Consider the following 882,329-nt stretch of genomic DNA (forward strand, 5'->3'; position numbering starts at 1 on the left):
CTCCACCTTAAATTCCTCAGGATTCCAAGGTCCAAAGGCATTTGCCGCATTTTTACGATCCCCCAACTTGTGGAAGGTTGAGCCCATTACACTTTTAGGCTTGTAATTATCCATCAGCCAGAGTGTCAGATCGAGTGCATGCGTACCAATATCAATGAGCGGGCCACCGCCTTGCTTCTCTTCATCCAAGAATACTCCCCATGTCGGAACCGCGCGTCGACGCAGAGCGATAGCTTTGCCCAGATAAATTTCACCAAGCTCTCCCTGTTCAACCAATTGCTTCAGATACAAACTGTCATCGCGATAACGGTTTTGATACGCAATGGACAGCTTTTTACCTGTACGGTTGGCCACAGCAAGCATTTCCCGTGCCTGCTCGGCAGTTTTGGCCATCGGCTTTTCACACAGCACATGCTTACCTGCCTCAAGTGCGGCGACCGTAATTTCCGAGTGCGAATCGTTGGGCGTACATACATGAACGACTTCAATGTCCTTATTTTCAAGCAGCTTACGGTAATCACTATAAACCTGAGAACCTTCAGCACCAAACTTCTCTGCGGCCTCCTCAGCACGTTCCGGAATGATATCACAGAAAGCGATGATCTCTGCACGCTTTTGCTTGGCAAGACTCGGCAAATGCTTGCCGTTCGCAATGCCCCCACAACCAATAATCCCGATTTTGAGTGTTTTAGACATGAATATTTCCTCCCTGAGCTGCGTATTGTTGGAGCCAGTTAAAGCTAGTTTCAATGCTTTCGATTGGAGGATTTGAACTGAAATCCTGTTCCACGACAACCCAATCCACACCTGCCTCAATAGCGGCGTCTGTAATGGCCTGAAGCTGTACTTCTCCTCTGCCAAGCTCTACGGTAACTGCTTTTTGCTGTTCGTCACGCGCCATATCCTTTAAGTGAATGATAGGCAAGCGCCCACGATAACGTCCGATGTATTCCACAGGATCATAGCCTCCATAGTATACCCAACAAGTATCCATTTCGACCTGTAACATATCAGCGGGTACTGCATCATATAAAGCATCAAATACCGGACGACCACTGATTTTCTCCGTCAATTCAAAATCATGATTATGATAAGCCAGAATCAGCCCCTGTTCCTTTACTTTTTCACCAATACGATTCAGATTAGCAAAAAGTTCATCCCACTGGCGCTGCTCGTCAGTTAAATAAGGAACGATCAGGTACTTATTGCCCAATTCCTTGTGATAAGCAATCTCCTCATCCAAATGATCCAGCAAGCGGTTATATTGGATATGAGTTCCGACAACTTCCAGATTCAGTTCATCCAAAAGCGCTCTGACATCCTTGGCACTGCGTCCGAAAAAGGTATGAAATTCTACCCCTTTATAGCCAAGCTCAGCTACCTTGCGCAACGTACCTTCAAAATCCTGTTCAAGATCTTCCCTTACTGTGTACAATTGCAATCCTACTTTAGCCATTGCCCTTCACCTCTTTTATTAAGATGGATTTACCGTTATATCTGCTCCAAAATACAAATCCTCGGTCTGGCTCGAACATGCTCTCCAGCGTAAAAAGCTTTCCTTCCAAATGAGGAACGTTGAAAAGCATGCATGGCTTCCCAACACAACAGTAGGCCAGCTGGGCATGGGCACAAATTTGTATACGTTTTCAACGTTGAATTCTTCGGCCCTTTCTTCCAGCAAGTCAGCGACAGCTACCACTTCAATAAGCGGGCTGTTTTGGAGATTTTCAAGATATACGGAGCTAATATTATCACAACCGTTAATCCCGGCCTTCATTCGTTCGAATTCTTCACACTCCTTGGCCTCCAGCATATGCTTTTTGATCCAGCATGTAAGCTTTACAGTTCACATAGTATTCTATTTGGGTTTCGTTTAAAATGAATAATATGATTAAAACATGAACAATCTGGTCAATATTTGAAGCAGCCAAATGCCTAAAGGAGTCGTCTTCATGTCTATCGTTGAGTCTTGTCAGGTTCTTACCGCAGGCTATTCCTTCCATCGTAAACCCTTTTATTCAAACCAGCCTGATGGGATTAAAAATTATTTGTTTCGTCTGCAGACAGACGGGCGCTGCAAGGCCCGCATTAATGGGAAAATGACACGAATTGAGGCAGGGGACCTGTTGTTGTTCAGTCCTACCGAGCCTTATGAACTGGATATTCACAGTGAGTTGAATTCCATGGGTGAACAGATCGTCGAAAGCGGAGATTATCACATTTTTTTCGGTGGCTCCTGGGTAGATGAGTGGTGGAATCATCACAAACGGCCGAACCGAATTAAGGTCCAGCTCTCAGAAGCCTTACTTGGCCTATTTCGCCAACTTGTAATAGAGCAGCGACGTATGTCCAATCCTTACCCGGAAATATCAAGCTATTACATACGCATTTTATGTTTGGAGTTCGACCGCATGCTGTCTGAGCATCCTATTGCTACACATCATAACTATCTCGCCTATCAGATTAAAAATTATATTGAGGAAAATGCATCATCCAACTTCAAACTGGATGACGTGTCCTCACACGTCGGCATCAGTGTATCCCGAGCCGTACATCTGTTCAAGGAAACATTCGATACAAGCATTATGCAATACACGCTGGACATTAGACTCAACATGGCGAGAGAGCGAATCATTTTCAGCCCTATGTCACTGGAACAAGCCGCAGAATCGTCCGGATTTGCAAACTATACGTATTTTCACCGTGTATTCCGTTCCCGCTTTGGCATGTCTCCCAAGGAGTTCAGAGTGATTCACCGCGAGCAATTATAGGCAAAAGAGAGCGTTCGCTTGAACGCTCTCTTTTGTCAAAAACTCAACTATAAAGCAGGACCTGCTTATATACCAAAGCTATTGTTACGGAGCAATCGTCAGCATCACTACTGACATCGGTGGTAGTGTAACATCCAAATGCTGACCTTGCTGCTGAAAGGACGTAAAAGTTTCCTTTTTTACACGCTCTGGCTGGTCAAACGTATTATGTGCCTGCATTTCATCACTGGCAAGGACAACACCACTGATTCCCTTGACCTCTTCCAGTCCTCTCAGCTCCAGATTTAAATTTGCCGACTCGCCCGGATGGACATTACATAAGCTTACATGAATATAGCTATTCTGTGCCTTGGAAGCGGACACGCTTACTTGTGGGATGGAATCCCCGTCGTATTCATAATTGCCTAGCATAGTATAAGTAGCAAGTGCTTGTGCATCCTGATGCACCTTGAACATTTCAAATACATGATACGTCGGCGTCAACAGCATAGCAGGACCTTCGGTGAGAACCATCGCTTGCAAAACATTGACCATTTGAGCAACATTCGTCATCTGTACACGGTCATGGTGATTTTGGAAAATATGAAGATGCAATCCAGCTACAAGCGCGTCCCGCATCGTATTTTGCTGATAAAGGAAGCCCGGATTGGTACCCGGCTCGGTCAGGAACCAGGTTCCCCATTCATCGACGATCAGCCCGACCCGTTTGTCAGGATCATATTGGTCCATAATAGCAGAATGGCGGGTAATCAATTCCTCCATACGCAATGATTTTTTCATCGTCTCAAACCATTCCGCTTCATCAAAACCGAGTGCTTGCCGTTTCGCTTCCCAAGTACCCGGGACCGTGTAGTTATGCAAACTCAAGCCATCCATAAGATGACCAGCTTCTCTCATCAGTACCTCGGTCCAGCGATAATCATCCACATTTGCCCCGCCTGCAATCCGATAAATGCGGTTCTCGCCATAGTTACGAACATATGTCTGATAGCGCCGATACAGATCGGCATAATATTCTGGACGCATGTTACCGCCACAGCCCCAGTTTTCGTTGCCCACTCCAAAATATTTGAGCCTCCATGGTTTTTCACGACCATTTTCCTGACGCCATGCAGCCATAGGCGATTCCCCATCAAAGGTCATGTACTCTACCCACTCCGACATTTCCTGCACGGTACCACTGCCTACATTTCCGCATATATATGGCTCTGCATTTAACAGCTCGCACAACTGAAAAAACTCATGTGTACCAAAATGATTATTTTCAACCACACCGCCCCAGTGTGTATTTACCATTCTCTTGCGGTTTTCTTTCGGTCCGATACCGTCTTTCCAATGATATTCATCAGCAAAGCAGCCCCCTGGCCAACGCAACACAGGGATATTTAGCTTTTTAAGCGCTTCTACCACATCATTACGAATTCCGTTCGTGTTCGGGATCGGAGATTCCTGCCCAACCCATAAGCCTTCATAAATACACCTTCCAAGATGCTCGGCAAATTGCCCGTAGATATTCTTGTTAATAACGCCTTGTTCCCCATCGGTATTGACAATAATAGAACCCTTCACAACAAGCCCTCCCCCAAAATATTAAAATTTCCCGCATCATTGGCATGAATGATTACGCTTTCTAAAAAAAAAATAAAAGTAACTCCTTCTGCTGATCTCTTTACCAACTTAACCTTTGCATTTTCATCAAGTCCAACAAACATTTGATTAATATAAACATTAATAATTAAACAAAGTTATTTTACACGTTTAATATATTTTATTGTCTACTATTTGTCAATCTTAAGCAAAAGGTTCAATCAAACCAAAAAGCCTGCCATTAAGGCAGACTGGGATGTGATTGCTTTTATTCGATTAGGCTGTTCCTTGCCAGCGTGAACCACTGTAACTGGGACAGCTTTGCGTGGCTGCCAGGGCACGTACACGGACAATGCTTCCGCTAATGCCGCATGTATGCCCAGCCATTAAATCTTTACATTGTGAGCAGGCCAACAGTCTGGCCTCATACACCTTATCGTTCACACACTCCACTTTGGGTCTCATGTTATTTAGAATCCTGGTAATTTGTTCCTCCGATATCGTGATGTCTCTTTCACAGCCCTTACAGGTGCTTGGCACCGTTACATCTTCCATCGTCAGCTTACCCTCCTATCAACAAGGTCCTAAATCAAGCAGTTGATTCCGTATTACTGTTATTATAGTACTTCCCTTATTCCAGCTACCCTTATTTTCGTTCCTGAGGAAGCTTGGCAGCCGCCTCAGATACAACCATGGCCAAGTCCTCGTTTCCGAACATAGATAGTACCCCCAATACCGTATCGAGCGGAATATCGCCCGCTTCTTCACGCGATACAGTCAGCTTGCGTACTCGTAGCAGACGCTCGTTGCTATCCTGCTGCGGATACGCTACACGATATAATTCCTCCGGCTCCAGCCCATGATTGATGCACCATTGCGCAAACACCAGAATCATCATGTCCTCTTCCTGCTTATAATTTTCGATGATGGCTTCCTCTAGCTGCTTACCACGGTTATCCTCTACCATTTCCATTCATTTCTCCTTCAGCCTGTTTCTTGATGTCTGGATCGTTATGATCGTTGCTTTTCGCTCAGTCAGTTTGGCATTAGTCATTCAGATGACTAATCAGTTCGTCTGCCAACATATGGCTTTCCAGCACCTTTCCAGCACTGATAGCGCACTCCTCCGGACGATGAATATGCTCCAGAAAATGGTTCACGACTCCGCTGAAGCCCCGTCTTTCCAAAATCGTGTCCCAGCTTCCGAAAATTTGCGTTAGTGGCAGCTTGCTTTTTTCCATAAAAACAGCCTGTTCCATATTGGTTACTTCAACAGATCGACCTGCCCCATGCAGCTCCAGTCTCTCTATGTCAGCCCCTGCCTGTCTGTTCATACTATAGCTGCCGAAGGCATTTCCCAAACGTACGGAACCGAACGAAGTGTCCATGTATCCTTCGTTCGTCGTATCCAGTTTACTGTGCAGCAGCTCATAATCATCGCCGCCCAGCCATAATAGCAAATCAAGCATATGAATCAAATCATCATAAACCGTCTGTTCCGCAGGTCTTCGATCATATCCCGTTCGGTGTTTAATAGCCGCACATTGACTGAAACCACCCACTTCCTCCAGCCACGCTTTAGCAGCTGCATATTGCGGAGCAAAGCGTCGGTTAAAGCCTACTGCCAACAGCACGGCTTGTGCCTCTGCAAACGCGGTCATCTCCACACTTTGACGAACATCATAGGACAACGGTTTATCTACATACACCGCAATTCCTTTTTCAATACACGCCATAACCAGATCAAAATGAGCTTCCGTCGCAGCATGTATAAATACAGCTTCCGGCTCCCACGCCAGCAGCTCCTTTACATCTGTTGTCCCTCTCGGTAGCCTGTATTGCTCCATAATAGAATTAACCGGCTCTTGCGAACGGTTCATGACACCTATAATGTCTACACCTTCGTGCGCAGCCAGCAAGGGCAAATATACCTTGCGTGCAATACCTCCCAGCCCTGCAATGGCCACTCTTGTTTTCGTCTGCTTGTTCATACCGTTGTCACCTCTTATTACTCATTTCATCTGTTGTCTAGTTTACATGGAAGTCTGCTGACAAGCAAAGAAAAAGAGACTGCTCCAGTCCAGTTGGACTTAACGGAACAGCCTCGATGCAAGAATGCTTAAGCATGAAGCGCTTGTTGTTTTGTTTTCTCCGATTTTATCTTTTTAACACGCATCCCAATGGCAACAACCAGCACAACAATCAGAGCTTCAAAGCCGTATTTAACGACCCCATTTGCGAACCAATGTGCAATTAACGGCTCGGCCACCACCATTTTGGCAGCGGTGTAAGCCAAAACAGCAGCACCAATTGTAATGACGACCGGGTAACGTTCTGTCAGTTTCAAGATAATCGTACTTCCCCATACCATGATTGGGACGGAGATCGCCAGACCGAGAATAACGAGCAGCATATCTCCATGAGCCGCTCCCGCTACAGCAAGTACATTGTCCAGTCCCATCATCGTATCCGCAATAATAATAGTGCGGATCGCTGCCCACATTTGATTGGTTGCTGAAATTTCGTGCTTCTTTTCTTCAACCAGCAGTTTGTAGGCGATATAGATGAGCGCAAGTCCCCCGATTAATCGCAAGCCATAAATTTGCAGTAAATACGTGACCAATACTGTAGCAATCACACGAATGATGACTGCGCCGATCGTTCCCCAAATAATGACCTTCTTTTGGTTGGCCTTGTCAACATTGCGAGCTGCCAAGCCAATTACGATCGCATTATCACCAGCAAGCACTAGATCAATAATAATAATGGACAATAATGCGGTTAAAAACTCGATTGACAAAAAATCCATACGTTTCTCCCACCTTCTTTATTTATTTGTTATACTTTAAATAGTTCAGCGCTTTATACTAAAAAAGCGCCTCTTCACGGAAAACCGGAAATGGCGCTTGACCCAAATTTAGCATCAAAAAAAGACCATTTACCCGGATTCCGAAAATCCTGGCAAAGGTCTCGCTTACAACATAACGTTGCCAATAAAGCCGGGGATTTACAATCCCGTAATGACGACTTTACTCGTTGAGCTACTCCCCTCTGGGAACTATTCTGTTAGTGGCAGTATAGCACACATTGTTGGGAATGTGAACCCTATTTTTTGGTATGAGCGATAAGCCAAACAGAGATAATGAAAGAGGTATGTAAATGAAAAAATGGCTATTCGCTGCGGCCTATGTTTCGCTGCTCTGCATCGCGTTTATCTACAGATATGATTGGCTTGCTTGGGCAGACAAGCAAACCTCCTTCCCGGCTTTGCTGCTAATTTCATTTTTATTCGCGTTAATTCCTTTCGTGCCTTACAAGCTAATTATCGCTTCCATTGCTTACGCAGTTGGTGCCTGGCAAGGCGCTCTGATCTGCTGGCTTGGCACTACCTTGGCTGCACTGGTCGTTTACGGTGCGGTACGTACCCTGTTGCGTGACAAAGGGCGGGAGTATCTGGAGCGGGTTCCCGCGTTGGAACGCTTGAACCAGGTCATGGAACGGAAGCCTTTTACCGCTGTTCTGCTGGCTCGCCTGATTCCGGTCATCCCGCAGGCGGCTGTAAATGTATACGCCGGAGTAGCGGGATTTCCGTTTTGGAGCTTTCTGCTAGGGACAGCTATTGGCAAGCTGCCCGCAATTGCCGTATACGCTTATGCAGGCAGCGCCATTGCGGAACATCCGATCACCGGCTTGGTCATTTTGCTGTTGTATACTGTGCTGCTGGGCGGCTTTTTTGTACTGTACCGAAAAAGACTTCAACGTGCCAGCAAAACATAACCTTGCGGGTTGGCCTCCAAATCCGTCAGATTGTAAAGTATGGCATTCGAAGACAAGGATCGTTGCCAAACCGATCCGTTCTTTGATAGTTCGTTGGATTTTGCGAAAATGTCATATATAATTTAATTGTAAGCTATTTAAATAACAACTATTTAAACATACTCAGATTGGAGTGACAAATATGAGCACCAACAATCCAAATACAATGGAAAAGGCAACTTTTGCAGGCGGCTGCTTCTGGTGTATGGTTTCCCCTTTCGAGGAGCTGCCCGGCATTTTAAAGGTTAGATCTGGCTATACAGGAGGACATACAGAAAATCCTACCTATGAAGAGGTATGCTCTGAAACCACGGGACATGTTGAAGTAGTACAGATTACATTTGATCCACACGTTTTCGCGTATGAAAAACTGTTGGAGCTCTTCTGGCAGCAAATTGACCCGACAGATGAAGGAGGACAATTCCACGATAGAGGCTCGTCCTACCAAACGGCTATTTTCTATCATAATGAAGAGCAACGAATCAAAGCAGAAGCCTCCAAAGAAGCCCTGGCTCAAAGTGGCCGCTTTAACAAGCCTATTGCTACACCCATCCTGCCTGCGGCAGCTTTTTATGAAGCAGAAGAATATCATCAGGACTACCATAAGAAAAATCCCGCTCATTACAAGCGCTACCGCAAGGGCTCAGGCCGCGAAGATTTTATCGAGCAGAATTGGTCCAACAAGATTGATAAATCTGCTCTTAAAGATCGGCTGACCCCTATTCAATACGAAGTAACACAAAAAAATGCGACCGAACGTCCTTTTCAAAATGAGTTTTGGGATCATGAGGGTGAAGGTATTTACGTGGATATCGTATCAGGAGAACCCTTATTCAGTTCGCTGGACAAATATGATGCAGGCTGCGGTTGGCCCAGCTTTACCCGCCCCTTGCGCAGCTACAGCATTAAAGAAAAAAGCGATCTTAGCCATTTTATGATCCGTACGGAGGTTCGTAGTCGTGAAGCAGATTCCCATTTAGGACATGTATTCGATGATGGGCCTGGTCCTGAGGGTCTCCGCTATTGCATCAATTCTGCCGCACTCCGCTTTGTTTCTCTAGAGGACTTGGAGAGTGAAGGGTATGGAGCCTATAAGTCATTGTTTGAAAAGTAAGTGATCCACATAAGCTACTTTAGCATCTTAGGCTGGCCCAAGGCATCTTTAACAGATGACCTCGGGTCAGCTTTTTTTGATATACAGACATCATGACACCTTAGCCCATAACCCATCCAAGCCAAATGGCTAATGGTACCAGTAACAATTGTGCAAGCAAGGTACCTGCCAAACGCGAGATGATCATCCAGCCGTACATACTGTTCATCCGATTTAAAGACAGTTCGCCACGCAACGTTTTTTCAGACAAAACGGCCAATCGAGGATCAATTAACAGGGTCAATAGTACTGTTGCCACGCCGTTGATTAGACCTGACGACATGGACATTGCCGTACCTTGAGCCGGCCAGAGGAATGATGCGTATAAGGCTGATACCACCCCGGTCGTATAAATTGCGGTAACCGTCATATTCAGAACAATAAGACGCTTGGGTATTACTCCGCTCAACAGTGAGGTAAGCATAGACCAGGTAGGACGTTTTATATAGTAGCCCGCATGCTTCCAGCGATTTCGCAGCATGAAATGACGCAACAAAGCCGGAATAGATCCAGTATGCTCCAAATGTACAATCCATCTGGCTGACATACGTACAACCGTTGGATACACCAATATAGCGAGCACTGTTCCAACCGTTGCTGCCAATAACACCCCGTGCATATGCAGCTCCAGTCTGATATCTGCTCCGCCCATTCGTGCCGCGGCTTTAGCCTGATCGACCATTCCTCCCAGCAAAGGTCCCTGCGCCATATTGGAGGTACGTGAAATCAAGAGCAGCATCCCCGCTACGGTTAACGCCAGTCCGATTCGGCGTGCTCGCAAGCCTCCAAGCCGTAAGGCATAAGACAAGCTATCCGTAGTATGTATGATGATGGTAAGTAGAAAAACAAAACCCCAGGCAAGCAACAGCTCCACTCCTTTTCTGGTATTCTACACACCATTATACGCTTTTTCTCAAAATACATTTTACAATGTCTTCATTTCTTTGATTTTGTTTATTGAAGCCAGCCGCTTCTTACGATTCTAAGGGACTATTTCAGCAATTATTCACGCCCGGAACAGACGTATCCATCTGCTCAGAAGCCTTCCTGACAGTGCTTAGATACAGCGAAAGGGTGGTACGTAAGAAGATTCCTCTCCTGACGTAACACCCTTTCCTTATTGACGAAGGCTGTGGACGACCGGCACTGTTTTTGCAACTACCTTTTTGGCTGGATCAGCCGCAGGCAGTACCCTTTTTACAGGTCGGTGCAGTTGGAACGTTGTCGTCCATGTAATTATTTTTCCAGCGAGCCACACAGCCAGTATTGTAAACATTGTTTCCTTCACAGGTAGATACAATAGTGATAATCCCAATACGATGATGTCACTGACGATAAACACATTGCCAATTTTCCATCCGCGCCACTCACTGATCAGCAGGGACAAAATGTCATCGCCCCCAGTTGCTCCACCGAAGCGCAGTACGATTCCGGCTCCCAAGCCAGTAAGGACTCCACAAAGCAAAGCTGCTATTAGCAAGTTGCCGTGCAGATCTATAACCAGCGTCGAATATTTCTCGAATCCTGCATAAAACAGGGAAAAGCCGACCGCTCCAATCAGTGCCAGCAGCATGAATCTTCTGCCCTTCAACACCCATGCCAGCATAATGACGGGGATATCCAGCAATAGCATACTCCACGCCGGGGATATGCCAAAGGCGTAATGTCCCAGCAGGGCCAAGCCTGCAAACCCGCCTTCTGACAAATGATTTTGAGCATTAATGTGATAGTACGTAAAAGCTAAAATGCATGTTCCGAGCAGCATGACAACAATCTGCCTTAGTGCTCCATTGTTCACGATAGATTCGTAAGTTTTCCTCATACAGGCTCCCTCGGTTTCTCGTAAGTTTAATGTGGATGAGCCCACTCTTACGGAAGCAACCGGGTAAAATGTGCCTTGAGGACTTGGTCCTTCGCATGTACAATCCCCTCTTCCGCAGAGTTGGCTTTCGCAACTTGACGCTACTCCGCGGAAAAGCTAAGTATAAGACAGATCAAATCGTTTCCAAATCGTCCTTTGGGGAAGTATCCTTCGGGGACACATGGTATCCTGATCCTTTCTTTTGTGGAATAAACTCCGACATTTCTGTGGTACATGTAATTCTATTAATCATTATACCACACCTTACCACCTGCTAAACAGCTTGCTTTTTATGGCTGCACCATATTTTTCATTGTATGTGCGAGCATGATTTATTGTATGTGCGAATTACCGCATTATTACCGAAAGTTTGGCGAATGCATATATAATATATACTTCCGGGTGTTTTTAGCCGTTTACAGCGGTATTATCCAGCTAATTTGACTGTTCTACGCTGGTTGGCCATAAATACACCTCCCAGGATAAGGACTAGCCCGGTCAGAACATTCCACCCGATATGCTCATTCAGCAGCAAAAATCCCCATACAATAGCGCTCACTGGTACAAAATAAGTGACCGAAGAAGCAAATTCCGCACTTCCTCGCAAAATCATATAGTTGAACAAAATATATGCTACTCCTGATCCCAGAACTCCTAGTCCTACGAGGGAACCAAACACACTGGGAACAAAAACAATCGACAGATCAGGTCTCTCTACAATTGTCATCATGATGCCACCCCCAACTGCCGCACCAAACAGTGTCGCAAAGGTAGCCTGGTACATAGACAGATTGGAGAGAAAGCGCTTGGAAAGCTGCGTTCCAAATCCATAGCAGAGAGTCGCAAGCAGCATACAGCCAAAACCTACAGGATCAACAGAAATAATGGATGCAGGATTAATACCCAGCAAAATAATAATCCCCACAAAGGCGAGACACATTCCTAACCACTGCAGCCGACGAAATATAGCTCCGAAAAAGACAAGCCCCACCAGCATCGTCCAAATAGGCGTTGTAGCATTCAATACCGAAGCCATGCTGCTTGCTATTCTGGTCTCACTAAAGCCGATCAAAGTCCATGGTAAAACCATATTGACCAAGGCTACCAGAATAACGGATTTCCACGGAATGCGTTTAATTTTAAATGGCAAGCGCATAAACAGCATCAACAAGACAATAAAAATAAGTCCAAAGCTGGAACGGAGAAATACAATGGTCCATGGTCCTACTTGATGCAGCAGCAACACCTTAATAAACAGAAACGAACCACCCCAAATAAGACTCAGTAGTAATAACGCCGCATACAACGAACGTGACAATATGTATACCTTCTTTCTCTACCTTCTTATGTTAAATAAGAGTGACTCACCACAATCAGTAGCGCTCTCTCTTTCTGTGTAAGGTATTTTTAACCATTAGCTTAACATAAACCCTGTTTCACTGTCATCGTCGATCTGCTTTCCTGCTGCTTTTCCAATAATTGATGATTGCTTAGGCAACGGGAAAATTCCTATGATGAGGAGGTATAAAGAGAACATTTGTTCTCTATACTTATTATTGTATTCTTACTCCGAGTAAAGGAGATTTTTATGACAAACAAAAAGCTGCTGAACAACAAGAGTAAAGCCCCTCAGCCTTCCGAAAAAGATGCGGCGTTGATCAAGATTTGTGTACTTTTGACCTTGGTGTTGGATGTATTGGAGCGAGACATTCGTATTCTGAGTACCTCTCCTTTAAAAATGCCCGATCTGTACGTTCGTAGCCTGACTGAAGTACAGCAGCGCGTTGCTGTTCAATTAGCAGAAACAAAGGCCCAAATGAAAAGACAGGGGATCAAAATATATAGTGAAATCCGAAATTATGAAGGTGTAGAGGTTCTGTATATGTGCCGCGGTTATCAAAAGCGGTTTTTCATGCTCTCGTCCTTTGCCCGCAGTGAGGTCAGACGGGAACTGGGACATTATCTGGGAGTTGATCTGACACAAGATGATGTCCTCTTGTAATCTCGTCTCAGTTCCTCGTGCAATAGATACGAGACGTGGATAAGTCATCGGATATGGTGCTCCCACCCGGTTTTATTCAAGAGTTTACGGAGGACAATCCTTTTTCCCTGTTTCCTCAGCAGCTCAGCACGGAACGGCCGGATCGGGTAACTGCTAATTTAATGGAAGGTCGGATAGCGATTTTGGCTGAAGGTAGCCCTACCGCTTTAATTGTTCCTGTTTCCTTTTTTGCATTTTACCAAAGCATGGCCGTTGGATTATTAGTTCATTTCTAAGAATGATTCGAATGGTGAGTTTTCTGATCGCTTTTACGTTGCCTGCCGTTTACATAGCAACGATAACTTTTCATTCAGCTATTTTGCCGTTAGAACTGGCGCACACCATCAAAAAATCATTGGAAAACGTTCCTTTTCCGGCTATTATCGAGGCCATGTTGCTTGAATTGATCTTTGCGGTGCTGCGAGAAGCGGGGATTCGTCTACCCAGTCGAGTCGGTCAAACTATTGGTATCGTTGGTGGCTTGGTCATCAGGGATGCTATCGTTCGCGCAGGTCTCGTGTCATATACGATGATTATCGTCGTCTCGTTAACAGCCATTTCTTCTTTTTTGGTACCCTCTCATGAAATGAGCTCAGCTGTCCGTATTCTCCGTTTTCCGATGATGATTGGTGCGGCCTTGTTCGGATATATCGGCATTGCTTTTGGCCTGCTTATTCTTACTATTCACCTTTGCAAGCTGGAGACGTTTGGTACACCCTACTTCGCTCCTTTGGCACCTTTCCGGCTTGGCGATATGAAGGATGTCATTATCCGCTTTCCCATATGGACACTCCATCAGCGGTCATATGGCTCCCAAGCCCAAAAATTGAAGCAACAGAACGACTCTAGGAGCTGGAAACGACGTGAATAAAGAAAGTACGATTACACGGGATCAACTGTTTTTTTTGATCATCAAGTTTGAGATTGGCGTAGACATTTTATCGCTTCCCTATCAAATGCACCTTTCATCCAAAGGAGGGGCTTGATATCTGTCCTTATTGGCGGTTTTCTGATCCAACTCATCATCTTGATATGCTGGCTCCTGCTAAGGCGTTTTCCCTCCTCCTCTATATATCAAATATTAACTCAGCTTACTGGCTCTTGGATTGGAAAAATACTAGCGGCGGCTTACATTGCCTACTATCTGCTTATGGGCACCTCTGTGCTTGTGAACGCTTATGACGTTATTAACCGCTGAATGCTACAGTTAACTCCCCGTTGGGCTATACTGGCACTATTTTCAGCAGCATCTACCTGGTTCGGGAAAATTTGAGGACAATTACACGGGTGCTTGTTTTAATCTCATTTCTGATCTTGCCAATGATGCTATTGATCAGCTGTGGCATAAAGCAGTCCAACCCACTTTATCTGTTGCCACTAACTGAGGCGGGATGGCCCCGTATTATTGTCGGTTCAAAAGAAACACTGATGGCGATGTTTGGTTTTGAGTTTATTCTCGTCGTCTTCCCTATGGCAGAGGGTAAAAGTATAGGCAAGCTCAAGTTAATTTTGGCAGCCAATGCAGTCGTCGTCTTGTTATATTGTTTTACCGTGTTCACCTGTGCAACCGCATTTAGCCCGCAGCAGCTTGATTTAATGCCGGAGCCGGTCATTTATTTACTCAGGTCAATTCCGCTGGGAACGATGGATCGGGTCGATTTTATTTTCCTCCCGATTTGGCTCATTTCGATCTTTAGCGCTATAAGCGGCTATTATTATGCGGCGTCTTACGGAATAAGCTACCTGCTCAAGCAAAAAAGTCACAAAAAAGAGGTTCCCTTTGTTGTGCTCGCCTCATGTATTATTGCCTATTGGCCTCAGCGAAGAGAAGATTTCGAGCTCATTGGTTTCATAGCGAATAATTCCGCTTATTTTTTCCTGATTGTGTTCCCTTTTCTACTGTTGATCCTATCTTATATTTTCAAAAAAAGGAGGAACCCAAAACATGAAAAAAAAGAGCAGAGCGCTTGGAATGCTGGCTCTACTCATTATTACAACGGGCTTCTGGGATCAGGACAGCTTGCATGATGCCAGATTGGCAAATGCATCGGCCTATGATCTCACTCCTGAAGGCATACTGCAGCAAACGCTAGAAATTGTAGATGACTCTCAAAGCAATCAAGGTAAAAGCAGCAATGAAATTCATTCAGGCACCGGAAATTCCGTTCGGCAGAGCACAGACAAAATGAGGGCCAAAGTAACCGGGGATATCCGATTTTTCAAATATGGAATTGTTTTATATGGTGAAAGCGTGGCTCGAAAGGATTTATACCCCTATCTTGATGTGCTATTCTGGGAGCCTGACCATCCAACTTCCCATGTCAAGATAGCTGTTGTAGATGGGCTAGCTGGAGATATCATGAACCAAAAAAGCATAGGTAGCCTTTTGATTGGTGAATTTATAACTAAAAAATCAGAAGCCTTGAGAACATGTGTGTTTTCCCTGAAATGACGTTGGAGGCACTGCTCCCCCCGATGCTTGATCCGGGTCAGGATTTCGCACTTCCCTATCTTTCCAAAGAAGGAGAAGATATTATAGCGCGTGGAATTGCCTTATTTCACGGACAAAAGTTCACTGGAAACCTAAGAGCCGAGCAAGGACCTTTATTCGTCCTGATGACGGAAAGTGGAAAATTACTCAGAACATCAAACGGCACCTTGCAGTGAAGATTCAGCGAGATGGTCAAATTGATGTGAATCTTAACTTGAAACTGCCTGTCAATGTTGTTGAATATGCACGAGACAATCTCCAAGATAAAGCTAATGTACAGCGTCTGAATGATCAGCTTTCCGAGATCATGACCCAGGATGCGGAAGAAATTATTCGTACACTTCAAGAAAGCGGATGTGATGCCTTTGGCATAGGCAGACAGTTGATTGCCCGCTATCCAGCCATATGGAAAAGTGTAAATTGGAATAAAGAGTACCCTGATGTCCGTTTTCATACGCAAGTCACTGTCGACATTGTCGGAAACGGCATTTTAAACTAATTCATCCACATGATTAGTTATGGGATTGATCAGACGTCGTTTCAGGATAAACAACCTCGTCAGGCTTTGTTTTTGGAGTTTCAGTTTTTGGAGCTTCATCCTGGATCTCTGTTTCAGAATGAGTCTCCTGCTCATTTTCAACAGCAGGCTGCGAAATATCTACGGATGGCAAATCATTATTCTCATCAGGTATACCTATCTCTGTGTCTGTGTCAGGAACAGAAGGAGTTATCTCCTCTGATGGAGTTTTCCCTTCGTCTGTTGCAGGTGCTTCTTTCTCTGGGATCTCTGTTTCCTTTATATCTGGTTTGGTCGACACCGATGGTTTAGAAGAACGCTGAAGCTGTTCTCTCCCGATCTCGGTCGGCACATATTTTTGATTAAACCAGTCGGTCACAAGCTGACCAGATTGACGGGAATAACGCCCCGGAAGTTTACCTGTAACGCTGGAGACCGTAACTCTCACAACACCTTCCGGCTGTATAAAATGCTTATTCTTGAAAAGCTTGGGTTGGTCCTTGATCGCCTCATTCATGATTAGTGCCCACACCGACTGTGCCCTGGAATGACCCTCTTGTGAGAGTGTATTCACCTGTTGGCGGTAACCAGCCCAGACGCCAAGAGTAACGTCAGGGGTGTAGCCCATGAACCACACATCACCAAAGTTTTGTGTGGTACCGGTTTTACCGGCAATATCTATGGTGCCGTAGCTTTTAAAAGCTTTTTGCAGACGTTTTCCAGTTCCTCTCGGGTCTGATATAACGGTTCTGAGCATATCCGTCATCAAAAATGCGGTTTGCTGCGAATATACCCGCTTCGACTGCGGTTTATATTCATATACGATCTTGCCATTGGCATCCGTAATTTTGCTGATCAGATGAGGTGCATTGTATACACCCATATTGGGAATCGTTCCATAGGCTGCAGTCAGTTCCTCAACGGATACGCCTTTACTAAGTCCACCCAGTACACCTGTCTGAGCATATTCATCCTGCGGCTGTATTGTCGTAATACCAAGAGAACGAACAAAGTTCCAAGCGTTATGAATTTTAACTTCATATAAGAACAGTCTCAGGGCAGGAATGTTGATGGACCGATTGAGCGCTTCACGGGCTGTCATAAGCCCTTCGTATCTTCTATTATAATTTTTAGGAATATGATAGCCTTTACGTCCGTCTTTCAATATAATTTGCGAATCATCAATAAGACCAGCAGGCTGAGTATAGCCCTTTTCCAAAGCAGGCAAATAGGCAGCAATAGGCTTCATGGCAGAACCGGGCTGACGTGTCATTTGAGTTGCATAGTTCATTTGCTCTATATTAAAATCCCTACCCTCGATCATCCCGAGTATAGCACCTGTCCTATGATCAATCATGATTGCTGCAATCTGCTCTAGTCCCTTCTTCTTACTGTATGGAGAAAAGTTCTGTGGATTGGCTGCAATCTGCCGCATATTGCTATAAATTTTCTTATTTATCGTTGTATAAATTCGATACCCGGACCGTTGCAGCTCTTCTCGCGTATTTTGAAGAAGTTCAGCATGCTCAGGCTTGGAAATCTCGGCTGCCGTGAGATTCGGATTTTGCTGGAGTGCTAACAACTGAGCCGCCTCCCGCTCTGTTTCCAGCATCAAATAAGGGAATGTATTATAGCTTTTTTCACGATGTGGTGCAAGAGTCGCTTTCACATCAAATTGGAGCGCTTCATTATATTCGGACAGCGTGAGTTTACCTGTTGCCAGCATTCTTGCCAGCACAACACGTTGGCGCTCCATTGCTTTGTCGAAGCCTTTTTCATCGAACTTCCCTTTTCCATCAAAAGCAGAATAAACAGACGGCAATTGCGGCAGGCCGGCCAAATAAGCTGCTTGAGCAATATGAAGCTTATGTAGATCACTTACATTAAAAATTCCTAATGAAGCGGACTTGATTCCATACAAATTATAGCCTGCTGAGCCGTTGCCAAAAGGCATTTTGTTTAAGTAGGCCGTTAATATTTTATCCTTACTCATGAAACGCTCCATACGCAGTGCAAGCAGCATTTCCTTCACTTTACGACTGTCCGTCTTATCAAGGCTGAGGAAAACACGCCGTGCTACCTGCTGTGTGAGTGTGCTACCGCCTGTTTGGCGGTTCTCGTGTAGAAGCTTCTGTTTAACAGCCCGAGCCGTTCCCTTTAAATCAACGCCGTGATGCTCATAAAACTGACTGTCTTCCGTTGAAATGAGGGCATCTATAATAGACTGAGGAACATCCTTCAGATCAACGAGCTGCCGATCCTCCTCCATGCGCATTCGTCCCACCGGAGTGACCTGATCATTAAAATATACAAAACTGGTCAGAGCGTTCTCATTCACCTTCTCATATATCAACTGACGTGATCGTACAGGTTCATCATGAACCAGCGCTGCCACATAGCCCGATATAAGTCCTCCGGCAAACAGCACTCCCAACAAGCCAGCAAGCGAGAACCACTTGATATTAATCAGCAAAACTTTGCCGAAAATACGCCACCTACTGCGTTTTTGAGATGATGGTCGACGTTTTGGGTTCATAAAAATGGTTTTCTCCCCTCAATATTCATTTCCGCTTATTTTCGTTCAAAATAATATGATATGCCATGTTAGGTTTCACGTAAACTATAACGTTCCAAAAAATACATTTGTATTAGGAACACCTGTTCCGTATATAATACTACTATATGAGTTTACATTCAAGAATATTTTGGATAAATAAAGGGTCCACATCTGGAGGGAGGTTGTAATTATTGAAAGAGCGTAGCAAAAGAACTATATTTTTAGCGGACTGTCAAAGTTTTTATACGAGTATTGAAAAGGCGGATGATCCTAAATATCAAAACAAACCGCTCGTTGTTGCAGGTGATCCCTCACGTCCCTCAGGTATTATTTTAGCTGCGTGTCCGCTGGCCAAAAAATACGGTATATCTACTGCAGAACGTCTGGGAGAAGCGGTGAGAAAATGTCCTGACCTTATTATTGTACGCCCGCGTATGCAGCATTATATCGACGTTTCATTAAAAATAACAGAAATCTATAATGAATATACGGATTTAGTTGAGGTTTTCAGTATTGATGAACAGTTTCTGGATATGAGCGGAAGTCTCTCCCTGTTCGGAGATCCGATGAGTATTGCTAATGAAATTCAGCAAAAAGTATTGGCACAAACAGGGGTATGGATTCGCATCGGCATCAGCTCCAATAAAATGCTAGCCAAAACCGCAACAGATATATGGGCTAAAAAGAATGACAGCGGCATTTTCTTGCTGCCTGCATCCGATATTGCAACACTGCTGTGGCCACAGCCGGTGCGTCATATGTTCGGTATCGGCTCGCGTATGGAACGGCATTTGGCGAAGCTTGGGCTGCACACTATTGGAGACATCGCACAAACTCCCTTACCCCGGCTTCAAAGCAAGTTCCTGTCTCATTTCGGCAAGCAGTCCAATATTCAGGCAGAAGTGCTTTGGCGAACCGCTAATGGAATCGATCACAGCCCCGTTAAGCCGGAAACATTTGATACCCCTCCAAAATCCATCGGTCACATGATGACCCTCCCCCGGGATTATATTCAGGCTGCCGAGGTGGAAACCATCCTGCTTGAGCTGACAGAGGAGGTATGCCGAGACTCGCGTCGTAAAGGATATATGGGCTCAGTTGTGACCGTTCACTGTATGTGCAGTCCGTACGACGCACCAACCGGATTCTCACGGCAGATGAAGCTACCCGATCCTACAAACCATACGCAAAAGGTGTACGAAACCGTAAAAAAAATCTTCTATACCCTTTGGAACCGTATGCCCGTGAAGCGCGCAGGCGTCACTTTAAGTGGCTTGGTGGATGATCAACTGTATCAGTTGGACTTTTTTGAAGACCAGGAGCGTTTGCGGGCTTTGGAAAAGGTAACCGATACTTTAAAGGATCGATACGGGCAGGCCATCATTATGCGCGCATCGTCGTTAACAAATGCCGGGCAGGCCATCGAGCGGTCTATTAAAATTGGCGGTCATTACAAATAAACAATTTCACGATAATACAGGCTATTGCCCGGGGAATGAAACAAGGACAAAGGACGCACCACAAATAGAGAAACCCGGTAAAAAAGGATCGCCTGACATCAGGCAATCCTTTTTGCATTTGTGCTTCATACAGAGCATGTGGAATGCTTAGAGTAGCCCTACCAATATGCAATCAACGGAACATTCCCCACAGCTTAATCAAATGAAATGTGTTAGACGGATCAATCTTTTGTGCCAGCACAAAGGCTGTCAATTGCTCCTCCTGCGCAGCCGTCAGCCGTTCGTTCAAAATTGCAGAAGTGGACTTCACAAGATGGCGTACCTTGGCCTTGTTTTGCAGATCCGCTTTGGTCACACCTTCGATCTGCTGCTTAACCCGGTCCTTGAGCACACGGTTTTTCATTTTAAGCTTAATTCTCTCCACCAATTGCGGGCTGATTCCATATTGCTGATAGCTCAATGTTGCCACACCTCCCATATCTTCGATCATTCCCAAATATATGACGGCTGGCCTGTCCATTGTGCCTATCTAAATTAAAGGGATTAAAACAACCTCATGATTCTTGCTGAATCAGTCGATGAGATCGCCTTGGAAAATCTGCTCTTTTTGCAAATAACCACGCAGTGCTTCATACTGTGGAGATGTCCAAAAGGACGAATCCTTGATCAGATCCGTTGCATCCTCACGCGCCTTTTCCAGCACCTCAAAATCCGCTACCATATCTGCTAAGCGAAATTCGGGTAGTCCACTCTGCTTGGTGCCAAAAAAGTCACCCGGCCCTCTCAAATCCAGATCGCGTCTGGCGACCTCAAAACCATCGTCCGTATCGGTCATCACCTTCATCCGCTCCTGACCAACCTCCGACTTGGGATCAGCAACCAATATACAATACGAGGCATGGGAGCCTCGTCCAACGCGCCCACGCAGCTGATGCAGCTGGGACAGTCCGAAGCGATCCGCATCCATAATGATCATGAGCGTCGCATTCGGCACGTCTACCCCTACCTCCACAACCGTTGTTGAAATGAGCAGCTGAATCTCATTCGCATAAAAAGAACGCATAACCTCTTCTTTTTCCGCAGGAGTCATTCGTCCATGCAGCAACCCGACGCGGTAATTCGGAAAAGCCTGCTGCATTTGAATATGTAAATCAATGGCGTTCTGCACATCCAGCTTATCCGACTCCTCAATTAACGGACAAATCAAATAAGCCTGCCGTCCCTGATCTACCTCGCGGGAAATAAAGCCGAGTACCCGATCCATCAGATCATGCTTTACCCAATACGTAGAAATTGGAATACGTCCCTTTGGACGCTCTGATATCGTAGAAACGTCCATATCACCAAAAGCAGTAATCGCCAGCGTACGCGGGATCGGGGTTGCCGTCATGGTCAGCACATCGGGATTATATCCCTTGCGACGCAATATACTGCGCTGGTTCACACCAAATCTATGCTGCTCATCCGTTACGACAAGCCCTAGCTGGCGGAAATACACATCCTCCTGAATAAGGGCATGGGTGCCTACCACAATGTCCAGTAATCCCATCTGTAGGGAAGCAAGCAGCTCCTTACGTTTCTTCCCAGTTGTACTTCCTGTCAGTAGCCCAACACTAATTCCAAAGGGCTCAAACAGCTTGTGAAGCGACCGCATATGCTGCTCGGCCAAAATTTCGGTTGGCACCATCAGTGCCCCCTGAAAGCCGGAACGCACAGTAGCAAATAAACCTATGGCAGCAACAACCGTTTTCCCCGACCCGACATCTCCTTGAAGCAGACGGTTCATACAATAGGGCGAGCGCAAATCGTGCAGTATTTCCAGCTCGACCTTCTTCTGTGCATCCGTTAATTCAAAAGGCAAAGACCTCACAAATTCACGAACTGTAGCATTATCCACCGTATGCACAACCCCATCTGCTCGACCACGATTCAACGCCCGGTATGCCTGCATTTTCAGCTGAAATAAAAAAAGCTCCTCATACACCATCCGGCGGCGAGCCTCTTGCCCCTCGCGGTTGTCCTCAGGCTGGTGTATTCCTGTAATAGCCTTTTTACGAGGCATCATGCTGTATTTACGCACAAGCAACTCCGGCAAAATTTCAGGAATCATTTCACCGAACTGCTGGAGCGTCTGATTCATGGTTTTCCGCATCCAGCTTTGCGTAATCTTGCCGCCTATAGAGTACACAGGCTGAAGTGTCCCCGAACGGGCCACTCCTTTATCGGGAAATTCGGAATCCGAAACGGTCATTTGCATTCGCTTCAGGTCCCATTTGCCAGTTACTACAATTTCACGGCCTGATGTTAGCTGATCCTTCAAAAAATGCCGATTAAACCACGTTGCAGTAAACATCCAATCCTCGGCCATCAATTTACAAGTCAACCTTGATTTGCGGCCGTATCGTTGAAGCACCGGAATGCCCATAATTTTGGCCTGTACCGTAATCTTATCTCCGTCCTTCACTTCGCTGAGTGAGCGCAGGCGATAATCTTCATACCTAAACGGATAATATTCCAGCATATCCTGCACGTTAGAAATGCCAAAAGCGTGAAGCTCTCCTTCTTTGAGAGCACTCACGCCATGTATTTGTTTCAATGGTATTCGATCCAGTTGCAACATATTACCTCTCATCTCCGGCCGGCCATGCAAAAATAGCAATCGTTCCTGGCCCTACATGGGTTCCAATCACAGCGCCAATTTCAGTATATATTCGCTCTCCCAGCTCAAAGTGTTCTGCCAGCTGCGCCTCGAATGCTTCTGCTGTCGAGCGATCTGCCGTATGGCCCACAGCAATATTAATTTTTTGGCCTTTTAAATCCCGCTCCAGCAGTTCAATGATTCGTGCTGTCGCTTTTTTATGTCCTCTCGCCTTATCGACCGAATAAATAATGCCTTCCTTGTCAAGCGAAAGAATCGGCTTAATGTTAAGCAGCGTACCGACCATAGCCGCTGCCTTGCCAATACGTCCGCCTTTTTGCAAGTATTCCAGCGTATCCACCAGGAAATACAAACAACGACGCTCACTACGACGTTCCAAAGCCTGAACAATATCAGCCGGGGACTGCCCGGCAGCCGCCAGCTCTGCGGCATAGACCACAAGCATACCGTATCCGTATGAAGCTGATTTGGAATCCACTACGGTCACTCTATCTTCATGCTTCTCCAGCATGGATTTGCCCAGCAGAGCGGACTGATACGTTCCGCTCACGCCGGAGGACAAATGGATAGAAACAATCCGGCTTTCAGGATGTTGTTCCAGCAGCGTCGTATAAGCCTCTAAAAAACGGGCTGGTGAAGGCTGTGATGTTGTAGGCAGTTCATCAGCCTTCACCAGTTCGCTGTAAAACTGCGCCGCTGACATTTCAATACCATCCAGGTATGCCGTGCTGCCGAACATGACCGTCAGCGGTACAACGACTATACCGAGACGGTCTGCCAACTCCTGTGGAATATCAGCTGTGCTATCCGTCACAATGATCGTACTGCTCATCAGTCAGACCTCCTTTTGGGTGGTGGCTTCGATAGGCGCTCTACAGCCCATCAGCTTTCCACCGAGAACAAATAAGGATAGATCGGCTGACCACCTTCATGAACTTCTACTTCAGCATCCGAATAATGCTCTTCAAGCCATGCTACGAGCTGATCTGTATCTTCTTGCTTCGCGTCCGAACCTGTAAGAATCGTAACAATTTCATCGCCACTCACCAGCATTTTCGTCAGCAACAGACGGGACGTTGCGATTAAGTGCTCCTCGGTCGCCACAATTTTGGAATCCTGAATGCCGATATAATGGCCCGCCATAATGTGCAAATCGTCAAGCGTCGTATCCCGCACCGCATGGGTCACCTGTCCGGATTTCACACGGCTGACCGCTTCTTGCATATTGTCTTGATTGGCCTCAAAGGCTTCTTCCTCCTGAAAAGCAAATGCCGCCGCAATCCCCTGAGGGATCGTTTTACTTGGAATAACCGACACCAAGCGTTCCATTTCCAGTAGTTCACGTGCTTGCTCTGCCGCCAGGATAATATTGGAATTATTCGGCAGAATAAAAATATGTTGAGCCGCAATCGAGCGTGCCGCGTTGACAAAATCCTCTGTACTCGGATTCATGGTTTGACCGCCGGAAAGTACCACATCGACGCCCAGGCTTTTGAAAATATCAGCAATTCCTTCACCAGAAGCCACAGCGATAAAACCAAAGGGGGCCAGTTCATGAGCCGGAGGCACTGATGGCTCCTCCTCACGTACAGGCTCTGCTGGTATTTCAGCAAACCACTCAGGCTCAGGAGCACCATCCATACCCGCAGACAACAAATCACGATGCTGCTCGCGCATATTCAGAATACGAATCTGCGTGATTTCTCCGTAACGCAGGGCCAGGTTCAGCACTTCGCCCGGAGCCTTGGAATGCACATGAACCTTAATCACATCATCGTCTGAAATAACGATAATAGAATCACCATCTACTGATAATGCTTTCCGGAAGGCTTCCTCATCAAAGGCCGTACCTTGCGCTTCGCCCAATTTCCGATTGATGAAAAATTCCATATCATACAAAAATTCGATATTATTAGTTTCAAGCTTCGCTTGCGCAGAAATCGGCGCATCCGGGGAAGGCGCAACAACCGTAGCCGTAGGTCTCTCTGCTACTTGAGGAGCAAAAGCAGGGCGAGCCTTATCGCCTTTTGCAGCTGTAGCTGTCACCAGACCGCTTTCGAGATACTGCATAAATCCTTCATAAATATACACAAGTCCTTGTCCACCCGAGTCCACTACTCCCACTTGCTTCAGTACCGGGAGCATGTCCTGTGTCATGGCAAGTGTATCCTTCGCTTTAGCAAGCACTTCTTCCATTAGTTCCGTGATGTCGTTCGTCCGGCGCGAGAAAAACACAGCATGTTTGGCTGCTTCTTTCGCCACGGTAAGAATTGTACCCTCCACCGGCTTAACCACCGCCTTGTAGGCCGCATCCACCCCGCTCTGCAATGCCGATGCGAACTGAAGGGTATTCAATTCCTCGTATGGGGCAGCGTAACGGCTGAAGCCACGAAACAACTGGGACAGGATAACCCCTGAATTGCCGCGGGCTCCCATCAGCAAACCTTTGGATAATATGCCGGACATGACACCAATAGAGGAAGAATTCCCCCTCTTTAATTCCGTTACGCCCGCGCTCATCGTCAAATTCATATTGGTACCTGTGTCACCGTCCGGTACTGGAAATACATTTAGTGAATTGACGTGTTCCGCATGCTGCTGTAATTGTTCCGCCCCGGCTAAAACCATTGCGGTAAAATCTGTTCCATTCAAAGAACGATTACTCAAGAGAATTCCCCTTCCTAGCTTAATACACTTGTTTTACAATCAACCTTACACACCCTTGTTAAAAGGTTCAATTGAATTATACTAAAGCCAGACGACGAATACGAATGTCATACTTTCGTGAGCTTATCGTACGCATGGTCCGGGTCGTCCTTCCACAGGTCATATATATGAAAAACCAGTCAACCGCCCAACAATAAACCATCGGCAGGAATGATAACTATGGTTATGGTTTCCGCCTCTGATCTGTCCGGCATGACTGGAGTAACAATTTACATTGCAATATATACAAGAATAATCGGAGCAATAACTATCCCATATTGTACTATAATGCGAAAGAGAAATAAATAAAGTTTTTGAAGCAGTTGACGGAGCTTTTTTGACTATGATATTATATAAAAGTATTGTTTTGTTCAGGTTAGTGACTTACAAAGTCCGGCTGACCCAGTCGGCCTGAAGAGCGACCTGTTCCATACGGAACTTGGTTATTTTCAGAATAGGAGGTGGAATCATGTCTCGTAAATGTTCTGTAACAGGCAAAAAGCCTAGCAGCGGTAACCACGTATCTCACGCTAACAACCGTAATCGCCGTACTTGGGGCGTCAACGTACAAAAAGTTCGCATTCTCGTTAACGGTAAACCGAAACGTGTTTATGTCAGCACTCGTGCATTGAAAGCCGGTAAAGTGACTCGTGTGTAGTCGTAAAAAAATAATGTTATAAACAAAAGGCACCTCGTTTTAAACGGGTGCTTTTTTGATTATTCGAAATGTAGTATCCAACTGTTCCAGGAGGACAAAATGTCAGGCACCTTCCCGCGCGTTTCTGCCGTTATTTCCGAGCTGCCGAGCCGTTGTGCCCGGGAAGCATGCCCTGTGTACCTCTGGTTTTCATTCTGCAACCTGTGTTTACCTTACGTGAAATTCAGTTTTTCTGGAATGTATTCAAAATGGCTTTGACGAATCCACCCAGAAATTTTGGCAGCTTGATCGTATAAAACTTCATGCTTCACCCTCCCCATCATCCTCCTGCATCCGTTCTCTGTAGTTTATGCAACCTATCAAAGGTTGTTGCCCCACAAGACACAAAAAATGGCTACATGAGAATCCCGCTCATGTAACCATATTTATGCACAACCACCCCAGGCTATACCATCAGACAAGTCCGCGAACATACAGATATGCCGTCACCATGCTCGCTACGGTCATCCATAACGCCTCAGTTAGCTTCATTAGGACAAACGAGCCGCACTGTCTCGAATAGACGCAATAGCTGCTCCACGGTCTGCTCTGCCGAACACCGCACTGCCTGCCACCAGAACATCAGCCCCGGCTTCAAATACAACTGGTGCCGTCTCCTCCGCAATACCTCCGTCTACTTCGATATGTACATCTGGACGTCCCATTTCCTTCAACCAAGCGCGGATCTGTCTGATTTTATCCACCGTCTCCGGAATGAAGGATTGACCTCCAAAACCAGGATTGACGGTCATGACTAGAACCATATCCACGTTGGGCAGTACTTCCTTGATCGCATATGGTGAAGTACCTGGATTGAGAGCTACTCCTGCCAGCGCACCTTGCTGTTTTATCATATGAATGACTCCATGCAAATGAACACAGGCCTCAGCGTGAACAGTGACAATATTGGCCCCTGCCTTTACAAAATCAGCAATATAACGTTCAGGATGCTCAATCATCAGGTGAACATCCAGAGGAAGAGTCGTATGCGGACGAATAGCCTGCACGATAGGCGGGCCCAGTGTAATGTTGGATACAAAATGCCCATCCATTACATCCACATGAATCCAATCTGCTCCCATTGCCTCGGCTTCCGCAACTTCACTGCCCAAACGGGCGAAATCAGCGGATAAAATCGACGGTGCTATTTTTAACATATGCTCAATACCTCCGCTTTTTATCTTTTAGTTCCTGGTAAAATTGTAAGTAACTATCATACCGCCCTTGCGATATATCTCCATCTTCCACAGCCGTTCTTACTTTACAGCCGGGCTCGTGAATATGGGTGCAGCCACGAAATTTACAACCCTCTGCATACTGCTGGAATTCACGAAAACAGGGAGATAACTCATCCACACCCAACTCCAAAAAATCCAGTTGGCTAAAACCCGGTGTATCAGCTACAAAGCCGCCATTGTCCAGAGGGATCAGCTCCACATGGCGAGTTGTATGTTTTCCTCGCCCAAGCTTATTGCTAATAGCACTCGTCTCCAGCGTTAGCCCCGGCTGCAACGCATTAAGCATGGAAGACTTCCCTACACCTGACTGCCCGGAGAACACGCTAATTTGACCAGCCAGCAGCTTCTTAAGCTCAGCCGTACCTTCCCCGGTACGGGCGCTGGTGACCAGCACCTCATAACCGATCTTTCGATATATTTCCTGAACAGCCAGAACCGTATCATCCTCCGAAGGACTGCCTTCATACAAATCGCGCTTGGTCAGGCAGATAATTGTATCCAGTCCGGCGTGCTCAATATGCACCAAAAATTTATCCAACAGCGGCAGATTCAAGTCCGGCTCACGCAGGGAAAACAACAGCACGGCAAGCGTGGTATTAGCCACCGGAGGGCGAATAAGCTCCGTCACACGCTTTCTAACTTCTGTGACCATACCTTCCCCGTTCTCAGTCAGTTCGTAAACAACCTGATCGCCGACAAGAGGCGTAATCTCTTTTTTCTTAAAAATGCCGCGTGCTCTGCATTGTACTGTAGCTTCGCCGGATACCGGCCGCCCATCCTGATCCAGGCTGGAGACATAATAATATCCGCTGAGTGCCTTGACGATCAGACCTTCAGGCATGTGTAAGACGTCCTCCTTCATAATGCTTAAGTTTCATTGCTTGTAACAGGGCAAGCGCCTTCCTCCGGCAAGTTTACTGATGCTGCACAGCCTCAATTACTTTCTCTTTCTTTTTATGGGAACCTTTTTTCTTATCCGAGCTGTTATTAAGGCTAACCGCCAACTTACTGCCGGTTACTCCGGTAGATCCTGTTCCAGGAGCAAAGGCAGAAGGCTCTCCATTTTCCCCTGTACCATCCGGATTGTTGGGATCGCCTCCGTTATCATTAGAAGATTCTCCGTTATTCCCTTCCCCACCACTTCCACTGCCATCCTGCGAAGAATTGCCACCAGAAGTATCCGTTGGTGTCGTTCCGGCAGGGGGAGCAATTTGAGGCATCGTGACCGTTCCATTTTTCGCATCAATATAAGAAACAGGATACGTATCGACAAAGGCACCGTCTCTAAATACGGAGACAACACTGTCCTTGTTTGGAGCCATTAGCAAATTAATAGTGAATACCTGTGTCGTATTAATCGTACGGCTTCCCCACTCCTGATTTTCTCCACGCGCATCCGTATAAGTGATACGAATTTTGCTATTTTTGCCCTCTTCCTTCGGTGCAACAGGCACATTGAATGGCAGCATAATCGCTTCTGGCGGGTAACCAGTGCTTACATAAATCGTAATTTCCGTATTTGGAGGCAAATCACTGCCTGCCTCTGACGGCCATTGTTTGGTTACTTTACCTTTTTCCTGCTCATAGCTATATTCCTCTTTGATCGAGCCAACCTTCAGCCCTTTCTTTTTAACCTCATTTTCAGCTTCGTTCTGCGTCATCCCCACCAAATTTGGCATTTTCACCGTATTCGCACCTTTGCTGACTGTAAGGACTACTTGAACCGAATCCTTATCAAAAGGCTCATTTGCAGCTGGCGTCTGACTGAGGACGGTTCCTGCGGCCTGATCACTGAACTGCTCATTTTGCTGAATCTGCGTCTCTTTAATTTGCTGGGCGGTCAGCAGCTTAACTGCATTCTCATAGCTTTGACCCTTAACATCCGGCATTGGAGTAAGCGGCTTGGCAATTCCGACTTTCAGTTCAATAATCGTCCCTTTTTTGACCACCGTTTTCTCTGGATAGCTCTGATAAAATACAACTCCTGGCGCAACCCCTTCCTTATACTCATGCTGAATCGGGGTCTGAATGGACAATCCTGCCTGACTAATCAGTAGTTTGGCCTGATCCTCTGTCTTGGTCACTACATTTGGCACTTCAACATCAGGCACGACCAGCATACTTTGCACATAGTACACCACACCACCCATGCAAAGCAGCAGCAAGAGCACGATCGATATCCACAGGATTGCCTTCTTCTTTCCTTTTTTGGATGATTGCTTGCTTGGAAGCCGTTCGGATTCACGAGGTTGAACAGGCACATCGTCCCCACTGGAAGACATCCCCATTTGTTGAGGCTTGATCGCCGGAATAACCCGTGTTTGATCCTCATCATCCAAATGTGCAAACTCCAGCTTGGATTCATTGCGACGTCCCGGCAGTAGGCAGGTCTCCAAATCTCGTAGCATTTCGTCTGCCGACTGATAGCGTTCCTCCGGATTTTTGCGCATAGATTTTAGGATGACATTTTCCACGCTTTGCGGAATCAGCGGATTAATTTTGCGCGGTTCCTCAAATTCCTCTTGCAAATGCTTGAGCGCTACACTGATTGGGCTTTCTCCCAGAAAAGGAAGCTGTGCCGTCAGCATTTGATATAACACAATACCTAAAGAATATAAGTCCGATTTCTCGCCAGTGACGACACCTTTTGCATGCTCAGGTGAAAAATAGTGAACAGAACCGACAACAGAACCCGTCTGAGTTATGGTCGTTGACGTAACAGCTCTGGCAATCCCGAAATCGGTTACCTTAACCCGCCCATTACGTCCAATCAATATATTATGGGGCTTGATGTCCCGGTGAATAATCTGATTTTGGTGCGCGTGCTCCAGCGCATCACAAATCTGGGAAGCGATCCGCACGGCTTCATCTACCTGCAACGGCGCACGTTCTTTAATAATCTCATTTAAATTTTTACCTTCGACGTACTCCATGACAATATAATGGATTTCATCCTCTTGGCCGACATCATAAATACTGACCACATTCGAATGGGACAGCGAGGCCGCAGACTGTGCCTCACGCCGGAAACGGCGAATAAATTCCTCATCATGAACAAATTGCTGACGCAGCACTTTAACCGCTACATTGCGATTCAGCAAAATGTCTTGAGCCTTATACACCAGCGCCATACCACCGCCACCGATGCGCTCTATAATTTCGTATCTTCCCCCTAGCAGGTGCCCGATCATGCGTCACACCCCTTTTCACTCAATGAAACCGTATCGTCGGGCAATTCAAACAAAGCTACCGTGATATTATCGTCTCCTCCGGCAAGCAACGCCAAATGTAGCAGACGATCCGCCCGTTCCTCCAAAGGATTGTCTGCGGCACCTACTACCTTGCTGATTTGCTCATCCGTCACCAGATTGCTTAGTCCGTCACTGCACAGCAACAGCACATCACCTTTGCCCAGCGTAATAGAGTCAATATCGACTTTCACCTCGGCATCAGTGCCCAGCGCACGTGTCAGCACATTGCGACGGGGATGGTTCTCCCGCTCTTCCTTGCTGATCTGACCGTTTTTGAATAGCTCATTAACCAGAGTATGGTCTTCTGTAAGCTGACGTACCGTCCCTTTGGATATCACATAGGCCCGGCTGTCCCCGATATGTCCGATAATTCCGGAAGCATCGTTTAGTAAAACAGCCACCACTGTCGTTCCCATATTATGATACTTCTCATCGCGTGCAGCTGTCTGGAAGATAACTTCATTCGCATGCAAAATAGCGTCGCTGAGCGCCGCGGTCAAAGAATGTGCAGATAATCCGCTCTCCAGTGTCGCCAAATCAGCGGCAAGTGTCTCAACCGCGAGGCGGCTGGCCGTATCACCGGCCAAGTGCCCCCCCATCCCATCAGCAACAATACCAAGAATATACCCTTGCTCCAAATGCCTGATCCAGGCAGAATCCTCATTCACCGAACGTACACGCCCGACATGGCTGACATGAACTGTTTTGATCAAATGGTTTCACCCCAACTCCATATGCTTTGCACGCAACTGACCACAGGCAGCGGCGATATCGTGACCCTGTTCACGCCGGATCGTCACATTGATGCCTTTATCGGCAAGAATACGCTGGAAATTGAAAATATCACTGCGGGATGTGCGTACATACTTACGCTCAGGCACATGGTTGACCGGAATCAAATTGACGTGGCACAACATGTCCTTCAGCACATCCGCCAGCTCTTCTGCATGCTCTGCCTGGTCGTTTACTCCACCAATCAGGGCATATTCAAACGAAATTCTCCGTCCTGTTTTGGCAAGATAGTAACGAAGCGCGTCCATAACATCGTTAAAAGGATAGCGACGATTAACAGGCATCAGCTTTGAACGAAGCGCATCATTAGGGGCATGGATGGAAATTGCCAGATTAATCTGGGTATCCTCGTCTGCAAATTTATAAATATTCGGTACAATACCACTGGTCGATACCGTGATATGGCGTTGACCAATATTCAGACCCTTTTCATGAATCATTGTGCGCAAAAACGTCATGGTCGCTTCATAGTTTTCAAAAGGCTCGCCCGAGCCCATAATCACGATGCTGCTCACTCGTTCATTTGTTTTATCCAAAATTTTCTGTGCTTGCACAACCTGTGCTGTAATTTCACCGGCCGTCAGGTTCCGTTTGAGGCCCCCTAGCGTCGAAGCACAAAAAGTACATCCAATCCGACAGCCCACCTGAGTCGTTACACAAATACTGTTTCCGTAGTTGTGTCTCATAATAACCGTCTCAATGGCATGATCATCGTGCAAACCGAACAGGAATTTCACCGTACCGTCCTTCGATTCCAGCTTTGTAATTTCATGAAGTGTCACAAAGCTGAATTGCTCTGCAAGCTTATCTCTCAATCCCTTGGACAAATTCGTCATCTCACTGAAATCATTGACCCGCTTCACATACAGCCAGTCAAAAATTTGTCCTCCACGAAAAGCGGGCTCGCCATTATTCTTGGCCCATTCCTGAAGCTCCTCCAGAGTTAAATCATATATAAAAGGTTTCATCAATGTTTGCACCCGTTCCTTCTTCATTAAGTTCTGTTTGCTCTTAGACAGTGTTTTCATTCTTCCTATTTTAGCACAAATCCCTGAGGGAATAAAAATTTTTCATCATCATGCAAAAAACCGCCGGAAAGATCCGGCGGAATGTGGAAATACTGGTGGGCGAATGCCTGGAATACTTTTCCGAACTATTTTATCCGGCGCAAACGCGCGATATAAAATCCGTCACTGTGGAAATGCTGTGGCAACAGCTGCAACGAACCACGTTGAGCATCCTTCGCATCGTGACTCACGTCCGGGAAAGAATGTCCTTCAGCCCATTCATATTCGGGGTGCTCGCTTAAAAACCGGGTCAATTGTCCTTCGTTTTCGTCAGGCTCAATCGTACATGTGCTGTAAACCAGAATACCGCCCGGCTTCAAGAGTCCAGCTACACTGTCCAACAGCTCATGCTGAAGCTGTGTAATGTCGCGCACATCCTGCTCCGTTTTACTCCAGCGCAAATCCGGCTTACGGCGAATGACTCCAAAACCGGAGCATGGCGCATCAAGCAAAATACGGTCAAAAGAAGCCGGAGCATAACGTTCTTTCAGCTCCAGCGCATCGCCGGTAACCGTCTCCACGGCCTCCAGCCCCAGCCGATCAGCCTGTTCCTGAATTAAATGATGCTTATGGGCATGCAGATCGTTCGCGATAATCCGGCCTTGGTCCTTCATCAGTTCAGCCATATGAGCTGTTTTGCCGCCCGGAGCGGCACAGCAATCCAGTACCAGCATGCCAGGCTCAGGTTCGACTGCTTCGGCAACGAGCATGGAGCTTTCATCCTGAACGGACAACAAACCATCCGTATACCAGGAGGTAAGCGCCATGTTGCCACCACTGCGAACGACAATCCCGTAAGGGCTAACTGCCGAAGGAACGGCATCCATCCCTTTTGCCAGCATCTCGTCCAATAACCGATCACGGCTGATCATTGTCGTGTTTACCCGTACGCTGACCGCAGGAGGCTCATTATTAGCCTGACAGATAGCTTCCGCTGTATCTACACCATATTGCTTAATCCAGCGCTTAACCAGCCATTGTGGATGGGAATGTTCTAACGAAATCCGCTCCTCAGCTGGCAATCCCTCAGGAATGTGCAGCTTGTCCGGCTCACGCAGCATGCTGCGCAGCACACCATTGACCATCCCCGAAATTCCCTGATGCCCGCGCCGTTTGGCAATGGTCACAGCTTCACTAACGACAGCATGATCCGGGATACGATCCAGGTACACAATCTGGTACACACTCATCCGCAGTAGTGAACGTACCCAAGCCTGAAGCTTGGCCGTTCCTTTTTGAACAAATTTGTTCAAATAATAATCCAGTGTATTACGGCGTGCGACTGTGCCGTACACAAGTTCTGTCGCCAAGCCGGCATCACTTGCAGACAAGTCTGCTTGCTGAAGCCGACGATTTAATTCGAGGTTGCTATATGCGCCCTCTTGCTCAACCCCGGTCAACACATCAAGTGCAACTTCCCGCGCCGTTTGTTTGCGAGTCCTGCCAGCTCTGGCAGCAGCTTCCTTGCCTTGATCTCCCTGACGGGAGTGTCGCCCGCTCACACGAGCACCGTGCCTGGCTTCATTTGTCCGCCGCGTGCAAAATTCCCGGCTTCCATAACCTTCTTGCCAGCCGGCTGAACCTGTGTCAGCCAGATCGTACCGCTGCCTGTCTGTACTTCAATGCCTCGGGCATTCAATTGAAGAACCGTTCCGGGCGCTGGTGTATTGGAGCCATCCGCTTCATTACCTATCGAAGCCCCTTCAGTGGAAGGCTGCTCAGCAGCCCACACTTTAAAAACATTTTCTTCCCACAGCGTAAATGCGCCGGAAAAGGGAACAAGCCCGCGAATCCGGTTGTATATTTGCTGTGCACTGTCACCCCACGGAATACGCTCATCGTCGCGGTTCAGGTTTGGGGCATAGGTAGCCTCTTCCTCGTTTTGCGGTGTGCGCTCCGATTGTCCTGCCAGCAGCTTCGGCAGCTCGCCCTGTAAAAGCTTCGCTCCGGCCACGCTTAGCTTCTCGAAGATCGTACCGGACGTATCCTCCGGCTTAATAGCTACCTCAATCCGTGATATCATATCGCCGGTATCCAGTCCTTCCGCCATATACATCAGTGTCACGCCCGTAACGGTTTCACCGTTAATGATTGCACGCTGAATCGGCGCTCCTCCCCGATAACGGGGAAGCAGCGAACCATGCACGTTCAGGCAGCCGAAACGGGGCAGGTCCAATACGGACTTAGGCAAAATTTGCCCATAAGCTGCGGTTACGATCAGATCCGGACGCAGCTCCGCCACCTGAGCCACCGCTTCCGGCTGACGCAGGCGGGTCGGTTGAAGCACGGGCAATCCGCGCTTCTCCGCCGCTTCCTTGACTGGTGTAGGCATCAATATTTTTTTGCGTCCCTGCGGCTTATCTGGCTGGGTAATCACACCGACCACATTGTAGCCGTTGTCCAGCAGCATGTTCAGCGAAGGCACAGCAAACTCCGGTGTCCCCATAAAGATAATACGAATATCTTGACTCATCGAACCTCACTCCCCTGCCTGATGGTTCGGTCCTGGCTGTTCCAGAGCAACCTCATATACTTTTTCTGCAATATCCGTGAACAAAACTCCATTCAAATGATCGATTTCATGCTGAAAAGCACGAGAAAGCAATCCTGTGGCTGTAACGGTAATGGCCTTGCCCTCATGGTCCAGTCCCTTGACTGTAACTTTCTCGGCACGACGCACATCCCCGTTCAGACCTGGAATACTCAGGCAACCTTCAGGACCCAATTGCTCTCCTTCCTCTGCCACGATTTCTGGGTTGATCATTTTAATCAAGCCATGCTCATCTCCGGCATCCACGACGATCAGACGCTTCAGAATGCCTACTTGCGGAGCGGCAAGACCTACTCCCTCTGCTTCATACATTGTATCTGCCATATCGTCGAGCAGCTTCTGCACGTTAGGCGTAACTTTAGTAACCTCCTTGGCTACTTTGTGCAGTACATCATCCGGCTCCAGCACTATAATTCTAATTGACATAACAACAGAACACCTTCCTCTTTATCCTTCATTTAGACTTAATTGTATGATCACAAACGCGACTGCTATATTATCCTATGTACGGGCCCCTTGTCCGCATTAATTGTGCCGATAAGTTTTGCGCAGGCGCTCTACATTAGCATTTGCGGATCGACATCCAGACTAATCAGCAGCTTTTGGGCCTGTGCGGATTCCGCCATTTCATCAGCTACCTGCTGAGCCATACCAATCGCATCGATATTTCCACGCCATTTTATCATACATTGAAATCGGTATCTATTCTTGGTTCTCGAGATCGGTGAAGCTACAGGCCCTAAAATGTCAAGTACATCCGATGTCAGCCGATCCATATTCCCGAACCAGCCCCGTTGTCTCGCGCGCCCCTGCAGGGTTGCTGAATAGTTCTCAGCCAGCCGGACCAGTACCGGAAGCTGTTCATGGGAAAAGGTTACCAAAATAAGGCGACAATACGGTGGATAGTGCAAATTGCGGCGATGTTTCAATTCTTCCCTGACAAAAGAAGCATAATCGTGACGACTTGCGTGAATTACTGAATAATGCTCTGGAGTATAGGATTGTACGAATACTTCACCTGGCAATTGATGCCTTCCAGCACGTCCAGCTACCTGTGTTAACAGCTGGAATGTCTTTTCTGCAGCCCGAAAATCCGGTAAATTAAGAGCCGAGTCCGCAGTGATAACCCCAACCAGCGTCACATCAGGAAAATCCAGTCCTTTAGCTACCATTTGGGTACCAAGCAGCACATCGGCTTTTTTATCACGAAACTGCTTGAGCAGCTTTTCATGGGCGTTTTTTCCTGTTGTTGTATCCACATCCATTCGGACAACACGTATACCGGGAAACAGCTTTGCCAGTTCTTCTTCCACTCGCTGAGTCCCTGTGCCGAAGTAGCGAATATGCTCACTGCCACATTCCGGACAAAGCTGCGGGACAGGCTCAGAATAACCACAGTAATGGCAACGCAAATTGTTCGATCGCTGGTGATACGTAAGCGAAATATCGCAATGCGGACAGCCTGCTACATAGCCGCAGCTGCGGCACATAACGAATGTGGAATGCCCGCGCCGGTTCAGCAGCAATACCGTCTGTTCCTTACGCTCCAACCGCTCTACGATTCCTTGATGCAGCGCGCGGCTGAACATGGAGCGGTTGCCAGCACGCAGTTCCTCGCGCATATCCATGATATGCACTTCAGGCAGCGCGTTCCCCAATGCGCGGGTTGGCATTTCAAGCAGTAGCGGCGCAAATTCGTCATTGCTTTGTGAACGAGCGGCATAGTAGCTTTCCAGGGACGGTGTAGCCGATCCCAGGATGACGACAGCTCCATGCTGATGAGCTCTGTGAATAGCTACATCCCGCGCATGGTATTTGGGTGTCTCTTCCTGTTTATAGGACGTTTCGTGCTCCTCGTCCATGATAATGAGTCCAAGATCACGAAAAGGCGCAAATACTGCCGAGCGGGCGCCAATCGCCACCTTGACACGACCTTCGCGTATCTTGCGCCACTCATCGTAACGCTCCCCACCGGACAGCCTGCTGTGCATTACTGCCACCTGATCACCAAACCGCCCCTTGAAGCGCTCTACCATTTGTGGTGTTAACGATATTTCGGGTACGAGTACAATCGCCTGACGATTCTGATGGATACAGCGCTGGATTGTCTGTAAATAGACTTCCGTCTTACCGCTCCCTGTAACTCCGTGCAATAAATATGCGCCTTGCTCACGCATGTCTAGCTGGCGAATAATTCGTTCATACACCGACTGCTGCTCTGCTGTGAGAGGCAACGGCATTGTAGGCTTAAAATGTCTGCCCTGATACGGGTCGCGGAACACTTCCACATCCTCCAGGATCACATAGCCCTTATCCTCCAGCGCCTTGACCGTTGCAGCCGATACACTCAGTGAGGTCAGAACTTCCTTCAGCGGCAGAGGCAGAAACTCGCTACGTTCCAGCAAAAAAGCAAGTACCTCCCGCTGACGCTGCGCTTTGGCAGAAAATTGCTCCAATGCTGCTGAAGCCTTGTCTATACTAATAGCCAGGTCAACGGCTTTCATGGTCTTTTTACTGAGCTTGTCTTTAATAACCTGACTTTCCTGAAGCACTCCCCGGCGTAAAAGTCTTTTAATAACCTCCGCCTCCTCGGGAAAACGGCGACTGAGCTGCTGCAAAGGGACTTGCTCCTTCTCCTGAATAAAGCTGACAATCCGACGCTCCGTCGGATCGCTCATACCATCATCGGTCAGAAGAGCCCATTCGAGCTCCTCGTCCTGATCTGGCTGCACGCTACGCTGTAAATGCGTATTGGAATCTGGGTCCTGCATAGCATGAACAGGTGAGGCATTGGCATATGCATGCTGTTCAGCAATAGAAATGTAGCGCTCCGCTTTACCCTTTAACGCGGTAGGGATCATCACTTGCAGGGCCATGATTTGATTGCAGGCATAACGTTCACTCATCCATTTTCCCAGTTCTACCAGATCGGAAGATAATGGCGGTACCAAATCCAGCAACTCCTGAATCGCTCTCATCCGGTATTTAGGAGGCTCCTCGGCAGGGACTACCGAAATAACAAAAGCCTGCACCGTTCGTTTGCCGAACGGCACAGCTACCCGGCTACCCGGCTCAATCCAAGGTCTCATTGAATCCGGTATGAGATAATCGAAGGTACGATCCGTATCCTTGGCAGGTACATCGACAATGACCTTGGCAACTAAATTGCCTGTCTCCATTAATGCAACACCCCACCCATGCGTCCCGCAGCTAACGTAAGCAACTTACGCGCGACTTCTTCCTTTGACTGTACAGGAATGCGCTCTACCATCCCGCTACGGTCATAAATTTGCACAGCATTATGATCAGCGCCAAAGCCGGCACCCTCCACAGTTACATCGTTTGCCGCGATCAGGTCACAATTTTTACGTTCCAGCTTATCTATCGCATACGTCTCCAAATTTTCGGTTTCTGCTGCAAACCCAACTAAAAATTGATGCTTTTTGCTTCGTCCGAGTGATTCCAGAATATCGACGTTCTTCACTAATTCCAGAGTTATATTGCTCTCTTTCTTCTTAATCTTGGTCTGCGCCACCTCACGTGGTCGATAATCTGCAACTGCAGCAGCCATCACGACCATATCACACGCTTCCCATTGTCTTAGCACAGCATCATACATGTCTTCAGCGGACTGAACTCTTTCAAGCAAAATCCCTGAAGGCAGCTCTGCGCTGGTATTCGCAGCGATCAGATGTACCTCTGCACCCATCTCCTGAGCTACTTTTGCAATGGCAAAGCCCATCTTGCCGGAGGAATCGTTCGTAATATAACGCACCGGATCAATTCTCTCGATCGTGCCTCCAGCAGTCACAATGACTTTTCTGCCTGAAAGCAGCTTTTCATTCTCATTGCTCTTCTCGTTCACAAGCGACTCGGGCGCTTGACTTTCCGTAGATTCACCACCAAACCATCGTGGCTCAGACTTGCTTTGGCCTTTATTATCCTGCCCCTGCTGTTCAAAAAAGCGCTCTATGGTTTGCACGATCGTTTCCGGCTCTTCCAAGCGCCCTTTGCCAACATAACCACAAGCCAGTAGTCCTTCACCAGGCTCAATCATCATCACACCGCGTGATACGAGCGTTTCCATATTTTGCATGACTGCCGGATGGGTGTACATATGCACGTTCATCGCAGGCGCCACCATAATAGGGGCAGTCGTAGCCAGCAGCGTGGTAGACAGCATATCATCAGCAAGCCCATGTGCCATTTTCCCGATGATATTGGCGGTTGCCGGAGCAACCAGCACCAAATCGGCCGCATCCGCCAGATGGATATGGGATACAACGGACGGTTTTCTTTCATCAAACGTATCACTGTATACCGGATTACGAGAGAGCGACTGCAACGTAAGTTCGGTAATAAACTCTTTTGCGGAAGCTGTCATAATCACATGAACGTCGGCTCCCTTTTGCGTCAACTTACTGCACAGCGCAGCCCCTTTATAAGCGGCAATTCCGCCGGTAATACCAAGAATAATGACTTTCCCCTTCAACATCGTTAACTCCCCCTGTCCGAAAAAAATAACAACCTTGCGGTTGTCAAAGAAATTGGCATTGCGCCTGGTTATAATGATTGTCTGCAGTTCTTATTCTTCGCCGCTTTCAAGCAGAAGATGATCTGCGTAGATCTCTTCCAACGCTATTCCAACCTGTTTGTGTGATTTAGGGCTCTTCAGAGTCGTCTTCTCACCCTCGCGCAACTGTCTAGCCCGGCGTGAAGCCGCTACAACCAGCGAATATTTACTATCAACCTTTTTCATCATTTCATCAATGGAAGGATACAGCACGAATAGACACCTCTTCATGTAGTTTTGGGACTGTATAAGCTGAACTTAAGTGTACACCTTCAAGCCCAGCATATACAGTGTTATTTCTCTTTAAGTACGCCTGGCATATGTAAAGTCCTAATTTATGGATGAACCTTACAATGTTCGGCGATAATAATGGATTCTATTCGTTTACAAGCGAAATCAATCTCATCATTCACAACCGCATAATCATAGTGGCGCAACAGATTCATTTCATCCACAGCTACCGACATGCGGTGGTCGATGGTGGCCTGGGTTTCGGTCCCCCGTCCCCGAATTCTGTCCTTTAATTCATCCAGCGAAGGTGGAAGCAGGAAAATGAAAATGCCTTCAGGAAATTTCTCTTTGACCTTTAGTGCTCCCTGAACCTCAATTTCCAGAAAAATATCTTTACCCTGCGCAAGCGTCTGATCTACAAAATCACGTGGAGTACCGTAAAAATTGCCCACATACTCAGCATACTCCAGCATCTCATCCCGCTCAATCATACTTAAAAACTCGTCACGCGTTTTAAAAAAATAGTTTACTCCATCCTGTTCACCCGCACGAGGTGCTCGAGTCGTAGCAGAAACGGAGTAGGTTATTTCCGGCAACTTTTCACGCAACGCATTGCCTACCGTTCCTTTACCAACACCCGAAGGTCCGGATATTACAAATAATAATCCCTTAGCCATAGTACACTCCATTTTTATTCGTCATTATCATCATCTTTAGTGGATAGGCGATGAGCGACCGTCTCCGGCTGCACCGCAGACAGGATTACATGGTCACTGTCCGTAATAATAACAGCCCGTGTCCGGCGGCCATAAGTAGCATCAATTAACATATGACGGTCCCTGGCTTCCTGTATAATCCGCTTGATCGGAGCAGACTCCGGACTGACGATGGAGATAATTCGGTTGGCCGACACGATATTGCCGAAGCCAATATTGATCAATTTGATTGCCATATTCAGGTCTTTCCCCCTATACATGTGACTATTGCAGCCGTGCCGCTACCAGGTAGCTACTCAATATTCGCAGCCTGCTCACGAATTTTTTCAAGCTCTGCCTTCATCTCGACGACCAAATTAACCAATGTGAGATGATTGGCCTTGGAGCCGATCGTGTTAACTTCCCTGTTCATTTCCTGGATTAAAAAGTCTAATTTGCGGCCGGCCGGCTCGTCCGACAGCAGCAACCCCTTGCATTGCCCAAAGTGACTTTGAAGCCGGGTAAGCTCTTCATCAATATTGCTGCGATCCGCGAATAAAGCAATCTCCATTCCGAACTTATGCTCATCAAGCGTAAATAAACCGTCCTGAAGCTCTTTAAGCCTGTTTTTTAGCCTGTTACGGTAGTCGCTCACAACATGGGGAGCCAGCACCGTCATTTCATGATGCAGGGATTCCAGATGGGAAATGCGGGATTCCACATCTCGTGCCAAATACCCGCCTTCTCGCTTTCTCATCTCCAGCAAACCCTGCAAAGCTTCATGTAAGGCTCGCTGTAGCTGCTCTTCCCAGCCCTCTTCGTCTCCATTGCAAGCCTCTCCAGGCTCGCCCAGAACGTCAGGCAAAGCAAGAATGTCGCTTATACCTAATGTTCCTTTCACGCCATAACGATCCGCCAGCTGCTCCGCTGCATGCAGGTATGCCTGCACCACAGTGTCATTCAACCGTGCGACGGGTATCTGTTCTTCATCACGTTCCCTATGGATGAAGACGTCGACACGACCGCGCTTAATCTGCTGCTGAACCGTTCTTCTCAAGCCATCTTCAAAGCGTGTCCATTCGCGCGGAATCCTCATCATCACTTCGCAATAGCGGTGATTCACCGATTTTAGTTCCAAGCGAACTTTATAGCCTTCATATTGAAAGATGGCTTGACCGTATCCGGTCATACTCAATGACATCGGCATCACATCCATTTTACTATTGTAATTGATTATTATAGTCTAAACAAGGGGGCCTGCGCGCTGCCGGATTTTTGCCATACATAAGAAGCCAGCTCTGCCGTCATTTCATAGAACATAAATGGAGTCATCAAATAGATTCCATTAAAATGCTTCATCGCCGTATCAAGCAGCTCCTTGGCAATGGACACCCCCATTGCTCGTCCTTCCGAACCCTCCAGACCAGACATGCGTGCACGCACCTCATCCGACAACTGAATGCCGGGTACTTCATTGTGCAGGTATTCTGCGTTCCGCCCGCTGGCCAGCGGCATAATACCGATAAAAATCGGGACCTCCAAATGCCGTGTCTCTTCCGCGATGGCTACAATAAGCTCACGGTCGTAGACAGGCTGGGTCATAATATAATCAGCTCCGGAGGCAATTTTCTTTTCCAGCCGCTGTACAGCTTTACCCAAATGCTTGACATTGGGATTAAATGCAGCACCTACCACAAAATTAGCCTTCTGCTTTAGTGGCTTACCGGAAAATGCAACACCATCGTTTAACTGCTTGATCATACGTATAATTTCAAAAGAAGTCATATCATACACCGAGCTGGCACCCGGCAAATCACCGAACCTTGCTGGATCTCCAGTAACCGCCAGTACATGGTCAATGCCCAGCGCGTCAAAACCCATCATATGAGACTGAATACCAATCAGATTGCGGTCACGGCAAGCAATATGGATTAATGGGCGCAAACCCGTTTCAATGCTGACCAAATGCCCAAGCGCCATGTTGCTCATCCGCGTAACGGCAAGTGAATTGTCGGCCAGCGTAAGCGCGTCGGCCCCGGCTTTTTTCAATGCATGCGCACCTTGCATAAATCGTGTAATGTCCAGATCGCGTGGAGGATCAAGCTCTACAATGACCGTATGCCGTTCCTTAACCATATCCACAATGTTGGGCTTGCTGGCAAATCTTCCATTTCCACGTTCCCCTTCATCTGTAATCGGCTCCGGTTCAGCGACGTGAATTGACTCGTTTAACAATACTTCTTTTGGAGCCAGCGGAGGCGGCTGCAAGCCACTCAAAGCTTTGGAAATCGCCGCAATATGATCTGGTGTAGTTCCGCAGCATCCGCCAATCAGCCTCGTTCCCAAATCTACGAAGGACGCGGCACATTCACCAAAATATTCAGGTGTTGCACCGTATACATAATGACCGTCCACATAATCGGCGAGACCCGCATTAGGATATACGGACAGCGGCACTGACAAGGGGCCTTCCAGCTGCTCCATTACACTCATAATCCCCTGTGGACCGGAATGACAGTTAAATCCAAGAATGTCCGCTCCTTCATCACGCAACAACGAAAAAGCTTCTGCTACTGAAAAACCATCCTGTGTACGGCCAACCTGGTCGACTGCAAACTGACAGATTACCGGAATATCACTATATTTACGCACACCGTTAAGCGCAATCCGCATTTCATCCAGTGAATAAAACGTTTCGCACAAAATACCGTCTACTCCTTCGGAGAGAAGGGCATTAATCTGCTGGTCATAGTTTCGAGCCAGCTCCAGCTTGGATATGTTAAGCCGTTTGCCCCCGCATATGGAGCCTACCGCACCCACCACATAATGATCAGGCCCGGCCGCTGCTCGGGCAATTCTTACCCCTGCACGATTGATCTCTTCTACTCTGGATTCCAGCCCAAACCATGCCAGCTTATAATCATTTGCAGAGAATGTATTGGTCTCCAGCAATCGTGCTCCTGCATTTAGATATTGACTATGCACATCCGCTATAACGTCAGGTGAAGTAATATTCAACTCTTCGTAAGAAGTATTTACTGGAAATCCCAGCTGGTACAAAAAGGTCCCCATTGCGCCGTCTCCGACAATAAGTTCACGATTCAGCACAGTACGCAAATCCGGTTTCATTTCCTCCGCTCCACCCCGCTCTTTATTTTCATATTAATGTAACATAAAAGAGACTGCAAACATAAGCCAAAAAACAAAAAAAGCCGTCTCACTCCCCAAAATGATGTGGCCAGGAGTGAAGCAGCTTGATTTATAATTGTTATTTTATACTATAATTATCTCATTTGCCCATCTTCGGCATGAAGGGAGAATGCGTAAAAGGCTCCTTTTTTATTCACCTTAGCCACAATAGAAGCCGTTCCTCTTTGCTTTGTGGAAAATGTATACTGATTCCCTTGAATCCCAACATTATAGCCTGACAAATTGATATTAAATAAGAGCTGAACCTTGGGCTTGACCAGTTTCAAAGCTTCTGAAGCGGTATATTTGGGATTGGCAAACGATTTTTTGAAATCTGCGTCATCATTCCAGTCCACCCCGTAGGTGGATACAGCCAGCATTTTGCCGGTTGTTGCGCCGATTTTGACCTCACTCGACTCGTTTACATCCTCGAACGACCAATAAGAAAACCCCTTGGCCTCGTCCTTGAAGCGTGAAGCATGCTGTACGGTAATCCGCTGACCGCTAACACGCTTAAAAGTGTTCGTTGCCCGGCTCAGCAATACAGGGTCCACCTGCTTCAACGGGTAGTCTGCATTAATGGTTATACTGTTACCCCGATCTACATCAACGTACAATGAGGACGCCTTTTCCCCTGCGCCCCAAAATACCCAGTAGTTCGAAGGCTTATTGGACTGGTAAGGAGATTTAACCCGCCAAAAAGCTTCAAATTGCATAGAGCGCTTGGGGTCAAACGCTTTGGCACTGTTCAGCACTTTGGCCTTGAGAGGCGCGTCCAGTGCCTTGCCCATGCTGCTTATTTTATACCGTACCGTGGTAGAATCCACTCTATTCTTTTCCTTATTATATTCCGTTTGGAACGTAGCTGTTCCGTCTTCCAATTCGCCTTCGACAATCCAGGTTTTACCCATATCCGTCACATCGTCAAATTGAAATGGTGTTTTCGTACCGATCAGTTCCTGTACTGCCTTTTCCAGACGGTTCACAACAGTTGGGGTTAGCGAGCCGACCTGCTTGCTCGTCGTGTCAACGGCAGCAGCAGGGAGGGTAGCAGCATGAGCCGGAAGCGCGGTAGCTACAAATATAAGGGCTGCAACTGCTGAAATCCAACGAAATTTCCGCACCATGAACGGCCTCCTTATTGTTTTCTTATCTGTTATATTATACATCGTTCAGACGTCAAAAAAAGACAGAATGTTGCTAAATACCAAAAAAGAAGACCTCACAGGGTCTCCTTTTCACTCATTTTTATACAATTCATAAACCAAATGCACGCTCTTTTCCATGCTCCATGTATTTCAGGACAGACGACCATCATACACAATTTCAGCCGGGCCTGACATATACACGTGATTGTCGTCCTCGTTCCATTCGATATCCAGATCGCCGCCCTTCAGACTTACAATGGCGCGTCGGTCACTATACCCGTTGAGTACAGAAGCCACAAGTGTGGCACAGGCCCCGGTTCCGCAAGCTAGCGTTGGGCCGGCTCCCCGTTCCCATACTCGCATCTCTATGTGATCCCGACTTCGGACCGTAGCGAACTCGACATTTGTCTTTTTAGGAAATAGCGGATGGCTTTCCAGCTTCGGTCCCCAGGCCTCCAGTTCAAAGCCAGGTGCATTTTCAACATAGATGACACAATGCGGATTGCCCATGGATACAGCCGTAAAACGAAAACCGCTTCCTCCAGCTTCGATGGACTCATGAATTACACGGTCCAGATCCAGCGTAGTCGGAATTTTCAAGCCCTCCAGAATCGGCTCTCCCATGTCTACCTTCACCATACGTACAAGTCCGTTCTCTACAGTCAGTTCGACCTGCTGCACACCAGCACCCAGCGTCTCGATCGTAATCCGCTCACGGCTGATATGCTTGCGGTCATATACATATTTGGCTGCGCAGCGAATAGCATTCCCGCATTGCTCTGCCTCCGATCCGTCCGAATTAATGATGCGCATGCGGAAATCGGCTTTTTCTGAAGGCAATATATATACCAGACCGTCAGCACCAACACCAAAATGTCGATCACATAGCCGAACAGCCAATTCTGAAGCGTCAGACGGCAATTCCTGATGCCCAAACCAAACGATAAAATCATTACCCAAGCCGTGCATTTTTGTGAATTCCATAGCTTCCCTCCGCCGTTGCTGCTAATCTCATGCTCCTCGTAAAGCTTTATTCCCATGATAGCATACAGGGCAAGAGCGGGAAAGCCATGTGATGATACCTAACCCGGATGCTAGGCTGAAAACTTCGTGCGTCCTGTCGAAAAACGGTTATTTCCGCCATGGCGACGGTTGCGTCTACCGCCCCATACGCTTCCCGCCCCCATCAGGAAAGTCGGAATCCCGGCCGCGACGATGGAAAGCGCCCACTCACGCAAGCCCAGCGGCACTGTTTTGAAAATAGGTTGCAGCATAGGTACGTACATGACCACCAGCATCAGCACGATGGATGACAGTACGGCAAGTACGAGATAGCTGTTTTGAAACGGGTTACGGTGGAAAATAGAACGGGAACTGCGGCAATCGAATACATGAATTAACTGTGCCAGGACCAGCGTAGCAAAGGCAACCGACTGCGCTTTAACCAGTTGTCCTGCGTCATCCGGTGCAATGCGCAATGTCAGCCAGAAGGCGGCAAGCGTACATAAGCCAATTAACAGTCCGCGACTAATGATTTTCCAGCCCAGTCGACGGGCGAAAATATTTTCCTTTGCACCGCGTGGCTTATGCTCCATCAGATCCTTTTCCGGCTGATCCACACCCAGAGCCATCGCTGGAAGGCCATCCGTTACCAGATTGACCCATAAAATCTGGATCGGAAGCAGCGGCAACGGCAGCCCGGCCATCATTGCGAAAAACATCGTCAAAATTTCGCCAACGTTGGAGGCAAGCAGATAACGGATAAATTTACGAATGTTTTCGTAAATATTCCGTCCTTCCTCAATCGCCGCCACAATCGTCGAGAAATTATCGTCGCTCAGCACAAGCGCAGCTGCTTCTTTGGTCACATCAGTTCCCGTCATGCCCATTGCAATACCGATATCCGACGCTTTGATCGCCGGTGCATCATTCACGCCATCCCCGGTCATAGCTACGACATGTCCGCGTCTCTGCAGCGATTTGACGATGCGTAGCTTGTGCTCCGGCGACACACGCGCATATACAGACACGCTGTCAACAGCTTTGTCCAGCGCCGCATCATCCATCGCAGATAGCTGCTGTCCCGTCAGCACATGTGAGCCACGCTGGAAAATGCCGAGCTGCTGGGCAATGGCCTCAGCAGTTGTGCCGTGATCACCCGTAATCATCACGGTGCGAATGCCGGCACGGCGGCACCTGCTGATAGCCTCACGAGCCTCGCGGCGCGGCGGGTCAATCATGCCCGTCAAGCCGATAAAAATCAGCTGCGCTTCGGCCTCTTCGACCGTGGAGACATGCTCATGAGAGCGGATATCACGGTATGCGACGCCAAGTACACGCAGCGCCTCTGAGGCCATACCTTCGTTGGCTGCCATTACCTTTTGACGCAGCGTGCCTGTCAAGGGAACGACATTTCCTTCCCATAAAATGTAAGAGCACTGGCCGAGCAGCACATCCGGCGCACCTTTGGTAAAGACAATATGCCCTCCCTGATGGCGCACGAGCACCGACATCCGCTTCCGTTCCGAGTCAAAAGGGAATTCGCGCTCCCGTGTGTACAGCTCATATAAGGCTTGTCGGGTGACTCCGCCCTTGGCAGCTAGCGTGACAAGGGCTCCCTCCGTCGGATCGCCCTTCAGCTCCCAAACGGCGGTCGGCACCGGTTCTTTAGTCTTTTTTCTCGCGCGCAGCTCATCAATGTCGACTTGGACAATCTCCGCATTGTTACAAAGTACACTGCCTTGCAGCAGCCTACGCAATGATTGTCCGTTTTTAAGGTCGGCAGGAAGATCTCTATCCATGATATGACCGTGTGGATCATAGCCCTCCCCCGTAACTCCCCAGAAACGACCATCCAGCCATAGTTTGGTAACCGTCATTTTATTTTGGGTCAGCGTACCGGTTTTATCGGAGCAAATGACAGACGCACAGCCTAGCGTCTCGACAGAAGGCAGCTTGCGCACAATTGCCTTGCGTTTGATCATACGCTGTACTCCCAAGGCGAGTGCAATGGTTACAATCGCGGGTAACCCTTCCGGTATAGCTGCCACAGCCAGGCTCACACCGGCCAGGAACATGCTCATGGCTGGCTGACCATGCAATATGCCTGCTACGACAACGAGCACCGTTAGCGCCAGCGCTACGATGATCAATATTTTCCCTAATTGCTCCAACCTGTGCTGCAACGGTGTCTCCTGCGACTCCGTATTTTCAATCAGGTCTGCGATTTTGCCCATTTCTGTACTCATGCCTGTACGAATAACGATGCCCTGTGCAGTGCCTCTGGTCATCATGGTGCCCATAAATCCGATGTTTTTTTGATCCCCGAGTGGTACCTCAGCGGCATGAATAGGACGGCAATGCTTACTCACCGGAACCGATTCACCTGTCAAGGCGGATTCCTCCACATCACAGCCGTTCGTACTCAGCCACCTTACATCGGCAGGAATACGATCACCACTCTCGAGCAGGACGATATCACCCGGCACCAGCTCTCTGGCTTGAATCTGCACCCGTTTGCCGCCCCGTAGTACTTTGGCAGTTGGAGCCGACAGCTGTCTCAAAGCCCGCAACGAACGCTCTGCTCTAAATTCCTGCACAAAGCCGAGAATCCCATTCAACACCACAATAGCAATAATGGTAACCGCGTCTAAATATTCACCGAGCAGGCCGGAGATCAGGGTTGCCCCCATCAGTACGAGCATCATAAAATCCTTGAACTGATTGAGGAGCAGCAGGAAAGCCGAAACACGCTTCCCCTCGCTCAGCTCATTCCACCCCGCCCTTTCTCTGCGCTGTGCAATCTGTTCCTCCGAAAGACCCTGCTTCGGGTCGACATCCAGACTTGTTGAAAGCTGTTCATTGCTTAGTTGATGCCAATGTGCTTGTTCCATTCTCCCCAATTCCCTCCCGGTCAGATAGTCCGTTACCGTCGGTTGTGCCTAGGATGGCTGCCCGTTATTACATTTTGTGCCGCGAATGCTGATAAGCAGGACAGACTTTCTAGATTCAATCTATTCGGACAGGACCTGAAATATCACAAAGCCGCTTAAGTTTTGTCCCAAATTTATGTATCATAGTAGGAAGGCGAAAATATATTGGCTTCAAAGGAGAACATACATTATGGCATTGGACGGTATCGTAACCCGCGCTATTGTACACGAGCTGCAAGGCATTCGGGGCGGACGCATTAACAAAATACATCAGCCAAACGATCACGATATGGTGCTGAATATGCGGGCGCAAGGCGGTAGCATAAAGCTGCTGCTGTCGGCTAATCCGACATTCCCGCGCGTACATTTTACAGAACAAAGCTTTCTCAATCCGACAGAAGCACCTATGTTTTGTATGCTTCTTCGCAAGCATTGTGAAGGCGGCATCATCGAGAATATTACTCAGGTGGGTATGGAGCGCATCATTCACATGGATGTGCGTCAGCGCGACGAACTTGGAGATATTTCATTCAAGCGGATTATCATTGAGCTGATGGGCAGGCACAGCAATATTATTTTACTCGACCCGGAAACAGGTGTTATATTGGACGGCATCCATCATGTCACACCATCAATTAGCAGCTATCGGGTCATTATGCCCGGCTTTCAATACACGGAGCCTCCTGAACAAAACAAGCTGAATCCGCTGGAAACGGAAGAAGCCTCCTTCGCCTCCTCGTATCAAACAGCTATCGAGGCTGGAGAAGCACCAAAACGCTGGATCGTGAATACTTTTACCGGACTCAGTCCCCTCATTGCAGAGGAAATACTGAACCGAGTATCCAACAAAGCATCTGATGACGATCATCGTCAGCTATGGAGTACATTCAGTCACATGATGGATGACGTGCGGAATCATCGTTTTCAGCCAGTATCCGGTTTGAATGCACAGGAAAAAGCCATATTTTCAGTCGTTCCTCTTACATTGATTCAGGGAGAGCGCAAGGAATACGCTACGATCAGTAAATGTATGGAGGATTTTTTCGGTGAAAAAGCAGAAAGGGATACGGTTAAGCAAAAGGTCAGTGACCTGCTGCGTTTTCTGCAAAATGAGCGAAGCAAAAATGTCAAAAAACTCGACTATCTTCACCAGGATTTGGCCGAAGCGGAAGATGCCGATCAATTTCGCATTTACGGGGAGCTGCTGTTCGCTTCACTGCATGAAGTAAAAAAGGGCGACAAAGAAGTAACGCTTACCAATTTTTATGATGAGGAGCAGAGTCAGGTAGCGATCCCTCTAGACCCGTTGCTGGGTCCATCGGATAATGCGCAACGGTATTTTAAAAAGTATAATAAGTATAAGAACAGTCTGGCTGTCATAGACGAGCAATTGGAAAAGACACATGAAGAAATCAAGTATATGGACAATCTGCTTCAGCAGCTAGCCCATGCCTCCATGAACGACATTGAAGAAATACGTGAAGAACTGGTACAGCAGGGATATCTCAGAGACCGGGTCAAAAAAGGGAAGAAAAAAAAGAAAAATGACCGTCCTACCTTGCACGTTTATATGTCATCCGAGGGTATTGAGCTACTGGTCGGCAAAAACAACCTGCAAAATGAATATGTCACAAACCGACTGGCCGGGCCAAATGACACCTGGCTGCATACCAAGGATATTCCAGGGTCACACGTTGTAATTCGTGCAGAGCAATTTGGGGATGCTACGTTGGAGGAGGCAGCTCAGCTCGCTGCCTACTTTAGCCAGGCAAAGCAGTCCAGCAGCGTGCCTGTAGATGCCACCTTGATTCGGTATGTGCGTAAGCCGAGCGGAGCCAAGCCGGGCTTTGTCATCTATGATCATCAGCGCACGCTCTTTATCACCCCAGATGAAGAGCTGGTCAAATCACTACCCAATCGTTTCAAAAACAGCTAAAGGTCACTAGCAAATTAAATCACAAAAAGCCCCTAGTCTTGAGTCGGGTACACTTCAAGTGTTCCATAGATAAGACAGGGGCTTTTCCTTTACTTTTGTTCAGCAGCAGCCTTTCTCAATTGCTCGACGGTCTGATCATTCACACTACGACTGCCCAGATCACCATGGAAAATAACACCTTGGCGTGCACCGTGAAAATCCGATCCGCCAGTGGCGATAAGCCCGTGGTGCGCCGCCATTGCGGCATATCGACTCTCATCCGCAGCATCATGGTCCGAATGCCGTACCTCCAAGCCCGCAGGCTTTGCTTCCTCTATGATGGAGCGAACGAGCTCATCGTCCCCATACAAACCTGGATGGGCAACCACAGGCGCGCCTCCCGCCTCGCGAATCCAGCTGATGGCCTCCGCAGGCGCTACACGGGGTACAGACACGTAGCCGGGCGCCCCCTCTGCCAAATATCGCTCAAACGCATCCCGCATATCCTTCGCATATCCTTTTTGAACCAGCGTATCCGCCATATGCGGACGTCCAATGCTTTCATCCGGTGCCAGCGGTCTGCCCATCGTGGCCACTACCTCTTCCAGCGTGATGTCCACCCCCAGACTGCGCAATCGACTCAAAATCAAATCATTGCGAGTATCCCGCGCCTGACGCAGCTTTTCCAACCGCTCCAAAAACACTTTATTGCGGTAATCCATATAATAGCCGAGTATATGAATATCCTTGCCACCAGCCCGTGTACTGATTTCTATACCTGGTATTACGGTAATTCCTGTATGCCGCCCCTCTTCTAGAGCTTCCTCCAGCCCAGCCACCGTATCATGGTCTGTAATCGCCACACCCGCCAGCCCTTTTTCCTTAGCCCAGCGAACATTATCCGCAGGTGGCTGCATCCCGTCCGATGCTTGAGTATGGGTATGCAAATCATATCGTTTCAAGTGGGTATGCTCCTTCACTACAAGCTCTCCTCCTCTTTCTGTATTGTCGGATCGTCTGGCGACTCGCCGAACACCTCTGCTTCCTGATCGTGGCGGCGCAGGTAGGACAGGAAGGTCACCGCCGGAATCGGCAGCAGCGCCGATTTCAGATGAATGGCATAAAATTTTCGCTTGAAGGTAATATCTGCAATATTTACGATTTTCAGCAATCCGAGTTCAACCTCATGCTTCACCGAAGAAGGCGATAGCATGGTAATCCCGAGTCCAGCCTCTACCGCCGATTTGACCGCCCCAGTGCTGCCCATCTCCATAACGATAGCAAGCCGGGAGGCATCCGCACCACGACTTTTCAGTCCGTCCTCTATGACCTGACGTGTACCAGATCCTTTTTCTCGGGCTATAAAAGGATGCTTAAATACATCCTCCAGTACCACTTTTTTAGCCTTGGCCAGTACATGTCCCGAAGGAACAATTAGTTTCAGCTCGTCCTGCATCACAGGCTCCACCACAATATCCGGATGCTGGACCGGTGCCTCGATTAGCCCTAAATTCAACTGATGCTTTAGTATGTCATCCATAATTTGAGTCGTATTCATCACATTCATCGCCATACGTATATGAGGGTACTCTTGACCAAACGGCCCCAACATTCTTGGCACAATATACTCACCAATCGTAAGGCTTGCACCAATATGCAATCTTCCCTCCAGCATGTGAGTAAAAGCAGACATCGCCTCGTCTGCTTCCCGGATCAGTTGCATGCTTTTTTTGGCAAAAGGCAGTAATGTCGCTCCTGCCTCCGAAAGCTCGATTTTTTTAGTCGATCGGTGTAGCAGCTTTGTTCCAAAATAGTCCTCCAAAGACTGAATTTGCATAGTTACGGCGGGTTGCGTCATATGCAGCGCTTGCGCCGCCGCCGAGAAGCTTCCCCGCTCCGCTACCGTATAAAAGATGTGCAGCTGATGAAAGTTCATACTGACCGCCCTCTCCCCTCTCTAGTCTCCCTATTTTAACATAAGAAAAACGTCTGTTCACGAATTCCCAAGAAAACTCACTGAATTGGGTGGTTTTATTCTTTTACAATCCATAAAAATAAAAAAGTATGCAGCTGATACCTGCATACTTCTACACACCTGACAGTATTCCAGTGAATTTGAAGACTTTTTCATCCGGAACCGTCTGATCCATTACCGACTATGTTTACCAACTATTTTTGCTTGCGAGTGCTTTTCATCAATGTCATACGCCTCGAATGACGTAGCCATGAATAGTAGGACTTCAAGTCCCTTAATTCAATTGTCTCCGACATCCGGCCCAAAAAGGTAATGACAATCATCTTGTGGAGCGGATTCCCCGCAATATCCATCTCGCCTGGCAACTCACCAAATTCGGCCACGACGACCAGATCACCATCAATTAAATAAACATCCTCTTCGTTATGATAGTAGGACTCCATCCTGTTTTGCTTCAGACATTCCCAAAGCCAGGCGGCGATATGATTCGTCTCGGACTGTTTCTGCTCTACCCGATCTAAGTAACGTGTTTTTGCATGATTTGTAATCACGATATCAGCAACTTTTTTATCGCCCATCTCTACGTAGAACGGTTCGTATGTACTCCATCGCTGCATTGCCTTGTCACGCACGGGATCACTCTCCCCACCAGATAGGTCTTTATATCTACCAATATATTCATATGTTACCTCAACAGACCCGGGACTACAAGTTACAGAATTGAAGTTTATGGCTGGTTTTTAAAGATTTTTAGGTCTAACAGCATTAAGACCATTATGCAAAAGTCCTGGATTTATAAAAAAAGCCAGCCCCTAGGCTGACTTTTTTTAAATTCATTTACAATTTATATACATTTGAAGCTTATACTTCATATTCTTTCATCTTTTCCTTATCGTCGTTATACTCTGTCCTAATTTCATTTCGGAAAGAGCGTTCGATCTTGCGCACATAGGAAAGTCTGCGAATATTTTTTACGGTATCCTCTGCCCGATCCGCATTCATATAAATGACTACATAATGCATACGCCTTGAAATATAGTGGACATTCCCGTATTTCTCCAAATTGCGGGCAGCCTTGATATCGCTTACCCAAATGATGTACCCTGTCCGCTCAGCAAACATTCGCTTCATCTCCCCTCCGTCGCTATCATCCTATGGCCTATCCGCAGGAGCACTTGCCTCCGCTACCGCATCCACCCTTTTTCACATTCGGATCATTGCTTGGCACCTTAATCGTGTCGGACACGGAATATGCAATCGTTTCGGACATAGCATGAAGCATATCATCCAGCGCCTTTTCTGCCCGCTTGAACTCCATTACTTCCTGGAATTGTTCCAGCTCCAGCTCAACGACCTTCACTGCGTCTTTAGCTTCATGATAATTCGGGTGAAAATGTCCAAAGCGCTCTGTTTCCGCGAATAACTCCTTTTTGGCGTCCAGCTTTCGTACACACGCCTGAATAGATGGATTCATATCCACACGCTGCTTCCAATATAAATAATCCGATACCTCAAAGGACCGGTTGACCATATCGCCCAATTCATAGGCGTTAATAAGCACTTCTGCCATATTGACCGTATTCAATTCGGCTACGCTCATGAATGTTCATCTCACTTTATCTAAAGTTCTACCTGGTAAAGTAGACTCATTAATCATACCACATCCTCCTTTTGAGAAGAAGGAGTTTCATGCACTTGCCGGCTCTATAGTGTAAAAGGAACCAGCAGTCTCATGCCTGACCACTCACCTGGCTGCAAAGTCTCGCGAATTGGTGCTTTAGCATCTTCTCCAGACGCATACCAGCCCATGACACTCCATGGTTCACCGGGAATCACCGATTCCGGTATCCATTTAACCTCTTCCCCACCGATTCGCAGTCCCACCGCTGTCTGCCAACGAATCGCTTGTTCAATCAACTGCCGGGCAGTGGACACATGATAGCTTCTCCATTCTTTTGTCCATGAGGAGGGCACTGCGGAGCTTTCTGGAAAATAGTCGAGTGGATCAGGTGGTGTATGCTCCCGCTCATAAAAGTGGAGTGTTCTTCCGGTATAAACCAGACCGGCCCTCCCCTCCTGGGAAAATATAGACCCGGCTGTGTCATTATTAACCGTCATCTCATTTGGACGAATTTCACTGTCAGGACTGCCTGAGCTTGTGTGATCTGTTTCGTCTACCAGCGGATAACGGTGGATGGGCTCGTCAACACCTTCCGGCTCCCGGCGTGGACTCAATCCAATGGCAGCAAGCGTCTTGCGGATTTTGGCAGTCGAGTGTCCCGGAATAATAAAGTCCCGTTCGCCGATCCGTTCAAGCAATCCTTCCAACCCGGGATGGCGTGCAACAGTATCTGCATCCTCATGTGTACCACATCGCAGAAGTGTTACCGTCGCAAATGCCGTTCGTCCGACATCACCTGCCCACTGCTCCAGAGCCACACGCACATGATCAGGTACACCTGTCCGGCTGTACTTATCCAGAAGGGCAAAAATTGCTTGGGCCTCCATGCCCAGTTCAATTGCCTCTGTAACACTTTCTCTCGTGATACGGTATATTGCCATCCGATCCCCTGTCACACGTTCACAGCAGCATTCCAGCCGCCAGCGAACGTCATAAGCTACCTCCGGTGGCACCAATATTTCAAAATCTGGCTGTATGTAAAAGGTTCCCCGCTCTTGATTGCCAGCCTCTTTCTCATCCTTATATTGCCGAAGCATATCCAGAGGCGATATATTCCAGCGAAAGCACAATTCGCCCAATGCGTTTAGTCCCCAATCACCCATTCCAAAAGCGGTCAGGGCCTTCAGCCAGCCTTTGATCTCATCCTCAAATGCTTCAGAACTTTTGGGTCCAGCAGAAAATTCCATAGGGGCACTGGTTTGGGAGCCCGCTCCATTCAACCTCTCCTGTGAGATCAGACCCACCTGAAGCATCCATTGCAGCAACGACTTGACAGGCATCCAGCCCTCAGCTCCTGCATACCGGGAAGCAGCGCACAGCATGTATCGAAAATGCTGCATAGACGCTTCCGCCTTGCCGTATCTTTCCATGAGGGTATTAAAAATATGCTTGCGCATTTGCCAAGCAGACAATTGAATCCAAGCCGCCAGTTCTGCTTCCTGAATGCGAAAAGACACCGCCTCCTTTACCAGCAGACCCAGGCTCAGCAGCAAATCCATCATTATCGCCGTTTGCACCGGATACAGATCGGAATGCGCGTACTGCAAGCCAAGCCCCACCAGATCCTCCGGATGAAAGGGAGTCAGTTCGTTCAATTTTTGCAATGATCGCTTATGTATGGTTCCCTTAGCCGTCAAAGGAACTCCCTGCACAGCAATACGTGACAGTGTGTGCAGCAACTCTGCCTCCAGCCCTGTTATCGCTTCATGTACAGCCACTGGATAATCCGTATGGACCACATTCATTGTACTTTGCTCTAACAGCATATCGTACAAATCAGGTAGCCGTTGAATCGGGATATATAAAATGCGTTCCCCCCACGATTTAGTAACTGCCTCCATCCAGCCTCGGGCACGCAATCCGTGCAGTGCCAGCTTCGTTTCGGCACCGCTTAACACTCCCGTGGTAAGCTGCAAAGGCTCCTCTTCCTTCATGGGCTGTCCTGCGTGCCGGATCAAGCATCGTTTAAGCACTAACAACTCATCCGATGTAAGCTCCCTCCAGTCGCCCTTCGTGTTGGTTACGTCCATCCTAGATTACGCCTCCCTTTTCTTTCCACCCTCGCGAGTCTCATCACCCAGGCTTCCCATAACTTCTACAGCATTAAATCTGTGGACTGCATATCCATAGCCCTGTTCAATCAGGAAAAGCTGACGGCGGGCTGCAAAATCGGTCTCCTTACTGTTCTCTGTCACAAGCGCATAAAAATAAGCTTTATTCTCACCGGGCTTTGGTCTTAAAATACGACCAAGTCGTTGCGCCTCCTCCTGACGGGAGCCAAAACTACCTGATACCTCTATAGCTACGGCCGCATCCGGCAAATCCACCGCAAAGTTTGCCACCTTGGATACAAGTAAAGTCCGAATGGTCCCCTTGCGAAACGCATCAAACCAACGTATCCGTTCGGTCTGGCTCATAGACCCGGTAATTAACGGCACGCCCAGTTCCTGAGCCAACATACGCAATTGGTCCAAATATTGACCGATGATCAGCGTAGGCAAGCCGCTGTGCCGCTGCATCAGGCTACGCACTGCTTCCAGCTTGGCCGGATTTTCGGCCGCAATCCGGTACTGCTGTCTGCCTTCGGCACGCATGCTGCGTTCCAACAGTTCACCTGTCATCGGAAGCCTCAGCTCCACACAATCGACCTGAGCGATCCAGCCCTGCCGCTCCAGCTCCTTCCAAGGCATATCGTACCGCTTCGGTCCAATTAAAGAGAACACATCCCGCTCACAGCCGTCCTCCCGAACCAGTGTGGCCGTCAAGCCCAAACGACGGGTGGCCTGAATATCTGCTGTCGCCCGAAAGACTGGCGCAGGCAGCAAATGCACCTCATCGTATACAATAAGTCCCCACTTCCGCTCACTCAGCAGCTTCATATGCTCAAACTCCCCGCCTTTGCTGCGACGATGCGTCAAAATCTGGTAGGTTGCCACCGTAATCGGGCGTACCTCTTTTTTCTGACCACTGTATTCCCCGATCAAATCAACCGGAATATCCGTCTTTTGCTTCAACTCCTCAATCCATTGGCGAACAGAGGTGGTATTCGAGGTTAAAATAAGCACTTCACACTGAAGCCGATCCATCACTGCCATGCCAATCACTGTTTTACCCGCTCCGCATGGGAGCACCAGCACACCGCTGCCACCCAAGCCGTCAGCTCCTTCAAACGCATCAGCAGCCTCAATTTGATAATCACGAAGCTGCAGCTTTGCTTGTCCCTGCCCCAAGGAAAAATGGAGCTGATTTCCCTCCAGATATCCGGCCGTATCGACAACTGGATACCCCAATCGAGTTAATTCCTGCTTGAGCAAGCCGCGATTTTCAGGCGGTACAGAAGCGCTCACCTCACCAGTGCGAAGCAACCCAAGCTGCTTTAGCTCCTGCTTGATCAGTAGCTCCTCCAGTAAAGCCGGGGTGTCTGCTGTCAGGAACAAGCGATCATCCATTGTGTAGCTGTCGACTGTACCCGTCTTCATCTCCCCACTTGTAGCTTGTACATCTTCCGTACTTGCCCGTGACAGCGTTAACGTTCCATATCGAGAAACGAGCTGTTCCATATCCTTTAACAAATCACGCGGAATTTCCCAACGAGACATAGACTGCAGACTATTTTGAATGTGCTCTGCACTCCACCCGAGGGCAGCCGCATTCCACAATGACAATGGAGTGATACGATATGTATGAAAAGCGGACGGGCTTTTAACCAGCTCTGCGTAAATTTGCAGTTGTGAACGAGCATACTCCGAACGCGGCAAGCCCATTTCCAGCAGAATGGTAAAATCGCGTTGTACAATACAAGGATATTCTGGATTCATAGTTTCCTCCCATCAATCTAACCAGACATTATTTCAAATTTATATCATAAACAGCTTGTCCGATTATCGGCAAACCAGCCGGAATAGCAAGAAGTCCAATCCATATTCGGATTGAACTCCTAAGCAATGCCTAAGCATATTTTTCTTTTAGTGAACCTGTTCGGAAATTTGGCTAAGCGCCTCACCCGCATTGTCTGCAAATATATTGCGTACAGCCAAGTCGCCAATCGAAACAATCCCGATCAAACGATCTCCTTCAGTCACAGGCAAACGGCGGATTTGCTGCTCTGCCATCAGCTCGGCTGCTTGATCCACCGACATGTCTGCTCTGGCTGTGCGAATACCTGTCGTCATAACCGCATCGACTGAGCTGGAACCCGAATGCTTATCCGCATAACCACGAACAACAAGGTCACGGTCCGTGATTACACCAATCAGCTTGTCACTACCTTCCTTCTCTACAACTGGTATAAAACCGGTATCATTGTCCTTCATTTTGACTGCAACCTCATAAATATTGTCCTGTGGGGTCACCGTTACGCATTTTTTAGTCATAACTTCCTGAACCTTTTTCATGGGTACTCCCTCCTTTTCAAGAGTAGGTTACCCCATTTTATTAAGCTCATACTCCGATTTAATCCGTCCCCGGTCAACTTATCCAACATTTCGTTCCGCTGCATATCCGGTGGACATCGCAATAAACAAACGAACCGCATGGATCATAGCGTCTTCATCAAAATCAAATTTGGGGTGATGATGCGGATACACCGCATTTTTAGCTGGGTTCCCCGCCCCCACGAACATGAAGCAGCCCGGCACACGTTCCAAATAATAAGCAAAATCTTCGGCAGGCATGAGCTTCGACGCCTCTTTTACATTCCCCTCGCCAAAAACAGGTCGTGCTTCCTTAAAGAAACGAGAAGCCTCATACGCATCATTCACTACAGGTGGATATCCCATAATATAGCGGATTTTTGCTGTTGTACCATATGTTGCAGCTGTAAGCTCTGTCACCTCATGCAGCCGCTCTTTCATCACAGTGCGCGTTTCCTCATCAAACGTACGGACCGTTCCACTCAAGCGGCAGGTTTCCGCGATCACATTTTGCGCAAAGCCTCCTTGAATGGTCCCCACTGTCAATACAGCCGGTCGCAATGGGTCGACTGAACGGCTTACAATACTTTGCAGCTGCATTACGAGCGCTGAACCCGCTACCACACTATCGTGAGTGGACTGAGGCATACCACCATGCCCACCCTTACCTGTAATCTCAATATAAAAATCATCTGCTGCCGCCATCAGCGGTCCTGCGCAGCTAGCAGCCGTCCCAACCGGAAATGGTGTCCATAAATGAATGCCGTAAATGACATCTACACCTTCCAGCTCGCCCTCTTTGATTACATTAACTGCACCGCCAGGCAGCAATTCCTCCGCAGGCTGGAATAACAACCGGATTTCTCCTGCCAGCTCATCACGGTTCAGACTAAAATAGTATGCCGTTCCCAGCAATACGGAGGTATGCCCGTCATGTCCGCAAGCATGCATCGCCCCATCCACGCTAGAGCGATATTCACACTCCTTCTCATCCTGAATCGGAAGAGCATCCATATCTGCACGCAACATCACGACAGGTCCAGGCTTGGCGCCACGAATAGTCCCGACAACACCGTGTCCTCCGACCTGACGACGAACCTCAATTCCCCAACTCTCCAGCTTATCCGCCACAAAAGCAGCAGTGTTGTTTTCCTGAAAAGAAATTTCAGGATTTTTATGTAAATATCTACGCCACTCCACCATATGTGCCTGCAATTGATCAAACCAGGACTTGTCTGTCAAATGTTGTGTCATTTTGCTCCACCTCTCTTTTTAAAGCATCAGGCAAAACTCCGGATTTGCAATAAATCTTGCAGCTTTTTGCCTATATGCCGCTTCCTCAGGCCTTCATTATTTATCTTATTGTAGCAGATATGGAATTGTTGCGATATCTGTTGCTCCATGAAGGTTGCAGAAGCCTATCAAACATAATATGATAAATGGACAAACGATAAAATGATAACGTCTGCAAGCAATATACCTTGCAGCGAATACCGGGGGAAGCTGATATGAGAAATACGAAGCCGGAGACTCGAAGAAGAGGCACACCGGATTTCCAATTGCTGATCCTCACTTTGTTGCTGGTTGGATTCGGTGTAATCATGGTATTTAGCGCCAGCTCCAGCGTAGCTCTGCTGAATAAAGAAACCAATTTTGACTCTTTATATTTTGTGAAGCGCCAAGCGGCATTTGCTATACTAGGACTTTTCATTATGTTGGTTACCATGAACATTAAGATGGAAAAATACAAAAAACTTTTCGTGCCTTTGTTCTTCATAACCATCCTGCTGTTGGTTATCGTTCTTTTCACGGGCTCGCTTAATGGCGCAAAAAGCTGGCTCAGGTTTGGCAGTATTGGATTCCAGCCAACGGAGCTTGCGAAAATCTCCATTATTCTGTACTTATCCGCACTCATCGTAAAAAAAGGAGATCGCTTTAGAGATTTGCGGACTGGCTACATACCTGTAACCGTCATTGTAGGTTTTGTTGCAGGACTTATCATGCTTCAACCCGATTTTGGCTCCTGTTTCATTCTGGTAGCCACCAGCGGTCTGATTATTTACGCCGGAGGAGCCAGCATCAAGCATATTACGGCATCAGTCGCCCTGCTCGTTTTAGGGGCTTCCATCGTTTTTGGTATCGGGTCGTTATTTGGAGGAAACTCTGGCGCAGATGGACAGGCGGTAGCGAAGCAGGATTACAAAATCGGACGTTTTCAGGCCTTTCTCAATCCTATGGAATATAAACTGGGTGTCGGCTATAATCTGGTGCAGTCCTTGCAAGCCATAGGGGACGGTGGACTAAGTGGGGCAGGATTTGGCAAAGGCATTATCAAGCTTCACTATTTGCCCAATTCGTTTAATGATTTTATTTTCTCCGTCATTGGTGAAGAATTCGGATTCATCGGAACAGCCATCTTTCTGATGCTATATTTGTATTTCATTTGGCGAGGCATGCTCATCGCCCTTCGTTGCCATGATCCATTCGGGACGTTGGTAGGTACAGGCATTATGGGATTGATCGCCATTCAGGCGTTCATTAATATTGGTGGCGTGACCCAGACGATTCCCATTACCGGGGTAACGCTTCCTTTCATCAGCTTTGGTGGTTCTTCTCTGCTCGTCACGATGTTCTCTATGGGCATCATGCTCAGCATTTCTCGTGAAAACACCAAGCAGGCGGTACAGGAGCGCACAACAGGCGTAGCTATTCGAAACGAAGTACCCAACCGCTTTCAAGCCCGGAGAACCAATCGTTATCGTTAAAAAAGAACTTCCATTGACCACTTACAACAGTGGCTTTGGAAGTTCTTTTGCATATGACGAAAAACGCCAATCTATTCGTTTTGATTTCTTTTATACCGCATCGTCCTTGAAAGCAACACCTTCTACTTTTACGTTCACTTCCACGACCCGCAAACCCGTCATGCTTTCGACAGCTTCTCGCACATTTTGCTGAAGTATTCGGGACACTTCATGAATAGGTGTTTCGTAAAGCACAATAATACGTAGATCAATGGCAGCTTCGAGCTGTCCGACCTCGACAGATACGCCTTTTTGCACATTTTTACCGCTCAGCCTTTTGGCCCAGCCTTCCGATAAGCCGCCTGACATTGCAGCAATGCCCGGTGTCTCTAGTGCGGCCATCCCCGCAATTTTACCTACGACATCGTTGGAAATCTTGATGTTTCCTGCTTCCAGTTGTTGAACTTGCTCTGCCATGACCTATGTCCCCCTTCATGCATCCTTTATTTGTATTGTAAAGCCTCTGCCACTGCAAATGCAAACCTTTACGTATGAAAAACGACTTTCGTTTACAACCTATATCATCTTGGGTATATTAATTTAGAAAATCCGTACAAATGACAGCATTCACCAAACTTGTACATATCCATTGATATCGAGGTGTATTTCATTGAAAAATTGGTTATCTCCCGCTTTGCTTATCGCGACATTTGCTCTTAGCGCAGTCGCTCATTACACGCATTGGAACGCAATCGCTCAATTCATCATTTGTGCAATCGCTGTCGTGTTCGTAGCCGGTTTTCTCGGCAAAGCGACCGAAAGCGTAGCACATTATGCCGGGCAACGTCTGGGTGGATTTTTAAATGCCACCTTTGGAAACGCAGCCGAGCTGATCATCGCCATCTTTCTTGTCAAAGAAGGTCTTTACGATATGGTAAAGGCCAGTCTTACCGGCTCCATTATTGGCAATCTGCTGCTGGTTCTCGGGGCAAGTCTGTTTGCAGGCGGTATGAAATACAAGATACAGAATTTCAATGTCTCGCTGGCCGGTCTAAGCGGCTCACTGATGATCGTGGCTGTGATCGCTTTATTTGTCCCGGCTGTCTTTCTGAACACACATGTCATTACGGACAACGAATCGGATACGCTCAGCCTTATTGTAGCAGGTACGCTCATTGTCGCTTATATTGCGTGGCTTATTTTTTCAATGATTACGCATAAAGACTATTTAGCCGACGTGACCGAACAAAAGGATGAAGAATTGCCGCATGAGCATGCCCCCGTTTGGTCCAGAAACAAGTCCATTGCCTATTTAGTGCTTGCTACTGTCATGGTCGCTTTTGTCAGCGAATGGCTGGTAGGAACACTGGAGGTATTTACGGTCCAGTTTGGGCTCAGCGAATTGTTCGTAGGTGCGTTCCTCGTCGCGATTATTGGGAATGCGGCCGAACACAGCGCTGCCATTTTGCTGGCAATGAAAAACAAAATCGGCGCATCCGTCGAAATTGCAGTGGGCAGCAGTCTGCAAATTGCACTATTTGTTGCCCCTGTGCTGATTTTTGTCAGTTACTTCATGGGAAACACAATGAATATCGTGTTCACTACAATTGAGCTGGTCTCCATAGCAGTCTCTGTATTTATCGCCAAATCCATTACTCAGGACGGATCAACCAACTGGTATGAAGGCCTGATGCTGCTGGTCGTGTATATCTTGTTAGGTGTATCCTTCTTCCTCGTTTAAAGAACTTAAAAGCTTCTTATCGTGCCACTGCGCAGTTGGATGGTGCTTCCCATCGCCATCGCCACCGCCTCCGGATTTCTTAAATAAAGCCTATGTTTAAGGTGGAAATCCTGGGGGGCAATAGTATCCTAAGATCAAATGAAATATGGAGTGTTCTAATGCAGCACCTTATATAAAAAAGTATCAAAAAAAGCATGCTCTCAGATTCCGCATGCTCTCAATCATTCAAACCGTCTTTTTAATTGGCCTTATTATTCATGGCCTCATATAGAATAGCCAGATTGCGTTCCAGCTCACTGACCAGCTGTTTACCTACCATTTCCGGAAGAAGTCCAGCGCGAACCGCAAAATCCACTTCCTTGGAAAATCCGTACATCTGAGTATCCAGCACTTCCTCATAGAGAGGGCAATAACGGGTTGCCAGATTCTCCATCTGTACTTCAATAAGCTTCTTTATTTTATCTGCATCTTCCTGAAGCAGATTAATGGCCTTGATATTCAATTGTTCCTGCAAATCAGATGAAGTCATGGATTCTTCCCCCCTATGTCTCAATGTCGCACAAGACGTCCTAAACTTAATATTAGACCAAATTGCAGGCTAATACAAGAACCTGACAAAAAAAGCATCCCTACAGTTACAGGTAGGGATGCTTCTGCTTCATAAATAAATTTAGTTAGCTACTGAAATGTGCAGCCCGTGCTTCTTGAATACCTCAATCATGGCTTCTTTGGCTTCTTCAGCATCAGGCCCGTGAACGTGCAGTTCATAACTGTGGCTGCTGACCAAGGTCGTAAATAAGCCCAGTATACTTTTCACATCAATGTACTTATTTTCGGAATGAAGGACGATAGATGAAGTGAATTTGCTCGCCGTCTGTGCAATTTCAACAACCGCCGCATTATTGTTGGACATAGTAAGATCCCTCGCTTTACTGGATTATCATGTATCATTGCTCATTCATAATGATACATTGAAATCGCTTTCCCAGCAACAAGAGATATCATTATTTCAAGTTTTCTGGATTTAGCGGCTCCAGCTCAGGCCGTACAAAAATGCCATCTTTACGAATCAAAACATCATCAAAATAAATCTCTCCGCCACCATATTCCGGACGCTGAATCAACACCAAATCCCAATGAATCGAAGACCGGTTACCATTATCCGCTGTTTCATAAGCTTGACCTGGTGTAAAATGCAAGCTGCCAGCAATCTTCTCATCAAACAGAATATCCTTCATCGGATGTAAAATGTGTGGGTTAAACCCGATCGCAAATTCGCCAATATAGCGTGCACCCTCGTCAGAATCGAGAATATCATTCAGTCGTTTCGTATCGTTGCTCGTTGCTTCCACGATTTTACCATTTTCAAAACGGAATTTGACATTCTCGAAGGTGATGCCATTATATAGTGTTTGCGCATTATAGCTAATGGTTCCGTTCACGGAGTCCCGTACAGGCGCGCTGTAGACTTCGCCATCTGGAATATTGCATTGACCCGAGCATTTGACGGCCCCGATTTGCTTGATAGAGAAATTCAGGTCCGTCCCTGGTCCTTTAATCCGTACCTTGTCTGTCCGATTCATTAGGTCTGCCAATGCATCCTGTGCTCTGTCCATTTTAGCGTAGTCCAGATTACACACATCGAAATAAAAATCTTCGAACGCTTCTGTGCTAATATTTGCCAATTGAGCCATGCTGTCATTCGGATAACGCAGCACTACCCATTTTGTATGCTTTACCCGTTGCTCGCTATGTACAGCATGCTGATAAATGGAATTATACATTTTCATTTTCTCTTCCGGTACATCTGACAGATCATTTACATTTTCGCCTGCACGAATCCCAATGTAGCAATGCATTTGCTTCATCCGGTTGAGATCAATTTCAGCCCAGGTTTCCAGCATTTCCTTTGTCGCATGGCGAAGCATGGCGCTTTGTACCTTACGGTCCGTAAGCTGAACAAAGACATTCCCGCCTTTTTTGCCCACTTCATGGATGACGGCATTAAGCAAGTCGCGCTCCTCACCGATCATTTCAACCAGCACATTTTCTCCTGGCTGTACTTCAACCGAGTAGCCTACCAGGTTTTCCGCCAATTTAAGTATTCTAGGATCTTTCATGAATTGTCTCTCCTTCTCTATTTCATTCTTTTTTTGAACAATGGTTAATTCAAAATCCATTGTATCATGACCATTGCATTACTTGTAGTCCTCAAAAGCAACTCTGGTAATTAGTGCTTCTTCATGCCTTGCTTCATTCGCTTCCTGTCGGGAAATTCGGCATTCTGAGGATAGCTTCAAGGGTAAGCCCGTTTGGCGATCTATAGTCAAATGATACACAGCCTGCACAACGGAATGCTCCAACTGGCGATTCAAATCCTCATAGCTTTGCGCCCATACTTGATCCAGCTTTCGTTGCACCTCTTGATTTGGACGTTTATGCTTCGTGCCTAATATCACAATTTGCTGGTTTATTGTTTTCATTTCTTTCATTAATCGTTCTTTCAACCAATACTTTGCCGAGGCTGGTTCTGGCTCAATCCGCACAACCCAGGTTCCCCGTGCAGCGCTGGCCTCCATACTAATCGTTTTATTTAGCGTGCTTAGCTCCTCAAGCTCCTGAATCGGATTAAAGCGATTTAACACGCCTTCACCAGCCACAGAGCTATAACCGGATGTCATCGCATTCCATTTTCCATGGTGACGAAGAAACCGTGCATGTGTTCCTTGCTCGAATTTACCTTTTTTCAGTGCTTCGTAGTCACCCTTCTTACGAAAAACCTCCGTAGATCCCCAATTCATGACCAATTCATCGTGATTTCTTACTCGCCCACGATATTCAAACTGTTTATTCATAGGCAGGCCGTTGTCGACTCTAACTCCAGTCCGTCCAGTAAACGTCAGCATCTCTTTGCCCGCTATTCCCGCAACGGCTCTTTTAAAAATCTGCTCAGGTGTATTTTGCCGCTCCATCAGTGCACAACCACTCAACAAACACATCACAAGAAATATACAAACCAGCATAACCCGTTGTTTTCGCCAATGCATCTCATCATCCGCCTGTTCTATTCATCACTGAATCCTTGAGCAAGCATCCTGCTCAGGACAGTTATGCTACTGGTTTACTTATTGGTGGCAAGGCCAAGCTTCATTTATAGGCACGTTATAGCTACGATTAGGATTTCCTGTCTGCCATGAGTTATGCAGGACAAAAAAGAGAACATTCCAAAAGGAACACTCTCTTTGCACTGCCTTCATTATCAATCGCAAACTATTCGATTACGCCCTTCATTTTTCGCTTCATACAGCGCCATATCCGCCTTATAAAACAAAGATTCCATGTTGATCTGCTCGTCCATCCAATTCCATTCAGCAATTCCGCAGGAAACAGTTACCCGGGGCTTGGTTTCATGCTGTACGCGGTAACGTATCTTCTCCGCAAATTGAAGCGCCTGCTGTACACCCAGTTGTGGCAAATAGATTGCTAGCTCTTCGCCGCCCCATCTGGCACATACATCCTCATCACGGGTCGTGGAACGGATGATATCACTAACGTTTTTCAAAATTTCGTCACCCGTCTGATGCCCATATGTATCATTCACCTGTTTGAATTGATCAATATCCACCAAAATAAGCGATCCACAGAAATCCTTTTCCTGATGCTGCTGAATGCATTGATCTACATAATGACGTACATACAGACCCGTTAACATATCCATATTGGCTAACCGTCGCACCTCAGCATGCAGCATGGCATTAGTTACTGCCAGCCCGATATGGGGAGCCAGCATTTGCAGCATCTTGTAATTATCATATGAGAAAAAGTTCGGACGCTTGCTGGACAGCAGGATAACTCCCCTGGGAGTGCCACTGGTTTTCATAGGTACAGCCATCAAAGAAAGGGAATTCGTCAAATCCATAAACTTTGAGGAAATTTTCCCTTCTTTTCTATAGTCTGATACAATAACAGGTTCACCTGTTTTACGCATTAATCCAGCAAACCCTTCATCACGAGGGTAACTGTGCAGCCTTATACTTTCCACATTGCTCGACGTGACCTTATAATAATTCTCCTCCTGATCAAGCTGCATAATACAGCAAAAATCAGCCATAAACATTTGTAATAGCTCCTGCATGGCAAACTCAAACACTTCATTTAACTTCAAACTTTGATTTAAGCGCTGAACCAGCTCATTAATGAGACGCAATTCATGGATAAGTACATTCGATTGCTCCAGTAGCTTGGCATTTTCAAATGCAGTACCAGCTGTATCCGCCATCATAGCAATCAGTTCTACATCCACTTTTTTCATACTATCCGAACCCGATGGAAGAATCATATGGAAAACACCGTATACGCCCTGCTTCCCACGTAATGGGATGCCGATCTCAGTCACTTCATTTTGTGTGCCAACAGTCTCATTCACTGTCATTTGCCCTTTCATAAATGCAAGCACACATATATCTTCGTCCCGTTCATGCAGCAGTAATGGTTTGACTTGTGGATTGCGACTGTGCCGATCCTGACTCATATACAACGTAATATCCACATGAGGAAAGAAATAGGCGATGCTATCAAATACTTCATCCAGCACGCCTTCCACATCAATTTTGTCATGCAGCCGTTTTACAATCTGAAATAAAATAGAGCGACGTCTGCCCTCACGACTACTTCGATTCTGCACTCCAAGAATATCTTCCATAAATATATACTCAAACTTCGAATAAAAGCAGGATCTAAAATGTAAAGCAGCCGCCAACAAAGCATCTTGCTCAGTAAAAACATACTGTGCGGACCGTGTAAAACGAAGAGCAGCGAATGGCTCCCTCTGATGATTTCGGCAAAGTATGGGAACCATGTATACAAATCCAAGACTTCCGTCGCGGAGTTTGCGCTGACTCACTTCTATCTCTCTGGACAAGCAGCAGCGTTCGACTAGCCCCAAATCCTCATCGTCATCCTCTTCCCTACCAGTAAGCCGAACACCTGTAAAATTAAAAACAGCTGTATCTTGTTCGTTAATCCAGGATATACCATCGCTCTGCTGCAGCCAGCTCCGATATCCCTGGACAAGAAGCTGGTTAATATAGGGAAAGTCATAGGGTGTCATATCCATGGTCTGGAGCCAGGCAAAAGACGTATATCCTTTATCATCAAACAGCGGAGCACCGCTAGCCTGGACTGTACCGTCAAGCGTTTGCTGATCCGTTGTTGAAAATTCCGACATATTAAGGCGCTCCTTCACAGCAAAATTAGCTGTACCAAGACAGCGGCTATACACCACTATAGCTCGTAATATGCTCTATTTTACTCTCAACTCTAGAAATTTGCATCCATTTTTCAGAAGTTCGCCCCATTTTTTTAGTTCTTAAGCCCTATCGACAAATTTTGACGTTTTCATTCTTTTTCTCTTCTTGACATTGACCCACTCTTAGATATAGTATATATTATTGATAAAGACTGTGCGGCAGAATTATCTACTGTGCGGATCTTAAATTTTGGGCGTAACAGTTTGTGTCACCCTCATCTTTTTTGTTGCTGACAGGACAGCGGCTGAACTTTTCTGTCAGTAGTGCGTCTAACCTTGATTGGTAGCGTCGAACAAATTGGAGCGCAAAGAGAGCCCCAACTCAAATTTTAATTATGAAGGAGTTAACTCTATAATGGCACGTTACACTGGTCCTAAATTTAAATTAAGCCGTCGTCTCGGTATTTCCCTGAGCGGCACAGGCAAAGAATTGAAACGCCCTTTCCCTCCGGGACAACATGGTGCAAACCAACGGAGAAAAATCAGTAACTACGGTATGCAGCTTCAAGAAAAACAAAAGCTGCGCCACATGTACGGCTTGGGTGAAAAACAATTCCGTACCCTGTTCAACAAAGCTCAACACATGCATGGTATCGCTGGTGAGAACTTCATGTTCTTGCTGGAAAGCCGCCTGGACAACCTTGTGTTCCGTCTTGGCTTTGCTAACTCCCGTGCAGGCGCACGTCAATTGGTAGCTCACGGTCACGTTACTGTGAACGGTAAAAAAGTTGACATTGCTTCTTACCAAGTAAGCCCTGGCGACGTGATCGGTCTTCGTGAAAGAAGTCGTTCCCTGTCTTCCATTAAAGAAGCTTTGGAAAACCGCAACCACTTGGCTGCTTACCTGGAGTACAATGACGCTGCTCTGGAAGGTAAATACATTCGTTTGCCTGAGCGTGGCGAATTGTCCCAAGATATCGACGAAAAACAAATCGTCGAATTCTACAACCGCTAATCCTTGCATTAGCACCGAAAAGCACCCGAACTTTGTTCGGGTGCTTTTTATATTCCCCATGCATCGAGCCTGAGGGTTTATTCAATGGGGATGTATACCTTCATACTCAAATGATCAGGATAGGAGGAATTCATCACGTCCGTAATTTCAAAATCAGGACCCTCTCTTCGTTCAAAATTAGAATTAGGAAGCCATGTGCCGTAGATAAAGTTTCGTATATTCTGAACCCGTCCATTTAAACCTGAAGCGTCAAATTCAGCATACTTTCCTGCTGGAATCTCCATATATATGAAACCTTCTGCCAGTTCTTTCGATTCCTTTTCAACTGCCTCGCCCACCACAAATGAAAATGCACCGCTGTCTTCAAATCGACAGGCAATCCCATATGACATTCCCGGTGCGGCTTTGTTCGGAATACACATAAAATATTCATTTGCTCCAAAGTGTTCATAAAACCCTGGGATTTCTTTATAATGCTGCTCATTGTTCAGATTGGTTTTATATTCATATCCTATAATTTTGATCGTTTCGAGTTGCAATATTACCGGCTTATTCACATCCAAATCCCTCTTCGTATTTTTTTGGTAATCCAGAAAATTGATTTTGCTTTGCCCGGGAAGCTCAATATCACCGTTACGATATTTCCCAGGGGTGATACCAAAACTCTTTTCAAAAGCACGGGTAAAAGCTTCTTGCGAGTTGTACTGATACTCAATAGCGATGTCCAATACCTTTTGATTGGATTGTTTTAGCCGCCCAGCCGCCTCGGACAATCTTCTCCTCCTTATATATTGTTGAACCGTAAAACCCGAAATGGCCTGAAAAACCCGCTGGAAATGAAAGGCTGAAAAGCAAGCTTGTGAAGCAATCTCGGTAATTTTTAAATCTTCTCGAAGATTCAATTCAATAAACTCAATCGCACACTGAATTCGTTTAAAATAGTCCATATAACCCTTCCCCGTATTGTATTTGTTCTGGTCATCTTTCCCTACACCCAAATTGTGCAAGCCCACACAACCATTATGTATAATTTTGGACCTGCTTGTTTGATTATTTGTGCTAAGTTTACCACGGCATTTCTTGCTGAAGGAATAAAAAAAGCAACGCAGAGATGCTATACAGATCTCAGCGCTGCTTATAAATGTATTTTAATTAAGCGAGCTTGATTTTAGCAAATTTTCGTTTACCTACCTGAACAATGTCGCCTTCCTGCGGCGTGTATGCTTTGTTCACATCGGTCCACTTCTCTTCATTAATTTTGACCGAGCCCTGCTGAATACTACGTTTTGCTTCCCCATTGGATGCCGCAAAACCCAAAAGTGTCAGCAACTGGATCACACGAATTCCGCCTTCTTCCAAGTGGTCAGCCGTCAAGGTGAACTCTTCGATGTCATCAGGCAGCGCTCGTTGCTGGAACACAGTTACAAAATGTTGTTTGGCTGCTTCTGCTGCGTCCTCACCATGGTACATGCGCACCAGCGTTCCGGCCAGCCTCATTTTAGCATCACGTGGATGCACTGAACCATCCTGAATGCCTTTTGCCAGCTTGGCAAGCTCCTCATTATTGATATCCGTTGCAAGCTCAAAATACTTCAGCATCAGCTCATCAGGAACAGACATTGATTTCCCGTATATTTCGTTCGGCTCCTCGTCAACACCAATGTAGTTCCCCAAGCTTTTGCTCATCTTCTGCACGCCATCCAGTCCTTCAAGTAATGGCAATGTGATGGTCGCCTGCGGCTCTACACCGTATTCTTTTTGCAAAGTTCTGCCCATCAGCAGGTTGAACTTCTGATCCGTCCCTCCCAGCTCAATATCGCTTTTCAGAGCTACCGAATCCATCCCCTGCATCAGGGGGTAAAAGAACTCATGAATGCTGATTGGCAAGCCGTTTTGGTATCTTTTTGTAAAATCATCCCGTTCCAGCATGCGGGCAACAGTGACCTTGGCGGACAGGGTTACCACATCAGCAAAGGACATCGGTCCCAACCATTCGGAATTGTAGTATACCTTTGTTTTATCAGGATCAAGAATTTTAAAGATTTGTTCCTTGTACGTTTGCGCATTACGCTGTACATCTTCCTCCGTCAGTTGCTTCCGGGTTTCCGATTTACCTGTTGGATCACCGATTCTGCCTGTAAAATCTCCAATAATCAGTTGCACCTGGTGCCCCAATTCCTGAAACTGCCGTAGCTTGTGCATAACAACCGTGTGACCGATGTGAATATCAGGTGCGGACGGATCAAGACCTAGTTTGATTTTGAGCGGTTCACCGCTTACAACCGACTTGATGACCTTGCGCTTCAGCTCATCCTCTGGCACAATTTCCGCCACACCCCGTTGAATCACATCAAGTTGCCGCTCTACCTCTGCACGTTGCTCAGGCTTCAATTCTTCCCATTTCATCCTGCATTCCTCCTGTTTTATCATCCAAATATTGCATATTAAACAAATCAAAAAGCCCCTTTCATCCCAAGGGACGAGAAGGAGCTGCTCGCGTTACCACCCTAATTAAAGAAACGTATGCTAAAACAAGCGTTGCGTTTCTTTCACTTCATTTCTATAACGGGTATACACCCGGTACTGGATTACTACCGTCGACTTCGCAAATCTGCAAAGGCCTTCCATTCATCCAGACAGCTCCAGACGGTAATTCGAAAATGGGACGCTACCGATTCACACCATCCACCGGCTCTCTGACAACGTGATTCCACCTTCTACTAAAGTCTTTCTCTGCTTTTCACGATATTTACTTTGACCTATTTATAACACACTGCTTTTGTGTAGTCAACGACACCAAAAGACAGGCTTTTTAGCATATGGGTTCATTTTGTAATTTTATGCTATAATAATGGCTGTTATAAAGGAGGAAGACTTAATGGTTGAAGAAAAAAACAGCGTATCAGAGCCAAAGCCTTCCCGCTTACGGACAACCATGCGAAGGCTCGGCCGTGTCATAAAGTGGGTCGTCATCATCGGTTGTATGGGAGCACTGTTCGCAGGAGGAGCCGCCGCCGGCTATATAGCCTCTATTGTCAAAAACGAGCCGGTACGTTCCAGATCCATGATTGAACAGGAAGTAAATAAGAATGCAATAACAGGCTTCGCTTATTTCAATGATGGCTCTCCCATCGGACAACTCCGGACAGAGGAAGATCGTCGGCCTGTGACGTTTAAGGAAATTCCTCAACTCGTCATTGACGCAGTCATTGCTATTGAGGATAACCATTTTTACGAGCATAATGGTGTCGATTTGTCAGGGACGCTACGTGCTGTCAAACAAAAAGCGCTGCATGAGTCCGTACAAACCGGGGGGAGCACCCTGACTCAGCAGCTTGCACGGCGAGTTTTTCTGAATCTCGATCGCACGGATGAACGTAAGGTCAAGGAAATTTTGCTGTCTCTGCGCCTTGAGCGTTTCCTGAGCAAGCAGCAGATTATTACAGCCTACCTCAATAAAGTACCTTTTGGGAACGGCTCAAGCGGCTACAACGTCTTTGGCATCAAAGCAGCCGCCAAAGGTATTTTTAACGAAAATGATCTAAATAAGCTCAATGTGGCCCAGGCCGCCTATCTGGCAGGACTGCCGCAGCTTCCTTCTTCATATTCTGCTTTTAACGGCAAGGGCGAGTTTAATGAATCCGGCTTTAAAAGAGCACTAAACCGTCAGCACCTGGTGCTCAGTCGAATGCTGGAGGAAAATAAAATCAATAAAGCACAGTATGATGAAGCATTGGCTTTTGATATTAAAAAATCACTTGCACCTCGCACTGTTAAAGCTTATAACACCTATCCATACCTTATGATGGAAACAGAACGGCAAGCCGCGCAGGCACTTATGTCCGTCACAAATCCGGGGCAAGCGGCCAATGCTGGTGCAGACGCCAAGACCAGGGATGATAACGACTTACTCAAAGAAGCTGAACAGCAGCTTCGCACGGGCGGATATATGGTCTACACCACCATTGATAAGAGCGTATACAAATCCATGCGCCAAATTGCAGAAAATAAGGACAACTTCTCTGCCACCAGTAAAACCAAGGGTGATGAGCAAGCAGCAGCCATTTTGATTCAGCATAAAACAGGCGCGATTCTCGGGATGATGGAAGGTCGGGACTTCCAAAAGGAACAGATGAATTATGCTACTCAGATGGTGCGTCAGCCGGGATCGGCTATGAAGCCTATTGCCGCCTATCTTCCTGCATTGGACAGTGGTCTTGTACAGCCCGGCAGCATCGTGGACGACGCTCCTATTATTTTGAAAGATGGCAGCAACGGATATCATATTCCGAAAAATTCCAACAATCGCTATCAAGGATTGGTTACAGCACGTTATGCACTGAATCAATCGCTAAACACGATAGCGCTCAAGCTGTTTAACGAAAAAGTAGGGATTAGCAAGGCCTGGGCTTTCGCTAAAAAGTTGGGTATCACTACCTTGGAACCGAGTGATAACAACGCCCAAACGGGTGTGCTTGGCGGCTTGGCCCACGGGGTAACCGTTGAGGAACTAACGAATGCTTATGGAGCCATTCCTAATGGCGGTGTATTTAACGACGCTTATATGATTGAAAAAATTGTAGATTCGCAAGGCAATATTGTGTACAAGCATCAGTCTAATCCTGTGCAAGCCTTCACACCTCAAACGGCCTACCTGATGACGGATATGCTGCGCACAGCGGTGTCAGAAGGTACAGGCAAGCTAGTGAAGCGTAACTTTAATCAAGCAGGCAAGATTCCGATTGCCGGCAAGACAGGTACTACACAATCCTATACCGATGTTTGGTTCGAGGGATTTACGCCTGACGTTACGCTGGGTGTATGGGTCGGTTACAAGCAGCCTGTTAATAAGCTTGAAACAAAAGCACAAAAAGAGCGTGCACGTCGCTTATGGGCACTTATTATGAATGAAGTAACGGCTAAAGATTCCCAGCTGTTTCAAACGGACAGCTTCAAGAGACCTGACGGAATTGTAAGCAGTACAGCATCTGCGTATGGTTCGGATATTTACAACAGTAAGTATTTACCCAAAAACAGCGAAAATGGTGTTACCCGTGCCAAATATATTACCTATCAAGGTGTGAATTACATTCCACGCGATGGTACACCAGATGATATGGTGTATGAACGAACTGTTCGAAAAAGGGAAAAACCGATCTCAGAGTTGATTAAAGAGCTTGAGCGGGCCTTTTCCGTGATGAAACGACATAACTCGTTGTCCTACTATCTGCCTGAGGATGCAGATAAGGAAGCCCCTACTCAGGTGGACCCGCGCAGAGACGACGGCGCAGCCCCTAATGCTCCATCCAACGTCAGCATTAGCTACAGTGATGGGAAGGCTATGATCAGCTTTAGTCCAAGCGGAAACAGCGACGTTGTAGGATATCGTCTCTACCGTTCTACGGATGGAGGCAGTTTCCAACGGCTTGGCAAGGTCGTCATGGCTGATGGCTCCAAGGTATTCTCTGACAGTCCAGAGAGCAGCAGCTCCAGCTATTACGTGACCGCCGTGGATGTGGGCGGACATGAGTCCGGGCCAAGTGCCCAAGCAAGCGCAGCACCTGTAATGCCACCTGTGGATTCTGAGTCTCCAGCCGTTCCGGGTGAGAGAGATGGAACAACAGGTGAGCAGCCTACAGAGGTCCCTACCGCTCCTGGACAGCCTCAGGCTAAAGCAGCAGGCTCGTCCGTAGCGCTCAAATGGAGTGCCGGAAAGCCTACGGACGCGGTTACAGGCTATAACGTGTATTATAGTGAAACCGGCGCGGAACCCTTTACAAACATAGGCTCTACCGCCTCTAACAGCTTTGAATATAAAGCAGGTAAAAAGCCCAAAGGCTGGTTCCGCGTCACTTCCATAAATGCAATGGGGGAATCAGCTCCTTCAGGAGCTGTCCGTCCATAAGATTCATGATTTTTTCCAACAAAGGGGAGTCACCTTAGCCAATATGGCTTTTGGAGACTCCCCTTTTTGCTCTATCATGAATAGCAATTTAATCCTCTATGGTAGACAAATCACCTGTAGGAAGGTTAAGCTCCCATGCCTTCAGCACACGTCTCATAATTTTGCCGGAACGAGTCTTGGGCAGCTTTTCCTTAAATTCAATTTCGCGTGGAGCAGCATGGGCAGACAGCCCCTCCTTGACAAAACGGTAGATATCCTGCTGTAAAGCCTCAGAAGGTGTATAACCTTCGCGCAATGCGACAAAAGCTTTAATAATCTCTCCTCGCACGGTGTCTGGTTTTCCAATAACTCCAGCCTCCGCTACAGCAGGATGCTCCAGAAGCTTGCTCTCAACCTCAAAAGGACCGATTCGCTCCCCCGAGGAATTAATAACATCATCAATCCGTCCCTGAAACCAGAAATAACCGTCCTCATCCATATAGGCAGAGTCACCAGACACATACCAACTGGGGAAGCGAAAATACTCCTGATACTTGTTCGGGTTATTCCATATACGGTTCATCATGGATGGCCACGGTGTACGGATGGCCAAATGCCCCATTCGGTTAGGAGGCAACACCTGTCCTTTATCGTCCAGAATGGCAGCCTGAATACCTGGAAGTGGTTTCCCCATCGAACCGGGCTTAATCGGCAGCTCAGGGTAATTACAGATCAATTGCCCCCCCGTTTCTGTCATCCACCAAGTATCGTGAATGCGCTGCTTATACACCTGCCAGCCCCATCTTACCACTTCGGGATTGAGCGGTTCTCCCACGGATAACACATGCCGTAGACTTCCGAGATCATACTTGGCAACAACCTGCTCACCTGCGCTCATCAGCATCCGAAACGCTGTAGGAGCGCTATACCATATGGTCACTTCGTGACGTTCAATCGTCCGGTACCAGTCCTCCGGGCTGAAACGCCCCCCACGAATGACATTCGTCGCTCCATTCAGCCATGGAGCAAAAATGCCATATGACGTTCCTGTGACCCAGCCTGGATCAGCAGTACACCAATACACATCATCTTCCCGCAGATCCAGCACCATCTTGCCAGTATAATAATGCTGAATCATCGCATTTTGTACATGATATACACCTTTCGGCTTGCCTGTGGAGCCTGACGTATAATGAATGATTAATCCATCCTCACGACTCAGCCATTCAGGTTCAAGCTCTTCTGAGGATGTAAGCATTTCCGTTTCAAAATCAATAATTCCTTGCTCTCGTTCGTCCATATCACCAACCACAAAAATATGTCTCAACTCTGGAAGCTCCTCACGTTTTACCCGTGAAAGAAGTGCAGGTGTGGTCACTAACGCCACTGCTCCGCTATCCTCCAGCCGATCCTTGACCGCCGTTTCCATAAACGCCTCAAACAAAGGACCAGCAACAGCACCTACCTTTAAAATGCCAAGCAAACTAATCACCAGTTCAGGTGAGCGCGGCATGAAAATAAATACACGCTCCCCTTTGCCAATACCGTATTTGCGCAGCACATTACCAAACCGGTTCGAGCTGGCACGAAGCTGAGTAAAGGTGTAAGATTCATCACGACTTGCATCACAATACAAAAGCGCCGTTTTCTCACCGTGGCCTTCCTCTACATGTCGATCAATGGCCTCATGTGCCATGTTCACCTTGCCTGTTTCATACCACGTAAAATGACGTTCTGCGTCTTCCCACTGAAATCGGTTGTAAGCTTGTTCGTACGGGCCCATGTTGGATGTGGGAACTACAGCCTGGAGTTCTTCAATCTTCATGATACAGCCTCCTCATAATAGGATAATGAGAATTGCACAGGACAAGATAACGCTTACAAAATCAACGAAAGCAAAATTATCCCTTTGGTTTTATAACGCATTCGAAGCAGCTATTTGTGAACATTTTATGTCTAAAACAGTATATCATAGATGAGGATGTGACGACCATCCTTTTCATTTATTTGTTTTTTTGTTATAAGTAGGGGATATGAAAAGCTAGCTGATGGTAAACAAGGAGGCTACACGCATGCAGCATTTAAAACGGTACCACTTGGACACGCTGGATTATAACGGACAAACAATTTATGTAGAAGGACCGGTATCGGCTGACCAACTACGTTCATTTCAAATGCATACGCAATTAGACGCCTTTCGTAAACCCAAGGAACAATTCGACGCGCTGGTGGAAATTTCGGAACTGCCGGAAGGCAGAATTATCATTGCACATGATGGAGAAACCCTTCTGGGATACGTCACCTTCCACTACCCGGATGAGCTGGAACGCTGGTCCGAAGCGGGCATGAAAGACTTGCTGGAGCTAGGAGCCATTGAGGTCGCCGACGACTATCGCGGACTGGGCCTGGGTAGTCGGATGATTCGGATTGCCTTTGAGGACGGACAGCTTGAATCCTATATTATTTTTACGACCGAGTACTATTGGCACTGGGATTTAAAGGGCAGCGGCCTCTCCGTATGGGAGTACCGCCGCATGATGGAACGTCTGATGAAAACCGTAGATATGGTCTGGTACGCCACGGATGATCCTGAAATATGCTCACATCCAGCGAACTGCCTGATGGTACGAATGGGAGAGGATGTCCCTCTCGCTTCACGAGAACAGTTTGACCGCATCCGGTTTGTACGAAGATTCATGTACTAAAATGGCACCTTAGCCTAAATGCTTGAGCATATACTCCACAATTCGATGCGAGCGATGAGAAGCTTCCACCGTAAATTCGGCATAATTAACATGAGCCGAACCGTCGGCCTTATCTGACATAGAACGTAGGACAATAAAAGGCACATTGTTCATATGAGCCGTCTGAGCCACAGCCGCACCCTCCATCTCGGTACAAGCACCATTCATTTCCTGACGCAGTAAAGCTACCAATTCACGACTTGCGATAAATTGATCGCCGGATAGGACCTTGCCGACAATGTAACGATCATCAAACGATTTGCAGGCTTGTTCAGCCAGACGGACAAGCTCGGGATCAGCGGCGAATTCCGACGTATCCTGATAAGGAATGACCCCTTTGGCATAACCCAAAGCCGTCACATCCATATCATGCTGCATACATGTTGATGAAATGACAATATCCCCAATGTTTAAATCCGGGTGCACTGCTCCCGCGACTCCTGTAAAAATAATCTGTTCTACGCCAAAACGATCAATCAGGATTTGGGTAGTTACCGCAGCATTGACCTTGCCGACACCAGATTTGCATACAACAACCTGTTGTCCGTGGATCACTCCTGTAGTGTACGTGATTCCGGTCTTGATGGTCTCGCTCGCTTCCGTCATCGCTGACAGCAGCAATTCAATCTCTTCATCCATAGCACCCATTAATCCGTAAATCCGGCCCATTAAGCGTCCCTCTATTCTTGGTTAAATGATGATTATACACACACGATAATTATGTACCCGCGAAAAAAGCTCCATCAAAGGAGCTTTCATCAAGTTATATCCTGTTGAGCACTTTGCTTAGTCTAGATAATTAACGGACAACCGCAAAATCGTTTCATGCGGCAAAATGACACGAGAATTATCCACATTTTCCTTTTTCATCAGTTTGGTCAGCAAGCGCATCGCTACCGCACCCAGATCGTACATCGGTTGCGCTACGGTTGTCAACTGAGGGCGTACCATGGAAGCCATACGAATATTGTCGACACTGATCACTGAAAAATCATCAGGTACTTTCAAGCCTTCATCCTGAATGCTATGAATAGCACCAATCGCCATTTCATCTGTAGCAGCAAAAATCGCGCTTGGCTTCTTCTTTAAGCCCAGGAAGTATTTCATAGCTTCAACACCAGATTCATAGCGGTAGTTCCCGATTCGAACGAGATCCTCCTGATAATCAATTCCGGCAGTTTCCAATGCTCTCTTGTAACCTTGGAAACGTGCATAGCCGTTTGCAGGATCTTGAAGCGTACCACTGATCATTGCAATTTGACGGTGACCGTGGCGAATCAATGTGTTTACCGCATCAAAAGCAGCTGCTTCATGGTCAATATCGACTGAAGGGTAGCTACCTTTTTCATCACTCGTTGCACACAGAACGATAGGAACCGCGGCTGTATGAAAGGCCTGAATATGCTCGTCCGTGACCGTGCCGCCCATAAACAGAAGTCCATCCACTTGCTTTTCAAGCAACGTATTGATGACACGAATTTCTTTTTCCTTCCGCTTATCGGCATTACACAAAATAATATTATAGTGATACATATTCGCAATATCCTCTATACCGCGCGCAATCTCTGCAAAAATTGAGTTTGATATATCCGGGATAACCACCCCAACGGTCGTTGTCTTTTTGCTGGCCAGACCTCTAGCCACCGCATTTGGGCGATATCCCAATTGTTCAATCGCTTCGTACACTTTCTTACGTGTCTGAGGTTTTACGTTAGGATTATTGTTAACTACACGAGACACCGTAGCCATTGAGACACCGGCTTCGCGAGCTACATCATAGATCGTTACCGTCACATTCCTTCTCTCCATTGCCAATAAATTTTCAACCGAATCCTAGATCAACTAATTAGAACCATGATACGACAAAATACTACTTTATGCAACGACAGCACTTCATCACTTAGGTGAGATGATCGTGGAGCGTGCGGGCTGTAATATTCGAATGCGATGTATGCCAAACAGCCTCTCCGTCCTTGATTAAAATGGCCTGCGGCGATTCATGCTTTACCTGAAGCCGATCCGCAGCCTCATTGGATACCGGTCGGTCTTCTACTACATAAATGATACCGTATTCAATATTTTCGTTGGGAGCGGCTTGCAAATAGGACTCCATCTCCTGATATGCACCTGAACTAATTGGACAACGCGTGCTATGTTTAAAGAGAAGCAACGGCTTGTCTGATGACGCTTCAAGAGCCGTATTTAATTGTTGGACAGTAGTCATTTTCGTCATCGTCGCCATTGGATATACATTCCTTTCTGTGTCTTGACGTATGGCCTATTCACATCGTAACAAAAAGAACATGTAAAATCCAATGGTGACCATGAAAATTTTCATATTTTTTAGTTTTTTGTATTCGAAAACACCGATTTACTGGTAAAACCGGATACTTGTGTCAATTTTTTCTCTACATCATTCATCCAATCCTCATCTCCCAGACTTCTCGCATAACGATAAAGGTCCAGCAAAAGATTAATCCGAAGCTCCATTCGCTCTTCCAGAGAGGATTGCCAGTCCACATTGGGATTGTCCGCTTCCTCCAGCACCAGCTTGCGAATAATCTCAGCAAGTTCATTATTTCGAGCAAAGGAAATTCGCCGAGCCGAGGGTTTATCTCCTAGACTTTGTAGCAGTTCCTTGATGTCCTTCGTCACATGTTGCAAAACCTCACTGGAAAAGCATGACGGGCATGAAAATACAGGAACGTGCATAATTTCAACCTTATCGGCATAAATCACCTTTCTAAGTTCCAGTCCCATCGTTGTACCGCATTGGCATTGCTTATGCATTTAACCACCTCATTACGTAGGATCAAGCTATATGAGGATTTCAACAGAATCCAGATATATCTATCTACTAGTCTATAAAAGCTTTGTTAATTCTATAAAACCTTTCATGCCTTGTTTTATTTCGACTCCGAGGTCTTTAAATCCTTCCACTGATTGCAGCTATGAACAAATTACCAAAAGATTGGTGGAGTTCTTGATGGTCAGCTGTCGAAAAGTGACTAAGCTTTTTAATATACTCCTGTATTCCATGTTATTCATTTAAATATGGTAGCTCTGATTATTGCCCCGAAAGAATGGACTTCGGGCATTCTTTTTCTTAAGATGTAAAGGTAGAGACTACAAAAAACAGCAGTGTCATCATATGACGCGCGAAAGGATGGTTAGATGTCGAGACTTGCCGGAAAAAAGGTTATTGCCCTGGTGGATGAGGAATTCGAGGATCTGGAGCTATGGTATCCGATTTACCGCGTTCGTGAGGAAGGCGCAGAAGTGCATTTAGCCGGTGCTGAAAAGGGTAAAAAATATATTGGAAAATATGGCGTACCTGCTGAAGCAGAATATGCCTTTGAAGAACTGAACAGCAGTGATTACGATGGGATTCTTGTCCCTGGCGGTTGGGCACCTGATAAACTACGCCGCTATCCCAAGGTAATTCAACTCGTCCAGGAATTTGACGCCGCGCGTAAACCGATCGGACAAATCTGCCATGCAGGCTGGGTACTGATTTCCGCCAAAATTTTGGATGGAGTTACGGTAACCTCCACACCAGGTATCCGTGATGATATGGAGAATGCAGGGGCTATCTGGAAGGACGAGGCTGTTGTGACCGACGGACATATTGTATCTGCTCGTCGTCCACCCGACCTTCCACCTTACGGAAAAGCGTTCTGTGATCTGTTAGCTGACAACAGCTAGAAAAAAGGAGCACCTTCAAAGCCAAAAATATATTGGTTTGAAGGTGCTTTTTCGTCCAGAGCGACGGCTCTGGCTTTCGATGCATTGCATAGTATTATTGCTGTCCAGGTCCAGCCGGGGTACAGTTGACATTAACTTCGGTCAGCTTGTCTTCGATCGCTGCACCAGTAGACATGCCGAAGCAAGCCTGAGCAACGCTCTTCGCCTCGAATGCAGTCGTATTCAGCACACGATGCTTGACCCGCAATAAAGATTGTGGGGACATGCTGAGCTGATGTATACCCAGCTCCAGCCAAAGAGGAATGGATCGTTCATCTCCAGCCATCTCACCACACACACTCACATCAATGCCCGCCTGGTGTGCCGCTTGTGCTGTCATACGGAGCATCCGAAGCACAGCCGGATGGTATGGATGGTACATATGTGCAATCTGCTCGTTCATGCGGTCTACTGCCAACACATATTGAACCAGATCATTCGTTCCGATACTAAAAAAATCAGTTTCAGCCGCCAATAGATCAGCGATCATCGCTGCAGCTGGTACCTCAATCATAATTCCGCGCTGAATGTTCGGATTGTAGGCAAGCCCCCTCGCATCCAAATCCTCCATAGCTTCCTTCAAGAGAGCATCTGCCTGGCGGATTTCCTCGACGGATGAGATCATCGGGTACATCACCTTGATATTCCCTGCTGCACTGGCCCGCAAAATTGCTGTCAGCTGAGTTTTGAATAATTCCTTCGCATCAAGACTGATCCGTATAGCTCGGTAGCCTAGAAAAGGATTTTCCTCCTCAGGCAGTTGCAGATAGTCCAGTGGCTTATCTCCGCCGATATCCAATGTTCGGATGACTACAGCGTGGCTCCCTGCCTTTTCTGCGATCAGACGGTACACTTCATACTGCTCATCTTCATTTGGAGCAGATTTTCGATCCATATATAAAAATTCTGTTCGGAACAGTCCCACTCCTTGAGCGCCATGCTTCAGAGCTGCCTCCAGCTCTTTTAAGGAACTAATATTGGCCGCCAGCCTCAGCGAGGTTCCATCTTTCGTCACAGCTTCCACGGAAGCGAGTACCTGTAGCTGTTCTTTTCTGCGCCGCTGCTCATCACGCAATATCTTATAGTGATTAATAACAGGCTTTTCCGGATTCACATACACCTTACCCAGATCTCCGTCGACTACCATCATATCTCCGGTCTGGACAGGCAAATTAAGATTGCTCTCCAAGCCCGAAACGAGCGGTATACCTAGCGCACGGGCCATGATCGCGGAGTGCGACGTTTTACCACCGTTCATGGTCACAATGCCTAACACATAGCTAGGATTCAAGTGAGCCGATTGAGAGGGGGAGAGCTCCTTGGCTACCAATATATAAGGCTGTGTATCCTTCGGCAGAGTGACTTCCGGTGCACCCAGTAGATGCTTAAGCAGCCGATTCCCCACATCCTTAATATCGATCGCCCGCTCCTTCATATATTCATCATCCAATAAATCAAACATCGTCACAAAATGATCAATAGCTTCCTTTACAGCCACCTCGGCTGCCTTGTATTGGCGCTCAATTATTCCGCGGATTTCGTTCATGAACTCTGGATCTTCCAATATCGCAAGATGAGCATCAAAAATGCTGGATTCCTCCGGCCCCACCATTTCTCGAAACTCATCCTTAATAAACTGGATTTCACTTTTGGATGTGCGTATTCCTTCATACAACCGTTCAAGTTCCTTCGCAAGATCCACCGCATCCATTTTTTGCTCAGGTAAATCCCACTCCCAGCTCGGCAGGACAAATGCCTTCCCGATTGCCACACCTGCTGCGGCGCCGATGCCTTCTATCATGTTTCTACCCCTCCAACATTCCTGTCATGCAGCACAACGGACATTACCGAGGCCTGACCTTTTTTCACTGTTTTAAACGGAGCAAAGCTCCATGACTTGACGCGATCCGGATTCGTGATGACCATAGGAGTCACCAGTGATGGAGCTTGCTCCCGCAACGCCTGCAAATCAAATTTGATCAGCAATTGTCCCGGTTCCACCGTATCGCCTGCTTCTACCATAGCAGTAAAATTCCCTTTTAGCTGTGAAGTATCAATCCCGATGTGAAGCAGAACCTCAAGTCCCTCTCGTGTAGAGATGCCTAAAGCGTGCATCGTCGGATATAGGTGCATCACAGTACCATACACCGGTGACACAAGTTCACCGCGTTCAGGAACAAAAGCAACACCGTCTCCGACCAGCTTAGTCGCAAAAATTTTGTCAGGCACTTCATGAATCGGCAGCATTTTTCCATGTACAGGAGCGTTGAACAAAATTTGAGGGAGATCACGCTCCATCAGCTTCGCAATTTCCTCACGAATCAGCTCTGAATACGTTCCAAAAACGACCTGCAAGTTTCCCCCGCCCAGATTGATAAGCCCGGCCGATCCCAAAGCCTTCATCGCACCGGTATCAATCAGCCTGTCATTGTGAACGGTCAGCCGCAAACGTGTGATGCAGGCCTCCACCTGCACAATATTTCCCTTCCCACCGAGCGCTTCCAAAATAAGCGGAGCACTGTAAGGAATATTGCCGGCCCAATCCTCCAAAACCGAACCTTCCTCACGGCCAGGAGTTGGAATGCGGAACCGCCGGATGGCCCACCGAAACAGTACATAATAGACAAGGCCATACGCCACTCCCACCGGAATCAACAACCAGGCGTTATGTGATAGATGAAAATTAAGCACATAATCTATAAACCCCGCCGAATAGGAAAAGCCGTGATGAATATCCAGTTCAAAGGTAAGCCACATAGCCAGCCCGGACATGACCGCATGAACGAGGAACAAATAAGGAGCTGCAAACAAAAAGGCAAACTCGATCTGTTCCGATACTCCGGTAAAAAAGCAGACAAGCGCAGCCGTCAAAAACGTTTTTTGCACCTTTGGCTTCAAATCTTCACGCGCTTCCTGAATGATCGCCAGCGCAATGGCAGGGATCGCAAACATCATAATTGGGAACAACCCGGACATAAAATAGCCCGCTGTCGGATCACCGGCAAAAAATCGGGGCAAATCTCCCTGCACGACGTTACCTGACGGCGTTTTGTATGTACCCAGTTGAAACCAAAATATATTATTGAGCAGATGGTGAAGACCAAAGGCCGCCAGCAGCCGGTACAGAATACCGTAAATAAACAGTCCAAAGCCACCCAAGCTCGATTCCAGACCTGCTATAAATTGTAGTCCCCTCTGAATAAACGGAGCTACAACCAGCATAAGTCCTGCAAAAACAGCGGAGAACAAGCCAATGAGCAGCAAAACAAAACGGGTACCCCCAAAAAACTGAAGCACCTCGGGCAACTTAATGCTTTTAAAACGATTATAGGTGATCCCTGAAATGACCCCCAAAATGATACCGATAAGCGTCGCCGGTTGAATGAGTCCGTTTCCAAATCTCATTGTGACCTGATCATATATAGCCATACCAGCTAGCGCCGCCAGTCCTGCCTGGCCTGCCTGATTTGACATGCCAAGTGCAACACCAACCGCAAACAAGTAAGGCAAAAAATAAAAAATCCCGTGTCCCGCCGCATTAGCCATATCAGACACCATCGGGAATCCCCACGCGGACCAAGGAAGACTGCCGAGACTTAGCAATATTGCAGCTGCCGGTAGTACCATCGTCGGGAGCATGACAGCACGACCAAGCTGTTGTAAGGATCCGAGCCAATTCATGGCATTCCTCTCCCTTCTATCCCTGATGGTAAGCTGAATAAATAATTTTGTCAAAGCGATGATTTCGTCTGACAAAAAAATATTTACTTACGCTTCTACAGGTGAAAATATCTTTACAACATGTATCGCTAATTTTGATTATCCGTTAGATCATTCATAATCAATGCATACATACATTATAGAGATTCCAGTAAATATAATATACTGTATTAGGTTCTCATTTCACACCAAAAACCTTCTTCCCCAGCTTCCTAGGGTCGAAGGTTTTTTGGTACAGCTTCATGATTATCCTTTACGTACAGCCTGGGTTACCGAGTCCTCTACCTTAATGCAGCGATCCATAATAACCGTCATACCATGCTCCTGTGCAATGTCAGCAGCTTCCTGGCTGATAATCCCTTGTTGAAGCCATAAAACCTTGGCTCCAATCGCAACGGCTTCACGCGCAACCTCTGCACAGTATTCACTGCGACGGAATACATTGACCAATTCGACGGGCTCGGGTACCTCAGCAAGACTGGCATAGCAAGTCTCTCCAAGAATGGTTTGCCCTGCTGCGGCAGGATTAACCGGAATAATCCGGTATCCCCGCTTTTGCATCGCATAAGAAACCATATATGAGGTTCGGTCTGATTTATCAGACAAACCAACCACTGCGATATTGCCTACTTGTTCCAAAATGGTTTTAATTTCTTCCCTGGACGGGTTTTCAAAAGCCATTCTGTCCCCTCCTGTTCGCATTCTAGATTAATTTTATTTTACCCATTCTACTGAAGCACCAAGCGTTTCCAGATGATCAAAATACTGTGGATATGATTTGGCAACATGATGCGCATCCTTGATCAATAATGGCTTCTGCGCACGTAAGCCTACAACCGTCAAAGCCATAATAACACGGTGATCAAAGTGCGCGTTAATTTCAACGCCTCCTTCGACGCCCTCCGGTCTGCCATGGACAATGATCTCCGCTTGACGTTCTTCTACATGAGCTCCAGCCTTACTCAGCTCATTCAAATAATCAGTGATACGGTCACATTCCTTGTACCGTAAATTTTCCACATTATAAAAACGTGACGTACCCTCAGCAAATACAGCCGCTGCTACCATGGCAAGTACAGCGTCTGTCGCAGCATCACCGTCAAACTCGATGGCCTTCAATCGGCCATTCCCCTTCACGATAACGGTATCATTCTCGTGCGTTAACGGTACTTCCATCATACGCAGCACATCTACAATAGCACGTTCTCCCTGCTTGCTCTGCTCTTTTAGCCGATGAATGGTGACATCGGAATTCGTTACTGCAGCAGCCGCCAGCACTGCTGCGCTCCCTGGATAATCCCCCTGTACAGTATACGTACGTGGCTGATAGGATTGTCGTCCCGGAATACGGAAAGACATGTAATCCTCACTTGCATGAATGACAATGCCGGCCTCTTGCAATACCTCCAGCGTTTGTCCGACAACCACCTTGGATTTCAAATCATGCAGCACTTCGATTTCGCTGTCTTCCTCCAGTAAAGGTGTAAGGAATAGCAGGGCACTCAAATATTGTGAGCTAACCGAACCGGATACCTGAATTTTACCGCCCTTAGCTTGACCGCCCTGGATACGAATCGGCAGCTTACCTTCACGATGTTCCACCCTCACTCCCAATTGGCCCAACGCGTCGATTAGATCGTCATGCGGTCGTTTGCCCAATGAGTCAGGATATGTATTAACGAAAGTAACATCCGGACATAAGGATGCAATTCCCATCATAAAACGGAGCACCGCTCCGGCATTCCCCACATTTAATTCCTTCACGGATCGAGGATGGCTGCCAAAGCCTGTAATAACTATTTTTTCGTCATCCTCTTCCAGCACTGCACCCAAATCGGCGATACAACGACGCATTGCATCACTGTCTTCGCTATGGGCTGGATAGTAAATGGTGCTTTTTCCATCCGCTAGTGCCGCTGTGAGCAAATAACGAGTCGTGTAGTTTTTGGAGGACAAGGCCCCAATCTCTCCCTGCAAGGAAGGGGTAGGTCTAACGATAACATCCATATTGTACATGCTCCTTTTCGATTCAAACCATCCTAGTTTACGTTAATTATACAAGCTGTAGCGTTCATTTCTCCACCAAAAAAATATAGAATATTCATCTAGGCCTGCCATAGTTTAATCCAGCAGGTTGGCTAGTCTTTATCTGTCTTTAGGTTCAGCCTAATTGACAGCTTAGAGATCGCTTCGCTATCATACATAGAGTGTGTGATGTTTCGCACACCTCAATAACACAAGCAATACCCATTTTACATCAGAAAAGAGGTCCAGCCATGACGCAAATCGCCCTGATTGAGCCTTCTGAGCTTCGCGTACGCCTGCAAGCAGGAGAACAACTGCAGTTGATCGACGTCCGCGAGGCGGAAGAAGTAGCGGAAGGCATGATTGAAGGTGCCAAGCACATTCCGCTCGGACAGCTTCCGGGCCGTCTTGAAGAAATTGAACGTACCGGTGAAATCATCTTTATTTGCCGGAGCGGTTATCGCAGTGAACGGGCCTGCGAATATTTGCAACAGCTCGGCTATGAAGGCTGTACCAACATGACCGGCGGCATGCTGCAATGGTCACAAGAGCAGTAAAAAGCTACTAGCTAAAAAGGACGGGTCTTTCCCGTCTTTTTTATTTTGACTAAAAAGCTTAAACGCGGTAATGCATTAAAATATATTCTTATATCTTACCACAGCGTTAAAAGGTTACACAAATCAAAAGGGGATGTCCCATAAGTATAAAAATGACGGGACATCCCTTTTCTCAAAGATGTACAACAAAAAGAAACCGTTTCTTGGTAAAATGGAAGTGCGAACCACCTTTTACGAAAGGAACAGTTTGTGAAAAGATTCAATACAAGGGTGAGTAGCCCGGAGGAGTTGCACCTCCAGGCTCTCTCAGAACCGGACTTGAACCTTTCAGCTCATCCGGCTCCCATTATCCAGCCCAACTTAAAAATAGCTCTTCTCCCACTGAACGAAGAGTGTCGGTTCTCGCTTTGCAATCTGACTGAGCCAATCCAAGGCTCGTTTGCGCCGATGCCTGAATCTTTTGTACTTTCTCTTCGCCCAGTTCAGTAACGCTCGATTCATGCGTCGATATACCGAATGCATTTCCGCTTTGTAGTAGCCGTCCATAATAATTGACCCAACCTCTTAGAATTGGATTGAACATCTTTGACAGGTCTTCCAACTTCTTTTCCGATTTCAACTGAATCCTCCATGTCCGGATTGTTTGCCGCATAGCCTTCTTGGCCGAATTGCTTGCACCCGGAATGAAGCTGATGAAAAAAAGCCTTGCTTGGAGATGTTGTAAGGCTTTGTTTTGTCCATGGTTCCTCTCTTGCGGTTGACCTCTGTTCAAAGACTGGATAACACAACCCCCTCGCTCCACTTCCATTACGAAGCTTCCTCACTACTACGGGTTGTTCCGTCCCTGTATTCCGCATTGATACTTTTGTCCTTGCGATTCTTTCGCTGGAGGTTTCTCTTGGCATTGAAATACAGGTTCCCACGTTCCTAACCAAAGCCTGTGCCATGTTCACGCCGCCTCTATGCCGGCCACCATCCGGTCAGTAAGTAGGTTTCTTCCGGACTTGTCCCAGGCCAACAACGCAAACCTGGTTTTGATGACATCCCTGCTATTTCGATACGTAATCGACGGTTCACTGGTATTCGTCTCCACTGGCACTTACCTGACGGAGTCTGGCTCCGCCTTTTCCGTAACGCTCACCACCATGACTTTTGACCATAGCAGCTTACGGTCGTTTGAAGCCTTCACCCACATGACGGTTTCGAGAGGCCAACCCATCTCTGGTTAAGCATGGTTCTGCTTTCTGTCAGGCTAACCTTCGTGGCACACCGTTGTCATAACAGTTCCCTTTTCGGCTCATGCTTCCTTGAATGCTGTAGGTGCGAACCGATTCTGGTAGTCATGGGAAGCGTATTGACTACCGCGGTCGGAGTGGTGCAGGGCCTGGTCTTTCGGAGGCCGGCGCTGCTCACGCTGGCTCGGTTTCCGCCTGGTCCATTTATAGTAGCCGCTTCGTGATACTTGAAAAGTGCCGCACATCTTCGAGATCCGGCACTTGAAGCGGTGACGTGGATAAACGCATAGATCAGCGCCGGTCTTTGGCGAAGAAGTGCATCGTCTTTTTTAAGATGTCATTCTCCTCTTCCAGATCCCGGATTCGTTTCTGCAAGTCGCGTATAGCTTTGTCCTCCGACTTCAGTTGCCCGCTGCCCGGGAAGGCTTGCTGTCCATCTTTCTTGTACTCGGCCATCCAACGGTACAGGGTTAGGAATCGAAGCTTTCCTTTCTATAGTAAGACACGGTAGTTTAACTGAAGCCGCCAGCTCCTTATTTATCTCCCTATCCACCCTAAGTCACCGTTTGACTCAACTGGAGCGGGAAGTCGGGATGAACTTAATCGACCGTGGAAGAGGGACTCCGAACATTATCGTTAACTTCCAGCGGGCAGGAATTTTTATTGCTGGCCAGATAGATGGGAGGCCCTTGTTCAGGAGACCAGCCAGATCCGTACCCGCACCAAAAGCTTGTTAAGAAGTTCCTTGCTGAACGAATGATTGTGATAAGCAGAGGAAAACTACCGGTTGCAAACAACACCTTAACCGATCACGAGTTGGATACGTCAAATCAGCTGTTTTTTGAGTGGAACCCATCCTTTCGGGCATGGTATGACAGGTGGATTGGGGACAGAAATTACCCGCCTATCCGTTTAGATCTGCTTCACTAATAGAAACATTCATGGATTCCTGAAAAATGGGCGATTGTTCCGATGTCTCTGGCACGCCGGTATGAACAAACAGGGGAATTCTTTATTATCATCTGAAATCCCTCCCGCCTGAGCGGGTTTGCTATCAGATTCAACCGCGTAACCCTAGGGCGAGCGATGTAGAAAACTGCGAATATTAGAGTCGTGTATTCATGCTGTCATGGAATCAAGCAGTTAATGGGCTGTTATGTATTGAACATACGAAGCGGGGCGTCCCTAGCCATTGCATGGCTAACCCTCGAATAATGGCGTAAGCTTGAACAACTCGCTCGAATGAGTGCACCCGCATGGCCGGAAATGAACCTGTTGGATGATCCCTTGCTCGCAGCTAATATAACCCCTTATACTTCTCCGCAGAACGGGCACCATTCATTGACCTCCAAATCGTATTGAATTGAGAGGCGGCTCTTATGATGCTGTTCAAAAGCTATATTTCTGTTCGTTCCGCCATCCATCGAATCACCTTCCTTTTTTTACATTATTTTATTGTACCTATTTTTGGAATTATATATATTTCCGTTTAAAAGCGCCGAGGGTACCATCGCGGCCGGTTCCTTCTGGACTTTGCTCTGGGAGGCCTCCCCAGGAATTACAAATGCCGCAGCCCTCTATGAAAATTGTATCTCCAGTAAATATGCTGTCCTTCAGGAGATAGCTCACACCACCTGCCGTATGCCCTGGAGTATGCATGCAGGTTACCATTGTTTCTCCAACGCTGATTTTGTCCTGATCATTTATGGCCTGTAAATTATTGCACCTAAATCCATAATAGTCGGTCTCTGCTTTCGACATGTATACATAAGGGTTAAACAGCCCTTCTAAAGGAGCAACCAAATTTACATGGTCATAGTGCGAATGCGTTAAAAGAATTCCCTGCAAAGCTGCATCCAACTGATTTAACTTGTCGACTATTATATTCAGCTTCCATGCCGGGTCAACAATCAATGCATTTCTAGTCGTCTTATCAATGATGATGTATATAAAGTTTGAAAAACGATAGGAACGTGTATTTAATTGGTAAATTTCATAGTTTATGTCCCACATGACTACCACCAACTCATATATTTTGATTCTTTCCTTCGAGATCTTCTATAATTTCCATTGCCACAAAATATCCAAAAAATAAAGTTAATATATCCTCGTACCGCTTTCCCCATCCTCTTGCTCTGCGTAATATTATGTTTTGGCTTTCTTGTAATTTCTTTTTATGGAATAATAAAGGAACAACAGATGAATGGCAAGCGGTCAGATCCATCATTAGAGCCGACAACTTCTTCTGAAACTCTTCAATCGGAAAGTCATTATTCTCTTTCGAATACAGCCGCATTGTTTCAGGCGGATCTTTAAATGAAGGTTGATATTGCGTACTAAAAACACCTTCATTAGTTATTTTGTCGGCAATTAATTTACCAAAGACGATACCCGATGCGAAGGCTTGTCCAGGGATTCTTCCCATGCCAAGATCACCATTAAATTGAGCTTCTCCAGTAACAAAAACACGATTTAAGTTTATAACCTCAGCATTAGCATTGATTTCGATTCCTCCTGAAGAATAGTGCATCGTTGGCGTAATTTTGATTCTTTTATTTTTAACAATATTAGGACTTGATCCATATTTTTTGAATTTTTCATTCAATAAGTTTTCATCAGCATGGCTCAGATCCAGGTACATATCCTTTTTTTGTTTGATGCAATCGAGTTGAAATTTTAAAATCTCATCAATCATTTCGTGATAATCATCACATGCAATTGCATCACTGATATGGTCATCTTTTAATAATTGAACTCCTTCCTTATCTACTATTTTCCCTTGACTCATAGATACAACTCCGCCCAATAAAATTTGCCTTCCGTTGTAAATTGACCAAGGATGACACATTACTGTTGACATTCCCTTTAATCTTGCACCTATTTTTTTAGCTAAAATATGCGCTTCACCAGTTGAACCCGGCGAATTATCATTGTAACTAAATTGTCCCGCATATCCTCCCGTAGCCAATACCAAATAATTAGTATAGATTCTAATAAATTGATCTGATTGTGTGTCATAAAATAATGCGATAACTCCATGATCGGACTTTTCCAAATGAATCAAAATTTTATTACACATCGGTTGCTCAATACGCTGCAACAAGCTATTGATTAATTTCTTTCCCCCATGTGATTTAATCAAGCATTCAGGCATGATACCAAAAGAGGTTTTCTCATAAGGAATTCCTAGTTCCTCAAAAAAATCTATAATTATGCCGGAATTCCTGTATAGCGTTTCAATAACTGGCCGATCTGCCCCACATTTATCAATAGTAAGATTAATAATATCATTAATTTCATTCTCTGATGGAACACGCGTATTAGCGGCTGAAAGGAAGGAGTTGCTTTGTTTGGGCGCATTCTTTTTTGTTATTATCATGTACTTCATATGGTTTTTTGACAAATAATAAGCAACAGCAAGCCCCGAGATACCCGTACCGACAATCAAAATTGGAGTGTAGTGTTCAACGGATATTATATTTTGTTTCATCATTTCATCTCCTCTTTTAGGAAATGTGTAGAAAAGTTACGAGGATTGCCGACGAACAGCGCCCCGGTGGAAAATTGAAAGAGGGTAAGATTGCCAATCACTCGCATGTTTGTGTCAATGCGATCTTGAACACTCGCAAAATCCATGTGAAGCAGGGGCTGCAAGCAGTTATTCATCCGAAAAAGCGAGCTTCCGGCAGGAATAAGCCGTGAACAGAACTGTGCGCCTGCAAGCCCCGCTCCCGCCTTGTTTTAAGCCTCAGTAGTTGTTGGTTTATTTTTCAGTTTTATAAACTCGCGTTTTGCCCACAAATACAGAAGCAAAAATGCTATCAGATTTCCGCTTCCAAAGAATATGAAAATAAGATTCATATTCTTGATGGGAAAATGAAGCAATGGCAGCAGCACCGGAAATGAAGTGATTAACATACGCAAAGCGTCACTGACTAAATTGGGCATCGGTTTGCCAATTGCCTGAAAAGCGAAAGAAGTGACAATAATTCCGGCAAGCCCAATGCTGGTCAATGTTAACAGCCTGACCTGTCTTACACTGTTATCTATAACATCCTGTACAGAAGAAAATTGCTGAAAGATCTGAGGCGCAAATAACATGTACAGTGCTGCAAGAACTAAGCCGGATATCATGCATATTTTGATATTTGTGGAGAATATTTTGTCACATCTTTTAAAGTTTCCCCCTCCAAAATTTTGTCCGATCATGGGTATTGTAGACAACCCAATAGCGAATGCCGGGATTAAAAACATTTGATCCGTTCTGCTGACCAAAACCCAAGCATTCATTGATGCTTCACTTATAGATCCTACTACGTTATTCAATATCATGGTTGCTGTATTGATTAGCAAGAAGCCTATGGAAGCAGGGATACCAATATACAGAATTTCTTTAATAATCTTACTGTCTGGCGCAAATATTTTCCCTTGAATTTGTATTGTTGTCTTTCCTCGTACAAAGAAAGATAAATAGTATACAACAGTTAACCCGACAGAGATTGAAGTCGCCAACGCCGAACCCTTAACTCCCATATTGAAACCAAAAATCAAAATCGGATTTAAAATAATATTAATAATTGTCGAAGCAGTTACAGCTATACCAATTTCTTTTGCTTTACCTTCCCCTTGCAGTATTCCCCCAATAGTTGTCATTAACAGTTGGAATAGCATACCCGGAATCATGTAATACAAATAATCAACGCCATATTGAATAGCTTCAGTTGACATCTTGCTGCCCGCTAAATGCTCAATGATGTTCCGCCCAAATATAGAACAAACAACCAATGTAATAACCGAAATGACCGATGCCAATAATAGTCCGGTGTCCCCTGTTCTTTTAATCAGCACTTCATTTTTTTGGCCGAGGCCTCTGGCCGTAACGGAGCTTGTCGCCATAAATAAGGAACAGGATATATAATAAATAATCAAGTATATGCTATAAACTAAACCTGTACCACTCAACAAAGCCGTTGAATTCCGGTCAATCAGGGATATAAAAAAAGTATCCACCATCATATGGGCAAATAGCACGGACTGGCTAATCAATATTGGAATGCCTAGTTTCAGCGTAGTAAGAGCAATGGGCCCATTAAAGAGATCTAGTGACTGTGGGTCTGATTTCCTTGCTTTACTGCTTTTGTCTGACGTAGTCAGAGCTTCCCCTTGGCTAGGGTCGTTTAGATTTGAGTTAAAATCTCCCATTTACTATTCTCTCCTTGTATAATATTCCATGCATTTCTTGCATTTGCTCGCGCTTTCTTGGATTTTCAAGAGATGTGGATAGCATTGATCGCGGCCCTTATGGAAATAAATCTGTGGATGCTCCGTGCTTTTGTTGTCGTTTGCTAAAATCTGAGCGTTGGTTAACAAATGAATATTTGAAGTTTAAATCATGCGGTCATCTGGGGTGGGACTGGCGTATTTAGCAAAAATTCCGATGGGGTAAACCAGTAGTGTCCGGCCGGTCGATGCCGAAGATGACGTCGGTCTTGGCATTCTCCCGTCGAAGCTCCTTTATTCACAATACCAGATTTTTCATTGTTTGTAAATAAAAAATATAAACTTTAACCTGTCGATCTCGCAAACGGTTGTGCCGGGATTAACCCAGAGCCTCTGGCAGGCCTGGCGTTCCCGAATGGGCGAAGCAGGCTCCAGGCCCGCTCCGCTCCGGTGTACACCCTATCTGGCCCTCGTTCTGCCGCCAGGGAACCTTAAATCCATTCATTAAATACTGATTATACTGGAGCTTTACTTCCAGTACCGCTTAACTGTAAATTTTCAATCAAATTCTTGAGGTACCTATCGGAAACTACCTTTTTAAAATATAATTTTTTACACAATTTAAGAATCTTTTCATAGACATTCGGCTCATCAAAAATGGTCATATGGCAGCTAGGATCCACATCAATCATATAAAGTTTTGGAATTTCCCGTTCCCAGTCTCCCCAGTATTTTGAGCCATCTACAGCCTGTGAAAAATTAGGCACTGTAGAAGCATAGGGCTCCAGGTCACCATAAACCTTCCCGCCCTTGTTACGGAAATAGTAGCATGTCACTTCTTCCGGATATAATAATGGCAAAACGGAAAATTTATCCAATTTATAGGATTTTTGAATATCTAAATGTTTTTGTATCATTTTGTGTAATTGTGCAGTAGTTTTATTCAATCCGCGGCTCTTTGCAAGTTCAATAAGCTCATTTAAATAGACTTCATCACTTAATTCTAAATTGGTTTCATCGCGATGGATTAACATAGGCGGCTCATCTGATTTTTGCTTCATTGCAGAAATGAGGGCGACGTTTATTGTTTGCAGAATTAAATCTTTATCACTGTTTTTTAACGCATTTAATGCATTGCTATCCAGTGTGTCCAGCATAACAATAGTATTTACTTTTTGTCCCATTTTTTGCAATTTTCGTGTAACTTCATATGCAATATCTCCCCCCAGCGAATACCCGCCTAGATCATAGGGTCCTTCCGGTTGCACGGCCTGAATGATTTGAATGTAGTATTCAGCCATAGAGGATATCCCTTGCAGCGGCTCCCTTTCGGACATCCACCCACGCGCCTGAATTCCATAGAATGGCCTTTGTGAATTCCGGGCAATGCCCTGATAGGATTCTACTCCACCCAATCCCGGGTGAAACCAGAACACAGGCTGCCCATGCACGCTCTCGTTGAGGTGAATTATTTCCGGATATTCGGATAAATCTTTTGGAACGATAATTGTTACCTTAGGAATCGAAGTCTGCTCATGTACTCCTGCACTTTTTTCCTTCAAAATGTTCACAATATCCTGAGCCGTTCTACTTTCACGTAAATTGTCCAAAGTAACTGAGAATTCCATCCTGGATTGCAGTTGTTGAAATAATGACATCAGCAATATCGAATCAAATCCGTATTGCTCCAAGGGCTTATTGATATCCAGTTCTGACGGACTCATTCCCAGCACAATGGACAGTATATCCATTACTTGGTCTGAAAGAGATTCAAATTCTGTTGCGGTATCCTCATTTGCGACTTCTTCAGGCACTTCAAGCTTAACGCTCAGCCCTGTAGCCTTCTGATGCTCTGCCCAGCAGCGCCGTTTCTCAAAGGGATAGGTCGGCAATGCTACTATTCGCGCACCTTTACCGCTGTGCAACAGCTCCCAAGGAATTTTACTTCCTTGTACCCAGCATAGTGCCAGCTTCTCAAGGTTATTCTCGGCTATAAGTTCTTGCAGCAAGACCTCCTCCAGTTTTCCTGAGAGCAGGCTTCTGATTCCTGCTGAAATATCCGCTTCATAATTCCCCGTATACATAGGAACAGAGGCATTTATTCCTGAATGATCAGTTACGGATTTCAAGTACGCCTCCATACCCTCGATCAACTCTTCACGGCTGCTTACTACCATTGCCAATCGGCACTCCATGGCTTCCCGCCCTGCTTGAAGGGTATGGGCAATGTCGGATAAACGGTATCCGTCTTGAAGGCGCAGGAATTCCAGCATTTGCCGGACAACGAGCTGAAGCCGGACCGCATTCTTGGCTGAGAAGACCATGAGCTGCTCAGGGGAGGATGAATCCTGGCCTGGAGCTACATCCACATCCTCCTGTTCAGGCTGATACTCTTCGATAATTAAATGTGCATTCGATCCGCCTGCTCCAAAGGAACTTACAGTTGCACGCCTTGGATACTCCTGTTCTACTCCGTCCATCGTTATTACTGGTCTTTTCCAATCTATTAACTCTTTTTGCAGATAAAATGGAGTATGATCAAGGTTGATATTAGGGTTTAACGGATCTACCTTAATGGACGGAACCAATTTCTTATGCTGCAATTGCAAAATAACCTTCGTCAGTTGTGCCATTCCCGATACAGCCTCCGGATGCCCAATATTGGATTTTACAGACCCGATTACACAAAACTGTTGATCGGTTGTAAACTTACGAAAAGCGTTATTTAAGGCAGTAATTTCGATAGGATCCCCTAATGCCGACCCATTGGCCGCAGCTTCAACATAGCTGACTGTACGGGGATCAATCCCTGATTTTGTAAAGTTATTTTCAATCAACTGAGCCTGTGCGTTCGGATTAGGAACTGAGAATCCGTTAGTATGTCCTCCATGATTGGTTGATGTTGATTTAATCACAGCCAGAATGGAGTCTCCGTCCATTCTTGCCTTTGACAGCGGCTTTAACAGCACTACCCCAACACCTTCCGAAGGTAGATAACCATCACCCTTACCAAAAGATCTGCTGTCTGTATGACTGCCAAGCATTTGCACCTGGCTCAATCCCAAATATTTCCTAGGGTGAATGGAAAGATTAGCACCTCCGGCTATTGCCAATTGGCATTCACCTTTTATAAGACTTTCACAAGCCATATGAATGGCGATCGTGGCAGAAGAACACATCGTATCAATCGCTACACTCGGTCCCTGAAAGTTGAAAAAGTGAGAAACCCTATTTGCAATGGAGCTGTAGGATGATATTGCCATTGCTGATTCTTTGGAAATGTCCAAATCAAAAGAATGGTATTGATGATACATCGCACCGGCAAAAACTCCGACGTTAGCCTGATACAGGCGTTGTAAATTCTCACGGGTATATCCGCAGGTTTCCAGTGCATTCCAGACTGTCTCCAGAAACAGGCGGTCCAAAGGATCTATAATTTCCGCTTCCCTTGGCGAAATATTGAAGAATAAAGGATCAAATTTATCTATGTCTTCAATAAATCCTCCCCATTTACAGTATGTTTTTCCAATGGTGTTCCTAGCCTCATCAAAGTAAAGACTGTGGTCCCAACGATCACCAGGAATTTCTGTAATGCAATCCTTCCCGTCCCTCAGGTTATTCCAGAATTCTTGAATATTTTTTGCTCCGGGATAACGCCCTGAAAGTCCTATGATAGCAATATCATTATCCTCAGGTAATTTTTCCGGCTTCGATTTCATACGTGAGGAAGTAAACCTCAGCCTTCTGTGACTATTGAACAATTGCTTTACAGGCTCTGGCTCAGCAACATTTTTCTTTGAATTTTTGCCGTCCTCAATGGCATTCTCTTTAATTCCTAAAAGTTCTATTAATTTATCCAGATGGGATTCAAGGAAATGCCCGGTTAATTCTTGAATGCTTTGATATTCAAAAAACAATGTTCTGGATAATGAACCAAAAGGCTTTTCCAATTTATTAGTCAATTCCATTGCCATGATTGAGTCTATGCCGTATTTTTCCATAGGGGCATCTGCCTCAATACGGTGAGGAGGCAGTTTAATCACTGATGAAAGCAGGGTTTTAAAGTAATTTACAGCTTTCTCATGAAGCAAATGTTGTTCTATTACAGGTTCTCCTTTTGTCGCTTCTACAGCAGGCTTCGTTGTTACAACCTCCGCTAGAGGCAACTGTCTTTCGAGTGTTTCCTGAAAACGTCTAATATCACCTTCAATAACCATCACCTGCGGTTCGCCCGAAGCTAAGCCTTTATATAAAGCTTGAATTCCGGTTTTGGTTTGCATGGCAACTATACCTTTGTTTTGTTCCGATGTTTTTTCAATTTCTGCGTTGACACTCATGCCGCCATCTTTCCACAGTGGCCAGTTGATAGATAAGGTTTGACCTTGCCGTTGCTTCGATAATGTTAAAGTATTTCGATATCTGGCATAGGCATCCATAAAAGCATTAGCTACAGCATAGTCAGCCTGGCCTACATTGCCAAAGCACCCTGCTGTCGATGAGAATAGAATGAAGAAATCAAGCGGCAGTTCCATGCTCGCGTGATCCAGATTCAACAGCCCGCTAACTTTAGGCTTCAGAACCTCTAGCAGATCTGCTTTATTTTTTCTTAGTATGAAATTGTCTTTGATTACACCAGCACTGTGTATGATTCCGTTGATGCCTCCGAATTCCGCCTGGACGCTTCGTATGAAATCAATAACATCCTCTCTTTGAGTCACATCCAGTTGCCTGTATTCAACTCTGGCATCCAGAGCCTTTAATTCGTCAAGCTTAGCCTGTTTGATCGCGCCAAGCAGGGATCGTCCGGTGAGAATCAGTGTAGGATTCTTTACTTTGTTTGCAATTTCTTTGGCAAAGATAAGTCCCAAGCCGCCGGCACCACCTGTAACTAGGTATATGCCCCTATCCTTCCATGGAAGTTCCGCTGTTTCGCGGATAGCTTCGATTTCGCTCCAGGCCGTAACGAACCGTTTACCTTCCTGATATCGTATGCGAGTATCAACCGGGCTGCGGCTGTTCTCTTTCAGTTTCTCAAGTATTCCTTCTGAACCTTCCCATGATTCTACTTCAATTAACTGCCCTATAAGCTTCGGATTCTCTAACTGCGCCGTTTTTAGAAGACCGGTTAAACCGGATAAAAATTGCAGCTCCTCCCTGGCAGGAACAACAACCTGGATCAGCACCATATCCTTAGGTCTTTCTTTCAGAATGCTTTGAATTTTTTCAAAGATCTCTACAGTATATATCTGGAACAGTTCATCTATGTTGCTCTGTTGAGACTGCAAAATCATACACTGAACTCCGTTTATATGAGCTTCAATTTTTTCCCTGGCTGCTTCATCCTGCCCGCAAAGTATAACTACATGTTGGCCATAAACAGGTGCCAAGCCCCCTTGCAGAACCTGTTGTTCATTCCAGCCGGGCTTTAGCATTAAAGTACCGGTATTTACTGAAGCTCCTTCAGAATCCGCATCACCTTCAAACACTCTGGAGGTAAATCCTCTCAATTTCATATAAATATTCCCGTTATCATCACACAAGTCAACATCAAGCTTCCTGATCTTGTCTCCTTCTTCGCTGCCCCTGCTGTACCTGACAAAAGCCCACATAGAAGCGGTATTGCTTCCAAATATTTCGATTTCGTCTAAAGCAAAGGGTACCGCTGTCTTAAGCTCATGTGAACCCATCATTAAGCACATTGATGTCTGTAAAGCAGCATCTGCCAAACTTGGATGAATGACAAACTGACCTCGCGTAGCAGAAACAGATGGAGGCAAAGATAGTTTTGCAAGCAATTGACCAGATCCCATATATACATTTTCTATTGCTTGATGCCCCGGACCATAGTCAAACCCTATAGCGCGGAAAGCTTCATAGCATTGGGCGGATGTAAAAGTTCCTTGATTGCACTGTTGCTGCAAGGCAGTTAAATTCAGGGTTGTGATTTCTTTAACCACATTCAGCACCGCATGGCCCTGGCTGTATATGATCGGTTCCTTGTCGCTGAAGTCACTATAGATTTCATAGGAAATCTCTCCGTCCTTCTCCGGGAACAGGCCGATGTGGATTTGAACCGGCTGGGCTCCCGCAATAATAGGCCGGACCCAAACGATGTTCTTTAGTCTTATCCCTGTATCCTCTTCCATCAATGCCCCTGCCCCATGCTCAACCGCAGCCCGGGCCATCTCAAGATAGGCGACTCCGGGTAACACCCGCTGTCCCTTAACAACATGGCTTTCCAGGAAAAACTCCTTGCCCGTGAAGGTTGAAGTAAATCTCTGCTCCAGCAGGTCGGACGTATTCCGGTGCAGCAGAGGATGAATCACAGAGGTCTCTACCGTAGGGACCGCCCGGTTATTGCCGTTATGTTCACCGATTCCATCGATCCAGTAGCGTTCCTTTGCAAACGGGTAGGTGGGAAGGCTGACTCTTCTGCGTTTAGCCGAGCCGTAGAGCTTGTTCCAATCAAAAGCTAAACTTTTCGTCCATAGATCTGCAATTTTCCCGTACTTTCCACGTTGAATCCATTTCTCAATCGTTTCCTGCATCTCTTCATCTACAGCCAAAGCAGCCAATGTATCTTTATTACGTTTTACCTGCCCTCTGTACAGGTTCTCAATTCCATCCTGTCCGGCTGCAAAGCCCCACAGCTTCGCCTTGAGCTGCCCGATGCTGTCTGCCAGTACTCCCAGCCGCTCTTCCATGGCCTCGCGCCCTGTCTGGAGGGTGTAAGCTATGTCCGCAAGGTCGCCCTCCGTCCATGGCTGTTCCTCGATGGCGGCCAGCAATCTCTGGACCTGCGCCTTCAGCCCTTCCTCATTCTTGGCCGACAGCACAATGATGGCCGGCTTCTCCGGGGTAACGGCAGCCGAGGCCGCTTCCTGCTGTGCAGGAATATATTCCTCAAGCACCACGTGCGCGTTGGAGCCTCCGGCCCCAAACGAGGAAATTCCCGCCCGTCTTGGGACCTCCTGTCCATCCACGACCGGCCGTTTCCAGTCGGCAAGCTCCTGCTGCACGGCAAAGGGCGTCTTGGCAAACTGGATATTGGGGTTCAATTCCTTCGCATGCAGGCTGGGCGCAAGCTTCCCGTGCTTCATTTGCAGCAGGATTTTAGTCACTCCCGCGATCCCCGCTGCCGCCTCCAAATGCCCGATATTGGATTTGACCGATCCAATCGCACAATACCCGCTGTCTTGGGTATCTCTGCCAAACGCCTGGGTCAGCCCCGTAATTTCTATCGGATCGCCCAGCGCCGTTCCTGTCCCATGGGCTTCAATATAACTGACGGTCCGCGCATGGATTCCGGCCTTGTCCAGCGCCGTGCGAATCAGCTCGGCCTGGGCCACCGGATTTGGCACGGTATACCCGTTCGTCTTGCCCCCGTGGTTGATGCTGGTGCTGCGGATCACCGCATAAATATGATCCCCGTCTGCGACTGCCTTGGACAAAGGCTTCAGCAGAACGCAGCCCACCCCTTCACCCGGGACAAAGCCGTTGCCTCCGCTGCCAAAGCTCTTGCACTGGCCGTCGGCCGAAAGCATTTGCTGGGCGCATAATCCAACATAGCTGGAAGGATGCAGGTAAAGGTTAACCCCCCCGGCAACCGCCATTTCGCACTCCTGCTGATACAGATGCTCACACGCCTCATGAATGGCGGTTAATGACGAAGAGCACATCGTATCAATGGGCATGCTGGGACCTTGCAGGTTCAGCAAATAGGAAATCCGGTTGGCTACCGAGCTGAATGACGTATGCGGAAATACCCTCTCGCCCTGCTTCCATAAATCCGGGCCGTATAAATCGTAGCCGGTCTTGGTAATCCCCGCGAAGACGCCCACCTTCCCGTTATATTGCGACCGGATCTGCTCCCGGGTATAGCCCGCATCCTCCAATACCTCCCAGCAGGATTGGACAAACAGCCGTTCCTGCGGGTCCATGTTATGGGCTTCTAGCGGTGATATGTTGAAGAAGAGCGGGTCAAACTCCGCGAATCCGTCTATAAAGCCGCCCCACTTGCTGTAGCTTTTCCCCTGCGCTGCCGCCTCCTGGGGGTCCGGCTGGAAGAACCCTTCCTTGGACCAGCGTTCCTCCGGAATTTCCGTGATGCAGTCTTGTCCCCGCCGCAGATTGTCCCAATATTCCTGCAGGCTTCCGGCCTTGGGATAGCGTCCGCTGATCCCTATAATCGCCACAGGCTCCCGCGCGGCAGCGGCGGGCGCTCCAGCAGTAAAGCTGCGTGCCTTCCTTCTGCCGGCCTTCCGTGAAGCCAGTACAGGGAGTTCGTGATCGAAATTCCCCTGTGCCGCATGCGGCGGCAGGGCTTGTACCCGCTCTGGCAGGGCTTGTACCCGCTCGGTCAGCCCCGTCCATTTTAAGCACCCCGGGGAGTGGTCGGACACCAGATACTCCGCCAGTTCCAGCAAGGTCCGGTATTCATAGAACAGCGTCTTGGAAAGCTCCCCAAAGATATCCCCCAGCTTCTGGTTCAGCTGATTGATCATAATCGAGTCAATGCCATAGCTCTCCAGAGACTCTTCCCCATCAATGCTGTCCACACGCATTTTGGTAATGTCGCCGAACATAACCTTGAGCTGGTGCAGCGTCTTTTCCTTCAATAGTTCCGTGTCAATAGCCGAAGCCGAAACAGCTTGAGCAGCAGGCGCACTTGAAGCGTCCCCTTCCACTGAACGGGGCAAGCGGCCCTTGCAGGTTTCCAGCAGATCGTCTGCCAGGCTGCGGAGGGTCGGATATTCAAGAAAGATGTCATAGGTCCAGTCGAGTCCATACGCTTGGTTCAATTCGTTAACCAGTCCGGTCAGGGCCACCACATCCAGCCCATAGTCATTCCACTCTGCATCAGGGTCAATGTCCTCGGTCCCCGTTTGCAGCAGCCGGGCGACTCTTCTTATGCAATCCTCCCGCACTTGCTCCGGCAAAGCTCCATTCTGAGCTTCCGAATAAGCTGGAGAATCCGGCAGAAATTTTTCCTTTAACCGTACCGGATTCCCCTCCATGACCATGACCCGGTCACTCCCGGAGGCAAAGGCATGGTATAGCGCCTGAACGCCGGTCTGCGTCCGCATGGGGGCAATCCCGAAATCCTTCATCATCACCTTCTCGGTCTCTTCATCCACATGCATTCCGCCCTCTTTCCATAAGGGCCAATTGACGGAGAGTGTCCGTCCCTGGCGCTGCTTTAACAGCACCAGGCTGTTCCGGTAGCCTGCATAGGCATCCATGAACGCATTAGCCATAGCATAATCCGCCTGGCCGACATTGCCGACAGCCCCGGTCATGGATGAGAAGAAAATGAAGAAGTCCAGCGGCAAGTCCCGGCTGGCTTCATCCAGGTTGACCAGTCCGCTGACCTTGGGAGCCATTACAGCTTGCAGCTCCTCCTTGGTTTTTCTCAGGATGAAATTATCCCGGATGATTCCTGCGCCGTGAATAATTCCGTGGAGGGCTCCGTAATCGTTCCGAATGCCCTGGATTAAAGCCGCCACTTCCTCTTTGCGGACCACATCGACTCTCCGGTATTCCACTCGCGCACCGGCGGCCTCAAGCGCCTTTAACGCAGACTGCTTGTCTTCGTTAAGCGGGGATCTGCCGGTCAGAATCAGCGTCGCATGCTTGGCTTGACCGGCAATTTCGCCGGCAAATATAAGCCCGAGGCCTCCTGCGCCCCCCGTAATCAAATAGATTCCATGGTCCTTCCATAGCGGCTTCACTCTGGATGCTCCCGCGCTGATTTCACTCCAGACAGCCACCCGGCGCTTTCCGTCTATATATTGAACCTGCTTATCCGCCAGGCTGCGGCTATTCTCATTCAGCTTGGCTATAAGACTTCCTGCATCTTCTCCCGGTTCTACTTCAATAAGCTGCCCCATAACCTTGGGATTTTCAAACTGCGCCGTATAAAGGATCCCTGACAGAGCACGGAATAGCTGCTGCTGGCCCCGGGCTGGAGCTACAAGCTGCAGAAGCGCCTTTTCCTTGGGCTTGGCCTTGAGGATACTCTTCACTTCGTCAAATATTCGTGCAGCATACCCCTGAAAGCGTTGATCCAGTTCTTCTTGCGCGGATTGTAGAACCAGGCATTGGGCTTTCGGCATGTTGCCCTCCAGGTCCTCGCGCGAAATACCGCCGATTTCGCAGAGCGCTACTAAGCGGCTGCCGTAGCCAGAATCCCCAGTTCCCTCTATGGCCGCTTGTTCTTTCCAGCCGGGCTCCAGTAAAAGTGTTTCAATAGCCGCTGCTGGCTCAATCTGCCCCACCGCTCCATTCAAAGACCTGGTTATAAGTGCTTTCATCCGTACACAAACCGTCCCGTTGTCATCACAAAGGTCAATATCGAATTTCTGATCGATATCCTCTGCCTTGCCGCCATTGCTGTACCGGATGAACGCCCACATATTCGGGGCGCATGTGCTGAAAATCTCCAGCTCTTGAAGCGCCAAAGGCAGGCGGGGCTTGTCATCGACTGTACCGGCTGTCAGCGCGGCAGACGCCTTTAACGCAGCATTCATCAGCCCCGGATGCAGGACGAACCGGCTTTCCGTATCGGGTGCCGGAGACGGTAAACCAAGCCTTGCCAGGATCTGCCCTTCTCCCGCATGTACGCTCTCTATCCCATAGCGGGTCAAATCTTGACCGGCGGCTCCGGCTGTAAGCCCTTCAGCTGAAAGGATGCTTCTGCTGCACTCCTTCTGTACCGCTCGCAGATCCAGAGCCGGGGCTTTCGGAAGCGGGCAGGGGACGGCTATCCCCTGGCTGTATACGAGCTGCTTGGCATCTGCCTTTTCTAGTTCATCACTATATATCTCATAAGCAATCTCTCCGTTCTCCTCCGGGAACAGGCCAATGTTCAGCTGCACCGGCTGATTCCCCACAACGGCAGGCTGAGCCCATACGATATCCTTTAGCCGTATTCCGGCCTGTTCCTCGCTCCATGCTCCCGCCCCATGCTCCACCGCAGCCCGGGCCATCTCAAGGTACGCTGCTCCGGGTATAATCCTCTGCCCATTAGCCGCATCGTTCTCCACGAAAAACTCCTTGCCCGTGAAGGTTGAAGTGAACCTTTGTTCCGAAAGATCGGACGTATTCCGGTGCAGCAGAGGATGAATCACGGAGATCTCCGCAGGGGCCACCCGGTTATTGCCGTTATTTTCACCGACTTTATCTACCCAATAGCGTTCTTTTGCAAAAGGGTAGGTAGGAAGGCTGACTTTTCTCCGTTTAGCCGAGCCGTAGAGCTTGTTCCAGTCAATCATGACTCCCTTGACCCACAAATCTAAAAGCTTCGAATATTTCCCTTTGATCATCCAGGAATCGATTGCTGTTTGCATATCTTCATCCGCTGTGAAAATAGCCGAGGTCCCCTTATTTTGCTTGACTTTTCCGCGGTATACATGCTCAATCCCATCCTGTCCCGCCGCCAAGCTCCGCAGCTTCTCCTTGAGCTGCCCGATGCTGTCTGCAATCACTCCCAGCCGCTCTTCCATGGCCTCGCGCCCTGTCTGGAGAGTGTAAGCTATATCTGGAAGGTCTGCCTCCGTCCATGGCTGTTCCTCCATGGCGGCCAACAATCTCTGTACCTGCTCCTTCAGCCGTTCCTCATTCTTAGCCGACAGCACAATGATTGCCGGCTTCTCCGGGGTAACGGCAGCCGAGGCCGCTTCTTGCTGTGCAGGAATATATTCTTCAAGCACCACGTGCGCATTGGAGCCTCCGGCCCCAAACGATGAGATTCCCGCCCGTCTGGGAACCTCCTGTCCATCTACTACCGGCCGTTTCCAATGTTCTGTCTTCTCCTGTACAACAAAAGGAGTTTTAGAAAAATCAATATTTGGATTTAGACCTTCCCCGTGCATTATATTTTTGACAAGTGTTTGATGCTTCAGTTGTAATAGGATTTTGGTAACCTGCGCAATTCCCGCAGCAGCTTCTGCATGTCCAATATTCGATTTAATGGAGGAAATCGCGCAAAATCCGGTTTCATTTGTATATTTTTTATAGACATCCGTCAGCCCGGTGATCTCAATCGGATCTCCCAAAGCCGTCCCTGTTCCATGGGCTTCAATACAGCTAATTGTACGAGGATCTATTTCACTTCTCAGCAGAGCCTCTTCTATGGCCAAAGATTGTGAGACAGGGCTTGGTACGGTATACCCGTTGGTTCTTCCGCCGTGGCTGACAGCCGTTCCTTTGATAACACCATAGATTTGATCCCCGTCTTGTATGGCATCCTTCAGCGGCTTCAAGAAAATTGCGCCTACAGCCTCCGACGGAACATAACCTGTACCGCCTTCAGAAAAGGCCCGGCATCTGCCATCCGCAGCATTGAATTGCCCCTGGGACAGTGTAATATACTTGCTGGGATGAAGAGATAAATTCACTCCACCGGCGATAGCCATTTTGGATTGTCCGTTACGAATGCTTTCACAAGCCAAATGAACGGCATAGAGCGAGGATGCGCAGGCCGTATCTACGGTCAGGCTTGGGCCTGTAAAGTTCATAACATAAGAGACACGGTTGGCAATCGAGAAGATCTGGCTGTTCGCCATGAACATATCCTGACCGGCCCGGTATGCTGCTTCGGCCATATAAAGCTGGTAGTTGTTGAACGTTGCGCCTACAAATACGCCGATACGATTTCCATATCCATCCTTTTTCAACGATTCCCGCGTGTATCCTCCATCTTCCATGCACTCCCAGGCCACTTCCAGGAACAGCCGCTCCTGCGGGTCCATAAACATCGCATCTTTTGGAGAAATATTAAAAAACAAGGGGTCAAAACAATCCGTGTGGTCTAAAAATCCTCCCCATTTACTATAGCTGAGTCCTCTTTCAACGGCTTTGATCCGGTCAGGTTCGTAAAATCCTTCCAGAGGCCACCGGTCTGAAGGAATCTCTGTAATGCAGTCCCTGCCATTATATATATTATCCCATAATTGCATTATATTTCTTGAATTTGGATATCTTCCAGCCACCCCAACTACAGCAATATCAATATACTCATTATTTTTACCAGATGAAAAATTACGGTTTCGGGAAGCCCTGGCAGCGAAGCGTATTGAAGCAAGTACAGGGATTTCTTTGGCATATGCCGGCGCTTCATACTTGGGTTCTTCGATTATGGGTCTGTCCACCAGCTTGGAAACCGCATCCGGATCGTTCTCTGTCAAGTAATTTCCCAATGCCTGGATACTGTTATATTTATAAAATAAAGCGGCCTCCAGCTTTCCAGTCCATTGCTCGATCTTCCGGTTAAGTCTGGTAATCAGGATGGAGTCCAAACCCAACTGGTCAAAGGGCGCATCCGCATCCAGCCTGTTTACAGGAATTTGCGTAATCTCCGACATCAGTCCGCTCAGGTATTGAATAGCTGTATCAGTTAACCTCTGATTCGCTTCATCACTTGCTTCCAAAGATGGGGCCGAAGGATGCATACGGCTCTTAGCGGCTCTCTGCTCCATCCCTTCATCCGTTATGTGCAGCTCTATTCCTTTCATCCGTACACAAACCGTTCCGTTGTCATCGCAGAGGTCAATATCGAATTTCTGCCTGGTATCCTCTGCCTTCCCGCTACTGCTGTACTGGATGAACGCCCACATATTCGGGGCGCATGTGCTGAAAATCTCCAGCTCCTGAAGCGCCAATGGCAGGCGGGGCTTGTCATCTACTGTACCGGCTGTCAGCGCGGCGGCTGCACTTAACGCCGCATTTATCAGCCCCGGATGAAGGACGAACCGGCTTTCCGAATCGCATGCAGGAGACGGCAAACCAAGCTTCGCCAGAATTTGCCCTTCCCCCGCATGCACGCTCTCTATCCCATAGCGGGTCAAATCTTGACCGGCGGCTCCGGCTGTAAGCCCTTCGGCTGACAGGAGGCTTCTGCCGCACGCCTGCTGTACCGCTTGCAGATCCAGGGCGGGGGCCTTAGGAAGCGGGCTGGGGACTGCTATTCCCTGGCTGTATACGAGCTGCTTGGCATCTGCCTTTTCCGGTTCATCACTATATATCTCATAAGCAATCTCTCCGTTCTCCTCCGGGAACAGGCCAATGTTAAGCTCAATCGGCTGATTCCCCACAACGGCAGGCTGAGCCCAAACGATATCCTTTAGCCATATTCCGGCCTGTTCCCCGCTCCATGCTCCCGCCCCATGCTCCACCGCAGCCCGGGCCATCTCAAGGTACGCTGCTCCGGGGATCATTCGCTGCCCATTAGCCGCATCGTTCTCCACGAAAGGCTCCTTGCCCGTGAAGGTTGAACTGAAGCGTTGCTCCGAAAGGTCGGACGTATTCCGGTGCAGCAGAGGATGAATCACGGAGGCTTCGGCAGAGGCTGGCCAGTTATTGCCGTTATGTTCACCGATTTTGTCTATCCAATAGCGTTCTTTTGCAAAAGGGTAGGTGGGAAGGCTGACTTTTCTCCGCATAGCCGAGCCGTAGAGCTTGTTCCAGTCGATCATGACCCCCTTGACCCATAAATCCAACAGCTTCGAATATTTCCCTTTGACCAGCCAGGAATCGATGGCTGTTTGCATATCTTCATCCGCTGTGAAAATAGCCGAGGTTCCCTTATTTTGCTTGACTTTCCCGCGATATACATGCTCAAGCCCATCCTGTCCCGCTGCAAAGCCCCACAGCTTCGCCTTGAGCTGCCCGATGCTGTCTACAATCACTCCCAGCCGCTCTTCCATGGCCTCGCGCCCTGTCTGGAGAGTGTAGGCTATGTCCGCAAGGTCTGCATCCGTCCATGGCTGTTCCTCGATGGCGGCCAGCAATCTCTGGACCTGCGCCTTCAGCCCTTCCTCATTCTTGGCCGACAGCACAATGATGGCCGGCTTCTCCGGGGTAACGGCAGCCGAGGCCGCTTCCTGCTGTGCAGGAATATATTCCTCAAGCACCACGTGCGCGTTGGAGCCTCCGGCCCCAAACGAGGAAATTCCCGCCCGTCTTGGGACCTCCTGTCCATCTACGACCGGCCGTTTCCAGTCGGCAAGCTCCTGCTGCACGGCAAAGGGCGTCTTGGCGAACTGGATATTGGGGTTCAATTCCTTCGCATGCAAGCTGGGCGCAAGCTTCCCGTGCTTCATTTGCAGCAGGATTTTAGTCACTCCCGCGATCCCCGCTGCCGCCTCCAAATGCCCGATATTGGATTTGACCGATCCAATCGCACAATACCCGCTGTCCTGGGTATCTCTGCCAAACGCCTGGGTCAGCCCCGTGATTTCTATCGGATCGCCCAGCGCCGTTCCTGTCCCATGGGCTTCAATATAACTGACGGTCCGCGCATGGATTCCGGCCTTGTCCAGCGCCGTGCGAATCAGCTCGGCCTGGGCCACCGGATTTGGCACGGTATACCCGTTCGTCTTGCCCCCGTGGTTGATGCTGGTGCTGCGGATCACCGCATAAATATGATCCCCGTCTGCGACTGCCTTGGACAAAGGCTTCAGCAGAACGCAGCCCACCCCTTCACCCGGGACAAAGCCGTTGCCTCCGCTGCCAAAGCTCTTGCACTGGCCGTCGGCCGAAAGCATCTGCTGTTCGCACAATATAACATAGCTGGAAGGATGCAGGTAAAGGTTAACCCCTCCGGCAATCGCCATTTCACATTCCTGCTGGTACAGATGCTCACACGCCTCATGAATGGCGGTTAATGACGAAGAGCACATCGTATCAATAGGCATGCTCGGACCTTGCAGGTTCAGCAAATAGGAAATCCGGTTGGCTACCGAGCTGAATGAAGTGTACGGGTGCATCTGCTCGCCCTGCTTCCATAGCTCCGGGCCGTATAAATTAAAACCGGTCTTGGTGATCCCCGCAAAGACACCCACCTTGCCGTTATATTGTGATTTGATCCGTTCCCGGGTATATCCCGCATCCTCCAACACCTCCCAGCAGGATTGGACAAACAGCCGTTCCTGGGGGTCCATATTATGCGCTTCCCGTGGTGTAATATTGAAGAAGATCGGGTCAAACTCCGCAAATCCGTCTATAAATCCGCCCCACTTGCTGTAGCTTTTCCCCTGCACTGCAGCCTCCTGGGGGTCCGGATGGAAGAATCCTTCCTTGGACCAGCGTTCTTCTGGAATTTCCGTGATGCAGTCTTGTCCCCGCTGCAGATTATCCCAATATTCCTGCAGGCTTCCGGCCTTGGGATAGCGTCCGCTGATTCCTATAATCGCCACAGGTTCCCGTGCTGCGCTGTCCGTTACCGCAGCAGCAAAGCTGCGGGTTTGCTTCCTGCCTGCCTTTAATGAAGTCAGCACTGGAAATTCGTTATCGAACCTCTCTTCTTCCGAAGGTTCTTCAGGTATGGATTCGGCCATGTCTGCATATCCTGTCCATTTCACGCACACCTGCCGGTAGTCAGATATAAAATATTCCGCTAATTCCATCAAGGTCTGGTATTCATAGAACAGGGTCTTGGAAAGCTCCCCAAAGATATCGCCAAGCTTCTGGTTAAGCCGATTGATCATAATCGAATCAATGCCATAGCTTTCCAAAGGCTCTTCAGCATCAATGCTATCCACTTGCATTTTTGTAGTATCCCCAAACAAGGTTTTAAGCTGATATAGGGTCATGTCCTTTAATGTTTCCAAGCTTAACCCTCCCGTAATATGGATTGACTTCATTGCAAAAGCATTCTTTCGCTTACCTCTTGCCAGTAAATCCTTTCATTCGGACGCAGGCTGCGCCATGTTCATCATAAAGGTCAATATCCAGCATCTCTAGCCGCTCTCTGTCTTTGCTGCCATTATCGAAACGGATTAGCGCCCACATATTCGAAGTGCATTTACCTAAAATTTCCATATTCTGAAGCGAAAAAGGCAAGCAAGGTTTATTGCCTTCTGTACCCATCATCGATCCGGCAGATGCCTGTAGCGCAGAATCCACGATGTCGGGATGCAGGATAAATTGTCCTTCCGCACCGGACATGCAGGATGGCAGACAAATCTTCGCCAGCACCTGCGCTTCCCCTACATACACCTCTTCTAACCAATGGTGAATCCCATCATGGCCCGCCGTCCTCGTCTTCAAAGCTTCGGGTGAGATGATATTTTGGGTGCAGCTCTCCTGCACCGCATGTATATCCAGAGCCGGCGTTTCCGCCAACCGGCATGGCAATGCAATCCCTTGGCTATGCACTACCTGCTGGGCATCCACTGTTTCAGCCTCGCTATAGATTTCATAGGAAATCTCTCCATTTCCCTCTGGAAAGAGTCCGATGTGAATCTGAACTGGCTGGACTCCCACAACAATCGGCTTGGCCCAAACGATATTCTTCAGCCGTATCCCCGTCCGTCTCCCTTTTAGCGCCCCATGCTCCACCGCAGCCCGGGCCATCTCAAGGTACGCGACTCCGGGTAACACCCGTTGCCCTTTAACAATGTGGCTTCCCAGGAAAAACTCCTTGCCCGTGAAGGTTGAAGTGAAGCGTTGCTCCGAAAGGTCGGACGTATTCCGGTGCAGCAGAGGGTGAATCACGGAGGCTTCGGCAGAAGCTGGCCAGTTATTGCCGTTATGTTCACCGATCTTGTCCACCCAATAGCGTTCTTTTGCAAAAGGATAGGTGGGAAGGCTGACTTTTCTCCGTTTAGCCGAGCCGTAGAGCTTGTTCCAGTCGATCATGACCCCCTTGACCCATAAATCCAACAGCTTCGAATATTTCCCTTTGACCAGCCAGGAATCGATGGCTGTTTGCATATCTTCATCCGCTGTGAAAATAGCCGAGGTTCCCTTATTTTGCTTGACTTTCCCGCGATATACATGCTCAAGCCCATCCTGTCCCGCTGCAAAGCCCCGCAGCTTCGCCTTGAGCTGCCCGATGCTGTCTACAATCACTCCCAGCCGCTCTTCCATGGCCTCGCGCCCTGTCTGGAGGGTGTAAGCTATGTCCGCAAGGTCGCCCTCCGTCCATGGCTGTTCCTCGATGGCGGCCAGCAATCTCTGGACCTGCGCCTTCAGCCCTTCCTCATTCTTGGCCGACAGCACAATGATGGCCGGCTTCTCCGGGGTAACGGCAGCCGAGGCCGCTTCCTGCTGTGCAGGAATATATTCCTCAAGCACCACGTGCGCGTTGGAGCCTCCGGCCCCAAACGAGGAAATTCCCGCCCGTCTTGGGACCTCCTGTCCATCCACGACCGGCCGTTTCCAGTCGGCAAGCTCCTGCTGCACGGCAAAGGGCGTCTTGGCAAACTGGATATTGGGGTTCAATTCCTTCGCATGCAGGCTGGGCGCAAGCTTCCCGTGCTTCATTTGCAGCAGGATTTTAGTCACTCCCGCGATCCCCGCTGCCGCCTCCAAATGCCCGATATTGGATTTGACCGATCCAATCGCACAATACCCGCTGTCCTGGGTATCTCTGCCAAACGCCTGGGTCAGCCCCGTAATTTCTATCGGATCGCCCAGCGCCGTTCCTGTCCCATGGGCTTCAATATAACTGACGGTCCGCGCATGGATTCCGGCCTTGTCCAGCGCCGTGCGAATCAGCTCGGCCTGGGCCACCGGATTTGGCACGGTATACCCGTTCGTCTTGCCCCCGTGGTTGATGCTGGTGCTGCGGATCACCGCATAAATATGATCCCCGTCTGCGACTGCCTTGGACAAAGGCTTCAGCAGAACGCAGCCCACCCCTTCACCCGGGACAAAGCCGTTGCCTCCGCTGCCAAAGCTCTTGCACTGGCCGTCGGCCGAAAGCATTTGCTGGGCGCATAATCCAACATAGCTGGAAGGATGCAGGTAAAGGTTAACTCCCCCGGCAACCGCCATTTCGCACTCCTGCTGATACAGATGCTCACACGCCTCATGAATGGCGGTTAATGACGAAGAGCACATCGTATCAATGGGCATGCTGGGACCTTGCAGGTTCAGCAAATAGGAAATCCGGTTGGCTACCGAGCTGAATGACGTATGCGGAAATACCCTCTCCCCCTGCTTCCATAAATCCGGGCCGTATAAATCGTAGCCGGTCTTGGTAATCCCCGCGAAGACGCCCACCTTCCCGTTATATTGCGACCGGATCTGCTCCCGGGTATAGCCCGCATCCTCCAATACCTCCCAGCAGGATTGGACAAACAGCCGTTCCTGCGGGTCCATGTTATGGGCTTCTAGCGGTGATATGTTGAAGAAGAGCGGGTCAAATTCCGCAAATCCGTCTATAAAGCCGCCCCACTTGCTGTAGCTTTTCCCCTGCGCTGCCGCCTCCTGGGGGTCCGGCTGGAAGAACCCTTCCTTGGACCAGCGTTCCTCCGGAATTTCCGTGATGCAGTCTTGTCCCCGCCGCAGATTGTCCCAATATTCCTGCAGGCTTCCGGCCTTGGGATAGCGTCCGCTGATCCCTATAATCGCCACAGGCTCCCGCGCGGCAGCGGCGGGCGCTCCGGCAGTAAAGCTGCGTGCCTTCCTTCTGCCGGCCTTCCGTGAAGCCAGTACAGGGAGTTCGTGATCGAAATTCCCCTGTGCCGCATGCGGCGGCAGGGCTTGTACCCGCTCGGTCAGCCCCGTCCATTTTAAGCACCCCGGGGAGTGATCGGACACCAGATACTCCGCCAGTTCCAGCAAGGTCCGGTATTCATAGAACAGCGTCTTGGAAAGCTCCCCAAAGATATCCCCCAGCTTCTGGTTCAGCTGATTGATCATAATCGAGTCAATGCCATAGCTCTCCAGAGACTCTTCCCCATCAATGCTGTCCACACGCATTTTGGTAATGTCGCCGAACATAACCTTGAGCTGGTGCAGCGTCTTTTCCTTCAATAGTTCCGTGTCAATAGCCGAAGCCGAAACAGCCGGAGCAGCAGGCGCACTTGAAGCGTCCCCTTCCACTGGACGGGGCAAGCGGCCCTTGCAGGTTTCCAGCAGATCGTCTGCCAGGCTGCGGAGGGTCGGATATTCAAGAAAGATGTCATAGGTCCAGTCGAGTCCATACGCTTGGTTCAATTCGTTAACCAGTCCGGTCAGGGCCACCACATCCAGCCCATAGTCATTCCACTCTGCATCAGGGTCAATGTCCTCGGTCCCCGTTTGCAGCAGCCGGGCGACTCTTCTTATGCAATCCTTCCGCACTTGCTCCGGCAAAGCTCCCAGATCGTGATCTTCTGTAAGGCTGGGAGCCTCTGTTTCCGGCCAAGCTGGAGATTCCGGCAGAAATTTTTCCTTTAACCGTACCGGATTCCCCTCCATGACCATGACCCGGTCACTTCCGGAGGCAAAGGCATGGTATAACGCCTGAACGCCGGTCTCTGTCCGCATGGGGGCAATCCCGAAATCCTTCATCATCACCTTCTCGGTCTCTTCATCCACATGCATTCCGCCCTCTTTCCATAAGGGCCAATTGACGGAGAGTGTCCGTCCCTGGCGCTGCTTTAACAGCACCAGGCTGTTCCGGTAGCCTGCATAGGCATCCATGAACGCATTAGCCGTAGCATAATCCGCCTGGCCGACATTGCCGACAGCCCCGGCCATGGATGAGAAGAAAATGAAGAAGTCCAGCGGCAAGTCCCGGCTGGCTTCATCCAGGTTGACCAGTCCGCTGACCTTGGGAGCCATCACGGCTTGCAGGTCTTCTTTAGTTTTTCTCAGGATGAAATTATCCCGTATGATTCCTGCGCTGTGAATAATTCCGTGGAGGGCTCCGTAATCGTTCCGAATATCCCGAATTAGAGCCGCCACTTCCTCTTTGTGGACCACATCGACTCTCCGGTATTCCACTCGCGCACCGGCGGCCTCAAGCGCCTTTAACGCAGACTGCTTGTCTTCGTTAAGCGGGGATCTGCCGGTCAGAATCAGCGTCGCATGCTTGGCTTGACCGGCAATTTCGCCGGCAAATATAAGCCCGAGGCCCCCTGCGCCCCCCGTAATCAAATAGATTCCATGGTCCTTCCATAGCGGCTTCACTCTGGATGCTCCCGCGCTGATTTCACTCCAGACAGCCACCCGGCGCTTTCCGTCTATATATTGAACCTGCTTATCCGCCAGGCTGCGGCTATTCTCATTCAGCTTGGCTATAAGACTTCCTGTATCTTCTCCCGGTTCTACTTCAATAAGCTGCCCCATAACCTTGGGATTTTCAAACTGCGCCGTATAAAGGATCCCTGACAGAGCACGGAATAGCTGCTGCTGGCCCCGGGCTGGGGCTACAAGCTGCAGAAGCGCCTTTTCCTTGGGCTTGGCCTTGAGGATACTCTTCACTTCGTCAAATATCTGTGCAGCATACTCCTGGAAGCGTTGGTCCAGTTCTCCTTGCGCGGATTGTAGAACCAGGCATTGGGCTTCCGGCATGTTGCCCTCCAGATCCTCGCGCGAAATACCGCTGATTTCACAGAGTACTACCAGGTGGCGGCTGTAGCCAGAATCTCCAGCTCCCTCTAAGGCCGCTTGCTCTTTCCAGCCGGGCTTTAACATAAGCAGCGCATCGGAAGCCGGGGGAGCTGCTGCCGGTTGGATATCCAATCCGGCTACTCTGATCGAGAACCTTCTTATGCGCACACATACCTTGCCTTGCTCATCACAGATATCAATATCAAATTTCCGTTCTCTTCCTCCTGCTTCATCATTGCCGCTGCACCGGATCAACGCCCACATTGCAGAAGAACAGTTGCCGAAAATCTCAAGCTCCTGAAGCGCATACGGCAGGACATAACCTGCATGAGCTTTGCCGTCATAGGACTTAGCGGTACTTTCCATGAACACGATAGCTGCTTGTAATGCGGAATCGATCAAGCTGGGGTGAAGAATGAACGGATACTGTGCGCTTGCGGCTGAAGTAGATAACGCCATCTTCACAAGCGCTTGACCGGTTCCCATCCATAATGTCCCGATCCCCCTGGCTTTGGCCTGGTCACGCTGGCCGGATGATAAATCACCTTGCTGACACTGTTTCTGTATGGCCTTAATGTCTAAAGCCGGAGCTTCGGTATCCGAATTCAGGAATGAACTTCCCTGGCAATGCAGAACCGGTTCAGAACCAGGCAGCCCGGGTGCAGTATAAATTTCATAGGCAATCTCGCCATTATCCTCAGGGAAAAGCCCGATATGCACCTGAACGGGTTGTTGTTGAACATCAACAGGTTTGGCCCAAATGACATCCTTTAGCTTGATTCTGCTGTTATCCTCCCTAATACTGCTTGTAGCCTGGTCTACCGCTGCCCTTGCCATTTCCAGGTAAGCCCCGATCAGCAATGTGCTGCTCCCCGCCGTCTGCAAATCCTCCAGAAAAAATTCCTTCCCGGTAAAATTTGAAGTGAAACGCTGTTCAGCAAGATCCGAAGTATTTTGATGCAATAAAGGATGGATCGCCGTTACAGCATTTGAATCTATCGGCGTTCTTACCAGCTTGTCCTCAAGCTCCGGCACCCAAAAACGCTCTCTTGCAAAAGGGTACGTCGGTAAACTGATACGTTGAGGCTTTATTCCGCCATACAGAGACTCCCACTCGATCCTATGTCCAGTAACCCAATGCTCCGCTATTTTCATATAGTCTCTTATGCCGGCCCATTGATTAATTAAGGTTGGATAACTCTGATCGGCATCCGTTACACCTTTGCTCTTCTTCACTTGTCCCTGCAAGTATTCATCCATTTCTTTCCTGCCGTCGATAAAATGCTGTAATTTAATCATCAGCGCGGAAACATCCTGTACTACAAATGCTGCCCGTTCTTCCATATTCTCGCGTCCGACCTGTAAGGTATAAGCCAGGCTGTTTAAGTTGACCTCGCTATACTTCAAGAACTCAAGCAGCTTCTTGGCATACGCTTGCAGACGTTCTTTATTCTTGGCAGAAAGCAGGATAATCACAGGGTCAGAATGGTTATTCACCGCCCCGGTTGTTTGCTGGGGAACTGCTTCAGGAACGTATTCCTCCAAAATAACATGGGCATTCGAACCTGTAGCGCCAAAAGAACTTAATCCGGCTCTTCTGGGATAAGCTGCTTCTTTTCCGTTTTTGTTCAATACAGGCTGCTTCCACTCTTCATTTCTACGCTGTATGTAAAACGGAGACTGTTCAAAATGAATATGTGTATTTACTTCTTCAGCATGCAAGGACGGTACCAGCGTCTTGTGGTAAAGCTGAAGAGCAACCTTGATCAAACCGCTAATCCCGGCTGCGGATTCACTGTGCCCGATATTTGACTTCACCGATCCGATCGCACAATACTGCGTTTCCTCCGTATATCGCCGGTAAGCCTTCATCAGACCTTGAATCTCAATGGGGTCCCCCAGAGAAGTGCCTGTCCCATGGGCCTCTACATAGCTGATAGTTCTGGGATGGATACCCGTTTTCTTCAAGCATTCCGTGACGACATCTGCCTGAGCGACCGGACTTGGAACGGTAATTCCGCTCACCGTACCGCCATGATTAACAGCGCTGCCCTTAATGACGGCATAAATATGATCTCTTGCCTGTATTGCTTTGCTCAACGGCTTTAATATAACCGCACCGATACCTTCTCCTGAAACATAGCCGTCCCCCTCATTTCCGAAAGTACGGCAATAACCGTCACTGGAATGGAAATCCATCATTCCATAAGCTATATATTTATTAGGATGAAGTAACAAGTTTACTCCACCCGCCAACGCAACTTCACATTCGCCGCGCTGGATGCTTTCCAGGGCCAGATGTACAGCAGTAAGTGAAGAAGAGCACAAAGTATCTACTGCCATGCTTGGCCCGTGAAAATTACAGAAATAAGAAACCCGGTTCGCGATTTGTCCATAGTTTAACGACAATGGAAATACGCTCCCCCGCGCCATCGCCTCAGCGCCAATCAAGGAATAATCCTTGTGCATGACCCCGACAAACACCCCTACAGGGTGTCGTTTAACCTCGCCAGGCGTCATCGCTAAAGTGCTCGCAGTATATCCCGAATCCTCAATCGCTTCCCAGCAGGTTTCCAGAAACAACCGTTCCTGCGGATCTAACGTTTTCGCCTCCCGCGGCGTTACTCTAAAGAACTGGTGATCAAAGCAATCCGGCTCATCAATAAATCCGCCCCATTTGGAGATGTTTTTACCTGAAGGCGATTTTAGCTCCTTGAATTCCTCCCAATTCCAGCGGGATTTCGGGATTTCACGGATGCAATCCTTTCCCTCTTTCAAGTTATCCCAGAATTCTTCAATATTCCTTGATTGGGGAAAGCGTCCTGCCATGCCTATAATCGCAATATCTTCCTCGGCCTGCCCCTGATTCATCTCCTGTATTCCGCTATTAAATTGGCCTATGGGCGCGGCGCCCTTCTCTGTAAAGTATGCAGCCAGTTCCGCAATTGTCGTGTACTCAAACAATACGGTCGGGGCTAATGCCAGCCCAAAAGCCTCTTCAAGGTCTTTAACAACAGCCAGTAATTGCGCAGATTCCAGCCCCAACTCATAGAACCCTATGTTTACGTCAATCTCAGACGCTTCCCATGCAAGGTATTTGGAAAAAATCTGACTTAACCGCTCCTGCACTGATCCTTGATTTCTATTGATCTCTTTTGGCATGGATGGATTGATTTGGCCGTCAAATCTTACCCGCTTGGTAGTTAAGCCGCGCAGTTCGCCAATTTGTGTTCCTTCCGCATTGAAGAACAGAATATCCATCACACGGATCTCTTTGCCTGAATGGCCGGAAGATAAATGAACCGTAGCATAGCAGCGGGTGCGTAAAGGTTCTTTGCAATAAAAAGCTTCATAATATAAAGGGATATATAACTCTTCCGCAGCGCTATTTCCGTCTTTCTCGATTAATGCTTCCGATGCCAGTCCGGTACCGTCAATGAGTGTAGGGTGAAAAAGATAATGTTCCGCTTCGCTACGGTAGTCCGCACCTACATCCACTATTACAAAACACCCCGGATTGGTCAGATAAATTTCAGCATCGGCTTTGATCATCCCCGTATGGACCAATCCTTGCGCTCTGGCCTGCTCGTATAGGGTTTCAATGTTTAAATACCGTACAGCCGTTCGCTGCATTGCTTCTATATTTATATAGTTATCAAGCTTTACTTCTTCCTCATGCAATTCGGCCGTAATATACAATTTCTCTTGAAGCGGATTCCCGTGTAGATCCGTCTCTGTTCCGTTAACCGACACATCCCAGTAGCTTGCATTCTTGTTAAAAGAAATCTTCAGTTCTACCGGCTGGTCTTCACGTACAATCAAGGGATTGAAAATCGACAGCTTTTTTAAGCAATGCCTTTGATAATCCAAGCCCAGCGATTGCTTCGCCAGTTGGTATAACATATCAATATAGGCTAAGCCAGGCAGTAACGGCTGTCCCTTAACCAAATGATGCTTAATAATCGGATGCGCAATCGTGATCAACGTATTCAGTGTTTTATTCATAGTAGTCGCCCCACACATTTGTTATATTTCGCTCCTTTCGTTGGCTTGCATCCTGCGGTTTGCCGGCTATTACCAGTTCCTTCAAAGAAGTTCTGCCATTGCTTATCGGAAAATATTTCTTATCCATTGTTGGAGCCGTCTTAGGGAAAAGGTATTGTCTGTAATCGGCATGAGGCACAAATTCCTCTATAATCACATGGCAGTTTGTACCGCCGTCGGGAAAGGAATTGAGCGCCGCAATCCGTTTCTTTCCGGCATCCGCCCGCCAATCTATAGTCTCCCGGTTAAAGCAGATACGGGAAGCGGAAAAATCATAGTAATCGAAAGGCGTTAAAGCAGATAAGAACGGTGGAATTTTTTTATGATGCACACTTAATACACAACGGATAAATCCGGCTAACCCGGATGCTAATAACAAATGCCCGATATTCGGCTTAACCGATCCGATACAGCATAGCGGCAAATCCCGTCTGTTAAGGCTGTAGACTTCAGACACGGCTTTAATTTCGATTGAATCAACGACAGGCGAGCCGCCCCCGTTGACTTCGATGTACCCGATGTCCCCGGCTTGCACTCCGCTTAATTCCAGCGCGTCCTGCATGACTTGCTTTTGAGTAAGGATATTCGGTGAACCGGGACCAAGTGTTTTGCCGTCATTATTAACGGAGATTGCCTTGATAACGCCGTACACATGATTGCCGTCCCTTATGGCATCATCAAGCCGCTTGAGCAGGACAACCCCTGCGCCTTCTCCCAGCACCTCTCCTTCAGATTGCTTGTCAAATATATGAAACTCGCCATTTTTGCTTAAAATATTCCGGGCCGCAAGCATGTCATGGGCAAGGGAATCCGTCTGTACGCTGACCGCTCCGACTAGAGCCATATCCATTCTCTTGGCCCGCAAAGCATCGGCGGCAAGGATCAGACCGGATATTCCTGATGAACAAGCCGTATCAACGATCATGCTGGGTCCTTTGAAATTGAAAAATTTCGAAATATTGGCCGCAATATAGTTTTGGCCGATTCCCAAAATGGGGTTCGGAGCCTCAAGCACCGTCTCCAGGTCCGCTACAGGCTGCGACCGTCCTCCAATATAAACCCCTGTCTTGTGTCCTGATAATTGCTTGTGATCGTATCCCGCATCATAAACGGCCTTTAAGCTTTCTTCCAAAATAATCCGGGCTTGCACATCCATAATGGCCGCATCATGTTCATTAATATTGAAAAATTTCGGATCAAACCGCTCCGCATCTTGAATCCATCCGCCGTAATATACAGGGCTGTCCTCAGATTGCCAGCGTCTATCGGTTAATGGCCGGATCGCGCATTTCCCTTGCGCCAGCAAGTTCCAATAGTCCTCCTTCGTGGGAGAATCCGGAAACCGGCAGGATATTCCGATCACGGCGATATCCTCCGTTGTATTGGCCTGATCCGTTACGAAAGGACTCTTTATGCCCGTATCCGCTTCGGATGTTTCGGTTTGAGAATAGGCGATATTTGGCGTAATGCGGGTTTCTCCAAGACTGTTTTGTAAAGCTTCGGAGTGGTTGGAAACAAAGTAATCCGCCAATGCCGCTATTGTGCTATGTTCCAGCAGTAAGGACGGCGTAATCGGCTTATCCACCTTTTGCTGCATCGCTTGCGTTAATTGGGCCAATGTAATCGACTCGACCCCATAATCACTGAATGGCTTATCTTCATTAAGCTGATCTTCCTTTAGCTTTAATTCCGATGCCAAAACAGACCGCAGCCACTTAACAACAGGCGCTCGCAAACCACCTATTCCCCCTGTAGGGGGACTTTCTGATTTTCCCTTCCGATCATGCTGAGGCAAGCGATCTTCTTCTTTCGCAGATTTGATCTCAGCTTTCAGCATCAAGCCGCTTGCGAATGTGCTCGAATCCGCTTTACAGGGAATGCTGACAGGATACGGACTGCTCTGCAAATAATCCAGAAACCTTATTCCGTCTGCCGTTCCTAAGGCCGAGATTCCCGTTCGGGTGTAAGCGGGTGTGCGCATTACCCCTGAAGCCATTCCCGTCTCACTCCAGGCAGGCCATTGAATGGATTGGAAATATGCCTTGCCCTCTCCGTGTTGATTTAGCACATAATAATCCATATATGCATTTGCTGCGGCATAATCACTTTGGCCGGCTGCCAGCGCCGGTACAACCCCGGATATGGATGAAAATAAAACAAAGAATTTTAACGGCTCGTTTTCAACAGCTTGGTGCAAGGTAACAAGCCCTTTTATTTTCGGCTCGCACACGGCTGCAATATCGCTCAGCTCTTTTTTATAGAAGGCAGGATTGTTGCTTGCAAGCCCGGCACAATGGAACACGCCCGTTACAGGGCCTAAATCTCTATGAACCTTCCGTAACAGGAGGCGGAGACCCTCCAGATTAGTTAAAGAGGTATGATCATAGAGAACCTTTATCCCCTGGTCCATCAAATATTGCATGGCCTTTAGCTTTTCTTTCAGCTCAGACTTTTCTTGACTTTCCAGCACCGCTTTCCACCGGGACGGCTCAGGCAGCTCTTCTCTGCCCATAATTACCAGATTTTTAACTCCCTGCGAAGCGATATGTCTGGCAACAGCCGCGCCAATTCCCCTCGATCCGCCTGTAACGACAACAACATGTTGGTCTTCAACCTTTGCAGTGGCATTAACCCTTTCCCATGCAGCATCCTCCACAGGGTGAGATTTCAGCACAGGCATATACCGCTTATCGTTACGATAGCAACATTCTGTCACGTTCTCCGTATTCTTATTTAAAAACTCCATTTGAATTTGTAGGGCAAGCCGATGATTCTCTTGAATTGAACAATCCGTATCCATCGTCATACTTTGAATTTGACTGTACTCGGCACTCAGCATGCGGTAGAATCCTGCCAGGCGTGAGCCGTTCATGGTCGTTATTTTAGTGTCCAGGTCATTTAAATTATAAGTAATTTGTAAAAACTTACAGTGGTCATTCCTGTGATTCTCAATGATTTGTTGCAGGAATTTGATCTTGCCGAGTTCCACATCTAAAGATCGCTCATATTCACTATCCAAGGCCGAAATATCAATTACACCCAGTATTCTTTGATCAGGAATGGCTTCCTTTACCTGTTGATAAAGGCGTTCGCCTGCCGAACCGGAATAGAAGTCGGTAGTTATTCCTCGCAAATACGGATTTCCGCCATGGATAACCTGTACGATCCGAATGTCCCGATGATCTTTAAACAACGTAAAAGCCAGTTCCTCCGTAGCCGATGTTCCTGCTACAATAATGATCCCTTCACTCGCATCCCTGTGCGGTTCAGCACTTTGGGGACTCCAATCTTTCACCAGAACCATGTTCTCCGTATATGCGGACGGCGCAGCCTCAGAAGCAACCGGGTCTTGTATTCCGCCGGGAACAGGCTTCACTGTAGGCATCCAATAACGTTCCCGGGCAAAAGGGTAGGTTGGCAGGCTTATGCGTTTAGGTCTAACGGCAGCATATAATTTATTCCAATCAAAATCGACTCCGTTAACCCAAAGCTCCGCAATTCTTTCATATTTTTTGCGCTGGACCCATTTATCCATAGCCTCCTGTAATTCTTCATCTGCTGCGAAAATGGATAGAGCCGCTTTATTGCGTTTAATCTGCCCTTTATATACCGCCTCAACCTCATTCTGATTTTCAATGAATGCCCTCAGCTTGCTCTGAAGCTCATGAACAGAACCGGCAATAACAGCCATTCTCTCTTCCATTGCTTCACGCCCAACCTGAAGGGTATAAGCGATAGATGTCAGGTCATCATTCGTGAATTGCTGTTCCCCGATAACGGCTAACAATTGCTGAACCCGCTTGGTAAGCTGTTCTTCATTCTTTGCCGACAATACAATAATTACTGGTTGTGTGATTAGAGTCTCCTGCCGGTTTTGTTCTATATATTCTTCTACAATGATATGGGCATTGGCCCCTCCGGCACCGAAGCTGCTTATTCCGGCACGTCTTGGAATTTCCTTTCCGTTAATCACCGGATGCTCCCAATCAGCAAGCTCTTGCTGCACTACAAAGGGTGTATGGATAAAGTCAATATTAGGGTTTAATGTTTTAGAATGCAGCGACGGCGCTAATTTTTGAAATTTAAGTTGAAGCAATACTTTGGTTATTCCTGCGATGCCGGCTGCACTTTCACAATGCCCAATATTTGATTTTAATGATCCAATAGCGCAGAACTGCGTATTATCTGTATATTCCCGGAATGCTTTGCTTAACCCGGAGATTTCAATAGGATCGCCCAAAGAAGTTCCGGTACCATGCGCCTCAATATAGCTGATTGTGCTTGGGTCAATTCCTGCTTTTTTATAAGCCTGATTGACTACTGCTGCTTGCGCGTTCGGATTAGGAACCGTATATCCGTTTGTTTTTCCCCCATGATTAATCGCCGTTCCTTTAATAACCCCATAGATATGATCTCCGGCCTCGATGGCTTTGGAAAGTGGCCTTAGGATTACTGCGCCAACACCTTCACCAGGAACATACCCGTCCCCGCCCTGCCCAAAGCTTTCACATCTGCCCTTGCTGGACGCAAATTTCCCCTGGGCAAGCGCCAGGTATTTGTTGGGATGAATGGAAACATTCACACCTCCTGCAATCGCCAGCTCACATCCGCCGGTTTGTAAGCTCTGGCAGGCTAAATGTATGGCCGTCAAGGAGGAAGAACACATGGTATCGACAGCCATACTTGGACCCTGGAAATTAAAGAAATAAGAAATTCTATTCGCTATTGAGGATATATTCCCCGAAAGAGCAATGGGTCTGCCCTGAAGGGTTTCCTGAACGCCATACAACTGGTATTCTTCATACATGGCTCCGACATAAACTCCGACATTGCCTTTCAAGCCAGAATCCGCAGCTGCATGTAAAGCTTCTCGGGTATACCCCGCATCCTCCAAAGATTCATATACACATTCTAAAAACAAGCGTTCCTGCGGGTCCATCATTTCAGCATCCCGCGGCGATATATTAAAGAACAGGGGATCGAACTTATCTACATCTTCTATAAAGCCTCCCCATTTGCTGTAGGTTTTTCCAGGCTTGTTCTTGTCTTCATCAAAAAACAAACGGTGATCCCACCGGTCCTTTGGTATTTCTGTAATGCAGTCCTTGCCGTCCCTCAAGACTTCCCAAAATTCCTGTACTGTCCTTGCTCCAGGGTAACGTCCCGAAACACCGATAATGGCAATATCCAACGCATCTGTTGTTGTCGCTTGCGGGGATTCAGTATGAATATTGGCAAAACGTTGATGTCTACGGCTTCTAAGAGTCGTTTCCGAAGTCTTCGTCACTGTTTCCAGCCTAGTGGTTTCAGACGGCTTCGAACCGGAATTCTCCGTATTCCCATTTATTTCGAGTAATTCCGCCATTTTATCTGCATAGGATTCAAGGAAATAGTCCGTTAATTCCTGAATGCTCTGATATTCAAAAAATAGTGTTTTTGACAATGAACCGAATGTTTTCTCTAATTCATTTGTCAGCTGCATAATCATAATGGAATCTATGCCATACTTCTCCATTTTGGCATCAGCTTCTATCCGGGATGCAGGCAGCCTGAGTACAGATGAAAGCACGGTTTTAAAGTAGTTTACCGCTTTCTCCTTCGCCACGCTTCCCAGATTGCCCCTATTTTCTATCTGCTGCTCTCCGGCATTAGACGCTTCTGAGGCTCCGGCACGGATATTATTCCCCCGTAGTGCAGCACGCAGCCGGTTGAGGTCGCCGTGCATGACTACTAGCTGGTCTCTGCCGGAGGCTAGACCCTGATACAACATCCGGATACCCGCTGCCGTATGCATGGGGGCCAAACCCATTCTTTCCAGCATAATCTTCTCGGATTCCTGATCCACCTTCATCCCTCCATCTTTCCATAGAGGCCAAAGAATGGATAATGTCTGTCCAGAGCGCTGCTCTGCCGCCACCAGTTGATTTCGGTATTTCGCATAAGCATCCATAAAAGCATTGGCAGCAGCGTAATCAGCCTGACCAAGATTCCCCATAAGATCAGCCACAGAAGAAAATAGAATGAGGAAATCCATGTCAATGTCTTTACTTGCCTGGTCAATATTAAACAGCCCTGTAACTTTGGGTGCTAATACCTCTTTTAGCTCTTCTTTGGTCTTCTTAATGATGAAGTTATCCCGAATGACCCCTGCACTATGAATGATGCCGTTAATATTTCCAAACTTATCCTGAATACTTCGGATTAATCCGGCAACAGCATCCTTTTGCGTGATATCTGCTTGCCTATATTCTATGAACGCTCCTGATTCCCGCAGCTTTGCAAGTTGGGCTGCCTTGTCCGCACGGAGTGGGGATCTGCCTGTTAATATTAAGTTTGCGCCCTGAACACGCTGGGCAATTTCTTCGGCAAAGATCAAGCCAATGCCTCCTGCGCCGCCAGTAATCAGGTAGGTGCCATTATCCTTCCATGGAATATGGACTTCATCATTTACTGTATCCAATTCTTTCAAGTCTACAGCCCATCTTTTACCGTTTAGATATCGAATAGGATTATCAAAGCTGCCTCTGCTATTCTCAGTCATCTGCTTCACTAATTCTTCCGGTTTGTCCCAGGCTTCAATTTCAATCAACTTACAGGAAATTTTTGGATTTTCCAATTGGGCCGTCTTTAATAATCCGGACAGACCGGATAAGAGCATTTGTTCGTTGTTAAAGGAAATGACGACCTGAATCAATACTCTGCTTGTGTGTTTTGCTTTTAAAATACGTTGTATTTCCTCAAACAGCCGTACCGTGTAGGCTTCAAATCGTTGGTCAATAGCTTGGTCTTCAGAATGCAAGACAATAAGCTGTGCTTGATCCATCCCAGCTTGAACCGTATGAAGGATAGCTTCTTCGGGTTCACAAAGCACCACCACATGCTGGGCGTACTTGATCTTTAGCCCTTCAGGCTCAATAGGCTGCTCTTTCCAGTAAAGCTCAAGCATATGAGTCTCTGCCGGAGCCTCACCATACGCCTGATCTTCTAATACTCTTAACGATAGCCCCTTTATTCGCACACAAACTTTGCCGTCCTCATCCAGCAGGTCGATATCAAGCTTTTGCACCTTCTTCTCAGGCGTTTTACTGCCAATATGACGGATATAACCCCACATATTAGGACGGCATCTTTCGAAAACCTCCACCTCGTCGAGCGCAAAAGGCAAGACGGCCTTCCGATCACCGGAAAGCAAGGTTAAGCCTATCGATGCCTGCAAAGCCGAATCCATTACGCTCGGGTGGATCACAAATTGATCCTTGGTGTCCATTACGCAAGCGGGCAAGGACAGCTTCGCCAGGACTTTACCTTCACCCACGTATAAAGCTTCAATCCCCTGATGTCCCAAGCCATAGTCAATGCCCAGCTCTCTATACGCCTCATAGCATTGCCCGGCGGAAAAGCGGTTCTCACTGCACATGGCCTTCAAGGCCCCAATATCCAGCATTTGAGGGTGTACAGCCGGACTCAGCACTATACTGCCCTGGCTATTTACGCTATACCCGGGATCATCATTAGAAATATTGCTGTATATTTCATAGCCAATCTCCCCATTCTCTTCTGGAAAAAGAGAGATATCTACCTTCACAGGGCTGCTGACTGCAACAACTGGCTGCGCCCAAACCATGTTTTTTATCCGTATTCTATTATGGCTCTCTTCCGAGGCGCCTGTAGCCTGCCTTGCCGCTTCCCGGACCATTTCAATATAGGCAACCCCCGGCAGGATCTTCTGTCCGTTGATTATATGATCGCTAAGGAAGAACTCCTCACCTGTAAAGGCCGAGCTAAACCGCTGCTCCGAAAGATCCGAAGTATTCTGATGCAGGAGAGGATGAATGAACGCTCCAGGTACAGGAGTGATTTGACTGCCACGCTTAACTTCCGCCTCGGGTATCCAATAACGCTCCTTGGCAAAGGGATAGGTTGGAACGTTCATCCGGCGGGGCTTTATCTCGCCGTACAGCTGATTCCAGTCCATGCTCAAACCCTTTGCCCATAATTCAGCAAATTCTTTTTCCTGAGAATCCTCATCCGGTGCAACGCCATAGCAATTTTGAATCTGGTCTTTTCCTTCCGTAAAATCTTTTAATTGTTCAATCAATCCCTGAATGTTATCGGCTACAAATGACACTCTCTCCTCCATTGCCTCGCGTCCGACCTGAAACGTGTAGGCCAAATCTTCGAGATGAATCTCTGTATTAAATTTCATTAGAAATTTAAGCAATCTCAGAGCATAAGCATTTAATTGTTGCTTATTCCTTGCCGACAGCGGAATGATCGCCGCCTTACCTTGAGTTAGACCGGCAGCCGCTCCTTCGACCTTATGATGAGGAATATATTCCTCAACTACCACATGGGCATTTGCGCCGCCAAAGCCAAAAGAGCTGATCCCCGCCCGTCTTGCGATCTCCTGCCCGTCTGAGTTGGTCAGTCTCTTCCACTCTTTCACGCGGTCTACAATATATAAAGGGCTCATACTCAGCGGAATATAGGGATTCAGCTTGTTAAAGTGAACAATACCCGGCAGCATGCCTTTATTCATGGATAGAAGAACCTTTATAAGTCCAGCTATGCCAGAGGCGGATTCGAGATGGCCGATATTGGTTTTAACGGAACCTACGCCACAGTAGGAATTGGGGATATGGGGATTAACCTCTTTAAATGCCTCCTGAATGGCCTGAACCTCGATAGGATCACCCAAGGAAGTTCCTGTCCCATGGGTCTCAATATAACTGACCGTTTCGGGCGGGACGTCGGAATCTTTATACGCCGCCTTAATAAGCTCCTTTTGAGCATTGAGATTTGGCGCTCTTAATGAGCCGGAATGTCCATCATGGTTGATCACCGTTCTTTTAATGATTCCGTAAATGGTATCCTTATCTTCCACGGCCTGGTCGTATGCCTTGAGCAATACGGCGCCATACCCTTCCGCCCTTACAAATCCGTCTGCCTGCTCGTCAAAGGTTTTGCAACGTCCGTCTTTTGCCAGCATTCTTCCTTTATGGCAGGCGCGGTAGACCCGGGACGTCAGGATAAGGTTAATGCCTCCTGCAACGGCCAGACTGCATTCTCCCTTGTGAATCGCTTCTGCGGCATGGTGTACGGCTACTAACGAGCTTGAACAAGCCGTATTGACCACTTCACTTGGACCATGAAAATTGAACCAGCGCGAAACCCTGTTTGCAATCATACTCATATGAAGCCCCGAATCGAGGTAAGCCCCGTAGGTTTCCATAAGCTCAGGCTGTCTTAGAACCAGCTCTGCATAATCGTTATAATGAACACCAATAAAAACGCCAACGTCTTGTCCGGCTAACCGGGCAGGATTGTATCCGCCATCCTCAATGACAGTCCAGGTGAACTCCAGACATTTTCTCTGCTGAGGGTCCATACTCTCCGCTTCCAAAGGCGAAATGTGAAAAAAAGGAGCGTCAAACATCTCCACATCTTTAATAAAGCCCCCCCATTGCGGAAAAGAATCCTCTAAATCTCCGTAATAGGCTTCGAAGTCTTTTAAAATACCCGGACGGCTTTGCTCAATCGGAGTGATGCAATCGGAATTTCCAATGATATTATCCCAAAAATGTTCTAAATCAACAGAGCCCCCCGGAAAATCACAGCATACCCCAATGATCGCAATATCCCCTTGATTGGTGTTTTCGGAAACGGCGACTGGTGAATCGCTTGAAGCCCTAACCTGTGCAATAGCTTGAGCTTCAGATGTCTCTCGAACAGGCAAACCATCTATTTGTGTTAGAATATACTTCGCCAAATCCTCAAAATCTACATGCTCAAACAATCTGACAGTCTCAAATTGAATATTGAAAATTTCTTCTATCTTCCTGGAGATCTGTACGTACTGGACGGAATTCATCCCTAGTTCAAATAACACGGTTGTCTCTTCCAGTGCGGCAGGGTCCAAGTCAAGGATCGGAAGGAATACCTTCTTCTTCAAAGCTTCAATCATTTCGTCAGTCTTGACTGCTGAGACTTCTTGAACCTTTATTGGAGCGGTATGAATCCCCCGCACATATTTATGAATTACTATAAGCTCATGATTCAGATAGAGATTGCGGCAGGCTTTCTTTTGAACTTTGCCGCTGCCTGACTTTGGAATGCTGCCACTCTGAACCAAATCGATTTCATAGATTTCAACGCCATGGGTTTCAGTCACGACGCGAATAATATCTTTCACTATTTTTTTACACTCGGATTCGCTAACGGGTGCTTCAAGCTCTTGAACGACCACCACTCTTTCCTCCTGCCCGATTTCACAAGAGAAGATTGCTATTGAAGCAGCAAGCTCCGGAAGATTTTTCTTGACCGTCCATTCCAGATCAATGGGGTGATGCTTTTTGCCGCGAATGACCATGACCTCTTTTTCCCGTCCGATGATATAGAGGTGATTGTCTTCAATGAATCCAATATCCCCTGTACGGAAGAATCCGTCCTCCTTCGTATCATCCAAAATTGCAGAAAAGCTTTGTTCCGTTTCCTGCTCTCTGTTGAAATACCCCAATCCCACACCGTCAGATTTGATCCAGACCTCGCCAATCTCTCCAGGCGAGCAGGATACACGGGTTTCAGGGTTGGCAATGACGATCTTTGTAGGCTTCTCAATCTCTCCGCAGCTTGAGACAGACCTGCTCTTGCCCGGATTATCGCTATATTTAACTTTGCCTTGATCCAAACAGTCAACATCCAAATTCAAATAGCGGACAGGTTCGCCTGGCTTGATGCTGACAACAGGACACACTTCTGACAGGCCGAGAAGAGGACAAAAGACGTTCTCCCTAAGTCCTATACTTTTAAACTTCATATTGAAGCTTTGGTAAGCTTCCTCTCTTATGGGCTCCCCCGCACAAATAATCGCCTTGATCGAAGCCAGGGAGAGATTTTTTACAGAATCAAGGTCTATTGATGAGCAGCAATACTCAAAAGCGAAGTTTGGCACAGCGGTATGCGTAGCCTGATAGCGGTCAATGGCTTCAAGCCAGGCTTCGGGGTTTTTAATAAACCGGCTTGGGGACAAAATTACACTGGAAGCTCCATGTAGAAGCGGGACTAATATATTATTGTGAAGTCCAAAGGCATGGAATTGGGGGAGCCAGGAAACCATACGTGTATCCTGGTCTATTCTCCACTGATCTGCTCCGGCTTGAAACATCAGGTTCTTATGACTGATCATAACACCCTTAGGCTGGGATGTAGAACCTGAAGTATAAATCAAAAGGGCAAGATCCCCCGGATTATGGCTTTTTTCCTCGGTAATAGTAAATCCATCCCATGCCGTATCATCAACATTCAACATAAATAATGAACTAAAATTCGGGTTTTCTTTAAGAACCCCCATAAAATATGTATTTGTTATAATGCATGACGCTTGAGAATCTTTTAAGATTAGCGATAGCTTCTCCAGGTCCTGGGCTTTAACAACCGGGTCAGTAATTGGTGCAGGTATCGCTACAACATTGGCATACCAGCATGCCATAATACTATAAATATATTCTAATCCTTGCGGCAATATAAGAATTGCTTTTTCGGCCGGTACCATCTTTGATTGCAAGGCACTGCCTACAGTTCTTATTTTATTTATTAAGGTTTGCCCATCAAGGAAATTAGGAAATTCATTTTTATCTTGATAAATAAACAGCTTTTTATCGGGATATTTATTACATACTTCGAAAATTCGAGAAACGTATGAAGTGTTTTCCGGACCCTTTTTTTGTTCCATAAGCTCTCCTCCAATAAAAATTGTTTGGACAACCAGCTTTATAATTCTTTAATGCTAAAAAAGCTGTTGAATTTTTGATTTAACATTTTTGCCGTTTCATTCATTATTTTTTCCCCAATCTCATCCACATGGCGATTTTTCCACACCGAAATGTCCGTACCTTTAACCCACTGATTAAACGCGCCAAGGGCTGATCCGCAATAAACCTGATAATCCACAATATTTTCTTTACTTCCGCTCAAAGCTAATCTATTGCTGTATTCAAAATACCACCTGAAAATTAACGCCATCTTTTGCTTTGGGTTCTGATCTGCCTTATTGATCTTGTGTTCAGGGGAATGAGCTTTTATCTCTTCATATGCCTCATTAAAGCTTCGTTTAAAGTATTTATCCTGAATTTGATTCCTTGTCTTTTCATCAATCTCGTCTAGGGAATGATGCTGGCAATATAAATCATATAATTTTTTTGCTCGCGCAGGAAAAAACACTCCTTTTTTAAGTACTTGAACTTTTACACCTGTTTCAAACATATTGCCATACGGTACGTAATCCGTATCCTGAACATTGATTTGCTGCAACAATTCCTTTACTACGTCATTAGTTCTTGCTTCCACCGTACATTGATTGATTGAACCTGTCAGAATAAAAGCCGCTCCAAGTATAAAAGCCGCTGCTGCTGCTTGCGGTGTTCCAATCCCGCCTGCTGCCCCTACCCGTACATTATTGTGGTAATGATATTTTTCCTTCATTTCATCCCTTAATGACATCATAGCCGGAATTAAAGTATAAGCCGATGCACCATCTGTATAGCCTCCTGAATCCGATTCAGCGCATATGTCATCTGCTATGGGGATATTTTCTGACATGTCCGCTTCTTCCTGAGTAATTTTATTCTCTTGCAGTAATTTATCCAGAATATGTCTAGGAGCAGGACTCAAAAAAGCTTCTGCTACCTCGGGGCGGGATACCTTGGCAATAATCCGGTTTGAACTTACAACCCTTCCATTAGAATCCCTTTTTAAACCTTTGGCATGATATTTTATGAGTGCGGGTGTTACTGTTAAAAAAGCAGACGCCTCAATCACTTTTACTCTAAGCGCTAAATATAGATCAACCAGCTTTTCTTCCCTTTCAGGGTCCGCCGGGTTATGAAATAGATTGACTCCATAGGCTTGCCCCTCATTCAGATTCTTCTGAATTTGCCTGATTGCCTCATCAATTTGCGGAAGCTCCATACCATGTGTTCCTAAGAATCCCATCATTCCAGATTTTCCTATTTTTATTACCATGTCCTCAGATGCAATACCATAGTGCATTCCACCAGTCAAATACGCATATTTCAGATTATATTCATTTTTAAATTCTGGATTGCCAAGTAGAGATGCAGTAATTTCGGAATGACTAGGCTGAGAATGCTTCAATGGTTCTGATGCCGACTTTTCTTCAGCTTCTTCGTAAGTGTCGATGGTCAACGGTTGTGCTTCTTTTTGAATTCGTTCGACTAGTTTCGTTAACATTCTACCCGAGCCAATTTCCTCAAATACTGACTCTCCTATTCCCATCAAATAACGGATACTTTCCGTCCATTTTACAGGACTATTAATTTGTTCAGCTAAAGTCGATTGTAGAAGCTCCCGCTTATAGGGACGCGCATAAACATTGGATATAACCGGAATAGATAATGGATAAAAAGTGTATTTATTCAAAATATTTTCAAATTCCAACCGTGCATCAGTCATGTACCTGGAATGAAAAGCCCCGCTGACATTTAACGGAATGAACAATTGGACATTTGGGGTTGCTTCAAAAATAGGCCTAGCTTTATCAATATCTTCTTTAAGACCGGAAATTGCTACTTGATAAGGTGAATTCACATTTGCAATATCAATGGAATATAAGCCATTTTGTTCTAACACCTCTACAATGTTCTCTTCAGTTATTCCGAGAACCACCGCCATGCTGCCTCCAGTAGCAAGGCTCATCAGTTCTCCTCTTTTTTTGACCAATTTTAATCCAGTCTCAAAATCAAATGCTCCGGCTGCAAATAATGCGTTATACTCTCCCAAGCTGTGTCCGGCAACAAAATCCGGTTTGCACCCTGTTTCTTTGATCCTTTTAAGATAGCTTAATGCACTAACTACGAACAAAGCAGGTTGAGTGTACTGGGTTTGACCTAAAGTTGAGTTGGGATCTTCCATACATAATTCTTTAATAGAGTATCCTAAAATGTCATCTGCTTGAGCAGTTAGTTCCCTAAACTCATTAAAGAGATTTCCTCCCATTCCTTTAACCTGTGAGCCTTGTCCAGGAAAAATAAATGTCGCCATATTTTTCATCCCCACTTTATAACCATAAATTTGAGTAATCATATATTCAAATTTTCAAATATACAGAGTTAAAGATAGTTCTAGTCCCACTCACAATAAAAAGCAGATAAAGTAAATGAATATGAATCTGCCTAATCTATTGGGATAAGCGTTATATTAAGTTTCCAAACCATTGCTTTCAATCTCAAGGATTTGCGGAAAGAGATAAACAGTGTACCGGATCAAAAAATCGGATGTGACTAAGTAGTCGGTGATGGATGAGGTAGATTTGCCAAAGATGTCGGAAACGACAGCATCAAGGGCTACACATATTTGAGTGAAAAGCTTAACAAAATGGTGGTTCCTTATGAAAGTGACAGAACTTCTGCCATAACTTTCTTATCAGAAATTGTTACTGGTATGTCTCTTTTGTCCAAATCCAGACGATGCTGTTGGACTTGATTAGGAAGGGCAAAAGAGCCATTATAGCAATAGCTAAGATGATTCTTATCGCTATTTGCAATAGGCTTGCTACCGGAGAAAGAATGGAATCTAAGTGAATATTTATCCTAATAATACAAATTTATTCTTGGTTTTGTCAATACTCTCCGATATTTCAATTCACTCAAAAGGCGACAAAGTTCATTGAATGAATCTACATGTAAAATGGGATACAGTAAGCTGTTATCTTGACGGATTTGGAAATGAAATTATCGGCTGAATTTATTATAAAATCCTGCATATGGCAATTTTTCCACTACAGGCTTTTCACTGTGTACTAAATACAAATTAGTGAGTAAAAATTCTCATCTGCTAGCGTACACCAGCGCCCGGCGGTCACGCGATGCCTGAAGCCTCATCTGGAGCACGTCAAGAAGACGCAGGGCAGATCCTGCATTTCACCGCGAAAGCCGGACGATGACGAAAGCGGTTATGAGATTCGAACCCGTCACTGCCGAGTGCAGATTGCAGCGAGTGTCCACTGAAAGCCGAAAAGCACCAAAGTGAAAGGAAACCAGGGATTTCGGCGTTTCCTGCTTCGCGGCTTACCCAAAGTAAGCCTGGAGGCCGGGTGGCTTTGCCTTGCCCACAATCTGCTTTAAAAAGCAGCGATAGCGGAAAAACGCAAACGGGACAACGTAGGATAGGTCTCTGCGTTGTCCCGTTTGAACGTATCGGTGGTAATGCTCATCATCGATACGATTTTCAGGGGCATTTGAGACAGCCCCTTTATTTTATAGTGCTATTCTTATATATCCATTAATCCGTTTATTAGAACCATTGATGATGGAATACGCCTTCTTTGTCCACACGTTTGAACGTATGTGCGCCGAAGTAGTCACGTTGCGCTTGCAGCAGGTTTGCTGGCAAACGTTCAGTGCGGTAGCTGTCATAATATGCAAGCGCGCTGGAGAATCCAGGCACTGGAATACCTTGGGATACAGCTACAGAAATCACCTGACGCCATGCATTTTGATAATTTTCTACTACGTTTTTGAAGTAGGAATCCAGCAACAGGTTTTTCAGGGCAGGATCACGGTCATATGCATCCTTGATGTTTTGCAGGAATTGTGAACGGATAATGCAGCCGCCACGGAAAATCATAGCGATTTTTCCATATTTCAAATCCCAATTATATTCATCGGAAGCTGCACGCATTTGAGCAAAGCCTTGAGCATAAGACACGATTTTACTTGCAAACAGTGCCTTACGTACGCTTTCGATAAATTCTTTCTTGTCGCCGCTGAAGGATTCAGCATTAGGACCACTCAGCACTTTGCTTGCGGCAACCCGCTCGTCTTTCATGGCAGACAAGAAGCGGGAGAATACGGACTCGGTAATCATGGACAGTGGTACACCCAGATCCAGTGCACTTTGGCTTGTCCATTTGCCAGTACCTTTTTGACCTGCTGCATCCAGAATAACATCTACCATTGGTTTGCCTGTTTCAGGATCATATTTGGAGAAGATGTCAGCCGTAATTTCAATCAGATAGCTGTCCAGTTCGCCTTTATTCCACTCCGTAAAGATTTCATGCAACTCTTCAGCACTCACGTTGAGGACTGATTTTAACAGGTGATAAGCCTCACCAATCAATTGCATGTCGCCATACTCGATACCGTTATGCACCATTTTTACGTAGTGACCAGCACCGTCAGGACCGATATATGTACAGCATGGGTCGCCCTCCACTTTAGCAGAGATTGCCGTCAGAATCGGCTCTACCAGTTTGTAGGCACTTTCTTGTCCACCCGGCATGATGGCAGGACCGTTCAAGGCACCTTCTTCACCACCGGATACGCCTGTACCAATAAAGCGAAGTCCTTTTTCTTCCAGCTCCTTGCTGCGGCGTTGTGTATCAGGGAAGTAGGCATTGCCTCCGTCTATAATAATGTCGCCCTTGTCCAGATGAGGCACAAGCTGTTCAATCGTAGCATCTGTTGCTTTACCCGCTTGAACCATGATCAGAATTTTACGGGGCGATTCCAGTGAGTTCACAAATTCTTCAATGGAGAAAGTACCCGTCAGTTTTTTACCTTCTGCTTCTTTGATAAGATCGTGCGTTTTTTCTGGAGAGCGGTTAAAAACCGAGACGGTGAAGCCTCTGCTCTCAATATTAAGGGCCAAATTCTTACCCATTACCGCCAGGCCGATCACACCAATCTGCTGTTTTGCCATCTGGTTCCTCATCCTTTGCAACATATTTTTTATTCTATATCGCCGCTTTACCGCATTACACTTTATGTGAATCGGAACACGCGCACTTCTATTTTAACGTTTTTGGTGTCAGAAGTGAACCCCTGTCTGTTTGCAGAGCAAAACACCCCATTTTCATGAGGTGTTCAGATGTGCTACGCTTCCATCATCAGCAGTTGGCGGGATAGCGTTTGCAGGTGCTCTTGGCATTTCCCGGCTTTGGCCTTATCTCCCTCAGTTATCGCCATGAACAACTTCTCCAATTCATCGTCCACTTCCATTTTGAGCAACAGCAACCGGGCTTCACCTTCATTGGAGGCGTACATATCCTCCATTTCCTGTACTGACAGCACCGGTCCCTTCTGATAAATGACACGCTGCTTAAAGCCAGTTACCTCGACCAGACGAATGACCTCACCGAACAAAATATTTTCCACTAAAATATGATGGTCCTTGACTCGTTTGACAACGGCATGACCCCGGGTGCTTCCAATCAGCTTCTCCAGCCACTCGGCCAGCTTGGCATCGCGGATCACATAATCTCCAGCCAGCTTGTAGTGTCCTGTGCGCAATTGTTGAAAACGGAGCTTCACCAGCTTGCGCCCGGTTCTCACCGACAAAACCAGATACGACTCATCCTCGCTCCAGTACAGCGAATACCCTTCCGATATCAAATCCTTGATCAGATTATGGATATGCCGACGGCTAAACCGGAGCTCTAGATTACAATATTCTACCTCACAGCCCTTGTTCACGGCATTCCCTCCTTTTTCAAGTCCGATTCAAGAAGTCCGGCTACAGCAAGCCTGCGGCTTTCCCGCTTGATCTTCCCTTGCTCTATTTTATACTTCATTTTATGTAAGGGTACTTGGTTATTTGACCTATTTTTATGAGTAACAGCGCACAATCCTACTTTCGCCTTATATGCTTGTACCAAGCCCGGTCTAAAGTCGGTCAAGCCGGTTGACATTATGCTATAATCGGACATATTACGCCAAACGATATGGATTAACCAGATACAGGAGGAAACGGAATGACATTCAGTGGATTTACTGCAAAAGACTTTGAGGTTTTTGAAATACCGGGGCTGGAGCCTCGCATGGAGGTATTAATTCAGCAGGTTCGCCCCAAGCTGGAGGCGATTGGCGAGGAGCTAGCCCCGTTCCTGACAGACTTATGTGGCGAAACTATGCATGTTCACGTTGCCAAGCATGCACGGCGAAAAGTCAATCCTCCCATAGACACTTGGGTGGCGTGGGCAGCGAATAAACGCGGCTACAAGGCGCTGCCGCATTTCGAGGTAGGTATGTTCGCTTCCCATATCTTCGTCATATTCGCAGTCATTTATGAAAGTCCGAATAAATCCACGTTTGCCCAGGCGCTTGAAGCCAACCTGAGCGATGTGCGCGCTAACATACCTGGTCATTTTTACTGGTCCATGGATCATATGGCTCCAGAAGGCACAGAACAGCAGCAAATGGACACTAAAGCGTTTCAAAACATCATTAACAAGCTGCAGCAGGTGAAAAAAGCCGAGGTGATGTGCGGAGTCCGTATTGATCGGAATGACCCTCTCGCCAGTGACGGAGCAGCGTTGCTGCAGACGGTACGCTCCACCTTTGAGCAATTGCTGCCACTGTACCGGATGGCTTTTCCGAAAGAGTAGCCTCGCTCGCTTTTAAGGCAATGTTTAGGCCCGAACGGTTCTTCTACGCGGATGACGCGCTAGAGCCAAATGGCAGCCAAACATAAGCAGCATCACGACACCACTAATGATAAATGGGGCTGTGTGTCCTGCACGGTCCCATAGGAATCCTGACACGAGCGGACCAATAACCATACCCGAGCCTTGGAGCGTGAGAAAAAAACCCCATACTGTCGCTCGTTCGCTTTCCGGGATCAGTTGGGCTAGAAACGTATTCCAAGCAGGCAAAATGAGAGCATATCCTAAACCAATAAGCGCGACGGCTAAGAACACCAACGGAATAGATCGGACAGTTGAGAAGAAAAACAACGTAATTCCGGTAAGCAAAAAACCAATGTGCAGAAAATACTCGGTTCCAAGTCGGTCAACCAGCTTACCACACGGAATCAGTGCCAGTACAGTCACCCCACCGCCTGCAATCAAAAGAACGCTGTACAGGTTCGGTGAAACTCCGAGGTCCGTCCTTGCGTACAGCGTCAGTACCGGGCTGATCAGACCGATAACAAACGACTGCAGGAACAGAGCCGGATAAATAAGGGGATTGACGTTTAGCTTGGTTTTGAGCGTGCGGATCGTTTCCTTGATTCCTTTCCATAGTTGCTGCTTTTGCTTTATGCCCCTACCGGAAGACACTGCAGCGCTTCGTCGGGGGTCTCTTGCAGCAGTTATTTTGTTCGATCCAGGCAGCATGAGGGCAACCAACAGCAGTACGATGCTGCACCCTATCAAAATCAGAAACACCATTCCGTAAGAATGCCCATAATATGCCATAGCAAAGTTCATAACGAGCGGCCCAAGCCCCGTCCCGCCCATGGACGCAATTTCCAGTGTGCCCATCGCTGCGCCGTTGCTGTTATTAGGTCCGGACATTTCAGTCGTTCCGGTCATGACACAAGGCCAAAGTGGAGAGGTGCCCAGTCCGAGCAGCAGGCACGCTACCACGAGCCACACAGGCTCTGTCAGCACGCTTAGCATTATGATCGCCACAAGTGTAAACAACAGCGCGGTCGACATCGTTCCCCGGTAGCCGAGCCGTTCGGCCATCCAGCCCGCCGGCGCCCGGAACGCATTGTCGCCAAAATATTGAAGTGAAAAGGCCAAACCGATTATGCCCGCCGACAGCCCGAGTGTTTCCCCCATATATACCGGCAGGATGGCCACCAATAGAGAGCCCTTCATAAATTCGACCAGAAATACCAGCACCCATAATTGTGCAAAAAAAGGAGACCATAACCGCTGCGATACAGCTTTTTTCTGTCCAATTTGCCTCATCCGTCCCACATCCTCACCTTCGTTTTTTGGATTATCAAGTCCAGGTTCTCCCACTACTGCACTCTTCCACAAATAAATGCATCCTTAACCGCTTGCATTCCTACTTCAAACTGCTATACTCAATTTTGTTCTATTATCAATTGCACAGGATTGTCGAATCCTGCATGAAAGGTTGTGACAACACTAATGAATCAAAGCAACACCCCGCTTTTTACTGCTTTGAAAAAGCATGCTCAGAGCAACCCGGTTCAATTTCACATCCCAGGTCATAAAAAGGGAGTGGGAGCAGACCCGGAATTTCGTGAATTTATGGGGGATAATGCCTTTTCCATAGATATGATCAATATCGCTCCATTGGACGATCTGCATCAGCCATCAGGCGTGATCGAAGAAGCTCAAAAACTTGCAGCAGAAGCCTTCGGAGCTGATTATACTTATTACAGTGTGCAGGGGACAAGTGGAGCCATCATCACCATGATTATGTCCATTTGCTTGCCGGGTGATAAAATTATTGTACCCCGAAATATACACAAATCCATAATGTCTGCCATTATTTTCGCCGGTGCAAAACCGGTATTCATATCTCCAGTCAGTGATGAGGATCTCGGTATTCACCACGGGGTTACAACCAAGTCCGTACGCCGGGCGTTGGAGCGCCATCCTGACGCCAAGGGCGTCCTTGTCATCAACCCGACATATTACGGTGTGTGCGCCGATCTGAAGGAAATTGTAGATCTCGCTCACAGCTATAATGTGCCGGTCCTGGTCGATGAGGCTCACGGGGTACTGATTCATTTTCATGCTGATCTGCCGATGTCCGCCATGGAGGCGGGAGCAGACATGTCAGCTACGAGCGTTCACAAGCTGGGCGGTTCCTTGACACAAAGCTCGATTCTGAATGTGAATACAAAGAACGGATACATTAATCCGCAGCGTGTTCAAACTATTTTCAGTATGCTGACTACGACATCCACTTCGTATATTCTGCTGGCTTCGTTGGACACATCCCGACGCAACCTGGCACTTAACGGCCATGAAATAGCACAACGCGCTCTGGATTTGGCTGAATATTGCCGTGCAGAGGTCAACAAGATTGAAGGTCTGTATTGCTTTGGAAGTGAAATTCTCGGCACTGAAGCCACCTATGATTATGATCCAACCAAAATTACGGTTCATATCCGCCATTTGGGCCTTACCGGGTACGACGTGGAAAATTGGCTGAGAGATCACTACAATATCGAGGTTGAGCTTAGCGATATGTACAATATTCTCTGTCTGGTGACCCCAGGGGATACCAAAGAGGATGTTGAAATTTTATTGAAAGCTCTGCGCGAGCTGGCTGCTATGCATTATTCTACAGGTCAGCAGCATGAGCTGGTTGTAAAAATACCCGATATCCCGCAGCTCTCTCTCATTCCAAGAGACGCGTTCTACGGAGATACGGAAGTCGTTCCATTCAAGGAATCAGCTGGTCGTATTATTGCAGAGTTTATTTATGTATATCCGCCTGGTATTCCGATCCTGCTGCCGGGCGAAGTGATTTCTCAAGACAATATTGATTATATTGTCGATCATGTAGAAGTAGGCCTGCCTGTTAAAGGGCCTGAGGATCGGACGGTGCATCAGGTGAAGGTTATCGTCGAAACGGACGCCATTTCATAATGCTGACCTGAGAAGCCCTGCTTGAATATTTGGTCAACAAAAAAAGCCCCCGCTTTGGGGGCTTTTAATGTCTTGAAGTGCATTCTAACAGCTGCTATATCCAATCCAATTCTATTCGTACTGGGCAACAAGCTCGCTATATGCAGCTTCTACACGTTTCCATTCATCTTCGTCCTCAATATTGTAAAGCACCATTTCTTCGTTTTCTTCTTCCATACGAAGAATAATGCCATCCGCTTCAGGATTGCCTCGCTCCAGCAGAAGGGCGTAAACGTGATCTTCTACGTCAAAGGTCTCTACCAGCACCATTTCTACATCTTTACCATTTTCATCAGTTAGCGTAAGAACCATTTCTTCATGTTCGTGGTCATGATCGTGGTTGCAGGCTTCACCGTGTTCATGTTTGTGATCACTCATGGAAATACCTACCTTCAAATTGTTTTATTTTCCCTCGTATCGTAACATGATCAAGGATGCAGGTCAATTTGGGGTATGCCTAATTTATTGCTGTAATGACTTTTTCAGACACTAATGTGTAGCTGCTGTCTTTGCTTTCTTTAATGTAAAAACCGACACGGTAATTCCCTGCTGTTTTGAAATCATACGTAAAGTCATTGGTACGGAACCAGAAGTTATCCTTTTGTGCTCCTTTGATATCCTGGGACTGAATATCCATTACATTGCCTGAAGGGTCGGTGATTGCTACCTTCACTCCAGAGATATCCGTTTTCAAGGTATCAATTTGACTGAATACATTGAATTTCACCTTGTTGCCCTTATTCACGTTACCAAATACAGTATCTCCCTTGAATAGGAACATATGCACATTAGGCTGGTCGAAAACAACTTTTCCGCCAGAAGGATCAAAGTTTACCAGTCCGTTAAAGTCACGAATTGGCACGTACGTTTTCCCATCAATGACAACTGCGCTATCCTTCGACACCTCTCCATTAATGATCAGCTGCACTTGGTCCTTAGCGGATTCCGCCGAAATGACGGTCCCTCCCATTATCGAAAAGGCCATCATTAAGGCCATCACTTTTCTCCATTTCATCACTACATATCCCTCCATCGTTATCAGTTAAAAAACCTTCTGTTGTACATTTATACCTAGCTCAGCAGCACAAGTTGCGCTGTGCTTCACAAATTGTCCAAAGTTTTTGCATAGGAAGCCAAATCCTTTAGTTCCAACAGTATAGATGATAAAATACGACTGTAGATGTCCTATACACATAGCCTGGAGGGTGAGCCTAAAATGAGTCTGACGATACAAATGCTGGGTACAGGTAGTGCCTTTGCTAAGCATTATTATAACAACAACGCGCTGCTGGATAGCGGAGAAGGCAAACTGCTAATTGATTGCGGAACTACCGCTTCTCTGGCTCTGCACCAAATGGGCGTCCCCTTGCCTGAAATTGACGCCATTTTAATCACCCATATTCACGCGGATCATGTCGGAGGTCTGGAGGAATTCGGCTTTCAAATGAATATTCTCCATCGTCGCAAGCCTAAGCTTTATATCGCTGAGCCATTAATCCATCCACTATGGGAGCATACGCTCAAGGGCGGGATGGCGCAGCAAGGCATGATTGAAAAGCTCGAAGATGTTTTTGAGGTAAACATACTAATACCTGGTAAAGCTGCTACATTAGTATCTGGTATCGAGGTGGAGCTCATCCCTACGCGGCATATTCCCGGTAAAAGCAGCTACTCCCTATTTATTAATGGTCGTCTTTTTTATAGTGCAGATATGATTTTTGATTCTGATTTGCTTCATCATCTGGTGTATGAGCGAGGATGTCAGAGCATTTTGCATGAGGTGCAACTGCAAGGTGCAGGAGAGGTCCATACGACACTGGACGAGCTGCTAAGCTTATCAACACCTCTTCAAGAGCGAATTCATCTGATGCATTATAGTGATGATATGGAACAATTCCGGGAAAAGGCTGGAGTCATGTCCTTTCTGGAGCAACAACGCAAGTATGACCTTGCCGAATTGGAACGTGCAAAACAGTAATACTAATACACTCGAGAAAATAACAAAGAGCCGCCAAGCCTTCCTATAGAGGATAACTGGCGGCTTCTGTATATTCTTGCGTTTGGTATGGGCTTAAATTTTAGTGTTGGAACCAAGGTCAGAACAACGGCAGCTGATCCAGATTATTGGTAGGATCCCCATCGGCATCGCCGCGAATTCGTTTGCTTCCATCCTTCGCCTTGAACACATTTACACCTGCAATCGCGCCTGCTTCAATCTCGTTCAATGCCTGATTATAATCCAAAATCCGACCGGTGGACGTCTGAAAAGATGTAAGATCGCCATCACCGTTTTTGCGTACTGCTGTGATCTGTTCACGTTCTGTGTTAGCCATGCTGCATCGCTCCTTATCCATAGTATAGTGGAGGAACTTTTACTAGCATGCACGGTGTACAGAATAATATGCATCACAAGCTTATTATCTTGTACGAATCGTTTACAGCTCTTTACGCATGCGTACGTGCGGTATTCCGGCATCGTCAAAAGGTTCATCGGATACCGTCTCATAACCGAGCTTTTCATAAAACTTTTCAGCTTGGCATTGGGCATCCAACAGCGAATATCTTAGACCCAGCTCACGCGCGCGCTCTTCCAGTGCCAGTAGCAATATACGCCCATAACCCGCTGCACGATGCTCCTTAAGCACGGCAATACGCTGCATTTTAGCAGTATCGTCCTCATAATACGTCAGCCGACCAGTAGCCACCATTTCACCGTCGTCACAAATTAGCAAATGATGGACGTCATCTCCCAGCTTGTCATAATGATCAATCTCCAGCTCCAGAGGCACCTTTTGCTCCTCAACAAACACTTTGGTACGGATAAATATCGCTTGCTGGAGCTGTTCCTCTGTCGTTACACTTACAATTTCTGCGGCCATCCTCTGCTCTCCCCTATGACTAATTCAATTGACTATCCCGGTAAATTTGAATTATATATATAAATGATGATGAAGTACAAGTTGTCTTTATTTTTTGCTTTACATATATGGTTAATATATGATATTATCTAGTAACCGCAGGACGGTAGCTCAGCGGGAGAGCATTATCTTGACAGGGTAAGGGTCATGGGTTCGATCCCCATCCGTCCTATACGTCAAAAGCCTTGATGATCAAGGCTTTTTTGTTTTTCAGAAATCATTGGATAGAAAAATAGCGTCGTAATCAGCACCATTTTTCTATTCCTCTAGCCTTCTAACACCGTTACGCCAAACTTTTGTGCTGTAGATGGAAGTAAGTCCGGTCCCACATCCCAAATCCAGCATTCGCATTCCTTTCTGCAGATGCAGATTTCCAGTTAGTTCCTCGATCATGATAATCGAACTAGGCCCCTTGAGCCTCTCCTACTTCTTCATTTGATATTTCCAATAAAGCAATTCTTCATCTTTGTGATCAAGTTGGAACCCCAATTTCAACAACACATTCCTAGAGCTGATATTGACAGATTCGCATCTCGCCGTAGCCGGGATCATGCTCGCAGGCATTGCATTTCTACCGCTGCTTGCCCTGGTCGTAGTGCTGCTTTTTGTAGGCATGATGTGCCTTGGCGCTGGCAACGGTTCCGTATTCCAGCTCGTGCCGCAGCGGTTTGGAAACGAAATAGGGCTCATGACCGGCATTATTGGCGCTGCGGGTGGTATTGGCGGGTACTTACTTCCTTTAATTCTCGGCAATCTGTACAAATTAACAGGTTCCTATATGCCGGGCTTTATCTGTCTGAGTCTGATCACCTTCTGTGCCTTTGCTCTCGTCATCATCATGCAGCTGAAATGGCGCAACAGCTGGATGAGCCCTCCTGCTCCAGTTAATGATGAAGCCACCCGTCGTCTCGGCGAATTAAAGGTTGATGTCCAATAAAGCTACCCTTTTTTCAGTTCAACCCATAAGCTTTAACTTCAATGATATAAAATTGAAGTTAAAGCTTTTTTTATTTTAAGTCATAATGCAATGAAAAAAATCACATTTAATAAAAATTTACCGAAAATATCATGAAAATTAAATGAATATTTCATATGAAAATCAAAGAAAAACGTTTCTATTTTCATAATTTTTCATATGAAAACACTTATATAACCATTTTTCACACAACATACTTGTTCACTTGGTCTAAAATAAGGCGTATACTTGTTCACGCAATGTTCAAGGTGTAACGAAATGTAATTTTTTAGAAAGAAGGAATCAGAATGCGTGCTTTTCATCTTACTGAAGACGGATCTATTGAAACCAAATTAACAGGAAAAGATCTGCTCGCCAATCCGTTGCTGAATAAGGGAGTGGCTTTTACTCTTGAGGAACGGCAACAGCTTGGACTTGACGGCCTGCTCCCTCCTACCATATTAACCATTGAGGAGCAGGTTCAACGGGTATATGAGCAATTCCAGAGCCAACCGGACAATTTACGCAAAAACGTTGCGTTAAATGATCTGTTTAATCGAAATACCGTCCTGTACTATCGTTTGCTCTCCGAGCATCTAAGCGAAATGCTTCCAATTGTTTATACGCCAACGGTTGGTCAGGCTATACAGGAATACAGCCATGAATATCACAAACCCGGTGGCATGTATTTATCTATTGATAATCTCGCAGGAATTAATGAAGCTTTTAAAAACTTGAACCTGGAACCTGATGATATCGATCTCATCGTCGCCACAGATTCCGAAAGTATTTTGGGTATTGGTGACTGGGGAGTCGGGGGAATTAACATTTCCATCGGTAAGCTTGCTGTTTATACAGCCGCTGCGGGAATTGACCCCAGCCGGGTACTGGCAGTTGTTCTTGATGCAGGTACAAACAACGAAAAACTGCTGGAAGATCCACTATATATGGGGAACCGTCATAAACGTGTTCGCGGAGAGCAATATGACCAATTTATTGACACGTATGTTCAAACTGCGCTCTCTTATTTCCCGAATGCATTGTTGCACTGGGAAGATTTAGGGAATGTTAATGCGCGCAACATTATCAACAAATATGGAAGCCGTATTTTGACATTCAATGATGATATTCAAGGTACTGGCGCGGTTACACTCGCAGGTGTGATGTCCGGTGTTCAATTGTCTGGAATCCCGCTGAGCAAGCATCGAGTTTTAGTCTTTGGTCCAGGTGCTGCCGGTATCGGTAATGCAGATCAAATTAGTGCAGCCATGATGCTGGAAGGACTGTCTGAAACCGAAGCCAAACGCAACTTCTGGGCTTATGATTACCGCGGCCTGCTTACCAATGAAACGGAGGGGCTTTTCCCGTTCCAAGTTCCTTATGTACGAGATGCCGATGAATGCCGTGACTGGGAACATGCTGAAGATGGTAAAATCCCTCTGCTGGAGGTCGTTCGCCGTGTGAAACCGACGATTATGATTGGTACCTCCGGTGTTGCCGGGGCATTTAGTGAGAAAATCGTGAAAGAAATGGCCAAGCATACCGAACGTCCAATTATTATGCCTATGTCCAATCCGACTCCGCTGGCTGAAGCAACCCCGCAAGACTTGATCCGCTGGACTGAAGGAAAAGCACTTATTGCCACGGGAAGTCCTTTTGAGCCGGTAATCTACAACAATACCAAGTTTGAAATCGGACAATCCAACAATGCTTTCGTATTCCCGGGTCTTGGTCTTGGCGCAATCGTAGTAAAATCGAAAATCATTACAGACAGCATGTTTGCCGCTGCTGCCCATGCAGTAGCTCAAATGGTTGATTTGTCACAGCCAGGAGCTTCCCTGCTTCCAAAAATCAGCGAACTGCGAGAAGTATCTGAAGCTGTAGCCGTAGCCGTAGCCAAGGCTGCAGTTCAGGATGGAGTAGCACGTCGTCAGCCGGATGATATTGCACAAGCGGTTCGGGATGCAATGTGGAACTGCAATTATAAACCCATCAAACGATATGGTCAGGGAGCCGTCTTGGTTTAAAGAATAGCGAACAGCATCAAGTTGTACTTGCATACAAGCAAAGTGATTATTTAACTGATGTCCGCCATTTTTGGCGGACATCTTCATTGGAGGCGACATTGTGGCTACAGGTCATATCTTTATTATCTTAATTCCTATTTTCTTTGTCATTTTAATTGGTTATTTGGCAGGATTGTTTAAGGCGTTTAACCCCGCTTCTTCGAAAGGATTAAATACATTAGTGACCAAATTTGCTCTACCTGCACACTTGTTTATTGGTATTACGACGACACCAAGAGAAACGTTGATTCAAAAGTGGCCCTTTCTTGTCACTCTGCTTCTTGGTATAATCGGTTTTTATATTGTATTGCTCGTAGTATATCGCTTATTCGCCAAAAAAGGCTTGACTGAATCCTCCATGTTCGCATTGAATTCAACACAGCCCTCGTTTGCATTCATGGGGATTCCGGTTCTGGGAAGCTTGTTCGGAAGCGCGGCAGTCGCTATCCCGATTGCAATTACCGGTATCGTCGTTAATGCAATTCTCGATCCGCTTGCAAGTATTTTGGGAACGGTCGGCCAACGCAAAACAACAGAATCAGACGAAACTAAAGGCCACTTATTTAAAGTCACTATGAAGTCAGTCCTTCATGGACTCAGTGAACCACTTGCCTGTGTGCCTTTGATCGGTGTCGTGCTTACTCTATGTGGATTTCAAGCTCCAAAGTTACTGCAATCGATGTTTGATCAAATCGGCAATATTACTGCCGGTACAGCTCTGTTTGCCATCGGGGTAACCATCGGGATCAAAAAGATTACATTCAGTCCAAAAGCCCTTAGCATCGCTGTGCTGAAAGCCATCGTGATGCCTGTTGTTATGTTGGGTATTGCTGTTCTGGTAGGACTATCCCATGAAGATGTAACCAAGGCTGTACTGCTTGTCGCTTTTCCCGGCTCGGCAGTTGCCGCTATGATCGCTACCCGTTATGAAACACTGGAAACGGAAGCAGCATCTTCTTTTGTCATTAGCTCAGTATTATCGCTTATTTCACTCCCGCTGCTCATTTCACTTCTTGTATAATGACAGGAACTTTATAGCTCTCAGCGAGATGCAGGTTAAACATAATGATCTGGGCATCCGTTTGCTATCATTTATCTTATTTTTTAAATATTGTCCAAACAATAAAGCAATTCAACTATATTTTTAATATATTATGATTGGAAAATAGCATAACACTCCGTTTTACCGACAAGCGGCGGCCTCACAGCTTCATCAATGGTGGCCGCCGCTTGTTATTTTTATTAATTTTCCCATACGAGACCGTTTCCCTTATTATCCATTTTTTCCATTTCAATCGAAGAAATAACCTTTGTCGTTTATCAATAAGCAGTCAATATACTCCAACTTTAATAAATAGCTAACATCTAGAAAGGTAATTGACGAAATATATAAGGGATAGATGTACTAAAGCATAAAAATATAAAAACAAAGGAGAAGAAACACGTGAAAAACTTGAAGTGGAGCACTATGTCCTTTTTTGGTAAGAATCTATTAATTTCTTTTATCAACATCGTATTAATAGGTGCTATTCTCATCACATCCAGCTATATTCTTCAAAAGAATATTCTGACCACCCAGCTGCAAGATCAGGTTAAAGTGCTGACCAAAAAATGGGCACATGATGTTGACAAAGCAAAAATACAACAAGCATTGAGTGAAAAAGATTATAACGGTTCTGCTCAACAGGATCTACGCAAATTTCTCGATTCTATTCACACATTTTATCCTAATGTTGCCCAAGCTTACATATTTGGCACAGAATTAAATGAAGGAAATCAAACCTCCGTGATTAGCATTCCCACAAACTTAGTTCAATCTTTCCAGGACTCAAAGCTGAATATAGGAGATATGTACACCCTTCCGGACGCGAATGTAAAAGCTGTAAATAAAATGCTTGAATCCAAACAGTCGGCGTTGAGCAACTTTTACACTGACGATTTTGGAATATGGACTACCATTGTTTACCCGATTACAGATGAAAGCGGAAAAATCACAAGTGCCATTTACTTTGACGTAGACGCGAGCTCTGTACCTGCTGGACTTCATAAGCTCATTGTATATGGTGTATCCCTGCTCATTCTGTTCCTTGCTATCTTCTTAACGATTCAATATTTGCTGGTTAAACGCACCCTCTCCCCGATTCGCAGCCTGATGAAGGGCATTGAGGAAGTCAGCGAGGGGAATCTTAATGTAGAAATCAAGACAGGTCTGGATGACCTTGGCATCATCAATCAAAAGTTTAATACCATGATCAAGCGCATTAACGATACAATGGTAAAAGTACAGGATACGACGCAGGAAGTTACGGAGTCGGCTCAGGAATTGCTAAGTATCAGCGAGCAAAATAGTATAAACACGAACGTCATTAACAGTAATATGAAAGAAATTGCCCAAGGAATTGAAGCACAAGACAAAGCTGCAATGGAAAGCTCACGGGCTATGAATGAAATGTCTACGGTTGTTCAAACGATTGCCGGAAGCTCCTCTTCTGTGGCAGATGAAGCTTACTCTATGGAGAAACGCTCTGTTGAAGGTAATCAGGTTGTGCAAAGGGTTTCTGCTCAAATGGCTTCCATTTCCAGCTCGATGGAGAAAACCTTTGTCTCCATTAATGCACTGCAAAGCCGTTCCAACGAAATCAGCAACATCGTAAACATCATCACTGGCATCGCCAGCCAAACCAATCTGCTTGCACTGAATGCCTCTATTGAAGCTGCCAGAGTTGGCGAAGAAGGTAAGGGCTTTGCTGTCGTCGCAGGAGAAGTACGCAATTTGGCTGAACAATCCCAAGAGTCTGCCAGACAAATTGCCGAGCTGATTGAGGAAATTCAAAAAGAAATTGAGCAAACCGTAGAAGGTGTCAGCCTCGGCTCGAAGGAGGTCCAAATCGGACTGGAGGTAACCAAACAGACAGGTGAAATGTTCTCAGAGATTTTAAGTGCCGCCAATAAAGTATCGTCACAAATTCAGGAGGTTTCCAGTGCAACGGAACAGATTTCAGCCAGCACACAGGAAATGACAGCAACCTCTGACGAGTTATCGTCCACGATCAGCAAAACATCGGACAGCAGCAAACAAATTGAACATACGATCGGAGAACAAGCCCAGTCCATGGCTTCCATCGTGAATGCCTCCGACAAGCTGTCGTCGATGTCTCGCGAGCTGGAGGAGCTTATTTCATTCTTCAAAGTCGACCGAAAAGCCTAAACTGATAGCCTTTATCCATAAGTCACAGATAACAATCAAGAACCTCTATTCTGCATAACATGCGGAATTAGAGGTTCTTTGGCATTGCTGTAATCAGTTCCAGATTAGTTTTAGTTTAAAAATCCTTCCAGCGCTGAGGTAGGCTTTCCGTCAGCCTGCCAAGCACCCTTGTTGTAGCCCTTATTGTAACCCGGGGTTGCAGCCGGCTCCCAATAAAACCCCCCTGCTCCTTTGCCGCCTCCGATGTTCCGGACCTTCGTTTTGATAGAGGAAATAAATGCCTTGGAAGCTTCGGGTTCATTATAATCCATCCCGATTTCACTGATGACAATACCTTTACCGTATTTTGCAATGAGGCTATTGGCATTAGTAATCGTCTGCTCCACCTCACCCTGCCAGTCGGAAGGAGATGGATACAGAGACAGCCCGATGAGGTCAAACTGGGCTCCATTGTCAATCAGCCCGCCAATATTCCAGTTTAACGTGGAACCATTATCTCCGTTAGCCAAATGTACGATCGTCTTGGTACTGCTGCTTACCGATTTTACGGCGTTATTGCCTGTATTGACAAGCCATGCATAGTTTTTCATATTCACCGAGGCTTTGCCGTCATCCCAGAGCATTCCATTGTTCGTCTCATTGCCGATCTGCACCCAGTCTGGTGTCACGCCCTTGCTTTTCAATGTGTTCATAACATAGACAGTGTGAGACCAGACAGCATCCATAAGCTGTGTAAATGTTAAATTGCGCCATGCGTAAGGCTTGTTTTGCTGCCCTGGACCAGCCCAGGAATCGCTATAATGCAAGGTCAGCATAACGCTCATACCCAATTTTTTGGCTCGCTGAGCCAGTTCTGCCGCCTTTTCGGCATTCATGTATCCGCTTGCATAATCCTTCATGTCAGGGTTTACCCACACGCGGATGCGAACCGAATTGATCTGATAATCGTCCCGTAATATTTGCAGGACATCCCGGCGAACCCCTTTTTTATCCTTCCAGGCCATACCTTGTGCTTCCATTCCTGCTACCCAGCTTATATCAGCTCCTTTGGCGAAAGCAGGGGCGGCTGAAGCCGTCCCCACCCCTGCCGAGCCGAACGGGTATAAAATACTGGATAACAAAATCAACACCGCAAATAGTATAGTTCGGTTACTTGTTTTCATAAGTCATCTCCTCTACCTAAATTTTGCTCGCCGTTCTCTTTTGAGTTCTTCCAGTTTATACAACTCCTGATTGTTTTTGGTCTGTCTTGAGAACCTTAACAGCATAGTCATTCAATCGAAGCTTGCCGTCTTCAATCACACGATCTTCCAGCATATCCACATAGATTCGTCCATCCAGTGTAATTTCTTGCGATTCATGAGTAAAATTCAATACAAAAATATAATCGTGAACACCATCAGTACGAATCGACGTATTTACTCCATGCGGCAACTTGACATTGAGCGCTTTACTGATTCTTTCACCACCAATCAAGCTTCTGTAAAAATGACTGTTGAACGATCCCGTGTTGCGTGAAGCGATGTAATAAGCTTTTCCCTGTCCCAAACGGTTCACCGTTAAGGCTGGACGTCCTGCATAAAAATCTGAACCGTATACAGCCAGCACCTCTGCACCTTCGGTATGAATAAGATCGCATAGTTCAACAGCTTCATACTCTTCGCGCAGATCCAACTCATTGCCCTCTACCGGCAGAATCCGATTTCGGTCGTGATCGTGTAGCCCGTCGATCTCTTCCGACCAAATTCCCAGCGTCTTGCGAAGCGGCCCCGGAAAGCCTCCAAGGAAGCACAAATCATGCTCATCCACAATACCGGACCAATAGGTTGCTACAAAAATGCCACCGTTTTCAACAAACTTTTGAATTCGCTCGCCTACACCGCTGCGTACCATATATAGCATTGGAGCTACCACAAGTTTGTATTTGGAGAAATCTGCATCCATATGAATGACATCTACAGGCACACCCTGCTCCCACAAAGCCAAATAATGTGCTTCGGCTGTCTCCTCATATTTTACACCTTTATTGCGTGGCCCTTGCGAGTCGTTGACTGCCCAGCGATTCTCCCAATCAAAAATAACTGCAGCCTCCGCAGGTACAGATGTACCGATAACCTCTTCCAATTTTTCCAGTGCACTGCCGACCTCTGTCACATCCCCGAATACCCGGGTGTGCTCATGTCCGACATGATCGACGACTGCACCGTGCAGCTTTTCACTTGAACCGCCTTTTCCGCCACTGAAAATATTGCACTGTGTCTGACCCGTGTGCCACAGCCTGTAGAGACGATAGCAGATGCATTCCCGGCCGCTTCAGCTTGCTAACATCCTGCCAGTTCGTCAAACTCGGTGCACTTTCCATAAGCATCCAAGGCTTGCCTCCCTTGATTGAACGGTTAATATCGTGCATCATGGCCACTCTCGCAGCCTGACGGCTCTCATCACCTCCCCGATCATGCCACGTCGGATAGCTGTCCCACGATATCACATCCAGCAAATCAGCAAACTTCCAGTAATTCAGCCCTTCAAAAAACTCCATTAGATTAGTCGTGACCGGAAGTTCCGGGTTCGCTGCCTTGAATGGCACAATTTCATGTTTGATAAAATCTGCGGTCTGATCGGTCACAAACCGTCTCCAGTCCAAATTCATAGCATGGACCTGCGTTTCACCGTGAGGGGCCGGCGACTCAATTTGGCTCCAATCCGTAACCGTATGACTCCAAAAGGTCGTCCACCATGCGTGATTAAGCTTATCCAGCGTGCTGTATTTATCCTGTACCCAGGCGCGGAATGCAGCCTGACAATAATCACAGTGGCATTCTCCACCAAATTCATTGGAAATATGCAAGCCAATGACAGCCGGATGATTCGCATAGCGTTCGGCCAGCTTTGTATTCATGATGCGTACTTTTTGCCGGTATACTGGCGAGGTAAAACAGTGGTTATGGCGGAACCCGTGCAGGTTGCGGACACGGTTAGCCTCCACACGCAGCACCTCAGGATATTTTTGTGACATCCAGGCCGGTCTGGCTCCACTAGGAGTAGCCAAAAAAGCATAAATTCCGTTCTCGGCAAACGAATCCAGGATACGGTCGAGCCATTCAAACGTAAATACACCTTCCTCGGGTTCCAATGAAACCCATGAGAATATACCGACGGACATCACATTACATTTAGCCAGCTTCATCAGCCGGATATCCTCTTTTAGCACCTCGGGATCATGCTGCCATTGCTCCGGATTATAATCCGCTCCATGCAGCATACGCGGAACTCGCTCACTGATTGGCGGGTATTTGAATATGTTTGGATGCGACACTGTAAATCATCTCCTTTAGATCAATAGGGTTTACTCCTTGACAGAACCGAGCGTCATACCTTTAACAAAATACTTTTGTAAAAATGGATATACAATAAGAATAGGCGCTGCACCAATGAAAATTTGCGCTGCATTCACCGTCGTTTGTGAAAGCAATTCCATCTCTTTGGGACTCATACTCATAGAGCTCATGTCCTTCTGAATGATTACCGTTTGCAGGAAGGTCGCCAGCGGATAATCCTTGGCATTGCTCAAGTAGAGCAGGCCATCAAACCATGAGTTCCAGTGAAATACCATACTAAACAACGCAATCGTCGCAATGGATGGCATGGATATCGGCAAAAATATACTAAACAAAGTCCGAAAATGACCTGCCCCATCAATCAGCGCGGCCTCCTCCATCTTCTTGGGTATGCCTCTAAAAAAGTTCAGCATGAGGATGACCAGAAATGTATTAACCGCTCCCGGCAAAACAAGTACCCAAAAGCTGTCCATGAGATGAATCTTTTGAATAACCATATAGAACGGAACCAGACCACCGTTAAAAATCATACTGAATACGAACAGCCATGAATATACGTTGCGGCTGCGGAAAACAGATGATTCTTTTGAAAGTGGATAAGCAGCTAAAAAGGTAATTAGCAGCGTCAAGCCAGTACCGAGCACGGTCCGGAGAACAGAAATCCAGATAGAATGCAGAAAAATAGGATTATTCATCGTCTTCTTGTAGGCTTCTAATGAAAATTGCACCGGCCACAGTCCAACCAGATTGGCGTCTGCTGCTGATTTGGCACTAAATGATACCGCCAATACATGAATTAGCGGAACGATACACATGATGGATAAAAATACAAGCAAACAAATATTAAACACATTGAAGATGCGGTATGCCGTTGTTTTATGATACATGACTCTCCCTCTTTCAGCCTTGTGGAATCAAAATATGCGGTAGCCTGCCCATTTGTATGCAAGTCGATAGGAAACCAGAATGAGAATCATACTGATCACAGATTTAAATAATCCGATGGCAGTAGCAAAGCCCATTTCCCCGTTAATTAGCGCTGTCCGATAAACGAACGTGTCAATAATATCGCCTTTTTGGTATACAAGTGGGTTGTAAAGGTTGAAAATCTGGTCGAAGCCGGCATTCAGGACATTGCCGAGTGCAAGTGTACCCACAACCACTACCATCGGAATCAGCGAAGGTACAGTAATATGCAGCGTCTGTCTCCAGCGGCTTGCCCTGTCCATCTCTGCTGCTTCATACAACGAAGGATTGATCCCCGCCAGTGCAGCTAGAAAAACGATAGTGTTGTAGCCAAACTCCTTCCATATATCTGATACGATAACCGTAAAGCGAAACCAGTTATTATCTCCCAAAAAAAAGATGGGCTGGATTCCAAAACTCCCAAGAATGCGATTCATAAAACCATCTGTAGCCAACAGGTCAACCAGAATCCCGCCCAGGATTACCCACGACAGAAATGTGGCAGGTAGACCAGTGTCTGAATGGATCGTTGAAGTGCGACCTTGCGAATTTCATTCAGTAAAATAGCGAAAACAAACGGAACCAGCAGATTGAAAAACATCTTTAGTACCGCGATAATCAGTGTATTCCAGACGACTTGAAGGCTGTCCTCCCGTTGGAACAAAAAGCGGAAGTTATCCAATCCAACCCACTCGGAACCGGTTATCCCCAGCCAAGGTTTGTAATTTTGAAAGGCCATCACGATGCCGCCCATTGGAATGTAACTGAATACAATTAAAAAAATGATGGCTGGCAGCAGCATGATATGAAATGGCCACGTACGTTGCAGACTTCTCATTGCAGTTCCTCCTGTAACTCTCATGGTATACTTCAATTATAGAAGCGTTCCTACGATCCCAACAGTTCAAAAAACCAACATACATGGCACAAAAGCAATCATTTTTCAGTCTCGCCATGCGAATGAAAGTCTATCTCGCAGTCACGAAGATAACGCATTCATTCCCAATTTATTCTGGTGATCGGTATTAAAAAAGCTGCCCGTTTGGGACAGCCTCTCTAATCCGTTTTAACTGTTTTTACTTTTCAATGCTCTTATACCACTCATTCACTTCTTTTGTAATTTGTTCGCCTCCGGCATTCTTCCACGTCTGTACGAAGGTATCAAAGGCTGAAATCGGCTGTTTGCCATAAATAATTTCATTGAAGGTTTGGTTTTCAATCTTGTCCAAATAATTCTTTTTGGCCTTCATCGTTGGCGTAGTAGGTCCCGTGAACTGATCCTTCATGGAGATATCCTTCTGTTCCATCAACACTTTGGCAGCCGCAGGAGTACCCTTTCCGTAGTTAACCAATACATCCTTATCCAGTCGGGTTTCCGCTTCTTTGCCGTTAGCCAAACTTAACAAAGCCTTCATTTGGGCATCAGGTACACGTGCTCCATCACGAACCAGCAAATAACGAACAGAGTTTACATAACCGCCTGGTATTTTGTCGTTAGGCAACAGCTTTCCGTTCGCATCCAAATCATAGTCGTAGCCCTTAAACAGTCCATTCGACAATTCTCCGTCCGGTTTGGCATTTGCATAGTGATCAAACAAGTAATTTTGATAGGTGAAGAAAGCTTGAGGATGCTGCATTTGCTTGTTAATCAGTACGACACCATTCGTATATTGAGTCCCATGGCGCATGGCTTTGTTATCAGGCCCCACTGGAATCTTGATCGGCTTCCATACGGCGCTCGGCACATTTTTTGACCGTATCATAAAGCGGCCAGCCGCTCATCCAGTATGGCCCCGGTATGATACCTGCTGTTCCTGCGACTGCAGGCTCTGACGTTTTATTCTCATCCCACAATGCTGCTTCTTGAGAAATGTATCCCTTTTTGAACCACTCGCTCAGCTTTTGCAGACCCGGCTTCATACCAGGCTACACGGTGCCATGTTCCAGACTGCCGTTCGTGGAATACCCATTTTTTTTACATCTAGGCTATATTTGTTCCATACGTTCGCATCCTGATTCATCGTTTGCTTCCAGGAATCCGAAGCGTACTTATCGAACAACGGACCAGCTTCCGCAAACATACCGGAATCAATCATATCCTGTGCCAGTTGCTCATTTTCTGTCCCCAGTACAACGATGTCTGGCATTTCCTGACCGGAGGACATTGCCAAACGCAGCTTGGTAGCAAATGCACCATTCGTATCTGTGACAGACCAGAGTGATTTTAATACCAAATTTGTCTTTAGCCCATTTTGTCGCAACGTTATTTTCGATAGATTCACCATTTTTAAATTTTAAGGCGGGATCTACACCCCATACTGTGGAAATGGTGACTTCCGGACTGTATTTCTCTTTGTATGCGTTTTCAGTTTTAGCTGTGCTATTGGTATCTCCACCACTCCCCGTACCAGAGCAGCCCACAAGACCAACTTTTTGCTGGCAGCGGCCATTTTAAAACTGCACGCAGTCCTCCCAAGGGAGACAAAGAGAAGTCCAGTCCGGCGTCTTCTCCAAAATGTAATCGCATGCGTTGATACACATTCCATAACCCATATCCATGCTCCTTTTCTACAGACTTGTCAAGCGTTGATGTCAGGGCTGTTATAGCCTCTGTGCTCAAGCCAAGTCCGTTATCATCCACAATGAGGTGCATATACGAGCCGACATACTCAGTCACGATATGAATTATACCATCCTCCGCTTGTGGCTCTATTCCGTGCAGCACCGCATTTTCCACCAGTGGTTGCACCACAAGCGGCAGAATTAGCAAACTGTTAGCCTGTGAAGAAATATGAATTGAAAACGTCAGCCGCGGCATACGCATCTGCTGGATTTTTAAATAGTAATTCACAAACTCTACTTCCTCTGATAATGGAACCAGATCCCTTTCCTGTCTTGTCGTATATCGATAATACCTCGACAAATTATGCGCCATGGCCAGAACTGCCTCATGATTGCGGAGTTGACATGCAGCTGCTCAACATACACCTTTTCAAACAGCTCCTGGATCTGTTCGACCATCAAATTGAATTGACGGGACAGGAACAAACTCGTGACTCCCCCTTGGGCTTAATCGAACAGCATAATATCCATCCTTTAATCTCCGAAATGCACGTACAAGCTGGAGAATCGGTACTTGTACCAGCCCGTCGTTTGCGAAAGAACGGCATGAACCAGATAGCTCTCTTCTCCAATTTTCATGGTCAGATTATCAACCTCATGCAGTCCCATTTTCTCCAATTTCGTGATCAGCTTACCGGACAGCTCTTCATTTGCAGTACGATTATAGATCGTTCCTACACCTTTTTTATAATAAAAAGGCTCCTTCCGTACATTCTTTTTTTTGGATACCTGCCAGCCATCTTTTATCAATCGATTTAATTCCTTCTGGTCATAAAAACCGGCACCATTCTCAGATACAACACGCTCAAGTGAAGGTGAATAGATGTCCAGACCGGTTCTCCAATTTGATGAGCTCTCCTGAAGTCCAAGCTTGGTTTGAATACATTTGACAAGATTAATTCCATCCAGATTGAGAGTCTTATCCTTTAAAAAAATAGCTTGAAAGCTGGCAACATCAGAATCATGAATTAGTAGATGCGGCCAGGAGGATATCATTTCAATATTCGTATTCACTTGATTTTGAAAAAAAGTCAGTTGATTATAGTTAGACTGATTCAGTTCGTTACGCAACACGCCTGTTGCTGGTTTGAATAGACGTACAGAACTAGTACAGGAATCAACAATATAATAACGATGGAGACAATTTTCGTATAAAAATTAAATTTAAACAAGTGATATACACATCCTCTGCACGAAAACAGGCATACTAAAGAGTATGCTTGAGCCCTGACCTTCCCCGCTGTCATTACATACTATACAGTATCAACGGTTGGCGGTGATAAAATGTTTGACGCTAAGCAAATGGAATGGTTCAATCAACTATCTGCTGAAGATCTGGCTATTTTAGGCGCCGGCTTCACTACACTAGGGGATTTTTTTGATTTTTTGGCGTTGGTTAAGGCCAAGCAGGAACCTCCTAAGGGGAAAAAAAAGTAAGCCTACTACATTACGACTATTTCACGACGAATTTTACGCGAGTTCCATCTTCGTACTCATCCAATTGATGACTTACCCATGACCCTGCCCCACGGTTATCCTTAGGAGCTATGTATTTGACATTTGCACCTTTGCCACCCTCTGAACACATCGCCATCGGCCATTCATCTCGATCGTATCCTTTGCGAGCAGGAACTCCTGCAAGCGACTGCTTGCGATTTTGCTCTGCTCCTTCACGATCAATAGTGCACACCGATGATTTTCCCGTCTGAATCGCTTCCTTGATATGCTGTGCTGTTTGAGGATAACGATCTGTCGGAAAGTGCAGCGTAAACTGCGCCGATGAGGATGGATTTTCCTCTGTTGTTTTCGTAAGAAGATCGGCTCCTCTAAACCAATACGCGCCCGCTGCCAATAGTACTACGGATATAAAACTTAACAACTTTTTCTTCAATTTTCCTCTTCCCTTCAAGCTATTCCAGTGGATCCCTTCACCCAAGGAATCCCTGGATTTTATTTTTCGTAACCCCTTACGGACTATAAACAAAGATTGAATATTCGACGACAAATAGTTTAGAGAGGAGGCTGTACAGATGAACGATGAGATCAAACTGGCCGTGAGCCACATGCAAGCTGTTGTAATCCGGTTACACAATGGAAGTACCGTAATTGGCTGGCCCAAGCTTCTGTCTGACCCAGAAGACGACCAACGATTCAAGCTTTACGATGGCGAACACGTATATACGATTTCAGTTCAGGACGTCGATACTGTCGCACGAGTTATTGTTTAAGATAAAACAAACGACTCAATGTAATATCCAGCGGATAAGCCCAAACAAGGCACACCACAGGAGAAGACTAATTAATACTCCCCAAAATAAACCTTTAAAAAGCTTCATACCATACTGACAACCTTTCCGACTGGCTTTTCAACATTATAACATGCCAGAAAGATACCTGTCGCAGTCCGCTTCACAGCATCATCTTCATATTATATATTTTAAAATTTAAAATCACAGCGCAAAGGTAATTTGCAATAATTCCGAAAATTATGCCTGATCACCAATGAAAATGCAATCATGACATAATAAAAATCACATTTTAATCAAAATCTAATGAAATTTTTCCGAAAATAATGTATAATTATTGACATAATAAAACGTACGAGGTGATCATCATGGTATTGTTAAATAGAGTACAGGAATTAAAATTGCAACTACCTAACGAGCATCATAGCATTTCGCAATATGTGGAGCATGCACTGCATTCGATTGATAATTTTGTGGAGCAGCATCGTCAATTTGTAGCCGCTCAGGCTTTATATGGTGAGAAAATCAATGGTACGGAAGAAAGACTGTTCCGCGATACGATTTCCGAGATTAAAGCCCAATTGGTAGCTACTTTGGAAAAGACGGTTGAAGACTTCGCCCACAGAGGCGATAAGCATTGGAAAAACCATTATCAGGACGGCGTAGAGTAATTTAAAAAGTAACCCCCGGTCATTGGGACCGGGGGTTACTTTTTATAATTCGATAGGACAAAGCTCGAAAATTATTTTAGCACTCTGGCAGATGTCGATACAGTTTTACCACCATAGACTGCTTTAATGCTTGAACTTCCAGTATCCACTGCCTTCACCTGTCCGCCTGTTACCTGTACAATCGACGGCTTGGAAGATGTCCACACCGCTGAGCTTGTCACATTGGTCATTGCGCCTGAATCATAAACTGCATTTACACTAAGCACTTGAGAGGAACCTTTAGGGAGCTCCAGGTTCTTGTTGCTCAAAACCAGCTTGAGCAGCTTAGGCGTCACCTTGATCTCCACGCTAAACGACTTATCTTGATATGTGCCTGTAATAGTTGCTGTTCCAATTCCAATCGCTTTAATAGATGACCCTTTTACGATCGCTACGGAAGCATTCGATGTAGTCCAATTTACCTTGCTGCTCAGCGTAGCTTTTTTACCATCTGTATATATGCCGACGACTTTGATGGACTTGCTCCCTTTCAAATTCATATCAGCACTCGTAAAGCTTGGAGTCAAAGTAGAAATAGCTCCTTCCACAATGACAGGCACCTTCACGTATTTATTCATATACATTGCCTTGATCCCTGAGTTGCCACCACTTACCGCTTTTATTTTACCATTTCCTACTGTAACTGCGGCTGTTGTAGCTTCCCAGCTTACCTGATTCGTAACATCCATGACTCCGCCACCAGCCATGTGGGCTTTTACTGTCGGAATACTCGTTTCTTGTCCTGCAACCAGCACATACTTCTTCTCTGAAACTGTCAGATTGAGCACTTTGTATTGGACAGTCACTGGAATATCCAGCTTGATTGCACCTACAGTAGCTGTCAATGTTGCACTACCTGGGTTCACTGCAACCAGCTTGCCATTGACTATTTTGACTGCACTTTCATTGCTTAAACTCCATTTTACATCGGATTGAACAGCTTTTTTAGCCCCATTGACCGAGTAAGCAGATATCGTCGGAAGGGAAGTTTTGCTGCCAGTTTCGAGAGCCAGACTGGCTTTGCTTGATACCAGCTTTTCGACAGTTGGCAGTACGTTAATCTTCAAAGTTTTGCTCAAACCGTGATAGGACGCTGTAATCGTTGAATTCCCTGCATCCATCAGAGTAATTTTACCATGCTCCACTGTGGCAACCAACGGATTGGACGAAGTCCATTCTGCCGTATTGGTTACATCGGTCTCACTACCCGTCAGGCTCACATCGGTTGCATGGACCTGGATTGGGGAGCTTCCCAGAAAGACCGATTGGGAGCCGGAGGCACTCAATATCAACGCCTGGGAGGAAGAACGTACATACACCATTATTTGTGCTTTAAGTCCATCATTGCTCGCTTTAATGTAGGCTACGCCTTTGGCAAGTGGACGTACAAGTCCATTTTCTACTGTAGCAACAGTGGAATCCGAAGACGTCCATTCCACGTCGGACACATTTTCCGTCCCGCCTCCGGTGAGCACTCCTTGAGCAGTCAATTGCTTCGATTCTCCGCCAATCGTCAGATTGATGGGACCTGAAGGATTTAATTGCAGCTTAGTGTAAGGCGATTTTACTGTAATTGTCGTCGTTACCGTCCGATTTTCATGTGTGGCGGTAACTTTGACCTGCCCTTTCGATACCGGGGTAATGAGTCCCTTTTCTACCTTTAAAATACCTGAGTCCCCGGAGATCCATTCAGCTTTTTCGGTTACATCCGTTTTGCCCGCTTCTGACACAAGCCACACTTTTAATTGGGCAGGGTTCCCGCCCAAATTTACTGTGGTCGGATTTTGACTATCCCACTGGACCGTGTATGACGTGCTCTCCTCAGCCCGGATCAAACCTGCTGGCCATGCCGCGAATACAAACATCAGCAAAGCTAGTAAGAAGGTACTCCGTTTGCTCATACGTTTCATGCGTTCCATTCGTTTCTCTCCCTTTGGTTTCATCTTTATAAATAGGGTATTATTAACAAGCCCATTACCTTTTATCGGTAAACAGCCAATTAATTTGAACCCTTAAACGAAAAAAGGTGAATTATTACAGTTAAAGCTCTCCGCGCAGCGACCTCACCACGAACAAATGCCCTTCCTTTGACAAGGTTTGTCCATCTTCAAGCACAACATCGTGATCTGTATGACTAACCAACTTAATATTGTAAGCAATCAGCTGGTCATCTTGCCAAACCGTAACTGCTGATTGAAAATGAATAGCATTATCAAACTGCAATGGAACGCTCATTATGTAGCCAAAAGAGTTCAGCTTGGCCGGGTGGCGGCTTCGGCGCTCACGTCCGGGAGGAAGCATGGAAATATACGCAATATTTTCAAAAGGAATAGCCAACATTTTCGGGCCTAAAATAACGCACTTGCGTGTATCATCCCATTTTTCGAGCGTCCCGCGCACCTTCTGGGTATGACCGTTGTTGCCATGATATAAGATGACCTGACGTCCCTTCCACTGACGCATGTCCCCACCTCCAGTGCTAGCGGTTAGGAATCTCCCACCGAATCGGTTCCATTCCATGCTCCTGCAAAAATGCATTGGTACGCGAAAAAGGTTTGCTGCCAAAAAAGCCTCTGTGAGCCGCCAATGGGCTTGGATGGACGGATTTCAGCACCAAATGCTTGCTGGTATTTACGAAGCTTGCTTTTTTCTGAGCATGGCTGCCCCACAAAATAAACACTGCGGGCTGCTCACGTTCATTAATCGCTTCAATCACAGCGTCCGTGAAACGTTCCCAACCTATTCCCTGATGAGACTGCGGTTGTCCTTCACGTACGGTCAGCACATTGTTCAGCAGCAGCACGCCCTGCTCAGCCCAAGGAACGAGGTAGCCCTGATTCGGAATAGGAGTGCCAATATCATCGCGCATCTCTTTGTAAATATTTTGTAGTGACGGCGGCGTGCGCACACCTGGTCTAACGGAAAAGCTCAAGCCGTGAGCTTGTCCCTCTCCATGATAGGGGTCCTGACCCAGTATAACTGCTTTGGTAAGATGATATGGCGTTAATTTGAGTGCTGAAAACAAATCTTCTTTCGGGGGATATACTTTGTGTATCTTGTACTCACGGGCTAATGTGTATCTTAATTCATTAAAGTAAGGCTTTTCGACCTCTTCCCGTAATACATCATCCCAATCATTCCCAAACATAACTCCTGTCTCCTCTCGCTATGTAGATCTCTCAAATTGTAAGCTTTTTACCCAAAAAAATAAGCTGACCCCTCATCCGGAGCCAGCTTATTTATTCGTTACTTTGTTTTGCCGAAGGACCAGAAAAGTAATCTTACGATAGTCAGCTACCGCAGGGTCTAAATTCGATTTCCTTATTATAGCATTAACGATATTGATGTCAAGTAACTGAAAGCTTAAATTCGCCCAAATAAAAGCTTCGGCGTATCATGCATATCCCTAACATGGGTAAACAGTGCGCTGGCCTGTGTCCCCTTATTATAATCAATGGCGTCCAAACGAACTGAAGTCTGCTGGAGTCACTTCATGAAAAGGACCTTTTCCAAGAAGCGTGCCAATTCATCATCGAGTAGCGGCTTACGATGCGTATTCTCCAGGTAGATATGTCTTTCAGTTTCCGGCATGATATATTGTTTGTACCACAGGAACATATCAGGACTATCTCCCTGCATTCGGAGAAATCTCCGCACTGTGTCCGCATGAAAAATGGTGCTATCGAGACTAGTCAACCAATCCCCGCTCGGTAGAAATGCTCCCATCTTCCAAGTCTCCGAGAGCGAAAGCGCTTCTTTACCCGTCTGGTAGCTCCAAACGGCATGCGAAGCTTGTATAAATGCTCGTGGATAGTCTTCTTCAGGAAATAACCCGTAAGCGATGCAGAGATGGGCCAGCCCGCGGCAACCACTTAGATGCAATTCAATCTGTACAAGAAGCTGATTATATAGTCTGCGATATTCATCTTCAGGCAATTGCTTCATCATTTATAGACACCGCTCTCGCAGTTCAACCCAGCCGGGAATAGCCAACTCGGCTTTTTCCTTGAACCAGCGCACCTGTTCAGCAAAAGGTTTTTCTCCAGCAGTCCAGCACAGCCGTTCGTCACTGCCTTCTTTGCCTTGCAGCCAAAAGCCCATAATTTGCCGAGCTGGATGGTGATAGAATTCCTCCCCAGCCCGATCATCCTTATGCGGGCCATAAACGATAGTACAACGGGAATAATCCCGGTATAATTGGCAAATCTCTTGCTGCTGACGACTGTATAGCTGCCCGATAAAGTCAGCAAGATGCTCTTTAACATCCACGTTACCATACGTCCATAAATTTGCTGCCAAATCCAGAGTATATAAATGCGGCAAAATATTACCCGAATTGACCAACAGATACTCGTCTGCTCCTACGGTAAATGCTGTCGTTAATTCGTCAACAATCAGCTCGGCAGAGGAGGGAAATTGCGTAAGATGGTTCGAAAGGAAGGATCATTTTCCCAAAAAGGCTTGTCTCCCTGTCCACGAAAAGACAATACCCATACAATTTTCTCCCCCTTCTGCCTTTCAATCGCTTCCTGCCATAGCTGCTCAAACAACTCGGGATGCTTTTGGTAGCTGGCCTGTTTCCCCGGAAAAGCGCGCAAAAACATCTCTGCACCCAGCTCCATAGTGGGCATCCTCCTCTTCCTCCGCATAACGGATCATGATCGAGGCCTCATCCTCTGTTTGTAACGGCTTTTTCCCAAATACTTGCTCATGATCTCGCGCAATCATTCTCCAGGCGTGGGCAACTGGTACACTTCCACCAGCTTGAATATTGTATCCGCTTTCATATGAAATGATCAAAGTTTCACAGGGTTTCATGTATTGTCATCTCCTATTCAACGATGAAGATTCTTCTTATCTTTATTTTATAGGTTGGTGACACACTTATATAGCCTATAATAGGATTTTCGCAAGTAAAGACATTGAATTTTTCAAATAAAAAAAGTCGTAAGTTCTCGCTTTCGTGAAAGCTTACGACTTTTTACAAGAGACCGAGAACCGGTACAGTATAATCTGTTTATTCTGTTTATTTATTCTGGTTGCGGCTGCGGAACTGCCAATGTTATATGAACATCTCTTAATTGTTTGTCCGTGACCTCCGAAGGCGCTCCCATTAATATATCCTGCGCTTTGCTGCTCATCGGAAAAGCAATAACCTCTCGAATATTCGATTCATTGGCAATGATCATAACAATCCTGTCGATACCAGGTGCTATGCCCGCATGAGGCGGTGGCCCAAATTGGAAAGCATTAAAGAGTGTAGGAAATTTACTCTTGATATCCCCATATGTATAACCAGCGATCTCAAAAGCTTTTACCATAATCTCCGTATCATCGTTACGGACAGCACCCGAGAACAGTTCAATTCCATTACATACAATATCATATTGGTACGCAAGAATATCAAGAGGGTTCATATTCAGCAGCGCATCCATACCACCCTGCGGCATCAAAAAAGGATTATGGCTGAAACCTATATTATGAGTATCAGGGTCCAGTTCAAACATAGGGAAATCAACGATCCAGCAAAATTTTAACAGTTCCTTTTCCAGCAAATCCAGTCTTTTGCCTAATTCATTTCGAACAGCACCGGCTATTTTTTCGACATTTTTAAGTTGATCAGCTGCAAAAAACAATGCATGTCCTGGGCTAGCTTGCGTTACATGTATTAATTCGTTTTTTACCCCTTCAGAAATAAATTTTGCAATAGAGCCGCTAAGAGACATGTCATCATTGAACTTAATCCATGAAAGCCCTTTTGCTCCAGCTTCATAGCAAAGTTTACCATATCGTCATAAAAGCTTCTTGGCTGTGCTCCACAACCAGGAACAGCAATAACTCTTATCGTTTTATTTTTAAATACCTTAAACTCAGTCTCTTCAAACAGTTCTGTAACATCTTGGATGGTTAGCGGATTTCTTAAATCAGGTTTATCGCTTCCATATTTGAGCATAGCTTCTTTATATGGAATTCTGCTAAAAGGCTTTGGGATTTTAAAATTTGTAAATTCAGAAAAAACTTCATATAGCATATTTTCAACTACATTAAAAACATCTTCCTGTGTCGCGAAAGCCATTTCCAAATCCAACTGATAAAACTCGCCGGGTGATCTGTCTGCCCTTGCATCCTCATCTCTAAAGCACGGAGCAAATTGGGAATATTTATCAAAGCCTGAAACCATTAATAATTGTTTAAATTGTTGAGGGGCTTGAGGCAAGGCATAAAATTTGCCTGGATGCACTCTGCTAGGAACTAAATAGTCTCTGGCCCCCTCTGGAGATGAACTTGTCAGGATGGGTGTCTGAATCTCTAAAAAATCCAAATCAATCACCTTATACAATATTTTATGCCCGTTATTCTCTTAACCTTCAAAAATCATGTCTCAAAATAGCTAGTCCCTCACATTATAGTTAAAGCTTTATACCTTTCATTCAGGTATTTTGCAGTTTCAACCATTATTTTTTGTCCTATTTCATCTACATGCCTGTTCTTCCAATCCTCAAGGACCGTTCCCTTAACCCACTGGTTAAACGCACCAAGGGCTGGTCCGCAGTGTACCTGATAATCAACCTTACTGTTTTTGTCTCCATTCATTGCAAGTCGTGTAGAATAAATAAAGTACCATCTAAATATCAACGCCATCTTACGTTTGGGAATTCTTTCAGCTTTTTCAATGACCTCAGCAGGGTAATAAGCTTTAATATCTTCGTATACCTGTTCAATGCTCTTCTTAAAATACTTTTCTTCAATATATTTTTTGGTTTCGCCATCAATTTCATCTATGGAATTATAATTGCGGTATAGATCGTATAATTTATTCGCCCTGGCCGGGAAAAAGACTCCTTTTTTCATAACCTGAATTTTTGCTCCCATTTCAAACATATCCCCTGCCGGGGCGTAGTCTGTATCCTGTATGTTTAACTGCTGGAGCAAATCCTTGACATCATCACTTGTCCCCGCTTCAACCGTACACTGGTTAATGGAACCCGTCATGATAAAATCAGCACCCAGTATAAACGCTGCCGCAGCTGCTTGTGGTGTTCCTATCCCCCCGGCTGCCCCCACTCTTATGCTTGTACTGTATTTATACTTAAGTATCGCTTCATCTCTCATTTTGAGCATGACCGGAACCAGTACATATGCGACCGCATGATCCGTATGCCCGCCTGAATCAGCTTCGACGCACAGATCGTCTACCATAGGAATTTCCATCGCCATCCGAGCCTCATCCCGGCTTATCCTATGTTCCTCCAGCAGTTTATTTACGATATTCTGAGGCGCAGGGCTCAAGAAGGCCTCAACAACCTCGGGTCTTGATACTTTAGCAATAATCCTGTTCTGCGGTGTTACGATCCCCTTTTCATTTCGTCTCAGACCTTTCAGCCTGTACCTTACCAAAGAAGGCGTTATACTCATAAACGCAGAGGCTTCAATATTTCTAACACCGTATTTTATGTACAAATCAACGATGTTATCTTCTACCTCCAGGTGATCGGGAACATGAATAAGATTCATTCCATAGGCTTCGCCAGGGTTCAATTCTTTCTGAATATACTTTATTGCTTCCTCAAGGGTCCCTAACTTCACTCCCCCTGCTCCAAAGAATCCCATCATCCCTGCCTTTCCTGCTTTTACGACCATCTCTTTTGATGATATTCCCTTATACATGGAGCCTATAAGATACGCATATTTAAGTCCATAATATTGCTTGAATTCGCTATGACCAAGAGACTCTGCAGTAAATCGTTGGCAGGATATACTATTCTCCGACTTTACTTCCTGTACCTGCTCGTTGCGTTCTTCATCCTCCCTCACCACCAGCGGTTCTGCTTCTCGTTGTATGGCATTAACCAATCCTGTTATGACTTTTCCAGGCCCGACCTGGAGAAACTGGGTTACATTTTTACCCATCAGATATCTTATACTTTCCGACCACTTGACCGGACTTACGATCTGGTTGATCAGCGTACTTCTTGCCTCCTGCTGCTTGTAGGGTCTGGCATAGATATTTGAAATAACCGGTATTTTTAATTTCGAAAACTCGAATTGCGACGCATAGGCCTCAAATCTCTGTCTGGCATCTTCCAAATACCTGGAATGAAATGCTCCGCTTACATTTAAAACCACATAGTTTGTGGCTCCTGCATCCTCAAAAATAGGCTGCGCCTGCTCAATCATGTCCTTTGGTCCTGAGATGACAATCTGACTTGGCGAATTAAAGTTGGCAACATCAATCTCCATTAAATTATTTTTCTCGATAACTTCTCTAAATACTTCTTCCTTCAAGCCTATGACCGCTGCCATTCCACCACCGGTAGCCTTGACCATCAGCTCTCCTCTTTTTTTAACCAGCTTTAAGCCGGTTTCAAAGTCAAATGCTTCTGCGGCAAATAAGGCATTGTATTCACCCAGGCTATGTCCTGCAACATAATCGGGTTTTCTTCCAGTCTCTTTTAATTTGTTCAGATAACTCAAAGCGTTTACGACAAATAGTGCCGGTTGGGTATAATCCGTTTGTCCCAATTGATTGGCAGGATCCTCAAGGCACAGCTTCTTAATGGAATAACCAAGAATAGCATCCGCTTTTGTAACCAAATCCTGAAATTCGTCAAACAGTTCTTCCCCCATGCCTTTAGCTTGAGCACCTTGTCCAGGAAACAGATATGCGATCATTTGTGTCCTCCTTATTCGTAGTGAATGCATATTAGTCGAATATTTCAAATAGGCGATCCAAATTTTTCACATCATTTTGAAAAGGTGAAAGTATGGAACAAATGCTTGCCTTTTTCTTGCTGCCAAAATGGTACTTCACAAAATTAGCAAGAGTGCCTGAGGGCCCAAGGTCAATATAAACAACCCCGTCCCCGTCTCCCAGATCGTTTAGAGCGCTCCGAAAATGGATAGGCGTTCTAGCGACATTCCAAAAAAAACGGTTGTCAAGAGAAGCCGCCTTCCCGCCGCACATGGATGAGACAACCTTTATTGCCGGGGTCTTTACGGTCTTAAGCTTTAAAAACGCTGTATATTCCAAGGCTATAGGGTCAATTAAGGAAGAGTGAAAAGCAAACTGGACCGGAAGTCTTTGACATATAATCTCATTTGCTGTCAAGCAGTGTTCAATCTCTTCCAGGCCCTCACAACTGCCGGAAACGACGAAATGCGAGTCATAGTTAATCGACGCTAACTCTGAGTTGGCATTCAATACGGGTATTTGGTCGTATAGACTGAGGTCGCCAATTACGGCCAGCATGCCACCCTTCGGACAATAGGTTTCCACCATTTGTGCTTGCTTGACAATACATTGAAGAGTGTCCTCATAGCTCATACAGCCAGCCGCAGCAGCAGAGGCAAACTCACCGAGGCTGGAACCCAAAACATAATCGGGATAAATGCCCCTTTCCTGCAACACCTGTGTGAGGGCATACTCCACCATGAAAATTGCAGGGTGAGTATATAATAGGCTGTCGAACACGTCTCCCCTCTGACGGGTGTCGTCGTACAGCACTTTTAATACAGACCTGCCTGTAATATCCGTATGAATCTCATCTAGCCTGGTCATCCATTTTCGGAAAACAGAATTTAACCTGTATAATTCTTTTCCCATGCCGTAGTATTGTGAGCCCTGGCCTGAAAACATAAAAACCACAGAACTGTCCATTCTAATCCCCCATAAACCTTTTTATCGAGATACATGCAATAAAACCCTTTTTGATGAATATTTTACAGTAAATTGCGGACTAACTGCATTTGGGACGGTGTGGGATTAATTTCGTTGAGGATATTCTCCATGTGTTGTTTTATTACAGGTTTGAATTTCGGCTCTGTTATGATATATAGCTGCCCTTTTTGGATTCCCGCAAAAATCTGATCTGCGACCTCCTCTGGAAGTATTCCATTCTCGACGGCCTTGCGAGCTAATTGATTAATGACTTGCCGTTCAGGGGGAAGATTTCCGCCCGGTTTACTCAGCCCCGTCGGGCGGTTTCGCTCGGCATCCATAATTTGGGTGCGGACGAACCCTGGGCAGACAACTGAAACTCCCACATTGGAACCTGTCAGTCTGAGTTCTTGGTATAGAGTTTCAGACAGGCTTAAAACGGCATGTTTTGACGCGCTATATATTCCATTTCCGGGACCGGACAACAGACCGGCAATGGATGCTGTATTCACAATATGACATGCGGTTTTCTGTTTCAGCATAATAGGAACAAAAATTTCAGTTGCAAAAAGAATCCCCCAAATGTTCACGTTTATTACCCACTGCCAGTCCGCCACCGTATTTTCCCACAATAAGCAGCCAGTGCCGGCATCCACTCCTGCATTGTTGAACAATAAATGCACAGCGCCAAAAGTCTGAACCGTCTTTTGCGCTAATGCACGAATATCAGCTTCTTTGGAAATATCCGTCACCACGGATAGTGTATCTGCGCCCATGTCTTTCAATTGTTTTTCGGCCCTTAGAAGGGCCTCCTCCTCAATATCCGCGAGGACGACCTTCATGCCCTCATTTACACATCGGTCCGCAATAGCGCGGCCAATCCCGCTAGCAGCTCCCGTAACTACGGCTATCTTATCTTTAAACTCCCTCATGATTTACCTCCGGAATATTTTGTGTTGTTTCAGCTGACAGTGATCGGTTTCCCATTGGTGTTTAAAACAGGGCTGTCGGTAAAGGTATTCTGCGGACATTTTTATCCTTGTGGAGTGCCTCCCATGAAATCCTGCCCCCCTGGGTCCAATACATCGCTATATTTCCCATGTTTCCCTCTTCTAACAGCAACTGGGAAACAGTCTCTCCTATTTTCCCTGAAAGAAGCGCACTCGTCTTTGAGTCTTCTCTGCTTTCTCCTATAAATAAAGGAATAGACGCCCCTTCGGGTTCGTGGCCGCTATCGGCTAATTCGAGAAGCTCCCTAAGGCCAGTGAGCAGCTCCTCCCGCGTACTCGCTATGATTGCCGCCCGGCATGTCATTGCTTCACGGCCTGTCTGAAGTGTAAAAGCAATATCCTGTAAGGAGTCATCGCTCTGCTGCTCCAGATATTCCAGCAATTGTTTGGCAAGCGCTATCAGTCTCTCCCGGTTTATATCCGAGAGGACCACCACTTCGGTATGATCTGCCACTCGTGAATGAATGCTGTCTTTTTGCGAAGAGATATATTCTTCCAGAATGAAATGCACATTAGAGCCTCCTGCACCAAAGGAGCTTACGGTTGCCCGCAAGGGGTATTCCCGCTCTTCCCCTTGGATCTCTATGACAGGCCGCTCCCATTCCTGAACCTCCCGCTGCAAATAAAAGGGAGTATTACTGAAATTGATATTGGGGTTTAGCTTCTCGGCTTTAATTGTAGGAACCAGTTTTCGATGCCACAATTGCAATATGACCTTGGTTAGCTGTGATATCCCCGAAGCCGCTTCTGCATGGCCTATATTGGATTTGACTGAGCCAATGGCGCAAAAGCGCTGCTCGTTCGTGAATTTCTGGAATGCTTTATTCAAAGCGACCAGCTCAATAGGATCTCCCAACGTAGACCCATTTGCCGCTGCCTCCACATAACTGATCGTCCGAGGGTTAATGCCGGCTTTCAAAAAGTTTTCTTCGACTAATTGCGTCTGCGCATTGGGGTTAGGGATCGTATACCCATTGCTATGTCCCCCGTGATTGGTTGCCGTTGATTTAATAACCGCTAAAATGCAATCTCCATCCTGTACTGCCTTTTGAAGCGGCTTTAAAAGTACAGCTCCAACCCCTTCTGCCGGAAGATACCCGTCTCCATCCGCAAAGCTTCTGCTATCTTGATGACTTCCAATCAACTGATTTTGACTGGATTCAATATACTTTTTGGGGCTGGTCAATAGATTCCCCCCGCCAGCTACCGCTATTTGACACTCTCCCCTTACCAAGCTTTCACATGCCATATGGACAGCTACAGCGGAAGAAGAGCTCATTGTATCAACGGATATGCTAGGTCCCTGGAAATTGAAATAATGCGACATGGGGTTAGCGACTGCAACGGACCCAAAGGATGTTACCCGTTGGGCAAAGTCTGGCTCTGTATCACAGGAGCAGTATTTATGATACGTAGCGCCAATGTAGACGCCAACCTTGTTCTGGTGTTTCTTCTGCAATACCTCTCGCGTATATCCTGCACTTTCAAGCAAATTCCAGATAGTTTCCAGAAAAAGCTGCTCCATGGGGTCCATTAAACTTACCTCATAGGGGGTGAGATGAAAGAATGCCGGCTCCGACAGGTTTATTCGTTCCATAAACCCGCCCCATTTGCAGTATGTTTTCCCCGGCTTGTTCCGCTCCTCGTCAAAATAAAGATTGTGCTCCCAACGTTCTTTTGGAATTTCAGTAATGCAGTCCTTGCTCTCCTGGAGATTTCTCCAGAATTCCTGAAGATTTTCAGCCCCTGGATATTTCCCGGATATCCCGATGACAGCAATGTCCATCGTTCCTGTTCCTTTTTCCTTCTCCTCCTGAGGCTCTACCTTGTCTGGCGAAAATTGAGGGCTCCGGAATATAGGTGAGGGTGCTTTTACAGTCTCTACGACCCTAGCGGGGTTAGTTGCGGCTGCTGCCACTACCTCCTGCTCTACGCCAAACAAAGCGATCAATTGGTCTTGATGCGATTCCAGAAAATAGTCCGTTAAACTCCGCATATTCGGATATTCAAAAAATAGAGTCCTCGACACCTGATAGAACGTTTTCTCAAGTTGGTCGGTCAGTTCCATCGATTTTATAGAGTCAACCCCATAATTTTCAAAAGAAGTATCCTCTTCGATTCGATATACGGGCAGTCCGATGGACGAAGAAAGCAGCGTTTTCAAGTAATGAACCGTCTTTTCACGCAGCAGGTCTTCTTCCTGGTCGGATACCGCCTTATTTGCTGTAGAAGTTGTGTCAGCTTTTGCGGCTGCTGCCACTGCCTCCTGCTCTATGCCAAACAAAGCGATCAATTGGTCTTGATGCGATTCCAGAAAATAGTCCGTTAAACTCCGGATATTCGGGTATTCAAAAAATAGAGTCCTCGACACCTGATAGAACGTTTTCTCCAATTGGTCGGTCAGTTCCATCGATTTTATAGAGTCAACCCCATAATTTTCAAAAGAAGTATCCTCTTCGATTCGATATACGGGCAGTCCGATGGACGAAGAAAGCAGCGTCTTCAAGTGATGGACCGTCTTTTCACGCAGCAGATCTTCTCTCCGGCCGGATTCTGCCTTTTTTGCTGTGGAGGAAACGATGGCCCCCTCTGATCCCTTCACCTGATCACGAGTTGCTTTGCCGCTTTGTTCGAGCTGCCCCTCCATGACCATCATTTTGCTGACTAGCTCTATGTCTCCTTCGATCACCATGACCTGATTCGATATACAGGCTATGCTTTGGTATAGGGCATTAATTCCGGTCTCTGTCCTCATCGCATACATGCCCACCTTCTGCATGGCCTTCTCCGTTTCCTGGTCAAGCCGCATGCCGCCATCCTTCCATAACGGCCAATTGATGGACAGCGTTTTGCCTATACGCTCCTTTGAGGATACCAAGATATTGCGGTACCAGGCATATGCGTCCATAAAGGCATTCGCGGCAGCATAGTCAGACTGACCTGCATTGCCACCCACTCCCGAACCTGACGAAAAAAGAATAAAGAAGTCAAGAGCGATGTTCTTACTGGCTTGGTCCAGGTTTACCAATCCGGCAACCTTGGGCGCCAGTACTGCCCTGAATTCCTGGCTAGTCTTTTTAATAATGTAGTTATCCTGAATTATTCCAGCACTGTGCAGGATGCCGTTGATTCCGCCGTATGTCTGCCTGATATTTTCAATTAAGCCAACCACAGCTTCCTTCCGCGTGACATCCACCTGCCTGTATTCCACCCTGGCGCCCAATGCCTTCAATTCCTCCAATGAGGTCTGCTTGTCCTGTTCCAGTAGGGAACGTCCAGTAAGTACCAAAGTCACTTCCCTGGCCTGACGTGCAATCTCTTTAGCAAAAATAAGACCTAAACCCCTTGCACCTCCGGTAATCAAATAAACCCCGCAGTTTTTCCATGGAATTCCCGCTGTCTCCGACGGTGGTATTTCTACTTTGCTCCAGACCGGGACCCAACGCTTGCCCTCTGCAAATCGGATGCGGCTGTCCTCAGGATGTCGGCTGCTCGTCTTTAGGATTTCGATCAACCCTTCTGTTTTTTTTGTCCCCTCTACCTCAATCAACTGACCGTGAATCTTTGGATTTTCCTTTTGCGCAGTTTTGAGTATGCCAGACAGTCCAGCGAAGAGCAGCTTTTCATTTTGAGGCATGGTTACAATCTGCACCAGCACCTTGCCTTTGGGCTTGTCATTCAGGATGCCTTTTATGTTCTCGAAAACCTGGACGGCATACATTTCGAAGCGCCGATCGGCTTCCTCCATGCCGGATTGCAAAGTGATGCATTCCACTCCTGGAAAGAGGGCCCCAAGTTCTTCCGCAGTAATGGTATTGGTTTCGCAAAGCATGACCACGTGTCGTTCGTAGATGGGAGCCATCGGGTTATCGGAAGCCGCCTGTTCTTTCCAGCAGGGCTGGAGCATTATTGCAGCGGGTGTATTCTCACAGGTGTCGGCTTCCTTGCAGGAGTCTCCTTTTATGCGCTCGCAGACCTGGCCTGCCTCGTCACGCAAATCAATGACATACTTCTGCGTTAACTCCTGGCCACTAATGGTTGAATTAGAACTTTGCTCAGAAGGTACGAAGGTGTTTTGATACAGTAATGGATGCAGGTGTGCTGCCGCGCCGTCGGCGGGCTTTCCTTCATCTACATCTATCCAATAGCGCTCTCTAGCAAAGGGATATGTCGGTAAAGGGATACGGCGGGGCTGGACATCACCGTAAAGTCTGCCCCAGTCCATATGGGCACCATCGGCCCACAATTCTGCAATTCTGCCGTATTTTTCTGCTAGAATCCGCAAATCAACCGTTTCATCTAGCACTTCCTCCCCTGAGACCTTATCCAGGCTCTCCTTGTCCCGTTTGGCCTGTCCCCGGTAAAGCTGTGCAATATTCTGTCTTCCTCCAATAAATTCCATAAGTTTGTTTCTGAGTTCCTCCACTGACTCAACGACCACAGCGAGGCGCTCCTCCATCGCCTCGCGCCCTGTCTGCAAGGTATAAGCCACATCCACCAGATCGTGATCGAAGAACCCGTTCCGATCCATTGCCGCAGCCAATTGACTGGCCTGCTCTTTCAAGGCTCCGTCACTCTTTGCCGACAGAACAATGACAACCAGTCTTTGAGGGGTAAAAGAAGTCTCGAAGTCATCCTGTTCTGCAGGAAGGTATTCCTCAAGGACGATATGGGCATTGGCCCCCCCGGCTCCAAAGGAAGATATCCCAGCAATTCTCGGGTATTCCCGCTTCTCGCCGTCTTCCTCTACTATTGGGCGCTCCCATTCAGAAAGCCTCTGCTGGACTACAAATGGGGTTTTGGCAAAGTTTATATTGGAGTTCAGCTTTTGGGAATGCAGGCTGGGGACAATTTTCCGGTTTTTCATTTGCAGGATGATTTTGGCAATGCCTGCAATCCCTGCGGCCGCCTCCAAGTGGCCTATATTTGATTTTACCGAGCCGACAGCGCAAAACCCCGTGTCCTGCGTATCTTTTCTGAATGCCTGGGTAAGCCCGGTGATTTCAATAGGATCGCCAAGTTCTGTCCCTGTACCGTGGGCTTCAATATAACTGACTGCCCGGGCATTTACGCCTGCTTTATCAAAAGCCTCTCTGATCAGTTCGCCCTGCGCTACCGGGTTAGGCACGGTATACCCGTTTGTTTTTCCTCCATGGTTGATACGGGTTCCCCGAATAACCGCATAGATATGGTCCTTGTCGGCAATGGCCCGTGATAAAGGTTTGAGCAGTACGACCCCCGCACCTTCGCCAGGGACAAATCCATTCCCGCCTTCCCCAAAGCTTTTGCACCGCCCCTCAGGCGATAGCATTCTCATCGTACTGAGAAAGATATAGCTTGAAGGATGAAGATATAAGTTGACTCCTCCTGCAACGGCCATCTCGCATTCACCGTTATAAATATGCTCACAGGCCTCATGGATTGCAGTTAATGAGGAGGAGCACATGGTATCAATTGGCATGCTGGGCCCTTTTAAGTTCAAGAAATACGATATTCTGTTGGCTACCGAACTGAAGGAGGTGCGCGGAAAGACGGGGTGTCCTTGTTCCCACAGCTTTGGCCCGTATAAATTGAAGCCCGTTCCGGTAATTCCTGCAAAGACGCCAATCCGGCCATGATACTGGGCTGCAAGCTGCTCCCTGCTATATCCTGCATCCTCGAAAACCTTCCAGCATTCTTCCAGGAATATTCGCTCCTGAGGATCCATACTCATCGCTTCCCGGGGAGATATATTAAAGAAGAGCGGATCAAAATCTGCAAAATCCTCCACAAACCCTCCACTTTTGCTATAGCTTTTGCCCTTCTCAACAGCTTCCTTTATGTCGGGACAGTAGAAACCTTCTCTCTTCCAGCGTCCCGCAGGGATTTCGGTTATACAGTCTTTGCCCTGTTCCAGATTGCTCCAGTACTCTTCCATATTTTTGGCCTGCGGATATCGTCCGCTGATACCAATGATGGCTATTGGCTCGTGTTCCACACGGCCTTTGTCAGTAGCCGTGTTGCGGACACGATGATGATGTTTTTCTTCCTTGGGCAGGGTCGACAAAGATAATTCGCTGGCCGCATCCAGGGCTGCGGAGATGGAGACGAACTTAGCTTTCGGTTTTAGCTGGCTTCCGAGTCCTGTCCACCGTACGCATTCCTTGTGATAATCAGCAATAAAATATTCGGCCACTGCCTCCAACGTCTGGTATTCATAAAACAAGGTCATGGATATTTCCCCAAAAATACCCTGCAGCTTTTGATTGAGCCTTGTAATCATGATGGAGTCTATGCCATAGCTCTCCAAAGGCTCACTGACATCAATCTTGTCAATACTCAGCTTGGTGACTTCTCCAAACAACAATTTTAGCTGATGCAAGGTTTTTTCCAGAAGCAGCTGAAGAGTCACCTCCGAAGAAGCTGACTCTTCAACGTGTACCTTCTCCTGCGGTTGAGGCTCCAATATATGCTTTCTCAATCTGGGTAACTCACCTTCTATGACCAATACCTGATTTAGACCAGCGGCCAGACCATCATATAAAGCCTTGACGCCATTTGAAGACTGCATGGCTACCATGCCAATATTTTTCCAAGCCTTCTCTGTATCATCGTTTACTTGCATCCCTCCATCCTTCCAGAGCGGCCAATTGACAGACAGCGTCTGCCCTTTACGCTCCTTGGAGGCTGCAAGGCTGTTTCGATATGAGGCATAGGCATCCATAAATGCATTAGCGGCAGAATAGTCGGCCTGACCAGGGTTGCCCATAATTCCTGCTATTGAGGAAAAGAAAATAAAGAAATCAAGGTTTTGCTCCTTGGTCGCCTGATCCAGGTTCACCAGTCCGGCAACTTTTGGCGCCAGTACTCCCACGAACTCTTCCTGTGTCTTATGAATAATAAAACGATCCTGTATCACTCCGGCACTATGGAGGACACCATCAAGGCCTCCGTACTCTTCCCTGATCTCAAGGACCAGTCTGGAGACCTCTTCCTTCCGGGAGATATCTACCTGTCTATACTCAGCGCGGGCACCCTGCGCCTTCAATTCCTCTAATATGGCCTGCTTGCCTTCGTCCGGCATCGAACGGCCTACAAGAACTAGCGTAGCTTCCCTGACACGCCGGGCGATATCCTTTGCAAAAACAAGCCCTAGACCTCCTGCGCCGCCCGTAATCAAATAAATCCCCCGATTTTTCCAAGGCGCTCTTCCCGTTGTCTCGGGGGGATTCATCTCGTTCCAGCCGAGAACCAGACGTTTACCATCCTCATACCATATCCTTTTATCCTTTGGATATTGGCTGTTCTCATTCAGCTTCTCAACCATGCCTTCCAGACCTGAAGATTCCAACTCAACGAATTGACCTACAATTTTCGGATTTTCTTTCTCGGCGGCCTTTAGCAATCCCAAAAGTCCTGCGAAAGGCTGCTGCCCGCTTTGCGAGGAAGCTGCAATCTGTATCAATACGCTGCTTCTGAGGTTCTCTTTGAGAATCTTTTGCACTTCCGTAAGCAGTTGGAGGGCATAGGCCTGAAAGCGCTCATCCATACCACTTTGGCTGGCATGCAGCTTGATGCATCGGGTTCCTTTCATGAGCGCTTCAATGCTTCGTTCCGAAATATGATCCAGCTCACAAAGCACCACCAAACGCTGGCTAAATTCAGGGGCTGTCACTGTCTGGAAAGCAACTTGCTCCTTCCAGACAGGCTCTAGCATAAGGACTCCCGCATCTGGAAGGGACCTTGTAGTCCCTGCTCCGCTATGCGTGATTCCATGTGAAGGCATTTGAGCTTGAAATTGACGTATCCTGAGAATGGCATCCTCTTTCTGCATCCGTCCGCTTTTTACCTCGCCTAGCATATATTGAAAAAAGTCCTTCATCTCCTATTGCCTCCTAGCACGTAGAAACTTCTCATTTACGTATTAATATATTGAGGATTTCACTAGCGGCCTCATCCACAGACATGGTGTCGTTCATCATTTCATCCAAGAGTCTGCCGTACAATATATCATCAAAGTCTACATTGCTTTCATTGTGTGGTAGTAATGCATGGGCTTTTAATTGATCCTTGCTTTCAGAAGTCCAGTAATGCTCTCTTGCGAATGGGTAGGTGGGCAGACTGATCCGGCGAGGTACCTTCCCTGTGTAAAGTTTATTCCAATCAAAATTGATCCCTTTAGCCCACAGCTCCAGAAGCTTGGTATATTTCTTTTTGGAAATCCAAAGATCGATCATTTGTTGCAGGTCTTCGTCCCCCGAAAAAATGGTCAACGATTCTTTGTTGCGTTTGGCCTGTCCCCTGTACAGGTTGAGCATGTTATGTCGTCCATCCACAAACCCCTTTAATTTCTCCTCAAGTTCTGCGGTAGATTCCACAAGCACGGCTAAACGCTCCTCCATCGCTTCGCGCCCCACCTGTAGCGTGTAGGCAATATCCGAGACACTAACGGAGGATAGCTGACCCTGAAGAGCCTCCAGCAGTTGCCGCCCCTTTTCCTTCAACTGCTCCTCACTCTTGGCTGACAGCACGATCATGGCAGGTCCCCGGGAAGCGGATCCTGTTCCAGACTGCTCCTGGTACTCAGGAATGTACTCTTCAATCACGATATGGGCGTTAGCCCCTCCTGCACCGAAAGACGATATTCCAGCCCGCCTTGGGCATTCTTCTGTGATTCCACCGGTTGTCACTATCGGCCGCTTCCATTCCTCCAGCCTTTGCTGAACGACAAAAGGCGTATTGTTAAAATTAATTTCAGGATTCAAATTGCCTGCATGCAAGGATGGTACTAACTGGCGGTGCTTCAGCTGCAGCAATATTTTGGTCACCCCTGCAATGCCTGCCGCGCTCTCACAGTGACCAATATTGGATTTGACCGATCCTATGGCGCAGAACTGCTTATCCTTTGTAAACTTTTCAAATGCCCTTGTCAGTCCTGCAATTTCAATAGGATCTCCCAAAGCCGTACCTGTTCCGTGGGCTTCAATATAGCCGACTGTCCTTGCATCGACATCCGCACGCTGGAGCGCTTCCTCAATCAGCCAGGATTGAGCTTGAGGGCTAGGCACTGTATAACCGCTGGTTTTGCCTGAAGCATTGAGCATACTCCCTTTGATGACTCCATAAATATGGTCACCATCGGCAATGGCCTTCTCCAGCGGCTTCAACACGATCGCGCCGACACCTTCTCCGTCAACGAAACCATCTGCTTGATCTCCGAACGACTTACATTGACCCGTTTTAGAAAGCATCGTCATAGATGAGAGCTTGATATAGTGGATAGGGTCTACAATCAAATTCACTCCCCCGGCAATAGCGCACTCGCTTGTCCCGCTAAACAGGCTGTCCATAGCCAAATGGATAGCCGTCAATGAGGAGGAGCAGGCGGTATCTATGGACATACTCGGACCTTGGAAATCCAGATGATAGGAAACCCTGTTGGAGATCGAATTGTACTGAGGTCCCAAACCGTAATTTCCGTTCATCACGCCTGCAAATACACCCACTTTTCGACTATCACAAAGATTGGCAGGAGTATACCCGGCGTCCTCTATACTTGCATATGCTGCTTCCAGGAATAGTCTTTCCTGCGGGTCCATGGTTTCGGCTTCCGCAGGAGAAATCTTGAAAAATAGCGGATCGAATAAATCAATGCCTTCGATAAAACCGCCCCATTTTGAATAGATTGTTCCCCTCTTCCCTTTTTCCTCGTCAAAGTATGCCTTCCAATCCCAACGGTCTTCAGGAATTTCAGTTATACAATTTTTTCCTTCTCTTAGATTGTTCCAATACTCCTCGATATTACGAGCTCCCGGGTAACGTCCTGACAACCCAATAATCGCAATATCTCTGACATTGGAGGACTGTGCCGCCATACTTTTCATCTTGCTGTCAGAAGGCTTAAGGAAACGTCCTCCCCGGTTAAACTTCATCGGTGCATTAGCAAGTGATGGCGGGACAGGGACCTCTTCAACACTGGAAATTTCTCCGTCCAACTCCTGTTCTTTTATTCCTACCAGCTTCTTCAACGAATCCTTTTGCGTTTGAAGAAGGTACGCTACTAGATCATCTATGGTGTTGTACTCAAAAAACAGCGTGCTGGCAAAATCCTCGATGACTTCACGCAAAATATTTGTGATTTGCACAACCAATATCGAGTCAATTCCATACTCTTCCAGGGCAACCGTTGGGTCGATACTTTCCGGTTCCATTTTTAGCGTCTCGCCAAGCAATTGTTTAAAGTAAGCCGTACTTTTCTCACGCAGCACATGTTCCACCTCTGCTTGTACTGCCTCTATTTTGGGTTGAGATGGTTGTTTCGCCGATACCGTTTCCACGGTTCTTTTCTCTACCGATATGGATCCCTGTTTGTGCTGTCGCTTTTGCCGAACCAGGCCATCGCTTTGGGCTGCGACGATCTGCTGGCCCCACTCATGTGCCTCTTGCGCCGGGAAGAACGCTGTGCGGAAGCCTTCTTGGGTCAATACGGATTTCCATATTTGAGGCTGGAGACCTGGGCAGCCGGGAATACGCAATTCCGGGTCCTCATACGCCCACCAGCCATCCAGTAATCCGAAGGTAAGGTGGGTAAACACGCTGCTGCCTGTGATTTCATTGAGCAGGAGCAATCCGTTGCTTTTCAAAACCGCTTTGGCATTACGTACCGCCTGGCGAACATCTTTTGCGGTATGAAGTACATTAGCGGCAATGACAATATCATACTTACCCGGCTCAATACCTTGCCCGGCAACAGGTTCTTCAACATTAAATATCCGATAGCTGAGATACGAATGATCCGGCCCATACTCTTTTTCCGCGTGCATCAAAAAGGCTTTCGAGATATCCGTATAGCAATATTCCTGAATGTGCTGGCGATATGGCCGTAATTTCAGAAATACCGGCGCACTGGTTCCTCCGGTGCCCGCTCCGATTTCGAGAATTCTGATTTTCGTAGCGGAGTCGGCCATGATCCTCTCCTGTACATACGCCGCAGTCGTATCGGCAAGCACTTCATTAAAGTAGTCCACTACCAGATTGTTCTTATAAATCCCTTCCACCAGTTCCATAGAAGAATCAGGGAAGATAATTTCCGTTGCAGGCAATTTCCCAGTAAGAACTTCCGGTAAAGCCCGCAGCGTTGTCTCAGCCAAATTGATCCTTGCCCTCATCTGCGGATATTGCAGCCATGTACGCTTGCGCTCTTCCCATTCCTTCCAAACATCATCTCTATCAGTCAAGCTGGAATCTCTACCTGAAAGGTCGTAATCCATGCGTGTCAAAATCTCCATACTCTCTTTCAGCCATTTGCCATACAGCACAGGGAGTTCAAGCTTATTGGCGAGCTCTTCGGCAGACTGATGATCTGTCCCTGATAGCCCCATGGACAAAAGTTGCGCTCGTAACAGCCTGCACAGAAGATGTTCCATTTCCCTTTCCTGAAGGTCGCCAGCATCCTCTGCGGCATAGTTTTCGGTAAAATGACTTTTTGATGGTAGGGCTGCAACAATATTTTCCTGTATATCCCGCAGATCCGGATCAGCATTGTGCGGGTACAGGTCAACGGCTTCCGTCGGGTTAATTCCTTCCATCTCCAGATGTCTTGTTGTTTTCATAAGCCCCATTTGGTCCATCGGTGAGGCAAGAAGCATCTCAAGCGCCTCCATCCCCTCCTGCGGATCTATGAGCCCAACACCGATTTGCGCCAGTCTGGAGTAATTTTCTACCTCTTGCTGCCCGTCTTTGGAGGCATGGCTTTCACCGCTCCCCCAGTATCCCCAATTCATGACCTTCACCGGGCAATGCCAATCCTGCGAAAGACGATGCGCAAACGCGTCTTTAAAAGTACATCCGGCAGCATAGCTGCTTTGTCCCGGGTTTTTTACATAGGTAATCATGGAAGAGAAAAACAGTACAAAATCCAGCGGCTCATTTTGAAAGACTTGGGCCATGCGTACACTTACATCAACCTTGGCTGAAAGCCCTGACCGGAGCTCTTCCTCCGTTAAATCTTCCAGCCCCTTCTCCAAAAATGAAATGGCAGAGTGGACCACGCCGTTTATTCTGGAGTACCGCTGCTTTATTTCCTCATACGCCCGCTGCAGCGCCCTTTCGTCTGCTACATCCGCCGAGATATAGCATGGAACAGGTCCCAGGCCTTCAAATCCGTCCAATTGGGCCTGGATAGACGCATCCTTTTGCCTTCTGCCCAGCCACACAATTTGGGCCTGGTAGGTATAGGCCATATACTTGCTCCAAGCCTCTCCGATATTGCCGGCGCCCCCGATGACCACATAGACGCCTCCGGTTTTGCAAAGCGTCTGTCCTTTTAATCCAGAAGTCTGCTTGAATGGGATCAGATGCTGACGGTACCACTGCCCGTTCCTGAAAACCCACATCCGTCCCTGCCGGTCGGAGGGCAGCATAAATATATCGGATAACGGCCAGCCATCATCGGATTGCAGGTCCATGATACGGATTTTCCAATTCGGATATTCTTTGGCCATGGTGCCTACCAGCCCATGGAGACTCGCATGAGTCGGGTTGACTGTATCGTCCTGATCCATCGGCTGAGCTTGGGTGGTTATCGTTGTCCAGCCTAGCTTTTTCGTTCCATACCCCAATAGAAGCATCGCTTTGACCATTCTAAAGAAGAGAAGGACTCCTTGCACCTGTTCCTTGATCAAGGATTCGGCCGTCACCGATTCGACGGAAACGTTGGGTGCAATCCACAGAATATGATCAACGGCTCCATATTCTTCTACCTTTGAGGCAACTGTTTCTATGGAATCGTGCGCTTGAAGCTCCAAAAAATGCGCCCCAGGATAATGTGCCCGAATGGCCTGTCTGTCGTAGTCAGTGCCACCTGCAATGACCAAGCGGTCTGTCGACGACGGGGAAACGATATTTTTTTGTATAACAGCCGGGTCCCATTTCGGGATAAGCATTACAGATCCTACAAGCGGATCGGCGGCATTTTCTCCTGCCGCTACACCTTGTGCATTTTCAACGCCGAGGTCTCCGTCCAGCGCTCGGGTGGATAGTCCTGTAATTCTGACACAAACGATTCCTTTCTCATCACACAAGTCAATATTGAGCTTCTGTACCTTGTCCTCCTTCTTACTGCCCTCGCTGTATTGAATCAACGACCACATGGCCGGAGTGCATGTCCCATAAATCTCGATCTCTTGAAGAGCAAATGGCATAAGAGGCGTATCCGGTACTGTGCTGCCCGGCAGCCCCCCGTTTTCTTGGCCCATGATCAACCCGATGGATGCATGCAAGGCCGAATCCATTAAGCTGGGGTGAAGGACAAAGCTTGCCGCCGTATCGGAAATGGAGGAGGGTAACGCCAGCTTCGCAAGCACCCTTCCCGAATGTGTATACACCTTCTCCACACACCGGTATGCCGGGCCATAGTCTATTCCAGTTTCCTTAAAAATTTCGTAGCAGTGCGATCCGTTAAGCTCGCTTTGGCCAAAACCTTTCTGTAGCTCCTCAAGGTTCAGCGTCGGTTTTTGCCCTACGCAAACCTGCAGCACATCGCCCTGGCTATGCACGGTATGCCCACTCTCGCTTCCTCCTTGCCCGCTATACACTTCAAAGCTGATTTTTCCGGTGTCCCCCAGGAAGAGTCTGGTGTGTACAGAGACTGACTGGTTGTCCACAACAATGGGCCGAATCCAGTTTACATTTTTCAACCGGATTCCTGTTGTACTGTTGTCCGCATCTCCTGTAGAACGTTCCACAGCCGCCCGTACCATCTCAAGATAGGCTACTCCAGGCAGAACCCTTTGGCCTTTCACCGTATGATCCCTGAGGAAAAACTCCTCGCCTGTAAACGTTGAACTGAACCGCTGCTCCAGAAAGTCTGAAGTGTTCTGATGGAGTAAAGGTGTTAAAAAGGAAGATTGGGACGGAGCGGCTTCTGTTATTCCGGTGCTCTTGGTCTCATGTACAGGCACCCAATAGCTTTCCCTGGCAAAAGGATAGGTTGGCAGACTCATCCTGCGAGGCTTTACATCCTCGTAAAACCTGTTCCAGTCTAAAATCAGACCCGCAACCCATAGTTCAGCGATTTTTCCATATTTTCCTTTGTCCACCCATACATCAAGCATTCTAGCCATATCCTCATCGGCTTCCTGAGTGACTAACCCCGCTTTATTACGCTTTACCTGTCCTCTATACAGTTCTTCTACGCCTTCCTTCTTTTGCAGGAAGCCTTCCAATTTCCAATCAAGCTCTGTGATGGATTTGGCAATGATCGCCAGACGTTCGTCCATCGCTTCCCGCCCGACTTGCAGCGTGTAGGCGATATCTGCGAGACTTGTATGCGGGTCGTCCAGCTCTCTGATTGCAGACAGTAGTCTTTGCGCCTGCTCCTCCAGTCTTTCCTTGTTCTTGGCCGATAACACGACCATGACAGGTATGTCAGGATTCAGGGATTCAGGAGCAGCTTGCAACGGACTAGTCTCTCCTGGAATATACTCTTCGATGACCACATGAGCGTTAGAGCCCCCTGCCCCAAAGGCCGATACTCCTGCCAGCCTTGGGTATTCTCTGGTTTCACCGTTGATGGCAACTACAGGTCTTTTCCATTCTTCTAATCCCTGCTGAACTTTAAAGGGGCTGTCGCTGAAGTCTATATTGGGATTTAACGTGCTTGCATGCAGTGAAGGCACTAATTGCTTATATTTCAATTGCAAAAGCACCTTTGTCACTGCGGCGATACCGGCGGCGCTCTCACAATGCCCGATATTTGACTTCGCTGAACCGATTGAACAGAACTGCTTATCGTTGGTATATTCCCGGAAGGCTTTTTGTAGGCCTGCAATTTCAATCGGGTCTCCCAGGGGAGTTCCTGTACCATGGGCTTCTATATAGCTAATGGTTCTGGGGTTGATTCTTGCCTCCTTAATTGCCTGCCCAATCACACCAGCCTGTGCATTGGGGTTGGGTACGGTATATCCGTTGGTTTTCCCCCCGTGGTTCACCGCAGTTCCTTTGATAACCCCATATATGCGGTCTCCGTCTGCTATGGCTTTGGCTAGCGGCTTGAGCAGCAATGCTCCGACACCTTCTCCCGGTACATATCCGTCTCCCTGTCCGAAGCTTTCACATTTCCCATTGCTCGATGCAAAACTTCCCTGCCCCAACAATAGGTACTTGTTAGGATGGACAGAAACGTTGACCCCCCCTGCTACCGCCAGCTCGCATTCTCCATGCTGCAATCCGTGACAGGCCAGATGGATTGAAGTCAGTGACGAGGAGCACATGGTATCTACTGCGATACTTGGCCCTTGAAAATTACAAAAATACGATACCCGATTGGCAACCGCCGAGGCATTCCCGAAAAGGCCAATCATCCTTCCTTTGGCTTGTTCCTGGGCTCCATAGAGTTGATATTCATGGTACATCACCCCGACGTAAACCCCGACATTTCCCTCCATGCCGCCAAGCTCTCGATCTGCACAAAGGGTTTCTCTCGTATACCCCGCATCCTCTATGGTTTCATAAACGCATTCCAGGAATAAGCGCTCCTGTGGGTCCATCGTTTCCGCTTCCCTTGGCGAAATATTGAAAAACAACGGGTCGAACCAGTCCACCCCATCGATGAATCCTCCCCACTTACTATAGGTCTTCCCGGGCTTGCCTCTGTTTTCATTAAAGTACAGACTGTGATCCCAGCGCTCCTTGGGAATCTCTGTAATGCAGTCCTTTCCATTCCTTAGGTTTTTCCAGAATTCGCGGATACCTAATGCTCCCGGATATCTTCCTGACACTCCGATAACTGCAACGTCCAATGCCTTCTTCTCCAGATGTGGCTGTGGCTGCGTACCTGTCGGGAGAAGCCATGAACGCCTGCGATTAGCCGATATTGAGACCAAAGGCTCTACTGCTTTTATAGATACTTTTGGCCCTGCATCAGGAGTCGTATGCTTCTCCTTCGCCTCTAAAACATCAATCAGCCGACCGCGACACGATTCAAGAAAATACCCCGTCAATGACCGGAGATTCTGGTATTCAAAAAATAATGTTTTCGGCAGTGAGCCGAAAGTCTTTTCCAATTCATTGGTAAGCTGCATAACCAGTATGGAGTCAATACCATACCTGTCCATAGGTGCGTTTGCATCTATACTTTCAGTTGGCAGCTTGATCACGGTTGAAAGTAGTGTTTTCAAATAATCTTGAGTTTTTTCCCTTAGCCATTCTTCGCCAATAGCCGTGGCTTTTCCGCTTTCCATTCCGGATCGGCCTGAGGCTTTAGTTTCCGAGGTCGGTCCCAGAATTGCCTCTTTAATCCTTTCCGGGTACCCTTCGATAACCATAACCTGACTTCTGCCAGAAGATAGGCTCTGATACAAAGCTTTTATTCCATTCTCTGTTTGCATAGCAATCATGCCCAGGTCTTGCATTGCCCTTTCCGTTTCCGGGTCGACATGCATGCCTCCATCCTTCCACAGAGGCCAGTTTATCGACAGCGTTTGTCCCTGGCGCTGCTTTGCTGTCACCAATGCATTTCGATAGGAGGCATACGCATCCATAAAGCCATTGGCAGCAGAGTAGTCAACCTGCCCTACATTGCCAAGGCTTCCAGCGCCCGAAGAAAATAAGATAAAGAAATCCAGAGGCAGGTCTCTGCTGGCCTGATCCAGACGGATCAGCCCTGAGACCTTCGGAGCCAGCACTTCTCTAACCTCTTCTTTGGTCTTTTTGATGATGAAGTTGTCCCGTATTACTCCTGCTGTGTGCAAAATACCGTTAAGACTGCCAAATTGCTCGACGATGCCGTGAATTAGCCCGGTGACCGCTTCCTTTTGACCCACATCCGCCTGTCTGTACTCTACATGACCGCCCAGTGCTCTCAGTTCGCTTAACAGGGTCTGTTGGTCCGCCGAGAGTAGCGACCGTCCAACCAGTACGATGGTGGAGTTTTTCACATTGCATAGAATGTCCTTGGCAAAAATCAGTCCCAGGCCGCCCAAGCCGCCCGTAATGAGATAAATCCCCCCATCTTTCCACGGCTGGGCCGCATCTTCACGCGAGGTTTCAATTTCTTGCCAGATTAAAGCCTGTCGCTCGTCCCCATGGTATCGTATCCGTTCGTCATGCCGACCTCCCCAATTCTCCTGCAGTTTCTCAATGATTCCATCGGGGCTATTCTCTACATCAAGCGCATCAAGCTCAAGTAGCTGACCCATGACATTCGGATTTTCTTTTTGAGCGGTTTTCAGCATTGCAAAGAGCCCGGAATAAACCTGTTGGTCATTCCGGGCAGGGGTTGCAATCTGTATCAAAACTTTCTTTTTGGACATGTCTAGCAGGATGTTTTGCAATTCTTCAAATATCTGAATGGTATAATCTTCAAACCGCGCATCCAAATCCATGCTAGAGGACTGTAAAACAAGGCAGCGGGCACCGTCCATGTGGGCTTCCATATCCTCTCTGGCAATACCTTCAACTTCGCACAGGATCACAACATGCTGGATATCGTCGGAAGCGTTCACCCCTGCGGTGGCAGCCTGCTTCTTCCAGACGGGCTCCAGCATCAGTGTACCCATATGCTCAGCGCTGCCTGCTTGCTCCAATCCACCTTCCAACTCTCTGGAAGAAAGTCCTTTGAACTGCACGCAAATTTTTCCGGTCTCATCGCACAAATCAATATGCACCACGCTCAATCCATTCGACGTCTCTTCACTTTGGCGTGAGATCCGGGCCCACATCACAGGAGTGCATTTTTCGAATATCTTCAGTTCCTCCAAGGCAAAGGGTAAGGCTGGCTTGCCTGCAAGCAAATTTTCTTCCGAACCCATGACCAAGCCGATGGTGGCCTGCAAAGCGGAATCCATCAAAGCCGGATGCAGTACAAATTCATTTTGGGTATGAAGTACATAAGATGGCAGAGACAGCTTGGCCAGCACGTAATCCATTCCTCGGAAGATTGCCTCAATGCCGCGATGTGCCGGTCCATAGTCTATCCCCATGGCTCTGAAAGCTTCATAGCATTGGCTTGAAGAAAATGGTTTGCGGGTACATTCTGCCTGTAAGACATTCAGGTCCAGATGCTCTGGTTCGCCAGCCCTCTCCAACACGGCCATCCCCTGACTGTGTATAATGCCTTCAGCGTCGGCTCCTTCCACCCCGCTGCATATTTCAAACGCAATCTCTCCATTGTCCTGGGGATATAGACTGATGTGTACCCTGACCGGTCCGTCTGCTACAACCACAGGCCGGGCCCATACGATATTTTTCAGCCGAATATGGGTCTCACCTTCCACTACGGCCCCCGCTGCCTCTTCTACAGCTGCTCGCACCATCTCGAGGTAGGCCACCCCGGGTAATGTTTGTTGACCCTTGATTCTGTGGTCTGACAGGAAAAATTCCCGGCCTGTAAAGGTGGAGCCATAGCGTTGTCCGGAGAGGTCGGAAATATTCTGATGCAACAAAGGATGAATTTGGACGGTTATAGCCGGATTTACACTATCCTGACCAGTGTCTGTCTCGGGCAACCAATAGCGTTCCCTCTCGAAGGGATAGGTTGGCAGACTGATTCGTCTGGGCTTGATATCTCCATAAAGTGTATCCCATTCAATGCTTGCGCCATTGGCCCACAATTTGGCCACTTTATCAAGTCTTCTCTTCTGGAACCAGGTTTGAACCAGGGTCTCTGTGTCTTCGTCCGAATCAAAGAGTTCGATTCCGTCTCCTGCATTGTTCACATGGCCGGTCAGCAGCTCTTGCGATGAGTTCTCATTCACAAAACGATTCAGTTTGTCTATCAAATTCCCCCTTGAGTCCGTCAAAAACGCGAGACGCCAGTCCATGGCCTCTCTTCCCGCTTGCAGGGTATAGGTCAGGTCGGTCAGATTAACACTTTCGTGCAATTTAACAAAATCCATCATATCTGCTGCATAGGTTTTCAAGGATTGTTCGCTCTTAGCGGACAACACAAATAGAACCGGGTTGTCTTGATCCACCGGAGCCGTGTTTGCCTCAAAGACTGCAGGAACATATTCTTCAATCACCATATGAGCGTTAGTGCCGCTGAACCCGAAAGAACTTACGCTTGCGCGCCGGGGTACTCCCGGTCCGTGCTCCCAGCTCTGCAGCCCGGTGTTAATGTAAAATGGGCTATCCTCCAAAGAAATATGCTCATTTAAGGATTCGAAATGGATGGTAGGCGGCAATTGGCGGTGCTTCATGGCCAGCAGTACTTTCATCACACTGGCCACCCCGGCCGCAGTCATCATATGTCCCATATTGCTTTTCAGTGATCCCAGCGCGCAATAGCCCTTTTTGCTTGTATAGGATCGGAATGATTCCGTAAGTCCCTCCACTTCGATCGGATCACCCAGCTTTGTTCCTGTCCCGTGGGCCTCGACCATGGAGATGGTTTCGGGATGAATGTTAAACCGTCGGTATACGTCTTTTTCCAGCGAGATTTGTGAATTTACACTTGGAGCGGTTATGCCGTTGGTTTTTCCATCCTGGTTTACTCCCCATCCCCGAATAACTCCATATATGGAGTCCTTGTCCCTGATTGCATCAGAGAGCCGTTTTAATAAAATAACCCCAACCCCTTCTCCGGGGACAAACCCGTTTGCACGGGCATCAAAAGTAAAGCATCGGCCATCCTTGGACAGCATTCCCGCCTTGCTGGTCATAACGTGCATACCCGGCCCTGCCATAACCATGACTCCGCCTGCCAAAGCCAGGTCACTTGTCTCTAATACGAGACTGTTGCAAGCTTCGGCAATAGCCACCAGAGAGGAGGAGCAGGCGGTATCAATAGCCAGACAAGGACCTTTCAAATTCAGCAGGTACGAAATTCGGGCCGATAAAATCGAAGTCGCCCCTCCCATGAGGGCCTGCGCATTTAATCCCTGCCCGCTCATGGACCTCCCATAATCACTGGCTGCACAACCTACAAAAACACCGCAGCGGCTCTCTGACAGTGAGACTGGATTCAATCCAGCATCTTCAATGCATTTCCAACTGCTTTCAAGAAACAGGCGCTGTTGAGGGTCCATCATCTCTGCTTCCACAGGAGATATATTAAAGAATAACGGGTCAAATTTGTCTACATCCTCTAAAGCACCCATCCATTTGCTATAGGTTTTTCCCTGAGCCTTGGGATCGGTATCGTAATATTCCTCGATTGACCATCGCGTTGAAGGAATTTCCGATATACAATCCCTACCCTGAGCCAGATTGTCCCAAAATTCTTCTAAAGTCTTGGATTTGGGAAATTGTCCTGCCATGCCAATAATCGCGATAGACTCCTTATGCTCCTGGCCGTGCGGTATATCAGGCATGGCTTTTATAGCATCAGCATGCTTGGCCAGTTTGTGCGCATCATTGCTATTCGGCAGCTGTCCATAGGCGAATTGAATCCGTTCCTTAACCTCTTGTTGATTCACAAACGTTTTGTCCTGCATTTTTATTTCTTTCTCAATCGTAGCTGCCAGCTTTTCTCTTATCGATTGGGACATATGGTTTTTCAGTTCAATTAAGGACTCCCTAGGAGACTCGGACAGTTTTCTTGCCAGCTGCATGGCGTACGACACCACTTCATTTCTCGGCAGGACTGGAAAAGGAACCCCTTTGGTTTCCAGTTCCGAACCGCTATATCTAGTACCTGTAAATAAAATTTCCTGCGCCATGCTGACTCCGAATTTCTCAGGAAAAATTAGTGTTGATCCCGCCCCGGGCGTAAAGCCGTATTTCATAAAGTTAGTCGTATAAATGCTTTCCCGGCTCATCACGATAAAATCACAAAACATCCCCATACACCAGCCTGCGCCAATCCCATGTCCCTGCATGGCAGCAATCACGGGCAGCTTGCAATCCAGCGCTATCTTGTAAACATTGGTATCGCTATATTTCGCCTTTCCCTCATGGATAGCGAGCAGTCCTTCTTGTGTGCCTCCTGTGGCAAAGTAGGTGCCATATCCCGTCAGAATCACAACTTTATAATTCTCGTTAGCCTGCACCGTCTCGAACGCCTGGTTCAGGCCAATAATCAGTTCATCGGAAAATGTATTTTTGTGCGCCGTGTCCTTCATGGTCAATAGGACAATCCCATGCTCAAATTCCTGCAATTCAACTACAGACTGTACCTTCATTTTGCAGCCGCTTGTCCTCTGTCCATCTTCCGGCCCGTGAAAGTTGTCCAATGGCTGCAGCGAAAGTGCTGGTCCTTCTGATGATTCCTGCGAACTAGCTTCCATAGATTCATCCGGGGACCCGCCGATAAATTGAAGCAATTGTTTTTCGGCATCTTCAGAATTTATTTCCCCTGTCTGCACCGCACGAAAAATATCTTTTGAATCCATAAAAATGCCCTCCTAGCTGTATGAAATAGGACAAATACCATGTTGGCTATCTATGAGTGTAATTGGTTGAATAATCGGTCAGCCTGTTCAAAATCCAACTCTCCCTGCAACACCTTCTGTATCAATGCTTGCATGGGCTGGTTGGAATTCGGCTCTACAGGTGCTTGATTGGTATCTCCCGCCGACTTGCTCAATTCCTTCGCCAGGAATTTGGAAAATTCTTTAATGTTAGGATAGTCGTACACTCTGGTTGCTGAAATAGCTGTTCCAAACCGTTTATTCACAGCCTGTACCCACTCTACGCCTATAATTGAATCCAGTCCCATATCAATAAATTTATCGTCCCGGCCAATATCCTTTTCATTCATACTCAAGGATTTCGCAAGACTTTCTACCAGTTCCTTCTCCAATGTTTCTATCCGTACAGCTGGCGGCGCATATGCCAACCGCTTGACTTCAGTTCTGGCTGCGGGCTGCGGCGAAGAAAGCTTGGCCTCAGGTTGCGGCGGAGCAGACATGGGTTCGGGTAGCCTGGATTCGGGTAGCTTGGGGTCCGGCAGCTTGAATTCCAATAGTTCGGCTGGCTTTTCCGGTTTACCTGCTACCATCTGGACGTCAGAAACGGGGCTCAGCAAAATGCCCTGCGGTTTTTCAGGTATTTCCGCAAAAGTCTGTCGCTGCAAGTTATCGTTGCTAACATTCATTGCAGGAGGGTTGGAAACAGGCTCCTGTACCGATCCAGCGACCACAGGGGGCTCCGCCTCAACGTCCCGGGATTCGCTCCCGAACGTGGAGATCCAATAGCTCTCCTTGGCAAATGGATAGGTCGGCAAACTAATTCGGCGAGGTCTGGCATTCTCATAAAGCCTGTTCCAATCGAAGGGCAGGCCCTTAACCCAAAGCTCCGCCAGCTTAGTATACTTACCCTTGCTTATCCAGCTATCCACCATTTTTGCCATGTCTTCATCTGCTTCAAGAACAGCCAGGATGTCTTTATTCTTCTTTGCCTGGCCCGAATATAGCCCGTCGATATCCTCATTCCCCGCTAAAAAGCCCTCCAGTTTTCCTGCAAGCTCACTGGTAGACCTAACGATTACTGCTAACCGTTCTTCCATGGCTTCCCGTCCCACCTGCAGGGTAAATGCTATATCCGCCAGGCTGGTTTGCGAGTATTCCGGCTCTATGAGTTCAGCAAGCAGTCTTTGCACCTGCTCGTACAGTCGCTCTTTATTTCTGGCCGACAGCACGACCATTGCCGGATTTTGAAATGTGATGGCTGCTTGTCTCGTCTCCTGCTCCTCTGGGATATATTCCTCAATGAGCACATGTGCGTTGGAGCCTCCGGCGCCAAAGGAGGAAATACCTGCTATTCTCGGGTATTCAACCGTCTTCCCGTTCATGGTGACGACAGGTCTTTTCCACTCTCCCAATTCCTGCTGAACCTTAAAAGGGCTATCGCTAAAATCGATATTCGGGTTTAGTGTTTGTGAATGCAGCGAAGGAACGATTTGCCCGTATTTGAGCTGAAGGAGCACCTTTGTAACTCCGGCAATCCCTGCCGCACTCTCACAATGCCCAATATTTGATTTTGCCGATCCGATTGCGCAAAACTGCCTGTCCTCCGTATATTCCCGGAACACTTTTTGCAATCCGGCGATTTCAATAGGATCACCTAAAGAAGTCCCGGTGCCGTGCGCTTCAATGTAACTGATGGTTCTGGGGTTAATTCCTGCTTTCTTAAAGGCCCTTCCAATGACACTGGCCTGTGCATTGGGATTCGGAACCGAGAACCCGTTTGTCTTCCCTCCATGATTCACTGCGGTTCCCTTGATGACCCCATATATATGGTCGCCGTCTGCAACGGCTTTAGCCAGCGGTTTGAGCAGCACAGCCCCTACGCCTTCTCCCGGCACATACCCGTCTCCGCCTTGTCCGAAGCTTTCGCACCGCCCCTTGCTCGATACAAATCTTCCCTGCTCAAGCATCAGGTATTTGTTCGGATGAATGGAGACGTTCACGCCGCCGGCAATGGCAAGCTCGCATTCGCCTTGCTGCAAGCTTTGACAGGCCAGATGAATGGTCGTCAATGAGGAGGAGCACATCGTATCCACAGCCATGCTCGGCCCGTGGAAGTTACAGAAATAAGATACCCGGTTGGCAATGGAGGCCGAATTGCCAGGAACAGCAATCATTCTGCCCCTGGCTTGTTCCTGGGCTCCATACAGCTGATATTCCTCATACATGACCCCGACAAAAACGCCCACGTTCCTATCCAGCCCAAGGCCCCGTTCCAGTCCAAGCGCTTCCCGTGTATAGCCTGCATCCTCGATCGTTTCATAAACGCATTTCAGGAACAGACGCTCCTGAGGATCAATGATCTCTGCTTCTCTGGGAGAGATATTGAAAAACAGCGGATCAAACTGATCTACACCTTTGATAAAACCTCCCCACTTGCTGTACGTTTTTCCCGACGGATTCCTGTCATCGTCAACGTGCATGCTGTGATCCCAGCGTTCTTTGGGGATTTCCGTAATGCAGTCCTTCCCATCGCGCAGATTGCTCCAGAATTCCCGAATGTTTTCTGCATCGGGATACATACCCGACAAGCCGATAATGGCAATATCCCTCGATTCGCTTGCCCTTTCAGGTTGTGGTTGAAATTTTGTCTGAACCGGCATGACACGTGATGGCCTCCGGCTGCCGGAAAACGGCCTTCCTGGGCCATTTTCCACTGTAGAAGGCTTGAATTCTTCCACAGCGTCGACCTCTGTCTCTATTCCAAGCAATTTAATCAGCTGCTTCTGGTGAACTTCAAGAAAGTATTGGGTCAATTCCCGGATATTCTGGTATTCAAAAAATAATGTTTTGGGCAGTGTTCCGAACGTTTTCTCCAACTCACGGGTTAGCTGCTTAATCATAATGGAATCAATTCCATACTTCTCCATGGGGGCATCGGTTTCAATCTGCCTTGCCGGCAGTTTGATGGATGCAGCGAGCAGTTTCTTTAAATAATTTGCCGCTTTTTCGGCAAGCAGGTCTTGTTCGATGACCGAGCCCATTCCGTTTTCCACGATCATAGATGAGGCATGTGCAGCCTGATTTAGGGACGGCTGCTGCAGAAGCACTTCTTTAAGCTGACTGGCATGCCCTTCCAACACCATCACTTGATCCTTTTCGGAAGCCAGGCTCTGATACAAAGCCCGGATTCCTGTGCCGGTCTCCATAGCCAACATCCCCATCCCCTCCATGATTTTTTCTGTTTCCCCGTCAATACGCATTCCGCCTTCCTTCCATAGCGGCCAATTGACTGAAATCGTCCGCCCCTGGCGCTGCTTTCGCTCTACCATCGTACTGCGGTACCCGGCATAGGCATCCATAAAGGCATTGGCAGCAGCATAGTCTGCCTGCCCTATATTCCCCAGGCTCCCTGCAACCGATGAAAAAAGGATGAAGAAGTCCAGCGGAAAATCCTTGCAGACGTGGTCCAGATTCACCAATCCCGAAACCTTTGGCGCCAAAACGTTTTGCAATTCCTCCCTTGTTTTTTTAATCATGAAATTATCGATAGCCACTCCAGCGCTGTGAACAATTCCATCCAGCTTCCCAAACTCTTCCTGAATATCCCGAATCAAATCTTCAACTGCCCTTTTATCGGCGACATCAGCTTGCCGGAATACTACCCTAGCACCTAAAGCCTCTATCTCCTCAATCCTTGCTTTGGTGTCACCGCGGAGCGGGGAGCGTCCGACGAGAATTAAAACGGCATCCTTGACCTGTCGCGCCATTTCTTCGGCCAAAATCAAACCGAGACTCCCGGTTCCGCCGGTAATCAAATATACCCCCCTGTCCTTCCACGGCATGCTAATCGCTTCCCCTGAGGCTTTAATTTCCGTCCATGAAGCAACATACCGTCTACCCGACTGATAGCGGATATGTGTATCTATAGAGCTGCGACTGTTTTCTTGCAGGATGTTTATAATACCTGCTGCATCCTGCTCCACATCCATTTCTATCAACTGACCAGCCAATACGGGATTTTCCAGCCACGCGGTTTTTAAGAGTCCGTACAGTCCCGCGAATACCTGCTGATGATCCTGTACCGGAACGACAAGCTGAATCAATGTTCTTTCTTTGGAGTGCGTTTTAAGCCTATGTTGAATTTCCTCAAACATCTGTGTCGCATAAGTTCTAAACCGTGCATCAATGCTTTTCTCTTCGGATTGCAGGATGAGACAACGCACCCCGTTCATCTGCGATTCAATAATTTCCCCGGAAATATATCCCGGTTCGCATAAAATGACCAGATGCTGTTGATAGTCAGGCACTGTTCCTTCCAGGGCAATTGCTTGTTCTTCCCATACAGGCTCAAGCATCAAAGTCTCAGGGACAGTCGATTTATCTGATTCCCCTGTTCCTCCCTCAGAGACTCGTGATGAGAAGCCTTTTATCCTCACACAAACATTCCCCTGACCGTCACATAAATCAATATCAAGCTTTTGCAGCGGGCCATCTTGCCTGCTGTCTTCACTATAACGGAGCCAAGCCCACATTTCTGATGTGCAGCTGTTAAACACCTCAAGCTCTTCCAACGCAAACGGTAAAGCCGGCTTAATGGAACCTATACCGCCAGACAGGCTGACGGCACCTGCGCCCATCATCAAGCCTATGGACGCCTGAAGAGCGGAATCCATCAAACTGGGATGCATCACAAACTGTTCCATAGTATGGTAAACAGAGGAAGGCAAGGATAACTTTGCAAGCACTTGACCCGCCCCGATATATACCTTCTCAATTCCTCGGTGTCCCGGTCCATAGGACATCTGCATTTCTGCAAACGCCTCATAGCACTGACGGTATGAAAGGGAGCCCAGGCTGCACTGTTCCCGCAAGGCTTTAATATCTATGACAGGAACCTCGGCTACCGGAACAATCGCTGCGCTGCCTTCACTATGCACCATCAGTTCCGCGCCCGTCCCACCAGACTCGCTGTAGATTTCATAGGCGATATTCCCGTCATCTTGCGGAAAGAGCCCGATATTTACATCAACCGACTGCTCTCCAACCACAACAGGCCGGATCCAATCCACATCTTTTAATCGCACACATGTCCAATGGTCTTCCTGAGTTCCTGCGACCTGTTCCACTGCAGCCCGCGCCATTTCAAGGTAGGCCACTCCAGGCAAGAGCTTCTGTCCCCTTATCACATGGTCAGACAGGAAAAATTCTTCCCCCGTAAAAGTGGAGCTGAACTGCAGTCCATCAATATCGGACGTATTTCGCTGGAGCAAGGGGTGAATGGCGACTGCCGCCTCCCGTTTCAGTAGCGCATTGTTTGCTCCTGTCCGGTTATGGATACCGGTCATACAATATCGTTCTCTGGCAAAGGGGTAGGTTGGCAGACTGATACGGTTCGGTTTAGCCTCTCCGTACAACAAGTCCCAGTCAAAAGCTGCCCCTTTTACCCAAAGGTCTGCGATTTTGCCATAGCTGCCTTCACTAACCAGAGCATCCATCGTCTTGCCCGCACCCTCTCCATCTTCCCGGGCTCTATTTTCTTCTCTATGGCGTTTGGCCTGCCCCACGTATAAGCCGTCGATACCTTCCCGGCCTTCCACAAATCCCTTCAATTTCTCTTCAAGCTCTCTGAGAGAGCCTGTAATGCAAGCCAAACGTTCCTCCATCGCTTCGCGTCCCGTCTGAAGGGTATACGCTATATCTCCCAGACTGCTGTCTGTGAACTGACGCTCCCCGATTGCAGCCAGCAATTGATGTGCCTGTTTCTGCAGTTGTGCTTCACTCTTGGCTGACAGCACCACAATAGCCGGTTTTTGGGCAGTAAAGGTAACTGAATGTTGCTCCAGCTTTCCAGGAATATATTCTTCGATTATCAAATGGGCGTTGGCACCCCCGAATCCAAAGGAGCTGACACCCGCTCTCCGGGGAATATTTTCCCCTTGAGTATCCCGCTGCGGCTTCCACTCACGCGCCTCCTGGACGATATAGAACGGACTGCCTTCCAGTTTTATATAGGGATTAATGACATCGCAATGAAGGCTTTTGACCAGCTTTTTATGCTTTAACTGAAGCAGTACCTTTATGACGCCCGCGATTCCAGAAGCCAGTTCCAGATGTCCGATGTTGGTTTTCACCGAGCCCAATCCGCAATGGGATTCTGTGATCCCGGGTCCCTCTGTATTCTCATAAAGCTCTTTGAAGGCTGCTTTCAGCCCGTTGATTTCAATCGGATCACCCAGCTCCGTGCCTGTTCCGTGGGCTTCAATGTAAGAGACCGTCCTTGGGTCGATATCGGCCTTTGTATATGCATTTACCAACAAATCCGCCTGAGCCCTCGGATTGGGCGCTGTCAGGGAATTCGCCCGGCCTCCGTGATTGACGGCAGTCCCCCGGATTACCCCATAAATATGATCTCCAGCCTTCTCCGCATCCTTCAGCTTTTTCAGGAAAAGCATACCGGCCCCTTCACCACGCACGTAGCCATTGGCCTTATTAGAAAAGGTTTTGCATCGACCATCCTCACACAGCATCCCTGCTTTATTGAAGCTGATATGAAGCTCAGGTGTGATCATCACATTGACACCGCCCGCAATTGCCATCTCGCAGCTTCCATCCTCTATAGCCCTTACTGCCCGGTGAATGGCCACCAGTGAACTGGAGCAAGCCGTTTCGACAGGTTCGCTCGGACCATGAATATTGAGGAAATAGCTCATGCGATTAGGCCCTACCGACGGTGCCATACCGCTGGAGGAATACGCCTCAACACCCACGTTCCCCTGATAAATCATACCGCTGTAGCCGCTGTTCGCGGTGCCTACAAAGATTCCTGTGCGGGTTCCCGACAGACTCCCTGCCTGAATGCCTGCATCTTCAATCGCCTTCCAGATATAGGTCATCAACAGGCGCTGCTGCGGGTCCATGAGTGCGGCTTCCCGCGGAGAAATTCCAAAGAATAGAGAGTCAAACTCATAAATCCCGTCAATAAATCCGCCCCACTTGATATTGGTTTTATTGACCTCTTGCTCAGGATCACCGTAATAGGCCTTCCAATCCCAGCGATCTTCAGGTATTTCAGTGATACAGTCCCTACCTTCCTCAAGATTTTTCCAAAACTCATCTACATCCCGGGCCATGGGGAATATCCCGCTCATTCCCACGATGGCAATAGGTTCAGGAACAGCCTGAGTCTGTTGCGGCATGGACAACACATTCCTGCTTGCAAATCGGGAACCCTGCCGTCTACCGCGGTTGTATTCTTCCCTATCATCCTCCATGGCCTGTACAGCAGGCTCAGTCCGGGCATGCACGGCAAACTGCTCGCCAAGCACGGTATTATATTCGTCCACCAAATATCTGGTGAAGTCATGAATCGTGGTATATTCAAAGAATATGTCGGGCGTCAGCTCAAGCCGGTATAAGTGATTGATGGTGTTGGTAAATTGCGTGAGCAGGATGGAATCGAAGCCATACTCACTCAGTTCTACATGTGCATCAATATCTTCAAGCTTGACTTTCAGCAATTTTGACACCGCCTGAATCATGGCGGCCTGCACCTTGTCCAGCAAATCCGGTACGGCATTGCTTTCAGGGGAAGCTGCTGAAACTCCTGCCGCCTTTTCAGGCTGCCTGGTCTCTGGAGTCGTTATTAATCCTGCTATTTTCTTCATTTTTGCGAGATTGCCTTCCATCACCAAAACCTGATCAACGCCCGCGATCATGCCACGATACAAGGCCTGAATGCCGGAAGAGGTTGACATGCCGCTCATGCCTGTGCGCTGCCTCACCAGCTTCTCCGTTTCCTCATCAATACGCATCCCGCCCTCTTTCCATAGCGGCCAATTGATGGATAGCGTTGGACCCTGGCGCTGCTTCGATGCGATCAAAGCGTTCCGGTACCCGGCATAAGCATCCATAAACGCATTAGCGGCAGAATAGTCTGCCTGTCCCTGATTGCCTAATCCTCCGGCTACAGACGAAAATAGAACGAAGAAGTCAAGCGGCAGGTTCTTACTTGCTTCATCCAGATTCACTACACCTAACACTTTGGGAGCAAGAACCTCCAGCATTTCCTCACTATTTTTTTTGAGTATACGGTTGTCGCGAATGACTCCTGCACTGTGAATGATGCCATTGATGCTTCCGAATTCCTCCTGAGTTTCCTGGATTAAATCGGCCACCGCTTGCTCCCGAGCCACATCGACTTGCCTGTATATTATTCGTGCCCCTAATGCCTCCAATTTCTTTATCTCAGCCCGCTTGCCCTCATCCAGCATAGAACGACCCGTTAAAATCAAAACGGCTTTATGAACTTTATTCAATATTTCTCTGGCAAAAATGAGTCCCAAGCCACCGACACCACCGGTAATCAGGTACACTCCGCCGTCCTTCCACGGGATACCCGCTGCTTCCTGAGAGATCTGAATTTCCTTCCACGAGGAAACCCACCGTTTGTCTTTCCCGTACCGGATCTGGATATCCTCGGGACTACGACTGTTTTCTTTTAAAATGTCTGTGATTGCTCCCCAGTCCTCATCCTGCCCCAGCTCTATCAACTGCCCTACCAGTTTTGGATGCTCAAGCCGGGCCGTTTTTAAAAGACCGGAAATTCCCGAAAAAAGCTGCCGCTCCCCCTGACCGCTCATGGCGATCTGGATCAGCACCTTGCCATTGGGTTTATCTCTGAAAATCCTTTGAATCTCCTCAAACACCTGGACGGCGCACCACTGGAACTGTTCCCCGATTCCGTTCCGATCAGGTTGCATTATCATGCATTGCACGCCATCTATCCGAGCTTCAACTTGTTCACGGGATATCCCGGACGGCTCGCAGAGTATCACGACATGGCGATCATATACAGGCATTTCAGCCTCGATGGCAATTCCTTGCTCTTTCCACACGGGTTCAAGCATCAAGGTACTGAAATTGGACTGTGCGTCCGAGGAAATTGAGTCCATATTCAGAATTGTTGATGAATATCCTTTTATCCTGACACAGATGGCTCCGGTTTCGTCGCTCAGGTCAATATCCAGCTTCTGTGCCTTATCTCCAGCTTTACTGTCTGCTTGGTAGCGAATCAGCGCCCACATAATGGAACTGCAATTTTTTATAATCTCAACTTCTTGAATGGCATAGGGCAAAGAAGGTCTGATCTCACCAGAACCCAGCGTCAAACCTATGGATGCCTGCAAGGCCGAATCTATCATACCTGGATGCAGGACAAATTTGCTTTGGTTGTCAGAAACGGAGGATGGCAAGCATAGCTTTGCCACGACTAGGCCCTCTCCTGCATACACCATCTCAATTCCCTGATGCCCGGGACCGTAATCTATCCCCATATCTCTAAAAATTCTATACAACTCTGCGGGATGGAAGCTTCGGCTGCATGCAGTCTGCAAGTCTTTAATATTCAGGGCAGGAACCTCCGCGACTGGTGTTCGGGCAGCACTGCCGTAGCTATATATCACAATCCCTGCATCAGCTTCTTCGCTCTTCCCATAAATCTCATAGGAAATCTCCTGATGATCATCCAGGAAAAGCCCGATGTGGAGCTGTACCGGTCCATCCTCTACAACAATAGGCCGTGCCCAAACCACGTTTTTAAGGCAAATTCCGGTCGGCCCGCCCTCACCTGCTCCTGTTGCCTGCTCCACTGCCGCCCGGGCCATTTCAAGGCAAGCAGCCCCGGACAGAACCTTGCGCCCATTCACCACATGATCCTCCAGGAAAAACTCCTGGCCTATAAAAGTCGAACTGAACCGCTGTTCCGAGAAATCGGAGGTGTTTTGATGCAGTAAAGGATGGAGCGAAGCAGCCATGACAGGAGTTATGCCTTTGCCTGCCTTGCTGTCAAGCTCAGGCGCCCAGCAGCGTTCTCTCGCAAAAGGATAGGTCGGTAGACTGATCCGGCAAGGCTTGATGTCCCCATACAGCTTGTTCCAGTCAATTGTTAGCCCCTTTACCCACAACTCCGCTATTTTTTTCAGTTTTCTCTTCTTGATCCAGGCTTCAAGCAACGATTGGGCATCTTCATCCGCCTCAAAGATCACGATCCCGTCTTTGCTCTTTTTCACCTGAGCCGTTAGGACGCCAGCAGGCAGATTATGATGAACGAATCCTTCCAGTGCTGTTAGCAAAGCCTCTTTTGAATCTGCTACAAAAGCCAGGCGGTAATCCATCGGCTCGCGGCTCACTTGCAGCGTATACCCCAGATCCGCGAGATTAAGATTTTCCCGGGATGCAATAAAACTCCTCATTTTTTCGGCGTACGTTATTAGTTGCTTTTCACCTTTGGCAGACAATACGAAGAGAACGGGATGATGGATATCAGCGGCTGTTGGAGATGCCGTTGTGCCAATCTCGGGACAATATTCTTCAATAACAAGATGGGCGTTCGTACCGCTAAATCCGAAAGAGCTCACAGCGGCACGCCTTTTGTTCCCGTGGGAAGGCTCCCAGGCGTTCAATTCTGTATTGACATAAAAAGGAGAATCATCAAAATCAAAATGCTCATTCGGGTTCTTGAAATTCATTGTCGGTACCAGTTTTCTATGCTTCATGCACAGCAACACTTTTTGCACGCTGGCTATGCCTGCTGCTGCCGAAGTATGCCCGATATTGCTTTTTACCGAACCTATGGCACAGTAGTTCTTCTCATCGGTTCTTTCTTTAAAAGCGGTTGATAAAGCTTCCAATTCAATAGGATCGCCCAGCTTGGTGCCTGTCCCATGCATTTCAACATAGCTAATGCTATCGGGCTCAATCTGATATTTGTTGTATATTTCCCGCTCCAGCTCAATTTGGCTGTTTGTGCTTGGAGCGGTAATCCCGTTGGTTTTTCCATCTTGATTGATTCCGGACCCGATAATAACCCCGTATATATGATCCCGATCAGCTTCAGCATCCTTCAGCCGCTTCAGAACCAGCGCCCCTACTCCTTCCCCCGGAACAAAGCCGTTGGCGCTATTGTCAAACGTTTTACACCGGCCATCCGGCGACAACATTCCAGATGCAGACATGCCTATATACGATTCAGGAGTCAAATATAACGACACCCCGCCAACCAACGCCATTTCAATTTCTCCATTAGATAAAGCCTGGCAAGCCAGATGGGTTGCCACCAGGGATGAGGAGCACGCCGTATCCACGGATATGGCCGGACCTTTCAGATTAAGAAAATAAGAGATACGAGCCGCTGCAATAGCGTTGCTGTTCCCGGTAGTATTGGTGAACTGCGCTTGATGCTTGTACCGCAACATACTATATTCATTATTTAAAATTCCAAGGTAAACCCCGCATTTTTTATTTCCCAACTGCGAGCCACTATAGCCTGCATCCTCAACTGCCTTATAGGCTTCCTGCATGAAGATGCGCTGCTGGGGGTCCATTCCTTCCGCCTCGGTAGGAGAAATATTAAAAAATAACGGATCAAAATATTCCATATCCTCTAAAGCACCCAGCCATTTGCAATTGATTTTACCCTCTTGCGCCGGACGAGGATCATAATACGCGTCTACATTCCAGCGGTCCTTCGGGATTTCAATAATGGAATTTTTGCCTTGAGCGAGATTATTCCAATATTGCTGTACATCTTCCGCACCAGGATATCTTCCCGAAATCCCGACAATTGCAATTGCGTCTTTATTTTCCGAAGGCATAGGCGATGAATCCTCTGCTGCCTTTACCAGGTGGAATGGCTCGGAAGCCTCTTTAGGCGATAGCCTCGGAGAGCATTGCATCGTGCCGGGCCCCGACGAATGGACTTCTGCCTTAGGCTTACTCGTGTCGGGGACTGGGTCTAAGGTGTTTAAGGGCCGTTGATTGAAGCTCCCTTCTTGCTTATTGATTTCTTGTGCCAAAAATGCAGCGAATTGGAGAATGGTCGGATAGTCGTAGACCTTGGTCGCTACTACGGATGTGCCATATCGTTTATTCATGTTTCGAACCCATTCTACGCCTATTATGGAATCCAGGCCGATATCTATAAAGTTTTTATCCGCCTCAATCTCGCTCCGTTCCATATACAAAGCTTCTGCCAGACTGGCCGTCAGCTCTTCCTGCAAAAGCTCTGCCGAGGCGCTGCACTCAGCCATGCTGGCCTGCGCCTGCTTTTCAATTGATATCGGCATCAAATTCACCTGAATGGAAGCCTCTGCCGATTTCTCCGGCTCCAATGCAACGGATGGCAGTGAAAGCTCTGCGGGAGAATGATCCAGAGTAGACACGGCCGAGAAGGACGCAATGGATTTGCTCAAACTGCCGCCCAATTCCTTCTCTACAAATTTGCTAAAATCCCGGATGGTTGGATAATCGTAGACTTTTGTCGCTGTGATGGATGTCTTGTAATGCTTGTTAATGCTTCGAACCCACTCTACGCCTATAATGGAATCCAATCCAAAATCAACAAAGTTCTTATCCGAATCAATCTCGCTCCGATCTATATATAAAGCCTGCGCAAGGCTTGTTGTCAGCTCCTCCTGCAATATTTCCGCCGATATCGCAGGGGAAATAGACGCCAGCGCTTCCGTCTTCTTCTCATCCTTTAATGTGTGCAATGTCTCCTCCAGTGAAGTTAACATGATCGTTGTCCCCTCCTGGTTGGCAGACTTGCTTAGGTGCGGCTGACGGTCCGACAAATTCCGTAAGGATATTCCGTTTGGCTTTTCAGAACAATTCAAAAAACCGGATTGTATTGGGATTTCGGGCTGCATCACATGAGATTGGACGGAAACTGCCTTTTCCTGAGCGTCCATAGAGACACCGTCTACAGAAGAGACTCTGTCTACAGATGGGCTTATAATATCCGTGATCCAGTACCGCTCCCTCGCAAAAGGATAGGCTGGCAGGCTGATTCGCCGCGGCTTGGCATCTCCATAAAGCTGGTTCCAGTCCATCGCCAGTCCCTTGACCCAGAGATCGACAACCTTCGAATACTTCCTTTTCCCTATCCAGGCAGCGATCATCTTATCCATGTCTTCATCTTCTACCAGCGCCGTCAGCGCCTCCTTATTCCGTTTGACCTGGCCCCGGTACAGCTCGGGGATACCGTCCCGGCCTTCCAGGAATCCTTCCAGCTTGTTCACCAGCTCCTGCATGGACCCTGCAATCACGGCAAGCCGCTCTTCCATCGCTTCGCGTCCCACCTGGAGCGTGTAGGCCATATCGGCCAGACTACTTTCGTTTAGCTGTCCTTCCCCGATGACGGTGAGCAATCGCTCTGCTTGCTTTTTCAGCCGTTCTTCATTTTTGGCCGACAATACGATGATCGCTGGCTTTTGGACCGTAACGCTTATCGCCTCCTTCTCTTCTGGAACGTACTCTTCTGAAATGTATTCTTCGATGATGACATGCGCATTCGATCCTCCCGCTCCAAACGATGAAATCCCGGCAATCCTCGGGTATTCCCGCGTCTCTCCACCAATCTCAACCACCGGCCGTCTCCATTCTCCCAGCTCCTGCTGCACCACGAACGGCGTCTGACCGAAATGGATGTTCGGATTCAATTCCTGTGCATGCAGGCTGGGTACCAGCGTCCGGTTTTTCATCTGCAGGACAATTTTCCCAATCCCTGCGATGCCCGCCGCCGCCTCCAGATGTCCGATGTTAGACTTCACGGACCCAATGGCGCAGAATCCCGTGTCCGTCGTATCCTTCCTGAATGCCTGCGTCAGACCTGTCACTTCAATCGGATCCCCCAGCTCCGTGCCTGTCCCATGGGCTTCAATATAGCTGACCGTCCGGGCATGTACCCCCGCTCGCTCCAGTGCCGTCCGAATCAGCTCCCCTTGGGCGGTCGGGCTTGGCACGGTATAGCCGTTGGTCTTGCCTCCATGGTTGATGCTCGTCCCCCGGATCACCGCATGGATGGGGTCCTCATCGGCAATCGCCTTCGACAATGGCTTGAGCAGGACGACTCCCGCGCCTTCTCCGGGGACAAACCCGTTGCCTCCTTTGCCGAAGCTCTTGCACTGCCCGTCGGCAGACAGCATATGGTTGGCGCAAAGCCCGACATAGCCGAGCGGGTGGAGATACAGATTGACTCCGCCTGCAATTGCCATCTCGCATTCTCCCCGGTAAAGATGCTCACAGGCTTCATGAATCGCGGTCAGCGAGGACGAACACATCGTATCGATCGGCATGCTCGGCCCTTGCAAATTAAAGAGGTACGAAATCCTGTTTGCTACCGAACTAAAGGATGTATGGGGATATACTTGCGCCCCTTTCCTCCATAAATCCAATCCGTACAAATCAAAACCCGTTTTGGTAATCCCGGCAAATACGCCTACCCGGCGGTTATGCCGCAACGCAAGCTGTTCCCGGGTGTAGCCCGCATCCTCCAGTGCTTCCCAGCAGGCTTCAATGAACAGCCTTTCCTGCGGGTCCATACCGAGTGCTTCCCGTGGCGCAATATTGAAAAAGCGCGGATCGAATTCTGCAAATCCTTCGATAAAGCCCCCCCATTTGCTGTAGCTTTTTCCATTCGCCGCCGCTTCCTGTGGATCAGGATGAAAGAACCCTTCCAGCGCCCAACGTTCGTTCGGGATTTCGGCGACACAGTCCTTTCCTGCTTTTAGATTTTCCCAATATTCGTTCATGTTCCCCGATCCGGGATACTTTCCAGCCATTCCAATGATCGCTATGGGTTCACGGCTTTCCGCTGCGGCAGGAGTTTCCACTGCGGCAGGCTTCGCCAAGCTTCGAATCGGCTTCGCTGTCTCCTTCACCGCAGCCGGCACGGTTTCTTCTTCGGCGCTCCGCGGTGCCGCAGGTATTTCCTCTACAGGCCGCAGGTCATGGCTCATCCCGACCCACCGCATGCACTCCTGCGGGTATTCCGCCACAAAATATTCCGCCAAGGCACGCAAGGTCTGGTACTCATAAAACAGCGTCTGCGACAGCTCTCCAAAGAAGCCCGCCAGCTTGGCATTGAGCTGGGTAATCATGATGGAGTCGATTCCATAACTCTCCAACGGCTCATGGGCTTCGATGTTGTCGACGCTTAGCCGAGTCACCTCTCCCAATAGCACCTTGAGACGGTATAAGGTTTTATCGTAGAGCAAGCCCGCATCCAGCTTAGGCGCGGTTGCCTGGTTAGGTACAACTGTCTGGACAGCACGGACGACACCGGCCTGTGAGACGGCTTTCGCCAGGTTAGCCTCGATTTTCCCGGGCTCTCCTTCCATGACCAGCACCTGCTCCTTGCCGGAAGCTAGGCTGTCATACAACGCCTTGATGCCTGATCGGGTCTGCATCGCCGTGATGCCCATGTTCTGCATCATGATCTGTTCCGTGTCCGCATCGATCCGCATCCCGCCCTCTTTCCACAGCGGCCAGCGGATGGATAACGTCCGCCCTCGCCGTTGCTTGGTCCCCACAAGGGCATTTCGGTAATCGGCATACGCGTCCATAAAGGCATTGGCGGTGGCATAGTCGGCCTGTCCCGGATTGCCCAAGCTGCCCGATATGGAAGAAAAGAGCACAAAGAAATCCAGATCCTGACCGCTGCTCGCCTCATCCAGATGAACCAGTCCGCTCACCTTCGGTCCCAGCACCTCTATAAATTCTTCCCTTGTTTTCTTGATGATGAAGTTATCGTGAATCACCCCTGCGCAGTGAATGATCCCCTGCACACGCCCAAATTCCTCTTGAATACTGTCCAGCAAGCCGATAACCGTCTTCCTGTCGGTGATATCACCCTGCCTGTACACCACGCTGGCACCTGAAGCCTCCAGCTCCTTCAGCCGGGTCTGCTGACCCTGGTCCAGCGGCGACCGCCCCGTCAAGATCAAGGTCGCCGCTTGGGTTTGCCGGACGATCTCTTCTGCAACCAGCAGTCCCAGACTGCCGGAGCCCCCGGTGATCAGATAGATGCCACCGTCTTTCCAGGGAAGTCCTTCTTTTTCCCCGGACGGATCGAGCCTGCTCCAGAGCGCGGTTTTCCGTTGACCGTTCTCATAGCGAATCCATCCATCCACCGGACTTCGACTGTTGTCCTCCAGCTTCGCCAGGATGCCTTCCGCCTGTTCTGCCTGCTCCACTTCGATCAGCTGTCCGATGAATTTCGGGTTTTCCAGCCGGGCTGTCTTCAACAGTCCCGAAAGTCCCGAAAAGAGCTGCCCTTCCCCCGCGGTCCACACGACCATTTGGACCAGCACCTTTCCCTCAGGCTTGTCTTTGAGTATGCTTTGGATGCTCTCAAAGGCCTGGGCCGCATAGGTCTGAAACCGTTCATCTACCCGGCCTTTCCCGGTTTGAAAAGCAAGCACCTGCACGCTCCCGCTCACTTTCGCTTCGAGCTGCTCGTGCAAGGCCTCGCCCGGCTCACAAAGCAAGACTATTCGCCGATCATAGGCGGGGGCTTCGGCTTCCAGCGGTACATCCTGCTCTTTCCAGGCAGGCTCAAATAGCAGTGTACGGCTATTCGCAACCGCAGGCGCTTCCGCGATCCTAACGGCTTCCGCTGTTCTGGTGATCGTAAATTTCGGTTCACTTTCTGCCGCTATGTCGCCGATCATTTTTGTTTCACTTCCAGGCGCCCAATACTGCTCTTTTGCAAAAGGATAAGTCGGCAGCGAAATCCTGGAGTATTGTTCATTTGAAAACAAACGCTCAAAGTCTAACGAATATCCCTGAACATACAAATCTGCAATAGTAGTCAAAAGTTCCAAATACTCGCGCGCATCGCCTGTATTCTGACAGCTTTGAATACATTCATCCCCGTATCTTTTCAAAGACGTTTGTATACGTTGTTCTTTTTCGTGCAGTTCAGCATAATAAACTTGAGAAGCACTGCCTTTTTCCAGCCACTTTTTAAGGGACATGACAAGCTCGCCTTGATTGCGGGCAACACATGCAAGCCGATGGTTGCAGTGCTTTCTCCCAAGCAATAATGTATAACTCATATTTCCGCAGTCTGCCGTAGGCTCCTGTTCGCAATATGCAATCAGTTGCTCTACCTGCTGGCGTAATTGTTTTAAAGTCCGTGCCGATAATGGAATTAAATAACCCGGTTTTTCAGAATGTCTTCGTTCCGTCTTTGGAGCCTCTTCTATGACCATATGGACATTGGTGCCGCTGGCGCCAAAGGAACTGACCGCTGCACAGCGTCTGGCTCCAGGTTCTATCTCCCAGTCCTGTAGATGGGTATTGACATAAAAAGGACTATCCGCAAACTGAATATTCGAATTGCCTGACTGGAAATGAAGTGTAGGCGGAATTTGTTTATGCTTTAAAGACAATAGCAGTTTGATTACTCCTGTAATTCCTGCCGCTATTTGCGTATGGCCGATATTCGTCTTAATAGACCCTATCGCGCAATATTCCTTCTTGTCAGTATACTTTCTAAATGTTCGCGTCAGTGCCTGATATTCAATTGGATCTCCCAATTTGGTACCGGTCCCGTGTGCTTCCACCATCTGTATTTGCTCAGGGTGGATATCAAATGTATCGTATACATATTGCTCCAGTCGCTCCTGAGATTTCTGGCTTGGCGCAGTAAGTCCATTCGTGGTGCCGTCCTGATTGATTCCCGAGCCTAAAATCACTCCATGGATGTGGTCACCATCGGCAACAGCTTCATGAAGCCGCTTGAGCACTACCGTGCCAATAGCCTCTCCCGGAACCATTCCATCTGCCCTGTCATCAAAGGTATAACAGCGCCCCGAACGGGACAGCATTCCTGCTCTGTCACCATATAAATAGCAGCGAGGGGTAGTATGAATATAGACACCGCCAGCTAAAGCCATATCCGTTTCCCCGGTCCATAAGCTTTGGCAAGCCAGATGAACGGCAACTAACGAACTGGAACAAGCTGTATCTACAGCTATGGCCGGCCCGTGAAGATCCAGATAGTAGGAGATTCTAGCGGGAATTACGGAACCCATATGGCCCCAGAGCGCTTGCGGAGGCAGGTCTTCACCCAGCAATTGTTGATAATCTCCTTCCGCACACCCTACATAAACTCCGCATCGGCGGCCCTGCATCCCTGAGCCCGCATAACCTGCATCCTCCAGAGCATGCCACGCTTCCTCCAGAAACAATCGCTGCTGCGGATCCATGTAGGTCGCTTCCAGTCCCGAGATATTGAAAAAAAGCGGATCAAACTTATCAATATCCCCCAAAAAGCTGCCATGATTGCAGTAGCTTGCATGTTTTTCCTGGTATTTTGAAAGATCCCACCGGGTTACCTCTTCCACTAAATCGTCGCCATGCTTAAGGTGATTCCACAGCTCATGTACATTTTCAGACTCAGCAAACCGCCCGCTCATTCCAATAATCGCAATGGGCTCTCTTTGCGTTAAAGCTTTCTCTTTAAACTTCTTTTTGCCCCCCTCCTGCTCAACGGATACACCTGCCGTTTGAACCGGATTAGGAATATACTTTGTGTCTTCAAATTCTTGGATGCCGCGACTTGCCTCTTCCTCATCATCTATTTGATCAGCGTTTTGGCCCAAGGCTTGTAAAACTTTATCGCCATATTGGTTTAAAATGCATGCCGTCAGTTGTTTTACCGAGCTGTAATCGAAGATGTCGGTAGTTTGCAAATGAATCCCCAGCCCCTGATTGACAGCCTGCACAAAGTTGACGCCAAGAATGGAATCCAATCCATAATCTGCGAATGACTCATGAATATCAATCATAGTAAAGTCTACATTCAAAGCCTCTACCAGCTTCTCTACAATAAGCTCCCTGACATACTCTTCAGCCATCTCGTCGGTCACATCAGTTACACCCGTACCTGATCGAATTTCTCTGTCATACGGTTTCTTTTGAGACTCGCCGTGTTCAAGCTCCTGTTTGTTCTGAATCATACCATCGCTTTCAGCCACAATAATTTGTTGGCCTATATCATGTGCCTCCTGAGCTGGGAAAAATATCGACCGGAAGCCCTCCATTTCCAATACCTTTTTCCAGCTTTCAGGATATAACCCGGGAGAGCCTGGAATGCGCAGTTCCGGGTCATTATAAAGCCACCATCCCTCCAAAAGGCCAAAGGATAGATGGTTTAACAGAGAGTTGCCGCTGATTTCATTTATAAGAATCAAGCCGTTTTTTCGCAGCGCCGCTTTGACATTGCGTAGCGTTTGGCAAATGTTCCTGGTGGCGTGCAATACATTGGTAGCAATCACAATATCATATCCACCTGTGTCGATACCTTGCCCCTCAACCGACTCTTCCACATTAAAAATCTGATAGGTCAGGTAAGGATTTTGTGGACCGTACTCTTTTTGTGCATGTAATAAAAATGCTCTGGATTTATCGGTATAGCAATATTCCTGAATATGCTCCCGATAAGGTTTAAGCTTCTGGAAGACCATAGCGCTGGTGCCTCCAGTGCCTGCGCCAATTTCAATGATTCGAATCGGCACCGACGGGTCATGCTTAAGTCGCTCATTCAGATAGGAGACTACAATATCACCCAGCACTTCATTAAAGTAATCTGCTGCAGGACTGTTTTTATAGATGCCTTCCACCAGCTTCATGGAGGAATTAGGGAAAACAATGTCGGTGGCAGGTATTTTTCCGGTCAAAATTTCCGGCAGTTTGCGCAATGTTGATTCTACCAAAACTACCCAAGCTGAAAGATCCGGATTTTTCAGCCATGCCCCTTTCTTCCATTCCCACTCCTTCCATACAGCCTGCAGATCAACCGAAGCGGTATCCGCTACGCTATAAGACTCTCCGTTACAGTAAAAATACTGATGCCGTGCCAATACTTCTATGCTTTCTTCAAGCCAACGATCGTATAAATCCAGTAAAGCTGTTTTTGTTTTAAAGTCCGCGAGCATAGCTTTCTTTTCCATATTCGCATATGGACATAATCCCATCCATTGCAAGTGGCCCCATAACAGCCTGTACAAGATATCATTCATTTCCTTCATCTGTAAGCCTCCTTTGCCGATTTAGTCCCTCCGTCGCTTCATCCTGTTCCGAGTAAGCTTTGTTGTCGACCGTAGTCGAGGGCATTCTTTCGTATTCAGCCGCTAGATAAGAAGTATCTGGCATCTTCTTTATTTTTACACTGGCGGAAATATGGCTCTGGATATTCTGGATATACGAAGGAATAGCTTTGGAATATGGAGCAGCGCCTTCCTCCGCATTTATTTCCGAAACACTTGCCGTTTTCGCAAGTGTCTTTTGGCCAATGAACGAATCTGTTGGCTTTACAGCATGTGCAAATTCAATGGAAGCCGACTTGGTTTTAATATCCGTAATCCAGTACCGCTCCCTTGCAAAAGGATAGGCTGGCAGGCTGATTCGCCGCGGCTTGGCATCTCCATAAAGCTGGTTCCAGTCCATCGCCAGTCCCTTGACCCAGAGATCGACAACCTTCGAATATTTCCTTTTCCCTATCCAGGCAGCGATCATCTTATCCATGTCTTCATCTTCTACCAGCGCCGTCAGCGCCTCCTTATTCCGTTTGACCTGGCCCCGGTACAGCTCGGGGATACCGTCCCGGCCTTCCAGGAATCCTTCCAGCTTGTTCACCAGCTCCTGCATGGACCCTGCAATCACGGCAAGCCGCTCTTCCATCGCTTCGCGTCCCACCTGGAGCGTGTAGGCCATATCGGCCAGACTACTTTCGTTTAGCTGTCCTTCCCCGATGACGGTGAGCAATCGCTCTGCTTGCTTTTTCAGCCGTTCTTCATTTTTGGCCGACAATACGATGATCGCTGGCTTTTGGACCGTAACGCTTATCGCCCCCTTCTCTTCTGGAACGCACTCTTCTGAAATGTATTCTTCGATGATGACATGCGCATTCGATCCTCCCGCTCCAAACGATGAAATCCCGGCAATCCTCGGGTATTCCCGCGTCTCTCCACCAATCTCAACCATCGGCCGTCTCCATTCTCCCAACTCCTGCTGCACCACGAACGGCGTCTGACCGAAATGGATGTTCGGATTCAATTCCTGTGCATGCAGGCTGGGTACCAGCGTCCGGTTTTTCATCTGCAGGACAATTTTCCCAATCCCTGCGATGCCCGCCGCCGCCTCCAGATGTCCGATGTTAGACTTCACGGACCCAATGGCGCAGAATCCTGTGTCCGTCGTATCCTTCCTGAATGCCTGCGTCAGACCTGTCACTTCAATCGGATCCCCCAGCTCCGTGCCTGTCCCATGGGCTTCAATATAGCTGACCGTCCGGGCATGTACCCCCGCTCGCTCCAGTGCCGTCCGAATCAGCTCCCCTTGGGCGGTCGGGCTTGGCACGGTATAGCCGTTGGTCTTGCCTCCATGGTTGATGCTCGTCCCCCGAATCACCGCATGGATGGGGTCCTCATCGGCAATCGCCTTCGACAATGGCTTGAGCAGGACGACTCCCGCGCCTTCTCCGGGGACAAACCCGTTGCCTCCTTTGCCGAAGCTCTTGCACTGCCCGTCGGCAGACAGCATATGGTTGGCGCAAAGCCCGACATAGCCGAGCGGGTGGAGATACAGATTGACTCCGCCTGCAATTGCCATCTCGCATTCTCCCCGGTAAAGATGCTCACAGGCTTCATGAATCGCGGTCAGCGAGGACGAACACATCGTATCGATCGGCATGCTCGGCCCTTGCAAATTAAAGAGGTACGAAATCCTGTTTGCTACCGAACTAAAGGATGTATGGGGGAATATGTGCGCTCCCTTCTTCCATAACTCCGGCCCATAGAGCTCGTAGCCCGTTTTGGTAATCCCGGCAAATACGCCTACCCGGCGGTTATGCCGCAACGCAAGCTGTTCCCGGGTGTAGCCCGCGTCCTCCAGTGCTTCCCAGCAGGCTTCAATGAACAGCCTTTCCTGCGGGTCCATACCGAGTGCTTCCCGTGGCGCAATATTGAAAAACAGCGGATCGAATTCTGCAAATCCTTCGATAAAGCCCCCCCATTTGCTGTAGCTTTTTCCATTCGCCGCCGCTTCCTGTGGATCAGGATGAAAGAACCCTTCCAGCGCCCAACGTTCGTTCGGGATTTCGGCGACACAGTCCTTTCCTGCTTTTAGATTTTCCCAATATTCGTTCATGTTCCCCGATCCGGGATACTTTCCAGCCATTCCAATGATCGCTATGGGTTCACGACTTTCCGCTGCGGCAGGAGTTTCCACTGCGGCAGGCTTCGCCAAGCTTCGAGTCGGCTTCGCTGTCTCCTTCACCGCAGCCGGCACGGTTTCTTCTTCGGCGCTCCGCGGTGCCGCAGGTATTTCCTCTTCAGGCCGCAGGTCATGGCTCATCCCGACCCACCGCATGCACTCCTGCGGGTATTCCGCCACAAAATATTCCGCCAAGGCACGCAAGGTCTGGTACTCATAAAACAGCGTCTGCGACAGCTCTCCAAAGAAGCCCGCCAGCTTGGCATTGAGCTGGGTAATCATGATGGAGTCGATTCCATAGCTCTCCAACGGCTCATGGGCTTCGATGTTGCCGACGCTTAGCCGAGTCACCTCTCCCAATAGCACCTTGAGACGGTATAAGGTTTTATCGTAGAGCAAGCCCGCATCCAGCTTAGGCGTGGTTGCCTGGTTAGGTACAACTGTCTGGACAGCACGGACGACACCGGCCTGTGAGACGGCTTTCGCCAGGTAAGCCTCGATTTTCCCGGGCTCTCCTTCCATGACCAGCACCTGCTCCTTGCCGGAAGCCAGGCTGTCATACAACGCCTTGATGCCTGATCGGGTCTGCATCGCCGTGATGCCCATGTTCTGCATCATGATCTGTTCCGTGTCCGCATCGATCCGCATCCCGCCCTCTTTCCACAGCGGCCAGCGGATGGATAACGTCCGCCCTCGCCGTTGCTTGGTCCCCACAAGGGCATTTCGGTAATCGGCATACGCGTCCATAAAGGCATTGGCGGTGGCATAGTCGGCCTGTCCCGGATTGCCCAAGCTGCCCGATATGGAAGAAAAGAGCACAAAGAAATCCAAATCCTGACCGCTGCTCGCCTCATCCAGATGGACCAGTCCGCTCACCTTCGGTCCCAGCACCTCTATAAATTCTTCCCTTGTTTTCTTGATGATGAAGTTATCGTGAATCACCCCTGCGCAGTGAATGATCCCCTGCACACGCCCAAATTCCTCTTGAATACTGTCCAGCAAGCCGATAACCGTCTTCCTGTCGGTGATATCACCCTGCCTGTACACCACGCTGGCACCTGAAGCCTCCAGCTCCTTCAGCCGGGTCTGCTGACCCTGGTCCAGCGGCGACCGCCCCGTCAAGATCAAGGTCGCCGCTTGGGTTTGCCGGACGATCTCTTCTGCAACCAGCAGTCCCAGACTGCCGGAGCCCCCGGTGATCAGATAGATGCCACCGTCTTTCCAGGGAAGTCCTTCTTTTTCCCCGGACGGATCGAGCCTGCTCCAGAGCGCGGTTTTCCGTTGACCGTTCTCATAGCGAATCCATCCATCCACCGGACTTCGACTGTTGTCCTCCAGCTTCGCCAGGATGCCTTCCGCCTGTTCTGCCTGCTCCACTTCGATCAGCTGCCCGATGAATTTCGGGTTTTCCAGCCGGGCTGTCTTCAACAGTCCCGAAAGTCCCGAAAAGAGCTGCCCTTCCCCCGCGGTCCACACGACCATTTGGACCAGCACCTTTCCCTCAGGCTTGTCTTTGAGTATGCTTTGGATGCTCTCAAAGGCCTGGGCCGCATAGGTCTGAAACCGTTCATCTACCCGGCCTTTCCCGGTTTGAAAGGCAAGCACCTGCACGCTCCCGCTCACTTTCGCTTCGAGCTGCTCGTGCAAGGCCTCGCCCGGCTCACAAAGCAAGACTATTCGCCGATCATAGGCGGGGGCTTCGGCTTCCAGCGGTACATCCTGCTCTCTCCAGGCAGGCTCAAATAGCAGTGTACGGCTAACGGCAACCGCAGGCGCTTCCGCTGCTTCGGCTCTTGCTGTTTTTGCTCTGGCTGCTCCGGCCTCAATCTCCGGAGCCCAACAGCGCTCCTGAGCAAAAGGATACGTAGGGAGACTTGCCCTTTTCGGTTTGATATCGTCATATAATAATCGCCAATCTATATGGAAGCCTTTGGCCCACAACTCTGCCAGCTTGTTCATTTCACGAGTTGAAATCCACTTGCTCACTAATTCCTTAAAAATTTCTTCCTGTTCAAATAATTGCACTGAATCTTTTAACTGATTGTTTTCTCCCCGCCAGCAATTCTCGATATGTTCTTGTCCATTCGCGAACAATTCCAGTTTTTGCACCAGCTCGCTTGTATTTTTGACGATAAAGGCTACTCGATTTCTCATTGCCATTCGTCCTGCTTGCAGTGTAAAGGATACATCCGACAAATTGACTTCTTGACAAGCTGCCAAGAAAGCTGAAAGTTCTTGCGCATACGCTTCTAGCCGATGATGATTTCTTGCAGATAATGGAATCAGATAGACAGCAGCATCGTTCACAAAGCTGGAATTCAAGCGCTCTGATTCAGCATTGGATACGAATTGCTCGAAAATAGCATGAGCGTTAGTTCCGCCTATTCCAAAGGAGCTTAGCGCCGCCCGGTGAGGAGTCGACGCGTGCTCCCATTTTTGGAGGCTATCAACAACATAAAAGGGTGAATCGGGCAAATTGAGTTCGGAATTCGGTTTTTCGTAATTAATCGTAGGCGGAATCTCGTTATGGTATAAGCTTAAAGCAACTTTAATGCACCCCGCCAAACCTGCTGCGGTATCCAGATGCCCGATATTGGTTTTGACCGACCCAATACCGCAAAATTGTTTTTGGGTTGTATACTGCCTGTATGTCTCGTTTAAGGCAGCAAATTCAACAGGGTCCCCCAGTTTTGTTCCGGTTCCATGCGTCTCGATATAACTGATGGATTCGGGATGAATTCGGGTTGATTCTAACGTCTTCTGAATAACCTCAGCCTGACCTTTGACACTTGGAGCATAAAACCCTAATTTGTCGGCCCCATCGTTGTTCACACCTACTCCCCGTAAAAGCGCATAAATATGGTCACCGTCTCTAACCGCATCCGGCGCTTTCTTCAGTAGAACAACCCCAACCCCTTCTCCGCCAATCATTCCATCGGCCGACGCATCAAAAGCTTTAACATGTCCATCACTGGAAAAATTCAAGCCGGGTTGATGCACATAGCCTACACTGGTAAATGGAAAGATCGTTGAGGCTCCGACCAAAGCGTATTTTGCTTCGCCGGATAGCAGGCTTTGCGAAGCTAGACGCAACCCCACTAATGAGGAAGAACAGTTCGAATGCACAAACAGACTCGGACCTTTAAATCCCAATTTATGAGAGATCATGGTAGGAATTGTCCCACCCTGTGCTAAAATCCAGGTTACATATTCATCCGCGTTCTTCAGGACATTAGGCGATTGCGATGCCAAATTGGGAATATATGCTTGATAGAAGCTGCTGCTTGCCGACATAAACACACTGGTGTCAGGAATTTCTTTGGAAACATAGCCAGCATCCTCAACAGCTTTCCATGAATGCTGTAACAGCAATTTCATCTGAGGATCCATAAACTCTGCATTTTTCTGTGAAAAGTTGAAAAACTCAGGGTCAAAAAACTCTTTCCCCTCAATCGCGCTTCGTCCGGCAACATAGCCTGGATTCCCGACGATTTCCTTTTCCAGCCCTAATCCAGCCAGTTCTTCCTCGGAAAAGAAGCGGACACTCTCAACCCCTGCCCGCAAATTGCTCCAAAACTCAGCATGGTTTTTGGCCCCCGGAAAATAGCATGAAATTCCTATAATTGCGATACTATCCTCAAAATAATCCGGGTATGGTGGCTTGCGGTCATCTTCGCCCGAATCCATTTCCGGCAAGGCTGTATTTTCATCTGTGTCTGTTTGTTCTGGTGTATCTGATTGTTCTGGTGTATCTGGTTCTTCCGATGCAAAAGCAACCTCCTCGCTTTTTGCTTCTGTAATGTAAGCACTGAGCTCCTTAACTGTCGGATACTTGAACAGTGCGGTCACCGAAATATCGCAACCCAGCATTTCGTTGATCGTTCCAATCATCTCTGCTGCCGAAAAAGAATTTCCGCCTACGTCAAAGAAAGCATCATCCGTACTTAGATCGTCAACATCCAGAAGCTTTTTCCATATGGTTAGAACCTTATGTTCAACATCCGATTGTGGTAAATGGATTTTCCTTGCTGTTGTCGCCAATCCGATCCTGCGATTCATTAATTCTTTCCGATCTATTTTCCCATTTGGAGTCAAAGGCAGCTTGTCTAGTTCGATAAAAAATGCCGGTATCATATAATAGGGCAAAAACGCTTTTAAATAATCTCGTACTTCTTTCGGGTCAAAGCGGGATTTTCCAGCCTCGGAATTGTTTAGTAAACAGTAGGCAACAAGCTGCTTGTGCCCCCCCTGTTCCTTGGCAACCACCACACATTCATCCATTCCCGGATATGCTCTGACCTGACTTTCCACTTCACTCAGCTCAATCCGAAACCCGCGGATTTTCACTTGATAATCCATTCGCCCCACATACTCAATAGAGCCGTCCGAAAGCCACCTGCATAAATCTCCGGTTCTGTAGAGCTTTGTTCCCGGATTGAATGGGTTGTCTATGAACTTTTCAGCCGTAAGCACCGGCTGGTTCCAATAGCCTCTGGCCAAGCCGCTGCCGGAAATGAAAAGCTCGCCCGGGAGCCCTACAGGCACAGGTCTGAGGCGTTTGTCCAAAATGTAAATCTGGGTGTTTGCGATAGGCTTACCGATCGTAACAGGCTTGTCTGCGGCAATCGTTTGCATTGTGGACCAAATGGTCGTTTCCGTCGGACCGAACATATTCCATGCATCACAGTTGTTATGAACAAAATAAGATTTCAACGTTTCCGAAAGTGCTTCCCCACCGCAGAGAACTTTCATGTTCTCTTCGTTTTTCCACCCGGCTTGAAAAAGCATGGTCCAAGTAACAGGAGTCGCTTGCATGATTGTCGGTTGTATTCTTTGAATTTCCTGCTTAAGTCTTTCGGCATCCTTTGTGTTTTTAGAGCTGCAAATATAGCATTCGGCACCTTTAATCAAAGGCAGATATAATTCCAGCCCCGCAATATCAAAGCAATACGTTGTGACTGCAAGTAGTTTGTCCTGCTCTGTTAAGCCGGGCTTCTCTCCCATGGAGACCAGAAAGTTGGTCAACGCTTTATGCGGGATCATAACCCCCTTGGGTTTCCCCGTACTTCCAGAGGTATATATCACATATGCCAAATGGTGAGGCTGTACTTCCCGTTTGAGTGTCTTTCTGGCCTTCACATCACTTTTCAGATGATCCCAATCTTTATCAAGGACAATGCAGCTAACATTACTCCCTGCCAGGCGGGACACTTTCTCCAACAATCCTGATTGCGTAATGACAAGTGAAGCATTGGAATCCTGAAGCATATACTCCAATCGGTCTTCCGGATAGTCCGGGTCGAGCGGCACGTAGGCTCCACCCGCCATAAGGATTCCCAGCAGCCCAATCACCATATCGATAGATCGTTCCATGCAAATCCCTACAAGCGTGTCGGGGGTTACACCATGTTTCTGCAAATATAGGGCCAGCAAAGTGCTCTTTTCTTTTAGTTCCCGATAGGTAAGCGATTCGCCCTCATATACGACTGCAATAGCTTCTGGCGTTTTTCTTGCCTGCTTTGCAAATAATTCAGGTAGGCATTTGTCGGGATAACTTGCTTCAGTCGCATTCCAGTCATGGAGGATGATGTCCTTTTCCTCTTGTAAAAGTAATGAATGCTCCTCCAAGGCCCAAGTGGGATGGTTCATAATCGCTTCCGCTAATCCGATGTAACGCTCTGCCATCTGCACGATGGTTGTATCATCGAACAAATTGGAGCGGTATTTGATATTGAGTACCATTTCCTCTTCCTGCTCCTGCAGTTCCAATACCAGCTCATATTCACCCTCCTGGTGAATGTCTTCAACCCATTCGACGAAAAAGATATTTTTATACGACTTGCAAAGCTGCTGAAAGCTTGAAGTTTGAAGGAAATTTTGATAAGAAAAGGTCGCTTGAAAAACAGGCGAGCTCGTCTGCGTACGCGGCACATTCAATTCTCGGACCAGTGCCGGAAAAGGATACGAGGCATGGTCCATTCCATCAGCTACTGTCGTCTGCAATTTTTTCATGAAATCCAGGAATGTCTCTGTTGCCGACATCCGGCTCCGGATCGGAAGCATATTGACAAAATAACCGATTAACTGATCAAAACGCTGCTCCGGGCGCACCATGACTGGCATTCCAACAATGATATCTTCCTGCTCCGAATACTGGTTAAGCAATACCATATACATACTTAACAAGACTGTAGACAAGCTCGTATATTGTGCTTGGGCAAAAGATTTTACCCGTCTGACCCATTCAAGCGGAAGCCGCTTGGTGTAGGTTTGTGCTTCCACGCTTGGAACTAGAAAACCAGAGCGGTCATACGGAAGCTCAAGGGTTGGTAAAGCACCTGAAAGCTGTTGCTTCCAATAGGAACGATACTTCTCCCCTTCAGCACTTGCTAACATCGTTTGCTCCCATTCAACAAAATCGCTATAGCTTGCTGCGGGTGGTAACACTGCCGGTCTTTTTCCCTGTACCAAATCCTTATATGCATCCAAAAAGCTTTGAATAAAAATGACGAAAGAGCTTCCATCAAAAATAATATGGTGGATGACAACCAGTATAAAATGCTCCTGTTCGGATCTGGACATGAGATAAACACGCATCAAAGGGTCCTGTTCCAGTACGAATGGCTGCTTTGCCTTATTCCTAATGGAGGGAATTATTTCTTCCTCTTCCAAGGTTGAAATATCCTCTACATACACATGAAGCGGCTGCGTGGGCTGAAAGTTTTGATAAGGGTTCCCATTTTCCTCTTCAATCACACTTTTTAGAATGGGGTGCTGTTCTAAAACGATATAAAAAGCCTGTTGAACACTCTCTATCTCAATTTTCGTATTAAACCGGAGACATATCGGTACATTGTAGGCATTCATTTCAGGAGAGATTTTATGTAATAGCCACAACCCTTTCTGAACTTCGGAAAGCGGATTCCTTCGGAAGCTGTGCGGGATTGTCTCAGTCTTGACCTGTACAACGGATTTATCTGCCTCAACCTTTTGGGCTAAATATGCCGATAATAGTTGAATCGTGGGGTTCTCTAAAATTTCTCTTGCTTTAACCTTGATCGGATAGGACTTCTCAAGGCCGCGTATAAGCTTCATGACAAGAATGGAATCGATGCCATAGCCGTGAAGATTTTTATTCAAATCCATTTTCCCGTGCTCAAGATTCAGTTCCCGACACAAAAATTGCACCATATACTCCTGAATCTTCGACTGTACCAGCGGAACGGCATTTATGATATTCGAGCGTGATGTTGAGGATGCACTCCGATATTGATAAAGTGCTTGAAGCTCTTGCTTGATATAGGCACTACGGCAGATCTTTCTTTGGATTTTTCCGCTCCCTGTCTTGGGGATACTCCCCTTATGCAGCAAAAAGATATCGTAGATCTCAAGTTGATGCGTCTCGGATACGGCATTCAGTATGCTTTCGACCAGCCGTTTATATTCCTGCTCTTGAAGAGGCGTTTCGATTTCCTGTATAACGATTACCTTTTCCTGGCCATTCATTTCAGAGGAAAATACTGCGATGGGCAAGGTCAACTCCGGCATATTTTTTTTGATGGTCCATTCAATATCGACAGGATGATGATTTTTGCCGTGAATGATGATGACTTCCTTCTCTCTGCCGATGACATAGACATGATTGTCCGCAATGAAACCAAGATCGCCTGTACGAAAAAAAACGCCCTCTTTTGTATTGGAAAGGGCTGCCTCAAAAGTGCTACTTGTTTCTTCCTTCCTGTTTAAATACCCCTCTGCCATCCGTTCGGATTTAATCCAAATCTCTCCGATTTCCTCCGGTGAGCATAGTGTATGACTTTCAGGATGGACAATCCGTATTTGTGTCGGATCTTCGATCTCCCCGCAGCTGACTACGGACTTCGATTTGTTCTTCTCATCCGTATATTGGACTCTTCTTTGCTCCAGGCTAGGAATGTCCAAATTAAGGAACCTCATTGACTGTCCTGGCTTTATACTGGCAACAGGGCATAGCTCCGATAAGCCAAGGAGAGGACAAAATATATCCTCTTGAAGCCCCAAAGTCCGGAATGCATCGATGAAATTCTCGTAAGTTTCCTTACGAATAGGCTCACCTGCACATATAATCGCTTGAAGATGGTGAAGCGAATATTCCTTGATTGAAGCTATGTCCAATGTGGAGCAGCAGTAATCGAACGCAAAATTTGGCGCAGCCGTATGGGTAGCCTGATACTTGTCAATCATCTGAATCCAATGTTCTGGATTTTTAGCGAAGCCTTCCGGCGGGAGAATAACGCTCGATGCCCCGTTCAGCAACGGGACTAAAATATTGTTATGCAGTCCAAATGCATGAAATTGCGGCATCCAGGAAACAACACGGCTATTCCGGTCAATTCTCCATTGCTCGGCCTTGGCCTGATTCATCAAGCATTTGTGACTGACGATTACACCTTTTGGCAAGGATGTTGAGCCTGATGTATACATCAGAAGAGCAACATCTTCCGGCGCTGGCATTCTCATCCTTATGTCAACACCAACGGCGTCCTCTTGAGAAATTTCATCAATATTCAGGATACGGATCGAACGAAACTCCGGTCGTGTTTGGAAAAATGCTTTGAAGTCCGTATTTGTTATGATACACACGGCCTGGGAATCCTTGTAAATAGGCATCATCTTCTCAATGATTTTTTCATCCGGCTCCGAATCTGTAATCGGTGTAGGTATGGCCACGATATTTGTATAAAAACATGCCAGCATGCTGCTGATATATTCCAGGCCCTGTGGAAATACAAGAAGCACCCGCTCCTGCGCATTCAATTCTTTCAAAAGGACATTGCCCATAGTCTGTACTTGATGCAGCAGTGTATTTCCCGTAAGAAGTCGGGGACTCTGACCTTCTTTCTCAAAAGTGAATAACTCTTTTTCAGGAAATTGCCGGCAAGTTTCAATAAAAGAAGCGATCGGAATATCAAGATTCCATCTTTGGTCATGTTTTCGCGTCATTCTCCACCAACTCCTCAAAACACAAAATTTATATATACATGAGCTAAAGGCGTACCACCCTGTCCATTTTGAGCTGCTGTTCAAACCTGAAAGCATTAACTGAAGTGGCTTGATAAAATTAAGTCAAAGAAAAAACGAGTGATAAGCAGGACAATATGCCTCTTTCACACTCGTTGCCAGGTTCGCATGAACAACCGCAAAGGCGTTCAACGGAATCTCTATGGATTGAGATATACAGGTGCGGCAGCTTGCAAGACCGCGATTTGCATAGCTCATGTATATAAATTCGGTTATTTTCCAAACAAGTTGATAATTCGTTCTTTAACCTCCGCTTGATGAAAGGTCTTCTCATGCATGATCAGCTCTTGTTCTACGATTTTGGGGAGCTGCTCCCGGAGTGGACCAACCAAATGATCCTTTAACGTGATTAAAGAAAATCTGGGTTTCTCGGCTAGCTGCCGGGCAAGGTCCATTACATAGTTCATTACTTCTTTGCGAGGCAGGGTCGGGAACGGAACTCCCCTTTTCTCCAGTTCTGCGCCTCGGTAATTGCCCCCATTCAACAATAATTCTTCTCCTAAGCTGAACCCTAGTTTTTTGGGAATAATGTACGTCGCTCCCATTCCCGGTGTGAATCCGTATTTCATAAAATTAGTCGTGTATACACTTTCCCTGCTTAGGACTACGAAATCAGAAAATAGCCCCATGACAAAGCCCCCGCCTACTGCATGCCCCTGCATGGCAGCTATAACTGGGACCTTGCAGCCCAATGCAAGAGAGTAGATATTTTCATCGGTAAATCTTGAGACTCCTTCATGTATGGCCAACAATCCCTCTTGCGTCCCACCCGTGGCAAAGTAGTTGTCGTATCCTGTTAGAATTACAACTTTGCAGGTTGAATCGTCCTCGATCGCCTTGAACGCTTGTCTTAGTCCGTGGGTCATTTCAAGCGTAAATGTATTTTTATGAATTCTATCTTGCATTTTCACTTGAATAATGCCTCGCTCGATTTCAAGTAGCTCAACCACAGATTGTGACATTATGATTTTCTTCCCCCCTGCATCCCCTTCTTGTGGCAAGCGCCCCTCAGTCGGTCCACGGGAATTGTCCCGTTTCGACATACCGAAAAATGCCCTTAAGATTTTGAGGGTCTGAAAACACCTCTTGATTGGACGCCAATGCCAGTGGTTTACACTGACGCAAATCGTTGAGTTCATCCATAAAGCGCTTGTAGCGTAAAATTCCCTTCTTGCTCAAACGTCTAAGGCGTAATAAATGCTTGCGCAGCACTGTCTCGCTCTGAGCATCATATGCATCAACCAATCCCCATACATGGGCCTGTTGAACCAAAACCGGTTGCGTCATCAGTGTTAAATAATGTGCTTTTTGGAATCCAATCCTACGGACTAAAAATGGCAGAACGCAAGCAGGAAAAAGTCCGAACAGCAATTCCGACAAGCTGAACTGTGCCGTCTGATCGGCTATCACAATATCACTGGCAGCAATAAATCCGACACCACCAGCGTTTGCCTTTCCTCGCACATGAGAAATCGTGATATAGGGCCCCGTTGCCAGTTTTATCCATAGATCATACAAAGGCTCTGGACTCTGTTCATCTTCTTGTCCGATTGCCATGTTTTCACGCATTCCCTCAAAATCCGCTCCAAAACAGAACACCTCCGGCAAACCTTCCAAAACTACGATCGTAACCGACTTCTCACACAGCGCAAGCACATGCAAGCACTCCTCGATAAGGGTATTATTAATCGTATTATTTGCCTCCGGCCTGTAAAACCGTATATAACAAATCGACTCTTGAAACCGAACCTGGATCGTCTGATAATTCATGATTCCCACCTGTATTTACGGTGAAATTCATAGATTTCTTCCAGATACAACCGCTGTCTCCCTTTCCCGGAAGCTATTACCCCAGGAATCAATTGAAAATCCAGCTTCGCGTTACGGGTTCCAAAACGTACGGCGCCACTGCCTTTCAGCAAGGATTCATATTCATCCATAGATAATTGATAGCGGTCATCCAAATTACGCTCGATATCAAAACGCCGCAGATGTTCCTGACTTTGCGGCATCACAACCCCGCTATAAAATTCCGAGCAGCAGCCTGACCCATAGGAAAAACAGCCTATTCGCTTTGGAGAATCGAATGTGCCCTGATCAATCGTACCTGCCAAAGACAGGTACAAAGTCGCTCCCATAATATTCCCGACTCGTTGGCAATACGCCAACCCAGGCTTTACACGTTGTAAATAATCTGTCTCAATCTCATTGGGTTTGGCTTGAGTCGTTCTTCGCATCATCGTGCGATGCGCTCCTTTTACCATTCCGCCAAATGGGGTATGAAAGGCAAGATACTGAAAGGTATCTTTATAATTTACACCCTTCACCCGTTTTTGATATTCCAAAAATGCTTGCTCGCAACAGTCCAGATAGGACATTAAAGACAAATCTGCATCCCCAGCCTCACTGTCTGGAACTGGTCGGCAAGTATCCATCACCTCATAGCCGTAATATCCATTAGCGCCGGCATCGACTTGAAATACATAAGGGTTTTCACTAATGAGCATTGCCACGGCCCCTGCGCCTCCACTTGGCTCAGCATAAGACCAATCCTCACTCAAGACATCCCCTCCCTCAGCAGCAATGAATCGTGAAATATCAGTAGCAATGACTAGCGCTTTTGCTCCTGGCGAGACCTGGGAAAGAATAAAATTCACTGCCATTTGGAATCCGGCTGTACCCGAATAGCAGGCTTGCTTAAGCTCGAATAATCTGCAATTCCGATTCAATCCCAAATAGTGGTGAATATATGTACTGATTGACTTTCCAAAATCAATACCTGATTCCGTACAGGTGATAAGCATTTCAATTCGATTTTTTTCCGCCTCTGAAAGAGCGTCCACCAGCGGCTTTGCCGCATTAACTCCGAAGGTAACCGGATCTTCATAAGGCAGGGCAACTGCCTTTTCCTTCATTAATAAATTTTCAAATCTTGCAGGATCCAATTGTCTGTGTTGGGCTAATTGCATAACATCCAGATAGGCCGAGCCACCAAAAACGTTCATTGCCTCAATTCCCACGACAACCATAATCGTCCCCCTCTCTTAAATACCCGACTCACATTTTTGCATACAAATGGCCGTATTGATTCCGCCGAACCCCATACTCAGATTCATGGTATTGTGAATAACTGCTGGAATGGACTCATTCTTCACCCAGTTGCAGTCCACTCCGATAGGCTCCTGCAAATTACGGGTTGGGTGAAGCCTCGAATCCCTCATTTGCAATAAAGTAGCAATCATTTCAACAGTCCCTGCCGCGCTCAAGCCATGACCGATAATGGATTTGGTTGCATTGATGTAGGCATGTGACAATTTACAATCACGTAATGCCTTTATCTCTATCTCGTCTCCAACAATCGAGCCTGTCCCATGGGGATTAATATAATCAATCTCTTCTGGTAGCAGCTTCGCTTTCTCCAAAGTTCTTCTAATCACTCGGACCTCACCTTCGCAGGAGGGATTGGGATTCCGGTTGCGATCCATTCCCATATCCCATCCTGCAAGCTTGGCATAAGGTTTCTCCTGACGCCTCACCGCAGAATCGGACCGCTCTATGACTACAACCCCGCAAGATTCCCCATATATGAACCCGTCTCGCATCTTATCAAAGGGTCGACACGCCATTGCAGGTTCATCGGCATATCGATCGCTTCCCATGGCTCCCAAGGATCGCAACGCCTGGCATTCCATATACGAAATATCCATCAATGCTCCCATTGCAATACAAACATCGACACGACCCGCTTGAACCGCCTCAATCGCTTGAATAATCGCGACTTGCCCGCTCGCGGATGAGCCTCCAACGGTATATGCGAACCCTTGAATACCGAACTGCTCGGTACATAGTCCGCACAAATCAGTATCCATAAAGGAAACCCCATAGGTCGGCGGCACAAAGCACATTTTTTCCCGATAGGTCTCATAGGTCTGAAATAATTCCCGTTGCTGAAAATTGGAGCCTCCAACCACCAATCCAATGCGGCTCGGGTCGACGTTATCCAATTTGGCATCATCCCAGGCTTCTTGAAGGGTAACCATAGCCACCTGCCCTGAAAATGATGCTGTACGTAACATCCGCTTGGACAATGTCTCCGGATAAGACAGAGATGGCAGTTCCGCACCTATAAATGAAGCTTCTCCCCTCCTACCGGGACGCTGCATGACGCCAAAAGCATGCTGCCCTTTGAACAACGCCGAGGAAAAGGCAGCCTTCCCCTGGCCAATCGCAGAAGAAACGCCAATCCCCGTTACGACTAGCTCAGGCTGTTCACAATTTTGCATAGAGCGCATCTGTCAATTCTCCTATATTTTTGACGCCAGACAATTCGACGCGCGGAATATTCAGAGATAATGCTTCCATCGTCTTGTTAACAATTTCGGCCCGGTCTACCGAATCTGCACCCAGATCCACCAATCGATCTTCATACTGGAACATGTGATCTTGCAATTCTGGAAGCACTTCACTAATACAACGTTTAACGATATCAAATACTTCTTCCTTATGCATATTTGTATCCTCCTAAAAAATAGATTGGTTGAGACTCAACGAACCTGATATTCAGTAAGCATTCAAGCCCCTCCTATTTCCATTGCAAGAAATAGATATCAAGCTTGGCTATGATTAACTTTCAAAAGATGTCCTCTGTAAATGTTTCGACCTGCAGACAGATTGGATGAAAAACCGAATTAAAATTGTAATACAACTGAGAAGTATTCATACTCCATTCCGTCCTCCTCGGTGCTGCAATTGTGCAGATATAGTCACCCAACCGGTAAGACTGGGCAGCATACTGTGGAAAATGTGAAAATGTACTTCGGAAGTATTCATTCACAAATAAGGTCTCATTCATTTCAAGTACATGCAACGAGGTTGTAAAACCTGTACGCAATATTTTCGAAAGCGCCTCCTTTACCGTCCAAAAAACCGTCAATAAAACGGAGTACTCCTCTACTCCCCGCGCGGCAGAGATTCTTTCCTTTTCTCCCGTCGTCAACTGGCTTTCGATTGTCTTATTTCGCTTAGGATCAATTCTCTCAATATCAATGCCCATGGGATGCACTTCCGGAAAAACAACTGCTGCCCCGATCGAGTCGCAGTGGGTGATGCTCACCTGGTAGCTGGGAACACCAGTGACTCGCAGCACGGGCTGGCCGAAAACACCTGCCTTCACGCTTACGTTGCGCAGGTCAGGCTCGCTTAACAGCACCGAAGCTGCTTGTTTTGCACTTAGCCTGCCAAGCAGAAAGTTGGATTTCCGCCGATGGAATTCCAGACTCTCGAAGTAACTACACTCATCCAGATGAAAAACATTCCGGTCGAGGGGAGAGCCCGCATTATAATCCGCATACACAAAACTGACAGCAGCCTTCATCACGGCATCTTCTCGCTTCAACATGAGTTGCTCCACATACGAGGCCATGTACATATCTCCCTTATGAAGTCCAAATCAAAAAAGGCCTTCAAATCCCTTAAGGGTTCTGAAAGCTTCCTCATGGAGACTGATTTCCCCACGACTCCTCCATTTTAAACCTTGCTGATAATTTCCAAAGCCACATTCACCAGCCTAATATCACCCATAAATTCCAACTGAATGACTGCTTGCCTTTTATGTCTGTCTATCTTCTTAACGATACTGCTCCTTCCTTGAAGAGGTCCACTTATGATACGTATATTGTCTCCTTCAATCATTCCAGTGGATGATTCTATACAATAGCTATCATTGTATAAGCTCTCTAACACCTGTCTCTCGCAATCTCTCATCGCAGCTTTTGACTTCGAGTACCTCAATAAACGAATGATATCACTAGAAGTGTAAATCATTGAATTCGTACTTGTCAGGAATTGCAAGTCAGGTAAATTCGACTCGATAAATACATAGCTTGGGAACAAAGGAGCTAATTCTTTTTTTACTGTTCCTGCTACTTTAAAGAGCCTCTCTTGGAGTGGTATAAATGGTTTGTAAACTTCAGAATCCAGCCACTCATTAATAAGCTGTTTGACCTTCTCTTCCCTACCCGTTCGCACAAAAAACACGTACCAATTCACTTAACTCATCTCCTATAAACCGTACTGCCAAATCATCTCCTATAAAGTCTGCTGGCAATATACATAGCTTCGCCCTTTCACTTATCCTATCTGATAAGCTACCATCTCTCACGATATATCCCTTATTGATGGTTAACGTGACCCGCCAGCGATTAACCACAGATAAGTTCCTTTATTTTTCATTAAAACATATAATTGGAATAATGTTTTTTCATTATAATCCTCTGTTCAGTCTGTTGTCAATTACTAGTAATTGGACATTATTAGATTTCACAATTTTTTTGAAAGTCTCAATTGAAAAGTCATTATTTCTTTACAGCTTCATAGTTTCAGCGTTTGCTAAGTAGCCCTTTTATCCTTGATGCCTTGTGCCTGAATGTTTTTAAAATATAGGACTATCTTCTTTAATTTCACGATTTCACTCACCAATTAAAACTACGCCACTTTACAAGCTCATTTAAAATCGAATAGACGTTTTTGGTTCGGGCGCATTCTGAATTTAATAAATGGTTCCTTACTCGTAAATTGAAAATAAATATTTTCATTCATGAGATAATTAAGTGAGAACCCAGGCGCTTTACCAAATGAATGAGCAGGATAAATTCGAATGGAGCCATCAATCTCTCGCTTTATTTTTTGAATGCTATGATATAACTCTTCAGGATCTCCTCCATTCGGATCACAATAGCCACAACCTTCAATGAATATTGTATCCCCCGTAAATAAGTGATCTGATAAAAGATAGCATACACTTCCCAAGGTATGTCCGGGAGTCAAAAGACTTATGATGTCTGTTTCTCCAAGCTTGATAGAGTCCTCGTCTTGAATTGAATATAAATTTCTACATCTAAAATGATAAAAATCAATTTCTTTTATTGACATGAATACTTGCGGGTTATATTTGTCTATCAGCGAATTCACCAAATTAATATGATCAAAGTGTGAGTGGGTTAATAGTATGGCTTTCAGATTACCATTTAATTGCTGAATACAAGATTCTACCTTCCATAAATCCCATGATGGGTCAACAATAGCTATGTCTCTTGTTTTCTTATCCATCACAAAATATACATAGTTAATGAAATTCATAAAATGGACTCTTAACTGTTCCATATGATATGTCGTCAGACTCATACCAGCTTCTCTGAACCACCTTCCCAACGGTCAAATCCAATTTTGTGTGTAAAATTCCTCCGTTCAAATGCTCGACCCTGTTCATTGTGGGCAGACATCTGTGGTATTTCCGAGGAAGCGACAACACATCGACGGTTGTATTTATGATTATACCATCTTATGCAATAGAAACGTTTCGGCGCTCTGTTACAAATTCGCTCGGTGTACTCGTTCATAATGTATCTGCATAGTTTTGAGCAAACAATGTGAGAACGAAAAAACCTCCTTTACAGGAATCTGATTTAGTCAGAACCTGTAAAGGAGGTTTTTTGTGCAGGACTCAAATGTTTCATACAAGTATAATAAAATTAGAAAAACCTTGATTTCTCAAGGTTTTCATTGTGATGCCGAGGACCGGGATCGAACCGGTACGGTAGTCACCTACCGCAGGATTTTAAGACATGAGTTTTTAATATACTGTAGTGGCATACAGTTCCAAAATCCAGTATATTCAAGACTTTTATGTGTTCGTATATGTTCTCATTTAAACTGTATTCTACACAAAATACTACAGTCTGTCCCCAATAAAAAGAGCAGAAGGATTAATTCCTTACTGCTCTTTTTGCCATCTACTAAATACAAAATCATTATCGCTTAGACTGTCTCCATTCGTTCCCGCTCCACACTATGTTTTAACAAGACATGGTTATGAAGAAAAATTCGTGATAATATCAATGTCATAGTAAATAGATATGAAATAATTGTTTGGAGGGATAATTTTGACTAAGATTCACCAAAAATTGACAGAATTAATTGGAAATACTCCTTTGTTAGCACTGTTGAACTACAGCCAAATCCAAAATATTGAGGCAAACGTGGTAGCAAAGTTGGAATATTTAAATCCGGCTGGTAGCGTTAAGGACCGCATTGGATATGCTATGATTAAAGATGCTGAGGAGAAAGGCTTAATCAATAAAGACTCCGTTATTATCGAGCCGACAAGTGGCAATACTGGAATCGGACTTGCATTTGCAGCTGCGGCTCTTGGATATAAACTTATAATTACACTTCCTGAAACGTTTAGTATCGAACGTCGTAAGCTTTTGACTGCGTTCGGTGCTGAGCTTGTGTTAACACCGGGATCCGAGGGAATGAGAGGCGCTATCAAGCGTGCTGAGCTCTTGGCTGCCGAAACACCAAACTCTTTCATACCACAGCAGTTCAGCAATCCTGCCAATCCAGAAATTCATCGCAAGACTACAGCTGTGGAAATCTGGCATGATACGGACGGCGGTGTAGATATTTTTATCGCGGGCGTAGGTACAGGTGGAACTATTTCGGGCGTTGGCCAAGCATTGAAGGAACGAAAACCTTCTGTAAAAGTGATAGCCGTCGAGCCGTTCGATTCACCAGTGCTGTCTGGCGGTACTCCAGGTCCACATCAACTACAAGGACTCGGTGCTGGTTTCATTCCAAATAACTTTAATGAAGAATATGTGGATGAGGTTTTCAAAGTTAAAAACGAAGATGCGTTTGAAACTGCACGCCTGCTTGCCAAAACAGAAGGGCTGCTTGTTGGTATTTCTTCTGGGGCTGCGGTTTATGCAGCAACACAAATTGCGAAGCTTCCAGAAAATAAAGGCAAGACGATCGTGGTCATATTACCTGATACAGGTGAGCGTTATTTGTCCACTCCGCTTTTCTCAGACGTAGAATTATAAAACGCCGAAGGCAGGGCCCCCCCTGCCTCTTTTGTAAATTTTCCAGCCACGACAAGCAGGAACCTATAGAATTGTTTCAATAACCTAAAGATGCCTTTCTTCGCTAGCGGTCCATTTTTTGCACAACGAATGGACCGCTAGCGAAGAAAAAGTTACCTTGGCAGCGCGATGTCGTTGTAGCTCATAAGGATTTTTCTGTAAAAGTGAGCTTCTCCGTAGTAGTCTTGTACCAAATGCTCCTAGAAAGACTTCGACTGAACTGTCGTAGGTAAAGCGGTTGAAAACATTTCTTGTTTGTTGAATAACGTCAGTAGAATATTTACTCCCCTTAGATTTTTTGCTAGATACTTGCTGAAATGATATCCTCCAACTTGATCCAACTAAAATCATCCTCGCCACGAAACAGTTTTACTTCCCTGCGAGCAGTATTTATAGACGTGATTACACCTGTGAGTTCTTCGTCATCGAACGGGCTAAAAACCACCAGTGTTACAGTTGTAGGACTCTATAAGCGCTTGCTTCCTTGTGCTCTGGAATGATGATCCGCGAACTCTCGAATATTCCGTTCCCCTCAAGCTTCTTTACCAACTGAATCCGCTTCCTGAAATGTTATGTACAAATTATAATTCGAACAAATGTTCCGTTCAAGAGATTTCAGATAGAAAAACCTTCCTAGGTCTGATAGACTACTATAAAACATAATTTCCTGTCGAAGAAAGAATCTGATCAACTAACAATCTAAAATTGAGGAGATCACTATGAGAACCGTTATTTTCCAATTGATTTTCATTACCTTTTTTCTATTATCTTCAAACTGGGCTTTTGCTTCTTCCGATCCTAAGGCCCAGTTTAATCAAAGGTACCCTAATGAAAAAATCGCTTTAATTAAAACAGAAGATATCAATTCCGATAAGAAAACCGAAAGTTTTATTCTAACAAAATCGGGAAAACTTTATTTAATAAACTCAAAAGGGATAATTGTATTTATACAGGATGAAATATATTCAGATGATGATTTTGAAGAACCTAATATTCAAATATTTTCACCCGCTAAAAATGAAAAACATGTAGCCGTGACTTATAATTATTATCCGTCAAATACGAAATTATATGTCTACAAACTGGAAAATGGAACATTGAAACCAAAACTATCTATTATGGGTGATTTAGAAGTTCGTATAGAGCCAAATGGTGAGATTTTAGAATTTTGGAAGAATTACCGCCCAGTTGTAGGTGGATGGGATTCAGCACTTGCAACATACAAATGGGATGCTAAATATGGTAAGTACAGAGGCACTGGACAATTACCTTGAGTTATATCAACTGCAGTCATTTTAATTAAACACACAAAAAATACCCTGCGACTATATGGTCAAGACCCCATTTTATAGACACTGAAAAAAGACCCTAGGCTATAAGCTGCTTCCGATACTCTTTCGGAGGCAGCTTATTTAACTTTCGTTGTGGTCGACATTGGTTGTAAAATCGAATATATTCTTCTATTCTCCTTTGTGCCTCGTCCATATTTCGGATATCATATGGGTAGAGCCCTTCCGTTTTGAGATGCGAGAAGAAGCTCTCCATCGAGGCATTATCATAACAATTGCCTCGGCGAGACATGCTGATTCGGGCGCCAACCTTTGGCAGCATGTCATGGTACGCATGGGACGTGTACTGGAATCCCTGGTCGCTGTGAACGATGAGGCCAGTCACGTCTTTTTGCTGTTTAAAGGCTTGTCGAAACGTCTGTAAAACCAGTTCGTTATCATTTCTATGGCTCATCTGGTACGCGATAATTTCGTTATTGAACAAGTCTTTAATCGCAGACAGATATAGCCAGCAATCCCCCACACGGTATTGCGTGATATCTGTGACCCATTTTTGATTAGGTTTGTCCGCCTTGAAATCCTGTTTTAGCAGATTTTTCGCCACACGACCTTTCGTAGAGGAAGCATAGTTGCAGCGATGTTTCCGGCGAATTTGTGAGCGATTCCCAAGACCTGCATGAGTCGGAGTACCTTTTTATGGTTCATCCAGACTCCATGATCGTGCTGCAAAAATAGTTGAATTTGGCGATAGCCGTAGACTCCGTTATACTGCTCATACACTTTCTTTACAAGTGCTTTCGCGTCCCGATCTCGATCTGCTCCTCTACGCTTTAAGAAGGCGTAATATCCACTTCTGGAGACTTTGAAAAGCGTACACAGTTTGCTAATGGGATAGTCTTTCGCAGCTTTCTCAATGGTTATATATTTGTGTGCTTCATCTCCTGTATCCAGATTTCCAAACACTTTTTTAGCATGTCATTTTCCCGTCTCAGCTTCTGTACATACCTATCCTGGTCGATATACTCCTTACGCCGTCCTCACTGATCCATTAACCCGAATTCACCGAGTTGCTTGTATTTGCGCATCCATTCTTTTAATCGATGTCGATCTGCGATCCCAAACTTCTCCATGAGTCTACGATACGTCCAACCTTCTTCAATATGGAGTCGTATGGCCTCTACCTTGGTTTCAAACGTATACTCGTTAAAACTTTGTTCCCTTTTTCGCTGGCATAAAAAATGCACCCCTTAGATTTCATTGGATAAACCAGGGGTTTATTCCAATGTTTATTCTAAGCGGTGCACTTCATTAAGGTTAGCGGGGATTTTTGGGACTGATGTTTAAGCTCCTCCAATGGTAACCTGAGGCTGGATACTATGGTGGTTTAAGGCTTGATCCGGCACAGTTATAATAAATAACAAAAAGCTAAACGCGATAATCAGCAGTACCGTTTTTTTCAACATTAGTCATCCACACCTTTTCATAAGATTTAAAAAACCAGCTTTGGTTTCAGGAACAGCATGATCCCGAAAATGTGAAAATAGCCCCATACAATTAATGAAATAAGTCTCATTATTTAGTGTATGATAACTTACCGTTGAATACATCAAATGTTTAAAACCATCATTGTAGGAGCCTCGATGTAAATAATAGTAAGCTAACTCGTAACCAAACCACGCGATATAGTCCGGTATTACTTGCTGTGTATACATATCATCGGATAGAGGCTGTTCAGAATACGAATTAATCTCCGATTCAAATCGTTTGAGTATATCGTCTACATCTATGCTATATTGGTTTGCGGCAATTATAACATTGAGCAGTTTTGATATCTTCTCGTTTTCGTTAGTCGCTGACGTGGCTACAATATATTCAACATAATCATGCAGCACATTTATATCTCCTGATAAAAGTTTATATACGTAAGTATTACCTTCTGCCCAAATTTTGAACAAGCTAATCCAGTGCCGGGTATCTTCGCCAGTCTCCATTACCCAATCTAAATTAGCGTAGGTGTATGTATAGTCTAGAGCTTGTTGATAATCGCCTTGGGCTTCACAGACGCTTGCACACAACAGGTCAGCATAGGAAATGTATACAAACAATGGACGGCTTAGCTTATCAGTAGATTCAGTGTGTTCTCGACTGTTCTGTTGATGTTTCAGTGTATATTGGATTTCGGCTTTAGCTCTCATTTTCTTCGCCATTTCGTCAACCTTGTCCCATTTACGCAAAGACCTGTACACATTAGCCAAATCCTTCAATGCGTCAAGTTGGTCTATTTCATCAAGGCGCTCAACAAAAACTTCAAAAATCGTAGCTGCACTAAGATTACGGCTTTGATCGTCTCCAACTTGAATCGTAAATATACGATATTGACAGACTGCCAAACGCTCAGAGTGTTGATATTTCTCCGCTTCAGCTACCCCCTCATAGAGCAGCAATGCAGCCGCATGTCGCCCCTGTGCCAATAATTCCTCTGCAATGTCAAATAGTTTGGGCGAATAGAGTAGATTGTCCATGATGGCCCCCACCACTCGACGAATCGAATCAAACTTATCCAACTCCGCACAGCGAAACAAAAATGGCTCGATTCGCCTCATATTCGGAGGATGGTCGATGATGTAGTTTTCTATAAACAAATCATAAAAGTGGCCTTCCGGTAACCCCATAGCCTTAGTGATTAGGTCAAGCTGGTTAACAGACATAGTCTTATTCCCCGTCACAATAGCACTTACTATCCCCCTATTCATGCCTGCAATATGCCCAAACTGTATTAGACTCAAACCTTCTTGTTTTAAGTATCTGTCTAATTCTGCCCAAATCGTAGGTGTATGCTTCATGCCATAGCCACCCTTCGCATAAATATTCCATAATTTTTAAAAACATACTTCATTTTTCACCAAAATTAACCATCTGTCAATATACTATGCAACTAATGTTTGATTTCAGACTTTGGCATAAACGAAACAAAAAAACACCCTATCAGTCGAAACCAATAGAGTGTTAACAGATATTTAGGAGGCAATATCAGACTTATACTGGGCGAAGTGAAAGAAATGTGTGATCCAACAGCTTTTTTTCACAAAATTAAATCCAGCACGCTTTAGTGATTATAACCAATAGAATAAAGAGTACCAAAATTGCCCCCGTCGATGTGAAAGGACAAAAATGTTTGGCCTTATGCTCATGTCCACATTCACTCACATGAACTCCTCCTTTTTTTTAGATACGGTATACAGTATGTGTCATTAAAAAAATTGACAGGGCTAAACGGCAATTCGCAAAAATGACGGTGGAAGCCTAAGGATCTTTATAAAAAAATTAATTCCAAGATGATTACCAACAAAATGAACAATGTCAAGACAGCAACTATTGATGTCCAAACTTTCCCGTCAGTACTTCCGCAACCTCTTTCAGTTCCCCTCACACGTAACGCCTCCCTTGTTACTACACAGGTTATGCGAGGCAATGTTTAGGGAATAGACTTCTAGGTAAACAAAAACACCCCACCAGCTTAGCCAGTAGAGTGTCACCGATGAAAAACTAATAGCGCGGAAATCTCTTCAAGGTAAAACAATCTCCACTTAATTGTAAACGAGTTTATTTTATTCTATATTTTTTTCTCAGTGTTGTCTTTATTCTTTCTCTCAGTAAGAAGTATACCTAACAGTATATAGCCCCTGTACAATGTTCCAATCAAAAGTACTCCACCAGCAATAGAGATAAGAATAATTATCATATTAAGTATAAATGGAATTAAATCAAAGGCCAATATAACATCCCCCTTAAACGTAAAAGCACCCCACTGGCTTTAGCTAGTAGGGTGTCACTGATGCTTTCAGATTATAGGGTAAGTATAATTGGTTTGGGTGATTGTGTAAATACTATATGGATTATGCTGATCACCTCACGTTATGACGCGTTCTGCCCAGTTCCAAGTACCTTGGCTTGTTACTTTGATTTTATCCCCTACGACAAAAAGGCCGTATTTATCGTCACCAACTGTAATTTCTTTGCGCTCATTGTTTTCGAACTCGCAGGTTATATAGAATGTTTTTGAAGACGATCCTTCAGTCCAATCTACACGCTTGTCAACTACTTCACCTATGCGTTCTATTTTCGGTTGTTTACGATTATTGCTGGCAATCCGAGAACCGCCTATCATTGCTGAAAAAATAAGTCCCACGACTACAAGTAAAAGAATCCAAAAGCCCATCTATAATCCTCCTCAGTATTCATTCGTTGGTAATTATGATATCGGCTTTTCAACAGTTTATTTTGATATCCAATGAAAATCAATAGAAAAACACCCCACCAGCTTAGCCAGTAGGGTGTCACCGATGCTTTCGGATTGCACAACGGTGCTTCCGTATGTGTTGTTATCAGTATAATTTAATTGGTCTATATTGTAAATATATATAGAAAAAATTCCCTAGGCCTGATAGACTATATCAAAAACATTGTAATCTTTGGATATAAAGAAGATTGATTATTCGAGAGAGGAACTGCAAACATGAACGGTTTATCACTTACTACAATAGTTGGAATTTTTGGTGCTGTTGTTGGAGGAGCTTTAGGTATTTATTTCAGTTCGTATACTGATGTAGTATGGCTAAGTTACATTATAAGATTGTCACTCGCTGCCCTGTTCGGCTCTCTTTTTTCATTTCTTGGTTGGTACCTAAACAAAGAGGGCCTTTTAGTTAACCGGATTAACCCCCTAAGTTTGGACACTAACTCTCTCTTGCTCATCCAGACTTCGTTTTTGAAATTATACACGAACTTCTCGGATCGGAATCGGTTTTGTCTTGTTTTTCTCATAAAACTGAGACGGCGACAAATCGCAAATGCTGGAATGAATTCTTCGTTCATTATAAAAATGAATGAATTCAGTGACGGCTTCATAAGCTTCGCTGTACGTTTCAAAGTCGTAGCGAGCCAAGCATTCATCCTGCAATAACCTATGAAAAGATTCAATATGTGCGTTCATATTCGGTGTTCGTGGAGGAATGCGTTCATGCTCCACTCCAAAGCTTTTACAGGCAGCTTCAAACCCATGAGAAATAAACTGAGGGCCATTGTCTGAACGAATCACAGGTTTGGTTTGCACCTCAAATAATTGTCTCTTAAACAAGGCCGTTTGTAACGTTCGGATCACATCTTTGGCCTCGCACCGCAATCCTATATGGTAAGCAACCACAGAACGGTCGTAAACATCGAGGCAAGACTGAATGAAGAAGAATCGGTCTTCTCCTGCAATATAACCGTACTTAATGTCCGTCTCAAACAGTTGGTTCGAATTCGTAATCATCCGATTTCGTGCCAGTTTCCGTGGGTAAGATGAGTTCACTTTTCGCTGTGGTCGCAGGATGTTCAATTCTCTGCACAATCGGTAAACCTTCTTTTTGTTAATAATTAGGCCATCATCTCGGCGTAAAGCGACGGTTAATTTTCGGTATCCATACGCATGGCCGTCTGCAGAAATCAACTCCATAATCCGTTCCATAATCTGAGCATCCGGTACTTTTACGCCGTCCGAACGCAGCGAATATCCTGGCTTTTGTCGTCCCCCACTTGCTGTTTTCTCGATCAATTTTCTATTTTTATGGTAGTAGTAACTAGATCTCGGGATGTTGGCCAGTCGTAGCACAAGCGTGACGGCATATCCTTCACAAATGTAGTGTTCTGCTACTTCCACTTTTTCAGCAAATGAGGGTTTTTCTTTTTTATCAAGTCACGCAGTATCGCAATCTCTAGTGCCTGTTCACCCAGTAGTTTCTTCAATTGATCATTTTCTTGGGAAAGCACTTTGGAATCTAGTCCATGTATGGTTTCCAGTGAAGTTTCACCATATTTACCTTCTTCAAATTCCTTTACCCAACGGTGAAGCATATTGACGGCAATTTCATATCTCCGGGCTACAGCTGCCTTATTCCCGGTTTCGATGGCTTCCTTGACGATTTGGCGTTTAAATTCTCTAGAATGTTTATTTCGTGTCATTTCCTCAGCCCCTTATCACTAGTAGTGTAATCCATATACACTCTTAGTGTCCAAGTTCACTAAGGGGCTAAAGAGTAACATATTTAACTTATAAATTTATTAGTAGGCCTATTATTATTCTATTTATTATTTTGTGTAGTTTCTTTTATAGTGTTGTCTTTTACACCTTTCTCTAAAGAACTTATAAATGTCTATGGAACCTATGTTCCAATCCCCTTGTCCTTTTTAGCAATAATAATATATATAAAAAAGAAAAAAATTAATTTCAAAAAGTCGTATGATACAACAGAAGACGATATATATTATTAAAAAAGCTACCCTACCAGCAAAAGTGGTAGGGTATTTGCTTTACCTTACTCCGTAGTTACAGGCGTTTGAACAGCTTCTATCGGCGCTGAAATAGGTCCAGGTTTAGATTGCACCTGAGCAGGAACAACAGGTTCTACTTCAGCCGTTGCCTGCGCTAAGAAATCATTCAACTTTGCAGCCAGACCCGATACAGCTTCTTTAGCGGCTGCCTGCGCTACATCCTCTGATGGCTGTGTTTCAGTGATAGCTACAGTCTTTGTCTTAGCCTTATACTCCAGATATGCCTTCTCAAACGCGGATCTTAGCTCTACTTGGGATACTACGATACCTTGACTGGAAAGAGTAAGTGAAGCATACTGCAAAGCCTCCTGAAGCTTACGTTCTCCCCCAGCTTCTTTAAATGCTGTTTGAGCAAAAGCAAAGCCCTCCCCAGCAATTTTATGGATTACTTCCCTCTGTGCCGCCGTGGTACGCGCTTCTAGCCACACGTTAACCTTAGTTTTAGTTTGTTCAGACCTCCTAAAACAAACGCTGTAAGCACACCCGCAGCGGCTGTGACGATGGTATTTACGTAAGGTTGTACAGTTTTGATAATTGTTTGCATGATTACTTATCTCCTTTCATTTTAAGACCAGCAATTTTATTTTTAGCATCCCATGAAGTCTCGGCTCCGTAAGATTCAGCAATGGGCCTCAATTGTACATAAGCAGTTCCCTCAACCAATTTAACTGATTGCAATTTGCGATTATTCAGGTATGCGACCTTTTTAGCATTATCCCAACGTAAAGGGATACCAAGAGCATTCGCCAACATACGCAGTGGAACGTAGGCCTTGCCGTCGAACAACGGCACCTTACCCGCATTCTCTCCGTTAATCTGGAATGATCCATCCTTAGCAATCGCAGCCTCTTCTTTAGGTACGGAAGGCTTCTTGCTAAACCGCGTCTGAAGATCATTTCCCGTACCGTCAAATTCATTCAGGTCGACAGGTCCGGCGATACCAGCCACCTTACGCGTGCCGGACGGCAATGTGCCGCCAGCGGAACCATCGCTATACTGCCAAAAATCCCAGCGTGACCATCCGGACGCACCAGACGGAACTTGTGTAGCGCTGTATCGGGCAATCCATAACGGATAATCTGACAACCCAGTAAAATTGCCAATGAGTGACGGATATGTGTACACAATAGGCCGCACTCCGGTAAATATGACCAGTGCAAGCAACACCCCCAATACTCCCGACCACCCACCGTAAAAATACGTCACAGCGCTGCTTCCTAAAGCAGTACTGAACTTAAAAACCTCCCACTTATCCACCTTGCTTCCCCCGTCTCTCCGTTCAGGAAATTTTTCCTAGCTATCATCGTCTACTTTCTATTCCTTTTCTTCTTGGGCCTGTATCTCTGCTAATGCATTTCCCACCGCTATATCCAAGCCGCCAAGGATCTGGATTGTCAACAGTAAATCAGACAGCTTTTTAAGGGCCTCTTGGCGGTACTGAGCAGGTGTCATGTATCCCAGTGTTCCGTGAATGCGATAATTATTAAGCCAGTTGACGTAATCGTATAGTTCGACCTCCAAATGATCAAAGCTCTGAAATTCCATCTGGTTTACGAACTCGGTTTTCATGACCTTGTAGGTGGCTTCCGCTACGGCATTGTCATAGGGACAGCCTTTCATGCTCAGAGAACGACCGATCTCAAAGGTTTCCAGAAGCTCGTCCATCTTTTCATTTTTAAATTCACTGCCACGGTCTGTATGAAACCACTGAATTTGATGCAGATCACCCTGTACTGTGGCAAAGGCGCGAGAAATCAGAGCAGCGTCCTTGTTCGGACCTGCACTATGACCGATAATCTCTCGATTGAACAGGTCAACGAGTACACAAATGTAGTGCCACTGGTGCTGAACCTTCACATAGGTCAGGTCGCTGACGACGAAGCGCCTGGTCTCGGTTTGGTCAAATTCACGATTCAGGATGTTGGCTGTAGCCGCTTCATTACAGGCGGTTTTATAGGGCCTATATTGTGCCACCGTGTAGGTTGAAACGAGTCCATGTTCTTTCATAATCCGGCCAATTCGACGTCTGGACACCACGAATCTGCGCTCATGGAGCTTGATTTTGATCTTGCGCGTGCCATAGGCTTTTCGGTTTTTGTGGAAGATATCCACAACCGCTTCGGTTACATCGTCTTCGGTTGCCTGTTCTTTGGCTTCGTAGTAAAACGTACTTCTTGCGATTTGCAGGACGTAGCACATTGCTGATACCGAGTATTTATCACGATTGTTCTGGATGATAGCTACTTTCGTCCCATGATCAGCGCGGCTTGCTTTAAAATATCGACCTCCATCTTCAAACGCTGGTTCTCTTTTCGCAAAGCCAACAGTTCGTTTTCATCTGAAGAACGATTGTCTTTCTCCTTAAAGGAGCCTGACGTCTGAGCTTGCTTGATCCAGCGATCTAAAGCTGAAGCTGTGAGGCCATATTCCTCCACAATCGCTGCCCGAGATTTCCCGTTTTCATAGAGTTGCACCATTTGCTTTTTAAATTCTGAGGTGAAGGTTCGACGTTGTTGTTTTGGCATTGTAGATAATCCGCTCCTTAGTGTAATAGGTTTATTCTACAAGCCCCCATTTTTGTTGTCCAACTAAGTGTAGCCGATCCAGATCTCCTTACGCTTATGCGGCAGTGAAGCAATTACAGCAGAAATAACTTCAGTCAATTCTTCAACTGGCCTTGTTAGATCCATTTGTATATCTAATGCGGATTTTATCTTTGCCACGGATTTCATCACCTCCTCAAGATGTAAAATAAGCCCCTGTATTATTCAGAAGCTTTTCACACTTGTATCTTAAAATACTTCTGTTGCTGTAACGCTGCGGATTTTAAAAGGAAACATTGTTCTATTTATCCCCAATAAACGCCCATCCAAAATCACTACAGATATTAGAGTTACAGAACAATTTATGGTAATATTAAACTATCAGCTGAAATTTAATAAAGGAACAAAAAAAATGACTAAAAGTAAACTTACTCACTTTATATTAATTTTTTATATGGGCTGGACAATTAAGGAGCTAACATTTCATCCTCAAATATCTGATTTGGGGCTTTATTTGATATCCGTTTTGATAAAGCTGATTTTTTGGATCGGGTTGGTGATCATTTATTTCGTATGTATCGATCATTTAAGGATGCAACAAATCACTAGCTACTTGAAATTAAAACACAATGTTATCAAGGGAGTATTTACAGGCGGAATTATCGGACTCGTATTGGTAGTAATTGAACTTGCCATCTTTAAAGGTTTTAGTTTTGACATAGGAATCAGATGGATCATTACACCGTTAGCGGCGTTTTCTGAGGAAGTGGTGTTCCGGGGATTCGTTATGAATAAACTAAGAGACCATCGGGTAAAGGGATATAACTTTATACAAGCTATACTTTTTATGGGGATACACTTTCCAATAGGTATTATTTCAGGATATTCACTTCTTAACTATGTGACCATATTTCTCGTAGGATACATTCTTGGATTTATATATAAAAAGACTTCTTCAATATGGGCTCCAACGATTGCACATAGTGTCTATAATATTCTTATTTATTTAAGGCAGTGATGTACCTATTCCTTTTTAGGGCGTCAATCCTTTATGTTTTTACCGGTGATGTTGCTGAATCTGGAAAAGATGAAGTTATAAAAGTATTGGCCTTATTATTAGAAATAGTTAGCACCTTCGCTAAGACTGAGAAGCTTAATGTCTGGATTAAACGCTCAAAACTCCTTATACAACATCCAAGGGGCTATAATTATAATCATTGGGGCTTGGGATCTATGTGCGTTGATAAAATATTTGTATAAAGCTAACTGGACACAATAACTCAATAAACAAGAAGAGACGGCAGCCGATAAAGTGGCTGCCGTTTTCTCAACTAACAGGCTGTTTAATGGACATAAATCTAAACTCTTTTCCGAATCCCAAGACGATAAAATAATGAAAAGGGGTTAGTCAACTGAATCAAGTAACAAAGCCTATAAAACAATTATTGACCAAGCCTTCTTAGAAATAAAGAACGGTGGGTACTAGGCGCCAATTTGACTATTTTAAAAATTGATTTGTTTCTAATTTTAAAGCATTATATGATGGTTTCAGACATCGATGTACTTTAAAAAGAAAGAGAAGAAAAATATGAAGGCTGAAATTGAAAAAATACCGTCTTGTAGAATTGCATACATGAGACAGATTGGTCCTTATGGAATTGCAAATTCACAACTAATGGAGAAATTTAAATGTTGGGTTAAATCGAATAATTTATTTAATAATACGTCTATTATCCTTGGTATTGCCCAAGATAATCCTGCATTTGTGAAGCCGGAAAATTGTCGCTACGATGCATGTTTGGTTCTCCCTGATGATTACTGTGTTAATGTTGATGAAGTAAGCCTGAGTAACATTAGTGGAGGAAGATACGCTGTCTTTAAGATACATCATACAGCAGAAGCTGTTCAAAATGCTTGGGCTGAAATATTTTTGGAGTTAAAAAAACAAAGGTTCAGATTAGATGAAACCAGACCTATCTTGGAGCGATATACAGTTGAACTTATTAATAATCATTATTGCGAAATTTGCGTTCCTATCCAATAGACGTATTAAGACATAGGTTGTTTCTATTATTGAAGGCAGTCTAATACTAATTCCCTTTTATAAAAGTAAAAGCCCTCTGTTTAAGAGGGCTTTTGTGTATACAGTATATAATTTGTTTGTTGCTGGATAACTACGGATTTTATTTAAGGGAAGCTATAGCTTTATTTATTTCTTCTAGTTTAGTCTTATATTTAGCTAAATCAACTTCAACTGCTTCGGTAGGAGGTGCAGTAAACATTATATTGTCGAACTGCTAGAGCTTCCACCAGCAGGAATATTAACTGTAGCCACAGTTTTTCCTCGGCTGAACAATTTTAGATTCCTAGAACCGGGTCGAATGTTGCATTAACAATCAAACCATTGAACAAATCACCACGCATTTCAGCAATATCATCACGAAAACCCCTGAGTGTTTTTTCGAGTCCCTCAATGTTCCCTACCTCTAAAGCAAGTCCACTCACAAATGCTTCGGAAAAATCCACAGGACCTTTTAAATAAGTAGCATCATCAACTGATCGAATGATAATAGGTCCCTGGATCGGTTACTCTTAGTTGGACAGAAAAAATAAGGGCTAGTAGAATGAAAACATTAGAATTAGGAGCGGATCTACTATGCCAAGACAAAGACGTACATTTACAGCAGATTTTAAGAAACAAATGGTTCAGTTATACGACAACGGAAAGCCGAGAGCAGCCATTGCGAGAGAGTATGAGCTTAGCCCATCGGCTCTAGATCGCTGGATCAAGCAGGCTCAAACCTCAGGTTCATTCGCTGAAAAAGATAACCGAACTGCAGAAGAGAATGAACTCCTTGCGCTCCGTAAAGAAAATGAGCGACTCAAGATAGAGAATGATATTTTAAAGCAAGCCGCGCTGATCATGGGACGAAAGTAAAAATCATTAAGCAAAACAGTGATAAATACTCGGTATCAGCATTGTGTGAAGTCCTGCAAATCGCTAGAAGCACGTTCTACTATGAAGCGAAAGAAAAAGACAACGAAGACGAAGTAACTACGGCTATCGTAGAGATCTTTCATACCAATCGAAAGGCGTATGGAACGCGCAAGTTGAAAGTCAAACTTCAGGAGCAAGGATACACCGTTTCCAGACGTCGAATTGGACGGATTATGAAAGAGCAGGGCCTCGTGTCCACGTACACGATAGCGCAGTATAAGCCGCACAAGACCGCTTGTAACGAAGCAACAACGGCGAATGTGTTGAAGCGTGAATTTGATCAAACCGAAGCTAAACGTTTCGTAGTCAGCGATCTAACTTATGTGAAAGTTCAGCACAAGTGGCACTACATTTGCGTACTGATCGACTTATTTAATCGTGAAATCATTGGCCATAGTGCAGGTCCCAACAAAGATGCTGCTCTGATTTCCCGTGCCTTTGCCACGGTAGAGGGCGATTTGAGCGACATTCAGTGGTTTCATACGGATCGTGGAAGCGAATTTAGGAACCAAACCATGGACGAACTGCTAGAGACCTTTGACATTGGCCGTTCCCTAAGTATGAAAGGCTGTCCCTACGACAATGCCGTGGCCGAAGCCACCTACAAAGTGATGAAAACAGAATTTGTAAACCAAATGAATTTCCAGAGTCTTCATCATCTAAAACTAGAATTATATGATTATGTGAACTGGTTCAACAAGCATCGTATTCACGGCACATTAAGATACATGACGCCAGTCCAGTACAAAGCTGCAGCCCTTAAAAAAGTTGTCTGATTTACTGTTGACAGTCCAGTACGGAATAAGGTCCCTGTAATAATACCGCCCTCTATTTCATTACCAATTAGTTTGCTTCCTCGTATTGTACTTGCATTAACTGTACTAGCCCTAATATCTGAAGCATTCATTTCTGAATTATCAATTTGGCCTGTAAGCTTGATTGACCTGGCAACTACGTTTCCCTGCATGTCTACTCGGAACGGCGCAATAGTATAATCGTCATTCCCTGCACTGATTCCGTTCGTATTAATTTTGGTTACGTTATTGCCACTACCAATTACTAAGGATACAAAGTTACCAAGTTGCCCGACAATCTGCTCGGCTACTACCCCGTGCGCTGTAATAGCCGTTCTTGCTGTTTTACCTCCATCGGTGGTTAAGAAACTCCGTTCGAAGTCATAATAACCTGGTTCAGTGCGTTGCTTTGATCCTGCAAGACGATGCCCCGTTGATCGTACTTGATTTCTGTTTTGGAATTATCAATGTCAATCACGGCCTGCTTTGCAAAGGATTCAAAAACCTCCGTCCGGATCTTACCATTGGAAAACAAATTATTGATAATGTTTTTATTCCGCTCCAGGTCGGAAATAATGTCCGCATAGTCTCGTAAATTGACATTGGATATAGTAGGCTCGCTGTGTTTGTTACGGCTATACGGATACTCTGTAAGCTCTGTAATTCGAGCTTTGAGTTTGTTCATGTCCATCGCCGGATCAATACACATTACAGCATCACCCAAATGCGGCTCCGGTTCCGAGTTATCAATTTTAAACAAGTCTGCCGTTGATACAGTTACCTCCAGCGTTACATTCTCCTGTTCGGCAAGAGCCTTCCGCGTAGCCTTCAACAAGTCCTCCGGTTCCTCTATGTCCTGCTCTTTAATCTCGCCATCATAAAACGGCACGGAATCACTGGCCCAATATTGAGCGTATGGCGATATTAAGTAATTCACCGCCAGCTTTCCGTTTACAATCGTTCCCGGTACACCGGAAAGCAAGCTCCGCTCCTCGTCCGTCAGTTTGGACGCATCCATTCCGATAAAAGTACGTCCATCCTACATCTGTGCAAACATGCGTGTGACCAAAGATTCACCCTTATCTTTAGAGCTGCTGGATACGATATTCTTTTTAAGCCGGTACTGTAATCCGCTGTCGGTTCCGATCTTTTTTCTAAGGTTAATAGTGAAATTGTCTGGTTCAACCTCGCACTCATACATCTGAATGATCTTGTTAAGTGCTTCAAGACAAGTGCTTCGCCCAAAGTCCTTAACATCGTGCAGATCGAATGTGTCGTGAATAACAAACTTAAACCGTCCGCCTGTAGCAGCCGTAATCAAGTCTGTAAGCTGGTTGATATGGATACCATAAGCTTCAGCAATGTATGAAGCATACGGAAACTTGTAATCATTGAGCTTGAACATAACGTGATTACAATATATATTGGCAGTCAGTTTTTTTCCCTCGCGTGATCGGCTACGAGACTGAATGACATAAAATTGGCCACGCTCATCTCGAACGTGGCCCTTGATTGCTATCTTTTCACGGTAATCATCGCTGGTTTATTGGAACCATAAAGGTTAACTCATATTCACTGTTGATCCTGCGCCGCCGCTGAATGTCGTAAGAGTCAGCCAGCGGTCCAACACGTCTCATGTTTTTATCAATACTTGCATAGTTGGATTCGCCATAAGTCACCTCAATACAAAAATTTATCTCTATGAGTAATACGACACAGCACCGTCCTGCCTGTCTCCGGGTCTGTCCAAGTCAGGTTGTTATTACCGAGATTCAAGTCAAAGAAATCTCCATTGTAAAGATGTGAAACATTCTGTCCATTCCGTGTAATCTTGAATTTGCCAAAATCAATAACAATTACTTCCCCAGGTCGGAATACATCTGTAAACTCGATATAGTCCGTATGATACCTGTCAGCATCTGCATGTAAGCTGCCTGCTCCAGACATACGCTCTGCTATCATCTCAATTTCACGGATAAACTCATACGTTTGGTTGGAGGGATTATTTGAAGGGAAGTATTGATCTTGGGTATCACGCTGACGGTACTCGAAACCGGCCTGATAAGAACCATGAAATCGATGACCCATCCCTGATGAAGCTGTCTGAGAACTACCCGAAGTACAAAGACGCAACACGAAAACTTAAGGATTACTTGGACGATCAATTAGCTGCTTTTAAAAGTGAAGTATTAAGCGGTAACTACATCAAACCCAGCAAGCTGACGTTTAAAAACTTTTATGAAAATGAGTGGGTTCCGAAGTACGCCGCAATAGAATTAAAGAACGGAGCCACCTTGGAATCTCACTGATCCAAAATCAAGAATCACGTTCTGCCGAAAATTGGTCATATGACTATTGATGAAATTACAACCATGATTTTAGTGAAATTGTTCGCTGATATGAGAAAGCCCGGCGCCCGTGTTGATAAAAAAGGGACAAAGTCTACTCTTACATCGCGTACAATCCAGTATACTTACGATGTAACAAATAGCATATTCCAACGAGCCACAGAATGACGTGTACTGACCAAAAACCTCCTGGAAGGCGTTAAACGTCCACAAATTAGCAAAGAGGATAAAAAGGCCCGCAAAGACCGCAAAAACTACTTTGAAGAAGATGAGGCTGTCAAGGTAATTGATAAATTACTTTATTCAGACTCTAAATGGAGACTTTTTTTCTTGGGGGCGATAATGGGAGGATTCCGACGCGGTGAGTTAATTGCTTTAGACGAAGACGATTGCGACTTTGAAAACAACAGATTAAGGATTGACGAGAGCATTTCAAGCACCAAAAATGGCCAGGCGGACATTACAGATACCAAGAATGAAGCATCTAACGATTATGTAGATATGCCGCAATGGTATATGGAGGAACTGGCCGTCCATGTTAAAGGCATGCGAAAACTAAGGTTTGAGGCAAAGGCAAATGGGACATGGAAAGGCGGGGATCGCAACTTTGTTTTTCACTCAGGTACAGGGAAACCCTATTACCATACAACGCCGTCCCAGCAGTGGAAAAACTGGTGTGAGCGGTACGGCTTCCATAATGTATCACTTCATGGTCTTCTCCATACAAATGCAACGTATTTGCTGGGCCAGGGAGCATCTATCAAGGAGATTCAACATCGTTTGCGACACTCCACTTTCAAGTGACCACAGATACCTATGCGCACGTCACCAAAAAGCTTAGTCGCAAAACGACAGCACACCTTGACGTCTTCGATCCGAAAGTTGGTCCCAATCCGTCCCCAAAGGCGAAAAAAGTGCTCGTCCCCTATAAAATGAGTGCTATGATCTCAAGTTCTGAAAAAGCAAAAAACCCTTGAATATCAAGGGTTTCATGCGATAAATTAATATGCCGAGGACCGGGATCGAACCGGTACGGTAGTCACCTACCGCAGGATTTTAAGTCCTGTGCGTCTGCCAATTCCGCCACCCCGGCATGCATTTAGGAACGTTGTTTTACACTTACTTGACTTGCAAGTACTGGAGAAACATTACTTATGGTTCTCATTATGTAAATACCGTTCAATTGGTCACCAACATATAATACGACAATTTCATCGGTTTGTAAAGTGTTTTTTAAAAAAAATAATAAAATTCTCTGTTTGAATAACTTAAGGTCATTTGATTTACACTAATAAACGTCTTTCCAAACTACCAGAAGGGGTGTTACGAATGCGTGAAGGTATGATTCCAGCTGTTCTTGGAACGGTAGTATCAGCTTCAGGCGCTGTGTTGCTGAGCAGTAAGTATAAACTTGCAGCTACAGGCATTCTCGGTTTCGGACTGGCTCATGTTGTCCTGGGAGCGATTGATCTGATTGAGCATCGCTAACTGTTTGGGAAGTGCCGGGAAGGATTCAAATTCCTTCCCGGTTTTATTTTTATAAACGTTTAGTCTGGAGCATAAGCGTTTATGTAAAGTTTAGAATCTGATTATACCTAAGAAGGAGCGAGTAATGTGCTATGAGAAAAAATAACTCTGAAAAAAAGAATCATACCGACGATCAAAACGAATATAAACAATCTCTGGATAAGCGCGAGCCAGGATTTAATCGGATTCCTGACACCGATGCCGATACGCCTGCAGCTACCGATATGATTGATGAAGCCGTTGGTCGTGGAATAGACAAGTTGCGTAATGATTTTACAAAATAAAGTTTGGTAATAAAAAGGGGCTTATTGAGCATGTTTACCTAATTCTTAGTTATATGTACAGTGATTTCGTAAAATCACTTGAAAATAAGCATAATCCAGCCAATAATCGAAATCCACAGCATGATGCTAATTAAAAGCCCGAATACAATACCTACAGAGAAATTACCTTCGGTCTTCGGCATAGCATTGCCAAATTTTAATCTAAGCTTCAGTTGATCCCAGTTCATAGAACCCCCTCCTTAAGTTCTATTTCGGAATGTGAAGCTTATTTTTATAGATCAATAGTCATATTTTTTAAAATAAAAAAAGGGTTATTTGTCCTATCAGGCTGAACGAGGAAATAGTATTACAGCAATACCAACCAAACAAATCAATCCACCAATGATATCGTACACATCAGGTGTCTTTTTATCAATCCACCAGCCCCATGCAATAGAAAGAACGATAAAGACACCTCCGTATGCTGCATACACACGCCCAAAGGAGGAGAACACCTGAAAGGTTGCAATGATCCCATACACAGCCAAAATCACTCCGCCGCAAAGTCCGACATACCATGTCTTCCCTTCACGCAGCCATTGCCAGATCAAATATCCTCCTCCAATTTCAGCGATGCCAGCCAGAATAAAAAGTAACGCTGCCTTTAACACCATTTCACATCCTTCATTCTGCTAAGCTTCTCGATTAATTTTTGAATGTCTCGTTAGAGCACTCGGCTTAAAATAATAATCACTGCAATCACACCGACCAGAATAAGCAGGTTGCTGACCTGACGCCATAAACCAGAGACTCCCTCAGAGTGAAGCCTTTGCTGATTCACATCAAAGTTTGCTTTGGCTCCTTCAGCATCTACAGGCTTAGAGAACGGTCTGTTTTCTTCATTCATGTTAACAGCCTCCTTGTTAAGTTTCATCTTAATGATACCAAACTTTACCTCTGATTTCGCATTGATTTTATTGTACAATCATGTGTCGATATTCACTGAATATAAAGTATGAAGATGAATTAGGGCAGAGTGGGTATTTAGACGCCTTTTATTGCAGGACGGTAGTTATGGTATAATTTAGTCAACTTGTTCAAGAACGTAATCAGAAAATAGCTATTTCTTCAACGCTGATGGATTTACATCCAAGAATCCGCATCCCGATTACAAACCAGCATATTCTAATTGTAATTCCGAGGGAGGATACCGATGTCCCCAATTTTTTTAGCTACTATAATGTTAATGGGCCTGTTGTTATTTCAGGCAGCCATCATTCTGGGTATTATTCATTGGGTTTCCAAGCACACCCGCCGCCCAGCCCGGACCAAAATGTACCTTACGCTGGGTTTGCTCGCTTTGATTTTAGGCTTCTTGGTGTGGAACTACTGGGTATATCCACAGGAATTCAATGGTTGGACGATGATTTGTTGGCTAGTGATCATGATTAGCGCATGTATACAGCTTATAAAACAAAAAGGAAAAAGCTAGTCTCATTACATGCAGCAAAGGAGGAGCGCCATGAAATCTCACTCAATACGCTTTTGGCTACAGAGGGTGCTACTACTAATGCTTGTTTTACTCTTTAGCGGCTCTCAGCAATCGTTTATCATAGCCGATGCCGCCCCACCTGTTAATGCTCAAGCCTCAGCAAAAGCAAGGCAGCTACTTGCCTACCTTTCTAATCTGCCGGCCGGTATGCTGATCTCCGGGCAGCATGATTACTTGGAGGCACCGGATGAACAAAATAACAAGCTACAACAAATCAGTGGTCAATACGCAGGGCTTCACGGCTATGAGTTTGGAGGATTGGCCAATCAGTCCCATACTGCCTTACGGGAACAGCGGCAACATGTGGTGGACAGCGCTATTCGATGGAGTGAGGACGGAGGGATCGTAGCCATCACCTTTCATCAAGCGTTACCGGGTACACCCAAAACGTGGAAGAACGTACAGGCCAAAATTACTCAAGCTGAATTCAATCGTTACGTCACGCCGGGCACCTCCCAATATAAGCAACTGATCGCCGATTTGGACGAGGCTGCTCTGTCACTCAAGAGCTTGCGAGACGCAGATGTGCCTGTTTTATGGAGACCGTATCACGAAATGAACGGCAGCTGGTTTTGGTGGGGGAACAAGCAAAATTACGCCAAACTGTGGGATCTGATGTATGATCGTTTCGTACGTGTCCATCATCTCGACAACCTGTTGTGGGTATGGAGTCCCAATGCTCCAAACGCATACAGCACTCCGTATAATCAAACCTTTCCTGGTATACATCGAGTGGATATTCTCGCAGCCGATATCTACAACAATGATTACAAATCCTCTTACTACACCGAATTGCTAAAGCTTGCGCAGGGCAAGCCTATCGGAATCGGGGAAAGTGATATTCTACCGAGTGCAAAGGTACTGCAAAATCAACCTGACTGGGCCTATGCCATGAGCTGGGGAAAGGAACTGTCTGCAGTCAATTCTCAGGCAGCGATCAGACATTTCATGAACCAAAACAATATTATCACACGAGAGCTTCTTCATGAGTCCTTCCGCTGACAAGACAAAAAGCTTCAACTTCGCTCTACGAGTGAGGTTGAAGCTTTTTTATAAATAAAACCCAATCAAGTCCTTAACTATTTCTGATTACTTCTTCCAGATCAATATCGGCATAAGCCTCTTCACCAAGATGTACGGATACAATGGTATAGATCCGCTTGGTCAATCTTGACATCAGTCGATCACCCGGTACTACAGAATATTCTTCCCGAAAATCTCCAATTTTGTGAAAACCGCTGGATATATGGATGTACAAGTTGCCTCTTCGTGTTTTACCATGTACCAACATCAAATCTCCTCCTGCTGTAACATCCTAATTTTCCTGTTACTTTTATATCGGTCAGAACAAGATAGGATATAAGTCCCTGGTACTCTTTACCCGTTTCATATAATTGTGCACTTAAACGAAACGGGCCTGCCATTAATGTGACAGACCCGTTTTTGTAAAGCTATTACCGTGATTTACGAAAAAAACATTATTTATAGGATTCTGCTATCGCATTTGCTGCAATGATAGCGTTGTACACATCTTCAGGGCTGACAGGGAATGGCATGTTGACCATCGTATCATTGGATGCACAAGCTGTCTCAGCTACTTGACGCCACTCAGCCTCAACAAATTCCTCTACCCCCAAATCACGAAGCGTCAATGGGAGGTCTACATCCTTAATCAGCTTAATTACGGTTTCCAGCTCCTCTTTTGGAGCATTTTCCAGCACCAGCTGAGTTAACAGACCAAAAGTAACCTTCTCGCCATGCTGTGCTTTGTGGAGCGAAGGAACAGCTGTCATACCATTGTGAATGGCATGCGCTGCTGCCAACCCGCCTGATTCTGCACCTACACCACTCAAATAAATAGTTGCTTCAATCGTATCCTCTACCGCACGAGTATATACTTTACGATCGACGGCACGTTTAGCCTTCACTGCATTTTCCAGCAACGTTTCATAACAAAGGCGGGCAAGTCCCAGTCCTGTGGTGGAAGGCTTGTTCAAAACCAGGTTGTCCCCGTTGGACTGATAGCAAGCACGGGCTTCAAAATAAGTCGCCAGTGCATCACCGATACCAGCTGCAAAGAAACGCGCAGGTGCTGCTGCCAGAATCCCTGTATCCGCCAGCACAACGTCTGGATTCGTAGGCAGGAACAAATATTCATCAAAGGAGCCATCTTTCTTATAAATGACCGCAAGCGCGGTACAAGGGGCATCCGTAGAGGCAATCGTCGGGAAAATTACGACAGGCAGCTTTTCATAATAAGCGGTTGCCTTAGCGGTATCCAGCGTTTTACCGCCGCCAATCCCTATAATAATATTAGAGCCGTGTTTACGCACCAATTCACGGTTACGCTCAATTTCTTCTTTTGTACATTCATATTGGAATTTCTCGAAAACTGCCTGGTTACCGGCTGCTTCAATAGAAGCACCAGCCTCCTTTTGGGCCCTTTCAAGAATGAACTCATCACAAATAACAAAGGCTTTATCGCCATAATCCTTAATGTAGTCATTTAATGACGAGAGCAGATTTTGACCAGAAATAAATTTCTTGGGTGAAGTAACGGACCTTACAACGTTTTTCATGTAAAATTCCTCCTCAGCTTTGACTCATACCGAAAAGAATAGCCCTTTCAGCATGTGACACATCTAACTATAAACCTCTTTTCCCCGTATTAAAAGGCTTATTATGGAATATTTTATGAACAAATTGTGTATCCGTCATCCTTCACGTCCGCGCTCCATTCAGAATACAGGATTCCCATCATGATACGGTCATAGCTATTACCATCACGAAGAACAGCGGAGCGAACCCTGCCTTCAATCTGAAAACCTGCTTTTTCGTAGGTCCGAATAGCCTGATCATTGTATTCAATGACATCCAACCCGACCCGGTTCAAATTTAGTTCATAAAAGGCATAACGAAGAATGAGACGTACAGCTTCTGTCCCGTAACCTTTGCCACGATATTCCGTATTACCTATACCAACGGCCAGTTGCCCGGTTCGATTATTCCACTCAATCCCATGAATAGCAACAAATCCGATCAGGACATCATCGGCTAATGTTCTTAACCGAAAATAAACCTCATTAGAGCTTGGGGCTCCTTCTGCCTCCATCTGCTTCAATGTGTAAGGGAGTGCCAAATCCGTATCTACATTTCGCAGATACTCCGCATCCTCTCCCCATTTGAACATCACCTCGGCATCCTCTTCTCTGACTGCAGCTAGCTTAATTCGTTCTCCGTAAAATAAATTTGCGATCCCCATACGCGCTTCATCTCCTGTTGTACATTTTGTCCGTTTTTTTCACCACAACTGTCAATCAATTAAATGTTCGCAATATAAGCACCCCTTATGAATTCAATGTATAAATTTTACAAAACAATTGGACATAACACAATCAAAACATCACAGTACCCTATTTTCAAATACTCAAAAAAGACCTTGCAGCCGCAAGGTCTTTCGTATTTTTAATATTTAAACAGCATAGCAACCAGTTGATATCCGGCTCCAATCGTCCAGAACAGCACATAATCACCACGCCGGATACGACCGGATTCGATGCCTTCATACAAGGCAATGAATGGACTACTGGTACCTGTGTAACCATAACGATCACCCACATAGATCATCTGGGCATCCTCCAGCTTCAAATGGTCCTGAATCTTCAACACATTTGCCAACGAAAACTGAGACAGGCAATAAGCCTGTATTTCCTGAGGTGTCAGCCCATTCTTCTTTAAGATACGTTCAAGCAGATCATATGTTGGGGGCAGAGCCATATTAGCATCAAACGCAAGCCACTGAATATATTTTCCGGGTGCATTCCTTTGCAATGTTGCCGCTAATCCCTGAGCCGGATATAAAATTTTATCTATATTGATCGGGTCTGTAAAATACATGGAATCTATAAAGCCGGTATTCTCTTCTGTACGCTCCAAAATGGCTGCACACGCAGCATCTCCATAATTCGCATAAGTAATTTCATCCTCGGGACCGGAAATGAGCGAGTTATAATCCGAACCAATAATAAGCGCTGTCCGCATCAGATTTGTGAATATACAAAAAAAACCGCCACTGCTCCTGACTACAGGAAGCAACTGACGGCTAACAAGTTACTGGTCTGTATTGAATTAATTCGTAAACGTATGCCGACCCAGCGAGATGACAGCCGGACGGCTTTTACTCCATTTGGCTGTGGCAATGGCCGGATTGTAATAATATAAGGACCCATTCGTCGGATCAACACCATTCAGTGCTTGTCGTGCCGCACGGTATGCGGTCTTGTTTGGCTTGAGGAGATATTGACCATCCTGTACAGCGGTAAACTGACCAGGCTGCAAGATAACGTCCGGAATCGAGCTTGGAAATTCACTAGACTGTACACGGTTTAATACGACAGCGCCAACAGCCACCTGTCCTTCAAACGATTCTCCACGTGCCTCCGAGTAAATGATCCGGGCCAACTGTTCCAAAGCGGTTAAGCGCACCTTTCCAAAGGAATCCAGCTTGGCTTGTGTTGCCGCTCCAGCTATACCGTCAGGCGTCAGACCATTGTCTCGTTGAAAACGGGTTACTGCTTTGCTGGTCAGAGAACCATAGTACCCGGTAAAACCGGCTTTGAAATAACCGAGCGAATGCAGCTGCTGTTGAAGCTCCAGCACTCGATCGCTCTGAATCCCTTTCTTCAAAGCTGACGATTGCGCTTGTGCTTGCTCCGGTACGACTGATAAGACAGTACCTAGCATACATGCGCAGGACAGGATTAAAATAGATAGTTTTTTCATATTCCAGACAACCTCCTCTTTCATGTTCTGTCCGGTACAACCATTCCGGTCTGTACAACTCAGGGGCGTTTATCCGATGATGTTTCTTCTGCCATAGCTTATTGCCTAGCTGCGGAAAGACGCGTTGCTACACGTGGAATCGGACAAGGCTTCTTTCACACGTCCGTTGCAGTATACCACAAGCCGCATTTACGTATCATCCGGCTCTGGTCCTAAGACTACATCAGCCAATAAAGGCCCGTTCTAAAGGGCTGACACGTAATAGAAGCAAAGAATCCTGTTCAAATTACACTTGAATACGTGACTTTTTTCGCTATTTTTCGCCTTCCGCTCGCCCGAAACGCAAATCTGTCCATGCACACATTCATAGGCAAATACATAGGGTAGCGTACGATTATCAAAATTGGAATAACAGAAAGGCAGGAAACGGCACGTGAATGCAAATGTAGATTACACCTCTCCCTCCGTACAATTTACCTATGATTTAAGCGACAATGATTTGTTTCAAAAGGATGCTCAGAACTCGATTAGCGAGCTTTCAATCAAGCAGCTGAATACGTTGGTAAATGTATCGCTGCTAGACATCCGCCTCAGTACGGCTAACGTGGTAGAACCCCATTACCATCAAAATGCTACAGAATTAATATACTGCATCTCTGGAGCAGTAACGGTATCGCTGATTAATCCGTTTACCAGCGAGTTACGACATTTCCCGATAACACCTGGTCAGGTGGCTAACGTCCCTCAGGGATGGTGGCATTATCTCGTTGCTACGATGGACAACACTCATTTACTATCGATTTTTAATGTCCCCATCCCTGAATTCATTCTAGGCTCTGACGTCTTGCGCTTAACGCCAAGTAATATTCTGGCTCATGCGTACTGCCTGAATGAGAATAAAATTCAAGAGGCGCTCAGCCCTATTAAAAAACCCGTCCTCATCGGCCCTCCCAAGGATTGCAAGCATCAGACGCTTCGAAAACCGGGCGTACATGTGAGACTTGCCGATACTGTGGCACATCATCAACCCACCCCCGAAAGAAGCTACGCATATACAAGCGGGTACCCCGGTGTTTCCTTTAATCCCTATCAAAATTAGACTTGGCTCTGTCCAAAGCCTAAGCTCCAGGGAAGCCCCTTTTCCTGTATGTTCGCCGTTACCATTCGATCCTTCCGCTCATACAATGCGAATGTACAAGAGGGGGTGATGGAATGGACGCTTATTACAACTGCATGAGATGTATGAACAAAAAGGTGCGTATTCTAACAATGGACGGAAAACAGTATGTAGGAACTATTATGGATGTCGATCGTAATAACGTGTACTTAAAACCCGAGTCAAAAGGTTGTGTACGAACATCCGGCTATTATCCTTACTGGGGAGTTAATGAGCAAATCTTAACATTGAGCCTGTTCACCTTGCTTGCAATTGCATTAATTTAATCCTTAATCCGTGTCATGTCCTGCCTGCACATTCCTATACACCTCATATGACAGCTGCCCAGCCCGGCATAGATTGTGTCAGGGTTTGTACGCTGCTATGAGGTGTTTTATCATATATGCCAATCGACTCATCTTCTAAAATGATTAAACCCCTCACCGGTATATACCGATGAGGGGTTTAACCTAATCAATTCAATTTAAACCCATAAAGACTTGGTGATGATGACCAGCAGAATGAACAGTACAAGAATTGCCCCTGTTGATGTCCAAACTCCTGGATATGCAGCACCGCCGCCACAACCTCTTTCACAATCACTCATGGTTCATTTCCTCCTTTATTTCAAGGTACACCATAGATTATGTATTGAGTTTTCCTATGGACCGGGCCTTTTGGCAATGTTATTGAATCTTTCCGTTGATGGGCATTAGCCTACACCTTTCCTGGGCAGGAGCATAAGATATCACATCTAATCTTGAAGGAGTGAAGCAATTGAATCCGAATCAAGTGCTCAGTTACAGTACCAATCAACCTTTCCCTCACCATCCACCCCATCCCCCCATTGTGGTATCCCCTGTAGATCCATATGTAGTAGAAACATTAAAATCGGTCATCGGCAAGTATGTCGTGCTTGAAACAACACGCGGCAGAATTGACGGATGCGTAGTGGATTGTAAGCCTGACCATGTCATTTTAGATGTATACGGAAAGAAATTTTTTGTTCGTATCTGCGAAATCGTATGGATTATGCCCGGCTAAACGATCAGCAACAAAAAAATCCTCGCAGATCCTATCTGGATTCGCGAGGATTTATCGTGTTATGTTGTACTAATTAGCTTCCCGCCAGTGAAGAACGCAGTTCATCGATCGTTCCGTTATATTCATCCAAATCCACTGCCCCATTGATCCCCGGAACACTGCCTGTGCTGCTGTATTGCCAAGCCCACCAGCTATTCCAGGCCGGAACTGCAGTCGGCTTTTGCGTAGTGCTGTATCTGGCTACCCACAGTTTATACATAGAAAACGTAGGGTCAAACTTGGAAGCAAAAACATTGCCTGTATATACGATCGGCTGACGCCCGGTGAGCTTTTCCATTTCATCCAAAAATGCATGAGCCACTTCACTAATTTGTGCTGGAGTAAGACCTTTGGGGTTATTTTCATAATCCAGCACAGGTGGCAGATCCAGTCTTCCTCCTGCTGAATCTATAGCCCTGGCAAAATTAGCAGCTTCCAGACGAGCCCCATCTGCAGTAGTCGCATTCAAAAAGTGGTAAGCACCAACTAATATATTGGCATCTCTGGCTCCCTGAACATTCACCAAAAATTGATTATCTTGATATTTTGTCCCTTCTGTAGCTTTAATGAAGGCGAAGGTCTTACCTGCCGCCGCTACTTGCTGCCAATCGATTTTGCCGTTATAGTGGGACACGTCAATTCCCTGAGCATGACCGTCGGAAGCAAGAGTAGGTTTAGCGGGCTCAGTAGGCGAAATAGCTGTAGCAGGCCCCGTAGGGGCTGTCTCATCTGATGTCTGATCTATTGCTACGATAACCTTATCGTCGTCTTCGTTTAGTACATGATAAGGTGCACTGTTATTTAGATCTACCACAATACGTACTGAAGCGGGATTCGTACTAAATTTAGAGTATCTGACTTGTGAAACATCAGGATCATCTGTAACTGGAAAAGCCCCTTGTCCACCTTTATCAAAAGATTGCGATGACAGGAAATCCTCAGAAAATTTTGAATCAGGTATGTCTACAACAATACGGTCTGTATGAGTCAACGTAGTTACTTTAGGGCTTACTTTTCCATTCACTGCAATGGTTAATTGATGATTAGTGAAGCTAATTTGGCTGATAGGTGCAAGTGCGTTCTCTCCTACATCAGTGACAGTCTGAGTGGGAGAATTTCCGCGGGAAGACTCGCTATTCACGCTTGAAGTAGCTGGAGTAGTCAGAACCACTGTTTTAAGCTCACTATTCCAGGTCACATCAATTCCCGTCTGCTCAGATACAAAACGAATCGGAACATAGGTTGTCCCTCCTGTAAGTAACGGAGCTACTGCTAATCCCATTTGTTGTCCATTAACAGAAGCCATGGGATTGTCGACCTGAAGACTGAGAATCTGATTCTTATTTTGATTCTGAATCGTTATCGTTCTTGTCTTGGGCTCCCAGTTGACCTTATAACCCAGTTCCTCCACAATGAGACGAAGTGGGACCAACACATTCCCCTTTACCTCCTGGATCTCAACTCCCTTTGCAGCACTTATATCTTTACCGTCCAACTGGATATGTGAGCTTGAAGACGCAGCATGACTCTCCACTGGAAATACGAGTAGAAATAAAAACAGAAAAGCAAACCAACGAATGTTCTTCATATGTACCCTACCATTCTCTAAATTTTCACTTGTTGTCTTACAATCTATAATCCTGCAATCTATGATCTTGGAATCTACGATCTCAAAACCTTTCATTTTGATAGACGCGAACAATATGTAGAAGTTACGATTAGTTTAGCACATATTTCAAACTTACTCATTCATTGCACAAAAAAACTCTGCCAGCCATACAGCAAGCAGAGCTCTTTCGGGTTTTTACTGACTTTTTCAGCACATTCAAATGGTGTTTATTCCTCTTAATTTACACTGTTAAAAAGGTTAAACCTACAAGCATCACCGAAGTAATAGACAGCACCAGTAAGGGAAGCAGTGCTTTCTCCCGCAAAGCCTTAAAGCTTACATTCAGCCCCATGCCTACCATAGCCATCGTTAGCATAAATGTAGTAGCTTGGGAAATTTCGTTCATCAGTCTGGAAGGAACCACAATATATTTTCCCAAAACATAGCTGCCCAAAATACTTGTAGCGATAAAGCCAATGAGGAACCAAGGGAACTCCACTTTTGCATCTGGGCGAAGCTTCCCACTGCGTTTCATCCAGTACATTAAAATAAAGCTGAGCGGTATTAGTAAAAAGACACGCCCCAATTTAGCCAATAGACCCATCGCAAGAGCATCCTGTCCGGCAGGCGCCGCAGCTAAGGCCACATGTGCAATTTCATGCAGACTGCTTCCCGACCAAATTCCGTATTGCATATCCGTCAAAGGAATCCAGGGACGAAGTACTGTGAACAAAATGGCAAATACCGTTCCAACCAAGGCGATTAATCCAACTCCAATGGCCGTATCCTCATCCTTGGCTTTCAGCAGGGGAGACACGGCCGCAATGGCTGCTGCGCCGCAAACCCCTGTCCCAATCCCGAGAAGAAGCGATAGCGAAGCATCTGCCTTGAAACGTTTGGCCAGACCAATTGTAAACAAGATAGAGAATACAACAATACCTGCATCACGCAAAAGCAAACCCAGTCCTTGATGAATGACTATATCCATATTGAGCTTTAGCCCATAAAGCACAATAGCCCCTCGCAGCAATTTTTTAGAAGAAAACTCAACCCCTGGGCGTACAACTTCTGGATACCCCCATAACTGCCGGTACAGGACAGCGAGAAACATGGCGCATGCCAATGGGCCTACATAATGAAAGCCTGGAAATTCGTTCAGAGCGTATCCTGCCAATGCGAATATCATCGTTAGCACAATGCCCAGTACACATGGGGCCCATCGCCCCCTATTTGATGATAATTTGATGTATTTTGTATGACTGCTCATGGTGATTCCCTCCCATCTGTATGTATCCAGCTTAATCCGTTTTTTGCCATAAGTAAAATAAATCATTATAATAGTTATGATAAGTAAAGTGATATGATCGGTTTGGAGGAATGGGCTTTGGATCAATCTTTAATCGTATTTGTAACGGTCGCAGACAAACAAAACTTCACGCGAGCTGCTAAAGCACTGCACATGACTCAGCCTGCTGTAAGCCAGTATATTCAAACGCTGGAGCGTACCGTAGGAGCCCGGCTTTTGGAGCGAAGCAACAAATATGTGCGCTTAACCAAAGCCGGTGAAATCGTGTACCATCATGCCCAGGAGATTATCCGCTTGAACGCCCGAATGCAGTATTTGGTGGACGGGCTGATGAATACGGCACAAGGGAACCTGTCTATTGGTGCAAGCTACACGTATGGCGAATACGTCCTGCCGCATGTGATTGGTAAAATGAGAGTACAATATCCACTCATTCAGCCTTCCATTACGATTGGCAACACCCAAGAAATCGAAGAATTGGTTATCCGTAATCAGCTGGATGTAGGGATTATTGAAGGAGAGTCTCAGCATGATCATTTATACATTGAATCATTTGCTGATGATGAAATGTTTATCGTCGCCCCACCAAATCACCGTTTGGCTGACAAACCTCAAGTGGATTTAAGTGAGCTACAGGAGGACATCTGGATTCTGCGCGAAGAAGGCTCGGGAACCCGGGAAGCAGTTGAAAAGATGTTTGGACGATTTCAGTTCTCCCCTTCTCATATGATGGATTTTGGCAGCACGCAGATCATCAAGGAGTCTGTAGAAGCAGGCTTGGGGATTTCATTGCTGTCCCGATGGGTCATTCAGAAGGAACTCACTTTGGGTACATTAAAAATATTAGATATCCGTAATCTTCCGGTTATTCGGAAATTTTCTTTTCTGACCCCTGCTGCGGTATTTGAGACCAAAGCGAGCAGCGTATTTTTGGAGATTTTGCGAGGGAATAGCGTGAAAAGGTAAAACACAGAAGCAGAAAAAAGCACCGACCAGGTGCTTTAACAAACTAAGACTTTAACAAACTAAACACTTTAACAAGTTGGGCATCCGGATCATGCCGACTATTACATCATTATATTCATATGATTATTTTATGAGGAGAGATGATCTTTTCCATGATACAGAAAATGGGAGAAATCAGCGTAGCTGCCTTGGAATTGTTGCATATCATGGGCGGCAATACCTACAAAGTTCCCGGTAAATCCACCGGATAAAAAGCTGATATCCTGCATTTCAAAAAGTCGCTTTCAGGCAGGTTCATCTCCGACTCCATAATAAAATTGTGCTTGGATTCCGTGGACTTCTACAGCCAAATGTACAGGAAGATCATCCTGAAGCTTGATAACTTGCGGAACTAACGTGAATGAATTTGCTTCACATCGCATCATACGCAGCACCTTTCCTAGCCCTTCTTCATAGCTAACATACGCATACAAATAATCCTCTTCATTGAGATACAGCAGAAGCCCCGCCATTTGCAAATAGCTTACAGGCTGATACTCCAGGGCTGTTTCTGCCCGGAAACGATGATCCGTTTGCCGAATGGCAAGCACGTGATGCTGAAACAGACTTTGTATCGATTCTCCAGCCCGAATTCGAAGATAGCCAGGGCGCTGGCTTAGCGAACACCAACGATCATCTGCCAGTATACGCAATGTATTCCACGTTTTATCTAAAGCAGGTCCTTCGAAAAAATCTTCAAATATATAGCTCTGCTCTTGCTTGACTGAGCATGTCCCTTTAGGAGCAGGCACCTCCAGTTGAGGTGTATGGCCCCCAGCGGTTAAGCGCAGCCAGCCTTCATCATTCCAGTACACCTGCTGCAAGGCTGTTTCCCGCCCTAAATGCTTCCGCAGCAGCAAGTAGTACATATAGCCATATTCAAAGCGTAGGTCCTTCTCCCGTAATTACGCCTATTGTAGAAGTTAACGGAGTATACTACAGAACTGCTACGCTGCCACGAAATTATTCCTATGCACTGTCAAATTACCCTGGGGATACTTATAAAGTGGCGAGCGGAAATGTCACAGTCTCCGCCTCCGGTGTCGTAACAACCACCACTGCAACGAACGCAAGAGTCGAAATTTATGGCGGTAACGGTAAATTGAGAATGGTTTACACTGTTAAGGTATCCTAAGATTAAATAAGAGCATTTAAAAGAAGCACTGTTCGTTTAATACGGCAGTGCTTTTTTGCACTAAAAAAAGGTGTAGACGCAACTCCCAAACTCTTTTATGATGAAAATGGAGCGTAAAAACACGGCTCGGTTGGTAGTCCGGGCGTATTGGGTTATATTACCGATACAAGTAACCTTCCCCCTCGGGATGTCCATCGACTCCGTAACACTTTAAGAGGGGGTTTCATCATTATGAAGCTAACGGTATATTTCGAAAAACCTTATTGGGTCGGAGTAATCGAAACACAGGAAAAAGGCAAGATTCGGGCAGCAAGATATGTATTTGGATCGGAGCCGTCGGATGCCGAAGTACTGACATTCGTACAAAGCGACGAAATGTCCAATCTGACTGAACGCATGACAGTAGTAATCGAAGGAAAAACACCTCTTAATCACAGGGTTAACCCCAAACGTTTACAACGGTTGGCAGCTAAGGAAATACGTTCTCGCGGCACTAATACTTATGCGGAACAGGCAATCAAATTGCAGCTTGAACAGCATAAGGCTGAGAAGAGAACAATGAACCGTGAACGTCGTGAGGAAATTAAAGAGTACAAACGAGATATTGCTCGGCTTAAGGCAAAAGCTAAACATAGGGGCCGGTAATAGAACTTTATTTTTCTTGTAATTGCTACGTTCCTCTATAGATTGAGAAATTATCGTTCTTCAAACAAAGAGCTGTCCCGTAGCATTTAATGATCTGGGACAGCTCTTAATCTTTATATTAATTACCAAACGGAGCCTCGACACCATACCTGCTGGCAAGTGGGAATTTCCCGGTGGAAAGCTCAAACTTAATGAAACTTCAACGTTTTATCACACTTTCCTTTACCTCTATATACAACAAAAAAAACCCTTGCTTAGCAAGGGTTTTTGAGGAAATGGGCCCTGAGGGACTCGAACCCCCGACCAATCGGTTATGAGCCGACCGCTCTAACCAACTGAGCTAAGGGCCCTCAAAAAAATATGTATATTCACGCTACATATTCATAACAGCAACGTTAATTAATATACAACATTTTCTTGTGTTTCGTCAATAGTTTTTCAAATATTTTTTTATTTTAATATCACGGATTAATATCACGGAATAAATCGGACACCATAACGTCCCTTGCGCGAGCGGTACACCTCCACTGCGCGGGGATCATTGTAGCCGTACATCCAGCCGTCATGCTCCAGCCTCTTTGCCAGACACCCGGCCTGAAATTTAGTTGTGTACAGTCTGCCATAGTAAACCCAATACATCCAAACTCCCTCTTTTCGCATGATGGTAGGAGTTAGTGTAACCGGATCGAATTCGATTTACACAGCTTTTAATCATAACAATCTACGCTGGATGACAACGAGTCAAAGCCGCACCAACCATTAGTTCGTTTCCTCTAGATGCCCTGCCTTATTTGCCAAAGGAAGCCGGGTCCTGACGCCAGGAACGCAGCAACTCCATCTCTTCCTCCTGAATGATTCCATCACGCAAGGCAACCTCCATCAGGGCCGTGTAATTAGACAAGGTTTGCAGCTTCACACCTGCCTCTTCAAAAGCTTGAGTCGCTTTGTCGAGCTGGTAGCTGAAAATAGCCAGTACTGCTAACGGCTCAGCACCTGCTTGTGCTACGGCCTGTGCTGCTTTAATGGAGCTCCCACCAGTAGAGATGAGGTCCTCGATAACCATAACCTTTTGTCCGGCACTGATTCGGCCTTCGATTTGGTTCTCTTTCCCGTGTCCTTTGGCTTTGTCCCTTACATAGGCCATCGGCAAATTCAGCTTTTGCGCCACCCAGGCCGCATGAGGAATCCCTGCTGTAGCTGTACCCGCAATGACTTCGGTTTCGGGATATTGCTCGCGTATAAGAGCAGCAAATGAGTCCGCGATCAGCTCACGCACCTCCGGGTAGGACATGGTAAGGCGATTGTCACAGTAGATTGGGGATTTAATACCTGATGTCCATGTAAAAGGCTGTTGTGGACGCAGTGCCACCGCCTGAATGCGTAACAAATGGGATGCAATTTGTTCTGGTATATTGTTTAATGTAGTCATACTTGGTTCATCTCCTCAATAATGTGTTGCGCTGCGGCGCGTGGGTCGGGTGCTGCCGTGATCGGCCGTCCAACGACAATGTAGCTGCTGCCTTGGGCAATGGCTTGTCCAGGTGTAAGGACACGTGACTGATCACCTGTGGCGCTGCCTGCCGGGCGGATGCCAGGGGTTATAGTTTTAAAGTCAGACCCGCATACGGCCCGAATCGCAGGCACTTCCAATGGGGACGCTACCACACCGTCCAGTCCCGCCTCAAGGGTCAATTGTGCATAGCGAACGACCACATCCTGTACCGTGCCAGGAATGCCCAGCTCCGTATTCATGGTCGCCTGGTCCGTGCTGGTCAGCTGTGTAACTGCAATAATGAGCGGCATGGCGAGCGAGCTGTTCGCAGAAATCGCTGCCTCGGCTCCGGCCCTGGCGGCTGACATCATACTGCGGCCTCCAGCCGCGTGTACGTTGAACATATCCACCCCTAAGCGGGTAATACTCTCTGCCCCTCCCCGTACCGTGTTAGGGATATCATGCATTTTTAAATCCAGAAAAACGGAGTATCCTCTGGATTTTAGCTGTTCTACAAAAGCGGGTCCTGCGCTATAAAACAGCTGCATACCTACTTTTATATAACAGGGAATACCCTCCAGCTGCCGAATCAGCTGCTCTGCTTGCTGCGCATCCGGGTAATCTAACGCGATCATCAGCCGTCCTGCCATTTGCTGAAATGCTTCGTTCACCGTTCTACATCCCCTTTTCGCGTCGATTCGGGTGTATTTGCCCGTGATAAAGGACATCCGTCAGCAAAAGCCGATGAATGTCCTTTCTTGATTTACTTATTTTTCATGATCTCATTGTATCGCCTTAATTGCTCAATACCGGCATGGATTCGGACGTAAAATTAATCGTCTCCAGCATTCTTAGCAAGGCGCGCACCGTATCCAGCGAGGTCATGCAGACAATACCGTTTTCAACCGCTTCACGGCGGATGCGGAATCCGTCACGCTCTGGTGTTTTCCCTTTGGTCAGCGTATTGAAGACAAAGTTGGCTTCACCCGTGCGAATCATATCCAGGATGTTCGGATTGCCCTCACTCAGCTTGTTAATCGTGTTCACCGGAATGTTGGCCTGCTCCAGCGCAGCCGCCGTTCCACCTGTTGCAATAATTTTGTAGCCCAGTCTGTAAAAGCCCTGCATCAACTCGACAGCTTCTTCTTTATCTTTATCCGCTACGGTGATGATGATCGCACCGGTGGATGGGATTTTCATACCAGCACCCACAAGTCCTTTATACAGCGCTTTGGCATACTGAATATCACGGCCCATAACTTCACCTGTCGACTTCATTTCAGGCCCCAGCGTTGGCTCTACACGGCGCAGCTTGGCAAAGGAGAATACCGGAACCTTAACCGAGACATAGTTACTTTCAGGCCATAGACCTTCTGTGTAGCCTGCTTCCTTAAGCTTACCACCCAAAATAGCCTGTGTTGCCAGATTCGCCATCGGGATGTTCGTAACTTTGCTCAGGAAAGGAACCGTCCGCGAGGAGCGAGGGTTAACCTCGATGACATACACCTCGTCTTGATGAATAACGAACTGGATGTTTACCAGACCGATCGTTTTCAATTCCTTGGCAATGCTGATCGTAATATCCACGATTTTTTGCTTCAGCTCGGCAGACAAGTGCTGTGGCGGATATACCGCGATCGAGTCACCTGAGTGAACCCCGGCCCGTTCCACATGCTCCATAATGCCTGGTACGAGTACCGTTTCGCCATCACAGATGGCATCAACCTCAACCTCTTTGCCCAGCATGTAGCGGTCGATGAGCACAGGGTGTTCCGGATTGATTTTAACGGCTTCTTCCATGTACCGCAGCAATTCCGCATCCGAGTAGACAATTTCCATGGCGCGTCCGCCCAGGACGTAGGATGGACGTACCAGCACCGGATAACCCAGCGCCTGAGCGGTTCCTACCGCTTCATCTACAGAGGTGACCGTGTTGCCTTTTGGCTGTGCGATAGCCAGACGAGACAACAGTTGCTCGAACTTTTTCCGATCTTCCGCTTCGTCGATACTTTCCAGACTTGTGCCCAAAATGTTCACGCCTGCTGCACTCAGCGGAGCTGCGAGATTAATGGCCGTTTGGCCGCCAAATTGGACGATAACGCCGATCGGTTTTTCCTGCTCGATGACATTCATTACATCCTCGAAGAAAAGCGGCTCAAAGTAGAGGCGGTCGGATGTGTTAAAGTCGGTAGAAACGGTCTCCGGGTTATTATTAATGATGACTGCTTCGTAACCTGCCTTTTGAATAGCCCATACCGCATGTACGGTGGAGTAATCAAATTCAATTCCTTGCCCGATCCGAATTGGCCCGGAGCCAAGAACGATAACTTTCTCTTTGTTGGAAGGAATTACTTCATTTTCCACCTCATAAGAGGAGTAGTAGTAAGGCGTTGTGGCTTCAAACTCGGCTGCACACGTATCTACCATTTTGTAGACAGGACGCAGGTTTTGACCCAGACGGAGCTCACGCACCTCACGCTCGGTTGTCAAATTGTTAGCAGTTTGACTCAGACTGCGAATCTCAGCGATAGAACGGTCGGTAAAGCCTTTGCGTTTGGCCTGATAAAGCGTTTCGTAAGTCAGCTCAGACTCTCCTGCAATGACAGCTTCAAACTTAACGATTCCTTCTACCTTATCAAGGAACCACCAGTCAATTTTCGTTAAATCCTGAATTTCCTGCTGCTGCCAGCCGCGGCGGAATGCCTCGGCTACCAAGAACAAACGCTCATCATCTGCTTTAATCAGACGTTCTTTAAGCACCTCATCAGACAGCTGATCGGCTCCCTTAAGATGTAAACGATGCACACCGATTTCCAGAGATCGTATCGCTTTATGGATAGATTCCTCGAACGTACGGCCAATGGCCATCACTTCACCTGTTGCTTTCATTTGCGTGCCCAGTTTGCGGTTGGCAGAAATGAATTTGTCGAACGGCCAGCGCGGTATTTTGCTCACGATGTAATCCAGTGTTGGCTCAAAGCAAGCATACGTTTGTCCCGTTACCGGATTCACGATTTCATCCAGTGTGTAGCCTAGCGCAATTTTGGCAGCCATTTTGGCAATCGGATATCCGGTTGCTTTGGAAGCCAGCGCTGAAGAGCGACTCACGCGCGGGTTCACTTCAATGACGTAGTATTGATAGCTGTGCGGATCAAGCGCAAACTGTACATTACAGCCGCCTTCAATATTGAGGGCGCGGATAATTTTCAGGGAAGCAGAGCGCAGCATCTGATACTCGCGATCTGACAGCGTCTGACTCGGCGCTACGACGATACTGTCGCCAGTATGCACGCCGACCGGGTCAAAGTTTTCCATATTGCAGACAACGATGCAGTTATCATTGCCGTCACGCATAACCTCATACTCGACTTCCTTCATGCCTGCAATGCTTTTTTCCACCAGACATTGTCCAATGGGACTGTACCGCAAACCTGAGCTAACCGTTTCACGCAGTTCTTCTTCAGTCGAACAGATACCGCCACCCGTACCTCCCAGCGTATAGGCAGGACGAACGATAATCGGATAACCGATCTCATTAGCAAAATCGAGGGATTCTTCTAATGTGGTAACAATTACACTTTCAGGTACAGGCTGTTCCAGCTCACGCATCAGCTCACGGAACAGATCACGGTCTTCGGCTTTTTCTATCGAATTCAGTTGTGTTCCCAGCAATTTGACGTTTTCACGCTCCAACACTCCGGCGCGAGCCAGCTCTACCGCCATATTCAAACCTGTCTGTCCTCCCAGTGTAGGAAGCAGGCCGTCCGGACGTTCTTGACGGATAATCTGTGTTACAAAATCAAGTGTAATCGGCTCAATATATACTTTGTCAGCCATATTGGTGTCTGTCATGATGGTTGCCGGATTACTGTTGATCAGTACCACTTCGACGCCTTCTTCTTTGAGCGCTTGACAAGCTTGTGTACCAGCGTAATCAAATTCCGCTGCCTGGCCAATAACGATGGGACCGGAACCGATCACGAGTATTTTTTTTAGTTCTGTATTTTTCGGCATATTAGCGCTCTCCTCTCACTGCGGCGGCGATAACAGCCTGACGCGGTTGCTTTGGTTGATTTCTCTTGTGCTCACGGATCATGTCCAGGAAGCGGTCAAACAGGTAGCCATTATCATAAGGTCCTGGCGCAGCCTCTGGATGGTATTGCACAGAAAACGCAGGATACTTGGTATGTTTAAGACCTTCAATCGTCTTATCGTTGTTATTAATGTGTGTCACTTCAAGGTCGGTTCCCTTAATCGAATCCTCATTCACTGTGTAGCCGTGATTTTGTGAGGTAATAAAGCAGCGTCCGCTCTCCAGTTCTTTTACCGGATGGTTACCACCGCGATGTCCGAATTTCAGCTTCTCCGTATCCGCTCCCGAAGCAAGCGCAAACAGCTGATGTCCCAAGCAAATTCCGAAGATCGGGTATTCTCCTAACAATTCAGCTACCGTACGAACAGCATGTGGTACGTCTTTCGGATCTCCAGGGCCGTTAGAAAGCTGGATACCGTCCGGGTTAAGGCGGCGGATTTCCTCAGCCGTCGTATCATGCGGAACGACAACCACATCGCAGTCCCGTTTATTCAGTTCGCGCAAGATGCCGCTTTTGGCACCATAATCAATCAATACGATCCGCTCGCCGTTGCCAGGACTGCTGTACGGATGAGGTGTGGAAGTCAAAGGCACCTGATTACGTAGTTCTTCAATGGTCAGGTCAGCCATCATTTCTTTCAGTTCTTCCAGCGGCTGAGAGCCAGTTGTTAAAATGCCCTTCATCGTGCCATGATGGCGAATAATCCGGGTAAGCATGCGGGTGTCGATGTCGCTAATGCCAATGATGCCATATTCCTTCAGCAAATCGCCTACGCTGTATTGAGCGCGCCAGTTGCTTGGCACCGGCTCGTAATGTCGAACAGCAAAGCCGTGAACATAAGGCCGTACCGATTCAAAATCATCACGAGTAATTCCGTAATTGCCAATCAGCGGGTAAGTCATTGTTACGATTTGTCCGCAATAAGAGGGATCCGTCAGCACCTCCTGATAGCCTGTAATCCCTGTGTTGAAAACGACCTCGCCTGTTTTTTCACCTTCCGCACCAAATGATGTGCCTGTAAACAGCGTGCCGTCCTGAAGCAACAATCTTGCCTGCATCCCGTCTCACTCCTCTGTATTGTTTCCTGCTATAAGGTCTATTTTTTGAATAAATTATATTTCAGTTTGCTTGGTCAGCAGACCACACCAACTTGCCGTCTACCCAGGTTTTTACGGGCCAGCCTTTGAGCTTCCAGCCTGTAAAAGGAGTGTTGCGGCCTTTGCTGGCAAACGTTTGCGGATCAACTGCCTGCTCCTGCTCCAAATCAATCATGGTCAGGTCGGCGGGTGCTCCTTCTTCCAAACGTCCTGTATTAAGGCGGAAGACACGCGCCGGGTCAGCCGTCATACGGCGTACCAGAAAGTCCAGTGTCCATTGACCGGTTGCTACAAATTTCGTGTACAGCAGCGGAAAGGCGGTCTCAAATCCGACAATACCGAAAGGCGCCAGTTCCATACCTTTTGCCTTCTCTTCCTCGCTGTGTGCCGCATGGTCGGTTACGATAATGTCAATCGTGCCGTCCTCCAGTCCTTCGATACATGCCTGCACATCACGCGGAGAGCGTAATGGAGGATTCATTTTCCAATTCGCATCCAGCCCGGGAATGTCCTCATCCGACAATACCAAGTGGTGCGGGCATACCTCCGCAGTTACCTTGATGCCAAAAGATTTCGCATGGCGAATCAACCGTACCGACTGCTCTGTGCTGACATGACATACATGATAATGTGCCCCGGTTGCCTCGGATAACAGAATGTCCCGTCCGACATGAATCGCCTCGGATTCGTTCGGTATACCCTTAAGCCCGTGACGCTTGGCAAATTCACCGTCTGTCACCGCTGCTCCTTCCACAAGCGTGTTATCCTCACAGTGAGCAATAACCGGCATATCCAACGCTTTGGCCCGAGCCATGGCGTCCTTCATCATTTGTGCACTCTGCACCCCTACACCGTCGTCGGTAAAACCAATTGCGCCTGCCGCCTTGAGTGCTTCAAAATCCGTCAGCTCGCGTCCCAGCTCGTTTTTGGTAATGGCTGCGTAAGGAAGGACCTTGGCAAGCCCGGCTTCTTCACCCTTTTTCAGTACCAGCTGAACCGTGTCCACATTGTCCGTGACCGGGCGTGTGTTCGGCATACAGGCAATCGTCGTAAAGCCACCTTTGACCGCTGCATGACTACCGGTTGCAATTGTTTCTTTATATTCAAAGCCAGGTTCTCTCAGATGCACATGCATGTCGATTAAACCAGGGATAACCAGCTTGCCCTGAGCGTCGACTTTTTCGACTTCCAGCTCTTGCTCAGATTTCCCTTCTTCTATAAGCAGGCTGGCTCCAGCTTCGGCATTTGTGATCGCTAAAATTTTTCCATCGGCGATCAGAATAGATTTTAATTCAGGCTCGCCTTGCTCATTCAATACACTTGCATTCATAATTAATTGTTTCATGTGAAATGTTCCTCCGCTCAGGTTTTCTGCGACTTTTCCTACGATTCTGCTGCAGCTTCTACAGCTTCATTGCCCGTTCCATAACCGCCATGCGGATCGGAACCCCGTTTGCCATCTGTGGGAAAATCCGTGATTGTTCACTTTCCACAACTGAACTGTCGATCTCCACATTCCGATTGACTGGAGCCGGATGCATAATGATCGTTCCGGGCTTAAGACTCGCTGCTCTTTCCTCTGTCAAACCATACTGCTCTCGGTACTCATCCGCCGAGCGCAGCATACCTTCGGCATGCCGTTCGAGCTGTACCCGAAGCATCATGACCACATCAGCCTGCAATGCTTTTTGCATGGGTACATAAGGAGCGTGCGCCGCAAGATCAGATGCCTGCATATTATTTGGCGCACAGAAGCTGACCTTTGCTCCAAATTTTTGCAGGGCCCACAGATTCGAACGAGCCACACGGCTGTGCAGAATGTCTCCAATGATTGATACGTTTAAGCCTTTAAGCTCACCGAAAGCTTTGCGCATGGTGTACAGGTCTAGCAGTGCCTGCGTTGGGTGCTCATTGTTGCCATCTCCTGCATTAACCAGTGGGACGTTAACCTTCTCAGCGAGCTCTTGCAGCACCCCGGCTGGTTTTAGCCGGATAACTCCAGCATCAATGCCCATGGATTCGAGCGTGCGTACTGTATCGTAAATGGACTCCCCTTTTTCCACACTGGAAGCCGCAGCAGAAAAGTTCAGCACCTGAGCGCCCAGCCGCTTTTCCGCCATTTCAAAAGAAAAGCGTGTGCGTGTACTGTTTTCAAAAAACATGTTGGCTGCGAAGCGTGACTGTAATACCGGAATCAGCTTTTGCGGCTGTGATTCCCAATAATGAGCGCGATCCAGAATGGACTCGATTTCATTGCGGCTCATTTCTTTTAATCCGAGCAGGCTGCGTTCTCTAAGTTGACTGGCTGTTGTGATCATTTCTGTTCCCCCCGGTTCTGATTGATCGTCACTTCGTCCTTGCCGTCCGTCTCCTGAAGCGAAACTACGATTTCCTCGGATTTGGAAGTTGGGATGTTCTTGCCGATGTAATCCGGACGAATCGGAAGCTCACGGTGTCCGCGATCCGCCAGCACTGCCAGCTGAATCATTTGCGGGCGTCCGCAGTGCATCAATGCATCCATCGCCGCGCGAATAGTGCGGCCTGTGTACAGCACATCGTCAAAGAGAATGACTTTCTTATCATGAACCGAAACGTCAGCAGGATTCATCAAAAGCTCTTTTCCATTTCCTTTGGTTTTACTAACGCTGCTCCGGTCATCCCGGTAAGCTGTGACATCCAGCTCTCCCCATGGAATCGGCGCACCTTCGATTTCGGCAATTTTCTCAGCCAGACGCTGCGCCAAATGAACCCCGCGTGTTCGAATTCCTACGAGCACACAATCATCAATACCTTTGTTTTTCTCCAAAATTTCATGTGCAATCCGTGTTAATGCCCGACGAATCGCAATTTCGTCCATCAGTACATGTATTTCATTACTCATGCTCCCAGCCTCCTCAGGTAATGTTCCCTTCAGACCTGGCCCCGTGTTCGGATACAAAAAAGACTCCTTGCCCAAGTTTGGCAAGGAGTCTCGTATGAACAGTCTTCCACCGTTCTCCGATCTCTCGGACACACTGAAGACATGCCGCCGCAGCGGATGCACTGATCAGTGATCCATTCACGTTACCTTGCCAGCCTCACGGGACTGATTTAAAGGTGCTATTCAGGATTTTCTTTATCCAGCTTCTCATAGTGAGAGATGGTAGCCATCTCTTGGACAAAGTTCATCGCAACTACAAGAAGTATGACAGATCGAAAATCATGTGTCAACACCTGTTCAACCGGAACCACCGGAAGCACTTAAATAATTATACAACTTCATTGTATAATTATCCATAGTTGTTTTTACCCATACCTTACCCAAACAATAAAAAAACCGCCAATTAGGCGGTTTTGCTTAATAATTTATTCAGGTTTTTGAATATGAATATAGAACTTTGGATTGATTTTAGCGACTACGCAAAGACGCCAATACATCTTCCATATCGGGAGGAATAGGTCTGCTGAACTCCAAATACTCGCCAGTGGTTGGATGCTTAAAGCCTAACACCGCTGCATGCAGCGCCTGACCATTCATGCGAACACCTTTGCTGCGTCCATACATAGGGTCACCAACCAAAGGATGCCCAATAAATTTCATGTGTACACGAATTTGATGGGTGCGCCCTGTCTCCAATTGAAGCTCAAGCAGGGTGTAATCCCCCAAACGCTCAATGACGAGAAAATGAGTAACTGCATGCTTGCTGTTGCGTTCCGTCACGGTGAACAATTTACGATCACCTGAATCACGACCTATAGGAGCATCAACCGTTCCCTGATCGTGGCTCAAATGACCGTGAACCAGAGCTATATATTTACGCGTAACGCTATGTTCCTTGAGTTGTGCTGCCAGCGAAGCATGAGCCTGGTCATTTTTGGCCGCCATTATGAGTCCTGATGTATCTTTATCAATACGGTGAACGATACCCGGACGCAATTCTCCGTTAATACCGGAAAGATCATGACAGTGATACATCAGCGCATTGACCAATGTTCCTGAAGTATGTCCCGGTGCGGGATGCACGACCAGACCGCGCTGTTTGTTAATGACAATCACGTCCGAATCCTCGTAGACAATATCCAACGGAATATTTTCGGGTATAATATCGACATTCTCTGGCTCCGGTACAGACAATTCAATACGATCTCCTTCAGCCAGTTTGTAATTGGCTTTGATTGCGGAGCCATTGACCAGCACCCGACCGTTTCCGATCCACAGCTGTATCTGGGAACGGGATACATCCTCCATTTTTTCGGCGATATATTTGTCTATACGAGTTTTGGCATCAACAGATTCCGCTGTCCATTCCAGGGATTCACTCTCCAGCTCTTCCTCATAAGACAGACCTGTGGCTTCACTGTTTTCATTTGTTTCTTTCATGCTACGACTTCCCTTCAATGCTGTCATTGCCATTTTCTTTGTTCCGACGCGACTCCAGTAATGTATCCAAAATAATCAGTGCTACACCGATGACAATCGCCGAATCCGCCACATTAAAGATCGGAAACGTATAACTCCCAAAATTGAATTGAGCAAAATCAACCACTTCTCCTGAAATAGCCCGATCCAAAAAGTTACCGACTGCGCCTCCAAGTACCAAGCTTAGTGCTACGGGAAGCAATTTCTGACCAGCCTTCACTGTTTTTCGCAAATACCATACGATGCCGATTACCACTACAATGGTAATCACGATAAAAAGCCAACGTTGACCTTCCAAAATCCCAAAAGCGGCTCCACGATTACGATGGGACGTGATTAAAAAGAAATTGCCGATTACCGGTATTTGCTCGTACAATTCCATCCGCGTAGCCACCAAATATTTGACTCCCTGGTCAATCAAAAAAATAATTAGCGCAATACCAAAATAAATCACAGTCCTTCGTCACTCCGATCTGCTTATATCCGTTGTCGAACCCATTTATTGTAGCATAAGCCTTCTCAGATCGTCCACGAGTCCATAGCTCGCAAGTACAGGTTTTTGAGTAGAATTTCCTTCTGTAAAAGAGGTCTTCCCGGTGCAAACTACAAGAAGCATCCCCGAGACAATGCATATGCATCTTAATCTAAAGCAAGGAGAGGATTCCATGTCCCCATTGACGGAGCAACAATTGCAGGGATTGCGTAACGAACTGCTGCAACGCAAAAAAGAGATTGAGCATCGTTTGCAGGACAACGATCACTACGGACTCGGTGATTCCCAACGCGAGCAGACCGGCGAGCTATCCCCGATTGATAATCATCCAGGCGATCTGGCAACCGAAACATACGAGCGAGCCAAGGACATTTCCTTACTGGAGCACGACGAATTCCAGTTGGAACGTATCGAATCAGCCATGATGGCGATGGAAAAGGGTACGTACGGCATTTGTGCCGCCTGTGGTAAACCCATTCCTTATGAGCGCCTGCTGGCTGTTCCCTATACCATTTACTGCAAAGAGCATAACCCTGAAACAGAGGTGTCCAACCGCCGTCCAATCGAGGAGGAATTTCTGGCCCCCGCATTCGGCAGAACGAGTCTGGATGAATGTGAAGATCAAAACGGATTTGACGGTGAAGATGCTTGGCAAATCGTTGAAAGTTGGGGTACATCTAATACCCCAGCTATGGCGGAAAGTGGAGAAATCCATCGCTATGATGATATGGAAATTGAAGCAGGCGATGATAATATGGGCTTCGTAGAGCCATATGAAAGCTTTATCGCTACTGACATTTATGGAAAAAATATATCCGTTGTTCGCAGCTCCATTTATCAGCGTTATCTAGAGAACGGCGAGGGTGAAGGTCTGCTGGAGCCAGATATGACGGACGAAGATGAAGCATAAACTTAGATTAAAACATAATATCTGTAATCTAATAGGTGGTAAGCTCCAGCTGTCGCTGTACAATCCGTACGATATCAGCAATATAATCACCGATAATCGGTAAATTCAGCGCACCGAGTACTTGCAGCACATAAATAATGGTGGCTGCAAAAAAAGTAAAGCCTAGAGCAATGCCGACTCCACGGGATATACCTGATATTAAATTCAACCAGAGTAATCTCCAAGGCCTATTTAGCAGCAGAGCGTAATCGGCAATACGTGTCCGTTCCATCTGTTCTGACACAGCATGTATCAACTTTTCTACACGATTTAGCTTCTCTGCCTGATTACCTGCTGCACTTTTATCTGCGGCTTTGGCAGCTTCTCCCTCGTTCATTTTTTGGCGACTGATTCCCTGTCTGCGCCTTGACCGTGCCGTCATCTGCACAATCCCCCTTTTTCCATGGCTGCCCTAAACGCAGCAAACGAGCCGAAGCACGTAACGGAGAAGATCCGTTTTCGATGCTTAGGCTCGTTTTTATACGCTGCCTGTTCTTGTATTATGGGACAGGGGGCTTGTAATTATTCCCCAATATGAACGCTGATCGTTTTACCGTTCACTTCCACACGCTCTGCTGGCTCTGCCTGACCGAATGTCACGGTAGTAACCAATACGTTTTCACGCAGTACAGAATCGAAGCTTTCGATTGCTTGACGCAGCTCGTCATCTACATCCAGCGTCAGTGCCACGTATTTTTCAATCGGCAGATCCAGCTTTTTACGATAATCCTGCACCGCGCGGACCACTTCACGTACCCAGCCTTCCTGCTCCAGCTCAGGCGTAATGTCCGTGTTCAACGCGACCGTTAATCCATAACCGGAAGCAGATGCAAAGCCTTCTTTCGCTTTTTTCTCCACCAGCAATTCCTCGGCCGTAACTTGTAGCTCTTCTCCCTCTGGAGAAATCACGTTCAACACTCCTTGCTCTACTACCGAACGAGTATCCTCGGCAGACATGCCTTTGAAAAAGTTTTGCAGGAAGCCGACATTTTTGCCGTATTTCTTACCCGCTACCTTCAAATTCAGCTTTAGTGTAAAATCTACAAAACCGCTATCGTCCGTCTCAACATGAATATGCTTCACATTGATCTCATCTTTGATGATTTCCTCGTAGCCACTCAGTTCAAAATCCTGATCCATCGACAAAATCAACTCGGACAACGGCTGACGCGTTTTTAAACCCGTTTCGTTGCGGACGTTGCGCGCCAATTCTACTACTCGACGTGCCGTTTCCATATCGCGCTCCAATTCCAGATCAATCAAGGATTCATTGGCAGTTGGATAATCATCCAGATGAACACTTTCCCCATTGCTCAGATTGAGATAAATATCCTCTGCGAGCAGCGGTGTGAACGGTGCAAGCAGCTTGGCTGTCGTCAACAGCACTTCAGTCAATGTGCGATACGCAGCGAGCTTATCCTCTGTAAGGCCGTTGCCCCAGAATCGATCGCGTGAACGACGGATATACCAGTTGCTCAGCTCATCTACGAACGATTCTATCGCTTTGGAAGAATTCAGGAAATCATTTACAGACAAAGCTTTGTCCACTACCAAAATCAGGCTGTTCAGACGGGACAAAATCCAGCGATCCAGCTTATGAGCCGACGGCTTGAACGGATGCTGTGCCGGATCAAAGCCGTCGATATCTGCATACAAGGTCAAGAAAGCATGTGTATTGACAAGCGTATCTACCAGCTTCGATTTGGCTTCGCCTACGATGCCTTTGGAAAAACGCTTGCTATTCCATGGTGCACTATCGGACAGCAATGCCCAACGGAAAGCATCTGTACCGTACTCGTCAATCACTTCCCATGGATCAATCACATTGCCCTTGGATTTGGACATTTTTTGACCCTGCTCATCCAGTACGTGACCTGTTGCCATCACTGCCTTGTAAGGAGCTTTGCCAGTCAGCATGGTCGAAACCGCGAGCAGGCTGTAGAACCAGCCACGAGTTTGGTCAATCCCTTCACAGATCATATCTGCCGGGAATTGCTGTTGGAACGTTTCATTATTTTCAAATGGATAATGATGCTGTGCAAACGGCATGGAGCCGCTATCGAACCATACGTCGATCACTTCCGGCGTACGAGTCATTTCATACTTGCCGCATTTACTACGCACCTTAATATCATCTACATATGGCTTGTGCAGCTCAATATCCGATGGTACGTCGCCAATCGCACGTTCCCGCAACTCGGCAATACTATGCGGTGCGAACTGTTCTCCAGTCTCCTCACACATCCAGATATTCAGCGGTGTACCCCAATAGCGGTCGCGGCTGATGTTCCAATCCACCAGCTCCTCCAAAAACTTGCCGAAGCGTCCTTCGCGTACATGGCCCGGATACCATTCGACTTCGCTGTTGTTGACAATCAATTGATCCTTAATCGCGGTTGTTTTGATAAACCAGCTGTCCATAGCGTAATACAACAGCGGAGTATCACAACGCCAGCAGAACGGATAGCTATGCTCGTATTTTTCCTTGCTGTACAGCAAGCCTTTCTCAGACAGCATCTTAACAATATCCACATCACAGTCCTTCACAAAACGGCCTGCAAAGTCAGTAATTTCCTTTACATAGTTACCTTGGAGATCCACCACATTGATGAATCCAACGCCATTTTCACGGCATACACGATAATCATCCTCACCATGAGCCGGAGCCATATGAACGATACCTGTACCGCTGGAGTCTGTTACAAATTTTGCTCCCAAAATTTGATTACCTTTCTCAACCTGGAAATACGTAAATGGCGGGGTATAAGTCTGGCCAACCAGTTCTGAACCGGACAGCGTGCCAAGCACTTCATGATCGCCTTTAATTACGTCCTCAACCAGATTTTTAGCAACGATATATACGCCGTCTTCCTGCTTCACACGTGCATATTCCAGCTCAGGGTTAACGGCAAGCGCTGCGTGGCTCGGCAAGGTCCAAGGTGTTGTCGTCCAGGCCAGTACATATTCACCACTACTATGCAGCTTGAATTTGGCCGTTGCGCTCAAATCCTTAACATCTTTATAGCCCTGTGCCACTTCATGAGAACTCAGTGTGGTCTGGCAATCCGGGCAATACGGACTCACACGATGACCACGATACAGCAGTCCTTTTTCATGAATGGTCGCCAAAATGTTCCATACACTCTCGATATAGTTGTTATCCAGCGTAATATACGGATGATCAAGGTCTGTCCAGTATCCGATTGCTTCGGTCAGATCACGCCATTGCTGCTCGTACTCAAACACGCTTGCTTTACATTTTTTAATGAACTTCTCAACGCCGTATTCTTCAATTTCAGGCTTGTGGGAGATACCCAGTTGTTTTTGCACACCTAATTCGACTGGCAGGCCATGCGTATCCCAACCCGCTTTGCGTACAACGCGATATCCCTTCATTGTCTGATAGCGGCCGACGAAATCCTTAATTACACGCCCCAGTACGTGACCGATATGCGGTTTACCATTGGCAGTTGGTGGACCTTCATAAAATACAAAATTTGGTTTTCCCTCACGATTTGTGATGGATTTACGGAAGGTGTTCTCTTCTTTCCATTTGTGCAGGATGCGCAGGTCGCGGGACCGTGCTTTTTCTTTAACATCCACTCTGTTCATAATGTCATTCTCCTTCTCTGCTCATCATTTTGATTGCTGTAGCGTTTCCCAAAAAAGCAACAAAAAAAGCCCCATCCCTGTAAAGGGACGAGGCTGTGCTCGCGTTACCACCCTGATTCCATAAACAGACCCTTCTACAAAAAAAGGTATTGTTACGGCTCTCTGAGCCCTACTCAACTACAGCAGGGCGCCATTATAACGTATGGCAAACGGTAATTGCTTACACACGCCGTAAAAATCAAGCGCTTCAGCTTACTTCTCCGGGAGGATCTTCGGTCATGTTCTGAACGTTGGCTTGCACCAAGAGGCCAACTCTCTGAGGAACAAATCATGACGTACTCGTTCCCATCAACGAATTATACATGTTCAATTCATCGGGGTATTGTATCAGCAGCATCACCGCTGACTTGAATAATAACCCTTAGCCGATGCACGATTAGTGGTTATATTCAGTATAGTATTTACAGTTATAGCCTGTTTGCAGATAAAAGTCAACCCTGACGAAGCCTATTAAACGCTGTCAGAAAAGACAATTAGTAAATCTCCTTCATTTCACGCTCGCGCTCCAGCACTTCACGTTCCCGGTTTTCAAGCGCTTCCCAGCCGTCCTGACTTAACAGATCAAGCTGCGCCTCCACCAGTGTACGAAAACGTGCCCGGTAAATCGAAGCCTGCTTCTTCAGCTCTTCAACCTCCAAAGCAATTTTGCGGGATTTGGCCAATGCTTCGTTTACAATGCGATCCGCATTTTTTTCCGCTTCCTTTACGATCAGCTGGGATTCCTTCTTGGCGTTGTTACGAACTTCATCCGCCGCTTCCTGCGCCACGATAATCGTCTTACCCAGCGTATCTTCAATCGTCGCGAAATGGTCAAGCTTCTCCTGTACGTTCAGCAACTCAGTGCTCAATTCTTTATTTTCACGAATAACCGCTTCATAATCCTTGATCACCTGATCCAAAAATTCATTGACCTGATCCTCATCATAACCACGAAGCCGGCGGGCAAATTCCTTATTATGTATATCCAATGGCGTTAATGGCATGCCGTCCACCTCCTATAAGATTGACAAAAAACACATGTTCCGCGTCACGACGCTCACTATCATCTATCGGTCATCATACCCCGATTTGTGAATACTGTACAGAGCAAAATCGTTCCAGTTCTATGCTTTAGCTTAATTCTTTCGACACAAAGCTCGTGAATCCTGCCTCAAGCTATACAAACTTACCGATTTTGACACGGAACCTTCCTTTTTTTGTCATACCGTCTGTTTCGAGCACTTTGAAACGCCCAAATCCTTGCATGGAAATAACATCTCCCGCTTTAAGTGAAGTGGATGGATTCTCCTCCACCTTCCAATTGACTCGGCACCGTCCGGCCCGGATTGGAGTTAGAATTTTGCTCCGGCTCAGCTTGTACACGTCACTGGCAATTCCATCCAGACGCAAGGAAGCCACCGTCAAATCCAACGACTCCAATGCAGCTTCCTTTGTTCGCAGGCTTCCTGGAGGCAGCAGTTCTGTCCATACATGAACACGATGAACCTGCTGCAGGTGCAGCGTAATGAAATCACTGATTTCTGAAGCTACTAATACATGGCATCCATCGTCCAATACGTGAATATCACCGATTTTTCCACGCTTGATTCCAAGTCCTAATATGGCCCCCAAATAATCACTGTGCTCCAGCGTACCTATTTTATGATCATCGGAGTTGATGGAAAGAACACGTATCCCCATATCCTCATCGTCTACATACGAATAATCGGGCGCAATCAGCGCCCGCTTTCGTTCCGAAGCCTCGTAGCCGCCATCTACCCTAATCGTGACCTTATCTTCCTTCGAAGAAAGTGTCTCCAATATGTACAGTTGGCGCGGATCCAAAAAATCAGTCAGCTTCTGCTCATGATAAGCTCCCGCATGACTGATCCATTCGGAAGCGCGATCCACATAATCCCGTTCATCCGGGTGAAAATGCTCATAAATCTCGGTTCGCATGAGTCCTCCTAGACGAAATTGCTAATTAAAGAAATCAAACCATACGACGCAAAACGCAGAGCAATCAGCGCCACGATGGGTGAAATATCAATCATCCCGATTGACGGGATGAACCTGCGAAAAGGAGACAAATAAGGCTCCACAAACTTGGCAAGTAAATCACCAATCACACTCTCTCTGGCATTAGGAAGCCATGACATCAGGACATAAGCAATGATCATGTACGAATAAATCTGAAATAGCCAACCGATTACCTCGATCAAAAAAAACTCACCTCATTCTGTTAAATTCTTGTTCCGTGTCAGCTAGTATTTCCGTAATGGAGCCTTGTATTTCAACCGTATCCGGAGTACACAGAAAAATATTGTTACCAACTTTGGAAATGCCACCGCTTAACGCATACACGGTGCCGCTCAAAAAATCAATAATACGCAGCGCCTGATCCTTGCGAATTCGTTGCAGATTGACTACGACGGTGCGATGGGAACGAATATGGTCGGCAATTTCCTGTGCTTCATCGTAAGATCGCGGCTCATACAGGACAACTTTCACATTTTTCTGTGAATGGATGCTGACAATATTATTGCCCTTCTGGGTCTTACGTTTATCAAAGCTTGGGGTTTCAATTTCTTGCTCTTCCGGCGTATTCATAACCTCTCGCTCAATAACTTCCTCTTCTTCCTGAAGCCCCAGAAAATTCATAAACTTATTCATCACGCCCAATGGAAATCCTCCTCTCTTCCAACCAGTACGGAACCAAGCCGCAGCCAGGTCGCCCCTTCCTCCACCGCTACCTCAAAATCGTTGGACATCCCCATGGACAAGTGAACGATAGGCTCTCGGGTCAAGGCTTGTCCATTTAATGAATCACGCAATTCACGCAGTCCCCGAAATACAAGTCGAGTTTTTTCCGGGTCTTCCTCATGAGGAGCCATCGTCATCAAGCCGATGACGTCCACATGCTCCAACTCACGAATTTGTTCCAGGAAAGGAGCAACCGCCTCAGGAGACAAGCCGTATTTTGAAATTTCTCCAGAGATATTCACTTGCACGAAGGCTTTGACTCTCACTCCAAGAGCGATGGCCTTCTTTTCCAACTCCTGAGCCAGCGATAAACGGTCCAGCGAATGTATAAACTCAAATTTCCCAATCACATCTTTAACCTTATTGGTTTGCAGATGACCAATAAAATGCCACGTCCCCCGGTCACCCAACCTGCTCCATTTATCCGCAGCATCCTGCCAGCGATTTTCGCCTACATGCTCCAATCCGCTGTCCAATACCGATTCCATTGTTACAGCCGAAATATATTTCGTGACAGCGATCACATTCACTTCATCACGTGAACGTCCACTACGAGCACAAGCTGCTTCTATACGGGCGTTTACTTCTTTGATTCGTTCCTCCAAAGACACGGGAGGACTCACCTCTCTTCCAGACCAATCCAGCTCGCCATTCTCCCTGTAACGCCGCCTTCCTTGCGATATGAAAAAAACAAATCGCTACGACTGCTCGTACATAAGGTAGTACATTCGATATGGCTCGGCAATATTCCTGCTTTCATCATAATGTGTCGATTGCATTGTTTCAAGTCAAGCAGTGTTTTACCACCCATTAACGGGATATAGACGGAGCCTTCCCAATCATCATTACCCGGGCAATCATGCTCTAAAACCCGAATTTGGCTCATGACATGCTCATCCACCTCGTATGATTCAGAGCCAATGGAAGGGCCGATGGCTGCAAGCAAATCAGAAGGATGTGATCCAAATTCGTTCTGCATGGCTAGCACCATTTTCAGGGCAATCTCTGCTACCGTTCCCTTCCAGCCCGCATGGGCCAGCCCAATCACACGCCGCACCGGATCACAAAAGTATAGCGGTACACAGTCCGCATAAAAAGATGTGAGCAAAATACCCGGTACATCTGTTAATAGTCCGTCTGTATCCTGAAAAGCAGATGCACGATCCCTAAAGCCGCGTCCGCGGTCAGCAGCCTTGACGACAGCAACATGATTGCCATGCACCTGCTCACCACATGTCCATGCTTCAGCGGCAAAACCAAGCCGCTCTGTAATAAGCTGTCGGTTGCGGATCACTTTCTCCGGTTCATCTCCTACATGAAACGCACAATTCAGACTCTCGTACGGCGCTTTGCTAACACCGCCATGACGTCCAGTAAACCCCGCTGTCAAGCCCTGAACCTTCCGTTTCCAGGATTCAATATATAACAACTCCGGCACGGGACGAGCGCCATCTTCCTTTGACGCAGCACCCGTTGCCATGGTATTCACTACAAACGGTTCCATTTGTCTCACCTCTACTGCCCAGTGTACCAAAAAGCCGCCGTCATGTCTTCACAAGCAGCTAAAATACATAGACCTGCTGCTCAGAAGCCCCGGCGGTCACTCCGCTCCTGACGTTCGATATACAGCTTTTCCTCCCCTGTACCCAGCTCATCCAGCCCCTCCAGTCGTACAAGCACAACATCCGAGCCGATTTTGACAATATTTCGCCATGGGATGACCAATTCACTTCCCCCTCCAAACCAGCCCATAAACCGGCTGTTGCCCGGAACCACAATGGCTTCAATTTTTCCCAGCCGTACTTCAATCTCCAAATCACTGATTTGTCCCAGTCGTCGCCCATCTACAATGTTAATGACATCCTTTGTTTGAAACTCGGAAATTTTCATTGCTCTTACCGACGTTTCCGGCGTACTCACGCGCATCACATCCTTTACTTCACTATATGAGCGGGAGAACCCAAAAAATGTCCTGTAAACGCAAAAACGATCCACATAGGATCGTTTTTATCGGAGTCGTTCAAACCATTCATATCGTTAGGATTTTACGTGCTTTTGCATTTGCTGTATAGCCGATTTCTCTAATCTTGAAACCTGGGCTTGAGAGATACCGATTTCGTCGGCAACCTCCATTTGCGTCTTTCCTTCATAAAAACGCATGGACAATATCATCTTTTCACGCTGGCCCAGGCGATGCATCGCTTCCCGTAGAGCGATCTCCTCAATCCATGAGACGTCTTTGTTTCTGTCATCACTGATCTGATCCATCACATAGATTGGGTCGCCCCCGTCGTGATATATCGGCTCGAACAGCGAAACCGGATCCTGAATCGCATCCAATGCGAACACAACGTCTTCTTTGGGAACATTCAACGCCTCAGAAATTTCAAAAATCGTCGGTTCCCGCGAGTTTAGATTTGTCAGACTGTCCCGCACCTGGAGCGCCTTATATGCAATATCCCGTAACGAACGCGATACACGAATCGGATTGTTATCCCGCAAGTAACGGCGTATCTCTCCGATAATCATCGGAACCGCATAAGTGGAGAACTTCACATTTTGTGACAGGTCAAAATTATCAATCGCCTTCATCAGGCCGATGCAGCCTACCTGGAACAAATCATCCACAAACTCTCCCCGATTGTTAAACCGCTGAATTACACTCAGGACGAGCCGGAGATTGCCATTGACCAATTTTTCTCTGGCTGATCGTTCATTATTTTGCTGAAGTGATGTGAACAGCTCACGCATTTCTGCATTGGCTAATACCGGCAGTTTGGCGGTATCCACACCGCAAATTTCCACTTTGTTTCGGGTCATCGTGTCTTACCTCCCAAGGAGCAACATTAATGTACATTATCTCCTGAGGGCGTTTTTTTATTCGCCGTTTCCATCGCTTCCGGATATCCCCAAACGTTATACCATTTTGTTGAATTCTTTTCGTAAGCGCTTTATAATTCGTTTTTCCAGACGTGAAATATACGATTGCGAGATACCCAGCAGGTCAGCAACATCCTTCTGTGTCTTCTCTTCTCCGTCCTGCAAGCCGAAGCGCAGCTCCATAATTAAACGCTCTCGATCTGTCAGCTTATCCAACGCCTTATGCAGCAATTTACGGTCTACCTGCTCCTCAATATTGCGGTAAATGGTATCATTTTCCGTACCCATCACGTCGGAAAGCAGTAATTCATTACCATCCCAATCAATATTCAGGGGTTCATCAAAAGAAACTTCTGTTCTCGTTTTGCTATTGCGACGCAAATACATCAAAATTTCATTTTCAATGCATCTTGAAGCGTAGGTGGCAAGCTTGATTTTCTTTTCGGGATCAAAAGTGTTCACTGCCTTGATCAGTCCTATGGCACCGATGGATACGAGATCCTCAATGTTGATCCCCGTATTTTCAAACTTACGAGCAATATACACGACTAAACGCAAATTCCGTTCAATTAGCATGGATCGTACAGCTGCATCTCCAGAAGAAAGCTTTCCGAGCAAATACTCTTCCTCATCTCTCGTCAACGGTGGGGGGAGCGCCTCGCTGCCGCCAATGTAATAAATTTCTTCACTTTTTAGGCCAAATAAAAATAAAATACGATAATATTGCAATTGCAAAGCTAGCCTGATTTTCATTTTTAATTTCACATGTTCCCGCATACCATGCTCCCCCTTTTGAATTTTAAAATGGTGCCAAATCTCATTTCGTCTCCTTCAAGCCTCATTCTGTACCCTCGTTTCACGCTCCTGAGCCTGTAATGGCTCACTAAGACACGCATCCCCCTTCTGGTTCATATCAGTACAGCCTTCTTCGTGTGACGTCACATCCGGGTGAATAATCGCACGGTATTTGCCCTCTGCCGACAAGGTCCCGCCATCTAAGCCAATCAGTACTCGATCCTGTACAAAACGAGTCCCATTCATGAACACTTCCACCCGATCCGGTTTGAGTGCAAGCATAAAGGAATGGCTGCGGTTGATCCCTCGATAGGGAACAAGGCGGATACGATCCTGCCAGCTGAACGATTCGTCCCCCAGCTCCATTACCAATTGGTCAACATTCCCCTCGGAGCATTTTTGGAGCCAGGAGGAGGGCAAATACCCTTCCCACAAGGCGGACTCCATCACCATAACCGGGATTCGGGTCAAGGGATCATGCAGTTGGTTGCCAGTATCCAGCAAGCCTGTACACTCAATATGATCCTGCCCGATCCACACCTGCACTTCTCCTAAAAACCCACTCATCCTTTCTGTACGCTGCTTTGAGGATTGCACAATACGAAAGAAAAGCATCACTCCGACAAATGTGCATAAGATAAACCAGAATGCAATTTTCAACTCAAAGGACATTCCACCCGAAGTGGTGTACCAAATGCCATTAAACATTTCCCCCGTACTTTGAAGAAAATAATGCACCCCCAAGATTCCGCCTGCAGCTACAAAATTGATCATGTAAAAAGAACCCATTGTCCGAAGAACCTTTTGCATGCTGCCAAATCCAAAAGCCACTAGCAGCATCATGACCGATAATGCCAATTTGATCAGAAACGTAAATAAAAAGGACAGCTCCGGCACAAACATCATGACCACGTACATTGCACCGATCACAGCCGAAAGAATCAGCCGCCACCACACTGGACGGATTTTTCTCATCCAGGCGGTGACCATCAGCAATACAGCATCAATGAACAAATTGGTCAAAAAAATCAAGTCGATATAAACAACCAAGGATTCACCCGCCCAGCGTTTGCAGGATAGGCTTAAGTATAGTAGCCATGCTGTTCAAAGTCTGTCTAACGATGGGGACGGTGATCGACTAATTTTGTCGGAAAGAGGAGAAGCTCCGAAAGCGTGCTTAAAGAAAACACAAAGAAGCCCACATCTCCAAGGAGAATGCGGGCTCTCTGATTTCAAACTAGTTATCGTTATTATTATTGCGTGAACGGTTACGTAAGAATGTCGGAATATCCAATTGGTCACTGCTTTGAGTATTACCAAATGGACGCAAGTTAGGAGAGGCTTTTTCCGTCGATTCGGAAGTTGCCGGGTTAGCTGCCGGTCTACGTCCCGGTGCTGGTTGGCTTGGCTTACCTTCAAAGCCAGTTGCAATAACGGTAACCTTAATCTCTTCCTTCAACTCTTCGTCAATGATAGCACCGAAAATCATGTTAACCTCCGGATCGGAAGCCGACGTTACAATTTCTGCTGCCTCATTGACCTCGTACAGAGACAAATTAGCACCGCCAGTAATGTTCATAATTACACCGCGAGCACCTTCAATGGATGTCTCCAACAATGGACTCATGATAGCCTTGCGTGCTGCTTCAGCCGCACGATTTTCACCAGTCGCTTCACCGATTCCCATCAAAGCAGAGCCACGCTCTGTCATGATCGTTTTTACGTCAGCAAAGTCAAGGTTGATCAAACCTGGTACAGCGATCAGATCCGAAATACCTTGTACCGCCTGGCGCAGAACATTATCCGCTTCACGGAACGCTTCCAGCATCGGGGTCTTCTTGTCCACAATTTCAAGCAGGCGATCATTCGGGATTACAATCAAGGTGTCTACCTTTTCTTTTAATCCCTCAATGCCAAGCTCAGCTTGATTGGAGCGCTTACGACCTTCAAATGTGAATGGTCGTGTTACCACGCCCACTGTCAACGCACCGCATTCCTTGGCAATCTCAGCAATGACAGGAGCCGCTCCAGTCCCTGTACCGCCGCCCATACCCGCCGTAACGAATACCATATCGGCACCTTTGAGCGTATTCATAATGAGCTCACGCGATTCCTCAGCCGCTTTTTTTCCTACATCCGGGTTAGCACCAGCACCCAAGCCGCGAGTCAGCTTATCACCAATCTGAAGCTTATGCTCGGACTTCGCTAAGTGAAGTGCTTGTGCATCTGTATTGACAGTAATGAACTCCACACCTTGAACACCATTTTCGATCATCCGGTTAACCGCATTGCTGCCGCCGCCGCCGACGCCGATCACTTTAATTTGAGCCAAGCTCTCCATTTCAAAATCAAATTCCAACATACTATTCCATCTCCCCCTCAATGTGCATGGATGGCCCGTCCATGATTGGCATATTTAGCAATGAACGTTATATAAATTCACTGAACATATTTTTCAAGCGTTCAATCAACCCCTGCTTTTGCTCGCCTTCCACAGTGGGACTGCTGCTTTTGGTTCGGTTGGTCGGCTTCTTGGTACTTCCGCCACTGTTGCTAACGCTTGTCGATCTTCCGCGATAGTAACGAATGGCATTATGCAAGATGCCAACTCCGCTCGTGTAGCCCGGATCCCTTACACCGATAAAATCAGGTACGGCGATCCTTACGGAAGCGGCCAGTTCGCTTTGTGCCACCTGAAGTACACCAGGCATGGAGACGGTACCTCCGGTAAGTATATAACCCCCCGGAAGCTCTGTGTAACCCAAGCGCTTAACTTCCGCCTGAATGAGTTGGAAAATTTCCTGCACTCTAGGCTCAATAATAGCAGCCAAATCCTGCTGATTAAACTCTTTATCCACATTACTGCCGATACGGGTTACTTTAAAGACGACATCGGCTGCCGCATCATCATACCATGCGCAGCCGTATTTGAGCTTTACTTTTTCGGCTTGATCGGTAAGGGTCCTCAGTCCGTAGGCAATATCATTGGTTACAAACTCTCCGCCAATTGGAAGTGTTGATGTGGCAACAATTGATCCTTCCTGGAAAATAGCAACATTCGTAGAACCTGCACCAATATCCACCAATACCGAGCCCATCACCTTTTCATCCTTTGAAAGAGACAATTGTCCAGCTCCGAGTGGCAGCAGCACCAGATCTTTGATTCTCAAGCCGGCTTTCTCCACGCAGCGCAACAGGTTATGTATCGGGGTCTTTCCTCCAGTAACAATCGTAGCCTCTACTTCGAGACGAACTCCGATCATACCGCGAGGATCCTGAATTCCTTCAAGGCCATCCACGACATACTGCTTGGCTACCACGTCAATGATTTCTCTCTCCGGTGGTACGGCAATAACTTCAGCTGCTTTCAGTACACGCTCAATGTCCTCCTCACCGATTTCCCGGTCCTCGTTGGACACGGCTACTACGCCATGACTATTTTGCAGACCAATATGGTTGCCTGAAATCCCCACATACACTTCTGTTATTTGAATACCAACCATGCGCTCTGCGTGATCCACGGCGTTACGGATTGATTGCACGGTTTGATCAATGTCTACAATTGCACCTTTGCGAATCCCTTCCGAGTCGGCAGATCCAACTCCAATAATATTAAAGGTTCCATTATTCATTTCCCCAATAATAGCCCGAACTTTGGATGTACCGATGTCCAAACTAACAATGATGTCATTGTTGCTCAAGTCTCTGGCACCTCCTGACTCCAAAATGAATTTCGATCTTTGAACATACTCTGTACATATTCAACATACTCCATGCTTTCCCTCTTTTTTCTACAAATTTTTTAGAAGCCAATTTATGGTTGCAGTCACATAAAAATTTGAAGAAAAAAGAAGGAGGCAGGTCTATTACCCATAAAATTAATTCTAGCATTTTTTCACATCACTGAGTAGTATCTTTTTCTTGGCCGTCTTCACTGGTATCCGGTTTGAACGGAACATAGGAATCCGCCTCCAGCATTGTAATCAAACCGGGTGCTTCTGTTTCTAGCACCTGATTCAAATAGCTGATTTTAGAACTCAGCAGCGAAACGGTTGTAATCACCTCAAACTGGGAGCGTGTATACATTTTTATACGATCCGGAAAAGAAGGTATCGGAGCAGGAATGATTTCCGAAATATCGGCTGTCCACTCTCCAGGAATGCGTGATAAAGCATCACACAGCTTGGTTTTATACGGATCATTCGATTTCCATTTGGTCAAAATAGGCTTCTCAACAGCTATTCCGCTGCTGCCCACGCCTACGCTTGACCCGTTCGCCAGAATAGCTCGCAGGCTGCCGTCACTCTGCAGCTCGTAGGCGACCGTAGCAAACTCTTTAATGTGAACAGAAATGACACCCGGAAACTGCTTGTCCACTGTAACTTGCTGAATCGACTGAATTTCCCGCAGCTTTTCAGAAATGTCAGATGAACTAACTCCAAAATATTGATCTCCGACAGCCAGACCGCTTCGATTTAGAAGCTGCTCTCGGGTCGAAAAAACATTACCGTCAAAACGAATTTCAGAAACCCGACTTAACGAAGAACGGAAAAAGAGAACAGCGAGCAGCACAATAAACAATAAAATGAGAAGAACGGCAATTTTTCGGCTTGTTCTTTTTTTCGTTCTGTTCTTTTTGAGAACAGGTATTTGAGCATTTGGCATAGCTTCTCTCCACAAAAGCCTTCTGGTCCCCCCGCTAACGGAGGGACATTACAGGCATTAATTTACGAAATCCAGCTGCTCCGGTACCGGAGACTGGCGGCTCATTCGGGCACCCAGCCCCTGGAAAAGACGTTCGATCCGGTCATACCCTCTGTCAATGTGATGAACCTGCTCGACAATGGTACTTCCCTGTGCAGCCAGCCCCGCAATAACCAGCGCAGCCCCTGCCCGCAGATCGGTAGCCTCTACCGTAGCCCCGTACAGACGAGAAACTCCTCTTATAAAGGCAGCATTCGCATCGACTGTAATATCGGCTCCCATCACATTTAATTCATCCACATGCTTGAATCTGCTTTCGAAGACGGTCTCTTTCATGACACTGAAACCGTCAGCCAATGAAAGTAGAACCATCACTTGAGACTGTAAATCAGTTGGAAAAGATGGGTAAGGTGACGTAACAATCCTCTCCACCGCTTTGGGACGGCTCATGCAACTTACGGTCATTATATCATTCAGAATGCCGATTTGAACACCAGCCCGCCTAAGGACATGAATCAGCGCAGATAAGTGGGAGGGATTACAGTGTGTCAGTGATACACTTCCACGTGTAGCGGCAGCTGCGATCATGACCGTTCCTGCCACAATACGATCAGGAATGACCTCATACGTACACGGATTCAGGCTACTGCCCCCTGTAATTGTAATCGTGTCTGTTCCTGCACCGATAATATGGGCCCCCATGGCATTCAGGAAGTTTTGAAGATCCTGAATCTCCGGCTCCCTCGCTGCGTTGGTAATCGTTGTTCGTCCTTCAGCCAACACGGCAGCCATCATAATATTTTCCGTTGCCCCTACGCTCGGAAAATCCATATGGATGTCCGAGCCGATCAGCTTGCGGGCACGGAACGTTATTTGCTCGTCTTTTTCCTCGATCTCTGCTCCAAGAGCCTTTAAGCCCTCCAGGTGAAGATCAATTTTACGCTCGCCTATGGCGCAGCCTCCGGGCTGATAAATAGAAACTTCACCATATCTGGCGAGCAGGGGTCCCATGAGAAAGATAGATGAACGCATTTGCTTCATCAAATCCTCCGGAATTTGGAACGATCGGACGGACGACGTATCCACATATACCGTTTCCTCTTCATGTCGGCATATACAGCCGAGTCTTTCAAGAATGTGCAGCATGACCTTAATGTCTAATAGATGGGGCACATTCCGAATTTCCACCTTACCTTGCGCAAGCAAGCTTGCTGCAAGAATAGGCAGTGCCGCATTTTTTGCTCCATGGATACGTATGGTGCCTGACAGGGGACGGCCTCCCTCAATCACCAATTTGTCCAATGTATCACCTCCGAGTTTACCGCTCACCCACTACGAAAACCTCCGGAACTAGCTTGATGCCGGTTTGAGATGATATTGTACTTTGAATATGCTTCATTAGGGTAAGCACGTCCTCTGCTGTCGCTTGACCGGTATTTACAATAAAATTGGCATGCTGTACAGATACTTCAGCGCCTCCCGCCTTCAAGCCCTTCAGACCTGCGCTTTCAATAAGCCGGGCAGCATAGTCACCTGGCGGATTACGAAACACGCTTCCTGCACAAGCTAGCTGTAACGGCTGGGTCAGCCTACGGCGGTCTTTAAAAGCCGCAAGCGCCGCTGAAATTTCCTCGCGGTCGCCCCGCTTCATCTTAAATACTGCCTCTGTCACCATTCCACGCTGCTCATGCAGCACAGAGTGGCGATAGCTGAAACGCATATCCTCGGCATCGTACACAACCAATTTCCCTGTATCCAGCACAATCTCAGCGGACTGGAATATTTGTGACACATCAGACCCATGGGCACCGGCGTTCATGTAGACAGCCCCACCGACTGATCCCGGGATGCCTCCCGCAAATTCAAGGCCGGACAGCCCCTGCTTACTAGCCATAACACACAGTTTGACCAGTGACACGCCTCCGCCAGCAATGATTCGCTCATCCTCAAAATGGACATAATCAAATCCTGGCCCCAGTTTGATCACAAGCCCCCGTATTCCTTTGTCGGAAACGAGCATGTTAGAGCCCCGTCCCAACTGCATCCACGGGATTCCGTGCTCACTAGCCAGCCGTAAAACGCTCGCCAGCTGCTCCTTGGTATCCGGGATGACAAGAGCATCCGCAGGGCCTCCAATCTTCCATGTCGTATATTTGGACAGCGGCTCATGCTCCAGCACTTTTCCGATATCATGCTCCGCTAATAATGGCATCCATTGCTGCATTGTACTGAAACCTCCTTGTTGCTTGCCCCCGCATAGTTATGAGGCTCTCACCTGACAACCGGCAACCTGAGTGATGGTCACAATCTATAGGGTATCCTATGTCAATACCGTCCAGTGTGTGACAACCGCCCAAACTGCGCTGCGGACTACCTTTTACGGGCAAGGCGCTCCATTTCTTTTACTAAAATATCTGCCGAGTCAGGCTTGCCAAGTGCAGACGCCGACTCTGACATCCGGTTACGCAATGCGTCATCCTCCATAATTCTCGCAATGGAGTGAAACAGAGAAGAACCGCTCAAATCCTTTTCCACGATCATTACCGAAGCGCCTGCCTTTTCAAGCGTACGGGCATTGGCCTCCTGATGATTATTGGTCACATTAGGTGATGGAATCAAAATGGACGGAATACCCAAGGATGTAATCTCGGCCAAAAAAGACGCACCTGCGCGATTAACGATTAAAGAGGTACAAGCCAGCACCTCCGGCATATTATGAATATAGGGGAGCACGTGAAGATGGTTGGGCAATGAGCCAATCTGATTCCTTATGCTGTCCAACGTCTGTTCATAATAAGATTCACCAGTCACATATACAAAATGGACGTCTTTCAGTTGCGAAAGTTGCGGGGCCATGGCAATCATAGCGTCATTGATTGCTTTCGCTCCCCTGCTGCCACCTACCACAAGTACAACCGAGCTGTTCATGGGAACCCCAATGGTAGCAAAGCCACGCTCCCGGTTAGCCAAACGAACTGTCGTAGCGCGTGGATTCCCGGTATACAATACATTTTTAGCTTTGGGGAAAGCACCTTCGGAGCCTTCAAAGCTAACAGCCACCGTATCCACATAGCGGCTCAGAAATGCATTGGTCAGACCCGGAATCGCATTTTGCTCATGAATCATGCTGGGTATGCCTAATTTGGAAGCTGCATAGACGACAGGGCCGCATACATATCCCCCAGTGCCTATGACGATATCTGGCTTAAATTTTTTTAATAACGCTTTGGATCTTCGAACCCCTTGGAAAAAACGCATAATCGTTTTTATATTTTCCAAGGACAAGCTGCGACGAAATCCTGTGATATCAATAGCCTCAAATGGAATTTTCTCCTGAGGAACCAGCTTGCTTTCGAGTCCTCGCTGACCGCCAATGTATAAAAATTCAGCGTCCGGATCAATCTCTTCGCACTGTCTGGCTACGGCCAGTGCCGGATAAATATGCCCTCCGGTACCGCCGCCGCTCAACACGACGCGCATAAACGTTCACCTCGCATAACGTGATAAATTCAGTAAAATGCCCAACGCAGTTAGCATCAACGTCAGAGAAGAACCTCCATAGCTGATTAAGGGCAGTGTTATTCCTGTCACCGGCATCAAGCCGATGACAACACCAATGTTAATGACAACCTGTACGGCAACCATTCCGACAATGCCTACCGCAAGCAGGCTGCCATAGGTGTCCGGTATGGTAATAGCGACGCGCATACCTCTCCACACAAGTACCAGAAAGAGTCCCAGCACCGTCATTCCACCGATAAAACCAAGCTCCTCCGCCAAAATAGAAAAGATAAAATCCGTCTGCGGCTCAGGAACATAACTGTATTTCTGCCGACTCATACCAAGCCCTAGGCCCGCCAGCCCACCTGGTCCAATGGCATATAGCGATTGAATAATTTGATAGCCTGCACCAAGCGGATCAGACCAAGGGTCCAGAAAAGCCGTAATTCGCTGGAGTCGATAAGGTGCAGCTGCGATCAGTGCAGCAAAACCTGCTGCCCCCGACAAGGCCAGCAGGCCAAGATGCTTCATGCGTGCACCTGCTGTAAATACGATCAGCATGGACGCCCCCATCATTACTGTACCTGTCCCCAAATCGGGCTGCAGCATAATCAGGCCGAAGGCCAGACCCATGAGTCCAAGCGGGGGCAATAGGCCGCGAGTAAAAGAGCTAATGTCATAATCCGCACGACTAAGCCATTGTGAAAGATAAAGGATCATACCCAGCTTCATAAACTCGGAAGGCTGAATGCCGAAAGAGCTGATACCCAGCCAGCTTCGAGCTCCGCCTCTAACTACGCCAATGCCGGGAATTAATACAGCAATCAGCAACGCGAGACAGATTAACAGCACGACCTTGGCATATTTCTGCCAGATTCGATAGTCCGTTCGGGCAGTAAAATACATCGCTACAAGACCAAGCCCCGCAAAAAGCAATTGCCGTTTTACAAAATAGTAGGAGTCCCCGTACTCGTGAAAAGCGAGGACGGCGCCCGCGCTGTATACCATAACCATGCCGATGGCTAACAAGCTTACAATACAGACAAAAAGCCATATATCCGGCGCCGGACGAGATTGCTTCATCAGGAGGCCACCCCTTGCATAATAGTAGGGGCTTATCCAACCCCCCTACTTACAATTTATGCGCCGCCTCTTTAAAAATACGTCCACGCTCTTCATAGGATCGGAACATATCCCAGCTGGCGCAAGCGGGTGAGAGTAATACCACATCTCCCGGCTCAGCAAATTCTGCCGCCTTGTTCACAGCCTCCACGAGCGTAGCGGCGGCGTCCTCCCCATTATCGACGACCTCGACATGCTCTATTCCGGCCTGACGGGCCCGATCTGCCAGCTTATGCCGTGTTTCACCCAGAAGCACAACGGCCTTTACACGTTCCTGCAGGGATGGTACAAGCTCCGCATAATCTGAGCCGCGATCCAACCCTCCGGCAATCAGTATAATGGGTTGCCTGAAGGAAGATAAGGCCATCATGGTCGCTTTGGAATTGGTTGCTTTGGAATTATTATAATAGGCTGCTCCGGCATGCTCTAAGACATATTCAAGACGATGCTCTACACCTCGAAAAGCACTTAAGGGTTCTGCCAGCTTCGCAGGCTCTGCGCCTGCGGCAATAGCTATTGCGCAAGCAGCGAGAGCATTTTCCACGTTAAAACGGCCCGGCAGGCCAATCTCGGCTACACCTATAATGGGACGCACCACCCCATGGCTATCGCGATATACGATGCTTCGTTTGATGTCATCCGTCACATCCGGTATGTATGGCGGGTCAGCAAACACCCCTTCCTGCAAGTGTTCCGTCATCGAGAACGGAAGCAGCTTTGCCTTAATATAAGGCACAAGCTCCCGGCAGACTGGATCATCCCAGTTCACCACCGCTGTATCAGTAGATGCTTGGTTGGCAAACAGACGTGCCTTGGATGCAACATAATCCTCCATGCCTCCATGGTAGTCCAGATGGGTCTCAGCTACATTGAGCAAGCATGCCACAGCGGGCTTAAAATCCTTTGTTCCCTTTAACTGAAAGCTGCTCAGCTCCACAACCATCCACTCATCCGTCTTGGCGTCCACAGCCGCCTCACATAATGGAGTGCCGATATTACCAGCCACGATCGGATTCATGCCAGAAGACTCCAACAGCTTGCCCACCCACGTGGTCGTGGTTGTCTTTCCATTGGAGCCGGTAATTCCGATGATCGGGGCTTTACATAGATGGTAGGCTACCTCAACTTCGGTTACAACCTCAATGCCGAGCTCGACAGCTTTCTGTACGGGCGGGGCGGTATAAGGGATGCCAGGATTTTTGACAACCAGCTTCACGCCAGAATGAATCAGTCCCTCCGGGTGCCCCCCGCATAAAACGGAAATTCCCAAAGCCTCTAATTCAGAAGCTTCGGGACATTGTTCCCTGTCTTTTTTATCATTGACTGTCAGCCTTGCTCCTGCCTGATGCAGCACCTTTGCAACCTGTACACCGCTTTTGGCTAGACCTATAATGACAACTTCCTGATCTCGGTATGCGTCTGGATGATTCATTTGCTACAACCCCTTGTTGAGATAAAGTCCGAGTCCTGCCAGCAGCAGGCCTACAGCCCAGAATGTAATAACTACGCGCCATTCGGACCAGCCGGACAGCTCGAAATGATGATGAATTGGGCTCATTTTGAAAATGCGTTTGCCACGTGTTTTAAAGGAGGCTACCTGCAAAACCACGGACAGCATTTCAATCACGAATACGCCACCAATAATAATGAATAAAATTTCGCTTTTCGTAACGATAGCGATGGCACCAATCGCACCGCCGATGCCCAGCGAGCCCGTGTCACCCATAAATACCTTGGCAGGGTGTGCATTGTACACAAGAAAACCAAGCACAGCACCAATCATCGCCGCTGAGCATACCGCAGCCGGAAGCGAGGTAGCTTGAATCGCGACAATGGCATAAGCAGCGAAGGCAATCGCACTAGTACCGGACAGCAGCCCGTCCAGCCCATCTGTGAAATTGACAGCGTTGCTGATCGCCAGCATCATGATAATGATGAACGGATAGTAAAACCAGCCGCCCCAGTCAAAGGACCATGAGGTCCCCGGAATGCCGATGGCAGTACTATGGTCATTGCTGAGCAAAAGCCAGCACATAATCCCGCCAAACAATAATTGCCCGAACAGCTTTTGGCGCGCCGTCAGCCCTAATGAGCGTTTGAATACAATTTTGATATAGTCATCCAAAAAGCCGATCAGCCCAAAACCGAGCGTAGCGACCAGCAGAACGTAAAAGTCTGTATTTTTGATAGCTGAAAACTTAAGAAAGGTCAGCGTAAAAGCCAGCAAAATCACGATACCGCCCATTGTAGGCGTACCTATCTTTTTAAGATGGCTTTGTGGCCCGTCATCCCGGACCTGCTGGCCGAATTTCATACGCCGCAGCAGCGGAATAAGCAGTGGAGCGGCAATGACCGCCAGTATAAACGATACGACGATCGTCAGCAGTAATAATTGAATATCCATGGGAGTCTTCCTCTCGTCAACATCAGTTCTGTAGCGGACCGTTTTTCAGCGCATCCACAATTTCTTCCAATCGCATCCCTCTGGATGCCTTAACCAGTACAATATCATTGGCATGGAGATAAGTCCGCAAATGCTGGATCAGCTTTTCCTTATCCGTATAAGCGTGTACATGTTCAGTTGGCATTAACCTTGAAGCTCCCTGCGCAATAGACAGCCCCAAATCACCGTAGGTAAACAGTTCCTCTACGTCGTGCTTAGCTGCAAAAAGGCCGATTTCCTCATGGAATTGCTTTTCCTCTGATCCCAACTCCAACATGTCACCAAGCACGGCAATTTTACGTCCGACCGTTTTGTACCCGGATAATGTCTGTAGTGCAGCCTTCATTGAAGCAGGACTGGCGTTATAAGCATCGTTCAGCACAGTAAGTCCGTCAGAGCAGTTCACAACCTCAATGCGCATGCCTGTCAGCTTCAAAGACGACAGCCCTTTGCGTATATGGTCTGCATCGACATTGAAATGACGAGCAACCGCCAGCGCTGCCAACCCGTTCACAACATTGTGCTGTCCAAGTAAAGGAAGTCGGAAAGCCTCATTGCCGGATTGGGATGTTGTAAATAAACTGCCTTCTCCATCCGAGGAAATTTCTGTTGGATAGTCATCATTATCCTTAGAGATCCCAAACGTAAACCCTTTTAAGCCTTCAGGCTTGACCGTTGCAGGCTCCGCCAGCACTTGTGGCAATAGTGGCTCATCACCATTGTAGATCAGCAAGCCACCAGGCTTGAGGCCACTGGCGATTTCCAGCTTTGCACGAGCAATCTCCGCCCGGGAACCGAGCTGGAGCAAGTGTGATTCGCCTATATTAGTAATGACGGCAACATCAGGCTTTGCAATATTAGCCAGCAGGCGGATTTCACCGCGTCCGCTCATGCCCATCTCAAGCACAAGAATATCTGTATCCTGCGGCATGGACAGTACCGTTAAAGGCAACCCGATATGATTGTTATAATTTCCTTCGGTTTTGTGTACTTTAAAAGTCGTGCCCAGCAGAGCCGTCACGATATCTTTTGTCGTCGTCTTGCCGTTGCTTCCTGTGATTCCGACGACAGAAACGCCGGTTTCACGCAAATATGCAGCTGCTAGCTGCTGAAGGGCTTCTAAGGTATCCTCTACTTCAATGGCGTTGCCGGCTGGAGGCGCTCCGTGATCCTTTTGCCATAAAAAAGCCGCTACACCTGCCTCGCTCATGATTTGCTGCACATAATTATGCCCGTCAAATCGCTCACCGGAAAGTGGAATGAACAGCCCATGGCTTTGCGGCTTGCGCGAATCTGTAAAAACGCCCTCAACCATCCGTTCAGCGTCCGCTTCTCTGTGAAGTGTTCCCCCACACATGGAGGCAATTTGACCGATTGTTCTTTTCATCACTTGGATAAACCCCTTATCGCTTCTTTGGCTACGATGCGGTCATCGAATTCATGCACCGTTTTTCCGATCAACTGGTAGGTCTCGTGACCTTTTCCCGCAATCAATACTACATCGTCAGGGCTTGCCATTTCAATAGCTTTATGAATAGCAGCTCTGCGATCTACGATCAGCTCGTATCGTTCTGCGGCTACCCCTTCGTCAATCAACCCCTGCTCGATGTCTTTCAAGATAACTTCCGGGTCCTCTGTTCGGGGATTGTCGGAAGTAATAAATGAATGATCGCTATATCGCGCAGCAATTTTCCCCATCAAAGGACGTTTGGTACGATCCCGGTCTCCGCCACATCCAAATACACACCATATTTTACCGACCGCAAATTCCTTAACGGTACGAAGAACATTTTCCAATCCGTCCGGTGTATGAGCATAATCTACAATGACAGCAAATGGCTGACCCGCATCTACAGGCTCTACCCGCCCGTCTACGCCTGCTATAGACTCCAGACTGTGCTTAATATCGGCCAGCGAGATCCCTTCCAGTAAAGCAGCCGTGATGGCTGCTAATGCGTTGTACACATTAAACTTGCCTACCATTCGAAGCTCAATATCTGTATCCCCTTTAAAAGTGGATACATGGAAGGAGGTTCCCTTAGCACCGATCGAGATACGGGATGCCTGCACATCCGATTCCTTTTCCACGCCGTATGTAATGACTTGGGCCGCAGTTTGAGCCTGGAAGTAGGAAGAGGCCGGATCATCTGCATTCAGAACAGCATATTTACTGTCCGACACATCCCGCGAGAAGGCATTTCCCAATCTGGAAAACAAAAGCCCTTTGGCAGCACGGTACTCCTCCATTGTATTGTGATAATCCAGGTGATCCTGTGTCAGGTTTGTAAATATAGCAGTATGAAAATCAGTTCCTTTGACGCGGCCCTGCTCCAACGCATGCGAAGATACCTCCATGACACAGCATTGGACACCTTGCTCTGCCATATTTCCGAGATAACGTTGTAGTTCTACTGCTTCGGGCGTAGTGCCTGACATAGGGTAAGACTGGCCACCGTAACGCATTTGAATCGTGCCTATCAGTCCGGTGTTCACCCCTGCATCATTCATAATTTTTTCAATTAGATAAGTGATCGTGGTTTTGCCGTTAGTTCCGGTGATGCCGATCATGCGCAATCGGCGGCTCGGTGAATCAAACATATAATCCGACAGAACAGCCATGGCATAACGGGCGTCCTTAACCACAAGCTGTGGAACAGGCACATCCAGCTCCCGTTCTACCACTAAGGCTGCCGCACCCGACGCAATGGCCTGCCCTGCATAGTCATGTCCGTCCACTGTAAAACCGGGCAAGCACAGAAACAGATCTCCCTGCTGTACCCGACGTGAATCCGCCCCGATCCCTCGGCAATCCACTGTACCGTCTCCCACAATGCGTGAGACAGCCAGCAGTGAAGCCAAATGTTGAAGCTCCATCTTTCATTCCTCCATTGCTCTCTCGTTATTCATAGTATGGTAAATAAGGAACCTATCAATCCCCCATATAAATACGGATCGTTGATCCTCGTTCCAATCTGGAGCCCGGCTTTGGTGCCTGACTGACAACCTTCTTGCCTGACCCGGATTTTACAAGCATAAAGTTCATATTCATATCTTCGTACAAATCAGCCACGCCGGCACCTACCAGATCAGGTACTGTTTCAATCGGATTTTCTCCGTACTTGTACTCTTTGGCGATTTGATTGGTGCGAGGTGGGACCTTCAAAGCAATCAGCGCATCCTTTAAAATTTTTTGTACAATTGGCGCAGCAACTACCCCGCCGAATTGAATGCCTTTCGGGTTATCAACAGCGGTGTAAACAACAATCTGCGGATCATCCGCAGGAGCAAAACCGATAAAAGATACAATATGCTCCGAGGAAGAGTAACGTCCATTAATTACCTTCTGCGCTGTACCTGTTTTACCACCCACCCGGTAGCCCTCAATAAAGGCAGGACGACCTGTGCCTTTGGCAACGACGCTCTCCAGCGCTTCCCTCACTTGTCGGGAGGTATCCTCTGAAACAACCCTTCGCACTAGCTCCGGCTCTACTTTTTCCAGCACCTTGCCTGTTCCTGGCTGAATCCAGCCCTTTGTAATGTGAGGTTTATAAAGGTTGCCACCATTAATAGCGGCGGATACCGCCGTCACCTGCTGGATCGGAGTGACAGAAACCCCTTGACCAAAGGCAGTTGTCGCCAGCTCTACCGGCCCAACCTGGGGAAGTTTAAACAAAATACTATTCCCCTCCCCAATCATGTCGATGCCCGTTTTGCTGCCAAAGCCGAAATTGCGAATGTACTTGAACAGTGTTTCTTTACCTAAACGCTGCCCTAGAGTTACAAAACCAGGATTGCAAGAATTTTCCACTACCTGAAGAAAAGTCTCGCTGCCATGACCGCCTTTTTTCCAACAGCGCAGACGCGCTCCGCCGACTTCAATATATCCCGGATCAAAAAAACGATCATTTTTGAGATCCACTTTCTTTTCTTCCAGCGCAGCGGCCAATGTTATGATTTTAAATGTAGAACCAGGTTCGTACGTCATCCAGATCGGCAAATTCCGATTGTAAATTTCAGGCGCATATTGCTTGTATAGAGCTGGCTCATAGCTTGGTCGTCCAGCCATGCCCAAAATCTCACCCGTCTTGGGATTCATCGCTATGGATAATGCTGAGTTAGCCTGAAACTTAACCATGGCCTGATCAAGCTCCCGTTCCATAATGGACTGCACAGACTTATCAATGGTCAACTGTAAATTCAGACCATCCTTCGGTTCAATGTACTTTTCAGAGGAACCGGGCATCAACCGTCCACCTGCATCGGATAAATACGCAATGCTTCCGTCAATCCCCCGAAGCTTGCTGTTTTGCTGCTTCTCTACGCCTGTCAGTCCTTGATTATCAATTCCCGTAAATCCAAGAATATGAGCTGCTAGATCACCATAAGGATAATATCGTTTGTTATCTTCAGCAACAACGATACCCGGCAGCTTCAAATCACGAATTTGCTGCGCTTTCTCCATCGTAATTTTCCGTCCGCCGGGCTGAAGTTTTTGGCTTGCAGTTCGTTTGGTAATCAGCTTGAGCACTTTATCCTCGCTCATATTCAGCAAGGGCGCCAGCTTGCGTGCCGTTTCCTCCGGCTCCTTAATTTGTACGGGTATCGCCATGACTGTTGGCGAGCTGACATTATAGGCCAGTGCCGTGCCCTGCCGATCCAAAATTTCGCCACGCTTGGCGGCAAAAGGAATATTGCGGCGCCACGATTCCTCAGCCTTGGCCGAGAGCTCGCCTCCTTTACCCAATTGAACATAGGCGAGCCGGATCGACAAGGCGATGAAAAGTACAAGCAATCCCAGCAGCCCCCATACCAACCTGCGCCGCATGATCACGTTAGATTTTTTCAAACGTGCTCCCCTCCGTTCCTCCAGATACTCATGACATGTCTTACCTCATGAATATTCAAAAAAACGGACGTTAGAACAAGCTATCAATTATCCTTGCCTTTAATGGCGGCAGCACTTTTTTTATCTGCTATAGCAGAGATTCCTCCATTGGTAGATCTGACGCTTGTACCTGCATTCGCAGCAGTATCCGTATCAGTGTCAGTTTTGAGATTGGCATCTGTTCTCGCTTCACTGCCTGATTGGTTCGCAGCAACATCTGTGGTTGAGTCCGCTGTTTCCCCCGGGATCACCCCGGTTACAGTTTCCTTGGCCGGCTGGAGCTTCACACTGACGATCCGCTTGCCATTCACCATTTGTGCCTTTTGAGAGACAACATAACCTTCGCCACTCACCTGAACACCAACCTTCATAAGCGTCAAAACCTGAAGTGTGTCCCGCAATGAAACACCAGTAAAGTCAGGAATGGTCATGTTGGCACTATCCTCGGTTAGCAAATAAATGCGCTGTCCCGGCTTCATTTTGACGCCTGCCTCAGGATACTGGCGAACGATTCTGGAGCCTTTGCCGACCGTTTCATAGGCAATTCCCTGTTTGAGCAATGCGTTTTGTGCATCCTTTTTCACCTGACCGGTTAATTGTGGTACCGTGGGCAAATCGACCGTTCTCACAGCAGAGCCATCTGATTTACTCGCTTTGGTTCCTGTTTTGGGAACTCCCATATATTGCAGTGACTGGGATACGATTTTTTTAAATACAGGCGCCGCTGCCGTACCACCGCCTACCGATTTGTTAGGTTCGTCCATAACGACCAATACAGCTATTTTCGGATCATTTACCGGTGCAAATCCAATAAAGGACACGACATCCTTCGAATGGTCGTATACTTTGCCGACGACTTTCGTCGCTGTACCTGTTTTACCAGCCACACGGTATCCGTCAATATAAGCAAGGCGTCCTGTACCAATTTCCTGGTCAGATACGACCTGCTCCAGATAGCTACTTGTCTGGACTGCCGATTCCTTCGAAATCACCTGACGAACTTCCTTCGGTTGAATCGTCTGCACTTCGCCCGTATCTGGATTCACAATTTCCTTCACTAGATGAGGCTGCATTAGTTTCCCCCCATTAGCAATGGCCGAAATCGCAGCTACCTGCTGGATTGGTGTCACCTGAACACGTCCATGTCCAAAGGAAGCTGTTGCGACTTCGGATTTATATTGGGTGTGGAATGTAATAGCTCCTGCAGACTCACTCGGAAGATCAATACCTGTTTTCACACCAAATCCAAAGTTATTAATATATTTTTTGAGTTTTTCGCCGCCCAGCTTATCCAGCCCCAGATGGACGAAACCGACGTTACTTGAACGCTTGACACCTTGGAGATAGGTTAACGTTCCCCAGTTACGACTCACGTCGCGAATATCCCAGCCTCCGACCCTAACTATGCCGGAATGATAGGTTTCATTCGGATTAAATACCTTTTCTTGAACCGCAGCAGCCAAGGTTACAATCTTAAACGTAGAACCCGGCTCGTAGATAGACTGAGTAGCATTATTACGAAAAGATTCCAATGGTGCACTCCCATATGTATTGGGATTAAAATTAGGATAACTCGCCATGCCGAGAACATCCATCGTTTGGGGATCTGCCGCTACAACAGTCATCGTTTTCGGATTGTAGGTTGCAATAGCTTCCTGCATGGCATCCTCTATATAATACTGAATCGTATCATCAATCGTCAGCCTCAAATTTTTTCCATTTTGTGCCGGATCATAGATACTTTCCGATCCCTGAAGAGGGACACCCTTCAGATCGCGCTGATAAAGAAGCTTGCCAGCCGTACCTGACAGCTCTTTATTATAATAAGCTTCCAGCCCCATGCCTGCTGTACCGTCTTTTCGTTGGTAGCCCAGGACATGAGAAGCCAGTTTATTTTCGGGATAATAGCGTTTGGACTCCTGAGCCGTGTCCACAGCCCCAATCACTCCATACTTATCCTTCAAATATTTTTTGAACGTATCCACCTGTGCCTTGACCTCAGGATCTGCCTTCCAGCCACCATTACGGATCTCGCGATTTACTAAGTAGTTCCCCTTGCTGTCCTTAGCCGAAAGATGTTTTCTCAACTCATCCTCAGGCGTTTTAAGTAATTGATGCAGTTTAGCTACAACCTCATTTTCCAAATCAAATTCCTGAATGATACTCGGATTGACCACTACCGTATAAGCAGGTGCATCCGTTGCCAATACGTTTCCTTTACGGTCCGTAATGGTTCCGCGCTTCGGCAGAATCACCTGATCTTTTTCCACCTGCTCAACTACCTGTTTATGCCAATATTCCCCGCTTACAACCTGAATCCAAAATACCTTTAGCAGCAGAATAAGAAAAAAGAGGGTAATACATCCCCCTATCAGCAGTGTGCGAAGCTTTATTCTCTTAACCATAGCTCAAACCTCTCTGCAAAAAATGTACATTAGAGCATAGCTTGATGCTCTGCTCTTAAATGAGCATTTTGCATAAATCCCAAGAGCGTTTTCAATTCAGCAATATATAGCTCGAAACGGTTTAGTTCGTCTATATATTGTACTTACGAGCGTTGGGAATCAAATTATGCAAAATGCTGAACTATTTGGCAGCCTGCTTTTCCACATGAATGGGCTCTTTTGTTGGCTCGATATATCCCTGTTGCTTTGCAGTTGGTACAATCTGATTTTCGAGCCGTTCCTTTTGAATCTTCAGTTGGGCGATATTGGTCTGTAATTTGGAGATGTCCTTGCTGGCCGTATTAATCGCATAATTAATTTGATAAATGTGAGCGTACCTGCCGATCAACATACCAGCAATGACAATGCACGCTACAAGTGTCAACAGATACAGCAGCTTTTCCCGAATCGGCAGCTCTCTGCGGCGTGTAACAACTTTGGTCGTCTCACGATACCGTTGTTGCTGAACCTGTTCCTGACGGGCTCTTTCTTTTACAGCCAAATTACCCCGTGTATAAGCCATGTCGCCTCTCCTTCTCCATTAAATTTACAATTTTTCGGCAACTCTCAGCTTGGCCGACCGGGACCGTGGATTAAGCTCCAATTCCTGCTCTGATGCCACAATCGGCTTACGATTCACCAGCTTTAGATCGCCTACCATTTTGTCATCCAAAATAGGTAAATCAGACGGATAGATGCTTTTCGCCAAATACTCTTTGAAAATATGTTTGCATATCCGGTCTTCCAAGGAATGAAACGTAATAACCGAAATTCTGCCCCCTGGAGCCAGACATTTTATTGCCTGATGCAAAGTATCTTCCAGTGCACGGAGCTCATCATTCACAGCAATCCGCAAAGCCTGAAAGCTGCGTTTAGCCGGATGTCCCCCGGTTCTGCGTGCCGCAGCCGGAATTCCTTCTTTGATAATTTCGACAAGTTCCCCCGTTGTATGAATAGGCTTGTTCATTCGACGTTCAATCATGATCTTCGCGATCCGCCGTGAGAACTTCTCTTCTCCGTATTGAAACAGGATACGCGCAATCTCCGCTTCCGGCCATTCATTGACAATTTCGTAAGCCGTAAGCGAGCTACTCTGATCCATCCGCATATCAAGCGGTGCATCATGGTTGTAGCTGAATCCCCGTTCCCCCTCATCGAACTGTGGAGAGGATACGCCCAGATCGAATAGTATGCCTTGGACCTGCGGGATGCCGTCTTTTTCGGGCAATCCCAGTTCGGCCAGCTTGTCCTGCAGGTGGCGGAAGTTGGATTTCACTAATGAAATCTTTCCTTGATAGGCCGACAGCTTCTCACGCGCATTGTTCAATGCCCAATCGTCCTGATCAAAGGCGATGAGCCTCCCCTCAGGGCCGAGCTGTGACGCAATGACGGAACTGTGTCCTGCCCCTCCCAGCGTGCAGTCCACATAGATCCCGTCCTGCCTGATGTTCAGTGCCTCTGTTGCTTCTTCCTTGAGTACGGTAATGTGGTGAAACAAACGACTGACCTCCTAAATTACAATTCAAAGTTGAAATCAACCAATTTCTCAGCAATGTCGTTAAATGCTTCTTCTGATTGGTTGAAATATTGCTCCCAAGTGTGCTTGCTCCAAATCTCTACCCGGGTGGACACTCCCAATACGACGCACTCTTTAGTAAGCTTGGCGTATTCGCACAAATTTCCCGGTAAATTTACCCTGCCCTGTTTGTCCAATTCGCATTCAGTCGCTCCCGAGAAAAAAAATCGGGTAAATGCCCGTGCATCAGCTTTCATCAGAGGCAGTGCTTTCAATTTTTTCTCCATGACAGCCCACTCGTCCATGGGATACACGAAGAGGCATTGGTCCAGCCCGCGGGTAACCACGAACGAGGCGCCGAGAAGTTCACGAAACTTGGCCGGAACTGTAAGCCGACCTTTCTCATCAATGCTATGTTGGAACTCCCCCATAAACATTGGTTTCGTCACCCCTTACCCATTCTCCCACTTTGGCCCACTTTCCACCACCTAAGCATAATAGATTCGCTTTAAAAAATCAAAGACCTCTTTTTCATTACTAAAAAGTGATAAACGACAGATCAATACGATTGTGTCTGTTATTGTAGCCCTCCGCCACAAGATGCCAAAAAGCCCCTTACTCCATGAAGCCGAATCCCCGACAATATGCATCAGGTTTCGAAACAACATGAAATAAAGGGCTTAATCTCCAATCCAAATGTCAACCTATACAAGCATCTGGTTTAAATGCTGAATGCCTTACAGCCAGCATTGCGACTGCAAATGCTCTAATTACGCGTTCCAGCTGTCCAGATAGATTTTTTGTTCTTCTGTTAAAGCATCAATCTTGATTCCCAAGCTATCGAGCTTGAAGCGGGCAACTTGCTCATCAATTCCATAAGGTACATTAATAACAGCTTTGCCCAACTCGTTGTAACGATCATTCACATATTTCAAGCCAAGCGCCTGAAGCGCAAATGTAGTATCCATAATCTCTGCAGGGTGACCATCCGCGGCAGCCAAATTCACTAGACGTCCCTCTGCCAGCAAATACATTTTCCGTCCATCTTTAAAGCGATACTCCTCAATGTTGCGACGGACCGTCCGAATGGACTCAGAGCGTTTGGCAAGCTCAGGCTTACTAACTTCAACATCAAAATGCCCTGCGTTGCACAGCACAGCCCCATCTTTCATAACATCAAAGTGCTCCCCTGTAATTACAGCTTTGTTTCCAGTGACTGTAATAAAGAAGTCGCCAAGCTTAGCTGCTTCTACCATTGGCAATACATGGAATCCATCCATATGGGCCTCTACTGCCTTGATTGGATCAACTTCAGTTACAACAACATTGGCTCCTAGGCCTTTTGCTCGCATTGCAACCCCTTTGCCACACCAGCCATAGCCTACTACAACTACTGTACTGCCTGCCACAACCAGGTTCGTTGTACGAATAATGCCGTCGAAAGCTGACTGTCCTGTACCGTAGCGGTTGTCGAACAAATATTTGCAGTATGCATCATTCACGGCCACCATTGGAAAGTGAAGCTGTCCTTCCTTTTCCAATGCCTTCAAACGAATAATCCCTGTTGTTGTCTCCTCTGCTCCCCCACGGATGGTAGAAATCAGATCAGGCCGTTCGGATTGCAACAGAGTGACAAGATCACCACCATCATCAATAATGAGATCCGGCTTCGTTTCGAGCGCCTTAATTTGCAAACTTTTGAACTCTTCTGGCTCCGGATTGTATTTAGCCAAGACTGTAATCCCATCTTCAACCAATGCCGCGCAAACATCATCTTGTGTGGACAATGGATTACTACCGGTAATTGTGACCTGCGCTCCACCTGCCTGTACTACTTTAGCCAAATAAGCTGTTTTAGCCTCCAGGTGCAGGCAGATAGTTACCTTCAGACCTGCAAAAGGCTGCTCCTGCTCGAACTGTTGACGTATCCGGTTCAATACCGGCATATGGGCTTCCACCCAATCAATTTTCAGATGACCTTCAGGGGCCAGTTTAAGATCGTGAATAATGCTGTTTTGCAGGGAATGGGAAGTCATTACGTTGTTTCCTCCTTAATATAGGTTGGATCGTTAACACGGTAAAATCATGCGATACGTAAAAAATCACACGTAAATTATAAATAAATCACGCGATGCGTACCCTTCAGATCCGTTGGTATGTTCATAATCGTATCAATGAGACTAAGACCGTGACGGTTAAGAAAATGATAAACTGTGTACACCCGCTCCTGTGGCTGACCAAATGGAAAAAGCGACCACTCGATACGATCCCACTGACGAAGTGCCGTTTCATTTTGTCGAAGGAGCGCCTCCTGGACTTTTGTCTCCAGATAAGCGATCTGTCCCAAGATTTTCTTGCTGTTGGTTTCTCCAAGCCGAAGCAAACCTTTTTCAATCAAACCTGTCTGCTGTACAAGCGGCTCGTATAGACGGGCAAAGGCTTCTTTCACCCCGGAAAACTGATCCTGAATTCCAAGCTGATCTTGGGCTGCAAGCCATTGTTTCTTCGGCTCCTCAAGCCCGTCCCTAACCTGTCCAAAACTTAATTCGTGCTTAACCATATACTTTTCTACACCCGGCTCTACCAACGTAAAGGACATTCGGGGCAGCAGTATTGGCATCTGCATCTCTAAAACCCCGAAAGCGTCCCGGGTAATCGCCCAGTAGGCAATTTCTCCTAGGCCCAGTACAGATGCCAGCACTGGAAACAATGAATCCTGCATCAGAGGACGGGTTAGTACATTATTACTAAAACGTTCCGAGTGTAGTTCTATCTCCTCAAGCAGTTCTTCCATTGTAAAGGCTACCAGGCCGCGCCGATCCGTGAATAGTCCACCTTGCTTGAAAAGCAGCAAACGTTCATCTTCATGGATATAAAAAAGATTCGCGCCATCTTCGTGTACATCCGCTTGTAAATGATAGCCGTAATCCACGATTCGCGCAGCGGCCGTCTGGTAAGCCTGCTCCAGCTCATCATTGTGCTGAACCAACCGACGAAAAACAGATGCTTCCAGCTTGCGCAGCGAAGGATCCGCTGAATCCAGCAGCACTAATCCATAATGGCCAAATAAAAGGCCCAGCAGCTTGGCAAAGGCCTCACTTAGTCCATATGAATCCGTCAAGCCGTGCTCAATCATACGCAAAATATCAGCCTTATGCTCTGAATCAGGCAAGTTTTGCTCTATATCCGCCATTACTTGCTTCCACTCTACAGCGTCCACTTTAATGTCACTGACCGAGGAACGGCGGACAGGCTGCTTTTTCAGCTTGATTTTGACTGCTTGCGGGTCATTTGCCAGTACGTATGTATGATTGACCTCATCCCAGTCATGATCTTCACCAGCAACCCAAAAGACGGGAATGACCGGACGTCCAAGCTTCTCCTCTGCTTCCCTGGCCGCCTTAATGATCGTGACCGCTTTGTAAATGACCAGCATCGGACCTGTGAACAGTCCGCTCTGTTGTCCGCCAACTACAACTAAGGCGTCTGGATTTTCCAGACGATCCAATGAAGCCTGAACTGCCTCATACGAATTGTATTGCTCATTGTATATACGAAGACATGCTACGACTTCCTTACGGCTTAATCGCAGATGCTCCGTCTCATCCAGCCACTTCGCCCGTTGGGCATATGCATCGGCATGCAGAACATCGTACTCATACAAATCGCGCGCGCGCCCTGTACCCTGTGTATAATCCTCTGCTAAAGCCGACCCTCCGCGAAGCGTTTCAGGGATAATTTTCATGGGTCTGCCTCCTGTCTTCACCAAAGCCTTACTGCTTGATTGTACCGAAAGCCCCTCTCCGCGTCAAAGCTTCCTATAAAAAAACCGCCGAGCAACTCGGCGGTTCGTGTGTGAAGCAGGATCAGGCGTAAGGCTCAGCTACAAAATGTCCCTTGGACACTTCGATCAACGTGGCATTTTCCAAGTTATAAGCCCCTGTTTTATTGCCAGATGCATCATGAATCGGGCCAGCTTGATCGCCAGGCATAATAATCCGTTTTTTGTTGGCTTCAACTTCCGGATCAGGAAGTGGAATCGCCGACAAAAGCATTTTTGTATATGGATGAATCGGGTTGGCATACAATTCAGAACTTTCAGCAAGCTCAACCATTCTACCCATGTACATTACTGCTACCCGGTCACTGATGTGCTTGACCATCGACAGATCATGCGCAATAAACAGGTATGTCAAACCCAAACGTTCTTGAAGTTCTTTTAACAGGTTGACAACCTGAGCCTGAATGGACACATCAAGAGCTGAAATCGGCTCATCACAAATAATGAATTTCGGATTAACCGCCAGCGCGCGGGCAATACCGATCCGTTGACGTTGTCCACCAGAGAACTCATGCGGATAGCGGGTTGCATGGTCCGGGTTCAAACCAACCAGATCCAACAACTCTTCAATTCGTTTTTTACGTTCTGCACGGCTACCTGCCATATGATGAATATCCAATGCCTCGCCGATGATATCAGAAACCGTAAAGCGCGGGTTCAAGGATGCATATGGATCTTGGAAGATCATTTGCATATCGCGGCGCATGGCTTTCATTTTACTCGGTGATAATTTGTAAATATCTGTACCGTTAAAACGTACGCTACCTGCTGTAGGTTCATATAAGCGCAGAATGGTACGACCCGCTGTAGATTTACCACAACCGGATTCGCCTACCATACCAAGTGTTTCACCTTCGCGAATATAGAAATTCAGGTTGTCCACCGCTTTGAGCACACGGTTTTTGCCAACATTAAAATACTTTTTAAGACCTTCTACCTCAATTAAATTGTTGCTACTCACCATGATCTCACCTCCTATTTCTTCAGCTTCGGATCAAGCGCATCACGCAAGCCATCGCCAAAAAGGTTGAACGCAAGCATAATCAAACTGATCAAGCCTGCCGGGAAAAGCATACGCCATGGATAGTACATCCATCCTGTCAGAGCTGATTCAATCATTGAACCCAGTGACGCCTGAGGAGCCTGTACCCCTAATCCAAGGAAGCTCAGGAATGCCTCGGAAAAAATAGCACTTGGAACTGTCAAAGTCAATGTGACAATGATTGGTCCCACGGCATTAGGCAGCAAATGACGGAACAGCAAGCGGCCTGCACTAGCACCCATTGAACGGGAAGCAAGAACAAATTCCCGGTTTTTAAGTTGTAGCATCTCACCGCGTACAATCCACGACATGTTAATCCACCCCGTTACACAGAGCGCAATAATAATGGTGGTAATACTTGGCTCCAGCACAACGAGCAACAGGATTGTAACCAGCAAGTAAGGAATGGAATACAAGATTTCAGAAAATTTATTCATGATTTCATCAACGCGGCCACCAAAGTAACCCATAATTCCACCATAAATAACACCAATCAGCAAATCAATCATTGCTGCTGCCAAACCAATAATCAAGGAAATCTGAGCGCCCATCCAAGTACGGACAAACATATCACGACCCAGATCATCTGTTCCGAACCAATGCTCCGCCGAAGGAGGAAGATTGGTGCTCAACAAATCATTCGTGTGGTCATCGTATGGCGAAAGAATCGGACCAACTATCGAACCAAGTACAATAAGAAACAGAATGCTTAGGCTTGTCATTGCCAGTTTGTTTTTACGAAGCCGTTCCCAAGCATCACGCCAAGCGGATAAGCTTTCACGCTGAATAACTTCAAACTGCTTTTCATCCGCTCCGATTCTCTGAAAGTCTTCCGGTTTTACCTGAAGCTTTTCCAAGTTCACAGCATTATCTTTCACAGACATAAAGTTATCCCTCCTTCCCGCCAGTAAGCTTAATCCGCGGATCAATAAATCCATATGCAATATCTGTAATAAAACGCGCTACCATCAATAGGATACCGTAAAAAATAGTTACTCCCATAATCATCGTATAATCACGGGTTGTAATACTATCCACAAAAACCTTACCAATACCGCCGATTCCGAAAATCCGTTCAATAACAACTGAACCGGTAATGATATTTGCAGTCATTGGACCAACATAGGTAACGACCGGCAAGATGGCATTCCGCACTACATGCTTAAACATAATCGTAACAGGCTGCAAGCCTTTAGCTTTGGCAGTCTTGATGTAGTCTGCATGAAGCACTTCAAGCATGCTGGAGCGTGTCAATCTAGCGATAAACGCAATCGGCTGAGCTGACAACGCAGCTACAGGCAGGACATAGTCCAGTGGACCATCAAATCCCATAACATTAAACCAACCCAAATTCTGAGCGAAATAATACTGAATCAGAGACGCCAGGACAAAGCTGGGAACCGCAATCCCCATAATTGCCAAGATCATCGCTATGTTATCAATTAGCCTGCGATGGTATAGCGCAGCTAGCATACCTAGCAAGATACCGACAATAATCGACACGATTATAGCAACAAAACCTAATTTAAGCGAAACCGTGAAAGTTTGCCCGATAATGTCAGTTACACTTTGATTCAGCTTTTTCATGGAAATACCAAAATCACCTGAAGCAATATCACCTAAGTATTTAAAATATTGGACATATACAGGCTTATCCAGCCCATATTGCTCCATTAACCGGGCTTGAATCTCAGGAGAAGTCGCTTTTTCACTCATGAAGGGGTTACCTGGAATTGCTTTCATGAGAAAAAACGTCGCAGAGATCAGAATGAACAAAGATAGCAGCATGTAGAAAAATTTACTAATCAAATAACGTGTCATTGCCCGTTTACACCCCCCATAATTTTTCGACACCATTCGATTTTTATCGAAATAGAATTGGACTGTCCAACCTACTTATTTGCATGGTTACATGATGATGGAAAAGACTAGGACACAAAAAAAAAAACGGGATATATATGGCTAGTCCACATAAATATCCCGAAGTAACTATCAAACTTCAGAATGGAGCTTAGTTACTGTGTAATATACGCTCTTGTGAAATCAATTGATCCACTAAAGTCAAGTGCGATGCCTTTTACATTCGGTTTCGTTAAAGAAGGATTTGTATAGTAGTAGATCGGAAGCATTACCATATCATCTTGAACCAGAATTTTCTCCGCTTTCGCAAAATCTTCCATGCGTTTTGCTGGATCAGTTTCTGTCTTAGCAGCTTGAATCAAAGCATCGTATGCAGGGTTAGCGTAACCCGCATTGTTGTTAGTGTTGCCTGTTGTCCACATATCCAAGAATGTCATCGGATCATTATAGTCTGCAGTCCAACCACCACGAGCGATTTGGAAATTCAACTTGTTACGTGTTTGGATAAATACGCCCCACTCTTGATTTTGGATTTTAACGTCCACACCAAGGTTTTTCTTCCACATGTCAGCAATTGCCAAAGCAATCTTTTGGTGACTTTCTAAAGAGTTATACAGAAAAGTTACCGGAGGAAGTGAAGTTATCCCTTCTTCTTTCATACCTTCTTGAAGCAATTTTTTCGCTTCAGTAAAGTCTTCTTTGAAGTAATCGTCTTTATGCTCAGTACGGAATTCTTGAGATACTCCTTTGATACCTGGAGGTACAAAGCCGTATGCAGGAATTTGACCGCCCAATGTTACTCTTTCAACGATTGGTTGGCGTTGAATAGCCATCGCAAACGCTTTACGGATTTTAACATTGTTAAATGGTTTTTCAGTTACATTAAACAAATAGTAATACGTACTTGCAATCCCTTTTGCCTGAAATTCGTTCGGCAATTCTTTTTTCACAGCCGGAATTTGGTCAGTAGGAATTTCACCGTTTGGCAAACCAGCATAATCAAGTTGTCCACTTCTGTAAGAAGCCAGCTCTGTTGCGCCGCTGTTTACCAGGGACATCGTGATTTTGTTCAGTTTGATTTGGTCTTTACCCCAATAGTTTTCGCTCTTGGTCACTTCGATCTTTTGACCGCTGTCCCAAGTCGTTAATGTGAAAGGTCCGTTAGTAATCATGCTATCTTTCTGAACAGCCCACTTATCATTTCCTTTAACAGAAGGATGTACAGGGTAGAAGGTGTAAAAAGAAGTCAATCCCAGGAAGTAAGGAGTTGGGTGATCCAGCTCTACTTGCAATGTATGGTCATCAACTGCTTTGACACCTACATCTTTGAAGTCTGTAATTTTAGTGCCTTTAAAGGATTTCGAAGTGCTCAGGTTGTAGCCCTCAGCATTTTTAATATAATACAATTGGTAAGCATATGGAGGTGCAGGGGCTGTAGAAGGATCCAATACCCGTTGCCAAGCAAATACGAAGTCACTTGCTTTGACTGGGTCGCCATTGCTCCATTTTGCATTATCACGAAGCTTGAACGTATAGGTTTTGCCGTCATCGGAAATTTTCCAAGACTCAGCTACGCCAGGGATTTCTTTGCCATCAGGACCCATACGTACGAGACCTTCATACAAAGTTTTCAGAACCGTGTTAGTTTGACTATCCTGAGCTTGTGCCGGATCGAAGGTTGGCGGTTCGGAAGAAAGGTTAATGCGCAAATTTTGTTTGTCGGCCGGAGCCGGCGTAGTTGATGCATTTTCTTGTGCGCCCTTACCATTGGTATCGTTCTTGGCGGAGCCACAACCTGCGAGCAGTGCGCCAACTGCAAGAACGAGTGTCAAAAGGACTAAAAAGCTTTTCCTTTTCATCTAGCGTTTTCCCCCTAGTTCTAAAGTGGTATATGTTTATAGATTATACAACCAGCGGTCAAAAAAATCTACATTACATTTCTTCAAATTGAGCTTTTTTTTCGAAAAAACATGATTATTTCATATTATTCAAGTTTTTTATGTCATATTATATCACATGGTATTGAATATATTCTTAAATATACCAACAACAGTCAACAAAGCATACGCCAATGTCATAGCTATAAAAGTTAATCTCCAGACCGCTCTACATAATCTTTTACCATCGACCTTGCCTTTTAGACGATTTTGGGCACCCCCAATTAAACCCAGCGCCAATAATAAAAGAAGTAAAATCAGATAAAAACCGAAACGAGATGTAAAAATGACGTTAAAGAGTGCCGCGACGGAAAGGATTAGAAAAGCTGTGGTAATATCCATCGATGAAAGCAACGATTTCTTCTTTTCCATTTTAAGAATGTAGCGACAAACCACAAATACGATCAGAAACGGAAAAAAGGGAAGAATACTGAATGTGCTAATGGTACCTTGTATAATACTCAACTGATCACTCCTCTTTTAGCCGCATGCCTTCAATTAATTGCCACAATACCTCATGAGTTGGTGCAGTAACCCCAGCCAGCTCTGCCATCTGCACCAGCTGCCCGTTAATAGAAGCAACTTCTGTCATGGACTGTGCAAGCACATCGGCCAGCATGGATGAATGGTTTTCTGCCGTTGCCTGGCACACATTCATAATTTGGTCCCACCAACCGCTCTCCCAGTGAATACCGTGTGCTTCATACACTTGTATGCCTTCATCATAAAGCTTGCGCATCATATGTAAACGAACAGGGTCCGAAAGCAGCTCGCCATTACGAATTCGCCATATCGCCGTTAGTGGATTGATCACGGCATTAATTAGCAACTTGCGATACATACCATTCTCGATTTCTTTCGACAAGCAAACATCAAATCCTGCTGCCAGCAGCCGATTTAGCACGTATTGTTTGAAATTCCTGTCCTGCGCCTTCTCCTGTTCCTCAGGCCAGCCAATTTCAGTAATACCCGCTCCGGCATGTACAACAGATGCGGCTCCCTGCCTCTTGGCTCCTTCGGTCGTCACCGCAGGGTATAACACAGCCTCGGGCCAAGCCCGTCTAATCCGTTCTATATGTCCTATGCCATTCTGTAAACAAACAATTCCCGTTGCTCTTTCCGTCTTAGCCACAGGCAGAATCTGCTTTAATACTTCGTCAACACCCCCCTGTTTGGTCATTAGTAAAATCCATTGTACGGCAGTATGCGAATTTAAGCGTTGCCAATCTGCCAATGGAGCTACCTGCAATCTATCTCCAGGCACATGGACGGCTGTACGCCCTTTTTTGTCAAACACAGTAATTCCTTCACAAGCAATCATGCGTGCCTGTTCAAGTGTTCGTGTCCACAATCTCACTTCGGTACCTGAAGAAGCTAGTCTCCCAGCGAACAACAATCCCAGCGAACCCGCTCCAATAATATCAATCACGTTTGTATCGTCTCGCTTCCATCTTTTTTTCTACTATATCATATGCACTCCAAAGAAATACAAAAAACGCCAACTACGGCAAAGCACGAGTTGACGTTTATACAAATTTGCTGTTGTAATCTTGCTACTCAATGCGCTCCAGATTCCCATTGGCGTCCATTTTGAATCTGGATTTAAGCTCATCCTCATCCTCCGTGATTAAAGCCAAGCGCCGTGCTCGGTCCATAATCTGAATCAGGGCTTTATAATCATCATTTACGACACGATAGTCGGTTTGCACCTCGTTGACTTCCTTGGACAGCCGGTCATTAATGGAGCGGAGCTGATTCAATTCTTCTTCCTTTTCCCGCAAATCTTTTTCCAGCATTTTAATTTGTCGGTTAGTTTCCTGCACAGTTCCTTTCCATTGACGCAAAAAGCGAATCACCGCATCAATGGATAACGTATCCTCATTCATCCCATCCGTCCTGTATCCCCCTTCGACCGGTTCAAGTGTGGCAAAGGCCGCCACCTGTGATACCCCCACTGGGTTCTGCTTGCGGATATAACTGCGTTTTTGGCGCTGAGCCTTGGCAATGCTAATTGCTTCATCATAACGTTTGCGCACGCAGCTGTTCCAACGGAAGCCGCATGCGGCGGAGGTCCTTCCAATTTTTTGTCCAACCTCCTCAAACGCAGCGAGCTGTGTACCGCCTTCCCGGATATGACGCAAGGTCACCTCCGCCAATATCAAATCATCTTCTGCACTCCATGCATCTTGTCTTATTGCAGTCATGCTTCTAGCCCTCCTAACAACATCCTGAAATAACCGTCTTCATGAACCGATCTTGCCGGTATTTGAATAGGGTATAAAAGCTGTTTATTCATTCCTATGCCTCTCGTAGAGTTCATAGAATCTATTTGATACTAAATTGTATTTCCATTTCTGCAAGAACTCATACGTGAACGCAAACAGTTTTGGGTTTCAAGCATGCACCGACTGCTGTACAATAAATGAATGTTAAAGAATGAAAAAGGATCATATACATTATCATTAGTCTCTTTCGGGGAATACATAAAAGGGGAAACTAAATGAACAAACCAATAAAATGCTGTACCCTGCTGATCATCATTATGATGCTAACCTCAACATATGTGTGTCCTATTCTGGCTGCGCCCTCCCAAGAGGCAAATCAGATTTTACAAGATAGCCTTTCCATTATTGAAATAGACCATGAAATTGAGCGTATCAGCCAGGAACAAGAAGCTCTTATACAGCGTCAACAGGAACTACGAAGTAATCTCATCACACAGCAAGAGCAGATGACCTTGCAACGAAATCGTGCCGGTTCTGTGTTGCGCTCTTATTATATGGGAGAACGGGACAAGCTGCTCAGTGTAGTGCTGGGAGCCAAAAATCTAAAACAGCTTCTCTCCCTGTACGATTACTACTTGTTATTGATTAGTCACGATCAGGATGTTCTTCAGGAATACGAATCCAATGTTCAGACTATGCGGAAAACAGAACAACAGGTCACTCAGGCCTCGTTGGAATTGGAGACGGTCAAAACAAGCTTACTGGAGCAGCGTAAACGTATTGTCATGCTTCAGTCGCGAGTAAACGAAGGTGTTAGCGCTAGTAAAGACCCGGATACTCTACGCAAGCTGATCAGTGAAATGACAGCTTACTGGGAGAATGTAGGCGTCTATGAGGTAAATAGACACTTTAAAGCACTGGCTCAGGCTATGCAGGATCTACCTCAATTTATTCAGCAACAGCAAGGAGCCATGATAACGAACGGCAAAACCATTACGATAAATATTCGCGAGGAAGATTTTAACCGTTTTTTGAAGTCTGAAAATGAATTATTCAATCACTTCAACTTTTCTTTCAAGCAGGACCGTATTGTGGTAGAAGGCCAACAGGGAACGATGAAATTGAAGGTAGAAGGGCACTATACCGTAGAGAATGAACCGCAAAATGCAATTTTATTTCATGTGGATCATCTAGTATTTAATGGGCTGGAACTACCGGATACGACCCGTAACAAGCTGGAAAAGGATTTTGATCTGGGCTTCTATCCGCAGCAACTCATTTCATATGTAAAGGCCACAGAGGTACACACCATAGCGGGAGTACTTGAGGTTAAGCTCGAATTAAGCCTTAAGTAAGACAAATAATAGAAGACCCCGGGATGTTCCCGAGGTCTTTATGTTGTATCACACTATGAATCTTATAGCAGATCGGCAGCCAGCTGTGCGAGCTTGGAGCGTTCTCCTTTTTCCAACATAATATGCCCGCTAATCCCTTCCTGCTTGAACCGTTCTACCACATAGGTCAAACCGTTACTGGCAGCATCCAGATATGGGTGATCAATCTGCTCCGGATCGCCCATCAAAATGATTTTGCTTCCCTCACCTACCCGAGACACAATCGTCTTGATTTCATGGCGGGATAGGTTCTGAGCCTCGTCGATAATAATAAATTGTCCTGGTATCGAACGCCCGCGAATATAAGTGAGCGCCTCTACCTGAATGCTGCCCAAGCCCATCAAAATCTTATCAATATCGCCTGATTTTTTGGCATCAAACAGGTACTCCAGATTATCGTAGATCGGTTGCATCCATGGGCGAAGCTTTTCATCTTTTTCACCCGGTAAATACCCGATATCCTTGCCCATAGGAACAACCGGCCTGGCAATCAGCAGTTTCTTGAAACGATGCTCATCCTCAACCTTAAGCAAACCTGCTGCCAGCGCCAGCAACGTTTTGCCTGTACCCGCTTTCCCGGTAATCGTCACAAGCGGAATGTCGTCATTAAGTAAAAGCTCCAACGCCATCCGCTGTTGAGCATTACGCGCGCTAATTCCCCACACCGACTCATTACTTAAATACAAAGGCTCCAATCGCTCTGCATCCTGGTTCACTTTCAATAAAGCCGATTTTCCAGTTCCCATTTGATCTTTCAGAATCACAAATTCATGTGGATACAGCGTATAAGGTAAATTCAGTGATCTGATTGATAAGAACCGATTGGAGTAAAATTCATCTATGATGGACGGATGCACCTGGATGGCTGAATAGCCGGGGTATAGCTCGCTTAGATCACCTGTTCTATCGGATAAATAATCTTCGGTCAGCAGTCCCAACACATCTGCCTTGATTCTGACCAGTACGTCTTTACTGACCAATACGACCGAACGCGGTTCAGTCTGCTCCTGCTCTTCCAGATGATAGTTCAAGGCGACTGCCAAAATCCGATTATCATTCGAAATTTCCCCAAACATCTCCTGAACTTTCAAAAAACTTCGATGGTTTAACTCCACCTTAAGCCTTCCACCTTGGGGAAGTGGAACACCACTATGCAGATGACCTACTTCTCTCAACCCGTCCAACAATCGTGATACATTGCGGGCATTACGTCCAATCTCATCCGCGTTGCGTTTTTTGGAGTCGATTTCTTCCAGAACAACAGCTGGAATAACAACCTCATGTTCTTTGAAGGTAAAAATGGCTTTCGGATCATGCAATAGCACATTCGTATCCAGCACAAAAATTTTCTTCATTTAAATCCCCTCCAAAGCGGCGTGGACAATCTCGTGTTTCATACCTATACCTATTCACAGGTGCCCCAATACTTGCTGATTCCCTGAAAAAAGACCCCCTCAGGAGTAAGAAGCAGCGAAAAGCTTGCAGTTCAGCGTAGTCTCAGAGCCTGTACACCTCAAGATAAACACAAAAGGCCCAGTGATCATCACTGGACCTAACTTATTCCTCTCATTTCCACACAGAAACAAGGGACGATATTTGATTCCAAACAGTTGCCCATATCCAAACGGCATACTTGGTACACAACACATTCAGACATACTTCAACCCCCTTATGTCATATAAGTGCTTTTACTCGCTGCGAGTATAACATAAGAGGGAAGAAAGATACATACTCAGGAATTGGAAGAAGTCGCAGTATTATCACTTGATTTTTTTGCCAATTCATCTTGCAACGCTTGTCTGGCCACATTGAGCTGTTGCTCATCAATATATACATAAGGACTGCGCCATGTTCCCGCTACCGGATTATATTTCACATTTTGCTTGGAAATATTCCAATAGGTTTGTACGATATTTTTCATTTGCTGTGACTCGATATCTGTCGTCATATTTTTATCAACGGATTTAATAATTGCGCTAAATTTGGTCAAAGCATTAAAGGATTGCATTTGGTCAATCAGGGAATGAAGAACCTGGTTTTGTCGACGGTTGCGATCAAAATCGTCAGATTCAGCCGTTCTCGGACGACAATTCGATTTGCGGTAACGCACAAAATCAAGAGCCTGTTTACCATCCAAGTGCTTGGCTCCAACAGTCAGGTTAATATCAGTACCATCTGCACGATCGCGATAACACATGTTTTTATCAACCGTAACATCTACGCCACCCAAGTTGTCCACAACATCTCTAAAGCCCTGGAAGTTAATAACCGTTACATAATCAATATTAATATTCAAATATTTGCCGATCATCTTCTTCATTTGCTCTTCAGCAACCTCACCAGATTCCTTCTCTCTGGCCTTAAATACCGGATAATATTCATTCAGCTTGCGTGGCTTATATCCGTCCATTTCCAGACGTGTATCACGCGGCAAGGATACGATGGTAGACGATTTAGTATTGGGATTCAATGTGGCTACCATAATAACATCTGACAAATACGTCGGATGATCAGGGCGGTAATCGGTTCCGAGCAATAAAATGGTCAGAGGCTTGGCTTCTGCCAATTCCGTTTGGGGTACTTCTCTGTTGATCCCCGTATCCAAAACTTCCTCTACCTGATTATAAATATAGTAGGTATAACCACCTGCTGCCAAGATACCTATAATGAGCAGAAACAAGACAAACTTCATAAACGATCTGAAAAAACTTTTTTTCTTTTTCGTTTTTTTCTGTTTGGGGGATTTTTTCCCGCTTTGTGTCCGGGGAGGCAATCCGTTCGAAAGATTACTCATGCTTCAACACCTTTTCCTGCGTTTTGAGAAATACTCCGAGTTAATAATCCTAAAAAACATACAGCGGCGCATCCCATTCCCGGGCGTCGCCGCTGTGGCCAAAACCAATCCAGTTAATTACGCATTTGCTTGTGCTGTTTTACGTTGTTTTTCCGCACGCTCGCGCTCACCTTTGTTCAGGATCTTTTTACGCAAACGAATGGCATTAGGTGTAATTTCACAATACTCATCATCATTCAGATATTCAAGCGCCTGCTCCAAAGAGAAAATACGAGGTGTTTTCAGTTTAACTGTATCGTCTTTTGTTGCAGAGCGAACGTTGGTCAATTGTTTTTCTTTACAAATGTTAACGACAATGTCGTTATCACGTGTGTGTTCCCCAACGATCATACCCTCATAAATTTCAGTGCCCGGCTCCAGGAACAAAATACCGCGATCCTCTACACCCAGCATTCCATAAAATGTGGAAGAACCATTTTCGGTAGAAATGAGAACACCTTGGTGACGACCACCAACTTGACCACCAACATATGGGCCATAGTTATCAAATGCATGGTTCATTACGCCGTAACCACGAGTCAATGTCAGGAAGTTTGTAGTGTAACCGATCAGACCACGAGCAGGAATCAGGAATTCCAAGCGAACCTGTCCGGTACCATTGTTGATCATGTTAACCATTTCAGCTTTACGGGAACCCAAGCTTTCCATAACTGCGCCCATGCTTTCTTCCGGAATATCAATGAGGAGACGCTCGATTGGCTCCATTTTCTTACCGTCAATTTCCTTAACGATAACTTCCGGTTTGGACACTTGCAGTTCGTAACCTTCACGACGCATGTTTTCAATCAGGATACCCAGATGCAGCTCACCCCGTCCGGAAACAATGAAAGCGTCCGGGCTGTCCGTTTCATCCACACGCAAGCTGACATCTGTTTCAAGCTCTTTCAGAAGACGTTCACGTAATTTACGGGATGTTATCCACTTACCATCGCGACCTGCGAATGGGCTGTTGTTAACCAGGAAGGTCATTTGCAGCGTAGGCTCATCAATTTTCAGTACAGGCAACGCTTCGGGATGATTCGGATCAGCGATGGTTTCACCGATATTAATATCCTTAATACCTGCAATCGCCACAATGTCACCAGCACCCGCTTGATCGGTTTCGATGCGTTTCAGACCTTGGAAGCCGAACAGCTTCTCAATACGTGCTGATTTGCTGCTGCCGTCACGCTGCATCACGGTAACCGCTTGTCCCTGCTTGATGATACCGCGGTTTACACGACCTACGGCAATCCGACCAAGGTATTCGTTATAGTCCATCAGAGTTACGAGGAATTGAAGAGGCTCATCTACTTTTTCAGTTGGAGCTGGAATATGATCTACAACGGTTTCGTACAATGCCTGCATGTTATCGTCTTGTTTTTCAGCATCCAGACTTGAAGTTCCGTTCAGCGCCGAAGCGTACACAACAGGGAATTCCAGCTGCTCATCGTTCGCACCCAGCTCGATGAACAGATCCAGCACTTCGTCAATGACTTCTGCTGGGCGAGCTGCTGGACGGTCAATTTTGTTCACGACAACGATAGGCGTCAGATTTTGTTCCAGCGCTTTACGCAGTACGAATTTCGTTTGCGGCATGCAGCCTTCATAAGCATCAACAACCAGCAAAACGCCGTCAACCATTTTCATAATCCGTTCCACTTCACCGCCAAAGTCGGCGTGTCCCGGTGTATCTACAATGTTAATCAGATAATCTTTGTAAGTGATAGCTGTATTTTTAGCCAAAATCGTAATACCGCGTTCACGCTCCAGATCGTTGGAGTCCATGGCGCGCTCCTGAACAGCCTCGTGCTCTCTAAAGGTTCCAGACTGTTGAAGCAGCTTGTCGACAAGCGTCGTTTTACCGTGGTCGACGTGGGCAATAATCGCAATATTGCGAATGTTTTCTCTTGCATGCATGGTTTGTATCCATATCCTTTCCGTATATCAAAATAGTGTCTCTATCCTGAAGTAATGCTGATTCAAGGCTAACAATCGTTCTTCAGGCCCACTCTCTGCCAGCCTCCTATATGTTTTAGGCCTTATACAGACAGCTTCTCTCTCCGATTCGCGTGAAAACCTTAAAATAAGCGTCAGAAATCATTCCGACGCTTTTATCATATCCATTATATTATAGTTGAAATATGTCATAAAGCAAGACATTCTTCCCTGTTCCGTAATTTACCGCCATGAAATCTGCACCGCTTGGCGTGCTACTATTTGCGTCTGCCACGGTTGTTCACGACCAGCCAGACTCCAGCCCCGATCAGTAAAACTGCAATAATATAAATAATGCCTGTTCTTAACAGGCTAATCATCAATAAAATCACCGAAACCAAGCCTAAAATGATACCACCTGTGTGTACGTTACGAGACAGAGATAAATCATTAATGGCGTATTCCCACAATCCGATCGCCACACCAAGAAGTAACAAAGGCCACAGGTAGGCCATTAAATGCCAGCCCCAGGTGTTGCAAAGAGAAAATAACAGGCCATAAATCGTCAAAATGCCTGCCGGCAGCAGCATAAAGGGGGATACTTTACGCATCATGTACATCGCATGCAGTACAATTCCTGGGATTAAAATCAGCAAGGGCCAAAAGGTTCGTCCCAAAAAGGAGAATGCCCCCAGTTTTCCCAACAAAATAATCAGTCCTACGGCAACAATGCCCACTCCGATCATACGCTCTTTTCTGGAATTCATCGCGGTCTCCTTTGCTTGCTGAATTTGTTTGTGTTTTTTAATGTGATTGTTTTTAAGTGTATTTTTATGAATATAGCGTATTTACAAAAACCGAGCAAAATCCCCGGCATCTGCAAAACCCTATGTATAGTTTAGCCGATGTTTTCCAAAAAAACTACGTTCAAATGTGGCGGGCTCGCAACTGGCGATAAGTGCCAACAACGATAACTACTGCAGCCAACAGTCCCGGTAACCCTGCATGTAAAACTTCCCCTGCACTCGCTAACCATACGCCCAATCTGGAATCACGCAGCAGCATTTCTCCTGCCGTGAAGGCTAAAATTGCAGACCCAAGCAAAACAAGTACAGGGACACGGTGAAGCCAGATCGCAATAATATTGCTGCCCCAGACGACAATTGGAATGCTAATCGCAATGCCGATGACAATAATAGCGATATCTCCATTCGCAAGCGCTGCGATAGCTAATACGTTATCCAGACTCATTACAAAATCTGCTACCAGGATCACCTGTATAGCCTTCCATATGCTGGTTTCAGCTCTTATTCCAACATGATCCTCATTGTCGTAAAGCAGTTTAAACGCAATCCATAACAGAAGTAGGCCACCCGCTGCTTGAATAAAGGGTATGCGCAGCAATAAGACAGCTACAAAAGTCAGGACACAGCGCAGGCCAACGGCGCCAATCGCCCCCCACCATATAGCTTGGCTCCGCTGTTTTTCAGGCAAGTTTTTGCTCGCCATAGCTATAACAACCGCATTATCACCGCTTAACACCAAATTGATCATTAATATTTTTAGCAGCAAAATGATATGCTCCATGTGTACAAACACCCCCATCCTACTTGTATGCGAAACAGGAGAAGGCTATGCTTGTCAATTTGCTGTGTAAAAGCCTTGAAATCGGCAGTGAACAGCAATATAATTAATCGTATTTCCGAAAAACGGGTATTAATATACTCTGAAGTGCTCCCTGTCAAGTAGACAGACTAAAAAACAAAATCATTAGTATTTAATATCCCTCGATTATCAAAACTGAGGGGATTATTTTTCTTAGTTAAGCTGCTCGTCGATATTCGTTAGGGGATAAGCCGTTTAGTCGTTCGGTGTATCGAAAATTATTGTAATAATGGATATAAGTTCTTACACTACGAAGGAGACGGTCATACGTATCGTACTTCTCCAGATAAAAGCTTTCTGCTTTAAAGGTACCCCAGAATCGTTCAATGGGTTGGTTGCCCAAACACCGGCTTACACGAGACATACTTTTTGTAAACTTGTATCTCTTTTGAAGTTGTTTGTATTCCAGCGAAGTATATTGAAAGCCGCGATCACTATGCAAGAGCGGCGTAGCATTCGGGTTTCTTTTATAAGCTTTCTTTACCGTATTCATGACAAGCTCATTGTTATTGGAATGGCTGAGCACCCATGAAACAACAGAGTTGTCATATCCATCAATAATGGCACTCAGATAGGCCTTGCGGCCATTTCCGTACTTTAACTCTGTTACATCGGTGCACCACTTTTGGTTGGGGGCCTCCGCTTGGAATTTTCGGTTCATGACATTCTCAGCGATATGAAGGGCTGGAGCTTTCACGTAATTTGGCCGCTTTTTGCGAATCACTGCCCTTAATTCAAGGGCTCGCATGATGCGGTAATACCGTTTACGGTTGTAACTTTTTTTAAGCTTACGATTCAACTGAGTACGCATCTGGCGATAACCGAGTATCCCGTTTCGTTTGTCATAGCGACGCTTGACTTCCTCGGCTAGTGCAAGATTTTCAAGTTCCCTGTTGGATGGCATCCATTTCAGCCACTTATAATAGGCAGATCGGGCGATTCCTGCTAGCTTACAGAGCTTGGTGATCGCATATCCTTTCTCGGCATGCAGTTCTGTAATCGCTTGATAGATGTCTGCATGCCGAACAAAGGTTAACGTGTATTTCTTCGCCGGATCTCTGCCAACTTTTTTGCGAGTGCATTCTCCATTTCCAAATGCTCATTTCGTGCCTCGAGTTCCTTGATCCGAAGCTTTAACCGTTCCTGCTCGTCTAGCTCTTCTAGCGGCTTTTTACGACCTCGGAGGTCTTTTAAGGCTTCATGACCATTCGCATGATATTTACGAACCCATGCGTACACTTGCTGATAAGAGACACCGTACTTGTCGATGGCTTTCTGGTAATCTAAATCATGGGCGATGGTGAATTGTACAATTTCAATACGTTCTTCGTAAGTCGTTTTCCGTCCTTTATTCATATGAGGGGATTCAATCCTTTTCCGAGTTGGTTTCATTTTCACCCCTTCAGTATACTTGGAAATCCAGCTCTCTAACACAGATTTACTCGAAATATGGTACTTTTTCACCACCGCTCGTACAGAGTATTCACCAGAGAGTACATCTTGAATGGCAGATAGTTTTAGCTCCTTGGAGTAAGATTTCCATCCCCTGGATTCTCTTAATCCTTCTTCTCCATCTACCTTGTATTTTCTTATCCAATCGGTAACCGTGTTTTTATGGACCCCCAGTTGTTTTGCCTCATGGTTGGGATTGGATTCATGTTGCAGGCAACGCCTTACAACCTGAATCTTGATTTCATATGAAATCGGGCTTCTTTTGGACATTACAAAAACTCCCATCATGGTAGAAGTAGAGTTTTGTTTTTTCTACTGTCTACTATGATGGGAGCATATCACATCACTGATGGTCTGCCTTTTTTATGCCTTAAAACCAATCTTCCTGCACAACTTCTTCCTTGCGGCCCTCCATAGACCCACCTGCCTCAAGAACGACCGTCTCGGTTGCAGCCACAGCCTGCTCGATCAGAGCATTCAAATCCCGAATTGAGGCTTCAATTTTTTGAACAACCCACAAATTGGGGTTGGTCGTCGGGGATTTGGGAACAAACAATGTGCAGCAATCCTCATAAGGGAGAATGGATAGATCGTAGGTACCAATTTGCTTCGCGATTTCCGTAATTTCCTGTTTGTCCATCATGACGAGAGGCCGCAATAAAGGCAGCTCCGTTGAACGGCCAATCACATTCATGCTGGATAATGTTTGGCTGGCTACTTGACCCAGACTGTCACCCGTCACAAGTGCCAGCGCCCCTTCACGCTCAGCCAGCATCGTTGCAATTCGCAGCATAGATCGCCTCATGAGAGTAATAATTAGATTATCCTGGCCAGTGCGTGTAAAAGCCGTCTGCACCTCCGTGAATGGCACAAGATGGATCTTAATCTGCCCTGCATAGGCAGCCAATACCCTTGCCAAATCAATAACCTTTTCTTTCGCGCGCTCACTTGTAAACGGATAGCTATAAAAATGAACACATTCGATTTCCAAACCTCTGCGCATGGAAGACCAGCCTGCCACAGGGCTATCAATTCCACCGGACAGGAGCAGCATGGCCTTGCCGTTCGTACCTAGCGGAAAGCCCCCTACCGCCGTAATAATATCGCTAAATATATAAGCTGCCTGTTCTCTGACCTCCACACGCAGCTCGATATCCGGTTGATGCACATCGACCTTCAGCGCCGGAAACTCTCGCAATATAGGGGAACCAATCATGTGGTTCATCTCATGGGAAGAATGAGCAAACTCCTTCCACACTCTACGGGCATTTACCTTGAAAGTTGTACCTTCTGCCACATTCAGCTCACGCATCAAAGCTACAGCGGTCTTAACTATTGCATCAAGCTGGGCAGGAGCCATTTTGACAGGGCTAATCGTAGTGATACCAAACACTTTTTTCAACACCTGAATGATCTGCTCATAAGGCTCTCCTCCGAGAACCACATAAATTCGTCCAAATTCCTTCCGCAAAGAAGCGCCAGGAAACGGCTTGAGCAGCAGCTTCACGTGATTTAATACCGCCTTTTCAAAACGGGTGCGATTTTTCCCTTTTAATGTAAATTCACCGAAGCGAAGTAACAGCATATCATAATGCATTTTAATGTTTCCACCTTTCAAGGGATTCCAGCTTGGCTACAGCCTGCCGCAACGCAAGGATAAGCTCGTCGATATCCTGTTCCGTGTGCTCGTCTCCGAAGCTGATACGAATGCCGCCGGATGCTTCCAGCTCACTGCATCCCATCGCCAGCAGCACCCGGCTGGGCTCGGCCAATTTCGAGGAACAGGCCGATTTGGTTGATACCGCCACGCCCAATTGCTCCAGCGTATGCAACAGCACCTCAGCCTTCATACCCGGATACGAAAAATGGACAATATGCGGCGCTTCATTCCCACTGTTCAGCCGCAACTGAGGAATCGTCTCCACTTCTGCGACTACCCGATCCCTCCACTCGATCATACGCCGAGCTGTCTCAGCTTGCCGTTCATCCGCCAGCCGTATTGCCTTGGACATGCCAACAAGCAGAGGTACATTTTCGGTACCTGCACGCAAGCCCTGCTCCTGAGAGCCGCCACTCAGCAGTGGCGAAAGCTTTACACCTTCCCGAACGAACAGCAGTCCAGCACCCTTGGGTCCGCGCAGCTTATGCGCAGAGAGACTGTACAGATCAGCCTGCCAGCCCCGGATATCAACCGGAAGCTTTCCATAGCCCTGTACACCGTCAACATGAAATAATACACGGGGAAACTGTTTCTTCAGTGCAACCCCGATGTCTTGCATCGGTTGTACCCTTCCCGTCTCATTATTAACATGCATGATACTGACTAAAATCGTATCTTTACGAACAGCGTCACATACCTGTTTAGCACTGACATGCCCTTCCGCATCAACGGGCAAGTACGTAACTTCAAAGCCCTGATCCCTCAACTGTTTGCAAGCCTCATATACAGACGGATGCTCTGTCGATACAGTAACGATATGTTTGCCTCTGGCTTGATATTGTATAGCTGCACCCTTAATGGCCAGATTATTGCTTTCAGTTGCCCCGGATGTAAATACAATCTCCGCCGGACGCACGCCCAAAGCCATAGCACACACTTCCCGTGAGCGCTTAAGCAGCTTATCTGCATCCTCTCCATAACGATGCATCGAAGACGGATTGCCATAATGGCGTCTCATGACCTCGGCAATTGTTGTAATTACCTCTTCAAAAGGCGGAGTTGTCGCGGCATAATCAAAATATCTCATAGAGCTCCCCTTTCTTTCCTACAACTACTGCAACAAAAAAAGACCAAAACAGGGAAAGACCGCTATATTCCAGCGACACCCTTTCCCCATATTGATCCTGTCTGCGGATCTGATCTAATTGAAATTATGCACATTTATTTAATAGCTATAGGACTTAAATCGTATATTTTTCACGTGCGTTCTGTATTTTGGTAATATATTTTTGAGTTTCTAATGGAAGCTTATCCAGCATAGCCATCAATTGCTCATCAGTGCTTACACCAAGACGCTGCACCCGTCCAGGGCCTGCATTATATGCTGCCAAAGCCATATTTTCCTGTCCATTAAAACGTTTAATCTGGTAAGACAAATAACGAACGCCAGCATCAATGTTTTGTGCAGGATCATATGGGTCACTAACTCCCAAACCTTGAGCGGTAGCATCCATAAGCTGCATAAGCCCTTTGGCTCCAGCTGAAGAAGTGACCGACGGATTAAATGAAGATTCCGTATCAATAACCGCTTTAATCAAAGCTACCGGAACCCCGTATTTTTGGCTAGCCTCGTTAATCAAATCGTCATACGCAGTAGGCTTTGTAGGTCCGTCGCTTGCTGTACTGGAAGGGGCAGGGTATACCGCGAAAGGAGAAGCTGCTCCCTTCGAAGGTCCCAATTGGAGCCAAAGCAACCCATTTTCATCTCGGGTAACATCGCTAGAATTCTCACGAGTTGCGGCGTCATCTGTATCCAACTGACCTACTTGCTCCAGCAATCCGGAAAAAGCATCCGTTGTGCCCGTTTGGGTTGTAGCACTCATATTATTTAACAGCTGCATGTCTAACATGGATTTGGACACGCGCGGATCAATTTGCATGTAGTGTTCCCAACTTTCTGTAGTTGTTGTATCCCAAAATAGTCGTTACTGCTAATGATACAACTTTTTGCTATGTACTGCCATACCTTTTAACGAAAAAAAGCTCCTGAACTGTCGAAAAGACAGTGGAGCTTTTATAATTAAACCTTTCTTATTCCTCTACAGGATCAACGAACGAACGGGATAAAAGCGAAATAGCTCAATGTCGCGAGGGCACCAAGTCCAATCGACCAAATCCCTGTCGTTTTGCTGCCATTTACATAAGCAAAAAAACCTAAAACTGCAGCAATTGGCCCCAATACAATAGACCACATAAACAGGGACGCAATTCCTGCGGCTATACCAATGTAACCGGAAATACGACCACTGTTATTTATAGCCTTCTGTTCACCCTTGTCATGATCTCGAGTTGCGACTTTCGACCCGGGAGCCACTTCTGCGGCATATTCTTCATTGTGATTACGTCGCTTGGTGGAGTGCTTATCAATATGACGTGGGTAATCTACTCGTTCACGGCTAATATGCTCTTCATTTTGATGCTTTTCCGTTTTATGATCCTCCATAATACACTGCACCTCCAAATGCGAATGATTGACGTTATGAGTTTTTACAAAGACTTTGGCTTAAAAGTATGGCAACAAGTGGCGGCAGACGTATCAGCTTTATCGCGTTCTTCTGAGCTGAAGCTTTCTCCTGCGTATTCTTCCTTAAATTTCTTACCGGCATGACCATCAACTTCAATCATGATCAAATCCGCCTTGCAAAAGTTGTTTTCTCCCCAATAATGGCAATTGGCTACGCTGCACTTAACTATTGGCTTGGCCTCTTGGCTCATGATCATCACCTCGGATTCATTTTCCCCTCACTTACTCGCGCCTATGCGTATCTGTTATATGGCAGTTGGTGACATACGAAAAAAGCCGCTTTCTTCACCTCCTCCAAACTGGCAGGAAGCAAGAGAAAACGGCTTGCTTGTCTTGTTTTAGTTTTCGATTAAAAACGACCCACCTGTGAAATGCTTAAACATGAGTACGGCGAGTCTGCATACGGCGCTGCGTCAGATAATCACTTTCATAATAAGTCAAATCATCACGCAGCTCTTCAAAATTTTTAGTGATGTCCATGATCACTTCGCGTGCGGCAGGCACAGGCGTTTTACGGAAGCGAATAGCATCTTGTCCCGTATAAGCATAGCGTCCATCCTCTGTGTAAGATTCATTTTTGGGATAAAAAAAGCTGTTCACGCAGTCATGGTAAACGTTATACAATGCCTTTTCCGCAAAATCGACATCAAAGTTGGCCCGGCGCAAAGCCACACCCAGCTTTTCATAAGATACTTCGGAAAAAACAAGGATATAGCGGAGGTCCGACAAAAAACCTTTATAAAAAAGTACGGACTCCTCATTTCCATCCACAGCCAGCTCCGGCAGGGCATGCTCATTGAGGAATGTTTCCACACGTTTCACGACAGTTTTCAGTTTCTCCTGCGCCGACTCACATAATTTTTGTACGTTGACTGCTGACATCAAGGCAGCTCCCCCTTATTTGTTGCTTGTTCATCAATTTGGTTACCCGAAAATAGTCCCTTCTAACCGAAAGAGCTGTAATTTTCAGTATTTATCCTACCACAAATAAGCACTGAAAGGTATAAAAACATGCCAACCTCCTCACGCTAAACCATAAAATTATAAACACTTAAGGAGGACGGTCCCATGTCTCGGCGAAAATGGTTAAAGCCCCTGCTCGGTGCAGCTGCCGGAGTGCTTGTCATCACACTAATGCTGCCTTCCCGTGATCACCGCCATACACCGCAGCCCAGTTATTCGACTAAAATGGTACCACAGCAAGAGAAACAACTCAAAAAGGGAATACTTGCTTTGGACGTATCCGCTACGGATTCACTCACTCGCATGGATGCAAGACAGGATATTCAATACGTCATGCGGGAGCTTCATGGCAAAACCACTGATCAGAAAAGACGCTTTACCCGCAAGCTGCAGCAATCGCACAACCATCTTCATACGTTACAGTGGATTCATACGCGTGACGGGAAAAGTACTACCTATACAGGCAGCAAAGCACAAACCCGTCTGCTGAGTCATCCTCAAATCAAAAGTAGTCTTGCTGCGGCTCGTCATTCCGTCATGCAAAATAAATCCTACGAATCCGCCGCTTTCGAGGTCGATGGCGGGAAATATTTTGTCATGGCCGAACCATCGACAGACGGAACTTATGGCGTCGCCGCCCTGGTTAGCCAGCAAGTATTGCGTGATGTGGAGAAGCATCAGCGCAAGAATCTGCGTTTGATTCCCTATCCAAAGGAAGGAAGCTACAAGGTCGAATCCGTACATCCCGACACCCTGCACGATGTTACCGTAAAAACCGGCCATGACAACGAAAATGCGAGCCATTATTTTGAAAATGAAATCGTCGTTCGCTTCCGTCACAATCCCGATCAACAGCAGCTGCGACAAATCGCAAAAGATTTGCACTGTAAGCCTGGTCGCAAGCTTGGTTACACCTACGTGTTTCATTCAGACAACATGAGCTACAAGGAGTTAAAGCAATACTTTTCAAGAAGATGGAGACCCCTTTATACAGAACCTCACTATATGTATCTAACTAATGAAAAAAAGCTATTCAATTTAGATGGAAATATTCCTAATGATTTGCTCTTTTCACGGTATCAATGGAATCTGCCAGCCACCGAAACCAACCGGGGTTGGGGATTAAGCAAAGGCAGCAAGAATGTAGTCGTTGCCGTCGTGGATACAGGAGTGGATATGGATCATCCCGATCTAAAGGGGCAAATTATTTCAGGCCATAACGTCGTCAAACCGTCTGAAAAGCCTTATGACGACGTTGGTCACGGTACGCATGTGGCCGGAATTATTTCTGCACTCGTGAATAATGGCGAGGGGGTGGCCGGCATGACGTGGTACAACAAGGTCATGCCGGTCAAGGTACTCGACCAATCCGGCTCCGGTACGACCTATTCTGTAGCAGAAGGTATCATATGGGCGGCCGATCACGGGGCCAAGGTCATCAATTTGAGTCTGGGCAATTATGCACAAGCTGAATTTTTGCATGATGCAATCAAATACGCCTATGACAAAGACGTCGTGCTGGTTGCAGCTACGGGCAATGATAATACGGAACGTCCCGGTTATCCGGCAGCATACCCAGAAGTGCTGGCCGTTTCTGCTACAGATTCTTCCATGCACCGTGCCGCTTTTTCCAATTATGGGGATTATGTGGATGTCATGGCTCCAGGTGCAAGTATAGCCAGCACGTATCCAGGGAATCAATATGCCGCTCTGTCGGGCACTTCGATGGCCAGTCCACATGTGTCAGCGCTCGCTGCCCTGATTCGGTCAATTAACCCCGATCTAACCAATAAAGAGGTTATGGATTTAATGAGAAGTAACGTAATTGATTTAGGCACACCAGGACATGACAAATATTTCGGATATGGTCAAATTGATGTATATAAGGCGTTAAAAGCAGCACAACGCCCATATGTCCCTTTACAATTGTATCCACAGCATCTGAGCGACAAATTAAAATCTATTTTAAAGAAGCTGGAAATGTAAAATTTCTTTTGGGAAAAAGCAGCCATGTGTACAGCATGACTGCTTTTTTTAGTCTTTCTTAACGCTTGGAGCTGCTGCGAACGGGACGCTTGCCAAGACTGCGAGTATGACAGCAGGGATCTCCAGGATCCTTTACACTCACTGGAAATACGTGGTGAGGTACAGGTACAATGTGCTTTTGATTAATAATTTCAATCGGATGAACCACAGGCACGACTTGTGGGAAAAATTGATGATTTACAAATTGGATCGGCGGACACACGATCGGGTCGTAAGGGCAATGACTCATAATGTGCAACTCCTTTCGGTGAATTAATACAGCATATTAAGAGGGAGTGGCCTGTGCTTGGATGTTTACCCCCCAATACAAATATCCCCTATAAAATAGGTTAAGCTAATTCATCAAACATCGGACAGCTTTTGAGCACACCAAAAACGTGTCTGGATCGCCCTTCGCAGCGATCATCCAGACACGTTTATCTTTTACTCTGATATGCTATTAGTGCTACTATCCTGCTTTCAAATAGGGACTACGCTATTTTCAAGATGCATGTTCAAACTGGCTATTGTATAGATCGGCATAGAAGCCGCCTTTAGCCAGCAACTCCTCATGGTTGCCCGTTTCGATAATGTTACCATCCTTCATGACCAGAATCAGATCGGCGTTCTTGATCGTTGAGAGCCGGTGGGCAATCACAAAGGAGGTTTTACCTACAGTCAGCTGGTCCATCGCTTGTTGAATCAGCAATTCCGTACGCGTATCGACCGAACTTGTGGCCTCATCCAGAATGAGCATGGGTGCATCTTCAATCATGGCTCTTGCAATGGTAATCAATTGCTTTTGACCGGCAGAGAGATTGGCTTTATCGTCCAGCATCGTATCATAGCCTTGCGGCAGTGTTTTAAGGAAGCTGTGCAGCCCTACCGCTCTACACGCAGCTTCCACCTGTTCATCGGTAACATGCTGTTTGGAAAAGACGATATTCTCACGGATCGTTCCTTCAAACAACCAGGTATCCTGCAACACCATACAGAATAATTCATGAATATTCTCACGTGTTAATTGGCTGATCGGGGTTCCGTCAATATAGATTTCCCCGCCGTTCAGCTCATAGAACCGCATAAGCAAATTCACGAGCGTTGTCTTACCGGCGCCTGTCGGACCAACAATGGCAATTTTCTGACCAGCTTCAGCTTTCATAGAGAAATCCTTGATAATCATACGGTCTTCGTGATAACCGAAACGGACATGTTTAAATTCGATATTCCCTTTGGCGTTGTTCAGCTTCTCGGTCTTGTCGCTCTCATCCGCCAATTCTTCCTCACCCAGAAATTCGAATACACGTTCACTGGCGGCAGCTGCAGATTGCAGATTGGTTGCGGCCTGTGCCAGCTGTGACAAAGGCTGTGTAAACAGACGAATATATACCATGAAGGCTACAATAGTTCCGATCGTTATAGTATGTTGATTCACCAGCAAAGCGCCCACGACACAGACCGCGACATAACCGAAATTCCCGATGAACATCATGACCGGCATCATCAGGCCTGACATGAACTGGGACTTCCATGCATTTGTATATAAGCGGCCGTTAATGCCATGGAACACTTCCTTGGCTGCTTTTTCTCCATTATATACCTTGACTACGTTATGACCGGCATAGGTTTCTTCGATATGACCGTTGATCTGGCCAAGCTCCGCTTGCTGTGCTACAAAATATTTCTGTGAATGCTTCATAATCACGGTCATCAAGGAAAAACCGATCAACGTAGCCAGAATCCCGGTAACGGTCATGATCCAGTTCGTATACAGCATCATAATCAGGGCACCCACGAAGGTTGCCAGCGCGCTGACAAGCGTGCCGAGACTGTTGTTTAACGTTTGACCGATGGTATCGACATCGTTGGTCACACGACTAAGCACATTACCGTAGCTTGTAGCATCAAAATACTTCAAAGGCATATGATTGATTTTTCGGGACAGCTCTGTCCGCATCTTCTTTGTAAGACGCTGTGACACGGTTGCCGTAATGAAGCCTTGGAAATAGTTAAAGATAAGACCCAGACCATACAAAAGCACCAATACAAAAACAATCTTCTGGACAGCACTCACATCAACCCCTGTTACGATTCCTTCCTGGATCAGGTTGGCAATATCGCTGAGCTTATCCGGACCAATTACATTGAAGGCGGAACCGACCAGGGCCAGCACCATTGCGAGTATAATTACGGGCACATAGGCCTTGCTGTAGGATAAGAGCTGGACGATGGTCTTTTTAAAATCATTCGCTTTTTCACCAGGAGCCATCCCCCTCGCAGGACCTCCACCCATGGGACCTCGCTGTTTCATTTTCATATCCTGACTACCGACGGTGTGTTCATTCTTATCCATGTACGAGTTCCTCCTTCGAAAGCTGCGAATAAGCGATCTCCTGATAGGTGCTGCAGTTCACCATCAGCTCTTCATGTGTGCCGTTCCCTACAATCTCCCCCTGTTCCAGTACGATAATCCGGTCAGCGTCCTTAATGGTGCCTATGCGCTGAGCAACAATGAGTGTCGTCGCATGGCCGGTTTCTTTTTTAAGAGCGGAGCGCAGAATCCGGTCTGTTCTGTAGTCCAGTGCCGAGAAGGAATCATCGAAGATATAAATCTCCGGCTGGCGGTAAATGGCACGCGCAATGGACAGACGCTGCTTTTGACCACCGGACACGTTCGCTCCACCTTGTGAAATCCGTCCCTGATACTGACCATCCATTTTTTCAACAAATTCCGTGCCTTGGGCAATCTCTACGGCTGCTTTGACGAGTTTCTCCGAAGCTCCTGCTCTTCCGTCATCGCCATACGAAACGTTGGATGCCACTGTACCGCTGAAAAGCACGGCTCTCTGAGGGACGTACCCGATTTTGTTATGGAGTGCCTGCTGCTTATAGTTTCTGACATTCACACCATCCACGAGCACCTCTCCCTCGGTCACATCGTAGAAACGGGAAATCAGATTGACTACGCTGGTTTTGCCGCTGCCTGTTGCGCCAATAAAGGCAACCGTCTCGCCCCTTTTTGCCGTAAAGCTAATGTTGTGAAGCACGGGCTCCTCCGCGTCCGGATATTTGAAGCTGACATTACGGAATTCCACCTGACCCATAACGTCCTCTTCTCCAGCCGTCTCATGTCCGTCAACGATGCTGGATTCGGTATTCAATACCTCCATGATCCGTTTCGCAGAAATCGAAGCTCGAGGCATCAGGAAGAAGATCATACTTACCATCATAAAGGCCATAACCACCTGCATCGCATAAGAGGAAAATACGACCATATTAGAGAACAACGTAATGCGGTCCGACACGGCCGCTCCGTTAATCAGGTAAGCGCCAATCCAATAGATAGAGACACTCAGACCCGACATAATAAAGGTCATGCCCGGGCCAACCATTGCCATTAACCGGTTCGCAAACAGGTTTGTATTCATCAATTCGACATTGGCCTGCCCGAACTTCTCCTCCTGGTACTGATCGGCATTGTAAGCGCGCACCACCCGAAGCCCGGTCAGATGCTCACGTGTTACCTTGTTCAGATTATCGGTGAGACGCTGGATTTTCTTGAAACTTGGCAGAGCGAAAATAACAATGACACTCAGCATCAGGGTCAGGACAGCCACGGCCCCTCCTGTAGAGGCGGTCCACTGCCAGTTTTTATCCGCGATTTTCACAATGGCCCACACAGCCAGAATCGGTGCCTTGATGATCACCTGCAGTCCTAGCGCAACCACTGTTTGAATCTGGGTAACATCGTTCGTGGAGCGTGTGATGAGGCTTGCCGTCGAAAAGCTGTTCATCTCTTCCATCGAGAAGGATAAGGTCTTATCAAAGACCATCGCACGCAGACGCATGGCCAGTCCTGCCGCCACCTTCGCCGCAAAATAGCCGACAATAATAGATGCAATCATACTGCCGACGGCACACAACAGCATGTAACTACCGGGGACCAGCAGTTCTGATATAGGTGTTCCTGCTGTTTGCAGCTTGGTTGTAATTTCTGCCATATAATCAGGCAGCTTCAGATCAAGCCATACCTGCACAACGATGAAAGCAAGGCTGAAAAGCACGAGCTTCCATTCATTTTTCTTGAGATATTTGAATATCTTCAGCATTCTGTTGCTCTCCTTTTATCTGAAAATCTTAGGTGTTTGGTGCAATTTAATATGACCTGCATAGGAATTCAGCTTTTAGAGACAATAAGCTTAATGAGTCTGATAAATTCTTTCGCATCTTGTTCGTCCAGCTTGCGAAGAATGCTCTCGGTCCATGCGATTCCTTCATTATACTTGTCAATCATAAATTGCTTGCCTGAATCTGTAATACATACAATCACCTTACGTTTGTCGGTCACATCAGTACGGCGTACAACCAGACCTTTCTTCTCCAGGCTCTTCAGCGCCGTTGCTACCCGTCCCGTACTGACGGACAAGTATTCGCTCAAGCGGCCCGAGGTAACCCCGTCCTCATTGAAATTCAGACAGATGAGTATCCCCATTTCACCACGTGAGTAGTGCCCCCTCTCTTCTAATTGCGGCTTGTTCGTTTTGACAACATACTCGAATAGTTCTGTCGCTAATGCCTTATAATCCAATGGTCACAACACCTTCTGGCTTTTATCTTATACTATAAGATAATAATGATGTCCGGGCAGAAAGTCAATTCGAGAAAATATGGAATACAAGAAGCATCCTTTATCATCTCTACGGGAATCCTTCTAGCGAGAAACCAAGCATTTCAAGCTTGCACTGAACAATTACAAGGTTTAAGCGAAAATGATTTGTATGGTTGAATTTTTATTTGGAATCAGAATTTTTTCGGCTTTCGATCAAACCAATCAACTGTTATATTCTGTTGTTTACTGTTATACTTCATTATTGTTATAATACAATAAATTTCATAGTACAGTAGAACACAGGAGATGATTGGATTGGAATACAAATTTTCGGGTATGGCTCGTACTCAAGGCTCGTCCATCGTTAGGGACATTTTGAAGCTGACACAGGGAACAGAAGTGTTATCCCTGGCTGGCGGTCTTCCAGCCGACGCCTTTTTCCCCCTTGAAGCGGTTGCTAAAGCCTATGAGCGGGTATTCCGTCTTGGCGGTACTACCGCGCTTCAATACGGTCTAACCGATGGATACATTCCTCTGCGGGAACGTCTTACAACCATGATGGCATCCCAAGGCATCTCCGTTACCAGAGATAACATCATCATGACGACGGGCTCGCAGCAGACTATTGATCTGGTGTCGCGTGTGCTGCTTGATCCGCAGGATACTGTATTAGTGGAGTCCCCTACTTATTTGGCAGCTCTTCAGGTGTTTAAGTCCTATGGCGCCAACATTATAAGTGTAAATACAGACTCCAACGGTATGCAATTAGATGATCTTGAAGCCAAGCTCAAGGAGCATCAGCCTAAATTCGTGTATGTCATACCAACCTTCTCCAACCCGGCGGGCAGTGTATGGAGCATGGAACGCAGAACAGGCGTTGTTGAGCTATGCCGTAAATACGAAACTTTGATTTTTGAGGATGATCCTTACGGACGTCTCAAATTTGACGAAAACCTTAACTTCCCATCTCTCTTCTCCATTAACCAACAGCAAGGCGGAGACGGTCATGTCATGTACACCTCTACATTCTCCAAAACCGTTGCTCCTGGTGTTCGTTCCGGATGGTTGATTGCTGATCAAGCGATTGTCAATAAAGTCTCGAAAGCCAAGCAATCTGCTGATCTGCACTCCAGCAGTATCGATCAACGTGCTTTAAATGAGCTCTTGGACTTTTTTGATTTGGATGGACATATTCGTACCGTATCCAGCGAATATCATTCTCGTATGCTCCGCCTCACAACGCTGATGAAAGAATGTCAATGGGAAGGCATTACGTGGGATGATGCTCTTGGAGGCATGTTTATGTGGGTTACTTTACCGGAAGGCTTCCGTTCCGATCGCTTGCTGGAACTGGCCATTCAGGAAGGCGTCGCATTTGTGCCTGGACAAGTATTTTATGCTGATCTGAGCGGTAGCAACCATATGCGGATCAACTTCACGCATACCGATCCTTCCCTGCTTCCTGAAGCGGTTGACCGTTTGGATCGGGCATTGAAGATGTATACAGAGGAAAGATTGGAAAAAAGCGTGCGCTGAGGAACTTGGCACGGTGAGGCCGCTTCGCGAATCATTTGATCTTGCGATCGCTGTTGCCCTCGATTCCTTTTGAATTTGAATAGTATGGTGGAATCCGAAGGCAAAGGCGAACGCTTCGCTTCTCCAGATCCAAATGCTCCGCTACGCTAACTGCGTGCCCTATCCCCGCACGTTTTTATGGTAGAGGAAATGAGTAGATGGAAAAACGAATGAAGCCCCCAACATGATATTGGGGGCTTCATTCTGCTTTGAAAAGATCCATTAAATTAAATAGACCTACAAATAGACGTACTTGCGTAAATACCGTATATAAAAAAGGGTGGATCATGTCTCCAATAGGAACATTACCTCACCCTTTTCTTTAATAAATACATTTGGAAAATACAGTTAAATTACCGTTTGGTTATGACAACTTAAATTACAGCTTTTCATGCAAACAGATCAATTATAAAGGTTAAATTCATGCATTTTAAGGTGTTGCAGTGGGGAAAGCTTTCCGTAAGCCGGGTTCTGTGCTATCGTGGTACAGACGGGAACTACCCTCCCACTACAAGCGACAATCATCTATCTAGGCCGAATATTGCTATCCGGCTCCAGCGACCAACCTAGACACACCTCGGGCTAAGGCTGCTTCACGAAGAAGCTGTGTCCCATTAGGTCTTGCTCCAGATGGGGTTTACCAGGAACGAAGTCACCAGCGTTCCTCGGGGTCTCTTACACCTCGGTTCCATCCTTGCCTGTGCCGCATGCGGCCATCGGCGGTCCATTTCTGTGGCACTATCCTTCAACTCGCGCTGACTGGACGTTATCCAGCATCCTGCCCTATGGAGCCCGGACTTTCCTCTCGCGGCTCACGCCGCCAGCGATTGTCTGTCAAACTTTCCGAACAACATTACATAGTATACAGGGAACGTGCGCACGATACAACCTGAAATTATTGTAAAATAGGAAAATTCCTTTATTTGTCCAAATAAAAGGGGTGTACCTTCTTTTGCAACGTATTATCTGCCACAAGATAAGTAGAGCGACCCACGTATAGCGGAATATGCAGCTTACTAAATTCAGGGGTGTCTTCATCCAGAAAAAGTTCATCATCCCGGTAAGCTTGCTTGATCTCACCGACAATCCAATCATGATCCCCACAGGTATGAATATCCACCACTTTGCACTCATAAGCAAGATAAGCTTCCAGCAATATAGGGACATCCACTGTAACTCCGTCCTCATATGCAATCTCGAAATGCTGGAACTTATCTATATCTCTACCGCTAAAAGTACCTACAGCCTGAATCAATTCCGATCTGTGGGCAGGCAAAAATTGAACACCAAAGCCCCCACTTTTTTCTATCAGACCATGTGAATACGTTTCCTTCCGCAACGAAATGCCATACATGCCTGGTGATGATCCTATATAGGTATGCCAGCCAGAGGCCATTACATTTTTCACACCATTATGGCAGGAAGTAACAACAGCAACATCTCCGGATAGGCATGAATCACAGGATCAGCAATTAATGTTCGCACGTAACCTCTCCCCTATGAACTAAAAGTAATGAAACATCTTTATTTTCTCATAGAAGCTAGATATTTACAAGAATTGGAAAGGTTCAGTATTCACCTGGGATACATGTACCTCCGTCGCGTATCGTCCTTCTTCAAGCCGTTTGCGCATCCATTCTGCCGTTTTAGACTTCATAATCTTCTCAGCATTATGTCCAGGGTCAATAATGGCGATCCCCGCCATCAGGGCATCCTGTGCCGTGTGGTAGTCGATATCCCCGGTGACCAATACGTCTGCTCCTTTAAAAAGCGACTTATTCACATATCGGCTACCCGAGCCTCCCAGCACGGCTGCTTTTTTGATCGTTCGGTCCAGGTCGCCCACTACGCGTACATGCTCAACGTCAAATCCGTTTTTCACATCGTCTACAAACTCGTGTAACGTGCGGGCTTCTTTAAGCCTGCCCACCCGCCCCAAGCCAAAGGTACGGCCCTGCAAATCCATATGGTACAGGTCGTAAGCCACCTCTTCATAAGGATGGGCCTTCAGCATGGCTTGCACAACTTTATTGCGTACACCCTGTGGTACAATGGTCTCAATCCGAACCTCTTCACTACGTTCCATTTTGCCCGGCTCACCCAAAAATGGCTGTGTGCCTTCACCCGGCACGAAAGTACCGTAGCCATCAATATTAAAGCTGCAATGACTGTAATTGCCAATATGCCCGGCTCCGGCACCCAGCACGGCGTCCAATACCTTTTGATGATGTGTTTTGGGTACGAAAACGACAAGCTTGAATAGTTGCTCCGTGTGAACATCTTCCAGCGAGCCTTCACTTTGAATCCCCAAGGCTTCTGCCATCCAGTCGTTCATGCCATCCTCTGCCGTATCCAGATTCGTATGACTGATATAGACGGCAATATCATTCTTGATCAGCTTCTCATACATTCTACCCGCAGGCTGATCTGTGTTCAAAGCTTTAAGTGGGCGGAATATAATCGCATGATGGGCAATAATGAGGTCAGCCTTTACGCGGATCGCCTCTTCGACAACCTCATCATTGACATCCAGAGCGATCAATATGTTTTTGATTTCCTTCTGCAGGCTACCAAGCTGAAGCCCGATTCTGTCGTCCGGAACTGCCAAATATTTGGGTGCCAGCTGCTCCATATAGCTAATCACTGTTTGTCCTTTGGCAAACATGCAAGTACCTCCTCTAGCTGTTCAATTTGTTTACGCAACTGCTCCTGCTTATGCTGCGCAGATTCCTGCTCAGACCGCGAGACCTGTGCCATTACATCCTGAAGCTTCCGAATTTCCAGCTTCCATTTCCTGAAAAAGACTTTATTCGGCTTTTTGACCAATAACGGTCCGAGTTGCATCAGCCAATCCCGAGTCAGCACCAACGAGCTTCCGGGAAGCTCCCATGGTCGATACAGCTCGTCCTGCTTAAAAGGGGATTCGGAAGCGGGTATTGCCGTTAGAATTTCGTATATTTTCCCGTCCTCTTCCATGATATGCTCGCCTGTTAATACCCACTGATGCTCAATCAACCAACGGCGTAAAATATCCTCACCGACGTTGGGCTGTAAAACCAGTTGCTTCACTGATGCAAGCTTGTCTTTTCCTTGGTCCAATATCGAAGCGATCAAGGCACCGCCCATGCCGGCTATCGTAATAACATCGACCTCATGGGCCTTAATCACAGCCAAGCCGTCTCCCTTTCTAACCATAATGCGATCAGCGAGACCAGCTTCAGCCACCTGCTTTTGAGCTGCACGCAACGGTCCATCGTTGACCTCGCCCGCAACGGCTTGCGGCACCCTACCGCTACGCACTGCAGCCACAGGAAGTAGCCCGTGATCCGAACCTATATCTGCAAGTCTGCTCCCGGCAGGAATTTGTTCCATAATATATTGTAATCGTTGCGAAAGTTTCATGACGTCACCCACGTAATCCATTTTTTTCGAGTCCAAAATAAAATTCCTACAACAATAGCCAACTTCAGTATGCTGTAAAATACCATATCCCCAGCCGCTTGGTGGCGCAGGACGATCGTGTCTGCTTCAGCCATAAAAACCAGTGTCATTCCAGTGGCAAAATAGACCAGGCTCAGACGCGGGAAACGGCGGTGTACCCACCAGCATATACCTACCAGCAAAACTCCGTGCAGAATCCAAAATGCCTCAAGCATCATAAGAGTAGCCATAGGCCAATAGCCGCCTATAAGCACTGCGTACACTAAAATTAAACCCACAAGACCGCAGTAATGAAGCAGACTAATACGCAAGGTTAATCCCACGAGGCACCATACCAAGCCACATAGGCCTACGAGCACGAGAAACCAAATCTTAGCTTCACCCTGATGAAGCTGAATAATCCATACACCCGAACCAAGCATAATCGCACTGCCCAGAGTACTCACCATGGCGCTCATACTCTTTTCAGAAGAACGCCAAATTGCAGCAAATCCATAGCAAATCACAGTGATGACACTTGCCGAGAATATTTGCATTGGCAACGGAAAAGCGGTAAAATAAAAACCGATCAAACAAATGCAGGAAATAATGACAAAACCAAGAAGCCAGGCAACTCCATGCCCGTGTTTAAGATATGTAAGCAGCCCGGTGTTGTTACGATTTTGGCTCTGTGGCGGATCTCCCTCTTCCCGATACAGGTTGGATAAAAAATCGCAGTATTGCTCAGGTAGCAACCGGCTTTGCCGCCAATGCTCAATTTCATGTAACAGTATTGCCCGTTTCTTCTCCTGGTCCAAGCTTTTCCCCTCCACCAAGGCTGCCATGAGATAAAAAAGGACCCCCTGCGCGCTTCAAGCCGCAGAAGGTCCGCAATGTACCGCTTCTATTCGAGGAAATCCTTCAGTCGCTTGCTGCGGCTCGGATGGCGCAGCTTACGCAGCGCTTTAGCCTCAATCTGACGAATGCGTTCACGTGTAACACCAAATACTTTACCTACTTCTTCAAGCGTTCTGGTTCTTCCGTCGTCCAAACCAAAGCGGAGACGCAGCACGTTCTCCTCTCTTTCAGTCAACGTATCCAGTACATCCTCAAGCTGTTCCTTCAGTAGTTCATAGGCAGCCGCATCTGCAGGCGCCAGCGCTTCCTGATCCTCAATGAAATCCCCCAAATGAGAGTCATCCTCTTCACCAATCGGCGTTTCCAAAGAAACAGGCTCCTGGGCAATTTTCATAATCTCCCGTACTTTTTCTACGCTTAGCTCCATCTCGGCAGCCACTTCCTCTGGCGTAGGTTCACGCCCCAGCTCTTGCAACAGTTGACGCGATACGCGAATCAACTTGTTGATTGTTTCCACCATGTGAACTGGGATACGAATCGTTCGGGCCTGATCGGCTATAGCGCGCGTAATGGCCTGACGAATCCACCAGGTTGCATACGTACTGAATTTAAATCCTTTTTCATAATCGAATTTTTCTACTGCCTTAATCAGACCCATATTACCTTCTTGAATCAGATCCAGGAAAAGCATTCCGCGACCAACATAACGTTTGGCAATACTTACAACCAGTCGCAAGTTCGCTTCTGCCAGCCGACGTTTAGCTTCTTCATCACCGTTATTAATCCGTTTGGCAAGCTCCACCTCATCATCAGCGGAAAGCAGCGGGACACGACCGATTTCCTTCAAGTACATCCGGACCGGATCATTGATTTTAATACCGGGAGGCAGGCTCAGATCGTCATCGAAGTTAAAATCATCCCCGTCATTGTTTTCCGGGTCATCATTTTGACGCAATCTGGTAACTTCTTCGTCGTTGTCATTCACAACCTCAATCCCCAAGTCACCCAGCTGCTCATAGAACTCATCCATTTGCTCGGGGTCCTGATCAAACGGCGACAGTTTTTCCATGATATCTTTGTAGTTTAGAGAGGAACTTTTTTTACCCAACTCAATCAATTGATCCTTGACCTGATCCAGTGTCAGTTCCGTCTCCAGTTCAGTATGCTGATCATTCGCCATCTTTCGACTCCCTCCTCCCTAGAAACATCCGACCTCTGTGTGTTCATTGTCTCTCTAGGGCTATAATCTCACTTGCAATTTGTGCTGCACGCAAAAAGTCACCTACGCGCTCAGCGGCTCTCATTTCTTCTCTCTTCAAATCCAGTTGCTCCTGCAATGGAAACTTTCGCACCTGATGAATATAATCGTCCAAAATGTGCGGTGTCCATACGCCCGGAGCATCCATCATCATGATCGAACTTACATTTTTCTCCAGTCGGTCATCTTGCAAAGATGAAATAAAGCGGCTTGTATCCGGTAATTTCCCTTGTGCGTAATAGGCGTATAGATAAGCAGCAATCGCTGCATGATCCTCAATATTAAAGGCGTCCCCCAGATGCTTTTCTACATACTCTGCAGCTTCTAAATCCTGCATCATCCAGTGAAGCAATCTGCGTTCTGCTACATGGTAAGCTGGCAGCAAATTAGGTGTGGAGACCTGCCCTTTTTTATGCCTACCATTATTCCACCCATTTTCGTTATTATCCCCAATGTTCTGTTTTTTTTGCAGGGACTGCCTTAGTAAATTGCATTCTTGCTTTAAGGTTTCAAAATCCACCTTAACTTCGGCTGATACTTCGCGCAAATACACTTCCCGCTCGGTCGGGGATGACAGAGGTGCAATGACATTTAATGCTTCGCGGGAATACGCGATTCTTCCTTCTTCCTCTTGCAGTATATGGTTTTTTTTCAGATATATAAGCTTAAATTTCACCGTTGAAACAGCACTTTCGATAATTTGACGCTGAAAGCGCTCACCGCCGTATTCCCGAATAAAATCATCCGGGTCCATACCGTCACTGACCAATGCTACCTTAACGTGAAGTCCCGCATTTTCCAACAGCGGAAAATTTTTAAGCGCAGCAGCTTGTCCTGCCCGGTCACCATCATAACAAATAATAACCTCGTCGCACAGTCCTTTTAACATCGTAGCATGATGCTCTGTCAGGGCGGTTCCCATGGCGGCCACCCCATTCTGTACGCCCGCTTCCCATGCCGAGATGATATCCCCGTAGCCCTCAAAAAGAACGCTCTGGCGAAGCTTGCGAATTGAGGTTTTAGCATGATGGAGATTGTACAGAGTTCGGCTCTTGTTGAACAGCTTCGTTTCCGGTGAATTCAAATACTTTGGCTGTCCCTCGCCAAGGATACGGCCTGCAAAGGCAATAACTTTTCCATTCCGATTCCAGATGGGGAACATAATACGATCCCTGAATCGATCCACATATCCATCACCCTCATGCCGGGGAGAAATAAGCCCCCCCTTTTCCATCTCTACAGGATCAAAGGAACGTTTCTCTAGAAACTGAACAATCGTATCCCATCGATTCGGTGCATAGCCGATTTGGAATTGATCAATAATCTTGTCACTGAACCCCCGTGAACGCAAATATTCCATAGCTGGTTTGCCGTGCTCCGTATTTTTAAGCAAAAAATGGTACATCTTAGAAGTTAGCTCATACGCTTGCAGTAGCCTGTCCAACTCAGGATGCTGATGCGATGACTCACGTCCCTGCCATTCGCCGAGTGGGATATGACTTTCTTCCGCCATTGTCCTGACAGCTTCGGGAAAGGATAGTCCTTCGATTTCCATCATAAATTTGATGGCATTGCCTCCCGCGCCGCAGCCGTAGCAGTAAAAAATCTGACGATCCGGTGTCACGGTGAATGAAGGGGTTTTTTCGGAATGAAAAGGACAGAGGCCTTTCATATATTTCCCCTGCTTGGTCAAATGCACGTACTTGCTCACCGTATCTACAATATCATGATGTTGTAAAACAGCCTCAATGATATCATCCGGTATATTACCTTGTCCGGCACTCATATAAACCACCTTCATCTCTTTAGCACGTAAATATAATTCGATACCGTTACTCATTCTCCTGCAAGAGGAGTAAAAGTTTTGTCAGTTTATGTTGAAAAACTTCACGATCCTCTAATGTAAACGGTTTAGGACCTTTTCCGTAGCGTCCTTTTTTTCGTTCTTTGGCAGAAGTATGACGGCGGTCAAGCATAAAATCTATCGAATCGTTTCGATACATAGCTCCGCGAAAAGACATCACTTCACAGCCTTTAGCCAAGGCCAGGGCGGCAAGACCGTAATCGTTGGTAGTTACAATATCTCCTCGGCGGATATGATTAGCAATATAGAGATCGGCACTTTGGTCGCTCCGGTCCACTTTAACGACAGTCACGCCTTCACTACCCTGGATGAGATGATCATACGAAGATACCATAATAACCTCAACATGAAAACGGGAAGCCGTATCTGCAATTTCGCTTTTAACGGGACAAGCATCGCCGTCAACAACGATTCGAATACCCGATAAATTTCCGGATATCTCCACAAGCATCACCCATCTCCATGTGGATTCGAGTAAAATACGGAACGGGTGCAAGATCACTCTTACACCGTTCCGTATATTTATACCCATTTTTTCAAGTTGTTCATACCATGACGACTGACGTTTAACCTACAAGTTTGGAAAAATCCGCAAAACGCTTCAATTCCGAGTCAATAGCAGCCAGCAAAGCCAAACGATTATTACGAACAGCATCATCCTCAGCCATAACCATAACGGAATCAAAAAACGCGGTTATTGCAGGGGTGATGGATGAAGCAAGCTCTAACGCTTTCGTCGCATCGCCTTCCTGTAAAGCTGCACTATAAGATTCGTAAGCGCCGTACCATGCTTCGTAAAGAGCCTTTTCACCCTGTTCCGTAAATTCACCGGTATTCACTGACTTATGAACCGCTTTGGTAGCCAAATTACTCACACGGTTAAAGGACTCAACAGTAGCCTTGAAACTATCGCCTGTTTGTACTGCAGCCATCAGTGCAGCTCCGCGGTTGACAACAGAAGCAACATCATCAAATCCGGCTGCAAGCACAGCGTCCACGACATCATAACGAAGAGTCTCGGACAATAATTTTTTCACGCGCAATCCAAAAAACTCATGTAATTCTTTACGTATTTCATCGGCGGAACGTTTCATATTTCCAAGATTACTGTGCACTTCGATCGCGATATTAAACACATCAGACAACGTAGCCGAAAGCTTGCGATCCAGCAAAATCTGTACGATCCCTGCGGCCTGACGACGAAGCGCATAAGGGTCCTGCGAGCCTGTCGGAATAATACCGATGGAAAAGCAGCCTGTGATCGTATCAATTTTATCAGCAATACTTACGATCGCTCCAGCGTTGGTAGAAGGTACCGTTTCTCCTGCGAAACGAGGCTGATAATGCTCAAACACTGCTCTCGCTACTTCTTCCTTTTCTCCAGCCTTACGGGCGTAATCCTCACCCATAACACCTTGCAGTTCCGGGAATTCATATACCATTTGTGTTACCAGGTCAAATTTACAAATATCTGCTGCTCGGCTAACCGACTCCTGTGTATCTGGGGAAACACGAAGCTTCTCTGCCAGAGCATCAGCAATGCGGCGAATCCGCCGTACCTTGTCTCCAACCGTTCCCAGCTCTTCGTGGAAAACAATACTTTCCAGCTTGGAGAGTGCATCCTTAATTTCCAGTTTCTGATCTTCTTCATAAAAGAATTTGGCATCAGACAGCCGCGCACGCAATACTTTTTCATTCCCTTTAGCAATGACTTCCAGCGATTGACTGCCACCATTACGTACTGTAACAAAGTACGGCAGCAGCGCTCCAGCGCGGTCCAGCACAGGGAAGTAACGCTGATGCTCACGCATGGAAGTAATCAGTACATCCTTCGGAATATTCAAAAAGGAAGGATCAAAGCCTCCAAACAGCACCGTTGGCGTTTCGACCAGATACAATACTTCCTCCAACAGATCATCCTTTATTGCAATCGTCCAATCTTTTTCGGCTGCCAGTGCTTCAATCTGCTTCACGATAAGGGCTTGACGTTCCTCAATATCCACAATGACATGCTGCTTGCGAAGCACTTCAACGTAGTCAGCCGGACGTTCTATAACGGCGTCCTGACCAAGGAAACGATGGCCTCTCGTCACATTTCCTGACTGTACTCCGGCAATTTCCAAGTTGATAATATCGCTGCCAAACAAGGCAATCAACCATCGGATCGGACGAACGAACTTAAAGTCATAGCTCGCCCAACGCATGAATTTAGGGAATGTCATCGCATGTAAAATGTGCAGCAAGCCTTCGGACAGCACTTCTGCCGTTGGTACACCCACGCTGCTCTTGGTCGCATAAATATATTCCACGCCGCCAAGCTCCTTGAACGTAAATTGTTCAGGATCAACACCTTGACTCCGAGCAAAACCAAGAGCAGCCTTGCTCCAGTTGCCGGCTTCATCAAGCGCGATTTTGCGGGAAGGGCCTTTAACTTCTTCGTTGATGTCCTCTTGTTTCTCTGCTACTTCCTTAACCAGTACCGCCAAACGGCGGGGTGTGGCATAAGCCTCCACAGCGCCATAAGCAATACGCGAGTTGTCAAGCCACGCAGCCATACGCTCCTTCAACTGCTGAATTGCATTCGGGATAAAACGTGCAGGCACTTCTTCCAAACCAATTTCAAACAATAAATCCTTAGACATGTGCCGCACCTCCTTTCTTCAACAGCGGGAAGCCTAGCTTCTCGCGTTCCTCCAGATAGGTCGCAGCCACCTGACGCGCCAAATTCCGTACCCGAATAATAAATCCGGTTCGTTCCGTCACACTGATTGCCCCGCGTGCATCCAGCAAGTTGAACGCATGTGAGCATTTCAGCACATAATCATAGGCTGGAAATACAAGATGCTGCGCCATCGCTTTATTCGCTTCTTCTTCATACATATTAAAAAGAGTGAAAAGCATTTTGACATCAGACACTTCAAATGTATATTTGGAGTGCTCAAATTCAGGCTGGTGGAAGACATCACCGTACGTGATTCCATTGACCCACTCCAAATCGAACACATTTTCCTTGTCCTGAATGTAAGAAGCAAGCCGTTCCATACCGTACGTAATTTCAACCGCAACCGGACTGGCATCAATACCGCCTACTTGCTGGAAATACGTAAACTGGGTAATTTCCATACCGTCCAGCCATACTTCCCAGCCTAGTCCCCAAGCTCCCAGCGTTGGTGCTTCCCAGTTATCCTCGACAAAACGAATATCATGCTCCAGAGGGTTAATCCCCAAACGAGTCAGACTCTCCAAATACAATTCCTGAATATTGTCAGGTGAAGGCTTCAAGACCACTTGAAACTGGTGATGCTGGTACAAGCGATTCGGGTTCTCACCATAACGTCCGTCTGATGGACGACGAGAAGGCTCAACATAAGCTACGTTCCACGGCTCGGGTCCGATCGACCGTAAATAGGTCATCGGATTCATCGTGCCTGCCCCTTTTTCCGTGTCATACGGCTGTACAATAATACAATTCTGCTCGGCCCAAAATTGTTGCAGCGTTAAAATCATTTGCTGAAAATTCATGGTACACGCTCCTTTTCCAATTACTTCAAATGATGGTGATTTCTTCTTATCAAACTCGTATGTACAGGGCCGTTTACTTCCAACATGCCTGCCAGAGACAGCAAAAAGCCCCCGCCTCTACGCCTGTACAGACGTAGGGACGAGAGCTCACTCCCGCGGTTCCACCCTACTTGATTGCGGTCCTAATCACCAGTCAGACCGTAATCCTCTTTTCCGTGTCCATTCAGACGCTCCCGAGTGCCTTGTTCACGAAAAATTCTCGCTGGGCTTACACCGTCCCCAACTCGCTAATCCTAGAGAATAATCCCGCTACTTTCTCGTTCAATGCATCTGCTCCCAAAGGAGATATATAGTAGGATATTACACGTTTTCAGCAGCGTAGTCAAGAGATCAGGGTATTTCACATATCGTACTTATCAAGCTGATCCAGAAAGTTGCGTGACTTGAGCTTGACCTCCAGCTGCATATCCATAAACTGTCGCATGACATGTTTGATCTCCAGCTTGGTGGAGTCCTTTACGTCAATGTTGCCGAGACGGTTTAGATCCATTCTGGCGAACAAACGCAACAACTTCAATGTACGTGGTGTGACGCTTAATGCAGTTGGGTCAAAATGCTTGTAGCCCCGACACAAAACCCCACCCAGCCTGGGACTGACAAACATGTCCTCATCAGCACATTGTTGTCCACTTGAGATACAGGCATCTAGTTGAGGCGCGTAACCCGCCGCCTGCAGTATTTTAAATTCATAAATACTCATAACGATCAGCGGATCTTTGCCGCTCTCCAACGCTTCCAGACAAGCTTTAAGCTGCTTAAACCAGAATGTGCCCGTTTCTTCATCCTGTAGCACTCGATCAAGCAGCTCACAGGCATACGAGGCGTAAGCAGCCTTGGTAATATCCTCACGCAATACATGGTGGGATTGAATAATTTCACCGGCATTCAACGTGCCTAGGCCTGTATTTCGAAAATAAACAAATTCGCCGTACGTAAACGGCTGCGTCAAAGCGGCATGACGGCTTTTGGATTTTTTTGCTCCTCTGACCAGCACGCCAGCTTTACCCCCGCTTTCGGTGCAAAGCGTAATAATTTTGTTCCCCTCACCGTAATCCATGCTGCGGATGACGATTCCTTCCACCCTGTAAAGCATGCCTCTTCCCCCAAACATTCGCGAAGAAGCCAGTGGCTTGCGCTAATCACAGGCTTCTTCATGCTCGTCCGACTCCTCTTCATCCGTGTCTTGCTCCCTTGTCACGGCGCTCTCCCTATATAGCAGATACGCACCGACATCTCCAGTCATCGCAAAATACTTCCACGAAAAATCTCGCAATCGTATTCATCCTTTCTTCGGAAATGACGTTTGCATCTCAAAGGTTAGAATGGTGCGAAGAGGGAAGAAGTATGCGATGAAATAAATGGAGTGTATAAAAAAAGGCTGCTGCATGCGGGTTGAAACACCGCTCCGCTACAACGTGTAGTTACATAACCCTTTTTAAAAACGCTCCTTATTTCATCGCTGGAAGTAAAGAGTAGAAAGAGCAAGAGTCAAGCGCCGCACATGCGCGGCGCTTGGAATGACCCAGAAGACTGTTACTTATCTCAGTCGTAGAGATCGGGACGGCTTTTTTATGATGCTAAACAACTATACATATTTCAGCATTTTGCATAATTCGGTTCCCAACGCTCGTAAGTACGATATATAGACGAATTAAACCGTTTCGATCTATATATCGCTGATTTGAAAACGCTCTTGGGATTTATGCAAAATGCTCATTATTTAATAACAATTTTAGACTCAATAAATCTTTACACTAAAGTGACTTTAGAGTCGAGCACCGATTTTTAGGCATCGCGGTGGAAGCCGAGGTCACGAAGGACGCGTTCCTGGTTGCGCCAGTCTTTTTTGACCTTGACCCACAGCTCCAAGAAAATTTTGGAACCCAGCAAATTTTGGATATCCTGGCGGGCCTGTTTCCCCACCTCTTTGAGCATAGCTCCCTGTTTGCCGATAATGATGCCCTTCTGGGAATCACGTTCCACAAAAATGACAGCCATAATATGCACGACACCGTTGTCCTGCACTTTCATGTCTTCAATCATGACCGCAATAGAATGCGGTACTTCCTCGCGCGTCATATGCAAAATCTTTTCCCGTACCAGCTCGGCAATGACGAACTGCTCCGGGTGATCGGTAATTTGGTCATCCGGGTAATACTGCGGACCTTCTGGTAAATACTTTTGCAACTGCTCCAGCAGGCGGTCGACATTGTTGCCCATTTTGGCCGAGATCGGCACGATTTCCGCAAACTCATAGAGCTTACGATATTGCTCAATCAAAGGCAGCAACGCTTCCGGTTCAATGCGGTCAATCTTATTCAGAACCAAAATAATTGGCGTTTTCACTTGTTTTAGCTGTTCTACAATAAAACGATCGCCTCCGCCTAAGCCTTCAGCGGCATCAATAAGAAAAAGCACCGCCTCCACTTCACCCAACGCATTAAAGGCGGTTTGATTCATATAATCGCCCAATTTAGACTGGCGTTTGTGAATCCCCGGAGTATCCAAAAATACAATTTGTGTGTCCTCTGTTGTATATACCCCGTGAATTTTGTTGCGTGTGGTTTGCGGCTTATCTGACATAATGGCGATCTTTTGACCAATGACATGATTCATCAGTGTTGATTTTCCTACATTGGGTCTGCCAACAATCGCGACAAAACCTGACTTAAAGTGTTTCTTAACCATTTCGTTTCCTCCAGCGCTATTAAGCGCCTATTTTTGTTTTGTTATTTTTATTACATGAGCTGACTAATTAACGTCAACAAAGGCATGTAAAACACAAATATGCCAATAATTACAGCAAACACCGCTGCCAGGAGCACGGCTCCGGCGGCGGTGTCTTTAGCCGCTTTGGCCAGCGGATGAATATCAGGTGAGATGAGATCTACTGCTGCTTCGACAGCAGTATTGATCAGCTCAGCTACAATGACTAAGGCCATTGCTATACAGACAAACAACCAGTCGAGCCGGGAGATGCGCAGGCATAGGCCTGCTACAATGACAAGAAACGCCACGACCACATGTATCCGCATATTAATTTGCGTACGCAGAGCATAGATCACCCCTTCTGCCGCATAGCGAAAGGTCATTCTCCAAGGCTGACGTCTCATTACCGTGTCAACCCCACTTGAGCCAGTACAGCTTCCTGCTTACCCATCATTTCAGCCTCACTCGCCTCATCCTGATGATCATAGCCTAACAGATGCAAGAAACCGTGAACAAACAAAAAGCCGATTTCACGTTCAATAGAATGTCCATATTCTTCGCTCTGAGCTTGCGCTGTCTGCACAGAGATAATAATATCCCCCAGCACATCGGGTACATCCTCCAATGAATTTTCTTCAATCGGTTCGTAGATGATTTCAAGCTCTTCATCCAGCGTTTCCTTCATAGCAAACGACAACACATCAGTAGGACGATCTATCCCCCGATAGTCCCTATTCAACTCATGAATTTGCTCATCAGTCACGAAGGTGAGAGCTACCTCGCCATCCGTTACTCCTTCCATCTTGCCTGCCTCTTCCAATAAGGTGTTCAGCAGCGCAATCAAGGATTCGTTAATTACCATATCATTTTGTTCATTGTTCCACGCTAATTGAAGGCCCATGCCAACCGCTCCTTTTAATTCTTAGTGCTCCAGCCGTGCTTCACGACAAATGATTAAGCTTTCTCGTTCTCGGGCTTGGGTCTTTCTTCGGGATATTCAATGCGGGAATGGAAAATCCCCATCACCGTTTCTTTGAGGGTTTGAGCTATGATATCAAGCTCCCGCATGGTCAGCTCACAGTCATTAAACTGGTGATCATCCAGTCGGCTTTTTATGATTTTTTCAATCATGGACTCCACCTGTTCCACTGTTGGCTTGCGTAAGGAACGAACTGCTGCTTCCACGCTATCCGCAATTCCCACCACAGCAGACTCTTTAGACTGAGCCTTTGGCCCCGGGTAACGAAAATCATCTTCAGTGAAGTCAGGCTCAATCCCCTTCTCTTCCGCTTCACGCAATGCCTTGTGATAAAAATAGTGCAAAAACGTCGTTCCGTGGTGCTGCTCGGCAATATCGCGAATTGGCTTGGGCAGCTTGTAATCCAATTGCATTTCCACACCGTCACGGGCATGGGCAATAATAATGGATTTGCTCAGCTTCGGCTCTATTGTATCATGTGGATTCTCCAACCCATTTTGATTTTCAATGAAGTACGAAGGTCTTTTTGTTTTACCAATGTCATGATAATACGAACCGACCCGGCACAACAGGCCATTGGCCCCTATAGCTTCCGCTGCGGCCTCAGACAGATTCCCCACCATTACGCTATGGTGATACGTTCCCGGTGTCTCTGTAAGCAGTTTGCGCAGCAACGGATGGTTGGGGTTGGACAGCTCGACAAGCTTTAATGCCGACAAGATGCCAAAGGTGGACTCAAAAAATGGCATTAACCCGATTACAAGTATCGCCGTAATCAAACCGCCTGCAAAAGCAAAAGCTACCCCATAAAGGGTCGTTGTTTGAGTCCAATTGGCTTGGTCAATCAATGCCAGAGAAAAAACAGACAATGCACCGAACAAGCATACCATAATGGCTCCCTTGAACAATGTGGAGCGCTGGCTAGCCCGATGAGTTGAGAAAATAGCTGCCAGACAGACTACAAGGGCAAAAAATCCAAAATTAAAGTCAAAAATCTGCCCCTGACGGACATTCAAAATGACACTCGCCAATATACTAAATATAACGGCACAAACGAAAGCCACCGACATATCAAGCAGCAGCGTTACGAGCATAGCGCCAAGCGCGATAGGCGCCAGATAGCCGATATAGGAGCGTTCACTGTTCTGCAGTATGGCAACGAGCAGCATTGCCCCTACCGTAATTACAAAGATCAACACGAGCATCAGCAATTGTGCATTATTATACTTGAAGTTTCGTGTTCGTGATTGGAATTGACGAATATACATGAATAGTCCCAGAGCCAGCATCGTAGACAGCATCAATAGGCCGAATTGTGGCCAATAGTTGATTTTATCCTTAAGCAGCTCGTTTTCATCAAGCAATGTGTAGATTTCCTGGGTAATAATTTCACCCTTCTTGACGAGTACCTCACCCTGCTTAATATAAACAGTTGGTGTATCTTCACGAGCCTGTACCTTGGCATCCTTCGTAGCTGTATCATCATAAAACTTGTTGGCTGTAATCACAAGCCGTGCAAGCTCCTGAACAACCTCCCGCGAGGTACGCTTGGTGAGAGAGCTTGTACTAACCCGTTCAGCTACCTTCGCACGGGCTGTCTGGGCATCCGTAATTTGATCATTCATCAAACCCGTCACAATCTCACGGGCAACGGGGCGCATCTCGGCAATATCCTCAGACGTAAGTCGTGGAATTTTAATGAACGTTTCCTCTGGGATGCGGTACGTTTGCTCCTTCGTCTTTTGCAGAACCTCATCCAGCAGCTTGTCCGGGTATGCATCCGCATTCCGGCTGTTGCTTACAAAATTCTGCACAAAATCCCGTGCACGCTGAGGAATTTCATCCTTATATATCGCAATCTTGTCCGCTCTGGATACCTGATCATCCTGATTGAGTCGTTCAATACGATCCAAAATGCCAGTAATCAGGTTATCGTTGCGAATCGGTACAATTGTATACATAGGCTGCACGCGTTCAGCTGATTCCTCTTGTGCCTTCAAGGTCGCCTTGCTGTTTGGAAGCTGCATCGGAGCGACAATTTCCTTTTCACTCGGTTGATTTATCCGGATATCATAGCGTTCGGGGAGCAGCTTGGACGCAAAACTAACATAAAAAAGAATCACCAAAAATAAAAACAGAAGATAGCGTGTCGCCACGCTATACTTCCATCCATTCATTCTATGTTGGAACGTTTTTCCGTTGGATAATTCCTTCGAGGTCATCTAAAACAATCCCTCTCCATTATCTTTTTCAAGGCAGCTACGCTGCTCACTTCAATCTGTGGATTGAACCAGACCACATTCGTGGCATGGATGCTACCCTTGATTTTCAGCAATTCGGTCATAAGCAACGATTATTTTCTGAACGAGAGAATGACGGACAACGTCCTGTTCCGCAAACTGGACAAAGCCGATTTCCTCAATCCCTTGTAAAATCGCATGGGCTTCAATCAAACCGGATTTTTTGCCACGAGGCAAATCAATCTGTGTAACATCGCCAGTGATGACCATTTTTGAGCCGAAGCCAAGCCGTGTTAAAAACATTTTCATCTGCTCCGGCGTGGTATTTTGCGCTTCATCCAAAATAATAAATGAGTCATCCAGCGTCCGCCCCCGCATATAGGCCAAAGGGGCAATTTCGATCAATCCGCGCTCCAGTGCCTTTGCAGTTTGCTCTGGGCCCATCACATCGTATAGCGCATCATACAACGGTCGCAGATAGGGATCAACCTTTTCTTGTAAATCCCCGGGCAAAAAGCCCAAATTTTCACCGGCTTCCACCGCAGGACGCGTCAGCACAATACGCTTGACGGAACCTTCCTTCAGGGCAGCTACAGCCAGCACTACAGCCAAATACGTTTTCCCCGTACCTGCTGGCCCAATTCCAAAAACAATATCGCGTTTCTTAATGGTTGTTACGTAGTGCTTTTGTCCAATCGTCTTGACCCGAATCGGCTTGCCCCGGAACGTGGTCGTAATTTCTCCCTTGAACAAATCGAGCAGCTGGTCAGCACGCAAATCTTTTGCCAGCTCAATCGCATAATGGACATCCCTTTCGGTCAGGATATATCCATTACGGATTAACTGGAGGAGTACATCGAACAATTGTTCGAGCACTTCGACCTCGTGAACATGACCAAAAACATTAACTTCTGCCTCACGAGATGCTATTTTTGCGGGAATAGCGGCTTCAATCAATTTTAAAAAGGAATCCTGCGGGCCGAATAACGCCTGTCCTTCTCCCGCATTGTTCAATGCAATTTGTATGCTGCGTTGTTGTTCTGCCAAATAGCCTCATTCTCCTTGGTTATGAACTAACGGAAGTTCTTCCGCAATATCCTGTTCCACTTCAAAAAGCACTTTCATATAAACTTTACCATTCTCTCTCTTCTCATGCAAAATTTTTTGGCTCATTATTTTCGTTCCTTTACCATATTTGGCTAAAATATCGGCGCGGGCTCCTTCTATTCCTGTTTTTTTCGCTTCTGCATCTGTAAGCTTTTCCTGCTGTATTTTGGTCTCTCTTACACTTTCGGTCATCCATCCAATCGGAAGTTTGTAGGAGCGCCACGTTAGCGGGTCATGCTCAACTGTTGTTTTATGGGCAGGATAAGGTACTTTTCCGTATCCCCAAAGCTGTACTGCACGGTTGCCCAGTACCAGATACAAGCGGTCGTGACTGTTTCCCGTGTATGTGCTGCTACGCCGCACCATAGGGCTGCTAATTTCGTATTCATGCCATACCAGTCCTTTAATTTCACCCTTGGCTACGACCAGTTGCTGATTCTCCTCATCTCCCAGCGTTCCTGAAATGAGAATGTCTCCTTTTTTGACACGTGTATTTTTATGCACAACAGGGCGACCCTGCTCGGCAAAAATTTCAGTAATTACTGCGTCTGCCTTGCTGATGAGATGACGAGGGCTGTAGAGCGGCGCAGGAGCAGGCTGTGAAGCTTCGACAACCTGAATCGTCACCAATGTGCCCTGCTTCTCCACACCGATCCAGGATGCCTGAGGAAGCTTTTGCATGAGCGCACGCGAAAGCTTGTCCTGGCTGGAAAGTCGAAAGCTCCATTGAAACGGATAAAGCCCTTCCTGTCGAGCAGCTTTGAGAATGGATTCCGTCGAGAGCTTGTCATTTCCCTTCACTTCAACATCCCAAATGAGCGATGACATCAGGAGCAGACCTATCCAGAATAGAGCCAGTCCTGCCAGAAAAAATTTACGTTTGGCAAGTCGGATAGCGATGAATGGAAGCCCTTGTCGCTTCAGAATATGCATTTTACAGCCTGTCTTTCTCAAAAGAGGACGCAGCAGGAAGACGTGCGGCAGCAGAAGGTTCATTTCTGCATGTTTCGTACCCATCGGCCGCACGTTCCAAACAGGTATATGATGCTCGGTGAGCAAATTGATGAAAGCTTCCACGCTTTCGCCGCTAACGGCAAGCGTCACTGTGCCACGCAGCTTCGTTAAAGCAGGATGTTTCATGAGCCTTCCTCCGTTCCTTCCATTTGAATATCGGTAATCTGTCCTTCCACACTGACTTGATCCGGTAAAATGGACGTAATGACCAGGTTATGCCCTGACACCCGCAGTTTGCCTTGTGCAAGCGCCAATACAAGCCGATCCGGTGTGAAATCCATAACCCCCCGGTGATTTTCCACATAAAGCTGGCGACTGCCAATGAGGGTTAACCGCGGCAGGTCAAATAGAATGTCCTGCGGAAGCTCCAGTGTTTCGCTGGCCCACTTTCGCAGTTTGCGGCTCATCCGGCTCATACGGCGAAATCCCCTTTCCTGTCATCAAAGCAGCTGTTATTATCAACAGCTAATTATTGTTTTGACGGCAGCTACGCTGCAAGTTTTTCATCGCTTCTGTCATTATCATACAATGTCCCTAGTTATCTTAATGATAGCTACGCTTCTATTTACATGGACTGCCGATAGCACTTAAATATGAACGTCATCACACTAGGGCCACAGATATCTTACTTTACATTTTATGATCCACTCATCGCATTTATGAGGCGAAACTGACAATTCGTATCAATCCCTATATTCCATCGCAAGAAGACAAAATTTTCAAAAAACTACAGCAAAAAAGACAACCCAGTTTTGTAATCAAAAACAAGGCTGTCTTTTTTGATATTATTCATATAAACGGTTATTTCTTGGAGTCGCGATTCAAAAGTGAGTTTTTTCTGGAGTACAAAAAGTAAACCGCCAAGCCAATAACAAGCCAAATCAAAAGCGAATAAAGGTCTGACCATTCAAATTAAGAATGAGTACAGCACACGAAATGATGGCCAGGATCGGAATATACGGAACCCCAGGACAGCGAAAGGCTCTTGGCAAATCGGGTTGTGTTTTTCTCATAACGATAACAGCGACCGAAATCAGAATAAATGCTGACAGGGTTCCGATGTTCACCAAACTTGCCAACTCATCCAGTGGAATTAGACCGCCCATTAGCGCAGATAAAGTTCCAAAAAACAATGTGTTAATATACGGCGTTTTATATTTAGGGTGAACCTTTGATAATACTTTGGGGACCAAGCCATCACGTGACATGGCAAACATGATGCGGGTTTGACCATAGAGCATAACCAGCATGACCGTTGTCATCCCTAAAATGGCCCCTATATCCACAATACCTGCAACCCAGTTCTGCCCTGCAACCTGCAAAACAAGTGATACCGGGTGGGAAATGCCCTCAAAATCCTTAAACGGCACAATACCTGTCATAATCCCGCTAACAACGACATATAAAAGCGTGCAAACCACAAGTGAGAAAATAATCCCCCGCGGTAAATCACGAGCCGGGTTTTTAGTTTCTTCCGCAGCAGATGAAACGGCATCAAAACCAATAAAGGCAAAAAACACAAGTGCTGCGGCCCCAAACACTCCACTAAAGCCAAAAGGCAAGAACGGTGTCCAGTGATCCGGCTTCACATATTTAACAGCAACGATGATTAATAATAAAATCACAATAATTTTTACAATAACCATGATATTGTTTATTCGTTTTGATTCTCGGATTCCAAAATAAAGCAATAACGTAATGCCCATCAAAATCAGAAAAGCCGGAAGATTGAAATAGGTGGGCTGATCCTTTAAAGCGCCTGGTGCAGCAGTTAATTCAAGAGGAATATGAATGCCGAGTCCATTCAGGAATGACACAAAATACCCCGACCAGCCTGCAGAAACCGCACTGGCGGCCAGCATGTATTCCAAAATTAAATCCCATCCGATAATAAAGGCCAGTAGCTCCCCCATCGTGGCATATGTAAAAGTGTAGACAGAACCAGAGATTGGAACAGTGGATGCAAACTCGGCATAAGCCAATGCAGCGAATAAACAGGCCAGCCCTACAATCACAAAAGAGATAACCAAACCCGGACCAGCCGTAACCGCTCCTGTACCTGTCAAAACAAAAATCCCGGTTCCGATAATGGCTCCAATCCCAAGCATCGTTAAGTCAAACGCGCCCAGTTCCCTTTTAAGTGCTTTTTCTCCCCGTGTAGCAGCAACCAACTGCTCAATGCTTTTTTTTCTGAATAGGCCATTACTCATCCATCCCATCCCCCTTAATATTAAATTTTTTATACATCTTACAAACCGCGCTTCCTCACCTCGATATAACGCATATTTTAGCTAAATTTGGAGTAATTTTTCATAAATATTTATCATTGAGAACATTATATATAAAAAAGAAAAAATGAAAACTGCTTTTGGAAAGCATCATTTATATTGTTACATTTGATCATTTTTCATGTAATTATTTTCACAAATAAAGCACTAAACTAGACACAATGCCACCTTTTTTGATGACAACGAATGTAAGAAAGCTGTGCGTTACATGGGATTATCACACTCATTGTCAGGTAAATAGAGCAGTTGTCGTTGCAACTTTTTTATTCTGGACGTGATTATGTATTTCCGATGCATTCCTGATGCATTAGTAAAAAAAGATCCGCCACAGCCAAAGCTGTGACGGATCTCACTGTCATTTAACGTCTATCTCTACTCATATAACGTCTGGAACGCGGAGGACCTAATATTTCAGCCCAAATCACACCTCTGCGCAGGTCAGCCGCATTGACCGTACTGCGCCCTTGTGATACTGGCTCTACCCCATCTGTAATCTCCCCAGACTCCCTCACATTGGATATGCGGTCGAGGCGGGCTAAAACCTTTCTGCGATCTTCCTCCATGGCACGAATCCGCTCTTCTAGAGTCGAACCGTTATCCGAGGATTCCTGCTCCATTTGTCCTTGCATTTCCGTCCGATCGTTCACTACCTCTTCCATACGACGAGCTTCCATACCTGACCGCCGTTCATTAGGAAATTGGCGTTGCAATTCTCCGGTAACATCCTGCCTGCTAGTCTGATTCTGCTCCTGTCTATGTCCCACGGTGATAGGCCTGGATGGCGGCTGGGGCCTGCGCGAGCTCTGATCACCACCAAAGGTGGGCATCCCATTTCCCGGAGGAGATTTTCGGCCCGTGCCTTGAATGCTTTTTCCCAGGAAGGATACCAATGCAAAGCCAATCACGATCAAGATATACAAATGCTCAAAAATCCAGCTGATAAAGTTCATTACTCACCGCCTTGCTGCCGTCGTCATTCATCGGCTATATCCCGTTGCTTAATCCCGGTTTTTGTCATTGCCCGAGTTCTCATTCGGTTTGCCCAAGGAGCCGCGCATTTGCGTATCTGCCTCAATATTTTTCAAATTCATATAGTCCATGACGCCAAGCTTCCCGCCACGCAGCGCTTCAGCCATAGCCAGCGGCACTTCGGATTCGGATTCCACCACACGCGCTCTCATTTCTACGACACGCGCCTTCATTTCCTGCTCCTGCGCCACAGCCATTGCACGCCGCTCTTCCGCTTTCGCCTGAGCAATACGTTTGTCTGCTTCCGCCTGCTCGGTTTGCAGGAATGCACCGATATTTTTGCCTACATCGACGTCTGCAATATCAATGGACAGGATTTCGAACGCTGTCCCTGCATCCAAGCCTTTGGACAATACAGTTCTTGAAATCGAATCTGGATTCTCCAGCACGTCCTTATGCGAATTACTAGAGCCGACGGTTGTAACGATCCCCTCACCGACCCGTGCAATAATCGTTTCTTCTCCGGCACCTCCGACAAGTCGATCAATGTTGGCACGCACCGTAACACGAGCTTTAACCTTTACTTCAATACCATCCTTGGCGACTGCAGCTACAATAGGTGTCTCAATAACACGCGGATTAACACTCATTTGGACTGCTTGCAAAACATCCCGCCCCGCAAGGTCAATCGCAGCAGCACGTTCAAATTCAAGTGGAATATTAGCCCGCTGCGCAGCAATCAATGCATTAATCACACGGTCTACATTACCACCTGCCAGAAAATGGCTTTCCAACTGGTTGATATTCAAACCCAGACCGGCTTTGGTCGCCTTAATCAGTGGATTCACAATTCGGCTTGGCGTGACACGTCGCAAGCGCATAGCCACCAGCGTAATGATACCAATCCGTACCCCTGAAGCCAATGCCGAAATCCACAGCATCACCGGGAAAAAACTGAAAAATACGCTCAATACAATAATCACTACAACGGCAATCAGCAAAATGCTGACGATCCCCGATTCGAACACTCGCATCATCCTCCATTTATCCAAATCTTCATTTTTCGCTTGTTTAGACGCTAGTGTCCGTCTTGACTACAATTCGTCCGCCTTCTACTTTGGAAACGATAATCGGCGTATCTGTGGCAATAAACTCTCCATTCGTTACAACATCAATACGCTCATCAGCAATAAGTACCGTTCCGGCTGGACGAAGTGGTGTCAGACTCACACCCCGCTGACCTAATAACATTTCCCGATTCACAACCGAAGAAAAACCTTGGTCCGCCGTTAAGCTTTCTTTAAGTACAAAACGGTTCCATATCCCTCGATCCTTGAATACAATCGCAATAATCGCCACCACGACAACGGCAGCTACAAAGGCAATGCCCAAGGATATAAATGCATGCTGCATGTCGTAAGCCGCTCGAACAACGCCAGCGACCAGGCTAACGGAACCCAATATGCCCAATATACCAAAGCTTGGAATGAACATTTCAAGTATAAGCAAAGCCAGGCCAATGATAAACAACAGCCATGTCTCTGAACCTGCAAAACCAGCGATATAATTGCCGAAAAAATATAAACCAAATCCGAGTATGCCCAAAATTCCCGGTACACCAAAGCCGGGTACAAGCAGTTCAATAACTACACCCGCGATACCGATAAATAAAAGCAATGTCTGTACGATCGGGTTGGTTAATATTTCGGCAGCTTTCTCAGCCGATGTTTGCTTCACATAAAATACATCATCTGTGCTGTAGCCCATCCACTGGATCACCTCTTGTTCTGAGGAGGCAATGTGATCCGCATAACCCAGCTTAAGCGCTTCCTCGCTGGTTAAAGAAATGATCTGGCCTTTTTCCTTATTAAAGTTCAGTTCCGGAATAGCTACGGCAATTTGGGAATCTACCATACCTCTCGCAATATCCGGATTACGTCCGCCAGATTCTGCGGCAGATGCCATGCTGCTCTTCCACCAGGCTATTATTTTCGGGTCCGTAACAGCCTGCCCCTTACTGTCCACCAATGCTGCAGCTCCAATAATACTTCCCGGCTTCATTACGATTTTGTTTGCGCTGAGCGCAATATAGCTACCCGCCGAGGCTGCTTCGCCCCTAATGTAGGCTACGGTCGGAATAGGGCTGTCTTTAATCAGTTTGCCCAGCTTATCCGCTGTATCTACCCGTCCGCCAGGCGTATTAATATCCAGCAAAATCAGACCCGCTTTGGACTCTGCTGCTTCAGCAAATCCACGTTCCATAAAACGGCCTAGGCCCTGTTCAATTTCCTGATCTATGGGTATAACGAATACAGATCCTCCTTTGGCTGCGGCCTCCGCTGATCCGGAATGAAATAATGGCAGCAGGATAACTGATATCACAATCCATAACGTTAAAAAGATCATTTTGCGGCTGGATTGGTGCTGTTCTCTGTGCATTTCTCTCCCCCCTTTCGATCTTGCTTTATTACAGCATATCAAACTTTGTTAGGTAAACTACACAATTTTCAGGATTTAATGTGAAATTATTGGGATTGTTGCTATTCCTGACGGCTGTCACATACTTTACGTATCTAACAAACATCACGTTTCATGCAATTATAGATAGCGCTTTCAAAAAAAGTTTTTTCGTATTACACGATCATGAGGTGAAAGATGGAAAATGCAGAAATAGCACCCTCTGTGAACAGAGGGTGCTGTGTTTTCCTGTTTGTCGCAGGTTTATTGCAGAAATTGTTGAACCGCCTGGTTCACGAGCTTACCGTCAGCGCGACCTTTTACCTTAGGCATCAAGGCCGACATTACTTTCCCCATCTCGGCTTTCGAAGAAGCACCGGTTTCCTGGATGGTCTGCTGTACAATAACTTTAATTTCTTCTTCTGAAAGTTGTTCAGGAAGGTACTGAGCGATGATCTCTATTTCTGCTTTCGTGCTTGCCGCAAGTTCATCGCGACTGGCTTTTTCAAATTCATGGAGGGCATCTTTTCGCTGTTTGATCTCACGACTCAGAATATCAAGCACTTCGTTGTCGTCCAAATCCCGTTTCAAATCTATTTCAAGATTTTTAATCGTAGAACGAACCATTCGAATGGTGGAGAGTTTGAACTTGTCCTTACTCTTCATAGCTTGCTTCATATCTTCGTTTAATCGTTCGCTCAAATTCATGGTTGCTCAGCTCCTCCTAGAACTTTCTCTTACGAGCAGCCTCGGACTTTTTCTTGCGCTTTACGCTTGGCTTTTCATAATGCTTGCGTTTCTTCACCTCAGCCAATACGCCATCCTTAGCAATGGAACGTTTAAAGCGACGAAGTGCAGCATCAATTGTCTCGTTTTTGCGAACTTTAGTTTCAGACACCAGTTTTCCCTCCCTCCGACCAGACCGTCCAAGAGCAATAACACGGTTCATCAAATTTTATTATAGGTGAAACGGAAACCGGGTGTCAACCTATAAGAAAAAATGAATATTTAAAGGAATATTTTTTCTCCATTCACTTCCGTATTACTGAAAGACAAGCCTTGTCATTTTTATGAATGTGAGTCCGAAATACTTGTCAGGGCCCCTAATTTGGCGCCGCCCAGCAGGTGATAATGCAGATGCCCAACCGCTTGTCCACTATCCGGGCCGCAGTTGTTGATCAGCCGATAACCGGACTCAGCGATTCCCAGCTTTTTCGCCACCTCAACCGCAACACGATGAATCTCCGCGATGAGAGGAAGATCCTCCTCTGTCACAGCATTCATCGAAGGAATATATTTCTTCGGGATAATGAGCACATGTACTGGCGCCGCAGGCTGGATGTCATGAAATGCAAGTACATTGTCAGTTTCAAGTACCTTTTTGCTGGGGATAGTTCCATCCACAATTTTCAAAAACAGATCGTCCATTCAAAACTCTCCTTTAGCAATGAGCCGATGATAAGCAATTAATGACAATTGCTCTCGGCATTCAAAGTATGTATGTCCCACGACCAAATAAAAGCATATACATTATACCTATATTTCTATATGTATCATAACGGAAAAAGGGGCTTAATACCAGTTTCCCTTTCCCACTTCCTCTATTATGGCTTTCACGCCCTCATCAATCTGATCCGGCTGTGCACGTGAAATGCTAATGCGTAAAAACTTTTCTTGTTCCCTATAGCCTGCCAAATAAAAGCCTTTGCCAGATATAACCTGGACCTTTCTTGCGGAAAGGCGCTGCACCAAGCGCTCCATGTTCACGATTCGAGGCAGCTTAAACTGCATATAAACTCCTGATGTTACAGGTGAGACTTCTACAAGTCCGGCCTGATTATATCGTTCTACCGCCTGGTTGAGAATACGAATGCGCTCTGAATACAGATTGCATATCGTATGCTTATGGCGTTCATACATTCCGTTTTTAATATAAATATCCAGCGCAGCCTGAGATAACATGGAAGTATCGACGTATCGTTTATAGGCCTGGAACGTTTTCAATAGGGCTTCTGGCAAAACTGCAACCCCTAGACGCAAGCCAGGAAAAATGATTTTTGAGAAGCTTTTCAAATAAATCACATGATCCGTCTGGTCATACGCATATATAGGATCAAAAAAATCATCAACTCCCAAATCAGCCATATAGTCATCTTCCACAATGTACACATCGTATTTGGCCGCCAGGGCAGCTATAGCCTTTCGCTTCTCCGTGTTGTATGAGCTTCCCAATGGGTTATGATATCTTGACATGGTATAAAAAAATTTGATGTTTCCGTTCTTAAATTGATTCTCCAATTCCTGCAAATTCATACCTGCTGCTGTTCGGGCAATAGTGCTGACAGGTATATTCTCTTCCTCCAAAAAACGCAAATAAATATCGTAGCTTGGCTGCTCAACCAAAACCTTTTCTTTGCCGTTGGGAAATGGCATCTTAGCGAGTATTTCCAGCGCTTGCTGAACACCAGAAGTTACGATAATCCGGTTCATTTTTGCAAACACCTGATTATCAGCCAAATGGGAAACCAATGTATGACGCAGTGTCTCCAGCCCTTGTGAATCCCCGTAAGTGAACAAATGATATTTGTAGGTATCTATAGCCTGGTTCAAACAATGCTGAAAATCCAAATACGGAAATACGTTTAAGTCCGGAGATGCCGAAGTAAAATCAACGATGTCATCCATATGGCTATGGCGCACATCGCCAGAATTCTCCACTACATAATATCCGCTTTGCGGTATGGAATAGATGGCGTGTTTCTTCTCAAGTTCAGCATAGGCCCGCAAAATCGTGCTTTTGCTGCACCCGTATAGCTCCGAAGCGTCACGGACTGAAGGCAGCTTATGACCGGATTTGTATTGACCCTCACGAATTTTAAGCTCTATATCCGATAAAATGAAAATATATTTTTTCACAAACACCCTCCTATCGCATTTTTGGTTGTACATATCCTATCTAGTTTTACACCTGATATTAACACGCTTGGTAGATGAACAGATACCCATAGTATAAAACTGTACCGATACAGCTGCGATAATTTAAGATGGGATCATTGGAACTAATTATTTGGGATGGAAAAAGAGATAAAAAAGGCTGTTTCTTCTTGATGGAAGAAGCAGCCTTTATGGTGTGAACATATATAATTTTGTAGTAAAGCCGCTTGGCTGCACATATAAAACATGATCATTATGTGCGCTGACTATATGAACACAGTGGGGATGTGCACTATGGCGATAGGGCAATCGGTGGCTTAATAGTAAGGCAGCAGGCCAATCGCAGTTAGCGCAGCCAGTGGCAGAATCAGACGATTAAAGCGGCGGCGCCCAAAAGGGAAGCCGTATCCGAATCCATATCCAAAAGCAGGATAAGGTGGATAAAACGCATATCCCCAAAAAGCGCGAGAGCCGCCACAGCCGCAGTTGCTGGGTGGATAAGGGAGATTCACGTTCGCATTCGCATTCACGTTCACGTTCGCGTTCTCCATCTCGCCCCCGGGAACGGCTAAATACAATTTTTCATCATCCACATGTTCTACGATCCCATCATACATGGTTCCGTCCTTCACCCATACGCATACATAACGATGCATATGCTTTTGACATAGTGTTTTAGCATCCGTTTGTTCCGGTGCTGTAACGGTTGGCATGCTATTTTCCATGGTTGTTTCCTCCTAGGCTCTTGCATGTATACCGTATGTTATTCAAAAACGGGCTATGTGCTACAGAAAATTGGGCGAATTTCGGATTGCAAAAAAAAGAAGCACCCCGGAGGCTCTTGGCAGAGCCCCTCTGAACGGACGTATACCGGGAAATACCTTCCTCAGCATACGTCCGCCGGGGTGCTGTATGATTAACTTGTCGGCTTATCTGTATTATAACAACACTTTGAAACTGTATCTGTGATCTGTATCACGTTGCTTCAAAATGTTTCCATGACCACTCTGGAGCCGCCTCCGGCCTGCTCAGCAGGAAGAACGACCAGCTTGCGTGGAAGACGAGCCCTCAGCTCAGGGACATGGCTGATCACACCAACAGACAGTTGATCGTGATGCAGCTTTTCCAGTGAGGTGATCACCGTATCAAGCAACTCAGGGTCGAGCGTTCCAAAGCCTTCATCCAGAAAGAAAAATTGAAGCGGGTACTGGCCCCGCAATTGAATTTGAGCCGATAGCGCAAGCGCGAGCGACAGGGAGGTCAGGAACGTTTCGCCGCCAGACAGAGTCGATACCGGACGCTTGACTCCACCGTTGGCATCGTCACTAATGACAAAACCACCACTGGAATCTACCTCTAACGCGTAGCGCTGCTTGGTCAGAAAACGCAAACGTCGTGAAGCGGACTGACTTACCTGCATGAGCTGCTCCTCAGCAATGTATTCAACAAAGGCATTGCCCCGAAAAACAGATTGGAGCTTGGACAGCTTTTCTGCCTCGCTTCGCAATTGGATACGATTGGACTCCAGCTCCACCCAGCGGACATGCCGGCGCTGCAAATCCTCCAAATCACGCTCAGCCTTGGCACGATTCTGAAGCGCCTCTTCGTCACGTGTACGGCAATCGCGGAGCTGCGCAGCAGCCATTTCCCACTCTTCCGCTGTGACCGTTGCACCATTCAGCTGCTCTTCCACATGTTTCAAGCGGGAGGACAGCTCTTGTTCCCGTTGTCGATGCAGGCTCACTTCACGTTCATAACGCGCGGCTTCATCCGGCCCCAGACAGCATTCCATGACCTCTGCTTCCGTCGCAAAAGATGAATCTGCCAGACGACTTCCCCACCGGGACTCAGACGTCTGCCGTCTTTCTTCGGCCGAGTCAGAAGCCTGCCGGGCAATCAACGAAGCATGAACGGCCTGCTGCTTGCGTTCCTCCGCTTCAGTACGTCGACGTGCCGCGGCTTCAGCTTCGTTTTTAAGTCTCTGCAGGAATGAAGTCGCTTCTGCCAGCAAGGAGGCTGCCTGCCCTTCGCCAACCCATTTTCGCAGCTGTACCTGCTTCTCACGCAACGAATCGTCTTTGCTTTGGAGCCCGGTACGACGGGCAATAATGATTTTATCTTCCTCGATGATGCTCTGCTGTATCTGCTGAATGCGTGCAGCCTTTTCTTCGAGGAAGGTCACGCTCGTCTCCAGACGTGAGCGCAGCTCTTCCGCGCGCCGATCACGTTCCTGCATGGCGCGATAGCGCTCCGCGGCTTCGCCCGGAGCCACGTCCGGCAGCTGCGTCGCCCATTCGGCACGCAATCCTTCGCTGCGCTTAGCGCATGCCTCGCGCTTGCTCCGGGCCTGCGTCAGCGCTGCGGCAGCCGCCTCCTGCTCAGCAACTGCACGAATGTGCCGCTGCTGTCCGGCAGCGTCCGCCTCACGCAAGGCGTGCGCCTCCGCAGGCAGCGCATGTGCACGGGCGGCTAGCTCAGCCGCTGCCCGTTCCAGCGCCGTGCAGCGCTCCGCCCAAGCGGCGGCACCGCGCGGCTCGGCTGGCGCTGCTGGGGATGCGTTAGGCTCGCTCGTGGCAGCAGCCCCACTGTCTGCGACGACGGGCTGCGTCAGCAGGCTGCGCTGCTCGTGGAGCTGTTGGCGCAGTGTGAGGCGCAGCTCCTGTAAGCCGAGCCGCAGGCGATGCAGCTCGTCCGGTGCAGCCGCATCCGCGTCATGGACAGCCGCGGCGGCAGGGGCAGGATGGTGCAGCGAGCCGCATACCGCGCACGGCTCGCCCTCGCGCAGCTCAGAAGCTAAACGCTGTGCGAGACGGCCCAATTCTTCGGCGCGGAGCTTGTGGCGCAGTTGCTCCTCCTCGGCTGCCAGTGCTGACACGTCGGCCGTGATTTCCGTTTCCAGCGTCACTAGCGCCTCGATACTTGCAGCCGCCTGTGCAGCAAGGGCAGAACGCCGCGCCTCCGTCTCCTGTGTCTCCTGCTCCGTCAGCTTCAGGTGTTCGTCAGCTTGCGCAAGCCGTTTCTCCTGAAGGGCGTACTCCTGTTCAGCTTCACTCAATTGCTCATTCACTGTCTCCAGCTGTTGCAGCCGTTGCACGGCCTCTTGCAGTATGCGCCGCTCATCTGCCCGCACTTCATTTTGCTTTAACTCCTGTTGAAGCTCCTGCTGGCGCTTCAAGCCTCGTGCCTGCAGCTCTTGCTCCTTGGCGAGTCCTTCGCCATATGAAGCAAGGGTTTGCTCACTTTGTACCAGCTCTGCCGCCAGACGTTCTCGTTCGGTGCGCAATACTTCCGTATCACGCTCCAGTTGAAGTGCCTGCTCCAGCTGATCAATCCGAAGCAGCAGCTTTGGCTCCTCCACGCTCAGTACTTGCCGGGCCTGTTCGTCGGCTTGTGCAGACACAAGCGCAGCCTCCTGGGCTGATGCAGCCTGAACCGCAGCTTCTTCGGCAGCCTTTTGACGTTGATCCGCTTCAGCAACGGCTTCCTTCCAATCCGTCAGCACTGGCAGCAATGCCTCGGCTGCCGATGCTTGACGCAGCTTGTGCTCCAGCAAAGCAATAGCTGGCTCCAGGGCAGCCAGCTGGTCCAGCTCCTTCGCCCGGCGGCTGCGCTCCATGACCAGCTCGCGGATTTTGTTCAGCGCTTCCGCCTCGCTAGCAACACGCTCCAACTCACGGCGTGAAGTCTCTGCATGGGCAATCGCTGCTTTGAGGCGCAGCTCCACCTGTTCAAGCGCTTCAGCACTCGCGTCTCCCAGACCTTGCTGCTCCGCCTCCAGCTCTTTCAGTGCCATGTCATTGTCCTTCACACGACGGCTGAGCTTTTGTGCGAGTTGATCGCCGTATTTTTCCAGATGGAACAAACGCTGCAGCATCTGCCTGCGTTCACTGCCCTTTAAGGACAAAAATTCCGCAAACTTTCCCTGCGGCAATACGACAGCACGTGTAAAATCGTCCATTTTCAGGCCGATATACTCCTCCACACAGCGCGTCACATCCTGCACCTTGTCAGCAAGCACTTCCTCGCCGTCGTCCGTGCATGCAATAAAACGACTTAGCGTATTATTCACCGATACACACCCGGCGCGTTTGAAACGTCGTTCTACACGGTAACGGCGAGGCCCTTGGGCTGACATTAATTCGAACGTAAATGCAACAGACAACGTATCTTCAGCATGATTCATAATGCCTTGAGTACCATTCACCGCTCGCTCCACTTTACCGTACATAGCCAGCGTAATGGCGTCAAGCAACGTTGATTTACCACTGCCCGTCGGGCCAAAAATCCCAAACAATCCGGTTTCAGTCAGCTCGTCAAAACGAATTTCCTGCGACTCCCGATAGCTTTGCAGCCCCGCCAATTTCAGAAGAATCGGCTTCATGCATCATCCTCCTCAGCGTGGTCCCTTGCATTATCCTGTTCCACCAGTTCCAGAAATAGCTGAACTAATCCGTCATCCGGCTGTGCTCCGCCTGTCTGCCGCTGATAGAAGGCCCGGAACAGCTCATGAACCGGCAGCTCTGATCGTTGATGCTCCAGTTGAGCCGCAGCCATTTCCGGATACATTGGACGAATGTGAATAATCCCTTCACGGCTTTTGCGCAGCCGCTGAATATCCCCCATCGACATTGCTTCGTCCAGCGTAATCTCCAGATCAATAAAGGCATCCGTATCCAGCCCTTCGTCCAACCAGCGGTATACTTCTTCCAGGCCTCCCCGTGCGCGCCACCTCACTAATGGACGTCCACTGGTAATATACAGCTCCTCGACCTGTGCAGGCTTGCCAGCAACCACGTCAATCAACGTAACCGATTTGGCCTGTCCTGCCTCGGAAAAGCTATATGCCAGCGGAGAGCCGCTATAACGCATCAGTCCGTCTCCCTTCACATATTGGGGACGATGCAGATGACCCAGAGCTGTATATTGCGCCCCGATGCTCAGCGCTGACGGATCGACTGTATAAGCTCCCCCGACCTGAATCGGACGTTCCGAGTCTGATTCCAGCCCGCCGAGCACATAAATATGGCTCATCGACAAATTGACAGTGTCAGGCCGAAACGCTGTACCCAGCTGTGCCATCAATAAACCCACACGGCGACTATATGCCTCGCGCAATACCGTTTCATCTCCGTCCTCCGACAACAGCTCGTTCAGACGGGACTCGGAGGGATACGGCAGGGCTGCGATGCATGCCATTTCACCCGTTCGCGGTGTATGAACCTGCACCGCCTTTCCGCTCGGTAGTCCCAGCAGTGTAATTCCGCGCCCGCTTACCAGCGGCGTGACCGAGGATACCCTTTCCGGCTGGTCATGATTGCCCGCAATAACGACCAGGGGCCTTCCTCCAGCCGTAAGGCGGGCAGATGCTTCATAAAACAACTGCTCGGCTGCCGCCGAAGGATTAACCGAATCGTACACATCTCCAGCCATCATAATTAAATCTGCCTGCTGATCGTCAGCCATTTTCGCCAATTCTTCCAAAAACGCTTCCTGCTCCTTCAAACGGCTGCGTCCTTCCAAAGTGCGACCCAAATGCCAATCACCTGTATGCAAAATCCGCATGCTCTTCCTCCTCCCTCTAGTACATAACTACAGCCGCACACTCTCTCCAGCCTCAAAAAAATACAACCATTTCTCAGCAACCTTTTTTCCTGTAATCTCTTCGATCACGTGGGCATAAAGCTCCAATTGAAAACGATACTGCTCCGTTAAATGAGATAGCGTACGGTACTCCGATACCCGATCTGTTTTATAATCTACCAGCACAAGTCCTTCCGAAGTTTCAAACAGGCAGTCAATAATCCCGTTCATCAGCACTTTATCGTCCTGACCGCCTTCCGAACCTGCTTTCTGTGTTTCCTGTGCTGGCAACATGGATGGCAAACTGTGATTCCAGTAATCGGCTGCCCACATCGTATAAGTAAACGGAAGCTCACGTTGAACATGGGATGCCTCCAGCATTCTGCCACCCAGCTCACTGGTGAAAAAGCGCAATATTTTGTCCGTATCCAGCACCTTCGCATGTATCTCCAGCAATATGCGTTGATTCAGCAAACGGGCCTTGGTTTCCTCAATAACTTCGACGCTCATCACCCCATCCAGCGGCAAATGCAGCATCAGCGTATGATACACCGTTCCACGTTCCGTTGGAGTCAGACGTTGATTTCCCATAAACCTGGGTCTGCGCAGATGTAATGCATTGCCGCCTGTGTGAGAATCTTTTTGATCCTCCGGTAACTCTGCTAGTTGGGAGGCAGATAGATTCAGCCAATCTTCCGCTCCAGTCTCCTGCATTTCCAGCCATCTTTTCATCTCGGTAACCGACGTATTGGCTGCCGTCTTGCCTGCCCGTTCATACGGATAGGTCCAGGAAAGAGCTGCGGCCATATCCGTTTCACTCTTTGCGTTCACGTCAATCGGCTGTGCATTTCTCAGCGCTTCCGTTTTCTTGTGGCGCTCCTCGCCTGATATCTCTTCCTCATGGGTCAAGCTCACACCGGAGCCTGAAAGAGTTTCCGAAGCCACAATTTTAAAAAGCCAGTCTGCCCCTGGCATGTGCTCCAATCTGTGAAAATATCCAGCTTGAACGCCCGCCGCTTCCCGCAATGCAGCAGCAGAAGGATGGCGAATCAAAGCGGGACCTACCCAGTCCAGGTAACTGCGGCCTGCCGCCAGCATATAGTCTGGCAGGACGGTTTCGGTATGCTCTTTGGCACGTGCCCAGCCTGCTGCGTGTGAAGCGAGGTCCTTCACCGTTCCGGTCATGATAAGCTTTTCGCGTGGACGTGTAAGCGCCACGTATAACACCCGCATTTCTTCAGCCAATAACTCCAGCTGGGAGCGTCGACGAATCGCCAAATTAGGCAGCGTCGGGTAGCTGACCCGATTTTGCTCCTCCACATATTTGGGACCAAACCCCAACTCCTTGTGCATGAGAAACGGCGCGTTCAGATCCTGCTGATTGAACATTTTAGCCGTCCCGGCAATGAACACAACAGGGAATTCAAGTCCTTTACTTTTATGAATGGTCATAATACGAACGGCCTGATCGGGCTCTGTACCACCACTGCTGGAACCCAAATCACCACCTCGCTCCCGTAAACGGGAAATGAAGGTCAGAAATCGGAACAATCCACGGTTAGACGTTGAAGTCTCATATTGTCTGGCCCGGTCATACAGCGCCCGCAAGTTGCTTTGACGTTGTGAGCCGCCAGGCAGACCGCCTACCCAATCCAGATATCCCGTTTCCTCCAGCAAATTCCAAATCAGCTCACTTAAGCTGCCTTGTCTGGCTTCCTTCCGCCACGCTTCCAATTTATGCAAAAATGAACGCAGTCGGGTAGACAACGTATTCCCGTTATTTCTGTCACTAAATTCAAATGAAGAGAGCGAGTCCTCGGTGAAAAGGTCCGGCTCCATGATGTCAGCGGAGCTTTCATTTTCTCTCTCCTCAAGTGGGGCGGCCTCTGCTGCCGTCAGCAAAGCACCATAAAACAGTCCGTCAGGCTTCTGTAATCGAATTTGAGCCAGCTCGTCCTCGGTCAAGCCCACAATTGGCGAACGAAGCACAGATGCAAGCGGGATATCCTGCTGCGGATTATCAATAATATGCAGTAAGGACAACATCACCTCAACTTCTGTTGCCTTGAAAAAGCCTGTCGTCTGCTCCCCGGAAGCCGGAATGCCCTCAAGCCGCAGTTCCTCCACAATTAAAGGAGCCCATACGCTGGCTGAGCGAAGCAAAATGACGATATCACCGTAGACTGCCGGGCGCATCGCTTTTAAACCTCTGTCGTAAATTAACAGTGGTTGTCCCGTATCTCCGGTCAGTTCCTTAATCCGTTGCGCGATCGCACGCGCTTCTAACTGCGCCGTTTCCAGCTCAGCAAGCTCGGCCAATTCGTTTTCCTGTACAGCAGACTCATCACTTGCTTCAGCTTCTTCCAATGCATCCGAAAGACCTTTCCCGCCTTTATCAACTAACAGTAACTCAGGTGCGTAGGCAGATGCAGCAACTTTCTCCGTCTGCTCGGGATAGGATGCGCCGTGTACCAGCCACGCCCGTTCGTCATATTCAATTTCAGCCACATCAACGCTCATAATCTGACGGAACACCAAATTGACCGCATGGACAACTTCCTCCCGACTGCGGAAATTACGCGCCAAATCAATCAAAAGGCCATCTTCCTGCTCCTGCCTGCCATACCGTTGATATTTATTCAAAAACAGACCCGGCTCTGCCAGCCGAAACCGGTATATACTCTGCTTCACGTCTCCTACCATAAAACGGTTACCCGGTTCCTCGCGAGATACCAGCCTGACGATATCTTCCTGTACAGTGTTCGTATCCTGATATTCATCCAGCAATACTTCATCGAATTGCGCCTTGTATTCAAGCGCAGCGTCCGAAGGCAGCAAGCTATCCGGAGTAGAATCAGGATGACGCAATATTTTAAGACAATAATGCTCCAAATCCCCGAAATCCACCAGCCCTTTAGACTGCTTGTGCTGTTGAAATCGTTCCCCGAATGCAATGACGGTCTCTACCAGTTCGTCCATCAAGGGAGCCGCTGCGTGCAATTCCTCCAAATAGGCTCCCGCTCTCCTGCCGAACAGGGAAGCTTTCATATCTGTAATCATTTTTTTCGCTGCCTCACGCAGCAGCTTGACCCGTTCCTGCAATGCAGGCTCGGTCTGATCTTTTTTGACCGGCTTGAGCTTGCCGAAGGACGCCAGTTGAAAGTGATCATACAGAGTCGCCCACGGCTGTGTCTCCAACTCCTGCAGCAATCCCTTCACCATCGCCGCATCCTCTTGCAGCGTTGCTGCATAAGGTGCAGGACCGCCGGGCTGCACCGCTGTTTCATGCGCCTGTTCCAGTAAGCTTGCGGCTCCGCGCAGGGAAAGCTTGGCATCCGCCACAATGCTGCGAACCCAAGAAGTCTCTCCCAAAGCGGCCACATCCTGTACACGAAACGCTGCTGCTGTCTCCCTCAACCAATGCTCCGGCCAAGGATGGCTTTGAGAAAAATCATACAGCCGCTGGACAAGCACATACATTGCATCATCGGTACGTTCTCCACTAAACCAGTCCACCAGCCTGCGGAACGTGCTGCCTTCATCATGAGTCTCATATTTTTCCTCAAACAGCTCTTCCAGCAGCTCCTGTCGGAGCAATTCCGTCTCATGCTCATTCATAATCCGAAAACCGGGGTCCAGGGGAATGGCCTGATAATGCCTGCGAATGACCTCCATACAAAAAGAGTGAAGCGTCGTAATCGAGGCCCGATTCAGCAACGACAGCTGGCGGCGTACATGCTCACTTTCCGGCTCCTGTTCCAGCACGCGCTCCAGCGCTTCTCGTATCCGTTGACGCATTTCGGCAGCTGCGGCCTTTGTAAAGGTCGCCACCAACAACCGATCCACGCTGAAACCGAGCTGGGGATCGACAATTTTGCGAATAATACGCTCTACAAGCACCGCTGTTTTGCCAGATCCCGCCGCTGCGGCCACCAGCATGTTGTTTCCGGATTCCGAAATGGCGCGCCACTGGTCATCACTCCACATGCTGCCTTCCGGCTTCGGTATGCCTTTTGTGTTGAGCATGCTTTTCGTGTTAGAAGCTTCTATCATGGGTCCATTCCTCCTTTCTCTTCCTGTGTATGACCCAGTAGATTCCATATTTGATCCTTACCCGGCTTACCCCATTGATTGTAGCCACTGCCTTCCAAACTATCGTCAAATTGGCAAACTGGCTTGAACGAGCAGAACGTACATGCCGTCTCCTGCTGAATACGATAAGGTTCAATGGCCACATCGCCCTCTGTCATCCGTGTTCCAATCGTTCGAATATTGTTACGGACCGAAGTCAGCAGACGATCCCACTGTTCCGGTGAAGCAACGGACGCACTGCTGTAAAAGCTGCCATCTGCTTTCACCGCAACAGGTAAAATGGAGGAATACCCTTTATCCAGTGCCGTATCCATCTGCCCAACTACGTCTCGATCCGCCAGCAATAGCCCCTTCATCTTGAAGCGTTTCAAAAGCTCCTGACGAGCCTGTTCTGCACTAAGGCCGTTAGGCGACTGCAACATCGGATTGTGAACGTGGAAATATAGCGTCCCCGCCGGATAGGCCGTTTCGCCCAACCATTCCTCTGCCGCATTTAACAGCACGTCCAGATAGGTGAGCATTTGCAGGGACAAGCCATAGTACACCTCATGCAGCTTAAGATCCTTTTGGCTGGACTTGTAATCAATGACCCGCAATAGCAAACCTTTTTCTCCCTCTGCCACATCCACACGGTCAATTCGTCCGACAATTTCCATGACAACGCCGTTATCCAGCCGAAAGGTCAGGGGCGGAAGCGGTTGGCCCGGCCCAAAGTCCAGCTCCAGCCCAATCGGCTCAAAGCTGCCTCTACGCGCATGCTCACCCAAAATCAATGAAGCACGGCTCACAATATCCTTCAGCTTGCGCAAAATGTAACCATAGCGCTTGGAGCTCATTAAAATCTCGCCTTGCAGACGAGGCGCCAGACGTTCCACTGTCGTTTCTGCCTCCTGGCGGCACTCCTCGGTGCTGAGACTCCCCCAGCTTATGTTTCTTGCCCGCAGACTGATCGCCATTTCACCGAGCGCTGCATGGAATAATTGCCCGATATCCGGTGCCTTCAGGCGATACATCTGGCGTTCCTTCAAACGAAGACCATGAGAGACAAAATGTGAAAACGGACATGCAACAAAACGTTCCATCCGAGATACGCTCGTACGCAGCTTGCTGCCGTACAGACGGTGACTCGTTTCCTTTTGCAATTCGGCGTGGTTTTCGTAAAAAAGAGAGGTCAGCAACTGCCGCAGCTTGTCCTTCTCACGCCCTTCCTGACTGGCATACCAGTTGTATACATCCCACCAAGGAGATAAAATATCACCGCCACGCCGCCAATGCCGCAATTGTGCTATGAGCTGCGGTAAAGCCTCGGACGGATGGGAAGCATACTCCCATTGCGTCGCCCAGTCATCCGCAGGCAGAGGGTATCCAGCCAGTGGACGTTCTTCCAGACCGGGAAACAGCTGCCGGATATGCCGAACCAACTCTGACGGCAGCAGCGATTTCCCTTCTTCATCGGTCACAGCATAACTCATCCACAGGCTTTTGCCAGGAGATGTAAGGGCCGAATAAGCGAGAAAACGTTCATCCAACAGCCGTCTTGTCATATCTGGCGCCAGCTCTACGCCTCGTTCGTGTAAAGCGGTACGCTCTTGCTCATTCAGCACACCGTCCTCATGAAACACAGCTGGCATCACACCTTCGTTCATGCCGAGCACAAAGGCATGCTGTATGCCCGCTACACGTGTACGATCCGTGTTGCCGACAAGTACCTGATCCAGTGCTGGCGGCACAAGCCCCATACGGAACTCAGCCAAGCCCGTCTCCAGTACCCCCGCGAATAAAGAGGTATCCAGTCTCTCATCACCCATCATTTCGACGATCTGATCCAGCAGCTCAAGCACTGCATCCCATACCTGACGATGCTCCTTGGCCTGCTCAGGATCTCCGGCTTCCTCAGCCTGACGAATAAAGGCATCCAGCTTATGACCGATGTCTGCATCCTCCAGCAGCAGATATACTGCCTCACACTTTTCAAGTGCTGTGCGGGCCTTCCCCAGACGTTTTTCAAACGCACGTAAAGGCGTCACGATCACATCACGGCATAGCTCCATCAAATCTAATGTCTCATCTCTTTGCCGATTCCGCTCCTGCTCCTCCAGTTCCAGCGACAGGCTGGGAACAGCCTGCCACGGTCGTCCATCTGTCCAACGGCTGCCTTGTATTCCGCAGGCCAGTGCATAATTTTCCAGACGGTCCATGTCCTCACGGCTAACCCGACCATCCAACGGCAGCAGAAGATCTGTTTTGACCGCACGGAATACATCCTCATACCGCCAACGCCGCTGGACAATATCCAGCGAAGCCCGAATCATTTCCACTAAGGGATGGTGCAATATATTTCTCCGCTGATCCAGAAATACCGGAACCTCATATTGTTTGAATATCGGCTCCACCCACGGCTCATAATCTTCAATATGACGTACAAATAAAGCCATTTCCCGATAACGCGCACCCTCATCACGGGCCAGACGGCGCATTTCGCGTACGGCCCCTTCCAGCTCTGCACGACGATTGGCGGCAGCGTACAGCTTTATGCCCTCCGGCTGTTTTTCTGCCCACTGCTCCCGTTGCTGCTGCCGCATCCGAAATCCTGTGCGATGTTCAAAATGTGCCTCCAAATATGCCAACGCCGGACGCTCCTTAAATCTCGGCACTGGGTCTGGGCGCAATAATAATGTCTGCGTCTCCAGCATAAGCTCGTCCGCCATTCCTTTAAGCTTTACATAGGTAGCTGCTGGCGGATGAAACAAATCCAGCTCATGCGGAAGCTGTCCGCTCTCATAGGTGCGGTTGCAGCTCAGCGCCACCGTCAACGAAGAAGCGTGCAGCATAAGCTGTTCCACCACCTTATATTCATGCGGCGTAAACCTGCGGTAGCCATCCATCCAAATATCTGCTCCACGGACAATGGAAGACTCGGCAATCTGTTCTGCCAGCATGCGCAGCGTATCCTCACCGTCAATAAATCTAAGTGACAGCTCGCGTTCAAAATCCTCATAGATTAGGCTGATATCCTTGAGCTTACCGCGCAAAATCGGGACCGTCTCCCCTGCGGCATGCATGCGCTCCAGCTGCTCTGGTACAGACCGGGTATCATTCCCATACTGCTTTAGCTCCGTAAACAACGTATTCAACCGGTCCACAAAGCCAAGCTGATCCCCCGAGTCCTTAAACAGACTCAGTTCATCCTTGCGACGACGAATAATTTTATATAAAAGCATCTTCTTGCCCTCTTCTGTCACTGGCACCAGCGCTGAACCTCCGGTTTCCTGCATGACTAAATAAGCAAGACGATGAAATCCCATCACCTGGGCGCGCACCGACCCCTGAACACCGTTTCCGGCTTCTGTAAGCAACGCATGCTCGGAAGCAAATGACGATTGCTCCGGCACAAGCAGCAGCATAGGCTTACCTAGCGGCTGCTCGCGTAGCATAGACGTCATTTCATGACGGATTAACGTACTTTTACCGCTGCCCGAGCGGCCAATCAACAAACGGACCGACATGATGCGGCCTCCTTTCCAAGGAACAACATTCTACTAAACAGTATAGCACACGAGGCAAGGGAGAAAAGAACGTACGTTTGCCATTTTACAGCATGCATCCTTCCTCAAAAAACAAACAGTCCCGCAGGTTGGCTTGATGCATGCCTTCTCTACAGGACTGATATATACATTACATGGCCTCTTTTACTTATTTAACCATCTAAAAGGCGGTAGACTGTGTTTGACTCCTACAGCTGTTTCTGACTGCGCACCTCAAAGATAGCGAATTTCAAATAATGGCCTTCCTCCACGCCCAAAATTTGGGGATGATCCTTGCCGGCTGCTCTCCAATCTACCAGACGAAGGATCTTCCCAGCATCAGCCGCCGCTTCCTTAATCGTATCCAAAAACAGCTCCGGCCGCATATGGAACGAGCAGCTTGCCGTCACCAGATAGCCCCCCTCATTCACAAGCTTCATCCCGTGCAGGTTGATATCTTTATATCCCCGCATAGCTCCTTTGACCGCACTCTTTGTTTTGGCAAAGGCTGGTGGATCAAGAATAACCACGTCAAATGTGCGCCCGCCACCAGCTGGTAGCGGCTTGGATGTATCTCCCTTGCCACCAGCTCTGGCGGCTCGTTCCTCTACACCTTTCACCTGATTGCGCAAATATTGAAAAGCATCATCCACAACAAACTCGACACGTTCCTCGAAGCCGTTCAACTTAACATTATCCCGCGCGCTTTCAATCGCATGCTCGGAAATATCAAGACAAGTTACTTTTTTTGCACCATATTTGCATGCATTAAGTGTAAAGCTTCCGGTATGTGAAAAGCACTCTAATACAGTTGCGCCATCCCAAAATGGGAATTCAACAACCTTACCGCTTTTATTTACAGGCTTCATAACCGTAGTACCAGAGCCGTCTTGTTCTGCTACTTCCTGCATCGTAATTCCGCTGCGTGCGCCCCAGCCTGTCATCAACGGTGCAATGGCTGCTCGATTCTCACGTTGGTCGAAGAAATAACCTGTCTTCTGGCCTTCTTCGATATCTACCTTAATTTGCAAGCCATTTTCCGTTACCACGACATGGCGCGGGCAATCACCGTACAAAGGCCCCTTCGTCTGTTCCAGTCCTTCCAACTCGCGGATAGATACATCACTGCGTTCATATATACCGACAGGGCTAACCACTTCAACGAGCGCGTCCCTGATTTCTTCCCTCCGCCGATCCATGCCCAGCGTCAACAACTGCACGACCAACACATCTCCGAATCGGTCGACAATCAGTCCAGGCAAAAAATCAGCCTCGCCGTACACTAGCCGATAAGCGTCTCCTCCGGTCACAAAACGTTCACGGTGCTCCAGACAATTGCGGAAGCGTTCAACAAAGAAATTTTTGTCCATGGCTTCCAGCGGCTCGTACGATATTACACGCACTGTAATTTGTGAAGCCGGATTATAGTAGCCTGTCGCTAAATATCTACCTTGATGGTTAACAATGCTAACCAGATCGCCCGCCTCTGGATCACCCTCGACCTTGGCTATTTCATTTTTAAACACCCAAGGGTGTGAGTGCTCCAGCCTTTTTTTGCGGCCTCGTTCTAAAATTACTGAAGGCAAAACCCTCACTCCTATTCTTGGATTACTCAAAGTGTTAAAAGCGTGGTGTTCGATGGGGCGCGGCTCCGCGGTTCATTTGATCTTACGATCGCTGTTGCAGGGGGATTCTTTGGATTTTATAAATGATTTTAATGGTAAGAATCCCCCTGCAAAGGCGAACGCTACCGCTTCTCCAAATTCAAATGAACCGCTCCGCTATTGCCCGCCTTTATATCGACGTCACGCTTTTAAAGCTTGTGTAGATACTACAAAATTATCGTTCCGTAAAAAAGAGCTCGGCCATGCTTGTCATGGCTGTCCTTGACAGATCATAGGCTGTTACATAAGCGCTTTAGCGTTACTATAAAGAATTCAGCAACATTAAATAACCTTAGAAAAGGGGGCTACGCCCATGTTTATACACGTTATTTTGCCGCTGTGCGGTGGGCTGCTTATTTTTTTGGGCGGAATGAAGCTGATGGAAGCTGCTCTCCGCCATTTGGCTGGCCCCTTCCTCACCCGCTGGCTGAACCGTGCCACCGTTTCGCCTTGGCGGGGCTTGCTGTTCAGCTCATGCATTACCGCCCTGCTGCAAAGCAGCACCGCCGTAACGGTGCTGACCATCGGGCTGGTCAATGCCGAGCTTTTATCCTACGGCCGTACGCTCGGCATCATCCTCGGCACCAATATCGGCACCTGCCTGGTCACCGAGCTGATGGGGCTGCAGCTGGGCAAGATGGCTGTACCGCTGCTATGCGGCTCACTGCTATGCTGGAGCACCGCCGTCCTGTGGGGAGAAGCTGTCCCCGGCCGCCAGTATGTATCTGCCGGAGTTCCCCACGGTTCCAATGGACTCAGCCGCCCGCAGGCTGTACAATTTATCAGCCTTGCCTTTGCCGGATTTTCGCTGATTCTGATCGGCATCCGTGTGATGCAAGCAGTCGGCCCCTGGATTGAGCAGGCCGGACTATTCCGCTGGTTTCTGGATCACGCTGCGGCCAACATGTGGTGGGCCTTCGCCGCCGGAGCCTGCCTGACCGCACTTGTCCACAGCAGCGCAGCCGTTATCGGCATGGCGATCAGCCTTGCGGCCGCAGGTGCCTTGCCGGTCGATGTGGGGATCGCCATTGTCATCGGCTCCAATGTAGGCACCTGCGTAACCGCTTTGATCGCCGCTGTAGGCGGCAGCACGTCCGGCAAATTTGTGGCCTGGTCCCATGTGCTGCTGAATGTAGGCGGAGCCTTGCTTTTTATGCCGTTGATTCCCGGGCTGGAAATGGCTGCCGCCTGGATATCCGCCGAGCCCGGAGCCAAGGTCGCCCATGCCCAAACCCTGTTCAACGTGATCAGCTCTCTGATCGCCTTGCCCGCTTGCTATTTACCTGTATGGACTCGCTTGGAGCAACGTATGTCTCTCCCTAGAATTAAACGTTAATTCCCAGCATAGACAGCGCCTTGCTCAAAATGACATCATTATTATCGTATCCACCTTGGCGCTGGAGACGCCATGCCTCCTCAGGCGTATGCCACGCGACACCTTTTATTTCTTCGATCTGCGCCTGTAAATCTCCATCCAGTGCCTCCACGAGATAATAATGAACTTCCTTGTCCACTTCCCCATATTCAGCATGCTGGTAGGTATAAGCAATCATATCCACATGCTGAATAATTCGCCCGTTTAGCCCTGTTTCCTCGCGAATTTCACGTAAAGCCGTCTGTTCGATTGTTTCTCCAGGTTCCATTTTGCCTTTAGCCAAGGATACCTTGCCATATCGGTCAGTAATCAGCTGGATTTCAAGCTGCTCCCCCTGTTTGCGAAACACCACACCGCCTGCTGAAATTTCCTTTTTTGCTGCCATCCTGTAATCTCCTTTCCTTGCGCAACAAGGATTCCGTCCTCTCTGTAGGGAAAGGCGAAATCCTTGTTGGCCATCGCTATTGCCTGTTCAGGCTTTTTATGTTCTTAGAGAGCTGCTTGCAGCCCGTTCTCCAATACGCGGACCAATTGGCCTTCACATTCATTAACGCCCGCCTTCATCAGTTTCACGCGGCACACCTTGCCGACCAGATCCTCGGCACCTTCAAACACCAGTTGAATGTAATTGTCACTATAGCCGTAGAGTATGCCACTGCCTTCGGTCCCTTTCGGCGCAACTTCCGGAATGACCTCCAGCACCTGACCTACAAACTTCTCAGCATACGCCAGCTGCATTTGCTCTGACAGTTCAATCAACTCATGCACACGTGCATTTTTCACGTCCTCGTCGACCTGATCCTCCATACGTGCCGCAGGCGTTCCAGTGCGCTTGGAATACGGGAATACGTGCATTTCTGAAAAATTGATTTTTTTCATCAGCTCATAGCCGTTGCGGAACATTTCGTCCGTTTCCCCGGGGAATCCGACAATCACATCTGTTGTAATCGCCACATCCGGCATTGCTTTTCGAATCATAAGCATCTTGTTATAAAATTCTTCTGTCGTGTACTTGCGGCGCATCCGTTTCAGCACGATGTCGTCTCCTGCCTGAAGCGGTATGTGAAAATGACGAACCAGCTTGTTGGAGCGTTTCAGCACATCCAGCATTTTTTCATCGATCTGGCTGGCTTCAATCGAGCTGATACGAATGCGTTCCAGCCCTTCCACCTTCTCCAGATCCCACAACAGATCGGACAGGTCATAATTTTCCATATCGTCTCCATAGCCGCCAGTATGGATACCTGTAAGTACGATTTCCTTGTAGCCTGCGTGCACCAGCTGACGCGCCTGTGCGATAATGCTCGCGGCATCACGGCTGCGGGATAGACCGCGCGACCACGGAATGATGCAGAAGGTGCAGAAATTATTGCAGCCATCCTGAATTTTCAAAAACGCACGGGTGTGATGAGCAAAATCAGGCACATCCATTTCCTCAAACACACGAGTCTTCATAATATTTCGTACGGCGTTCACCGGTTGACGCGATTCTTGAATCTCCTTCACATACGGAATAATCTTGTCCCGATCCTGCGTACCAATAACGAGATCGACACCGGGAATATCCATAATTTCGGCAGGAGAAGTTTGAGCGTAACAGCCCGTCACTGCCACAATGGCATCTGGATTTCGGCGAATCGCGCGACGAATAATCTGGCGACTCTTTTTATCGCCAGTATTCGTAACCGTACATGTATTAATCAAATAAACATCTGCAGTCTGCTCGTCAAAATCCACCTGCTCATAACCTTCTTTTTTGAACAGCTGCCAGATTGCTTCTGTATCATAAAAGTTTACTTTACAGCCTAATGTGTAAAATGCCACTGATGGCATGTTAAATCCCTCCCATTTCTCCTGACTCATATAAAATGCACGCCAACGCAGCCATACCTGCGGTCTCTGCACGCAAAATACGTCTTCCCAGCCCTGTAGATTGAGCCCCGGCCTGCTCGGCCTCCAGGCTTTCCGCTTCAGTGAAGCCGCCTTCCGGGCCCACCACCAGCAGAACACGCGGCTTGTCTGCCGACGCCCATTGTCCTACGAAGGGTTGGATCACATCACGTAGCTGCCGCCCCTGCTCTTTTTCATAACAATAGCATATCAAATCATACCCCGCAAAAGAAGCCAGCAGCTCTTTCCACGTCAGGGGTGCACTAATTTCGGGAATCCGGTTGCGATGGCTTTGCTCAGCCGCTTCCTTCACAATCTTGCGCCAGCGCTCCAATCGCTTGCCTTCTTTTTTGGCATCATACTGCACGACTGTACGCTCGGACAAAAACGGTATAAAGCCCGCTGCTCCGATTTCTGTACATTTTTGCATCACCGTCTCCATCTTGTCTCCCTTAGGAAGACTTTGAGCGATGGTGACCTGCACATGCGGCTCAGAGCTCATCTCCAGTAGCTCGACGATTGTCGCTGTCACATGATCCAGCTCAATCGTATCCAGCGCAGCCAGTGCTTCTCTGGACACCCCATCACTGACTATAATTTTGTCACCGCTACGGCCACGCATGACCTTGGCAATATGCCGCGCGTCCTCACCCGCAACCATCACGTGATCTTCCAGAAATTGCTCTGCCGGAATAAAATAACGCTGCATTGTCTCTCACACCTATTCTAAAAATAACTGTTATCCACTGACTTTCCGTACAAAAACCGAATAAATCACCATGCACCATCATATCATCTTTTGCGCCTGTATGACCAGTCTGTTCCCTTTTCCATTGTCGCAATATGATCTGTTCTCACAAAAAAGGAGCCCTTAGGCTCCAAATAATCCGGTGATGTAAAAAGAGAACTGCAAAAACTGTATATATATCACTTGGGCCAGCGTGTAAAGAGGTTCAATCGTTACAGCCCGCACCTGCGGAATGACCAGTATAAGCAGAAAAATAAAGATGGACCACTGTTCAAACTGCTGAAGCTTGCGGCGCACAGGAGTTGGAGCTACGTCCTCCACAATCCGGTATCCATCCAGCGGAGGCAGTGGAATCAGGTTAAAGATAAACAGAAACAGATTCAAATTGATCAGTGCATTGATAAACAGATAAATCGCCTGAGCCACCCGCTGGTTCTCCATGCCTGGCAGCACTTGAAAATGAAGCAGCATGGCATAGATTAATGTAGTGACAAATGCAAGCAACAGATTACTCAGCGGACCGGCAGCCGAAACGATGATACCCATGAGGCGCGGACGGCTGAAATTATCACGGTTAACCGGAACAGGCTTGGCCCAGCCAAAGCCCCCGATCAGCAGCAAGAGCGTACCCAGCAGATCAATATGCACAGCCGGATTTAATGTCACGCGCCCAAGCAGCTTGGCTGTGGGATCACCAAATTTATTGGCATAATACGCATGCGCAAACTCATGCACTGTAAAAGATATGATCACAGCCAGTAAGTAAAATGGAAGAACATTTAAATTTACGCGAAAAATACTTTGTAGAAAGTCCATGCTTACCTCTTTCTCGCCACAAACGCCAGCCAATCTTCATCGCGGCGTATTTCGGCAATTTCAAAGCCAGCTGTCTTCAACGCAGTTTCGACAACCTCTTCTTTATTTTTCCAAATCCCTGAAGCAATATAAACCCCGCCTGGCTCCAGAGCCTTATATACATCATCAATGAACAGCAAAATAATCTCGGCCAAAATATTAGCAACCACCAGCTTGACCGGCAGCTGGATACCCAGTGTTGGATCGCTTGCATTGAGCACGGATAGCAGATCGCTTTCTTTAATAGTAATATGTTCCTCCAGTCCATTCAGACGCGTATTTTCCCGCGCACTTGAGACCGCTACCGGATCCAGGTCCAGAGCCAGCACATGCTTCGCTCCCAGCTTCACTGCTCCAATGGCTAAAATACCGGAGCCTGTACCTACATCAATAACCTCTTCTCCACCCTTAATTACAGATTCCAGTGTTCTCAGGCAAAGGGATGTTGTAGGATGCGTTCCCGTGCCAAAGGCCATACCCGGGTCCAGCTCAATGATTTTTTCATCCTCACTTGCAGGCTCATAGTCTTCCCAAGTCGGTTTGATCGTTAGATGATCCGACACACGTAAAGGCTTGAAATATTGCTTCCAGGCGTTGGCCCAGTCATCCTCATTGACCGTTTTCAGCTCATACCGAACCTCACCGGGATCAATATCGAAGGTTCTTAATTGTTCGACCCGCGGCTCAATTTCTGCACGTATGCTGTTCATATCCGCTTCTTCGGAAAAATAGCCCTTGATGATTGCTTGTCCTTCTGGAATGTCGTTCAAGGGGCGATCATACCACTGCCCGTAAGACGTATCACGCGGTTTGTTGAGCGAGCCGGATTCTTCAATAGAAACCCCTCCCGCCCCTGCTTCGTGCAGGAAATTTGAAATCATTTCGACGGCTTCTTCGCTTGTATGTATTGTTATTTCATTCCACAACATGGTTTTCATTTCCTCCTCATTTCACATGCATACTCTATATTGTACTATATACATGCATAAGAGTTCAAAACAGCAAGTATCATCGGAGAGCGAAAATGTTTTTTGTAGAACTTGTGATGTCGTCTACCCTTTTAAAAACGAGCCTACACAAACAAGACGAGCTATCCCTTAATCATCATTAAGATGGGGATAACTCGTCTTCACGAATTCTACTCGCTGTCGTTAATAATACGCTCCTGACGACGATCAGCCACTTCAGCGCGCCGAATCGCTTCCAAATCCTGAGCATCTGCCTGCTCTGCCGAGAACTCAACGTCCTCATTTTTGACAGATTGCGCCCGTTTGATTTTCTCCGTTTTGGTCAGCACTTTATCAAAGCGTTTGTTGGTTGGCATCTATCACAGCTCCTTCCAAACTGTTCACAGCATTCCACCTGCTTGCTCCACGATGGACATCGCTTGATGATGAATGGATTCATCGACTACAGCAGTCAACAAAATATCGCGGCCTGTCGGTCCACCCTGTCCTCCATCGCTCATTCCACTGGCAGTGGGATCAGATGCAGCCAATATCGCTGGACTTGCATCTGTAAAGTCCACTCCCTGCGTTATAGAGGACAAGCTGGTAATTTGTCCCGAAAATACAGGTAATCCACCGTTGCCTGTGGACTGTCGCGGATATCGGCTAAATCGGTCTATTGACACATCCGCTACCCGAAGAGCTTCCAGTTTTCTAGCGGCTCCCTGTGCTTCCTCAGGGCTTTTAAAATACGCCAAAATATTTTTTTCACCCATCCCCAAAAACTCCCTGTGTAATATTGAGCGCAGCTTTCGTTCAAGAACGATACAGTTGCGCTTTGCTATATCCTGCTCATTGGCACGTATTTATATTCCCCACAGAGATGGGACGGAACAGACAACACCGGATTTAATAGACGAAACACTGGAAATATCGTTTGTGAAGATTATAACTTTTCCGGGTGCAGGCCAGCAGCGGGTATTTGTCCTGCCTTCGCTACCCCCGTCTCCAATGCAGCGCGAATAACAGCATCCCGAACCTTTTGCACCACCTTGGGATTAAACACATTAGGTATGATATAAGTTTCACTTAGCTCTTCAGGACTGATTGCATCCGCAATGGCAAGCCCGGCAGCCAGTTTCATTTCTTCATTAATCGTCGTGGCATGACAATCCAGTGCGCCCCGGAAAATTCCCGGGAAGCACAGTACATTATTTATCTGATTAGGAAAATCAGAGCGGCCCGTAGCCAATACACGTACAAAAGGCGCTGCTAAAGCTGGATCAATCTCTGGCTTCGGATTCGCCATGGCGAAGACTATAGGATCAGCGGCCATGCTTTGAATATCCTCCACAGTCAATAAATCCGGGCCTGATACACCGATGAAAACATCAGCTCCTACAATCACGTCGGATAAACTACCACTCAGATTATGGGGATTGGTCATATTGGCATACTCTGCCCAATGCGGATTACTGTATTCCACTCCACGATGAATGGCCCCTTGGCGGTCAACGCCAATCAGATTACGTACACCCGCCTTGAGTAGCATACGGGAGCATGCCATACCAGCCGCACCGATACCGGCAAATACAACTTTGACATCCTCCATTTTCTTGCCGCATACCTTCAGCGCATTGACCAGACCCGCCAATACGACAACTGCGGTCCCGTGCTGGTCATCATGAAATACCGGAATATCCAACTCCTCTTTCAAGCGTCTCTCGACCTCAAAACAGCGTGGTGAAGAGATGTCCTCCAGATTAATGCCTCCAAAGGCAGGAGCAATCATTTTGACGATGTGAACAATTTCATCAGGGTCCTTCGTATTGAGACAGATTGGAAATGCATCGACACCTGCAAACTGTTTGAACAGGACCGCCTTGCCCTCCATCACAGGCATAGCCGCCTCTGGTCCGATATCCCCTAATCCAAGCACCGCTGTCCCATCCGATACAACGGCGACTGTATTTTTTTTGATTGTTAGCTCATACGCTTTGGCTGGATCATTCGCAATTTCCATGCAAATTTCAGCCACACCCGGCGTATAAACCTTGGATAACCCCTCCATCGTTTCAATCCGCTTTTTCGGTAAGGTCTCCATTTTACCACCTTCGTGCAATTCTCTGATTTCGTCCAATAAACTACTCATATTTCTCTCCATCCTCTCGTGTCTGTATTTGAGCTATGAATTTCATATCTATATATAAACTCTTCAGCTCCATAAATTGAGTAACAAAGTTGCTAAAATAACCGTGGCTGCCCCGCCAATACGAGTTGCAATTTGCGCAAAAGGCATCAGTTCCATCCGATTTGATGCAGACAAGATGGCCACATCCCCCGTACCTCCCAATCCACCACGACAACTAGTTACTATTGCAGCTTCTACTGGATACATATTAATCCATTTTCCGGTAAAATACCCGGCAACAATTAATGCAACGACAACCGATGCACAGGTGATGGCATAAGGTATCGTCAGAATCCCAACCACACTATCCAAAGGAACGTATAAAATTCCTAATCCTACCATCAATGGCCACGTCAGGCTTGCCGTTATACATTTGTACAAATGGAAAGCTCCCTGTTCCAGCTGATTCGGCATGATTTGCACACATTTTATGATAGCCGCTGCCAAAATCATCAGAATCGGTCCTGGAATATGAAGATATGGCTCCAGCAGCTTGCCTACGATAAAGAAAGTACAGGCCAATAACAGTCCTCCACCCATTAATGGGAAAGAAACGGGTTGATCCAAACTTGCAGGGGACAATTTCTCTTCCTTACCTAGTTTTAACAACCTTCCGTTACCAGAAGTATTCGGTCTCTTCTCCGCTAATCTCTTAAGAACCCCCGCGCCTATGATTGCAACAATATTCCCGATGATTGCAGCCGGGATAAACTGGGATACGAATACCGCCGAATCTTTGCCCAAGACTAATCCATACGAGATGGACAAAGGTAAAATTCCTTCCCCAATCCCACCGGAGATAATGGGAATAATGATGTAAAAGAACGTATGATAGGCACTGTAGCCAAAAGCCATCCCCACGACCATACCTGCTGCAACAGCTGCAATGGAACCAACTATAATAGGGGCAAAAATTTTAATAATTCCGTTCATCAGCATTTTACGATCCATACCAAGAATACTCCCGGTTACCAAACAAGCGATGTAGAAATAAAGAAAATTAGAGGTTTTCATGAGCGTGTGTACCGCTCCCATCGCGGATGGACTGAACATATTCCAAAATACCATCAACGATGGAACCATGAGTGACAAAATAGCTGGGCCACCAATATGCTTGAGCAGCGGAAGCTTGGAACCCAGTTCACTGAGCAGTATGCCCAAAATCATGATGACGGCGAACCCGCCCAACATATCGTTCGGAAGACTTTGTGTAATCGCAGCTGCGTATATAACCAACGCAATCACGACGTAGAGCGGAAGCGGAATCACTCCCACTTTTATCTTACCTAGCATCCTGATGGCATCTACAGGATTTTTATTCCATTTTTGCTCCTTTTGAATGACAGCCCGGTTTGTGGCATTTTCCATAAAGCTCCCTCCTTGTAGTAAAGAACGATCATCATGCCTCGTAGTAAGGAACGATGATCATGCTTCTATTCTACACCTTGGAAAACGCTTTATTTGGTTTTAAAACTAATAATCTACTTTTGTAACTAAAGTAATCAAAGGGAGCTTAAATCATAACCGGCCATGATTTCTTCCGCCTGCGGTAAAATATGATATTGGTACACAGGTCGTCCGATGGTCCCATAAATCGTTTCCATAGCAAGCACCTCAATCTCCGTCAAAAAAGTCAGGTATTTACGTATAGACACTCTGGATATCCCTGCACTTTCTGCAATGTCCTCGGTGGAAAATAGCTGTGCTTCATGCTGCCGGATACAATTCCATATCATAGCCAGCGTTGACTTGGCTACCCCTTTGGGCAGTCGGGCCAGATCCTTGGTAGAGTTTTTATGATATAGGAGACGATCCAGCTCCTCCTGTGAAAGCAAGCTGCGCTCACGTACGATACTGATATGCTCCCGATAACCTGTGAGTGCCTCCAGAAAACGATTAAAGTGGAACGGCTTAATCAAATAATCCACCGCGCCGAAATTCATCGCCTTCTTGACACTGTTCATGTCACTTGCAGCTGAGATCACAATGACGTCCGCATCCACTCCTGCCTCCCGGATGAATGACAGCAAATCCAGGCCATTGCTTTCCTGCATATACACATCTAATAAAATCAGATCAACAGCCCGTTCAGCCAAAAATTTCTTGGCCTCTTCTACAGAAGAAGCCCAGCCTGCACATTGAAAACCCTCTACCTGCTCCATATATTTGCGGTTAAATTCGGCAACCATCGGATCATCTTCTACAATCAGGACATTAATCATGTTCATCATTCCCCGTTATCATATATGGAATTGCAATCTCAAAACAGCACCCTTGCTCAGCTGGAATCAATTCTACACTCCCCTGTAATCTTTCCACGCTTTGTGCCACCAGATAAAGCCCCATTCCCCGTGACTCTCCCTTGGTCGAAAAGCCTTTTTCAAATACCGTCTTTACGAGCCCTTCCGGTATACCTGGACCACTATCACACATGATACAGGTCAGCCAGCCTTTCTCCTGGTGCTTCTCATAATAAAGCGAAAGGGTGATCCGCTTGTGCTGGAGAGATTCCATCGCCTCGACCGCATTATCGAACAAATTACCAAGAATGGTAATCAGTTCATGAATCGTCTGGGTTTGACTCGATTCGGGCAAATAGCTACCTGGAGTCAGTTCGAAATTCACCCCGACCTCTCTCGCCCGGCTTAATTTCCCCAACACAAAACCCGCCATGACAGGGTCTTTAATCTGCCGGGTAATGGAGCCAATCTCCACCTGATGATGCTCAACAGCATCCATAATGTAATGCTCCAATTTATCGTACATTCGCAGATGCACCATCCCCATAATAACATGTAGCTTATTCATAAACTCGTGAGCTTGTGCACGCAGTGCCTCCGTATATAGAGACACCCCTGTCAGACGCTCAGCAAGCTGCTTCATCTCCGTTTTATCCCGAAAGGTTACAATCGCGCCCACGATTTCCCCTTTTACCCGGATCGGAACACTGGTAGTGAGCAAGGTTATTCCCCCCAGCTCCATTTCCTCATCCATCTGTGGAGTGCTTGCCTTCAGGACCTCTTGCAATCGGAAAGCGGATAAATAAGCGGTAATTTCCTGTCCAGAGAACGAAAAATCTTCAATTCCCGCTTGCCTTAGCAAACGAATCGCTTCTGCATTCATTAACATAACACGTCCGGATTCATCCACCGCAATGACGCCTTCCTTAATGGACTGCAGCATAGCACTGCGCTCCTCCAGCAAGCGCGCGATTTCCGGCGGCTCCAGACCGGCCAGCATATTTTTAATTTTACGGGCCAGCACAACTGCTCCTCCGGTGCCGATTAGCATCCCGACAGCAATGGCGATAGCAATAAGGCGGTAGTTGCCTTCCTGAGCCCTTAGCACATCTTGCATGGATATACCGACGACAATCGCTCCCAACTGCTTCCCCGTTGAGCTGAACACGGGTGAAAAGGCACGCATGGACAAGCCTAATGTTCCCTTTGCGACAGATACACTCTCATGACCATGAAGTGCAGTGTATTCATCTCCACCAACAAAGGCTTTGCCGATCATCCTGACATCCGGGTGCGTTTTGCGAATCCCCTTCATGTCCATAACTACGATAAACTGAACATGATTAGCAGTTGAAACCTTCTGCACATACTCCTGCATGGAAAAAGACGAACCGGGTTGTTGCAATTGTCCAACAATAAGAGGCGTGTGGGCGAGTGTACGTGCGATGGACATTGCTTTTTCCTCCAGCCTCATCTCGGTTTCATGCTCAACTCTATCCGCAAATAACAGTGTTACTGGCAGAAGTACAAGCGCCATAACGAGACAAACCAGCAGTGTAATCAGCCTTCTGAGTTTGATTGGCGGTTTCCCCCGACGCAGCTTGGGCTGTGAAATTGCGATGGAACTCACCCCTTTCACTTGAGATTAAGTGCCAATAGCTTAATACGCTTATACAAAAATGGATATGTATGTGTTTACGTAAATCCGCATAGTTATAACTTCATACCGCTTCATTCACTCACATCTGATTGGGAATAAAAAATGGAACTACCCCGCAATTGCGGAATAGTCCCCTCTGATTCATGGTTGAAGCTCCGCGATGCTTACCTTGGATTAGTCGCCTCGAAAGGCGCGCTTCACACGGTCAAAGAAGGATTGCTCATTCTCATGTGTCTGCTCTCCGCTAAGCGCAGAGAATTGACGTAGGAGGTCCTTCTGTTCTTCACTCAGCTTGCTAGGCGTCACCACGACCACCTTAATATGCTGGTCACCTTGACCTACACCACGCAGCTTAGGCACACCTTTACCTTTAAGGCGGAAATAGGTACCTGTCTGCGTACCCGCTGGAACCTTCAATTTCACTTTTTCGGTCAGCGTCGGAATTTCAACCTCATCTCCCAATGCCGCCTGCGAGAACGTCAGCGGAATTTCACAGTAGATGTCGTCTCCCTCACGCTCGAAGAAGTCATGCGACTTCACACGGAACACGACGTACAAGTCACCTGCCGGTCCTCCGTTGACACCGCCTTCGCCCTCACCGTTGATACGCATTTGCGCGCCATCATCCACACCCGCTGGAATACGGATATGAATTTTACGCTGCTTGCGTACACGGCCAGAACCGCTACAAGTTGTACATTTTTCTTTGATAATTTTTCCAGAGCCGCCGCAATTGGAGCAAGCGCGGCGATTAACCATACGACCAAACGGTGTATTCTGTACCACTTCTTCCTGTCCGCTACCGTGGCAGACGGAGCAGGTTTGTGGCTTGGTGCCCGCTTTGGCTCCTGTACCGTGACACGTATCACATGTTTCGGTACGTCCAATGTTAATATCGGTTTCCTTACCGAACACCGCTTCCTTGAATTCGATCGTCATCGTATATTGGAGATCATTCCCACGCTGTGGTGCGTTCGGGTCACGTCGACCGTTGCCGCCACCACCAAAAAACATATCAAAAATATCGCCAAACCCGCCACCGAAGTCAGCTCCACCGAAGCCGCCTCCCATGCCCTGGTTCGGGTCTACATGACCATACTGGTCGTATCTTGCCCGCTTCTGACCATCGCTGAGAACGTCATAAGCCTCTTTCACTTCTTTAAATTTGCTTTCCGCATCCGCAGCCTTGTTCACGTCCGGATGATACTGACGAGCAAGCTTGCGGTAAGCCTTTTTGACTTCTTCCTCCGAAGCGCCCTTCGCGACGCCCAGCACCTCATAATAATCACGCTTATCAGCCAATGTTCCACCCCCATGCCTACAACGCGTCTGCACTACATATAAAAGGAAAGCCAAAGGCACGGGATGACCCGGCTTTGACCTTCCCATCATTTCAAGGCAGTACAACCCGTAATATGCTTATTTATCCTGAAAATAACGGTTCCCCTTCGGTCTCATCGTTATTTATCAAGGCAGCTACGCTGCTGGATACTATTCAGTGTATTATAACGCACCGGTGTACCCTAATGCCAATACCGATCCGTTGCTTAGTCTTTCTTCTGGTCTTCATTAACGACTTCATAATCTGCGTCAACCACATTGTCGCGGCCTTTGCTGTCTGCTGAGCCATTTTGAGCCTCTTGTGCCTGTGCTGCTTGAGCAGCTTGCTCGTACAGTTTTACAGACAATTGCTGAACAATTTCAGTCAGCTCTTCAGTAGCCTTTTTGATGTCTTCCAGGTTGTCGGTTTCCAGCGTTTTTTGCAGATTTTCTTTAGCTGCATTGGCCTTTTCGACTTCACCTGCATCTGCTTTTTCGCCCAGATCTTTAATCGTTTTGTCTACGGAGTAGATCAGTTGGTCCGCAGCGTTTTTCGCTTCTACCAAATCTTTGCGTTTTTTATCTTCTTCCGCATGCAACTCGGCATCCTTCATCATACGTTCTACTTCCTCGTCGCTCAAGCCGCTGGAAGATGTGATCGTAATTTTTTGACTCTTGCCAGTTCCTTTATCCGTAGCAGATACGTTCACGATACCGTTCGCATCCAGATCAAAGGTAACTTCGATTTGCGGTACGCCACGTGGTGCTGGAGGAATATCTCCCAGTTGGAAGCGACCCAGCGTTTTGTTGCCTGCTGCCATTTCACGCTCACCTTGCAGTACATGAATTTCTACGCTAGGCTGGTTGTCGGCATACGTCGAGAATACCTGCGATTTGCTTGTAGGAATCGTTGTGTTACGCTCAATCATTTTAGTGAATACGCCACCAGCGGTTTCAATACCGAGGGACAGTGGAGTTACATCGAGAAGAACGACGTCTTTCACATCACCTGTCAATACGCCCGCCTGAACTGCGGCGCCCAAAGCTACCACTTCATCAGGGTTTACGCCTTTATGAGGCTCTTTGCCTGTCAATTTTTTGATTGCTTCCTGTACAGCCGGAATACGAGTGGAACCACCGACCAGAACGATTTTGTCGATGTCGCTGGCACTCATGCCTGCATCTTTCATCGCTTGACGAGTAGGCCCCAAGGTACGTTCTACCAGACCTTCAGACAGCTCTTCAAATTTCGCGCGAGTCAGGTTCAGCTCCAAATGCTGTGGAACGCCATCAACGACTGTGATGAACGGCAGGGAAATCGTCGTAGTCAGTACGCCGGACAGCTCTTTTTTCGCTTTTTCCGCTGCGTCTTTCAGACGTTGTACAGCCGCTTTATCTTTACTCAAGTCGATACCTTGATCTTTTTTGAACTCATTTACGAGGTAATCAATGATCACTTGGTCAAAGTCATCGCCGCCCAGCTTGTTATCACCGCTTGTTGCTTTAACTTCGAAGAAACCGTCGCCCAATTCCAGAATGGATACGTCAAATGTACCGCCACCCAGGTCATACACGAGGATCGTTTGGTCTTCGGATTTTTCCATACCGTATGCCAAAGCAGCTGCTGTTGGCTCGTTGACGATCCGCAGAACTTCCAGACCTGCGATTTTACCTGCATCCTTGGTCGCTTGACGTTGGCTGTCATTGAAGTAAGCTGGAACCGTAATAACGGCTTGAGTTACCGTTTGGCCCAGATAAGCTTCAGCATCGGATTTCAGCTTTTGCAAAATCATAGCGGAGATTTCCTGTGGGGAGTACTCCTTGCCGTCAATGCTTTCTTTATGGTTTGTACCCATATGGCGCTTGATTGAGATGATTGTACGATCCGGGTTCGTAATCGCTTGGCGTTTAGCCGTCTCCCCTACAGTACGTTCTCCATCTTTTTTGAAACCAACAACGGAAGGGGTTGTGCGCGCGCCTTCCGGATTTGGAATAACGACGGCTTCGCCGCCCTCCATAACAGCCACACAAGAGTTGGTTGTACCTAAGTCAATACCGATTACTTTACTCATCGGACAATTCCTCCTTCTGTATATACGAGGCCCTCAGGCCAGAATGGTTGAATTTCAATTCATGTGTTGCTAAATGTATATTGAAAAAGCTACATGCTTACTTTTACCATAGCAGGACGAAGTACCTTGTCCTTCAGCATGTATCCTTTTTGCACCTCTTCAACGACGATACCTTCCTCATGCTCTTCGCTTTCCACCTGCATAATAGCCTGATGGAAATCAGGATTAAACGGTTGCCCCACCGAATTCATGGCCGTTACGCCCTCAGCCTGCAGCACGCCCTCAAACTGGCGGAAGATCATCTCTACGCCCTTGGCGAATGACTCAGTCTCTGCTCCCTGCTGTGCTGTTGCCAGCGCACGCTCGAAGTTATCGAGAACAGGTACCAGCTCGGTTACCAGCTTCATGGAAGCATATTTAGCAAGTTCTTCTTTCTCTTTCAACGTGCGGCGACGGAAATTGTCAAAGTCCGCCTGTGCGCGCAAAAACCGCTGTTGATGCTCCTCAGCCTCCGCACGAAGTTTTACCACCTCTGTGTCTTCTTCCTGCGCTTCCAGTGCTGCCGCTTCATTCACCGGCTCTTCCTGCTCCTGGATCGTCTCGGAAGCTTCCTCTGTGCTTACATTTTGTTGTTTTTCTTCTTGGAACGCTTGTTCTTCCTTCAAAATGTTTCACCTCCTTCAAGTTATAACTGTCCTTATAAAAACACGCAGCAATACACCCGCGCAGGATACAAAGAGTATCTGAGCGCGGAACATGTAGAACTATAAACTACGCATTCTTGTTCTATTTAAACCGCTGTGTAAGCATTGCGGTCAAATCCTTGGATAGAATATCCAGAATGTTAATCACCCTCGCATATTCCATGCGCGTCGGTCCCAGTATACCTATGGTACCCAAAGCTTCCCCATCTATCGCATACGTAGCGGTGATCAAACTGCAATTGGCAAACGCCTCATGATCATTTTCCGTACCGATGCGCACCTGCATTTCAGGTGCTCCGGGAACAGGTGTCATCAGTTTAAGCAGCGTTGGTGTTTCCTCCAGCAGATCAAGAATATGTTTAACCTTGTCTACATCTTTAAACTCAGGCTGATTGAGCATGTTCGTGGCACCACTCAAATACAGGCGCTGATCTGATTCACTATCCAGTGCTTTATCCAATACCTTCATAGCGTCCTCAAAATGAGACACATGCTTCTCCATTTCCTGACCAAGCGCAGTGTAAAGACGTGATTTAAGCTGATAAATCGGCACACCGACCAGCTTGCTGTTCAGCAAATTCACAACCTTTTCCATCTCGGAAATCGAAATTCCCGGCGGAATATCCACCGTCTTATTCTCCACCTGACCGGTATTGGTCACAATAATCGCGACAGCCGTCGTATCGTTGAGCGGCAATAGCTGAAAATGACGCAATGAAGTATGAAAAACCTCCGGCCCAAGCAGGATGGAAGTATAGTTGGTCATATGGGACAAAATGCCTGACGCATGTTGGATCACTTGCTCCATTACATTCAGCTTTTCGGCGTAAAAGGCTTTAAGTTCCCGCATCTCCACAGGCTTCAAAGTATTTAGTGGCACCAGATGGTCCACATAATAACGATAGCCCTTATGAGACGGGATGCGTCCCGCAGAAGTGTGGGGTTGCTCCAGATAGCCCTGTTCCTCTAAATCCGACATTTCATTACGGATCGTGGCGGGGCTGTATCCGACATCCTGCCTTTTGGATATGCTGCGGGAACCCACTGGCTCAGCCGAACGAATGTAGTCATCAATAATCGCATTCAAAATGAGTCTCTGACGTTCGGTTAACAAGCGAATCCCCCCTTGTTGTTATCCATATAGCCTGATTGTAGAATGGAATCATTAGCACTCGTTCGCGATGAGTGCTAACCGATAATACAAAAATACCAAACGGACCTGATCATTGTCAAGTCAGATCGGTATTTTCAATAAACGAGATTTATTGCAACCATTTGGATTACAGCAATGAACACAGCTTGTTTACACTTTTTCTAACGTAGCATGCAAATGATCCAATGAAAAAAAACGAACTAACCTCATTGCGGCAGGTTAGTTCAGTATTTTCAGCACTGCGATTTCATCGCAATTATTTTGTTTGCTACAGTGTATGCAGTCGGTCCATACCTTTTCAGGGAAAATCTCTTTGTTTACTACATCAAAACCGTTTTTTATAAAAAAGGAGACCTCATAGGTCAAAGCCATAATTTTAGGGATACGTTGTCGCCGTGCTTCTATAATAAGACCCTCTACGAGCTTGGAGCCAATGCCCATTCCTTTATGTCCGTCAGAGATGCCAAGGGAACGAATCTCTACCAAATCAGAGCCCAGTTTGCATAAAGAACCACAACCTACGACCTCGCCGTCCACTTCTGCAACAATAAACAGCTCCAGTTGGCGCGTAAGCACTTCCCTTGAACGTGGCAGCATAATCCCTCGCTCCGCATAGCCGCTAATCATTTGATATAAAGGCTCCACATCTTCAGGAACCGCGCCTCTGCACAATACATCTTTACACACTGAAGCCATCTTGCTCTCCTCCCGCCGCTTGCCGCATATAATGAATAAATATACAACATTACGCATAGAATCGCAATACTCCATTTACCCCGCTGTGACAGAATGATGTTATCAATTGATTGGCTCGGCTTGCGAAGTTGAAGCGTGCTGTACTGAAGCTCTCCCTTACGAACTTTTGGACGTATAAACTTATGAATTTACCGTAATAGAGCCGATAAACTCTGCAAATACATCATTTCCGAATAAAATACCGCGTTCGCTCAGACGATAACCGTCCTCGACCGCTTCAATCAAGCCCGCATTCAGCATTTTTCCGAGAGGGACTGTGAACATATCCTCCAGCGCCTGACCAAATTGAGCTTCAAAACGGGACTTGGACACGCCCTCCAGCATTCTCAAGCCTACCATGAGAAAGTCCTCCATCGCTTCCGCTGCTGGCACCTCAAAGCTATCGAGACGGGGTAGACCGTTACGAGTAGCCTCTACATATGGGGTTATGCCCTTAATGTTCATATGACGCTCTCTGCCCACGTATCCATGCGCCCCGGCACCGAGACCGTAATAGTCCTCATTGCGCCAATAGGTCATATTGTGCTTACTCCCCAAACCGGGTTTCGCGAAATTGCTGATCTCGTACTGCTCATAACCCGCTTCTTTCATACGGCGCATGAGAAGCAAATACATTTCCAATTCGTCGTCTTCATGTGGGAGCGGAAGCTGATTTTTCTGGTATAGCGTGTGGAAGAGCGTATTTTCTTCAACCTTTAAACTATAAATGGAGTAATGAGGGAGCTCCAGCTCCAGCGCTCTACTGACGCTCTCATTCAGCATGTCCACGGTTTGGTTCGGCAAGCCGAACATCAGGTCAATCGACAGATTGTCCAATCCGACCTTACGTGCATTTTCCAGACTACGATATACATCATCTGTATTATGAATGCGACCAATACCTGTAAGCAGCTCATTCTGAAAAGCCTGTACCCCGAAGCTGAGTCGGTTGACACCGCCCTCTTTCATCACGGAAAGTTTTTCATAATCGGTTGTACCCGGATTGGCTTCCATGGAGAACTCAATATCCTCCGACCAGTTCGGAAAGTAGGTACGGACACTCTTCAGGAAATATTCCATTTCCTTCGGATTGAGCGTTGTTGGCGTTCCGCCCCCGACAAAAATAGTTTTGATTTCTCCTGGAGGGTGAAGCTTAACCGTATTTTCCATCTCCCGTTCCAGTGCATACAGGTATTCCATAACAGGCTGATCCTTTAGCACATAAGAGTTGAAGTCACAGTAAAAGCATTTATTCGTGCAAAAAGGTATATGCAAGTAAACCGCTTGAGGCGCGGAAGAATGTTCATGTTTTTGTATGGATGCGGTCATTTCCGATCCTCCTTGTTAATTCAGGATATGGTGTTGGAAAAAATGGCGATGAGGAGGGAGAACGCTTCGTGGATGGATCATTCCTCCGATCGCTGTTACCCCCGGATTTTTTAATTGTAAATAGACTTAAAGGGGAAAATCCGGGGGTAAAGGCGAACGCTACCGCTTCTTCAGAACGATTCCATCCACTCCGCTGCTGCCCACCGCCAATCGGCCTTTTTTATGGTGTAGGTGTAGTAAAAGAAAAACACCCTTTGAAGTACTCCAAAGATTTAAAGATGCAGTTGCCGTATTACTCTAAACCAGAACTTGAACGTGCCCTCCATCTCTGAATAGCTTGCTCAAATAAAGAACGCCCATTCTCCATGACGGCAAATGCCCCATGAAAGAATGGACGAGACTTCAAGCAGCTTTACTCATCTATTTTCAGTACCGCCATAAATGCTTCCTGAGGTACTTCTACGTTACCAACCTGCTTCATGCGCTTCTTGCCCTCTTTTTGCTTCTCAAGCAGCTTCCGTTTACGGGAAATATCGCCACCATAACATTTGGCCAAGACGTTTTTACGCATAGCCTTAACGGTTTCACGCGCAACAACCTTTGTTCCAACAGATGCCTGAATCGGCACCTCGAACATTTGACGTGGAATGAGCTCGCGCAGCTTCTCACAAATGATACGTCCGCGATGGTAAGCCCGATCTCTATGCACGATGAACGACAGTGCATCGACCTGCTCGCCATTCAACAGAATGTCCATTTTCACCAGATTGGACTGGCGATAGCCTGAAATCTCATAGTCAAAGGAAGCGTAGCCCTTGGTGCTGGATTTAAGCTGATCGAAGAAATCATATACGATTTCAGACAGCGGGATCTGATACGTAATGGTTACCCGTGTCGTATCCAGATACTCCATATTCACGTACTCGCCGCGCTTGGTCTGACAAAGCTCCATGACCGTACCTACATAATCGTTAGGCACGATAATGCCTGCCTTTACGTATGGCTCTTCAACATGCTCAATCCGTCCGATTTCCGGATAGTTCGAAGGGTTGTCGATCTGGATCGTTTCGCCATTCGTCAGTTGAATGCGGTAAATAACGCTCGGCGCCGTCGTAATCAATGGAATGTTAAATTCACGTTCAATACGTTCCTGAATTACATCCATATGGAGCAAACCGAGGAAACCGCAACGGAAGCCGAAGCCCAACGCACTCGACGTTTCCGGTTCAAAACTGAGCGAAGCATCGTTCAGTTGCAGTTTTTCAAGCGCCTCACGCAGGTCGTTATACTCGGATGTTTCGATTGGATAGAGACCGCAATATACCATCGGATTGATTTTTCGATAGCCTGGCATCGGTTCTGGCGTTGGATTTTTGGCATCCGTCACCGTATCCCCGACACGCGTATCGCCCACATGCTTAATTCCGGCAACGATAAAGCCAACATCACCAACGTTCAGCTCGTCCACGATAGTCATACGTGGCATGAAAGCACCAACCTCGATGACCTCGAACGTTTTGTCAGTCGCCATCATCTTAATTTTCGAACCCGCGCGGATACTGCCATCCACAACACGTACATATACGATAACGCCTTTATAAGGATCATAATGCGAATCGAAAATAAGCGCCTTGAGCGGGTTATCCGGATTTCCTTGCGGAGCAGGCACACTTCTGACCACCTGTTCCAGTATTTCCTTAATACCGATTCCAGCTTTGGCTGAAGCATGTACGGTTTCGCTTGTATCCAGGCCGATAACATCCTCAATTTCCTGCTTTACCCGTTCGGGATCGGCACTCGGCAAATCAATTTTGTTAAGCACTGGCAAAATCTCCAGATTGTTGTCCAACGCCAAATAAACGTTAGCCAATGTCTGTGCCTCAATCCCCTGCGCTGCGTCTACTACCAGCAAAGCACCTTCACAGGCTGCCAAACTACGGGATACCTCATAGGTAAAATCGACGTGTCCCGGTGTATCAATCAAATTCAAAATGTACTCTTCGCCGTCATCGGCCTTATAAGTGAGTCGCACTGCCTGGAGCTTGATCGTAATCCCGCGCTCCCGTTCCAGCTCCATCTGGTCAAGCACCTGCTCCTGCATTTCACGGGAAGTGAGTGCACCGGTGTACTCTAAAATCCGGTCAGCCAGCGTGGATTTACCATGGTCTATATGTGCAATGATACTAAAGTTCCGAATTTTACGTTGTCTTGCCAAAATGTCAGTCATGCCTTACCCCCACACAATGCCTAGTGTCAATCAGCTTATTATAGCAGTTGTAAGGGGGGGCAGCAATATTTCTATTCGGTTACTCCATCAAATACAGATACAACCCAACGAATGCTCTTCCTTGACAGGTTTTGCAGCAGCCCGGCGGTTTTGTCTGCCATGGTATCCACCGAGGCCTGCTGCGCCTGAACGGCTAGCAGTTCGCGAGGTGTCGCCCGGATTTGCTGAGTACTGGCATCCTGTGCGGTTGTCGTATACCATTCGCGCGTCCCGCGTGCATCCTGATCCTCATTTCGTTCGTTAGTATTCGTTTCAATTATGCCCGTTTGCGGCTTCATTTCGACAGTTCCACCTGTGTTATTCGTACGGCTATAGGCTTGGGCATTGGCTGCCGGGGTATCCTCAATAACCGTCTGCTCATATTCGGCTTTCTGGTGATTTACGGAATGAATCGGGTCTCCGTCCCATTCGGGGCCATAAACTGAGCGTAGGCCAGAGCCCGCCAGTTGCATACCAAGTAATACCCCTACCCCAATCAGAAATATAAATCCAAGCGCTTTTTTACGAAAATGTCCGGACATTATATTTTCCCCTTTCCACCTTATACCTTTCCTCTGTTCAGCGCCTTAATTTAATTACCATTGCTGCTGTTTTTGGTATCCAATACCTTAGTGCCCGCTTTCTGCGCTTTTTGGTCCTCCCAATATACTTCGCTGATCATATCCGCCAAGACATCCGAGGTACGCTTTAACTCCTCCTCGGTATTATCAATACCGCCAATTTCAATTAAAATACTATGGGAAGACAGACTCTGATTGTACTCTCCATTGTTGCCTTTACCGCCATCTTTTCCCCATATTCCGCGCGATACGCCGTGATACGATTTTTCCAGCTTTTCATGAATACGGGCAGCGAAAGCTTCATTTTTACGCCAGTTTTTATTGTCATGACCGATAATGAAGTATACCTTGGCATAAGAAAGTCCATTAATAGTGGCTGTTGTTTTACTATGACGCTGAGAGTCCCTGTGGATATCTAGCAGATAAGTTAAGCCCTTATTACTCGCCAAGGCTTCCTTGACGGTTTCACGTGAATATTTATAGGAATAGTTCCAATTGTAATTTTGCACTATGGAGGCATAGTCCTTGTTTACATGCAGCGTGTTTATTCCTTGTTTCTCCAGTCTCCTTTTTACAAAGTCCCCTACTCTTGATACATTCGCTGATTTTGAACCGGAATTGGGATTGGAACTGGTTTTACTGAGTAGTGGGTTATATGCTTCTCTGGGATGGGAATGGTAGATTAATATGCGCTTTTCACCTTTGACTGCATCACCTGAATCATCCTCTTTTGCAGGGTCCGTTTCCGGTGTTGTTGGCAAGTCTGGCGTAGTAGTACCATGATTCGGCGGGTTCGTAGAAGCATCTGAGCCACCGGGCGCATCCGTCGTTCCCTGATCGGGATGATAATCCGTAGGGCCCTCTACCTTGTCGTTTCCTGATCCCTTGCGTAGCAAGACAGGCGCATCTGCAGACATACCGGGAATTTCGCGGGAAATAAGACTTTTCGGATCTTGTGGATTAATGCCTGTAAGCATTTGAAAAACAAAAGGCGACCACTGTTCACCCGACAATGAGGATTGTTGCTTTTTTTGTGCAAAATGAGGTACCTCCATACCAAGCAGGTCTGCAAAAAAGCCGCTGGACACCGAGCCTGCAAATCCTTTCATCGAAGAAACAGGGGATGTTTGCAAACGATTTTCGGCCAGTCCCCCTAGTCCCAATACGACAAATAAAAGCGCCGAGCCCATAATAAGCAGCACAAGCGTATGTCCCATCGCCAAAATTTCGATACCCTTTCTTCTCCATCTTCCGACGTTCCAGGTCTGAATTTTTTTCATGTGAGCCTTGTCCTCCTTCGTCCCGTCGAAACCCGCTTTTACATTCGGAACATAGGGTTCCTATCTGCTGCGGAAATCTCTTATATTTCAACTCTATGAACGAAGAACAATTGCTAGAACACAAAAAAATCTCTATCCGCAGGTAAATCCCATCCCTTTTTGAGAGAGATAGATTACCTGTTAAATAGAGATTTTGCCGTCCTAGAAAGATGGTTTTGCTAACCTTGCATTAATGCGTATAAGCGGAGACATTGCCGGGGTCAACAGCCTCATGCAGCGCAGCGTTCAGTCCGGTTGCAATGATATTCGCGATATCTTCAATAAATTCATCAATCTCTTTAGGGGTCACAATCAGGTCATGCCCCAACGGTTGAAGTACCTCTCTCACCAACCCGAGTCTCTCAGGCTCTGAAATATCGTCCAGCATCCCCAGTATTGCTTTCGTAGGTGCCTTTTCTTTGGCAAAATGTGTTTTCATCAGTTCAATTACATTATTTACGATGGTCGAAGCGTAGCATACCGTTGGCACGCCAATGGCAATGCACGGAACACCCATAATATCCTTGGTGATACCACGCCGCTTGTTGCCAATCCCTGAACCCGGATGTATCCCGATATCTGCCACCTGAATAGTCGTATTGACACGCTCCAGTGAACGTGATGCGAGAGCATCAATAGCAATAATCAGTTCTGGTTTGGTGCGATCTACGATGCCTTGAACAATTTCACTGGACTCGATTCCCGTAATACCGAGAACACCCGGCGCAATTGCGCTCACATCCCGATAGCCGGGATTGACTTGATCCGGCGTCAACTCAAAATATTGACGAGTCACCATCAGATTTTCAACGACAAGCGGGCCCAGCGAATCGGGAGTTACGTTCCAGTTCCCCAGACCGACCACAAGTACACGTGCCGTGTTGGAGATGCCTATCTTTTGTATAAAATGCTCCATCTCTTTTGCAAAAGAAATAGCTACTCGTTGCTGAAGTCCGGTGTCGCCTCCACGTAAGCCAGGTACCTCTAGCGTGACGTAATGCCCTTGTACTCGCCCAATACGATTGGCTCCTGCTTCATTTAGTACATCCAGCCGTGTAATTTTAATACCGTTATCTTCCTCCACGTCCTCACTGATTCCCGCCAGCGGTACAGGCTGATCCCGTGTTGCCAGCTCTCTTGCCTCCAGTGCCAAATCCGTGCGTACCGCATACTTCTGCAAATCCAGATCCATCTTTTAAGCCTCCTTGTATACCATCTCTGGCTATAGTGTGCGAGACACCCAACAGGTTTATGCACATCCATTTTCATCCTGTTATTTGCATAGCCACGGAATGTTTTCTTATTGCATTTTGAGGTGTAGCGTGCTAAAATATTTTAAGTTGTGAAACGTTTGTGTTCATAAGTAATGCCTTTACAGGAGGTGAATGTAATGCCAAACATTAAATCCGCTATCAAACGCGTTAAAACGAGCGACAAACGCCGTGCGTTGAACGCTTCCCAAAAATCCGCGCTTCGTACAGCAGTCAAAGCTGCCGATACAGCGTTGGTGGGTAACGAAGCTGAAGTTGCTGCTGCTGCTTTCAAAGTAGCTTCCCAAAAGCTGGACAAGGCTGTAACTAAAGGTCTGATCCACAAAAATGCAGCTGCTCGCAAGAAATCCCGCTTGGCGAAAAAACTTAACGCTCTTACAGCTCAAGCGTAAGCACGAGCTACTTCTATAACGTTAATGAAAAAAACCTGACCAGCCCCGGCTGATCAGGTTTTTTTAGTTTTCATCGTCTGTGTTCTCACTGCCAGTGTCCCTTACAAATCGCTCACTTAAAAATCACTCAGCACCTGGGAGGGGTTAAACTGAAGCCCCCATACCCATTTTCATTAAAAACAGCTCCAGTCCCAGTACCTTATCAACGACACCTGTTTTCATATGATAATCCAGCTCGCCCAGTTCGAAGAGAAGCTGACGCAGCTGTTCAGGATGGAACCTCCTGGCCTGCTCACCCGCAACTTTTACCCCGTAAGGATGCAAGCTAAGCTGGCTCGCAATTTGCTGCTGGGAATAACTTTGACCCGATAGCTCCTTAACCTGCAATATAATACGGAACTGCCGTGTGATCAAAGCTGCAATCTTAATCGGTTCCTCTTTTTGCTTGAGCAGCTCATAAAAAATACTAAGCGCCTTATCCAGCCGCAAATTAGCCAGATCCTCAACCATCGCAAATACATTTTGCTCTGTACTACGAGGCACCAGGGATTCGACATCTGTAGATGAGATCGTTCCTTGTGCTCCTGCATACAAGCACAGCTTGTCTATCTCGGCAGCCAAGGATTGCAGCCCTGTACCTGTATATTGAATGAGCGTCTCGGCAGCTCCAGCAGCTAGTTGTACCTCTCTTTCCCCTGCACGCTTATGAACCCAAGCTACAAGGTCATCTCCACCCAATGGGGAAAAGGCAATCACCGAAGCATCACTTTTCAGTCTTTTGACAAGCTTTTTCCGTTCATCCAGCTTTTCGGACTGAACCATAAAAACAATGACGCTATAGTCAGTCGGGTTATCCATATAAGTCAACAGCGTCTCAATGCGATGCTCAATCTTACCGCTATCTTTGCCTGCTGCGAATACACTGGTGTCCCGTACAATAATCAGCTTTTTAGGCACCAGAAAAGGCGCAGTTTCTGCCTCCTCCACGACCACCTCGATAGGCGTTTCCGTCAGATCATAGGGAATAATGGCAAAATCACGATGCTCCTCTTCCACCACTTTTTCCTTGAGCATCTCGACAAACTGCTTCATTTGGTATTTTTCACTGCCGTATAGCAAATACACGGGCGAAATATCACCCTTGCGAATAGCCTTAGCGGCTGTTTTTGCATCCATATACCGTTCCCCCCATCCACTGATCGTACCTGACATCCGGCCGGAAGGCAAGTCAATATACAAACAAAGGGACCCTGCCTATAGGCAAGATCCCTTCACCACCATCTATATCAACACGGCAGCAGAAAGCTCTAGAAACTTTCGGCCGTCGGGATACGACGTCGGTTCATATATTCTATTCCTTAATTTTAAAGGTGTGACTACTTTCGATAATTATTTTCCAGTGCTGCGTGGAATAGTATACGTATATTTACTTGCTGTACCATCCTGTTCTGTCTCGTACATGAAGGTCTGGCTATCATCCGACCAGTTTCCCTTGACCCAGGCTCCTTTCAAGGTACGAACCTCCAAGGTCGTTCGGTCTACACCATTATCGGAAAGCTTATATACTTTCAGCTTTTTGCCTTCAATAACCACCGCATAGCTGCCGTCAGGTGAATTAAACTGGTCTTCGGACGTAGACTGGGCACCAAAGGTGGATGCACTATCACTGTCTGGAGAGATCAGCGAATTAGATACAAAGCCCTCTTTGCGTACCGAGTCCTGTGACACGGAGGACGGATGATCGTTAGAGGCTGTATGATCGTTATCTGCCCCTGAGGCATCCCCTGAATCCTTGGTGATGCTTTTAGAGTTTGTGTCTATCGACGATCCATCTGAAGCTGCTTGATCCTGTTTCTTCAGTTCCTGACTCAGTGAAGAAGATGAATCATCCGTAGCTGTGTCGTTATTACCGTCCTGAGCAGTCCCCGCACCTGCTATGGGCGCTTTTTCCATTCTTGATTCCAGTTGCTGATCAGGGTTTATCGTTGGTTGGTCGGACTTAGGAGTTTCCTGCACGAAATTTTCCAACTCCGGATTTCCCTTGTTCGCCTGACGATCCGCATCTGGCTGTCCCTGCTTTCGATCTTGACGGGACGAAGTTCCTGCTGGCGCAGACCTTGTCGAGTCTCTCTCTCCAGCAGGCTGATTGTCACGTTTTGCAGCATCCAGTTTAGAGTCTTTATTTTCATGATCTGCGCCGTCTACACCCTGTTTACTCGAATCCGGCTCTTCGCCTGCAGATGGCTGAGATGTTTCCGTTCCTTGCTCCTGCTCTAATGGCGAGTTGGTTGAATCCGATCCAATCGCTGCATCACGGCCTCCACTACCATTCGTTGTACCTGGAATTTCAGTCTGATTCTGCTGAGTCGTCACCTCAGGGGACTGGGATGTAAGCACACCTTCCGCATCCTGCACTGTTTTGGGCTGGAAATTGAATACTACAATTCCCAGTACAACAGCAGCGGCAGCCATACCCATAGCCGCACGCCCTCCCATCCGGTTCCACCAAGGCGTAGGCTGGGTACGCTGTCTAGGACCCGGTCCAGGATCAACAGCCACCGGCTGCATTTCCTGAAGCGCACTTCCCTGCTCCTCACGCGCACGATCAATGGCATCAAGCTGAGGCATGATGGAATCCACCAGGCTGAACGCCGGGGAAACCGCAGGTAATTCCTCCAGCTCGCGGGAGAGTGTCTGAAGAATATGAAATTTTTCCGCACAGTCCGGGCAAGTCGCAATATGGTTCATTAATTGGGACGTCTCTTCTTCGCCCAGCTCATGATCCACATAACGCTGCATCCAATCCATCACCTCTTCCTCACACTTCATCCTGATACACCACCTTTCTGATAATCCTGAAGTAGCCCTTGTAATTGCTGTCTTGCACGATATAAGTATGACTTGACCGTATTGAGCGGCAAATCCAAAGAATCAGCAATTTCGTTATAGGAGAAATCCTGCAAATATCTCAAGACGATCACTGTTCGATGATGCTCTGGAAGCTGCTGTATCGCTTCACGAACATCCTGTGCCATGTAAGAGGTTAACACCTCAACCTCTACATTTTGGGGATCGTTAAAGATCATGTCGTGCTCGTCAATGGAAACCGAGGGTTTTGTCCTTCTGAATTTGTCGATACATATATTCGTAACAATGCGTTGAACCCAGGTTTTGAACTGCGCTTTTTCCTCATAAGAGTTAATTTTGGAATAAATTCGTATGAGAGCTTCCTGTGAAGCATCCATGGCGTCCTGCTCATTGTTCAGAATGTAATATGCCGTACGGTATACATGCTGTTCTATCTCTCTTAATAGGGTAATGAGAGCGTCGCGATCGCCCGATTGAGCGGCTCGAATGAGTCCCTGCTCTACCACAAAGGATCCCCCTCTCCCTGCAATATTACAGACGTATCCTCTTTACAATTTGTTGCAGGATAGACGTCTGACGCTAATTTTATTTTTTTCAATGTAAAAAATTATACCAAAAAGCCCAGAATCCCCAATGTAGCCTTCCTTAGAATAACAGAAAAAAGGAAGGCAGTCACCTTCCCATGGCTCACATGACCTCAAAATGTTGGAATCTGTCGAACTGCATTGGCATGCTGCTACTATTCGGGTCAATTTTCGGATTATTTTTGTAGGTTACTTTTTGGATACCAGGAAACCGATATCAGTTTTAATTGATAAGTCAGAGCAGCCGGATCTTGAAAAATAAAAGTCGTCGGTCGAATATAGGTAGACTTTTGCTGTTTTAATATCTGGGAGGCTATTCCATACCCGGATCACCCAGCATCTCTGGAAAATCCCCCGATGAAATGCTTGCCCAACTCCATTAGGCGGCTCTTATAATCATATTTACCATACGGAAAATCATTTTGTATCCGCTTGTTCACGTTTGTGTTTGTATCGCACGCTCAGTTTTCCTTGCTGCGCACGAAGCTGTATCTCTCCCATCGTATCCGTTCGGTATATAGCAGAGTTCGCCACCGATAAACGTTCCAATACCGCTTTATTCGGGTGTCCGTAGGTATTGCTTGCACCGACCGAAATAACAGCTATCTCGGGTCGCCAGTACGTCAGCCACTCTTCCGAGGTGGAATACCTGCTGCCGTGATGTGCTATTTTCATGACGTCGATAGCTTGCCTTACCGTTCCCGTTTTCCCTGTTTCTTTCATACGGGATGAAGAATGGGTTAATTCAGAAAGCAATAGCGATTCTGCTGCATCATCCATATCTCCAGTGAACAAAAAAGACACTCCCTCCATTTCCAGTATCATAGCAACGGAATAATGATTCTGCTCCTCTATAACAGGTAACGGCTCAGATTTGTCCTCTTGCAACGGAAACGGATAAAGAAAGTGGATTTTCGTATTCTGATCCGCTTCCCACTCCATACCATGATATGCACCGTACAGCTTGATCCGCTTGTCTAAAGCCGTGCTCAACAGCTTGCGAAACGGTGCTTTGTCTGTCAGAGTACCGTTGAAAAATAAGCTCGAAACGGGAATCTGATCAAGCACGGCCTGTAATCCTCCGGCATGATCATGATCTCCGTGTGTTAAAATGACGGCATCCAGCCGCTGCACACCACGTTGCTTCAGCAAGGGTACAATCGTATCCGCACCTACCTCGTAGGGATCTTTACGTTTGCGCCAAGCATTTTTCCCTGTTGCAAAATTCATCGTGCCCCCGCCATCCACCAAAATGTGTTTGCCGCCCGGCGTTGTAATTAAAATGCTGTCCCCTTGACCCACATCCAGGTATTGAACCATTCCCGTATTTCCTTCACCTGGAGATTGATAACCCGCACACAGTATACCAAGCCAGGTGATACCGCTTAAAACCAATGCCAAATACCGATATCCATCCCACTGCCGGCGCGCATATTGGCCCGCACCCACAGGCTCATGAGCTGTTTGCAGGATAGCCGCCCACTCTGCAGAAGCTGCTAACCCTGTATGTATAGGCGCTGAAAAGGGAGTAGAGCTTATAGCAGTCATTTCGTTTACTTGCCTTCGGGATTCCAGCCACATTTTGAGCCAGTACAGAACACTGTACAAAGCTGCATAATATGCCATGACCCACAGAATAGAGGAGGATGGCCAAATACTGACATAAACATCATCCATGTTCAGCCATTTCACAAGCAAAAAGGTCAGATCGTTTAATTGCTCTGCCGGCCACGCAAGAATACGAGCCCCATCCCTCCATAAAAAGGCGCTTCCCATCGCTACTGTACCCAATGGAAGCACGATATACGTAATAAGTGGTGCGAGCACAAAGTTAGCTATAAACGATAGCAGCGAAAATTGATTAAAATAGAATACCGTCATTGGAAACGAAACAAGCTGTGCCGTAATGGTTATCGCAATTTCACTGCCGAGCAGGAGAGGCCATTTGGCGAAAAACGGCTTCATAAGCGGCATGTAGATGAGCAGCCCACCTGTCACCATAAAGGAAAGCTGAAAGCTGACGCTTAGCAGGTAATAGGGATTCCAAAGCAGCATCAGCAATGCTGATATACTTAAAATGTTAAGCCCGTCTTTGAGCATACCTCGTCTAGCTGCAAATAACCCGATCATCGCCATAATCCCGGCCCTCACAACAGATGGAGAAGCACCTGTCAGCAGAACATAAGCTGGAATAAGTACCATTACGACGGTCAGTGATGTCTCGCGACTCACTCGCATCAGCTTGAGTAAATATAGCAGTGTAGCTGCATATACCGCCACATGCATACCAGATATTGCTAAAATGTGCGTTAACCCGAGCTGTGTAAATTCGTTGTACGTTGCCGGGTCCAGCTCATCTGTAACCCCTAGTACCAGTCCTTTCATATATCCTGCGTGATTAAGGGATGTAAATGCCGTTTCCATTCGTTGCCCTAGCTGCTCCCTAAGCTGATCATTCCACCTGAGCAAAATGTAACGGTTCCACAAGGAAGCTTGCTGCTTCTGTAGTGAAGTGGCTCCATTTCCTTTGAAAAGCCAGTGAACCTCTTGGGTGTGAAGGTATTTACTATAATCAAAGCCACCAAAGTTCCCAGCTGTGGCAGGAGCCTTCAAGCTACCATGTAATTGTATTGCATCTCCCCGCTGCCACGCTGCCGCTATTTGCTGTTCCTGCTTGGCAGCCAGCTTGATGTGAACGATAACCTGTTCAGAGATCGGTGCAAGCCGCTGGTTCTTGTCTGAATTACGTCCCATCTGATGGATAGCAGTGACTCTCATCTCAAACTGCGCTCGATCACCATCTACCTGCACCTCGGAAGCAATAAACCCTGCTGCTTGAACAGGCATGTCCTCCAATTTAGAAGCCGATATATGAAGTACGTCTGGAATGCTGCTCACATTATGCATATCATGCCAACTCCAATGGAATCCACCACCGCTCAAAGCAAGCCATAGCCATATCACATGCCGAACGGGAATTTTCATCAGTAGAGCTATAAGAGGAAGCATCAAAGTAACTCCCGTCCAGAGCATCAAAAGCATACGTCCAGAATAAAGGCAGGCTCCTGCACTTCCTGCTATCCAACATACGGTAAGGGTCAAAATAGGTCTAGTTAGAACAAATTTGGCCTGAATACAATCACCCCTATAGCAAAATACTACTTGCTGTCCAAACTGCAAAAAAAAGAACCCCTGACAGAATAGCATTTGTCAGAGGTTCTTCCTCGTTTACTTTTTAATTCTTAACATCCATTAACGTTTCCTTGGGAGGATGATAGGTTTCCAGCATACGGAAAGCAATTCCCTTTTCCTCCATCATGGCACGAACCTTGTCTGCATCTTTGGGATAGGGCCGATGGTATACAATCTCTACAATGCCGCTGTTCGCCAGCATATTGGCACACGTCCAGCATGGCTGGTCAGTAACATATACTGAAGAGCCTTCCCGATCAATCCGATCCGTGAACAGCAGCAGGTTCTGCTCCGCATGAATCGTGCGGACACAGCGTTGCTTTTTAACCATTTCCTCATGGCCATCATGATGAACAACCTCATACTCCTCCGTGATCATACAGCCTGCCTCAGAGCAGTCAGGTACTCCGGACGGTGCACCATTATAAGCTGTCCCCAAAAGCTTTTTACCTTGCACAAGTACGGCTCCGACATGACGCCGCGAGCAGCGCGAACGGGTAGATACCATATAAGCAATATCCATAAAGTAAGTGTCCCAGTCCTTGCGTACATCTGCACTCATAACCATCTCTCCCGTATAAACAAGTTAAAACGTATATCATAACCGCTAAAGTCATTCCCAGAGCCGGATACTGTAAGCTTGTAAAACTTACAAGCTGACGTAAGGCTTCATTTTCGCCAGCATTTTAGCACCGATGCCCTTTACCTGATCCAAATCGTTCACACGCTGAAACGGCCCATGCTGATTACGGTACTCCAAAATGGCTTTGGCCTTTTTTGCTCCAACCCCCGGTAGCTCCATTAACTCGTCAGTAGTTGCCGTATTGATGTTCACCTTTTTTTCACCGGATACGGATGTAGTTGCTGAATTTGCATTTCCAGCAGCGGGATTTTCGCCTACAGCAGCCGGTACACGAGCAGACTCCTGCATCGCAGTATGCTTCACATCGCCAGCAGCCTCGGTGCCTGTGCTGCGTTCCTGTTTGTCTGAAGCCTCTTTTACAGCCTGCTTTCCTTGGGTATGGTCGCTGTTACTTTGCGACTCATTTGGCTTTGACCCCACCGCTAATACCTGCTCCACCTTGCGGTTAAGCAAGGTCCACTCTTCTTGCGGCTCAGGGCGCTGCCCTCCGGCAAACAGAATAAGCCCACTCCCGATTACAGCAAGCGTTATCGCTGTTCCTGTCCATACGCGTTTCATGTTCGTATCGTCCCCTACTCCACATGGATTTTGGGAGGATGTAAACAACCTCCATACGGTTTCGCTGTGAGCTATTTTTCCAAAGAGAGGTACAACCCCGGGAACGATCTAACATACTCAGACATAAAATTCGTCATGTCGGTCAAGACCGGGTGCATACACTAAGAAGAATGACAGCGTCTATACCGCAAAGTATGAAAGGAGGACGTTGAACAATGAAAGTTGGATTTATCGGGACTGGCAGCATGGGAAGTCTGCTAATTGAATCTTTTATTCATTCGGGCGCACTCAAGCCGCAGCAAATATCAGCAAGCAATCGAACGCATTCCAAGGTAGCCGAGCTGGCCCGTCGTTATCCAGGTTTGCATGCAGCTCAAAGCAACCGTGAAACGGCAGCGGAAAGCAATATTTTGTTTATCTGCGTGAAGCCGCTGGAATCAAAAGCCGTAACGGATGAAATACGCAACGTCGTTTCAGAAGAGCAAATCGTCGTATCTATCACAAGTCCGGTGCAAGTACGTATTTTGGAGCATGCCCTGAAAGCCAAAGTATCCAAAATTATTCCGAGCATTACCCACCAGGTGGGGAGCGGAGCCTCACTATGTATCCATGGCAGCCGGATAACAGAGGAGGACCGCTCCCTTCTGGAAGAGCTTATGTCCCACATTAGCAGGCCGATTCGAGTTAAAGAGTCTTATACACGGATCACGTCAGACTTCTCCAGTTGCGGACCTGCTTTCTTGGCATTTTTTATGGACCAGTGGATTCAAGCCGCCGTTCAAGCCACGGGAATAGACCGTACGGAGCTATGCGGTCTGGCCGGTGAAATGATCATCGGCACAGGAAAGCTGCTCACGGAAGGCGGGATGACACCAGCCGAGTTGCAAGCCAGGGTAGCGGTTCCCGGAGGTATTACCGCCGAAGCCCTTGCACTGCTGGACAGCAGCCTGCACAGCGTCTTTCCCGAGCTGATACAGGCTACACATAACAAGTATGAGGAGGACATGCAAAAGGTAGATGTCTCCTTCGGCTTAAAGCCGATTAACCGGCAACAATATTAACCAGCTTACCCGGAACAGCAATCACCTTACGAACCGTTTTGCCAGCCAGTACCTGCTGAACGTTGTCCAGCGACAAAGCAAATGCTTCCATCTCTTTGGCATCAAGATCCTTGGCAATCGTTGCACGCTGCACGATTTTACCATTCACCTGCACGACAATTTCCACTTCGGCGTCCACCGTCCATGCTTCATCATAAGCAGGCCAAGCCGCGTAGGTAATGCTCTCGTTGTGCCCCAGCAGCTGCCACAGTTCCTCGGCCAGATGCGGTGCAAGCGGCGACAGCATTTGCACGAAATTTTCCATCGCTGCACGCGGCAGATGGTCTGCTTTATATGCATCGTTGGTGAAAATCATCAACTGGCTGATCGCCGTATTGAAGCGCAGCGCATCCAGATCCTCGGTTACTTTTTTCAGTGTTTTATGCCAGGTCCGCTTGAACTCATCACTTCCGCCGTCATTTGTAATTTTATCGTTCAGGCTACCATCCTCGGAAACAAACAGGCGCCATATGCGAGACAGAAAACGATGTGCTCCCTCAACCCCGTTCTCGTTCCATGGCTTGGTCGCTTCGAGCGGCCCCATGAACATCTCATAAATACGCAGCGTATCGGCGCCATACGTATTCACAATATCGTCAGGATTGATGACATTGCCACGCGATTTACTCATTTTTTCATTGTTATTGCCCAAAATCATGCCCTGATTAACCAGTTTGTAGAAAGGCTCCTTCGTTTCCACTACGCCGAGATCATACAGAACCTTGTGCCAGAAACGAGCATACAGCAAGTGAAGAACCGCATGTTCCGCTCCGCCAATGTACAGATCAACAGGCATCCATTCGCGCTGTTTCTCCTTGGATACAAGCTCTTTATCATTTTTTGGATCAATAAAGCGCAGATAGTACCAGCAGCTTCCCGCCCATTGCGGCATCGTGTTGGTCTCGCGACGTGCTTTCATGCCTGTCTCAGGATCAATGGTTTCTACCCATTCTTTTGCATTGGCCAATGGGGATTCACCCGTCCCTGAAGGCTTGATGTTGTCCATCTCCGGCAGCATGAGCGGCAGTTGATCCTCAGGAATCGTTTTGATCGTGCCATCCTCCAGATGAATTACCGGAATCGGCTCACCCCAATAGCGTTGACGGCTAAACAGCCAATCACGCAGACGGTAGGTTACTTTTCCCTGTCCTTTACCCTCGGCTTCCAGCCATTCGATCATTTTTGGAATAGCTTCCTCATTGGTAAGTCCATTCAGTGGACCTGAGTTGACGTGCGGACCATCCTCGGTGTATGGCTCATTAGCCACGTCTCCACCTTGGACAACCTCCGTGATTTTCAATCCGAATTTCTTGGCAAATTCCCAGTCACGTGTATCATGACCCGGTACAGCCATAATTGCGCCTGTTCCGTAGCCTGCCAGCACATAGTCAGCAATCCAGATCGGCAGCTTTTCACCGTTCACCGGATTCACCGCATATGCACCTGTAAACACGCCTGTTTTATCCTTAGCCAGATCCGTACGCTCCAGATCGCTTTTACGAGCAGCTTGCTCACGATATTGATTTACAGCATCCTTTTGCTCAGGTGTAGTGATGATTTCCACCAGCTCTTGCTCTGGGGCCAGCACACAGTAGCTTGCACCAAACAGCGTATCCGGACGGGTTGTAAATACCGTCAGCTGCTTGTCATGGCCTTCAATTGGAAAATGAACCTCTGCCCCGGTAGATTTACCGATCCAGTTCCGCTGCATATCCTTAATGCTCTCGGACCAATCCAGCTCCTCCAGATCATCCAGCAGACGATCCGCGTATTCGGTAATTTTCAGCATCCATTGACGCATTGGCTTACGGATGACCGGATGACCGCCGCGCTCACTCTTACCGTCAATCACTTCTTCGTTCGCCAGCACTGTTCCCAGCGCAGGACACCAGTTCACGGGTACTTCAGCTACATAAGCAAGACCGCGCTTGTACAATTGGATAAAAATCCATTGTGTCCATTTGTAGTAATCAGGATCAGTTGTGCTGATTTCACGCTCCCAGTCGTACGAAAAACCGAGCGATTTAATCTGGCGGCGGAAGTTATTTACGTTTTTCACCGTAATTTCACGTGGGTGCTCACCTGTATCTAGCGCATGCTGCTCGGCAGGCAGACCGAAGGCGTCCCAACCCATCGGGTGCAGTACGTTGTAGCCGCGCATTCTCTTATAGCGTGAAACAATATCCGTCGCCGTGTAACCCTCCGGGTGGCCTACGTGCAGACCGGCTCCAGACGGATACGGGAACATATCCAAAGCATAAAACTTCGGTTTGCCCGGCTCTTCCCCGGTACGAAACGTCTTGTTCTCATCCCAATATTTCTGCCATTTTGGTTCAATACTTTGCGGTTGATAGCCGTGCTTCGGCTGTGTGTCTGTCATTGTCATTTCCTCCTCAAACGGTATGCAACAAAAAAACCTCTGCATCCCGTAGCGTGTCAGCGCTAGGGACGAGAGGTTATATTCCCGTGGTACCACCCTAGTTAGCAGAAAGCGTTCTTCGCCCTCTACTCCCTTTGCACCTGATAACGGAGGTGATCCGATGCGGGTTAATAACAGAATATAAGCACCTGTATAAGGTGTTCCTGCGTTGGGCGCATATCTCCGAGGCGAGTTCATTTTGTGCTGTCAACCGGCTTGCACCACCCGCCGGCTCTCTACATGACCAGACAAAACTACTATTCCTCATCAGCGATTGTTTAACCGTTAATAATGGCACTATTATATTGAAAACCGCGAAAAAAGTCAAATAAGGACTACATTTGGTGCTAGACACCAACTTCATTCGTTTGCTACATGACACACGGAAGCAAATGTTTTATAATTAGCTCCGAGCCAGATTGAGATGAGTTGAGATGAGAAAGGTGAGATGAGACATGGCACAAATTAAAATTTACGGAATAAAAGAAGCACTGAATCCGATCAAGGAGCAACTTTCAGATGTGATTCACTCCGCTGTGGTGGATGCGTTCCAATATCCCTCCGACAAAAGGTTTCATCGTTTTTTCCCGATGAATCAGGAAGACTTCATATTTGCCCACGATCGCTCGGAGGCATACACCATTATTGAAATTAGTGTGTTTGAAGGCAGAACAACAGAGGCTAAAAAGTACCTCATCCAGCTGCTATTCCAAAGAATTAACGATTTAGGCATTGCCCCGCAGGATCTTGAAATTACTATATTCGAGACACCGAAACAGAATTGGGGCATTCGGGGTGTACCGGGTGATGAACTTCTACTGAACTATAAAGTAAATATATAATTTGAAGCTCTTATGCAAAAAGACGCCCTTCATGTCATCATGAAAAGCGTCTTTCTTTTTCCATATTCGCTGATGAAGCTTCACTATTTTACAGCAACATAAAAAAGTCTCGCTGCGTCATCCTCAGCTTCTACCCATTCAAAATCCGCATACACCTTCACATCACGAAAACCCGCTTTGGACAATTCTGCCTTCATCCAGTCCGGGTCATAGGCACGCTGTACATGAATTTCCTCGAAACGCTGGTACAGATCACGTCCTTCATTTTCTGCTCTCGCAAAAATGCTGAGATGATGCTCAATTTCACAGCGGGGCGTGTCCAGCGCACAGGTCCAGATATATGAAATAGAGCGTTCGTCCAGTACAAAGGGCTGCTCTTCATCATAACGCAAAAACGTCTGGGGATGATGTACATCAAACAAGAAGGTTCCACCAGGCTTAAGGCCCGCATACGTTCTGCGGAAAGTAGCCGTTATATCTTCTTCCTCGAGCAAATAGTTCAGACAATCGCAAAAAGAAATAACCGAATCCACGGGCTCCGGTAAAATCCATTCCCGCATATCCTGCTGCAACCAGCGGATGCTTCCCTCACGAAACAAGCGTTGCCCTTGCGGAGTAGCTTCCATTTTTCGACGGGCTACCGCCAGCATATCCGAGGATAAGTCGATACCAGCCACCTCGAAGCCCGAGTTAACCAATGGAATCGTAATGGAGCCCGTTCCACAGCCCAGCTCGGCCACCGTGTGCGGCATGCCGTACTGTTCCCAAGCCTGCCGTGCAAATCGCAACCAGTCCGGATACGGCATATCCTGCATCAGTTCATCATACACATAGGCAAACTTCCGGTAAGAAGCCATTTTTTATTCCTCATTCCCGTCCTTCGGTTTAGGCATTTTCTCCACCAGGTAGGTCCAGTTTTCCTTTTGTGTAACCAGTCCTTCCTTCATCAGCTTGCCCATCGCACGCTTAAAGGCGGATTTACTGATGCCGAACCGTTGCTTGATAATGTCGGCCGGGGTTGCGTCGGAATAAGGCATACCTCCGCCCGGGCGCTCTTTCAGAAAAGCGATCAGCCGATCTGCATCCTCATTACGGCCCACTTCCTTACGCGGCGACATTGCCAGATTGACACGACCATCTTCACGAACAAGTGTGACCCGTACCTTAACCTCTTCGCCCAAGCGAAGCATCCGGTTACGTTCCGAGGAATGAATCATACCAATAGCCCCAAAACCAAGCACACCTCCGTCTACCAGGACAAATGTGCCCATCTGAAGCGGCTTGTACACGGTCGCCTGCACCCACATATTTAGCCACGAATCAGGAGCATGGAAGCACAACGGGGCCAGCTCCTGCTCCCCTGCCAGCTTAGCCCGCAGTCTACCCTGCTTGTCATGCTCCATGATCGCATACACGTAGTCACCCACCCGAGGATGCAAATCCCGGTTCTCAGGCAGTTCGCGAATCGGCAGCAAAAGCTGGCGGCCCAGTCCCATCTCCAAGAAGCATCCCAAACGCGGATGCACATCAGCCACCTCAAGCCTTGCCATTTCGCCCAGCGACAAGAACGGCTTTTTCATGGTTGCAGCCAAACGGTCCTCTGTATCGTAAAAAATAAATACCTCCAACCGTTCGCCTACCTCAATCTCGCGTGTCAGCTCCGTATAATGCAGCAGCACATCCTGCTCACCAACGGTGAGAAAGTAGCCGAAAGGGGACACCTCACGATCCACCATAATGGTAACATAAGTACCAGCAATCAGACTCATACCTTCTCCACAACCTTAGCGTCCGACCAAAGTCGTTCAATGTTATAATATTCACGCTCGTCACGATGGAAAACATGCACTACGACATCTCCCAAATCCATCAGAACCCAGCGTGCGGAATCCATGCCTTCGATACCTTTGATGGCTACACCTTCATCATGGGCACGTTTGCGAATTTCTGTTACAATCGCCTGTACCTGTGTGTCCGAATTACCATGGCAGATGACAAAATAATCCGCTACCAGTGATACTCCTCGCAAATCCAGTGCAACAATATTCATTGCCTTTTTATCATTAGCGGCATCAACCGCAGTTTGCATCAATTGCTCATTAGTTAGGGTCATTCATGAACCTCCATTTTTCTCTGTTTTAGTTGTTGAATCAAGTCATTGCGCGCCAAGACCGTCAGCGGAAAAATAACCTTTTGCTTCTCCAGCAACAATGAAATCGTAGAGTCAAAGCCAGCGACAAGACCCTTTTCCAAACTTTTTTTGGCCTGTTTTCGGATTTGATCGACCCCGGGGAAATCACGGCCCGGCTCGATGTAATCAGCCAGACACACGACTTTGTCCAGCAGGCTCATGCCTACACGCCCCGACGTATGCCAGCGGATCGCATTCCGTATTTCCGGATCATCCACCCCGTAATCTCTTTCGGCAACACAGTACCCCACCTCAGAATGCCAGAGCTGCTTGTCATGCTCCAAAAGCTCCTGATCACATTCGGGATGACTGCGAATCACTTCTTCCATCTGCTGAACAGGCCAATATTTTGCTACATCATGCAAAATAGCCGCCAGTTCGGCCTTCTCCGGGTTCGCGCCATAACGCTTGGCAAGCTCCACGGAGGCATGCATAACACCCAGCGTGTGCTTCCAGCGTTTTTCAGGCATCTGACCGGATACGGTCTCCATCAATTGCTCACGGTTGTACTTCATACAAACCGCCCCTTGTTATATAGTCATGCACGCGGTCAGGCACCAGATAACGAATGGTGCGCCCTTCCGCAGCACGTTCCCGAATATCCGTCGAAGAAATATCCACCACTGGCATATCCGCCAGCAATATCTTGTCCTGCAAATAATGCGGCAACTCATGTAATGCAAGCTGGAAACCAGGACGTCTGACACCGATAAAGCAAATCCGCTGCGCCAGCTCCTCAATTCCCTGCCAATGAGGTAAGTAGTTCACCATATCCGCGCCAATAATAAAATAAAAATCCACAGCAGGATGCAGCTCCTGAAGCTCCTTGATCGTGTCAATAGTATAAGATACCCCACCACGAAGCACTTCAATATCCAGCACTTCAAAAGCGGGATGACCCGCCACCGCTTCTCTTGTCATCTCCAGACGCTCCGTGCCGCTCGCACCCGCCTGGTGCTTGTGCGGAGGGATATGAGAAGGCATAAACCATACTTGATCCAGCGCATAAGCATCTCTTGCCGCTTCTCCAGCCAGCAGATGTCCTATATGAATCGGGTCAAATGTACCGCCCATAATACCGATTTTCATAGTATTCTCCCCGCGTGTTATCCTCTTGGCAACTCGATTTGCTTGTGATCACGGGATTCCTTGTACAAAATAATGGTGCTCCCGATGATCTGCACAAGCTCGGAGCCTGTTTCCGCAGCCAGCTCTTCCGCAATTTCGTGCTTGTCGTCCAAACAGTTATTCAAAATTTGCACCTTCATCAGTTCACGTTTTTCAATTGCATCGTTGATGTGACGCATAAGATGCTCATTCGTACCGTTTTTTCCTACTTGAAAAACCGGGTCCAAATGATGCGCCATTGAGCGCAAATATCTTTTTTGTTTACCTGTTAACATGTATAATTAACCCCTTCATCACTACATATGCAATGCAGCATTTCCATAATTTTATTGTGAGATTTTACTTAAGACAGGCTTTTTAGCACAGCAGCTCTCATTTGGTCTACCGCCGGGGTAACTCCCGTAAAATACTCAAAAGCCACTGCTCCCTGATACACAAACATCCCCAAGCCTCCATGCACAATACAGCCGCGATGTTCACGGCTTTCACGTAAAAGCCTTGTTTCCAGCGGGTTATAAATCAAATCACTCACAATGGTTCCCTCCGGAATCAAGCTTGTTTCCAGTGGAAGCTCATCTGATAAAGGAGACATTCCCACCGAGGTTGTATTAATCAACACATCCACCGTTGCAAGCACGTTCTTCGCCTCATCGTTGGAATAGCCCGTTACTGGAATCGCTTCCGTCGTCCATTCCTCTGCCAGCAGCTCAGCTTTGTCACGTGTTCGGTTCAGAATAATGACCGATTCCGGCTGTTCCTCCAATAGAGCATGAATCACGCCGCGGGCGGCTCCACCGGCTCCAAGAACGGCAATTCTTACACCTTTCAATTCAACCGAAGTCTCTTCCTTGAGGGAGCGAACATAGCCGATTCCATCGGTGTTATAACCCTTGAGTCGTCCGTTGTCATTCACAATTGTATTGACGGCGCCGATAAGCCTGGCCCCTTCATCAATCTCATCCAGATATTTCATAACCTCAACCTTATGGGGAATGGTCACATTGACTCCGCGGAAATGCAAAGCCCGAATTCCCTTCACGGCATCCTCCAGCTGATCCGGTTTGACGTGAAGGGGAACAAAATTCCCTTCAATCCCCGCTGCCTGTAAAGCTATTTTATGCATAAGAGGCGATTTGGAGTGCTTGATCGGATCCCCCAATACACCTAATAGTACATGACCTTGTTCGGTCGCTCCAGACTCCGCGCTGTTCATCGTTGTTCTCCCCCATATTGCAAAATATTAGGCCGCACAAATACATGAATGGCGGCAGGAACCTGAACATGTTCCTTGCCGCCCCATAACATAGCTTACAACATCCGTTAAATCAACGCAGGCCGCAAAAGGACACGGATTCCCCGAGGGACATGAACCGCTACCAGAGCTCCACTATCGCTATTCACCCTGATCCATCCCAAACCGGAAATATAGATATCCGATGGAGCTTTACGGGGAACACGGAACTCATGTCTCGTCCATTCTGGCATTTCTGCCAATTGATCGCGCGTTGGCGGAGAAAGCAGTTCCCCGGCATGATCAGCGAACAATTGATCAGCCCGCTCCAGCTTCGTGCGATGTATTTTGAGCCCACCGTTAATGTAGCAGGTAAAGGATTGGTGCTGACCTTCTACAAAATCAAATCGGGCCATCCCCCCGAAAAACAAGGTTTGTCCGGCATCCAGTTGATAAGCAGCAGGCTTCAGCGGCTTGTCCGGCATAATGGCGCTTAAATCTCGACGGGAGACGATTTCGCTGAACCGCCAAGGGTACACAATACCCGGAGTATCAATAATATGCTTGCCGTCATCGAGTGGAATATTCACCATATCGAGTGTAGTTCCCGGGTAACGGGACGTTGTGAGTTCCTGCTCCATATCGCTGTAATCACGAATCAGGCGGTTAATAAGCGTAGATTTACCCACATTTGTCGCGCCAACCACATATACGTCTCGATTGCCGCGCAGCTCAGATACCACATCCAGCAAACGGTCAAAGCCCTGATTTTTTTTAGCCGAGCACAGTACAATATCCGCTGTCCGTAGTCCTTGCTCCTTTGCTTGCTTTTGTACCCAGTTAAGCACCTTGTTCCAATTCGTTACTTTAGGCAGCAAATCGGTCTTGTTCACAGCCAGTACAACCGGGTTGGAGCCTACAAAACGTTGCAGACCAGAAATCAAGCTGCCTTCAAAATCAAAGATATCTACAATGTGGATGACGAGCGCGTCCTTGTCCCCTATCTGGCTTAGCAGCTTTAAGAACTCGTCCTGATCTACTGCCACCGAAGACGTTTCATTATAGTTTTTGATCCGGAAGCAGCGCTGACAGATGACAGGCTCCCTTGTAAGCAATTTTTCGGGAATATATCCCGGATGCTCCGGGCTAGTGGTCTGCATGGTAATACCGCAGCCGCTACATTTGACAGCAGTTCCGCCATCAGGTCTTTCAGTCATTCTTCTTTTCCTCCTCAAGCCATAAGCCTTTCTTACGTAACCTTGCGAGCGCGATTCGCTCCAACCGCCGATTAAAGCGGGTCATGACTCCTTCATCATGGATGGATATCGGCAACACCAACACCGTATGCAATCCCAGTCGGTTGCCACCTAATACGTCCGTCAACATTTGGTCTCCGACCATAATAGTCTCTTCCGGAGTAAGCTCCATCATACGAATGGCTCTGCGAAAAGACGAGTTGGAGGGTTTCCGTGCAGCGTGTATAAATTCAATGTCCAAAGGTGTAGCAAACATGGATACACGGTTCATATTGTTATTGGACACGATGACAAGCTTAAAACCCGCCTGTTTGACCTTTTCGAACCAGGCCACCAGCTCGGGAGTCGCATTCGGCGCTTTTGCGCCGACCAGCGTGTTATCCAGATCCGTAATAATGCCGCGATATCCTCGAGCATACAAGCCCTCAAGATCAATATCAAAGACGGTATTCACCCGTAATTTGGGCATCAGCATTTCAAACAACGTCGGTCACCTCAGTTTCATACGACAAACTATACCATATTACTATGGCTTAGTAAAAAGCTATCCGCAACAAACGGACAGCTTTTTTACCAAGCTTAAAATAAAGTTTATAAATAGGCAGCATTCGAGCCTGAAGAAAATAACTAGTCTTTATCCTTTTGATCTGGCGCAGCTTTTCGTCCAGCTCCTCGTCTCGTCCATCCTTCTTTATGCAACAGGGAAGCTTGCTCTCGAACCTGACGCCAATCTTCTGCAGTCACTGAAAAGGGACTATAACGCGCTTGCTCAAACCGTCCGAGCAACTGCTGTAAAAGAGCTGCACGCTCCGGTGCTTCGATCGACCATCTGCCAACCGATTCTCGCAGCGTCTCGTGACTGGCACGCGCAAACCCCTTTCTTCGCATGTATCGTAACCAGTGCTCTGTTTCGACAATCACCTTTTCATCTGGAGTCAGCGGCTTTCCTCTGCGCAAGCGCAGCAGGTAAAAGTGGACATCTGCGCGAGTACGCCAGATAATATATGCAGCCCACAGCACAAGGATTGCAGCAGCTATAGCTATGATGACCGGATGAATCTTTAATCCCTCTTCTGAATGATTCTGAGGTGCTTGTTCAGACTGGTCTGGTTCAGGCTGATCTTTCACCTCGGGAGTATCAGGCGTTTTTGTATCCTCCTGTTCCGTAAGCAACGGCATATCAAAGCCCGGCGTAGCTTCTACAGGAATCCAGCCATACTCCCCCATATATATTTCTGCCCAGGAATGAGCATCCGCGTTGGTTACAGAGTAAGAGGACATATTTTCGTCACCATCGCTCGTTGCTGCTTCATCCGAAAACGTCTGCTGACCAGGCGCATACCCTTTGACCCAACGGGCTGGAACCCCAACCGAGCGAGCCATCACGACTAACGAAGTGGAATAATAATCGCAATAGCCCTCCCGGATTTCAAACAGAAAGGCATCTACAAAATCCTTGCTTCTTTTTCGTGAAAGGTTCGGATTATTGGTATATGCATAATTTTGCTGTAAATACCGCTGTAGCAGTCCGACCTTTTCATACGGTGTTTTGGCTGTTGCTGTTATGTTTTTAGCCAAATCGCGCACTCGCTGCGGCAATTCATCTGGAATTTGTAAGTAAGCTTCCTGTTTGTTTGCCCCATACAGATCACTATAGGTTTTTTTGCGCAGCTCTTTCTCGGGAATTACAGGCACATGGGATACAAGGGTATACGTTTTGGGATAAGCAGTTCTTCGGGAGCCTGGGCTCCAAAGCAGTTCTGCCTGTTCCGGGTTCCAGTGTAACCCGTTTGACTGTGAATCTCTGTCAACAGATTGAACACGATGTATCGAATAGGCGCCAAACAGCACCGGATAGCTCTGATCATTTTGCATCGTGATCGTCTGAACGACCTGCTCGGTCGAATGCCGCGTTTCCTGTGTGTTTTCCAGCTCTGCAGCCATTGACACATCATTCAGTGTTTGATCATCGTTGCCCGCGTCACTCCAGCCTGTACCCGAATACATCCGTTTCGATTCTCCCCGCCAATAGCTTCGCTGATTGGTCGTAATCGTCATAACGGGAGAATAATCAAAATTAAAACCTCCACCCAACCGATTATCCTGGCGACTATAACCCGAAGCAGTACTCATCCGCTGATTCATCGCCCCAGCTCCATTGTTGATCCCAACGGTACTAGCACTATTGTGCTGAGTCCACGCCGTATAGGGGTCCGTCAAGGTGGGCTGTACCTCAGGCATATTCACGCTAACCATGATAATCAGCGCGAAAATGACCGCGATATTGGCTGCGATTTTATATGGATAGCGGCGAATATGCCTCCAGCCTTGTGGATAATGCTGACGAAAATACTGCAAATGCTGCGTTACCAGCCAGCCCATACCGGCAAAGGCGATCCAAGCTACTTCCTCCCAGAGGACCGTTGGGGTGAATGAATCGAGCACCGCCAGCGCAGCAATATTGATACCTACAAATACGATAATCCGCTGCTTTGTCGTAACAATGAGCGGCACCATTTCAATGATCAGCCAAGCGATAAGAGAAAACCAAATATAAGGGGACATATTAGATATGAATTGATCCAAACGGTTGGCTACTCCCCCGAAAGGGATCATGATTGAGTAGGCCACGAGTGTCCGATATAAGATAAAAAAGAGCGTCGCCGCCTTAATGATAAATTCAATCCATGGTCGGAATGGCAGTAAAATTTTCACCAGAGCCAGCATCGTAATGGTCATTAATACAAGTGTTCTTGTCTCCTCCATCCACAATTCGGAAGCAAAGGACACCCATTGCATGGCAATAATTATAATCCACAAAAAGGTAAAGGCCAGCGCCCCGGAACCCTTCAATGATTGTAACCAGCTCTTCACAGTGTCCCTCCTCCCATCACAGCCGGGAGCTCTTCAAGGCTCGGAATATGATAGCCCTGTATTCCCCTTGTACGAAGCATGCTTATCCATTCTTCAGCTTTTTTCTCAGTGGAGCCTTCTCCGATACGGACGTGGCAAGGAGTCATCCCCCGGGTATCCGCCCAGCGAAGAAGCTCCAACGCTCGCTGATCCTTCAACGGGCTGACCAGCACAAAATAGCAGCCTTGCGGAAACTGGCGCACACTGCTCTCCACAGCAGCCATCAAGCTGCCTTGTGAAGTCACGTGTATGTCTACCAAGTGATGCATCATCCGTTGTCGTTCCATCATCTGCTCACTGGGCTGAAAAACTGTTCCCTTCTCTCCGGCCGTGCACAGACCGACCCCCATTCGCTCCCGTCCGCCATATTCCAGCAATGAAGCGGTAGAGGACACAGCCAGTTCAAACTGTTCGGCGTTTATATAATGCTTCGTCTGCAGATCCAGTACAAGCATGGTTTTGGGAACCGTTTCGTGTTCAAATTCCTTGGATTTCCAGCTGCCTGTACGAGCAGTCGCATTCCAGTGAATACGTGAAAAACGATCCCCATATACATAGTCCCGCACACCGTTAATTTGTGTCGTTTCACGCCGTGTCCGAGTTTGAACCGTTTGCGGCCCGGACATCCTTGAACGACGGTCATTCACCTGCCAATACGGAATGAATACCGTTCGGGGCAGGACTCGAAACTCACCGCGCGCGTTCAACCTGCCTTTGTGCTCTAGCAGGCCGAAGATGTCCTCACTGACACATTCAGTTTCCTCAAAATGATAGCTTCCCCGCTCTAAAGCAGGCGTCTGAAATGTAAGCTGTCCGCCCCCCTTCAGACTGGGAATGACGCTATCTTCAAACGACCAGGATTCACCCGTATGTCGCTTGAGGACCTCTCGGACAATGATATACGGCAACGGAAGAAAGGCGGGGATACGCAGACTCAGCATTACATGCACCTGATCTCCTGCATGCAGCAGCTCGCCAAACTCCGAGCCTTGTGAGAGCTGCCGGGAGCCCTGGACACGGCGAACCCCGCTCAGACCAACGATCCATAAATAAACGCCCAGCAGCGTTACCATGGATAACAGCATAACCGACGTCTTGCCACCCTGAAACAACAAATACAGCAGGCAAACCACCCATATGCCTATCAGAAGCCAGATGCGGCCTGACAGCCGGGAAAGCCTGTGCTTTCTTTTGACCATATTCATTCCTTAAGAACGCTCCATTCGTACGGGTACATGAACCTGCCGAAGAACAGACTGAAGCACGGACTTGGCGTTGGAACTGTCGAGACGCGCCTCTGGACGCAGCAACAAACGATGCGTCAGCACATACGGTGCCAGCGCCTTCACATCATCAGGCAGCACATAATCACGGTTGTCCAAAAAAGCATATGCCTTGGCGGCCATTACAAAAGCAAGCGCCGCCCGCGGGCTGGCTCCCAGCAGCACCGATGGATGTTCTCTCGTGGCACGCACAATATCAAGTAAATAGGACGTTACTGCCTCGTCCATATAGATTTCTCGGATTTCCTGTTGGATCGCAGAGATTTGCTCCATGTGGGCTACAGCCTTCAGACGGTCTGCCGGCTGACCCACCTGATGATGAAGCAGCATGCTTCGCTCCGTCTCCTTGTCAGGATAGCCCAGGCTGATTTTGAGCATAAAACGATCTAGCTGCGCTTCCGGCAGCATATATGTGCCTTCAAAATCAATCGGATTTTGTGTCGCACACAGCATAAAAGGATGAGGCAACATATGCGTTTCCCCATCCACCGTCACACTGCGCTCTTCCATCACTTCCAGCAAAGCCGATTGAGTCTTCGTCGTGGCCCGGTTAATTTCGTCCGCCAGCAAAATGTTGGTCATCACAGGACCGGGACGGAAATAAAAGCGTTCATCCCGTGGATGAAATATGGAAACCCCCGTAATATCACTTGGGAGGATATCAGGATTACATTGGACACGGCGGTAATCACCGCGCATGGATTTGGCAAGAGCCTTGATCATTTGCGTTTTTCCCGTACCCGGAACGTCTTCGATCAGAATGTGCCCACCCGCCAGCATAGCTGTAAGCAGTAATTTTATTTCAAAGGATTTTCCTAATATGCATGATTCCAGATTCGAACGGATTGCAGATACAATCTGCGCAGATTCTTGACGTACGGGCATAACTGAGTAAACCTCCTAGATAGCAACATGTTTCCTATTATTGTACATGAAGGCGGGCACAGAGTACACTTATCGCCTTTCCCATATCCTTCAAAATGTATCCTTCTTAGCATCATCCCGTGTGCACAGCACATCAAAAGCCCTCCGGTCATCAGACCGAAGGGCTAAGTAACACACATGATTACTTTACTTATCCCAAAGTATTACTTATCCTTAAGTACGCTAATTTTATATGCTTCCTTTTGGACGAACAAACAAGCATGCTAAGAATGAGAAAATAATCGCCGAGGAAATCCCTGCACTAGTCACACTAAAAATCCCTGTAATGACACCAAGCCATCCGTCCTTCTCCAATTCGGTTAAGGCGCCGTGTACGAGTGAGTTGCCAAAACTGGTAATTGGAATCGTCGCACCTGCCCCTGCAAATTTGATAAGCGGATCGTAGATCCCGATGCCATCTGCAATAGCACCTGCTACCACCAACGTACTCATCGTATGTGCCGGTGTCATTTTAAGCCAATCCATCATTAACTGGCCCACGACACAAATGGCACCGCCAACTAAAAAAGCCCATAGATAGATCATACTTGTCCTCCCGCTTCGAAAGCTACAGCATGTGCAACGCAGGGAATGCTTTCACCCTGCTGTGTAGACAAAGGAGATAGCAAAGCCCCGGTTGCCACAACCAGTACCTTTTTCAGTTCTCCCTTTTCAATCCGCTTTAACAGATGGCCGTAGGTTACCACAGCCGAGCATCCGCAACCACTGCCGCCTGCAATGACTTTCTTTTGCTTATTGATATCGTAAATCAGTAAACCGCAATCATTAAATTCCGTCTGATTCATATCGTATCCATCTTTTTTGAGCAGCTCCTTGGCAATCGGCAGCCCCACTGAGGCCAAATCCCCCGTTACAATAAGATCATAATAACCAGGGTCCCGGCCTGTATCTCGAAAATGAGACAACAGCGTATCTGCCGCTGCCGGAGCCATGGCTCCACCCATATTAAAGGGGTCTTTGATGCCCATATCCATAACACGTCCAATGGTAGCACAATCCACCACCGTACCTGACTTGGCATGTCCCACAACTGCAGCGCCAGAACCTGTAACGGTATACTGGGCCGTGGGAGGCTTCTGTGATCCGTATTCATTAGGATAGCGGAACTGCTTCTCCGCCGTACAGTTATGACTGGTCGTACCCGCCAACACATAATCGCCCGCCTCTGAGTCCACAATAAGCGCGGCCAAAGCCAAGCTTTCCATTGAGGTTGAGCAGGCTCCAAAAACACCCAGATAAGGAATGCCCAGCTTGCTGGCTGAAAAGGAGCTGCTGATAATCTGATTCATCAAATCACCACTGATATAAAACTGTACTTCCTCTTTGTTTAAATTGGCATTTATTAGTGCCAGCTCAGTAGAATGTTCAATTAGTCTGCGTTCCGCTTTTTCCCATGTTTTCTCGTTAATTTCGATATTGTCATAAATATAATCAAAATCTGTGGATAACGGCCCCTCACCTTCATCCGGGCCTACAACGGTAGCACTCCCAATGATGCGCGGTCTCGACTCAAACTTCCAGGTTTGTCCTCCCTGTCTTTTCATTAGTGATGGCCCCCCACACCGAGGATGGCATATATAACACCCACGACAAATGCGGCCACAACCCCGAATACGATAACCGAGCCTGCAAGCTTAAACATATTTGCACCCACTCCGAGCACCAGCCCCTCGGAACGATATTCCAATGCCGCCGAACACATCGAATTAGCAAAACCTGTAATGGGTACAGCGGTTCCCGCTCCCGCCCATTGGGCAATCTTATCGTAGACCCCGATGCAGGTTAATATGACTGATAGCAAAATCATCATGGATGAGGTCGGCGCAGAAGCATCTTTGGCAGAAAGGTGCATCCCTGCCATAAAAGCCTCCTGAATCGCCTGCCCAATCACACAGATGACGCCCCCAACCAGAAACGCACGCACACAATTGGCGAATACTTTTCTGGAGGGTTCATGCTTTTGGGAAACACTCTGATAGTCCTTCTCATTTATGGACAGCGGAGACGTGTTGGTACGAAAACCGCGCTGCCCGGATTTAGCTGGCATTATTCACCACCCCTTATTCGTAAGTTCCGCGCTTGGCGGTTCGGATTGCTTGGGTCTTTTTCATTATGAGCTTTTTGGGGAATCGTTATGTCAGGAAAATGATATCGTAGACATTCCGTAAAAATGCCTTCATACTGAACACATGACGACCACTGGTTAATTAATAAAGGAGTGAGAAATACATCATGGAATCAAAAACTTTGGAATTGTTTAAAACCTTAACGGAGTTCCCTTCCATTCCCGGGCACGAGCGTGAGCTGCGGGCGTGGGTTAAAGATCGTATATCCGGTTATACGGATGAAATTGTGCAAGATCGCTTGGGCAGTCTTTTTGGCGTACTACGTGGAGAGGAAAGCGGACCACGTGTAATGGTGGCTGGCCATCTGGATGAGGTTGGATTTATCGTGAACGGCATTACGGAAAATGGAATGATTCGTTTTCAGCCGGTTGGAGGCTGGTGGAGTCAGGCCATCATGTCACAACGTCTTCAGGTGCTGACCCCTCATGGGCCAGTTATCGGTGTAGTCGGCTCTGTCTCGCCTCATTTGCTTGATGAATCTCAACGCAGCAAGCCCATGGAGATCAAGCATATGTATCTGGATATCGGCGTTGACAGCCGTCAGGAAGCGCAAAATCTGGGGATCGTACCTGGAACGGCCATTGCACCGATCTGCGAATTTACGCCACTCGCGAATCCTAAAAAAATCATGGCAAAAGCATGGGATAACCGCTATGGTGTAGGCTTGGCGATTGAACTGCTGGAGGCATTACATAAGGAAAAGAACAAACTTCCTAATACGTTGTATGCAGGAGCTACTGTCCAGGAGGAAGTGGGACTCCGTGGTGCACGCACAGCGGCCAATCTTGTTCAGCCGGACATTTTCTTTGCACTGGATTGCAGTGCTGCCAACGATATGGCCGGTGATCCGAATACATACGGGCAGCTGGGCAAAGGCGCACTGCTGCGGGTATTTGATCCAGGTATGATTACACATCGCGGGATTGTAGAATATGTACAGGACATGGCGGAAACACACAAAATAAAATATCAATATTTTATTTCTACAGGGGGAACAGATGCAGGGCAGGTACACTTGAGCGGAATTGGCGTACCCTCTACCGTCATTGGCATTTGCGGACGATACATCCATACTTCCTCATCTATTATTCACACTGATGATTACGATGCAGCCAAAGAGTTGATCATCAAGCTGGTGCAAAATCTGGATCGTACCACGCTGAATACGATTATTGAACAAGCCTGAAGATGTAATATAGAGTTTCATCCTATTAAAAAACAGTCAAAACACGTATACGTGCATTGACTGTTTTTTTGATTTGATAGACCAGCATAGAAGTCTCAAATTAAATGCTTATAACGAAGCAAAGCAATAACGACAAGTACAGCTGTTAAAGCGATGCAGACGTTCTCTACCTTTGCCCCCTTGCGGGTTCCGGTACTCATCAGCTTAAACCGCAGCTTCCATTTGAAGGGTGGCAAAGGTTTAATACCGTTGTTCGTCAAGGAATCAGCCAGCAAATGCAGCAAGTACGCCATACCTCCCGCCAGCCATATGCTATCGCCATGCAGACGAGTCGTGCCATACAACAACGCAGCCCATGCCACTGTCCCGTAGACCGTGTGTGTCAATCCCCGGTGCGGGACAAGCGTACAGATGATCAGTAGACACCCGGCAATGTAATTCCATGGCGCATATGCTTCTCCATACCAGGCTAAGCCAATCCCAATTAAAAAGATAATGGCCTTGCGCATAGTTCGTGAAGGCATAAAGGAAGCGCTAATCATCAGCAAAGCGAGAACAAGATTCCACGGCGGTGGGGCCATATGGGTGAAAAATACCCAGCCGGCAGCCCCAATCATCAGAAGCTGTACGAGTCTAAGCATTTTCGTAGGCAACGCACGACTCACGAGCATCGAGTTAGGTTCATCAATATCCGGCAACAGTGAACCGACCACAGCAGCAGCCACCGCAGCTGGTGTCACTTCGTGTCCACTCAAAGCTAATACCGACAGGGAGACCCCGGTTCCAATAATCAAATGGGCTCTTCCCATCATGGTGCATAACATCCTTTCGTTGGTGCATACAACAGAGCTCAACATGACTCTATTAGAATCAGCATGATTCGATTGTATACGACAAACAAAAGGAGAACAATAGTTCGCTTATTCTATTTATAAGATATCCTCCAAAAGTCCTATTCCAAACATGCGCTTTCTAGTGCAGGCACTCCCTCCCAAAAACACAACATTTGGCCTATACCAATGTTGACAAAGAACTTATATTTTCTTCTTTTTTCCTTAAAGGCCTATTGTACAATTTTAAATATTATGTAATATAGTGTTTATATTTACTATATAAATCTATTAAATGAACAAGGAGGAAATGATTATGCAAAAAAAATCTGCATTCCGCAAGTTTAAAATTGTCGGTCTGACATCACTGCTCAGTCTTGTTTTGTTCGCTCTTCCCGCTTCAGCTGCTTGGAATGATACATATACGGGATATGCCACCTATACAGGATCAGGTTACTCGGGAGGGGCTTTATTATTGGATCCCATCCCTTCGGATGCCAAAATTACAGCTCTTAACCGCACACAGCTGGATTATAACGGAATCAAGGCTGCATTAGCTGGTGCCTATTTAGAAGTTCAAGGCCCCAAAGGAAAAACGACCGTATATGTAACAGATCTTTACCCTGAAGGTCCAAGCGGTGCGCTTGATTTGTCCCCGAATGCTTTCAACCAAATCGGCAATCAAATTGATGGAAAAATCAATATTTCGTGGAAGGTTGTCAAGGCTCCGGTTACCGGCAATGTCTCCTATCGCATTAAAGAAGGCAGCAGCAGATGGTGGGCAGCCATTCAAGTACGCAATCATAAATACCCGGTCTTGAAAATGGAAGTCCAACAGAACGGACAATGGCTCAATCTTGAAAAACAGGACTATAACCACTTTTTAGGCACTAATTTAGGCAACCAACCTCTCAAAATCCGGATTACGGACATTCGCGGTGTCGTACTGAACGATACCATTCCAGCTCTAGCGGAAAATGGCTCAGACGGAGCCTATATCGTTAAAGGTAACGTGCAATTCCCTGACTGATTATACAACCGTCATCTTTCCTTCTATCATTTGAACTGACAAACCCGGCCGGGAACCGACGCAAGCAAATCTGCGTACGGTGTTCCTGGCCTTTTCACGAAAAAGTCGCTATTGTTCACAAAAAATCGGTTTGTTCACTGCCCTGTTCACAGCAACACACGTATAATGAATACATAAAAAGGGTGTACTCAACAGCTATGTGCACACAGACAGGAGGCCGCCTGTCCACATGAGCAATTTCAAAAAGCATCACAAGCTTCACAGCAAATTGCTGATCAGCATCACGTTATGTATCACGCTTACGTTGCTGGTATCTACCACTGTGTATTATTTCTACTATATTCGAGTGGAAAAGGAGCAGGCATTCGAGGCCAATCACGGCAGCTTGTCATTGAGAAGCAAAGAGGTCATTAACATGACATCTATCGCTCAATCGTTGGCGTTTCAAATGTATCGCAGCAGTACCCTGTCCAAGTTGTTGTATTATCCCAAGCCCAATGTATATGATGTAACCGCTGCCATGAGTGAATTAAATAATTATCTCAATTCGATGCCGTATATTGAATCCATCTATGTGTATAATCCCAAAAGCGGAACCTTTTACATTGTATCCACACGAGGCCAAAATGGGTTATTCAGCAAAAATGAACTGGCAGACACAGATATCATTCGCGTACTGGATCATTACCAGGACTATAAACCATTCACACCTATCCCGCGCACGTATCCGCTGCTATCTTCCTCGGACTCCATAGCTGGAGCAGAGCAAGCAAGCATAGATATCGCAGCTTATACGTAACGCAATCAGCTCCAATGAAGCCATGAATTCGGCCGTGATTGTGAACGTGTCTGCGGCCGAAGCCATCCCCACATTAAAGGTTACTTTCAACGAACGGTACACATAAGTGTCCAGAATATCCGTCGTATTGTACAGCACCCCATTGTTGCCGATTAATTGATAAAATAGATCGAATTGTCCTTTCATAATACTGCCGAGCGCAAACAGCAGCAGCACGACAAACGTCGATTTGAGCATAGGGACGGTGATGTACCAGATTCGCTGAAAAATGTTGGCTCCATCCATTTTCGCCGCCTCATAATATTCGTCACTGATCCCCGTAATCGCTGCCAGGTAGATTACCATGCTGTAACCGAGATTTTTCCACAGATAGAACAGGATAATCAGAAAAATCCATACCCACGGTTTGTTGTATACATCCACGCGTTCACCACCGAATTGCAGCAGCAGCGTATTCAGAAAACCGTTATCATAATTAAATATGTTATACACGATCACGCTCAGAATAACGAAAGAAACAAAGTAAGGCAGGAACATCACGGATTGAGCGATTTTTTTAAAGTAACGCCCTCGCAGCTCATTTAGCAAAATAGCGAGAACAATCGCTAACACATTGCCAAATAAAATAAATGCTGCGTTGTATCCAACCGTATTCAATGTCAACTTCGTCAGCGTGCCGGATTGCCATAGAAATTGAAAATTCTGAAGTCCGACGAACTTGGCATCGAACAAGCTGGTATTGAAGTCAAACTGGGTAAATGCATAATAGATGCCCACCATTGGAATGTAAGAGTTAATGAAGAAAAACACCAAGGTCGGCAGCAGCATCAGAAATAATATCCGATTACGAATCAATTCATGGAAAAATCCTTTTTTCTTACCGCTTGCCAGCCTCCTCTCGTTCAGACGGGAATCTGTGGTAAGCATAGCGGAACTCTTAGGTAAAGGTTGATTCAATGTGAGTCACTCCCCCTCTGTATACGTTACCGACAACATAGCTTGCAGCATCGCCGCCGTATGACCTTATTTTATGTAAGCGCATTCAAATCGAAAAGTGAAGCCTTGCATGCTTCATGAACAAAAGAGTGTCCCAAGGAGTGAACAATTCAGATATTTGTGAAGTATTGTGTAATATAAGGCGCCAGTTAGACGCCTCACCCCATTCTGTACCGCCGCTTCATACAGCTTATAGGCTCCGCTTACATTGCCAGACAGCACTTTCCCGAGAAAATCCCCTTCATCCTTGATCCATGCAAAATGCAGTACCGTATCCACTCCACGTGTCAGCTCATCCAGTCGTGCTGCATCATGTATGTCCATTTTGACAATTCCTGCCTCATCATCCCTTTTCAAGTCAGCGGCGGTGATTACATATTTCCCTCCGCGTTTCAGCCCTTCATATGTTACCTTCCCAATTGTACCCGCCGCCCCCGTTATCAACAATTTGCGTTTCATGGTCTGCTGCTCCCTTCCTTGATTGGCTGTATGCTGTCATCCATATCTTAATCTTAACCAACTCCTTAGGTAGGAAACCACTTTAACAAGGCAACTGGCTGTCTTGTTAAAGTGGTTAACGGTCCGGCTGGTTACTCAACCGGAGCTATGAGTTCCTGCGGATCAGAAATTTTACGATCATAATCACGGATGCGGAAGGTAAGCGGCTGTGGATAATGCTTATCCACAGTGTAGTAGAAGAAGCTGGTATCGTATTTTTCCTGTGATTTATATACATAGACTTCGTTTGACCAGTCATATCCTTCAGTAAGCTTGTGTTCGGCATGATTGCCATCCGTAAAAATGGGATCGAGAGAAAACGTACGGTGTTTTTGTCCGTTATGGGTAAGCTTCAGTGCAAGTACCTGAGCTCGAGCTCCCGCAGCAAGCCCTGATTTTTTTTCTGCCGGGAGTGTCACTAACGAGACGGAATCATCCGGACCGGCAAGAATTTGGTTTTTATTCATGTCGACAACTAATGTTGACTTCGCTTTTTCAATCCCGCGGATTCCTGAGGTTTTGAAGCGGATCGATTGTATATGCAGATCTTCCGCACCATCATAATCTTTGAACAGTGTCGTAATCCGACCATCGGAACCGCTAAACGTCGGCATCAGAGTCGAGGAAAATAGGTATTCTCCCCCTGACTTGGATGTTAACACCAGGTTTGGATTCAGCAGCTCATGAATATCAAACGTATTCCTTTCATCATAACGATAAACGAGGCTTATCCCGGCCGGGGACACAACTGCCTTTTCCACGTCAACCTTTTGACCGGCAATTTCCATTGTATTATTGATGCTGAATACGCGATCGTTAGACACCAGCGATTGAGGTGCAAGCTCAAAATTGAGGCTAAAACGGCTTTTATTTTGGGTTTTACCATCAAGAAGGGCTGGGTCCTTAAACGCAAAATGAACCGGATTTTTAGGGAAATTGATATTTGTCGGTAAATCCTTGCTCGTCCGTGTAGGGGTCGACGTTGCGTTCAACTGCAATTTCAGCGTATCCGCTTTCTTTGCTACATAAAATTCCATGATCCCATAGCTGATGCCGGGCCCAAACTGATGGAGTGATCCTTTCGTCATTGCCGAGCGTGTTCCATTGATGGATGACACGTCGATTTTAGTAAAACGGGCTAAGGCTGGCTTTGAACGATCCACCAAGGAAAAATGATCCAAATCGACGGGCGTTGTGCCTTTATTTTCAAAGCTGAAAAGCACGGTAATCCGATCACTTCCGGCATAAAAACCGTTTATCGTGAGTTTACAGCTTCCTTGTACTTGAGCGATCTCCAGCGATTGTACCGCATTGAGTTCGAAAGCGCTACGAATGGCTGGCTCCCGCTCGGCCAGTAATTGAAAGCCGCTGAATTCCTTTGAATCCAGTTGAATGGTGTGATTGCCCGAATGAGCTGCCGACTGTCCTGCGAGGGGTACCATACCATGATGAACGGCAAAAATGGAGCCTAACACGGCTGCCGCTCCCAGTATGGCTGTTCCCAGCAATCCTCCTTTTTTTCTTAATCCCTTCTTTTTTCGTTGTCCCTCCGCAATCCCCCGCGAAATCGCAAAGTCCAGTACACTATCATCTATTCTTTTTTCCGCAATCTTCATTTCATGACTGGCCGTCATTAATAAACTTTCTTCCTCACGCATGGTTAAGCCCTCCTTCTGCAATTCCCATTTTGCGTCTCAATTGCTTTAATCCCTGATACACCCAACTTTTTATCGTTCCCTCCGGCTTTCCGAGAACAAGTGCAATGTCCGGTATCGTCATATCGTGCATATACTTCAGAATCAGAACATGCCTGTGTTTGGGCTTCAGTTTGGCGAGCGCATTTTGCACATCAAGCATGCTGTCACTAACCATCTCATTCGTATGGATATCAATGTGACCTTCCGTCAAAACAAGCCTTTTACGGCGCCTCTGTTCATCAATACAGACATTGATGAGAATACGGGTCACCCAGAAATCGAAACTGTTCGCATCTTTTACATGCTTGCGCTTCATCCATGCTCTGCAGGTGGTCTCCTGTACCGCTTCGACCGCGTCCGCTTGATTCCGCAAGTAGCTAAATGCGATACCGAACAATCTTCTTTTTTGCGCTGATATTTTCTGAAAAAATAGATTTTCCTCCACTCCTGTACTGCCTCCATTTCCAATGTGCTACATGTTTTCTCCCTTGAATCCATCCGGTTACACCAGATTGATCTTTAGCTACAGGAAAGACGGTACTCCTGGGCAAATCGTTTTATGGAGCTCTATCTTTTTGGATTGTCCTTCCTATACTATAAAAAATGCACCCCCTAAAATGCATCGCTTAGGCCCCATAGGAGTCAGCAAGTCAAACGTTCACTTTACTGTGCTTCCTGCTGCATATAAAAAAGGACCCTGCCACCTTTGCAGAGTCCTCACTTGTTACTTCTCTATCGTAATTATATTCAAGCCTGTCGCACTACTTTCGCTCTACGATTAACCAAATAAATGCTAAGCCCGATTAAGACCAGACCGATGAGCAGGAAAGCCGTAATCGCTTCCCCCAGCACCAACGAGCTGACGAATACCGAGATCACAGGCACCAAGAACGTATAAGACGCCACCTTACTCGCATCTCCCGAATTAACAAGTGCGAAATACAGCAGCCAGGAAAGCGAAATTCCCAGCACCGTACCGAATATTAGCCCTGACAAATACGGTACATTCCATACAATATCTGACCAGCTTTCCGTCACCGTTCCGACTCCCGTCAACACGATGCCTCCCAGTGTACATTGAAAGGCAACCAGCCACAGCGAATCCACACGCTGGTTTACTTTTTTCACATATATCGTTCCCAAAGCCCAGCTGACGGCTGTAATAATCGCGATGATCACGCCCGCCACAGCCACATGTCCTGAAAAGCCTCCTACACTGACTGCTGCAACGCCCAAAAATCCGATAACCAATCCAGTTACCTTGAGTCCAGACATCGCTTCACCCAGCCACATCCAGGCAAAAATGCCGACCAGTACGGGCTGGAGGTATACCAGCACAGAAAACAGCCCGGATGGTACGTACATCAGCCCCACCGTTTGCAGACCATAGAAAAGTACCACATTAAAAATACCGGAAATGGCATACACCCGCCAATTTTCTTTCCAACGGATGCGATTCCAGCGAGGCGCTAAAATCGCCCCCAGCAGCAAACCTCCCAGCAGTGTACGTAGTCCTGCAAACAGAAGTGGAGGCGTGAATTGCAGTGCCACTTTATAGATGGGCCAGGAAATGCCCCATAATACAACCAGCAGCGCGATCATCATCATTCGCTTGGCTGTCGTCAACTCTCCCATGATGCTCTCGCTCCTCTATGAAAAAATCATTAGATTTTATATTTTACCCCTATAAAACAACTTTATCAAACAAAATATGTGCGTTTTTCGGGTTGAGGAATCCATGCAGTTGTCTATGTTACAATATACCAAAAAGAAAGATAGAGCTTATAAGGATAGGAGGTTGTCTGCACTTGATTTATATCATCAAATTTTTGTACAGCTTCGTGCTCCCTCCCGGTTTGTTTATTCTCGCTATGGCTGGACTTGTAGTCTGGTTATGGAAACGTACACGTAAACCTGCTATCGTGCTGCTTGTGGTCACATTGCTGCTATATGCTTCCTCCACCAATTGGGTTGGAGATTCGCTAATCAGCAGTCTGGAAAAGCAGTATCCACAGCCTCGCACCATTCAAGGCGATGTCATTGTCGTGCTGGGAGGCGGAGCCACAGCGGGGACCCCGGACATCAATGGACAAGGCAATCTGCTAGGCTCTGCAGCCAACCGACTACTCACTGCAGCCCGATTGCACGAGACAACAGGCTTGCCGATTCTTTTTTCGGGTGGACAAGTGTTTGGTGACAGTGGTAATGAAGCGGATATTGCCCAAAGGCAGCTTCTCGGACTTGGTATTCCGGCAAAGGATATCCTGATCGAAAACCGTTCCCTGAACACACAGCAAAATGCCGTATTTACAGCTCAAATTTTGAAACAGCATCAGCTCACAAAACCCATTCTGGTGACCTCTGCTTTCCACATGCCACGTGCTGCGCTGGAATTTCAGCGTGCAGGCATGCTGGTCACACCTTATCCGACCGACTATCTGGCAAGTGAAAATTTATCACTGTATGCCGCCAAGCTCTCGCCGTCTGCCGGAGCCATGTCTACAACCGCAACAGCCCTCAAGGAATATCTAGGAATTTTGGCATTAAAGCTTAAATAATGGGGTGCCTATGGTGTAACAGCACACACGAACAAGCGTCTTGGCCCGCAGGGTGTATAATCCTGCAAGCTGTCAAGACGCTTGATTTTCCATTACATTTCCTTAGGTAAGAAAATTTCCGATATTTGTTCTTCCGAGATCACCTTAAAGCCTTCTTTTTTTAGCAAAGCCGAGGTTACTCCATTACCCGCAATTTTACGGTTTTCGAATGCCCCGTTATAGATGGCTACTGATCCGCAGGACGGACTGTTTTCTTTTAAAACGATAAGAGTTGCGTTAACCTCTCTAGCTATGCTTAAAGCCTCGTATGCACCTCTAATGTACATATCACTAACATCGTTACCCGAGAACTCGACCACCTTGGCTGTACCGTTCAGCACATCCTCTCCCGTCCCTCCAACAATTTCGGCAGGCTCTCTCGGAGTCATAAAGCCCCCCAACAGCTCAGGGCAAATCGTCATAGCCTTCTGTTCATCTACCAGCTTCTGAATATGTATATCCAGGCTATCCGTACCGTTGTATCGTACCTTCATGCCTGCCAAACACGAGCTGACTAAAATCATTGATTTCCTCCTTGAGCCCACTGCTCTGTTCGCAGCTTAAGTAGTTTAAGTATAAACAAATTTTCTCCTTGCGTCATTGTACGAAAATTAAACTTCGGGAATGTACTCAAATAGGATAAATCCGTAAATTGTTATGAAGCAGTTTTAAGAGTACAGGCACAGTTGGGCACCTGCCCACATACAATAAACAGACCGCAAGCCCGGTAAGTAACAAAGGCTGGTAAGTTCGCAACTACCTCAGGAGGTGTCATCCGTGCCCGGACTATTTAGCGCTATAGCTCTGTTCATCAAGGAATTGACGTTACTCGTCTCTTACGTGAAAAACAACGCCTTTCCGCAGCCATTGACCGAGAAAGAGGAAGCACGACACCTAAAGCTGTTTGCCGAAGGCAATGCACATTCCCGCAACACACTTATTGAGCATAACCTGCGGCTGGTGGCTCATATTGTGAAAAAATTTGATAATACAGGCGAAGATCTGGAGGATCTCATATCCATCGGCACGATCGGACTGATTAAGGCTATCGAAAGCTTTCAGACCGGGAAAGGCACAAAGCTGGCAACGTTTGCAGCCCGTTGTATAGAAAATGAAATTCTAATGCATTTAAGATCTCTCAAAAAAACACGCAAAGACGTATCTCTGCATGATCCTATAGGAACGGACAAAGAAGGGAATGAAATTACCTTAATTGATATCCTCGGTACCGATACAGACGATATTGTAGATAAGGTACAACTTAAAATCGAAAAGAGTAAAATCTATCGCAATCTGGATATTTTAGATGAGCGTGAAAAAGAAGTGGTAATTGGTCGATTCGGACTGGAAGCCGGAGGAGATGAACGTACACAACGCGAAATTGCCCGAGAACTCGGGATTTCTCGTTCGTATGTATCACGGATTGAGAAGCGTGCACTAATGAAATTGTATCATGAATTTTACAAGCAGAAGGGGTAATAAATCAGGAAGCTTTCATACTGGGAAGGACACGATGCTGGTAGCGTTCCTGAAGAAAATGAAGTGAGCAACCATTCTCTTCTTTGAGAAACAGTAGATAATGAAATACAGGAGCCTGACCATCAACGGTCAGATTCCTGTTTTTATCATGCAGTTCTAAATGAAGATATCCCATTTCTGAAACGAGGCAATCGTACACTTTCCACTCGCAAACGCACGAATACCCGTTGATTCCAGTCCAGGATACAGATTGCGGTAAGCTTCCCCTTGCGCAGCCATCCGCTGCGGGGACAGCATAAATACGTGCCGGTTGCCAAGCGGAAACAAATCTGGACACTCCCAATTGTCGCCGAAGCGTCCGTCACTCATAGCCAGTACATTGACATACGTCCAGCTTCTCAGATCTTCAGAACGGTAAAGCAGTACAAGCCCGTTCCCATTGGCATCATTAGAACCAATAACGGCGTAATATTGGTCTTTCGTGCCTGATCACCTTAGGGTCACGAAAGTCCTTGCGGCTGGCCGTGTCCGGTATAGCGTCATAACCGATGACCGGGTTGCCCTCCCACTTTCCGAACGTTACGCCGTCTTCCGATACTGCGATTCCTTGTGACTGCTTGTAATCCTGATCTTTGACGGGCCCGGTTACAACATGCCCAGTATACATCAGGACAAGCTTCCCGCCTCGCTCACAGGAGCCAATTCTAGTTTGTTTGATAAGACCTCCTCCCCCTACAATTATTTAATCGAACCTTGCATAACACCCTGAATAATATATTTCTGGGCGAACAAATAGATGATAATGATAGGAAATATCGTCAGTACCAAACTTGCCATCAGCGGACCGTAATCCACTGTATAGGTTCCGTAAAAGTTGTAAGTGGATAACGGAAGTGTCCTTTGCTCCGGATCAACCAAAATAAGGGAAGGCAGCAGAAAATCATTCCAGATCCACAGCACATTGAGAATGGAAATGGTGGCTGTCGTAGGCATCAATACCGGAAACACGATCCGGAAGAATGTCTGAATCCGCGTGCAGCCGTCAATCAGCGCCGCTTCCTCCAACTCCTTCGGAATGCTTTTCACGAATCCATGATAAATGAAGACGGCCAGCGAGCTGCCAAAACCTATATACATATAAATCAGTGACCACTTGTTGTTCAGCAGATCAAGTGAGCCGTAAATTTTCACCAATGGAATCATGATGGCCTGAAACGGAATAATCATGGAAGCAACCATTAGCATAAACGTATATTGATTGAACTTGGTGTTGTTTCTGACAAAATAATGAGCCGTCATCGCCGCGAACAGTGAGATAAACAAGACACTTAACACTGTTATGACCAAAGAGTTGGTGAAAGCATCGACGTAATTCATTTTATCAAACGCATTCACATAATTAGCCATATTGAATATCTCTGGAAGCGATAACGGATTGGAGGTAATGGCTATGTTTTCCTTGAAAGAATTGATCAGCAGAAAAACGAATGGCACGATGAACAATATGAGCACGACTGTCAGAACAATGAACTTGATGATGAAGGAAACGGCTTTTTGACTTGTCATTATGCCTCCACCTCCAACTTCTTGCTAAAATAAACCTGAAGCAGGGTGATGAGAGCAACCATCAGGAATAGTACGAATGCTTCCGCCTGCCCCACACCATAATCACGGGAAAGGAAAGCCTTTTCATACACATGCATCGACACCATTTGAGTACTGCTGAACGGTCCGCCTTTCGTGAGCGCAAGGTTCACGTCATAGACCATAAATCCGCGCTGCAAGGACAAAAATATACATACGATGAAAGAAGGAACCATCAAGGGAAGGACCATTTTCCGCAGTCTAATCCAGCTGTTCGCCCCATCAATGTTTGCAGCCTCCATAATATCATTCGGCACACCGGTCAGTCCCGCGATGTAAATGACCATCATGTAACCCGCGTTCTGCCACACAGTTACAATCACGAGTGCCCAGAAAGCTTTGTCGGGATCAGCCAGCCAAGTTGTGCTGAGTGACTGAATGCCAGCATGTTGTCCCAAGTAGACAAGTACGTTGTTGAAAATAAACTGCCAGATAAAACCGAGTACAATGCCGCCGACAAGGTTGGGCAGGAAAAATCCCGCCCGGAAAATACTCTGTCCCTTTAACCCTTTTGTCAGCACATAGGCCAGCATAAAAGCGATAACATTGATAAGAACTACGGTATAAAACACATATTTGAGCGTCAAGCCGAACGATTTCCAAAACTCAGTATCCCGAAAAACGGCAAGGTAGTTTTGGAGACCCACCAGCGATAGTGTCGTGGAAATACCGTCCCAGTTCGTGAACGTCAAATAGATGCCGTACAAAAACGGAATGATCATTACCGTTATGAAGGCCAACAAGGTTGGACCAGTAAACAGCAGCCGTGACCGGAGCCGGTTCCACACTCCCTTTTCAACAATCATGATGATCCCCCTCTTTACTCCGGGTGGTTTCGAGAAAAACTTATTTTACGTTTTTCCAATAGTCTTCGATTTCTTTTACCAGTGTTGCGCGGTCGCCCTGTTTCGCCAGATATTTCTGCATGGAAGAACCTACCTTGGACCAGTGGTCAGCAGGCAGTGTACTCATCGACTGCTCTGACTTGCCTTTTGCGATATAATCCTGGATGGACTTGCCAAGCGGGTCGGCCGCAGGTAATGTAATATTTTTGAACGCCGGGATAATGTTCGCTTTGTTCACGAGGAAATCCTGGCCTTTCTTCTCGTAGACAATCCAGTTCAGGAACTTCTTCGCCGCCTCCTGCTGCTCCGGCGTAGCCTTCTCTTTGTCAATAACAATGCGTTTGGATACAGCGGACGAAATCTCCTGATTGCCGTAGTCATTGGCATTGTTGCTGATCGGTACAGGCAGGAAACCATATTCTTTGTTAGCGGTATCAAAACCACTGATTTGCGGCCATGCCCAGTTGCCCATGAACCAGATGCCAACTTCACCTTTGCCAAGCAGCTCTGGTCCGCGTTCATAAGTCCCTGCCAGCGGGGAAGCCTGATCGATATTGTATTTCATCATGACGTCAAATGTATCCATAAGTCCGTTAAATACCGGATTGTTAGCCAAGTCGGCTTTGCCCGCTTTCAGTGACGCTATGAACTTGTTCACTTCAGCCATGTCTTTGTTCTGACCAGCATAAGCAAGAGGCAAATAATGAGCGCCCAGGGACCAGTCCATTGGAGATATTACCAGTGCTTTCTTTCCGGATGCCTCTATTTGCTGAAACAGTTTTTCAAGGTCATTTCGGGTTTTAATTGTGGCAGGATCAAAGCTTCCACCTACTGCTTTATCAACAACAGCTTTGTTGTAAATGAATCCGTAGCCTTCAACAGCCAGCGGAAATGCGTAATTCTTACCATCAAATGTCGTAGCTGTAGTTGCGTTCTCAACAGTGTCCGCATTCCACTTTTCTCCGCTCAAATCAAGAATACGGTCCTTGAATTTCTCGACATCGCCTGTATCCAGCATGATCATGGTCGGTGGATTTCCGGATGCATACAATGCAGAGGCACGCTCAAAAGGTGACCCACCGGTCGGAACCGGCTGGATTTCAACCGTGATGCCCGGATTGTCTTCATGGAATGCCTTGGCGGCATCCTCCAGCTGTGTAAGGATCTCACCTTTGGAATTCAAAAGCGTAATTTTCACATTTCCCGAATCCGCTGATCCTCCTCCAGAAGCCGAATTACCGGAGCTTCCGCATGCGGACACTACCATAACCAAAAGAAGCAGCATTACCATCCATTGAACTCTTTTGAATTTCCTCACTTTGTCATCCCCCTTGTTCTTAGTTGCTCTGATCATCTAAATAAAACGCTTACAATTGAATTGTATGTCAAAGGGTTGACTTGTGTCAATTGTTTGACATATTAAACTTTTACATGTACTTAAAAAAAATCCGTCTCCCCTTGTTAGAGGAACAGATTTCAGTCAAGTCATTGAACGATCAATCAGTTCAACAGGCAGCAGATTAACAATCTGCACCTGTTCTCCCTCCGGTTGCTTATGAGTCTGCTCGACTCAAGGCTGACGTTGTCTACAATCGGCAGTCTTAACGACGTAGGTTCCGGCCTCAGCCAACAAGGTTCTGATCGTGCTCGTGACAGTCGCGGCTATCGCTTCTTTTTCAGTGCCCAATTATATGCTGACCTTTATATGATCTTAGGTATAATCCTGATCGGAATTGCTGCGCAGCTCAACATTTTGATTCTTTCCAAAATAGCTTACTTCTCGCTATGCACAAAGAGGCTATGAGAGTTCCTCAGACTCCTCAAAATTTATCGCGGACAAGCTCCGTCACTTTCTGCTAACCTGGTTGAAAATACAAGGCATCATATGTTGATTTAACTATATTCCGGTCATAAAAGTCGTAAATCATTTGAGGTATGTTCAAAGCTGACGATCACTGAACTGATGCGCAGTTAGAGTATAACGAGGTTATTAATAAATTTTATCGTTTCATCATCAAATAAAGTAGAAAAACCTTGATCCATCAATGTTTCTGACAATCAAGGTCCCCACTCTATCTCAAAACTGTTTTTTATAAGACGGATTGTCAAGCCAAGTGCGACAGTTCCTGTGTGAAAGATTCGTGAGCGGTTTTCCACCCCAGGCATTTTCGGGGGCGATGGTTGATTAAATCTAGCGAGCGCTCCAATGCCACATCGGATACTTGGGCAAAGTCTGTGCCTTTAGGAAAGAACTCTCGAAGCAAACCGTTCGCATTCTCATTCGATCCTCTTTGCCAGGAAGAGTATGGGTCAGCAAAGTAGATCTGCACGCCATGTGTGGTTTCCAGGTTCGCGTAACAGGCGAACTCTTTGCCTCGATCTGCAGTTGCTGTTTGAAACACCCCAACAGGGTACTGAGAAGCCGCTACGCCAAAGGCAATCTTCATCGACAATGCCGTTCGATCGGGCATTTGAATCGCGGTGTACAAACGGGTTTTCCGTTCAATGAAGGTTGCCACACAGCCTTTGCTTTTCCCACGACCAGACACCACCGTATCTAGTTCCCAGTGTCCAAAGGTGTCCCGGGAACGGATCTCCTTGGGGCGTTCGGAAATCGACTTACCCACGGCAAACTTCCCTCGTTTTTCAGCAGGCTGTTGCCGTTTACCTTTGTGCCGTAGCACCTTCACGTCCGCTTGGGCAAGGCGGCCTGCATAGAGCCAGCGATAGATGGTTTTGCAGCACACGGTGGACTGGCCTTCTGCTCTAAAACGCTCCACGATCTGCTCAGGTGACCATGTCGCATGCAACTTCTCTTCGAGCTCTACCGCTTGTTCCTCTGTCCATTTGCCTCGGGGTACAGAGGCTCTACGGCGCTGCTCGTAAGCATGTTGGGAGCGCTGTGCATCGTAGGGCTCTAGCTCAGCATTCCGACGAATTTCCCGGCAAATGGTCGCATGATGTCGCCCCAGCTCCTCAGCGATGGCTCTTGAACTTTTCCCTTGCTGATGCAGGATTTCTAGCTTGCTTCGTTCGATTATGCTAAGATGTGAGTAGCTCATGGTGGATTCTCCTTGTGTGAATGTGGGTGTAGGAACTTTCATTCTACACGAATCCGGCCATGGGCCCTTTTTTATTTATTTCCAGCAGGTGTCGCACTTCATATTACAATCCGTCATAAAAATTCTCATTTATTAATTTCATCTGCTCAACTATAACAGTTACTCACATTCATTCTGCTATTTCATTTGAAGCATGTTATAAATCATCTCAGCCGCTTCCGCACGTGTGACTTCCTGTTTGGCACGGAAGCTTCCATCCGGATATCCTTGTACTAGTTTAATTTCGGTTAGACCAAGTACATCCTTTCTGGCCCACTCCACAATTTGAGAGGTATCTGAGTATACACTGCTTTCATGTTGTGGTGTAGCCTTGATAACGTTATTCACCATTTTAGCCGCCTGCTCACGGTTTATGACCCGATCCGGACCAAATTCTCTATTACTAAACCCGCGAGCGACCTGATCTTTAATCGCCGTTTTAAGTAAACCAAGGTACCAGGCGGATGGATTGATATCCTCGAAGCCTAAAGTCACATCCGTTTCGAGTGGTAATTTCAGGGAACGGACAAGCATCGAGGTGAATTCCATTCGTGTTACAAGTCTGTTTGGCTCGAAAAGCGTGTGGGTCGTCCCCTTCACTACACCCAAATCAGCAAGTGCATTTATTTTCTCTCTATTAAATATCCGATCAATGTCACTAAAATGATTGGACTTCGTCTCAACTGACGGAGCTTGAATGAGCCCTGTTTCTATTTGCTCCTTCACAGTAGATTGATCAACAGACTGAATCGGTTTTACACTCACCGCACCTCCTGCTCCGCCACCTTTGTCCACAGGATTCCCCGTAGTTTTACCGTTCACCTGTTTTGCCTCTGTGCGTTTTCCTTGACTGTTTTCTGCCCAGAGTTGAACTGTGTACAACTGCTTCTCTCTGAGCTGTCTCCAGATAAAGCTTCGCTCCTTACCACGGTATAGTTCTGTTCCTCCTTCACTGATGAGAACGAAAATATCATTATGATGCTCTGATTCCCAATGGATGATAAACTCATTATTCGTTGTTTCTGTCTTCGATAATTTGAAGTCTGGAGACGGCAGTGTTTCCACTTCAACTTCGGTCGGCTTACCTTCACCACTCGTGTTAACTGGCTTAACGGTAATACGATACACTGTAGAACTATCTAATTTGTTTAATTTAAACTCATTATGGGTCGTATGACTGATAAGCACTCCATTTTGGTATACATTGTAAGCATCCGCGCCTAGAGCTTCTTTCCACGTAACAACCAGATTTGTATCAGTTACGTCTTTCACAATCAACCTGCTATCTGGTATTTCATCTGGCAACGCACGATACGTGAACGGAGCTATGTCACCTGCACCGCTCGTATTCATGGCTTGAATACCAAACGAGTAAATCATACCGGGTTGGATACCTGAAAGTGCAATATGAGCATTTCTGGTGTCAAAGACTTCTCCCGTATCTCTGCGGATTACAGCATATTGATAAGCGCTATTTGATCCATCCCAGCTCAATGAAATCCGGCCATTCCCAAGTTCTGTAACTTTTACATTTTGCACCTGGGGCGGTAGTGTCAGCAGTTCTTCCCACGCCGGTTGACTGAAACCGCTGCTGTTACCGCTGCTCACTTGAAAATTATAGTTTTTCCCACCTTCCAATCCAGATACAACTACGCGTGGCTCGGTGCTGTAATAATCTTGCTCGTTGATTGTTACCTTATATTGAGTTGCTCCGTCAACAGGCTCCCATTTCAATGTGGCCTCGTGCTGCCGAACATCTACTGCTGCAAGCTGTACTGCCGAAGCAGGTAGCGTCAATCCATTGATAGTCGCATCTTCACCTATACCACTCCGATTGTAGGCCCGTATACGAATACTTGCAGGCCTCCCCGCTGGCAAGCCCTCAAAAGTATAAGAATGGATACCCCGGGGAATCTGCACATTTGGCTTATCGTTAACACTCAAAATGTATCCTTCAGCCCCCTGCACATCTTGCCACATTACACCAACGGAATATACATCCTTCGTCACACTCGCCAGCGTAGTTACCCGAGCCGGTAATGTGATGACTCCCAGATGAGCATAATCTCCGAATCCCGTTGTATTTTCAGCCGAAATGCGATAAACATACTCTGTTCCCGCCTGAAGATCATTATCTGTGAATTCCGTATACACATCATGATAAACCGATACTTTGTCTCGATCTAACGCGTAGTATGTGGCTGTGACTACATCATTCCATTTCAATTCAACTCTATCTTCTCTTACAGTTACATTTTGGAATCCGGCTGGGCTGTCTGGCAGGCTTAAAAAAGATACATGCTTTGCCGCCCCCTCTCCAGTCTCATTCATAGCTGATACAGAAACATCATAATATTTACCAGACTCCATTCCCGTAATTGGATTATATACATCCTGTGTAACCGTATCCCTAAATATGACTTCTCCCGTACTTACGTCCGTTGCTACAATATTATATTTATTAGCAGAAGCAACTGGCGTAAAGTCGGCCATGATCTCTGCTGGATGACGAGAGACAGTTCTTAACTGAATAAGATCAGGCGCATCAGGTAGCGTTAAAACGCGCACTCGATTGGAATACGCATTGCCTCCCACATGATTACTGGAACGCACTTCATATTCGTATTGATGTCCTCCCTGCAGCTTTTTATTGGTAAAAGAATTTGTCGGATGCGCAACATCCCAAACCTCATGGGTTGTTAGATTCCGGATAGAATAGACGTAACCATCATTCAAGCCAGATGGAAGAGTCCACTGCAAATCGGCCTCTGTGTTTCGTATGGATGTTGCAGAGAGTACAACCGGCTCAGGCTGCTTTTGAATGAGAAGTGCACTGCTGACTGTTTCAGAAATGTTACCCGCCTGATCTTTGGTCTTGGCATGAACATACCATTCACCTTCATTTAAAAGATTCAACTGGATTGCTGTATCGGCCGCTGCATCCCAATTTTCAGGTGAATCAGGACTGTTTGTGATTCTATACTGCATTGTTGCTGGCTCGATCCCCGAATGCTGGTCGGCATATCGTATCTCCACATCAATACTCGAATCCTTCCATTCACGCGAATTCGGCGTCAACTGGATTGTCGGGGGTTCCAAATCAATATAAGACGTTGCCGACACCGGATCACTTCGATTTCCAGCTGCATCTACAGCTTGAGCAGTCACTTTTACGATACCGGAGCGATTTAATATTCCCGATGATCCAGGCACATAGCCGCCAGAACCCCATTGATATTCATAATGTACTGCTGTAGTATCGGCCGCACCCGATAGAGAAAATTGCACTGGCTTATTGGTGTACCGGGTAGGCATCGTCACCTCGGAAAACGTAACTTCTGGAGGCGTTGGTTTGGTTCGATCAATCATGACCGATTGAGTCACGACTGGACCAGGAACATCCAGGTTATTGATTGTCCGTGCTGATAACTCGTAATTCCCTTCAGCAGTTAATGTCACCATACCCTGATACGTCTGCCACTCCCCTGTCGGACTCAAGCGGTACTGTGTCAGCTTAATTCCATTTATCGGGTCACTTCCTGAATCAATGGAAATATTTACATCATGGATTGTTGGACCTGCCTCACTAGCCCGGATGACAGGAGCAGTCGGCCCCTTTTTATCAATGATGACTTCCTTGCTTACTTCTTGGCTCACATTACCAACGCTGTCTATGGAGCGTGCATAAACCATGCTTTTGCCGTCCTTATTCACATGAAACACTCCAGTATAATCTTGCCAATCCTGATTCACAACACCCGTCATACGAAATTGAGTATGGGCCAGTCCAGAATAATCATCTGTTCCCGGCTGCAATGAAAGGACATAGTCATTACTGTTCCCTGTTGCATTTATGACTGGTGGGGTTGGCGGCATCTTGTCTATTCGAACTTTCCCGGCGGAAAGGCCACTGTACTGGTTATTTACGTCCACTGTCCGGGCATAGATCGTATTTACGCCATGGTCATATACAGTAAAGGGTCCTGTATATGGCTGGAATGCTCCTCCATTCACACTATATTCATAGTATTTTAGCCCTTCGGGGGCCACGTCCCCGTTGATCCAAACAGTTACAGGTTCTTTGGTCCAGCCTGTAACCGCCTGTCCCTCTGCACCTGCATGAATCCGGGGCGGTGTAGGCATCAGGTCCGATTTGGGAATGAGACGGATGCCAAACCTGGATATTTCATTACTTGTCTGCTGATTGTACCCCATGGCTCTAAAATACCGAATATCCCTTAATGTAATAGAGTCAGTAATCTCTACCCATTTTCCTTGATAAAAACTATCAGCATAGAATTTTATTACATTAGTCCATGTATATAAATTCGTCCCGTCAGGTCTCCAGCTGCTCCCCGCTGCAGCATTAGATGCATATATTTCTGTATGATAAGACCCTTCAATGTAAACAAAAATCCTGTAATCAGCAGTCTGAATAGACCTTCCGATATCAATAAAACGATTAGTTGGCTGCACACTGCCATCACATTTGTATCTTGCCGAACCCATGCCGCTGTAAACTTCCGTTGCTCCTACCCCGCTTCCTGACGGAGTGCCCCAACTGACGCCCCCACCCGGCAAATTGTTTTGGCAAAAAGGACCGCCGATGATCTCTTGGGTAGCGGCTGATACCCTTTCCGGAAATATGGGAATCATCGTTAACAGGAGTAGAACAGCCAACAATCCATACACCCACTTGCTATACTTCCTTACCTTTCGCTTATTTTTTCGATGCATACACTTCTCCTTACTTTATTTTATTTTCAAAGAGCTTTACAGACTCGCTTCGGCTAAAATAGAAAAAGCACCTCAAACGAAGGCGTTAATGCCTAAGTTTGAGGTGCTTCCTCAAGTTCACGAGTATGTTTTGAAGCTATTATACTTTGTTCCAGGCGGGATGTAAACAGAACTGTAAAATTATTTGAAGGTTTTAATCTACCTTAACACCCAAGTTCCGAAAAAATCCCCGCATATTCTGCATATAAGAGTCCTGAGTAGCGGAAGCTTCCTTCAGTAGAGTTTGCATACTGTTCATAAATGCGGAAGCCGAAGTCGTATCAGCTTTGTCAAACCGATTCTTTAACTGTGTGTTATTTAACAGCTCTTCCATCTGTCCCGTACGTTCCTTGTATTTGTTAATCCAATCAGGGTTTTGAGGGACCTTTTGCGCAAAGCTTAACAGTTGGCTCAGTCCATTTCCTCCACCCTTAATGTCATTCATGAATGCCGCATATTGTTGAGGATCCGCCTGCTTCATCACTTCCGACAGTTTGACGTAATCCTCAGGAGCACCTAACGGGCGATCTGTTGGAGTCGTGTAGCTAATATCTCCGGTCTCTGAATCAATGGATCGTGTCAAAGCAATTCCAGCTATCTGGTTCATGGTTTCCAGAAATTCTTTGGCCTTATCGCCTTCCATGTAATGATCTGCAATATACTTGGATTGGGAAACTCCCATCTCCAGCAACACCGCTCGCTGATTCTCATCCGTTACCGTCCCGTCGACAATAAAATTGGATTGAATCATATTGTACACTGAATTGGACACTTCTTCTGGTTGACCTTCCAAAACCCGGTTTAATGAATCATTGATCTGTGTTGTACCAAAATACTTGGCAGCATGTGACACAATAGCTCCTTCGGCCAGCTGTCTGCCGGCCTCACTAATCTCCACAGTGTCCTGAACGATCAATCCAGATTGTTTTTCTTCATGTAGCTGGGGGGATGGAACTCCTTGCTTGCTTGACGGATTTATCCGTAAGCTACTAGAGTTAAGAACCGCTTGTTGTGCTCTAAGAGGCCCAAAATTCATCCTGTTTCCTCCTGTCATGTTTGTAACAGGCATCTAAGGCGTATGTATAATGTAATGTAACCCTGTTTGTATATATATCGGACAAAGCATATATGGAATGAATATATGCTTTGTCCAAAAATGAACATATATTGAAAAAAGCTACCTTGGCTTTAAATATAAAGTATTCAAATAACAAGTCATTGTGGAGATTTCTTTATGAACCCATCCATCACCCGCCATAAACACTATAGGCAAAGTGATATACAATATCTGTGTCTATAATCGAAGTACCTGACACTTGAGCAGCTACCCCTGAAAGATCATAGTAATGTGTAAAACTGATTGGTCCAGGCAGGTATTCCGCAATACTTCCAGTTGAAGATGGCAGGGAAAGGGTTACACTAAAGGCTCCATTCTGATCCGTATAACCAGTGCCTGTACGAGTGCGATTCCCGCTGCTTTCAGTCCAGTTCTGGTTCAACCAGGTTACATCCACTGGCGCATTTGCCACTGCATAACCATCAGTTGTCCTAACAACACCTTTTACGGTAAGGTTACTGCGTTGATTAACCCGATAATGACGACCATATGAGTAGCTCGGATAATCATTAGGACCATTGCTGGAATCATAGCCGGTAATTTCAATTTTTCCGGCCCGAAGTACCGGCTTAAGTGTGAGTGTATACAAATGATCAGGTGAATACTGATTTGTTGTGTATACTCGCACATAGTAGGTTCCTGTATTTAAGGTAACGTTGTGATTCGTTTGCGGTAAAAGCACCATTTGGTTTCCTGTTAAAGCTCCATAAACTTCTGCGTTGTAGCCGTAGCTTTCCGAAGTATTGTCAAGCTTTACATTCAAAGCATCATAATTGCGGCTGGCAGGGATCGTGATTTGATACCAGTCGTTATCAATACCGGAATGAATAGAGCGCGAATTAAGCGATGAGCCGCCCGTACTAAAGGTGAAATTATAGGCATGAAAAGCACTCTCATCCGGCTCATAGGCATCATAGCTGGAGCTTGTGTCGACCGTTAGATAGAAAGGATCATTAATGCTAGATCCCTTCTTGGCATGGACTGCAAGCGCGTAAGCCTTTTCATATCCAGCAGCGTTGCGGGTGCCTACGTTTTCAGGAAGTGATGCAGCCCCCTGTTCATAATTGTTAAAATAAGTACCATAGGTGGAAGCGTCAATGGCATTGGGATTAATATCACCTGTCGTCATATCAAATTCGTACAAGTATAAGTCATAGTCTAGCTGGGCTGAAAATGGACCATCTAACTGGGCCTGCAACAGTTCACCGGGCTGCAAATAAATCGGATATAAAAATTGTGTGCCCCCCTCTTGCGTAATCGTACCGGAATACGTAGCAGAGGAAGCTGTGGCTGATGCAGCCATTGGGCTTGCTTTCAGCGAAGAAATGGTTTCCCTTTTCAATGAGGTTGTGTCTGGGGTCTTGAAGTTGAGATTTTCTTGAATGACATAAACCGAAGACGTTACGCTGTCTAGCTTGTCTGCCCGCTTTAAACGCTTAATTACGTTTCCTTTATCAGTTGTTAGCTGAATCTGAGATTCCGCCTTAATCGCTTGATCCGATACAGCCTCCGTGCTTTCACTCGCATTCGCAGTCATTCCGAAAGCAAACAGGAGCATCACGCTCAACATCACTGCAATAGCCTTTTTGAACCTCTTCATACTGAAATCCCCTCTCGAATGGTTTAAGGAATTCCCGCTATCCCCGGATAAACCAGGGCACTTTCTAGGCTGTATGGCTCTATCATAAATCATTTTTGGTTCTATTGGAATATATTATGCAAAATATTTTCTATTTGTAATCTATGAAAACAAGACCATTTTCTTATCCTTGGTGAATAAACATGAAAAGTCGCTCTTTCTGAAATGGAAAGCCTCAGCTAACCATTCAAAAAAGGCGACTCTCATGAATCGAAACTATATTAAAGCTTATCTTAATTTCTCAAGCTGTAAGCAAACAGATAAACAATGTCCGTTGCACTAATCGAAGTTCCATCGACCTGAGCCGCTACTCCTGTAAGATCATAATAGTGTGTGGAACCAATTTCACTTATATAATCCACATTTTTTCCTGTCGATTGCGGAAGAGAAAGCGTTACACTAAATCTACCGCTATCATCGGTGTACGCAGAAGCCGTTCTCGTACGGTTACCGCTGCCCTCGGTCCAGTTCTTATCCAGCCAAACGACCGTGACAGGAGCATTGGGAACCAGTTGGCCATCCGTCGTTTTCACAACACCGTTCACAATCAGGCTGCTGCCTCCGCGCCCCGTTTAAGGTGCGAATGATCCGGGGTTTTTATGTGCGCTTGGGGTTCGCACCGGATTAACTTTCCTGTTGCACTTATGTTAAAAACCAGATCAATCAACTTAATTTCGACACTATTTTACCATAAAAATCCTACCATTCTCTTATTTATACGATATAATCAAATAATATGGATAGTTCCTTCTGACTATTAAATGAATCGAATTACCCATAACATACATAAAAAAGGGGAATACAGATGAAAAAACTTAGCCTGTTTATGTTAGTAATATGTTGCTTCTCCATTTTGGCAGCCTGCTCTACCGATCCGGTAAAAAAAGATCTAATCACCTATGTGAATGATGGAATGCTTCCATTGGCACAAGAGGAAAAAACAGTAACTGATAAGTATACAGCTGCGACCGGAAATAATTACACTGATGACGTAACACTATATAATACTTTAAAAGATGATATTATCCCTGAATACACCAAATATGTTGATAAAGTAGAAGCTGTAAAGACGGAAACGCCTGAGGTAAGAGCCGTCCACGAAACTTACATCAAGGCCGTTAATACTCAAAAAGATGCCCTCATTATGATGCTCGATGCGTTGGAAAAACAGGATATGGGCTTAGTCAGTGAAGGTAACACCAAGCTCACTGAGGGTAGAAAGCTACTCAGAGATTTTAATGAACAAGTCAACACACTTGCCAAAGAGCATGATGTTACTTTGAATAAAAAATAAGTTTTAAAACTCCCTTTCTAGGGAGTTTTTTTCTATGCATTTATGAATATTCGAAGCAAATTACCGCTTTACTTAATTCTCTATCATAGAATAAATAGACGACTTCCGCCCCAAACGCTTGAAAATAATGTCCGGTGAAGGAACCGATATAGGTAAAAGTCTCACCATTGGAACGTTTGGGCACATGGGGCAAATTGGTTTGCTCGAACCGGAGCACCTCTTCGATCGATTCACCATATTCCTTTATATAGCTTTGAGCCTCATCAGACTGAAATGCGATATCATCCAAAATGCCGTTGACTTCAGGGAAACTCAACCCCCAACCATTGAACTTCTTTTCCTCAAAATCACGGGTGAGTTCATCTACAGATTCTTTGGTATTCCCAATGCTTTATCTCCCGCTAATTTCAGCGTTTCATAGGTGGCTTCCAACTACTCTTTCTAGTGAAGTCTAAAGTAATCCAGTTCGCTTCGAATTTGTATTTACCGTCAATTACATCGAATCCCAACATATCTTCCTTGGTAAAAGCAGTATGAAATTGCTTCTTCTCACCCGCACAGCCTTCGTGAATTTCTTTTGCGGAAACAAAATGCAGCCACTTCTCCTGCTCCGGGAATAAAAATTGAAGATTAATCGAGCAAATCGGCTAAAAGTGCTTCCGATAATGTTTAAGATCGCCAACAAATACGTCCTCAAATGCTGGAAAATGTTTGATGTATTTCTCAGGTATATTCATAGATACTCCCCTAGTTTGTGTAGTTCTCTGGCTGCTTTTCGATCTGAAACGTTCCTTCACTGGAAGTCACGCTATAAAGTTCATCAAACCCTTCTTCGTAGCTCGGAGCCTTTAGTTTACTCATAACGCTTTTAATACCGATTTCAGGAATATACTCTTTGCCTGTGCGCTCCTCATTACGCTTGATGGATTCTACAAAATTGGGTTCAAAATAGTAACCAATAATCTTAAATCCCTTATTCTTACAAGCATCTATATATTTCTTCCGTTCCACAACCGTTGGACTCGTATTGTCTACAACAAAAGGCTGCATTGTTTCGATGGAGGCTTGAAGGTAAATGTTTTCCCTATTCCGTGTTTTAAGCATATCAAGGTTTATTCGCATATGTGTTTTGAAGAAATGTTCTTTATAAAATGTCGATTTGCCTGAAGCCTGAATTCCTATAAAAATGACACACTCCAAATCTCACACTTCCTTGTCCAAGTATACATATTAGTTAATATAATCCCTATTTTGTGAAAAAATAGGAATTAAGCAAGACAAGAAGAAATTAGTAGATGGACTTGCAAAATTCTCCGTTTTTCATAGTATCTATTCCCCAAATGTTAGGCTATAATAATTTAAAATTTTATTTTATTCCGATAAGAAAAGGATGATATATATGAGTCAAGCTGCAGCCTCAATACCACGCCCGTTAGTAAGGGCTAATCAATGGATAATTGTTTTATCTGTAGTTTTCGCTTGGATCACAGGGGGATATGGGGTGCTAGCTATTCCTCTTATCGCGGGGTTGCTCGGTGTCCTTTTTAACTTCAATCCGGTAATGCGAATAGCCAAGCTTTTTTTGAAGAAAAGCCCCTCCTCGTATGTGCAGGAGGACCGAGAACAGCAAAGGTTTAATCAGCTTCTTGCTGTCTTTTTTCTACTGGTCGCTTGGGTAGGATTTATGATCCAGTGGAATATTGTCGCTTATGCATTCTCGGCCCTGGTCCTGGTGGCGGCATTGATGGCTATCCTTGGTTTTTGCATAGGATGTTTTGTTCTCTACCAATGGTCCCAATATCAATATCGAAGAAGAAAAGACGTATAAACAGAAAAATCTCTCTATTATTTCCATTCCAATTAGAACATCGTTAATTAAATCGAAGGTGCAGCCAACCTCTCCAACAATATGGATTCGATGTCGGTTCCGCCTTCTTTTTATTTTGCAGTAATGTTATCTTCAAACACAAAAACGGAGATGGCTATATCTTCTTCCACTTTAATATCTGAAAAGAGATGCAGCAGCCGTGAATCCATGTAATCCTCCAGTTCTTTATTGAACTGTACGGGATAGATTTTTTGAACCATTTTGGTTCGGGCTGCATGCACCATCTCTTTCCCGGAAGGCTCTTGCGCCAGAAACTTTTCGGATGGGGTCAAATTTCCATACAGCATCGTGATGGCCATATTATCTACAAAGGTCGTATGTATGCGTTCCGGGCCTTTCCCAAACAGCTCTTTGCGTACTTTTCGAATAATTTCGTTAAAACCCGTTTCCCTTCTCATATCGCACCGCTCTCCTAAAATCTACTAAAATCCCTGTTACTATTTCCATCATAACCGATTCCTATCATATAAAACAGAGAGCAAGCGAAAGTGATTTTTGGAACATGCTTTTATCTGCAATTATAAGCGTTCATTAATTTTGATTAACATTTCCTCTAAAATTTGCTTTTCCTCTTCGGTCAGGGCTTGAACAATTTCGTCCTCCACCTTTTGAAAAGAGTCACTAAAAGCTTCAATCAGTTCAATGGCTTTTGGTAAAACATAAATATTTTTTTGCCGTTCATTATTGGCCGGGATTTTGCGCTCGATGAATCCTTTTTGCTCAAGACCTTGAAGCATGCTTGTAATGCTGGCTCCGCGCAGATGAAACCGATCGGCAAGATCCTTCTGAATTAAATCATTTTCTTGATTCTCGTAGATATATCTAATCATTTTTCCTTGTTGAGCATTTAATCCCAACTCTTTTATACTCTCGTCCGCTCTTTTCTTTAACTTAAGACCGATAATCTGAAACAAATCCAGATAAACCGTATCCTTTTGGGTTTTCATAATCGTTCCTCCTCAAATTATTAGAAGTCTAATTGTCAGTAAATAAACTATATAAATCTCTAAACTGTTTGTCAAACAAAAAATTAGTTTATTGACAGTCATAAAACTAACAGTTAGAATTCTAACTGTTTAAAACCAAACACTTAGGAGGAACGACATGAAGAATGTAACTCAAAGCTCTACGTTAGAAAAAGTTACAGCGATTACGAATGTACGTATTTTCGATGGAGAAAAAGTTATTGAGCCCAGAAATGTTATCATCCATGGGGAAACCATTATTTCGGTAGGCGGAGACCTTCCGACGCATGCAACGATCATCGACGGGGAAAATGCGACATTATTGCCCGGCCTGATTGATGCGCATGTCCACACTTCAATCGGTGGGTTACGAGATGCTTTAAAATTCGGCGTCACGACAGAACTCGAAATGAACGGCAGTTTTACAGAAAGAGGGCGCAAGATCCAGTTAAAAAACGTGAATGACGTCGCCGAAGTCCGTTCTGCCGGCACAGCGATCACCGCTCCAGGTGGTCATCCGGATGAATTATTGCAGGATGAGGATGAAATTCCTGAGTTCGTATTAAAGGAATTGGAGAAGTTACCAAAGGAAAACCGGGAAGCTATGCTAGCCGCTTACGCTCACGATCACGAAAAAGTGCCCCAAGTGACGACAGTCGAAGAAGCGATCAAACATGTGCATACCCAAGTGGAGAGTGGCGCCGACTATATTAAAATCATGATTGAAGAAGGGACAGTCTTAGGTGCCCCTGGACTGCCTATTTTAAGCGACGAGATTCTAAAAGCAGCCGTAGCAGAAGCCCATAAGTTCGATAAAATTGTCATAGCCCACGTCTTGACGGCTCATTCTTCGCAGACCGCCATTGATATTGGAGTCGACGGATTGGGTCACTTATTTCTCGACAGGCCCAAATACACATCCGAGTTGGTGAAGTCCATAGCGGATTCAGGCGCATTTGTTATACCGTGCTTGGTATTGAACTCATCCATTCTGGGGAATCCGGCATCAGAATTGGCGAATGATCCACGTGTTTATTCCAAATTAAGTCCGGAATGGACCGATATTTTGAACTCAAGCTTCCATACTTTCCCGCAAGGCAATTTGGAGAATAGCTTTAAAAATGTGATGGATCTTCACCGTGCCGGTGTGGATATTCTGGTCGGGACGGATGTCGCTCCCGTTCCTGTTCCGAATCTTGGCGGCCTTGCTCATGGAGCTAGCGTCCATCATGAAATGCAATTGCTGGTTGAGGCCGGATTTACTCCGATAGAAGCGCTTCAGTCGGCTACATCGAAACCGGCCCGTTGCTTTGGGCTTAACGATCGCGGCCGTATTGCCGAAGGTGCGCTCGCTGACTTTATACTAGTAAACGGTGATCCGACAACCAACATCTCGGATACCTTGTCGATCAAATCCGTATGGTTCAAAGGTGTACAACAACTATGTTAATCAGAATCTCTCGAACAGGAACAATTTACTGATCTCATTTGTATGACTTCCATTTTTACTTCCCGAGGATAGCTTAATCTTGTTGCCAACGCAAAAACACCTCCAAAGTTTATCCTCATATCTTACGACATGGGGATTCCCTTTGAAGGTGTTTTAATTGCAAGGAACATTGTAAGAAACATACAAACAGTGCGCACCGCATAGCGTCGGTACGCACTGTTTTTCATTGAATACGAGGCTTATTCGTAGGCGCCGATGTTCACAGCGGCTCCCTGTACTCTAGGCTTCCCGTCAATATCCAGCGTTCCGATGATGGCACGGTCCGTGTCACCGGCATCAATTGCCTGTGACGAAGATTGAAGATGGAAATCGTCTCCCGCAGCATTCACAAATTTGGGGTCGATGAACAAAGAATGTGCATCGTTGCCGGTTCCCTTTTTATAAGCGGAGAAACCCGTATATTCCTTATTTTTCCATTTCCAATTAGCTTCCGAGCTGCCGCCGGGTGCAAAATATAAATTATAATCCACAACATTGCCGGAATTTTTAGTGTATTCATTGGAGATCAACACACCCGTGGAGCTGGCCACGAAAATATTGTTCTTGATCACGTTGTTTCGCGTATCGTACTGAACCAAAAGCTGGCCGCTTCCGTCGTCAAATGTATCGTTCTTGAACAGCGTATTGTTCACGATCTTGCAGTTTACCGTTGAGCCACGCTCCTCATTGTAACCGCCCATGGCGATGCCGGTCAGCCGGTTGTTATATATCACGTTGCTGCGGACCGTAATATTGCTGGTGGCTTTGCTGGCATGCTCGGAGGCCATTTCGATGCCAATGTCGTTGTTGTAGCTGTAGTTCTGCTCGATAATACTGTCCTTGCCGCCATCCACATAAATTCCGCCGGCCGAGTTGTCGTCTTTCTTGTAAGATGGGTTATTTCGAACAGAATTATTGTACACCCGGTTGCCCTTCACCAACCCGTTCCGCGCCTGATCGTAAGCGGTATTCGGGGCGGTTCCCTCAAAGCCGATCAGATCGATTCCGATGTTGTCGTTATCGTGAATGAGGTTGTCGGTCACCGCAAAGCCATCCACGTTGCCGTTTAAAACGAGCGATTCGCTGGAGCCCAGCACGAGATTGTACAGCTCATTGCCGCTGATCGTAAGGTCGTGAAGCGAAGCCGGAGCTTTCGTGCCGTAAACAGCGATGCCGTGGGCGTCCCGACCCAGCCGATCTTTGCCAGCCGGGGTGACCGTGTTTTTGATGTCATGGATTTTGTTGTTGGACAGATTAATGAAGCTGCCCGAACCGTGGACATAAATACCTACAGGCACAGCGTTCTTGGAAGCAGTGGTAAAATTGCGGATTTCAAACCCTTGAACGGTAACGTAATTGACATCGGCCAGTTCGATCAGCCCTTCAGTCCCGCTGACCGAAAGTCCTGTGCCGTCAATGATAGCGGTCTCCGTCCCATAGCTGGTGAACACAATGGGACCCTGCGAAGCAGAGCCTGAGCGGGTGATCTTCAGTTTCTGATTGTACACGCCGCCCCGGACGTAGACCGTGCTTCCCGCGGGAGCCACGTCAGCCGCATGCTGCAGTGTCTTCCACGGTGCGTCGGTCGTTCCGGCGTTGGAGTCGCTGCCGCTCGTGGCCACATAATATTCTGTGCCGGCCGCGGAGGCGGCCCGGGGCTGCACATTTACGGCCGCCAGACCAAGCCCCAAAACCATCGCTAAACCTACCCACAAAATTCTCCCCAATTTCTTCATGATTCCATACCTCCCCTTGTTTGCACTTGTAAATTATACCATAAATTCATTGAGGCTAGTCCAACCAGATTTGCTGTAGAAAAGGAGTGAGCCGTGTATCAATCACTCTTTGATACCAGGCGTGGCGTCATAGCGAGGTAGCACATGATTTCTTTAGAACGCTTGTATTTTATTTATGGCAGCGACCCCACTGTTCGAATATGCTTTATCGAAAGTGGAGCGAGAGCGAATGAAGTCTAAAACTTTATTTTCTCACGAAAAATAAAACACAGCCTGCCCCATCGGCAAACTGCGTATGTTCTTACTCCAATCAGGCTAATCCTTTACCAGCCGATTTGAAAGCATAAGCATAATAAAAGAGAATAGAATGATAACGGCTACCCAGCTCCAGGAGAGTGTCATATTCCCAGCCTCCGATGCGGTGTAGATCGCCGTAGGCAGGGTTTGAGTTTGTTCAGGAATATTACCCGCAAGCATCATTGTAGCGCCAAATTCCCCCAACCCTCGGGCAAAGCCGAGAATGTATCCTGAGATGAGCGGTCGGTAGGCAAGTGGCAACGTAATGTGGCGAAACACTTGCCACTCGTTGGCACCTTGCACACGTGCAACCTGTTCTACCTCGGGATCTACGGCTTCAAAGCCTGCTTTGATCGTCCGGTAAGCCAATGGAAAGGCAACAACCACGGCGGCCACTACTGCTGCTCCCCATGTAAACACGATTGTCTGCTGGAAAAAGCTTTCGAAGGCTATACCGATCCAGCCTTTTCTTCCCAGCACAATGAGCAAAATAAAGCCGACCACTGTGGGAGGCAAAACGAGCGGAAGAAGTAAAACCGTCTCGATCACGCTAATTCCCCTTCGCAGCTTGCAATTTGCCATCATCCGAGCCACAACGGCAGCTAACAGAAAGACAAAAATGCTGGCGACGAGTGCTACTTTAGCGGATACGATAACTGGAGGCAGGAAAGCCGACCAATCCAACGGGACCCCCTCCTTTATATATGGATTCTATTTTCCAGTCGTTGTTGAGGGAGCTGAAAACCCATCTTTACTGAACACACTCATAGCTTCATCTGTACGCAGAAAATCAAGAAACTCGCCTGCTTCCTTGCTGTGTTTAGTTGCTTTGACAATAGCTTCCGGGTATAGGATTGGTGCGTGCAATTCCTCTGGTATTTCCAGCGCAACAACAGCTTTATCGGATGATTTGGCATCCGTCAGGTACACAAGTCCAGCATCGGCGTTGCCTGTTTCAACATAGTTTAATACCTGTCTTACGTCTTTGGCGAATACCATCTTGGGCTCCAGCTTGTCCCATAGTCTGGCCTTCGTCAGTGATTCCTTGGAATACTGTCCGGCAGGAACGGTAGCAGGCTCCCCAACCGCCAGCTTCAGGAAAGAAGGGCCCGCCAAATCATTGAGCGTAATGCCTTTGTTATCCGTGCTTTTCGCCCTATCCTGCGGAACAACCACAACCAGTTTATTTTGAAGTAATACGCTATCCTTTTCTACTAAAGAAGCATCGGTCAAGGCCTTCATTTGCTTCATGCCTGCCGAAATAAATACGTCAGCGGGTGCGCCCTGTTCAATTTGTTTTTGCAATGTGCCGGATGAAGCATAGTTAAAGGTCAGCTTGATATCTGGGTGCAGCTTTCCATATTGGTCCTTGAGTGTATTCAGGCTATCTTGAAGACTGGCAGCAGCAGATACGATCAGTTCTGTTTTGGGTGCAGACGGTGTAGACTGTACAGCAGCCGGAGACGAGCAGCCAGCCAGTACCCATGCCAACAATCCAACGAGTGTGAATATGTACCCGAATTTCATTTTCAACTTGTTCTTCCCCTGTCCTGTAAATTCCGAAATGAGATGACGATCTACATCACATAAAGGTTCAAATCTATTTGGCTAACCCAAATATTTGTGATAAATAGATCTCGCCTCGGCGATGTCCTTCGTGCCATGGATTAAGACGCGTCCATCCTGAAAAAGAACGATTCGATGCGTCCCGATAACAACGGATACCAAGTATGGATTATGCTCCACCTTGCCCCCCTGACGGGATAACAGGCGGGCCGCTTCGTTCAGATCACGTACAGCCCCCGGGGCCGGGCGAATTTGAACCGTATCTCGTCCGCACAAGACAGCCGTTTTAGCCTGATGCTCCGATTGTAAAAAGGGATACACCGGATGCTCACCACATGTCGGGCAATCGGCTTTCTTCATGGCGCTTATATGGATCGCTTGATGCTGATTGCTCCACAGATCGAAGGAAACCAGCTTGCTCTGCAAGGCTGAATCGTCCCCGGTGAGCAGCTTCAATGCCTCGGCGCTTTGGTAAGCCGCTACCATCTGTACAGCAGGGCTAATCACACCAACCGTGTCGCAGGTCGCACCGCCGAGTGGTACAGTTCCGAGCAGGCAATGCAGGCATGGTGTCTGCCCCGGCACGATGGTAAAGGTTGTCCCATAACTGCCTACGCACGCTCCGTAAATCCAGGGGATTCGGTGCTTGACCGCGTAATCGTTCATAAGCAGACGTGTCTCAAAGTTGTCGGTGGCATCTACGATAAGGTCCACCCCTGCTGCGATATCGTCGATTTCCTCTAACGATACGTCCCGGACTAGCGCACGGATGTCCACGTCCGAATTGATTTGCTGCAATCGCTTCTGAGCGGCCACCGCCTTGGGCATATGTTCACGGGCATCCACTTCGTCATAAAGCTGCTGGCGTTGCAGATTGCTCCAATCTACATAATCACGGTCTACCAGCGTCAGCCGTCCGATGCCCGCTCGCACCAGCATGTCCGCATTGGCGGTCCCCAGTGCACCAGCACCCACCATTAACACGTGCTTACTGCGGATATTTCGCTGGCCTGCCGTTCCAATTTTCGAGAATAGTTCCTGTCTGGAATAACGGGCATGAGACGCATGCGTATGCGCTTGTACATCAGCATCCGTTTTCTGGTCCTTGTTCATTTCTGACATCGTTGATTTACGCCCCCTGTCCTCGTTCTCATTCGGAAGCTATTGGGTATTATGAGGGCTCCAGCCACCCAGCTGATGCCCCTTCCACTCTGAGCCGTCCTCCCACACTTCCTTTTTCCAAATCGGTACGATTTGCTTTAACTGTTCAATGGCATAGCGGCTGGCTTCGTAGCAAGTATCGCGGTGTGCAGCAGAAACAGCAATCACCACACTGGTCTCCCCAATCCTCACTGTGCCAAGCCGATGTGTAATTGCAGTACGTGTAGACGGCCAACGCGCTGCAATTTCGTCACCAATTTGCTTCATCGTATTCATCGCCATCGGGACATACGCCTCATATTCAAGCAGCACAGTTCGCTGACCTTGCGTATATTCCCGAGTCGTCCCATTAAAGGTCAACGAGGCTCCATGAGAAGGGTCGTGCACCTTGGAGGCTACTTCATCAGCATCAATCGGGTCGTATGTGATCGCGAATAATCCACATTTGGAAATGACCGTTTCCATTCCGGGCGCCGATTGAAGAAGAGCAATGGTATCTGATGGAAGAACAAGCTCGTCTGGAGAAGCCAGCCTTTTATGGTGGGTAAAAAAAGAACCCTGTAGCTGTGAAGCCACTTCGGGATATTGCTCATACAGCCCTTTTCGAATGTCTGCAATCGTCACCGTTTCCTGTGAAAACTCCAACGTGATTACGTCACCAAGTTGCTCCGCCATAGCCGTGCATAGTTGAATACGGTACTGCATATGCATCTGGCCCCCTTTGTATCTAATCTGTCGAATTTAACCAGCCTGCAATGAAATTCTACCCTCCTGAAACCGGTGGAATGATCGCAATCTCATCATGTATGCTTACTACATCCTCCGGAGCGGCGTAGGCTTGATTTCTGGCAACAAAAGAGCTTTGCAACTGGGCGGCAGCCTCAGGGAAACGCTCAGACAACAAGCTTTTTAACGCGGTAATGGTCATCGTTTCCTGATCAGTAGGCACCGTAATCATCGGCCCTCCCAGCAGTTCCGCAAGACCTGCAAATACTTGAATATGATATTTCATTTCACATGTTCACCCCTTTTCAGGTACATATTGAGGATTTCCATATTATATTTTAGATTCAACGAGTTCATCAATCCGCCCAGGATGCGTATACACATTCAGCGAATGACTTCTTATAAAACCGACTGTAGTAATCCCCAGATCCTCAGCCAATTCAAGCGCAAGCTCAGTGGGAGCCGACTTGGACAAAACGACTTCACAGCCAATCTTCGCGACCTTCAGCAGGATTTCAGACGAAATGCGTCCACTGAATACAATAATTTTATCGTGTAATACAATATCATTTTTCAAGCAATATCCATAGATTTTATCCAGCGCATTGTGGCGGCCGATATCCATTCTCGATAGAATGATCCCGTTTTTGTCACATAATGCGGCATTATGAACCCCGCCGGTCTCCCGAAACGTTTGTGCCGAACTTTGCATTAAATTCATCAGGCGGAAGCAGTCGTCAAACGACAGCGTCACATGGGTGTCATTCATTCTTTTGGCCACTTTAGCATCATTCACAAAGTAAAAGCCCTGTCTGCTTTTCCCGCAGCAGGAAGTAATATACCGTTTGGAATGAAAGTTTTGATAAAACTCGTTCATCCGACGGGTTTTGATATGAACAAACCCTTCCTTTTCCTGAACCCAAATATCTTCGATATCATCGTACTGTTGAATGACGCCTTCAGAGGCCAAAAAACCTACTGCCATATCTTCCACATACTCCGGTGTACAAACCATGGTGGCAAATTCCTGCTGATTGATTTTGATTGTCACCGGATGCTCCGTCACCACAATGTCCTCAAAACGCTTGATTTGACCGTCGTGATAACGCAGAATCTCGCGTTTTACCTCAGCCGGCTTTTCCATGTGCTCAACTCCCTTGTTTCTGGCAGGCTGGCTCTTCGGTTCACCCGCCGATGTGTGACATTTCAATTTTGGACGACGCTTGCTGCGTATGGGTCAACCGTTCCTCTGAATAGCGGTCGGTACGCCCTCTCCAAATACGCTCAATGTAAGCTCTAATCTCATCATCAGACTGTTCGGAACGCAGCATCGCACGAAGCTCGTACCCTTGAGAGGCAAACAGGCACGTGTACAAGGAGCCTTCGGCAGAAATTCTCGCCCGTGTACATGTGGAGCAGAAGGCGTCCGTAACAGACGAAATAATGCCGATTTCCCCGTCTCTGTCCCGATATCTATAACGCGTCGCCACTTCGCCCGTGTATTGGGGCGGGACGAGCTCCAGCGGCATTTGCTCATGAATGGTATGAAGAATTTGCTGCTTGGAAACGACCTGATCCAATTTCCAGCCATTGGTGTTGCCTACATCCATAAACTCAACAAAACGCAAAATATGCTTTTTCCTTTGAAAATAGTCGGCCATAGGTACAATATCCTGATCATTAAAGCCCTTTTGCACGACCATGTTTATTTTCACCTGCATCCCTGCCTGAGCCGCAGCATCAATACCATCCAGCACGGCCCTTACGCTGCTTTTGCCCCCATTCATTCGGCGGAAGCGGTCATCATTAAGCGAATCCAGACTAACCGTCACTCTCGTCAGTCCAGCCTCTCGAAGTGCCGCAGCATATTTAGGCAAAAATACGCCGTTCGTCGTCATTGCAATATCTTCGACCCCTTCGAGCCCGGTTAACGAATGAATGAGCGAGGATAAGTCCTTTCTCAGCAACGGCTCACCGCCCGTAATGCGCAGCTTCGTAACGCCAAGCGAGACAAAAATACGGGAAAGGCGTGTAATTTCCTCAAAGGTTAATATTTTTTCTTTTGGCAAAAACGGATAGTCGTGCCCAAATATTTCTTCCGGCATACAATACCGACACCGAAAATTACATCGGTCTATAACGGATATTCTCAAGTCCCGTAACGGACGATTCCATTGATCGTCGCTGCGGTTTGCCATTACGTTCACCTCAATCTGTCATCGTTATAGACTTCTACAACGGATGCTTCATTCCAGAAATCTGGGCAACAGCGATCAAGCACCCTCCGCCTATGCAGTGGTGCTTGATATGAGCCTTGATTTCAGCTTAATAGCCAAAAAACCGGCATCGCAAAAACTTCTTCGCCTTTGAAACTCGAAGAATCTGCCAATGCCGGTTAATTTATCTACATCAGGATTTTACGAATCCTCCATCATGTGATATAGAAAAATCAAACTAACAAGCGCTGCGACAAATAAAATATACGCGATTACCCACGTACACTCCATTCACGAATGCTCTGCAATAGATACATTCCTATTGTTAGCAATCCCCGAACGTTTGTCAATGACTTTTGAATTTTTCAAGCGATAATCATCCTCAATTAAAAATTTTAATAATGTACCGTTGAACTATCTTAAATTTTACGCTATAGTTACACCAGATGACATGCAGAAAATGACATATCTAAATGATGAATAGGCTATTGATATACAAACGGTGCGTGCTGCTTGTTATTAATACATACTCCCATGGCGGATTGGCCTCCAGGACTTAGAGCTTGGGTACTACTCCACCATAAACACAAGTGCTTGATCATAAGCACTTGTGTTTATGGTGGAGTTTTTTTATTCCTAATTTTTAAAATTAAAATCTGAAAGGAGCCTGAACCGTGGTTGATAATACAATCAAAATTACATTAAACGGACAGGAACTGAAAGCGAAAAACAGTGCAACAATTCTTGAAATCATTAACGAAAACGACATTGCCCATCCCCAACTGTGTTATGTTCCCGAAGTTGATCCGATCCGCACCTGTGACACCTGTATCGTCGAAGTGGACGGAAAGCTTATGCGTTCCTGCTCGACACTGGCTTCGGATGGAATGAATATTCATTTACATTCAGATCGCGCGAAAGCGGCTCAAACAGAGGCCATGGATCGGTTGCTGGAAAATCATCTCCTCTACTGCACGGTGTGCGATAACAACAACGGCAATTGTACTTTGCATAATACAGCAGAGCTTATGGAAATTGAACATCAAAAATATCCGTATCAACCGAAAGTCGACCCGACAGAAGTAGATATGTCTCATCCTTTCTACCGTTATGACCCCAATCAATGTATTGCATGCGGCCAATGCGTAGAGGTATGCCAAAACCTTCAGGTCAATGAAACACTGTCTCTGGACTGGGAAGCTGAGCGCCCCCGTGTCAAATGGGATGACGGAGTCGCAATTAACGATTCCTCCTGCGTCAGCTGTGGCCAGTGTGTAACGGTCTGCCCATGCAATGCCTTGATGGAGAAATCCATGCTGGGAGAAGCAGGGTTCATGAGTGGCATAAATAAGGATTTATTAAATCCGATGGTGGATTTAATCAAGGAAGTAGAACCGGGCTATAGCGGTATTTTTGCCATTTCCGAAGCAGAAGCAGCCATGCGTGAAACCCGTACGAAAAAAACGAAAACCGTCTGCACATTTTGCGGCGTAGGCTGCAGCTTTAAGGTATGGACCAAGGGTCGCAAAATTTTAAAGGTACAGCCTACCTCAAAAGGACCTGTCAACGGCATCTCGACGTGCGTCAAGGGAAAATTCGGCTGGGATTTTGTGAACAGCGATCAGCGTTTGACCACGCCTTTAATTCGGGAAGGCGACGAATTTGTGGAAGCCACCTGGGAAGAAGCACTGAGTCTGATGGCCAGCAAAATGGGAGCTATCAAGGAATCCTACGGCGGCAAGGCTATCGGCTTTATTTCCTCGTCCAAATTTACCAATGAAGAAAACTATCTGATGCAAAAATTGGCACGTCAGGTCTTCCAAACAAATAATGTCGATAACTGCTCACGATATTGCCAATCTCCTGCGTCATGGGGGCTGCAATATACCGGAGGCATCGGCGGAGACAGCGGTACCATTAAAGACATTGCTCAAGCAGGCTTGGTCATGCTGGTCGGTTGTGCGCCTGGAGAAGGACATCCGGTGCTGGCTACCCGCATCAAACGTGCACATAAGCTGCACGGTCAAAAGCTGATTTCGGTGGATCTGCGCAAGCACGAAATGGCGGAGCGCGCAGATCTGTTCATTCGCCCAAAGCAAGGCACGGATTATGTATGGTTATCTGCTGTAGCCAAATACATCATCGACCAAAACTGGCATGATGCTAAATTTATCGAAGAGCATGTCAACTTCTATCCTGAATATTTAAAATTACTGGAGAACTTCTCACTGGAATTTGCCGAACAGGAAACAGGCATTTCCAAAGAAACGCTGATTCAAGTGGCAACCATGATTCATGAAGCCGACGGCACTGCCATTTGCTGGGGTATGGGCGTAACTCAAAATATCGCAGGCTCTTACACTTCGATTGCGATTGCCAACCTGCTGCTGGTGACTGGCAACTTTATGCGTCCGGGTGCAGGCGCTTATCCACTTCGCGGACATAACAATGTTCAGGGTGCTGCTGACATGGGCACCATGCCGGACATTTTCCCAGGATATCAGCCGGTGACAAACGATGCCATTCGTGCCAAGTTCGAAGCGGCCTACGGCGTACAAATTCCGAATGAACGCGGACTGGACAATATTCAAATGCTGGAGGCCATTGAAACTGGTGAGCTCAAGGCGATGTATATCGCTGGAGAAGAGATGGCATGGGTGGATGCGGACTCCAACCACACCCAGGACATGCTGGCGAATCTGGATTTTCTGGTTGTACAGGATGTATTCCTGAGCAAGACAGCTGAATTCGCTGATGTCATTTTGCCAGCCGTACCTTCACTGGAAAAAGACGGAACCTTCACCAATACCGAACGTCGTGTACAGCGATTGTACGAGGCGCTTCGCCCTGTAGGAGACAGCAAACCGGATTGGTGGATTTTCAGCCAATTTGCCAAGCATATGGGCTTTGATTGGGATTATAGCCATCCGAGTGAAATTTTTGCGGAAATGGCGTCGCTGACCCCATTCTTCTCCCAATGTAATTATGATGTATTGGAAGGCTGGAACAGCTTCCACTGGGGATCACCAGATGGCGGCAATACACCGCTGCTGCATACCAATGGATTTAATTTTCCGGATAAAAAAGCGCGTTTGGGGCTTTTCGAATATGTACCCCCGAAACAGTACCCGACTGAATACGATCTGACCTTAAATAACGGTCGACTGCTTGAGCAATTCCATGAAGGAAATATGACAACCAAATCAGCAGGTATCCAGCTCAAGCTACCCAAAGTATTCGTGGAGGTGTCACCCGAATTGGCTGAGGAGCGCGGAGTCAAGAACGGATCGCTCGTTCGATTGGAATCGCCATATGGCGCGGTCAAGCTGCGTGTTCTGGTCACGGATCGGGTACAGGGAACTGAAATTTATGTACCTATGCACTCCACCAGTCATGATGGAGCTGTAAATCTGCTAACCGGCGGAGCATTCGACGTGATTACCCGCACACCTGCCTATAAACAAGCCAAGGTTCGGATGGAAATTTTGGAGGCAGACGGTCAAAATCCGCTACCGCGTATCAATCCACGTTACAAAAAACGGCATCCGCAAGATGGGGTTGAAGTGGACCGTAAGTGGAATCGTCCCGGTTACGTCGATTTGGTGGATCAAAAAGAAGGAGGTCGGAGCCATGGCTAAGCCTATTTCAATTGTGAGAAAACGTGTTTTGACAGCAGAAGAACGACAAAAGCAATCGCTGGATCAGCTTACTGCTGATTTGGCGGATAATGAAGCCGCATTGCAGAAGACGCTTGAAATTGTACGTGAGCTGCACGACAGCGGTCTGCTTGAAGCAGCACAGTCTATGCTGAAAGCCAAAGAAAGCATCGCCAAAATCGCTGTGGGACAAGCAACACGCAAACCTGTAACCAATATCATCAACAATCTGATGGGCACAGCCGGAATGCTGTCGGAGATAGACCCCGAGCTGATGAACAAGCTGACAAGCAGCGTGACTTCAGGCTTGAACGAAGCCGAAGAGCATCTACAGCAGAACAAAAAGACTCGGCTGCGCGATCTTATGAAGGCACTAAATGATCCGGATGTAAACCGGGCGATGGGCTTTGGCATTCATTTTCTTAAAGGAATGGGAAAAGGATTATTCAATAAATAGCTAATATCGCATGTAGCTGAAGCGACCAGAGAATTAATGGCTGGAGAGTTATTGACAGGGAACATCTTAGTATAAGGTATAAAGAGCTGGCTCCGAATACGGGGTCAGCTCTTTTATTTATTTTTTGTCCACCTGCAACAGCGTCACCGTTTTCAGAGAAACAGCTTCCTTTATTTGCTCCTCGGCGATGACCTTCAGTTTAAGCAAGCTGGCAAGCTTCGCAGTATCCGGCTTGGAAAACAAGCGCCATAGCTGTGGATCAGGCAGTGCATCATACAGCTTGGTGTGATCATATTCCTTACGATGCTGCTGCACAACCTTGACCCGGTAGCTGCCAATTTCCCAATCTGCCATTCCTTGTTGGGCGCAATGATTTGTAATGTCATTACGCAGATCACTCAGCTCGCCTTCAATTTCTTTTTGCTTCTGCTTTAACTGATAGTAGCGACGTACCTTGTTTTCCAAATCCATCACGCTCCTCTGCTTACATATGTATGTTTGCAGGAGCGTTTTAGGACAAGTTTTGTGATGCAAGGAAATGTAGTCTATCCGCAAAAGCATTTCCCGGGTAATGGAAACTTTATTTAGGTACGTTCGCACCCGGATTTACAGGCCCTGAGCCTTGGGATTCGCCCTTGCGCTTCATATAATTAGCCCAATAAGCCGTCAGAATAGGCACCAAAATGGAAGTCACAATCACCGAAGCCGCAACTAATGCCGTTGCTGATTGCGCCACAGGCAGAAACTCAGGCTTGATGTTGGCGACAATAACCGGGTTAGCTACCGCTGCACCTGCCGTACTGGAGGCTGCAATTCCTGCTGTACCATTGCCGCCGCCGATATATTTATCCGCCAGAATCAGTGGAATACCTGTAATAATAATGACAAAGATACCCAACAAAATACCAAGCACGCCTGTTTGGACAATGACACTCAGGTCAATGGAGCAGCCAAGTGCAACGCCGAAAAATGGAATAAGGGCCTGCGTTGCGTTACCAAAATATTTGCGAAAATCGTGATCCAGATTACCTAATGCAAATCCGACCAAAAATGGTAATACCGCGCCGACAAATGTCTGCGGCTCAAAAACAGCCAAGCCGGTACTGCCCAAAATCAGCATCGTCACCAACGGACCCGATTCCAGAGACATCAGCACGAATGCTCCTGCCTCTTCCTTGGAGCCATATTGCTGCATAATCGAGGCGTACAGCCCGCCGTTCGTCATATCCATGGCGGAAATTAGCGCCAGCACGGACAAACCAGCAAACAGCCCGCTTTCCACACCACCCACAGGCAGCAGTCTGGACGCAATGATCGCCACCATTTTAGTCAATACGAGCGTGCCTGATTTACGCAATACCGTACCCGTTGCCCGCACATCAATGGAAGCACCCATACAAAAAAACCACACGGCCAAAATCGGTACTGTCCCCGTCATCACCCCCTTGGTAAAAGATCCAAAGTAGTCTCCTGCCCATGGAGTGAACGTATGAAATAGTGCGCCGATAAACAGCGACACCAGCATTATGCCCCCTGGAATTTTATTAATATTTTGTTTAATTTTCATAACTTCGTTCAGCCCTTTCGTTTTTGCCAATGCAAAAACAAGACCGGTTTACTTGCGGCTCAAGCCGAGATCGGGAATCAGTTTTGCGAAGGTATCATGGCTCTCCTTCAGCTGCCGTGCGAATGCCTCTGCATCCTTGACATGCAATCCTAATCCATGCTTACGCATTTCCTCCCTGAACTCCTCGTCCTTCGTGCCCTTGATCAGTGCATCTGCTAGCGTTCCGGCAATTTCATCCGGTGTATCCTTGGGTACAGCCAGCCCCCTCCAAGTGCCAATAAAATGTACACGCAGCCCAGTGGCCTGCTGTAGGGTCGGCACATTTGGAAACGCTTCCGAAATGGTGTCTGCCTGGATCGCCAGTATGCGAAGCTTCCCTTGGTCCACATATGTTTTCACTTCTGCGGGACTAACGGGTACAGCATCCACGAAGCCGCTCATCAAAGCAGAAACAGCTGGACCCGCTCCTTCATAAGGGATGTGAGTGAAGCGGACTTCGCTTTTCTGCTCCAGCATGGCGGCAGCGAGGTGCCAGATGCTCCCTGTGCCTGCATTGCCCATTTTCAGCTTACCGGGATGGGCCCCTGCATCCTCCAGAAATGCCTCCGCTGTCTTCCATGGCGCATCCGCCCTGACCGTAATAGCAGAAGGGTCCATATTGGTTTGAAGCAGCGGCTTAAAGCGCTCATAGGTGAGCGGCAGCAGCCCCAAATGGGGTAACGTCGTCAGCTCAGCAACCAGATACGTTACGGTGTAGCCATCCGCCTGCGCCTCGGCCCCCTCCATCAGCCCAGCGGAGCCGCCGCCGCCTGTCCGGTTAACGACAATGATCGGCTGACCGAGATGCTTTTCAGCGGCCTTTGCAAGCGCTCTAGCAGTAATATCTGTACCGCCCCCCGCCGCATAAGGAACAACAAGCGTAATGGGCTTCGCAGGAAATGTACTGCTGTGATCCAGCAGGGTACGGTGATCCACATATTCACTGATACTCAAGGCAGAAAGCATAGCTACTCCTGCCGCAACCAACACATATTTTTGCAATGACTTTTTCCTCATTACGTGCCCTCTTTTCCAAAAAATAGACCGGGCCCAACATAGACCCGCTTTCACCCCCCAACGTTTTCGGCATGTTTTTCGCTTACATAAAGCCAATGTACCGCAACGTGGAGGGCCACAGCTATCGCTTAATCTTCGTATTTATCTTCTAAAACACCAGCATATTGACCTTTTGGTCGATCTGCATATTCATTGGAACATTTGCTGATTTCCCGAAATTTTCCCGGGGTCACCTGTTTATGCTTGCAGAATACACGAATAAAGCTGTTCTCATTCCGATACCCGACCTGATCTGCAATTTCACTAATTTTCAGCTGGGTTTCGCACAGTAATGTACATGCTTTTTTCATACGTAGTCCAGTCAAATAGTCGTAAACGGTGCTCCCCGTCTCTTCCTTGAACATGCTGCTTACCGAAGACACGCTCATGCGAACGTGATCCGCAATCTCCTGAAGCCCTATGTTTACATGCAGGTGATGCTACATATAATCAATCATCTCTTGCACACGTACAAAATCCTTGGATCGTCTGCGACCATTCCATTTTTCTTCCATATCCGTCAGAATGTTGACCAGCAATGCCTCAATGTCTTGAAGATCCTGCGTCAGAATCTGATTCCAATGGTAATCGGCAAGCTTGTCCGGCGGTGTCACACTTTGGGCCGCACACCATTTTAGTAAATCTTCCAGCAATTCATGGACAGACAGGTAAACTTGGACTGGGTCTATCCTGTGAAGACGAAGTTCTTCTACCCATTGGCCCATCAACTTGGCACTTGCACCCGGTGCCTGTGACTCCAGAGCACGAATCATTTCAATACGCCGATCGTCCAGCATCGTTGAATCCTGAGCCTGCTTCTTGGGCAGCACATCCGCTGTGTTATCCTTTTCTACGCATATGTTGCAATCCATATTTGGATATGAACGTCCATATCCCTCATACAAACGCAAGTTAAGGGCCTCTTTTCCTTTTATAAAGGACTCCCGCGCCTCTTGAATGTTTCTGACTACATGACCAACTCCTATAGAAATTGTCAAAGGAAGATGCTCACCGACAACCTGAATTAGCCTAGCTACACTTTTGTAAAGCACAATGCCCTCTTGGACAGCAGCCTCCGTACCAGCTTCGTATGCCCTCTCGCTGAATTGTAGCAGCACAACAAAGCCACTCTCCTCATCCGGGGCGCTTACCGCTTTCCAGTAAGGCTCCAGCGTCTCCAGCAAGATATTGTTCAGCGCATACTTAAGCAGCATTTTATCCTCTTCTGGAAAACTTGCGGCCCACGTGGAATAGCGGTCGATCGACACGACCATGACAACCAAGAAATTGCCGTCCCAATCGGAAAAATACTGATCCCATTTCATACGTATTTCCTGTATACCCATTCTTCGCTGGAGAACATCTTCAATATATTTGGAACGCAGCTCTGGCAGGCTTCGCTCTACCACCAGTGATTTGCGGTGGAACTCTACAACCAGCTTGCTAATCACAGGTTCCAGGTCGTACAACCCTCCTTGGCGCGTTCCTTTATGGCCCGAATTTAGCAGGCTATTAATCTTTTTCATGAGGCGAAAAGCCGTATAATTGTAATAATAGACCGCTGAGCACCCAGCCAGTATAGAGATAAAGGCCAGCCACAGCATCATATTGCGAGCCAGCTTTACATTTTTTAGCAGCTTGTCCATAGGAACGAGTGATACCAAGCGCCAGCCCGTTACATCAGAAAAGGTCTGGTTCGCCATATATTCCATGCTCCCTATCTCTACATAAGCATATGGACTCACATCCAGTTCTTTCAAAACCCTCTCCATTTCCTTTAAGGGTACAGACGATCTCAGCTTGGGATAGATCAGTTCCCCTTCCAGGTCATACACGTATTGCGAGTTCGATAAATGAATATAAAGTTTAGAGAAAAAACGGTCGTAATCCAGATTGATCAGTACCGCACCGATCACCTGTCCATCCTCTACTATGGGCCTGGCGAGCGAAAGCAGCTCTACGGTTCCATGCTGGGGGTCGGTGCCATACCACCTCCGCTTAATCAGCAACGGTTTTCTGTGAATGTCCTGAATCCAGGGGACCCAAGTGGTATCTGGTGCCTGTTTCCAATCAGGCAAGAAGCCGTAACTGCTGGATACGAGAGCATGATTCTCCAATGAGATCACCTCAACTGAATCAATCTCTTCGTGTGAAGAAAGGGCTTTCAAGTATTTGCGAAGCCGTTTGATAATGGAGGCATGATTGGATAACGATTTTCCATCTGCCTGGACACGAGCGAAAGCCTCCACATCAGGATGATAAGCCGCATCAAGTGCCATGTTACCCGTAACTTCATCCTTCTGGGCTTCCTTCTTGTCTTGCTCAGGATATAGATGTAATAACAAGCTCTAATTAAATCTATTTGACACCAGATAGGGAATTCCCTGCTTCTGTAAAATGGAACTTCAGAGAAGCCACTCCTTAAAATCAAAAAAAGAAGAAGTCCTCCTTGGCAAGGGTAGACTTCTTCTTATCAACTGCCTATATTCATTGTTTAACAAAAACTTAGACAATCCCCCACTGATCAGCTCGTCTTCTCCACCTGGAAACGATCCAGCTCGCGCTGCATCTCCTCACGAATCTGACGAAGCTCTTTCACCTTCTCAGCCGACTCCTCAAAGGAGCGCTTCTGTTCCACCGTGGATGCCGTAATTTCTTCACTTCCTGCGGCAGACTGCTGAGTGATAGCACTCATATTTTCAATAGCTTGCTGTACCTGTACGCTTAGTTCTCGCGAAACATTCATATCTGTCGATAGCTTTCTGACTTGGCCAGCAATTTGCTGCACTTTGCCGCTAATCTCTGTGAATGATTCTCCGGTAGAGGAGGCTGCCTTCTCCTGCTCACGGAACAGCTCCTGACTTTGCGCCACAGAAGTCTTCACCTTATTCATGGCCTGCATAATACGCTCAACAGCGGTATAAATTTGCTTGACAGCGGACTCCGATTGGTTTGCCAGCTTTTTCACCTCATTGGCTACGACGGCAAAGCCTCTTCCCGCTTCACCTGCACGCGCGGCCTCAATGGAAGCATTCAAGGACAGCAGCGACGTCTGGCTGGCAATTTCAGATACGTAGCCGGTCATGGTTGTAATCTCGGCTGCATTGGCCTCCAACTCCTTGACCGTTTGTTCCACCTCAGCCATCGCTGAACGATTTTCCACAACGATGCGCAGTTGATCGTTCATGACCTGCGTACCCTGCTCAATGGCACGCAACGCATCTTCACTATACGTAGTCGACTGCGTCGTCTCCAGCAGATTGACCTCGAATTTCTGCTGCATCTCGTCCACAACGCCAACCGTCGTCGACAGATCCTCGGCAATTTTCTGGCTGCCTATCGCCATCTCCTCTGTTGACGTGCTGACTTGGGTCACAATTTCCTTCATCGCTTCATTATGCTGGTCAATATCCCGAGCCATTAGATCGACACGATTACCCGCCTGGTCAATGGAAAGGACGATGTTACGCAAGTTGCCGATCATGATCCGGAACGATTCGTTCAGCTCATCCAGTTCATCGTGTCCCTTCGTTTGAGCGAGCTGCACGGTCAGATTCCCCTCGGCAATTTGCTTCGCAGCATCCGTTAACCTGCGGGTTCTAAGAGCAAGCTGCTTGGAGGTATATGTATTATATAGCCCGACCGCCACCATAAGAAGAACTGCACCTGCCAAGGCTAATTGCCAGGTAAAACGTATGCTCTTGGTCAAGTCCTCTGTATATTCGTCATATCGTGCCTTAGTCAGCAGGTCCAGCATAAATACATCGTTTTGAATCCCTTGTACACGCATGGCCTCCCGCTTGGACTCTGGGCTGTTTTGAGTACTCATTGCTTTTTCCGTTGCTGCCTTCAGCTCGCTGAATTTGGTTTTAATCGTATTCAAACGCTTTTGCTGCGCTTCGGTCTGCATCATGTCCTGTGAAAGCACCGCAATCGTTTTTTCAGACTGAGTCAGCTGGTTTAGCACGTCGGCTTTATTACTTTCAGACATGGTTGAAGAATAATTTTGTAAAGCCTGCCCCGACTGAATCAAATAAGCATTAAGCTGCTGTACATTCAACATAGCCGGAACAAGATTACTACTTTGTGAGTTAATACGGATTAATTCGAAAATAATATATGCCACTAAAGCTAGGCAAGCAATCAGAGAAACCATCGCGTTCAACACCAGTTTACCTTGCAGTTTCATCAGCATTCATCCTCCGTTTGCAAAAATTATTGGGTAGGTACAGTAAGTGTGCCGGACTTGATTTTTTCCCTCAAATCCTCCAACAACTTTTGCTGGTCCGGATTCAGTGTCACGATACGAATGGGCGCCAAACCTATGCCTTCTTCCGCAAGACCGAACACCATATTCTTGTCCGTAAATTTTCTTTGATGATCTGCAAAGCTTTTAACTGTCTTATATATCGCAACGTCCACATTTTTTATCATTGAGGTAACTACCGCCTTTTCCGCAATAAAAAACTGATCGCTGTCGACCCCGATAGCAAATTTTTGCTGTTTTTGTGCCTCCTGAAGCGCACCTACACCTGTAAGCCCTGCTGCTGTATAAATAATATCAATCCGATCCTGATCAATCATATTACGTGCAATCTCCGTGCCCAGCTCTGGCTTCCCGAAATCTCCTGCATATGTAGCAGTGACATTGGCATCAGGCTTCACCGACTGGACCCCGGCGCGATATCCAGCCTCAAACTTTTTCAGCAACGGAGACTCCACGCCTCCGATAAAGCCTACCTGTTCCGTGCGACTCGTCAAACCTGCAACGACTCCGCCCATAAAGCTGCCTTCTTCTTCTTTAAAGGTGATGGAGGCCACATTCGGTAAATCCGATTTTTCATCCACGATTAAAAATTTACGGTCTGGATATTTTTTGGCTGCGGTCTCCAGACTGTCTTTCACCATGTAACCCAATCCAATGATCAAATCAGCTTTTTCTTGTGCAAGCTGTTCAAAAGCAGCATCATACGTCTTGGTCTCAGATATTTCCCGGTATTCAAAAACGATTTTCCCTTCATCCCGAGCCTTGATCAAGCCTCGAAAAGCAGCATCACTGTAAGATTGGTCGCCCAGACCAATGTCTGACAGTACGATCCCTACCTTAATAGGCTGGGCCTTGGTTTGTGCTGCCGATTGCCCACATGCACCCAGCAGGAATGCAAAAATGATGACCATGGGAATCCACCTAAAAGTTAATAATACAGCTCGCTTCTTCATGACAATCACCTCAGCATAATTTGGAAATCCCCAACAATTTTATATCGGTTGTAATAGCATATTTTTTCATGATAATTTCTGTAAATTCAGTTCTTTTATTTTATTAATGTGAAAATAAAAGAACTGATCACCAGGCTTGAACAACGTCGCCTAACAATCAGTTCCCAAATCTATTTGGTTTTACTCCATTTGGAGGCAATCACTTCAGTTTTACTTTCTATTAGATCCATGACGTCCTCGCGGCGTTTCGTCTTGAACAAATCAATCATGTCCACCAAATCGTTGCGATCTAATAATTTGACTCCGTTCACAGCAGCAAGTGTTTTACAGGAATCCGTATAACGCCCGGAGGTAATCACGACAGACTTGTCTGCCGCATAATAACGCATGGAGGTGTAAATTTCCTGCACCGCGCCTAATCCTACCGGATGTTGTATGCCATAGCGCTTGGCCTGGATTACCACTCTGGCGCCTTCACGGTCTGTAAAAACCAAATCCGCTCCAAAATCCCGGCTGCCAGTTGTTTTATAGATGTCCTTATAACCAAGGGCCGATAGTAGCCGCTGCAAATAAAGCTCAAATTCCGAGCCGTCCTCCATACGATCAATGTCCTGAATTCCGATTTTACGTGGGTCCAGATCGCGTAAAATCCGATTCCGGCGCCCCCGTATGACTCCCCTAATGATAAGTGCAAGCAATACGAGGACTACAATGAGTCCTATCCCTAATTCCCTATATGCGGATAATTGCTCCAGCAACATTCCTCTTCCCCTTTTCTACAATAAAACATGCAGCCGCATAATCCCTAACTGCTAAGTCCTTGGTGTTACGCCTGGTTCACATGTTAGCATCATAAAAGCCCCGCCAGATTCGACGGGGCCTATCTTCCTCTTGCCTCAAAGCTGTCTAAACTCTATCTCCGCAAAATTATTCACGCTTCAGTAAAGACTCTCCAGCGATCCCGGGCTGAGTCATTTGATATGGGTCCAAAATAATGTCCAGTTCTTCCTCGGTCAGAACATTATACAGCAAACATAGTTCACGTACCGATTTTCCTGTCGTAATTGCCTCACGTGCGATACGGGATACAACCTCATATCCAAGATGAGGATTAAGTGCTGTAATAATACCTACGCTGTTCTCCACATATTCACGGCAACGTTCTACATTGGCTTCAATTCCATCCACACAATGAACGCGGAAGACGTTGAAGCCCTGCTTCATAATTTCCAGCGATTGCAGCAGGTTATAGACAAGCACAGGCTCCATTACATTCAGCTCCAGCTGCCCTGCCTCAGAAGCCAAACAAATGGTATGGTCATTTCCAATGACCTGAAAAGCAATTTGGTTAATGACCTCACACATCACCGGATTGACCTTGCCTGGCATAATAGATGAACCCGGCTGACGAGCGGGCAGGCTCAGCTCTCCGAGACCAGCACGCGGCCCAGAGGCCATCAGGCGAATGTCATTTGCCACCTTGGACATGTTCATCATACAAATTTTCAACGCAGCAGATACTTCGGTGTAGGCATCCGTATTTTGTGTTGCATCCACGAGATTCTCGTCAGCTGCCAGAGGGAAACCGCTGATCTCTGCCAGCACCTCAGCAACACGCTGAATATAACGGCGGTCTGCGTTCAAACCAGTACCGACCGCAGTCGCCCCCATATTAATCGTCAGCAGATGCTGCTTGGTCGCACGGACGCGTCCGATATCACGGCCCAGCACGCGCGCATAGGCTTGAAACTCCTGTCCCAGGCGAATCGGCACCGCATCCTGCAAGTGGGTTCGACCCATTTTAATCACACTGTCAAATTCCTTCGCCTTACGGGAAAACGCTTCTTGAAGCTCACTCATGGTGACTAGCAACTTGTCAATCATACTTAATACAGCCAAATGAACTGCCGTAGGAAAAGCATCGTTCGTCGATTGCGCCATGTTGACATGGTTATTCGGACTGATCTCCAGATACTCTCCACGCTGCTTGCCAATAAGCTCCAGCGCCCGGTTTGCAATCACTTCATTTGCATTCATATTAATAGACGTACCTGCGCCGCCCTGAATCGGATCGACGATGAAATGGTCATGCAACTGCCCTTGAATAATCTCGTCAGCTGCCTGGATGATGGCCTCAGCTTTGGAGCGATGCAAGCGGGTCAATTCCATATTTACCGTTGCTGCTCCCTTTTTGACGATCGCCATGGCCTTAATTAACTCAGGATGCAACCGTTGGCTTGTAATTGGAAAATTTTCTTTTGCCCTCAGCGTTTGTACACCATAATAAGCGTCTGACGGCACTTCCTTAGTACCTAAAAAATCATGCTCCAGCCTCATATTCTTCGATTCCTCCGCTGTGTGTGCTACGATCTTCAATCCAGACCAGCCAAATTGACATAAAGAGACCTTGGGATAGTCCCTCACTTCATTATACGTTCCCATTCCCGTGCTTTTCCAGTCGAATAAACGCGGAAAAAGATTAGACAATCCTATGACAAGTTATGATTACCTGTATATCCCATGATTATTCGGCAAATACTCAGCAATGACCGGGAGGCTATTCAGTGGCTTATAATAATAGCGAGTGGCATGCAGCTGACCATCAGCCGACCTGGCATAACCCGGAATCACGCCCGCTTCTATAAAACCGATAGACTCATATAGTCGATTGGAAGGATCACCTACCCGCGTATCCAGCACCAGTAACGTTCTATCCTGACGCAGTGCCTCTTCTTCCGCCGCTTTCATTAACTGTCGCCCAAGCCCAAGCCTGCGCCCGGACGGATGCACCATAAGCTTTGCAATTTCCGCACGATGAATACCGTTGGCTTTCTGAGCCAAGTGAAGCTGAACCGTGCCAACAGGTACTCCGTCCTTCTCGGCAATCCATAGAACCACACCATCCTCAAGCACGCTATTCCAATAAGCAGCTGCTTCCGTATAGGGCAGTGGCGGCAAAAAGCCTATAGAGGCACCATCTGCTACCACGTCAATTAACAAGCGAGCCAGTGTATCTGTCAGTTCTTCGTTCAGAGCTTGAATAGGACGAACTATTATTTGTTTGGACACTATGATTCCCCCATATGGAGTCGATGGCATATAAAAAAGAAAGTAAACCATCCTCTTTACGATAGCTTACTTTTTTTCCATGGTTTTTCTTTTACTTCATTATTACTTTCGCTACTGTTTTGTTTACTGCTCTGCCATATAAAAGAGCTCCCACAGATGACCATCTAAGTCCTGAAAGCTCCATCCGTACATAAATCCGTGATCTTGAGGTTCGTTCGAAGGCTTGCCCCCCGCTTCCAAAGCCCTGTGAACAATCTCATCCACCTTTGCACGACTCTCCACCGCTAAAGCAATAATCGCTTCCGTGCTTTGGGTTGCATCTGAGATTTCTTTTGTAGTAAAGGCTTTAAAGCGCTCTTCAACCAGCAGCATAACAAAGATATGCTCACTAACCACCATACAGGTTGCATGTTCATCAGTGAACTGAGCGTTAAATTCAAATCCAATTGCAGTAAAAAAATCAATGGAATGCTGCAGATTTTTAACTGGTAAATTCACAAAAATTTGTTTGGCTGTTACTCCCACGACATTTCACCTCTTCATTTATCATAAATTCTATTTTTTAAACATTACCTCTCAACAAAAGATAACTTAACTATCGTATAAAGTCAATCAATCTTACATTTATATCATCTATTGCTGCCACTTCAGCTTATCCAGGGTCCGAGATAATACAGCTGCCGCTTCTGCCCTTGTTGCGGATGCAGTCGGAGCAAGACGGCCTTTTTCGTCTCCCTTCATGATGCCTAATCCAGACAAGGTTTTCACAGCCGGAGCCGACCACGCAGAAATCGTTTGAGTATCGGATAATGGCACGGATATACTTCCTATTGCTGTATCTTCAATATTTCCGGCGAAGCGCAGGGCTCGCTCTACGAACACGTAACAGATAGCGTTCATATCCATTACCCGAGTCTACTACATTACCTGTCAACAACTGTTTGCGCCCATCCTCGCTGCTCAGTTCAGCCGCGATATCTACAGCCTGTAACAGCTTGCGCCCTGCCGGAATAGCCCGCCGATTAGCCAGTTCTTCATTCGGAGCGATGGCAAAGCTCAAGGTCATTTGCTTTACAGGCACCTGCCAGGTGTCAGCCAGCTTTTGAAGAGACAAGCGACCTGTTGCTACTTCATAGCCACCCTGCGGCGTCTCCAATCGAAGGCTGCGAATGTGTTCGTTCAGAATGGCCTCCAAGGCTTCCCCGTTTAGATTAACCTCGTACGCCTTGGCATCCGCTTGCTCTCCTGCACGGATTACAAGTGCCCCCTTCGCTCCGTTTTGATTTGCGTTGTGTATGTCAGCAGCCACTACTTGAGCGACTGCCTTTTTCTGTGCATTTTGCTCGGCTCCGCTCACTACAGTCTTGACGTGCACCACATTTGAATCTGAAACGCCGCTTCCCTTCTGGTCGCTAATGGCAGTCTGACTCTGTCCATTCAGGGTTCCATTCGCACTACCGCTACTGCTGTTACCAGTATTGGGGTTATTCCTGTTCTCCTGCTGTTCCTCGTCATGATCGTCATTGCGGCCGCCACCACCATCTTTTGATGGTTGGTCCGTTTGGCGTGGCAACTCGATTTGTGCAACCAATGGATCATGATCGCTCACTCGCCCATCCGCCGCACTAAAATCGGCATTGATATGAACGATATCCAGCACGGATGTTTGACTCAAGGACACGCTGACCAGCATGTGATCCAGTGTCTGTGAATTGCCTTCCTAAATATAGGAATATCGTTCTTTTTCATCCAGCTTGTCTATCAGGTTAGTCAGTTCCTGTCCTCGCAGTAAAGACAATGTTTCCGAGAATTGGAAATCATTCAAATCCCCAAGCATTACAACATTAGCCTTAGGGTTTACTTGCAATATCGACTTCACAAAGCCGTTTACAATCGCTGCAATCTTTGCCCGCTGGATTTCGCTGCTTCGCACAGGCGGCTGAGCCCCTCCGAATGGTGCCTGATCGCCCCCTTTGGAGTTAAAATGGTTAGCGACCACGATCACCTGCTGGCCTGCAAACTCAAATTCAGCAGCCAGCGGCTTCCGAGAATCATCAAATGATGCATTCAGCGGATCAATCCGACCCGGATTGAGAGAAAGCCCCTGTGCACCGTAGGTGACAGACGTGACTGAATCTCCCTTAGGCTTATCCGTCAGCGTGATACGCTGCGGGTTATAGAGAAAGCCGACGCGGATATTGCCGCCGGGAGCGCCGCCATCCTTATTATTTTCAGGGGCAATATCCGTAAAGGCGTATTCTGGTCCTCCATGAGCACGAATCGACTCTATAAGCACGCGGAAGCTTTCAGAAGCGTCTGTCGTGCCATCATCCTTCTCACCGTTATTGTCCTGAACTTCCAGCAGCCCTATGATATCTGGATGATTCAAATTCACGGCGATAGCCTGCCCAAGCTGATCAATCCGTTGTCCATCACCGGGATCGAAGTTTTCCACATTGAACGAAGCGACTGTCAGCTTGCGATCATCCTGCATCAGACGTGTGCTTGCTGGCTGGAGGCCAGCCGGTACAATATCCGGCAGACGCTCTGGTAACAATTTGTAATTGCTGAAGCTATAGCTCACAATTCCCGTGATTGGGCCAACAAAACGATCGCCTGTTTTCAACGGAGTCGAAGGCTTTGCATCAATCAGAATTCGTTGTGGATTCTGACTTCTTTCGGTCAGCATGAGTCCGCCAGTCTCCGTCACTACCTCACCAGTGTTCGGACCGTTATCAATTCGGACTGGAATTTCATAGCCGTAAGGGCCAATCACAGTAGCATCGTTCAACTCGACACGCATGGCTTCCAAACTTTCGAAAAAATCCAAGCCATCCTCCTGCGGATCAAACAACGTCATTCCGTCATTATCCACAACAGATGTCGGCATGCATGTCCCTGTTGTCCAAGCAAGATTGGAGCTGGCAGTGAACGGTCCTTGGCAGTAACCGTAACCGAAGAGGCCACTATTTCCGTAGTCGTTAGGTCAATTGGTTTACTGGCGTAGGTTCTTTCTGTGTATTCCTTCACTGAGCCGCTAACCCGTACCTCATCCCCAACCTGTACACCGTTGCCAGGCTTGTACACTAAAATGGCCTCGGCTGTTTTTTCATCCTGATCTATTTGATCATCCGCCGCTTGAATATAGAAGCTGCTTCCCTTCACCATCGTAACAATCCCTTCAACATCCGTTACCTTTTGTCCCTCATAAGGTGAGCGGTGGGCTGCTCCCTGAATGTCGTGGATACGAAGCTTTTTAGGCAAATAGACATCAGCATATACACTGGTCCCAACAGTTGAGGGTAATATCTGCGCTTCCTTTTCCAGCAAAAGTGCAGGCTCTGCCTCAGCCTTTCCACTAGATAACCATCCCGTTCCTACCGAAAGCACCAGTATTGCACTGAGCCCTGTAAGTCCAAGCCTTTTTAATTTTATGGATAACATTTTTTCTATGTATACTTGTTTCATCAAAAGATGCTCTCCTTCCCTTTTTTTCTGTGATTACGCTTACAATTCATATTTCATCTTTTAAGATACCATAAATTAGTCAATTCAGTACCTTAATTTTGTAAAAATGAATTCTTCTTGCCGTAGCATAATCAGATCATATTATTGTAAACTTGTTTTAATACAGAAAAAGGTGGCACATACGCTATGGAGCATTTACTTAACGAGCAGGTTAAAAACATTCAAATCAGCGGCATCCGCAAAATTGCCAATAAGGTTGCCGCATTGCCCGGAACCCTGTCCTTAACGATTGGACAGCCGGATTTCCCTACCCCTGCGCATATTATGGAGGCCGCCCATCGGGCGATTAACGAAGGACGCACCTCCTATACGCCTAATCCCGGACTACCCGAACTAAGGGAAGCTGCAGCTGCGTTTGTAGCCCGTAAATACGGGCTGAATTACCGTGGACAGGATGAGGTTATCGTAACCAACGGAGCCAGTGAAGCGCTGGATATTACCCTGCGCACCCTTTTGTCACCTGGCGATGAAGTCATTTTGCCTGTGCCCATTTACCCTGGTTACGAGCCATTGATCCGTTTGTCAGGCGGCGTTCCAGTGTTTGCCGATACCCGCAGCAGCGGCTTCAAGCTCACCGCCGAGGTGCTGGAGCCTTATTTGACCGAGCGGACGAAAGCAGTCATCCTTGGCTATCCTTCGAATCCGACCGGGCGAGTGATGAGCCGTGAAGAACTTGAAGAGGTCGCCAATTTGCTGAAGGAACGCGATCTATTTATCATTTCGGATGAAATATACAGCGAACTGATTTACGATACACCACATGTATCCATTGCAGTTCTTCCAGATATGCGGGAACGCACCATCGTCATCAACGGTCTGTCCAAATCACACTCCATGACGGGCTGGCGTATTGGTTTTACGCTTGCACCCGCTGAGATTACACAGCATATGGTTAAAGTTCATCAGTACAACGTGACCTGTGCCAGCTCGATCAGCCAGTATGCTGCGCTGGAAGCCCTGACCGCAGGTGCCGATGATGCACTCCCGATGCGTGAGGAATATCGCAAACGCCGTGACTATGTACACGGAAGACTGACCGACATGGGAATCCCGCTGGAGAAACCCGAGGGAGCCTTTTACCTTTTCCCTTCCATCGCCCATTTTGGCTTAAGCTCGATGGATTTTACCTTGAAGCTGCTGGAAGAGCATGGAGTGGCCGTCGTGCCAGGAGATGCCTTTTCTTCCTATGGCGAGGGATACATCCGTTTGTCCTACGCTTACGGACAGGACGTACTTGAGCAGGGGCTGGATAAAATAGAGAGGTTTGTTAGAGGAATTGTGAGGAGTTAAGGTGGGAGGAGGCGCTTCGCGGTCCATTTGATCTTCCGATCGCTGTTGCAGGAGGATTCTTCGATTGTATAACACATTTATAGGTGAGAATCCCCCTCCAAAGGCGAACGCTCCGCTTCTTCAGATTCAAATGGCCCGCTTCGCTCGCTGCCGCCTTAAAGTCCCACAAGTTGTCTAACGTGTGTGGAGCAGCTAGGGTTAAAAACAATACTCACCTTTGCGCGGTGAGTAAAAATAAAACAGGCTCTTGAATCTCCTCCTACCGGGAGATTCAAGAGCTTGTTCGTTTTACGACTACTCCCTCACCGTCGGCGTGGGATTTAAGTGCGCATCTTTAAGCACGGCGCAGCGATGGGAAGCACCATCCGCCACTGCAGCGGCCTTTAATCCACAAACCTTGAATCCACGCGCCACTCCCCTACTTTAAATGCATTTTGAATTGCAGGAACAATTCATTATAGTGAGCCAGCATCCGCTTGCCGAGATTATCGTATACCTCCAGCTTATCCGTAATTTCGGACGGAGGATAGAAGCGCTCATCGCCAGAAATATCTGCAGGCAACAGCTTTTTCCCATCTTGGTTTGGTGTTGAGTAGCCTACAAACTCGGCATTTTGGGCAGCTACATCGGGCTGCATCATAAAATTAATGAACTTATGGGCTGCATCCACATGGGTAGCTGTTTTTGGAATAACCATGTTATCAAACCACAGGTTGGAGCCTTCATCAGGCACGATGTAATCCAGCTTGTCGTTCTCATCCATGATTTCGGACGCATCCCCGGACCATACAACCCCCGCAGCAGCTTCCTCATTGGCCAGCAGCATTTTAATCTCGTCACCGACAACCGCTTTGACATTTGGCGCCAGTTTCTCCAGCTTCGTCAAAGCCTGCTGCAAATGTGCCTCATTTGTATCGTTCAAGGAATAATGGAGACTGTTCAGCGACATGCCCATAATCTCCCTAGCTCCATCAACCAGCAGCAGGTTATTACGCAGCTTCGGATTCCACAGACCGTCCCAGCTATGAAAATCAATGCCTTTCGTCAGCTCCGGGTTAAACACAATCCCGACCGTCCCCCAAAAATACGGAACCGAATATTGGTTATTCGGATCGAACGAAAGATTCAGAAAATGAGCATCCACATGCTTCAAATTTGGCAGCTTGCTGTGATCCAGCGGAAGCAACAGGTGCTCCTGCTTCATTTTGGCCAGAGCATACTCCGAAGGAACCGCTACATCAAACGAAGTTCCACCCTGCTCGATTTTCGTCAGCATCGCCTCATTAGAATCAAATGTCTGATAAATGACAGTAATCCCCGTCTCCTTCTGGAACCGTTCCAGCAGATCAGGGTCAATGTAGTCTCCCCAGTTGTATACCGTCAATGTGTTGCCACCGGAGTAGCCTTGACTGGAATTAAGCCAGGCCGCCACCGCCATCAGCCCAAACGAGATGATGAAAATCGACAGAAACACGCGCACAAGCGACTTCATCTAGGCACCCCCATTTCCGCCGCAGGCTCTTTTTTACCGTTACGATTCGCCTTGCGCATAATAAAGTAGTAACCCACCACCAGCAGCACCGTAAACAGGAAAATGAGCGTGGACAGCGCATTGATGGACAAGGAAACCCCTTGACGGGCACGCGAGTAAATTTCCACCGATAGGGTCGAATAGCCACTGCCTGTCACAAAAAAGGTCACCGCAAAATCATCCAGAGAATACGTTAGCGCCATAAAAAAGCCCGCATAAATCCCTGGCTTGATAAAGGGCAAAATCACCTTGGTCAGCACATCCAGCCGACTGGCACCCAAATCACGTGCTGCATCGACCAGGGATGGACTCATTTCCTGAAGCCGCGGCAAAATCATAATGACTGCAATCGGCACACTAAATGCAATATGAGACAACAAGACCGAGTAGAAGCCCAGCTTAATCCCAACCATCGTGAACAAAATGAGGAAGGATGCGCCAATAATGACATCCGGGTTCACAATCAGCACATTGTTGAGTGACAGCAGCGTATTTTTGACCCGACGATTCTGCATCTGGTGAATAGCCAGCGCACCCATAATGCCAATAATCGTAGCCAATGCAGACGACAGCAACGCAATCACCAAGGTGTTAATGACAATAATGATCAGGCGAGTATCTGCAAACACCTCTTTATAGTATTGAAGGGTAAAACCTTCAAACTCGTGCATTGTCCCACCGCTGTTGAAGGAATAGTACATCAGGTACAAAATGGGGGCGTACAACACGAGAAAAACGATCACCAAATACAAATTCCCGAATCGACTTTTATTTGCCATGTCGCACCCTCCGCTTCGTCCCCGAGGTGATCAGCATAATGATCGCCATCGCCAAAATCAGGAACACAGCCACCGTGGAGCCCATCCCCCAGTCCTGTGTAACCAGAAAATGCTGCTCAATTGCCGTTCCCAGGGTAATGACCCGGTTGCCCGCGATCAGTCGGGTAATCATAAACAATGACAGCGCAGGAATGAACACCGCCATACATCCGGATCGCACACCGGAAAGCGTTAACGGGAAAACAACTCGGCGAAACGCCGTCCATTTGGAGGCTCCCAAATCACGCGCAGCGTCCAGCAGTGAAGGGTTTAACCCTTCCAATGCGTTATAGATAGGCAAAATCATAAAGGGCACAAAAATATAAACCGACACAAACACAAAGCTGGAGCTGGTAAACAGTAATTGCTGCCCCCCCAATCCAACCATACCTAATATAGCATTCACCGGGCCATAGGTACCGAATATCCCGATGAAGGCATACGTTTTGAGCAGCAAGTTAATCCATGTCGGCAAAATAATGAGCAATAGCCACAACTGCTTATGCTTGGTTCGTGTGAGTAAATACGCCGCCGGATAAGCCACCAGGAGCGAAAATACCGTAATCAAAAATGCATACCAAAACGAGCTGAGCGTCATGCTCAAATAAACGGGTGTCAGAAACTGTGCATAGTTGCTGAATGTGAAATGACCGTCTACATCAAATAGTGAATAGTAAAACACAAGCACAACCGGAGCCGCCACGAACAGCACAATCCATAAATAATAAGGCAGCAGAAACGCCGCTCTTGTATTACCGGACATGCTGATCCACCTCTTCATAGGCCTCCAGGCGCCGGTCAAATTCTTCCTCCGTTTCCCCAAAGCGCATCACATGGATCGCTTCCGGATCAAAATGCAGGCCGATTTCACTGCCCAGCTCCGCCTTTTTGGTAGAATGCACCAGCCACTCCTGTCCTGAATCATCATAGCAGCTTATTTCATAGTGGACCCCACGGAACAATTGGGTATCCACCTTTACACGCAGCTTGCCTTCAGCAACACTGGTAATCTCCAAGTCCTCTGGCCGGATCACAATTTCAATCGGTTCATTCGGACGCAGCCCACCATCTACACACTCAAACTGTCGACCGTTGAATTCCACCTGATAATCCGCGATCATACGTCCAGGGACAATATTGGATTCGCCGATAAAATCAGCAACAAACCGATTAATCGGCTCATCATAGATATCATTTGGCGTACCACTCTGCTCGATTTTGCCTTTGTTCATGACAAAAATTTCGTCTGACATGGCCAGCGCTTCCTCCTGATCATGCGTAACGAATATAAAAGTGATTCCAAGGCGCTGCTGCATTTCGCGCAAAATGTACTGCATTTCTGTACGCAGCTTTAAATCCAGTGCAGACAATGGTTCATCCAACAAGAGAACATCAGGTTCATTGACGATAGCCCGTGCAATGGCTACACGCTGACGCTGTCCCCCGGACATCTCGGAAATTTCCCGTTCGCCGTAGCCTTCCAGATTGACGAAGGACAATGCCTGTGTCACCTTCTCCTGAATGTCCTTTTTGTTCATCTTTTTGATTCGCAGACCAAAGGCTACATTTTCAAACACATTGAGATGCGGAAATAGCGCATAATCCTGAAAAACCGTATTGACCTGCCGCTCATTGGCTGGAACACGATTAATGAGTTTTCCATTTAAATAAATAGAGCCTTCTGTCGGCTCCGCAAAACCTGCAATCATACGCAGAATCGTCGTTTTACCACAGCCGGAAGGCCCTAGCAGTGTATAAAATTTACCACGCTCAATCTCAAAGCTGACGTCAGCCAGCACTGGGGGATCGTTGTCATATTGCTTGGTCACCCGTTCAAATCGGATGATGTTTTGCTCTCCCATAACACCCTCCTTCAAAGATTCGGCTTCATTTCATTTTATTCTGTTCATTAAACATAATTATTCAGGCCGTACCATTTACCCTTGAGACTTCCATGTAAAATAGTCTGTCAGCACACGAATGGCCACACCGATCGCTTCCTCGGCAGGCGCCAGCTTGGCATGGTGCAAGCCATAGGGCGTATCAACGCCAAGCCAGAACATCAGACCCGGAATTCGCTCCAGAAAATACCCGAAATCCTCTCCCGTCATCGCTTCCCCGCATTCAATGAGCTGCACATCCTGCCGATTACTGACCCAGTTCATGAATTCCTCGGTTACCTTGGCTTCATTATACACTTGCAAATAATTGGAGCCATAATGAATCTCCGCCTGGCATTCAAATCCAGCTTCTATACCACGTACCAGTGCTTCAATCCGCGATTTAACCAGCTTCATCGTATCGGCTGATAGCGTTCGGATCGTACCCTCCAAACGGGCGGTTTCCGCGATAATATTCTGCTTCGTGCCGCCGCTAACCTTACCAACGGTAACAACTGCTGCATCCAGCGGATTCACATTACGGGCTACAATCGTTTGTAGCTGTCCCACCAGCTGACAAGCAGCTACTACCATATCATTCGCCTTGTGTGGATACGCAGCATGCCCTCCCGTACCCTTCAGGTCGATGAAAAGCTCCGATGTATTGGCAAATAAGATACCCGGGCGAGTCGCAATCGTGCCCACAGGATATTCGGGTGCAACATGCAGCGCGACAATTTGATCCGGCAGCCAGTCTGCCAGCTCTGCGCTATCGCGCATCGGCAACGCTCCGCCCGGGCCTTCCTCAGCAGGTTGAAAAATTACAACCAGGTCGTCCTTAATCGGGTGGCTCGCAAAGTGAGTAACAATTCCCAATCCAATCGTCATATGTAAATCGTGTCCGCAAGCATGCATGTAGCCGGGATGGGTCGAACGGAACTCGTAACCCGTCTCTTCTTCAATCGGTAAGCCATCCATGTCACAACGATATCCATAGCGGCGTTCGGGGGCCGTTCCATGAATGAATACTAACACGCCCGTACGCCATGTACGAATGTCCAGCCGCTCTTGAGGGAGCGTTTCCAAGTAGTCCAGCAAGTATCGTTGTGTTTTATATTCCTCAAACCCCGGTTCGGGAATTTGATGCAGATCCCTTCGTATTTGAACAAAAGTATCGACTGTGCTCATTTCGCTGCTCCGCCTCCTTTTTTAGCCTATCAGCTCTTATCTGGCAAAAGAACAAAAGGACAAAAGCCCGGCGCAGCCGCCGAGCCTTGTCCGTTGTGCTTCGTCCCTAAGTTGTGTGTCAGTACATCTCGTCTCTGACAAGGAATCGTTCACCTTTGGTACATAAAAAACTTTGCCTTCTTACAGAACGCGCAGTTCTTTCAAAATCTCAGTTTTAGATTTGGTCTTATCGTCGACCTGTTTGATTACGCGAGCAGGTGTACCAGCTACTACGGAGTATGCAGGCACATCTTCAGTTACAACCGCTCCGGCTGCAACAACTGCACCTTTACCAATTCGTACGCCTTCCAGTACAACCGAGTTCGCACCGATCAATACTTCGTCTTCTACGATAACAGGCTGTGCGGACGGTGGCTCAATGACACCTGCAAGAACAACGCCTGCGCCGATGTGGCACATGTTGCCTACTTTAACACGACCGCCAAGTACAGCATTCATATCTATCATGGTGCCTTCACCAATTGTAACGCCAATGTTAATCACGGCGCCCATCATAATGACTGCGTTATTACCGATGCCGACCATATCGCGAATATATGCGCCTGGCTCAATGCGTGCATTGATGCCCTTCAGATCCAGCATAGGAACAGCGGAGTTACGGCGGTCATTTTCCACCACATAGTCTTCTTCTTTAGCGTTTACGCTATCCAGTACAGGCTTGATGTCTGCCCAATCGCCAAATACAACACCACTGTCTCCGGAAATAAAAGCTTGCACATTCTCGCCAAATGAAGCGGAAGCCAAAGCTCCTTTTACATATACTTTAACAGGCGTCTTTTTCTTGCTGTTTTTAATCACGTTGATGACTTCTTGTGTATTCATTTCGATGGACATAGTAAATCTAACAACTCCTTCATCGCTTCATACGACTTCGCAAGCCGGAATGATCTTATTCTCTCATCCTTTATAGCACAAAAGAGCTGTATCTCGCAATTACTGATTAGACCTTCAGCGCGCTGACCTAGTACCTATATTAACAAGTTTCGGCAGGTTGACTGTCTTAAATTCATAATTTAAAACCAGCGACCGCCTGACATTAAAGTAGGATTATTTATTAGCTTGCAAGCTCTCCAGCGATGTATAAATGTAGGATTCGAATCCCTCGGCAGACTCCCCAAGCGGAATGTTCACTTTCACAATGAAACCACCCGTTTTATTTTCCACGACAATATATTGTCGTGTGATCTTCGGACCGTTCGCTTGTAAGAAGAGGCGACTGCTGGTCAGTGCTTGGGGCACAGCTGCTTTGTCCAGCTTTTGCACCTTGCCTATGGAGGCCAACCCCTGTTCGCCTTTCTTCTGGAGCTCATCCAGATTAAAATCAGAGGGCAGCTTCGTCATTTCAGCGTAATAGTTATCATCTACCGCCAAGGCGACGCGGTTTTGATCGGGAAACAGGGACATCGGATCAAACACATACAGCGAATATCCCTCTCCCTGTGCCAATGTAGCTGTCTGCGTTTCCTTTTTGCCTTCAAGGGTAAGCTCAAAAGCTTGCGTTTTCGAGCGTTCCCCGCCTACTTGTTGACCAGAGCTACCGTTTTGATTGCCATCTGTTGCAGCTTCTGTTTTTTGTATTTTAGTTAAAATGAGCTGCTGCGCGGTCGCGTCGTCCTCAACAGCTTGTTCACTATATTCAAACGTCACTGCATCGCCTTCCTTCAGTCCGGCCACTACCGTATCCAGTCCGTCAGCCAGTTGGAAGGATTGGGCTTCGCCATTGATTTCGATTTCAACCGTATGCGGATCAGCAGCTCCACTGTATACACCTGTGCCTTGTTTGACCTCTGGCTTAGCGACTGGCTCCGGTTTTACTTGCGGCTGTTGCGTTTGTGGTTGGTCTGTCCCTTGAGGAGCGGTGTTATTAGTTTGCGGTTTCGTTCCACAGGCTGACAGGGCCAGCACTGCCACTACAGTCAATAGTATGAATGAAAATGTGTTGCGTTTTTTCATAATGTCCACCTCCACTATAATAGACGAGTTTGTTCGGCAAAAGTTCTACGCACCAGCACACTTAAAATCCTGCCTTTTAAAGCCCTTCTCCTGCTCCTTTTTTATATTCTCATGATTTTACAAAATCCTCATACCGCGTGGATGTCAGGTACGGTATAATGGGCTGTATTAAACCTAATTTTCGAGATACTCTTTTCAAAACACTTTTTCAAAACACCCATGGAAGGAAGCAAAGAAGGAAGCAAATACGCCTGAATTCCCTCCATACGGATGGAGCTGCCACATGAACCAAGCACACAAACCATCGTTTTCCTTTGAATTACTGTACATCATAGGTATTATCGCTATTTCGTTCTCCTCGATCTTCGTAAGATGGTCCGAAGCCGAGGTGTCCGTCATCGCTATGTACCGTCTGTACCTGACCAATCTTCTCATGCTGCCATTGGTCTGGAAATACCGCACCGAGCTATTTAACCTTACTCGCAAGCAGTGGATGCTCATCCTCTGGTCCGGTATCGCGCTAGGGCTGCATTTCTTGCTTTGGATGGGCTCGCTGCGGATGACCACCGTTGCAAGCTCTACCGTTATTATGACATTGGAACCGATCCTTGTCATGCTCGGTTCTTTTTTGTTTTTCCGGACAGGCACGAATCGCGCTATGCTCTTCGGAATGGGTCTGGCCTTTATCGGCTCACTGGCCATCGGCGCGGGGGATTTTCATGTCTCGGGCCAAGCCCTGCTTGGAGATGCACTGTCCTTCTTGGGTATGGTAGCCGTTTCGATCCATATGCTAATGGGTAAGCATCTACGCGAGCATTTGAGCGCTTTTGTCTATAACTTTTGGGTTTTTATCATCGCAGCCACATCACTTGCGCTGTATAATGTGGTCAATGCCATACCTTTTACTGGATATGCACCACGGGAATGGGGACTGTTCCTGCTGCTCGCGATTGTACCCACACTGTTCGGACATTACCTGTTTAACTGGCTGCTCAAATACATTAACGCCACCGCGGTGTCGATGGCGGTACTCGGTGAGCCCGTTATTTCTTCCCTGCTGGCTTGGGTGCTGCTCGGGGAAAGGCTATCTACCTTACAATTTGGTGCAGGCTTTTTCATCCTGTTCGGGGTATGGATTTTTATCCGATACGGAACAGATTTTAAAAAGCAAGTTGTCCACCAAAGTGAATTGCCTAACACAGAGCCCCCCCTTAAGGCCAGCTCTTAACTTATTTACCCCATTTTCATAGACTATACTCAATGGATTAAATTCACTGTTAAATAAAGGAAGGCGGAATCCTCTATGAAATCCATCGTATCCAAACGCTGGCTGCTGGCCCGATTATATGAGCCGGACATGATCATTGCCGACTGCCGTTCCCTGCTCGGACAAGCAGGAGCGGGACGGGCTCATTTTAATGAAGACCATATTCCAGGAGCGGTTCACTTCGATTTGGAAGAAGACCTCACCGCTTCTCTTGGCGAGCATGGTGGGCGCCATCCCTTACCCGATGTGGATACACTTGCCGCACGTCTGAGTCGTGCCGGAATCAACTCAGCTTCACGCATCGTTGCCTATGATGACCAAGGCGGTATGATGGCTTCCCGCTTCTGGTGGCTGCTGCGCTATCTCGGGCATGAGCAGGTATATGTGCTGGAAGAAGGCTACAGCGCTTGGAAGGAAGCGAAGTTCCCCGTTACGGCAGACCAGCCGATTCGCATTCCAAGTACATTCACGCCGAATGTACAGGCACAAATGCTCACAAGTATGCAAGAAGTCCAACGTGTATCCGAAGCTTCTGTTCCAGTTGGCTCCAATATCGGTTTTTCACCTATATTGGTCGACTCCAGAGAGCGGCCGCGCTACCTGGGACTGGAAGAACCCATAGATCAAGCCGCGGGGCATATCCCTGGTGCGGTGAATTTCTTCTGGAAAGAGGTCTTGGACGAAAAGGGTGCATTTAAAAATGCAGAGCAGTTGAAACAGCATTTCTCAGACCTTGATCAGAACGCTGAGATCATCGTATATTGCGGATCAGGCGTATCTGCCTGCCCGAATGTTCTAGCCTTGAAGGAGGCAGGATTTAGTAAGGTGAGACTCTATCCGGGAAGCTGGAGCGATTGGATCAGCTATGAGGAAAATCCAGTGGCGACCGGAAAGGAATAATCCGTTTTTAACAGATATACAGGTCTAAAAACAGACACACTGCCTTAAGCGATTTAGGCTCATGGCAGTGTGTTTGGTTTCTCATCGAGTTTAACGATCATTTAATCCCTTTCCAGCGAGAATGTCCTGTATACATTTTTCAACCCTCGACTCCCGAGTTTTAGATTGTTTGGGCGCAGAAAAATGCATAACGTATGCTCTTTGTCGTCCCGGCGTCAATGCAGCAAAAGCAGCTTTCAAGGCAGGATTTTCATCTAACTTAGCTTGAAGTTCTTCAGGAAATATGAGTTCTGTACTCTTTTTAAAATCCACTTTCAAACCAGCTTTTTCCACTTCAATGGCTTCGTTAATATAAGCTTTCAAGATGGTTTCCATCTCCGCGATTTCTTCAACATTCGTGAACCGAATCTGACGCCCCGCCTGCGTGTCCTCCCCAGGTTTAATTAGAATACCATTGGGGTCTTTTAACAATGCACCTTTGAAAAACATAAGCGCACAGTGTTCTTTAAATCCCTGTATTATAGCTATGTTACTATTCTGAAACATGTAGCATGGTTTACCCCACTTCAATTCTTCAATGAGCTGACAATCGAGCATAATCGCTCTCAACTTCTCCATTTCCTCCTGCCATTTTTTCACTTTATCTAAATACACATCAACTTTAGGATTCATTTCCTCTCTATTTGTCATGTTAGCTCTCCCCTTATGGTTATTGCTCATAATGTTTATGTTTATGTATATATATTTACAGAAAATCTATAAAATAGCCATCACATTGCTATATTTATTATACGTTCACTTCATCCCATCTATAAATTACATAACCCAATTGACATATAACTAACAATAAATAAATTACGTTTATACATAGATATATTTTAATTTTTTTCTTGTATTTATCTAAATTTACTTCTTCGTTCACTTCTCTTGTCTTTATTTTCTCACTCCAACTCATTATTCTTGAGAATTCTACCGCACCCAATACTCCCCATAGCAATGGAAAGACTAGAAATATGGCATTTACTAGAGACAATAATATACCCATCCCTACATCATCCATTGTTCTTATTGATTTAAAACAAATGTGCACCACTAGTGACAGACTAAATAATCCCAAGCCTATAATACTTACTATCGGTTTGTCTTGCATTCTCATTTTTTTATTCCCTTCGCTTCCAATTACATATAACGATCTGTATTTACGATGTCCCAGCGCTTTAGGACTAACAGTCCGGCTGCCACATGCGGCAGTTAAGCGGTAGGATGTGTCTGCTAAATTACTTCCCCTAAATAGCTATCCAATCTTTTGAACAACTATATATCTTAATTCATATTCTTGTTGTTTTTCTGCATGTGTCAGATATTCTCTTATGGAACCAGTTTCTAATATATTCAAATCATTAAAATGTTTAATTAAATTTTCTTCAGTAAAGAAGTGAGCATATTTCCCTTTCTTGTATTCATATGTTCCTTCCTCAACGTTCCTACCCACACCATTATTAAAATCGCGATCAGAAAAACACGTAAAATACATCACTCCCTGTTCCTTCAAATGCATCACACAATTCTGTATCAGTTTTTTTCGGTCTTTTAACAAAAATAAATGTAATAAATCATAACAATATATGCCGTCATACCTTTTGCTTGTACGAAACTCTAACACCGATTCTTGAATAAAATTCGTTTTTAAATCCCATTCTTTTGCTAGATCTATAGCTGAACTAGATATCTCAATTCCATCAACCTCAAAATAAGAAGAGAACATCTTGGTATTTCTCCCATACCCAGCACCAGGAACCAAAATATTATGTGCATTATCCTTTTTTTAAATACTCACATAGCTCTTCTTTTAAGCTCCTCAATCTGTCTTATATGATGTTGATCATGCCAGATAAAGTCTTTTAAATATGATATTACAGTAAACTCCTCGTCAGCATATTCTTTAGTAAGCTAATCATCTTCCAAACTCTCTATACTCTGCAATATCATGTTACGGTACTGAATAGTCATTTCAATTAATTCTTCCTTCGTTTTTGTTTTTCCAAATTCAACAGCATCCTGATTAAATTTTTCAAAATCAAGCTGTGTTAATGTCAAAGGCATATTGTTTAATATCGGATTTATGGCTGCTTCAAAAAAATATTTATCCCACAGCAATATATGACTTACGATATCGTGAACTGACCATTTACCTTCAGCAATCTTTATTTGCCAATCCATTTCACGAATCTCAGAAACAAAACATATCCATTCCTTGAACTCCTCTAGTAATCGCGACTTTTCATTCATGGTTTCAGACTCCTCTTTTCAAATTTAAGTTAGTTAAAATAACATATTTGTATTCATAAAACCCAAAGGGGCAGTCTGCTAGAAATCTTTTTTATGAATTCTCCCGATTCTTTAAGCACAATTCCTAGCTTCAATCTAAGATCCTCAACTCCCACTCCCTCTTCGACACGTCTTAAAAATTGATTATTTTCAGGTATCTCATAATTTTTCAACCAGTGAGTCTTACTTCTTAACATTCCGGCCTGGTAAAAATTCATAAATCTCCGATTGCCTTGTGAGTTCATGTATTTCATCTAAATCTTCTAAAAGATATTCTCGAAGGATAATGTCTTTACATTCTATAGACAGACTAAACGTGGAATTCTCTTTTAGAGTGCATGTTGACTTTCCATTGATTGTATTGGGACTACAATGATTCGCACTGATTTGCTATAATGTTTCTGTGTTCGCGAGGTCTGCCGCTAGTCGGATGTTTCTGGCTAAATCCATTCCCTGAAATTCCTCCGTCAGACTAAGGGCGTTAGCCTGATGTGTTAAATTTATATTAGATGACACCTTACAGACTTCATCGTACTGACTTACACTAATTTCTTAGCAACAAAGGTTATACAATCCATTGATAATTTCACGAGTTGTTTATTTCTTTCAATTTCATATTCCAGTTGCTTTACTAATCGTTTTTTAACTTCCCATCCAATGTACTGATGCTTTAATAATTCCATCATACTTTCAGTCGAGATATTTACTTCAAACATTGGCTCTAATTGTTGTGCATCCTTCATTCTCGTCTCTTTTATATTCGTTCCAACAACAATGCAGTTGGTTCCATTTATTTTTGTTCCGATAGTCATCTCCTCAATCTTTAATTCCATTTCCCTTTCCGATCTTACATGCTCCAAAGCAGATACAGCTATTATAATGTCATACTCATCTTGTTTAATATTGAAGTTTTCAATATCAGATAATTTTGTTTCAATAAATTGTTCGACACCATACTCCCTACTATAATCCTCCAATTTATCAATAGCAGACTTTAATAAATCCACGCAAACTATTTTTCCTTTTCTAATCTTCATGGATTCAGCTATAGGAATACTATTTCTACCAATTCCAGCTCCTAAATCAAGCACCGATAGATTAGCGTAATCTTTATATTCAGCTAGAAGGTCCAATACCGTTTGTACCGGTCTATGTAACCAAGAACCGGACTCAAACAAATTGTAATTATCATAACAGAATTCATGATACATCTTCTCTTCTAATCTTATATTCTCTAGCTTATCCAAATTCTCACCCCGAGCTTTCTACATGTTTTACCTACCGTCTCTGTATTCACACGAACCCAAAGGGTTGTCTGCTGAAAATCCCTCGCCGAAATCCAATCTTGGAGACTTAGCTCCATAAGGAGCCGCAGATCAAATATTATGATATAAGAAGTCCACATCTTTTTTGAGTCTAGCATTCTAATATCCGCAATTAACCAGCTAAATAAAATGAATGTTCTGTACTAACCAAACCAGAAAATCACTCTTACATCTTCGGCATCCCCTAATTTCAATAATTTTGGAATTGTTTCATTGATAAACCCCGAACATGTATCCATAATATTTCTATATTCCATAAATTGATCACAATAATAATTTTCATCCCATTTAAAACTAATCAAATCCTTCAATAATAGCCAACTGTGGTCATAAAAATCATTTTTATTATCGGATGCAATTTCATTCAATTCAGGGGAAATATCCACAGGAAGACCTCTTGGCAAAGATATAAACTTTAGATTATGATCGTTCCTAGTATTCGATAGAATACTAAATAAATCATAGTTTCTATCCCCACTATAAAATTCATAAGGATCACTTGGTTTCAATTTAGCAGTCTTGTCTTCAGGATACAGATAGTAATCAGGGTTAACATTCCACTTATCAGCACTTACCCAAGTAGCAGTATCATTTAATTCTGCCTTACTCTTTTTAATTTTTCTCCATGTACCATCAATTTGTTCATATTCATCTCTGAAGTGTCTTTTCTCTACAAAAAACCAAATATCCGTTCCCATATAACCTCCCACTATGTTTTTTAAATACAGCCTACTTTTAAAATCTCTGTACTATACCAAAAGAAATCTTCATATTAGGTGCATATACTAATCAGGATTCATCACTGAATTCTTTAGAAAAGGTTGCTTCTGCTTCATATTGTTTTTGAGCTTCCGTTTCGTTTAATCCTCTAGACAACAAATTATTAAGAACTTCTGAAACATCACTAGGTTCTTGTCCCAAACCTTCTTCTTATTTTGCCGTATTTCAGATAATGTTTCTGTGGTCATAACGCCCGATGCCTTCGTAGACCAAGGAAGCGAAAGCGACCACAGTGTGAATTACTTAATTTAATCTCCCTTTAGGGCTCTACTCGAACTAGCACCTCTTCCATAGTCATTTCTGGGGTAATAATTATCGTTTTGTTTAGTTTTCGACTTAGGTTTTTTAGGAAGTTCATGAGTAAATCTACTTTTTTCTCTGAGTCTATCTGTATTGGTGAAATATCAAATTCAATAACGCTTCCTTCATAAAAATGCTCACAGATATCAATTTCACTATATTCAATAGTTATCCCAATACTTGCTTCTTTTTTAATTTTTAACAATTCAGCAATATCCCTAATTCTTGTTATTAGTCCATCTATAGTCACTCGATAATTAATCCCAACATCCTCCAAATAATCAAAAATTAAAGCCCATACTTGAATGTCTGTATTCAATACATAAATATCCCTTAGACTTCCATCATTAAAGAATACTTCATCGTAATTCATGCAAGTCTCCTAACATTCCTCATTTCACCTAACGTTCTTGTATCTACGAGCCTTCACTATCTATTAGCTTCTAATTTTCATTCATTCTATCGCTCGTATCCAACTCATCTCCTCAATGTTTAATAAATCTTTAAACTCTTCTACTAACTGATGCTCAGATTCTAATTGTGTATAGTAATTATTATTCAAAATACCGTCTAATTGTTTTATTTGTTCATTATCCAGTTCAAAAAATCTAAATGTTTTTAGATTGCAATTTGTAAACTGTTTTGCTATTTTTTCATTGTATTCATTAGATCTCAGAACTTCTTCAATTAATTCAATTCTGATTTTGTCCCCTCTAGGATCGACATATAAAAATTCAATGTGATCTTCCTCTGGATATCTTTCTTCTGCAAGCTTAATAATTGAAGTATCTAATAACACATATGATATATGAAGACTTGCTATCTCCTGTGAATTGTAAACCACACGGTATCCCCAACAGTGATCTTCAAAATTATAAAAATATAAGACTGGGATTTTTTCTGAAATTTGAAATAGACTTTCCGGAATTTCTTCACTTTCTTCTGTATCTTTGGTTACAAAAACAAACCATTTGTCATTTAAATTCTCCGCGTATATAGGATCATGCTCAAGAATTGCCTCTTTATATTTCAATAGTGATAAGCTTCCTGAAGTCAATTCACTCATTGTTTTGGCTCCTTTATAGTCATATTTCACTAATACTCTTCAAATTTATATTTTGTTAATTTATTTAATTCGATTACTTGTTTTTTATTAAAATAGCCCACTAGGCAGCCTTGACCTAAAATTGAAATATACAATTTCATGGATTGCTTAGTCTTTATTAACTCATTAAATTTCTTGAATATCTCCATATCCAACCAATCATCATATACTTTCATTTCCCATCTTATAAGTTCATTCTTATACTCAAAAGAGACCCATGCAGTATTATTCTGAATATCTACGTAATCCGTTATCTTGTTTAAATTAAGTTTTGTCATACTTTCTAATCGCATTATTACTCTTGCATAGTCTCCATGGTCCTCAATACATTCAGCATCCAAATACCAAATTTCATCAGATACATTTATAAATTCATCATTCACTTCAACTTCTCCACCTAAAGTAAGTAGTAGCAAGTTGTAGGGATCTTCTTCATATTCACTTCTTGAAATTTCTTCTAAAAGTAACTCTTTCTTTAACTCTGCTCTCATGAAGATGCCCACTTCAGAAAGCTGGTTTAGTTGATCTTCAAATATTGTTTTTTTCTTAAATAAACCAAACAGCTTTAACACCCTCTTTTTATAGTTTGCATCACTTTCCTATAACGTTCTTGTATTTCATCTCCCATAGGCTGTCTACTGAAATTCCCCTTCGTAATTCATCCCGCAGACCTTGGTTCCAATGCAATTTTAGCTTGAGTATTATGTTAAATGTTGTTGGCGCTGTCATCGAATTAACTTACCAAGTTCTTCCCTAATTTTATAATTCAAACCATTATGCTTCAATAAATCTCTTATCAAATCTTTATCTACAATTTCTTTATGTGCTTGTAAGTAACCTAAAATTAAATTCGATTTCTCTTCTCTGCTCATTAAATAATAGGCTACATACCAGATTTCAGGACTTGATATCTTTATTCCATCCCATTCTCTATGTGGAATGCACAATGTAGGCAGTTGAACTACTTCTCCTTCAGTGTAAAAAGCAAATCCCCCCATTATATCTATTTTTAATGAAGTAATTTGTATTCTGTATTTACTTGCAAAAGGGTAATCTCCACTATTCAATTCTATCCAATCATATCCATCTATAGCTTTAAGCAATATGTCTTTTGGACATTCAACCATGATATCCCAATCATTCACTACATCTGTTAAGTTCAAATAATATAACAATCCACTTCCACCAAGTGTATAAGTTAATTTATTCTCTTCAAATCTTCTGATAATTGGTAAAATTTATTGAGGATCTATCATGGTTCTCCCTCCTAATAAGGTGCTCAAATAGCTAAACTTCCTCTTCAATATCCAACTCGCAGGCCAAGATTCCGAATGAGAAGCAGCTTGAATATGATGCTATGCGGTTCCTCTGCTCTCTCCAAATCAACATTCCAACGCTCTGCTTGCTTCTATTAATTCATCATTGGCCTCTAAATATTTTAATATTTTTTCAATATCATCATGGTCCATTGTTTTCGTTATAATTAGATGTTTAATATTAAACCCTGGTATTTCCATTTCTTTTTCAAAGTGATTTACTAATTTTTGAGGGGTTGCCACCAAACTCCATCGTTCACTTCCATCCGAAAAAGTAAGGGTCACCTCCACCAAATCAAACTCCTTTGGATCATCATCAAACTTCCATTTTTCTAAATAAGGCACTTCTATATTTCCTTCAATAAAATGAGCTTTTGATATCCAAACTGCTTTTCCATGATTTCCAATAATTCTATACTTATCCCCTTCTTCTTTTTTTACGATGTATTTATTGCCCCTTGTAAGTGCATGAGCATATACGCCTATACCTATACAAGTTATAATTGGTTCCTCCATCAATTCACTTCCATACCGTATTTAATTTGCATGTTCCAATCAACTGTTGGGCGTATTCACACGCCCAGCGCACGCTGGGTTAGATAATACCACGTACTTCTGCGAGTTACTTACAAACACCCTTAAGCTCTTTCAACAATACAATCCAGTTGTTAGAAAGATAATCAATTAAGTAGTCGAAAATATCTCTATCTATTGAATATATATAAAGCCCGTCGGCCAACTCTTTAATTCTTTCAAGTATCCTATCATTAATGTCATGTCTCTCTTCAATTGTTGTAACTTGATAAGGTTCTAATTTTATTTCCCCATTAAAATTAATATCTTCAATGAGCTTTTTTATCTCCTCCAGAATAGACAAATCTTTTTCTGCTTTAATTAGCTTTAAAGTAGAAATTGTTTCATTCAAGTACTTTCCGGTAGAGTTTTCCAGAAACCCAAGAATCCCATTCATTGATAATTCTGTATCGAAGTCTATTAACAAAATAATAGTCCTCACAGATTCGGGTACCTCATAAATCATGTCTCTTATTGAGCCAGCCTCTTCTCCGTAGATAACACTACCAATGTGTTCCACAAGATCTGCAGCCGAAAAGTTATTATGGGGCGGAATTAGTAGCTTTATAACATGATTTGGGGTGCTCATCATATTCACCTTGATTTCATAGTTTTGGTTTTGCATGGTTTCGTCTAATGTTTCTGTATCCATGAACCCAAAGGGGTCGTCTGCTGAAATCCCTCTTCGAAACCCAACTCGCAGACCTAGGCTCCCTTGGAGACGCAGCTTGAATATTATATTTTAAAGGTCACTTCCTTCATTAATTTCCTCAACGTTAATTTTGGTTCAACTCCTTTGTCAGTATTATTTCCAGAGGTTCGTTCTCAAGCATTAAGCATCCAGCATCTCTATATCCAAGCTTCCTATAAAAATGTTGAGCTCCTTCATTCGACTGTGTTGAGGTCATGACCATTTCATATCCTTTTTGTTTCATTAATTTTTCCCAATACTGGACAACTTTTTTACCAATACCTGTTCCTCTATACTCCTCATCTATCCATATCATATTCATAAATGGTGTGTTGTCCCAAAAAAATCCGTATCTCATCCAACCTATTTCTTGATTGGATTCTCTAATTATTAGAATTTCATTTTCTTTTATTTTTGGTCTTATCAGTGTTTTATGTATGTGCTTGTCTCTTAACGAGATATACTCGCAATCTGATTCAATTGCAAAATCAATCTTCATTGTAAATCCTCCCTTTCACGCTTTTCATTAAATATCTTCTTGGTAACACTTAGCATTTATGTCTCATAACGTTGTACATTACATAAGTTTATAAAATCTTTTTAAAAATGTATAAGTCACCTTCTTCTCTAACCTTAGTAAACCCACACTTTGAATAAAAGTGATGATTCTTCACACTCCAGCTAGGAGTATCCAGCCACCATTCAGTGCTATCTGGAAATTCACTTCCAATTTTCTCCACCACCTTCGTTCCGATTCCTTGATTTTTAAAATTTGGATCAATAAAGATTCTTCCTAGATTATGCACTTGATTACACTCTTCAAATATCATAGCTCCCCCGATTATTTCTCCATTAAAGAGTACCTTGAAATATTCGCAATTTTGCATCATTTCTTCTTGCCAACTTATGGAATCATATCCTATGGGCCCAACGGTTCCGTTAATATTAAAATGCTTTGATTCATCCTCAAAACTGGCCTTTTGTATTTCAGCAAGTTTTTGTGCATCATTTTTTCTAGCTTTTTCTAATGTCAGCACCCAACATACCTACATTAATTTTTATTCTTTTCTTGCACAGGTTTCGTCTAACATTACCGTATCCATGAATTCCAAAGGGGTTGTCTGCTGAAATGCCTCCTCGAACTCCATCACAGCAGGTTAAAGCTCTGTGAGGATTCTTAAGCTTGAATATTATGTTATCAGAAGTTACCGAACTTCTTCATTATGCATTCAAAATCAATCTGCAATTTTTTTTTGACTCCAAACTGAAATCAGTGCTTACGTAAAGGATAAGGATGAAAATGGAATAACTTCGTCAAACACTAACTTTTAAGTCGAATTTTTTTTATTTTAAAACTTTCACATATTGGAATTATCTCGAGAATATAATCGTATCGATCAGAATAATCAAAAGAGTGTAATTATGGGATATATGATCATCTATGGAAATTATTCTTTTGAAACAGTAGCCTTTCGGTAACAAAATAATTTAGTCCATGGTCGATTTTTTGGCAGGAAATAAGTCATAAGGAGATGTAGAAATGGCTGTGATGCTTGAAGTAACATTAATCGGCATTTCTTATGGGCACAACTTGGATGGAGGGCCATTGGAAATATCCGGTGATCTTTATGTGAAAACAATAAATCAAAACCAGACGGAAAAAGAATCTTTTGTTATGTTTTCTACAAATACACCTGTGACAATAGGCGTTGGAGAGATGTATAGAATTGGTACAGCAGTGAGAATTTCTATTTCTCATGATCAACCCACAATATTTGCTAGGTATATAAGACTTGGTGGTTTCTTAAGCATCGGAAGTCCTAAGTATATAGATATAGACTATGTTTATTCTGCAGTTACTCAATATTATAGGGTTATTTTTCCTAATCAAGATGTTAGTAAATCTGCTGTAGCTCAATATTCGATTAGATGGTTACATTATATTTGACACTGTTACTCTAATATTAGTATAAAATGAAAACATTCCTTTTTATTATCTTCATTATGGTGTCAGTCTCAAACAAGCCTCTACATTAGAGGCTCATCTGGACGATGTTCGTTCGTGTCCCTCGACACCACAGTTCAGCAAATTCCAAAATTGTTCAACCATGACCGCTGCCGGATATGGCATTGAACGGGTAATCCACCATTCCAATACCCCCACTGCCGCTGAAATTAAAAATTGCACCATAATGTCCCTGTTCATTTCCTGATCGAGGTTGATCGAATCCAGATGCTCGCTCAGACTTTGCCGGAACATTGTCTCCATTTGGTTCCGAAAAACCGTACCTCCCTTGTTCGTCAGCATTATAGAGTAAAATGAAGCATGCTGCTCCAAATATTCAAACGTGTGCAGTAGTGCGGTTTTGGAAGGGACATGAAAGAAGTTATCTTCAGACATACAATTGCGTAGTAACTCGTTAATTTGAGCTTCCATGCATTGACCGCGCTGATCGTACTTGTCAGTGAAATGCAAATAAACCGTTCCACGATTGACATTCGCTTCCTCCGCAATTTGATTGATCGTAATTCTCTCGAATTCCTTTTCTGACATCAGCCTCATAAAAGCATCAATAATGGCTTGCCTCGATTTTTGAATACACCTGTCCATATCCTTCTCCCCTTTGTACCATCCGAAAAAATGAACATTTCGAAGTCCTCTGTTGAAAAATCAACAACCACGCTTATTTTAACCATTGAACCTCATGTATCGCTCTGATACATTCACTTTATAAAATTTATGTTGATGATTCAACATATGTTCAATTTTAGAGAAGCCATAATCATGAAAGCTATTGTTTTAACAATCTTTGAGATGAATTTATTCACAAGAATTAGGAGGGTTTAAAAATTGAAACTTACAGGAAACACGATTTTTATTACAGGCGGTGGTTCTGGGATTGGACGTGCGTTAGCAATAGCTCTCCACAATCTTGGAAACAAAGTTATTATCTCCGGTCGACGTAAAGAGCGTCTGGAGGAGACGATCAAAGCGAATCCCGGCATGTCCGCAGTGGAATTGAATGTACAAGATCCTGCCAGTATAGAGGCGGCCGCCAAGCAGTTAATTGAAGAATACCCGGATGTAAACGTCTTGATTAACAACGCCGGCATCATACAGTCTGATAACGCGGCGGGCGTGTATGATGAGGATGTTTTGATTTCAACTGTCACTACAAACTTGTTAGGTCCCATTCGATTGACTTCTGCATTCATCGAGCATTTGAAGTCCAAAGAAGAAGCGGTTGTCATCAACACGACTTCAATACTTGGATTTGTACCGTTAGCGACAACTGCTGTATACTCCGCGACGAAGGCAGCACTTCACACCTATACGCTGTCCCAAAGGTACATGCTTAAAGACACATCGGTAAAAGTAATAGAAATTGTGCCCCCATGGGTTCAAAGCAACAACGATGAACCACGGGCGATGCCGCTTGCTTCATTCATTGATGCAACAATAAAGATACTTGGCACGGATACAGACAAAGTTTTGGTGGAAGAAGCGAAAATGTTTCGAAATAACCCTGGCCCGAACGAAAATGTTTTTGTGACCCAGCTTAACGATACGATGAATTCTGAACCTCCAAAGATCCATTGATCCATCTGTAATTCAATTTTCAAAAATTTAGGCGAACATGAAGTAAACACTCATCTCCGTCTACTTCATGTTCATTTTACTGCAACTTGCACGTGGAATAAGAAAAAGCGCCAAGCGGTCACACCCATGTTTACCACTTATAATAATTTTGTTGATTTCACATAACGTTTCCGCATTCACGATGTTCAAGCTGCTTAAGGCACGTAGTGCCGGATGACTCCGCCACTTAGCTGGTTGAATATCTCCGGTGAATTCGCTCCTCTCAATGCCTCTTCTGGACCAAAGGTCGGGCTTGTCTCGGCCCGCTGCGTTGAATGTGATGTTAGATGACGTTAACCCACTTCTTCGAGTTGCATTCGAAGTAATTATTATTCTTGTTTCCATTTATGTGTTTCTAGTAGTTTTCCAGTTTCATAATAATACTTTATTACTTCAAGCATAGGAATTAATTCTATACAAATGTTATCGCAATAATTGCCTAACTGACCACCAGCAACCAAAAGAATTTCACTGTTTCACTGTTTATCATTCATAAGAGTATATATACTACCATCAATTGTAATAGACACTATAAAATATTCCGGTCCGCCTCCAACTAATGCTGAATCTGTGTCTGATACCTCAAAAAAGACTAATGTAAACTTATCTCCATCGAGTTTTCTTAAAAATCTTAAAGTGTCTGCCCATATAGGATTCATAACCATTTCTTCATTGAATGTGCTCCCATTCCATTCATCAATACTAATAGATTTAATCATTTTTTCTTTGCATCCTTTTTAGATGGTTTTATTTATTTGGGTGCTTTCATCTAACGGTTCTATATTCACGACCACAGCGAATGCTGGTGTCCTGCAGCTATCTCCTTTCCGAAATCCTTCTGCCGGGCCGAGGGCGTATTCCCGATGTGTGATACTATGTTATCAGATGGACTATGACAATTTTGAGGATATTTACAAAATTCCTTCTCCCTTTAATATTTCATTTGAGAACTGGTCCACAGCCAACCACGTTGAAACATCCTCTTTGATATTCTTACTCCAAGCAATTAAAAAATGTACTTGACATATCTCATTAGAATCAATTAGTGTCATAGGAATTTTAATGCCTTTATCAGAGCTTAAGATAAAACCGTACTTTTCAAAGTCAGAGTTTAAACATAGCGATTTAGGAATCATATCTCCTTGATTTCTTCTTGCCATTAACATATCCCCGTCTTGTGTCCCCAAGTGTAAACGGTATACCTGATCCTCGTATTCGACAGCTTCAAGATCTTCCCCAGTATTAGATCCATAATCTGTCCAACTGTAACCCTCCTTCCAAGAAGCAGAAAAGCTGCACGTACTTATTTGAGTGTTCGCATAAGGCTTTATTCTAAATACTGCTCCCCAACATTCTTCTACTGTCAGATGTAAAGCGAGATTGAGCTTGGGTCTACAGACAACTAGCTCACAATCAAATGAATCATAATAATATTTATATAATGATCCACCATTTTTGAGTTTATAACTTTTTTCTGGATAATAGAAGTTATCAGAGACTGTGAGTAAAAATTCAATTATTCCAAGAGGAGTATGTATTTGTGGCTGTAAAAGATTGTTTTCTTTAATTAAGACTTGTTCTCCATGAAATAGCTTCATTATATCCCTCCTCATAGTCTTTCTGATAACATTTCTGTATTCATGAACTCAAAGGGGCTATCTACTGAAATCCCTCTTCGAAACCCAACTCGCAGACCTAGGCTCCGAAGGAGACACAGCTTGAATATTATGTTATGCGACGCTTCTTCGAAAACTCTTTTAAACCGATATTTACTATTTTCTATTTAAAATAAAATCAAAATCTTCATCAGATACTAAATGATTATCTTTTATAAATGTCTCTAACTCATTCAAATAATTATTACAGAGTTTAATATATTTATCTCCATATTGATCTTGAATCTTATTTGAATTGGTTTCAATATTAATGATTTCTTTACGTGCTCTTCTTAAAAACAATATTGAACTTGTATAATTATCACTTAGACATAAAGAAATTGAATTGTTAATATAGCATACCAAGCCATAGAATACAGAATTTCTTCTTAAGCCTGTCCATTACTTGTGAATCTCTTCTGTATTTAATTTTTGGGCTAACTCAAAGACATGAGAATTCAAAAACATCTGGTATTCCTCCATCTTTAAGCAGTTTCGCATAACATTTCCGTATTCACGATTCCGAGAACCTTAAGCCCCACAGGTGCCGCCGTGACGCGGTTAGGTTCGCAGGATTGTCTGCTGAATCACTTCTCCGAATCTCCTCTTGCAGACCAGGGGGCCGATAGGCGACGCAGCGTGAATACGATGTTATGCGGAGAACTACACTTCTATGAATTACTAGGATTCCCTTTACCTTGTTGTTTTTCAAGTAAATAAGCATAGGACGTTTTATTGTACCAGTCTAAATATTCTCTACCTTCCTTAGTAATATAGAATCTCAGCCCCTTTTCCCGAGGCTGTTGATTAACAAAACCCTTTGTAAAAAGCTCACCAAGAGTAATATTAACTTCATCTATATCTAATTCAATATCCTTACTAATACCACTTAAGGATCTATATGTATATTGGTTCGATGTTAAAGCCTTTAATATTTTTATTCTATTTACATCTTTCTCCTCTAGATTAACTTTATCACTGACATCTTCAATTATATCTTCATCATGAAGATCTTGTTCTGTTTCATTTTCAATAATCGTTTCTACATCTTTCTTCACATCACTAACTTCGTTTTTAACATCATCAATTTCCTTCATTATTTTATTTGAGAGAGTCCGTATAAATGGCTTTGAAGATATTGATACTAGTAGACAAAAACCCGCAATAACAAATAACTTGTATACATCATTTTTGCTTTCAGCAATAATATTACTTGAAATTGTGTTCAGAAATAGTGGTACAAGAAAGGCAGCCGAAATTCCAATTATAATTGATTTTATAATTTCATATTTTTTTGTTTCCTGACTTTCTCTGTTTGCTTCTAGTAGATAATTTACTACTCCACCTAATCCACCAGATAAAACCATAATTATTAGTAAGTAGTGCCAATGTTTCATGTGTAGTCTCCTCTTCTTCGAAAGAACTTCTAGCAGATCAAGAGCCAACGGTCACAGCGCGAATATTATGTTATAGGATGTCAGCGCCTTCTTCGAAATACAAAATCATTTTTTTAACTATCGTTTCCCGTTAACATCATTCTATGTCTGCTGAGGCGCTCCCGGTGGATAATAATTATTTAGTAACGTTACAGTTATGAAATACGTAGTAGGTTAGGATTTCTTGTACGTCCCCTTACAATTATTCACCACCACCTGTAATTTGCTCTTTAGCATTGTTCATAATGTATTTGATTCAAATCAAAACATCTTACATAATTGTCCAATCATTCTCTTTGTATCCAACATATCATGGAGATATCAAACAAGAGGAGTTGATATTTTGGTACGTATTCTTGATAAAGCTGCCGTACAACCGCGCCGTAGATTCAACTTAGCAAACTCATTTACTATCCGACGTTCACCAGCAAGATCTCTCCTTGCAACAATCACTTTACGGATTCCAGTCAATTCTCAACCTAATCGGGTAGATTTAGTAGCAACTGTGGGTGTTCGAGGTGTCACTGGCATTGCGCAAATACTCTTTAGAATCTTCCGCGATGGAAGAGAGATTTTCAACACCCGACAAGGTATCGAATCTGCTGGTTCTGAACAAAATTATGCAGTTACGTTCCAGGCGGAAGATAGAAATGTAAAAGCCGGTGCCCATGTTTACACAGTCACAGCAGAAAACCTTACTGCAAAAACAAGAGCCGATGTTGTTGGGCCTGTATCGTTTAGTGGGTTAGCCGTTAAAACGAGAACTTAATACCATATTTGCAATCTCCAGTACTTGAATGATAGCCCTGTAAAAACCTCAATTTTGAGGAATAGGTACTCCAAGATAGAAAAAGAGATAGAAAAGTAATAAGCAGCTCGTTCCTCGTCAGAGGATGGGCTGTTTTTGCTCATTTCCACTAAGCATAACTGCCCGTTAGTTAATTCATCAATTAATTTCTTGCACTGATTTCTTATAACGTTTCTGTATTCACGACGTTCAATGACTTAAGGACGAAGGTCCGGGTGGCTCTGCCACTTAGCCGGTTGAATGTGTCCGGTGATTCCGCTCCCCTGAAACGCCCTTCCGTACCAAGGGCCTGGCTTGTCCCGGTCCGACCGTTCAATGCGATGTTAGGCGAGGTAGGTGCCTTCATTGAGTTACTATCATAGTCATTCTTCAAAATGTTTGTAGCGAACATAAAACTCTTTGAAAATATCAAAAAAAATCTTTCGAAGATCCCCTAAATGCTGCTTACCCTTTATTTCTAAGTCTATCTGGGAGCCCTTAAAGTAAATGATCTTTACCCCTTCATCCTCCATATCAATGTATGTTATTATTGAATTCATTTCCTTACTAAGTTCTATAAACCATCTGTTTATCGATACAGAATCTCTAAATAACAAACTCATGTCACTAGTGGCTGCAGTTAAAAATACTTCAACCTCATCATTTTGTCCCTCAATTTCCGTGATAGAAATATAAATGCAACCAATTCTGGCTTTACCGTCAGGTTTTATGTGAGTTGATATTTCTAATTTGTTATAATGAGGATTCCAACCATAACCACCCTCAAGATACTTTAATATAAATGAATCCATATCGAAATGAATACACGCACAATTACCATAGTCTATAGAACCATGTTTCCTAATATATTCATACAGATCTTCTTTTTCATTTTTATTCATAACTATTTTAAAACTATAATCAAGCCCCATTGAATTCACCTCACGAATTAATATTTATTGCAACTATTTCACCTAACGTATCTGTATTCATGAACCCGTCAGAGTTGTCTGCTGAAATGCCTCTTCGGAATCCTTTCCTCCATTGGAGCCGCAGCTTGAATATTATGTTAGCCGAAGCACTGACCCTCTTCGAGTTTTCACTCACAATACTCATCTTTCTTTTGTTTGTATAAGACTTTTCCAAACTCTTTAGTTGGTGAAATAACCCGAATGATTCGACTAGCATTTATAGAATTTGTCAAAACAAGTTGACAGTCCTCTAGGATGTATTCCATGAATGCTGCATCTGTTAAAGTTTCCTTATAAACATCTGGGTTTTTCTTAATTACTTCCTTCCCCAGCTTTAAAAAATCCTGATCATGGTTATGTACTTCGATATTATTCCATACAGTTCTTTCTCCGATCCTCCAAATGATTGTATTCTGTATTTCCATACCTAATTCAATTAGCGTTTTTATAGGTTTTTCGCTTCTGTCACTTGTCATGTGTCCTATAAAATGGCCAAAATAAGCAGGAAAATCAGACTCTTCCACTCTAAATACAAATCCATTATATTTCTTTCCGTCTCTTCTAAATCTCTTTAATGCTTTCATCCACCAACGATCCAATGCAATATGTCCTGTTAAAGGAAAGCAGTAAACCCCGTTCTGACTTTTTCTAATTCCGTTTTTCAAGATGTTTTTTGAGTAATTCACAGGTGACCAATGAACAACAAGCACATAAACAACCCCTATAATTATGATTTTACAAGTATTTCGCCTAACGTTCCCGTATTCGACGCTTGGCGTATGCCAAGTGTGTCCGGCAGTCTCTGCTTCCCTGAAATGCTTCTGCCGGACCGAGGGCGTATGCCCGATGCGTGAATATATTGTTATCTGATTTCAGGGTAATCTATGAATAACTTTCAACAATGTTTCAACTATGATCTTCAATCAGTATCAACTTCTTATCTTTCATTTGAAATATTGATTTCCCTTGAAGTTTTAATGTTTCTCCTGGATCGGTTACATTTAGTTGGACAGAAAAAATAAGGGCTAGTAGAATGAAAACATTAGAATTAGGAGCGGATCTACTATGCCAAGACAAAGACGTACATTTACAGCGGATTTTAAGAGACAAATGGTTCAGTTATACGACAACGGAAAGCCGAGAGCAGCCATTGCGAGAGAGTATGAGCTTAGCCCATCGGCTCTAGATCGCTGGATCAAGCAGGCTCAAACCTCAGGTTCATTCGCTGAAAAAGATAACCGAACTGCAGAAGAGAATGAGCTCCTTGCGCTCCGTAAAGAAAATGAGCGACTCAAGATGGAGAATGATATTTTAAAGCAAGCCGCGCTGATCATGGGACGAAAGTAAAAATCATTAAGCAAAACAGTGATAAATACTCGGTATCAGCATTGTGTGAAGTCCTGCAAATCGCTAGAAGCACGTTCTACTATGAAGCGAAAGAAAAAGACAACGAAGACGAAGTAACTACGACTATCGTAGAGATCTTTCATACCCATCGAAAGGCGTATGGAACGCGCAAGTTGAAAGTCAAACTTCAGGAGCAAGGACACACCGTTTCCAGACGTCGAATTGGACGGATTATGAAAGAGCAGGGCCTCGTGTCCACGTACACGATAGCGCAGTATAAGCCGCACAAGACCGCTTGTAACGAAGCAACAACGGCGAATGTGTTGAAGCGTGAATTTGATCAAACCGAAGCTAAACGTTTCGTGGTCAGCGATCTAACTTATGTGAAAGTTCAGCACAAGTGGCACTACATTTGCGTACTGATCGACTTATTTAATCGTGAAATCATTGGCCATAGTGCAGGTCCCAACAAAGATGCTGCTCTGATTTCCCGTGCCTTTGCCACGGTAGAGGGCGATTTGAGCGACATTCAGTGGTTTCATACGGATCGTGGAAGCGAATTTAGGAACCAAACCATGGACGAACTGTTAGAGACCTTTGACATTGGCCGTTCCCTAAGTATGAAAGGCTGTCCCTACGACAATGCCGTGGCCGAAGCCACCTACAAAGTGATGAAAACAGAATTTGTAAACCAAATGAATTTCCAGAGTCTTCATCATCTAAAACTAGAATTATATGATTATGTGAACTGGTTCAACAAGCATCGTATTCACGGCACATTAAGATACATGACGCCAGTCCAGTACAAAGCTGCAGCCCTTAAAAAAGTTGTCTGATTTACTGTTGACAGTCCATCCTGCCTTCATTCCATTAGGGAGATCACTGGACAATATTCCCTCATAATCAATGTCAACCTCTGCTTTATCTCCTGTGAAAGTAATGTTCTTTATTACTTGACGCCTTTGAGAAAATACCTGAATTGACTGCTCTGCTAATGTGCGAAATTCCTGAATCCCCTTTGTTTCCGAATTAACTTCACCTTTAGAAATGTTTCGAAAATGAATATTCTCATTCAAAACTCCTATCATTCCATCAATGTTAAACGTGTTATATGCGCTCAGGTATTTTTCTATAAGATCTTTTAAATTTGAGTTCTCCAAGTCGAATCACACTCCTAGATTTTGATATTACATATTTGTCCTGATTTCAGATAACGTTCCCGTATTCACGACGCCCAGCGAATGCTGGGTGTGTCCGGCTGCCCCCGCTTCCCCGAAATCCTCCTGCCGGACCGAGGGCGTATGCCCGATGCGTGAATATAATGTTATCTGATGTCAGCCCTCCTTAGAGCCACTAACTCACTTATTTTGGGCTTCTTCAGTAATTTTAAAGTCTTCTTGCTTTGATAACGAAGGTTACAGGAAACATCTTCGCTCTTTTTACGAAATCATTATTTTCATCGTGCAATTGTATGATTTCATTCTCGGTTTCTTCAATCATTTGTTCAATAACAAACCCTGCTTTCGCCAACGCATTTATATAGGTTGATAGTTTACGGTCAGATAAGGTTAGCGCGCCTTGACAAAAATCAGGAGATACCGAATACCAAGATTCATCGAAATAACACTTGTTAAAAGCAAATCTATTATTTTCTTCAACAACACATTTGTGTATAGGATGAGACCAACTGAAAATAAAAACGCAGTCTTTTTTTAAATAAGAAGCAATTCGACAAAAAGTGCCTTCTAGGTCGGTTGTCCAGCCTATAGTGTAAATCGAATAAACAAAGTCAAAATAATCTACAGGTATGTCACATTCTTCTTCCATGGGAGAACAGATCAATTTTGCCGAAAGACCACACGCCGTCAAATGTTGTTTTGCCTTCTCAATTTGTTTTTCTGATATATCCATCCCCCATAGTTCAGATGCTTTGCGATCCCCCTGATATTGCAAGGATTGACCATTTCCACAGCCTATCTCTAACATCTTTTTTCCTGAGACATCGCCAAAAAGTTGGCATTTTTCTTCTGAGACAAATGCTCCATAAAAAGGAAGTACGATTGCTCCTAAAAAGTCATTTCCTTTTGTATCCCAATAGAAGCTGTTTGTTTCATAAACACTATGCTTGTTCATCCTGTGACCTCCTCTAATATAAATTTTGTTCGCTGCTCAGGTGTTTACCTATTAGTCATTTATTAGGTTTAGTTAATTTATCTGAAATAAAGTAAGCAGCAATAAATGAAAGAATAAAATTAGTTGTAACATTATCTGGTGTCCATCCAAAGGTGTTCACCTCATAAATTAAGTGTCTATGATTTAGCTGATTTCAGATAACGTTCCCGCATTCACGACGTCCTAGTGCCTTAAGGTTTCGCCAGGAACCGGCTGCCGCTTGCGGCAGTTAGGCGGTGGGATGTGTCTGCCTGAATCACTTTCCCCGAAATGCCTCGGACAGACCAAGGCCGCTCTGCGCCCACAGCGTCGAATGCGATGTTATCTGATGCCATGGTCTTCCTTGAATTACTTTCAAATATTTATTGTTCTTGATATCCTCCAATTATTAGCACTTGTAATATTCATAAGAATAATAGCTAGCACAACTAAAACAACTAAAGTAACAATACTACCTTCAATCCCAAAGCTACCACCTGTAATCAAATCATTTCCGGTTAATTTTATACCATAAATCCCGGATGTTTCACGGCCACTCACTGGCACACTGAATATTGATCCTTGTAAAAAATTCCATGAAATATGGAAAGAAATTGCAGTCCAAATTGTCTTAGTTCTAATGGTTACAAATGCTAAGACAACACTAAGTATAAATATATTTGTAAATGCTACAAAAGAGTAACCTTCATTGCCTCCATGAATTAAACTAAATAGTAATGAAGTTAAACAAATCGACCAGCCTCTACCAATTGAATTATGTATCAAATTCAAAAAATAACCTCTAAAAAGCAACTCTTCCCCTACTCCAGGAAATAACGAAGATGTAAACAACACCACCCATTCAAAATCTGAAAAATGAGGATTAAATATGCTATTAGTTATTGTCAAATTCCCTAAACACCATAATACAAATAATACTATGGCAATGCTTCCACCACCATATAGAAAACCATTAATAAAATGCCATACTGATTTCTTCGACATACATAGACCTATACTCGATAACTGCTGCCTTTCAACTTTCAATACAACAAATAGAACAACAATTATAAAGAATAAACTTGGCGACCTTAATAGCTCAATAAACCCATTCTCTCCAAATAGTGATTTATTATTTACTTTGAGAGAAAATACAGAATTAATGACTGAGTCTAAAAAAATACTTGAAACTAATACAAATAATATTTTCCATCCCGTTCTTACACGCTTTTCCTTGTTTTTAAACAAATTAACCATTTTTTTATCCTTCTTTCTCTTAGATTTACCATGGTTTCAGATAACGTAAATATGTTCACGACGTCCCACACCTTAAGCCCCAACGGGGCGGCCGCGACGCGGTTAGGTGGTGTGGATGTGTCCGGCTGATACCCACGGCACTTAATGCATCTGTCCGGACCGAGGGGCAAATGCCCCGTAGCGTGAACATTTTGTTAACTGATGTGCCTGACCTCTTTGAATTATCTTACAAATTATTTTTATCATTTACACGGTGAATTAGTTCATTCACCTCATTTTCAGAAACACTTATATTTCCACAATAAACCGAATTATTGTTAAAATCCCAATAACCTTCCAATATCAAATTGTAGTGATTGGCTTTCTTCTTTAATAGTGCCCATGATTCCTATATCTCCTTGTGAGCATGAATCAATATAGAGCCATTCTTCATAGGTGAATATATGAGTACTATTATAACAATCAAAATTGTTCATAATCCCTGGACTTTCACGTAGTTGTAGCCGTATATCTGCTTCTTTTAGTAATAAAACATCTTCAATTCGTATAACTATCCATGCCTCTTTCTCATTTTGAGATATAATACTCTCAAAACAAAACTTTACCATGGCTGAGTTATTTATTTCTTCAGGATGATCATCCCAACCATTAAATAAAGATAGAGCAGGTTGAAAAAGAGTCCAAATCTTATCCCCAATTGACATATTAAATGGATGAGATACAAGAATTGACCTATATGATCCCACTTTAGGTATAATTGAAGATCTCTTCCAATGTCTCTCGTTAAGATTGGGCACTTCCATCATAAATTCTGACCACTCTATTCCCCAATCCACTCCACTAATTCTAATACTTTTATCTTCATTCATATTCAATGCATTAAGTTCATGAACTTTCTTGCAAGCAGGGCGTTTAAAAGCTAATTTATTATTCTGCATATGATTACCAATCCACCTGACCAAGTGATATTTAAATCTTCTATTGGTTTAAAATTACCCTTATGAATATAGTTTTTTAAAAATTTCTTCAGGCATTTCAGTTAACGTTTCCTGTATTCATGAGCCCCGAAGGACTGTCTGCTGAAATGCTTCCCTGAAATCCTTCTAGCAGACCAAGGCTCCGAAAGGAGCCGCTGCTTGAATACTATGTTATATGACAGAATCACTTCTTCGATTAACCAACATTCATTCTTGATTCTAAGTCATTGTTCTGCTATATGTTCCAATAAATCTCCTGGCTGACAACCTAAAGCCGCACATAATTTATCAATCACTTCTAACGACACATATTCGTTCGTATTGAGTTTCGCCATTGTAGCAGACGAAATACCTGTCATTTTCAATAAATCCTGCTTCTTAATCTCCCTGTCGATCAATAATTTTTGAAAAGGTTTATAACTAATCATCTGCTATTCCTTTCACACATCAAGTGAATTTTTCTTTAATTATATGAAAGTATATTTTCTTTATCAAAAACATCTTCAACATGTATTGACTTAATTATTTGATATGATAAAATTATGTTTAATAAGTTGAACTTTTATTCATAAAATCAAATACATTGGATGGTGTTCAAAATGCATAATTCTTTAGAACTCTTACTTGATTCACTGATTCATACTCGAATTGAATCTTTATATGGCGAGCTTATCAAAAACAACCCCAGCTACAACCAGTTCTCATCCGAACGGAATCTCTACTTCAAGCAGTTACATGAAGGAGTACCGGAGAATATACAGAAGACCCTATTCCTTTACGACGATGCTGAGCTTTCTGTTCAAGCTATTTTAGAACGTGAAATTTATTTGCAAGGTTTTAAGGATGCTCTTCACCTGCATAACGAATTACATATATCTTTAGATTGAGAGCCTTCTGGCTCTTTTTCATTTTGGTTCTGTCATATAACGTTCTCGTATTCATGAACCCCGGAGGGGTTGTCTGCTGAAATGCCTCTCCGAAATTCATCCCGCAGACCTAGGCTCCGAAGGAGCCGCAGCTTGAATATTATGTTATACGCTGTACCTAACTTCTCTGATATCCGTTCACTTCAACTTCTATGCTTGTATATCTTATCCAATGATCTATAATTTTCTTTATCAAAAATCATTATTGGCACGTTATCTATCCATTCAATCCCTGTCTCTAAAAATCCCTCCTTATCTATCACTTCTTTAGGACTATTCTTATCTATTCCTATTCGATTCCACTTTATATAATTATTTATGGTTTCTACTTCTGCAACGACGACTGTACATGATAAATCACAGTCATCTGAACACATTAATATAGGTAATATCTTCGTTTCATCCATCGAATCATATAGATACTCTACTAATTTAGACTCTTCATCTAAATTCATCCAATCAACGATCATTGGGATTAGACCTAGCATGTAATCATTCTGATAGTATGCATTCATAAAATGATCCAAAGGTTTTCCATCTATTAGTATGGTTGGATGAGCATCTTTTAGGTAATTACTATTCTGATTCTCAACTGATATTTTTGTTATAATTTCTTTCATCCCAGAAATCCTCTCAGTTATTGTATCTTAGTCTTGGTATTGCGTATAACGTTCCTGTATTTACGACGCTTGGCGTATGCCAAGTGTGTCCGGCAGCCCTATGCTTCCCTGGATTGCATCTGCCGGACCGAGGGCTTGTGTCCGATGCGTGAATATTATGTTAGACGCTGTACCGACTTCTTGATTAATCAAGTCACTCCTTTATTTACTTTTAGTCTTCTGAAAAAAACTCTTCTTCAAAAATATCATCTTCATCATAATCAATGTCATTCTCGTTAACATCAAATTCGTATTTATCTATAATCGTCTCTATGTCTACACCTAATGAAGATAAGTAATTAATCTCTTTCCGATCTATTCCTGTCCAAGATTTTCTCCAGGACTTTTCAAAGTACAAGTCTATGTCGTTAATAATCATAATGTACCTTAATAAACCCAAGTAATTTGTTGGATTATCGACATATTTATTTATGTCGTCCCCTACTATACTATCTATATCTGCTAGGGTGTATATTCCATATAATTTTAATTCATTAACTATACGTTTACTTCCTTTATTAAAGGTGGGTTCTAATATATTTTTGTCAATAAGTGGTCTGAATTTATTATTCAGATAATTTCTTAATGAAGTAGTATTAATAAATACATTCAAATCATCATTTTCCACTTTATTCTTAACTTCTTTATCATAAATATTTATTTCCTTTGCTAAATTATCAAATTCTCTATCAACTAATTCTAAAGTAGCTGCTGCTAAGGAGAACCTTCTCTGTATATCATTTTCCGTAGGTAAATTACCAATAAACTTATAATTTCTATCGTGCGAGATATCTGCCCAAGCATGCTCAAGTATAGTTCTAATCTATATTTCAAAAGTTAATTCTTTAAACACGCTATATTCTGGCAATCCAAGTCTTTCATCTGTTAGCTTGGCTACATAGTGAATAGATCTATATCCTACCTTATCATTTCCGAGTTCCTTTGTTTTATCCACACTATGATCAGGGTCAATATCAAATAATGGTTTAATTATATCGCAACATTGTAAGACCTCACTTTTAACAAATGTAATAATTCTTATTCCCGCCATGTCTTTAATTTCTTTTTTTGGATTTTTGTATTTTTCTTTACTGGCCTTTTTTGAAAAGCTCTCAATGTCTTTTGCTCGACTTGAAACTGTATAATATGAAATTCCTGAGCTATTTAAAACTTCTCTTATGATTGACTCAACTTTACTTGCAAGGTTTTTGTATGTAGGTCTTACATTCACATACCATTTGATAATCTCGTCTATATTCTTCTCTCTATTCTCCATTAATGAACCTCCTAATTAATATGACCTTTCTGCGGTATTGCGTATAACGTTCCTGTATTCACGACGTCCGACGAATGTCGGATGTGTCTGCTGAATCTGCTTCCACGAAATCCTTCCCGCAGACCAAGGCTCCGTTAGGAGCCGCTGCTTGAATATTATGTTATACGACGGAATCCCTTCTCTGATTGACTAACATATTCTTTTTTTCTTTAACTCTATTTTTGGAGTCATTCTTTTCTAAAAGTATACTTTATCCAATTCTTAGTTAAAAAGAAATCTTCGGGTAATTTAAGTTCATTTGAATCATAAATATCATCAAGTTCAAGTTGGTCAATCTCACCATCATTTATAATTTGCTTTTCTAATAATTTTTCAATAGGCATTGGATCATTAGCCTTATTTCCAGCTCCTACTTTACAACTCATCCATTTAATAATCCATTCTGAAAGTGTATCCCACTCTTCACATTCAAAAGTCTTACTAGCTTGTCCAATAGGTATATCCTTCTCAATATTAGTAATAGAATTGACTTTAATGCCGCCTCGTGATTCATCTACTGTCATTACAAAACTTCTTTGCTTGATGGGTTCGAATTGTGATGCTTGTTGTATTTGGTCTCGCAAAAGTTGTGCCTTATAATTTTCACTTTTTTTTAATTGGAGCAACGATGTTTTTGAGAATTCGAGGTCTGGGATAGAAATTGTAACTGCTAGATCTGAGCCATATTTATCCGTTTGATTTTTACCTTTTCTATGTAAAATATACTGTTTAACCTCTACTTTATAAACTTCAGTATTTCCTACATCGCAATTCCTTCTCGGCTTTGCTAAAACCTCAGTAAGTCTGTTTAAAAATGCTTCCTCACTACATGGTCTGCCAGCTAGCCATTTCCTTGTTTCATTTTGTATTTCTTTCAACATTACTCCAAGAATTTTATCGACATTTAAGTTTTTTTGCATAATTTCTCCTTCTGTAAAGTTGATTCTTCAACAATAGCATTTAGATTTTGTCGTATAACGTTCCTCTATTCACGACCCAGCTTATGCTGGGTGTCCGGCGAATGTCGGGCCAAGGACGAATGTCCGCAGCGTGAATATCATGTTATACGCTGGTCAGTCTTCTTCGAATGAACCTCCATAGATTGAGAGTATTTTCATTTTGATTAGGCTTGTCATTCAATGAATAATTAAACTATTAATCTCTCTTTAATATAATTTTTCAAATCAGAAAACAAAACCACTGGATATAGCAATTCTTTTTCAAGCACAGCAGCAGAAAAAGAATCAACTACAAACAAACCAATTGGCTCATGCTTTTCTAAAGAATCTGGATCGGATACTCCTAGATATCTTATTACCGAATCCCAATTCTCATTAATATCATTGATTTTATTTCTCAATTTGAATTGGTATGAGCCCTTACTGACTTTACGAAATTTATTCAATTCATTACTAATAGCTTTAGCTGTATATTTATAGGGATTATCTTTGCACTCTATGACGAATAATTTTCCTTGTATCAATATAAGAACGTCTATCTGCCCAGACAAAGTCACATATCCTTTTTTATAATGAAAAGGAATCTCATTTTCTTTTTGAACATCAGACTTTATTAATACGCCTTCAAATGATTGCTTCAATAAATTAACAACTTCTTTTTCAAATTCTTTATGAAGTTGCGAAGTAACTTTAAATAGTTCACGTTTAAATGATGAATCTGGAAGAGAATTTTCAATAATATCTAAATATAATGCAGTTGTTGCATATGATAATAGGCTGATAGGACAAGCAATAATATCGTTTTTTATGGGAATTAAACATTTTCTCAAAGCTCTGTATTCCCTTTCTGTGGTAGAAATTGCAAACTCTAAAGAATCTTGATTATTTATAAACAAAGCTAGTAATCGATCAGAAGATTCAACTGAGATATTTAACAATTCCATAAATAACAATTTAAAATACGAGATACTCCCTATTAAAAATTCATCTGAATTTATATAGGCATTCAACAATTCATGCCCGATTTTTCGAACTCCATCCAATTCTATACCAATATATTTTAGACACACTTGGTCAAATTGCTTAAAGATTACATCAGGGATACTTGCTCTTCTTCTATTAATCATGGCATCGACATAGAAAGTCGAAAAATAATCATGGTCAATTTTTTGATTTACTCTGAGAAGACCCTCATTATCAATAATCATTTTATTCTCACTCATTATGCCTTCAGATGCTGTATCTCGTACATTTAACACAAAGAAAATAGCTCTAAATGTAGCAATCAATTCACCAAATTTATCGACATTTAGCTCCTTATTAGAGTGAGGAACTCTCTTTGAATAATAATTTATTATTTCAACTCCATATTGAAAAGCTTGTTTATCAAGAGCCAAAACATTTTCCCACTCTTTATATATACTGTTAAATGATAGACCGGTTGTTTTTTGCAAGTTCAAACTTTGAATAACAGTCCGACTAAAATTATCAGTTATTTCTTCTATTTTAAAATTATTTTCACCTTGATTTAGCCAAGAAACAGCTGCCAGAGTAATATGAATGTTGTATTCTAATAATTTCAAAAAGGATAATAAGTATCCCTTTGGGTTATCAAGAATAAGTTCTCTTACATAGTCAAATAAATATCCCATTAGGCGATTGGTGATCATTGATATACTTACTTTATCTGAATATCGTGTGTTATTTAGTCCAAGCTCATTAGTCATCTTTCTTATAATTTTCTCTTCATCGTATCCGCTTAAATCCATCATTGCTGAATTTACTGAGATAATCTTACCCTCATTAAATATAGGACAGATACTAAGAAATTTTTTTGTTAAATCTATAACATAAAGAGGATGCGTATTAATAACGAAATTATTAATCACGTCTTCTATATACGAACAAGTTTCGCATAAGTGTTTTTTCGATCCTTCAATAATTCGTTCTTTCGAATATGATACTGAGCAATATTCACACGCCATGATTATCCTCCTCTAATGCATTGAATTGATTAAAAATATATAAATCGGTAATGTAGAACTTTGATGACTTGCGTATAACGTTTCTGTATTCATGAATCCCGCCAGGGGTTGCCTGCTGAAATGCTTCCCTGAAATCCTTCTCGCAGACCAAGGCTCCAAAGGAGCCGCTACTTGAATATTATGTTATACGATGGAATCACTTCTTCGATCAACCAACATTCATTCTTGATTCTATTCTGTCATTGTTCTGCTATATGTTCCAATAAATCTCCTGGCTGACAACCTAAAGCCGTACATAATTTATCAATCACTTCTAATGACACATATTCGTTCGTATTGAGTTTCGCCATTGTAGCAGACGAGATACCTGTCATTTTCAATAAATCCTGCTTCTTAATCTCCCTGTCGATCAATAATTTTTGAAAAGGTTTATAACTAATCATCTGATATTCCTTTCACACATCAAGTGAATTTTTCTTTAATTATATGAAAGTATATTTTCTTTATCAAAAACATCTTCAACATGTATTGATTTAATTATTTGATATATTAAAATTATATTTAATAAATCGAATTTTTATTCATAAAATCAAATACATTAGATGGTGTTCAAAATGCATAATTCTTTAGAAGTCTTACTTGATTCACTGATCTATACTCGAATTGAATCTTTATATGGCGAGCTTATCAAAAACAACTCCAGCTACAACCAGTTCTCATCCGAACGGAATCTCTATTTCAAGCAGTTACATGAAGGAGCACCGGAGAATATACAGAAGACCTTATTCCTTTACGACGATGCTGAGCTTTCTGTTCAAGCTATTTTAGAACGTGAAATTTATTTACAAGGTTTTAAGGACGCTCTTCACCTGCATAACGAATTACATATATCTTTAGATTGAGAGCCTATTGGCTCTTTTTCATTTGATGCTGTCGTATAACGTTTCTGTATTCACGACGTTCCTCCGACTTAAGGCTGCTAGCAGCCGGCCGCGATGCGGTTAGTCGGTGCGGATGTGTCTGCTGAATCTGCTTCCCAGCCAATAGCTTCTCGCGGACTGAGGACCGCCAGAATTCGATGCGTGAATACAATGTTATACGAAAGCATCTACTACATTGAATATTCTAAGTTGTAGTTTCACTTTCATTCTTTGAAATATTCAAGTTGTCATTTTTAAAGATACTTTGAATAATAAATCCATAAATTAAATCTTGGTTTTTAACTGACAATTTCTCAGCTAATTGAATTGCCGTTAGAAACTTTTCTGTATTCCTTAAGCTCTCATGAAATAAATTAATTTGCTTCAAAGATTGACTATATAGCCAAAAAAACAATCCAGATATGATTTCAACAATTGAACCTGATATTGTTGTATATATTACTATATTCCCGTTATCTTCTATAAAATAAACACTTATAAAACCCAATGCAAACAGAATAAATCCTAAGAAACAAATTATTAATGCTGATGAAAAAGCATTTCTTGCTTGCTGTTTGTTTATTGTGTAATATTCCTTTAGTTCTCCTACATTTCGTCTCATCAGTCGTAAAATATCATCTGTATCATCATTTGAAAATGTCCCCATTGCTTTGTTTACTTCATTTTGTATTTCTTTTTCTTCTTCTTTACTTCTCGTCTTATCATAAATTTGTTTCGTAACCAATAGAACTGATGAAGCAAAAATAGTAATTGTTACAGATTGAATCATTTGAATTACCGGATCTAACGACATTATGCTACCTCCATGATTGTATTTAGAGTCTTTCGTATAACGTTTCTGTATTCATGAACCCCGTCAGGGGTTGTCTGCTGAATTCCTCTTCGATATCCTTCCCGCAGACCTAGGCTCCATCAGGAGCCACAGCTTGAATATTATGTTATCTGATTCCGTTGTTTCTTAGCGCTTACTTTCATTATCCTCTGTAGTTTTCTTCCATCGCCTTCTTAAACACCTCGATGGGATACTCATATTTTATTGCTTTATAGATGAATCGGTTATTCCATTGATTTCTTTCTATTCCTTCAACAAATTCTCGCTCTATGATTTTCATCGTATAAATAATTTCATTTAATGTTCCTATCACGCTTCGATTATTAGTAGTTGTGATAATCATACCTTCATTTTCTTCGATATACCTGCTAATTACTTTTTCTTCGATTTCCTCACTCATTAAATAATTTCTTAGTTCACTAACGAATAACTCTTCTACATTTTTTAGTTGTGCCTTTTTAACTCCTACGATCGTTAAACTTAATCTTGATAAGTCATTCATGAATACGATTGTTTTTCTTCTATTCAATGTGAACATATTCGCATGCCATGTATTTAACGGAACAGATATATCTATTTTTTGTACTTTGTAATCCATTTCTTTTAGCAGTTTTTGTGTCGCTCTTATAACGTACATTATTGTTCTCCTTCTTATTGATTTACAGGTTTGCAATGGTTTCAGATAACGTTTCTGTATTCATGAACCCCGCAAGGGATTGTCTGCTGAAATCCCCCTTCGTAAATACATCGGCAGACCGAGTCTCCATCAGGAGCCGCCGCTTGAATATTATGTTATCTGCCGTTAGCCGCATCCTGAATAATCCTGAACTTACTTCCACAATCTCTCTTCAATTGAATAATCCATCTCTTTAAAATATTCGATTATTCTTTGGGATTCCTGTTTGAACCCATTTGAATATTGAATCCCTATCCCATTTTAATCTGTATACTCAAAACTTAGATATTTAAATCCACCTCTTGGCCCGACATTTTGAGTTTTACATTCCTAGTACCCACAAAATTTATAATACCAAAATATTGCTTTTTCATTTGCTGTCGGAAATTTAGAATATAGCATATTATCGACTGCACCGATAACAAAATTGTTTTTAGCATAAAAACGGCATGCAGAAACATTTACATCCTGCGTTTCAAGCATAAGACCAATGAAGTTATGCTGCCTTGCCCACTCGATTGCTTTGTGTAATAACGCTGTTCCAACACCCTTTTTTCTCCATTTTTTTGCAACTGCAATATCTTCTATAAAAGCATAGCCATTCCAATAAGAACGAAGCCTGATCTGTCCAATACAATTAACATCGTCATAATATAAATAAACAGCTTTGTTTTTGTCATCGATATAGCTTATGTCGATATCTTCACTGTCATATTGTTTATTATAATGATCAGAAAAAAGCTCTTCGGTATATGTCCAAATATCGTTCTCGTATTTTGGTACAATTCTCCCATAAACAATTAAGCCCTCATTAGGCTTGTTATAATCCTTACTATTTGTATGTGACATTTTAATGATCATATAATTAACTCCTTATTTAATATCTACGTCCATCTTTATTCTATATTGTATGTTTTCATAATATTTTCCAGTATCGCGAATAACGTTCCTGTATTTATGAACCCCGAAGGGGTTGTCTGCTTAAATACCTCACCGAAATCCATCTCGCAGACCCAGACGCCGTCAGGGGCCGCAGCTTGAATATTATGTTATATGATGGATATGCTTCTTCGAGATTGCTTACTAACCTGTCCTTTTTCACTTCAATTATTTATTTTAGCTTTGATTCATCTTTTCTCATGTGTTATCATATTCTTAAAGAAAGACCAAGTGCGTCAACACTTGGTCAGTACAATTGGCTTGGATGGTTTATCCCTTCTTAAAGCTCTCGGAATAAAAACCCACCTTTGGCGGTCAACCTTGGGGTGGGTTTTTACTTTCTCTTGTTGTTATTGATGTATGTTAAAAGTGCAAGAATGAATGTTCCGAATAATAGCATAAGAGTCATCGCATCTTTCACTTCCATGGTTTCACCTCCTTTCGAAGGGAAACCATACCCACCCAAGATTCAATTGTATCTATATTTTACCTGCATTTACATCTGCGCACAAGCGTTCTTATCTGCTTTCTTCTACATTCTTTTCTTGATCCATATTGCTTTTTATTTCTATTATATAACGTTTCTGTATTCACGAACCCGAGAACCTTAAGCCCCAACGGGGGCGGCTGCGACGCGGTTGGGATCGCAGGGTTGTCCGCCTAGATCCACTCCATCGAAAATTCCTCGGCTGGACCAAGAAGTCGCCAGGCTCCGCAGCGTAAATAAGATGTTATGTGATATCGACGACTTCCTCGAATTAGCTAAATGCCTAGTACTGAAATATAATTTTGGGATTTCAATCGCTCTTTAATCCATGTTTGAAATTCGTTAATTAATTCTCTCAGTTTTTCAATGTTATTTTCATAGTCTTTTATAAACTCATCTTTACTACATCCAAAGAAAAAGCCAATATGCTCTTTAAGTGTATTCATTTTGTGGTGTCCTTCAAGAAGATTTATTACTCTTTCTAATCTCCCTAGGATCCTCCACCAAATTTCCTTTTGAATCTCATTAAAAGCATAGTGATCATAAGTAGGGTATTCACTTTCAATTGATTTCTCTATAAAACCAAATACTTCTTCGGTCAAAAAGATTGAAGTATCATTCCAACATTGACCAAGGTATCTACCTGGCAAAATTTCAATATAACAAGTTCCTTCAAGTTCTTCTTTATTTCTTATTATCTTCATTGTGTTTACCTCTTAAATAATATCGTCGATTTCACATAACGTTTCTGTATTCACGACGCTTGGCGAATGCCAGATGTGTCCGGCTTCTCCGAAATCCTTCTGCCGGACCGAGGGCGTATGCCCGATGCATGAATATATTATTATCTGATTTCAGGGGAATCTATGAATAACTTTCAACAACGTTTCAACTTTGATCTTCAATCAGTATCAACTTCTTATCTTTCATTTGAAATATTGATTTCCCTTGAAGTTTTAATGTTTCTCCTGCCTTCATTCCATTAGGGAGATCACTGGACAATATTCCCTCATATTCAATGTCAACCTCTGCTTTATCTCCTGTGAAAGTAATGTTCTTTATTACTTGACGCCTTTGAGAAAATACCTGAATTGACTGCTCTGCTAATGTGCGAAATTCCTGAATCCCCTTTGTTTCCGAATTAACTTCACCTTTAGAAATGTTTCGAAAATGAATATTCTCATTCAAAACTCCTATCATTCCATCAATGTTAAACGTGTTATATGCGCTCAGGTATTTTTCTATAAGATCTTTTAAATTTGAGTTCTCCAAGTCGAATCACACTCCTAGATTTTGATATTACATATTTGTCCTGATTTCAGATAACGTTCCCGTATTAACGACGCCTGGCGAATGCCAGGTGTGTCCGGCTGCCTCTTCTTCCCTGAAATCCCCCTGCCGGACCGAGGGCGTATGCCCTATGCGTGCATATTATGTTATATGCTGCCTGTATCTTTCCAGATTCTCTTAATCTTATTCGATCTTTTCCTTCCTTAATTTTATGCTTTCTCTCTGTCTTTTCACAACCTCTTTTTTAGCACTTCTCTATGTTTTCCTATCTTTTGTTCTTTTTTTAAAATCTCTTTTCTATCCTTTCTTTTTCTCCATTTGCCTTGCCCGAAGTGTCTTCGTGCTTCCTGTTTCCTAGATCGAATCTTGGGCTTGTTGATCCTCTGGTTTTAACCTTTCTTCTCTCCTATTTCTTAAATGTCTCTTTCCCTTTGCCTTAAACAAAAAGCGCCGAAATGGCACCCGGCGCTTACACATTTGTTCTTCCTCTATGTTTTCCCTGCCTTTCAGGTTGCATATAACGTTCGGGTATTCGCGACGTCCATTCCCCTTAGATAGCTCTTACCTTAGGGGAATGGATGTATCTGCCTGAATCCACTTCCCCGAAAATACTTCTGGCAGATCAAGGGCCGTATGGCCTGGCCCGTAGTGCGAATTCTTTGTTAGGCGATGTCAATGTCTTCTCTGAATTAACCCTCAGAGTAGTTAACCAACTTTCCAGGCTCAATCTTCTTATCAATAATATTTATTAAGTGCTTCCCAAGTTCTTCTGTTGATTGTAACTGTCCTGTTTGATGTGCCTGTTTAAAGAATTTGGCCATTTCAAAATCTTGATCATTCTTTCCTCTGGCGACTATTTGCAATTCCGTTTCAACCATCCCCGGATCTACAGCAATTATTTCTAATGGATATTGTTGTTTCGATTGCTCAGCCCCGATACATTGAGTAAACATATTTATTCCAGCTTTAGCGGTACAATACACGCTCATTGCGGGTGCTGGATATGTCCCAGATCCTGAAGATATATTAATAATCTTTTTCCTAATTTGGACGTTATCGGTTTGCCTTATAAAGTAAGATGTCAAAACCATTGGAGCAATTAGACTTATTTGTAGGTTCTTATTAATCTCTTCAGCGTTACAGTTGTCTATCCTTTTTAATGGTTCGAGCATGGCAGCATTATTAATAAGACAAATCATTTCCGAATCATTTAAGTTAATTTGATTGAAAATCTCTTTCAGCATAAGTTCGATTCCCAGTATATTACTTAGATCAAAATTACGGTGAGTGTAATTCTTGTACTTATCTAAAGTATTTGAATCTCCACGTGAAATACCATAAACAAAGTTACCATTATCAAGGAGCATTGTGGATAATTGTTCACCGATACCTCTTGATGTACCAGTGATTATGAAATGACCTCTATTCATTGAATTACCTCCATTCCTTATATTCAATTAGCATTGATTTCACCTAACGTTGTTGTATTCATGAACCCTCACTGGCTTAAGGGGCGTCAGCCCCGGGTCCGATGGACTTAGCCAGTGCAGGGTTGTCTGCTGATGCCGCTTCCACGAAAATCCTCTGCAGACCAAGGACCGAAAGGTCCGTAGCGTGAATACGCTGTTATAGGTTGTATTCGTCTTCTTCGAATATGCAACGCCTTACTTAAATCCATCTGTAATTTCATTAATTTGTTTAATATGTCTTTGTTCATGCAAGTACAGTGATTTAACCCATTCAATTAATAACATCTCCTTAAAGACTGGGTGCATAAAATGTCTTCTACTCAGCACTGACGGGTCTTCTACTGTGTTTAAAACTTCATTTAACTTCTCCCTTGAATTGTTTAGTTTTTCAATGATTTCTTGATGTTCTAATATTTCATCAGTTGGTTTAGCAATGTCGGGAGCTTCTAACTTTTTACTTCTATCTAGTAGAAATTCTAATGATTTATTCTCTATAAATGAATCTTCATTGCTCTTTAACCCTTTCTTTATTGCTATGACATATAATTCTTCTGTCTTACTTAAGTGATGACATACCTGACCAATACTCCAACTGTGTGGGTCCTTCCGTTTGTTTAATTGATCTCCACTCAGTCCATTAAGAATTCTTAGTAATTCGGCTCTAGTTTCTATTAATTTTTGATTGATTTCTTGAATTTCCATCGAAATCTTCCTTTCTTGAATTTTTTGCGGATATTTCCTATAACGTTCCTGTATTCACGACCCAGCGCATGCTGGGTGTCCGGCGAATGCCGCACCGAGGACGAATGTCCGATGCGTGAATATATTGTTATCAGATGGTCTTGCCTTCTCTAATGATTTATCTCGTCAATTATAATTTAATCTTCTCGTATGTTTCTTAGTTATATAAAATTAATTGAAAAATGTAGTTATCAAAGCACCTAATAAGCCTCCTGAAACCGCAGCGATTACTGTAGCTGACATAACGTATACATTTAACTTTTGATTCTCATAGAGTTTAATGAGTTCTGTCACTTGCTTGGTAGGATAGTTCACCCGTTCATCAATTTCTCGATCCACATACAAAATAAAATGAGTAATATTTCTTTTGCTCTTTTGAATATAAGATTTATATATAATCTGGTCTTTTTCAAAATAACCAATATTAATAAATAGTTCATTTAGAATCTTATTGGTTCTAAAAAAGTTTTTAAATTGTTTTCCATCTTTCTTTATCTCTACCAATGTATCAAGATTTTCTTCGATCACCATCCATTTTCTATTTGCTACAGAATCAGAATGGTTCAATTCGTAAAAAAATCCAAATTCATCAAGAGTTTCAAATAGTATTTTTTTCAAACCTTCTTCAACGTTAATGTAATCTTTACATGAAATAACAACTTGATCATATCCTTTGGTTTCAACAATTGAAATTGTAAATGGTTTCTCGATTTGATCATTTTCTTTTATAAAGAAGTCCGCGTGGAAAGGACTTGGGCCAAGTACTTGAAAATCGATAAATGATTTTATTTTGGACAGTTCTTTTCTTAAAAACTCTCGGACAAGGACAACAGCAGAGGATGGCAAAACGTTATTACTCAAAGGATCTAATAATTGTACGGTTACTACAGGAAAATAATAGGTATAGTTAATTGAAATTCTGAATCTTTCTGTTTCAAAAAAATCATATATTTGTTTTAACTCTTCTTGAATTCTTTTGGGAATAAATATATCAAAGGAAATTTTTAAATCCTCTAAGTAAGGTTCAAGACTTCCACCATCTGATATACCTCTATTATCAGAAGAGATAAAAATACTTTCAGAAAGATCATAATCTTCTTCATAAAATTCAATATCTATTTCACTTATATTAGATATTGATTCAAGTGTTTTTTGAATCTCATTAAAATATTCTCCTATAGTTGTATTGGTTCCGGCTTTTAAGCCAAAATGAAAACATCCTACTCCAAATGCAATTTCAGAAGCCATTTGTTCCACTCCAATTTTCATTAAGAATATATTAGTGTGCAGATAATGAGTGACTTTAACGCTTATTGATTATAATAGTAGTTCACTGCAAGTCTGTCTGATAACGTTTCTGTATTCGTGAACCCCGTAGGGGTTGTCTTCTGAAACACCTCCTCGAAATCCATCTCGCAGACCAAGGCTCCATCAGGAGCCGCAGCTTGAATATTATGTTATCAGAAGTTATATGTCCTTTTAAATTACTTAAATATGTTTTGGAGCTCGGTAGCTATTTCCTCATCTATCAACCTGTAACCGATAAGTACTACCCATAGAGCAAACAAAACCTGCCTTAAATTTTTCTGTAAAAGTATCAACAAATTTTCTAAATGTTTCTTCGCTAAATTGAAAATCCAACTCATGTGCGTACTTATTTCTTATCCTATTCAGAAAATTAATAGGGCCCTTCAACTCTAACGGAATCGCACCAACGGCCAGTAAGACTTTTAATGTTACGCTGAAATTTAGCTTATCTCCACGCTCTTCTGGGTGCATTAATTTCGACTTTAGTATTTCTGTCATTTCAAATTCAATATATAGATGTGCTCTTAGAATAATCTGAAAATAGTTTTCTCCTTCTGTTTCCAACATGAACTTATCATATTGTTCTTGGAATTTATCAGCTATTGTTTCTAGTTGTTCTCCATATTTTTCATCAACCTTTTAAACCCGACCTATAATTTCTTCTTTTCTATTCATTCTTCTCTCCTTAATTTGATTTCTGATAACGTTCTTTTATCAGAAGCTACCGCCGTCATTGAGAAACATTCATTTTTTATGATACGACCTATGACAGGATGCACATAATAGAATGACGTCATTAAAAGTCTCTCTCCCCCGATTACTATAGTTATTATGATGTAAATGTAAGTTATAGCTTTGTCGTTCTATATTCCCACATAGCTGACACTTGCTTTGATAAAACTTAATAGCTTCTTCTCTGAAATGCTTCCAGTGCTCAGTTTGCAAGTAAAGCTGGTATGGCATTAGTCTTAGCTTATTAATGAACACTTGATATTCGTTTTCAGGCTCTTCTCTACGACCTTCAATTATGTCTGTGGCTTCTATAATTCGATTTTCAATATCTATAGCTTCCTGTGCATGTATGTAAAGCAGATCCATGTCTTTACACCATCTGTACTTCGCATATGTAATTAATTCATCTAATGAAATATCTCTTAGATATCCTATTGAATCAGTTATTTCCGGCAGAAAAATTTCAGCATTGAAAAAAGCCATAAGTGGATTATCATATTCATAAAAAGAAGTGTTGTTAATTATTTTTCCTTTACCCAAGTCAATTCCGTGTAATGAAAATCTAATTCTAGGTTTCTCAAGCCAAGTGTATGGTTCTTTAAGAATATCAACGTGTCTATCTTCTATTGCAGGATATATCTCTTCAGAATCATCAAAGGAAGCAATAAAAATGCTGAAAAACAAATCATCTTGTAATCTTAGTAGCCTTTTTCTTTCTTCACCTTCCTTGTATAAAAACCATACTTGTCTAAAATGTTCATCTGTTATGTAAACGCTCATATTATGCCTCTCTTCTCTAAGTAATTTCTGATAACGTTTCTGTATTCATGAACCCTGGAGGGGTTGTCTGCTGAAATGCCTCTTCGAAATCCACCTTGCAGACCAAGGCTCCAGCGGAGCCGCTGCTTGAATATTATGTTAGCAGAAGTTTATAACTTCATTGAATGTTCGTACAAATCACTATAATTATTCCAATACTTATCTATCAATTCAAGTATTTTATATCTATCAATAAAAAAAATTGATCCTTTTAATTCTTTTGGAATTTTATATATTATCTTTTCTTTTGCATTTTCTGTAAACAAACCACTTATAATCACATAAAAATTACTAATGTACTTATTACCTTCGGATCCTAATTCTCTATACGGTAAAGAAAATGCATCTTCTAATTGACCAATTATTTCATCAATCTGAGATTTTACTCCACCATTAATATTTCCAGCTTTAACTTGTATAGCATTATTAATAACAACATTAAATTTTGTGATCTCAGAAAATACAAAGTCTTTTCCATATTCTTTACTCCCGTGATTATATCTTACGGAAAGGAACCCCATTCTTCTTAACAGTGGAAAAACGACCTCAATACTAAAGAGCTTTTCATTAATTTCATATTCTTTCTTCCACACTAGATTGCCTAATGCAATCTCAGACTGACTCGCAGCTGAGTTAACTTCTTTTAATGCTAATAGCAATTGATCCTCAATCGTTTCTGAAGCCTTTAGATTTCTATTGTAAATGATATATGGGTCTTCATTATATTTTGGTTGTGCATCATAATCTTCTAATAATAAATTCGTGTACACTGCCTGCTCAGCCATATTTCCAACTAATAATGAACCATTCCACTTACTGCTCCAATTTACATTGGGATACATACACAACAACCGGGTATACTTTTCATTTTTTTCTCGCCTAACATACAATATGCTACAAATTGTATTCAACTCTGTTAAATCCATTGAAATACTTATTTCAATATTAGATGGAAAATCCGAGTTGGCTTGGTTAATAAACTCGGGCCAATCGTTACAATTAACTTCTATTACATCATCACTGACAGGAACGTAATTAACTTCCAAACCATTGAATGTTACATCTATTGGATAATTCAAATCCTTATCTATTATTATATTCCACATATATTATCTCCCAATCTCATCATCAATTTCTGCTAACGTTCCTGTATTCACGACGTCCGGCGGAGTCGGATGTGTCCGGCCGCCTCTGCCGGACCGAGGGCGTATGCCCGATGCGTGAATATAATGTTATCAGATATCAGTGTCTTCCTCGAACTACTTGCAACAATCAATATTTTTATTTAATCACCAGACTGATAGTTTTGTTCTTGTATCATTTTCATCAGTTATATATTCGAGAGATTCAAACCCTTGTCTCTTTATGTGGTCATATAAGTCTTCAAGTTTTTCAAGGTCTTTACAATAAACAGTTACGTATACACTATCAATTACAAGAAGAACAATCTGACACTCACTCGCAATATATTCTTCATATGACACTACATCTATTATTTTTGCTCCTTTTGGATACGCCTTTAAGTTCGCAAATATTAAGTAGTACTTGTTATTATCAATAGTCTTTTTTAGTCCTTCTCCATTCAATCCAATAACCATATCCGGAAAAAGACTATCTCCTAACGTATCATCAACAATAAAATATGACTCTTCTCCACCAATAAACCAATCGAAATAAGATATATCGATTGGTTTTAAAATCTCTCCAAGAAAGCTTCCATAAGAATTTGGTATTTCAAAACTTATTCCTCTATTCATATATTCACCTTCTTTACGCTGATTTCTGATAACGTTCCTATATTCACGACTCGACATATGTCGGGTGTCCGGCGAATGCCTGACCAAGGGCGTATGCCCGCAGCGTGAATATTATGTTATTGGAAGTTAAAAGCTTTTTGATAGACTTGTATCTATTGCCCGTATGGCTCTAATTTTATAGTGGTTTTTAAGGTCTCAACATATAATACTACCATTCCGTAAAGCAAAAAGGCTTTTGCCTTAATTACAGGTTTTCCGCTATCATGTGACAATTCATTAGATAAAGCCACCATTTTACCAAAAATGAATTGAAACTTCTCATCGTAGTTCCCTTTTACTTTCGCAATTAAATCTCCTAATAGTAATTGCGAATACCCTTTGTTTACAGTTATATTCCTATAACAAAGTTCTATTTTGAGACTGTTTTCTAATATTCGTCTTAACGTATTTGATTTTTCACAAATTTGATCTATATTCCACTCATCAAGTGCTTCAATTTCTTCGCCAACTGTTTTTAATCTTTTCAAACATTCATCTAAATTAAACATGAATAATATTTCTTTTGAATGATTCACTTCAAGACCGCAATTTTTGGGGAGAATTAGCATTGAGTGAATAGGAGTATTAAGAACTTTTATCACTTGCCATTTACCACTCACTTTACGATATGCATTTTTAGAAAAATTATTTCTCTCTTCAAGTTCAAATTCTTCTACTTCATTTGCTATATTTTTTCGAACTTCCTTATCGCTTAAAGCATAACCTTGAATAAGAAAAGCAGGAAAGGTTGAAGACTTTATGACCTTTATAGATTGAAAATGAAAATACAAAGAATACAGTTCTGCCTGAAAAGCTAATCTTATAAGGTCTTCTTCATTATCTTCATTTCTAAAATCATGCCAGTGTATTTGAACTGTATTATTTTTAGAATTTATTTCAAATCCATCAATCATGTCCCAGTTTGCGCTATCCAAAAAATCAATTATTACTTTACCGTGTGCTTCTTCAATAAGATCTTTCATTAATATTTCTAAATCCTCAATTGATCTTGTGAAATCTTGATTTGATAACTTTTGTAGTACATTTTGAAATATATTATGACCATTTTTAAAAGGATCCATATCTATTTGTCCTCCTTTAATTTCCAATAACGTTCCTGTATTCATGAGCCCCAATAGGGTTGTCTGCTGAAATGCCTCTTCGAAATCCATCCCGCAGACCAAGGCTCCAACGGAGCCGCAGCTTGAATATTATGTTATACGACGGAATCGCTTCTAGACTCTGCCCTCACTATTGATTTTCTCCAGGTACATATTCAATCAGATCATATAATTTGTAGTTAAATGTACCCCATAACTTTATTTATAAGCTATTTTCATGGTCTATATCCAATTCTAGCCCAATGATGCCTTAGATATTTAATATTTATTGGTATTTTAGAATCTTTAATAGCTTGACCATTAGATTCTATTATCTGATTTATTGGACTATGATAATAAGATAGTCTTTCAATATCTATAGAAACAGATAAGTTATCATCTAAAGTAAATAAGCCAATTTCAAATGCTTTATCATGAAATAAGCAAAGGCACAATCCATTGGATGTATCTCCTCTTGATTCTGAATTATCAGACCATCTAGCAATATGAGCTCCAATCAGAAAACTGCTATCAGCAACTTCACAATTTGGAAAACAACAAATATGATTAAAATTATCGCGAACATTTTTAGAAAAATTACTTTGCCCTATTCTAATAGGCAGAGTTTTTTGACTTTCATATGTATTGGACTGATCAATTACCAATCTTTCTCTAACAGTAGTATTAATATTACTGTTACTAAATAAAATGTTGTATAATTCTGAATCCACTTCAGATAGATATGCCCCATTTTGTCTACGTAAATTTCCGTTTTGAATTACATAAAATAAAAGTTTCTTTTCGTCTGAACTCTTAGCTTTATTTACATTGAAATAATACATCAATTGATTTTCTTTTTGAGTAAAAAGTGTACTTAATTCGATTGCCTGATCAAATGGTTCAAATTTCTTCAAATTTACTCTATAAAAAGTATCAGCGTAACTCCAATTTGGTCCAGGATCAGGTGGTCTTAGTGTTGTGATAAAGCCATCTGTTTCAGCAATTGAATGTCCGATGAATTTAGAATTTGAGTCTCCTCTTAAATGTAAGATAATGTCCCCTTCTTTTACACGCATTAAACTATCCCAATATGCCCATATACGTCTGGTATCACCTACTATTTTATATGCTGGTGACCAAAGGCATTTTGTAAATCCCCATTCTCCTCCCCCATGTACTTTGTCCTTTGACATCTCTATCCAAATCATATCCCTAGCTCCTTTATGAAATATTCTCAGGTTGTAATTCATGCCCCCTCGCTAGCTTTAGGTGAAAAAATTAACGTAATACATGCAGCCAACAAACCGTACATCTGCTTTGCTCTGCTTCTCCAAACCAGAGCACTTAAAACTTTGATGTACAATAAAATTACTCGGTTCTTTCGGATAACGTTTCTGCATTCATGTACCCAATGGAGTTGTCTACTGAAATACCTCTCCGAAATCCTAATTCGCAGACCAAGGCTCCAAAGGAGCCGCAGCTTGAATATTATGTTAAACGATGGAATCGCTTCTCGAATCTGCCTTCACTATTGGTTTTCTTTGGGTACATACTCAATTAAATCTGATAATTTGCAGTTAAATGTATCGCATAGTTTGAATAAGGTTTCCAGCTTTGTTGTTTCTATATTCGTTCCCCTATACAACTTGTTGATTGAATTCCGACTTAAGCCCGATTTCGCCATCAATTCTGTTATATCATCTATTCGATGTTCTGCCATGAGTTCTCGTATATTGCACTTGATTACGTTCATCTTTTCCCCTCCATAATTCTATCTTATCTTCCATATTAGCAATCATCAACGAAAAGCGAAGTTTTAACTCTATAAAGTCAAATATTCACCTTGCAATTAACTTTATAAGGTTATATAATAACTCTATAGAGTTAATCAAAGGAGGAATAACATATGATTAATACATTAGAATCATTAACAGAGCCGCTTATAAGAATACGTTTAGAATTACTCTATACTGAGCTTCTGGAGTGTCATAAGGAGTACACTCAGCTTTCTTTGGAGACAGATCAATATTTTAAAACGCTTCGTGATGCTTTGCCCGATCAACTTCAACATACGGTTTTTCTTTACGAAGACGCCCAAATTTCTCTACAATCCATCCTAGAAAGAAGTATCTACATACAAGGTTTCAAAGATGCTCTACAACTATTTAGTGAATTGCAAAATTCTAGTATTTAGAGGGCCATATGACCCTCTTTTTCTATTGTTTTTGATTCTGTCGTATAACGTTCTCGTATTCACGAACCCCAAAGGGGTTGTCTGTTGAAATGCTTCTTCGAAATCCTTCTCGCAGACCAAGGCTCCAACGGAGCCGCTGCTTGAATATTATGTTATGAGATGTCATTGACCTCTTTGAGTCATCCCCAGAACAGTCCGTTATGCCCTTCATCCACGATCTTTAACTGTTTTTCAAAATCTTCATTCGGTTCTATGTCATCTATGAAATGCCATTTCCCCTTGCTGTCTTGCCAATATATTTTCCATTCGTTTTCATCTAATCTGAACTGAGCTACAGGCATCTGCACCCATTGATCACTTTTGTATCCTTGTCTTTCTTCAATCAATGTCACATGATTTCCTCTGATCTTATAACTGATTTTAATCTGGTTTTTCACATGTTCTGGTACTGCATTTTGTGTATATTTGTCCATGATTTTCATAATCCGCTTCTTTGTAAAGTCATCCATGGATTTTGTCTCTCCTGCCCTGATTCGTTTTGCCATGATTATATCACGATGATGTCTCATAACGTTTGGCATTCCTGACGTTCAAGCAGCTTAAGTGACCGAAGGGAACGGGTCGTCAGACTTAGCTGGTTGAATGTGTCGCCTGATTCCACTTCTCAGAGAATCTTCTAGGCGACCGAGGAGCGTCAGCGACGAAGCTGGAATGCATTGTTAGAAGATGTGGCCGTCCTCCTCGAATTACATCCTAAATGCTCTCCCAGACTTTATAGCAAACGCATAATCTTTTCGTCCGTTATCTTCAGCAATTGAACTAGCTTTATCCCAATCATAGTGAATCATTACATGTTCAAAACTCCACTTTTTTGTCGCAGCAGTCTTGTAGGCAATGACATATTCAGCATAAGGTGAGTTTGATTCCATCACATGTGGATATGGCAATTCATCATCATAGGCAGGCAAACCTACACTACCTGCATTTATAATTAACTTACCATTCGATAAATAAGCCGTTCTAAACACGTGACTGTGTCCACAAAATATATAGTTCTGCGGAACTCTCTCAAGTTCCATTGAGAGATGATCGAGACTCTTATATCTAACACCATCTTCATCTACTTCTTCTAACAAATACTGGTCATTTAAAAATGGGGTTCCATGACAAAACAAAAGGTCTTCAATTACCCATGTCTTTTTAAACGAACTAATCCAGTTCTTGATCTCATTATTTAGTAATGGTTTTACAAATTTATAGGTAGCTAAATTACTTTCTTCTTTTAAAAGAATTTCGTCACAATTCCCCATAATATTTATTATATTTTTGTTGTCCAATAATTGTTTAGCGGTACCTAATGGATCAATGGGACCGAACAAACTATCTCCTAAATTCACTATTAATTGAATGTCCCGTACTGAAATATCCTTTAGTACAGCTTCTAATGCAAAACTATTACTATGAATATCTGAAATAATTGCGATTGACTCATGCATAAGTTCTCTCCTAACTAATTTTTAACGGCCATTTCTTCTAACGTATTATTTACGAACTTCCGAAAAAATACTCTCTTCGTCATATTCACAAACTTCGTGAATCCTGCACTTTTCTCCTTATTCCCGCACTTTCTGCGCTTCAATCCTCCAGCCCGCCTATCCGATCCAACGGGCTTTGAATCCGTCCAATGTCCCGCTTGCTCACGTGTATATACCGCTCCGTTGTTCGCACATTCTGATGCCCCAGCAGTTCCTGAATATAACGAAGATCAATCCCATTCTCCAGCAAGTGGGTAGCAAAGGAATGCCTTAGCGAATGGATACTCACCTGTTTACGAATGCCCGCTTCAGCCAGCGCTTTTTCAAACACTTTCTGCGCTGAACGTTCCGTCAGGTGGCGGCCTTCCCTCTGTCCTGGAAACAGCCAGTTTTCCGGCTGCTTCGCCCCTATGTACTGCTCGACTACCGCAAAAGCCGTTTCGGAGAGCAGGGTTTGCCGATCCTTCCTGCCCTTTCCCTGACGGACTTTCAGCACTTTCCGTTCCCGGTCGCAGTCCTCGGGACGCAACCTCATCACTTCGCTTACCCGCAGCCCGGATGTATACGTCAGGTATAGAATAGCCCGATGCTTCGGATTTTTCACTGCTTTCAACAGACGCATGACCTCATTCAGGGACAGCACATCCGGTAGTTTACTCTCCTTTTTCGGACGAACATAGTCGGTCCCTTGCAAATCGGCGAAAAAGCGTTCCGTTTGCGATATGTAAGCTTTAATTGTCTTGCTGCTGTAACCCCTTGCCACCAATGAATCGCGCAATTCTTTCCGCTGATCCGGATTCCATTCACCACGTTCCGAAGAAGAGAGAACCGCATTGGCCTGAGCGCCCCGCCGATCCAGCCATTCCCGGATGTACGGCAGCTCTTTATTCAAGTGCTCGTCGCACTCGAACTCGCAGCTCCGATACGCTTCCAACAGGCTTTCTACAACCGGGATACTATACGGAATCGTCCAGATTTTTTCGTCTGGAACCCATTTTCTGCCCGGTATGGACCGAATCCCTTCTCGCTCCTTGACTCCGTATCGCTCCAACCGTACGCCGATCGTTTTTTCATCTCGATAAAGTAGGTTAATCTTCATCTCGTTGCCTCCTTAGTATATCAGCCGTTCAAAAAATTGGAAATCTATTTTTACATAAAAAAGGTACTTAAGACGGGTATTCATCTTAAGTACCTGATTCTTTCAGATTAAATTATTGACCCATTAAGTCCAATTTTCATTATCATAAAATGCCTTGTCTTTACTTGTCCAGTTCCTTCGTCACATCATCCCATAGCACCGCACCACCTTTCCAACAGATAACCCGGCTTCAGGTTCAGTAGGTATCCTTTTGGAACTCCCTCTTCGCATCGTCAGCCGCCTCGGGCGCCGTTTAAATTGCTGTTAAAATAGGATACGAAAAGGTAAAAAGCCCGTGCTGGACGCGAGCTTTGCTGTAATACCAAAATCGTGGCTATTCATGTTCCTCGACCTTAAACTGTCTTAATTCGTCTTGAAGCTTATTGGACAATTGGCTTAATTGTTTGGATAGCTCAGCAATCTGTTCGAAGCTCTCCAATTGTTCCTGCGTGCTGGCGCTAACCTCTTCGGTTGAGGCGGAATTCTCTTCCGTGGTAGAAGAGATGATCTCCAGCGCCTGCAAAATCTCATCTTTGTGCTTATGGACTTTAGAGGTATTGTTGCTGATCTGGATCATTCGCAATTTCAAATCTTCCAAATCCTTGTTAATGCTAAAGAACACTTGCTTGGTGTTCTCCACCGATCTGGCATTTTCTTCTGCAATTTTCAGACCGTGAGCTGTATGCTCCACCGATACGCTGGTTTTTTCTTCAATCACACGTACCTTCTTATAGATTTCCTGTGTCGCCAGCGCAGTCTGCTCAGCCAGCTTGCGGACCTCCCCGGCAACAACGGCAAACCCTTTGCCCTGTTCTCCTGCACGCGCAGCTTCAATGGAAGCATTGAGCGCCAGCAGGTTAGTCTGTGTTGCAATTTGATTGACCGTGTCCACGATACTCGAAATCTCATGACGGCTCAGATCAATATCCTGAATAATAGACGACATCGCTTGTGTGGAATTGTGATTTTCTTGCGCCCATTTGGATAACTGATCAACTACAGCCAGCCCCTGTCCGCTTTGCTCGGCAGAGATTTGCACCATCGTTTCTATGGCTTTGGCATCATTGGCTATTTCGTCAATTTGACCGGATAATGCTCCGGTTTTTTGTAAAATGTTTTCCGTTTCGATGGACTGATAATTTGTCGCATTGGCGATCTCATTGATCGCTGTCGCTGTATCGTTCATCGTTATCGCCGTTCTGGAAGAAATGGATTGCAGATCGTGAGAAGACTGATTCAAGACTTGAGCAGAGCCGCCCACCATTTGAAGCATTCCTTGAATTTTTTGAACCATATTGTATATTCCCTGAGAAATTTGCCCGATTTCATTGCTGGAATGTGTATCAAACTGAACCGTTAAATCACCATTTTCAATCAGCTTGATTTTTGCGAGCAACTTCGGTATTGATCTCAGCAGATAGCGGAGCGATATATAACAAATCAAAACCAGCAGGATTGTGGCTGCGGCAAAACCGCCAATGGTAAGCCAGGTAAAGGCTTTTAATTCTGAGAGTGCCTCTTGTTCAGAAATGGTTAAGCCTACAGACCACCCGGTATCTTTACTGGTTGCATACCCGATATAACGAGGTTCTCCATTATCATTAATCAGTTGTACTCCGGACTCGCCAGCAATCATTTTCTTTCCGATCTCCCCAAGATCCCCTGTGCTTTCGTTAATCTTTTCTTTCAGCACTTTATTCTGATCGGGATGATATAAAATATCGCCCGTTTTGGATGCAAGAATCGAATAACCTGAGCTTCCGAGCGAATAGCTTTGCATAACGGCAGGGATGTCTTTGAAAGCAATATCAACCGCAGCAAATCCGATTAATTGGTTACTGCTATCTTTGATCGGATAAAAAATGCCCATGAGCACATTACCCGAATTGACGTCCTTATAGGGTTCTGAGTAGTATAAACCGTCTGCTTCAACAGCTGGCTTGAAGTATGGGCGTGTATGGATATCGAAATCCGGTTTAGAAGCAACACCATCATTCTGTAGAAAGAAGCCTTTACCAGATATTCCTGCAATCCAGGCGTCAGCAAAAGATGGCTCTGCCTTGACAATGGCTGCCAGAGTCGCTACTGTTTCCGCAGCGTAAGGAGAAGTTTTCACCATTTCTGCCGATGAGGTGGTTTCTAAATATTGCTTAAAAAGGTTGTTCGTTGACATTTGTTTGACAAGTGATCCCTTTTCCTTAAACAACGCATCGAATTGACTAACAACGGCCTGTGTCTTGGTCTGGAGCATGGCCTCTTGCTGCTTGATAAGTATGCTTTGCGTACTCGCAAACATGAACGTCCCCAAGGTTGCAAAGACGACAACGATAATGACTAACAACACAATGGCCAATGTGTTCGCGATACTGGATGATTTGATTGCGCGCTTTTTAATATTTTGTGACATGCTGCCATCTCCCCGAGGAATATTGAGCGAAAAGCTCTTAGATAATATGTCGGAAGTTTGTCGTTGTTTTAATAGGTTTTTAATGTACACAATTTTTGCTATCTTTGTCTGACTGCCGGTGCTCCAGGCGTATCCGCTGCTCTTATGTGATTAGCTATGGGGAGAATTCAGGTGGTGACTCGCGTGGGATGGGCTGAGAATACAGAGAAAAGCCCGCGGGAGACGCGGGCTTTTTATGCTGCGGTTGTAGAGGCTATGCCAATTATAAACCGGACGGAATATCGGCCAAGCTCATTTCAAAATCGCCGTAATAGCATGATCAACCAGCGCTTTTGACGAGATAGGACCGCCAAACGTCCATGTCTTGCTATCCAATGCATAGGTGCGTTTTTCTTTGACGAAATTCAGACCGTTCCAGACCGAGTTATGTTTCAGCGCTGCGCCAAAAACATCGTCGTCCGGCTGTACAATATAGATAAAGTTGCTGTCCTGAACGGCAGATAGAGCTTCAATGCCTACAGTTGAAAAACCATACGCTTCAAGTTTGGCTGGCTTCCAATCGTTAATCAGCCCGATCTTCGCTAGTGTCCCCGCGACGACCGAATTATTCGAAAACATGCGCAGACTGGCTGCATTTTGATAAGTGAACGCCTGTGTCAGAATGTAGTGGAAATCCGCTTTACCAGCAGCGGCGAGCTTTTCTTTGACATCCACATAATGCTGATCCAGCTCCTTCAGCACCTGCTTTGCTTTGTCTTCTTTTCCAAGAGCGACCGCGATGTTGTTGAAAATCTCTACCATTTTGTCATAATCGTAGCCCTTGCCGTTATTCAGACTATATTCGACTGTCGGTGCAATGGCTTTCAGTTGATCATAGATCGCTGCATTTCCATCAACATTGGAAATAATCAGATCCGGCTTCAATGCAGCAATTGCCTCCAGATTGGGCTCGTCGCGTGTTCCGACATCGGTCACGCTGCTATCCAAAGCCGCCTCCGAAGACACATATTGCTTGTATCCGGCATTATCCGCATTACCTACAGGCTGAACACCCAGCGCAACCATATCCTCCGTAAATGTCCATTCCAGCACTACGACACGCTTTGCTGGTCTGTCTAGTGTGATCTCGCCACGATTATGCTTAACCTTCACAGGACCACCCGCAGCTTCATTCGGTGTGCTGTCTGTAGTTGCCGTCTGACTCGAATCCGATGTATTGTTGCCCGTTCCGCAGCCTGCCAAAACAAGTGCAAACACCAGCAATATTACAATCCCGCTCAAACCTTTTTTCATAGAACATATTCTCCTCGTGTATGTACATTTTATAGATAATGATAATCATTATCGTTTTTTTGGATTATGACGGAGAAATGTAATTTTGTCAATGATAGAAGGTAGTATAGAACGCTCAACGGGAACGCAGATATAGCGGAAAATGATTTTAATCAGCCTGGCTCTCACTCAGCAGCAGAGATATCTTTTATAAATATTTTAAAAGTCTGGACGAACTGGTTTTTGAAGTAGCTATAATCATGCCCAAAAATTTCTCCTTCAACTGTTATCCCAATTGCATGGTGGTGATGCAGGTATCGTCGTTCTCAAACGTGGAGATTTGGGATTTTGCAGTTTTTCCTTTATGCTCGACCGTAACGCTATAGGTTTTGTCACGCGGTAGCCATAGATCAATAAATCCATTGGACTGGGATTTTACTAAGGCTTTATTCATGACTGAATTCCCAGCGGAATCATGAATCGTTACATTGAACTCTTCATCCTTCATTTCGCCTTGACAACCGGTCAGACTATGGGTTGCACAAGGGTGAGTCTGTTCCATATATGGTGCTATCGAAACAAAAAACTCGTTAGCAGGTAAATCGTAGGTCTTTGTTGTGGTAGCATCCTCCGATACGCTCAACTGAGTGGATGTGATGGAAGCGGACTGGGCCGTTGCCTTTCTTGTACTGAAATCATGCACCAATTGCTTGATATTTGACACTCCCTGGTTGTCAGCTTCTTCTCTCTGGGCATTTCCCGCAATCAGATATGTCCCTATCGCGACTGCAACTAACCCAGTAGCTATTCCAGTAGCTATTAAGCTTATTTTTTTCATTTCGAGTCATCCCCTTGTCCCTTTTTTTATTATTATAAAGGAGAGCACATCATGATAGGCAGGATGAACGCTTAATGTCACCATATGCTCACATTCATCTCTGGTACAGGTGCAAGAATTGAGCAACAGGCGGTTTTCTCTCCCGAACCGATGATGTCCAGCGGCTCATTTCTACTCAGTTATTGGATTGATTTCACTCTGTTTCTTGTGAAAAATCCTGCACTTCACACAACCACACCATGTGATCTCCATCCTTGCCCCAGTAATCCTTCGCAATGATGTAGGGTACCCCGAATTTCCGCAGCCATTTAGTCTGGGCTATTTTGAAGCCGCTATCCAGGCAAAAATGCGTAACTTCCATTTCCTTCAGCCTGGTCATCAAAGCTCGAATTAACGCCGAGCCTACCCCTTGTCCCTGATAAGCGGGCAGCACATATAAACTTCCCAATGTCCCCACATGCCCGAGTTCATCGTTGGTGCACTTTCTGATATCTTCACCACAAGGGCCATAAGAAATCGTTCCAACGACGTTATGGTTATGTTTGACTATCAGAAAAAACAAGTCTGAATTCGAAGCTGACAAAGATACTCGCAGCAACTGTTTTTTGTGCTCAATCTCATGCTGCATGTCGTCGATTAAGGCTTCCAGACCCTCCTGTTCAAATGCCGCAGTTATGGAGCTTTCAAAAACGACATCTGCCGCCTCCAGATCCGAAGGAGCAGCGGGTTGAATACTGAACTGTTTTTTCATACTGTCAAAACTCCTAGAACTCATATTCATCCTTCATTTAGGCTCTTTTCGGCCTTCTTCCATAATGCCTCAGTAAGTTCATCAATCGTCTCCTTCATCGAAAGCTTTTCACACCAATGGCCCGGAATTCCACTTTGCCCGTAATAAGCCCCGGCAATCTGTCCGTACACCGCTCCGGTTGTATCGGCATCATCTCCAAGGTTTGCTGCCAGCAGTGCCCCATTTTCAAATGAAGTTGAATGATAAAATGCCCACAACGCAGCCTCGAGGGAACGAATGACATAACCGGTTCCCTGTATTTCGGGCGGCTCCTTATGGCGGTAAGATCCCTGGATGATTTCTTCAATTGCTGCCGAATAAGCTGGCTTGCCCTGCCGCCACTTTCGGCACACGTCGGCCGATAACATTGCTTCTTTGTCTGCCCCACGCAGTGCTGCTACAAGGATTGCAGCAAGCACTGCGCAGGCCTCAACACTTTCCGCTGCCCCGTGGGTGGTGCGTGAACTCATCTCGGCATACATCAGCGCTTCTTCCGGACGGTTCGCATAGGCCATAGCAACAGGTGCAAGCCTCATAATGGAGCCGTTTCCTGCACTCATGGGATCAACAGATCCGCTGTACGGATCTCCAGTGGCTTCGAACCGATGCAGCGCTCCTCTTGTCGCTCCACCGATATCAAAGCACGTTCCCGTGCTGCTCATATATCCTACATAGTACCAATTGGTGTATCGCCGCATCTGATCTGCCGGATCAAATTCATCCTTTCGCACCAGACTCTCGGCTAAACAGAGCGCCATGGACGTATCGTCCGTCCACTGTCCCGGTTTTAATCCAAACACACCGCCGCCCACGATATCCGTTATAGGTTCAAATGTACCTGGACTGCTGAATTCCACCGTAGTTCCCAAAGCATCTCCCGCGGCCAGCCCGACCAGACATCCAAAAAAACGATCCTTGATAAGTTCCATTCCTGTTCTACCTTCTTTACAATTGTGATAATTAACGTATATTTTCCATGTTACCAGGAAGGAGCATAATCATAAAACACAGTACATTCGAGCTAAAGGTCTTCATAAATATTCTTGCATCTACGAAAAGCCTATTAAAACATCGTATTGAAAATCATATTCATTATAACTGCCCATAATGAAGTTGATTATTTTGTGAGTTTTCCATAGCCTACATTATAAGTTACTCTCGCTGGACTTCTATATTATAATATCTTTAAAAGATGAAGACACATACGAAACCAAAAATGAATTTATCGAGCACGTAGGCCCGTTGCTGCGTCATTTGCTGGGCGAAAACCAAACCGCGTATTTATTTGAATACCTATCTGTTTGTTAATAAAATTCTATTTTACAAGAGAGGTGGACCTTATATGATCTATGTCGCATTGCTGCGGGGCATTAATGTGGGCGGCAATAACAAGATTAATATGAAAAAGCTTAAGGAAACATTTGAGAAAGCTGGTATGAGCCATGTGACGACTTACATCAACTCAGGAAACATCATTTTTTCCAGTGAAGTTCAATCCAACGAGGAGTTGTCGCTCCAACTGGAGCAGGCGATTCTGGAAGATTTCAGCCTACCCATCCGGGTCATTGTCCGCAATATAACTGAAATCCAGAACATTATGAAGGCATTACCGGAGGAATGGTCTAATGATACACAGATGAAAAGCGATGTATTGTTTCTGTGGGATGAAATTAACGATATCTCTGTTCTAGAGAAGCTTCCTTTGAAGCCGGGAATAGGAAGTGTAATGTATACACCTGGGGCTATTCTGTTTTCTGTCAGCAAAGAAAATGTCACAAAAAGCGGGATGACGAAACTGGTTGGCACCAGTTTGTACAAGCATATGACAGTGCGGAATGTGAACACAACCCGGCAAATTTATAAGCTGATGCAGATGGCTGAGCAAGAAGAGTCGTGAGTCTTGACAGATAAAAATTAAAGAACAAGTGTGAAAAATAGGGATAGCAAATATAAAAAATTCATATGTATACTCACAACACAGCCAACACCTTATAGTTTAAAGGTATTGGCTGTTTGAACGAAAATATTTGGATCCTAGGAATTCTTATAAAATCAAATTATGCTAAACTCTTCGCCAAAACTCATCAAAAATACTGTTCAAAAAAATTTTCGATCTTTATCATATCATCTTTTATAATTTGTTCAACTGATTCGTTAAGAATTGGAGCTAAGTTTTCCGAGTGCATTAAGCAGTGTTCATAGTCAATGAGGTATGCCGTTTCAGACTTACTTGTGGCGACCTTTTGAAATACTTCATAAGACAAATCAGTAATCACTTCCATAAACTGTACTCCTAACATTTCTAAAAACCTAAGTAAAACCCAATCGTTAATTGTACTTGTCACTTCTTTTTCATTGCTCATTTCTTGGATTGTATACAGGGAAAATAAACCAAATGCCAATTGCTCAGTCCCGCTCAGTTCCTTCATTTGTTCAATAAAAGGTCGAATGTTTCTAAAAAAATAATCTTTACTTTCATCCTCAAAAAACTCAATGAGAATACCAAATACGTTAAAAATATATAACTGAAATTCAGAATCGTCCATGATCCAGTGAATCAGATCTTGAATCTTACCTTTATCATATGAATGGTTAATAATATTCTTACATAGTAGATATACTTGAATCTCAGTTGCTATAAAATACAACCAGCCGTTATTATGCCCCAAATAACTACTATCTTTAATCAAATCCCATTCATCATTTGATATATTAAGCCATTGTTTTAAGTGACCTCGATTAAAAACATTTCATTATGTTCTTTTGCTGCTATTGCAATTCTGGTAAGAATCTCATATTCAGCCGCTTCAATTGAATAAAACATATTATCGAAAAATTTATAAATTTGATTTCCTATTCTGTTACCTCGTTTATATTCATCAATAAGCTATTTACAGCCGCCCCGATATATCTTGGTAACATCAGTGACATTGTCAAAAGAAAGATAATCCACCTCTAAAAAATGTCATTTTACGGATTTGTTACTCAGAGTCAAATTTCGTCTACACTTAACATTTCGGAGTCTTTAATGGTTGGACCATCTGCCAACACATTCCCCGTAAATGGATTCAGCGGGAGGCCTTCCCGAACTTTGATTGGCCAGTCGTGATTAGCCAGTGCCATTCTTGCGATCGAGATCAAATCGCCGCCTTCGTTGAGAACCTGCTCGGCGTCTTCCGGTTCCATAATGCTTCCATTAACGATAACAGGAATCTTTCCGTATTTTTTAGCCAACGCGGCGAGCGTTGGACCACTCTCGCCAAAAGCAGGCGCTTTGGCCACATAGTCCGTCACATGAATATAATCGGCGCCCGAATGAGCTATGCTCTCAAAGATAATCTTCGCATCGGCCTCTCCGTTCGGCCATTTGAAACCGAAGTTGTTCATTTTATATTGCGATATCTCAACACCAACGATAAAGTTATCACCTGTGCTCGCGCGGATAGCTTGTACCGTTTCAACGATAAACCGTAGACGATTCTCCAATGACCCGCCGTATTCATCCTCGCGATTATTGGTATATTCCGTTAAGAACTGATCATGAAGGAAACCCTTTCCGACATGCAATTCAATGCCGTCGGCACCAGCCTTTTTAGCGTTGGCGGCGGCTCTCGCGAAATTTTGTACAAGCTCCTTAATTTCCTCCACCTTAAGGGCGGTTGAAACTGGGAATTCTCCTCCCGGACCGTAAGCCGGAATCCTTTCTCCCTCCGGTTTATAAGAAGAAGGAGCAACCGTTACGTCTTCGTCTTTGTACCACTGCGATAACGCGCCCGCATGTGCCAATTGAATAATCATTTTGGCACCTTTGGCATGAACCGCGTCAATTACCCGTTTCCAGCCTTGAATATGAGATTCATTCGTGATGCCAGGCATATCCAAGGACCCTTTGCTCAACTTGTTATCCATATAGGTCGATTCCGTAATGAGCATAGCGAAGTCCCCTGCCGCGAAGCTCGCGTAATAACGTACCATTCTCTCAGTAGGTCGGCCATCCGGGTCGGCGGAAGCTCGCGTCATCGCGGCAAGAACGATCCGGTTTTTCAAAGTCAATTGCCCAAGTTGATAACTGGATAGCAAAGTCTGATTTCTCGATGTCATTGTAAATTCTCCTTTTTATTTTATTTGACTACAAAGTCAAAAATGGGGCAAAAAAAATTACTTCCAAATTACTTCATAATTAATCCGAATGCCGTTCTTAAGACGGCTTCTGTTTGTTGATGATCAACGCCTGACTTTTGCGACACTCTAACACCCTGCAGAGCGTTAGACAGGTGCAAAGCGAGTTCCGTCGAAGTGAACTTGGTGGTAAATTGTTCAGCAGCTTGTCCTTCCTCAATTACCTCCTCCAATGCAAGCTGAACATCGTTATGCATTCCTTCGACCTGTTTTGTTACTTCAAGATCGCTTACTCCAAATTCCAAAGCGGTATTCACCATAAGACAGCCCCTTCGGGCATCTTCGCTATTCGCACATAATGAAGCACGTAGAATAGCATCAATCTTACCTGCAGGCGAATCAGCTTGAGCCATAATTTCTTGAAGGTTCTGAAGATTATGGTCACGATACAGAGCCAAAGCTTTTAAAAATAGAGTACGCTTATCCTCGAATACCCCATATAGACTTTGCTTTTTTACTTTCGTCTTTTTCGTGAGGTCTTCGAAAGAAGTGGATCTAAAGCCTTTGGACCAAAACACTTCCATTATCTGAAACAATACCTGATCTATATCAAATTCTCTTGGCCTTGTCATACGGGAATTATATACGTTTTTGACTTCGTAGTCAAGTATGTCGCCTAGAGTGAATGAACTTCTTACCATGGTCCCGAAAATAATTTGGATATCGTCTTAGTTCGATTTGAAGTATCAGTCAGCTAACGTCAAATACTCGCCAGTCAACCTCTGGTATTTAGATTCATAACAAGCTTGATTATTATTTCGTCTCCTCGCCAGAGATCCCAAAACGGAATTTAACTCAGTAACTCAAGGAACCTTTCAACTGAAAGAAAATGTTTGCTACCGATAATTTCGGAGCAAGCCTTTAATCATGTACAGAGGATTTCTAATGGGAAAACGGAACTGCACATTTATTTTAATTATGAAGTGATTTTTAAATTCTAGATTAATTGACAAATAAAAAGCGTTCTCGTTAGAAATGAAATTATTCCAACGATTCGTCAGGCTTCACATGAGAAAACAGTCGTCATTCCAATTCTCAACTCGTTAACAGCGGGGGGGAAAGTTGTCTGAGGCTCTTCCTAATCATACCGTTATCGCGGATGTATTTATATTAGCGCTTATGTCTCTGCACAAGACAAAATTACACAAGGGATTAAAATTTTTTGAGTTGTGTTTGGGCCAATAACGGATGCTTCGTCGGACTTTGAATTGCTACACAGGGCCAAGGAGGATCTAGACAATTCCGGAATAGAGGGTGTCTTATCAGACGATATTCGCCGCGATGTGTTACGTAAATTTGCATTTACTTCCGCCTATGCGTCCGTAAGTGCCTATTATTACGATCATGAAGCAAGCGAGTTGCAGAAGGACGGGGAGTACAGATCGATGATGATCGAGCTCTTAGAAGAAATTCAGACGTTAGCAAACAAGGCTGATATTCAACTAATTAGAGATCTGGTTTAGGAAAATATTGAGTTTTTGTCAGGGCTTGCTTCGGATACTACAGCTTTCTTGCAAAAGGATCTTAAAAAGGGAATCAGTGGTGAAACTGAAGAACTAATTTTCGATGGTTGTTCAGATTGCTGAAAAATATCAAGTGGATCTTCCCAATTATCGTCGTATTGATGAACACTTTGGATTTAAAGCACAGTGTCGCTAAAGATACATCACACCTTGGTATTCAGCTTGGGACCAAGTTGACGGACGTTTCCGTTGAACTAACGGGGAACGTTTGTTCAATAAATGAACAGCAGTCTAGGACTATATTATCTAGTCCATGGCTGCTGCATTTTCGTTTTAGGGGGCAGTCTATCCTGAAAATATCGCTTCGTAGAACACCTAAAAAAGGCAACAAGAAAGCGACCCTCCGGCAAACAAAAAAATAGCCAGGGGCATTAGTAATGTATGGTTTGCATAACGATCAGGAAGCTGCCGTATTCACAGTAATTGATACACCTAATGACTCCAGTTTCTTAATGGAATGCTTGATGATCACATCCCGTTTTCGTTTCTCGTAGTAGGTTGGACCTAGCTCGATGTAGGGTTGTTTCCGCTTAAGAATATAGTAAACCATAGATAATATACTGTGTGCTACTGCAACCGTCGCTCGGTTAGCTCCCCGACGCGCGGAAATCCGATGATACTGGCTGGATAAATACGTTTCTTTTGTTCTAGCCGCAGCCTTCGCAGCTTCTACAAGCGTACTTCGGAGTTTCTTATTTCCTTTTCGCGTCTTGCCGGACAATCGTTTTCCGGCGCCTTCATTCTGACCCGGACACAGCCCTGCCCAAGAACATAAATGGGCGGCGGAAGGATACTGATTCATATTAGAGCCAATTTCGGCTAGAATAGTCTCTGCTGTTCTTCGTGCCACACCTGGGATGGTGTCAAGCAGTTCCAAGTCTTCATCAAAAGGGAGCATGCGCTTTTTAATTTCCTCATCCAACCTGCCAATCTCTTCGTCCAAATAATCGACGTGACGGAGCTGAGCTCCCAGTATCAGTTTCTGATGAGGGCCCATTAAGCCGTTCAATGCTCGCTTCAAATCCGCTTTTTTGCTTTTCAACTTTCGTTTTGCAAGATCAGATAAAGCTTCAGGATCGGTTTCGCCAGCAATCATCGCCTCAATCATTGCACGTCCTGATTTCCCAAGCACATTGCTGGCAACCGAGGAAAGCTTGATGTTTGCTCCTTCCAGCACCTTTTGAATGCGGCTGACTTCCCGAGCTCGCGATTTGGGATAAAGCTACCCTTCAATAGACCATGCCGGAGCAATCCAGCAATCCATTCCGCGTCTTTGACGTCAGTCTTGCGTCCCGGAACATTCTTGATGTGCTGGGCATTCACAACAAGAGTCTCAATCTCCTCAAGCTCCAACAGGTTGTAGATTGGTTTCCAATATGCTCCAGTGCTTTCCATCGCTACATGAGTGCATTCCTTGGCTTTGAGCCAATCTACAAGCAAAATTAAATCGTCGGTCATCGTGCCAAACGTACGGATTTCTTTACCTTCAGGCGTGATGGTGCAGGCAACGATGTTCTTTTTATGAACGTCAAGTCCGCACACATGACTGTAAACAACGTCCATTCGTAGCCTTCTCCTTACGGCAGCAAGATTGAAGGGGCTGGTGCAACAACCACATATGGTTATTCTATCCTGCGTGCTTCCAAATTCGGAGCAACAATCTGTGGTGCACCTGGTCGTTAGGGTCAGTCTAATACTCGGGCTCGAAGCACCATTGACTGCCGACCTGCCTTCGCCAGCCGTAAGTAAATTATATCGCATGCCTACCATTTTCATCATCTGATGGTGCTGCGTTAGCGGCATGGGCGTCTAATACTTTATTTTCCTAAGACACCGGGAAGAATTTTCTCATTTTTTTCAAATAACTTCTCTAACTGAATGGCCATGAACTCAGACGAGTGCGGCATGCCTTGCTCCACCCACCATTCGATCATTCCAATGAAAGCGGAGGTCATAAATTGAGCACTCAGCTCGTTGGAGATCTCCGTCTTCGTTCCCAGATTCCGATCCAACTTGTTTTTCATATTAACAGAAATGACTTTTGTCAAATGCTTTCGAAATACAGCTGCCTTATGCGTAGCAAACATAGCCGTAAAAAAGGCTATGTTTTCTTTTAAATATTCGAAAAGCGGGGTTAACTCGTCACGCATCCGCGCGCCACTGTCTGGATTGCAAAAGCCAATCATGTTTTGGATATGTTCCGCTATCAAATGATCGAGCAAGTCGTATTTGTCGCTGTAATGCAAGTATACGGTGCCTCGGTTCACGTTCGCCAAGTCTGCGATGTCATTGATCGTGATGCTTTCTATATTCTTCGTATAAAAAAGTGCTAAGAAAGCCTGGTGAATTGCCTTTTTTGTTTTTATTACTCTTCGATCTACTTTTACCTTGTCCACCATCTTCGATGCCCTCCTCAAGATAATCGACACTTTGGATTAAATGTCGCTTATACGATAATACCTCTGAGATTAACCATTGAATTCTACCCTCTGCCCCATATAATAATGAATATACGATAATTAATCAACACATGTTGATTATTATTGAATAAATTGATATAGCAGGGTGAGTGTACATGGAAAATCTTCAATCGAAGGTAATCATCATTACGGGAGCTTCGAGCGGAATTGGAGAAGCAACGGCGAAGCTGCTGGCGACATCCGGAGCCAAGGTTGTATTGGCGGCTCGGAGAGAGGATAAGCTGCGGCTTTTGACGGATGAAATCAGAGGTGCAGGCGGGGAAGCCGTTTTTCAAAAAGCCGACGTGACCTCACGTGAGGATATGCAGAATCTCGCTCAATTGGCTATGGAAACCTATGGGCGAATTGACGTATTGGTGAACAATGCCGGCATTATGCCGAATTCTCGTCTGAACGAATTGAAGGTCGATGAGTGGGACCGCATGATCGACGTTAACGTCAAAGGCGTGCTCTATGCCATCGCCGCCGTCTTGCCCATCATGCAGACCCAGAAATCGGGGCACGTTATAAATGTTTCTTCCATATCCGGTCATATCATCGTCCCCACCACAGCCGTATATAGCGCCACGAAGTTTGCGGTAAGAGCGATTTCGGAAGGATTGCGGCAGGAGGAATCCCCCGAGTTCGGCATCCGCTCCACCATTATTTCCCCCGGTGTCGTGAAGACCGAATTGCTGAATAGCGTCACCAGTCCCGAAGTCATCGGTATGTCCGATTGGATTCGCAGCCTTAGCATTTCTCCGGACCGAATCGCCCATGCGATTGCGTACGCGATCAACGAGCCGGACGACACTTCAATCAACGAAATGATTATCCGTCCGACGATTCAGTCTTCGTAAGCATAGATACATCTACATCGATTCGAATTGCATCACTTCATCCCTGAGGAGGACATTTAAGATGAGTAAGGTATGGTTTATTACAGGAAGTTCCAAGGGCTTCGGAAGACATTTTGTCGAACAGTTGATCGAAAAAGAGGATAAGGTGGTCGCCACGGCGCGAAACCCGCAAGCGCTGGCTGATTTGAAAAGCAAAGCTCCCGAACAAGTGCATCTGGTCGCTCTGGATGTGACGGACAAAGCGCAAGTTGAACAAGCGGTGAAGGAAGCGGTTAAGGCGTTCGGCACGATTGATATCGTCGTGAACAATGCCGGCTACGCGCTAAGTGCCATGCTGGAGGAAGCATCGGACGAGCAAATCCGGCATCAATTCGAAGTCAATGTGTTCGGCTTGCTCCATGTGGTTCGCGCTACGCTCCCCATATTCCGGCGTCAACGCTCCGGTCACTATATCAACATGTCGTCCTTCCTTGGAACGATGGGCGTACCGATGGTCGGATACTACTCGGCGACGAAATTCGCGGTCGAAGGCATCTCTGAGTCCATGTCCCGCGAGCTTCAGCCGTTCGGAATCAAAACTACCGCCGTGGAACCAAGCCAATTCGCTACGGACTTCGCCGGCAGTTCGATGGTGCTCGCCGACAGAATGCCCGAATACGACATTGTATACGAATCGATGGAAAAAAGCGGAATGGTTTGGACGCCCGGAGATCCTGCCAAAGGGGTTAAGGCGATCATTTCGATGTCGGAGAGTTCCGAACCTCCCGTTCACTTCCCAGTAGGTGCCGACGCGACCTACGGTACCCGGCAAAACTTCCAAGGCAGAATCGACGAAGCAGTAGCCTGGGAAGCGCTGGCGCTGAACACCGCCATTGAGGCGTAAGTATATGTTGTCTGCCATCCAATACGAAGGAAACCTATTCGCAAGTTCGTGCCATATGCAATGTGGATAGTACAGAAGAACCGATAGGGGTGGCTTTCTTCTATTAAAATTAAAAGCAAAAAAACAAAATATTCCCACAATATATTACTAGAAAACCAGGTTGGGACCTTAGAAAGTAAAAGGGAGCCTGTTTGTGGCTCCCCAACATTGAAATCAGCCCTTCATAGGGAATACCACTCTCCCTACTGGCTTCGTTAAATTTTAAAGCCTTCGACCAGTTCATTCAGTCGGGCAGCGCTTCCCTTCACCTGATCGGACTGCTGTGCCACTTCAAGAGACTTTTCCGCCGAAGAAACCATATTCTCAGCAATGTGCTGGGTAGAAACGGCGGATTGTTCACTGGCTGTTGCGATCTCATGGATCGCTCTCACCATGGTTTGGATCGTTGCATTCACCTGCTTAGAGGTAGCGTTCAAATCATTAACTGTATTCGTATGCTCAACGACATCATTGTAATATTGTTCTGCCGTATCCTCCAGCAGCTGATAATCCTTGCCCACCTGGGCTTGCAGGAAGTGCAGCAATTCTTCAGCATTAGTTGTCAGATTGGCTACAGATTGTACAACCTCTTGCGTAACACTCTGGATTTGGTCCACCGCCTGCCTGGACCCATCTGCCAACTTGCGAATCTCGTTAGCCACAACCGCAAATCCCCGGCCTGACTCACCGGCACGAGCCGCTTCAATGGATGCATTTAGAGCCAGCAAATTACGTTTGCGCCGTTATTTCCAGAATAGACTGGGAGAGTATGCGAATTTGGTATACCGCTTTGGCTTGTTCCAGCGCTTCCTTCATCTTTTCACTGGTCTTCCGGTAAATCTCTTTGGACGCTTTATTGGACTCACTAGCCTCATGCTTTAACGCTTCGGCCTTTAGGCTTGTATCATAGGCAGACCGCGCTCTTTCTTGAGTTTTAACCGAAATGTACTCTGCCGCCCGCTGCATTTCACCCGCAGAATGATTCATGTTTTCTGTATATGCCGAAGTCTCCTCCATCGCTGCAGACAGCTGTTCGACCGTAGCTGATACGTCTCTAATCCGCTCATTGAGATCTGTCATATTATGATTCGTCTGGTCACTTAGCTGATTAATTTGGCGAGGTTCATTGATAACTCCCGTAATAACCATCGAGGTTGAATCTGTCATTTGCTGAATGGCACACGCAATGACAGCGATTTCGTTATTTCCCTTGAGCAGAGACGGATCCAGTGCTGCTGTTAAATTTCCCTGGGTAATCTCTTCACAGTATTTCGTGATGGCGCTCATCCGAGAACGAATATTCCGAATGGTCGAAAAGGAGATCATACTAAGGACAGCCAGCACCAGGGCCAGAATCACAATCAAAATAATCGTGCGCATGTTAATCTCATTTTGCGTATTTTGATATAAGTTGGCCGATTGCTCATTATTGTAATCAGAAATATCAGTCAGTATCTTAACAATTGCCGTACTAGATGTATTAATCCGGCCTCTCTCTTCCTTGTCATACGTTCCAGTATTTTTTTTGACTGCCATGATCTGCTCAATATCCTGATAATATGTGTTTATACTGCTTCTTAGTTCCTCGTATAATTTCTGTTCCTGCGAGTCGAGATTTTTTTGCGAGAATTTACTTAACCCTGATGAAACACTGTCCTTCCCCTTCTGTACCTGCTTATATTGTTTATCTGTGTATTCGTTATTATCAAGTACTTTGGTATAGTTGGCCCGCATGTTATAAAAATCACTTTTTACTTCCAGAATATTCGTTTGGTGCTGAAAGCGATCCACATACAAAATACCTTGGCCCTCTTTGGCTTGATACATGCCGAAAGCCCCTACCAACGATACAATGAGCAACCCCACCAAGCTGATCATGATCATGGAGACCATCGTTGTCGTGACCTTTAAATCTCTAAATCCTTTTACTTTTTTAGTGCTGTCTGATAGTTTTGTTCACATCAAAACTCCTCCAGTCGTCTATGTATAATAGATCACGCTGCTCCCATAAACACTATCCCCCAAACCATAAGAATTAAGAGATTACACCGTGATGATATATATATCGGTAGAAAGCACTTAATTTTATAAGAGAAATAACATTACTGCTAAAATAAAGAATATTCATTCAATGATAGTGAGCTTGGAACAGACCAAATATGTCTATGAATTTAGGTACTCATGAGCTTGGAAAATTTGCTAAACTAGAAGAGAATAAACTCAGAATAATAGGAGAGAACGTATAGTGACAAACCTGCAAAATCAAAAACAAGTGTATATCATCCATGGCTATACTGCTTCACCATCCGATCATTGGTTTCCTTGGCTACAAGACAAGCTACAGGAAGATGGCGTTTCTGTAGCTATATTGGATATGCCCAACTCGCAAGCTCCCCGGCTTCATGAGTGGACCCAACATTTATTATCAAGTATTGAGGTTCTACATAAAGATACCTATTTTGTTGGCCATAGCTTGGGGTGTGTTTCCATATTAAGATATTTACAGCAAGTAAGTATCTCAGAGCCACTCGGTGGTCTTGTCTTCGTCTCCGGTTTTACCGATCCAGTGCCAACCCTGCCGTCATTAGATGAGTTTACAAGGGAACAGTTGGATTATAAGCAAATCATGGATTCGGCAAAGATGCGTACAGTTATTGCTGCAAAGGATGACACGATTGTCCCCTTTGTATTAAGTAAGAAACTAGCGCAAGATATCCAAGCTGATTTTCACGAGGTAGAACACGGAGGCCACTTTTTAGAGCGCGACGGTTTTACTTCCTTACCCATTGCATATCAAGTTTTAATGGATATGATCAAGAATTGAACCGCTGCTTTACTCTAACGCAAAATACCCCATCGCTTATATTAAGCAATGGGGTATGCTCTTTTTTAACGGTCCCGATTAACCATATAATTCATTAAATGCTTCAAAAAAGCGGTGTTGCGGGGCACCTCTTTCAACGCTTCCATAGCAAGACAATAGTGTTCCCACATCTCTTTGCTGGCACCTTCCTGACCCAGGATGGACACGAAATTCGAATTATTATTTTCAGAATCCTTGCCAATAGGTTTCCCAAGTAAGAGCAGATCTCCCTCCACATCAAGCAAATCATCTTTAATCTGAAAGGCAATCCCCGCATGGTAAGCGAATTTCTTCAAAGCAGCAATTTCCGGCTCCTTGACCTGTGCGAGCATGGCAGGCATAACCAGACAAGCCTCAAATGCTACTCCTGTTTTATAAAAGCACACCATATTTAGCTGCTTCAATGTCAATGCCTTTCCTTTTGAATCCAGATCCATCGCCTGCCCCATACACATATCCTCTGCCTTTTGAGCCGAGTATTGTATCAAGGCAAGTACAGTCTCAGCATTGAATTGGTCAAGTGACGATTGTTCTCCAATTGCTTTCTGGATCAGATACAGACCGGTTAATTCCGCCGTAGCGCTATTGTGCATCTGATGTAAAGTCAGACGTCCTCTGCGGGTGGATGCATTATCTTGGGTTGGCAGATCATCAAAGATCAGGGATGCGGTATGCATATACTCCAATGATCTCAGCAGTGGCACGATTGCTGATGGGTCCAGTCCATATTCGTTTACGCCCATCACCCAAGTTAATATAGGCCGTATGCGTTTCCCATCCCCTTCGAGACTGTAATTTGCAGCATCGATAAGCTGTTTTTTCATCGCCGGAATCCCTTGCGGTTTGGGAATTTTCAATTGGTTGTTAATCTGATGGCGAGCTGTTTTGAGTGTATTAAAAAAATCTTCCTTTTCTCTCGAATCGTTTTTCAGATAGGTAATCATCTGGTCCCGAAGCAGCTTATCGAAGAAATCAACATCATCTGCTTTTTGCACCATCTGCTGGATGAGACGATTGAATTCCGGATTTCCGGATGCAAAGATCCCCATGATCTCGTTATACTTTTCAGTACCTACACGTTCTTTGTAACGTTTGAGTCCATTCATTGCACGATCCAGTATCACCTCACGGGCCATAGCATCAGAATCATACACGTTGTGGATCAAGTAGGAAATGACCACCCAGTATAATTCAAAGGGGTTGATAAGATCCGAACGCTTGTCATGATATTTTAAATAGTAGGTGTAGGGTGTTACCGCACCCTCTCTCATATCGTCAACCATATCCGCAAAATCATCAGCTAACTGGTTATAGATACCATAAAAGAATGTTCGTTGCTCAAAGCCCTCATTCTCTGGAGCACCAATCACAGAACGAGCAATCAATCGGGAAGAAGAAGATTTTAAAATGACAGGTATATAAAGCTCTTCATTGGTGTAACCAGCTCGTGTCAGGACCTTCACGCGGTCGATATCCTGAGAATGAAAAAAGACATAGGACTGCTCGAAAAATGTTTGCTGTGTGTCCGGCCGCTGATGTTCCTTAATATACTCAAAAGCATCCGAGAGCTCCGAATGTATGTATTGAATTAACTTCATATTATTTCCGGTCCAATCGCCCAACTCAGGCACTGATCCCGTGAGAAGAGCGGCACGTATCATGCGGGAGTATTGTTCTTTCTCTTGAGCGGTCAATACCTGGGAATCGAGAAGATCATCAATGAAAGGGTAAGTTAGACCATAGGAATAACCAAGCCTGATGGCTTCATCCAGTCTGCGAGTACGTTCCGCAGCTGATACTTTATCGTCCATTTCTTCCATCACATGCAGAATAACCCCAATTATGATCTTAATCAGTTTGCGCTGGGCTTGCTCTGCATCCATTTCCTTTGGAATATGGGAGGATACGGATCTAAGTTTGTTGATTACCCAGATCGTGGCGGTTTCTATGCCTTCCTTCTGGGCCCACCGATACAACCCGGCCAAATTCATAAATGCTGGCTGGTCTCCCCCGTTTTCAGTGGTGGATTGAATCAAGTGTTTTTTTATGTCAACAATGGCATGCTGAATCCGGAGCTGTGTGTCAGGAGAATTCAGAGCTTTGCCTAAATCCCTCATATAAATATAGGAGACGCTTCGATCCAGGTAAGCATCCAATTTGCCTGTATAATTCAGCCATTGAATGTATCTGTGATAATCCCGAGTATCAGGTTTTCTCTGGGTCCGCGAAAAAAAAGATAACCATGAAGAATGATGAATATGATTCATTTTCCACATTTGAATATCCTCTGTCAGAGTAGTCACATAAGTCTTGTCTCTGACCTGTGTATAAAGTGATGCAAAATACTGAGCGGCCTTCTGCTCAGCTTGCTGATATCCTTTATCGGCATGATTAATAAATTTCTCATTCATACAATGCATTACCTCAACTTCTATTTTTGTTAAACATGGTTGCATGTCTTCCCTGACGGGAACGGATTCGGATCATGTTTTTATCTTTATACGGGAAAGAATCAATGAGGTTACGAAATTATCATACTGCTTGACAAAATGCTCTCCTTGGTTTAATCAAGCCGATGTAAAAAGCCCCGGCGCTTAGCACCGGAGCTGGTCACCATATGCTCCCTTCTTCGTAGGCGTTTCAATCACTTTTGCATCCACCAGTTCAGCAACTGTTAAAGTTTGTATGATCATTCCCCTTTCAGTATTCCAATGCCCACTTTCAACCCGCGAACTGATTTTTGAAAACCTGCGTTTGATCTAAAATCACCCACTGATTCAGCTCGTCGTATCCTTTTACATTTGCTGTGATCTGATGCTTCGGATACATCCACTCAGACGGCGTCTTTTTCAAGAATGTATCCTCCCTTTTGCCGGAGACAAAGGTGTCCCACAGCCTATCATTTCATCAGCCTTGAGCTTCTGAATTTGCAGCTATAACAAATATAGACGCCCGTTAGAATTGGACGTCCTTGTATATCCTTCATTTCCTCAACTGCTTGTTTCGGATATTTTGCGGGGTGGCGCCATACGCCATTTTGAACTTTTTATAGAAAAAGCTCATGCTGTTATATCCAACTTGTTTAAACGACGGATATTGCATAGCAATGGTCTTCTGTAATGCATCCGGCTCCATAACTCCCGGAAGTGTAATTTCAGCGGTCGTATTATGCGGGACGTGAACCGTCATCTGCATTTCTTCATTCACGATTTCCCAATGGACTTCAAGCGCACCATATGGCGTCTCCAGTTTCCCGTGGGCGGAAGTAAGATTAGCAGGCGGTTTGGGAGCTATTCGTGATTTTTTATAACCCGCTTCAAGCAGGTTGATTCCGGAAATATTTTGGTACATAAAGTCTCCAACCGAACCGTACGAATAGTGATTGAACGAATTCATATCCGTACTCCAGAACGAGCCGTCCACTTTGATGCTGTCCCAATGCTCCCACATGGTCGTCGCCCCCCGTTCAACCTGATAGAGCCATGAAGGATAATCATTTTGAAATAAAATCTTGTAAGCTACATCCGCATAGCCATTGTTGGATAAAACCAGACATAGGTAGGGTGTGCCCACAAAGCCGGTGTCCAGATGCATATCTTTTTTTTCTAAGAGCCGCACAAGCTCCTGAATCACTTGCTTTTTATATTTTTCCGGCACCAATCCGAAGTGCAAAGCCACAACCTGTGCAGTCTGGGTATTGGAGGTCAGTTGGCCAGCGTCATCGAAATAACGGTCCGCAAAAGCAGTTTTAATCCCCTCATGCAAGCTTCTATATGTGCTGTAATCGGTATAACGATTAAGCAGTTTGGCCGTCTGCGCCAAAATATGAGTCGAATACGCAAAGTATGCAGTCGCTACCAGCGTTCCATCTGTGGCCCCAAAATAGCTTCCTTCCTCGCTATCCAGCGCCAGCCAGTCTCCAAGCTGCAAGCCGGTATCCCAAAGATGTTCTTCGTTCCCCTGGGCGCGGATGTAGTCCACCCATGCTTTCATACTGTCATACTGCTGAGCTAAAATTTGCTTATCCCCATAGCATTGATATAGGGTCCACGGACATATAACCGCCGCGTCTCCCCATGCCGCCGTTGTTTTGTCCATGTTGTCGGCAAAGGTTCCTTTAAGAACATCCGGCACTACAAAAGGCACTGCCCCCATTCTCCAACTGGTTGTAAGCCAAATCCTTTAGCCACTTTCGGAAGAATGAAGCCGCATTCATATTAAAGCTGGCCGTTCTGGCAAAAATCTGTGCATCACCGGTCCAGCCTAATCGTTCATCGCGCTGTGGGCAATCGGTTGGCACATCCAGGAAGTTCCCCTTTTGCCCCCACACAATATTGTGCTGTAGTTGATTGAGCTTCGGGTCGGATGTCTCAAACCATCCGATCGTCTCCATGTCCGAATGCAAAACAACTCCCGTAAAATCTTCAATTGTAACGCCATCCGGGAAACCCTCAAGCTTCACATATTGAAAGCCTTGAAAAGTGAAATGTGGCCGAAATATCTCCGTCCCCTTCCCGCTGCAAATATACGTAATCTGCTGCGCTGCATCGCGAATATTATCCCTGTAAAAGTTCCCTTCCTGATCCAGCACTTCACCATGAACCAGCTTCAAAACTGTACCTGCGGGAGCTTCAACTTTAAATTCCAGCCAGCCTACCATATTTTGACCCAAGTCAAGCACCAGCTCGCCTTTGGGGGTCCGAATGAGTTCAACAGGCTTCAATCGGTTCATCACACGGACAGGCTCGTTTTCCTGAGCAACCAGATGACTGAATGGGAACGGGACGACCTGCATCTTTTTCCGTTCGGTTAAAGAGCTATGTTTGGCTGTCCCCTGTTCAAGTCGGGCATCATAGATTTCGCCGTTATAAATATCCGACATTAAAATGGCACAGCTCGTTTCCTCCCAGGAAGAATCAGAGCATATGAGCTCAGAACGGCCATCTTCATAGCTAATCTTCATTTGCAGCAGCAATGCATTCGTGTTCCCGTAGGTGTCCTTGCGCTTCTGCCAGCCCAGATAACCGCTATACCAGCCTTCACCCACCGTTGCTGTGATTTGATTATGTTGTTCTCGAATGGCAGCAGTCACGTCATAAGCCTGCACCTGGACACGATCGTTATAATCCGTCCATCCCGGGGTAAAGTAAGCATCGCCCACTCTTTGTCCATTTAGCTCCAGTTCATACAGACCAAGGCTTGTAGCATAAATGACTGCTTTTATCACTTTTCCCTCAACGGAAAAGCACTTGGAAGCGGCAAAAGGAGCCCTTGTTTGAAACTGTTCATTTATGCTCCGCTCTTTCACAGTGATCCACTGTGCCTTCCAGTCCTGCTCATAGAGCAGCCCCATTTCCCAAAAGCCGGACTCACTCCATTCCGATTCTTCCGGCTCCGTGTCACCCGCTCCCTGAGCCCATACTTTTACCCGATAATAATATCGTTGTCCTGATTCCAGCGGAGGACCTTCATATGGAAACAAAATGGATTGATCCGAATAGGCAAAATGATTCCAGATCAGCGGTTCAAATGTGGGATGAACAGATACCTGCAATTGAAACCGTTTTTGGGAAACATATATTTTGTCAGATTCAATCTGCCAACTTAACCGCGGCTTTAGACAACCTAGTCCAATCGGATTATTTAAATGTTCGCATCTAAGCGCTTTCACTTTTAGCATTCTTATGTCCTCCCTGAGGTCTTCTTTTGTGTTCCTATACTCAAATTAAAACGCTTCCATTGATTGTGCGCAATGTTGTATCCCTGCATGTTATATGCTTGATTTACAGGTGTTGAAATTACAAACCTGATATCAAATCTTAAAATGGGTCTATTAGAAAAATATGTACGTTTGCAGAGCAGCTTCACACATAAAAAAGCCTGAATCCGTTTGGGACGGACTCAAGCTTGATTTTTACTAAGAAAAAACTGCTCAAATAGAAAAAAAGGCAAGAAGGAAACGGAAGGTTCAGGGCATAGTGACCAAGGGTTTCAGTATACATCTCGTCAATATAACAAGCGTCTTAAAAGATACAAAATGATCGCCAGTATGTCCAGAAAGGGAAACTGTTGGGATAACGCATGTATGGAGAACTTCTTTAGCCATTTCAAATCGGAATGTTTTGATCGCTACACTTTTCGAACAGGTGAGGAAGTGAAACATGCTGTCCAAAGTTACATCCATTTCTACAACCACCAACGTTTTCAACAGAAATTAAACAACCTAAACCCGTATGAATATCGGACTCAGGCTGCTTAATGTTGCTTTTTTATTACTGTCTACTTGACAGGGGTCAGTTCATTCATGAGGGGCGACTCTTTTTATCCTATTTTGGTTAATCAACAGGCCTGATAATGAACTTTAAAAACACTATTTTTTTTCATATAATTCTCTATAATAATTACTATTTTGAAGCAGTTCCTCATGAGAACCATAAGAAACTATTTTACCATTATTCATCACAATAATTTTATCAAATCTAGTAATGTTGGCCAATCTATGGGCAATAACTAGAATAGTTGAATCCATCTTAAATAATTTATCAATTACCTTATTCTCCGAAATATTATCTAAGGAACTTGTTGGTTCATCCATTAAAATCAATTTGGGGTTCTTTAAAACAGCTCTAGCTATACATAATCGTTGTTTCTGACCACCTGATATATTATTTCCATCCTCAGATATGATTGTGTCTAATTTTGACGGAAAGCTTTGTACAAACTTTTCTAAATTTGCATTTAAGATAGCTTGTTTGATTTCTTCTCCATCTGCATTACGCCCCATTAATATATTTTCTTTAATAGTTCCATTAAATAACACGCCTGTTGAATAACCAAAATAAGTAACTCAATTCATGAAACAAGAGGTGCACTGAAGAAGAACGCGCTGAATCTGAATCAGCCATTCAACAGGTAAGTTTTGAAGAAGAAATAGACGAGAAAATCGCGCAAAGGAAAGAACGGCATGTTGGGGCCATGAAGTCTGAGCAGCAACAAATAGCCAATTGAGCAGGACATAGACGATTAGAGCACAGAATAATTGCCCATAGACCGCATTTTCAGTCGTACCAAACAGCGTTGGGATATTCAAATGTTGCTTGATCCAACGAAAGAAGACTTCAATCTGCCATCGAGCCTTATAGATCTGTGCGATTTGTTCTGCGGTCACCTGCATTAAATCGGTAACCACCCGAATTTCCCGACCTTCAAAATCCCGAAACATCACCACACGATGACGTTGTGTGGAACGACACTGAGGGGTTCCCAACTGGCAAGTGATATCCCGAATGACGGATGAATCTGGCTTCGTAAGGCGGCGTAGCGCATGAGGCTTTTCCAAATGGACGTTGTCGCGAAGCCGAATGACAAACGATTGTCCATGGGTTTTGAAGTGATCCAGACGCTCCAGTTTCCCATAAGCACGGTCCATCACCAAAATGTAGTCCGGTTGAGCCAACGCTTCACTCATGGGGCCATCATGCTTGGAGCCCAGCGTTTCGACCACCTGAAGGGGTTGCCCATTTTCTGCTCGTAAAGCGACATGAAGTTTAATACCTGCACGCTCCCCGTGATAAGGAGCCCAAGGCAAACGCGTTTTTCCCACCGTCATCGTGGTTGAATCGATGAGTAATAATTCTTTTGGGAAAGTCAGTTTCCGACGTGCTTCCCGGTTACATTTGCAAACAAGTAGATGGAAAAGTTCCTTAAATACGGAAAACGGGACTTCGGCGGCTTTGGTTGAAAAGCGTGAGTAGTGGACGACAGGCAAGCCACAGAGAGCCGCATAATCTACGCTGGATCGATAGCTACCCCATTGTTCCAACGCAGCCATGCACCAGTATTGGAGTAAATGGTACACCGTAAACTTGCGGGCTTTGTCTTCATAACCTATTAACTTCACAACCCTTTGAACTTCTTCAGGAGTCAGCATGGATTGAAGGATAGATGTAATCGTGATAGAATTTTTCATGAGATCGTCTTCTTTCGGATTCGTTTGGATGGTACCAACGATTCTACAGAAAAGACGATCTTTTTTCTACCATTTTGTGGTTATTCAACAGGCGTGATTAAATAACATACTTTCTTGCAATACAATACCAAGTTGCTTACGATAAAATCTTTTATTCACATTCTGATTATTAATATGTTGATTTCCTACTTTTATAATCCCCTTTGTTGGTTCATATAGACCTGCAATTAGCATTAACAATGTTGATTTTCCCGATCCAGACTCTCCAACTACAGCTACTTTTTCCCCACTTTTTATATCAATATTAATTTCTTTTAATACATAATCAGAAAAATAATCATATTTAAAAGAAATGTTGTTTAAACTTATATCTCCATTTTGAAGTTTAATATTTTCTACACAATCATCGCGATTCTCTGTTTTAGAATCAATAATATCCAGTAATTGATTGATATAGATTTTCGCTGCTGATAACTGCAAATAGGAGTTGGCAATTGATAACATTGGTGATAAAAAAGAAGCTCCCAATGCATTAAAAGCTACAATAGTACCTATACTTAACCCTTCTTCTCTTCCTAATAATATTCCAACTACAAATATTATCAATGAATAGGTTACTTGAATTGTTGATGGAATATTCCCAAGAACTGAGTCTATCCGAGCTTTCTCCTTCTCCAATTGGAGTTGTTTTTCAAACCCAATAGCCCATTTATTAAATGTCTCTTCCTCAGCACCAACAGCTTTAATTGTCGAAATATTACTAACAATTTCGCCAGTGATATTTTGCACATCCGTTATAGTCGTTATTTGTGTCTGGTTTTTCCTTATGAGTATTTTAGTATTAAAAATAGAAATACTCACCAAAACAAAGCCTAGAATGACTGTAATTAAAGTAAGCTCAACAGAATAGAACAGCATTAATAGAAAATATAAAATGAGGAATACCGCATCAATAAATAGACTTATCATTTGTGTAGATAGTAATGCTCTAATATATTGATTGCTATTTACTGTAAAGATTAACTCGCCTTTTCCTCTACTAACAAAAAATTTTAATGGCAACTTCATTAAATGTGAAACCGTTTTCGATGTTAACATTTTATCAAAATTATTTTGAAAGAACGTGATAATTCTCATTTTGACTAAAAGAATAATAAAAAGCGATGATAAGAAATAAAACTATAACTAACTTTCTATAATTTTCAATATTATTATAGTTATCAATTAGTTGCTTCATATAAATGGGAATATATAGTGTTAATATTTGCATCAAAAAGGAAAACACTATTGTCCATATAAGTGCTTTTCTATTTTCCTTTATTATATTCATTAAGCTCTTATTTTTTTTCCGTTTCTTCTTTTCTTTTTTTTTCGACAATAGAACAAATGATAACATTTGAAAATGATCTTTCAAATTCCTCAGTCGGTATCCTCAGTTTCCCTTTGGCAGGATCGACGATTACTACTTTTTTATTTTTAAACTTTTCAACTATTACAAAATGGTTAGTATTCCAATGAGCAATAAATGGCTCTTTAATTTCAGCCAATTCTTTTATATTGTTCACTTTCATTGCCTTTGTAGGTACATTGTATTTATGTGAGATTTCAATCATTTGACTCACATTAAATCCGCCTGTTGGAACCCCATATATTTCACGAAGCTCAGTCAGTGATATCCCTTGGGCAAAGTAATCAATCATCATAGCCACACATGCAAGACCACATTCTGAATGTTCGTAACTTGCAATAAAATTAATTTTACTCATGATTCTTTCCTTTTTTAAAATAAATAAAAAGTGCTAACCCACTAATAAATACTGAATACAAATTAATCAGTTCCGTGTTCTTATAAAATATAGTAATAAACTCTAAAACAACTCCCAGAACCAAACTTCCCATAAAAATATAATCATATTTTGTTATTTTTGAATTGTACAAAAATAATAGATAACTCAGTATTCCATAAATTAATCCTTGCGATTCACTATTTGTAAATAAAGTAGATACCGAGATTAAAAAAAATAAGATTAATATTGTAACAACAAATTTTTTATTTAATTTAACCACTTGCCTCTACTCCTTTCTTTAGCAATTCATCAATATAATCCTGAAAATTCTCACAATTTATCATACCTGACTTAACCCAATACTCAGTTTCACCAGTACTTCGATCCATACTTAATAGCATCATTTGATTTTTACGGTACCTATCAAAAAGACTTTCATTAAACTTATTTGAATTTATTTTGCACTCCCAGTTCTTTATAGTTTTAGTTACAAGAAGGGGGAGCTCTTTCTCAACATCTTCTAATAATACTATTTCAGAATCTGTTTCTAGACCATCGGGAATAAAATTCGTCAGCTTCACCATAGCAACCTATACGCTGGCCAATGCCGACGAGGAGGCGCAGGCTTATTTTCGCAAGCATACTTTCGCACAACTCAAGAAGCAGGTGGAAGCTGAAGAGATCGATCATCTGGCTGTTTGAAGACGAATCCATGATTCGTTCCTATCAAGCGCTTCAATACAACTGGTTTCCGCAACGGAAAGCAACGCCAAGTGCCAACGTACGGCAAACATGAAGGCGCCAAGTTATTTGGAGCGATCAACTACGAAACCGGACAGGTGCATCACCGTGAAGAAGAAAAGGCTGATGTGGAGGCCTTTATTCGCTTCCTCCAAGATCTTCTGGCGGCGTACCCTATCGGGAAGATGGCTATGATTCTGGACAACAGCCGGATTCATCATGCCACGGGGTTGCAGCCTTTTTTAAAGGAGCATCCGCGTCTGCAACTCGTCTTTCTGCCGCCTTACAGTCCAAACCTGAATCCGGTCGAAAGATTATGGTTGTGACTCAAATCCGATGTGGTCAACAACGTCTTTTTTGAGAAGTTTTATAACTCAACTATAATGGTTACTAACAAATATTTTTAAAAAAATCTAAATTTTATACGCCTTCATGACCTTTCTTAGCTCTTTGAATGTAGGGCGTTTGCCGTACATTAAGACGCCAGTACGGTAGATTTTGGCGGCAAACCAGCCGAAGAACAGAATAGATGCAACCAGAATAGCAAGGGACACCCAGATTTCCAGCAGGGTCGCCCGTTCCAGACCAATTCGCAGCAACATGACGGTCGGCGAGAAAAATGGGATGTACCCGGCAACCTTGACGAACATCGTGTCAGGTGCGGCGGTGTTGAAGATGCCGATATAAAAGGCCGCCAGTGACAGTACAGTAATCGGCATCGGCCTGCCTCAGAGGGACTGTTCACTTCTCGGCTGTCCACGGTAACAGGCGTACTAATTTCACGGACTTGCTCACGGGTCAAGGTATTTCTGCCGATCATGGCATTGACCTTTGCCTCCTGAAGTCCGGTTTGCAGCAATGTGATTACAGCCGGGGACGGCTCTTTTTCAACCGATACATACTCTACCTTGGGAAAAGCTTCTCCCGTTGCGGTAGGCCGCGCAAACTCCACATAGCCTTGCAGCTCCCCGTCTTTCAAAGCTAGCTGCATTGCTGGAGCTTGTGCGTTGTCATAACGCACCCAGATAGCTACCGGGTCGGGCTGAGCCTTCGTAAATTGCTCCATCTGATCCGCGATCTCAGTCTGGCTTCCGGCGATCAGTCCCAAACGATGATGCTCAGCAGCGAATTTACCGGCCCCCCCCTGCGCCACCCATCCCTTCTCCCTTAAACAAAGAAATCAGATATGGCAGATTCATGCCAATCGTAATGAGCAATGCCAGTACCAGCGTTGTAATGACAAAAGATTTGGTTCTCGCCTTCTGGCGAAACGTAAAACCGATAACCGTACCCAGTCTATTCATGAGAATCACCGACCTCTCGTATGAAAATTTCATTCAGCGTAGGCTCTTTAATTTCAAAATGCTCTACATCCGTTTGCTTTTTTTCGGGCCGGGGGCAGCAGGGGTTCAAGGATATTCCATTCTTCATCCGTTAACTCATATCTTCGTCTCATATTCCTTATTCTACTAGATTTTTACGAGTTGTACAGTTTGCGTACAGACCCTAGTATAGAAAAAAGGAATATTTTTTCTTTTTACAAAAAACTATTCCCTTTTTGTGAATATTGTTATATGTTAAGTAGGTAACAAAAACCATTATTTGGATGGATTTCTTTGAAAAAGAAAAATATTGCGTTGTTTGCTCTATCAGTAGCCCTATTTTCTGTTCCAGTTGTATCTGTTGCAAATGCTGAGGTAACTAATTCTAATATTGCTGTTAGTGAGTCAGCTACTTCACAACCCGAAGTAGTTAAAGCCTACATAACTACAGACAGTGGTTTGGAAGAAATCTCGTTAAATGAGTATCAAAAACTTCTTTCTCAAGAACAGCCACAGACAGTCACAGCTCAAGTTTATGATAGCGGAAATAAGATTAGTCCAATGGCTGATACTGGTCTTGATTTTGTTTCTAAGCGTAAATTAATTCAGTCCGTATATTATCCTAGCCGATTACAAGTAGATCAGAAAAGCGATGTAACTGACTATATTAAAAATAAAAGTAAAACTACCACAGTAACCCAAATGGTATCTTGGCAAAAAAGTTTTACGTGGAGTGCGAATATGACCTTTTCTATTAAATGGTCTGACGCAATAACTCAAGTGCTAGGAGGTGGCTGGTCAACTACTGATTCCTATACTTATTCTAGTTCTCTAACTGTTAAGCCTGGTTATCAAGCAAAACTGCAATTTACCCCTCTTTATAAAGTAGTTACAGGAGACCTAGTTGGTTATAATTATGTGGATACGGTATTAGAGCGCATCCGCAATGTTACCATCAAGACCCCTGTTAAACTTGTGGGTGGTAAAGTACAAGGTGTAATCACTGTAGTAGAAACAAAGCTATAGTAATTAATTGATAATGTAAAAGAAGAAGGCCTAGTCCTTCTTCTCAGGCTGTCGAGAAAGTCTCGACAGCCTATTTTATGTTGATTTTGTTTAAGACGACACCGCGTTAATGTTGTATAATATAGGTAACTATTGTAGAACGGACGGTGTTGATATGCTGCGACCTCATCGAGACAAGCAACAATCTTTTGAATTGGTTTCTCTGGAAGAGCTGGTACCGCAAGATCATCTGCTTCGCAAAGTGGATAAATATATAGACTTCTCCTTTATTCATGAGAAGGTAAGCATGCTGTATTGTGCGGACAACGGGTGTCCTGCCATTGATCCTACCGTGTTGTTTAAAATGATCTTCCTCGGTTATTTCTATGGCATTCGCTCAGAACGGCAGCTTGAGCGGGAGATTCAGACCAACCTGGCCTATCGCTGGTTCCTGGGGCTGGGCTTAACGGATAAAGTTCCAGACCACACCACCATAAGCTGGAATCGTCGCACTCGCTTTAAAGACACCACGATCTTTCAAGATATCTTCGATGAAATTGTGCTGCAGGCGATCTCTCACCGAATGGTGGGCGGACGTGTTCTCATCACCGATTCCACACACGTCAAAGCCAATGCCAACAAACACCAGTACACCAAAGAGCGAGTATTACAGAATACCAAAGACTATATGGATGAGCTGAACGCAGCGGTAAAGGAAGACCGGAGAAACCACGGAAAAAAGCGTTAAAATCCCGAGAGGAAGTGAACGAAGAAAAAGAAGTGAAAGTGAGCAAAACAGACCCGGACAGCGGTTATATGATCCGTGATGGCAAGCCTGAAGGCTTCTTCTATCTGGACCACCGTACGGTGGATATGAAGTACAATCTGATTACCGATGTGCATGTAACGCCGGGGAATGTACATGATTCCGTCCCCTATTGTCCCGTTTGGATCGCCAAAGAGAACGTTTTGGTTTTCAAGTCGAAGCCGTTGCACTAGATTCAGGCTATTTAACGACGCCAATTTGCCGAGGTTTGCAAAACCGAAAGATTTTTGCCGTGATTGCTCATCGAAGATTCCATCCTAAACAAGGACTGTTTCCGAAATGGAAGTTTGAATACGATGCCAAACGCAATGTGTATAGATGCCCAGCTCAACAGGAACTGTCTTACCGAACGACGGACCGTAAGGGATACAGGCAGTATGCGTCTGACCCAGCCCAGTGTTGGCATTGTCCGCTGCTGGGCCAGTGTACCCAGTCTCAGAACCACCGTAAAGTGGTGACTCGCCATGTCTGGGAGGACAGCAAAGAATGGGTACGGAGCAACCGGCTGAGCCCATCCGGGAAACAGCTGTACCGCAAACGAAAAGAGACGATTGAGCGAAGCTTCGCGGATGCCAAAGAGCTCCATGGGTTTCGCTATTGCCGTTTGCGCGGACTTCCGAACGTCAAGGAACAAGCCCTTATAACCGCAGCCGTGCAGAACATGAAGAAGATAGCGATTCACCTGGATCGCCTGGAGAAACAGGGGTAACCCCCCGTTTTTCCCAGATACCAGACCATTATGATGTAATCGAGTAGGAGGCTACCCATTAGTTGAGTAGCCGACCTCTCACACCACCGTACGTACCGTTCGGTATACGGCGGTTCAACCGTTTAAGTACAATTGACGTAGACGCTCGTACTGCGCAGGGAAGTCATAATACCCTGCCTGTACGAGCCTTTTGTTTGTAACCGAGCGTTGCATTATCGCACTTCCGGCAATGCGCCAGTACCCCAGACGGGTGTTTCCCCATGGGTAGGCCTGCCCCTCCGGTACTCCCAGCTTTCGCAGGTTCCGTACCTTCGTTCTCGGTTTCTTCCACTCTTTCCAGATGTACATGCTCATTCGTCTTCGCAGCCATTCATTCCAACTTTGCAGGATTCGCTTCATGTCGGCTACATAGAAATAACCAATCCATCCGCGAATGTAGACCTTGACGTTTTCCATCACCTGCCTGGCATTCCTGCCTTGACTCCGGCTCGTTAGCTCTTTCAGTTTCCTCTTTGCCTTCGTGAGGGATTGCGGGTGAACCCGAATGTACATCCCGTTTCTGTTCTTTCCCAAGGCGAATCCAAGAAATTTGAAGTGCTTTCGTGCCACGGCACTGACGACCTTGCTTTTCTGCGCATTCATCTGGAGTTTTAGCTTGTTCTCCAGATACGTCCGGCTTGATTTCAATAGCCGCGTTGCTGCTCGCTTGCTCTTTGCCAGTACCACGATGTCATCCGCGTACCGAATGAACCTCACGCCTCGGCTTTGCATCTCCTGATCGAATTCGTTCAGATAGATGTTCGCTAAAAGCGGCGACAGCGGCCCACCCTGCGGAGAACCTTCTTCTGTTTTGCGGCGTATTCCGTTTTCCATCACTCCGCTCTTCAGGTACTTTTTAATCAGGCCCGTCACGCGCTTGTCCTGAATTTGCTTGCGCAGGAGGTTCATGAGCAGTTCATGGTTCAGCGTATCGAAATACTTCGAGAGGTCGATTTCTACCGCATGGCTATAACCCTGCTCCGCATAAGTCTTCACTTTTCGAATCGCTTGCTGGGCACTTCGCCTTGGGCGATAGCCGTAGCTTCCTTCCGAAAAGAGCGGCTCAAACAGCGGTTGCAGTTGCTGGGCAATGGCTTGCTGGATGATGCGATCTACGACCGTCGGGATGCCGAGCTTTCGGACTCCGCTTCCATCTGGTTTGGGGATGTTCTTGCGTCGTACCGGGCTTGGCTTGTATTTTCCATCCCGGATGCTTCCCAAGAGTTCCACTCTGTTCTCCCGCAGCCACGGCAATGCCGCCTCGACGGTCATTCCGTCGATTCCCGGCGCTCCGTGATTGCGCTTGACTTGCTGGTAGGCTCTGTTCAGGTTGTTCCTGTCCAGTATCTTTTCCAGCACGTCGCTTGCACCGCCTCTTTCCCTACTTTCCCGAGTGCCGATGCTCCGCGCTCCTGCATACTCTTCGCGTTCCACGCTATCCCTTTGCAGGTAGCCCTTTCGGTATTCTGCTTTCATCACACCGACTCTCCTTCCTGTTTGTACTCAAGACCTACGATTGTTCAGCCCTTTCCGAAAAAAAACTTCCGGTACTATGGCCTCTGCTGACTTCTCACAGCAAGCTTTACTCCGTCTTTCAGATAATATTTTTTTTCCTACACAACGTCTGTGAGACCTCCCCGGGTAAGAGCGATAACCTTCCCCTCATCTATCTGTCACATTTACATCATGGAATTCGGGCAGTATTGGACTTCACTTTGTCTCGCAAGCTCGTCCGTTCCATCATGCCTTCTATGTGATTTCTGTTCGTCAGACCGAGGGTTTGCCTCCGGCTTCCTTCAGATTCTGCCTCGCGGCAGACACCCTTGCCCTTGGCTAACAGTTCCTACTGCCAAGCCTGTAGCGGACTTTCACCGCCAAGTTATCGCCCATGCCGGGCGCACAAGAAAAAGAAACCCGCGTCTCAAAAGACGGGGTTTCTCGACAATCTGAGAAGAAGGCTTAGGCCTTCTTCTTTTTTTTAAAATATTCATATTCACTTACAGCTAAGTAGGCTACTCCAATAATCAAAGCTATTACGGCAAAAACCTTTAAAGAATCAAACGTTACATTATAATCAGGATTTAACGTTCCGGCTCCTATAATTGCTGAACAAAGAAAATAAGAAGAATATAATATAGCAGATATAAAACAAAATATTGTTCCTGTGGCTGCCCTATTCATTGTCATCCCCCTTTATAATATTTTGTAATCAACCCCAAAAAATATAAACACGATTATTATAATCCAAAAGGTTATACACATCAACTTTTGGAGATGTGTATCAACAGCCCTCTCACCTATTGACCACCTAATTTAATGTTACCTGGATCGGCTACACTTAGTTGGACAACAAAAATGGGGGCTTGTAGAATAAACCTATTACACTAAGGAGCGGATCATCTACAATGCCAAAACAACAACGTCGAACCTTCACCTCAGAATTTAAAAAGCAAATGGTGCAACTCTATGAAAACGGGAAATCTCGGGCAGCGATTGTGGAGGAATATGGCCTCACAGCTTCAGCTTTAGATCGCTGGATCAAGCAAGCTCAGACGTCAGGCTCCTTTAAGGAGAAAGACAATCGTTCTTCAGATGAAAACGAACTGTTGGCTTTGCGAAAAGAGAACCAGCGTTTGAAGATGGAGGTCGATATTTTAAAGCAAGCCGCGCTGATCATGGGACGAAAGTAGCTATCATCCAGAACAATCGTGATAAATACTCGGTATCAGCAATGTGCTACGTCCTGCAAATCGCAAGAAGTACGTTTTACTACGAAGCCAAAGAACAGGCAACCGAAGACGATGTAACCGAAGCGGTTGTGGATATCTTCCACAAAAACCGAAAAGCCTATGGCACGCGCAAGATCAAAATCAAGCTCCATGAGCGCGGATTCGTGGTGTCCAGGTGGCGGATCGGTCGAATCATGTAAGAACATGGACTCGTTTCAACCTACACGGTGGCACAATATAAGCCCTATAAAACCGCCTGTAATGAAGCGGCTACAGCCAACATCCTGAATCGTGAATTTGACCAAACCGAGACCAGGCGCTTCGTCGTCAGCGACCTGACCTATGTGAAGGTTCAGCACCAGTGGCACTACATTTGTGTACTCGTTGACCTGTTCAATCGAGAGATTATCGGTCATAGTGCAGGTCCGAACAAGGACGCTGCTCTGATTTCTCGCGCCTTTGCCACAGTACAGGGTGATCTGCATCAAATTCAGTGGTTTCATACAGACCGTGGCAGTGAATTTAAAAATGAAAAGATGGACGAGCTTCTGGAAACCTTTGAGATCGGTCGTTCTCTGAGCATGAAAGGCTGTCCCTATACAATGCCGTAGCAAAATACTTTCTTTATTGCCGACGGCTTCACTCCGTATTCACGGAAAAATTGCTCCGAAAATGCACTCACATTGCTATACCCTGCAGCCATCGCAGCCTCTGTCACATTGCTTTCTTGGCTTCGTAGCAGCTTCATCGCGTAATCCAGACGAATTTGGCGCAAATATTCAAATACAGTAGTTCCAAAGCACGCTTTGAACCCTTTTTTTAATTTAAAGTCGTTAAGGCCAACTTTTCTGGATAATGTGATCAGTGAGGGAGGATCAATCATGCTGGATTCAATGATTTGCCGGGCCCGATGCAGCTTTCTGACATCTTCTTTGGACAACCCTTCAGGCATGGGCGTTAAATCAAATAATTGAATCATATACCTGTTTAAAATCTCTAATGCCGCTGCCTCCATTAATAAAGGGGATCTATTCACACTTTTCATATCCTTGATCAAATGCTCAATCATCACTTTGCTTCTGTGATCCAGTTCAAAACTAAAATGATGAAATGCAGCTCCCTTGATAATTTGATCAAATTCAATGGCTGCCTGCTGACGAGCCAGCAGCTGCGTGGCTGCATAATTAAACAATGAGACGGGGATGCCGAGTGCAAATGATGTGTATTGCTCATGAACCGGAGGCTGAAAATATGCTTTAAAATCCTGCAAAAAAATAAGTGCCCCCCGTCCTATCGGGAGCGTATATTCCAGACCATCCACATTGACATAGCGTTGACCGGAAAGCGCAAATTGAAGCTCAATCATTTGTCCACTGGAGGCAAACTGGGTCGGGTATGGATCATAATATTGAATATGTGAATACACAATTTTCAATTCCGCTATATGTTGTAACCCGGTAAATATGCCCATGACCCGCTTCCGGTAAAATCATATAGGTATGTTCATTCTGTTGCTTAAACGGAGTTTTTTCCAAATAGCGCTGGTATATTAATGATAATGAACTTGAATTCACAAGCATTCACCTCAAATGTATTCATTCAGCCTGGTCCTATAAATGAGAATCATTATCAATAATCATAGCTGAATATGAGCGATTTGACCAGGTCTCCAGACTGTTTTCATTCCAGGGAAATGCAACAGCGCGTACCCATGGAGCATCGGCACGCGCTGGCTATATCTTTTTTAAAATCCAATTTAATCCAACTGCTCTCCATTTGTTTCTATTACGTTCTTATACCAATAGAAACTCTTCTTCTTGGATCGGGCAAGTGTCCCTTTGCCTTCATTATCCTTGTCAACATAAATGAAGCCATAACGTTTTTTCATTTCGCCGGTTCCTGCACTTACCAGATCAATACATCCCCACGGAGTATAGCCTATTAAGTCCACTCCATCAGCAATCGCTTCTTTCATTTGCTCAATGTGTTGTTTCAGATAATCAATTCGATAATCATCGTGAATTGAGCCGTCTTCTTCCACTGTATCCACGGCGCCCAGACCATTTTCAACAACCATTAACGGGATTTCATATCGGTTATAAATGTTATTGAGGGACCATCTTAATCCCTGTGGATCAATTTGCCAATCCCAGGCACTTGCTTTCAAATGAGGATTCTTCAAGCCCAAGGATAAATTTCCTCCCACCTTCTCCTGGTCGGGATCGGCACTGACACAGGTAGATGAATAATAACTGAAGGTATAGAAATCTACGCGGCCTTCTTTTAAGATGTTCTCATCCTCTTCTTGCATGTTGATCTGAATGTTATGATCGCTAAAATAGCGTTTGGCAAATCCCGGATAAGCTCCTCTTACTTGAACATCTGAGCATAGGAAATTACTCAAGTTATCCTTTTGTTGGGCCAGCAGAACATCATCAGGATGACAAGTAAGTGGATAGGAACACATATAAGCAATCATACAGCCGATTTTAAAATCCTTGTTGATTTCATGCCCCAGCTTTACCGCCTTTGCACTGGCAATAAATTGATGATGCAAAGCTTGGTACAGAACCTGCTCATTCTTCACTGTAGCATGGGCAAGCTCCCCATTTCCCTCCGGCATCATAGCTCCAGCCATGAACGCGCCAAATGACAAGGTTAAAATATTGATTTCGTTAAAGGTTAACCAGTATTTCACGACATCTTTATATCTGTTAAAAAGCACTTCACAATATCTCACATAAAAATCTACGACCCTGCGATCTGACCAGCCATTATATTTTTGGGTCAAATGAAACGGTGCTTCATAATGGGAGATTGTAACCAACGGCTCAATATTGTACTTTTTCAATTCTGCGAATACACGATCATAGAACTGCAAGCCTTGCTCATTCGGCTCGGCATCATCTCCGTTAGGAAATATTCTTGACCAGGCAATGGACATTCTAAAGACCTTGAATCCCATTTCCGCAAATAAGCGGATATCCTCTTGATAGCGGTGGAAAAAATCAATAGCCTGGTGGCTCGGATAGTTCACTCCTTCTTCCAGTACAGGTGTAATTCTGCGGGAAGTCGTATGCGTTCCGGCTGTAATTACATCAGCGGTGCTTAATCCTTTACCTTCTTCATTATACCCACCTTCAAATTGGTTGGCAGCCGTTGCCCCTCCCCATAAAAATCCTTGTGGAAATTCCAATTTCGTTGTATTCTTCATTGTTTAATTCCTCCTATATATTTAATCAGGATTAGACCACAACGGTCAATAAATCCTCTTGATACCCAATCGACTTCTTCTCTGTTTCAATGACATCCAGGTAATTCGCAGTATTGGCAACGATAACAGGTGTGGTCAGCACATAACCTGCCTCTTTGATAGCTTCCATGTCAAATTCCATGAGCAGTTGGCCTTTTTTAACAGCATCCCCCTGTTTTACTTTGGGATAAAAATGTTTGCCTTTTAATTTAACCGTGTCCTTGCCTACATGGATGAGGACCTCAACACCGTGATCACTTGTAATTCCGATCGCATGACCTGACGAAAATAAGGATGTTAATACACCATCTACAGGTGAAATGACCTTGCCTTCGGAAGGTTCAATGGCAATCCCTTTACCCAGAGCACCTGTCGAAAAGGCTTCATCTGTTACTTCAGATAAAGACTTCACTTCACCTTTTAATGGACTGATCACCGTCTCTTGTTTTACTAAAACTTCTCCTTTAGCTGCTCCTGCTGTGCTGTCTTTTTTAGCTTCTTTCACTTCATCATCCTTAAATCCCCCAAAGAACATAAGCAAAAAGCCTAATACAAAGCTTACCAGGATACCAATAACTGCTCCATAAAATCCGCTGTCCATTCCGGCTGGACTGATATAGCTCGGAATCGCGAAAATACCCAATCCGCCAATGATGTAACCTTTCGTTCCCATCGCTCCTATAATACCGCCGCCTACTGCAGCCGCTATACAGCTTAAAATAAATGGTTTCTTGCGTGGTAATGTAATCCCGTAAATCGCTGGTTCTGTAACACCAAAAATCCCCGAGATAACAGCTGGAATGGAAAGTGATCTTAGTTTTACATTTTTGGTTTTAAGCAGAATCGCCAGTACAACGCCCGTCTGCGCAAAGGAAGCTCCGAGCGTCGCCGCAAGAATCGGATCGAATTTAAGCACTGCCAAGTTGTTCATAGCGATAGGAACAAGACCCCAGTGTAATCCAAAAATAACAAATACTTGCCAGAAAGCGCCCATGATTATGCCTTCAATAATAGGACTTAAGTTATATACAAAGAGGGTTGCTGCCCCAAGTAGTTGACCTGCCCAAGTCGAGAGAGGTCCAATCACAATCAAAGCTAAGGGTACAATAACTAACAATGTGAAAAACGGAACCAGAAATGTCCTTATCACGCTAGGGATGACCTTTTTAAAGAAGTTCTCTATTTTTGAGCCTACATAGGTGGAAATAATAATCGGAATAACGGTAGACGCATAGCTCATCAGAATGACCGGAATGCCCAAAAATGTTATATATACTGGTGATTCAAATATAGTACCGCTAAATAGGGTATATAGTGGCTTGCCCGAGGCTGTTATCGTGCTAAATGTCGGATAAACAAGCGATGCCCCTATGGCCATACCTAAAAAAATGTTGGCATTGAACTTTTTAGCCGACGTATACCCCAGAAAAATAGGGAAGAAGTAAAATAAACAATCTCCTAAAGCATTGAGAATTTCATAGGTACCTGATGTTTTGGCAAGCAAGCCCAGAGCTAATAATAAAGCGGTGAGTCCCTTGATCATCCCCGTGGCGCTTAACACACCCAGCGTGGGTGTAAATACGCCTGAAATAGTATCAATAAATCTATTAAATAAACTCACCTTTTCATCTGATGCTACTTCTGAAGATCCTGCCTGGAAACCACCTATCGCAGTAACATCAGCATAAACCTCAGGTACATGATTCCCGATAACAACCTGGTATTGTCCACCACTCTTTACCACAGTGACAATACCATCCATATTTTTCAAAACCTCTGTGTTGGCTTTACTTTCATCTTTTAGTTTGAAACGCAAACGCGTAATACAATGAGTTAGACTATTCACATTTTCTTGGCCGCCGACATTCCTGATGATGTCTTTTGCTAATGTCTCATACTTCATCGTAAGTACCCCTTTATTTGTTTTTATAAAAAAAGGCGAAACCAAACAGATCAAAATTCGATCTAGGTTGGTTTCGCCTGCATTACCAGTAACAATCCAAGTGTTATTCAATTTTGTCTTTGGGTCACACGCTGAATATGAATCGTTATATACAGTTTTTCCTCGTCTGACAATACCGTGTTCAAGTATTTCTCGATTTTCAGCATGCAGCCGTAGGCCTTTTTGTACTTTGCTTTCACTTGTCTCCACAAAAAGTCGTCTTGCAGCTCTACCTTTTCTTTTTTATTTAATCGCTGAAAGAAGAATCTTAAATGTGTAATAAATCGCTCATAACTGATCGAGTGTTCATCTATGGTGGTATTATAAGAGTATTTAATAATATTTAAGATATCGTGTATTTTTTGAGTTTGCTGAGCAACATCTGCTACCTTATTGCAGGAGCTGTTTACTTGAGCATTTATTAAATGAAGGGCCATATTACCTGCTTCATCTTCCGACAAGCGTTTGCCTGTTTCGTCTTCAATGAACTCCAGTGCTTTTAATCCAACCCCAAATTCTTTGGGGTAAAATTTTTTGATTTCCCAAATTAACGGATTTGCATTTTTAAGCCCTTCATCAAACATTTTAAATGCATTGTGCATGTGATCCGTAAGCGAAACATATATATAATCGCTCAATTGTGCTTCTAATATGCTTTTTGCATATTCAATGATGTCATAGCATAACGAAACATATTCTGTAGGAACATCCTCTAACAATAATTTAAATTTCTCTGAAGCATCTTTCTGTTTAAGCACAAAGACCTTTTCAATTAGATGTTCTTCTACTTGTTCTCCTGCACTCTTTTTGAATGCAATACCACGACCCATAACAACAAATTCATCCCTTTTTGAATCTTTGGCTATTATGGCGTTATTATTAAATATCTTCGTTATGATCATCTAACTGCCCCCTTATCCCACTAGCATTAAAAAAGGATTTAGATGCTGGGCGAAATTTCAGATAGGTCACAAGACGGTAATAGCCGATCAAACCATCGTCGTAAATCAAATTCGAATGTATTGATTTACAATTTCAATTTATGAAAACGCATTCATATCAAGAGACAAAAGCCTTACGTTTTCTCTGAATGATCTTGAGTGCCCACAAACCGATCTGATATTCCGTTTTGAAACTGGATATAGTCGGTTAACCACGTCCTATGACATCATTTTTCGGATGTCGCTTCGTTGGTTGACGTCATCATCTTTGTTGTTCAGCACTTGTAAGGCTTTATATCACTCACCTTTCTGCGTTAGGACTGAGCCAGATATTCGTAACGTGCGGGATATTGTAAAGCTCGTATTCTAAAAAGAAAAGGCAAAACCCAACACATGGAAATCCAGTTCCATGTCCCGGGTTTTGCCTTTTCAGTAACAATCCCAAGATCATAATAACATCGAATTTAAGATTTGCCAACAAAAATGTTTACGCTTTCTTTTTGGGGGCAACCACATCAAATACAGCACATTTCCATGATATAAAATTCAGCCGCCAATGTAGGACATGTTAATCTTTTTTCTGTTGTTTGCGGTCTGTTCAGTACGTTCATCAGAATACCGGTCTATGCGTTGTTCCCATACTGAAGTAATCGCATCAAGTAGTTCCTGGTCATTCGCTCCGTTACGAAGCATCTGGCGTAGATCAAATCCGCCTGAAGCAAACAAACACGTATAAAACCTGCCGTCAGAGGATAAGCGGGCACGCGTACAGGACGAGCAAAACGATTCAGAAACCGAAGTAATAAAGCCAACCTGCGCATCGCTGTCTTTATAACGATAACGTTTTGCCACTTCTCCAAAGTAATTCCCGTCCATCGGCTCCAGCTCATACGTATTCTTAAGTCGTTCAACTATTTCTTTTTTGGTTATTACCTTGTTGAAGCTCCATCCGGTGTCGTTCCCTACATCCATAAACTCAATAAAACGAAGAGTTATTCCCTTCTCCTTGAAATAAGCAGCCATCGGCAAAATTTCAGAATCATTAACACCTTTTTGAACCACCATATTGACCTTGATCTCAAAGCCGATTTCTTGTGCATATTCGATCTGCTTCAAAATAAAATCGGGCTTAATCCCACGCCCATTCAACCGCCCAAACAGCTCGGGGTCCAGAGCGTCCACACTGACATTCAGCCGTCGCAGCCCCGCGTCATAGAGAGGCTTAGCCTGCTGTCCTAGCAGCACACCGTTGGTGGTTAAGCCGACATCTTCCACTCCGTTGATGGACAGAATTTGGGAAACAAGGTCGGATAGGTTCGGACGCATTAATGGTTCGCCGCCTGTAAGCCGAATTTTTTTTACCCCCAGGCACACAAAAAGCTTTGCCAGCCGGTAGATCTCTTCAAACGACAGACATTCACTTTTGGGAAGAAAGGCAAAATCGTCGCCGAAGATTTCTTTGGGCATACAGTAGGAACAGCGGAAATTGCAGCGGTCCGTAACAGATATGCGTAAATCACGAATCGGTCGCCGCAATGTGTCCTTCAGCGGATACGAATTCATACGTTTCCTCCTTTCCTCGTGTTTAGGAGCATTATCATCAGCCGCCGCTGACAGGCGGAATGAGGGCTGCAACGTCTCCATCCTGCAACACATCCGTGGACAACGCATACTCCTTATTTATCGCAATTCGCACAGACTGCATCGGCATATCTGGGTATTGATCTGTTATCCAATTGGATAAATCGCCTACAGTTTGGCCCGCCAAATCTGCCAATTCTTCTGTTGTTCCTGTCACCTCACGGAGTCCCGCAAAATAGTACAGCTTAATCATGACTGATCTCCCTCGGCTTTTTCTTTTGATATCCAACCCACTGCGTTCCATCTTCCCAAATCTCTTGTTTCCAAATGGGAACGATTTCCTTGATTCGCTCGATCGCGTATTCATTCGCCTCATACGCATCCGAACGATGAGGTGAAGAAACGGCGATGACTACGGCGATATCGCCGATTTGAAGCTCACCAATCCGGTGCGCGATGGCCACTCGTGTCCCTTTCCATTTCTGTTCGATTCCGTGACCAATCTCCGCGAGCTTTTTTTGGGCCATGGGTACATAGGCCTCATAAGCGAGGTATAAGGTCCGCACGCCTTCGGTCCACTCTCGCACGTGTCCTGTAAACACGGTCACCGCTCCCGCTTCCGGCCTTAGGACATAATCCGCGTAAGTCTGCGGGACAATGGGCTCTGTCACGATTTCAAAAATACTCATCTTTTCCACCTTCCAGCCACCTTGCTAACTACTCTCTGATGACAAACTCTATCTAATAACTTCTGCCTCTTATATCTACATTCTCATATTTAGCCGAACAGCTGATGATATAGTTTTTGACCGCAGGCAGTGCTACGGATACCATGAATGAGAAGCCTTCCGTTTTTAAATAAAATCATTCGATGCTTAAAAGCATAAAATTCAACAAAATAAGGAGTTCTTTTTACGCTATCCGCTATAAGGCCACCCATTTTCTCTGCATCATCGAGTGTAATCGGACGATGGGGGTCTGGAAGAACCTGTACAACATCCCGTCCACACAGCGCAGCATACGCCGAGCGGCGTGGTGCTGACAATGCAGGAAATGTAGGATGTTCTCCGCAGGTTGAACAATCATGATTACGGATACGGGAAATCCCTATATCCATCTGCGTGTTCTCCCATAGATCAAATAGATGAACCTTGCGGCGCATCTTATCACGTCTGCCGCTCAGCCACTTCATGGCTTCTGTACATTGGAGGGCGGCTGTCACCTGGACTGCGGGCGAGATGATTCCAGCCGTATCGCAGGTCTGATTGATCGCTGGCAGCGATGGCAGAAGACAGCGAAAACAAGCTGACTCGCCCGGCACGAATGGAAAAACGACGCCTGTGCTTCCAACACAGGCTCCGTAAATCCATGGAATTCCGGCCTTCAGTGCAGCATCGTTTATAAGTAAACGAGTTTCAAAGTTGTCCGTAGCATCCATCAGCAATGTGCTTTTGCCGGCAAGCTCTTGAACAAGCCCAGCGTCCAGATTATCGAGATATGTGTACAAACGTACGTCTTCTCGTATGGCCTTCAATCTTTTTTCGGCAGCCATGACCTTGGGTAGCATTTCCACAGCATCCTGCTCCGTGAACAGCTGCTGACGTTGCAGGTTTGACACCTCCACATAATCCCGGTCGATAAGATGAAGCTCCCCAACGCCTGCTCTGACCAGTGTTTCGGCAATGGCCGAACCCAATGCCCCGCAACCAATGATGGTAACGACAGCAGCGGACAGATTACGCTGCCCTTCGCCCCCGATGGGTTTAAATAAGATCTGTCTTGAATAACGTTCATTCATCACAATGTCCTCCTGGCGTTGAAGAACGGCCGACAATTTCAAGTTTTTTTCCGGTATCTTCCGGTTGGATCGCTAAAGGTGCCGTTAAAACACCTCTGCTTTTACTTTTGGAGTTCTTTTCGTATCTCAAGGTTACTTTGCCCCGCCGAATTGAACGCTTCGGTAGCCACATTCAAGCGTGCTTGATAATACAGCCAGATGACGAGTATCAAACTAGCCAGCGCCACTTGGGAGAGCAGCATAAACCCAATGGAATATTGGCCAGTAGCAGCATGAATCGTCGATAACAAGATCGGAGGGAAAAAGCCGCCGAGACCGCCCATCATGGATACAATTCCGTTAACTATGCCTGCCTGTTTATTAAAGTAAAATGGGACTAGCTTGAAAATGACACCGTTCCCCATTCCAGCACACACAGCGATAGCCAGACATCCTACTGTATACAGGGTGATCCCTGGTGAAAAAGCCAAAAGAATCGCAGCGACCGTATAAACGGCAAACGTGCCTACCAGCAGGAACAGGGGCTGGAAGCGATCCGCCAGCCAGCCACCAATGGGGCGGAAGAATGTGGCAATCGCGATAAAGCCTGCTGTACGCATCCCTGCATCCACTTTAGCGAGATCAAAATTCGATACAAGGAAATTCGGCAAGTACACCGTAAACGCTACAAATGAGCCAAACGTAATAAAGTAAAAGAGCGAGAAAAACCAAAGCTTTTCATTTTTGTAAACCCCTTTGATCTGCTCCATAATGGGTGTCTTTACTTTAGCTTCATGACGGTCCCCTAAAAAGAAATTCAAAACGATAAAAACAAGCAATAGAATAAGGTATAGCTTGACCGTAAGTGCCCACCCTACCTGCGTCGCTACAATTGGAGCAGAGAAGGTAGTTACCGCTGTCCCCAGGTTCCCCACACCATACATCCCGTTTACAAACCCATGCTTTTCCTTTGGATAATATTTCGGCAGCGAAGTCACCCCAACAGAGAACACAGCTCCTCCGATTCCAAGGAACAAGCCACCGATAATTAAATCTATCATCGTAGAAGCTTCACTGATATAGTAAACTGGAAACAAAAGCAAAATAAAGCTAATGAGAAAAACGATTCTTGCTCCGAAGATGTTGGCATAATAGCCTAACGGAATGCGCAGAATCGATCCGAGCACGACCGGAATCGCCGTGACCATGGCCAATTTTCCGGGTGGAATAGCAATATCCTCGGTAATAAACGGCATGAGGGAAGAAATGATAACCCATACCATAAATCCAAGGATCAAGTTCATTGTTTGTAGCGGCAACTGTAACTTTCTAACCATTTAACTCACCTTTTCCAACGTTTTTTCTGTCGAATTATAAATTTAATTTACTGTCCCCATTGTAGCCGCTAGCCGATCTTATCGAATATAGGGGACTCCCCTTTCCCTAACGGTGGAGTCCCTGAAAATAAAAAAAGTCGCCTCTATCAAGAAGCGACTTGGTTTGTTCAAGAGACTTTTTTTATAAAATATCCCTTTTCAACGCCTAAAAATCCAGCATTTTTTTCTTTAATGCATATTGGACCAGCTCCGGCCGACTTCTTAAGTTCAACTTCTCCATGATTTTTGCTTTGTTCGCTTCCACCGTCTTGACAGAGATGAACAGCTTTTCGGCAACTTCCTTGTTACCGTATCCTTTTGCGACCAGAGGCAGAATCTCCAACTCCCGCTTTGACAGGATCTCGTACGGATCTTCTGTCTGTGATGTTGTATCTTTCTTGATGAATTCACGAACAAGAGAAGTGGCCATTTTAGGATGGATATAGGTTCCACCCCCATGGATGGTTCGTATGGCAAGCAATAGCTCCTCATCCGGTGCATTTTTTAAAACATATCCTGAAGCACCATTCTTCAAAATATGAAATAGATATTCTTCATCATCATGCATGGTCAGAATCAGAATTTTAGTATCAGGATGGTCCTCTTTAATCTTGCCTGTGGCGATCAATCCACTCTCGCCTGGCGGCATGCTGAGGTCCATGATTAGAATATCCGGCCGATGTTTAGCTACCATTGTGTATGCTTCAATTCCGTCTGCAGCCGTTCCGACAACCTCCATATCCGGTTGGAAGTTGAGAATCATGGAAAATCCGCTTCGTACAATCGCATGGTCATCTGCCAACACAATTTTGATCAAGTCTCTATTCCTCCTCATGTCCAATCGGAATTTGTAAAAAGACTTTGGTTCCTTGACCTACATTCGAAAGGACGCCAAAACTTCCGCCTACCAGCTCTGCTCGCTCCTGCATACCATATAAACCAAGTCCCGTTCCAATAGGCTTGCTCCCTTTTTCAAAGCCAATCCCATCATCCTCTACAGTTAAACGAAGCGCATGATCATGCTCGGACAAAGAAACTTTGATCGTGTCTACCTGGGCATACTTCAAGGCATTGAGAACGGCCTCCTGACACACACGGTAAATGACGGTTTCCATTTCACTTCCATATCGCTTTCGGGGAAGATCGGATACGAACTCAACCACCAGACCATAGCTTTGCTCAATCCGCTTGAAATGGGAACGGAAGGCTGCTTCAAGCCCAAAATCGTCAAGGGTGGCAGGACGGAGTTCCACAGACAAGTTGCGGATATCATCCAGCAATCGCGTCATGGATGCTTCGGTCTGCTTCATGTTTTTGAGGAGCTGGTCATCATTCGTCATATATTTTAACACTCGTAATTCAACAACCGCGCTCATCAATTCCTGAGCAACGCTATCATGCAGCTCCCTGGAAAGCCGCTTGCGCTCACTTTCCTGCGCTTCAATGACATGCTTCATCATTTTGTTTTGATACAATTTTTCTTGCGTCTGAAATTGCGGGGTCAAATCTCTCAGCATCAATACCCGAATTCCATTTTCAGAATCAATCGTGTGAAAAGAAGCGGCAAAGGGAACCATTCCGTTTCGCTTTGTTTCCAAATAGACCTGGAAAGAAGCGAAATTTCTGGATTCGGGCATATTGAAATAACAATCAAGACAGGTGCGGGGCTCTGTGTCGCTTGTATAACCTCTGCATATTCCGCATAAAGCTTTTTCCTTCCCTTCATAGAGTTGAATGAGGACGTCATCCCTCACGATCTCTTCAGCAGCCGGGTTCATAGCCAGGGTATCCCCTTGTCTATCAAAAAAGAAAATAGCTTCTGTACTGTTCTCAAACAATTTCAGCATTAGCGAACTCAAAGAATCGGTCCCTACAGACAATGTCAATTCATATCACTTCCTTCCCGTTCAGCTCTCCAATTCCGCTCCGCGCCAAGGCTTCCAAATCGCGCATCATGGCTTCGGTCATCAGCTGTTCTTTACGAAATCCACCAAGCAGTACACCCGCGACGCGAGCATCATTCCACAGGGGTACAGCCCCGAGACTCTGGAGCCTCTCGGATTGGACGATAGGATAGTTAAACAGGTTGTCTGCACCCACAAATTGATAAACAGATGGAATGAAAATGGATTTTCCGGTTTTAAACACGACTCCTGCTATGCCCTTTCCGGATTGCAACACAATCCGTTTAAAGCGATCATTTAAATTCCCGGCCGCATTTTTCCATTTAATTACGTATTGATATTCGGCCGGTTCAACAAGAGCAAGCGCCATGAAATCATAACCGAAATGCTCGCGAATTCGCTCAAGCTCCCTTTGATAATCCATCCTATTATTCATCACTCTCTCCTAATTACAATTAGGAAAGAAGGCAGCGCCCGCTTTCCTAATTCGATTTATGTCTTCTGTACAGAATATAACTTCTGCGCACATAATTCAATGGAACACTCCACACATGAACAAGTCGGGTGAACGGCCAGAATGCAAAAATGGCAAAGCCCATAAGTACATGAAGCTTGAAAGACAACGGTACGTCTCTCATCAGTGACGGGTCGACACGGAATATGAATAAACCGCGGAACCAGATCGAGATGGTTTCCCTATAATCAAATTCAGGCTGTACTGCGTTCGTTACAAGAGTCGCAAACATCCCCATGCATACAAGGGCAAAAAGCATTAAGTTTACAATCAAATCAGAAGCTGAGCTTAAGCGGCGTACATTACGCATTGTAAAACGGCGAAAGGTGAGAATCAACATACCGAGGAAAGTTATGGCTCCAAATATGCCTCCAATATATACTGCTCCAATGTGATACAGATGATCGTTTACACCCAATGCGTGCATCAAGGTTTTTGGAATACCCAGACCGGATATGTGACCGAAAATAACCGGAATAATTCCCAGGTGGAATAAGAGACTGCCAATCATCAATTGTTTCTTTTCAATAAATTCACTTGATTTCGCCGTCCAATTGAACTGGTCCGTTCTGTAACGAAAAATATGACCAATAATAAAGATAACCAAACACATATAAGGGAAAATAACCCACAAAAACTGCTCTAGCATCATAGCGTGGCTGCCTCCTGTTCTACGCAAGCTTTAAGCGTTTCGCGCAGCCCCTTGACCAGATGAAAATACGGGCTTTCCATTTTTTCCAGCGCTTTAAGCAAATGATAGGTGCCGTCTTCCAAAATCGCGACAGGCATGCGGAAGTTTTCTGTCGTCTTCGGATCTTGTGCCCATTCGGCGGCATACAAAAATTCACACATGAGTGGCAAGTAATCCGGCAGCTCTCCATCCGGCATTTCAAGACCGTACATCTCATACAAAACCTTTAACTTGACCAGCATTTGTCCTCTTTCTTTTGAATCTTCGAACTTGAAGTAAGTCATATATAGTGCGCAATTTTTTTGAAAATCGAAGGTTTCCGTATACATCTCCTGAATCTCTTCCATGCTGAATTCTTGCATAAGAGACCAGTACTTGTTAGCGTGCGTATACGCAGGATGACCCGGATCAAATGATGCTTCCAGAAAAGCCGGATGAAAATCCAGCTTTTCCGGGTACATGAGTTGTTGGGCGAAAAACCCGAATGAAGGCTTGCATTCATACAGCTTCGCTACATTAATCACGCCAAATACCCCCGTAGAAGTTTTCTTCAACCATTTGCTTGCCTGTTTTTGAAGGCTCTTCCATTCCCATTGAGCTTTCCATTGAGCTTCCCAGGCTACAGCCGCTACAGCCGCCAGAACCACAAGCTTCCATATTCCCTAGTGTGTCACCGAAACCAGCAGCTCCCTGGGCGCGGTATGGATTGTCATAACTCTCTTTATGTGATGTTGGAATAACGAAGCGGTCCTCATATTTGGCAATGGCCAATAGTCGGTACATCTGCTCCGCCTGACGTGGTGTCATACCGACGCGCTCAAGACGGCTTTCATCAAAAGATTGTCCTGTGGACTGGGCACGCATATAGGCTCGCATCATAGCCATCCGTTGCAGGGATTCCTTCACCGTAACCGTGTCGCCAGCTGTCAGCATATTGGCAAGATACTGAACGGGCGTACGCATTTCTTCGATAGCCGGAAAAATCATATCCGGATTCTCGATCGAGTCTTTCCCTTCAAAGTAATTCATGATCGGGCTAAGTGGCGGTACATACCAGACCATAGGTAATGTGCGATATTCCGGGTGAAGCGGGAATGCCAGCTTGTATTCAATAGCAAGCTTGTAGACCGGCGAGTTCTGAGCGGCCTCAATCCAGTCTTGCGAAATGCCGTCTTTTTTCGCCTGAGCAATTACCGCCGGATCACTTGGGTCCAAGAACAGGTCGCATTGCGCTTTATACAGGTCCTTCTCATCCTCCATAGAAGCAGCCTCCTGCACTCGGTCCGCATCATACAGCAGAACACCGAGGTAGCGAATTCGTCCAGTACATGTCTCGGAGCAGACGGTTGGCAACCCGGCTTCCACACGTGGGAAACAGAAGGTACATTTCTCTGCTTTGTTCGTTTGCCAGTTGAAGTACACTTTCTTGTATGGACAGCCTGTCATGCAATACCGCCAGCCGCGGCAGGCTTCCTGATCCACGAGCACGATTCCGTCCTCGTCCCGTTTGTACATCGCGCCCGAAGGGCAGGATGCAACACAGCTTGGATTCAGACAATGCTCGCAAAGTCGAGGGAGATACATCATGAACGACTTTTCAAAATTGAATTTGATCTCTTCTTCGATTTTCTGAATATTCGGATCAAGCGGCCCCGTTACATGGGCACCCGCCAAATCATCCTCCCAGTTTGGACCCCAATTCAGATCCATTTTTTCGCCCGTTACTGCGGAATGCGCACGCGCTACCGGAGAATGCTTTTGCTCTTTTGCGTTGGTCAAATGCTCATAATTATAAGTCCAGGGCTCATAATAATCTTTCATTTCCGGCATGTCGGGATTGTAGAAAATTTTGCCCAGCGCTATCTTGGACAGCTTGCTCCCTGACTTTAGTTCAAGCTTTCCTTTGCGAAGCTGCCAGCCGCCCTTATATTGCTCCTGGTCTTCCCAGCGCTTTGGATAGCCAATGCCGGGTTTGGTTTCCACGTTGTTGAACCACATATATTCCGCGCCTTTGCGGTTTGTCCAAGTTGTTTTGCACGTCACGCTGCACGTATGGCAGCCAATACATTTATCCAGGTTCATGACCATGGCAATTTGAGCTTTAATCTTCAAGCCAGTTAACCTCCTTCATTTTACGTACTGCTACGTATACATCACGCTGGTTCCCGATCGGACCATAATAATTGAACCCGTAGCTTAGCTGAGCATATCCGCCAACCATCTGGGTTGGTTTGAGATGAATTCTTGTTGGCGCATTATGGCTGCCCCCGCGCGTATCCGTGATTTCGGAGCCCGGCACTTGAATATGCTTGTCCTGAGCATGGTACATGAACATCGTTCCTCTTGGCATCCGGTGGCTGACAACTGCCCGTGCGGTTACGACACCGTTGCGGTTGTACACCTCTAACCAGTCATTGTCGGCAATGCCATGGGCCGCTGCGTCCTCGTTATTGATCCATACCGTAGGACCTCCGCGGAACAGCGTAAGCATATGCTGGTTATCCTGGTAGGTGGAGTGAATATTCCATTTACCGTGTGGAGTCAGATAACGAAGCACAAGTGAATCCTGACCGCCCTTGATTTCCCGATCACGCGCACCGAATACCATTGGCGGCAAAGTCGGTTTATAGACTGGCAATGACTCCCCAAACTGCTGGAAAATCTCATGATCGATGTAAAAATGCTGTCTTCCTGTCAACGTGCGAAACGGAACGAGACGTTCAATATTCGTTGTAAATGGCGAGTAGCGGCGTCCCTGCTTGTTTGATCCAGTAAACACCGGTGTCGGTATAACTTCACGCGGTTGTGCCGTGATGCTTTGGAACGTGATTTTTTCAGCAGCACGGTCGGCCGAGATGTCCATCAGCTTAACACCGTGTTCCTTTTCCGCCTCTTCATAAGCTTTTTGCGAGACACGGCCATTGGTTGCCGACGAAAGATGAAGAATCGTATCGGCCACTTGGCGGGCTGTCTGGATTTTCGGCAGCCCGTCTTTAATGGACTCATCGTAATAGACCCCGTTCAGCTTCTTCAGCTCCTCATATTCCTCCGCCACCGAGAAGCTAACGCCGTGCGCACCTGTCTTCCCGGTAGCCAAATTTGGACCGAGCGAGACATATTTATCGTATATTTTTGTATAATCGCGTTCTACAATGCTGAAATTCGGCATGGTTTTACCCGGAACGGCTTCGACCTCGCCCTTCGTCCAGTCCTTGACAAGACCCATTGGTTGCGAAATTTCACCTATGGAGTCATGTCCAAGCGGTGCAGTCACAACGTCTTTATATATTCCTGGCAGATGCTCTTTGGCCATTTCCGAGAAAGTTTCGGATAGATGACGATAAATATCCCAGTCCGAGCGGGATTCCCAAAGAGGATTAACCGCCGGATTAAATGGATGCACGAACGGATGCATGTCTGTTGAGGACAAATCCGTCTTCTCGTACCAGGTTGCAGCCGGGAGTACAACATCCGCGTACAATGGGGTTGTTGTCATCCGAAAATCAAGTGCAACCACCAGATCAAGCTTTCCTTCTACATCTTCCCGCCAGACGATTTCCTCAGGTTTCTGCTCTTCGTTCGGCCGGGCCAGCAGCGCATCGGAGGCTCCGAGCAGATGCTTCATGAAATATTCCTGGCCCTTCGCCGAACTGGAAATCAGGTTGGAGCGCCAAATAAAGAGGGAGCGCGGGAAGTTCTCTGCTGCTCCTGGATCTTCAACCGCGAAACGAGTCTTTTGCGATTTAACCTCTTCTACAGCGTGATTAATAATGTCCGCGTTTGATTTCTTGCCCAGCTTCGCCGCCTCTTCGGCAAACAACAGGCTGTTCTTGTTAAACTGCGGATAAGAAGGCATCCACCCCAAACGAGCTGCCAACACATTGTAGTCTGCCGGATGCTGATATTTGACATCTCCGCCCGTCGGTGATTTCAGCGAATCCGTGCCGCTTTCTTCATAGCGCCACTGTTCTGTTGCAAAATAGAAGAATGAAGTGGCATTTTGCAATCGAGCTGGCCCCTGCCAGTCTTTGGCAAAGGCAATCGTGGACCAGCCTTCAATAGGACGGCACTTTTCTTGACCTACATAATGCGCCCAGCCCCCGCCGTTCACACCTTGAGAAGCAGTCAGCATTACCAGGTTCAAAATCGACCGATAGATGGTGTCACTATTGAACCAGTGATTGATCCCCGCTCCCATAATGATCATGGAGCGCCCTTGGGTATCGATTGCGTTCTGAGCGAATTCACGAGCAATCTGCACCACAACCGATGCCTTGACACTTGTGATCTTCTCCTGCCAGGCAGGGGTATAATGTGAATCCGCATCGTAATAATCCTTGGCGTTATGAGGGCTGTCGTTGCGAGCAATACCATACTGACTCATCATCAGATCGTATACGGTCGCTACGAAACGTTCCGAACCATCTGCCAGACGTACTTTTTTAGCCGGAATCACACGTTTGAACGTTCCATTACCCGAGTTATCAAAATAAGGGAATACGATTTCTTCCCATTGCTCGTCATGACCTTCCATCGTGAGCGCGGGCTCCACTCTCGTCCCATCTTCCCGGTCCAGAATCAGATTCCATTTCTTACCCTGCTCCCAGCGCTGTCCCATCGTACCATTCGGAACCAGCATTTCCTTCGTCGCTTCATCGTATATGACCGGTTTCCAGTCGGCATGCGGCGAAGCATCTCCCAGATCACTTGCCCGTAGGAAACGTCCACCTTTCCAGGCTCCCTCATGGGGATCAAGCAAAATCATAAATGGCATATCTGTATATTGCTTGGCATAATTAATGAACATCGGTTCTTGGCGTTCTTTGTAGAACTCATCCAGAATGACATGCGTCATAGCCTGGGCTACAGCAGCATCTGTACCTGGATTAGGGGCAAGCCAATTGTCAGCGAACTTCACATTCTCCGCCAGATCGGGTGCTATCGACACAACCTTCGTCCCTTTATAACGTACTTCCGTCATGAAGTGGGCATCCGGTGTCCGGGTAAGCGGCACATTCGATCCCCACATGATCAGGTAACTCGAGTTGTACCAATCAGAAGATTCAGGTACATCCGTTTGCTCACCCCAAATTTGAGGAGAAGCAGGCGGAAGATCGGCATACCAATCGTAAAAGCTCAACATTTCCCCACCAAGCAAAGAAATGAACCGTGCTCCCGAGGCGTAGCTTATCATCGACATCGCCGGAATTGGCGTGAAGCCTGCAATCCTGTCAGGACCGTACTTACGGATGGTATAAATCAATTGCGCCGAGATCAGGCGTAGGACATCGTCCCAAGCCACACGAACATGGCCGCCTTTTCCGCGTGCCGATTTGTAGAGCTTGGCTTTCTCAGGGTCTTCTACAATACTCGCCCATGCGTCTACCGGATTGCTATGCTCCTTGATCGCTTCCAGCCACAGTCGCAACAGCTTGCCGCGCATATAAGGGTATTTCACACGTAACGGACTGTATTCATACCAGGAAAATGAAGCACCACGCGGGCATCCACGCGGCTCAAATTCTGGCATATCTGGACCGCAGGAGGGATAATCAATTTGCTGATTTTCCCAGGTGATAATGCCGTTTTTAACAAAAACCTTCCAGCTACAGGAGCCAGTACAGTTAACACCGTGCGTCGTACGAATTACTTTGTCATGAGACCAACGCTGACGGTACACGTTTTCCCATTCTCTATTTTTTTCCTCAAGGATTGACCAGTTTCCGGAATAACTCTCGATCGGCTTAAAAAAATTGAGACTGTATTTCTTTTTCATCGATGATCAACGCTCCTTAGATTCATTCGCTTACTCTCATTATGTAATTCATTCATCTCTGTTCCCATTAGGGAATGTCCTATAGCGCTATAGAAAATCCCTCGTTCTATGAAAAGATACAAAAAAGCTTCCCTCTACTAGAAGGAAGCTTGTATAAAGTGGTTAATCGTTCTTTTGCCCCGTTAACAGGAGCATGATAAAGGAAATGAGTATGATAGAGCATGTCCAGGCCCAAGCCATAGGCAGATGACCAGAATCCACCGCGACATAAATGGCTGTAGGAATCGTTTGTGTTTTACCCGGAATATTTCCGGCAATCATCAACGTAGCACCAAATTCGCCCAGACTGCGGGCAAAACCGAGTATAAAGGCAGCTTTAAAAGAAGGAAAAGTTAAAGGAAAGGTAATATATCGGAAAACCTGCCACTCACTTGCTCCCATCGAGCGTCCCGCATCTTCCAGGTCACGATCAACAGAAGAAAAGCCCATTTTCAGCGTCCGATAAACAAGAGGAAAAGCCACAACTACTGCCGCTACCACCCCAGCCCACCACGAGAATACAATGGGTTCACCCAACCATTGCTCCACCAAATGGCCGAACCCACTTTTTTTCCAAGTAATATTAACAGTAAAAAGCCAACAACAGTCGGCGGGAGTACCAAGGGCAGCATAAGCATGGTTTCAACGACCGTTTTCCCTGTAAACGCTCCTACCCCGACATTGACCATGCCACAAACAAGCCTAATAGAATAACCAATACACTGGATAACAGTGCCACCTGCAACGATAACAGGATAGGAGGCCAATATTCATTCCAATCTATTGCTTGCATGCTCACTTCGGTATGGTAAATCCATACTTAGCCATAATATTCAAAGATTCTTGTGATTGAAGATAGGCATAGAAGTCCTCGGCTTCTTGCATGTGCTTTGAAGCTTTGATAATCCCGATCGGGTACTCAACAGATGAATAGGTTTTAGGGTCCACCTTAAAGGCAATTTTCGCCTTTTGCGAAGTCAACGCATCTGTTTTATACACGAAGCCGACATCAGCGTTTCCAGTCTCCACATACTGCAGCACTTGTCTAACGTCTTTTGCCTGAACGAGCTTGTCTTGTAACACGTCCCAAAGCTTCGTGTTTGTCAGCGCCTCCTGTGCGTATTTGCCTGCAGGGACACTTTCAGGAATACCAATCGCCACTTTTTTTACTTCTTCCTTGGTTAAATCATTTACACTCGCAATGTTCATCGTTTCGTCTGTAGGAATAACGGCTACCAATTCGTTCGTCAGCCATTTTTTTTGTTTATCGCTCTCTATTAGCTGCTGATCTACGAGAGACTTCATGTTTTTCTTCGAAGCGGACAAAAACAAATCCGATGGCGCTCCTTGCTCAATCTGCTTTTCCAGCGCACCAGAGCCGCCGAAATTGAAATTCAATTTGACATCTTTATGGGTTGACTCGTACAAAGTCTGGATTTCTTTGAGTGCATCCGTTAAGCTTGCAGCTGCCGATACGGTCAATTCAACCGTTTGAGCCGTTTTCGAATCATAAGATGGGTTATATTTTGAGCTGTGCCTGTCTTGTACGCTCGATTAATGTACAATTTTCAAGAAGAATATGATTAAAAATATCTGCTTCCAGATCCTCTAACCGCTTCAATACAAGCCGATGTGTACCACAAGCTTCCTGTACCGGCTCAAATCCATTAGTAATCAGGCGCAACTCCTTCAACAGCTCCACTACAGCCTGATGCTCGTCTTGCAGCTTGGATACATGCGGATTCAGCGCGTTTGCCCCTTCAACGGTCGACTCCTGTAAAAACAATTCAATCATCGGAAATATATGCTCTTCCTCATTTTGAATATGATCCGATAAATTCTGTTTAAGTAAGGTATAGAGCTCATTCACTCGTTTCAGATGCGGATAACGTTCGCCATGAACCCGCGTTAGCTTGGTTACATACGGTGTAAGCGCCGATAGTTCTTCGCGAAGCCTCGTATGATACGTATCCTGGATATAGGCGATTAGTTCTTTAGTTTCGAGTGAAGAAGGTTGCATTTGCTTATGTTGCGCCTGACTTTCCACCACTTCATGCACCTGCGCCAGCAGTTCACTAGCATTCAGACCTCGGCTGGCTGCCGCTTCCCGGAGTGGTATCTCCCCACCGCAGCAAAAGTCAATCCGCAGTTTACGAAACAAATCTCCCGTTTTGGGAACCTCTCTCACAATGTCTGCCACCCATGTTTCTTCCGTTAACTGGTTCATTTCTACTTCCCCTATCTTGCTTTTATTTTATGTTCAGTTTTTAAAAGCTGAGGTCAGCTGTTCAGCCGCTTCTTTCCCTTGAGCGATACAATCTGGAATTCCAACGCCCCCATAACCAGCACCACATAGAAATACATTAGGAAAATACTGCGATAAATCATGTCTGACCTTTGCCATATGCTCTTTGTGTCCAATCGGATATTGCGGCATGGATTGATTACACCGACTAACCTCGGTGAATTCCGGTTCCGCATTCAGGCCCATTAAATCTTTCAAATCTTTGCGTGCGGCATCCACAAGCTCATCATCTGTCATCTGCATCCATTCCTGTGCACCTGCATGTCCGATATATGCTCGTAACAGCGTATATCCTTCAGGAGCCGTATGGCTCCACTTTGTCGAGGACCATGTACATGCTGTAATCCTTTTACCTTCCTTGCGCGGCACCAAAAAACCGGTTCCTTCAAAGGCAAGATTAAGCTCTGTATTTTTATAGGCAAGGGCTATATTGGCTACCGAAACGTAGTTGATCTTATTGAGCAAGCCGGCACTTGCAACACCGGAAAATAATTTAGCAGCCTCAAAGGCTGGAACAGCGCAGATCACTGCATCTGCTGCTATGTTTTGTCCATGATCCAAAATTACCTGATAGCCACCCTCTTTTCTTACTTCAGCCACACCCTGCCCCATAACAAAATGTACGGCATGCAGCCTTTCCTTTAACCGCTCCACGATTGTAGATAAGCCTTGCCGATATGAGAGAAACATGCTTTTCTTGGCGATATCCGGCAATTTGTCAGATACACCCAACGTTCTCCCCGCTCCTTTAGCCATACCTATAATCAGACTCCCATGATTTTGTTCCATTTGCTTAAATTGAGGAAAGGTTGACATTAAGCTGAGAGAATACGTATCGCCAGCGTAAATTCCAGATAGCAGAGGCTCTGTAATCTGGTTCAAAACTTCTTTGCCGAGGCGCCGCTTGATAAAATCCCCCAGAGATTCGTCCATATCACCTCGCTTGGCGGGAATAATTAAATCCAGGGCTGCGCGCGCTTTTCCCAGCGGAGAGATCAGCCCTGTCCGAATGAAGGGAGTTAGCTTCGTTGGAATGCCTAGAATGAAGCCCATCGGCATGGTGTGCAACTTTCCCTTATGCAAAATGCAGGCAGACTTGGCCTTCGGGTTTGTCGACACCAGCTCTGCCTCCAATCCCAATTCCATGGTCAGCTCCAGCATAGCCGTTTTTCTGGCCAGAAAAGCATCCGGTCCTTTTTCGATCATAAAATCATGATGACGAATGGTGTGCAGCTTTCCTCCCAGCCGGTCACTTTTCTCGACCAGTGTAATCTCTACCTCTATTTGCTTCTCCTTAGCCAGCTTCTGCACATAAAAGGCAGCACTTAAACCGCTTATTCCTCCACCGAGAACAACGACTTTTTTAGGACTTTTTTTCATAAAAGCACTTTTCCTTCCTTAGCCCCAGGTATATACGCACAATAGGGGTCACTCTCCAAATAATCCCCTGTTATTGCAAAAGCCCTTGCTCTGGAGCCTCCGCAAATTGTATTGAATTCGCAGATTCCACATTTCCCTTTAAGCAGAGACTTATCTCTAAGCTTATTCATGACAGGAGAGTGCCGATAAATATGTGCCAGACTATCCTGTCGCACATTTCCGCATGCAAGGGGCAGGAAACCGCTCGGGTATACGTCGCCGATATGACTGATAAAAACAAATCCATCTCCATCATTTACGCCTTTAGGAGCACGCCCTAAAACATCTGCCCTTTTTTGTTCAAACGTCGCACCGTTCTTGCCTGCTCTGTGCTTTTCCTGCAATACAACCCTTCGATAATGTGGGGCTTCTGTAGCCTTTACACCGTAGGGCATCTGTTGTTGTATTTGATACAACCACTTCATTACAGCTTCATGTTCATCAGGCGTAATCATATCCTTCTCCATACCGCGCCCGGTTGGAACAAGGAAAAACAAGCTCCATAACACCGCCTGCATATCCTTTACCTTCTCTGCAATTTGCTCCAGATCGTGAAGATTGTACCGGGACACCGTCGTGTTTACTTGAATAGGAATGTTCATTTCCTTCAAATAACCAATTCCCCGCATGGTGGTATCGTAAGAGCCGACAGTACCCCGAAAATGATCGTGAATGTCTGCGCATGAACCGTCCAGGCTAAAAGCCCACCGTGATAAGCCAACTTGCTTTGCTTTTTCAACCGCTGCCCGGGTCACTTTAGGAGTGGCACTGGGAGTCATTGAAACCGACAGCTTTTTTTCTTCAATTGCATATTGAGCCAACTCAAACAAATCAGGCCGCGATAACGGATCTCCACCTGTGAAAACCACCAGCGGATGATTCATTTCAGCGATTTGATCTATTAGCTGCTTGCCTTCTTCTAATGTCAGCTGACGAGGGTCAGGCTTATACTGGGCTTCCGCTCTGCAGTGGAGGCATTTTAAAGCACATGCTCGCGTTACCTCCCAAATGACGATAAACGGGTTTTCGTGATAATCTCGTGGCATTTCCAAAGATATCATTGATGTCTCTCCTTTTTAGAAATATAAAAACAACACAGCTACATAGAGCATCAATGAAAATCCAATTTCAGCCATGCCGACTTGCTTTGCCTTTAATTCGAATTTAGGAAGCCATATAGCTCGTAATAATAAAATTAAAAAAGGAGCAGCCAAAAACAGCTTGATCCAGGCAGCAAACAGTACAATGATCAGATGATAGATGACTGAAGCATAATAATAACGTTTATTTTTTCTTTCACGGATGATCGTTTTAACATAAAGAGCAGTTCCCGTAAAATAAGACACCAGCAGCAAAAATAGCTCTGTCGATGTTCTCCAATCCCCTCCTTCACCAATATGAACAACAGGGTATATAAACGAACAAAAAACTATAATCGCAGCAATGTCATTGAGCAAGGCACGTTCATTTTTCATTTTGGCAAAGTACATATTAGCCATAAAAAAGAACAGTAACAGAACTCCATACCAGATCAACACAGGCTTTATCCATACCAGTGAAACTAAAAAAGGAAGTAGTATCGCTCCGTATACAACAGCGGGCTTACAGTATCTTTCACGGTTTCCTGTTTTAATCCATTGAAGAACCGGAAAACTGAATAAATAAATAAAAAACCAGCATACGAATAGAGGTATATGAATGAATTCCCTTGGAGAAGCCGCTAAACCGAATAAAAATGGAAGAATGAGCATGGCCCAGGCTCCATGCTGATTAGGTATATATCTACTGATCCCCTTCAAAATCTTGATCTTTTTTTCACAATGTTTATTATCTTTGTCACTTTGGTTAATCGATTCATCATCCATTCCCCCAAGATTAAATTTTTCACCTTCTCTAATTCTAAGTAATCTATTCAATTGAACCAATCAGGGAGTTCCCTTTTTCATATGGGGAAATAGCCTAGCCGGAAAACAACGGTGTTTGCCCAAGACGGAAGAAGTGAAGGAATTACGCAGAAGAAAAATTAAAAGTGGCACGCCAGACGGCATGCAACTTGATCAAAATTGTTCATTTTTTTAACTACGTCGCGTTCATTTTTTTGCCACTTGCAGGTGCAGCTCATGCAGCCTGCTCACAATCTCGTCATGTGTAATGGGTATCGGATCGAACATCAAGCCCTTACTTTTGGCAAATTCAACATCCTCGCCGGACAAAGGCCCTCGCTCCTGCTTCCAGCCGCTGGCGGACCAGTAGGTACTCATGAGTATTTTTCACTTTACAGTTTCCTATAATTCTCAATATATATTAAACTATAAATCAGCAGGCACAAAATAGTTTAAACATGAAATTCAAAACTTCGGAAGGGGAGAACTCATGATGCAAAAGCTTTGGCAAAAAGGGAAGTCTCTGTCCCTGCCTATTATGATGTCCGCATCGCTGATATCCGGGGCGGTGCTGTTAAGTATGCCTGCGGTGAGTGCATCTGCGGCCAAGGAATCGCTTCAGCTATCCGGTCAAACTACTTACTACGGAGAGGTTGAGAACGGACAGCCCAATGGACGTGGTACCATAAAATGGAGTGAAAACAAACAGTATTCGGGCGATTTTGTGAAAGGTAAGCGTACAGGTACCGGAAAATATATGAATCAATACACGGATGCAGATGGGCAAAATCATAAAGTGGTATACAACGGCACATGGAGCAATGACACCATGAGCGGTAAAGGCACGCAGACTGAACAAGTGACTCAAAGTGACGGAACGATCCGCTCGAACGGGATCCAAGTGGGTACTTTTCAGAACAACAGATTACAGAGCGGCTACCAAGTGATCCATGCTCTAGCCGATCCAGACTACAGCTTTACTTATCAAAATGGCATGGAAGTGCTAAATATCCTGAACAGCAATCAGAATCTAGTCCAGCAGTGGCAAAGCGGAGATCTCTTCTCCGTAATATATAAAAATGGCTCCGTTCAAAAGGAATACTCCATGTTCCCTGAGGAGACAGCTACCAAGGAACGGCAAAGAAAAGCGGCCATCAAGTATCTCAAAGGGATTACCGCCAAGGTCACCCCTCACTTACAGCAGTTTGAAAAGCTGTCCAAGCAAATTCCGCTCAAATAAGCTGTCAGCGCGAAATATACTAGCTTATATGCAGAAAGGCCCCTCTTTCTTATGGAAAGTTCCATTTGAAAGAGGGGCTTTTTGCGTTTTCGATATCCCCATATAAGAATTTTGGATCATAAACACTCCTACCATTCTCCCCTATGCTTTCTCACGAACTCGTACAAACGACTTATTTTTGCTTGAAATCCCCTAATTTTTTGCTAATGTCCACTGCATTCACTAAAATAAACATTAACAATTTTAATCATCCGAGGTGGAAATCATGGCTAAAATTATGGTTCCTCCTGAGAAACTAGAAGCGGTTTCCAGGCAGCGAGCCCTATGCACCGGGCACAGAGGTTATCTTGGCGGCAGATCATATGAAGGGGATGGATGGGGCCAAGGCCACCGTTGATTCCGCTGAGCCAACGACCGTTTATATGGTAGATTATACGCCGACTACAGGAGGAGAGCCTGTCAAAAATCATAAATGGGTGACGGAGAGTGAGCTTTCAACCCATTAGAACTCTTACATCACTGGTTGTTTATGTAGAAAAAGGGAGCCTGACATCGGCTCCCTCTATACGGCTTTATTTTGGTTTGGACAAACTACTTTGCTAAATTCAGCTTGGCATCCTTGATATCATACAAGGTTCCTTTGTTGCTATCTACGAGCTTTTTCATTTGCTTGTTGGCCGTTCCATTTGCAGGCACGATCGCATTAAAAATAACAGCATTTTTCTGTAATTGCTCGTTCATTTCATCCACTGAGAAGCGGGCTTTGTCCGGGGCTGTATTTTTATCGTGAACCGGTGCATCTGAAATGAATATGATCGTTTTGGAATTTGAATTTTTGGGAAATTTGCTAATAGCAAGCTGGATGGCCTCCAATCCCGATTCCTTCAAATCCCCACCAGCGGAAGGACGCAGCATATTCAAATTACCTTTTAACTTGTTTTTATCTGCCGTAAACTCGAAAAACTCTAAATCCTTATCTGCCTTTAAATTGATATCCCGAAAGGCAACGATAGCAAATTGAGAACCTGCTGGAACGGAATCAACGAAGCCTTTAACCTTCTGTCTCACATAATCCAGCGTTCCTGTCATACTACTCGTCACATCTATAACAAACACAATATCCGTAGATTTAGTGAGGGTAGTGGAAATCTTTTTCAGAATCGTCGGATTGGATTGTGGTTCAGGCTTATCCTCGTTTTCCTCCATTAATTGTTCACTTTCGCTTGTCGTCAAAACCTGCGGCGGGGCAAGAAAAATCACAACGCTATGAGCTGCAATATTCCGCTTTACTTTCGCTCCCAGCGCCTCACTTACAAAGCGAATCGGAACCATCACTTTGCCGTTAATGAGTCTCGGCGCGGCATTGAGTCGCACCAATTTACCATTGATATAGGCATCTCTGGAGCCCACGGTTAACTTGATCGTCGTATTTCCTTTAGTTGCGGTAACGGTCTTGGTAGCTCCATCCCATTTCACCTTCGCGCCAAGCGCCTCAAAAACAGCACGAAACGGCACCAGCATACTTCCGCTAATAGAGGTCGCAGGCTGCACATATTGTTGCAGCCTTCCATCAATAAACACCACAACCTGCCCAGCTTTGTTGTTGTTTATGGGAACAAATTGCGGAACAGATGCTGCCGAATTTCCCGACTGATCCATCATTTTAATATAAAAGTAGTATCCACCCGTAGACAAGTCCAAGCTACTCAAAGAGTAGTTAAAGGTTGTCTCTGGATTGAACTGAATCCGTTTAACCAATTGCGCATCCGAGTTTTTGACCATAACGTATGAAGTGTATGTCGGTTGAATATTTTTCATCTTCAAACGAACCACAAATGACGTACCTGATGGGTTGATCGTAAATGTACCCGGAAATTGTTCTCCAGATGGGATAGACAAAGGAATCTCTGGGGATTCATCAGCCGCTTGTTCTTCTTTAGACTCCATGACCGGCTGCGTTTCTTGAGGCTCAACGGTAGGTTGAGGAACCTCAGGTTCACGGACGATAGGAGTTTCCTTCGTCTTGGTCTCCACTTCAGGCTGTGTTACTTTCGGCTCCTCAGTGGATGGAGTTACTGTAGTTTCGTCGACTGACTGCATGCTGCTATTATCTAATTTACTATAATAGAAGTATATTTTCGCCCCGTCATGAGGCGCTTCGAGCTTGTTATTAAGTGTTACCGTTTTATTGATATAGTCAACTGTAAAGTATGAAGTTGGAATCGCTATATCATCAATAAAAAGATCGACTTTGGAACCCTTTTTAATGAGGTTTTGGGTTGGTATTTCAAAAATACGGCTTTTACCATCTCCTTCGGAAAGGGCCACGCACAACTTTTCACCCACAGACCATTCCATGGCTGGAGCTATGGGAAACTCCATATGATTTTCGGACCCTAAACTAGGTGCTGGTCGTGAATCCGCAATCGTAATTGTTGAATTTGTATAATCGACTGTGAAGTCACTTGAAGGAATTTCAGTATAGTTTGTATACAGCCGAATTGGCATATCAGGCTTAAGTGTATTCTGGAGATTGAATTTAAACACTCTGTTTACTCCATTGCCATAATCAAGTATAAGTTTAAGTTGGTCCCTCTCTCTTAACACAACTGAGTTTGAAGTCGCAGCGTGAACACTTTCCGTCCCCACAATTAGCCAACTCGTGAGTATCATTGAAAACATAAGCAGGAACACAGTCTTCTTGAACTTCATTTTTATTCCCCTTTTTGGATCTTCTTTTCGGTAAATCATAGCACAGGGTTTAATAAAGTTCATGTAAACTAATGGCAATTTGGGATATGGAAGGTCACTTTTTCATATTCAATATTCATGTAACTCCTACTCCGTCGGTCTTTCGTTGCCGAGGCCGGAACTTTTCGGTCTATCCAATCCTCCTCAAGCTCTCTGAAAAACGCTTCTCATGCTGGAGTAACCATTCTTTTCTCCATAGCCCCCCTGCGTAGCCGGTTAGTTTCTGATTTGAACCAATAATTCGGTGACAGGGAATGACAATACTGAGTTTATTTTTTCCATTTGCACTGCCTACGGCCCTAATCGCTTTTTCGTTTCCAATAGCAAGGGCAATGTCCTTATATGCCGCCGTTTCGCCATATTCTACTTTCACCAGCGCATTCCATACCCTTTGCTGAAAGTCTGTACCTTCAAAAGCATAGGGAAGCGTAAACTCATAGCGCTCACCTTTAAAATACTCATCAAGCTGACTAGCACATTTCTCTAAAACCCGGGGAGGAGCCTCTTCCATAGTCTTGGTTAAGGGTACATCCTGATCAGAGAACATGATGGAATGGACTGCTTCACTCGTACCCCATATCTCGATCTCCCCAATCGGTGATACATAATTCAACATATATAGCTTGCTCATAAAAGGATAACGCCCTCCTTGAACTACTCCTTATTCAGCTTCCTGTACTCACTAGGAGAACATTGGGTCAAGCTGCGAAATGCCTTATAGAAATTTGAAGAGCTTTGGAAGCCTGTTTCATAACAAATCTCAAGATTCGTAAGCTCTGTACTTTTAAGCAGATAGGCTGCCTTATCCACTCTGATTTTTTCCAAATACGTGCGGGGCGTTTCTGAGGTTTCCTGCTTAAAAATGCGCTCCAAATAAAAAGGGCTTACTCCGACATGGTCCGCAATATCCTGCAATACCAGTCTTTCTCTATAATGATGAACCAAGAAGGCGACCACATTTTGGACCAGTCTGATAGAGGGTGAAACATCTGTTTCAGGCTGGCATCTTTTGCAGGCACGAAACCCTGCTTTCTCCACTGCCTGTATTTCATCATAAAACTCAACATTTATTTTTTTCGGCTTTTTGGAGCGACAGGAAGGACGACAGTAAATTCGGGTTGTTTTCACAGCCGTAAAAAACAACCCGTCATATTTACGATCACACGCTATAATTTTCTCCCACATTTCTTCAAAAGAAAGCTTGATGTTAGCCATGATATCGAATGACCTGTCCTTTCTATCGTTCATCCTTAGTTTATCCTCATGAATATAAATGCGAAGTATCTTGAAGGTTGATCAATTGTTCAGCGTTCCTTTGCAAAGCAACTATTATATTATCAGAAAATGCATTACCAAAGCTAAACCGTTTAACTCCCAGCTCCTGAAGCTTGCGGACATTTGTCAGACCTGGCAAGGATAAAACATTAAGCGGTGCTTTTACATGCAGCACAACTTCCCTAATCTCATCATCGACCTTCAACCCCGGAACAAAAATACCACTCGCACCGCTCTCCACATACGCTTTGGCCCGTTTAATGGTTTCCGCAAGTGGAGCATCTTTCTGCAAATATGTATCCGTTCTTGCGTTTATAAAAAACTCTCTATACCCATGCGCATCCAGTGCTGCTCTTATGTTGGACAGCAGCTTACTGTGCAATTCCACTTCTCGAAGTCCCTTTTTCGTTTTCAAAGAATCCTCAATATTAATCCCTGCAACTCCTACATCAGCTACCCTTAAAACATGCTCAACAATCGTCGCTGTATCCGCCCCGTACCCTGCTTCAATATCTGCCGATACTGGAATCTGAACATGATCTGCAATCGTTCGAATGATGCTTACATGCTGGTCAAAATCAATAAGCTCACCATCTGCAAAGCCAAGCGTATTGGCAATCCCCCAGCTCGTTGTTCCTATTGCCTTAAAGCCTGCCCTCTCCAGAGCGACGGCAGATAACAGGTCCCAGGCGTTTCCTAAAAATAATAGCTCCTCGGATGTATGCAATGCATTAAATTGCTGTATTCTGTTCATGTTATAGCCTCCTGATATGTGATGTATCTCATTTTAACAAGAGGCTGTTTGGGTTTCGTCCTCATTCTTGCGCTTATGGTCTGTGGAAATCGTTCATAAACACGATCAGCTAGGTCTATTTACTCACATATAGATCATAAAATTTGAAAAAAATGGTTATCCAAGCTCTATTCAGTCATATGATTCTTATCTATACTTTTGCTAAATCCATTCGAGTTAGAAGCAAATCTAAGCTAAGGGTTTAAAGTATGTTCCGTGTTGCTGCTGACACAAAATCATTATTTCTATAGGCAACATTTCTTTTAGCCTAACAGTATAAGCGCTTAAACTATGTGCTTATGAAAGGAGGAACTCTATCACATAAAACATTCTATTTACCTCATATTTTATTTATAACGAGAGTTAACGAGTGTATGTTATTTTTCATAATAGGAACAATCCATAAATGATTTGGTAATTACATTGATCTAGGAGGAATTATATGTATAAGACAAGTGATAAACTCGTTTCAAATAAAACAAAGTTCTTTATGATCTTGCTAAGCTTTACTGTAATCGCTTCATTCTCAAGCTTGTCCGGCCCTTCACCTGCCAAGGCTTTTGCTGAAGAGAACGGAACTACAGTACAGGAAACGGTTGATTTAAATGAGGGTGACAATTCAAATGAAGCAAGTACAGAGTCATTATCCCTTACTAACGAAGAAGCTACTAGCCAGGCAGCGGTTACAGCTACTGATCATGATGCTAATTTCTCACCTTCAACACTTCAGTTTCTAAAGGCTAATACAGGACTCGACGGTGAGCAATGGGATAATATTATGAAGCTAGTGAACAAACCAGAGCAAGATTCTTTGAAATGGACTGAATTCTATGGCTATGCTGAAGATATCGGCGATAATCGCGGATACACAATTGGTATCTTTGGAGCAACGACAGGCGGTTCAAATGATACGGGACCTGATGGTCCGGACTTATTCAAAGCTTTTGATGCTGCTAGTGGAGCTAGCAGCCCTTCCATTGCAGGTGGATTAACACGTGCTGGTCTGAAGGGGAAAATGAGTGGTTCGATTCTAAAACTCAGCGATAGCGATAGTGTAATCAAGAAGAAGATCAAGGCTCTCCAAAACAATGAGGCTTGGAGAGAAGCCATGTGGCGTACGTTCTATGATACCTATATCAAATATAGTGTACAGCAAGCACAGAAACGCGGATTTAATACCGCTCTGACGATTGGATCATTTGTCGACACAGCACTCAACCAAGGCGCTACTGGTGATTCAGGTAGTCTTGAAGGAATCCTCTCACGTTCAGGCAGTAGTACGAATGAGAAGACATTCATGACTAACTTCTATGCTAAGCGTACATTGATTGTCGATACCAACGATTATAACCAGCCTCCTAATGGTAAGAATCGTGTGAAACAATGGAGTTCTCTCTTAGCTTCTGGGGAAACAGATCTTAAGAACGCAGATGCAGCCGTCATTAAAGTAACTAATTGGGAAATGAAGTAAATCACAATATACGTAATAAGGAGGGCATCCGTCTGCCCTCCTTTATCTATTTTCATGAAAATTTAGTTGGTAATGACTGCTGGCTTCGGTACATCTTCAAAATAACGTGACTCGGAAGGAACAACAACAGTAACGAAAAGAATTCCAGCGAGAATTACTGAAACTGCCGAGAACGCCAGACATACAAATTGTAATGAAAACAGCTCTGCCAAGTAGCAACCTCAATCCAATCCTCCCATACAGTTCCTCTGATCATTCGGGTATGTAGGTCGCGTGAACAAACAGAGAAACTGCCCCGGAAGCCCGAAACTTGCAAGCTCCTGAGACAGTCTTGTAAAATGTTTATTAAGTCGAAATGGAGGCAGTTAGATTAGTTGATAACCAGATGGAAGTCTGCCAGTACTGCGGATATTACGGATTTGCTGCTACGTCAAACGTTGGTTGGTTGAAATAATAGATGTTCTACATCATTCCCACGAATCAGATCATCCAGGTCGGCGATGCGGCGATTGCCTCTATACACACGGAAATACCTCTAAACTGCGTGTTAGCAAAGAGTACAAGTGTAGCATCGCTGCTTGTAGAAAAGAAACGCAGACTATCAATGCCGTCGAGAATGTTATCGATATTGCGAATACCCAGGTTTCCTCTGAATACCCTGCTGGAACCCCGAAATTTCCCTCGTCGTAAACTGTCAGACGTGGATACGTTTGAGAGGCGCAGGCCTTACAGCACCTAACTCAAAATAGTTGTTTGATTGAATAGAAGCGGGATAAACTTGAAAAAGGAACGTATGTTCTGTATAATCTAGCTTAGCAACTTGCGAAATCCTGAACTAACGGAGATGCGGACATGGACCATAAATTTATTGAGGAACTACGCGAAATCAGCAGAAATGACAAGCGTAGACCCGAATTTCTAATCAAGGGCATGAAAGAAACACTTCAGGAAAGAAAAGAAAAAAACTTTATTGAGAGATGGATTTGGCGACAAAAGAATAAGAAGCGTATCGCGCGGAGATTTAAGTCCTGATAGATCTGACAACGGGACTTCTCAATAGCGGGAGGAGACAAAGTCATGATTGAGCAGCTAATCCCTATGTTGTATGCATATTTAAGAAGATATGCTGTGAATTCAATCAAAAGAGGACCCGTAAAACCATCTTTGTGGTCGGGCCCCCTCTTCTAAGCTTTCTATAAAGCTTTATTCCGTAACACCCAATTCCGCTTGAACTGAGGATCGTCGTGAAAGTAAATACACAGCTACAATGGCGATAGCGACACCGGCTGCTCCAAACCAAGTGATGGAAACCAGCGATATCTGACCTATAACAACGCCACCAATCCCAGCTCCGGCCGCCATTGCAAGCTGCATCGTAGACTGGTTGAGACTCAGCATTACACCGGAAGACTCAGGCACAAGAGTGACCAGATTATATTGTTGAGTAGGTCCAGTCGTCCAGGCTGCGAACGACCACAGAATCAGTAAAGCAAACACTGCGCTTAGAGAGTGTGCGGCAAAAGGAAGTAAAAGCAAGGAAATTACGTGCAGCATTATGCCTCCAAATAATGTAAAGGAAACTCCCTTCCTATCTGCGCTGTACCCACCGATTTTTGACCCAATCAGACTGGCGATCCCGAAGGCAAGTAATACTGAACTTAGCATATCCTCCCCTACACCCGATACATTCAGCAAATAGGGTGAAATGTAAGTATACACAAGTGAATAACCGCCTAGCCAAAAAAAGGTGATGGCCAATCCCAAAGCGACCTCAGGCTTTTTCAGAAGAGCAAATTGCTGTAGCAAAGGAACAGGCTGATCTCCTTTTAAGCGTGGAATCGTCATGGCAATAACAATCAGGGCCACAATCCCTGTCAAAGCGATGCCAAGAAATACCGTTTTCCAGCCATATGCAGAGGATATCATTCTTCCAACCGGAATTCCAATAATCAGCGAGGCCGTAAAGCCCATAGTGACTGTAGCAATAGAACTAGCCTGCTTGCCGGCTGGAGCGATTTTCGCTGCGATACTTAGGGCCGTAACCACGACCATTCCCGCTCCAAGTGCCATAAGAATACGTGCGGCAATAAACATCCCAAAACCCGGCAAAACAAAGGACAGGACATTGGCAACTGCAAATAATCCGAGTGAATACAGGAGCAGCTTGCGTCTGTCCCATTTAGCGGTTATTGCCATCAGGATCGGCGTGCCAATCGCATAGGCCAGAGAAAAAACGGTAATCAACTGACCTGCAGCAGACACAGTAATTCCCATCGTTATCGCAATCTGATCCAAAATTCCCGAGATAATATATTCGGATGTACCTACCAAAAAACTGACAATTGCCAAGATATATACTTTCCACGTGCTCTGCATTTCCAGGTAACGCCTCTTTTCTTTATTGTTTTTATATTTTTACAAATATCGAAATTAAGACTAAAAAAATTATTTGATCAAGAACGGGGCATATTTCTCTGCTGCTTCAACATTCAAGCTGTAATAAATAAAAGTGCCCTCCTTCCGAAATGTCAGCAGCCCGGATTCTGCCATTTGCTTCAAGTGATGCGATAAAGTCGAAATAGCAACACTATTCAGCTTTTCGCCAAGCGTAGAGCAGCATTGGTCACTTTCCTTTTTTAGCAAAAGTGCTATCTTAAGACGAGTCGGTTCTCCAAGTGCTTTATATATTTTCACAGCTTGCTGCATCTCATTAGTATCTTCCACCCTGTTCAATCCCCTTCTGCTTTGAGGCTTAATTTCGATGTTTGTCGAAATTAAATTATCATAAACATCTACAAAAGTAAACCACTTATTTTAAGGCCACAGCAAATTTCCGATCATCTCATAACAAAATAATCCCCCACCCACAAGGGATGGAGGAAATAACGGTCTAAATTCAATCAATCCACGTGCCAACATTATCACAGAATATTCTAGCTCGCTAAACTTGTTTCAATGTATTTGTAGTGCTTCTCGTCATCAAGTAGCTTTGGATCGTGGGACTTGGCGCCATGTTACATGCACACCAGATAATAACCATTGGACATGGCGTTAATTCGGGCTTGCTGTGGGTCTAACAACAATTTCGTTCACATCTACATCTGCAGGCTGCTCCATGGCATACAGAATGGAACGAGCAATGGCATCCGGGGAAATCGAAATACGACGATACTCTTTCATTCCCTGCTGTGCCTCTTCATCTGAAATGCTATCAGCAAGCTCGGATTCGGTTACTCCCGGTGATACCATCGTCACACGAATATCTCCGCCAACCTCCATACGCAATCCTTCAGAAATCGCCCGAACCGCATACTTCGTAGCGCAATATACAGCTGCCGTTGGGGTTACGCTATACGCTCCAATGGAGGCGATATTGATAAACTGACCAAATCCTTGCTTTTTCATGATAGGAAGCCCTGCCGCGATCCCATGCAAAACACCCCGTATATTTACATCAATCATGCGATCCCATTCCTCTACCTTCAGAGCTTCTAATTTTGAAAGAGGCATCACTCCCGCATTGTTCAAAATGACATCCACACGTCCAAATGTTTTTTCCGCGAACTTAACGAACGCTTCCATCTGCTCCCTCTGAGTCACATCCAGTTGCTGATACTCCGCCGATCCACCTTTTGAACGAATCTCAGAGATAAGAGCTTCCAATCGTTCTGTGCGTCTGGCCCCCAATACCACATGCGCCCCATGGTGAGCAAGTAAGCGGGCAGTAGCTTCACCGATCCCACTGCTTGCCCCCGTAATTGCTACGACTTTCCCTTTAATATTCAACATGATTATCCTCCTTTAGTTTAAAAACCCACTGAAAATTCATACGGATTATTTGTTCACTTGGCGTTGTTTCTGTACCCTTATTATGAAACGATCATGCTTTGAGCTGGTAGAAAAATCAGACCAAATTATTGCCTAATCCTCCAAAGGCACTTAATATGAGTGAAAATAGGCTGCTTTTTAAAGAAGGGATGTGTCACGATGAATGCAACCAAAATAGAGGATTCCACCATGGAAAAACAAGCCGAATTGACAAGGCTCATAGAACGATTTTCCAGTCAGGATGGAGTTCTCGCTACAGCCATACCTTCGCTTCATTTCGTCCGAAGCTCCACTACAACTGTTCCGATTTATCAAGTCCATAAACCCGCCTTATGTATTGTGGCACAGGGCAGAAAAGTCGTAATGCTCGCAGAGGAAAGCTACTATTATGGCACATCCGACTACCTTGTGGTTTCGGTGGATTTGCCGATTTCCGGGCAGGTCATACAAGCTTCAGCAGAAGCTCCTTATTTGTGCCTCCGGCTCAATTTTGATCCTCATCAGGTTTTGGACCTGATCAAAGAATCTGCTTTATCCATAAGTTCAATTCCTGATTCCAGACGAGGCTTGTATGTAAACCAAACCAACCCTCTGCTGCTGGATGCCGTGGTAAGGCTAGTGCGGCTTCTGGACAAACCGCAGGATGTTCCGGTGCTTGCCCCATTAGTCATTCGTGAGATACTGTATAGGATTTTACAGGGAAACCAGGGGGAATCCTTAAAACAACTGGTCATGACCGGCAGCCAATCCCACCGGATCGCAGAAGTTATCCAACGGATTAAGCAGGATTATGATAAGCCATTGCGCATTGAGGAGTTATCCAAACTAGCTAGTATGAGCTCTTCGTCGCTACATCGTCATTTTAAAGAGATTACGGCTATGAGCCCATTGCAATTTCAAAAGCAATTACGCTTGCAAGAAGCCCGTCGCCTGTTGTTATCAGAATCAGCGGATGCGGCAGATGTCGGCTTTCAGGTAGGCTACGAGAGTCCCTCGCAATTTAGCCGTGAATATGCCCGATTGTTCGGCCTGCCTCCCATTCGTGATATTAAGCGCTTGCGCATGGATCAGGATCACCCCACAAGTTGAAAAATGATGAGCGAATCCTTGTCTAGCTAAAGATTTTTGGTGATAACAGAAGGTTAAAAATACAGTAAAAAGCCGCCCCTCTTGTAGAGAAGCAGCTGTTATGGGAATTGCCTTTGGAATTGGGTGGCTTCAACTATGCGATAAGGGCTAGTACGGATCATCCAGCTTTACAAGTAGAGCCCGAATGACTTCCTTTTCCGCCGCAGTAAGCTGTTGTCCCGCCCGCCATTGTTGAATCTCTTTCTTAACTTCCTTTGGCTCTCTATAGCTGAGAGCATACCCAATTCTTGCTATGCATTGTACACGAGTGGATTTGTCCGTCTTTGCCAAAGCTCGGGTCATCGCAGTCTTATCCCTTGTGAATAATTCTCCCATAATGGCAGCATAGCTTTCGCTTAAAGCTCCATCCAATCCGTCAGAAGCCCGGATCACATTAGGAAAGCTTTCCGATGAAATAAAGGCTCGCTGCTTATACAGATATTCGATGACCTCCAAGCTTTGCTTTCTGCTAATCTTGTTAAACGTGTCCCACTGGATACCTGCCAAATGGTCCGTAATGTGATGTACTTTTGCTTCGTCGCTGAGGGATGAATCATTATAAAAGGACAGCACAAGTTCCTCTTTCCTTTGCTGGGTATGCTGCGTATGGAATGCATTTTCCATTGGCTTCCCGGCACTTGTTCCAGACGACGACGAAGTGTCAGTATTCTGTCCCACTGGATTGGAAGTACACCCTACAGCTACCGCCAGCAATAGCGCAGTACAAGCTATAGAAACGAACACGCGACCTTTTGACATGAGCCCACTCTCCTGTCCGGGCAAGAAACGATAGTTACCATTATTCAAAACCCATCCATATCCTACTGCTCCTACGGCTATTCATCAAGCGTTATAATGATGAGAAGAGTCACCTTAAACTTCTAGGTTCAGTCAAGTCCCACCGTAGGCTTGCGAATCATGGATACACTTGATTCCCTGACGATCAGGCGGGGCTCAAATTGGACACGCTCATAATCCCCTGGTGTCTGTTCCTGAATCCGCTTGAGCAGCAGCTCCGTAGCCAATCGTGCCACCTCTTCCCCCATAATGGAAACAGAGCTGATCTGTGGCGTCGTTACCGTTGCCCACAAATTGTTATCAATGCCGACTACAGCAACCTCATCCGGCACTTTGACGCCCAGATCCTTAAAACGGTTGACAATGCCAATCGCCACCATATCGTTAACCGCATAAATAGCATCCGGCATATGCTTCAAGCTATGAAAATAATCGGCTGCACGCAGTCCTGTCTCAAAGGAGAAATCATCGCCAAAATAAACGAGTGAAGGGTCCACATGCTGGAGAGACTGCTCATAAGCAAAGTATCTTTCCTCGATTTTGTCCTTTGCAGCACCTGCGTAAGCGATTCTCGTTCTCCCGATTTTAAGCAAATGCTCCATCACAAGCCGTCCCTCTTGCCGGGCCAGACTGACGATATCCGCTTTGACATTTTCGCCCAGCTTCTTGCCATAATTAATAATGGATACAGGAACGCTGGCCTTGTTGATCAGATCCACCAGCATTTTGGGGTATGCAAGCGGCATTATAATAAGCCCGTCCACATGCAGCTTCTTAACCTCCCGAACCGTTTCAAGCTCCATTCTGGCATTGCCGGCGGTATTAATCTGCACAACACGGTAACCGTGCTGCTTCGCAGCCTGCTCCACGGACCAAGCAATCTCAGGAATGATCGCGTTACGAATATCCGGCACGGCCAGCGCGATTTGGCGTGTCTGACGTACCTTTAAACTCTGTGCAGAGGTGTTGGGTGTAAACCCCATTTCTTCAATCACCTGCAAAATCAAAGCTTTCGTCCTCGGGCTGATGCCCTCACTATCGTTAATAGCTCTGGAGACAGTCGCAATACCGACTCCTGCCCGCTTGGCTACATCCTCTATGGTTACTTTCTTTTGCTCTGACACACCCAAAATCCTTTCACGCTCGGAATCGTTTTCTATCTATGAACATAAACTCTCTAATATAGATATTATACCACAGAATGAGTCTCTAAAAATTGAATTCGTTTTCTTCTAGTCCCTGCTTGACCTGAAGTTCGTGAAATTTCTTTTGTACAAAGCAACGAGTCAAATATAGCACTGTAGTCACAAGTGATTATATTCACAAAAAAATCAAGTGCTTTTTGTATGAATTTGGTTTGACAATGTGTAAAAATTGTGACATATTATTTTTCGGAAACGTTTCCTTATTCATTCACTTTTATAGAGGCAATGATCATATATTCATCAAGGAGATGACAAGACATGCAAGCATTGAGATGGCATGGAGTAAAAGATTTACGTTTGGAAAACATTGAGCAGCCCGCTGCTCTGGCAGGAAAAGTAAAAATTAAAGTAGAATGGTGCGGCATTTGCGGAAGTGATCTTCATGAATATGTAGCTGGACCGATCTTCATTCCCCAAGATGCTCAGCATCCATTGACTGGTGAAAAAGCTCCGATCGTCATGGGACATGAATTCTCTGGACAAGTGGTCGAAATCGGCGAAGGTGTAACCAAGATTCAGGTTGGCGACCGTGTAGTCGTAGAGCCGGTTTTTGCATGTGGAGAATGTGATGCATGTAAACAAGGCAAATATAACCTTTGCGATAAAATGGGCTTCCTCGGTTTGGCAGGCGGCGGCGGTGGATTTTCTGAATATGTCGCAGCTGACGAGCACATGGTCCACAAAATTCCAGAAAGCGTATCTTTCGAGCAAGGAGCTTTGGTAGAGCCTTCGGCCGTTGCTTTGTATGCTGTTCGTCAAAGCCAGCTGAAAGTCGGCGACAAAGCCGTCGTATTTGGCGCTGGTCCTATCGGATTGCTGGTTATTGAAGCGTTGAAAGCTTCGGGTGCATCTGAAATATATGCAGTAGAGCTTTCCGAGGAGCGTAAAGCTAAAGCTGAAGAGCTGGGTGCTATCGTGCTTGATCCTAAGACCTATGATGTCGTGCAGGAGCTGCACAAACGGACCAACGGCGGCGTAGATGTAGCCTATGAAGTCACTGGAGTACCGCCTGTGCTGACTCAAGCGATCGAATCTACTAAAATCAGCGGACAAATCATGATTGTCAGCATTTTTGAAAAGGAAGCTCCGATCAAGCCTAACAATATCGTCATGAAGGAACGCAATCTGACTGGTATTATCGGCTACCGTGATGTATTCCCGGCTGTCATCAGCTTGATGGAAAAAGGATATTTCCCTGCTGACAAGCTGGTGACTAAACGTATTAAGCTCGAAGAAGTGATTGAGCAAGGCTTTGAAGGTCTCCTGAAAGAGAAAAATCAAGTTAAAATCCTGGTATCTCCGCAATCCTAATATAGAAGCAAATTCAGATGTCTGCCCTTATGCAGACATCTTTTTTATAAAAAAATCGCTCCCTCCCTGCGGCATGCGACCGTCAAGAAGAGTAGCGCCTTTTTAATTTTTCTCCAAATTTATTGAATTACACTTTTCAGAACATCGTCAATCATTTGTCCATTCGCAATGGTCCCTGTATACAACCAACTCGAATCTTTGCCAAAATCGTATACATGGCCAGCTTTTACAGCTGGAATTCCCGCCCATACAGGATCTTTTATAATATCTTCTTTACTTACATTTTTGCTGTTCACGATAAAAACATAATCCGCATCCAGCTCTGCCAGCTTCTCCAGTGATAAATTGCTCCAGTTTGCCTTGGCAGTCTTGGAGATTTCCTGTACGACCTGGGGAATCTTGAAGCCCAAGTCCTTGTACAATACATCACCGCTGGATAGACTCTGGTTCACGACATACACGTTTTTATCCGTTACCCACAAGGCTGCTACGGTTTTTTGTCCAATCGTCTGGCTCAGTTTGGCCTTGGCCTCTGCCGCCTTTTTGTCATAGCTGCTTAATGCCTGCTTCGCTTCACTGCTCTTATTCAGCACCTCACCCACGGTCAACAGCTCTTGACGCCAATCGTTATTCATATTACTGCCTACAACATAGGTAGGAGCGATTTTAGAGTATTGATTATATTTGTCGCCCTCTACCATGCTCGCACTGTCCATAATGATTAAATCAGGCTTGAAGTTCAGAACGGCTTCAAATGGAAGGTCAGAAGCGATGGTAGGAACATCCTTCAGTTCTTTTTGCAAGTAACCCTGTACCGAATTTTTACCTACCGACCATTGAGCTACGGGTTTAACACCCAGTGCAACCAGATGATCCTCCAGATACGAAGCAATCACACGCTGAGGCTGAGCCGGAACCTTCACCTCATGCCCAAGTGCATCTTTCAGCACCCTTTCTTGTGATGTCTGCTCCGCTGCTGTATTGTTGCTCCCTTGGCTAGTACCTTCCGTTGCCGCAGGACTGGATGTGCCTGAGCAGGCGCTGAGCAGCAGGGTAAAACTAAGCAATAAAATAAATGCCATGGAATGCCTTGCGTTTCTATTCATTCGTAAAATCCCTTCATCATAGTTTTGATAATGATTATTATCCTCAATAACAGTATGCAGGGTGCCACTTATCGAATCAATGGAACATTCGGACATGCTTAATGGATTATCCAGACGTGTATTTCTCACTAAAGCAGATGAATATAAGCTGTTCCGATAATGAACCGGTGATACACCGATATATTTTTTGAATGCCCGACTAAAGAAATAGCCATCCGGGTACCCTACACTCCCAGCAATATCCTGTAAAGTGGCATCCGTCTTCCGTAAAAGCTCCTTCGCCTTAACCATCCGCAGCTGGATCAAGTACATAATCGGGCTACAGTCCGTTTGTTTTTTAAATAATCGGGTAAGGTGTCTAGGACTGCATTCCAATAATCCGGCCAAACTTCCAGCGTTATGGACTCCGCATAATGAACCTGCATAAATCAAATCGCCTGTGTCACGACATCCCGCGTGGAGGTTCGAGCCTGCGGTTCCTGCAATTGGCGTATACATTCATATGCAAAATCATAGAACCGACCCTGAGCCTGAATCTTGGATAGCGCCTCTTGATCCTGCCATGCACTACATATCCTGAATGTGATGTATCCTTCCAATCACCAGCCAAGCGCACGCTACCCTGCAGTACAAAAACAAAAGCATGCGCTGGAAGACGATACGGTCGAAACAGCTCTACCGATTCCAGTCGAATGTGCCGGACATCCATGACACGGATCGACGAATGGAGCCATACGGACAGAAGCTTGTTCAGCTCATCAGCTTCATGTCCCTTGCTCATCCCGGTGTGAGAATCTGTCTGCTTTTGCCGATCCTGCTTCACGTATCAAAGCCTCCGCTTCATAAATATCATACTTTTTTTCCAAACCAACCTCATTATATATCATCTTTTTCTGTGTCTACCATGAGACAATTATTTCTGCGCGAAACAAGGCGAATATACCATTTCCATGGTACAATTTGTATAAATACAATATTTAAAATACATAGGGGGTTTGACAGCATGAGCGGTTCCCACATGGTATTGAGTACAGGAGCTAATGCACCTTTCGGTAAAGAGGATACAGTGCGGGTCACCATTACATGGAAGCATGCACCAGCTGAACTGGATGTTAGTTGTTTTATGGTAGGAGCAGACGGAAAGGTTTCCTCAGATGATTATTTCATTTTTTACAATCAACCTGCTGACCCGCATGGACATGTACGGTTACAGCGTCCGAACGACAAAACCACTGAATTTACTATAGCACTCAAAGAACTGGAACGAACTGGAGTGGATAAGTGTGTGTTTGCCGCCACATTGGACGGTCCAGGTACTTTTGCCGATGTGGTCGGCTGCTCTCTTACTGCTCAAGGCAAGCAATCCCATATCACCTACAGTATCACCGAGGCTACTAGTGAGACATCGCTTGTGCTTGCAGAGGTGTATCGCCATACGTCTGGCTTCAAGCTTCGCGCAGTTGGGCGTGGTTTCAACGGAGGACTGAAGCCGCTTGCCGAGGCTCATGGGGTTACCGTGGAAGAAGGGGAGCCGTCAGCAGCACCGCCGGATACTGTACAGTCCAATATATCTGATACTAGACCGAATACAGCGAATGCCAAAGCGGAGATGGAGGCTTCCTTTCCCGGTAGCGGAAAAATTAATTTACTTAAGCAGAGTGTCCAAATTTCACTCAAAAAAAAGCAAATAGACCGTGAAAAAGCACGAGTAGCGGTTGTATTCGACGCTTCTGACTCTATGTCTAAACTTTATACGGGTGGAACCGTGCAAAAAGCCTTCGAACGTGTGTTGGCTGTAGCCATCTGTATGGATGATGACGGTGAAATGGATGTATGGTTTTTTGCGGACAGAGCCAAACGGACACCAAGCGCCACAGAACAAAATTACGAAAATTACGTTAAACGAACTTATCCCAAGCCTCGTTTGTTTGGAGTAGGATGGGGCAACAATGAGCCTGAAGTAATGAAGGATATCATACTTAAATATACAAAGGAAGATCCTAACAATACGATCCCTACCTACGTTATCTTTTTCAGTGACGGAGGTGTCTATGAAACGGAAAAAATATCAAATTTGCTAATCGAGTGTTCTGGAACCCCGATTTTCTGGCAATTTGTTGGTCTTGGTAATGCCGATTACGGAGTCCTTCAAAAGTTAGATGATCTGCACGGTCGCGTAGTAGATAATGCAGATTTTTTTGCCTTGGATGACATCGACTCCGTGACAGACGCAGAATTGTACGACCGTCTGCTGAACGAGTTCCCAGGATGGCTCAAACAGGTACGAGCTAAGGGAATATTGCGGAGCTAATTCCTCGCCGCAGTGCGAAACCGCGTCAGATTAACACATCTCCATGCCCCCCTGCATGATCACTTAAAATATCATCAAGTTGAGCAATAAGAGGCACAATGGCCGCTGATAAAGCAATCCTCAGCGAAATCATTCTGCCTCTGTTTTTCTTCAGTTTGTCCTCTATCCATTTCAATCTCTCTATCAGATCCTATTTCTTTCATTTCCTAATCGTTAATTTTCATGTAGTATAAGTCTAATTGAAGTAACCCTGTTTGGGCTATGCTGAAGCTATACACTTTATAAAGGAGGATTTCAGATTGAAATCAAATGAAGCAACTTTGCACAAAAAGCTGCGCCCTAGGCATATTACCTTTATGGCTATGGGCGGGGTCATCGGGACCGGTATCTTTAAAGGAAGTACCGAAACGATTAGCTTGGCAGGACCTGGAGTTATTTTATCCTATGTCTTTGCAGGGCTTTTGCTTCTGGTCGTTATGGGAGCAATTGCCGAGATGGCCACCGTCTATCCTAACATGAATATGAAGGATTTTATTCGTAAAGCGTTTGGAGAACGGCTTTCCTTTATCATCGGCTGGCTGTATTGCTTCATGTGGCTGGCTGTCTGTGTCATCGAGGTCATCGCAGCGGGAAGCTTCCTGCAATACTGGTTTCAGGATGTTCCCTTATGGGTACTCAGTTTAGCAAGTGCGGCCTTCATTATCATCGTTAATATGCTGAGTGTCGGAGGCTTCGGGGAGCTGGAATTTTGGCTTGCAGGGATTAAGATTGCCATGATTATCATCTTTATCGCCTTGGGTGGCTGTATACTATTCGGCATTATCCCCACGGAAACTCCACCTTATCTGAGCAATTACGCACAGCATGGGGGATTTTTACCCAATGGCTGGCTGGCTATTTTTTCGGCACTGCTGGTAGTTACCTTTTCCTATGGAGGGTCCGAGCTCATTGGTCTGACGTTAACGGAGACCGAAAATCCGGAAAAAGTGCTGCCTAAGGTAGTTAAAAGCTTTATTTTGCGGGTTGTCCTGTTTTACACCTTGCCGATCCTCATTATTTGTGGCTTGATTCCCTGGAATCAGCTGGATGCGAATACCAGTCCGTTTGTACAGGTACTGTCTTCGGCAGGGCTTCAAGGCTCGGCCCATGTCATGAACTTTATCCTGATCACTGCCGTACTGTCTGCCGCCAATTCGGGGATTTACGGTGCTACACGCATGCTGCATTCACTGGCCGTCAATGGGGAAGGGCCTAAATCACTCGCCCGCGTGTCTTCAAACGGAGTTCCAATAAACAGTCTCAAACTGTGCGCCGTGGTTCTGATTGTCGGTTCCATGGTTGCTTATATTGCTCAGGATGGACTGTTCCGCATTTTGATGGCCGTGCCTGGCTTTGTTGTGCTGCTCGTCTGGAGTTGTATTTGCTTGTCCCAGTTGAAACTACGCAAATCTTATCCCATAGAGCCCAGCTTCAAAATATGGGGGTTTCCTTATATCACCGCAATAACCGTCGGATGTCTGTGGGTGATTGCACTCCTGTTCCTGCTTGACCCGCAAAATCGGATCAGCATCAGCGTATGTGTGGCTTTCATGGCATTCTTGATCGTCTGGTCTTTGGTGAAGTTCCGGAGAAAGCAGGCGTAAGCAGCTCATGATTCAATCGTATCTGTTTCCTGTTTCATATGCTTTTCTGGCGTTTCCTTTTGCTGCGCTATTGTTTACACTGCCTTTTCTTATTGTGCAGTATCGAAGACATGGCTATATTCACAAGGCTAGAGCATGGCTGCTTTACCTGATGCTTTTATACTTGATGAACGCCTTCTTTTTGGTCATTTTACCGCTTCCGTCATCGCGTCATAACGCAGCATTAGCTGGAGGAGCGTTGCAATTAATACCCTTGCAATTCATTCACGACATTATAAGAGAAACGTCTGTCTCACCTGCTCATCCCTCCAGCTATCTTCATTTATTGAAGGAGCGGGCTTTCCTGCAAGTGGCTTTTAACGTTCTTATGACCGTACCATTTGGCATGTTCTTGCGTTATTATTTCCGTGCACGATGGGGATGGTGCCTGATTCTATCCTTTGCCCTGTCCCTCTTCTTTGAGATAACGCAATTGACAGGACTGTACGGATTTTTTGACCATGCGTATCGCGTGTTCGATGTGGACGATCTGATGGCTAATACATTGGGCGGTATGCTGGGCTTTCTGTTGGGCGAATGGTTCTCACGCTTTCTTCCCCGCTTGGAGCATCTGGACAAGCATTTGGACATTACGACCAAGCGGGTGTCCTATACCAGACGGGGCGTAGCCTTTTTCGTCGATTCTATCGTTTGGATCGGGCTACTCGGGATTATGGAATCCTTGCATGTGTCTGCTGCTTTCTGGGTGTCCAGCGGAGTGTACTTTATGATCGTCCCTTACCTGACGAATGGGAAAACTCCAGGGAAATGGCTGGTGCGTATTCATATTACAGGGACCGGAAAACGAATTTCCCTGTGGGAGCTCATCAAGCGCTACAGCCTATTGTACTGGTTATATTTCGGGCTTAACTATGTGCTGGGTGGACCTGTGCTGTGGTCCCAAGTGTCTCCTTGGGTGAGTGTTCTGATCAGCCTTTTGCTGTTGGTGATGAACGGATGGTTCTTTTTCCATCTGGTCATACGCCTATTCAAGAAAGGTCCGTTATTTTACGAGGAGCTTAGCCATACTTCACATCAAATTATATGGCCCAAGCACTATCACCCTCCTCAGAGTGACACTGCTGACCCTGAATAGATGTCGGGAGAGAATACAGTAAAAAGAACCCTGAAAGACTGATAACGTCATCAAGCCCCGGATCTTCGTTGTATCAGGCATAAAAAAACAGGCGAAACAAAGGAATGTCCTTTGTCCGCCTGTTTTTTTATTTTGCGTATAGATGTTTGTTCGTTTCCCTTATTTCCACTGGGCAATCTGATCAATAGGCAAACGTGTAGACGGATGGCCCTCGTCGAGTCCTTTACCCATGGAAATGAGCATGACAGGGACATAACGATCTTTGTCCAGACCAAAAGCTTCAGCAATTTTATCCTTTTCATAGCCACCGATAGCGTTGGTGTCGTAGCCATGAGCGCGTGCCACCAGCATCAGCTGCATGGATACCAGACCACCGTCGATGAGGACCGTTTCTTTGTTCACAACTGGATCAAGCGCTGCAAAATGGGCTGCCACTTTTTCTTGTTGCATTTCTTTAATGTCTTGTGGCATATAGCCCAATTCTACAGCTTCTCCAAAAATTTGTTCAAAATTGTCAAAATTGTTCAAATCCCCAAATACCGCAATCACTGCCGAAGATGTCTCCACTTGACGTTGGTTGAAACGAGCCAATGGCGCCAGTGTTGCTTTACCTTCAGGGCTGTCAATCACGAGGAAACGCCAAGGTTGCAGGTTAATGGAAGATGGTGCGCGTGTAGCTTCCGTCAAAATCTCAGTCATTTCCTCGCGGCTGATCTTCACGGACGGGTCGTATACTTTTACCGAACGGCGTCCCAGTGCAATTTCTTTAAAATCATTCGTTTTTACAATATTGGATGTATTCGTATTATTCATTCAAGTCTCTCCTTATTCCCTACGGGATATAATATTATGGAATTTCAGTCAGTCCATATCGGATATGTGACCATTCATGATTCGCAGCATATCAGCTAGCTGATGCCGCTCAGCCTCGTCGAAGCTCTGGAGCAGCCGATCTACAAACTGCGAACGCTCCTGTCTGAAGGTGATAATGCGCTCACGTCCATAATCAGTCAGGCTTACCAAGGTAATTCTGTTGTCCTCGGGCTTGGTGCGTCGTGTGACCATAGCATTCGCCTCAAGCTGCTTCAAATGGCGGGTCACGGCTGCCCCGTCGATACCAATCTCTTTTTGCAGCAGGGTTTGACTAATCTCCTCCACCTGATACAACTTGCACAACAGCTGTAATCTGGATGCGCTGATGCCTGCACAACGCTCAAACTTGCAGCTAATCTCTTTATTCAGCAGCAACAGCATGTCAAAAATAGACTCAGCCTCAGATGATGTTGGGGTGATAGCAATCCCTCCTCCGTAAAATATCGCTGGGCTTTGTGATACAACCGTTGATCTATCAATCATTGATCTATCAAGTAATATACATCCTCCTTAAAAATAAATCAAGTCCCTGAGAAAAATAAAGTAACTCTTTTCAAATAAAGCTGAGCACCCCCGTAAGGAACACTCAGCTTTATTTTTTATTTGCTTGCTTATTCAATATACGTGTACTCGCTTATTTCTCTGCAAGTTTCCTAGGCTGCCACTTGAGTTAGACAATCCCGTGGGATAGCATCGCGTCAGCCACACGAACAAATCCTGCGATATTCGCACCGACAACCAGATTGCCCGGAACGCCGTATTCCTCAGCCGCCTTCACGCTGTTAGCATAGATATTTTTCATAATATCATGCAGCTTGGCGTCCACTTCCTCAAAGCTCCAAGACAGACGCATGCTGTTCTGAGACATTTCGAGCGCCGAGACCGCAACTCCGCCTGCATTGGCAGCTTTGGCTGGTCCAAACAGCACTCCATTGTCCAAAAATACTTCAATCGCTTGCAGCGTGGATGGCATATTCGCACCCTCGCCTACAGCTTTTACGCCATTGCTCACCAGCAGCTGTGCTGCATGCTCGTCAATTTCGTTCTGTGTAGCGCATGGCAATGCGATATCACACGGAATCGACCAGATGCCGGAGCAGCCTTCTGTATAGATTGCGCCTGGACGCTCTTGGATATACTCGCTAATCCGCAAGCGATTTACTTCTTTAAGCTGCTTCACCAGCTTCAAGTCAATACCTTCGGGATCATAGATATAACCATTGGAGTCACTACATGCCACGACTGTAGCACCGAGCTGCTGTGCTTTTTCAATCGCATAAATGGATACATTCCCCGAACCCGACACGACAACGCGTTTTCCCTCAAAGGATGTGCCTTGGGCATGCAGCATTTCATTTACAAAATACACACAGCCATAGCCAGTCGCTTCTGTACGCGTAAGACTGCCGCCGTAGTGAATTCCCTTACCTGTCAGGACGCCGCCTTCATGTCCACCACGTATCCGCTTGTACTGTCCAAACATGTAACCGATCTCACGCCCGCCTACACCAATATCCCCTGCCGGAACGTCGGCATCCGGGCCGATATATTTGTACAGCTCGGTCATAAAGCTTTGTGTAAAGCGCATGACCTCGTTATCCGATTTCCCTTTAGGATCAAAATCCGAACCGCCTTTGCCACCACCGATAGGAAGGCCCGTCAATGCATTTTTGAAAATTTGCTCGAATCCCAAAAACTTGACGATTCCCAGATACACGGATGGATGGAAGCGAATTCCCCCTTTATAAGGACCAATCGCACTGTTAAACTGTACGCGGAAGCCACGATTGACCTGTACATTCCCTGCATCATCCACCCAAGGTACACGGAAGGTAATGACACGCTCCGGCTCCACCAGCCGCTCCAAAAGCCCCTGCTGCATATACTTGGGATGCTTAGCCAGCACCGGGACCAGCGAATCCAGTATTTCCTTGACGGCCTGATGGAATTCATTCTCATGAGGATTGCGCGCGATAACCTTCTCAAAAACGGACTGCACATATTCGGCTGCTGCCTGTTGACTCTGCTCTGTACGGATAATGGTCACTTTTCAATACACCCCTTTATGATTAGCCCCTCTGTTAGATGATAGACGACTTGATCCTGCATCTGTGAGAGTGGATCTTTATGTATTCATAAAATTTAGTTAACTATACATGATTTTTTATATAAATACATCTGATTTGCTTATAAAAAATTTTTGTCTCCTTCATTAAATAACTCTATAAACCTGTCATTCCCTGTTATATTCCTAAAGCTAAATCCCTTGATTTACGGGCTTTTTTCACGATTTTCACATATTCTATACCTCACTCCATATGGGACAATTATGTGAACGAATGAAGCTAACTCTCAACTTAGACAGGCGAAATCATACCGTATATCATTTCCTCTATTTCTGTGGACATACAGCCTATCCGGCAAATGTGGAGGTAACAAAAAGAGGCCGCGCACAGGGCGTAGCCTCTTTTCCCCATCCTAATTAGGATGTAACTCAGCATTGAAATGTTCTTCTACACATAAAAGGCTTCAAGCTGACGCACAATTTCTGCCTCGTCATGCTCAACCACCTGCTGGTGCTGCGGCTTGGAGAACAATTGTTCAATTTGCGCCGGGAACTCCTGCTTAATGTCCACCAGACGGATCGCTTCATCGAATTTGGCCGGATGCGCTGTCGCAAAGGTCACACATACTTCGTCCGCGCCATTATACGCCTCATACGCGGCAATACCGCAAGCCGTATGCGGGTCCAGCAAATAATCGTATTCGGCTTTATACTTTTTGATCAGCTCCAGACACTGCTCATTCGAAGCACCAAGCGCTTCAAAATCCTGCTGTACCCGTTTCAAATCCTCTGCACCGATCACAATCCGTCCCTCGGTTTTGAGGTTATTCATGTATTCAGATACCTTGGATGCATCCTCTCCGAGGAAATAGTACAGGTATCTTTCGAAATTGCTTGCCACCTGAATGTCCATGGAAGGACTATGCGTGCTTTTGAAGTCGCCTGGCTTGTACTCACCTGTTTTCACAAAGCGCTCCAAAATATTATTTTCGTTCGTTGCAATAATCAGCTTATGGATCGGCAAGCCCATTTTCTTCGCAAGAAAGCCGGAAAAGATATTGCCAAAGTTGCCGGATGGCACGCTGACATTGATCTTCTTCGTACCCGCTGACTCCTGGGCCCGGAAATAGGCATAGAAGTAATATACCGTCTGCGCCAAAATACGTACAAAGTTAATCGAATTAATCGCACGCAGATGATGTTTGCCTTTGAAGTCCAAATCTGCAAACAGGTCCTTGATGACTTTTTGACAATCGTCAAAGTTTCCTTTTACGGACAGATTCAGTACATTCTCATCGTCTACCGTCGTCATTTGCAGTTCTTGTACCTTGCTCACTTTTTGATGCGGATGCAAAATGCAGATTTTGATGCCTTCCTTGCCACGCACGCCCTGAATGGCTGCCGCTCCCGTATCGCCTGAGGTTGCACCCAAAATGTGAATGATCTCATTCTGCTTTTTGGACACGTAGGAATAAAATTCACCCATAAATTGCAGCGCCACATCCTTGAACGCAAACGTAGGTCCATGGAACAGCTCCAAAATAGACAGGGAATCGTTGATCTTCTTCACTGGCGTAACTTCCGGGTGACGGAAGCTCGCATAACTGCGCTCCACCAGTTGTTCCAAATCTTCACGAGGAATCTCATCATTGATATACAGCGCAAAAACTTCCAGCAGCAGCTCTCTGTAGCTCAATGTTGCCCATTGCTCCAAAGTAGCTGCCGACACGGTCGGAATCTGCTCCGGTACCATCAGACCTCCATCGTCAGCTAACCCCATGAGTACGGTATCAATAAATCCCTTGGCTTCTACGCGACCTCTAGTGCTTATATATCTCATATACATCCCCCAATAAAAATTCAATTCGAACCTTTTTTCGAATATATTATTGTCTATAATACCCTGTCGCGGTGCTGTAACCAAGCCTTTTTTTCATATTTCAAAGACTTTCTCCTACTTTACCATACCCTGATGCATCAGGCATCTGTAATCGTCAGGCAATCGAGACGTCAAAAACAGGCCGTAAATCTGGAAAAAGGAAGGCTGCTTCAGTCATCAGGAGCCTGAAATCGAGAGTGCAGCCAGTTTGAGCGAAGGGGAGGTGCAGCTTCCCGTAAAACGCAAATCGTTGCCAACTTCCTCTACCTGCTGCAATACGTCAAAAAAGTTGCCCGAGACGGTAATCTGATTGACCGCTCTGACCACTTGCCCCTGCTCAATCCAGTATCCCAGACAAGCCAGCGAAAAATTACCGGACGCCGTATTCGTACCCGCATGCAGTCCTTGCAGCTCGACGATCATCAACCCACGATCCGTCTTGCGGATCATGTCCTCCAACGTAGAGGTGCCTGGTTCCACATACAGATTATGATACGACACACCAATTTTACCGTTATAGCCGCCCTTGGAAGCATTAGAGGTACTTTCCACCCCAGCCTTGCGGGCCGTCTTGCGGTTATGGAAATACGTCTGTAGTTCTCCGTCCTTGATGATCTCGTTGCGGCGCGTCGCACTGCCTTCGGCATCAAACGTGCTGCCTGCCGGAACATTCTCCATTAGCGGATCATCAATCAGCGTAATGCGCTCGCTTGCCACCTTTTGCCCCAGTTTCCCAGCCAATCGCGAAAAGCCTTTATCCACCGACTCCGCTGAAAATACCGTCGTATACGCAGCCAGCAGTTGCGCTGCTGCATCATGACGGAAAATGACCGGATAGTTATCCGATTGAATCGTGTGAGCCCCCAAACGGGAAACAGCCTCTTGTACCGCCCTGTGCGCCACATCTGCAATATCGATATCTTCCACACTCCGCAGGGAATAATCATGCCAGCCCCCGGTAACGGTCTCATCATGTTCTGTTGCGATGACGTATACATATGCGGTCGCCAGACTTTTGCGGCGATGGCAATGCAATCCCTTTGTATTAACAATCAGGACCTCATTTTCACGAATGCTGACCGAGCAATGCCGAGCCATTACAATCCGTGGATCTGCGGCAAGCGCTGTGCGCTCCATTTCTAGCGCCGCTTCGATAAGTATCTCGGGAGCCGTGTCGGCTAGCTCGACGGTATAGGCAGGCTGCTCAGGGTAGCTTTCAGAGCCCTCGAACAGCTCATCCTGCTCCTCGCTCTCCAATATATCTGCGTTGCTGCGGGCTTCTTCCAATAAAAAGTCGATCACGTCAGGCTCCAGCTTCTCCGTAGAGGCATAGCCCATTTTCCCGTTAATGACGCCCCGAAAGGAAAGTCCACCATTTTCGACGATTGTATATTGGTCAATTTCTCCCTTCAACACCTTTACCGAGGTAGAACGTCCATTCACATAGTAGATTTCCATATCCGCGTAGCCGATTTCCCGTCCCTTCGTGAACAACGCTTCCTGAAATTGCTGAATATTCATCGCTTATTCCCCCTTCCGTCCGCCGACGGTCATTTCAGACACGCGAATCGTCGGCTGTCCACAGTTGACCGGAAGACTTCCGCTGACCGAGCCGCACATGCCCTGACCATGATCTAGATTGTTGCCGACCATATCAATATTTTGCAGGGTTTCAATTCCCTTTCCGATCAGCGTTGCCCCTTTGACTGGCTCGGCAATCTTACCGTTGCGAATCATATACGCCTCTTCAACTGCAAAATTAAAATCGCTCGTTGAAGTATTCACCGAACCGCCGCCCAGCGATTTGGCATAGATCCCGTACTCCGTATTGGCAATGATTTCTTCACGAGTGGACTCTCCATTCGCAATAAACGTATTGTTCATACGGGATGCAGGCGCGAATTTATAGGATTGTCTTCGTCCTGATCCCGTCGCAGGCACACCCATCTGGCGCGAGCCCATGTGGTCGATCAGATATCCTTTTAAAATGCCGTTCTCGATCAGTACGTTGCGCTGTGTCGACGCTCCTTCATCATCGATATTGAGCGAGCCCCACGCGTTGGGAATCGTTCCGTCATCCACAGCCGTGACGAGCGGTGAAGCCACCTGCTGCCCGATTTTATTCGCAAACACGGACGTTCCATGGGCCACCGCCGTAGATTCCAGCCCATGTCCACAAGCCTCGTGAAAAAGCACGCCCCCAAAGCCATTCTCAATCACGACAGGCAGTCTGCCGCTGGGTGCATATCCCGCTTTGACCATCGTGGACGCAATACGGGCGGCGTGTCTCGCATTTTCTTCGATATTCAGGTTCTCAAGGAATTCGGTTCCTGCGTACGCTCCCGGCCCGCGAAAGCCGGATTGTCTATGCTCCCCAGCCGTCGCAATAGCGCTTATTCTCATGCGTGTATACGTGCGGGTATCCTCCACCAGTAGTCCATTGCTATTGGCGATCAGTACGTTCTGGATCGAGTTGCTAATCCCAATAGAGGTTTGCGTGATGGAAGGATCGTATTGGCTTGCCGCCTCATGCGCCCGTCTCATCATGTCGATCTTGGCGCGTTTCTGTGAACCGTCAGGAATGATCGCAATCGGATGTTGGTTAGGAATCGTATGGGGATGGAGTGTAATGGTGTGTGTACCTGGTGCTCCACCTCCGCGAATGGCCCTGGCGGCAGATTTGGCCAGTCTAATGAGGCTTTGTTCGCTCAAGTCACTGGTGTAGGCATACACCGAAAAATGCTCCTTCATGATCCGAATGCCAATTCCAAAATCCCGGCCTGACAGCGCCGTATCCACGACGCCTCCGGTCATGCCCAATTGTCCATTGGTGCGGTCCTCGACGAACACCTCTGCAAAATCTCCACCCGTCTCCAGCGCGGCTTGCAGCATATCCTGAATCTGTGTTGGATGTATCATCACATTCCTCCTCGTTTTTGCCATGTTTCCTATTGTACGTTTAAGCGATCAAGATAATATGCGGGTTCATGTTTATTTCCCATAACTTTACTATACATGATGTTGGGAGTGGGTGTAACCATCCGGGTGGTGTGTTCGGTGTTTGGGTGGAGTGAAGATTTATTGGCGGGGATTGGGGAGGGGAAATGAGAAAACCCGATCAGACCGTGAAAGGCCATGTCGGGTTATTTCAGCAAATTGATTACTGGGTGGATTGAGCAAGTATGTGCATCTTAGGTCGCTACGTGGACGGATCATTCTTCCGGTCGCTGTTGCCCCCAGATTTTTTTGATTATAGTTTAATGGTAAAAATCCGGTGAAGGTTATACTTACGAAGCAGCTTTCCTACGGAAAGCTTTCAGCCGAACGCTCCGCTTCTTCAAAACGATTCCGTCCCCTCCGCTGCTATGCTTGGGTTTGCTTCATTTTGTTTGCTAAAATACTTTTTTTCAATCGAACTTTAAACAGTTCTCTGCGCAAATCTAGTTCCATGATATGAAGATGGTCGGCCGCTTCTTTGACGGTTTCCATGTGAAGTACGCTTGCCTTTTGAGAAATAATAGCCAGCGCATCCCAAATGAGCTTTGTGCATGTTTTAAGTCTCTCTATGTGTTCGTCTTCTTGCTGTACCAAGCTCTCGTATTCTTTAGCTGTATTTTCAGATGAGTTTGTATGTTCCATGCTCTTTAGTATCTTAGGTTGGGTATCCAAGTTATCATCTCCTTTTTATTCAAAGTGTAGCAAAGGATGATGCTGGATGTGGTACGTGAATACGTAGCAATGAGAGAATAATAGATAAGATTATTAGAACAATTTAGTATACAAGATAAAATAAGACTACTAAACATTCAAGATAAGTGATTATATCAAACTTAGAAGCTATATAATTACAACTAAATGAATAATATTATCTCGACACCCTAAACCTCTCTGCACTGCTCTTCAGTCAGTCGCTACATTACGGATTAACCCCCTAAGTTTGGACACTAACTCTCTCTTGCTCATCGAGACTTCGTTTTTGAAATTATACACGAACTTCTCGGATCGGAATCGGTTTTATCTGGTTTTTCTCATAAAACTGAGACGGCGACAAATCGCAAATGCCGGAATGAATTCTTCGTTCATTATAAAAATGAATGAATTCCGTGACGGCTTCATAAGCTTCGCTGTACGTTTCAAAGTCGTAGCGAGCCAAGCATTCATCCTGCATTAACCTATGAAAAGATTCAATATGTGCGTTCATATTCGGTGTTCGTGGAGGAATGCGTTCATGCTCCACTCCAAAGCTTTTACAGGCAGCTTCAAACCCATGAGAAATAAACTGAGGGCCATTGTCTGAACGAATCACAGGTTTGGTTTGCACCTCAAATAATTGTCTCTTAAACAAGGCCGTTTGTAACGTTCGGATCACATCTTTGGCCTCGCACCGCAATCCTATATGGTAAGCAACCACAGAACGGTCGTAAACATCGAGGCAAGACTGAATGAAGAAAAATCGGTCTTCTCCTGCAATATAACCGTACTTAATGTCCGTCTCAAACCGTTGGTTCGAATTCGTAATCATCCGATTTCGTGCCAGTTTCCGTGGGTAAGATGAGTTCACTTTTCGCTGTGGTCGCAGGATGTTCAATTCTCTGCACAATCGGTAGACCTTCTTTTTGTTAATAATTAGGCCATCATCTCGGCGTAAAGCGACGGTTAATTTTCGGTATCCATACGCATGGCCGTCTGCAGAAATCAACTCCATAATCCGTTCCATAATCTGAGCATCCGGTACTTTTACGCCGTCCGAACGCAGCGAATATCCTGGCTTTTGTCGTCCCCTACTTGCTGTTTTCTCGATCAATTTTCTATTTTTATGGTAGTAGTAACTAGATCTCGGGATGTTGGCCAGTCGTAGCATAAGCGTGACGGCATATCCTTCACAAATGTAGTGTTCTGCTACTTCAACTTTTTCAGCAAATGAGGGTTTTTCTTTTTTATCAAGTCACGCAGTATCGCAATCTCTAGTGCCTGTTCACCCAGTAGTTTCTTCAATTGATCATTTTCTTGGGAAAGCACTTTGGAATCTAGTCCATGTATGGTTTCCAGTGAAGTTTCACCATATTTACCTTCTTCAAATTCCTTTACCCAACGGTGAAGCATATTGACGGCAATTTCATATCTCCGGGCTACAGCTGCCTTATTCCCGGTTTCGATGGCTTCCTTGACGATTTGGCGTTTAAATTCTCTAGAATGTTTATTTCGTGTCATTTTCTCAGCCCCTTATCACTAGTAGTGTAATCCATATACACTCTTAGTGTCCAAGTTCACTAAGGGGCTAAAGAGGATAGTATACAGTAAAAGTATAGCTGGCTCTTATTATGTAACAATATCGTAAATTAGTTTTTACTGGTGGCTCCTAACACATCTTTAAGGGCCACCAGAATTTCTATTACATCATTTCAGCAAACTGTCACGCTTAATACACTTTACCAAAAAAATGATTGCATTTATTCTCCACTAAAGCTTTTGGCCCATTCAGCAACCCTCCGACTACTTTCTTCTTCTGATAGATCCTCGATCCTAGTCATAATAGACCATCTTACTCCAAAAGGATCCAATATACTTCCGAATCGGTCACCTGAAACAAAGTTTGCAACCTTTTCCCTTACTTTTGCTCCTCTTGCTACCGCATTTTCAAATACCTGATCAACATTCATTACGTAAATTCCCAAAGAATAACACGCATTGTCTCCATCTGGCGGCAAGACCAATTTATACGTCGGATTCGCTGCTCCCAGTTGCAAAAAACCATTTCCAAAATCTAATTCCGCATGAACAATGATTTTATTGCCATTCTCATCAGGATATTCGGTAATATCCTTAACCCTTGCATTGAAAACCGTTTTATAGAACTCTATTGCTTCAGAAGGATTCTTCACTGTTATAAATGGGGTAATAGATGTAAAGCCGTTGGGTATTCCATTCTTTGTATATTTACCTGAAACTCCCATATATTCTCTGCTTTCAGTCATTTTAACTCCTCCTTTAAATGATCGTAACAGTTCAGTTTTATGCTTATACCTTTATTGGATTGAATTCATCAACTCATAGTAATATTTGGATGCGCGAGTCTTATTTAGATTATACCACGCTTCTAATGTTTTAGAAGAAAACACACCCAGAGCTTTCAAAACGTGTACGGAAAATTCCAACGGAGCTGTTCCAGATGCAGTGATCAGTTTTCCATCCGTTATAGCAGACTCCATTTTGTAATATTTTTCGCCCGTGTATGTGGGACAGGTCATTTTGAGGTATTCCAGATCATTGCTTGTATGCCAACGTGAATTCAGCAATCCTGCCTGGGCAAGTCCTATGGTAGCACCACAAATCGCTGCAACCCATATACCTTCCTCTAAGCACCTCTCCACAATTTTTAAGATGGGTTGGTGAATGGTTTCTGTCCATGTATTTCCACCGGGTAAAATCAATGTATCTGTGCTCTCAATGCTGCACTCATCCAGTTTGATGTCAGGCAGGATTTTCAATCCGCCCATGGTAGTTACAGGGGTCTTTTCAATTCCCACAGTAACTATTTTGGATGGAATCAGCCCCTTCTTATAATATCTCCCCGAGTTCAGTTCGGCAGTTAAGTAACCTATTTCCCAGTCTGCCATGGTGTCAAACACATAAAGATATACCGCACTATTCATTTACAGGTTCTCCTTATTTTATAATTTATCAAGTGATACCAACCCTCAGTAATCCATGATTATCCTCATTATAAAAAAGCTTCACTGACATCTGCTGTCAGTGAAGCTTTTAACGTTGATAATATTCCATTAACTCCGACGCAACAGCAACAAGCTTTTTCTTCAAACTCTGTGGTTCGATGACTTGAATGGATTTCCCGTAGGGTAGGAGTAAATAAGGGACATATGTATGAAGTGATTTTTCCTCAAGCAAAAAGATTGCTTGATTTGAGGTCCGCTCTTTCAGATGATGCCCCAAAAACCAATGCAGACATAAGTCATCCAATGCCGCTGACCTGCCTTCGATCATTAAAGAAATTAAACCGTCCTTGCCCACTAAACCAGGTAACAGATTTTGCATAAAAAATTCACGAGCCGAAAAAGCCTCAGAACGCTTAAATATGATTGGAGTACGCTTGATTTGTAGAATCCGATCTGCCCGAAAGCTACGGATCTCATTTCTTAGGTGGCAAAATGCAACAGTATACCATTTACTGTTCCAGTAAACCATTCCATAGGGGGCTATCCCCCTATTTTGGGGTTGTTCTTGATGACTTGTGCGATAATCCATTTCTACAGAGAATTCGTTGCCTACAGCCTGCTCCAATTCTGCCAATACCGGCTGAAGAGAAGGATCTCCCATGCGGTTTATAACTTCAAATCCGGCTAAATGACGGCTAAGTATACTTTCCTGCTCTTTGATTCGAATACATTACGTATGATTTAGAAGTGGGTTTATATAAATTGGCTTTGGGTACTCCCAAGATGTTACCCCATGCAAAATTTTGGACAGAGAGAATCCATCGGACACTTTTAAATTCAAAGGATTTATTAATTTCTTACGGTGAGGCTTTGGAAAAATTCGAAAGTCCAACTAAACAGAGAATCAAAGAAATTTTAATGGTAATTAAGGAAGACGATCCAGATTTATATTTAGATAAGGCTAATTATCTATTAGAAAAATTAAGCTAAAAAGGGGTATCTGGCGGATTAGCATACACACAGTTAGCCCTATAATAGATTTTGAAAAAATGTGTCGTGACCACGATCACGGTTTAGTCTGTAAATTTAAGTTAAAATCACCGTGATTGAACACAAAGAAAAACAGGGAAGTGTACAAAGATGAAAAGAACTGATCTACCTCTTGTTTATTCATGTTCTGGATGTTCCTCCGCAGCACAAACCGCTAACATGATCGCTATAAAAATGGATCGTGAAAAAGTCGCTGAAATGTCCTGCATTGCTGGTGTTGGTGGGGATGTCAAACCACTTGTCAGAACAGCAAAATCGGGACGTGACATCATTGCAATTGATGGCTGTCCCTTGTCCTGCTGCAAGAGTTGCTTAGCAAGGCATGAGGTTCAACCCAAACACCATTTCCTGCTGTCTGACTTTGATATACCCAAAATAATAGGAGAAGATCCTAACCCCAATCATTACAGGAATGCTTACACACAAATCTTAGAGCAAATTGGACAATAATTCTTTCAAGGTGTTGCGACAGTGTACAGTAAAAGTGTTACTGGCGTAAGCATCAAATAGCCCCCACCTGTTTCAACTAGATGAGGGCTATTTGATGCTGAATTATGATTTAACAAGTTAGCGGAAGTGATGCTGACCGAGGTAACAGCTTGTCCCAAGCTCCTGGATGGTCGCCGGAAAACCAATCGATTGATCTGGTTCATCCTTCGCAAGCGGCCATGGAGCAAATCGCGGAGATTGTATGCTGCGATTTCCGTTCATCCTCACCATTCCGACACCGCACAGCGAAAAGACCCCGGTGACGGGGTCTGTTTTCTATGTCCACTGTAATTAAATATGTCAACATCCGTTGGCCATGACATGCGGCGGATAGGGCATTCCTTTCCGGATCCACCACTCAATTACCCCTACATAACAGCATATCGCAACATAACATCTTCACTTAAATCCGCATTTCTTCCGCTGTCTCGGTCAATCTCGCCTTTGAATCCTTCCATAAACGAAGCAAGAAGCCGAGTTCTGAAAATCATTGTAGTTGAGATTGGAGGGATGCAGTCATTAGTTGCTTAACTCTCTTTATATTTATGAAAGTAGGAGCTGGATACTTCTTGGCGTATTTTAAGGTTTAACACTTTACTATAAGAGATATTGGATGATTAATTTTTTATGCGAGCAAGGAGGGTTCGTCTATGATATTTCGCAAAGAATTGAGCTGTCTTCATAATTGTGAAACAAACACCCCCGGCCGAAAGGCAGGAATCATCACATTACATTCCGTTTTCTGCGCCATCGTCGCGCAACCTTACAAGAGTGTAAGGCAATTGTCATCTAGATCAATGGTACCAACCTAGCTGCTCCTCTATACTAATCCATTGATAGGATTATTTTTAAGGGGGAGTTGGCGTGAGGTTTTTTGAAATACTGCTATTCTTTTCAAGTGCTTGTTTGTTGGCACTCCTGTTCATTTTCAATCAACGTATCCGAAGATCAGCTTTGCTCCTGACAAGCGGAGCAGGCTCCATTTTTTTAGTGATACATTTGCTTGTCGAAGGATACAGGGTTCAGCTTTTATTTTTATACGGATTTACGATCCTAATGCTTATGCTTTCGCTTATAGACGTTTTCATAACGCCGAAAGTCGTTCGGACCGCCTCGCGAATCCGTAGGGTGCTGGGCCGACTTTTTATCGTGATTGGGCTAATCGCAACGGGGTGCTTACTCTATGTGTTTCCCGTATTCGACTTTCCGGCGCCAACCGGCGAGTTGAAGGTAGGCACGCAAGTCCTTCATTTCATCGATCCAAGCCGGGAGGAGACATTTGGCAAAACCGCGACAGGCAAGAGGGAATTGATGGTTCAGGTATGGTATCCGGCTCAAGCTGGCACCGGCAAGTATGCTCCCTTTATTCCCGATACCCAGATTTTACGTTATATGGCCGCGAACTATGGCCTTCCCGGGTTTACGTTTCAACACCTGAAGTACGTATCCAGTCATGCTTATTCGGGGGCCGAAGTCTCTTCGGCACAGACTTCATACCCGCTGATCCTTGCGAATCCCGGCAACGGCTCTTCCAGGTTCCTCCACACGTCGCAAGCCGAAAATCTCGCGAGTCATGGATATATCGTGGCAGTGATTGACCACACCTACAATACATTCGCAACCGAGTTTCCGGACGGTCGAATCACGACCAGCACAACCAACGACTTATTCTCGCCCGACCATGATTACCGGACGGAAAGCAGAAACCGCGACAAGTTGGGAAAAGTTTTAACCGGCGATGTGGCGTTTGCGCTGGACCAATTTGAGCTCATCCAATCGGGGCAGATTCCAAGTCATCTAAAAGGAAGGATTGATCTCGGTCATGTCGGGGTATTCGGTCATTCCATCGGCGGAGCGACGGCCTATGACGCTTCTTACGATCCGCGAATCGCGGTTGGAATAGACTTTGATGGAGGACTTTATCGACTGCGTGACAGAGAGGGTCTGCGAAAGCCGTTTTTGTTCATCAACTCGGAAAGCTATTTTGAAAAATTAAAAATGGTGATGGATAACCGGGTCTACACGGATGCAGAGCTTAACCGTATAGGATCAACAAGAGAGTGGGAGGATCAAGTAACGGAAGATAAAAAGTTGGAGCTTGAACGGATGCGCGAAACGGTCGACGAAGGGGGACAAGTCCTCTATATCGAAAATACGGAGCATTTGAATTTTGCCGACGTACAGTTCATTTCTCCGATTTTCAAAATGCTGGGCATTACAGGAAAGATTGCGCCCGAAAGAGCGAATTCCGTTATCAATGCCTATATGCTGGATTTCTTCGATATGTATCTGAAAAATCAAGGCGGAATCTTAATGAAAGGACCGGATAGCCGCTTTCCGGAGGTGAAGTTCGTAACCTCGCTATTTTAAAATACGGAACAGGCTACCGATTTTGATATGCCCCCCTTCAAGTAGACAGGTTTAATAAATAAACCGCTACTTGAAGGGGAGTTTTCCTTTGTCTAAGAAGAACGAATACAATGCGATTGAGAAACTAGCTATCATACAGGAGTTAAAAGCAGGACAGAGCAGCCGTGTGGAAGTAGCAAAAAACATAACATCAGCGTTACCACCTTAGTGAAATGGCGACATCGCTATGAGTTGTACGGAATTGAGGGGTTAGAAATTCATTCCCACACTCGGAATTATTCTGCAGAACTTAAACTTCATGCGGTTCAGGATTGTCTCTCAGGTGAGTATTCGCAATACGAAATCATCAATAAATACAAGATCGCCAGCCGAACACAACTCTCAGATTGGGTGAAGAAGTATAAGGAGCACGGTCCGGATGATTTGCGCCGCTCGTAGGTAATTTGTTCAGACCGCGGCTCTTCACCAGCAGGTGCTGCAATCATTCCGGCTTCGTTGAACAACGGGAGTTCTAATTGATCCGGATGCGTCTGCTCGCTGGAAGCACCGAAACGCTTCTTCTGCGCTAAGCGGAACTGCTCTTCGTACCAATTGAGCTTGTTGCATGCCCGGTTACAGAATACGAATAAGCCGGAGGAGAACGGATTCAGACCAAAGCTTTCCTGAACGATGGCAGCAAGTCCGTCGATCGACTTGCCCAGATCGGTGGAACCACAAGCAAGAAACACACGCTGATTGCTTGGAAAGGTCAGCATGGTGAAGTAAGCGCGTGAATCACTTCGCGCAAAAGCATTGGGTCAAAGCCGGAATGAAGCTCGATACTGGCTTCACCGATATGAAGGATTAGAGAAGGAGAAACGCTGCCAGGTGGATCTACAGTGGCAAGAGGTATAAACTGTACGGGAGAAGTCTTTGGATCTGGACTAGCTGAGGATGATACACGCTTTATTTTGTACAGCCAATATTTCAATTGTTCGACAGAACAATGATTTGCGGAGCACAAAGCTTTCATCGCGAGGCCATGCCCGATAGGCTATGATACGTGTGTGCCAATCTTGTCTGCGTTGTTCTTTGGCATTCATGAGTTACCCTCCGTATTCAGGTTAATCTCATGATCTTATAGCTAGGTTAGTAGTTGAAGGTGTGGAAAGTTTGACGCTTACTTACTGGCTCTTATTATGTAACAATATCGTAAATTAGTTTTTACTGGTGGCTCCTAACACTTTCAGGGCCACCAGTATTATTTTTATACAGCAAAACATCTTTTTGATATGATTATTTTATCGACTTTACTTCATATCATAATACATAGACAAACACTTCAAGGAGGGACTTTATGGAACATTCCTTTTCATCAATATTGACGTACAGCGTACAGGCAATTGCGATTTTACTAATTATCTTCAAATTGCTGAAGAAAAACGAAAAAAAGATAGGTTGGGGAACACTTTCTTTGCTTTTAGCCCTTCTTGGTATGGCTGTTTCTTTTGAATTTGGCAATTACATATTGGGGGACCAGTTGCTTTCCTTTTTAGGATTGCCCGCATGGTCTAATGTTGACAATACTAGGTTTCACTACACTTTTTTTCTATCCAGTATTTTTTTTGCTCCTAGTTTAATCATTGGATATAAAAATCCTAACGAATTTGGAGCTTTTATTGGAAAATGGATTTCTAGTATATATCTATTTTTGATAATAATTTCGCTTTTATTTTTTATTACAAGCTAATTTCTCGAAGTGAAAAATAGCCTATTCGCAAGCCTTTTCTATACTTTTTTCTTTATTATTGTTATATGAAGGTAGTTCGTTTATGGGTCGGTAAGTATGTTGCTCTCTTCCGGTTTCACCACATTATTTTGAAATTTTGATTTCATTTTTTTAAGAAAACGTTGATTACTAATACGCTCATTCCTCTCCTACCACTTCTATCTATTCACTGTATAAAACTATTATTCAAAAAATACACTTTGTAAATACCGCTCCCAATGGTACATTCCGTAAACTAACCACTTTTTTAACCGATAAATACATATTCTAGTTTTTTATTAAATATCACCTCCCGTACCTTTATACCGAAAGCGACAGGACCTATCCCAGCAGTTCTCTGGCTCCGTTCATCACTAAGGGCATAGTCTGTTTAACGAATAATTCCGCACTTATTAGACGCCCCTCATTGTTCCAAACGTAAGCCGCCCCATACATCCCCCAACTTAACATGATAGAAGCTGTATTTATTAAGAATTCCGCGTTTGGACTCGATAGCATCTTGTCTTTGTCTATAAAGGAAAGCAGTATCGTTTGAATTTTTTCCTTTATTTGAATTTCGAATACAGGTCCAAACGATGTATACCTTCTTTTGCACATAGTGTTTAGATCCTTGTGAAAATCGCATACACCCAGAAAAATACTCTGTATTGTTTCTTCATTTAACACTTCGTGACTGCTTATTCTACGATTTATGCTTGTCATAAATAATTCCGTTAGTTTGGCCTCAAGAATTTCGAATTTATCTACAAAGTGCGCATAAAAAGTCGCTCTGTTAACAGTAGCCCGCTCTGCAATATCCCTAACGGTTATCGATTCAAAGTCTTTTTCTTGAATTAATGAAGCAAAAGCATCTTGAAGGAGTCGCCGTGTACGTATCACACGAGGATCGGCTTCATTCTTTTTAATTGTCATGGTTCAGATCTCCCCAATAAAACGACATTATAGAAATGGTGTTGTCTATACAACGGTTTATGATTATTGATGATTGCGTACCATTCGGTTGTTATTATAACATATAAATACAACAAGAGTTGTTCAAGCAACTAATGTTGCATTGAAACAAAATGCTGAATGCCGCTTTTCCAAAAGGAGGAGAGAACCATGTCGGTTTCACAACCGTCGCAAACGATGGAGCACCAACTTTTTTTTGATGTTATTCGAGAACGCCGGTCGGTTCGTAGCTATGATCCCGAGATCAAGATTTCGCGGGAGGAATTGACCGAAACATTGCGGCAAGCCACGCTGGCTCCTTCAGCCGCTAACCTGCAGCCGTGGCGGTTTCTTGTTATTGACTCGCCGGAGCTGAAGCAGAAGCTGCTTCCGATCGCATTCAATCAACAGCAAGTGGTCGAGGCTTCGGCTGTCATCGCCGTTCTTGGAGACCTCGAGAACATCCGGATGGCCGAGAAGATTTACGGCCAAGCTGTCGATGCGGGCTTCATGCCTGCGGATACGGCAAAATCTATGGTGGAACGCTATACCGACATGTATTCGAGCATGCCGCCCGAGGCCATCCACGAAAAAGTTTATACCGACGGCGGACTAGTATCGATGCAACTCATGCTTGTCGCCCGCGCTAAAGGCTACGATACGGTACCGATGGCCGGCTACGACAAACAAAAGTTCATGGAAGCTTTCCGCATATCAGAACGCTACGTTCCGATTATGCTGATCACCATCGGCAAGGCGGCGAAGCCCGGTCATCCGACGGTGAGGCTGGCAGTCGATGATGTAGCTTTCTTTAACGAAATGCCTATGGAATAACAAAATGTAAAAGACCTTAGCGCCCGCATAAACAACGGCGAGCTAAGGTCTTTATGGGTTCTACGCATCAGATTCTAACAAGGTGTCGTATAGCCATATTAGCCGGATGGTGGTAGATTCGATTTGGCGAAGGGTACTCCCCCATCTAGAAAGGAGTCATGAATTCAATTGAGCGTATTGTCAGATGGAATCGGCTATGAGAGCCTACACTTTTATGGTCCTTTCAGCCACAACACATCGAAAAACTTCAAATAACACGTACCATTAATGATCATGCCTATTTACATATCAGTGGGTTGCTCTCCGAAGAACAAGGAGCAGCTTGTATCGGTCAAAATATGGAGCAAGAGCCGATTGTCATTCGTCAGTTGAATGATCAGAGACAATCGCTGAGAAGGCTGTTCCACGGGATTATTACGCGTATGTCCGTACACTGTGTGCAAGGCGTGCCTTCTGAATTTAAGGGCCGAAATGGAGATTATCAACTCTGGATAGCAGGTTTTAACAAAAAAAAAACTACTGCTAGACATAATCCATTAGCGCATCTTAATAATCTAGAAGGCGTCCATTATCATGCCACTGACCGTACATTTTATTTTCTTTAGTGTTTGTTATAAATTTGTCCAATCTACTCTTAAATAATTCGGGCTGATTTTTATTGCTTTGTATCGTGTCGATCCGAACCTTTTATAAAGAGCTGGAAATGCCAAAAAATTCTCATATACATGCCTTTCCTCTTTTAGCCTTTGCTCTATAACCCTATCTATTTTAAAAGAATCGTGACTCATATCAGGAAGTACCTTTCTTCCTTCGTCTCTCATTAAACTCAACTTTTCGAGGCGGCGAACACGTTCTTTATTCAATTCAGTCCATGAACTTCTTTTGCTTCTAGGAGACAGTCTCTGCGCCAGCCCAGTTTCAGATATTTTCTTTTTGACTCCATCAATCCATCCAAAGCACAAAGATTCTTCGACCGCGTCCAAATATAGCAACGTATCTGGGTTTAGCGTCATATTAACTACTACCCAACAAGATTTTTCAATCTTACAATTTTCCTGTAGCCAAATCCTCAAATCTTCTCTCGATTTTACTGTAATTAGATTTTCAATTTCCATAGATAAAATACAATCTCCTTTCCAAGTATGGAGAGTAATTATCCTGAATTTCGAAAGTACCATGCTCTGAAAATATAAAAAAGGACTCCGAGTCTTTGGTAGAATGGTGTTTGTCGAGAACATCACCCACAAAGAAAGGAGCACCCTTTAGGTGAAGTCTACCACAGCCATTAGCAAAATCAAGACTGAATTTTCGCTGCAAAACGCGACCAGTTTCGGAGGCGTTAAGATCTTTCTGGCTTTTCTCGAAAAAATCAAGTTGGCCAACGCCATGCGCGGCTTCTCCGGCGGTAAAGCGCACAACGCGCTGTTTCCTGTTCATCGCATTCTGCTCTATCTCATCGTCGGCTGGATGCTCGGCTGCGAACGAATTTTCCACTTCCGACGTCTACAGGATGACACGTTAATCAAACGGTTTCTCGGCGGCCGTTGCCCAAACCACAGCTTGCTGTACAAGGAATTGATCAGATGGGAACGTTCGTCCCCGAATCTTTCGACCCAATTGCGGGCACTGAACCATGCAGTCATCCAGCCCTGTATGCCTGCCGATCTCATTCTCGATCTGGATTCCACGGTAGAGACCGTGTACGGCGATCAGTCCGGTGCCGCCAAGGGCACCAATCCGCATAAGACCGGACGCAAAAGCTACCATCCACTGCTAGCCTTTGAAGGCCAGACCCGGCTCAACCTGAATGCGGTTCTTCGGCCGGGCAACACCCACTCTTCCACCGACGCTGCCGACTTCCTCAAGCAAACCTTTGACCTGCTCGGCGAGCGCAAAGTGAAGTACGCCCGATTTGACAAAGGCTTCGGCGGCGACGATTTCTACGGCTTGTGGGAGCAGAAAAACATTGGTTATGTTGGCAAGCTGAAATGGACCGGGTGACTGGCCAAAGAAGTCCAGGCTTGCCGCTATTGGACGCGCTATGTCGACGAAGACTGGATCATCGAAGGCATCAGCTTGACCTACAAAGCGACATCCTGGAACAAGGCGCGCCGAGTAGCGGTCATCCGTAAGGCACAGGTGTTCGCCGACGGTCAAGGCCGGATGGTGTTTGACGCTGACTGGCAGTACGAAGCGGTCGTGACCAACCTGGAGTGGGAGCCGGTCGATTTATGGCGGTTCTACAACCAGCGCTGCTGTATGGAAAATTACATTAAGGAAGCCAAGAACGGCTTTTCCATCGACCGCATCGCGACAGGCGATTTTAAAGCTAACGAACTGGACTTGCTCATCAAGCTGATTGCCTACAATGTGTTTGAGCACTTCAAACGCGGCTGCTGCGAACCGGTGCATCAAGGCTACACGATTGCTCGGTTCCGACTGGAATTCTTTCATTGCGCCGCGACGCTCATTCGGCACGGCCGCTCCGTCGTGTTGAAGCTGATGAAAGATTTCGCCAGCCGCTATGCCTGGAAACAAATCGAGGCCCGAGTGGCGAAATTGGAATGAGAATCGCCAAAATTTCACATGGAAGTGGAGACTGCCCCTTTAGTGGGGAGGGGGAAAGACCATCCGTAAAAGGCTTCCATCACCATAGCGCATGGATAATTCCTATATTCTTACATACGCTTCAACCCTTGCAATGCCAACTCGCATTGTTCTTACGGGCTTTCGAAATTCAGGTTAAAGTATACATATCCGAAGATCCGTGTGACGACAAGTCCTCAATCGATCTCCTGCACCGTCTCTTCTCGCAGCCTTCTGATGTCACTGATCGGCGGGAGTCCGAAAAGTTTTGCGTATTCGCGGCTGAAATGCGAGGGGCTCTCATAGCCGACACGGTAAGCGGCATCGGCGGCATCGAGGGATTCGGCCAACAGCAGACGGCGCGCCTCTTGAAGACGAATCCGTTTCAGGTACTGCAGCGGGCTCATCGCAGTCACTTCTTTGAAGTAACGGTGCAGCGATGAGGGACCCATATGGGCCATTCTTGCGAGCTCGTCTATATGAAGCGGCTGGGCATAATCCTGCTTGATGCGGGCGATGACTCTGGCGATCCGGCTAGTGCCGCTGCCGGCGAGGGCAAACTGCGTAAAGGCTTCACCTTGCCTTCCCCTGATTATCCGGTAATAGATTTCGCGGATGACCAGCGGCGCCAGATGAGGAATGTCGTAAGGCGTATCCAGCAGCCGGACGAGCCGAACCGCCGCGTCCAGAAGCTCGGGACTCGTCCGGTCGACGAAAGCGCCTCGCTTCGCCTCCCTGCCGTCCTTCGCCTCTGCGCCTTTCATCACTTCCAGCACCTGAGCGGGATCCAGTCCAAGCCGCATGCATAAATAAGGCGCTTCGGGGGAAGCCTGAATAAGTCGTGAGGTGACCGGAAGATCGATCGATACGACAAAATGCGAGGAGGGACCATAAGTAAAGTTGTCTCCTCCCAGCATAACGACCTTCGTGCCTTGGGCGACGATGACGATTGCTGGCTCATAAACCGTATTGACCGGCAGTGTGGTCTTTGAGCTGCAAATCAGATGCAGCGATGGCACGGACGTTCCGAACATCCCGTCTCTGCCCGTATGACGCTTGATCAACCCGGCCAGCTCGGCGAGCTGGTCAACTGACTTATTTCCACAATCTAACGAATGTCTGTCTTGATCGTCGTGCGGCATTTTTCCCCTCCATTCCTTATCCACTTTGGTAAGTTCATTATAGCACCGATCGAGGCGCCGTCTGTTCTGTTGGAGGATTCGGCAATAACTTGGTACAAACCGACTACCCGGTAGGGCGCCCATCGTCGCATAATAAAGGCGAAGATCAAACTTACCCGAAAAGAGAGGCGAAACCGAATATGAAAAGAAGAACGTTAGGCAAGAGTGGCCTTGAAGTGTCGGCGCTCGGACTCGGCTGCATGGGCATGTCCGACTTTTATAGCGGAAGGGACGACGAGGAGTCCCTGCGCACGATCGACCGCGCATTGGAGCTGGGCATTAATCTGCTGGATACGGCGGATATGTATGGCGTCGGCAAAAATGAAGAATTGGTCGGCAAAGCGCTCAAGGGACGCCGCGACAAGTTAGTAGTGGCGACCAAGTTTGGCAACGTGCGCAGCGAGGACGGTAAGTTCCTAGGTATCAACGGCCGTCCGGAATATGTCAAGGCCGCCTGCGAAGCGAGCCTGCGTCGTCTCGACGTCGACTATATTGATCTGTACTATCTACACAGAGTTGATCCGAAAACGCCGATCGAAGAGACGGTCGGCGCAATGGCCGAGTTGGTACGCGAAGGCAAGGTGCAATACCTTGGCATGTCAGAGGCAGCTCCATCTACCATTCGCCGTGCGGCAGGCGTGCATCCGATCACCGCGGTACAGACGGAGTATTCGCTGTGGAGCCGCGACGTCGAGGACGGCATCTTAGCTGTATGTCGGGAGCTCGGCATCGGCTTCGTGCCGTACAGCCCGCTCGGTCGCGGATTTCTGACCGGACAGATTCGCAAGTTCGAGGACCTGGCGGAGGATGATTACCGCCGATTCTCCCCCCGCTTCCAAGGGGAAAACTTCCAGCGCAATCTGGATCTCGTCGAGCGGGTCTCCGAGGTGGCCGCCGATAAGGGCTGTGAGCCGTCACAGCTGGCACTTGCCTGGTTGCTGGCGCAGGGAGACGATATCGTGCCAATCCCTGGTACAAAGCGAATCAAGTACTTGGAGGAGAACGTAGGCTCGCTTGCAGTCGAGTTGACAGCAGCAGACTTGGCGCGCATCGACGAAGTGGCTCCGCGAGGAACAGCCTTTGGCTTGCGTTATCCCGAAGCTACGATGAGTGACCTCAACCTGTAAGGCTTAAGGCTAGTTCTCACGATCTAATCAAATACGTTAAAGGCAGCCGATCTTTGAGGGAGGCCACTGAAAAACTTACGTTTTTCGGAAGATCGTCGATTCTTATATGTGAAGTCAAAAAAAACGAAAGCCGACCAGATAAACTGGTTGCGTAGCGCTGGGAGGATTGAAGAATGAGTACAATGAATGAGCTAATGCAAAAACACTTCAAAATCTGGAGTGAAACAGATCACGAAAGAAGAAGAATGGCAATCGATGAGATTTACTCAGAAAACTGCCATGTGTATGACCCTTCCTATGCAAATGTATTCGTTGGTCGCGATGCACTTATGACTTTGATAGATGAAGTACAAGGTAAGTTTCCGGGGTTTGTTTTCACTATTATTCCTGGGTCTTTAGATGAACACCATGGCCATGTAAGGATTAGTTGGTATTACGGATCGACGGACAAGCCCCAATCTTTCACCGGGCAGGAATTTATGATTGTTGAAAATGGTTCGATCCATTCTGTGACTGTCTTTTTTGACGCACCTGCTGAATAAAGTTTTTTAATTTTATGCTATGTTAATTCTCAATGTTGATTTTCAGCCAAAAATATAACCGCCCGTAAAGGGCGGTTTATTACCCCTAATTATTGCATTTCTTATTATTACTTGGTCCGGTGGTTTTTGAACTGTGTAACATAAAAACATTTATTATATCACAGAGTTTTCCTTGCTAATCTTGGGATTAGCCTGCTTCTTTTTTGAGTTGTGGGCTATTTGACGCTTACTTTCCTTCAATTCAAAACCGGACCGGCATAAAAAAGCACCCCATAGCATTCATCGGACAAACCAAGAGGTTTGATCCAGTGTCTATGCTAGGGGGTGCTTCTTCAAATCTGGCAGAGAAATTTGTTTTACCCTTTAACCGACCCGGCTGCGATCCCTTCCACAATCCGGTCACTCATGATGAGGAACACAAGCAAAATAGGCAAAATGCTGATCATCAACGTAGCTCCGATTGCTCCCCAGTCGGTCGTATATTGTCCAATAAAGTTCTGAACGCCAACGGTTAATGTTTTGTTTTCGTCCGAGCTGATGAACGTATTGACGAAAATAAATTCATTCCAGTTGTAGATCATGTTAATAATAGACGTCGTTGCCATGACCGGGGTCGTCATGGGCAGTACGATCTGAAAGAACATCCGGTTGACGGAGCAGCCGTCCATAACAGCCGCTTCTTCCACTTCATGCGGGTTGATCTGCGCCTGCAGCGCTTTAAGCTCGGTTTGGCTTTGCAAAGCCTCCTTCTCACAAATGACACGGATCAATTCATTAATATCGACAATCATCGTATTGTACTCTGCGTTTAATTCCCGTAGTTCGACTGCTGCTGCCGGTTCTGGATTCAAGACCAATGCCCCTTCCCGTGAACGACGCATTGCCTGAATCAAGTGACCTATCGGTCTGGTAATCAACGTAGACAACATAAAGGACATAAACAGGAATAACACGGCACCAAGAGATGCGGAAATTATAAGTGTAGTCCGTAAAACCGTAATTCCGTCTGTGACGACACTAACTGGAATCAGGATCAGCAGCGACCAGCCAGTCCGTTCCGATTGCTGAACCGCCTTCACATATTCCCGCTCCCCAATATGAACCGTCTGTGTCCTGCTGTGCAGTATACCTGACAAATCTGTCTGCTTCATAGGTTTGCCCGACAGCAGTTGGCCTTGACGATCTACAAGCAGCATGTTTTCATCCTCTTCTTCATTGACCGCTGATGCATCATTCAGCCCAAAATAGCCTCGCTCCATGCGGGTAATCAGATATCCTCCGCGTGAAAACCAGCGGTCCACCAGACTCACCTGCCGAATCGCCAGCAGCGACCGAGGGTCCTCCGGATCAATGCCGACCCAGACCAGTCTGCCTTTCATTTGATTCGCTTCCTGAATGTCCGCTTGTCCGATACGGTCCACCAGACTACCCTCCCGAATCGGAAACAACATCTTCCCTTCGGCGGTATACAGCTCCAGCGAGCCGACACTCGGCATATAAGCCTGATAGCTATGCATCACTTGCAGTAGTGATTGACGCTGTCGAAAAGACACCTTGCCCCCGTTGCGCTCCTCCAGCAAAATATGCTGAACTGACGGATGATTGGCCACCTGCTCTGTCAGGCTGTCCATCTGGCCGATTAATGCATCCAGCCTGCCGCTTGCTTGTACCGCCGTCTGACCAATATGCCGCTCGGCACTGTTTTTCAACAGGCCAGATACATTGAGGTAAATGAACGCCCCCGCCACACTCATCATAATGAGCATCACCAATATAAACCCGATAAAAATCTGATTACGCAACGTGTTTAATGGTTGGAACCTTGAACGCATGTGTCTTCTCCCCCTAGATCATCACAGCAAAATGAGTAATGATAACGCTTTCTATTCTATCGCATCGTTCCCCTTTGTTGGCATATTTTCAGTGAAAATTAATAAAGATGAACCATTATCGACAACAACTCGCAATAACGATAAATATTAAAAAAGATGACTCCCGACGAATGCAGGAGCCATCTACTAGCTAGTTACAACGTAGCTTCTTTCAAAGCCCTCCCACCAAGATACAGTTCAGCCTCAAAGCTTGTACATTTTTAGTCTGTGCCCTATTGGAGTGCAGCCAAAATGCGGTCGCACAGCTCCATCGTTTTCACATTATCCCGTCCACTTGAATAAGGTGTCCGTCCTTCCTGGCAGCAGTTCATAAAATGAGTAATTTCATCTACAAAACCGCGCAAATACAAGTCACGGTACCCGCCCGACATCGCCGAGGCTGACGGTGTCAAAACCGTATCGTTTTCCGCAAGGGATTTCCAAGGAAGTTCCGTGTGACTCTCCGACTTGTGAACGATCAGTGTGTTCACTTCATCCGCGTTCGCAAAACCGTGATCAAAGGTTACAGTGATCCCTTCGCTCTCACGTGACCATGCTGGCATACCTGCGAAGTATACGCTGCCCACCACACCATTTTCAAATTTCAGCGAAATCGTATGGGAAATAAACTCACCGTTGTCGTTCGCAAATCCGGTAACCTGCGCCACTTCCCCGAATAAATAACGAACCAGATCCACCATATGAATCGCCGCCAGCTTCATGAAATCTTCGCCGGTTTTACAAAACAGGGTGCTGTCCACGAGAAATTTCGCCTGAAATGAGCGGGCGGATCCAAGTGTGCCACCCTCCATCAGTTCCTTCAATTTTATGTATACAGGTGCGTAGCGCTTCATGAAGCCGACCATCAGTACCACGCCCGCTGCTTCCGCCGCATCTGCAATTTGCGCCGCTTCCTCAGCGTTCCAGCTCAGTGGCTTGTCTACAAAAACATGTTTTCCGGCCTTAATGCAGTCCAGGACAAGCGATGGGTGATCTGCCGCTTGAGCAATCACGACAACTCCATCACAATCTTCCTGCTCCAGCATAGTCTTGTAATTGTCATAAGGCGTACCGCTACTCCCAAACCGCTGAAGCGCTGCCTTCGATCTGCTTATATCTCTGGTTGCAATCGCTTGAATTTCAGCACCTGCTTCAATGACAGCAGGATATATATTGGTTGAAGCATGAAAACCAGCCCCGATAAAACATAGCCTCACCTTGCTCATGTTGGTCCCTCCAATGTGTCACTAAAATATTCCGAAACTATCGTACCATATGGACAAAGTATATACACAGTGGCATAAAGATCAAGGACATGATTTTTAAGAGGAACAAAATAAAAAAGACCTTAACAAAGATAATCCCTTATCCTTGTTAAGGCTCCGTCTGCATCACCAGTAACAATCCTTAAAAATACATTCTATTTCAGGGTTAAGACATTATCTTGTGGATAACGAGGCCCATTTTTGCTCCAGCCACTGATCAAACTCAGCACCCTTGTCACCTTCATACACGTCATAAATATCGACTCTCATCTTGTGCAGCTTCTCGCGAAAATCGTTATAGGTATGGTCGGCTGGCAGGCTTTTTTTAATCCGCACCAGAATCTTCGTCAGGCCCTTAACAAGCTCACCCTCTTTGCGCACAGGCGGCTGTACATTCTCGCCCCATTCCTGAAGCTTGCGGTAAGCGGCTTCCTGAACGGCATATACCGTATCATTATTCAAACGGTGTGTCAGCAAGTCAATCGTCTGCTGGTTCTTCCATGCACCCAGATCATTTACCGCAGCTAGACGCGCTTTCCAATCGGAGGTTCGGTTTGCAGCTACTTTAAGCTGCTCATATACTTCTGCAAATTCCTGCTGAGTTTCGTTGTTTTCCAAAATCATCTCATCCTTTTCTATAACTGAGTCAATCTATATTCGATCCTGTAGCTGTTCCACCATCAGAACGCTTTGCACACTTGTTCTTCGGCCCTGTGGCTTTACTAAAAAAATCACTACATTACTGTTCATCACGATTGCCGTTTGTTAAATATAACATACTTGCAGGTCTTCTTCATATCTCGAATCATTCAACCGAATCAAATTCATTATTCGTTGATGTGGCTTGTGATTTTCATTTAGTATGCTGTATTTGCTGAGGTCAGCCTCGAGACGTTGACAAAACGTTGTTACAAATCTATTAAATCCGAACGGAATCTTAGAAATATACAAATTTTATGAACTTGTTTAATGGAATATTTGAACATAAAATGAAATTGTAATCGGTTACAAAGTTATTTAAATGACGGAGGAAGCAAGAAACATGAAAAGAAAAAGCATGAAGAAGTCATTTCTCGTCATTGCCTCCCTCGTCATGGGCTTCACACTGTATGGCTACGCTCCCGCTTCGACAGATGCAGCCAGTGTGAAAGGATATTATCATACCCAAGGAAACAAGATTGTAGATGAATCCGGGAAAGAGGCGGCATTTAACGGTTTGAACTGGTTCGGCTTGGAAACTCCTAATTACACCTTGCATGGACTGTGGAGCCGCTCGATGGACGACATGCTGGACCAGGTGAAAAAGGAAGGCTACAATCTGATCCGCCTGCCTTACAGCAATCAGCTATTCGATGCCAGTTCCCGTCCAGACAGTATTGATTATCACAAAAATCCTGATCTGGTCGGATTAACTCCGATTCAAATTATGGACAAGCTGGTCGAAAAAGCTGGACAACGCGGTATTCAGATTATCCTTGACCGTCACCGTCCGGGCTCAGGTGGACAATCCGAGCTGTGGTACACCTCCCAGTACCCTGAGTCTCGCTGGATTAGTGACTGGAAGATGTTAGCTGAACGTTATAAAAATAGCCCTACCGTCATCGGTGCGGATTTGCACAACGAGCCACACGGTCAGGCAAGCTGGGGCACAGGCAATCTCTCCACAGACTGGCGTCTGGCGGCACAGCGCGCAGGGAATGCGATTCTGTCCGTGAATCCGAATTGGCTGATTCTGGTGGAAGGTGTGGACCACAATGTACAAGGCAACAATAGCCAATACTGGTGGGGTGGCAACCTGACAGGTGTAGCCAACTACCCTGTCGTTCTTGATGTACCGAACCGTGTCGTATATTCTCCACATGATTACGGCCCTGGTGTGTCCTCGCAGCCATGGTTCAACGACCCCACCTTCCCGTCCAACCTGCCAGCGATCTGGGATCAAACCTGGGGCTACATCAGCAAGCAAAACATAGCTCCGGTGCTGGTCGGTGAGTTCGGTGGTCGTAATGTCGATTTGTCTACTACTGAGGGTAAATGGCAAAATACACTTGTTGACTATATTCGTGCCAACAACCTGTACTTTACGTACTGGTCCCTGAATCCGAATAGCGGCGACACGGGTGGACTGCTGCTGGATGACTGGGTTACCTGGAATCGTCCAAAGCAGGATATGCTGAGCCGGATTATGAAGCCTGTAATTTTCGCAGCAGAGCAAGCCAAAGCAGCAGCCGAATAGCCACAGAACTTCACTTCACTTATTGAAAAAGCCGCTTTTCCTCCTTCAAGCCAGAGATTATGCCGGGCTATGAAGATGTGGAGAAACGGCTTTTTTTGTGGGGACCTGCAAACGTCCTGGGTTACACTCCGCGTGTATCCAAGCTTTCCTCCCCTGATGACGCCTTCTTTCCAGTTTTACACATTGTAAATCCCCCATTGAATGGGTCATTTTGTTAACTAAATCTCTCTTTTAACCGATAAATACATATGTTGGATTTGAATTATGAGAGTAATGAGTCTATCTATCATTTCAACGAAGAGACTCACCATGAACGTAAACATAACTAGAAAGGAAGTTTTCATGTGATTGTTTGGAAGGGTTTTGGTATTTTAAATATTGTTATTCCAGGGATTTTATTTGTTATTGTCGGCAGTTTAGTATCCGCTCTAGGGCTTGACTCCATAGACTCCCGGCTGCCGATGGCTTTTGTGTTCATTGTGTCGGGGGTTATTATCTGGTATTTGGGGAAAGCACTCAACGCCGACTCGGACAAAGTGCTAGTTGATATGGAGACGGGACAGCGCTATCGAATGGGAACCCAGCACAGTCTGTTTTTTATCCCTATGCATTATTGGGGCCCTGCCGGTCTGGTGATAGGATTTATTTTAATCGTTGCAACGATATTTATATAACGTTGATTGCAAAACATGAGCCATTCCTTGATCAAGGTGTGCCTGTATAAAATGTACGTTTTCTGATTCTCTGATGTATAATCCATATATAAGACCACCATGCGAGCCAGTTCCTCCCATGGTGGTCTTTTTCCTTTTGTCAGGCTGATTATGATCAGATACCATCTGGTCTACCTGTGATAAAGCTTTTCTCACAAGCTGGTCAGCTTGTCGAGTTATCTCAGGTAAGCGATATTGTGGACAAAGCTTTAATATCCAGTTGCAGGAAGTTTCTAATGAAATACGATGACCTACGGTACAAAAAGAGGTTTAATGTTGTCCTGGGTTCTTCCTATAGGTATCCCATTTGTGATTTATTACTGGTTCCATTTTTGCCCTCCTACCTCATGCTTCGCCCCAACTGCTCCACCTTGCCTAACCACTCGTTGCGCTGTTGATCCGTCTTCTTATTCATCAGGTCAATGGTGGTAGAACGCACGGGCTTGACACCACATAGATGTAATGTGGAATCCTTCATCATGCGATGCCCCGGCTGTCCCTGAAAAAATCGGTAATACCAGTGCGGTCCGTCCATCGTTGTGATGAGATGGGCCGTTCTGCCTTTTAAAAGCTTCTCAGGCAAGGGTTTACCTTTGTGATACTTAAACGCAAACCCTGGCATAAAGATACGGTCAATGAATCCCTTCATTAATGCAGGCAAGCTGCCCCACCAGATCGGAAAGACAAAAACGAGATGCTCTGCCCATTTAATCGACTCCTGAGCCTGGACCAAGTCAGGCTCCAGTGGCAATTTATTACGATATCCACCTAATAGATTGGGATTAAAGTCCAGCGCGGACAGCTGCAACAAACGCACCTCAGCTCCCGCAGCCTCTGCTCCTTTTACATAGGATTGAGCCAGCGCTTCTCCATAACTTCCCACGACCGGATTCCCCTGAACAACCAATATTTTCCTGGACATATAAACTACTTCCTACCTTCATATTATGATTTTAGTTAGAAAGAACTAACCTTTTAATTAAAAAGAAAAGGCCACTACTGACCTTCACTTAATAAAGCAGTTAAACGTTGCTTGACCTCTGTTGCAAATGGAACAAGCTCCTGCGGAAGCTCACCTTCCAGACTGGACACAGACAAGCGTGTAATAGCTCCGATGATAAGCACACCGGATAGCTGGGCATTCTGCTTGGGCAATTCTCCACGTTGAACCCCCTGCTCGATGAACTCCGTTAACGCCTCCAGCGGCTGACGCACATGCTGACTATGGCTTGCCTCAGCGTACAGCTCATGATGCTGTGACAACAAAAGCAGACCACACTGATCTTCATCATGCATTTCCAGCACATCATCCACCAGTTGATGGAAACGGCTGACGAAGCTCCCATCCTGCTTGCGGTAGAAGTCAATTAATGTGGTATAGCTATTGCAATATTGCCCGAATACTTCCAATGCCATGGCATCTTTACTCTTAAAATGCTTGTATATTGCGGCATCCGTTACACCGGCAGCCTCCCCAATTTGTTTGACGGAAATGCCATCAATCCCTTTGGTTGCAAATAAACGCATCGCCGCCTGCAAAATATCCTTCTTCTTGCTATCTACATGTGTTTTCTTGTTCATAAGGATATAGTAAGTGATAACTAACTAAAATGCAAGCTATATGTAAACATGCGCTGCATCACACGCTCGGGCTTGGTCAGATGAGGATGATCATGTTGGAGGTCCTTGCTGTCACCAAACTGACCCATCCATTACACTTGAGGGAATTCGTAATCTTGTGCTTGCCTTCAAGGAGGCTGCTGGGCGGGCTGCGCAATCCATTCTGGTCCAGACTGGCAGCCGAACAGCTTGGCGTTCGCATTGAAGGGTCTGCGGCTTATTGCATCACAAACGATATCATGCACTGGATCGCACACTAAATTGAACGATTTCCACAATAATAGGCGTGCCGGTGGAAATGGTATCTCCTTCGTTGAGGTGAATCGTCAGCGATGAAGGTGTCAGGCTATACAATGTACTTTCTTGGATCATGCCATTAATATACAAATTGGCATAGCTGGTACTTCCGACATGAAACCGTTGAAAAGCATCCTGCATACCATCTACAGAAAATTGATCCGCCATAATCGTGACCGAAGACTCAATAAAATCAGGAGCAAAATAAAAATACCGCTGAGCCGTGGGGATAATTTCAATATTTGAAAGGTCAGGTGCCGGGCCGGAAGGACCTGTTACACCTTGCGCTCCTGTTGGACCAGTGATGCCCCGTGCTCCAGCAGGACCTTGTAAGCCCGTTGCCCCTGTTATACCTGGTACACCAGCCGGACCCGGTATTCCCTGCGCTCCCTGTAATCCTGCTGGACCTGGTATTCCCTGAATTCCGGGTGCTCCCGCTGGACCTGGTACGCCCTGCACTCCTGCCACACCTTGAACACCCGGTGCACCTGTCGTTCCGGCTTGACCTTGCTGTCCTGTCAAACCGGGAATGCCTTGTTCTCTCTCTGAATCAGCACTCCTCTGCTTTCCATCCACCTCTTTTATCACTCGCGTATCCATCAAATTTTTTTTCTTCCGACGCCTTCCATGAGTATTATAATACCGTCGCTGTATGTTTAGCTTTGAGAGCTTTTGGACGTGGAATCCTCTTTTCATTTTGCCTTTGGGTGGATGAATTGTTTTACATTTTCTTCGACCGATGTACTTGCTTCGGCTGACGATCTTACAATGTACGGTTCGCTTTCGATGTCTCCTTAGTGCTGAATCGCGCCTTGCCATACCAGCCATCTACACCTCCTTTTCTCAGCCTCATGTATTATATGCACATATCCCTTTGGGGTTTTGGGCATTTGAATATATCAAATACCAACGAGTTGCTATACATCTGCACCTGCAACAAAATAGGGCCTCCTCTATCCACCCTATTATTAATCAAAAGGTTAATGTGCCGTTTCCTAATAGGTTAAAATATCATTTATTGATTAAGAGCCAGCAAATGGCTCATATCCACAAAGAAAGGAGGTAAGAACTATGCCAATCATAAAACCTGTATATACAGCAGTAGCTACTGCTCCCGTAGCAACTGGTGGTGCCGTAACTACGACTGTAACCCCGGCCGTGACTCGTTTTTTTGCAACAATTACAGCCGGGATGATCGGCGCAACAACAACAACTGTGCCTGCGGCAAGCTTTGTTGATGACGCAGATGCTTCAGTTGTTGCTCTGCCGACATTAGCGGCTACGGATTCTGCTAATTATTATATTAATGGAGTGATTCAGCAAAGTTCCTTATTCACTCTAACTACAGCAAGTCTGGTCATTAACTCCGTAGATATTACACCAGGGGTCCCCGTTGTCATAGAAATATCCGACTTTAGTGGCACGACCTCCACTATCACAACTCAGCCTACCATTTCTGCCCCTACGGTTACTATAATCACTTAAATTCAAGCTGGACTGAGCATTCAATCACGCTGTACGCTACCCCGTATACACCATAAAAGACCGATTCAGATGTAGTATCTGAATCGGTCTTCCTTCTCAAAATGATTATATAATTGTATTCCAATAATCCGGTATTAGATGATTAAGGCAAGATAGCAAAAGAACGCACCGGAAATCCGGGAGAATCCTGAATGCTTGGAACGATATTATAGATGATTGCACCTGTCGCAGGCAGCTTGTCCAAATTCGTCAGCACCTCGACCTGATAACGATCCTGCTCCAATATGTAATATTCTCCTACCAGCTCCTTCAACGAAAGCTCATGCAGGTAACGTTTACCCTTCACAAAATGAACGGGTGCATCTATATGAGTGCCATACTGACCCGGAAAGCAGTATTGTTTATGAGGGATTAATTCAGAAAAATAGAAACTGAGATTGAAATCGTTAACATTTTGAGGTATCTGTGTTTACCTCCTCTAGTCTAGTATAAAACCCATGAAGAGTATTGAGTTCTTGCAAAAAACACAAAAACAATTCCATATATTCATATATACAATTCCCATTTCATATGATTGTTAACGTTTTCATAATTTTGTATTCGCTTTTAATGGAAAAAAGCAGAGCTCTATAGCATTACATAAAAAATTCGACAAAAATTTTGGTGTGTAACTTTTATTATATTAACAAATACTGGAATGAGAAGTATGATAGAAAATGTAGGAACCATAGGAGCACCCGGGACTCCCTTCGTTCGTCTACTCCATTCATCTCATATTCGGAGGTATTTTATGAAAAAGAGATTTTCAATCGGAATCGCAGCAGCCTTGCTGTTCACTACCCTGACCCCTCTTGGTACACCTGTTCATGCAGCCACCGATCTTGGTAAAGAAACGCTCGGCAGCAAAAACGGTTGGGCAGCCTTTTCTACAGGCACAACAGGCGGAGCTGCGGCCTCTTCTTCCAATATTTTCACCGTAACGAATCGCAAGCAATTAGTCGACGCTTTGGGCAAAAGCACCAATAGTACGCCTAAAATCATCTATGTCAAAGGCACAATCAACGCCAACGTCGATGATAATAACAAGCCGTTGGGATTAAATGATTACAAGGACCCTAAATATGATTTTGACGCCTACCTCAAAGCATATGATCCGTCTACATGGGGTAAAAAGGCTCCGTCCGGCACATTGGAAAAGGCACGTGAGGCTTCACAAAAAAATCAGGCCAGTCGTGTCGTCATTGATATTCCGTCCAATACAACAATTGTTGGTCTAGGTAGCAATGCCGTCATTAACGGCGCTAACCTCCAACTGAAAAAAGGGACAGACAACGTCATTATCCGTAATATTGAGTTCCAGGATGCCTACGATTATTTTCCTCAATGGGACCCAAATGACGGTAGTACAGGCAACTGGAATTCTGAATATGACAGCATTACCATTAGCGGTGCTACACATGTATGGGTAGACCATAATTCCTTTAATGATGGATCTCATCCCGATAGCCAAAACGGTACGTTTTACGGCCGAGAATACCAGCATCATGATGGACTTCTCGATGTGGTTAACCAAGCGGATCTGGTTACGGCTTCTTACAATCACTTTTACGATCATGATAAAACGTCAATTATTGGCAACAGCGACAGCAAAACAGCAGATAAAGGAGCTTTACGAGTAACCCTGCATCACAATTATTATGAAAACACCGTACAACGCACACCACGTGTACGGTATGGACAAGTTCATGTGTATAACAATTACTATGCAGGTGATGTAAAACGCTCCGAATACCCTTCACTGTATATATGGGGCGCAGGTAAATCCTCCAAAATATTCGCCGAAAACAATGTCATCGACGTTGCAGGCTTATCTGCAGACAAAATTGTGTCGGTCTTTGGTGGAACTGCCCTGTCAGACACGGGCACACTCCTGAATGGACAAGCTGTTAACGCAGGCTCCAGCGCGGGTCTTAGCTCTTCTGTAGGCTGGAAACCAACGCTGAACGATAAAATTTCCCCATCCGCCAGCGTAAAAGCAGAAGTCACTTCTCAGGCCGGTTCCGGTAAACTATAAAACTGCTTTGCTGACACAAACAATCATAGCTCTAATAACCTGTTTTCACACCAAAAAGGACTGTTCTCCCCGTAGATGATTCCACGGAGAGAGCAGCCCTTTTTTATTTACGAGTTGTTTAGCAGCAAATTGCATCGTTCATTAAACGCTGTATTGTTCTACCAAAACCGGCTTTTCAAATGCATTATCCAGCTTGCGGAGCTTGGCCTTTACCGCTTCTGGCGGCTCAACCGCAGGCGCATCTGGATGCAGCAACCATGATTTCACAAAGTGTGTATCGGATAATTGAAAGAGTGGAGGCTCCTTCTCAAAGTCAATCTTCATGGCATAGCTACTGCGGGCTGCAAAAGCATCCCCTACAGGTGGGTGCAGCAGATCGGGAGGCGTTCCTGGAATGGCTGCCAGCTTCTGACCATGACTGTCCAAACTTGGCATGGAAGCGAGAAGCCCCCAAGTATACGGATGTTTCGGATTATAGAAAATTTCATTAACCGTACCTGTTTCCACAATTTGCCCAGCATACATAACAGCAACACGATCCGCCATCTTCGCTACAACGCCGAGGTCATGAGTAATAAAGATGATGGAAGTGTCGATCTTCTTTTGAAGATCCTTCATCAATTCCAAAATTTGAGCTTGAATCGTTACGTCCAGCGCAGTCGTCGGTTCATCGGCAATCAGAAGCTTGGGATTAGCAGCCAGTGCCATCGCAATTACGACACGTTGACGCATGCCGCCACTGAATTCATGCGGATACTGGTTAAAGCGCTGCTCTGGATGTGGAATACCTACCAGGCTAAGCAACTCAATGCCCCGCTTGTGAGCAGCTTCCTTGGATATCTTTTCATGCTTGAAAAGCACTTCCGTGATCTGCTTGCCGACCTTCATTGTCGGATTAAGCGAAGTCATGGGGTCCTGAGAAATCAGACCGATTTCCTTACCACGAATTTTTTGCATCTGCTTTTCCGTTTTATGAATCAGCTCTTCCCCGTCAAATAAAATTTGCCCCTTTTGATAAATGCCGGGAGGGGTCGGAATCAGCTTCATAACAGCTTGTGAGGTTACACTTTTGCCTGAGCCGGATTCACCGACAATGGCCAGTGTCTCTCCTTTATTGACATGAAAGTTTACGCCACGAATGGCCTGCACTAGTCCCTGACGGGTCTTGAAAGATATCGTTAAGTCCTTCACTTCCAAAAGGCGATTCATCTCATCACTCTTTCATATTTATTCATCACTATTATTGACCACACTATTATTGACCACTATCTAAAAAAACGACGTTCATGAGCCAAGGTATATACGAATAATTTTACTCAGTTTAGTACCTGCCAGTCAAGCAATATCTAAAATAAGATCAAAAACCTATCGTAACATGTCATATATATGGAATATTCGGATTGGGAAACGATCAGTTTTAACCATTTTTGTACTCATTTATAACATGCGTTGTATATAACTAAATCGTGCCCCGCCCAAGGGTGAACGTGTACAGATCAATTCCCCCCCCAATCGGGAGGCAATTTGACGGCAAATGGCCAATCCCAGACCCGTGACACCGTTCGAGCCTGTATAAAATCTTCCGAACACCTCCGCTGCCTCTAATTCAGTCAGCCCTTCCCCGTCATCATCCACATGCATAACCCATACGACCTCCGGAGTTGTCCCTGTCTCCAAGTGAATGACAACCTCCGTAGAGGTATGTCGAACCGCATTTTGCAACAAATTCAATATCATGCGGAACAATTGCTCGGCCGGAACGGCCACATGCAGGCCCTCCCCCTCTACACGAAGCGAGATCGAGCGTTCAGCAGCCACCGGCATTAACAAATGAACAGCGTCCTCTGCCATGCTTTTAAGATCAATCAGAGAGACAGGCCATTCTTCATTCAACCCCTCCAGTCTTGATAGCTGAAGCAGCTTTTCCACCATATCAATTAATCGCTGAGACTGCACTTTAATGATGTTTAGCCCCTCGTCCTGGGATACGACTTGATCCTGAATGGCATATACGTAGCCTTGAATGGACATTAACGGTGTCCTTAGCTCGTGAGATACATTTTGCAAAAATTCAATTTGATCATGGTGATGCTGCTGAATACGGACGGACATGGAATGAAAGGTGCCGATCAGTTCGCCAATTTCGCTTTTATCTGCCTGCGGAAAATCACTTTCCTGCGGTTGATTCGGCTCATAGTTGCCTACAGCCTCCTTCAAGCGCTTGAGCGGACGCACCAGTCGTGAAACGACCATGAGCCCAATGACGAGAATCACCAGAAAGCTCGCCACAATGGACAGTATGGTGGTTCTCATGAGCGGGACATACAGCGCCCTTAAAGAAGACAAGGGCGAATATACAAAAATACGAAAGGGTTGCCCGGGCAATTCCTCATTGGTAAACAGGATTTTTTTACCTTGCAGCACAGCAACCCCTTCATGTGCGGCGGCCAGATCATGGGTAGACGGATGAACGGATGCAAAAAATCCCTGGCGGATCAATAGCAAACTCTCTATCTTTTTGCCCTCCATTCCAGAGACGCTGGAGTCGATGATGCGGTTATCCGTACTTAAAATAAAATAATCGGCAGACAAAAGCATACCTTTGATAACATAGTTAAGTTCAGCAGTATTCAGCCGGTCAAAGCCTCCGTCGCTCATAATATGGACGGCTTTGCGTGCTTGCTCATGAAGCTTGGATTTAGCTTGATTTACAAGAAGGTCGTCAATAAGCCTGATGAACAAAACGACCGTAATACAGACGGTAATGAGCATCGCGATAGATAGAGACAGCAGTATTTTAGCTCTCATCGTACGCATGGCTACTGCTCCTGAACCGTTGCTTTATATCCGAATCCCCACACGGTATTAATGACGAGCGTAGAGTGGTATTCCGCCAGCTTTTTACGAATTCGTTTGACCAGATCGTCCACAACCCTCACATCACCTATAAAATCATAGTTCCACACCTGCTGAATCAGATGCTCTCTGCCAAAAGGTCTTTCCAAATGATTTGAAAGAAACAGCAGCAGATCAAATTCACGCGAGGTCAAATTCAACTCTTGTCCGTCCACTGTGACCTTACGAAAATCTGCAAAAATACACAGATTGCCTGCACGGCATACTTCTGTGATTTCTGCCGCTTCCTTATCATCCGAGGCAGACGTCCCGGCCTTGCTCAGTCGCAGCATCGCTTTGACCCTTCCAACCAACTCCCGTGGATTAAAGGGCTTAGTCAGAAAATCACTGCATCCCAGCTCCAGCCCGTGAATACGATCACTTTCTTCACCGCGCGCGGAAATCATAATAATTGGCATTTCCGTAAACTCACGAAGCTGAGTCAGCAAGGAAAGTCCATCAATTCCAGGCATCATAATATCAAGAACGAGGCAGTCCGGACGGTCCGTACGGATATGCTCCACCAGGGTTTTGCCGCTGGAAAAGGAAGTCACCTCGTAGGATTCTTTTTTCAAATACTCAGATATTAATTGCAATATGAACACGTCGTCATCCACCACTACTATTTTTGTCATGATCTTAACCCCTTGCCGTTGTTCTGGATGGTTCCATCCTCTCTATAAGCTTAACAGAAGCCCGATAAAATAGACAAAAGACGGGTATACCGTTCCCGGTCCCGTCTTTTCTTATCATGAATCGCTGCTGTATATGCCAGGCGAACTGAAAACTGACTGCACTTCAACCTTATTTTTTGGTTGTTGTTACAACTTTAGCTGCTGCTTTCGGAGCTGTTTTCACTGCTGTTTTTGGAGCTGTTTTTGCAGGTACAACTTTTTTAGCCGGAGCTTTGTGAACTACTTTGTGAGCTGCTTTTTTAGCTACAACATGATGTGCACGAGTTTTGTGCGCTTTTGCTTTATGTTTAACGGCATGATGCTTAACTTTATGGTGCTTCGCTTTTACTTTGTGGCTCGCCACTTTTTTGGCAACTGCTTTTTTGGCAGGAGCTTTTTTCGCTTTTGTTGTTGCTTTATGTGCTGTCACAGCTTTTTTAACGGGTGCTTTCACCACAGGCGCTTTTGCCGGGGTTTTGGTAGCTGGTGCTGTAACGGCAGGAGCTTTGGTAGCTGGTGCAGCTGTGGCTGGAGTCGTTGTTGCTGTAGCGGCGAATGCGCTGCTTGCTCCTCCCAATACGCTTACTACGGTTAATACGGCTGCTGCATTTTTAGTCCATTTTTTCATGATTGAATCACCTCTCCTTTAAAGTATCTTTAGATTATCAGGAGAATTCGGGATAATTGTGGAGTAAATGTGTGAAAAGTATATGAAAAAGCGTACAGCTCTGTATCCGGAAAACACAAGCTGCACGCTATAAATGTTACACAATCATCGCCTTCACTAACCGATGGCAATCCAGGAAACAATGCCGTAGTTATGCGAGGTTTCGTTCCACTTGGTTACGACAATCACCGCACCACTCGGCGTCTGTGATTTTAGTGTCGCATGAAAAAGAGGATGGTTGGTCATAGCTACAAGCGTATAGTCCGGGTTCACAAAAGGCTCCTCGAATACAATCGTAACCTCCGTCTCTCCTTCACTACCCTTTAGAAGAAACGGCGCTCTGCCGAACTGCTGCAATGCGGGCTGATTCGCGCAAGTACGAACAGGAGTAATACTCAGATGCTCCGGCTTCACTGCGTTTAGCTCCAGCTCACGCGAGCCTATGGAGCCTTCCACCAGATGATGCCCTTCGATGCTCTGCTCTGCCAGGTGATGGCTTTGTACCGCTGCGGCCTGCAGATGCTCCGATCCTACAGCTTCTGGGCTCAGCACCTCACTGTCGACGGCCTGAGCTTTCAGATGGCTACGAGATACGCTGTCTGGCTGGAGTCTATCGCCGCTGATACCCTCCTCCGGCAAAAGCCCCGAGAGGTGAATATCTGTGGATAGCTGAGCCAGTGTCACCGCCCCCGGCTTCAGGTGATGCGTATCAATGACTTCTTGCCCAATGTGCTGGCCTTCAATGGACTCATCAGCCACATGCCAGGACTGTATCGCTCCATTCGCGATTTTGCTGGACGCAACCGCTCCTTCCTGCAAGGCATCCTCCGATACCACCTGCCAGCCTACATGCTGCTGCTGGATGGCCCCTGCCTGCAGATGCTCCGACTGGACGGATTCCGGTGCGATATGTTTGGACTGCACCACGCCCTCTGCCAGCGCAGATTCCTGTACCGCCCCCTCGGCCAGATGCTGAGGGTGTACGGCGTGCTCCGTCAGATGTACGGAGCATACACTAGCTTCCGCCAGATTCGAAGCACGCACCGCCCGAAGCGCAAGCTTCTCAGTGTTCACGCTTCCTGTCTGGAGCGCGTGAACTGATACACTCCCCGGTGCAATATGCCGGGTCATCACGGCTGAAGGCTGCAAATGGGCAGAGGTGACGGATTCCGGGGCCAAATGGCTCGACTGAATGGCCTCTTCTGCTACATGATTCCCTTGCACAGCTTCGTCGATAATGTGCCACGGCTGGACGGAATAAGGAGATATTTTGGTCGCTGTCACGCTCTCGTCCGCCAGTTTGTCGGACGTAACAGACTCATCTTGCAATGCATGGGTCGATATCGTCTCTGATGCGATATGCACGCCCTGGATGGTTCCGGTGTGCAGATGGTGCGGCTGGATGGCTTCTGCTGCAATATGCACGGCCTTCACAGCCCCTTCTGCCAGCGCTCTGTCCTGTACCGCTCCTGCTGCCAAATGCCGGGTGTGTACGGCATGCTCCGTCAAATGTGAAGGGCCGACGCTGCCTTCCGCGAGATTCGTCGCTTGCACTGAGCGTGCCGCCAGTTTTTCCGAGGTGATGCTTTCCGCTTGGAGCGCACGACCGGACACACTGTCCGGGGCCATGTGTTGTTCTTCAATGGATTCCTTAGCCACATGCCAGGACTGTATCGCTTCATTCGCGATCTTGCTGGACGCAACCGCTCCCTCCTGCAGGGCATCCTCCGATACCACCTGCCAGCCTACATGCTGCTGCTGAATGGCCCCTGCCTGCAGATGCTCCGACTGGACGGATTCCGGTGCGATATGTTTGGACTGCACCGCGCCCTCTGCCAGCGCAGATTCCTGTACTGCCCCCTCGGCCAGATGCTGAGGGTGTACGGCATGCTCCGTCAGATGCACGGAGCTTACACTAGCTTCCGCTAGATGCGAAGCACGCACCGCACGGAGTGCAAGCTTCTCAGCGTTCACGCTTCCTGCCTGGAGCGCGTGATCCGATATACTCTCCGGAGCAATATGCCGGCTCATCACGGCTGAAGGCTGCAAATGAGCAGAGGTGACCGATTCCGGGGCCAAATGGCTCGACTGAATGGCCTCTTCTGCCACATGATTCCCTTGCACAGCTTCGTCGATAATGTGCCACGGCTGGACTGAATAGGGAGATATTTTGGCCGCTGTCACGCTCTCGTCCGCCAGTTTGTCAGACGTAACAGACTCATCTTGCAATGCTTGGGTCGGTATCGTCTCTGATGCAATATGCACGCCCTGGATGGTTCCGATGTGCAGATGGTGCGGCTGGATGGCTTCTGCTGCAATATGCACGGCCTTCACAGCCCCTTCTGCCAGCGCTATGTCCTGTACCGCTCCTGCTGCCAAATGCCGGGTGTGTACGGCATGCTCCGTCAAATGTGAAGGACCGACGCTGCCTTCCGCGAGATTCGTCGCTTGCACTGAGCGTGCCGCCAGTTTTTCCGAGGTGATGCTTTCCGCTTGGAGCGCACGACCGGACACACTGTCCGGGGCAAGATGTTTTGTAAGCACCGAGGAAGCCTGTAGATGGGCCGAGGTAATTGCTTCGGCAGCCAAATGGGCCGAATCTACAGCCGCCACAGTCAGGTGACGGCTTTGTATGGCTTCATCTGCAATATGCCCGGATTGCACCGATTGGGCAGACAGCTTGGTAGAGGTTACACTTTCCTCCGCCAGTTTATCAGACGTAACAGATTCATCTTGCAATGCATGGGTCGATATCGTCTCTGATGCGATATGCACGCCCTGGATGGTTCCGAGGCGCAGATGGTGCGGCTGGATGGCCTCCGATGCAATATGCACGGCCTTCACAGCCCCTTCTGCCAGCGCTCTGTCCTGTACCGCTCCTGCTGCCAAATGCCGGGGGTGTACGACTTGCTCCGTCAAATGTGAAGGGCCGACGCTGCCTTCCGCGAGATTCGTCGCTTGTACCGAGTGTGCCGCCAGCTTTTCCGAGGTGATGCTTTCCGCCTGGAGCGCACGACCGGACACACTATCCTGGGCCAGATGTCTCGCAAGCACTGAGGAAGCCTGTAAATGAACCGAGGTCACTGCTCCGGCAGCCAAATGTGCCGAATCCACAGCCGCCACAGCCAGGTGGTTGCTTTGTACAGCTTCGTCCACAATATGCCCGGATTGCACCGAATGGGCAGACAGCTTGGTGGAGGTTACGCTTTCCTCCGCTAGTTTGGCAGAGGTGACCGCTTCATCCTCTAAGGCTGGAGTCGCTATAGCCTGCAATGCAATATGCTCTCCCTGAATGACCCCGTTTTGCAAGTGCTCTGATTGAATGGATTCCGGCGCGATATGCGCGGATCTTACAGCCCCTTCTGCCAGCGCTCTGTCCTGTACTGCTCCAGGCGCCAAATGCCGGGGGTGTACGGCCTGCGAGGACAGATGTGAAGGGCCGATGCTGTCTTCCGCTAGATTGGTTGCTTGCACGGAGCGTGCCGCCAGCTTTTCCGAAGTGATGCTTTCCGCCTGGAGCGCACGACCGGACACACTATCCTGGGCCAGATGTCTCGTAAGCACTGAGGAAGCCTGTAAATGAACCGAGGTCACTGCTCCGGCAGCCAAATGTGTCGAATCCACAGCCGCCACAACCAGATGGTTGCTTTGTACAGCTTCGTCCGCAATATGCCCGGACTGTACGGAATGGGCGGACAACTTGGTAGAGGTTACGCTTTCCTCCGCTAGTTTGGCAGAGGTGACCGCTTCATCCTGTAGGGCTGGAGTCGCTATAGCCTGCAATGCAATATGCTTTCCCTGAATAGCCCCGTTTTGCAAGTGCTCTGATCGGATGGATTCCGGTGCAAGATGTGCAGATTTTACAGCATTCTGGGCCAGTGTGGTTTCCTCTACGGCTCCTGCTACCAAATGCCGGGTGTGTACGGACTGTGCAGTCAGATGACCAGGGCCCACGCTATTTTCCGCCAGATTGGAAGCCTGCACAGCCCGAGCCGCTAACTTCTCAGAGGTGACGCTTTCCGCTTGAAGTGCATGACCGGATACGCTATCCGGGGCGAGATGTTTGGTCTGAACCGATGCAGATTTCAGATGGTCGGAGGTGACGGATTCCGGAGCGAGATGATTCGCCTCCACCGCTTCCACAGCCAGATGGTTACTCTGCACGGCTTTATCCGTAATGTGCCACGGCTGCACAGAACGAGCTGACAGCTTGGAGGAAGTTACACTGCCTTCTGCTAATTTGGGAGCCGTGATCGCCAAATCATTAATTTTGTCTGTAGCCACACTTTCCGGCGATAGTTTCAGCGAAGTGACAGCATGATCCTGCAAATGGTGGGAGTACACTGCTCCACTCGCCAGATGCCCGGTTTGAACCGCCCCTTCACCTAAAATATCTGCGGTAACAGACTGTCCCTGCAAGGCCGAGGTTCCTACACTGCCCTCTCCAAGATGTTCGCTTAGCACGGAGCTGCGAGCCAGATGTGTCGAGTCGACCGATTGAGCCTGCAAGGCCTTGCCACCCACACTGTTGCTGGCAAGGTGATTTTCACGAATCTCTCCGGTTGCAATGTGTACGTGTGAAATGGCTTGGGACGCAATTTTATTTCCAGTGACCGCCCCTGTACCTATTTTAGTCTCCGTCACCGCCTCTTCAGCGATTTTGTCTGACTTAATAGAGCTCGGGGCAATATGGTTTTCCTTGATAGCCTGTTTCGCCACATGGTGATCCAGTACTGCACCCTTTCCTATTTTCTCGCTCGTTACTGCCCCTGATTGCAAATGTTGCTCCGTCACTGCTTCGGCTACGATATGATGCTTACGAATAATTTCAGACTTAAGGTGTAATGAAGAGACCGCCTCCGGAGCAAGCTGAGGACCTTTAATAGCTGACGCAGCAATATGTCTGGTAAGTACGGCTTCATCAGCAATTTTGTGCGGCAAAATGCTCTGATCCGATATCTTGGAGGAAGTCACAGACTGATCGACGATTTGCAGTGAGCCTACCGACTGATCCGCCAGCTTATTGGACTGAATACTCCGGTCTGCGAGATGCCGAGCTGTCACTTCACCTGTACCAATCTGCTCTTCTCCAATAGCACCGGGACTGAGATGTCTTCTTTCAATCGCTTCTGTCTGTATATGCTCCCCGGTGACCGCCTCATGCTCCAGATGACGTCCACTAACGGAACCTTCCTCCAGCTGTTCCTTGCCCACAATTCCGCCTGCAAGCTGCTGGCGGTTGATTGAGCCAGGGGCCAGATGCCGGGCATGAATGGCATGATCGGTCAGGTGTGCGCTCTCAATGCTGCCAGCCTGAATTTTAGAACCATCCACAGCACCGTCCCGCAGTTTGGAAGTGGTTACAGACTGCTCTCCGAGCTTGGAGCTGTCGATGGCTTCATTAGCCAGATTGTTCGATTGAATTGTACCGCTGCGAATTTTATCAGAGGTAACCGCCTGATCTTGAAGCATGTCTTGAGACACAATCCAGTGCTTGAAATGACGGCTCTCAATGGAGCCATTTGCAATATGATCACCGCTGATAATCTTATCGGCCAGCTTTTCCGGGGTGATGCTGCCATCCCGAAGCTTCTCGCCGCCAATGGAGCGATCCTGCAATTTGCTGCCTGCCACCGATGCATCCGACAAATGCTCTACCGTAATAGAATCAGGAGCAATTTTCGAAGAAGTTACTGCACCGTCGGCTATTTTAATCGTTTGAACGGCATAATCCGCCAGATATTCCGTTTGGATGCTCTCTTGTTTCAGCTTGCTGGAGTCGATGGAAGCAGGAGCAATCTTTTCACCAGTCACAGCGAAATCGCTCAAATCATCTGTATAAATGAAAGCATTGTTTACATGGGGCGCCTTCTTGTTGTTCAAAATTTCCTCAACATCAATGGGATCAGGCTGAGGCTCTGGCTCGTTGGCTTCCTCCATTGAGAGCTGAGTCTCTTCTTCGAATTCATTTTCATTGTCATCTTCAACCTCAGTCTCCTGCACAACATCAACTTCAGGTTCGACAATAGCCTGCTCCTCCAACTCCTCTGCTATTGGGGGAGGCGGAAAAGCAACTTGATGAAGTCTTGCTTCTGTCTCCCTCTCCGCAGGCTGTGGCTTCAAGCGCTGTATCATGCTTAACTCATTCATATCCGGGTCAATTACACTATAGAGCGGCTTTTTGTTTCTGGTGGTTTTACGGCTCTTGTTCTTCAAGCAGCTCTCTCCCTTCTCGTATTTATCGTTACAGCATCATATGCAGGCTCTTAGGCACTTGCCACCCTGCTCGGGGGTACTCTTTTCAGTGAAAACACACTCTCAGAAATCCACGTTTGAAAAAAAATTGTTAAAAGTTAAAATAGTAAGGGTGAAGATTGCTACAAGAAGAGAGGAAATACAATAACATGATTATCAAACCAAGAACACGTGGCTTTATCTGTACCACTGCTCATCCGGTGGGCTGCGCCCAACATGTTCAGGAGCAAATTGACTATGTGCAGACCCGTCCTGCTATTCAGGGTCCTCATAACGTGCTTGTCATTGGGGCATCTGCTGGGTATGGGTTGGCTTCTCGTATTACTGCCGCATTCGGAGCGAAGGCCAATACAATCGGTGTATATCGCCCTAGCAATGCTACAGCCACACGTACAGCGTCGGCAGGCTGGTACAATTCTGCTGCATTTGAAAAGGCTGCTCAGGAAGCAGGGCTTACATCCTTGAGCGTAACAGGTGATGCCTTTTCGGATGAAGTCAAAGCCAAAACAGTGGAAGTGATTCGCGAAGAGCTTGGACAAGTCGATCTGGTGATTTACAGTGTCGCTTCTGCCCGCCGTACGAATCCCCGTACAGGTGAAACGTTTAATTCCGTGCTCAAGCCTATTGGGAAACCCTATACAAATAAAACCGTCAACTTCCACACCGGAGAAGTCAGTAGCGTTACACTGGAACCCGCAACGGAAGAAGAAGTGCAAGCAACTGTAGAGGTCATGGGCGGTGAGGACTGGAAGTTGTGGATTGACGCCTTGCGTGAAGGCGGTGTATTGGCCGATACTGCAACCACCTTCTCTTTTTCGTATATTGGTTCAGATATTACGCAGGCCATTTATAGAGAAGGCAGTATCGGAAGTGCAAAGGATCACCTGGAGGCGACAGCCCGTCAATTGAATGATCAACTGAAAGCTACAGGCGGACGCGCCTTTGTCGCAGTCACCAAAGGACTGGTTACCCAATCCAGCTCTGCCATCCCTGTCGTTCCTCTGTATATTTCCGCTTTGTACAAGGTGATGAAGGAAAGAGGCCTGCATGAAGGGTGCATTGAACAATGCTACCGCCTGTTCGCCGAGCGTCTGTATGCACCTGAAACTCCTGTGGATGAAGAGGGGCGTATTCGTATTGATGACTGGGAGCTGCGTGAAGATGTGCAGGTAGAGGTTGCGAAAATTTGGGACGAGCTCACGACAAGCAATATTTATGAGCTGTCTGATCTCGAAGGATATCGCCGCGAATTCTTCCGACTGTTTGGCTTTGAATTCGAAGGTGTAGACTACGAGGCTGATATTGATCCCATCGTCAATATTCCTCACGTTCGCTAACTCTTTTGAATACCGTTGATTACATTGGCAAAACAAAAAAACTGTTCTTCGGCAGTAGTACTCTACTCTGCACGAAGGACAGCTTTTGTTTTTTAGCAAAGATTGCAATTTTAAATTTCATTTGATATTGTACAAGTACGCATAGCAAAAACCCTCTTCTTAAGAGGGTAACTACAGTTGGACAAGTCCTACCTTGCCTGACCGTGATTATATTTGCTTAGCCCATCACATCCATATAAGGAGGTGAACAACAATGGCAAAAGACGTTCTGTGTGAGGTTAACTCCTGTACGTACTGGGCCCAAGACAATAAATGTAGCGCAAGCTCCATTTATATCGTAAGCAACAGACCTGCCGACACTCACAAGTCCGAAGAAACGGACTGCAAAACCTTTGAAGCAAAATAAACCCTTGTTTCCAAGCCCAAACTATAATTTTACAATGAAGGAGCCCCTGCCCGGGTTCCTTCTTTCTTATGATATTCTAACAAGAATGATAATGATTATCAAGCTCTTTTCATGAATAGATTTACCATTTGTCAATAAAGATCCGGGCATGGATTGCTCTAGATTAGGGTTGAGCTGGGACTGGGATTGTCATTTCCAAATCCTTATGATAGGTTTTAAGCATTTTCCCCTCTTGATCCTCGATAACTGACCAGTCCTTCTTAACCGTCATGGTGTACGGCTTGATCGTAATGGAGGTCGGTGCTTTTGCAAATGGGCTGTATGCTTCATCTTCATGGTATTCAAGATCGGGACTGCGATGGAATAGGCCTAACATGTGCTGCTCCAGCTGATTTCCGTCCTGATCCACAATGTCGTAATACATTTTGGTCGCACTTAAATCACCTGATTGCTCCGCATTGCTTGGCACTTGGCCCTTGCTGTCCACAATAAGGCGGGTGGTCACTGGAGTCAGCTCAATCTGCTTCACCGTGTAGCTAAACGTTCCGCTGCTCTGTGTCTTATCAGGCTTAAGCAAAATTTTGCTTTTAGACAAATTTTTCACTGGCACCTGGAATTCAAAGGGCTCCTGAAAGCCGCTTACATCCACTTTTACCGTCATATCAAATTCATCGGGAAGATTTTTCTCCGACAGTCCTTTAGTGACTTCATACATAGCCATATTGCTGATTAGCTTGCCGTCTTCCCTTTTTCCAACAGCGCTTGTAAACATACCGTATACCAGCCTTTGACCTTGAATAAAAACGTTAGGTGTAAACAAATACCCCTTTTTTTGCTTGTCCACGGGTACCTTCTCCAAGGTATTCCCCTCGACACTCACGGTATCCTCGGGTAAATAAGGAGACATAATCTTCTCATCTTCTACCCCTTGGCGTTCAATCATGAACACCAGTCGTGTTCCGTCAAACATAACCTCTTTGATGTTCAAGGTCACTCCATCGCGGGTTACACTCAAATTGGGTGCCGTCGTCAGTCCTGATTTACTGGCTAGCTGCAAGCTGCTGTCAAAATTATATTGGAGTACACTTCCGAGCAGCGGGATATTTTTTAATGCTTCAGCCATGGCTGGGGACACAAAACCGCTTCCCAATACCACCCCTCCCAACACGGCTGCAGCAGATACACCGATAGCTATTTTTTTAGTCCACGTGCCTTTTTTGTGAGTTAATTTCCTGCTCACCATATTCATTTCTCCCAGCCTCTTCATAATGTCATCCGCATAGCTAACCTGAGGCATCTTCTTGTTTTTAACGGTACGGCGGACTTGCTCCATTTGCTCGTGTTCAGTTGGATCTGACCATGCGTTCATTCGTTAGCCCTCCCTTTTTCATTTTTTGTTGAATCAGCTTCTTGCGCAGCCGTTCATACTTCTTTCGCAAAGTCGCAGGCTTACAGTCCATAATTTGCCCAATCTCCTCAAAGCTGTACTGTTCCACAACCTTCAACAGCACAAGGTTCCTTTCTTCCGAATGCAGTTTCAACAAAAGTTCATCGACTTCGCGTTCATTATCGGATTGATGGTGGTAATCATCAAAATGCAGCTGCTGCTCCTTTTGGGTCGATATGAATTGATACCAGCGGCTTTTTTTCCTGATTTGATCCAAGCAGTGATAATACGCGACTTTATAAAGCCAACCTGAAAAAGAAACCCCCTGCTGCCGATATTTCCCTATCGTCTGATATACCTTGATAAAAATGTCCTGTACCGCGTCCTCCGCTTCCTCGCGATTTTTCAGGATGTAATAGCAATACGTATATATCTGCTTTTCAAAAGTACGTATGATGATGGCATATGCCTGTTGATCGCCAGCTTTGACGCGTTCTACGACGGATTCTACATGTTCTGTATAGTCATTGGCCCCGGGGACCAAAGCGTTCCATAGGATCACCTCCTTGTGTGTCCGTCATCATTCTGTTTAACGAATGCCCTGTGGTTGTTTGTGACATCTTCTATAAAAAACCGAAAAAACACGCATCAAAACAAAAAAAGAAGCGTCGCTCTGAACGATTCGCTTCTTGTGCTTGATTTTTTGTAATTGTACCTGCTTGGTCGGCCTCATTCGCACATGCTGTGATATATCGGCATAATGACCATTTGTCGCTGGGGGACCCGGCTTTGGCTCAGTCTGTCAGCGGCAGCGAAAATGCCGATCTGGTCGCGGAGACGCGGTTTGCTACGTGACCCGTATTGGGCTACTCATGCAGCGATTGCGCTACGCGGCGAGCCTTCCATTCCTGAACAATATCAACGTGGCTACTGAGGCTTAAGTAACCCTACGTTGTTTTGTTTTAAAGGGTTTATTTATTATGGTCCTGTTCGCAGGTAACGAAAACTCAGTAGCTTATGCGAGAGGATTTGAACTATTCAGTCGTTCCATTATTTATATGAGTGCTCATATACCTCATTTTGTAGGAAATCCTTTTGCTTAATATATGAGCTAGAATAGATGCTATTATACGACATTAGATCAGCATGGCTACCCTGCTCTATAATTTTACCGTTTTGAATAACTAAGATATGATCCGAATGTATTACAGTCTGGAATTTATGAGCAATAATAATAATGGTTCGTTCACCCTTAAGTTCATTTAAAAGGTGTAGAATCAAGGATTCAGTTTCAGCATCAAGAGCAGATGTCATCTCATCAAAAATGAGTATCTCTGCGTTATGTAGCAGTGCTCTTGCTATAGCAAGACGTTGTTTTTGACCTACAGAAAGGTCGTATTTTTCGGAAATGATGTACGTATTATATTTCTGGGGAAGTGATAAAATATAGTCATGTAACCCGACTTTTTTCGAAATATCAATGACTTCATTTAATGTTGCATTTTTATTCCCAAAAGCGATGTTCTCGAATATAGTTCCTGTTGTTAATAACTCTTCCTGTGTTACTACCGCTATATTTTTATAGAAGGAACTTTTATTTAAATCGTGTAATTTATGATTATCATAAAGAATCTCACCTTTAGTTGGAACAATTTCTCCTGTTAAAAGTTTTGCAATCGTAGTTTTACCAGATCCACTTCCTCCTACTATAGCTAACATTTGATTTTTTTTGATTTCAAACGAGATATTATCAAGAACAGAGGTTTGATTATTGTAAGAAAACGACACGTTTTTTACATGTATTGCATTTTCTATATTTGAAAAAATGGTATTGCCGTTCCAAATATCTTTTAAATTCAAAAAGTCAAGAATCCTCCCGGCAGAAGCTATAGCTGATTGAACACCTACGTTCAACTGTGATAAGCGTGATACAGGTTGTAACAGTTTGACTATATATGTACTAAACGCGACGAGCGTGCCTAAGGTGACTTCTCCTTTAATTAATAAGAAGCCGCCAATGATTAGTAAAAGTACAGGGAAAAACCCGCTTAAAAAGTTACTGATTATGCCTAGTAGCAGTTCACGAGAAAAAAGTTTTTTCAAAATACGAATCAGAAGGATTTGTTCTCTGCAAAATAAGGCACTACTATACCTTTGGCGGTTAAATCTAACCGAGGTCCACTTTTGCTTTAAACCTAATTGTAGTATTTCCATTACATTTTCGTACTGTTTTTTGTAATTTATATTTAACTGATACACTTTCTTTTTGGAATTGTAGTATAAGAAAAAGTAAATGGGTATAAAAAACAAGGATATCGTTGCCAACTTCCAATCCATAAAATAGAGGACAATTACGGTTCCGATAATCGTCAAACAATCGGTAAACATAGCTATAAATGCTTGGTTTAGCAATCCTGTGAACGCCTCGACATCATTATAGATTAAAGAAATAATCTTACCGGAAGGCTGATGGATTCGTAGACTAAGATTTTGATTATAAATATCATTTCTTAATCGAAATTGCAACAAATTTCGAATTCTAAAAATAAGTGAATCTCTAAGTGCCGCTGTCAATCCCCCTCCGATCAGTAAGGATAAAAAAAGAATACCAAAATAACTTATTTCCTTAGCAGAAAGTGCTTTAGCATTATAAGAATCTATCAATCTCTGCATTAAAATGGGTTGGTATATCATAAACAATATATTTATGATAATTATGCAGAGTGCGGTAATTTGAAGTGGCAATAGAGGTTTAATATATCCTTTTATTAATTGTATCATAAGTATGTCCTCCGTAATTGGGAATTAGGAGCCAGGGTATAACTGTATCGGCATTGCTGTATTACATAAGAAGTAGATGGGAGTACAATGCCGAATTATAAATTATTGACCAAAAAGGATGTTTCTTTGTTCTTGGGTAAGTTGAAGGTATAAATTTATAGTAGAAGTAATGAATTTTTGGGTTACTTTGCAGAGTTTACCGACAGGTTGATTGATATTTCCATTCTCTGAAAAATTCTCCTGGTGACATCCTCCGCCACAGAGGTTTTTTGCCCAACAATTTGAACAGGTTGTTCTATTTCTTATCGTTGAATTTTCTATAAAATCATATTGTCTGCTCAATTTATCCTCATCAAACAGGTTGCCGATGGAGCATTCGTCCTCGCCTACAAACCGATGGCAAGGGAACAAATTCCCTCTAACATCAACAGCGACAGCATTCGTACCTGCGCCACAAAAGTGAATTCTAGGACCGCCGGAATGGATTTTACTTAGCATACCAAGGACATTGGACATTTTTTTGGCTGTAGCATAGTCTTCATTTTCTAATAATTCTTGGAATCTTTCTACCAGCTTAACCATCTCTTTTGATAAAATATCATAGTGCTCGTCCGATAAGGAATAAAGCGCTGGGGACAAATATATTTTTCTAAAACCCAGTTTTACTAAATGGTCAAAAGACTTATGAAGATCAAGCTCTACAGGTGTTACTGTACCTCTTGCACCTATTTTATGATCATTTCTCATTTCTTTTGTACGTTTTAATAGTAAATCATAAGACCCTTGTCCACCTTTGAAAAAACGATTAAAATTATGTGTTTTTTCATCACCGTCAATGCTGGTTTGCACACCAAAATGATGTTTGTAAAAAAAGCTTTTGATTTTAGGAGTGATGAGTGTACCGTTAGTGGTTATAGAAAAAGAAAATTTCTTATGATGAATTTGAGATTGTTTATTAACGTAGTGTACAGTCTCTTGCATTAGAGGGAAATTTAACAAGGGTTCCCCGCCAAAAAAAGTGATATTTAATTGCTCCATTTCTCCCGACTGTTGAATAAGAAAGTCTACAGCCGCTTTAGCAATTTGTAAAATATATAATAATGTACATTTTTTAGTTATACAAAACCATACTAGGAAGGAGAACTTCAAAGTTATCATTCACTTGTTTATACGAAGCAACTTACAGATTGCTCAAAAAGTACTTGTATCTGGTTAGGACATTTTATTGATCTCTCTTTACGTGTTATATACAAACCTATGTCATCGTGTATGTTGCTGTAACTACAAAAAAATGTATAATAGTAATATTTCATGCTTAGGAGGTTTGAAAATGGAATATATAGTCGAAACTAAAGCACTCCGAAAAAATTTTGGTCTCTTTACCGCTGTATACGACATATCCTTGCACGTGGAGCGGGGGAGCATTTACGGTTTTCTCGGCGAGAACGGGGCCGGAAAAACAACCACAATCAGAATGCTGATGAGACTCATGGAGCCTACAAGCGGAGAGGTTTTCTTATTTGGGGAGCGGCTGGAGAAGAACTACCCGTCTATCTTTTCCAGAATAGGCACCATTATTGAAACGCCTGGCTTTTACGGAAACCTCAGCGCAAGGGATAACCTGAGGATATGCTGCACGTACATGGGGGTGAAAGATGAGGGAAGAATTGAACGTACGCTCTCTACCGTGGGATTGGAGCATACCGGCAAGAAGAAGTTTATTGATTTTTCCTTAGGAATGAAGCAAAGATTAGGGATTGCGAGGGCGCTTGTCCATGATCCGGAGCTGCTCATATTGGACGAGCCTACGAACGGACTGGACCCGTCAGGGATCAAGGAAATTCGTCAATTACTGAAGCGGCTATGTGAGGAAGAAGGGAAAACGATTCTCATCTCCAGCCACATCCTGAGCGAAATTCAACAGTTAGCGACACACATCGGAATCATACATAATGGAAAACTGTTGGCTGAAGATCGTTTGAACCGGTTGGAGGAAAGCTTTGAGCAATATACGGATGTAAAGGTAGACGATGCGGAGGCGGTTCGTACGTTTCTGCAAGAGCGTATGAAGCAGACTCAATGTGATGTGAAATCCAAGCAACATTTAAGAATCTATAACCCTATCGAGAATACAGCGGCGTTAAACAAAGAGTTAATGGATCACCATTTTTCGGTCTATGAAATACACACCTCAAAGCAGACGCTGGAGGATTACTTTTTGGCGCTCATCTCAAGGGAGGGTGAGCGGCGTGATTAGAGCGGAGCTCATTAAACTCAAGGGTTCTAAAGCTTTTGTGCTGAGCTATATTATATTACTGGCTGTTACGCTGTTATTTTTTATTTTGGACGCTATCTTTCCCCAGTATTCGATTGATCATTCTGGGTGGAACTATTATTTTCAGGAGATTGTCGGCTTCATCAACATTGCGACCGGATTTATCAGCTACTTCATATTAACCGGTCATATTTTCGCGAGAGAGTACCAGGAAGATACGCATCTATTTATGTTTACGAGTCCTGTAGCCCGAACGAAATTTTATGTCAATAAACTACTGGTAATATATGGATATATAGTGGTTTCTTTATTTTCTGTGCTGATTTTGTCTGCGTTATTAGGGATGTTGATTACCGATCGACCCTTAACGCTGGATATCTGGGTAGACCAGATTCAGGTGTTTGCTAAAATGTGTGTAATGCATGCGATGCTAATACCGTTCATTTCTTTTTTCGTCATACGGTGGAAAAGTTTTCTGGTGGTCGTGCTCGTAACTTGTACCGTCATATTTTTGAATTTCACGTACAAAAGTGAATGGAATCCGTTGATTGTTCCGTTTCTTTTATCTCCCAATGAAGGAAGCGCGTTCATACAGGTCGATGATATAATAGCTTGGTTCAGCTTATCTGTTACCTTTATTCTTGGATTATTTTTATCCATTTGGACGTATAAAAGAAGATACTAAAGATGGGCTTTCTGAAAGGAGGGGGATTATGCTTAACCTGTTTAAAGCAGAGTGGCTGAAGCTGAAATGGACCAAAATTCTTATTCTGAGCGTGATTATTTTAGTATTATCGGTCGCTTTTATTTCCTTCAGTTATGAGGGTAGCTCCAAGTATTCCATAGACCGTGACGGTTGGAATGCATACTTTATGGATTTGGTAATTAATATCAATTTTCTAACCGGGTATATGAGCTATTATATTTTGACCATCTTTATCTATACGAGAGAGTATCAGGAAAACACTCATATTGCCCTGTTCACAAATCCGGTTCGTCGAACGCGTATCTACTTCAGCAAGCTACTGGTTATATATACGTATATTGCGGTTAGCTTGCTGTTGGCATTTGTCATATCTGCTGTATTGGGAACCTTGATTACAAGTAGACCTTTAACTTCTGAAATTGTTATATATCAGCTTGGGGTATTTGCTAAAATGTTTCTTATGCACGCCATGCTCATTCCGATAATATCTTTCTTCGCCATTCGATGGGAAAAATTTATAAACGCTGTGATCGCGATGTGCACGGTCATATGTTTAAATTTTGTTCTGATCAATGTAACTGGAAATACACTCTATCCATGGACGGTCCCAGTTTTATTTTCTCCACATGGCACGTTGGGAAGAACATATACGCATGTTCCGAACGGGGTCATCAGTATATGTTTCATTTTTGTGCTGGGGCTTATCCTGTCGTTGAGGAGCTTTAGCAGCATAAAAAAGAAATAAACTGTTCAAGTCAAGGAATCAACATACTTCTATACTAACGTTGTATATAAGCAGGCACCTAAACGAAGTATACGCTTCGTCAGGTGCCCTCTTTGTATTATAATGTTTGATTAGCACAAAGGCATTCATTTTCTTCATACTTGCATTTTCGTACCTGCAGTTGTTATTTGGTTAAAACTTTAACCTCCTTGGGACCGAGGGGCACGGTGATGGAGCAAGGTACTAAAAGTTTATCAGGGATACGTTCAATCGATATGACAGACGGAGTAATTGAAGTGTTGAAGAAACACGAAGAGAGAATTAGTAAAGAAAAAGAACTGGCTGGAGAAATGTATATGGACAATGATTTAGTGTGTTGTACCAACATCGGTAAGCCTGTATTCCAAAATACACTTTCAAGATTAAAAATATAAAGATAAAAACATTGGGGCTACTATTTTATTGCTATTATATTGGCTCCTTTTGGGTCGATATGAATTGATACCAGCGGCTTTTTTTCCTGATTTGATCCAAGCAGTGATAATACGCGACTTTATAAAGCCAAGCTGAAAAAGAAACCTGCTGATAGGATCACCTCCTTGTGTGTCCGTCATCATTCTGTATAACGAATGCCCTGTGGTTGTTTGTGACATCTCCTATAAAAAACCGGAAAAAACGCGTATCAAAACAAAAAAAGAAGCGTCGCTCTGAACGATTCGCTTCTTTTTTTGTAATTGTACCTGCTTGGTCGGCCTCATCCGTACATGCTGTGATATATCCGCATAATGACCATTTGTTTTGCGACTCTGTGCGGCGCAATACATTCCTGCGCGCTTCGCCTTGCTTAGTGCTTTTTGTGTTCGAGTACGTGCCATACGGCCTTCACTCTCCTTCATTAGACTCCATTTATCATAGCATCAGAAATCCAAATCGTGAAGGTTACAGATACAAGAATGCCATTAAATGTCTGAGAAAATGTCCGTATCGCCACTTGAGGCCGCTATCACAAAAACAACGACTAAGGAAAGGATGATCAATGTATAAATCAGTGTCCCAATAATACTACATACCAGTCCGGCAATCGCCATACCTCTGCCTTGTTCGCCATAACGATTAATTTCCTTCAGGGAAAGGCTGGACAAAATAATGCCAACTATTCCGATAATCAACCCAAGATAAGGAATGACAACCGATAAAATCCCGAGTACCATCGAGGCAACAGCCTTACTGTTTGTAGGTGGAACCACTGGGAGCTGGTTAAACGGGGCGTTATAATCGTTCGTCTCCTGAAAAGAGTCGGAAGATCGAGGCTCTTTGTATAAATCACTCATCTGTCTAATTCAACTCCAATATGTAAAATAGCAATATATACGTTCTAGGGTACCACAATCTTACAAATCAGGACAGTACTTATTTTAAAAAATAATAAACCAAGCTAATATTCATAATTTTGTCTACTTTCATATACTCGTTTATGTCAAAAAGAAGAACCATCGGCTTCATACGCACCTATTGTGCGAATTGAGCATACAGTATTTTACCTATTACAGATAAAATGCGCTCCATGAGAGCATCCTGCCAAGGAGGACGGAGCTATGTCATATCGTGCAATATCCCGCAGAAGAGGCTCACCTCACAAACGTTTAAAAGCTGACACGCTCAGAAAAATATCCGTCGCCATGCTGTCGTTTTACAAAGCAATCGCGACCCGTCATGGTTTTGCCGTTCAATGGTCACAGGCTGTGGTGAAGGGCAATTTGGATCGGATGAAATCCCTTCTTTGCTCGGTAGCGCCACTCGCCGCCAAACAAGGATTAGGCACGAACGGCATCGGCTACTTTATTTCCTTTTTGGTTCAACCACCGATGCTTTATTATACGAACGGAACGACGATTCCACCGGGAACAGTGCAATTTACGTTTGAGCCGAGAGTCCATCGTGCCATCGCCAGAGCCGTTTTTCCGCTGTACCGGGAGCTGGCACACAATCAATGCTTTGCTTCTGCTTTAGCTAAAGCGATCAACAGACGAGACCAGCATGCGGTGACTGTGATGATCCGCAGTTTGATCCCATCCTCTGCGCTAAAATCCGTACAGATTGAGGATTACGGCTTTGCCCTGCTTTTTAAGTACCCCTTCAGTAAGTATCCTTATCGCAATCTACTCATTCGGGAATTTACTTAAAGTGGTCGCTACAGGTGTCTTGCCCTGAGTTCTCCAATAAGCTCTTTCCCCAATTGTATTGCCATATCGGTCAGCACTCTGATTTCTTCCTTGGTTGTATTGTCCAAATGCGCCCCACAGCAAATCGCAAAGTTGCCTGCAAACTCTTTTCGCAAGCGAACTGCAATTTCCTCGGTAATATAAAATTCCTTGTGGGATTGCAATTGCACGGTTTGAATGGGCTCCAGTCTGGCCCCCGCTGTAATCGTTCCCAGATGGGGCTGATCACCGCCTGAAATGAGTACGACGATATCCTCCCCCATAAAATAGGCATCCAGTACAAGGCGGATACGTCCGCTTTCTTTTTGCAAATGAATCATATGATCCTCTCCCGCTTAAAATAATACTTAATTGTGATTATATTCACTTTATTTGTTTCTAATTATTGTATCGCTTCCTGAACAGTTCGACAATTAAAAATGGCCCAAGCAAGCCTCGATAAACGGTGGCTTGCTTGGGCCTTCATCACTATTTTAAAGGAAACATTATCATTCTTACTTCCGTTAACGGATCGTAATTGTATGCACCGCTTTACCGGTTGCGCCAGCATTATCCGTCACCGTTAGCTCCACAGTATATGTTCCGGCTGTAGTGAATTTATGCTTCACCTTGGAGCCGATGGCTGTATCGCCATCACCAAAATCCCAGCTGTAGCTGACAATTTCACCATCTACGTCACGAGAAGCTTTTGCGTTAAATTGTACATTCTTGTTCTTCTTGGCCGAATCATTTGCCTGAATAATCGCTACAGGCTTTTCATTGGATGTAGTTACATACAATCTTCCCGGCGCTTCCGTCTTCACTTCATTCCCTGCCGCGTCTCTTACCCGGATGGCGATGACTCCGCCTTCCAGATTGAGAGAAGACGAAGTGAAATAAGTACCTTCATAGTGTCCTGACGAAGTTTCATTTAACGGAATTTCATTCTGTCCTAAGGTGGACAAATTGAAGGGCAGCTCCACGTGGAAGGATGCCTCCAAGCCGGATGCACTGTCGAAGGATACTCGTACCGGCTCCCCTGGAGTGATACGCACATCCTCCGCAGGCCTAATGTTCTCCAGCTTCGGCAGGGCTGTATCGACATACACCGAACGAGTAACGGTCGTTTCATTTTTGGCCAGATCCTTGGCCGTCACCGTAATCTGATTTTCTCCTTCGTTGATAAGCAAACGCTTGTTAAAGCTGCCGTCACTTCCAAATTTGGCTGGCTCGCCGTTAATTGTCAGCTCGGAGAGGAACTCGTCGTATACCGTACCGACCACACTGACAACCCCCGTATTCGTACGGGCACCTTCATCGGGCGAGGTCAAGATCAGGCCCGGTTTTGTCTGGTCAAGCGTCACAACCACCGGCTCGGAACGATCCGTTACTTTGCCGTATACCGCCGCTTGAACGCTGAGCGGATTGGCACCTGGCTGAAGATCGACCGACAGACTGAACTGACGATCCTTCACCTTGGTTGTGCCAGCCAGCTCCTTGCCGTTAAAGAGCTGAATATCAGCTCCTTCTGCCGGGGAAGTACCTGTTACGGTAATCTTTTCTTCCTGCGTGTAGGTTGCCTTCGTAGGTGTCGTGATCGTTGGAGCATTCACCGGATATCTAACGATAGCCCGAATCATGTAGTTTCCTTCATCTTCAGGTGATTGGCTCCATGTTCCACTCACGCCCTGCCAGCTGCGAAGTGCATTCGGCCCACTCTCGTCTGTAGCAAGACCCGGTGACTGTGTGCCTGCAGCAGACTGCGTATAGACAATGTAAAAGTCACCTTGAACCGTTACCGGCTCTGGGAGCTGTACGGTTGTCCATTGTGTCTCATCCCGTACAGCCGTCCCGTCAAATGGACCAGCCAGCAGGCGTCCGGGTGCGCCCGCCGCACCGGAGGCATCATAAACAGAGTATTGGAATGCCGTTCCGCCCGGATTCGGGAAGGCTGAGTTCCAGAACAGAAGTGATGCGCCTGTCACTTGAGCCACTTCCGACTCAGGTGTCATTCTGACTGCCCAAGAATTGCCGGCCGCGTTAAAGGCTCTGGCATTTTCCCCTGTGCCGTCATCATAAGCGATGCCTCCCTGGAAGCCAATAAAAGGCTTCAACGTGACGTTCGCTTCCACACTGCCGTTCGGAGGAGCTGTAACGGATATACTGTCGCTATAATAATTCTCGGCTGAAATGGATAATGTATAGGTTCCTTCCAGCACGTCCAGTGTAAATTCTCCAGCTTCATTCGTCTCTACCGGAGCAATATGTGCATCCTCCAGCACCATCACTTTCGCTTTTTGGATGGGTTCACCGGATTGCTTGTCGGTAATGACTCCGTGAATCGTACCATGAGGTACGGCTTGGAGACTAAAATTCGCTCTGACTACTTTATTATTCTCAATCGTGACCTGTTTCGTTTGAGGCTCGTAGCCATAGGCTTCAGCCTTCAGCGTATAGTCACCCGCTACGTGAATGAAGCTGTATTTACCTGTGGTCGGATCGGTTTTCACCGAACGTCCCGTTTCCAGTACAGTGACCGTGGCGCTGGCTGGAAGACTGTCGAGGCCGACACGTCCACTGTCCACCGTCGTTTCCGCCGGCTTCACTTTTTCCTGGAATTCACTCTTTTCGGTACTTGTAATTTTGTACAGCGGGAATTGTTCCTCCGCTTTTTGTGGTTTGATATTTGACTCAGGTACGATGTCCTTGGTCACTGTCGAAGCTGGAATGCCCAGCACACGGAAATCGTCAATGTACCAGCCGCTTTTGTTCACACTGTTATCCGATTTCAAGCGGAAACGAACTTGAATCTCATTGCCGGTATAGCTATCGAGATTGTAATAAACCGGAGCCCATTTCTTCCCGTTGGTGTTATGAGAGAATTTGCCCAGCTCAGTCCAAGTGTCGCCATTGTTTTTAGACACTTCTACATAACCGAAGTCATAGCCGGCTTCAATTTCAAACCAGTGGTTGAAGGTAAGTGTCGCGTTGCGCACACCATTCAAATTAATTTTTGGGGAAACCAGCGAAAAGTCGGCTCCGCTCTCATAGCCGCTATCGAGATCCGTTCCCCACACATTCGGTTTGGAGACTGCGCTCTCAGGCCCGACTTTAGGAATGCCACGCTCCCATTCATCCTTGGTACCGGAATGAGTCCAGCCATTATCCGAGCTGCCGTCGAAATGATCGCTATACAGCGTATCTGGCACGTCTACTCTCAGAGAGACCTCATTCGACTTGGCTCCCTCATTGCCGCTATAATCCTCGGCCGCCACGGCATAATGATAGGTCGCACTGCCAACGGTGATCGTATCGGTGAAGGTCAGTCCCGTGGTTGTACCGATAGAAGCATAATCCTTGCCTGATTGGGTGGAACGGTACACCTTGTACTGCCTCACATCTTCATCGGATGAAGCATTCCAGGCCAGCGCAACGTTGCCGACAGTATCTGCTCCGGCAGTCAGATTACCCGGAGCTGCAGGTGCAACAGTGTCCGGTTCCTGAATCGACAGATCGTCGATGTACCAGCCATCCTTTACAATCGTATTGTCACTTGTAAAGTTGAATAGGAGGTATACCTTTTGACCGGCAAATGCTCGCAAATCAAGATACTGCGTTTTCCAGCCGTTGCTGGTGCCGGTAAACGATAAGACCTGCTCAAATGCATTCTGACTATTGGTGGTCGCTACATACACCTTGCCGAAATCAGAATTGTTTTCAAGATCGTACCAATGCTTGAAGCTAACCAGTGCCCCTTTTGGGCTTTCGGTCAGATCAATCGGAGGCGCCATAAAATAACTGTTGGAATTGGTTTGGTATAGGCCTTCGAGATTGGTCGCGAGGACCTTCGTACCCGAGTGTGCACTTCCGGGGCCGCTTACCGGGGTTCCCCATTTCCAGACACTGCCCTGTCCGCCGATATTGATACCTGCAATATCTTTTTCAAAATCCTGTGTGTAGCCCGGTTTAACGCCTTTGGAGACATTCACCTTGTATACTTCAGTTTCAAAACCGTTATTACCGTAATCATTTACACGGATATAGTATTCCAGACCGGCGCTGTTCACCAAAAAAGTCGGGATGGACGCTTGATATGTACCGTCTTTGCTGTCGCCGGAGGTTCGTTCCAACGGAATATATACATAGTTTGACGTACCCGCTGTTTTGGCAAATGCTTCAACTGCTGTCACACCGACATTATCCGTTGCATGGGCGGTCAGAGGTATATCAATGCCCTCGAATGCTGCAGCAGGCGGTGTATGCTCAAGAACAGGCGCTTCCAAATCGTCTCCACCTGTTACAACTTTACCGGATACGGAGCCCAGACCCTGGATGACCGAACCCACAGCATCCAACGCATTAATGACACCATGTCCATAGCCATTGTTTGGCGAAGCAGGATATGTGCTGTCTGTACGCGGTGTAGCTGTGTTCATCAAAATTTCCTCAAGCTGGTCTACGGTAAGAGAATGATTCGCTTGCAGCAGCAGTGCTGCAAGACCTGCAACATGCGGACCCGCCATGGAGGTTCCATTATATCCGCCTTTATAGCCACCGCCAGCGACGGATGACCGGATATTGACTCCCGGTGCGGTAACTTCGGGCTTTATCTCGCCGTATGGCGATGGTCCCAGCAATGAGAAGCTTGCCAGTTTATCATTGATATCAGTTGCCCCAGTGGCAAAGGATTCCGGATAGTTGGCCGGATTGGCTACCGATCCAGGTCCACCCGGATTGGAAAGAGTGGTGTTACCTGCAGAGAATTCAGGGAATATTTGGGCATCACGCCATGCCTGAACCACAGGCCGGAACCATTCATCCAGACCGGGTCCACCTCCCCACGAGTTGTTCACTACATCTGGTGCAAGCTCGGGATGCAGATTGCCTTGGGCATCTTTGGGCGCAAGCAGCCACTGACCGCCGTCCAGGATAATCGCATCCGTTGTTTCCGGATTAAAAATCCGAACCGCAATCCACTTTGCACCTGGTGCAACACCAATTCGGTTCGTTCCGTTTTCCTCGGAGCCGACCATCGTGCCCATCGTATGCGTACCATGGGAATCGTCTTCCTGATCGACTGGAAGCGTCGCATGACTATGCGGATCGTACCAGCTCAGCTCAGGATTCACAATATTGCCTGCTGCATCCAGTCCACGCCATTTGCGATGCAGGGCCGGATGTGTGTAATCTACGCCAGTATCCAGGTTGGCGACCACGATTCCGGTTCCGTCAATTCCTTTTTCCCAAACTTGTGGTGCGTTAATATGGGATATATTCCATTCCACCGTAGACGGGTCTACAGCATTCTTGCCTGCATTGCCGGGCTTGGCCGATGTTTTTCCATCGTCTTTATCCGGCTCTACAGCTTTCTCTGCCGTTTCAGAATTTGCCATTACTGCTGTCGCTTTTTCAGCTGTTTTGACGTCGGTTCCCTCTGCCTGCTTGTCAACCGTCACTTTCTGCAAATAACGTGTTTCATTCGGCAAAATTTTATCAACTTCAGGCAGCTTCGAAATATGATCCAGCACCTCCTTGGTGCTTGTGACAGCCAGAGCATTCACAATAAAATAGCTTTTATATTCCTTCACTCCACCGTCCTTCGACTGCTTATCCAAATAATTTTCAAGCCCGTATTGGGTTCTGGAAGCTGTTTCGCGTAAAGAGCTGATTACATGGCTGCGTGCAGCCATTTTGGCAGCGGAGGGTGTTATTTTCTCAAGTGAGGCCTTTTGGAGAGCATTTTTGGAAACCTTGTTGGTGTCCACCTGTTCTTTTAATTTAACCAGATAGGTAACATAGTTGTTCTCCTCAAACTGCTTGGTTAGTTTCGGAGATACTTTCGCGGTCGTAACCTTGTGCGAAGCTGATTTCAGCTCCAGCTTGGAGCCATCCGGTGTGTTATTCGCCAAAGCGGGTTGTACAAAAGAAAAGGCCATAAGTAAAGATAGTCCGATAGATAGTGGCTTCTTGAATCGTTTAGGCTTAATCAATTACTTCTCCACTCCTTTTACTAGGTTTAATGTTTCCGGAATAACCTGTTCGAAAGCTAGACCTCATGCCTTGCACACCGAACACACGGGCTGCGTGACACGATGTGGTTGGCAACCACCTCCTTCATAAAATATAGAGGCACAAAAATATGTGGTTGTTCATAGATGGATGTACTTCATAGGTGAATTAACGCTTCAAATGCAAGTGGTGAAATTCAGTAGATACCAAGGAGAGAAAGCAGGAGTACTTCTAAGAAAAAAGCATGTTATATCATGACAATTTATATTAAAAATTGTTATATAAATATATAATATGGATAGTATAAAGTTATCAAAACAGATATACAAGTAGTTTTCTTGCATTTTTCTTGCAATTCTATGAAATTTATCTTCTATTATGTACGAAAACCCCTTTATAGCGGCTGCGTAAACGGTGCATTACACGGTTAGCAGGTGTATGCAATCTCTGTACGAGCCGCTCAAAGGGATTTTCGAAGTCTTTTTTAATTTATCCGATCCTTCTAGTTAAGTACTGAATTCACCGCAGCGAGCGCGTCGATCAGACCATAGCCGTAGCCATTGTTCGGTGAAGACCGATACTGGCTGTCAGTCAGCGGCGTCGCTGTTTTTGAAATCACATCCTCCAGCTGATCTACCGTCAAAGATGGCTTGGCCTGGAGAAGCAGTGCCACCAATCCGACTGTATGCGGACCTGCCATGGAAGTACCGTTCCATCCCCCCTCATACACTCCGCCAGGTACAGAAGAGCGAATGTTTACACCAGGAGCCGAAATTTCAGGCTTCACTTCGCCATAAGGAGAAGGACCGCGCAGCGAGAAGCTGGCCAGCTTGTTGTTAACGTCGGTGGCCCCTGTGGCATAAGCTTCCGGCAAATTCGCCGGATTGGCTACAGACCCGGCTCCGCCCGGATTTGACCATGTTGTGTTGCCTGCGGAGAACTCGGGGAATATCTGAGCCGCTCTCCACGCTTTGGTAACTGGACGGTACCATTCATCCAGACCAGGCCCGCCGCCCCAGGAGTTATTCACCACATCCGGTGCAAGCTCAGGGTGCTTTTCGCCGCTTTTATCTACAGGAGCAAGAATCCACTGTCCACCATCCAGCAAGATGGAGTCTGTAGTATCCGGATTAAACACTCGAACGGCAATCCATTGAGCACCGGGAGCAACACCGATCTCATTCGTACCATTACTGTCCGAGCCAACGATCGTACCCATCGTATGTGTTCCATGTCCTTCTGTATCTGCCGGCAGCGATGCTCCGTTAACCGCATCATACCAGCTCAGTTCTGGGTTAACGACTTGGCCGGAAGCATTCAAACCACGCCATTTTCTTTTCAGCGCCGGGTGCGTATAATCTACGCCTGTATCGAGATTGGCAACGACAACCCCTTTGCCATCAATGCCCTTGGCCCACACCTGTGGTGCTTTGACTTTGGAAATATTCCATTCGGCTCGGCTAGGTGTTACAGCATCCTTGTATACAGATTCCTCCACCGACTTCTGTGCATTCTCTTCCGTTACAGCCGTGTCTGCAGCAGCTTGTTCGGCTGTCGCTTCCCGGTCTGCTGGCTGGGCATCCTTGTCTATTTCAACCTTTTGCAGCTCGCGTTTTTCATCCGGTAAAATTTTATCCACCTCAGGCAGTGTAGCCAGATTATCCAGTACCTCTTTGGTACTCGTTACCGCAAGTGCGTTGACGATAAAGTAGCTCTTGTACTTTTTAACGTTGCCGTTGTTGACTTCCTTCTTCAAATATTCTTCCACAGGTTGTTGCGTTTTTTCTGCTGTATCCATAAGCGAGTTCACAACTGTTGTACGTACAGACAGCTTGGCAGCAGCGGGGGAAATCTGCTCTGCAGAAGCCTTTTGAAGAGCATGCTTCGCAACCGACTCCGTGTCTACCTGATCTTTTAATTTAACCAGGTAGGTGACATACTCGCTGTTACTGAATTGCTGGTTCAGCTTGGCTGAAACCTTGGCGGAAATAGTCGAAGCTCCTGCCGAGGAGGTTGAGCTCGAATCCCCATACACCGGAGAAATCAGAGAAAAAGCAAGAAGAGCGGTAAAACTGACCGACAGCGTCTTTTTGATATTTTTCGACTTAATCAATACTTTCCATCTCACTTTACTTGGTTTTTTGATTCTCAAGAACAATCTTCTGACAACCGTATCAAAAGCTCACAAAATAGCCTCTGCTACTCACCTCCTTAAAAAAATATAGATGCCGGGGTGATATCCATAGGCCTTCATTCTGAGATGAACGAACCCTTGGTGCAGACCGCTGAGAGCGATAATAGGGTCTGGAAAATGTGAATAAATCTCGAAGAAAGTAAGAGAAAAAATGAAGAAAAAGGTAGGGTAAAAAAACTAGAAGTTATCGAGGAGGTTAATATCCGTATATTAAAATACAATTTAAAACAAAACAATGTGAAACTTGGTATCTTTTGAATCTAGTATAGTGTCATAAAATCAGATATTCAAGCATTTTTTTGAATTTTACTCCTTTTTTTCTTTAAGCAGAAAAAAATCTCTTCCATTTTCCAAGCGCGTGCGAGTCTTGCCTGTGCGCTTGTATCGGGAAATAGAAGAGATTATTCGGCATTCGGTAGCAAATCCAGAAACGCGCTAGCTGCCGCTATTTACGGATATCGAAACTGAAACAGCACTATCAGGAAAGGAAGACTTGGACTGGGCGGCTGGCTTATGCAAGCCTGCTCCTCCCGGCTGTTCTTGCGATTTGCGGCACAGGGTGCCACATTCCCGAAAAGCCATTTGCCTGCATCCAAAACATTGGTTCTGATTCACCAGTGCAAGGGCTGCTGTAATCGCTTCTCCGGTGTGTTCGAAAAAATGCTCTTGTCCAATCATGTCGTAGCATCCGGTTTTCTGTAGTAATGCCTGCGGTTGAGGCTGAAGCCCCGACACAAGCACTGTTCCGCCAAACTGTCGGTATTTCTGAATTAATACGGTAAAATTGGCTTCTCCCGTCATGTCCATAAAAGGGACCTTACCCATCCGCAGCAACAAAATCCCTTGTTGGCGATCAGCCTTGCCCCCCATTCCTGAGCTTTCCAATACAGAAGCTGCACCAAAAAACAGCGGACCTTCCACATTATAAATGGCCACCTGTGGGCAATCATGCTGTTCTGTGACCATATGTGCGCCGACTTTTTCATGTTTTACAGAAGGATCAGGCAGTACCTTATTCACCGAAAGTGTACTGCTCATACGTTTGACGAACAGCACTACCGCCAAAATCAGCCCCACCTCAACAGCTGTGGTCAGCGTCGTAAAAACGGTCAGCAGAAAGGTGACGACCAGCACGATAGAATCCGCTGTCCGCGTCTTGAGAATATGTGCAAAATGCTTGCGCTCACTCATATTCCAGGCCACGATCATCAATACCGGAGCCATACTTGCCAACGGAATATTGGATGCATAAGGAGCAAAAAGCACCAGAATGAGGAACACAACGAACCCATGCACGATGCCTGACATAGGAGAAACCGCACCGTTGCGGATATTTGTGGCGGTGCGGGCAATTGCGCCGGTCGCAGGAATGCCGCCAAACAGCGGTGTCAGCAAATTAGCTATCCCTTGGCCAACCAGTTCGCGATTGCTGTTATGCTTTGTACCCGTCATTCCGTCAGCTACCACTGCTGATAGCAGAGATTCAATAGCACCCAGCATCGCAATTACGAGTGCCGGTGGCAATAGCTTCACGATCAAGTCCCAAGTCAGCGCTGGAATATGCAGTTCAGGCAAAGAAGCAGGAATGGCCCCATAAGCAGAGCCGATGGTAGCCACCTGCCCCGGAAAAAGCCAGGCGGCTACCAATGTTGACAAGAGTAAGCCGACCAGTGACCCCGGTACCTTGGGCCACTTTTTAGGCACCCAAATCAGGGCGGCGAGACAGATACAAGCCGTTAGAATGCTATACACATTCAGTGAAGGCAAACGATGGATCAGTTCCGCCATAGAAGGTAAAAAAGTTTCATGCCGCTCTACCCCGCGCAAGCCGAGAAAGTTGGCAATCTGACCGCTGAAGATCGTCACGGCAATCCCCGCCGTAAACCCAATCGTTACCGGCTTGGGAATAAACTTGATCAGTGCACCCAGCCTTAGCACGCCCATTAAGACGAGTATAATCCCCGCCATAAAACCGGCTATGAGTAAATTTTCATAACCGTATTGCATGACAATAGCGAGCAAAATGGGAATAAAGGCACCTGTAGGTCCTCCAATCTGGAATTTGGACCCTCCCAGCAGCGAAACCAAAATTCCTGCCACTATGGTTGTGTACAGCCCATATTCGGGCTTTACCCCTGATGCAATGGCAAACGCCATGCCAAGCGGAATCGCCACAATCGCAACAATACACCCGGAAATCAGATCCTTTCGCAAAGCCCCTGCATTATAGCCCTCGAACCTTCCTATCCACTTCATCCCTGTAACCCTTCTTTTCTGTAATAGCATTACTTCTCGTTGCGTATACCTTCCAGCAACGAAATAGCCTCAACCAAATGATTGTCAAAAATCCGCCGCGCCACCACAAGCAGCTCCGTCAAAAGCGGGTCACGCAATGAGTACACGACCGTTGTCCCTTCCTTGAAGCTGTTTACCAAATTTTTGGCCCGCAAAATGGCCAATTGCTGCGATACGGCAGAACCTTCGGAACCGAGAGCAGTCTGCAGCTCGTTCACATTCCTCTCTCCTTCACTCAGCACCTCCAAAATACGGATGCGCAGAGGGTGAGCCAATGCTTTGAAAAAGTCGGCCTTAAACTTCTGGAGATCTCCTTCCATGCTTGCTCCATCCCTCTCATACAAATTTCCCTGTAAATGATCAACAATATCTGAATATTTGAATATTTAGTACAATAACAGCTTTGGACCAATTGAAATATGATGTTACTCACACTTCACTATGAATAAATTCATATCTTCTCTCCATGCTTCTGCCTTTCAGGGTTGACAGCTTCCACAGGTTTCCATTAACATAACAATTAACTTTAGGAAAAGGGGGCCGACAGACATGAATACAACCACATATTTGAATTTTCGTCTCATCGGCCCCGTTCGGGCGACATGATGGGTGATATCACGCTGTCTGACGGTGTGATTAACCAGGCTTTTTTATTTTTTATGCTATTGGAAGAATAAGTTATTTTACGTATTTATGATGTACAGATCATAAATGTAATGACACTTTCGGTGCAGGAAGCCGTAGACGACAAGTCTGCGGCTTTTTTTATTTTTTCAAATTCTAGTTTATGCAGGATTTAATTCATTTACATGAAGAAGGGAACTACACCAATTATATGAATATACAACATACCCGAGACTCGTCCTTCCAAGAAGGGCCATATAGCCATCTGATGAAGCTTCCAGCAGGTGATTTGACCGTATATGCTTCTCCGCAGCTTTTCTCCTCGCTCGATTACAAAGTGTTCGAGATGGCTAATAACAATTTACAAATCCCCGGTATCCGCTATATGGGATACACACCGGATGTACATGTAGGCGTCGGAACCTGCATTGGTACAACGGCTGTATGGGGAATGGAGGACGGGTATGTATCCCCCTCCATCGTCAGCAGCGATATTGGCTGCGGCATGCGTGTCCACCTGACCAATATGCACAAGGATGCCCTAAAGGAAACCAAGCTGCGCCGCAAGCTGGTCAAGACCATCGACCAATACCTGCCGATGGAAGCTCACCAGCGCGGGCATTATTCGGATATTCGACTGGAGCATATTGTACGCAAGGGCCTGCATGGCTTACCCAATAAATATATTCCGGATAGATACACACCCAAAAAATCCACCTCGCTCACCCATGTAGAACACAGTAAGTTCTCATTTGACGAGGAGGTACTGAATCTCGTCGAAGATCGCACGTGGCACCGAGCTCACCGACAGCTTGGCACGCTAGGCGGCGGCAATCATTTCGTCGAAATACAGGCGATTGAAATTGCGGAAGAAAACCGCGAAACAGCCGAAGCCTGGGGCATGTTTGACGGTCAGGTGGCCGTAATGATCCATTCCGGATCACGGGCTTGGGGTGGAGCCATCAGCCAGACCAGCTCGTCTGCCATTGCCAAAGCAATGGGACGTCTCGGACTCGGCACCTCCGACCCAAGACTGGTATTCGCACCGCTGGATCATCCCGAGGCTGTACATTATGTTGATATGATGTATTCTGCGCTGAACTATGCCGTGGTGAATCGGCATCTGATCGCCTATTCCGTACGCGAGGCCTTCCGCGATGTCTTTGGTACAAGGTGCGAGTTGCGTACCTTGTACGATCTGATGCACAATTATGCTTGGAAGGAATCTCATCCGGAGCACGGCAGCGTGTTCGTACATCGTAAAGGTGCTACACGCGCACTCCCGGCAGGTCATCCCGACAATCCGCGACCCTATCAGACAACCGGGCACCCGGCCCTGATTCCAGGCTCTATGGGTACAGCCTCTTATATTATGGTCGGTTTGCCGGGCGGTCAGGATAACTACCACTCCATTTGCCATGGAGCGGGCCGTATTCGTTCACGGTCTGCGACCAAACGGCTCGTTAGTGTAGATGATTTTGCCGGAGCGTTGGGTGTAGGGACAGACGATGAGATTGTGGTTAATCAGGCATCGCTGGAAAGCATTCTCGACGAATCTCCGCAAGCCTACAAAAATGTAGATGATATTATTGAAAGTGTCACCGGGGCAGGACTCGCAGCTGTTGTAGCCAAATGCAAGCCGCTGGCCGCCCTGAAAGGAGCCAAATAATTTGAGTATAGACATCCCTGCTATTTACCAATTTGATGAACATACAGATGGGCGTATTACCGGCTATGCCGCTTATGCCCGTCTGATCGACGGCATCAGCGAAGCACTATATAATCGCTATGGCATAAAATATGAGCTGTATGCCAGTGATGATCCCAATATTGAGTATTGGGACTTGCTGGAGGAGGACATTCGTTCAGGCAGCCCGGAGCTGGAGCATGTGGCACGGGTCTTTGATCGTTTGGAGGAACGCACCATCCAATATGACGATGACGGTCCGACTCCAGAATACGGCGTGCATCTGTCGATGCGTAATAATGTGTTCGCCTATCCCAAGTGGGGCATCGCGCTGGCGCGGGTTCCCTTCTTTCGTGAGAATGGCGTATATAATGAAGATTACGTATTTGCGACAGGCGATCAGGAGTTGCAAAGCTTCCTCGCGGGAGTACGCGGTCGTGAACGCAAGCAAAATATGAAGCGGGTGACCGTGTTTACCGATACAAGCCGTGGGCTTTCCCGGCAGGCAGAACCCATTACCCGGGCGATTACGCGGGAAGACGTTATATTAAAAGCCGAAATCAAGCGAGATATTTTCCGTTCACTCGATCAGTTTTTTGAAGCAGATCGCACCTTCTATCAGACTTATAACATTCCTTACAAACGCGGTATACTGCTGTACGGTCATCCGGGCAACGGCAAAACGACACTTGTAAAATCAATTGCGAGCAGTGTACCGGGGCCGGCAGCCTACTGGCAAATTACCGAGTACACAACCAGTGAATCGGTCAAAGAGGTATTCGAGGCGGCTACCCGCCTAGCTCCGATGGTGTTGGTCATTGAGGACATTGATTCCATGCCGCAAGAGGTTCGTTCCTTTTTCCTGAATACGCTTGATGGTGCCACCTCCAAGGAGGGCATCTTCCTGATCGGAACGACCAATTATCCTGAAAAAATTGATCCTGGTCTGATGAACCGGGCAGGTCGCTTCGACCGAGCCTATGAAATCAGTTTGCCTGACGAAGCGCTGCGATTAGCATATCTCAAGCTGCGCAACTTCCTTGTTTTTGCAGGAGAAGCAGGTACGCAGAAGGCAGCGGCGTTGACCGGCGGCTTTTCGCTGGCACAGCTCGGAGAGCTGTATGTCAGCGCTGCGCTGGAATGGCACGAGCATGGAAAAGCAGATATCGAGCTGATACTTAAAGACATGCGGGGCGAGCTGGATAAGAGCCGCAAGCAGGACTGGTTAAAAAATGCGGCCGAAGGACGAGTTGGATTCTTCTGATTTATCCTTTCATTTCCTTATAATTAAATTTATGGTATGTTTATAAACAATAAAGTATCGAAAGGATGACCTTAAGCCAATGATCTACTAATCCTATTCCACCAAAGAAAAAAATCGTAATCTTACGAATTTTCTGGATAGGATTAGTGTAGGCTTTGGGTATTAATGATAAGAGCATTGCTTCTTTGACGGGAGCAGTGTATCTTCTTGTTCGTACGTCTACCTCCTATCCAGAAATCAATGGATAAGGAGGTTTTTTTGCATGAAGAGAATACTTGGAATCCTAATGATTAATATCTTCATCGTTATGGTGGGCGTTGGTTTAATTACCCCCATCCTGCCAGAACTGATCATTGAATTTGGTGCCAGTGGGCAGGCGATCGGTTTATTGGTAGCAGCCTATGGCATAACGCAATTCCTGCTCTCTCCCCTGACTGGACAGCTGTCTGATCGATATGGGAGAAAAGTTTTTATCGTCGTAGGTGTTATTGTTTTTGCTGTGGCTAAATTTATCTTTGCTGTTGGAGATGAGCTGTGGATGCTGTATACCTCTAGACTTCTGGAAGGAGTGGCAGCAGCCCTGATTGTTCCACCCATGATGGCGTATGTAGCGGATATTACAACAACCGAAGAACGCGCCAAAGGGAACAGCCTGCTCGCCGCAACCATGTCATTCGGATTTGTTATTGGACCTGGACTGGGTGGTCTTCTTGCAGGATACGGAACGAGAGTGCCGCTTTACGCAGCGACAGGTGCTGCTATAGCTGCTGTTATTTTTTCAGTGTTTTGTTTGCCAGAAAGTTTATCGAAAGAGCAAATGAAAGCAGCGCGGGCAAGAATTATTCAGAAGGAATCTATTTATAAACAATACGCGAGATCGTTGAAGTCAAAATATACGATGCTCTTTGTGCTTGTCCTGGTGATGACCTTTGGACTCGCTAATTTTGAATCTGTTCTTGGTTTATATGTAACGAACCGTTTTCAATTTTCACCGCAAAATATTGCTGTCATTCTGACCGCAGGTGCTGTGATCGGAGTCGGTATGCAAGCATTAGTTGTTGCTAAGATAATCAATAAGTTTGGTGAAAAAAGGGTGATCAAAGGATCGCTTCTTTTCACCTCAGTTGCTTATATTTTATTTCTTTTCGCCAAAGATTTTTGGAGTATCTTCCTTGTCACTTCCCTTATTTTCTTTGCCACAGCTATGCTTCGTCCAGCTCTTAATACACAATTATCGAAGATGGCAGGGAATGAGCAAGGTTATGTAGCCGGTATGAATAATGCCTATATGAGTGTCGGGAATATTTTAGGCCCTACTCTAGCAGGATTTTTATTTGATACAAATTTGTTTGCTCCATTCATAGCAGGCTGCTGTATTCTGTTGATTATTTTTTTACTTACATTAAAATTGAATAAATGAGTAAAAGGCAGCTACTGGTGCGAGGCTTTATTTTTCAATGCCCGGCTGTAGCTGCCTTTTTATTCAGTCTAATCGCTTATATTTAATAAACACCCTAATGCCTTTATTCCGCTTCCCCGCTCAAACGATTCAAAAACTGAATAGCTCGTGGACTGGTGGGATGCTCCAGAACCTCATGCGGCGTACCCTGCTCAACGATTACACCCTGATCCATCAAAATTACATGGTCGGCAACCTCGGCTGCAAATTTCATTTCATGTGTGACAATGACCATCGTCATCCCTTCGGCAGCCAGCTGCTTCATAACCTTGAGCACCTCGCCTACCAACTCGGGATCAAGCGCGGAGGTTGGCTCATCGAACAATAGCACTTCCGGTTCGACCGCCATTGCCCGGGCAATACCGACACGTTGCTGCTGTCCTCCCGACAACTGATGCGGATAGGATTCCGCTTTATCCGCGAGTCCCACCTTTTTTAGCAACTCCAATGCACGTTTGCGCGCCTCGTCCTTGTTCTTTTTCTGAACCGTGACTTGACCCTCCATCACATTTTGCACTGCTGTCATATGCGGGAACAGGTTGTAGGATTGAAACACCATACCTGTCCGCTTGCGCAATGCCAAAATGCTTTCTTGCCGCAGCTTCGTTCCTGTGGCAAAATTGAGGGCTATATCCCCTACTTGGATCTCCCCCTGATCAGGAACCTCCAGTAAATTCAAACAGCGCAGAAGCGTTGTTTTTCCAGAGCCGGACGGACCGATGATCACAAGCACCTTCCCTTTATCCAGTGTCACGTTAACACCCTTCAGCACTTCCAGCGAGCCGAACGATTTGTGTATATTCCGAATTTGGATCACCGGTACAATCTCCTTTATCTAACGGAAAAACGGCTCAGTCGCTTTTCCAAATAATTTTGCAGCACAGTCAATATGGTACTAAACAGCAGGTAAATCACTCCCGCCTCGGTATACACCAATAACGGTTCATACGTAGTGGCTACAATCTGGTTAGCCGTTCTGAACATTTCTACGTAGGTGATGGTCGCAGCCAGTGAAGTATCCTTCACCAAGCTGATGAATGAATTGGCGAGTGGAGGTACAGATACACGGGATGCTTGCGGAAGCACGATACGCCGCAGCACTTGCCAGCGCGTCATCCCCAGGGAGTATCCGGCCTCCCATTGACCTTCCTGAATGGAAATAATGGCCGCTCGCATAATTTCAGAGCTATAGGCCCCCACGCTGAGCGTAAAGCCGATCACAGAAGCAATGAACGGATCCAGTGTAATACCCACGGAAGGTAAACCGTAGAAAATAATATACAATTGCACCAGCAAAGGCGTTCCTCGAATCACCCATACATAGAAGCCGAAGATCAGCTTGAGTATTCTCCATTTGGACAGCCGGGCTAGTGCAGTAATCAGTGCCAGCACAAGTCCCAAAGCAAAGGAGATCAGGGTGAGCGGAATCGTAAAAGAAACCCCTGCTTTTAGCAGAGGCAATAATGAATCCATAATGATTTGTATCTGGCGTTCATCCATTGTACAGACATCCTTTAAAAAGATAGGTTTGTGAAGCATTATTACTTAGATACGTCGGCTCCAAAATATTTCTCGGAAATTTTTAGGTACGTACCGTCGGCCTTCATGTCAGCCAGCGCTTTATTTACTGCCTTGATCAAATCTTCGCTGCCTTTATTGAAAACAGCTGCGCTATGTGAAGCGTCAGCGGACTCATCCACCTTTTTGATAGGAGCATCAGGCTTTTGCTTTTTCAAATCGAGATAGGATAATCCGTCATTGACGGTCGCATCCACCCGTTTGGATGTCAGCAGGTCAATGGCTTGGTTGAATCCTTCCGTTGCTACAATTTCCGCACCGTTGCTTTTCGCGATTTGAGTCAGGTTGCTGGTCAGGGATTGCCCGGACTTTTTACCTTTCAGATCAGCAAATTTTTTGATGTCCGTATTATCTTCGCTCACGATCAGAACTGCCTTGGAGACAATGTATGGATCGGAGAATTCGTATTTTTGCTTGCGCTCATCTGTAATGGACACTTCATTGAATACTGTGTCGAACCGCTTGGAGTTCAATCCCGCGAAAATACCGTCCCATTGTGTCTCGATAAACTCCGGTTGGACACCCAGACGTTTGCTCACTTCAGTCGCAATATCGACGTCAAAGCCTGTCAGTTTTCCAGTAGCATCATGGTAGGAAAACGGAGCATAGGTTCCTTCCGTGCCAATTCGCAGCTTGCCGCTCGCTTTTACAGATTCAAGCGTGGCTGTAGCGGTTGTATCTGCTTTTCCACTGTTAGCTCCGGTATTTCCGGTCGCAGCATTATTCGTATTAGCGCCTTTATCATTGTTACCGCAGGCCGAAACCAGCAAAGCCATCACGATAAGTATAATCGGCAAAAAGTTAAATTTTTTCATGTTAACCACACTCTTTTCCTTTTTCTTGATCACCTAGCACGTGGCTGGCTCATTGAATAGTACATCATTCATTTTTGCACGTCAATGCTTTTATCCAATAATCCCTATGTACAAGGTAAGTTATATCATATTTGTACTCCACAGCTCATCCTAGGTTGACTCATTCAGAAGCAAGCTATTCATGTACTCAGCTATCACAGCAACTTTCTCTGTACCTTTACACCCGTGATTTCGTATAATAGGTTTCAAATGGAAGTTCTGTCCTATTTACCTCAATTTTAATTGTGAGAAATAATACATACTGCATTTTACGAATTGCTAACGGAGTGTGATTATGGAAACCCAAAATTCAACCCTATTCGCCACCTCATCTGACGGAAAGCACTCAGCCTGGGCTACCTTTACTTCGCCTCTAAGGCAGTCCAAAGCCTTCACCCTGCTGTGGCTTGGACATTGGATTGCTATGCTGGGAAGCTCCGTCACAACCGTTATTTTGCCACTGGTCATCTATTCCCTGACAGGTTCAACTACGATCATGGGATTGGCGATGACTGTCTATATGCTGCCTAACGTACTTATTTTGCCCTTTGCCGGGATGATTGTCGACAGAATTGATCGAATCCGCCTTCTTTTGTTTGCGAATATTGCCCGGTTCGGACTCATGTTCGTTGCAGCGGTACTGATGTTTACTGACGGAATGAAAATGCCGTTTCTGTTCGTTGGACTTGCATTATACGGATTGATGGATGGTATCTTTAACCCGGCTTATTCAGCCTTGCGGGCTCAGGTGTTCACACCGGACATTCGCAATGCGGCCAACGCGCTCAGTCAGATCAGTATACAAGCCGTTCGTCTGCTTGGTCCCCCGTTGGGTGGCTTCATTGGGCGCTTTCAATAAGAAACGGATACCCTTATCCAAAATAAAAGAAGCTGCTCGCAAAGGTTCACTTGACGAACCTTTGCGGAAGCAGCTTCTTTTATTTTGTCCTTTTGCCTCATGGAGGCTAATCTATTCAATGATTCATAAAGTTAGCTTCTGCTCCGTCCAACGGAGCGGAAGATCAAGCTTACGATCACAACCAGCACAATCGCACCAATCAATGCAGGAACGATGTAGAATGATCCGATTTCAGGACCCCAGTTCCCCAGAATCAAGCTTCCCAACCATCCACCGATAAAACCCGCGATGATATTGCCAATTACACCACCCGGAACATCACGACCTGCGATAATTCCTGCCAACCAACCAATAATACCACCAACAATCAATGCCCATAACCAACTCATTTTACGTCACCTCGTTTAAGTTTTTATCGTTGTGTTCTATTATTAACCACTCGAACTCTTTTTGAACACACTGAGGACAATTGGTTAATATTACCTCATAATGGCACGCTGATTTAGGGACTTGATACCATCTTACGTGTCTCTCCGACGATTTATGCCCCTTGAATGAAAAGTGTGTCTATATGCAGTTATCCTTGTATTCCTGCTTTTTTTGTGCCATCCTCACATTATGGCTTCATTGAAGTCACTTCATGCATAGGTAACAAAAATAACAGATGATAAGGAGTGACCCCAACTGGAGTGTCGAGTCGGATGTGCCGCATGCTGTATTGCTATTACGATTTCATCCCCTATTCCCGGCATGCCGGATGGAAAACCAGCTGACGTTCCTTGCCCTCAGCTCACTTCGGATTACCGTTGTCAATTGTTTGGCAAACCTGAGCGTCCAGCCGTATGCAGTGGATTTCTTGCTGATGAGGATACGTGTGGAAACACCAACGATAAGGCATTTGAGCTGCTGAGAGAGCTGGAGGAGTCCACTTTACCGGATAGAGCTTAAGGAATAATTCATTCTATATGAAGGAGAACTTTTATTATGAATGTTATTGAAAAAAGAATTGCCGAATTGACGGAGTATCGACCGGACCTCACTACCCCGAAGGATATGGATTTATTCTGGGACAAAATGTTGGAAGAAGTACGCGCTAAGCCTATACGTGCGTTCAAAACACCAGTAGACACGCCGTATGCCCATATGCTTGCCTATCGGGTTACTTTTGAGGGGGTGGATGATACGCCACTGCATGCCTGGTATGTACGCCCCCGATTTGCCGGAGATCAAAAGCTGCCGTGTATCGTTCTGTTTCATGGCTATACTGGCGGAAAGGGCTATCCTGAAGATTATTCCTCCTGGCTGATGCTTGGCTTCGCTGTATTGGCGGTAGATGTACGTGGTCAGGGGGGAGAAACGGGAGACCGTCTGGATGATCCTCACGGTACGGTTAAAGGCTGGATAACGAAAGGAATATTGGATAAGGATACCTGTTACTACAAAACCATTACGACCGATGCCCTTCGAGCCGTGGATTGGGTGGCAGAGCAGACCGATGTGAATCCAACCCAAATCGCAATCAGTGGCGCAAGCCAAGGCGGCGGACTTTCATTAATGGTGGCGGCGCTCAGCAATAAAGCTGCTGTTACGGTGGCTGACATTCCTAATATGTGTCATATGGATTTTGGCATGATGAATTCCACCAGTTCGCTGATGGAAGCTGCCGAATTCGCCAACCGATTCCCTGAGCACTTGGAGCAGGTACTACATACATTGAGTTATTTTGATGTCATGAATTTGGCCCATCGCATTCGCATCCCGGTGATGGTATCGGTGGGATTTAAAGATACTGTATGCATGCCAGAGACCATTTTCGCCGCTTATAATCGCATTGAATCACCGAAAACGATTGAAATTTACCCATTTACGGGACATTGGGTTGAAGGTTTCCAAAGACGCAAGACAGCTGAATTTTTAGTTAAAACATTAGCACTAAGTTAATTTTTCGATGTAAAAAAGAGCACTACGCCTCAAACGGGACCAGTTCAGCCATCCCAGTTGCGTAATGCTCTTTTTAGTTTAACGAGGGCAGCCCCGCAACTGCAGGCAAGTCCGCGACACTGCTCACCGTATACACCTTCAGATGTTACGATGCAGCTCGCTGTTTGGCTGCCGAATCTCCTGTCCATTTTCGCACCCAAACAAAATCCATAATCATCAGACCAAACGGAATGAAGGATGCAAACATAATAAACAGCGGCCGCCGGATGGGCCAATGCAGCGCAGTTTTGCCATAGATCAAAGCGACGAGGAGGAGCAGAAAGCTCACCCGGTATATATTACCAATCACCATAACCGCCTGAGTCAAGCCCGCAGCTTGCAGCGGCTGGTGAGCGAAAAGTATCGCCAAATACGCTATAGCCTGAATCCAGAGCATGAGTCGGACACGCCCCAAAGGTGTTCTTAACACAAATTTCGTTCCCCTCTCCAAAAGCAAGGATGTTCTCTCATCCTGCACAACCTTCATTATAACGAAAAGGGTCTGAAACTCCAACCTTCCTATTCTAAGTTTTGACCTAATGAGTTGTGACTGATACAGTTGTGTAAGAGGTGATTGCTAATGCTTAAACTGGGTATACTGGACCAGTCTCATATTCCTGAAGGCGGTACCGCTTATGATGCATTATCCAATACAACAGATTTAGCACGTGAAGCTGATCAACTGGGATACAGCCGTTATTGGGTATCCGAGCATCATGCGTCCAAAACACTAGCGCACTCCAGTCCTGAGGTCCTGATTGCGCATTTGGCTGCTCATACATCACGTATGCGTGTGGGTTCAGGCGGCATTATGCTGCCTCACTACAGCGCGTATAAAGTCGCTGAAAATTTCCGGCTGCTGGAGGCGCTCCATCCAGGACGCATCGACCTGGGAATAGGGCGTGCTCCTGGTGGTTTGCCGCTGGCTACCCGTGCTTTGCAGGAAGGCAAGTACCAATCCGTCGAGCAATATCCGCAGCAGATTCTCGATTTAATCGACTACTTCCATGATTCCGTGCCTGACAATCATCGTTTTGCCGGGCTTCATGCCTCTCCGATGATACCAACGATTCCTGAAATGTGGCTGCTTGGGTCTAGTGGGGAAAGTGCCAGATTGGCCGCTATGATGGGTGCTTCCTATGCCTTTGCCCAATTTTTCGGCACTCCGGGCGGCGTGGAAGCTACCGCGCGTTACCACGAGCAATTTCAGCCTTCCATCCTGGGCGATAAGCCCCGGTCCATGGCAGCGGTTACTGTAGCCTGTGCGGAAACTGAAGAGGAAGCCGAGCAGCTGGCATCCAGTGCCAGTTTGTATTTCCTGCTGCTCATGCAGGGCAAAGAAATGAGCTCTCTCCCGTCAGTGAAAACGGCAATGTCCTATCCATACACGGAGTTTGACCGCGAGCGGCTGCGTCAGTCCGCAGCATGGCGTGTTGTAGGGACACCTGAGCAATGTAGGGAACAACTGCTAAGACTGGCTGAGCAGTATCGTACCAATGAGCTGTTGGTCGTCTCCTCCATTCATGACTTTGATAAACGTGTTCAGTCCTACCGTCTGCTGGCCAAAGCTTTTAATTTGGCATAAACACGGTTGAACGGACGCAAAGCTTCCAAAACATTAACCCCCCGCCTGCCTGTAATCGCAATAGCGGGGGGTTGTTGTTAAGAAACGGTCCAAAGGGACCGGATCTTCTGTACTATGGAATTAGTTGAGGAAGCTCTTGAGGAGTATTTCAAGTACCACGAAAGTCGAATAGAATATGGTACTTTGGTAGTATATATACCGGAACTAAAGTGTCGATGATTCACTCCTAAAGTTCCATTCTCCATATACCAAAGGCGCATACGCTATACTCCAAATCCTCAAAAGATTGCAACCTAAAGTCCCATATTCTTTACTCCTTCCGAGCTAGCTGAGGCTACGGCCAGATTTTAGGGCTCTATCCCCCATACCAGCTTACCCTGCTGATATACAGTGGCATGATCCCAGTCTGCGAATACAGTTTGGTTAGCACCATACGAATAATCGTTGGTCTCATCAAAATTACTCCAATTCGCAGCATGAATGCGGGGCTGAATTTCTCCACTTTCCCCGCCAGGCTGAATACTTCCTGCTCCATCGGTGAAAGAAACTTCCACATATTTATCAGCCTTGCCCTTCGAATTTGGCAATGTTACAAAAGTCGCTTTTACCTTTTCATTGCCTAGCTTGGCCCAGTCTACAAAAAATTGCTGGGCTTGTTTGCTTTCATCTGTGTAATAGTATCGAATTTTCAGATCACTCAGCTTCACAGCTGCTGTACCTGTATTTTTGACATTAAATTCAGGTCGGATGGCGTTATCCTTAGCATTCGTATCGCCGGTACGATATTGCAGCACAATCCCTTGATTGTCACCGCCTGGTGTACTTCCTCCGTTATCGCCACCATTGTTGCCGCCATTATCGCCATTCCCACCGTTGTCGCCACCATGATTCCCACCATTGTTGCTGGAGCCTTCCAAAATCGCCTGCTTTACAAATTTACCGGAAGCCGATAATTGTGAAGCTGGCCATCCGCCTTTACGGTCCGCGCCAGGCAGCAGTGCAGCAGAGGTCTCATTCTTGTCTGCCAGCGACCAGTTTGCCCAACTGATGCCACGGCTGGCGAGAAAATCAGTCCACACCTTGGCTTCATTCAGGAACGGACCACCGTTACCTGAAGCATCACTTGTACCCCATTCGGTGGCAAATATACCCACACCTTTATTCAGTGCGTAATCGATTCGATCGCGTAAATATTGTCCATGTGTTCCCGCATAGAAATGCACGGTATACATCGTATTCTTGTCTGGAAGTGGATTGTCTGCTGCATCATGTATATCCTGACTCCATGTGCCTGTTCCTACAATAATAATATTGTCCGGATCCTTCGCACGAATGACCTGGGAGACCTCTGCAGCATAAGGTCGAATTTGGTTATTCCAGTTCACATTCCCGTTCGGCTCATTGGCTACCTCATAGATTACGTTTGGCAAATGGCCGTACTGCGTGGCAAATTCATTAAAGAAGGCTTTGGCCTCATTTTTATGAATGTTCGGATCGCCATCCGAAAGAATATGCCAGTCAATAATGACGTACAAGCCCAGTTTCTTTGCTGCCTCAATCGCTTCCTTCACTTTATTTTTTAATGAAGGATCTGAAATATAACCGTCTTCTTCAGTGTACAGCGCAACCCGGAACAAGGAAATGCCCCAATCGTCCCGCAACCATTTCATCGAATCCTCGTTAATCAAATCCCCAAACCATTGCACCCCATGAGAGCTGATCCCTTTGAGCTGTACAGGCTTTCCACTTTTATCTACCAATTTACCATTCTTCACTGAGAGTTGTCCGTAACGCTCCACAGGAGTCGTTCCAGCAGCCTTTGCTGTTTGTGTGTTCCAGTTAAATCCATTCGTTAACGTTAACAGCAATACTGCAGTCAGCATCACTGCAACCTTTTTTGCGATCCTTGGCAGGACCCATTGCCCATTCATCATTTACACATTCCTTTCTCTTAATAAAATGTTATCAGTACGTTGTTATCTGTCTTACGCCCCCCCCCCTTCATACAACAAGAGGATCAGGTCCAACATTCGATGTTACTTACCTGTATATGGATGCTACTACTATTATAGTTAGTTTCATGTTACATTTCGACTTTATGGTGGAAAATGAACTAGAAGTCACGATTTCGGGATATTTATTTGCTTTGTTTGCTACCCCAGCAGACTGGAGGGACAAAAGACTCATTTAACAGCCGCGAAAATTGACGGATTTTAGCTGATATCCAAGAGACTTTTACAACTTATTAACCTAAAAAAAGACTGCATCCCGATGCCTTTAGCTCGGTATAGCAGTCTTGTACAACGTCGTGTATGTGATTGATCTCCTTATTACCCCTTAGCGGCTGCCTGAGGTTCTTGGGTCGTCTGGTCCTTCTTTATGTCGCCGCCATCCGTCACTTGATCTGTCAGTACAGTCTCAGATGAGTTGCCCATGACCTTGTCTATGAGTTGCAGCCAAGGTTCTTCACTGCCTCCACAACTCTCAATATCACCGAGCAGGGACTCTAGCGTAGTTCCTTCTTCTGGCAAATCAATAACTAAACTGTCTTCGTCAACTTGGATGGTGCAGCAGGTTTTCATTATAAATCCCTCGCTTAATTCTTATTTGAGCATGCTATAGGCAAGCTCAGATGGGATCATTCCCATGGATTCGGGGATAGCCTTTTGAATCCGTCTGAAATTATAATCCTATTGCACATCAATTGCAATGAACAAACTTTGAATTTTTTCAGAATTAGCGAGGGATCATATAAAATTTTCAAAAACAGTTAGATACGTGTAACGATCCGATCAACCAAGCCGTAGGCTACCGCTTCTTCAGCCGTAAGAAAGTGATCCCGGTCCGTATCTTTTTCCACCCGCTCCAGCGGCTGCCCGGTATGATCTGCCAAAATACGGTTGAGCTGCTGTCGGCTTTTGATCAGACGCTCGGCATAAATCAACACATCAGAAGCTTGACCCTTCGCTCCGCCCAGCGGTTGATGGATCATAATCTCACTATTGGGCAAAGCCATTCGCTTGCCTTTGGTCCCTCCAGTCAGCAAAATCGTACCAAAGCTCGCTGCCATGCCTGTGCATATGGTAGATATATCATTTTTCACAAATTGCATCGTATCGTAAATGGCAAATCCTGCCGAAATAGACCCACCCGGGCTATTAATATACATCTGAATATCCTTTTCGGAATCCTCAGCAGTGAGGTGCAGTAGCTGAGCTACAATGACATTGGCCATATGGTCCTCAATCTCACCTGATACCATAATAATACGATCCTTTAATAACCGGGAGTAAATATCATAGCTTCGCTCTCCTCGGCTCGTTTGCTCAATTACATAAGGAATGGTGCTCATGGGCGTAAACTCCCTTCTTGTTAAGCGACCATCATTGCCTTGATGTCATGAGACGTATGGGAATTCATCAGAGTACCGGAAGGATAAAAGCGCTGATACAGCACAGAGCCGGCAATCGCTATCGGCTCAGCAGCATCGTTCAAGCTAAGCGCAATCCAGCGCTGTACATCTCCGGCGCGAAAGGCCGCCAAATAAGCTTTAAGCCATTCTCTTTCTCTTTCAAGCGCAGGTATGGATACGGATTCCAGCTTATGGCCCTCCCTGTGCTTCTGAGCAAGTAGAGCGCGTGCTCGACTCAAAGCAGCTTTTACCGCGCCCTCCGTCGTATTCAGCAGCTCTGCCGTCTCCGGGGCCGTATAGCCCCATACATCTCTCAGCACCAGGATGGTTCGCTGCCATGGCGATACATGTGTACTTAAATATTGAAGCGCCAGCTCCAGATCTGGTGTGTAGCTTTCATTACAATACCGAGAAGGCTCCTCATGCCGCTGGGAAAACTCTTTTTCGCCAGAGACAGATAGGCGCTTCTGGGCATTTTGCCTGCGAATATGATCAATCCATCTATTCCGCGCGGAACGGATTAAATAAGCCTCTTTATTTTCCACCTCATCCAGATTCTTCTCAGATTGCAGCATATGCAGGATGGTCATCTGTACCAAATCCTCGGCATCCCATGCTGAACCTGTTAACGAAAGACAGTAGCGATGGAGCGCAGGAAGCACGTTTTGCAATAATTCATCTCCCTTAAGTGGGGACGATTCATTTTTCATCCGTTCGGATATCACAAAGGCCATGTTTGGGGGCCCCCCTTTGCTCAGTCCATTTGTGTTCGGGTGTTTCGTTAAGGTAGACGGAATCGCATCCCCAAAGGATACGGCGGTTACAATATATTTATTGTAGCAAGTAAAACAAACTAAAAACAGATGATTCACGGGGCCTACTCCCACCATGATCATCTGTTCAGGTACATTTGTTAATTTATTAAGTCATGTCAGCTTTGGTTTATGGCAATGTCTCTGTATGTTCGCGGTCATTCGTCTCATCCTGCGCTGCTTCTGATTTTTTTCTACGAAACAATTTTGCGAAAAACTTGCCTATCACACCTAAAACACCTGCACCAGCAGCAAAAATCAGAATGCCAAACTTTTTGAAGAGTCCTGCCAGCAATAACAACAATCCTGCTTTTTTGGCTACCGCCAAGCCTGCTCCCCCCAAAATCAGTCCGGTCAGGCCATATTCGGAAATTTTGTCGGTCGAAGCATCAAACTCCTCGTATCGCTCGCCTGATTTGACTGTCAGCCTGGGTAATATTTTCTCACTCAGAAACTTCTTATCCGCATCCAAATGCGCAGGATCGGATACTAAGATTGCAGAAATATAACCTTGACGGGTGAGCAAACGAACGTTGTAGTTAATCAGTTTCTCCTTGTTCCCATCCTCCGCCAGCATGGACCAGGTTAGATTATGAGTGGCTTCATTATAGAAAGGCTCTACATCCCAGCCCGTTACATAAAGGCGATCACTTTCCGCTTTTTCCTTGTTGCTTTCTTCTGTACCTTCTTTATAGCTATCCAGAATGGCATCTGCGTCGATGTCTTCTTTTTCATCGTCCTTGATATGCCCAAGCTCATAATATTCAAAAACTACTTCCCAATTCTGATTTTCATCTTTAGGAAATATACTTCCAATTTCCTTGCCAGATGGCTTGTCGTGATTCATTTCGCTTACCTTTGCCGTGTTAGCCGCATCTAAAAAAAGAAGCGAAGGATCCAAATCGACCTCAGCCACATTTCCCAAGTCTACCTTTCTGCCGCCCTCTATCCATTTTAATTGTTCATTAGATGAAGCCCACGCGTTACCCCCACTGCATAACACCAGACTAAACGCCACCAGCACGGCAAAGATCGTTTGGCTCCACCTCATTTTGTTGCTACCTCTGTTATCTAGTCTCTTCATCAAAACGCATTACCCCTTTATAAATTCCAAAATCTCCCGTACTCCCAAACCATATTAGCTACTGCTTTATATTTTGTCAATTTACAGAATTAAAGGGAGTTTCTAAGAACTAATACTCATTTTTATACATATGTATGCAAATTTTCTAATCTAATCGAACTGATTTCAGCGTGTTAGGACGAGCAAAAAGAAAACCTGATGAAAGACAAGCACATTTGTGCAAACCTCACTGATAGAGCGTTAGAGTCACGTACCTCATAAAAAATGTCGAATTTCCGTGAATAAAAGAATATGTAATTCACTAAACAAGCGACTATAGTCCTAGTGACTTTATTCCTATTTTTAATCATATGTCATTTTTTTTATTTTAAAAAATGTATAGGCTTACATTGGGGAGATTTATATTAAAATAAGCTATATAAACCGCAATTAAGATTATAACCTGACCAACAGGCGATCAATCGTTTCCAACGGCTGCTTATTGATTCGCTTCATAAACTGGCCGACATGAAGCTTAATCTTGTAGAACTTTTCAAAAAAGACGTTATTGACTACGTCGGATTTAAGCCACAGCCATAGTCCCTCGACCGGATTCAGGTTGGGACTATAGGGCGGTAGAAAGACCAAATGAAGGTGCGGATGTTCTTTCAGAAAAGGTTGTAACCCGGTGGCATGATGAATCCGGCTGTTGTCCAGAATGATAGCCATTGTTCCATTAGGGTACGCCGACAGAAGATCCTGGAGGAAGCGAATAAAAGCGTCCACATCGGCCTTTTCTTCTTCACGGTGATGCACCTGTCCGGTTTCATAGTTAATCGCGGCGAATAACTTGGCTCCTTCATGCTTCCCATACGTTGGTACTTTACGCTGCTTGCCGCGCGGAAACCAGGTATATTGCAGCGCCTGATAGGAACGAATCATCGATTCGTCTTCAAACAGCAGATGATCGATTTTTTCGGCTTCCACCTGCTTTTTAAGCTGGGCAAAGGTGTGCTTACGGAAAACCGCTTGGGTCTCCTCATCAGCTTTGGCCAGTGTATAATAGGTTGCTTTAGTGAAGCTGAAGTTCATGCGTCTAAGCATGGCGCTGATTCCACGCACACTCATCGTAACGTCAAATTTTCGCTTGATCCATTCCGCTACGAGCGGTAGGGTCCAGGTATAGCGAGCTTCAAAGCCTACATCGGCTGGCTGTTGCTGCTCCAGCATAGCGGCTAATTGGATGCGTTGCTCTTCCGTAAGCTTAGGCGGTTGTTCAGGGGAGTGTCCTATTTCCAGTCCGGTAAGGCCCTGCTCTTGGTAGCTCTGCCAATAGATACTGACGGTTTGACGCATGCGACCGAGTAGATCATCGATCTCCGAAAACGTGTGTCCTTCCAGACGAAGACGAACGGCCAGGTATCTTTCATAAAGTCGTTTATCGGCTGTATCTTTCATGGCTTTATTCAGTTGCTCGATTTCTTCGCTCTTCATTTTTATCGCTACCTTGGGTTTGATCTTTCTATTCATTACCCGATTAGGCGATTGGTGTGATGCTGTTGGTTTGTTAATTGCGGTTTATATAACGCTGCTTTTTTACAAGGTTCTCCGTTTTTCGTCTTCGCTCCGCACAGCCGTTTTCCCATTCTTTCACCGCCTAGCCTCATATCATGGGGTATCGTTTCCTTGACCGGGGGAGGGCATTTTGCCTCCAAGCTGTTTATCTATTTATTTTTTGCTGCACATGGACATTCTCTAGCTGTTTTCACTACATGCTCCATATGCTTCTTCATTCGGTTTCAACAATCAAGCTCTGCTAATTGCTGCTTTCTATGCTCCGCCCTCTGCTGCTGATGCAACTGAAATGCCTCCTGTTGTCCTTTTTGAGCGATAAACGTCAGGCAATCAAAGGCTATCTTTGTTAGTTCTGCTTTCGTTTCGATCTCGTGAAGCACCAGTTCCCATAAGAATTCTTCATGTTTCGTCATTGTATTACTTCCTCTTGTGACTGTTGTATTTGGTTGCTCTCGTGGTTTCGTATCTGCTCAGGTAAAATGTCCTTGGTTGTACGTTTGAATGGGTGCAGCGTCTAAGAGCGCCTAGCTGCGTATGCTGTGCTCTGGATTGCTATGCCTTGCGTTCCCAGTATCTGCGCTCGTACTCTTTCGCTTTCAGACGATTCTCCGGCTTCTGCCGCCATTTGCGCCGATATTCTCGTTCATATTGTCTTCTGTATTCCCGACGTGCTTCTAACGCTTTTGGACTCAATGACTTCATTGGCTTATCCCTCCAATTCAGATAACCGTTCCGATTGAACAGCCAGACATCTTGCTGTTTCCTTCATTTCTTCTTCTGCGCGGCGTATCATTGCTACGGCTTCTTCTTTCACTTTTTCAAGCTCTGTTTGTTGTCGAGCCAACATATTTTCGTTATAGGCAATCTTCTCCTTCAAAACAGAAGCCTCAATCTCTAAATCGTTCATCTGCCGAATCGCTTCCAGCCTTGCATGACCGTATAGCTGATCTGCTAACGAGGTCAGACGCTCTGCTTGGTCCAGCAACTGATGGACTTTTGTCATTACCTGTACATCCGTTCGTCCTGATTGTTTCAGCTTGTCTGCTTGGTTTCTTAACTCTCTGGCTTGCTGGTAATGCCCCGCAATTTGTGTTCTAATCGCTTCATACTCTGCTTGAGCCTGTGCAATTAATCCTGTCTCCTCTACTATTGCCTGTACTTCTTTTGCCATTGGTTTCGTCCTCCTTTGATTTTGGGAATACAAAAAAAGCTCATTCCTACTCATGATTCAAGTTGGAAAGAGCTTTTGAAAGTTTATCAAGTGTTTGTTAATTGTTTAGTGTTTGGTTTGTTGGTTGTATTGTACGATCCTGTTGTTGGGATTGTAAATGGTTACACAAAATTCTTGACAGACCCATTTAATTATAAATTTTTAAGTTTAGATAATACTTCTTTGATTCGGGTATAGAGATCTGACTTCTCGGATTCTGTTAATTGTTGACCGACTTCGCTCAAATCGAATTGCTCTAATTCGCTTTTTATTTTCAGAAATTCCCCTTCTGCCTTAATACCATGTCTGATAAGCAGTTCTGCAAGTGTTGTTTTAACAACAATTCTCTCACTTAATGTACTCCTACATTCACGTTCGAATCGCCCCATTACGTCTTCAATAAGCTCACTTGCATTCTTCATGTCATTAATAATAATCCCAAAGTAGTTTTTAACTTCCTCCTCCATTTCATTGTAGTACCACCTTGTATACGGACTATAATCTACAGGTATACTTTCAATTCCATCTAGTACCATATCTCTTCGTTCTAATATATCCTGATACTCATCTGGAGTTGTTTCAAGTTGCAACTTATTTAAATCCAATGAATTCAATGCATCAACTATCTTCTCTTTTGATTTTATAAAAATTTTTGAATGTGTTAAATAAATCCTTCCTTCTGCGATAAATATTACTGCTTTCTCCATTTCACCTCTTTTCTGCATATCAAAGTATGCCTCCGATGTGCAGACAAGTGCTTCAGCATTACTCATTCTCTCACATTTAAAATCAAAGTAGCTTTCATAAAATGCACCAAATAATGCCTCATAGTTTCGTTTCACTTTTATTTCCTCCCTATAAACCTATTATGGATGAACTAATTCATCACCGTTATGAATTACCTCAATATCAATATTGGGATAATCTTTGTGGAACTTCTCAATGATTCTGCTACAGCTTGCACAGGTATCTAATTCAGTGAATAATTTTATTTTTCCACGAACATTTGATGGATCTGGTAATTTATCTAATCTGGCAGCTAAATCATTTAGAATTTTATACTCCGTATCATTATCTCTTAATCTTATATTCCCGCCTCTATCTGGTGCAAGGGATGCCTCATACTTTGGTTTAAGTGGCTTTAACGAGAAATTAGCGTAGTCTTTTGCCTTGTTATCTCCATTTAAGCTACTGTGTGAATAAAATTCTTTTTTATCTATTCCCTTTATATCTACTTCCGCATAAGCAAAATTTAGCACATCCTTAATCCTATTAGAAAGTTTACTTCTTAACTCTTTAACTCTATCAATAATGTGTCCTTCTGTTGCTAAATTAATTTTTCTCGTTGGAAACACTTTTCCATGCCTTACATTTGGATCAGGTTTACCCTTCCCCTATGTTGTAATCTTAAAATTGGGAATAAAGAAGGTGGTTAATTGAGTTTCCAATTACCACCATTATATCAGCTTGCTTGACGCTCTGTCAGACTTGCCGCCCTATACTCTGTCTTGTGCTTCATCATGCTGTAGATGATGTTTACAAGCCTTCTCATGACGCATATGAGGGCTTGCTTCTTGGTCTTGCCTTCTGCTAGCTTACGCCTGTAGAACTCGTAGAACAAGGGATTACGCAGTGTCTTGTTCTTTCCTTTGGCTACTTGGATTTGCTGAACGGCTAGGTTATGGAAGATGGCATTCAGTACACGATTACCTTGCCCACTGGCTTGGTCTTTGCCCTTGCCGCCCGAACTAAAGCGGACAGGAGCGATTCCGGCAAAACGGGCTAGCTTATCAGCGTTGGAGAAGCGACGAATATCTCCGATTTCAGCAATCAGTTCCGCCGCTGTAACGGTGCTGATTCCGTCCATCGACTCTAGCCTGTAATCAGTCTCTGCCAATACCACCCGAAGCTGTTCCTCGATTTGCTTGATAAGTTCTCGACTTCTCCGCATATCCTTGACCATATTGACGGTGAGGAAGTCTCTGTATTCTTGGAAGTTCCGCTTCGTCTCACCATCCTGCTTCACCAATTCCAGTATTTCTTCTGCCTTACGGGTGGAACATGTGTTATGACTCGCTTCACGTAAATACTCCGCTAGTTCATCCACCCCCACCGTTAACGCTTGATGCGGAGCAGGATACTTCTCCCAAAAGGCAAGGGCGGCTTTACCGTCAATGTCACAAAAGAACTTCTTGTAAGACGGATAGTGATAACTTAATTGTTGGTGCATTTGATTCTTCAAGCCACTAGCATGTTTGACGATGGCATTCCGCCTTGCTACCAATTGACCTAATGTCCAATACAAGTCTTGTGGATTCGCATCCGGCAGTTCATCGAGCCTTGCAAGGAGTACCTTGGCGATACAGAATGCATCCCAACTGTCGCTCTTTTGCGTAGTCGCATGGCTCATTCGTTCACTGTAAGACAATGCTGAATTGACTTCCTTAACAATTTGCTTCTTCTCGACAAGGTGAACGGCTAAGGCTCTGCCGTTGCCGCCTGTATCTTCCAATCCATAAACAGGGGTCAAGCCCTTTGCCGTATGCTTCTTAACGAACTTCATCAGATTATCAAAGGCAGACGGTTTGTTTTCAATCTGGATTTCACCTAGCCGTTCGTTCCAACAGTTGATGATGACCGCTGTATGGTGGGCTTTATGTAAATCCAGACCGACATAGATGTGATACTGCTTGTAATGACTCAAAAGACTTCACCTCTGATTACGGATTCTGTCGTGACATGGGTAAAGAATAGGGGCAACCTCAGTTCAAGCGTTAACCGTTCGGTTCGCAATGGGACGCAAGCCTCTCTATTCCTTGCCTTGAAAGTCACAAGTTATTTCAGTTCAAAAGCCAGATATGCTTTTAACAATTTCAAATGTAGAAGTTCCAAACGTACCTTGTCTTCCAATTGGTGGATGGTTAGCAGTACTTCTTCTGCCATCCGCCGAATATGGTCAAATATCGCATGTTGGCATTGTTCCAATGTTTCGAGTTTCTTGTAATAGCTGTCTTCTTGTTCGACGTAGCCATTGTAGATTTCCATCTGCTCCATGCCTCCACCGCCTATATAATGGCTTGATGAAGCCCATTGGCTTCAATGCCACCATAGAAATAAGTACCTTCGTACAACGGTCGGCGATCAAGGATGCGTTTAATCTGTACCTTTGTAAACTTCTTGCCCTGTTGTGTCGTAAAGCCGTCATCATTCATTTGATACGCTAATTGAGATAATGACCAGTCAGGAAATAATTCCTTGAGTTCAAACAATCGCTGTACAGCGGTGGCTTCATCAAGATTAATTTCGATTGCCTTCTGACCTTTCTTTGCTTTGTAGCCGAACGCCACCCGACCTCCTGCGTAGCCGCCTTGCTGTGCTTTCTTGTTGCGTCCTCGACTTAACTTCATCGAGATTTCAAGCCGTTGGTATGCGTCAAGCAGCTCCATAAGCCCATTGATTAAGAAATCAGATGGGTCTTTCTTGTAGATGCTGTAAGTCGGTTGCTCAATGCTACGAACATCCACGCCATGCTTTTTGAACTCTCGATGAACGAGAACTTTCACGATATCAGACCGCCAGAGACGGCTTGTATTGAGTACGACAACTGCATCAATGGTTTGAGTAGACAGGGCGGATAACATGTCCTGAAAGCCGATTCTGTCAACCTCAAGCGTATCCTCGTCAATCTTCGCTCCACTGATTCCTTCGTCAGTAAAAATGTGAAGTAAGTTCCATCCTTGTTCCTGACAGTAAGAACGGATTTCGTCTTGTTGGTACGATAAACTGTAGCCGTCTTTGGCTTGTCCTTGTGTCGATACTCGAACATATCCGATGACATTCACGCTGTTTCCTCCCCCCACCGTTACGATAATCAGAATTAACGTTACGCTTTAAGGTTTAAACCCTTAAGAGTGTTATATCTGATTCCAATATACCACTCTTAAGCGTATAGTACAATGTGTTTCTGACCATACTGTGCTATACTTAGTGTATTTACGCTTAAAGGTAATGGAGGAACTATGAAAATTCGTATCCGGTTACGAGAGATACTAGCGGAACGCGGTATTTCACAACGACAATTTGCCCTTTCGATGGACATGAGGATTGCGACAATTAATCATCTCTGTTCCGATTCTGTAGACAGAGTTTATATCCGCACGTTGGAACAGATTTGTGAAGCATTGGATATTACCGTTGACCAACTTATTGTCTCAGCAGAAGACGAGTAGGGTTGCATCAACCTCATATGCCTTCTATAAGGCTCGTAGAGCCATGCTACTATTTTCGCCACCCACTTATTGTCAATGCATCAAAACGCCTGTAAAAGCTTCCTTTGCATTTTCAGAGCCATTGAGCGAGCCGTCCGACAGGGCGGAGCGGCGGCGGAACTTCATCTTTGACTCTTGAGTAAAGTATCTATAAAGAGTTATCCGCCGTCTTTACCCTCCGTCCAAAAATCAAGAAGCTCCCCCCGAAATCGCAGACCGCCAACGGCGTGTCTGCTGTTTCTTTTTCAAGTGATTCTTAGCTTGATTCTTCTTGAATTGAATCTTATTTATGATTCTTATTAGTGAGACTATCGGACGGTTCACAACAGACTCTACGTCTACGATTCAGACTCTCTGTCTAGCATTGCCGACTCTCTGTCGAAATCATAGACACAGAGTCTATAGCCTTGATTTCTTGCCTTGAACCGACCGTGTGACGGCTATCTGGACAGAGAGTCCGCTGAAATAAGAGACTCTCCATTATGCTCCGTTGACATCTGGCGGAAATCGCTTGGCAAATGCGGTCATCAGGAACTGCGTGTAACTAGCCAATGTTTCCGTTTCAGCGAATTTGTCCATCGGCAAGCGTCTTTCATGAAGTCTTTGGAGTCGGGCGGTATATGCCATGTAATCGTCACTCTTTACGACTTCCTGAATCCACAGCGTCAGTTCTCTCTCGTTTACCTGCTTCCTCACACTTCCAATGAACTCATGAGTCTTCTCTGACACGAGCAAATAAGGATGAACGTGAAGATAGTTCGGCAGGTAGTACGTATTATTCTTGCTCTGACTCACCAGAATCAGCCTTTTCTCTGCCAGTTTTGCAATATGACGCTCTACGGACTTGGAACTGCATCCTAGATTTCGGGCAATCATCTCAATAGTGGGGTAGCACTGGCTCTGGTCGCTCATATACGCGACAATATCGACGAAAACCAGCTTCTCATACGGACTTAAACCGTAACACCGATGGATTTTATGCGGCAGGATGGTATACCCCTTGTGATGCCCTGTAAAGTTACTCTCCTTGGCAACATCATCCATGTACGCATTAGCGGCCTTATTATTCTTAACGAACCAGAAGTCGTTGTACTTCGTTTTCATCTGCAATTCCTTCCTTCTTGTGCTGTTATACCGCTATCGGGCGGCTATGGAGTAGGGAAGGCGGCTAGCCCGAAACGTCTCCTTACCTGTCTATGTCAACTGGTCGTCACCAGATTTGTTTATTCACGATAACCATCGCGGCAAGTAGTCCATTCGTTGTGGACAATATGCAGATAAGTCCTGACAATATTAATGGTCGGGCTATCCATCCTAGAAGGTGCGATGGTTTAGACAGCTTATCTATCGGGGCGGCGTATTCTACAGTTGCAAGTAAATTTGAAAAAAACGCAAGAAAACGAAGATAACAAAAAACAGGTCAAATATGATGGTATCTAACCATAACCAACCTGTTCAACGTAACGGAATAGCGTTATTTAGGTTATAAAATTAAAGCATTTGATGTGCGTACAACCGAAATGAAGAAATCTTTATACGGGTATTACATGGGTTATATGTGTTATTGGTTGAATGATGGGTTCATTCGGCACTGGGTGGGGTGTTCTTGAAAAGCCGCCACTTAAATGATTATATTTTTTAGAATGGAGCGGCGAAAAAAAAGAAACCACAATACGGCGGTTAGCTCACATTGTGGTGATATTAGTAATATTGTGAGTAGATTGTTTTTATCAGAACCAGAATATTATTCTAATACATTCTTAACGGCTCTTGATAAATCTGTTAATTCATCTAAGCTAAGTTCCTCATTAATTGAATCCATTTTAAAACCACTTATTTCATCAATAATTTCTTTAGAAATAGTTTGATTATTCTTCAATAGTATTTCAGCCAAAGTAATATACACTGTAATTTTTACACTAGGAGTTCGATCGCACCCCCTCTTATATCTTGACAGCACCTGATCTATGATCTCATCACTATCCATATTCTGGGTAACGAGCTCTAAATAGAAATTACTAACTGCATTCCTAATTTCCGTATAGTACCATCTCGCCTGATTACACGAATCGATAGGCATCAGTTTTAGCTTCTTTATTACCTCATCTTTACGAATTGATATTTCTTCAAATTGCTCTTGATTTAGTTGTCCATCTATTATTTGGCTTCTAATTCTATTTAGATCTATTGACTCTAATTCATGTAAAAGAACTTGTTTTGTTTTATTGTAAATCCTTGGATTTTGCAATGAAAGCTCTGCATATAGAATATATATTAGCGCTCTTTCCATTTCATCAACAATATTTTCAGAATAAAATTCATTGAAAGTAATGTTGATTGCTTCATCGTGACTATAATATTCATTTTTGTACTTTTCTACATCCAAATAGAATTCATCTATTAAATCCTGATACTGCCATGTCATAAAAAACACCTCTTATTTTTTAGGAATTTTATTTCCATCATTATGAATTATCTCAATTATAATACCAGGATAATCCTTTTTAAAATCTCTAATATTTTTATTACAGCTCGCGCAAGTATCATTTTCTGTGAATAGTTTTATTTTTCCTATTATATTTGGATTTGGTTCACCAAGTTGATTTGCCAAATCATTTATAATTTTATGCTCCGTATCACCATTTCTCGGTATAAGTTTACCAATACTATTAGGAGCATCTTCTGCTGGATATCTAATCTCACCTTGTGGTTTGAATGAAAAACCATCGTAATTCATTTCAGTTTGGTGTGGTGGCGGTGGTCCATCTACTTGACTGTGTGCATAGAATTCTTTTTTTATCCCTGAAATATCAACTTCCGCATATGCAAAGTTTGATCCACTCTTATTCAAAGCTCCATTAGATAATCTACTCTTTAACTCTGACACCCTTTGAATGATATGACCTTCAGCATCTGGATCGATTTGTCTTGTTGGAAACCAGTCTCTACCATCACCCGTCCCCTTAGTTTCGAGCGGCTTCTCCTTTGGTTTGCTCACTTTGGGAGGTGTAAGTTTAATACTTGCACTAGATGGCTGGGCAGTTGTATTGATCTTCCCTTGTGGAATAGATCTGGCCGGATTGATCTTGGAAGACGTAACCTTATACTTACCTGTGCCGCCTGTGCTCAGACGAGATTTAACTTTGGCTGGTTTGGTAGTAACTTTAATTTTCCCTTCGGGAACAGCTTTCGTCGAATTGATCTTGGGAGAAGCTTGAATTTTCATTCTTTGTTTGAGCAACGATAGCATTTGTGCAGGCTTGCCGTTACTTGTGAGCTGTCTTGCCGATGTGTACACTTTTCCCATGTTCGATTTCACTAATGGACCTAGTCCCGCAAAAGCTCCACCTAGCGCCCCTCCAAGTGTCGCCCCTGTCACTAAGGCTTCTGCTAATTCGTCACTCTTTGAGCGATCATGAGTCAGAGAAAGGCCAACAGATTGCAATCCACCCGATATGCTCCCTGTAAGAATCCCGTTAGAAATCTTTTGGGATACCTCTGGATTCATTACTTTCCCTATACTGTTTGCTAATTTGTTTTCAACAGCTTGTCCTGCTTTGGTGGCCAAAGTGCTTTCTGCAATTTTGAGTGTGTCTGAATAAAATCCTTGCCCTTTGATTCCAGATCCAGCCGGAGTTAAAAAATTCCCTGCAATGTTCCCTGCAAAATCACCTATTTTATCTACCGTTTCATTTCCCGTTGATGCTACCTCATAGTCTACGGGACTGCCAATAGCAGCAGCAGATGAAGTACTGAAACGCTCAATCGTTTTACCCATAGCAGTTTCTAGTAGAAAATAATTAATCCCATCAACCCCAGGAACTAGAATATTCTTCTTCATCCATTTCAATGTAGGATTTGAAGGGTACGTGGCTGTTAGCTCCCTTTGTCTTTTCTCATACTCTGAAATTTTCTCTTGTGGTTTAGGTAGTGCATTCACTCTCTTTACCCATTCGTTTAATGCTTTCTTATCCCCCGCTGCCCCACGAGCTATTAAAGAATTAGTCAAGAGATAATGGGCATTCAATGGATTAGGGGGAGCAACATTTTTAGGTACGCTTGCCAGTAGCGATAAACCTGCTTTCGTATAATTCTTTTTATATACGTTTACGCCCGTATTTAAAACTGTTGCCACAGATCCAACCATGGGAATCATACCTGCTACACTTAGACACGTTTGGACCTTGTTAAGTATTCCGTCCAAAATCCCCGACTTCGGGTTCATCTTGGCTATGGTTTTCCCAGAAGCTGGCTTGCTCTGAGATGCCTTCACTTCATTATAGGCTTGTACCGTCATGAGTGGAGGTTCTGGTACAGGAGCTAGATCGGCAACATATACAGGACGCTTTATAATTCCATCCAGCCTTACTTGGGACGAGCGAAGATCAGTCTCTCCATCAAGTATCAAACTGCTCCTCGATGCCTGCATATATATGGACTCCCCAGCCTGCATACTCAGTTTAGTACCTGCATCCAACGTCAACGTCCTTCCAGCGTAGATGGACAGTTCACCTTCACTTTGAACTTGCACTCCATTTTGATCTAGTTGGATATACACCTTATTCATCTTCGCCGTCACCAAAACTTCAGATGGACTTAGCTTCAGTTCCTTACCTCGGCTGGTTCCCCAATACTTGACGTCAGGATCAGCCAATTTGGGAGTGGATGACTTACTACGCCGTATAGAACTCTTCACAAATCCTTCCGACTCTCGCTCATTGGGGAATTGCAATTGTACTGTATCACCTAGCTCAGGCATAACGTACCATCCAGTATGCCCCTCTGCCGAGAATCCTGTGTCGTAAGGAAACCACGATGCCTTACTCTTATCTTGTTGTTCATCAATGCTCAGATGTACACGCACTTGGTCTCCCATAACCTCGATAACTTTACCTTCCAAGGACGCACCACAAATCTGGGCATTATAACACAGGTTTTGTCGTATTCTCTCACTCTGGACTAATGTGTATTCATGCAACAGTAATCCACTACGTATTTTGGACACAATCCGGGTTACAACAAGCTCTTTGCCTCGAAAACGGAGAGAATCTCCCGGCCGGAAATACTGTCCACTTTCAACAGTATAACAGGTCTTATGGGATGAAGCTGATGCCTCAATCGCGTCCCCTTCTCCTCTTATTGCAGCAAAGCTCCGTTTTGTGCTATACGTCACCTCATCTAATTCACCCACATTTCCTTCAGGCATACCGAACCAAAACTTAGGTGTCTCAGCAGCAATTTCAGGTACCAAAACACCTCCGAACCGTGAAGCCATCCGTTTTAAAAAAGCCCAATCCGTTTCTCTAAATTGTAAAGTAAATTCCCCCAATTTAGCATTTTGAGATACAGTATCAATAATGTCTGATCCTTCATACTTGGAAAGAATCTGTCTTTGTAACTTTTCATAGGTTAGATTACGATCTTGAAAAGATCGGGTAATAGGCTTTATATCTAGCTGAATCGTATGTGATACCGCTTCTATTTCAATATAATAAATATCACGAACAGTATTCAAATTCACATGCGTAATTCCCCCATGAAATAATGACCGCAGACGCTTACCATGCTCATCTTTTTGAATCACTTCTACAGACTCAGAGGCACCCTCCATTTGTATTAAACGAGTCTGCTCTTCTTCTGGAAAGATACCACGAATTCGTAGGAAGGCGTGATCATTTAAATTTCGTTCAATATGCAGATGTTCTATATGTTGTATGGGATAAATACCGACAAATTCTAAACTCTGATAACTCGATATTTTCTCAACTTGGCTCACTGAATATATTCCCCCTCTCTTACAACATCACCTAAAAAAGTTACAAGATATCTATTGGATTAAAAATTCAATCCAAATTCTGGCCATCGTTCTCAATACTTATGAACCCACAGTATAAACATGAGTTTGAACACTGGTCTGTTAGCGAAGCCTGTCCTTCTACCAAGACATCCTTTTTTCCACCTATCCATGGCTTTGTAATCATTGGAATACAGGGGGCTTTTTTCACACCGTAAATATCAACCATATTGCTATTTAAAACTGCGGGATTAGTAAGGCTGAAACAACGTCCAAAACCTGAAATATTATCACCCGGCAAATAGTCACTCACGTTCATTTGCGCTTTATCCTTGATATAGACTCCATGACTGAATGGACGCTTGAGTCGCGTCGGTTGCGTACCAAAGCTACATTTTAATATTGCTCCTGCAACAACATAACCTTTCTTGTCAGCTGAATTGGCCTGTAAAATCAATTGTTCTTCTGCCATCCTGCTACCTCCTATACTTTAAGCAATCAGTTTGTCTTCACTTCACTACCGATTACACTAGTATCACCACCGAGCACGATGTTGCTGCTCTGGCTAGATAGGGCAACTTCCTCTCCGGCAGAAATTTTTATTTTTTTACCGGCACTCATATGAATATTTCCTCCAGCAGAAAAACTGATGGCCTTGTCACTTACAATCTGAATTCCACTTCCTTGATTCAACTGGATAAAAATGGACCCATCTTTACCTGTAATTACGATTTCATCAGGTGTCATTCGAATTTCCTTGCCATGCGGTGTACGAAAAATTTTGGTATCAGGACTGTCAATTTTGTTGTATCCATCTTTAGTGCGATCTTGACGGGCCGAACTACTAGCAAAACCCTCTTGCTCCTGATGTGCTGGAAAATACACTCTTACAGTATCACCTATTTCAGGCATAACGTACCATCCACTGTATCCTTCAGCTGTATAACCTGTTGCATAAGGGAACCAATGCGCTTTATCTTTAGCTTGAACTAAATCTATTTCAAGATGCACCTTAACTCTGTCTCTCTGGAGCGCTATAACCTTACCCTGCAACGATAAACCGATCATTTGTTCATTAAAAATTTCCTTATGGCGAAGACCTTCATGTGATGTCAACGTATAAATGCACTTCAGTATCCCTTTGCTCATTTCAGTTAGTGCTTTATATACAAACAAGGTTTTCCCATGAAAAATTACTTGGTTCCCTAGTTCAAGGACATGATTAGTCTCTACAACATAGTCTATAAAATGGTTTTCTTGGATAGTAGCTGTACCATTTTCAGAAAAATAGCGGAAGGAAGACATACGTTTACTAATGGTATAATGATAATTTTCCAAGTTCACTGGGGCATTAACTTCTTCCACACCAAAATAGAATTTGGGGGTGCTAAACGTAGAAGCTGGCATGAGAGATGTATGATAACGTGAAGCAATCCGTTTAAGAAACTCCCAATCTGTTTCACGGTACTGTATTGTTAGTTGATTTAATGATGCTCCTGCGGTTGCTGAGTCAATAATATCAATTCCAGGATAATCGTTAGCAATAACCTTCAATAGTCCAGCCATTTTCATATGTTTATCTTGAAATGAACGACTCTTCTTACATATGTCAAGCCTGTAGGTATGAGATATAGCCTCAACTTCAAGATAGTATACTCCTCGTACGAATTTCACTTCAATATCCAACACTGTACCACTAAATATCAATAAACGTTCGCCTTCCTCTGTAATCTGGGATACCTCTATTAAAGAATCTGCCTCAGTCATTTCTACGTAGGTATCCTTCAGTTCTTCGGGTACAATGGCAGTGAATTTTAAACGTGTGTGATGGTTCAATTGCTTCTCAATAATTAACTCATGTAGATTAACTAATTGATAGGGTGTAATTTGCACATTGCTGTATGTTGTGCTTAAAACCTTCATATTAACTCACCTTCCCTTTTGGCTTGAATTACTAAAGAACCCATCAAACCTTTCGCTATCGGCCGCCAAAGTTTAACCTCTTCTTCCATACAGTTAAAAGTAATGATAAGAGCACGCTCCTCTAATGTGACAAAACAAGCCAAATTGTAGACCGGAGTACTCAAAGTAGGTGTTATAAATTCGCAATATCCAGCCAACTGATTTTGAATACGAATGATGCCGTCTCCATACCATTCCATAAGCCTCTCTGTATTTTTAAGTATATGGACCATTTCATTCTTAAATAGCTCCATCTCGGACTCCAAAAGCTCACTTGATGTATGGTTAAATGTGAGATTAGTTGTACCCGTATTATTCGCAAAAATAAGTCCCGGTCGATGGCAAGATGGATACTTCAACAAAGCATCTTCTTCCTCCATTTTCTTAAACGTTTTCGGCATGGTCATGGATATCCGCTCATTCAGCAAAAGGCGTTCGGTTAAAGAAACAGTCTCACCGTCTAAATGTATTAACATCTGCAGTGAAATCGTTGACCAGTCTTTTATAGATACAGATAACTTCTCTTGCTTTAATGAGTTCATTAATGCTAAGATTTGCTCGTCCATATACTCCATATCATCGGCTCCTTTGGCTTATTATCAACCCATCGATAATATGATCGTTTCTCAAATTGGTTCTCTTACTCAATAGCTCCTATGACTCTAAACTGCTAATCTACTAGCATCCGCTGACCTCCTGAACGAGTGGTCCCTGCATTCACACGTCGGCCTCCTTTTTCCTCCAACACACGGGCCAGCACCTGATGCAGCTTACTAGAATCGTAGTCTCGGTAAGCTGCCCCTGAACGGGACGACAAATAATAAAGAACAGCTTCCCGTTCAATAAAGCCTTGATTAAGACACAACATCGTAAATGCTAGATCAAATGGATCTGACGTTCCACGACTGATAAGCTCACGGGCGAACATTTTAAAAATATAGGGGGACAGCGTCGGTCCCGTTGTACCTGCATGCTGCACTTGAATAAGGCTAAACGTGTTGAACTCCGTTGCCAAATCGGCAAAATCCACATAATCAGAGCGTAATAGAGCGCCTGTTTTGAGCTTAAATCTGCCTAATTCCAGTTCTTGCGAATTGACTTCTTCTTCGAGGCATATGTTTCCCAAGTGTTGCTGAAAATCAGCAGTGGATTGCTCCTCCTGAAATCTGATTTTCAACACCGACAGCCGCCCGGTGGCTGTATATGGCACTTCCTGCCCCTGCTCTAGCAGGTACAGTCTGCCCTTATGTTTCACAATGCCTCTGCCTACGGTCAGCGCGTGTTCCCCGACGGTCACGTTCATTCCGGTAATGATGCCATCCGAATAATCCTGATACCGGATATCCAGAAAACTACGCGGGTAGTCACGCAGATTTTCCAGCATCTCGGTTTTGAGAATACGTCCTTTCTCGAACTTCGGCACGATATGGGTTAACATCGTGGTCTCCTCCTTCCTTCGTGTTTTTTCTGCTCCGTGCGGTTTACAGATTATCTATGTTGACTTCTTGGGCTACTCTTCTTTATTCAAGGGAACAGACAACCGATTTACACCGGGTGCAGGAGCCGGAACAGTCACCTCTGGAATCGTCGAATGGTTCAACACAACTGAGTGACCGGATTTACCAAGAGCATTGGGCTTCTTAGCAGTTAAAGCTGCCATAATATGACCGATAGATTTAGTGAAGAAGCTAGTCACTTGACTCCAGTAACGGGCCTTGGAGTGTACAAAGGATTCTTTTTCATTGTTATCATCCGCCACAGCAATCCTTACAGACAGCTTGCCGACCCTTCCTTTACATTTAGACGTTTCCATGACTGTTTCGCTCTGCCTGCTTATGAAGGATGTAATTCAGTTCGCGTTTGTCCACAACATAGGTATGGGCGATCAGATCATGGAGGGCTTGTTTTTTGGCGGTGAAAGCCGTCATGATAAAGCCGATCCATAAAATGATACTCGACAGAATCTTACTCCAGTAACGAGCACTCGCACGTCCAAAGCTGAGCTTTTGGTTAAACTCATCTACCACAACGATGCCAAGAGCCAGCTTGCCTACCGTAGCTCTGCATTTGGACGATTCCATAAGTGCATAATACAGCCACGAAATCCCCAAATTCAGCAAAGTCTGGCCTAATAATTTCATTGTAAAAATAGCAGGCAGTCCGTCTGTCAGTACAGAGGTTTCTGTCGGGGATGGCATCGAATTCCCAAAGACCTGAATTACGCCCCAGATCAACCCAATAATCATAAATACAAATCCTAAAATAAGGCTATCAATGATATAAGCCAACGTTCGTTTCCAAAAACCCGCATACAGCATGTTATCCCCTCCAAGTGTTGTGTGTACTTTTCATATTCTGGATTTTGAAAAATCCTCAGTTTCCTACTTCGTACCGTCAAAGAAATCCAGTTCGGAAAGATCATTTTCGAAGGCAAAAAAGCGTTTGGGCCCCAGATGCAACAATTCATCTCGACGAGTAATCGGTACTACATAAAAGCCCCAACGGCTGTCGCCGGCAAAAACAAAATATTTCGTCTCCTCATTGCGGATGGAGTCGGTATCATCCTGCGGGATATCCCGCCCGTACAGCACGGCGATTTCCTCATACGGCATGGGCTCAAAGGCTTCCGGCCGGCTGCGGTACACATGGCGCTGACGCAGCTTGCCGCCGCTGGCCGTCAGGAAAAATTCCACCTCAGCCGCATGAGACGGCCGGGAAATGGAGCCGCGCACCCGATTGCTTTCCAGGCTGGCAATCAGCTCTTTTTCACGCCCCGTATGCGTCCAGGCGCTAACAGTGTACGGAATAGCCGGAATATGATTGGTAATGACAGGCTCAATTGTGCCCATTTTTTTGGCATTCAGGTAACGAATAGCTCCACGCAGGCAGGCCATTTTCAGCTCAGGCACCCGGCTCAGGTCTTCCGCTTTCTGCCGGAATTCAATGCTGCGCCCTGGCACAAATTCCTTTAGTGCTTCGCGAAATACGTCAATCCGGCAGGACTGCCCGGTCAGCTTGATAATGGAATAATCCTGCAAGCGTCCCTCCTGATAGAAGTCATCCAGAAACTTGCGCACAATATTATAGATATCCGCTTTGAGCAGCAGTTGTATTTCCCGAATGTTAAACACCACATCAGGCAAGCCATATTCATCGCGGAAGCGTCCGTTCTCGATGACTGAAACCAGCCAACGGTCCAGCACCGCAATGTTCAAGTCACTTTCGGCTGATAACACCTGTTCAGACTCAAAGCGACTGCGCAATATGCCTGTACGCAGAAAAAACTCCTTTTTCATATTTTCTGCCGCACTCCACAGCAGATGAAAATTACTCAGCACCCGCTGATATTCATCCCGCGTGGCATGCTCGTACCGTTTGAACGCCGTAGGCAAAATAGCCTCTGCCTCACGATAACGCTCTTCCAGTCCTGCATAAACAGCATCTACGTCAAACTCATCCACATGACGATACAAATCCCCTGAAGGAATGCCAATCAGGGCATCTATATCGGTATCAGGCAACCGGGTTTCGGCTGCATAATAACCTGCAAACACAATTTTCATAAATTGCATAATCCGATACGTCAGATTGTTTCCGCCAAAATTGGTATCGCCATTTTCATACGTCGTGTGAATATCCAGCTTGTAAGCAATACGTCCATCCTCAATCCGGAATCGGCAGGATGACAAATCCGTCGTGCCTCCGCCACAATCAATGACAAGTGCCTGATATTCCTCACCGTCCGCAAAAGTTCCTCGCTCCATCTGGTCTGCCAGCGTGTTGTACAGCACAGCCAGCCCTTCGTCCAGCGCATCCTCCGCTTCAATCCGATAGTCTGGCAATATGTCAGTAAACATCTCAATAAACTGTGGCTGTAGCTTGACTGGAGCAGAAAAATGCAGATTGCGAAACCGGCACTTAAATTGCTGCTCGGCGGTGCCTATCACATAACGGATAAATGCCGCCAAAATATCGCAGCGGGAAGCGGTCGCTGTATTCCCCTCGGAATCCATTAATTCCTCGATTCGCTTGTAATCATTGACCCAACGCTTAATGCCCCGAAATACCGTTGCACGGCTGCCCGCCACGTCTGTTCCACGCAATGCTTCCTCCCCGAAGACATACACGATATGCTCCGGATTGGTGCAGTCCGCCACACGAATAGCAGTCGGTAGAACCTCGATCCAGTCGCCTTCCGCACCTGCCGGGCCGGGAAATGACACATAATTGATCGCGTTCAGCTGTACCGTGCTGCTCATGCCTGTATCTGGGGCTGTGACATAGGAGCTATCCAAATAAGCTCCTGCCGTTGTGTTCGAGGTGCCAAAATCGATGGCCAGTACGGCATCTGTTGTTTCAGTGCCCCGAATGATCAGTTCTGCCACTGGAACTCGGTGACCCTGCAGCTTCAGGGGCAGCAGCGGCTTATCCCCATAGTAGAGATTATAAAAATATTCTGATTCCTGTCTTCGCAGAAACAACAGGCTATAGCTATGATTGGCCGTCTCTCGCAGTTCAGCATCGCGATGCCGCGATAGATAATATACGCCTGCTAGTCTCTCATCCTTCACCACATTCAAAACACCGCACAGTTCTCCCATCGCATTCACCAGCAGCACATTAGATGAGCTGAGCCAAGGCAGATCGGACTCGATTCGATAGTTGTCCATGCGGCCTGTCCGCACACCCTGATACAGCGTAATTTTAGCCGGAACCCGGATGCCGCCGCTCTCCTGTCGACGGTCATTCCAATTTCGCTGGAGTGCTGATTCCATGCGTTCAAAGCCGCCAGGGTTGGGTCTTGTGATGAGTAAATGCTCCTCTGCGCTCCGAAATCGCAAAATGACACGAATGAGTTCTTCGCGTGCCAGACGATTGGCAAAGCCCTCGACCAGACGCTCCTTATCGCATATCCCGCGCAACTGGAAGGTCGTCATCTGCTCCAATTCCGCCCGCGTGTATTTCGCTGTGAAGCGAACGTTTTTTTGATCAGTGGGCGGGTTAAGCAACCTGTATGTATAGGGTCCGTTCATCGTTCACATGTCCTTTCTGAGCCATTTGGCCTTTAATAGAGGGCGATAGCGTCTATTTTCATCGTAGGATCTGCCTCCAAAATGCCGAAATGACTTGTCCAATACAGCTCAGTCGTAAAACGTGCCGGGAGAAACAAATCCAGAATTAAATCCACCTTCAGCCGTGACAGCTGCGTTTTCTCCTGGCCGATATAAACGAGCAATTCATCTTTCTCCTCACAATTGGCATAAATGATCGAGCGATAAAAAACACGCCGCATCGTTTCTTTTAACAGATGCACTGCTTCCCCTGTCTCATACAGGCGGAGCAGTCCTTCGGCAATCGCATCCTGTTCCTCGCGGTTTAATTGTTTAAAGCTTTCCTTCACCTTCGGGCCAAAAATGCCGTCAGCAATGTCGCGCTGAACAAACCGGATATGATACTCGCGCCGATTCATCCCTTGATACAAATCAATTTCCGCCAGAAAATGCATCATGATATCAAATAGCGATTCCCTTAGCTCCAGATCATCTTCAATATCCGGTGGAAACAGGTCCCGAAAAATAGAATAGAAGCGGTAGTACGGATTGATTTCCACCACCTGCTCCAATTGGGAAGTATTCAAATCTACCAGACTAAGCTCCATATAGGGAGAATAGCTGACAGCGGGTACGAAACGGAATCTATCCACATCCAGCTCCTGTTCCCGCGCACGCATGAGCAAATCCCAGACGTAATTCACACCCATTCTCCTTCACATTTGTACTCTGGAAAATACATCTGCACTTCCGATACGAGAAAGCTCATTAAGTCAGATAACATGTAAGCAGGTGAGACTGGCGAAGCATCTTCAGAGCCGAGTCTGAACCCCAGCCGCATGATTTGCTTGCCTTCCTCGGTCCGCACATTATCGCTGACAAACGGGTTCAGCGGATACGTCTGGGATTTGGTTACAAGATTGCTTACATCACTTCTACCGGTGCCTCCCCAGATGTCCACACGTTCCAGCTCCAGTCCATGGGCTGCTTCAAACGAATTAACGATACGCGTGATTTCCGCTTTGGCCCGGACAATCACGGCCTGCTTGCCTGCATAGCGTCCCAAAAAGCTGTCCTGCCGCCGATTGGACAATACGGGATACGTCTGCCGGCTAAGTCTTGTCGTTACTGGCTTTGTAACCTTTAGCACATTCCATTCGCCGGATTTATCCCGTGGCGTGACAATCGTCAGTTCTTCTTCCGTACGCTTGATATACCGAATATCCCCTTCAGCGCCGTCGATCAGGTAACCATGCTCAGGTCCTGTTTTACGCAGAGGCAGCACATGCTCATAGTTCACACGATCCATAGCGGGTATCGGAAAACCGCTGTTCTTTAGAGATAACCGTTCAATGTTCCAAAGCGGAAAAACATCGCCCTTCTTAAAAACGTCGAATTCCTCCAATGAGATCGTAATTTCGTGAATTTCCTCATGGGCAGCGGGCTCCCCGTCTCCTCCAATCAACACACAATCAACAAATTTATAAGCATACGGGTGATTAATTGTTTTCCATGGCATACCATTTTGCATAAACATATGATACAGCTTCTCAATTTCCAAAATATAGGAACGATTGTGCTCCAGACGAAAACGAATGGGATAATTTCCGGTTTCCGTAACCAGCATTCCTGCAAAAATCCGCTTGCTGTGTACCAGCGCTGTGATTCGTTCGGTCTCCATTTCCAGAAAAAGTGTAAACAGTGGCAGCGCTCCGCCTTCGCGAACCACCTCAGCTACACGGCTGATGTCCACCTTCTTGTCCTCCGTATCGGACGGTAACACCGGATATAAAAACTCATGAATCGGGTCATAGTCCTCACGCGATGTCAATGATACATACACGTCAAACTTTTCTTCCGTATTCTCTATTTCCTCAAATACCCGCCGTTCCAGCTGGCGGGTCATCTCTTCCTGATATTCGACGAGGTTCATAAACACCCCCGCCATCATATTTTTCAGTAAACGTCTCTGCTCCAGATCGTCCATCTTGCTCAAACGGTCCTGCACCAGTTCTTTCACGACGTTACACTCCTTTCCGGCCCCAGCATTCATTGAACATGAAAAACCTAACTTCCGTTCGCAGCAGCCTGCTCCTGACCTGCCGAATCAGACGCCCCCGCTGCTTTAGATGCAGAATCCGCAGCTCCCTGCTCCTTACTGGCAGGAGCCTTTGCCGAAGCGGCATTTCCATCGCCCGTACTGCCGCTCTTCACAGCCGAAGAGGTCTCCTTCTTCGCGGCTGCAGCGGCTGTAGCATCTGCTGAACCCGTCGCAGCAGTCTTCGCTTGCGATTTTGCAGCAGGGGTTGCAGCCTCGGGGGCCGTAGCTGCGCCCGCTGTATCCCCTGCGCCCGTATCATCCAGCGCTCCGTCAGACAGCCCCAACCCGGCTGGAAGCTGACCATTTTTCTGCTGCTCCGCGCTCTGTTTCTCCTCTGCCTTCGCGATGCTCCGCTCCATGGCCAGAACGCTTTCGAGCTTATCAATATCCTGATAAATTTCCTGCGCCCCGCTATAGGCGTCAATGGCTCCTTCATAATCGAGATCCTTCATCAGCCGATCTCCTTTGGCCTGAAGCTTGCCGGCTTGAATCTCCTTCAACTGCTGCTGAATGGATGCCAATTTATCATTGGTTTCGGTAATCTTCTTTTCCAGCTCTTTTTGCGCGGACGTATACCCGGATTCCATCGCAGCCTTGTTTGCTTTTTTGTACAGCTTAAGCGCATTCGTGTAATCGCCGCCCTGAAATTTCAAATCTCCGTCCTTCATCCAGCTCGCGGTCTCGGCATAGCTATCCAGCTGATCAATTTTATGCTCAATATCCTTCACATTAAACGGTGGGTACAGTCCCGCGCTTTTTCGCGCTTTCTCGTAGCTGGCTTCGGCTTTGGCAAAGTCGGCCTTTTCCACATAGCCATCCCCGTCAACCATCAGCTGAGAGACCTTCTGCTCGCCCGTATACAATCTCTTATGGATCTTATCGTTGATTTTAACTGCCGCATTTTTCGCCTCGCTGTAGGACTTGAGCGCCTTCGCATAATCCCCTGCTCTTGCGTAATCATCTGCCGTCTGGGCCGATTCGATCATCGTTTCCAATGCTGCTGCCTTATTCGCAGCCATGCGCGCCAGCGTAATCCATGCTCCACTGCCTACAACGATAAAAACAAGTAAAGCAATCAAAATTCGCTTGATCAGCTTGCGACGGTTTTTAGGCTTTTCCTGAAACACTTTGTTTACATAAATGGCTGCGGCTGTATAATTGTTCACCGCCCGGCGCTGCTTGCTCAGCAGCACCTCTTCCAGCGTATCCGTCAGCATGACCGGGTCTTTCGCTTCCTCCAGCGCACCGAGCATTTCCGCCAGCTCAACATCTTCCCACATCCCGGATGTGGCCAGCAGCATGACATCTCCATCTGCAAGCTGCGTCTTTTTGGCATAATGGGCGTGAACCCCATTCGGATTGCCCAGATACTCCAGCAGATTCCCCCGTTCCTCGTGAGTGCTGGTCGCTTCGTCCGGAATGCGTCCGTCATCCGCCAATGACTGTGCCAAGCTATGATCCTTGCTGCGAAAATTAAGCCGTCCATTGCGAAAATGATATAGTCGCACGTTACCGCACGAAACGTACACCATTTTGTTGTAGTTGGTCACGACCATCAACAGACTGGCCTTGAGCCGAACACGGCGACTTTCGAATTGCAGCCATTCCTGCGCTTCGCGCAGATCTCTCATCAGACGCCGCTTGGACATGGAAGGCTTCTCCATGAAATTTTCCAGCACCGTTTTGACAACCATTTCTGCGCTGCGCAGCTCCTGATCCGAATCCAGACCGTCTGCGAGGACATAACAGGCCATGTCGTCCGTCTCCATGAATGCAAAATAGTCCCGGTTGTCTATATAAGAGCCCGCTTCCGACACAAAGGCGGTATTAAAATCGCTGTTGTCCTTGCGCATCGCTACCCCCGTCTTTCTTGTTTCATCCTATCGCCAAAATAAGTACTGTCGCGTTATCCTGGCTTTTAAAGCCTTTATCATGAATGGTGTCGATCATGGTTTCCGCCATTTCCTGCGGTGTGCCACCTTTACGCATGATCTCTTCGAGTTCAATCTCCGTCAACGCCTCCTGGATGCCATCGCTGCACAGCAGCACATAATCGCCCGAATACAGACGAATCGGTGTAGTACCAAGCTCCATGCTCTCAAAACCTTCATAGCCCAAATAGTTGACCAGTTGATTGCGTACAGGGCTCGTTTTGGCTTCCTCCGAGGTCATTTGTCCGGCCAGCACGCGTTCCTCCAGCAGGGTTTCCGCTGTATGCTTGGAATTGACCGTCTGGAAATGTCCATTGCGGTAAATCGTAATCAGACTGTCGCCCACCGCTCCATAATACAGCCGATAGCCACATACAATGACTGCCGCCAGCGTCGTTCCTCCGCCCTGCCCATTTAGATTTTGCAAAATGCTGCGGTTGCTTTGGCTTGCCGCCCCGGCAAAATACTCATTCAGATTCGATGCATCCTCCAGCTTGGCAAACGCCTTCGTAAACGTCGTCACAGCTAATGTACTGGACATGCGTCCATTGGCCAGTCCGCTGATCCCATCTGCGACCACAGCCAGCGTACCGACAGGTGTCGTCATACTTGCAAAATAATCATCCTGCTCGCTTCGACTCCCAATCGTTTGACCATTCCCGATCTCAATTCCACTCACAGTACGGCTGCCGGAACTTCGTGTCAGTCGTATACGGATGATGATAAGAACAGCGAATAGCACCGCAGCTCCACATACAACAAAATAAGGCTGCATTCCGTTACCTCCCTGCACCATTTGCCCACTTCCGTCCTATTTTTCGTTATCCCACTCAAAATGGGCGCCGCACAGCGGGATAAAGATAAATTTGCTGTGTCCCAACTGAATCACGTCATAAGCAGCCAGCTCTGCTGGTGAATATACCGCTTCATTATTGTGGTATGCCAAGCCTGACGAATCGCCTGGCAGCAAAAAGAAGTTGCGCTTCTTCGGATCATACACAATCACCGCATGATTCCTGCGGGAAATCGTGTTGTCCCCGATAATGCGGACATGCATTTCCTCTGCTCGTCCGATAAAGTTTTTCTCTGCCATGATGCGATAATCCTGACCCACCTGCGCTCCCTCGATGCATACCAGCCATCCGGTTACCGGGTGAATCCCTACCGTCTCGCCCAAATACGGCATTGTTTTGTCATTGTCTCCCGCAGCATCGGTTCTCGCCGCTGGCTCCACGCTCTTGGGCGCGGCTATATTTACTACCGTATTGCAATAAGGACACGTATTTCCATGCTTTCGTGTACTGAACATGTGTCCATTCGGGCATCTTGTCAAACTCATAGTCGGTTCCTTCCCCCATTGTCATGATTGTCTTTTTGAGCGATCTAGGGATGTTGCAACATCCCTATCTATTTAATGAGCAGCCTCGTATTGGCGATGTATAATAAATCACCCGAGTAGATTCGGTAAGGCTCGCCGCTCTCCAGTTTGTTGGTTACACTTTCATTGGCAGGCCGCAAGCCTGTTCCGTTCCCGGAATCCACATCCTCCACAAACCAGTCGCTGTTCACCCGGTTGAGCACCGCATGCTCCACGCTGATCAGGGATGCGTAGTCTGTATCTGCCAGATCAATATCCGCCTCTGAGCGGGACGTTGTTTTGCCGATCAAGAGCGACGTTTCACCTTCGATATACCATTCTTTAATGGACTCGCCTTCTTCATCAATCAGCACCAGCTTGGCAATCCGATTACGCTCTGCCTTAGGCTTTGCCACGGGTACAACGGTCACCAGATTGCGCAGTATGTATACAAGCACGCCGATTCCAATACCTATCGCGACCACGGTTTTCAAACCGCTGTAGCCTGTACGATTAAACACATAAAAGGCGATCGCCAGCATCAGCCCGAACATGGCAACATCTATGATGAAAACCCATCTGTTCTGCGCCGTTTTCACTGCTTGCTTCCCCCGTTTCCATCCTGAAATCATCACTTTTTACGAATACCAAAAAACTGGTTAAACATCGCCGAAGTATCCGTCGGATCACCTGATTTTTTCGTGTTCTTCCCAGGTGAGCCCTCCTTCGTTTTCGGATGAAAACCGAAAAACTCCTCAAAATTACTTCCTATGTCAGCCGGATTAAATCCTTTGGCTGTCTTACGCGCACCTCCGGAAGCTGCAACTCCTCTTCCTCTCTCTTGCTGCTGTCCGCCAGCTCCCTCAGTTTTTCGGATGAGCTCGGCATCGTATGCCTGCCGCAATGCTTCGTCACGCAAGGTATTATAAGCCTCGTGAATCAGCTTGAACTTGCGCGTTGCTTCCTCGCTTCCCTGGTTGGTATCGGGATGATACTTTTTCGCCAGTTTGCGGTAAGCCTGCTTAATCTCTGTCTCCGAAGCATCCCGGCCGACACCGAGCAGCTCATAGTAGTTGGTCATGGTATGATGTTCCCCTCTCCGAAAAAAATAAATATTAAGAGACCCGCAGGCCTCTTAATATTTATCCACCCTGCACCTAAGCACAGGGTGAGTGTGTGTTCAAGCTGCGCCTGACATTAAGCCGTCAAGCTTAAACCGGATATCCGCCGTCGATTGTAGCCAGCTCGGTTTTGTCTTTCTTTTGTTTGATGTAGAGTGTAAATGCACCCACACCTTCTGTGTCGCCGAAGTGCTCGTTGTAGTCTACAACGAATGCATTCGGGAAGTAGATTTTACGCACAACTTGATCAGCTGCGATAACTTCCAGTGTTACTTTACGGTAGCTGTCTGCTTTTTCAGCAGGAACCAGAGACCACAAAGCCAGTTTCAGCGTGTCATCCGCGCTGTCACCGTCTACTGCTGTGATGATTTTACCAGAGATGCGCAGTGTAGAGCCTACATCCGTGGAGCGTGCATTGGAATCGTCCGGTGTATCGGTGTCATAAATAACCGTTTGGATGTTATCCAAGCCCAGCTCGATTGTTTCTTGTCCTTCTACTTTCAATTTGAATCCCATGTGTGTTGCCTCCTTAAAATTGGGTAATATGATGGCGGGAGAAGCAGAGCTTCTCCGCAATTTATGTGTAAAGGCGGTTCTGGATAGAAACGCCTCTAACATCTTTCGTAGTGCTCGGATCATGATTTAACCGAGCTTGTTCCCTTAGTGATCATGACTTCCAGGTTCTTCACGTTACCGTTGAAGACCAGGTCGATATGGCACATATTGCTTTTCTCATCAATAATGAAGCTCATATCGTCTCCGTCCTGAATGATCGAGTTAACAGATCCTCTGCTGCCCAGCCACTTGCTCTTCTGACTGCTCGGATTGTTACTGAAGAAACGGACGATATTTTCGTGCTTGAAGTCTCCTGTCTGGTAGCGCAAAATACGTTCAATGTACGTGCTGACCAGCGTCTTGTAGATGGAGTCAAAGCCGTCCTCGGACATCGCCATGCTTCTCGCCTTGTAAACGGTAATCCGGCGGATATCCTTATCCTGAAGCTGAGCATTCTCGGACGAGAATACAAAACCAAAGTTTTTACGGTTAATGGCATCCTTGATCGTGTTAGTGAACCCGGTGATTTCCTTGGCCATCGTTGTCACGGTGCGCAGACTGTTGTCTCCGGCTTCAACGTCGAAGCGTACGCCAGGGTAGTTTTTGTTGACCGTTTTGAAGGTTTCGCGCAGGTACTCCGGACATTGATAAGCAGCGACCAGACCGGCGGCAACGTAGGCTGCGCCCACATAAACGCCCTCGATCCACAGCTTGAGAATATCCTCTTTTTCCTTGGAGAGCTGTACACCGCTTTCGGTCTGCAGCATTTTGCTGTCGATAATGACACCCGATTTGTCCTTTGGAATAATCGTGAAGTTCGGTACACAAGGAATGGCAAATTCGCTGTATTCTCTGCGAACGAGCGTAGAGCACTTGTCGATATATTTGTCAATCCCGGCTGTCGCCATGTTGTTGAAGGTCGTTTCTTCACCAGATTCAAAATTAAAGAACATTTGAACTTTGTAATCCTTCACAACCTGCAGCAGCATCGAAAGAGACTCCATGGAATTTCCGCCCTGCTTGACCACCTTCTCGTTGCCCTTGAAGCGTTCACGTGTAACCTTAACCTTACCGGCTGCTTCCAGCTCGATAGATGGTACGATACCGAACCAGATCGTGTCGCTAAACTCATTTTTAGCATTCACCGTGTTCAGGTACGTTTCCAGACGCGGGATGTTGCTGCTTTTCACCAGCATGTCCAGCTTGTTGTTCGCCACCAGCATCGTCGGCAGCATTCCCTTGCTCTTGGTTGCATATTGATCAAAGAACATTTTCACACCAAGGATTTTTTCCACCAGCGGCTTGACAGCCTTCACGAAATCGTCCTTCGCATTTTTATAAAACTCCAGATACGTGTTGTAGTTTTGCACTTCAACTGCTGTATCCACCTTGGTCTGAACAGCTGGCAGCGGTACAAATGTACGAACCACCAAATCCTTCACATAATCGGAAGGCGTATCTGTAATGGAGTTGTAATCTTCCTCGAATACCTGTGACAGATCGCCGGTGCTGTTTTCATCCAGCAGCATCAGCTCGGTGCTTTCGCTCTTCGGCGCTTCGATGATTTTCAGTTCGCCGCTTTCTCCAATAGAGAGCATACCCACCTGGATCAGTTCACCGGAATTTTCCTCTTGAGCGCCACCGAGCAAAAGACGGGTTTTAATATCTTCAATTGCCAGTGGCAGCATAGCCATAACATTGTTGTAGTTCTGACTCGCTTCCTCGAACATCCCATTCAGCTTGTCGCCCATGTCGAGTTTCTTCGGATCGCCATCATCCAGCTTGTCGTATTCACCGTACATATAGTGAATTTCTTTGCGGACTTGACGAATATCATCCATAACCTTTTTCGGAGAAATCATATCCAGCAGATTTTCAAACTTGAAATCCACATTGGTGATTCCTTGACTGCGTTTGGTATCAATGAGTGTAAACAACATTTTCAGAAAATCATTGCTTTGATTAATACGAATTTCAGAAATGCTATCCTCGTCGATCCCGTCTGGCTTTTTCAGGGTATAGACGACTTTTTGGTTAGCCGCATTAAAAAACGAATATACGGTCGGTGAAAACTTATCTAAAAATTCGTCAAAGCTGCGCACCAGAAGGTGCTCATTAATTTCCTTGATCTTCTCGTCACTCAAGCTGTCAATCCCTTTCACATCACCTACAATTGTGATCAGGTCCAGCTTTTCCGGGTTAATTTCTTCAAAAAGCATTGTCCGGTTCGTTTGATAAATGATTTCCATCGCTGTCGGCAAACAAATAATGTGTGAGTATAGGTCTATGGCTCCATACGCGGACACAGGGTGTCCAATTCAGAGTAGACGAATGCCCATGATTAGTTCATTTGCCTCCTCCCCCCTACATAACATTCAAATTGGCCAAAGGATTCGGCTTATACCGTATTCATGGTATAGGCATGTAACCTCGAAAATCAGTCCGAAGCGTGATTTAACGTTTAACAGCAAAAAATTCCAAATGAGATTTAAACTTAAAATGAGAAGTCAGATAACACAGAATTTTAAATTGTTGATTTCGCATTCCTAACTTCAATCCCATTTTTTGCCGCTGATACGAAAGCTATCATACAAAGTACTCTTTAGTTTTGTCAATTTCTGTAGTCTCAGATTGAAACAGGGTATTTTGACTCATTTTATGCGTGAATACGTAATTTTTATGATATGTTAGACCTGTTTTTACAGGGAAATATTCACAAATGGAACTGAATTGCCGATAGAAATCCATTGGATATTTCTGATAAGCGTAAAAGTATCAAATTCATGGCTAATGTGAGGGTTAACAGCTATTTTGATTCTTTATCCCTTATATCCCAAGGATTAGGAGAGTCGGCACACCCACATTGGCCTCGTCGACGGAGGGGCTTATGTTCAGAATAAGGAAACTAGGGATTATCATTTTCATGACTTTTGTACTATTTTTTCAAATGAGCTTAAACGGGGTCATTTGCACTGTAAATCAGGCTAATGCAGCATCTTTGGGGACTGCTCCGATTGAGGGTTACGATGCTGTTTTTGTATTGGACACCAGCTATTCCATGAGGGACACCGATCCCGAAGGTATTGCCGCCGAAGTCATCAGTATGTTTATGGACTTGAGTGATGCAGACCGTACACGCGTTGGCTTTGTCGCCTACAACCATCACGTAGTCGCTTCCAAGTCCCTGACCTCAATTGCCGTAGCAGCGCAAAAATCCCAAATTCAGCAGGAAATCAGAACGCTAAACCGTTCCGGTTATACGGATCTGGGACTTGGATTGCGTAAAGGCTCGGAGCTGCTGGCCGCAGGAGCATCCAAGGGACGTCAGCCTTTTATGATCCTGCTTTCCGATGGTGAGACTGATTTTGGTGCCTCCTCCGGTTCCCGAACGAAAGGGGATTCCAATAACGATGTGGCTTCGGTCATCAAATCCGCACAGACCAAAGGATATCCGGTGTATACGATTGGTCTGAATCATGACGGTACAGTGAATCGGCAGGAGCTGGAGCGGATTGCTTCTCAAACGGGAGGAGCTTCTTTTATTACGAGCAGTGCCGAGGATCTGCCGGAAATTTTGAATCGTATTTTCGCCAGTCAAATTCGTTCCAAGCTCGTACCTGTTGCTGCCATTACGACCACTGGCGAGATGCAGGAATTAACAGTCAACCTGCCGGACTCCAGTATGGAGGAAGCGAATTTAGTGCTTCTGTCCGAGCATCCTCTTCAGGAAACACAGCTGTATTCCAATTCCGAAAATGTTCGCAGGTATAAGTCGAGCCGATATGCGATTTTAAAAATTGAGCATCCACAGGCAGGTAAAGTAAAGCTGAAACTGCGGGGGATACGCGGAGATTTGGTCAAAATCAATTTGCTCGGCAGCTATAGACTGGAAGCCGAAGCTATTATGGGAGGAAAACAAGGAGCCGCAACGAATGGCAACAAGCCAGTGCAGCTACCTAAAGGCCAGGCCACACCATTTCAGGCTCAGCTTCTGTTACCGGACGGTGAAAAGCTTACAGATGAAGCTGTATATACGTCTCTTCAAGCGCATATTATAGTTACCCCTGTTCAGGGTGGCACAGCCAAAAGGGTGCCTATGACCTATAAAGACGGAGCACTTCATGCCGAATATGCGTTCCCTCAAACCGGAGATTATACTTGGCAGCTCGCTCTGGACAGCCCACAATGGTATCGTAATGGAACTGTACATAAGGTCCACGCGGCCAATGCAGCACCGCAGGTATTAAAGGACCTGACGATTCGCGTCGTGAAAGAAGATGGAGATTCCCGTCGAAGTTTATCGGATTTCTTTGCTGATCCGAATCATGACAAGCTAACCTACAAGCTGGTTACGGGAGCCTCTGGGGATGCGGCCCATGCCGAGATTAACGGTAGTGATCTGCTGCTATCCGAGCTTCACACAGGAGACTCTGAGCTGAAGATTACCGCTACTGATCCTGAAGGAGCATCCAGCAGTGCTACGCTGACCGTTTCCGTACATTCCCGGTATACCGCCATTAAATGGACGGTAGCCATCAGTATCGTGGTAGCCGCTCTTCTGTATTGGTTTTTACGGCCTAAGCCACAATTTGCTGGAAGAATCGAAGGATATTTTCTCGCAACGGCCAGTGGTCTGGAGATTCCGGTCAAATCTTGGCCGCTCACCTCCTTTCCGGGTCGAAAGGTTAGCCTGCAAGAATTGTTCCGTACGCTGGACGTCCACGAACCGCTGCCAGAGGCGGAGCAAATCCTGTTTTCCGCAGGTAAAAAAGGCAGTCTGGTTGTCAAACATGATACACGCTGCGCCCTGCAGCACGGAAAAGTCAGATTGACCCGCAACAAAAAAGCGTTCATGGAGTACGGTGACAAGCTGTATATTACGTTCGAGGACGGTGTAACTGAAATCGAACTGCGCTACAAAGCGATCAAGCCGAATACCTCGGTGTATACCGATCATATTCAAGCTCCGACAGGATAGCAGCGGTCGGAAAACAAAAAAAGGAAGCATCGTCCCTTACGATTAACGAATCGTAAGAGTGCGGTGCTTCCCTTTTTTTATCCAATATTCCGCACGCAGTGCGGCTTTAAACCATCTGAGTGAGCGACAACGCTTGTTAGCCTGTACCTCCAGACCACGCCGAATCACATACGGCAGCAGGGAAATCCCTGCATTTTCGATCCGAATCCGGTCGGTCCGAGCTGCAAACAGCCTGCCCGGCACATCCGGTGGAGGTGAGCCTTTTCGGCAATAATACAGCGTGGCGGCCAAGCTATAGATATCCGATACAGGTCCCTGCTGCGAGCGGTTAGAATAAAACTCCAGCGGAGAGTAGCCTGCCGTGGTGAAGATCGGATGCTCCTTGCCTTCAAAATGCACAGCTGAACCGAAATCAAGCAGCTTGATGCTGCCATTTTCCCCAATCATAATATTGCCAGGCTTAATATCCCGGTGAATAATGCCCTTATCGTGAATATACTCCATGGCATCAATTAAAGACAGCAACGCCTGGTACATAAAAGCAGGATCAGACATGAGCGCAGACTCTTCTTTCATTACCCTATCCAGCGTCTTGCCTGCACAATATTCCATGACTAGATAGGCAGTTCCGTTTTCCTCAAAGTGATCTATATAACCGACAATCCCCGGATGACTTAACTCCTTGAGCATTTGTCCTTCACGCAAAAAATAATGCATAAACTCCATATATTTGGATTGCATAGACGCACCGCAGGTTACCGTTTTTCGATCCGATCCCCGCAGGGCCAGCGCACTCGGAAAAAACTCCTTCACAATCACCTTTTCCCGATTATCCAACAGCCTTGCCGTATACACGATGGCCAGCTCACTGCGGGACAAGGCGCTTCGAATTTGGTATGTATTTCGCAGCTTCGTATTGCGGGCAAGCAGATTCCCGCTTGTATCCACGATCATGACTCGTCCTCCTGTCAGGTTCTTAGCTTATGTCTTTTGTATATACCGGCTTATTACACGTCTTATTATTATACCGTAAAATAGATTGATAGAAAAACAAAAGACCTGAATTCATTCCTCTGAGAAATGAATTCAGGTCTTTTGGCATTCATCTGGTCCTTTTTTCTCAAACCCCTATTAACCCAGCTTTGTTCCGGGCTTCATGCCACGCAAGGTATGAGGATGTTTCTTGTGTTGGCTGCGCAAATTGCCTTGATCCGGTTTGCTTTGATCCGGAGTACGAATCGTCAGCGCAATCAGGAATGATACGACACACAGCACCGCAATGGTGGTAAAGGTCGGGATAAAGCCGCCAAGCAAGGCTGCGATAAAAGATCCCGCCAGTGCACCGAGGCCAAAGCCCTGATACACAATACCATAGTTTTTACTTTGATTTTTCAGGCCGAAGAAATCAGCCACAATGGCTGGAAAAACGGTAATGTTGCCGCCGAAGCAGAAAGCAATTCCTGCAACACAAGCAAAGAACAAACCATAATTCAACGGTACCAGACTAAGCACTGTAACCGCGACCGCTGTTGCCAGCAACGCACCCGCTACCACTTTCAGACGACCGACCTTATCCGATAATGCACCTAGTATGATCCGACCTGCTGTGTTGAAAATGGCGACCATTGCGACCGCATTAGCGGCAGTTGCTACATCTAGCCCAGCCATCCGTACGCCGATATCCTTGACGACTCCGATCAGGTACAATCCACTCATACAAGCAGTAAAGAACATCACGAACAGCAGATATGCCTGCTTGGTGCGCAGCATCTCTTTCACGGTGTAATCTCGCTGCGGCATACCCGCATTTTGTACCGAAGGCTTATTCACAACTACAGCCTCACGTACCAGGAAGGAACCGCCCACAATCATGATGAATACGATCATACCCCAATACAGAAATGCCTGCGATACGCCAACGGATTGAATCAGCGAACCGTTAATATATTTGAATATCAGACTGCCTGTTCCGTATGCCCCAACCGAAATACCGGAAATAAGTCCTTTTTTCTCAGGAAACCATTTGATCAAATTCGACAGTGATGTAATATATGCCGTACCGTCCGCAAAGCCTACGACAACCCCCGCCAAAATGTACAGCAGGGACAGGGAAGTTACCTGCGAGCTGAGCATTAACCCGGCTCCTAACACAACGCCTGCACATAATATCAGACGACGCAGTCCCCATTTATCCTGCAGCTTACCTGCAAACAATGTAGCAAATGCCAGCGCAAAGCTGGTAATCGAAAAGGTAATGGCGACCGAGCTAAGGTTCCAGCCAAAGCGGTCCACCAGCGGTTGATTAAACAAGCTCCAAGTGTAAATCGTTCCAAGTCCCATCTGGACAATAATCGTTCCAAGCACGACCAGCAGGCGATTTCCGCTGTTTGTTTTCATATAAATCTCCTCTTTTCATTCCGGCTCTAATAGCGTCAATTTGTCATCATGATAACCGGGAATCCGGTACACACCTGCGCCATTGAAGGAGCAAGTCTGTAAGGATTCTCTCTACATGGATCATTATAACGTCGTATGTTGGCCAGAATTCATTTGAGGAATGAAATGCACATATAGCGGAATGAAATGCCTCTATAGTCGCATAATTTGCCGAAATTCCTTGGCCTTGCTTCGACTTACCGGAATCTCCGCTTCGAGGCCGCGCAAGCGCAGGAGATACGTATGATTGAACCAGGGCACAATTTCACGAATCTGCGACAGATTCACCGTGTAGGAACGGTGACAACGGAAAAAGTCCTGCTGCGGCAAGCGGGCATGAAATTCCGAGATGCTCATCGGCATCGTATATTCCTCATGCCTTGTAAATACGCGGGTTACTTTTTCCTGTGCACACGCATAGTAAATATCGCTCGCATCGGTCACAATAATTTTGTCGTTTTTCAGCAGATTAATGCGGCCCGAAGCGCTGACTGTACTTGTTTCAGCAGCTCGAGGCTGTGCAGGTGGGGCCGTATCTAGTGATTGGGCATTCCGCTGCTCATAGGCATTTTCCAGCTTGCGCAGCATGGCGGCGATCCGTTTTTCATCATACGGCTTGAGAATGTAGTCGAATGCCTCCAGTTCAAAGGCCTGTGCCGCATGTTCTTTATAGGCGGTAGTAAAAATAATATAAGGCTTTTTGGCAAATTTGCTAATATTCTGAGCCAGCAGCATCCCGTCCAGCGAGGGAATATTTATATCCAGAAAAATGGCGTCCGTCTCCTGCTCCTGCAAAAACCGGAATACATCCAGTCCGTCCTCGAAGCTATTCGTCACCTCAATGCTGCTATGCGTCTGAATAAGATACTCCAGCTCTTCGCGCGCCGGAATTTCGTCTTCTACAATTATGGCCTTCATGACTTCTCCTTTGGTATGTCAAAATAAACTTCGGTACCCGGCTCATGCTTGAGAATAATAACTCCTTCCCCGTACATAAGCTTGAGTCGTCTGTGCACATTGTACAAGCCTATTTGTTTGGCCGGAACCTGGTCATGATACAGATTATCCACAACTTCATCGCGTATACCCACCCCGGTATCTGCCACAGAAATCCGTACCTTTGCTCCCCGATCCTTTACGGAAATCGTAACTGTACCCGGCCCCTTTTTCTTCAATATCCCATGATTAATCGCATTTTCAACCAAGGGCTGGATAATCAGGCTTGGAATCTGCACAGACACCTCATCCATCACATATTCGACCTGAAGCCGATTACCGAAGCGCGCTTTTTCAATTTCCACATAGTCAGAGACCTGCTGAAGCTCCTTATGAATTTCGATCAGATCATCATTGAGCTCCAAATTATAACGCAGATAGCCCGACAAATTAATGATCAGCTCTCGCGCCTTATCCGGCTTGGTGCGTGTAGTCGAGGCAATCGCGTTCAGTGCGTTGAACAAAAAATGAGGATTGATTTTGGTCTGCAATGCCTTCAATTCGGCTTTGTTCGCGGCTTCTTTAATTTGCTCCACACGCGACACTTCCATTAACGTGGAAATGATTTGCGACAAACCAATCGCCATTGTCTGCAACGGATACGTGATTTTATAGGCTTTACGGTAATAAATTTTCAGGGTTCCGGTTACTTCCCCCCGTTCCTCTAACGGGATAATGAGCAGAGACTGAATTTGAGGCGTTTTATCATCTGCTATATGGTTGCGAATCGTGATTTTACCGCTGCGGATCGTCGATTTGGTCACATCGCTAATGATTTCGTCACCAATATGATAACGCTCCTCACCAAAACCGACATAGGCCAGCACATTTCGAGTATCCGTAATTGCAACCGCGTCTGCCTTGATATCCTCTTTTATGATTGAGCAAATCGTACGCAGGGATTCCGCATTAATAGAACGAAAATAAGGCAACGTCTTGTTGGCAATATCCAGAGCGAGCTTGGCCTGTCTGGCCGCGATATTTTCCTTTTCTCCCTCGACACTCTGGATCAACAGGACGATTAAGCCGATACTGACTTCCCCGATAATCATTGGCAGTCCGATCTTGGAAACAATATCCAGACCCAGCTCGTACGGTTGTGCCATCACCAGAATCAGCAGCATCGTCAATGCTTCACAAATCATTCCTGCGGCGATGCCGACCAGCCATCTCTTGGAACGATTAACCCGACGACCAATGTATCCAGATCCCACACCTGCCAGAATACTGGTAATCAGACATGGAATCGAGGTCACTCCCCCGATATCAATCAGATAACGGTGGATTCCTGATACAATACCTGTAATGATCCCAACCCACGGTCCAAACAAAATACCGCCCGCCATAATCGCAATGATACGAACATTCACGAGCGAGCCCTCGACTTCAATCCCGGTGTACGTGCCGAACAATGCAAACATACAAAAAATTAACGTTAGCAAAGTCAGCTCGCCCGGAGAATGGCTGTTCTTTTGCAAGGTTTCCTTAAACCGCGGGATACGGGTGATAAAAAATAAACAAATCAGCAGCAACGCTGCGCGCTCAAATAGCTGCATCAGCATTTCCAAAAAGGCGTTCACATCTGTTCCTCCTCAAATAAAAACGGACATGCCTACATTATTAAACCCACTACTCACATAATCCAATATTGATGATGCTATTCCTGGCACATATGCTTGCTTTCCCGCCAATCGGGTATGTAAATCACATCATAATGTGAAACGATCGACAACTGCCACAAATTATACCATCAACTTCCAAGTAAATGTAGCAAAACCGGGGATTACCGCCTGATCACGATACTCCCCGGCTTAATTAGCCCTATAATGCTATTTTTCGATTACTTGCTTGTGCTGGCTCCAGTAGGACTACCGGCTTCATTCTTTTCCTCTACCAGCTCTTTTAATTGCACGATCAGCGTCTCCAGTTCAGTAAATCCAGCCACCATGTTGGAGGTTATGCTTCGTTGCTCCTCTACCCCGGCCAAAATTTGCTCTGACGCTGCGCTCGCTTGTTCCGTTACACTTGCAAATTCCGTCATCTCTTGAACGACCTGGGATGAAAATTGCTGCATACTGTGCGTGCTGGCTTCCACATCCACGGCCTGAAGCAGCACTCTATTGGCATTTTGCAGGATATCCTCCAATACTGCCTCTGTGGAATGAGCCGACTCCATACTTTGCTGCAATCGCTGCTGCCCAATATCAAACTGGCTTACGACAGAAACCATCTGTGTTCTCAATTGGGTCAAAATACCTTCCATCGCCACCGAGGTGTCCCCTACCATTTCAGCCAAATGACGCACCTCGCCAGCCACGATCGCGAAGCCTTTGCCATGCTCTCCTGCCCTGGCAGCTTCAATTGATGCGTTCAAGGACAGCAAATTAGTCTGCTTTGAAATTCGAGTAATATCGTTAAGCATGGCAGACATGTTATCACTTTGTATTCTAAACTCATCCAATTCCTTTTTGGTACGGCTCATGACCTGACTCAAATCCGTAATTTGAGACGTCAATGCAAGTAGTTGACCGCTCCCTTTTCCCCCGGCATTTTTTGTATCTTCCGATAGTCGCTTCAGTTCCCGGGAATGATCGGCAACATCACGGACATGCTGGTCAGATTTGGACAAGTTATCCGTTACCTCCGTGATATTGGAAGCTTGCATCTCTACTCCTTTGGCAACCTCCTGAAAACCGATGGCCACTTCATTCGTCACATGGCCCGTAGCATCCACCTGATTTCTAAATCGCTCAGTAAAGCTGTGCAATCCGGCCACCGCCTGTCTAACCTGCTCAAATAGAAACTCAATACGCTGCCTTGTCGCATTGATATCTTTATTTTGCTCTTCACTTTTCTGAAACTGCTTTTGATTCAGCACCGAAACCACTAACAGCAGTATACCAATTAATAGAACAACAAAAAATTCATTAACATAGCGTAATAAACCAGTAACACGAGGATCTGGCGGCGTACCGATTGTGATTTGCACAAAAATATTACATAAATTCAAGGTCATAGCTACCAGAAAATAACGGTAAGAGGGGTAAAGCAAAACTAAGGAGCAAATTAGGATGGTGGTAACCACATCTACACTCGATAAATTCAAATATATACAAATCAATACGCTAAAAAACGTAGTAATCCACGGAATAACACGAATACCTTTCTTTTTCACATTCAGGATCGTCAAAGTTACAGCGACCGCCAAGCCCACACCATTAGATATCCACATCGAGGGGTTAGTTAATGCCGGGACAACTCCGCTTAAAGCCATGATCCAAAAAATAATGATCACCAATTTGTTTCTTTGCCACAACAATTCATTCGTTCTGTCCATAATTGTGTACGCGCTCCTTAGATGAAGATTAGGTATTTTATAAAATAAAAATGTACATGTCTACTATGTATATCGTCATATCAGAACGCGTATTGAATGATGAATCTATAAACAATCTAATCTCCCTCTAACTACCAAATCATAAAAGGACAACGCAAAAAATCGCCCCCTAGCAGAGAGCGACTTTACATCTACTTAGGAATGACCGTTTCTGATTGAAAGCTGGTCATATACTCGTAACTGGTCACAACACTATGCTTCCTTGTTTTCTGAAGTCTCTCCGGCGCCTTCCGCTGCCGCCGCATCACCTTCCACAGCAGCATTTTCTACTTCAGCCGCACGTGAGACAATGACAGAAGCAAGCAGCTCCTCTCCAGGAACGTGGAGTGTTACTCCTTTTGGAAGCTGTAAATCGCTTGCGCTGACCTTGTCACCAACCTCCAGTGCGGATACATCGACCTCAATGGTAGATGGCAAATCGGCGGGAAGCCCCTCGACTTCGACTTCCGTTTCCTGCACTTGCAAAATACCACCCTTTTTTGTACCTGCAGGGGTTCCTTGATAATCAATAGAGACACGCACGCGAAGCGGCTTGTTTTTGGAAATTTTCAAAAAATCGGCATGCAGCCAATGGTTGTCACGCTGTTGATAATCTTTAATAATGACCGGAATCGTTTCTTTACCTTCTATTGTGAGATTAAATACTTCTGAACGTCCGGTTCTGACAACTCTATTAAATTCCTTGGCATCGACATGTACAGGAATTCCTTCAAGCTCAGAGCCGTAAACCACAGCTGGAATCCGTCCTTTTGACCTCAATCCACGAATGGCCGAACCCTTCTTCTCTGTTCTCGGCTGGGCGGTTAGTTGAATACTTCCTCCATTAGAACTCATGATATACAACCTCCTTCAGGTTATCTTACCCATGATTTTCTCCAAGAATCTTACTGCTTAACAAGTCCATAAATCTATTTTACCCTTTTTTTCTGAAACTGATACACGTTTGCTTGAACCTCTCATGGCTAAAGTCACAAGATTCCTAAGTACGGAAACCTATCGGTTTCTAATTAAGTAGGCTATCCCCGTAGTTCCTACGGTTACTGCACTTATGCAGACTGTAGTCTTTTGCCTTCGGCAAGGATATTTTTACTTGCATTTACATCTCTGTCATGGGCAGTATCGCATGATGGGCAAGTCCATTCACGCAAGTTCAGATTCTTTACTTCTTTGTTTTGATATCCACAACACGAACAAAGCTGAGAGGAAGCAAATGTTTTGCCTACTGCAATGACAGTCCGCCCAAACCAGCCAGCTTTATATTCGAGCATGGTTCTGAATTCATACCAAGACACTTCACTAATCGCTTTGGCCAGTTTATGGTTTTTCATCATGTTAGATACTTGCAAATCTTCAATCGCAATGAGGTCGTGGTTTTTGACAATATGCGTTGAAATCTTTTGCAAGTAATCTGTTCTTGCACTCACAATACGTTCATGGATTCGGGCAACCTTCATTCGCTGTTGATTCCAGTTAGCCGATCCTTTCACACGTCTGGATAAGATCCGTTGCTCACGAATGAGTTTTTGCTCCATATTCCGTAGGAATTTTGGATTCTCAAACACTTCACCGTTAGATAGAATAGCGAGATCTTTTAATCCAACGTCAATCCTGACTTCCTGGTTTGTTTTTGGCCATGATTGTACATCTGTTTCTACCAACAACGATACAAAATATTTGCCAGAAGGATTGTGTCTGATTGCAGCCGACAGGATACGACCTTCCACCTCTCTTGATTTTGCAAAACGAACAAGACCTAGCTTCGGAAGTTTGATTTTGTTTCCGTCAATCGTAATGTTCCCGTTGGTGTATTTCGTTGTATAGGACTGGACCTTGTTCTTTTTCGACTTGAAACGAGGTGCATTGCTTTGCTTCTTGAAAAATCGTGAGTACGCATCGGCAAGATTCTTTACAGACGACTGTATGGCGATGCTATCTACTTCTTTGAGCCATGGCCATTCTTTTTTCAGATTCGGCAGTTCAGAAGAGCATACTCCGTATGTTAAGCCTTTACCTGTTAGTTTGTACGTATCGTTCCACTTCGACAAGAAGTGGTTGAACACAAAACGACTGCAACCAATGGTCTTATGAATCAGCATTTCCTGCTCCTTGGTTGGGTAGATACGGAATTTGTATGCTTTGTTTACTAACATATGTTTCACCTCACTTTCTGATTTTGAAAATTACCTTCCTAAATAGCTTCTTTTTTAACTGGGAACTCCTTCAATCCTAGGATAACATATGTTAAAAAGTTCAATCTATTACTCTTCAATATCAGTGTTTTCGTTAATTATAAAAAAATAGCATTTCTCGAAATCATCGAAAAATGCTATATCAAAATGCTATTTTAGAGTAACCGGGGCAACTAGTACACAATGACATTAATATTTAAGCATGGGTAGACGTCATCGAACAAATCCGTTATGTTGGAAATAATATCCAACAGGAACGGGAGAATACAACACATGGCTAAACGAGAAAAACACATGGTAGCCTTTACCGAAAAGCAAAAACAGATTCTGGAGTACTTGAGAAACGGCAGCCACAGTCCATTGCACTTGATCCAGCGATCTACGATCCTGCTGTCCTTTGGAGAAAGACGTACCGAACGCAATACCGCCGCGAAGTGGCGCGCCACGCTGGATCGCCGCCAAACCGGAATTGGATCGCATCGAACAAGAGAACGCCCGGCAGTTTGCGATCGGCGATCAAGGCGACGTTACAGGATGCTGCCAGACCCGGCAAGCCGACCAAATTCACGCCTGAACAAGTCGCTCACATCATCAAGACCGCTTGCGAGAAACCGGAACATTTCGGCATCCCGCTTTCGCATTGGACGCCGTCTGCGTTGGCGCGTGAAGTGGTGAACCAACAAATTGTGCCATCCATCTCATCCCGTCAAGTGGGGTGCTTCTTAAAAAGAGAGGGATTTGAAACCGAATCAAAGCCGGTACTGGCTGAATCCGAACATCACGGATGAAGCCTCGTTCCATCAGGAAGTCCATCAGGTGTGCGAAGTGTACGAAGTGTACGAAGCCGCTCCAGCCTTGTACGAAAACGGCATCCATGTGCACTCCACTGACGAAATGACAGGCATTCAAGCGTTGTCGCATAAGCATGAGGCATTGCCGATGGTTCCCGGAAAAGTGGAGCGTCGGGAGTTCGAATATGAGCGCCACGGCACTTCCGGTCTCATCGCCTCCCGACATGTGGTTACCGGGCAGATCGAGTCGCCGCTCATTCAGCCGACGCGTACGGAATTGGATTTTGTGCAGCATGTTCGTGAAGTCGTTCTGCTGCATCCGGAGTACCAACATATCTTTATTACGAATCAATTGAACACCCATCAATCCGAATCGTTGGTTCGCTTCGTCATCGATCGGGGCAAGCTGGGGCTGGACGAAGAGACCATCGGCGTAAAGGGAAAGTCAGGCATCCTGAAAAGCTTGGCCACGCGCAAAGCGTTCCTGGAAAACCTCGCCCATCTCATTCGGTTTGTGTATACGCCCAAGCATTGTTCATGGTTGAATCAAATTGAGTGTTGGTTTTCTATTTTGGTTCGTCGCTTACTGAACAAGCGATCCAGCTTCTCGTCCAAAGAGGCGCTTGAAGAGCGCATCGCTCAGTTTATCGTTTACTATAACACCCATCTAGCCAAGCCGTTCAAGTGGACATTTGACGGCAAGTTGCTTAAGGTTTGATTATTGCTCATTCTTTTATGCCATTGTGTACTAGCCTTCTTTTCCGGAGATACTAACAGGCCTGTAACTGGACAGCAATAGTTGATGCAATGGAGAAGAAGACACCATGGGAGAAGGCTGTAACGAAACGAGCTATAAGCAGCAGTTCAAATGACGTTGAAAGCGCGGCAATCCCGTTGCCGATAATGAAAATAACCATCAGCCACATAAGTAAAGACTTGCGGCTCATACGATTGATGAGCGCAGTGAGAATAGGGGCTCCTACAGCAACCTCGATGGCATAATCTGAAATAAGCAAGCCAGCCAGGGTAAGACCGATTTTCATGTCACCTGCGATGGATGCAAGCAAACCAACTGGAGCAAACTCAGTTGTTCCGATACCAAAAGCACTGATAGCAAGAGCTAGAAGCGCCCAGTTACCTGATTTTAATGTTTCTTTTTGCATTGGGGCTGATTGTACAGATGATTGGCTCATGCAAATATTCCTCCTAGTTGTGAATCTAACTTCTCTACCGAAGTAAACTTTACTTTTGGTCTATGAGTGCTAGTATAGAGCTGTAAGGAATAAATGATAAGTACGTACTTTAAAGTTCTGTAGTAACCAAAAAGTTATATACGCACTAAAAAGTACTCTACTTTGCTTAAGGAGGTAAATTAAAGTGTTTAACATTCCAGTTGAAGCAACTCTTGAAGTGATCGGTGGCAAATGGAAGGCCGTCATCTTGTGTCATTTAGATAAGGGGGAGAAGCGAACAAGCGAATTAAAAAGATTAATGCCTGGCATTACCCAAAAAATGCTTACCCAGCAATTACGTGAGCTTGAAGAGGACGGAGTGGTGAAACGAAGTATTTACGAACAGATACCGCCGAAAGTTGTTTACTCGTTAACAGAATATGGATGGTCTCTGAAACCCATTCTTGATACGATGTGTGCTTGGGGTGAGCAGCATATGGAAATGGTTGAAGGCCCCGAAATTGAAATTTCCAAATAAATTATTTGGGTACAGTAAGCCTGGAGGCATTATGATTGACTTTGAATGGTACCGGAGTTTCATAAGCATCTACAAAAATGAAACTGTTTCTAAAGCCGCAGAAAGCCGTTACCTTACACAGCCGGCGATGAGTCAGCATTTGTCGGCCTTGGAAAGTGAAGTGGGAGAGCCATTGTTTTTGCGGACTCCGCGAAAGATGGTTCCTACGGACAAGGGGAAAGAGCTGTATACACTCGTTGCGCCCATTTTGGAGCGTTTAGAGAATATTACATTGCGCATCAAAGCTCCGTCCCTTACCGAAATTCCGAAGGTACGCTTAGGTGCAGCACCGGAATATATGCTTTATCGGCTTTTGGAGTATGGGGAATCTATGGGGTTTCGCATTATTGCACAATTGGGAACGGCTGAACAGCTCTTGGGATATCTGCAGGAGGATAAAGTCGATTTTATTATTACCTCGCGAAAAAACGATGTTCCGGGCTTCTCTTACGTAAAGCTGGAAGTCGAAACCTTCGTACTCGTCGCTCCAATGAATTATGAATCTCCGGCGGACGATATTGAAGAATGGCTAAACCTGCAGCCTTGGTTGAGCTACGGACTGGAATTGCCAATCATACGAAGATTTTGGCGACAGCATTTCAATAAACGTCCGCAATGGGAACCGGTCCATGTTATTCCTGATTTACGTGGGATACTGAAAGGAATCGAAAGTCATATGGGGATGAGCCTTTTGCCAACCTATCTCATTCGTGAATCCTTGTCCCTCGGCAAAACGAAGGTGGTTTTTCCTGACTACACTGTCGAAAATGAGCTTTATCTTGCGTATAGGGTGAAGGACAAAGAACACCCGAATCTTCAAATGGTGATTGAAAAGTTAAGAAGCATAATAGGATAGAATAAAGCTGCGAACCGGATAGGCTCGCAGCTTTATTTATAAAATATAAGAATTTATATGTTTCACGCACTAAATTATTTTATATTTTTCGCAGAAGCGGACCGTCCTTTTAAAGGACGGTTCCGTTTCTGCTTACCCGAGCAGATTAATGATTGCTTTGGCAACACTTTCGGTAGATTGAGGATTTTGCCCGGTAATCAAATTTCCGTCTACCTCATAATGATTACTCCAGTCGGATTCTGCTACAAAGTCGGCCCCCGCTTGGCGCAATGAAGATTCCAGCAAGAAAGGCATGTAGGCGTCCAAGGTTGCTGCTTTCTCTTCCGAGTCGGTAAAGGCTGTCACTCGTTTTCCTTGAACCAGAGGAGTTCCATCGGATAAAGTGGCATTGACCAATCCGGCTGGTCCGTGGCAAACTGCGGCGACAATTTTGCCCGCTTCGTAAAATTCTCTCAGCAGTAATTGGAGCTTTTGGTTCTGGGGCAAGTCAAACATCGTACCGTGACCACCGGGAAGGAAAATAGCTTCAAAGTCCTCGGATTTAATCTCGTCCAATTTCACCGTATTTTCCAGATAGCGGGCAGTGTCAAGAATCTCCTTGAGAGTGTCCGCGTTTATGCTGGACTCATCAATTGGCGTTTTACCGCCCAATGGACTGGCTATGGTGATTTGGTATCCTTGTTTGCTGAATTCCAGATAAGGCTCAGCGAATTCGGAAAGCCAAAGGCCGGTTGGCTTTCCATTATTCATTTTATCCGCTGAAGTAACAATAATGGCTATATCTTTTGGCATGTTGTTTCTCTCCTTTAGGGAATTTGTTTTGCAGTCCCCATTGTATAGTTGGCCCAGGAATATATCCAATTAGATAATGAGCATAAAGGTATAAATTTATTTATAGGTCTCGAATAGTTCCCGAAAAATTTAGTAGGCACTTTTTAGTGCCTACAGTACTAAAAAGTACGTACTATTCATAAATGTTCAACTGAATTTATAATAATCCTTGCCATACACGTTTCTACCCGGAGCAATTAATGAATGGATGAAAGATACAAATGGTGAATAGTTTACAAGATACTACTACACTGCGTAATGGTGTGAGCATGCCGTGGTTTGGGTGTATTTAAAGTTGAGGAAGGTCCCGAACTTGAAAACAAGGCTGCCAGTGGAGGATCGCTCAGCAAGAGCCTTTTTCCTGTTTGGTAAACCCGGCGACAGGAAAAGAACACGAGTATGAGATCAAGGAAGCCGAAGCTAAAAAGAAAGTGATGGTCGTAGGTGGAGGAGCGGTTGGTATGGAAGCGGCTATTGTAGCTGCCAAACGCGGTCATGATGTAACCATATATGAAAAGAATAATAAGCTTGGCGGACAATGGCCGGATGAAATCATCCTCGCTTTGGGAACCACTCCAATTTCTGGAATACCAGGCGCAGACAAATCTCATGTATTACCGCAAATGATGTATTAATGGGTAAAGTTGATCTGGTAGAAGATGTGGTCGTCATTGGTGGCGGGTTAGTAGGGGCAGAAACTGCAGAACATATTGCCGTTCATAATCGAAAGACCTCAATTGTTGAGATGCGTCCGGAAATTGCAGCCGATATGGAGCCTTCCGTCCAAAGAGTTCTTAATGAAGTCCTTAAAGGCTAATGAAGTAACCGCTTATGTAAATTCGAAGGTACTGGAAATAACAAATACCAGTGTAATCATTGAAACGGAAGAGGGAGCCCAATCGCTGCTTGCTTCCTTGGTAGTTCTGGCAATAGGATCAAGATCCAATAACTCATTGGCTGCAAAACTTGTAGATAAGTACAGCGTTAAAGTTCTTGGTGATGCTTCAGTTGTAGGTAAGGTTTTGGATGGTATCAACCTTGCTAACAAGACTGCTTTGGCAATATAAAAAGGAGGAGTACAATGAATCCCTTTCAATTTAACAATCCTACCAAAATCCTTTTTGGACGTGGGCAAGTAGAAGAAATCAAAAATGAAATTCCAACCTATGGACGGCGTGTTTTGCTTCTATACGGGGGAGGAAGTATTAAAAAGAATGGGCTGTACGATCAAGTTATTAAAGCCCTGTCTGAAATTACAGATGTCTATGTGGAGGAACTGAGCGGAGTGGAACCCAATCCGCGGTTAACAACGGTGAATAAGGGAATCAACCTTATAAAAGAAAATAATTTGAATTTTATCCTAGCTGTGGGTGGAGGAAGCGTAATTGATTGTGCAAAAGCCATCTCTGCAGGCGTCTACTACGATGGTGATGTGTGGGATATTGTAACGAATAAAGTAACAGCAAAAAAAGCCGTTCCTATCGGCACCGTGTTGACCATCTCTGCGACAGGATCAGAAGCGAACAGCGGTTCGGTCATTACCAACTGGGAAGAGAAGGATAAACGTTTTTTTGTCTCCGATCATACTTTCCCTAAATTCAGTGTCCTGGATCCGGAAAACACTTTTTCAGTGCCCAAAAACCAAACGGTTTACGGCATGGTAGACATAATGTCCCATGTTTTCGAACAATACTTTCATGCTTCATCCAATGCCCCGTTGCAAGAACGGGTCGGTGAATCCATCCTACAGACGACAATGGAAGTTGCGCCCAATTTGATAAATGATCTCCATAATTATGATTACCGTGAGGTCATCATGCTCAACGGAACTTTTGCTTTAAATGGCATTCTATCCATGGGTGTTCATACGGATTGGGCGACCCATACGATCGAGCATGCGGTCTCAGCCGTTCATGACATTCCTCATGGCGGCGGATTAGCAATCTTGTTCCCTGTTTGGATGGAGTTTGTCGCTTCCAAAAATCCGGAAAAAGTGGCTCAATTAGGGGTTCGCGTGTTTGGAATTGAAGCTGAAAACAAAAAAAATTCTGACGTGGCGGTAGAGACGATTCGAAAATTACGTGAGTTCTGGAGTTCGCTCGGAGCGCCTGAGAAACTTTCCGATTATGGAATCGACGGTACAGAAATCGATTTAATGGTTGAAAGAACAATGATCACCGAAACCATTGGAAGTTATGTCCCTTTAAATAAAAAAGATGTGGAGACCATTTTAAGAAAATCATTATAGTCAATCAACGAAAGAAGGGAGATCATAGAAAATGAGCGCTATTTCGATTGCAGCTATTCTTCAAGCAAAACCGGTGAAAGAACAGCTGCTGCATCAATAGTTGGTAAAATTGGTTTCATCTTCCGGATTGATGAAAGATGCATAAAGTACATCCTTCATCAATCTATAGAAAATAATGCAGTTTTTGTGTTTTATGAAATCTGGAAAGATGAGGAGTCTATAAACATCCATATTCAAAAAGACCATTATAAGCAATTTCTAGGTAATACAGAGGATCTTATCGAGTCAAGGCAAACACATCGATTGCACGAAATTAATTGATCTGGATGGATAAAAGGAAAACATAAAAAGGTTCTAAGCGAAATTATGCTTTGGTATTATCCCCTTCAAGTAGACACTCAAAAAAGTCCACATGTATCATGAGAATGGAGTAAACTTGGAGGAGGAAGATAGCTACACCACCGTTTCAGCCCGATTGGAAATTTGGAGCAAGACCCAGCTTCAGGAGTGGGTAAAGAAGAGTATAAGGCTGGCGAGGTCTACGACACTCGTAAGGGAAGCAGATGTGAACTGGTTCAACCACCAGCGCATCCATGGCACACCGAGATACCTCACGCCAGTAGAGGCCAGAAAGATCCCTTCATAATAGTTGTCCAGTTTTCTGTTGACAATCCAAACCTCTGTTCCATATTATCTAAGACGTTTAATTACTATGAAGACGCATGACAACATTGTTATGTGTTTTCTTATATAGAAACTCGAAATGTGAGCTCAACTATGTGTAGGGGGGCTGCATACAAAGTAAAAAAGTATCAATTATTACTATATAAATTATAATTTGTCTCAATAATAATTAAAGAATGTCTCAATTATAAAATGTAATAAAGACTTTATAATATTGAAAAGGAATCTCATTACTAAATTGATAGGTTGTTTTGCAGTGATTGGAAAAGCTTCTACTTCGCCTAATCTAAACAAATTTTCTCCGTCATTAGAGCCATGAAGAGAAAACGAAAGAATAAAAGCTCTAGAAGATGGCTGGGACAATAGATATCATTGATCGTTTTGCCTTCGTCTAATTTGAAGATGATTTCTCCGCCTTTGTTGTTTAAGCTGCTTTCCCAATGGAGATTATCATCAACTAAAACATTTTTAGGGGAAGTGTTTTTGGAATCTCCGTTTGTCGAAAATGTTGTTTTATACTATTTATATGAAACTCTCAATGAATGTATTTCTTATCATGAAATTCATACTAGTACACAATGGCATAAAAGAATGAGCAATAATCAAACCTTAAGCAACTTGCCGTCAAATGTCCACTTGAACGGCTTGGCTAGATGGGTGTTATAGTAAACGATAAACTGAGCGATGCGCTCTTCAAGCGCCTCTTTGGACGAGAAGCTGGATCGCTTGTTCAGTAAGCGACGAACCAAAATAGAAAACCAACACTCAATTTGGTTTAACCATGAACAATGCTTGGGCGTATACACAAACCGAATGAGATGGGCGAGGTTTTCCAGGAACGCTTTGCGCGTGGCCAAGCTTTTCAGGATGCCTGACTTTCCCTTTACGCCGATGGTCTCTTCGTCCAGCCCCAGCTTGCCCCGATCGATGACGAAGCGAACCAACGATTCGGATTGATGGGTGTTCAATTGATCCGTAATAAAGATATGTTGGTGCTCCGGATGCAGCAGAACGACTTCACGAACATGCTGCACAAAATCCAATTCCGTACGCGTCGGCTGAATGAGCGGCGACTCGATCTGCCCGGTAACCACATGTCGGGAGGCGATGAGACCGGAAGTGCCGTGGCGCTCATATTCGAACTCCCGACGCTCCACTTTTCCGGGAACCATCGGCAATGCCTCATGCTTATGCGACAACGCTTGAATGCCTGTCATTTCGTCAGTGGAGTGCACATGGATGCCGTTTTCGTACAAGGCTGGAGCGGCTTCGTACACTTCGCACACCTGATGGACTTCCTGATGGAACGAGGCTTCATCCGTGATGTTCGGATTCAGCCAGTACCGGCTTTGATTCGGTTTCAAATCCCTCTCTTTTTAAGAAGCACCCCACTTGACGGGATGAGATGGATGGCACAATTTGTTGGTTCACCACTTCACGCGCCAACGCAGACGGCGTCCAATGCGAAAGCAGGATGCCGAAATGTTCCGGTTTCTCGCAAGCGGTCTTGATGATGTGAGCGACTTGTTCAGGCGTGAATTTGGTCGGCTTGCCGGGTCTGGCAGCATCCTGTAACGTCGCCTTGATCGCCGATCGCAACTGCCGGGCGTTCTCTTGTTCGATGCGATCCAATTCCGGTTTGGCGGCGATCCAGCGTGCGCGCCACTTCGCGGCGGTATTGCGTTCGGTACGTCTTTCTCCAAAGGACAGCAGGATCGTAGATCGCTGGATCAAGTGCAATGGACTGTGGCTGCCGTTTCTCAAGGACTCCAGAATCTGTTTTTGCTTTTCGGTAAAGGCTACCATGTGTTTTTCTCGTTTAGCCATGTGTTGTATTCTCCCGTTCCTGTCGGATATTATTTCCAACATAACGGATTTGTTCGATGACGTCTACCCATGCTTAAATATTAATGCCATTGTGTACTAGCCATAAAAATCTAGCCCGCCCGGTTATCGTTTACCAGTAGCAAATACTCTTCTCGGCCACTATGAATCAATACCTGCGTCACAGACCGGGTCGGGTCTATTTCAATATACCGATCTGCCTCAATATCCTTGGCATCCCAATGATTGAGCCGAACAATGTAGCCGATTCGCTGTACATTAAGGGCCACCTGAATACGCGCTACCGCACGACCATCCTCCAATTCGTGTAATTCTACATGCCCGTCCCGGCACCCAGTCCCCCATACCCATACATTCCAGCCGGAATACTGCCGATCTGCACGCTCATAGATCAATTCAATCGTGCGAAAAGAAGCAGTTTCGCCTTTTGCGATTTCCTGATCCATTTTCTTATCCGAACCTTCCGCTCCATTCTCCACCTTCCCGGTATCCTGATCCTGTTCAGTCGAAGAGGAGACTTGAGCTGGTTCCTCCTGATCATACAGCACCATCATTGACCAGCGCGAAACAGTCACACGATGGCCTGCTACTTCATATCGTATCTCGTTTCCGGCTCCATGTGCATCCACGACGACATGCCAGCGGTCCGATTCTGCAGGCAGTAAGAGCGTTTGCTCCGTATCCGAACCGTTATAAATGACCACAATATGATTCCAGGCGTCCCCGTTAGCATGATGCCTCAGCGCAAAAGCAACCACACGTCCGCTGCTGTGCAGCACCTCCATATGCTGCTCCACCAACTCACGATGATCCATCCGGAACGCCGGGTGACTGCGCCGCAAAGCGATTAACCCTTGATAGTAGTCAAACACGGGGCGAAACCTTGCTTTGTTGGCCCAACGTATGGCATTCACCGCATCCGCGCTGCGATAGCTGTTATGATCCCCGTATTTGGAGCGCAGCAGTTCATCACCTGCATGGATAAAAGGAATGCCCTGGGAGGTCAGCACTATGCCGTTTGCCAGTAAGGACTTTCGTACGGTTTCATCCTCCAGCAAGTCTGTTACATCCACTTCCCGATACGGATCGGCTTCAGCAACCGCTTGCTCGGCTTTTCTCCCATCTTTGGGTTTTCCCTGCTCCCATTGCGGAAAACCGCAGTACTCCCGTAAGCCTCTCACGGTTATAATTTTATCCCACAGATTGAGATTATCATGCGCTGTCACATAATTAATGCTCTCCGAAGGGTGGGCTGTAAAATCATGAATAGCGCCAAAAGTGCCTTTAAGCACCTGTTCTTCCTGATTCCATGCTCCCGTAGCAAAGCCGCTCCCGGTACCGTCGCTATCCCCCTTAATAGCAGAGCGGTAGTTGTCGTTAAAAACGGCAAAGCCCTTGTCACGCTGCGTTCCTTTTAACGTAAGCAAAGGCTGCGGGGACTCTCCCCCCGTCCAAGGCTCACCATAGATCAGCAGATCAGGACGCACCTCAGCGCGCAGCTCTTGTGTAAGCTGTTCCACTGTTGGTGTATCCATCAGCCCCATCAAATCAAAGCGAAAGCCGTCTATATGATATTCCTTAGCCCAATAACGCAACGAATCCTTGATATACTTGCGAACCATTGGACGTTCGGTTGCCACCTCATTACCTACACCTGACCCGTTGGTAAGCTGTCCCTGCTCATCTGTTCGGTAATAATAACCGGGTACGACAGGCTCAAACGGTCCCTTTTCCACCGAATAAGTATGGTTGTACACGACGTCCAGAATGACACCGATGCCGGCAGAATGCAAAGAATGCACCAGCTGCTTCAGCTCACGTATACGTGCCTCCGGATCAGCCGGATTTGAAGAATACGATCCCTCCGGTACATTATAGTGCTGTGGATCATAGCCCCAATTATATTCGGTTTCGAGTTCCGCCAAATCATTCACCGTATGGAAATCAGCGACCGGGAGCAAATGAACATGTGTAATGCCCAGCTCCAGCAAATGATCCAGCCCGATGCTGTTGCCCGCTCCATCCTTTAAACCCGAATACGTGAAGGCCGCAAACCTCCCCTTTACGGCAGACAGGTCTTTTTCACTCGCATTAAAATGTCTATCCATTGAAAAATCACGTACATGAAGCTCATAGATAACGGCATCCGTGGCCCGCTCAAGTGTAGGACCCATGTCCTCTTCCCATCCGTCCGGGTTGGTTTGCGCCAAATCAATGATCACCGTACGCTGCCCGTTGGCTGACACCGCTGTCGCGTAAGGGTCAACGACATAATGAACGGTGCTGTCCGCCCACTCCAGCCTGTACATGTAATAATGGCCGTTCCAGTCGCCTTCCAGCGCTATGGACCATACACCTCGATCATCACGGCTCATCAGAAATTCCCGGCCGCCGCCATGCTCCTGAACGATCCCTTCCTGATCGTACACCCCCGCGTCGTCATACAGCGCCACATGCACCTGCTGCGCAGTTGGCGCCCACACCTTAAACAGACTGCCCGCAGATGTATAAGTAAGCCCCAAATCATAGCCTTCATATGTGGGATATGTTGTGTGCTCAAGCTGTTTGAAATCAGACATTCCTGTTCACCACCCATTTCTGTACATCGGCTTCCGCCTCTGTTCATCCATCATTTATGATGTTTATGACTTGTCAATATACCTCAGGCTTTAAGCAAAATTCTCACCTCATAGGCTATCAAAATATGACAAGTTTGAAAAGTCGGATGATTTTCAATACGGATGCTGCTTCCATTTCACACGCACACTCCATTTTATGACAAAACCATGAACAGGCTACAGCATTCGCCCTCAAGGCATGGCAATATTCCCTTGATCTTATCTCAGGACAGTCTGCGTTTATCCATTTGAAAAATATCATCGGCAAGCCGCATGGTGGAGCTTCGGTGCGAAACAAGGACAATGGTTTTGTCCTGCTGCTGTTCCTTTAACGATTTTAAAATAATGGCTTCGTTCAGGCTGTCCGGTGGAGAGCGTCAGCGGCATAAAATCAGCTTACGAGTCACTTGTCCGGCCCATGCCTGCTCCAAAACATAGGACATGGACAACACAGCGGCTATACTTCCTAAAAGACCGATCCACTGTACCAGCACACCCCATAGGATATATTTTCGAGAATGTTCTACCAGACCGAGCAGACGGCTGTTGACCAATTTAGACCTTTTTTTCGTCATAGGGGCCGCTTCGGATGAAGATGGAGTTTTCGCCGCAGTTACCTCTCAGTGTTCCGATTCGGAATATAAAAAAAATAATATTTAAACAATATAACCATAGCAATAAGCGTTTTTCCCCATATCGTGGGGGTGAACATAAATCCCGTTATAAGCATAGCTGACGCCAAACCCAATGATATGATTTTCGTAGACAATTTCAATGATCTGGTTTGGACAAAGCTTTCCAGATGCTTATGGTATAAAGAGGTGTTCGAAAACCATTGGTGAAGCCTTTCAGACCCCCGCATAAAACAAAAAGTCGCCAGTAGCAAAAACGGCGTAGTCGGCAGCAGCGGCACCACCACGCCAATAACTCCAAGCGCCAAAAAAAGAAACCCTAAGGTAACATATATCGGTTTCACTGTATTCCTCCCTATAGATAAAATAACAAATATCACTTTGTGGATAATGATAATCATTACCAATATAAAATATTCAGGACAGGTTGTTATGTGATGTAAATCACGCACATGAAAAAACCTCTTGAAGCACATCGCTACAGAACACTTAGTGTTGATGTAGAATGTTTTGTCTTCAAGAGGTTTAATCAAAAACATTGCGCGTTATTCCGTTGTTTTATGAATTTATAATATCATATTGCTCCAAAACCTGCCGGTGCAGCGGGTGTTCTGCGGGTATGGATGTATAACGCGTCAGCGCCACACTCAGTCCTTCGCTGCGGATCACCTGCTGAAGCTCGGCTGCCTCAGGGTCTTCCGCAATATCAAATTTACAGGCAGCAGCCATTCCTAACGCCAGATAATCCGTCGGGATGCCATACTCCTGCGCTTGCAGCGCGGGACGTACAAGGCGGTCATTAGGAGACAGCTTGCGCAGCGGTGAACGTCCGACTCGAATAACCTCGTCGGTCAGATTAGGATTGCGGAAGCGATCCAAGATTTTGGAGATGTACTTCTTATGCTCTCCTTGATCCAAACCGAAGCGCTTCACAAGCACCGCTCCTGTTTCCTCCAGTGTCCCTTGTATCGGATCAACCACCTTATGATCCTTCATGGCCTCCTGAATCGTAGCATAACCTGCGGTATAACCAAGATAAGCCGCCACGCAATGCCCCGTATTCACCGTGAACAGCTTGCGTTCAATATAAGGCTCCAAATCCTGCACGTAAAGGATTCCTTCAATTTCGTTATGGTCAGGAGCCATTTGCGAACGATCCACAACCCACTCATAAAAAGGCTCTACCTGCACATGCAACGGGTCCTCATGATGCTGGATTGGTACAATCCGGTCTACAGCAGCATTTGGAAAATACACCGAAGCCTCTGCCTTGACACGGGTCGCCTCATCCAATAGTGCAAAAACATGCTCTTTCAGTTGGGCGCTACCCCCGATTGCATTTTCGCAGGCGATCACATGCAGCGGCTTTGCCCCCCGCTCTACCCGCCGCTTGATTCCCTCCGCGATGCCTGCTGCAATATGCTTGAGGATACTGACACCCACTGCGGTCGTTACCAGATCAGCGTGATCTACCGCATCCGCTACAGCCACTGCATCTTTGCCGTCAATCGCCGTTACATTCGTGACTGTCTCCGTATCCTTTGTATCATTGGCTAACTCTACCGTGTATTGTCTACGACGGCGCAACTCGGATACAAGGGTATCGTTGACATCCGAAAAGACAACCTCATAGCCTGCACGCGACAGAATCAATCCGATAAAGCCGCGACCGATATTGCCTGCTCCAAAGTGAACGGCTCTCATAGCTCCATCTCACTTTCAAACAGATCAATAATTTCCTGAGGACTCACCGCGTTACGAAGTTTGTCCATGTTTTCTTCCTCCGCACACACCATAGCGATACTCGTCAAAATCTCCATATGATCTCCGCCTTGTGCTGCGATGCCGATCACCATATATGCTTTTTCTTCCCCAAAATCTACACCTTGCGGGAACTGAATGATTGAGATGCCTGTAGATTGAATTAACGTCTTGGACTCCTTCGTGCCATGTGGAATAGCCAACCCGTTCCCGACATAAGTGGACACGATCTCCTCGCGTTCAAGCATCTTGTCAATGTACTCACTTGTAATATGTCCCGCATCCAGCAGGATTTGTCCAGCCATGCGAATCGCCTCATATTTGTCTTTGGCGGTTGCGTCCATTTTTACTTTATCTATCGTCATTATGCTCACGGTAGGTTCCTCCCCGTTCCTAATTTACTGTGAAAAAATTCAGCCAGCTCACTCGATATATAATTGACAATATGCTCCCGGCTACCATGCTCCAGCAGCGTAACCATGTCTTCCCGCAATAGTAATGCACTAATCTCGCTTAATACCTCCAAGCTCTCTCTCGGCAGCTCACGAGGTCCCAACATCAGCAGCACGCATTCTGCCTGTTCACCTGCATCCGTCAGCAGCGGCTCTGCCAGCTTATACAAGGTAAGCGAAGGCTGGCGAATATAGTGGCTGCGCGTATGAACTAGAGCTATGGAGGTATCAGGGATAACCTGACTGCCTTGGCGCTCTCTTTCCATGAGTTGTGCAGCAACGGCAGAAGGCTCTGTGACATTCCCTCGTCCCGCCTCCAGCATGCATATGGCTTGTACGGTAGCCTGCATATCCATCTCTTGATTTTCAAGTGGATATACTTGAAATTGCTGTACAATGTGTACAATTTCCTCGAGACTTTTCCGTAGACCCGTAAGCCATTCCATGCCCTGGCCGGGCTCAATAGCCTGTTCCTGCTGATGATTATTGGGATGCTTGAGTGTAATATGCTGGATAAAGTTACGCAGGCGCTCACTCTCCTCCTGCGTCAGCAGCGGGCTGATCTTGAGATACCGATCCGGTTCAAGCGGCAGCTCCACTGTCGAAATGATCAGATCATAATCCTCCTTAGGAATTCGCGCCGCCTCGAACCATGAGGCTCTATCCACGATTTTGATCTGTGGCAGCTCCTTAGCCAGTCTTGTTGCCAAAAGTCTGGATGATCCAATGCCGCTTGTGCAGACAACGATGGCCCGTACCTCCCGCCGCAACTGTCGCAATCGCCCCAGCGAAGCGCCGAAATGCATGACGAGAAATCCGATCTCTTCATCCGGTACTTCCATTTCAGTCATGTCTGCCGCTGCCCTTTTCACCGAGTCGAACAAGCTGCCGTAATCCTTGCGGATTTGCTGAAGGAGGGGGTTACGGATCGACCTGCCTTCCCTCAGACGTTTGAGTACCGGAGCCATATGGGCAATCAGCCCTTCACGCAGAACGCGATCCTCTGCCAATGGCGTGCCTGTCTCTCCCTCCACACGACGAATCAACTCATGAACCGATTCCAGCAATACCAGATCATCCAGCGGCAGCAGCCGGGTGGAATGATCCTCGGCATCACGGAACAGCAGCCTCAAATAAGATTGCTCCGGTTCTGGAAAGTCCATATCCAGCTCCTCTGACAATTCCGTACATATACGTTCCACCATAGCTGTGCGCAGCATGATATTCTCATCCGAATCTGTTTTCGAATACGAGAGACGATGATCCACAACGTACCCGAGTCGCAGACGTGCCAGCGAAACACAAATTTGAATCAGCAGTTCCATATATTTGCTTTCCACCATGTTTTTCAGCCATTTATCATGGGGCTGCCAGAGGGCATTTTCCACGGTCAGCAGGTTCTCTCTACCAATCATCTCTAACAACTTGTCAGCGACATGTGTCACAGGACGAAGCTCCTCTCGGCTGGAGAACAGATCCGATTCATCCAAATATTCGAGAGCGAGCTCGGAAATCGCCCGTCTTTTGTCCGTCTCCCAGCCTGTAATCTCGACACCGTATCCACGTCTGCGCACAAGCACGAGTCCCCGTTCCCCGATCCAGCCTTGCAATTCGTCCAGATCATGGCTGACCGTAGTGACCGTGACCTTCAAATCAGCAGCCAGCGCCAGCAGCTTGATCGGCTCCGGTGTATCCAGCAGCATACAGAGAACCACGATCTTTCTTTCTTCAGCCGAATATTCGTCCGACTTCGTATGCATCAATTGCTCCCGCAGATATACAAGCTGAGTTGGGTCAGCATCCACATAGATACCGATCCCTGATTTTTTCTCCAGCTTTACCTCATGAACCGCCAGCCAATGCTCGACTGCGCTGAGTTCCCGGTGAACCGTTCTTGTGCTGACATTGATCTGCGCGGCAATTTCCCCGGCCGTAACCTCTTTGGACTGCTCCAGCAGATACTCCACAATGTCACGTTGTCGTTTCGTAATATTCATAAGCGCTACCGTTCCTTCCCAAGCTCATCCCTTCAACAGGGAATACAAACAACTGCATACAGGCGGCCTGACTATTACGGGGATTAAGAATCGGATTTCAAACGTTCCACCAGCGCTTCGTACTCAGGGCTTTTCAGGAAATTGTCAATCGAAATGTGCTCGGCATTCGGGGCTACCGTTTTAGCCCGGTCTGTCAACGTTTTTTGCGTAATGACAATATCCGCATCCTGTGGAATTTCACTGATTGCCGTGTTCGTTACTGTAACGCCCACACCCGCCTGCTTCATTTTTTTACGTAAAATCGAGGCGCCCATAGCGCTTGAACCCATACCTGCATCACAGGAAAAGACGATCTTATTAATTTCTCCCTTATCCTTAAACGTTCGCTCTGCGGCAATCTCGGCAGCACGATCAGACTCGCTGTTACCTTCCGTTACAGTGGCGTTCGCACTTGCACCCTTGCTTTGATTTTTCATATCTTTCAGGCGGGATGCAGCTTCCTCCAGCCCCTCTTCTTTTTGCTTGCCTGTCTTGAGCAGTACTGCAGCAACAGCAAAGGATACGACCGCAGCAGCTATTACACCACTCAGCATTGGCAAATATCCGCCTTTGGGTGTCATCAGGAAATAAGCGATGATACTGCCCGGTGAAGGAGCAGCAACCAGTCCGGCACCTGTCAACATGAAACAGAAGGTTCCTACAACGCCCCCTGCGATAGCAGCCAGAATCAGAATCGGCTTCATCAAAATGTAAGGGAAATAAATTTCATGAATCCCGCCGAAAAAATGAATGATTACTGCACCAGGAGCCGACGACTTCGCTGAGCCTTTACCGAACAGACAGTATGCCAGCAAAATACCGAGCCCCGGTCCAGGGTTGGATTCAAGCATGAACAAAACGGATTTGCCTGATCTTGAAGCCTCCTCCAGCGCAATCGGGCTCAATACTCCGTGATTCAATGCATTGTTAAGAAATAGCACTTTTCCGGGCTCAATAATGAGGTTGACGAGCGGCAAAAGCCCTGCATTCACGAGGAACTGCACCCCTGCTGACAACACCTGACTGATAATTTGTACAAACGGGCCGATTGCCACATGGGCAAGCAGTCCTAGAATGGCACCGATAATCCCGGCTGAGAAATTATTGACCAGCATTTCAAAACCTGATCTGACTTTACCTTCAATAGCCTGATCGAACTTCTTCAATATCCATGCAGCCAGCGGACCAGCTACCATCGCGCCCAGGAACATCGGAATGTCTGCTCCCACAATGACACCCATCGTCATAATGGCTCCGATCACACCTCCACGCTGTCCATGAATCATGGTGCCGCCTGTGTAACCAATCAGCAGCGGCAGCAAATAATTTTTCATCGGATCAACCAGCTGGGCAAAACCCTCGTTCGGGAACCATCCGGTCGGAATAAAGAGTGCCGTGATCAACCCCCACGCGATAAAGGCCCCCATATTGGGCATAACCATCCCGCTGAGAAAACGGCCAAAACGTTGTACGGCGACGCGAGCGCCTCCGTTTGAATTGGACTTTGCGTCCATTGTGCTCATATTCATATCCTCCTTATGAGTAACTAGCATCACTACCTTTGCTCAAAATTTATACTAAATGACAGCGCTATCTTCATCAACGAAATGAAAACGTACTTTCGTCATGAACGTTGATGACAACATTTAAATTTAAAATAACCGTGAAGATAATATACCTGCATAATTCTTCTTAATATGGCCTGTAACTATAGAAATTAGTCGGAATACCATGCTCTCAACTGTACAATTCTGATACGGGGACAATCCTCTAAAAAGGGGAAAAACACGTAATTACGCTTGCCTAAAAAGACAAAAAAATAGCCGCAATGTCAAATCATCGCGACTATTTTATACAAAAACGAGCGGACAAACGACGCTATAATTCCATACTACATTGCACTATTCATGACTCATCGGCAGTCAATTTCTTGTACTCATCGGCAGTCAATAGCTTGCCCAAAGCTTCCTCCACATCGCTACCGATCTCCACCTCGATCATCCAGCCTTTTTCATAAGGAGATTCGTTCACCAGCTCTGGCGTGCTTTCCAGCGCTTCATTTAACCTCAAAACAGTTCCCGTCACTGGAGCAAAAAGATCGGATACCGTCTTTACCGATTCAATTGTACCAATCTCTGCTCCCTGAGCAATCGCTGCTCCCTCCGCAGGTAATTCGACAAAAACAATATCACCCAGTTGATGCTGTGCAAAGTCTGTAATACCCATCCGTACTGTTCCAGCTTCTGTGCGCTCAACCCACTCATGTTCCTCCGTATACCAAAGCTGCTGTTTCACTTCACTCATCCTGTTCCGCCTCACTTCCAAATGAATTAGATCGCTTCTGCTCATTTATCTAGACAGGTTAAGATTATGATAATAAGAACACTCATGTCAATAATACTAACAAAAATACTTCACATCATTTCAGGTAGCGCTCTATATGAAAATATGATAAGGTATAACAAACGCTTACATATCCTTATTTATGCATAAAATGTTTTTTGGATTGATTTTCATGACATTTTTATTGACATTTTGAATGAATTTGCGTATTAATGGGTTATAACAAATGCTTTTGGAAACATCCCGACAACTGCAAACGCGGATGAACGCGGAGGGAGAGACTACCAAGATTCGCATAGCTGTTGCCACTTGCAGGACAGTGGTACACGCGAATCGGATCAAGTTGTTATCTGTATGACCTGGTAACAACAATGGTTTTCAAAGGTAGCGCCGAAGGAGTAAACCTGCACCAGGTGAATCTCTCAGGCAAAAGGACCTCTGCCGGACGCATCTCTGGAGAGCATTCGCCATGAAGCGGATCACCCAAGAGGAAACCTGGTACACGCCGGGGTAACTTTCAGGTATCAAGGACAGAGCTGAAAAAAGAGTATGGACCACTGTTCATACGTTTTTTTCGGCCTGTCTTTTTTGTTTAGCCGATCACACCGGATAGGAGTGGAAAAATGACTAACTTGTGCAAAACACCGCTGTATTCGTCATATGGGACGCTGCCCGGGGTCCGTTGTATTGACTTTGGAGGCTGGGAGCTTCCCGTACAGTTTAGCGGTATCCAAAAGGAGCATGAGGCCGTCCGGCAACATGCGGGGTTATTCGATGTATCGCATATGGGCGAGTTTTTGGTTGAAGGCAAAGAAGCCCAAGCTTTTCTGCAACGGGTAACGACGAACGATGTCAGCCAGTTGGAACCGGGCCAGGCCCAATACTCACTCCTCTGTTACCCCGACGGGGGTGTGGTAGACGATCTGCTTGTTTACTGCAAAGGGCCGGAGCGTTACATGCTCGTTGTGAATGCCTCCAACATCGACAAGGATTGGGATTGGCTTATTCGCCACGTGCCTGCATCCGTTCAACTGGAAAATGTATCAGATGCTATCGCATTGCTGGCGTTGCAAGGTCCGGAAGCAGCACGTATTATCGCGGCTGTGACAGATCCGGACATAACAAATCTGGCCTCCTTCCGATTCCGTGAGAACGTGCAGCTGTTCGGAGTGAAAGCACTTGTCTCCCGCACCGGTTATACGGGGGAAGATGGTTTTGAAATGTATATACCTGCAGCGGAAGCTCCGGCTGTATGGGAAGGTTTGCTTTGTTCGGGTGAATCGTATGGTCTGATTCCCGCCGGGCTTGGTGCCCGGGATACACTGCGCTTTGAGGCACGGCTGCCGCTGTACGGACAGGAGCTATCTGCTACGATTTCACCGCTTGAGGCTGGCTTAGGCTTTTTCGTCAAGCTGGGCAAGGGTGATTTTATCGGCAGAGAAGCGCTGCAACGCCAAAAAGAGCAAGGTATCCCTCGCAAGCTGATTGGACTGGAATTGCTGGATCGCGGTATCCCGCGCGCTCATTACCCGGTATTCGCGGAAGGACAGCAAATCGGCGAGGTTACAACGGGAACCCAGTCGCCAACCTTAAAGCGCAATTTGGGTCTGGCTCTGGTCGACAGCCGTTTTAGCGCTCTATCCACACCACTGGAGGTCGAGATCCGTGGCAAACGCCTGCGCGCCGAGGTGGTAGCAGCACCTTTTTATAAACGTTCACGTTGATTTAAGCACTCTTCATTTTTATATAGCGAACATGCCAGATATGAACTTCTGGATTTTCCAGTTCACGATTATTTATTAGCCAATTTATGTTTTAAATTTTGCTTTTTCGAAAGGAGCCAGAACCTATGAAGCAGCATCGCTATCTGCCCATGACCGAACAGGATCAAACCGAAATGCTGCGTGTGGTCGGTGTATCGTCCATTGACGATTTATTCAGTGATATTCCAGAGGATATCCGATATCAGGGCGAACTGCCCATGTCCTCTCGACTGGACGAAAGAGGCTTAACCCGCCATCTGGCCGAGCTGGCCGGGCATAATGCCAACACAGACACACATGCCAGCTTTCTTGGTGCAGGGATTTATGATCATCATATTCCCTCCGTCATTCAGCACATCACTTCGCGTTCGGAATTTTACACCGCCTACACTCCCTATCAGCCTGAGGTAAGCCAAGGTGAGCTGCAAGCCATCTTCGAATTTCAATCGTATATTTGCGAATTAACAGGCATGGCTGTAGCCAATGCCAGCATGTACGACGGAGCGACTGCGCTGGCGGAGGCGGGCTCACTGGCCGCCTCTGCCACCCGCCGTAAACAGCTTATCGTATCGCGGACCGTCCACCCGGAGGCACGTCAGGTATTGGCTGCCTATGCACGTGGTCTGGGCTTGGACATCGTGGAGATTGGCTATTCCGACGGTGTAACGGATGCAGAGGCATTGGCAGAGGCCGTATCGGAACAGACGGCAGCTGTTTTGGTCCAAAGCCCCAACTTCTTCGGAGCCGTGGAAAATGTGAAGCTCATGGCTGACCTGATCCACGCACACCAAGGGCTTATGGTTGTCAGCGCCAATCCGCTGGCACTGGGCTTGCTGGAGACGCCCGGCAAGCAGGGAGCGGATATTGTCGTAGGAGACGCACAGCCACTTGGCATCTCTTCCTCCCTCGGCGGCCCGACCTGCGGTTATTTTGCCGTTTCTCAAGCGCATATGCGCCGCATCCCCGGACGCATTGTAGGCCAAACCACAGACCGCAATGGTAAACGCGGCTTCGTGCTGACCTTGCAGGCACGGGAACAGCATATCCGCCGTGAAAAGGCCACGTCTAACATTTGCTCCAATCAAGCGTTGCTTGCTTTATCTGCGTCTGTGTATTTGTCCGTCATGGGTAGACGGGGCATGCAAGAAGTAGCCGAGCTGAATTTGCATAAAAGCCGCTATGCATTAGAGCAATTGCTGAGCTTGAAGGGTGTGACTGCCTCCTTTAACGCGCCGACCTTTAACGAGTTTGCCCTCAAGCTGCCCGATGGTACGGATATGAACAAGCTCCAGGCCGGACTGCTCGCTGCGGGATTTATCGGCGGCTATGAGTTGGGCCGGGACTACGAGGAACTTGCCGGTCACATGCTGATCGCTGTGACGGAGCAAAGAACCAAAGAAGAGATTGACCAATTTGTACACACCTTGGGGGGATTGCTATGACACACACCGGACAAGATCAGAAGCAAGAGCTGTTGAAGAAACACGATCAAGCGCTCATCTTTGAATTGAGCCGTCCGGGTCGCATCGCCTATTCCCTTCCTGCATGCGACGTTCCCCGTCGTCCGGTGGCAGAGCTTTTGCCGGATTATGCGCTGCGCAGCGAGCCTGCGGTATTACCGGAGGTATACGAAGTAGACGTGATTCGCCATTACACCGCCTTGTCCCGGCGCAATTTTGGCGTGGACAACGGGTTTTATCCGCTCGGCTCCTGTACGATGAAATACAACCCGAAGGTAAACGAGGATGTCGCCCGTTATGCAGGCTTTGCTAAAATTCATCCCTATCAGCCTGAGAATAGCATCCAGGGTGCCATGGAGCTGCTGCATACGCTCCAAAACGATCTGGCCGCGTTAACCGGCATGGATGCCGTCACCCTTCAGCCCGCCGCCGGCGCCCATGGCGAATGGACCGGGCTGATGATGATCCGCTCATACCATGAAGCCCGTGGTGAGCGACGTACCAAGGTGCTCGTGCCGGATTCCTCGCACGGAACGAACCCCGCCAGCGCAACCGTCGCGGGCTTCGAGACGATCACTCTCCCCTCCACCCCTCAGGGGCTGGTGGATCTGGACGCACTGCGTCAAGCTGTAGGCAACGACACCGCTGCGCTCATGCTGACCAACCCGAACACGCTTGGCCTGTTCGAGAAGCAAATCGCTGACATTGCCGCGATTGTGCATGAGGCGGGGGGGCTGCTCTACTATGACGGCGCGAACTCCAACGCCATCATGGGCATTACCCGCCCCGGGGATATGGGCTTCGATGTCGTGCATCTCAATTTGCACAAAACGATGAGTACCCCGCATGGCGGAGGCGGACCCGGCGCAGGGCCTGTCGGCGTGAAGCAGCGGCTCATTCCCTATTTGCCCAAGCCGTTGGTTGTACGTGATGCTCAGGGTACGTACCACTGGGACCGGGAGCAGGGAGATTCCATCGGACGGGTCAAAGCCTTTTACGGCAACTTCGGTATTCTCGTCCGAGCCTATGCCTACATCCGCAGCTACGGTCCTGACGGCTTGAAGCGGGTCTCTGAGTGTGCTGTACTTAATGCCAATTATATGATGCACCGGCTGGCTCCGTATTTTGAGCTTCCCTACCCGGGACATTGCAAACACGAATTCGTGATGTCTGGACAGAATTTAAAAAAATTTGGAGTGCGTACGCTTGATGTTGCCAAACGATTGCTCGATTTCGGCTACCATCCGCCTACGATTTATTTTCCATTAAATGTAGAGGAATGTATCATGATTGAGCCGACGGAAACGGAAAGCAAAGAGACGCTTGATGGTTTTATCGACACCATGATTCAGATTTCGCGAGAAGCGGAGGAAAAGCCGGAGCTAGTGCTTAACGCACCCTATACCACACCCGTCACACGCTTGGATGAAACTACCGCTGCCCGCAAGCCTGTATTGAACTGCTCGTGCAGCTAAAAGCGATTTTTATCTAAAGTATATATAAAAGAAGCATACAAAAAAGCCGGTATCTCTTAAGATACCGGCTGCTGTATGTACACAGCAATTTTTTGTTGGAAAAAGATATTACCCTTAAAAATGTGATACCCTTAGCCTTCAATGCTTTGAACCAATTCAACAACCTGTTCGGCTGTTTGCATGTCCAAAGCTTTTGCAGCCAGTTTTTCCATGTCTGCACGAGACAATTTGGAAATTTGACTGCGTGCTGGCAGAATGGAAGTTGCGCTCATACTGAACTCATCGAGTCCCAGACCCAGCAGCAACGGAATTGCTGTTGCATCCCCTGCCATTTCGCCGCACATACCAACCCAACGTCCTTCACGGTGAGCTGCATCAATAACCATTTTCACCAAACGCAGAATGGATGGATTGTATGGTTGATACAAGTAAGATACGCGTTCGTTCATACGGTCTGCAGCCATCGTGTATTGGATCAGATCGTTCGTACCGATACTGAAGAAATCAACTTCTTTCGCGAATTGATCAGCCAATACCGCTGTAGAAGGGATTTCTACCATGATGCCCAGCTGAATTTCTTCAGCTACGGCTACACCCTCGGCTACCAACTTTTCCTTTTCCTCCAGCAAAACTGCTTTTGCTTCTCGGAATTCGTTCAGTGTAGCAATCATCGGGAACATGATACGCAGGTTACCGTGTACACTTGCCCGCAACAAAGCACGCAATTGAGTACGGAAAATATCCTGACGATCCAGACACAGACGAATCGCACGGAATCCGAGGAACGGATTCATCTCTTTCGGGAGATCCAGATAAGGAAGTTCTTTGTCGCCACCGATGTCCAACGTACGGACTACAACCGGCTTACCTTCCATTTTTTCCAGAACGGTTTTGTATGCTGTGTACTGTACTTCTTCGGATGGGAGCTTGTCGCGTCCCATATACAAGAATTCTGTACGATACAAGCCGACGCCTTCTCCACCGTTATCCAGAACACCAGCTACGTCGTTAGGCGTACCGATATTGGCTGCCAATTCGACATGGACACCATCGACAGAAACCGTAGCTTCGCCACGCAGCTTTCGCCACTCTTCGCGTTGCTTGTCGTATGCCACTTGTTTAGCACGGTATTCTGCAACGATCTCTTCAGAAGGATTCACGAATACGTGCCCATCCAAACCATCAACGATGATCAAATCGCCGCTTTTAGCTTGAGACAATATATTTTTGGTTCCTACGACCGCAGGAATTTCAAGTGAGCGAGCCATGATCGCCGAATGCGAAGTACGTCCGCCGATATTTGTTGCAAAACCTTTAACAAATTCACGATTCAGCTGAGCTGTGTCGGAAGGTGTCAAATCTTCTGCAAGCACAATCGTTTCTTCGGCAATTTCTGCAGGGCTGACAAAATGAACACCAAGCAGATGATTGAGCACCCGTTTGGTTACATCACGCATGTCAGACGCGCGTTCTTGCAAATATGCACTTTTCATGTTTTCAAACATGGAAATAAACTGTGTAGCCACTTCATCCAAGGCATAGTCAGCATTAAGCTGCTCGTCTCTGATTTTAGCTTTTACTGGATCAATCAATTCAGGATCATTCAGAATCAACAGGTGAGAAGCAAAAATTTCTGCTTTTTTCTCGCCCAGCTCCTTTAATGTTTTCTCCTTAATCGTTTCCAATTCGGTTTGAGATTCTGCCAAAGCCGCATCCAATCTTGCAATTTCAGCTTCAAAGTCACCAACCGCGCGTCTCTCTACAGCGTAATTCGGATGCTCCAAGATAAACGCCCGGGCAATGGCGATGCCTGCCGAAGCGGCAATCCCGGAGATCTTAAGCATGAACTTCGCCCAGCCCTTCGTTAACGATTACATTTTCAAGAGCTTTCAGAGCTTCAGCAGCTTCAGCGCCTTCACAGATAATATTAATCGTATCACCTTGTTCCAGACCCAGAGACAATACACCCAGAATGGATTTCAAAGTTACTTTTTTACCATTAGCTTCGGCAAAAGATTCAGCACCGCTGAATTTGTTAGCTGTATTCACCAGCGCAGTTGCAGGACGTGCATGGATACCGTCTTCATCTGTAATTCTAAAAGTTGTTTGCATAAATTTGTTCCTCCCACTTTTCTAAAGATAGTATTTGTTTACACGCAGTAAAATACGTGCAGTGAAACCGGGCAATGATCAGACGGGCTATGCCGCCCAATCATTAAACCGAAACACATAGAATTTATTTTATCGTAATTATACCATCTTCGCCAGCCTTCAATACTCCTGTTTTGTTTAAAGTTACAGAGGAGCCTTCTGGAAGGTTGGTAAAAATGACAGGTGAAATGATGGATTTAGCGTTTGCTTTCAAGTATTCCAGGTCTATTTTCATGATCGGCTGACCGGCTGACACAAGATCGCCTTCGTTCACCAAAACGTCAAAACCTTGTCCTTTCAGCTTCACTGTATTCACCCCGATATGAACAAGCACTTCTTTACCGCCATCGGATTGAATACCCACCGCGTGCTTACTTGGGAATACATTAAATACTTTACCATAAACAGGGGATACGATTGTTCCATCATTTGGCACAACTGCAAAACCGTCTCCTGTCATACGCTCTGCAAATACCGGATCGGGAACTGTTGAAATATCAACCAATTCACCATTAACAGGCATCACGATATCTTCCACAATAATCGTTTGTTGCTCTTGTCCAGCTTCCTTTTCCTCTTGTGGGGCTGGTTGTGCCGGAGCAGGTGCAGGCGTGCGTCCCGCCATGATATCAGCCATTTGAGTTTTAATCGTATCGGAACGTGTACCGAAAATCGCCTGTACGTTATTGCCGACTTCAAGGACACCCGATGCGCCAAGCTGTTTCAAACGTGCTTTGTCAACGTTCGATTTTTCATTAACCTCGATCCGAAGACGTGTAATACAAGCATCCAGATGCTTGATATTCGAGGAACCACCAAAAGCGGCCAAAATGTTGTGTGGAAGCTCGTCACTACTACCGACTGCTGCACCATCCACATTTTCTGTAGCCTCTTCACGCCCTGGCGTTTTCAGGTTGAACTTCCGTATGATGAATCGGAATCCGAAGTAGTAAATTACCGCCAAAATCAGACCGACGATGATGACATACCACCAAGGAGTACGGTTTGGAATAATCCCGAAAATCAGGAAGTCGATAAATCCGCCGGAAAACGTCATACCGATTTTAACATTCAAAATTTGCATGGCCGCGAACGACAAACCTGCAAACACAGCATGTACTGCAAAAAGTAATGGAGCTACAAACAGGAAAGAAAATTCCAGCGGCTCCGTAATCCCTGTCAAAAACGAAGTCAATGCTGCTGAACCCATAATACCTGCTACATATTTTTTGTGTTCCGGTCTTGCTTCATGATACATCGCAAGCGCTGCGGCTGGCAGACCGAACATCATGAATGGGAACTTACCCACTTGGAACGTACTTGCAGTCAAGGTTACTCCATCACGAAGCTGGTTAATGAAGATTTGCTGGTCACCATGAATCGTTTGACCTGCTTTGTTAACATATTCGCCGAACTCAAACCAGAACGGAAAATACCAGATATGATGCAATCCGAAAGGAATGAGTGAACGTTCAATGACACCAAAAATGAAAGCTGCCAATGTCGGATTGGAATCAACCATGAAGTGAGATACGGCGTTCAGTCCGTGCTGTACGGGAGGCCATATAATGACCAACAGCAGTCCGATCAGCAACGAAGATACTGCCGTTGCAATCGGAACGAAGCGCTTACCTGCGAAAAAGCCCAGATACGAAGGCAGCTCAATTTTGAAAAAGCGGTTGTACATAGACGCGGCCAGGATACCGATGATAATCCCGCCGAATACCCCTGTTTGAAGCGTTGGAATCCCCAATACATTTGCATAGCCCGGGATTTTTTGGGCAATCAGGCCCGGTGTGACGCCAACGGCTGTTCCCAGCGTAATATTCATGACGAGGTAACCGATGATCGCAGCCAACCCTGCTACACCTTCACCGCCTGCCAGACCGACGGCTACGCCGACTGCAAACAACAATGCCAAATTATTAAAAACGATTTGTCCGGCATTCATCATGATCGTCGCAACTGATTGTACCCAGCCCGCATTTAATGCAGGAATGTACTGGAGAAAATCAGGGTTGACCAGCATGTTACCAATTCCCAATAAAAGTCCCGCAGCTGGCAAAATAGCCACAGGAAGCATCAAAGCTTTGCCGACACGCTGTAAAACGCCGAAAAGCTTCTTAAACATACGTTCCACTTCCTTCTCTAAAAAATTAGAATGCAGAGGCAAAACAACAAAAAAGGCATGAGCCGATTTAAGTATGTTTGAACACAACCTTGGGATATAGCTTACCCCTGTAGGCTGTAAACAATCATAACTTAAAACAACTCATGCCTGATCGAATCAGTAACACGTTAAATGTTCAGTTGTTGTCTTGCTCATTACATCGTTGATTATAGCACCCTGTTAGCAGCGAGGCAATACTTTTTTATTTCCCGACTTAGTTATGGTTACTCTCCCTGCTCTTTGCGCTGGGATAACCGCTGCAAATGCATCGTTAAATAGCTGACCTCAGCCGGATACACAGGTTTACGGAGCCTTTTCTCCATAATTTTGGTGAGCTTCCAGGCCAGCATATACATTTCCGGATACTCCTCATTCAAAAGCTTGTCCAATCGATAAATCTCCTGCACAATCTCACCCCGGCGCACACGTTCAATGGCAAATCTCAGATGAGTCAGCAGGCGGGAATAATCAAGAGATTGAAGAGGAATACGATAATCGAGGGTATTCTCGACGACCTGAACCAGATCAGCGATCAGACGAGAATCCTTCCGAACCTCGGAAATATGCTGATTCGTCATGGCACTATAAATATGCAAGGCCACAAATCCGATTTCATCTTCTCCCAAATCCACATCCATCTTATCCCTGATTAAAGAAACGGCCTGCTCAGCCATTTTATATTCCTGAGGATATATTTCCCTGGTTTCGTACAGAAACGGATTATGAATTGTAATCCCCTGTTTCTGACGGTTGATGGAAAAAGCGATGTGGTCGGTTAAAGCAATTAATATGTGCTCATTCAAAGGCTTTTTCGCTTGAAGCTGAACCAGATGAAGCACCTCACCGATGACCTCAATGAGCTTTTCATCCAGCTCAGGAAGCAGACGTTTGTATTGCTCCTGCTCTTCATGGCTTTTTAATATAAATAATTTTTCAACTGAATCCAACGGTATAACATCGCCAGCTTTGCGATTGAAACCGATTCCTTTTCCAATCACGACAACCTCATCATGTTCGGGATGCATTCCTATAATCACATTGTTATTCAGCGCTTTCGCCACTTGTAGGCTGCTCACATCCGCACCTCTTTTTATCAGAACCTTGATCCTAAGAATTATAGCATGATGCTCAGAGGAATCCACGTAAAAGTATCAAATATTCTGCTAAAGGTCAATAAAAAGAAAACGCTTTTCATCACACTTGCAGGGAAAAACTGTGATGAAAAGCGGTCTTTCTGTTCAGGATCATCTGCTCCCATAAAGACTTATATTTTATTCTTTATCTGAATAAGCTACCTCAACCGGGGCATGAATGTGCAGCTTATCCGGTTCATCGGAGGATGGTGCGGAATGAAGGCCATTTCTCCCAGTGGTCAGCCCTTTAATTAACTGCTCCACATCAATACCGGATATACTCTTCAGCATCTCGGGAGCTGTAGCCATCAATTCTGTGACATAATTGCTGACACGTGCAGCTCCTTCCCCTTTGCCTGTATCAACAACCGTCAGTTTATCAATGGACGCAATCGGTTCGGCAATACGTCCAGCCAAATCAGGCAGCATCTTCACGATAATATCGAGTACGGCTGCCTCTCCAAACTTCTGGAACGCCTCCGCCAGCTTTTCCTTAGCCTCCGCTTCTGCCAATCCACGCAAACGGATGACGTCTGCATCCGCCGTACCCTTCGCACGTTCTGCGTCCGCTTCGGCCTGCCCGTTCAGACGTTTTTGCTCAGCGGATGCTTTAGCCTGTGTCTCAATCGAGTATTGCAGCGACTCCGCCTCGCGCATTTTTCGCGATTTGTCCGCTTCCGCTGCTTGCTCTACGGCATACCGATCGGCTTCCGCTTTCTTTTTCACTTCCGCATCGTATTGCTTTTCACGAACCTGAATTTCCTTGGTTTGAAGATCAATCTCCCGCTCCTTGCGGACCAGTTCAACCTTCATCTGCTCCTCAACAGCCGTCTGCTTGGCACGAGCCTCCTGAATATGATAAGCCTGATCGGCGTCGGCCTTGGCTGTATCCTGCTCTTTCTTAAACGCAGCCACTTTCAGTTCCTTCTCCTTGGCTGCCTCGGCAATATTGGTATCGCGCAGCAGCTCGGCCTTCTGGCCTTCCTGTTCTGCACGAGCCTTCTGAATCCGCGCATCCCGCACAGCCTCTGCTTCCGCAATCTCCGCATCCCGTTTCACGGCGGCAATTCTCGGCTTACCGAGCGCATCCAGATATCCATGTTTGTCACGCACATCCTTGATGGTGAATGATACAATTTGCAGACCCATCTTTTTTAGATCGCGAGCAGCTACGCCCTGTACTTCCTGGGCGAACCGATCCCGATTTCGGTACACTTCCTCCACCGTCATCGAGCCGAGAATGGCACGCAAATGCCCTTCCAGTACTTCCTGAGCCTCTCCCTTGAGAGCCTCCAAGGGCTTCCCAATAAATTGTTCGGCTGCTGTCGCTATATCCTCAATGGAACTGCCGACCTTAATAATGGCTACACCGTCAGCAATCACTGGAACCCCTTGCTCCGTATATACTTCCGGTGTTGTTACGTCAAGTTTGTGGGACAAGAGAGAAATAAATTCGGATTGCTGGAAAATAGGCCAAATAAAGGCCCCTCCACCGCGTACAATTTTAATTTTGCGACCGGATTCATCCTCGGAAATATTTTTATTTCCCAGAAAAGAACCCGTTACGATCATCCCTTCATCCGGTCCAACCGTTTTGTAGCGGGCCCAAAAAGCAATCCCTAATATGACAATAACGATAACAACAATCCCAGGGACCAGCACAATATCCTGCAAATTTGACACTCCCGTTCACGCTCCCTTCAAGTTAAGCGAATGCGCCGTCTATGTGTCCAGGTATGCTACGCGAACGACGCCCTCTGCGACCTCAACCACGACGATACGGGTCCCCGCAGCCAGCGGTTTGTGATCAAAGCTGGATGCTGTATGTAGGGTGTTGCCTGCACCCAAGCGGATCATAACCTCCCCGTAACCAACCTCCGGCACCGGAATGGTGACCTCACCGATCCTGCCAGTCAGCTCACGCATAGAGAAGCCGCTGGATACCTCTGAGTTCGCCATTGGCTTGATAAACGCAAAAAACACAAGTATTCCAATGATAAATGCAACACAAAAAGCAAGCACAACGACCCAGCCCGTGCCTAGCCCTGTATATTTCGTCAATAGCACACCTGCCCCGCCAAAGGCAGTCATGGCTCCAAGTAAAACGACAGGTCTGAACCAATCAAGGCCCGGCAGCTCCAACGCCCCATCCAGCCAACTACCGAGCACATCTCCGATCAGCACGCTGGCTACCGTAAAGATAGCGCCCCCTGCCAATAACCACCAGAATAGGGTTTCCATGCGGCTCCTCCTTCCATATGCCTTTTCAGCCAGGTTTCCAGTCTATAACTATGTTTACGTATTCAACCTTGAAAAGTTTCAAAATTTTCCTCCAATGCCTTATATGAAACTCAAAAAAGCACGTTCCTACGTCAAATGACGTACAAACGTGCTTATAGTAATCCGAAACTGATTTACAGAGAAGCGTTGTAAATTTCCACTACATCTTCGCGATTGAGCTTGTTAAAGCCGCCGAAAGCTCCAAATTTCACAGCTTTATCGGCCATAACATCAATTTTGGAAGCATCAATATCGTAATCTGCCAGACGGCTTGGCGCACCAATCGAGTTCCAGAAATCACGCAGCGCCTGAATGCCTTCCAACGCTACTTCTTCATCACTCTTGCCTTCCGGGTTCACATGGAATACATTCACAGCCAGTTGCTTGAAGCGTTCAGGCTTCACATGCAGATTGTGTTTCATCCAGTTCGGGAACAGAATAGCCAGTCCTCCGCCATGTGGAATATCATACACAGCAGACACAGCATGCTCAATATTATGAGTAGCCCAGTCACCTGTCAGTCCCATGTTCAGAAAGCCGTTCAGCGCCATTGTTCCACAATACATAATCGTTTCACGCAACTCGTAGTTTTCCAGATCGTTAACCAGACCCGGAGCGGCATCCATAACCGTACGCAAAATCGTTTCACACCAGCCCAGTTGAACCGGAGTATTGGATTCCAAATGGAAATAATGCTCCAGTGTATGTGACATCATATCCACAATTCCGTAAACGGTTTGATCACGCGGCAGAGAATACGTGTTCACCGGATCGAGAATGGAAAACGCAGGGAACGCATATACGCTGCCCCATCCCAATTTTTCTTGTGTTTTTTCGTTCGTAATGACAGAACCTGCGTTCATTTCGGAACCGGTTGCTGCCATCGTCAGAACTGTACCTAATGGCAATGCCGCCTTTGGAGCCGCTTTACGCTCCGCAAAATCCCACATATCGCCATCGTATTTCGCGCCAACAGCGATGGCCTTGGAGCAATCCAGCACACTACCGCCACCCACAGCCAATACGAGGTCGATTTGATGTGTTTTACACAATTCCACGCCTTTATGTACGGTAGACAAGCGAGGATTTGGTTCTACACCAGCCAGTTCTGTTACCTCTGTACCGATTTCACCGAGCAAACTTATTACATTATCATACAGACCGCTGCGCTTAATGCTCCCGCCGCCATATACAAGCAATACACGTTTACCATATTTAGGAACTTCACGCTTGAGAGCTTCCAATTGTCCCTTACCGAAGATCAATTGTGTTGGATTATAAAATTCAAATGCTTTCATCGCAAACGCTCGCCTCCAATATTTTAAAGTTTAAGGTTAAGAAACTATTCTATTATAACCTTTTCAGTTACAGGAAACAAATCTGCTTTATATGAAGAAAAAAACCACACTCCTGAAAAGGAGCATGGTTCCATGACATATCTTGGGAGGGTTCTCATAAAGTATTATGCGTCGTGCAATTGATTTTATTCTCCGAGGGTATATCCCAATTGTTGCATAAAACGACCAAAGGCCTGCTGACCGGACGGATTCCGTTTGTATACTCCTGCATGCTCCAGAATTTCGCTGAATTTCAGCCCAACTTCATTTTGCACGGTGCGGACAACCGTCTCCTTGTCAGACAAGCGACCAAACCGGGTGTTCAACTGATAGATCCAGTCTGCATGTTTAAACAGTGGATGTCCTTCCTCCTGCATGGCAGCAGCCAGCTCATCGTTTCCACACAAAATATCTGCAATTCCATCCAGCTCTTCTTTAAGCCGCCCCGGTAATATGGCAAGCCCCATAACTTCGATCAGACCGATATTTTCCTTTTTGATGTGATGCATCTCGCGATGAGGATGAAAAATACCTTCCGGGTATTCATCACTTGTTCGGTTGTTGCGCAGCACCAGATCCATCTGGAATCTTCCTTCGGAATCCCGGCGCACGATCGGCGTTACTGTGTTATGTGGAATCGTTTCCCCCTCCTGCTCTGTATGAGAGAGGATGTCGACTGCAGGATCATTGTAGGATTTCCAGGCTTCAAAAGCAGCGTTTCCTGCCTCCAACAACGCCTCGGCATCCGTTGACGTAAAGCGGATGACCGACATAGGCCAGTTCACGATGCCTGCCGTAACCTGCGGAAAGGCTTTATTATGGAACACACCGTCCACATCTGCTTTTTCAATCGGGAAGGTATGACGCCCGCCTTGAAAATGATCATGGGTCAAGATTGATCCGCCGACAATCGGCAGATCCGCATTGGAGCCGATAAAATAGTGTGGAAACGCTTTCGTAAAGGCCAGTAACCGCCGCAGCGTATCCTTCGTCAGCTTCATCGGCACATGATCATGATGGAACACGATGCAATGCTCGTTGTAATACGCATAAGGAGAATATTGGAAAAACCACGGCTCCCCATTTAATTCCAACGGAATGATGCGCAAATTTTGGCGTGACGGATGATTTACCCTTCCTGCATATCCGACGTTTTCACGGCATAACTGACATTTGGGATACACAGGCGGTGGAAGCAGCTTCGCCATCGCAATTTCCTTTGGACTTTTTTCCGGCTTGGACAGGTTAATCGTAATTTCCATATCCTCGTAAGCTGTAGGCTGATTCCAGTACACATTGTTGGAAACTCGATCCATTCGAATGTAATTCGAGTCGATACATAGCTGATAAAAAGCATCTGTCGCCGCCCCTATGCCATGTTCAGCCTCCGTTTGATGAAAGTCACGAACGACCTCAGAAGGTCTTGCCATCAGCAAGCCCATGATTTTGGAGTCCAGCAAATCACGATACGTATCTGTGTTTTCAGAGATAAGCCCAGTGGCAACGCCATAGTCAATCAATACATTGAGCACAGGCTGGAGAACTTCGGGGGCAGGAATACCCCCAGCCTCCCCGCCTGAATAAGGCTCCGAGAATCCGAATTGCTCCAGCAGCAAATTGCGGCTGTAATCTACATCTTGTGCACTGATCAAGCCCCGATTTTGTGCAAATGCAACCAATTGCTCCACCGCATATAAAGCGGCTTGCTGTGCCGTTTCATTGATGTCATGAGCCAGGTGCCGGTTATGCTCCTCATTTTGGCTCTTAGCTGCGAATTGACTTTCACTCATATGTCATCGTCTCCTGTCTATTCGTCGCCGTAGCCCTGAGGATGCGACTGATGCCAGCTCCATGCTCCGCTAATAATGTCCTCCAGCCTAGTTCGTGTCGGACTCCAGCCAAGCACGGAACGAGCCTTGTCAGAAGACGCAACCAATACCGCAGGATCACCTGTACGGCGCGGTTCCGTAACCACCGGAATGTCAAGTCCAGTGACCTTGCGTGCCGTCTCAATAACTTCCTTCACTGAGAAGCCCTGTCCATTGCCCAGATTGAACACATTACTCTCATTGCCTTCGCGCAAGTAGTTGACTGCGCGGGCATGAGCATCTGCCAGATCGCTAACATGAATATAATCACGGACACACGTTCCGTCCGGTGTCGCATAATCCTCACCAAACACAGCAATGTGTGAACGCTGTTTCAGGGCTGTTTGCAGTACCAATGGGATTAGATGGCTTTCCGGGCGATGGTCTTCACCGATCTTGCCGCTCTCATGTGCGCCAGCCGCATTAAAATACCGCAAGGACACATATTTAATGCCCAATACTTTATCAAACCATGACATCATGCGCTCCATCATGAGCTTCGTTTCACCATACACGTTCGTTGGCTCTGTACGGTCACCCTCTTCAATCGGCACCTTTTCCGGTTCGCCATAGGTTGCCGCCGTGGAAGAAAACACGATTCGGCGCACGCCGGCATCCTTCATAGCCTCCAGCAGGCTCAACGTGCCAAACACGTTGTTGTCATAATATTTACCAGGATTTTGCATACTTTCCCCAACCAGCGAGTTGGCTGCAAAATGGATAACCGCGTCGATGCTATTTTCGGAAAAAAGTCTGGACAGCAGCTCTTTATCTCTCAAATCTCCTTCATACAACTTGCCCCCAAGCAGTGCTGCCTTGTGTCCGGTCTGCAAATTGTCCAGCACAACTACTTCTTCCCCTCGATCCAACAGCTCTGCTACCGTATGTGAACCAATATATCCCGCTCCGCCTGTGACTAAAATCGCCATGTTATTCGTCCTCCTTCAGTTCTTTAACTCCGTCTCCCGCCTTACATACATAAAAGCTGGCTTCCAGCCCTGTCCGGGTCTGATAAGCTTCGCCAACTTCCTTCACAAAACGTTCCACATCATCTTCATGAACCAATGAAACTGTACAGCCTCCAAAGCCAGCTCCCGTCATACGCGCACCCAGCGTACCGGAAATTCGTCGTGCTTCCTCGACCATGACATCCAGCTCCGTACAGCTGACCTCATACAAATCGCGCAATGAATCATGTGAAGCGTTCATGAGCTGCCCAAAAGCTGCGAGATCATTGCCCGCAAGCGCATCGACAGAGGCCAGCACACGAGCGTTTTCCTCTACCACATGCTGTGCCCGGCGGCGCACTGTTTCATCCGCTATGTGATGCTGTAGCTCACCAAAGCAGGCTTCATCCAGCTGAGCGAGGTATTCCAACGTTGGCTCCTGCTGCTGCAAAACGGACAGCGCTTCAGCACATTGACTGCGGCGCTCATTATAAGCTGAATCCACCAGCCCGCGGCGCTTGTTCGTGTTGCCGATCACGAGCTTATAGGCACCGGTACGAAATGGCACCTTACGGTACTCCAGCGTATCGCACATCAGCAGAATGGCATGATCAGCCGCTCCATTCGCGACAGCGAACTGGTCCATAATACCGCAGTTGACACCAACGTAATTGTTTTCTGCCCGCTGCGACAACAAAGCGATTTCGACCGTATTTGTCTCCTGTTTTTCGAGCGTGAGGAACGCGTATCCCGTTACCACCTCAATGGAGGCAGAGGAGGATAATCCGGCACCGTTCGGTATTTCTCCATGATAGAGCAGGTCGTATCCACTAGACGGATAAACTTCCTTTTCAGCCAGCTCCACCAGTACACCGACCGGATAATCCACCCACTCATCGGTTTTACTTTTGCCTATCTCTCCGCGTGGAATAGATATTTCATACGAAAGGTTTGTCGAAGCAAAATGAATTTCATCATCATTACGGGCACGAAGGATCAGGGTTGTTCCGAATTCCAGCGCAGCCGGAAGTACGTAGCCACCGTTATAATCAATATGCTCTCCAATCAGATTGACCCGCCCGGGTGCGTGAAATATCCGCGGTTCATGACTGCTTTCACCATATTTTTCAATAAAACGTTTCTTTAATTCAGCAGAGTTCATATCCGCATCCACCTCATTCACGTTAGTAAGGTACCCTGACTTCCCTGTGCAATCTTAATCAGGTTGACATCTATTATGAATTCAGTATAAATGAAAGCGCCACACAATGTAATGCATCCATGTGTTGAAACTATGGATAAATGTGACTTGGACATGTACAATGTAAGTATACCGCATTCGCTAAACTATTCACAAATGCAGGAAGGATGACCCTATTTTGCAAGCGCATTCATATAGTTACTCTGTCGCCTCTAATCCGGTGCTTTACGAAAACAGCCCGCTGCATGTGCTCTTTGCCGGGGAGAGTCAAACCAAATCCGGTCATGCCGTAGGGCCGAAGCTCTACGATTACTATCTGCTCCATTTCGTAGAATCGGGAAAAGGTATTTTCCGAACGGAAAAGCACACATACCAGCTTGAAAAAAACGATTTTTTTCTTATTCATCCCGGTCAGCTTGTGAGCTACACCTCAGACGAAGAAGAACCGTGGCGTTATCGTTGGTCTGCCTTTACCGGCTACCTTACCGAGCAGGTGGTGCAGGAAGCAGGATTGCGTGTTCATCAGCCTGTCTTTCACGCCTCCGATCACAATCCCATTCCCGGTTATCTGGAGCAAATGCAATTGGCCTTCTACAGCAGAAAATCAAGCTCTCATCTTTCAGCACTTGGCTATTTGTATCTGATCATGGGAGAAGCAGGCAATCATCTGAGTGACTGGTCTGACCCGTCGGGAGCGGATTCGCAAATTCGTCGCACAGTCAAGCAGATGGTTCAGTACATGTCCACCCAGTATGCACATCCCGTTTCCATTGAGCAAATGTCTGAAGGCCTTGGGTATAACCGTGCGTACTTGTCACGGATATTCAAGAAGGAGACGGGCGTCTCCCCCGTGACTTATCTGCTCAAGCTGCGAATCGACAAATCACGTCAGCTGCTGCGTGAGCGTCCCGAGCTGTCCGTGGAACAGGTAGCCGCCTCGGTTGGATTAACCGATGCTTTATATTTTTCACGTCAATTCAAGCGCTTCTGTGGTCAGTCACCCACCGAGTATCGAAACAAGGTTAAGCAATTTCCACAGTCGTAAAGTAGGCTTTGCAGGCTGCATTGACCCGCTGCTTTCTGACGGTCGATTGAGCTTCTTTTACAGAGAAGACAGGACAAGCAGTGGTTTCCCTAACTCCCTGCCGTAACAAACAGCCCGCATCCTTCAAGCGGATGCGGGCTGTTAAGTATATATCGTATAAGAGAATGTGAAATTAGGTCGTTGACTCCAGAATACCTTTTGCCCTTAGGCTGTGCCGCCATCCTGAGTGTTTCCGGCATGCAGAATGGAGTCAACCCGATCCAGTTCCTCCTGAGAAAAATCCAGATTGGACAAGGCGGCGACATTTTCTTCAATTTGGCTGGCACGGCTGGCCCCAATCAGGACAGAGGTCAGACGTTCACCACGCAGAGCCCAGGCCAACGAGAACTGAGCCAAACTTTGTCCGCGCGCAGCTGCTATTTGGTTGAGCGCACGTACCTTGCGAAGTGTTTCAGGCGTCACATGGTTCTCATTCAAGAAGACAGACGTACTCGCCGCACGTGAATCCTCAGGAATTCCGTTCAAATATTTATTGGTTAGCAATCCCTGAGCCAGTGGGCAAAAGGCAATGCTGCCTATCCCGTTTTCGTCCAGTACGTCCTGTAATCCGTTTTCAATCCAGCGGTCGAGCAGAGAATATTTCGGCTGATGAATCAAAAGCGGTGTCCCCAGCTCCTTCAAAATACGGGCGGCTTCTGCCGTTTGCTCCGCGCTGTAATTAGACACACCCACATACAGTGCTTTACCGGAACGTACGATATGATCCAGCGCCTGCATCGTTTCTTCCAACGGTGTATCAGGATCAAAGCGGTGAGAGTAAAAGATGTCGACATAGTCCAGTCCCATCCGCTTCAGGCTCTGATCCAGACTGGAAATCAGATACTTGCGCGAGCCCCAATCCCCATAAGGTCCCGGCCACATATAGTAGCCTGCTTTGGTCGAAATGACCATCTCATCACGATAGGGCTTCAGATCACTAGCTAACACTTGTCCGAAAAATTCCTCTGCTGATCCCGCAGGAGGGCCGTAGTTATTGGCCAGGTCAAAATGCGTAATTCCCAAATCAAAGGATCGGGTAATCATACTGTGACCATTCTCCGCGTTGTTAATCCTGCCAAAATTATGCCACAAGCCCAACGAAATGGCCGGTAGCTTAAGACCTGATCTCCCTGTGCGATTATATTTCATGCTTTCATAACGATGATCGTCAGCCAAATAAACCATGCTATCCCTGCCTCTCTCGAAACATTCTTATATCCAGTACGGTCATGTCCGGTACAACCATACTATAGCGCTTTTATCCGACCGTTGACAAGAAAACGATTACAACCCTAGTTGTTCAGCGAGTTGTCCCATAACCTTTCCAATCGGCTCAGTGATAAGGATATCCGCCTTGTGATCATACGAGGTGGGATCGGTATTAAGGAGAACCGTATGCTTACCGCGGAAATAAGTAATCAGACCTGCCGCAGGATGCACGGTCAACGACGTTCCCCCAATTAATAGCAGATCGGCCTGCGAAATGGCCTGAACGGACCGAATGAGGGTATCCTGATTCAGCTCCTCCTCATATAAAACAACATCCGGTTTAATAATTCCCCCGTCTACCGGACATTTGGGGACAATCTCAGAGCTGCTCATTACTTCATTCAGACTGTAAAAGCGCCCGCATTTCATGCAATGATTGCGATGCACCGAGCCGTGAAGTTCCAGTACATTTACACTGCCCGCGGCCTGATGCAATCCATCAATATTTTGTGTTACAACCGCTTTAAGTCGGCCATGGTGTTCCAATGACGCAAGGAAACGATGACAGCCGTTCGGCTCCGCATCGGGATGCAGCATTTTGCTGCGATAGAAGTCGAAGAACACTTCAGGATGCTTTACAAAAAAAGAACGGCTAAGCATAACCTCCGGAGAATAAGGCAGCTTTTCCTCACTCTGATATAAGCCAGCCGCTGAACGAAAATCCGGAATACCGCTTTCCGTCGATGTCCCTGCTCCGCCAAAGAAAACAATATTTTGCGCGTCCTGTATCCATCCAGCCAGCATCTTTACTTTGTCCATGTTTCACGCACCTCCACATCTTCATACGCGCGGATCACTATGTCCGCGTCGAGCAAATGACCCGAACGTTCCGGCTCCGGCGCAAATCCAATGGCCAACCGCACCCCGGCACGCTTGCCCATCTGCATATCTCCGTTGCTGTCTCCGATGACAACCACATCCGATGGTGACAGTCCCAGTAAAGCACAGGCTTTTTCAGCCATTTCCGGGTCAGGCTTGCCGTATGTAACCCTATCGTGCCCAAGGACCTCGTCAAAACAGGATGTCAGCCCCATCCACTCCAAATGCTCCTGTGCAGCCTCTGTACTGTCAGAGGTCACAACCGCCAGCTTCATTCCGGCGCGGCGGCTTTGCTCCAGCAACGTTCGCAACCCCGGAAACACTTTCGCTGCCCGGTGTCTTCGAATATCAGCCATCGCTATTTTATTAAAATCGCGGACAAGCCGCACGGCTTCATTCCATGGCACGCCGGCAGTATACAGCTGCCAGGCGAGCACGCCCGTACTTTCATCCACCGTTCCCATGGCCAGCGGACCGGAAGGATCATAGCCGATCACGCGCCCCTCCTGGTCATGAAGGGTCCCTAGAACCCTACCTTTTTCCACTGTAAAACTGGTACCTGCCAAGGCAAGGTGCTGTTCCATCATATCCAGTATAGAACGAGCCCAAGGGCCCCACAACTGAATAAAATCCAGCAACGTACCATCCTTATCCAATAAAATGCCACGGCACGGATACCGTTTTCCCTGCACGATCAGCTCAGACATGCAGTATGCCTCCTTTACTGGTTTTTAGGAGCTCCATCCACACTCTCTTTCATCCAGTCCTGTAAAGCCGATACCGTCTGATTCCATTGCTCCACGGCACTAATGGTTGCCGCATTATCCCCTTTTTGAGCTCCGTAGCTTCCGAACTGGGCATGATTGCCCCCCTCCACTGTAAAATACAATGTATTGGCTGGTAAATAGGCTCTGCCATTCTGAACCTGTTCCATATTGATCACTCCGTCATCACTTCCCAGTAGAGAAATAACGGGCAAATTCTTATCCTTTAAATTCCCTTTGTTATCCGGGTAGGAAGCGAGGAAAAATACACCCTTGATCTGGTCGGCATGTGCGGCAGCATAGCGGGCTGCCATCACACCACCCAACGAATGGCCTCCAATGACAAATGCTTCTTTCGGATAAGCTTTAAGCACCTCACCCGCCAAATCGGGGGAAGCCAGTGGCAAATTCAACGGCATTTTTGCAATGATCACATGGTGGCCCTTTTCCGCCAGACGCCGTGCCAAAGGTGCGTAGCTTTCGGGCTTCACCAGCGCTCCCGGGTACAAAATGACTCCGGCGCCGCTTCTTTTGGCGGGCTCAAATCCTATCCAGTGCTCTTGTTCATTTACCTTCACAGCATCAGCTGCTTCTGCTAATGCAGCTACTGCCGTCTCATCAGGCTGATAAGGGGTAAACACCTTCCATGCTCCCCAACCTGCGATCAGCACAATGACAATCAGGATGCCCAGGAGGATTTTCCATATTTTCCGAGGACCGCGTGTCCCATATGAACTGTATGAGCTTCTTGTTCTTCTTCTCATTTTTAAATGTTCCTTTCACCTTGCCTGCCTCATGTTTCGTCATTTGAATATAAAAAGTGCAGCTGTATTCAACAGCGTAACTATAGCCTTGTTAGGGTAACATCGTTGTACATACAGGGTCAAATCAGCAAACATTTCCAAGTATTAGCCTATCATTATCCGCTGTTCAAGCTTTCGCCACACAACAAGGACATGATAGCGCTTACTATTGTGAATTAAATCACAATGGTGAGGTCCAGAGTATCGTACCTTGTTCCTTGTAAAGAATTATTTTTTAAATAGTTTACACGGCTGGATGCCGTTCGGAGGGAAACACATGACGACAATCCATGATGTACAGGGTGAAAGCTTCTTTCTCAATTTGCGATTTATGTTGATCATATGTGTATTTGCAGGGAATGCATTGGAGCCGCTGGCCAGTTCATTTCATATCGCACAGCAATGGTTCAGCTGGATATTTATGTTCCATATGCCGTTGTTTGTGCTTGTTACAGGCTATTTTGCCAAGTCCTCCCTAGCCGGGCCGGCAGGCCGTAAAGTTCTTCTACAGATTGGTATGCAATATCTTATTTTCCAATCGCTCTATTCTGTATTGGATGCTGCACTCTTTCACGTTCCGCGTATCCATCATTCTTTTTTCGCACCTTACCTGCTGCTCTGGTTCCTCGCCAGCCATATCTGTTGGAGACTGTTGATGCTCGCTTTGCAGGGAGTGCCGCCTGTCTTGCAATTGGGCATATCCGTACTACTGGGTATCCTTGTCGGATATCTCCCTGTAGAAGGTATATGGCTGAGCGTATGCAGAACCTTTGTTTATTTACCTTACTTTATAGCAGGATATCATTTGAACTATGCAGACGTTCGGCGCTTCTTTACAGTTCCAGTTCGAATCATCACGGGTGCTGTATCCGTTTTGCTCATGCTGATGGCAGGGACGTCGTATTTCGGCATCCCGGCAGGCTGGCTGTATGGCAGCATGACTTATGGTGAGCTGGGACACACCGAATGGTACGCAGGGATTTACCGCATCGGCATGTATGGCGTTCAATTCATAGCCTCTATGGCGTTTCTAGGCTTAGTTCCAGCAATCACAGGACGTATCACCGAGATGGGTCGACGGACATTATACGTCTTCTTGCTCCATGGCCTGATTGTCCGTACCGTTGTTGCGAAGGGAGTCTACGAATATATAGATACACCGGTAGAGATTATTTTAATCGTAGTGTGTGCAGCAGGTCTGTGCTGTTTGTTAACCATGCCCTGGGTTCGGACTGCAACGAGGCCTCTTGTTGAGCCACAAGTAGATTGGATGCTTAAACCGGCCCTTTATCCTTTTAGACGATCTGCATAATTTTTTAGCTCCCTTCATGTCAGGCATAAACACGCGAAAACTCGCTTATAGACGAAAAGGCAATGGACTCATGACCTTTTTTGCTCCGCATAAAGCCTGTTTCATAGAGGCTCAATGTGGTAAGTAAAGGATGCGCGCAACAAAAAACAACTTTTTATAAGGAGTGATTTGTAATGGCACGTAATCAAAATCAAGGGAAAATGAGCCGTGAAGAAGCAGGTCACATGGGTGGAGAGGCGACTTCCAAGAAGCACGACAAGGATTTTTATCAGGAGATTGGTAGAAAAGGCGGGGAAGCAACCGCAAACTCTCATGACAAAGAATTTTATCAAGAAATCGGCAAAAAGGGCGGCGATGCTACAGCTGAGTCGCATGACAAGAATTTCTACAGAGACATTGGTCGCAAAGGCGGCAAAAACTTAGTTGTAGTGTCCCATTGTACCCTCCCTTAATCATAGAAATGAGCTTGAGTCCACCCGCTTTATTGCGGTGTGGGCTTTTTTGCCGTCATTTTTTATCATTTTTCGAAATCTTATATATGTAGAAAAAAGCTCACATCTATGATAGACTCTTTAGAAAACATCTGCGCTATTAACGGCGTCTATTGAACGCCATATCATTTTAAACTTTGGGGGGAAACCAGCATCATGACAGCTAAGACGAAAATGCGTTCCGATATGATTAAAAAAGGCTTTGACCGCGCTCCTCACCGCAGCTTGCTGCGCGCAGCGGGCGTTAAGGAAGAAGATTTTGACAAGCCGTTTATTGCGGTATGCAACTCGTATATTGACATTGTACCGGGTCACGTCCATTTGCAGGAATTTGGTAAAATTGTCAAGCAGGCTATTCGTGAGGCAGGCGGTGTACCTTTCGAATTTAACACCATCGGTGTAGATGACGGTATTGCCATGGGACATATTGGTATGCGTTATTCTCTGCCAAGCCGTGAAATTATCGCCGATTCTCTGGAAACGGTCGTTTCCGCCCACTGGTTTGACGGCATGGTCTGCATTCCTAACTGCGATAAAATTACCCCCGGTATGATGATGGGTGCATTGCGCGTCAATATCCCGACTATTTTCGTCAGCGGCGGTCCTATGAAAGCTGGTAAAGACAAGAACGGCCGCTCTATTTCCCTGACCTCCGTCTTCGAGGGCGTTGGTGCATTCCAGGCGGGTAAAATTGATGACCAAAGCTTGCTTGAATTGGAACAATACGGCTGTCCGACATGTGGCTCGTGTTCAGGAATGTTCACAGCGAATTCCATGAACTGTCTCGCTGAAGCGATGGGTCTGGCCATGCCAGGTAACGGTACCATCCTCGCGGTAGCAGAAGAACGTAAAGAATTCGTTAAACAGTCTGCACGTCAATTGATGGAATTGATCAAGCTGGATCTGAAACCGCGTGATATCGTGACTAAAGAGGCCATTGATAATGCATTCGCATTGGATATGGCAATGGGCGGTTCCACCAATACGGTATTGCATACGTTGGCATTGGCTCATGAAGCTGAAGTGGATTATCCTATTGAACGCATTAATGAAGTCGCAAACCGCGTACCTCATTTGTCCAAATTGGCACCTGCTTCCGACTATCACATTGAGGATGTTCATAATGCAGGCGGCGTAAGCGCGGTGCTGAATGAACTGTTGAAGAAACCAGGCGCATTGCATGGTGACTGTATTACAGTAACCGGAAAAACCATTCGTGAAAACGTAGAGGGTCAGGAAATTTTGGACACGAATGTCATCCACAAGCTGGACAACCCTTATTCCGAACGCGGCGGTCTGGCTGTATTATTCGGCAATCTGGCACCACAAGGCTCCATTATTAAGGTCGGTGCTGTTGATCCTTCTGTTGGTGGTTATCACAAAGGTCCTGCCATCTGCTTTGATTCACAGGAAGATGCACTGGCTGGCATCGCCAACGGCAAAATCAAGGAAGGACATGTTGTTGTTATCCGTTATGAAGGTCCTAAGGGCGGACCGGGTATGCCTGAAATGCTTGCTCCAACTTCGCAAATCGTGGGTATGGGGCTCGGTGCCAAGGTTGGTCTGATTACAGACGGACGCTTCTCAGGTGCATCCCGTGGTATTTCCATCGGCCACATTTCCCCTGAAGCCGCAGAGGGCGGCCCTATCGCTTTTGTTGAGGACGGCGATATTATTGAGCTGGATCTGAACAATCGTAAGATTGAGCTTCAAATTACAGACGAAGAATTTGAACGTCGCCGCGCCAACTGGAAAGGCTTCGAGCCGAAGGTGAAGACTGGCTACCTGGCACGTTATTCCAAGCTGGTAACGAACGCAAGTAACGGCGGAATTATGAAAATCTAATGTTTGGCTAAGATATGTTTTATGAACAGTTAAAAAGCCTCCTCCTCCCTTGATAACAAGGGGGAGGAGGCTTTTTTGTATTAGGTTAACTGCTTTGATCCTGTGTCCGCTAGCTGTGAAGCTCTAACTGTTGTCTGAATGGAGCTAACCTCTTCATGGACTTCACTATGAAGCATATGTGCAACGTCCGGTTGATTGGTTGAATCAGGAGTTGGATCTGTCTGATATGAGCCCCCTTGGTGGAAACGGTCAAACAAAGTATCAATTGGCATTACGATCAGTTTCGGTACCATCACCTCTTTTTTTTCGCTCAATTTCTCTGGACCCGAAGGATGGATGATACTAAATAACAGCTTTAAATATAAGGTGGACGCTTTCTTGAACAGTCCTTTGGGTAGCTCTTGAATTTGGAATCCCAGCTTCTCCGGTCCACGGTTAATCATACTTACTGCATAGAGGGCCTTTACACCCTTCATTCCAGAATCATGTCCAAGCTGATGGGCAAGATCAGGAAGCTGTTGCTTCACCATTCGGATTAATTGAATAGCCAAATGTACTATGGACTTTGCCGACGAGCCTAAATGAAACAACATTTTATTATCAAAATGAAGCTCTACTATCGGGTCTCCCTTTTTTAACCACCTACCGTTCTCCATGTTTACATTCGGTCCATGATAGGTACGGCGACGATAATAAAAAATCGTATCCTCCTTGCTTACGGGACGAAGCCGGAATAAAGTGTGGAATATCCGCTCATAGAGAAGCCATCCGAATACCAGCACACTTTTGAACCAGCCCGTACCGGTTATCTCACCAGTAGCTGAAACATGGACAGGCTGACAAAACAATGTATCCACCCGTACGCTGCGTAATTGTCTTTCTTGAGCGACCATCAGCAGCTTCTCCAATGCAATTAGCATATTCTGCGGGGCTTCTTCATCTGCCCCCAATGTGGTACCACAGTCATGGAGTAGCATCACCTCGCCACCCCTCAGCTTTTTGAGCATTCGCTCCGCTAACTGCTTCGCTCCAAGCCTCGCCTTCCAATCCCCGAACATGGAGGACCATAATACAATTCGACGACCATTCATCTTGGAAATATCAAAGAAATTCACAATTCCCCATGGCGGACGGTAGAAGGCCGTTCCCTTTCCCGTTACCCGGCGAATGATTGCCTCTGTTTGAGCAATCTGCCTTCTGACAGTAACTGGCCGCATAAGCCAATTCGATTTGTGAACGTAATTATGAATACCGATCAAATGACCTTCATCATGCATGCGTTTTAGAAGCTCGGGATGCTTTTCCGCATTTATGCCGACGACAAAAAAAGTGGCCTTAGCATCAAAACGCTTCAACAAATCTAGCAACTGCGGGGTATATACCGGATCAGGACCATCATCAAAGGTAAGCGCAAATTCTTGCTCGCTTTTGCCACGCCGAAACACTCTGAACCCAAAAATACGACTGACTAGCGCCGGAATAAAAGCATAAAAAGTTGAAATGTAAAACATCCATAACAGCAAAATCTGCACCTTTTATCCCCACTTTTCTATTCTGAACTCCCAAGCTGGCTCTCTGAGGAAAACTCACTTACTTATATATTATCATACTTGTAAGCATGCGGACATTTTGCAATTGCCTGATCAGCAATGAAGTCCAATTTAGTGTACAATAAGTAAAAATCTCAAAGGAGTCGTTGTATACATATGCTTCCATTGTACAAAAAATATTGGCGTACCGTCTTTGATATCGGTCTGATTGTATTAACCGTGTATTTAATTATGTTCGTTTCCAGCAAGCTGTATCAGTTGGCGGCACCGGTATTTCTATCGTTCGTCGTGTTCTGGTGCATTGAACCTGCAGCCCGTTATTTCCATCGCAAAGGGATGAAGAAGCCTTTCGCCTCCGCGCTTTCCGTATTGCTATTCATCATTGTTTTACTCGCTATTTTTTTCGGATTGGGTTTGATACTGGTTACGCAATTTACGAAAGTCGCGCAAAACCTCCCACATTATACCCAGGTTATCCAAACGGAATTCACGCGATATCTTCATCTTTCTCAAGATAAAATTGCTGCTTTACCTCCGGGTGTTACGGAACGTGTGAATGAATATTTTGCAACTGCGACTACGATTGCGACCAAATGGGCACAGCTCGGGTTATCCTTTTTCATACAATTTCTCAGTTCCTTCACTGTTTTTATGGGCAATTTTGCCGTTGCCATTATTTTAGCATTTTTTTTAAGCATGGAAATTAATCTTTGGAAAGGAATTGCCCGTAGCAAAACTCCCAAAACACTTAAAACGGCTTACCTTTTTCTAAAAAACCACGTGCTTAAAGCGATCTCCGCCTTTCTGAAGGCTCAAGCCCTGCTGGTAGGGGTTACCTTTATTCTTGTATTTATAGGTTTACTCATTTTACAAGTGGATAATGCCCTATCCTTGGCGCTTGTGGCGGCTTTGTTTGATATTCTGCCCTTGCTGGGTGTGCCTGCTATTTTTATTCCATGGGCAGCGTATCTGTTCATCACGGGTAATACTGGATTGGCTAGTGGGCTGCTTATTGTCATGGCTGTCGCGGTAATCGTACGCCAACTGGCGGAGCCTAAAATCACTGGAAATTCCATCGGTGTCTCATCTGCCTATCTGATGCTTTCCTTTGCTATTATATCGTTATCCATCTTCGGATTGGCCGGTTTAATTTTGTCTCCGATCCTGATTATTTTGCTCAAGGAATTGTGGCAGCAAGGCTATCTGCAACAATGGATTCGGTTTCCGACAGAAGAATTCGATGAGCCTCCGTTTATTGTTAAAATTCAGGAGGAAGACCGTGGAACTGCTCGTGAAGCTGAGGAGAATTGAGCTAGCAGATCCATCACCTGCCCGAATAGGACAGTAGCCTGATTGGCAGAATGCTTTGAAGCATTTTGTACCAGAACGGCAACGGCATAACGAGGTCGCTCTACCGGACCGTAACCGATAAACCATTGGTGATTTACAGGGCGACCGTTCTTTAAGGCTTGAGCTGTACCCGATTTTCCAGCCAAATGCCATATTTTATCACGCAAGGATGCACCTGTGCCGCGGGCCACGACTTCTTCCATTGCCTCGCGGAGCGCGCGAGCCGTGGAGGCATGAACGGGGTGGCTTCCCTGGGGAGCAGGTGAAGCGTGAGCAGGCAGCTCCAGCATGGTGCCTCCATCTGCGTAGCTGATTCGATTCACAAGGCGTGGAGCATGGACCTGTCCATCGTGCAGCAAGGTGACGATGAGATTGGCGGCTTGGAGAGGCGTGACCAGCACGTCGCGCTGACCAATAGCCGTCTGTACACGTACGCCCGGATCTGCGGCATGGGTATAGGAGCCGAATACGGCTCCCTTTTCCTCGTGGTCCAGCGGTCTGAATTGCGGTAGTCCTGCAAGATTTCGCTCCTGCCAGCCCACTGTTCGACTCAACCCCAGCGCAGAGGCCGCCGCCTGAATCTGCTCAGGTTTAAGCCGTTCGCCAAGATGAGCGAACACGATATTACAGGATACGGCAAGCCCCCCCTCAAGGTTCAGGGTGCCGTGTCCTTCTTTTTTCCAGCAAGTCAAACCGTACTTGCCATAGGTTCCATGGCAATGAAACTGCTCCTTCGGTTGGACAACACCTGATTCAAGTGCGGCCGCAGCCGTAACCAGTTTAAAAATGGAACCGGGGGTTACCGCCTTGAGCGCATGATTCGACCAGTCTGTCGTCTGCTGCGGATTGACACGAACGGGATTATAAAAAGGACGAGACACCATCGCCAGCACATCCGCATTGCCCGCATCAAGTACAACCACCGCACCTTCTGCCAGATGATTGGCTTCCGTCAGCTTTTCAAGCTGCTCCTGTAAGGAAAGATCAATGGTGGTCTGCACCTGTAGCGGATAGTGATCATTGGATGGAGCACTGACCCTCAGCGGTACATGAGCCAGCGGACGACGCTGCGCATCCACCGACCGGGAGACGAACGTTTCACCGACGCCGCTCAGCAGCGGCTCCAGCGTTCTTTCCAGCCCGGCTGCCCCGATCGGCAGTTCACGCGCTCGGTCGGCACGCTCATACAGAAAGCCAAGCCATTGCCTGCCATTAGGCAGATCCGCATAGCGCTTCGCATAAGGTACAAGCTCGATGAGTGAAGGAGCTAGCTTCAGCAGCTTACCTGCTTCATTCGGCCTGATTTGTACGGGCTCTCCGCGCCCATCGCGCCATATTAGCGGTGATTGCAGACCTTTCCATCGTGTCAGCAGTTGCTTCTTATTCGTCTGCAGCAGCCTGGCGAGCTCTTCGCCATGGAGAGCCGCTTTGCCGTCAACATCGGGAAAAAGCACAGGCACCCAGACTACATCCCCTGTCAATGATAGCCCATTTCGATCTGTAAACTGTCCACGCCCAGAGTCGATAGCAATTCCCTCCTGACGCTGACGTACAGACATTTCCTTCAGCGAATGTCCCCCGTAAGCAGACATATGTATTCCCGCCGTTCCCTGAATCCAAGCCAGTCGGAGTAGTAAAATGAGCAGCAGTGCCATGATCCCCAAGGCCATATATGCAATTCGACGTTTTCGCATGAAGCTGTTGCCACGCCTCGGCACACGCATCCTTCTTTCATCTTTTTCCAGTAGTATGTCCTGTAGCTAAAAAAGAAAACCCATTCCGCTTTTAAACACGGGAATGGGTTTTCTGTCGTTAACTATAAAAAATTAGCAACTACCATTTTTTATTACATTTACACTGTAAACCGTGAAAGCTGTTCCTTCAGTTTCACGGATACACCTTCCAGCTTATCAGACAAGCCTACCAGTTGATTACCGATATTTGCCTGCTCATTACTGAGAGAAGCGACTTCCTGTGAAGTGGCCGAGGATTGCTCGGCTACAGCGCTTACATTGGTCATCGCCTCAGATAAAGTTGTCTGCGATTCACTCAATTCCTGAATGGATGAGGTGACGGTTCCCAGTCGAAGCGCGAACTCTCCCATTTGCTGCTGTACCGATTGGAAAATGTCCGTCGTCACCTGTACGGCTCCCATCTGCTCACGGAACAGTGGATACACCTCTGATAACGCCTGAACCGTTTCATTCATCTCATTGACGATGTTGTTAATAATTCCTGAGGCCGTATGAATGGCTTGACGTGATTGCTCGGCCAGCTGCCGAACCTCATTCGCCACCACCATAAAGCCAAGTCCGGCGGTTCCTGCCCGTGCCGCTTCAATCGTCGCGTTCAGTGACAGAATATTTGTTTGTTTAGCAATATCCTGTAATACATCCAGCACCCGAAAGACATCGGAAGTTGTCTTTTTCAACTCATCTACCTTGCCTACCAGAGCATGCGTAGTTTCTTCTGTAACCTGCGTCTTGTTCAACAGGTTTTTCAGCTGAACCGTCCCTTTTTCACTGGATTGTTCAACCTCCTGCGCGGCCAAGCTCATTTCATGATTAGAAGCCATCACCATATCCATTTGCTGAGATATATTTCCGGTTAATCCGCTGCCACGTTCAGCCTCTGTTGCCAAACTGGTGGAGCCATGTGCAATTTCCTCAGTTGCGGCTGCAATTTCCTTGGCTGAAATTGCCGTCTTCTTCGAGGCATCACTCAATTCCGTTGCTGTATTCAGAACCTCCTGAGCCGATGCATTCGTCTGCTCTACCAGCAATGTGATTTGCTCCATCATCATGTCAAAGCTGACCGACAACTGGCCAATTTCATCCTGAGCCTTATAATTCGTTCGGATCTGCAAATTACCTTTGGCTCCTTCGATCATTAAATCTTTCAAATGGGTCAACGGGCGCGCCACGAGGCGTACGATCCACAGGCCAATGAACAATGCAATGAGTGCAGCCACCGCAGCAAATATCCAGGTTGTTGTTAAAATCCCCCTCGCGTCTTTAACCAGTTCAGATACAGATATTACACCCACGAGAATCCACTTGGAGGTTCCCAGCGTATTATGAACGGTAAGCACATTTTGTTCTTTCCCATTTGCTTCCTGCTCCATAATTTGATTTCCTTCGATTCCTTCTAGTTTGGAAACGTAATCCAGCTTTTTCTTTCCTCCTGCCAAGCTGTCCATGTTAGAGCCTACAAATTCACCCTTGTCTGTCACAAGGCTTATCATACTGCCTGAGCCCAAATTAACACTTTTCAGCTCGTCCTCCACCACACTGGACTTTAAATCCATAACCAGAACGTAAGTCCCTCCCAGCCCGGACATACTGTTCATGGAGCGTGCCAGACGGAAGGTCTTGCTTCCATTGTCATTCACCTGCGTAGGTAGCCAAATAATTCCCTTGTTTTTCAAAATATCCTTAAACCATGCTTCCTGCCGAACATCCTTTTGTGTGCCTGTGCCCATTGCCGCTAAACTGGTTTCTTCCGGGTATAAGTACAATGAATCAATCGCTTTATTCGTAAAAGCAAGATTTGTAAGTTTCTTGTTTACTTCACCCATAGCGACAAAAGATTCAAAAGAGTTTTTTTCTTGCTTTGCTGCCTTTTGCAGCTGATCACTTAGTTCAGTATCAAAAAATACCTGTGTCGAGGTGTCTTGAAAACGTTCTAAAATAATATCCAGCTTTTCCGAAGTTTGCTGAACGGTTTGCTGATAAGCTGTGGCCGCATTTTGCTCAATTGTACTTTTAGCCTTATAGTATGAGAGCATCCCCAAGCTGACCACAAATAACATAATTGCCGCAAAAAAGATCAGGAACAATTTCATTCCAACGGAACGGATCGGATTATAGTTTTTGACCAAATGCATGAAATCCTTACTGTACATTTCTGGCTTAAGTAACCGCTTTAAATTAGATGTACTCTTACGGGTGGCTTTAGCAACCCAGGGGAGAACCTGCGAGGAAACTCTTGCCGTTTGTGCACTGTTATCCGTTGTTGCCTTGCTGTCCTTCGATCCTTTCATAAGATCTGTTTTCTTTGCTAGCCTTTTTGTTGTATTCCCCTCTTTTTTCCGAAAACCCATCCATCTCACCTACCACCATATGATTAGTTTCCTGTTCCACGTCATCCGTTATGTATCTATTATCTATATAACATCTATCGGAACTATTCGACACGAAATGTAGCTTTCCTTTGAGGAATGACTAAATTTTGTGAAACTTTTTTCCTAGAAAAGTATTCAAAAAAAAGCCTCTCCAACCGATAGGAGAGACTTTTTGGATCTTTTAACCCGAGACTTAAGGCCTGTTCACTTCTTTTTACGCATCATGTCGAAATACGATACAGGCTGATCTACCTTCATTTTAATCCGTTGAAGCGGGTGACGGGCAGCATCCAGCTCATTGCCTTCCTCATCCCAGATTGTTCCAACCTTTTGTTTAAAGAATGTTCCGTTCGGACCGAAAAATTCAATTTCATGACCTGGCTTAAAATGATTCCGTTGCTGAATCGTTGCGATGCCACTCGCAGGATCATAATCCATGACCAGTCCGGCAAAATCGTAAGGTACTGCCTTCTCTTCCGGCTCATAAATATGATCCTCATGATCCGGTGTATCGTAGAAAAAGCCTGTATTCAGCGGACGATTGGCGGCCTTGTTGATTTCTTCAATCCATTCTGGTTTGAGCACATAATTTTCAGGATCAGCCATATAGGAATCAATCGCTTGACGATATACATTCACGACCGTAGCCACATAATGAATGGACTTCATACGTCCCTCCACTTTAAAGCTGTCTACACCGACATCAATCAGATCGGGAATATTTTCAATCATGCACAGGTCCTTGGAACCCATAGAAAAAGCATTATCTCCTTCTTCAAACAGCGGAAGCTGGTTAACGCCGAGTTGGAACTGCTTCAGCACATTATTGTCCTGCGCCTCTTCCTCAGATATCCACACCTCGCCCGGTCGAGCATCCTCGAACAGGTCGTATTTCCAGCGACAAGACTGACAGCATCCCCCACGATTGGAATCCCGGTCTGTAAAGTGATTGGATAACACACAGCGACCAGAGAATGAAGAACACATTGCACCATGGACAAAAGCTTCAATCTCGATATCTACATGCTTTTTAATTTCCTCAATTTCCTCCAAGCTGGTCTCACGTCCCAAGACAACACGTGGCAGTCCCTCGTCTTTCCAGAACTTTACCGCTTGCCAGTTCAGTGTGGATTGCTGTGTGCTCAAATGCACTTCCAAGCCCGGAACAGCACGCAATGCTACAGATACAATGGCCGGATCAGCAACGATAACAGCATGAATTCCTACCTCGTACAGATTGCGCAGATATTCCTCGATCCCTGCAATATCTTCATTGTGAGCATAGATGTTCGTGGCCACAAGCACCTTGGCACCGTACTTGTTGGCGAATTCCACACCTTCCCGCATTTCCTCAAAACTGAAATTGTCGGCGTTAGAACGCAGACCGTATTTTTGTCCACCAATATATACAGCATCCGCGCCATAGTGAACCGCAAACTTCAGCTTTTCCAGATTTCCGGCAGGAGCGAGCAGCTCCGGCTTATCCAGACGATTCCGCTTGCCATTATATTTTCTCGTTTTGGTCAACGTTCCCATGACGTTCCCCCCCTTGTGTGTTCGTGTAGTATTAATAAACCTGCTCTTTATAGAAAAATCCAAAGGATAGCTCGCGTTCAGGGTCTTGAAGACGACGAACCTCATCCAGCCAGCTTTCATCATACGCATAAGCTTTTGGATCAGCTGTATAGGTGTCAATGGCTTTACGATAGGCACGAACAACTGCCGCATTGTAAGCCGTAGGTTTTAACAGTCCTTCGATCTTAAAGCTGTGTACGCCTGCCTCCATCAGAATATGCAGGTCCTCCATGATGCAGAAATCATCCGAACTCATAATATGCGTCCCGTTTATATCCTCATAGATAGGGAACTTCTCTTCCTGTCGCTCGGCTTCAATCAGGAATAAGCCGCGCTCCTTGCCCAGATTGCCTTCTACCGGGCGTCCCTGATGCAGCATATAGCTTTGTACAAGCTTACGCTTGGAATGATAAATATTAGTCATGCCATGTACCTGAACCTGTGCCTCCATGTTCAGCTGGGGGATCATTTCCGTAATTTCGTCCATACTGAGCTCACGGGCCAAAATAACACGCGAAGCTCCCTTCTCACCCCAATAGTTGGCGGTTGCGAAGTTAGTGGTAATCATTTCTCCGTTCCAAAACAGCTTCAGATGGGGTGCATGCTCCTTCACCGCCATGAGTACCGACGGATCATTAAACTCAATGGCCTCTATACCGCATCCGGCGATTGTCTGCACATATTCGGGAAGAAGCGGCAACAGCTCGTTCGTCATCAAGTTAGTCATGGATACATATACCTGGGCCGCATGCTTCCGTGCTTCTTCTACCACCTCACGGATTTGATCCGGTGTAAAATGTCCCGGCAGCCTCATGCCAAAGCGGTCATCTCCAATCAGCAATGCATTTGCTCCGGCCTCTAGCATATGGCGGGCATCCTCCGGAGAGCTGGCAGTTACCAGCAGCTCGGGTTTGTAAGCCATAGGCTCACCTCCTATTTTGTCTTTCGGTTACTAACCTGAATGTTGTGCAAATGTTCTTTATATGTGGCGGCAAACAAATGTTTATGTGTTCCGTCTTTTTTAGTCACATAAAATAAATAATCCGTAGCTTTCGGCTCTAAAGCAGCCACCACTGATTTCAAGCTTGGACTTGCAATCGGTCCTGGCGGAAGTCCTTGATGCAAATACGTATTATAAGGACTTTTTATAGCCAAATCCTTATAATACAGCCGTTCCTTCTGCTTATCCAGCATATATTGAACAGTAGCGTCAATTTCCAGCTTCTTGTCCTGCTTAAGTCGGTTATAAATGACTCCAGCCACTATAGGCCGTTCTTCATCCACAACCACCTCGCGCTCCACCAATGAAGCAACGGTCAGCAGTTGATGCAGCGTTTCGCCCCGCTGCTTCAGCTTGGCATCCAGATCAGGTATGTTATTTAGACGTTTTTGCGTCTGCTCCAGCATCGCCTGAACAATATCCTTGATTGTGCTGCCTTTTTTCAGCTCATAGGTTTCGGGGAAGAGATATCCTTCCAATGCATAGCGGAGCCCTGCCTGCTTCGGGATATCTCGCACAAGCGAGACGTCAAAGGCAGACGGATCGTTGGCCAGCTGCAAAAATTGCTCCCGGTCTGCCAGCCCTTCCTTTTGCAGCTTATCAGCCATCTGTCTGATTGTAAAACCTTCCGGTATGGTAAAACGAATCATTTCCTCTTTGACAACGTCCCCTGCCGATAGCTTGGCTATTAGCTGATCAAAGGTTATACCAGGCTGCGCTTCATATTTTCCGGCCTGAAATGCGCTTCCCTGCTGTTTGAATTTTAGATATGCCTTAAATACGAGCGCATTACGTATAAGTCCCTTTTGCTCCAGCGTATCTGCAATAGCTGAGGTTCCTGTTCCCTTCACTACCGTAAATGGAACAGGCTGCGCTTGCGGCTGAACAGGCTGCATAGCATTCCAAATATAGAAAGCTGCTCCTCCTGCTATGATGACAAGCAGCAACAGCAGCGTGACCATCCTCGTCCTTCGCTTCAATCCACTCAACTCCTTCACAGCCAAAAAGGGCGGACAGGTCCGCCCTTTCAGGTTTGATCTCCTCGTTATCCAGGCTTACAGCTCCGGCAGCGTACATTCATCGTACAGCTCGGAAATATCCTCCCACTCATCATCATCTTCGATGGTGATGATGGAAATTTCGCCGTCTGCGGATGAGCTCACATGATATAGCTCATGTTCGCCTGCAGCAGCTCCAGGTCGACGTAATACGGCGTACCGTTGATTACCTACCTTGAACTCTGCTTCCAGCTCCATGCGTACCGCATGACCCTGTTCATCCTGTAACTCTACATCGCCGTCGAACGCTTCTTTTAAATCAGAGGTCCAGCTTAGGTCTTCACGTGAATAGTTCGTCATTTCCCGTCTTCCTCGTCCTCTTCTTCTACAAATGTATTAAAGGTCTCTTCGACGATTTCCCATTCAGCATCGTCTTGGATCACAAACAATTTAATATCATCGCCTTCTTCCTCATAACGGAAGGCGTAAACATCGGACTCATCAGCTTCAGGGTCCACTGGCGCAACCATCATGTACTTCGCTTCGGAACCGTCTACCTCAAACTTCATAATGACCTCGAACTCTTCTTCGTTGCCCTCGTCATCGGCAATATAAATAATTTCCGGCTCTTCTTCCATACCCACTTGATTTTCAGCCATTACGATATCCCCCTCACCTTGTACTGTGTGCGTCCAAATAGTTTTGCAAGATCAGGCTTGCTGCTAGCTTATCTACCACCTGCTTGCGTTTTTTTCGGCTGACGTCGGCTTCCAGAAGCGTACGCTCTGCCGAACGCGTCGTCAGCCGTTCATCCCAAAGGTGAACGGGTAATCCCAGCAACTCCTTGAGTCGGTTCGCAAACTCAATGCAAATCTCACCGCGTGGACCCACGGTTCCGTTCATATTTTTCGGCAGGCCTACAACCACCTCGCCGATTTCATGCTCACGGATTAAATCTGCAATTTTACCGAACTCACTGTCGTCACCACGTCGTTCTATGACTTCCAATCCTTGGGCGGTCCAGCCGAAGGCATCACTTACGGCGACCCCGATTCGGCGGTCCCCGTAATCCAATCCCATTACTTTCATGCCTGTCTCCTAACGGTGCTTCGCCAGATAGAAACGAACCAACTCTTCAATCAATTCATCGCGTTCTTTTTTGCGTACCAGGCTTCTGGCATTATTATGCCGCGGCACATAAGCCGGATCACCTGATAGCAAATACCCGACAATCTGATTGATCGGATTGTATTCCTTTTCTACCAGAGCATCATATACGGTCAACAAAATCTCCTGAGCAGAAGCTTCCTTCTCATCCGCCTTGACATTAAATTTGACCGTTTTGTCCATGGAATCCATTGTTGACACCTCGCTTCCACAAAACATGTGTACATGTTTATGCCAGCTTATTCTTATACATCATACCATAAGCAAAGCCCTTCAAGGAAATGTCTTAGTCCGGTTTTTTCCAAAAATCCGCAAAAATTATCGAACTTTATCCTTGAGAAGCTGCCGCTACCAGTTCATGCGCACGTTGAAGCGCTTCGTCCAGCTTGCTGGCATCCTTGCCGCCAGCTTGTGCCATATCAGGACGTCCGCCGCCGCCGCCGCCGCAGACGGCAGCAATTTCCTTCACGAGCTTGCCTGCGTGAAGTCCTGCCTTGGTAAGCTCTGACGGTACAGCTACGACAAAATTGACTTTGTCGTCCATAGCAGCGCCGAGCACCAGCACAGCAGCCGGAAGCTTCCCTTTCAGCTCATCGGCAATGGCACGCAGGGCGTCCATACTGGAAGCCTGCACACGCGCAGCCAACAGTTGTACTCCACCCGCTTGCACAACTTGATCCGTCAGTTGACCTGCCTCAATAGCACTCAACTTGCTTTGCAGCGATTCATTTTCACGACTGAGGTCTTTAATTTGCTGCTGCAAGGATTCGATGCGCTTCGGCACCTCGGACAGCTTGGATTTAACCAGCCCGGCCGACACCTTCAACAGCTCCAATTGACCTTCCATATATTCAAAACCGGAACGCCCGGTTACTGCTTCAATACGACGCACACCTGATCCGATACCGCTCTCGCTAACAAGCTTAAACAGTCCAATTTGCGAGGTATTGCTGACATGACAGCCACCACACAGCTCGATGCTGTAATCGCCTACCTTAACGACACGCACGATATCCCCGTATTTTTCACCAAACAGCGCCATCGCTCCCAGTGCCTTGGCTTCATCAATCGGTTTCAGCTCAATATTCACATCAAGCTGGCTCCAAATTGCACGGTTTACCCGCGACTCAATATCCGCCAGCTCTTCCTCTGTAATGCTTCCGAAGTGGGAGAAGTCAAACCGCAGACGCCCAGGCTCTACCAACGAACCTGCCTGATTGACATGGTCACCCAGCACTTCTTTAAGCGCTTTGTGAAGCAAATGGGTAGCTGTATGATTTTTCTCAATTTCTCCACGCAAGGCTTGGTCTACTTCTGCTTTCACCGTATCGCCCACGTTCAGTTCACCGGCTTCTACCACAACCTGATGCACATGCTGGCCTTGCGGTGCCTTGAACAGTCCTTCGACCTTCGCTGTTACCTTACCTCCACGCAGCAAGCCCTGATCACTGACTTGTCCGCCGCTTTCGGCATAGAAAGGAGTCACATCCAGCACGACCTGACAAGTCTGTCCTTCACTAACACTGTCCACCAGAACATCTTCATATACAATCGCCACAATTTTAGACTCAGTTACGAGGTCATTATATCCAACAAATTCACTTTTAACCGCCAAGTCGGACAAAGCTCCGCCCTGAATCTTCATGCTGGCATTGTCCTGATGGGCATCGCGTGCACGCTTCCGTTGCTCCTGCATCGCTTCATCAAAGCCCTCACGGTCTACCTTCAAGCCCTGCTCATCTGCATAATCCTCGGTGAGGTCAAATGGGAATCCATACGTATCGTACAGCTTGAATGCGTCTGCTCCGCTAATCATATCGCGGCCTTCCGCCTTCGCCTGAGCGCTGATATCGGCCAAAATAGCCAAGCCGTCTGTCAGTGTTTCGTGGAAGCGTTCTTCTTCCGTTTTGATCACCTTGATGATGAAATCACGCTTGTCCACGACTTCAGGGTAGTACACACCCATGATATTTCCCACCGTTTCCACCAGTTCAAACATAAATGGACGGTTCATACCGAGCATTTTTCCATAACGCACAGCCCGGCGCAGCAAGCGGCGAATAACGTAGCCCCGTCCTTCGTTGGAAGGAAGCACACCGTCACCAATCGCAAAAGCTACGGTGCGAACATGATCGGCAATGACCTTGAGAGCCACGTCGCTGTCCACATTTTCGTTATATTTGACTCCTGCCATGGCAGCCGTTTTCTGGATCAGCGGCTGGAAAATATCTGTATCAAAGTTGGAATCTACATTTTGCAAAATGGATGCAAAACGCTCCAGGCCGGCCCCTGTATCAATATTTTTGTTTGGAAGCGGCGTATAGCTGCCATCTTTGTTATGGTTGAATTGTGAGAATACGAGGTTCCATACTTCCAGATAACGCTCATTTTCTCCACCCGGATACATTTCAGGGTCCGTCATATCGCTGCCGTAGGCTTCGCCACGATCATAAAAGATTTCCGTACATGGTCCACAAGGGCCTTCGCCGATGTCCCAGAAGTTATCTTCCAATTTGATAATACGTTCAGCAGGAAGGCCTACTTTTTCGTTCCACAGCTTGTACGCTTCTTCATCTTCAGGATACACGGTGACAGCCAAACGCTCTGGATCAAAGCCAATCCATTTCGGATCAGTCAGAAACTCCCATGCCCACGTAATGGCTTCTTCCTTAAAATAGTCACCAATGGAAAAATTGCCGAGCATTTCGAAAAAAGTGTGGTGGCGACGTGTTTTGCCGACATTTTCAATGTCGTTCGTACGAATACATTTTTGCGAATTGGCGATACGTGGATTTTCAGGCTTCACACGTCCGTCAAAATAAGGCTTAAGCGGCGCCATGCCCGCATTAATCCACAGCAGGGAAGGATCTTTATGAGGAACAAGCGGTGCGCTTGGTTCAATCACATGTCCCTTGCTTTCAAAAAACTCCAACCATTTGGAGCGGATTTCACTAGCTTTCATATAAGTAGCCTCCTAGTTATGGTGTCACTTTGTTCTTGGCACAGGCCATAAAAACAGAAAAACGCCCCTGAACGGATCAGGGACGATTGTATCGCGGTACCACCCTGGTTATCGCCGTCCCTCTGTACGAAATACCACATGTGCAAGCTGCACTCAGGCATCTGTTTAACGGACGAGCGATCGCCTTGTTTTCACTGGTAACGGGAGCATCCCGGCGGGTTCAGCCCGCACTCCGAAATGAGCTTTCCCTACTGGATAAACACATTTAAACATACTCAATTCAGTATATCCGTGTCATTTAGCCGTGTCAACGCGATTTCAGACAGGATGCAAAAGGAGAATACACAAAATCAGATCGGTTTACGCTTCACATAATAAGCAAAAAAATGCTGAAGCACTACCTTTAATACGGCCATCACCGGAACTGCCAAAATCAGGCCAGTAATTCCCGCTATTTCTCCACCCACCAGCAGGGCGAATATGATGGCTATCGGATGCAGATGCAGAGTTCGTCCGACCACCTGGGGTGAAATTACATTACTTTCCAGAACTTGAATACAGGTGTTCACAACGGCGACCAGCAACACCATTTTGAAGGAAACCGTAGAAGCCATAACGACCGCCGGAGCAGCCCCCAAAAAAGGCCCCAAATACGGAACAATATTGAAGACCGCAACTACACCTGCCAGCAACAGTGCATAAGGCATGCCAATCAGCATATATCCGATGTAAGCCATTACGCCGATAATAACGCATACCAGCAGTTGTCCTCTAACGTAGTTGCCAAGCGCCTGATCAATTTCCTTAAGCACCGTTACAATCGCCTTACGGCGAGAACGCGGGAGATAAGATACAATCGTCCGTTCGAACATTTCAAAGTCCTTTAAAATATAGAAAATCAGAAATGGCACAATGAACACATTGAACAGCATATTGATCATGCCGCCGATGTTATCCATAAACGTAGAAATCCCCGTAGCCATCCGGTTTTCCAGTTGGAAAAACCACTGATTCATACCGGTTCGCACCCCTTGAGGCAAAATCCCGCTATCCATATTCGACATTAATCCCTGTGCATGCATAGTCAGCTCAGGCAAATGCTCATTCAGCTCATCCAGTTGTTCAATAAACATGGGGATCAGATTCATCAAAATGACAACAAGGCTGGCTAAAAATACAGCATAAATAAGCAGCACCGCTACACTTCGAGGCACCTTGCGACCGCCCAGCATATTGACAATAGGGTTAAGTACATAGGAAATGATCATCGCTACTGCAAACGGAGCAATGATCGTTTTCAGAAATTCATACAGATGCAAAAATAGTGGTCGTAGCAACCAGATAAAATATAGAATGACAAGTCCCAGCAGCGTCCATATTCCGTACCGGAACAGTCTGCTTTTGGTTAGTTGTTCCATATCGTGCCCCCTTACCGGACTAGCCTCCTTTAAGTATATGCTCGTACCTCTACTTTAATCCTTCCCCTGACTTTGGAGGCTTTAACATTGGAAGAAATTTCAATAATGACTATGAAGAAAGAATGAAAACAATTGAAAATGATTAACAAAGTCTTTCCATCTGACGATATTAAGTACAAAGAACCATTTAAGCTTTCACATTTCTGAATCATCGGGGGTCGTAGTATGAACTTAAAAATGAAGCTTATTCTCCTCTTCACCTGCATTGTTATCGTTGCTGCAGGGCCTTTGTCGGTCATTAGCTTGACAAGCATTAAAAATCAGGCCAACCGTGACATACAGGAGCTTATGAGCAGTAAAGCCACCGAAACCGTCAATCAGCTTGATGGATGGACACGTGGGAATGCCAAAATTATCGAGACACTGGCTACAGGTTTGGAATCAGGCAATATTCCGTCAGAAGCCAAAATAACTTCTTTAAAGGCAGCCTTTCAAAAGTATAAGGATCAAAGTATCTCTAACATTTATGCCGGATTTGAGAATGGAACCTACTGGGATGGCTCCGGCTGGTTTGAAGCAGGTTACGATCCTCGCGCCCGTCCGTGGTACAAGGATGCCAAAGCCAAGGGGGAAATGTATTATTCCTCACCGTATATTGACGCGGCTAGCACGGATTTTACGATTTCGATTGCCAAACCTCTCAAAGATTCCAACGGTTCCATTACCGGGGTAGTCAGTGAGGACATTTTATTAAACGATATGACAAAAATCATTAAAGACATAAACCTGAACGGATTAGGCTACGCATTTCTGATTGACCAGAATGGAGTCGTGGTCGCCCACCCAGACAGCAAGCTGGCCGGTAAAAACCTCAAGGATACGCCCGAGTTGGGCTCATCAACTGCGACCCTGCTGAGCGCACCTTCAGGAAAAACAGACTACAGCTATAATGGCAGTGACCGTCAGCTTTATTTTAAAAAAATGCCCAGCACAGGCTGGGTTGTAGGATTGTCTATTTCAAAAGATATTGCTTTTCAGGAGTACTACGCCACTCGTAATCAACTGTTGATTACTGTTGCTATTATTTTCGTCGTTGCTATGCTTTTGGCAGTCTGGGCCGCAAACAGCTTTATCAAGCCGATTCGGAAGCTTCAAGTGAATGTCAAACGGGTAGCTGAAGGAGATATGACAACACGAGTGGAAATTAAGGGTAAGGATGAAATTGCCAGCCTGGGCACGGATTTTAACATCATGTCGGATAATCTCTCCAACCTGTTGCGTAAGGTAGCAGATACAGCCGCCGATGTCAGTTCAGCTTCACATGATATGCACCAGCATGCCAAAGATACTGGAACCATCGCATCACAAATCTCCAGTGCAGTTCAGGAGCTTGCTCAAGGAGCGAGCGATCAGGCTGAGGCTGTGTATTCCGGGTCTGAGAAGCTGACTCACATGACTGATTCCATCAACCTGATTGGCGAAAGTGTCAAACGAACCCAATCCGCCGTGTTCGAGACAGATGCTGCCGTGCTGGCAGGGTATGAAACAGCAGAGCGTCAAGCGAAGCTGGCAGCTGAGTCCAGACAAACGACGACTGCGGCAGGAGAAGCCGTAGATTCGCTCACGTTGAAAACTCAGGATATTGAGCGACTGGCCGGTGCCATCCACGATATCGCTGCACAAACAAACCTGCTGGCCCTCAATGCATCCATTGAAGCAGCAAGAGCCGGGGAACACGGACGAGGTTTTGCCGTCGTCGCAGGGGAAGTACGGAAGCTGGCTGAACAAGCGGGCAGTTCCAGTGACAGTATCATGAGTAAGCTGGAAGAAATCAAAATTGCAGGACTACGAAGCGCGGAGGAAATGAAGAAGGCTCTTTCTGTAACTGTAGAACAGGAGCAGGCTTCCACCGCAACGAGACAGGCGTTTGAATCCATCCGTGGAGCTTCTCAGCATATGCTTATCCAAATTGAGGACGTTACCGCCGCGACGGATCAACTCCGTGTGAATGCCGGACATATTTCCGATGTGATCTCCAGCGTGGTCGCCGTCTCTGAACAGAGTGCAGCTTCTACCGAGGAGGTGGCTTCCTCCGTGCAGGAACAAGGCCAAGCTATGAACAATATTGCCAACCTCTCCTCCAAACTCGATTCGCACGCGGATCTTCTACTGGAAGAGGTCAAACGCTTTAAACTGTAGAAATAGTTTTCTCACAGAACCATGCAAAATAAAAGAGGGTGACCCTCAGGCCAATACAGCCACCGGGGGTCACCCTCTTCGTTATTTTTATCAAGCCTTATCTACCCATTCAGTTATATTTTAAGCAATGGGTTAGAGATCACTCCATAGTAGGCAGCCTGTCCGCTCCATGTGTAAAGCTTAAGAAGAAGCATGGATCTGCGGCAAGTCCTGTTGTACCATTTCATCTCCGAAGAACAGGTCATCCAACGAACTAAGCGTTCCATCCTCTTCTACTTGGTAGACGGACATTTTTTCACCATTCACCTGAAGTTCGATAAAGCATCCCCAGCAATAAAATTGATGGGAGCCGATTTTGCCGATATCTTTCGAATTACAATTCGGACATCTCAATAAACTCACCCTATCCATTCACAGAATATATGGCTTTTTCCAGACGCTGCTCGCTTAACGGGGGCACCATAACAGCATTTTCCCCGATGGACATATCTTCGGTGCAGGGCAGCCATTTCCGCCCTTCTATAATATCCGATACAAAACCATCGCTGATTTCCAAGCCTATTATGTTATTGCCCATTTCCTGATCAAAATAAACATCCGAAACGTGTCCGAGCATAAGCCCTTCCTCTGTCAGCACGGATAAATCCTTCAGTTTACCGGGTCCGAGCAAGTACGTATGTTGTATATCACTGGCTTCTTTTTTATGGACAACCTGCTGATTGCGAACCATGATCGCATCTTCACCATAAGCAACAATGTTTTCCCAAGCAACCACTTTCACCTGAGAAGAGAAAAGAGCTTTGCCCTCCAACTCGATCCCCGTAATTCTCCAATCCGCTGTCACCATAAAGTCATGTATTTTACCAATCTGCTTTCCGTCCTCCACATCGAAAACGGCGAGTCCGATCATATCTTGAAGCCTCATATATAGGGTACCTCCTCATTCTGCAAATCCGAACGAAGGTGCGGTCCTTTTCGTACATGCCTGTCAGACCTTGCTTCCGTTCATGCAATGAAATGGATAACCGCCCTCCCTTCTTACTAAATGCGGAGAAAACCCTAGTACCTAGTACGCAGCCGCTTCCATATGGTTTCAATTTTCTTGGCCGTGTATTCCATTTCTTCCGTAGTATTACCCAAACCGAAGCTAAAACGAATCGCTGAGTTTAAAACATCTTCAGGAAGATTCATCGCCTGCAGTACATGCGACAGCTCCAGAGACCCGGAAGTGCAGGCTGAGCCGCTGGCCGCTGCAATTCCCTCCATATCGAGGTTCATTAGCATGGTTTCTGTACCAATCTCCGGAAAACTTACATTCAGGACATTGGGTAAAACATGCTCCGGATCACCATTGATCACAAAAGCATCGCTTCCCAAGCTGTCTCCCAACGCTTTCAGCAAGGTCTGACGAAGCGTTGTATCGTGCGCCGAACGTTCCCCTATGGACGCACTGGCAATCGTTGCCGCTTTTGCCAGACCAGCAATTCCCGCGATGTTTTCGGTACCGGCACGGCGTTTTTTCTCCTGGAGTCCCCCATGCATTAGCGGCTGAATGCGTGTACCCTGACGGATATACAAAGCACCCATCCCTTGCGGTCCGTTAATCTTATGGCCAGATATGCTAAGCATATCAATCGGAAGAGTCTGGCAGTCTATGTGAACATGACCGAAAGCTTGAACCGCATCTACGTGGAATACAATGCCACGTTCTCTCGCAATCTGTCCTATCTCATGGATCGGCTGGATGACGCCTATCTCATTGTTGGCATACATCATGCTGATCAAAAACGTATCCGGCCGTATGGCAGCCTCTACATCCACAGGGTTCACACGCCCCAAGCCATTGACCGGAACGTAGGTTACCTCATAACCTGCTTTTTCAAGCTCATCGCAGGCATGAAGCACGGCATGATGCTCAATGGCAGTCGTAATGATATGGCCGGAAGTACGGCCATCTGCCGTAGCTGTCCCGAACAGGGCCAGATTATCGCTTTCTGTTCCTCCGCTTGTAAATATAATTTCTTCAGGCTTGCAGCCCAAAGAGGCCGCAACGGCATCCCGCGCAGCACTGACGGTGCGCTTGGCATCCCGGCCAAAGGCATGAACGCTTGAAGCGTTGCCGAATTGGCCGGTCATGATGTCCATCATAGTCTGCGCAACCTCAGGATGCATAGGAGTCGATGCGGCATGATCCAGATAAATTCTGTTCATGTTAATCCACCTCAAATATAGAACATATAATTGTCCAACTCATCATGTTCCTGGTATGTGATCAAGTCCTTCAGCGTTGTGGAATCCAGCACTTCTGCAATGCTGTCACGAATTCGCAGCCAGAGCTGGCGTTTGGCCGGATCGTCTTCTTCCGTGAAGTCGACTGGAGAAATCGGCCCCTCCAATACACGAATGATGTCTCCTGCTGTTACCCCTGACGGTTCATTCGCCAAAATATAACCGCCATAAGCACCACGGATACTTTTTACCAAACCTGCATTACGCAAAGGTGCAATAAGCTGCTCCAGATAATGCTCGGAGAGCTGATTTTTTTCGGCAATACTTTTCAAAGAAGTTGGACCTTCGCCAAACTTGGCAGCAAGCTCCATCATAATGGTCAGGCCATAGCGGCCTTTCGTTGATATTTTCAATTGTGCCACCTCACTTATAGTAACAATTCCGTTAAACACGCGGAATAACTGGCGTTGTAAACCTCTCTATTCCGATCCTAACCCTCAGCTTATGTTAACATATTAGGACAGGTAAAGGGAAACATTACAGTTACAATCTTAAAAAAAGTTGTTTTCAAGCGATTTGGAACGGCTTTAGCTCGTTTTATGTAGCTTTCTCCCATCATTCGCCTTATCGTTTAATCGTCCAAACATCGTAACTTATTATCGTTTATGTTACAATAGGTGGGTTCTACAACAATAATGAAAGAATTGGGTGATGACCATGGCTAAAGCCAATCATGAAACCCGTGTCGTCGTCGGGATGTCCGGTGGCGTCGACTCATCCGTTACCGCGCTGCTGCTAAAGGAGCAGGGCTATGACGTAATCGGCATCTTCATGAAAAATTGGGATGACACGGATGAATTTGGCCGTTGTACGGCTGAAGAGGATGCAGAGGATGTGCGCCGCGTCTGTGAGCAGATCGACATTCCTTACTATACCGTCAATTTTGAAAAAGAATACTTTGATAAAGTATTCTCCTATTTTCTTGATGAATATAAAGCTGGACGCACACCCAACCCGGATGTCATGTGCAACCGTGAAATTAAATTCGGCGAGTTTCTCAATAAAGCGCTGGATTTGGGAGCAGATTATGTTGCTACTGGGCATTATGCACGGGTTGTGGAAGAAGACGGCCGCTTTACTTTGCTGCGCGGTGTGGACAGCAACAAGGATCAAACTTATTTCCTGAATGCATTAAGCCAAAAGCAGCTGTCCCGGGCCATGTTCCCGATTGGCCATTTGCCAAAGTCGGAAGTTCGCAAAATTGCCGAAGCCGCAGGACTATATACGGCCAAGAAAAAAGACAGCACGGGCGTATGCTTTATCGGCGAGCGCAATTTCAAAGAGTTTCTGAGTGGGTATCTGCCTGCAAAAGGTGGAGACATGGTGGACATCGCTACTGGTGAAGTCAAAGGACGCCACGATGGTCTGATGTACTATACACTGGGTCAGCGGCAAGGCTTGGGTATCGGCGGCTCAGGCTCAGGCGAACCGTGGTTCGTAGCCGATAAGGATCTGGAGAAGAATATCCTGTATGTGGTACAAGGTGATCGTCACCACAGCCTGTATTCCACCGGCCTGATTGCAACCGATGTGAACTGGATTGAAGGCGAAGATGCACGTCCAACCGGGGAATTCCGTTGCACAGCCAAGTTCCGTTACCGCCAGCCTGACCAGCAAGTAACCTTGCAATGGCTTGAGGATGGAACCGTACACGTCGTATTCGATGTATATCAAAAGGCCATTACCCCTGGACAAGCTGTCGTGTTTTATGATGGGGAACGGTGCCTGGGCGGCGGAACCATTGATAAGGTAGAAAAACTTCAGCCTGAAACAGTTTAAATGATAACCATTTTGTGTCTGCACAGGGATAATTAAAAAGTCGTCTCTCCTGATTTGGGAGGGACGACTTTTTTAATGAAAGATGCAGATATTAATGGGCGCTTTCGTCCTTTACTGCTCAGGCACAATCCAGTAATCCCAGAATGATGTCAGCGATGTTCCTCTGGATTGGTTCTGTAGTGTGGTGAGATGAGCATCCTGTAATCAAGACGATGGGGCACTGTAGGTGTATATACAGATACTTGTTCTTCAAGGCTGTTTTTAGTCAATGGCTGGAAGAACTTTCATGATTTGCTCTTTATGATGTCTGTCATGCTGGACAAATATTTGTTGCAAAAAATATTCCATGGTGTATGGGCTATTAAGAAATTGACGGACAAAAGCTGATTCTGAAACCATTTCGAGTTTCCTAATCATTCGCTTGCGCTGAGCAATAGCTTCATTTAACAAATCATGCGGCTTCATATTTCTGCCGAACGCAACGGATGCATCGTTAAATGCCTGCACATCGAGATGCTCCTGAAGCGCGACTTGTTCATTGTTAATAATTTGTATAAGTGTCTTGGTCAAGCTTTTGTCCCACCCCAAAATATGGCTGATAATATCTTGAATTGACCATTTACCCTCTATTGGTTTGCAAAGTAACTCATCTGAGTACGGAGATAAATCAGAAAGAAATACAGTCCATTTTTCTAAATCCGCGGATACCTCAGCGATCGTTGACAATCGAATCCCTCCTACCACTCAATATCGCTTTTCATTTTATCAAATTATTCCAAAATATGGTCTTACTACTTATGCATTTACCTTCAATATAATCCAACTTCACTACTCCTGTTTCTGTAATCCCTTTACATAATCCTCAATTACATCGTCTAAAAAATTCAACCACATACACACAACACTTTTCTTATATTTATTTTAGAGATACTGATCAACCCATGTAAGTTCATTGACAACAGGATTTATGTATCCCCAAATTATATGATAAAGCTTACTCCATTTTACAGTCGAGCAGCAAGCTGAAAATTTCAAGCTAATCTATAACATCAATTATTTTCTCAGCAATCCATTGACATTCTTCAATGCTTTTGTCAAACTCCTTTTTAAAAGATTGTGTAAATATAACATGAATTTGCTCCGCTAATTCTTCTACAGAGTTTGTTTGATTACTTTTCTCATATATTTTGCGTATTTCCGAATAGTACTCATCTTCTAATAAAGGATATATTTCAATTGGATTCCATTCATTAATGGTTCGTACGATTTCATCGTTCATTTCTATACACTCCTATTCTCCAAATAACGACTTAGACAGTGCTTTATACATTTAGTGGTTAATCAACAGGTGTGATTTTGCTATATATTTTCATTTAAAACGCAAATAAAAGCCTGGAGTGTTTTTCTACACTACAGGCTAAAAATGCTTTATATTATTGGGTATTTTTACTTCGTCAGGACAAGCTCCTCCACTAGTTGGCTCTCTTGGATTGAATTTATTTTCCTACATACTCATCCAAAAAGCGATCTACTCTTTGGAAATATTCAGTGGGGTAATGGTTGATGGCATCGATGTGCTCCGTATTTTGCGGGTACCATACTTCTGCATTTGGGTCATCTTTTAAGGACTCGTAAATAATTTCTGTATTTTTATAACTAATTTGCTGATCTCCAGTACCATGAATGAGCATAACTGGCTTGTCTTTCATCTTTTTTACCGCATCCATAGGAGATATGGAATCAAGATCAACCTTAAAGACCCAATTTGCCATCCATGTCGAAGTATAACTGAATGGAAATGCAGGTAAACCTGAAAAGTAGGGCAAACCCTCTCTTAGAAATAGACCAGCATTACGAAAAGGACTATCCGCAATTACGGCTTTGATGTCATTACTTTCACTTGCGGCTAGCAAAGAAGTAGCAGCACCCATTGAAAAGCCGATAACTCCAATGTTATCACCCGTATGGTCTCTGGATTTTAAATAGCTTACAGCTCCTAGCAAATCGTATTTTTCATTGAGGCCCAGTGTAATCAAATCACCATCGGATTTACCTTGCGAGCTGAGGTCAAATGCCAATACATTGTAGCCTTTCGGAACGAAATGCTCTACTAACTTTTGGGTCCGCCCTTTGACTAAACGATTGCTCGTATATCCATGGACGACAATAATCGTTTTATTACTCAGTTTACCAGAAAGACCATTTGCAGGAAAGAATGAACCTCTAATCGTATTATCATTTTTCAAACTCTTGAACTCGACCTCTTCGTAGGGAGTTTTATCGATATTCAATCCGTAGCTGACATTAGTGTCTCTAGGATGGTGCAACAAGGTGTCTACTACTTTATAAGATATAAAAAATACAAGAGCCATTACAAGCAAAAGCACGATCCCTAGGCTCCATAAAATTTTCTTCCGTTTTTTTACACGAACGTTAAATGTCAGATCGGGTTGTAATGATGTTTGACTCATTCAGACTCCTCCAGTTTTTCTTTAGGTTGTATGGGTGCGAACAAATAAAAGGCATGCCCCTTCAGATTTTCCCACTCAGGATGATGAATAATACTTTCTCCAAGAGTTAAGCCCACTCCATTAAAGAAAGAGATATAGGCACGAGAGATCATTGATGGAGAAAAGCTTTTGTTGAATTCTCCCATTAACTGTCCCTTGGCATATACGGATTCGATCGCATCTGTCATTACCTTTATAGTTTCAAGGACTTTCTGTGTAAGTTCAGGGAATCTTATTCGTTGTCCTAAGACAGATTGAACAAGCCGCAATTCATTTGTATAGAAGTAAATATGGTTGAATTGTTCTGCCACCATGTTCTTAATCAATACGCCCGGCGTCCCCTCTTGTTGTAGACAAGCAAGCGATTTCACCTGAATATCAGCAAGCGGTTCAAGGACAGCGGCATAGTATAAAGCTTCTTTGCTAGGGAAATATTGAAAAATGGTTCCAGGAGTCACTCCCACACTCTGCGCAATGATAGCCGTTGTGGTATTAGAATATCCACTTTCTGCAAACAGGACAACAGCTTCTTTTAGGATACGTTTACGCCGCTCCAGTCTTTTTTCTTCATTGATGGGTCTTGCCAAATGTATTCCCCTCTCTTTAAACTAAACTTTAATTAATTAAATAATCAGTTATTTAATTAATAATATATCTTAAATTACGACTTATAGCAAGAGTAAATCTATCTTACTTACTAACGCTCCTTGATCGTTTATTTATCACCTAAGCGAACAAAGCAACTTCAGTCATGTGTGAGTAGCTCCCCGTTCCCAATATGTATCTTCTCCTTTGAGAATATAATTGTGAGTCGTAGCACAGTGTTCAGGATGATTTGCATATCGTTTCGGATACCTGTTGCCTCTGGAGAGATATTGAGTATGTTGATTAGGTTATTGGTGGATAGGTCAGGATTGTACGGTTCTGGCGCAATAATACGTTTCCATTCCCTATCGTTACCATGTTCAAATACATGAATCGCGTCGCTGATATTAAGGCCAATAGTTTGCCATTTACGATTGAGAGCATCGGTAATGTGGTAATAGTGCAACTCCTTTTCAGCGGCTCCTTCTTCTGATTCCCATACTTGCTTCAATTGAAGAAAAATTCTGTGACCAGGAGCGTGACCAGAAAGTTGCAATTTAGCATTTTATATAGGAAAAAAACACTGATACATAAGGAGTTTTTGATAACAAACTCATTTGGGTATATGATGTAAACAAGATATCATACTTCAATTGAAAAGGAGCGTGCCTTTATGTCTGATTCATTAGGAATGCTGACACCGGGTAAAAAAGTTTCTTTAAAAGATTGGAACCCTAAAGATACGCAGAATATCAAAAATAAAGAGGAAATTCAGCAGGAAACAGATCAATTAAAGGAACGCTTCGCGGAATTGCAAAGTAAATTGTTTACGGAGAAGAAACAAGCCGTTTTGTTTGTGTTTCAGGGTATGGATTGCAGCGGAAAAGATGGCGTGATCAAGCAGGTATTTTCTAACCTGAATCCAGCGGGGGTGACGGTCCACAGCTTCAAATCACCTACGGCAGAGGAATTAAGCCATGATTTCCTGTGGCGTGCCCACAGTGTAACCCCGGGGCGTGGATATATTGCAGCATTCAACCGTTCTTATTATGAGGACGTACTGATTACGCGTGTTCACGGACAGGTATCCGATAAGCAGGCCAAACGGAGCATTAAACATATCAAGCATTTTGAACAGCTGTTGCTGGATAGCGGTGTAAAGGTCATTAAAATCTTTTTACATATTTCAAAGCAATTCCAGTTGGAGAAGCTGATCGACCGGATCGAGAAGCCTCACAAAAACTGGAAGCTAGATCCAAGTGATTTGCAGGAACGAAAATTTTGGAAGCAATATACGCAATACTATGAGGACGTGCTGGAGCTAAGCGCAACCAAACAAGCTCCCTGGTACGTTGTTCCTTCGGATAACCGTTGGTATAGGGACTATACGGTACTGCGGATTGCCGTTCAGACGCTGGAGGAAATGAAGCTGTCCGATCCTGATCCAAGACCGGAGCTGGAGTCCCTTTTGCCTGAGCTTTATAAAGAACGGGATAAAAAATAGCTGCATAAGCGCTGCATTAAATCCACATATGGTGAAACACGCCTCATAAAAAAAGCTTTCGAAACCGACCTCGGCTGAAAATGCCATGGTCTGGACTCGGAAGCTTTTGTTTCCTTTTGCAATCTTCATGTAGGGACTTACAAGGTTTTAACTTAGTCTATAACCAATAGCTGCGGCAACAACTCCTACCACCACCGAAGCCAGTACATACGCAGCCATCCGCCGGTATTCTCCACGCTCCATCAGTTGAAGCGATTCATAGCCGAATGTTGAAAAGGTCGTATAGCCGCCACAAAAACCTGTTCCTAGCAGCATCCAGAGTGCAAGAGACAGATGTTGCTGCGTAAATTCGCCATACAACCAACCCAGCAGCAAGGAACCACTGATATTAATGAGCCACGTTCCCCACGGAAATGCGGTTCCAAACCGCTTTCCAGCCCACATGCCAAGCCCGTACCGCGCCAATGTACCTACAACCCCGCCTGCCGTCGCCCACCAGATCATATCCGTTCCTCCTTGGGGACAGCTTCCGTCATTTTTGTGCCCAGACGAATACCTGCCCACGTCAAAAACAGTCCTCCGCCTACGCTAAGCAGCAGGTACAACACAGCCGTCAGTATACGATCGTGAACGGTGAGGCGTACAGCATCTACGGCAAAGGTGGAAAAGGTAGTGAAGCCACCTGTAAAGCCTGTCCCGATGGCAAGTCGCAAGCGGGGCTTGATCCGCCATGAGCGCAAAGTTACTGTAAAGAACCAGCCAAGGAACAGACAACCGATCCAATTGATTAGCAGCACGCCAAGTGGAAAATCCGCCCCGGCCGCAGGCAGTAGTGATTGCACGCCGTAGCGGGCAGAGGTCCCGAGCGCTCCGCCTGCCGCGACGAATAGCATGTCTTTCATTTTTTTATCCCCTTCTTCGCTCTTGCATGATCACGGTGTCATCATATCTATCCCACACACACCGCTCGTCTGTCTGTAGCATGCATTCTATAACTGTGATTCCCGCCACCGCTGGTTTTGTCTGATTTTTGACTCGTTCCCCTGCTCAGTAGCCTGGTAAAAGGTCAGATCTGCTATCGAATCAGGCAAATATTGCTGCTTCACATAATGGTTCGGATAATTGTGCGGGTATTGATACCCAACATGGCCGAGCTTTTCCGAGCCTTTGTAGTGTGCGTCGCGCAAATGCAGCGGCACCTCGGCCGATTTGATATCGTCCATCGCCGACATGGCCCGTGAAATCGCCGTATATACGGCATTCGATTTGGGACTTTCCACAGCGAACAAAATGGCCTGTGCAATGTTCAGCTTGGCCTCGGGCCAGCCGTTATTGCGGTAGGCTTCAAGCGCACTTACTGCTTGAACCATCGCCTGCGGATTCGCCAGGCCAATGTCCTCGCTGCTCGCCGCGATGAGGCGGCGAATAAAGGTCATCGGGTCCATGCCGAGCTTCTCTACGGCGTACAGGAACCAGAACAGCGCCGCGTCGCTGGAGCCGCGAATGCTTTTGTGAAAGGCAGACAGCACGTCATACTGCGTAGACTCGTCTGCCTTGACAATCGGGCGGCGAATGGATTCCTCCGCGACTTCCAGCGTCACGTGAACCGTGCCGTCTGCCAGCGGAGGCGTCGTAAGCGCCGCCAGTTCCAGCGCGTTCAAGGCGCGGCGGATATCGCCGTTCGCCATGGACGCGATGTGATCCAGCGCAGCTTCGTCTACCTGAAGCTGCATATAGCCAAGCCCCTTGTCCGCATCGCCCAAAGCGCGGCGCATGGCAGCCAGCGAATGCTCCTGGGTCAGCGCTTCAAGCTGAAACAACGTAGAACGGCTCATCAAGGCGCCGTTCACGTAGTGAAAGGGATTTTCGGTCGTGGCGCCAATAAACACGATCGTACCCTTTTCCACCGCAGGCAGCAACGCATCCTGACGTGAGCTGTTAAAACGGTGCACCTCATCGAGAAACAGGATGGTTTTTTTCCCATACATGGATTTATTCGTTTGTGCACGGTCAATGACTTCCCTTACGTCCTTCACAGATGCTTCAACTGCATTCAGACGGACGAAATCCCCTTGCGTATGCTGCGAGATAATATGCGCCAGCGTTGTTTTACCGCATCCCGGCGGTCCGTATAGTAAAATAGAGGAAACCTGGTCTGCCTCTATTGCTCTTCGCAGCAGCTTACCCGGTCCAACGACGTGCTCCTGTCCAATATATTCATCCAGCGAGGTCGGACGCAGACGATCCGCAAGCAACCGATTGCTTGGCGTCGATTCCTGGGAATATGAAAATAAGTCCATTTCATTCACTTCCTTATGGTTATATGAACGAATACCTCTTAAAAAACATTCTTTATCGTATTCCCTCATACAGTTAAAAACCTGAAAATTCAAATCATCAATTGTATTGAAACGAGTTGAACCGCCTCTATTCTACCATAACCGCTAACAAGTTGCAGATAGCATGGTCATGGCACATCTGTATACCTGCAAGTCTGCCGCGCACAATAAGAAAGAACAGCCAAGGACGAAAGATAAATTCCATGGCTGTTCCCAGAATAGTGTACTTCTACTTCCATAACATCCACTACAACGGTGAACGGTAGCTTGAGTATTAGTACAAACGATTTTCTACTGTGATTTTCCTTACTCCGGCTGCTTCTGTACATAACTTGGAAGTGCACCGTCATGCATGAGCCACAGCTCATGCAGCGCACGAGTACATCCCACATACAACAGCTTGGCATCCCAGGCCAGCTCTCCATAATGCTCATGGTCAGCATCCGCTACAATGACTGCATCGAACTCCAACCCCTTGGAGAGATACACAGGCAGAACGGACAAGCCGCCCTCATATTGCTGTTTACCGCCGTCAATCAGATTTACGTCCAGCCCAGCATGTATGAAAACCTCATGAAGTTCTACAGCCTCTTTTAAGGTACGTGTCAGCACGGATACAGTGCGATAATCCTTGGAGGAAAGCTCTTTGAGAGCGGTAAGCAAATGCTGTTCACGTCCGGATGTGTCATAAGATTCGGTACGCACCGGATCGCCACTACGAAATACCGGAACTGCTGTAATGCCGCCGCGAACTCCCTGCTCCAAAATTGTATTTGCAAATTCTATAATTTCTAGGGTTGATCTGTAGCTTCGAGTCAGTGCAAAATACGCCGTATGTTCTGGCGCAAAAAGAGAGCTCATTTCCTCCCACGCATGTACGCCACGGTATTCATGAATCCCCTGCGATAAATCGCCAAGTATTGTAAAGGAATGTCCTTTTACGAACAAATCCAGCAATGCGATATGAAAAGGCGAAAAATCCTGCGCCTCATCAATGACCACATGGTCAAAACGCTGAGACGATTCTACCTCATGAATCAGCACGTGGAGATACACCAAGGCAGTCAAATCCTCTTCGCGGATCACCTGATTTCGCAGGTCCGACTGTGTAGTCTTGAAAATAGCAGCCGGCAAAGAAGCCTTCATCTCCGCAGCCGTTTCTGCGGGTAATCCTTTGGCTGCCTGAAAAAGCTGCTTGTAAAGCGTCAGTGCGTCGTATTGAGGCCATTTTTTAGCATATGCCTTTTCTCGAGTCCCTGCTTTTTTCTTACGCTCCTTGAGCGCAGCCGCCGAAGGCGATTTTTTCAGCTCCATTTCAATCCAGCGATGGACTCTTGCAAGCACTCGCTCCTTCCGCTTCGCGAGCGGATATGGCTTGTATTCCTCATTGAACCAATTCAAAATCTCAGCTCGCGGCAGCACCGCCCCATCCCAGGGTGAAAAGTCGCCTGCCGGTACCGAGATAGGCTCCAGCCGCTCCACAAATGCCTGAAGCAGCTTCATAAAGTGAACCGAACCTTTGAATCGTCCCGGCGCCTCGTCCATAGACTTCGTCCGTAGGCTGCCGCTCTCAAACCAATAAGATAACGTTTCGGCAGGGTCCGCCAGAGGTAAATCCAGCCCCAACAAATGGAGCGCCCAGTCCGCAAATGTACTTTGCTGAATATTTCCGACCCCCAGCTCTGGAAGTACATCTGAAATATAATCGAGAAACATATGGTTCGGCGCGAAAATGACCATCTTGTCCGCCGACACTTGATCCTTGTATTGATAAAGCAAAAATGCGAGACGATGCAGCGCTACCGTCGTCTTGCCACTTCCCGCTACCCCCTGAATAACGAGGGCTGTATTTTTGGCCGCGCGGATGATCTGATCCTGCTCGGCCTGAATGGTAGATACGATATCCCGTAAACGGTTATCCTTGTTCTCTCCCAAACGGTAAACGAGAAATTCATCGGAAACGGCAGGCCCATCGCTTTCACGATTGTATGTATCAGCTACCCGTTCCAGAATTCTTTTACGGATGACAACGTTGCGTTTCAGATACACCAAGCCCTCAATCGTTCCCTCGGGAGCCTCGTAGGACGCGGTTTCTTCACCACCTGTAAACGAATAAAACAAGCTGGCAATCGGCGCACGCCAATCAATCACAAGCGGATACGCCGATGTCTCTTCACGCTCCACTCCGACTTTACCGATATACAGCGGCTTACGCTGCCCTCTGCCACGCTCGTCAAAATCCATGCGTCCAAAATAAGGCTCCTGTGAGCTTTTGGCCAAAGCCTGACGTTTTTCCTCCCGCGCAGATTCCAGCACTTGCTCCGTAAAGTCATGTCCGGTGTATACCGGCGTATTACGAAGCTGTTCCAATCTCCGATCAATTTCCTCCATAGCAAGCGACAGCCTGTGCTGTTCTTCTTGATAGGCACTTTGAAACTCATTCTCCATTTCAGTTACCTCCTAAGAATATCAAGTCTCGATTTCTGCATCTTTTTCACTTGCTCGACACAAAAAAAGGAAAGTAAGCGTAACACATTTAACCACAAAAATCCAATCTTATTTCCCAATACGCTTATTTTATATACGAAAGACCTCTTATTAAAACACAAACTAATGGATTACCCAGATATGGAGCTTTGCCGCAGCAGCGGAGCGGGTGATTTGAATCCGAATATTAACGATATGGTTGCTTTGATATAAAAAACACCCCTTACAGCAGTAGGTTTTACGAATTAACCTGTCTGTTGTAAGGGGAACATATCACTTTGCGGACAGCCCTTTTTCATTAAAATGGGTCGGGTAGACATAAATATTCCAACATGATTGTAACTGCCAGTAAATCAGCGGAGCCACCAGGACTAACATTTTTTTGCACAAAATCATCGTTCATTCGATGGATCATGGCGACACCTCTCTCTGACAAGATACCGCCCGCCTCTAGCACCTGCCTGGCATATTCCTGGACATAGGTTAGCATCTCCCTATCGTGTCTACCAACGACATTCGTATCTTCGTTGACAACCATCAGTTGTAACAGGGTTTGAACACAAATATCATTCACATGGTATCGTTGCGATGACCTCAACTCACGATAAACGGGCAGAGCATACTCTCGCACGGTGGGAAAGCCTGCTTCCACCTCACCACGTATGCCCATCATACCCCACTCTTTATACAACCGTTCGCCGACCGTTAAGCCTGTTGATTTTTTCAGGGATGCAAGCTCACTCGCACATAAACCTTTGGTCATCTGAGCAATGGTCTCACAAATGATTTGTTCATCCAGCCTGCTGGCAGCTGCTCGTGTCGTGTAACAATACGCAGCAGCAGCACATATAATTCCTAACGAAAAAATAAGTCCTTTATGTGTGTTCACCCCGCCTGTTGCGGTAAACATAGCCTGTTCGGCTTCCTGTCCCAAGGGGCGTAGATTCGCAAATAGTATACGGAGATCCTCTCCATGAAAGGAACTTCCCGCCTTTGCACATCTTTCAAAGTAGCCGGAAAGTGCGGCCGCACTAGACATAAACGTAAAGAAGTCCATATCCTTGTGAGCACCACGATTAAACCGATCTACCAGTCCCGGCTTTGGGCTGGCAGAGACCTCTGTTAACAGCGCAAGGACAGCTTGTTGACCAAGAGGAATGACCATACTAACAACCTTCTTCTCTGGATTTTTTAATGATGATGAACGATCATGCTCGTTTGACTACTTGATGCTTTCGCTTATAACCGTCCACCAGTGCTTTGATAGCTTCCAGCAATTCGGGAAGTGCATGTGCTCTGCTCCGTCCACAACCATGCGCAGCCTGGTCGCACAGGAGACATTTTCGCTTGCCCAAGCCAAGTTCATCTCTGGAGATTGCCCTTTCATTGAGTCCAATCACATCCAGATCCAGTAATCTTCCTAGTGGATGCCCATCTTCAATCGCAATGACCAACCTTTTCAATATTCGTGCATCTGCCTGAACGGGAACATATGCTTCTGGGCCTGTTAGCAGATCATACGCTTCACAGTGCAGCGGTGTCATTTGGTTCACCGCCAGCTGACTCATCAAGATACGATAGCCTTCATGAAAAACGTATTTACTAGTTGGAGAGGACTTCTGTGGTCCCGGGATATTGATCGTCATGCTGATCAGAGGTACCGTGTACCTGCTGATCAGTTGTCTTTGTCTATCTGCCCGGTTTTCGCGTGCCTGTAGCATTTCTTCAAGGGTGACCACCTCATACGGATACATGTTATGACATCTCCCTGATACGCCTGATGATTTCTCCAGCTTTCACTGACAATAAAAACTGATAGGTCGTGTCCGGTACAAGCTGCTTCACTTTATCCATTTGACCGAGACGGATATATTTGCGGACCGCAGAGGCGCTGATTGCCTCACCTTCCCATAGCAGTCGCGGTATTTCCTCCACGTCGATTCCAACGGAAGGCAGTAATTTTTTCATGCTCGTGTTGTACCTGCGGGTCAAGACACAGCTTGGCTCCTGACCGATATACCGTTTTTGAATATTTAGCAACGGAGCTATATACTGGCTAAATATTTTTAAATCTAGTGATATATGCGTACTTGCTGCCTCTTCATCATTTTTGAGGAAGTAAGAAGGAAACGTTGCGCCTGAGATAATATAGTCTTTGCCTTTGTGCAAGACCACATTGGCTAAATGTCTCACGCCTTCTTCCACTAGTCTGTATCTGACATCTGAGGGAAAAATGGATCGGTCCTCCCAGACTACAAAAAGATGTACCTTTTCCCAAACCGCCGCTGCATGCTCGATTAAGTGCAGATGTCCAAGTGTGAATGGATTACAGTTCATGACAATCGCAGCCGAAGGCACGGGGTCCCCCGATTCCTGCAAAAGCTCTTGCTGATACTGCCTGACACCATCCCATCGGTTTTCCAACAAAACCGCCTTGGAGGATTCCTCCACGATTGGATAAAAGCCGAGATCCTTGAAAATTTGTTTATTTACTGGTTTGGTATAAATAAACAGGTGATCCCTTCCCCTCCTGTATTCTTCATTTACTAAATGGCTAACGATTTGTGCCGATAGCCCCTGGTCTTTATAAGCTTCATCCACAGCAATGCACTTTAGTACACTGCCTGAAAAGGAACCTGTAGCGGCAATGTTGCTGCCATCTACAATTTCCATCGTATATTCAATTTGATGGTCTATTCTAAGACCTTGGCGCTTAAGGAAATCGCGAAGCTTTCTTTGAGCGTCTTCAGAGGTTGGATTTAAAATCTCTTCACGCAAATGTTCCATCCACATAGCCATAATGATCACCATTTTTCTGCATGGAAGTCAGAATAAGTATGAATGACGCATCCCACACTCTGCAAGCGAAAGGATAGGATGCGCATCCTGTTTATTTGTTCTGAAAAGACAATGTCTTTATTTTCTTACAACACCGCTTTGTTCTGCGACGATTTTTACTGCTTTACTAACTGCTGAGCTTACTCTTTTGTCAATCGCATCTGGAACGATATAGGTATCATCAAGCTCCTCATCTGTCACCAGATCTGCGATGCTTCTGGCTGCCGCTAATTTCATTTCCATCGTGATGTCCGTGGCTTTGGCATCAAACGCGCCTCTAAAAATACCGGGGAATGCCAGCAGGTTATTGATTTGGTTGTGAAAATCCGATCTGCCGGTCGCAACAATTCTTGCTCCGCCTTTGTGTGCTTCCTCCGGCAAAATTTCCGGAATCGGATTGGCAAGGGCAAAAATGATGCTTTCATTGCTCATGGTTTGCACCATTTCTGTTGTCATCACATCTGCAACCGATAAGCCGATAAAGATGTCCTTGCCTTTGATGACTTCTGCCAGGCTGCCTGTTTCTTTATCACGATTTGTCAGCTTGGCGATTTGCTGCTGAGGCTCATTGAGAGAGGTGTCGCCTTCGACCAAGGCACCATTCATATCGCAGAGGACTATACGCTTCGCTCCTGCAACAAGCAATAGCTTGGCGGTGGCAATCCCCGAAGCTCCTGCTCCATTGATGACGATGCGCACATCCTCTATTTTTTTGCCCACAAGTTTCAAGGCATTAAATAACCCTGCAAGCACAGCAACTGCCGTTCCATGCTGATCATCATGATAAACCGGGATGTTCAGTTTTTCTTTTAATTTGTCTTCAATATAAAAGCATTCTGGCGCCTTGATGTCTTCAAGATGAATGCCTCCAAAACCTGGGGCGATCACTTCAACCGTGCGCACAAACTCGTCTGGATCAGTGCTGTCGATACAGATGGGGAACGCATTCACCCCACCAAATTCTTTGAGCAGCAAGGCCTTGCCCTCAATGACGGGCAGCCCTGCCTCAGGACCAATATCCCCCAGACCCAGCACGGCTGTCCCATTCGTCAGAATCGCCACGGTGCTCCCTTTAATCGTGTATTCATAGGCTTTGCTCTTATCTTTGGCGATTTCCTTGCATGGCTCGGCAACGCCAGGTGTATAAGCTATCGCTAAATCCTGTTTACTTACGACCGGTACTGTCCCCGTAATCTCCAGCTTACCGTTTCTTACGCGGTGTGCCTGTAAGGCGGCTTCTTTTATACTCATAAGTTTGTTTGTACTGAGCAGCTGCTCAATACTTCCTCCTCTTGGTTTATAATTTTAGCGTCCTTGTTTCACTTGACGAATGACATCAATTACGGAACCATCACGATATTTGATCACACCCACAATTTTATCCTCCCATTGAATCGGCTCTGGTTTGCCGACAATCCGCGTAGCCTTCTCTTGCAGCTCTTCGATCGTAAAGACAGGAAGCTTGGCGGCTTTGAAGCTAGCCAGGAGATCCTGGCGGAGAGGGTTCACCGCGATGCCCTGATCGGTAACCAGTACGTCAACCGTATGACCTGGCGTGATAATGGTATTTACACGATCAAGAATAGCAGGCATTCTTCCGCGAATCAGCGGAGCGACGATGATGGATACTGCAGCGCCTGCGGCAGTGTCGCAGTGTCCGCCGGAAGCTCCACGGATGACCCCATCGGACCCGGTAATTACGTTCACATTAAAATTCAGATCAATCTCGAGCGCACTCAGCACAACAACATCCAGTTGGTGAGCAGCGCAGCCTATATTTTCAGGGCTTGCATAATATTCCGCACAAATTTGTTGATGGAATTTGTTCTTTCTCAGCGATTCTACGGCACGCAGGTCGAAGCTCTGCACGTCCAAAAGCTTTTCAATCAATCCTTCTTCATGCAGGTCAACGATTTGTTGGGTAATACCACCCAGCGCAAAGCTTGCTTTGATATTGGCGGCAAGCATTTTTTCCCGCAGAAATCTGGTCGTTGCCAGTGCAGTACCCCCGGAGCCGGTTTGCAATGAGAATCCATCCACGAAATATCCGGATGCTTCAATCACATCTGCCGCATTTTTGGCAATTAACAGTTCCTTCGGATTCTTCGTGTAACGGGTAGCCCCTGAGACAATCCCCTTCTGATCACCGATACGATCCACGACGACCACATAATCCACCTGGGTTTCAGGAATCGCGAATGGAGTGTTCGGATAGGAGACCAAATTGTCAGTGATCATCACAACATTGCGCGCATACTGTGCATCTACCATGGCATAACCCAGGGAGCCGCATGCCGATGGAGCTTCGTTTACACTGGAAGTTCCGTTTGCATTGCCGTATGCATCGCAAGAAGGAGCGCCCAAAAAGGCTACGTCAATCGGGCATTCCCCTGATGCAATCGCTCTTGCGCGACCACCGTGAGAGTTAATCGTCACCGGAATATCAAACCATCCGTAGGAATATGCCTGAGCCAGCTCGCCTCTAAGGCCACTGGTCTCGATTCTGCGGATGACACCGTTTCGCACATGCTCTACCAACGGCGCATGAATATCCGTCAAGGAGCTGGCTGCCAGGACAAGATCACGAATACCCATTTGGGCGATTTTATCAATAACCATATTCACGATAAAGTCCCCGTTGCGGAAATGGTGATGGAACGAGATCGTCATCCCATTACGCAAGCCCGTAGCTTCAATGGCTTTCTCCATCGAATCCATGATTTTGTTTTTGGCAGGATTTCGCTGGCGGTCTTTTAACCGCTCTGTATTTTTAAATTGTCCGTAAGTCGATTTGCGATCAAAGGGAGTTATCGCATCAAGTCCCTCAATAGCTACAGGAATTTCTCTCCCAGCACCGTTTAACATAACATTCACCTTACTCTATATTTATTTTTGCCGCTTCCGCCAGATCAAGTACTCTACGTGCACGTTCTACAATCGGACGGTCAATCATTTTACCGTCGAGACTGATCACACCCGAGCCTTTTGCCTCCGCTTCGAGACTGGCCTCGATGATCCGCTTTGATTTTTTGATCTCTGCTTCTGTTGGCGTATAGATGCGATTTACAATCTCGATCTGACGTGGATTAATAATGGATTTGCCATCAAAGCCTAGCTGTTTGATCAGCTTCACCTCGCCCGCGAAGCCCTCCTCATTATTTACATCCGAGTAGACTGTATCGACAGCAGCAATGCCAGCAGCTCTGGCTGCAAATAATATAAGGCTTCGTGCTGTCAGCAGCTCAATGCCTTCTGGCGAGCGTGTTGTCTTCAGGTCTGTAACAAAATCCTCCGCTCCAATGGCGATGCCGATAAGCCGCTTGCTGGCAACCGCAATTTGCGCCGCGTTCAATGCGCCCTTGCCACTCTCAACCGCTGCAAAAAGCTTGATTGTCCCTTGCTCCATGCCGATCTTTTGTTCAATTTCGGTAATCAATTCATCCGCCTCAATCACGTCATCGGCGGTCTCCGTTTTTGGCAATCGAATGGCAGTTGGCTTCGCTCGCACAATCGCTTCAAAATCGTCTCTGCCATACGGCGTATTGAGTGGGTTTACCCTGACCAGCACCTCGATGCCTCCGAAATCAAAGGTTTTCAAAGCCTGGTAAACCAGCAAACGTGCCGCATCTTTTTCGTATAGGGAAACGGAATCCTCAAGGTCGATCATAATCGAATCTGCCCCATAGATATGGGCGTCCCGGATCATCCCTGGGTTATTCCCTGGAACATACAACATGGTCCTTCTCAGTTTCTGCATCTATTCCGCCTCCCATGGTCGGCAGTCGCCCTCGACCACTCTGCTTACGGCTGTCATTACTCTAGCCTTAATGGCGCAATCCAGTGCGCCTTTATCATTCGCGCGGATATACGCATGCTCAATGCCCATTTCTTGTAATGTTTCGAGAATCACTTTGCGAATCTGGTTCCCAAACTGGTTCTCTACTGTACTTTTCAACTCGATTTCAATACCCTTCGTCCCGTTCGGCTCGATGGAAATCATAATATCGCTTGATTCCAGTGTACCGGCCATGCCTACTTGCTGAATAATCAATGTCTACACCTCTTTTGCCAATTGGATGGTAGTTAATCCCCATCTTCAGGATTGCAAAACCTTATAAATCATTTGTGCCATATCTGAACCTGCTACAGGCTTACACATGTATTCATCAATGATCAATCTCTCCTTGTATGTCACCACAAGATCCTCGACGTAACCGGTAATCAGGATGATCTTCATACTTGGGTTGATTACCTTGATACGTTCAGCCAATTCCGTACCCGTCAGATAAGGCATGGCCTGATCCGTAATGACCAGATCGTAATGGTTTGGGGACTTTTCGAACCGTTGCAATGCTTCCACACTGTCTGATTCTGTCTCAACATGGAAACCATACAATTCCAGTCCTTTTCTCATCGCTTTCAATACTCGCTGTTTATCATCGACCAAAAGGATGCGCTTTTGTTCAGTAAATACAAGGTTCTTATTTATCTCTGTCTCTTTTGCTACAAACTCCGTTTTCGGCAGATACACCGTAAACGTACTACCCTTGCCCAGCTTCGAATCCACGGTAATGAATCCTTGATGTTTTTCGAGAATGCTTTGGACGATATACAATCCAAGCCCCGTACCCTCTCCTGTCGGTTTGGTTGTGAAAAAAGGATCAAAGATTTTCTGCAAGGTGTCATCACTCATCCCTCTACCCGTATCCGAGACAGATAAAGTAACGTAATCGCTGACTTCCAGGACGTTCTCGCGGATTTTTTTTATCTCTTGTAAGGGAATGGTATCCAATATGATTTTTAGTTCGCCACCGGTTGTTTTCATTGCTTGGTAGGCATTGTTGCACAGGTTCATAATGACTTGATGAATCTGTACTTTATTTGCAAAAATTACGGCTGAATCTACCCGTTTTTTGAATACAGCATTCACTTTGGGCGAGAGGAAGGATTTTATGAGTCCCAGTGCCTCTTTGACCTGCTCTTCAACTTTGACCGGAGCGTTTTTCTTGACCTTTCCACTCTCCAGCCGGCTCAATAGCAGGATTTCCTCGATTATCAATCTTGCTTTCTCGGAAGCATCATAAATCTCACTTACGTAATCATAAATTTCTTCAGTAGGTTCTATCCTGCTAAGCAGAATTTCTGCATAGCCTCTGATGGGAGTTAGCAAATTATTAAAATCATGGGCAATTTCCCCTGATATCGTACCGATCAACTGTAGCTTCTGCGAGTGCTGCAATTGTAGGTCTTTTTTTCTCAACAGCTCGTTTTTGTTATTCAGTTCCCGCAAATACCTCGTCTCGTATTCAAGAGCCTCTTTATTTTTCTTCGTCCTCATGATGATATAAACGGCACAAGCCAACGTCAGGACGATCATTGAAAAAATCTCAATGGTTTTAATTCTATTTTTTTCAATCGGTTCTCTCACATCATCGTAGTTCATGGCGGCGGCTACCACCCAAAACGAGTCACCGAGATGAAAACGGGAAAATGCCTCGATCTTTTTCGTCTTGGTATAGAATTCGTCACCCCACCAATACGAATCGTAGAAAGCTGAGCCTTGTTCCTGGGTAAGCTGCATTTTGAACAGTTTCTCCAGGTCGCGGTAATCAAGCCCCGGGTATTTGGCCTTAATCGCTGAGAGCGATAACCCGATATTTGCTTCGCTCGGGTGCATGAGATAGTAGCCTTGCTGATCCTTGACATGGATATAACCCTTGGTCCCCACACGAATCGGCTTCAACAGCTTCTCATACACAGCGTTTAGATTTACCACACTGATGAGCGCACCTTGAAATTTCCCATCGAGATAAACAGGCTGAAACAGATGCACAATGTAATTACCTTTACTTTCCATCTTAGCGCTTGCAATGAATGGTTTTTTTTCTCGCAGCACCCTTTGTATATCATTCTTGATTAATTCATAGGCTTTAATCGTATCCGTATGATTGCGCTTGGGAAAAGTGTGTACTATTTTCCCCTCCAGGTTCACCTGGCTAACCCGATAGATGCTATCTTTTTTGGCGGCATAATAAGCAGACAGGTTTTCGTCAATCACAGCTTCATTCTTATTTGCTATGGCGAGCGACATCTGCCGGTTGCCCGTCAATATTTGCAGCGTGTGCATTTGCTCATCGAAAAAGGATTCAATTGACGTGCTGTTTAACTTGGCAATCGTTAGCAATTGCTGCTGCTGCTGTTCAATTACGGTACGTTCTCCGTCCATATACGAGCCGTAGGCCATCCACAGCAGAACTAGAAAAGAAATCGGAAGCGCTAGCATCGTGATGAATGAAAAATGGCTTCGAAAATGAAACAGTATCTCTCTTTGAAATCTCATCCTGTTTTACCATCTCCATCGAGCTACTAGCCCATGAGTCCCTAGTGCTAGGCTAGTTCGCTTCCGATTATATCAGCTATTCACGTTCGTCTACTAAATAGTGTCTCAAGACAACTTCATTGTAATGACAAGATCTTAAAGTATCCTGTCAAATTATTAATTTTTTTTAAGATTTCACTCCCTTAGTGTGTAATATATCGCAGCAGGAAAATAGCAAGTGTTACCGTTGCTGCACCACCGAGACGTGTGGATACCTGGGCAAATGGCATGAGTCCCATTCTATCGGCTGCAGAAAGGATCGCAACATCCCCTGTTCCACCTTGACTGCATCGAGTAGAAGTAATAATCGCAGCTTCAACCGGATACATTTTCATCCACTTACCAGCAAAATAGCCACCCACAACCACGGTTAATACAGTTACAAAAATGGTGATGAAATAAGCAGGGCTAATTACAGAAATCAGTGCCTCCCATGGTGTTTTAGCAACACCTACCGCAAGCAGGAGCGGGTATGTTACGGCGATAACAAAGAAACGCTGCATTTGTTGCGCTCCGTCTTCAAGGAATTTTGGCAACCAACCAAAATATTTTGCCAGGAATGCCGCAAAGAGCATTACGATCGGACCAGGCAGGCCAATAAACTCAGCCGCTAAGATACCTACCATGAAGAATCCAATAGCTAAAATGGCTCCGGCAGCCATTTGGTAAAGATCAAGTGGTTTTTTGTTTTTATCCTCTGCAAGTCCCAGAACATCGCTATCCCCTGTTTTGAGTAGCGTGCCGTTACCTGTAAGTTCTGGTTTTCTATCTCCCAGTTGTTTCAACAAGCCTGCCAGGATAATAGCACACAAGCTACCCAACATGACCGCAGGAATAACCATGGCAAATTGTTCACCTTGGGTCGAACCTAAAATTTGGCTGTAGCCGATAGAGAGTGGAATCGCACCTTCACCAACGCCTCCCGCCATGATAGGAACTAGGATGTAAAACAAGGTATCATACGCAGGAATTCCCAAAGCCACACCTGTAAGCAAACCGACGCCTGTTCCGAGAATGGATCCGATCGTCAAAGGGACAGCCAAGCGAACGACCGCTTTTATCATGAGTTCCCGGTTCATACCAAGAATACTACCAGCGATAACAATTGCGATGTACACATACAGGAAATTGGTATTATCCATAAAGACAGTAACGGAATCAATGGCTGACTGCGGGAGAAGATGAGCATACACCATGTAAGAAGGAACAAACGTTGCCATAATTGCAGCGCCCCCGATATCCTTTAGAACAGGGATTCGTTTTCCAATTTCCGCCAAAATAAAACCGTACAATACCATGACAGATACAGCCCCGGGCATATCATTACCGAGCTTTCCGTAGTTCATCAGCAAGTAGACAACAGCCATAAACGGGATGTAAAGGCCTACAGGAATGACACCTCCAATCTTGTAATTCAACACCTTTTGCCATTTGGAATTTGTTCGTGGCTGTAGCTTAAGCTCTGCGGCTTCTTGTAGATTATTAGTGACCACTTGATCGCCTCCTTGAGATCAATCTGCGTTTTATCCTCGAATCAATCGCTAACCCAGGTATTTAAAAGATTTGTAGTAGAACGTTTTTTCACTCATTGGATGATTCGAGATAACTATATTGTAAAAAGCAAATCTTAAAGTATCCTGATTAATCCTTAAATGTTTTTAAGAACCATGCGATAAAATTATGTCAGCGTTTTCAATACAAAAAAACTACAGTTGACTCATTTACTAAAACAGCTTGTTCAGTATTTTGCATAATTCGATTCCCAACGCTCGTAAGTACAATATATAAAGTTATGTACTCCCCCTTGTTTCCAAATTAAGGGTGGTTAGAGAAATAATTAGTCGTAGAAAAAAAGCCCCCCCGAGTCCATCGGCGTGCTTTCAAGAGAACGTATACAATTGGATAGAATTATATAGTTAATCTATCTTTCAACGGAAAAACGATATCCGATTCCCCAGACGGTTTTGATATATTTCGGATTAGTGGGATTTTCCTCAATTTTGGTCCGCAGATGTCTGATATAGACCATAATCGTATTATTATCGACAACCGTATCTTTCCAGATGTTTTGATATAGCTGTTCTTTCGAAAAGACCTGATTAGGATGCTCCATAAAAAATTTCATGAGTTGTAATTCTTTTGATGACAACGCAATTTCCTGATTATTTTTATGAAACGTATAGGTATGATGATTGAATAGAAATGGTCCCAATGCAATGCGTGAGGCTTGTTGTTTTGATTCCTGCAGCTGGCGAAATCTTTTAATCTGGTTCTTTACCTGAGCACAAAGCACAGGAGGACTAAATGGCTTGGTAATATAGGCATCTGCCCCAAGTCCAAGTCCAATGATCTGATCTGTGTCTTCTTTTTTCCCGCTCAGAAAAATGATCGGCGTATGGATGCCCATATTGCGCGTTTGACCAAGCACATCATAGCCATCAATATTTTCCATCATAATGTCCAGGATGACGAGATCGAACGGCTCCTCGCTAATCATCCGCATGGCTTCCATGCCGTTTTCAGCCTGAAGCACAACCATTCCGTCGCCTTCAAGAACCGTTTTAATCAATTTTCTGATTGCGTTCTCATCATCAACAACCAATACTCTCGGTTTGCTCATTCTTGACCCCATCCCTCTCTAAAAGTCCTCCTACAAAAGCCCTTTTTAACAATACAAAAAAACATCACTTTTTAGTCTAGCATCATTTTAGCCAACTCTATATGTTGTATGTCATATAGCCTCAAAAAAACTAATTCCTTGTTAAATATCTTATTAGAACCTTTTCATTAATATTTTGGAAAAATCAATCCGTCCCACTTGTTGTTGTGAGTGGAGCATCTCCGCCTGTTTTCATCTTATGTATGGACCTTTGCCGCAGCAGCGGAGCGGGTGATTTGAATCCAGAGAAGCGGAGCGTTCGCGTTCGCGTTCGCCTTTGCCTCTGAATTCCACCCCTGCTCTTATTTACAATCAAGGGGATTTCAGAGGCAACAGCGATCGGAGGATCAAATCACACGCGAAGCAGCCTCTAATGCTCCATACTCCTCTCCCCCATCTCCACAAACTGCTTTTGAGCCAGCTCGCGGTATACCTGGTGGGACTCTATTAACTCGGCATGAGTCCCTGCACCTGTCACCTTGCCCTTGTCCAACACAATAATCTGATCGGAGTGAACGACCGTAGACAAACGGTGAGCGATAACAATCGTCGTTCGTCCCTCCATCAAATTCGCCAGCGCCTTTTGTACCTCATGCTCGGATGAGCTGTCCAAACTGGAGGTAGCCTCATCCAGCATGAGAATGTCGGGGCTGCGAAGAAGCGCACGCGCAATGGCAATCCGTTGACGCTGCCCGCCGGACAGCTTCATTCCTCGTTCCCCTACTTCAGTGTCATAGCCTTGAGGCAAATCCATAATAAACGTGTCCGCATATGCCATCCTGGCTGCTTGTCTTACTTCTTCCAAATCAGCTTCCCGTCCCAATCCATACGTGATATTATCTCTGACTGTTCCGGACATCATTGAGCTTTCCTGCGACACATAACCGATTTTGGAGCGCCAGGAGGATAATGTATATGACGATATCGGATCATCTCCATAACAGATTTCTCCGGTATTTGGTACATAAAAGCGCTCCAACAATGAAAACAAGGTCGATTTTCCACTCCCGCTCGGACCTACAAATGCTGTCGTACGGTTAGCTGGAATGACCAAATTTGCGTTATGAAGAACCTCTTCCCCTTCGGTATAGGAAAAAGCAACATCATGCAGCACAATATCCCTGCTCTCTTTTGCCGCTTCCAGCTTCAATTCCAATGGCTCCTCTTCATGATCCAAAATACTCTGAATCCGCTCAGTAGCTCCAACCACCTTTTGCAAACGTGAGTACAAGGTCGTGAATTGGGCCATCGGTGTAATTACCTGAAACAGTAGCAAAATAAAAGCCACTAAATCCCCGGCAGTCAGCATACCCGATGCTACTCGTACGCCACCTACACCCAAAATAATGACCAGTACTGCGGTTAGCAGAAAAGTAGAAATAGGACCTACAAGGGCCAAAATGCGGGATTCCTGTAGGCCAAAGCGGAACATCCGGTAGATGCGATCCTCCCCGGCCTTGGCTTCTCTGCTTTCCGTTCCGTAAGCCTTCACCAGCCTAATTTCACCTATAACCTGGCTCAGCACTGAGGTCAGATCTGCCATCTCGTCCTGCTGCTTTTTGGAGATGCGATACATTTTCCGCCCTACAGGAAACAAAATAAGAGCAGTTAGCGGAACAATCGTCAGAATAATGAGCGTCATAACCCAATCCAGATAAAATAACAGCGCAATACCGCCAATAATTGCAATCACATTAGAAATCAGATTGACAAGATACTCTGTAATAAGGTTCATAATCAGGCTTGTATCATTGGTGACACGACTCATCGTATCTCCTGACCGATTCCGGTCAAAGTACGGGATGGGGAGAGACAAAATTTTATGCCATAAGCGTTTGCGCAAATTAGCCACAATTTTGTGCCCCGCAAAGTTCAGCATATAAATAGAAACCGCCGAAGCCACTGCTTGAAGCACAAAAGCCCCAAGCAAACCAAAAATGACCATACGATTCAGTGAAGAAAAGGTCAAACCGTCGATCAATCCCTTGGTCATCAGCGGTACAATTAAACCGGCAACTGTCTGAACGAGGGTCAGAATCATGGCAATGATGAGAATGGCCTTGGGTGGGTGTGCACTCGCAATTAATTTGATAAACCGACCCATGCCGGCCTTATTGGGTCTTTTAGTCGGCTTTTCCTGCTTCCAGTCCTGTTGTTCATCTTGCTGTAAATGATGCTCATTTTCCATAAACCATCAACCTCGCTTCCGAATCTGACCATGCTTGTCCAAACAACAACACCCGCGCTCTGCGCGGGTATGAACAGTACATCCTATCTTCGATTTTACTATACCAATGAATGAAGCACAAAGTTAGCTACAAACAGTACAGAAATGATATACAGAGCGACAGGCACTTCCTTGCCGCGTCCTGCTGCCAGCTTGGCAACAGGGTATGCAATAAAACCAAATGCCATCCCGTCTACAATGCTGTAAGTAAAAGGCATCATCACCATGATCAGAAATGCAGGAAACGCCTCGGTAAAATCACCAAAATCCATCTCACGTACATTTTGCACCATCAGCCCGCCAATAATGATTAACACGGGAGCAATCGCGCTATCAGGAATATAAGCCAGCAGCGGAATACAGAAGAACGTGGCCCCGAATAATATAGCAGTTACTAGCGGTGTTACGCCCGAACGTCCCCCTGCTGCAATACCCGCTGTCGATTCCGCCGCAGCTACCGCCGGACTGCTGCCTAAAATACCGGCAAAAATATTGGTCACCGCCAATACACGCAAGCTATTCTTAAAGGTGTCCGGTCTTCCAATCATGTTGGTCTGCGCAGTAATCATACCAATATTCTCAAATAGCACAATAAGCAGCAAAAGAAAAACAGCGATCCAGAAGGCAACCGAAGCGATACCTGAAAAGGACAGCTCTCCAAACAATTGCCCATACTGCCGCACGGTTTCAGACGTTCGCACCGTACTTGTCGGCTCTACAGCTCCCAGCACGTAAGCCAGCCCCGTTCCCGCCAAAATACTGATCAGCAGCCCTCCTTGAACGTTACGGACAAACAACACAATAGCGAGCAGCAACGTTACACAAGCCGTGATCACCTTAGGGTCATTAAAATGACCGATGGCCACAAAGGTCGTTTGATGAGCAATCACGATACCGCTTTTTTGCAATCCGATAAAGGTTAAAAACAAGCCAATTCCTACCGTAATTCCGTGCTGTAAATTATGGGGTATTGCCTGGCTAATCAGCTTGTACAAAGATGTAAATGCTACAACGGCGAATAAAAGCCCTGTGACGGTAACCACCATTAATGCTTCCTGCCAGTTCAGCTTCATCGAATGTACGAGCGTATAAGTGAAAAACGCATTAATCCCCATCCCTGGCACAACGACTATAGGAGATTTTCCACCAAAAGCCATCAGCAGACAGCCGATAATGGACGTGAGCAGTGTACCGAGCATCGCCCCTTGCAGGGGAATCCCGGCATCCGCTAAAATGGTCGCATTGACCATCACAATATATACAACGGAAAAATAAGAAATGGCACCGGCGGCCAATTCCTTTTTCCAATGATGCTCGGCTTTGAAACCAAGACTTCTGGACCATAGTCCACCCTTCATAGCAAAGCCCTCCAGCAAGTTGTCCAATCTGGTTGCAGCAAGCTGCGTTTTTTCAAAACAAAAAGAGCTGTAGTCGACTGTGACACAATGGATGTGATGCACAGAACAAGTCTACAGCATGCTATCTTTAGGACTACACGCCAGCGCGCTCTAACAAATCCTTGACCACCACACTGACCATGATCAAACCTGCTACCGGGGGTACAAAAGCATTGCTCGCAGGGGGTTGCTTCGCCTTTCGGATTTCAGGTGCGTTGGCAGGCACAATTTTTTTGGTAATTTCTTCACGCGGCTTCATGGGCTCCTCATCAGAGAATACAACCTTGACGCCCTTGGTAATGCCTTCCTTGCGCAGCTTGGTGCGGATGACACGGGCAATCGGATCCATTCTTGTCTGGGAAATATCAGCTACTTGGAAACGACTTGGGTCCATTTTATTCGCAGCGCCCATACTGGAGATCATCGGAATACCCCGTTTCAAGCATTCCTTAATCAAATGTATTTTGTAAACAATCGTATCCGAAGCATCCAGCACATAATCCAGATCGTATTTAAACAGCTCTTCATAGGTTTCTTCGGTGTAAAACATGTTCAGCGCAATGGCTTCACATTCAGGATTAATCAGCTTCACACGCTCTACCATCAGATCAGCCTTTTTTTGACCTACCGTTGTTGTCAACGCATGAATCTGGCGGTTAATGTTGGTAATGTCTACAACATCTTTATCGATCAAAATAATACGTCCGACACCCGTCCGCGCCAGCGCCTCGACTGCAATCGAGCCGACTCCACCAATACCCAGCACGGCTACCGTACTATTCTTCATAACTTCCAGACCCTCAGAGCCAATGGCCAGCTCTGTTCGTGAAAATTGATGCAGCATGTGGCATATCCTCCCTTACTGATTTTAACTTTACGTTTAAACACCAGCATACAAACCACGAACCCATTATCCATAAAAGGGTAACGGGTTCATGGCAATCATAAGCTATTCACAAGCCAATGGATGGCACTCGCTAAGCCAAATGTTCGTCTTAGGCTTTAGGCGCAGCAGGCTTCGGAGCAAGACGGATATGAAGCAGCTCCAATTGAGATGGATCCACTTCGGATGGTGCATCCATAAGCAGGTCAGTTGCACTAGCTGTTTTCGGGAATGCAATGGTTTCACGCAGATTTGTACGGCCTGCGAGCAGCATCACAAGACGGTCAAAACCGAAGGCAATACCTCCATGTGGAGGCGCACCATATTCGAACGCATTCAACAGATAGCCGAATTTATCTTGAACTTCTTCCGGTGACAGGCGGAGAGCATTGAACATTTTTTCCTGAACATCACGCTTGTGAATCCGCATCGAGCCGCCGCCTACTTCGTAGCCGTTCAGTACAATGTCATATGCCTCGGCACGAACCTGGCCTGGATCTGTATCCAAAATGGCAAGGTCCTCATCCTTCGGACGCGTAAACGGATGGTGTTCCGCTACATACCGTTTTTGTTCTTCATCATAGCCGAGAAGCGGGAAGTCTACAACCCATGCAAATTTGAATGTGTTATCGTCGATCAGTCCCAAATGACGGCCAATTTTCAAACGAAGCGCGCCCAATACATCAGCAACGACTTTTTTGTTATCCGCAGAGAAGAGCAACAGATCGCCTTCTTCAGCCCCCGTGCGCTCTTTCAATGCTTCGATTTCTTCCGGTGTAAAGAATTTCACGATAGGCCCCTTAAATTCGCCTTCCTTCACTTGAATCCAAGCCAAGCCTTTAGCTCCATAACGTGCAGCATACGGCCCCAGGTCATCAATGTCCTTACGACTCCATGTGCCACATCCTTTGGCATTAAGGACTTTTACCTCGCCGCCCTTTTCAATTACGGAAGCGAACACTTTTACACCACTGCTTGCCACGATATCATTGACATTTATCAACTCAAGGCCAAAACGCAGGTCCGGCTTGTCTGAGCCATATTTGTCCATCGCTTCTGCATGTGTAATTCGCTGGAACGGGGTTTCCAGTTCTACACCAATCGTCTCTTTGAACAGTTTGACCATAAGACGCTCCATCATAGGCAGCAAGTCATCCCGTTCCATGAAGGAGGTCTCAATGTCGATCTGTGTAAATTCAGGCTGGCGGTCAGCACGCAAGTCTTCATCACGGAAACAACGTGCCATTTGGTAGTAACGCTCCAAGCCGCTCACCATCAGCAATTGCTTGTAAATTTGCGGTGATTGCGGCAAGGCGAAAAACTCGCCTTCATGCACACGGCTTGGCACCAGATAATCACGAGCACCCTCTGGCGAGCTTCTCGTCAGAATCGGTGTTTCTACTTCGATGAAATCTTCACCGTCTAGAAAATCACGGAACACCTTAGCCGCTTTGGAACGAAGTTTCAACGTCTGGTACATCTGCGGACGACGCAGATCCAGGTAACGGTATTTCAAACGCACCGACTCATCTACTTCTACGCCGTCTTCAATGAAGAACGGAGGTGTTTTGGAGGCATTCAATACTTCGATTTCAGTAACACGCACTTCAATTTCACCTGTAGGCAGGTTCGTATTGATTGTTTCTACATCACGCTTGACAACGGTGCCAGTAACCTCAAGCACATATTCACTGCGGACACGGTCTGCAATTTGTAGCGCTTCACCGGAATAGGCCGGATTAAACACGATTTGTACAATTCCGCTACGGTCACGCAGGTCTATAAAAAGTACGCCCCCCAAATCACGACGGGTCTGTACCCAACCGTTCAATGTAACTGTTTCTCCGATATGCGCATGAGTCAATGCGCCGCATTGATGACTCCTTTTCATAATACACACTCCTGTTTATGTTAGTAGTTAATGCTATATGACAGCCAGAGGGAAGCTCCCCCTGACTGATGTTACATCATGTTTTTCAACCTAGTTCTTCCACCAGCTGATCCAGCTTAACGGTACGCTGCTCACCGGTTTCCATGTTTTTCAGTGCAATTTCACCCTGTGCCAGCTCATCCTCGCCCAGAATCGCAGTATATCTCGCTTTAAAGCGATCTGCTGATTTCATCTGCGCCTTCATTTTACGGCCCAAATAATCTCGCTCTGCAGAAAATCCGGCTTGACGCAGCTTAAACAGCTGTTTGGTCACTTCCGTTTCTGCCGCTTCCCCCAATGCCACCATATAGACATCCAGCGGCTTGGCTTCGTTCAATTGGACACCCTGATGCTCCAGGATCAGCTGAATTCGCTCCAGCCCAATACCAAAACCAATCCCCGGCTGATCGGGTCCGCCCAGATCTCCAACCAATCCGTTGTATCGACCGCCTCCACCAATCGTGTCAATAGCACCAATTCCTTCGGCTTTGAACTCAAATGCTGTCAGCGTATAATAATCCAGTCCCCGTACCAGACGTGGATTGACCGTATATTCCACACCCATCGCATCCAAATTTTGCTTCACTTTCTCAAAATGTGTGCGGGATTCCTCATCGAGGCTATCCAAAATAGAAGGTGCACCGCCAAATTTGTCCTGGTCATCTTTGCTATCCAGCACTCGTAGCGGATTACGCTCGATGCGCGCTTGGCTCTCCTTGGTCAATGTATCCTTAATAGGCAGCAGGAAGTCAACCAAATGTTGCCGATAAGCAGCACGGCTGGCAGCGTTACCGACGGAGTTAATTTCTACCTGTACTCCTTTCAGGCCCAGCTCTCGGCAGAACTGATACCCGAAAGCAATAACTTCTGCATCCAGCGCCGGGTCCATCGCCCCGAATGCTTCAATGCCAAATTGGTGAAACTGGCGCTGACGTCCAGCCTGTGGACGCTCATACCGAAACATCGGACCAATGTAATACAGCTTGGTCACATCCGGCTCACCGTATAGTTTGTTCTCCACATAGGAGCGAACAACCCCTGCTGTCCCCTCCGGACGCAGCGTCATGCTGCGTTTTCCTTTATCCTCAAAAGTATACATTTCCTTTTCCACCACATCAGTCGTTTCACCCACACCCCGAATGAACAAATTCGTTTGTTCAAACATCGGTGTACGGATCTCTCGATAATTAAAGCGGCGACTAATTTCGCGGGCTTTTTCCTCGACTACTTGCCATCTTTCTACATTGCCCGGCAGCAAATCCTGCGTTCCCGTCGGCTTTTGAAAGGCCATTAACGTATCCCCCCATCTGTATATTTCTTGATTTTTGTTTCTTGATCACTCGCTATTTAAGCTCATAATAAAACAAAAAATCCCTCGCCCTGTTAAAATTAACAGGGACGAGGGATTGTCGTTTACAAATCACCCGTGGTACCACCCACATTCCGGAGTTTACCAGGACAGCCAGCGCGCAAAAAACGCTCAGTGCCCGTCAGCCTTACACTGACTCCGCTCATACGTATAACGCCCGTAACGCGCAGTACGGCTATTATGCAGGATGGTCTGCTGTTTGGCACAGTTACCTGTGCCCCTCTCGGCAGGTGCTCCTCAATTGTTCGCCGCCTGTTCTCGGGGAGGTCATTCGTCCGCTCATCAAGGGAATTTTTACAGCCTGGAAATTCCTCTCTGCGCTTGTGGGTTCGGAGTACTTGGTCCCGTCATCAAATCATTTTTCATTATTTTATGATTTTAATGAACTGCTTCGACAAAGTCAAGACATTCCCTCTAGAAGAAGACAAATAAGTCTAAAAAAAAGAAAAAACCTGCGGAAACGGTCCGTAGGTTTAAAAAGATATATCAAAAGGGGGTCATGCCGTTATTATAAACAACGAATATTAAGGAATGATGTTTCGAATATTACAATTTCATTACAGGCACTCTGTAGCAGCTACATTCCTCAAGTAACGACAATCTGTGACAATCTCCGGCTTTAATCATAGCTGCGCCACATATCGTAATTCATCCTGATCACCGTTAATATAGACTTCTGTCGCACCAAGCAAGCCTCTGTCGTGATCCGTCGTTCCGCTCCAACAACTCTCAGCACTAAAAAAAGAAAAAGGAGCCTTTCGGCTCCTCAGGCTGTCGAGAAACCCCCTGTTTTTTTAATGAGGTTTAAAATGGCTCTTTTGATCAAATAAAAATGGGTCCTCAGATCGTTTTAAATCGATTTTTGTTTTAAAAGTTGAGTCTCCCCAAACAAAAAATAAAGTGCCGGAAAGTCCGTTGGACTTTCTCGACACTCTGAGGAGCCTTTCGGCTCCTTCTCTCACTTACTGCTAAATATCCGGCCCTACCTGCGCGGCAAAGCATCGCGCCCCGGCTTGTCCATGGCTGCTGCAACATGCTGCAATAACGTATCAGCATCACGGGTAAGGCTGATCGCCTCCTGAATACTACCGGGGAAAAGCAGCGTAGCGCTTCGATAACCGTCCATTTTTGGGGTTTGACGCATTGCATCGTCTCTCCTGTCACCCTTAAGGCTATCTCACCCGGTTTATCACCGGTTGGGATGACATTATCGTCTCCATGAACGGTCATTTTATTCTGCTCATGCTGATCCATGCCATGCCTACGAACCAACTTGTACCTATGAACGATCGCTATCCAGAATCAGCGTCACCGGACCCCAGTTGGTCAATGTTACATCCATCATAGCCCCAAAAATGCCCGTCTCGACCTCCAGGCCCTTGGCGCGAAGCTGGCTGTTGAAAAAATCATACAGCTTCTCTGCTTCCTCAGGTTTGGCAGCTCCCATAAAGTTAGGTCTTCTCCCCTTACGGCAGTCACCATATAATGTAAACTGAGAGACAGACAAAATGGCCCCCCCGACATCCAGCACACTGTCGTTCATTTTACCTTCAGCATCCTCAAATATACGTAATCCCGCTGTTTTATCCGCCAAATAAACGGCATCAGCCGCTGTATCCCCCTGACCTATACCGACCAGCAGCATTAATCCGGTTCCGATCTCGCCGACTACCTTATGATTAACCGTTACCTGAGCGTCTTTACAGCGCTGAATGATGATTTTCATCGACTATCCGCTGTCTCCTTTAACCATCCCTTTAAAAGGTGCTTTGAGCCGTAGCACGGCTCCTTTACGCAGCCTATGAGGGCTTGTACCCAAAATACACTATAAAAAAAGGTATGAGCCTTCTTTTACGCTTACAAGGTTATTGCATAATGCGATGCACGGTGTATACATCTTTTACCCGTTTGATCCGTTCGACAACAGAATGCAAATGATCTGTATTGCGAATGAGAATCGTAATGTGAATCATTGCCATTTTGTTCTTGTCGGTACGGCCTGTCACGGCCGAGAAGCTGGTTTTGTTCTCGGATATAGCCTGAAGCACCTCATTCAGCAGCCCGTTGCGGTCATGGCCTGTGATCTCAATATCGACGCTGTAATTGACCTCTGCTGCTTCTTCCCACTCAACCTCGATCACACGAGCCTGATCTTCCCCCGTACCCGCAGGAATATTCGGGCAATCTGTCCGGTGAACCGATACGCCGCGGCCACGTGTTACATAACCGATGATGTCGTCTCCCGGCACGGGATTACAACATCGTGCAAAACGAACGAGTAAATTGTCGACTCCTCTGACGCTGACGCCGTTGGTCGGTGTTTTTTTGCGTTCGCTCTGCGGTTTGTACTCCTTGACCTCGGTTGTCAGCTCAATCAGCCGCGCCTCTTCCTGCTCCTTGCGCAGCTTCTCCGTCAGACGTGTACAGACCTGAGCTGCGGTTATACCGCCAAAGCCAATCGCCGATAACATATCCTCTATATCGTTAAAAGAGAATTTTGCTGCTACTTCCTGAAGCTTGTCGTCACTCATCCATACCGAAGGCTCTATATCGCGCTTTTTGAGCTCACGCTCCAGATTGTCACGGCCCTTTTCGATATTTTCTTCGCGCTTTTCTTTCTTAAACCATTGCTTGATTTTACTGCGCGCGTGAGAGGACTGGGCAATTTTGAGCCAGTCCTGACTAGGTCCATAAGAATGCTTGGACGTCATAATTTCGACGATATCGCCGGTTTTAAGCCGATAGTCCAACGGCACAATTCTGCCGTTTACCTTGGAGCCAATCGTTCGGTTACCAACTTCGGTATGGATACGGAAAGCAAAGTCCAGCGGAACCGATCCAGCTGGCAACTCAATAACCTCTCCCTTTGGAGTAAACACAAATACGAGGTCGGAGAAAAAGTCCATTTTGAGCGATTCTACAAATTCCGACGCGTCCTTCGCCTCATTTTGCAGCTCGAGAATTTCTCGGAAAAAGGTGATTTTATCCTCAAAGTTCGTGTTATTTGCTCCGTTGTTTTCTTTATATGCCCAATGGGCCGCAATCCCGAATTCAGCGGTGCGATGCATATCCACCGTGCGAATTTGCACCTCGGTAGGTTCCCCGTTGGGACCCACTACTGTTGTATGAAGGGACTGATACATATTGGCCTTGGGCATGGCGATATAATCCTTAAACCGCCCCGGCATCGGCTTCCACAACGTATGGATGATCCCCAGCGTCGCATAACAGTCCTTTATGTTATCTACAATAATTCGAATCGCCAGCAAATCATATATTTCATTGAATTGCTTGTTCTTCGTTGTCATTTTTTTAAACACGCTATAAATGTGCTTGGGACGCCCAGAAAGGTCAGCTTGAATACCCATCTCTTCCAGCTTTTCTCTGATGCGTACGATAACATTATCAATAAACTGCTCCCGCTCTGCCCGTTTCTTATGCATCAAATTGGCGATGCGATAATATTGCTGAGGATTCAGATAGCGAAGAGCAATATCTTCCATTTCCCATTTAATCGCTGAAATACCTAACCGGTTCGCAATTGGACAGAAAATCTCCAGCGTTTCATAAGCGATTCGGCGCTGGCTTTCCTCCGACTGATATTTCAAGGTACGCATATTATGCAGACGATCCGCCAACTTAATAACAATGACACGAATGTCCTGTGCCATGGCAATAAACATTTTTCGATAATTTTCGTTCTGCTGTTCTTCCTTGGAACGGAACTGGATACGCTCCAGTTTCGTCAAACCATCGACAAGCATCGCACAAGTATCGCCAAAATGCTCGCGAATCTGCGCCAAAGACACCGTCGTATCCTCCACAACGTCATGTAAAAGAGCGGCGATAATGGAGATGGTATCCATCTGCATATTAACGACGATATCAGCAACCGCAAGCGGATGCAGAATATAAGGTTCACCAGACTTCCGAGTCTGCCCGGAATGGGCCTGCTCTGCAAAATCATAGGCGTCCCTGATGCGGATAAGATCTGCTTCTCTGGTATAGGCCCCGGCCTTTTTAAGTAATTGCTCTATCCCCATTCTGCTCTATTCCGTGTCCTTTCTATGCAAAATGGAACCCGCCGATCAATGTCGCACAAAGGTTCCCTTTTAAAAGTGATTTCCTATAATTATGACGGTTACTGCGTCACACGTCAACTATTACAGGTCTGGTATTGCCGTGTTATTTTACCATAGCACACCTGTTGATTAACCACTAAATGGTAGAAAAAGAGCCGTCAACTCGGTAAAATGTTTGTACCCCTACAAACTTAACCGAAAGGTGACGACTCCATGAAAAAGTCTATCACGATCCCATTCATCCTTCAATCTATTCTGACACCAGAAGAAGTGCAAAGCGTTGCCAAGGAAACAGACTATGAAGATAAAGCCCGTAAATTCACGGTAACCCACTTACTTCAATACTGGTGTGTAGCTGCCTTAGAACAATGGGACAGTTATCGTTCCGGGGTGGATCATGCCGCTCACAGTGGCTTACTTGCGGTTCATTATTCGTGTTTTTCCACCAAAGCGGCCGAAGTCCCCTTTGCTATATTTAAGGAGCTTCTTCATCGGGTCATTCACAAGTGTAGCCGAGAAACACGCCGAAAGCTTGCGTTTCCCAAAGAATTGCTCCTCATCGATTCGACCACCATGACGGTGGGAAAAACACGACTACCCTGGGCTCCTTATCACGGAGAGCGTGCAGGTATTAAACTTCATGTTGCTTTACGAGCCCAAAATGGGCAACCCCTTCAGGTGGTCGAAACGCTGGGTTCCAAGCATGATGGCCCCATGAGTGAAGCGTTGACTCAACCGGACTACATTGTGGTGATGGACCGTGCTTATGGGAAACTGGAGCGTCTGGATGACTTCAAAATCCAAGGACAATCCTTTGTCATTCGGCTTCGTGACAATGTCCATTTGGAAAAACCTCATGCCCTTTCCCGTCTCAAGCCATCGGATTCAACTATCCTTCGGGATATCACCTGCCAGTTGGGGACACCGCAGTGTCGTTCCAAGCGACGTCATCGTGTGGTGATGTTTCGAGATTTTGAAGGTCGAGTAATCCGAGTCGTTACCGATTTAATGCAGGTCACAGCGGAACAAATTGCACAGATGTATAAAGCTCGATGGCAGATTGAGGTCTTTTTCCGGTGGATCAAGCAACATTTGAATATTCCAACGCTGTTTGGGACAACCGAAAATGCGGTCTATGGGCAACTCTTTTGTGCGCTCATCGTTTATGTCCTGCTTAAATGGTTATTTGATACCGCTCAAGGGACGTGGCCCCAACATGCCATTCTTTCCTTTGCTCGATTTTCTCGTCTTTTTCTTCTGCAAAATCTACCGGTGGAATGGCTGATCCAGATTCAGCATGTTCTTTTTAAGCGTGTCTCTGCTTCTATTAATTAAATTACTTATTCTGGTTAATCAACAGACGTGTTACCATAGGTTATTTCGTCACATTTAGTTCAGTAAATCGGGATTGTTGGCGAAACGAAACGAATTATATTGAAAAAAATACGAAAAGTAATTAATGTATATAAGAATAATTGAAAGAACTAAGGAGTGAACTGCGTTGCAACGCGAAATTCAAGTTAATGAAAAGCTTCCGGCAGGACCCGGGTTCCTGCTCAGCGTACAGCATTTGTTTGCCATGTTTGGCAGCACCGTGCTGGTGCCGAATATTTTCGGTGTCGATCCCGGCATGATTTTGCTAATGAACGGTATTGGCACATTGCTGTACATATGGATCTGCCGTGGCAAAATTCCCGCCTATCTCGGCTCCAGCTTCGCTTTTATCGCTCCCGTTAGTCTCGTGCTTAAAAGCAATCCAGGCGTTAACGGTTATGCTATGGCCCTCGGCGCTTTTATCGCAACAGGTGCTATTTTCTGCCTCGTCGCACTGGTGATCAAATATGCCGGAACCCGTTGGCTGGATGTGGTATTTCCTCCCGCAGTCATGGGCTCCATTGTAGCTCTGATCGGTCTCGAACTGGTTCCAGTAGCAGCAGGCATGGCAGGCATTATCAATTCAGACCCTGCGAAAACCTGGTCTCCAGATCCCAAAACTATTACTCTTTCCCTTGTTACACTCGGAGTTACCATTCTGGGTGCGGTACTGTTCCGCGGATTTGCCAAAATCATTCATATTTTGATTGGAATTGTGGTAGGCTATGTACTTGCTTATTTTATGGGTATGGTCAATACACAGGCCATTGCGGACGCTCCTTTGTTCGGACATCCTGTCATTACCACTCCAATATTTAATACATCGGCTATGCTGACAATTCTTCCTGTCGCTCTGGTGGTCATCGTGGAGCATATTGGTCATTTGCTCGTAACCAGCAACATTGTCGGACGCGAGCTGTCCAAAGATCCCGGTCTGCACCGTTCACTGCTTGGTAACGGTATTTCCACTGTGATTTCCGGCTTTGTCGGCTCTACGCCCAATACAACCTATGGTGAAAACATCGGTGTCATGGCATTAACGAAGGTGTACTCCGTCTGGGTCATTGGTGGCGCCGCTGTGATTGCCATTCTACTCTCCTTCTCAGGCACCTTCTCAGCAATTGTATCCAACATCCCGGCTCCAGTCATGGGCGGCGTATCCTTGCTGTTATTCGGTGTCATCGCTGCCTCTGGTCTGAGAATCTTTGTGGAGCAAAAGGTCGATTTCGCCAAGCCAACCAATATGCTGCTCGCTACCATCGTACTGGTTGTCGGAATCAGTGGTACAACGCTCACTTGGGGTGCGGTTACCCTGAAAGGTATGGCACTGGCAACAATCACCGGCATCGTCCTCAGCCTATTCTTCAAGCTGATTGACGTGCTTGGCTGGTCCAACGATAAAACACAGGAACCTTTAACGGAAAAAATACCCGATTAATACCTGTTCCTTTACATGAAAACGCCGACTCCATGAGATACGGGCCATCACACACCTGACTAACATCCAAGTGTGTGGACTCGTAACTACGTGGAGCGGCGTTTTTTCAAAATTCATGTCTATAATGTAAGATTAAAATCATACACGAAAACGGGATACCACCTGATTGAGCGTGTCAGAAACACCCGTAGAGATAGTAATCATATTGACCTTCATCTTCGTATCATAAAAAGGCTCCTTAAAGTTCAATTCTTTACCGCGCTTAACTGCCTCTGTATACCATGGCTGTGTTAAATAATTATATTGCGGATCATCATATTCAGTCGTTTGCCTGATTTGTCCGCCATCCCTATGCACATATTGTGATCGGTATGTCACACCCGGTTCATACGCATCTTTAGCGAAGAAAACGCCCAACCCATAAGTCATATCATTTAATAATAGTTCTTGTTCGAACAGTCTTCCATAAGCATCAATTTTCATCCTGTCACCAGTTGTTCCGTACTCTTGCTTATCATCGAAACCAGTAAAACATGACGATTGTTATCGACATTTTGTTCAGATAATTTATAACGATTTTCGCAAATAAATTGAAAGTTAATGTAAATTACATTTCTAACCAAAATGCATACAACAAAAATAGTCCGATGGAACATCTCTTTACCTAAAGAGTTGCTCCATCGGACTATTTAAGCGATCCATATATAAATATTTCCCGGGAAAAGGAAACCCCGAATTCTAAGACTTAATACTTAATGAGGGTGAACACATCTACGTCAGGCAGTTTCGCCCGGCCATTGAGTTCAGACAGTTCTATAAGAAAAGCAGCTCCTGCCACATTTCCACCAAGCTGACGTACCAAATTCACGGATGTGGCAATGGTTCCACCTGTAGCAAGCAGATCATCGGCAATCAATACGTTTTGCCCCGGCTCAATTGCATCCTTATGCATAGCCAGCGTATCCTTGCCGTATTCCAAACCGTATGCTTCCTCAATGGTTTCCCCAGGCAGCTTTCCGCTTTTACGAATAGGAATAAAACCAACGCCAAGAGCATAGGCCAGAGGCGCACCTACGACAAATCCGCGTGCTTCGGGACCTGCAATCAAATCAATTTTCAAATCCGATACCAGTTCCTTCATATCGTTGATTGCCCTACGGTACATTCCACCATTTTTCATCAAGGTCGTAATGTCCTTAAAACTAATACCTGGTTGTGGAAAATCGGGAATCACTCGAATATATTCTTTGTAGTCCAACTTAGTTCCTCCTACTGTAAACTTCTAAATTAGTATATCCATTCTACAACATAAGCTTGAGGCAGTGTCTCAAGAAGCACCCTTCATCAGCGACATGATCCAACTCGTCATCTGGGTTGTATCCGCATCCAGTAAATAACGCTCCATCTCAGCCATATCATATAATTCCTGATAGCGTGGAGAAGTCGTTAAATCACGCTTGGGCGGATTAGGCACAAAACAAAATTGCCCCTCTGCACGCTTCATAAACTCAAGATCCTCAAAGATGTCCAGTACTTTAGATAACATTCGTACTGAACAGGAACACTGTCGACTAAGAGCAGGCAGCATTGCTTTTTCATCAACAGGCTGTGTTCCCATGCGGGAAAGCACAACATAAATACGCTTGAACAGCTCCCTGTCAGGGCTTACGAGCCGACCGGCACGTTCACTGACCGAATGCAGGAGAAATACATTTTCTACATTTTCAAAGGTAGACCATACTGCCTGTAGCTGCTCCGGTGTTTCCGGTGGCTCCAGCACGAACAATGACTTCACAGATTGCTGTGCATTCCTTTGACCATTACCAGGAGTAACAGTGCCATCCTCATCGTACAACCATAAGGATTCTGCATTTACGGAATCCATTGGACGAAGTCTGGATGAAGGATGTATCAACACTGCAACGTCATTTTTTCTCTCCTCTACACGCGGATGGAAAATTTTCAAGCCTCGTTCCAGCTCCGCAATAGGGTTCGATACTCCGCGATAATCAAAAATTTGCGGGGCTTGTACACGAATATCCTGCATCATCAATTGGAGAGAACGTTTGCCGTTCCACTCGTTAATAGACAGCTCGCCCAGCAGATCCAGTTCGGTTTGTTGCTGTAAAAAATCAGCCAAATCGCCACGCCGGAAGGCAATCGCATCCAGCGACAGTCCGTTCTGCTCCAGCAGAAGCTTTACATGATTTTTTTCACGCCCCATTTTTCGAGCCTCGCGTAATTGAAGCCCCTGTAATACGAATCGTGGAGAAGGGTTCGCCATTCCAAACGGCTGTAACAATTCCAGTTCTTCAACCACCTGTAAAGATACCTCGTCCAGACGACAGACCATATCTGCCTCTGCTATAGGAATAAGGTCTTCCGGTGTCAAAATTGAACTGGCATACCGGTTAAGCCGCTCCTCGAACAACTCCAGATTATCGCGGGTCAGCGTCATACCCGCAGCCGAAGGATGGCCGCCAAAATGCTCCATAAGTTCATGGCTGTCTGTAAGAGCACTATAAATATCCAAGGCAGGAATAGAACGGGCAGAACCTTTGCACATACCAGTCTCGGCATCAATCCCAAGAATAATGGTTGGACGATAATGACGATCCAATAGCTTGGAGGCCACAATTCCGACAACACCCACGTTCCATCCTTCACCAGCCAAAACAATAACTGAGGGGAGCTTGCCTCCATTCAGCTTGGCTGCCAACTGTTCCTCTGCTTGCTCCACAATTTGTTCAACCACCTGTTGACGCTCCCGGTTAAGCAGATCAAGCGCATGTGCAAGTTGATCTGCTTCTTCCTCTTGTTCTGTTGTCAGGAGGGAAACGGCTCGTCCCGCATGATCCAGACGTCCACTGGCATTAATCCGCGGAGCCAAGGCAAATGCGATGTTGGCAGAAGTCACTGTAGACATATCCACACCTGCTACACTAAGCAACGCCCGAATCCCGGGAAACGCAGAGCTTCTCATCGATTGGATCCCTCTGCGTACCATCGTCCGATTCTCACCGTGTAACGGCATCAGATCAGCTACCGTACCAATAGCGGCGATTTCAAACCATTCCTCGGGTACCTCATCCAACAGTGCCTGTGCCAGCTTTAGAGCAACACCAACACCTGCAAGGCCTTTAAATGGGTATGGGCAGCCAGGCAGCTTCGGATTGATCAAGGTATACGCTTTGGGAAGCACAGCAGGCGGCTCATGGTGATCAGTCACAATAACATCGATACCCAAGGAAGTTGCATAATTAATTTGCTCTACTGCACTAATTCCGGTATCCACCGTAATGACCAGCGTAACTCCCTGCTGATGAGCCCAATCCAGGGCATGGTTATGCAGGCCGTATCCCTCATTGGAGCGATGGGGAATATAAATATCATAAGAGGCCTTTAGGAAACGCATAAGCTGAATCATTAAAGATGTACTGGACACCCCGTCCGCATCATAATCGCCATAGATCAATATATGCTCGCCGCGCTCCAATGCCTTGCGAATTCTCGGCACGGCCTCTTTCATGCCAAGAAGCAGATAAGGATCGTGTATATCATCCACACTTCCGTACAAAAAGCGGTTTGCTTCCCCGGCCGTAGTGACGCCCCGGTTCACTAAAAGCCGAGACAACAATGGTGAAATCCCCAGCTCTTCTGTTAACGACTGAGCCGCTGTCAGGTTAAGTTCCGGGGTCTTCCATCTGTACTGCGAATGAAGCAATCCTATTCACCTTTCTTTCATCGTCGCCTTGCATTATTGCAGCAAGGACGACACATCATTATCCGGCAGTTCATGATTGGATTTGTAAGGATACTCGGATTGATAGGAAATGAACTGCATTTGTACATGGGTCACCTGTGGAAAACGGGTCAGCAGTAAATTTTTAGCCCGATCGGCAATTTCCTGCGCTTCCTGCACCGTAATCCGAGGGTTCACACTAATTGTTACATCAACCGTTATGAAATGCCCTGCTTCCTGAGCCTGGAAATGTTCAATCGTTACAATACCATACACCCGCTGAATCGTCTCCATAAAACTTCGGGAGTCTTCCTCCCGCAAGGGCCTCGCTGGTGCCTGATAAGCGGTATTCATTACCATCAGATAACCCTTACGCAATACCATACAAGCTACCAGCAAAGCTGCGGTTGGATCAAGATATAACAGCGCAGGCCACTCCATCGCTTTACCAGTCATTGCACCGATCATGCCGATCAATGCAATCAGTGATGCATACAGCGAGTACCGTTCATGATTAGCGTACAGATCTGCTTCCGCTTTATGACCATGTTTAATCGAGTATCGGTATTGAAACTGAAATAACACCTCTCTCAGCACCAAAGCAACAAAAGCAGTAATTAATGCGTACAGACTGGGAGCCTGTGGTTCTGGACTGCTTAGTGAACGGACAGCCGAGATCGCTAGCTGGAGACCACTCATCAGCACCAAAATAGCCAGCACCACAGAAATGACAGTCCGAACCTTTTCACCGTTTCGCAACCGTGCCAGCATTCCGTGTCCTGTACCTTTGGAAAACAGGTCCTGCAATCGAGAAGCACTATCCGCAGCCGTGTGCAGTGCATCCCCCAACAACGCTTTGCTATTTGCCGCATAACCGACAGTTCCCTTTAGAACAGCCAGTGCGAGATTACCTACAATCCCGCTCCACGCCGTAGTTTCTAATGATCGGCTGCGTTTGCTATTCACAACGTTTCCCCCTCAATCCTGAACTGACAATTTCCCGGTCAAGCTCCATTCCAAATCAATCAAATCCCTCAAAATAAAGCCCTTCATGAGTCCACTGCTGGGCTTCTAATTAACGTAAATGTAAAAACCTTAGAAAACCGCGCCCAAGCAGACGCGGCTTTCTCTTTAATTTATACTACTGGCATTTGCGTAACTTATGACTTTGCAGCTTTGACCGCGGCGCCACCGCCAGCTGTCGGAGTTTTTTGTTTCCCCTTCAAAGCTACCCACAGCGGGCTGGCAATGAAGATGGAAGAATAAGCACCGAACAGGAGACCGATAACCATTGCAAGCGAGAACATCCGAATCGACTCGCCGCCAAAAATGAACAAGCACACAGAGGCAATAAACACAGTAAAGACAGTTGCGAGTGAACGCGTCATTGTCTGGGCAATACTGTGATCAACGACCTGCTCCAAGTCGGCCCTGGACTTCTTCTTCGCAAATCGCAGATTTTCCCGAATACGGTCAAAAATAACGACGGTATCATTGATGGAAAAACCGACAATCGTCAGAATGGCCGTAATAAAGGTCAGATCCACCTTAAGGCGGAATATGGAGAAAATACTAATGACGAGAAACGCATCATGCAGCAACGAAACAATTGCTGCAACAGCAAAACGCCATTCAAACCGGATCGAGATGTAGAGAGCAATGGCAACAGAGGCCAGTAAAATCGCCCAGATTGCATTTCGCTCCAGCTCTTGGGCCATTTCTGTATCCACCGTATTGACCTCAAATGAAGCCTTAGGATCAAGCTCTTTATTGAAAGAGGTTTTAAAACTATTCACTTGTTGATCCGTCAATACCTTTGAAAAACGAATGCCGAAGCGCTCCTTACCCGGTGTATAATCAACCTCTTTGCCGATTCCATTCTTGTCGAGCAAAGTCTGAATCTGTTGCTGTGTAATTGCCTTAGTCAAATTGACATCCACGTTAGAACCGGAACGGAAATCAACCCCGTAATTCAAACCGAATATCGACAAGCTCAAAATACCGAGCAATGTGATAATAATCGAAAAGGTATAAAACCACTTGCTCATCTTGATATATTTCAAATTCCAATTAAAGCGCACTGATATCACTCTCCTTCACACCAAAATACTTGGGCTTCTTCACAACATCCGCTTTAACCAGCAGATTGAGCAAGAAGCGGGAGAAGAAGATATTCGTCAAGATACTGGTAACAATATCAACGATGAGCACTAAGGCGAATCCTCGAACGGAGCCTGTTCCCAGACCAAACATAACTGCCGCCGCTATAATTGTCGTAATATTTGCATCCATAACGGTACGGAACGAAGCCTTACTACCCGCAATAACAGAAGAACGAATCGTTTTGCCTGACTTGATTTCTTCTTTAATCCGTTCATACGTAATGATATTGGCATCGACCGCCATCCCGATCCCGAGCACGAAAGCTGCGATACCTGGAAGCGTGAGCACGAAACCGCCCAAATAGAAGATCGCAAGCACCAGCCAGGTATGAACGATGAGACAGAAGCTGGCCACCAATCCCGGTACACGGAACATCGCAATCATAAATAGCAGAATAATAACGGAGCCGATCAAACCAGCACGAATAGTCTGATCCAGTGATAACTGACCCAATGTAGCGCCTACGCTCTGAGAATATTTTTCCGTCAGTTTAAGCGGGAGAGCCCCCAGATTTATCGTATCGGCCAGCTTGTTCGCTTCATCACGAGTGTAGTTACCTGTAATCGAAGCACTGCCATCCGTCAGCTCTCCACGTACCGTAGGTGCAGATAGTAACTCATCATCCAGGAAAATAGCCAACTCTTTGTTAAGAAGTCGTTTTGTGATCTCTGCAAATTTGGCTTTATCCTTCACTTTGATGCTAATTTCAGGCTGATTCAGCTGGTCATAGCCGACAACAGCGCCATTCTCCACAAAATCGTCACCGCGAAGCTCAATTTTGCTGTATTGACCCGGCTTTTTAGCATCCGCTGCCGTTGCACTGCGGAACGTCAGCTCGGCAGGCTTTTTCAGCATGGAGCGAACTTCCGCCTCGTTAGAGACACCAGCAAGACGCACACGAATACGGTTGCTGCCCTCTGTTGTTACTTCCGGCTCAGTCGTACCGAGCGCGTTAATCCGTCTCTCCAGACTTTGGGCTGTTTGTATAAGAGACTGATTGGTTACACTTTGCCCTGCTTCCAAAGGCTGGGCTTCATATAAAATTTCAAAGCCTCCCTTTAAATCGAGGCCTAGTTTTAAATTTTTTAGTAGGCCCGGGCTTGTCCCGACCATAACACCAGCTGTTATGAGCACGACCACGATGAAACTTAGAATTCTTTTCATTCCGTCCCATGTTCCCCTTTCATTCTCAATATTCCTATTATAGCTACCCCTCAAAAAGCAGTCAATTTGAACGCAAAAAAAGCCCCCCTTCTATTCGAAAGTGGAGCCCCGTAATGCGGACATTGTCAAATAGTTCATAAAGCTCGTCGCTTTAAGGGAAAGTATATCGTTAACGAGCTTGTGCAGTGGAGGAATACCCTCCTTTTCATATTTATGGCTGACGCAATTCCACACGTCCTTACTTGTGACATGCTCATAGCCTACGAGAACCAGCTCGTCTGCCTTGCTTTGGCACAGCATCTCTATGGCGTCATCCCAATCCTGCTCATCCAGCTCTTCCATACCCACGATGGTCGTTCCTCCTCCCAGCGACTCCGTTTCCGCAGATCAGCAATTAGCGGGATTATTGACTGCTTTATAGAACATTTCTGTCCTGATCTTGGAAAACCCTTCTTTTGTCGAAAATAGCCGTAAATCAACAATATATGCATTCATTTCGCTCGTCAATAGCAGAATTCACCACCCTCCCTCTGGTCGCCCGGATTACTCTGCTTTTAATCCGAAAAGCTTGTCATGAACATGGACAGGTCTGGCATATCTTTTATAGTAACGCATAGACGGAGAATTACATTTGGGGGAAGAGGGAGTTGCGATTGAAAAAGCAGACATTCATCCATGGAGCAATTATTTTATTGGCAGCGGGAATCATCAATCGGCTACTGGGCTTTATTCCGCGAATCGCGCTCCCGCGTATTATCGGACCCGAAGGAGTCGGCTTATACCAACAGGGGTACCCCTTTTTTATCGTGCTGGTGACTCTTATTACCGGGGGAATCCCACTTGCAGTGGCCAAGCTTGTGGCCGAAGCTGAAACAGCAGGACAGCCTGAAATGTCACGGCGCATTTTACACACCAGCCTGCGCTTTACCGTTACGCTGAGCCTGCTCGCTATGGTACTCTGCCTTGTGTTCGCCCCTTGGATCACAAGCCATCTCCTGACCGACAGCCGTGTGTATTATACATTTATTAGCATGACTCCAATGATTGTCATCGTTGCTGTATCCTCTGCCTATAGGGGCTATTTTCAGGGAAAACAAAATATGATTCCGTCCGCCAGCTCCTCGATTGCCGAGACCGTTATGCGTATTTTTTGCGTCATTTGGTTTGCGTACTTACTCCTTCCTTACGGTGTTGCCTACGCTGCTGCAGGAGCCATGCTCGGTGCATTGGCTGGTGAACTGATGGGTATGGTTGTCCTGCTATGGCAATATGCATGGAACCAGCGAAGGGATCGTATCCCCTATCAAACGGAGACATCTTTACCTTCAGAGGTTTATCTCGAGGAATCATCCGTTTTGTCACGTCTTATGTCTATATCCGTCCCTGTTACGGCGGGAAGGCTCGTCGGCTCCTTGTCCTATTTGCTGGAATCCATTTTATGTATGCGCAGCCTCGCCGTAGCAGGCATTGCAACTGGTATCGCAACCGCACAGTATGGGGCCATGCAGGGCATGGTCATTCCTGTATTATTACTGCCAGGTGCCCTAACCAGTTCATTAGCGGTTTCACTCGTGCCTTCCTTATCTGAAGCAGCTGCCAAGGGACACATTACGGCCATTCACAAACGTTTGCATCAATCGCTTCGGCTCGCTTTGGTTGCAGGAGCCCCATTCGCTGTTATCATGTACGTGTTGGCAGAGCCTCTGTGTCTGTTACTCTACAATAATGGCGATATTGCAGGTATGCTTAAACTCATGGCGCCCTTTGCTCTGTTTATGTACATCCAGGCCCCGCTTCAGGCAGCACTTCAAGCGCTGGACCGTCCCGGTAGTGCTTTATTTAACACCTTTATCGGAGCCGTCATCAAAATTTTGCTTATCGTATGGCTTGCTTCTCAGCCTCAGTATGGTATCTACGGAGCGGTCATCGCCATTTGCGTTAACAATGCCATTGTCACCCTTCTGCATGGCTTCAGTGTAAGCAGACTGCTTCGTTTTCGTGTACGCTTGCTCGATTTCTGGAAAACTGGAGTGGGCATGATCATTATGGCAGCTGCGGTATTATACGTTTACAGACATCTGGCAATGTTCGACCAAATGTGGCTTCAATTTATTTTTGCCGCAGGTGTCGGGATGATCCTGTACCTTATTCTGATGACTTCAATCAAAATGATTGACTGGGACAACCTTACACGCATTCCCATTTTGAGAAGATGGTTTAAAGCCAAAGAAATCTAATACGAAGGTCTAATCCGAAGACTCCCCAAAAGCTGGTGGCGTAATATATACATCACCTCTATGATTAACCGTGCATAAGAAAACATCTTTAAAATCTTTGTGTCCCTTTTCTTGAATCTGATTTTTAAGCCAAAATCGGTTCATATCCATTCGCTCCAAATTTCGATCCAACACCTTTCCGTCCATAATTAATGGAACAGGCAGACCCTCATATCTAAACTTTCCGCCGATTTGAGGAGTAGGAGGGACTTTTTTCTCCTGTTGCTCCATATTCGTCAAATTTGTTTGACTTAAATCCCGTTTTATTCTGTCTAACTCAACACCTTCATCTTTATCATCCTTACCTACCACCGTAAGCTTGCCTGTGGTTTCCAAAATAACATATTCAACTTCGTCCAGATTTTCAATATTTTGTTCACGAAGTTGCAATAACAAGTCATCTAAATTGTAGCGTTGCTTAGCCATTTCATCCTTGTTTAGTTGCCCATTGGAGTACAACACACTGGGCCGACCATCGAATAGCAGGCGCAGACGCCGGCTTTTGAGACTGAAATAGGAAATTCCTATCTGCAGAATTAGCAGCACTCCTAGAGGGATTAACCCTTCATATAACGGACGTTTTATATCCTCCAGACTGAATACAGCAATTTCCGCAATCATAATGGAAATGACGAGATCAAAAACAGACAGCTTCCCGATCTCCCTTTTACCCATCAAGCGCATCACCAAATATACGATAAAATACATGAGCAGCGTCCGAAAAATATGAGCAAAAATATCGTGACTCAATCTGTTCGCCTCCTCTCCTGTACGTTGTGCAAGACATTCATTGTTCATTGTACACGTATTCTGACCGTTCCCCACTGGACTCATACAAAAAACAAAAGGCTAAATTATTGAAATAAAGAGAAAGACTGCTTGCGACTTGGTACTAAGCCCGAAGGCTTGACCATAGAATGATAATAGTTCAAACCTTGGTACAGGAGGAATTAGCAATGGAGCTCATTCGCCGCTGGAGTCCGTTTCGTCTGGCCCATCCCATTTTATCCGGCTTGTTTTATGCTTTTGCATGGATGCTGCTGGGCGCATTGATTCTTTCACTACTGTTGTGGCTAACACAGATGCAGGAACAGGACTTATCCTTGTATACGTACATCGTTCACGCATTCGCTATGCTATCTGGTGGCTTCGTCGCCGGTAAAAGATCCACAAACAAAGGCTGGTATCAAGGCGGCATTACAGGCATCCTGTATGGATTAATTGTTCTTCTGGTCGGTTTTCTGGCACTGGATGCGGGCATGAACGCTAAGGATCTGTTGCACTTGGGAATTGCCTTTATCATAGGTGCGGGAGGCGGAATGTTCGGAATTAATCTCAGTAAATAACGAATTTAAAAAAGTGAAGTGAACGCGGGGCATGTAACGATCAACACAAAAAACCGAGCCTTCTCATAGGCTCGGTTTTTCACATGATGACAGGCAGATTCTACGATTTAGATACAACTTCCTCAGATGCTGTATCTTTTGCAATTGCATTACTGATTGCACTGCGGTCAAAGGTCAGCTTTGTTACATCATTTACACGCAAAACAACCACATCGTCCGTGATCTCCATAATTGTACCGTGAAGACCTCCGATTGTAATCACTTTATCTCCCTTTTTCAAAGCTTGAAGCATCGATTGGCGCTGCTTTTGTTTTTTCTGATTCGGACGAATCAGCAAGAAATAGAAGATTACAAACATCAGAGCCAATGGCCAGATCATTTGGAAAAGTCCCCCAGCTCCGCCGGGTGCAGCCGCAGCTGTAGCAAATTGAAACATGTTAAATCCCCCTTTCGTATACACTCCCCTGAAACTTAAAAGCCTTTATCATTATCATGAAGACCGTACTGCTCAAAAAATTCATCGCGGAAATCAAGCAGTCTGTCATCCATAATCGCTTGTCTGACATTATGCATCAATTGTATTAAGAAATGCAAGTTATGATACGTTGTCAGTCTGAGCCCGAAGGTTTCATCTGCTTTAATCAAATGACGCAAGTAAGCACGTGAATAATTGCGACAAGTGTAGCAATCGCAAGCCGGATCAAGCGGGCCAAAATCGCTTGCAAAATTGGCATTACGAACGACAAGACGACCCTGACTTGTCATCGTTGTCCCGTTGCGAGCAATCCGGGTTGGAAGTACACAATCGAACATATCCACACCGCGGATAGAGCCCTCAATTAAGGCATCCGGCGAACCTACGCCCATCAAATAACGTGGCTTGTTGGTAGGAAGTAGAGGAACCGTATAATCAAGCACTTCATACATCAAATGCTTTGGTTCACCTACACTCAGTCCACCAATAGCATACCCCGGGAAATCCATGGAAGTCAAATCTGCGGCACTTTGCTTGCGCAGATCTTCATGCATGCCCCCTTGTACAATGGCGAACAGCCCTTGATCATGAGGACGCGCATGTGCCTCTAAACAACGCTCAGCCCAACGGCTGGTGCGTTCCAGTGACTTTTTCACGTATTCATACTCAGCCGGAAACGGTGGACATTCATCGAAGGCCATCATAATATCCGAACCCAGCGAGTTTTGAATTTCCATCGCCACTTCCGGCGAAAGAAACTTCTTATCTCCATTTAAATGAGAGCGAAAATGAACACCCTCCTCTGAAATCTTACGCATTTCGCTTAAGGAAAACACCTGAAATCCGCCACTGTCCGTTAAAATAGGACGATCCCAATTCATAAACTTGTGCAGTCCACCCGCTTCACGAATAATATTATGACCAGGACGAAGAAACAGATGGTACGTGTTACTCAAAATAATTTGAGCATCCATCTCCTTCAATTCCTCAGGACTCATCGTTTTGACCGTAGCTTGCGTTCCCACAGGCATAAAGGTTGGTGTCTCAATAACCCCGTGAGGTGTATGCACACGCCCAAGGCGGGCTCCTGATTGCTTGCAGGTTTTAATATGTTCGTATCTTATTGCTGGTGCCATATTTTCTCTACCATCCTTAATTAATAAATGAACATTGCGTCCCCGAAGCTAAAAAACCGATATTCGCGGTCAATCGCTTCCTGGTAAGCATGCATAATATTCTCCCTGCCCGCCAGTGCGCTGACAAGCATAACCAGGGTGGATTTAGGCAAGTGGAAATTCGTAATCATTGCATCCACCACACGGAATTCATAACCTGGGTAAATAAAAATCTGGGTCCAGCCACTGCTTGCCTTAAGTACTCCATCTGCGAATTGACTGCCCACCGTCTCCAGCGTTCGGCAACTGGTTGTACCCACGGCCACGACTCTTCCGCCACGTGCCTTGGTTTCATTAAGTACATCTGCCGTTTCCTGTGACAATGAATAATATTCCTCGTGCATTACATGCTCTTCAATCGTGTCTACCGACATCGGTCTGAACGTCCCTAAACCGACATGAAGTGTAACAAAGGCAATGGAAACGCCCTTCTCCCTAATTTGGTCTAGCAATTCTTCTGTAAAATGCAGTCCTGCCGTTGGAGCCGCAGCAGAACCTTCGTGCCGAGCATAAACCGTCTGATAGCGCTCGCGATCATCCAGTTGCTCCTTGATATAGGGTGGAAGCGGCATTTGCCCAAGACGATCCAGGATCTCCTGAAAAATACCTTCATAAGAAAATGAAAGCACCCTGCCCCCCATATCTCCTTCTTCCTCAATAACAGCCTTCAGCTCATCACCGAAAACGATTACAGCTCCCTTTTTCAGTTTTTTACCTGGCTTCACCAATGCTTCCCATCGGTCTCCCTCCAATTGCTTAAGCAGTAGCACCTCGGCCTTAGCCCCCGTGTCTTGCTTAATACCGAACAAGCGTGCAGGAATCACTCGCGTATCATTTAACACCAGCGTATCCCCAGGGCTAAGATACTGTACAATATCCGCAAATGTATGATGCTCCACTTCACCGTTATTCTTGTTTAACGTCAGCAATCTGGAAGCGCTCCGTTCCAGCAAAGGCGTCTGTGCAATTAATGTTTCGGGTAATTCAAAATCATAGTCGTTTACATTCATATATTGGTCATTCCTTAACTATATCCACATTTTTGTAATAGTGTTGCAAAATTTTCTTGTAATCATACCCCTGTTCGGCCAAACCGTTGGCTCCCCATTGCGACAAGCCCAAACCATGACCATTTCCTTTGCCTGTAAAAATAAAGCTTTGCGTTTTATCAATGACTCGTGCATGACGGTCTTCGTTCATGACGACCACTCCGTTACCGCTTGAAGTGCTGCTCCCGGATGCTGACAAAATTTGAGTTCCTTGCGAACCACTTACATGAGAAGTGGCCCCATCAGCGCCTAATACAGTATAACTGCCGGTACTCGCAATATCAAACAGAGTACTCGGTAATCCCCCCATCGCTGAACGATACATATCGGGATATTTTACTGTCAAAGGTGAGCCGTTGGCCTCAACCTCAAGAACACGCCCTGACGGACCACGTTTGGTAACATCCAGATGATCAATTAAGGACGGTACTGTACCTGTAACTTTCCCTTGTAGGGATTTAGCAATCTGCGCTGATGTAAAAGGTCCACGCACCCATGCATAGTCTCCGGATTGAGGGACCTTCTCCAAAACAATCATCTCTTCACCCGGTTGCGCCTTGGCTACTGGTGCAACGGCTGATTGAATTTGGGGAATAGCACGCACATTGGTATTCTCAGCAGTAACGGTAATTTTGTCTAACCCGGCTTCTGTGACTCCCTCCAGCTCCTTGGCATTATCCTCACGAATATAACCTGTCTTGCCACTGGAGAGAAGTACATGATACCACTCCTGTGCTCCTTTTTGCGCCGTTGTATCTCCCGAGCTGTCTACGCTGGCGAATGCTTCACCACCGCTGTTCCATACCTCGGAAGCATCTGCTGTTACACCGCCCGCATTGGATGAAAATACAGCTTCGAGCACTTTGCCGCCGCTTTTAATGACTTCACCAGCCGTGGCATCTACAGCCTCGCTGACATTCGCATTTTCCGAGCCCTTGCCATTATAAGCTTGACTTAACGTGCCATCCACCACATTACCAATCTGAAACCGAGTCCCTTGGGCAAGTGCATAGCTGCGGGCAGCCACCGCTTGAGCCTTGAGAGCTTCCGCCGGCCATGAGGAATAGACCTCAGCTCCTACCACGGAATACAAATACTGCTCCAACGGTACATCATTAACAAGCGCCAGTTGTCCTGATGTTATGCTAATCTCCATGTCGCCGCGATATGTACGCTGTGATCTTTCAACCACTTGAACGCCATTGTTACCGCCGTTGACTATTATCTTACTGTTATCAGAGCCACTCAGCATATAATGTAACATTGCTTGCGAGCCTGTCGTTACTCCTGCTTCTTGTCTTATTATGAGGCCGGTTTGAGTAGCACTAACTTTAGATAACGTAAGTTTGGGCTGCTTGCTCTCCAGTTCTGCTTTTAAAGCCGACAGCTTGCTGTCGTTACTCTCTTCACCAACCCACACAGCATACTGACCTCTTGATTGAATCACCGTAAAAGCATCAAAGCCTGCGGCAGCAATTGTCGTTCGAACGAGGTTTGCCTCCTGCTCGCTTCCATAGCTTCCTGTTGACCAGTGCTTATTCCCCTTAACTTCAGCCTGCGCTCCGGTTGCGGAAGAAATCCGCTGTACAGCAGCCTGTGCTGCCTGTTCACTTGTATATATTCCCGCGTACACCTGATAGACAGAGCTACCGTTTTTGGATCCGATAAAAACCGTAGGTTTATCATTCGTCTTTTGCAGGACTTGAGCCGCTTTTATCGCAGCTGCTTCATTTCCTTCAAGCACCTTCACCCGATAGCTATCCACACTAAAACGAGCGGTGCTGTCCGGTAGTCCCATCCAAGCCTGAAAACTGCCTCCACTGTTCTGTCCGACACTCAAACCCTCTGATGATTTCAAGGTTACCGCAGGGACTGTTGCTTTATACTTGCTACCTAGATCCGCAAAGATCACTACACGAATATCCTCTTGGGCGGCGGCAGCGTGAACACTCGAAGTCCAAGGTAAGCAAACTGTAGCTAATACCATAATTGCTGCTGCTCGTTTGGCTCTGCCTGTCCATGTACTGAATATTGTTTTTCGGTTCAATGCTTTCCCACTCATTTCTGGCTTCCCCCATTCCGACTGTCTTACACGCATAAAGCATGGTTTGGCGGGATCTCGACCATTGCCTGTCCCTTTAAATACATCGACGGAATAAACCAAAATTTGAACACGGTTAGTTCTAACTCACAGGTCTTTTTCCCTAGCCATCCTATTCCGCCAATGTCATATTTACCATAAACGTATTTACTCTATCGTACTTGCCATATTTGCGTAACTACGCTCTGAATTAATCTCAATTCCATTTCTTTTTAAACCTTATTTCGGGCTTGTTCTCTTGTAATAAAAATCCGCCATTCCTAGTCACCGCGGATCCGTTGGCATAGGGATTCCAAGGTGAGCATATGCTGCCGGAGTCACCGTCCGTCCTCGAGGTGTTCTTTGTAAAAGTCCTATTTGTAGCAAATATGGCTCATACACGTCCTCAATCGTCTGGCTCTCTTCACCGATGGTTGCGGCAATGGTATCCAATCCCACAGGTCCGCCTCGAAATGAATGAATCATTGCCTTAAGCATTTTATGATCAATTTCATCCAGTCCGAGCGGATCTATTTGAAGCCTTTTTAGTGCCTCTGCGGCCAATTCTGAATGAATAATACCGTCTCCAGCAACTTGAGCAAAATCACGCACCCTTTTTAACAGCCGGTTCGCAATCCGTGGTGTTCCCCTTGAACGCAATGCGATTTCTTCGGCTGCATCCCCGACGATCTCAATCTCCATAATGTCCGCATTTCTTGATACGATGTAGGCCAGCTCGTCAGTCGTATAAAACTCCAATCGACTGATAACACCAAACCGGTCGCGCAACGGCGCAGAAAGCAGACCAGCGCGTGTAGTAGCCCCTATAAGGGTAAAGGGCGGCAAATCCAGGCGAACCGATCGCGCACTCGGACCTTTACCAATCATAATGTCCAGTGCAAAATCCTCCATCGCCGGGTACATGACTTCTTCCACCGTCCGATGAAGGCGATGAATTTCATCAATGAACAAAACATCGCCTTCTTGGAGATTGGTCAGCAACGCAGCCAAGTCTCCGGGTCTTTCAATCGCAGGCCCCGAAGTGGTGCGCAAATTAACCCCTAGCTCATTCGCAATAATGTTAGCGAGAGTCGTTTTACCCAATCCGGGTGGACCGTACAACAGTACATGATCCAACGCTTCTTTACGCATCTTGGCTGCTTCAATGTAAATTTTCAAATTTTCCTTAACCTGATTTTGCCCGATATATTCATTAAGATAACGGGGGCGAAGGCTTAGCTCCGCCGTTTGGTCTTCCATCATCAAATTGGCGGAAATAATCCGATCATCCATTTTCCATCGCTCCTCTTTTCACCAGACTTCTGTCAACGGACATCAGCGTCCTATCCGGCAAACAACAGTTGCAAAGCCCGTTTCATCAAAATATCGGCAGATTCATCAGGTTTGGCATCCTTCTTCATTCTGCTCCATACCTTATCCAACTCTGCATCTGTGTAACCGAGCGCCTTGAGCGCCTCACGTGCCTCGCCCCAATAGGAGCCCTCTCCCTCTTCCACGACAGGCTCCGCAAATAATCCAGTCACCATTCCCAGCGAACCAATACCGTCCAGCTTGTCTTTCAAGTCCAGAATCATACGTTGTGCCGTCTTTTTACCAATCCCCGGTAACTTGGTGAGAAATGTGATATTTTCCTGATAAATCGCCGTCACCACATGAGCAGGCGTACCGCCTCCCAAAATACCAAGTGCCACACGTGGTCCAATACCAGATACATCGATTAATTTACGGAATAATTGCTGTTCCTCACGGGTTGCAAACCCGAACAGTGAAATAGCATCTTCCCTTACATGATGGTGAATGTAAATAACCACCGGCCCTTCCGTTTTGGCGAAGGCGTAAGGATTGGGACAGAACACGCGATATCCCACCCCCTGCACATCCAAAACGACATATTCATTTTCCAAGTGAGCTACAGAACCACGCAAGAAATCTATCATTTTCGCAATACCTCATTTAATTTTGAATTTAGTCCATAGGAATGCGCATGACAAATAGCCACCGCCAAAGCATCCGCTACATCATCCGGTTTGGGCACAGCCTGGAGCTTTAGAAACATTCTAACCATCTCCTGTACCTGCTTCTTCTCCGCCTTACCATACCCTACAATAGCCTGCTTAACCTGCATCGGCGTGTATTCCCCTATAGGGAGATTACGTTGCTTTGCAGCCAGCACCAGCACACCCCGTGCCTGACTTACAGACATAGCAGTCGTAACGTTGCGATTAAAAAAAAGCTTCTCCAGCGCTACCGCATCAGGCTTATATTTATCAATCAATTGCAACATGCCTTCATACACATGAAACAACCTTTCTTCTTCCGGTGTATGAGCCTCAGTCTGAATGCAGCCGTACTGCACAGGAACCACCTTACTGCCAATCTTGTCCACAAATCCGAAGCCCACAATAGCAATACCCGGATCAATTCCTAGAAAACGCAAAAAAATCTCTCCCCTATCACTAAACGATGGTGTTAACTAACCATCAGCCTACTCTATCCTCAATACATTTGTGCTAAATTCCATACAAAGCGAACATATGTGTCGTTCATTTCATTATAACAAAACTTTGTATCTAATAGAGGAAAAAATTTTACTCTAAGTAAAAACATAAAAAGAGACGCCACAAGCATCACCTGATCGGTAAATGCCTAACGTCTCCTGCTTCTAATCAATATTGCTGTTTTAATACCCTCTGTGTTCGTTCCACCGCAAAGTCACTAAAAGTAGAGATTACACTGTTATACTCGTTTATATCCTGTACACGGATTCCCTGCTGAAGTTGTTCATACACCCCTTCCGGTAAAGCCGTTTCCATGGAGTCCACATCCAGTTGGAAAAAAGTCCGTATAACCTTCTCCTTTTTAGGTGGTCCTTCAAACAAAGTGAGCTGTCCGTCAGCGCTCAAGCCCATGTAGCCGCGCTCTTTACACGATTCCGACAAATCTTCTACCCTCCGCTCCAGCCACACCTCTCCCTTGGTATTAAGCCGTCCCTTCCAGTCGGGATGCTGCCTTAGTAAATTTTCCAGCTGCTGCGAGCTCAGCGTACCTAAGGAAAGTGTTTCCGTACCACAGACGTAGGTGGTTAACAGACGAGTCTTCCTGCTTATACCGGAAGCACGTATGCTTTGCAAAACTTGCATCTGTGAGGAGCGATCTTCAGCCTGTGTTGTGGGTGAAGATTCCTCCATATCAACCTCTGCCATAACTGTAGCGGCCAGTGGCTGTGACAGCATAGCCTGCATATGTCTTGAAAACAGAATACCCAACCCTGCCAGCAAACAAGCCGCTCCAAAAATGGTAAAGGCCCATACCATTCTTCTTCCCTGATTCCAACGCCGTTTCATTTGTTTTTTCCAACTTAATCGCTTCACAGTAATCCCTTCCGTCCCACTTTTTGTGTTAGTGTGACCTGGCGATTACTGAATTATACAAAAAGATAATAAATACAATAAAAAAAGCCGCTGTTCCCAGCGACTTTCCTTTTGAATCGGGATGACACGATTTGAACATGCGACCCCCTGGTCCCAAACCAGGTGCTCTACCAAGCTGAGCTACATCCCGAAAAACATGCCGGTGAGAGGACTCGAACCTCCACGGTTTCCCTCACGATTTTGAGTCGCGCGCGTCTGCCAATTCCGCCACACCGGCTTATGAAGTTAATGGCGCGCCCTGAGAGATTCGAACTCCCGGCCTTTTGATTCGTAGTCAAACGCTCTATCCAGCTGAGCTAAGGGCGCAAATATGGAGCGGACGACGGGAATCGAACCCGCGACCCTCGCCTTGGCAAGGCGATGCTCTACCGCTGAGCCACGTCCGCAATACAATTATACTATAACATATAATTTCAAAAATGGTGAGCCATGAAGGACTCGAACCTTCGACACCCTGATTAAAAGTCAGGTGCTCTACCAACTGAGCTAATGGCTCCCAACAGGGTAATATAACTTTGTAGAAATGGCGGAACTGACGGGATTCGAACCCGCGATCTCCTGCGTGACAGGCAGGCATGTTAGGCCTCTACACCACAGTTCCATAATAAAATTTAATTGGTTGCGGGGGCAGGATTTGAACCTGCGACCTTCGGGTTATGAGCCCGACGAGCTACCGAACTGCTCCACCCCGCGTCAGTAAAAGAGATATCTTTTAAATTATTAATGGTGGAGGCTGAGGGGATCGAACCCCCGACCCTCTGCTTGTAAGGCAGATGCTCTCCCAGCTGAGCTAAGCCTCCGTATTACTTATGACCCGTAGGGGATTCGAACCCCTGTTACCTCCGTGAAAGGGAGGTGTCTTAACCCCTTGACCAACGGGCCATGCAATAAAATAATTCTGGCGGAGAGAGAGGGATTCGAACCCTCGAGACGCTTTTGGCGCCTACACGATTTCCAATCGTGCTCCTTCGGCCAACTCGGACACCTCTCCATATGGCTCCCCGAACAGGACTCGAACCTGTGACAACTCGATTAACAGTCGAGTGCTCTACCAACTGAGCTATCAGGGAATAATAATCATTAAGATTCGCTTGGCGGCGTCCTACTCTCCCAGGACCCTGCGGTCCAAGTACCATCGGCGCTGGAGGGCTTAACGGTCGTGTTCGGGATGGGTACGTGTGGAACCCCTCCGCTATCGCCACCAAACATGAATTTGCCTCGCAAATTCTTCCGTATGTTTATTCGGTTCATCACCTATCGTGTGAATGAATAGCCATGCGCTTGTCGTATGTATTCCTACATACCTTCAAGGTGTTACACCCTGAAAACTGGATCCGAAACTTCATTGCGTCTTATCTTTAGGATAAGCCCTCGACCGATTAGTATTGGTCAGCTCCATGCATTACTGCACTTCCACCCCCAACCTATCTACCTCGTCGTCTTCAAGGGGTCTTACATACTGGGAAATCTCATCTTGAGGGGGGCTTCACGCTTAGATGCTTTCAGCGCTTATCCCTTCCGTACATAGCTACCCAGCGGTGCTCCTGGCGGAACAACTGGTACACCAGCGGTACGTCCATCCCGGTCCTCTCGTACTAAGGACAGCTCCTCTCAAATTTCCTACGCCCACGACAGATAGGGACCGAACTGTCTCACGACGTTCTGAACCCAGCTCGCGTACCGCTTTAATGGGCGAACAGCCCAACCCTTGGGACCTACTTCAGCCCCAGGATGCGATGAGCCGACATCGAGGTGCCAAACCTCCCCGTCGATGTGGACTCTTGGGGGAGATAAGCCTGTTATCCCCAGGGTAGCTTTTATCCGTTGAGCGATGGCCCTTCCATGCGGTACCACCGGATCACTAAGCCCGACTTTCGTCCCTGCTCGACTTGTAGGTCTCGCAGTCAAGCTCCCTTCTGCCTTTGCACTCTTCGAATGATTTCCAACCATTCTGAGGGAACCTTGGGGCGCCTCCGTTACTCTTTAGGAGGCGACCGCCCCAGTCAAACTGCCCACCTGACACTGTCCTCGTACCGGATCACGGTACCAAGTTAGAACCTAGATACGATCAGGGTGGTATCCCAAGGATGCCTCCCCTCAAGCTGGCGCTCAAGGTTCAACGGCTCCCACCTATCCTGTACAGATCGTACCCAAATTCAATATCAAGCTGCAGTAAAGCTCC

At 45.9% G+C, this 882,329-nt stretch carries 721 protein-coding genes, 14 tRNA genes, 2 rRNA genes, 1 other RNA gene, 44 pseudogenes, 2 riboswitches and 3 other annotated features (2 of these 787 cut by a window edge); of the genes and pseudogenes, 153 read left to right on the top strand and 629 right to left on the bottom strand.

What is annotated here, in order from left to right; genetic code table 11:
• The 3 genes in view from GCU48_RS00515 to GCU48_RS28965 are tightly spaced (at most 18 nt apart) and all read right to left on the bottom strand, a layout consistent with a single transcriptional unit that may run on beyond the window.
• Positions 1-696 carry the 5' portion of a Gfo/Idh/MocA family protein gene (locus GCU48_RS00515; protein ID WP_152378696.1) on the bottom strand. 387 nt of this gene lie to the left of the window's left edge, so 696 of the gene's 1,083 nt are visible here — the first part of the coding sequence; its start codon is at positions 694-696; its stop codon lies beyond the left edge, outside the window.
• Positions 689-1,456 carry a sugar phosphate isomerase/epimerase family protein gene (locus GCU48_RS00520; RefSeq protein WP_152378697.1) on the bottom strand — a complete coding sequence of 256 codons (768 nt, stop codon included), beginning with the start codon at positions 1,454-1,456 and terminating at the stop codon, positions 689-691. The genes GCU48_RS00515 and GCU48_RS00520 overlap by 8 nt, the downstream gene beginning before the upstream one ends.
• An 18-nt stretch (positions 1,457-1,474) precedes the next feature.
• Positions 1,475-1,813, bottom strand: a complete 339-nt coding sequence (locus GCU48_RS28965) for a hypothetical protein (RefSeq protein ID WP_244315975.1) — start codon at positions 1,811-1,813, stop codon at positions 1,475-1,477.
• Between the two features lie 139 nt (positions 1,814-1,952).
• On the opposite strand from GCU48_RS28965, the gene GCU48_RS00535 reads away from it, so the two are divergent.
• Entirely contained in the window at positions 1,953-2,771 is an 819-nt protein-coding gene (locus tag GCU48_RS00535; protein WP_152378698.1) for an AraC family transcriptional regulator, read from the top strand.
• Between the two features lie 84 nt (positions 2,772-2,855).
• Here the strand turns inward: GCU48_RS00535 and GCU48_RS00540 are convergent, their stop codons facing one another.
• From GCU48_RS00540 to GCU48_RS00560, 5 genes are all read right to left on the bottom strand, one after another.
• Positions 2,856-4,340: an alpha-N-arabinofuranosidase gene (locus GCU48_RS00540; protein WP_152378699.1), complete on the bottom strand. Its 1,485-nt coding sequence runs from the start codon at positions 4,338-4,340 to the stop codon at positions 2,856-2,858.
• 294 nt (positions 4,341-4,634) lie between these two features.
• Positions 4,635-4,913, bottom strand: coding sequence for a DUF6171 family protein (locus GCU48_RS00545; RefSeq protein ID WP_152378700.1), 279 nt, complete (start codon positions 4,911-4,913; stop codon positions 4,635-4,637).
• A gap of 91 nt (positions 4,914-5,004) precedes the next feature.
• Positions 5,005-5,325 carry a hypothetical protein gene (locus GCU48_RS00550; RefSeq protein WP_152382062.1) on the bottom strand — a complete coding sequence of 107 codons (321 nt, stop codon included), beginning with the start codon at positions 5,323-5,325 and terminating at the stop codon, positions 5,005-5,007.
• 79 nt (positions 5,326-5,404) lie between these two features.
• Positions 5,405-6,349, bottom strand: coding sequence for a Gfo/Idh/MocA family protein (locus tag GCU48_RS00555; RefSeq protein WP_152378701.1), 945 nt, complete (start codon positions 6,347-6,349; stop codon positions 5,405-5,407).
• A 128-nt stretch (positions 6,350-6,477) separates the two neighbouring features.
• On the bottom strand, positions 6,478-7,167 hold the full coding sequence (locus GCU48_RS00560; RefSeq protein ID WP_025720370.1) for a TerC family protein: 690 nt from the start codon (positions 7,165-7,167) through the stop codon (positions 6,478-6,480).
• 350 nt (positions 7,168-7,517) lie between these two features.
• Between GCU48_RS00560 and GCU48_RS00565 the strand changes: the two genes are divergently transcribed.
• On the top strand, positions 7,518-8,135 hold the full coding sequence (locus tag GCU48_RS00565) for a TVP38/TMEM64 family protein (protein WP_152378702.1): 618 nt from the start codon (positions 7,518-7,520) through the stop codon (positions 8,133-8,135).
• Between the two features lie 181 nt (positions 8,136-8,316).
• A complete protein-coding gene (msrA, locus tag GCU48_RS00570; RefSeq protein ID WP_152378703.1) occupies positions 8,317-9,288 on the top strand; it encodes a peptide-methionine (S)-S-oxide reductase MsrA in 972 nt (323 codons plus the stop codon).
• 100 nt (positions 9,289-9,388) lie between these two features.
• Here the strand turns inward: msrA and GCU48_RS00575 are convergent, their stop codons facing one another.
• The 3 genes from GCU48_RS00575 to GCU48_RS00585 all read right to left on the bottom strand — a co-directional run bounded on the left by GCU48_RS00575 (position 9,389) and on the right by GCU48_RS00585 (position 12,506).
• Positions 9,389-10,192: a lipid II flippase Amj family protein gene (locus tag GCU48_RS00575; RefSeq protein WP_152378704.1), complete on the bottom strand. Its 804-nt coding sequence runs from the start codon at positions 10,190-10,192 to the stop codon at positions 9,389-9,391.
• A gap of 252 nt (positions 10,193-10,444) precedes the next feature.
• Complete coding sequence (locus GCU48_RS00580; RefSeq protein WP_152378705.1) at positions 10,445-11,149, bottom strand: YitT family protein; 705 nt, start codon at positions 11,147-11,149, stop codon at positions 10,445-10,447.
• A 466-nt stretch (positions 11,150-11,615) separates the two neighbouring features.
• On the bottom strand, positions 11,616-12,506 hold the full coding sequence (locus GCU48_RS00585) for a DMT family transporter (RefSeq protein ID WP_025720377.1): 891 nt from the start codon (positions 12,504-12,506) through the stop codon (positions 11,616-11,618).
• A 270-nt stretch (positions 12,507-12,776) separates the two neighbouring features.
• On the opposite strand from GCU48_RS00585, the gene GCU48_RS00590 reads away from it, so the two are divergent.
• The 8 genes and pseudogenes from GCU48_RS00590 (at position 12,777) to GCU48_RS27475 (ending at position 16,219) form a co-directional block, all read left to right on the top strand.
• Complete coding sequence (locus GCU48_RS00590) at positions 12,777-13,190, top strand: YhjD family protein (protein ID WP_152378706.1); 414 nt, start codon at positions 12,777-12,779, stop codon at positions 13,188-13,190.
• A gap of 47 nt (positions 13,191-13,237) precedes the next feature.
• A pseudogene (locus tag GCU48_RS00595) lies at positions 13,238-14,100 on the top strand (spore germination protein); the annotation flags it as partial.
• Positions 14,093-14,215 (top strand): hypothetical protein, encoded by a 123-nt coding sequence (locus GCU48_RS28565; protein WP_280116416.1) that lies wholly within the window; start codon positions 14,093-14,095, stop codon positions 14,213-14,215. The pseudogene GCU48_RS00595 and the gene GCU48_RS28565, both read left to right, overlap by 8 nt.
• Positions 14,216-14,256: 41 nt before the next feature.
• Complete coding sequence (locus tag GCU48_RS28570) at positions 14,257-14,427, top strand: GerAB/ArcD/ProY family transporter (protein ID WP_280116427.1); 171 nt, start codon at positions 14,257-14,259, stop codon at positions 14,425-14,427.
• Between the two features lie 89 nt (positions 14,428-14,516).
• Positions 14,517-15,257 (top strand): GerAB/ArcD/ProY family transporter, encoded by a 741-nt coding sequence (locus GCU48_RS00600; RefSeq protein ID WP_280116417.1) that lies wholly within the window; start codon positions 14,517-14,519, stop codon positions 15,255-15,257.
• Complete coding sequence (locus tag GCU48_RS27465) at positions 15,175-15,681, top strand: Ger(x)C family spore germination protein (RefSeq protein WP_244315977.1); 507 nt, start codon at positions 15,175-15,177, stop codon at positions 15,679-15,681. Before GCU48_RS00600 ends, GCU48_RS27465 begins: the two co-directional genes overlap by 83 nt.
• Positions 15,682-15,704: 23 nt before the next feature.
• Complete coding sequence (locus tag GCU48_RS27470) at positions 15,705-15,896, top strand: hypothetical protein (RefSeq protein ID WP_244315978.1); 192 nt, start codon at positions 15,705-15,707, stop codon at positions 15,894-15,896.
• A 26-nt stretch (positions 15,897-15,922) separates the two neighbouring features.
• Positions 15,923-16,219: a Ger(x)C family spore germination C-terminal domain-containing protein gene (locus tag GCU48_RS27475; RefSeq protein ID WP_244315980.1), complete on the top strand. Its 297-nt coding sequence runs from the start codon at positions 15,923-15,925 to the stop codon at positions 16,217-16,219.
• A 13-nt stretch (positions 16,220-16,232) separates the two neighbouring features.
• On the opposite strand, the gene GCU48_RS00610 is transcribed toward GCU48_RS27475, so the two are convergent.
• Positions 16,233-18,773, bottom strand: coding sequence for a transglycosylase domain-containing protein (locus tag GCU48_RS00610; protein ID WP_152378707.1), 2,541 nt, complete (start codon positions 18,771-18,773; stop codon positions 16,233-16,235).
• Between the two features lie 212 nt (positions 18,774-18,985).
• On the opposite strand from GCU48_RS00610, the gene GCU48_RS00615 reads away from it, so the two are divergent.
• Positions 18,986-20,254 (top strand): DNA polymerase IV, encoded by a 1,269-nt coding sequence (locus GCU48_RS00615; RefSeq protein WP_152378708.1) that lies wholly within the window; start codon positions 18,986-18,988, stop codon positions 20,252-20,254.
• 172 nt (positions 20,255-20,426) lie between these two features.
• Here GCU48_RS00615 and GCU48_RS00620 read toward each other — a convergent pair whose 3' ends face one another.
• From GCU48_RS00620 to GCU48_RS00635, 4 genes are all read right to left on the bottom strand, one after another.
• Positions 20,427-20,714 carry a stage VI sporulation protein F gene (locus GCU48_RS00620; RefSeq protein WP_025720107.1) on the bottom strand — a complete coding sequence of 96 codons (288 nt, stop codon included), beginning with the start codon at positions 20,712-20,714 and terminating at the stop codon, positions 20,427-20,429.
• 111 nt (positions 20,715-20,825) lie between these two features.
• On the bottom strand, positions 20,826-22,874 hold the full coding sequence (gene recG / locus GCU48_RS00625) for an ATP-dependent DNA helicase RecG (RefSeq protein ID WP_152378709.1): 2,049 nt from the start codon (positions 22,872-22,874) through the stop codon (positions 20,826-20,828).
• 1 nt (position 22,875) lies between these two features.
• On the bottom strand, positions 22,876-23,745 hold the full coding sequence (locus tag GCU48_RS00630) for a DegV family protein (protein ID WP_152378710.1): 870 nt from the start codon (positions 23,743-23,745) through the stop codon (positions 22,876-22,878).
• A 50-nt stretch (positions 23,746-23,795) separates the two neighbouring features.
• Entirely contained in the window at positions 23,796-25,580 is a 1,785-nt protein-coding gene (locus GCU48_RS00635; RefSeq protein WP_152378711.1) for a DAK2 domain-containing protein, read from the bottom strand.
• A gap of 508 nt (positions 25,581-26,088) precedes the next feature.
• Between GCU48_RS00635 and rpmB the strand changes: the two genes are divergently transcribed.
• The gene (gene rpmB / locus GCU48_RS00640; protein WP_007430992.1) at positions 26,089-26,277 is read left to right on the top strand and encodes a 50S ribosomal protein L28; all 189 of its coding nucleotides are present in this window, start codon (positions 26,089-26,091) and stop codon (positions 26,275-26,277) included.
• Between the two features lie 223 nt (positions 26,278-26,500).
• Here the strand turns inward: rpmB and spoVM are convergent, their stop codons facing one another.
• From spoVM to GCU48_RS00735, 19 genes are all read right to left on the bottom strand, one after another.
• Positions 26,501-26,581 (bottom strand): stage V sporulation protein SpoVM, encoded by an 81-nt coding sequence (gene spoVM / locus GCU48_RS00645; protein WP_010345573.1) that lies wholly within the window; start codon positions 26,579-26,581, stop codon positions 26,501-26,503.
• A gap of 226 nt (positions 26,582-26,807) precedes the next feature.
• Positions 26,808-27,473, bottom strand: coding sequence for a ribulose-phosphate 3-epimerase (gene rpe / locus GCU48_RS00650; RefSeq protein ID WP_025720114.1), 666 nt, complete (start codon positions 27,471-27,473; stop codon positions 26,808-26,810).
• Positions 27,474-27,477: 4 nt separating this feature from the next.
• The gene (gene rsgA, locus GCU48_RS00655; protein ID WP_152378712.1) at positions 27,478-28,395 is read right to left on the bottom strand and encodes a ribosome small subunit-dependent GTPase A; all 918 of its coding nucleotides are present in this window, start codon (positions 28,393-28,395) and stop codon (positions 27,478-27,480) included.
• 73 nt (positions 28,396-28,468) lie between these two features.
• Positions 28,469-30,745, bottom strand: coding sequence for a Stk1 family PASTA domain-containing Ser/Thr kinase (pknB, locus tag GCU48_RS00660; protein ID WP_152378713.1), 2,277 nt, complete (start codon positions 30,743-30,745; stop codon positions 28,469-28,471).
• Positions 30,742-31,518 (bottom strand): Stp1/IreP family PP2C-type Ser/Thr phosphatase, encoded by a 777-nt coding sequence (locus GCU48_RS00665; RefSeq protein ID WP_025720120.1) that lies wholly within the window; start codon positions 31,516-31,518, stop codon positions 30,742-30,744. The genes pknB and GCU48_RS00665 overlap by 4 nt, the downstream gene beginning before the upstream one ends.
• Positions 31,519-31,524: 6 nt before the next feature.
• The gene (gene rlmN / locus GCU48_RS00670; protein ID WP_167518615.1) at positions 31,525-32,625 is read right to left on the bottom strand and encodes a dual-specificity RNA methyltransferase RlmN; all 1,101 of its coding nucleotides are present in this window, start codon (positions 32,623-32,625) and stop codon (positions 31,525-31,527) included.
• A 125-nt stretch (positions 32,626-32,750) separates the two neighbouring features.
• Complete coding sequence (rsmB, locus tag GCU48_RS00675) at positions 32,751-34,166, bottom strand: 16S rRNA (cytosine(967)-C(5))-methyltransferase RsmB (RefSeq protein WP_152378714.1); 1,416 nt, start codon at positions 34,164-34,166, stop codon at positions 32,751-32,753.
• Positions 34,163-35,137 carry a methionyl-tRNA formyltransferase gene (fmt, locus tag GCU48_RS00680; RefSeq protein WP_152378715.1) on the bottom strand — a complete coding sequence of 325 codons (975 nt, stop codon included), beginning with the start codon at positions 35,135-35,137 and terminating at the stop codon, positions 34,163-34,165. The genes rsmB and fmt overlap by 4 nt, the downstream gene beginning before the upstream one ends.
• Positions 35,138-35,143: 6 nt before the next feature.
• On the bottom strand, positions 35,144-35,641 hold the full coding sequence (gene def, locus GCU48_RS00685) for a peptide deformylase (RefSeq protein WP_152378716.1): 498 nt from the start codon (positions 35,639-35,641) through the stop codon (positions 35,144-35,146).
• A 131-nt stretch (positions 35,642-35,772) separates the two neighbouring features.
• Positions 35,773-38,394, bottom strand: coding sequence for a primosomal protein N' (gene priA, locus GCU48_RS00690; RefSeq protein ID WP_152378717.1), 2,622 nt, complete (start codon positions 38,392-38,394; stop codon positions 35,773-35,775).
• On the bottom strand, positions 38,394-39,710 hold the full coding sequence (gene coaBC, locus GCU48_RS00695) for a bifunctional phosphopantothenoylcysteine decarboxylase/phosphopantothenate--cysteine ligase CoaBC (RefSeq protein ID WP_152378718.1): 1,317 nt from the start codon (positions 39,708-39,710) through the stop codon (positions 38,394-38,396). The genes priA and coaBC overlap by 1 nt, the downstream gene beginning before the upstream one ends.
• A 90-nt stretch (positions 39,711-39,800) precedes the next feature.
• Positions 39,801-40,001, bottom strand: coding sequence for a DNA-directed RNA polymerase subunit omega (gene rpoZ / locus GCU48_RS00700; protein WP_025720130.1), 201 nt, complete (start codon positions 39,999-40,001; stop codon positions 39,801-39,803).
• A gap of 122 nt (positions 40,002-40,123) precedes the next feature.
• Positions 40,124-40,696, bottom strand: coding sequence for a guanylate kinase (gene gmk / locus GCU48_RS00705; protein WP_152378719.1), 573 nt, complete (start codon positions 40,694-40,696; stop codon positions 40,124-40,126).
• 14 nt (positions 40,697-40,710) lie between these two features.
• Entirely contained in the window at positions 40,711-40,971 is a 261-nt protein-coding gene (gene remA / locus GCU48_RS00710) for an extracellular matrix/biofilm regulator RemA (RefSeq protein ID WP_005548256.1), read from the bottom strand.
• Positions 40,972-41,027: 56 nt separating this feature from the next.
• Complete coding sequence (locus GCU48_RS00715; RefSeq protein WP_025720134.1) at positions 41,028-41,915, bottom strand: YicC/YloC family endoribonuclease; 888 nt, start codon at positions 41,913-41,915, stop codon at positions 41,028-41,030.
• Between the two features lie 35 nt (positions 41,916-41,950).
• Entirely contained in the window at positions 41,951-43,843 is a 1,893-nt protein-coding gene (locus tag GCU48_RS00720) for a bifunctional homocysteine S-methyltransferase/methylenetetrahydrofolate reductase (RefSeq protein ID WP_152378720.1), read from the bottom strand.
• 155 nt (positions 43,844-43,998) lie between these two features.
• Complete coding sequence (locus tag GCU48_RS00725) at positions 43,999-45,027, bottom strand: hypothetical protein (protein WP_152382064.1); 1,029 nt, start codon at positions 45,025-45,027, stop codon at positions 43,999-44,001.
• Positions 45,028-45,201: 174 nt separating this feature from the next.
• Positions 45,202-46,035, bottom strand: coding sequence for a diaminopimelate epimerase (dapF, locus tag GCU48_RS00730; protein WP_025720140.1), 834 nt, complete (start codon positions 46,033-46,035; stop codon positions 45,202-45,204).
• Between the two features lie 110 nt (positions 46,036-46,145).
• Positions 46,146-48,944: a calcium-translocating P-type ATPase, SERCA-type gene (locus GCU48_RS00735; protein ID WP_152378721.1), complete on the bottom strand. Its 2,799-nt coding sequence runs from the start codon at positions 48,942-48,944 to the stop codon at positions 46,146-46,148.
• Between the two features lie 229 nt (positions 48,945-49,173).
• Between GCU48_RS00735 and GCU48_RS00740 the strand changes: the two genes are divergently transcribed.
• Complete coding sequence (locus GCU48_RS00740; RefSeq protein WP_152378722.1) at positions 49,174-50,919, top strand: Rqc2 family fibronectin-binding protein; 1,746 nt, start codon at positions 49,174-49,176, stop codon at positions 50,917-50,919.
• 89 nt (positions 50,920-51,008) lie between these two features.
• Here the strand turns inward: GCU48_RS00740 and GCU48_RS00745 are convergent, their stop codons facing one another.
• The 9 genes from GCU48_RS00745 to GCU48_RS00785 all read right to left on the bottom strand — a co-directional run bounded on the left by GCU48_RS00745 (position 51,009) and on the right by GCU48_RS00785 (position 60,220).
• A complete protein-coding gene (locus tag GCU48_RS00745) occupies positions 51,009-51,815 on the bottom strand; it encodes a PHP domain-containing protein (RefSeq protein WP_425280864.1) in 807 nt (268 codons plus the stop codon).
• A 62-nt stretch (positions 51,816-51,877) separates the two neighbouring features.
• Positions 51,878-52,834, bottom strand: a complete 957-nt coding sequence (locus GCU48_RS00750) for a selenium metabolism-associated LysR family transcriptional regulator (RefSeq protein ID WP_152378724.1) — start codon at positions 52,832-52,834, stop codon at positions 51,878-51,880.
• 233 nt (positions 52,835-53,067) lie between these two features.
• Complete coding sequence (locus tag GCU48_RS00755) at positions 53,068-53,505, bottom strand: hypothetical protein (protein ID WP_025717787.1); 438 nt, start codon at positions 53,503-53,505, stop codon at positions 53,068-53,070.
• A 229-nt stretch (positions 53,506-53,734) separates the two neighbouring features.
• The gene (locus tag GCU48_RS00760; protein ID WP_152382065.1) at positions 53,735-53,995 is read right to left on the bottom strand and encodes a YlbG family protein; all 261 of its coding nucleotides are present in this window, start codon (positions 53,993-53,995) and stop codon (positions 53,735-53,737) included.
• A 37-nt stretch (positions 53,996-54,032) separates the two neighbouring features.
• Positions 54,033-54,473, bottom strand: a complete 441-nt coding sequence (locus tag GCU48_RS00765; protein ID WP_025717789.1) for a YlbF/YmcA family competence regulator — start codon at positions 54,471-54,473, stop codon at positions 54,033-54,035.
• Between the two features lie 104 nt (positions 54,474-54,577).
• Entirely contained in the window at positions 54,578-56,584 is a 2,007-nt protein-coding gene (locus tag GCU48_RS00770) for a helicase-associated domain-containing protein (protein ID WP_152378725.1), read from the bottom strand.
• Between the two features lie 6 nt (positions 56,585-56,590).
• A complete protein-coding gene (locus GCU48_RS00775; protein ID WP_152378726.1) occupies positions 56,591-58,372 on the bottom strand; it encodes a DNA repair helicase XPB in 1,782 nt (593 codons plus the stop codon).
• Between the two features lie 147 nt (positions 58,373-58,519).
• Complete coding sequence (locus tag GCU48_RS00780; protein WP_025717792.1) at positions 58,520-58,948, bottom strand: CBS domain-containing protein; 429 nt, start codon at positions 58,946-58,948, stop codon at positions 58,520-58,522.
• 78 nt (positions 58,949-59,026) lie between these two features.
• Positions 59,027-60,220 carry a M20 metallopeptidase family protein gene (locus tag GCU48_RS00785; protein ID WP_025717793.1) on the bottom strand — a complete coding sequence of 398 codons (1,194 nt, stop codon included), beginning with the start codon at positions 60,218-60,220 and terminating at the stop codon, positions 59,027-59,029.
• Positions 60,221-60,474: 254 nt separating this feature from the next.
• On the opposite strand from GCU48_RS00785, the gene ftsW reads away from it, so the two are divergent.
• Positions 60,475-61,731: a putative lipid II flippase FtsW gene (gene ftsW, locus GCU48_RS00790; RefSeq protein WP_152378727.1), complete on the top strand. Its 1,257-nt coding sequence runs from the start codon at positions 60,475-60,477 to the stop codon at positions 61,729-61,731.
• 90 nt (positions 61,732-61,821) lie between these two features.
• Here the strand turns inward: ftsW and GCU48_RS00795 are convergent, their stop codons facing one another.
• The gene (locus tag GCU48_RS00795; protein WP_025717795.1) at positions 61,822-62,187 is read right to left on the bottom strand and encodes an Asp23/Gls24 family envelope stress response protein; all 366 of its coding nucleotides are present in this window, start codon (positions 62,185-62,187) and stop codon (positions 61,822-61,824) included.
• A 193-nt stretch (positions 62,188-62,380) separates the two neighbouring features.
• On the opposite strand from GCU48_RS00795, the gene cax reads away from it, so the two are divergent.
• A complete protein-coding gene (gene cax / locus GCU48_RS00800) occupies positions 62,381-63,451 on the top strand; it encodes a calcium/proton exchanger (protein WP_152378728.1) in 1,071 nt (356 codons plus the stop codon).
• 238 nt (positions 63,452-63,689) lie between these two features.
• On the opposite strand, the gene GCU48_RS00805 is transcribed toward cax, so the two are convergent.
• From GCU48_RS00805 to GCU48_RS00825, 5 genes are all read right to left on the bottom strand, one after another.
• Complete coding sequence (locus tag GCU48_RS00805; protein WP_007431028.1) at positions 63,690-63,980, bottom strand: Fpa/YlaN family protein; 291 nt, start codon at positions 63,978-63,980, stop codon at positions 63,690-63,692.
• Between the two features lie 141 nt (positions 63,981-64,121).
• The gene (locus tag GCU48_RS00810) at positions 64,122-64,364 is read right to left on the bottom strand and encodes an HPr family phosphocarrier protein (RefSeq protein WP_152378729.1); all 243 of its coding nucleotides are present in this window, start codon (positions 64,362-64,364) and stop codon (positions 64,122-64,124) included.
• 91 nt (positions 64,365-64,455) lie between these two features.
• Positions 64,456-65,571 carry an aminopeptidase gene (locus tag GCU48_RS00815; RefSeq protein ID WP_025717798.1) on the bottom strand — a complete coding sequence of 372 codons (1,116 nt, stop codon included), beginning with the start codon at positions 65,569-65,571 and terminating at the stop codon, positions 64,456-64,458.
• A gap of 78 nt (positions 65,572-65,649) precedes the next feature.
• Positions 65,650-66,498 (bottom strand): hypothetical protein, encoded by an 849-nt coding sequence (locus GCU48_RS00820; protein WP_244315984.1) that lies wholly within the window; start codon positions 66,496-66,498, stop codon positions 65,650-65,652.
• Between the two features lie 212 nt (positions 66,499-66,710).
• Positions 66,711-68,678: a sensor domain-containing diguanylate cyclase gene (locus GCU48_RS00825; protein WP_152378730.1), complete on the bottom strand. Its 1,968-nt coding sequence runs from the start codon at positions 68,676-68,678 to the stop codon at positions 66,711-66,713.
• Positions 68,679-69,114: 436 nt separating this feature from the next.
• Between GCU48_RS00825 and rpsD the strand changes: the two genes are divergently transcribed.
• Complete coding sequence (gene rpsD / locus GCU48_RS00830) at positions 69,115-69,714, top strand: 30S ribosomal protein S4 (RefSeq protein ID WP_007431033.1); 600 nt, start codon at positions 69,115-69,117, stop codon at positions 69,712-69,714.
• A gap of 77 nt (positions 69,715-69,791) precedes the next feature.
• Here rpsD and GCU48_RS00835 read toward each other — a convergent pair whose 3' ends face one another.
• Positions 69,792-70,661, bottom strand: a complete 870-nt coding sequence (locus GCU48_RS00835) for an AraC family transcriptional regulator (protein WP_152378731.1) — start codon at positions 70,659-70,661, stop codon at positions 69,792-69,794.
• Positions 70,662-70,866: 205 nt separating this feature from the next.
• Positions 70,867-72,120 carry a tyrosine--tRNA ligase gene (gene tyrS / locus GCU48_RS00840; RefSeq protein WP_025717802.1) on the bottom strand — a complete coding sequence of 418 codons (1,254 nt, stop codon included), beginning with the start codon at positions 72,118-72,120 and terminating at the stop codon, positions 70,867-70,869.
• Positions 72,121-72,186: 66 nt separating this feature from the next.
• Positions 72,187-72,457, bottom strand: a binding site (T-box leader).
• A 135-nt stretch (positions 72,458-72,592) separates the two neighbouring features.
• Here tyrS and GCU48_RS00845 point away from each other — a divergent pair.
• Positions 72,593-75,619: a transglycosylase domain-containing protein gene (locus tag GCU48_RS00845; protein ID WP_152378732.1), complete on the top strand. Its 3,027-nt coding sequence runs from the start codon at positions 72,593-72,595 to the stop codon at positions 75,617-75,619.
• Between the two features lie 88 nt (positions 75,620-75,707).
• Here GCU48_RS00845 and acsA read toward each other — a convergent pair whose 3' ends face one another.
• Positions 75,708-77,423, bottom strand: a complete 1,716-nt coding sequence (acsA, locus tag GCU48_RS00850) for an acetate--CoA ligase (RefSeq protein ID WP_152378733.1) — start codon at positions 77,421-77,423, stop codon at positions 75,708-75,710.
• A gap of 247 nt (positions 77,424-77,670) precedes the next feature.
• On the opposite strand from acsA, the gene GCU48_RS00855 reads away from it, so the two are divergent.
• Positions 77,671-78,303: a GNAT family N-acetyltransferase gene (locus GCU48_RS00855; protein WP_152378734.1), complete on the top strand. Its 633-nt coding sequence runs from the start codon at positions 77,671-77,673 to the stop codon at positions 78,301-78,303.
• A gap of 9 nt (positions 78,304-78,312) precedes the next feature.
• Here the strand turns inward: GCU48_RS00855 and GCU48_RS00860 are convergent, their stop codons facing one another.
• From GCU48_RS00860 to GCU48_RS00875, 4 genes are all read right to left on the bottom strand, one after another.
• Positions 78,313-79,011, bottom strand: coding sequence for a 5'-methylthioadenosine/adenosylhomocysteine nucleosidase (locus GCU48_RS00860; protein WP_152378735.1), 699 nt, complete (start codon positions 79,009-79,011; stop codon positions 78,313-78,315).
• A 117-nt stretch (positions 79,012-79,128) separates the two neighbouring features.
• The gene (gene ccpA, locus GCU48_RS00865) at positions 79,129-80,136 is read right to left on the bottom strand and encodes a catabolite control protein A (protein ID WP_025717807.1); all 1,008 of its coding nucleotides are present in this window, start codon (positions 80,134-80,136) and stop codon (positions 79,129-79,131) included.
• A gap of 106 nt (positions 80,137-80,242) precedes the next feature.
• Positions 80,243-80,584, bottom strand: coding sequence for a bacillithiol system redox-active protein YtxJ (gene ytxJ / locus GCU48_RS00870; protein WP_152378736.1), 342 nt, complete (start codon positions 80,582-80,584; stop codon positions 80,243-80,245).
• A gap of 101 nt (positions 80,585-80,685) precedes the next feature.
• On the bottom strand, positions 80,686-81,132 hold the full coding sequence (locus GCU48_RS00875) for a hypothetical protein (RefSeq protein ID WP_152378737.1): 447 nt from the start codon (positions 81,130-81,132) through the stop codon (positions 80,686-80,688).
• Positions 81,133-81,516: 384 nt separating this feature from the next.
• Between GCU48_RS00875 and GCU48_RS00880 the strand changes: the two genes are divergently transcribed.
• Positions 81,517-82,047, top strand: coding sequence for a type 1 glutamine amidotransferase domain-containing protein (locus GCU48_RS00880; RefSeq protein WP_152378738.1), 531 nt, complete (start codon positions 81,517-81,519; stop codon positions 82,045-82,047).
• A 94-nt stretch (positions 82,048-82,141) separates the two neighbouring features.
• Here GCU48_RS00880 and ptsP (GCU48_RS00885) read toward each other — a convergent pair whose 3' ends face one another.
• The 4 genes from ptsP (GCU48_RS00885) to aroA all read right to left on the bottom strand — a co-directional run bounded on the left by ptsP (GCU48_RS00885) (position 82,142) and on the right by aroA (position 87,813).
• A complete protein-coding gene (gene ptsP / locus GCU48_RS00885; protein ID WP_152378739.1) occupies positions 82,142-83,887 on the bottom strand; it encodes a phosphoenolpyruvate--protein phosphotransferase in 1,746 nt (581 codons plus the stop codon).
• Entirely contained in the window at positions 83,884-85,767 is a 1,884-nt protein-coding gene (locus tag GCU48_RS00890) for a glucose PTS transporter subunit IIA (RefSeq protein ID WP_152378740.1), read from the bottom strand. Before GCU48_RS00890 ends, ptsP (GCU48_RS00885) begins: the two co-directional genes overlap by 4 nt.
• Positions 85,768-86,052: 285 nt before the next feature.
• Entirely contained in the window at positions 86,053-86,487 is a 435-nt protein-coding gene (locus tag GCU48_RS00895; RefSeq protein WP_025717812.1) for a CoA-binding protein, read from the bottom strand.
• A 33-nt stretch (positions 86,488-86,520) separates the two neighbouring features.
• Positions 86,521-87,813, bottom strand: coding sequence for a 3-phosphoshikimate 1-carboxyvinyltransferase (aroA, locus tag GCU48_RS00900; RefSeq protein WP_152378741.1), 1,293 nt, complete (start codon positions 87,811-87,813; stop codon positions 86,521-86,523).
• Positions 87,814-88,082: 269 nt separating this feature from the next.
• Between aroA and GCU48_RS00905 the strand changes: the two genes are divergently transcribed.
• Positions 88,083-88,388: a rhodanese-like domain-containing protein gene (locus tag GCU48_RS00905; protein ID WP_152378742.1), complete on the top strand. Its 306-nt coding sequence runs from the start codon at positions 88,083-88,085 to the stop codon at positions 88,386-88,388.
• A 346-nt stretch (positions 88,389-88,734) separates the two neighbouring features.
• Here GCU48_RS00905 and GCU48_RS00910 read toward each other — a convergent pair whose 3' ends face one another.
• Positions 88,735-89,196 (bottom strand): group II intron maturase-specific domain-containing protein, encoded by a 462-nt coding sequence (locus GCU48_RS00910; RefSeq protein WP_244315986.1) that lies wholly within the window; start codon positions 89,194-89,196, stop codon positions 88,735-88,737.
• A 463-nt stretch (positions 89,197-89,659) separates the two neighbouring features.
• Positions 89,660-89,793, bottom strand: a pseudogene (locus GCU48_RS00915) (IS3 family transposase); the annotation flags it as partial.
• Between the two features lie 324 nt (positions 89,794-90,117).
• Here GCU48_RS00915 and GCU48_RS00920 point away from each other — a divergent pair.
• Positions 90,118-90,360 carry a helix-turn-helix domain-containing protein gene (locus GCU48_RS00920; protein ID WP_244316228.1) on the top strand — a complete coding sequence of 81 codons (243 nt, stop codon included), beginning with the start codon at positions 90,118-90,120 and terminating at the stop codon, positions 90,358-90,360.
• Positions 90,361-91,096: 736 nt separating this feature from the next.
• Here the strand turns inward: GCU48_RS00920 and GCU48_RS00925 are convergent.
• The 7 genes from GCU48_RS00925 to fabD (GCU48_RS00955) all read right to left on the bottom strand — a co-directional run bounded on the left by GCU48_RS00925 (position 91,097) and on the right by fabD (GCU48_RS00955) (position 134,272).
• On the bottom strand, positions 91,097-91,636 hold the full coding sequence (locus GCU48_RS00925) for an MBL fold metallo-hydrolase (RefSeq protein WP_152378743.1): 540 nt from the start codon (positions 91,634-91,636) through the stop codon (positions 91,097-91,099).
• Between the two features lie 13 nt (positions 91,637-91,649).
• Positions 91,650-93,116, bottom strand: coding sequence for an FAD-dependent oxidoreductase (locus GCU48_RS00930; protein WP_244315988.1), 1,467 nt, complete (start codon positions 93,114-93,116; stop codon positions 91,650-91,652).
• A gap of 248 nt (positions 93,117-93,364) precedes the next feature.
• Positions 93,365-94,825, bottom strand: coding sequence for an MATE family efflux transporter (locus GCU48_RS00935; protein WP_152378744.1), 1,461 nt, complete (start codon positions 94,823-94,825; stop codon positions 93,365-93,367).
• A gap of 533 nt (positions 94,826-95,358) precedes the next feature.
• Entirely contained in the window at positions 95,359-111,453 is a 16,095-nt protein-coding gene (locus GCU48_RS00940; RefSeq protein WP_167518617.1) for an SDR family NAD(P)-dependent oxidoreductase, read from the bottom strand.
• A gap of 52 nt (positions 111,454-111,505) precedes the next feature.
• Positions 111,506-120,175 carry an SDR family NAD(P)-dependent oxidoreductase gene (locus GCU48_RS00945; protein WP_167518618.1) on the bottom strand — a complete coding sequence of 2,890 codons (8,670 nt, stop codon included), beginning with the start codon at positions 120,173-120,175 and terminating at the stop codon, positions 111,506-111,508.
• Positions 120,168-131,945 carry an SDR family NAD(P)-dependent oxidoreductase gene (locus tag GCU48_RS00950; RefSeq protein ID WP_152378747.1) on the bottom strand — a complete coding sequence of 3,926 codons (11,778 nt, stop codon included), beginning with the start codon at positions 131,943-131,945 and terminating at the stop codon, positions 120,168-120,170. Before GCU48_RS00950 ends, GCU48_RS00945 begins: the two co-directional genes overlap by 8 nt.
• Positions 131,946-131,983: 38 nt before the next feature.
• Positions 131,984-134,272: an ACP S-malonyltransferase gene (fabD, locus tag GCU48_RS00955; RefSeq protein WP_152378748.1), complete on the bottom strand. Its 2,289-nt coding sequence runs from the start codon at positions 134,270-134,272 to the stop codon at positions 131,984-131,986.
• Positions 134,273-135,252: 980 nt separating this feature from the next.
• Here fabD (GCU48_RS00955) and GCU48_RS28970 point away from each other — a divergent pair.
• Positions 135,253-135,354, top strand: a pseudogene (locus tag GCU48_RS28970) (transposase); the annotation flags it as partial.
• 169 nt (positions 135,355-135,523) lie between these two features.
• Here the strand turns inward: GCU48_RS28970 and gndA are convergent.
• Together gndA and GCU48_RS00970 are read right to left on the bottom strand one after the other, a co-directional pair.
• Positions 135,524-136,930: an NADP-dependent phosphogluconate dehydrogenase gene (gene gndA / locus GCU48_RS00965; RefSeq protein ID WP_152378750.1), complete on the bottom strand. Its 1,407-nt coding sequence runs from the start codon at positions 136,928-136,930 to the stop codon at positions 135,524-135,526.
• A 173-nt stretch (positions 136,931-137,103) separates the two neighbouring features.
• Positions 137,104-137,703, bottom strand: coding sequence for a hypothetical protein (locus tag GCU48_RS00970; protein ID WP_025716139.1), 600 nt, complete (start codon positions 137,701-137,703; stop codon positions 137,104-137,106).
• Positions 137,704-137,981: 278 nt separating this feature from the next.
• Between GCU48_RS00970 and GCU48_RS00980 the strand changes: the two genes are divergently transcribed.
• The gene (locus tag GCU48_RS00980; protein WP_152378751.1) at positions 137,982-138,614 is read left to right on the top strand and encodes a YktB family protein; all 633 of its coding nucleotides are present in this window, start codon (positions 137,982-137,984) and stop codon (positions 138,612-138,614) included.
• A 24-nt stretch (positions 138,615-138,638) separates the two neighbouring features.
• Here GCU48_RS00980 and GCU48_RS00985 read toward each other — a convergent pair whose 3' ends face one another.
• Positions 138,639-139,925, bottom strand: coding sequence for an MFS transporter (locus GCU48_RS00985; RefSeq protein WP_152382069.1), 1,287 nt, complete (start codon positions 139,923-139,925; stop codon positions 138,639-138,641).
• Positions 139,926-140,111: 186 nt separating this feature from the next.
• Here GCU48_RS00985 and GCU48_RS00990 point away from each other — a divergent pair, with 186 nt between their 5' ends.
• Positions 140,112-141,587 (top strand): aminotransferase class I/II-fold pyridoxal phosphate-dependent enzyme, encoded by a 1,476-nt coding sequence (locus GCU48_RS00990; RefSeq protein ID WP_152378752.1) that lies wholly within the window; start codon positions 140,112-140,114, stop codon positions 141,585-141,587.
• Positions 141,588-141,698: 111 nt separating this feature from the next.
• Here GCU48_RS00990 and GCU48_RS00995 read toward each other — a convergent pair whose 3' ends face one another.
• Positions 141,699-142,004 carry a DUF1292 domain-containing protein gene (locus GCU48_RS00995; RefSeq protein WP_007431055.1) on the bottom strand — a complete coding sequence of 102 codons (306 nt, stop codon included), beginning with the start codon at positions 142,002-142,004 and terminating at the stop codon, positions 141,699-141,701.
• 79 nt (positions 142,005-142,083) lie between these two features.
• Positions 142,084-142,641 (bottom strand): copper amine oxidase, encoded by a 558-nt coding sequence (locus GCU48_RS01000; RefSeq protein WP_152382070.1) that lies wholly within the window; start codon positions 142,639-142,641, stop codon positions 142,084-142,086.
• 201 nt (positions 142,642-142,842) lie between these two features.
• Between GCU48_RS01000 and GCU48_RS01005 the strand changes: the two genes are divergently transcribed.
• The gene (locus tag GCU48_RS01005) at positions 142,843-143,604 is read left to right on the top strand and encodes an MBL fold metallo-hydrolase (RefSeq protein ID WP_152378753.1); all 762 of its coding nucleotides are present in this window, start codon (positions 142,843-142,845) and stop codon (positions 143,602-143,604) included.
• A gap of 118 nt (positions 143,605-143,722) precedes the next feature.
• Here GCU48_RS01005 and GCU48_RS01010 read toward each other — a convergent pair whose 3' ends face one another.
• Positions 143,723-143,959: a DUF3892 domain-containing protein gene (locus tag GCU48_RS01010; RefSeq protein ID WP_025716132.1), complete on the bottom strand. Its 237-nt coding sequence runs from the start codon at positions 143,957-143,959 to the stop codon at positions 143,723-143,725.
• 102 nt (positions 143,960-144,061) lie between these two features.
• On the bottom strand, positions 144,062-144,505 hold the full coding sequence (locus tag GCU48_RS01015; RefSeq protein WP_152378754.1) for a GNAT family N-acetyltransferase: 444 nt from the start codon (positions 144,503-144,505) through the stop codon (positions 144,062-144,064).
• 139 nt (positions 144,506-144,644) lie between these two features.
• On the opposite strand from GCU48_RS01015, the gene GCU48_RS01020 reads away from it, so the two are divergent.
• Positions 144,645-144,716, top strand: a tRNA-Val gene (locus tag GCU48_RS01020).
• A gap of 86 nt (positions 144,717-144,802) precedes the next feature.
• Here GCU48_RS01020 and GCU48_RS27480 read toward each other — a convergent pair.
• Entirely contained in the window at positions 144,803-144,937 is a 135-nt protein-coding gene (locus GCU48_RS27480) for a class I SAM-dependent methyltransferase (protein ID WP_152378755.1), read from the bottom strand.
• A 142-nt stretch (positions 144,938-145,079) separates the two neighbouring features.
• On the opposite strand from GCU48_RS27480, the pseudogene GCU48_RS01035 reads away from it, so the two are divergent.
• From GCU48_RS01035 to GCU48_RS01050, 4 genes and pseudogenes are all read left to right on the top strand, one after another.
• Positions 145,080-145,481 (top strand): annotated as a pseudogene (locus GCU48_RS01035) (MFS transporter); the annotation flags it as partial.
• Positions 145,482-145,807: 326 nt separating this feature from the next.
• Positions 145,808-147,526: an NAD-dependent malic enzyme gene (locus GCU48_RS01040; RefSeq protein WP_152378756.1), complete on the top strand. Its 1,719-nt coding sequence runs from the start codon at positions 145,808-145,810 to the stop codon at positions 147,524-147,526.
• Positions 147,527-147,626: 100 nt separating this feature from the next.
• Complete coding sequence (locus GCU48_RS01045) at positions 147,627-148,586, top strand: AEC family transporter (protein ID WP_152378757.1); 960 nt, start codon at positions 147,627-147,629, stop codon at positions 148,584-148,586.
• Between the two features lie 423 nt (positions 148,587-149,009).
• Entirely contained in the window at positions 149,010-150,773 is a 1,764-nt protein-coding gene (locus tag GCU48_RS01050; protein ID WP_152378758.1) for a methyl-accepting chemotaxis protein, read from the top strand.
• A gap of 110 nt (positions 150,774-150,883) precedes the next feature.
• Here the strand turns inward: GCU48_RS01050 and GCU48_RS01055 are convergent, their stop codons facing one another.
• The 8 genes and pseudogenes from GCU48_RS01055 to GCU48_RS28985 all read right to left on the bottom strand — a co-directional run bounded on the left by GCU48_RS01055 (position 150,884) and on the right by GCU48_RS28985 (position 158,770).
• Complete coding sequence (locus GCU48_RS01055; RefSeq protein WP_152378759.1) at positions 150,884-151,936, bottom strand: glycoside hydrolase family 53 protein; 1,053 nt, start codon at positions 151,934-151,936, stop codon at positions 150,884-150,886.
• A 55-nt stretch (positions 151,937-151,991) separates the two neighbouring features.
• Positions 151,992-154,089 (bottom strand): annotated as a pseudogene (locus tag GCU48_RS01060) (beta-galactosidase).
• A 30-nt stretch (positions 154,090-154,119) separates the two neighbouring features.
• Positions 154,120-154,998, bottom strand: coding sequence for a carbohydrate ABC transporter permease (locus tag GCU48_RS01065; RefSeq protein WP_152378760.1), 879 nt, complete (start codon positions 154,996-154,998; stop codon positions 154,120-154,122).
• Positions 154,999-155,025: 27 nt separating this feature from the next.
• Positions 155,026-155,915: pseudogene (locus tag GCU48_RS01070) on the bottom strand (ABC transporter permease).
• 238 nt (positions 155,916-156,153) lie between these two features.
• Positions 156,154-157,498, bottom strand: a pseudogene (locus tag GCU48_RS01075) (type 2 periplasmic-binding domain-containing protein).
• Entirely contained in the window at positions 157,458-157,928 is a 471-nt protein-coding gene (locus GCU48_RS28975; protein ID WP_370881026.1) for a sensor histidine kinase, read from the bottom strand. The pseudogene GCU48_RS01075 and the gene GCU48_RS28975 overlap by 41 nt, the downstream one beginning before the upstream one ends.
• 21 nt (positions 157,929-157,949) lie before the next feature.
• A pseudogene (locus GCU48_RS28980) lies at positions 157,950-158,012 on the bottom strand (hypothetical protein); the annotation flags it as partial.
• A 161-nt stretch (positions 158,013-158,173) separates the two neighbouring features.
• Positions 158,174-158,770: a hypothetical protein gene (locus GCU48_RS28985; RefSeq protein WP_370881025.1), complete on the bottom strand. Its 597-nt coding sequence runs from the start codon at positions 158,768-158,770 to the stop codon at positions 158,174-158,176.
• Positions 158,771-158,983: 213 nt separating this feature from the next.
• On the opposite strand from GCU48_RS28985, the gene GCU48_RS26700 reads away from it, so the two are divergent.
• A complete protein-coding gene (locus GCU48_RS26700) occupies positions 158,984-159,136 on the top strand; it encodes a hypothetical protein (RefSeq protein ID WP_167518619.1) in 153 nt (50 codons plus the stop codon).
• Between the two features lie 16 nt (positions 159,137-159,152).
• Here GCU48_RS26700 and GCU48_RS01085 read toward each other — a convergent pair whose 3' ends face one another.
• Positions 159,153-159,590 (bottom strand): NucA/NucB deoxyribonuclease domain-containing protein, encoded by a 438-nt coding sequence (locus GCU48_RS01085; RefSeq protein WP_152378761.1) that lies wholly within the window; start codon positions 159,588-159,590, stop codon positions 159,153-159,155.
• 139 nt (positions 159,591-159,729) lie between these two features.
• Between GCU48_RS01085 and GCU48_RS01090 the strand changes: the two genes are divergently transcribed.
• Both GCU48_RS01090 and GCU48_RS01095 read left to right on the top strand, forming a co-directional pair.
• Positions 159,730-159,927, top strand: a complete 198-nt coding sequence (locus GCU48_RS01090) for a hypothetical protein (RefSeq protein ID WP_025716774.1) — start codon at positions 159,730-159,732, stop codon at positions 159,925-159,927.
• Between the two features lie 386 nt (positions 159,928-160,313).
• Positions 160,314-160,616 carry a hypothetical protein gene (locus GCU48_RS01095; protein WP_152378762.1) on the top strand — a complete coding sequence of 101 codons (303 nt, stop codon included), beginning with the start codon at positions 160,314-160,316 and terminating at the stop codon, positions 160,614-160,616.
• Positions 160,617-160,687: 71 nt separating this feature from the next.
• On the opposite strand, the gene GCU48_RS01100 is transcribed toward GCU48_RS01095, so the two are convergent.
• The 23 genes from GCU48_RS01100 to GCU48_RS01195 all read right to left on the bottom strand — a co-directional run bounded on the left by GCU48_RS01100 (position 160,688) and on the right by GCU48_RS01195 (position 230,908).
• Positions 160,688-162,574 carry an Ig-like domain-containing protein gene (locus GCU48_RS01100; protein WP_152378763.1) on the bottom strand — a complete coding sequence of 629 codons (1,887 nt, stop codon included), beginning with the start codon at positions 162,572-162,574 and terminating at the stop codon, positions 160,688-160,690.
• 121 nt (positions 162,575-162,695) lie between these two features.
• Entirely contained in the window at positions 162,696-163,118 is a 423-nt protein-coding gene (locus GCU48_RS01105) for a hypothetical protein (protein ID WP_025716776.1), read from the bottom strand.
• A gap of 16 nt (positions 163,119-163,134) precedes the next feature.
• Positions 163,135-163,803, bottom strand: coding sequence for a uracil-DNA glycosylase (locus GCU48_RS01110; RefSeq protein ID WP_025716777.1), 669 nt, complete (start codon positions 163,801-163,803; stop codon positions 163,135-163,137).
• Between the two features lie 338 nt (positions 163,804-164,141).
• The gene (locus GCU48_RS27485) at positions 164,142-164,603 is read right to left on the bottom strand and encodes a hypothetical protein (RefSeq protein ID WP_244315989.1); all 462 of its coding nucleotides are present in this window, start codon (positions 164,601-164,603) and stop codon (positions 164,142-164,144) included.
• On the bottom strand, positions 164,604-165,053 hold the full coding sequence (locus tag GCU48_RS27490; RefSeq protein WP_341874661.1) for a glycosyl hydrolase 115 family protein: 450 nt from the start codon (positions 165,051-165,053) through the stop codon (positions 164,604-164,606). It abuts the gene before it with no gap.
• Positions 165,050-165,277, bottom strand: coding sequence for a glycosyl hydrolase 115 family protein (locus tag GCU48_RS27495; RefSeq protein WP_025716780.1), 228 nt, complete (start codon positions 165,275-165,277; stop codon positions 165,050-165,052). The genes GCU48_RS27490 and GCU48_RS27495 overlap by 4 nt, the downstream gene beginning before the upstream one ends.
• Positions 165,278-165,685: 408 nt before the next feature.
• Entirely contained in the window at positions 165,686-166,381 is a 696-nt protein-coding gene (locus GCU48_RS27500) for an amino acid--tRNA ligase-related protein (RefSeq protein ID WP_244315991.1), read from the bottom strand.
• A complete protein-coding gene (locus GCU48_RS27505; protein ID WP_244315993.1) occupies positions 166,336-166,977 on the bottom strand; it encodes an amino acid--tRNA ligase-related protein in 642 nt (213 codons plus the stop codon). Before GCU48_RS27505 ends, GCU48_RS27500 begins: the two co-directional genes overlap by 46 nt.
• Positions 166,978-167,054: 77 nt before the next feature.
• Entirely contained in the window at positions 167,055-169,328 is a 2,274-nt protein-coding gene (fabD, locus tag GCU48_RS01125) for an ACP S-malonyltransferase (protein WP_152378764.1), read from the bottom strand.
• A gap of 31 nt (positions 169,329-169,359) precedes the next feature.
• The gene (locus GCU48_RS01130) at positions 169,360-170,313 is read right to left on the bottom strand and encodes an acyltransferase domain-containing protein (RefSeq protein WP_152378765.1); all 954 of its coding nucleotides are present in this window, start codon (positions 170,311-170,313) and stop codon (positions 169,360-169,362) included.
• A gap of 62 nt (positions 170,314-170,375) precedes the next feature.
• Positions 170,376-171,245 (bottom strand): SDR family NAD(P)-dependent oxidoreductase, encoded by an 870-nt coding sequence (locus tag GCU48_RS01135; RefSeq protein WP_152378766.1) that lies wholly within the window; start codon positions 171,243-171,245, stop codon positions 170,376-170,378.
• A gap of 61 nt (positions 171,246-171,306) precedes the next feature.
• Positions 171,307-179,184: an SDR family NAD(P)-dependent oxidoreductase gene (locus GCU48_RS01140; protein ID WP_152378767.1), complete on the bottom strand. Its 7,878-nt coding sequence runs from the start codon at positions 179,182-179,184 to the stop codon at positions 171,307-171,309.
• A gap of 31 nt (positions 179,185-179,215) precedes the next feature.
• A complete protein-coding gene (locus GCU48_RS01145; RefSeq protein ID WP_152378768.1) occupies positions 179,216-192,634 on the bottom strand; it encodes an SDR family NAD(P)-dependent oxidoreductase in 13,419 nt (4,472 codons plus the stop codon).
• Positions 192,635-192,684: 50 nt separating this feature from the next.
• A complete protein-coding gene (locus GCU48_RS01150) occupies positions 192,685-212,526 on the bottom strand; it encodes an SDR family NAD(P)-dependent oxidoreductase (RefSeq protein ID WP_152378769.1) in 19,842 nt (6,613 codons plus the stop codon).
• Positions 212,510-223,693, bottom strand: a complete 11,184-nt coding sequence (locus GCU48_RS01155; protein WP_152378770.1) for a hybrid non-ribosomal peptide synthetase/type I polyketide synthase — start codon at positions 223,691-223,693, stop codon at positions 212,510-212,512. Before GCU48_RS01155 ends, GCU48_RS01150 begins: the two co-directional genes overlap by 17 nt.
• A gap of 290 nt (positions 223,694-223,983) precedes the next feature.
• Complete coding sequence (locus tag GCU48_RS01160; protein ID WP_025717359.1) at positions 223,984-224,733, bottom strand: polyketide synthase; 750 nt, start codon at positions 224,731-224,733, stop codon at positions 223,984-223,986.
• Positions 224,734-224,779: 46 nt separating this feature from the next.
• On the bottom strand, positions 224,780-225,541 hold the full coding sequence (locus GCU48_RS01165) for an enoyl-CoA hydratase/isomerase (protein WP_025717360.1): 762 nt from the start codon (positions 225,539-225,541) through the stop codon (positions 224,780-224,782).
• A complete protein-coding gene (locus GCU48_RS01170) occupies positions 225,538-226,800 on the bottom strand; it encodes a hydroxymethylglutaryl-CoA synthase family protein (RefSeq protein WP_152378771.1) in 1,263 nt (420 codons plus the stop codon). The genes GCU48_RS01165 and GCU48_RS01170 overlap by 4 nt, the downstream gene beginning before the upstream one ends.
• A 15-nt stretch (positions 226,801-226,815) precedes the next feature.
• On the bottom strand, positions 226,816-228,054 hold the full coding sequence (locus GCU48_RS01175; protein WP_370881045.1) for a beta-ketoacyl synthase N-terminal-like domain-containing protein: 1,239 nt from the start codon (positions 228,052-228,054) through the stop codon (positions 226,816-226,818).
• Entirely contained in the window at positions 228,041-228,280 is a 240-nt protein-coding gene (locus tag GCU48_RS01180; RefSeq protein ID WP_025717363.1) for an acyl carrier protein, read from the bottom strand. The genes GCU48_RS01175 and GCU48_RS01180 overlap by 14 nt, the downstream gene beginning before the upstream one ends.
• A gap of 121 nt (positions 228,281-228,401) precedes the next feature.
• On the bottom strand, positions 228,402-229,193 hold the full coding sequence (locus GCU48_RS01185) for a 4'-phosphopantetheinyl transferase family protein (protein WP_152378773.1): 792 nt from the start codon (positions 229,191-229,193) through the stop codon (positions 228,402-228,404).
• 104 nt (positions 229,194-229,297) lie between these two features.
• A complete protein-coding gene (gene loaP / locus GCU48_RS01190) occupies positions 229,298-229,819 on the bottom strand; it encodes an antiterminator LoaP (RefSeq protein ID WP_025717365.1) in 522 nt (173 codons plus the stop codon).
• Between the two features lie 453 nt (positions 229,820-230,272).
• Positions 230,273-230,908: an MBL fold metallo-hydrolase gene (locus GCU48_RS01195; protein WP_081752135.1), complete on the bottom strand. Its 636-nt coding sequence runs from the start codon at positions 230,906-230,908 to the stop codon at positions 230,273-230,275.
• 803 nt (positions 230,909-231,711) lie between these two features.
• Here GCU48_RS01195 and cysK point away from each other — a divergent pair.
• Both cysK and GCU48_RS01210 read left to right on the top strand, forming a co-directional pair.
• The gene (gene cysK / locus GCU48_RS01200) at positions 231,712-232,653 is read left to right on the top strand and encodes a cysteine synthase A (RefSeq protein ID WP_152378774.1); all 942 of its coding nucleotides are present in this window, start codon (positions 231,712-231,714) and stop codon (positions 232,651-232,653) included.
• Between the two features lie 758 nt (positions 232,654-233,411).
• Positions 233,412-233,966: a hypothetical protein gene (locus tag GCU48_RS01210; protein ID WP_152378775.1), complete on the top strand. Its 555-nt coding sequence runs from the start codon at positions 233,412-233,414 to the stop codon at positions 233,964-233,966.
• A gap of 94 nt (positions 233,967-234,060) precedes the next feature.
• On the opposite strand, the gene GCU48_RS01215 is transcribed toward GCU48_RS01210, so the two are convergent.
• From GCU48_RS01215 to GCU48_RS28580, 13 genes and pseudogenes are all read right to left on the bottom strand, one after another.
• On the bottom strand, positions 234,061-234,585 hold the full coding sequence (locus tag GCU48_RS01215) for an IS3 family transposase (protein WP_244315996.1): 525 nt from the start codon (positions 234,583-234,585) through the stop codon (positions 234,061-234,063).
• Positions 234,567-234,944, bottom strand: a complete 378-nt coding sequence (locus GCU48_RS28990) for an IS3 family transposase (RefSeq protein WP_152378777.1) — start codon at positions 234,942-234,944, stop codon at positions 234,567-234,569. The genes GCU48_RS01215 and GCU48_RS28990 overlap by 19 nt, the downstream gene beginning before the upstream one ends.
• Positions 234,945-235,018: 74 nt before the next feature.
• Positions 235,019-235,111, bottom strand: coding sequence for a hypothetical protein (locus tag GCU48_RS27515; RefSeq protein WP_244316234.1), 93 nt, complete (start codon positions 235,109-235,111; stop codon positions 235,019-235,021).
• 210 nt (positions 235,112-235,321) lie between these two features.
• A complete protein-coding gene (locus GCU48_RS28575; RefSeq protein WP_280116429.1) occupies positions 235,322-235,444 on the bottom strand; it encodes a hypothetical protein in 123 nt (40 codons plus the stop codon).
• Positions 235,407-236,824 (bottom strand): annotated as a pseudogene (locus GCU48_RS01230) (transcriptional regulator). Before GCU48_RS01230 ends, GCU48_RS28575 begins: the two are co-directional and overlap by 38 nt.
• 1,067 nt (positions 236,825-237,891) lie before the next feature.
• Positions 237,892-238,200: a DUF2500 family protein gene (locus tag GCU48_RS01235; protein WP_152378779.1), complete on the bottom strand. Its 309-nt coding sequence runs from the start codon at positions 238,198-238,200 to the stop codon at positions 237,892-237,894.
• A 555-nt stretch (positions 238,201-238,755) separates the two neighbouring features.
• Entirely contained in the window at positions 238,756-239,634 is an 879-nt protein-coding gene (locus GCU48_RS01240) for an IS3 family transposase (protein ID WP_208811931.1), read from the bottom strand.
• Between the two features lie 38 nt (positions 239,635-239,672).
• On the bottom strand, positions 239,673-239,984 hold the full coding sequence (locus tag GCU48_RS01245; protein ID WP_152378781.1) for a transposase: 312 nt from the start codon (positions 239,982-239,984) through the stop codon (positions 239,673-239,675).
• A gap of 353 nt (positions 239,985-240,337) precedes the next feature.
• A complete protein-coding gene (locus GCU48_RS01250) occupies positions 240,338-240,781 on the bottom strand; it encodes a phage holin, LLH family (RefSeq protein WP_244315998.1) in 444 nt (147 codons plus the stop codon).
• 118 nt (positions 240,782-240,899) lie between these two features.
• Complete coding sequence (locus GCU48_RS01255) at positions 240,900-241,520, bottom strand: GH25 family lysozyme (RefSeq protein ID WP_370881049.1); 621 nt, start codon at positions 241,518-241,520, stop codon at positions 240,900-240,902.
• Positions 241,500-241,610 (bottom strand): annotated as a pseudogene (locus GCU48_RS28995) (phage holin family protein); the annotation flags it as partial. The pseudogene GCU48_RS28995 and the gene GCU48_RS01255, both read right to left, overlap by 21 nt.
• 57 nt (positions 241,611-241,667) lie before the next feature.
• A protein-coding gene (locus GCU48_RS01265; RefSeq protein ID WP_244316002.1) for an IS3 family transposase occupies positions 241,668-242,878 on the bottom strand; the annotation gives its coding sequence in 2 pieces (ribosomal slippage) (positions 241,668-242,629 and positions 242,629-242,878; 1,212 coding nt in all).
• Positions 242,879-242,941: 63 nt separating this feature from the next.
• On the bottom strand, positions 242,942-243,076 hold the full coding sequence (locus GCU48_RS28580; protein ID WP_280116418.1) for a hypothetical protein: 135 nt from the start codon (positions 243,074-243,076) through the stop codon (positions 242,942-242,944).
• A 232-nt stretch (positions 243,077-243,308) separates the two neighbouring features.
• Between GCU48_RS28580 and GCU48_RS01270 the strand changes: the two genes are divergently transcribed.
• The 3 genes from GCU48_RS01270 to GCU48_RS01285 all read left to right on the top strand — a co-directional run bounded on the left by GCU48_RS01270 (position 243,309) and on the right by GCU48_RS01285 (position 246,670).
• The gene (locus GCU48_RS01270; RefSeq protein WP_152378782.1) at positions 243,309-243,914 is read left to right on the top strand and encodes a CPBP family intramembrane glutamic endopeptidase; all 606 of its coding nucleotides are present in this window, start codon (positions 243,309-243,311) and stop codon (positions 243,912-243,914) included.
• Positions 243,915-244,484: 570 nt separating this feature from the next.
• Positions 244,485-244,940, top strand: coding sequence for an AraC family transcriptional regulator (locus GCU48_RS01275; protein WP_152378783.1), 456 nt, complete (start codon positions 244,485-244,487; stop codon positions 244,938-244,940).
• Between the two features lie 612 nt (positions 244,941-245,552).
• Positions 245,553-246,670 (top strand): IS3 family transposase gene (locus GCU48_RS01285; protein ID WP_152378784.1). Its coding sequence is split into 2 segments (ribosomal slippage): positions 245,553-245,799 and positions 245,799-246,670, totalling 1,119 coding nucleotides; the frame shifts between segments, so codons are not numbered across the junction.
• Between the two features lie 379 nt (positions 246,671-247,049).
• Here GCU48_RS01285 and GCU48_RS29000 read toward each other — a convergent pair.
• The 3 genes from GCU48_RS29000 to GCU48_RS01295 form a co-directional block, all read right to left on the bottom strand.
• On the bottom strand, positions 247,050-247,706 hold the full coding sequence (locus GCU48_RS29000; protein ID WP_370880999.1) for a phage tail protein: 657 nt from the start codon (positions 247,704-247,706) through the stop codon (positions 247,050-247,052).
• 21 nt (positions 247,707-247,727) lie between these two features.
• Entirely contained in the window at positions 247,728-248,207 is a 480-nt protein-coding gene (locus GCU48_RS29005; protein WP_370881000.1) for a phage tail spike protein, read from the bottom strand.
• A 161-nt stretch (positions 248,208-248,368) separates the two neighbouring features.
• Complete coding sequence (locus tag GCU48_RS01295) at positions 248,369-248,650, bottom strand: phage distal tail protein (protein ID WP_244316003.1); 282 nt, start codon at positions 248,648-248,650, stop codon at positions 248,369-248,371.
• A gap of 44 nt (positions 248,651-248,694) precedes the next feature.
• On the opposite strand from GCU48_RS01295, the gene GCU48_RS01300 reads away from it, so the two are divergent.
• Both GCU48_RS01300 and GCU48_RS01305 read left to right on the top strand, forming a co-directional pair.
• The gene (locus GCU48_RS01300; RefSeq protein ID WP_208812050.1) at positions 248,695-248,997 is read left to right on the top strand and encodes a hypothetical protein; all 303 of its coding nucleotides are present in this window, start codon (positions 248,695-248,697) and stop codon (positions 248,995-248,997) included.
• A gap of 324 nt (positions 248,998-249,321) precedes the next feature.
• A complete protein-coding gene (locus GCU48_RS01305) occupies positions 249,322-249,840 on the top strand; it encodes a site-specific integrase (RefSeq protein WP_244316235.1) in 519 nt (172 codons plus the stop codon).
• A 203-nt stretch (positions 249,841-250,043) separates the two neighbouring features.
• Here the strand turns inward: GCU48_RS01305 and GCU48_RS01310 are convergent.
• Positions 250,044-250,129 (bottom strand) — tRNA-Leu (locus GCU48_RS01310).
• Positions 250,130-250,365: 236 nt separating this feature from the next.
• On the opposite strand from GCU48_RS01310, the gene GCU48_RS01315 reads away from it, so the two are divergent.
• Together GCU48_RS01315 and GCU48_RS01320 are read left to right on the top strand one after the other, a co-directional pair.
• Positions 250,366-250,524: a hypothetical protein gene (locus GCU48_RS01315; protein ID WP_013311032.1), complete on the top strand. Its 159-nt coding sequence runs from the start codon at positions 250,366-250,368 to the stop codon at positions 250,522-250,524.
• 131 nt (positions 250,525-250,655) lie between these two features.
• Entirely contained in the window at positions 250,656-250,847 is a 192-nt protein-coding gene (locus tag GCU48_RS01320; protein WP_152378787.1) for a hypothetical protein, read from the top strand.
• A 74-nt stretch (positions 250,848-250,921) separates the two neighbouring features.
• Here GCU48_RS01320 and GCU48_RS26705 read toward each other — a convergent pair whose 3' ends face one another.
• The 3 genes from GCU48_RS26705 to GCU48_RS01330 form a co-directional block, all read right to left on the bottom strand.
• Positions 250,922-251,074, bottom strand: a complete 153-nt coding sequence (locus GCU48_RS26705; protein ID WP_167518622.1) for a hypothetical protein — start codon at positions 251,072-251,074, stop codon at positions 250,922-250,924.
• Positions 251,075-251,170: 96 nt separating this feature from the next.
• Complete coding sequence (locus tag GCU48_RS01325) at positions 251,171-251,497, bottom strand: YnfA family protein (RefSeq protein WP_152382071.1); 327 nt, start codon at positions 251,495-251,497, stop codon at positions 251,171-251,173.
• Positions 251,498-251,550: 53 nt separating this feature from the next.
• Entirely contained in the window at positions 251,551-251,733 is a 183-nt protein-coding gene (locus tag GCU48_RS01330) for a hypothetical protein (protein ID WP_025715595.1), read from the bottom strand.
• A 306-nt stretch (positions 251,734-252,039) separates the two neighbouring features.
• Here GCU48_RS01330 and GCU48_RS01335 point away from each other — a divergent pair, with 306 nt between their 5' ends.
• Positions 252,040-252,318: a hypothetical protein gene (locus tag GCU48_RS01335; protein ID WP_152378788.1), complete on the top strand. Its 279-nt coding sequence runs from the start codon at positions 252,040-252,042 to the stop codon at positions 252,316-252,318.
• Positions 252,319-252,348: 30 nt separating this feature from the next.
• On the top strand, positions 252,349-253,380 hold the full coding sequence (locus tag GCU48_RS01340; protein ID WP_152378789.1) for a glycosyl hydrolase: 1,032 nt from the start codon (positions 252,349-252,351) through the stop codon (positions 253,378-253,380).
• A gap of 73 nt (positions 253,381-253,453) precedes the next feature.
• Here the strand turns inward: GCU48_RS01340 and GCU48_RS01345 are convergent, their stop codons facing one another.
• The 5 genes and pseudogenes from GCU48_RS01345 to GCU48_RS01365 all read right to left on the bottom strand — a co-directional run bounded on the left by GCU48_RS01345 (position 253,454) and on the right by GCU48_RS01365 (position 257,160).
• Complete coding sequence (locus tag GCU48_RS01345; RefSeq protein ID WP_025715598.1) at positions 253,454-253,669, bottom strand: hypothetical protein; 216 nt, start codon at positions 253,667-253,669, stop codon at positions 253,454-253,456.
• 187 nt (positions 253,670-253,856) lie between these two features.
• Positions 253,857-254,957 (bottom strand): glycerol dehydrogenase, encoded by a 1,101-nt coding sequence (locus tag GCU48_RS01350; protein WP_025715599.1) that lies wholly within the window; start codon positions 254,955-254,957, stop codon positions 253,857-253,859.
• 113 nt (positions 254,958-255,070) lie between these two features.
• Positions 255,071-255,640, bottom strand: a complete 570-nt coding sequence (locus GCU48_RS01355; protein ID WP_152378790.1) for a GNAT family N-acetyltransferase — start codon at positions 255,638-255,640, stop codon at positions 255,071-255,073.
• Between the two features lie 203 nt (positions 255,641-255,843).
• Positions 255,844-256,419: pseudogene (locus GCU48_RS01360) on the bottom strand (3-oxoacyl-[acyl-carrier-protein] synthase III C-terminal domain-containing protein); the annotation flags it as partial.
• A gap of 87 nt (positions 256,420-256,506) precedes the next feature.
• A complete protein-coding gene (locus tag GCU48_RS01365; RefSeq protein ID WP_152378791.1) occupies positions 256,507-257,160 on the bottom strand; it encodes a cell wall hydrolase in 654 nt (217 codons plus the stop codon).
• Positions 257,161-257,593: 433 nt separating this feature from the next.
• Between GCU48_RS01365 and GCU48_RS01370 the strand changes: the two genes are divergently transcribed.
• Positions 257,594-258,259, top strand: a complete 666-nt coding sequence (locus GCU48_RS01370; RefSeq protein WP_152378792.1) for a cupin domain-containing protein — start codon at positions 257,594-257,596, stop codon at positions 258,257-258,259.
• A gap of 113 nt (positions 258,260-258,372) precedes the next feature.
• On the top strand, positions 258,373-258,603 hold the full coding sequence (locus tag GCU48_RS01375; protein ID WP_152378793.1) for a hypothetical protein: 231 nt from the start codon (positions 258,373-258,375) through the stop codon (positions 258,601-258,603).
• Positions 258,604-258,800: 197 nt separating this feature from the next.
• On the opposite strand, the gene GCU48_RS28585 is transcribed toward GCU48_RS01375, so the two are convergent.
• Positions 258,801-258,923, bottom strand: a complete 123-nt coding sequence (locus tag GCU48_RS28585; protein ID WP_269320809.1) for a hypothetical protein — start codon at positions 258,921-258,923, stop codon at positions 258,801-258,803.
• Between the two features lie 170 nt (positions 258,924-259,093).
• Here GCU48_RS28585 and GCU48_RS01380 point away from each other — a divergent pair, with 170 nt between their 5' ends.
• Positions 259,094-259,360, top strand: coding sequence for a DUF2642 domain-containing protein (locus tag GCU48_RS01380; RefSeq protein ID WP_152378794.1), 267 nt, complete (start codon positions 259,094-259,096; stop codon positions 259,358-259,360).
• 73 nt (positions 259,361-259,433) lie between these two features.
• On the opposite strand, the gene GCU48_RS01385 is transcribed toward GCU48_RS01380, so the two are convergent.
• Both GCU48_RS01385 and GCU48_RS01390 read right to left on the bottom strand, forming a co-directional pair.
• Positions 259,434-260,987 (bottom strand): GH25 family lysozyme, encoded by a 1,554-nt coding sequence (locus tag GCU48_RS01385; protein WP_152378795.1) that lies wholly within the window; start codon positions 260,985-260,987, stop codon positions 259,434-259,436.
• Between the two features lie 262 nt (positions 260,988-261,249).
• A complete protein-coding gene (locus tag GCU48_RS01390) occupies positions 261,250-262,275 on the bottom strand; it encodes a YeiH family protein (protein WP_152378796.1) in 1,026 nt (341 codons plus the stop codon).
• A gap of 117 nt (positions 262,276-262,392) precedes the next feature.
• Here GCU48_RS01390 and GCU48_RS01395 point away from each other — a divergent pair, with 117 nt between their 5' ends.
• Complete coding sequence (locus GCU48_RS01395) at positions 262,393-263,280, top strand: LysR family transcriptional regulator (protein ID WP_152378797.1); 888 nt, start codon at positions 262,393-262,395, stop codon at positions 263,278-263,280.
• 128 nt (positions 263,281-263,408) lie between these two features.
• On the opposite strand, the pseudogene GCU48_RS01400 reads toward GCU48_RS01395, so the two are convergent.
• Positions 263,409-264,161: pseudogene (locus tag GCU48_RS01400) on the bottom strand (beta-xylosidase family glycoside hydrolase); the annotation flags it as partial.
• 524 nt (positions 264,162-264,685) lie between these two features.
• Here GCU48_RS01400 and GCU48_RS01410 point away from each other — a divergent pair.
• The gene (locus GCU48_RS01410; RefSeq protein WP_025715611.1) at positions 264,686-265,099 is read left to right on the top strand and encodes a YjdF family protein; all 414 of its coding nucleotides are present in this window, start codon (positions 264,686-264,688) and stop codon (positions 265,097-265,099) included.
• A gap of 276 nt (positions 265,100-265,375) precedes the next feature.
• On the opposite strand, the gene GCU48_RS01415 is transcribed toward GCU48_RS01410, so the two are convergent.
• The 11 genes from GCU48_RS01415 to lspA all read right to left on the bottom strand — a co-directional run bounded on the left by GCU48_RS01415 (position 265,376) and on the right by lspA (position 276,635).
• Positions 265,376-265,449 (bottom strand) — tRNA-Ile (locus GCU48_RS01415).
• A 124-nt stretch (positions 265,450-265,573) separates the two neighbouring features.
• Positions 265,574-265,738, bottom strand: a complete 165-nt coding sequence (locus GCU48_RS26710; RefSeq protein WP_010345444.1) for a hypothetical protein — start codon at positions 265,736-265,738, stop codon at positions 265,574-265,576.
• A 148-nt stretch (positions 265,739-265,886) separates the two neighbouring features.
• Positions 265,887-266,528, bottom strand: a complete 642-nt coding sequence (gene pyrE / locus GCU48_RS01420; RefSeq protein WP_025715612.1) for an orotate phosphoribosyltransferase — start codon at positions 266,526-266,528, stop codon at positions 265,887-265,889.
• Complete coding sequence (pyrF, locus tag GCU48_RS01425; RefSeq protein WP_152378798.1) at positions 266,525-267,319, bottom strand: orotidine-5'-phosphate decarboxylase; 795 nt, start codon at positions 267,317-267,319, stop codon at positions 266,525-266,527. Before pyrF ends, pyrE begins: the two co-directional genes overlap by 4 nt.
• A gap of 67 nt (positions 267,320-267,386) precedes the next feature.
• On the bottom strand, positions 267,387-270,605 hold the full coding sequence (gene carB / locus GCU48_RS01430) for a carbamoyl-phosphate synthase large subunit (RefSeq protein ID WP_152378799.1): 3,219 nt from the start codon (positions 270,603-270,605) through the stop codon (positions 267,387-267,389).
• A gap of 1 nt (position 270,606) precedes the next feature.
• Positions 270,607-271,743, bottom strand: a complete 1,137-nt coding sequence (gene carA / locus GCU48_RS01435) for a glutamine-hydrolyzing carbamoyl-phosphate synthase small subunit (protein WP_025715615.1) — start codon at positions 271,741-271,743, stop codon at positions 270,607-270,609.
• 61 nt (positions 271,744-271,804) lie between these two features.
• A complete protein-coding gene (locus GCU48_RS01440; protein WP_152378800.1) occupies positions 271,805-273,127 on the bottom strand; it encodes a dihydroorotase in 1,323 nt (440 codons plus the stop codon).
• A gap of 58 nt (positions 273,128-273,185) precedes the next feature.
• Positions 273,186-274,100 (bottom strand): aspartate carbamoyltransferase catalytic subunit, encoded by a 915-nt coding sequence (locus GCU48_RS01445; RefSeq protein ID WP_025715617.1) that lies wholly within the window; start codon positions 274,098-274,100, stop codon positions 273,186-273,188.
• A complete protein-coding gene (pyrR, locus tag GCU48_RS01450; protein WP_152378801.1) occupies positions 274,097-274,663 on the bottom strand; it encodes a bifunctional pyr operon transcriptional regulator/uracil phosphoribosyltransferase PyrR in 567 nt (188 codons plus the stop codon). The genes GCU48_RS01445 and pyrR overlap by 4 nt, the downstream gene beginning before the upstream one ends.
• Positions 274,664-275,170: 507 nt before the next feature.
• A complete protein-coding gene (locus GCU48_RS01455) occupies positions 275,171-276,142 on the bottom strand; it encodes an RluA family pseudouridine synthase (RefSeq protein ID WP_152378802.1) in 972 nt (323 codons plus the stop codon).
• A gap of 1 nt (position 276,143) precedes the next feature.
• On the bottom strand, positions 276,144-276,635 hold the full coding sequence (gene lspA, locus GCU48_RS01460) for a signal peptidase II (protein WP_007431170.1): 492 nt from the start codon (positions 276,633-276,635) through the stop codon (positions 276,144-276,146).
• Positions 276,636-276,846: 211 nt separating this feature from the next.
• On the opposite strand from lspA, the gene GCU48_RS01465 reads away from it, so the two are divergent.
• Complete coding sequence (locus GCU48_RS01465) at positions 276,847-277,584, top strand: TraR/DksA C4-type zinc finger protein (protein ID WP_152378803.1); 738 nt, start codon at positions 276,847-276,849, stop codon at positions 277,582-277,584.
• A 28-nt stretch (positions 277,585-277,612) separates the two neighbouring features.
• Here GCU48_RS01465 and GCU48_RS01470 read toward each other — a convergent pair whose 3' ends face one another.
• From GCU48_RS01470 to GCU48_RS01650, 37 genes are all read right to left on the bottom strand, one after another.
• Positions 277,613-278,005: a DUF5665 domain-containing protein gene (locus GCU48_RS01470; RefSeq protein WP_081752057.1), complete on the bottom strand. Its 393-nt coding sequence runs from the start codon at positions 278,003-278,005 to the stop codon at positions 277,613-277,615.
• 140 nt (positions 278,006-278,145) lie between these two features.
• Complete coding sequence (ileS, locus tag GCU48_RS01475) at positions 278,146-281,235, bottom strand: isoleucine--tRNA ligase (RefSeq protein ID WP_152378804.1); 3,090 nt, start codon at positions 281,233-281,235, stop codon at positions 278,146-278,148.
• A gap of 80 nt (positions 281,236-281,315) precedes the next feature.
• Positions 281,316-281,596: a binding site (T-box leader), on the bottom strand.
• A gap of 172 nt (positions 281,597-281,768) precedes the next feature.
• The gene (locus tag GCU48_RS01480; protein ID WP_025715624.1) at positions 281,769-282,278 is read right to left on the bottom strand and encodes a DivIVA domain-containing protein; all 510 of its coding nucleotides are present in this window, start codon (positions 282,276-282,278) and stop codon (positions 281,769-281,771) included.
• A 172-nt stretch (positions 282,279-282,450) separates the two neighbouring features.
• Positions 282,451-283,233 (bottom strand): YlmH family RNA-binding protein, encoded by a 783-nt coding sequence (locus tag GCU48_RS01485; RefSeq protein ID WP_152378805.1) that lies wholly within the window; start codon positions 283,231-283,233, stop codon positions 282,451-282,453.
• 8 nt (positions 283,234-283,241) lie between these two features.
• Entirely contained in the window at positions 283,242-283,496 is a 255-nt protein-coding gene (locus GCU48_RS01490) for a YggT family protein (protein ID WP_025715626.1), read from the bottom strand.
• A gap of 7 nt (positions 283,497-283,503) precedes the next feature.
• On the bottom strand, positions 283,504-283,956 hold the full coding sequence (locus GCU48_RS01495) for a cell division protein SepF (protein WP_152378806.1): 453 nt from the start codon (positions 283,954-283,956) through the stop codon (positions 283,504-283,506).
• On the bottom strand, positions 283,947-284,648 hold the full coding sequence (locus GCU48_RS01500) for a YggS family pyridoxal phosphate-dependent enzyme (RefSeq protein ID WP_152378807.1): 702 nt from the start codon (positions 284,646-284,648) through the stop codon (positions 283,947-283,949). The genes GCU48_RS01495 and GCU48_RS01500 overlap by 10 nt, the downstream gene beginning before the upstream one ends.
• Before the next feature lie 8 nt (positions 284,649-284,656).
• Positions 284,657-285,541, bottom strand: coding sequence for a peptidoglycan editing factor PgeF (pgeF, locus tag GCU48_RS01505; protein ID WP_152378808.1), 885 nt, complete (start codon positions 285,539-285,541; stop codon positions 284,657-284,659).
• Positions 285,542-285,621: 80 nt separating this feature from the next.
• Positions 285,622-285,963 (bottom strand): YlmC/YmxH family sporulation protein, encoded by a 342-nt coding sequence (locus GCU48_RS01510; protein ID WP_208812000.1) that lies wholly within the window; start codon positions 285,961-285,963, stop codon positions 285,622-285,624.
• Positions 285,964-286,074: 111 nt separating this feature from the next.
• Positions 286,075-286,857: an RNA polymerase sporulation sigma factor SigG gene (gene sigG / locus GCU48_RS01515; protein WP_025715631.1), complete on the bottom strand. Its 783-nt coding sequence runs from the start codon at positions 286,855-286,857 to the stop codon at positions 286,075-286,077.
• Between the two features lie 96 nt (positions 286,858-286,953).
• Complete coding sequence (sigE, locus tag GCU48_RS01520; protein ID WP_025715632.1) at positions 286,954-287,694, bottom strand: RNA polymerase sporulation sigma factor SigE; 741 nt, start codon at positions 287,692-287,694, stop codon at positions 286,954-286,956.
• Positions 287,695-287,748: 54 nt separating this feature from the next.
• A complete protein-coding gene (gene spoIIGA, locus GCU48_RS01525) occupies positions 287,749-288,762 on the bottom strand; it encodes a sigma-E processing peptidase SpoIIGA (RefSeq protein WP_152378810.1) in 1,014 nt (337 codons plus the stop codon).
• 187 nt (positions 288,763-288,949) lie between these two features.
• The gene (gene ftsZ / locus GCU48_RS01530; RefSeq protein ID WP_025715634.1) at positions 288,950-290,074 is read right to left on the bottom strand and encodes a cell division protein FtsZ; all 1,125 of its coding nucleotides are present in this window, start codon (positions 290,072-290,074) and stop codon (positions 288,950-288,952) included.
• 67 nt (positions 290,075-290,141) lie between these two features.
• The gene (gene ftsA / locus GCU48_RS01535; RefSeq protein WP_152378811.1) at positions 290,142-291,413 is read right to left on the bottom strand and encodes a cell division protein FtsA; all 1,272 of its coding nucleotides are present in this window, start codon (positions 291,411-291,413) and stop codon (positions 290,142-290,144) included.
• A 199-nt stretch (positions 291,414-291,612) separates the two neighbouring features.
• Positions 291,613-292,377, bottom strand: coding sequence for a cell division protein FtsQ/DivIB (locus GCU48_RS01540; protein WP_152378812.1), 765 nt, complete (start codon positions 292,375-292,377; stop codon positions 291,613-291,615).
• A gap of 57 nt (positions 292,378-292,434) precedes the next feature.
• Positions 292,435-293,745 carry a UDP-N-acetylglucosamine 1-carboxyvinyltransferase gene (murA, locus tag GCU48_RS01545; protein WP_208811933.1) on the bottom strand — a complete coding sequence of 437 codons (1,311 nt, stop codon included), beginning with the start codon at positions 293,743-293,745 and terminating at the stop codon, positions 292,435-292,437.
• Positions 293,735-294,640: a UDP-N-acetylmuramate dehydrogenase gene (gene murB, locus GCU48_RS01550; protein ID WP_152378814.1), complete on the bottom strand. Its 906-nt coding sequence runs from the start codon at positions 294,638-294,640 to the stop codon at positions 293,735-293,737. Before murB ends, murA begins: the two co-directional genes overlap by 11 nt.
• A 146-nt stretch (positions 294,641-294,786) precedes the next feature.
• Entirely contained in the window at positions 294,787-295,896 is a 1,110-nt protein-coding gene (murG, locus tag GCU48_RS01555) for an undecaprenyldiphospho-muramoylpentapeptide beta-N-acetylglucosaminyltransferase (RefSeq protein WP_152378815.1), read from the bottom strand.
• Between the two features lie 6 nt (positions 295,897-295,902).
• Positions 295,903-297,000, bottom strand: a complete 1,098-nt coding sequence (spoVE, locus tag GCU48_RS01560) for a stage V sporulation protein E (RefSeq protein WP_025719176.1) — start codon at positions 296,998-297,000, stop codon at positions 295,903-295,905.
• 49 nt (positions 297,001-297,049) lie between these two features.
• Positions 297,050-298,471, bottom strand: coding sequence for a UDP-N-acetylmuramoyl-L-alanine--D-glutamate ligase (gene murD, locus GCU48_RS01565; protein WP_152378816.1), 1,422 nt, complete (start codon positions 298,469-298,471; stop codon positions 297,050-297,052).
• A gap of 3 nt (positions 298,472-298,474) precedes the next feature.
• Positions 298,475-299,443, bottom strand: coding sequence for a phospho-N-acetylmuramoyl-pentapeptide-transferase (gene mraY, locus GCU48_RS01570; RefSeq protein WP_025719180.1), 969 nt, complete (start codon positions 299,441-299,443; stop codon positions 298,475-298,477).
• A 22-nt stretch (positions 299,444-299,465) separates the two neighbouring features.
• The gene (locus tag GCU48_RS01575; RefSeq protein ID WP_152382072.1) at positions 299,466-300,869 is read right to left on the bottom strand and encodes a UDP-N-acetylmuramoyl-tripeptide--D-alanyl-D-alanine ligase; all 1,404 of its coding nucleotides are present in this window, start codon (positions 300,867-300,869) and stop codon (positions 299,466-299,468) included.
• Complete coding sequence (locus tag GCU48_RS01580; RefSeq protein WP_152378817.1) at positions 300,869-302,356, bottom strand: UDP-N-acetylmuramoyl-L-alanyl-D-glutamate--2,6-diaminopimelate ligase; 1,488 nt, start codon at positions 302,354-302,356, stop codon at positions 300,869-300,871. Before GCU48_RS01580 ends, GCU48_RS01575 begins: the two co-directional genes overlap by 1 nt.
• Before the next feature lie 55 nt (positions 302,357-302,411).
• Positions 302,412-304,328, bottom strand: coding sequence for a stage V sporulation protein D (locus GCU48_RS01585; protein WP_152378818.1), 1,917 nt, complete (start codon positions 304,326-304,328; stop codon positions 302,412-302,414).
• Between the two features lie 83 nt (positions 304,329-304,411).
• Entirely contained in the window at positions 304,412-306,772 is a 2,361-nt protein-coding gene (locus GCU48_RS01590; RefSeq protein ID WP_152378819.1) for a penicillin-binding transpeptidase domain-containing protein, read from the bottom strand.
• 181 nt (positions 306,773-306,953) lie between these two features.
• Entirely contained in the window at positions 306,954-307,334 is a 381-nt protein-coding gene (locus GCU48_RS01595; protein WP_152378820.1) for a type VI secretion system membrane subunit TssM, read from the bottom strand.
• Positions 307,335-307,358: 24 nt separating this feature from the next.
• Positions 307,359-308,309: a 16S rRNA (cytosine(1402)-N(4))-methyltransferase RsmH gene (gene rsmH / locus GCU48_RS01600; protein ID WP_152378821.1), complete on the bottom strand. Its 951-nt coding sequence runs from the start codon at positions 308,307-308,309 to the stop codon at positions 307,359-307,361.
• Between the two features lie 17 nt (positions 308,310-308,326).
• On the bottom strand, positions 308,327-308,764 hold the full coding sequence (mraZ, locus tag GCU48_RS01605; protein ID WP_013311099.1) for a division/cell wall cluster transcriptional repressor MraZ: 438 nt from the start codon (positions 308,762-308,764) through the stop codon (positions 308,327-308,329).
• Positions 308,765-309,097: 333 nt separating this feature from the next.
• Positions 309,098-310,363 carry an adenosylhomocysteinase gene (locus tag GCU48_RS01610; protein ID WP_152378822.1) on the bottom strand — a complete coding sequence of 422 codons (1,266 nt, stop codon included), beginning with the start codon at positions 310,361-310,363 and terminating at the stop codon, positions 309,098-309,100.
• A 77-nt stretch (positions 310,364-310,440) separates the two neighbouring features.
• Positions 310,441-312,072 carry a bacillithiol biosynthesis cysteine-adding enzyme BshC gene (gene bshC / locus GCU48_RS01615; protein ID WP_152378823.1) on the bottom strand — a complete coding sequence of 544 codons (1,632 nt, stop codon included), beginning with the start codon at positions 312,070-312,072 and terminating at the stop codon, positions 310,441-310,443.
• 121 nt (positions 312,073-312,193) lie between these two features.
• Positions 312,194-313,132 carry an ABC transporter ATP-binding protein gene (locus GCU48_RS01620; protein WP_025719197.1) on the bottom strand — a complete coding sequence of 313 codons (939 nt, stop codon included), beginning with the start codon at positions 313,130-313,132 and terminating at the stop codon, positions 312,194-312,196.
• Between the two features lie 11 nt (positions 313,133-313,143).
• Complete coding sequence (locus GCU48_RS01625; protein ID WP_152378824.1) at positions 313,144-314,094, bottom strand: ABC transporter permease; 951 nt, start codon at positions 314,092-314,094, stop codon at positions 313,144-313,146.
• A gap of 4 nt (positions 314,095-314,098) precedes the next feature.
• A complete protein-coding gene (locus GCU48_RS01630) occupies positions 314,099-315,031 on the bottom strand; it encodes an ABC transporter permease (protein ID WP_025719200.1) in 933 nt (310 codons plus the stop codon).
• Positions 315,032-315,225: 194 nt separating this feature from the next.
• The gene (locus tag GCU48_RS01635; RefSeq protein ID WP_152378825.1) at positions 315,226-316,929 is read right to left on the bottom strand and encodes a peptide ABC transporter substrate-binding protein; all 1,704 of its coding nucleotides are present in this window, start codon (positions 316,927-316,929) and stop codon (positions 315,226-315,228) included.
• A gap of 153 nt (positions 316,930-317,082) precedes the next feature.
• Positions 317,083-317,472 (bottom strand): DUF3397 domain-containing protein, encoded by a 390-nt coding sequence (locus GCU48_RS01640; RefSeq protein ID WP_025719204.1) that lies wholly within the window; start codon positions 317,470-317,472, stop codon positions 317,083-317,085.
• Between the two features lie 4 nt (positions 317,473-317,476).
• Positions 317,477-318,436: a ketopantoate reductase family protein gene (locus GCU48_RS01645; protein WP_049825218.1), complete on the bottom strand. Its 960-nt coding sequence runs from the start codon at positions 318,434-318,436 to the stop codon at positions 317,477-317,479.
• Between the two features lie 124 nt (positions 318,437-318,560).
• A complete protein-coding gene (locus tag GCU48_RS01650; RefSeq protein ID WP_152378826.1) occupies positions 318,561-319,211 on the bottom strand; it encodes an RsfA family transcriptional regulator in 651 nt (216 codons plus the stop codon).
• Positions 319,212-319,507: 296 nt separating this feature from the next.
• Here GCU48_RS01650 and GCU48_RS01655 point away from each other — a divergent pair, with 296 nt between their 5' ends.
• Entirely contained in the window at positions 319,508-320,587 is a 1,080-nt protein-coding gene (locus tag GCU48_RS01655; RefSeq protein WP_152378827.1) for a coiled-coil domain-containing protein, read from the top strand.
• Between the two features lie 62 nt (positions 320,588-320,649).
• Here GCU48_RS01655 and GCU48_RS01660 read toward each other — a convergent pair whose 3' ends face one another.
• From GCU48_RS01660 to GCU48_RS01720, 13 genes are all read right to left on the bottom strand, one after another.
• Positions 320,650-321,981, bottom strand: coding sequence for a PhoH family protein (locus GCU48_RS01660; RefSeq protein ID WP_025719210.1), 1,332 nt, complete (start codon positions 321,979-321,981; stop codon positions 320,650-320,652).
• Between the two features lie 377 nt (positions 321,982-322,358).
• Positions 322,359-323,420, bottom strand: coding sequence for an LCP family protein (locus tag GCU48_RS01665; RefSeq protein ID WP_025719212.1), 1,062 nt, complete (start codon positions 323,418-323,420; stop codon positions 322,359-322,361).
• A 117-nt stretch (positions 323,421-323,537) separates the two neighbouring features.
• Positions 323,538-325,379 carry a translational GTPase TypA gene (typA, locus tag GCU48_RS01670; protein WP_025719214.1) on the bottom strand — a complete coding sequence of 614 codons (1,842 nt, stop codon included), beginning with the start codon at positions 325,377-325,379 and terminating at the stop codon, positions 323,538-323,540.
• Between the two features lie 296 nt (positions 325,380-325,675).
• Positions 325,676-326,164, bottom strand: a complete 489-nt coding sequence (locus GCU48_RS01675) for a hypothetical protein (RefSeq protein ID WP_025719216.1) — start codon at positions 326,162-326,164, stop codon at positions 325,676-325,678.
• Between the two features lie 160 nt (positions 326,165-326,324).
• Complete coding sequence (locus GCU48_RS01680; protein WP_025719218.1) at positions 326,325-326,984, bottom strand: TerC family protein; 660 nt, start codon at positions 326,982-326,984, stop codon at positions 326,325-326,327.
• A gap of 235 nt (positions 326,985-327,219) precedes the next feature.
• Positions 327,220-328,074 carry an IS3 family transposase gene (locus GCU48_RS01685; protein WP_152378828.1) on the bottom strand — a complete coding sequence of 285 codons (855 nt, stop codon included), beginning with the start codon at positions 328,072-328,074 and terminating at the stop codon, positions 327,220-327,222.
• 20 nt (positions 328,075-328,094) lie between these two features.
• Complete coding sequence (locus GCU48_RS01690) at positions 328,095-328,784, bottom strand: helix-turn-helix domain-containing protein (RefSeq protein WP_167518625.1); 690 nt, start codon at positions 328,782-328,784, stop codon at positions 328,095-328,097.
• A 100-nt stretch (positions 328,785-328,884) separates the two neighbouring features.
• Positions 328,885-330,111, bottom strand: coding sequence for a tRNA uracil 4-sulfurtransferase ThiI (gene thiI, locus GCU48_RS01695; RefSeq protein WP_152378830.1), 1,227 nt, complete (start codon positions 330,109-330,111; stop codon positions 328,885-328,887).
• A gap of 1 nt (position 330,112) precedes the next feature.
• Positions 330,113-331,261 carry a cysteine desulfurase family protein gene (locus GCU48_RS01700; protein WP_152378831.1) on the bottom strand — a complete coding sequence of 383 codons (1,149 nt, stop codon included), beginning with the start codon at positions 331,259-331,261 and terminating at the stop codon, positions 330,113-330,115.
• 154 nt (positions 331,262-331,415) lie between these two features.
• Positions 331,416-332,114, bottom strand: a complete 699-nt coding sequence (locus GCU48_RS01705; RefSeq protein WP_025719226.1) for a lytic transglycosylase domain-containing protein — start codon at positions 332,112-332,114, stop codon at positions 331,416-331,418.
• 167 nt (positions 332,115-332,281) lie between these two features.
• On the bottom strand, positions 332,282-332,677 hold the full coding sequence (locus tag GCU48_RS01710; RefSeq protein ID WP_152378832.1) for a hypothetical protein: 396 nt from the start codon (positions 332,675-332,677) through the stop codon (positions 332,282-332,284).
• A gap of 44 nt (positions 332,678-332,721) precedes the next feature.
• The gene (locus GCU48_RS01715; protein WP_025719229.1) at positions 332,722-332,949 is read right to left on the bottom strand and encodes a DUF1540 domain-containing protein; all 228 of its coding nucleotides are present in this window, start codon (positions 332,947-332,949) and stop codon (positions 332,722-332,724) included.
• Between the two features lie 184 nt (positions 332,950-333,133).
• Positions 333,134-333,640, bottom strand: coding sequence for a YpuI family protein (locus tag GCU48_RS01720; RefSeq protein ID WP_152378833.1), 507 nt, complete (start codon positions 333,638-333,640; stop codon positions 333,134-333,136).
• Between the two features lie 186 nt (positions 333,641-333,826).
• On the opposite strand from GCU48_RS01720, the gene GCU48_RS01725 reads away from it, so the two are divergent.
• A complete protein-coding gene (locus tag GCU48_RS01725) occupies positions 333,827-335,707 on the top strand; it encodes a S8 family peptidase (RefSeq protein ID WP_152378834.1) in 1,881 nt (626 codons plus the stop codon).
• A 58-nt stretch (positions 335,708-335,765) separates the two neighbouring features.
• On the opposite strand, the gene GCU48_RS01730 is transcribed toward GCU48_RS01725, so the two are convergent.
• The 4 genes from GCU48_RS01730 to GCU48_RS01745 all read right to left on the bottom strand — a co-directional run bounded on the left by GCU48_RS01730 (position 335,766) and on the right by GCU48_RS01745 (position 340,334).
• Complete coding sequence (locus GCU48_RS01730) at positions 335,766-335,996, bottom strand: hypothetical protein (protein WP_152378835.1); 231 nt, start codon at positions 335,994-335,996, stop codon at positions 335,766-335,768.
• Between the two features lie 252 nt (positions 335,997-336,248).
• On the bottom strand, positions 336,249-338,099 hold the full coding sequence (locus GCU48_RS01735) for an ABC transporter ATP-binding protein (RefSeq protein WP_152378836.1): 1,851 nt from the start codon (positions 338,097-338,099) through the stop codon (positions 336,249-336,251).
• Entirely contained in the window at positions 338,092-339,855 is a 1,764-nt protein-coding gene (locus GCU48_RS01740; protein WP_152378837.1) for an ABC transporter ATP-binding protein, read from the bottom strand. Before GCU48_RS01740 ends, GCU48_RS01735 begins: the two co-directional genes overlap by 8 nt.
• A 68-nt stretch (positions 339,856-339,923) precedes the next feature.
• Positions 339,924-340,334, bottom strand: coding sequence for a MarR family winged helix-turn-helix transcriptional regulator (locus GCU48_RS01745; protein ID WP_025717763.1), 411 nt, complete (start codon positions 340,332-340,334; stop codon positions 339,924-339,926).
• 336 nt (positions 340,335-340,670) lie between these two features.
• On the opposite strand from GCU48_RS01745, the gene GCU48_RS01750 reads away from it, so the two are divergent.
• Complete coding sequence (locus GCU48_RS01750; protein ID WP_152378838.1) at positions 340,671-341,891, top strand: aminotransferase-like domain-containing protein; 1,221 nt, start codon at positions 340,671-340,673, stop codon at positions 341,889-341,891.
• 484 nt (positions 341,892-342,375) lie between these two features.
• On the opposite strand, the gene rnpB is transcribed toward GCU48_RS01750, so the two are convergent.
• From rnpB to GCU48_RS01915, 33 genes and pseudogenes are all read right to left on the bottom strand, one after another.
• Positions 342,376-342,773: RNase P RNA component class A (gene rnpB / locus GCU48_RS01755), an RNA gene on the bottom strand.
• A gap of 76 nt (positions 342,774-342,849) precedes the next feature.
• Positions 342,850-343,415, bottom strand: a pseudogene (locus GCU48_RS01760) (flavin reductase family protein).
• A gap of 64 nt (positions 343,416-343,479) precedes the next feature.
• The gene (locus tag GCU48_RS01765) at positions 343,480-344,595 is read right to left on the bottom strand and encodes a Nif3-like dinuclear metal center hexameric protein (RefSeq protein WP_152378839.1); all 1,116 of its coding nucleotides are present in this window, start codon (positions 344,593-344,595) and stop codon (positions 343,480-343,482) included.
• Positions 344,571-345,332 carry a tRNA (adenine(22)-N(1))-methyltransferase gene (locus GCU48_RS01770; protein WP_152382074.1) on the bottom strand — a complete coding sequence of 254 codons (762 nt, stop codon included), beginning with the start codon at positions 345,330-345,332 and terminating at the stop codon, positions 344,571-344,573. Before GCU48_RS01770 ends, GCU48_RS01765 begins: the two co-directional genes overlap by 25 nt.
• Positions 345,329-346,168 (bottom strand): hypothetical protein, encoded by an 840-nt coding sequence (locus GCU48_RS01775; RefSeq protein ID WP_152382075.1) that lies wholly within the window; start codon positions 346,166-346,168, stop codon positions 345,329-345,331. Before GCU48_RS01775 ends, GCU48_RS01770 begins: the two co-directional genes overlap by 4 nt.
• Positions 346,169-346,254: 86 nt before the next feature.
• Complete coding sequence (gene rpoD / locus GCU48_RS01780; protein ID WP_007431230.1) at positions 346,255-347,388, bottom strand: RNA polymerase sigma factor RpoD; 1,134 nt, start codon at positions 347,386-347,388, stop codon at positions 346,255-346,257.
• 43 nt (positions 347,389-347,431) lie between these two features.
• Positions 347,432-349,306 carry a DNA primase gene (gene dnaG / locus GCU48_RS01785; RefSeq protein WP_208811935.1) on the bottom strand — a complete coding sequence of 625 codons (1,875 nt, stop codon included), beginning with the start codon at positions 349,304-349,306 and terminating at the stop codon, positions 347,432-347,434.
• Positions 349,299-349,781: a YaiI/YqxD family protein gene (locus GCU48_RS01790; protein ID WP_152378840.1), complete on the bottom strand. Its 483-nt coding sequence runs from the start codon at positions 349,779-349,781 to the stop codon at positions 349,299-349,301. The genes dnaG and GCU48_RS01790 overlap by 8 nt, the downstream gene beginning before the upstream one ends.
• Positions 349,782-349,896: 115 nt before the next feature.
• Positions 349,897-351,972 (bottom strand): glycine--tRNA ligase subunit beta, encoded by a 2,076-nt coding sequence (glyS, locus tag GCU48_RS01795; RefSeq protein ID WP_152378841.1) that lies wholly within the window; start codon positions 351,970-351,972, stop codon positions 349,897-349,899.
• A complete protein-coding gene (gene glyQ, locus GCU48_RS01800) occupies positions 351,965-352,852 on the bottom strand; it encodes a glycine--tRNA ligase subunit alpha (RefSeq protein ID WP_007431234.1) in 888 nt (295 codons plus the stop codon). The genes glyS and glyQ overlap by 8 nt, the downstream gene beginning before the upstream one ends.
• 400 nt (positions 352,853-353,252) lie before the next feature.
• Positions 353,253-354,005, bottom strand: a complete 753-nt coding sequence (gene recO / locus GCU48_RS01805; protein ID WP_025719779.1) for a DNA repair protein RecO — start codon at positions 354,003-354,005, stop codon at positions 353,253-353,255.
• A gap of 42 nt (positions 354,006-354,047) precedes the next feature.
• Positions 354,048-354,185, bottom strand: coding sequence for a YqzL family protein (locus GCU48_RS01810; RefSeq protein WP_152378842.1), 138 nt, complete (start codon positions 354,183-354,185; stop codon positions 354,048-354,050).
• A 512-nt stretch (positions 354,186-354,697) separates the two neighbouring features.
• Positions 354,698-355,600 (bottom strand): GTPase Era, encoded by a 903-nt coding sequence (gene era, locus GCU48_RS01815; RefSeq protein WP_152378843.1) that lies wholly within the window; start codon positions 355,598-355,600, stop codon positions 354,698-354,700.
• 50 nt (positions 355,601-355,650) lie between these two features.
• Positions 355,651-356,025: a diacylglycerol kinase family protein gene (locus tag GCU48_RS01820; RefSeq protein WP_152378844.1), complete on the bottom strand. Its 375-nt coding sequence runs from the start codon at positions 356,023-356,025 to the stop codon at positions 355,651-355,653.
• Positions 356,025-356,522, bottom strand: a complete 498-nt coding sequence (gene ybeY, locus GCU48_RS01825) for an rRNA maturation RNase YbeY (RefSeq protein ID WP_152378845.1) — start codon at positions 356,520-356,522, stop codon at positions 356,025-356,027. The genes GCU48_RS01820 and ybeY overlap by 1 nt, the downstream gene beginning before the upstream one ends.
• Before the next feature lie 53 nt (positions 356,523-356,575).
• Positions 356,576-358,822 carry an HD family phosphohydrolase gene (locus GCU48_RS01830; protein ID WP_152378846.1) on the bottom strand — a complete coding sequence of 749 codons (2,247 nt, stop codon included), beginning with the start codon at positions 358,820-358,822 and terminating at the stop codon, positions 356,576-356,578.
• Between the two features lie 93 nt (positions 358,823-358,915).
• Complete coding sequence (locus GCU48_RS01835; protein ID WP_025719788.1) at positions 358,916-359,887, bottom strand: PhoH family protein; 972 nt, start codon at positions 359,885-359,887, stop codon at positions 358,916-358,918.
• A gap of 6 nt (positions 359,888-359,893) precedes the next feature.
• Complete coding sequence (yqfD, locus tag GCU48_RS01840; protein WP_152378847.1) at positions 359,894-361,087, bottom strand: sporulation protein YqfD; 1,194 nt, start codon at positions 361,085-361,087, stop codon at positions 359,894-359,896.
• A complete protein-coding gene (gene yqfC / locus GCU48_RS01845) occupies positions 361,084-361,377 on the bottom strand; it encodes a sporulation protein YqfC (RefSeq protein ID WP_010345357.1) in 294 nt (97 codons plus the stop codon). The genes yqfD and yqfC overlap by 4 nt, the downstream gene beginning before the upstream one ends.
• Positions 361,378-361,762: 385 nt before the next feature.
• Positions 361,763-363,171, bottom strand: a pseudogene (gene bcaP / locus GCU48_RS01850) (branched-chain amino acid transporter BcaP).
• Positions 363,172-363,608: 437 nt separating this feature from the next.
• A complete protein-coding gene (locus tag GCU48_RS01855; RefSeq protein ID WP_152378848.1) occupies positions 363,609-364,199 on the bottom strand; it encodes a hypothetical protein in 591 nt (196 codons plus the stop codon).
• Between the two features lie 48 nt (positions 364,200-364,247).
• On the bottom strand, positions 364,248-365,246 hold the full coding sequence (gene floA, locus GCU48_RS01860; RefSeq protein ID WP_280116419.1) for a flotillin-like protein FloA: 999 nt from the start codon (positions 365,244-365,246) through the stop codon (positions 364,248-364,250).
• A 43-nt stretch (positions 365,247-365,289) separates the two neighbouring features.
• Positions 365,290-366,657, bottom strand: coding sequence for an NfeD family protein (locus GCU48_RS01865; RefSeq protein ID WP_152378849.1), 1,368 nt, complete (start codon positions 366,655-366,657; stop codon positions 365,290-365,292).
• A 282-nt stretch (positions 366,658-366,939) separates the two neighbouring features.
• Positions 366,940-367,383 carry a GatB/YqeY domain-containing protein gene (locus tag GCU48_RS01870; protein WP_007431248.1) on the bottom strand — a complete coding sequence of 148 codons (444 nt, stop codon included), beginning with the start codon at positions 367,381-367,383 and terminating at the stop codon, positions 366,940-366,942.
• A gap of 16 nt (positions 367,384-367,399) precedes the next feature.
• A complete protein-coding gene (rpsU, locus tag GCU48_RS01875; protein WP_005547957.1) occupies positions 367,400-367,573 on the bottom strand; it encodes a 30S ribosomal protein S21 in 174 nt (57 codons plus the stop codon).
• Between the two features lie 170 nt (positions 367,574-367,743).
• Positions 367,744-368,103 (bottom strand): histidine triad nucleotide-binding protein, encoded by a 360-nt coding sequence (locus GCU48_RS01880; RefSeq protein ID WP_025719801.1) that lies wholly within the window; start codon positions 368,101-368,103, stop codon positions 367,744-367,746.
• Positions 368,104-368,247: 144 nt separating this feature from the next.
• A complete protein-coding gene (locus GCU48_RS01885) occupies positions 368,248-369,591 on the bottom strand; it encodes an aminotransferase-like domain-containing protein (protein WP_025719802.1) in 1,344 nt (447 codons plus the stop codon).
• A 335-nt stretch (positions 369,592-369,926) separates the two neighbouring features.
• On the bottom strand, positions 369,927-370,334 hold the full coding sequence (locus tag GCU48_RS01890) for a hypothetical protein (RefSeq protein ID WP_152378850.1): 408 nt from the start codon (positions 370,332-370,334) through the stop codon (positions 369,927-369,929).
• Positions 370,335-370,594: 260 nt separating this feature from the next.
• Positions 370,595-373,990 carry an AAA family ATPase gene (locus GCU48_RS01895; RefSeq protein ID WP_152378851.1) on the bottom strand — a complete coding sequence of 1,132 codons (3,396 nt, stop codon included), beginning with the start codon at positions 373,988-373,990 and terminating at the stop codon, positions 370,595-370,597.
• A complete protein-coding gene (locus GCU48_RS01900; RefSeq protein ID WP_152378852.1) occupies positions 373,987-375,171 on the bottom strand; it encodes an exonuclease SbcCD subunit D in 1,185 nt (394 codons plus the stop codon). Before GCU48_RS01900 ends, GCU48_RS01895 begins: the two co-directional genes overlap by 4 nt.
• A gap of 27 nt (positions 375,172-375,198) precedes the next feature.
• Positions 375,199-379,242: a helicase-exonuclease AddAB subunit AddA gene (gene addA / locus GCU48_RS01905; RefSeq protein WP_244316009.1), complete on the bottom strand. Its 4,044-nt coding sequence runs from the start codon at positions 379,240-379,242 to the stop codon at positions 375,199-375,201.
• On the bottom strand, positions 379,239-382,787 hold the full coding sequence (gene addB / locus GCU48_RS01910) for a helicase-exonuclease AddAB subunit AddB (RefSeq protein WP_152378853.1): 3,549 nt from the start codon (positions 382,785-382,787) through the stop codon (positions 379,239-379,241). The genes addA and addB overlap by 4 nt, the downstream gene beginning before the upstream one ends.
• 227 nt (positions 382,788-383,014) lie before the next feature.
• Positions 383,015-384,391: a class I SAM-dependent rRNA methyltransferase gene (locus GCU48_RS01915; RefSeq protein WP_152378854.1), complete on the bottom strand. Its 1,377-nt coding sequence runs from the start codon at positions 384,389-384,391 to the stop codon at positions 383,015-383,017.
• A gap of 391 nt (positions 384,392-384,782) precedes the next feature.
• Here GCU48_RS01915 and GCU48_RS01920 point away from each other — a divergent pair, with 391 nt between their 5' ends.
• Complete coding sequence (locus GCU48_RS01920; protein WP_152378855.1) at positions 384,783-385,805, top strand: Na/Pi cotransporter family protein; 1,023 nt, start codon at positions 384,783-384,785, stop codon at positions 385,803-385,805.
• Here GCU48_RS01920 and GCU48_RS01925 read toward each other — a convergent pair.
• From GCU48_RS01925 to hemW, 17 genes are all read right to left on the bottom strand, one after another.
• The gene (locus GCU48_RS01925) at positions 385,795-386,229 is read right to left on the bottom strand and encodes an NUDIX hydrolase (protein ID WP_010345344.1); all 435 of its coding nucleotides are present in this window, start codon (positions 386,227-386,229) and stop codon (positions 385,795-385,797) included. The genes GCU48_RS01920 and GCU48_RS01925 overlap by 11 nt on opposite strands.
• Before the next feature lie 104 nt (positions 386,230-386,333).
• Positions 386,334-387,677, bottom strand: coding sequence for a tRNA (N(6)-L-threonylcarbamoyladenosine(37)-C(2))-methylthiotransferase MtaB (gene mtaB / locus GCU48_RS01930; RefSeq protein ID WP_152378856.1), 1,344 nt, complete (start codon positions 387,675-387,677; stop codon positions 386,334-386,336).
• Position 387,678: 1 nt separating this feature from the next.
• Positions 387,679-388,443, bottom strand: coding sequence for a 16S rRNA (uracil(1498)-N(3))-methyltransferase (locus GCU48_RS01935; RefSeq protein WP_152378857.1), 765 nt, complete (start codon positions 388,441-388,443; stop codon positions 387,679-387,681).
• Between the two features lie 162 nt (positions 388,444-388,605).
• The gene (locus GCU48_RS01940; RefSeq protein WP_025718802.1) at positions 388,606-389,298 is read right to left on the bottom strand and encodes a site-2 protease family protein; all 693 of its coding nucleotides are present in this window, start codon (positions 389,296-389,298) and stop codon (positions 388,606-388,608) included.
• A 2-nt stretch (positions 389,299-389,300) separates the two neighbouring features.
• The gene (prmA, locus tag GCU48_RS01945; protein ID WP_152378858.1) at positions 389,301-390,266 is read right to left on the bottom strand and encodes a 50S ribosomal protein L11 methyltransferase; all 966 of its coding nucleotides are present in this window, start codon (positions 390,264-390,266) and stop codon (positions 389,301-389,303) included.
• Between the two features lie 209 nt (positions 390,267-390,475).
• A complete protein-coding gene (locus GCU48_RS01950) occupies positions 390,476-390,661 on the bottom strand; it encodes a YfhD family protein (protein WP_152378859.1) in 186 nt (61 codons plus the stop codon).
• 24 nt (positions 390,662-390,685) lie between these two features.
• A complete protein-coding gene (locus tag GCU48_RS01955) occupies positions 390,686-391,060 on the bottom strand; it encodes a hypothetical protein (protein ID WP_025718807.1) in 375 nt (124 codons plus the stop codon).
• 170 nt (positions 391,061-391,230) lie between these two features.
• Positions 391,231-392,436 (bottom strand): NAD(P)-dependent malic enzyme, encoded by a 1,206-nt coding sequence (locus GCU48_RS01960; protein WP_025718809.1) that lies wholly within the window; start codon positions 392,434-392,436, stop codon positions 391,231-391,233.
• Positions 392,437-392,499: 63 nt separating this feature from the next.
• Complete coding sequence (locus GCU48_RS01965; protein ID WP_025718811.1) at positions 392,500-393,843, bottom strand: 2-hydroxycarboxylate transporter family protein; 1,344 nt, start codon at positions 393,841-393,843, stop codon at positions 392,500-392,502.
• Positions 393,844-393,977: 134 nt separating this feature from the next.
• A complete protein-coding gene (gene dcuR, locus GCU48_RS01970; protein WP_152378860.1) occupies positions 393,978-394,697 on the bottom strand; it encodes a two-component system response regulator DcuR in 720 nt (239 codons plus the stop codon).
• A complete protein-coding gene (dcuS, locus tag GCU48_RS01975; protein ID WP_152378861.1) occupies positions 394,690-396,345 on the bottom strand; it encodes a DcuS/MalK family sensor histidine kinase in 1,656 nt (551 codons plus the stop codon). Before dcuS ends, dcuR begins: the two co-directional genes overlap by 8 nt.
• A 204-nt stretch (positions 396,346-396,549) precedes the next feature.
• Positions 396,550-397,677 (bottom strand): molecular chaperone DnaJ, encoded by a 1,128-nt coding sequence (dnaJ, locus tag GCU48_RS01980; protein ID WP_152378862.1) that lies wholly within the window; start codon positions 397,675-397,677, stop codon positions 396,550-396,552.
• Between the two features lie 245 nt (positions 397,678-397,922).
• Entirely contained in the window at positions 397,923-399,767 is a 1,845-nt protein-coding gene (dnaK, locus tag GCU48_RS01985; protein WP_025718818.1) for a molecular chaperone DnaK, read from the bottom strand.
• Between the two features lie 89 nt (positions 399,768-399,856).
• Entirely contained in the window at positions 399,857-400,432 is a 576-nt protein-coding gene (grpE, locus tag GCU48_RS01990) for a nucleotide exchange factor GrpE (protein ID WP_152378863.1), read from the bottom strand.
• Positions 400,433-400,553: 121 nt separating this feature from the next.
• The gene (gene hrcA / locus GCU48_RS01995; protein ID WP_025718821.1) at positions 400,554-401,585 is read right to left on the bottom strand and encodes a heat-inducible transcriptional repressor HrcA; all 1,032 of its coding nucleotides are present in this window, start codon (positions 401,583-401,585) and stop codon (positions 400,554-400,556) included.
• Positions 401,586-401,843: 258 nt separating this feature from the next.
• Positions 401,844-402,320 (bottom strand): N-acetyltransferase, encoded by a 477-nt coding sequence (locus GCU48_RS02000; RefSeq protein ID WP_025718823.1) that lies wholly within the window; start codon positions 402,318-402,320, stop codon positions 401,844-401,846.
• A 180-nt stretch (positions 402,321-402,500) separates the two neighbouring features.
• A complete protein-coding gene (hemW, locus tag GCU48_RS02005; protein WP_152378864.1) occupies positions 402,501-403,688 on the bottom strand; it encodes a radical SAM family heme chaperone HemW in 1,188 nt (395 codons plus the stop codon).
• Positions 403,689-403,756: 68 nt separating this feature from the next.
• Between hemW and GCU48_RS26715 the strand changes: the two genes are divergently transcribed.
• Positions 403,757-404,020: a hypothetical protein gene (locus GCU48_RS26715; protein ID WP_208811937.1), complete on the top strand. Its 264-nt coding sequence runs from the start codon at positions 403,757-403,759 to the stop codon at positions 404,018-404,020.
• An 80-nt stretch (positions 404,021-404,100) separates the two neighbouring features.
• Here GCU48_RS26715 and lepA read toward each other — a convergent pair whose 3' ends face one another.
• The 4 genes from lepA to gpr form a co-directional block, all read right to left on the bottom strand.
• Positions 404,101-405,915: a translation elongation factor 4 gene (gene lepA / locus GCU48_RS02010; protein ID WP_025718827.1), complete on the bottom strand. Its 1,815-nt coding sequence runs from the start codon at positions 405,913-405,915 to the stop codon at positions 404,101-404,103.
• 71 nt (positions 405,916-405,986) lie between these two features.
• Positions 405,987-406,496: a DUF3679 domain-containing protein gene (locus GCU48_RS02015; protein ID WP_152378865.1), complete on the bottom strand. Its 510-nt coding sequence runs from the start codon at positions 406,494-406,496 to the stop codon at positions 405,987-405,989.
• Positions 406,497-406,546: 50 nt separating this feature from the next.
• On the bottom strand, positions 406,547-407,815 hold the full coding sequence (locus GCU48_RS02020; RefSeq protein WP_152378866.1) for a stage II sporulation protein P: 1,269 nt from the start codon (positions 407,813-407,815) through the stop codon (positions 406,547-406,549).
• A 229-nt stretch (positions 407,816-408,044) separates the two neighbouring features.
• Positions 408,045-409,046: a GPR endopeptidase gene (gene gpr / locus GCU48_RS02025; RefSeq protein ID WP_025718832.1), complete on the bottom strand. Its 1,002-nt coding sequence runs from the start codon at positions 409,044-409,046 to the stop codon at positions 408,045-408,047.
• A gap of 198 nt (positions 409,047-409,244) precedes the next feature.
• Between gpr and rpsT the strand changes: the two genes are divergently transcribed.
• Positions 409,245-409,517: a 30S ribosomal protein S20 gene (rpsT, locus tag GCU48_RS02030; RefSeq protein WP_007431285.1), complete on the top strand. Its 273-nt coding sequence runs from the start codon at positions 409,245-409,247 to the stop codon at positions 409,515-409,517.
• A gap of 144 nt (positions 409,518-409,661) precedes the next feature.
• On the opposite strand, the gene holA is transcribed toward rpsT, so the two are convergent.
• From holA to GCU48_RS02060, 6 genes are all read right to left on the bottom strand, one after another.
• Positions 409,662-410,693, bottom strand: coding sequence for a DNA polymerase III subunit delta (holA, locus tag GCU48_RS02035; RefSeq protein ID WP_025718835.1), 1,032 nt, complete (start codon positions 410,691-410,693; stop codon positions 409,662-409,664).
• A gap of 213 nt (positions 410,694-410,906) precedes the next feature.
• Positions 410,907-412,346 (bottom strand): zf-HC2 domain-containing protein, encoded by a 1,440-nt coding sequence (locus tag GCU48_RS02040; protein WP_152378867.1) that lies wholly within the window; start codon positions 412,344-412,346, stop codon positions 410,907-410,909.
• Positions 412,343-412,891 (bottom strand): RNA polymerase sigma factor, encoded by a 549-nt coding sequence (locus GCU48_RS02045; RefSeq protein WP_010345316.1) that lies wholly within the window; start codon positions 412,889-412,891, stop codon positions 412,343-412,345. Before GCU48_RS02045 ends, GCU48_RS02040 begins: the two co-directional genes overlap by 4 nt.
• Before the next feature lie 495 nt (positions 412,892-413,386).
• Positions 413,387-415,978, bottom strand: coding sequence for a ComEC/Rec2 family competence protein (locus GCU48_RS02050; protein ID WP_244316011.1), 2,592 nt, complete (start codon positions 415,976-415,978; stop codon positions 413,387-413,389).
• A 226-nt stretch (positions 415,979-416,204) separates the two neighbouring features.
• Positions 416,205-416,723, bottom strand: a complete 519-nt coding sequence (locus tag GCU48_RS02055) for a deoxycytidylate deaminase (RefSeq protein WP_025718838.1) — start codon at positions 416,721-416,723, stop codon at positions 416,205-416,207.
• Between the two features lie 87 nt (positions 416,724-416,810).
• Positions 416,811-417,362, bottom strand: a complete 552-nt coding sequence (locus tag GCU48_RS02060) for a ComEA family DNA-binding protein (RefSeq protein WP_152378869.1) — start codon at positions 417,360-417,362, stop codon at positions 416,811-416,813.
• A gap of 215 nt (positions 417,363-417,577) precedes the next feature.
• Here GCU48_RS02060 and comER point away from each other — a divergent pair, with 215 nt between their 5' ends.
• The gene (gene comER / locus GCU48_RS02065; protein ID WP_152378870.1) at positions 417,578-418,423 is read left to right on the top strand and encodes a late competence protein ComER; all 846 of its coding nucleotides are present in this window, start codon (positions 417,578-417,580) and stop codon (positions 418,421-418,423) included.
• Here comER and leuS read toward each other — a convergent pair.
• A complete protein-coding gene (leuS, locus tag GCU48_RS02070) occupies positions 418,404-420,842 on the bottom strand; it encodes a leucine--tRNA ligase (RefSeq protein ID WP_152378871.1) in 2,439 nt (812 codons plus the stop codon). The two genes, comER and leuS, sit on opposite strands and share 20 nt — an antisense overlap.
• Positions 420,843-420,903: 61 nt before the next feature.
• Positions 420,904-421,161, bottom strand: a binding site (T-box leader).
• 175 nt (positions 421,162-421,336) lie between these two features.
• Between leuS and GCU48_RS02075 the strand changes: the two genes are divergently transcribed.
• A complete protein-coding gene (locus tag GCU48_RS02075; protein WP_152378872.1) occupies positions 421,337-421,723 on the top strand; it encodes a tautomerase family protein in 387 nt (128 codons plus the stop codon).
• Between the two features lie 83 nt (positions 421,724-421,806).
• On the opposite strand, the gene GCU48_RS02080 is transcribed toward GCU48_RS02075, so the two are convergent.
• The 15 genes from GCU48_RS02080 to spoVAC all read right to left on the bottom strand — a co-directional run bounded on the left by GCU48_RS02080 (position 421,807) and on the right by spoVAC (position 434,717).
• A complete protein-coding gene (locus GCU48_RS02080) occupies positions 421,807-422,580 on the bottom strand; it encodes a class I SAM-dependent DNA methyltransferase (protein ID WP_025718843.1) in 774 nt (257 codons plus the stop codon).
• Between the two features lie 3 nt (positions 422,581-422,583).
• A complete protein-coding gene (locus GCU48_RS02085) occupies positions 422,584-423,492 on the bottom strand; it encodes a CvfB family protein (RefSeq protein WP_152378873.1) in 909 nt (302 codons plus the stop codon).
• Positions 423,489-423,836, bottom strand: coding sequence for a ribosome silencing factor (gene rsfS, locus GCU48_RS02090; RefSeq protein ID WP_025718845.1), 348 nt, complete (start codon positions 423,834-423,836; stop codon positions 423,489-423,491). Before rsfS ends, GCU48_RS02085 begins: the two co-directional genes overlap by 4 nt.
• Positions 423,833-424,429, bottom strand: coding sequence for a bis(5'-nucleosyl)-tetraphosphatase (symmetrical) YqeK (gene yqeK / locus GCU48_RS02095; protein ID WP_152378874.1), 597 nt, complete (start codon positions 424,427-424,429; stop codon positions 423,833-423,835). Before yqeK ends, rsfS begins: the two co-directional genes overlap by 4 nt.
• On the bottom strand, positions 424,413-425,003 hold the full coding sequence (gene nadD / locus GCU48_RS02100; protein WP_152378875.1) for a nicotinate-nucleotide adenylyltransferase: 591 nt from the start codon (positions 425,001-425,003) through the stop codon (positions 424,413-424,415). The genes yqeK and nadD overlap by 17 nt, the downstream gene beginning before the upstream one ends.
• 17 nt (positions 425,004-425,020) lie before the next feature.
• Positions 425,021-425,317 (bottom strand): ribosome assembly RNA-binding protein YhbY, encoded by a 297-nt coding sequence (yhbY, locus tag GCU48_RS02105; RefSeq protein WP_025718850.1) that lies wholly within the window; start codon positions 425,315-425,317, stop codon positions 425,021-425,023.
• A gap of 68 nt (positions 425,318-425,385) precedes the next feature.
• A complete protein-coding gene (gene aroE / locus GCU48_RS02110) occupies positions 425,386-426,255 on the bottom strand; it encodes a shikimate dehydrogenase (protein WP_152378876.1) in 870 nt (289 codons plus the stop codon).
• A 107-nt stretch (positions 426,256-426,362) separates the two neighbouring features.
• On the bottom strand, positions 426,363-427,490 hold the full coding sequence (gene yqeH, locus GCU48_RS02115; RefSeq protein ID WP_152378877.1) for a ribosome biogenesis GTPase YqeH: 1,128 nt from the start codon (positions 427,488-427,490) through the stop codon (positions 426,363-426,365).
• A complete protein-coding gene (locus GCU48_RS02120) occupies positions 427,483-428,013 on the bottom strand; it encodes a YqeG family HAD IIIA-type phosphatase (protein WP_152378878.1) in 531 nt (176 codons plus the stop codon). The genes yqeH and GCU48_RS02120 overlap by 8 nt, the downstream gene beginning before the upstream one ends.
• Before the next feature lie 143 nt (positions 428,014-428,156).
• Positions 428,157-430,403: a transglutaminase domain-containing protein gene (locus GCU48_RS02125; protein ID WP_152378879.1), complete on the bottom strand. Its 2,247-nt coding sequence runs from the start codon at positions 430,401-430,403 to the stop codon at positions 428,157-428,159.
• A complete protein-coding gene (locus GCU48_RS02130) occupies positions 430,400-431,647 on the bottom strand; it encodes a DUF58 domain-containing protein (protein WP_152378880.1) in 1,248 nt (415 codons plus the stop codon). Before GCU48_RS02130 ends, GCU48_RS02125 begins: the two co-directional genes overlap by 4 nt.
• Before the next feature lie 3 nt (positions 431,648-431,650).
• Entirely contained in the window at positions 431,651-432,610 is a 960-nt protein-coding gene (locus GCU48_RS02135; protein ID WP_152378881.1) for an AAA family ATPase, read from the bottom strand.
• Positions 432,611-432,838: 228 nt separating this feature from the next.
• On the bottom strand, positions 432,839-433,195 hold the full coding sequence (spoVAE, locus tag GCU48_RS02140) for a stage V sporulation protein AE (RefSeq protein ID WP_068501902.1): 357 nt from the start codon (positions 433,193-433,195) through the stop codon (positions 432,839-432,841).
• Positions 433,192-434,214 carry a stage V sporulation protein AD gene (gene spoVAD / locus GCU48_RS02145; protein ID WP_007431311.1) on the bottom strand — a complete coding sequence of 341 codons (1,023 nt, stop codon included), beginning with the start codon at positions 434,212-434,214 and terminating at the stop codon, positions 433,192-433,194. Before spoVAD ends, spoVAE begins: the two co-directional genes overlap by 4 nt.
• Positions 434,214-434,717, bottom strand: a complete 504-nt coding sequence (gene spoVAC / locus GCU48_RS02150; RefSeq protein WP_152378882.1) for a stage V sporulation protein AC — start codon at positions 434,715-434,717, stop codon at positions 434,214-434,216. The genes spoVAD and spoVAC overlap by 1 nt, the downstream gene beginning before the upstream one ends.
• A 185-nt stretch (positions 434,718-434,902) precedes the next feature.
• Between spoVAC and GCU48_RS02155 the strand changes: the two genes are divergently transcribed.
• Positions 434,903-435,982, top strand: coding sequence for a M42 family metallopeptidase (locus GCU48_RS02155; RefSeq protein ID WP_152378883.1), 1,080 nt, complete (start codon positions 434,903-434,905; stop codon positions 435,980-435,982).
• Positions 435,983-436,077: 95 nt separating this feature from the next.
• Here the strand turns inward: GCU48_RS02155 and GCU48_RS02160 are convergent, their stop codons facing one another.
• Positions 436,078-436,794 (bottom strand): metal-dependent hydrolase, encoded by a 717-nt coding sequence (locus tag GCU48_RS02160; protein WP_152378884.1) that lies wholly within the window; start codon positions 436,792-436,794, stop codon positions 436,078-436,080.
• A gap of 334 nt (positions 436,795-437,128) precedes the next feature.
• Here GCU48_RS02160 and exlX point away from each other — a divergent pair, with 334 nt between their 5' ends.
• The gene (gene exlX / locus GCU48_RS02165) at positions 437,129-437,842 is read left to right on the top strand and encodes an expansin ExlX (protein ID WP_152378885.1); all 714 of its coding nucleotides are present in this window, start codon (positions 437,129-437,131) and stop codon (positions 437,840-437,842) included.
• A 229-nt stretch (positions 437,843-438,071) separates the two neighbouring features.
• The gene (locus tag GCU48_RS02170) at positions 438,072-438,641 is read left to right on the top strand and encodes a hypothetical protein (RefSeq protein WP_244316013.1); all 570 of its coding nucleotides are present in this window, start codon (positions 438,072-438,074) and stop codon (positions 438,639-438,641) included.
• On the opposite strand, the gene GCU48_RS02175 is transcribed toward GCU48_RS02170, so the two are convergent.
• The 5 genes and pseudogenes from GCU48_RS02175 to GCU48_RS02195 form a co-directional block, all read right to left on the bottom strand.
• Positions 438,576-439,598 carry an ABC transporter permease gene (locus GCU48_RS02175; protein ID WP_244316014.1) on the bottom strand — a complete coding sequence of 341 codons (1,023 nt, stop codon included), beginning with the start codon at positions 439,596-439,598 and terminating at the stop codon, positions 438,576-438,578. The genes GCU48_RS02170 and GCU48_RS02175 overlap by 66 nt on opposite strands.
• 189 nt (positions 439,599-439,787) lie before the next feature.
• Positions 439,788-440,096: pseudogene (locus GCU48_RS02180) on the bottom strand (NAD-dependent epimerase/dehydratase family protein); the annotation flags it as partial.
• A gap of 131 nt (positions 440,097-440,227) precedes the next feature.
• Positions 440,228-441,793 carry a hypothetical protein gene (locus GCU48_RS02185; RefSeq protein WP_152378886.1) on the bottom strand — a complete coding sequence of 522 codons (1,566 nt, stop codon included), beginning with the start codon at positions 441,791-441,793 and terminating at the stop codon, positions 440,228-440,230.
• Positions 441,786-442,277 carry a sigma-70 family RNA polymerase sigma factor gene (locus tag GCU48_RS02190; RefSeq protein WP_244316018.1) on the bottom strand — a complete coding sequence of 164 codons (492 nt, stop codon included), beginning with the start codon at positions 442,275-442,277 and terminating at the stop codon, positions 441,786-441,788. The genes GCU48_RS02185 and GCU48_RS02190 overlap by 8 nt, the downstream gene beginning before the upstream one ends.
• A gap of 302 nt (positions 442,278-442,579) precedes the next feature.
• Entirely contained in the window at positions 442,580-443,467 is an 888-nt protein-coding gene (locus GCU48_RS02195) for a DMT family transporter (RefSeq protein ID WP_025719523.1), read from the bottom strand.
• Between the two features lie 173 nt (positions 443,468-443,640).
• Here GCU48_RS02195 and GCU48_RS02200 point away from each other — a divergent pair, with 173 nt between their 5' ends.
• Positions 443,641-444,390 carry a YdcF family protein gene (locus tag GCU48_RS02200; RefSeq protein ID WP_152378888.1) on the top strand — a complete coding sequence of 250 codons (750 nt, stop codon included), beginning with the start codon at positions 443,641-443,643 and terminating at the stop codon, positions 444,388-444,390.
• Positions 444,391-444,482: 92 nt separating this feature from the next.
• Here the strand turns inward: GCU48_RS02200 and GCU48_RS02205 are convergent, their stop codons facing one another.
• A complete protein-coding gene (locus GCU48_RS02205) occupies positions 444,483-444,953 on the bottom strand; it encodes a 2-thiouracil desulfurase family protein (RefSeq protein WP_152378889.1) in 471 nt (156 codons plus the stop codon).
• 253 nt (positions 444,954-445,206) lie between these two features.
• Between GCU48_RS02205 and sigK the strand changes: the two genes are divergently transcribed.
• Positions 445,207-445,908 carry an RNA polymerase sporulation sigma factor SigK gene (gene sigK, locus GCU48_RS02210; RefSeq protein ID WP_025719529.1) on the top strand — a complete coding sequence of 234 codons (702 nt, stop codon included), beginning with the start codon at positions 445,207-445,209 and terminating at the stop codon, positions 445,906-445,908.
• A 156-nt stretch (positions 445,909-446,064) separates the two neighbouring features.
• Here sigK and GCU48_RS29475 read toward each other — a convergent pair whose 3' ends face one another.
• The 10 genes and pseudogenes from GCU48_RS29475 to GCU48_RS02255 all read right to left on the bottom strand — a co-directional run.
• Positions 446,065-446,367, bottom strand: coding sequence for a hypothetical protein (locus tag GCU48_RS29475; protein ID WP_341874662.1), 303 nt, complete (start codon positions 446,365-446,367; stop codon positions 446,065-446,067).
• Complete coding sequence (locus tag GCU48_RS29480) at positions 446,357-446,575, bottom strand: hypothetical protein (RefSeq protein WP_341874655.1); 219 nt, start codon at positions 446,573-446,575, stop codon at positions 446,357-446,359. Before GCU48_RS29480 ends, GCU48_RS29475 begins: the two co-directional genes overlap by 11 nt.
• A 71-nt stretch (positions 446,576-446,646) precedes the next feature.
• Positions 446,647-447,474, bottom strand: coding sequence for a carbohydrate ABC transporter permease (locus tag GCU48_RS02220; protein ID WP_025719531.1), 828 nt, complete (start codon positions 447,472-447,474; stop codon positions 446,647-446,649).
• Positions 447,474-448,358: a carbohydrate ABC transporter permease gene (locus GCU48_RS02225; RefSeq protein ID WP_152378890.1), complete on the bottom strand. Its 885-nt coding sequence runs from the start codon at positions 448,356-448,358 to the stop codon at positions 447,474-447,476. Before GCU48_RS02225 ends, GCU48_RS02220 begins: the two co-directional genes overlap by 1 nt.
• A 40-nt stretch (positions 448,359-448,398) precedes the next feature.
• Entirely contained in the window at positions 448,399-449,715 is a 1,317-nt protein-coding gene (locus tag GCU48_RS02230; protein WP_152378891.1) for an ABC transporter substrate-binding protein, read from the bottom strand.
• Positions 449,716-450,502: 787 nt separating this feature from the next.
• Positions 450,503-451,459 (bottom strand): IS30 family transposase, encoded by a 957-nt coding sequence (locus GCU48_RS02235; protein WP_152378892.1) that lies wholly within the window; start codon positions 451,457-451,459, stop codon positions 450,503-450,505.
• Between the two features lie 177 nt (positions 451,460-451,636).
• On the bottom strand, positions 451,637-456,235 hold the full coding sequence (locus GCU48_RS02240; protein WP_152378893.1) for a fibronectin type III domain-containing protein: 4,599 nt from the start codon (positions 456,233-456,235) through the stop codon (positions 451,637-451,639).
• Between the two features lie 193 nt (positions 456,236-456,428).
• On the bottom strand, positions 456,429-457,310 hold the full coding sequence (locus GCU48_RS02245) for a hypothetical protein (RefSeq protein WP_152378894.1): 882 nt from the start codon (positions 457,308-457,310) through the stop codon (positions 456,429-456,431).
• A 211-nt stretch (positions 457,311-457,521) separates the two neighbouring features.
• Positions 457,522-458,991 (bottom strand): hypothetical protein, encoded by a 1,470-nt coding sequence (locus GCU48_RS02250; protein ID WP_152378895.1) that lies wholly within the window; start codon positions 458,989-458,991, stop codon positions 457,522-457,524.
• Positions 458,992-459,263: 272 nt separating this feature from the next.
• Positions 459,264-459,593 (bottom strand): annotated as a pseudogene (locus GCU48_RS02255) (hypothetical protein); the annotation flags it as partial.
• 242 nt (positions 459,594-459,835) lie between these two features.
• Between GCU48_RS02255 and GCU48_RS02260 the strand changes: the two are divergent.
• Positions 459,836-460,324, top strand: a complete 489-nt coding sequence (locus GCU48_RS02260) for a hypothetical protein (RefSeq protein WP_025719541.1) — start codon at positions 459,836-459,838, stop codon at positions 460,322-460,324.
• Positions 460,325-460,364: 40 nt separating this feature from the next.
• Here the strand turns inward: GCU48_RS02260 and GCU48_RS29015 are convergent.
• Positions 460,365-460,968, bottom strand: a pseudogene (locus GCU48_RS29015) (siderophore biosynthesis protein).
• 103 nt (positions 460,969-461,071) lie between these two features.
• On the bottom strand, positions 461,072-461,524 hold the full coding sequence (locus GCU48_RS02270; RefSeq protein WP_152378896.1) for a bifunctional polynucleotide phosphatase/kinase family protein: 453 nt from the start codon (positions 461,522-461,524) through the stop codon (positions 461,072-461,074).
• Positions 461,525-461,723: 199 nt separating this feature from the next.
• On the opposite strand from GCU48_RS02270, the gene GCU48_RS02275 reads away from it, so the two are divergent.
• Positions 461,724-462,152 (top strand): DUF4395 domain-containing protein, encoded by a 429-nt coding sequence (locus GCU48_RS02275; RefSeq protein ID WP_152378897.1) that lies wholly within the window; start codon positions 461,724-461,726, stop codon positions 462,150-462,152.
• Positions 462,153-462,262: 110 nt separating this feature from the next.
• Here GCU48_RS02275 and GCU48_RS02280 read toward each other — a convergent pair whose 3' ends face one another.
• Both GCU48_RS02280 and GCU48_RS02285 read right to left on the bottom strand, forming a co-directional pair.
• Complete coding sequence (locus tag GCU48_RS02280; RefSeq protein WP_025719546.1) at positions 462,263-462,610, bottom strand: Na-translocating system protein MpsC family protein; 348 nt, start codon at positions 462,608-462,610, stop codon at positions 462,263-462,265.
• Between the two features lie 120 nt (positions 462,611-462,730).
• Positions 462,731-463,159 carry a MarR family winged helix-turn-helix transcriptional regulator gene (locus tag GCU48_RS02285; RefSeq protein ID WP_152378898.1) on the bottom strand — a complete coding sequence of 143 codons (429 nt, stop codon included), beginning with the start codon at positions 463,157-463,159 and terminating at the stop codon, positions 462,731-462,733.
• A 157-nt stretch (positions 463,160-463,316) separates the two neighbouring features.
• Between GCU48_RS02285 and GCU48_RS02290 the strand changes: the two genes are divergently transcribed.
• Entirely contained in the window at positions 463,317-464,627 is a 1,311-nt protein-coding gene (locus tag GCU48_RS02290) for an amidohydrolase family protein (RefSeq protein ID WP_152378899.1), read from the top strand.
• A 239-nt stretch (positions 464,628-464,866) separates the two neighbouring features.
• On the opposite strand, the gene GCU48_RS02295 is transcribed toward GCU48_RS02290, so the two are convergent.
• The 8 genes from GCU48_RS02295 to moaA (GCU48_RS02330) form a co-directional block, all read right to left on the bottom strand.
• Positions 464,867-466,402, bottom strand: a complete 1,536-nt coding sequence (locus tag GCU48_RS02295; protein ID WP_152378900.1) for a right-handed parallel beta-helix repeat-containing protein — start codon at positions 466,400-466,402, stop codon at positions 464,867-464,869.
• Positions 466,403-466,717: 315 nt separating this feature from the next.
• A complete protein-coding gene (gene modB, locus GCU48_RS02300) occupies positions 466,718-467,383 on the bottom strand; it encodes a molybdate ABC transporter permease subunit (protein ID WP_025719550.1) in 666 nt (221 codons plus the stop codon).
• Positions 467,384-467,410: 27 nt separating this feature from the next.
• Positions 467,411-468,232 carry a molybdate ABC transporter substrate-binding protein gene (modA, locus tag GCU48_RS02305; protein WP_025719552.1) on the bottom strand — a complete coding sequence of 274 codons (822 nt, stop codon included), beginning with the start codon at positions 468,230-468,232 and terminating at the stop codon, positions 467,411-467,413.
• 75 nt (positions 468,233-468,307) lie between these two features.
• On the bottom strand, positions 468,308-469,387 hold the full coding sequence (locus GCU48_RS02310) for a thiazole biosynthesis adenylyltransferase ThiF (protein WP_280116420.1): 1,080 nt from the start codon (positions 469,385-469,387) through the stop codon (positions 468,308-468,310).
• Positions 469,388-469,426: 39 nt separating this feature from the next.
• Positions 469,427-470,131 (bottom strand): molybdenum cofactor biosynthesis protein MoaE, encoded by a 705-nt coding sequence (locus GCU48_RS02315; RefSeq protein WP_152378901.1) that lies wholly within the window; start codon positions 470,129-470,131, stop codon positions 469,427-469,429.
• Positions 470,132-470,189: 58 nt separating this feature from the next.
• Entirely contained in the window at positions 470,190-470,438 is a 249-nt protein-coding gene (locus GCU48_RS02320; RefSeq protein WP_152378902.1) for a MoaD/ThiS family protein, read from the bottom strand.
• Between the two features lie 45 nt (positions 470,439-470,483).
• Positions 470,484-471,296 (bottom strand): formate dehydrogenase accessory sulfurtransferase FdhD, encoded by an 813-nt coding sequence (fdhD, locus tag GCU48_RS02325; protein WP_025719557.1) that lies wholly within the window; start codon positions 471,294-471,296, stop codon positions 470,484-470,486.
• 40 nt (positions 471,297-471,336) lie between these two features.
• Positions 471,337-472,350 (bottom strand): GTP 3',8-cyclase MoaA, encoded by a 1,014-nt coding sequence (gene moaA / locus GCU48_RS02330; RefSeq protein WP_152378903.1) that lies wholly within the window; start codon positions 472,348-472,350, stop codon positions 471,337-471,339.
• A 692-nt stretch (positions 472,351-473,042) separates the two neighbouring features.
• Here moaA (GCU48_RS02330) and fdhF point away from each other — a divergent pair.
• The gene (gene fdhF / locus GCU48_RS02335) at positions 473,043-476,006 is read left to right on the top strand and encodes a formate dehydrogenase subunit alpha (protein WP_152378904.1); all 2,964 of its coding nucleotides are present in this window, start codon (positions 473,043-473,045) and stop codon (positions 476,004-476,006) included.
• A complete protein-coding gene (locus GCU48_RS02340) occupies positions 475,999-476,481 on the top strand; it encodes a helical membrane plugin domain-containing protein (protein ID WP_152378905.1) in 483 nt (160 codons plus the stop codon). The genes fdhF and GCU48_RS02340 overlap by 8 nt, the downstream gene beginning before the upstream one ends.
• A 117-nt stretch (positions 476,482-476,598) precedes the next feature.
• Here the strand turns inward: GCU48_RS02340 and GCU48_RS02345 are convergent, their stop codons facing one another.
• The 14 genes and pseudogenes from GCU48_RS02345 to GCU48_RS02410 all read right to left on the bottom strand — a co-directional run bounded on the left by GCU48_RS02345 (position 476,599) and on the right by GCU48_RS02410 (position 490,900).
• Complete coding sequence (locus tag GCU48_RS02345; RefSeq protein ID WP_152382080.1) at positions 476,599-476,952, bottom strand: hypothetical protein; 354 nt, start codon at positions 476,950-476,952, stop codon at positions 476,599-476,601.
• 109 nt (positions 476,953-477,061) lie between these two features.
• Complete coding sequence (gene kdgT, locus GCU48_RS02350) at positions 477,062-478,048, bottom strand: 2-keto-3-deoxygluconate transporter (RefSeq protein WP_152378906.1); 987 nt, start codon at positions 478,046-478,048, stop codon at positions 477,062-477,064.
• A gap of 48 nt (positions 478,049-478,096) precedes the next feature.
• Complete coding sequence (locus GCU48_RS02355) at positions 478,097-479,104, bottom strand: tripartite tricarboxylate transporter substrate binding protein (RefSeq protein WP_152378907.1); 1,008 nt, start codon at positions 479,102-479,104, stop codon at positions 478,097-478,099.
• A gap of 128 nt (positions 479,105-479,232) precedes the next feature.
• Positions 479,233-481,425, bottom strand: a pseudogene (locus GCU48_RS02360) (AraC family transcriptional regulator); the annotation flags it as partial.
• Positions 481,426-481,667: 242 nt separating this feature from the next.
• Entirely contained in the window at positions 481,668-483,332 is a 1,665-nt protein-coding gene (locus GCU48_RS02365; protein WP_152378908.1) for a methyl-accepting chemotaxis protein, read from the bottom strand.
• Positions 483,333-483,358: 26 nt separating this feature from the next.
• Positions 483,359-484,363, bottom strand: coding sequence for a BMP family lipoprotein (locus GCU48_RS02370; RefSeq protein ID WP_152378909.1), 1,005 nt, complete (start codon positions 484,361-484,363; stop codon positions 483,359-483,361).
• A 170-nt stretch (positions 484,364-484,533) separates the two neighbouring features.
• Positions 484,534-485,124 (bottom strand): restriction endonuclease, encoded by a 591-nt coding sequence (locus GCU48_RS02375; protein ID WP_152378910.1) that lies wholly within the window; start codon positions 485,122-485,124, stop codon positions 484,534-484,536.
• A gap of 166 nt (positions 485,125-485,290) precedes the next feature.
• On the bottom strand, positions 485,291-486,700 hold the full coding sequence (gene aspA / locus GCU48_RS02380) for an aspartate ammonia-lyase (RefSeq protein ID WP_152382081.1): 1,410 nt from the start codon (positions 486,698-486,700) through the stop codon (positions 485,291-485,293).
• Between the two features lie 168 nt (positions 486,701-486,868).
• Positions 486,869-487,462 (bottom strand): GNAT family N-acetyltransferase, encoded by a 594-nt coding sequence (locus GCU48_RS02385; RefSeq protein ID WP_370881030.1) that lies wholly within the window; start codon positions 487,460-487,462, stop codon positions 486,869-486,871.
• A 93-nt stretch (positions 487,463-487,555) separates the two neighbouring features.
• Positions 487,556-487,957 (bottom strand): VOC family protein, encoded by a 402-nt coding sequence (locus tag GCU48_RS02390; protein ID WP_025719576.1) that lies wholly within the window; start codon positions 487,955-487,957, stop codon positions 487,556-487,558.
• A gap of 108 nt (positions 487,958-488,065) precedes the next feature.
• Complete coding sequence (locus GCU48_RS02395; protein ID WP_167518627.1) at positions 488,066-488,248, bottom strand: S-layer homology domain-containing protein; 183 nt, start codon at positions 488,246-488,248, stop codon at positions 488,066-488,068.
• A gap of 25 nt (positions 488,249-488,273) precedes the next feature.
• On the bottom strand, positions 488,274-489,107 hold the full coding sequence (locus tag GCU48_RS02400) for a hypothetical protein (RefSeq protein WP_152378913.1): 834 nt from the start codon (positions 489,105-489,107) through the stop codon (positions 488,274-488,276).
• A 45-nt stretch (positions 489,108-489,152) separates the two neighbouring features.
• A complete protein-coding gene (locus GCU48_RS02405) occupies positions 489,153-490,322 on the bottom strand; it encodes an endonuclease/exonuclease/phosphatase family protein (protein WP_152378914.1) in 1,170 nt (389 codons plus the stop codon).
• On the bottom strand, positions 490,289-490,900 hold the full coding sequence (locus tag GCU48_RS02410; protein ID WP_152378915.1) for a single stranded DNA-binding domain-containing protein: 612 nt from the start codon (positions 490,898-490,900) through the stop codon (positions 490,289-490,291). Before GCU48_RS02410 ends, GCU48_RS02405 begins: the two co-directional genes overlap by 34 nt.
• A gap of 186 nt (positions 490,901-491,086) precedes the next feature.
• On the opposite strand from GCU48_RS02410, the gene GCU48_RS02415 reads away from it, so the two are divergent.
• Positions 491,087-492,250, top strand: a complete 1,164-nt coding sequence (locus tag GCU48_RS02415; RefSeq protein WP_152378916.1) for an aminotransferase A — start codon at positions 491,087-491,089, stop codon at positions 492,248-492,250.
• A gap of 418 nt (positions 492,251-492,668) precedes the next feature.
• Here the strand turns inward: GCU48_RS02415 and GCU48_RS02420 are convergent, their stop codons facing one another.
• The 7 genes from GCU48_RS02420 to GCU48_RS02450 all read right to left on the bottom strand — a co-directional run bounded on the left by GCU48_RS02420 (position 492,669) and on the right by GCU48_RS02450 (position 499,680).
• Positions 492,669-493,742, bottom strand: coding sequence for an ABC transporter substrate-binding protein (locus GCU48_RS02420; RefSeq protein WP_152378917.1), 1,074 nt, complete (start codon positions 493,740-493,742; stop codon positions 492,669-492,671).
• Positions 493,739-494,560: an ABC transporter permease gene (locus tag GCU48_RS02425; RefSeq protein WP_152378918.1), complete on the bottom strand. Its 822-nt coding sequence runs from the start codon at positions 494,558-494,560 to the stop codon at positions 493,739-493,741. The genes GCU48_RS02420 and GCU48_RS02425 overlap by 4 nt, the downstream gene beginning before the upstream one ends.
• The gene (locus GCU48_RS02430) at positions 494,550-495,362 is read right to left on the bottom strand and encodes an ABC transporter permease (RefSeq protein ID WP_152378919.1); all 813 of its coding nucleotides are present in this window, start codon (positions 495,360-495,362) and stop codon (positions 494,550-494,552) included. The genes GCU48_RS02425 and GCU48_RS02430 overlap by 11 nt, the downstream gene beginning before the upstream one ends.
• On the bottom strand, positions 495,352-496,461 hold the full coding sequence (locus GCU48_RS02435; RefSeq protein WP_025715791.1) for an ABC transporter ATP-binding protein: 1,110 nt from the start codon (positions 496,459-496,461) through the stop codon (positions 495,352-495,354). The genes GCU48_RS02430 and GCU48_RS02435 overlap by 11 nt, the downstream gene beginning before the upstream one ends.
• 75 nt (positions 496,462-496,536) lie before the next feature.
• Complete coding sequence (locus GCU48_RS02440) at positions 496,537-497,667, bottom strand: N-acetyldiaminopimelate deacetylase (protein WP_152378920.1); 1,131 nt, start codon at positions 497,665-497,667, stop codon at positions 496,537-496,539.
• A 180-nt stretch (positions 497,668-497,847) separates the two neighbouring features.
• Complete coding sequence (gene dapD, locus GCU48_RS02445) at positions 497,848-498,561, bottom strand: 2,3,4,5-tetrahydropyridine-2,6-dicarboxylate N-acetyltransferase (RefSeq protein WP_025715793.1); 714 nt, start codon at positions 498,559-498,561, stop codon at positions 497,848-497,850.
• Positions 498,562-498,774: 213 nt separating this feature from the next.
• A complete protein-coding gene (locus GCU48_RS02450) occupies positions 498,775-499,680 on the bottom strand; it encodes a hypothetical protein (protein WP_152378921.1) in 906 nt (301 codons plus the stop codon).
• Positions 499,681-499,963: 283 nt separating this feature from the next.
• Here GCU48_RS02450 and GCU48_RS02455 point away from each other — a divergent pair, with 283 nt between their 5' ends.
• Together GCU48_RS02455 and GCU48_RS02460 are read left to right on the top strand one after the other, a co-directional pair.
• Complete coding sequence (locus tag GCU48_RS02455) at positions 499,964-500,908, top strand: DMT family transporter (RefSeq protein ID WP_152378922.1); 945 nt, start codon at positions 499,964-499,966, stop codon at positions 500,906-500,908.
• Between the two features lie 75 nt (positions 500,909-500,983).
• Entirely contained in the window at positions 500,984-501,847 is an 864-nt protein-coding gene (locus GCU48_RS02460; protein ID WP_152378923.1) for a sulfurtransferase, read from the top strand.
• Positions 501,848-501,937: 90 nt separating this feature from the next.
• Here GCU48_RS02460 and GCU48_RS02465 read toward each other — a convergent pair whose 3' ends face one another.
• The 15 genes from GCU48_RS02465 to GCU48_RS02535 all read right to left on the bottom strand — a co-directional run bounded on the left by GCU48_RS02465 (position 501,938) and on the right by GCU48_RS02535 (position 511,302).
• Positions 501,938-502,537: a YdeI/OmpD-associated family protein gene (locus tag GCU48_RS02465; protein ID WP_025715797.1), complete on the bottom strand. Its 600-nt coding sequence runs from the start codon at positions 502,535-502,537 to the stop codon at positions 501,938-501,940.
• A 97-nt stretch (positions 502,538-502,634) separates the two neighbouring features.
• On the bottom strand, positions 502,635-503,003 hold the full coding sequence (locus GCU48_RS02470) for a hypothetical protein (RefSeq protein ID WP_152378924.1): 369 nt from the start codon (positions 503,001-503,003) through the stop codon (positions 502,635-502,637).
• Between the two features lie 138 nt (positions 503,004-503,141).
• On the bottom strand, positions 503,142-503,612 hold the full coding sequence (locus tag GCU48_RS02475) for a class I SAM-dependent methyltransferase (RefSeq protein ID WP_231503498.1): 471 nt from the start codon (positions 503,610-503,612) through the stop codon (positions 503,142-503,144).
• 185 nt (positions 503,613-503,797) lie between these two features.
• A complete protein-coding gene (locus tag GCU48_RS02480; RefSeq protein WP_244316026.1) occupies positions 503,798-504,136 on the bottom strand; it encodes a DinB family protein in 339 nt (112 codons plus the stop codon).
• A 578-nt stretch (positions 504,137-504,714) separates the two neighbouring features.
• The gene (locus GCU48_RS02485; RefSeq protein ID WP_025721589.1) at positions 504,715-505,422 is read right to left on the bottom strand and encodes a class I SAM-dependent methyltransferase; all 708 of its coding nucleotides are present in this window, start codon (positions 505,420-505,422) and stop codon (positions 504,715-504,717) included.
• Between the two features lie 221 nt (positions 505,423-505,643).
• Entirely contained in the window at positions 505,644-506,198 is a 555-nt protein-coding gene (locus GCU48_RS02490; RefSeq protein ID WP_152378925.1) for a hypothetical protein, read from the bottom strand.
• Positions 506,199-506,289: 91 nt separating this feature from the next.
• Entirely contained in the window at positions 506,290-506,421 is a 132-nt protein-coding gene (locus tag GCU48_RS28590) for a hypothetical protein (protein WP_280116421.1), read from the bottom strand.
• A gap of 118 nt (positions 506,422-506,539) precedes the next feature.
• Complete coding sequence (locus tag GCU48_RS02500; RefSeq protein WP_152378926.1) at positions 506,540-506,953, bottom strand: protein export chaperone secb; 414 nt, start codon at positions 506,951-506,953, stop codon at positions 506,540-506,542.
• Positions 506,954-507,034: 81 nt separating this feature from the next.
• Positions 507,035-507,646, bottom strand: a complete 612-nt coding sequence (locus GCU48_RS02505; RefSeq protein ID WP_244316028.1) for a hypothetical protein — start codon at positions 507,644-507,646, stop codon at positions 507,035-507,037.
• Positions 507,647-507,675: 29 nt separating this feature from the next.
• On the bottom strand, positions 507,676-508,257 hold the full coding sequence (locus GCU48_RS02510) for a hypothetical protein (RefSeq protein ID WP_244316029.1): 582 nt from the start codon (positions 508,255-508,257) through the stop codon (positions 507,676-507,678).
• Between the two features lie 153 nt (positions 508,258-508,410).
• Positions 508,411-508,848, bottom strand: a complete 438-nt coding sequence (locus tag GCU48_RS02515) for a hypothetical protein (RefSeq protein WP_152378927.1) — start codon at positions 508,846-508,848, stop codon at positions 508,411-508,413.
• 219 nt (positions 508,849-509,067) lie between these two features.
• Positions 509,068-509,517 (bottom strand): hypothetical protein, encoded by a 450-nt coding sequence (locus GCU48_RS02520; RefSeq protein ID WP_152378928.1) that lies wholly within the window; start codon positions 509,515-509,517, stop codon positions 509,068-509,070.
• A gap of 106 nt (positions 509,518-509,623) precedes the next feature.
• Positions 509,624-510,226, bottom strand: a complete 603-nt coding sequence (locus GCU48_RS02525; RefSeq protein WP_244316031.1) for a DMP19 family protein — start codon at positions 510,224-510,226, stop codon at positions 509,624-509,626.
• A 124-nt stretch (positions 510,227-510,350) separates the two neighbouring features.
• Positions 510,351-510,764: a GNAT family N-acetyltransferase gene (locus GCU48_RS02530; RefSeq protein WP_152378929.1), complete on the bottom strand. Its 414-nt coding sequence runs from the start codon at positions 510,762-510,764 to the stop codon at positions 510,351-510,353.
• An 88-nt stretch (positions 510,765-510,852) separates the two neighbouring features.
• Entirely contained in the window at positions 510,853-511,302 is a 450-nt protein-coding gene (locus tag GCU48_RS02535) for a GNAT family N-acetyltransferase (RefSeq protein WP_152378930.1), read from the bottom strand.
• 503 nt (positions 511,303-511,805) lie between these two features.
• Here GCU48_RS02535 and GCU48_RS02540 point away from each other — a divergent pair.
• Positions 511,806-512,213 carry a hypothetical protein gene (locus GCU48_RS02540; RefSeq protein WP_152378931.1) on the top strand — a complete coding sequence of 136 codons (408 nt, stop codon included), beginning with the start codon at positions 511,806-511,808 and terminating at the stop codon, positions 512,211-512,213.
• 93 nt (positions 512,214-512,306) lie between these two features.
• On the opposite strand, the gene GCU48_RS02545 is transcribed toward GCU48_RS02540, so the two are convergent.
• Positions 512,307-512,876: a TetR/AcrR family transcriptional regulator gene (locus GCU48_RS02545; RefSeq protein WP_152378932.1), complete on the bottom strand. Its 570-nt coding sequence runs from the start codon at positions 512,874-512,876 to the stop codon at positions 512,307-512,309.
• Between the two features lie 240 nt (positions 512,877-513,116).
• Here GCU48_RS02545 and GCU48_RS02550 point away from each other — a divergent pair, with 240 nt between their 5' ends.
• Positions 513,117-513,866, top strand: a complete 750-nt coding sequence (locus tag GCU48_RS02550; RefSeq protein ID WP_152378933.1) for an SDR family oxidoreductase — start codon at positions 513,117-513,119, stop codon at positions 513,864-513,866.
• A gap of 515 nt (positions 513,867-514,381) precedes the next feature.
• On the opposite strand, the gene GCU48_RS02555 is transcribed toward GCU48_RS02550, so the two are convergent.
• From GCU48_RS02555 to GCU48_RS02565, 3 genes are all read right to left on the bottom strand, one after another.
• Positions 514,382-514,624, bottom strand: coding sequence for a hypothetical protein (locus tag GCU48_RS02555; protein WP_152378934.1), 243 nt, complete (start codon positions 514,622-514,624; stop codon positions 514,382-514,384).
• Positions 514,625-514,816: 192 nt separating this feature from the next.
• Positions 514,817-515,503, bottom strand: coding sequence for a hypothetical protein (locus tag GCU48_RS02560; protein WP_152378935.1), 687 nt, complete (start codon positions 515,501-515,503; stop codon positions 514,817-514,819).
• Between the two features lie 728 nt (positions 515,504-516,231).
• Positions 516,232-516,957, bottom strand: coding sequence for a YEATS-associated helix-containing protein (locus tag GCU48_RS02565; protein ID WP_152378936.1), 726 nt, complete (start codon positions 516,955-516,957; stop codon positions 516,232-516,234).
• A gap of 382 nt (positions 516,958-517,339) precedes the next feature.
• Between GCU48_RS02565 and GCU48_RS02570 the strand changes: the two genes are divergently transcribed.
• Positions 517,340-517,765 carry an exosporium protein C gene (locus GCU48_RS02570; RefSeq protein WP_152378937.1) on the top strand — a complete coding sequence of 142 codons (426 nt, stop codon included), beginning with the start codon at positions 517,340-517,342 and terminating at the stop codon, positions 517,763-517,765.
• Positions 517,766-518,166: 401 nt separating this feature from the next.
• On the opposite strand, the gene GCU48_RS02575 is transcribed toward GCU48_RS02570, so the two are convergent.
• Together GCU48_RS02575 and GCU48_RS02580 are read right to left on the bottom strand one after the other, a co-directional pair.
• Complete coding sequence (locus GCU48_RS02575) at positions 518,167-518,715, bottom strand: hypothetical protein (RefSeq protein WP_152378938.1); 549 nt, start codon at positions 518,713-518,715, stop codon at positions 518,167-518,169.
• 167 nt (positions 518,716-518,882) lie between these two features.
• On the bottom strand, positions 518,883-519,464 hold the full coding sequence (locus GCU48_RS02580) for a hypothetical protein (RefSeq protein ID WP_152378939.1): 582 nt from the start codon (positions 519,462-519,464) through the stop codon (positions 518,883-518,885).
• Positions 519,465-519,819: 355 nt separating this feature from the next.
• Between GCU48_RS02580 and GCU48_RS02585 the strand changes: the two genes are divergently transcribed.
• Positions 519,820-520,937 (top strand): IS3 family transposase gene (locus GCU48_RS02585; protein WP_152378940.1). Its coding sequence is split into 2 segments (ribosomal slippage): positions 519,820-520,066 and positions 520,066-520,937, totalling 1,119 coding nucleotides; the frame shifts between segments, so codons are not numbered across the junction.
• On the opposite strand, the gene GCU48_RS02590 is transcribed toward GCU48_RS02585, so the two are convergent.
• The 6 genes from GCU48_RS02590 to GCU48_RS02610 all read right to left on the bottom strand — a co-directional run bounded on the left by GCU48_RS02590 (position 520,881) and on the right by GCU48_RS02610 (position 524,914).
• Positions 520,881-521,261: a nuclear transport factor 2 family protein gene (locus GCU48_RS02590; protein WP_152378941.1), complete on the bottom strand. Its 381-nt coding sequence runs from the start codon at positions 521,259-521,261 to the stop codon at positions 520,881-520,883. The genes GCU48_RS02585 and GCU48_RS02590 overlap by 57 nt on opposite strands.
• 226 nt (positions 521,262-521,487) lie before the next feature.
• Positions 521,488-522,234 carry a class I SAM-dependent methyltransferase gene (locus GCU48_RS02595; RefSeq protein WP_152378942.1) on the bottom strand — a complete coding sequence of 249 codons (747 nt, stop codon included), beginning with the start codon at positions 522,232-522,234 and terminating at the stop codon, positions 521,488-521,490.
• A gap of 230 nt (positions 522,235-522,464) precedes the next feature.
• A complete protein-coding gene (locus GCU48_RS26725; RefSeq protein WP_167518632.1) occupies positions 522,465-522,608 on the bottom strand; it encodes a hypothetical protein in 144 nt (47 codons plus the stop codon).
• 19 nt (positions 522,609-522,627) lie between these two features.
• The gene (locus GCU48_RS02600; protein ID WP_152378943.1) at positions 522,628-523,509 is read right to left on the bottom strand and encodes a CPBP family intramembrane glutamic endopeptidase; all 882 of its coding nucleotides are present in this window, start codon (positions 523,507-523,509) and stop codon (positions 522,628-522,630) included.
• 317 nt (positions 523,510-523,826) lie between these two features.
• Positions 523,827-524,447 (bottom strand): hypothetical protein, encoded by a 621-nt coding sequence (locus tag GCU48_RS02605; protein WP_152378944.1) that lies wholly within the window; start codon positions 524,445-524,447, stop codon positions 523,827-523,829.
• A gap of 263 nt (positions 524,448-524,710) precedes the next feature.
• Positions 524,711-524,914, bottom strand: coding sequence for a helix-turn-helix domain-containing protein (locus tag GCU48_RS02610; RefSeq protein WP_010345194.1), 204 nt, complete (start codon positions 524,912-524,914; stop codon positions 524,711-524,713).
• 171 nt (positions 524,915-525,085) lie between these two features.
• Between GCU48_RS02610 and GCU48_RS02615 the strand changes: the two genes are divergently transcribed.
• Entirely contained in the window at positions 525,086-525,373 is a 288-nt protein-coding gene (locus tag GCU48_RS02615) for a hypothetical protein (protein ID WP_152378945.1), read from the top strand.
• Positions 525,374-525,555: 182 nt separating this feature from the next.
• On the opposite strand, the gene GCU48_RS02620 is transcribed toward GCU48_RS02615, so the two are convergent.
• The 6 genes from GCU48_RS02620 to GCU48_RS02640 all read right to left on the bottom strand — a co-directional run bounded on the left by GCU48_RS02620 (position 525,556) and on the right by GCU48_RS02640 (position 530,773).
• The gene (locus GCU48_RS02620) at positions 525,556-526,032 is read right to left on the bottom strand and encodes a hypothetical protein (protein WP_152378946.1); all 477 of its coding nucleotides are present in this window, start codon (positions 526,030-526,032) and stop codon (positions 525,556-525,558) included.
• A 211-nt stretch (positions 526,033-526,243) separates the two neighbouring features.
• Positions 526,244-526,699 (bottom strand): hypothetical protein, encoded by a 456-nt coding sequence (locus tag GCU48_RS27540; protein ID WP_244316033.1) that lies wholly within the window; start codon positions 526,697-526,699, stop codon positions 526,244-526,246.
• 195 nt (positions 526,700-526,894) lie between these two features.
• Positions 526,895-527,347: a RelA/SpoT domain-containing protein gene (locus tag GCU48_RS27545; RefSeq protein WP_244316035.1), complete on the bottom strand. Its 453-nt coding sequence runs from the start codon at positions 527,345-527,347 to the stop codon at positions 526,895-526,897.
• Positions 527,348-527,574: 227 nt separating this feature from the next.
• Complete coding sequence (locus GCU48_RS02630; protein WP_152378947.1) at positions 527,575-528,306, bottom strand: hypothetical protein; 732 nt, start codon at positions 528,304-528,306, stop codon at positions 527,575-527,577.
• Positions 528,307-528,533: 227 nt separating this feature from the next.
• Entirely contained in the window at positions 528,534-530,330 is a 1,797-nt protein-coding gene (locus GCU48_RS02635; protein WP_152378948.1) for an NERD domain-containing protein, read from the bottom strand.
• A gap of 239 nt (positions 530,331-530,569) precedes the next feature.
• A complete protein-coding gene (locus GCU48_RS02640; RefSeq protein ID WP_019686344.1) occupies positions 530,570-530,773 on the bottom strand; it encodes a helix-turn-helix domain-containing protein in 204 nt (67 codons plus the stop codon).
• A 171-nt stretch (positions 530,774-530,944) separates the two neighbouring features.
• Here GCU48_RS02640 and GCU48_RS02645 point away from each other — a divergent pair, with 171 nt between their 5' ends.
• The gene (locus GCU48_RS02645) at positions 530,945-531,232 is read left to right on the top strand and encodes a hypothetical protein (protein WP_152378949.1); all 288 of its coding nucleotides are present in this window, start codon (positions 530,945-530,947) and stop codon (positions 531,230-531,232) included.
• Positions 531,233-531,455: 223 nt separating this feature from the next.
• On the opposite strand, the gene GCU48_RS02650 is transcribed toward GCU48_RS02645, so the two are convergent.
• The 16 genes from GCU48_RS02650 to GCU48_RS02720 all read right to left on the bottom strand — a co-directional run bounded on the left by GCU48_RS02650 (position 531,456) and on the right by GCU48_RS02720 (position 545,213).
• On the bottom strand, positions 531,456-532,064 hold the full coding sequence (locus tag GCU48_RS02650) for a TRADD-N-associated membrane domain-containing protein (RefSeq protein WP_152378950.1): 609 nt from the start codon (positions 532,062-532,064) through the stop codon (positions 531,456-531,458).
• A 181-nt stretch (positions 532,065-532,245) separates the two neighbouring features.
• The gene (locus tag GCU48_RS02655) at positions 532,246-532,740 is read right to left on the bottom strand and encodes a DUF6933 domain-containing protein (protein WP_152378951.1); all 495 of its coding nucleotides are present in this window, start codon (positions 532,738-532,740) and stop codon (positions 532,246-532,248) included.
• A 369-nt stretch (positions 532,741-533,109) separates the two neighbouring features.
• Positions 533,110-533,640: a GNAT family N-acetyltransferase gene (locus GCU48_RS02660; RefSeq protein WP_152378952.1), complete on the bottom strand. Its 531-nt coding sequence runs from the start codon at positions 533,638-533,640 to the stop codon at positions 533,110-533,112.
• A 412-nt stretch (positions 533,641-534,052) separates the two neighbouring features.
• Entirely contained in the window at positions 534,053-534,145 is a 93-nt protein-coding gene (gene comI, locus GCU48_RS26730) for a competence inhibitor ComI (protein WP_007431380.1), read from the bottom strand.
• Between the two features lie 335 nt (positions 534,146-534,480).
• The gene (locus GCU48_RS02665; protein ID WP_152378953.1) at positions 534,481-534,909 is read right to left on the bottom strand and encodes a hypothetical protein; all 429 of its coding nucleotides are present in this window, start codon (positions 534,907-534,909) and stop codon (positions 534,481-534,483) included.
• A gap of 184 nt (positions 534,910-535,093) precedes the next feature.
• Positions 535,094-535,477 (bottom strand): nuclear transport factor 2 family protein, encoded by a 384-nt coding sequence (locus GCU48_RS02670; RefSeq protein ID WP_152378954.1) that lies wholly within the window; start codon positions 535,475-535,477, stop codon positions 535,094-535,096.
• Between the two features lie 707 nt (positions 535,478-536,184).
• Positions 536,185-536,925 (bottom strand): SDR family NAD(P)-dependent oxidoreductase, encoded by a 741-nt coding sequence (locus GCU48_RS02675; protein WP_152378955.1) that lies wholly within the window; start codon positions 536,923-536,925, stop codon positions 536,185-536,187.
• A 234-nt stretch (positions 536,926-537,159) separates the two neighbouring features.
• On the bottom strand, positions 537,160-537,666 hold the full coding sequence (locus GCU48_RS02680) for a DinB family protein (RefSeq protein ID WP_152378956.1): 507 nt from the start codon (positions 537,664-537,666) through the stop codon (positions 537,160-537,162).
• 210 nt (positions 537,667-537,876) lie between these two features.
• Positions 537,877-538,953 carry a hypothetical protein gene (locus tag GCU48_RS02685; RefSeq protein WP_152378957.1) on the bottom strand — a complete coding sequence of 359 codons (1,077 nt, stop codon included), beginning with the start codon at positions 538,951-538,953 and terminating at the stop codon, positions 537,877-537,879.
• Between the two features lie 273 nt (positions 538,954-539,226).
• On the bottom strand, positions 539,227-539,580 hold the full coding sequence (locus GCU48_RS02690) for a hypothetical protein (RefSeq protein ID WP_152378958.1): 354 nt from the start codon (positions 539,578-539,580) through the stop codon (positions 539,227-539,229).
• A gap of 177 nt (positions 539,581-539,757) precedes the next feature.
• Positions 539,758-540,525: an HNH endonuclease signature motif containing protein gene (locus tag GCU48_RS02695; RefSeq protein WP_152378959.1), complete on the bottom strand. Its 768-nt coding sequence runs from the start codon at positions 540,523-540,525 to the stop codon at positions 539,758-539,760.
• 149 nt (positions 540,526-540,674) lie between these two features.
• Entirely contained in the window at positions 540,675-541,670 is a 996-nt protein-coding gene (locus tag GCU48_RS02700) for a PDDEXK family nuclease (RefSeq protein ID WP_152378960.1), read from the bottom strand.
• A gap of 183 nt (positions 541,671-541,853) precedes the next feature.
• Positions 541,854-542,321 (bottom strand): DUF2691 family protein, encoded by a 468-nt coding sequence (locus GCU48_RS02705; protein ID WP_152378961.1) that lies wholly within the window; start codon positions 542,319-542,321, stop codon positions 541,854-541,856.
• Positions 542,322-542,473: 152 nt separating this feature from the next.
• Positions 542,474-543,532 carry a hypothetical protein gene (locus GCU48_RS02710; protein ID WP_152378962.1) on the bottom strand — a complete coding sequence of 353 codons (1,059 nt, stop codon included), beginning with the start codon at positions 543,530-543,532 and terminating at the stop codon, positions 542,474-542,476.
• Between the two features lie 164 nt (positions 543,533-543,696).
• Positions 543,697-544,668, bottom strand: a complete 972-nt coding sequence (locus GCU48_RS02715) for an HNH endonuclease (protein ID WP_167518634.1) — start codon at positions 544,666-544,668, stop codon at positions 543,697-543,699.
• 320 nt (positions 544,669-544,988) lie between these two features.
• The gene (locus tag GCU48_RS02720) at positions 544,989-545,213 is read right to left on the bottom strand and encodes a helix-turn-helix domain-containing protein (RefSeq protein WP_152378964.1); all 225 of its coding nucleotides are present in this window, start codon (positions 545,211-545,213) and stop codon (positions 544,989-544,991) included.
• Positions 545,214-545,366: 153 nt separating this feature from the next.
• On the opposite strand from GCU48_RS02720, the gene GCU48_RS02725 reads away from it, so the two are divergent.
• Complete coding sequence (locus tag GCU48_RS02725; protein ID WP_152378965.1) at positions 545,367-545,654, top strand: hypothetical protein; 288 nt, start codon at positions 545,367-545,369, stop codon at positions 545,652-545,654.
• 179 nt (positions 545,655-545,833) lie between these two features.
• Here the strand turns inward: GCU48_RS02725 and GCU48_RS27550 are convergent, their stop codons facing one another.
• The 8 genes from GCU48_RS27550 to GCU48_RS02770 form a co-directional block, all read right to left on the bottom strand.
• Entirely contained in the window at positions 545,834-546,163 is a 330-nt protein-coding gene (locus GCU48_RS27550) for a DUF3024 domain-containing protein (protein ID WP_244316037.1), read from the bottom strand.
• A 237-nt stretch (positions 546,164-546,400) separates the two neighbouring features.
• Positions 546,401-547,150 (bottom strand): metallophosphoesterase family protein, encoded by a 750-nt coding sequence (locus GCU48_RS02735; RefSeq protein ID WP_152378966.1) that lies wholly within the window; start codon positions 547,148-547,150, stop codon positions 546,401-546,403.
• Positions 547,151-547,289: 139 nt separating this feature from the next.
• Positions 547,290-548,288 carry a tyrosine-type recombinase/integrase gene (locus GCU48_RS02740; protein WP_152378967.1) on the bottom strand — a complete coding sequence of 333 codons (999 nt, stop codon included), beginning with the start codon at positions 548,286-548,288 and terminating at the stop codon, positions 547,290-547,292.
• Between the two features lie 373 nt (positions 548,289-548,661).
• Positions 548,662-550,734, bottom strand: a complete 2,073-nt coding sequence (locus GCU48_RS02745; RefSeq protein WP_152378968.1) for a methyl-accepting chemotaxis protein — start codon at positions 550,732-550,734, stop codon at positions 548,662-548,664.
• Positions 550,735-551,025: 291 nt separating this feature from the next.
• A complete protein-coding gene (locus GCU48_RS02750; RefSeq protein ID WP_152378969.1) occupies positions 551,026-552,027 on the bottom strand; it encodes an ABC transporter substrate-binding protein in 1,002 nt (333 codons plus the stop codon).
• Positions 552,028-552,292: 265 nt separating this feature from the next.
• Entirely contained in the window at positions 552,293-552,844 is a 552-nt protein-coding gene (locus tag GCU48_RS02760; protein WP_152378970.1) for a CueP family metal-binding protein, read from the bottom strand.
• A gap of 193 nt (positions 552,845-553,037) precedes the next feature.
• The gene (locus tag GCU48_RS02765; protein WP_152378971.1) at positions 553,038-553,595 is read right to left on the bottom strand and encodes a GNAT family N-acetyltransferase; all 558 of its coding nucleotides are present in this window, start codon (positions 553,593-553,595) and stop codon (positions 553,038-553,040) included.
• Positions 553,596-553,621: 26 nt separating this feature from the next.
• Positions 553,622-554,563, bottom strand: coding sequence for an ADP-ribosylglycohydrolase family protein (locus GCU48_RS02770; protein ID WP_152378972.1), 942 nt, complete (start codon positions 554,561-554,563; stop codon positions 553,622-553,624).
• 413 nt (positions 554,564-554,976) lie between these two features.
• On the opposite strand from GCU48_RS02770, the gene GCU48_RS02775 reads away from it, so the two are divergent.
• Positions 554,977-555,531 (top strand): DUF1697 domain-containing protein, encoded by a 555-nt coding sequence (locus GCU48_RS02775; protein ID WP_152378973.1) that lies wholly within the window; start codon positions 554,977-554,979, stop codon positions 555,529-555,531.
• Between the two features lie 187 nt (positions 555,532-555,718).
• On the opposite strand, the gene GCU48_RS02780 is transcribed toward GCU48_RS02775, so the two are convergent.
• The 5 genes and pseudogenes from GCU48_RS02780 to GCU48_RS02800 all read right to left on the bottom strand — a co-directional run bounded on the left by GCU48_RS02780 (position 555,719) and on the right by GCU48_RS02800 (position 561,735).
• Entirely contained in the window at positions 555,719-556,324 is a 606-nt protein-coding gene (locus tag GCU48_RS02780) for a hypothetical protein (RefSeq protein WP_152378974.1), read from the bottom strand.
• A gap of 301 nt (positions 556,325-556,625) precedes the next feature.
• Complete coding sequence (locus GCU48_RS02785) at positions 556,626-557,735, bottom strand: NADH:flavin oxidoreductase (protein ID WP_152378975.1); 1,110 nt, start codon at positions 557,733-557,735, stop codon at positions 556,626-556,628.
• Positions 557,736-557,803: 68 nt separating this feature from the next.
• Complete coding sequence (locus GCU48_RS02790; protein WP_244316039.1) at positions 557,804-558,337, bottom strand: TetR/AcrR family transcriptional regulator; 534 nt, start codon at positions 558,335-558,337, stop codon at positions 557,804-557,806.
• Positions 558,338-559,733: 1,396 nt separating this feature from the next.
• Positions 559,734-560,899 (bottom strand): annotated as a pseudogene (locus tag GCU48_RS02795) (IS110 family RNA-guided transposase).
• 254 nt (positions 560,900-561,153) lie between these two features.
• Positions 561,154-561,735 (bottom strand): TetR/AcrR family transcriptional regulator, encoded by a 582-nt coding sequence (locus tag GCU48_RS02800; protein WP_152378977.1) that lies wholly within the window; start codon positions 561,733-561,735, stop codon positions 561,154-561,156.
• Between the two features lie 176 nt (positions 561,736-561,911).
• Between GCU48_RS02800 and GCU48_RS02805 the strand changes: the two genes are divergently transcribed.
• Both GCU48_RS02805 and GCU48_RS02810 read left to right on the top strand, forming a co-directional pair.
• On the top strand, positions 561,912-562,655 hold the full coding sequence (locus GCU48_RS02805; RefSeq protein ID WP_152378978.1) for an SDR family oxidoreductase: 744 nt from the start codon (positions 561,912-561,914) through the stop codon (positions 562,653-562,655).
• Between the two features lie 61 nt (positions 562,656-562,716).
• Positions 562,717-563,538 (top strand): SDR family NAD(P)-dependent oxidoreductase, encoded by an 822-nt coding sequence (locus GCU48_RS02810; protein ID WP_152378979.1) that lies wholly within the window; start codon positions 562,717-562,719, stop codon positions 563,536-563,538.
• A 254-nt stretch (positions 563,539-563,792) separates the two neighbouring features.
• Here GCU48_RS02810 and GCU48_RS02815 read toward each other — a convergent pair.
• A pseudogene (locus GCU48_RS02815) lies at positions 563,793-565,530 on the bottom strand (methyl-accepting chemotaxis protein); the annotation flags it as partial.
• A gap of 292 nt (positions 565,531-565,822) precedes the next feature.
• On the opposite strand from GCU48_RS02815, the gene GCU48_RS02820 reads away from it, so the two are divergent.
• Positions 565,823-566,401, top strand: a complete 579-nt coding sequence (locus GCU48_RS02820) for an RBBP9/YdeN family alpha/beta hydrolase (RefSeq protein WP_025716921.1) — start codon at positions 565,823-565,825, stop codon at positions 566,399-566,401.
• A gap of 65 nt (positions 566,402-566,466) precedes the next feature.
• On the opposite strand, the gene GCU48_RS02825 is transcribed toward GCU48_RS02820, so the two are convergent.
• From GCU48_RS02825 to GCU48_RS28765, 3 genes and pseudogenes are all read right to left on the bottom strand, one after another.
• Positions 566,467-568,860, bottom strand: a complete 2,394-nt coding sequence (locus GCU48_RS02825) for a polyprenyl synthetase family protein (protein ID WP_152378980.1) — start codon at positions 568,858-568,860, stop codon at positions 566,467-566,469.
• Between the two features lie 301 nt (positions 568,861-569,161).
• Positions 569,162-569,293, bottom strand: a complete 132-nt coding sequence (locus tag GCU48_RS28595) for a hypothetical protein (RefSeq protein ID WP_280116422.1) — start codon at positions 569,291-569,293, stop codon at positions 569,162-569,164.
• A gap of 129 nt (positions 569,294-569,422) precedes the next feature.
• Positions 569,423-572,120 (bottom strand): annotated as a pseudogene (locus tag GCU48_RS28765) (family 78 glycoside hydrolase catalytic domain).
• Between the two features lie 405 nt (positions 572,121-572,525).
• On the opposite strand from GCU48_RS28765, the gene GCU48_RS29020 reads away from it, so the two are divergent.
• On the top strand, positions 572,526-572,699 hold the full coding sequence (locus GCU48_RS29020; RefSeq protein WP_425280858.1) for an IS3 family transposase: 174 nt from the start codon (positions 572,526-572,528) through the stop codon (positions 572,697-572,699).
• 111 nt (positions 572,700-572,810) lie between these two features.
• Here the strand turns inward: GCU48_RS29020 and GCU48_RS02840 are convergent, their stop codons facing one another.
• The 7 genes and pseudogenes from GCU48_RS02840 to GCU48_RS02865 all read right to left on the bottom strand — a co-directional run bounded on the left by GCU48_RS02840 (position 572,811) and on the right by GCU48_RS02865 (position 576,777).
• A complete protein-coding gene (locus tag GCU48_RS02840; RefSeq protein WP_152378981.1) occupies positions 572,811-573,260 on the bottom strand; it encodes an ATP-binding cassette domain-containing protein in 450 nt (149 codons plus the stop codon).
• 27 nt (positions 573,261-573,287) lie between these two features.
• Entirely contained in the window at positions 573,288-574,409 is a 1,122-nt protein-coding gene (locus GCU48_RS02845) for an IS4 family transposase (protein ID WP_152378982.1), read from the bottom strand.
• 84 nt (positions 574,410-574,493) lie between these two features.
• Positions 574,494-574,688: pseudogene (locus GCU48_RS29025) on the bottom strand (ATP-binding cassette domain-containing protein); the annotation flags it as partial.
• A gap of 285 nt (positions 574,689-574,973) precedes the next feature.
• Positions 574,974-575,546 (bottom strand): annotated as a pseudogene (locus GCU48_RS29030) (ABC transporter transmembrane domain-containing protein); the annotation flags it as partial.
• A 200-nt stretch (positions 575,547-575,746) separates the two neighbouring features.
• Complete coding sequence (locus tag GCU48_RS02855) at positions 575,747-576,175, bottom strand: cysteine peptidase family C39 domain-containing protein (protein ID WP_152378984.1); 429 nt, start codon at positions 576,173-576,175, stop codon at positions 575,747-575,749.
• Positions 576,168-576,476 carry a hypothetical protein gene (locus GCU48_RS27570; protein WP_152378985.1) on the bottom strand — a complete coding sequence of 103 codons (309 nt, stop codon included), beginning with the start codon at positions 576,474-576,476 and terminating at the stop codon, positions 576,168-576,170. Before GCU48_RS27570 ends, GCU48_RS02855 begins: the two co-directional genes overlap by 8 nt.
• Positions 576,469-576,777, bottom strand: coding sequence for a hypothetical protein (locus GCU48_RS02865; protein ID WP_152378986.1), 309 nt, complete (start codon positions 576,775-576,777; stop codon positions 576,469-576,471). The genes GCU48_RS27570 and GCU48_RS02865 overlap by 8 nt, the downstream gene beginning before the upstream one ends.
• On the opposite strand from GCU48_RS02865, the pseudogene GCU48_RS27575 reads away from it, so the two are divergent.
• Positions 576,767-577,260 (top strand): annotated as a pseudogene (locus tag GCU48_RS27575) (IS630 family transposase); the annotation flags it as partial. The gene GCU48_RS02865 and the pseudogene GCU48_RS27575 overlap by 11 nt on opposite strands.
• Positions 577,261-577,350: 90 nt before the next feature.
• On the opposite strand, the pseudogene GCU48_RS29035 reads toward GCU48_RS27575, so the two are convergent.
• Together GCU48_RS29035 and GCU48_RS29040 are read right to left on the bottom strand one after the other, a co-directional pair.
• A pseudogene (locus GCU48_RS29035) lies at positions 577,351-577,656 on the bottom strand (ABC transporter permease); the annotation flags it as partial.
• Between the two features lie 411 nt (positions 577,657-578,067).
• Positions 578,068-578,241 carry a hypothetical protein gene (locus GCU48_RS29040; protein WP_244316050.1) on the bottom strand — a complete coding sequence of 58 codons (174 nt, stop codon included), beginning with the start codon at positions 578,239-578,241 and terminating at the stop codon, positions 578,068-578,070.
• Positions 578,242-578,553: 312 nt separating this feature from the next.
• Between GCU48_RS29040 and GCU48_RS02885 the strand changes: the two genes are divergently transcribed.
• Both GCU48_RS02885 and GCU48_RS02890 read left to right on the top strand, forming a co-directional pair.
• A complete protein-coding gene (locus GCU48_RS02885; RefSeq protein WP_152378988.1) occupies positions 578,554-579,285 on the top strand; it encodes a hypothetical protein in 732 nt (243 codons plus the stop codon).
• A gap of 154 nt (positions 579,286-579,439) precedes the next feature.
• Positions 579,440-580,799: pseudogene (locus GCU48_RS02890) on the top strand (IS1182 family transposase).
• 114 nt (positions 580,800-580,913) lie between these two features.
• On the opposite strand, the gene ltrA reads toward GCU48_RS02890, so the two are convergent.
• Together ltrA and GCU48_RS02905 are read right to left on the bottom strand one after the other, a co-directional pair.
• The gene (gene ltrA, locus GCU48_RS02895; protein WP_152378989.1) at positions 580,914-582,314 is read right to left on the bottom strand and encodes a group II intron reverse transcriptase/maturase; all 1,401 of its coding nucleotides are present in this window, start codon (positions 582,312-582,314) and stop codon (positions 580,914-580,916) included.
• 483 nt (positions 582,315-582,797) lie between these two features.
• Positions 582,798-583,019: a hypothetical protein gene (locus GCU48_RS02905; protein ID WP_152378990.1), complete on the bottom strand. Its 222-nt coding sequence runs from the start codon at positions 583,017-583,019 to the stop codon at positions 582,798-582,800.
• 224 nt (positions 583,020-583,243) lie between these two features.
• Between GCU48_RS02905 and GCU48_RS27590 the strand changes: the two are divergent.
• Positions 583,244-584,166 (top strand): annotated as a pseudogene (locus GCU48_RS27590) (IS3 family transposase); the annotation flags it as partial.
• Here the strand turns inward: GCU48_RS27590 and GCU48_RS28775 are convergent.
• The 23 genes and pseudogenes from GCU48_RS28775 to GCU48_RS26740 all read right to left on the bottom strand — a co-directional run bounded on the left by GCU48_RS28775 (position 584,163) and on the right by GCU48_RS26740 (position 609,346).
• Positions 584,163-585,141 (bottom strand): annotated as a pseudogene (locus GCU48_RS28775) (helix-turn-helix domain-containing protein). The pseudogenes GCU48_RS27590 and GCU48_RS28775 overlap by 4 nt on opposite strands.
• Positions 585,142-585,323: 182 nt before the next feature.
• Complete coding sequence (locus GCU48_RS02930; protein ID WP_152378994.1) at positions 585,324-586,781, bottom strand: glycoside hydrolase family 1 protein; 1,458 nt, start codon at positions 586,779-586,781, stop codon at positions 585,324-585,326.
• A gap of 31 nt (positions 586,782-586,812) precedes the next feature.
• On the bottom strand, positions 586,813-588,723 hold the full coding sequence (locus tag GCU48_RS02935) for a beta-glucoside-specific PTS transporter subunit IIABC (RefSeq protein ID WP_152378995.1): 1,911 nt from the start codon (positions 588,721-588,723) through the stop codon (positions 586,813-586,815).
• A gap of 107 nt (positions 588,724-588,830) precedes the next feature.
• Entirely contained in the window at positions 588,831-589,664 is an 834-nt protein-coding gene (licT, locus tag GCU48_RS02940) for a BglG family transcription antiterminator LicT (protein ID WP_152378996.1), read from the bottom strand.
• A 585-nt stretch (positions 589,665-590,249) separates the two neighbouring features.
• Complete coding sequence (moaA, locus tag GCU48_RS02945; protein ID WP_152378997.1) at positions 590,250-591,266, bottom strand: GTP 3',8-cyclase MoaA; 1,017 nt, start codon at positions 591,264-591,266, stop codon at positions 590,250-590,252.
• Between the two features lie 37 nt (positions 591,267-591,303).
• The gene (locus GCU48_RS02950) at positions 591,304-591,537 is read right to left on the bottom strand and encodes a MoaD/ThiS family protein (RefSeq protein ID WP_152378998.1); all 234 of its coding nucleotides are present in this window, start codon (positions 591,535-591,537) and stop codon (positions 591,304-591,306) included.
• Positions 591,530-591,973: a molybdenum cofactor biosynthesis protein MoaE gene (locus GCU48_RS02955; protein ID WP_152378999.1), complete on the bottom strand. Its 444-nt coding sequence runs from the start codon at positions 591,971-591,973 to the stop codon at positions 591,530-591,532. The genes GCU48_RS02950 and GCU48_RS02955 overlap by 8 nt, the downstream gene beginning before the upstream one ends.
• Positions 591,974-592,062: 89 nt before the next feature.
• Positions 592,063-593,082 (bottom strand): ThiF family adenylyltransferase, encoded by a 1,020-nt coding sequence (locus tag GCU48_RS02960; RefSeq protein WP_152379000.1) that lies wholly within the window; start codon positions 593,080-593,082, stop codon positions 592,063-592,065.
• Between the two features lie 101 nt (positions 593,083-593,183).
• A complete protein-coding gene (locus GCU48_RS02965) occupies positions 593,184-594,398 on the bottom strand; it encodes a nitrate/nitrite transporter (protein WP_152379001.1) in 1,215 nt (404 codons plus the stop codon).
• A gap of 205 nt (positions 594,399-594,603) precedes the next feature.
• Entirely contained in the window at positions 594,604-595,251 is a 648-nt protein-coding gene (locus GCU48_RS02970) for a response regulator transcription factor (RefSeq protein ID WP_043922938.1), read from the bottom strand.
• 7 nt (positions 595,252-595,258) lie between these two features.
• On the bottom strand, positions 595,259-596,323 hold the full coding sequence (locus tag GCU48_RS02975) for a sensor histidine kinase (protein WP_152379002.1): 1,065 nt from the start codon (positions 596,321-596,323) through the stop codon (positions 595,259-595,261).
• Between the two features lies 1 nt (position 596,324).
• Positions 596,325-596,777: a GAF domain-containing protein gene (locus tag GCU48_RS02980; RefSeq protein WP_152379003.1), complete on the bottom strand. Its 453-nt coding sequence runs from the start codon at positions 596,775-596,777 to the stop codon at positions 596,325-596,327.
• 46 nt (positions 596,778-596,823) lie between these two features.
• On the bottom strand, positions 596,824-597,507 hold the full coding sequence (narI, locus tag GCU48_RS02985; RefSeq protein WP_152379004.1) for a respiratory nitrate reductase subunit gamma: 684 nt from the start codon (positions 597,505-597,507) through the stop codon (positions 596,824-596,826).
• Entirely contained in the window at positions 597,504-598,070 is a 567-nt protein-coding gene (narJ, locus tag GCU48_RS02990) for a nitrate reductase molybdenum cofactor assembly chaperone (protein WP_025716987.1), read from the bottom strand. Before narJ ends, narI begins: the two co-directional genes overlap by 4 nt.
• On the bottom strand, positions 598,063-599,658 hold the full coding sequence (narH, locus tag GCU48_RS02995) for a nitrate reductase subunit beta (protein ID WP_152379005.1): 1,596 nt from the start codon (positions 599,656-599,658) through the stop codon (positions 598,063-598,065). The genes narJ and narH overlap by 8 nt, the downstream gene beginning before the upstream one ends.
• A complete protein-coding gene (locus tag GCU48_RS03000; RefSeq protein WP_152379006.1) occupies positions 599,648-603,322 on the bottom strand; it encodes a nitrate reductase subunit alpha in 3,675 nt (1,224 codons plus the stop codon). The genes narH and GCU48_RS03000 overlap by 11 nt, the downstream gene beginning before the upstream one ends.
• Positions 603,323-603,484: 162 nt before the next feature.
• Positions 603,485-604,154 (bottom strand): annotated as a pseudogene (gene modB, locus GCU48_RS03005) (molybdate ABC transporter permease subunit).
• 2 nt (positions 604,155-604,156) lie between these two features.
• Positions 604,157-604,867: pseudogene (modA, locus tag GCU48_RS03010) on the bottom strand (molybdate ABC transporter substrate-binding protein); the annotation flags it as partial.
• Positions 604,868-604,880: 13 nt separating this feature from the next.
• Positions 604,881-605,588 (bottom strand): iron-sulfur cluster repair di-iron protein, encoded by a 708-nt coding sequence (gene ric, locus GCU48_RS03015; protein WP_152379007.1) that lies wholly within the window; start codon positions 605,586-605,588, stop codon positions 604,881-604,883.
• Between the two features lie 33 nt (positions 605,589-605,621).
• Complete coding sequence (hemG, locus tag GCU48_RS03020; protein ID WP_152379008.1) at positions 605,622-607,046, bottom strand: protoporphyrinogen oxidase; 1,425 nt, start codon at positions 607,044-607,046, stop codon at positions 605,622-605,624.
• Entirely contained in the window at positions 607,043-608,146 is a 1,104-nt protein-coding gene (locus GCU48_RS03025) for a TIGR04053 family radical SAM/SPASM domain-containing protein (protein ID WP_152379009.1), read from the bottom strand. The genes hemG and GCU48_RS03025 overlap by 4 nt, the downstream gene beginning before the upstream one ends.
• 15 nt (positions 608,147-608,161) lie before the next feature.
• Complete coding sequence (locus GCU48_RS03030) at positions 608,162-608,950, bottom strand: YwiC-like family protein (protein ID WP_152382085.1); 789 nt, start codon at positions 608,948-608,950, stop codon at positions 608,162-608,164.
• A 225-nt stretch (positions 608,951-609,175) separates the two neighbouring features.
• On the bottom strand, positions 609,176-609,346 hold the full coding sequence (locus GCU48_RS26740; protein WP_155983791.1) for a hypothetical protein: 171 nt from the start codon (positions 609,344-609,346) through the stop codon (positions 609,176-609,178).
• A 115-nt stretch (positions 609,347-609,461) separates the two neighbouring features.
• On the opposite strand from GCU48_RS26740, the gene GCU48_RS03035 reads away from it, so the two are divergent.
• Together GCU48_RS03035 and GCU48_RS03040 are read left to right on the top strand one after the other, a co-directional pair.
• Positions 609,462-610,208, top strand: coding sequence for an MORN repeat-containing protein (locus GCU48_RS03035; RefSeq protein ID WP_152382086.1), 747 nt, complete (start codon positions 609,462-609,464; stop codon positions 610,206-610,208).
• Between the two features lie 311 nt (positions 610,209-610,519).
• Positions 610,520-610,714, top strand: a pseudogene (locus tag GCU48_RS03040) (YdhK family protein); the annotation flags it as partial.
• A gap of 85 nt (positions 610,715-610,799) precedes the next feature.
• On the opposite strand, the gene GCU48_RS03045 reads toward GCU48_RS03040, so the two are convergent.
• The 4 genes from GCU48_RS03045 to GCU48_RS03060 form a co-directional block, all read right to left on the bottom strand.
• Positions 610,800-612,920: a stalk domain-containing protein gene (locus tag GCU48_RS03045; RefSeq protein WP_370881036.1), complete on the bottom strand. Its 2,121-nt coding sequence runs from the start codon at positions 612,918-612,920 to the stop codon at positions 610,800-610,802.
• A gap of 169 nt (positions 612,921-613,089) precedes the next feature.
• Positions 613,090-613,590, bottom strand: a complete 501-nt coding sequence (locus GCU48_RS03050) for a methylated-DNA--[protein]-cysteine S-methyltransferase (RefSeq protein WP_152379010.1) — start codon at positions 613,588-613,590, stop codon at positions 613,090-613,092.
• 23 nt (positions 613,591-613,613) lie between these two features.
• A complete protein-coding gene (locus GCU48_RS03055) occupies positions 613,614-614,174 on the bottom strand; it encodes a bifunctional transcriptional activator/DNA repair enzyme AdaA (protein WP_152382088.1) in 561 nt (186 codons plus the stop codon).
• Positions 614,175-614,220: 46 nt separating this feature from the next.
• Positions 614,221-614,988: an isocitrate lyase/PEP mutase family protein gene (locus tag GCU48_RS03060; protein WP_152379011.1), complete on the bottom strand. Its 768-nt coding sequence runs from the start codon at positions 614,986-614,988 to the stop codon at positions 614,221-614,223.
• 481 nt (positions 614,989-615,469) lie between these two features.
• Between GCU48_RS03060 and GCU48_RS03065 the strand changes: the two genes are divergently transcribed.
• Positions 615,470-616,498, top strand: coding sequence for a chitosanase (locus GCU48_RS03065; RefSeq protein WP_025716967.1), 1,029 nt, complete (start codon positions 615,470-615,472; stop codon positions 616,496-616,498).
• Positions 616,499-616,923: 425 nt separating this feature from the next.
• Here GCU48_RS03065 and GCU48_RS27600 read toward each other — a convergent pair.
• The 4 genes and pseudogenes from GCU48_RS27600 to GCU48_RS03090 all read right to left on the bottom strand — a co-directional run bounded on the left by GCU48_RS27600 (position 616,924) and on the right by GCU48_RS03090 (position 620,287).
• Positions 616,924-617,196, bottom strand: a pseudogene (locus GCU48_RS27600) (hypothetical protein).
• A gap of 505 nt (positions 617,197-617,701) precedes the next feature.
• The gene (locus tag GCU48_RS03080; protein WP_152379012.1) at positions 617,702-618,874 is read right to left on the bottom strand and encodes an MFS transporter; all 1,173 of its coding nucleotides are present in this window, start codon (positions 618,872-618,874) and stop codon (positions 617,702-617,704) included.
• A gap of 69 nt (positions 618,875-618,943) precedes the next feature.
• A complete protein-coding gene (locus GCU48_RS03085; RefSeq protein WP_152379013.1) occupies positions 618,944-619,222 on the bottom strand; it encodes an ArsR/SmtB family transcription factor in 279 nt (92 codons plus the stop codon).
• Positions 619,223-619,549: 327 nt separating this feature from the next.
• Complete coding sequence (locus GCU48_RS03090) at positions 619,550-620,287, bottom strand: SDR family oxidoreductase (RefSeq protein WP_152379014.1); 738 nt, start codon at positions 620,285-620,287, stop codon at positions 619,550-619,552.
• Positions 620,288-620,485: 198 nt separating this feature from the next.
• On the opposite strand from GCU48_RS03090, the gene GCU48_RS03095 reads away from it, so the two are divergent.
• A complete protein-coding gene (locus GCU48_RS03095) occupies positions 620,486-621,415 on the top strand; it encodes an AraC family transcriptional regulator (protein WP_152379015.1) in 930 nt (309 codons plus the stop codon).
• A 147-nt stretch (positions 621,416-621,562) separates the two neighbouring features.
• On the opposite strand, the gene GCU48_RS03100 is transcribed toward GCU48_RS03095, so the two are convergent.
• Positions 621,563-622,213, bottom strand: coding sequence for a hypothetical protein (locus GCU48_RS03100; RefSeq protein ID WP_152379016.1), 651 nt, complete (start codon positions 622,211-622,213; stop codon positions 621,563-621,565).
• 128 nt (positions 622,214-622,341) lie between these two features.
• Positions 622,342-623,376: a LacI family DNA-binding transcriptional regulator gene (locus GCU48_RS03105; protein ID WP_152379017.1), complete on the bottom strand. Its 1,035-nt coding sequence runs from the start codon at positions 623,374-623,376 to the stop codon at positions 622,342-622,344.
• 339 nt (positions 623,377-623,715) lie between these two features.
• On the opposite strand from GCU48_RS03105, the gene GCU48_RS03110 reads away from it, so the two are divergent.
• Positions 623,716-624,768: a 2,3-butanediol dehydrogenase gene (locus GCU48_RS03110; protein ID WP_152379018.1), complete on the top strand. Its 1,053-nt coding sequence runs from the start codon at positions 623,716-623,718 to the stop codon at positions 624,766-624,768.
• 119 nt (positions 624,769-624,887) lie between these two features.
• On the opposite strand, the gene GCU48_RS03115 is transcribed toward GCU48_RS03110, so the two are convergent.
• Together GCU48_RS03115 and GCU48_RS27605 are read right to left on the bottom strand one after the other, a co-directional pair.
• The gene (locus tag GCU48_RS03115) at positions 624,888-626,372 is read right to left on the bottom strand and encodes an AraC family transcriptional regulator (RefSeq protein ID WP_244316054.1); all 1,485 of its coding nucleotides are present in this window, start codon (positions 626,370-626,372) and stop codon (positions 624,888-624,890) included.
• Positions 626,317-626,697, bottom strand: a complete 381-nt coding sequence (locus tag GCU48_RS27605) for a hypothetical protein (RefSeq protein WP_244316056.1) — start codon at positions 626,695-626,697, stop codon at positions 626,317-626,319. Before GCU48_RS27605 ends, GCU48_RS03115 begins: the two co-directional genes overlap by 56 nt.
• Positions 626,698-626,877: 180 nt before the next feature.
• Here GCU48_RS27605 and GCU48_RS03120 point away from each other — a divergent pair, with 180 nt between their 5' ends.
• From GCU48_RS03120 to GCU48_RS03130, 3 genes are all read left to right on the top strand, one after another.
• Complete coding sequence (locus GCU48_RS03120; RefSeq protein ID WP_152379019.1) at positions 626,878-628,185, top strand: VWA domain-containing protein; 1,308 nt, start codon at positions 626,878-626,880, stop codon at positions 628,183-628,185.
• Positions 628,186-628,484: 299 nt separating this feature from the next.
• Positions 628,485-629,828 carry an amino acid permease gene (locus tag GCU48_RS03125; RefSeq protein ID WP_152379020.1) on the top strand — a complete coding sequence of 448 codons (1,344 nt, stop codon included), beginning with the start codon at positions 628,485-628,487 and terminating at the stop codon, positions 629,826-629,828.
• A 7-nt stretch (positions 629,829-629,835) separates the two neighbouring features.
• Positions 629,836-630,963 (top strand): VanZ family protein, encoded by a 1,128-nt coding sequence (locus GCU48_RS03130; protein WP_152379021.1) that lies wholly within the window; start codon positions 629,836-629,838, stop codon positions 630,961-630,963.
• Between the two features lie 159 nt (positions 630,964-631,122).
• Here GCU48_RS03130 and GCU48_RS03135 read toward each other — a convergent pair whose 3' ends face one another.
• From GCU48_RS03135 to GCU48_RS03190, 12 genes and pseudogenes are all read right to left on the bottom strand, one after another.
• Positions 631,123-631,776, bottom strand: coding sequence for a nitroreductase family protein (locus GCU48_RS03135; protein WP_152379022.1), 654 nt, complete (start codon positions 631,774-631,776; stop codon positions 631,123-631,125).
• Between the two features lie 48 nt (positions 631,777-631,824).
• Positions 631,825-632,217, bottom strand: coding sequence for a MarR family winged helix-turn-helix transcriptional regulator (locus GCU48_RS03140; RefSeq protein WP_152382090.1), 393 nt, complete (start codon positions 632,215-632,217; stop codon positions 631,825-631,827).
• A gap of 289 nt (positions 632,218-632,506) precedes the next feature.
• On the bottom strand, positions 632,507-633,883 hold the full coding sequence (gene gdhA, locus GCU48_RS03145) for an NADP-specific glutamate dehydrogenase (RefSeq protein ID WP_152379023.1): 1,377 nt from the start codon (positions 633,881-633,883) through the stop codon (positions 632,507-632,509).
• 466 nt (positions 633,884-634,349) lie between these two features.
• Positions 634,350-635,741 (bottom strand): threonine synthase, encoded by a 1,392-nt coding sequence (gene thrC / locus GCU48_RS03150; RefSeq protein ID WP_152379024.1) that lies wholly within the window; start codon positions 635,739-635,741, stop codon positions 634,350-634,352.
• 216 nt (positions 635,742-635,957) lie between these two features.
• On the bottom strand, positions 635,958-637,301 hold the full coding sequence (locus GCU48_RS03155; protein WP_152379025.1) for a TldD/PmbA family protein: 1,344 nt from the start codon (positions 637,299-637,301) through the stop codon (positions 635,958-635,960).
• Between the two features lie 3 nt (positions 637,302-637,304).
• A complete protein-coding gene (locus GCU48_RS03160) occupies positions 637,305-638,699 on the bottom strand; it encodes a TldD/PmbA family protein (RefSeq protein ID WP_152379026.1) in 1,395 nt (464 codons plus the stop codon).
• A 444-nt stretch (positions 638,700-639,143) separates the two neighbouring features.
• Complete coding sequence (locus tag GCU48_RS03165) at positions 639,144-639,449, bottom strand: hypothetical protein (RefSeq protein ID WP_244316057.1); 306 nt, start codon at positions 639,447-639,449, stop codon at positions 639,144-639,146.
• Between the two features lie 313 nt (positions 639,450-639,762).
• A complete protein-coding gene (locus tag GCU48_RS03170) occupies positions 639,763-640,641 on the bottom strand; it encodes an IS3 family transposase (RefSeq protein WP_152379027.1) in 879 nt (292 codons plus the stop codon).
• A 38-nt stretch (positions 640,642-640,679) separates the two neighbouring features.
• Entirely contained in the window at positions 640,680-640,991 is a 312-nt protein-coding gene (locus GCU48_RS03175; RefSeq protein ID WP_010345122.1) for a transposase, read from the bottom strand.
• A gap of 239 nt (positions 640,992-641,230) precedes the next feature.
• Entirely contained in the window at positions 641,231-641,755 is a 525-nt protein-coding gene (locus tag GCU48_RS03180) for a VOC family protein (protein ID WP_152379028.1), read from the bottom strand.
• A 51-nt stretch (positions 641,756-641,806) separates the two neighbouring features.
• A complete protein-coding gene (locus GCU48_RS03185) occupies positions 641,807-642,433 on the bottom strand; it encodes a type 1 glutamine amidotransferase family protein (RefSeq protein WP_152379029.1) in 627 nt (208 codons plus the stop codon).
• A gap of 109 nt (positions 642,434-642,542) precedes the next feature.
• A pseudogene (locus GCU48_RS03190) lies at positions 642,543-643,188 on the bottom strand (helix-turn-helix transcriptional regulator); the annotation flags it as partial.
• Between the two features lie 28 nt (positions 643,189-643,216).
• Between GCU48_RS03190 and GCU48_RS03195 the strand changes: the two are divergent.
• Together GCU48_RS03195 and GCU48_RS03200 are read left to right on the top strand one after the other, a co-directional pair.
• Positions 643,217-643,444, top strand: coding sequence for a hypothetical protein (locus GCU48_RS03195; RefSeq protein ID WP_244316059.1), 228 nt, complete (start codon positions 643,217-643,219; stop codon positions 643,442-643,444).
• Between the two features lie 150 nt (positions 643,445-643,594).
• On the top strand, positions 643,595-643,954 hold the full coding sequence (locus GCU48_RS03200) for a putative zinc-binding protein (protein ID WP_025720635.1): 360 nt from the start codon (positions 643,595-643,597) through the stop codon (positions 643,952-643,954).
• Positions 643,955-644,293: 339 nt separating this feature from the next.
• On the opposite strand, the pseudogene GCU48_RS27610 reads toward GCU48_RS03200, so the two are convergent.
• Positions 644,294-644,490 (bottom strand): annotated as a pseudogene (locus GCU48_RS27610) (TetR-like C-terminal domain-containing protein); the annotation flags it as partial.
• A gap of 367 nt (positions 644,491-644,857) precedes the next feature.
• On the opposite strand from GCU48_RS27610, the gene GCU48_RS03210 reads away from it, so the two are divergent.
• Positions 644,858-646,363, top strand: coding sequence for an alpha/beta hydrolase family protein (locus tag GCU48_RS03210; RefSeq protein WP_152379031.1), 1,506 nt, complete (start codon positions 644,858-644,860; stop codon positions 646,361-646,363).
• A gap of 207 nt (positions 646,364-646,570) precedes the next feature.
• Positions 646,571-646,801, top strand: a complete 231-nt coding sequence (locus tag GCU48_RS29050) for a helix-turn-helix domain-containing protein (protein WP_167518637.1) — start codon at positions 646,571-646,573, stop codon at positions 646,799-646,801.
• Here the strand turns inward: GCU48_RS29050 and GCU48_RS27275 are convergent.
• The 3 genes and pseudogenes from GCU48_RS27275 to GCU48_RS27620 form a co-directional block, all read right to left on the bottom strand.
• A pseudogene (locus GCU48_RS27275) lies at positions 646,777-646,962 on the bottom strand (transposase domain-containing protein); the annotation flags it as partial. The gene GCU48_RS29050 and the pseudogene GCU48_RS27275 overlap by 25 nt on opposite strands.
• 51 nt (positions 646,963-647,013) lie before the next feature.
• Positions 647,014-647,118 (bottom strand): annotated as a pseudogene (locus tag GCU48_RS27615) (hypothetical protein); the annotation flags it as partial.
• A gap of 168 nt (positions 647,119-647,286) precedes the next feature.
• Positions 647,287-647,445, bottom strand: a complete 159-nt coding sequence (locus tag GCU48_RS27620) for a hypothetical protein (protein WP_244316061.1) — start codon at positions 647,443-647,445, stop codon at positions 647,287-647,289.
• A 254-nt stretch (positions 647,446-647,699) separates the two neighbouring features.
• Between GCU48_RS27620 and GCU48_RS03230 the strand changes: the two genes are divergently transcribed.
• Positions 647,700-648,092 carry a hypothetical protein gene (locus GCU48_RS03230; protein ID WP_152379032.1) on the top strand — a complete coding sequence of 131 codons (393 nt, stop codon included), beginning with the start codon at positions 647,700-647,702 and terminating at the stop codon, positions 648,090-648,092.
• Between the two features lie 360 nt (positions 648,093-648,452).
• On the opposite strand, the gene GCU48_RS03235 is transcribed toward GCU48_RS03230, so the two are convergent.
• Entirely contained in the window at positions 648,453-649,043 is a 591-nt protein-coding gene (locus tag GCU48_RS03235) for a TetR/AcrR family transcriptional regulator (RefSeq protein WP_152379033.1), read from the bottom strand.
• Between the two features lie 189 nt (positions 649,044-649,232).
• On the opposite strand from GCU48_RS03235, the gene GCU48_RS03240 reads away from it, so the two are divergent.
• Positions 649,233-649,895: a nitroreductase family protein gene (locus GCU48_RS03240; RefSeq protein ID WP_152379034.1), complete on the top strand. Its 663-nt coding sequence runs from the start codon at positions 649,233-649,235 to the stop codon at positions 649,893-649,895.
• Between the two features lie 168 nt (positions 649,896-650,063).
• Positions 650,064-650,383, top strand: a pseudogene (locus tag GCU48_RS27625) (hypothetical protein); the annotation flags it as partial.
• 58 nt (positions 650,384-650,441) lie between these two features.
• Here the strand turns inward: GCU48_RS27625 and GCU48_RS03250 are convergent.
• Positions 650,442-651,010: pseudogene (locus GCU48_RS03250) on the bottom strand (YdeI/OmpD-associated family protein).
• 151 nt (positions 651,011-651,161) lie between these two features.
• On the opposite strand from GCU48_RS03250, the pseudogene GCU48_RS03255 reads away from it, so the two are divergent.
• Positions 651,162-652,463, top strand: a pseudogene (locus GCU48_RS03255) (IS1380 family transposase).
• A 215-nt stretch (positions 652,464-652,678) separates the two neighbouring features.
• Here GCU48_RS03255 and GCU48_RS03260 read toward each other — a convergent pair.
• On the bottom strand, positions 652,679-653,623 hold the full coding sequence (locus GCU48_RS03260) for an AraC family transcriptional regulator (RefSeq protein ID WP_152379035.1): 945 nt from the start codon (positions 653,621-653,623) through the stop codon (positions 652,679-652,681).
• A gap of 179 nt (positions 653,624-653,802) precedes the next feature.
• On the opposite strand from GCU48_RS03260, the gene GCU48_RS03265 reads away from it, so the two are divergent.
• Complete coding sequence (locus GCU48_RS03265) at positions 653,803-654,789, top strand: aldo/keto reductase (protein ID WP_152379036.1); 987 nt, start codon at positions 653,803-653,805, stop codon at positions 654,787-654,789.
• Between the two features lie 173 nt (positions 654,790-654,962).
• A complete protein-coding gene (locus GCU48_RS03270) occupies positions 654,963-655,331 on the top strand; it encodes a nuclear transport factor 2 family protein (protein WP_152379037.1) in 369 nt (122 codons plus the stop codon).
• 356 nt (positions 655,332-655,687) lie between these two features.
• On the opposite strand, the pseudogene GCU48_RS28780 reads toward GCU48_RS03270, so the two are convergent.
• The 3 genes and pseudogenes from GCU48_RS28780 to GCU48_RS03285 all read right to left on the bottom strand — a co-directional run.
• Positions 655,688-656,026, bottom strand: a pseudogene (locus GCU48_RS28780) (carbohydrate ABC transporter permease); the annotation flags it as partial.
• A gap of 1,409 nt (positions 656,027-657,435) precedes the next feature.
• On the bottom strand, positions 657,436-658,428 hold the full coding sequence (locus tag GCU48_RS03280; RefSeq protein ID WP_152379039.1) for a Gfo/Idh/MocA family protein: 993 nt from the start codon (positions 658,426-658,428) through the stop codon (positions 657,436-657,438).
• A 213-nt stretch (positions 658,429-658,641) separates the two neighbouring features.
• Positions 658,642-659,085: a HEAT repeat domain-containing protein gene (locus GCU48_RS03285; protein WP_152379040.1), complete on the bottom strand. Its 444-nt coding sequence runs from the start codon at positions 659,083-659,085 to the stop codon at positions 658,642-658,644.
• Between the two features lie 424 nt (positions 659,086-659,509).
• On the opposite strand from GCU48_RS03285, the gene GCU48_RS03290 reads away from it, so the two are divergent.
• Together GCU48_RS03290 and GCU48_RS03295 are read left to right on the top strand one after the other, a co-directional pair.
• Complete coding sequence (locus GCU48_RS03290) at positions 659,510-660,703, top strand: glycoside hydrolase family 5 protein (RefSeq protein WP_152379041.1); 1,194 nt, start codon at positions 659,510-659,512, stop codon at positions 660,701-660,703.
• 344 nt (positions 660,704-661,047) lie between these two features.
• Entirely contained in the window at positions 661,048-661,377 is a 330-nt protein-coding gene (locus GCU48_RS03295; protein WP_025720620.1) for a hypothetical protein, read from the top strand.
• A 165-nt stretch (positions 661,378-661,542) separates the two neighbouring features.
• On the opposite strand, the pseudogene GCU48_RS03300 reads toward GCU48_RS03295, so the two are convergent.
• The 3 genes and pseudogenes from GCU48_RS03300 to GCU48_RS03310 form a co-directional block, all read right to left on the bottom strand.
• A pseudogene (locus GCU48_RS03300) lies at positions 661,543-661,706 on the bottom strand (endonuclease V); the annotation flags it as partial.
• 50 nt (positions 661,707-661,756) lie between these two features.
• Complete coding sequence (locus tag GCU48_RS03305) at positions 661,757-662,338, bottom strand: NAD(P)H-dependent oxidoreductase (protein WP_025720618.1); 582 nt, start codon at positions 662,336-662,338, stop codon at positions 661,757-661,759.
• A gap of 74 nt (positions 662,339-662,412) precedes the next feature.
• Positions 662,413-662,997 carry a TetR/AcrR family transcriptional regulator gene (locus GCU48_RS03310; RefSeq protein WP_152379042.1) on the bottom strand — a complete coding sequence of 195 codons (585 nt, stop codon included), beginning with the start codon at positions 662,995-662,997 and terminating at the stop codon, positions 662,413-662,415.
• A 92-nt stretch (positions 662,998-663,089) separates the two neighbouring features.
• Here GCU48_RS03310 and GCU48_RS03315 point away from each other — a divergent pair, with 92 nt between their 5' ends.
• Positions 663,090-663,296 (top strand): hypothetical protein, encoded by a 207-nt coding sequence (locus tag GCU48_RS03315; RefSeq protein ID WP_152379043.1) that lies wholly within the window; start codon positions 663,090-663,092, stop codon positions 663,294-663,296.
• On the opposite strand, the gene GCU48_RS28600 is transcribed toward GCU48_RS03315, so the two are convergent.
• A complete protein-coding gene (locus tag GCU48_RS28600) occupies positions 663,274-663,933 on the bottom strand; it encodes a DUF4183 domain-containing protein (protein ID WP_152382094.1) in 660 nt (219 codons plus the stop codon). The two genes, GCU48_RS03315 and GCU48_RS28600, sit on opposite strands and share 23 nt — an antisense overlap.
• A 471-nt stretch (positions 663,934-664,404) precedes the next feature.
• On the opposite strand from GCU48_RS28600, the gene GCU48_RS03325 reads away from it, so the two are divergent.
• Positions 664,405-664,818, top strand: coding sequence for a DUF4183 domain-containing protein (locus GCU48_RS03325; RefSeq protein ID WP_152379044.1), 414 nt, complete (start codon positions 664,405-664,407; stop codon positions 664,816-664,818).
• A 142-nt stretch (positions 664,819-664,960) separates the two neighbouring features.
• On the opposite strand, the gene GCU48_RS03330 is transcribed toward GCU48_RS03325, so the two are convergent.
• Positions 664,961-665,281, bottom strand: a complete 321-nt coding sequence (locus tag GCU48_RS03330; protein WP_307499771.1) for a cyclase family protein — start codon at positions 665,279-665,281, stop codon at positions 664,961-664,963.
• Positions 665,282-665,608: 327 nt separating this feature from the next.
• Here GCU48_RS03330 and GCU48_RS03335 point away from each other — a divergent pair, with 327 nt between their 5' ends.
• Positions 665,609-666,892 carry a pectate lyase family protein gene (locus tag GCU48_RS03335; RefSeq protein WP_152379046.1) on the top strand — a complete coding sequence of 428 codons (1,284 nt, stop codon included), beginning with the start codon at positions 665,609-665,611 and terminating at the stop codon, positions 666,890-666,892.
• Between the two features lie 141 nt (positions 666,893-667,033).
• Here the strand turns inward: GCU48_RS03335 and GCU48_RS03340 are convergent, their stop codons facing one another.
• From GCU48_RS03340 to GCU48_RS03360, 5 genes are all read right to left on the bottom strand, one after another.
• Positions 667,034-668,101: an ABC transporter ATP-binding protein gene (locus GCU48_RS03340; protein WP_152379047.1), complete on the bottom strand. Its 1,068-nt coding sequence runs from the start codon at positions 668,099-668,101 to the stop codon at positions 667,034-667,036.
• A 228-nt stretch (positions 668,102-668,329) separates the two neighbouring features.
• Positions 668,330-669,709, bottom strand: a complete 1,380-nt coding sequence (locus tag GCU48_RS03345) for a sensor histidine kinase (protein WP_152379048.1) — start codon at positions 669,707-669,709, stop codon at positions 668,330-668,332.
• Between the two features lie 2 nt (positions 669,710-669,711).
• On the bottom strand, positions 669,712-670,422 hold the full coding sequence (locus tag GCU48_RS03350) for a response regulator transcription factor (protein WP_152379049.1): 711 nt from the start codon (positions 670,420-670,422) through the stop codon (positions 669,712-669,714).
• A gap of 169 nt (positions 670,423-670,591) precedes the next feature.
• Positions 670,592-671,089: a hypothetical protein gene (locus GCU48_RS03355; RefSeq protein WP_025720607.1), complete on the bottom strand. Its 498-nt coding sequence runs from the start codon at positions 671,087-671,089 to the stop codon at positions 670,592-670,594.
• 156 nt (positions 671,090-671,245) lie between these two features.
• Positions 671,246-677,344 (bottom strand): WIAG-tail domain, encoded by a 6,099-nt coding sequence (locus tag GCU48_RS03360; protein WP_152379050.1) that lies wholly within the window; start codon positions 677,342-677,344, stop codon positions 671,246-671,248.
• Positions 677,345-677,532: 188 nt separating this feature from the next.
• On the opposite strand from GCU48_RS03360, the gene fabV reads away from it, so the two are divergent.
• Entirely contained in the window at positions 677,533-678,720 is a 1,188-nt protein-coding gene (fabV, locus tag GCU48_RS03365) for an enoyl-ACP reductase FabV (protein WP_152379051.1), read from the top strand.
• Positions 678,721-678,973: 253 nt separating this feature from the next.
• Complete coding sequence (locus GCU48_RS03370) at positions 678,974-679,126, top strand: DUF1540 domain-containing protein (RefSeq protein ID WP_081752092.1); 153 nt, start codon at positions 678,974-678,976, stop codon at positions 679,124-679,126.
• Positions 679,127-679,289: 163 nt separating this feature from the next.
• Here the strand turns inward: GCU48_RS03370 and GCU48_RS03375 are convergent, their stop codons facing one another.
• Together GCU48_RS03375 and GCU48_RS03380 are read right to left on the bottom strand one after the other, a co-directional pair.
• Positions 679,290-680,495 (bottom strand): DUF4179 domain-containing protein, encoded by a 1,206-nt coding sequence (locus tag GCU48_RS03375; protein ID WP_152379052.1) that lies wholly within the window; start codon positions 680,493-680,495, stop codon positions 679,290-679,292.
• Positions 680,470-681,075 carry an RNA polymerase sigma factor gene (locus GCU48_RS03380; protein WP_370881017.1) on the bottom strand — a complete coding sequence of 202 codons (606 nt, stop codon included), beginning with the start codon at positions 681,073-681,075 and terminating at the stop codon, positions 680,470-680,472. The genes GCU48_RS03375 and GCU48_RS03380 overlap by 26 nt, the downstream gene beginning before the upstream one ends.
• A gap of 209 nt (positions 681,076-681,284) precedes the next feature.
• Here GCU48_RS03380 and GCU48_RS03390 point away from each other — a divergent pair.
• A pseudogene (locus GCU48_RS03390) lies at positions 681,285-681,447 on the top strand (NADPH dehydrogenase); the annotation flags it as partial.
• Positions 681,448-681,563: 116 nt separating this feature from the next.
• Here GCU48_RS03390 and GCU48_RS03395 read toward each other — a convergent pair.
• Positions 681,564-683,294, bottom strand: a complete 1,731-nt coding sequence (locus tag GCU48_RS03395) for an ABC transporter ATP-binding protein (RefSeq protein WP_152379053.1) — start codon at positions 683,292-683,294, stop codon at positions 681,564-681,566.
• A gap of 102 nt (positions 683,295-683,396) precedes the next feature.
• Positions 683,397-684,332 carry a PapB family radical SAM/SPASM ranthipeptide maturase gene (papB, locus tag GCU48_RS03400; RefSeq protein WP_244316063.1) on the bottom strand — a complete coding sequence of 312 codons (936 nt, stop codon included), beginning with the start codon at positions 684,330-684,332 and terminating at the stop codon, positions 683,397-683,399.
• Positions 684,333-684,624: 292 nt separating this feature from the next.
• Between papB and GCU48_RS03405 the strand changes: the two genes are divergently transcribed.
• From GCU48_RS03405 to GCU48_RS03420, 4 genes are all read left to right on the top strand, one after another.
• A complete protein-coding gene (locus GCU48_RS03405; RefSeq protein WP_152379054.1) occupies positions 684,625-685,551 on the top strand; it encodes an ABC transporter ATP-binding protein in 927 nt (308 codons plus the stop codon).
• Complete coding sequence (locus tag GCU48_RS03410) at positions 685,544-686,254, top strand: ABC transporter permease (RefSeq protein ID WP_152379055.1); 711 nt, start codon at positions 685,544-685,546, stop codon at positions 686,252-686,254. The genes GCU48_RS03405 and GCU48_RS03410 overlap by 8 nt, the downstream gene beginning before the upstream one ends.
• A gap of 28 nt (positions 686,255-686,282) precedes the next feature.
• Complete coding sequence (locus tag GCU48_RS03415; protein ID WP_152379056.1) at positions 686,283-687,020, top strand: ABC transporter permease; 738 nt, start codon at positions 686,283-686,285, stop codon at positions 687,018-687,020.
• Positions 687,021-687,229: 209 nt separating this feature from the next.
• Complete coding sequence (locus tag GCU48_RS03420; protein ID WP_152379057.1) at positions 687,230-687,433, top strand: hypothetical protein; 204 nt, start codon at positions 687,230-687,232, stop codon at positions 687,431-687,433.
• Between the two features lie 222 nt (positions 687,434-687,655).
• On the opposite strand, the gene GCU48_RS03425 is transcribed toward GCU48_RS03420, so the two are convergent.
• Together GCU48_RS03425 and GCU48_RS03430 are read right to left on the bottom strand one after the other, a co-directional pair.
• Positions 687,656-687,874, bottom strand: coding sequence for a hypothetical protein (locus tag GCU48_RS03425; RefSeq protein WP_152379058.1), 219 nt, complete (start codon positions 687,872-687,874; stop codon positions 687,656-687,658).
• 84 nt (positions 687,875-687,958) lie between these two features.
• Positions 687,959-688,330, bottom strand: coding sequence for a DUF4190 domain-containing protein (locus GCU48_RS03430; RefSeq protein WP_025721312.1), 372 nt, complete (start codon positions 688,328-688,330; stop codon positions 687,959-687,961).
• Positions 688,331-688,594: 264 nt separating this feature from the next.
• On the opposite strand from GCU48_RS03430, the gene GCU48_RS03435 reads away from it, so the two are divergent.
• Positions 688,595-689,182, top strand: coding sequence for a hypothetical protein (locus GCU48_RS03435; RefSeq protein WP_152379059.1), 588 nt, complete (start codon positions 688,595-688,597; stop codon positions 689,180-689,182).
• Positions 689,183-689,190: 8 nt separating this feature from the next.
• Here the strand turns inward: GCU48_RS03435 and lpdD are convergent, their stop codons facing one another.
• From lpdD to GCU48_RS03460, 5 genes are all read right to left on the bottom strand, one after another.
• Complete coding sequence (gene lpdD / locus GCU48_RS03440; RefSeq protein ID WP_025719236.1) at positions 689,191-689,541, bottom strand: prenylated flavin chaperone LpdD; 351 nt, start codon at positions 689,539-689,541, stop codon at positions 689,191-689,193.
• 183 nt (positions 689,542-689,724) lie between these two features.
• Complete coding sequence (locus GCU48_RS03445; protein ID WP_152379060.1) at positions 689,725-695,190, bottom strand: S8 family serine peptidase; 5,466 nt, start codon at positions 695,188-695,190, stop codon at positions 689,725-689,727.
• A 521-nt stretch (positions 695,191-695,711) separates the two neighbouring features.
• Positions 695,712-697,322, bottom strand: a complete 1,611-nt coding sequence (locus tag GCU48_RS03450) for a S8 family serine peptidase (protein ID WP_152379061.1) — start codon at positions 697,320-697,322, stop codon at positions 695,712-695,714.
• Positions 697,323-697,838: 516 nt separating this feature from the next.
• Positions 697,839-699,659 (bottom strand): SulP family inorganic anion transporter, encoded by a 1,821-nt coding sequence (locus GCU48_RS03455; RefSeq protein WP_152379062.1) that lies wholly within the window; start codon positions 699,657-699,659, stop codon positions 697,839-697,841.
• Between the two features lie 29 nt (positions 699,660-699,688).
• On the bottom strand, positions 699,689-700,018 hold the full coding sequence (locus tag GCU48_RS03460; RefSeq protein WP_025716670.1) for an ArsR/SmtB family transcription factor: 330 nt from the start codon (positions 700,016-700,018) through the stop codon (positions 699,689-699,691).
• A 515-nt stretch (positions 700,019-700,533) separates the two neighbouring features.
• Between GCU48_RS03460 and GCU48_RS03465 the strand changes: the two genes are divergently transcribed.
• The 3 genes from GCU48_RS03465 (at position 700,534) to GCU48_RS03475 (ending at position 704,693) form a co-directional block, all read left to right on the top strand.
• Positions 700,534-701,991: an RtcB family protein gene (locus GCU48_RS03465; protein ID WP_152379063.1), complete on the top strand. Its 1,458-nt coding sequence runs from the start codon at positions 700,534-700,536 to the stop codon at positions 701,989-701,991.
• A 1-nt stretch (position 701,992) separates the two neighbouring features.
• The gene (locus tag GCU48_RS03470; protein ID WP_152379064.1) at positions 701,993-703,273 is read left to right on the top strand and encodes an ATP-binding protein; all 1,281 of its coding nucleotides are present in this window, start codon (positions 701,993-701,995) and stop codon (positions 703,271-703,273) included.
• Positions 703,274-703,535: 262 nt separating this feature from the next.
• A complete protein-coding gene (locus GCU48_RS03475; RefSeq protein WP_152379065.1) occupies positions 703,536-704,693 on the top strand; it encodes an MFS transporter in 1,158 nt (385 codons plus the stop codon).
• A 103-nt stretch (positions 704,694-704,796) separates the two neighbouring features.
• On the opposite strand, the gene GCU48_RS03480 is transcribed toward GCU48_RS03475, so the two are convergent.
• The 3 genes from GCU48_RS03480 to GCU48_RS03490 are packed head-to-tail and all read right to left on the bottom strand — an operon-like array spanning position 704,797 to position 707,125.
• Positions 704,797-705,549 (bottom strand): amino acid ABC transporter ATP-binding protein, encoded by a 753-nt coding sequence (locus tag GCU48_RS03480; RefSeq protein ID WP_025718074.1) that lies wholly within the window; start codon positions 705,547-705,549, stop codon positions 704,797-704,799.
• Between the two features lie 14 nt (positions 705,550-705,563).
• On the bottom strand, positions 705,564-706,232 hold the full coding sequence (locus GCU48_RS03485) for an amino acid ABC transporter permease (RefSeq protein ID WP_010347341.1): 669 nt from the start codon (positions 706,230-706,232) through the stop codon (positions 705,564-705,566).
• A 41-nt stretch (positions 706,233-706,273) separates the two neighbouring features.
• The gene (locus GCU48_RS03490; RefSeq protein ID WP_152379066.1) at positions 706,274-707,125 is read right to left on the bottom strand and encodes an amino acid ABC transporter substrate-binding protein; all 852 of its coding nucleotides are present in this window, start codon (positions 707,123-707,125) and stop codon (positions 706,274-706,276) included.
• 334 nt (positions 707,126-707,459) lie between these two features.
• Between GCU48_RS03490 and GCU48_RS03495 the strand changes: the two are divergent.
• A pseudogene (locus GCU48_RS03495) lies at positions 707,460-708,008 on the top strand (MFS transporter); the annotation flags it as partial.
• Between the two features lie 146 nt (positions 708,009-708,154).
• On the opposite strand, the gene GCU48_RS03500 reads toward GCU48_RS03495, so the two are convergent.
• The gene (locus tag GCU48_RS03500; RefSeq protein ID WP_025718080.1) at positions 708,155-708,412 is read right to left on the bottom strand and encodes a GlsB/YeaQ/YmgE family stress response membrane protein; all 258 of its coding nucleotides are present in this window, start codon (positions 708,410-708,412) and stop codon (positions 708,155-708,157) included.
• A 295-nt stretch (positions 708,413-708,707) separates the two neighbouring features.
• Here GCU48_RS03500 and GCU48_RS27640 point away from each other — a divergent pair, with 295 nt between their 5' ends.
• Both GCU48_RS27640 and GCU48_RS03510 read left to right on the top strand, forming a co-directional pair.
• Positions 708,708-708,971 (top strand): YkgJ family cysteine cluster protein, encoded by a 264-nt coding sequence (locus GCU48_RS27640; protein WP_244316243.1) that lies wholly within the window; start codon positions 708,708-708,710, stop codon positions 708,969-708,971.
• Positions 708,972-709,007: 36 nt separating this feature from the next.
• Entirely contained in the window at positions 709,008-709,964 is a 957-nt protein-coding gene (locus GCU48_RS03510) for an acetylxylan esterase (RefSeq protein WP_152379068.1), read from the top strand.
• A 145-nt stretch (positions 709,965-710,109) separates the two neighbouring features.
• On the opposite strand, the gene GCU48_RS03515 is transcribed toward GCU48_RS03510, so the two are convergent.
• Positions 710,110-710,433: a DUF3817 domain-containing protein gene (locus GCU48_RS03515; protein WP_152379069.1), complete on the bottom strand. Its 324-nt coding sequence runs from the start codon at positions 710,431-710,433 to the stop codon at positions 710,110-710,112.
• Positions 710,434-710,583: 150 nt separating this feature from the next.
• Between GCU48_RS03515 and GCU48_RS03520 the strand changes: the two genes are divergently transcribed.
• Positions 710,584-711,588, top strand: coding sequence for an LLM class flavin-dependent oxidoreductase (locus tag GCU48_RS03520; protein ID WP_152379070.1), 1,005 nt, complete (start codon positions 710,584-710,586; stop codon positions 711,586-711,588).
• A 347-nt stretch (positions 711,589-711,935) separates the two neighbouring features.
• Here GCU48_RS03520 and GCU48_RS03525 read toward each other — a convergent pair whose 3' ends face one another.
• The 14 genes from GCU48_RS03525 to GCU48_RS03585 form a co-directional block, all read right to left on the bottom strand.
• Complete coding sequence (locus tag GCU48_RS03525; protein WP_152379071.1) at positions 711,936-713,522, bottom strand: cellulase family glycosylhydrolase; 1,587 nt, start codon at positions 713,520-713,522, stop codon at positions 711,936-711,938.
• Positions 713,523-713,918: 396 nt separating this feature from the next.
• A complete protein-coding gene (locus GCU48_RS03530; protein ID WP_025718093.1) occupies positions 713,919-714,170 on the bottom strand; it encodes a hypothetical protein in 252 nt (83 codons plus the stop codon).
• A 188-nt stretch (positions 714,171-714,358) separates the two neighbouring features.
• On the bottom strand, positions 714,359-714,940 hold the full coding sequence (gene clpP / locus GCU48_RS03535) for an ATP-dependent Clp endopeptidase proteolytic subunit ClpP (protein ID WP_152379072.1): 582 nt from the start codon (positions 714,938-714,940) through the stop codon (positions 714,359-714,361).
• Between the two features lie 20 nt (positions 714,941-714,960).
• Positions 714,961-715,734 (bottom strand): RNA polymerase sigma factor, encoded by a 774-nt coding sequence (locus GCU48_RS03540; protein ID WP_152379073.1) that lies wholly within the window; start codon positions 715,732-715,734, stop codon positions 714,961-714,963.
• Between the two features lie 208 nt (positions 715,735-715,942).
• A complete protein-coding gene (locus tag GCU48_RS03545) occupies positions 715,943-716,863 on the bottom strand; it encodes a DUF2167 domain-containing protein (RefSeq protein ID WP_152382096.1) in 921 nt (306 codons plus the stop codon).
• 468 nt (positions 716,864-717,331) lie between these two features.
• A complete protein-coding gene (locus GCU48_RS03550) occupies positions 717,332-718,369 on the bottom strand; it encodes an IS630 family transposase (RefSeq protein WP_152379074.1) in 1,038 nt (345 codons plus the stop codon).
• A 305-nt stretch (positions 718,370-718,674) separates the two neighbouring features.
• Positions 718,675-718,863 (bottom strand): hypothetical protein, encoded by a 189-nt coding sequence (locus GCU48_RS03555; protein WP_152379075.1) that lies wholly within the window; start codon positions 718,861-718,863, stop codon positions 718,675-718,677.
• Positions 718,864-719,002: 139 nt separating this feature from the next.
• The gene (locus GCU48_RS26745) at positions 719,003-719,152 is read right to left on the bottom strand and encodes a hypothetical protein (protein ID WP_167518639.1); all 150 of its coding nucleotides are present in this window, start codon (positions 719,150-719,152) and stop codon (positions 719,003-719,005) included.
• Between the two features lie 4 nt (positions 719,153-719,156).
• The gene (locus GCU48_RS03560; RefSeq protein WP_152379076.1) at positions 719,157-719,621 is read right to left on the bottom strand and encodes a hypothetical protein; all 465 of its coding nucleotides are present in this window, start codon (positions 719,619-719,621) and stop codon (positions 719,157-719,159) included.
• A gap of 191 nt (positions 719,622-719,812) precedes the next feature.
• Positions 719,813-720,502 (bottom strand): Imm3 family immunity protein, encoded by a 690-nt coding sequence (locus tag GCU48_RS03565; protein WP_152379077.1) that lies wholly within the window; start codon positions 720,500-720,502, stop codon positions 719,813-719,815.
• 24 nt (positions 720,503-720,526) lie between these two features.
• Positions 720,527-721,015 (bottom strand): deaminase domain-containing protein, encoded by a 489-nt coding sequence (locus GCU48_RS03570; protein WP_152379078.1) that lies wholly within the window; start codon positions 721,013-721,015, stop codon positions 720,527-720,529.
• A gap of 107 nt (positions 721,016-721,122) precedes the next feature.
• Positions 721,123-722,364, bottom strand: a complete 1,242-nt coding sequence (locus tag GCU48_RS03575) for an IS110 family RNA-guided transposase (RefSeq protein ID WP_152379079.1) — start codon at positions 722,362-722,364, stop codon at positions 721,123-721,125.
• Positions 722,365-722,495: 131 nt separating this feature from the next.
• Positions 722,496-722,714, bottom strand: a complete 219-nt coding sequence (locus GCU48_RS03580) for a hypothetical protein (RefSeq protein WP_152379080.1) — start codon at positions 722,712-722,714, stop codon at positions 722,496-722,498.
• An 11-nt stretch (positions 722,715-722,725) separates the two neighbouring features.
• On the bottom strand, positions 722,726-723,502 hold the full coding sequence (locus GCU48_RS03585) for a recombinase family protein (RefSeq protein WP_152379081.1): 777 nt from the start codon (positions 723,500-723,502) through the stop codon (positions 722,726-722,728).
• A gap of 177 nt (positions 723,503-723,679) precedes the next feature.
• Here GCU48_RS03585 and GCU48_RS03590 point away from each other — a divergent pair, with 177 nt between their 5' ends.
• A complete protein-coding gene (locus GCU48_RS03590; protein ID WP_061828714.1) occupies positions 723,680-723,889 on the top strand; it encodes a helix-turn-helix domain-containing protein in 210 nt (69 codons plus the stop codon).
• A gap of 519 nt (positions 723,890-724,408) precedes the next feature.
• On the opposite strand, the gene GCU48_RS03595 is transcribed toward GCU48_RS03590, so the two are convergent.
• The 19 genes from GCU48_RS03595 to GCU48_RS03685 all read right to left on the bottom strand — a co-directional run bounded on the left by GCU48_RS03595 (position 724,409) and on the right by GCU48_RS03685 (position 746,049).
• Complete coding sequence (locus GCU48_RS03595) at positions 724,409-725,032, bottom strand: helix-turn-helix domain-containing protein (RefSeq protein ID WP_152379082.1); 624 nt, start codon at positions 725,030-725,032, stop codon at positions 724,409-724,411.
• Between the two features lie 640 nt (positions 725,033-725,672).
• Complete coding sequence (locus GCU48_RS03600) at positions 725,673-726,353, bottom strand: Imm3 family immunity protein (protein WP_152379083.1); 681 nt, start codon at positions 726,351-726,353, stop codon at positions 725,673-725,675.
• A gap of 12 nt (positions 726,354-726,365) precedes the next feature.
• Positions 726,366-729,704: a deaminase domain-containing protein gene (locus GCU48_RS03605; RefSeq protein ID WP_152379084.1), complete on the bottom strand. Its 3,339-nt coding sequence runs from the start codon at positions 729,702-729,704 to the stop codon at positions 726,366-726,368.
• A gap of 67 nt (positions 729,705-729,771) precedes the next feature.
• Entirely contained in the window at positions 729,772-730,194 is a 423-nt protein-coding gene (locus GCU48_RS03610) for a DUF4280 domain-containing protein (RefSeq protein WP_152379085.1), read from the bottom strand.
• Positions 730,195-730,220: 26 nt separating this feature from the next.
• On the bottom strand, positions 730,221-731,645 hold the full coding sequence (locus GCU48_RS03615) for a phage baseplate assembly protein V (RefSeq protein WP_152379086.1): 1,425 nt from the start codon (positions 731,643-731,645) through the stop codon (positions 730,221-730,223).
• Complete coding sequence (locus GCU48_RS03620; protein ID WP_152379087.1) at positions 731,642-732,259, bottom strand: hypothetical protein; 618 nt, start codon at positions 732,257-732,259, stop codon at positions 731,642-731,644. The genes GCU48_RS03615 and GCU48_RS03620 overlap by 4 nt, the downstream gene beginning before the upstream one ends.
• A 95-nt stretch (positions 732,260-732,354) precedes the next feature.
• Positions 732,355-733,122: a DNA and RNA helicase gene (locus GCU48_RS03625; protein WP_152379088.1), complete on the bottom strand. Its 768-nt coding sequence runs from the start codon at positions 733,120-733,122 to the stop codon at positions 732,355-732,357.
• Between the two features lie 72 nt (positions 733,123-733,194).
• Positions 733,195-733,497 (bottom strand): hypothetical protein, encoded by a 303-nt coding sequence (locus GCU48_RS27645; RefSeq protein ID WP_244316066.1) that lies wholly within the window; start codon positions 733,495-733,497, stop codon positions 733,195-733,197.
• A complete protein-coding gene (locus GCU48_RS03635) occupies positions 733,484-734,002 on the bottom strand; it encodes an RDD family protein (RefSeq protein ID WP_152379089.1) in 519 nt (172 codons plus the stop codon). The genes GCU48_RS27645 and GCU48_RS03635 overlap by 14 nt, the downstream gene beginning before the upstream one ends.
• A 63-nt stretch (positions 734,003-734,065) precedes the next feature.
• Positions 734,066-736,717, bottom strand: coding sequence for an Hsp70 family protein (locus tag GCU48_RS03640; protein WP_152379090.1), 2,652 nt, complete (start codon positions 736,715-736,717; stop codon positions 734,066-734,068).
• A 32-nt stretch (positions 736,718-736,749) separates the two neighbouring features.
• A complete protein-coding gene (locus tag GCU48_RS03645; RefSeq protein WP_152379091.1) occupies positions 736,750-737,439 on the bottom strand; it encodes an iron-dependent peroxidase in 690 nt (229 codons plus the stop codon).
• Positions 737,436-738,755 (bottom strand): normocyte-binding protein, encoded by a 1,320-nt coding sequence (locus GCU48_RS03650; RefSeq protein WP_152379092.1) that lies wholly within the window; start codon positions 738,753-738,755, stop codon positions 737,436-737,438. The genes GCU48_RS03645 and GCU48_RS03650 overlap by 4 nt, the downstream gene beginning before the upstream one ends.
• A 47-nt stretch (positions 738,756-738,802) precedes the next feature.
• A complete protein-coding gene (locus GCU48_RS03655) occupies positions 738,803-740,689 on the bottom strand; it encodes a PP2C family protein-serine/threonine phosphatase (RefSeq protein WP_152379093.1) in 1,887 nt (628 codons plus the stop codon).
• Between the two features lie 22 nt (positions 740,690-740,711).
• On the bottom strand, positions 740,712-741,542 hold the full coding sequence (locus GCU48_RS03660) for a PP2C family protein-serine/threonine phosphatase (RefSeq protein ID WP_152379094.1): 831 nt from the start codon (positions 741,540-741,542) through the stop codon (positions 740,712-740,714).
• Between the two features lie 36 nt (positions 741,543-741,578).
• Positions 741,579-742,106 (bottom strand): FHA domain-containing protein, encoded by a 528-nt coding sequence (locus tag GCU48_RS03665; protein ID WP_152379095.1) that lies wholly within the window; start codon positions 742,104-742,106, stop codon positions 741,579-741,581.
• Positions 742,107-742,174: 68 nt separating this feature from the next.
• On the bottom strand, positions 742,175-742,723 hold the full coding sequence (locus GCU48_RS03670; protein WP_025716304.1) for an FHA domain-containing protein: 549 nt from the start codon (positions 742,721-742,723) through the stop codon (positions 742,175-742,177).
• A 32-nt stretch (positions 742,724-742,755) separates the two neighbouring features.
• On the bottom strand, positions 742,756-743,205 hold the full coding sequence (locus tag GCU48_RS03675; RefSeq protein ID WP_152379096.1) for a DnaJ domain-containing protein: 450 nt from the start codon (positions 743,203-743,205) through the stop codon (positions 742,756-742,758).
• Between the two features lie 130 nt (positions 743,206-743,335).
• Positions 743,336-743,761, bottom strand: a complete 426-nt coding sequence (locus GCU48_RS03680; protein ID WP_152379097.1) for a membrane-associated protease 1 — start codon at positions 743,759-743,761, stop codon at positions 743,336-743,338.
• Between the two features lie 119 nt (positions 743,762-743,880).
• Positions 743,881-746,049 (bottom strand): transcriptional regulator, encoded by a 2,169-nt coding sequence (locus GCU48_RS03685; protein ID WP_152382097.1) that lies wholly within the window; start codon positions 746,047-746,049, stop codon positions 743,881-743,883.
• Between the two features lie 638 nt (positions 746,050-746,687).
• Between GCU48_RS03685 and GCU48_RS03690 the strand changes: the two genes are divergently transcribed.
• Positions 746,688-748,778 (top strand): VWA domain-containing protein, encoded by a 2,091-nt coding sequence (locus GCU48_RS03690; protein ID WP_152379098.1) that lies wholly within the window; start codon positions 746,688-746,690, stop codon positions 748,776-748,778.
• Between the two features lie 42 nt (positions 748,779-748,820).
• Here GCU48_RS03690 and GCU48_RS03695 read toward each other — a convergent pair whose 3' ends face one another.
• From GCU48_RS03695 to GCU48_RS26750, 8 genes are all read right to left on the bottom strand, one after another.
• Positions 748,821-749,732: a serine/threonine protein kinase gene (locus GCU48_RS03695; RefSeq protein ID WP_152379099.1), complete on the bottom strand. Its 912-nt coding sequence runs from the start codon at positions 749,730-749,732 to the stop codon at positions 748,821-748,823.
• Positions 749,733-749,909: 177 nt separating this feature from the next.
• Positions 749,910-751,175, bottom strand: coding sequence for an L-lactate MFS transporter (locus GCU48_RS03700; RefSeq protein WP_152379100.1), 1,266 nt, complete (start codon positions 751,173-751,175; stop codon positions 749,910-749,912).
• A 192-nt stretch (positions 751,176-751,367) separates the two neighbouring features.
• Positions 751,368-752,132 carry a LytR/AlgR family response regulator transcription factor gene (locus GCU48_RS03705; protein WP_152379101.1) on the bottom strand — a complete coding sequence of 255 codons (765 nt, stop codon included), beginning with the start codon at positions 752,130-752,132 and terminating at the stop codon, positions 751,368-751,370.
• Positions 752,129-753,790, bottom strand: coding sequence for a LytS/YhcK type 5TM receptor domain-containing protein (locus GCU48_RS03710; protein WP_280116423.1), 1,662 nt, complete (start codon positions 753,788-753,790; stop codon positions 752,129-752,131). Before GCU48_RS03710 ends, GCU48_RS03705 begins: the two co-directional genes overlap by 4 nt.
• 260 nt (positions 753,791-754,050) lie before the next feature.
• A complete protein-coding gene (locus tag GCU48_RS03715) occupies positions 754,051-755,547 on the bottom strand; it encodes a methyl-accepting chemotaxis protein (RefSeq protein WP_152379102.1) in 1,497 nt (498 codons plus the stop codon).
• Between the two features lie 252 nt (positions 755,548-755,799).
• The gene (locus tag GCU48_RS03720) at positions 755,800-756,441 is read right to left on the bottom strand and encodes a 50S ribosomal protein L25 (RefSeq protein WP_152379103.1); all 642 of its coding nucleotides are present in this window, start codon (positions 756,439-756,441) and stop codon (positions 755,800-755,802) included.
• 212 nt (positions 756,442-756,653) lie between these two features.
• On the bottom strand, positions 756,654-757,757 hold the full coding sequence (tnpB, locus tag GCU48_RS03725; protein WP_152379104.1) for an IS200/IS605 family element RNA-guided endonuclease TnpB: 1,104 nt from the start codon (positions 757,755-757,757) through the stop codon (positions 756,654-756,656).
• A 252-nt stretch (positions 757,758-758,009) separates the two neighbouring features.
• A complete protein-coding gene (locus GCU48_RS26750) occupies positions 758,010-758,276 on the bottom strand; it encodes a hypothetical protein (protein ID WP_167518640.1) in 267 nt (88 codons plus the stop codon).
• Here GCU48_RS26750 and GCU48_RS29055 point away from each other — a divergent pair.
• Positions 758,231-758,584, top strand: a complete 354-nt coding sequence (locus GCU48_RS29055; protein ID WP_370881018.1) for a helix-turn-helix domain-containing protein — start codon at positions 758,231-758,233, stop codon at positions 758,582-758,584. The genes GCU48_RS26750 and GCU48_RS29055 overlap by 46 nt on opposite strands.
• On the top strand, positions 758,535-759,305 hold the full coding sequence (locus tag GCU48_RS03735) for a transposase (RefSeq protein WP_208811942.1): 771 nt from the start codon (positions 758,535-758,537) through the stop codon (positions 759,303-759,305). The genes GCU48_RS29055 and GCU48_RS03735 overlap by 50 nt, the downstream gene beginning before the upstream one ends.
• A 64-nt stretch (positions 759,306-759,369) precedes the next feature.
• Here the strand turns inward: GCU48_RS03735 and GCU48_RS03740 are convergent.
• Positions 759,370-759,750: pseudogene (locus tag GCU48_RS03740) on the bottom strand (MFS transporter); the annotation flags it as partial.
• A gap of 208 nt (positions 759,751-759,958) precedes the next feature.
• On the opposite strand from GCU48_RS03740, the gene GCU48_RS03745 reads away from it, so the two are divergent.
• Entirely contained in the window at positions 759,959-760,297 is a 339-nt protein-coding gene (locus GCU48_RS03745) for a winged helix-turn-helix transcriptional regulator (protein ID WP_152379106.1), read from the top strand.
• A gap of 31 nt (positions 760,298-760,328) precedes the next feature.
• Positions 760,329-761,192 (top strand): LysR family transcriptional regulator, encoded by an 864-nt coding sequence (locus tag GCU48_RS03750; protein ID WP_152379107.1) that lies wholly within the window; start codon positions 760,329-760,331, stop codon positions 761,190-761,192.
• Between the two features lie 132 nt (positions 761,193-761,324).
• Here the strand turns inward: GCU48_RS03750 and GCU48_RS03755 are convergent, their stop codons facing one another.
• A complete protein-coding gene (locus GCU48_RS03755; RefSeq protein ID WP_152379108.1) occupies positions 761,325-761,984 on the bottom strand; it encodes a type 1 glutamine amidotransferase domain-containing protein in 660 nt (219 codons plus the stop codon).
• 404 nt (positions 761,985-762,388) lie between these two features.
• On the opposite strand from GCU48_RS03755, the gene GCU48_RS28605 reads away from it, so the two are divergent.
• From GCU48_RS28605 to GCU48_RS03790, 6 genes are all read left to right on the top strand, one after another.
• On the top strand, positions 762,389-762,658 hold the full coding sequence (locus GCU48_RS28605) for an FAD-dependent oxidoreductase (protein WP_280116424.1): 270 nt from the start codon (positions 762,389-762,391) through the stop codon (positions 762,656-762,658).
• Positions 762,658-762,840 (top strand): NAD-binding protein, encoded by a 183-nt coding sequence (locus tag GCU48_RS03770; protein WP_152379110.1) that lies wholly within the window; start codon positions 762,658-762,660, stop codon positions 762,838-762,840. Before GCU48_RS28605 ends, GCU48_RS03770 begins: the two co-directional genes overlap by 1 nt.
• The gene (locus GCU48_RS03775) at positions 762,821-763,090 is read left to right on the top strand and encodes a hypothetical protein (RefSeq protein ID WP_152379111.1); all 270 of its coding nucleotides are present in this window, start codon (positions 762,821-762,823) and stop codon (positions 763,088-763,090) included. The genes GCU48_RS03770 and GCU48_RS03775 overlap by 20 nt, the downstream gene beginning before the upstream one ends.
• A gap of 14 nt (positions 763,091-763,104) precedes the next feature.
• The gene (locus GCU48_RS03780) at positions 763,105-764,271 is read left to right on the top strand and encodes an iron-containing alcohol dehydrogenase (RefSeq protein WP_152379112.1); all 1,167 of its coding nucleotides are present in this window, start codon (positions 763,105-763,107) and stop codon (positions 764,269-764,271) included.
• Positions 764,272-764,457: 186 nt separating this feature from the next.
• Positions 764,458-764,592 carry a putative quinol monooxygenase gene (locus GCU48_RS29060; protein ID WP_425280859.1) on the top strand — a complete coding sequence of 45 codons (135 nt, stop codon included), beginning with the start codon at positions 764,458-764,460 and terminating at the stop codon, positions 764,590-764,592.
• A gap of 115 nt (positions 764,593-764,707) precedes the next feature.
• On the top strand, positions 764,708-764,917 hold the full coding sequence (locus GCU48_RS03790) for a hypothetical protein (RefSeq protein ID WP_152379113.1): 210 nt from the start codon (positions 764,708-764,710) through the stop codon (positions 764,915-764,917).
• A 640-nt stretch (positions 764,918-765,557) separates the two neighbouring features.
• On the opposite strand, the gene GCU48_RS27665 is transcribed toward GCU48_RS03790, so the two are convergent.
• The 10 genes from GCU48_RS27665 to gcvH form a co-directional block, all read right to left on the bottom strand.
• Entirely contained in the window at positions 765,558-766,319 is a 762-nt protein-coding gene (locus tag GCU48_RS27665) for a transposase (protein WP_208811944.1), read from the bottom strand.
• On the bottom strand, positions 766,270-766,782 hold the full coding sequence (locus GCU48_RS03805) for a helix-turn-helix domain-containing protein (RefSeq protein ID WP_167518642.1): 513 nt from the start codon (positions 766,780-766,782) through the stop codon (positions 766,270-766,272). Before GCU48_RS03805 ends, GCU48_RS27665 begins: the two co-directional genes overlap by 50 nt.
• 110 nt (positions 766,783-766,892) lie before the next feature.
• Positions 766,893-769,379, bottom strand: a complete 2,487-nt coding sequence (gene pulA / locus GCU48_RS03810; RefSeq protein ID WP_152379115.1) for a type I pullulanase — start codon at positions 769,377-769,379, stop codon at positions 766,893-766,895.
• Between the two features lie 416 nt (positions 769,380-769,795).
• Positions 769,796-769,993, bottom strand: coding sequence for a hypothetical protein (locus GCU48_RS27670; RefSeq protein WP_244316070.1), 198 nt, complete (start codon positions 769,991-769,993; stop codon positions 769,796-769,798).
• A gap of 38 nt (positions 769,994-770,031) precedes the next feature.
• Complete coding sequence (locus GCU48_RS27675) at positions 770,032-770,589, bottom strand: YbaN family protein (RefSeq protein WP_341874657.1); 558 nt, start codon at positions 770,587-770,589, stop codon at positions 770,032-770,034.
• 19 nt (positions 770,590-770,608) lie between these two features.
• Positions 770,609-771,754, bottom strand: coding sequence for a mannitol-1-phosphate 5-dehydrogenase (locus GCU48_RS03820; protein WP_152379116.1), 1,146 nt, complete (start codon positions 771,752-771,754; stop codon positions 770,609-770,611).
• Positions 771,751-772,185 carry a PTS mannitol transporter subunit IIA gene (locus GCU48_RS03825; protein ID WP_152379117.1) on the bottom strand — a complete coding sequence of 145 codons (435 nt, stop codon included), beginning with the start codon at positions 772,183-772,185 and terminating at the stop codon, positions 771,751-771,753. Before GCU48_RS03825 ends, GCU48_RS03820 begins: the two co-directional genes overlap by 4 nt.
• Complete coding sequence (locus GCU48_RS03830) at positions 772,182-774,260, bottom strand: BglG family transcription antiterminator (protein WP_152379118.1); 2,079 nt, start codon at positions 774,258-774,260, stop codon at positions 772,182-772,184. The genes GCU48_RS03825 and GCU48_RS03830 overlap by 4 nt, the downstream gene beginning before the upstream one ends.
• Positions 774,261-774,343: 83 nt before the next feature.
• Positions 774,344-775,822 carry a PTS mannitol transporter subunit IIBC gene (locus GCU48_RS03835; RefSeq protein ID WP_152379119.1) on the bottom strand — a complete coding sequence of 493 codons (1,479 nt, stop codon included), beginning with the start codon at positions 775,820-775,822 and terminating at the stop codon, positions 774,344-774,346.
• A gap of 382 nt (positions 775,823-776,204) precedes the next feature.
• Positions 776,205-776,603: a glycine cleavage system protein GcvH gene (gene gcvH, locus GCU48_RS03840; protein ID WP_152379120.1), complete on the bottom strand. Its 399-nt coding sequence runs from the start codon at positions 776,601-776,603 to the stop codon at positions 776,205-776,207.
• A gap of 301 nt (positions 776,604-776,904) precedes the next feature.
• Positions 776,905-777,090: riboswitch (glycine riboswitch) on the top strand.
• A riboswitch (glycine riboswitch) is annotated at positions 777,091-777,186 on the top strand.
• Between the two features lie 79 nt (positions 777,187-777,265).
• Here gcvH and gcvT point away from each other — a divergent pair.
• From gcvT to gcvPB, 3 genes are all read left to right on the top strand, one after another.
• On the top strand, positions 777,266-778,366 hold the full coding sequence (gene gcvT / locus GCU48_RS03845) for a glycine cleavage system aminomethyltransferase GcvT (RefSeq protein ID WP_152379121.1): 1,101 nt from the start codon (positions 777,266-777,268) through the stop codon (positions 778,364-778,366).
• 125 nt (positions 778,367-778,491) lie between these two features.
• Complete coding sequence (gcvPA, locus tag GCU48_RS03850) at positions 778,492-779,847, top strand: aminomethyl-transferring glycine dehydrogenase subunit GcvPA (RefSeq protein WP_152379122.1); 1,356 nt, start codon at positions 778,492-778,494, stop codon at positions 779,845-779,847.
• Positions 779,844-781,340, top strand: a complete 1,497-nt coding sequence (gene gcvPB / locus GCU48_RS03855) for an aminomethyl-transferring glycine dehydrogenase subunit GcvPB (protein WP_152379123.1) — start codon at positions 779,844-779,846, stop codon at positions 781,338-781,340. The genes gcvPA and gcvPB overlap by 4 nt, the downstream gene beginning before the upstream one ends.
• Positions 781,341-781,471: 131 nt before the next feature.
• Here gcvPB and ptsP (GCU48_RS03860) read toward each other — a convergent pair whose 3' ends face one another.
• From ptsP (GCU48_RS03860) to GCU48_RS03905, 10 genes are all read right to left on the bottom strand, one after another.
• Positions 781,472-783,184, bottom strand: coding sequence for a phosphoenolpyruvate--protein phosphotransferase (gene ptsP, locus GCU48_RS03860; protein WP_152379124.1), 1,713 nt, complete (start codon positions 783,182-783,184; stop codon positions 781,472-781,474).
• The gene (locus GCU48_RS03865) at positions 783,177-783,452 is read right to left on the bottom strand and encodes an HPr family phosphocarrier protein (protein WP_013372579.1); all 276 of its coding nucleotides are present in this window, start codon (positions 783,450-783,452) and stop codon (positions 783,177-783,179) included. The genes ptsP (GCU48_RS03860) and GCU48_RS03865 overlap by 8 nt, the downstream gene beginning before the upstream one ends.
• A 124-nt stretch (positions 783,453-783,576) precedes the next feature.
• On the bottom strand, positions 783,577-785,622 hold the full coding sequence (gene ptsG, locus GCU48_RS03870; RefSeq protein WP_152379125.1) for a glucose-specific PTS transporter subunit IIBC: 2,046 nt from the start codon (positions 785,620-785,622) through the stop codon (positions 783,577-783,579).
• Positions 785,623-785,885: 263 nt separating this feature from the next.
• Positions 785,886-786,737 carry a glucose PTS transporter transcription antiterminator GlcT gene (glcT, locus tag GCU48_RS03875; protein WP_152379126.1) on the bottom strand — a complete coding sequence of 284 codons (852 nt, stop codon included), beginning with the start codon at positions 786,735-786,737 and terminating at the stop codon, positions 785,886-785,888.
• Between the two features lie 195 nt (positions 786,738-786,932).
• Positions 786,933-788,468 (bottom strand): flotillin lipid rafts scaffold protein FloT, encoded by a 1,536-nt coding sequence (locus GCU48_RS03880; protein ID WP_152382103.1) that lies wholly within the window; start codon positions 788,466-788,468, stop codon positions 786,933-786,935.
• Positions 788,469-788,516: 48 nt separating this feature from the next.
• Entirely contained in the window at positions 788,517-789,035 is a 519-nt protein-coding gene (locus GCU48_RS03885) for an NfeD family membrane protein (RefSeq protein WP_152379127.1), read from the bottom strand.
• Positions 789,036-789,208: 173 nt separating this feature from the next.
• On the bottom strand, positions 789,209-790,372 hold the full coding sequence (locus tag GCU48_RS03890; protein ID WP_152379128.1) for an iron-containing alcohol dehydrogenase: 1,164 nt from the start codon (positions 790,370-790,372) through the stop codon (positions 789,209-789,211).
• 185 nt (positions 790,373-790,557) lie between these two features.
• The gene (locus GCU48_RS03895) at positions 790,558-792,201 is read right to left on the bottom strand and encodes a UDP-glucose--hexose-1-phosphate uridylyltransferase (RefSeq protein ID WP_152379129.1); all 1,644 of its coding nucleotides are present in this window, start codon (positions 792,199-792,201) and stop codon (positions 790,558-790,560) included.
• A 17-nt stretch (positions 792,202-792,218) separates the two neighbouring features.
• Positions 792,219-793,208, bottom strand: coding sequence for a UDP-glucose 4-epimerase GalE (gene galE, locus GCU48_RS03900; protein WP_152379130.1), 990 nt, complete (start codon positions 793,206-793,208; stop codon positions 792,219-792,221).
• Between the two features lies 1 nt (position 793,209).
• Positions 793,210-794,388 carry a galactokinase gene (locus GCU48_RS03905; protein ID WP_152379131.1) on the bottom strand — a complete coding sequence of 393 codons (1,179 nt, stop codon included), beginning with the start codon at positions 794,386-794,388 and terminating at the stop codon, positions 793,210-793,212.
• Positions 794,389-794,605: 217 nt separating this feature from the next.
• On the opposite strand from GCU48_RS03905, the gene GCU48_RS03910 reads away from it, so the two are divergent.
• A complete protein-coding gene (locus tag GCU48_RS03910) occupies positions 794,606-795,472 on the top strand; it encodes an AraC family transcriptional regulator (RefSeq protein WP_152379132.1) in 867 nt (288 codons plus the stop codon).
• 204 nt (positions 795,473-795,676) lie between these two features.
• Here the strand turns inward: GCU48_RS03910 and mgrA are convergent, their stop codons facing one another.
• From mgrA to GCU48_RS03930, 4 genes are all read right to left on the bottom strand, one after another.
• Positions 795,677-796,696, bottom strand: a complete 1,020-nt coding sequence (mgrA, locus tag GCU48_RS03915; RefSeq protein WP_152379133.1) for an L-glyceraldehyde 3-phosphate reductase — start codon at positions 796,694-796,696, stop codon at positions 795,677-795,679.
• A gap of 99 nt (positions 796,697-796,795) precedes the next feature.
• Positions 796,796-797,539, bottom strand: coding sequence for an NAD-dependent protein deacylase (locus GCU48_RS03920; protein WP_152379134.1), 744 nt, complete (start codon positions 797,537-797,539; stop codon positions 796,796-796,798).
• Positions 797,527-798,306 (bottom strand): HAD family hydrolase, encoded by a 780-nt coding sequence (locus tag GCU48_RS03925; protein ID WP_152379135.1) that lies wholly within the window; start codon positions 798,304-798,306, stop codon positions 797,527-797,529. Before GCU48_RS03925 ends, GCU48_RS03920 begins: the two co-directional genes overlap by 13 nt.
• A gap of 14 nt (positions 798,307-798,320) precedes the next feature.
• Positions 798,321-799,127 carry an alpha/beta fold hydrolase gene (locus GCU48_RS03930; RefSeq protein ID WP_152379136.1) on the bottom strand — a complete coding sequence of 269 codons (807 nt, stop codon included), beginning with the start codon at positions 799,125-799,127 and terminating at the stop codon, positions 798,321-798,323.
• A 316-nt stretch (positions 799,128-799,443) separates the two neighbouring features.
• On the opposite strand from GCU48_RS03930, the gene GCU48_RS03935 reads away from it, so the two are divergent.
• The 3 genes from GCU48_RS03935 to ilvD all read left to right on the top strand — a co-directional run bounded on the left by GCU48_RS03935 (position 799,444) and on the right by ilvD (position 802,814).
• Complete coding sequence (locus tag GCU48_RS03935; RefSeq protein WP_152379137.1) at positions 799,444-800,478, top strand: acyltransferase family protein; 1,035 nt, start codon at positions 799,444-799,446, stop codon at positions 800,476-800,478.
• A 173-nt stretch (positions 800,479-800,651) separates the two neighbouring features.
• A complete protein-coding gene (locus GCU48_RS03940) occupies positions 800,652-800,930 on the top strand; it encodes a KGG domain-containing protein (protein WP_152379138.1) in 279 nt (92 codons plus the stop codon).
• Positions 800,931-801,125: 195 nt separating this feature from the next.
• Positions 801,126-802,814 carry a dihydroxy-acid dehydratase gene (gene ilvD / locus GCU48_RS03945; RefSeq protein WP_208811946.1) on the top strand — a complete coding sequence of 563 codons (1,689 nt, stop codon included), beginning with the start codon at positions 801,126-801,128 and terminating at the stop codon, positions 802,812-802,814.
• A gap of 80 nt (positions 802,815-802,894) precedes the next feature.
• Here ilvD and GCU48_RS03950 read toward each other — a convergent pair whose 3' ends face one another.
• A complete protein-coding gene (locus tag GCU48_RS03950; protein ID WP_152379139.1) occupies positions 802,895-804,346 on the bottom strand; it encodes a polysaccharide deacetylase family protein in 1,452 nt (483 codons plus the stop codon).
• Positions 804,347-804,520: 174 nt separating this feature from the next.
• Between GCU48_RS03950 and GCU48_RS03955 the strand changes: the two genes are divergently transcribed.
• A complete protein-coding gene (locus GCU48_RS03955) occupies positions 804,521-805,675 on the top strand; it encodes an AI-2E family transporter (protein ID WP_152379140.1) in 1,155 nt (384 codons plus the stop codon).
• Here GCU48_RS03955 and GCU48_RS03960 read toward each other — a convergent pair.
• The 11 genes from GCU48_RS03960 to GCU48_RS04010 all read right to left on the bottom strand — a co-directional run bounded on the left by GCU48_RS03960 (position 805,630) and on the right by GCU48_RS04010 (position 818,957).
• Positions 805,630-807,438 carry a peptidoglycan D,D-transpeptidase FtsI family protein gene (locus GCU48_RS03960; protein WP_208811948.1) on the bottom strand — a complete coding sequence of 603 codons (1,809 nt, stop codon included), beginning with the start codon at positions 807,436-807,438 and terminating at the stop codon, positions 805,630-805,632. The two genes, GCU48_RS03955 and GCU48_RS03960, sit on opposite strands and share 46 nt — an antisense overlap.
• Positions 807,439-807,566: 128 nt before the next feature.
• The gene (locus GCU48_RS03965) at positions 807,567-809,816 is read right to left on the bottom strand and encodes a methyl-accepting chemotaxis protein (RefSeq protein WP_152379141.1); all 2,250 of its coding nucleotides are present in this window, start codon (positions 809,814-809,816) and stop codon (positions 807,567-807,569) included.
• Positions 809,817-810,041: 225 nt separating this feature from the next.
• Positions 810,042-811,373 (bottom strand): peptidase U32 family protein, encoded by a 1,332-nt coding sequence (locus GCU48_RS03970; RefSeq protein ID WP_152379142.1) that lies wholly within the window; start codon positions 811,371-811,373, stop codon positions 810,042-810,044.
• Between the two features lie 31 nt (positions 811,374-811,404).
• Positions 811,405-812,334, bottom strand: a complete 930-nt coding sequence (locus GCU48_RS03975; RefSeq protein ID WP_152379143.1) for a peptidase U32 family protein — start codon at positions 812,332-812,334, stop codon at positions 811,405-811,407.
• Positions 812,335-812,345: 11 nt separating this feature from the next.
• Complete coding sequence (gene mltG, locus GCU48_RS03980) at positions 812,346-813,374, bottom strand: endolytic transglycosylase MltG (RefSeq protein WP_152382106.1); 1,029 nt, start codon at positions 813,372-813,374, stop codon at positions 812,346-812,348.
• A 93-nt stretch (positions 813,375-813,467) separates the two neighbouring features.
• The gene (locus GCU48_RS03985; RefSeq protein ID WP_152379144.1) at positions 813,468-813,770 is read right to left on the bottom strand and encodes a DUF1292 domain-containing protein; all 303 of its coding nucleotides are present in this window, start codon (positions 813,768-813,770) and stop codon (positions 813,468-813,470) included.
• Positions 813,767-814,069: a DUF1292 domain-containing protein gene (locus tag GCU48_RS03990; RefSeq protein WP_025682191.1), complete on the bottom strand. Its 303-nt coding sequence runs from the start codon at positions 814,067-814,069 to the stop codon at positions 813,767-813,769. Before GCU48_RS03990 ends, GCU48_RS03985 begins: the two co-directional genes overlap by 4 nt.
• A gap of 13 nt (positions 814,070-814,082) precedes the next feature.
• Positions 814,083-814,499: a Holliday junction resolvase RuvX gene (ruvX, locus tag GCU48_RS03995; RefSeq protein WP_025717939.1), complete on the bottom strand. Its 417-nt coding sequence runs from the start codon at positions 814,497-814,499 to the stop codon at positions 814,083-814,085.
• 9 nt (positions 814,500-814,508) lie between these two features.
• Entirely contained in the window at positions 814,509-814,769 is a 261-nt protein-coding gene (locus GCU48_RS04000) for an IreB family regulatory phosphoprotein (protein ID WP_007431624.1), read from the bottom strand.
• Positions 814,770-814,905: 136 nt separating this feature from the next.
• Entirely contained in the window at positions 814,906-817,539 is a 2,634-nt protein-coding gene (gene alaS, locus GCU48_RS04005; protein WP_152379145.1) for an alanine--tRNA ligase, read from the bottom strand.
• Between the two features lie 350 nt (positions 817,540-817,889).
• Positions 817,890-818,957, bottom strand: coding sequence for an AI-2E family transporter (locus GCU48_RS04010; protein WP_025718633.1), 1,068 nt, complete (start codon positions 818,955-818,957; stop codon positions 817,890-817,892).
• Between the two features lie 225 nt (positions 818,958-819,182).
• Here GCU48_RS04010 and GCU48_RS04015 point away from each other — a divergent pair, with 225 nt between their 5' ends.
• Entirely contained in the window at positions 819,183-821,156 is a 1,974-nt protein-coding gene (locus GCU48_RS04015) for a methyl-accepting chemotaxis protein (protein ID WP_152379146.1), read from the top strand.
• A gap of 180 nt (positions 821,157-821,336) precedes the next feature.
• On the opposite strand, the gene GCU48_RS04020 is transcribed toward GCU48_RS04015, so the two are convergent.
• The 4 genes from GCU48_RS04020 to cymR form a co-directional block, all read right to left on the bottom strand.
• Entirely contained in the window at positions 821,337-821,549 is a 213-nt protein-coding gene (locus GCU48_RS04020; protein ID WP_025718630.1) for a hypothetical protein, read from the bottom strand.
• Between the two features lie 10 nt (positions 821,550-821,559).
• Complete coding sequence (locus GCU48_RS04025) at positions 821,560-822,081, bottom strand: PRC-barrel domain-containing protein (protein ID WP_152379147.1); 522 nt, start codon at positions 822,079-822,081, stop codon at positions 821,560-821,562.
• Positions 822,082-822,215: 134 nt separating this feature from the next.
• The gene (locus GCU48_RS04030) at positions 822,216-823,367 is read right to left on the bottom strand and encodes a cysteine desulfurase family protein (protein ID WP_152379148.1); all 1,152 of its coding nucleotides are present in this window, start codon (positions 823,365-823,367) and stop codon (positions 822,216-822,218) included.
• A gap of 11 nt (positions 823,368-823,378) precedes the next feature.
• On the bottom strand, positions 823,379-823,798 hold the full coding sequence (gene cymR, locus GCU48_RS04035; RefSeq protein WP_152379149.1) for a cysteine metabolism transcriptional regulator CymR: 420 nt from the start codon (positions 823,796-823,798) through the stop codon (positions 823,379-823,381).
• 304 nt (positions 823,799-824,102) lie between these two features.
• On the opposite strand from cymR, the gene mnmA reads away from it, so the two are divergent.
• Positions 824,103-825,224 (top strand): tRNA 2-thiouridine(34) synthase MnmA, encoded by a 1,122-nt coding sequence (gene mnmA / locus GCU48_RS04040; protein ID WP_167518643.1) that lies wholly within the window; start codon positions 824,103-824,105, stop codon positions 825,222-825,224.
• A 261-nt stretch (positions 825,225-825,485) separates the two neighbouring features.
• Here mnmA and GCU48_RS04045 read toward each other — a convergent pair whose 3' ends face one another.
• The 5 genes from GCU48_RS04045 to GCU48_RS04065 form a co-directional block, all read right to left on the bottom strand.
• The gene (locus GCU48_RS04045) at positions 825,486-825,950 is read right to left on the bottom strand and encodes a DinB family protein (RefSeq protein WP_152379151.1); all 465 of its coding nucleotides are present in this window, start codon (positions 825,948-825,950) and stop codon (positions 825,486-825,488) included.
• A gap of 310 nt (positions 825,951-826,260) precedes the next feature.
• Positions 826,261-826,503 (bottom strand): DUF1871 family protein, encoded by a 243-nt coding sequence (locus GCU48_RS04050; RefSeq protein ID WP_152379152.1) that lies wholly within the window; start codon positions 826,501-826,503, stop codon positions 826,261-826,263.
• Positions 826,504-826,720: 217 nt separating this feature from the next.
• Positions 826,721-827,695 (bottom strand): alpha/beta hydrolase, encoded by a 975-nt coding sequence (locus tag GCU48_RS04055; protein ID WP_152379153.1) that lies wholly within the window; start codon positions 827,693-827,695, stop codon positions 826,721-826,723.
• On the bottom strand, positions 827,692-828,321 hold the full coding sequence (locus tag GCU48_RS04060; RefSeq protein ID WP_152379154.1) for a TetR/AcrR family transcriptional regulator: 630 nt from the start codon (positions 828,319-828,321) through the stop codon (positions 827,692-827,694). Before GCU48_RS04060 ends, GCU48_RS04055 begins: the two co-directional genes overlap by 4 nt.
• A 158-nt stretch (positions 828,322-828,479) precedes the next feature.
• Positions 828,480-828,830, bottom strand: a complete 351-nt coding sequence (locus GCU48_RS04065) for a hypothetical protein (RefSeq protein WP_152379155.1) — start codon at positions 828,828-828,830, stop codon at positions 828,480-828,482.
• 162 nt (positions 828,831-828,992) lie between these two features.
• On the opposite strand from GCU48_RS04065, the gene GCU48_RS04070 reads away from it, so the two are divergent.
• Positions 828,993-829,823, top strand: a complete 831-nt coding sequence (locus GCU48_RS04070; RefSeq protein WP_152379156.1) for a PPK2 family polyphosphate kinase — start codon at positions 828,993-828,995, stop codon at positions 829,821-829,823.
• Between the two features lie 147 nt (positions 829,824-829,970).
• On the opposite strand, the gene crcB (GCU48_RS04075) is transcribed toward GCU48_RS04070, so the two are convergent.
• From crcB (GCU48_RS04075) to GCU48_RS04175, 22 genes are all read right to left on the bottom strand, one after another.
• Positions 829,971-830,327 (bottom strand): fluoride efflux transporter CrcB, encoded by a 357-nt coding sequence (gene crcB / locus GCU48_RS04075; RefSeq protein WP_152379157.1) that lies wholly within the window; start codon positions 830,325-830,327, stop codon positions 829,971-829,973.
• A complete protein-coding gene (gene crcB / locus GCU48_RS04080) occupies positions 830,324-830,725 on the bottom strand; it encodes a fluoride efflux transporter CrcB (protein WP_152379158.1) in 402 nt (133 codons plus the stop codon). Before crcB (GCU48_RS04080) ends, crcB (GCU48_RS04075) begins: the two co-directional genes overlap by 4 nt.
• An 87-nt stretch (positions 830,726-830,812) precedes the next feature.
• Positions 830,813-832,123: a replication-associated recombination protein A gene (locus GCU48_RS04085; RefSeq protein WP_152379159.1), complete on the bottom strand. Its 1,311-nt coding sequence runs from the start codon at positions 832,121-832,123 to the stop codon at positions 830,813-830,815.
• Between the two features lie 345 nt (positions 832,124-832,468).
• Positions 832,469-834,610, bottom strand: coding sequence for a HelD family protein (locus GCU48_RS04090; RefSeq protein WP_152379160.1), 2,142 nt, complete (start codon positions 834,608-834,610; stop codon positions 832,469-832,471).
• Positions 834,611-834,947: 337 nt separating this feature from the next.
• On the bottom strand, positions 834,948-835,814 hold the full coding sequence (citG, locus tag GCU48_RS04095) for a triphosphoribosyl-dephospho-CoA synthase CitG (protein WP_152379161.1): 867 nt from the start codon (positions 835,812-835,814) through the stop codon (positions 834,948-834,950).
• A gap of 43 nt (positions 835,815-835,857) precedes the next feature.
• On the bottom strand, positions 835,858-836,403 hold the full coding sequence (gene citX, locus GCU48_RS04100) for a citrate lyase holo-[acyl-carrier protein] synthase (protein ID WP_152379162.1): 546 nt from the start codon (positions 836,401-836,403) through the stop codon (positions 835,858-835,860).
• Between the two features lies 1 nt (position 836,404).
• Positions 836,405-837,448, bottom strand: a complete 1,044-nt coding sequence (gene citC, locus GCU48_RS04105; RefSeq protein WP_244316074.1) for a [citrate (pro-3S)-lyase] ligase — start codon at positions 837,446-837,448, stop codon at positions 836,405-836,407.
• Positions 837,449-837,565: 117 nt separating this feature from the next.
• On the bottom strand, positions 837,566-838,738 hold the full coding sequence (locus GCU48_RS04110) for an NAD(P)-dependent malic enzyme (protein ID WP_152379163.1): 1,173 nt from the start codon (positions 838,736-838,738) through the stop codon (positions 837,566-837,568).
• Positions 838,739-838,792: 54 nt separating this feature from the next.
• On the bottom strand, positions 838,793-840,352 hold the full coding sequence (citF, locus tag GCU48_RS04115) for a citrate lyase subunit alpha (protein WP_152379164.1): 1,560 nt from the start codon (positions 840,350-840,352) through the stop codon (positions 838,793-838,795).
• A gap of 10 nt (positions 840,353-840,362) precedes the next feature.
• Positions 840,363-841,244: a citrate (pro-3S)-lyase subunit beta gene (citE, locus tag GCU48_RS04120; RefSeq protein WP_025716952.1), complete on the bottom strand. Its 882-nt coding sequence runs from the start codon at positions 841,242-841,244 to the stop codon at positions 840,363-840,365.
• On the bottom strand, positions 841,245-841,538 hold the full coding sequence (gene citD / locus GCU48_RS04125; protein WP_152379165.1) for a citrate lyase acyl carrier protein: 294 nt from the start codon (positions 841,536-841,538) through the stop codon (positions 841,245-841,247).
• Positions 841,539-841,583: 45 nt separating this feature from the next.
• The gene (locus tag GCU48_RS04130; protein WP_152379166.1) at positions 841,584-843,827 is read right to left on the bottom strand and encodes a sensor histidine kinase; all 2,244 of its coding nucleotides are present in this window, start codon (positions 843,825-843,827) and stop codon (positions 841,584-841,586) included.
• Between the two features lie 182 nt (positions 843,828-844,009).
• On the bottom strand, positions 844,010-845,359 hold the full coding sequence (locus tag GCU48_RS04135; RefSeq protein WP_025716949.1) for a 2-hydroxycarboxylate transporter family protein: 1,350 nt from the start codon (positions 845,357-845,359) through the stop codon (positions 844,010-844,012).
• A 428-nt stretch (positions 845,360-845,787) separates the two neighbouring features.
• Positions 845,788-846,486, bottom strand: a complete 699-nt coding sequence (locus GCU48_RS04140) for a response regulator transcription factor (RefSeq protein WP_152379167.1) — start codon at positions 846,484-846,486, stop codon at positions 845,788-845,790.
• A 409-nt stretch (positions 846,487-846,895) separates the two neighbouring features.
• Complete coding sequence (locus GCU48_RS04145) at positions 846,896-848,713, bottom strand: ABC transporter ATP-binding protein (RefSeq protein WP_152379168.1); 1,818 nt, start codon at positions 848,711-848,713, stop codon at positions 846,896-846,898.
• Between the two features lie 98 nt (positions 848,714-848,811).
• Positions 848,812-850,110 carry an NCS2 family permease gene (locus GCU48_RS04150; RefSeq protein WP_152379169.1) on the bottom strand — a complete coding sequence of 433 codons (1,299 nt, stop codon included), beginning with the start codon at positions 850,108-850,110 and terminating at the stop codon, positions 848,812-848,814.
• A gap of 133 nt (positions 850,111-850,243) precedes the next feature.
• The gene (locus tag GCU48_RS04155) at positions 850,244-850,993 is read right to left on the bottom strand and encodes a tRNA threonylcarbamoyladenosine dehydratase (protein WP_152379170.1); all 750 of its coding nucleotides are present in this window, start codon (positions 850,991-850,993) and stop codon (positions 850,244-850,246) included.
• A gap of 151 nt (positions 850,994-851,144) precedes the next feature.
• Complete coding sequence (aspS, locus tag GCU48_RS04160; protein WP_152379171.1) at positions 851,145-852,923, bottom strand: aspartate--tRNA ligase; 1,779 nt, start codon at positions 852,921-852,923, stop codon at positions 851,145-851,147.
• An 85-nt stretch (positions 852,924-853,008) separates the two neighbouring features.
• Positions 853,009-854,253: a histidine--tRNA ligase gene (gene hisS, locus GCU48_RS04165; RefSeq protein WP_025716943.1), complete on the bottom strand. Its 1,245-nt coding sequence runs from the start codon at positions 854,251-854,253 to the stop codon at positions 853,009-853,011.
• Between the two features lie 1,060 nt (positions 854,254-855,313).
• A complete protein-coding gene (locus GCU48_RS26755; protein ID WP_167518644.1) occupies positions 855,314-855,475 on the bottom strand; it encodes a hypothetical protein in 162 nt (53 codons plus the stop codon).
• A gap of 135 nt (positions 855,476-855,610) precedes the next feature.
• Positions 855,611-856,057: a D-aminoacyl-tRNA deacylase gene (dtd, locus tag GCU48_RS04170; protein ID WP_152379172.1), complete on the bottom strand. Its 447-nt coding sequence runs from the start codon at positions 856,055-856,057 to the stop codon at positions 855,611-855,613.
• Positions 856,058-856,196: 139 nt separating this feature from the next.
• A complete protein-coding gene (locus tag GCU48_RS04175) occupies positions 856,197-858,374 on the bottom strand; it encodes a RelA/SpoT family protein (RefSeq protein WP_152379173.1) in 2,178 nt (725 codons plus the stop codon).
• A 252-nt stretch (positions 858,375-858,626) separates the two neighbouring features.
• On the opposite strand from GCU48_RS04175, the gene GCU48_RS04180 reads away from it, so the two are divergent.
• The gene (locus tag GCU48_RS04180; RefSeq protein WP_152379174.1) at positions 858,627-859,748 is read left to right on the top strand and encodes an IS4 family transposase; all 1,122 of its coding nucleotides are present in this window, start codon (positions 858,627-858,629) and stop codon (positions 859,746-859,748) included.
• A 166-nt stretch (positions 859,749-859,914) separates the two neighbouring features.
• The gene (gene uraA / locus GCU48_RS04185; protein WP_152379175.1) at positions 859,915-861,225 is read left to right on the top strand and encodes a uracil permease; all 1,311 of its coding nucleotides are present in this window, start codon (positions 859,915-859,917) and stop codon (positions 861,223-861,225) included.
• A 138-nt stretch (positions 861,226-861,363) separates the two neighbouring features.
• Here uraA and GCU48_RS04190 read toward each other — a convergent pair whose 3' ends face one another.
• The 7 genes from GCU48_RS04190 to GCU48_RS04220 all read right to left on the bottom strand — a co-directional run bounded on the left by GCU48_RS04190 (position 861,364) and on the right by GCU48_RS04220 (position 868,642).
• Positions 861,364-861,708, bottom strand: coding sequence for a cache domain-containing protein (locus GCU48_RS04190; protein WP_244316075.1), 345 nt, complete (start codon positions 861,706-861,708; stop codon positions 861,364-861,366).
• A 262-nt stretch (positions 861,709-861,970) separates the two neighbouring features.
• Positions 861,971-862,483, bottom strand: a complete 513-nt coding sequence (locus GCU48_RS04195) for an adenine phosphoribosyltransferase (RefSeq protein WP_152379176.1) — start codon at positions 862,481-862,483, stop codon at positions 861,971-861,973.
• 69 nt (positions 862,484-862,552) lie between these two features.
• On the bottom strand, positions 862,553-864,949 hold the full coding sequence (gene recJ / locus GCU48_RS04200) for a single-stranded-DNA-specific exonuclease RecJ (RefSeq protein ID WP_152379177.1): 2,397 nt from the start codon (positions 864,947-864,949) through the stop codon (positions 862,553-862,555).
• Between the two features lie 33 nt (positions 864,950-864,982).
• Positions 864,983-865,933 carry a cation diffusion facilitator family transporter gene (locus GCU48_RS04205; RefSeq protein ID WP_152379178.1) on the bottom strand — a complete coding sequence of 317 codons (951 nt, stop codon included), beginning with the start codon at positions 865,931-865,933 and terminating at the stop codon, positions 864,983-864,985.
• Between the two features lie 194 nt (positions 865,934-866,127).
• Positions 866,128-867,048: a protein translocase subunit SecF gene (secF, locus tag GCU48_RS04210; protein ID WP_152379179.1), complete on the bottom strand. Its 921-nt coding sequence runs from the start codon at positions 867,046-867,048 to the stop codon at positions 866,128-866,130.
• Complete coding sequence (gene secD / locus GCU48_RS04215; protein ID WP_152379180.1) at positions 867,038-868,294, bottom strand: protein translocase subunit SecD; 1,257 nt, start codon at positions 868,292-868,294, stop codon at positions 867,038-867,040. Before secD ends, secF begins: the two co-directional genes overlap by 11 nt.
• Before the next feature lie 90 nt (positions 868,295-868,384).
• Positions 868,385-868,642 carry a post-transcriptional regulator gene (locus GCU48_RS04220; protein WP_007431667.1) on the bottom strand — a complete coding sequence of 86 codons (258 nt, stop codon included), beginning with the start codon at positions 868,640-868,642 and terminating at the stop codon, positions 868,385-868,387.
• A 305-nt stretch (positions 868,643-868,947) separates the two neighbouring features.
• Here GCU48_RS04220 and spoVB point away from each other — a divergent pair, with 305 nt between their 5' ends.
• Positions 868,948-870,531, top strand: a complete 1,584-nt coding sequence (spoVB, locus tag GCU48_RS04225) for a stage V sporulation protein B (RefSeq protein WP_152379181.1) — start codon at positions 868,948-868,950, stop codon at positions 870,529-870,531.
• A 9-nt stretch (positions 870,532-870,540) separates the two neighbouring features.
• On the opposite strand, the gene GCU48_RS04230 is transcribed toward spoVB, so the two are convergent.
• Positions 870,541-871,320: a YetF domain-containing protein gene (locus tag GCU48_RS04230; RefSeq protein WP_152379182.1), complete on the bottom strand. Its 780-nt coding sequence runs from the start codon at positions 871,318-871,320 to the stop codon at positions 870,541-870,543.
• A 206-nt stretch (positions 871,321-871,526) separates the two neighbouring features.
• Here GCU48_RS04230 and GCU48_RS04235 point away from each other — a divergent pair, with 206 nt between their 5' ends.
• Positions 871,527-871,916: a TIGR04086 family membrane protein gene (locus GCU48_RS04235; protein WP_025716933.1), complete on the top strand. Its 390-nt coding sequence runs from the start codon at positions 871,527-871,529 to the stop codon at positions 871,914-871,916.
• Positions 871,917-872,016: 100 nt separating this feature from the next.
• Here the strand turns inward: GCU48_RS04235 and yajC are convergent, their stop codons facing one another.
• The 21 genes from yajC to GCU48_RS04340 form a co-directional block, all read right to left on the bottom strand.
• On the bottom strand, positions 872,017-872,352 hold the full coding sequence (yajC, locus tag GCU48_RS04240) for a preprotein translocase subunit YajC (protein ID WP_025716932.1): 336 nt from the start codon (positions 872,350-872,352) through the stop codon (positions 872,017-872,019).
• A 35-nt stretch (positions 872,353-872,387) separates the two neighbouring features.
• Positions 872,388-873,527 carry a tRNA guanosine(34) transglycosylase Tgt gene (gene tgt / locus GCU48_RS04245; RefSeq protein WP_152379183.1) on the bottom strand — a complete coding sequence of 380 codons (1,140 nt, stop codon included), beginning with the start codon at positions 873,525-873,527 and terminating at the stop codon, positions 872,388-872,390.
• A 20-nt stretch (positions 873,528-873,547) separates the two neighbouring features.
• Positions 873,548-874,576: a tRNA preQ1(34) S-adenosylmethionine ribosyltransferase-isomerase QueA gene (queA, locus tag GCU48_RS04250; protein ID WP_152379184.1), complete on the bottom strand. Its 1,029-nt coding sequence runs from the start codon at positions 874,574-874,576 to the stop codon at positions 873,548-873,550.
• A gap of 7 nt (positions 874,577-874,583) precedes the next feature.
• Positions 874,584-876,677: a SpoIID/LytB domain-containing protein gene (locus GCU48_RS04255; RefSeq protein ID WP_152379185.1), complete on the bottom strand. Its 2,094-nt coding sequence runs from the start codon at positions 876,675-876,677 to the stop codon at positions 874,584-874,586.
• Positions 876,678-876,980: 303 nt separating this feature from the next.
• A complete protein-coding gene (gene ruvB, locus GCU48_RS04260; protein ID WP_025716928.1) occupies positions 876,981-877,988 on the bottom strand; it encodes a Holliday junction branch migration DNA helicase RuvB in 1,008 nt (335 codons plus the stop codon).
• 50 nt (positions 877,989-878,038) lie between these two features.
• Positions 878,039-878,653 (bottom strand): Holliday junction branch migration protein RuvA, encoded by a 615-nt coding sequence (gene ruvA, locus GCU48_RS04265; protein WP_152379186.1) that lies wholly within the window; start codon positions 878,651-878,653, stop codon positions 878,039-878,041.
• A complete protein-coding gene (ruvC, locus tag GCU48_RS04270) occupies positions 878,650-879,153 on the bottom strand; it encodes a crossover junction endodeoxyribonuclease RuvC (RefSeq protein WP_152379187.1) in 504 nt (167 codons plus the stop codon). The genes ruvA and ruvC overlap by 4 nt, the downstream gene beginning before the upstream one ends.
• 229 nt (positions 879,154-879,382) lie before the next feature.
• Positions 879,383-880,087 carry a BofC C-terminal domain-containing protein gene (locus GCU48_RS04275; protein WP_025716925.1) on the bottom strand — a complete coding sequence of 235 codons (705 nt, stop codon included), beginning with the start codon at positions 880,085-880,087 and terminating at the stop codon, positions 879,383-879,385.
• A gap of 116 nt (positions 880,088-880,203) precedes the next feature.
• Positions 880,204-880,277 (bottom strand) — tRNA-Pro (locus GCU48_RS04280).
• Positions 880,278-880,284: 7 nt separating this feature from the next.
• Positions 880,285-880,364: transfer RNA gene (locus GCU48_RS04285), tRNA-Leu, on the bottom strand.
• Positions 880,365-880,376: 12 nt separating this feature from the next.
• Positions 880,377-880,453, bottom strand: a tRNA-Arg gene (locus GCU48_RS04290).
• Between the two features lie 5 nt (positions 880,454-880,458).
• Positions 880,459-880,533 (bottom strand) — tRNA-Gly (locus GCU48_RS04295).
• 34 nt (positions 880,534-880,567) lie between these two features.
• A tRNA-Lys gene (locus GCU48_RS04300) sits at positions 880,568-880,643 on the bottom strand.
• A gap of 28 nt (positions 880,644-880,671) precedes the next feature.
• Positions 880,672-880,748, bottom strand: a tRNA-Asp gene (locus GCU48_RS04305).
• A 15-nt stretch (positions 880,749-880,763) separates the two neighbouring features.
• Positions 880,764-880,840 (bottom strand) — tRNA-Met (locus GCU48_RS04310).
• Between the two features lie 31 nt (positions 880,841-880,871).
• A tRNA-Val gene (locus GCU48_RS04315) sits at positions 880,872-880,947 on the bottom strand.
• A gap of 10 nt (positions 880,948-880,957) precedes the next feature.
• Positions 880,958-881,029 (bottom strand) — tRNA-Glu (locus tag GCU48_RS04320).
• 17 nt (positions 881,030-881,046) lie between these two features.
• A tRNA-Ser gene (locus GCU48_RS04325) sits at positions 881,047-881,138 on the bottom strand.
• A gap of 3 nt (positions 881,139-881,141) precedes the next feature.
• Positions 881,142-881,217 (bottom strand) — tRNA-Asn (locus GCU48_RS04330).
• Positions 881,218-881,236: 19 nt separating this feature from the next.
• Positions 881,237-881,353: ribosomal RNA gene (gene rrf / locus GCU48_RS04335) — 5S ribosomal RNA — on the bottom strand.
• A 153-nt stretch (positions 881,354-881,506) separates the two neighbouring features.
• Positions 881,507-882,329, bottom strand: a 23S ribosomal RNA gene (locus tag GCU48_RS04340) (it continues 2,105 nt past the right edge of the window).

Source organism: Paenibacillus brasilensis (genome assembly GCF_009363115.1).
Classification (GTDB): Bacteria; Bacillota; Bacilli; order Paenibacillales; family Paenibacillaceae; genus Paenibacillus; species Paenibacillus brasilensis.

Excerpts from the sequence above, each read along its gene's own strand:
- GCU48_RS03055 (WP_152382088.1), bottom strand. The coding sequence starts at position 614,174 with ATGGCTAACATCAAGCTTTCTTTTGAAGAAATGTGGGAGAAAATTATA.
- GCU48_RS01880 (WP_025719801.1), bottom strand. The coding sequence starts at position 368,103 with ATGGACGATCTGTTTTTGAAAATTGTGGATGGAACTATCCCCAGCAAA.
- moaA (WP_152378903.1), bottom strand. The coding sequence starts at position 472,350 with ATGGCAAACCGCAGCGACGATCAATGGAATCGTCCGTTACGGGACTTG.
- rpoD (WP_007431230.1), bottom strand. The coding sequence starts at position 347,388 with ATGGCGAATGATCAGCATACTGAACTGGAGACGGAACTGACACTGGAT.
- GCU48_RS03960 (WP_208811948.1), bottom strand. The coding sequence starts at position 807,438 with ATGCGTGTGCCGAGGCGTGGCAACAGCTTCATGCGAAAACGTCGAATT.
- GCU48_RS00760 (WP_152382065.1), bottom strand. The coding sequence starts at position 53,995 with ATGTTTGCTGAGCGGACAGGGTACATCATTTGGGTAAGCGATATCAAG.
- GCU48_RS03490 (WP_152379066.1), bottom strand. The coding sequence starts at position 707,125 with ATGAAAAAATTTAACTTTTTGCCGATTATACTTATCGTGATGGCTTTG.
- GCU48_RS03110 (WP_152379018.1), top strand. The coding sequence starts at position 623,716 with ATGCAAGCATTGAGATGGCATGGAGTAAAAGATTTACGTTTGGAAAAC.
- GCU48_RS03100 (WP_152379016.1), bottom strand. The coding sequence starts at position 622,213 with ATGTCAAAAGGTCGCGTGTTCGTTTCTATAGCTTGTACTGCGCTATTG.
- GCU48_RS00880 (WP_152378738.1), top strand. The coding sequence starts at position 81,517 with ATGTCGAGACTTGCCGGAAAAAAGGTTATTGCCCTGGTGGATGAGGAA.
- GCU48_RS02680 (WP_152378956.1), bottom strand. The coding sequence starts at position 537,666 with ATGGAAATTCAAGAAATCAATCAAAAATTAATAGAAACTAGAGCCGAA.
- GCU48_RS27465 (WP_244315977.1), top strand. The coding sequence starts at position 15,175 with ATGAAAAAAAAGAGCAGAGCGCTTGGAATGCTGGCTCTACTCATTATT.
- GCU48_RS02695 (WP_152378959.1), bottom strand. The coding sequence starts at position 540,525 with ATGAGCGTTTACATAACAGATGAACATTTTAGACAAGTATGGTTTTTA.
- GCU48_RS01295 (WP_244316003.1), bottom strand. The coding sequence starts at position 248,650 with ATGATAGCAGAGCGTATGTCTGGAGCAGGCAGCTTACATGCAGATGCT.
- GCU48_RS03820 (WP_152379116.1), bottom strand. The coding sequence starts at position 771,754 with ATGAGAGCCGTTCACTTTGGAGCAGGCAATATCGGTCGCGGCTTTATC.
- GCU48_RS00520 (WP_152378697.1), bottom strand. The coding sequence starts at position 1,456 with ATGGCTAAAGTAGGATTGCAATTGTACACAGTAAGGGAAGATCTTGAA.
- GCU48_RS03280 (WP_152379039.1), bottom strand. The coding sequence starts at position 658,428 with ATGAGCAAGGTGAGGCTATGTTTTATCGGGGCTGGTTTTCATGCTTCA.
- clpP (WP_152379072.1), bottom strand. The coding sequence starts at position 714,940 with ATGAGCACCATTCCTTATGTAATTGAGCAAACGAGCCGAGGAGAGCGA.
- tgt (WP_152379183.1), bottom strand. The coding sequence starts at position 873,527 with ATGGCACCAGCAATAAGATACGAACATATTAAAACCTGCAAGCAATCA.
- GCU48_RS03595 (WP_152379082.1), bottom strand. The coding sequence starts at position 725,032 with ATGAAAACGAAGTACAACGACTTCTGGTTCGTTAAGAATAATAAGGCC.
- lepA (WP_025718827.1), bottom strand. The coding sequence starts at position 405,915 with ATGACTGACATTTTGGCAAGACAACGTAAAATTCGGAACTTTAGTATC.
- GCU48_RS02765 (WP_152378971.1), bottom strand. The coding sequence starts at position 553,595 with ATGAAAAAACAGTTCAGTATTCAACCCGCTGCTCCTTCGGATCTGGAG.
- GCU48_RS03375 (WP_152379052.1), bottom strand. The coding sequence starts at position 680,495 with ATGAACGCATGGTCAGATCCAACTGAACACGAGCAAATGGAGCAAGTC.
- GCU48_RS03270 (WP_152379037.1), top strand. The coding sequence starts at position 654,963 with ATGAGTACAATGAATGAGCTAATGCAAAAACACTTCAAAATCTGGAGT.
- GCU48_RS00905 (WP_152378742.1), top strand. The coding sequence starts at position 88,083 with ATGACGCAAATCGCCCTGATTGAGCCTTCTGAGCTTCGCGTACGCCTG.
- fabV (WP_152379051.1), top strand. The coding sequence starts at position 677,533 with ATGATTATCAAACCAAGAACACGTGGCTTTATCTGTACCACTGCTCAT.
- GCU48_RS02665 (WP_152378953.1), bottom strand. The coding sequence starts at position 534,909 with ATGAAGATAATAAGAAATAAAGAAGAACTTGAAGGAACTTGTTATATT.
- GCU48_RS01540 (WP_152378812.1), bottom strand. The coding sequence starts at position 292,377 with ATGCCAAATGCTCAAATACCTGTTCTCAAAAAGAACAGAACGAAAAAA.
- GCU48_RS04010 (WP_025718633.1), bottom strand. The coding sequence starts at position 818,957 with ATGGAACAACTAACCAAAAGCAGACTGTTCCGGTACGGAATATGGACG.
- GCU48_RS28965 (WP_244315975.1), bottom strand. The coding sequence starts at position 1,813 with ATGCTGGAGGCCAAGGAGTGTGAAGAATTCGAACGAATGAAGGCCGGG.
- mnmA (WP_167518643.1), top strand. The coding sequence starts at position 824,103 with ATGGCTAAAGCCAATCATGAAACCCGTGTCGTCGTCGGGATGTCCGGT.
- GCU48_RS01855 (WP_152378848.1), bottom strand. The coding sequence starts at position 364,199 with ATGAACTTTATCAGCTGGATTTTTGAGCATTTGTATATCTTGATCGTG.
- gpr (WP_025718832.1), bottom strand. The coding sequence starts at position 409,046 with ATGGATCTGGATTTGCAGAAGTATGCGGTACGCACGGATTTGGCACTG.
- GCU48_RS03975 (WP_152379143.1), bottom strand. The coding sequence starts at position 812,334 with ATGGCTTACAAACCCGAGCTGCTGGTAACTGCCAGCTCTCCGGAGGAT.
- dtd (WP_152379172.1), bottom strand. The coding sequence starts at position 856,057 with ATGAAAATCATCATTCAGCGCTGTAAAGACGCTCAGGTAACGGTTAAT.
- GCU48_RS00560 (WP_025720370.1), bottom strand. The coding sequence starts at position 7,167 with ATGGATTTTTTGTCAATCGAGTTTTTAACCGCATTATTGTCCATTATT.
- GCU48_RS03345 (WP_152379048.1), bottom strand. The coding sequence starts at position 669,709 with ATGCGTACGATGAGAGCTAAAATACTGCTGTCTCTATCTATCGCGATG.
- GCU48_RS04050 (WP_152379152.1), bottom strand. The coding sequence starts at position 826,503 with ATGAACGATGAAATCGTACGAACCATTAATGAATGGAATCCAATTGAA.
- ybeY (WP_152378845.1), bottom strand. The coding sequence starts at position 356,522 with ATGGGCCTTCAATTAGCGTGGAACAATGAACAAAATGATATGGTAATT.
- hemG (WP_152379008.1), bottom strand. The coding sequence starts at position 607,046 with ATGAAAAAAAGTCCTAAAAAAGTCGTTGTTCTCGGTGGAGGAATAAGC.
- GCU48_RS26755 (WP_167518644.1), bottom strand. The coding sequence starts at position 855,475 with ATGCGTCAAACCCCAAAAATGGACGGTTATCGAAGCGCTACGCTGCTT.
- hemW (WP_152378864.1), bottom strand. The coding sequence starts at position 403,688 with ATGACCGCATCCATACAAAAACATGAACATTCTTCCGCGCCTCAAGCG.
- GCU48_RS01440 (WP_152378800.1), bottom strand. The coding sequence starts at position 273,127 with ATGAAACAATTAATTATGAATGCAAGTGTATTGAATGAGCAAGGCGAG.
- gmk (WP_152378719.1), bottom strand. The coding sequence starts at position 40,696 with ATGGCTAAGGGATTATTATTTGTAATATCCGGACCTTCGGGTGTTGGT.
- aspA (WP_152382081.1), bottom strand. The coding sequence starts at position 486,700 with ATGAGGCTGGAGCATGATTTTTTAGGTACTAAGGAAGTGCCGTCAGAC.
- GCU48_RS03580 (WP_152379080.1), bottom strand. The coding sequence starts at position 722,714 with ATGGAGCAGATGGAAATCTACAATGGCTACGTCGAACAAGAAGACAGC.
- pyrE (WP_025715612.1), bottom strand. The coding sequence starts at position 266,528 with ATGACTACATTAAACAATATACCAGAACAAATTGCATCCCATTTGTTA.
- GCU48_RS01135 (WP_152378766.1), bottom strand. The coding sequence starts at position 171,245 with ATGAGGGAGTTTAAAGATAAGATAGCCGTAGTTACGGGAGCTGCTAGC.
- GCU48_RS02655 (WP_152378951.1), bottom strand. The coding sequence starts at position 532,740 with ATGTACGTTATAAGAGCGACACAAAAACTGCTAAAAGAAATGGATTAC.
- GCU48_RS02595 (WP_152378942.1), bottom strand. The coding sequence starts at position 522,234 with ATGAACAAGCATAGTGTTTATGAAACAAACAGCTTCTATTGGGATACA.
- GCU48_RS04235 (WP_025716933.1), top strand. The coding sequence starts at position 871,527 with ATGGAGCTCATTCGCCGCTGGAGTCCGTTTCGTCTGGCCCATCCCATT.
- spoVM (WP_010345573.1), bottom strand. The coding sequence starts at position 26,581 with ATGAAGTTTTATACGATCAAGCTGCCAAAATTTCTGGGTGGATTCGTC.
- GCU48_RS00565 (WP_152378702.1), top strand. The coding sequence starts at position 7,518 with ATGAAAAAATGGCTATTCGCTGCGGCCTATGTTTCGCTGCTCTGCATC.
- GCU48_RS03095 (WP_152379015.1), top strand. The coding sequence starts at position 620,486 with ATGAATGCAACCAAAATAGAGGATTCCACCATGGAAAAACAAGCCGAA.
- GCU48_RS03520 (WP_152379070.1), top strand. The coding sequence starts at position 710,584 with ATGCTTAAACTGGGTATACTGGACCAGTCTCATATTCCTGAAGGCGGT.
- GCU48_RS03560 (WP_152379076.1), bottom strand. The coding sequence starts at position 719,621 with ATGGCAAAAGAAGTACAGGCAATAGTAGAGGAGACAGGATTAATTGCA.
- GCU48_RS02250 (WP_152378895.1), bottom strand. The coding sequence starts at position 458,991 with ATGAAGAGGTTCAAAAAGGCTATTGCAGTGATGTTGAGCGTGATGCTC.
- GCU48_RS27495 (WP_025716780.1), bottom strand. The coding sequence starts at position 165,277 with ATGGAGCTGGGTGCAGAGATGTTTTTGCGCGCTTTTCCGGGGAAACAG.
- GCU48_RS02455 (WP_152378922.1), top strand. The coding sequence starts at position 499,964 with ATGAACCAAGCACACAAACCATCGTTTTCCTTTGAATTACTGTACATC.
- GCU48_RS03890 (WP_152379128.1), bottom strand. The coding sequence starts at position 790,372 with ATGAAAGCATTTGAATTTTATAATCCAACACAATTGATCTTCGGTAAG.
- GCU48_RS02370 (WP_152378909.1), bottom strand. The coding sequence starts at position 484,363 with ATGAAGAAGCGAGCTGTATTATTAACTTTTAGGTGGATTCCCATGGTC.
- GCU48_RS00890 (WP_152378740.1), bottom strand. The coding sequence starts at position 85,767 with ATGAATTGGCTCGGATCCTTACAACAGCTTGGTCGTGCTGTCATGCTC.
- GCU48_RS03675 (WP_152379096.1), bottom strand. The coding sequence starts at position 743,205 with ATGACCAACTACTATGAGCTGCTCGGTGTCGGCCGGGATGCTTCGGAG.
- GCU48_RS00845 (WP_152378732.1), top strand. The coding sequence starts at position 72,593 with ATGGTTGAAGAAAAAAACAGCGTATCAGAGCCAAAGCCTTCCCGCTTA.
- GCU48_RS01090 (WP_025716774.1), top strand. The coding sequence starts at position 159,730 with ATGAACGATGAGATCAAACTGGCCGTGAGCCACATGCAAGCTGTTGTA.
- GCU48_RS01510 (WP_208812000.1), bottom strand. The coding sequence starts at position 285,963 with ATGCGCGTGAGTACGCCGGAAACGTCGGTAAGAGCAATGAAAATTTCC.
- GCU48_RS02000 (WP_025718823.1), bottom strand. The coding sequence starts at position 402,320 with ATGGCTTCAGTGTGTAAAGATGTATTGTGCAGAGGCGCGGTTCCTGAA.
- GCU48_RS02685 (WP_152378957.1), bottom strand. The coding sequence starts at position 538,953 with ATGGCTTCTGAAATTGCATTTGGAGTAGGATGTTTTCATTTTGGCTTA.
- GCU48_RS01770 (WP_152382074.1), bottom strand. The coding sequence starts at position 345,332 with ATGAAACTTTCGCAACGATTACAATATATTATGGAACAAATTCCTGCC.
- GCU48_RS02490 (WP_152378925.1), bottom strand. The coding sequence starts at position 506,198 with ATGGGAACGGATATTTGGTTTTTTGTAGAGAAAAGACACTTCAGAGAT.
- spoVE (WP_025719176.1), bottom strand. The coding sequence starts at position 297,000 with ATGAAGCAATCTCGTCCGGCGCCGGATATATGGCTTTTTGTCTGTATT.
- ruvA (WP_152379186.1), bottom strand. The coding sequence starts at position 878,653 with ATGATAGATTTCTTGCGTGGTTCTGTAGCTCACTTGGAAAATGAATAT.
- GCU48_RS00985 (WP_152382069.1), bottom strand. The coding sequence starts at position 139,925 with ATGAGGCAAATTGGACAGAAAAAAGCTGTATCGCAGCGGTTATGGTCT.
- GCU48_RS27670 (WP_244316070.1), bottom strand. The coding sequence starts at position 769,993 with ATGACGAAAAAAAGGTCTAAATTGGTCAACAGCCGTCTGCTCGGTCTG.
- yqfD (WP_152378847.1), bottom strand. The coding sequence starts at position 361,087 with ATGAAACATCCTGCTTTAACGAAGCTGCGTGGCACAGTGACGCTTGCC.
- GCU48_RS04255 (WP_152379185.1), bottom strand. The coding sequence starts at position 876,677 with ATGAGTGGGAAAGCATTGAACCGAAAAACAATATTCAGTACATGGACA.
- GCU48_RS03455 (WP_152379062.1), bottom strand. The coding sequence starts at position 699,659 with ATGAAGTGGATAGGAAGGTTCGAGGGCTATAATGCAGGGGCTTTGCGA.
- GCU48_RS01345 (WP_025715598.1), bottom strand. The coding sequence starts at position 253,669 with ATGTTGGTACATGGTAAAACACGAAGAGGCAACTTGTACATCCATATA.
- GCU48_RS03525 (WP_152379071.1), bottom strand. The coding sequence starts at position 713,522 with ATGATGAATGGGCAATGGGTCCTGCCAAGGATCGCAAAAAAGGTTGCA.
- GCU48_RS03305 (WP_025720618.1), bottom strand. The coding sequence starts at position 662,338 with ATGTCCAGGAAAATATTGGTTGTTCAGGGGAATCCGGTCGTGGGAAGT.
- GCU48_RS03940 (WP_152379138.1), top strand. The coding sequence starts at position 800,652 with ATGGCACGTAATCAAAATCAAGGGAAAATGAGCCGTGAAGAAGCAGGT.
- GCU48_RS02760 (WP_152378970.1), bottom strand. The coding sequence starts at position 552,844 with ATGAAAAAAATAAGCTTAATAGCTACTGGAATAGCTACTGGGTTAGTT.
- GCU48_RS02630 (WP_152378947.1), bottom strand. The coding sequence starts at position 528,306 with ATGCAAAAAAACTTAAATGTCGATAAAATTCTTGGAGTAATGTTGAAA.
- yajC (WP_025716932.1), bottom strand. The coding sequence starts at position 872,352 with ATGTTTCAATTTGCTACAGCTGCGGCTGCACCCGGCGGAGCTGGGGGA.
- GCU48_RS03970 (WP_152379142.1), bottom strand. The coding sequence starts at position 811,373 with ATGGGAACGTTGACCAAAACGAGAAAATATAATGGCAAGCGGAATCGT.
- galE (WP_152379130.1), bottom strand. The coding sequence starts at position 793,208 with ATGGCGATTTTAGTCACAGGCGGAGCGGGATATATTGGTTCACATACG.
- murG (WP_152378815.1), bottom strand. The coding sequence starts at position 295,896 with ATGCGCGTCGTGTTGAGCGGCGGCGGTACCGGAGGGCATATTTATCCG.
- GCU48_RS02740 (WP_152378967.1), bottom strand. The coding sequence starts at position 548,288 with ATGAAGATTAACCTACTTTATCGAGATGAAAAAACGATCGGCGTACGG.
- GCU48_RS00775 (WP_152378726.1), bottom strand. The coding sequence starts at position 58,372 with ATGAATCCAGAATATCCTTGTATTGTACAACGCGATTTTACCATTCTG.
- GCU48_RS01675 (WP_025719216.1), bottom strand. The coding sequence starts at position 326,164 with ATGAATTCCAGAAAAGAGCGTATGATCGGAGTGGGCATTGTTGCCGTA.
- GCU48_RS03050 (WP_152379010.1), bottom strand. The coding sequence starts at position 613,590 with ATGAGCAAGCTATATATGTTGAATTATGTATCACCGATTGGGGAGATC.
- GCU48_RS02205 (WP_152378889.1), bottom strand. The coding sequence starts at position 444,953 with ATGATTTTAGTCAGCTCGTGTTTGGCAGGCATGAAGGTACGATACAAC.
- ptsP (WP_152378739.1), bottom strand. The coding sequence starts at position 83,887 with ATGATAGAAGGCATCGGCGCCGCAGCAGGTGTGGCAATCGGGAAGGCA.
- nadD (WP_152378875.1), bottom strand. The coding sequence starts at position 425,003 with ATGAAAATCGGTATTATGGGCGGTACATTTGACCCGATTCATATAGGA.
- rpsT (WP_007431285.1), top strand. The coding sequence starts at position 409,245 with ATGCCAAACATTAAATCCGCTATCAAACGCGTTAAAACGAGCGACAAA.
- spoVAE (WP_068501902.1), bottom strand. The coding sequence starts at position 433,195 with ATGATCTATCTATGGGCTTTTTTAGTTGGCGGTGCCATTTGTGTCGTG.
- GCU48_RS01665 (WP_025719212.1), bottom strand. The coding sequence starts at position 323,420 with ATGAGTAATCTTTCGAACGGATTGCCTCCCCGGACACAAAGCGGGAAA.
- GCU48_RS03835 (WP_152379119.1), bottom strand. The coding sequence starts at position 775,822 with ATGAGCACAATGGACGCAAAGTCCAATTCAAACGGAGGCGCTCGCGTC.
- ftsW (WP_152378727.1), top strand. The coding sequence starts at position 60,475 with ATGAGAAATACGAAGCCGGAGACTCGAAGAAGAGGCACACCGGATTTC.
- GCU48_RS02610 (WP_010345194.1), bottom strand. The coding sequence starts at position 524,914 with ATGATTAGTTATAAACCTTTTCAAAAATTATTGATCGACAGGGAGATT.
- GCU48_RS02040 (WP_152378867.1), bottom strand. The coding sequence starts at position 412,346 with ATGAAGTGTGAGGAAGAGGTGATGGATTGGATGCAGCGTTATGTGGAT.
- GCU48_RS02810 (WP_152378979.1), top strand. The coding sequence starts at position 562,717 with ATGAGTAAGGTATGGTTTATTACAGGAAGTTCCAAGGGCTTCGGAAGA.
- GCU48_RS02565 (WP_152378936.1), bottom strand. The coding sequence starts at position 516,957 with ATGAAACATTGGCACTACTTACTAATAATTATGGTTTTATCTGGTGGA.
- GCU48_RS02470 (WP_152378924.1), bottom strand. The coding sequence starts at position 503,003 with ATGAGAATGCAAGACAAACCGATAGTAAGTATTATAGGCTTGGGATTA.
- GCU48_RS02285 (WP_152378898.1), bottom strand. The coding sequence starts at position 463,159 with ATGAAAACCCAAAAGGATACGGTTTATCTGGATTTGTTTCAGATTATC.
- GCU48_RS02410 (WP_152378915.1), bottom strand. The coding sequence starts at position 490,900 with ATGAAACAAGTATACATAGAAAAAATGTTATCCATAAAATTAAAAAGG.
- GCU48_RS01730 (WP_152378835.1), bottom strand. The coding sequence starts at position 335,996 with ATGAGTCATTGCCCTTACGACCCGATCGTGTGTCCGCCGATCCAATTT.
- dnaG (WP_208811935.1), bottom strand. The coding sequence starts at position 349,306 with ATGAGTAACGGTATCGAATTATATTTACGTGCTAAAGAGATGAAGGTG.
- GCU48_RS02825 (WP_152378980.1), bottom strand. The coding sequence starts at position 568,860 with ATGCATTGTATGAATGAGAAATTTATTAATCATGCCGATAAAGGATAT.
- GCU48_RS01900 (WP_152378852.1), bottom strand. The coding sequence starts at position 375,171 with ATGCGGATTTTGCATACAGGTGATTGGCATTTGGGTCGCACTTTGGAA.
- GCU48_RS01935 (WP_152378857.1), bottom strand. The coding sequence starts at position 388,443 with ATGCAGCGTTATTTTATTCCGGCAGAGCAATTTCTGGAAGATCACGTG.
- GCU48_RS26725 (WP_167518632.1), bottom strand. The coding sequence starts at position 522,608 with ATGGCATCAGATAACATCGCATTCGACGCTGTGGGCGCAGAGCGGCCT.
- GCU48_RS29480 (WP_341874655.1), bottom strand. The coding sequence starts at position 446,575 with ATGTATACTGGGCATGTTGTAACCGGGCCCGTCAAAGATCAGGATTAC.
- GCU48_RS02520 (WP_152378928.1), bottom strand. The coding sequence starts at position 509,517 with ATGGAGGAACCAATTATAACTTGTATAGGTATAGGCGTATATGCTCAT.
- GCU48_RS00550 (WP_152382062.1), bottom strand. The coding sequence starts at position 5,325 with ATGGTAGAGGATAACCGTGGTAAGCAGCTAGAGGAAGCCATCATCGAA.
- GCU48_RS00990 (WP_152378752.1), top strand. The coding sequence starts at position 140,112 with ATGAATCAAAGCAACACCCCGCTTTTTACTGCTTTGAAAAAGCATGCT.
- spoVAC (WP_152378882.1), bottom strand. The coding sequence starts at position 434,717 with ATGCCAGCTAAATCCGGGCAGCGCGGTTTTCGTACCAACACGTCTCCG.
- GCU48_RS02525 (WP_244316031.1), bottom strand. The coding sequence starts at position 510,226 with ATGGATACAGAAACATTAGACGAAACCATGCAAAACCAAAACTATGAA.
- GCU48_RS01180 (WP_025717363.1), bottom strand. The coding sequence starts at position 228,280 with ATGCATAAGGAAGAAGTATTTGATATCGTTAAACGTTGTATTAGTGAA.
- GCU48_RS27470 (WP_244315978.1), top strand. The coding sequence starts at position 15,705 with ATGCTTGATCCGGGTCAGGATTTCGCACTTCCCTATCTTTCCAAAGAA.
- GCU48_RS28585 (WP_269320809.1), bottom strand. The coding sequence starts at position 258,923 with ATGAGTGATTGTGAAAGAGGTTGTGGCGGCGGTGCTGCATATCCAGGA.
- tnpB (WP_152379104.1), bottom strand. The coding sequence starts at position 757,757 with ATGTTAGTAAACAAAGCATACAAATTCCGTATCTACCCAACCAAGGAG.
- GCU48_RS02440 (WP_152378920.1), bottom strand. The coding sequence starts at position 497,667 with ATGAGCACAGTCGATACTTTTGTTCAAATACGAAGGGATCTGCATCAA.
- GCU48_RS02450 (WP_152378921.1), bottom strand. The coding sequence starts at position 499,680 with ATGAAAAAACGCAACACATTTTCATTCATACTATTGACTGTAGTGGCA.
- GCU48_RS03420 (WP_152379057.1), top strand. The coding sequence starts at position 687,230 with ATGGAGCAAGGTACTAAAAGTTTATCAGGGATACGTTCAATCGATATG.
- GCU48_RS02775 (WP_152378973.1), top strand. The coding sequence starts at position 554,977 with ATGATCTATGTCGCATTGCTGCGGGGCATTAATGTGGGCGGCAATAAC.
- GCU48_RS01485 (WP_152378805.1), bottom strand. The coding sequence starts at position 283,233 with ATGCGAACCGAGATTTATGAGCATTTTCACCCGGATGAACGGGATTAT.
- GCU48_RS01170 (WP_152378771.1), bottom strand. The coding sequence starts at position 226,800 with ATGGTTGTCGTGGGAATTGAGGCAATGAACGTTTTTGGTGGCTCGGCC.
- murD (WP_152378816.1), bottom strand. The coding sequence starts at position 298,471 with ATGAATCATCCAGACGCATACCGAGATCAGGAAGTTGTCATTATAGGT.
- GCU48_RS00810 (WP_152378729.1), bottom strand. The coding sequence starts at position 64,364 with ATGTCCAACAATAATGCGGCGGTTGTTGAAATTGCACAGACGGCGAGC.
- GCU48_RS03665 (WP_152379095.1), bottom strand. The coding sequence starts at position 742,106 with ATGAGTTTGACAAGATGCCCGAATGGACACATGTTCAGTACACGAAAG.
- yqfC (WP_010345357.1), bottom strand. The coding sequence starts at position 361,377 with ATGAGCCGGATGAGCCGCAAACTGCGAAAGTGGGCCAGCGAAACACTG.
- fdhD (WP_025719557.1), bottom strand. The coding sequence starts at position 471,296 with ATGGAAAAGCCGGCTGAGGTAAAACGCGAGATTCTGCGTTATCACGAC.
- GCU48_RS02770 (WP_152378972.1), bottom strand. The coding sequence starts at position 554,563 with ATGGAACTTATCAAGGATCGTTTTTTTGGATGTCTGGTCGGGCTGGCC.
- GCU48_RS02260 (WP_025719541.1), top strand. The coding sequence starts at position 459,836 with ATGAAAAAACTTAGCCTGTTTATGTTAGTAATATGTTGCTTCTCCATT.
- GCU48_RS02415 (WP_152378916.1), top strand. The coding sequence starts at position 491,087 with ATGGAGCATTTACTTAACGAGCAGGTTAAAAACATTCAAATCAGCGGC.
- GCU48_RS27620 (WP_244316061.1), bottom strand. The coding sequence starts at position 647,445 with ATGAATGCCAAAGAACAACGCAGACAAGATTGGCACACACGTATCATA.
- GCU48_RS03350 (WP_152379049.1), bottom strand. The coding sequence starts at position 670,422 with ATGACAAAAATAGTAGTGGTGGATGACGACGTGTTCATATTGCAATTA.
- GCU48_RS01175 (WP_370881045.1), bottom strand. The coding sequence starts at position 228,054 with ATGCAAAATTGTGAACAGCCTGAGCTAGTCGTAACGGGGATTGGCGTT.
- GCU48_RS02280 (WP_025719546.1), bottom strand. The coding sequence starts at position 462,610 with ATGAGAAGGGAAACGGGTTTTAACGAAATTATTCGAAAAGTACGCAAA.
- pgeF (WP_152378808.1), bottom strand. The coding sequence starts at position 285,541 with ATGGAACCGTTTGTAGTGAATACCATGGCAACGGGTGCTGCGTCAAAG.
- GCU48_RS03775 (WP_152379111.1), top strand. The coding sequence starts at position 762,821 with ATGAAGTCCTTAAAGGCTAATGAAGTAACCGCTTATGTAAATTCGAAG.
- GCU48_RS01720 (WP_152378833.1), bottom strand. The coding sequence starts at position 333,640 with ATGTCAGCAGTCAACGTACAAAAATTATGTGAGTCGGCGCAGGAGAAA.
- GCU48_RS02725 (WP_152378965.1), top strand. The coding sequence starts at position 545,367 with ATGATTAATACATTAGAATCATTAACAGAGCCGCTTATAAGAATACGT.
- GCU48_RS02365 (WP_152378908.1), bottom strand. The coding sequence starts at position 483,332 with ATGAAACTGCAAGGTAAACTGGTGTTGAACGCGATGGTTTCTCTGATT.
- GCU48_RS04150 (WP_152379169.1), bottom strand. The coding sequence starts at position 850,110 with ATGAAGGGTGGACTATGGTCCAGAAGTCTTGGTTTCAAAGCCGAGCAT.
- GCU48_RS03175 (WP_010345122.1), bottom strand. The coding sequence starts at position 640,991 with ATGACACGAAATAAACATTCTAGAGAATTTAAACGCCAAATCGTCAAG.
- GCU48_RS01385 (WP_152378795.1), bottom strand. The coding sequence starts at position 260,987 with ATGAAGAACATTCGTTGGTTTGCTTTTCTGTTTTTATTTCTACTCGTA.
- yqeH (WP_152378877.1), bottom strand. The coding sequence starts at position 427,490 with ATGACTGAAAGACCTGATGGCGGAACTGCTGTCAAATGTAGCGGCTGC.
- GCU48_RS01055 (WP_152378759.1), bottom strand. The coding sequence starts at position 151,936 with ATGAAAACAAGTAACCGAACTATACTATTTGCGGTGTTGATTTTGTTA.
- GCU48_RS00715 (WP_025720134.1), bottom strand. The coding sequence starts at position 41,915 with ATGTCATTGAGTATGACCGGATACGGTCAAGCCATCTTTCAATATGAA.
- citE (WP_025716952.1), bottom strand. The coding sequence starts at position 841,244 with ATGCAGAAACTGAGAAGGACCATGTTGTATGTTCCAGGGAATAACCCA.
- crcB (WP_152379157.1), bottom strand. The coding sequence starts at position 830,327 with ATGATCTGGTGGGCGACGGCAGGCGGGGTTGTAGGTACATTGGCGCGG.
- GCU48_RS03700 (WP_152379100.1), bottom strand. The coding sequence starts at position 751,175 with ATGAAAACAAACAGCGGAAATCGCCTGCTGGTCGTGCTTGGAACGATT.
- GCU48_RS02465 (WP_025715797.1), bottom strand. The coding sequence starts at position 502,537 with ATGACAAATAGAGAGGAAATGAATCCTAAAGTTGATGTGTATTTAGAT.
- GCU48_RS00545 (WP_152378700.1), bottom strand. The coding sequence starts at position 4,913 with ATGGAAGATGTAACGGTGCCAAGCACCTGTAAGGGCTGTGAAAGAGAC.
- GCU48_RS01155 (WP_152378770.1), bottom strand. The coding sequence starts at position 223,693 with ATGACGCGAAAACATGACCAAAGATGGAATCTTGATATTCCGATCGCT.
- remA (WP_005548256.1), bottom strand. The coding sequence starts at position 40,971 with ATGGCAATCAAATTGATCAATATTGGCTTCGGCAATATCGTGTCGGCC.
- GCU48_RS03985 (WP_152379144.1), bottom strand. The coding sequence starts at position 813,770 with ATGACGAACTATTCACGTGAAGACCTAAGCTGGACCTCTGATTTAAAA.
- GCU48_RS01735 (WP_152378836.1), bottom strand. The coding sequence starts at position 338,099 with ATGGATAAGAATGAACACACCGTCGGTAGTCAGGATATGAAAATGAAA.
- murB (WP_152378814.1), bottom strand. The coding sequence starts at position 294,640 with ATGCAGCAATGGATGCCATTATTAGCGGAGCATGATATCGGAAAAGTG.
- GCU48_RS02805 (WP_152378978.1), top strand. The coding sequence starts at position 561,912 with ATGGAAAATCTTCAATCGAAGGTAATCATCATTACGGGAGCTTCGAGC.
- GCU48_RS01700 (WP_152378831.1), bottom strand. The coding sequence starts at position 331,261 with ATGAGATATTTTGATTATGCCGCGACAACTCCGCCTTTTGAAGAGGTA.
- ilvD (WP_208811946.1), top strand. The coding sequence starts at position 801,126 with ATGACAGCTAAGACGAAAATGCGTTCCGATATGATTAAAAAAGGCTTT.
- GCU48_RS03260 (WP_152379035.1), bottom strand. The coding sequence starts at position 653,623 with ATGCCGCACGACGATCAAGACAGACATTCGTTAGATTGTGGAAATAAG.
- coaBC (WP_152378718.1), bottom strand. The coding sequence starts at position 39,710 with ATGTTGAAGGGGAAAGTCATTATTCTTGGTATTACCGGCGGAATTGCC.
- lpdD (WP_025719236.1), bottom strand. The coding sequence starts at position 689,541 with ATGATTCATTTGCAAAAAGAAAGCGGACGTATCCGCCTTGTACTGGAT.
- GCU48_RS01355 (WP_152378790.1), bottom strand. The coding sequence starts at position 255,640 with ATGGGGATCGCAAATTTATTTTACGGAGAACGAATTAAGCTAGCTGCA.
- GCU48_RS03230 (WP_152379032.1), top strand. The coding sequence starts at position 647,700 with ATGGAACATTCCTTTTCATCAATATTGACGTACAGCGTACAGGCAATT.
- leuS (WP_152378871.1), bottom strand. The coding sequence starts at position 420,842 with ATGACAGACACACAGCCGAAGCACGGCTATCAACCGCAAAGTATTGAA.
- GCU48_RS02965 (WP_152379001.1), bottom strand. The coding sequence starts at position 594,398 with ATGGTTAGAAAGTTACAGTTGCCGCTACAAACAATGAACTTGATCCTT.
- secD (WP_152379180.1), bottom strand. The coding sequence starts at position 868,294 with ATGAAAAGAATTCTAAGTTTCATCGTGGTCGTGCTCATAACAGCTGGT.
- GCU48_RS02800 (WP_152378977.1), bottom strand. The coding sequence starts at position 561,735 with ATGGTGGACAAGGTAAAAGTAGATCGAAGAGTAATAAAAACAAAAAAG.
- GCU48_RS04070 (WP_152379156.1), top strand. The coding sequence starts at position 828,993 with ATGTCTGATTCATTAGGAATGCTGACACCGGGTAAAAAAGTTTCTTTA.
- GCU48_RS00815 (WP_025717798.1), bottom strand. The coding sequence starts at position 65,571 with ATGAAAGATCCTAGAATACTTAAATTGGCGGAAAACCTGGTAGGCTAC.
- GCU48_RS00580 (WP_152378705.1), bottom strand. The coding sequence starts at position 11,149 with ATGAGGAAAACTTACGAATCTATCGTGAACAATGGAGCACTAAGGCAG.
- GCU48_RS00995 (WP_007431055.1), bottom strand. The coding sequence starts at position 142,004 with ATGAGTGATCACAAACATGAACACGGTGAAGCCTGCAACCACGATCAT.
- mraZ (WP_013311099.1), bottom strand. The coding sequence starts at position 308,764 with ATGTTTATGGGGGAGTTCCAACATAGCATTGATGAGAAAGGTCGGCTT.
- glyQ (WP_007431234.1), bottom strand. The coding sequence starts at position 352,852 with ATGAATTTTCAGCAAATGATTTTAACGCTGCAACAATTTTGGGCCGAG.
- GCU48_RS01350 (WP_025715599.1), bottom strand. The coding sequence starts at position 254,957 with ATGAAAAACGTTGTAAGGTCCGTTACTTCACCCAAGAAATTTATTTCT.
- GCU48_RS01790 (WP_152378840.1), bottom strand. The coding sequence starts at position 349,781 with ATGCTTGTGGAGATATCCGGAAATTTATCGGGTATTCGAATCGTTGTT.
- pyrR (WP_152378801.1), bottom strand. The coding sequence starts at position 274,663 with ATGAGTAATGAAATACATGTACTGATGGACGAAATTGCGATTCGTCGG.
- GCU48_RS03415 (WP_152379056.1), top strand. The coding sequence starts at position 686,283 with ATGCTTAACCTGTTTAAAGCAGAGTGGCTGAAGCTGAAATGGACCAAA.
- GCU48_RS27645 (WP_244316066.1), bottom strand. The coding sequence starts at position 733,497 with ATGGAAACGTCTAAATGTAAAGGAAGGGTCGGCAAGCTGTCTGTAAGG.
- GCU48_RS01715 (WP_025719229.1), bottom strand. The coding sequence starts at position 332,949 with ATGAGCCAAGAGGCCAAGCCAATAGTTAAGTGCAGCGTAGCCAATTGC.
- GCU48_RS02600 (WP_152378943.1), bottom strand. The coding sequence starts at position 523,509 with ATGGTTAATTTGTTTAAAAACAAGGAAAAGCGTGTAAGAACGGGATGG.
- acsA (WP_152378733.1), bottom strand. The coding sequence starts at position 77,423 with ATGAAGATTGAAGAACTCCAGGCTGTAGTTCCCACATCCAACATGGGC.
- GCU48_RS03635 (WP_152379089.1), bottom strand. The coding sequence starts at position 734,002 with ATGCTGTATGCGGGTTTTTGGAAACGAACGTTGGCTTATATCATTGAT.
- GCU48_RS01595 (WP_152378820.1), bottom strand. The coding sequence starts at position 307,334 with ATGGCTTATACACGGGGTAATTTGGCTGTAAAAGAAAGAGCCCGTCAG.
- GCU48_RS03025 (WP_152379009.1), bottom strand. The coding sequence starts at position 608,146 with ATGATATCTTTGGAAATGCCACGAGATTATCACGAAAACCCGTTTATC.
- GCU48_RS01455 (WP_152378802.1), bottom strand. The coding sequence starts at position 276,142 with ATGAAAGAAACAAATGAAAACAGTGAAGCCACAGGTCTGTCTTATGAG.
- GCU48_RS02355 (WP_152378907.1), bottom strand. The coding sequence starts at position 479,104 with ATGAGGAAAAAGTCATTGCAAAAATATGTGTTGGTTGCGGCAGGAGTA.
- GCU48_RS03545 (WP_152382096.1), bottom strand. The coding sequence starts at position 716,863 with ATGAGGTGGAGCCAAACGATCTTTGCCGTGCTGGTGGCGTTTAGTCTG.
- GCU48_RS03315 (WP_152379043.1), top strand. The coding sequence starts at position 663,090 with ATGTTGGAGGTCCTTGCTGTCACCAAACTGACCCATCCATTACACTTG.
- gcvPA (WP_152379122.1), top strand. The coding sequence starts at position 778,492 with ATGAAGCAGCATCGCTATCTGCCCATGACCGAACAGGATCAAACCGAA.
- GCU48_RS03895 (WP_152379129.1), bottom strand. The coding sequence starts at position 792,201 with ATGAGTGAAAGTCAATTCGCAGCTAAGAGCCAAAATGAGGAGCATAAC.
- citG (WP_152379161.1), bottom strand. The coding sequence starts at position 835,814 with ATGGTCATTCCTCTTGGTCAACAAGCTGTCCTTGCGCTGTTAACAGAG.
- tyrS (WP_025717802.1), bottom strand. The coding sequence starts at position 72,120 with ATGAAATGGGAAGAATTGAAGCCTGAGCAACGTGCAGAGGTAGAGCGG.
- GCU48_RS02235 (WP_152378892.1), bottom strand. The coding sequence starts at position 451,459 with ATGAGCTACTCACATCTTAGCATAATCGAACGAAGCAAGCTAGAAATC.
- GCU48_RS02320 (WP_152378902.1), bottom strand. The coding sequence starts at position 470,438 with ATGAAATATCATATTCAAGTATTTGCAGGTCTTGCGGAACTGCTGGGA.
- GCU48_RS03555 (WP_152379075.1), bottom strand. The coding sequence starts at position 718,863 with ATGACGAAACATGAAGAATTCTTATGGGAACTGGTGCTTCACGAGATC.
- GCU48_RS03530 (WP_025718093.1), bottom strand. The coding sequence starts at position 714,170 with ATGAAAACCTGCTGCACCATCCAAGTTGACGAAGACAGTTTAGTTATT.
- GCU48_RS03705 (WP_152379101.1), bottom strand. The coding sequence starts at position 752,132 with ATGAAGGCCATAATTGTAGAAGACGAAATTCCGGCGCGCGAAGAGCTG.
- GCU48_RS02015 (WP_152378865.1), bottom strand. The coding sequence starts at position 406,496 with ATGTCCGGACATTTTCGTAAAAAAGCGCTTGGATTTATATTTCTGATT.
- GCU48_RS03130 (WP_152379021.1), top strand. The coding sequence starts at position 629,836 with ATGATTCAATCGTATCTGTTTCCTGTTTCATATGCTTTTCTGGCGTTT.
- GCU48_RS03465 (WP_152379063.1), top strand. The coding sequence starts at position 700,534 with ATGAATATACAACATACCCGAGACTCGTCCTTCCAAGAAGGGCCATAT.
- GCU48_RS02170 (WP_244316013.1), top strand. The coding sequence starts at position 438,072 with ATGAGCAATTTCAAAAAGCATCACAAGCTTCACAGCAAATTGCTGATC.
- GCU48_RS03120 (WP_152379019.1), top strand. The coding sequence starts at position 626,878 with ATGAGCGGTTCCCACATGGTATTGAGTACAGGAGCTAATGCACCTTTC.
- GCU48_RS02605 (WP_152378944.1), bottom strand. The coding sequence starts at position 524,447 with ATGCAGAATAATAAATTAGCTTTTAAACGCCCTGCTTGCAAGAAAGTT.
- GCU48_RS03510 (WP_152379068.1), top strand. The coding sequence starts at position 709,008 with ATGAATGTTATTGAAAAAAGAATTGCCGAATTGACGGAGTATCGACCG.
- GCU48_RS03610 (WP_152379085.1), bottom strand. The coding sequence starts at position 730,194 with ATGGCAGAAGAACAATTGATTTTACAGGCCAATTCAGCTGACAAGAAA.
- GCU48_RS00855 (WP_152378734.1), top strand. The coding sequence starts at position 77,671 with ATGCAGCATTTAAAACGGTACCACTTGGACACGCTGGATTATAACGGA.
- rsfS (WP_025718845.1), bottom strand. The coding sequence starts at position 423,836 with ATGACCCTAACTAATGAGCAATTGATGCAAACTGCGGTTGATGCCGCT.
- GCU48_RS02930 (WP_152378994.1), bottom strand. The coding sequence starts at position 586,781 with ATGAAGAATACAACGAAATTGGAATTTCCACAAGGATTTTTATGGGGA.
- GCU48_RS01270 (WP_152378782.1), top strand. The coding sequence starts at position 243,309 with ATGACTAAAAGTAAACTTACTCACTTTATATTAATTTTTTATATGGGC.
- GCU48_RS27515 (WP_244316234.1), bottom strand. The coding sequence starts at position 235,111 with ATGGAGAAGTTTGGGATCGCAGATCGACATCGATTAAAAGAATGGATG.
- era (WP_152378843.1), bottom strand. The coding sequence starts at position 355,600 with ATGGTTAAGAAACACTTTAAGTCAGGTTTTGTCGCGATTGTTGGCAGA.
- GCU48_RS03485 (WP_010347341.1), bottom strand. The coding sequence starts at position 706,232 with ATGGATGAACGCCAGATACAAATCATTATGGATTCATTATTGCCTCTG.
- GCU48_RS02615 (WP_152378945.1), top strand. The coding sequence starts at position 525,086 with ATGCATAATTCTTTAGAACTCTTACTTGATTCACTGATTCATACTCGA.
- addB (WP_152378853.1), bottom strand. The coding sequence starts at position 382,787 with ATGTCGGTCCGTTTGTTGATTGGCCGCTCGGGCAGCGGTAAAAGTACG.
- thrC (WP_152379024.1), bottom strand. The coding sequence starts at position 635,741 with ATGAGATATATAAGCACTAGAGGTCGCGTAGAAGCCAAGGGATTTATT.
- GCU48_RS01375 (WP_152378793.1), top strand. The coding sequence starts at position 258,373 with ATGGACGCTTATTACAACTGCATGAGATGTATGAACAAAAAGGTGCGT.
- GCU48_RS03065 (WP_025716967.1), top strand. The coding sequence starts at position 615,470 with ATGTATAAGACAAGTGATAAACTCGTTTCAAATAAAACAAAGTTCTTT.
- mltG (WP_152382106.1), bottom strand. The coding sequence starts at position 813,374 with ATGGTCACGCTGCTGTTGCTGCTTGTCATCATAGCAGGAGGAGCAGCT.
- GCU48_RS04175 (WP_152379173.1), bottom strand. The coding sequence starts at position 858,374 with ATGGGGATAGAGCAATTACTTAAAAAGGCCGGGGCCTATACCAGAGAA.
- recG (WP_152378709.1), bottom strand. The coding sequence starts at position 22,874 with ATGTTGCAACTGGATCGAATACCATTGAAACAAATACATGGCGTGAGT.
- GCU48_RS03905 (WP_152379131.1), bottom strand. The coding sequence starts at position 794,388 with ATGAACTCTGCTGAATTAAAGAAACGTTTTATTGAAAAATATGGTGAA.
- GCU48_RS01390 (WP_152378796.1), bottom strand. The coding sequence starts at position 262,275 with ATGAGCAGTCATACAAAATACATCAAATTATCATCAAATAGGGGGCGA.
- GCU48_RS01820 (WP_152378844.1), bottom strand. The coding sequence starts at position 356,025 with ATGAGACGTCAGCCTTGGAGAATGACCTTTCGCTATGCGGCAGAAGGG.
- GCU48_RS02745 (WP_152378968.1), bottom strand. The coding sequence starts at position 550,734 with ATGTCACAAAATATTAAAAAGCGCGCAATCAAATCATCCAGTATCGCG.
- GCU48_RS01710 (WP_152378832.1), bottom strand. The coding sequence starts at position 332,677 with ATGGAGGATCATAAAACGGAAAAGCATCAAAATGAAGAGCATATTAGC.
- GCU48_RS03370 (WP_081752092.1), top strand. The coding sequence starts at position 678,974 with ATGGCAAAAGACGTTCTGTGTGAGGTTAACTCCTGTACGTACTGGGCC.
- GCU48_RS00835 (WP_152378731.1), bottom strand. The coding sequence starts at position 70,661 with ATGGACTATTTTAAACGAATTCAGTGTGCGATTGAGTTTATTGAATTG.
- GCU48_RS02080 (WP_025718843.1), bottom strand. The coding sequence starts at position 422,580 with ATGGCTTCTTACCGGAAGTTTGCCTATGTGTATGATGAACTGATGCAG.
- GCU48_RS03550 (WP_152379074.1), bottom strand. The coding sequence starts at position 718,369 with ATGAAGAGCGAAGAAATCGAGCAACTGAATAAAGCCATGAAAGATACA.
- yqeK (WP_152378874.1), bottom strand. The coding sequence starts at position 424,429 with ATGAAGTACAACCGTGAGCAATTGATGGAGACCGTATCCGGTCAGATG.
- GCU48_RS02420 (WP_152378917.1), bottom strand. The coding sequence starts at position 493,742 with ATGAAGTCGCTTGTGCGCGTGTTTCTGTCGATTTTCATCATCTCGTTT.
- GCU48_RS03660 (WP_152379094.1), bottom strand. The coding sequence starts at position 741,542 with ATGCAGCCTTATTTTGTTGTATGTGGAGCTGCGGTGCTATTCGCTGTT.
- GCU48_RS02955 (WP_152378999.1), bottom strand. The coding sequence starts at position 591,973 with ATGAGTATTTTTGAAATCGTGACAGAGCCCATTGTCCCGCAGACTTAC.
- GCU48_RS03435 (WP_152379059.1), top strand. The coding sequence starts at position 688,595 with ATGTCATATCGTGCAATATCCCGCAGAAGAGGCTCACCTCACAAACGT.
- aroE (WP_152378876.1), bottom strand. The coding sequence starts at position 426,255 with ATGAACAGCGCGGAGTCTGGAGCGACCGAACAAGGTCATGTACTATTA.
- gcvH (WP_152379120.1), bottom strand. The coding sequence starts at position 776,603 with ATGAGTGAAGTGAAACAGCAGCTTTGGTATACGGAGGAACATGAGTGG.
- GCU48_RS00795 (WP_025717795.1), bottom strand. The coding sequence starts at position 62,187 with ATGGCAGAGCAAGTTCAACAACTGGAAGCAGGAAACATCAAGATTTCC.
- GCU48_RS03035 (WP_152382086.1), top strand. The coding sequence starts at position 609,462 with ATGCAAAAGCTTTGGCAAAAAGGGAAGTCTCTGTCCCTGCCTATTATG.
- ltrA (WP_152378989.1), bottom strand. The coding sequence starts at position 582,314 with ATGAAAGCAGAATACCGAAAGGGCTACCTGCAAAGGGATAGCGTGGAA.
- GCU48_RS03885 (WP_152379127.1), bottom strand. The coding sequence starts at position 789,035 with ATGGAAACCCTATTCTGGTGGTTATTGGCAGGGGGCGCTATCTTTACG.
- GCU48_RS02315 (WP_152378901.1), bottom strand. The coding sequence starts at position 470,131 with ATGCAGTACCGTATTCAACTATGCACGGCTATGGCGGAGCAACTTGGT.
- GCU48_RS01330 (WP_025715595.1), bottom strand. The coding sequence starts at position 251,733 with ATGAATGAAGAAAACAGACCGTTCTCTAAGCCTGTAGATGCTGAAGGA.
- GCU48_RS03615 (WP_152379086.1), bottom strand. The coding sequence starts at position 731,645 with ATGAAGGTTTTAAGCACAACATACAGCAATGTGCAAATTACACCCTAT.
- GCU48_RS02130 (WP_152378880.1), bottom strand. The coding sequence starts at position 431,647 with ATGAATATGGTCAAAAGAAAGCACAGGCTTTCCCGGCTGTCAGGCCGC.
- narI (WP_152379004.1), bottom strand. The coding sequence starts at position 597,507 with ATGATGCTAGAGCAGTTTTTGTGGGTTATTTTCCCTTATATGTGTTTG.
- hisS (WP_025716943.1), bottom strand. The coding sequence starts at position 854,253 with ATGGCCTTTCAAAAGCCGACGGGAACGCAGGATTTGCTGCCGGGCAAT.
- GCU48_RS27550 (WP_244316037.1), bottom strand. The coding sequence starts at position 546,163 with ATGGATGACTTTACAAAGAAGCGGATTATGAAAATCATGGACAAATAT.
- GCU48_RS01590 (WP_152378819.1), bottom strand. The coding sequence starts at position 306,772 with ATGGTTAAGAGAATAAAGCTTCGCACACTGCTGATAGGGGGATGTATT.
- mgrA (WP_152379133.1), bottom strand. The coding sequence starts at position 796,696 with ATGGTTTATTTGGCTGACGATCATCGTTATGAAAGCATGAAATATAAT.
- GCU48_RS01925 (WP_010345344.1), bottom strand. The coding sequence starts at position 386,229 with ATGGCAGCAAAAAAGGAAATTTCAGCAGGCGGTGTGGTGTTTCGCAAA.
- GCU48_RS01335 (WP_152378788.1), top strand. The coding sequence starts at position 252,040 with ATGTCCCCAATTTTTTTAGCTACTATAATGTTAATGGGCCTGTTGTTA.
- GCU48_RS02225 (WP_152378890.1), bottom strand. The coding sequence starts at position 448,358 with ATGATTGTTGAAAAGGGAGTGTGGAACCGGCTCCGGTCACGGCTGCTG.
- GCU48_RS04015 (WP_152379146.1), top strand. The coding sequence starts at position 819,183 with ATGAACTTAAAAATGAAGCTTATTCTCCTCTTCACCTGCATTGTTATC.
- GCU48_RS03140 (WP_152382090.1), bottom strand. The coding sequence starts at position 632,217 with ATGCTGTTGCTGCTGAATAAAGAGATTAGCTGCAAGTTTGAGCGTTGT.
- GCU48_RS00805 (WP_007431028.1), bottom strand. The coding sequence starts at position 63,980 with ATGACTTCATCTGATTTGCAGGAACAATTGAATATCAAGGCCATTAAT.
- ruvX (WP_025717939.1), bottom strand. The coding sequence starts at position 814,499 with ATGAAAGTAATGGGATTGGATTACGGGGACCGCCGAATCGGGGTCGCC.
- GCU48_RS03290 (WP_152379041.1), top strand. The coding sequence starts at position 659,510 with ATGAAAAGAAAAAGCATGAAGAAGTCATTTCTCGTCATTGCCTCCCTC.
- GCU48_RS04090 (WP_152379160.1), bottom strand. The coding sequence starts at position 834,610 with ATGGAGAATGAGTTTCAAAGTGCCTATCAAGAAGAACAGCACAGGCTG.
- GCU48_RS03180 (WP_152379028.1), bottom strand. The coding sequence starts at position 641,755 with ATGACTGAAAGCAGAGAATATATGGGAGTTTCAGGTAAATATACAAAG.
- GCU48_RS01105 (WP_025716776.1), bottom strand. The coding sequence starts at position 163,118 with ATGCGTCAGTGGAAGGGACGTCAGGTCATCTTATATCATGGCAACAAC.
- GCU48_RS01320 (WP_152378787.1), top strand. The coding sequence starts at position 250,656 with ATGAGAAAAAATAACTCTGAAAAAAAGAATCATACCGACGATCAAAAC.
- GCU48_RS02275 (WP_152378897.1), top strand. The coding sequence starts at position 461,724 with ATGAGTCAAGCTGCAGCCTCAATACCACGCCCGTTAGTAAGGGCTAAT.
- GCU48_RS02640 (WP_019686344.1), bottom strand. The coding sequence starts at position 530,773 with ATGATTAGTTATAAACCTTTTCAAAAATTATTGATCGACAGGGAGATT.
- GCU48_RS01625 (WP_152378824.1), bottom strand. The coding sequence starts at position 314,094 with ATGTCTGTGAAAGATAATGCTGTGAACTTGGAAAAGCTTCAGGTAAAA.
- GCU48_RS03185 (WP_152379029.1), bottom strand. The coding sequence starts at position 642,433 with ATGAATAGTGCGGTATATCTTTATGTGTTTGACACCATGGCAGACTGG.
- GCU48_RS03265 (WP_152379036.1), top strand. The coding sequence starts at position 653,803 with ATGAAAAGAAGAACGTTAGGCAAGAGTGGCCTTGAAGTGTCGGCGCTC.
- GCU48_RS04030 (WP_152379148.1), bottom strand. The coding sequence starts at position 823,367 with ATGAACAGAATTTATCTGGATCATGCCGCATCGACTCCTATGCATCCT.
- GCU48_RS03240 (WP_152379034.1), top strand. The coding sequence starts at position 649,233 with ATGTCGGTTTCACAACCGTCGCAAACGATGGAGCACCAACTTTTTTTT.
- GCU48_RS01195 (WP_081752135.1), bottom strand. The coding sequence starts at position 230,908 with ATGAATTTCATTAACTATGTATATTTTGTGATGGATAAGAAAACAAGA.
- GCU48_RS02980 (WP_152379003.1), bottom strand. The coding sequence starts at position 596,777 with ATGAATAATAGGATGGATTATCAAAGGGAGCTTGAGCGAATTCGCGAG.
- GCU48_RS03425 (WP_152379058.1), bottom strand. The coding sequence starts at position 687,874 with ATGGCACGTACTCGAACACAAAAAGCACTAAGCAAGGCGAAGCGCGCA.
- GCU48_RS02530 (WP_152378929.1), bottom strand. The coding sequence starts at position 510,764 with ATGAAGATTGATTTTGCAATTGAATCAGATTGCGAGTATATCTCGTTA.
- bshC (WP_152378823.1), bottom strand. The coding sequence starts at position 312,072 with ATGAAAATTATCCCTGAAACGCTTCGCGGAGGGTCGGCTTTAGCAGAG.
- GCU48_RS02435 (WP_025715791.1), bottom strand. The coding sequence starts at position 496,461 with ATGGGAGAGCAAAACATCATCCGATTTGAACGGGTGACCAAGCAATAT.
- exlX (WP_152378885.1), top strand. The coding sequence starts at position 437,129 with ATGCAAAAAAAATCTGCATTCCGCAAGTTTAAAATTGTCGGTCTGACA.
- GCU48_RS01955 (WP_025718807.1), bottom strand. The coding sequence starts at position 391,060 with ATGGGTGAAAAAAATATTTTGGCGTATTTTAAAAGCCCTGAGGAAGCA.
- GCU48_RS04000 (WP_007431624.1), bottom strand. The coding sequence starts at position 814,769 with ATGGATTCCATGGACAAAACGGTCAAATTTAATGTCAAGGCGGATGAG.
- ruvB (WP_025716928.1), bottom strand. The coding sequence starts at position 877,988 with ATGGATGATCGGATTATTTCCGCCAATTTGATGATGGAAGACCAAACG.
- GCU48_RS01870 (WP_007431248.1), bottom strand. The coding sequence starts at position 367,383 with ATGAATTTGAGCGAACGATTAAACGAAGATATGAAGCAAGCTATGAAG.
- GCU48_RS01005 (WP_152378753.1), top strand. The coding sequence starts at position 142,843 with ATGAGTCTGACGATACAAATGCTGGGTACAGGTAGTGCCTTTGCTAAG.
- GCU48_RS01630 (WP_025719200.1), bottom strand. The coding sequence starts at position 315,031 with ATGACACGTTATTTGATTAGTAAATTTTTCTACATGCTGCTATCTTTG.
- GCU48_RS04085 (WP_152379159.1), bottom strand. The coding sequence starts at position 832,123 with ATGGACTTATTTTCATATTCCCAGGAATCGACGCCAAGCAATCGGTTG.
- GCU48_RS28600 (WP_152382094.1), bottom strand. The coding sequence starts at position 663,933 with ATGGATACGCGAGTGATAAAAGAGGTGGATGGAAAGCAGAGGAGTGCT.
- GCU48_RS03430 (WP_025721312.1), bottom strand. The coding sequence starts at position 688,330 with ATGAGTGATTTATACAAAGAGCCTCGATCTTCCGACTCTTTTCAGGAG.
- GCU48_RS02905 (WP_152378990.1), bottom strand. The coding sequence starts at position 583,019 with ATGAATAGGGCAGCCACAGGAACAATATTTTGTTTTATATCTGCTATA.
- GCU48_RS03475 (WP_152379065.1), top strand. The coding sequence starts at position 703,536 with ATGAAGAGAATACTTGGAATCCTAATGATTAATATCTTCATCGTTATG.
- GCU48_RS03715 (WP_152379102.1), bottom strand. The coding sequence starts at position 755,547 with ATGGACAGAACGAATGAATTGTTGTGGCAAAGAAACAAATTGGTGATC.
- GCU48_RS01725 (WP_152378834.1), top strand. The coding sequence starts at position 333,827 with ATGTCTCGGCGAAAATGGTTAAAGCCCCTGCTCGGTGCAGCTGCCGGA.
- GCU48_RS01705 (WP_025719226.1), bottom strand. The coding sequence starts at position 332,114 with ATGCAAATTGATCCGCGCGTGTCCAAATCCATGTTAGACATGCAGCTG.
- GCU48_RS01940 (WP_025718802.1), bottom strand. The coding sequence starts at position 389,298 with ATGGACTTTCTACAAAGTATTTTTCGCGTAAATTTAAATGTTCTTCCA.
- rpe (WP_025720114.1), bottom strand. The coding sequence starts at position 27,473 with ATGTTAAAAATAGCACCGTCGATTTTATCCGCTGATTTCGCCCGTTTG.
- carB (WP_152378799.1), bottom strand. The coding sequence starts at position 270,605 with ATGCCGAAAAATACAGAACTAAAAAAAATACTCGTGATCGGTTCCGGT.
- GCU48_RS04155 (WP_152379170.1), bottom strand. The coding sequence starts at position 850,993 with ATGCTGCATCAATTTTCACGAACAGAGCTGGCCATTGGCTCTGAGGGT.
- GCU48_RS01575 (WP_152382072.1), bottom strand. The coding sequence starts at position 300,869 with ATGAAAAGAACAATCGGTCAAATTGCCTCCATGTGTGGGGGAACACTT.
- GCU48_RS00720 (WP_152378720.1), bottom strand. The coding sequence starts at position 43,843 with ATGAAACCGGATTTGCGTACTGTGCTGAATCGTGAACTTATTGTCGGA.
- rpsD (WP_007431033.1), top strand. The coding sequence starts at position 69,115 with ATGGCACGTTACACTGGTCCTAAATTTAAATTAAGCCGTCGTCTCGGT.
- GCU48_RS03030 (WP_152382085.1), bottom strand. The coding sequence starts at position 608,950 with ATGGATGATGAATCGATTAACCAAAGTGACAAAGATAATAAACATTGT.
- GCU48_RS02720 (WP_152378964.1), bottom strand. The coding sequence starts at position 545,213 with ATGAACGTAATCAAGTGCAATATACGAGAACTCATGGCAGAACATCGA.
- spoVAD (WP_007431311.1), bottom strand. The coding sequence starts at position 434,214 with ATGAAAAGACAGGGAGGACAAACCTGGAAGTTTGAGTCGAGACCGCGC.
- GCU48_RS01275 (WP_152378783.1), top strand. The coding sequence starts at position 244,485 with ATGAAGGCTGAAATTGAAAAAATACCGTCTTGTAGAATTGCATACATG.
- GCU48_RS03200 (WP_025720635.1), top strand. The coding sequence starts at position 643,595 with ATGAAAAGAACTGATCTACCTCTTGTTTATTCATGTTCTGGATGTTCC.
- GCU48_RS00535 (WP_152378698.1), top strand. The coding sequence starts at position 1,953 with ATGTCTATCGTTGAGTCTTGTCAGGTTCTTACCGCAGGCTATTCCTTC.
- GCU48_RS02650 (WP_152378950.1), bottom strand. The coding sequence starts at position 532,064 with ATGTCGTTAGATCCGGTAATTCAAATGATTCAATCTGTAACAATTACT.
- GCU48_RS01740 (WP_152378837.1), bottom strand. The coding sequence starts at position 339,855 with ATGCTGAAGATATTCAAATATCTCAAGAAAAATGAATGGAAGCTCGTG.
- GCU48_RS02705 (WP_152378961.1), bottom strand. The coding sequence starts at position 542,321 with ATGAATAGAGGAATAAGTTTTGAAATACCAAATTCTTATGGAAGCTTT.
- GCU48_RS02310 (WP_280116420.1), bottom strand. The coding sequence starts at position 469,387 with ATGTCAGAAATGAACAAGGACCAGAAAACGGATGCTGATGTACAAGCG.
- GCU48_RS00610 (WP_152378707.1), bottom strand. The coding sequence starts at position 18,773 with ATGAACCCAAAACGTCGACCATCATCTCAAAAACGCAGTAGGTGGCGT.
- fmt (WP_152378715.1), bottom strand. The coding sequence starts at position 35,137 with ATGAGTCAAGATATTCGTATTATCTTTATGGGGACACCGGAGTTTGCT.
- GCU48_RS01110 (WP_025716777.1), bottom strand. The coding sequence starts at position 163,803 with ATGTTTGGGAATGATTGGGATGATGTATTACGGGAAGAGGTCGAAAAG.
- GCU48_RS03170 (WP_152379027.1), bottom strand. The coding sequence starts at position 640,641 with ATGCTACGACTGGCCAACATCCCGAGATCTAGTTACTACTACCATAAA.
- moaA (WP_152378997.1), bottom strand. The coding sequence starts at position 591,266 with ATGAATTCGTATCCGCTGAAGGACACATTGCGGCGACCGATTCGTGAT.
- GCU48_RS03235 (WP_152379033.1), bottom strand. The coding sequence starts at position 649,043 with ATGACAATTAAAAAGAATGAAGCCGATCCTCGTGTGATACGTACACGG.
- GCU48_RS02385 (WP_370881030.1), bottom strand. The coding sequence starts at position 487,462 with ATGCCATCGACTCCATATGGGGGAATCATAGTGTCCAAACAAATAATA.
- fabD (WP_152378748.1), bottom strand. The coding sequence starts at position 134,272 with ATGGCGACATTTATTTTTCCTGGACAAGGCTCACAGGTTAAAGGAATG.
- ileS (WP_152378804.1), bottom strand. The coding sequence starts at position 281,235 with ATGAACAGAGTGGATGTTAAAGAAAAAGCACGGTCCCGCGACCTGCGC.
- GCU48_RS01365 (WP_152378791.1), bottom strand. The coding sequence starts at position 257,160 with ATGAAAAAACTATCTATTTTAATCCTGTCCTGCGCATGTATGCTAGGT.
- prmA (WP_152378858.1), bottom strand. The coding sequence starts at position 390,266 with ATGTTGTGGAATGAAATAACAATACATACAAGCGAAGAAGCCGTCGAA.
- GCU48_RS02460 (WP_152378923.1), top strand. The coding sequence starts at position 500,984 with ATGAAATCCATCGTATCCAAACGCTGGCTGCTGGCCCGATTATATGAG.
- GCU48_RS04190 (WP_244316075.1), bottom strand. The coding sequence starts at position 861,708 with ATGAAAATTGATGCTTATGGAAGACTGTTCGAACAAGAACTATTATTA.
- GCU48_RS02845 (WP_152378982.1), bottom strand. The coding sequence starts at position 574,409 with ATGAAAAATTCTATCACGATTACATCTATCCTTCAATCCATGCTGACT.
- GCU48_RS02540 (WP_152378931.1), top strand. The coding sequence starts at position 511,806 with ATGGCTGTGATGCTTGAAGTAACATTAATCGGCATTTCTTATGGGCAC.
- GCU48_RS03865 (WP_013372579.1), bottom strand. The coding sequence starts at position 783,452 with ATGCAAACAACTTTTAGAATTACAGATGAAGACGGTATCCATGCACGT.
- priA (WP_152378717.1), bottom strand. The coding sequence starts at position 38,394 with ATGGAGACAGGCAATTTAGTTGCCAAGGTCATTGTCGATGTACCTGCC.
- GCU48_RS01000 (WP_152382070.1), bottom strand. The coding sequence starts at position 142,641 with ATGAAATGGAGAAAAGTGATGGCCTTAATGATGGCCTTTTCGATAATG.
- dapD (WP_025715793.1), bottom strand. The coding sequence starts at position 498,561 with ATGTCCATCGAAATGAATACACAAGAAGTCATCAACGTGATTAAAAAC.
- GCU48_RS02635 (WP_152378948.1), bottom strand. The coding sequence starts at position 530,330 with ATGGCGTGTGAATATTGCTCAGTATCATATTCGAAAGAACGAATTATT.
- GCU48_RS02560 (WP_152378935.1), bottom strand. The coding sequence starts at position 515,503 with ATGAAGCTATTTCATGGAGAACAAGTCTTAATTAAAGAAAACAATCTT.
- GCU48_RS01920 (WP_152378855.1), top strand. The coding sequence starts at position 384,783 with ATGTTTATACACGTTATTTTGCCGCTGTGCGGTGGGCTGCTTATTTTT.
- GCU48_RS02480 (WP_244316026.1), bottom strand. The coding sequence starts at position 504,136 with ATGAATGAAAAGTCGCGATTACTAGAGGAGTTCAAGGAATGGATATGT.
- GCU48_RS01650 (WP_152378826.1), bottom strand. The coding sequence starts at position 319,211 with ATGACTGCAATAAGACAAGATGCATGGAGTGCAGAAGATGATTTGATA.
- GCU48_RS03000 (WP_152379006.1), bottom strand. The coding sequence starts at position 603,322 with ATGAAAAAGAAATACAGTCTCAATTTTTTTAAGCCGATCGAGAGTTAT.
- GCU48_RS29040 (WP_244316050.1), bottom strand. The coding sequence starts at position 578,241 with ATGAATAGACTGGGTACGGTTATCGGTTTTACGTTTCGCCAGAAGGCG.
- licT (WP_152378996.1), bottom strand. The coding sequence starts at position 589,664 with ATGATCATAACGAAGATATTTAATAATAACGCCATAATAGCCAAAGAT.
- GCU48_RS27500 (WP_244315991.1), bottom strand. The coding sequence starts at position 166,381 with ATGTCTCTTAGCGGCTCTATTGCAAAATTTATTTCTGAAGGGGTAAAA.
- GCU48_RS02220 (WP_025719531.1), bottom strand. The coding sequence starts at position 447,474 with ATGACAAGTCAAAAAGCCGTTTCCTTCATCATCAAGTTCATTGTTCTG.
- GCU48_RS00825 (WP_152378730.1), bottom strand. The coding sequence starts at position 68,678 with ATGTCGGAATTTTCAACAACGGATCAGCAAACGCTTGACGGTACAGTC.
- GCU48_RS01010 (WP_025716132.1), bottom strand. The coding sequence starts at position 143,959 with ATGGCTAACACAGAACGTGAACAGATCACAGCAGTACGCAAAAACGGT.
- ftsZ (WP_025715634.1), bottom strand. The coding sequence starts at position 290,074 with ATGTTGGAATTTGATTTTGAAATGGAGAGCTTGGCTCAAATTAAAGTG.
- GCU48_RS02340 (WP_152378905.1), top strand. The coding sequence starts at position 475,999 with ATGGCTAAGCCTATTTCAATTGTGAGAAAACGTGTTTTGACAGCAGAA.
- GCU48_RS01680 (WP_025719218.1), bottom strand. The coding sequence starts at position 326,984 with ATGGAGCATATCATTTTGCTGCTAAAAATATTAATGATCAATTTGGTG.
- GCU48_RS03755 (WP_152379108.1), bottom strand. The coding sequence starts at position 761,984 with ATGCCAAAAGATATAGCCATTATTGTTACTTCAGCGGATAAAATGAAT.
- GCU48_RS26750 (WP_167518640.1), bottom strand. The coding sequence starts at position 758,276 with ATGCGATCCAATTCCGGTTTGGCGGCGATCCAGCGTGGCGCGCCACTT.
- GCU48_RS01040 (WP_152378756.1), top strand. The coding sequence starts at position 145,808 with ATGCGTGCTTTTCATCTTACTGAAGACGGATCTATTGAAACCAAATTA.
- GCU48_RS03955 (WP_152379140.1), top strand. The coding sequence starts at position 804,521 with ATGCTTCCATTGTACAAAAAATATTGGCGTACCGTCTTTGATATCGGT.
- GCU48_RS02290 (WP_152378899.1), top strand. The coding sequence starts at position 463,317 with ATGAAGAATGTAACTCAAAGCTCTACGTTAGAAAAAGTTACAGCGATT.
- GCU48_RS02790 (WP_244316039.1), bottom strand. The coding sequence starts at position 558,337 with ATGGAAGTGTTTTGGTCCAAAGGCTTTAGATCCACTTCTTTCGAAGAC.
- GCU48_RS01865 (WP_152378849.1), bottom strand. The coding sequence starts at position 366,657 with ATGCACAGAGAACAGCACCAATCCAGCCGCAAAATGATCTTTTTAACG.
- GCU48_RS02690 (WP_152378958.1), bottom strand. The coding sequence starts at position 539,580 with ATGTTGGAAACAGAAGGAGAAAACTATTTTCAGATTATTCTAAGAGCA.
- GCU48_RS00925 (WP_152378743.1), bottom strand. The coding sequence starts at position 91,636 with ATGTGGGACATAAACTATGAAATTTACCAATTAAATACACGTTCCTAT.
- pulA (WP_152379115.1), bottom strand. The coding sequence starts at position 769,379 with ATGTCTGATTTCAAACAGCTTGAGCACACAACATATCCCACATATGAA.
- GCU48_RS00875 (WP_152378737.1), bottom strand. The coding sequence starts at position 81,132 with ATGCATAAGCAATGCCAATGCGGTACAACGATGGGACTGGAACTTAGA.
- GCU48_RS00745 (WP_425280864.1), bottom strand. The coding sequence starts at position 51,815 with ATGCAGCCACCTGCGGATAATGTTCGCTGGGCTAAGGAAAAAGGGCTG.
- GCU48_RS03080 (WP_152379012.1), bottom strand. The coding sequence starts at position 618,874 with ATGCAGAGCACGTGGAAAGTATATATCTTGGCAATTGTCAGTTTTTTG.
- GCU48_RS03990 (WP_025682191.1), bottom strand. The coding sequence starts at position 814,069 with ATGGCTGAAAATCAAGTGGGTATGGAAGAAGAGCCGGAAATTATTTAT.
- rlmN (WP_167518615.1), bottom strand. The coding sequence starts at position 32,625 with ATGAAAACACTGTCTAAGAGCAAACAGAACTTAATGAAGAAGGAACGG.
- GCU48_RS04145 (WP_152379168.1), bottom strand. The coding sequence starts at position 848,713 with ATGGAAAATGAGCATCATTTACAGCAAGATGAACAACAGGACTGGAAG.
- comER (WP_152378870.1), top strand. The coding sequence starts at position 417,578 with ATGAAAGTTGGATTTATCGGGACTGGCAGCATGGGAAGTCTGCTAATT.
- GCU48_RS03090 (WP_152379014.1), bottom strand. The coding sequence starts at position 620,287 with ATGTTGAATATTAAAGGGAAAGTCGTAGCAATTACGGGGGCAAGCAGT.
- pknB (WP_152378713.1), bottom strand. The coding sequence starts at position 30,745 with ATGATCGGGCACCTGCTAGGGGGAAGATACGAAATTATAGAGCGCATC.
- GCU48_RS02950 (WP_152378998.1), bottom strand. The coding sequence starts at position 591,537 with ATGATTAAGCTGTACTATTTTGCGGGACTCCGTGAGGTGACAGGAACA.
- GCU48_RS04110 (WP_152379163.1), bottom strand. The coding sequence starts at position 838,738 with ATGAGTATAAAAGAAGCCGCCTTACAGGCACACCGCGTAAGAAACGGT.
- GCU48_RS02715 (WP_167518634.1), bottom strand. The coding sequence starts at position 544,668 with ATGATTTGGATAGAGATGTCAAAGGACAAAGTACATGGGGGAGGAGAA.
- GCU48_RS03135 (WP_152379022.1), bottom strand. The coding sequence starts at position 631,776 with ATGAATAATACGAATACATCCAATATTGTAAAAACGAATGATTTTAAA.
- GCU48_RS01480 (WP_025715624.1), bottom strand. The coding sequence starts at position 282,278 with ATGCCATTAACGCCATTGGATATACATAATAAGGAATTTGCCCGCCGG.
- GCU48_RS02375 (WP_152378910.1), bottom strand. The coding sequence starts at position 485,124 with ATGTTGCTGGAGCAATTATCCGCATATAGGGAATTAGGGATAGGACTC.
- GCU48_RS03690 (WP_152379098.1), top strand. The coding sequence starts at position 746,688 with ATGTTCAGAATAAGGAAACTAGGGATTATCATTTTCATGACTTTTGTA.
- GCU48_RS00780 (WP_025717792.1), bottom strand. The coding sequence starts at position 58,948 with ATGAAAAAGGTTCAGGAAGTTATGACTAAAAAATGCGTAACGGTGACC.
- GCU48_RS01140 (WP_152378767.1), bottom strand. The coding sequence starts at position 179,184 with ATGAAGGACTTTTTTCAATATATGCTAGGCGAGGTAAAAAGCGGACGG.
- GCU48_RS02500 (WP_152378926.1), bottom strand. The coding sequence starts at position 506,953 with ATGAATTACGATGAAGTATTCTTTAATGATGGAAGTCTAAGGGATATT.
- GCU48_RS28575 (WP_280116429.1), bottom strand. The coding sequence starts at position 235,444 with ATGTTGAAAAAAACGGTACTGCTGATTATCGCGTTTAGCTTTTTGTTA.
- GCU48_RS27485 (WP_244315989.1), bottom strand. The coding sequence starts at position 164,603 with ATGATGAAGCAATTGCCTGAAGATGAATATCGCAGACTATATAATCAG.
- glyS (WP_152378841.1), bottom strand. The coding sequence starts at position 351,972 with ATGTCTAAGGATTTATTGTTTGAAATTGGTTTGGAAGAAGTGCCTGCA.
- GCU48_RS01960 (WP_025718809.1), bottom strand. The coding sequence starts at position 392,436 with ATGAGTAGTTTATTGGACGAAATCAGAGAATTGCACGAAGGTGGTAAA.
- GCU48_RS00935 (WP_152378744.1), bottom strand. The coding sequence starts at position 94,825 with ATGGGAGATTTTAACTCAAATCTAAACGACCCTAGCCAAGGGGAAGCT.
- mtaB (WP_152378856.1), bottom strand. The coding sequence starts at position 387,677 with ATGCCATCAGTGGCATTTTACACATTAGGCTGTAAAGTAAACTTTTAT.
- GCU48_RS01410 (WP_025715611.1), top strand. The coding sequence starts at position 264,686 with ATGAAGCTAACGGTATATTTCGAAAAACCTTATTGGGTCGGAGTAATC.
- GCU48_RS02735 (WP_152378966.1), bottom strand. The coding sequence starts at position 547,150 with ATGCATGAGTCAATCGCAATTATTTCAGATATTCATAGTAATAGTTTT.
- gndA (WP_152378750.1), bottom strand. The coding sequence starts at position 136,930 with ATGGCAAAACAGCAGATTGGTGTGATCGGCCTGGCGGTAATGGGTAAG.
- fabD (WP_152378764.1), bottom strand. The coding sequence starts at position 169,328 with ATGATCGCATATCTGTTTCCTGGACAAGGTGCTCAAGCTAAAGGCATG.
- carA (WP_025715615.1), bottom strand. The coding sequence starts at position 271,743 with ATGCAGGCAAGATTGTTGCTTCAGGACGGCACGCTGTTTACAGGCACA.
- kdgT (WP_152378906.1), bottom strand. The coding sequence starts at position 478,048 with ATGAAAATTAAACAAAATATTAATAAAATTCCAGGGGGCATAATGCTG.
- GCU48_RS02750 (WP_152378969.1), bottom strand. The coding sequence starts at position 552,027 with ATGAAAAAAGGTTTGAGCGGGATTGTAATATTGCTGGTGTTTGCACTT.
- GCU48_RS03355 (WP_025720607.1), bottom strand. The coding sequence starts at position 671,089 with ATGAAAAAATGGACTAAAAATGCAGCAGCCGTATTAACCGTAGTAAGC.
- GCU48_RS02475 (WP_231503498.1), bottom strand. The coding sequence starts at position 503,612 with ATGTTCTCTTCTTATTTTGAGGTTGATGGAATTGAGATATCTAGTTCA.
- GCU48_RS03695 (WP_152379099.1), bottom strand. The coding sequence starts at position 749,732 with ATGATCGTGGATACAAGCGGGAATCTGCTTGCCCGCAATACGAAGCTG.
- thiI (WP_152378830.1), bottom strand. The coding sequence starts at position 330,111 with ATGCATTATGATATGCTGTTACTTCGCTTCGGTGAATTTACATTAAAA.
- GCU48_RS02060 (WP_152378869.1), bottom strand. The coding sequence starts at position 417,362 with ATGAAACGCGTATGGACAGGAACAGCGATAACGCTTGCTGTAATCGGG.
- GCU48_RS26710 (WP_010345444.1), bottom strand. The coding sequence starts at position 265,738 with ATGTATTGGGTTTACTATGGCAGACTGTACACAACTAAATTTCAGGCC.
- pyrF (WP_152378798.1), bottom strand. The coding sequence starts at position 267,319 with ATGTCCTTTATCACGGGCAAATACACCCGAATCGACGCGAAAAGGGGA.
- GCU48_RS03720 (WP_152379103.1), bottom strand. The coding sequence starts at position 756,441 with ATGAGTTCTAATGGAGGAAGTATTCAACTAACCGCCCAGCCGAGAACA.
- GCU48_RS02085 (WP_152378873.1), bottom strand. The coding sequence starts at position 423,492 with ATGAGTCTGATTGCTGGTACTTATGTTACCATTATGGTGGATCGTGAG.
- GCU48_RS01185 (WP_152378773.1), bottom strand. The coding sequence starts at position 229,193 with ATGGCCTCGTATGTGGAGCAACTCATGTTGAAGCGAGAAGATGCCGTG.
- GCU48_RS01235 (WP_152378779.1), bottom strand. The coding sequence starts at position 238,200 with ATGGGCTTTTGGATTCTTTTACTTGTAGTCGTGGGACTTATTTTTTCA.
- typA (WP_025719214.1), bottom strand. The coding sequence starts at position 325,379 with ATGCATGCAAGAGAAAACATTCGCAATATTGCGATTATTGCCCACGTC.
- GCU48_RS27480 (WP_152378755.1), bottom strand. The coding sequence starts at position 144,937 with ATGATCGAGGAACTAACTGGAAATCTGCATCTGCAGAAAGGAATGCGA.
- GCU48_RS01095 (WP_152378762.1), top strand. The coding sequence starts at position 160,314 with ATGGTATTGTTAAATAGAGTACAGGAATTAAAATTGCAACTACCTAAC.
- GCU48_RS02555 (WP_152378934.1), bottom strand. The coding sequence starts at position 514,624 with ATGATTAAATCTATTAGTATTGATGAATGGAATGGGAGCACATTCAAT.
- GCU48_RS03750 (WP_152379107.1), top strand. The coding sequence starts at position 760,329 with ATGATTGACTTTGAATGGTACCGGAGTTTCATAAGCATCTACAAAAAT.
- GCU48_RS01620 (WP_025719197.1), bottom strand. The coding sequence starts at position 313,132 with ATGGTGAGTAGCAACAATTTAATTGAGGTAGAAGGTCTTAAAAAGTAT.
- alaS (WP_152379145.1), bottom strand. The coding sequence starts at position 817,539 with ATGAAAGCTAGTGAAATCCGCTCCAAATGGTTGGAGTTTTTTGAAAGC.
- GCU48_RS03060 (WP_152379011.1), bottom strand. The coding sequence starts at position 614,988 with ATGAACAGAATACAGCAATTTAATGCATTGCATACATCCGAGGAGCTA.
- ptsP (WP_152379124.1), bottom strand. The coding sequence starts at position 783,184 with ATGCTTAAGATCTCCGGGATTGCCGCTTCGGCAGGCATCGCCATTGCC.
- recO (WP_025719779.1), bottom strand. The coding sequence starts at position 354,005 with ATGCTTTACAGGGTGGAAGGAATCGTCATCCGCAGCATGGATTACGGT.
- GCU48_RS03770 (WP_152379110.1), top strand. The coding sequence starts at position 762,658 with ATGGGTAAAGTTGATCTGGTAGAAGATGTGGTCGTCATTGGTGGCGGG.
- GCU48_RS01580 (WP_152378817.1), bottom strand. The coding sequence starts at position 302,356 with ATGGAGCTTCAACATTTGGCTTCACTGCTGGCTGTCTCACGCATTGTG.
- GCU48_RS01655 (WP_152378827.1), top strand. The coding sequence starts at position 319,508 with ATGAACAAACCAATAAAATGCTGTACCCTGCTGATCATCATTATGATG.
- GCU48_RS29020 (WP_425280858.1), top strand. The coding sequence starts at position 572,526 with ATGGAGAACTTCTTTAGCCATTTCAAATCGGAATGTTTTGATCGCTAC.
- GCU48_RS04130 (WP_152379166.1), bottom strand. The coding sequence starts at position 843,827 with ATGAGATTTCAAAGAGAGATACTGTTTCATTTTCGAAGCCATTTTTCA.
- GCU48_RS01895 (WP_152378851.1), bottom strand. The coding sequence starts at position 373,990 with ATGAAGCCGATTCTTCTGAAATTGGCGGGGCTGCAAAGCTATCGGGAG.
- GCU48_RS01210 (WP_152378775.1), top strand. The coding sequence starts at position 233,412 with ATGAGAACCGTTATTTTCCAATTGATTTTCATTACCTTTTTTCTATTA.
- GCU48_RS03625 (WP_152379088.1), bottom strand. The coding sequence starts at position 733,122 with ATGTTAACCCATATCGTGCCGAAGTTCGAGAAAGGACGTATTCTCAAA.
- GCU48_RS00740 (WP_152378722.1), top strand. The coding sequence starts at position 49,174 with ATGGCATTGGACGGTATCGTAACCCGCGCTATTGTACACGAGCTGCAA.
- GCU48_RS03395 (WP_152379053.1), bottom strand. The coding sequence starts at position 683,294 with ATGATACAATTAATAAAAGGATATATTAAACCTCTATTGCCACTTCAA.
- def (WP_152378716.1), bottom strand. The coding sequence starts at position 35,641 with ATGTCAATTAGAATTATAGTGCTGGAGCCGGATGATGTACTGCACAAA.
- GCU48_RS03540 (WP_152379073.1), bottom strand. The coding sequence starts at position 715,734 with ATGGCCTTTGTGATATCCGAACGGATGAAAAATGAATCGTCCCCACTT.
- GCU48_RS02245 (WP_152378894.1), bottom strand. The coding sequence starts at position 457,310 with ATGAATTTTGGGCCTCTTAGAGCACAACAAGCGGTTCTTAACTCTAGT.
- GCU48_RS04055 (WP_152379153.1), bottom strand. The coding sequence starts at position 827,695 with ATGAGTCAAACATCATTACAACCCGATCTGACATTTAACGTTCGTGTA.
- GCU48_RS01830 (WP_152378846.1), bottom strand. The coding sequence starts at position 358,822 with ATGACCTCGAAGGAATTATCCAACGGAAAAACGTTCCAACATAGAATG.
- GCU48_RS01610 (WP_152378822.1), bottom strand. The coding sequence starts at position 310,363 with ATGACTTCCCATTCCCTGCAAAACAGCATTATTCACGATCTTAAACTG.
- GCU48_RS26700 (WP_167518619.1), top strand. The coding sequence starts at position 158,984 with ATGTTTGACGCTAAGCAAATGGAATGGTTCAATCAACTATCTGCTGAA.
- GCU48_RS04140 (WP_152379167.1), bottom strand. The coding sequence starts at position 846,486 with ATGAGCAAACCGAGAGTATTGGTTGTTGATGATGAGAACGCAATCAGA.
- GCU48_RS00630 (WP_152378710.1), bottom strand. The coding sequence starts at position 23,745 with ATGAGCAGTACGATCATTGTGACGGATAGCACAGCTGATATTCCACAG.
- aroA (WP_152378741.1), bottom strand. The coding sequence starts at position 87,813 with ATGGATGTTATCGTTAGACCTACCCCTTCCTTGCAGGGAGAGATTGGG.
- GCU48_RS01465 (WP_152378803.1), top strand. The coding sequence starts at position 276,847 with ATGTCCCCATTGACGGAGCAACAATTGCAGGGATTGCGTAACGAACTG.
- GCU48_RS02295 (WP_152378900.1), bottom strand. The coding sequence starts at position 466,402 with ATGAAGAAATTGGGGAGAATTTTGTGGGTAGGTTTAGCGATGGTTTTG.
- citX (WP_152379162.1), bottom strand. The coding sequence starts at position 836,403 with ATGTATCCGTATGAGGTGGTCACCCTTGAAGAAATGCTACAGGCACGC.
- gcvT (WP_152379121.1), top strand. The coding sequence starts at position 777,266 with ATGACTAACTTGTGCAAAACACCGCTGTATTCGTCATATGGGACGCTG.
- GCU48_RS27545 (WP_244316035.1), bottom strand. The coding sequence starts at position 527,347 with ATGGAGAATAGAGAGAAGAATATAGACGAGATTATCAAATGGTATGTG.
- GCU48_RS02135 (WP_152378881.1), bottom strand. The coding sequence starts at position 432,610 with ATGCCCGTACGTCAAGAATCTGCGCAGATTGTATCTGCAATCCGTTCG.
- GCU48_RS03115 (WP_244316054.1), bottom strand. The coding sequence starts at position 626,372 with ATGTATACGCCAATTGCAGGAACCGCAGGCTCGAACCTCCACGCGGGA.
- GCU48_RS03600 (WP_152379083.1), bottom strand. The coding sequence starts at position 726,353 with ATGACATGGCAGTATCAGGATTTAATAGATGAATTCTATTTGGATGTA.
- citC (WP_244316074.1), bottom strand. The coding sequence starts at position 837,448 with ATGGCTATGTGGATGGAACATTTGCGTGAAGAGATTTTAAATCCAACC.
- GCU48_RS02960 (WP_152379000.1), bottom strand. The coding sequence starts at position 593,082 with ATGAATGAACGTTATTCAAGACAGATCTTATTTAAACCCATCGGGGGC.
- GCU48_RS01445 (WP_025715617.1), bottom strand. The coding sequence starts at position 274,100 with ATGATCACAACAGCCAGTCAACTTAGAGAACGCAGCCTGCTCGGATTA.
- ytxJ (WP_152378736.1), bottom strand. The coding sequence starts at position 80,584 with ATGGCGACGATGACGAAAATGACTACTGTCCAACAATTAAATACGGCT.
- ptsG (WP_152379125.1), bottom strand. The coding sequence starts at position 785,622 with ATGTTTAAGAAGCTTTTCGGCGTTTTACAGCGTGTCGGCAAAGCTTTG.
- gcvPB (WP_152379123.1), top strand. The coding sequence starts at position 779,844 with ATGACACACACCGGACAAGATCAGAAGCAAGAGCTGTTGAAGAAACAC.
- GCU48_RS03655 (WP_152379093.1), bottom strand. The coding sequence starts at position 740,689 with ATGCGCAAGGACAACAGCGATTTTAATACCGCCTTTGTGTCGGAAGCG.
- mraY (WP_025719180.1), bottom strand. The coding sequence starts at position 299,443 with ATGGATATTCAATTATTACTGCTGACGATCGTCGTATCGTTTATACTG.
- GCU48_RS02405 (WP_152378914.1), bottom strand. The coding sequence starts at position 490,322 with ATGCCGACATCTGTTGTGGATAATGACGGAATGACGTTGTTTGATCCG.
- GCU48_RS03620 (WP_152379087.1), bottom strand. The coding sequence starts at position 732,259 with ATGGAGTATATGGACGAGCAAATCTTAGCATTAATGAACTCATTAAAG.
- GCU48_RS03335 (WP_152379046.1), top strand. The coding sequence starts at position 665,609 with ATGAAAAAGAGATTTTCAATCGGAATCGCAGCAGCCTTGCTGTTCACT.
- GCU48_RS01765 (WP_152378839.1), bottom strand. The coding sequence starts at position 344,595 with ATGTTTGCCAAAGGACAAACAGTGATTAGCTATATGGAGCAGCTGGCA.
- GCU48_RS03780 (WP_152379112.1), top strand. The coding sequence starts at position 763,105 with ATGAATCCCTTTCAATTTAACAATCCTACCAAAATCCTTTTTGGACGT.
- GCU48_RS00785 (WP_025717793.1), bottom strand. The coding sequence starts at position 60,220 with ATGACACAACATTTGACAGACAAGTCCTGGTTTGATCAATTGCAGGCA.
- GCU48_RS03930 (WP_152379136.1), bottom strand. The coding sequence starts at position 799,127 with ATGAGAAGAAGAACAAGAAGCTCATACAGTTCATATGGGACACGCGGT.
- GCU48_RS03590 (WP_061828714.1), top strand. The coding sequence starts at position 723,680 with ATGAAAATTCGTATCCGGTTACGAGAGATACTAGCGGAACGCGGTATT.
- citF (WP_152379164.1), bottom strand. The coding sequence starts at position 840,352 with ATGTTAAACGGTGCTGGGAGAGAAATTCCTGTAGCTATTGAGGGACTT.
- GCU48_RS29000 (WP_370880999.1), bottom strand. The coding sequence starts at position 247,706 with ATGGATGCGTCCAAACTGACGGACGAGGAGCGGAGCTTGCTTTCCGGT.
- GCU48_RS02660 (WP_152378952.1), bottom strand. The coding sequence starts at position 533,640 with ATGATCATTAAAATGTCACATACAAATAGTAAGGATTATAACAAGCCT.
- GCU48_RS01100 (WP_152378763.1), bottom strand. The coding sequence starts at position 162,574 with ATGGAACGCATGAAACGTATGAGCAAACGGAGTACCTTCTTACTAGCT.
- GCU48_RS02620 (WP_152378946.1), bottom strand. The coding sequence starts at position 526,032 with ATGAAAGAAATTATAACAAAAATATCAGTTGAGAATCAGAATAGTAAT.
- GCU48_RS00590 (WP_152378706.1), top strand. The coding sequence starts at position 12,777 with ATGACAAACAAAAAGCTGCTGAACAACAAGAGTAAAGCCCCTCAGCCT.
- queA (WP_152379184.1), bottom strand. The coding sequence starts at position 874,576 with ATGAATGTAAACGACTATGATTTTGAATTACCCGAAACATTAATTGCA.
- GCU48_RS00895 (WP_025717812.1), bottom strand. The coding sequence starts at position 86,487 with ATGGCTTTTGAAAACCCGTCCAGGGAAGAAATTAAAACCATTTTGGAA.
- GCU48_RS01690 (WP_167518625.1), bottom strand. The coding sequence starts at position 328,784 with ATGTCCAAAAGAAGCCCGATTTCATATGAAATCAAGATTCAGGTTGTA.
- GCU48_RS26740 (WP_155983791.1), bottom strand. The coding sequence starts at position 609,346 with ATGAGTACCTACTGGTCCGCCAGCGGCTGGAAGCAGGAGCGAGGGCCT.
- GCU48_RS01340 (WP_152378789.1), top strand. The coding sequence starts at position 252,349 with ATGAAATCTCACTCAATACGCTTTTGGCTACAGAGGGTGCTACTACTA.
- GCU48_RS03405 (WP_152379054.1), top strand. The coding sequence starts at position 684,625 with ATGGAATATATAGTCGAAACTAAAGCACTCCGAAAAAATTTTGGTCTC.
- GCU48_RS02050 (WP_244316011.1), bottom strand. The coding sequence starts at position 415,978 with ATGCTTCCTCTTATAGCTCTACTGATGAAAATTCCCGTTCGGCATGTG.
- GCU48_RS01315 (WP_013311032.1), top strand. The coding sequence starts at position 250,366 with ATGCGTGAAGGTATGATTCCAGCTGTTCTTGGAACGGTAGTATCAGCT.
- GCU48_RS01160 (WP_025717359.1), bottom strand. The coding sequence starts at position 224,733 with ATGTCACAATCTGTGGTTGAGCTACTTGAAATCGAGCGAGGCATTATT.
- GCU48_RS00930 (WP_244315988.1), bottom strand. The coding sequence starts at position 93,116 with ATGATGAAACAAAATATAATATCCGTTGAACACTACACTCCAATTTTG.
- GCU48_RS02645 (WP_152378949.1), top strand. The coding sequence starts at position 530,945 with ATGCATAATTCTTTAGAAGTCTTACTTGATTCACTGATCTATACTCGA.
- GCU48_RS00750 (WP_152378724.1), bottom strand. The coding sequence starts at position 52,834 with ATGAACTTTCATCAGCTGCACATCTTTTATACGGTAGCGGAGCGGGGA.
- GCU48_RS03920 (WP_152379134.1), bottom strand. The coding sequence starts at position 797,539 with ATGGACAAAGTAAAGATGCTGGCTGGATGGATACAGGACGCGCAAAAT.
- GCU48_RS00860 (WP_152378735.1), bottom strand. The coding sequence starts at position 79,011 with ATGGGCCGGATTTACGGATTAATGGGTGCTATGGATGAAGAGATTGAA.
- GCU48_RS03325 (WP_152379044.1), top strand. The coding sequence starts at position 664,405 with ATGCCAATCATAAAACCTGTATATACAGCAGTAGCTACTGCTCCCGTA.
- GCU48_RS01660 (WP_025719210.1), bottom strand. The coding sequence starts at position 321,981 with ATGAAGAAAATTTTTGTGCTGGATACGAATGTGCTATTGCATGATCCG.
- GCU48_RS00770 (WP_152378725.1), bottom strand. The coding sequence starts at position 56,584 with ATGGACGTAACCAACACGAAGGGCGACTGGAGGGAGCTTACATCGGAT.
- GCU48_RS02155 (WP_152378883.1), top strand. The coding sequence starts at position 434,903 with ATGGAATCAAAAACTTTGGAATTGTTTAAAACCTTAACGGAGTTCCCT.
- yhbY (WP_025718850.1), bottom strand. The coding sequence starts at position 425,317 with ATGTTAACAGGTAAACAAAAAAGATATTTGCGCTCAATGGCGCATCAT.
- GCU48_RS03805 (WP_167518642.1), bottom strand. The coding sequence starts at position 766,782 with ATGGCTAAACGAGAAAAACACATGGTAGCCTTTACCGAAAAGCAAAAA.
- GCU48_RS02430 (WP_152378919.1), bottom strand. The coding sequence starts at position 495,362 with ATGTCCGGTAATACAAGAGCGGCGTTTCTGCTGCCTTATTATTTATGG.
- GCU48_RS03155 (WP_152379025.1), bottom strand. The coding sequence starts at position 637,301 with ATGAATATTCAGCAATTTCAGGAAGCGTTGTTCACGAAGGGACGGGAA.
- GCU48_RS03460 (WP_025716670.1), bottom strand. The coding sequence starts at position 700,018 with ATGGAAGGAGATCTCCAGAAGTTTAAGGCCGACTTTTTCAAAGCATTG.
- GCU48_RS02855 (WP_152378984.1), bottom strand. The coding sequence starts at position 576,175 with ATGAGTAAAATTAATTTTATTGCAAGTTACGAACATTCAGAATGTGGT.
- GCU48_RS02185 (WP_152378886.1), bottom strand. The coding sequence starts at position 441,793 with ATGCGTGAGGAAGAAAGTTTATTAATGACGGCCAGTCATGAAATGAAG.
- GCU48_RS00735 (WP_152378721.1), bottom strand. The coding sequence starts at position 48,944 with ATGGAACAAGCACATTGGCATCAACTAAGCAATGAACAGCTTTCAACA.
- GCU48_RS03830 (WP_152379118.1), bottom strand. The coding sequence starts at position 774,260 with ATGAATATTACGAAACGACAACGTGACATTGTGGAGTATCTGCTGGAG.
- GCU48_RS01890 (WP_152378850.1), bottom strand. The coding sequence starts at position 370,334 with ATGGAAAATAGCATGCCAACCGTTACAGCACCGGAACAAACGGATGCT.
- GCU48_RS02195 (WP_025719523.1), bottom strand. The coding sequence starts at position 443,467 with ATGGGAGAGTTGACGACAGCCAAGCGAATGATGATGATCGCGCTGCTG.
- dapF (WP_025720140.1), bottom strand. The coding sequence starts at position 46,035 with ATGGAATTCACAAAAATGCACGGCTTGGGTAATGATTTTATCGTTTGG.
- GCU48_RS00980 (WP_152378751.1), top strand. The coding sequence starts at position 137,982 with ATGACATTCAGTGGATTTACTGCAAAAGACTTTGAGGTTTTTGAAATA.
- GCU48_RS01635 (WP_152378825.1), bottom strand. The coding sequence starts at position 316,929 with ATGAAAAGGAAAAGCTTTTTAGTCCTTTTGACACTCGTTCTTGCAGTT.
- GCU48_RS02345 (WP_152382080.1), bottom strand. The coding sequence starts at position 476,952 with ATGGATTTGGAAAACAAGGTACGTCGCTACTATCAGTTAAAGCAGAAG.
- GCU48_RS26745 (WP_167518639.1), bottom strand. The coding sequence starts at position 719,152 with ATGAAGTCATTGAGTCCAAAAGCGTTAGAAGCACGTCGGGAATACAGA.
- GCU48_RS01150 (WP_152378769.1), bottom strand. The coding sequence starts at position 212,526 with ATGAAGGAAATGAATGATATCTTGTACAGGCTGTTATGGGGCCACTTG.
- GCU48_RS02785 (WP_152378975.1), bottom strand. The coding sequence starts at position 557,735 with ATGACATCGAGAAATCAGACTTTGCTATCCAGTTATCAACTTGGGCAA.
- dnaK (WP_025718818.1), bottom strand. The coding sequence starts at position 399,767 with ATGAGTAAAGTAATCGGTATTGACTTAGGTACAACCAACTCTTGTGTG.
- GCU48_RS02700 (WP_152378960.1), bottom strand. The coding sequence starts at position 541,670 with ATGTGGAATATAATAATAGATAAGGATTTGAATTATCCAATAGATGTA.
- GCU48_RS02935 (WP_152378995.1), bottom strand. The coding sequence starts at position 588,723 with ATGAAGTATGAGACATTAGCAAAAGACATCATCAGGAATGTCGGCGGC.
- comI (WP_007431380.1), bottom strand. The coding sequence starts at position 534,145 with ATGGAAGTGAAAGATGCGATGACTCTTATGCTATTATTCGGAACATTC.
- ric (WP_152379007.1), bottom strand. The coding sequence starts at position 605,588 with ATGAACCAGTTAACGGAAGAAACATGGGTGGCAGACATTGTGAGAGAG.
- GCU48_RS02710 (WP_152378962.1), bottom strand. The coding sequence starts at position 543,532 with ATGGATTTCGAAGAGGCATTTCAGCAGACAACCCTATTGGGGCTCATG.
- GCU48_RS03965 (WP_152379141.1), bottom strand. The coding sequence starts at position 809,816 with ATGGGTTTTCGGAAAAAAGAGGGGAATACAACAAAAAGGCTAGCAAAG.
- holA (WP_025718835.1), bottom strand. The coding sequence starts at position 410,693 with ATGGATGCAAAAACAGCCGCTAAGGCTATTCGCAAGGGTGATATTTCG.
- papB (WP_244316063.1), bottom strand. The coding sequence starts at position 684,332 with ATGGAGCAATTAAATATCACTTTTTTTGGCGGGGAACCCTTGTTAAAT.
- GCU48_RS01470 (WP_081752057.1), bottom strand. The coding sequence starts at position 278,005 with ATGACGGCACGGTCAAGGCGCAGACAGGGAATCAGTCGCCAAAAAATG.
- GCU48_RS03340 (WP_152379047.1), bottom strand. The coding sequence starts at position 668,101 with ATGAATCGCCTTTTGGAAGTGAAGGACTTAACGATATCTTTCAAGACC.
- GCU48_RS03925 (WP_152379135.1), bottom strand. The coding sequence starts at position 798,306 with ATGTCTGAGCTGATCGTGCAGGGAAAACGGTATCCGTGCCGTGGCATT.
- msrA (WP_152378703.1), top strand. The coding sequence starts at position 8,317 with ATGAGCACCAACAATCCAAATACAATGGAAAAGGCAACTTTTGCAGGC.
- GCU48_RS01950 (WP_152378859.1), bottom strand. The coding sequence starts at position 390,661 with ATGCCAACCAACAAACGCTTTGATAAAGTGCTGACCAAAACGGAGAAA.
- GCU48_RS01965 (WP_025718811.1), bottom strand. The coding sequence starts at position 393,843 with ATGGAAAATGCCACAAACCGGGCTGTCATTCAAAAGGAGCAAAAATGG.
- GCU48_RS04180 (WP_152379174.1), top strand. The coding sequence starts at position 858,627 with ATGAAAAAGTCTATCACGATCCCATTCATCCTTCAATCTATTCTGACA.
- GCU48_RS03680 (WP_152379097.1), bottom strand. The coding sequence starts at position 743,761 with ATGGGATTCAAATTGAAAGTAGAAGGACAAGAAACAATCGAGCTGGGC.
- GCU48_RS00765 (WP_025717789.1), bottom strand. The coding sequence starts at position 54,473 with ATGAGCGTAGCCGAATTGAATACGGTCAATATGGCAGAAGTGCTTATT.
- GCU48_RS03045 (WP_370881036.1), bottom strand. The coding sequence starts at position 612,920 with ATGAAGTTCAAGAAGACTGTGTTCCTGCTTATGTTTTCAATGATACTC.
- GCU48_RS00910 (WP_244315986.1), bottom strand. The coding sequence starts at position 89,196 with ATGGAAGTGGAGCGAGGGGGTTGTGTTATCCAGTCTTTGAACAGAGGT.
- GCU48_RS01145 (WP_152378768.1), bottom strand. The coding sequence starts at position 192,634 with ATGGATTCAAAAGATATTTTTCGTGCGGTGCAGACAGGGGAAATAAAT.
- GCU48_RS02575 (WP_152378938.1), bottom strand. The coding sequence starts at position 518,715 with ATGGGGCTTGATTATAGTTTTAAAATAGTTATGAATAAAAATGAAAAA.
- addA (WP_244316009.1), bottom strand. The coding sequence starts at position 379,242 with ATGATAGAAGCTTCTAACACGAAAAGCATGCTCAACACAAAAGGCATA.
- sigE (WP_025715632.1), bottom strand. The coding sequence starts at position 287,694 with ATGCGGGAACATGTGAAATTAAAAATGAAAATCAGGCTAGCTTTGCAA.
- GCU48_RS01165 (WP_025717360.1), bottom strand. The coding sequence starts at position 225,541 with ATGAATTATCAGACGATCCAGGTTCGGTTTCAAGAGTCGATTTGTTAT.
- GCU48_RS02425 (WP_152378918.1), bottom strand. The coding sequence starts at position 494,560 with ATGGCAAATAAAAGTCGATTCGGGAATTTGTATTTGGTGATCGTTTTT.
- GCU48_RS02505 (WP_244316028.1), bottom strand. The coding sequence starts at position 507,646 with ATGAGTGAATTGACTTCAGGAAGCTTATCACTATTGAAATATAAAGAG.
- crcB (WP_152379158.1), bottom strand. The coding sequence starts at position 830,725 with ATGAAAGACATGCTATTCGTCGCGGCAGGCGGAGCGCTCGGGACCTCT.
- GCU48_RS02020 (WP_152378866.1), bottom strand. The coding sequence starts at position 407,815 with ATGAAAAAAATTCAGACCTGGAACGTCGGAAGATGGAGAAGAAAGGGT.
- GCU48_RS27675 (WP_341874657.1), bottom strand. The coding sequence starts at position 770,589 with ATGTTTTTGATTAAACCTCTTGAAGACAAAACATTCTACATCAACACT.
- GCU48_RS02545 (WP_152378932.1), bottom strand. The coding sequence starts at position 512,876 with ATGGACAGGTGTATTCAAAAATCGAGGCAAGCCATTATTGATGCTTTT.
- GCU48_RS03685 (WP_152382097.1), bottom strand. The coding sequence starts at position 746,049 with ATGGAAATCATTTATCAAACGAACCGGACAATGCTTTTTGAAGAAATT.
- GCU48_RS00950 (WP_152378747.1), bottom strand. The coding sequence starts at position 131,945 with ATGGAACAAAAAAAGGGTCCGGAAAACACTTCATACGTTTCTCGAATT.
- GCU48_RS03500 (WP_025718080.1), bottom strand. The coding sequence starts at position 708,412 with ATGAGTTGGTTATGGGCATTGATTGTTGGTGGTATTATTGGTTGGTTG.
- rsgA (WP_152378712.1), bottom strand. The coding sequence starts at position 28,395 with ATGCCTGAAGGTCTGATCGTCAAGGCACTCAGCGGATATTATTATGTC.
- GCU48_RS02075 (WP_152378872.1), top strand. The coding sequence starts at position 421,337 with ATGGCACAAATTAAAATTTACGGAATAAAAGAAGCACTGAATCCGATC.
- GCU48_RS01130 (WP_152378765.1), bottom strand. The coding sequence starts at position 170,313 with ATGGACAGTTCTGTGGTTTTTATGTTTTCAGGCCAGGGCTCACAATAC.
- GCU48_RS04025 (WP_152379147.1), bottom strand. The coding sequence starts at position 822,081 with ATGAGGCTTCAAGATATGATCGGACTCGCCGTTTTCGATGTGGAGGAC.
- GCU48_RS00820 (WP_244315984.1), bottom strand. The coding sequence starts at position 66,498 with ATGCATTGGCGAAAACAACGGGTTATGCTGGTTTGTATATTTCTTGTG.
- GCU48_RS01065 (WP_152378760.1), bottom strand. The coding sequence starts at position 154,998 with ATGTATCATAAAACAACGGCATACCGCATCTTCAATGTGTTTAATATT.
- GCU48_RS02675 (WP_152378955.1), bottom strand. The coding sequence starts at position 536,925 with ATGAATAGAGGTCATTTCATAATCACTGGTACATCAAGAGGTATCGGT.
- dcuR (WP_152378860.1), bottom strand. The coding sequence starts at position 394,697 with ATGATTAATGTCCTGATTGTAGAAGATGATCCGATGGTTGCCGAATTT.
- GCU48_RS01245 (WP_152378781.1), bottom strand. The coding sequence starts at position 239,984 with ATGACACGAAATAAACATTCTAGAGAATTTAAACGCCAAATCGTCAAG.
- GCU48_RS26705 (WP_167518622.1), bottom strand. The coding sequence starts at position 251,074 with ATGAACTGGGATCAACTGAAGCTTAGATTAAAATTTGGCAATGCTATG.
- GCU48_RS00945 (WP_167518618.1), bottom strand. The coding sequence starts at position 120,175 with ATGAATAAAACACTGAATACGTTGATCACGATTGCGCATCCGATTATT.
- sigG (WP_025715631.1), bottom strand. The coding sequence starts at position 286,857 with ATGACCCGAAACAAAGTGGAAATTTGCGGTGTGGATACCGCCAAACTG.
- GCU48_RS03160 (WP_152379026.1), bottom strand. The coding sequence starts at position 638,699 with ATGATACATCCAACACAGATTCAGGATATGCTGCAAGCCGCGCTGGAG.
- GCU48_RS03640 (WP_152379090.1), bottom strand. The coding sequence starts at position 736,717 with ATGAACGGACCCTATACATACAGGTTGCTTAACCCGCCCACTGATCAA.
- GCU48_RS03935 (WP_152379137.1), top strand. The coding sequence starts at position 799,444 with ATGACGACAATCCATGATGTACAGGGTGAAAGCTTCTTTCTCAATTTG.
- GCU48_RS02240 (WP_152378893.1), bottom strand. The coding sequence starts at position 456,235 with ATGCATCGAAAAAATAAGCGAAAGGTAAGGAAGTATAGCAAGTGGGTG.
- GCU48_RS00555 (WP_152378701.1), bottom strand. The coding sequence starts at position 6,349 with ATGAACAAGCAGACGAAAACAAGAGTGGCCATTGCAGGGCTGGGAGGT.
- GCU48_RS02160 (WP_152378884.1), bottom strand. The coding sequence starts at position 436,794 with ATGATGGGAAGAGCCCATTTGATTATTGGAACCGGGGTCTCCCTGTCG.
- GCU48_RS01015 (WP_152378754.1), bottom strand. The coding sequence starts at position 144,505 with ATGGCCGCAGAAATTGTAAGTGTAACGACAGAGGAACAGCTCCAGCAA.
- GCU48_RS03310 (WP_152379042.1), bottom strand. The coding sequence starts at position 662,997 with ATGAACAAGAAAACACATGTAGATAGCAAGAAGAAGGATATTTTGCAG.
- rpmB (WP_007430992.1), top strand. The coding sequence starts at position 26,089 with ATGTCTCGTAAATGTTCTGTAACAGGCAAAAAGCCTAGCAGCGGTAAC.
- GCU48_RS02055 (WP_025718838.1), bottom strand. The coding sequence starts at position 416,723 with ATGAGTGCAGATGTACGCAAGGACTGGGACACTTACTTTATGGATATT.
- aspS (WP_152379171.1), bottom strand. The coding sequence starts at position 852,923 with ATGAAAAGGAGTCATCAATGCGGCGCATTGACTCATGCGCATATCGGA.